Here is a 922,746-nt window from a genome sequence, read left to right as displayed (position 1 = left end):
AAAAGCATGGGCCAAGGAAGGATAGTTTTGCTGAAAGGTATCGATGATGAATTGAAAAGGCACATCGTCAAAATGTCCGTAGTCTTCGATGTATTCCATATACTTTTGCGCAGTTCTGTTAAATGGTTGAATCATGGCATCTTCAGTACCAATAAAGTGCAGCGGATCAACATTGTATATTTCGCAGAGCTCTTTATTGAAAGCGTTTGAAGCTTTAAACCACTTTCCGTCAACGTATACTTCAGCAATACCATGAGGTGCAATGTGTGGATTGCCTAATTTCTCAGTCAATCTTTCTGCGGCAATATGGTTCACAACTTTCGCCAAGCGCAGTCTAGCAGGAATCTTCAAGGCCCTTAGTGCAGCAATAAATAGAACAGACTTATCAATGCAATGCCCCTCTTTTCGGCCAACCACATCACTTGCTTTGTAGTGGTCTTTCTTGCCTGAAATGGTATAAGGGTTATATCGCCAGTTGTCTCTTATAGTAAGAAAAAGGCCTTCAATCTGTTGTTTAGTCGGTTGGTCAATAAATTCGGCCACCAAGGCTTGAATACCAGCAGTATTAAAATCGAAGAATTCAGTTTCTTGTATGTATTGTTGCATGGTTAATTCTGTGAGATTAAGTGTTGTAACTCTTCACTAGCAGAGCTAGTGAGCATACCAAAAAAGTTAGATTGAATGAGGTGCAAATGAGCATTTACTGCATTCTTTTTGTCAAGTGCACAATTCTCAATAAACAGCTTATTCAAAACCCTTTGAACCTTTACTGCAGAAGAAATATCTACCCAGTCATTGAGCAAGTTACTCCTCTTCAATTCCATATAAAGACCTTCAATAAATGTTTGATTACTATCAGCAGCAGTATTTATTTCTGTTTCAATAACTCTATAATACTTGGATACTTGAATGATAAATAGTGGATTGAAATTGAGAATTCTAGTTTTTACAAACTCATTATACTTAAAAATCTTAATAACAGCAGACTCTTTTCTTGCAGCTAGTTCTGCCTTGAAAGTATCCCATTCTGCTATTTCGTTCTTCACTATGGTGAGGAGAAGTGACTCTTTATTTTCGAAATGCTGATAGATAGTTTTCTTAGAAACAATACTCTCCTTGGCAATATCATCCATGCTTATGCTTCGCTCCCCGAAGCGCATGAATAGTGCTTTTGCTGATTCCAGAATTCTTTCTTTGCTCAATTACTTATTTTAAAAGTGCTCTAGGCTGTCGTTGATGATATTACAAGTTCTGCAGGTAACAAGATTAGCTCTTAACTCTGCATCGTTGTTAGGAGTATGAGCCAAACGTTCATCTTTTCGTTCCGGTTCCTTCAAGAAGAAACACCAAAATGAATATGCTTAAGCATAGGAGAATTACCTGATTAATTCATTTCATCAATCAATTCACTTACTGCAATCCTATAGGTTTGTTGAAGTTGCTCTTTACCCGGGTATGGCAACTGACCACCGTACACATAGAGGTAGCCATTTAAAATTGCGGCTCCACCATTTCTCACTCTCACATTAGATTGAAAAGTCTTGTACTCTTGCTTTTTGGCATCATAAACCAATATCTGATCACCACTAGAGTAATCACCCACCAGAATAAAATAGTGCTCATATTGAGCTAGGGCATAAGATGAAACGGGATCTTTAAAGCCTTTTAGTTCCTTCCAAACCTGGGTTTCAAAGTCGAATTGCCAAATTTCACTTAAATACCTATCATCAAAACCTCCAAACAAGTAAAGATTGCCGTCATAAATACCGCCTTGCGTAGACATGGCCATTGGTAAATTGGGTAACTCTTCTAGTACTCCACTCTTTAAGTTGAAGGAGTAAAAGTGGTTACTAAAGGTATAGGTTGGAGGTGAGAACCTACTTTTACTTAAATAGCCACCGAAGTAATAGATAAAGTCACCCTGTTTCGCCAGGCCCATTTTTTTCGCAGCATTCGGGAAATTCCCTAATGATTTTATTGTGAAATTTGACAAGTCAATTACTCTGGCTTCTTGCATAAGCGATTCGGCATCCCCCACCAATTGACTTCCACCGAGCATCAATAGGCCATCATACTCTTCTAAATAAAGTAAAGACGTAGTGGTAGTATAAGGTATGTCTTTAAGTTTTACAGTAATCCATTTTCCAGTTCTGCTGTCGTAGACTTGCATGCCCGAACCAAACTCCATCATGCCTTGCGTTCCACCCATGGCATACAAGTCTTGATTGGAGGCAGCGTAGCCAAAATTGTAAGATGGAGTCTTCATAGACTTCACCTTTTCGAATTTGAGCATTGTCTGAGCATGTATAAACGTAGAGAATACTACGCTGGCCAGAAGAGTAAGAATTAGTTTCATGGTTATTTTGCTATCTAAAAAAGAAAGAGGGCTATTTGCCCTCTCCCATTTCTTCTGCTTTAGTTCTTTTCTTATCTAATTGTTTGACGCCATTGGTCATCCAAACTGGAGCTTCGGCACCTTTTAAGTGATGGTCGAAATACTGTTTCATCCTAATTTGAAAATCCTTCTGATTTTCTTCTTTGCCAAGGTGGTGCGGTTCATCTGGGTAAGACAATAGAATTACCTCTTTGCCTAATCTGCGAGCTGTCTGATAATACTCCAAACCTTGATTCCAGTCTACAGCGCCATCGGCAGTACCATGTAATATTAAAAACGGTGTATTGATATTCTGTGCATGATGAATTGGAGACTGACTTCTGTATAGCTCCATATCATCCCATGGGCTTACTCCCATTCTACCTTGCGACCACTCAATAATTGGACCGTTAAGGTTGCCTGTTCGCTTATAAGCGACATTATACATTGAAATTAAATTAGTAAGTGGCGCGCCAGTGATTACACAAGCAAACATATCGGTTTGAGTTAGGATAAAGCTCGACTCATAGCCACCCCAGCTATGTCCTTGTAAACCAATTCTTTCTGGGTCGGCATAGCCAAGATCAATAACCTTTTGTGCAGCTGATGTCACATCGTCTAATGCGGAGCTTCCTGGTTTACCCATATCATAAATAATGTCTGGCATCAGCACCAAATAACCATTACTTGCATAGGCAGACATGTGTGGTCTGTCATCATAAGTTGGCATAGAATACTGATGATGTCTTTGCGACATTTTTTCGTAGAAATAAATCACCATTGGGTACTTCTTACCTTCCTGATAGTCGGCAGGTAAAGCTAATGTAGCCTGTAATTTATGGCCTCTTTTGTCTGTGTAGCCTACTAGCACTCTTCTGCCCCACTTATACTCTGCCTGCTGTGGGTTAGCATTTGTAATTTTTTGTTCGTTTTTGAAGTCAGTGCTGGCCACCCAAACATCTGGAAACTCCTCAAAAGTCTGTTGAGTGAACATCAATACGTCAGCATCTTTTGCCTTGGTAGGTCGGCCAATCATTTTATCTACAAACTTAAGTGCTTTCGGCTTCTTGCCCATTTTCACTTCATAGTAACCCGACTTCTTGGTCCACTCGCCATAAGCACTGAGCAATAAGGTATTAGATAAATCGTAGCTGTCAGCTTCAGGATCAAGCTGTGTCAATCTGAAACGGATTTCGTTGGCTCTCCCAACTCCATCTGTAAGGTTCTTCACCTCTTTTGATTTGAGTGAAAAGGCATAGATATCGTACTTATTGTTCATCAAAACCCAATCACCATCGGTTGACCAGCCAGCAATTCCATAAACCGGTCTTTCTACCGGGTAATCGAATTCGGTATTCTCAAAACTGATGTCAGTATTTGCGCTAATGTTGATGGTTTTACCTGTTTCGAACTGGTAAATCATTACCTGCGTATCTTTAGAGTAAGCCGCATATTGTCCATCGGCTGAAAGCCCCATGAAATGATAAACCTCATCAGCAATTCGCTTACTAGCTCCGGTTTCCGTATTGATGGCAGTTAAGTCGGCATAAGCCGATGGTCTGTCTCTTAGGCTACTGTATTTGCTATCGTTAAAGCCAACTGCCCATTTCGACTTGTCATTAGTTCTCACCGAAATATCTTCTGTCTGGAGCTGCACCAGTTTACCGGAGTTGACATTGTAAGCAGCAGTGTAGGTGGCTCGCTTATCTCTGTTAGCTCGCACAATTTGCGATGACTGCACTACATCATCTTTCCAGTGCCAAACATCTACATTGGCCTTCAATTCGTCTTCTTTCTTTAACTCATCTTCCTGCTCCTTAATACCAAGGAAAATCTGTGTGCCCGTTTCATTCCAGTTTAAACCACTGTATTCGCTGATCACGTAATTGTTCGGTGCTTGGCTAAACATGGTGAGCGAAGAAAGTTTTGACATACCTGCGCTAAGATTACTTGAAATAAGCAGTGTATTTTCTCGCTGAACCTTTCCTTCTGGTGTTTTACCATAAAGCACGGCCAATGCATTTCCGGCTTCGTTCCAAGACAGTTGACTGTAGGTATATTCTCCAGTATTGATAGACCAAGTTCTGCTATTGCTTAGGTCTAGTAAGTAAACACCATTTCCAGTATCGCCATCTGCATCTACCAAGTAAGAGAATAGTTTGCCAGTTTCATTAAAAGCATAGCTCGAAACATTACCAATATTCATTACCGTGCCGCCTTTGAGGCTCTTCAGAATCAGGTCGGTGCCGCTGTGTTCAGCGTCTTTATCGCTTTTTACTTTGCTTATGGCTATGTACTCAGAGTTTTCTGCAAAGCTGAATGATTGTACATCCTTAATTTCTTCTACCGAACGATTGCTGAGGTTATAAATATGCAAGTTTCGATTGACAGGTTTGCGCTGCTTCCTTAAAGCTTCGGCCTTCTCTTCTGCAGGAGAAACTAAAAATGCAACGTATTGATTATCGTTCGAAAAGCTCACCCTAGAGGCATTAATGGCACTATATACTGTATCGCCCTCAACCTGACGGATGTAGAACTTCGCATCGCCATCATTAGGACTATAAGCGTAAGTAATCCACTGCCCGTTGGGCGAAAGTGATGTATTGCTGATTCTGTTCCATTGCCCATAATCTTCTAATTGAAGGGCTTTCTTTTCTTGGGCTGAAATAGAGCTAAATGACAATAGGATAATTGTCAAACAGTAGAAAATTCTAAAGATAGGTTTAGACTGCATGGTGGAGTTATATTTATTTCTCAAACCCCAATATAGAATTAATGCCTTATCATGGTCTCATTATTTTATACAAGGCTACAATTCCCTGTCTATAAGGTTTCTTAAGGTGCTAGAGTTTTTCAAAATCATTTATAAAAATAGAGTATAGATTTATAATGAAACCCCATTCAATAATTGTTAAATACTGACCTTAAACAATTTTTAATATTAATATAATATAAAAATAACCTCTGTTCATATATAATGTATTTCAAAATATAATATTTAATTTATCATCTGATAAGGGTTTGTTAGGTTCTATTTGTGTTAATCATCGGTGATCAACTAATTTGTTAATTCAGTATTCTACACCTTTTATCAATATGAAACTCTTCCTATCATTCTTGTTCCTCTTTGCTCAGCAAACCACCATTAATGCTCAGGAAGCTGAACAAGAAAATGGCATTATCCACGAATTTAAATCATTTACAGATACTCATAAGAATGAAAAAGTATATCTACATACTGATAGAAGGTTCTATTCACCTGGTGACTTATTGTGGTATCAATCATACACCGTGAATGCAACCAACAACCAACCATCACAATTGAGCAAAGTAGTTTGGGTAGAGCTCTATTCTAAGACCAATAAGCTAATTAGCCGGCAAAAAACACTTTCGAATAACGGCTATGGGCATGGGCAATTAGAATTACCAAAATCTTTGGAACCAGGGAGTTACCTACTTAGAAGTTATACAGCGTTAATGCGCAACTACCCTGAAGAATTCATGTTTGAAAAAGAAATTGTGGTAGTAGATTCTACTATCAAACCCTTAGGCTCTTCAGGTAACGATTTAGGTTTGCAGTTTCTTCCAGAAGGCGGACATCTGGTGAATGGCATCAAAAGCAAGGTTGCCTTTAAAGCAGTTAATAGCGGAGGTTTAGGGGTTCATTTGAAAGGCGAAATTGTAGATCAATACGACAGTATTATTACAGAGTTTATTACAGAATACAACGGAATGGGTGTTTTTTCTATAACCCCTACAGAGGGCAAAAAATACAAGGCTAGAGTCAACAATTATCCTATTGAGCTTGACCTCCCTACCCCCAAAGAACTCGGCTATGTGTTAGAAGTAAACAATGCCAAAAAGAATACTTTCGATGTTTTTATACGATCAAACGTTCCTAATTCAAGTGATCGGCAGTCATTGGTTATTCATTCTAAAGGAAAAGTAATTTACACTTTCGAGCCAAGATTAAAGGTAGGCGAGAATAAGTTAACGATACCCAAGATTCACTTACCCGATGGTATTTCACATGTAACGCTATTTGATGAAAACAATAATATTATAGCCGATAGATTAATCCATGTAACAGGCCAAAAATCTCAAATTTCTATAGAATTGGAATCCAGTTCGTTTGATAAACGAAGTAAGGTAAGTGCGAAAATTGTCTCTCAAAATCAACAAAGTATTGACGGAGTGTTTTCTGTTAGTATTATTGATTTAGGCCAAACATTAGATTCAATTCCCGATCAAACAATTGTCTCTGAACTACTACTCTCTTCAGATTTAAAAGGGTATGTGGAAAAACCTGCATATTATTTTGATTCATCTAATCCATTGGCAAAAAGTCATTTAGACTTATTAATGCTGGTACAGGGTTGGACTAGGTTTTCTTGGAATAGCATAACTGCCCTGAAAACCAATGAAGAGAAATATTTAGCGGAGAAAGGCCTTGAAATTAATGGAAGAGTATTAAACGAAAGAGGAAATAAAGCTTTAGAAAATGGTACTGTTACTTTTTTAAATAAAAATGTTATTCCAACAGTCTTTAAACAGGCCTCTACAGATGCAAATGGACGCTTCACCATGAAGGATGTAAAATTCTATGAGGGAGATCAAGTTGTTTTTCAGGCAGTAAATAAAAGAGGAGCAACTAATGTTAGTTTACAACTCGATACTTTTAATACAGAGCACCCTCCCTTAGCTAATTCAAAAAGAGGCTCAATGCAATTCAATTTCTCTGATGGAGATTTTACGAATTTTAGTGATCACCATCAGAAGCGGGAGTATATAAAAGCCACCTATGAATTTGATTCAACTAAATTTCGAGATCTTGGAGAATATGTGATACAAGGCAAGAAGCTAATTCAAAGACATGGGAATAGAGGTAACGTATATGGACAGAGTGACTATACGGTGGACTTCAGAAAAATTGACACTTCACCCTATCACAACCCATTTCAAGCACTGCAAGGTAGAATCCCAGGTGTAAAAATTGAAATTGGTGGAACAGATGTTAAAATCAGTCTTAGAAACTCTGTCGGTTACGAAAACAACACTCCACTGTCTCAGTTAATGCCTTTAATCCTTTTAGACAACCATGCTATGAGGTATGAAGAACTGACAAGTATACCTCCATCTTCTATAGACAGAGTAGAGGTCTATAAAGGTAATTCTGCTTCAGCTTTTGGTTCTGAGGGGGCTGCAGGTGTAATAGCGTTTTACAGCAAAGTTGAGAAAGATATTCTCGATGAGGATGGCAAAGGAGCTATTTCGATGACTTTACCAGGAGGGTATAATAGACCCTTAGAATTCTATTCTCCCCAATACTATCCAGATAGTGAGAATAATACGATTCCAGACCAAAGGCTTTTGTTGCATTGGGAACCAATGCTCTTTTTCACTAATGAAAGCCAGAAAACCATAGAATTCTACAATACAGACAGGGAGACTAATGTACTCATTAATGTACAAGGTTTAAGTTCTGATGGTAGTGTATTTAATGCTTCTAAACTTTATAAAATAAGTAAGTAATGGCCATAATAAGATTGAGTATTTTACTCTTAATTTTTTCCTTCAATCTCTCTTTTTCTTTTCAATCTTATACTTTGAGTGGTGTAGTTATAGATAAATCTACAGGAGACCCAATTGAATTCTGTGCAATTGGCTTAGTTGGTTCTACAACAGGAACCATCACTGATACAGAAGGGAAATTCTCACTTTCAGGTCTACCAGACCACAAGTTCACCTTAGTATTTTCTCATATCGCATACGAAAATAAGGTGTTGAAGCTATCTCCAAAAAATACAGATCAAACACTAACAATTAGACTAAACCCTAAAGTGGTCGATTTAGATGAAGTTTCCATCAGTGCCAAAGGCAGAGGAAAGCTTGCGAGACAAAGAAGAAGAGAATTAGGGAATTTCATGAAAATGGTACTCGGAACAGAATACAATGAACGATTAATTCAGTTGGTCAATGAAGAAGTAATAGATATCCGAGACCTTACATCACAATCTTGGAAGTTTAGCAAAAACTATGATCTGGTATTTGTAAATGAATACTTAGGTTATGAAATAAAATACTACGACTTCTCATTTATAATGAATAAAACCACCAAAACTTTTATTGGATACCCCGTTTTTAAAGAGCTAACACCCAAAGAACCAGAAGACTTGGTGAAATGGAAGAAGAATAGAGAAGAAGCATTCAAAGGCTCCTTAAAGCACCTTCTATTTAGTTTGATTAATGACCGTTTAATCGAGGAAGGTTTTTTGGTGAATATTACAAACTTTGACCCCACATCGAATATTGATTCAAAAGACTATGAGAGAGTTAGTAATGCGCTAAGAACTGGCCCATCTGCTGTCAACCCTAATCTAAAATTAACTAAGGTTGAAAATGATAATTATGAAATGTGGGTTGATGGAACTATAGAGCTGTTTTTTACTAATCCGGTTGATGACACAACGGAGGTTAGTTACATTCTTCTAAAAAATGAGACTACCAAAGTCTCTCAAAACGGTAACTTACACAATCCACTCTCATTAATGGTTTATGGTCACCTAGCTAATTTAGGAGTTTATAAGATGCTTCCAGTCAACTATTTACCAGATTACCTCAAAAGTAATTAGTTAAAATCAAAGATTATATAGTAGTCAATTGAGTTATGGTTTTAAGAGACGTTATTAGTTGGGGGAGATTCAACCAGTCAGCTTCAAACTAAAGCTCACCTTCTATAGGCTTCAATCACGACCAACTCACTGTTCATTATTTAAATATTAGCCCTTTTGGCAATTTATTCCAGAAGGTTTTTAGTAGAAGGAGATTGCAGCAGTGATTTCATTTGCTGAATTGCCAAACCATTTAACTGCCTTAATCTTTCTGGTTGACTCATACCTTGTTGAATTAGCATAGCGTTAATACTTTCAAGGTTAGCCAAAACCACCAACTGTTCTATGGTTGAATGATCTCTGATATTGCCATTAGTATCAAGGTTTTGGTCACGCCATTCTTTGGCTGTTTGTCCAAATAAGGCAACGTTTAGCAAGTCAGCCTCTGAGGCATAAACCAATTGAATACGATCTTTGGGGAGCTTTTCTGGAATCAGTTTCTCCTTGATGGCATCGGTATGAATTCGGTAATTGACTTTAGCCAAGGTTCGGCTTACGTTCCATTCTAGTTGATGACGATTACTTTCTTCTTCTTTAAGCCGTTGAAACTCTTTGATGAGGTAAAGTTTGAATTCAGGGCTCAACCAACTTCCAAATTCAAAAGCTATATCTCTATGTGCGTATGTCCCTCCATATCTCCCTGATTAGGCAAATAATCCAATGGCATTGGTGTGTTCAATCCATTTTTTGACAGAAAGAGTAAAGCGATTTAGACCTGCTTCATTTTTAATTCCCTCGAATTCGGGGGAATTAAAATTCTCATTATTGATTTGTTCCCAGATACCGATGAATTCGATGGTGTTCTTGTTTCTGAGCCATTTTTCAATTAGAATTGACCCATCTTCAAAATGGCGTACCATATCGGTTAAAGAAATATAGTCGCGATTATTTCTGGATATGATTGTGATCTTGCTACCCATAACTTCAATTACTTTACTTTTCGCCATCATTGATATGTGTTTATACTATTTTTGGTTTAAGCTGGTCTAATTAATCCTCTGCAAGTGACGTGTTAAAAGCCATCACTTTTTCTATAGGCTTCAATCACAGCTAGTTCTCCTGCTTTGCCGCTTTGTGAGTTGCCATGTTCCATGCCTACAATGCCTCTAAAGCCTTTGTTGTGAATATGTTTGAATACATTGAGATAGTTGATTTCGCCAGTGGTGGGTTCTTTGCGGCCGGGGTTATCTCCTACTTGAAAATACCCGATCTCGTCCCAGGCAGCATCGATATTAGGGATCAGGTTACCTTCAGTGATCTGCTGATGGTAGACATCATAGAGTATTTTGCACGATGGGCTGTCTACTGCTTTACAGATTTCATAGGCCTGGGCAGTACCGCTTAAAAACTGACCTGGATGGTCTCTTTTATTGAGTGGTTCTAATACAATCACCAAACCATGCGGCTCAAGAATAGCACAGGCTTGCTTCAGACTCTCTACCAAATTGGCAGTTTGATAGCCCATATCTTTACGCATGTCTACAAAGCCAGGTACTACGGTCATCCATTTGGCATTTACTCTTTTGGCTACTTCAACAGACTCGCGGATCTCTTGCAAAAACTCATTTCGCTTGTCTTGGTCTCCACTCGTCAGGTTAGGTCTGAACCAATGAATAGTGTGCGCCACAAAAACTCCCATGCTCATACCATGTTTTTCCATTCGGCTGGCAATTTGCTTCTGCTCCTCTATGGGTCTGGCCTTCATTTCATTGTCTTCTAAGGCCTTAAAGCCTTGCTCGGCCATAAAGTCTAACTCATTGAGTATACTACCCGGTGCCGACTGGCTGAACATGCCAAAATGTGGCGCATAATTCAATTGAAAAGTGTTTTCTGAAGAGTTGTTGGCGCTGGCTGAAAAAGGAATTGCGGAGAGTGCTCCGGCAGCCAGGCTCTTGCCCATAAAGTTTCTACGGTTCATTTTTTGAAGATAGTATTTTTTGGGAATTGGGCGACTGAGGAACTAGGTAATTGGATGATTTGGTATCTAGTGTGTAGTTTTTGGTTTATGGTATTTGGTGTTTTTTGTGTGTGATGTGTTAGTCAATTATTTATGCTTGTAGACAGCCAGGCACTAATCACAAGCACCGAGCAGCATATACTAAATAACCCCTTCTAGGTTCCAAATGACGATGCCGTAAACCACAAAGCGCAGTATTCGAAATGAGGAGTAGATAAGATATTTACGGATTGGGTAATCCATTGAGCCAGTCACCAAGCTGATAAGTGAATATGGTAATGGTGTAAGTGCCGCCACTATGATAAAACCTGCTCCGTACTGATCGTATCGTTGCTGATACTTGGTAAGGCTTTTATTAAAGTATCGATGAAAAAAGGCCTTGGTACTAATTACTTTACCAATAGCAAAATTGATCCAGCCAGCACCGATAGATAGGAAAGCCATGACAATAACGATAATGGTATAGACATTTCCAGGATCGTCTATAGACCAGATCATAAATAACTCTGGGGGAAGAATACCTACCAGAACTTCTGAAATTAAGAAGATGACGAGCATCAACACATAATCATCAGACACCCAATGTTCAATGGTATCATACTGGGTTTTAAAATAGCTCTTGAAAAGAATAAGTAGGCCGACTAGAACAATAAGGTAAACGAACCCCTTAATGAGGTTTTGAGAAAAGTAGTTATAGAAATCCTTCTTGTTGCTTTCCATCTGCTTGCGCCAAAATAAGCTAAAACTTTGGTTAATTGTTTCACGAAGGTTCTAATTAGTTACTGCAACTTTATAGTTCTCAATTATCTCTTTGAAGAACATAGGGTTAGTGAATTTATCTATCACTTTCACTTCTCCATAGTCTTTAAAGTCTATTCTTAGCTCTTCTGTTAATTGGCCGCTATAAATGTAAATCCAAGCCTTATCTGCTCTTAGTTTATCAATCACCGAAGCTAAAAAATCAGAGCCTTTCATATCTGGCATCATCTGATCAGATATTACAATATCCATCTTATTATTCTCAACAAGATTTATGGCTTCCTTGCCATTCTTGGCCATGAAAATATTAAGGTCGTTGTAGAAAAACTCCAAAAAGTCTTTCAAGGTATCTCTCACAGAGAAATTATCATCAACTAACAGCAGGTTAATCATTTCGTTTTAATTCTATTCTAACTGAGGTTCCCACTCCAGGATTAGATTCAATATTAAGACTATGATCTAACTGGTTGGACAATTCTCTTGCAAGGTAAAACCCTACACCAGATATTTCAGACTTTTCGTCCAATTGAAGCTTTGTTTCGCCCAACTGCCTAATTTGTTCTTTGTCCATTCCTACTCCATAATCCTTAACTTCTATAATTAAGCAATCTTCTTGTTCGTAAAGACAGAGTTCTGGAGTCGGATCTGAAGCTGATGAATACTTCTCGGCATTATTGAGTAGAGTACTTAGAATATACTCAAGCGTGAGCAAATCGGTTTTATAACTTCCCTTTAAACCTGAAGCAACTTTAATACTAAGGTGGTTCATAGTGAACCTCGCGGTAAGTCTACTGGCAATTTCTTCAGCTGCTATTACACACACACCTGTATCGGCCCTACTCATAAAGTAGACAAAGTCATTGACCATTTGTTTTATATCTACAACGGCTTCTGAGCTCCCCCATACAATTTTTTCCATCATAGAATCAGGAATAGCCTTGCCACTTTCCAAACCTGCTTTGAGCATTTCAATGTTCATTCGAAGTGTAGAAACGGGTGTCTTAATTTCATGTGAAATAAGAGACAGCATGTTTTGTTTGGCCTTATTCAGGTTGAATTCGGCCTGCGCCTGATCTACCGACTGGATTTTCAACATGAATGTTCTAAAGAGCGCCAAGTTGCAGAATACAACTATCATGGACATGAGTGCTACGTTCAAGTAATATGGCACTTTGCCTAAACCTAAAAAGGTGATAATCTGAAAAGCAGTCCATAGAAGCACCACCACCATAGCAAAAACCAAGAAGCTAGAACTTACTTCTCTTTCAATTCTGGCCTTAGCTATTATGTAAATGAATACACCGACATAGACTATTACAAAAAACAGATAATACTTTAAAAGCCCTGTAAATACCACAGGTTCTAAAAACACAATGCACCCCATGCTAAAGAGCGTGCCTATCACAAAAATATACTTGAGATACTTGTTGGTCTGGTTTGGGTATAGATAGAACACAAATAATCCTCCAAACAAGGCGGCAGAATGTATGGTGAGGTATTCTAAGTGAATTGATATTCCGAATGGGTAACCAGTGAAAAGAGCATGCAAGGGATATGGGTCTGCTCCAAGCATTCTATACATTAGACTGATGGAGAACAGCGCATAGAAAGGAATCTGAAGCTCTAATTGCTTGTATGAGATAGCAAAAGCCAAAAGCACAAAGCCAGTAATAAATAACCCCCCCGCCAAAAAGAGATTGACATCTTGGCGAGCCATAAGCTCGTACCTTAAGTCTTCAAAATTCCCTAATTCTAGAGAATATAATAAACCAGAGTTCATATGATCGTAGTTGGCTACTTCAATGATGATCTCGTATTGAGTTTGGCCATATTTTGAAAGGTTGAATACTTTGGGTTCTCTGTTAGGCTGATATTCTTTCCTAGACTTACCTACTTCGCCAGATTTATAAACCAAGTCTCCATTAATAAGTAGCTTGTAGGATGAAAATATGTGAGGGATATACAGTCCTAAATCTTCAGGATTGCCCCCATCTACAACCACATTAGTTCTATATGTACCATACCCAGTTTTAGTAAACTGTTTATCAAACGGTTCTTGATACCAATCGCCAGGAACCTCCAGAAGCTCAAAGCTGCCTTGATTATTCTTTTCTGATATGAATTGCTGCCAATAGAATTCCCACTGACCATCAAGCTTGACAGGATCAGAAAACGACTGACCTCTTAGATCGAAGTATGACTCGGTCTGAGCAGATAAGCCTCCAATAGAGAGGAAAAAAAATGATATGTAAACTAAAAAATGCTTCAAGCCTTACTTTACTATGATAATCTCCTCTTGCCTCCCATCTATATAGCGTACGCCATCTTTATTGAAGAAAGCTTCTTCTTCTAACATTATTCTTACGTCTTTGCCCCATTCTTCAACAAAGGTAGATGCATTCAGCTCAATAGAATAGGCAGTATTTAAGTGTAGTGGGTAATCTCCGGTTACAGGTACGCCTCCTTGAGAATCCCACATACCCAGAGTGGTACCAGCTGCATGACCATGATAACCAATAGGGTGAGTATAAATTGATGGAGTAATTCCTTCGGCTATGGCCTGTTCCCTACTCATCTTCAGAACCTCATTACCAGTTCTACCTTCTTTAAAATTATTAGTGAAGATATCTTGTAGCCTATTACCATTTTTGAATGCCTTCTTTAGGTATTCAGGTACATCTGTTTCGCCTGATTTTAAAATGTAAGCATGCTGTTGCTGGTCAGTATTCAGTCTGAGATAAGTAATACCAAAATCACAATGAATAAGATCGCCAGGCATTATTACACCAGGTTCTGGGCGCTTACTAAAAGTTCTTAGGTGGTCGAACCTTTCTGGGTCGGCTCTCTGTATGTCTATTGTAGGGTGAAACCAAGCCTGGAGCTTTAACTCTCGTACTTTCTCTCGCATCCACCAAACCACATCTTCCGTTGTGGTAACCCCTGGTGTAATTACCTTAGAAGAAAAGGCTTCTTTAATGATCTCATGTCCAATTTTGACTATATGCGGATAAATGGCCATTTCTGCCGCAGTTCTTGTTTCTAACCAGCCAATTGCCACCTTTTCGGCCGATACAACTCTTTTGGAAAACTGAGCTCCTATGGCTTCTTTAAGTCCTTCATAGTCAGTAGCTACAATACCATCAGCTAAACCAAAGTATTCAGATTTATTTACACCTATTTTTTTAGGGTTTCTCTCACTTATAATCTCTGCCAAGCGTGCCCATTGATTAGGTTGCTCTTCCTTATTCCATGCACTTTTAAAAACTGAACCCACATCATATCTGGCAACAGCTAAAGTTTCTAACTCTTTACCATCTCCACGATCGTAAAAAACAAGTATGGTTCGTCTTCTTGCGGCAAGCCATTCTGCTGGTAGTAGGGTTTCTATTACTGGGTCTTCATTGTACTCTCTAGAAATAACCAGCCACATATCAATTCCCTCTCTTCTCATGATTTCAGGAAGGTAATTCTTCACTTTATCTTCTAGCAACCTGTTAATGGTAGTGGCTCTATCTTTCATAGATAAAATGTTTCCATATTCATGCTGAGCTACCATGCTCAATGAACAAATCATAAAGAATAAGAGAAGTAGTTTTTTCATATTGGTTGAATTGTGGATCTAAAATAAGGTCAAATTATGAATTCCTGACCAAGACTTCTTACAGATCAGCTAAGATGTCCAAATTATTAAGACTAATACTAATTTATTTATAGTATCATCAACTAAATGTTCAAGGTTTTTATTGGTAACAGTTTTTTGGATTTGAGCAGTTAATTCTCTTCAACCAATACTGGCTACAATTAATAAAATTTGAATGGCTTCTTGACCTTCATTTCATACTGTTTAAATTGTAAGTTTATCAGACATGAATAAACCATCACAACCATTTCTATTACGCCTCACTTCTTCTCAATTGCCAAATTGGTTGGTGGGTGTTCTTACCTGTGTGTTCTTTGTTCTGTTACAAGCCTTAGTATTTGAAATTGAAGGAATTAAACATAGTTACAGTCTTTATTCAACCACCTTCTTCTTTATTCTTACCACTGGTTATCTGGTTTTTATTTCCCGAATAATTAATAACAATCATGAAAAAGGCTTCTTTAAGTTGTTGAGCTACACCAAGCTCAATGAATCCGAAAAGCAAGATCATATTCAGGAATTTCATGATCAGAAACTTTCATGGAAAGAAATGCTCATTCCTATCTGTATTGGTTTGTTACACGGCTTCTTTGTCAATGGAGCCAGCTTTTCATTTAATGAAGTGCCCTATCCGTTTCTCAAGGTTTACTCTATTATTCAAATCTTGATCATATGGATTATGATTTGGCAATCTACTAGTACCTACCTGCGTAACATGACTAAGATGAATAGGCTTTCAAGAGCGATTGAGATAGATATTCTAAATACTGAGCAGTTAATGCCACTGACAAGTGCTGGCGTTATAAGTATTTTGGCTTTTGTAGGAGTCTATACTATTCTTTTCATTGAAAGTATAGATTCAATTGAGCTATACAATCCTGCCTTATTGCCTCTTATCCCCTCTATTGTATGGATGGTAGTTACTCCGCTCAGTGGAGTTCGGAAAAGGATAATTTCAGCCAAAGAATTAGAAATTGGATTAATAGAAAAAGGAATTGAGGGAGATAAAAAAGCCCTTGAAAAATCTCGAATAGGTAACAATTTGGAGAATATAAATGTGGTTGACTTAATGACTTACAAACGCTTAATAACAGCTACTCCAGAAATCCCTATTAATATCCCTACAGCTTCGAGATTTATCTTTTATTTGATTATCCCCTTCTTTACTTGGGTGGCTGCATCAATTGTAGACAAAGCCATAGATTACCTTATTGGCTGAATGCAAACGGTTGAATGAGACCATTTTTTCCTGTATCCCATTATTTCTGTAGTTTACCAAACACAATCAGCTCATCATGGGAAAACTTAAGCTTTTACTATTTCTATTCGCACTTTCTTTTGGAACAAACGGTTTAGCTCAGCAGAGCGATCTTAAGGTTGAACCGCCTTTCTGGTATGCAAAAATGCCTACCGAAAACCTGCAATTGATGATTTATGGTGAAAACATAGGGCAGTATAAAGCCAATGTTCAGCATAAAGGAATAACCATGGTTAAGCAGGTTTCTGGTGATTCTCCCAACTATAAATTTGTGTATTTGGAAATAAGCCCCGATGTGTTGGCAGGTACTTTCAGCCTCACCCTCACTAATGGAGCAGATACCAAAACCATTTCTTACGAACTAAAGCCTAGAGTTAAGGAGCTGAAGCGGAATCAAGGGTTTAGCAGTGAAGACGTGATTTACTTGCTAATGCCCGACCGATTTGCTAATGGCAATCCTAATAATGATACTGTTGAGGGCATGTTGGAGCCAGCCAGAAGAGACCACCCTAGTGGCAGGCATGGTGGTGACCTAAAGGGTGTTTTAGACCATTTAGACTACATAAAAAACCTAGGGATGACTGCCGTTTGGCTCACTCCTGTCTTTGAAAACGATCAAACACCTGAATATAAAGCTTATCACGGCTACGCAGCTACAGATATGTATAAGATTGACAGGCGCTTTGGTTCTAATGAAGAGTTTGTTGCCTTTGTAAAAGCTTGCCACGATAAAGGACTCAAAGTAATTATGGATATGATCCATAACCATATCGGGGATCAGCATTGGTGGATGAAGGATTTGCCGTTTAAAGATTGGGTTCACGATCATGAGGTTTACGGTAATACCAACTACAGAGGAACAATTGCTTCCGATCCTTATGCTTCAAAGTATGACAACAATAAGCTAGTTAAGGGTTGGTTTGTCACAGAAATGCCAGATTTAGATCAACGCAATCAGCAGTTAGCTGACTATCTGATTCAAAACACCCTTTGGTGGATAGAATACTCAGGCATTGACGGAATCAGAATGGATACCTACCTATATCCTTATCAAGACTACATGGCCAGATGGGCCAAAGAGGTGATTGCTGCATATCCTCATTTTAATATTGTAGGCGAATCTTGGGTGGAAACTGTAGCTCATGAGTCCTATTGGCAACAAGATAAGCTAGGAGAAAACGATGGCTATGAATCTTATCTTCCATCTGTAACCGATTTCCAGATTCATTTTGCCGTGAGAGATGCTTTTAATCAGGGCTTTGGCTGGGAAACTGGTCTGATGAAAATCTATTATGCACTCTCCCAAGACAGGCTCTATTCAGACCCAATGAAGAACGTTATCTTTCTAGATAATCACGATATCAGTAGAATCTATTCAACACTTGGAGAAAACCCGAAGCACTTAAAAATGGCTTATGCATTTCTATTGACCACTAGAGGAATACCACAGGTTTATTATGGTACTGAACTAGCTTTTAAGGCTGGCCCAAGTGATTGGGGAGATGGTGCAAAACGTGCCGAAATGCCCGGAGGTTGGGCAGGTGACAGTCGCTCTGTATTTACTAAAGAAGGTAGAACAGCCGAAGAAAACGATATGCATCAGTATGTTACAAAGCTCACAAATTGGAGAAAAACTAGTGATGCAGTAAAGCATGGTAAGCTCCTCCATTTTGTTCCTGAGAACAATGTTTATGTCTATTTCAGATACACCGGCCGAGAAAGGGTTATGGTAATTATGAACATGAATGATTCAGAAACCACAATTTCTCGAGAAAAGCACTTAGAAATGCTCAGAGGTTTTACCTTTGGTATGGATGTTATTTCTGGAAAGAACTTTGACTTAGCTAAAGACTTTAAAGTTGCTGGAAAAACCACCACTGTACTCACTCTCAAGTAATTAACCTTGGATATTAAGCAGGCTACTGATAGCTGCAATGAAAACATTTACAACTCACTCTTTCGGAGCATAGCACCTTTGCTTCGGAACTTTCTTTATGCCAAGTATCGTGACATAGACAAGTCTAACGACATGGTTCAAGAGGCATTTCTTATTCTATGGCAGAAGTGTGCGCAAGTGCTGCCTTCTATGGCAAAGGCTTTCGTCTTTAAGGTAGCTCAAAATCAAATGCTTAAAAGTCTGGAGAAAGAAAAGACTAAAGAAAAGCACATTCATTTTCTGTTTAAACCTAGCCACTCCGAAACGCCAGAGTTCGAAATGGAGTTTACTGAATTCGACCTAAAAGTGCAACAAGCAATCGAAGGTTTACCTGATGGTCAGCGTGAGGTTTTCTTAATGAACAGAATTGAAAAAATGACTTACAGCGAAATTGCAGAAGCATTGGATGTAAGTGTTAAAGCAGTAGAAAAACGCATGCATAAGGCCCTTTTAAAACTTAGAATGCAGATAAACGAAAAAATATAGAACAGGCAGGTAGGGTAATTTCTTATGAAGTGGATGTAAGCATAGAGAGAATAATATGAGTTCTAATTCTGAAAATAGTGAAGACTTCTTGGCCAAATGGTTGGCCAATGAACTCACCCCTGCTGAAAAGGAGAATTTTGAGACTTCTGAAGAAGGAAAGGACTTGCTGAAGATAATTTCCTCTACCGATAAAATGGCTTTTCCCGCTTACAATGTTGAATTGGAATTACAAAGGTTACAAGAAAGGAAGAAGACTGTTGCGCCTAAAACTAAGACCGTACACCCTATTTGGAAGTTAGCAGTGGCTGCTGTTCTCGTTGTGGGCATCTCTCTGGTTTATTTCTTAACTAAACCAAGTTATGAAGTTTACAAAACCCAATTTGGTGAAACCAAGGTTGTAACCTTACCAGATAACTCAACAGTAACTCTAAATGTCAATTCAGTTCTGAAGTTCGACCCTAAGACATTCTCAGAAAACAGAAAATTAACCCTTGAGGGCGAAGCATTCTTTGAAGTGACCAAAGGAGTCAACTTTGAGGTTAATACTAGCCAAGGTCAAGTTGTAGTTTTAGGAACTAGTTTCAATGTTAGTCAAAGGGCCGAATATCTAAATGTTCAGGTTCACTCTGGAGTAGTGAAGGTGCTTACCAAAGGTGCTAACGCTACTCTTCAGAAGGGAGATGGCCTTAGGGTTGAAGACGGACAACTGATCGATCAATGGCAAATTCAAGATCAGGAAAGGCCGCTTTGGTTGTCTCAAAATATTACTGAGCTGAGCAATGTGCCGTTTTCTGAAGCTCTAGATGCTTTGAGAAATTCATTTGGGATATCTATCTCATCCAACATATCATTAACTTCAGAACGTTTTACTGGGTCTTACCCGAATGATAATGTGGAAACCGCCATACAAATTGTTATGTCTACCAAAGGGCTTGAGTATAGCTACAATGCTAACAGCAAGGAACTCAACATTATCGGTATTGAGCAGAATTAGGCTTGTTCTCCCACTCTTTCTCATTTTTAGTCTAAACCTGATGGCTCAAAATGAGACCGCAGTTTCTTTAAAATCAGTGCTGAACAATCTAGAAAAGCAATTCAGTATCAGGTTCTCTTTCGACCCTAATGCACTTAAAGGCATTAAGCTCAATAGTATACCACAAACCAATGATTTAGACTTGGCGCTTCAAGCTGCATTGAGCAACACTGCACTCGAGTTCCAGAAAATCGATGATCAGTATTATGTCATAAAGAAAGCAGCCTCTAAATTCTTGACTATTGAGGTGCTTGATGCCGAAACTTACTTAGCCCTCCCCTTCGCCACCATTAAGCAAAATGCTAGCAAACTAGGCTTAGTGACTGATAAATTAGGGTTAGCAAGATTGGTAATACCTAACCACAAGGGAGTTGTATTGGAGGTGTTTTATCTTGGCTTTCAATCGTTCAGCATACACGTTGATAGTTTAAATTCTTATCAGGTGCATCAGGTACGCCTCCTACCAGAGCCATTAGATTTAAATGATTACGAACTGAAGGAGTACTTAAATGCTGGTATTGCTTCCGACCCAAAAGCCAATAGTTTTCGCATTCTTCCTCAAGAAATGGAGATACTCCCTGGTTTAGCAGAGCGAGATGTACTGCTTTCAGCTCAGATAATTTCAGGGGTCAACTCTAATGATGAATCTGCTTCCGGAATAAATGTAAGAGGAAGCTCTCGAGACAATACGCTGCTATACTGGAACAACGTGCCCATCTATCATTCTGCTCATTATTTCGGTAATATATCCAGCTTTATACCTTCTTCAATTGGCACTTTAGACGTCTATAAAAACTATGTGCCTGTTCAATATGGAGGGGCTTCGGCAGGTCTTATCTCATTAGCTTCAAGAAATGAAATTGACCAAACATTGAATGCTGAGCTCAGCCTTAATATGACGCATGGAGATGCTTTTATTAAAACTCCATTTTTAGGTAAAAAGGGATCTGTAATGTTTGCAGCTAGAAGGTCTTATAATGATGCCATCCCTACTTGGACCTATAATGCCTACGGAGAAAAGTTGTTTGGTAGAGAGATAAGAGACCCACAAGGCATTGTTTACGAAAGCGAATACAGCAATGACCTTAATTTTTCCGACCTCAATTTTCATTGGAATTACGAACCAACAGATAAGACATCTATTAAGCTAGGTTATATCAGAAACCGAAGTCAATTTAACCATAGGGAGAACGATTTGAGAGAACGGCAAAATATTGTACAATCGCACCAGATCAAAAGTTCTGGAGCAGATATTTCATGGATCCAAAGAGTGACGGATAAACAGTCTTTATCTGTAAGTGCTGCCTACTCAGATTATGGAATGGAATATGACTACACTAACCTTCGGAACCCCACCATAGACTCTGATGACGATAAGCAAGAAAGGAGTAATGATATTGAAAACTTGGAATTGCGACTTAGTCACACCTCCATCTACAAAGACCTGCATAAGCTGACCATTGGTTATCAATTCAATGAATTCAAAATCAAAAACCTTATTAATACTGAGAACTTTTTTGAGCAAGACCAAGCGGAGCAAATTAACTCTGAGGGAAACATACACGCAGTATTTTCCGACCTTAACCTCAAGCTTTCAGCTCCTCTAGAGTTGGTATTGAGCGGAAGACTAACAGCCATTGAATCCATAGACAGAAGTGTCTTTAGTCCGCAAATAAAGCTCAATTATAATCTCAATGAACAATTGCTCTTTAAGAGTACTTATGGCATATACCATCAGTATTTGAGCACAATCAAAGAGTCTCAATTCACCATTTCTAACGCTATAGAGCAGCATTGGTTACTGGCCGATGATGATGAGTTAGTTCCTATGCTCATCAATAAGCAGGTGAGTCTTGGCTTCATTAGAAACACGAAATCATGGCTTATAGATTTCGATTTTTACCAAAAGAACGTAGACGGACTATTGGCCAGAAATTTAGGTTTTGGCTTTACCAGAGAGGCAGGATTCAATCAGGGTACTGAAAGAATTGTTGGAGCAGACTTGACGCTCCGTAAACGCTGGAAATACATCAAAACTTGGTTTAGCTATAATTTTCAGGATTCGGAAGTAAGCTTTTCAGAACTATTTCCAACAACCTTCGCCTCTAACCTGAACATCAGGCATCAGTTTAGTTTTTCAAGCACGCTCTCACGTGGAAACTGGGAGTTTTCATTGGGTTATACTTTCAAAACAGGTGCTCCTTACACTGGTATCAATAATGTGCGGCTCAATCGCAAAAACAACAGTCCTAACCCACCGGGTCCAGGGGTAAATGAAAAGTACGAGTTGCGTTTTAGCAAACCTAATAGTCTAAGAGTAGCCAATTACCACCGTTTTGATGCCTCTGTATGGCATAGGTTCAAGGGAAAGACTTGGCGAGGAGAAGTTGGCTTTAGTCTTATGAATATATTTAATAGAAGGAATGTATATAATATAGGCTACCTCATAGACCTGAATCAGAACAACGAGGTAGTAATTGCGCAGAGAACTAAGTTTTTCTTGGAATTCACTCCCAACTTAAGTGTAAGGTTTAGCTTCTAGGCTTTAAGTGGAAACCACATTTTTTAACTCTTCTATTGTCTCAATTGGGTCTACTGACTTAAATACAAAACTACCAGCTACCAGAACGTCTGCACCTGCTTCCATTAGTGGCTTGGCATTTTGAGCATTTACTCCCCCATCAATTTCAATTAATGTATGAGCCTCGTTTTCGGCAATGATTTCCTTCAACTGCCTTACTTTCTTGTAGGTATTCTGAATGAATTTTTGTCCTCCAAACCCAGGGTTTACACTCATCATACACACTAAATCAATATCCTTAATGGTATCTTCGAGCAATTGCACATTAGTATGAGGGTTTACCGCAACACCTGCTTTGCAATCTAAAGACTTGATCTCTTCTAGCATTCTGTGTAAGTGATTACATGCTTCAAAGTGAACCGTAATATTAGCAGCGCCAGCATCTCTAAAAGCTTTTATGTACTTCTCGGGGTTCACAATCATAAGGTGAACGTCTAATGGCTTTTTAGCATACTTATTAATAGCTTCCAAAACAGGTAAACCGAAGGAAATATTAGGTACAAAAACACCATCCATTATATCGATATGAATCCAATCAGCCTGACTTTCATTCAGCATTTCGATATCGCGTTGAAGGTTGGCAAAATCTGCGGCCAACACCGAAGGGGCAACTATAGGTGAGTTCATGAACAAATATAAATTAATATTTAATGATCTTTCGAGTGGTAGATTCAGACTTACTCATAACACGAATAAAGTACAAACCACTCTCCGGTAAATCTATTTGCAAAGGGTTTCTGGCTTCAAAAGGTATATACAGAAACTCTTTCTTTAAGCTCCCATTTCCGCGAATCAACTGGATTGTTAGCTGTTGCCCAAAATATTCAGAACTAAAACTCATTTGAATATGGTCGAACGTTGGGTTGGGAAAAGCCGTGTAAATAGGCTCGTTGCTACTGTAAATACCCCTCTCGTTTTCAATAATTCTAGCAAAGCTTGGAATACCGTAACCATACAAATTATCTGGTGTGTTAGCCATGTTACCCGATAGCTTAATCATCTCTCGAAGTTCTTCCGCTGATTTACCTGGGTAAGCCTGCCACACCCCAGCTGCCAACCCGGCAATTAGAGGAGAAGAAAATGAAGTACCGTTTTGTGCTGCGTAATTACCAGTAGAAGTTATTAGAGAAGTCCCAACACCTTGGGCAACAACATCTGGCTTAAAGGCATCTACCGTATTAGCCCCTCTACTACTAAACCCAACCAAAACGCTATCTGCTGTAATTGCTCCTACTGCTAGCACATTTGGGCTATCAGCTGGTGCGCTGACTAAATCCCCATCATTTCCAGCACTGTTAACGAGTAAAATTCCTTTTGATGCTGCCACGTTAGCCGCTTGGGTAATCACCGCTGTTTTACCATCTAGCTCAATGTCAGCGTAGTTCATTGATGGGTCGCTGAAACCTGTTTTATAGCCTAACGATGTATTAATAATATCAACACCAGCAGAGTCTGCCTTTTCTGCTGCAAATAGCCAATTGTATTCCTCTATGCGGTATTCCAAAGGAGCTTCTGTAACACTTAGAATAAAACTAGCATGAGGTGATGCTCCGGTATAATTCGCTTCACTGGCACCAATGATGGACAAAACTCGTGTTCCATGATCTTCACTGTTTTCTACATTCACTCTATTGTTTACAAAATCGAAAGTGTACAATAGCCTATTATCAAGGAAAAGGTGATCAAAAGCATTTAATTGACTTAGGTTCTGAAAACCGTCATCGAATACAGCTATAAGCATTCCTCCTCCATAAAATCCGTAACTGTGCATTAAGTCAATAGCCAGCATGCTTTGCTGAAAAGAAGCCAGATTATTTGAGCCAGGAAGCGGATCTTCATTTTTCTCAGAAGCATAGCTTAGTGGCGCATTCGGTGCTACAAGTTCAACTTTAGTAACATAAGGCAAGCTTTGAACAGCCATTGCTTCATTCTCATCCATCTGAACTAAGCAGCCGTTCATCCATTTAGTAGAAAAATAAATCTCGGCACCAATGCTTTTTAGTCCCTGTCTGTAAACCGGACTAATAGGTAAGTCTTGTTCTGTAATTTCGATTTGTTGGTTTTCTCTTCGCTTCAGCGCTCGTTCGGAAAGGAAGTCTTCAGGAGATTGAACACTGTAAGGGCTACCGATCTTATCAGTAAAAAAGACCATGTACCTATCTTGTGCCCAGCTATTTAGGCCAATAAAAAAAAGGAAGACAGTGAGTAGCTTAATCCTCATCTAGAAAGCCATGAGCAATCAATTCTTCTCGGTAGTATCTACCAGATTGTACTATCTGAGAACCCAACTGACAATCGCGAGTACAGTATTTAACTGAATCGTACAGCTTATATATCATACCAATGCTATCGCGATAAACCTCTTTGCTGATGAACCGATCCACAATACCGTCATCAAAGTTGCTAAACTCCACCTCGGCTGTTTTAAGAAATGTATTTAGCCCTACTGTAAAATTGCTATTGAAATTGACAACACGGCTTACCACAGGCAACCTACTGTTGAGCAAATTACTATCCCATCTGTTGCCAGTATCTAAAGGGAAAGTCATTTTGACTATTGGAACATTGTTTTCAACCGAAATGCCTTTATTGCCCTCAATTCTGGCAGTCCAAACCGAGTCTAATTCCCATCTTTCTGTAGCGTCTTCCCTTCTAAATCTGTTCACCAAGTGAGAGGTCTCTCCACCGCTAGCAAAGCCTTCCCCTACTTCTACCCTGATCTGATATTCTGAAGTATCGCTAAAGCCAACTCCTGAATAGCGGATCTCATAGACGTTGTATTCTCTATATTTGCCAGGCTCTAAAAAGAAATAACTTTTACCCCGATTAGGGTCAATCGGTTGCTCTGGCTCTTCGTCATCGCCACCGCAGGCCACCACAAGAGCAATAAGTAAAGAAAGAAGAATCCAGCTTTTCAGCTTCATATTGCGAATTAATACCTTATTGAAACGTTTAGCAAGCATTGCTTAGTGTTTGATGGTAGCAAAGCTTGTTCACACCAATTAATACAGTCTAATATAATTTTACCCTAGTACTTAATAAGCATTTGTGTGTGGTATTTTGGGTTAGTTTTTCGGAATGAATTAGCTTTGCCCACGCTTTAAAAATCAGCGATATGGCCTTAAAAACCTTTGTGAAAATTAGTGGAGTAAATAACCTAAGTGATGCCCGATACTGTGCAGGTATGGGAGTAAATCAATTAGGATTTAATATTGAAGATAAGCACCCTAATTATACTGATCCACAATCGTTTAAAGAATTATCAGATTGGGTTTCTGGTGTTGATTTTGTTGGAGAGTTTGATTCTCTAAGTGCACAAGGCAAAGTGGCAGAAGTTATTTCGCAGTATAATTTATCGGCTATCCAAGTATCGGAAAGTAGTATGATCGATGAAGCATGTGAAACTGGTAAGGAGGTTATCTATTCTGCTTTATCATTAGCAGATGCTAGTAGCATAGCGAGTCAGTTTGGTGATAAAATAGCTTATATCTTATTAGAAGATGAAAAAGCGGAACCGTCTAGCCTAGAAGCACTAGCTAGTGAAACCGAACTAGTAATTGCTAGTGGATTTAGTACAGATAACCTTGAAGATGTTCTAGGCGCTATTCAACCTAAAGGAATTGCTCTTAAAGGTGGTGACGAGATTCGCCCTGGCTATAAGGACTTCGATCAAATGGCTGATATTCTTGAGGCACTCGATGCCGATGAGTGGGTCTAGCTTGCTAATTATAGTCAAAAATTCCTCAGAAAGAATTTCCTGTAAAGCACACGAGATATTTTCATAGATTAGAAGCTATGAAAAAAATCTTGGTTCTGTGTTTCCTATTGGGTTTGGCAATAAGTCAAGCTTTTGCTCAAAACGATTTAACCACTTTTATCTTGGTTCGCCATGCGGAGAAGTCTAATGACGACCCTCGAGACCCTTCTCTTTCCGCTGAGGGTGAAACAAGAGCCCAGAAATTGGCCGAAGTACTAGCAGAACAAGACTTAGCGGCCATTTACTCAACTCCTTTCAAAAGAACCAGAACTACAGCTGAGCCACTAGCTCAGGCAAAAGGACTCACTGTTAATGTTTATGATTTCAGAAGCCAGACCTATCTTCAAGATATGCTGAAAAAGCATAAAGGGAGCACCATTCTGATCTCTGGGCATTCCAATACCACGCCTATGGTTGCTAACATTTTACTTGGTTCAGAAAAATTCAAACAACTAGATGAAAAAGAGTACGGAATGATATTCATTGTTACTGTATCTGAAATTGGCAAAGGCACAGTAACTGTATTGAAATACTAGGTTATAATTTACAGTGCTCTGTAAGCGCTTCTTTGGCTTCTTCACTACCAAGCTCTTCAGCTTTTTTGAAGTCTTTGCAAGCATCAAACTTGTTGCTAATATTGATTTTAGCTAAACCTCTACGGAAGTATATATTAGGGTCTTGTTCTAGGTTTAAGGAAGTTGTAAAATCTTCTATTGCTCCTGTGTAATCACCAGCCTCTTCTTTCATATACGCTCGATAATCATAGTAAAGAGCATTCTGAGGGTTAAGTTCTATCGCTTTCTCAATGTCCCGCCTTGCAGCATTTGTCATGGCCAAGCTCCAATAAGCATCAGATCGAGCGTAATATACATTGTCAGAAGTAGAATCCCTTTTAACGAGTAAATCATAGATTTGAATACTAGACTGATAGTCTTCCATTCCTTCATAGCCTTGTGCGAGATTGTAAAAATATTGACTATTTGTACTGTCTCTATTTATTGCTGCCTTAAATGAATTAGCTGCCTTCTCGAACTCATTTAGATTGTAAAACGTAACTCCCTTATAGTTATAATATTCAGCTAAGTCTACACCAAGTTCTCCAGCTTTATTATAATCCTCAATAGCGCCTTCATATTCTTGCATCTGAGCCTTAGCTACTGCTCTGTAGTAGTAAGCATTGGCCAAGGTGGAATCGCTTTTTATAGAAATGGTGGTATAAGCTTCTGCAGATTCAAAGTCTTGTAACCTGATCATTAGAAGCCCCATATTCATATTATACATGCGATTAGTCGAATCAGCATCTAGTGCTTTTAGATAGTCGTTTTTTGCTCCTTCATTATCGCCTAAGTAATACTTTGCCAAACCTAGGTTATTGTAAACAGTAGGCAATAATGTAGAGTCAGCAAATTCCTTTGCTCTATCTAAGTCGGAAATGGCGCCATATAAATCGTTATTATACATTTTAGCAAGTCCTCTACGATTTAACACAGAACTTTCGTTAGGGTTAATCTTCAAGGCCTTAGAGTAACTCTCAACTGCGTTGGTAAAATCACCATTTTCAGCAAAGCTTATTCCTTCCTCGTAATATTTTTGTAGAGGAGACTTCTCCGATTTAGGTCTTATAGTTTCAATGTAGCCACTGTAAGCAGATTTAGCTTCTTCAGACATCTCAAATAATTCATCATCGACTGCTGGATTGATTTCATATTGATCGACTACCATAATAACATTACCATCCGCCTGACCAAAAGAAAAAAACCTTGTAGGAAGTAAGAATCCATCAACAACAGTGTAATTCAGGTAAAATTCACGTTCTCCGTGGTAATCAGAACCAACATTGTAAAAATTCTCTTTGTCAAAGTAGTATGTGATACTATCAACTTCATCTAACTCCTTAGTCATTAACAATGCGTACAAGTCAAGACTATCAATGCTCACCTCTGAAACCTGCTGCCCTACCCAGCCTTTATCTAGGCTAGAGTCAAAAGATCCAAAACTTATAAAACCTAAGTCCGCATCAGTAGTTGTATTACTCTCTTCCAACTTTTCAAATTCATACTGAGTTGAAAAAGGATCTCTAGACCAAGCTAAAGTGTCATTCGCAATTCTAAGGAATTTAGCTCCCATAAAGCTCATTTCCATTCTCATATATGGCTCTGACATCCAGATCGAAACAGGAATGTCCGTCATTTCTCCAAGTGACATGGTAGCGGAAATCTTAAGTTTTATTTCACTAAAATTCGTTTCCAGATTTTTATACCTCTCGGTGTTGCTTTCGTATTTGTTAATCAATCTCTTGACTGAGATTTGAGCCTTCGCTGGTAGATAAAAAACAAGGAATAAGATGATAAGGAGAAAGTGTGTAGTCTTCATATTTCAAAAATTATCCTAATCTAAATCTGATTACAACAATTGACTAATGAATTCTAACTTTTTGGCTTTTTAAGCTTCAAGAAGCTAATTCCACCTAAAGCGCTTAGCAAACTGATCAGGAAAAACAGGGTGGCTAAAGCCGTGGCATTGGTTTCATTAATCAAAAGATAGCTAGCTCCTTTTACCATTACTAACTCACGAATACCAATACCGCCAGGTAAAGAGGCAGGTAAAGATGCAGCTACAGAAGTGACCAAAAACAAAGTGAGATAGTCAATATATCCTGTTTCTACTCCTAGTGCTTGAAGAATGAAAAAGGCACTTAATACTTGTAGCCCCTGAACACCAAGGGCCTGAAGATTAGTAATATGATTAACTGATTTGAAGGTCTTAAAAAGCAGGTTTACCAAAAGGTAATAGCAAGGATAAGCAGCTATTAAGCCAAGCCAAAGCAAGAAAGAGTAGTCTCCTAAAGCTTCTGGAGCATAACCAAAAAGACCAAGACTAAAGGCCAAAAACCCCAAAGCCACTACCCCACTTACACGATCTAGTAAAGTGGCACTTACTAGCATTTTAATGGAGTTGCCGTACCACTTGTTCAACAGATATACTTTATAGCCATCCCCCCCAATTCCACCTGGAAGAAATTGGTTGTAAAGCATACCTAGGTAGTACAGCTTTAAATTGAAACGCTCCTTCAAATCTAGCCGTAAGGCACGAAAAAAGTAATTCAACCTGAAGGCACTAAGAATTTTAGAGGCATTAAATGCCAAGAAAGCTAAAAACAGCCAGCCTATATGAGCTGATAAAACTGTTGACTTGAGTTCTTCAAAATCAATATCTTGAAAAACGTAGTAGATGGCCAGAACAGCAATAACCAGCTGAGCAGCTACTTTCGCCCACCGCTTAAGCTTTTTGCTCGCCAATGAAAGTTTCTTTTAAGCGATAAACCTTCTTATTCTGAGACTCATAATAAGTTCTCATCATTAGTTCTGCGATTATACCGACCGTCACAAACTGAATACCCGCAAGAATAAGGATACTTCCTAAGAGTAAAAGTGGACGCCCCCAAATGTCTTCTCCTGTCCAAAACTTGTAAATAACTAAATACAAGTTAATGAGGAAGCCTACAATAAAAGTGATGATTCCCCACCCTCCAAAGAGGTGCATTGGCCTTCTGAAATACTTCTGAAAGAAGATCATCAGAATGAGGTCGGCCATTACCCTGAATGTTCTGTTGATGCCATATTTAGACTCTCCGTGCATTCTTGCGTGGTGTCTAACATCAACTTCGGTCATTTTAGCCCCTTGAAGTTTAGCTAAAACAGGAATGAATCGGTGAAGCTCACCATACAGACCAAGGTTTTTGGCTATATCTTTTTTGTAGATTCTAAGACTACAGCCATAGTCACTCAATCTAACATCAGTAGTATTTCGGATAATCCAGTTAGCAATTTTGCTCGGGAATTTTCTAAGCACAAAACCGTCTTGCCTGTTAGCTCTTACTCCAGCTACAACATCAAGTCCGCTTTCTTCTAATTTGGCCAACATAGTTGGAATATCTGCTGGGTCGTTCTGTAAATCACCATCCATGGTAACAATGTACTCACCCTCTGCTGCATCAATTCCAGCTTGCATAGCTGTACTTTGTCCATGGTTTTTGTTGAAGATTAAGAGCTTAGTGCGCTCATTAGCTACCTTCTTAACATTTTCAACCGTTTTATCAGAAGAACCATCATCTACTAGAATCAGCTCATAATCAATACCTTCCAGTGCTTCATACTCCTTTTCACAAAGGGGAATCACATTATCTTCTTCATTGTAGAGGGAAACAACTACCGATAGTTTCATCTTCAAATTCTATGTTTTGAGCAGGCCAAAATTTCGCTGTGCAAAGTAAACATGTTCTGCCCCAAATACCTAATCAATACAATTGAGGCTTGCTTTATCATTTTTCGATTAGTTTTGTGACCAAGTGAAACTGAGAATCATATTCGGGGCATTAGTTGCCCTATCGATAGCTGTAATGTTTGCCAATATTGGTGGACTAGATGTTTATGCCTTAGACGAAGCAAAAAATGCTGAGGCGGCTCGCTACATGTATGAAAGTGGCAATTACGTAGTGCCATTCTATAACGGAGATTTACGAACCGATAAACCTCCCCTACACTATTATTTTATGGCTGCAGGGTATTCATTATTTGGAGTGAATGCTTTTGGTGCAAGGTTCTTCTCATCGCTATTTGGCGTGCTAACCATTGTGCTCACCTTTCTTTTTGTGCTGAAGCATTTTAATACTCGTGCAGCCATTCTTTCTAGTTTGGTGCTCATTGCATCCCTGCATTTTAACTTGCAGTTTCACATGTCTGTACCAGACCCATACTTGATACTCTTTATCACTTGGGCATACTTCTCCTTCTACGATGCTTATAAAACTGGTAACAGATGGCAACTTTTCTCCTTTTACTTTGCCATTGGCTGTGGACTTTTAACCAAGGGCCCGATTGCTGTGGCACTACCAGGTCTTACTGCTGTTATATTTTTATTACTGAACAGAGATTTTAAATGGAAGACTATATGGCGCATGCAGCCCTTTGGTGGATTGTTACTATCACTGATGGTGGCTTTGCCTTGGTACTATGAGGTGCATAAGCAAACCAACGGTGCATGGACCGAAGACTTTTTCTTTAAGCACAACTTCTCCCGCTATTCAGAGGCTATGGAAGGTCACGAGGGTATATTCATTATCACCTTTGCCTTTGTATTTGTCTTAGGGATGCTCACCTTCTTACCATTTGTTTTTCAGAGCATTAAATATGCTATCCTCAATAGAAAGAACGAACCTCTTCTCTATTCATTAATAGCAGCCCTTGTAGTAGTCATTTTCTTCGCTTCTTCAAGTACTAAATTGCCTAATTATACGGTTCCTTCATACCCAGTATTAGCTGTTGTTCTCGGGTTTTATTTGTCTCAGATTGACACACAATGGTTCACTAATAAATGGAACAAATTAGGCTTAGGCCTTTATTCGGTACTTCTGGTGGGATTTCCTGCTGGAATCTATTTCGGCCTTAAAGGCGATCCATCATTAAGCCACCTCTCTTGGTTAGGTGTATATTTCATCATTCTTACAGGAGTAGGAATCTATAATTTCTACACAATGTTCAGGTCGAAAAATATAGCGGCATTGCTTAGGTGGAATGTAGCCGGATGGATGGCAACTATACTCTTGTTTTTCTATCTGATCTTTCCTCAAGTAGATGCTGAAAACCCAGTTAGAAAACTAGTCCCTCAGATGGAAACTAGTAAAGCAATGATTGCCTATGCACGCCTTAACCCTGCATTTGTTTTTGCACTAGAAAGAGAAATTCCTCGCTTTTCAACCTTACAGGAAATTGAAGAAGCCATGACACAGGCTCCTTCCGGTTATGTGATCTCTAGAACTGACTACCGTGAAGAGTTGGAGCAAATTGATGGCCTAGAATACCATTCCGAAGCCAAAGATTTATTTGAAAACCCAACCACGCTGGTTATGAAATGGGGAAAGCACTAGGTTACTTCCTTAATAATCCCTTTTGAAGTTTCGGATACTCACTCTTTGGTGCCATAATCATGTAGGCTAGAACCACTGAAAGAATTCCAAACAGACTACCAAAATATACGTCTCTAGCAAAGTGCTGAAGAATATACATTCGGCTTACACCTACCAAAACGGCACTAAAGAAGAATACAACTCTCCATGTGGTAGAACGAATTACAAGCATTAAGAAAAATGCCAAAGTAAACGCAGAGGCAGTGTGCCCTGAAGGAAAAGCATCGAAGCTTCTTACTGTAACTCCATCTACAAAGTTCAATGTATCTAATTGATCTTCGAAATAAAGCTTGGGCCTTGGCTCTCCAGCATACAACCATTGTTTGAAGATATGTACAAAGATGGTTTGAAAGACTATGGCAATTAGCAGTGTTAAAAACTTATGATAATTCAGGAATAAGTAGCCTAGTGCCACTATAGCCAGTACAAAACCATCACCTACATGCGTCCAATACTTGAAGAAAAAATCGCTAAATACTGAGTGGTTGTCATTTAACCATAACACTACGTCACCATGGGCAGTAAACACCATTAAAATGCCGCCTAGTACAAAGTAAATAGCCGTTAACCAATGTATTGTTGTTCCGAATAAGTCTGATTTCATTCCTTGAATTTGAATCTTAGGTACTTAATGTTTTCACCTTTGGCCACAAACTTTCTCTCAAAGTCTGTTTCAATACCGTGATGGAGCTTGTTTAAATCGGAATCATACAAATTGAAAGTATGGTCTAGCAACTCAATATCATCTCGTTCCTCAAACAGCTCTAGGGTGTATTGGAAAAGTTGGGTGTTATCCGTCTTAAAGTTGATCAGGCCATCTGGCTTTAATACACTTTTATAAAGCTCTAAAAATCTGGGAGAAGTAAGCCTCCGTTTAATATCCCTCTTTCTAGGTCTTGGGTCTGGAAAAGTTATCCATATTTCGGCCACCTCATTCGGGGCAAAAAACTGATCTAAATGCTCAATCTGCGCTCTGAGGAAAGCTGTGTTAGTTAGTTCCTTCTCAATAGATACAGTACTACCAACCCATAGTCTATCTCCTTTAACATCTATGCCTACAAAGTTTCTTTGAGCATAAACTGCTGCTAAGCCTGTAGTATAATGGGCTTTTCCGCATGCTAACTCAAGGGTTATTGGTTGGTCATTAGGGAAATACTCCTTGTTCCAATTCCCTTTCAAGTTTTTGTAAATGGGCATAGTGTCTTCGAAGACATTATGTCTTTCAGCAATTTCCCCATACTTCTTCAATTTAGTCCTAGACATTATAACCCTTCGATTTCAGCCACTACAAATGTACTCCCTCCAATGTAAATCATATCATCTGGCGATGCAGACTGTTGGGCAAAATTGATAGCCTCATTAACATCTTGAATATAGGTTTTGGGCTGCTTTAACTTGCTTGTCTTCGCTTTCAATTCGTCTATCAGTAGAGCTCTTGGTATTTGAGGCTCACAGAAAATCAGGTGTGCGTTTTCAGGAAGCATAGCTAGTATAGGATTCAAATCTTTTTCCTTAACAAAGCCCAGCACCATATATAACTGTGAGTAAAGCTGTCTAGATATTTGATCAACTATATATTGAAATGCTTCTTTATTATGACCTGTATCACAAATAGTTAAAGGATTAGAACCCAACTGTTGCCATCTGCCTTTAAGTCCAGTATTGGTTTGAACCTGAGACAGGCCTAACCTGATTTTATCTTCCGAGATTTCCCAACCTAGTTCTGTTAATACCCTCAGGCAAGTCAACACTCCTTTGACATTTTTAGCTTGATAAGTTCCTTGAAGATCGGATAAAGGTATTTCATCATAAACCTGGTCTTCAGCAAAAATGATGGGAGCATTTCTCTTTTTTGCTACTTCAACAAAAACTGGCTCAGTTTCTTTTTGCTTCTCAGTGACTATTACAGGAACCGATTCCTTAATTATACCAGCTTTTTCAAAGGCAATCTTTTCCAATGTGTCACCTAGCATATCCATATGATCCATACCGATATTGGTAATTACAGAAACTTCTGGCTCAATAATGTTTGTAGAGTCCAACCTGCCTCCTAGTCCAACTTCTATAACAGCAATATCGACCTTCTGCTGAGCAAAGTAATTGAAAGCAATAGCTACCGTCATTTCAAAGAATGAAGGTTTAATAGACTCAATACTGGGCATATTTTGCTCAATAAAATCTACTACAAAACCCTGGCTTACTTCTTCACCATTTATTCTGATCCGCTCGGTAAATGATTTTAAATGCGGGCTAGTATATAAACCCACCTTATATCCGCATGCTTGGAGCACCGAAGCCAGCATGTGCGATGTGCTGCCCTTACCGTTAGTGCCTGCTACATGGATACTCTTGAATTTCTTTTCTGGATGATTGAGCGCCTTACAAAGCTTAATTGTATTTGTAAGATCCTTTTTAAACGCGGCCTGTCCCACTCTTTGGTACATGGGTAAAGCCTTAAACATGAAATCAAGCGCCTCCTGATAGGTCATAGGGCGAAGATACTAGCTCCTATTGATCGGGTATCAGGATTTTTGAAAATATTTTGATTGATCATACGTGTGGTTCACTCTGAAAACGTCATATCGGCAAAAGTCAAAAACTCAGAATATGAACAAATCATTCAAATTAATCCTCAGCCTACTGGCCTTACTCACCTTTATTACTGCTTGCTCGGAAGATGGAATTAATGGCCGTGGGCCTATAGTTGAGCAAGAACGCTCAACGGATGAATTCACAGCTTTGCATCTTCAGATTCCTGCTAAGCTTTACGTTTATGAAGGAACGGCACCTAGTGTAAGAATTAGAACTAACGAAAACTTACATAAGTACATTGAAACCACTGTGGTAAATGGAGAATTAAGAATTGAAACTACACCCAATGTGTGGATTAGAAACGCCAACTCCATGAGCATTTATGTCACCTCTGACTTGGTGTCTCAGTTTACCATAAACGGTTCTGGTCTAATTGCTATTGAAGACTGTTTAGATGTGGCCTCTGCATCATTTCAGATCAATGGCTCTGGCGATATTTACGCATGTGGAGCAACAGATGTGCTCAAGGTTGTGGTTAATGGTTCAGGAAAATTCAAAGGACACGATCTTCAAGCAGAATCTGCTGAAGTGGAAATTCGTGGATCAGGAGATATTGAAACTCGAGTAAATCAGTCTTTAGAGGCAGATATCTCGGGCTCTGGTAAAGTAGAATACTACGGAAACCCTCAAATTTTTACACAAATTAGTGGTTCTGGTAAAGTGAAGAAGAAGTAATTAATTGGTTTTAATTACGAAGGTAACTTCGCCCTTAGATACTGCAGCAGGTGCTTTGGAGGCATCGGTTTGAATAAAGCGTAGCTCCAACACTTGCTTCTTATAAAAGTCTACAATAGTGTTGTCACTTATAGTTGTCCCAGGGACAACAGTTACTCTAAGTACCTTTCCTCTATCATCTACATCGATAGCAAATTTGATAACACCATCTACTTGAGAATCGTCTTTTTTAGAAGGAGGCGCTTGCCACTTCCAACCGTCTAAACTGTAACTAACACCTAAATCGGCACCTCCAGGGCTAGAGCCTTTGGTATTAGGGTTACCCTTAGGGTCACCTTCATTTCCCTTTTCTGAAGAGCTTCCCTGATTATTTGATGCAGCTTCTTTACTGTCAGTATTCGTTTTCTTTCCCCCCATTAAAGCTCTGTTATCAATAGTAGGTTTTGGCTTAGGTTTTTCAACTGGCTTTTCTTCTACTTTTTTTTCCTCAACAGGTTTCTCTTCTGTTTTCTTTTGTTCTGTCGGCTTAGTTTCTTCCTCTTTTTTTGTTTCAGTTACAGGAGGAGTCTTCTCTTCCACCTTCACTTCTGCTTTTTCAGGACTGGTTATAGTTTCTTTAACTGTTTGCTCTACTGGAGGAGTTTCTGTCTTGGTTTCTTCAACAGGTGGTGTAACAGGCTTAATCTCTTCTACTGTTTCTGGCTCGGTAACTTCTTCTTCCTGAACTTCTTCCACTTCCGTATTCTCAGAGTCAGACTCGGCATCAGGAGGCGTATCATTTTCAGTTTCTTCTGCCGGAGCATCAAAAGTCTTCTCAGTGTCGCCACTACCAACTTCTTGGAAACCAAGGTTTAGTTCAATGCCATATTCTGGAATTGGCGGATCTGGTTCTCTCCAAGCTACTAAAACAAGGAAAAGAGCGATAATCGAGCTATGTACAATAGCCGAAACCACAATACTAAATCGCTTATCTTTCTTTTCCTGTTCAGACATATTACTCAGGTCTTGTAACCAAGACTGTTTTTTGCTTCAATTTGGCGGCAATCCCAGCCACTTTAGCCGTATGACCGGTTGGTACGGATGCATCTATATTTAAGCTCAAAGTACCTTCTTGCCCACCCGTTAAACGTAATAATTCGTTTTCTAGTGTCTCAGGAGTCACCTCATTATCATTTAACACATAACGCAAATCTGCTGTAATCGTTAAGCTATTTTTCTGCAGTGAAATACTAGCCGATTGTGCCGTTGGTAAATTTACCGGTAGGCCCGATGGTGTGATGAAAGAGGCGGTAAGCATAAAGAAGATCAACAACAGGAATACAATATCTGTCATTGATGACATGCTAAATGATGACTCTACCTTATGTTTAGACTTAATATCCATCTTATTGCGGCTCTTGCAGTAAGTCTATAAAATCTATAGAAGTATATTCCATGTAGTGAATAGCCTTCTGCACTTTAGATACTAGGTAATTGTACCCCAAGTAGGCTATAATACCTACCACCAAACCAGCTGCGGTTGTAACCATAGCCTCATAAATACCTGTAGAAAGTAACTTAGGGCTTACAGACCCTTCTTCTTGCGCAATGGCAATAAAGGCCTGAATCATACCAGAAACGGTACCTAAGAAACCAATCATTGGTGCTGCACCAGAAATAGTAGCTAGCAAAGAGAGGTTCTTTTCTAACTTGTAAACTTCAATTTTACCTACATTTTCTATAGAAGCCTCAATAGTTTTGAGTGGAGAACCTATTCGGTGAATTCCCTTTTCAATCATTTTAGCAATTGGTGAATCAGTTTGAGAGCACAAAAGCTTAGCTCCATTTACATCTCCGTTAGCCACCAGGTTTTTAATTTTCTCCATAAACTCGAAAGGCGTTTTAGAAGCTCTATTAAGATTTCTTAGTCTTTCGAAGAATATATAGATAGCCATACCCCAAAGAATAACTAGTGGCACTAACCAGAATCCACCTTTTAAAAGGAGTTCAAAAAAGAACAGAACTCCTTCTCCATCACCTCCAACAGCGGTTGTGTCGGAAGTGGCTAATTGTTGCAATAATATCACCATTTTAATATTTCAGTACCCAGATATTTTCACCGTAAGTGCTAACCAAGTCAGCTCTCTTTTCTTCGGCTTCAGCCATACTGCCAGACAGTGCTATGCCCACTCTATGGAATTTGAAATCACCAGTAGGTTTCAACAAATAAGCACTCTCTCCTGCAGCTACAATTTCTTCGCCTTTATCTTCAGCAAGATCGGCATCATAGAAGCTTCCGATTACAACATACCAACGGCCTTCAGGTGCAGAAATTGTAAATAATTCTGCTGTCGGCTCTGGTTCTGGTTCAGGAATTGGTTCGGGCTCTGGCTCCGGTTCTGGCTTAGGCTGTGGTTGTTCAGTTTTAATAGGTTCAACCTCCTTATCTTTCTTGAAAACGAAGAAATAAAGTATTGCTGCTATTATCACAATCAGCAAGATAATAACCAAAGCTGTAATTCCTGAATTATTGGTTTTCTCCTCCTCTTCAGGCTTTTTGGCCACAGGTTGCACTGGTGCTTTTTTCTCTTCGTTTTTGGGATGCGCTTTCTCATCGCCAGTAGAAAACACGAAAGGCTCTGGCTCTTCCTTTTTTTCTTCTTTTACTGGAGGTATTGGCGTTACCTCTTTCTCTTCTACCTTTTCTTCTTTCGGAGCTTCTTCTGCTTCTTCGCTAGGGTTTGCAATAGGTTCTGGAGCAGGTGGCTCTTCTAAAGGAGTATCTGTAACTGGTTCTAGTTCAATATCATCTAAACCAAAGTCATCATCATTAGTCTCAGGTGCCTGAGGTTTTTCTTTCTTAGGTTTAGCTGGTGATTTTCTCGCACCGGTTCTTTTTGCTTTGTCGTTTTCTCCAGAAGAATTGCTTTTCTTTTTAGCCGCCATACTGAATAAGGTTGAATGATGTTTTTACAAATTAGTAAAATAAAAATACTATACTAAAATGGGTCTTTGCCAGACTAGAATGATACTGATAATCCACCTAAGAATTGAATACCACGAGATGGATAGTTAAGATACCTTTCGTACTCTTTGCCGAATAGGTTGTTTATCTGCAAAAATACACCAATTCTATCATTTACCTCATATCTACCACCCAAATTCAGATCTATGATATCATCTAGATCATACACCTGGGTTGTTTCTCCGTTAAGTGCCTTAAGCCCACCTAGGTAGTATAAATCAGTAGTGATGGCCAACTTTTCAATTGGGAAAATAGTAGAGTTAAAAGCCGCTTTAAAGTTTGGTCTATGCCATGCTTCTGTCAATGTGGCTAAAGAATAGTTATAGAAATCGAAACGTAAGGAGCTCCTCACCTTTCCTGCTTTTTCAAAGTTTACCGCTCCAAAAACATCTAACCTATCAGTTTTATCACCATCATAAAGTATTTCAAACCTAGTAGAGTCAGAGATAGAGTTGGTAATGAACTGCAAGTTGTTCAAGGTAGCATAGCTAACCCCAGAACTGAGTGTTAAACCATCGAATAACTGAAAATCTAAACCTGCAGTAATATCGCTTACCTTCTCAGTATTTCTCAAGTCAAAGTCAGCCTCTAAGAATGGATTTTCGCTAATAGAAGATTCTACAGAATTGAATTCAAGGTCTCCCTCATAGCCAGCATAAATTCTAAAGCCAGAGCTCAAGGCATAATCGGCCTTAATTACCGGATAAATACTTAAGCCTTTGTTAAAGCCATTGTCTCCTGCTAGGTTAAAACCTGCATTAAAGGTGAATCCATTGGTTCTGTAAATAGCCCTTGGCCTGAAGTTTAAATAACTACGGTTGTCCTCTTCAGTATCTTGACGTTTAGAGAGGGTAGCTAAAAGGTCTATGTTGAACCTTAGGTCTTCATTTACAATAAAGAACCCACCCACATCGAAGTTGAACTTGTTCTCTCTAGCCTCATAAGAATCTCTAAAGAAAATCCAGTCTGTTTTGAAATGGTAATCGAAGTTTTGCTCCTTATTGGCATTCTCAATCAACACATTAGTTGAGAATCTGGTGAATTTCCGCTCAATATCTCCAGGCTCTAAATCTAGCACAGGATCGTATCCGTAAAAATGAACCTTCTGACTTGAGTAATTCATTGAGCCAGAGACCTTATTCACATTACTGAAGTACTTAGCGCCAATGGCCGCTTCGGTTCTTCCTTCTCCAGAATTCTCATCGAAAACAGGTCCTTTTTTACTCGAAAGGTGTCTTACATATAGGTTAAACAAGTAAGACTCATGTCGTTTAGAGCCTAAATACCCTTCTAAATAAGGGGTTCCATAATTACCATAACCAAGCTTCAGGAAGTTTGAAGTCAAGTCGCTCAACCGTTGATTTCCTTGATAATTCACTGTTCGAAATGCTGGCACCAACGGACTCAAACTGTACTGAAAAGTTTTAAAAGAGTATTGCTGCTTGGTATCCGTTTCGCTTACGGGAAGCTGAGGTATTTTCTCAAAGTTTCTGGTAGCTGGCGGAAGCGTAATTCGCCTGTCTTTACGGATTACAATTTCAGCCTCTTCTAGCTGTCCTTGCCCTTGCTGCGCGAAAAGAGAACCAGTTCCTATGATAAAAAGTCCTACAATCGAAAGTCTTGTCAACTTATTCATTGTTGCCTCCTTTCTGAACTTGTGTTGAATCCATTTTTGTGCTATCCGATGCAATTTCTTGTTGTCTTAGCTCTTCCTCTTTTATCTCAATTTCGGTCAACTTAGCTCTTGCTTCCGTTAACACTTCATCTACCTGAGAATTCTCAATAATTGAATTAACCGTGGCTTTTGCCTGAAACAACTCGCCCAAGGCTATGTAGTTATCGGCAATTAGTAAGAAGGCTTTTCCTAACCATAAGTCATAGTCCGCGAATCGTTCATTGAATTCGAACAAGGTGGTGAGCGACTCTTGGTAGTTACCTTGTTGATAGAATATTTTTCCTAGCAAATACTGAGCTTCTGCTCCGTACCTGTTTTTAGAAGTATTTATCGTGCTCAAAAGGTCGTCAATTGCTGTATTGAAGTTGCCCTGATTATAAGCTGCTTTACCCAAATACAACTGCGCCTTGTTCACCTGATCTTGGCTGATATTCCCTTTGGTGATGATGTTATTGGCGTAGACCTTCATCTTATCATATTCGGCTAGTTTAAAGTAAGCTTCGAGCAAACCTGCCCATGCATCATTCTCCTGCCTTTTGGAGATTGCTATTTTCTCTAGCCTGCTGTAGTAGTTCGCAGCTTCTCCAAAGTCTCCAGCCTTGAGTTGCAGCTCACCTATTCTTTGGAAAACCACATCAATATCAGATACCTGCGCTTCTCTGTCTAGTTCATAATAGAGTTCTAGAGCTTTTACATTATTATTCAATCTGTAGTGAGATTCAGCCCTGTAGAACTTAGCCTGACTGCTCAACGGACTGCTAGTATAGTTTCGCTCATAATCTTCGAAGGCTCCAATAGCAGCAGAATATTCTTGACCGAAGTAAAGGTTTTTAGCGGACTCTAACTCTATGTTCTCGAGCGCCTGATTATCTGGGTTTGCATTCTTGTACTTTGCCAAATACTGATCGAACTCAAGCACTTTGTTATTGAGCTTCAGCGTATTTTGTAAACCTAGAAGTGCAGAATTGGCCACTCTACTGGTTACATAAGTATCTAGAATGATTTTATAATCTTCTTCTGCTTTATCTAACTCATTTAAGTTAAAGTAAGCCAGTGCTCTGCTTTCATAAGCATAAGGAATGAAAGGACTTTGCTCTTGGTTCTCAATTATTCTAGTAAAGCCTTGAATTGACTCTCTATAGTCTCTGTTTTCTAACTGAATCTGAGCCTTTTTGTAAATAGCATCATCGTAGTAGCGTGAATTGCTGAAGCGGTTAATTACTACGTCTAGAGACTGAATAGCCTCATCACTTTTGTCTTGAAAATCTCTAACTACACCCTTTTGAAAATAAGCATAATCAACATTTGGGTTATTCGTATCAATTGCTCTTTGGTAGTAAGAAATGGCTGTAGCATAGGCCTTATCTACATAGTAACAGTCTGCCAACCTCAAAATAGCATCATTGTAGTTGAGTTTATTGGGTCTTCCCTCCAACACATCTACATAGCGCTTAAAATAGATTCTGGCATTAGGGTAATCCCTAGTATTATAATAGGCATAGCCGATTCCATAATTCGCCTTTAAATAGTACTCAGAATCTGTGTTTCTAGTTCTAAATACCTGCTGGTATGCATCTATGGCATTGGTGTAATTTCTTGAAGTAGCCAAGGCCTCGGCTTTCCAAAAATGAGCTGCAGTTTCTAGGTCGTCATCAATTCTGTAAACCAATGACTTATCAAACATTTGAACAGCATTGGTATACTGAGCATTATTGAAGAACTCTGTTCCCTTGTAGAAGGTCACTTTCTGGTAAGCCGCCCTCACTCTTGGGCTCTTATCTTGAATTCTTTCAATGAATGTAATAGCCCGAGCAAAATCGTTGGTATTCAAAAATGCCTCAGAAAGTAGATTATTTGCCTCAGGAATATATTGAGAAGTTGGGTACTCTCTAATGAACCTGTCTAATGAAGTAATGGCTTGAGAATACTTCTTCGACTCAAAATTCACCTTAGCTAAATTGAAAGAGGCTTCTTCTTGAATGCTCTCGTTAAATGGAAGCTTACTTGCTTTATCAAATGCAGAAGTTGCAAACACATAATTGTCTTGCTCAACATACAGCTGTCCTAAATAATAAGATGCATACTGTGCCAAGGTATCTTCTTTTAAAGCTACACGCTTAAAATCTTCAATGGCTGGCTCCGAATTACCCATGGCAAAATTAGAATAAGCTATTCTATAAAGGGTCTGATTGTCTATACTTTGGGCTGCTAACTGTCTGTATAAAGCGTAGAACTCCAAGGCATTCTCATACCTGCTCTCGGCATAAGCAGACTCACCTGCTAACTGATAAATCTGATAGAGGTAGTCCATTCTAGTACGCTCTACATCAACATTCTTGAATTTATCCGCATAAGCTAGCACCTCGCCATAACGCTTCTGCTTAAAATATGAACTAGTGATCATAATAGGCACTCTGTACCTGTACTTTTCACTTTCTTCGGCCTTCCTTAAGTCTACAATAGCTTTATCAAAGCCATTATCTATGTAGGCCAAGTAACCTGAGTAGTAATTGGCATCGGCCTGATATTCTCCAGCTTCTCTCTTAGCCAAATCGAAGTATTTGATAGACTCTTCTTTTCTATTTAGACTAAAAGCGGAATAAGCAATTTTGAAGTAGGTTTCAGCTCTTTCTTCAGAGCTTAAAGCATTCAGATCTGCCAGTTTTAAATACTTGTTAGCTGTCTGAAAGTCATTCGATTTAAAGGCATTGATACCCAGGTTGTAATAAGCTTTAGAAGCTTTCGGGTGACTTGGCCTTTTCTTTACGAATTCTGAAATAAGTTGTGGCCCATCTGCATTGTTCAAGTTCAAAGCACATAAGGCAACATAATATTCGGCATCGGCCTTTTTTATTTCATCAGACCCTTCGAGAAGATACCTTTCAAACTGTTCTCGGGCCGCACTATACTTCTCTTTGTCTAGCAACTCCAAACCAAAACGATAGTATTTATTATCGCTGTTTTGGTGAAGCGTACTTTGAGCATTTAATGACCCGAGCGTTACAAGGCTGATGGTGACAATAGTTAATAGATTCCTCATCAAGTTGTATTTGCTCACTTTACTTCTAAACTCTTTTAACTTCTGAATATTGTTAGTCTCCATTGAAGTATTCAATGCATCAATTTGAAAACCAATTCTCTTAAAATTTCTTCTTCAGGCATAGATCCTGAATTCACTCCTTTAGATTTTAGGTCTGCTTCGCGAAGCAAAGAAATACATTGCATCACCTTATCGATAGGATATCTGGCCGCAGCAACCTTGTAATCTTTCACTACAAATGGAGGAAGCCCCATTGCTCTAGCCAAGCCACTATCTGACTTATCTTTTGCACTGTGTAAAAGGAGTAATTTACTATAATAACTAAAAAGTACAGCTATCATAGGGATGATGGAATTTGCCCTAATATTAGCCGCAAAATAATTGACAATACGATTGGCCTTTAACACATCTCCTTTAGAAATAGCATTCTGAAGTTCAAAGACATTGTAGTCTTTATTAATGCCAACATATTTCTGAATGTGCTCTGGAGTAATTTCTTCGCCTTCTTTCAGGTTGATAGAAATCTTGCTGATTTCATTGCTTAGTCGCTCTAAGTTGTTGCCCAAATACTCGGCAAGCATTTGCACCGACTGATAACCTATGTTGAAACCTTTGTCTTTAGCGTAACCTTCAATCCACTTAGGTACTTCATAATCGCGAAGTTTGGTGGTGGTTAACAGAATAGCCTTTTTACTAAGCGCCTTAGAGAGTGGTTTTCTGCCATCTACCTTTTTGTGCTTATGGGCGAAAACTAGCACTGTTGAAGGCACCGGATTATCAAGGTAGTTCATCAGGAGCTTCTGCCCTTCTTCCTTATTGATATCCTGTATTTCTTTAGCCTCTTTTACTATCACGACCTGACGTTCGGCCATCATTGGAAACCTGCGGGCTGCAGTTACAATCTGACTTGCAGAAACATCTTTACCGTACATTATGGTCTGGTTAAAACCCTTCTCGGTTTCGTTCAGACAATTGTCTTCAATGTAATCGGAAATCTGATCGATATAGTAGGGTTCTTCCCCCTGTAAAAAATAAACCGGTTCATATTTTCCGGCCTTCAACTGCTGTAAAATCTGCTCGGGAGTTACTGCCATGATCAGTTGTCAAATATACGATCTCGAATCTATTTTCAAGTAAATAGAACCAAGACTTTTATAAGGGGTTTATATTTGTAAAAAAGTGAAGAATGGTTGATTCGTTGGTGGAAAAAGGCATTGAAGCCTGTAAATCAGATAATTTCAAAAAAGGCGTAGAATTGTTCAATCAGGCGCTAGAAAAACAGCCCGAACATATTTCTGGCTTATACAACAGAGCACGAGCACTTTCTAAGATTCAGAGGCTAGAAGATGCACTTTTAGACTTTGAAAAGCTTGCCAAACTACAGCCCAACAATGCCACCTTTATTGGTGATTATGCTGTAGCGCTTCATTTAAATGGTGAAAATGATGAAGCTAATGTTCAGTTTGAAAAAGCACTTGAGCTTGAGCCTGAAAACCCATACAGATGGTCTTCTAGGGCATTTTTTAAAGATAGAATTGGTGAAGGTGAAGCAGCACTAGCCGACTATGAAAAAGCAGTTGAATTAGATCCTGATGACGCTATTGCACTAAACAACAAGGGTCTGATTGAAGAAAAGCTCGGCTATCAGGAACGCTCAAAGAAGAGTTTCAACCAATCGAATAAAATCATTGGTTACGAGCCAAAGGAAGGTGAAAAGCAAGAAGAAAAATCAGAACCCAAAACCTCTTCTGTGCCAAAGAAGGAGTCTCAAGAAATACTGACTAGGTGGAAAGTGATTAAGTCAATCTTCACCAAAGAAGGCTTCCAAGATTTCAGCCAATTCACCAAGAATAAAATACTTGGAAAGAAGGATTGATTCCTTCAATACATAGGATTAACCAGCTCTTTCTTACCTTGTGGAGCAAACAACTCTACTTATGAAAAAGCTTATAGTCATTTTATTATGTACCATTTCGCTCCAGTTTTCTTGTACTGGACAAAATAACATTGAAGAGCAAATCAAATCGGCCGTTCTAGCAGCTCCCGCTGCCGTTCGAGATGGAGCACATGTTTACGGTTTCAACGAAAAAGGCGAAATGATTACGCTCAGAGAAGGCACTAATAACTTTGTGGTAAGAGCCGATGATCCTACCAAAGAGGGTTTTGAGGTAGTTTCTTATCCAAAAGATGTTGAACCATTTATGGCTCGTGGTCGTGAGCTAAGAGCTGAAGGTAAAAACCGAGGCGAAGTGCTTCAGATGCGCGAAGAAGAAATGATGAATGGCTCTCTTCAAAAACCTAATTATGGTTCTACACTTGCCATTTATTATGGAGAAAACGCCAAATACAACCCTGAAACTAATGAATTAGAAGGCGGCCAGTTTAGGTACGTTATCTATACCCCACTGGCCACCGCAGAATCTACTGGTTTACCAATTAGCCCGAATGGCAAAGGACACCCTTGGGTAATGTTCCCTGGCCTTTACAGAGCTCACATAATGGTTACGCCTGCTGAAGGCAACTAAGCTATTCACTCCTCAAAGCCTTTACTGGGTTACTTGTAGCGGTTCTAATAGACTGATAACCAACAGTAAGCCAGGCTACTGCGGCAACCACTAGTATAGGCACAATCCATATCAGTGGGTTATTAAGGTTGATTTGGTAAGCGAATGATGCTAACCACTCTTTCATTAACCAATAACCTACTGGTATGGCAATTAAAGCACCTATAAGTACCAACAGGGTAAAGCTTTTAATTACCATAAAAGTTAAACTCTGAACAGAAGCGCCAAGCACTTTTCTTACGGCAATCTCCTTGTACCTCCTTTGTAAAGTGAATGCTGCTAGCGCGAATAACCCCAGACATGCAATAACGATTGCCAAACCAGAAGAAGCCGTGAACAATTGCCCAAACCTTTCTTCTTCGGCATAAAGGGAGTTGAAAGACTCATCTAAAAACACGTATTCAAAAGGTTCATCTGTAATGGTTTCAGCCCATGCTTGTCTTACTTGTTCAACCGTATTTTGATAGTCTCCAGTTACCTTAAGCGATAAATAGTTAGCGGCATACCAGTCTCCCTCAGTTTTGCCATCTTCTCCCATCAGCCTAAAAATGAATGGGTCGATGTCTCTTCTCAATGAAGCATGGTTGAAGTCTTTTACTACCCCAATGATAGTATAGTCCTCTCCATCGCCTCTTGAAAGCACCTTACCCAAAACATCTCCCCCTAGCCATTTTTTGGTCTTTTCATTAATGAGAATATTAGCAGTATCGGAAACTAGATCCTTATTGAAACCTCTACCCTCTATCAGTTCAATATCCATTGTCTTTAGAAAGTCTGCCGTAGCAAATAGGTTAATGAAGCTATTATTTCTAGGGTTATCCTCTACTGTTTGATAACCCCAATCCGACACACCTCCCGAGAGGTATTGGTTACTCAAAGCTCTAGATTCTACAGAAGGTATTCTATCAATCTTATTCAGAAAAGATGTGCCGTTCTCGGCCAATCGATTAATATTTTTGACGAGTAAAACTTGTTCTTGATTAAAGCCTAGGTCTTGATTTTTGATAAAATTAAGTTGAGTGTAAACCACTACTGTACTTACAATCAAAAGAATAGATATAGCGAATTGAAATGCTACTAACCCTTTTCTTAAAAAGCCACTACCTTTTCCTGTTGCCTGAGACTCTCCCTTTAAAGCCGTAATTGGTTTGAAAGCAGAAAGCACAAAAGCAGGATAACTTCCGGCCAAAAGACCAACAAGTAACATAATACCGAATAGCTTAAGCAATGTAGCCGTATTGAAAATATCCTCTACATTAAAGTTTCTATTAGCCAGTTGATTGAACCCTTCTAGAGCCAAAGAGGCTATGCCTAAAGCCAATATTGAAGAAAGAAAGCAAACAGTTATAGATTCAACTAGAAACTGCCCAACCAACTGTCCCTTTAATGATCCGAGTACTTTTCGCATACCTACTTCCTTAGACCTCATGGCCGAACGAGCGGTACTTAAATTCATAAAGTTGATGCAGGCAATGAGTAGAATAAAGAAGGCAACAGCCGAGAATATGTAAACATTATCTATACTTCCACTAGACCCTAAGGCCATATGAGAATAGTGTAAATGCAGTTTCTGCATAGGAATGAGTGAGAACGTTTTTTTACCTCCATCTGCTAGAAACGCATCGAAACTATCATGCCCCGAATATTTAATAATCATAGGTGCTAGATGTTCACGAATAAAGGCAGGCATCTTTTCATGGATTTGTTCTGGAGAAGCCCCCTTAGCCAATTTAGCATAAGTGAAAAAGCCATTCCCTGTCCAATTACCAATGGTTATCCATTCTTCATGTGGATACGAGTTGATGAAATTATACTGAAAATGAGTGTTTTTAGGTGGGTCAGCTACTACACCCGTTACCTGAATATTTTGGCCATCGGCCTTAATAATCTGACCAAGTGCATCTTGGTACCCGAACAGTTTATCTGCCAAAGACTGTGTTAGTACTACAGAATTAGGCCTATTTAAAGCAGTTTTGGGGTTACCAGCTATAAACTGAATATCGAATATCTGATTAATTGTGGAGTCTGCACTGAAGCCTCGAGCCTCTTTAAAAACCTGATCACCAATTTTGAAGGTTTGATCAAATGGCCCATTAAGCCGTGCTACAGCTTCAACCTCAGGGAAGTCAGTCTTCATTTGAGCACCAAGCCTGGCTGGAGTCCAAGCGCCTGCCTGACCATTGGCAACACGGTAAACTCTATCTACATCTTGGTGAAAATTATCATAGCTCAATTCATGACCTATGTACATAGTAATGAGCAAACAGGCCGCTAAACCAATGGCTAAACCTGAAATGTTAATAGCAGAATAGAATTTCTGCCTTAGGAGACTTCTAATGGATATTTTGAAATAGTTTTTGAGCATAGCAATGTTGTTTAATGAGTTTATATCTTCTAGACCTTTGATATATCTTAGGCGGAAAAACCTGAGAACATCCCAAGAGAACTTTCTTCTTGCAGGCTTGAGTCCTTCCGCTTCAATTCGTTTATAAAATAGCTCATAGGCATCTCCTTCAATGATTTCTAGTGCCCTGGGCTTGCAATAGAGTTTCAAGAATTTGATGGCCCACTGAGGTGGTTCGTGATCAAATGGAGACATACTTGAGTCCTAATGATGGAATTTGATCATGTAACTTATTGCGCTGTTCGCGAATAGCGTTCAGAGCCTCTTGACCAGCCACAGTGATTTTGAAGAATCGCTTTCTTCTTCCGCCTCTCTCGGCAGTAGCCCCTCCAACTTCAGACTTTAAAAAACTTTTGGTTTCCAACCTATCTAAGGCAGAATGGACTGCACTAATATTGATTTTCCTACCAGTCTGAGATTGAATTTCTTCCATCACACTAATGCCATAAGCGTTGTCATTCAGAATGGCCACAACCAAAAGCACCAATTCTTCAAACTCCCCTATTTGTACTCTTCCCATGGGTTTTAATTTGTTTCACAATAGTAAATGAAATACATATGTTTCACTATTGCAAATGAAATTAATTATGGTGTAATGAATTGTGCTTATGAAGTATTCAAACGGAAGTAAACTGAATTAATCAGACAACTTTAATTCCTAATTACTACTTTCAACCTTATAACCTGAAACATAATAACTCATGATTAAAAGACTCCTTTTTTTAGGCTTACTCTTCTGCACTTTTATGGCACAAGGTCAATCGGAAGATGTTCAGAAAGAATTACAGAATAGATATTTAGGGTATCTCATTAGAGAAGGATATGACCCCGAAATAGATGCTGATGGCGATGTGGAATTCACTTACAATGACAATAACTATTATCTAACTATTGACGCAAGTGAAAAAGAGTTTTTCAGAATTGCCAGAATTGCTAGACTAGAATTGACTGAAGAATCAGATATCAATCGTGCAAAGATAATCTGTCACGATATCACTAAAGAAAAAAAGGTAACCAAAGTCTATTGGTTCAATAATAATATTTGGGTATCCAGTGAGCTTCTTTTTTCAGATTCTGATGGCTTTGAAGGTATTTTTGAAAGAGCCATGGAACTTACAGAAAAGTCATTTGATGAGTTTGTTACTCAGTGGAAAGAAAATTAGTCTGCTGGCTTAATAACCGGCAGACCTATCTATATCATGCAATAGCTCTTCTCCTTTAATGAGTCGAGCTATATTTTTTTGAAGCAAGTTCAATGCTGATTCTGGAGAAGTGACACTGGCCACATGTGGAGTGATTTTAATTTTCGGATGTTTCCAAAAAGGATGTTCTGACGGAAGCGGCTCTTGCCTGAATACATCTAATAAGGCTCCAGAGAGCTTACCTGAATCTAAGGCCTCAATCAAGTCATCTTCTACCAAATGATTCCCTCTAGCTACATTTATTAAATATGTTCCATCAGAAAGCCGTTCAAAAAGGTTTTTATCCAGAATGCTTTCGGTCTGAGGTGTAACCGGCAACAGATTAATCAAAACGTCTATTGGCTTGAGAAATTCAGACATCTGATCTCCAGCATAACATTTTACACCTTCAATTTCCTTCGGAGTTCTGCTAAACCCACTAACCTCAAAGCCTAAAGTAGCCAAAGTAGAAGCACAATGACCTCCTAATTCACCCAAACCAAGTACACCAACTTTTAGGTTCGAATAAGGAAGCCTATCCCAAGTAGAAGTTTCTTGGTTCTCCTTATGCTTATCCATACTTCGTTGGTACATCATCACTCCCATCACGCAGTAATTGGTCATATCACGTGTCAGATGCGGGTCTACAATTCGGGTAATCGGAATATCGGAAGGAATCTGCTGATCATTGACCAGATGGTCAACACCAGCTCCTAGTGAACTTACCCACTTTAGATTTGGTAAGCTTTCAACCACACCTTCATCCATTGGCTTCCAAACAAACAAAGCCTGAACACTCGACAAGTCTTCTTCCGTAGGCCATACATGTACTTTATTTACATAAGGCGACTTTGAAAGGCCTTCAACCCAAGGTTCTGGTTGCCACACTTTGGCACAAAGTAGAATATCTATTTTCTGCTGATCCATTTATTGTCTTTTATATAAAAGCGCCACGGTTTAAGCGCATCTTCTTCCGCATAGTCTACACCTATTCTTTTTGATACTACAATTTCTGTATCATTTAAATTAGGAGCCTCTTCAATCCATATTTCATCTCCTAAAAGCCATTTACCATAATGGACTTTGGTAGTAATTCCTAAGGCCTGACTCAAAGTACCAGGTCCTGAACTCAAACCTTTTTCCAACTTCCCTTTCTTTCTTCGTTCAAGCATAATATCAATGCCCTCAATAGGTTCAACGGCCCTAATCAGTACAGCATCGGCCTTATCTGCAACATTTGTTACCACGTTAAATAAATGATGGATGCCGTAGCACAAATAAACATAAGCATGACCGCCTTCTGCGTACATTACCTCTGTTCTCTTAGTCCTTACTCCGTTATTAGCATGACAAGCCTTGTCATCTCTACCAGAATAAGCCTCTACTTCAGTAATCTTAGCTACGGTATAGACTCCATCAACTAAAGTATGTAGAGTCTTTCCCAAAAGCTCTTTGGCAATCTGGACTACATTTTCACGCTGATAAAATGATTTTTGAAGTTTCATCTGAAAATCATAGCAACTAATTCTCAAGAAATGAGTTTAACTTGTTGAATCAAAAAAACTGATCAAAAATGAGAAAAGGAATTATCTCTTTCGCAACACTACTTTTATTTTTTGTAGCTACCTCAGCTTTCGCTCAGAGAGGTCCTGCAGCAAGTCCTACAACTACAGTTTCACAAGCCATAGGAAACACTCAAATGACTTTGGTATACTCTAGACCTAGTTTAGATGGTCGTAAGCTGAATACCTTGGCGCCTAATGGAGAAGTTTGGAGAACTGGAGCTAACGCCAATACTAAAATTAGCTTTGACAAAGAGGTAATGATAGGTGGAAAAAAACTAGCCGCTGGTGAGTATTCTATGTACACTATCCCTGGCGCTGATGAGTGGACAATCATCATCAACAAAGCCAAGACTTGGGGTACTAATTATGACGAATCTCAAGACGTAATGCGTTTCAAAGCAAAAGCCACTAAAACGGATAAGCCTGTAGAAACTTTTTACATCATGATGCAAGACTTTGACAAGAACAGCAAAGACAAGGCTATGATTGAGTTAGCATGGGCCGATACTTCAGTGAAATTCCCAATTGCGGTTACTAACTAAGGTTATATAAAATCTAAACGAAGCTTCTATTCATTGAATGGAAGCTTTTTTTATAACTTCACAATACAAAAATTCAAACCGATGAAAAGAATTATACTTAGCTTATTAGCTGTTATGGTTACTACGGTAACCTATGCGCAAATACAAATGCCTCCGGCAAGTCCTACTTTCGAATTGAAAGGAACCGTAGGCTTAGCAGAGGTAAAAGTGGTTTATTCTAGACCAAGTGCCCGTGGCAGAAAAGTTGCCGGAGAGCTCATTCCTTACAATGAAGTTTGGAGAACTGGTGCCAATGCTTCTACAAAAATCTCATTTAGCGAAGATGTTCTAATTGAAGGCAAACCTCTACCTAAAGGTGATTACGCTCTTTACACTCAGTTTACTGAAGATGTAGCCACTATCATTTTTAGCAAAAACCTAGATTGGTGGGGTGCTATTGGCTATGAGTCAAAAGATGATCAACTTAGGGTTGAAGTACCAGTAAAGCATCCGAGCAGCCATTATGAGACTTTCACTATTAGCTTTTCAGACTTCACTACTAACTCTGCCAACTTGAACATGAAGTGGGAACACACTAAAGCAATGTTCAAAATAGAAACAAAAGTAGACGAGCGTGTGATGGCTCAAATTAAGGAGCAAGTGATTGATGGTACACCAGCCAATGCTGGCGTTTATTTTCAAGCTGCTGGTTACTATTACGACACCGAAAGAGACTCAAACTTAGCTCTTACATGGGTAAACAAAGCCATTGATGCTTCTCCACAAAAACAGTATTGGGTAATTCATTTAAAGGCAAAATTACTCGCCAGATTAGGCAAGAATGCAGAAGCTCAAGCAGCGGCTAAAGAATCTATGAAACTTGCCGAGGAAGGCGGAAACCCTGACTATGTGAGACTAAACGAGAAGTTGATAGACTCACTGAAATAATTGAGATTATCAGTAAACAGAAAGCCCTGACTTCACGAGAAGTCAGGGCTTTTTCATTTCTTAGCTACTTTTTCTTTAGTAGCTTTTTCTTTCTTAGGATGGCTTTTGGCTTTTACCTTGTAGGGTCTTGAAACACCAAAAGTACCCATGGCAATCTTGCCTTTCTTGGTTTTTCTATCTCCTTTTCCCATAGATCAAATTACATTTTCACTAGTGGAATTTACGCAAGACAAAAAAACTTGTCAATAGTAACTATCTTCTTCTACCAGACCTACCTTGAGTTCTACCCTGTCTGCGGCCGCCAGCTCTTTTGTTATCAGAACCAAAACTTCTGCCCCTGCCCTTTTTGGGGCCCGACTTTTTAGGTGGCCCATCATTGTCTTCATTCACCTTTACGGCACGACCAGAAACACTTATACCTCTAAATTTTCTCGAAACATCTTTGCTTTCAGCCTTATCCATGTAGAAGAAACTACAGTTTTTCTTCATTTCAATGTCTTGGAAAGCCTTAGGGTTCATATCCGTAACATCTGCCATAAAGTGAAGTAAATCGGCTTTAGTGGCACCATCAATTTCTCCTATGTTAATAAAGAAGCGCTGAAGGCCATCGGCTCGTACTCCACCTTCTGACTGCCTCTTACCACTACCCTGAGATTCATTCAAGTCTTCAGGTTCATCGAAGTTGGCATTACCATCTACCCTCATGTGGTCTAGTTGCACTGTCAGAAGTCTTTTAAGTAACTCCTCTTTAGACAAACCAACTAATTCAGGATCTATATGCTCAAGAATATCATCAATGCCCTTATCTACCTTGGTCTGAAGAATAAGTTTAACCCAGTGGTTAATTCTACTGTATTTCAGCTCAGCTCTATTAGGCACTTCTACAAGCTCAAAATTAACTTTGAGCCTCTTCTCTAGGTCTTTGATTTTCCTGCCTTCTCTCGGGTTAATTAGTACCAAAGAGATACCCTTTTTACCTGCTCTACCGGTTCTTCCACTTCTGTGGGTGTAACTCTCAAGCTGGTCGGGCAAAGTATGGTGGAATACGTGAGTAAGGTCGTTTACATCAATACCACGAGCTGCCACATCTGTAGCAATTAGTAATTGCATAGAACGCGCCTTAAAACGCTTCATAACGGCATCGCGTTGACCTTGAGATAAATCTCCATGTAATGCTTCTACACCATAGCCCATATTCGAAAACTCGTCTGCAAATTGCTGAGTTTCGCGTTTGGTTCGGCAGAACATTACACCTCTCATATCTGGTTGAACATCTAAAAACCTACGAATGGCAGCTACCTTATTCGCTGTTTTGGTTACCACGTACTGATGAGAAATATCTAGGTTACTTTTTTGCTCAGTATTAACAGCCACCTCAATAGGCTCGTGCATGTACTTATCTACAATCCTTCTGATTTCTGGAGGCATAGTGGCTGAAAACAACCAGACTGAACGCTCTTCAGAAGTGTAACCAATAATATCATCTATATCTTCTTTGAAGCCCATATTCAGCATTTCATCGGCTTCATCTAGCACAACGTACTGAACTGCATCTAAAGAAATGGCTCTTCTTTTAATAAGATCTAGCAAACGACCTGGGGTGGCAACTACAATTTGAGTAGGCTTTTTTAAAGCTCTAATTTGCCTGCTAATATCTACACCACCATAAACTACCTCTACATTAAGCTTTCTATTATTAGTTACAAAGCTTTGCAATTGAGTAGCTGTTTGCTGACCTAATTCTCTGGTTGGAGCCATAATAATGGCTTGCGTACTTTCATCTTCCAGATCAATCAAATCGATTAACGGCAAACCAAAAGCGGCAGTTTTTCCTGTTCCTGTTTGCGCTAAACCAATGAAGTCTGTGGGATTTTTCTTCAACAACTGCGGAATAGCCTGTTGTTGAATAGGTGTTGGAGTTTCAAAACCCAACTGATCTAGCACTTCACATAAGTTCTGCGAAAGTCCTAGTGATTTAAAATTTGACAAAACGTATTTTTATAATGAACTACAAAGGTAGAGGGAATAAATGGGAACTAATTGAAAGTCAATCAATTTATTTAGACTCTCCACCTTCTTATATATTGGCTAGGTATTGCAGAATTCTACAGAGTGTACCATTGGTAAGTTGTTACTCAATGTAGCCCAGCTTTCTCCATCATTTTCAGATAGATACAAATTACCTGTAGTTGTACCGAAAGCCAATGTAGAACCTGTTACATCGAGGGCGTGCCTATAGGTAATGTCAAAAACATTTTCTTGAGGCAGACCTTCTCTGAAGGCTTTCCAGGTTTTACCTCCATCATCGGTTCTACAAACACAAAGCGCTGAATCTACGGCAACACGCATCTGGTCACTATCTCCTGGTACTACCCAAGCCACATTAGTATCTGTTTCACTAGCGGCAATGGCAAAGCCGAAGTGGGCAGGACCGTTTTCCTCGCTGACTTTATCCCAAAATTCACCGCCATTTACAGATCTGTAAATACCACAATGATTCTGTTGCCACATCACTTTGGGGTTACCCGCGCACCAATCTACCAGATGAGGATCTTGGCCAATATCTGCCGTAGGGTCTGGCAAAAACTCTGCATATAAGCCCTTGTTGACCGATTTCCAGCTTTCGCCTCCATCTAAAGTTTCGAAGGTTCCTGCACAACTTACGGCAACATAAATGTGATTAGAATCCGCTGGGTCTACTAGAATGGAATGAATTCCGGCATTGTCTCTTCCCCCACCAAACCACTCAATTCTTGAAGGATGATCCCATAAGCCTCTCACCAGCTCGAAGGAGTCTCCATTATTGGTGCTCTTGAAAAGTCCTCCTGGCTCTGTTCCCACATAAATGGTTCCTGGCTGACCTTTTCCTCCAGTAGCAAATGCCCATAAGTATTTGGTTGCTGCAGGTGAACCATCTTTCAGTTCTTCGCCTTCAGGATATTTAGGGGCTTCAAGTTCCTCCCACTCCTTTCCATCTTTAGATCGATGAATTTTGCAACCCCAATGGCCATGATCTAACATTGCCCACCAATAACCAGTGTTTTCATCAATACAAGCGATAGTAACAGGGAAGCCAAGGAATTCAGTAGAGTCATGCCTCCATTTTCCAGAGACATTTTTCCTGTAAACAATAAGTCCTTTGCGAGAACCTACAAGGAGCGTATTCTTTTCTGACATGGCTAAAAGTTTATAATTGAGACTTGATTTTAAGGCTTTACCCTCCAGAAAGCGCCTGCATCACATAAACCTCATCACCATCCTTTAGCACATCTTGAAGTGACTTTCTATCTTTTATCAATTGATTGCCTACAAAAATATTTACATGCTTTCTGAGCGAGCCATTTTCGTCTACTATATAATCCTTCAACCCTGAATAGTTCTGCTCAATGAGATCAACCGCTTCTTTCACGGTTTTACAATCGGCATGAATTGGCGAAAGATTAGGGTAAAATCGCTTTAGGTTAGATGTGAACTTGATTGTAGGCATAAAATCTAAAATAAGCATTAAAACGGAAATTGTTGCCAAAATGATTTTAGGATGGCTTTCCAAAGGCCTTAAGAAACTCAGGTTTGTATTTCCTACCGATAGGCAGAATTTGCCCTCTCACTTTCACTTGGTTTCCAATTACCTGATCAACCGACCTGATATTCACAATATGGCTTTTATGAATTCTAACAAAGCTGGTCTTTGGTAATTCAATCTCCCACTTTCTCAATGCTCCTACCATTACATATTTCCTTTGAGTGGTGTGGAACTCAACATAATCTCTATCAGACGATAAGTAAAGCACATCATTAGGGCTAAGCTTGTGTAAGACCTTATCGATATTTAGAATGATTGAATATTCCTTCTCTTTTGCAGGTTTTGTGATCGTCTCTACTGTTTCATTCTGAAATTGTTTAAGAGCCTTATTTGTGGCTTTAAGAAACCTGGAAAAGGAAAACGGCTTAAGCAAATAATCCGTCACATCAAGGTTGAAGCCTTCGATAGCATATTCCGGATAGGCGGTAGTGATAATAACCTGTGGAGGATTTTTGATTGATTTCAACAGTTCAATCCCACTAATCAAAGGAAGGTTTATATCCAGAAAGAGTAAGTCGACCTTCCCTGAATTCAACATACTTTGTGCTTCCATGGCGTTCGCATAAACTCCTTTAAGCTCCAAGGCTGGACACTGCCCTATAAACTCCTTCAGTACCTCTTGAGCAGGCCTTTCATCTTCAATGATTATACACCTCATCGTTAGTAATTAAGAGTTTTACATTAAATGATTGATCACTTTTATGAATGTCGAGCTGATACCGTTCTCCATAAAAGGCATGCAATAATTGCTTGGCATTCTTCAAACCTAAGCCTCCTTGTTCATTTAGTAGGTTGGACTTGCCAGAGTCTTTGTTGAAACTATTTTCGCAGGAAAAGAAAATGGTCTTATTCTGAGCCACTAGGCTCAAATTGATTTCTGGTTGAAAAGGATCTATGTACTTGAAAGCATTCTCTACGAAGTTAATCAGAATCATTGGCGCAATGGAGTAATGCTCAATATCCCCAATAATCTCGAAATTCACCTTAAAACCATCTTTACGCATTTTCTGTAGGTCGATATAATCATTGAGGTATTCTATTTCCTTTTGCAATTCAACCTTGTGCTTATCTGCTTCATAGAGCATATACCGCAGCAAATCGGACAGCTTTAAAACCATTTCAGGCGTTTCTGAAGCCTTTTTCAAGGCATAGGAATAGATGCTATTTAAGCTATTGAACAACAAGTGTGGATTAACCTGAGCTTTTAGAAACTTAAGTTCCGCTTCTAAACGATCGGTTTCGGCTCTTTCTAAATCTTTAAGCTTGGCCGAATAGTTTAGAAGAACCGGAACAGCACTAAATAAGACTAGAAGGATACCCAAGTGTATGAAATTATAGAGCGCGTAAGTCGAATTCGGCCCTTCACACGAACATGTTTGAAGCAGTGTTTTATTGACATAAGCTTCGAAGAAAGCTACCGAAAGCATTATTGGTAAAAGAATCAGAAGGTACTTTCTCAGATTATGCTTTTTGAGGTATTGAGGAAGTAAAACAAGGTTATTGAGGTAAAGCACAAAGCCGTAAACGAGAAAATAAAAGCCAATTTCTTCATAGGTAATACTGTGTTCACCTGTGTACCTAAAGCGTAAAAAAGGATAGATAAAATAAAAAGCCCAAAACAGCAGGTTCAGGCCAATGCGCGTGTAAATACCAAAGTCCAACCTCATTTCAAGAGCAAAATACAACCAAAAGAATCAGTAGCAAGAATCCATCTATCAACAACTCACTCCTTTCTATCAACAGCATGAAAACTCATCAACGACCAGTGATCGGCTGTTTTTAAAGGTTCGCATGGTCTTTCTTGCTTGAAGCAGAAACTCTTTGTTGAGGTCCAAATTTAGGACGAGTATCAAATAAAAACATGAAACAGATACTCTTAGCCTTAATTCTTCTCTTTCCATTTTCAGAAGTACCGAATGAAGAAATCAATAAAGAAATTACAGTAAATGGAAGAACCATTCTCTATGGTCAAATTAATCGAGAAGGTCTTACTTCCAATTCTTATGCTGGCTGGTTCAACTTGGTTTATAACAGATATGAGCTGAATACTGAGATCGTATTACAAGTAAAACAGGCACAATTGAAAGGCCTGACAGTGAAGCTTTTTATGGGAACTTGGTGTGGTGATAGCCAAAGAAATGTGCCTGTATTTTACAAATTCATAGATCAACTCAAAATATCTGAAAATCAAATAGATGCATGGGCACTAGACCTTGGTAAAAAAGGGCCAAATGCCGAACAGGCCACCTATAATATCAGCAGAGTGCCTACAATTATCTTCTACCGAAATGGCAAAGAAATAGGCAGGTTCATTGAAAGACCTAAGCCTGGAGAAAAGTTAGAACAACTGTGGGTAGATATTATTAATGAAAACTAAATCCACTGCTGATTATTATGGGTTCTTTCGTGCTTAACATCCCCAGTATGTTGTGTATTAGCTGGTTCAAAGAGCATTACCCAAACTTCTTCATCGTTCTTGGTGTATGGGTTGTGCTCCACTCCTTTTGGCACAATAATAATTTCTCCCGTATTAATTACTTCTGTTCTATCCCTAAACTCCATATATAAAGTCCCTTGATGAACATAGAACAGTTCGTCTTCATTTTCATGGCTATGCCAAACAAATGAACCTTTGAGCTTGGCCAACTTAACTAGCTGACCATTAAGCTCTCCTATGATAGATGGTTTCCAAAATTCTTCAACTAAAGAAAATTTTTGCCCTACGTTTACTCCAATCATAATGCATTTTACAAATAATTTGAATCTATCAAGTCTTTTGAGCTTTGTTCCATCAAGATGATTTGAGCTTTTGAATTGTTGAAGATTTGGGCTTATACTTGCGGTTGTTCGATTTGGAACCCAACCATGGATAAGTTTATTGACGTTCGGAGAATGATGGCCGCTAGAAACCCAAAGCTACTCAAATGGCTTCCTGGGTTTGTTATAAACTATATAGAACGAATAATCCATCAAGAAGAAGTCAATGACTTTATGGCCCGTCATGAGTCGGCCAGCGCCTATGAATTCTGTAAGGAATTAATGGAGGAATGGAAGATTGACCTCAACCTTGTTGGGAAAGAAAACATTATTGAACCACCCGAAAGCTGTATTTTTGTTGGAAACCATCCGCTTGGCGGTTTCGATGCTGTAGCATTTGTATGGGCTGTAAACCATATAAGGCCAGACATTCGATTTGTAGTCAACGACTTCCTCCTTGGCATTAAAAACTTAAAAGAAAGGTTTATTGGAGTGAACAAGGTGGGCAAGAGTGCTCGCGAATCACTGATGGCCGTTGAAAAACAGTTTGCATCAGACACCGCAACCTTCATTTTTCCGGCAGGGTTGGTGAGTAGAAAAAAGAATGGCGTTGTCAGAGACTTAGAGTGGAATAAAACCTTCGTTTCAAAAGCTAAAAAATATAAAAAGCCCGTCATTCCAGTGTATATTGAAGGGAGATTGACGAACAAGTTTTACAGACTTGCCAACATCAGAAAAGCACTGGGAATTAAGGTGAATATTGAGATGTTTTTTCTGGTTGATGAGTTGTATAAGCAGAAAGGCAATAAAATGGATATCATTATTGGTAAACCCGTTTCTCCCGAAACATTCGACAAGAGCAAATCTGAAAAAGAATGGGCAGAATGGATGAAAGAGAAAGTTTACCAGTTAAAGCAGTCGTAACAGACCCGTATGAAGCAGAGTAAAGTAAAAAAAGAGATAATACCTCCTGTTGAAAGAGAACTCATTGAAGATGAGTTAACGCAAGAGCGTTTCATCCAACATACGCACAAGGGAAACAACGAAATTTACATAATCAACCACCACAACTCACCGCATACTATGCGCGAAGTGGGGCGTTTGAGGGAAATATCTTTTAGATCTGCTGGTGGCGGTACGGGACATGAGATTGACATGGACGAGTACGATACCAGCCCCAGATGTTACGAGCAATTAATTGTCTACAGTAGAGAAGACAAAGAAATTATAGGCGGTTACCGATTCATAACAGGGAATAGGGCTAGGAATCCTGAAACAGGCGAATTTGAGCTCTCTACTGCACATTACTTCGATTTTTCTGAACAAATGAAGAATGACTTTCTTCCTTGTGCAATAGAGCTGGGTCGTTCTTGGGTTCAGCCAGAATACCAACCTTCTGTAAACCCTCGAAAAGGGTTGTTCGCTTTAGCTAATATTTGGGACGGATTAGGTGCTCTAATCACAGGGTACCCGGAAATAAAGTACTTCTTCGGTAAAGTAACTACCTACAAGTCTTACAACCCTGAAGCAAGAGACATTCTATTCTCTTTTCTTGCACATTATTTCCCAGATAAAGACGAACTATGCAGGCCTAAACCTGAGCTTTTTGCAGATTTTGATAACGCCATTTTCAAAGAACATTTTAAGCACAATCCACCGTTCAACGAAGGCTTTAAAATCTTACATAAACTCCTGAAAGAGAGAGGAGAATGGATACCTCCTTTAATCAATATTTATATGAATCTGTCTTCTACTATGATGACCTTTGGTACAGCATACAACCCAGATTTTGGTGGCGTAGAAGAAACCGGACTCATTGTGACTATTGCAGATATTCATGAAGATGTGAAAGAGCGCCATATAACGGACTATAAGCGCCCTGAAACAATTGAATAGACCAGAATTACGATAGGCTTTTAATATATTCTGTCAGTAACCGAACTCCATAACCTGTAGCGCACTGCATCTTAGCATAAGAAGAACTGCCAAAAGCTACCCCCGCAATATCTAGATGCAACCAAGCTGGATGGTCTTCTGTGAATACTTCGAGGAATTTAGCTGCAGTTATAGCACCAGCTATAGGCTTACCGCTGTAGTTTCTTACATCTGCTACATCTGAATGAAGGTCTGATTTAAAATCATCAAAAAGCGGCAATTGCCAGACTCGCTCATGTGTTTCATAACCAATATCTAAAAGAGCATCAGTCATATCTTCATTGTTGCTGAACATGGCCGCAGCCGTATAACCTAGTGTACCGATTGCACTTCCTGTCAGAGTTGCCAAATCAATCACCTTATCGGGGTTAAACTCTTTAATGGCATAATTTATAGCGTCAGCTAGTACTAAACGTCCTTCGGCATCCGTATCTATCACCTCAATAGTTTTCCCTGAATATGAGTTGATTATATCTCCAGGCTTTAGGCTGTTGGCATCAACTGCATTTTCAGCACTCGCTACCACGCCTATCAAATGAATTGGTAATTTCAGTTTGGCTACTAGCTCCATAGTACCTAATACTGCTGCTGCACCTCCCATGTCTGACTTCATATGGTGCATATTGTCCGAAGGCTTAATGGATAAACCACCTGTATCGAAGGTTATCCCCTTTCCTACCAAGGCTAAGGTTGGGTAATCTCCATCAGTCTCGGGTTTGTATTCCATCTGAATAAGCCGTGGTTCGAACCTACTACCTTGCCCAACTGCCAATAGGGCCTGAAAGCCTCCTTGCTCCAGCATTTCCTTATCGAAAACTTTGGTGCTAAACCCAAATCGTTTGGCTGAATCGACAGCGCAGTTGGCCAAGTATTCTGGGGTTTTAATATTCGCGGGTGCGTCTACCAAAGCCTTGATGGCATTAACTGTTCTAGCTGCGGCTCTAGCTTCAAGCGCCAGCTCTTCGTTAAAATGCCTCGAATAAACAAAACACTCAACCTCAGCATTGAGAAAGGCATTTTTGGTTTTATCGTCTGTCTTATAGGCTCCTAGATCATACTTACTTAAAACCAAACCATAAATAGCAGCATATAAATCGTCTTCTTCCAGGTGTTCTAAATAAAGCGTTATATGGTCTTGCCAAGCCCTATTTCTTTTATGACTTATCCATCTGAAAGCTTCATGTCGTTCACTTAAATATTTACCTGTCCCCAGCCCAACTAAATAAAGCACCTTGGTTCCGTCTACAGATGGCAATGTATTGATCTGCTTAAACTTTCCTTGAAAATCTGGCTTGCCCTGTATGCCTGTAATCTGAGAGATAAGGTCAAAGTCTACGGTGTCTTGTGCAAATGGGAGTATAATGTGTTTTGCTGAATTTAGGTCTTCAACTGCTTTGATAACTTTCATGATGGAAAGATATAAATTCCGATTATTTGACGCATCAAAGGCTTAGTTTTATCCTATTCATAACTAAAACCTTCTATTCTCTCACGCTTCACTGGTAAGTTGACTATCAGTTATTTATATTCGCAGCCAATTAATCGAATGACATGCGACTCGGACAACTTTCCAGAAAACTTGAAGTAGATTCTTCTGCTATTGTTGAACTCCTGAAACAAAACTTCCGAGAGGTTAATAATCACCCGAATATTAAAATCTCTAAAGAAGAACTCGCATTTATTACGAATCATTTCGAGCCAACCCCGGAGCCAGAAAAAGAACCACAGCCTGTTACCGAAGAAATTATTACCGAGCCAACGGTAGACATTAAGGAAGAACCTCTAGAAGAAGAAAAAGAGACTGAAATTATTGAAACGCCTGCCTTTGTAGAATCGCTTCGACCAAAGGTAATTACCCTAGAAGAAGAGTTTAATGCAAAAAAGAAAGAACTAGAGACTTTTAAAGCAGAGAAGCCTGAGCTAGAAGGTTTGAGGGTAGTCGGTAAAATTGACCTTCCAGAACCTAAACCCAAAGCGGTTAAAGAAACAAAAGAAGTCAAAGAAGAAAAGAGTAAGCGTTCCACTCAAACTATTGACGAGCGTGGCGCCAGACAACGCCACAATAAAAGAAAGAGCTATAGAAGAAACTCCAATCGCAATCCGGTAGAATCGCAACGCAAAAGAGCCGAATTAGAGGCTAAAAAGAAGAAAGAACAAGAGCAACAGTGGCATAAAGAACAAAAGAAGAAGCATTACGAACAGAATGTAAAAGCCAAAATCGCTGACAAACCAAAAAAGAAGAAGAAAAAGAAGTTTGTTGAGCAACAAGCTATTCAAGCTCAGGTGCAGCAGACCCAGACACAATCTGCAAAACCAACCAATGTAATCAGCAGATTTTGGAGATGGCTAAATGGTGGTTACGATAAGTTCGATTGATACGGACAGGTCTGCTATTACAGCCTCTTTGCCTGAACTAGTTATGAGCTTTAAGTTCTACCACTCGAATTCAGTGCACTACATCATTCAAAAATATTTCCTTTCCAATCCATACAATTGCAACCTTAAATCTCGTTAGGCAGTATTGTAATTTGGTCAACACTCAAATGACTTTTTATGACGAGTAAAAAGCAGCTACTTGCTTTAATGGTGCTATTACTATGTACGTTGTTCTCCTGCAAAGAAGAAAGAGTTCCAGTAGTATTTCAGCCCAGAAACGATCATGAGGCTTATCAAAAAGCCTTACAAGATGCCAATCTATTAGAAACTGCTTTAGGTAAAGAGTGGCTCAATTCGGCTAGTAGCTCCTTACTAGAACCAGACCCAATCGACCTCCCTTATGAAGAGGCGTTTTTTGTAGATAATACTAGCGCCAAAGCCATTAGCTATTCGTTTAGTGCCAAAAAGGGCGAGAAAATTCAGATCTCTATAGCCGAAATTGCGGCAGATACCATGAAGAGGTTTGTGGACTTATTCAGAGTAGATAGCGAGGAATTCGTTCATATTGCCTCAGCAGACAGCACAGGACATCTTTTGAGCTTTGAACCAAGAAGAGATGCTAGTTATATTCTGCGTTTTCAATCGGAACTTTTAAGAGGTGGAACTTTCAAAATCACTTTTGAGAATGAACCCACCCTCGCCTTTCCTGTTGCAGGCAAAAACCATGGATCGATAATCAGCTATTGGGGTGACCCCAGAGACGGTGGAAACAGAAGTCATGATGGAATTGATATTTATGCTCCTTTAGGCACACCAGTTATTGCGCCAACAGATGGCACTGTAAAGTCTATAGATGATAAAGGGATTGGAGGTAAGGCTATTTGGCTAGAAGATGCCAAAAGACCGCATAATCTATACTTTGCTCATTTAGATAACTGGAGTGTGAAGAGAGGAGAAAAAGTAAAAACTGGAGATACAATAGGCTTTGTAGGCAATACTGGAAACGCTTTCTACTCGTCCCCACATTTACACTTTGGCATTTATACACGTAATTCTATGAAGGCCTTTAACCCACTAAAATCATTAGGCTTTGAACTGAAAACGGTTAATGACGATTTGGGCTGGCTTGGCTCTGAAATGAGACTCACCACAAACGCAGTTATTTATAAAGACAGCCGTACCCACGCTCAACTTAGCAAACTAGAGAGAAACCAAATAGCCAGAATTATTGCACTCAATGACAAAGCTTGTAAGGTTGAGCTTCCTGATGGCCAAGTAGGCTACATCAGCAAACGAGAACTAACCATCAATTTAAGACCAATCCAAAAGCTTGTAGCTACTACAGAAGTAGATCTGTACCAAAGGCCTGACCACAATGCAACAATAGGATCCATACCTCTTGCTGATGGCATTCAGGTTTTAGGAAAAAACGATGACTTCTTGAGAGTTAAAACTACCTCTGGCCAATCCGGATGGATCAAAAAAGGAAGCTAACCTTAACTAGGCATTCTTTGCTTTAATTAAAGCTCCCATAACGCTTATGGCTATTTCTTTAGGTGTTTGAGAGCCAATATCAATACCAATAGGCGCGTCTATTCTGGCGATCTCATCTTCAGAGAAGCCATAGGTTTTTAATCGCTCTACACGCTTAGCATGAGTTTTCTTGCTCCCCAACGCTCCAACGTATTTCATTTCTGAAGGCAGTATAATCTTTAAAGCCTCATCATCAATTTTAGGGTCATGAGAGAGAATTACAGCAAAAGTGTTCTGATCTAAATCCATCTCTCCCAGCACTTCTTGTGGCCATTTCACTATAAGTTGATTGGGCTCTTGCTGGCGCGAAGTTTTCTTAGCGAAGGTATCGCGCGGATCAATAACTATGGTTTCAAAATCGTGCATGCTCGCTAAAACCAAAAGCTCAGAGGTGATATGTGCCGAACCAATAAGAATCAACCGAGGCTTAGCCCTGAAAAAATGAGCAAAATACTCATCTCCGGCTCTTGACTCCACTATTGCACCTGTTAATCCAGATTCAAACGCATTGTTGATGTTATTCACCAGAACAGGATTGCCAGCCAATTCATCCTCCATCCTATCTAGGTAAATCGGATTAGAATGACTTGGGCCATTTAAGCGAGTGAGTATAAAAAACGGCTTATTCTTATCTAGAAACCTCAAGAACTTAACGTAAGCGTCATCTTCCATAAATGGAGTGATGAGCACCGATACGGAGCCACCGCAGCTCAAACCCACTTCCCACGCCTCTTCATCGGCCACACCAAAGTCCATCACCTTAGACTGCCCCGACATTATTACTTCGAGAGCCCCCTTTACAACGGCAGTTTCAATACATCCACCACTCACTGATCCATGCATTTCTCCATCATCAGTTATTAGCATGGCAGAACCCACGGGCCGAGGAGAGCTTCTCCAAGTTTTAATGACTCTGGCCAAGGCAAAAGGTTTTTCTTTGTCGAGTAATTGCTGTATTCTTGAAACTATGTCTACCATTTTTCTCGTTGTAGTTTGAACTTAACAATATAAGAAGCATTTGCTATTCGATAACCACGGCCGACAATTAAGATACCTGAGACTTGGAGTTACCGAAAGATGTAACCTCAGGTGTTTTTACTGTATGCCTGAAGAAGGCCTTCCATGGTCTAATAAAAAGCAGCTGCTAAGTTATGAGGAAATGCTCAGGCTTGTTGGAATTTTAGCCAAAATGGGCATCTCCAAAGTGCGAATCACTGGAGGTGAGCCTTTTGTACGCAAAGACCTGATGCCTTTCATGGCTGATTTAAGTCAGATTGAAGGTATCGAAAAACTAAGTATCACCACCAACGGAACAGCCCCAACTCGCCATATTGAAGCACTGAAAGCAATGGGCATTCATGCTGTCAATCTCAGTTTAGACACACTCAACAAAGAGCGATTCCATAAAATAACTAGAAGAGATGAGTTCGATCAAGTGATTAACTTCTACCAGTCTCTTATTGATGCAGGTATTCGAACGAAAATCAATACTGTGGTGATGGAAGAGCACAATTTAGAAGATATTCTACCCCTGGTTGAATTGACTCAAAAAGACCCAGTCAATGTTCGGTTTATAGAAGAAATGCCCTTCAATGGCGGTTCTAAAGGCTATCAAAAAATCGATTGGAACTATAAGAAGATACTGCAACTCATTGCTGAAAAACACCCAACTATTCAGAAGCTAGACGACCACGCCAGCTCTACTTCTTACAACTATCAGATTCCTGGTGCCAGAGGAAGTTTCGGGGTAATTCCTGCTTACTCTAGATCTATTTGTGGCACCTGCGACAGAATAAGACTAACTCCCAAAGGCGATTTAATGACTTGTTTATACCAAAATGAGGGCTTTAGCTTTAGAGACTTTATGCGTCAGGGTGCTTCAGATCAAGATATTCAGGAAAAGTTTATGCACTTTTTCAAACGAAGAGCTAAAAATGGCTTCGAAGCCGAAGAACAAAAGAGCCAACCCAATACCTTTGAATCTATGGCTACCATAGGCGGCTAACTTTATATGCTAGAATGATGAATGTGTGACAAGCTCTTCAGCATTCACAATTAAACATTCAATACTACAATGATCAGTTACCAAGAAGCGAAGCAAATCATTTCAAAACACCTCTATAAACCAAAAAGCATCTCTGTTTCAATTGAAGAAGCTAATGGGCGAATTTTGGCAGAAAACCTTATTGCAGATAGAGACTTCCCTCCTTTTGATAGAGTGACCATGGATGGCATTGCCATACGCCACGCTGACTTTGAAAGTGGACAAAGGGCCTTCCCTATTGCAGACACAATTGGTGCTGGAATGCCACAAAAAGACTTAAACATTTCTGGTAAGTGTGTTCAGATAATGACGGGAGCCATTATGCCTAAAGGGCTAGATACGGTAATCAGATATGAAGACCTGAGTATTAAAAACGATATCGCCACTATTGAGGTCAAAGAAGTTAAGCACCAGCAAAACATCCACTTTAAAGCACAAGATAGATTGAGTGGTGAAGTTGTGGTTAGTGCTGGCACAAAACTGAGCCCTGTAGAATTAATTGTTACAGCTTCAGTCGGTAAATCTACCGTAAAGGTGAAAGCCTTACCCAAAGCAGCAATTATTACTACCGGAGATGAACTGGTAGATATTGATGAATCTCCACTTGAACATCAGATTAGAAGGTCGAGCAATTATGGAGTTCTTGCTCTTTTAAAAGGTTGGAATATTGAAGCAACCCAATTCCATTTGAAAGACGATAAAGAGCTTATGCTCAATGAGCTGCGTTCTATTTTGTCTGACTATGAATTGATAGTTTTGACTGGAGGGGTCTCGCGAGGTAAGTTTGACTTCTTGCCTGAGGTTCTGGAAGAGCTTGGCGTGGAAAAACACTTCCATAAGGTAAAACAGCGCCCGGGAAAACCGTTTTGGTTTGGTACAAGAAGCAAGGAAAATGTAGTATTTGCTTTGCCAGGAAACCCAGTATCTTCATTCGCTTGTGCCAACATTTATATTAAAGAATGGCTAGAAGCAAGTCTAGATCAGCCGGTTGGAGAAGAGTATGCAGAGCTGGCTTCCGACTTGTCATTTCCACCTGAACTGACATGGTTTATTGAGTGCAAGCTAGAAAATACAGCTTCGGGCTTTGTAAAGGCCACCCCTTTTAGAGGCAATGGCTCTGGCGACTTTGCTAACCTCACCTTAGCAGATGGCTTTCTTATTCTCCCAGATAATAAATCAGAATTTAAGGCTGGTGAAGTTTATCGCTATATTCGATTTAGAAATTAACTATGAGCAGAGAATTCACCCATATTGACAAGGACAAACCAGCAATGGTAGATGTTGGCGATAAGTCAGAAACAAAAAGATCGGCCATAGCCGTAAGCCATGTGCAACTGCCTGATGATATGGCTAAATATGTTCATGATGGAGAAATAAAGACACTGAAAGGCCCTGTATTTCAAACTGCAATTATTGCCGGAATTCAGGCTGCAAAACGTACTTGGGAGTTGATCCCCATGTGTCACCAGCTGAATTTGAATAAGGTCTCTATTGATATAAAGCTAAAAGAGAACTTACTAGTAGAAATACAATGCGAAGCTAAATGCTCTGGTAAAACGGGGGTTGAAATGGAAGCTTTGACAGGTGCTTCAATAGCTGCATTAACTGTTTATGATATGTGCAAGGCCTTCTCTCAGAACATCTCAATTAAAGAAACTAAACTACTGAAGAAGACTGGAGGGAAATCTGATTATACAAACTCATAAACAGAACACCTTCCATATACCAGTGGATAAAAAACTCCTAAATCAGTAGAGGGAATGCTTTAGCCGCAGAATTTACGGAAGTGTCGAATAAAAACGAAAATGAAACTTATAGCCGGAACAGATAAAGGCCTTATTGTCTATCAGAAAGTATCCAATGAATGGAAGCTGAAAGATATTCACTTTATCGGTTTGCCAATTGGGGCTTTTCATAAGGAACAAAATGGTAATTGGTGGGTAGCCATCAACCACAAACATTGGGGAGCTAAAGTTTATGTTTCCTCAGATGAGGGCGAATCTTTTAAAGAAGTTAAAGCGCCACAGTTCGACCAAACTAGCCCCTACTCACTACGTTCAATCTGGTGTATAGAGTCATTTAACGAAAGGGTTTTTATAGGCACAGAACCCGCTGCCATTTTTGAATGGCAAGGAAACGGTTTCCAAGAACTCAAAGGACTTTCAGAACACCCAAGCCGAGCCGTTTGGCAAGGTGGCGGCAAAGGCAGTAAAAATCCTTTTCTTCATAGCATCGTCTTTAACCCTAAGAACGAAAAAGAGCTAATGGTCGGGATTAGTTGCGCGGGTATTATGCGTTCGTTCGATGGTGGTGTAAACTGGCAACCCTCTAATAAAGGACTCAAGGCCTTTTACTTGCCAGATAGCAACGCGGAAGTTGGTCATGATCCTCATTCAATTATCCGTCATTCTAAAAACCCCGAAATACTATGGCAACAGAACCACTGTGGGATTTTTAGATCTGTTAATGGTGGGGATACTTGGACTGACGTTTCTGACCAGACTGGAATAGCCGTATATGGCTTCGACTTAGTGGTGGATGAAAATGACGTTGATACAGCTTGGGTTATTCCCGCCCAGTCGGACGATTTGAGATACCCTCACCATACTAAATTGGAGGTGTATAAAACTACAGATGGCGGACAAAATTGGGTGAGCAAATCAAAGGGACTACCAAGTCATACGTCTTTCGATTTAGTACTTAGAGCCGCCTTCGATAAACACGGAAACACTATGGCTTTTGGCACTAATAATGGAAACTTATATGTGTCTGATGACAACTCTGAAAGCTGGGTGGCTATCAATCAGAATTTAAGTAGCGTAAGAACTATTAATCTTATTTAGAACTTTGGCGGCTTTCTCATAGCCTTCTTTTCTGCCAATTTCTTTTTCCCATCTAACCTTTTCTTAATTGCTGCCTTAGATGGCTTAGATTTTTTTCTAGGCTTAGGATCAGTAAAGGCTTTTTTAACCTCCTTGAGAAAGAGTGAAATAGCGTCTTCTTTGTTCTTTAATTGACTTCTATGTTTCTCTGAACTAATAAGAAAATCTCCTTCATTAGTGAGTTTATTGCTCCATTTAGAGACCAACCTCTCCTTCTCTTCTTCAGAGAGGACTTCAGAGTTAGAAGGATTAAAACGCAAGGTTACGCGAGTCTCCAACTTATTTACATTTTGACCACCAGGCCCAGAGCTTCTGGAAGTTTGAAAATGCAACTCAGTACTAAAATCTCTAGAAGCTATTTCTTCAGCATTGAACATTACTTCAAAGATTGAATAATCTATGTGTTCTACAATAGAATCACTATAAATCAGAATAAACTAGTCTGAAAGCCAGCTTTCAAATTCAGAGGTCTTCTATACCTTCCTCTGTCTTGAATACTGAGCCGACTAGCTTTAACAGGCTTGGCTATTTCTCGAGTGTTAGGTTGGTACCGCTTTACCAATTCGCTCTCTTCGTCAAGCAACCTAGCGAACTCAAAAATAGCTTCCGATTGTATAGGGAGCTTGGCAATCTTGACCCTTATTTGCTCTATCGCAGCTCTTATTTCAATTAGAGCACTCTCTGTTTCTCCTTCAGTAACTACTTTGGGTATGCCTAAGGCCATTAAGTTTACCTCGTGCAGTAATTGAGAAATCTCCATGTTATCACATTCTCGCTCAAGATCAGAAGCCTTTGAAGCTAACCTTAAGCTCTGTTCCAATACTTTAAAATTCACTTTGTTCTTCATACTCTAAGCTTTAATCAGTGTGTTTATTGACCATCCCTTGTTCAGATCAATTTTGAAAGCCGATGAAAGAACACCGTCTGTGCTCTAAAATATTCAACTAAACACCATCGACTCTCCAAAAACCTTTAATGCAAGCCCATTAGCTCGTTCTCCGCCCTGGCAAAAGGCACGGCTGCCAAACTCTCCCAAGTAGTGTAAGGTGCCTTACGCTTTAATACATGAAGGCGCGTAACTCTAAAATTATTAGTGTAAGCCCTGGTCTTATTATCAGCAATAGCATCTAGGAATTGTAGCGGACTAAGGTTTTGTCCAATCTTCATCATAGGAGTATAATTCTTATTTAAGAAAGCCAACGAAACCAAGTCTTTGAACAAACGAAGCCTAAGCTGATGATACAATCCTTCTAGCGATTGCTTGTTGAGAATATCTACATAAACGGAACGCTGATTTGAATCGAACTCGAAACCATTCAGGAAAACTTCAAATCCTTTCAGTTGACCTACAACCTCTTGCACACTTTGCATCAATTTCTCTTCACGATCAGCTGTCTGAAAAAATGACATTAACCCAATATGAGCACAAGAATTCTGGCCAGAATAGGGGCCGTATTTTTTAAAGAACTCCCTCTTAAAATTCTTTACCTCATTATTGATTTCTGCATAAGGCAAAACAATGATCATGTACTCATTTAGTTCATTGTTTCTAAATAACTGAGCTGGTCTATCCTTCATCATATTTCAAATATACTAACTATATTAGTTATACAATACTATATTTATTAGTATTTAACAATTCGATAAAAACCTACCCTAACTTGCTGTTACAAACGATTTTACTGACCTTCACTCTATAATATACATTGAATGGGACTAGATAAGACTGTAGATACTTACATAGAGAAACACGAAACTTGGCAATCTGAATTAACTCTTCTAAGAAAATTAGCAAAGTCGCATAATTTGGAAGAAACCATTAAATGGGGCGCACCAGTGTATGCTTTAGAAGGCAAGAATATTCTAGGGCTTGGTGCATTTAAGTCTTATGTTGGAATCTGGTTTTTCCAAGGTGGACTATTGAAAGACGAGGCCAATAAACTAATGAATGCTCAAGAAGGGAAAACTCAAGCCATGAGACAGTGGAGATTTGAAAGCACCGAGGAGATTCAGCAAGATTCCGAAACCATCAACTCATATATTCGCGAAGCTATTACCAACCAAAAGGCAGGAAAAAAGATAAAAGCCAAAGTAGGAAAACCGCTTGTTATTCCAACGGAGCTTCAATCCGCTTTAAATGAGAGCACCAAGCTAAAAGAAGCCTTTGAGGCGCTGAACCTCTCCAAGAAAAGAGAGTTTGCAGAATACATTCAACTCGCAAAAAGAGAAGAAACCAAGTCTAAGCGACTAGAAAAGATAACCCCAATGATTTTGGAAGGTATAGGATTGAACGACAAGTATAAATAAAAAGGTCAGAAGTCGGAAGTCGGAAGTCGGAAGTCGGAAGTCGGAAGTCGGAAGTCGGATAAGAGGAAACGAGGAAACGAGGAAACGAGGTTCAATGATTCAGGTTGTCTATACCGAGCTTAATTGAAATTGTAATTTCCAATCAAGTAATTCACCCTAAATCTCCTATCAGCGAGCCAATCCTCCTTTTCTAAAGGAGGTAGCCGTCCCGAGGCTTCGGGAGCCGGAGGATTTTCTACCCAACTATATTACTGATTTCTGCACCTCTCTAAACTGCTTTAATGCTGCGGCATAAGAGTCATTCCTCAGATTGATGGTATTCTGGATTTTAAAAAAGTACTTATAAGGCTGAAATAGCACTTTTTCGTCTAGCGAGTTTTGCAGACCCAATAAGCCCGATACTCTATCTCCCAATAAATAAGCAACCAATGTTTTGCTTCGCCCTTTTAAAGGCGTATCTAAAGTGGCAGTTTCAAAATACCTGAGCAACGATTTAGTAAGCCTTATACCAGATTCACTTTGCCTAAATTGGCCTTCTCGAATATTCCGCTCCAGAATATATGCCTCTCTATTACTTTTAGGAAGCAATGCTTGGTTCACCCCTAACAAATCACCAATCAGATTCCAATAATTGATGTAACCAAAAGCCTCTTCGACACTCACAGACTTACCCAATTTCTTTAGCCCTCTAATCACAATCAGCGAAAAGGAAAGGTTGGTTCCGGCCATATCTTCTTGATTAACTGGCTGCCCCAGCTCAGAGGCATTCCACTCTGTTGTATGCAGAGCATACCAGCGAGCTGCTGCATGCATTAATCGAACCTTAAGAATATCTGAAAGGGCTCTTCCCTTTGCACTAAAAGCATTTCTAGAACACACATTAAACACAAACTCTGCTGTTTCTAACAGTCGCTTCTCTGGATCTTCCAATATTCTTTTTGACCTTATTAACACCTCTGCTCCATTAGCGGCTGCATAACAATATGGCAAAGAAAGCATGCCTAATAAGAGCATAATGTCAGAAGCATGTTTATTGAAAAACTGTTGCCCCAATTTCAGATCACTCTCAGATAACTTATCTGATTTGCTCCAAATGTCTGTATAAAGCGCTACAAGAGTTGAATCAGCAGAATTAAGCAATTCACTTTCATTATTAACAATGAGTGCTAATTCTTGCTGCAAGCCTACTTTATTACTGGGAAAGTATTTAGAAATAACAGCATCGGCCAGTGAATCCGTTTGTTGCCTAAACTTCTTTAAGCCTCGTTTAGATATGTGCGTTAATGAGCTCACCCTTTGGAAACTACTACTTATGTTGAAAGTTTGAAAATCATCGAATTTCAATTGACTACATATTTCCCTATTTTCCGAATCTCATTCAAACCAACCATTATGAAAAAGCTCTTCTGTTTAAGCTTACTCCTACTATTAAGCACAGCCATTTTTGGTCAGTCGGCACCACCTAGTACTGACATTTATGTTTATTCTATGAAAGAAAAGAAAGGTAAAATCAGTCTTTCTAAAGAGAAAAATATTACGAAAAGAGATGGTTATGACAATCAACCTTCATTCTTTAACAACGAATATATTCTCTACACCTCTTCGCAACAAGATGGACAGACAGATATTATGATCTACGATTTGTATGAGGAAGAAGTAAAGAACTTAACTAATTCAAAAGACAGCGAATATTCCCCACTGCCCATCCCAGGCTTCAATTCATTTGCTGTAGTTAGAGTAGAAGCAGATAACAGCCAAAGGCTATGGATGTACCATATGGATGGAAAAAGTGAACCGCAGCTAATCTTTGACAAAATTCAGCCGGTGGGCTACTTTGCAATTAGCGAAAGAGATATTCTAATGTTTGTATTAGGACAACCAGTAACCATGGTAATGGCCAATATGGAAGAGGTAGATGATGACATTATTACGAGTAATATAGGTAGAACTATTCGGCTCATTCCGGGCACAAAAGACTTTACCTTCGAAAGAAGAGAAGAGAACGGCACAACCTTAATTTACCGATTGAATAAAAGCAGCAAGCAGTTCACTAAAGTAGTAGAAAAACCAAAAGGAGCATCTGATTGGACTATTACGGGAGAAGGCACTTACATAACAAGCGTTGGAGCTAAACTCTTGGCTTTCAACCCAGAGCATCACAATGAATGGGTAGAAATTATGGATTCTGGGCAAGTAGGTGCTAATGGCATTACTAGAATGGCTGTGAGTCAGGAAAATGATAAGCTTGCCATAGTTGTGAACAACTAGTATGAAATCGTTTTTTAGTATCAAAAGTATTTCACAAATTCAGGCTGATTTTTACTAATAGAACAAGTTTGAAAGGCGATTAAATTGTATTATTGCTTTTCGTTGAAAGACAACCTAACCACATCAATAAGTAGCTATGTTCAAAACTTACACTTTTCCCAGTGTTATAGAAGGAAACAACACAGATCTTAAAAACGTATCTCCCGACCTAATTAATGGCTTAAAAATATTTCACGATGGCGAAGGCTATGTGATCGGAAATCTAGCTTTAACTGAAGGTGTTTCTCCACACAGAAATATCAACAGTGCACCAGACGAGCTAGACTATAATTTGCTTTTAAAGTCGGGACTTTTGTTGGCCAATCAGAAATTGGGCAACCCTCTTACTATAACTACTGGTTTTCCATTCTCAACCTTTCAGTTGTATAAAGAACAGGCTGCAGGACAAATTAACGCCAACCATATTATAGATTATGATGCCGCCACTTTTGGTGGTGGTACCAGAAAAAATATTCAGGTCGAAATTGATGGTGTTCAGGTGATCCCAGAAGTTATTGGCTGTGCTATAGCCCTAAGAAAAGGAGCACAAAAGGTAGACGGCAATTTCTTTGTGATGTCGCTAGGTTATGGTACGCTAGAAGGACTCCTAAGTACAGAAGGTGGTATTGTTCAAAGAACCTCCCTTTCCACTTACGGCTTGAGATACGCAGTAAACTTGTTAGAGAAAGAACTAGCTAAAACTTATTATTTAGAGCTTAAAACCGAGCATCAGATAGATGTAGCCTTTCAAAAGGGTATAATTTTCTTGAACAGAAAGAGAATTGACATCAAGTCTATGAGAGACAAATGTATTCGTCAGTATTACGAAGATGTGGTTTCTCCTGCTATGAGAAAGGCCTTCAATGACAATGACTTTACCATGTCGCACAGAATGCTTCTTGCCGGAGGTGGCGCATTATACGGTCAGCTAGTAGAGTGCTTTAAAGAAGAGTTTCAAGATATTCTAGATTTAGAAGTAGCTCAAGAGCCACAATCGTTGGCCAGTAGAGGATATTGCATTAACTCGGCCCAATTAAATGGTGGCGTTAAAGGAAATGCAGTTGGTTTGGATATCGGAAACGCCACAACCATCGTTTCTATTTATGATGACAGTCAAACCACTGTGGAATCTTCTATCCCTGCTGAATATTAATGAGTAGAAAAAACGAAAACGTTCAAAACCCTTCAACCTACATTACTCAAATTAGGAATGGTTCTGTGATTTCCGGCAATATGAAGTCGGAACACAGCATTCGAGTAGACGGCCATGTAACGGGCGACTTAGTGTCACAAGAGAAAATCATTATTGGCTCACATGGAGAAATTGGAGGGAATTTAAGCGGAGCAGATATTACAATTGATGGATATGTAAATGGCGATGTACTTTCTAACGGACATTTGCACATCTCTCAAGCAGGCAAAATTTATGGGAAGATATTCGCAAAAGGTATCTCCGTAGAAAATGGTGCTGAACTAAATGGGAAAGTAACTGTAGGCAAAGAGGTAGAAATACCAGAATTAAATACAAGCTCTCCTTCTCGTTCTACTAGAGATATTAACCTGAATAAGAGATCAGCCTCTGGAGACCAGAAGGATAACTACGGTACCGTAGCTTGGTAAATATCAGTGTGCAGTAAACGGAAACCTGAAATCAGTGTGATTAACGAATAAATAAATGGCTCTTTTTGGAGCCATTTTTATTTGTCTTTAAAACTTAGGAGATAACTTACGGAAGGATTTAATCGAATGTCATTTCGACTGTAAGGAGAAATCTTATACACTTGAGCAAGAAAGGATATCTATATGGATGTATAAGTTTTCTCAGTCGTGCCTCCTTCGAAAGGACTTAGCGATTAAGTTGAATCAAAGCTTTCAACCTCACCCACCATCTTCTATATTTGCCCTCCGAAATTAAAAAACCATGAGCAACAGCCTAATTGAAGAGTTACAGTGGAGAGGCATGATCCATGACATGATGCCTGGAACAGATGAGCAACTGAATAAGGAAATGACCACCGGTTATGTGGGTTTCGACCCTACTGCCGATTCATTGCACATTGGTAACCTTGTACCTGTAATGCTTTTGGTGCATTTACAGAGAGCTGGCCATAAGCCAGTTGCTTTGGTTGGTGGTGCTACTGGCCTTGTGGGTGACCCTTCAGGGAAATCTGCTGAGCGTCCGTTGTTAGATATTGAAGCACTTAACCACAACCTTAATTCTCAAAAGAAACAGCTTCAGAAGTTCTTAAGGTTCGATGATAGCGAGAACTCTGCTCAGATTGTAAATAACTACGACTGGTTCAAAGACATTGGCTTCTTAGAATTCATCAGAGATACTGGTAAACACATCACCGTAAACTACATGATGTCTAAAGACTCTGTAAAGAACCGTTTGGAAGGTGGTATGTCATTTACTGAATTCACTTACCAATTGGTACAGGGCTACGATTTCTACCACTTATACCAAAACCTAGATTGCAAGTTGCAAATGGGTGGTTCCGACCAGTGGGGAAACATTGTTACTGGTACAGAGTTGATCAGAAGAAAAGCGCAAGGCGAAGCTTTTGCCATGACTGCTCCGCTTGTGAAGAAGGCTGACGGAACCAAATTCGGGAAGTCTGAAGGCGGAAACGTTTGGCTCGACCCTGAGAGAACTTCTCCATACAAGTTCTACCAATACTGGCTCAACACTTCTGACGAAGATGCTGCTAACTTCATCAAAGTCTTTACACTATTGCCTAAAGAAGAAATTGAGGCTTTGGAAAAAGAGCATGCTGAAGCACCTCATATGAGGATTTTACAGAAAGCCTTGGCCGAAGATGTTACTCGCAGAGTTCACTCTGAAGAAGACCTTCAAACAGCTATTAAAGCTTCTAATATTCTTTTCGGTAAGTCAACTACAGAAGACTTGGCTTCTTTGAATGAGAGCACTCTCCTATCTGTTTTTGAAGGTGTGCCTCAGGTAGAAGTAGCTAAAGCAGAGGTTGATGCAGCTGAAAACTACATTGACTTATTGAGTGAAGTAACTCAAGGAATCATTTTTAAGTCTAAAGGAGAAGCCCGTAGAATGCTGCAAGGCGGTGGTGTATCAATCAACAAAAACAAGATTGAAGACATGAACGCCAAACCAGAATTCAACTTACTTCAGAGCAAGTATTTCCTAGTTCAAAAAGGTAAGAAGAATTACTATTTGGTGGTTGTTCAATAAAATATAGACTGGCCAATATCTCAGTTGGCCAGTCCATTCATTTCCTAATTATCTTCCACCGTTATTTCCAGTGCATCTACAGCACTTACCTGAAAGTAGCCCATAGCTCCATTACTAAGGTTAGTTCTAGGGTTGGCAGGTGGCGGACTAAACATTCCACCATCGTTATTCAAGAGTGTAGAAAGGTCTGAGTAGAAAATAAAACCGTTGCGAGTAAGACTATACATTTCAACCTTGGCTTTGTCTCCTTCCTTAAAATACCCTGCAATTTCAACATCGTCTATTGTTTCTCCCAAGGCTTCATCATCGGCTATGTAAATATCTGTTGGCCAATCTAATAGCAACTCTCCATTCCTGTAGAATTTAAACAAATAATAGTCGGCTCTATCTTGCGGTTCTTTCGCAAAAAAGAACACTGCAAAATGTCTTCCTGGCTCTTCAGGATCATCAAATTCATCCTCATCAATCTTAGAAGTTAAAGAGTCTATGGTGGTTACCGGCTGCATTTCTTCTGCAGCAGTATAGGTCTTGCCTTCCACTTCAACATTTAGCGTATAGGTTGTACCTACTGTCCCTGCAAAGTTTGGGTTAGGAAAGTAATATCCGATACTATCTGTTCCTCCAGAAGGGTTGTGAATAAAGACAATTTGCTCTCCTGTAGAGGTATTTACCGTTACCTGTGCATCAGTTATTCTATCGGTCTGACCATTATCATAGAAGTTTCTACTCCTAGATAGCTTTACGTAACTGCCTGAAGCTACATTGGTAACCAAGCCTTCAATAACCACTCTACTATCGGTAGTAGATGTGTCTATGGTGATGGTTTCTTCGCAACTAAACACTAAAGCTGCGGCACAAACTGTAAGTATATATTTATAAAGCTGTTTCATGATTAGAATGAGATATTGTATGTAACTGAAGGAAGTATTGGGAATAGATAGATGAGACGAGCCTCTTTTTGTGTACCATCTCCAACAATATTGTCATCATCGTCCATCTGAACTCTTGTGTACACAGAGAAAGGATTTTTACGGCTGTAAGCATTATATAGAGAGAATGTCCAAGAAGTTTCGTACTTCTTACCAGCATTCTTTCTCGGTGTGAGCGTGGCACTGAAATCCATTCTATGGAAATCTCTCAGGCGGAAACCATTACGCTCAGTAATTATATCGGGCAAATAGCCATCACCATATTCGTAAGAACCAGCCGGTAAGGTAATGGGTCTACCCGTTCCATAAGTGAAGCTTCCTCCAAACGTCCACTTGTCGCTATATTCATAAGTAGCCACTACATTGAGGTTGTTTCTTCTGTCGTGGTTGGCATAAAACTCTCGATTCAGATTTACATCGGGTACAAGGCGCATTGCTTTAGACCACGTGTACGACACAAATCCTGTTAAAGCACCTTTCTTCTTCTGAAGCATAAACTCAGCACCATAAGCCTCAGATGTACCCTGTCTGTATTCCGTTATCAAATCTTGATTAAAAAATACACGTGCGTTATCTGCAAAGTCGGTTACATTCTGAATGTCCTTATAGTAGGCTTCAACAGAAAGTTCATAATTATTATTATCTAAGTTTTTGAAGTAGCCAATGGCAAACTGATCGGCCTTCTGTGGTTTTAGATACAAAGAGCTTGGCGCCCAAGTGTTAAAAGGCAAAGGAACGGTTCCACTACTCACCAAGTGTGTATTTTGCACCATTCGGTTATAGCTGGCTTTAAGACTTGTACTTTCGTTTAGAATGTATCTGGCAGCAAAACGAGGCTCCACGTTTACGTAAGTTTTGATGTTTTCAAAACTATCGTAGAAGGTAGAATCCGTTCTTTCAGGATTTCTATTATCACGAACATCGGCATAATCATAGACCATCTGCTCCCCAATGCTTTGGAATACGGAAAGCCTAGCTCCATACTGAAACGTAAGTCTGTCAGATACTTTATGCTCTAGCCCAGCATACAATGCATGATCTAAGGCATACTCTTTCTGCAGTTCTGTTTTCTTAAAGATAGAACCTTCTTCTGGCTCAATTATACCCGGGCTAAATTGCCTGTAAGTAAGGTGATAGCCAAAGTCTAAGCTTAAATTTGGATTAAAGAAGTAGCTCTGATCTTGCTTGAAAGTATACTCAGTGATGTTTGAATCCCATTGAAAACCATCGCTGTCGGTTGTAGAGCCTAAACCGTAATCGAACCTACTGGCAATAAGCGAGGTGTTAGAAAACAGCTTATCGTTAAATAGATGATTCCATCGGAAAGTGGCGGTTTTGTTTCCCCAATCGAAGCCGAAATCATCTCCAAACTTAAAGTTATCTCGCCCTGTATATACGGCTAAAAAGAAGCGGTTTTTGTTATTGGCTCTCCAATTGGCTTTCGCATTAATATCGTAGAAGTAAACAATGTTGTCTTGGTTAGCCGCTTTTAAAAACAAGTCTACATAAGACCTTCTAGCTGAAAAGATAAATGAACTTTCGTCTTTTTTAATTGGCCCTTCGAGCATTAAGCTACTGGCTAAAAGCCCTATTCCTGCTTCACCACCAAACTCTTTATTGTTACCGTCTTTAGTTCGAACCTCAAGAATGGATGAAAGTCTGCCACCAAACCTTGAGGGAATTCCTCCTTTATAGAGTTCTGAGTCTTTTATTACATCAGCATTAAATACTGAAAAGAGCCCAAACAAGTGAGACGGATCATACACTGGAGCTTCATCAATAAGTATCAGGTTCTGATCTGCACTTCCTCCTCTAACAAAGAAACTAGAAGTACCCTCTCCTGCCGAAATTACTCCCGGCATCATTTGTACGGTTTTAATGATATCTGGCTCGCCAAATAAAGCTGGAAGCTTTTTCACTTGAGCAATATCTATCTCGTTCTTGCTCATTTGAATGTTTACTACCTGTTCATCTTCGCGTTCGCCAGTTACCACTACTTCATTTAGATCCATGGCAATCTCCTTGAGTTCTATGTTCATAGAAACATCAGAGTTGAGATTAACCTCCTTTTCTAGTGGTTCCATACCTATAAAACTGAATTCTACGTGATACGTACCCTTTGGAAGAGTAAGCGAGTAAAAGCCATAAGGGTTTGTAATTACCCCGTTTTGCATTTCCTTAACGTAAACCGTTACACCAATGAGTTCTTCTCCATTAGATGCATCCCTTACGTAGCCGTTGAGTGTGAATTTTTCCTGGGCCTGTGCCATGCCGACCAAGCATAGCACCCAGGTCATAAGCATTAATTTGCGCATTGTTGTTGTTTGTTTGTCTCGATGCTAACCTTTAAGAAAGCCATCGAGTGAGTTTTTGTTTTTCCTTTCCATGGTAAGACGTGCAGTTTATAAAACACACGTACATTACTTATAGAATTTCTTAAGAAGTCGTTAAGAAAGGCACAAAGGTTTACCTAAAACGATAAAAAAATCATCAATTCGGGGTGAACGGAATGTTATGCAGACCAGTGTTTAAAAATATGGAGGGAGATTTCTCGGTAAACTGGGAATAAGAAACAGCTAGCGTCTAAGTCATTTCGAGTGAAGCGAATAAATAGCTATAACAATCGTACTTCTGTTGAGTTTCTATGATGACGCTGATTTTTTAACCTTAACCCGAACAAGAGTGAAACACTTTTCGCAATACAAAGATGCCGTGCTTTTTCTAGTTAAATACGGTAGTTCTGACATTATTAAGGAGTCTGGTTTAGCAAACGAAATGGCTATAACCGATGAACAACAATCAGAAACTAAAGATTTGGACAAAGAGGCTTTTGTCAAAGACTTGCAAGCACTAGGGCCTACCTATGTTAAGCTAGGTCAGCTATTGTCTACCCGCCCCGATCTGATTGCAGAACCATATATAAGTGCTCTTAGAGAGCTTCAAGATAACCTAGAGCCCTTTCCCTATGAACAAGTTGAAGGTATTGTTCAAGATGAATTAGGCGTAAGAATTTCTAAAGCATTCCAATCATTCGATAAAGAACCTATTGGATCCGCTTCCTTAGGCCAGGTTCACTTGGCAAAAATGAGACATGGTGAAACAGTGGTGGTTAAAGTTCAAAGGCCTGGTATTCGCCAACAAGTGATAGAGGAATTAGAAGCACTTGAGAAGCTTTCTTCCTTCCTTGAAAATAATAGTGCTCAAGGCAGAAAATACAGCCTACACAAAGTCTTTCTCCAGTTTAAATCTACCTTACTAAGGGAACTGAACTACCTGAAAGAGGCTCAGAACATGGATATACTCCATGAGAACCTGAAGGAGTTTAAGGACATTATAGTACCTACCTCCATTCCAGATTACAGTACGGACAAAGTGCTGACCATGGAGTTTATAAAGGGCAAAAACATTACAAAGATTTCTCCCCTCAGAAAGTTAGAATTAGATGGAGAGGCACTTTGTGAATCGCTCTTTAAAGCCTATTTACAGCAAATTGTTGTCGATGGATTTATGCATGCCGATCCGCACCCTGGCAATGTTCATCTAACAGACGACAATCGATTGGCCCTTCTTGATATGGGCATGGTAGCACATATATCGGAAGATTTAAGAAAGAATTACCTGAAGCTAATTCTGAACATCAGCAATAATAAAGTTTCTGAAGCATTAGATACTTTGATTGCCATGAGCACTGCAACGGACGAGGCAGATGAAGATCAGTTTAGGAGCAAAATTGCAGAACTCATTCAGGCAACACATCAGGCCTCTGTGAAAGAAATAGATACAGGTAAAATGATGTTCGGGCTTATTCATACGGCTGCCCAATGTGGATTTGAACTTCCGTTTGAGCTGAGCACAGTGGGCAAAGCCCTGATGAACATAGACCTTGTAGCACACACTTTGGCTCCTGAGTTTGAGCCTAACAAATCTATCAAGCGCAATGCTATGAGCTTGATGAACAAAATCATGCTCAAGGAACTAGCACCTCAAAACTTCTTCTCTACTATACTTGAGAGCAAAGAACTCATTGAAAAAATGCCGTACAGGCTCAACACAATTATGGGGAATCTGGCCAATAATGAGTTAGAAGTGAAACTCGATGCTATTGATGAAAAGAGCTTAATGCAAGGTTTTCAGAAAGTGGCGAATAGAATCACCATCGGCCTAATTGTGGCTGCTCTATTGGTCGGCTCAGCTTTGATGATGAGCGTACAAACCAAGTTCACCATTTTCGGTTATCCAGGCTTTGCTATGATTTCATTTATGCTAGCGATTGTTGGTGCCCTAACATTAGTTATTGGTATTTTCTTTAAGGATGAATCTTAAATGCTTCAGTTGAATTTACCTAACAGACACCTACCCTAGTTAAAGCGTCAACACCCTAGTTAAAGCATCCCGCTCCGACTTTTGCTAGCAATTGATTTACCGCCAGTTTTGGTGTCTTCACCAAAACTATTTAGCACACATTTATGAATGGAGTCAGTAGTCAGGCTGGGCAGATCCCTCGCTTCCTCGGGATGAGAAAGAGGCGATTAGAGGCTGACAGCACTATGTACATAGTTAAAGTGAGTAGCTAGCCTTCATCAAGAAGGGAACTTAGCTACCAATCCAATCTCGTGTAGCATTTCGCTCAGACTTCTCTTGACAGGAACTTTGTGCAACTTCTAAAACTCCTCCGAGTTCACCGTGTTAGAATCTGATGGAGATGGAACCACTGGTCTGACCACTTGGAGTGGTCTGACCAGTAATACGGAATCAAGATGAAGCGCCTCGCTTCGACTTTTACTAGCGACTGTTTTGCTGCCAGTTTTGTAGTTGTCCGCAAAACTATTCCACACCGATTTACCGCCAGTTTTGGTGTCTTCACCAGAACTATTTAGCACCCATTTACTAATGGAGTCAGTGGACAAGCTGGGCAGATCCCTCGGTTCCTCGGGATGAGAAAGAGGCGATTAGAGGCTGAGAGCACTATGTACATAGTTAAAGTGAGTAGCTAGCCTTCATCAAGAAGGGAACTTAGCTACCAATCCAATCTAGTGTAGCATTTCGCTCAGACTTCTCTTGACAGGAACTTTGTGCAACTTCTAAAATTCCTCCGAGTTCACCATGTTAGAATTTGATGGAGATGGAACCACTGGTCTGACCACTTGGAGTGGTCTGACCAGTCATACGAAATCTAGTTGAAGCGTCTCGCTTCGACTTTTACTAGCAATTGCTTTGCCGCTAGTGTTATAATATCACTAAAACTAGAAGCTTGGGCAGGACAAATGAGAGAATGCAGTGGTTTTTATGCCATCTAAGCTGTCTTTGGTTGGTTCAGCAACAATTCCAACTTCTTATTATCTGGCGTTTCTAGCATAGATTTAGTGTACTCATAACCAATTTCGAAAAGCTCTCTAGATTTCTTGAAGTCGAAAGTTCCGAACTTCCTTAGTTCTGCCGGCTTAATGTACAGATCGCAAAACTTGCTACTATACGAAACATTCGCGCTTAGGGCTAGAACAGAAACTCTTTCAATCATTCGCTTAGGGCCAGAAAGATTTGGCTCCTTAATGACTGGAGCCACATTAACCCCAATGATAAAGTCACATCCCTTTTCTTTAAGCACCTCCGTAGGAAGGTTGTTCAAGATTCCACCATCTACGTAGTAATCTGTTCCAATCTTTATAGGATCGAAAATAAACGGAATACAACAAGAAGCCATAATGGCTTGCCTTAGAGATCCAGAGCTGAACATTTCCGCTTTGCCTTCATTCAAATTAGTAGTCGAAATGTAAAGCGGTATTTTGGCATCTTCGAAGGTATCTTCCTCTAAAAAGTTTTTATAAACAGATTCCGTTTTCTGTATGCTTAACAAACCTGTAAAACTAAATGCTGGCCATACCAACTTGAGCAGGCTGGTACTTTCAAAAATCTTAAGAATCTCTTCTGGCTTATAGCCATATGAGTAAAAGGCGGCAGCCATGGAGCCAGCACTAGCTCCACTGAGCATATCTACCTTGATATTTGCTTCTTCTAATGCTTTTAAAACCCCAAGGTGAGCAAAACCTCTTGCTCCACCTCCCGACAATGCCAATCCTACTTTCATCTTAAAGAATCTCTTTTAGCGGGAAGGTTCTATCTAACCTTACTCCTTTTTCTGTATGCTTAACTGTGCAACACTCATTCACTGAGTCATGTTCTAAAAAGAGTACGTAATTGTGGTCTGCGGCCTCATTTAGAAACTCCTCCTTTTCCTTTAGCGTCAACAATGGTCTGGTATCATAACCCATTACATAAGGCAGCGGAATATGACCCACCGAAGGAAGTAAGTCTGCCATAAAAACAATGGTATGCTCTTTATACTTGATCTTCGGGAGCATTTGTTTATCAGTATGGCCATCGGCTGTTATCATATCAAATTGACTAAAGGGAGATTTACCGTTGTTCGGCACAAAATGCAAATGACCGCTTTCTTGCATTGGAAGTATATTCTCCTTCAGAAAAGAAGCTTTTTCTCGAGCATTAGGCTGTGTTGCCCACACCCAGTGTTCTTGATTAGACCAATATTTAGCGTTTGGAAAATGAAGTTCTAATTGTTCTTTATTTTCTCCAACATAGTCAACTCCACCACCACAATGGTCGAAATGAAGGTGTGTCAAAAACATGTCGGTAATGTCATTTCTATGGAAACCTGCCTTCTCTAAAGAACCATCTAAAGAGCCTTCGCCATGTAAATAATAATGACTGAAGAATTTGGCGTCTTGCTTATTTCCGATTCCATTATCAATTAGAATAAGCTGATCACCATCCTCAATCAATAAACAACGCATGGACCAAGTACATAGGTTATTCTCGTCTGCAGGGTTAGTTCTAGACCAAAGGCTTTTAGGTACTACACCAAACATGGCACCCCCATCTAGTTTAAATTTTCCAGTATCTATTATGTGTAATTTCATAAAGTATCTTCAATAATTTTCTTGACGCGTTTACAATCCTCAATCAACTCTCCGTATTCAATATTACGCGCTGACATTAGGTTATAAAAACTACCTAATAGATTAACGGCCTGATTTGTTTTTAGTGGTGAAGAATCTATAATTCTATCTTCTATAGGATGAAATGCGATTTCAGAAAGAATGTATGGGTAAACCTGAACAGTAACCAAGTCTTTTATAAACTCGTCTGCTCTACTGACCTCAGCATAATGCACGTTATAGAGCGTAACAAGTTCTTGCCTTAGTTCAAAGCTCGATAATACTTTTAGGTCTCCGGAGTTGATCAATGATTGATAAGTTCCATTGTTACTGTAAAAGTATGGTGTGGTATAGGTGCTTGTAACATGCGCTCTGGTATAGCGTTCAATAGGCGCGTCTGTATACATAAAGTTGAATAGCTCTCCCGTTAAGGCTATTACCTTTTTGGAAGACTCTCTGGCACTATCTAATGAGGCAATATCTTTCTCAAGGTCTGAAATTAGAGCCTCTTTATACAGCTTTTCTTCTCGGTCTAGTTTGCTATTGCTAGCGTAGTTATCTAAGGTAAAGGCTATGGTTATACCCAAAACCACCACCAAAAGTTCCATGAAATAGGCAGTGTAAGTCTTCCTTTTAGTTTTCATACAATTGATTGAGCATAAAAAAAGTCATTCGTTTAGGAATGACTTTAAGATACGTTCACCGTTCGATTTATTCAACAACTTCTCCCATATTGGAGAATTTGTCTATTCGTTGGTTAATCAGCTCTTCGGTACTCAACTTTTGAAGGCTGGCAATTTCTTTCAAGATTCTGTCTTTAACAGTATTGAACATCCAATCGGAATCTCTATGAGCACCCCCTAGTGGTTCTTCAATAATACCATCGATTAGACCAAAGCCTTGCATATCCGTAGCGGTAAGCTTTAACGCTTCAGCGGCCTGTTCTTTATAGTCCCAACTTCTCCAAAGAATTGAAGAACAAGACTCCGGAGAGATTACTGAATACCAAGAGTTTTCAAGCATCAGTACTTTATCTCCAATAGCTATACCAATGGCTCCTCCAGAAGCACCTTCACCTATAATAATACAGATAACTGGTACCTTTAGCATAAACATCTCTTTGATGTTACGAGCAATGGCTTCGCCCTGACCTCTTTCTTCCGCTTCAAAACCAGGGTATGCACCAGGAGTGTCTATAAGCGTTACAATAGGTTTGTTGAACTTTTCAGCCATTTTGAAAAGCCTCAAAGCCTTTCTGTATCCTTCTGGGTTGGCCATACCAAAGTTTCTCATTTGGCGCTGTTTGGTATTTCTACCTTTCTGTTGCCCTACCAACATTACCGTTTGTCCGTTGATGGTACCAAAACCACCAACCATTGCTTTGTCGTCTTTCACGGTTCTATCTCCATGAATTTCAACAAAGTCATCCGTAATGTTATATATATAATCTAGGGTATATGGTCTTTCAGGATGTCTGCTGAGCTGTACTCTCTGCCAGCGCGTAAGGTTCTTATAAGTCTCCTCCTTTAGCTTCTGAATCTTTTTTTCTAAAGATTTTACGTCTTCTGTTACATCTACTCTACTGCTCTCCGCAAGCTGCTTCATTTCTGCTAACTTTCCTTCGAGCTCTACTATCGGTTGTTCAAATTCCAAAAGCATCTCCGTTTGTGATCAAGTTACAAACTTAAATATTAATGTGTTTCCCAACTTATTTTTTTGGCATAAATGCTAGCCCATAGAATTTTACTTAATTTAAGAGTCGATCGAAAACTCACATTCTTTAATGAATAACACTTTTAATACGGACCTTCGTACCATTAGAAATACCATGCTGATTTTTGCAGCAATTCTAGGTATTATCATCATAAAGACCCTTTCTGGCCTACTTATCCCATTGGCCTTTGCCTTATTTATAGGTATTTTACTCTCGCCCATTATTAGTTATTTAGACCAAAAGAAATGGCCATATACGGTAAGTATTACGCTGATTACCATTCTTACATTGGGCTTTATTTTCTTAACCGGACTGATAGTTTATGATACTGGGCTTCAGATTGTGGGTCAAAAAGATAAGTTACTATCTCAAATTGATGTACGTTTTCAAGAAATACTTTCAGGGCTTTCTTTTATACCCGGAGTAAGCAGCTTGGAGACCGATGGTTTTATTGAAACACTCAACAATGTTATTTCTACGGAATTTCTGTTGAACACCTCTGGTGTGGTTGCTAGCTCTGTAGGTTCATTTACCTTTAATTTCATTCTGTGCGCCATCTATTTGGTGGCTGTTTTGGGTAGTATTGTTCGTTATGAAAAATACATTTCCTACTTAGAAGGTGATGATTCGGTGGGAAAAGAAAGGCTTATTAATTCATTTGTAGAGGTTAAAACTTCTATAGTAAGCTATATGAAAGTCAAGTTTTTTACCAGCTTCTGTACTGGCCTTTGTTTTGGAATAATATGCTTTGCCTTTGGTGTTGACTTTGCCCTTTTCTGGGGATTTTTGGCTTTCTTACTCAACTTCATCCCTACTGTAGGGTCAATTGCTGCTACAATTCCACCATTACTTCTAGGATTAATTCAAATAGATTCTGGAGGAAGTTTTACCTTCTTTATCATTCTATTGATAGCTACTCAGTTTATTTGGGGTAATGTAATAGAACCTTATGTAATGGGGTCTTCCGTAGCACTCAATACTGTAACTGTAATACTTGGGTTAGTAATTTGGGGGTACATTTGGGGCGTGGCTGGAATGCTTCTTTCTGTTCCACTAATTGTGATGGCTAGAGTTATTTTATCTCAAATACCAGATGCCGATTTATTGGTAAAACTGATGGGGAGAAGTCAACTAGGAAAAGATTAAACACACATATAAATGATGAAACTAATGGATTTATTAGCTATTGGAATGCCGGGAGGCGGAGAAATACTCGTTATTCTAATAATTACTTTCGGAATAATTCTGCCTATTGTAGCTATAATTGATATTGCAGGAGCTCAATTTGAAGAAGGGGTAACAAAAGTACTCTGGGTAGCCATTGTAATCTTTGCTCCAATAATAGGCTCGATTATTTACTTCTTAATCGGATATAAGCAGAAGCTGAATAAAAACAATTAGTCTTTATCCTCATTCAAATGAAGTTTATTATGCTATTTATGATAATCGTGTTCTACCTGATTCCTTTTCTAATAGTAATCAGTGCTTTGGTAGATATTCTCAGAAACGAGTTTAACCCACATCAGAATAAGGTGATTTGGGTTATAGTGGTAATCCTATTGCCCGTATTAGGGTCTATACTCTACTGGATAATTGGAAGAGGGCAGCGAGTTAATCGCTATTGAATCATACTTCCCAGTCTTTCTTATGCTTGCTTACTTTAGTATTTGGAGCAACAAAAGGTGCTGCAATAGCAGCTACAAATAGGGCGATGACAACGATAATGAACATATTCTCTGTTTTGCTGCGAAGATGCGAATTATATCAAAAGCTGTAAAGCAAAAAATGAGTTTTTCGTGTTGAACTGAACTTAACAACTACTCAAAAAGCACAGCCTTGCCTATTTTTTTCTAAAGCTACTCTGCTGCAACTTCACCCCAATCGGCAATTGCTTGAATTAGGGGAATAAGAGTTTTTCCGAATGCTGTGAGTGAGTATTCTACTTTTAATGGTGGCTTCTCATGGTATACTTCTCTAAGCACTAACCCATCATCTTCTAAGGCTTGGAGCTGTAAGCTTAATGTACGCTCGGTAACCGTAGGCATACATTTTCTGAGCGCGCTATAACGTAATTTTCCACCGATAAGATGGAATAGAATCACCGTCTTCCACTTACCTCCAATTATGCCCATGGTAAGGCTGGCACAACAAGGATATTCTCTCCCTTTAAACTTAAATGATTTTGCTTCAACTAACTCCATATCTCTATACTATCAATATTGACCGTTATTGCAAAGGTAATACACTATACATACTTTTGCTACTATAATAATTATAGTTATAGGGTTAGAATTCGCTATGGCCTGAATACCACCCTCACAGGAAGCTGTAAGCCACGCGATATACCTATAGTGAATAGATCATTTAAGTGACCACAAAATGAAAATACAATCACAAATTCTATTAGCAGCAGTAAGCTTAATAAGCTTTATTTCTTGTATTGAAAATAAATCTACAACAGAAGAAACCACTAGCACGACCATCGAAAACCCCACCAATGCGGTGGTACTTAGTTCGGAGGTAAACTGGGAAAAGCTAAATCCAGCTCGGGGCGATGCCAGCCCGCAGGCAGGTACTCTTTGGGGCGATAGAAATGCAGAAGTTCCTACAGGGTTTCTGGCCAAATTTGCAGATGGATTCTCATCTCCACCCCACATCCATAATATTACTTACCGAGCAGTAGTCATCAGCGGAAGCATCCACAACGATGATCCTTCAGCTGAAAAAATGTGGATGAAACCTGGAAGCTTCTGGACACAGCCCGTTGGCGAGGCACACATCACAGCCGCGCAAGGTGATGAAAACATTGCCTACGTAGAAATTGACCATGGTCCGTACTTGGTAAAGCCCACCGAAGAAGCTTTTGACAATGGTGAACGTCCTGTAAATATTGACGCATCAAACGTGGTATGGCTAGGTAGCGATAAATCAGAGTGGATTGCTCCGAACAGCGGTGCCGCTCTTAGCTTTTTGTGGAAAAATGACAACATAAAAGGGCTATTCATCAAGCTACCCAGAGGGTTTAAAGGCCACATCAACAGCGAAGGCGATATTTTTCATGCAGTAGTTATACAGGGAGATTTAGCCTATACCCTGCCCCAAAGCGGAGAAACCAAAACCCTGGATGCGGGCAGCTACTTTACATCATCGGCCAAAGCCAAACATGAAATCAGTACCAGCGAAGAAGTAGTAATTTATGTGCGGACAAATTGGGAGTTGGAAGTGATGTAGAATAGAGCAAAATTCAGCTTTTAAGCTTCAATTTTAACCCATGCGAGTGTCTTAAAGCACTGAAATTAACGCATAGAAAAAGGTGGAAAATAGGATAAAAATCATTCTATTTTCCACCATATCTTTTTCTAGATAGTCTACAATAGCTATTCCATCTCAATACTCACAGAGCCTTGGGCTGGTGCATTAATTGGCGTATCATACACATACAGACTTAAATCTTGCTCAGATTCGTTGGCGATGGTCACCTGCCCTCCTTTAGCACTAATAGACAGATTACGTTCTCTAAACTTAATTTTGAAAGAATACCCTTCCCAATGATCTGGTAGTGATGGACTAAAAAACAGTTCACCATGTCTCACTCTCATACCTGCAAAACCTTTGGCAAATGCCATCCAAGTTCCGGCCATTGAGGTGGTGTGGCAACCATCTTCCGTATCGTTATTGTAATCGTCCAAATCTAGTCGGGCGGTACGCAGATACATCTCATAGGCCTTCTCTTTTCTACCTAACTTAGAAGCCAAAATAGCGTGAACACATGGCGAAAGAGACGACTCATGTACTGTCATTGGCTCATAGAAATCGAAGTTCCGCTCAATCGTTTCTTCATCGAATTCATCTTCAAACAGGTAAATTCCCTGAAGTGTATCAGCCTGCTTAATAAAGCATGAACGCAGAATTCTATCCCATGACCAGTTCTGGTTGATTGGTCTTTGCCCTGATGGAATATCTCCAACTGGCATCAACTCCTTATCTAAAAAACCATCTTGCTGAAGGAAGACACCTCTTTCTTCATCGTATCCGAGGTACATGTTTTCAAGAATATCTTCCCACTTCTCGGTCTCCTCAGCTCCTTTAAAGTTCAACCTATCCAATAAGGCATTTAGCTTATCTGAACCTTCGTATTTAGCCAAACCCTCCAAGGTATATTCCAATGTCCATAAGGCCATTTTAGAGGTGTACCAGTTATTATTAACGTTGTTTTCGTACTCATTTGGCCCTGTTACACCGTGCATCACATACTGGCTCTTATTTTCCGACCAATGCACTCGTTGTGCCCAAAACCTTGAAATAGCAATAAGTACTTCCAAACCATAATCAATCAGGTAATCTTCATCGCCATGGTAATTGATGTAGTCGTAAATCGCGTAAGCAATGGCTCCATTTCTATGAATTTCTTCGAAGGTGATTTCCCACTCATTATGGCATTCTTCACCGTTCATCGTAACCATTGGGTAGAGTGCAGCGCCATCCGTAAAGCCCAATTTTTGTGCATTTTCAATGGCTTTTTGCAAATGCTTATATCGGTACAGCACTAGGTTTTTAGCTACTTCCTGATCGCTTGTAGCTAAGTAAAAAGCTAGACAGTAAGCCTCAGTGTCCCAATAGGTACTTCCTCCATATTTTTCGCCTGTAAATCCTTTAGGACCAATATTTAGCCTCTCGTCTTCACCAGTATAAGTTTGGTTGAGTTGGAAGATATTGAAACGAATACCTTGTTGAGCCGAAACGTCACCATCAATGACTATATCACTCTTTTCCCATTTCACCGCCCAAGCCTCTTTGTGTTCTTTCAATAGGGTTTCAAAACCTTCAGCTGCGGCTGCTTCAACTTCTTTTTTGCAGACTTCCACCAATTGATTTTTCTCAAAATACATGGAAGATATATTGGCAGCGTACTTCTCTATGGTAAAGGTTTCTCCTTCAGTTATATTACCCTCGGCAATTACCTCAACATACTTTTCTTTCTCATTGCCAGTATTCGATGAGCCATTCCACTTGCCTGCTATGTTGAACTTCATTCCTGTAGCAACCCAAAAATCAGTCTTTTTGGTGCTGGCCAATACATAGCTAAAACCTTCTGAGGCCGACTTTTCCTGCTCGTTCCAGAACTTCTCATCGTAGTTAGAATCGGCATTCATTACGTCAAAATCGACATAAGGGGTTACCTGAGCTGCACCAGAGAAGTTGAGCGGTGTTACAGCATAAGACAATGCGCCCACCTTGGTTCTGGCCATACTACAAATTCGGGTGGAGCTGACCTGTACTTGCTTACCAGAAGGTAAAGTGGCTTTGAAAGATCTCTTCAACCAACCTTCTTTCATATTCAGCTCTCTTCGGAAATCTTCTACCTTACAGTTGGCGAGATCCAAAGCTTCTCCATCGAACGAAATATTGATACCGATCCAATTGGCTGCATTCAATACTTTTGCGAAGTATTCTGGGTAACCATTTTTCCACCAACCTACACGTGTTTTATCAGGGTAATAAACCCCTGCCACATAATTACCCAAGAGAGTTTCTCCAGAGTATTGCTCTTCGAAGTTGGCGCGCTGGCCAAACATGCCATTACCAATACTGAAAATACTCTCTGAAATTTGATTGTATTTAGGTTCGAACCCTTCTTCAATAATCGACCAAGGATCGTGCTTAATGTAATTCTTCATGAGGTTGATTATAAATTATCAAAAATGGTTAGATCAATGTTTTTCATGTCCGGAATTACAACATCTGCTTCTGAAAGCACAGTTGAATCCCCTACTCCTACGCACTTAAAATTGCCTCTTTTAGCTGCTTGAACGCCTGAGATAGCGTCTTCAAAAACCACACATTCTGAAGGACTTAGCCCCAGACGGTCAGCCCCCAGTAAAAATACTTCTGGATGAGGCTTGGAGTGAGCAATCTGATTGCCATCTACTGATACTGGAAAACGATGAGCCAAACCTACTGCTTCTAAAATCACTGGAGCATTCTTACTTGAAGACCCCAAAGCAATGGCAATATTATTGTCATCTAGTAGATCTAAGAACTCTACCACACCTGGCAGAATATCATCAGGAGTCATTTTAGAGATGATTTCCACATAGATATGATTCTTTTTTGTGGTCATCTCCTCTATTTCTATGTTCGACTTGGTCATTCCGCCCATGGCTAGAATTCTCTTCATCGATTCTGTTCTACTTACTCCTTTCAGTTGCTCATTATCTACTTCAGTAAAAGGAATGTTTAGCTCATCGGCCATGGCTTTCCATGCCACAAAGTGAGCAGGGACGGTGTCTACAATAACACCATCTAAATCGAAAATACAGGCTTTCGGTAATGTCATTTAAAATCAGGGTAATTGGCTCTCATCATCTCCTCAGTCTCAGAGAGCGTCTTAAATACTTCAAAGGTAGTTCCTTGTGTGCGCTGAGCACCTAGTGCATTGGCATACATGGAAGCTCGAACAAAGTTGTCTTGGCCATCCATAAGTCCGTAGGCCAACCCTCCAGCAAAAGAGTCGCCACAGCCAGTGGTATCTATCACATGTTCCATGCGAATGCTATTGACGAATTGCTCTTTCAATTCGCCCTTTTCTTTTGTAAATACTTTGCAGCCAGTGGCATCAGTGGTAACCACAAGTGCTCTAGGGCCACGATCTAGCACATATTCTGCCAATGGCCTCAAATGTTCTTGCCCAATATCATCCAGTAAATCGGTGAGCTCATCTTCTCTATATTCATGCTTAAACCATGTACACCAAGACTCTTCCAGATTCATCTTCAACACATCTATATAAGGCAACCACTGATCTCTTTCCACCCAAAACTTCTTGTGCCTATCGCCACCTATGGTCATTGTATGCGTTGGGCCATGCGCATCGAATATGATGACTCCTTTGGCATGTTCTCTAAGGTATTTAACTGTATCTAGTGCAATTTCATGGTCGGTAATGGGTACAAACACAAAGGCATCACAATCTAAGAAAGGTGCTAAATCTGCCGGAACAATGGCATTCATAAATGCCGTTTGTTTCTCTACTCTAAAATTCTGATCGAGAAACTTAAGCTTAATTACATCTCCGCTATCGGCTTCATCAGAAACACCTTCCATATCTATGGCAGGGTATGGCGCAAAGATTTCTTTTACGGCCTCGGTATCTTGTTTTCGGATGTGTGAGATGGGATATACTGTGCCTTGGCCTTCTAACAATTGAGCCAATCCAATAGTAGGATGCGTTATACATCCGTATTTTTCAATGACTTCACCCCGATAGGTGGTGATATGGTCTCGCGGAATAGGACCGATTACGGCCACTTTATAGTGCTTGCTCATACAATCATACTAGCTTATCGATAGAATGCGGTGTCAATGCTTTCTTTATATCAATTTACCAATAATTGTAGAAGCTAAATAGCAACCAGTGCAATCGTTGGATCAACTATTGGTAGGCCCGAACATAATCAATTTCAAATCGGTTTGGAAAGACATCGTTTGCAATGCCTTCTAGGCCACCCCAATTGCCTCCAATGGCTAAATTTAGTATGAGGTAAAAAGGCTGATCGAAAGGCCAATCATCAGAACCCTTACCAGTATTTTCAAAGGTGTGGTATTTCTGATCGTCCAGATAAAAATCAATCTTATCTTCTGTCCACTCAATAGCGTACAAATGAAACTGATTAGATATGTCTACTATTTGCAGAGAGTCGCCTTTCTGAGTTCCCTTAATATGATTGAAAGATTCGGTATGGACGGTACCATGCATGTTTCCCTGATCAAATCCCACATGCTCCATAATATCTATTTCGCCACTTTCAGGCCATCCGCCATAACTATTTTCAGTGGGTAGCATCCATATGGCGGGCCAATTACCTCTACCAGCAGGAACTCTAGCCATCACCTCTACCCTGCCATATCTCCAGCCACCCTTGCCTTTGGTTACCAACTTAGCCGATGAGTATGGTCTTGTCTTAAAAGAATCGGCCAAGGCTGTAATAGTTAGAATGCCATGGGCGAGACTAATATTTTCTGGCCTATCAGTGTAATACTGCAACTCATTGTTTCCAAAGCCGCAAAGGTCTGGACAACCATCACCAACATAGGCTGTCCACTTTGTGGTGTCCAATTCTCTACCATCGAACTCGTCTTGCCAAACCAGCTTTCGTTCTTGCTTACAAGAAAGTATGAAGGCAAAAGGCAACACTAGGAATAAGCCGCACAAACGTTTCATCATCTCGAAGAATCTCTGATAACCACTCTAGAATCGAACTTCATATGTAGTTGATGCGGTGGAATATGTCTTTTCTGAATCACCTTAAAAAGTAGCTCAGCAGCTGCCTCACCCATTTCTATAGGCTCGTGCGTTACACTTGTAAGGTTTGGCTCTACAATTTCACAAAGGTTACTGTTTCCGAACCCTACCACTGAAACCTCTCGAGGGACAGTGAGCCCCATTTTCTTTAATTTCAAAATGGCTTCAACTGCTAGCTCATCACTAAAGGTGAATAGTGCATCAGGTCTGTTCTTAGGATTTTCGAACATCTTTTCGATGATCGCATCGTGCTTTTGGTCTGGGTCAGTAAATACTACAAAGTCTTCGTTGATTTCGTAATCATAGGTTCTTAATGCCTCTAAGTAACCTTCGTATCGGCTTTTGCTAATACCTAAAAGTCCTGGCCCTCCCAAATGAGCAATTTTCTTTCTACCTCTTTTAATTAGGTGCTCTACTGCCTGAAATCCGCCAGTAAAATCATTAGCCTCCACGGTAGGTGTATCGAAGCCCGGAGCGATTCTATCGAAAAGCACAAATGGCACATCGTAAGCCTGGAGCGTTTCTAAATGCTCGAAGTCTTTGGTATCGCTCGATATGGACAATATCACGCCTTCCACCTTACAAGAGAGCAGCGACTTTATCTGGTCAAGCTCATCGTGATAATTTTCATTAGACTGGCAAATGATGGTATAGTAACCATTGTCACTCACAATTTTCTGAATACCGTCTATGGCAGAGGCAAAGAAGTTACTGGTAATGTGGGGAACCAAAATACCTATTGAGTTAGATCTTTTTGTTCGAAGACCAGCAGCGATAAAGTTTGTCTGATACTTGAGTTCTTTGGCCTTAGCAGATACTAATTTCTTAGTGTCTTCACTAATATTCGGGTGATCATTTAATGCCCTAGAAACTGTTGAGGGCGAAATCTTTAATGCCGTAGCAATGTCTTTTATAGTTATAGCCATAGTCTAATTTTCTTTAGGTTGAGCGTGTGTTCCATCACAATACGGATAATTCCCGGACCTTTTACATCTACAAAACGAAACCGTTTCATTGAAAACAGTGGTTTTTGACCTGTCCGTTACGGTAGCACCTCCTTTAATAATTATAGGGCCACCAGGAATTAGCTTTACTTCCACCTCAGGGTTTTGCTTTTCTTTGAACTTTACCCCCTTAATGGAAAGCGCCTTGGAAGGACATTCCCTTACCAATTGCACTATATCTTCAGAAGAAGCTGCATTTATGTTCACCCATGGTCTTTGTTTCAGGTTGAACACTTTGGGCAATCCTTTAAGGCATATTCCTGAATGAATACAAAGATCTGGTTTCCATAAAACAGTGATCTCTCCATTTGAATATTCTTTCTCCACAGCTTTTGCCACTTCTTAATTTAGATTGAAAATAAATCAAATATGTATTAAAGCGAAAATGCTAGATGAAATTCATATACATGAAAACATGTTTGTATATAAATATATATGTATTTAAATTTATTTATAATAATCTTTGAGCCGCTCCAATTCTGAATAAACGCTCTCAAACCACACTTTTTGCTCGTCAAAATTGCGCCCATGACGAGTTTTACTATCATAATTATGAGAATACCTCTTGAAATCGCCCAAGAGCTGCTTTACGTATTTGTTATAAACTTTTAAGTCTCGCTCGCCATCCTTAAAAAGCTGATCTATTTGTTTACGGATTTTCCTAGCGTATAATTCTGCTATATCGAAATGCAGCTTTTCATGTGCCAATAGCGTAATACTGGTAGAGTCTGTGGTCCAAGAATCTTCCTTTACGAACAGCACTTTCACCTCAAATTTAGGTTGGCCTTTGATAATCCCTCCCCTAACCGAGTGCATTACCGATGTAAGAGCCATTCCCGAACCATCTTCTTTAGAATAATTCCTAAACCTATAGTCGGCCCAGTTCATATATAAATCTTCAGACCACTCAATAAAAGCGGTAGTATCTACTTCTAGGTATTGCGCTTTGGCTTCAGAAACCGTAAGGTTTAGGAATACTACAAAACAAACTACCCTTAAAACAGAAACAACCTGATGCATATCTGGGAAAACTAATATTATTGTTTGCTAACAACTATCTTTGTGCCACATGAAGTTCAGTGCATACCCCATCAACGACATCCTCAAAACTAACATTCAAGCGCTTGGTTTCAAAAAACCGACCGACATTCAGTTTAAGGCAATTCCGGCTATCCTAAAAGGAGAAGATGTATTGGCCATTGCGCAAACAGGAACGGGCAAAACCGCAGCTTTTGCCATTCCAACTCTTCAAAAGTTACTTCAGAAGAGTTCTAAAATTAGGCACAATGGTGTTCGCTGCTTGGTTATGGTACCTACTCATGAGCTAGCACAACAGGTAAAACAAAGCTTTCAGGAGATTGGCAGAGGTTCTGGATTGAACATTTTTGCCATTCATGGAGGCCTAGATCAGGTCCCGCAGATCGAAAAACTGAACTCAGGAATAGATGTACTTGTGGCCACTCCAGGTCGTATGTTCGACTTAGTGAGTCAGGGACATCTAAATCTTTCTTTGCTCGAAATATTGATTCTCGATGAAGCCGACCACATGCTCGGACTTGGCTTTATTAAAGATATAAAAGACTTGATGCGCCATATACCGAAGAAAAGACAAACCCTTTTCTTCTCTGCAACCATCAATGAGGAAATTAAAAAGCTGGCTTACTCACTAGTTAGCAATGCCATAAGAATACAGATTTCTCCCAAAAACCCTGTGGCTAAAAATATTGAGCATGCTGTAGCCCTGGTGGAAATGGATGATAAGCGCTTCTTCCTTGAGAACTTGATCAAAAACAATCCTGACCTTAAAATGCTGGTTTTTGTACGTACTAAAGTCCGCGCTGAAAGAGTAATGAAGGCCATGGAGCGAGTAGAAATTGAAACGGATACGCTCCATAGCGACAAAGAGCAAAATCAGCGCCAGCAGACGATGAAACGCTTCAGAAGTGGTAGTTTAAAAATTCTGATAGCCACAGATATTAGCGCAAGAGGAATCGACATTCCAAACGTTGATTATGTGGTGAATTATGACCTGCCAGACAGTTCTGAGCAATACGTTCACCGTGTTGGCCGAACAGGAAGAGGAACACAAAAGGGTCAGGCCGTTTCATTTTGCAGCAAAGAGGAACAGGAAATGCTGACGCTTATCGAAGAACACCTTACTGAGCCAATTGAGCGCATAGAAATAAGTAAAGGTGACTATCAATTGGTAAAAGACCTGACCGAAGACGACTCGAAAGATTGGCGTAAACTGATGAAAGACGCTGAAAACCCCACTTTTAAGAAGAGGAAGAAGAAAAGGTAGGAACCTTTATTCCTAGCCAGTCCCTCCTACACCCGGCAAGCGGGGATAATAAGTCTGCTAAAGCACCGGATTGCACGGATGTTCTCCTCTGGAGGCGATGTCCGCCCCGAAACTTCGGGGGACAGAGGAGGACGATACAATTCCGGCCCCCACACTCCCGTCTTCTGTAATCCGACTTCCAGCTTTTTATAAAAACTGCAATTACGAATAATATATTTCTCTATATTTACTGCAATTACGAATTTAATTATGAAGAAGACTAAGCTAGGTGAGTTTGAAGAGTTGGTTCTACTAACAGTTATTGTTTTGAAAGAAGATGCCTACGGGGTAGAAATCAAACGAGAGCTTGAAGAAAGGCTAAAAGAGACATTAAGTGTTGGTTCGATTCAATCTGCACTGAAGCGGATGGAAGAAAAGGGCTTTCTGAAGTCTGAGTTTGGAGAAGCTACTGCCGTAAGAGGCGGCAAACGCAAACGCATATACACCGCTACTCCCCTAGCCGTTCAAACATTGGAAGAAATTAAAGAGGTTCGCACCCAACTTTGGGCCTCCATTGCCTGATGAGCAAAAATAGCTCACATATCACCCCACCCAAATGGTCAACACGGCTATTGAGGCTCTTCCTACGTGGTCAATATTTGGAAGAGATTCAGGGCGATTTAGAGGAAGTCTATCATGATTTACTCGGCAAATATTCAAAGTCGAAAGCCAGAAGAATCTATCATTTAGAAGTGCTCAAACTTATAAGACCTTCCTTAATTAGAAAATTCTCTGGCAGTCAAAAACTCAACAACTTCGGTATGTTCAAACACATCTTGTTAATCTCAATTCGCAGTTTTCAGCGACATAAAACTACCTTTCTCATCAACCTTTTGGGGCTTTCTACGGGTCTGGCAGCTACCTTGCTAATCCTACTTTGGGTGCAAGACGAAAGGTCTGTTGACACTTTCCATGAGAAGAATGATCACCTGTATTGGGTGATGTCGAATTTCTCCATTAATAACGATGTAAATACTTGGAACTATACCTCTGGCAAATTGGCCGAAGCCCTGCTAAATAATTTCCCTGAAGTTAAAGATGCCGTACGAGTAGGTAACGACTTCTTCCGCCCTAGAGGCACTATTGCTTTTGATGAGAACTATTTTGAAGCAAATGGACTTTTTGCCAGTCCTAACTTTTTCGAGGTTATGACCTATGAAATGCTTATTGGCGATCCCGAAAAAGTAATTGCGGATAAGGGTTCGGTGACTATTTCCGATGAATATGCCCAAAGCATTTTCGGGAGTATCGAAAATGCGCTGGGAAAAACCATCTCATGGGACAACAGAATCTTCAGTAAAGAATTCATTGTTTCGGGAGTTTTCAAAGCACCTCCCAAAAATGCATCCATACGGTTCAACATAGTGCTCAATTACGAAAATTTGGTGGAAGCCGATGAATGGGCAGATCATTGGAATGGAGGCTATGCACAGACTTATTTGCTACTAAAACAAGATACGGATATAGACGCCTTCAATGCTAAAATTGCCGACTATTTAACCATCAACACAGACAGCGATAGATTCCAGTTGTTTGTTCAGCAATACTCTAAAAACTATCTCTACGGAAAGTATGAAAGCGGCATTCAAACTGGGGGAAGAATAGATAACGTTCGATTGTTTACCTATATCGCCATATTCATTTTGGCCATTGCCTGCATCAACTTCATGAATCTTTCCACCGCTCAAGCTTCCAAAAAACTCAAGGAAGTTGGGGTAAAAAAGGCCATTGGAGCCAATAGAACTGCTTTGATCTTTCAGTTTTTAAGTGAATCCATTCTCCTCTCTATCATTGCACTTGTTGTTGCCGTTGGATTGGTCATGCTGGTATTGCCTCAGTTCAATCATATATCTGGCAAAGAATTAACATTGATAAGCTGGAAAGAGTACATTTTGCCAGCCCTTTCACTTGTGTTGTTGACTGGTTTTGTAGCCGGAAGCTACCCAGCATTTTATTTATCCAGGTTTAAGCCCGTAACCGTACTCAAGGGCAAATTTTCAAACCTCAGAGGCGAAGAGTGGATTAGAAAAGGGTTGGTAATCGTTCAGTTCAGCCTTTCTGTGATCTTCATTATCGGTGTTATTGTCATCAATAAACAAATCGATTTCACCCAGAAAAAGTCATTAGGCTATGACAGGGAAGCCATCATTACTTTTAGAGAAGCCGGTTCAGACTACAGTAACCCACAACCCTTCTTCAATGAACTGATGAAAATCCCAGGCGTGCTCAGTACGGCCAACATGTCGGGCGATTTTTTAGCAGCCGATGACAACAATAGTGGCTTTTCATGGATTGAAGGCACAGAAGATGATGATAACCACCTCTTCGATTCACCCAAAGTAGGCTTCAACTTTATTGAAACATTGGGGCTCGAAATAGTTGAAGGAAGATCATTTTCCAGAGACTTCAACGATGGTGTAAGCAGCATCATTTTAAATGAGGCGGCAGTGGAATATATGGAGCTTGAAAACCCTATCGGAACTAAAATTGGTTGGGGCGATGATCGTGAAATGGAAGTAATTGGAGTGGTGAAAGACTTTCAGTATGGCTCATTACATAAAAAGATTGAGCCACTTATTATTCAGTTTAGAGAACGGGGAAAGCAATATTTTGTAAAGCTCAGACCAGGTTCAGAGCAAGAAACCATCGCTCAGGTTGAAAAGGTATTTCAAGATGTGTTTCCGGGTCAGATTTTCAGTCCTAGCCTATTGGCTGACGATTATAAGTCTCTGTATGATTCTGAGAACAAAGTGGCTGATCTTTCGAACTATATGGCCGCAATCGCCATTATTGTTTCCTGCTTGGGTCTCTTTGGATTAGCCGCCTTTACAGCAGAAAGAAAAACCAAGGAAATAGGAATCCGAAAAACATTAGGTGCTAGCCAACTTATTATTTTCCAATTACTAACCAATGTATTCACCAAAACGGTGGCCATCGCCATACTTATATCTGTACCGATTGGGTATTACATTGCCAACAGCTGGCTCCAGAATTTCGCTTACAGCATAGAGCTTAGCTGGTGGATATTCGCTATTGCAGCTATTTCTGCCATGCTTTTGGCTTGGTTTACTGTTGGTATACAGACCATAAAAGCAGCCAGACAAAACCCTGTGGATAGCCTTAGAGCGGAATAAAAGTGGTTTGGTGTTTGCTTAAAACAGTGAAATCTATATTCATGAAAAGAGCACAACACCTCCTACTCCTATTCTCACTGATTTTCATTCAAGGTTTATCCGCCCAAAGTATTGATGAACTCGTTCAAAAAACCAGTAAATCATTAATAAAAAACAAGGAATTCAGAGCTGTTTCTATTGGTATATATAAAGATGGAGAATCCTATATACACCACTTTGGCACACTACCCACGGGTCAATCTCCAAACAATGACACACGCTATGAACTTGGGTCTGTTACCAAAGTCTTTGCAGGCTACCTTGTAGCTCAGGCTGTGCTAGAAGGCAAAATTGAGCTAGATAAAGACATTCGAACCTATCTAACCGATGATTATCCCAACCTCTCCCTTGAAGGAACTCCCATTACTATCAAAGACTTAGTGACCCATACCGCAGGGCTTCCCCTTTTTATTAATTCGGAAGTGGCGAAGGCTTACCAAGGGCTTCAGCCTAATGTACCCGATGTAATCTTCGAATTTGAAAGGGAATACACAAAGGACAAATTTCTTGAGTCGCTTTACAATATTCAGTTGACAGAGAAGCCTGGAACAACCTACGCTTACTCCAATGCTGGTGCAGAGTTGATAGGAAACATCCTCAGCTCTGTTTACAACAAACCGCTAAATGAGCTTTATGACCAGTTTATATTGAATAAGGCTGAAATGAACCACACTTCCACCGAAATAGACAATGAACTAGCACAAGGCTATTGGATGAATAATACCGAAGCTTCCAAACTATCCGAGAACTTACTTTGGAACACTGGCACAGGCTTGAAGTCTTCCCTTCCGGATATGATGAAGTTTATCGCTTACAACCTAAGTGAAGATCCAATCATTAAAGAATCTCACCGTCTTCTCTATGAAAAGAAAACCCGATGGATGGGCTATTTCTGGAATATCTGGAAAGACAAGTACGGCACATCGTTCAATCATCACGGTGGCACAACTGGCACACAAAACTGGCTCTATATATTCCCGAAGTACGATTTAGGTATCTCAATTTTCGTGAACCACAGTGGCCCAAAAACTCCACAAAAACTGAATAAAGCGGCAAAGGCTATATTGAAGGAGTTGGCTTATTGAACGCCTATCATAAAACTATTTACATAGCTTGCATTAGCAGATCTGGACTAATTTGAGAAGACAATTTCACTGAATATTATGTTGATTTTTGATTAAATAGTTACATTCAATCTACTCAATGAACATCATTAGCAATGAACAGTAGAACGTGCCCTAACTGTAACCATAAATACCCTTTTAAAAAGTATTTAAAAGTTCTATTAAGACTTCAAGACACGCAGTTTGAATGTGAAAATTGCAAATCTACCTTAACGGTAAACCTTAGCAGGAGATTTGTACTAGCTCCGATAGCGTTCTTTCCAATATTGATTACTAGAACCTTTGTATCCTTCTTTAGCGAAACATTTCAAAGCCCTTCTTGGATCAGCTACTCCCTCTTTGGCGTTATTTTGCTTCTTTGGATATTCTCCGTTTACCAGTTTGACTCCTTTAAATTGACTGAAAAGCCTTCCTATTAAATAAGTCCTCACCCCCTTCTAAAACAGTTGATTTTGAATGTGTTAACCTCTGGTTGATTATATTCGCACATGGACGCTTTAGAAACTGCCAGAAGAGATCTCCACTCCTTTATTACTACTTTCAACATGTTAACTCCACAAGAGGTGGATACTATTGTTGATGGAACTAATATTCAGGCTTTTCCCAAAGGAACCATTCTTCTCAAAGAAGGGCAGATTTCAGATAAATGCTACTTCGTGCTGAAAGGTCTTATTCGCGAATATTACCTCAAGGATGGTGATGAAAAGACCACCGCCTTCTTTACAGAAAATGAGCCGGTCAACTCTTTTACCAGCAACAATAGCAAAAGTCCTTCAAGGTCTTATCTGGAGTGTATAGAAGACTGCATTCTCACAGTTGGCACCGATGATATTATTGAAGCCATGTGCAAAAAAGTGCCTCGGCTGGAAAATCTAATGCGAGTTGAGGTAGAGAAAAATGCAGGTAAGTTTCAAGATGAATACGCTGCCTTTATCATGTCATCTCCAGAAGAACGCTACGTTAGCCTGTTAGAAAAGAGACCCGGGCTTATGAACAGAGTGCCGCAACATCAGATTGCAAGCTTCCTTGGCGTAAAACCCGAGTCATTGAGCAGGATAAGAAAGAGATTACTCACTGCGAAGTGATTTTAACACTCGGCAACTCCCAACACTACATTTCCTCTCTTTCGCCCAGATTCCACATAAATATGTGCTTCACGAATCTGATCCATGCTATATCTTCTTTCTATCAGTATTTCCAGTTTGCCCAGCTGCTTCATCTTCACCAAACTTTTCAATAAGTCTTTGATGGTGTCTTTAGGAGCCATACCAGTAGCCGCAAATTTGGCTCTCTTTCTTCCTTCCCTATTGAACAGCGAAGCCCACAACAATGGCATAGAAAGTACCGGAGACATGTACAATCCTCCCTCTTTGAGCGCATTCTTACAGCTCTTGAAGGAATGTGCCCCAACAGTATCATAAATCACATCATAGGCAGACTCCAACTTCCTGAAATCCTTCTCCAGATAGTTGATTATATGGTCTGCACCCAGTGACTTCACATATTTCACATTCCTTCCGCTGCATACTCCTGTAGCTTCAGCACCCAAATTCTTCGCTATTTGAACAGCAGCAGATCCTAAGCTTCCTGAAGCCCCTACAATCAGCACTTTTTGGCCTGGCTTAACTTCTCCAATCAGTTTGAGAAAGTTAAGCGAAGTAACTGGGCCATCGCACATAGTACTGGCTTCTTCAAAGCTGATCTGCGCTGGCATCTGCATGATGATGTCATTTAAACCCACTGCTATGTACTCTGCATTGGTACTGAAGTTGGTGGTAGTTTCACCAAAGACACTATCTCCTACTTCAAAATCGGCTCTCTGGGCACCTACTTCCACCACTACACCGGCATAGCCTGTTCCGATAATTGGGTGCTTGCGTTTGAACAGTCCGAGTACCAAGCGCGCAAACCAGGGGTCACCTGCTCTCATTAGTGTGTCGGCATGTGTAATGCTGGCCACAGATGTCTTGACCAATACCTCTGTCGGTTTGATTTGTGGCTTAGGCACTTCCTTCACCTCCAAAATTTCCGGAGAGCCATAACCATTGGCTACTACCGCTTTCATTGTTGTTTTGAGCTTGTCCATTGGGCTTTTGTTGTTTTTGATACCCAAAAGTAGCGCAGCCCGAACGCCTGTGCATTGACTTAAGTTAAGAAGTGAAAATTCTAGAAGGAGTTGAAAGCATCACAGATCTAAACAGCTTATAAAAAAGCCCTGGAATAAGTTTATTCGACTCAGAAAACACTCACAGTCTAAATACAATCTTGAGTTTTCTGGAGAATGAGATAGTGCACTTTATACAGCACCAGTTGGTTGGCTATTGTGCACTTTTAGTAAATTATTGGAAATATATCGTGCACTGGAGTGCACGATACACAACGTTAGCAGCAACCTAAACACAGAAATCTCAAAGAAATATTTGAACTTATGAAACACCTTTCATATTTTTATTAAAGTACTTTCATAAATAATAAATATGTCAGATGTATTAAATGAATTGGGATATCTTGCCGGAGCTTCAAGATTTCGAAGAATAAGTGAAAAACTGCAACAAGATGGTGACAAGATTTATTCAGATGCCAACATACAATTTAAAGCAAGTTGGTTTTCTGTTTACTATGTCTTAGCTAAAACGAATTCACCACAAACTATCCTCGAAATTTCCAATCAAATCGACTTTTCTCACATTACGGTAAAAAATATTCTTCGAGAACTAAAAAAAGAAGAATTAGTCAATATTACGCCAAATCCGAATGATAAACGCTCAAAGTTGGTTGGACTAACAAAAAAGGGGAAAGAATTACAAATGGAACTTGAACCTTTATGGCTTTCATTTTCCAAAACGCTTAAAGAACTTTTCTCAATTGGACATCCAGATATGATTAATATTTTGGACAGATTGGATTGGGAAATCAATCACAAACCAATCAATGAACGCATACATCAACCCAAAGACGAATTTGTAAAAATCATTGACTATAAACCAAGTCTTAAAAAATATTTCTATGAATTGGCTGGACCTTGGCTGTTGAGTGTTTTGAATGGTGTATTAGAAGAAGATGATAAATTCACTTTGCATAATCCTGACAAGGCTTATTTAGAAAATGGCGGATTCCTCTTTTATGCCAAGTTTAAGGAAGAAATTGTTGGTTGTGTCGCCCTAAAACGATTGAATGAAGACACCTTTGAGTTTGCCAAACTATTCATCAATCCAAACTTTAGAAAACTTGGAATAGCAACAAAACTAATTGAACGCTGCATAAGTCGTTGTTTGGAAAATGACGCTACTGAATTATGGTTACAAACCACTATGAGTATGCCACAAGCACACAAATTATACTATAAACTTGGGTTTAATGACAGAAAAGCACCAACTCAAATGGATGTTTTAGAGAGAACTGAAAAAATTATGTGCTTGTCATTATGATACACATTATTGGTTATTCGGCTTTGGGAATTAATTTACTCTCAATGACAATGAAGAACATTCTAATGTTGAGAGTTCTATCATTGATTGCCAATATGATTTACATCGCTTATGGAATTTTATTAAATGCACCACCATTTATAATCGGTTGTGGAATAGCAGTTTTGATACACGGATTTCACATAATTAAAATTCAAAAATCAAAAAAGGCAGCTGCTAATAACGTGTATAAGCAATAGCGGTTTGAGTGCAAACTTGAACTGTTTTTAGTTTAAATAAAGTATATTGCTATCTGAAAAGTAGTTGGTTAAAATCCGCTTCAGCTCATATACAAGACCGTTACTCTAAACCTCCCCTAAATACTCATGCACAAACTTGATGGACATAGCGCCTTCTCCTACGGCTGAGGCTACTCTGTTCATGGCTCCTGCCCTAACATCTCCTGCGGCAAATATGCCTGGAGTGCTAGTTTCTAGTAAGAATGGCTCACGGGTTTTCTTCCAGATCTTCTTAAACTCATCGTCTTTCTGAACATCTCGTCCGGTAAGGATAAAACCTCTTTCGTTTTTGAAAATTTGATCGCCTGTCCAGCTAGTGTAAGGCCTTGCTCCTATGAAAATAAGTAGAGCACCTGCTGGTTTTTTCTCCACTTCATTGGTTTCTAGGTTCTTCAATGACACGCACTCAAGGTGAGTTTCGCCATGAGCCGCTTCTATCACCGAGCGAGGAACTAGGCTGATATTCTCCGTTCCCTTAATCTGGTCAATCAGGTAAGAGCTCATACTGCTAGTTAAGTCTGGCTTACGGATAACGATATAGACATTCTTGGCAAAGTTGCTCAAGTACATGGCCGCTTGGCCAGCTGAGTTACCACCTCCAACAATATATACATCCTTGTCTCTACAGGCGTGGGCTTCTGTAGTGGCAGCACCGTAGTAGATTCCTGCACCTGTGTAATTGTCAATTCCTGCGGCTTCCAGTTTTCTATACTGAACCCCAGTGGTAATAATCACCGATTTGGTGTGAATTTGCTCGCCATTTTCAAGAATTACCTTTTTATAATTGTCTTGAGTTTCTACCCCAACCACACTTTGTGGCGACAAAAACTCAATACCAAAGCGTTTGGCTTGGGTAATGGCCCTTTGCGTTAAATCAGCACCAGAAAGACCTTTCGGAAAGCCCAAGTAGTTTTCAATCCGTGAACTCGTTCCAGCCTGTCCACCAGGAGCATGTTTTTCAATCAAAAGCGTTTTCAACCCCTCTGAACCACCATAAACCGCTGCTGCCATTCCTGCAGGACCCGCTCCTATAATGGTGACATCGTACATTTTTTCAGCAGCCTTAGACCGAAGGCCAATCTTGGATCCTAACTCTACGGCAGAAGGGTTCTTCAGATGTGAACCATCTTCAAAGAACACTGCTGGCAAATGCTGATCGGTTACTTCGGCCAAGTCCATTAATTCTTTGGCTTCTGGCTCATTCATTACATCTAGCCATTGATAAGGAATGAGGTTTCCTGAAAGAAAGTCCTTCACCGCATGCGACTTTGGACTGTACTGGTAACCAACTACTCTAATACCTCTAAAAGCTGGAATATGATTGATTTGCCACTCATCTAGCAAATCGTTCAGGGTTGGGTAAAGTTTCTCTTCTGGTGGGTCCCAAGGCTTGTTCAAATAGTAATCTAATTGAACCTCGTTGATGGCCTTAATGGCAGCCTCAATATCTGAATAAGCAGTTAACAACACTCGCTTTGCGGCAGGATAAAGCTTTTTGGCTTGCTCTAAAAACTCCACTCCTGTCATTTCAGGCATTCGCTGATCAGACAAGAAAAGGGCAACATCTTCGCCTTTCTGCTTTAACTCTTTGAGTGCCTCTAGGCCCTCATTGGCAGAAGCCGTACTCATAATTCTATAGTCTGCTCTATACTGCTGTCTTAGATCTCTACGAATGGCTGCTAGTACCTGCTCGTCATCATCTACAGTAAAAATTATTGGTTGTTTGGCCATTTGAGTTTTTGGTGATTCTTAGTGCTTAAGTGGTAAGCAAATTTCAAAAGTTGTATTTCCGGGTTGCGACTGCAGCTTAATTGTGCCGTTATGGTTTTCGACAATCTGCTGCACGGTCTCTAGCCCTAGCCCTGTACCTTTTCCAATATCTTTAGTGGTAAAAAATGGTTCAAAAATTCTGTCTTGAATGTCTTTCGGAATTCCCTTACCCGTATCGCTAATATTAACCCTCACATTATCGCCAACCGTCTTAGTGGTTATGGTTAATGTACCACCCGCCTCTTCCATGGCATCGAGTGCGTTATCTATAATATTCGTCCAAACCTGATTGAGTTCACCTGGGCTAGCTGCCATTTTTGGCATATCTGTTTGCCAGTTTTCTTCAACCGTAACTTGGTTCTTTTTCACTTTATGATTTAAAATGGACAACGTTGTTCTCAAACCAATATGGATATCAGTAGGCTCATAATCGCCAGACCTGTCCATGTGAGAATACTCTTTCACGGAATTTACGAGTGTAGAGATTCGCTTTGAAGCATCTTTTATTTCCCCAACCATTTTTTCGGTGGTCAGCACATTGTCTACCCAAGTAAGCATAGATGGAAACTCCTTCTCGCCCATCTTTTCCTTAAGTCCATCTAAATCAGCAACATCAAATCGATAGTCTGCTAAAGTTTCAGCCAGCATATAGCAATCGCCATAACCATTATCTTCTAGCCAATCGGTGAGCTCGTCTTCACGGTCAGCTCTGGCAATCATAGATTCAGTTTTGTTGATTCCTTGCCTAAGCTTGCCAAACACCAGGTTATTCACAAAGTCTATCTGGTCATCTACAATTTCCATAGAGATCACCTTCTTCAATTTGTCGGGAACTGTGCCTAAGTGTTTTTCTAGAGACTCGGCACTTCTAACAATGGCAGCAGCTGGGTTATTGAGTTCGTGTGCTAAGCCTGCAGAAAGCTTGCCTAGCGCCATCAACTTCTCACTTTGGTGTTGAAAACGACTGAAATCTCTAACCCTATCGGTCATCAGGTGGACCAAGACAGCAGTTACCTCGTGGCACTCGCAAATGAGGTCGTAAAAATGATCTACCGAAAGGGTGAAGACCTTAGAATCGGTTACTGCAAAGGCGTGGCCCGTGGCCGATTGAGCTCTACTGTAAGGCAATGCACCAGAAACATCTCCGGTCTTAATTTGCGCCAACTCCTTAAACTGACCTGCCTGTTGAACTTTTAGTGAGAAGAGGCCATCGAGCATAATCAACAAACGATCAATAGAATCTCCCCTCTTAAAAATCTGTTCGCCAGCAGGTATTTCAACCAACTCTCCACGTTCTACAATCCATTCAATTTGTGAAATCGGCACTCCCTCAAGTACTGAAAATGAGGCAATTCTCTCAACTATCTCTTGGTGATTCATGATTGCAAAACCTGTTTTCATTTAATTTAGTTCTATGGTGCAGTTGTAAGGATATTTCTCTTGCCAATTGAAGGCTAAAACTTATTGGCTGAAGCTCTATTTCTTGCTTAACTCTTCAAACATCAATTCGGCAACTCTTTCAGAAGCTCCAGTGCCGCCAAGCTTCACCCGAAGGGCTTTATAATCTTCAAGAATCTGATCTCTTTTCGATCCGTTGAGAGTCAACATTAACTCTCTCACCAGCCTCTTTTCATTTAAATCTGACTCTATAAGTTCTTGCACTGCCATCTTATCCAAAATTATGTTGACCATGCAGATGTATTTTATACTCACTATCCTTTTCAAGATATGATAAGTGAAAAAGCCTGCCTTATAACAAACTACCTGTGGCACGTTGAAAAGAGCAGTCTCTAACGTGGCTGTTCCAGAAGTAACCAAAGCTGCTTTGGCGTTATTGAGAATATCATAAGTTGCCCCAAAGGCTACACGCACTCTACCCTTTGTAAACTGCTCATAGAGCTCTGAATCTATGGTCTCAGAACCAGCAATAATAAACTCATGATCAGGAAAATGAGGAATTACCTTAAGCATTCTAGAAAGGTTCCCGATTATCTCTTGCTTTCGGCTCCCAGGTAAAATGGCAATTAACGGTTTATCCGAAGCAAGCTCATACTTGCTATAAAACTCATCGCTTGGGAGTAAATCTTTTTGGCGAAGTTCAAGAGCATCTAGAATAGGGTGACCAACAAAATCTATATCATAGCCATAAGATTTGTAAAACGCAGGTTCAAAAGGTAGGATAGAAAAGATTCTATCTGTCCATTGGTGTATGGTATGAACTCGCTTTTTCTTCCAAGCCCAAGCTTGCGGAAGGATGTAATAGAATACCTTCGTTTTCAGGCCTTGTTGCTTTACATACTTAGCAATTCGGAGGTTGAAGCCAGAGTTATCGATGAGGATAAGAACATCGGGCTGAAACTCTTCAATGTCTTGCTCACAGAACCTGAAATTCTGCTTAATGGTCTTCAGGTTTTGAACTACCTGAAAAATACCCATAAATGAAGTCTCTTTAATGTGCTTAGCTAATTCTTGAGCTTCGACCTTCATTTTATCGCCTCCCCACACTCTGAAATAAGCATCTGAATCACGCTTTTTCAGTTCTTTCATCATGTTGGCCGCATGCATATCGCCAGAGGCCTCTCCTGCAATGATGTAGTATTTCATTTCCCGAATTCTGCTGCCAAGTTCATGGTTTGAGACAAATTATCAAATGGAAATCGAAACGTATATCATTTTGATACACACCTCCTATTATTCCACTTGCTAAATCTGCTTAAATTGGCTAATTAGGAAAGATATTCAAGTCATATACTAGACTGATCATAAGATTCATATTAATAGAAAATACTAACCCCTGCCCTAAAAGGTGATTAAATTCTAATCTCTCCCTTTAGGGAATAAAAGGGTAAAAATTCGAATCAAATCTTACGATCAATTCTAACTGTGGCAAATCACTATTCTTATGAAACATAAACTGACTTTCCTTTTCATTCTTACCATCATGGTTTCTTGCCAGCCTAAGCAAGAGGAAGAAACCAAAGCTGATTTTAATGTAGACTATGAAAAATTCGAACTAGACAACGGACTCGATGTAGTATTTCATGTTGACAGGTCCGATCCTGTGGTTGCAGTAGCCTTGACGGCTCATGTAGGCTCGGCTAGAGAAAAGGAAGGCAGAACAGGTTTTGCACACCTCTTTGAACACCTGCTCTTTTTAGAGTCAGAAAACCTAGGCAAAGGTGGTTTAGATAAGTTGAGCGCCAGAGTGGGTGGCTCAGGTGCTAATGGTTCAACTTCCAGAGATAGAACCAACTATTTTCAAACCGTTCCTAACGATGCCTTAGAAAAAATGCTCTGGGCTGAGGCCGATAAGCTTGGTTGGTTCATCAATACCGTAACGGATCCGGTTTTGGCCAAAGAAAAGCAAGTGGTGAAAAATGAAAAGCGTCAAAGTGTAGACAACCGCCCTTACGGCCATACTAGCTACGTTATTGACAAAAACCTCTACCCTGCCGATCACCCGTATAATTGGCAAGTAATTGGTTCTTTAGACGATTTGCAGGCAGCAACCCTTGCCGATGTTAAGGAATTCTTTAACCGTTGGTATGTACCCAATAATGTAACGCTAGTAGTTTCTGGAGATTTCGATGTAGAACAAGCCAAAGAATGGGTGCATAAGTATTTTGATGAAATTCCGAAGGGTGAAACAGTGGAAACCATGCAGCCAAGAGCTGGTGTAATTACAGAAAACATCAGGCTTTACCATGAAGATAATTTTGCCAGAGTACCAGAACTGACTTACACCTGGCCTACTGTTGAACAATATCATCCTGATAGCTATGCCCTAGATGTACTAGCGCAATACCTCTCAAGTGGCAAGAAAGCGCCATTTAGCCAAGTGCTTGTAGAAGACAAGAAATTAACCTCCAACGTAAGAATGTATAATAGAACCTCAGAGTTGGCCGGTCAATATCAGCTTTCTGTAAGGGCCTATTCAGATAAAGATTTAGACGAAGTAGCTAAAGCCATAGAAGAAGCTTTTGCCAAATTCGAGGCAGAAGGAATTTCGGAAAAAGACCTTAGCAGAATAAAAGCAGGGCAAGAAACAAGCTTTTATAATGGTCTTTCTAGTGTATTGGGCAAAGGATTTCAGTTAGCGCAGTACAATATTTTTGCTAACGATCCTGGCTTTATCAAGAAAGACATTGAGCGCATTTTAGCTGTAAGTACTGCCGATGTTAAAAGAGTGTATGAAAAGTACATCAAAGACAAAAACTTCATTGCTACCAGTTTTGTGCCTAGGGGCCAGAAAGACCTAGCTTTAGCTAACTCAGAGAAAGCTGAGGTGGTGGAAGAAGCTATTGTTCAAGGAGCAGAAGAAACATTCGATGCTTCAATTCAGGCAGAATATGAAAGAACGCCATCTTCTTTCGATAGGACTGTAGAGCCAGCTTATGGCAGTGCACCTGAAATTCAGATTCCTGAGGTATATGAGGCTACACTAAACAATGGCATTGAAATTTATGGTATTGAAAATGACGAAGTACCGTTGGTTCAAATCAATATGGTAATCGATGGCGGACAACTGATGGAAGATATGGATAAGCTTGGCGCAGCTAACCTTATGGCTTCTATCATGACTAAAGGAACGGCCAACAAAACACCAGAAGAATTAGAAGAAGCAATAGATCAGCTAGGTGCGAGAATTAGTGTTTTTGCCGGCAAGCAAAGCGTTAGAATTTCTGCCAATACCTTAGCCAGAAACTATGACGAAACACTTGCCCTTATGGAGGAAATTCTTCTACAACCGCGTTGGGATGAGAATGAATTTGAGCTTGCAAAGCAAAGCACTATCAGCCAGATTAGACAGCAAGAAGCTAACCCTAATGCCATTGCTAGCAACGCTTACGATATTCTAATTTATGGCAAAGATGACATTAGAGCGCAAAACACTTTAGGCACTATTGAGACTGTTTCCAACCTAACTATAGATGATCTAAAAGCTTATTACAATGCCAACATCTCTCCTTCAGTAACACGTTTACATGTTGTAGGCGATATATCTGAAAATGAATTAGTTAAATCTTTAAGTTCACTAGACAGTAAATGGGAAGCTAAGGAAGTTAAGCTACCAGAGTTAAGCCAACCGAAAGCGCCTACCGAATCGCAAGTATATTTCTATGATGTGCCAGGTGCAAAGCAGTCTGTATTGAATATAGGTTACCCAGCTATGCCTGCCACAGATGAAGACTACTACCCTGCTACGGTAATGAATTACATACTAGGCGGTGGAGGTTTTGCCTCTCAACTCACCCAAGAATTGCGAGAAGGAAAAGGGTATACTTATGGAGTTAGATCAGGTTTCTCTGGTAATGAATATGACGGTACTTTTACCATTAGCAGTGGAGTTAGAACCAACGTTACTTTAGAGTCTACTCAGTTGGTAAAAGAGATATTAGATAACCATGGCCCTGGATTTACAGAGAAAGATTTAGAAACCACTAAAGGCTTTTTAATTAAGAGTAATGCACGTGCTTTTGAAACAGCGGGTGCTAAACTCAATATGCTCGAAAACATTAGCCAATTTGAATTACCACATGACTATGTGAAAGACAGAGAAGCCATAGTGAGAGGCATGACGGTTGAAAAAATCAGACAATTATCTGAAAAATACCTCGATAAAAACAAGATGATTTGGTTAGTTGTGGGCGATGCAAAAACCCAACTAAATCGCATGAAACAACTTGGCTTTGGTGAGCCTACACTCATCAACGATATGACGGGACCGGAGAAATAGTTCTAGGTTGAAGGTTCAAAGTTTAAAGCTTCTACCATCTTTAAACTTTGAGCCTTTCAAATCAGAGCTTGGTTCTGAAGTTTTTATAATTCGTTAATGAACTAAGTCAAATTCATATGGCACTATAAAATAGCCACTGGAGTTGACACAGCCATTTTGAGGGATATTGTCTTCCGTACAGATGGCATAATAGCCTGACAAGGCTAGATACGTATTTCAAAAGATGGTCAGAGCACGACAGAACTTCTTTAGGGAGTGATTCAGCATAGCATAAACACACCATGAATTATGAAAGTTGAACTTTAAACTTCAAACTTTGAACCTGAAACTTATGGGTGTACCTTTGGCGTTTAGTTAAAAAAATCAGCTAATATGCTCAAAATTGGGGTTCTAGGGGCCGGTCATCTCGGCAAAATTCACATCAAATGCATCAAAGATATTTCAGAATATGAGCTTGTAGGTTTCTACGATGCCCTGCCTGAAAATGCCCATGCAGTAGCCGAAGAGTTTGGCATTCAATCTTTTGAAACCATCGAATCCTTAATTGAGGCAGTAGATGTTGTAGATATTGTAACACCTACCCTTTCGCACTTCCATTGTGCCGAAAAGGCACTCAAAGCAGGCAAGCACGTTTTCATTGAGAAACCCGTTACCAACACGCTGGAAGAAGCTGAAGAACTGATCAGGCTATCGAAAGAACATGGCCTGAAAATTCAAGTGGGTCATGTAGAAAGATTTAACCCAGCTTTTGTGGCTGCTCAAAGCCATCTAAAGCAACCTATGTTTATTGAGACGCACAGACTCGCGCAGTTCAACCCCAGAGGTTTAGACGTGCCTGTGGTTTTGGATTTAATGATTCATGATATAGACGTTATTCTAAAAGCAGTTGGCTCAAAGGTCGAAAAGGTTTCAGCTAGTGGAGTAAATGTGGTGGCAGATACTCCAGATATTGCCAATGCACGTTTGGAGTTTGCCAATGGCTGTGTAGCCAACCTGACCACCAGCCGAATAGCAGTGAAAAACATGCGTAAATCACGTTTCTTTCAAAGAGATGCTTACATAGCCGTAGACTTTTTAGAGAAGAAATCTGAAATAGTAAGAATGAAAGATGCTACAGGCGAAGAAGGCCCATTTTCTATGGTGTTAGACCTTGGTGAGGACAAAGGCAAAAAGGAAATCATCTTCGAAAATCCAAAGGTTAATCCAACCAATGCCATAAGAGAAGAGCTTTTTACTTTCCACGAAGCAATCATTAACGATCAACAACCTATTGTAACTATAGAAGATGGCTATGAAGCCTTAAAAGTGGCTCATCAAATTCTGGAAGAGATTCAGAAAAACCTTGAAAAGATAGGTTAGTTATTAAAACAGCCATCTCTTAATTAATCGAACTAAAACTCATCAATATGGATAACAGAAGATTATTACCCATTATCATCATATCAGTAATTGCTCTAATAGTGGTTATTGGACTTTCGTCTAGTATTTTCTATACCATTCAGGCCAATGAAAGAGCCGTACTCTTTAAGAAGTTCTCTGGCGGCCTAGATAAAGAAAATGTCATACAACCAGGTTTCCACATGAAGGCACCATGGAACGACCTCATCACTTTTGATGTAGCAGAAAGCAAGGCCGAAGAAACCATGGACGTGCTAGACAAAAACGGATTGAGTATTCAGGTTGATGTATCAGTAAGGTTCTACCCAAAATTCGATAGAATTGGTCACATCTATGAAAGGTTCAGACTTGGCTACATCAATACGCTTGTAGTACCAGAAGTAAGATCTACTGTGCGTCAGGTAATGGGTAGGTTTACTGCTGAAGAAATCTTCTCTACCAAAAGAGCTGAAGTTGAAACTGCAATAAGAACTGAAACTGCCAATGTGTTGGGTAATGAAACCAATAATGTTGAAATGACTGCCCTGCTTATTCGTTCCATCATTCTTCCAGAGAAAATTAAGCAGGCTATTGAGAACAAATTACAGCAAGAACAAGAGGCTTTGGCTTATCAATACAGATTAGATAAAGAAAAATCTGAAGCCGAGAGAAAGAAGATTGCAGCCGAGGGTGAAGCACAGGCCAACAGAATTGTCAATAGCAGTTTAACACCGAACTTATTGAAAATGAGAGGTATTGAAGCGACTCTAAAATTAGCTGAATCTCAGAATTCAAAAGTGGTGGTTATTGGACAAGGCGAAGGCGGTTTACCATTAATATTGGGCAATAATTAAAATATCTTCAGTCTGTAGAACAAGAATTTTTTTTCATTGTTAATTAGAGTAAATTCGCTCACTCATTCGAGCCGCAGAAAAAATAAGTTAACTCAAACCTAGAAATGTCTAATACAGCAGAAATTAAAGTTGACGGGAAGTCTTTCGAACTTCCAGTAGTAGAAGGAACAGAAAATGAAAAAGCGATTGATATCTCTTCTTTAAGAGGTTCTAGCGGAGTAATTACCATTGACCCAGGTTTCAAAAATACCGGTTCAACCACTAGTGCCATTACTTTCCTTGATGGAGAAAAAGGAATCTTAAGATACAGAGGTTATTCAATTGAAGATCTTGCAGAGAAGTCTACTTTCCTTGAAGTAGCCTACTTACTCATTTATGGCGAATTACCTGACACTGAAACTTACAACAAGTTTGTATCGGATATTACCAACCACACGTTGGTACATGAAGATGTAAAGAAGATCTTAGAAGGTTTCCCTTCTACAGCTCACCCTATGGGAGTTCTTTCTTCATTGGTTTGTGCACAAACGGCCTTCTACCCTGCTTCTCTAGATCCAAATAGAGCGGCTACTGAGGTAGACATGAGCATTATCCGTTTGATTGCTAAAATGCCAACTTTCGCAGCTTGGTCTTATAAAAATCAAATCGGACACCCAGTAAACTACCCGGATAACAAATTAGATTACTGTGGCAACTTCTTGAAAATGATGTTTGCTAACCCAGCAGAGGCTTACGAAGTAGACCCTGTGGTTGCAAATGCACTAGATAAATTATTGATTCTTCACGCAGATCACGAGCAAAACTGCTCTACTTCTACTGTAAGAATTGTGGGTTCATCTCACGCTAGCTTATACGCTTCTATCTCAGGTGGTATTAATGCCCTATGGGGACCATTGCATGGTGGTGCTAACCAAGCGGTTATTGAGATGTTGGAGAACATCAGAAAAGATGGTGGAGATACTAAGAAGTGGATGGCTAAAGCGAAAGACAAGAACGATCCGTTCCGTCTAATGGGCTTCGGACATAGAGTTTACAAAAACTTCGACCCAAGAGCTAAAATCATCAAAAAGGCAGCTGACGATGTGTTAGAGAAGCTTGGTGTTCAAGATCCCGTATTGGATATTGCTAAAGGCTTGGAAGAAGAGGCATTGAACGATCAGTACTTTGTAGATAGAAAGCTCTACCCTAACGTAGACTTCTACTCAGGCATTATTTACAGAGCATTAGGTATTCCTACCGACATGTTCACCGTAATGTTCGCTATGGGTCGTCTACCTGGCTGGATTGCTCAGTGGAAAGAAATGAGAGAGAACAAAGAGCCTATCGGAAGACCAAGACAGGTTTACACTGGTGCTAATTTGAGACCTTACGTTTCTTTAAGTGAGAGATAAGCTCTACTGAAACATGATATTTTTAAACCCGTCTTTTTTTGACGGGTTTTTTTGTACACCATTGTTTGTTAATTTATTGATTCTGCCAGCCGACCTTGGCCTATTATAGGTCGAACATTGTAAAGGATTTATTTAATATGGATAAGACATTTCAAAACATTGAGCTATCATTCCTTAAGATAGAAGACTATCAGGAATTGAAGGCTGCCATGATCAGTGCTTATTCTAGTATGCCAGATGCATATTGGAAAGAACATCATATTCAGTCTCTACTCAATAAATTTCCGGAAGGGCAAATTGTGGTGAAAGTAAATGGAGAGATTGCCGGGTGCGCGCTATCCATTATGGTAAAGTCTAAGAGCTTCAAAGAACAACACACTTTCAAGCAGGTTACAGGAAATTATACTTTCAGCACCCATAGCTCCAATGGAGACCTTCTATATGGTATTGAAGTATTCATTCTACCTAAGTTTAGAGGCATGCGCATTGGCCGTAGAATGTATGACTACCGTAAAGACCTTTGCGAGCGGTTGAACCTTAAAGGAATAGTGTTTGGTGGCAGAATTCCTAACTACCATAAGCATGTAGACGAATTAAGCCCTAAAGAATACATTGAAAGGGTTAGGTTGAAGGAGATTCACGATCCGGTATTGAATTTTCAACTTTCTAACGACTTCCACCCTGTTTCTATCTTGAAAGGTTATTTGGAAGGTGATGAAGCAAGTGGAGAATTTGCTGTATTGCTCAGATGGGACAATATCTACTATGAGCCACCATCAAAAAGTGCCAAGATCACTAAAACGGTTGTTCGTTTGGGTATAGTGCAATGGCAAATGCGTTCTTACTCAGGGCTTCAAGAGTTACTTCAGAGTGCGGAGTACTTTATAGATGCATTGAGCGGTTATAAAAGTGATTTTGCCCTGTTTCCTGAGTTTTTCAACGCTCCGTTAATGGCAGAGTTCAACCACTTGGGCGAAGCCGATGCCATCAGAAAGCTAGCAGAATTTACGCCTGATATTGTCGAGCAATTTTCTCATTTAGCAGTTTCATATAACATCAATATTATTGCTGGCAGTATGCCTGAAGTGGTAGATGACAAACTCTATAATGTTGGCTATCTCTGTAAACGTGACGGAAAAATTGATCGTTACGAAAAGCTGCATGCTACACCTGATGAGAAAAAGGTTTGGGCAATGAGCGGAGGTTCAAAAATACAGACATTTGATACTGACTGCGGAAAGATTGGGATTCTAATCTGCTACGATGTTGAGTTCCCTGAACTTTCTCGTTTGCTTGCTGATGATGGCATGGATATACTATTCGTTCCTTTCCTAACTGATACACAGAATGGATATTCTAGAGTGAGACATTGTGCTCAAGCTAGGGCCATAGAAAATGAGTGTTATGTTGCCATTGCTGGTAGTGTGGGCAACCTACCAAATGTTCATAATATGGATATTCAGTATGCACAATCTATGGTGTTTACTCCTTGCGACTTCCAGTTCCCTACAAATGGAATTAAAGCAGAAGCAACACCAAACACCGAAATGATTGTAATTGCCGATGTTGATGTTGATTTATTGACCGAACTGCACAATGTTGGCAGTGTTAAAAATCTAAAAGACAGAAGAACCGATATATTTAGTTTAACGAAGAAGTAGTCTGCTTTTAACGGTAAAATGAAGGCTACCTTGTAGGCCACAATAGCAATTCACCCAAAAGTATGAGTTCGATTATTCGCAATTTCTCCTTCTTCACAAGCTTAAAAAATTGAGACAATGAACTGGAAAAAAGGACGTGGCAAACTCGGAATTTTCGAACCACTTATGGGTGAATGGATTGCTGAGGAAAATAGTGACGACAGACCGAAGCTTAGCTGTAAAAGAAAATTTACCAAAACGCTTCAAGGTAAGTATGTAGAATTACGTGCTCATTGGAAGTCTGATAACCTTGATTATGAAGACCTTACCCTATTTGGAGTAAACAGAGATAAAGAGGTCAACTTCTGGTCTTTTCAATCGGATGGTAAGCAAGCCCTTGGGCATTTGGCCACTGCAGAAGACATTCACCCAGAAGCTTTATGTTTTGAAGCACAAATGCCAGGCGGATATGCACGACAAGTCTATTGGCCAGATGAACATGAAGGTTTTCATTGGGTAGTCGAGTCGAAGACTAAAAAAGGCTGGAATCGCTTCGTGCATCATCATTATTTACCTTTTTCGTAATACAGTCTTAACCTAAACTGTAAAGAATAGTACTCACTTTTTTAACTCAATCCTTACCTTTGCGAAAAGGCATAAAAATGATTGATAAGAATAATCCTTGGCACAAGGTTCCGGTTGGTGAAGATGCCCCAGATATTGTAAATGGCATTATAGAAATTCCTCAAAATACACGAGCAAAGTATGAGCTAGATAAGGAAACTGGCTTGCTCAAAATGGATAGAGTAATTTACTCTAGCATGTATTATCCACATAACTATGGTTTCATTCCTCAAACATACTGTGACGACAATGATCCCTTAGATATTTTGGTTTTATCGCAGATCTCTATTGTTCCAATGTGTTTGGTTGAAGCAAAAGTTATTGGTGTAATGCGCATGTTAGATGGTGGTGAAATGGACGATAAAATTATAGCTGTAGCTAACAATGACATGTCTGTTAAACACTTCAATGATATTTCGGAACTTCCTGCACACTATATTAAAGAGATGAGAAACTTCTTTGAAGACTATAAGAAGTTAGAGAACAAAACAGTAGCTGTAGAAGAATTCCAAGATGCTCAAACGGCTAAAGACATTATTAGAAAGAGTATCGCAGACTACAACAAGAAGTTTCAGTAACAAATAATTGATTCGATATAAGGCTGTTAGATATTCAGATCTAACAGTCTTTTTTATGCACTAAACCTTGATAATCAGGTGTTATTAGTGAACTGTAACACCTGGCTAACCAAAAAATATTTGTCCAAATTTTCAATTAAGACTATCTTCTTGCTCTAAAAACAGAGCTCATGGACAAGCGTACTTTTCTGAAAAACCTGATGGGTGCCTCTTTGGCAACTACTCCATTCTTTCGAGAAATACGGAAGCTCTCAGATCACTATGCTTGTCAAAGTGAGGCAGAATTTGCACAGAACGAAGATTTCTGGGCCAAGATTAGACAAGATTATCTGCTTAAACCCGAATATATTAATCTGGAAAACGGCTATTACTGCATGCTGCCACAGCCAACTTTGGAGCGGTATTTAGAAAGAATTCGAGAAGTAAACTACCATGCCTCCTATTATATGCGTACCGTGCAATGGGAAAACAAAGCCAAATCTGCTGAGGCATTGGCTAAGCTGGCGCATTGTAAGAGCGATGAACTGATCATTACCAGAAATACTACGGAGTCTTTAGACACAATCATCCAGGGCTTTCCTTGGAAGCGTGGTGATGAAGCAGTTATGGCCAATCAAGACTATGGTGCCATGCTGAACATGTTTAAGCAGGTACAATCTAGACAAGGCATTGTATTAAAGGCAATAGACATTCCGATGAACCCATCTAGAGATGAGGTGATTGTTGACGCATACAGAAAAGCCATTACACCAAAAACCAGACTATTAATGGTTTGCCATATGGTGAATATTACTGGTCATATTCTTCCTATCAGAAAAATTTGTGAGATGGCGCACAGCATGGGAGTTGAAGTAATGGTTGATGGAGCCCATGCCTTTGCACATCTAGACTTTAATATCAAGGAGCTAAACTGCGATTACTATGGTACGAGTTTGCACAAATGGCTGAGTGTTCCTCTTGGTGCTGGTTTTCTATATATCAAGAAAGAACATATTGATAAAACTTGGCCACTGATTGCTGAAGGCAAAACCCAGCCTGGTGAAATCAGAAAACTTAACCATACTGGTACTCACCCAGTAGCCACCGACCTAACTATTATGGACGCCATTGAATACCATAATATGATAGGCATCGAACGGAAAGAAGCCCGGTTGAGGTATCTTCAAAACTATTGGGTTGATAAAGTAAGAGGCATAGAAAACGTTGTGCTCAATACTCCTACTGATAAAAGTCGATCGTGCGCTATTGCTAATGTAGGAATCAAAGGGATGAAGCCTTCTGAAATGGCTCGATCGCTAATGAATGATCACAATATATGGACAGTAGCTATCGATGGTGTGGGTGTTCATGGCTGCAGAATAACCCCGAACTTATATACAACTACAGAGGAACTAGACAGATTTGTAGAAACCATTAAAGAGATGGTTTAGGTCTTAACGAACCAACTTAATAGTACCTTTCTTAGAGTAGAAAACCTGCTTATTGTCTATTAAACCTGAATAAACAATCTTATAAGGATATTGCCCAGAAGGCCATTCTCCGCTACTATTACTTCCATCCCACACCTCGTTAAAATCCTTAGTATAAAAGATTTGACCGCCCCATTTATCGAAGATGTATAACTCATAAGAATAAAGGCCTCTTGCCATTATTTCGAAAGTATCGTTTATACCGTCACCATTGGGAGAAAAAGCATTAGGAACACTTACTACAGGTTTACACTCGTTTAATACCTGAACAAATGCTCTATTAGTGCATTCGCCTTTTGACACTTCAACCCAATATTCCCCAACTTGATTGACATATATTTCTTTACTAGTTTCTCCAGTAGACCATGTAAAACTAGGACTCTGAGCGGTTGACTCAGGAATGAGTACTATAGTATCGAATCCATCGCAAAGGGTTCGTGTATCTACGAGTGATAGCTCGAACTGTGGGTCTACCTGCAAGTTTACGGTATCGGAAGTTTGACTTATACAACCATCTGACACAACGTTGAGCCAGTACTTTCCAGTTTTACTAACAGTGATTTCCCTATCTGTCATTCCATTAGACCAAAGATTACCTGTTGCCTGAGAGGAGCGCAAGACTATCTGTTCACCTTCGCATATTACAGTAGACCCGATAACCGAAACAACCGGCTTATCGGGAACAGGTTTAATCACTACCTCAACATCTTCAGACACAATACCTTCACCACATTCAGAAACCTGAACTACATTGTAAACACCTGCCTCCTCTACTACCAAGCTATCTCCTTGCTCTCCGTTAGACCATAACATGCCTCCCTTTAAAGAAGAATAGAGAGTTACAGATTCACCAAAACATAGCGTGGTAGATGCTGAACTAGTAATGATTGGTTGAACGGTTGGCTGAAAAACAATAACCCTGACGGTATCAGAATTTTCACTTTCACAGCCAGATGGAGAAACTTGTTTTACCCAATATTCACCTGGTTCTGTGACAATAATGCTTTTAGAGTTTTCACCGTTAGACCAAATATTATTAGAATCTATACTTGAAATAAGCTCTACAGAATCCCCTTCACAAATCTCAACTACCTCATCACTTACATTTAGTTTAGGTGTTTCTGGTGTGCTTCCTCGGCTTACGAAAATCTTTGCTTCACTAAAAAAACCACATAAATCAGTAACTCTGAGCGTAATATCGGTTTGCCAGTCTTGTGAACCTACATATTCTATTATGACTTTACCTATATCCTCATGTATACTTAACCGTACATTACTGCTTTTCAGAAATGTGTTATCACTGATATCAATATTATATTCAAGGGAGTTAACATCTTCATCAGAAACCCTAAAAGGTATTTCAATTCGCTCCTGATCACAGGAAATATGTTCTTCTTCATAATCGAATATTCTAGGTATTTCATTCTGATAATTAGCTACAAAATAATCTCCTGTTCCATCTGTATTTGTAAGCACGAGTTCATCGCTACCATCTTCACTATTTCCTAGATCTAATGTATTGAAGAACTGTCCATAAATAAAGTAAGAACCACAAATGGGAGAATTAACCACTCCCATATTCATTTCAACCCTGGTATTTCCTCTTCTCTTTACAATTCTTCTTTGACTGTAATCTCCGGTAACAAGGAATTCTAGAAACCCAAAGTATTGTTGATTTCTGTTGAACGTTTCCTCCTCATATATTTGATCACTACCACTATCGCTATAGGCCACATTAATTGGTCCATCGGAGCTAAAAATGAGAACAGGCATTGTTAAATTGCCCATGCCATTTAGGTCTAAATATTTGTCGAAATCCATCTGTCTTTCTACCAATACCCTGTCCATAGATGAAGCTCTTTCAACATCACCATCTTCATTGAAAATTATGAGATGGGTTAAATAACCCTCTAAGTCTGCACCTCTAGAGAATACATCTTCTGCTCCTATAATTTCAGGACTTTCTCCTTCAACATACTCATGAAAGCTAGTCTGGAAAGCTACTTTCCCATCTGGAAGGACCACAGGGTTGGATGTATCGGCTTGATAATAAGCCAAAGATCTAGACCAAACTAAATCCAAATTGGAATCTAACTTTACTAAAATTCCATTGGATCTGTTATTCTTAAAGTTCAAGTTGGTGCCTAGGCTTGTGGTTTCATTTAAGTTAGCGTAACCTGTTAAATAAATGTCGCCAGAGGGAGCCTGAGCCAAGCCATGCAATAAGAAGGATCGCACACCGAAATTAGCTCTATTCTGTGTATGAGCAGAAAATGACTTTTCCTTTACTTTCTGCCAGTTTGAATCAAAAAAGGCTAAATTTTCTCGTAAGTAAAGTTCATCTTCCAGATCGTCCACAACATTACCCTCCACCCCATACAGAAAGGCAAAACCGTTATCGTTGGTTAAGTGAAACTGGAAGAACCCCTCGTATACTTTACCTTCTGTTGAAAGCACAGTAGGTTCTAAAAAATTGCCTTGTGAATTGATTTTTAATATAAGAATGGCACCAGCACTTTCTGTTGTTCCACTAAAAACTTGCCCATCAATGCTTAAAAATGGATTTCCCTCCCCGGTAAAGACCAAGTAACCAGAACCTTCAGAATTAAACCTCATGGTTCTGTAAGTCATTCTAGTGGAGATAAGCTTTGAAAAAACTACTTCCCCCTTAGAGTTTATTTTAAGCAAATTCAACCCTTCACCTAATGAAACTGTCCCCTTAGAGTCGAAATAGGATCCGTCTTTATAATCTACTATTAAATAGAAATCTCCATTAATATCAGATTCCCCATCGATAAAATTAGATACCGTACCAAGGTTATCAGTTGGTGCTACATTATACCAATTTAATGACTGCCCTTTTGATGATTGATTCATCAAGATAAAAATGAACAGACACAATATGGTGGCTTTGGGTAGCAAAAGAGTTATTTAATTAACGCAAAATTGAGCATAAAGAACAATCTTATACAAAACCACCTGTAGCACAATTTGTTAACCATCCATATCTGAAGTGCTCACCCCATTACCTTTTTACAGGGAGCTACCCTAGCTATCTATTATTTTAGCTTAAGCGTGAATGACATTCTAACTCGTCTCAGTTAAAACAATGCCTCAGCAATTCTTCTTACTACTTGGCTCTTACTCATGGTGTAGTAATGAAGGACAGGAACTCCAGCTTCCATCAATTCTTTTGATTGTTGAATAGCCCACTCAATTCCTACTTCTCTAGCACCAGCATTGTCTTTACACTTGTCTAAAGCATCAACCAAATCATCGGGCAAGTCTACATGGAATATACTTGGCAAAATATTCATGTGCTTGAGTGTAGTAATAGGCTTTAAACCTGGAATGATAGGCACATCGATTCCATTCGACCTACACTTGTCGACAAAATCGAAGTACTTTTTATTGTCGAAGAACATTTGAGTAACAATATAGTCTGCCCCTTTCTCTACTTTCTGTTTCAGGTATTTCATATCAGACTTCAGGCTAGGAGCCTCAAAATGCTTTTCCGGGTACCCTGCCACTCCAATTGAAAAGTTAGTCGGGTTACGCGTGACTTCTTCATGCAGGTAAATCCCCTGATTCAGTTCATTCACCTGATCCATCAATTCTGTCGCATAAGAGTGCCCATCTGGATCTGGCTCAAACCGACCTTCTGACTTAATGGCATCTCCTCTCAGCACTAAGATATTCTCTACCCCCAAGAAGTCCAGGTCAATCAATGCGTTTTCAGTTTCCTCTTTATTGAAACCACCACAAATGATATGAGGTACAGGATCTATCCCATACTTATTGAGAATAGCGGCACAAATACCGACTGTTCCAGGTCTCTTTCTGGTTGTCACTTTCTCCAGAAGACCATTTTCACGCTTCTTATACATGTATTCCTCCCGATGATAGGTAACATCTATAAAAGGAGGTTTGAACTCCATTAGAGGGTCTATTGCATCAAATATGCTCTGTACACTCTCCCCTTTTACTGGAGGTAGAATCTCAAAGCTAAAGAGCGTTTTTCCTTCTGCGTTTTTAATATGTTCAGTGACTTTCATTTCTTGGTTAATTAGTGCTTAGTACTCAGTGCCTAGATTAAACATCGTAAGACAAGTTCGGAGCTAGCCATTTTTCGGCTTCTTCAATAGTCCAGCCCTTGCGTGTGGCATAGCTTTCAACTTGGTCTTTTTCTATTTTACCTAAACCGAAGTATTTGGCTTCTTCATGCATAAAATAGAAGCCAGAAACCGAGGCGGCAGGATACATTGCGTATGACTCCGTTAGGCTAATTCCAGTGTTCTTTTCTACTTCAAGTAAATCGAAAAGAATTCCTTTCTCTGTATGCTCAGGACAGGCTGGGTATCCTGGAGCAGGACGAATCCCTTGATAGTTCTCCTTAATCAGAGACTCATTATCGAAAGATTCACTCACGGCATAGGCCCAAAGCTCCTTCCTCACCTTTTCATGCATCAATTCAGCGAATGCCTCTGCCAAACGATCGGCAACAGCCTTAATCATGATGGAGTTATAATCATCATGGTCCTTCTCGTAAGCCTCTAGCAATGGCTCAATTCCTATTCCTGCGGTTACGGCAAAACCTCCAATGTAGTCTTGGCCTTGGCCCTTTGGAGCCACAAAATCTGCTAGAGATAAATTTGGGATACCATTGCCCTTCTTGCCTTGCTGGCGAAGCATATGGAAAGTTTTGAGCACCTCAGTTCGTGATTCATTGGTATAAACTTCAATGTCGTCTCCGATGGCGTTTGCTGGGTAAAGCCCAACGACTGCATTCGCAAACAGTAAGTTCTTCTCAATAACTAACTGAATCATTTTTTGTGCATCAGCATATAGCTTCTTCGCTTCTTCACCTATCACTTCATCTTCAAGGATTCTTGGGAACTTGCCCTTAAGCATCCATGTACTGAAGAATGGAGTCCAGTCAATGTATTGACTTATTTCTTCAATTGAGTAGTCATTAAATACCTGATTGCCTAAGACTTGTGGCTTCACAAACTCTTTAGTTGACCAATCGATCTTAACTCTGTTCTCTTGAGCTTCCTTCAGAGAGATATAGTTCTTGATTACCTTGCGGTTTGCGTGATCTTCTCGAAGCTGGGCGTATTCATCTTTCACTCTCGTGTAGATGTTGTTATAAGTTTCTTTACTAATCAACTCACCAGCTACGGGCACCGACTTTGAAGCATCTAGAACATGAACCACAGAACCAGAATAAACCGGGTCAATTTTTACAGCGGTGTGAATTCGGCTAGTAGTAGCACCACCAATTAGAAGTGGAACTTTCATGCTTCTACGTTCCATTTCCTTGGCAACGTGAACCATCTCATCAAGTGAAGGGGTAATCAGGCCACTTAGACCAATACAGTCTACCTTATGCTCTATGGCCGCATCGAGAATCTTATCTGCCGGGACCATTACACCCAGATCGACAATATCGAAGTTGTTGCAAGCCAACACCACTCCTACAATGTTCTTACCGATATCATGGACATCACCTTTTACTGTGGCAAGGAGAATCTTCGCAGAACCTTCTTGCCCCCTCTCGTTCTCCCCCAAGGTGGGAGATGCTTCTTCAACAATCTCCCAAAGTGTATTGGCAATGACTAACTTGGTTCGTTCTAATTGAGAAACTACTTCGCGGTTTGTGAAACGGATTACCTTAAACCCTTGAGATTCCAACCATTCTGTTCTGAACTGATCATTGTCTTTTACTTCAGGCAATTGATGAATAGAACCATCGATCTCAATCACCAATTTCAACTTAAGGCATACGAAATCAGCGATATAGTGACCGATTATATGTTGTCTTCTGAATTCAAAACCATCAATTTGACTATCTCTTAGGTTTGCCCAAAGTATCCTTTCCGCTTCAGTTTCATTCTTTCGTAACTCGCTTGCAAATTCCTTCAACTTGGTATAAGTATTAGGGTCAGCGGTTTGGAAAGAAGGCGAATCTCCTTCCCCAGTGGGGAAGGTCGGGATGGGGCTTTCACTCCTTGCAGCTCTCTTTTCAGCCTCCAAATATGGTAACAGATAGGCCACCGCTTTTTTCATTACTCGGGCGCTTTTAACTACCTGAGGCAGGAACATTTTCCCTGAACCGAATAAGTCGCCAACCACATTCATTCCGTCCATCAATGGCCCTTCAATTACATGCAGTGGCTTTGGGTATTTCTTTCTGGCCTCTTCCGTATCATCATCAATAAACTCTACTATTCCCTTTACTAGGGCATGCTCAAGCCGTTTTTCAACTGATTCTTTTCTCCAAGCATCATCTTTTACCAGAGTTTTCCCTACCCCTTTAACGGTTTCAGCAAACTCTAATAATCTTTCTGTGGCATCATCTCTTCTATTCAAGAGTACATCTTCCACCCTTTCCAATAATTCCTTCGGAATATCATCGTAAACTTCCAACATAGTTGGATTTACAATGCCAACATCCATTCCTTCTTTAATGGCATGATATAAAAAAGCCGAATGCATGGCTTCACGAACGGGGTTATTCCCTCTGAATGAGAAAGATACATTACTTACTCCTCCGCTCACATGAGCACCTGGAAGGTTCTCCCTGATCCATTTGGTTGCCCTAAAGAAGTCTACCGCGTTGTTATTATGCTCTTCTATTCCAGTAGCTACTGGGAATATATTCGGGTCGAAAATGATGTCTTCCTTCGGGAAGCCAACCTTATCAACTAGTACATCATAAGACCTTTTACAAATCTCTATTCTTCGCTCATAAGTGTCTGCCTGTCCTTTTTCATCGAAGGCCATAACCACAGTAGCAGCACCATATCGCTTAATTTTTTTCGCATGTTCAATAAAAGCTTCTTCACCCTCTTTCAAAGAAATGGAGTTTACCACCCCTTTGCCTTGAATGCATTTTAGACCAGCTTCAATGATTTCCCATTTGGAAGAATCTATCATGATTGGAATTCTGGCAATGTCTGGCTCAGCAGCAATGAGGTTGAGGAACTTCACCATGGCGGCCTTTCCATCGAGCATACCTTCATCCATGTTGACATCTAGAATTTGTGCTCCACCTTCAACCTGATCACGTGCAATTTCTAACGCTTCATCATACTTCTCTTCCTTAATGAGCCTTGCGAAACGCTTAGAACCCGTTACATTGGTTCGTTCCCCAACATTAACAAAGTTGCTTTCAGGAGTAACAATCAGTGGCTCTAGGCCGGATAATTTTAGGGTTACTTGGCTCATTAAATTGTAGCTAAATTTTTAATTGATCTTGGTGAATGCTTCGCAGCTTCTTGCGCAATGAGGCGAATGTGATCTGGTGTGGTTCCGCAACAGCCTCCAACTATATTTAAGAAACCAGACTTGAGAAAATCGCTGATTTGAGCCGCCATTTCTTCTGGTGTCTCATCATACTGGCCGAACTCATTAGGTAAGCCTGCATTCGGGTGCGCACTGGTATGAAATGGAGCTTTGTCTGAAAGCGTTTCCAAATAAGGTCTCAGCTGGGCAGCACCTAAGGCACAATTCAGCCCAATAGAAAGAATTGGTATATGAGAAACAGAAATTAGGAAAGCCTCGGTGGTTTGACCAGAAAGCGTTCTTCCGCTGGCATCGGTAATGGTTCCAGAAACCATAATAGGAAGCTTAAAGCCTTTTACTTCAAATACATTCTCTATGGCAAAGAGAGCAGCCTTAGCATTTAGAGTATCGAAAACGGTTTCTACCAAAAGCATATCTACACCACCTTCAATTAAGGCTATAACCTGTTGCTCATAAGCCTCAACTAATTCGTCAAAGGTTATGGCTCGAAAACCAGGGTCGTTTACATCTGGAGAAATAGACGCTGTGCGATTGGTTGGGCCAATTGAACCAGCAACAAATCGTGGTTTCTCAGGTTCACTAGCGGTTATTTGGTCTGCTACTTCCCTGGCAATCTTAGCCGATTGAAAGTTGATATCATAGACAGCATCTTCTAAGCTATAATCTGCTTGAGCAATTGTAGTACCGCTAAATGTATTGGTTTCAACAATATCTGCCCCAGACTCAAAATAAAGCCTGTGAATATCTTTGATAATATCTGGTCTAGTGATGGAAAGTAGATCGTTATTTCCCTTCAACGGATGCTGATGATCCTTGAACCTTTCTCCTCTAAAATCTTCTTCAGTAAGCGGATGCCGCTGAATCATAGTGCCCATAGCACCATCTAAAACCAAGATTCTTTGCTTAAGTATTTCTTCTATGTTGTAAGCCATGCTTCTGCGTTTTGACTTACCTAGAAATGCTGGAGGGGTTATTCTCATCTTTTCTCCGAAAGCTCGGAGCTAGGAATTAGCACCAGGTATTACCCAGGTTGCTAAGACATCTTCGGGCCTAGTCCCTCCGTCTTTCTTGATAAGTTCTGCAAAGTAAGCGATTCTTTAAATAATAAACAGTCGAATAATTAATAATTCGCTTATCGAAATATTCTGAATAGCACTTTAATATTTAAGTCGGCTGCGGGAATTACTGACTGGCCACCATCTTCTTCCAGATTGTAACCATACTGATGCTCATAGTCTTCAGGCTTACGGTCATCGGCAATAACCCGCCATTTCATAAGTCCTAGACCTACCGAACAATCTAAAAATACAGGGCCAGCCACGGGAGTTATAAATCCTAAATGAAGCCTACCTCCCCAACGATTTTGCGTTAATCCATAAACGGTTTCGCTGTAATATGAACAAGCAGCCCCACAAGATAATTTGTAGGTTCTTTCTCTATCATGATTTATCTGATTGTAGAAAAATTCAACCCCGAGGTAAGGCTGAAAAGTCTCATCACGGCCATCAGAATCAAAGATCGAAGCTACGGCTCCCTTCTTTAAGTCAGCTTTATTCATATATAATTTAAGCATCAATGACGACTTAAAACCCGATTTATTGAAGTAATAGGTTTGGTCATAATCATAGACATCTCTATCTATGAGTCTCCCATATCGGCCTTCCAGACTTAATGATTCATTCAGCATCAGTTCGGCACCAAAAAGATGTGATGGAAAATGGCCAACTAAGTGAGATGGAAAGTACTTTATAGAAAAACTGGGGAAGTTAGAGGAAGTTGAATCTGGCTGTTCTTGTACGTACTGTGCTCTTAGGTTCAAACTAAAAAGCAGGGAGAAATACAGGGAGAATAAATATTTCATCATTCCACTTTGGCCAAAACAGTAAGTACTCCAGAGGCAGTGTAGCTCATATTGTAAATATTCTTATCGGTTCTCACAATCAGATAACCTTGCGTATGGATAAGATCTAAAGGCGTTTCTCCTGTAAACTCTAAAAAACCTTTAGTCAATATGTTTTGAGGATCGCTGATGTCATGCATAGCCACCCCACCCCTTTCGCAAACAAAAAGATTTTGCTCATTTACTGTCAGTCCGTAAGGTGCTTCAGTCTGATAGCTTTTTATCAGTTGAGGGTTCTCGATATTCGATATATCTATTACATCTAACACCTCATCTGAATTAAACCGACAGCCAGTATTTCTGAGGGTAGAAAATGCGATTCCGTTAGCAGCCACAACTGGATCACATGCCGTAATATGCCTGTACGAGGAAAGTAGGTCTAGCTTGTTATCGCCATCAAAGCCAAGAAAGTAAACCTGATCATTACTACCTATAAATACCTTATCTCCATAAGGAAAAATTGTCTCTAAGTTGGAAGCAAAAAAAGGCAACTCCCTCACAAGTACTAAATCACCGTCAGCGCCAATAAAATATTGAATTACACTCCCCGATTGAAGTACCAAAAGATTATCTCCAACAATAGTAAATTTTGCCAAAGAACCACCAGTGCCCGTTCCACCTAAACTCGGATTAAAATCGTTGCTGTCAGATTCGCAAGCGAATACCAAAACAACCCAAACCAGGAACAAGATCCTTTTTATCTGTAGCATTTCGGACTGTTTATAGTGGTGAGCTGCCAGCCTATTACCTGGCCCCTACTAGGATCTACACACTCAAAATAATAACCGCTTACTGGAGGTACAGGCACCTCATATGAGTTACCATTGAGCACGTCTTCATGTTTGGCTATGATGTTGAAATTTTGAATATCATTCACATCAATCACCAGTAAAGAATTAAACTGATTTATATAGAGCACCCCATCTTTGAGTGCCATATTTTCAGAACCACGCACTTTTAAAAAACCTAGGTTTTGCGGAGAGCTGATATCAGAATTATCAATTATGTGCAACCCCTCACCTATTTCGTTAATCAATAAAAGCTCACCCTTCACATAAATTTGACCAGGGTTGTCTATGCTTCTAGCACCTTGAAGCTCAACCGTATTATTGGAGTCTGATGCATATATTGGTTTGTACCCTTCGATATCCGAATCGGGAAATTCTGGAGGCGGTTCAAAGCAGCCCAACAAGGCAAAGACAGTAAGAAGGAATAGAAAACACTTGGTGCGCATTATCAAATAAAATGAAACAGTAGTGCAAAAACAACAGCGTGTTGTTAAGTATTTATTACATGTATTTCTGTCACTCTATAAAAAGATCTAGGGAGTATCGGAATGCAGATATTTGCTATTAAATTCGAATAATGAAGCTTGCCGCTATCGACATAGGATCCAATGCCATTCGCTTTCAGGTCACACATGTGATGACTTATGAAGGCCAGCACTATTTTAAACGGTTAGAATATGTCCGTTTTCCACTGCGCCTCGGTCAAGACGTATTCAAGCTCAAGAAGATTGGTGAAAAGTCTGAAGATAAGTTTATCAGGCTTATGAATGCCTTTAAGCTATTAATAGACTTGTATGAGGTAGATCAGTACTATGCGTGTGCCACATCTGCCATGCGCGAAGCGGCCAATGGAAGAGAGATTACTAAAAAGGTGAAAGAGCTTTTAGGCTTAAAAATCAACATTATTAGTGGTGAAAGAGAGGCTGAGCTGATTAACCGAGTGGTAATGGAAAAACTAGGCAAAGGCACCTTTCTACATGTAGATGTTGGTGGTGGAAGTACAGAACTCAACCTAATTAAAGATGGTATAAAAATAGAGTCTGAATCTTTTAAAATTGGCTCGGTTAGAACCATTGAAAATGATTCTCCTAAAGGAGTATTAAAACGAATGAGTCAATGGATTGAAGCACAGGTTAAGGGTGCTAAAACAGCCATTACCGCCATCGGGACTGGTGGGAACATCAATAAAATCTATGAGCTTTCTGGTGCTAAAACAAAGACAAGGCTCATGAGAATTGAGTCGATATTGGAAGTGCAAGAGCATTTGGCAAGCCATACTTTAGACGAACGGATCTTCAAGTTACACCTGAATCCTGACAGGGCTGATGTGATCTTACCCGCCTCAGACATTTATTTGCACGCGATGAAGTCGGCCAATATTCAACGAATATTGGTACCAGATGTGGGTTTGAAAGATGGGATTATGCACATGCTTTTTGAGAAACACGTGAGGCAAAGTGTAATTCGGCTGAACGATTGATTGTTAGTCTAAAATCAGTATCCGCTACGTTTCGTAGGCGTTTCAGTATATGCCATCATTCACCCGTTCGATTTCATGTAAAGAGTTGAGCGGATTTCTTACTTGTCAAGGAAGCATTTTCAGCTTTGATTGAGGGTATCTAATTGGTTAAGTAACTCTTTCCAACTCAAGTCAGCGCAAGTTTTGCGCTCTGGAAATTCTCTCGCTGCCGCAAACGCCAAGAGGTTCTCATCATCAGTCAGTTCTTCCGGTTGTTTGTCAGAATCGGCATCTACTAATTCTAAGAACAACTCTACTTTTTGCCTTACTGTATCTAGCTCTACACCCTGTAAATGTTCGCACAACACAGCTGCTGAAGCCCTTGAAATAGAACAACCAGAACCACTGTATTTCAAGCATTTAAAACTGTTGTCCTCAATCAATATTTGCAAATCGAATTGATCGCCACACATTGGGTTGTATGCCCTAAATTCTAAACTGAAATCATTCAATTTCCCTACATATTTATCTTCTCTGGACTTCTGGAGAATAACCGTTTGATACAGAGATTTCAGTCTTTCGTTCATGAGAAAAATGCCTGAGTTTTTAAGAGAGCCATAACCAGTTTATCGATATCTGACTTGGTGTTATATATAGCAAAGGAAACCCGAACGCTTGCAGGAACCTCGAACCGCTGAAGCAAGGGCTGAGCGCAATGATGACCCGCTCTAACACATATGCCTTCTTCGTTTAAAAATGTACTGATATCATGGGGATGAATTCCATCAATTGTAAATGAAATAACCGGAGCTTTATCCTGTTCTCCACCCATGATTTTTAAGCCATTAATGGCCTTAAGAGAGCTTAATGCGTAGTTGGTCAACTCCTCTAAGTGGGTATCTGTCTCATTTTGGCTCAATTGCTTGATAAACTCTATTGCCGCCCCCAAACCCAAAACACCTGCAATATTAGGCGTACCTGCTTCATGCTTATGTGGAATATCCTGATAGTTAGAAGCTTCAAAAGTTACTTCCTTGACAATACCTCCCCCATAATTAAAAGGCTTCATTTCATTGAATAAGCTTTGCTTACCATAAACCACTCCCACACCTGTTGGGCCAAACATCTTATGAGCTGAAAATACCAAAAAGTCACAGTTCCATTCCTGAACGTCTACCCGATTGTGACTTAAAACTTGGGCTGCATCTACTAAAACCGGAGTTTGAGTGACTTCAGCCATTGTAGTAATTCGCTTGATATCGTTTTTAATACCCAGCACATTGGAACAAGCAGATAACGCTAACAGCTTGACTCGCTCTGACAGGTTCTGTTTAATCCACTCATAATCCAGATGACCAGACTCTAACACAGGAATAACCAAAAGCTCAGTTCCATAGGCTTTGCAAAGCTCTTGCCACGGAATAAGATTGGCATGGTGCTCGACTTGTGAGATCATTATCACATCACCTGACTTTAATTTGGGAGCCAGAAAACTACGAGCAATCTTATTGATGCCATCCGTTGCGCCAGCAGTGAATACAATTTCCTTCTCTGATTGTGCATTGAGGAAGTTCTTAACCTTTGACCTAACTTGATTGATTTTAACCGTATTCACATTGGCAGGCCAGTATGCTCCTCTACCTACGGTGCTATACTCTTTAGAATAGTAATTAGTGATGGCATCTATGACTGACTGTGGTTTCTGGCTGGTGGCAGCATTGTCTAGATAAATCAAATCTTTGCCGGTAGGGGTTTTCTGCCGAAAAATTGGAAACTGTGATTTGACTTGATCTATGTCCATGTTTTTATTCGTCTTTCAGAGGGGAACGCAATGAAGCGCAGAATCATGTTATCCATTTAGGAGACTCTTCGGTCGCTCACTCCCTCTGAGTGACGCTAACTTTGGAGTCTCTCCCGTGCACAACCCCTAAATCCCCTGAAGGGGACTTTTGGTTCATCGGTTCGAAAGCAATGACGGGTTTTCCTGCTCTCTGCTTCTTATCAATACATTAAACCTTAAACATTCATCATTCATCATTAAACATTATTACGGATGTGCTGACACCCATACCTCACCATCTTCAAAAACCTCTTTTTTCCAGATAGGTACTGTTTCTTTTAGCGTATCTATAGCAAACTCACAAGCGGCAAAAGATTCCTTTCTGTGTGGCGAAGAACAAGCGATAATCACTGCTTCTTCCCCTATTGGTACTTTCCCAACTCTATGGTGAATGACCATGTCGTGCAAATTCCATCGACTAACAGCTTCATCTGCAATCTTCTGCATTTCCTTCAAGGCCATTGGCTCGTATGACTCAAAGTCGAGGTACTGAACAGCTTTATCTTTGGTTTTGTTACGCACATTGCCAATGAATACTACCAGTCCACCGCTGCCATTGTCTGATACTAAATCGATGCAAGCCTGACTGCTAAGCCTATCTGATGTGATGTATATTTTCTCCATTAGCCTCCACTTACTGGCGGAATTAAAACCACCTCATCGTTTTCATTCAGTTGATAAGAATCGTCTACATAATTGGTGTTTACTGCAAATTTTAGTGAAGCCAGTTTCTCAAAGTCTGGAAACTGACTAATCAGATCTTTCCTCACCAATGACAGTTCCTGTCCATTCACCTCTAGCTCAAGGTGCTTTCCTCCCACAATGTCTTTGGCTATACCGAATGCCGTTATTTTTACTTTCATTTTTATTTCTACAATGAGGCGATAAAGAGATTCCTGATATTTTTCATCCTTGAAAAATTAGGAAGAAAAATTCTGGAATGACGGCTCAAACTTTATCAAACTCTAATTTAAAACGTCATTCAGAGCAAAGCGAAGAATCTCCCGAATTCAAACATGAGATTCTTCAGTCGTCCTGTCCCGTCTGACCTTCGGTACTGACGGGCTAGTAAGCCTTCATACTCGAGTCAATCTCTTGTTGCCATGCTGTAATGCCACCTTTTAAGTTGATCAGGTTTTCAAAACCTTCTTTCTGAAGTAATTCAATGGCCTTTTTACTTCTGCCTCCCATCTTACACATCATCACAACTTCTTTGTCTTTTGGAATCTCATTCGATCTGCTCAATACTTTATTCAGAGGGATCAACTTGCCTCCCAAATTAGCGATTTCGTATTCGTAATCTTCCCGAACGTCAATCAATTCCACAGCTCCTTTATCCAATCTTTCCTTCAACTCCTGAACGGAAATCTCTTTAATCGACTCCTGCTTCACTGCTCCCATACAGAAGGCCTCATAGTCTATCAATTCCTTAATCGTTGGATGCTGCCCACTAATCGGGTTGTCTGGGTTAGCCTCAATATTCAGCTTGAACGTAGAGAAATCGAGCGCATCAAAAACGAAGAGTTTCCCGCTAAGTAACTCACCCATTCCCACCAAAAGCTTTATTGCCTCATTGGCCATCATAGAACCGATAATTCCTGGTAGAACACCTAAAACTCCACCTTCACTACAGCTAGGCACCATTTCTGGCGGTGGTGGTGTGGGAAATAAGTCGCGATAATTAGGGCCTCTACTTCCATCAGTTTTCAAGGCATTAAAAACCGAAACCTGGCCTTCAAACCTAAATATGGCTCCATATACCAAAGGCTTTTGAAGCAGAAAACAAGCATCATTCACTAAGTAGCGAGTTGGTAAATTGTCTGAACCATCAACTACTAAATCATATGGCTCAATCAACTTCATTGCATTGAGCGAGTTGATCGGACTTTCATACACATCGAACTGAATTGACGGATTGAGCAGACTCAGTTTCTCACTTGCTGTTTTGGCTTTTGATTGACCGATCTCTTTGGTATTGAAAAGTACCTGACGCTGAAGGTTAGACAGACTGACCTCATCGAAATCTACTATACCGATTCGGCCGACCCCAGCAGCAGACAAATACTGCAAAATGGGTGCACCTAAACCTCCGGCTCCAATCACCAAAACCGATGAATCGATCAGTTTTTGCTGACCTGATTCTCCGAATTCAGGAATAATGATTTGGCGGTTGTAGCGAAGTAAATCGTCTTTATTCAAAAGCTTTTAGAATTTGTTGATAGTCTTCAGGCGTATCAATATCCTGAATAAAATGATCAGAAGAAACCTCAATTCGACAAACACTTTCCGAATTCCTCTGAACGACAGCAGAACAGCCATTCATCTCGGTATGGTTCAATATTTCCTGAAAATGCTTCTGAGCAAAAATCACAGGATTCCCCTTCTGACCTTTGAAAAAAGGTACCTGAATACTGTATTCATTTTGATTGGCAAATGAATGCATCAAAAAGCAATAATCTTCAGCCTTGAGCAATGGCATATCACCCAAACAAATCATCACTGCATCGGCATCGTCAATCGCCCTTAATCCTACCTGAATAGAAGTGGTTTGGCCCTTATGGTAATCTGGATTATGAATGATTTTTAATTTTTGTCCCAAGGCATCAGGATTGATTTCTGATTCGACTAAATCTCCATCTCTTCCAGTAACTACCACAATCTCATCTACCCCAGCAGCCAATAGCTGCTCTAAAGTCTTCTGAACAACCGTAGAATCTGGCAGCGGTAGCAGCATCTTATTCTCTCCCATTCTAGAGGAAAGTCCGGCAGTAAGAAGTATGGCGGAAATTCGCATGGCTAAAGATAGAGATAAGCGAGAAAAGTAAATAGGTAGTATTAGCCAACCCTATTGGCGGTATAATGATACATTTTCACTATCTATATAGAATGTAGTGATAGAAAACTGTGTCATTATTCAACGTTATCAGCAAATTGGATGAACCACGCGAAAAAACAAGAAATAGCTTCATCATTTCCTATAAGATACGAAACTGGAGATCTTAATGTGAATATTTCATTTAAAGAGTTTGAAGTATTTGACAGTGGCATTTTTTCATCGACTATGGATGAAAAATGGAACATATTCGTATTAAAGGACAAAATCCACTTCGCCCACAGCTGGACTGACGTATGTATTTTTCAATTACAGTTTTCTAAGAACGAAGATTCCGTTCAATTGACCAAGTTTCGAGTCAATCGTAATCAAAATAAGCACAAAAGTCACGACTTGAAACAAGATACCATACTGTTAAAGAAACTACTTCAATTGTATCTCAACAGAGAAGACATATACATAGACCCCAAGCTCAATCTCCCGCTCATAAAAAATACAATCCTCGAAATTGATCCAGAAAACTTATGTAAAAAATCAATTGGCTCGAATAACGTTGGACTTACTCGCAGTATTTATGAAGTACTAACTGATGATGAACAGAGAAAATACATACATGTAATTGGTTGGGAAGAATTGAAACAAATGATTTCAACGATGGATGAAAATGAACCTTTGATAAGTCTCTATATGGAAAATAAGAATCAAAATTGGGCGAAACTTACTACTTTGATAAAGAAGGTAATAGATTTTTAGGAAAAGTAAGAACCGAGGGTAGAATAAGGAGCAGCTAACATAAGTTATACGCAATGCGGCTGATGGTGGTACTGAAACTTTTGCGGTTTGTAAAATGAATAAAATTTAAACCACAGCTTTGGCTACCGAATGTGCTCGATTCAAAACTAGCGCTTTTGAATCACGCACTGCTCATAATCACCTTCCCATCTTCCTCTCATTCAACCATTTTCTTTAATACCCACTCTCTATCTCCACATGGCGAATACGCGCATTTTTAAAACCCCGTAATTATACGGTTGCCACAAGAATTGATATTCGGCAGCTTTCGACTTTAAAACCTCAATTAAATAAACTCAATCACAATGATGACTATCAACTTTCATAACAAAACAGGTAGCAAAGACCTGTATTTGTTTTTCGATTATGCCGATGCACTAACTTCTGGCGTTACCGGCTTTTCAAACATGAGCTACAAACAGCCATGGAAAGACGGCAAATTAGCATTAGATAAGCCATTCACTTGTAGTTTCGACTGGATCAACTCAGGTACTTTTTGGTTTTTAATGACCAATGAAACTGGCGCTAATACCATTACTAACCATCCGAATACCGCTATGGGCACTGCCGATCCGAACTGGGTTGGTGGCTTCTTTGAGCTCACCTCACTGGAGTCAGATAATATGGCCTATTTTGATGTAACCAATGTTGACCAGGTAGGCTTGGTTTGTGGTGCTAAGTTTAGCGATGGCACCCATTGCGGCTATGGCGAAACAGCTAATGAATTAATTTCAGGACTCATCAATGGCTGCGGACTTAGTGCCGACACATCTGCTGAAGTCTCAATTAAAGGAACCGATGGTACTACTTACAAGAAACTCTGGGGACCTACAGTTGCTCAGGTAAGCTCGCAATATAGTGGTGCTTATGATGCCTACATTAAGGCCATTAAAGACAATATAACTAAACTTACCTTCAATGCGGATAGCACTATTGGCTCTCCTCACTGCGGAACACAGTTGGGCTCATTCAAATTCACCGGCTACTTTGGAGCACCGAAAATGATGCCTGCAGGAAGTTCCATTACTGACATGAATGACATTGTAGCCTCCTTCGAAGCCATAGATTGTCCGAAAAAGGGAGACATCACTTACATCTACTTGACCAAAGAAGCACTTAATGGAGGAACTATTATGAGTGGTAGTAGCTCTGGTGGAATGTATGTTTATCCTGCTTTTGAATACGCCAACCCAACTACACCAAGTAAAATTGAAAAAGGTGGTTGGGCCAATGATGTGTCACTTAACTGGACGGCTACAGGAGCCAATGCCGTAAAAGACACTACTTGTTTTCAAGCTATGATATCTAGTGTTGGCCGTGACTTAGTCACCGCTATGAACCTCGGCTACATTGGGGTGACTCAAAAGCATAATGACTTCGTGTATCAAGATACATCTACTTACGCCAGTGCAGAAACACAGAAGAAATACATCAACGAATGGAATAAATACATCACAGAAAATTCTGACTCTTACGGAATGGCCTACTCTGACGGAACACATGCCAAAGTGCAGTTTCATCCGCCAGTAAATGGTACCATAGACTGTTTTGTACTTTCACAGGACGATCCGAGCACTGACACTTACTGGTCTAAGTATGTGGCTCCAAAAACAAAATCAGGCAAAGGAGGAGGAAATTAAATCACCTTACTTGTACTGATTAGAAATGGCAAGTACAGAAATGTGCTTGCCAAAACTAGCTTCACTTTCCAAGAAGCAAAGCTGGGTCTGGGCAATTCTCCAAAAACCTCTTCTTCTCGCTGGCTTTGCAGACTCCAGGGTAATCTCCTTTAAGGCCTTCCATATCGAGCATAACTTGAAAATGAAGGTGTGGTGGCCAATGAAAATTCTCATGGTAAGCACCCAAACTGGCAAACTGCTCTCCTTTCTTAATCAGCTTTCCTTCGTATAGACCATGCAGAGACATAGTGCTTAAATGGCCGTAAAGTGTATAGAAGATCTCATCATCAATTTCATGCTCAAGGATAATCACTGGCCCATAATCTCCATGCACTCTATGATTGGCATAAGAATGCACAGTTGCCTCTAAAGGTGAGTAAATCGGAGTCCCTGCTTTGGTCCAAATATCAATGCCCAAATGGATGGTTCTTGGTTCTTCATCAGAAAACAAGTCACTTCTAGAGTATAGACTTCTCTCCTCTCCATAACCACCAATTCCAGTAGTGCAGTCATTCTTATCCAACACCGCTTGAATATATTCTGTGAACTGCTGCTCATCGTTTAGATCTATTCTATCGAGCTCCTGATTATTCTTACTTAAATCGAAGTGATGTAGTTTTTCTTGATCGAATTTGATGACTCGTGCTGGTTCAATATGGTTTTTGGATAGCAGTTCTTGTAGCATGTGCGAATATATTCAAGACTGAAGAACTTGGTGCTAGACCCAGCTACAAAATCATCAATAGGCAATATTCATTGATGAGGAGGACATCAACAAAAAGTACTTATGATAAGGCTTCAAATGATTGAAGCTTTTAACACTTGCACATGTAAAACAAAGAAACCCCAAGCACTGCCGGGGTTTCAGACCTCAATAACCTTAAAAAGTTAGATAATGCTCTTTCGGATTCGTAAATGGTTATACGGATCTTCTACACAATCTTCTTTTATTCGAACTAATTCGTCATAATTCTGAGCAAAATAGGTTTTAGTAGGAATTGAGCTGTCCTTAAAACTGATAAAGGCGCCAGAAGTATTTGGAATATTATAATCTCGAGCTACCTCCATCCAATCGAGCGCTCGGTTAGTGCGGTTATACACATAATTATTCTGTTTTTCTTTGGCTTCAGATTCGTGTGTATTCCACCATGTCTGATATTGAATGGTATAGAGCTTGTCTTTAAATGGAAATGCGCTATTACCACCTTCAGGGTTTTCACGATAGTAGTCTCCCACAATAGCACCTAGGGTTACGTAGGTAAATAGGCCTAATTTCCGGTTACCTTCCAAAATAAGCTCGGAAGTTAAACTCTGCAAAAATGCTTTATACCCTTCATTTCCAAGCCCTTGTGAATCTACCAAACGAGAGGTAATTTTATGTGGAGCAGGATCGTCATAGTCTGGCGGCAGTGGTTTGCCTTCTAATAATAACTGGCGATGCTCTTCACTTTCAACCGTTACATTTTCACCATTGCGATAACGGGCTTCTAAAACCTTATGATAAGATACACGTGCCCAATCACTCATCAGTTGGTCACCATAAGCGCTGTTGGACTCTGTACCACCATGATTCGGGTTAATGTCAATATGATTAGGCTCTACACCCTTAAACCATTCCTCTATAAACGCATTAAGGCTATCTTCATCGCCTTCCCAATAGCCATACATTCGGCAATTATGGCAAACTGTCTCATAGTCGAAGGAGTCACCAGATGCTGGCTTTCCATTTACCTGTAGGTTTGTACCTATCAACCTGCTGGTCTGGTCAGATTCAATTACATTTTCCCATGCTTTGAGCACCTTTATTGTAGGATAACTACACGTTGGTTCATCACAAAATTCATCTGGATAAAGATTCCAATCTAAATTGAAGCGAATAAGTACTTTTGGCAACGGGAAAGTTTGAACTCTAAACTCAGTTACCAATCCGTAGCTCATTGGGCCGCCACCTCGTAAGGCCCAGAGGAGATCTGGCACATTGTCTCCATCAGCATTTATTATAGCTGAATGACCATTGCCTAACACTATGTCGACACCCATTAGTCTTTCGCAACACATACCGTACTTTCTAGTCCAGGGGCCCCAGCCCCCTCCCATAATAAAACCAGAAATACCTACGGTAGCACAAGTGCCATGAGGAATCATTACGTCTTCATCGGCAAGCTTTGTGGTTAAGTTTTTGAAGATATTTCCAGGACCTATAGTAGCTAACCCATTTTCATCAACATCAACAACGTCCATTCTTGAAACATCTATGAGTATGGCATTTGTGTCTATGCATTCCCCCTCATGATCGTGCCCTCCTGCACGTATCCTCACAGGTAGCTTAAGTGCTACAGCAAGCCGATAAGCAATTACAACATCGACCTTGTGTTTGCAATAGATTATGGCCCATGGTTTTTTCTGGAAGCGCTTATTAAATATTTGACAATGTTTGTTGTAAGCAATTTGGTGAGCCCAATCACCTGCTATAACCATAATCTCGGTTTCAGCTGTAACTTCCTCGTTTAATTGACCTAAATACTTGGAGAGGAGCTCATGATGAGAATCATGAGCAGATAACTCAATTTTCATAAGTGTGTGTGTTTTAAAGTTTAAAGAATCTCTTCTAAGTTCTATTTATTAAAATTTTGCCATTAATTCCATTTATGATTTCAAATCCTTTAATTTTTTCAATGAACGGGTATATGAAAGTACTATAACGCCTTGAGTCTTCGGTCTGTATTAATCTGATGAATAAACAATAGGCGTTGAATGACGTCAATCGTTCTAGCCTTATCTTGGAATAGATAATAGGGATATAGATTCCCAAACACAAACGAATATGACAACTTACTCTTAAAGAAGTACTTAGGAGAGTTTTTGGATTAGTCGTTGCATAAACTCCACTCCCATTTCCAGCTGTTCCTTATGAATGAATTCATCAGCTCGGTGGGCTTGAGCAATATCTCCAGGGCCACAAATCATCGCTTCAAACCCCGCTTCTTGAAATTGACCTGCTTCCGCAGCATAAGACACAGCATTGGTAGTATCATTATTGGCCAATTCTTTAACCAGTGCCACTATAGACTGGTTTTCCTTTGTATCAAGTCCCGGAACAGCCGGATGCTTGTAGGAGTTGGTAATCTTGAAGCCTGAGAATACTTTTCTTAGCTCCTCCTCTCTTTCGCGGCAATAAGCCTCAAACTCAGCTAAAATTTGCTCTGGAGTTTCAGACGGAATAGTTCTTACGTCCCAATTAAATACACATTCTTGTGCAATGATATTTGGTGCCAGTCCACCTTTGATGTTGCCAATATGAATAGAAGTGTGGTTCGGAGTAAACCTATCATCAGTTGAGCCCGCTTCAATCAAGCTATTCATTTTATTTTCCAGCCAAAGAATCAACCGCATTGATTCATGTATGGCGCTTACTTCCTGCTTGATTCTGCTACTGTGCCCTTCTGAACCAGTCACCTTGGTGTGATAAATACAAATCCCCTTCTGCCAGACAGTTGGCACCATCATGGTTGGTTCACCTATAATGGCAAACTGAGGTTTCTCATCATAGTAGTCGTTAATAGCCTGTGCTAACTCAGGAGCAGCTAAACAACCGATTTCTTCATCGTATGAAAAGGCAAAGTAGATCGGTGCTTTGAGTTCAGCTTTTACCATCTCTGGCAGAGCAGCCAGGCAGCAGGCCACAAAGCCTTTCATATCGCATGAACCACGTCCGTATAGTTTGCCGTCTCCTTTGTCTGTCAACACAAAAGGATTACTAGTCCAGTCTTGACCTTCTACTGGCACAACATCCGTATGGCCTGAGAGGATTACACCACCATCTACAGCAGGACCTATTCGGCAGTGCAATGAGGCCTTTGTTCCTTCTTCATTCGGCACCAAAACCGTTTTCACACCAAAACCTTCGATATATTCTTGAATCCAGTGAATGATAGATAAATTACTTTCTCCTCCCAGAACAGGGAATGAAACGAGCTTGGATAAAATACTTTCTACATGCATAGGTAATTGAGAAATTAGTGAATTAGTCGGAAGTCAGAAGACGGAAGTGATTAAACATTGAACATCAAACATTAAACCTTTAAACAGAACTACTGCCAATTGATAGCTACTACAATCATAAGTGTAATCCATGATATAGCCAGAACTATACCTACAATTGGTAAAATAAATTTCAACCATTTATCGAACGGAATTCGGCACATAGCTAGCATAGCAATTAGTCCGCCCAAAGTTGGATTGAAAAGGTTAGTTACTCCATCGCCAATCTGAAAAGCCAGAATCGTTGTCTGGCGTGTCAGTCCGAGTACATCGCCTAATGGAATCATAATGGGTAAAGTAGCTAAAGCCTGACCACTTCCCGATGGGATAAAGAAATTGATTAAGCATTGAGAGCCTGACATAGCAATAGCGGAACCATAAAGCGGTAAAGTCTTTAAGCCTTCGGCCAAATTAAATGCTATAGTGTCACTTATGTTCCCCATTTCCATAGCCACTTTTATGCTGGTGGCAAAACCAACCATAAAAGCCCCGGGAGCCACCACAGAGACAGATTTCAATGCCGTTTCACTTATAGTTCTACCACTTTGCCCTGAGACTATTCCTGCTGCAATTGAAATCATTAAGAATATGGCAGAGATCTCATTGATGTACCAACCCCAAGTGAACACTCCATATAACATAGTCACCATGCCACCGACAAATACTAGCATCACCAGCCAGTTGTTGATAGTCAGTCGATATTCAGCTAAAGGCTTTGAAAGCTTGAAACCGTCAGTATCTATTCCTAAGGAAAGAGACTTTTCTGGGTTTTTAATAATTCTTTTGAAGTATCGCACATTGAAATATGCGAGAAAGCTTAATGCTGTAAAGCATAGAATGGAACGTACCAGCCAACCTGAAAACATAGGTATTTCTGCCAAGGTATGTCCTGTTCCTACTGTATATGGATTAACTGGAGAAAGTCCGAAGCCTACTGTTACAGCTCCAACAGAAATACCAGCAGCTAGCATAAGATCACCGCCAAGAGCAAGAGAAGTTATGGCTGCTATTGGAATGAGTGCAATGTTGTTTTCGTAACCAATAAACACACCCAAACAACCAAAAAGGTAAGTCATTAAAATGACTACTAGAAACCTTCTTTCAACACCTAGTTTTTTTACGAACGTGCCCACCGCATTTTCTATCATTCCAGATTTCTCTAGAATGCCGAACATAATGCCAGAAGAAAGCACCACAAAAATGATGGAAATAGCTGAGGCAAAACCTCCGGGAATGGAAAGAAAAGTATCTAAAAAAGAAAGTGGTGATGGTTCTACTTGATGATAAGAATCAGGAATTACTCTGCTCCGACCATCTACCACTTCCCTTTCAAACATACCTGCCGGAATGATATGGCTAAGTATGGCCGTAAGAATGATAATGGCAAACAGCATCACTATTGGATGCGGAATTTGCCAATACCATTTCTTATTCAGCTTGTTCAAACTCTATTTCAAAGATTCGAACTCTTTCTTTATTTCTTCGAACTGTGCTTTCAGCTCTTCAAAACGTTCGTAAGCATCTTGACCTGGTCTTTGGTCTGCTCTACCAATCATGCTAGATAGGTAACCAGTTTGAGACGCAAGCATTGGCTGCATATAAGTACCTGGAGGAGTTACCAACTTGTAATAAATAGCATCTAGTGCTTCTTTCTTGCGCTGATCTCTTCTGCTTGCTTTTTCAGTGTCTAGGCTATTTTTCAATGCCTCTCTCTCCTCATCCATCGTAGCTATTAGCTTTGAAACTTTGTCACTGAAGTTCTGAATTTCAAGCGCTAGTCTCTCTTGCTCGGCTACGTCTGCATCGCTTACTAAAGTAACGCGTGGGTCTAACTTCACATTGAAGTCTTCTTCCATCACTTTATCGCCCACAGTAAGTTTAGCCCTAAATTTGCCCGTAGCAACCATTGGTCCGTTACCCATGTACGCTCTTCTTGGGTTATTGCTCCAACCACCTGCATGGCGCATGTTCCAGCTATAACGGTTCAATCCCTGATTATTAGGTAAACCACCAGCTGCAGGAGGATTAGAGAACTCAGTAGACATGTCTCTTTCAGTATTCACTGGAGGACTAGGTCTGCCATTCACAAAAGTTCTTACCACATTACCTTCATCGTCTAGAATATCTAACTGAACCTTCTGATCCTGATCTTTAATGTAATAGTCGATAGTAACTCCCATTCTGTTGTATTCTGGGCCATTGTAATCACTTCTTGCGTACATTCTATTACGAACACCATCTTGAATATCGAATAGGTGCGCCTGCTGATTTTTAACGCTTCCAATTTCTCTCAGACTTACAATGTTATCCATAATCCAGAAGCCTCTACCCATGGTAGAAAGCACTAAATCATTGTCCTTAATCTTAATGTCGGTAATTGGTGTAACTGGTAAGTTGTTGTTGAATGCCTGCCAGTTCTTACCATCATCGAAAGAGATGAACATTCCGAATTCTGTTCCAGCATAAAGAACTCCCTCTTTTTTAGGGTCTTCTCTAATTACTCTGGTAGGGAAGCCATCAGGTAAACCGTTAGTTCCAGGAGTTAATAACTCCCAAGTTTTACCGTAGTCTGTAGTTTTATAGATGTAAGGCTTGAAATCATTATCTAATTGATATCTCAACACAGACACATACGCTTTAGCTGGGTTGTGCGGAGAAGGCTCTACGGCATCTACTCTACCACCAGTTGGCATATTTGGTGTTACATTTTCCCAGTTTTTACCACCGTCCTTAGTTACGTGAACAGGTCCGTCATTAGCTCCTACCCAAATTAGACCTTCCTTCAGAGTAGACTCTCTGATAGCGTAAATAGTACTGTAATACTCTTCTCCCGTAACGTCTCTAGTAATTGGAGAGCCAGGAACAACTTGGAACTCAGGGTCGAAAGCTGTTAAGTCTGGAGAAATGATCTCCCAAGTTTTACCATCATCGGTTGTTTTGTGCACGTACTGAGACGTGTGGTATACCACATCAGGATTATGAGGAGACACATGAATTGGAGCCACTCTCTGGAATCTGAACTTCAAGTCTTTAGGGTTGTGTCCGTAAATGTTGGTTGCCCCAACATAGTACTGAAGCTCTTGACCTGTAGTCTTATCATATACCCCGAAACGTCCTTTACAGTTAGAGTACACAATATTTGGATTACCCGGCTTTGGCACTGCTGGCCCAGTTTCGCAACCGCCAGTATTGATAATGAAAGCATTGCTTCCCGCCTGAACACTCTGAACTGGCTCACTTGGCACTGCAATGGTGCTTGAGTTATCTTGCTGACCAGCGTATAGCCAGTAAGGATATTGGTCATCTACTTCAACTTGGTAAAGCTCGGCAGTTGGTTGGTTGAACTGAGTAGACCAAGTTCTGCCATTGTCTAAGGTTACATTAGCACCGCCATCGTTGGCTTGAATCCAAATAGAAGTATCGTTAGGGTTAATCCAGATGTCATGATTATCTCCATGAGGAGTAGAAATGCTTTTCCATGTTTTACCACCATCTTCAGACTTAATAAATCTCAAAGAGTTGTTATATACCACATCGGCATTCTTAGGGTTAGATTCAATGTTGGTATAGTAAAACGGTCTGTTTGTTAGGTTGCTATTGTCCGAAACAAATTCCCAAGTAGCACCTCTATCGTTAGAGCGATAAAGCCCTCCCATATCGTCAGATGCTTCAATATTCGCATATATTCTATTCGGATCGGCAGCCGAAACTGCTAAATCTACTTTTCCAATGAGTTTGTTCGGTAGGCCGTTGGCCAATTTCGTCCAAGTTTTACCAGCATCGGTAGACTTATAAACGCCACCTTCAGTAGAACCACTGATAATTGTCCAAGGCTTTCTCTCACCTCTCCATGCACCTGCATAAATAGTATTCGGATCGTCTGGGGCTAGCTCTAGATCAGAGAAACCTATGCTATCAGAATGGTAAAGCACTTTATCCCAAGTTTTACCACCATCGGTAGTCTTAAAAACACCTCTTTCCTCATTTCGGCCGAAGGCTTGACCAATTGCTGCTACATAAACAATGTTAGGATTGTCTGGGTGAATTTCTACTGCACCAATTTGCCCTGACTCCTTCAAACCAATGAAGTTCCAAGTTTTACCAGCGTCTGTACTTTTGTATACCCCTTTTCCTGCAATTACATTAGAACGAAGTCCATCAGAACCTGTTCCAACATAAACTATTTTCGGATCTTTTTGGTAAACGCTAATGGCACCAATAGAAGGCGTTGGAAAGTAACCATCGGATACGTTCTTCCACGACATTCCGTAGTTGTCGGTTTTCCAGACACCACCACCAGTGGCTCCCATGTAGAAAACGGACGGTTGACTGGCTACTCCGGCAACGGCAGTAACTCTACCGCCTCTTAAAGGGCCAACGTTTCGATATTCGTAATTCTTTAGTATTTCCTGAAGGTCTTGGGCGGAAAGACCGACACCGAGCAACATCAGGAAAGCGCTAAATAAAAGCGATTTTGTTCTCATAGAATTTTAAAGGTTTAGAACTGGGAAAATAATACAAAACCCTTAAAAACGGAGATAGGTATTTGACGAGTGGAACTAGGCAAGACAATGCTTGCCAGCAATATAGCCGGTAGTCCATGCAGCCTGAAAGTTGAAACCTCCGGTAACTCCATCTATATTAAGCACCTCTCCTGCAAAATAGAGGTTATTTACTACTCTGCTTTGCATGCTACTGAAGTCTACTTCTGCAAGGTCTATTCCTCCGGCAGTCACAAATTCTTCTTTAAAAGTGGTTTTGCCTGAAACGGGGTATTGGTCATTCACCAACACTTCTATCAATTTATTGATATGTTTTTTTGATACTTCTGCCCATGGCTTTTCTAAGTCAACCTCACATTTATTGAGTTGAAACTCCCAAAAGCGCTGAGGCAATTCAAAAGGACATAAGTTCTTCAGTAGTTTCTTTGGCGAATTTTGTCTAACCAAATCAATCTGCTCTTTAACCTCAAAATCTTTCGAGCTACCAAGCCAGTTTACATGCGCTACGAATTGATAGTTGAGCTCATTTAAAGTTCTGGCACCCCAAGCTGAAGTTTTAAGCACTGCTGGCCCACTCATTCCCCAGTGTGTAATTAGTAAAGGGCCTGATTGCTCTAGTTTAGTACCCTGAATTCGGACAGTGGCATTCGGTACCGAGAGCCCCATTAACTTGGTAATAGGGTTCTTTGGCATATTGAATGTAAAAAGTGATGGAACAGGCTCTATAATCTGATGTCCTAAGTCTTTCAACCACTGAAAGCCTTCCTTTTTTGGTTGTCCTCCAGTTGCTATAATTACTGATTGAAATATTTCTTTGGTACCATTAATCACCAACTCAATAGAATCTTCATGGCTAACAATCTCTTGTACTTGACTTGAAGTTCGAATTTGAACACCAAGCCTTTTGCATTCTTGCATGAGACAGTTGATGATGGTTTGCGACTGATCCGTTGTAGGAAACATTCGTCCATCAGGTTCTGTTTTTAAAGCCACGCCCCTATTCTCAAACCATTCAATGGTATCTTTAGAGTTGAATTGTCCGAAAGCTTTTTTTAACTGCTTCTCACCCCGTGGGTAATGTTTAGCGAAGCCAGATATGCCTTCAAAACCATTGGTAACATTGCATCTACCGCCTCCAGAAATCATTACTTTGGCCAGCAGCTTACTGGTTTTCTCAATGATAAACACTTGGGCTTCTGGATGATGTGTTTTACAGGAAATGGCGGCAAAGAACCCTGCAGCTCCGCCTCCAATAACAGCTACCTTCTTAGTTGTATTCAATGTTAGCTCTACTTTTTTCAAACATAATATTTAATTAAAGAACCTTTGACCTACTGCCCTTAACTTCGTCAACAATTAGACTTATGAAAAAGATCAACCTACTTCTGTTACTTGTATTTGTTTTCTTTGCATGCCAAAAACAAGAAAGCCACTCACCAGTAGCCGATCCGTTAAGCAATTACTATGAAGCTTCTCTAAAACCATTTTACCATGGCGTTGCGTCTGGCGACCCGCTTCAAAATGCAGTAATTATATGGACTAAAGTAACTCCAGAAGATAGCTTACCAGAACTAACTGTTCAATGGGAAATTTCAGAAAATGAAAACTTCAATGAGCCAACCCAAACTGGAGAAGTAATCACTAATCCTGATAAAGGATATACCGTAAAGGTTGATGTAAACGGTTTAGAACCAAACACTAAGTATTTCTACAGATTCAATTATGAAGGTGCAAATTCATTGATTGGCGAAACGCAAACAGCACCTTCCGAAAGTAATGAAGCCTTGAGATTGGCCATTGTAAGTTGTAGTAATTATGAGTTTGGCCCCTTCAATGGTTATGGTGCTTTGGCTGAAAGAAATGACATAGATGTTGTTTTACACCTTGGAGATTACATTTACGAATATGGCGAAAAGGGCTACGGAGATACTACAACGGGCAGGTTCCATATGCCTCCACATGAGATCATCACACTAGAAGATTATCGCACAAGGTATGCTCAGTATAGATTAGATAAAGACTTAAGAGAAGTCCATCAACGCATTCCTTTCATCACCATTTGGGACGATCACGAAATAGCGAATGACTCTTATGTGGATGGCGCTCAGAATCATCAAGAGAATGAAGGCGACTACAATGACCGCAAAGCAGCAGCTAGAAAGGCTTATTATGAGTGGCTACCGATAAGAGAGTCGAAAGAGCTATACAGAAGCTTTTCTTATGGCGACATGGCCGATTTAATTATGCTAGACGAACGATTGGCTGGCAGAGTAGCTCCCGTAAAAAGTGCTGATGACCCAAACATTGCAAGTGAAGAAAGACTGATGCTAGGAACTGAACAGCTTTCATGGTTCAAAAACGAATTATCTGAATCTGATGCTCAATGGAAAATAATTGGCAATCAAGTAATATTCAGCTACCTAAACTGGGGTTTCCCTACTTTCCAACTGAACCTAGATTCTTGGGATGGATACCCTTATGAAAGAACAGAGATCATTGACCATATTAGAAATGAACAAGTAGAAAATGTGGTTTTCGTAACTGGAGACACACACTCATCTTGGGCATTAGAAGTTACCGAAGATGCTTTTAGCGACTACAAAACCAATGGAGCTGTAGCGGTAGAATTCGGCACAACGAGTATTAACTCTGGAAACACCAACGATAGGGCTGGCACCACAGACGAGACCGTGATGGAGCACGAACAAAACATTACAGGTAGCCCTTTGAATCCGCAACTCAAATATGCCAACCTGAGAGACCATGGATATTTAGAGCTTATACTTTCTAATGATCAAGCTGAAGCGATTTGGCATTATACGCCAGACAAAAGAGTTGCTTCAAGAGAAATGGTAATTGGCAAAAAGTTGATTACTAAAAGTGGTTCGAACAAAATTGAAGAACAGCAATAAGAAATAGCTAAATGGCGAGCCAGAGAATTATATCTACTCGCCTATTTTTCCTTCTTCCTTCTCGGGTTGAATTGTCATAAATAGGATTGAATAGCCCGAAATCTCGTATTTCAATAGACTCTGGCTTCACTTTCTCATTTGAAATAAGTTTGTCTACCACAGATTGACCACGCATTTTACTCAGCCACTCATTGTACTCCTTTCCTCCCACATTATCGGTATGGCTATGCACAGTGATCAAGAAATTATGAAGATGAGGAATTGAGTCTAAAAAATGCTGTAGCTCTTTGTTCTGTTCTCGGTCTACGTAGAAGCTTCCACCTCCAAAATACACACTCTTAATAGCCGAAGGCTCACCAAAGCGTTGGGCAAAACCCAACGAGTTGATGCTTAACAGAATAGCAATGGATAGCAGAAGGGATTTCACGTGAATAATTTACAGTAAGAAACGATTTATGCCTAATTCTGTTTCTGAATTTAATGCCTTGCCTTACCTTGCAGACTTAGCAAACGCAAGAATTGAAGCAGATAATCCTCATCATGGGTATATGTGGTTGTGGAAAAACCACTGTCGGCAAAGAACTTTCTAAGTCTTTGGGAATACCATTCCTAGATGCAGATGACTTTCATCCTAGAGAAAATGTAATGAAGATGAGCCGAGGCCAGGCATTAACAGATGAAGATCGTTGGCCATGGCTCGCTGCAATTGTTGAGCATATTCAGCATAATCATAGAAACAGTTTTGTCTTGGGCTGCAGTGCGCTTAAAGAGTCTTATCGGGCATATTTAGGGCAAAGACTTCAAGTGCATCCTGTCCTACTAGAGCTATCATTCGAAGAGGCAAAAGCCAGAATGGATCAGCGTAAAGACCATTTTATGCCTAGCTCATTAATCCAATCTCAACTCGATACACTTGAAATTCCTAAAGATGGATTGAAGCTTTCGGCTACCACTCCTTTGAACGAATTGGTAGATAAACTCGATCAAAACTTCCGCAAGTTGCTGTAAATACCTAATTTCTGGGCTTTTAACGCGCTATGGAAAATCTTCAACTCTACTTAGCCATCCTTTCTGGAGTGGCTATCCTCCTATTTTTGATTATGAAATGGAAGCTAAATGCCTTCCTAAGTTTACTTTTTGCTAGTATTTGGGTTGGCCTAGTCGGAGGTCTATCGGGTGAAGAAATTATTGATTCCATTTCAAATGGAATGGGAAGCACACTGGCTTTTGTGGCTACTATTGTAGGGCTAGGCGCCATTTTCGGCTCACTTCTAGAACATTCAGGTGGCGCTCAAGCCTTAGCCAAATACCTCTTGAAGAAGGGCGGAGAATCAAGATCTAGACTAGCTCTATTAACTACTGGTTTTATAGTCTCAATACCTGTCTTTTTCGATGTAGGTATCATTATTCTTATGCCTATGGTGAAGGCTCTAGCCAAGAAAAGTAACCGTCATGTGCTTTATTATGGCTTGCCTTTACTCGTTGGCTTAGGTATAACTCATAGTTTTATCCCTCCCACTCCTGGTCCAGTTGCCGTAGCAGATATTCTCAATGTTGACCTTGGTTATGCCATTATAGTTGGGGCTTTGGTAGGTATTCCCATCGCTCTAATCTGTGGGCTTATTGTCAGTAAGTGCCTGGTTCCCAAAGACGAACCTATTGAAGTAGATGGTACATCTGAGGTTATGTCGTCCCAGATTGATACAAAGTTAGTTCACACCATTATGTGGATTCTAGGACTACCAATAGTCTTAATTCTAGTGGGCTCGCTTTTCGATACTCTAGCCAAAGAAGGAGTAATTGAACCCAATCAATTTATTGATGCTCTTGGTTTTGTAGGCCACCCATTTGTTTCCTTGCTAATAGGTACTCTATTAGCCCTATATTTTCTAGGGGTCAAAAAAGGAATTGGTAAGGAGGAGCTTTTTAAAGTAACCAATAACTCACTAGCACCAGCAGGGTCAATCATACTGATAACCGGTGCAGGTGGTGTATTAAAAACGGTGATGATTAATACTGGAATCGGTGATATTATTGCTCAAGGCATGATGAACACTAGCTTCTCAGTTTTGCTCCTTGCCTATTTGGTTACAGTGCTAGTGAGAATTATGCAAGGAAGTGCCACTGTAGCCATGCTTACTGGGGCAGGCATTGTAGCCGCGGTTCTCCCAGGTATGGACTTAAGTATGCTAGAAAAGACCTTTATTATGATGGCCATTGCCGCTGGTAGCATTGTACTTTCTCATGTGAATGACAGCGGTTTCTGGCTAGTAAATAGAATGCTGAACCAATCGGTTCAGCAAACTCTCAAATCTTGGACAATACTCTCTACGGTAATTTCTGTTACAAGCTTTGCTTTAATTTTTATAGCCTATCAGCTGGTTTAATCTTCCCACTCAGTGTGGAAGATTCCTGGCTTGTCTAACCTCTCGTAAGTATGACCACCGAAATAGTCACGCTGAGCTTGAATCAGGTTCAATGGTAGCTTCTCTGACCTGAAGGCATTGAAGTAGTTTAAACTTGCGCTCATTCCTGAAACAGCAATTCCTGCATTATGCGCAACAGAAATCACCCTATTAACAGAAGGAAGAAGTTCCTTGATTTCTGAAATGATATAAGCATCAAACAATAAGTGTTCTTTATTCGAAGAATCACTAAACGCTTCGCGAATGTGCTCTAACAATTCAGCTCTGATTATACAACCTCCTCTCCAAATTTTAGCAATTTCCGCTAAATCTAAACCATACTGATATTTAGACGAGGCCTCAAGCAACTGTCTCATACCTTGGGCAAAAGTCACTATGAAACTAAAATATAATGCCTTTTCAAGGTCAGTCTTGGTAAACCTACTCGGGTCACTTTGTGACTTGGGGTATACCAAAGCTGCTTTTTGCCTTTCTTCTTTAAATGATGAAAGTACTCTCATACTTACAGATGAATCAATTGCAGGAATAGGAATTCCAATGTCCATTGCGTTCTGTGAAATCCATTTTCCAGTACCTTTTTGTTTTGCCCTATCACTGATAACGTCAATCAGGTCTTTCGGTGATAAATCATCTTTCTTGGTAAATATGTCTGCAGTTATTTCAATTAGATAAGACTTTAGCTTGCCTTCATTGAACCCAGAAAATAACTCTGCTTGTTCTTTATTACTTAAGCCCAAACCAAACTTTGCGAGATCGTAAGTCTCTGCAATAAGTTGCATCAAACCATACTCAATACCATTGTGAACCATTTTAACGTAATGTCCGGCCGAGTTATCTCCAACTCTAGCGACACATGGTTCATCATTTACTTTGGCTGATACTGATTCTAGGATAGGAGAAATTAACTCATAAACATCATTGTCTCCTCCCGCCATCATACTCGGGCCCTTTCTTGCTCCTTTTGCACCACCAGAAATTCCTAGGCCTAGAAAATTAATCTCTGAATTCTTAAGTTTTGTAACCCGTCTCTCAGTATCCAAAAAGTAAGAATTCCCACCATCAATAAGTAAATCCCCTTTATCCAAAAAGGGCATTAAGTCATCTATTACACTATCAACTGGAGCCCCACTCGGCACTAAGAACATTACTTTTCTTGGAGTTTTTAATGAACGAATAAATTGCAATTTATCCGTAGTAGCACTTGCCATTCCATTCTGGCTTTCCCGCTTAAGAGCATCTACTTTCTCCTGATCTAAATCGTAACCAATGGCAGAAAAACCATTATCAGCTACATTCAGGATAAAGTTCTTTCCCATTACTCCAAGGCCAATGAGGCCAAAATCAAACTTTGCTTCAGACATATTTTTGCGTTTCTATAAGTAGGCTAAATGAATACGTTTTAGTTCCTCAAGTCTGCCACTAACCCATTATCTTTGAGCTCGGAACTTTCTGCGGTCAAACTGATTTAGTTCTTACAAAGAAACAAAGGCAATTCAAGGCAAAAAAGCTTAATGAAAAAAACTGACGATCAAGTCCTCGTAATATTTGGCGGCTCAGGCGACTTAACCAAAAGAAAACTCATTCCTGCTGTATTTAACCTGTTTAAAGGCGGCTTTCTGCCTAAATGTTATGCCGTTGTTGGTGTAGGCAGAACTGAATATTCTGATGAAGAATACCGTAAAAGTGTGGTATTTGAGAATGAGCACTTGAATGAAAAGGATAAAGTTTCTGAAAGCGACTTGAAGCGTTTTTCAGATCTAATTTATTATCAATCACTTGACACTAAAGACGTTGATTCTTATGCTAACCTAAAAGAAAAGCTTAATCAACTAGATCAGTCTAAAGCTACTTGCCACAATTACATATTTTACCTTTCAACCCCTCCTAGCCTTTATGAAGTAATTGCTGAAGGCTTAGCAGCTAACAACTTGAATAACCAAGAAGATGGCTGGACTAGGTTGATAGTGGAAAAACCATTCGGATATGACCTTGAATCGGCCAAGCATTTAAATGAGCACCTGCTCAAGTTCTTTGCTGAAGACCAGCTTTATAGAATAGACCATTACCTAGGCAAAGAGACTGTTCAGAACATGTTTGTGACTAGGTTTGCGAACAGCATTTTTGAGCCTCTTTGGAACCGTAATTATATTCACAGAGTAGAAATTACTGCGGCAGAAAGTGTTGGAGTAGAAAAGCGAGGCGGTTATTACGATTCATCTGGTGCTTTAAGAGACATGGTTCAAAACCATCTTTTTCAGCTAGTTGCATTAGTTGCTATGGAACCTCCTGTAAAAGCAGACGCTGAAAGCATTAGAAATGAAAAGCTCAAAGTTTTTCAAAGCCTCCGACCATATACAAAAGAAGATATCGCTAATCATGTAATTCGCGGTCAGTATATGTCTTCTACCATAAAAGGCGAAAAAGTACCCGGCTATCGCGAAGAAGAAGGCGTGGGCGAAGAGTCTAAAACCGAAACTTACGCGGCTCTTAAATTCTACATAGATAACTGGCGTTGGGCTGGTGTTCCTTTCTACATCAGAACAGGAAAAAGAATGCCAACCAGAGTAACTGAAGTAGTGATTCACTTTAAGCCAAATCACCATCATTTATTCTCTTCTAACTCTAACTTGGCCAACCCACAAAACACGCTTGTTCTAAGAATTCAGCCTAATGAAGGAATCTTACTGAAGTTTGCCATGAAAATACCTGGTGCTGGTTACAATACCGAGCAGGTTAATATGGACTTCCATTACGATGATTTGAGCAACGTATATGTACCTGATGCTTACGAGAGGTTGATTCTTGATTGTATGCAAGGAGATGCTACGCTTTATGCTCGTGGAGACAGTACCGAAGCAGCTTGGGAGTTCATTGATCCAATTCTCAGAGCTTGGGAAAATGAAGAGATTCCAGTTTATGGATATCCTGCAGGAACTTGGGGGCCAGAAAATGCAGATACTTTAATTGATGGTGAGCAAATGACTTGGCGCTACCCTTGTAGCAACCTTACTGACGATGGAAATTACTGTGAACTTTAAAGCCTAAACATGGAAGCTAAAATACTTCAAACACCTTTAGATACTGCCAAAGCCTTCGCGGACTTTATGTTAGAACAACATAGAGAAAATGGAATGCTTACCGTAGCCCTTTCTGGTGGCTCAACTCCAAAAATATTGTTCGATCTATTGGCTACGGATTACAAAGATAAGTTTAACTGGTCAGAGATTCATTTCTATTGGGGTGATGAGCGTTGCGTGCCTCCTACCGATAACGACAGTAACTTTAAAATGACTAAAGAGCACTTGTTGAACCTCATAAGAATGCCTGAGGCAAACATACACAGAGTGCTTGGCGAAAACGATCCGATAGAAGAAGCTGAAAGGTATGGTCAACTCATTGAATCAAACCTACCCAAACAAGAAGGCAACCCAGTTTTCGATATCATTATTCTAGGCATGGGCACAGATGGACATACGGCTTCTATCTTCCCTCATGAAATTGAGTTACTAGACAGCCCCAAAACCTGTGAAGTAGCTAACCACCCGGAGTCTGGCCAGAAAAGAGTAAGCTTAACTGGCCCTGTAATTAATGCTGCTAAAAATGTATGCTTTTTAGTTACTGGCGACAATAAAAAAGAGAAGATCAAGCAGATTTTCGAAGATCATGAAGTAGCCAAGTCTTATCCTGCTTATCACATAAACCCTACTCATGGAGAGTTAATCTGGTTTATTGATGAGGCAGCCGCTGCTCAGCTAGAAGACTAGAAACATTAAAAGGTCTAGGACTAATAATTGCCTCAGACCTTTTTTATAAAACACATTAATCGTAATATTGCAATGTAATTATAAAACGATAGAGTCTTCAATTGAAGATATCAAAATCAAGAATAAGGTCAGTCACAAAATATAACATTATGAAATTATCGGAAATAAAGAATCATCTTGAAAGTCTAACAGATGTGATTTTTAAGCTGCCAAATGGAGAGGTTGTGCCTTCACATTTTCACGTTTCGGAAGTGGGTTCCGTCAAAAAACACTTCATTGATTGTGGAGGAACAATACGCAATGAAGACGTAATCAACTTTCAGTTATGGACATCAGTTGACTATGATCACCGACTGGCTCCGCAAAAACTAAAGTCAATTATTGAGCTTTCTGAAAAGCACCTTGACTTATCAGATGGAGAAATTGAAGTAGAGTATCAAGGTGAAACGTCTATTCAAAAATACGGGCTAGAATTGATTGATGGTGAATTTCAGCTTACATCTAAATTTACAGCTTGCTTGGCAGAAGACAAGTGTGGCGTACCACAAGAAAAACCGAAAGTGAGACTAAGCGCTATTGGTCAAAACGGGGCTTGTTCACCAAACAGCGGGTGTTGTTAACATGAAAAAAGAACTTAAAAGCACTATAGAGAAAGCCTCTGCCCTTCCTATCGGAGAGCAGAGGTTGAGCGTTCTACAAACGCTGATCGACTACATACAAGCAAAACGAGATGCTAAGGAGTCAATTAACCTCAACTTTATTTGCACTCATAATTCTCGAAGAAGCCAGCTTTCTCAAATTTGGGCTAAAACAGCAGCTCATATTAACGGTATTGATGTCAACGTTTTTTCTGGAGGTGTTGAAGTAACTGCCTTTAATGAAAGAGCGGTAGCGTCATGTGAACGCTTGGGTTTTGATATCGAAAAGTTAAATAACTCGGAAAACCCCGAGTACATCGTACACATTGACCAAGACATTAATACCAAGTGTTTTTCTAAAGTGTATGACCATGCTGACAACCCTAAAAACGCATTTGCCGCAGTGATGACCTGCTCCGATGCTGATGAGAACTGTCCATTCATACCAGGTACGGAAAAGCGAATTCCTCTTACTTATGAAGACCCTAAAGCTTTCGATAACACAGACAAAGAGTCTGAAATGTATGATAAGCGAAGTCTACAGATTGCCTCAGAGCTACTATATGTATTCAAGCAGATTGATAAAAACTGATTCGTAAATGATAATTTTAGGCTATGGATAAAATTAAAACCATAGCCTTTGATGCGGATGACACTTTATGGGTGAATGAACCCATATTTACGGACACCAGACTGAAGTTTGAAGAGATTCTAGGTAAGTACATTTCCATTAACGAAAACCTTGAAATGGAGCTTTACAGCGTAGAATCTAGAAACCTCAAGCTATTTGGTTACGGTATAAAAGGTTTCACACTATCTATGGTTGAGTCTGCTCTAGAACTCACCAACTATGCCATAAAAGGTAAAGACATTGAAAGAATAATCTTCCTAGGCAAAGAAATGCTGGAACATCCTGTTCAAGTTTTGCCAGACATAGAAGAAGTTCTAGATATTCTGGAGAACCATTATCATTTAATGATTATCACCAAGGGCGACCTTTGGGATCAAGAGAATAAAATTGCTCGCTCAGGGTTAATGCGCTACTTCGATACCGTGGAAATCGTCAGTGAAAAGAACGTAGCAACTTATAGAGAGGTATTAAAGAGAAACTCCATAAATGCTACGGAATTCTTGATGATTGGCAACTCGCTCAAGTCAGATGTATTACCCGTAATTGAGATGGGAGCACAAGCCATTCATATTCCCTTTCATGATACCTGGACCCATGAAATGGTTGACAAATCTGAAGTAAACGAACTTACATACATAGAAATGTCTTCAGTTTCAAAACTCCCTGAATATCTGGGGGTTTAATAGATTAATGAAGCGCATTATTATAGTATTTGGGCTTGCTTCTTTGGCTTTAATTATTGGAGCTTGTGGCTATAATGTCTCAAACCCTGACGATATCCTTGTCGGAAAATATGAGGTAACATCTATTGAAATTTCAGGTTGCGACAACCCAAATGACAACTTCAGCTCTTCTTCCAAAGATTTTGGCTGTTCTATAGAAGGACACTACCAAACTTGTAATTCAATCACTTTGGAGTTGACCAATGACCGAGCCTATATACTTTCTAGAAATACGCGCACTATAGACAAGAGAATTGGCACCGTGTTAAACGAACGGCAACCTCTGGTTGGATACTACTCTTTTGATGGAGACCAGCTTAGAATCTGCTTTAATGGAAACTGTAATGGTGCTATATGGCAATTAGATGACAACTATCTCAACCTAAACATTCAACAGGCAAATGGTTGCACTGAAACCATTTTGGCCAATAAGCGCTAACCTAAAATGGATTTACTTGAGTTGAGCAGCTCAAGAACGGCATCTTTATAATTTCTTCCGATAGGTAATTCTACACCATTTACCTCTACTGCACTATTCGAAAATGCTTCTATTCTCTTTAGCGGTACTATAAAAGACCTGTGAATTCTTACAAAGCAGTCTTCTGGCAGCTTTTCTTCCAAAAAGCTTATTTTCTGTAAAGAGATTACCTCCTTACCCGGCAACTTAATTCGAACATAGTCTTTTAGACTTTCTATATACAGAATGTCTTTCAAGTACACCTTCACCATTTTCCTATCTGCTTTTAGGAAAATATGCGGATCATCAGATCTCAAGGCATCCTGCTGTTCAATTAACTCTGCAACCTCTACTTCGTGATTGTTTAAGACTTTATTTACTGCCTTCAGGAATCTCTGAAAAGAAATAGGCTTGAGTAAATAATCAGCTACATTCAATTCATAACTCTCTAAAGCATATTCTCTATAAGCAGTGGTAAAGATGATGCGGGCACTGGGATTCAACACTTTCAAAAACTCAATACCAGTGAGTTTGGGCATTTGAATATCCAGAAAAATTAGGTCTACAGCTTCTTTTTTTAGCAGCTCAAAAGCTTTTAAGGCATTATCGCACTCTGCCACCAACTCCAAGCCATCAATTTTACTGATGTGAGAAAGAATTACCTCCCTTGCTAAAGGCTCATCATCTACTACTAAGCATTTCAAGTTCATTGCTAAAAATTGAGTTTTAAGACCACTAAAAAGGAATCGGTAGATTCATGAATATTCAGTTCATGGGTTTCTGGATAAAGAATCTCTAGTCTGCGTTTAACATTTTTCAACCCAATTCCCTCTTTATATGCAAACTTGTCTTCAGCCTCTATATAACTGCTCTTACTGTTTTCAACTTTTAAAATCAGCCCCCTATGCTTTAAAGCAATATCTATAGATATCCATGAGCCCTCTAGTTCATCACTTGCTCCATGCTTAAACGCATTTTCAACAAAAGGCAAAATAAGCAATGGTGCTACACTTTCATCTCCATTTTCATTGGTTACATTGAGCGTAACATTAAGCCGATCGCCATACCTGATCTTCTCTAGCTCTATGTAATCTTTTACTAAACTGATTTCTCTAGAAAGAGGGACTCTATTCGCGTTACACTCATATAGCATATAGTCAAGTAATTCTGAAAGCTTCAAAACCACTTCTGGCGCTTCTTTACTTTGCTTAAGCGTTAACGCATATAAGTTATTTAAGGTGTTGAACAAAAAGTGAGGATGAATTTGAGACTTTAAGAATTTAAGTTCTGCCTCTAGCTTATCTTCAATCAATTGCTGGTTCTTTTTCTGTTCTTGGTACCAGTACTTAAACCACTTGCAAACCACGGCTACGGTCATAACCGGATATATATTATTGGTGTGCTTAAGAATTTTACCAACATTAATTAAAGGAGATTGGAAAGTATCACTCGGCCAGAAAAGAGGTTGCTGGATGAACAAATATTCAAACCAAGAAAGGGTGGAAAATACTATTACTACCCCTACAAAAGATAAAAAGAAAGCTGCAAACTTTTCTTTAAAGAGCAGCTTAGGCATCAAGATGTAGAGCGTTATATAAACTGCCGGAATCTGAACTAAGGCATGACTGGCCTGCACCGCAATTTGCTTGGCATACTCTTCTTCAAAACTTCCATACACTATTCCGAAAAACAGGATGTACACAGCCCAAAAAATGAGGTGCCAAATAACTCTTGGAGTTCTGAATAATATGTTTTCTAATCTGGGCTTAGCCATAGCAGTTGGTAAAGAAGACATCAAAACTAGCCTTTAAGTTTCTAATAATCATTGCAATAGACAAATTCAATTATAGCTCCCATCAACGTCTACTTAACATCGACCAAATGCAGAATCACTGCAAATACACCATTGGTCTTAAAAACAATTGAGTTGGTCTAAAAGGCATTTCTGCCTGAAACTCAAAGCTTAAAAGCTAGTAAAGGCACTAAAAGGTCAACAACTCAAATTATGAAAACTCACTTTACCATTGCCCTATTTTGGCTCGGTTTCTCCCTACTTTTTGCTCAGGAGCAAGACACGCGCAAAGCTTACAACTATTCAATTAGCCGTACAAATGAGCCCATTAATGTAGATGGCATCGCTGATGAAATAGCTTGGCAACATGCACCTAAAATAGACCATTTTATGAATCATTGGCCGGCCGATCAGGGTGAAGCCGAAGCACGCTCTGAAGTTTGGACGCTTTATGATGAGGAATACATTTACGTATTGGCTAAGCTCTATGATAATGGAGAAAGAATAGTTCAGACATTAAGAAGAGATAATGTAGACGGACATTGGAATAGCGACAATTTCACTGTGGTTTTAGATCCTTTTAACACCAAACAAAGTGGCTTTTTCTTTGGGGTGAATGCTGGTGGAGCTCAAGTAGAAGCCCTTCTGAACATTGAAAATGGAAATACTAATTTTGATGAAAACTGGGATAACAAGTGGTTTTCGGAAGTAAGAAGCTACGCTGACCATTGGATAGTAGAAATGGCTATTCCTTTTAAAACCCTTAGGTACAACAGCACCCAAACCGAATGGGGTGTAAACTTTATACGGGGCGACATGGAGCGGAATCACTACTCTACATGGACACAGTTTCCAGTTGCCTTTGGAGGTATAGACATTAATTTCATGGGAACGCTGCAATGGGATGCACCACCAAAGAAAGCTGAAGGCAAGGTGGTGCTCATCCCCTACTTGGCTGGCAGCACTCATCGTAACTATGAGGAAGAAACTGGCGAGAACGGTTATGAAAACAGTGCAGATATTGGCTTAGACGCCAAAGTAGCCGTAACCAGCTCGTTGAATTTAGACCTTACCGTTAACCCAGACTTTTCTAATGCAGATGTAGACCAGCAAGTAACCAACCTCAGCCGATTTAGCATATTCTTTCCAGAGCGAAGAAACTTCTTTTTAGAAAACGGAGACATATTCTCCAATTTTGGAGGCCGACAAATTCAGCCATTCTTTTCGAGAACAATTGGCCTAAATAAAGGGCAACAGGTACCTATTAAATACGGAGCACGACTTACCGGCAATCTAACGCCTAATATGCGCATTGGTGTCATGAATGTGCAGACAGGCGCTACCGATGAAGTTGAGCCAAACAATTATTCTGTTTTAGCAGCGCACCAGAGGGTTTTTAGTCGTTCTGTAGTAAAGGCAATTTTCATTAACCGTGCAGGCCAGAATGGAGACTATGCTAGAAATGGTGGTTTGGAATTCAATTATGTACATCCTTCCGGCTCTTGGAACAATACCATACGCTACCATTTGGCCACTAACGAAGAAAACCTAAGCAACAATCGCTATTACGGTATAGATGGAGGCTATAGAAATAGAAACATTATTCTGGGTTGGGCGATAGATGTTGTTGGAAAAAACTATGAAACCGAACTGGGATTCAACCCAAGGCTATATAATTACAATGCCGAAACTGAAGAAACTACTAAACAAGGTTACACTAAATTTAATCCGTGGTTTATGTATCGCTTTAGACCCAAATCGGAGTCTGCAGCCTTGAATATACACGGCCCAAGAACTTGGCATATTGGCTGGTTAAACACCGATGGTTCTCTCAATGAAAGGCGCCATGGCATTGGTTACGACTTCTTCTTTAAAAACACAATGGAACTCCGATTCAACCGTGTGTTTTTTGAAGCTAACCTTCCCGTTCCTACCAACTTAATTGGCAAAGATGCAGCCTTACCTGTAGGCAATTACCAATACACAGATAACTCCATATTCTTTATTAGCGACCGTAGAAAGGTAATAAACACCGAATTATCTCTAAGACACGGCACATTCTACAACGGTACCAAGAGTGGTTTTACCACAGCACTAAACTTTAGAACTCAACCGTGGGGTACTTTTGGGGTAAACTATGACTACAATAAAGTGAAGCTAGCAGAAGGATATGGCGAATCTGATCTTCACTTATTCAGGCTGAATGCAGAAATCAGCTTCTCAAATAAAATGTTCTGGACCACAGCTATTCAATACAATTCTCAAGCAGAGAATTACAATGTCTTTTCTCGTTTTCAATGGCGTTACAAGCCCATGTCTGACTTGTTTATAGTCTACACGGATAATTATGGTATAAATGGACTAAACATAAAAAATCGTCAATTGGTATTTAAAATAACTTATTGGTTGAATATGTAAACTGACTGAACAAAGCCTCTCATCAAGCTACACTTACAATTATAAGTATAAGTCTAATCTACCCCCTGATGACCATATGATTATTCTTTGCAACTAATTAATGGCATCTGTGTACTAGAAGTAATTATATTCAAAAGAACAGGGTGCGAACCAAGTACAAACGACCTTTATGAGCATATTAAATCAAGTCCATATTTTTGATTTATCAGTTAAGATGACAAATTTGTTTTCTGGGTTTAAACAAATGTCTAAATAAAATATCTTATGAATACACACAACTTAAAACTCGCTGTTCTCAGCTTATTAATCAGTCTTGTGAGTTTTTCATCAAATAGAAGAAGTGATGTAATGTTTCCCGATAAGGAAACAATTCTAATTGAAGATTATGCTAACTATGATAACTTTTTTCCAATTGCCACATTGGATTTCAGTAACAAAGGTATCAAAGACAAAATCCATATAGTTTACGTTAGTTTCGACCCAAGTATTGATCACTACAAACCCTTCTCTCCAAACGATAATATAGATGAATTCACCTTCAGTATTACCGATAATGGATTATACAAACCAACTTTTGAAAAATCTGCATTAGTAATTGGGAAAGACTTTGAAGAACACTTGAAAATTGCGCAAGAGACTTACACTGAAGCTAAATCTAAAGATTCGACCTCACCTAAAGTAAGAATAATGAAATATCTAAGCTGGTGGCAGGGAGATCAAACTCCAGTAAACTCATTAGGAAATAAAATGAAATTCATCTGCCAAATAGATATTTTGTCAATCGCTAATGATGATTGTAGGCTCTTTGTCTTTTATGATGAACATGATCAAGTGGTAAAGCACATTTATCAAAGAACCTAATCAATTATATAGCCCCCACTAGTCTGTATAAAGCAACTCTAGTTATTCTTGAAAGCTCTATGCACTGGCACTCTTAAAAGCTATCAAACAGCAGAAAGCGGAAATATTTGAATTACAACTTCAGGTTTTCAGTAATTGCTAATACCGCAAAAAAAAATGCAGCCAGAGGCTGCACCTTTATTAATTAACGATTAACTATTTCTTGAGTAATGAGTCCAGAATGTCTTCTGGCCTGTAGTACTGAAAAGTCTTATCATCAGACATGGCCACGAACAACCCTTTTCTAAAAGTGTCATTCAGTGGAATACTGGTAATTTCTGAGCCATCGCTCTCGTTGGTAGATACCTTTACTGCGCCTAGCTCATCATGCTGATGTGGGTTACCGTTTGTTCCTTCTCTAGGGAATATTCTGAACATATTGGCTTGCTGATCGGAAATAAGGATGAACCCAGTTCCGTTGCCTGTGTCATATATGGAGATGCCTTCATTATCGTCTCTGAAACCCTCGGTTCCGAATAAGGCTAATTCCTCATTTCCCTTCTCTGGGTCTGCATAGTACTTGCGAGTCCCTACATTTTCATCAGAGTAATAGATAAATCCCAACTCATGATCTACGGCAATAGACTCTATTTCCTTAGTGCCACTAAACTTACCGAACTTTCGCACCAATGTGGCTTGTAAGGCTCCTGTAGAGTCTGCTTCTAATAAATACTGCCACAAGTAACCTTCAGTCGGGCCATTCTTTCTGCCCATAATCACAAAAGTCTTATTATCAGATGGTCTCTGATAAAGTGAGATACCCATCAGGTCTCTGTGCTCAGGTGCTGTTTCACCTTCAAACATAGGGAAACCGCCATTGTCTATTGGCTTCATATTTGGAACAGAAAACACCCTAAGCATAGAGTTCAACCTCTCTCCTGTCACGGCAAAATCTACTGTATCATTGCCAACAGAAAGGTTATACCCTACGTCTACATTATTCGGGCGCTTAAGATCTCTCACTACTTTTTCAGGAAAAATCCTTCCTTCCAAGTCGTATACATACAAAGCACCATCAGCATCTTTATCTGTACCTATAACTAAGCTCTTGGACGGATCGGCTTTGTTAATCCAAATAGCAGGATCGTCAGAATCGTGCTTAACAGGCTCGGTTGTCAATACTGGTGCAATTGCGGGTACATTATTGCCACAGCTGGCAACAGCAATGGCTAGCACACCTATTATTAAATTGAACTTCTTCATATTGAATATTGATAAGGAAGCCTTAAAAGCTTTTCGTCATTCCCGACCCTGATCGGGAATCTCCTCAAAAGGTTCAATAGTCCCTAGGAGATCCCCAATCAAGTTGGGGATGACGGTTCTATTTTGCTTTTAAGGCAACCCTACTTTTTACTGATTATTAAACAAGTCGAACTTAAGACCTGCGTTGAACCTTACATTGTAGTATTCCATTTGCATGGTTCTGCTACTCTCGCCCTGATAGTATCTCAATGGCTGATTTGTAAGATTGTTCACCTCAAAGAAGAATCTCCACTGCGGAGTGAAAGCATAAGAACCATTCACATCTAGAAAAGTCTGCTTGTCGTAGAATCTATCTTCAAAAGCCTCTCCACCTAGTTCATCAATGTAATCGCTAGCATAGTTCAAAGAAGCTCTCAGTACAAGCTTATCAGTCTCATAAGAAAGTGAAGCATTGAACATGTTATTCGCTGTTCCTGGTAGCTCTAGGTCTTCGTTTTCTCTACCCTGAATACCCGTAGTGCTAGACTGAGTCAATGTATAGTTCAAATAAAGCCCTAGGCCTTTCCAAATTTGTCTTTGGAACGATACTTCTAAACCGTAAATCTCGGCTGTTCCACCATTCTCGAAAGTGGTAAACTCAAGGTCGTTTCCGAAAGAAGGATCAACGTATCCTTCAATCACTCTTTCATAGATGAATTTATCTATGTCTTTATAGAATACTCCACCAGAAACGATACCGATGTTCTCGAAGTAGTTTTCATACATCAAATCGAAGTTCATTGAAGTGGTTGGCTCCAAATCTGGGTTACCTCTTACCAACTCTTCATCGTCTGGGCTAAATTCAGCATAAGGCACCAAGTCGAAATAGTTAGGACGTGCGATAGTGTTGGTCCAAGCAAATCTTAAAATGGAGTTATCACTGAAATTGTAATTTAAGTGAACACCAGGCATAAAGTTGCCATAGTTTTGACTATCTGAAGCTTCAGAAATATCGTCATTATCTACATCTAAAATAAAGCCTGAATAATCAATGCTTGTGCCCTCGTATCTCAAACCTATTATACCAGAAAGGTTCTCATTCAACTGAACATCTGCCATAGCATAAGCGGCATAGATGTTTTCTGTAGCTGTATAGTTACCAGGCACATACTCTCCTAGCTCATCAGACTCATCGAACAAAGCACCATTCTTTAAATCTAGATTACCCAAGAAAGCTGGAGAACCAAAACGCCCCACTCTGTACTGACTTCCTGCTAAATAGTCTGGGTTACTGTAATCGTTGGTAGGAATATCTCCTAAAGTTGCACCAAAGGCATCTTCATCTAAAGGCTCATAAGAATAGAAAACATTGTCTCTAAGCTTGTTCTTGTTTCTAAGTCTTGCACCAAATTTGATCAAAGTGCTGTTCGAAACGGGCTTTTGGAAATCTATTCTAGCGTTGAAATCTTCATCTTCAGTATAATCATGATTTTCGCTAATCTCGTTTAAGCCAATGCCTAAATTATCAGCTGAATTACTCAAAATAGCCAATGGAAATTCTGGATCTGATAGATTCACATTTACCGACTGGTCTGACTCTCTGTAAGAAAGGTATCTCTCATTTGGTCTATCTTCTGAAGCTTTAGCATAGGTAGCAGACCAAGTCAATTTTAATGTATTGAAGAGGTGTTCACCTTTAAGGGAAATATTTCTATTTCTTTGATCCTCCAGTCTTCTCTTTTTTACCCTGTCGCTATCCAAACCTCCTTTAGTCTGAAATTCTACCCTCGCTCCTTGTGGAATGTTATATACTCCTGGAGATGTTTCAACGGCTATGCCGTCATCAAAAGCATCATCTAACTGAGAAACTCTCATTCTGAATCTGTTTTCCCAATCGTCTCTCCAATTGTAAACACCAGAAAGATATAGCTTATGATTCGGGTTAATTTCATAGTCTAAAGCTAGGTTGAAGCTTCTTCTTACCCTTTGAACCTGATACTCTCTAATATCGAACTCTTCGATAACAACTCTATCAAAATCATCTTTGTACCAAACAGCCTCAACATTGTCTGAACCGAAATCGTGATTGTTATAGCTAGCAGAGAAAACTGCGCCTAACTTATCATTAGCAAAACGGTTGGAAGCAATAACTGAACCCGTCCAAATTGGCTTTTCTGAAAGAAAGTTAAAGCCTGAAGCTAGAGTACCTGAAACCCTCTTGCCAGAAGGAGCAGAACGAGTAACAAGGTTTACCGAACCACCAATTGCATCAGCATCCATATCTGGCAATACTGCTTTATTTACCTGAATAGTTTGAATCAGATCGGAAGGAATAAGGTCCAATTGAATGTTTCTATTGTCTCCCTCTGCTGAAGGAATACGCTCGCCATTCAGAGTTACCGAGTTCAACTGAGGCGCAAGACCTCTTACAATGATATTTCTAGCCTCCCCTTGGTCATTCTGGATGGTGATACCAGGAATACGTTTCAAAGCATCTCCAATATTTGCATCAGGGAAACGGCCTATCTGGTCAGCAGCAACAACGTTGGTAATGTTTGCATTGGTTTTCTGCTGGTTCAAAGCTTTAGCCTGCCCTTTCAGACGATCTCCCATCACAATTACTTCTCCGCCTTCGGCATAACCTGCCTCCATCTTAAAATTAAGTTCGGTAGTAGCACCTGCATTAATTGTAACTGTTTGCTCAATCTTTTTATAACCTATAAACGTAACTGTAAGCGTATACTCGCCTGCCGGTATATCTATAATAGTATAGTATCCATTGGCATCTGTAGGAATACCTTTTTGCGCATTGGTTAGTACCACGCTAGCCCCTGGCATTGGTAGGCCAAGCTCATCGATCACACGCCCGGTTAAAGCTCCTCCTTGTGCATAAGCCAAGGCCGAAACCGAGAAGATCATTGTTAATGTGAGTAAGAGTTTTTTCATAGTTGTTTGTTGAATTTTTACTGGAGCAAAAATGAAAATGGCCTTAGAACAGGTGATGAAGAGACTATTAATTGTGTGATAAATTGAGGACAAAAAACGTTAACAAAACATAGACAGCCATTACTAACACATTGATATTAAGCACATTAACAAACACACCAATGTTAACAGCTAAATAGTGCTAGTAATTGATTAAAAACTCTTTAAGCTTGTTGGCGGCTTCTGTATTCAGCTTTTTCTTGAGACGATAACGAGACACTCTTAGGCTATCGGTGCTAATGCCCAAGATGGTGGCTATATCTTTTGAAGAGATTCCCATACGGATGAGCGCGCAGAGCCTGATTTCACTTTCGGTAAGGTCGGCAAACTCCTTTTTTATTCGGTGAGAAAAGTCGTCATGTACCTGATTGAAACTATCTTGAAAATGCTCCCACTCTCTATCGAACTGAAACCCCTTGTCTATGGAGTTGGAAAGCTTACTGACAACATCAGACTTCATTTTGTTCTCCTTATCCAGTACGCTGATCTGTTCACGCAAATCTTTTAGCAATCGGTTCTTTTGAATAATATGAAGTGTCTTGGTGGTCAGGTCTTGGCTTCTGGCTTCTAGCTCTAGGTAGAACTGTTCTTCTTTCAGTTTTTTATTTTCTAACTGCGTCTGAAGTGCCTTTTGCTCTAGCTCTATGTTCTCAATCTTTGCATCGCTCAAGGCCTTTTGGGCCTTAAATGCTTCTGTTGCATTAGTTCTTCTTTTCCGCTCCTGTATTGCTACTAGCGTAACGAAAAATATAAGGCCAAGAGACCCAACAATGACTGTATTTCTGGTTTGTCTACCAATGCGCTGTTCTGCCTCAAGCTGAACTATGGCCTGCTCCTTCTCTTGCGTTTCATAGAGTGTTTGAAAATTGGCAATCTGCCCTGCAATTTGAGAATTGAATAGGTTTTGACTGAATTCATAAGCACTATCATAATACATCAGAGCCAGCGATTCCTGACCATCGGCCCGATATACTTTGGCTAAATCATGATAGGCACTAAGTATTTCGTAATTCAGGTTTAAGCTATCGGCTAGTGCTAAAGCCTTATTGGTATACACAACCGACTCCTCTACAATTCCACGCTTTCTATACGTGTCACCAATATTATTGAGTGTATTCACCAATGCTGGTAAATTATTACACACAGAATCGTACTTAGCCGATTGCAAAAAGTAGTCGTAGGCCTGTTCAAACTGACCCAGGTCTTCATAGATACTACCAATATTATCATGAATGATGGCCAAGCCTCGGCTATCGTCTAACGCTTCGTAGAGCTCCAATGCTTTGTATTGATAAAAGAAAGCTGAGTCAGAATCGGCCGTTTTTTCATAGTAGTGCCCAATCACCCCATAGGTTTCTGCCAAGCCGCTTGAATCATTGAGCAACAAAAAGAGTTTTCTAGACCTATGATATTCATTTAAGGCTTTGTCCCATAAATCATGAAATTGATAGGCCGCCCCTAAAGCCAAAAGAGTTTGAGCCGTTTCATTGGTAGCGTTGAGCTCTTGAAAAACCTTGAGCGCATCGGTTAGGTAAGAAATGGCATTGTCATAGGCACCTTGTAGATAGAATATTTCACCCATGGTTCGCTTAGCTACCGCGTAGTTATGATCATCAGCCTGAGAAAGAGCTTCGTCCATAGCTAGCTTTGCGTAAAAAAATGCTGAGTCTGGATCGCTAGAAGCGTAAAAACTACCTAACTCATTAAGTGACCTCAACTGAACCGATAGTGTATTGGCCGAGTTGGAAGAGGTAGGAATAAGCACATTATTGCTTTTGATCTGCCCTAAAGCGGAAGCAGAACAAACTAGAAAGAGCAATAAAGTGAGCGTACTCCGAAACATCAGAGCAAGCTAACCTCACTATGTTAGCCCAAAGGTTAGTGAATTTGAAGTTTGTGTGAAGTTTTGGATTTTTAAGTACATAGATGATAGTACAGAGTATTGAGTAGATAGTATTGAGACATTCAATCATCGAAATCAGTTGTTCGTAATCCTGTGCGGACTGCTACTATTACTAAAACTCTATTAACCAAATCACATACTAAGAATGATAGGTACTCGCCAAAGGCAAAGTACCAGTTACATTAGCAGACAAATGAGTGCTAGGTGATTTAAAATCTTAAGCAGTTTTATAAAAGGTCTGAATTCATCATATTCATTCCTCAATACTTAAACACATGCTACTCCCTCTAAACTGCACAGTTAATTACATCGAAGATTTCCTAAGTCCAAAAGAGTCTCTCGCACTTTATACTCTGTTAATTAAACAGTATAAGTTAGATAAAGCCAGAACTAGAATAGAGGCTGGAGGTCGGATTATAGAAACTGATGGCTTCAAAATACTCTTTTCTATGCCCGATCTGATTGCCAGGAACACGCACCCTGAACATATTCATGGCAAATCATATCCATTTGAGGGCCTGATGCAAGACTTAAAAGACAAAGTGGAAAAGATCTCTAATCAAAGCTTCGACTTAGCCATGTGCCTATACTATCCTGATGGTTCCTTTTATGCTCCCTATCATTCGGATCAACAAACCTCAGGAGTAAAAACTATTCTGCCATCACTTAGCCTTGGAGAAGTAAGAGAATTCAGTTTTAGAGATAAGGAAACAGAATCTACCTTTTCCTTAGATCTTGCTAATGGAAGCCTCCTTATTATGGGTGAGAACTGCCAGAAAGATTATGAACACAGCTTGATCAAGAACGAAAAATATCAACGGCCTAGAATCAATATCACTTTCAGAGAGGCAGCATTCCAATAGAAGCCCCCATTAAAGAGATAATAGTACATAGTATCTAGACTTACTTGAAGTATGTACCTACGCCTTTGTTGGTCTTGTGACCAATAAATCTGATGAGTCATGCTTAGAGACTCGTTGGTGAAAACACCAACGAGGGCTTGGAGTACCTAGAATCTATAAAAATGACTAAGTCAAATTCCATGCTCAACGGCTGGTTTTAAATGATAGTACAGAGTTTTGAGTAGATAGTATTGAGACATTCAATCATCAAAATCAGTTGTTCGTAATCCTGTGCGGACTGCTACTATTACTAAAACTCTATCAACCACACCCATGCTAAGAATGATAGGTACTCGCCAAAGGCAAAGTACCAGTTACTTTAGCAGACAAGTGAGTGCTAGGTGATTTAAAATCTCAAGCAGTTTTATAAAAGGTCGGAATTCATCATATTCATTCCACAATACTTAAACACATGCTACTCCCTCTAAACTGCACAGTTGATTACATCGAAGGTTTCCTAAGTCCAAAAGAGTCTCTCGCACTTTATACTCTGTTAATTGAACAGTATAAGTTAGATAAAGCCAGAACTAGAATAGAGGCTGGAGGTCGAATTATAGAGACTGATGTCTTCAAAATACTCTTTTCTATGCCCGATCTGATTGCCAGAAACACGCATCCTGAACATATTCATGGCAAATCATATCCATTTGAGGGCCTGATGCAAGACTTAAAAGACAAAGTGGAAAAGATCTCAAATCAAAGCTTCGACTTAGCCATGTGCCTATACTATCCTGATGGTTCCTTTTATGCTCCCTATCATTCGGATCAACAAACCTCAGGAGTAAAAACTATTCTGCCATCACTTAGCCTCGGAGAAGTAAGAGAATTCAGCTTTAGAGATAAGGAAACAGAATCTACCTTTTCCTTAGATCTTGCCAATGGAAGCCTTCTTATTATGGGTGAAAACTGCCAGAAAAATTATGAACACAGCTTGATCAAGAACGAAAAATATCAACAGCCTAGAATCAATATTACTTTCAGAGAGGCTGCATTCCAATAGAAGACCCCATCAGAGAGATATAAGTACATGGTATCTAGACTTACTTGAAGTATGCACCTACGCCTTTGTTGGTCTTGTGACCAATAAATCTGATGAGTCATGTTTAGAATCTCGATGGTGATAACGGTAACTAGGTCACACAAATAAATTTCAGGGCTTGTTTTTAATAATTAACCTGCTAAATTCCTGTTTTTCAGAACTTTAAATGTAGAAGAAATGAATATTATAGAAAGAATACCGTTTAATAAACTATTTATTAGAAACAATCTTGGTTATAGTCCAGTAAGAAAAATTAGAAATGGTAGTATTACTTATTTACCTACTCAAGCTAAAAGTGAAGGACATTTTATAATGCTCTATAAAAATGGTCTTATTGAAGATTTTACAACTGCTGATTATCTAATAAGTAAGAATGATTTAGGAGAAGATACAATTATTGGTTTTGTTGAATCTACAATAACTAAGTCATTTAGAAGGCAATAAAAAAACTCCGTATAGGGCTTTATGCCTTTGTTAGCCTTGTGACCAACAAATCTGATGAATCATGCTTAGGGGCACGTTGGTGACAACACCAACGAGGGCTAGGAATCAATATTACTTTCAGAGAGGCTGCATTCCAGTAGAAGCCTCCACTAAAGAGATAATAGTACGTAGTATTTAGATTCACTTGAAGTACGCACCTACACCTTTGTTGGTCTTGACCAACAAATCTGATGAGTCATGCTTAGAGACTCGTTGGTGAAAACACCAACGAGGGCTTCGGCAAGCACCAGTCACTACGGCAGAAAGGTGAGATTTCTTATACCGGTCATCAAGGTTTAAACCTTGAGCTAAAGATCAATCTTCTTAACCTTTCGTTTGGCTTTCCAGTAGCCCCAAAGTAGCTTGGGGCTTATGGCTTTTTTCCTCTAGAAGCTTCTAGCATATCCCACATCTCTTGAGGAATCTTTTCTAGGTGACTGAACTCACCAGCACCCATTAGCCATTCGCCACCATCAATGGTCACTACTTCTCCATTTACATAGGCAGAATAATCTGACATTAGATAAGCCGCTAGGTTAGCTAGCTCTTGGTGCTCTCCTACTCTACCTACAGGCACTAGCTTTGCTGGGTCAAACTTCTTCACTAAGTCACCTGGCAACAGCCTACTCCAAGCGCCTTCTGTCGGGAATGGCCCAGGGGCAATAGCATTTAGCCTGATTTTATACTTAGCCCATTCAACGGCTAATGATCTCGTCATAGAAAGCACTCCGGCTTTAGCACAAGCAGATGGCACCACATAACCAGAGCCTGTCCAGGCATAAGTGGTTACAATATTGAGAACCGTACCAGCCTGTTTTTGCTCAATCCACTTCTTCCCTAAGGCAAGGGTAAAATTGGTTGTACCCTTTAGCACAATATCTATGATGGTATCGAAAGCTCTATTGGAAAGTCGTTCTGTTGGGCTTACAAAGTTACCGGCTGCATTATTCAAAAGACCATTAATTTGACCGAAACGCTCTTCAGTCACCTTCAGCACATTTTCTACCTGCTCGTAATCTCGCACATCGCATTGTACCGGTAACACGGTTCCTCCCGTCTCCTCTTCCAACTCTTTAGCCGACTTTTCAAGTACCTCAATCTTTCTACTTGTGATTACCAAATTGGCTCCAAGCTCCAAAAAATACTTGCCCATAGATCGGCCTAAACCTGTTCCACCACCTGTAACAATAATGGTTTGCCCTTTGAGCGCACCATCTTTTAACATTCCATCAGTTCTCATTTATCCGTTTTTCTAAAGTGAGTGAACCTTCAAGATATCAAAAATATTCTCTGCATGCATAACATTTTTTAGGGCTATCCTTTAAAAGTCAAAACAAGCCAAGGGCTCAATCAATTCTCAGATGAATTCAGCATATTTGCTTTATATAAGCAACAACATGAAACGTCTTAAAACTCAAATATTATTTGCCTTAGCCACATCTATTATGCTTAGCTCTTGTGTGGCCAAGAAAGAATTCGATGCTCTTTTTAATGAAAAAACCAACCTAGAGAACGAAAACGCTTCACTCAAAGAAAACCTGGAGATTGCTGAAGAGAAAATCAGCAGACTAGAGGTTCAGGTAGAAGAATACAAAGCCAAAAATGAAGCTACTCAAAACGATCTCGATGTATTGACTAAAGAGTATAATACTGTAAAAGGAAATTATGAGCGAGTAAAGCAGTTATACGACAATCTACTTTCTAACAGCAGCCAGTTGAACTCTGACTTGGCTCAACAGCAACAAAGGCTTTTGGCTATTCAAGACGATCTGGAAATTGAAAGGAAGAAGAATCAAGAACTGGCCGAAGATCTTTCTAAAAGAGAAGCCCGGGTAGCCGAATTAGAGAAATTGATTGCGGATAAAGATGCGGCTGTTCAACAATTGAAGAAAAGAGTAACCGATGCTTTACTCAACTTCAACGAGAATGAGCTCACAGTAGAAGTAAAGAATGGAAAAGTATATGTTTCATTGGCCGAAAAGCTCCTTTTTGGTTCTGGAAGCACAAAAGTTGATGCCCAAGGAGCAAACGCGCTAAAACAACTCGCTGCTGCACTTAAAGGAAATAGCGAAATAAATATTATGGTGGAAGGCCATACGGACAATGTGCCAATTTCTAGAGCTTCTCAATACATGAATGATAACTGGGATTTAAGTGTAATGAGAGCCACTTCTATTGTTAGAATTTTAGTAAGCAACGGTGTAAGCCCAGAGACTATTACCGCTTCGGGCAGAGGTGAGTTTTCTCCTGTTGCCGTAAACAACACCCCTGAAAACAAGGCTTTGAATAGAAGAACGGAAATCATCCTTACACCAAAACTCGATGAACTCTTCCAGATTCTTGAAACTTACTAAACATTTCGGCTGAAAAAGAGATTTTCAACTCATGAGTGATCAAAACGAATATTCAGAATTGAGCAATGACGAGCTCTCTCGTAAGTTGAACAAATTTAAGAAGCTACAACTAGGCATTTTTATTGCCGCGCTTGTAGCTTCTGTAGCCGTAGCAGTGGTGTCATTTTCCAAAAATGCCACACAAGGGTATCAGATTATACCTTTATTTCTTATTGTCGGAATTGCCTATCCGTTTATGGCTTTTGGAGGAATTAGAAAAAAGATTAAAACTGAATTAGACAGCCGCTCAAAACATTGAGGCTCTTTCCATCATCCAAGCGCATAAAAGTGCACCGTAAGTTCCTAAGGCATAACCTAGCACTGCCAATAACACACCAACAGGTGCTAAAGCAGGACTAAAAGCAGATGCTACTACTGGTGCTGAAGCTGCACCACCTACGTTGGCCTGACTTCCTACGGCTACAAAGAAGAATGGTGCTTTCACTAATTTAGCTACCACTATCATTATAATTACATGGAACAACATCCAGGTAATTCCAATCAGGAATAGCCCCATATTGTCGAATATCTCCTGAATATTCATCTTCATACCAATAGTGGCCACCAGAATAAAGATGAACACACTGCCTAATCTGGAAGCACCAGCACCTTCATACTTTCTAAACTTTGTGAATGAAAGCCCCACTCCTATAGTAGTTGCAATAACAACCAACCAGAAGAAGCCAGAAGCTAGTGACTCTAAAGAGTATTTCGCTAACCATTCTTTTCGCTCTTCAAGCATGGGTGAAATAACATCTGAACCCCAATGAGCTAAGGCAGTCCCTCCAAAAGCAAGGGCGAGAATAACATAGGTTTCTGGTAGAGTAGGAATTTTTGCAATACTAGCCTGATACTTTTCTACTCGGCTTTTTAAATCATCAATAGCAGAAGTATCTGATTTTAACCATGCATCAATTTTCTTGGTGATACTCGCACCGTAAAGCAAAAAGCCCGTCCAAATGTTGGCACAGATTACATCTACCACAATCATAGTAGCAAACAAGTCGTCACCTACTTCGAAAATTTCTTTCATAGAAGCTTGATTGGCCCCACCGCCAATCCAACTACCAGCCACAGTAGTAAGACCTCGCCACACCTCTTGACCATCACCAACATCTAGCACACTAGGCGCAATGGTAGAAATGAGTAGAATTGCCAATGGTCCGCCTAGCACAATGCCAAAGGTAGCAGCCAAAAACATAATGATTGCCTTGGGACCAAGGTTCAGAATTCCTTTTAGATCTATACTCAAACAAAGTAGAACTAGGGAAGCCGGCAATAAATACCTAGAGGCTACAAAGTAAAGATTTGACTCTTCGCCATCAATCAGTCCGAATGGCCAATTGAGCAGCGCAGGTAGAAAATAGCAAAGCAAAATGCTTGGTACAAAGGTGTAGAACTTCTTCCAAAATGGCTTTTGAGAGCTCGATGTGTAAAATACCCAGGCCACAACCATAATGAGAAGACCTAGTACAATAGCATCGTTGGTAAAGTAAGGCATTGATTCAGCTTTTGTTCGGTTTCAAGTATATACAATTTTGATCAACCTACATTCTATTTTAACTTCTATTGGTTCTGATAAGCTTTTTTAGATTTTTATATGGATGCCCATTATAACTGTGCAGAAACACATATATTCGGGTTTTAAAATTTTAATGAATGGCAACTAGAGGAGGATTTTCAAGCAGACTCGGTTTTATTGCTGCCGCAGCAGGTTCGGCAGTTGGTTTAGGTAACATTTGGGGTTTCCCATATGAAGTAGGACAAGGTGGTGGTGCCGCATTTGTGGTAATGTACCTGATTTTCTGTTTCATTTTGTGTTATCCGGTAATGATTACTGAAATAGCCATTGGTAGAAAAACTGAGAAAAACCCAGTTGGGGCATTTAACGCCTTAGGCTACAAAAAATGGAACTTCGTGGGTAAAATGGGAATCTTTAGTGGTTTCTTAATCCTCTCCTTTTATAATGTCATCGCTGGTTGGGCATTTGGTTACATCTTTGAAATGGCTTCTGGAAACTTCGGAATTGCAGATCAGTTCGGAGAATTTGTAAAAGACGTTTTCAAGGTTGGAGCCTACGGACTTCTCTTTATGGTTACCACAGCTTACGTGGTTTCGAAAGGGGTTTCTGGTGGTATCGAGAAGGCTGCAAAATTCTTAATGCCAACATTAATCATCATGATTTTAGCTTTAGTGGTTTACTCTCTTACTCTTCCAAATGCTATTGAGGGTTTGAAGTTCTATCTAATTCCAGATTTCTCTGAGATTAATGCCGAAGTAGTAACCAACGCACTTGGTCAGGCTTTCTTCTCTCTTTCATTAGGAATGGGTGCGCTAATCACCTACGGTTCTTACGTAAACAAAAAAGAAAATATAGTTTCTGCTGCAGCATTCATTACACTAGCCGATGTTGGTATTGCTGTTATAGCTGGTATGATGATCTTCCCACTCATCGGGTTTATGAGCGAAGGCTCAATGGATGGTGTAGGTAGTGGCCCTGCCCTCATCTTTGTAACGCTCCCTCAGATATTCGGTACCATTGGAGGTTCTTTAGGAGCAATTGCTGGTACAGTATTCTTTGTACTACTTTGTTTTGCCGCTCTAACTTCAACTGTTTCTCTGCTAGAGGTTCCTGTAGCCTACGTTGTAGATGAGAAGAAGTTAGCTAGAAAGAAAGCTGTTTGGATTGTTGCCGGACTTATCTACTTGATTGGAATTCCTTCATTGTTAGGAAATGGATACTCTGACTTCTTCAGCAACTTTATTACTTACCCAGGTGCTGAAAGTGCAACTGACTTCTTGAGCTTTATAGCCAATGTAGCGAATGATTCATTCCTTCCGCTAGGAGGTTGTTTAATTGTATTCTTCGCAGCACACGTATGGAAGAAGCACAATTTAGACGAAGAGTTAGCCAATGGCTCACCAAACTACAAAGGTTCATTTGTTCAGAAATACCTTCATTTTGCTATCAGCTATTTAGCACCAACTATTTTGGCTTTCATCTTTATAATTACAGTATTAAAAACATACTTTGGTATAAACCTTTTTTAAAGCTTAGACTATTTTAAGATATTGAATCCTCTCTTTAAACGGAGAGGATTTTTTATGCTTAAACTACAACTAACACTTCTTGCAGGGCTTCTCTTATGCCTTTCTGCCCATGCTCAATATCCTTTAATAGAAAGTAGAGCATACATCTGCAAACAGACCATTGGAGAACTTAAAATTGATGGATTGCCTAGCGAAGAGTCATGGCAATTAGCTCAGTGGACAGATGAGTTCGTAGATATTGAGGGCAACAAACGCCCCAAGCCTTACCATAAAACTAGAGTGAAAATGCTCTGGGATGAAGACTATCTTTACTTCTATGCTGAATTAGAGGAACCACATGTTTGGGCGAAGCTGAAAGAAAGAGATACGGTAATCTTCTACGATAATGACTTTGAAATATTTATTGACCCTGACGGAGATACGCATTCTTATTACGAATACGAAGTCAATGCATTTAACACGGTTTGGGATCTGATGTTAACAAGGCCATATAGAGATCAAGGCCAGGCCATAGACAATTGGAACATCAACGGACTTAAATCGGCAGTTCATATTGAAGGCACCCTGAATGACCCTTCAGATAAGGATAAATATTGGGCTATTGAAGTGGCCATGCCTTGGACTACTTTAGAAGAAGCGGCTGCAAGGGGCGGCCATCCGCAACCAGGAGATACTTGGAGATTAAACTTTTCTCGCGTTCAATGGGATACTGAAATTAAGAATGGCCAATATGTAAAAGTGGTGAATAAAGAAAGAGGGAAACCTGTTGAACACAATTGGGTTTGGTCGCCTCAGAGAGCCATTGCCATGCATGAGCCTGAGTTTTGGGGACAGTTATACTTCTCGGGTAAGAAAGTTGGAGAAACCGACCAGTTCGTTTCAGATTTCGGATCGGAAGAAGTGCGACAATTACTCAGTTTTATTCATCGAAAACAGAAAGACATTAAAAGAGAATCGGGAAGCTATAGCTCCAGTAAGACAGACCTGCTAGAAACAAAAACATTCAATGTAGGCAGGCCAATTGTTTGGGAGGTTGAAGGAAATGCCTACAGATACCATGCAATTATGCAACACCCCTTCAATGCAGCAATTCTGTGGCACATGGACGAGACAGGAAGGCTTTGGAAAGAATTTAAGTAGTTATCTCAATCGCACTCGTAATTTGATTTAACCTATCAATCCACTTTGGGTGAAACAGTATAAGTAAATGAACAAAAGAGAATTTATTAAAAATCTAGGCTTAGGATCGGCAGCAGTACTTGGCGCCCCTATCCTATTTCAATCATGCGAATCAGAAAACCCTGAAGATTTCAAACTCTGGATATGGACTGGCGGTGGCGAAAAATCTGAAGCTGATTGGGATAAAGAATTCGAGGGATTAAAGCAATTAGGCTTTTATGGAGTATTAGTTGGCGGAGGTAAACCTGTACTTGAAAAAGCCATTCCTGCAGCACAAAAGCATGACTTAGAAATTCACGCTTGGCAATGGACCATGAACAGACCCGGTGATAAAACTGCAAAAGAGCATCCAGAATGGTACGCAGTCAGTCGAGAAGGCAACTCTAGCTATGACGTTCGACCTTATGTAGATTACTATCAGTGGCTCTGCCCTACCAAGCCCGAAGTTCAAGAGTTTGTATACAACGGTATGATGGAAGTTGCCGAGCTGGAAGGCCTAAATGGTGTTCAGCTCGACTATGTTAGATATTGTGATGTAATTCTCCCTAAAGGCTTATGGTCTAAATATGATCTGGTTCAAGATCATGAAATGCCTGAATTCGATTTTTGTTATTGTGAAGACTGCCGAACAAAATTTAAGAGCGAACAAGGCTATGACCCGCTAGATCTTGAAGACCCAAGTAAAGATGAGAAATGGAGGCAATTTAGGCTCGACTCAATCACTAACCTAGTGAATAAAATTGCTGATGGTGTTCATCAGAAAGGTAAGAAGCTTTCTGCTTCAGTATTCGCAACGCCATCTTTAGCCAGAATGATGGTAAGACAAGACTGGGACAAATGGAACTTAGACTTTGTATTTCCAATGATCTATTACAAGTTCTATGATGAAGACATTGACTTTATGAAGCGGGCTACAGAAGAAGGTCTTAATGACTTAAATGGTAGTAAACCTTTATACACTGCTTTTTACCTAGCCGATAAAAACGAAGAAGAAGTATCGGAAGCCGTTAAACTAGTTAAAGATACCAAGGCAAACGGAATGGCCTTTTATGACTATGGGCTTCTTAACGAATCATTCCAGAAGACTATTACAGAAGCCTTAAAGGGATAAGTTCTTTCCAAAAAAAGAGGCTATCTCAACGCTAACCTTGTGAGTCATTTTCTACTTGTCTGAATAATCTATTCAACCTTTAACCAAATGAAGAATAGATACTCAAGACTGTAAAACCAAGGTACAACTTTTGAGATAGCCTTTTTATATGTCCTAAACTGCTACACGAAATGCAGCATTAGACTTTGCGTCTTTCAAAAGCTCATTAATTCTATCGGCCCACTTCTTGGCCATTAATGGCTCTCCATTAGGTAATGCGGTGGCATCTGAATCAAATATTATTATCTGTTCTTCTTTATTGCTAGAGATGAGGTAGAAGACAAGAGATATTCTATCTATGTAGTCTTCTTTTCCTACCCTTTTCTTTACCGTTGCCACTTCGCACTTACGTACGTTCATTAAGTCTATGGTCTTATTTGTAAAGCCAATTTTGTTGTCTTTGGTATAAAATATATACCTATTCACCTCATCGATACCCAATCCGAAATTGAGCCCAAGCTCATGGTCTTCAATAAGTGCGTTTTGCTCTGAAGCCAGCACCTGCAATTGGTTAATAAGTATCTTTTCTTTGTTCTTTCTGCTTTTGTTCAAAAGCACGAACACATATATGCAGAGGGCTGCAACAAGCAACCCAACTATTGTTGTTTGTAAATCCATTTTATAAGAATTAAGTGTAGAAAATAGTGTAGGTAGAAACTACCGGCATTTTAAGCCTCACTGCATGAGACTCACCTTAAAACCTAAAATGGCTTACCAAAAGTAATGATGAGGGTATAGTTTGTCTGCCTTCCGATATTCGATCAAACGGTTGACAGCATCAGCATCCTGCTGCCTAAACTCACTAATTATTAAATCATTAGTGGCTAGCAGAGTTGTGTGATTCAGTTTATCAATGCCGTCAGTTGCTTTGAACTGATTACCAAAATTGATGGATATCGAAGACTGGGATTGTCTGGCAGCAAAGAAATAGTCGGCACTTAAAACACTGTAGTTCTCACCTTCAACCGGAAAATCTGAAATAGGCCTATCAGTATTTGCAAAAACAACATTACTCCCTAGCAATACCCATCCGTAGGCTAGGAATAAAATGGCTGTAAAAACTGATTTTTTAAGACTTTTCAATGCTATGAAATCCAAATGCTAAACTAAGCTAATTCTTGATACTCAACCTGAATATTCTCCGAGTTGCTTGGCTAAAACGTAGCTAGACTTAGTTTTGTTCCACTTAGTTTCAAGATAGTTTATAGACAAATCCCGATAAAAACATCTAAGCATCAGCTAGTTTCAAAGCAGTATAAACCTCATCCAAATTTTGCTTCTTATCGGTGAGCACAATCAACTTATCGTTCGCTTCAATTAAAGTAGAACCGTTGGGAGTAATGTAATTTTCATTTCGCTCAATCATCGCAATTATTGCCGTTTTAGGAAAATTCAAGTCAACTATCTTCTGTCCGGCCGCAAAGCCACCTTCTTTAATAATGATTTCTTCCATAATCGTTTTGGGGTGCTCAGCCAGTAACTGATCAGTAGGCGACATCTGCTTATCTTCTTCAGGCAAACCTACATTGAGCCATTTCGCTACAACAGACAAAGAAGTTCCCTGAATAAGCACTGAAGTAACGGAAATGAAGAAAACAATATTGAAAATGACGTTTGCCTTTTCTATTCCAGCTAATAGTGGATAAGTAGCAAACACAATCGGTACCGCTCCTCGCAAGCCCACCCATGAGATGTAGAAGCGTCTTCTCATTCTCATTTTAAAAAACATGAGTGAAATAAACACACCAATGGGCCTAGCAACAAAAATAAGGAAGAGAGAAATTAACAACCCTATGCCCATATATGGCACTATCTGAGTTGGAAAAACCAATAGCCCCAAGGTTAAGAAGAGCACTATTTGCATGAGCCAAGCCAAGCCATCGAACATTCTCAGAATGGTTTTTTTATGGATGAGGTTGGAGTTTCCGAGGTAAACAGCACAGATATAAATGGCTAAAAATCCATTTCCGCCTAGGGCATCGGTGGTAGAAAATGTAATGAACATCAAAGCAATTACCAACACTGGGTATAGTCCTTCAAAGTCTAGTTTGATTTTGTTGATCACCAGCTTACTCAACTTTCCGAAAAGAAACCCTGCCACAGCACCTATGCTCATTTGCATAAGAAAGAATGGAATGATCGAGTAGATGCTCTTATCTTGGTTAACAACTAAGGATAGAAATGCCACGGTTAAAACATAAGCCATAGGGTCATTACTACCGCTTTCAAGCTCTAGCGTAGGCCTAAGGTTAGTTCTAAGCGCTAGTTTTTTACCACGCAGGATGGAGAAAACTGCTGCTGCATCTGTAGACGAGACAATAGACCCCAACAAAAGACTCTCATAAACAGTAAAGTCGGTCACTAGGTAAACGAACGTCCCAAGCCCCAAAGCTGTCAATAAAACCCCAACAGTTGAAAGAGCTAAGCCTTCTTTAAGTACAGGTTTAACCGAATCCCAACTGGTATCTAGTCCACCAGAAAACAAAATAAAGTTGAGCGAAACAACTCCAATAAACTGAGCAATCTGAGGACTATCGAAATAGATACCACCAATACCTTCAGACCCAGCCAGCATCCCTATAGAGAGGAACAACAACAAGGTAGGAATACCTAGCTTATAGCTTGTTTTACCAGCTATTATACTGATGAGCAGCAGTAATGAGCCAACTAAAATGATGTTTTCAATGGTAAGATTCATTCAAAAAGTGGTTGGTTTAACCAAGTACAATTGACTTGAGTATAGAACTTTTCAGATCCACCAACAAAGATTGCTAAAAGATAATTCTATTGAGAATTAAGGCGCGACAAGTTTTTAATACTAGCAAAAATCAACTTCTAGATAACAAGCTTAAAAAATGACTTACATTCTAACAGGAGAATCAATTGGAGACCATAAAAAAACCACGTCTTAGCGTGGTTCATATTTTAGTTTGTTTCAACAGGCACTGGTTTGGCCCATACTTTTGGCAAATCCTTGTTTTCTTTTTTATGCCACCATACGGCATAATCTACTCCAGACTTGCTGTAATATTTTTCTATGTAAACGTAGTATTGTTTAGAAGACTCATCATAATGCATACCAGCATCTTTGAATTTCTTCTTCATTTGGTCTAGTATCTTTTCGTTTTCAGCTTTATTAGTTGAATTAGCCACTACAACCAAATAATCTATTCTTTCAACATCATTGTCTGACTGTGCTTGAAGCGATGAACCCACACAACAAACGGCAGCCATTACAAACAGAGATAATACAAGCTTTTTCATTAGTCAGTTATTTAGTAAAAGTCATTTGAAAGTAAAATTTTCTGCTTACAAATAAAAGAAACAGTTCTACACCTCTTCAATTATGTTCTGTACAATAGATTCAGTTATACTGAAACGAATAAGGCTCCAATTACCTTGGAGCCTCATCTGCTGTAATAGTTTTAGCTATAATTAATCTTTAACATTCACAGTTATGGTCTTGCTCCACTCCTCACCATAAGATTGGTGAAGGCCATTAGCAAACTGTAAAGTCAATGTATGTTGTCCAGGGGTCAATTCAATAGTAGCTTCGGTTTGTCCTTTGCCATAATGAATATGGTTAGCATCTGCAGGAATAGTTTCTCCAGTGTTCATATAACCACCATCAATAATAATATGATGATGACCTTTACCCTTGTTCACTTCGCCAGCAGGCTCAATCTCCATTCCTTTAACACCCATCTCTACCAAAACAGTAGAAGAAACTTCTTGACCATCGGTTAGGTTTTCAAAATAGACTCCATCAGACGAGCCACAAGAAGCCATAAAAGTGATTAGAACAACGATTAGTGAATACTTTTTCAAAAATTTCATAGAGTTAATGGTTTTAGGTGGTGCCAATTTAGACACATATTCAACAAGCATAACAAGACTATTTGATGAAGGTTCATTTATTTATGTGACTTGTAGACTTCCTATATAGAACGTACTGACTTATTCTTCAATCCAATTCTTCTTTACACGGAATCACAAGGATCTGGCACATCTGAACCCTGTGTGATTGAAGCCAGAGTCTCTGCTGCTACTCATTCGCCTTGAGGTACGATAGCCGCTGCAATAGCTATCGTTACACAAAAAGGAACCACCTCGAATTACATGTTTCGGAGTATGAGGTTCACGCGGGTCATAATATTCTTCAGAACCTGAAGGATTCTCCAACAAGCCGCTATTGGCGTTGACCGTATAACTTCGAACATCATATTTATCGATACACCACTCCCATACGTTGCCAGCCATATCGTAAAGACCGTATCCATTTGGTGGAAATGATTTTACGGGAGCACTAGCATCAAAACCATCGAGCTTGTGATTCTGAAAAGGAAAAACACCCTGCCAAAAGTTGGCCTTTTCATAAGCAGACTCAACAGGTTCGTCACCCCAAGGGTACTTTGCATTTTCTAACCCTCCCATAGAAGCCCACTCCCACTCAGCTTCAGTAGGCAATCTTTTTCCTGCCCATTTAGCATAAGCATTGGCGTCTTCCCAAGAGACATGAACCACAGGGTGATTCATCTTCTGCTCTATATCACTGTGCGGTCCTTCTGGCTGACGCCAATTAGCTCCGATTGTCCAAACCCACCATTGGCTCACGTCATTAAGCTCAACAGGCTTATTCGTCTTTTCAAAAATGAGTGACCCACCAGCCAAAAGGGAGTCTGCTGGTTTTGGCGTTCCACTAGGAAGCTGTTTCTTCAGTTCTTCCCAATCTACAGCCCTTTCTGCAGTAGTTACATAACCAGTAGCCTCAACAAATGCTTTGAACTGAGCATTCGTCACCTCCGTTTCATCCATTAAAAAAGCGGAAACCTTCACCTGGTGCTGGGGAAATTCATCTGCATACGCTTGATCAGACCTGCCTCCCATAGTGAATGTTCCTGAAGGAATAAGTACCATCTCAGGAGGAATCTCAGTAATGTGCTTCTCTTGCTCTTTAGAGGAGCTACAAGACACAACGATTAGAAAAGTTGACAGCAAGACTAACAAATACCGCATGTTCAAAACTAAATTAAAATGGGCAGAATAAAGAAACGGAATTCAATCTGAAAGCATCTTTACCTGCCTTCAAAAGTCCATTTCAGCTTAGTACCAAGAATTATCCTCCCGATTTAAGAAGTATTACGATTCGATGCTTCAACTCAATCAATCACGTTATTGATGATAATATTTCTTTTTCAGCCAGAACGAAACTCTAACCAGAAGAATAAGTGCCGGAACTTCTACTAGCGGACCAATAACGCCAGCAAAAGCTTGGCCTGAATTCAAGCCAAAGACAGCAATAGCTACTGCAATAGCTAACTCAAAGTTGTTTCCTGCAGCTGTAAATGCGATAGAGGCATTTTTGTCATATTCAGCCCCCATTGCTTTACTAAAAAAGAACCCAATGAAGAACATTAAGCCAAAATATATCAGAAGTGGAATGGCAATTCTAACCACATCTAGTGGAATTTCAACAATGAGCTCTCCCTTTAGAGAGAACATCACTACAATAGTAAATAATAGCGCTATTAATGTAATGGGAGAAATGGTAGGGATAAACTTTTCTGTATACCATTTTTCTCCCTTCAACTTAACAAGAATAAGCCTACTGAGTAAACCCAACATAAAGGGCACACCTAAGTAAATAGCAACACTCTCGGCTATAGTAGCAATGGAAATATCGACAATAGCGCCCTCCATGCCGAACAACGGAGGCAACTTAGTAATGAATAGCCAAGCATAAAAACTATATCCAAACACTTGAAAAACGCTATTTAAGGCTACTAAACCAGCCCCATACTCGCTATTACCTTCAGCTAAATCGTTCCAAACGAGCACCATTGCAATGCATCTTGCCAGACCAATAAGAATAAGTCCTACCAAGTAATCCGGATGATCTTGCAGGAAAATCATGGCCAGAGCGAACATCAACATAGGACCGATTACCCAATTGAGAATCAGTGAAATCGATAGAATTTTCACATTTCTGAATACCTGAGGTAAAAGCTTATAATTCACTTTTGCTAATGGAGGGTACATCATCAAAATCAATCCAATGGCAATTGGCACATTGGTAGAGCCACTACTAAATGAATTAATGAAGTTGGAAGTGGAAGGCACAAAATAACCTAAGCCAACACCAATGGCCATGGCTAGAAAAATCCATAAGGTTAAGTACTGGTCTAGAAAACTTAATTTTTTATTACTCATTGAATTATCTCTTTGTAAGTGAATGGTCTTTATTTTTTAGGGGAAATAGACAGCAATCTCAATAAACTATTCATTGCAATATTACGATTAATAAAGTCAAATTTTTTTAACAACAATTCTTCTTATCCACAGTCTCTAACTGATCGAAAAGCTCATTAAACAAACGCTTAAACTCATTCCACTTTTCAGGAGCAATACAATAACTCATACTCACCCCCTCTATAGTGCCTTGAACGATTCCTATCTCCTTCAACTCTCTCAAGTGTTGGCTGATGGTAGCTTGTGCTAAACCCAATTCCTGAACCAAATCTCCGTTAATGCAGGCATTGGTCTTTATAAGGTGTTGAAGAATGGCTATGCGTGCAGGATGAGCCAAAACCTTAGCCATTTGTGCTAAGCCATTTTGTTCCTTCGTAAACAAGTCTGTTCTAGATACGCCCATTAATCAATCTTTCGTATCGCAATATTACGATATAGTCTTGAGACAACCTCAATACTATTTAGATTTTTCAATTTGGATTAGTGGTCAACCGAGAATAATCGCGCGACTATCTCTGATCTTAAAACCTTATTAAGGCATAATAGCCAATATTAGATCTGTAGGAATAAAATGCAAAGTTGATAAAAATAAAAAAGCCAGTCAGAAATGACCGGCTTTTGAGCCTCCTATCGGGATCGAACCAATGACCTACTGATTACAAGTCAGTTGCTCTACCATCTGAGCTAAGGAGGCATCGCTTTAATATTTTTTTTACCTTTTAAGGCTTCAAAGAGCCTCCTATCGGGATCGAACCAATGACCTACTGATTACAAGTCAGTTGCTCTACCATCTGAGCTAAGGAGGCTTTTGCTTAAAGCGAGTGCAAATATAAAAGTCGCATTTTAATATTCAAACCCCTCCAAAACTAAATTCAAAACTATTTCTGAAGAGGCAGAAAATCAAAGACTTCTCAAAATACGAAGTTGCTTTTTTAGCTCCTTCACTTCTTCAACGGCCTTATCGATCTTCTGATCGAACTCTCCTTTGAGCTTATCGGCTGTCTTACTATTGGCGAAGAATGTTAAATTATTTCTCCAAAGGGCTATGTTGTCTTCCAACTCGGAAATCTGTCTTCTTAGAGCTCCCTCCTTCTTATTAAGCCTTCTATTACCACCTGGCCCACTCTGTAAACCAGTCATTTCAGCTCTAATAACTAAAGACTCTGTTTCATTCTCCTCAAGGTTCAGCGAGCCAGCGTAAGCCTCTAGCGCCTCAGAAAATTGAGACTCTATAGTTTTAATTGCATTTCTAGGAACAAAACCGATGCTATTAAACTGCTCTACCAGTTCCATCAATTCTGCTTCGCTTCCACCAGCCTCTTTGGCTTTATCACTGATGGTATTGATAATGGCCTCTTTAGCCTTTTGGTTGTTTACATAACCAGCTTCAGCCTTGTTCTGGTGAGATCTTCGGTTATTAAAGAAGGCATCGCAAGCCGCTTTAAAACGCTCGTAAATCTCGTTTCGCTTCTTCTCTGGCACCGGACCTATTTCTTTCCACTGTCTTTGAAGCTTCTTTAATTGTTCGGAAGTTTTATCCCACTCTTCACTCTTAGAAAGCTCTTCAGCCTCCTCGGCCAATTTGACTTTCTTCTCTAAGTTTTCCTTTCGCTGACCTTCTAAAGTTTTGAAGAACTCATTTTTATGAGCAAAGAATTGCTTAAAACTACCCCAGAAACCTTTATTAATCTCTTTAGCCTTCTCTCTTGGCACACCACCTATAGCATCCCACTTTTTCTGGATAGCTAAAATCTCTTTCGTTTTAGCATTCCAGGCATTAATTCTATCCGATTTAAAGTCAGTAAAAGGCAGAAGCTCTTGAACCAAGGCCTCTTTTTTAACCAAGTTTTCCTTTAGTTCACCTTTCAGGTCTTCTAAATAGTCTTTTCTTTTTCTGTATATGTTGTCAGAGGCAGTTTTGAATCTCTGCCATAATTCTTCTTGAACCTCTTTTGGTACAGGACCAACGTGTTTATACTCTTCGTGAAGTTCGTTGAGCTGAATGACAGCATCTTTTATGTTATCTAGCTTATCTAGTGCTTCTGCTTTTTCGCAAAGCTCTTTTTTCGCCTCAAGGTTCTTCTTTCTATCTAACTCTTTTAGCTCAAATAGGATATGTCTATTATTGAAGAATCGGTCTAAAAGGGCATTATAGTTAGCCCAAAGCGTCTTGTTATGCTGTGGAGGAACAGGGCCAATTTGCTTCCAAGCTTCCTGAATGTCTTTGATAGGTTTGATGCTGGTTGTAGCCTCTTCGCCATCTACCAATTCTCTCAGCTGACTTAATAACTCTTCTTTCTTAGCTAAGTTTCTCGTCTTGGCCTCTTCCTTTTCCTTATAAAAACTGTGCTTCCTGTCTCTAATTAATCTATGACTAGCATCGAAGCGATTAAAAAGTTCGTCATGACGGAACTCGAAACTATCTTCTTCTCCACCATCGGCCGTGTACTTTTCTAGGGCTTCGGTGCGCATGCCTTGTTCCATTTCTTCGAAAAGCGGAACAATCTCTGCCAAAACCCTATCGGTTCGCTTGAAAGTCGTTTGCTGAGCGAGTTCTTCTATGGCTTCTACCAGTTGCTCTCTGCTATATTCAGAGTAATCTGGTAATTCCTCTTCATGATCTTCCTCGTCTTCGTCTTCATCTTCAGAATGGAGATCATCTTCGGTTTCCAATTTTTTCTCTTTAGGCTCATCACCTTCCTTATTTTCGGAAACTTCAGAAGTTACTTCTACCACCGGCTCAACTTCTTTTTCTTCCGTTACTTCAGCTTGGGGAGTAACCTCATCTTTACTTGGCGAGTCTTCACCTTTTTCAGAAACCTGTTCAGAAGAAGCTACTTCTTGCGCTTCATTAGTGGTTTCATTCTTTTCTTCAGCTAGATTCTTGTTTTCCTCCTGATCTCCTTGCTGCATATTTTTTTCTTCGCTCATATCTTTTGACCTATCGGCTTACACCGCACCGTTACAAAACCAAATTTAGTAAAAGTATTAATTCAATCGTGGGTCTACAGGGTAATTTGAAAACACCTTGTATTTACCGCCCATTTGCTTCAAAATAGATTTCCAAAGTATATCTGACTCCATGTCGAAAATTTCAGAAGCAGTTGCCTTTTTTCTTACAAACCAAGACTGATTATCTAGCTCTTCTCGCAACTGCCCCGCACCCCATCCAGAATACCCTAGAAAAAACTGTATATCATCTTCATTGATCATGCCTGAATTGAGCAAAAACTTGATACGCTCAAAATCTCCACTCCACTTAAGTTCATTATTCAACTCAATTGCACCAGGCACATCGTCTTTCAATCTATGTACAAAGTGTAAGGTATTTTGTTCTACTGGACCACCAACATTTAGATAACCATTAAAACTAATTTCCTCACTCATCACATCACTTAGGGTTAGATCACTAATTTTATTCAATACTAAACCGAAGGTTCCTTCGTCTGAATGCTCGCAAACCAGAATAACGGTGCGCTCAAAATTAGGATCGGTCAAGAATGGTTCTGAGATCAGGAAATCTCCTCTTTCAGGATCGGGAATGTCTTTGTCGTATTCAAACATAGATTGCATGGAGATGGAAATTATAAATGCATATTTACTTTGCCTAACGAAAACCGAAAAGTTTAACAGTTAATTTTGCCTATTATAACCTATATAAGCCATGGCCGACAATATTGCTGACTTAAGAAAAGAATACACCAACGCCTCATTAGATATAGAATCTGCAAATTCGAACCCTTTTATTCAGTTCGATAAGTGGTTTAAAGAAGCTCAACAAGCTGAGTTACCAGAACCAAACGCAATGGTTTTAAGTACTGTTGATACTCAAGGCCAGCCATTCCAAAGAACAGTACTAATGAAAGCCCTAGACCAACAAGGTGTGGTTTTCTATACCAATTACAAAAGCCGCAAAGCAGAACAAATAGCCGAGAACAATAGGGTGAACATTCTATTTCCTTGGTTTCCTATGGAAAGACAGGTTTCCATTCAGGGAAGAGCTGTAAAAGTATCTAATAAAGAATCTTTAAATTACTTTCTAAGCAGACCTCATGGAAGTCAGCTTGGGGCTTGGGTCTCTCAGCAGAGCTCTGTGATCAATTCTAGATCTATTCTTGAAATGAAACTAGCTGAGATTAAGCAGAAATTTAAAGAAGGAAAAGTACCTCTACCTGATTTTTGGGGTGGATATAGAGTTGAGCCTACTTCATTTGAGTTTTGGCAGGGCAGACAAAACAGACTGCACGACAGATTACTTTATGAAAAACAAGCCGATAATACTTGGAAGATCAGTCGACTTTCACCTTGATTAGCCTAAAACTTAAGTTCTATGTTCAAAGTCAACATAATACGTTGAACATAGAACCTGTCACTATATAAGATCGAAGATGGTACTAACTCCAGGAGTACGCTCAACTGTAAAGCCTTCTCCGTACTTCACTCCTATTTCATGACCATAATGAATGCCTCTAGACTCTATCATTTGCCAGAACTCTGGCGAAGAAATATAGGTTTGAGGCTCTTTTGATTCAGGGTCGAAAAATTGTGATTTAAACGCTTTTACTGCCTTTATTTTAGTATCCCAAGCGGAGGAAACATCTACAATCACATCTGGATTATGAGGAATACTTTGAATATAATGATAAACCGTCTTAGGTCTCCATGGCTTCTGCTCTTCTCCGTTCAGCTCGGTCTTAATCATTGCTAAACCCGACAGAAAACAGGCCTCTCTGGCTAATTCTGAAGCCCTTCCATGATCTGAATGCCTATCTTTGATAGCATTAGCCAATACTATTTCTGGCTGGTATTTCCTGATCATCTTAATGACTTCCAATTGGTGCCCTTCATCATTCTTGAAGAATCCATCTCGAAACCCTAAGTTCTCTCTAGCCGAAAGCCCCATTATTTCGCCTGCAGCTTGAGCTTCCGATAATCTTATTTGAGGAGTACCTCTTGTGCCCAGCTCACCCTGAGTAAAGTCAACTACTCCAGCCTTTTTGCCTGACTGGATAGCTTTTATCAATGTTCCTGCGCACGATAACTCTACATCGTCTGGATGAGCCGCTAGAGCTAGAATATCTAATTTCATAGTAGTGGAAATAATCAAAAAAAGGAGACTTAGGCCATCTCCTTTTGCGATTCTACTTCAAACTCTTTTTCTGCTAAGAATCTTTCTGCATCTAGTGCTCCCATACAACCTGTTCCGGCAGCTGTAACCGCCTGTCTGTAAATTCTATCGGCTGCGTCACCTGTTGCAAATACACCTTCAACGTTTGTCTTGGTAGACCCTGGTTGTACTTTCAAATAACCAGTCTCATCCATATCCAGATAGTCTTTAAAAATATCTGTATTCGGCTTGTGCCCAATCGCTACAAAGAATCCACTAATATCTAAGTCTTTCGTTTCTTTGGTTTGATTATTCACTACGCGAACACCAGTTACCCCAGTGTCATCTCCTAACACTTCTTCTGCTTCTGTATGCCACAGCACTTCAATATTTGGGGTATTTTTAACTCGCTCTTGCATTATGGTAGAAGCTCTCATCTCGTCTCTTCTTACCAATAAATAAACTTTAGGACATAGATTGGCCAAATAAGTAGCTTCTTCAGCAGCTGTATCACCACCGCCAACTACGGCTACATTCTTTCCTTTGTAGAAAAAGCCGTCACATACTGCACAAGCGGAAACTCCTTTGTTAGCAAAAGTTTTTTCAGACTCTAAGCCGAGGTATTTTGCACTAGCTCCTGTAGAAATGATAACCGATTCGGCAGTAACTTCCACCTTATCATCAACCCAAACTTTTAATGGGTATCCTGAAAAATCAACCTTAGTAATTAGACCATAACGAACCTGTGTACCAAAACGCTCAGCTTGTTTCTGCAGGTCTACCATCATCTGCGGACCATTGATACCTTCTGGGTAGCCAGGGAAATTCTCTACATCGTTAGTAGTTGTTAATTGCCCACCAGGCTCTCCACCTGTATAGAGTACGGGATTTAAGCCCGCTCTAGAAGCGTAAATTGCTGCAGTGTAACCAGCCGGGCCAGACCCGATAATCAAAACTTTTATATTTTCAGTTGCCATCTATATCTCAAATTTTATCAAAACTAAACCATTAACAGTTTTATGCCAAAGAATTGTTCCTTATGTATAGAAACAAAAAAAGGTGTCTTTTCAGACACCTTCCTAAATCTTATTTCCAATAAAGTTATCCAAGATACGGTTTCAAGGCTTTACTTCTCGATGTATGACGTAACCTCCTGATTGCCTTCTCTTTAATTTGTCTTACACGCTCTCTGGTTAGGTTGAATTTCTCTCCAATTTCTTCTAGAGTCATTGAATGTTCACCGTTCAAACCAAAGTAAAGTGTAATAACATCGGCCTCTCTTTGAGTTAAAGTAGAAAGCGCTCGCTGAACTTCTCTTCTCAAAGAGTCATTCATAAGACCAGTATCTGGTTTTTCTTCTGAGTCGTTTTCTAATACATCAAGTAAGCTATTCTCTTCACCCTGAACGAATGGCGCATCCATTGAAACGTGTCTACCTGAAATTTTCATGGTATCAACCACCTCGTTGGTAGTCACTTCCAATACTTCTGCTAATTCGTCTGGTGAAGGCTCACGCTCAAACTTCTGCTCAAGTTCAGAGAAGGTCTTTGAAATTTTATTCAATGAACCAACTCTGTTCAATGGCAAACGAACAATTCTAGATTGCTCAGCCAAAGCTTGAAGGATAGATTGTCTAATCCACCATACAGCATATGAGATGAATTTAAAACCACGAGTTTCATCGAAACGCTGAGCGGCTTTAATCAAACCAAGGTTTCCTTCGTTGATCAAATCACCCAGAGATAAACCCTGATTTTGATATTGTTTCGCTACCGACACAACGAATCTCAAGTTGGCCTTGGTTAACTTTTCCAATGCCAGCTGATCTCCTTCGCGAATCCTTTGAGCAAGTGTTACTTCCTCGTCTGGAGTCAGTAGGTCTACCTTACCGATTTCCTGTAAATATTTATCCAGAGATTGTGACTCTCTGTTAGTAATCTGCTTACTAATCTTAAGCTGTCTCATTCAAATAGATGATTTTCCCTCTTAAACACTTCCGAACAATTCATAAAATATGAAAAGTTCCATTTAAAACAACGCTGAGAATACTAATTCTGTTCCGTATTCTTCTCTGGCTTAGGTAAAAGAACCTTTCTAGATAGTCTGAATTTACCAGTCTTCTTATCTATTCCGATAAGCTTCACAGTAATTTCTTCTCCTACCTCAAGAACCCCTTCCATTTTCTCTAAGCGCTCCCACTTGATTTCAGAAATATGAAGCAAGCCGTCTTTACCAGGCATGAATTCAATGAATGCACCAAATGGCATAATAGATTTCACTTTACCTTCGTAAACCTCTCCAACTTCTGGAACAGCAACAATGTTTTTGATGCGTTTCACAGCAGCGTCCATTGCTGCCTTATCGATAGCAAATACGCTTACGATACCCTCATCATTAACTTCTTCAATGTTTACTGTAGCTCCAGTTTCTTTCTGAATCTCTTGGATTACTTTACCACCTGGACCAATTACGGCTCCAATTTGGTCTTTAGGAATACTGAATTTCTCACTTCTAGGTACATGAGGTTTGTAATCTTCTCTTGGCTGAGAAACCACTTCATTCATTACACCTAAAATATGCTCTCTACCTTGCTTAGCTTGGTTTAGGGCTTCTTCTAGAACTTGGTAAGAAAGGCCGTCTACTTTAATATCCATCTGACAAGCAGTGATACCCTTTGCAGTTCCAGTAACCTTAAAGTCCATATCACCTAAGTGATCTTCATCACCCAAAATATCAGAAAGAATAGCATACTTTCCAGTTTCTGCATCGGATATCATACCCATTGCAATACCAGAAACAGGTCCAGAAATATTAACACCTGTATCCATTAGAGCCAATGAACCTGCACAAACGGTAGCCATAGATGACGAACCATTAGATTCTAGAATGTCTGAAACCAAACGAATAGTATATGGATTCACTTCATCTGCTGGCAACACTTGCTTTAACGCTCTTAAAGCTAAGTTACCATGGCCAACTTCTCTTCTACCAGGACCTCTGTTTGGTCTAACCTCGCCAGTTGAGAAGCCAGGGAAATTATAGTGTAGTATAAACTTGTTATAACCTGATTCGGTAGCACCGTCAATCATTTGCTCATCTAGCTTAGTACCTAGAGTACAAGATGTAAGCGACTGAGTTTCACCTCTAGTAAATACTGCAGAACCATGAGCAGATGGTAAGTAATCTACCTCACAAGTTATAGGTCTAACCTCTGTGAAGTCACGACCATCCAATCTTTTTCTTTCATCCAACACAAAGTTTCTAGCCGCTTTTTTATGAAGCTTCTTGAAATATTGTGACAATAAGAAAGCATCGTATTCATGATCTTCTGGAAGAGACTCCATGAATTCATCTTTGATAGCTTTCACATCGCTGCTTCTCACAGATTTATCTGCAGTTTGCTTAGATACAGCAGCATAAAGCTTAGGGTAAAGCTCCGACTGCATTTTCTCTAACAATTCTGGATCAGACTTTTCATGAGAGTACTCTCTCTTTTCTGTTGAACCAACTTCTTCGGCTAATTCAATCTGAGCCTGACACTGAACTTTAATGGCTTCATGAGCAACTTTCATAGCTTCTAAAAGCTCTGCTTCAGAAACCTCTTTCATTTCGCCTTCAACCATCATAATGTTGTCCTTATCGGCAGCAACAATAATGTCTAGTTCAGACTCTTTTGTAGTTTCTTTATTTGGGTTAACAATGAACTCACCATTGTTTTTAACCACACGAACCTCAGAAATTGGTCCGTTGAAAGGAATGTCTGACACTGACAATGCCGCAGAAGCAGCTAAAGCAGCGAGTGAATCAGGCATTACATTATCATCGTGTGAGATCATTGAGATCATCACCTGAGTGTCAGCATGATAATCGTCTGGAAAAAGAGGTCTTAAAGCTCTATCTACCAATCGGCTAATCAACACTTCATGGTCTGACAGTTTTCCTTCTCTTTTAAGGAAGCCACCTGGTATTTTACCTGAGCTGGCGAATTTTTCTTGATAGTCTACAGAGAGTGGTAAGAAGTCTACATCTTCTTTGGCATCAGTAGCAGAGACTACAGTGGCGAGCAACATGGTATTGCCCATTCTAACGACTACTGATCCATCGGCTTGTTTCGCTAGTTTACCCGTTTCTATGGTTATTTCCGCGCCATCGGGCATTTTGATGGACTTTGTTACAATTTTCGACATATATAGTTTTTAAAATAAGAAAGCAGGAAGATACAACGTCCTGCAATGGTATATAAGGAAAAAAGGGAATTCAATAGAACTCCCTTCTCCCTAAAATTATTTTCTAAGTTTCAATTCTTTGATGATAGCTCTGTATCTCTCAATATCTCTATTGTAAAGATAATCTAGCAATCTTCTTCTTTTACCTACTAACTTAAGAAGACCTAGTCTTGAAGAGTGATCTTTCTTGTTTGTTTTAAGGTGTTCTGTTAAGTGATTGATACGGAAGGTAAAAAGTGCAATTTGTGACTCAGCAGAACCTGTATCACCCTTTGACTTTAACCGACCATGATTCTCAAACAACTCTTGTTTCTTCTCGCTTGATAAATACATGCTTAGCTAAAATTTAAAATAATTATTAATAAAACAGCCGCAAAGATATGGATATAAGTATCAATTAGCAAACTAAGCTTGCTCTAATTGAGTCTTGTTCTTCCGTTGAAATGACTTTTTTATCTTCTCCAAAAAACTCAAGTATATATCTGGTTCAAACAGCCTTGCATCATTTCTCGCTTGTCTTAAGAAGAAAAGCCCAACTGGAAACAAAAACAGGTTTGACATCCAAACTGCAAATACAGGGTCAACTACGTCTTCCTTACCCCACTTATCACCCGTTGTATTCAAGATATAATAAACAAGAAAGAAGATTACTGATACAATTACCGGAAGCCCCAACCCTCCCTTTTTTATAATTGCTCCAATAGGAGCCCCAATTAAAAACATTATAAGACAGGCAAGAGATCGCGCTGCTTGCTGATTCTTGGTAATAATGAACTTTCTCTGGTCGCGCTGAACATTCTTCAAGGTCACCATTCTGCTGTTCAAAATATTCCTTGTTGTTCTGGCATTATTTGCAGCACTAGAAATAGCAGATACTAAATTCAGGTTGTCTGGATTATTAACATCTGAGGTATAGTAATGCTCTTCCAACTTTTCAATCGCCCTTTCTAGTTGCTCTTCAGTATATTTCGGAGGAACACTATCCCTATATCTATTTCCGCGAGCCCTCTCTTTGTCCACAGTCTCCAATTCGTCTCTTTGAGCAATAAACCTTCTACTAGTTTTTACACTGACAGTATCTTCAACTCCAAGATCATTAGACTCACCGTCTTGAAGTAAGTTTTCCGGAGTTATTTCCTTAACACCATCACCCTCTACTTTAGCCGATTCCACCTCACTTTTCGTCAATAATTTCGATTCATCTTCTATACGTTTCAATGAATCATAATACTCCAAACCTTTTCTAACCTCCAGAGGAGCCTCAAGATCTTTTACCAGATGATACCTAAAGCCGTTAGAACCTATTTGCTTAAATATTTGCACTTCCTTAGAGTAAATATCTCTCTGCATAGAATCTATGCCCATATTAAGCTCCTTTCTGGTCTGCACTAGTCGGCTACGCTTAAACAGCTTCTCATCAGTATTCCCCATGTCAAAAGAAGATAAATCGAAGCGAATAACACTTTTAGAGAACTTATCTCGGATGAATCGACCACCAATCTCTTTTTCCTCTCTCAGGTCATTCATATCCTCTTCGTAGCGCGTGCCGTCATACAACTCTAAGGCCAAGTACCTCTGATTCATAAAAGAATACATTCTTCCAGAGTCAGCCAGAATCACTTTCTTATTCCCCTGAGCTCTATCTTTAGTATGGTCATAAATGATGATATCCTTCAACTGTTCATCACCAATTTTCTCATTAACCTTAATACTGTATCCGGGTATGCCCTCATAAAAAACACCTTCCTTGATATCAAGTGCAGGCTTTTTGGTTCTCATATCCCAAAGAAGGCTGTAGGTTTTAAGGTTGGTTTTAGGAACTAGTATGGTATTTGAATAATACGTTATGCCTGTTAGGATAAGCACAAACACGAAGATAGGACGCAATGCTCTGACCAAAGATATACCTGAACTCTTTACTGCAGTAAGCTCTGAATGCTCTCCTAAGTTACCGAAGGTCATTATCGAGCTCATGAGAACTGCCAACGGAAATGCGTCTGGCGAACTTGAAATTGAGAAATAGGTAATAAGTTCAGCGAAAAGCCCTACACTCAGGCCCTTCCCCATAATCTCATCGAAATACTTAAGAAGGGTAACCAGCAAGAGGATAAAATCAACAACTACAAGAGTAAGCAGAAAAGGACCAATGAACGACCCAAAAACCAACTTATCTATCTTCTTCATGTACTCAATTTTGCCCCTCTGAGGCCGCAAAGATCATGCCTTTGAACAGGAATTGCAAGGATTAAGACCGGCTAACCTCCAATGATTTCCTTCAGAGAGTAAACAAGGTTCTCCCAGAGGTCTTGCTGCTCTTCTGCATCGTCTAAATCGGAGTAGTCAGTAATTTGAATGAAGACTGTCTGAGTGAGATCATTTACATCCAACTTAAGTTCAATGTAGTTTGGATCGTCCTCATCTTCTTCAGACTCTGGAAGAAATTCGAACTTTACAGAGTGATTGGTTCTTTGCGAAACCTTTCTAGCCCTATGTTCTTCTCCATCCCAAAGAAAGATAAAGACTTTATCTTCATTAATATTCACATCGTCCGCAAACCACTGAGCTAAACCACTAGCTGTACTGAGGTAAGGAAAGAGCATTTTCTGAGATGCATTGATCTCAAACTCTGTAATAAATTTAAACTTTCCCATAGGCTAAAAAGTGATCGGAAGTAATATAGAACTAAAATACCACTTCGGCAAACAAAAAAAGTTCACCATAGGCTTGCGGAATTCAAAATTAGATAGCTACCTTTGCACCTCGATTTTGGGAAATGAAACAAAGTTCAACCCAAATAATCAGAATCTGGCGAGGTAGCTCAGTTGGTTAGAGCGCAGGATTCATAACCCTGAGGTCACGGGTTCAACTCCCGTCCTCGCTACAAAAGGCAAGTCTTCAACTTGCCTTTTTTTATTCCCTCAGACACAAACCTTCAATACTACACCTCTAGCCAAAGACTCTAGCAAAAAAAGGACAAAAGAAAACCCCGACCTTTTGGGACGGGGTTTGAATTATATTTAAAAGTGAATTACTTCACTTTATCGATAACTGCTTTAAACGCTTCTGGGTGGTTCATTGCTAGATCTGCCAACACTTTTCTGTTAAGCTCGATTCCTGACTGACCTACTTTACCCATAAACTGTGAATAAGACATGCCGTGCTCTCTAGCACCTGCGTTAATTCTCTGAATCCACAACTTTCTGAACTCTCTCTTCTTAGCTTTTCTATCTCTATAAGCATAAGTGAGACCCTTTTCAACTGCATTTTTGGATACAGTCCAAACGTTTTTTCTTCTTCCCCAGTAACCCTTGGCTAACTTGAGTACTCTTTTTCTTCTAGCCCTTGAGGCTACTGAATTTACTGATCTTGGCATTTTTTTGTTGTTTTTGATTTTTGGCGACTAAGCAAACACTTAGTACTTATTACCAAAACTCCGGTTAAACAAAACCTTCAAAGGTTTTCTTAAATGTTGAGCATGTGTTTAACGTTAGACTCATCTGACTTGTGTACTAAGCCAGTACCAGTCAAGTTACGTTTCTGCTTCGTCTCTTTTTTAGTCAGGATATGGCTTTTGAAAGCGTGCTTTCTTTTGATTTTGCCAGTTCCTGTCAATTTGAAACGCTTTTTCGCTCCAGATTTAGTTTTTACTTTAGGCATTTTATAAATATTAGTTTTACTAACTTTTCTTCCCTGCGTTTTTAGGTGCCAAAAAGAGGAACATTCTCTTCCCTTCTAACTTTGGCAACTGCTCTACCTTAGCATACTCTTCTAGTGCCTGTGCAAATTTCAGAAGTAGGATCTCACCTCTTTCTTTATACACAATTGTTCTTCCTTTAAAGTGAACGTAAGCCTTAACTTTTGCTCCCTCTTGTAAGAAGTTGATGGCATGCTTAAGCTTAAACTCAAAATCATGGTCGTCCGTATTTGGCCCGAACCTGATTTCTTTAATCACAGTTTTTGAAGCTTTGGCTTTAATTTCCTTTTGCTTCTTCTTCTGTTCGTATTTAAACTTAGAGTAATCAATTACTTTACAAACAGGCGGATCCGCTTTTGGAGAAATCTCTACAAGGTCCAAGCTTTGATCTTTGGCCATTTGTAGCGCCTGATTTGTAGGGAATACTCCTTGCTCTACATTCTCACCAACCACTCGCACCTGACGAGCTGTAATCTTCTCATTTACCTTGTATGGCTCCTCTACCCGACCTCTAGGTGGGTAGCGTCTTCTCATTTTAGCGATTGTTACCTCCTTGTTTTGTTAAAATGACTGCAAATATCGGCATAATTTTCTAATTATCAATAATTAAGAAATCACATATTTTAAAATCAATTGCCTAGTGAGGCAGACTTCTCTTTGTTAAAGTAAGCAATGAAATCGGTAATTGACATACTTCCCTGATCTCCTTGCCCATGCTTTCTCACAGAAACCTCTTTTTGATCGGCCTCTTTTTCGCCTACAATAAGCATTATTGGTATTTTCTTTACCTCCGCATCACGGATTTTTCTACCAATTTTTTCGTCTCTATGATCTACAAAGCCAGTAATATCTGCTTCTTCTAAAGCACTATATAATTCTTGAGCATAATCGGCATACTTCTCAGAAATAGGCAAAATAGCTACCTGATCTGGCGTTAACCATAGTGGAAACTCTCCTCCGCAGTGCTCAATTAATACTGCAACAAACCTTTCTAGAGAACCAAATGGTGCTCTATGTATCATTACAGGTCTATGCTTTTGGTTATCTGAACCTGTGTATTCTAGCTTAAACCTTTCTGGTAAGGTATAGTCTACCTGAATAGTTCCAAGTTGCCATTTTCTACCTAAGGCATCTTTAACCATAAAGTCTAACTTAGGACCATAGAATGCAGCTTCGCCCAATTCTGTTACAGTATTCAAGCCTTTTTCTTCGGCTGCTTCTTGAATGGCGCTCTCTGCTTCTACCCAAAGGGCATCGTCTCCGATATACTTTTCTTTATTCTCAGGGTCTCTTAAGCTGATTTGGGCTACATAATCCTGAAAGCCTAAAGATGTAAATACGTAGAGAACAAGGTCTATTACTTTCTTGAACTCTTCTTTTACCTGGTCTGGTCGACAGAAAATGTGAGCATCATCTTGAGTAAAACCTCTTACCCGAGTTAAGCCGTGTAACTCTCCACTCTGCTCATATCGGTACACAGTACCAAATTCTGCTAGCCTAAGTGGAAGATCTTTGTAAGACCTTGGCTTAGAGTTATAAATCTCACAGTGGTGAGGGCAATTCATTGGTTTCAACAAGAACTCCTCTCCTTCATTCGGTGTTTGAATAGGCTTGAATGAGTCTTCGCCATACTTTTCATAGTGGCCCGAAGTAACATAGAGGTTCTTATGACCTATGTGCGGAGTAACTACTGGCTCGTATCCGGCTTTTACCTGAGCACGTCTCATAAAAGACTCTAGCCTCTCCCTTAATCTTGTTCCTTTAGGCAACCATAACGGAAGCCCTAAGCCTACTTTTTCTGAGAACGTAAATAACTCGAGCTCCTTACCTAATTTTCTATGGTCTCTCTTCTTTGCCTCTTCTAGGTTATGTAAGAATTCCGTAAGCTCTTTTTGCTTAGGAAAGGTTATACCGTAAATACGAGTTAGCTGCTTTCTTTTCTCATCACCTCTCCAGTAAGCACCAGCTACGTTAAGAAGCTTAACTGCCTTTATAAAGCCTGTATGTGGAATATGAGGACCTCTACACAAGTCTGTAAAACCGCCTTGAGTATAGAATGTAATGGAGCCATCTTCTAAACCATCGATCAGCTCGAGCTTATACTCGTCTCCTTTTTCATTAAAGTAGCTTACAGCGTCTGCTTTAGAAACCTCTTTTCTATCGTAGGTATTTTTCTGCTTGGCAAGCTCGAGCATTTTCTTCTCGATCTTCTCTAAGTCAGCAGAATCAAATTCTTTATCGCCAAAGTCTACATCGTAATAATAGCCTTGATCTATTGATGGACCTATTCCAAACTTAGTTCCTGGGTAAAGCGATTCAAGTGCTTCTGCCATTAAGTGAGCGGAAGAGTGCCAAAAAGTGGCTTTTCCGTCATCATCGTTCCAGGTGAGTAGTTTTAAGGTTGAATCTTGGGTGATTTTTCGATCAGCATCCCATACTTCTCCATTTACTTCGGCAGAAAGTACGTTTCTGGCTAATCCTTCGCTAATACTAATTGCGACATCCATGGCAGACGATCCTTTCGGATATTCTCTAACGCTGCCATCAGGTAAGGTGATTTTTATGATTTCGTTACTCATTTTAATCTTTTTCCGATGCTACAAACCATCGGTTTGACTTAAAATTTCTTTAGGCTGCAAATATGCTAACATTAATCTGCTTGCCCCTATTTCAACTAAAATAAATTGATCAAAGACCTAACCTGAAGCTAAGTTTTATTGCAGAATTGTCTACTCCTGGTTTTTCTAAGTAGGTTAGTCTTCGGATGTAATCTACACGGAAGAATTTAAAGATGTTTTCCACACCTATTCCAACTTCAGCAAATGGTCGTCCGCTTTCAAGAACATCGAACTGAGGCAATGCATTACCACCTTCATCAGTTAGCGCTTGTACGGCTAGCGTACTTTGGCTAACTCCTCCAAATAACACATTACTGGTTCCTACCAATCTCCACTTTAACTTTCTAAGCAAGGGAATTCTGTTTAAAATAAAGCCTTCGAAATTATGCTCATAACGGAGAGAAGCATAACTCTGGCTCACAAACTCATAAAAGCTCATGGTATTGAATGCAATATTGGTATAAACGATTTGCTCATTACCAATATGAGCATTGAGCAAAGTATATGGCAAATCTTCGAAAGTGTGGCCCGCATTTAACTGATACGTTGTATTACCCCAGAAGCCTAATTTTAACTTTTGCGAAACGCCAAAGTTTACTCTAGTATAGTCAAAGTCCCCACCTGTCAATCCCTTGAACCCTCTGGTAAAAGAAGCTGAGAATATTGGCCATCTGGTAGTTCCTAAGCTAATTCTATTGTTATCGCTAATAATAAATGCCTCATCTCGGGCATATTTTAAGTTAAGCGTTACTTCTGACGTAGCATAATCTTGCGCTAATGGCGAGTCTGTTCTATTGAGGTCAGTTCTGTATCTGAACGCAAACTCAGGTTGAAACTCCTTGTGATTCAGTCTTAGGCTTGCAGAAAAAGCTCTCGAAAGCTGTCTAAAGGCACCAAATTGATAGCTTTCATATCTAAACGGCCTTACTAAGTCTCCCAATTGAGTTAGGGCCAAAAATGCTTGACCACTTTCTATATTCGTTAATGCATCAGGTTGAATACCATATTGATCAATGTCTTTTCTATATGAAACATCAAAAACCGTCCAGTCTTTTCTATCGGCAATCCATTTAGCTCCTAGTCCATACTTATACTGCTCATCATCGAAACCATAAGCCAAATAACCGTTGAACTGCCAATTAAGACTGAAATTCTCATTGGTTCTGCCGCCTACTCTAACCCTCCAACCTTCAACATCATTATTACCAATTAAGAAAGGCCAAGGCCCAAGATCTAACTGGTTTACCTCTACATACCCTCTCGCAAAAGTTTTGGCTATAGCTGTCCAAGTTTTGACTACTGGTATGTTTTTGAGGGTATCGATCATATTGATCACATTCATTTCTGTTGGAGTAAGCTTATCGTGCCTGTTAGCTTCCCAAAAAGCATCATTCTCCATTCTGGCATCTTCATCTATTTCAATTGCCCTTTCAAAGAAGCTGACATCTCTTGGCTCGGCAACTTTCAAATTCTGATTAGAGGTATAGAACTTGGCTAAAAAGCCTGCCGACTTATTGGTAATTTCTGCCACATCTACCAACACCCTTGTTTTTGTAGGAAGCCAGGCACCTCCTTCTAAGCGTTCTAATTCTTGCTGAAGCTTAATTTTTTCTATAAAGTTAAGATTGGCTGTTCTTTGAACTGTAGCATCTATTTGCTTTAAAGCGAAGCCATCTTTGGCGATCCACATTTTACCAATGAAAGCCAACTCCTGATCGTTCTTTGGCTTAAAATCGATTAGATAACAAAACTCTTCGCCAATGTATACCGAGTCGGTTAGTTCATAATCGTAGATTAATCTCCAACCATCAGAGATTGGAGAAGCAAACTCCCGTTCGACAATATTCATTCTGTTTTGATAGAAATTATATTGCTGAAATGTTGAACCAATGACTTGAGAAATAAGACTTCCATCTTCTATTCCAATTCCAGTAATTTTTGTTCGCTGAACATGTTCTTTTGAAAGCCTTGGATCAGATCTGTAATAGTATTTGGAAAGCGATTCTGATATAAAGAGTGGTAGAATTGGTTTACCATCTTCTCCGGCTATGGTCTCAATTGAATCTAATACAGCAGTAATTTTCTGCATTATCTTCCTCTTCCTTAATCTATCGGAGATATTGTCTAAATCGATTTCAATCTTGTTATAGCTGTCATATTCATAAGCAGCCAATCTTCGCTTATCGTTTTGAGGTTTATTGTCTACTACGCTTCTAATGATATCCCAAGCAGGGTTTTCTACCTTACCTGCAGTTACAACAAAGTCTCCTAGCGAGGTAGACTCTGGGGCAAGTTGATAGTTAATGGTTTGAGATATGCCCTTTTCATAAACCTTTTTCTTTGTTTCATAACCAATGTATGAGACTACTAAAGTGTCGGTTTCTGCATCTCCGATTATTTTATAGAATCCATCGAAGTCTGTAGCAACTCCTTTTGTAGTTCCTAAAAAGTATACACTTGCAAAAGGGATTGGGTCGCCAGAATCGGCATCCGTTACTTTTCCTTCAATTACAGTTTGTGCCAAACCACTGGCACAAAGCAAAAAGAAAAATAAAAAAATCAGGTTGGTGAAAAGTTTCAATTTCGAGTTTTTGGTTGTAGCGTTTATTAAACGACAAAGATGAATTAAATGTGCCTTTAGTTCATTCAATTTTGTGCAAACGTTTCTGCTAATGGGAATGTTCCGCTATGTAATTTTTTATATGAAGGTCTGATCGTTTTACTATATGCTGATACCATTCGAACTTTAAGTCTAGTTTTTCTTCTGCAGACAAGGCCCAGTCCACACTTTCTCTTTTAATTCTATCTACCAATTCATTCAAAATAAGTGCGGCACTGACCGACACGTTAAATGACTCGGTAAAGCCATACATGGGCACATGCACTAATTCATCTACGTGTTCTTTAGCGTAATTAGACATACCTTGCTTCTCAGTACCAAACACAAAAGCGATAGGTTGGTTTATATTTAACTCTTTTATAGATGCACTATCTCTGTCTGGGGTTGTACCAACTAGTCGGTAATTCTTCGATTTAAGCGAATTAAAACACTTCTCTGTGCTTTGTTCTTCTCTCTCAAACATATTTAACGAAAGCCATTTGGAAGCTCCTCTGACTACATTTGGATTCACATTATAATCATGTAATCTCTGCGTGATGTACACATCTTGAACTCCGAAGCAATCGCATGTTCTCATTACAGCACTGGCATTCTGAGAATGATAGAAATCTTCCATTACCACGGTGAGATAACGAGTTCTTTCTGCCAAAACTTTATCTATCAATTCAATCTTGTTTGGTGTAACATATTCCTCCAAGAGTTGAACCAAGCTATTCTTTAATTCTATTTCCATAAAAAAAGCTGTTGGAAGAGCATCCAACAGCTGAAGATGAACAAACAATAATATAACAACCTTAACCCTAAAGGTTTACATTCTTGTATGACTAAAACAATCAGACCGAGGGAGACCCTTACAATCCTTCCTAATGAGTATTATTTTTAGGAGGATTTAAATTTTCTGGCAACCTAGCTAATCATTTTAATATTCTGACTCTCTTTTACCTGTTTTGATTGATTACTCGAATGAGTTGACCATCTTCTTCATCGGTTAGCAAATACAATTTACCAGCTGGCGACAATGCAGCCTTTCTCAATCGTACTCTGTCATTCATAAATAACTCTTCAGAAGAAATTACCTGATCATTCTCAGTAGCGACTCTCCATAAACTCCCTTTACTTAATCCAGGCACTATGAAGCTATTTCTCCACTCTGGGAACTCTGTACCGCTATAAAAAACTAGACCTGTGGGAGCTACTGTGTTCTCCCAAAAATGAATAGGATCTTTATAAAGCGCTCCTTCAACTTCAGCTGGTTTATAGTTCTTAGTTCTATACCCTCCTGTGGTTCTATTAGGCCAGCCGTAGTTTGCACCTGCTTCTAGAATATTCAACTCATCTCCTTGAATGGTACCATGTTCGGAGAACCAAATCTTGCCTGTACGAGTATCGATGGTCATACCCTGAGCGGCTCGGATTCCCAAACTGTATAAGCCTGAAACGGCATCAGAACCAAAGTTGGGGTTATCATCTGGAATACTTCCATCAGGATTCAGTCGAAAAATCTTACCCCTTCTATCTGATACATCCTGAGCGAAAGGTAATTTCGGGTTCAAGTGCTCATAGAAATTCCTCTCTCCAGTGGCTATATACAACTTTCCATCATGGCCGAAGATCATCCCACCTCCATAATGAAACAATCCATGACTGTAAGGAGCCGCCTCAAAAAGGGTCTCTACTTTCGACAAAGCATTACCTCTAAGTACACCTCTAATTACTTTAGTGGCACTTTGCTTCTGCTTATTTTCTGCTGCATATGAAATGTAGATGTAATGATTATTCTCAAAATCAGGATCGAGCAAAACTTGAAACCATCCGGCATTGTAGCTTAAAGTCTTGCCGTGAGCAGCCGCAGGAAATACACCGTTCGTATGTTTGACGGTGTCAATCAACACAGCTCTCGCGACATCATCTGGCAATCCCTTAATTACCTCTCTCCTTTTGGTATGAAGATTAGTTTTTATTAGGTCTCCATCCTTTTCTGCTATAATCACTTCTTCTTCAGACAAAAAAGCAATACTCCAAGGCTTATTTAAGCCTGTCAGAACTACCTCTTTCTTTGGGACTGACGGCCTTGAAGGAATTGGACCAGCCGAGGTAGCTTTTGCCACAATCTTCCATTTGCCCTTAATCCTTTTCATCAGTAGCAGGTCGGTATATCGATTACCATAAGGAGGAATATCAACCTGAAGTTTGGCATAGGCAACATCTCTAACTAATTCTACATCCAGTATCTTTGAGATTCTGGAATTCTGAGTTCCGGGAGTTCTTCTTCCATAGCCCGAGGCATATTGTTCAGAACTCATGACAAAGGCTGTATCTGAGCCGTTATAGAGAAACATCCGGGTATCGGGATAAAAGGTTGAACTGACAGAATCAGGGTAGTTGTAGGTTGTACCATAGATGAATGTGTTCAACACTTTTTGAATCGCTTCAATATCTATTTGCCCAAATCCCGGCACACATATCAAGAAAAATAGAGCACTAATGATTGCAATTGGTCGCATAGTTTTTACTTCAACATTACGGACCAATGCACACTAAAACCGCCCTTAAACAGCATAAGAGGTACTAAATGATAATTCTGGACTACTACGGGACTACTTCTTGAAGTCGGCAGGTGTCTTACCAGTGATTTTTCTGAAGCTAGCGAAGAAAGATGATTTGGAATTGAATCCCGCTTCGTAGCCAATGCCTTCTAGCGATAGTTCAGGTCGTGATGCGATCAATTGTTTGGCTTCTTCTATTCTGTAAGAATTGACATAATGAGAAAAACCTTTTCCATATTCATCGTTGAGAAGTTTTGACAAAGTATTTCTGTTCATTCCTACAGCTGAAGCCAGGTCTTCCAGCTTCAGTTTACTGTTAACAAAGGGTTTCTCATTAAGCATATATTCATTCAACTTGCTCATAAGGTCTGTTTGTTCGGAAACAGGTAAATCTCGCCCAGCCATATTAAGAGACCTATTCATCATTGACTTTCCAATGAGCACGTACATGACTATGGTAAAAATCAAAGCGCCCCATAGATAAGTAAAGCTTCCATAAAGGGCCATTTGATAAGTAATATTGATAGCCAAAACCGTCAGTGCAATGGCCACAAAGTAAGATTGCGACTTATTAAACCGCTGCTTTCTTTTAAACACATCTCTTACCGAAACAAATGTATAATACACTCCTAGCAAGGTAAATAGAGACCATAAAACATAGATGCCGTGAATGATGTAAGAATTCCAGACCTCAGGAAAATTACGATAAGGGTAGAGAGTTCCGACAGTAACAACCAATACGAATACCACTGCCAGCAACATTAAGTCACTCTTGTGATAGCGTTTGGATTGCTTGACGACCGATTTGGCGTAAAGAAAAAAGAATGGTCCAATAAAAGCGCAGGCAGATAAACCTACCTGCAGAATAGCATAGTCTACATCTCTCTGAAAATAAAAGACAATGGACTTGGCTATTCTAATACTTAATGAAATAAGCAGACCTGAAAAGTAGACATTAGCAATTTTACTTGGCCCTTTAACCAAAAAGAAAAGGCCAAGTAAAAGTCCGTTTACAGCTCCGAGACTCGCTAAAAGAAATAAAACGGACATTTCAACTGTCTATTAAATGGCTCTAAAAAAGGTCTATGGTCTCTCCTACACCATAACCACCACCTTGCTTGTCGTTATTGTCCTTTTTAGGAGGAGTTGTTTTAGGTGCTTCTTTCTTTTCAGCAGGTTTAGCTTCAGGTTTACTCTGCTCTACTTTTGCCTGAGACTCTTGAGTTTTATCAGAACTCTCATTCTTGGTTTCACCAGAGTTATCATCTTTAGGCCTTGAGTCAGAACCAGGCTTTGGTTTATTGTCACCCAACAAAACCACCTTTTTCACATTGTGAGGAGACAGTTTATTACCGTTGGCCTTCCACCCTTTTACATCAATGAGCATATCTACATCATAAGTAGACACCTTCTTCTCTCGAGAACCTTTGACCGTATAATGCACTTCAATTTGAGCTGCTTCTTCAGTTGTGGCCAATAAAAGCTTAGCTCCTTTCTCTTCACTTATAAAGTGAAAAGCTTTATCCATTGTAGAAGTCTCAATCAAGAACCTCTTTATATAATGTGTTCCAGCTGCAGGATCGTAATGAACGGCAGCAATTGGTTTTTCCGGGTCAAACTTCTCAATAAGATGAATCTTAGCCGGCTCATACCTATTGGTTAAATCAAAACTGGTAAGTTCATACTCTCCAGAATTATAGATGACCAGCACTTTATCATCTGCCTGAAAATTGCCTAGCAATTCACCTCTTTCATCGCGATTGAGCCTTCCTACAGAATCATCGTACCAGATATCTAATCCTCCCAGAGTGGACTTACCTTCCATTTTAAGCTGAACTTTACGGACAGGATATTTGGTAACAATGTTACCTCCAGCAGCTCGACCTTTAATGTCTATATCGGCAAAGTTGAAGTCGAATACTTTCACCCTTGCTTTGGCTCCAGAGGTCAAGTAAATAGTAACTAGTTCGGCCTCGCCATTCGGGTTGGCTGTAAAGTAAAGCACCTTTGAACCTCTTTCACCTTTAGTAAGGTCATATTCCTTATCTCGAGTAATGGCCAGTACTTGGAATCGCTTCACCATAGTTCGGCCAGTTTTTCCATCTAAGTACATCATATTATAGACCATTCGTTCGTCATTCTTATTGAAGACCCCGGCCCATAAAATGTCTTTACCCACAAACACCTTATCTGAAATGCGAACTACCTGAAACTTACCGTCCCTTCTGAAAACGATGATGTCGTCAATATCTGAGCATTCGCAAATAAACTCGTCTTTCTTTAAGCCGTAACCCACAAAGCCTTCTTTGGCGTTCATGTAAAGCTTGGCATTATTGGCAGCCACAACCGTTGCTGCAATATTCTCAAAAGACTTAATCTCCGTTTTACGCTCTCTACCCTTACCATATTTCTCTAGTAAGTTCTGATAATAAGCAATGGCGAAATCGATCAAATTAGCCAAGTTATGCTCCACTTCAGCCAACTCTTCCTGAAGTTTGCGCATCAGCTCATCGGCCTTGAATGAATCGAACTTGGAAATTCGCTTAATCTTTATTTCAGTCAAGCGAATAATATCGTCTTTGGTAATTTCTCTGTAGAAATCTGGCTTAAATGGCTCAAGCCCCTTGTCTATGGTATCTAAAACAGCTTCCCAAGTCTCACACTCTTCAATGTCTCGGTAAATTCTGTTTTCGATAAATATTTTTTCGAGCGAAGAGAATAAAATTTTCTCTAGCAACTCTCCCTTTCTAATTTCTAACTCTTGGCGAAGTAACTCTACAGTTTGGTCGGTATTGATCTTTAAAATCTCACTTACTCCAATGAACTGCGGCTTTTCATCAATAATAACGCAAGCATTCGGAGAAATACTACTTTCACAATCGGTAAAGGCATAAAGCGCGTCTATAGTAATATTTGGTGACTGATTAGCTGCCAATTCAACGAGAATTTCAACGTGCTCAGCTGTGTTATCTACTACCTTTTTGATTTTGATTTTTCCCTTATCATTAGCTTTAATGATTGAGTCAATCAAACTGGTAGTTGTTGTACCGAATGGGATATCTTTAATAACAAGAGTCTTCTTATCGAGCTCTTCTATTTTGGCTCTGACCTTTACTTTTCCGCCTCGCAACCCATCATTATACTCAGAGAAATCGGCCATACCTCCTGTAGCAAAGTCAGGATATATTTTCGGCTTTTTGCCCTGAAGAATTTTGATAGATGCTTGAATAAGCTCAATGAAGTTATGAGGAAGAATTTTGGTTGAAAGGCCAACCGCAATACCCTCCACTCCTTGCGCTAATAACAGCGGAAATTTAACGGGAAGCGTTACTGGCTCTTTTTTACGACCATCATAAGACAGCTGCCATCGAGTAGTCTGTGGATTAAAGACCACCTCTAAGGCAAACTTAGAAAGCCTTGCCTCTATGTAACGTGGAGCAGCAGCACCATCACCAGTGCGTACATCTCCCCAGTTACCTTGGGTTTCAATAAGTAAATCTTTCTGACCAAGGTTCACTATAGCGTCACCAATAGAAGCATCTCCATGCGGGTGATACTGCATGGTTTGGCCAATGATGTTCGCTACTTTATTGAAACGGCCATCGTCCATCTCCTTCATAGAGTGGAGAATTCTGCGTTGAACCGGTTTAAAACCATCTTCAATCGCAGGAACTGCCCTTTCAAGAATTACATAGGATGCATAATCGAGAAACCAGTTTTCGTACATTCCCGAAACAGGAATTACGTCTTTCATTTCTCCGTCACCCTCTATGATATCTTTGTTTTCTTCACTCATTTGTCTGTATCAGAATTTACAGAATTAAAGAATTACTTAATTATTATACTTAGGATTAAACATCAGTTTATACTGCAAGCTTTTGCTTCCAAAATTGATCAATAGACCTTTTGGAAAGTCATAAGCCACTGTATAATTCTTGGCTTGTGCTAAATGCACATCTTCCAATTCTACCAGCGCCTTTAGTTCCAGAATCAATTTATCCTCGATTACAAAATCTGCTCTTCTCATTCCAACTTCAAGCCCATCGTAATATACCACCTGCTCCTTTTCTCTTTGGAATTCAATACCCACCTTAAGCATTTCAATGGCCATACATCTTTGATATATAACTTCTTGAAATCCAGGACCCATGATATTGTGAACGGTCATGGCGCATCCAATAACTGCATAAGTGAGTTTATCTTTTACCATATTCTGTTAATCTCAAAATCCTGTGAATCCTGATACAGACTATTGAACTGGTGCTTCCTCAGCTATATCTTTTTCTACTCTAAGGTTATCAATGATAAAGCCTTGTCTATCAGGGGTGTTTTTGCCCATGTAGAATTTAAGAATATCGCTGATACTGGTATCTTTTCGCAGAATAATTGGCTCCAGGCGCATATCTGCACCAATAAAGCCTTTGAATTCATCTGGCGAAATCTCACCAAGCCCTTTAAAGCGAGTTATTTCAGGCTTATTGCCTAGCTTTTCTATGGCCTTCTGCCTTTCTATATCGCTATAGCAATAGATAGTTTCTTTCTTATTTCTGACCCTAAAGAGAGGCGTTTCTAAAATGTATACATGCCCTCGCCTTACCAGATCTGGAAAGAATTGCAAAAAGTAAGTAAGTAGCAACAAACGGATGTGCATACCGTCAACATCTGCATCGGTTGCTATTACAATTTTGTCGTAGCGAAGTCCTTCCAAACCATCTTCAATATTTAAAGCATGTTGAAGCAGGTTAAACTCTTCGTTCTCGTATACTACTTTCTTGGTTTGTCCATAGCAGTTCAGCGGTTTTCCCCTTAAACTGAATACTGCCTGTGTTTGAACATTTCTAGATTTTGTGATAGACCCACTAGCCGAGTCTCCTTCTGTAATAAACAGCGTGGTGGCATTCTTAAGGTCATCATCTACCTTGTTGCCATCGTCTAAGTGGATTCTACAATCTCTAAGTTTTTTATTGTGCAGATTAGCCTTTCTAGCTCGTTCATTAGCTAGTTTTTTAATACCTGCAATTTCTTTTCGCTCTCGCTCCGACTGAAGAATTCTCTTCTGAAGTGCTTCTGCGGTTTTTGGATTTTTATGAAGAAAATCGTCAAGCGCTTTCTTTACGAAGTCGTTCACGAAGGTCCTCATGGTTGGTCCATCGGGAGCCACATTTTGCGAACCTAGTTTAGTCTTAGTCTGCGACTCAAAAACAGGCTCTTGTACTCTTACAGCAATTGCACCAACAATAGAAGCTCTCACATCGGTAGCATCGAAGTTCTTATTGTAGAACTCCCTTACTGTTTTTACCAAGGCTTCTCTTAACGCTGCTTGGTGAGTTCCACCTTGCGTGGTATACTGACCATTTACGAATGAATAATAGTCTTCTCCGTATTGGTTGGTGTGCGAAAGGGCAATTTCTATGTCTTCGCCCCTCAAATGAATAATAGGGTAGCGAAGGCTATCTACATCTGTTTTTCTGGAAAGTAAGTCGTAAAGCCCTTTTTCCGAGTGATATTTTACTCCGTTGAAATTAATGGTCAAGCCTGCATTTAGAAAGCAGTAGTTCCAAATAAGGTCGTCTAAATATTGAGGGATGAAATGGTAGTTCTTAAAAATGGTTTCATCTGGCTTAAAAACGATCAGGGTACCATTTCTTCCGCTGCTTGTTGTTTCATCCGCATCGTTCTTAACTTCTCCTCTCTCAAATTCGGCAACCTTTGTTTTACCATCTCTATACGACTGAACCTTAAAATACGTAGAAAGCGCATTCACCGCTTTGGTACCTACTCCATTCAATCCTACAGATTTTTGAAAGGCACCGCTATCGTACTTACCACCAGTGTTGATTTTCGACACACAGTCTACCACCTTACCCAGAGGTATTCCCCTACCGTAATCGCGGACTTCTACTTTTAGCTCAGAGACTTTCACATCGATGGTCTTACCAAAGCCCATCATATGTTCATCGATACTATTATCGATTACCTCTTTTACCAATACATAAATTCCGTCATCTTGGGCCGACCCGTCACCCAATTTTCCGATATACATACCGGGTCGAAGTCTGATGTGTTCTTTCCAATCGAGAGACCGAATACTATCTTCGGTATAATTCGCTACTTGATCTGCCATTCAGAATTTCAACAACTTTAGTTCGAAGTATTTCCAAGCGCACTTCTGCGCTCAGCAAAGTCGGAAGTTAGAATTAAAAAACTAAAAATGCACGTGCCATTTTGGGTCTCAAAAGAATTAAGACCAATGCACACTGAAAATGAGTTAGTTATTAATTACGTCTTTTGCCTAATAAATAAGCCAAGTAGCCAAACCAAGCCACTATAAGTGTTGGACCTAAATACACGTAGAATCCGAGTGTCATAGACTGTTCAGACTCGGCTAAGTTCATGAGTCCTAAAAAGAATAGCACCATCGCAAAAAACAAGTTCAACACTCCGGCAAAACCCTTAGCCCAAGTAACTAAATCTAACTTCAAAGATCTATTTCTAAGACCAACTCCATCTTCCGATGTTTTTATCTTTTTCAGTGTTTGAATAAACACCGAGCATACTGCATTAACAAAAATGAAGACACCAATAGAGCCAAAAAAGTACAGGTCTCTATCTATGTTGTATACAGGATTTCCATCGACATCGAACTTATAAGTAACCTGCCCTACCATGTAGGCATAAGACCAAAGCAATGCTGCTAAAAACAACAGGTAACTTACCGTTCTGAAAAACCCGATGAACTTATCCATATCTCCTCAATTTCAGCGCGAAGATAAGCAACAAAAGAAAACCTTTGAGCATTAGTGCTTTTGTTTTGCCTAAAATGAAGAATGGTCTTAATTTAAAAGGTCATTTGAACTAATTATGAGTCTCGATCCCACGGTAATTGCTATTCCTGTATACTTTCTCCTTATAGGTTTAGAGCTAATTGCTCATCGTTATCAGTCTATAAAGTCTTACCGGCTCAACGATGCTATAACCAACATTAACTGCGGAGTAACCTCACAGGTTACTGGAGCATTTCTGAAAGTGCTGTCCATTGGCGTATACACCTATATATTCGAACAGTTTAGGTTAGCCACAATTAGTAATAGTGCGCTCACATGGTTTATAGCTTTTATAGCGTATGACTTCTTTTATTACTGGGCTCACAGAATGAGCCACGAGGTAAACCTGTTCTGGGGTGGGCATAGCGTTCATCATCAGAGTGAAGAATATAACCTCTCTGTAGCTCTAAGACAAAGTTCAACCCAAACCATTTGGACCTTTATATTCTACTCTCCGATGGCCTTGGCTGGTTTCGACCCTCTGGTTCTTCTATCTGTTTCTGGCTTTAATTTGCTTTATCAATTTTGGATTCATACAGAATCGATCAATAGGCTTCCTAAGTGGTTCGAAGCTGTTTTCAATACCCCTTCTCATCATAGAGTGCATCATGCTCGCAACCCGAAGTACATCGATAAAAACCATGGAGGCACTTTCATTGTCTGGGATAGATTGTTTGGAACCTTTAAGCAGGAAGAAGAAAGACCAACCTACGGAATAACCAAAAACCTAAATAGCTGGAATCCTGTTTGGGCCAACGTGTCGCATTACTCCGATATGTGGAAGGAAATAAGAACTATTCCAAAGGCCTCAGATAAAGTACGCTACCTCTTCAACAAACCAGGCTGGTTGCCAGACTACATGGGAGGCTATAGAGCGCCTTATGATGTTGATTTAAAAACCTATAAAAAGTTTGACCTAAGCGGTGCTAAATCGGTGAATATATACGTCTTTGCCCAATACTTGGTGCTTTTAGCGGGTACAGCACTTTTTCTCTTTAACCTACAAGCTTTCGAAAACAATCTGGTGCAAAAAGCAGTCTTGGCTCTGATAATCATTGTTTCTACCGTAAGCTTTGGAGCCATGTTTGAAGGAAGAAAATGGGCTAGTGTTACAGAAGTTGCCAGGCTGATAGCCGTAGTTGCAAGTCTGATCTATTTCTTCCCAGCCATTGGAGAGGAAAATCTTGTGCTGATTGGAATTCTATCATACACAATGCTTTCAATTATTTGGGTAGCTTTGCTGCAAAAATCAATCGTTCACCCAGTGACTATTCAGGCTTGAGAAATATACTTATTCTAATAATTACCTTCCTTCTATTTAGTGGCTGTACAAAGAAAGTCGAACTAGGTAATTTTGACTCCGAAAAATGGAAATCTGACCCAAATGGTTGCCAAGGTATTCGTTCTGAGATGATTGACGATTTATTAGAAGTAAAGCCTAACCTCTTAGGCCTGTACCAAAAATCGATTATCAAAGCATTGGGTCAACCAGAGTCTGAAGAACTGTATGAAAGAAGTCAGACGTATTATTTCTATGCTATCGATCCTTCTGCCGACTGTGCAAACTCTAAAGATGACGACCCCAGAATACTGAGCATTCGCTTTACAGCGCTCGGAATAGCCAATGAAGTCGACATTAGATAGTTTTAACTAAAATTTTAGTAAAACACTCTTTTCTGATATAAAATTCCTCACTTTGTCTTTTTTTGAGAATATAATTTTTCTCATTCGAAATAATTCCTAACTTAAAGACAAGATTATCAGGCTAAATGATCTATTGACCATTGTGCAATCGTTAACACTGCCATGTCAGTATGGAAATTAGCTTAGGTTAGTTTTAGTTTTATAGGTAGTTTGGTGAAGGTTAACCCATCCTCAGGTTAACCTTCCGCCATTTTTAGGCGAACCTCATGGTCGAAGATCTCAATCTTTCCGGCTTTATATAACCCTCCTAAAACGCGCTTGAAGTTCTTCTTACTAATGCCGAAATGCTCCTGAATTTCTTCTGGAGTACTTTTGTCTCCAAGAGGAAGTGAACCACCATTACTTTCAATGGCCTGTAAAATGTCGTCTGAAGAATCAGTTACTGCTTCGTAACCTTGCTTTTGAAGGCTGGCATCAATTTTACCATCCTCGCGAATTCTTTTGATGTAGCCTCTTTTATTATCGCCAAGCTTTATCTTCTCGAAAATCTCATTGTTATAGATCAGACCAACAAATTGCCCATTAATTACCACCTTATAACCAAGGTCTGTTCTTTGCCAGATCACCATTTTAACCTGTTGACCTTCTTCTACCCCTTCAGCTTGGTCGCTTAAAAAACCAGCAATTTTGGTGGTACCAATCATTCTATTGGTCTTATAGTCAAGAAGTATCATTACAGCATACTTCCCTCCTTCTTTCATATCTGCCTGCTGTTCTTTGTTTGGTACCAAAAGGTCTTTTTCCAAACCATTATCTACAAAGGCACCAAATTCGGTTACTTGTTTTACTTCTAATCCAACAATATCTCCGACTTGACCCCGCGGCCAACGCGTAACCGCTACAGGACGAGACATATGATCTGTATAGACAAATACCTTGATTTTGTCACCAATCTCATACTCCTCTGGCAAATATTTAGCAGGAATAAGCACCTCCTCCTTTCCATCAGTAAGGTAGCAACCAAACTCAACCTCTCTCGCTATTTCTAGTTCTTGAATTTTCCCTATTTCCATATCAAATATCTACCGCAATTCGTATTTTCAAATCAATTGACAAAAGTACCAAAACAAGTTCATTAATCTGCTCGATTGAAAAATTCAAAATCAATATTCACACTTATCTTACTCGCCCTTTCACTCAACTCATTAGCTCAAGAGAAGGCATACTTGGCTTCTGAGGCCTTTGAGGGTAGCATTCGGGGCAATGAACGATTCAGGGTAGCCTTTTATAATGTTGAAAATCTTTTCGACTATATTGATGACAGCACCACATTGGATGATGATTTTACATATAGGGGCAACAATAGGTGGACGAAAGCGAGGTATCAAGAGAAGCAGCAAAGACTAGCTAAAACCATCGTAGCCATGGGTGGTTGGGAAGCTCCTGAACTAATCGGTTTTTGCGAGGTTGAAAATAGATACGTTCTAACCACACTGACTCAGTTTACACCACTAAAAGCTGTTGGTTATGAAATAATCCATCAAGACTCTAGAGACAGGCGAGGAATAGATGTTGCTGCCATTTACAGGCCTGATAAGTTTGAATTGCTCGATTATCATTACTACCAACTCAACTTTCCGTTCGATACAGCCAGCAGAACTAGAGATATTCTTCACGTTATTGGAAAGCTACCCAACCAAGACACGCTGCATTATTTTGTAAATCACTGGCCTTCTAAGTTTGGAGGAGAGTTTGAAACACAACCAAAACGAATGTTTGCTGCAGAATTTACTCGTCATAAGGTAGACTCAATAATGTTAGCTCAACCCAACACCAATATTATTATAACCGGAGATTTTAATGACGAACCAGAGGAAGAAAGCATGCTTTCTGGTCTGAAAGTGCAAACCGAGCTATCTGAAGTTAAACCTACCGACCTTTTCAATATGATGTACCCAATACGCTACGTTACTGGAACTCATAGCTTTCAGAATGAATGGGGAATATTAGATCAGTTTGTGGTTAACGGTAGGCTTCTGAACAGTAGAAATTCTACCTCTATTCGAAATAGAACTGCCCAAATCTTCGATATGGACTTTCTCATTACAGAAGGAGCCACTGGTGCAACTAGACCCTTTAGAACCTACCAAGGCCCTGCTTACATTGGTGGCTACAGCGACCACTTACCTATTATAATGGACCTGATATTAAATCCTCGGAAGTAATTATCTAAGGCCGGTAAGCATTTTTTCTATTTCCACTTTATCCGAATGTCTTGCTCCCTCTACGAGTGCCGCACTATGGTACTCTGTGGCTCCTAAATCCAATAGATAGCCAATATTCGAAGACCTCACACCACCACCAGGCATGATTATAATATCATCTTCTGCTTCCTCAATCAGCTCTCCTAATCTGCTGAAGCCAGCCATAGCTGTAGCTTCTCCACCAGAAGTTAGCACCCGCTGAATTCCAAGTTCCCTTAAGGTATCTAGTGCCTCAAACTGATTCACCACTTCATCAAAAGCTTTATGGAAGGTTACATCCATAAAACCAGCCTGTTGCATCAATTCATAAGTAATGCGTTCATTAATCTTTCTTTCAGGCGTTAATGCTCCAATTACCACCCCTTCGCAACCCAGTTCAGCACAGAGCGCTACATCTTCTTTCATTTGCTCCAGTTCTAACAAGGAGTAATTAAAATCTCCAGACCTTGGCTTAATCAACACATAAACAGGGATTTCTACCATCTCTTTTACAAGCTGAATCATTCCCTTACTTGGTGTAAGTCCGCCAACAGAGAGTTCGGCACATAATTCAATCCTATCGGCTTTGGCAGCATTGGCATTTAGGGCAGATTCTACACTACCAGCACAAACTTCTAACAATGGCATATTTACAATTCCTTTTTTTCAAAACAATAAAAGTAGATGATGCGATTATATTTGTGCAAACGTAAACAAACCTAAAAGTTAGAAAATGGAGAATATTTCAGTAATCGGCTCAGGCACAATGGGTAACGGTATAGCCCACGTTTTTGCTCAAAGTGGATTTAAGGTGAATTTGGTAGATATTTCTCAAGATGCTTTAGACAAAGCGCTTAAAACTATTGAGAAAAACCTAGATAGAATGTTGGCGAAAGAAAAAATAGATGAAGCCACAAAAAATGCTACTCTAGGCAACATCACTACCCATACCGATCTTAAAGCGGGCGTAGAAAATGCCGACTTGGTGGTAGAAGCAGCTACTGAAAACGTAGATATTAAACTGAACATTTTCAGAGACTTAGATAAGTTCACTAAGCCAGAATGTATTCTTTCATCTAACACCTCTTCTATTCCTATTACTAAAATTGGCTCGGTAACTAACCGCGCTGATAAGGTGATTGGAATGCACTTTATGAACCCAGTACCAGTAATGAAGTTGGTAGAAGTAATTAGAGGTTACGCCACTTCTGACGAGGTGACTAACACCATTATGGAAGCTTCTAAAAAGTTAGGCAAAGTACCTGTTGAGGTGAATGACTATCCTGGCTTTATCTCTAACAGAATCTTAATGCCAATGATCAACGAGGCGATTATCTCTTTGTTCGAGGGTGTTGCTGGTGTAGAAGAAATTGACACAGTAATGAAATTAGGTATGGCCCACCCAATGGGACCATTGCAATTGGCCGACTTTATTGGATTAGATGTCTGTCTTTCAATTATGAACGTGTTGCACGAAGGTTTCGGTAATCCTAAATACGCTCCATGCCCACTATTAGTGAACATGGTAACTGCGGGTTATCTAGGTGTAAAATCAGGAGAAGGTTTCTATAGCTGGAATCACGGCACAAAAGACTTAGTAGTTTCTAAGCAATTTGCTAAGAAGTAAGCCAAGCTCTTCTTAAAGAATCATTTAAGAGGTTGTTTCAATCGTATTTGGAACAACCTCTTTTACTTTAAGTACTAGATGAGTGTTATGTCTAAAATTGAAACTGATAGTTTTTCTTTACTTTACCTTTAGATTCAACCATCTCACTTAATCCACTTACAATAAGAGTCACACAGCCATGACAAAGAAAAAATCGAAGCGCATCTTTCAATTCATCTTAATTACAGCCTCAATTGGTTCTCTTTATTTTGTGCCATGGCTATTGGTTAAAGCTTGGATTCTACCCTTACCCGATACCGTGCAAGAGCAACTAGACCAAGCAATAGACCATGGTTTTGATGGAATGATTGTCTTTGTGGATCATGGAAAAAAGCCAGATGAATATTTTGCATCGGGCTGGCACAACCGAGATACTAAAACCCCTGCCAAGCCTCAGGCGCTCTTTAAAATCGCCAGTATCAGTAAACTCTACGATGCTGTGGCAGTGACTAAGTTAGTTGGAGAAGGGAGACTTTCACTAGATAAAACCCTCACAGACTATCTACCTAAATTAAATGGTAGAATTGAGCATGCCAACCAGATTACCTTACGCATGCTCATTCAGCATAGAAGTGGAATACCCAATTTCACAGATACTCCCGATTTTTGGGCTTCTCCCACCAAGTCTTATGAAGAAAGTTTAGCCTTAATCATAGATCAGCCGGCTAATTTTGAACCAGGCAGTGATTATGAGTATTGCAACACCAACTATCTCCTACTCAACAAGATTATGGATGATGAACTGGGCTACAGTAATTTTCAATTCATTCAAGAGGAAATCTTAAATCCACTGGGCTTAGAAAACACCTTCTCTTCACTTGCAGCAGTAGATATAGACGATGTAATGAGTGGCTATCATGAAGGTTATCCTCATGACTTAAAGGAAAACGATCATGGAATGCATGCCACAGCCGAGGATGTAGGCCTTTTTGTCCGAGCCTTAAATGATGGCTCTCTGTTCGCTCCAGGCGAGCAAGAAATCTACGAGTCGGTTTATGAATATAAACATGGAGGCTGGGTTCCCGGATACCAAAGCTTTGTAGAATACTATGAAGAAATAGATGCAGTTGTAGTGGCATTTTACAGCACAACCGACCCAAAACTTTACAATTGGAACCTATCCGAGATCATCAATAATCGAATAGTTAAAATTCTTAAAAGGCAGCAATAAAAGGGTGTTATTACCTGAGAGTTATTGAGCCGAGGATCTTATAGAGTCGGTTGCTTCGAAATCTTCTTATATGCACTAAAAGCATAAAAATGGTGCAGCAAAAACCAACTGAATAAACTAACTTTATCGCATCGTTAGGGGTGCCTAAAACGGCTGAGATTATACCCTATGAACCTGAATTGTTTAATTACAGCGGAGGGAAACGAGGATTGTCAATAATTTGATAGAACAGATTATACAAGCCACTTTCATAGCTGTGAAAGTGGCTTTTTTATTTAATATACTTAATGAGCTTAACTATGTCTGAGAACAACGCATTCAACAAAGTATTAGAACAAATACGCACACAATCGCCATTGGTGCATAATATCACCAACTATGTAGTAATGAATAATACAGCCAACGCTCTGTTGGCTATTGGTGCTTCGCCAGTAATGGCTCATGCAGTAGAAGAAGTAGAAGACATTGTCACCATTTCTTCCTCCTTGGTCATTAACATGGGTACTTTAAGCAAAAAATGGGTGGAAGCCATGATCTTGTCGGCAGCCAAAGCAAAAGAACTTAACAAACCATTTGTGTTCGACCCTGTAGGTGTTGGAGCATCAAAATACAGATCAGAAACTGCTCAAAAAATTATAGAAACAGCTACTCCATCAGTTATTCGAGGAAATGCCTCTGAGATAATGGCCTTGGCTCAAGTAACCAATAGCACCAAAGGTGTAGATAGTACCGTAGCTTCTGATGCCGCTGTGAGTGCTGCGCAAAGCTTATCTAAACAGCTTAATAATACGGTAGTAATCAGTGGAGCTACAGATTACATCATCACTAATGATACTATAAGCAAGATTACCGATAGTGATTCAATGATGTCGAAAATCACAGGAATGGGCTGTACTGCAACTGCCATGGTTGGTGCATGTATAGGAGTTGAAGCAGACATCCACTTAGCCTCTACAGTGGCTATGCAGATTATGGGTAAGGCAGGAAATATGGCGGCTGATCTTTCTGCAGGACCAGGAAGTTTCCAGATGAATTTTCTCGATAGCCTTTATAAGCTATGAACAATATAGATTACTCGTTGATGTATGTGACGGATGATAGAATCACAGACGATTCTATCTTCTTCAACATACTGGAAAATAGCCTTAAGGGTGGAGTAAGCATTGTTCAATTGAGAGAAAAGCAATTAGACACAAAACCATTTTATGCTCGCGCGAAAAGGGCAAAAAGCCTCTGTGAGCAGTATGGAATTCCTCTAATTATCAACGACCGAATAGACATTGCTTTGGCTATCAATGCCCATGGTGTCCATTTAGGCCAAAAGGATATGCCAGTTTCAGTAGCTCGAGAACTCATTGGTAAGGAGAAAATCATTGGACTTTCAGTGAGCAATAACCAACAGGTCATAGAGGCCAAAAGCCTTGAGATAGACTACATCGGTATCTCCCCTATTTTCAGCACTAACACCAAAACAAAAGACCTAGATAAGCCATTAGGCATTGAGGGCTTAAAAGAGATAAGAGAAATCTGGGCCAAACCGATTGTGTGCATTGGTGGAGTTAATAAAGAAAACACTGCTGAGATCATTGAAAATGGAGCCGATGGAATTGCTGTAATTTCAGCCATCTCCAAGGCAAAAGATCCCGAAAAAGAATCGAAAGCATTAAAATCAATAATATGTCAAGCTGGTACAAATCAATAAGCACACAGACGGATTACATTCTCGAAAAAATAAAAGGTCACCCTTTTATCGAAGAACTCATGGGAGGCACACTCTCTAATGATGTCTTCTTGTTCTATATAGGCCAAGATGCATTGTACTTAGCTACTTATAAAAGAGTGTTGGCCGAAGTGGGCATCAAATGCGTAGATGACGACTGCCAATTCTTCTTAGATGCGGCTACGGGCATCATCCATGTTGAAGACGCTTTGCATCAGATTTTCCTAAAAGATCATTCAACCTCCAACGAAGCCTCTCCTACTTGCGAACTGTATATCAGCTACTTATCCAGAATGGCGCATACTCATTCCACTGAAGAAGCTCTGGCTGCAGTTCTTCCTTGCTTTACCATTTACAAACAAGTAGGCGACTATATTTTAGCCAATCAAACCAATAAAGACAATAATCCATATCAAGATTGGATAAACACTTATGGTGGTGAAGAGTTCGCTAAATCGGTAGCAAAGGCCACCGAAATTACCAATAGGTATGCCGAATCTGCCTCTCCAGAGAAATTGGAGAAAATGAATCAAGCATTTGAGAAAGCCTCTAAACTTGAGTGGATGTTCTGGGATAGCGCATATAATCAAGAACAATGGAAAATCTAATGACACCATATAAAAGCGTATTGACCATTGCTGGAAGCGATTCTGGCGGTGGTGCTGGCATTCAGGCCGATATTAAGAGCATTTCTGCTTGTGGAGCTTTTGCAGCTAGTGTAATTACGGCCACTACTGCTCAAAATACACAAGGCGTTTTAGACATTCATGCCATTCCAATGGCGCACCTAGAACTTCAGCTAGAAGCTGTTTTAAGTGATATTGAGTTCGGGGCCATTAAAATTGGCATGTTGCACTCATGCGAAGTAATTGAAGTGGTGAAATCAAAACTGGAGGAATACGATGTAAAAAACATTGTGCTAGACCCTGTAATGGTGGCTACTTCTGGCAACAAACTCATTGCCGATGATGCCATTGACTGCCTGAAGGAATTCTTGCCGAAGGCAGACCTGATAACACCAAATATTCATGAAGCTGAGCTACTTATTGGCCACTCCATTGGCTTGCATAATTTTGAAACTTCGGCCATTGAAATTGGAAAGCGTTTTAATACGTCTGTACTTTTGAAAGGCGGTCACCTAGAAAGTTCATTTAGTGAGCTGACGGATATTCTATATGAGCATGGAAGCGGTGAAATTCATAAGATTTTCAACCCGAAAATAGACACAAAAAACACACACGGAACTGGCTGTAGCCTATCTTCTAGCATTGCTACCTTCTTATGCCTTGGGCATTCACTGGAAATGGCAGTCAGAAAAGGATGTGCTTATGTAAATGAGGCCATAGCCTTAGGGAAAAATAAAACGTTGGGTAAAGGAAACGCCCCAATCAATCACTTTGGGCTTTAATTAACCAAATTGGTTAAATCATATTTGGGTCTAGTAATCATTGAGAATATTAACTCCCAAACCTATGACCCACTGCCGTTGCTTTGGCACAAAGTCTCTACCCAAAATTTGGCTTAAACTCTCCCCTGTTTTGCTAAGTCCAAATTCATAATTGATATCTAAAACAAAGCGGTCGAAGTCACCACCAATACCGAAGTGCCACATCATGTTGCTACGATTGTAGTCGTCAGATACCTTTTCAACCTCATTGAGGAAGGAACGCTGTCCAGACATCAGAAAGCTAAACGAGGGTCCCATTTGCAATCTTAGATTTCCAATTCTGTACCCTATGTCTACAGGAAGTTCTAGGGTATTGAATTCAAAATCGGCTCGAGGATTAAAGCCTTGAACATCATTATAATTCTTAAAAATGAGATCGGTCTTAACTTTTGAAAGCAAAACGGACGATTGAACGAAAACGCCTTGCACATTGATTCTAAAGAACGCACCAAACTGATACCCAACTTCTGAACCTCCTTCAGACAGGTCTATCTCATCATTCTGAAGCTTCATTTTAGCTGTCACCAATTTTACTACAGGCCCCGCCTGATAAAATCGGTCGTAATGAGATTGAGCTAAAGCACTCAAGCTCAACAGGCAAAGCAGTAAGGCTATGGTTAGGGGCTTCATCATTTTCAGTAGGGTTTTTGAAAATGTTTTTTAGTTTCGCACAAGATAATTTTAAAAAATCAGATGAGCTTACAAGACACCTTCGAAAATGCTGTGAAGTCAGCACATTCCTTAAACGATAGACCTTCTAATGACAACCTATTGAAAATGTATGGTCTATATAAGCAAGCTACTGAAGGCGACAACAACGAAGAGCCTCCTGGCGGATTCGACTTTAAAGCTGCTGCAAAACACAATGCTTGGAAAAAACTTGAGGGCACTAGCAAAGAAGATGCTATGACTCAATATATAGACCTTATAGAGCAACTAAAGTCCGCTTAACATAGACTATATATCAGAAAGTGAATTGCAATCGTTAACCTATTTTTAGAAACAACAATTGCGATTTTCTTTGCATATTGCAAATTGATAAAACTCAAAAACAACAATAATGGGATTATTTAGCTTCGGTAAGAAGAAAAAGAAAAAACCTGCCAGATCTTGCGATTTAGAAGGGTCTCTTCTAGAATTTGGTGAAGGTTATTTACTTACCTCATCACAAATCATCAAGTCTAAGCGCTTTTGGGACAATAAAATGGTTGAGCCAGAAACCTTAGCTTATTCAAAAGCACATTTCGAAAGAAATGATGAGATGGGTACTAAAATGCGTACCATGATCTTCCAAAAATACAGTTCTCAGGAAAAGCCTTGGTTAGTGGGTGATGGTCAGGTCAACCAGTTTGAAGTAGATAAAAACCAAGCCAGAGAATTCGCTCAAAAATGGTGGGAGTCTGAATTCACCTTTACTCCTCCAGAAGCAGGTTCAGCAGACAAAGTGATGACTGATGCTGAGTATCAAGAATGGAAAGACTATGCCATTATGAAGGCTGGTGAAGCACAGCTGAAGAAAATAGGCTAATATCTATCTAGAAAAAACATAGAGAGGCTATCTCAAAAATAACTATTATCGTCATTCCAAGCTTGACTGGGAATCTCTAACAACTCTTAGCAGCACTTTGAGGAGATTTCCTCCCCACATGTGGGGAAGCAGTCGGAAATGATAGTTAGCTTTTGAAATAGCCTCTTTTTATTTCACCAACCTGAAGAGCTGAACTTCTCCTCTAGAAATAGGCTCCAATTTCAACCCTAAATCTTCAACTTGACTCTTAAACCTTTCGAGGTTTTCAACGTCATTATATCGGTCGTTAAAGTAAGCAGGGTTTAGCAAGAGATAATCTCCATTCTCTGGCTGCGAACCGTTCATTTCTGAGAACCAAACGAAGTTTAAGTTTACTGACTTCAGTTCATAAAAATAAGGATATCCGTATGAGATAAGACCGTCTGTGAAAACCGTAGCTCCTACACTTTCTGGAGTTAACACATCATTAAAAATCACTTCCACCCCTTTAAAGTTTCTGTCATCCGCTGTGGCAATCTTGTAAATCGGAATAACCAATAACACTGCTAGTAAATACTTTGCACTGGAATACCTGATTGCAGATAGTAGATGTGTTTTAGTCCAGTACATCCCCCCTGCTACCAACATTACAGGAATCAGCAAAGTGATATGCCGAGTATCTACCGGCATTGGGCTGTAATACTTCCAATTGGTGCTCATAAACCACCAAGTGCCCAGAATGAACACTGTTGCAACTGGCCAAAGCTTGTCAGGATCTTCAACTTTCCAGTCAGACTTCTTGAGTGTGATTAATGCGGGGAGGGCGAAAAGTAATGGAATGAAAAAGCCGCCACGCATAAAGCCAAGCAATGGCAAATAAGTCAAACGCTTGAGTATGGTGAGAGCACTCTTATCGAAAAAGGTTTTAGAAGTAGCCTCGTGGTTATCGGAAATGTTGCTAAAACGGTAAAAGAAATCACCGTAAACTTCTTGGTACCAAAAGCCATTAGCCAACACAAAAAAGAGTAGCAACACCACACTGATCATCCAAAAGCTTCTGTTGGTTCTCTTCAACCAATAGTCATTGACAAATAGATAGACAAAGAGTGGTCCGAGAACTATAACCGTCATCTTGGTAAGGATACCCAAGAAAATGGAGGTGCTCAAAACCAAGGCCCAAAGTCTATGATCTCCCTCCTTTCTATTCACCCGATCATAAGCTACTAAAGCAGCCAAAGTATATAAGGTCATTGGCATTTCGGGGAAAAGATGTGTCACAAAGGTGATTACATGATAATCGCAGACAAAAAAGGTAGCAGCAAAAACGCCCAACCAGTGATGGTATAAATTTCCGAGCCAAAGCAACACATTCAGAGTAATAAGGCCACAAATCAATGGAAATACCGTAATACTGAACTGGTTAATACCTAGTTGTTCAATAATCCAAGCAACGGGATAAAGCAAAGCTACCCTACTGGTGAAATGATTATTGGTAATGGTAAAACTCCCTTCATTGATAGTGTTTGCTAAATTCAGATAACTGAAGTCATCCCAAAAAGCCAGACCGTCATTGGCCAAGTACCATGTAACTAGCAATACTAAATTAGCTGCCAGTCCGAACCAACGGTATTTTGAATCACTGAAGAATTTCTGGTGGGGCATTGCAGCGAATATAGTTGATTAGCGAAATACTCTTTCTATTTTCGCAATAAGCTATGCAGCTCTTTTATCAGCCCGAACTTATAAATGGTATCAATACCCTCGACTCAGAAGAGTCTAGACATGCCATCAAAGTATTGAGAAGAAAGGAAGGCGATGCTATCGACTTGGTTGATGGGCATGGGAAGTTCTATACTGCTGAGATCCGAAAAGCAGACTTTCGTAAGTGTGAATTTGAGATAGTCTCCACCAAAGAAGAACCCAAAAGGAATGGTTTCAGACATTTAGCAATAGCTCCAACCAAGAACCTAGATAGAACGGAATGGTTGGTTGAAAAGGCCGTTGAAATGGGAGTCGATAGAATCTCTTTTGTGCTCTGCCAAAACTCAGAAAGAACAGTTTTAAAGACTGAACGCTTGGTAAAAAAAGCAGTTAGTGCCATGAAACAATCCCTGAAAGCCACACTCCCTCAAATAGATGAGATGATGAAGTTGAAGCAGTTCATTTCGAGTTGCGAAACGGCAGAGAAGTTCATTGCTTATGTAGATTTTGACAATCCTGTTCATTTAAAAGATTGTCTCAAAACAGAACAGCACTCCATTATCCTCATTGGCCCAGAAGGGGATTTCGACCCATCTGAGCTAGATTTCGCCTTAGAAAGTGGTTTTCAAAAAGTGAGTTTGGGAGAAAGCAGGTTACGAACTGAAACCGCTGGATTAGCTGCAGTACATCTTTTAAACTTATTTAGTTAAATCCCTTATGGCGCTTAATTATATCTGGATCGCTTTCTTTGTTATTGCCTTTATTGTGGCTTTAGTGAAGCTGATATTCTTTGGCGATGTTGAAGTTTTTCCTGCCATACTCCAAAGCACTTTTGATACTGCCAAGCTTGGCTTTGAGATTTCCATAGGATTGACAGGAGCCCTAACGCTTTGGATGGGTATTATGAAGATTGGTGAAAAAGGTGGCGTGGTAGCCATCATGTCAAAAGCTATCAGCCCGTTATTCACGCGCATATTTCCGGAAGTTCCTAAAAACCACCCAGTGTTTGGACCAATGCTGATGAACTTCTCCATGAACTTTCTCGGCTTGGATAATGCCGCTACTCCTATGGGACTTAAAACCATGGAGGGCCTTCAAGAACTGAACCCAGATAAGAAAACTGCCACAAATGCGCAGATTATGTTTCTGGTTCTGAATACTAGTGGATTAACATTGATTCCTGTTTCCATTATGGCTTATCGGGCTTCTAACGGAGCAGCAAACCCAGCCGATATTTTCATTCCTATCCTACTTTCGACCTATTTTTCAACCTTAGCAGGTTTGATCACTGTCTCTATCATTCAGAAAATCAACTTGTTGAATAAAGTGGTGTTAGCCTATTTGGGCACATTAACCATAATCATTGTAGCTGCTTTAGTCTATTTCAGCTCAATTCCTCAGGAGCAAGTTACCGTAATCTCTAATGTATTGGCCTCGATCATTCTGTTAGGCATAGTAATGCTTTTCATTCTTATGGGAGTGAAAAACAAAGTCAATGTTTATGAAGCCTTAATTGAAGGAGGAAAAGATGGTTTCAATGTTGCGATAAAGATTATCCCCTATCTGGTAGCTATTCTGGTGGCGATTGGAGTTTTCAGAACTTCTGGTGCACTGGACTATATTAATGATGGTTTCAGGTGGTTTTTTGAAGCCATTGGAATGAATACCGACTTTGTAGAAGCTCTACCTGTGGCATGGATGAAACCATTGAGTGGTTCTGGAGCTAGAGCGGCCATGTTAGATGTATACGCCAACCCAGCTTTAGGAGTAGATTCTTTTGCAGGAAAAGTAGCCTCAGTGCTTCAAGGCTCTACAGAGACAACCTTCTATGTTTTGGCAGTCTACTTTGGGGCAGTGAAAATAAAGAATTCAAGATATGCCGCTGGCGCTGGTCTTGCAGCCGACTTTGCGGGTGTGGTTGCAGCAATTATTATCTCCTACATCTTTTTCTATTGAGTAAATTCAAACCATAACAACTGACCCATAGTTAGTCAATCGTTCAAACATTAATAAAACCATGAAAAAACTAATCCTACTCATTTGCTTTTTTAGCGCTTTTGGTCTTAGCGCACAAGAATTTCCAGGCCTAGACGCTAGCCCTATGGATGCCTCTTATTTCCCTGATGGGCAGCCATTAGACGAAGTATTCCAAAGAGATGTAAGAGATCTAAAAATCAAAATCTACTACAGCAGACCTCAATTAAAAGGTAGAAAAATGCTCGGTGGTGAAGCTGCTCCTTTCGGAGAAGTTTGGAGACTAGGTGCTAATGAAGCTCCAGAGATTACTTTCTACGAAGATGTAACTTTCGGTGATCAAAAAGTATCGGCTGGTACTTATGCTATTTTTGCTATTCCTGGCGAAAAAGAGTGGGAATTCATCCTTAGCTCAAAACTTAACACTTGGGGAAATTACACAACCAAAGAAGATCAGTTTGTAGCACGTACAAAAACATCGGTTGTGAAAAGCTCAGAAGAGCCAATTGAAGTATTCTCAATTATGTTTAAAGAAGTATCTGGCGGAGCACACATGGTTGTAGGCTGGCAGAACACAATTGTAGAGCTTCCTATCAAGCTATAAAAAAGACTTAATCAATTGAAGCCCTTTGCACCGCGAAGGGCTTTTCTTTTTCAACTCATTATAAATCATCTACCACTCAAATGATATGCTGTTTTAATAAATCAATAAAGCCTATATTATTGAGTCCAAACTAAACAACTATGAGAAAATTCTACTTGTTGATTCTGCTTCTAGCGACTTGTTCTCTGGGTTTCTCTCAAGAGCACAAGGCCGACTTTAAAGCGGCAGAAAAATTCAAATCGAGTAACATCCGCAAGATGTTGAAAAGCACCAGAGTGAGCCCAAGGTGGTTCGAAGACAGCGATAAATTCTGGTATACCTACACCACTACCAGTGGTAAGAACTTTTACATTGTAGATCCGGCAAAAAAGACTAGGACTTTGATGTTCGACAATAAGGATTTTGCTGCCCAATTGAGTGAGCTAACGAGAAAGCCGTGGAACTTCAACGATCTAGACTTAAAAGCTCTAGAGCTTGAAGAAGATAACAGAACCTTGACTTTCATGGTAGATAGTATTGACTATCACTTCGACTTAAATTCAAAAGTGATTACCAAAGGAGATTCTACTGAAAAGGCCGAAAAACGTAATAATTGGGCTACTTATTCGCCAGATTCTACCTACATCTCATTCGCTAAGAACCATAACCTATATTTGATGAAGGCTGATGATCCTGATTCTACAGAAATTCAGTTGACTGAAGATGGCGAGAGATGGTTCAGCTATGCTTGGAATCAGGGTGACACTACTTCTGATGAGCGATCTAGAGCAAGAGCCAGATGGTTCGAAGACGAAAGCAAAATGTTCGTTAACCGTTCTGATTCGAGAAAAGTAGGAGAACTTTTCGTGATCGATGAGTTGGCCAACCCTAGACCTGAGATTGAAATTTACAAATATGCAATGCCAGGTGAGCAAGAGGTTCCACAAGAGCAATTAGAGCTTTTTGATGTGGAAAGCAGAGAGCGAACCATTCTAGATATTGCAAAATATAAAGACCAAACCATCAGCCCTTACCTAGCTGGCGACAGCTCTGATAAAATGTTCTTTACCAGAATGAACAGAACGTCAGACTCTCTTGATGTTTGTAGAGTAAATACAGCTACGGGAGAAGTTAAAACGCTATTTACCGATGTAAATCACCCTTACTTCAACTGGAGCTACCAACAATTAGCTATTCTAAATGAAGGCGAAGAGCTGATCTGGTGGTCTGAAAGAACTGGCTGGGGACAACTTTATCTATATGATGGTAATACTGGTGCCTTAAAGAACAAAATCACTAACGGAGGCCACTTTGTTACCGGTCAAATTCAGCAAATCGATACGGTTGGACGTAAAGTTTACTTCGAAGCAAGAGGCCGTGAGGACAATGTAGATCCTTACTACGCATTAATGTATAAGGCTAACTTCGATGGTTCTGGCTTCAAAGCTTTGAGTACCGAACCAGCAAATCATTTCATGAGCATGTCTGAGTCTGCTAAATACTATGTAGATAACTTCTCTGCCCCAGATGTAGTGCCTCAATCTTATCTGAAAGACAATGAAGGCAACGTGATTATGAAATTAGAAGAGGCTGATATGACTTTATTGAACCAAGCTGGTTTCCAAATGCCAGAGCGCTTTAAAGTAAAAGCCGATGACGGCATTACAGACCTTTATGGCGTAATGTATAAGCCATTCGATTTTGATTCAACAAGAAAATATCCTGTTATCTCTTATGTATACCCAGGTCCGCAGGTTGAGTCTTTCGGTAATGACTTCTCTATTACTGGTGGTTACAACGTGGCTATGGCTCAGTTAGGCTTTATAGTTGTTTCTATGGGTCACAGAGGTGGTAGCCCAATGAGAGACAAGTATTACCACACGTTCGGTTATGAGAACTTGAGAGACTATGCACTGGCTGATGATAAGCGTTCATTGGAGCAATTGGCTGAAAGACATGGCTGGATTGACCTTGATAACGTAGGTATTTTCGGTCACTCTGGTGGTGGCTTTATGTCTACTGCTGCCCTACTTACCTACCCTAACTTCTACACTGCAGCTGCATCTTCAGCTGGTAACCACGATAACAACATCTACAACAAATGGTGGAGTGAAACCCACAATGGTGTGAAAATGGTGGAGAAGAAGAAAAAGGATAAAGACGGAAATGAGACCGTTGAAACCACTTGGAATGCCAAGATCAAGACTAATCCTGATTTAGCTAAAAACTTGAAAGGTCATTTATTGCTAACTCACGGTACTCGTGACAATAATGTGCACCCAGGCAACTCAATCCGCGTTGCTAGCGAATTGATGAAGGCAGGTAAAAGATTCGACTACATGCCAATTCCTGGCTCAAGACACGGCTATGGCAGATTAAGAGATTACTATGAGCAAATGATGTGGTATTTCTTTGCAGAGCACCTGCTAGGAGACTACCGCAGCAACGTTGATATGGACGTGCCTGATGGTAATGAATAATCAGTTAAAACTCACAAAAAAGGCCTTGAGGAAATCCTCAAGGCCTTTTTTATATCTTCTACTTAGCTAAACTACTTACAATACTTAGCTAGTGCATCATTCGCCTCAGAAGCACCTAAGGCTTTAGCTCTATTAAAGTCATTACAAGCACCTCTAGTTTGGTTGAGTGCTATCTTAAGAGCACCTCTGTATAGAAATGCTTCTGGGTTTTTATTATCGAAGTTAATTGCTTGATCGTAGTTTTCCTTAGCCTTAGGAAACTCCCCTTGCTGATGAAGTGACCTCCCCTTTAGCAGGTAAGCCGTTGAAACCCTACCATCAACTTCCAACACCTTATCGAAATAATAAATAGCTTTGGTAAAATCCTTTTGGTTGTACCAGTACTTACCCATGCTTAAATTCGCATTCAGATTGTCGGCATCAAGCTTAAGAACACTTTCAAAGTCTTCTTTTGCCTGACTTAGGTTTCCAACTTCCTCATGAGCCCTACCTCTATTATATAGCGATTTCAAGTCTTTTGGCTTGGTAGTTAGGTACTCATCATAAGCGGCTATCGCTTCTTTGTATTTACCCTGCTTGTATAAAGCATCGGCTTCTCGGGTTACGCTTTTATTACATGCCGATAGCGCAACAACCGTTAAAATCATTAAAATTAGGCCTATTTTCTTCATCGTTTTTGTTCCTACGAAAAATGAGCTGCAAAGGTAGGCTTTTAACATTCTTTAAAAAAGAAAAAGGGGCACTAGGCCCCTTTCCTCAGGTAGGGTGAAAGATCTACCCCTAAACGGGATTTTGCCCCGTCACCCAATGTCAAAAACTCAAACAACTATCCTTATATACCCAAACCAAAGACCAAAAAAATAAGTCACTGTATAACAGTGACTTACCAATATCTAAGGATTTAAAAAGCTCCCAAAGTGGGAAATAGTCAGTCAATCTTAGACTGCTACATCATTTTCACGAAGTGCATCGTTCAATGATGTCTTCTTATCTGTGCTTTCTTTTCTTTTTCCAATAATCAGAGCCGTTGGTACCTGAAATTCACCAGCAGGGAATTTCTTAGTATAAGACCCTGGAATAACTACAGATCTTTCTGGCACATAACCTTTGTATTCAACTGGTTCAGAACCAGTTACATCAATTATTTTTGTACTACCTGTTAAAGTTACATTGGCGCCCAAAACAGCTTCTTTACCAATTCTCACGCCTTCAACCACAATACATCTAGAGCCGATAAAAGCATTGTCTTCTACAATCACCGGAGCTGCCTGTAGAGGTTCAAGTACTCCGCCTATGCCAACGCCACCACTTAGGTGTACGTTTTTCCCTATCTGGGCACAGCTACCAACAGTAGCCCAAGTGTCTACCATGGTTCCCTCGTCTACATAAGCGCCAATATTTACATAAGAAGGCATCATAATTACACCTTTGCTAACGTAAGAACCATACCTTGCTATAGCATGAGGAACAACTCTTACTCCCTTTTGGGCATAGCCGGTCTTAAGCTTCATTTTATCATGAAACTCAAATGGACCAACCTCAATAGTTTGCATTTTTTGAATTGGGAAATAAAGAATCACGGCCTTTTTAATCCATTCGTTCACCACCCAACCTTCTGGAGTAGGTGTAGCCACCCTTCTATCTCCATGGTCTAAGTCTTCAATTATGGTTTTAATCGCTAGCACTACTTCCTTATCATTCAGTAGAGAACGATCGTCCCATGCTCTTTCAATAATGTCCTTTAGTTCCATTTATAACGTAGAAAATTTTATCTTTAATTCTATTGATGAAAAAGACCAAAGTAGTCGTAGCCTCGCTGCTTAAGCCAATTGATGACACTCGGATGTTTGAGAAATTCGGCCTTTCGATGGCTGAAACAAATAAATATGATATTAATATCATAGGCTTTGATTCAAAAAATGTCAGATCGGCAAAAGGTATTACCTTTCACCCGTCCTTACCCTTTGAAAGAATGTCTTTCCAACGGTTGATTCAACCCTGGAGGACCTTCAGAAAACTAATTAAAGTAAAACCTGAAGTAACTATAGTCAATACACATGAATTACTGATAGTTACCTCTCTATACAAAATATTATTTGGTGGCAAATTCATCTATGATATTAGAGAAAACTACGTTAAGAACATACGTGAAACCAACGTTTTCCCATGGCCACTTAGACTACCATTATCTTTATGGGTTAGGTTTAAAGAATGGCTTTCGAAACCTTTTATAGACCATTATTTTTTAGCCGAAAGAGTCTACCAAAAGCAACTCCCCTTTCTTTCGAAGAAAAGTGTAGTGATTGAAAATAAGTATGCACCGCAAGCCGAAGAATCTACCGCATACAGAAGCCCCGACCCCTCTTATATCGACCTCTTATATACGGGAACCATCTCCGAGTCTAATGGTGTATTTGATGCTATAGATATCACTAAATCGCTTCACCTATGCAATTCGAAAATAAGGCTGAGGATTGTTGGATATTGCGCTCTTAAGCGAGACTTGATACGGTTGAAAAAAGAAATAGAGCCATACGATTTTATTGAATTGAATGGTGGAGATCACTTGGTTCCTCACTCTGAAATAGTAGAAGCCATACAAAAGGCAGACTTTGGCTTTGTTCTCAAGAAGCCTAACAATGGTATGAATGATGATAAAATTCTCACCAGACTGTTTGAGTATACTGCTAATCAGTTGCCAATACTCCTGTTGAACAATCCTACTTGGGTTGAATTTTGTGAGCAATTCAACGCAGCAATTGAGGTAAACCCTCAAGATTTTAATGCCCAAGAGCTATTAAATAAGATGAAGAACACCAGCTTTTACACACAAGGCGACACTTCAACTAGCCTCTGGAATAGTGAGAAAGAGAAACTACTAGCCGTTTTAGAAAGTATTTAAATAAACCACTATGGGCTCAAAGCACCATAGTTTTAGAAGCAACTGAAAGTCGCTTTGAAAGGCTGACTCAGAAAATGTACGTTCAGTTAGCTTTCGAGATTAGATTTACGTCAATCAAACCCCGAGCATTATCGGGGCATCGTAAATTTCAGGGTGATTTTTAGAATCTAAAGCGAAATGCACTAAAGTGCATAGTTTTAACTCCTATTGTGACCAATAAAAAAGGATAGCTAAGGGACTCTGTCATATGCTCAAATCGAGTAACGACATCTATCACCTCACTATCCCTTAAATACACCCTGACGGGTTTTATCTATACCTAGACTCTTACGTGACCTTGTCCGTAGACATAGTACTTATTCGTAACTAATTGTTCAAGCCCTAGAGGACCTCTATGGTGCAATTTGTCTGTACTAATTGCCAGCTCTGCACCTACTCCCATGGCTCCACCGTCAGTGAAGCGAGTTGATGCATTATGATACACCGCTCCGCTATCTACTTGCTCCATAAAGGTCTCTGCTTTGCTTAAATCAGTTGTCATAATGGCTGAAGAGTGACCACCAGAGTATTTGTTAATCTTCTCGATGGCCTCCACTTCGTCACCCACAAGCGCTACGCATGCTTTGAGTGCCAAAAACTCTTCATACCATGTATCTTCATTCTCAATCTCAGCCTCATCGCTGAGTATCTCCTTCACCTGCTTATCTACCAAAAGCTCAACCTCAAATTCATGTAAGGCTTTTTGTAGGTGAAGCAATTTCTTATCTAGATCTGGAAGTCTCTTATCTAGTAAAATCTTATCCAATGCATTACAGGCCGATATTTTATCGGTTTTAGCATTGAGTATTACCTTTATCGCCTGTTCCCAATTTGCAGAGTGGTCTACGTAAATAAAGTTATTTCCTCTACCCGAAACCAAGACTGGGCAAGACGCATTTTCCTTCACAAACTGGATTAGTCTTTCTCCACCTCTAGGCACTATTAAATCAATCTGTTCTGTCGGATTCTTTAGGAATTCTTGGGTTTCAGCTCTTTGAAGCTTCAGAAGCTTCACATAATCGGTAGTAATATCATTCTCTTTTAAAGCTTGATGCCAAACGTCTACCAATACCTTATTTGAGTTTATGGCTTCTTTTCCACCCTTAAGCAAGATTTTGTTATTGGCCTTAAACGCTAAGACAGCAGCTTCTACAGTTACATCTGGCCTAGACTCATAAATGATCATGATGGTACCAAAAGGAGCTGTTTTATTGACTATTTTCAACCCATCGTCTTTGTTGATTTCTGAAATCACCTTACCTACTGGATCATCTTGATTTCTGACCTCTCTTACAGCCTGAATCATGCCATCTACCTTTTTATCATTCACCACAAGGCGGTCATACATGGCTCTATCTTCCTTGTTAAAAGCATCGAGGTCTTTCTGGTTTGCCTCAATGATTTCCGATCTCCTAGCATCTAGGAGCTCTATTACTTTATCTAAAACTTTATTCTTTATATCTGTACTTAATAAATTCATTATTAATGTTTTATGATGTAAACTTGGTACCAACGGTTTTACCTTCAACTATGTCAAGGATCACTCTTTCGCGCTTTCCGTTGGCAATAAATGTGGTAATATCTTTTGCTGCAGTACCTTGGGCAATCCTCAACTTAGATCGCATTCCTCCGCGACCTTCTCCTTCTCCTTTGCCACTTTTTTGTATGTAATGATCTAGGTTATCTTCCACATCTACTTCTCTAATTATATGGGTATGATCATCATCTGGATGCCCATTATACACACCATCCGTATCGGTTAGCATAATGAGCATATCTGCATTAATTAGTTCGGCAATTAGACTAGCCAGCTCGTCATTATCGGTAAACATGGTATGCGAAACCGATGTGGCGTCATCTTCATTGGCGATTGGAATGACTCCTTCAGACAATAGACCTTCATAACAATTGATCATATTCTCTCTCCAAATCCCAGGGTTGAAGTCGCGCTTGGTAGCGAGTACCTGCGCACACTTCATCCCATAATCATGAAATAATTCGTAGTAAGTCCTCATCATTCGAGGCTGACCTACCGATGAGAAAACCTGTCTTCTGGTAGCCTTGTCTTCTATACTACAGCTACCAAGCACTTCTTTACCAGCTATTGCCGATCCTGAAGAAATAAGCACTGCCATAATATCTTGCTCATAGAGCTCGGCAATTTGCTTTACAATCTCATGGATGATAGGTCTAACAATTCTATTATCCTTATTGGTAAGCACATTAGTACCTACCTTAATTACGACTCTTTTCTTTTCTGTTCTTTCCAAAACTTATTTTTCAACTGCTTCTTGTTCTTCCACTTTACCTAGTTCTACTGCCCTATTAAAGGCTGCATAAGCTGCATCGTGAATCAAGTCTTTTACATTATTATCGTCTAAAGAATCTAGTGCTGCCTGAGTAGTTCCGCCTTTAGAGGCTACTCTCTTCATCCACCCATTAGGCGATAACTTATTTTTATTGAAGAGTTCAATGGCTCCTTCGAAAGTCGAACTAACCAATACCTTAGAGTCATTATCTGAAAAGCCCATACTTTTAGCGGCTTCCATCATAGACTCCATAAAATAAAATACGTAGGCAGGCCCACTGCCTGAAATACCCGTTGAGGCATCGATAAACATTTGAGAATCAACCCGTACCGATTTCCCTGTAGAATTCAATAAATCTTCTACCATCCATAACTCAATTCTAGAAATCTCTGGTGCGGCCAAGTAAGAAGTCATACCCTTACCCACCTGCGCAGGCAAATTAGGCATTGCCCTCACTACCTTCTTGATTCCTAGACCTTGCTGAATGGTTTCGATGGTAACACCCGCCATAATGGAGATCACTAATTTCTGATCATCCATCATTTCTATCATTTCTGACATTAAACCATCATTGTGATAAGGCTTAACTGCCAAGAAAATGATGTCTACAAATGGCAAAGATTCTTCTAAGGTGTCCGCCACTTCAAAGCCATCATCTGCTTTTTTCAGTGCATCTCTTAAGTCGGCAGACTTATCGTACACCAATAAGTCTTCTCTTTCTAAATAGCCCGACTTAGCTATTGATTTAGCATACGTGAGACCCATATTACCGGCCCCGATAACTAATACTTTCATGATTATTTATGATTAAAATGATTGGATTGCATGACAATAGTTTCCAACCCGAGATGTATATAAATCACGGGGAAGCGAAACTCATATCTAAAGCACCTTAGCTTTTAAAGGAACATTTGGCCAGAAACAGGCCCGTAGGATGAGACAAGATACTATCTTTTGGATGCGTATTCTTTTCTGCGAAGCTCATAACATTAATAAAACACTATGACGGCAGATAGGTTCATATTATTTTCAAAAATCCTGAAAACGATTGAAATTGAACCACTTACCCGTTGAAACTCATAATTTATAGCTCAGTACACCTAGAATTCACCTACAAATCAATGGCTTTACCTAATTCGCTGGCTTAACCTGTATTGATTTAAACTGAAATAGCGAACCTTTCTCAGTGATGTTCATACTTACAGCTTCATTCATTATCTTGGAGCAAAACCTATAACTATGAAATTGAAAGCATTTTATTTTTTATTGAGCGCGCTGGTATTGGTTAGTTGTGGTGGTGAAAAGAAAGATTCGGCCACCGAAACCACTGAAACTACAGAAGAATCATCTGAATGGGTAAGCTTATTCGATGGTGAAACTTTTAATGGCTGGAAAACCTATGGTCAAGACACCATGTCTGATTCTTGGTCAATTGTAGATGGAGCTATTGCTTGTAATGCCGGTATTGGCGAAGAGAATGTTGGCTTCGATATTGGCTCACTAGTTACCACTTCTACTTATGGTAATTTCGAATTTGAACTAGAGTACAAAATTGCCAAAGGTGGCAACAGTGGAATTTTCTACCATGTGGTAGAATCTGAAGAATATGGAACTGACTACACAACAGGTCCTGAATATCAGGTGTTAGATGATGAATTCTCTAGATCTGAAACGGAGCCATACAAGATGGTAGCCTCTAACTATGCTATGCATGCCCCATCTGAATCAAAAAAGCCAAATCCTCATATGGAATGGAATCAGGTGAAAATCATCTATAACAATGGCCATGTTGAGCACTGGTTAAATGGCGAAAAGGTGTTAGAGTTTGAAGAAGGTTCTGCGGATTGGTTAGCTAAGAAAGCAGCTGGAAAATGGGCCAATTCGGATACTTACGCAAAGTATAAAGAAGGAGCCTTTAGTCTTCAGAACCATGGAGATGAAGTTCATTTTAGAAATATTCGAGTTAAAGAGCTGAAATAATTGAAACGAGGCTGTTTCAAAAGCTAACTGTCATTCGCGACTTCGTTCCAATAAATAGGGAGGGAATCTTGCCATACTGGCTTTGTAGGCCAAATGAGATTCCTAGTGAAGCTGGGGAATGACGAAAGTAGTAGCATTTGAGACTGCCTCTTGTTTTTGCATCCATGAAGGCCAACTTTTACTATATAGTGCACATACAATACCTCGGCTATCGGTTTCATGGCTGGGCCAAGCAGCCTAACGTAAAAACCGTACATTATATGATAGACCGAACCCTCACTTTTGTGATGGGACAACAATGGTTCAAAACCTTAGGAGCAAGCAGAACCGATGCGATGGTTTCCGCTAACCATGCGGCCTTCGAGCTCTTTCTAAAAGAACCAATTGAAGACATATCTGAGTTTACAGCTTTATTCAACAAGAATCTCCCTCCTGATATTAAGGTTCTTAAAATAGAAGAGACAGATAGGCACTTTAATATTATAAACACCCCGAAACAGAAAGAATACATCTATCTATTTTCATTTGGGCAAAAAGCCCACCCATTCTCCTCTCCATTCATCAGCACTTTTTTAGATACGCTAGACTTAGAGCTTATGAAGCAAGGTGCAAAAGTTTTTGAGGGTAATCATGACTTTAGAGCTTACACTAAAAAACCAGCTCAAGAGAAAGTTACTACCAGATTGATTGAAAAGTCTGAGATTGTTCGGAATGAATATCATCAAGCGAGCTTCTTTCCTAGTCCATCTTATGCCTATGTGGTGCAGGGCAAAGGCTTTATGCGCAACCAAATCCGTATGATGATGGGACAACTAATCAGACTGGGAAGAAACGAAATCGATTTAGACTACTTAGAATCGAGCTTAAAAACTGGCTTTCCAGATCACCTAAGTTTAGTGGCTCCCGCCTCTGGTTTAGTTCTGAATGAAGTAAAATTCTATCATTAAAAGAGTCCAACCGCTTTAGTTGGGCTCATTTTTTTGTTCAAAACGGTTATTCCCCAAAAATGCTTTCTAGTTTCGCCTGAAGGGCTCTACCTCTTAGGTTCTTACCGATAACTCTTCCTTCTGGGTCTAATAAAAGCGCGAAAGGAATGGCATTGATTTTATAGGTGACTGCTGCCTCGGACTGAAAATATTTAAGGTCAGACACGTGGTAAGGCCACACCAAACCATCTTTCTCAATGGCATCTACCCATTGATTTCTAGTTCTATCAAGGCTCACACTAAATACCTCAAAACCATCGTCATTGTATTTGTTGTACATTCTTACCACATTCGGGTTTTCCATTCGGCAAGGTCTGCACCAGCCTGCCCAGAAATCTAGGAGCACATATTTACCTCTTAGAGACTCAAGGCTCATCATTTCACCCTCTGGGTTGGGCAACTCCAAATTAGGTGCAACATCGCCCATGGCTACGGCAGGTTTAAATACACCCACATTGCTAACGAAATAGTCTACATCTGAAGAATTAGGAATCTCCTTCTGAAGCTTAACAGATAAAGAATCTAAGAACTTATACTCGTCTGCTTTATTAGGAATATAATCGGTAATGAGTAAACTCACTAGGGAGCCTTCCAGGTCCATAGCCATATCTTTTAAGAACTTTACTTTACCTTCTTCCATAGCTAAACCTTGGGTGGTTAGCTCTTCAACAAGTTCAGTATTTCCTTCATTTCTGGCTTGAATATACTGTTGATTGAATTCTTGGACCTTGACTTGATAAGCATCCATATACTCATACAGCTTAGCCATATTTTCCATGTCTTTAGAACCAGTTACCTCAATATCATTCCCCTCTTCTCCACTGGCTTCAACTTTTAAGTTCTTATCTGCCAGAATAAGCGTTTCATATTGCTTGTTGTAAATATTTAGCCTGTAAAAGCCAGGGCCATCTACCGATACTTCAAGCTCAAAGTTTCCATTGTGATCCGAATAAACGGTCTCCACTGGCCTTACTTGTCCTCCTTGTCCTACCTCAAATCGCTCCAAAATCACCTCTCCTTGCGGAATGGCGTTCTCAATTTTACCAGTTATTTTAATTAGACCATCGTTGCTTCCGCCACAAGCCGAAAGCAAAACCACTAAAGTCAATGCTAAAAATTTCTTCATCATTTGCTTAACGCTTTATTCAATTCTTGCTGAACATCTTTTGGGGTAGCTTTACCTCGAGTTTTCTTCATTACCTCTCCCATAAAGAGTCCAATCAACTTCTTCTTACCTTTTTTATAAGCTTCAACCTCTTTTGGTAAAGATATCAATACCTCTTGAATTATAGACTGAAGCTCTCCTGAGTCTTTTTCTACCAGCAGATTCATCTGTTCTGCCAAGATAGTCGCAGATTTTTCTCCCTTAAGTAACTCAGGTAACAACTGCTGAACAGCAGTTTTATATACTACCTTGCCATTATCTACCAGATTAATTAGTTCGGATAGGCTTTCTGGTGTTAGCCCAATTTCAGATAACGATTGATTTCCCTCGTTCTGAAGTGCTCTAATTGGTCCATTTAACCAGTTAGCTGCAGACTTAGGCTCCTTTACCTGATGGCACAACGCATCGAAGTATACTGCGGTTTCCTTTTCTTCGGTTAGAATAGCAACATCATAGTCAGACAGCTGATATTCTTGCTGAAATCTTATTCTGAATGCTGATGGCTGAACTTCTGCCTTTGGCTTTAATGCAGCTATAAAAGAATCTTCTAATTGCAATGGTGGCAGATCTGGACAAGGAAAATAACGATAATCGTTCATAGTTTCCTTAAAACGCATACCGTAGGTTTTACCTTCATCGGGGTTGAAGGTTCTAGTTTCTACAGCAATCTCCTCACCTTTCAAAATTAGGTCTAGCTGTCTTTCTAATTCATAATAAGCGGCCTTACGAACATTATTGAAGGAGTTCATATTCTTAATCTCCACCTTCGCCCCGAGCTCACTATCTCCTTTCCTTTTGATTGAAATGTTGGTATCGCAACGCATTTCACCTTTCTCCATATTGGCATCACCAATACCTAAATAGCGCACCATTCTTCTTATCTCTTGAAGACATGCCGCGGCCTCTTCTGGGCCTTTAATGCTAGGGTTGGTCACCATTTCAATCAGCGGTGTGCCAGCTCGGTTCAGGTCGATCATCGTGCTAGAACCATCGTCATGAATAGACTTTCCTGCATCTTCTTCTAAATGGATATGATGAAGACTAACAGCCTCTTGAGCAAGCTCTTTCCCTATCAACTCAATCTTGCCTCCAACACAAATAGGAGTCTTATCCTGAGTGGTTTGATAACCTTTTGGTAAGTCTGGATAGAAGTAACTCTTTCTATCGAAATAGTTGTGTCTGGTAATATCACTACCACAGGCTAGGCCCATTAGCACAGCCTTTTCTACCGCAGCTTCATTAAGCACCGGCAAAGTACCAGGGTGGCCCAAGCTAATGGCCGAAACATACGTATTCGGCTCATCCGTTTCAGCATTAGAATCGGAAGAGAAAATCTTAGATTCTGTATTGAGCTGGACGTGTATTTCCAGCCCAATAGTGGCCTCATAGCCTGCTTCTTCTAATTTTTGGAGTATATTAGGCAAAACTGGCTGTTATTTCTTGGGCTTCTTCCACCACTTTGTCTAGACCTGAAATGTCCTTTCCTCCAGCCGTAGCAAAGAATGGCTGACCACCGCCACCTCCTTTGATGTTCTTAGCTAAATCTCTAACAATCTGACCGGCATTTAAGCCTTTATCTTTCACCAAAGCTTCATCTATAATCACCGAAATTTGAGGTTTACCATCTATATCGGCAGCTAAAATAGCGAACAGATTATTCACCTCATTTTTAAGCTCAAAAGACAGTTTCTTTAAAGCATCTCCCGAAGGAAGAACTACTTTTTGAATTAAGGTATTTACACCGCCAACCTCTGCAACTTCTTTCTTCAGATCATCTTTTACTTGGCCAGATTGCTTAGCATGAAGTCCTTCTATTTCTTTAGTAAGCTTCTTCTGCTCTTCCATCAAGGCCGTAATAGCTTTGGTCAAGTCTTTCGGGTTCTTTAGTAACTCTTTTACCGATTTCAACTCCTTCTCTTGCTCTTGTACATACTCAAAAGCTTTCGGGCCGGTGAATGCTTCAATCCTTCTTACACCTGCCGCAACAGCACTTTCAGAAACAATCTTGAACAAACCAATATTGCCTGTAGCACCCACATGCGTTCCACCACAAAGCTCTACTGAATATTTAGGGTTGAAAGTGATCACGCGAACAAAATCGCCATACTTTTCACCAAATAAAGCCATAGCTCCCAATGACTTAGCTTCATCTATCGGAACTGATCTCTTTTCATCTAATTGAATGTTCTCACGAATGCGAGCATTCACAATTTGCTCAATCTTCTCTATTTGCTCTGGCTCTACTTTTGAGAAGTGTGAAAAGTCAAACCTTAAAATAGAATCAGAAACCAATGAACCTTTTTGCTGAACATGGTTACCCAAAACCTCTCTTAAGGCAGCATGTAATAAGTGAGTTGCTGAGTGATTGAACTTGATTAATGATCTTCTATTCGAGTTAATTTCAGCCTTAAAAGTAGCCGAAGGATCGCTCGGCAGTTTGTCTGTGAAATGAACGATCAGATCATTTTCTTTCTGAGTATCCAAAACCTTTAGCGTCTCAGAGTCGCTTTTCAGTACACCGGTATCTCCTACCTGACCACCGCTTTCGCCATAGAAAGGAGTTTTGTCGAGTACAATCTGGTAGACTGTTCTTTTCGCTTCTTTGATCTCTCTGTACTTGATGATTCTAGACTCGGCAGTTTCTTGGTCGTAACCAACAAATTCTACTTTAGAGTCAGTCAATATTTCCGTCCAGTCTCCCTTCTCCGAAGCAGCATCAGCCTTCGATCTGTTCTTCTGTTCAGCCATGGCTGAGTTGAAACCAGCTTCGTCAATTGTCAGTCCATTTTCACGAGCTATAAGGGCTGTAAGGTCTACTGGAAAGCCATAAGTATCGTATAATTCGAAGACTTCTCTGCCTTCGATAATTGTTTCATTTTGAAACGCTAATTTATCTTTTATTTGCTCTAATCGCTTTAAACCGTTATCCAGAGTCCTTAAGAAGCCTGTTTCTTCTTCCTTAATCACTTTACTGATTAACTCTCTTTGGCTATCCAACTCATCGAAGAAGCCCTTGTATTGATCAGCGAGAACATCGACCAATTTGTAAAGGAATGGACTATCGAAATTGAGGAAAGTATAGCCGTATCTAACTGCTCTTCGCAAGATTCTTCGAATCACATAACCAGCCTTATTGTTCGATGGCAAGGTTCCATCTGCAATAGCAAAAGAGATCGCCCTGATGTGATCTACAATCACTCGAATAGCGATATCTGTTTCTTCCTTCTCGCCATACTTCACTCCTGCTTCACCAGCAATCTTATCGATCAATGGGGTGAATACATCAGTATCGTAATTCGACTTTTTACCCTGCAAAGCCATAGCCAAACGTTCGAAGCCCATTCCGGTGTCGATGTGTTGTGCAGGCAGGTTTTCCAATCTACCATCAGCCTTTCTATCGAACTGCATGAAAACTAGGTTCCAAATTTCCACCACTTGCGGATGATCATTATTGACCAAGTCTTTTCCTGGCACGCTGGCAATTTCTTCATCAGATCTTAAGTCTATATGAATCTCTGAACACGGACCACAAGGGCCAGTTTCGCCCATTTCCCAGAAGTTATCCTTCTTGTTTCCATTGAGGATTCTAGACTCATCTATAAATTCCTTCCAGAAGTCATAAGCCTCCTGATCGAACTTTAAACCTTCCGATTCATCTCCCTCAAATACAGTTACATATAGCTTGTCTTTTGGAAGACCATAAACCTCTGTCAGGAGTTGCCAAGCCCATTGAATAGCCTCTTTTTTGAAGTAATCTCCAAACGACCAGTTACCCAACATTTCGAACATAGTATGGTGGTAAGTATCTATACCTACCTCTTCCAAATCATTATGCTTACCAGATACTCTCAGACACTTTTGGCTATTGACAGCCCTAGTATAATCGGCTGTGGCATTACCCAGAAACAGATCTTTAAACTGGTTCATACCCGCATTGGTAAACATCAATGTTGGGTCGTTTTTAAGTACCATCGGAGCAGAAGGAACATACTTATGTCCTTTTTCTTCGAAGAATGAAATAAACTTTGATCTTATCTCTTTGGCTTGCATTGGAGAACTGTTCAAATGTGATTAGCGTTACAATAAATTTGTTACTTTTGCTGAAGCCTGAAAGCTGTGCAAAGGCACAAAATTAGGAGAATTTCAAAAAGGATTCTTAATGTCAAAAATAAAATATTACTACGATACTGAGACCTGCAAATATGAAAGAGTAAAGGTCAAAAAACGCGATGTAGTGATAAATGCGCTAGGATTTTTCTCACTATCCCTCATTCTGGCCATCGGCATCATTGTGGTGCTCTCCAACTATTTTGATTCCCCAAAAGAACTTGCATTAAAGAAAGAGAATGACGAGTTGAAACTGTATTATGACATAATGCAGAACCAGCTTACCAGCATGGACGATATGCTAAAGGTTCTTCAGGAAAAGGACGATCAGGTTTACAGAACAGTTTTTGAAGCTGAACCAATTCCTGAAACAGTACGTGAAGCTGGCTCTGGTGGTGTATTGAAATACAGAGACTTATTAGAAAGCGACCTATCTAATAAAGACCTGGTGGTGGGTACATTAGACAAACTCGATAGAGTGAAGAAGAAGATGTACATTCAGACCAAGTCTTATGACGAAATTATGCAATTGGCTCGCAATAAAGACGAGTATTATGCTGCAATGCCAGCTATTCAGCCTGTTTCTAACGAAGACTTAAGAAGGTTCTCTTCTGGTTTTGGCATGCGTACCGACCCAGTTCTGAAAGTAAAGAGAATGCACTACGGTGTAGACTTTTCGGCTGAACAGGGCACCCCTATCTACGCTACTGCCGATGGAAAAATCTCAGTTGCAAGAACTACTTACACCGGACTAGGCAAGCATGTTAAGATAGATCATGGCTTTGGATTCCAAACAGTTTATGGCCACATGAATAGATACATTGTTAAAGCTGGTCAAAATGTTAAGCGTGGTCAGATAATCGGATATGTAGGCAATACTGGAAAATCTACCGCCCCTCACGTACACTACGAAGTCCATATTAACAATAAAGCCGTTAACCCCGTTAACTACTTTTACATGGATTTGGATGCTGAACAATACGAAGAAATCTTAAGGCTTTCTACTATTGAAAACCAGTCGTTAGGTTCATATGCCAATCAATAATTTTTAGAGATTCCTAAGTGAATTATAACTTCAAGTAACTCTTTTAATTAACTTCGTAACTAGTTGATATGCCGTACAAAGAGAAGCCCATAATCAAGAAATATTTCACCATTGGTGAAGTTGCCAAAGAGCTTGGTGTGGCCACCTCTTTAATTCGTTTTTGGGAAACACAGTTCGATTTTATTCGTCCCAAAAAAAACGCCAAAGGAAACCGTAAATACACACAAGACGATCTCAAAAAACTCAAGCTAGTCCACCACTTGGTGAAGGAAAAAGGCTACACCTTACAAGGAGCCTATGACCATATCAAAGAGAGTAAAGACAGCATTGACGATACCGCTGAGATGGTTCAATCACTAAAACGTATTCGGGAGTTTTTAGTAGAGATGAAGAACAACCTTCCATGAGTGAAGACAAGCGCTATCAAGTCGCGCTTTCCTTAATACCTGGCATTGGCCCAGTCCTGGCCAAGCAGCTAATCAATCATTTCGAGACACCACAAAACATCTTTAAGGCTACCAAAGGGAAGCTCACCAAGGTGAATGGATTGGGGAAGAAACTGGCTGAATTAATCTCTGGCGAAGAACAGTTGCTCGCTAAGGCAGATAAGGTACTTGAGGCGTCTGAGAAGCTAGGCATCCAAACTCACTACTACAAAGAAGACTCCTACTCACAGCGCCTTAAATCCATTCTAGATGCACCAATTGTTCTCTACACCAAAGGCAATGTTGAACTCAATACAGAAAGAACCCTTGGCATTGTTGGCACCAGAAAAGCCACTAAATACGGACTTCATCAGACGGAAGACATAGTTTCAAGCAGCCAATCATCTAAGCCCATTATTATATCAGGCTTGGCATACGGTATCGATGTTAGAAGCCATGAAACAGCCGTGAAGCTGAACATTCCAACTTACGGTGTTCTGGCCTGTGGCTTAGACACTATTTACCCTTCGGCACACAGAAGCATTGCCCAAAAAATGTTAGATAATGGAGGCTTAATCAGCGAATACCCTGTAGGCACTAAAGCTGATGCACGACTATTTCCTGCGAGAAATAGAATTATCGCAGGTCTTTCAGATGCCTTAATTGTAGTTGAAGCGGCAGCCAAAGGCGGTGCACTGATCTCAGCTAATATTGCTCATAGTTACGACAAACCCGTTTTTGCAGTTCCTGGAGAAATTGGAAAAAGCTTCTCTGAAGGCTGCAACCTGCTTATCCGAAACTATAAAGCTTCAATCTACACTGGCTTTAGAGACATTGAAGAAGCTTTGAACTGGGACTTGAATCAATCTTCCAACAAAAAGGTCATTGAGAAAGATTACAACCATCTTTCGACAGAACAAAAGAAAGTAGTTGACATACTTCTCAAAAATGGCCAGCAAATGCAGATTGATGAACTCAGCTGGCAAAGTGAGACCCCACTGAATCAGCTGGCCTCTATCCTACTTCAGCTAGAGTTTGAAGGGTTGATCAAGCCTTTTCCTGGCAAGGAGTATAGATTGGTTTAGCGTAAATCTTAGATTCTAGACACTAGACTTGATCCTGATCTCTTTATTACTCCCAATGAGTACCAATGGTATAAGTACCACCCCCTATCCTCAATAATTCATAGACTAGGTTGTGAATATTCGGACGCACGTTCAAACTATAAATCTTGCTATTGTTTCTAGTTGGGTATACCCGATTAGAAAGGAAGATAAACAGTAAATCATTGGCTGGGTCGGCCCACACCAAAGTTCCAGTATAGCCCGTATGCCCGTAACTCTCTGGCGATGCATCTTTAGCCACGCTACTTACGCGCTCATTATACTCTAGCAAAGGTTTATCGAAACCGAGTCCTCGCCTATTATCATTTTCGGGAAACTGAACACTTGTAAACTCCTTTACTGTTTCAGCCTTCAAATACTGAGTTGTTCCATATTTACCTTCATTCAGCAGCATTTGATAGACTTTGGCTAAGTCCATAGAATTACTGAATAGACCTGCATTTCCAGATACTCCAAGCATCATAGCAGCACCTTCATCGTGTACCACGCCCTGCAACTGCGCCTGACGGAAGAATGTATCATTCTCTGTTGGCACTATTCTATTGAGCGAAAAACGATCTGTAGGATTAAAACTAAGCGTTTCAGCATATAATGGCTGATAGAAGTTATTATTCAGGTATTCTTCATACTCTACTCCAGACAACCGCTCTACTAGTTCAGGAATTAAATAAAAGAACAGACCAGAGTAGAGATACTTCTTGTCTTCGCTTACCTCCGACTTGCGGATCATTTTATAAATCTTCTTTTCTTTGAAGTCTTTATGGAGAAATAAACCAGTACCCTCTAGTCTAGTCGGAAATCGTCTGGATGAATCTGTTTTTACCGTATTCCACCTCCATTTGCCATTTTTCCGCTGCGATTCTGACCAGTAAGGAATCCAAGCCTTTAGACCTGCCTGGTGAGCCAAAATCTCCCGAATACGTAGTTCGGCTTTATCTCCCTTGGCTATTTTTGGAAAGTAGTAACCAAAAGTTTGATCTAAATCGAATAATCCCTCATCGTACAGCTTCATCAAAGCTAATGTAGCAGCAGTTACTTTGGTCACAGAAGCTAAGTCGTAAAGATCAGAGTCTTGCACCTTTCTTAGGCTGTCATAAGTATGAAAACCAAAAGAGCTTTTGTAAAAGACAATCCCTCCCTTGGCCAGTAGAACCTGCGCACCAGGAAAAGCCATTGAGTCGATTGCCTCAGTCATTATCTTGGAGATTTCTTGAGAAAGAATCTCTCCATCTACTCCAACTTCTTCAGGACTACCCAACACCAATTCACCTGCAGATCTATTGATTCTGTATTGCGCATTGATACTCGAAGCAGAGAGCAAAAAGAGCACAAATACAAAGCTTATGTACCTAAGAAGCTTGCTCATCCTGGAAACACATCTATGCTTTGAACCATAGCCTTTTCAAACTCGGCTTTACTGTACTCGGGGGCTTCACTATGCTCTTCTAAAATCTCTAATAATTTTTCAGTGGCTACATTTCCAGTCAGGTCATCTTTGGCCATAGGGCAACCACCAAAACCCTTAATTGCCGAGTCAAATCTTTTGCAGCCAGCTGCCAGCGCTGCCTCCACTTTTTCTCGTGTTCTTTGGGGAGTAGAATGGAAATGCGCCCCAAATTCTATAGTTGGATAGGCGGTTATACTGTTTTTGAAAATATCTTTAATTACCTTAGGTTCAGCAATTCCGATAGTATCGGATAAACTAATGATTGAAATTTTAAGATCACTCAACTTCTGAACAAATTCAGAAACGATCTCTTCATTAAAGGGCTCGTCATAAGGATTTCCGAAGCCCATTGAAATGTAAGTGACTAGAGTTTTATTATGTTTCAAACACAAGTTCTGAATCTCTGCTAGTTGATCTAGCGCCTCTCCCACACTCTTATTTGTGTTGCGTTGTTGAAAGGTTTCAGAGATAGAAAGAGGGAAGCCCAAATAACTTATTTCTTCAAAACTCACTGCTTGCTCTGCCCCTCTCAGATTGGCTATAATGGCCAACAATTTTGAGCTTGTTTGAGACAGGTCTAATTGTGAAAGTACTTCAGCTGTATCTCTCATTTGAGGGATGGCTTTAGGAGAAACAAAACTCCCAAAGTCTATAGTATCGAAACCAACTTTGAGCAACTGGTTTACATAAGCTGCTTTGGTTGTTGTGGGAATAAAATCATGTAGCCCTTGCATGGCATCTCTCGGACATTCAATCACCTTCATGTTTCAATGTTAAGCAATGGATAGTAAGCTTCAAAACTGAAATTATACCAAAAACAAAGGCCACCCAAATATTGAGTGACCTCTGAATCAACCATAACCAAAAACCTTATTTCATACTTGGTGGTAGAATCACTTTATCTATTACGTGTACCACACCATTGCTTGCTTTTACATCGGCCATAACCACTTTAGCACCGCTAATTTTAACGTTACCATAAGAGATATCTACCATTACGTTTTCGCCCTGCACTGTTTTTGCTTTTTGCCCATTAGAAAGGTCTGAAGACATTACCTTTCCAGCCACAACATGGTATGTAAGCACAGCTACCAGTTTATCTTTGTTTTCAGGCTTCAAGAGCATATCTAATGTACCAGCAGGAAGCGCAGCAAATGCTGCATCGGTTGGAGCAAATACAGTGAAAGGACCATCGCCTTTTAAAGTTTCTACTAATCCGCCAGCTTTAACAGCAGCTACAAGGGTAGATAGATTTTCATTTCCAACGGCTAAGTCAACAATATCTTTAGATTGAGCCTTTGACTGATTTAGCGTTAAGAACATTGTAAAAAGTACACCTAGTGCTACTTTTAGAATCTTGTGATTTTTCATAATTCAGATTAAAATTTAATTTCTAACTACCCGAGTTACGACCTCAACCGTACGACTAGATTTATACTGTTGAATATTTTTTGAAAAAAGTTAAACAGACCGGAAGTTTATAACGCAAAAAAGCCTTCCCACTATCTGGAAAGGCTTTTTCATAATTCTTTAAAATAGTTTATAAACCGATAAAGGTTAAGGTGAAGAACACTTAGATCAAATAAAACCCTTTACATAGGTCTTATCTACTGTGGCAATTGGGCTACCACCTTCTTTCTCTAGTGTAACCGCAAAGGCCCTCACATCACCCTTTATTACTTTGAGCTCTTGCACCAACTGATTATGGTCAAATATTCCTGCATCTATTGGCGCTTGACCGTCTTTAATGGCCCATAGCTGATATTGATGTCCATGAGGAGGCTCTGGTAGCTGATCTACACTAATGAATACTGCGTTCGATTTTTTATTCCAGAACACATTGGCAAAAGACTCTGGAGATATATCGAGTCCATCCATTCGCACATGAATGTTGTCTTCGCTCATAAAATGAGCTACACGTAATTCTGCATAAGCTAGCTCTTGTTCGGTATTAGAAGCCTTTTCGGCTAATACCGAATTGTTTTGCTCTAGCAGTGCAAGTCTTTCTTTTGTTTGCTTAAACTGAGAGTAAAAGATATAGTTAAACCCAAGGCTGATCACCAAGAGAATGGTGGCTGCAATAGACCAAACGGGTATAACATTTACTCTTTTGATTTTGACCTCATCATCTGACTCATTAAGAACAGCCATAAAACGCTCTTCTTCTCCCTTTTCTATACCAAGGAGTGATTTCTCCAAAATTTCATTCGATGGGGTTTTATCAGAGGCTTTTGCGTACACCCTCAATGCCTCTTGAAGTTCTTCAAGCTCTGCTTTTACTTCTGGATATTGCATGGCTACTCGTTCAACTTCGAGCATTTCTTGCTCAGAAAGTTCTCCGGCAACATACTTTTCCAGAATACCTGATTCTATGTATTCCTTCACGTTCATTATACAAATGACCTCAAATGCTTTAACGCGGTTCTTATTCTGGTTTTTACAGTGCCAATTGGCACTTCTAGTTTGTCGGCTATTTCTTGGTGCGAATAACCCTCAAAAAATGACATATCGATCAAAAGTCGGTATTTATTCGGTAACTGTTCTAAAAGTTGCTTTGCCATTAGTTTTTCAAGGCTATCATCAGCACTCGATTTGTTTTCCAAAGCTACGACCTCTACGGCCATTTTAGATGTTTGACTTTCTTTAAAGTCTCTAGTTTTTCTTTTATCAAGTGCTGCATTCCTGCTTATGGTAACAAGCCAAGAATACAATCCAGCTCTCTGCTGGTCGTAAGTGGCAGCATTGTTCCATACTTTTATGAGCACCTGCTGCAATACTTCTTCGGCCATTGGCCTGTCTACAATAATTCTACTGATCACATTCAACAAAGCAGCTCCATAATAATCGAAAATCAGTTTTATGGATTGTTTGTCTTGCTGGCAAAGCAAAGAAACAATTTGTGTTTCAATGGCTGTTTTGGTTGGAATTGACTGCGTAGCTGACGGCACGGTTGGGTTAATTTAGTGATAGAACCGCCCCGCTTTCAGATTGTTTAAAGTGATTTCTAGCTTTTGAACAACAAAACTGAAAAGTCACTAATGATTGCTCACCAATTTCTAAAAGCAAAGCCCTCGATCTCTAAAGACTGAATCCTTTCAATAATTTTCAAAAGTTTGAATATTTGAATCCTTCACCCTTTAGGGCAGGGATATAAATTTAATTGACTAATGACCATCCTACACATCACGCCCGAGCAAACCTATGAAATCCGCCATCGAGTCATGTGGCCCGATCAGCCTTTTGACTATGTAAAAATTGCCAATGACAATGAAGGCCTACACTTCGGCTATTTTGTGGATGGAAAGCTCATCTCTGTAATCTCTGGCTTCTTTAATGAGGAAACTAAGGAAGCTCAGTTCCGTAAGTTTGCTACTCTTCAGGAATTCCAAAGCAAAGGCTATGGCTCTCAGCTCCTCTCCCATTTAATTGAGGAATTCACTGCCCGTGGTGCCATCAGAATCTGGTGCAATGCTAGAGTTATTGCCACTGCTCTTTACGAACGCTTTGGCATGCACAAAACCAACCAAACCTTTACCAAACTAGGAATCGACTATGTGGTAATGGAGAAGGTGATTTGATGATAAATTGATTTGGTGATGGGATAATTTGGAAATGGTTTGATTTAATCACAAGACATATACCTATTCGAACCGTCATTCTGAGGAAGGTACGACCGAAGAACCTCCAACATAAGACACCCTATTTAACCTTTATGATATCAAGTCGTCAGACAAATACTCAGAAGATTTACCTGATACCATAGCTTTCAACACTGCTAGAGACAATTGGTCAGACGACTATGAAGTAAATAAACCTTCCACTATACGCACATATCAGCCGTTAATATGACTGATACATAACGTTGTACGCAAGCTGAAAATCACGCTCCAGTAAAATTATAAACACCTTTTCCTTTCGCCACCAATACATCCTCTTGAAATGCTTTCATTTCTGTCACCATTATTCGATCCCCGCATTCTGATCAATTTTATCAATCTTTCTTGTGTATTTATATCCATATGACAGATTTACAGCATTTCACCTCTTGCAGGATAACCTGACTGAACGATGTAATCTACCGCTTTTACAAAAGAAGGAAGGTATGGTCTTCCCCAGGGGTTACTGTTTATAGCCGAATAATAAACTTCATTTTTATTGTCAATCAAAAACAACCCTGGTTCACTAAACTCACTTGGCTCACCAGCTTTTACACCAGAGCTTAAATATAAAGCCCAATCTCTCGCTGATTTTTCAGTTAAACCATAGCCCAAAGTAAGATTAGACAATTCCCAATTTTGACGAGAAAGTCTTGCTCTCTTTTCTGTATCCATACTTACGACCACGATATCAACACCTCTCTGCTCGAATTCGGGTAGCAATTCCTGTAATTGTTGTAAGTATTTCTTGCACAATGGACAATGCAAGCCTCGGTAAAAAACAACCAAAGTAAAGTTATCTGGTTTTTGGTCTGCCAAATTCCATTGATTTCCATCTAATAATGGGAACTGTAAATCTGGCGCTGTATGTTTTGGTGTTGGTCTATTCATAACAAATACTTTAAAAGTTTGCTTTCAAGTGATTTTCAAAACGATTAAAATCATTCTCTACTTCTGGGTTTTTCATTACATCATATGCCATAAAAGTTGGTAATGGCTCAAAACCAAACCACTTAAAATTAAGATGCATCGGTTTTAAAAGGTCGTCTTCGCTTATTCCATTAAAAAACACTTCCTCTGGGTTATTGAAAGCTTCTTTTGGTGCATTAGCCGTTACTGACATCATATACTTTCCGTTTAGCTTTCCACCTAATCCGTAATTCTTCTTGGGCGCTTCTGGACTTCTGCCATCACCGTTTGACATTTCGCCCATCATACCCATAGAAAATACCTCATCGATGTATTTTTTAAAGGACCAACTTACACCCATCCAGTTCAATGGTGTTTGAAAAAAGACCACATCTGCCCATTTGAATTTTTCAATTTCTTCATTAACATCATAATTGTCTTCCATTGTGGTCTTCTTGACATTGTAACCATTGCTTTTAAAATAGTTCTCCGCTTTTTCAGTTAAAGCCGCGTTTAATTTTCCTTCAGAAAACGGGTATTTCTGATGACCATTGATGATAAAAATATTTTTCATTCTAAATTTTAACTACATTTGTTTCACAAAGAAACTAATGTCAGTTTATAAATGAAACCATTATGCTTTGATTCGAAAAAAATAGTGGTAACTAAAAAGTAACTAATGGCAAGAAAATATATAGACAACCCGAATACTTGTTCCCTTGTGCATACCATGAACATCATAGGCAATAAATGGAAACCGATTATTCTATACTTACTATCAAGTGGTTCTATGCGATTTGGAATGCTGAATACGCTAATACCTACAATCTCAAAAAAGGTGTTAACTAATCAGCTGAAAGAATTAGAAAACGATGGCTTACTCTTAAGACAATCTTTTGCTGAAATCCCACCAAGAGTTGAATATTCATTAACTAAAAAAGCAGTTGGCCTTTTGCCAGCTTTAAGAATGTTAAGTGATTGGGCCAATGAAGCTTATCCTGAAATGGAATTTGAAGAATGTAGAATTGTCGAAAAAGAAAAGCCAGCGTACAACAACATATATAGTAATTAGAGATTTAAGTACTTAACATGCCTTTGCCTGCAGGAAATCTCCAAAATCTGGTAACTGATTTAACCTTTAGATATCAAGTCAGACTAATACTTAGAAGCTTTATCTGATGCCAAAGCTTTCAACACTGTTGGAGACAATTGGTCAGACGACTAACATCAGGTTCCTTGGTGTTTGAGCATTCTAAAAGTTGGTACTAACCAAACCTTGTAAGTTACTCCTAAAATGTCTTTCTTCATTTTAGGAAAACACACAATTCCTTTCACTCTATATGCTTTTCTAGGAAATAAGAATATGACTATTTATCCCTAGATGTAGACGGCCATAAGTCATAAACCTTTCATTATATATTTGTATCAGTCATATTTATGACTGATATATAACGTTGGTGGTAATCCAAAAATGGATCAACAAGAGTTTAAAATATTCACACCCAAAAAGATTCAAAGGATCACTCCTAACAAGAGTGTTCTAGGTTTATTTATACCATCCTTATTTTTGCTCTTTTATACTGATAATCTCCAAAATTCTGATTTCCTACATGCGCTTGGCCAAATTCTAATGTTCTCAGCGATTAGCTCAGGCCTCTATTTCACTATAACGAAACATACCCGAATTATACCATTGAACGGGACCCTTGACAAGACTCTTAATTTTGGTTTGAAAAAAATTACTATTGGAGCAAATCAGTACGATTTAGACGATTTAAGGAAGATAGATTTCTTAATTCAAGACTACTTCGATAAATGGAATTATACTCGAGATTTTAACCCATGCAGATCGAACGGTGTAGGAAACAAACTGATTTTAACCCTTAAGAATGGGCAAATCATTGAATCTAATTTTCAATTGATGTATGAAGGCCAAATGAAAAAACTTGAAACAATTCTTATTCAATATCATGGAGCGGGAGTTCTTCATTTCCTCAAACTAATTGACCTTTTGGGTATTGATGATTATGATGAAATACAAGAATTTAAGAAAAGACTACCACCAACATAACCTATACACAATGCGGCTAATGGTGGTACCGAAGCTTCTATTCTTCTACCCCACCAAAGCTGCGCTTTGCATTTGAAAATGAATAAACTAAAAACAAAATAAACGATTTGGCTCGAAGCAATACGACAGTTTAGTGCTTTCTACTGCCCTACTTGCCATATACTAATCGTTATACGCAATGAGTGTAAACTAAATGAATACTGAATTTTCAAAATATCATTGTGAAGAGTTTTTTGACGAGCACTATGAAGATGGACTTTTTCATCCAACTGAACCTCAAGATTTATTAGCTCATAAGGAATTAAAAATTGATAATAAGAACCAATTCTTACAAATAGGTCAGATTTGGGATGACCATGATTTAGTTCTAGGCTATAGAAAAGGACTAAATGGTATCTATGGACGCTCAAACTATAACGGAGAATGTACTTTCTTCTCCAATTCTATAAAGGAATTTACAGAAGGCTGGTATCAAAAAGACTCTAATTATTGGGATAGTTTAACACAATACAAAATTTGGTCAGAAGTCGAACATTTCTACCAGAACAACCAAAAACGTTATAATTGGAAAGTAAAAGGACTATTGAACTTTATTCAAAGAGCACTACAAACCCAATTATCAAGTGAAGTATTTGTAAAAGGATATAAGAACCAATTAGGAATATCTCTAAAAAACGGTTTCATCAGACGTCCTTTTGAAAATATGGTTAATCTAGTTGTTGATGAAGGCACAGGGAATTATACTTCACATTTTCAGTCAAGCTTTTTTGATTGGCATAGTTCAGCAGAGTATGAAAGCGACAAATTAGATGAGCTCATTGAAGATATTAGAAAGTGGATTATGAAAAGCGTATAACACGGTATATAGCAAATAGGGCGTTCTTTGGTTCACGAAAGTTCAGCGCTATTTACCAATACCGCCAAATCAACGATTTGGCGCGGAGTATCTCGACAGTTTGGTGCTTTCTACTGCCCTTCGTACCATATACAAATCTTTGAGACCCATAATGACCTCTGGTTCCATAACATCAGATAAAACAATTGCTGTTCTTCCTTTTGCCAAAATGAATTGCTGCGGTGCTGACGGAAATCCTACTAACTCACCAATCAACTATTTAACCAATCACCCAGTCTCCTAAAAGAAAAAACCAGCAAGGTTACCCTTACCGGTTTTTGATTTCTAATTGTATGCTCCTCGTCCCCTTCCCGAGACATCGAGAGATGCCAGGCGAGATAATCTTAGCACCCCTTTAGGGGCTGGGGTAAAATCAGGAGATCCTTCGGTCGTACCTCCCTCTGGATGACGTTATTAAACATTACTTCCTCAAGCCCGGTAAACCCTCTGGCTTCGCCTGATGCCAGTAGAACTGCTCAGCTTTTTTCTTGCGAGGATATACTTCGTCTAAAGTGTTTGCATCGTAAAGCCTTCCGTTTTTCATGACTCTGAAAATATTATTCGTGTTTCTCAGGTTAGTCAACGGATTGTCATTGAGGATCACCAAATCGGCTAGTTTACCTGCTTCAATGGAACCTAAATCACCTTCTAAGCCAAGTGCCCCTGCTCCGTGAATTGTTGCAACTTTTAGAGCATCGTGCTCTTCCATTTCAGAACCTACCGCCCAAAGCTCCCAATGGTAGCCTAGCCCTTGCAACTGACCGTGACTACCGATTCCGGCCAAACCACCTTGTTGCACTACAGCATTTACGCCTTCGCTATGCTTACGGAACACATGTTCTTCGTCCATAAACCACCCTGGTCTTCTTCTAGACTTTGAGGCTAGTTCATCATAAGGCGTAAATCTTTGTAGCTTCTTATCGTGGTAAGGGTTCTCTCTACTGTAAAAGTAATTTTCGGCCCAAGGCCCACCATACGATACCAATAAGGTTGAAGTATAAGCCATTTTAGACTCAGCTACAGAATAAGTTACATCCTTATAAAGCGGAGCAATCGGGAAAGAGTGCTCATGCCCAGGGTAACCGTCAATTAGCTGAGTCATATTCAACTTGAAATCCAAACCACCTTCGGTAGTTGGCATTAGCTGTTGTTCCTTAGCTGCTTCAATTACCCATTGTCTTTGCTTCCTATTCCCCACCAAGTACATCTTGATGGTTTTGGTATTATAGTACTCGCTGTACTGCTTCAATACTCTCTTGGTGTGGTCTAGGTCTTTCAAATTATACATCCAGTAACCAACACCCGGGCCGGTTGAATATACTCTTGGGCCGTATAAATCACCCGTTTCTACCAAGTCAGAATAGGTTAGAACGTCTGTGGTAGCGGTTTGAGGATCGCGAGTAGCCGTTACTCCGTAAGCAAGATTAGCTGCATAAACCCACACCTGATTCTTATGTAAACCCCACGCTGGCCACATGTGAGCGTGAGTATCGATAAAGCCAGGTACAATGGTTTTTCCAGCCATATCAATCACCTCAGCTTTTCTAGGCACTTCGAGTGTACCACTGGCTCCAACAGCTTTGATTCGCGCATTTTCTATGAGAATATCACCGTTTTCAATAACCTCATTGCCATTCATAGTAATGATTCTGGCTCCCTTCAGTAAAGCTATACCTTCAGGTACATCCTTTTTGGCCATCACCTTCACACGGAATTCTGTTGGCTGGTAACCTTCATCCTTTTTCTCTTCCTTCTTATCTTCCTCAGTCTCTTCTTTGGCCTCTTCTACTTCCTCTTCCTTCTCTTCGTCTTTAGCAGCCTCCTTAGCCTCAGCTTCTGCTTTCTTGGCCATTTTTACACTATCGGCATAAGCTTCAGCTTCATCCAGATCATAGATAAAATGGGCATTTCCGATTGACCAATGGACCTTTTTAGCATCGGCCGACCATGCAGGGAACTGACCACCTATTTCTGTAAGCTTCATGGAAGGAAACTGAGAAGATGATGGGTTTGAAACGGAAATAGTTGACGTTTGACCTAATTTCGGCACAGTCACCACATAGATATCGTTGTTGATCAAAGCCATGGCTTTATCACCTTCAGGCGCCATATAAATGGCAGTTGCTCTTGAAGGAGGATTGTTTTCTCTCCAGCCTTCACCTTCGCCCAAAGAAGTTCCGCCTGCTCCATGTTTGTCTTCCGACCATGGGTCATAAATTTCATAAGGCGAATGGTCATGTCCTGCAATTGAGCCATAAGTAGAGATACCCGTGACTTTGACTATCTCCTTTTCATCAGTTCCATCCCAACGCACAGAGCTCAGTCCGTTAAATCCGCTCAGGTAAATTCTATCACTACCTTTCACAAAGTGAGGTCCGCTTTTACCTCTGGTCTTCATAATGAAATTGATTTCACCACCATCAGGTGAAATCCAGCAAAGGTCTTCATCGGCACGGGCAGCACCAGGGCCAGAAGCATCTTTTAGGTTTTGAGCACTACCCTTGGTGAACACAATTCGGTTGTTTGGTGCCCAAACCGGTGTCATATAAATAGCTGGCTCAGAGGTAATTTTAACAGGTCTAGGCCTTCCATCAACATTCACTTTGTAGATTGAACCTCCTTCGGTATCTGACCAAGTGGCAAAAGCCACAGTCTTACCGTCAGGCGACCATGTAGGCATGGCTTCCGTCATGTCGAAATCCGTTAAGCGTTTTGGCTCACCATCAGGAATAGTCATAACATAAAGCCTATTTAGTGCTGTAAAAGCCAATTTCGATCCATCAGGAGATGGAACACCATCGCGAATTTGAGTTACCACCATATCAGTTTCATCAGAAATTGGGTAATCAAACTTCAACCTTGGACCCATTTCTAGTTTCACGTCTACATCTAAGGGAATTTCAGTAGCCTTTCCTCCTTCGATAGCAACTTTGAAAAGCTTTCCATCCCAAGAAGTAATCACCTCTTTAGAGTCTGGAGTAAATGACATAGCTGGCAGTACGCCCAACGGAGCAATTGACTCTTGCTCATCGCGCTGAATCGGATAAGCTAACCATCGCTCGTCACCAGATTTTAAATCTCGAAGCACTAAGCCGGTCTGATCTTCATAGCGAGAGCCATAGACCATCCACTTACCGTCTGGTGATAAAGTAGGTGTAAAGGCCGAGCCATAGCGTGAAGTAACCGTTGAACGCTCACCGTTTTCTCTATCGTACACACCAATTTGATACTGAGGCAATTGTGCATTGTAATTCCATGCACCATTTCTTTGTGAGAAGTAGATGTATCGGCCATCAGGAGAGAAAGCAGGTTCAATAACTTTTAAAGAAGATGGGCTACTAATTAACTGGAAACCTCCGCCACCATCTTTGTGGTACATGAAGAGCTTTAAGTTTCTTCTGCCTTTGGTTACTACTACATAGTCTCCATCTGGTGACCATTCTGCGGATTGAACCCATTCATTATTTCCTTTCGTGATCTGTGAAAACTCTTCGGTTTCCAAGTCCATGATCCAAGCGTTGTCTGACCCCGATCTGTCTGAAGTAAACACAATGCTTTTACCATCGGGGCTATAGCGAGGATGCGTATCATAAGCCATACCATCAGTGATTCTCGTGGCTTTTCCGCCAGAGATAGGCATGGTGTATAGGTCACCCATCATATCAAAGGCAATAGTTTTTCCGTCAGGGGAAACATCTACAGAAACCCAAGTACCTTCTTTGGTATTGAATTCCAACAGCCTATCTGCCTTAAGCGGAAGATCTTTGTAGGTCTTTTGGTTGAACTTTGAGGTATCGGATTTTTCTTTTTGGAAGGCGTGGGCCTGGAGCCCCATAAACATTATGGAAGCTACCATAAGCAAACTTAGGAGCTTGCTTCGCCTCATTAGTGATTGGCCAAATTGGTTCATAGTTTTTGGATTGTTGTTAAGACATCCTTGAATTTAAGAAATATCATTTACGCTAGAAGCCGATTATTATTTAACATTGCGAAAAAACCAGCATGGCTCAGAAACGAAAAACTACTTCAAGGAAAACTAGCGCAAAAAAACGACCTTCAGGTCGAACTAACAGCGGTTCTAGCTTCGGCAGGTTTCTCCTTGGCATTATCATTTTAGCAGGATTGGCCTATGTTGGTTTGGCGCTAAAAGAAGGTCAATTAGTGCCAAGTGTTATTCAGGAGTTCAGTGTTGAGTCACTCTTACCAAGTAAATCTGATACAGAAAAGCCTGAGCCTACAACTGTTAAAAAAGAGCCAGCAGCACCAACTCCAAAAAAGGAAGAACCTAAAGCGGTTGAGCCTGAAAAGAGCCTTGATTACGATGCATTCGACCTATATTTCACTGCTGCATTCGATTTTGGTTGGCCAGCCTACAGCGCTACAGATGCTGTAATAGAAAGACCTTATTACACCATCAGTTATAGCGAAGAACACGAGCAAGCTATGTGGGTAGCCTATAAATTAGTGGCCGATTCCTTGGCCAAGCCTACATTCGAAAGAAAGGACAACTTCCGAGAAGACCCAAGGGTTCGTACCGAGTCGGCTTCACTAGCAGACTATAGAGGCTCTGGATATGATAGGGGTCATTTGGCACCAGCAGCAGATTTTTCTTACGATGAATTTGCCCTATCGCAAAGCTTTTACATGAGCAATATGAGCCCTCAAGACCCTAGCTTTAACAGAGGCATTTGGAAGAAACTGGAAGACCAAGTACGTAGCTGGGCCAAGGCAAATAATACCATTTATGTGGTCACTGGGCCAGTTTTAAATAAGAAATTCAAAACCATTGGCAGAAATGAAGTTTCAGTACCAGAATACTACTACAAGATAGTTCTCGATATTGAAAAGCCAGAAGTAAAAGCCATTGCCTTTCTGATGAAGAACGAGAAATCATCGGCTGACTTGAGCACTTTTGTAGTAAGCATCGATGAATTGGAAAGGTTAACCAAGCTAGACTTCTTCCCTTCTATGCCCGATGAACTTGAAGACGCTTTGGAGAGTGGCATAAGTATTAATAAATGGTTCTAGAGTATTAGATTAGAACCATGAAATACTACACACGCATTCTAGTTTATATTGTACTACTTTTCTTCGCTGTCGGTTTCTTGCAGATAGTTGGTGCTTTAATGGTAGGAGTCAGTTTCGATGAAATAACAGGGAGTGGAGATGAGCTTACCTTAATGGAGGACACTATAATCTCCTACTTCGGATTGGCAGGCACCATTGCTCTATTCTTTTTTGCATTTCAGAAAATAGAGGAAATCTCTATCCCAAAAAGTTTCTTTTCTACTCATCAACTTAAAAGAGATACTCTCTTGGCAGTGATTACAGTAGTTTCAATTATTGGGATTGGTACGGCAATTTTATTGCTTTCTAATCAAATATCTTTAACCCCACTCCCCTTTGATGGCGGAATTGTTTTAACAACTTTTCTGCTTTTTGTTAGCGTTTCAATTCAGGAGGAATTGTTTTGTAGAGGGCTAATCCAAAAGACCTTAATGAGGTCTATCCCACCATACACCGCCCTTATTGTAGCTTCATTCCTTTTTGCCTTACTGCATGCCTTCAACCCTAACTTTTCACTCCTCGGCTTTATCAACTTGACCTTGTCTGGAGTACTATTAGGCTTAGTATTTATGCATACTGAGAATCTTTGGTTTTGCTTTGTAGCCCACTTGATATGGAACTTTATACAAGCCCCGTTCTTAGGATTCAATGTAAGTGGGAATGAAATTCAATCAATAACACAGATCCAACTTTATGGCCCCACTTATCTAACAGGCGGTAAATTTGGTTATGAAGGATCAATTCTGTGCACAGCCCTTTCAGTAATTGCCATATTCATTCTAGACTTGTACTTCAGAAAAAGAAACAAAGAATCAGTAAGACTTTCTGACATTGTCTAAAAAGCTGTCTCACAAGCCATTAATCTCCTGATTATTAAACTAACTAGAAGTCTTTATCGAACCAGAAAACCTCCAATGAGGAGAGATTCTCTCTCATTTATTATGATGGAGAGAAATAAAGATTAGCTCTTGAGACAGCCACTTTTACACCTATTCTAGTTAGAATTCACTTATCCCTTTTTCCTTTCGGCTGTCATTTCCAGTGTACCATCAGGCGTGTAAACAGCGCCTTCGCAGTCATCACCATCGAACTTAAATTCGAACTCGATAGTTCCACCATCTATTTCGGCACTACCTTCTAGAATCATATCGTCAAATACAACATCCTCTAGCTCAATTGTACCATAGACATCGCTTTTAATAGACACCTCCAGAGTTCCATCTTCTGCACGAGAAATGATCATATCTCCTGTTAAGTCCCCTTCTGGCATAGATACTTCATACTCCCATGTTCCAGTTGGGTCGTATGCTTCTTGAGCCACCGATTGATTTACTGAGAACACGGTGAGCAAAAGCGCCAATGCGCTCAACATCATTGATTTCTTTAAAGTTTGCATTGTTTTCATCATGAGTTTTTGATTTGTGAATGATAGATGCTTCAAGTTACACAATGGTTGCTTGGGATTAAACTTTTAGTAGTCTGAAGATCAGCTAGCAAGAAAAACAGCAGTAGTGAACAGGTCTATAGTTTTCAAAATGGAATTCAGTGAATTAGGGCTAATTGAAATAGTCTAAAAGCCGGCTAGGAAGAAAAAATCGCTACTACCTTTCACTAGAGTAACCGGTTAAAGTCATTAAAATACAGGTTAATGCTGTTTAAAACATGTACTTTTAGAAGTCGACTTGCTCAACAAAGTAGCTTTTGTAAAGAAAGTTCATCAAATTATGGGTACATAAAATTGATTGACATCGCATGTAGCTAATCATCTGATGTCATAAAGGTGGGGAAAGCTAGTAAAACTATCCATTCAGGTTAGCGCGTCATCCTGAAATAACATATCAGAATTATAATGTATGAACAATACCATTAAGCCTACACGTGTTTTGATAGTTGAAGATAATGTAGGAGATATTTTCTTGGTTGAAAAGTTCCTAAAAAAGCGGTTCGACAACCTATCGATAGATATTGCAAATACATTTAAGAAAGCCAAGACTCAAATCTTAGCGTGTTCAGACTATGATGTGGTCTTATTAGATCTGAAGCTTCCTGATTTAAGCGGGCACAAACTTGTAGATGAGGTATTAGACATCTGTAATTGCTCCGTTATTATTCTTACAGGATACTCAGATTTAAAAGTTGCTAAGGAAGTTCTAGCCAAGGGGGTAGCAGATTTTTTAATCAAGGATGAAATAAGCCCTGAAGCACTTCATAAATCTGTTTTGTACGCCATAGAGCGCAAGCGTTTTATAGATGACCTCAGAGCTACTAAAGAAAATTATAGAAACCTATTTCATTTAAGCCCTCAACCTAAATGGATTTATGAGTTAAGTACATTTAAAATATTGGATGCCAATACCGCTGCACTAAAGCAATATGGCTACTCTTTTGAAGAGTTCATAGGCAAGCAAATCCATGAGCTCAGACCTCCTGAACATATTCCAACGCTACAAAAAGTGATAAAAAGGCCACTAAGCGAAAGACAGACACCATATAACGGAACTTTCGTGCATAGAAAAAAAGACGGTCAAATCATTACTGTAGATATTTATAGTAGAGATATCCTCTTCCAAAACATTCCCTCGAGAATGATTGTGGCCATTGACATATCGGAAAGAAAAAGGCTTCAGGAAGAATTACAACTCACTTCTTACAATGTAGAAAAAAGGGAACGTGAAAGAATGGCTACAAGCCTCCATAATGGCCTGCAGCAAATGCTTCTCGCATCATTTATGAGTATTGAAGCATTAGGTAAGGAGGTTGAAAAAAAGCTTGACTCGCGCAGTAAGTCCTCTTATGTAAAAGGACTATCATTGCTACAAGAAGCCATAGAAACCACTAGGAGGATTGCACATGAAATTACTCCATTTGAAATTGAAGAAAAAGGGCTAACTGCCGGTATAGAAACCATACTCGAGAGACACTTTCAATCTAACTTAACCTTCAACTTTATAAATGACCTGAAGTCTAATAGGCTTCCGACTAACCTGGAAATCATACTTTTCAGAACTACTCAAGAAATCATTAACAACATTGTTAAGCATGCAAAAGCTTCAACGGCTGATATAACTCTTACCGAAAAAGATAAAGAACTCATGCTAGACATTTCTGATAATGGAGTTGGGTTTGACCCTAGCTTGGTAGGTAAAAAGCACCTTGGGCTAAAAGCACTGAATTCATCTATAGATTCAGTGAATGGACATCTACATATAGATTCTCAACTTGGCAAAGGAACAAAAATAGAGGTCAGAATACCTGTGCCTTATTAGTATGATAATGCTAAAAGCCTCTTAGCGAATAATTACAAACTCTACCCTTCTGTTTATTTCTCGGCCTGATGCACTATCGTTATCGGTTAGTGGTTTTTCGCCTCCAAAACCTTCAAACTCTACTCTTTCGGCATCAACCCCCTTGCTTAACAGGTAATCCCTTACGGTTTTTACTCTTTCCACAGAAAGCTCTTTGAGCAATCTGGCATCACCTCGGTTATCGGTGTGCCCTTCTAGCCTAATGGCCATTCCTGGGTTAGACTCCATCATTTGTACAATTTCATCCAGTTGCCTTTTAGCTACTTCTGGGTTAGAGAAGTTCGCAGAAGCCCGATTGAACAATACATTTTCAATCTTTACTTTAGTCCCTACTTCTTCAGGAGTTAGATAGAAGGTCTCTACGGAAGACCCTCCAAATTCATCGCTCATACTCTGTACAGATGAACCCGCAGTAAAAGTTTCTTGATATTTTAAAAAGCCCTTGGCTGCAATACTCACTTCTACAGAAGCTCCCTCTTCTAATGACATAACAAAATGCTTGTTTTGAGAGTCAATGTCAGCGGTATTTATATCAATATCCTTACCATCGTAGCTCATTTTCACCGAGGCATCCACAGGTGTTTCAGTTCGTTTATCTAACACCTGAAAAGTCATTACCACAACTGAGGTTTTTTCATTTTCTATTGGCATTTCGGCCTCTTCTTCTTGAGCTAAGACTTCTTCAATAGACTCTTGTAATGCTTTTTCTGCATCGCTGAGGGCATAATTAAACAGATCTCCAAAGCCCTCACTATTTTGAGTTGTAGAAAAGAAAGCTACATCTCCTGAAGCTGGAATAAAGTAATCTCTCTCGGTACCTTTTGTATTAATTCCTTCTCCCAAGTTCACTGGGGTAGACCAATCTTGCCAAGAACCATTCAACCGTTTTGTAACGAAAATATCTCTGCCCCCGAGGCCATCATGAGCATTAGATGTAAAATAAAGCGTCTCATTATCTGCAGCTAAAAATGGAGACCATTCTTCGCCATAAGTATTTACCACATTGCCCAACGTTTGCGGCTGGCTCCAAGTATCATCACCTTGTTTAAAAGACACATATAAGTCTTCGTTACCTTCAGAAAGGTATGATCTCATGGCCAGGATCAGCGTATTTTCTTCTGCGTTAATAGTGGCACCTAAGTAAGGTGAGTTATTAGAAAAATACTGAATTTGAAGTCTTTCAGGCTTTTGCCATTCGCCATTTAGTTTAGTAGATACTGCAATTCCATTTCTCATACTTCCTCCACCTTGACCATCGGCATCAAAATAATTCAGTAAGTACATTCTATTACCATCGGCACTAAAACCAACTACTCCATTTAACCCTGGGTGATTAATAACATTGCCAGCATGTTGCGCTTTACTCCATCCGCTTTCCGTTTTGGTAGAGAACCAAATATCTCCCCTATCAATCACTCCTCCAACATTTGCGGCATGACCAGAGCGCGTAAAATAGAGTGTTTCACCGTCTGGACTCAATGCAGGACTGTGCTCATCGTAAGATGAATTAACACTATCTATTTTAAGATGGCTCTGCACTTGGGCTTTGACAGAAAATAAAAACAGAACTCCTATAAGGATGAAACTGCAACGATTGAGCATGGAATTTTTCTTAATAATTCGAATTACGCGTAAAGCGATGGTGAGTTCAAGACAGGCTGCTTTAAACTTTGTTAATGCAAATTAAATGAAATGAACTGAATTAACCATTTGAAAGTAACGCTGAATAGTCAGTGATTTCATCTGGTAAACGTAGATTCACAACGGTATATTTCAACCTAAAAATATATCTCTTGAGCCAAACGATAGGTATTGGCATGTGCCTCAACAATATGAGCTATGCGCTCCGAGTACCCACCACCCATACTGGCAACCACAGGAATGCCACAAGCCTTGCAGCGTTCTAGCACCATTCTGTCTCGCATCTTACAACCTTCTATACTCATTCCTAACCTACCTAATTTATCGGTAGCCAACACATCTACCCCAGATTGGAAAAAGACAAAGTCTGGCTGCACCTGATCTAACAACTCGTTTAGGTGCCTATCTAATAGCTTTAAGTAAGTAGGATCGTCTGTACCATCTTCTAATCCCACATCCAAATCGGACTGCTCCTTATGCATTGGGTAATTAGACGCTCCGTGCATGCTGAAAGTGAACACTTTTGGTTCGTTTTGGAATATTTGCGCGGTACCATTTCCCTGATGAACGTCTAAATCTACCACCAAAACTTGTTTAGCCAACCCTCTATCTAACAGGTGATTGGCTGCAATGGCAATATCATTGAGCAGACAAAAGCCTTCTCCTCTATCAGTAAAGGCATGGTGCGTTCCTCCAGCAATATTCATTGCTACTCCATAATCTAAGGCAAACAATGCCGCCTGAACTGTTCCATTCATTATGGTTATTTCCCTTTCCACTAGCTGCTCAGATAATGGAAAGCCAGTTTTTCTCTCCTCTTTGCGGGTTAAACTCTGACTCTTTAGCTTTTCCCAATAATGAGCATTATGGGTACGCAAAACTTCAGATTCTGATAGTGGGCTTGGCACAAAGAAGTTCGCATCTTTTACCGTACCCTCGTAGAGCAACTGCTCTGGGAGAAGGTTATACTTCTCCATCGGAAAGCGGTGATTCTTGGGTAGCGGATGTGCATAAATCTGAGTCCAAGCTATCTTGAGCATAATAGTTACACAAATGAGGTTTGAATAAAAACAGTGTAGTCCTTCTAAGCCAAAACTAAAGCCAGATGTTTATTTATGATAAATAAAATGTGATTTAGTGTCAGGTAAAGCCATACACACAGGACATAAAAAAACCAGAAAGAACTCTATTCCTATAGAATCTTTCTGGCTTAGCTAATTCTTAGCCAATTATATTTTAAGCGTCCTCATCGAACTGAAAAGAGTAATGAGTAGGGTCTAACTTTAGAGTATCTTCATTAAACTCCTTTATAAACTTCTCAATCACTTTTGGGTTAATTTGATCTACGTTTAAGCCTACATCTAGTCCAATTCCATAATCTATGTTAGGGTCTACATCTACATGTTCCTGAACTTTCACTGCTTCATCTTCTTCCAGTTCGTCCATTACCTCGGTCATGTAAAGACCAATTTCTTCTTCCTGGTCGTTTAGAGGTTCAATGTCTCCATTTTCATCTTCTTCATAAACTATACTCTTATAGTTTGGGTATTTTTTGGCTACTTGATGTTCGGCTAGCTCATATATTTCGCTGCTGTGTTGCAGTTTAAGCGTATAAATGGCAGCATCGTATATTACCTCTCTGCCTTCATAAACTCCAATAAAAAAGAAGTTCATAAAGTCTTCAGAATTGTCTTCAGAGTCTATGACCACATAAGACTGACCTTTTTCGGCCATTTCTTTCCTTAACTCTTCAATTTCCTGAGGGTCAAAGCCTTGATTTGATTGCATAAGTATCTAAGTATGGATTAGTAACGGTTCAATATTTAATATAAATCATTTTTTGTGGGTGTCAAAAATTTGTTTGCAGACTTGCCTTTACCTGCTTCACTCTTTCATCGAATTTATTGGGGTGATATTCAATTTCATCGAAAAGCATGGCTTTTAAATAGGCCTGTACATCAGCCGAATGAGTAGTGGTTCTACTGGTGTCCATAGCCACATATTTGAAGGTAGACCACATGAGCGTTTTCAGGTGACTTTTAGAGTCGTCCGTCATTAGGTATTCGATCACCGTGGTATTATCATCAAAGTGAATTAACCTAGTAAATATTCTAACCCATTCACCCAAATTAGCAGATCTCAGGTAGGCTATGTGATGGTTATAAACCACCCAAAAAGCTTTGTATTCCTGAATAATATCTTTCATTTCAACACCATAGAGTTTAGGCACTTGGTCTTCTCTGGCGTTGAAAAAGTAGTCGAAGTATTTAGCGTTATTGAGGTGTCTTAAAGGGTCACAGTCTTGAAAACGGATTATTACCCTAGACTCGGTCTGTTTTTGGTATTCTTTATTGGAATCTATTATCGACATTATAAATAGCGTTCTTTTAACACATCTGTATGGTGAGCACAGTGACCGTAGATCATTCCTGCCAAGGCCCTTACACTTACTGGGTGGTCAGAAGCCGTACCAACTTTAAGGCTATCAGATTCAGGCATATCATCAAACAAAAAAAGCGTTGACGTTCTTATGGCCACAAACTCTTCAATTAAGCTTGAAAAACTTCGAGTTGTAGTAGGACTAGCGGCTTGATACTCATCTTGATCCATCCCTGGCAATGCTTGCTTTTCTCCCCGTGCGATACACAATGCCCGGTAGGCGAATATCCGTTCGGTATCATTAATGTGATTCAAAACCTCTTTAATGCTCCATTTACCTGCTGCATAACGGTAATCAGACTTTTCTTCAGAAATATCTGACATAAAGCCTGAGAATGAGGTAAGCTGGGCTCTTAGTAACTTAATGAGATTATCTTCTTCTATTTTATTGATGTAGGTAGAGTAAAACTCATTGTACTCACCTGCTTTGGGTTTACGGATCATGATTTAATTTAGCTTTTTCTGGTTAGAGATTGAATCTAATCTTCGATCCAACTGGTGTACATTTTATAGTGCTCTGGTGTCTTTTCAATCACCGTTTTAAGCTTCTCGTCTATATCTTTCACTTTTCTAGCAGGAGTGCCTGCATACAAAGAGTTTTCTTCTACCACAGTATTGGCTAAGACTACAGCTCCTGCCGCTATCATAGATCCAGATTTAATAACCGCATTGTCCATAACAATAGCTCCCATACCTATCAACACATTATCTTCAATGATACAGCCATGAACAATGGCATTATGACCAATGGACACATTTTTACCTAACACTGTCTTAGATAAATTCAGTGTGCCGTGAATAACCGCCCCATCTTGAATGTTGCAATTTTCTCCCATTTCTATGGTACAAACGTCTCCCCTAACCACGGCATTGAACCAAACATTGCAATTTGCAGCCATTTTCACATCTCCTACAATGGTAGCATTGTCGGCTAACCAACACGAAGAATGAATTTCTGGTCTTTTACCTTTTACGCTTTTTATTAGAGCCATTTTTTAAAAATATATGTATATACACTGAACTTTTGCATTACTTCGCGAGTTAAACGATCAATTACGCAGAAGACCGCAACTTTTAAAGCGCACTGCAAGATTGAAAATTTAAAATTAATCTATAACTCAAGACAAAATGAAGTTTTTAAAATCAACATTAGCTCTATCGCTTTTAGCGGTATTTGCTGTTGCATGTGGCTCTAAGAGCAACACCGTTGAAACATCTGAAGCGAAGGAAGTAGCTTCTGCAGATGACGCAACAGCCATCACTGTAAATACTCAAAACAGTATGGTTACTTGGATTGGCAGCAAGCCAACTGGTAAGCATAATGGTAGCATCAGCATTGCTGACGGTGAAATTATGGTAAACAATTCAGAGATTGTTGGTGGAAACTTCACCATAGACATTACTTCTTTGAAAGCATTGGATATGGAAGAAGGTACTGACGGATACAACAACCTTGTTGGTCACTTAATGTCTCCTGACTTTTTTGACGCAGAGAACCACCCTACAGCAACATTTGAAGTAACTGAGGTTAAGCCTTTTAGTGCTGCAAATCTAAGCGCTGACAAAGACGAGTATGACTCTGAGAACAAGCCTGCTGCACTTAGCGAAGTAATGGTAGAAAACCCTACTCATTTTATTTCAGGTAACCTGACTATGAGAGGTACTACTAAAAACATTACTTTCCCTGCTCATGTAGAAATGAATAACGGTGTAATTAAAGCCAAAGCTAACTTCAATATTGACAGAACTGCTTGGGGCTTATCTTATAACACTGAAGCTAACTTTGTAGACCAAGCAAAAGACAAAATGATCTACGACACTGTAAACGTAGGTTTCGAACTTGAAGCTGGTAACACTTCTGCTTCAGAGTAAGACAACAAAATTTTATATAGAGAATCCCGGTCATTCAGATCGGGATTTTTTTATGCCCTCTCCTTTTTCCATTTTTGCCAAAATTTAGGATTGAATCAGTTTTACCCATATCAAGAACTTTCTAAAGAACAATTCTTACAACAGGCACTACATTGGGCCAGTACTCAATCTCATTTTTCGCTTCATCTGAATAACCAAATAAGCTATCCTCACAATGGTTTTGATGAGCTTTTAGCCATTGGAGCAAAGCAAGTAATGTGTGAAAATGCTGGTAGTGTTTTTCAGTCATTGAAGAACCTGCATCAGAATGAATGGCTGTTCGGGTATTTGGGCTACGATCTCAAAAATGAACTTGAAAAGCTCGAAAGCCGTAACGCAGATTATGTTGGTTTTCCAGATGCATCATTGTTTCAACCTGAACACATAATACACTTTGAAAAGAACGGTGTTACCGTTGAGTCTGACCAATCCGATCTTGTAGAGGAAATTCTTCAGCATAAACCAAAACCTGCCTCTTCGCAGTTTGGCCCATCTACTGCCTCTGTTTCGAAAGAGGAATATATCAGTCATGTTGAAGCACTAAGACAACACATTGAAGACGGTGATTGCTATGAGATAAACTTCTGCCAAGAGTTTCACGGGCAAGTAGAATCTTGGAATGCTGTAGAAAGTTTTTTGGAGCTAAATCATATTTCACCAAAGCCATTCGCTTGTTTTCAAAAACATAACCAATACTTCATTCTATCTGCTTCACCAGAGCGCTTTGTAAAGAAAGCTGGCAATCAAATTATTTCTCAACCCATAAAAGGCACACGTCCTAGAGGTAAGTCTCCATCAGAAGATGAAGCATTGAAAACGGAGCTTAGAAATAGTGAAAAAGAAATGGCTGAGAACATGATGATCGTTGATTTGGTAAGGAACGATCTTTCTCGAACAGCCAAAACTGGTTCTGTCAAGGTTGAAGAAATGTTTGGCATTTACTCCTTTCAGCAAGTGCATCAGATGATTTCTACTGTGGTGTCTGAACTAAAAAAAGACACCCATTTTATTGATGTAATAGAAAAAGCTTTTCCGATGGGTAGTATGACAGGCGCTCCAAAAGTAAAGGTAATGCAGCTCATAGAACATTATGAAAACACCAAGAGAGGCGCCTTTTCTGGTGCTGCTGGCTACATAAAACCATCTGGAGATTTTGATTTCAACGTGCTCATCAGAAGCCTTTTTGTTAATGATGCAACCAAGGCTTATTCATTTCAGGTAGGTAGTGCAATTACTTACGATGCTGTAGCCGAACAGGAATATGATGAGTGTTTAGTGAAAGCTAAAGCGCTTTTTCAGCTACTTAATTAAATAAGAAAAGCAGCCCACTTCTTGAGCTGCTTTCTCCTTTCAACCTAAACAATCAGTCTTAATAGCCTGTATTGCTAACTGATGCAAAGGTAAATACTCGATTCATATTGTCATGCATGAAAAACACGCAGTTTGATGCGTAAAAACACCTGATTTTAATCAGCAATTAGACATACCTCTACTTTGCATAGCACTCAGGCAAAAGCCCATACTTCGCTGCCAATCTGTCACATTTTCTCTGAAAAACACTTATATTTGCGGCTCAAATTTGAGCAGGGAAAGGCATGAGCAATATCATACAAGACATTGATATTATTGACAGAAACAGTCAGGAGGCTATGGAAACCGTAAAAACCTCTAAGGAGGAGAACACCGGGAAAACCAAAAAGCTTTACATAGAGAGCTACGGCTGTCAGATGAATTTTGCAGATAGTGAAATTGTAACCTCTATTATGAAGGAAAATGGTTATGATACTACCTCAGATTTTGAAAATGCCGATGTTGTTTTTCTTAACACTTGCTCTATCAGAGAAAAAGCGGAACAGACCGTTCGCAACAGACTGAATCATTTTAATTCGGTAAAAAAGACCAAGCCAGAAATGACCATTGGTGTCTTAGGCTGTATGGCCGAAAGACTTAAGGAAAAGCTTCTAGAAGAAGAGCGAATTGTTGATGTAGTGGTTGGGCCAGACGCCTACAGAGATCTTCCAAAACTAGTAGAGTCTGCAGAAGATGGCCTTAAAGCTGTCAACACTTTCCTTTCTAGAGAAGAAACTTATGCCGACATCTCCCCTGTTCGCCTAAATTCTAATGGTGTAACGGCTTTCATCTCCATTATGAGAGGTTGCGATAACATGTGCTCGTTTTGTGTAGTGCCATTCACCAGAGGTAGAGAAAGAAGTCGAGACCCATTCTCTATTGTCAAAGAAGCGCAGGACTTATTTAATAATGGCTACAAAGAAGTAACGCTACTCGGTCAAAATGTAGACAGCTACAAATGGTCGGCCGATGAGAATAATAAAGCTTGGTTGGAGAAAAAAGAAAAGAAGGGTGAAGAGGTTGAGGTTATCAACTTTGCTAACCTCTTAGAAATGGTAGCAAAGGTTTCTCCTGAGCTTCGCGTTAGGTTCTCTACTTCTCACCCAAAAGATATTACTGATGAAGTGCTTCATACCATGAGGAAGTACGAAAACATCTGCAAGTACATTCACCTTCCTGCCCAAAGTGGTAACAGCCGAGTGCTAGACCTGATGAACAGAACCTACACTCGCGAATGGTACATTAACCGTGTAGATGCCATCAGAGACATTCTAGGAGAAGAATGCGGCATTTCATCCGATATGATTGCTGGTTTCTGTACCGAAACAGAAGAAGAACACAAAGAAACCATCACCTTGATGGACTATGTGAAGTATGATTTCTCCTATATGTTCTTCTATTCAGAACGCCCTGGCACATTGGCCGCCAAGAAGTTTGAAGATGACATTCCACTAGAGGTTAAGAAAAGAAGACTTCAGGAAATCATTAATAAGCAACAAGAAATATCCTTAAAAAGAAATAAACTGGACGTTGGCAAAGTTCATAAGGTACTTATTGAAGGTACTTCTAAGCGTTCAGAAGAACAGCTTCAGGGTAGAAATACAGCCAACAAAGTAATTATATTCCCTAGAGGGAATCACCAGAAGGGTGAATACGTTAATGTATTGGTTAATGACTGTACTGCCGCCACTCTTTTTGGCGAGGTAGTCGAATAAAAAACTCACTCTTGAGCAGCAACGAATATTTAAGCATAAAACAACGGTTTGGGATTATTGGCAATAGCCCAAAACTTAATCACGCCATTCAGGTAGCTGCACAAGTAGCTCCCACCGACATGACAGTGCTCATAACCGGTGAAAGTGGAAGTGGTAAAGAATCCTTTTCAAAAATCATTCATCAACTTAGCTCTCGCAAGCACGGCAAATTCATTGCTATCAACTGTGGAGCTATACCTGAAGGCACCATTGACTCTGAGCTTTTCGGTCACGAAAAAGGCTCATTTACAGGGGCTTACGAAGCCAGAAAAGGATATTTTGAGGTAACCAATGGAGGTACCATTTTCTTAGATGAGATTGGTGAAATGCCTGTTCAAACCCAAGCAAGATTACTGAGGGTACTAGAAAATGGTGAGTTTATTAAAGTAGGTTCATCTAAGGTACAGAAAACAGATGTTCGGGTAGTTGCCGCAACCAATGTTAACCTGATAGATGCGGTTGAAAAAGGGAAGTTCAGAGAAGATCTCTACTACAGACTTAGTACTGTACCTATTTTTGTTCCTCCTTTAAGAGAAAGAGGAACCGATATTGATTTACTGTTCAGAAAGTTTGCATCAGATTTTTCAGAAAAGTACCGAGTAGAAAGCATCAAATTAACCGATGATGCTAAATCTATTTTATTAAGGTTCAGGTTTCCAGGCAATATCAGGCAGCTCAAAAATCTTGTAGAACAAATGTCTGCACTAGAAATGGACAGAACCATTTCAGCAGATACACTAATGAAGTATCTCCCTCAGCAGGGCTCTAGTTTACCAGCAATTTATAGAGGTGGCTCATCTGAGAATTCGGAGAACTTGAATGAACGAGACTTACTTTACAAAGTACTCTTCGACATGAAGAAAGACATGAACGACTTAAAGAAACTCGTTCATGATATGCTTGAGAATGGCAACGTAGATAGCAGTGTAATTGAGGACAATCCTAACTTGTTCCGAAACCTAGAAAATACACCTACCCTACCTCAAGAAGCCAGACCAAAAGACTTTAGTGAGCCTATTTACCTCGACTCAGACTCTTCTAATGATGAAGACTATGACTATGAGAATGTTCATGACATTACACATGAAGAAGATGAATCTCTGAGTATAGAAGAAAAAGAAAAGGAATTGATTATTAAAGCCTTGAGAAAAAATAACAACAAGCGTAAGTATGCGGCACAAGATTTGGGGATTTCTGAGCGTACCCTTTACCGTAAGATCAAGCAATATGAAATCGATTAAAGTAATTCTTGGGCTGGCCTTGCTGTTTGTAGTTAATGGATGTAGTAATGTCAGTTACTCTTTCTCTGGTACTACCATAGACTACAACACAACCAAAACCATTAGCATTGCCAATTTCATTAATGAAATAGGTAGCGGCCCTCCTAACATGGCGCAAACCTTTACCGAAGGCCTAAAAGACTATTTCCAAAGAAGAACCAAGTTGCAGGTGGTTCAGAACCAAGGAGACTTGCAGTTTGAAGGTGGAATTTCTAACTATAGAGTAGCTCCACAAGCCATTAGCTCTTCTGGTAGTTCTACGCGCGCAGATGGAACAGGCCTTATGCGTTTGACCATTACAGTTCAAGTTGTTTTCAATGATACTGTCAATGAAGAAGCCAGTTTTCAGAGACCTTTTGAATTTTATGCAGACTACGATCCGTCTACTACTACCCTAAATGCGGTAGAAGATGATTTAGTAGAAGAAATTTTTGAGGCACTTTACTTCGACATTTTCCAAGCGGCTGTTGCCCAATGGTGATTTTCGTTCTATTTTCGTCATTCAACTCTTAAAAAGTGGACAAAGAGCGCTTTAGTACTTTACTACAAGACCCATCGCTGGTTACTAATGCCGATATAAAAGCACTGAACGAGTACCGTAAAAAGTATCCGTATTTTCAGAGCTTGTATGTGGTGGTAGCCAAGGCTTTGAAAGATCGTGAGCACCCAAAAACTGAGGCTTTTATAAAGAAAGCCGCTATTTATTCTGCCAACCGATCTCACTTAAAGGAGATTATTGAAGGCGACTTTTCTTTTTCTAAACCCAAACAAGAAACTGAGCAAAAACCAGTTCTTAAGGTAGATCAGTCTACTAAAGCCAAGGATTCATTGCCACAAGCTAAGACTGAGAAGATTGAAGGTAAAGACGAAGCAAAAGAGAAGTTGGAAGAAAATACGGAGAAGGAGAAACCTGCAGAGCAAAGCTCGAAAGAGAAAGAAGGCTCTTCTGCTATGGCCGAAAAACCAAAGGACAAGCAACCAGCTGAGACTCCAAAAACAGCAGCAGACCAAGAAAAGATAGACAACGACTTAGCCGAAATTGAAGCGGCAAAGCGTAGAATTGAAGCCTTACTCTCAGGTCAGCTAGACGAAACACAGGAGAGAAAAAAAGAAAAGCCCCTTTCTGAAAAGAAGAAAAACCAAATTCAGATCATTGAAAAGTTCATTCAAAATGAACCACAATTAGATAGGGAGAGAATGGCGCAAGCCGAGGGAAACGTAGATATTGAAGACCTAGCAGATAAATCTATCTTAAAAGAAGAAGCTTTTGAAACTGAAACTTTGGCTGAATTAATGGCCAAACAAGGCAAGCTTAAAAAGGCCGAAAGCATTTATAAAAAACTCAGTTTGAAGTTTCCTGAAAAAAGCACTTACTTTGCCACCCAAATTGAAAAATTAAAGTCGTAATAGAATGTTTAAGTTATTCATCATATTGGCAATCATAGTAGCAATTTTGTTAATTCTGATCGTATTGATGCAGAATTCAAAAGGCGGAGGATTGTCAAGCCAGTTTGGTGGCGGAGGAGCTCAGCAAGTTATTGGTGTAAAGAAAACCACCGATATTTTAGAGAAAGCCACTTGGGTATTTATCATAGCGCTTATTGTGTTTAGTTTATCTTCTAGTTTAATGCTAGATAAAGGCACGGGCAATTTTGTAAACCCTAACGTAGATGCGGCTCAGCAAAGCCAGCCTAATGCATTACCTACTGTCCCTACAGATACTACATCAACAGGAATTGATTTGAGTACTCTACCAGAAGACACTACTGAGCAGCAGTAACTAGTCCAAACCACCATTAAATAAAAGAGCCTTGGTTTTTAAAATAAATCAAGGCTCTTTTTTTTTGTCAAACCTAAAATCAAACTATCAGTTTGATGATAATCATTTAGAACTTAATACCACTATGCATTTTCTTCTTTACTTTTTTATTTAAATTAATTTATATTTTTTTTGATTTTAAATAATTTTTCTCTTTTTTGATATCAATAATAATTATTTGCAAATAATAAACGCACTAGGCACACTCATTACAAGGTGTTTTACCTGTGATTTTTAGGCTCATATTTAGATGATAGAATCTTAAAAGTAAGAGATAGATAAATAGCAGTATGTGGAAATCATATTGTTAGAATCTTATATTCCCAACAGAGCCAAGAATCATTGATTCTAAATCGTATTAAACATAAATTTTAAAAAAATGATTAAAAAAATATTTACAATATCACTAGTTATAATCTTATTATGCCTTACCGGTTCTTATTCATCAATAGCATCGACATGTACTCAGCAAACAAGCCCCTTGACTGATGGTATCTGTGTTGCAGATGTTACTTATGATGAAGACAAAGAGGTATACATAATCGAAGGCTACCATTGTGAAGATTATATTCCAGAGCAAGGTTATCCTGATATTTCAAACTGTATAATAAGACCAAACCATTAAACTCAAAAATATGAAAAAATTAAGAATAATTTTAAGCTTAATCATTTTAACCTTTGTAAGTTCAGCCTCAGTTGTTAGTCAAACATCTTGTGAGCTATCTGTAAACCCTAAAAATAATGGAGCTTGTAACCCAAGTTATTTACTTGATGAAGAAAACTGGGAGTGGGTATTAGTTGGTACTTATTGCGAATTGTATAGAACTAACGCATACGGACTCCATGATTGTCATATACCAGAGACATTACCTCCAAACGCCTAATGTTTGGAATGTTAGGAGCTAATCAGAATGTTGATCAAGTATTATGCTTGATCAACATTTATAGTTCAATCAAAAAATTACGATACAACTAATTCTTATTTCATGTTCGATTTTATAAATATTCTAGATAAACGATTCTTATTGATTTTTATATTATTGTCCTTATATAACTGTCAACAAGAGAGTCTAGAACCGTTAAAAAAATTAGAAATTTCGGAGGCACAAGAAAAGTTTCTGGATCTCGATTCGGAAACATCAAATATCAACAACTTTTATCAGTACATTGAAACTGATTCTGCTGAGATTTTGGCTTTTTTTAATTCTTTGAATTATAAGCTCTATTTATACAATCTTGAGTCAAAGAAATTGATCTCGTCTATACCTTTTGAAAAGGATGGGCCTAATGCTTTAGGAAACAGAATTACTTACTTTCATTATGCGCATGATGATTCAATTGTTTTTCATAGCTATTACAAAGGAGAACTATTGGTTTTTAATCATAAAGGAAAAAACAAAGGACAGATCCCAGTAAAAGCAGAAAGTCTCGATTTCGAATTTCAACCAAAATCTGGAGCCGGCTTTCCTCCGGTAAGAATAAGTGATTTTGTTTATATAAATACCGGTGCTTCTTGCAATTTCGACAATTCGGGACAGAAACAAGCCATTTACAAAAGAAACCTAGTAGATGGTTCCAGTGAACTAAATTTGAAATTTCCAATAGAATACTCTAAAGAGAAGGATTCTTATTGGCCTCAGGAATTATGTAATCCCTATAATACATACAATGCTAATAACAATATAATGGTGGTTAGCTTTCCACTTAGCGATTCAGTACTAACAATTAACGAAAATGGTCAGAGAAGAGCCTTTAGTTTTTCTTCACCAGAGTTCCAGAAAAAAAATGCTCTTAGGAAAAACCAACTCACCGGCAATCCATTGGATGAGTTTAAGCACCTCTTATCATACCCTAGATATGGGGCGATATTTTATGATCCTGTTAGAAAAATCTACCTGAGGAAGTTCTATTTGGAAACATCCCGAGAGAACTTAGATAAAAATATTTTTAAAACACAGATGAAAATGTTAGTAGCCAATGAATCATTCGAAATCTTAGGTGAATTTGACTATCAGGGAGGGGATCACATTTTCTTTAATCAAAAAGGACTAAATGAAGTCGTTTTTAATTCAAAATTGCAAGACAGCTTAAAAATAAAAACTGTTAGCTATGCCTTTTAAACATAGTTTATGTATTCTAGTTCTATTAAGTAGCTTATCAAGTTGTATGAGTGAAAATGACAAGTATGCATCTTCATTCGAAGAAGCGGTTAATAAATCAAAGATTCCTACAAATAGCTTAAAAGCGGTTACTCTAATTCTACCTAAAAGCGGATGTACTGGCTGTATTAGTTCAGCTGAGCAATTTGTAAAAGATAATATATCTAGATACTCGGACTTTCTGACTGTAATACTTACAGATGCCGTCTCCATCAAAGTAGTCAAAGTCAAATTCACAGAAATAATTGACTTGCCCAATGTTATTATTGATGAGGAAAACCACTTCTACCAGGCTCCTTTATGGTCCCTCTATCCTACGGTAATATACTGGAATGACAACTCCAAGATAGAAAGTATAGAGTATGTTTCACCAAATACTCCTGATGCTATATTCAACCTAGAGCAAAAATTATTGGAATTATCTCAATTCAATAATTCGAATTAACATATAAACCGAATCTAATAAAGTATTAGCCATTGATAGCTAAGAAGGTTAACATCCATTCATGTTCTTCTACTATGCTATATTCTACTATTTGTTTCTAATTGATCACCCATGGTATTAAATTAATTAGACAGTTAGTCAAATATTCCCAGACACCTTAATTCTAAAGTTCATCCATCACAATGATCGATTTTATACCCATTTCTCCTAAAACTTTCTGTAAGGCGAATCTAAAAAGGCATTGGCTTCTTCCTCTTTAAATCTAGCATTCTCACTATCCCAATGAAGCTTCTTATTTGGGAACCTACCTGCAATTACTCCAAGTAAAATAGTCTCAGTTAATCTAGCGGCATAAGAGAACGGTGCAGTAACCTCTCCTTTACCGAGACAGGCATCTACAAACTGATGATAGTGCTTTTTACCTTCTTGCTCGTAATTTCGAACAGGCTCGCCTACGTACTTGAATTTCTCCAAATCTAGATCAACGTATTTGCCATCTACAATATGCCTTGGTAACTGCATAAAATGAGGCAAGAGCAGCCTACCCTTCTCACCAATAAACATAGCTCCCTGATCTGGCAAAGTATCTCCATTCGGAAGTTTCAAATCTCTATGGAGTTTGGGTGCTCCTTCTCCATCATACCAAACCCATTTAAACTTCTTAGTTGTGTATTGGGTGCCAGGGAATTCATAAGTAACCCTGTTACGCTCAGGAAAGCCAAATCCGTTTGGTTTACGACACTTTGTTTTAATAGTCTTCGGAATATCTAACGCTAGTGCATTATAAGGTGTGTCGAAAATATGAACTCCCATATCACCTAGCGTTCCACAGCCATAATCTACCAGCTTACGCCAGTTTCCTGGATGATAAACACCTTCCTTATATGATCTTTCTGCCGATGTTCCTAACCACAGATTCCAGTCCAAGGTAGATGGAACCGGATCGCTTCCTTCAGGCACAGCCCCATCATAACCCCAGTTCTTAGGCGACCATGCTCTGACAGTTTTTACTTTACCAATAATCCCAGACCTAATGAGCTCAGTGGCCAACTTATAATCGTAGAACGAATGCACCTGAATCCCCATCTGGGTGATCAAGCCTTTATCGGCAGCTAGCTGATTCATGGCTCTAGCCTCGGTCACGTGGTGAGTTAGTGGTTTTTGGCAGTAGACTGGCTTATCCATGTTCATAGCCATCATTGAAGCTGGAGCATGTGTGTGATCTGGTGTGGAAACTACAACGGCATCAATGCTGTTGGTCATCTCGTTCAGCATTATTCTATAATCACTATATGTTTTTGCCTGAGGGTGAAGTGCTTTAGCAGCGGCCAAAAAATTAGCATCTACATCGCAAAGGGCTACTACCTCAACAGATGAGTGTGATGCAATAGCCTTGAGGTCTTCCATTCCCATTCCTCCTACTCCAATGTGTGCAGTTCTTAGTTTGTCAGCTTTTCCCAAGGCCCAAACAGACGAAGGTAAAACTGAAGCAGTGGTGAGCAGAGCAGCACTTTTTAAAAAATCTCTTTTATTCATAATGTTCGGTTGAGTCTTATTGTACTTAAAACTTCTCATTCTGACCGTAGCCAATGAGTTTACCAGATAACCTGGCTGACCCTTCGATTCCTCAGGGTGAAAAATATCAATGCAATTACCTACAGTTTTCTAATCTTAATATTCTTAAACCAAAGCGGGCTGTCATGGTCTTGCAAACCGATATAGCCAGTCTTGAAAGAGCCATACTTTGGAAAATCTTTCCATTTACCCGCTGCCTTGCGCTCGTACCAATCTTCAGACCATGGGACAAACTCTACAATCTTTTTTCCATTGAGCCAATGCTCTACTTTTTCAGGAGTGAAGATGATTTTAGAGGTATTCCACTCACCAGCTGGCTTCACAATCTTTTGAGTTGTATCAGCAGGGTACATAGCATAGTCTGCTCCTGTCTTCTGCCATTCAGCTAACGTGGCATTGTTAATTTCTTCCCAACCTAGGTCATCTAAGAGCTGATATTCTGGAGCAATAGCTGGAGGACCTCCTGGCTCATTTTCTTTAAGGTGATAGAATATTCCGCTGTTCCCTCCTGCTGGCAGCTTCCACTCCATATACAGTTCAAAATTATCGAACTCCTCTGCCGCGTAGATAATGTCTTTGCCACCTTGCCAATCTTCCTCAAGTCGCTTTTCAGTATCGAAAGTCAGAGCTCCTTCTTCATCAATTGTCCATTGTGGCGGGAGTTCCTCACCGTTGTAAGCCCTCCAGCCCTCTATGCTGGTGCCATCAAAGAGATAAATCCAGCCCTCATCTTCAGCTTCTGCTCTTTGAGTATGCTCTGATTTAGTGCCTGATCCGCAGGAAAAGACTCCAACAGATAGTAAAGCAAGTAGATAGTTTCTTTTCATATTTGGGTTGATTCTTAGTTAGTCGTTAATAGTTGTTCGTTTTTGTTTTATGGCCAGATACCTCCGGTTGATTCTTGATATTTGGAATTTGTTACTTGATTTTTTTCAGCTTATACCCCAGCCCTAAAGGGTGTCAATTCAAAGTTCTCTTTACGTTTAGGGTCTATTCTTTGGAATTTGGTGGTTTCTATTTGAGTTTTTTCAACCGAATGTTCTTCCACCTCACTTTAATACCTCCACCATCGTGAATCTGTAGAGCTATAGAGCCTTTGCCTTTTCCTATCTTTTGGTCTTTCAGGTGTACCATTTCGGTTCCGTTGAGCCAAGAGGTAACTTCATCTCCCACTACTCTGATTTTCATCGTATTCCACTCACCCATTTTCAGGGTGCTGTCCTTCTCAGGTTCAGGTTGAATCAGCCAACCTCTACCATATGACTCATAGATTCCTCCGGTATTACTGCCTGGAGGGGCAACTTCTACCTGCCAACCACTTACTTTAGTGCCATCGACAGTTGATCTAATGAACACACCGCTATTTCCATTGGCTTCTTGTTTAAAGTCCAGCGTGAGTTCAAAGTCATCGTAATACTCGTTGGTGGTGAGATATCCATACTGTGCTTTTGGCCCACTTTCGCAGACGAGTTCACCGTTTTCTACATACCATAGCTCTTCGCCATTATTAGTCCAACCCTCTAGGTTTTCCCCGTTAAAGAGTTCAATGGTATCTGATGAATCACAGGATTGAAAAATGAACAGAATAAAAAATGTAAGCAGTGTACTTTGCTTAAAAATCGAAAAGTCCATAGATAAAGCTTAAGGTTGAAAAAATGCTTTCCTTAATCTATGAAAATAGCAGATATAAAGCGAGAAGTTTTGTTTGGTGGGTAATTGGCCAAAACGGTTTGAATGTTCTATTGATCACTTTATCAGATTAGTTAGGTTGGTTTTATACCTAAAGGCACAAACTATCGCCTGAGCTAACTGCTCTACCAATATGATGTCCCGCTGGCCCATTGTTGATGAAGGAATTCTTTGGGCTAATGGGCTAAGGAGAAACATGACCACCGCTGAGCAACCCTGTCCCGTAGGGACTGTACATAGTAAACTAAGGACGCCACCATTACCAATGTGCCTTTTGGTACATTACATGCTTCTAGCATCAATTATGTTTTGTACCTAAAGGCACAAATAAACCTAATACGCAAACTTGCCTACCGACATTCAGTCCTTACGGGACACCTATCTAAACTAAGGCTTCTATAATCAAAGCTGTTGAACCGTCTTCAATACTAGCTTTTTACTCATTGGTATTACCGTCTCTTCCATCGGCAATGGCAACTCTCCGTGAATTACAAAAGTAGCGGGGTTGGGCAATACCTTATAACTCTTGATTAACTGCAGTTTGATCTGCTCAAAAGTATCTCCTATTCCTCTAGAAACTCTATCTATCAATTTGAAATACACTCCTCTCATTTGTTCATTGAACATGATGAATTTCTTAATCTGGTACTGAAAAACATCCGTCAACTTAGAGTTCCCCAGCTCCAACATCACGTATCCTTCATCTTTATACATGGGAATTATGCCAATCGGGTCAATTTTCAACTCAGATTCCACCCACTCATGAATTTCCTTTCCTTTACCTAAGGTTCTTTGCATTGTTGGCAGAGCATAGTCAACTATTTCTTCAATGTCTTTTAAGAGTTCATCGCTTTCATTCAAATCTTTATATATAATTTCCAGCTTATTCAGGTCTAGACGAGAAATCTCTTTAGGCATCTCAGATTGAATAGATTGCTTTTTATCCTTCAGCACTTTAGCGTCCCTATAATGGTCTATCAACTCAGTCATAAATGGGAATAGTTTAGTCTGGTCAAAATTCTGTTCTACATGCTTTAGATATGCCAACAGCACATACTTCTTATACTCGAAATCAATGAGCCCATCTGTAATCCAGTCTTTTTTTAATTGTGTCATAGATGAAAAGAGTTTTATGTTCCTAAAAAGCTTAAACAACCTGACAGAGCAGATTATTTGACATAGAAGATACTCTGTTTCCACTAATATTTCAAGCCTGAAATGCTCAAGAGGATGAAAAACTGTCAGTTTTTCACTGACACTGGTGCAATAGCTTGGCTTCAAACCTGACACATGCGCAAGATTGAACTGTCAAATGTTCACGATAAAGGTTTGGCACATAAACTGTAATATGCCGCAATGTAATTTTGAATCAAACTCTTAAAACCAATAAGAAAAATGTCTAAAGTTAACATTACTCCATTAGCTGACAGAGTTCTGGTAGAACCTGCTGCTGCTGAAGAAAAAACTGCTTCAGGTATCATCATTCCTGACACTGCTAAAGAGAAGCCACAAAGAGGTATTATCGTTGCAGCTGGAAGCGGAAAAAAAGATGAGCCAATGACAGTGAAAACTGGCGATACTGTACTTTACGGTAAGTACTCTGGTACTGAACTCACTGTAGAAGGAAAAGACTACTTGATCATGAAAGAGTCTGACATTTTCGCAATCATCAATTCTTAATCTTAATCTGAAAACTTAAAAATCGAATAAGACATGGCAAAAGATCTATTCTTTCGTAATGATGCCAGAGACCAACTAAAAAAAGGTGTTGATACTTTGGCAGATGCTGTGAAAGTGACCCTTGGTCCTAAAGGTAGAAATGTAATTATCGACAAAAAATTTGGTGCACCAACTGTAACTAAAGATGGTGTTTCTGTAGCTAAAGAGATTGAGCTTTCTGAGCCAATCGAAAACATGGGCGCTCAGCTTGTGAAAGAAGTAGCTTCTAAAACTGCAGACAGCGCTGGTGACGGTACTACTACTGCAACTGTTTTAGCGCAAGCTATCTTCGGTGCAGGTATCAAAAACGTAGCCGCTGGTGCTAACCCAATGGACTTGAAAAGAGGTATTGACAAAGCTGTTGCTGCTGTTGTTGCCGACCTTCAAGCTCAATCTAAGCCTATCAAAGACTCTAACGAGATCAAGCAAGTAGGTACTATCTCTGCTAACAACGATGCTGAAATTGGTGAGATGATTGCCAATGCAATGGACAAAGTTGGTAAAGACGGTGTAATTACTGTTGAAGAAGCTAGAGGTACTGAAACTGAAGTGAAGACTGTAGAAGGTATGCAGTTCGACAGAGGTTACCTTTCTCCATACTTTGTGACTAACACAGAGAAAATGGAAGCTGAATTGGAGAACCCATACATCTTGATCTACGACAAGAAAATCTCTTCAATGAAAGAATTGCTTCCTGTACTTGAGCCTGTAGCTCAGTCTGGTAAGCCATTAGTAATTATCTCTGAAGATGTTGACGGTGAAGCTCTTGCTACTTTAGTAGTAAACAAAATCAGAGGTTCTCTGAAAATTGCTGCCGTTAAAGCTCCTGGTTTCGGTGATAGAAGAAAAGCTATGTTGGAAGACATCGCTGTTTTGACTGGTGGTACTGTAATTTCTGAAGAAAGAGGTTACAAACTAGAAAACGCTACTATCGAGTACCTTGGTACTGCTGAGAAAGTAAACATCGACAAAGACAATACTACTATTGTTAACGGTGCTGGTGAGGCTGCTCACATCGAAGCAAGAGTTAAGGAAATCCAAACTCAAATTGAAAACACTACTTCTGACTACGACAAAGAGAAGTTGCAAGAGAGACTTGCTAAGCTTTCTGGTGGTGTAGCTATCCTTTACATTGGTGCTGCTACTGAAGTAGAAATGAAAGAGAAGAAAGACAGAGTAGACGATGCATTGCACGCTACAAGAGCTGCTGTACAAGAAGGTGTAGTTGCTGGAGGTGGTGTTGCTTTAATCAGAGCGGCTGCTTCTTTAGATAAAGTATCTGTAGACAATGACGACCAAGCTACTGGTGTTAACATCATTAGAATGGCTGTTGAGGCTCCATTGAGAACTATTGTAGCCAATGCTGGTGGCGAAGGTTCTGTAGTGGTTAACGAAGTGAAAAACGGTAAGGCAGATTACGGTTACAACGCAAGAGAGAACAAGTATGAAAACTTGATCGCTGCTGGTGTAATTGACCCAACTAAAGTAACTCGTTTAGCACTTGAAAATGCTGCTTCTATCTCATCTCTACTACTTACTACTGAGTGTGTAGTAGCTGAGCAACCAGAAGAAGCTGGTGCTGCGGCTCCAATGCCTCCAATGGGTGGTGGCATGGGCGGAATGATGTAAGAATCGCTCCGCTTGTACATAGATTTTAGTACAACGTATATAGATAAAAGCCCTGACTCAATGAGTTGGGGCTTTTGGTTTTAATGGGATTTCAAACTTAGAGGGTATAAACAATTCTCAACCAATTAGTGAAACCCATCCGATCAGAGTAAATACTTCATACATAGAATACATATATTATAAAGTCATTTTTTTGTATTTAAACTGATTAGATAATGAGTTAATAAATTATTTAGCTTATTTTCAATACATGAACAATAAACCATCCCCTTTTAGGCCAATCAATCTGCTGAGCGACAACATCGATACAAATGACAATTCTGGAGTGGCTATAAATGAACTGAAATATCTATATAAATACATACCTGAAAAGGGCATCAAAATTTTAGAGAGAGTTTTTGAAAATGAATTAAAATCCAATGATTATATAGATGTACTTGGTGCCCAAACATTGATTAATGAGACCATCGGAATGGAAAAGAGGCTCAAAAAATTTGATCTAAACAAAGCCTTAAATGAGATTGAATGCTTAGAAATTGGAGGTCAAAACTCTCTCTTACTCAGGTTTAATAATCTCAAGAAAGAGAACCCCTCGTTCAATAAAGATTCAATTAAAGTCCAAACTCTTCATTCAGCTAAATCTGAATTTCTCGAAGAGAACTTTAGAATAAAGAAATTTTCAGACTTCTTGCATACCCATGGTTTGGCAGAGATAGCTCTGGAAAACATAAATAAGCTTAGACCCATCTTTGCGGAGAAGAAAGGTGGTAAAAAAAAGTATCGAATTTTTGAAACAAATGGGGACTTCTATTTGAGAGGAATAACTTCTGAAAATTATGAGGACTACAATATTCCATTTTCAGTTTGTCTTTGTCTACTTACAATTCACAGATCATACAAAAATAAAAGTAGAAATTTCAAAGTAAGATCAATCTACATTGATGATTCAAATATCGAAGCTCTTTTTGAAAGTGATCAGGTAACCCAACTAGCTGACATAGGATTTCTCAAACATAGCATATTGCTGTCCAACGATGAAATACGCAGAAAAGCAGTTGGAATACTTGGAGTCTCATCGATAGAATACTTAACAACCGAAGGTAAAAACCGACAGGTATTCTTTCAGCCTAAGAAAAGACTAGAATCGGCAATTTTCAAAATAGACCACAGGATCACTAAGGATGACAAAATTCGATCAAGTGTACAAAACTTTACAGACCTCGTGAGCAAAAGTGAAGAAAAATTCTTCAACGATTTCAAACATCTTGAAAAAGCTAATGACCCTAATTTACTTAAATTTAGAATTCAAGAAGCTATCAAAAATTCAAGAGAGGAAAGTATCAAGCCTTTCAAAGAGGAATTCAAAATAATGCTTGAAAGGGAGGTTAAAAATATGATAGCACTTTTGGAAATCATGAACAAACTGAGCTTAATTGCTCAAAAAGATTTGGAGGCAAAGCAGTATATCAGATACCTATATTATAAGGAGATTGTAAAAAAACCGACAAGGTAGTAACACAATAAATCTTACTAAGACTACTTCTATTTTAACCAGAACAAAACCTAAAGATCCTAAGCGTTAAAGTGCTGCTGCTCCAATGGGTGGAATGATGTAAGAATCGCTCCGCTTGTACATAGATTTTAGTACAACGTATATAGATAAAAGCCCTGACTCAATGAGTCGGGGCTTTTTGGTTATAGTGAGCTTTCAAACTTAGAGCCTGCAAAAAGTTCAGTTGCAACAAACTATTGGTTTAGCCTTTACATTTTCATTCTGAGCGTCCCGAGACTTCGGGACCGAAGAATCTGTAGAATCTAATCTGGTTGAAACTGAGTTATTGAAATTGGCCGATCACTCCCTCACTCAGGATAGAAAAAGAGACTAGATGCTCTCCTACTCTGATCTTAGCGAGCTCATTGACTAGAAATGGAGTATAATTCTATGTCTATGCTAAGGCGTTCTCATTCATACAAACACCTAAATGATATTGAAACTGTTACTTCAGCCAAGACAGCACTAGTTTCATTAGGTCGGCCATACTTATGTGGACATCTCCCATAATTAGCACAGATATCTGAATGGCTTACAAATCCTATTGGCAAAACTTGCTCTTTTATGAATTTTAAGCCGATTACAAGTGAAATCAAAAGCCAAACGGGGCATTCTCCGTAAGTTATATCAAAGATGAACTGGAGATACGAAGAGGTAAAGCCTGAGGTCAAACTAAGTGAAGTAATAGAGTGCTATTGGTGGGAAGATTACTGTCGGAAAAATCCTGACATGACACACCATATAGTGCCCGACAATTCAATAGAACTCATTTTTATTCGAACCCCATTCTACAGAGTATCACCGGAGTTCAATAGACAGTGGCTCGTACAAAGTCATCTTTGTGGGCTCAAGACCAGAAGTCAATTATGCCGCGTAAAAGATAGCCCCATTATTTCCGTCCGCTTTAAACCCAAGGGTCTCTATCTCTTTACCAAAACTTCTCCCATACTCACAGTCGATAATTGTCTTGAACTGAGCAATTGTTTTGGAACAAGTATTCTAAAACTTGAAGAACAGCTCTTTGAGACAGAAAATCAGGAAAGAAGAATTGAGCTTTTGAATGAGTTCTTTGAATCGCTTTACCTTCAAAATGAACATAAGCGCGATTTACTTTTCGAAGCCATTGCTGAGGAAATTGAATCTAAATTCGGTTCAGCAAGTATTGAAGAGCTAAGCGAAAAATTTGGTATTTCTACCAAAACCATCCAAAGGAGGTTTCTAGAGCACATGGGAATCACTCCTAAGAAATACAGCAGGTTGATCAGGGTTATTCATTGTTTAAGACAAAGCAAACGTAAGAAGCAACTAACTCAACTGGCTTACGAATCTGAATATTTCGACCAATCTCACTTTGTAAAAGACATTAAGTCAATCATACGTTGTACCCCTTCCCATTTTTCAAAATCAGATAAGGGCATACAAGCACCTACTTTTTAATTAGGTCGAGTCTGTTTTTTACAATTTTTTAATCCCAGCATCGCCATTCTTTGCATAAAGGTCAATATCAAAGCCACCAAAAATCTCAAATAACAAATCAGGTTCGGCAGTGGCCTAAAAGCGTCATTTTATCAAAGTAAAAACTCAAACTATTTAACAATGAAAAGAATAATTTTCGGAGCTATTCTAGCTCTCGCAGTTACCAGCGAAAGTATCGGACAATTCCACACCCTGAAGATTCCTAAGCCGAGTAATCATGTTCAAGAGACTCAAACGCTTGGTGTTACGGATATAACAATAGATTATCATAGCCCCGCAGTAAGGCAGCGCGATGTCTGGAACAATACCGACATTATCCCTCAAAATGCTGAACCTATTGCATGGCGAGCAGGCGCCAATATGGCCACAACCATCCAATTTTCTACAGATGTAACTATTGAAGGTCAACCTTTGGCTGCCGGTAAATATGGCTTCCACGTTATACCTAGAGACGAAAAGTATGAGCTATTATTTGCTCATACCCCAGAACAATGGGGAAGCTATTATCTGGATCTAGAAAAAGACGTAACTCTTACTGTTGAGGTTGAAGCCGAAAAAGCTCCCTTTTCAGAAAAACTCGACTATGAATTTCTCAATTGGACTCCCTCTGAAGTAACCGTTGCCCTAGAGTGGGCTGATAGGCGCATTCCTTTTAAAGTAGCCGTAGACCTTAACAGCACGGTAGTTGAGAGCTTCAGGTATGAGCTCAGAGGAATTAACACTTACCGCTGGCAAGCCTGGAATGATGCCGCTCAATGGTGTTTACAACATAACACCAACTTAGAAGAGGCTTTAGAATGGGCTAACCGATCGATTAATGGCGGTTATGGTGGTTTTGCCGCCAACAAAAATGCTGGGAACCTAAGAACCAAAGCTCAGCTTGAAAGAAGCTTGGGGAAAATGGCAGAGTTGGAAGCAACACTTACAGATGCGGTAGCCTATATTCAGAACCCTGATGATGTTAACTTCTTCAGTATCTATCTATTGGGGATCAAGAAAACAGAGATGGCGATGGACCTTCTCGAAAAATCCTTAAAGGCTAACCCAGACACTTGGTTTCTTATGCTCAATCAAGCGGTGGGATACTACCAACAAGGAAAAAGCAAAAAGGCCATCAACCAAATGACGACCGTTAAAGAGCTAGCTCCGGAAAGCTTCAATGAAACTTTGAATGGAATTGAGCTTAGGATGCAAGAGGGCACTTATTCCATTCCTGGATTCTAATCAATAATATCACCTTTATAGGCTTGGTTAAATATTTTCTTTGAGTTATAAGCTTGTTACCTAAATCCTTCAAGAACAAACTGAGGAGCAGCAAAAGCTCAAGAATTGAACCTAATGATCGCCCGATTCCTAGAGATAAAAAAGCGATTAACTAAGACTGTCAGCCCTTCATGTGTATCAAAAAGAAGGCTGACAGTCTTTAAAAGAATAAGTTCAAATTGCTAGCCTGAGCAGTCTTGGCTCAGAGCCAAGAGGCTGGCTCTCATTCATTTTTGCAATCTGGACATACATTTCGTCTTATTTTCCGAGCTAAAATAACCATCTAGATGAGTCTCTAGAATTGCAGAAACAGCTTTTAAATAATACTTATCAATGGTAGCGAAATCATTAGCTCTGTATTCAAGTAGAGGTAGACATCGAAATTGCGCTCATTTAACAAAAAACACTTTCGTTTCAATCGAGGAATAAAAAGACTTATTAAATTGATATCACGCGTTAAATAGCCTATCATGATCTATATAAAAACAAGAAATCTGCTCGTTGTGGTGCTTCTAATCGTCAGCACTAATATTATCGCCCAACAAAAGAAGTATGCTGTTTCATCGTATTTAACAGAAGGAGCAAAAGCACCTAACACACACTATATTGGTGAAGCTTGGCTGAACGGTCTACTGACAGCCGATGGAGACATTGATTATAATATTACGAAGGCAACCTTTAAGGCAAACTCTACGCTCGACTGGCATAAACACTCTTCTGCACAAGTTTTAATCTATGTTGCTGGAGAGGGGTATTACCAAGAAAGAAGAAAAGAACCTATTATTCTAAAAGTTGGAGATGTTATCAAATGTCAGAAAGATGTGGAACATTGGCACTCTTCTACTAAAGAAAGTGATGTTACTTATTTGGCTTTATATGGTGGCCAGACCCCTACAACATGGACTGAAGTTCTAACGCAAGAGTATTATGATGCCATAGCTAAAAAGCTCAAAAAATAGAGCTCGTTCAAAACAAGTTTACTTAGTAGAATTCAACTTCATAGGAGTAACTCTTTACCGTAGTCTATTTTTGGTAGTGTTACCCATATCCTTAAAACAATCTCCAGGTATTAAAACCTTTTAACCTAAACCAAATGGTACTGTTTGGCAGATCACTCTCATTTCCTCGGGATGGAATAGCGATTAACTAAGGCTGTGAGCACTTTATGTGTAGCAAAAAGAAGGCTGACTGTTTTAAAGAAACTAACTTTGAAACAACTGGTTAGACCACCTGAAGTGGTCTAACCAGTATTACAGCTTATATTCAGGACAATAACAATAAGGGAATAGCTGAAATGATTATTCAATGGATTGAAAAAACAGGTAAGTAAATAGTTCAAATACATGCCTTTTTTATCCAAGGCATGTATCTGCTTTAAAATTCAGTCTGTAAGGAAATCGAGTTCTCACTATACCCTATCCCATCCTCTTTCAATCTTTAATATTCAGAACAACAGGTATTAGATAAAAGATCAATGATAACGAGATGCCATAGAGTCACTCTCAAAACAAACTCGTTAACATGAGGCCAAATGAGTCGATTATTACTAAAAAAGGCCTTCACCAAATGGTGAAAGCCTTCCGTTACAACAGCTCTGTAACAATTATCTTCTAAAAAGCCTAGTCATTCCAGCGCCATAACCTTCCATGAAGTAACGACCTGATGAAGGAGTATTTCTCCATGTACTAAAGTTGCCTGGCGAGGCCATGCTTCCTCGATCTATTCCAGCATTTCTAATAGTTCTTGTTTCTACATCCACATAAGAACCTAATTCTTCAGATTTCTGAGAATTATTTTCGTTCTCTTTCCAAATATTGTCTAATCTCTGTTCTAAAGTATTTCTATCTATAGTTTCCATAATTATTCTTTGTTTACTTATAAAAGGCGCTGCAAGGGCCTATTGTTCGGAAAAGGCCCATCAAATCTGAATCTCTTACTTAACTGAAATTCAAACTAGCTTAACTGAAATTTACTAGCCTGTATAGGCTTTGAATATTGGTTTTGAATAACGAATCTGATGATGAGTAAGGGTTTCAGACGAACAAAACCATCTCGCTCCTGTTCTTTAAAGAAAAATTATGTCAAAAGATCATGGAAATAGCATCAAGAACGATGAGCAATATGAAGCCTTGAGGGACCAAGGAATGTCGAAAGAGAAGGCTGCCAGAATTGCAAATACAAAAGACAGTGGTGCAAAGGGAGGTAAAGCTTCTAAATATGAAGACCGAACCAAAGAAGAATTATACAAAAAAGCTCAAGAGGTAGGTATAGATGGAAGGTCTAAAATGAACAAAGAAGAATTAATTGAAGCACTAAGAAGCAACTGACATCTAAGTGACTGATTTTCAACAAAACCAAACTCCAAGGGCATACAAATTCATTTTTTATAATAAAAGTTATGCACCTGCTGACTATATTTAAAGAGAATTGATTTGAATTTGGCTGACCTAAAGAAAGAAGTATACTCTATAGTTCGGAGTAATGAAGCCCTCTTTGAGTTTACTCAAAATCATGCCTTAGAAGGCCTCCTGTGCTTCGACATAGAATCTGGTTCAACTTGGATAAACCCAAAGTTAGCTTCCCACTTTAGGTCTAGTGCTTACACAGAAAACATCAGTTCAATAGTTTGTGAAGAAGACCTTGAAAAACTGCTTAAAACCATTTCAAGTTCAAGCAATGCAGGAATTCAAGAAGAAGAAATTGTTCTCAAAATCAAATCAGAATCTGGCTTAAGCGTTCGCTGCAAGCTATTCTTATCTAAACCTGAAGAATCTGCCTTGGCCCTTGCTATAATCGGATGCAGTGAACTATATGAAGACACCCCCACTCCATCCATTAGGAAGGGGTTGAGAGAAATAGCCCAAATTGGTACTTGGGAATATGACATCAGCAATCATGTGATTAGGTTAGACGCCACATCTAGCAGTATACTTCAGGTCTCAGAAGGTTCAAACCTTTCTCTAAAAGATTTTTTATATCTATTGAATGCTGAAGGCTACGATGACGGCCACATTTCAGAGTTTCTAAACGGAAATGTAAATGAGCTAATCGATTTCGAGCATGAATACCAGATTAAAACTAAAGACGGAAAAGGTAAGTGGATAAAGCTCATTAGTTTACCATATACTGAAGACCAAAAGGTAAAAATTGTTCATGGCCTCATCCAAGATGTAGATGATAGAAACAAAGAACTATATGCACTTGCCTTAAAAGAAGAAGAATTCAGACAAACCTTTTATTTCGCGGCCAATGGAATGGCTCTAGTGGGCCTAGAAGGGCAATGGTTAGACGTTAATAAAAGCGTCTGCGACATGCTTGGATATACTAAGGAAGAGTTTTTAAAAATCACTTTCCAAGACATTACACACCCTGAAGATCTGGAAAAAGACTTAGAGCTTTTAACCGAATTGGTTAATGGAGAGCGACAAAGCTACCAAATGGAAAAACGCTATTTCCATAAAAATGGCAATATAGTATGGGGCTTACTCTCTGTTTCTATGGTCAAAAACGACAATGGAGAACCCATTCATTTCGTATCTCAAATTAATAATATCACTCAAAGAAAACATGCTCAAATAGAGTTAGAGCAAACCATTACCCGACTTCAGGCCATAAGAGACGCAACAACTCAAGTAAGCATTATAGAAACTGATACTAAGGGAATTATTCAAAGCTTTAACAAAGGCGCAGAAAACCTTCTAGGATATGAGTCTGCTGAGGTTGTTCAGAAATGTACTCTAGAAATCATACATGATGCTAATGAAGTAGAAAAAAGACAGATTGAGCTCAGCGAGGAATTAGGAGCATCACTTACCCCAATGGAAACTCTTATTGCTTATGCTAGAATGGGTAGGTTCGAAACCCGAGAGTGGACTTACATTCGTAAAAATGGCACCAGATTTCCTGTGCTTTTATCCGTAACTTCCATCAAAGACAAACAAGGAAATATTACAGGGTTCTTGGGAGTGGCGGTTGATATGACCAAGATAAAGGAGGTTGAGAACGAAATAAAATCAATTCTTAATATTACTCAAGAGCAAAATGAAAGGTTATTGAACTTTGCTCATATTGTTTCTCATAACCTCCGTTCGCATTCTAGTAACATATTTATGATTCTCCAGCTTATAACAATGGAGGTTCCGGAATCCACTGAAAATGAATTCTTCCCCTTTCTAGAATCAGCTGCTAAGAATTTGAATGAGACTATTGGTCATTTGACTGAGGTTGTCACCATGAACGAAACCACTCAAGAAAACCTCGTTCCACTCAGCCCAAAAGAATTTATAGACAAGGCCATTAACAACTCTAAAGGGCAAATTTTAGACACCCATGCCCAAGTGACCAATTTAGTTGGGGAAAAGCCAGAAATACAGGGGATTCCAGCATACTTAGATAGTATTTTCTTCAATTTTATCAATAACGCCATTAAGTATAGATCGCCAGATCGGACACCAGAAGTTAAAGTCTTATCTGAGGTTAAAAATGACTTCCTGTCTATTTTCATAAGCGATAATGGCTTGGGTATTAACCTAGCCAAGCATGGCGAGAAACTCTTTGGCATGTATAAGACTTTCCACGGAAACAAAGATGCCAGAGGAGTTGGCCTTTTTATTACTAAAAATCAAATAGAAGCAATGGGAGGTACAGTAGAAGTCTCTAGCGAGGTAAACCAAGGAACAACTTTCCACATCAGGTTTAGGTTAGCTTAAGCTTAACTATTGAATTCCTTTTTACTTTAACAATATTATAGAACCTAGTCGAAGCGTCTCGCTTCGACTTAATGCCCTAGAATGTTTTGGTGTTGTTACCAGAATCCAGCTTGTGGGAGACAATACTTCATGAGCAATAAGTAAAGCTTGGCCGATCCCTCGATTCCTCGGGATGTGAAAGAGCTTGAGCACCCGGATGGGGGTAGGAACTAACTTGCAGTGGTGCATTCACTCAACTTTTGTAATTTCAACTGGCTATGCAGGAAGTTTTGATCGACCATATGCGCCAATTGGTTTCCCTAAGCGATGAAGAGGCTGAAATAATCTCTTCTGCATTTAAGGAAAAGCAATTGAAGAAGAAGGAGTACCTCCTAAAAAAGGGCGATTCATCGCATTATATGCGCTTTATTTCGAGTGGTTGCTTAAAAGTATTCAGCTTAGATAATGACGGAAATGAAGGTATTCTTCAGTTTGGAGTCAATGGCTGGTGGGTCAACGATCTATATGGTTACCTCACGGGTCAGCCCTCTTCCTACTTTATTCAAGCCATTACCAATAGCACTGTTCTTCAGGTGCATAAAAACGTGCTAGACCAACTCTTCAATCAAATTCCTTCACTGGACCGGTTCTGGAGAATAAAAATACAGAATGCTTATATCGCTCTCCAAGAGCGTACCATGAACCTCATGAGAGAGTCGGCAGAAGAACGTTATGCCCGTTTTATTTCTCAATATAGAGATATGGAACAGAGCATTCCTCAATATATGATAGCCTCCTACCTTGGCGTAACACCCGAACACCTTAGTGCGATTCGAAAGAAAATTTCTAAAAGCAAGCTTTCTTAAGATACCTTAATTTTTGGGCTTTCAGATGTGCTGAAGTTTGTACCTATCAAACTTTAACACCAATGAAAAAGTACAAATCCATTTTACTGCTACTCCTTCTTTTTGCTAAGGTTGAAGCACAGGAAGTAGTAGGAATTAGCCCTTGGGGACCCAATGATGAGATTGGCACCCTCAATATGATGACCGAGGCTTCCAAACTTCAGATTCTATCTAGAATTGCCAGCGGCAAGTCTTATGATTTGAGCGTGGAGTATTTCGTAGGAATGCCCAGCTTTCACGCCCTTGGCGATCCGCCTTACCAATATTGGCTCACCCATACCCCCAACGGTACCATAGTTGACAACCCAAACGGAATGGGCGAGGCCATGAACCGAAAGGTTTCCTACACGGGTGATGCCATTTCTATGTACACCCACATGGGCACTCATATTGACGCTCTCAATCATTTCGGACTGAATGGTAAAATATGGAATGGATATAGCCCTGAGGAACACCTGGGTGACAAAGGATGGAAGAAAACCGGAGCGGAAACCATCCCCATTATTATTGCCAGAGGGGTGCTTATAGATATCAGAAGTGCTAAGGGTGAAAGGCTTTTACCCAACTATCGCATTACGGCAGAGGATATTAAAGAAGCCTTGAAAAAGCAGCACCTTGCGCTCCAGCCTGGTGATGTGGTACTTATCAGAACTGGCCAGGCACAATATTACCAACAGGCTTCCGAATATCTGGACAACTATCCGGGTATCAGTTTAGATGCGGTTAAGTGGCTGGTAGAAGATCAGCAAATAATGTTGCTCGGTGCCGATAACCTGAGCTTGGAAGCCTTTCCTCCTGAAAGAGCCGATAACTGGGTACCCGTACATACCTATCTGCTGGCAGAAAAAGGCATGATGTTCATTGAACAAATGAATCTGGAGCCACTGGCTGAAGATCGGGTATTCGAATTCGCCTTCATTGCCTCATCACTCAAACTGAGAGGTGCTAGTGGTGCGCCAATGCGACCTATTGCACTGCCTGTCAATAAATTAAAATAATATAAACAGTACTAAGCACAATCAAACCATTGCCTTATGAGTAATGCCAGTTTAGTATCACTTGCCCTTTTAGGAGGAATACTTTTAGCCATTCAAGGAGGCTTCAACTCCCAGCTGAGTACTCAGTTAAAAAGCCCCTTCTTAGCAGCACTGATCAGCTTTGTTATCAGCTCTATTTTGGCAGGCCTGGTCATCGCGCTGAGTCTGAAGAAACTACCAGATTGGCAGGAAGTTCAACTGATACCGCCCTACCTGTGGTTTGCCGGAGCCATATTCAGCTTTTTAGGTATATGCCTCTACTATTACACCATTCCCAAGTTGGGCATTAGTAGTATGATTTCATTGGGCCTAACTGGCCAAATGCTCATTTCGGTGATAGCAGGGCACTTCGGATGGTTTGGTCTTGAGGTCGAACCCATTTCGCTCAGGCGTTTGCTTGGCATAGCAGCCATGATAATCGGAATAATTCTTATCAACCATCACAAATAGTCAATGAATCTCATTCAAGAAAATATAGATAACCTGACCAGCCTCTGGCAATTGGCCGGAAACCGTTGTGGAGTTTTCGAACAGAACTCCGGCTACTCCTTTAGTTATATACCACAGTCAAGCTGGCCCAACAGGCTTTGGCTGACCGCTGATATTGACTCTACTACCTTCAAAGAGGCCATAACAAAAGCCAAGCAGCACGACTTAAGCATTTCACTTTGGGATGAACTCATGGAAATGAACCAACTGGAAGCCGAAGGTTACAAACTGAAATCGGAGCTTCAGGGCATGTCAATGACCCTGAGAAACTGGGAAAGACAAGGTCAGCCCATAGAGCTACTTACCGTTGGGGATGACCTAAGCGCAGCTATGTGGTCAGATCTTTTTCAACAGGCATTCGGCTATAGAATAGATAGTGCTACGGTGCTAAAAACAATGGATCGGGTGCAATATTTTATCGCCAGAGACCATGGACAGCCAGTGGGCACAGCGGTCTTATTCCATCATAAGCCAGAGATCGCAGGCATTCATTCTATGGGTATCATCCCAGACATGAGAAGACAAGGGTATGCCGAAAGGTTGCTGCACTCAGTACTCCGTCTTGGTAAAGCAAGCGGTGCTCAATGGGCCATACTACAAGCTTCCAGTATGGGAGAAGCACTCTATCTCAAAACTGGCTTTACTCAGCAATTCACACTCAAAACCTACAAGTATAACATTTAGAATAAGCATGAATTTAATCGATAACCTAAACTGGAGATACGCTACCAAGGCGTTCGACCCAGCAAAAAAAGTAAGCTCCGAAGAATTGGAGGTATTAAAAGAAGCAGTGAGGCTCTCTCCTTCTGCCTATGGTTTGCAACTGTACAAAGTACTGATAGTTGAGAACAAGGAAATCAGAATGGCCTTAAGGGAGGCGAGTTGGAATCAACCTCAAATCACAGATGCCTCTCACTTATTAGTCTTCTGCAATTTCACGCAAGATTTCAACGATCATGTGGATGATTACGTGCAGCTCATTGTGGAAGCTCAGGGTGTTGATAAGAAACAAATTAGCCCCTACGGTGAATTTATCAAGTCGCAATTGAACAACAACGGCACCAAACAAAACCAAGTTTGGGCTGAAAAGCAGACCTACTTAGCACTCAGTAATTTATTGGCAGCCTGTGCAGAACTTAAGATCGATGCCTGTCCCATGGAAGGCTTTCTTAACGATGCTTACAATAGAATTCTTGGCTTGAACAAGCAGGGGCTCAACGCTTCGCTGATTGCAACAGTCGGCTATCGGTCAGACAATGATGAGGCTCAATTCAGGAAAAAGGTCCGCAAGGATAAGGAGCAATTGTTTGAGCTCGTGTACTAGGTAGTGCAGGCTCTTTTTTAACTCCTTCCTGATTTTGAACCTAATAAGTCTAAGGCTGGCAGTCCTTTTTACATATTGAAGATAGGGCTGCCAGCCTTTATAAAAAGAGAGGCTTTTCTACACTCAGACATCTCCTGTAAGGGACTCTGATGGGGATGGGAATCAACTGGTCTGACCACGTGGAGTGGTCTGACCAGTGAAACTCGCCACAGTTGAACTTGTTAGCTTCAGCCCTAGTTGAAGCGTCTCGCTTCGATTTAATGCTCTAACTATTTGAGCGTTGTTACCAGAATCCAGCTTGCGAGTGACAACACTGCATAAGCAATAAATAAAGCTTGGACGATCCCTCGATTCCTCGGGATTAAAAAGGGCTTGAACAAAACTAGCAGCCTTACAATAGTGAAAGTAGGAAGCCAGCCTTCAGGTAGAGCCCCCTGCTACTACTCAAACCTCGTATAGCACCTCGATTAGATGTCTCCAGAAAGGGACTCCGAGCAGTTTCAAACACCATCAGAGTCTCACATAGTGGACTCTGATGGAGATGGAATCAACTGGTCTGACCACTTGGAGTGGTCTGACCAGTGAAACGCGCCTTAGTTGAACTTGCCCACCTCCGCCCTAGTTGAATCGTCTCGCTTCGACTTAGTATCTTAGCCGGTTTTGGTGTTGTCACCAAAACCCAGGTGACATCACTGCATAAGCAATAAGTAAAGCCTGGCAGCCTTACATAAATGTGAAAGTAAGAAACCAGTCTCTATATAGAGAGGCTTTATCGCACATAGCACCTCGCTCAGACGTCTCCTGAAAGGGACTCTGAGCACCATTAAGTATCATCAGAGTCCACCGCGCGAGACTCTGATGGGGATGCCCCTCTAATTCGTTCAGTCGATAATTCAACAAAATAGAATTCGTTTTTCCACCACACAAAAAGGAAGTTTCAAGGTTAGAACAACGCATTCAATTTGAGGAGACCATCACCTCCACTAAATTGAGATAATCAACCATTTAAAAAGCCTTAGGCTAATTTCCTGTTTGCTTAAAGTATTTTGGCTAGCTTAGTATAATTACATCAATCTATGATATACACACCAAAGAGATCCGTTCAGAATATCATCTTAAACTTCGGTTCAATCTTCACATTGATAGTGGCTGCAGTGGTGTTGATAGGCTGGATTTTGAGCTACGAGCCAGTGCTCAGCCTTATTCCAGACGCAGCAACCATGAAAGCAAATACTGCTTTAGGTTTCTTGATAGTCGGATCTATTGGTTTTCTATTCACCAAGAAAGGAGCATTTTTAAAAACTCTAGTAAAATCTTTGGCCGTGCTGCTATCGGTACTGGCTCTTCTGACTCTTTTAGAGTACATTTTCGATATCTCTTTGGGTATTGACAGCCTTTTAGTAGAAGATGCTTTTTCTTCGGTAGTAAGAAACCGGATGTCGCCAGCTACGGCCAGCTGCTTTTTACTTATTGGTGTAGGCGTATTGGTTTTTAACCGTAATAGAGTTAAAAGTCTTATGGCCTCACAATTCATTTGGCTTTTAGTAATTGTTACAGCCTTCATTTCTATAGTTACCTATATTCTAAATATACCTGCTGAGCAAAAGACGGAGCTTTTTAGCTCTATGGCTATTCATACCTCGGCACTTTTTGGTTTAATGGGTTTAGGGCTTTTCTTTCAGACTTCTGCCACTGGATTTGCTGCACTAATAACCGGCCCTTTGCCTGGAAGCCGAATTACTAGAAGGTTGCTGCCTTTTACTATTACCGTTCCTCTAGCTCTCAGCTATTTGTTCTTTTACCTATCGGTACAATCTACTGTAGACATTCCTAGTAGTCTTTGGGTTATTGTAAATACCATCTCACTCATCATTTTAAGCATTGTTTATATCTCCATTATGGCCATTGGCTTGAATAAATCGGCTAAAAAGGAAACATCGCTTCAGCAAAATCTTAAATCTTCTATCCATACCTTGGGTAGTTTTAAGAAAGCAATAGATAAAACATCTATTGTATCTGAGTTAGATAGCCAAGGAGCTATAACCGACATTAACGAAAACTTTGAACTACTCACTGGATATACAAAAGATGAAGTAGTGGGTAAGCCATACACCAGTCTTTTGGAGCTAAATGAAGAAATTACTGAAACCATTTTAAACAACTTAAGTGCCGATGGTTTATGGGTTGGTGAGGTAGAAAGAAAAGCCAAAAGCGGGAAGCTCTGGGTTCATAGCTCTGTGGTTGAAGATAAGCCTCCGGGAAGCCCAACCAAGTACTTTATGGTTGAGCAAGATATTTCTTTGCGTAAGCAAAATGAAATATTAAAAGACATACAGTTTATGCAGAAGCTCAGACAGAAAAATAAAGAGCTAGAGCAGTTCCTCTATATTGCCTCACATGATCTTCAAGAGCCTTTGAGATCGATAAGAAGTATGTTAGAGCTGCTTAAACTGGAGCTAAATGATAAGCTTGACGAACAAACTACAGTATTCATGGACCTAGTAGACTCATCTGCCAATCGTATGTCTGACTTGGTAAAAGGTTTAATGGACTACGCCAGATTGGGCAATCAGAAGGAGCTAGAGCATACAGACTTGAATAAGTTAGTTACAGATGTGCTATCTGACATTGGCCAGTCTATTAATGATCACGATGCTGATATAGAGAAATCTAAACTTCCTTCATTGGATATTTATCCAGTAGAAATCAGACTGCTTTTTCAGAACTTATTAAGCAATGCTATAAAGTTTCGTAAACCAGATACCCCTCCTCAAATTAGTATTAGTGCAGTGGAAAAAGGACTGTTTTGGCAATTTCAAATAAAGGATAATGGCATCGGTATAAAAGAAGAACATCAGCAGAAAATATTTCTTATTTTTCAGCGCCTAAATAAGAAAGAGGAGTTTGAAGGAACCGGAATTGGGCTAGCTCACTGCATGAAAATCATATCGCTGCACGGTGGCGAGTTGTGGGTAGAATCTAAACCCAATGAGGGCTCCAGTTTTTTCTTCACACTCCCGAAAAAACAATTTTAACAAAATGAAAGCGGATCTAAAGGTACTTTTGGTGGACGATGATAAAGCCACAAACCTTTACAACCAGTATAATCTCAAAAAACTGGGTTGTTGCAAAAGCATAGATGTGGCTCTGAACGGACAAGAGGCCATAGAGTTTTTAACCTCAAAAGACGAGGAGGGTAATCATCCCCAACCTCATCTTATATTTTTAGATATTAATATGCCATTGGTAGATGGATGGGAGTTTTTAGAATTATATGATCAACTAAGTGAGGAGCAAAAAGGCGATGTAATTGTAGTTATGCTTACCACCTCGGTAAATCAAGACGATTTTAAAAAGGCAGAAGCTAACCCCCACATAAAAGACTTCAAGTCTAAACCACTGACGATAGATAAAATGCAAGAGCTTATTGAAAGCTATTGGGAGTCTAAGTAAGACACAAAAAAAGAGGCTATCTCAAAAGTTAACTGTCATTCCCGACTCCGATCGGGAATCTCCTAGGCGGACTTCATTGGCCGGAAGAGATTCCCAGTCAAGCTGCGAATGACGAAAATAGTAGCTTTTGAGATAGCCTCTTTTATCTATTACTATTTCTCGTTCTAACCCAAGTTCAAAGACATCTCGTTACTTGCATACGGTTGATTATACAACCTTGTACCGGTTGCTTTGTAAAGCGCACTAGCCAATGCTCCAATAGCAGGTGGTAATCCAGGTTCTCCAAGCCCCGTTGGCGAAATGTCATTATCTACAAAGTGTACTTCAATTTCTCTTGGTGCCTGATTGTTCCGAATTAGTTTATAAGAATCGAAATTGCTTTGCATAGGTGAACCATTTTCAAAAGTGAGTTGGCTATACAATGCATGTCCTATGCCATCTACCACTCCGCCTTGAATTATGTTCTCTGCTCCTTCTTTGTTAATTAGAATACCGCAATCTACAGCACACCATACCTTTTTCACTTTCGGCTGGTTGTTTTCCATTACTACATCCATTACCTGAGCCACATAAGAGTTATGGCAGAAGTAAGCAGCAACACCTCTATAAACACCATCTTGTTCAGTGCCCCAGTTTGCTTTTTCCTTTACTAGTTTAAGCACGCCAGCGTAACGTTCGGCATCGTACTCGTATTTCTCTCCTACCGGGTTATTCATTGCCTTATCGAATAACTCCAACCTGAAATCAATTGGGTCTTTACCAGCTGCTTCTGCAACCTCATCTAAAAAGCTTTGCTCTGCCCCAGCAGTGAAGTGCGACCTTGGAGCTCGCCATGCTCCAGTAGAAATATTTGTGCTAGACATAACCGATTCTGCCGAATAGTTATCTACAGCTCCAGCAGGGAATCTATTAGGGAAAATAGGACCTTCTGGCAAGCCAACTCCTCTTGCTGAGAAAGCTATGAGGTTATTATCCTCATCCAAACCGGCTTTATAAACCGATCTATAAGTAGGTCGATATGTTCCTTGGGTCATATCGTCCTCACGTGTGTAAATAAGTTTGATTGGTGCGCCAGCTTGTTTTGAAATTGCTGCTGCTTCAATTCCCGTGTGGTTATAAAGTCTTCTACCGAAACCTCCACCCATACGAGTCATATCTACTGTTACATTTTCTGCAGGAATCCCTAATAACTGTACAACTGAATCTTTTAAGGCTTGAGGTGTCTGACTCGGGCCTACAAGCTCAGCCGATGTATCAGTTACATGAGCAAAAAAGTTCTGAGGCTCCAATGTGTTATGAGCCATAAATGGAGAAGTATATGTTCTCTCTATTACTTTAGCAGCCTTAGCAAAAGCAGCATTAAAATCACCGTCTTTTCGGCTTCCACCAACTCTACCCTTTTCTAGGTCAGCAATCAGTTTCTTCTCATGCATTTCAGAGTTCTCTGGTTCACTTACCTTCTCCCAATCTACCTTCAGTGCTTTCTTTGCCTGCATTAACTGCCAAGTTGAGTCTCCAACTATTGCTATCAATTTGTTGAAGGCATTTACATCTGACCATTGTGGTTTCTCCAAAGTAGTATCTACAATAAATGCATCAGACACACCTGGCATAGCCTTTATTTCATCTACATTGAAGTCTTTCGGTTGCATACCAAATGCTGGTGGGTGCTGGATCATAGCCAACTTCATTCCCTCGCGTTTGAAATCTAGTCCAAAAAGAGGCTTTCCTGTTACAATTTTAGGACCTTCTACATTCTTCTGAGCCGTACCAATAAGCTTGTAGTCTTTAGGGTCTTTTAGCTCTAGTTCTTCTGGAACTTCGATTCCAACAGCTTTGGAGGCTATTTCACCATACCCAATAGACCTGCTTCCGTCTTTCTCTGTGATTACTCCTTCGCTAGCAGTAAGTTCGTCAAGACCTACGCCCCATTCTTTTGCAGCTGCTTCCATGAGCATACGTTTACCCGCAGCACCAGCCATACGCAAGGCATTCCAAGCCATCATAATAGATAAGCTCCCCCCAGCAAACTGAGGATTTTTAAAAGCATCTGAATCTAAGGCACCTTGTTCAACCACTACGTTTTTCCAAGGAGCATCTAACTCTTCTGCCACAATCATTGGCATAGAAGTCATTACATTTTGGCCAATCTCTGGGTTTGGAGAGTAGATTGTGACCATTCCAGTATCTCCAATTTTGATGTAGCCGTTTATTTCGAACCACTCATTTGGATAAGCCACCGTTTCGGACTCTTTAGAAATGGCCGAGCAGCTTGTTAACCAATTGAACCCTATGAGCATTCCTCCTCCTGCGGCAGCAGAGGTTTTCAGAAAGGATCTTCTTCCTACTTTCGTTTTAATTATAGTCATGATTCAGTGGTTTAAAGTTGTGAAGCTGCTTTGATTGCCTTTCTAATTCGCACATAGGTACCGCAGCGGCAAATATTGCCGCTCATTGCTGCATCAATATCTTCATCAGTTGGGTTAGGGTTGCTGTTGAGCAAAGCCGCTGCGCTCATCATCTGGCCAGCCTGGCAATAACCACACTGAGGCACATCTATATCTAACCACGCCTTCTGAACTGGGTGATCTCCTTTTTCCGAAAGCCCTTCAATAGTGGTTATTTTTTGTGAAGTAACTGCAGAAACCGGAAGCGAACATGCACGAACTGCACTTCCATTTAAATGAACTGTACAGGCACCACATTGAGCAATACCACAGCCATATTTAGTTCCTACCATATCTAGGTGGTCTCTTAGCACCCACAAAAGTGGAGTACTCGGGTCGACATCCACCTGCTTGTCTTTCCCATTAATATTCAGTGTAAAACTTGCCATAGTGCTGATTTTATACGCTTACCGTTATCGGTATAAGTTAGTAATAAAATCAATCAACCTAATTTACTCTACATCAACCAGCACCTATTTTAGACGAATTTAGACTCAATTCAGATAAGTCCATGATTAATACAGCTAAAAGGAAGGTGAAGATCAGCATGCCTTTCGTCCACTCGCCATCCATTTTTCACCCATGCCTTCATTTCATTAGAATTGGAAGATAAAAAAGCATATTTTCAATCAACTAAATTTTTAATCCATGTCTAACCTTTCAGAGTGGTGGAACTCACTGGATACAATCCGCCAGATTTATTGGGGCATTGCCATCCCCTTTAGTTTGATTTTTTTAATTCAAATGGTACTTACTTTTATTGGAGGTGAAATGGAAATTGATGGAGATGCTGACTTTGATGTCGAAAGCGACTCCGGTGTAGGTTTTCAGTTCTTCACCCTAAAAAATTTCATAGGCTTTTTCACCATCTTCTCTTGGTCTGGCATAGCCGCTTTAGACTCTGATTACAGCACGGCTACCACACTAATTATATCTACAATTAGTGGGCTAATTATGATGACCTTAATGGCCAGTCTCTTCTATTTCTTCAGCAAACTGACCGATAGTGGCACCATGGATATTAACAATGCCAAGGGAGCTATTGCTGAGGTGTACATGAGAATTCACGGTAACAGATCTAACATTGGTAAGGTGCTAGTGAAGGTTCAGGGCTCTTTAAGAGAGCTAGAAGCCATAACCGATGACGAAGAAGATTTACCAACTGGTTCGGTGGTAAATGTGAAAGACGTGATCAACGACAACATACTTTTAGTTTCGAAAAATTAAACCAACACATATGAGTGAATCTTTTATTATAATTATTGCCGTTGCGGTAATCTTCGTCTTTGTGATGCTCATTGGCATCTTCAGGCGATACAAAAGGTGTCCATCCGATAGAATTTTGGTGGTTTACGGTAAAGTAGGCTCTCATACCGGAACCGATGTAGGCCGATCTGCCAAGTGTATTCACGGTGGGGCCGCTTTCATCTGGCCAATCATTCAGGACTATTCCTTTTTGGACCTTACCCCTATTTCTATCGAGGTGAACCTAACTAATGCGTTGAGCCGTCAGAACATTCGTGTAGATGTTCCTTCTCGATTTACCGTGGGTATCTCTACAGAAGAAGGAATTATGACTAACGCTGCTGAAAGGCTATTAGGCCTGTCTCAGCAGAACATCCATGACTTAGCGAAAGACATCATCTTCGGTCAGTTGCGTTTGGTAGTTGCCACTATGGACATTGAAGAGATCAACAATAACCGAGATAAGTTCTTGGCTAACGTAGCTTCTAATGTTGAGGCTGAATTGAAGAAGATCGGTCTGAAGTTGATCAACGTAAACGTGACTGATATAAAGGATGAGTCGGGCTACATTGAGGCGCTTGGTAAAGAAGCAGCTGCAAAGGCCATAAACGATGCTATCAAAAGCGTTGCTGAAAAAGACAGAGATGGTCAGATTGGTCAAGCGAATGCTTTGCAAGATCAGAGAACTCACGTGGCTGCGGCCAATGCAAAAGCTGTTGAAGGTGAGAACTTAGCGAAGGTAAAAGTAGCGCAGTCTGATGCTTCGAGGATTGAAAAAGAAGCTGAAGCAAAAAGATTATCAACTGCTGCAGAAAAGGTTCAGTCGGCAAAAGCTTTGGAAGAAGCATATGCCGCAGAGAAAGAAGCTGAAATAGCTCGTGCTCAAAGAGATAAGTCTAGCCAAACAGCAGATATTGTTGTTCCTGCAGAGATCGACAAGCAAAGAGTTGAAATTGCTGCTGAAGCTGAAGCTGAGATGATCAGGAGAAAAGCGAAAGGTGAAGCAGACGCGATTCTTTATATGAAACAAGCTGAAGCGAAGGGTATCTATGAGGTATTGACTAAGCAGGCTCAAGGTCTTGAGCAGATTGTGAAGGCTGCTGGCAACGACTCTAAAAATGCAGTACTCCTATTAGTAGCAGATAAATTACCTGAGCTAGTGAAACTACAGACAGAAGCGATCAAAAATATCAAAATCGATAAAGTTACGGTTTGGGATAATGGCGGAAATGGTCCTGAGGAAAAAACCTCTACTGCCAACTTCATTTCTGGGCTTTACAAATCGGTACCTCCTCTTCAGGAAATGTTCAACATGGCTGGTATGGAATTGCCTAGCTATTTAAAAGGAAAGTCTTCTGAAGAAATTCAGCAAATGGCTGAAGATGTAAAGGATGAAAATTCTGACACAGACAACAAATAAGTTCGAATCATAAACCAAAAGCCCGGCTAAGAAGTCGGGCTTTTTTTATGAACTTAATATTCATCAACTCACAACAATATATGAATGCTCATTATTAGAGTGTCAGATGGCCAAACAGATGCTAGAAGCAGAAGGTCTTAATTTGGTTTTGAAAGACTAAATCATAGGCGCACGTGCACATGCATGAGTTCCAGCTAGTACAGTGAAGGTTCAGTTAAACGTCAATGATATACAAGCAGCCAATGTCATCGTGATCGAGTTTAGGACTTCCAAAGACAATAACTCTTGAATCTGTGGACGTTCTTAAAACAGACTCTTCAAACCCAGACTTTATGGCATTAGTTGAATTACTAGATGCTGACTTAGCCCAACGAGTTGAAGCTGAAACAGAATACTATACACAGTTCAATAAGATTGACATGCTAAAAGACTATGAATTTGCTTATGAAAACGGAAGACCTTTCAGTTGCGATACTTTCAAACCTTTAAAAAGGATATCTCTGTTGAGGTTAAACGCATGTAAGTGTTGGAAACTGAAAGAGGTAAAGGTGTAGCTGGAGCGATACTATCAGAGTTGGAAAAATGGGCTGCGGAACTCGGCTATTCTAAATCGGTTCTGTAAACGGGAAAAAGACAACCGGAAGCCATTGCCTTATATACAAAAGAAGACTACCCGAATACTAAGAAATATGACCAATACATAGAAGTTGAAAATAGTGTTTATAGATATATAACGGAAGAAGAATGAATCACCTTTTCAAAAAAATGTGAGTATTAACTAGTTTAATCCTAATACCAATCTTTCCTAATTAAGATAATGCTCACTCCAAAATCCAAAAATTTCGCTTAACCTCTCCATTAACTTGAAGATATTAGAGTTCAAGATGAGTAGAAGGGAATTCATCACATCTTAAACAAAACAAGCCTGATCATTTATGTATGAAGATTTAAGATTAGTATTTGACCAGATTATTAAAGTACCCCAAAAGGAGTGGCAAATCTTTGAAGGTATTGTAACTAATATTGAAGTTGAGAAATCTGAGTTCCTGTTGAGAGAAGGACAATTCTGTAAAGGCATTTATTTCTTATCTCGAGGAGCACTAAGAACTTTCCACACTTTTGATAGCCGAGAGGTTAACACGTCCTTTCACTTTGAGAGAGAGTTCTTAAGAGAGATTGAAAGCTTAACTTTTGACACCCCATCAAAGAAAAATATTCAGGCCATTGAATCTAGTAGCGTCCTTCTAATTGAAAAACCAAAACTAACTAAGCTCTATAAAGAGTCCGAATATTTCCTGAGATTAGGTAATCTAATTTTAGAAAGACTAACAATAAATGAGCAAAAATATTCCTCACTGCTCGCCACATATTCCCCAAGAGAAAGGTATTCTCAACTCATTAATAATCAACCAGAAATATTACAGCGCGTTCCTTTACAACATATTGCTAGTTACCTCGGAATAAGTCGAGAATCGCTCAGTAGAATTCGAAAAAGGTTGAGTTCAAGCGCTTTTTGACTTTCGTCAAAGGAATATCTAATCTTTCCTCGCTGTTTTGTGCTGTATTTAACTAGAACAGCATGAGACAACTTTCTACAATTATTCTTTTAACAGTGATCAGCCAGATAAAAAGCTATTCACAATCACACAAACAAATGGAACAAGCGATTAGAGAAACCGTAATTAAAATTGAACAGGCAGCAGCGGAAAGAAATAACAATCTACTTAATAGTCTTCTACATGAAGATTATAGAGTGATTGCCAATCGATTTAAGGGATCCAATGAAGTAACAATCATTTCAAAAGGCAACTATTTAGTCATGATGAAAAACGGAAAAATTGGAGGAACTAAGTATAGCATTGAATTTAATCAAATTAATATCACTAGCCATACTGCCATTGTAGATCTAACTTACAAGTCCGAATCAGAACCTGACATGCATAAATATTTAGTACTTATTCAAAATGAAGAAAATTCCTGGGAAGTGATAAGCGATATACCGCTTGTTTTAGAATAATTTAGCTCAATAGAACAAGAAAAAACCTCAACGGCCAACTTCATTTCTGGGCTTTACAAATCGGTACCCCCTCTTCAGGAAATGTTCAACATGGCTGGTATGGAATTGCCTAGCTATTTAAAAGGAAAGTCTTCTGAAGAAATTCAGCGAATGGCTGAAAATGTAAAGGATGAAAACTCTGACACAGACAACAAATAAGTTCAAATCATAAATCAAAAGCCCGGCTGAGAAGTCGGGCTTTTTTGTATGCAGCTTTAAAAGTATATTCACCCTAAGTCAAAACAAATGAAATAGTTACAACAACATGAATATTACTCGAAACCCGCTTTTGCTCATATTTCTGGGAACTGCTTTTCTAATTCAATCTTGTGGTGATTCTAATAAAATCGAAGAATCTAAAGAAGTAGTATATACCTTGGTAAAACAGCCAAACAAGGAGTTTGAACTTGATTATGAAACAGCATTCGACCAGATAGATGGTAAATATGTTGAAATAGATGGTACGGCCTATTACACCTTCTTTAACCGCAAAAACAGTAGTATATATTTCTATGACTATGAAACTGGAGAGCTTTACCACCAAACGAAAATGGCTAAAGACGGACCAGATGCGGTAGAGTACCCGTACTATTTCTTCGATTACTATGTCCATGATTTTGATAATATTTTCATCAACACCATGGCCTTCTATTATCGCATCAACAAAGATGGGGAGGTGCTTAAACGAATTAAGCCAGACGATACCTCTGGCTTCTTCTCTAGGAAAAACATTGCCATAGATGGTGCAATGGAATATAGAGATGGAAAGCTCTATTGCGGAATCAGCCAATCAGTGCCTGCTGAAGGCGACACTAGCTGGCTAAGAACAGTGTATAACTTTGACAGTGAGACTTTCGAAAAGGAATATGTAGATGAACGATTTCTGGTGCCGAATTATGAAGAAAAGGCACGGAGGCTCAGAGAAATGGCGAAAACGGGAGGCATAAGTTCAGTATCAACATTTTTTGCAGGAAATGCTGAAGAAGTTTACGGTAGCTCAGCCATTAATGACAGCTTATATCACTTCGTTGGAAGCGAATTTCGTGGGGCTTACTACGCTGGCGACCCAGAGGTTGAGGTCACCAATCTGGAAGGCTACTTTAACAAAACCAAAATAGAGACCTTTGAAGGTGGTGGTATAAGTATTGGCCCTAAAGCTATTCAACCTGCTTTTTATACCGAAATGCTTTCAACCCCAGACAACAGGTACATTTACCGCATTTTGATTCATGGAACTAAGCCTAAGATAGAAGAAGGTTCTGATAAAGAACGACCTGAAGTTTTTGGTGCCACTCTGACCATTTTTGATACCGTCACCAAAACCTCTGGCAAAATCAGCCTACCTGTAGAAGAGCTTGGAATTGCCCATTACTCAACAGACGTCTTTGTTTCTAGAAACGGCATCCACTTTCCGAATAAAGACATTGAGTCTGAAAGTTTGAAGTCATACAAATTATATAGAATAAGTTCTTCTGAAACAGATTTAGGCCGAAGCGTTTTTTAAAGTTTAGAACGAATAAGCTAGTAGTTACAGAGCCATAGAATAGTAATATTAGATAGGTGAACATAGTTAGAACAGATTCTTCAAACCCTGATTTTATAGCATTAGTTGAATTACTAGATGCTGACTTAGCCCATCGTGATGGTGCAGATAATGCTTACTATGCCCAATTCAATAAAATTGACTCGCTCAAAAACTGCATTGTGGTTTATGAAGGTGATAAGCCTGTCGGCTGCGGTGCCTTCAAGGCTTTTGAAGAAGGTATTTCTGTAGAAATAAAACGCATGTACGTTCTAGAAACACAAAGAGGAAAAGGTATTGCCAGTAAACTATTGGCAGAACTTGAGCTATGGGCTGCAGAATTGGGCTACTCAAAATGTGTGTTGGAAACCGGCAAAAGACAACCAGAAGCCATTGCACTTTATACAAAGCATGGCTATCTGGTTACTAAAAACTATGGTCAATACATAGGCATTGAGAATAGTGTTTGTTTTGAGAAGAGCTTACGCTCTTAGCCTATCCAGACTTAAGTGCATTAACAGGGTTGCTCATGGCTGCTTTAGCACTTTGAAAGCTTACAGTGACAATGGAAATGCCAATGGCCAACAGGGCTGAAACCAAATAAATCCACCAAGGAATTGATACCCGATAAGAGAAATCGTTCAACCAAAGGTTCATGAAATATCCGGCCAAAGGGAGAGAAACGAGAATGGCTAAACCAACCAACTTTAAGAAATCTATGGTTAAAGAAGAAGTTAGGTGCAAAACACCAGCCCCCAGCACTTTTCTTATACCAATCTCCTTGGCTCTTTTTTCTGCGTTAAAGGCTGCCAAACCAAATAGTCCAAGACAGGCTACTATAACCGAAAGTATGGTAAACAGCATGAATATTCTACCCAGTTTGTTTTCAGCCTCATAGACTGAATTAAAGGCATCGTCCATAAAGTAATATTCAAAAGGCTGGCCTGGAGCAAGTTCATCCCAAAGCCTTTCTATTCTGGCAATACTCTCGTTGAAGTCAGAAGGTGCAAACTTAACCATCATCCTCTGGGCATCACTACCAAGCTTCAGGCTCATGGCATCTATACTGTTCCTCATCGACTCAAAATGAAAGTTTTTAATCACACCAATGACCGTGATCAATCGCATGTTCTCCTGATCAGGCCTTTTAAAATCGTCCGTAAGTTCCAAACCAATAGCTTGTTCGGGGGTAAGACCCAGTAATTTTACTGCCGATTCATTAAGAATAATTGCGCTGGAATCAGTAGCCAAACGCTTGTCGAAACTACGGCCTGCTAGTAATTCAAGGCCTAAGGTTTCTATATAGTCATGGTCTACACGCCAATTACCAATGATAATAGCACTCTCAGGACTCATGTCTTCTTTCTTAAAGAAGGTTGTACCGTTTCTATCTGAAGGTGTAGGCAAAAAACTACTCACAGAAACATTTTTAACTGCCGAAATCCTTAACACCTCTTCTTTCAGTGTTTTTGACTTCTCTTTTAGAGCATCTACATTATTCAACACAAGCACCTGCTCCTTTTCAAAGCCTAAATCCTTGTTCTGTATATACTTCAATTGTTCATAGACCACTAGAGTGCTCGCAATTAGAAATACACTAATTATGAATTGAAACACTACCAGAGAATTTCTGATTCGACCATTTTCTGCACTGCCTTCCGAAGCATTTCTAAGACTTTTCAAGGGTGAAAAACGAGAAAGCATCAATGCAGGGTAGCTACCAGCCACAATACCCAACACCAGTGTACAGACCATCATCAGCAGCCAAAAAGTCAGGCTTCCCCAAGGCATAAATATCTGTTTGCCAGAAAACTGATTGAAGTGAGGTAAAACCAAGCCCACCAGCATCAATGCCACCAGCATAGAAAGAAAAACCACTAATGAAGACTCGGTTAGAAACTGGGAAATAAGATTTCCTCTTTTGGAACCAAGTGTCTTGCGTATACCTACTTCTTTCGAGTGTTTTAGCGACTTGGCGGTAGCCAGATTCATAAAATTCACGCAAGCCAGCAACAGTAGAAATAAACCTATAAAGCTCAGTATATAAATATCCTTCAGATCGCCATTTAGGTTGAACTCCCCCTTCATATTGGGAGAATGCAAATGAATGTCGGTAAGAGCAATAGCATTGAAGCTAAGATAGTTTCCTGAAATCTCCTGTTGCTCTCGCCAGTTTTCTAATGTTAGACCTGGCACAAACTCCATGGCCCATGGCACTAGATAATTCTCAGTTACACCAGATAAAAATGATTGAAGGTCTGGTTCGCGATCTGATGAGCTGAGTTTCACAAAGGTGGGGAAGTTCCAATTATTCCATGCTGGGCTATCAGCCTCTTCTAAAGAACTCAGCGAAATAAAGGCAGAATGGTTCGCCAGAAATGAATTATTAGGCAGTTTCTCAATAACTCCAGTGACCAAATAGGTTTCATTATTATTTAGTACAAGTTCTTTACCCAAGGCCTCATTAGGAGCAAAGTGCTTTTGGGCAGCTTCTTCCGTTAATACAATGCTGTTCTTCTCCTTTAATGCAGTAGCTTCATTGCCAGATAGCAGCGGAATCCCAAACATTGCAAAAAAGGTTTCGTCTACCGCCACCATTTTCTCCTCCTTTACATTCTCATCGGCCTCAGCAGACTTGATAAGCATTCCGTCTATGTGTTGAAAGCGTGTAACCATTTCGGCATGAGGAAAATCTTCACGCAACACATTGGCCAGTGGCCCTGAAACCGATGCGTAAATACTTCTCTCACCGCTAGTACGGTTGTCTATGTTAGCCCTGTAAATGCGATCAGCATCGGCAAACATTTTATCGTAGCTAAGTTCATAGTTTATATACAGGCCTATGAGCAAGGCTCCTGCCATTCCAACTGAAAGCCCAAGCGTGTTGAGCATGGTAAAAAAGGGCTGACGTCTTAGGTTTCGCCAAGCGATTTTGTAATGAGTTTTGAACATGAAAAACGTGTTTGAGTTTTTGAAAATTTTAAATGACCGTATAAATGATGGGCGGAAACAACGTAAGACTCCCCAGAAAAACTTCAGTTTAGCTTTAGCTGGAGATCTTTCATATTGCTTCTCAAAGAGTTCAATTAAATCACCCTCGAATTCTTCTAGGTAATCTTCCCTGCAAAACCACCGCAGGAATTTTAGTGCTCTTTTTGGAGGTTGCGTACTCATTGACCAAATGAGAGATTAGGAATTTGTTTGTAAATGCTAGTTCGAACCTGGTATTGTTGATCTAGTACCTTCTTCCCTAAAGATGTAATACTGTAATACTTCTTGCGCCTCCCCCCTCTTTCATTAGTTATTCCACCGTAAGATGATTCTACAAACCCTTTTTTCTCCATGCGCTTAAGGGCTACATGTACCGCACTGATATTCAGTTTTCTCTCCAGTTTCTGTTCAAGCAGTTCAAGAATCATCACTCCGTATGCTTCCTGATTATGGGCAGCCACCAACAGCAACACTAGTTCTTCAAACTCACCCAATGAATGTTCATTCATGACCTACTCAATTTACTTAACAAAAGTAAAAGTAATTATTATTTTCATATTTGTTAAGTAAATGGGGAGACAATTTTATGTAAGCTCAAATGTTACTGAACAATTCTACTCTTGGTAATAGAAAAAACTGGCAAAACAATGGGCAGCACAAATAGATATTCTGCACTCTTAAAGCAATTAAAGCTGACCATTGCAACAGAGAATCGGTTGGCATATAAGTTTTACGCTAACTCTCTGGCACTTTGCAAAGATCAAAAGCATAGTTCTCTAAGCACAAGTTAGCTTACTCATGGGCTATCTATCGGTTTTATGAGTAAAGCAGCAATGGACAATGCACATTGTATTTTTAAGAAACCTGTTGCAACGCCTAAATTTAATCCATACATAATATCAAGTTTGCCTCCCTTTTCTATCTTGTGTGATTGTGGCATCAACACTCAAGGTATTAGGCGTACTTTTTATATGCATGAGTATAAGTTCATGTGCAACTTTACTTAATAAAAGACAGAGCGTTATCACCTTTCAGACGAGTGAAAATGTTGATTATGTATTCAAAGGCGATACTTTGGTTCATGAAAACACCAACAAGTTTGCCGGAGTATACAGAAATAAAAAACAGCCTATTACGCTTACTTTTATTAATAAAGACTACGAACGACAAATCAATATCAGGCCAAAAAAGGTGGGACTCTATTACTTGAATGTCTTCTCCCCCTATTGGTTGGGTTTTGGTGTTGATGAGTTAACCCGAAGAAAATGGACCTACCCTAAAAACGTTTTCGTGAATATGGAAAAAGGTTCGTACCTCCCCTATTTTCCAATGGATACCTCAATGGTTTTGAACAAGCCAAATCGGCTTTCATTAACACCTCTAGCACCGTTGGGTAATCAACATCCCGGTATAGAATTATCTTACCAAAGAGCATTAGGAATCAAGTATGCTGCGCAAATTGCTTACAAACAATTTATTCCTGCCCAATCAGATCTGGCAAAAAATGCCACTGGTTTTAGTCTAGGGTTAGAATTGAAACGCTACTATCGAAACACCACTAATTCACGTTTTTATCTTAGTGCGAATTTAGAGTACCTCCATAAAAACCATGAAGCTGTTCTTCGCTACTCTGAACCGCAAGATTTTATTCAACAAGAAGAGCCTGTGGCTATATGGAGCCTAATAGGCATAGAAAAACGCTTCATCTCCATGGTTCCTCGGTTTGGCATAGAATACTACTTAACCAAACGTTTGTTGGTAGACGGCTATTTTGGAGTGGGTTTGAGATACAGAAATGTTTCTCATAAAAACACTCCTCATGGTTTAGTGCTTAGTGCTACCTACTGGGAATGGTTTGACATTGAATACGACTCAAATAGACCTACTCAGTCTTTCAGTGCTAACCTAGACCTTAACTTCAAAATTGCTTATTCCTTCTAGAAAATAGGCCCGATTAAGGAAAAGAAAAAGCACCTCAAACCTTTGGAAGATCACTATTTTTCAGAATAGTCTATCTACTTTTATATCATGCAAAAGCAGGTGTAGAAACCGATAAGTGCTATACGAAAACAGATGATGAAACAGAAAACTAAACCTCAAATGAACTGGATACTGCTAATAATTGCCGGACTTTTTGAAGTAGCCTTTGCCGCCTGTTTAGGGAAAGCGAAAGAATCTACCGGAATGGAAGCCACATATTGGTATGGAGGTTTTTTAGCTTGTCTATCTGCAAGCATGCTCTTATTGGTTAAAGTTACTCAACAGCTACCAATTGGAATCGCTTACGCTGTATGGACTGGTATAGGTGCGGTTGGTACTGTGTTAATTGGAATTCTAGTATTCAAAGAGCCAGCAACTTTCTGGAGACTTTTCTTTATTACCACCCTAATAATTTCTATAGTAGGCTTAAAATTTGTCTCTAACTAACTGAGCATAAAACATTAACCTCTCTATTCAACTTGAGAACTATAATTTCTAAATCTATTAAATTAATTATTCAGACCTAAAATATTTTCCTCTTTCATTTGTCTACCAATACAAAGGCACGATTTAAAAATCTGACAATGAAAAAGGTTATACATAAATACAAGTACTTCTTTTACCCACTCTTTGGAGCAGCAGCACTCTTCTTATTTGGCTCGGTGATTATGCTACTCTGGAATTGGCTAATGCCTGAAATTTTCGGACTTACTACTATTGACTTTTGGCAGGCCCTTGGGCTATTTATTCTCTCCAGAATTCTCTTTTCTGGTATGGGAGGCAAACAAAAACACTCTCATAAACACAAGTGGGGTGGCCGAAAAGGGAAAGAAAAGTGGATGAGCATGAGCCCAGAAGAGCGCAAAGCTTGGTTTAAAAAGAAAAAAATTGCCGAGTGGATGGAACAACAAGGCAATTGCTTTTCAGAATCAGACACGAAAGAAAAAGCTGATTCAGATAGTGAGTAATAACGAACAAAGGGAAGAACTAGAAAGACAGATCAAGGAATATCAACCTAAAATCAGTTCTTTCATAAAAACTCGGGTGCCTTCGCATGAAGATGCAGAAGATATTGCCCAAGATGTGTTTTTCCAATTCGTAAAAACCGTTGAAACCACTCATAACCCCATAGAAAACTTATCTGGATGGCTCTTTCGGGTAGCAAAAAATCTCATCATCAATAAGAGTAAAAAGAAAAAAGAGAGCAGCCTCCCCTTGGAATCGGAGTATAATGAAGAGGAAGACATTCTTACTTCTCTATTCCCAAAAACAGATGAATCTGAAAGTCCAGTAAACCTATATATACGCTCTCTGATGTGGGAAGAACTTGAAGAAGCACTTACCGAATTACCTGTAGAACAGCGAAGCATTTTTGAGTTAACAGAACTAGATGGCTTACCAGTAAAAGAAATCGCTGAATCTTCGGGCCTATCGATAAACACCCTTCTCTCTAGAAAGCATTATGCAGTTAAATACCTGCGGAAAAGACTCAAGCAAACCTATGAAGAACTTATCAATCAATAGACAATTCAACCGCTCATGATACACGTTTTTAAAACTTCCGTAAAAAGCGAAAAGCAAGCCTCAATGGTGGGTGCATTCCTCAACATACTTCTACCCTATGACTCTTGGAACTTCGACCTAGAAGATAAAGACAGAATTTTAAGAGTAGAAACTATAGACCTACTGCCCGATACTGTGGTTACTATACTCAACAGCCAAGGGTTTGAGTGTGATGAGCTATAGTAGAAGCTGTATTAATCGTTTAATTCAATGCTAAGACAACGTAGGATTAACTGGTAGATTCGGTAAATTGAGATCTATTAAAAACTCAAACTTTTTATTATGACCACCATTAATATTTACCTCACTTTTAACGGCAACTGCAAAACTGCATTTGATTTTTATCGCTCAGTATTCGGAGGCGATTTTGCTTCGGAAAGCACTTTTGGGGAGATGCCTCCTCAAGAAGGTATGCCACCTGTTTCAGATGAAATGAAAAACCAAATAATGCATGTAAGTCTGCCTATTAGCAAAGAAACTGTGTTAATGGGAAGCGATACTGGTGGCGAATGGGCTGCAGATTATCAACAAGGCAATAACTTTTCTATTTCAATAACCACCGATAGCAAAGAAAAAGCAGACAACTTTTTCAATAAACTTCAAGAAGGTGGCGAGGCCAAGATGCCAATGGCACAGACTTTTTGGGGCGATTATTTCGGCATGTTAACCGATCAATTCGGCATTAACTGGATGATCAGTTTTAACGATCAGCAATAAGCCTACCTAGAAGCCAAAGGTATGGCTATAACTAAAATGCAGTCCGAAGTTTGAGCCTGACTCAAAATTGGACTGCTGATAGTTAGCTCTGAGCCCTAAGTTTGAATGCTTGTTAATACTGTACTGCAGGTTTAGATCAACTACCTTAACATACAAGCTAGTTTCCAAAGGCTTAAATACGGTTCCATTGTTCTTAAAGTTGGTATATTTTAAGGTATATGTTAGAGCGTTAAAGCTACCTCCAATACCAATATTGAATGCGTTAATCTTATTCTGAACATTATTTCTAGCGCTATTCTTTACATCGAATATCAAGAACATAGGAGATCCGATTATTCTATCTCCGTAAGTCCAGCCTGAACTATACACACTATTATTGAAAAAGTGATCTGGTTCTAAAAAGGGCACACCATCTTCACCAACCTTGTAAGCATCCTGATCATTGGTTCTTACTACTTCAATTACAAACCTGTCTACCCAGCCCGACTGGTGAAGTTTAAGACTTAGCCCCACCATACCATCGCGCCAGTTTAAAGGATTTAGTCCAGAACTATCCTCCCACAGAAACTCCCAATAATTTGTAAGAGTGACACCTTTAAACCTGTAGCTTCCTCCTAAATTGTATGTACCCAAATGATTACCAAGAGCATTTTTCTGATCGGTTTGTAAGGCATCTCCTCCTCCACTCATTCCTAAGAATATCCTCGCATAATTCTTAAAACCAGTAGGTTGAAAACTCTCTTGCGATAAGTTCTGACCTCCCCATTGCGCACTATGATTTAGTCCTGCCACAAGAGACAATCTACTATTAAACAATTGCATACGGCCATACAAATACTTTTGATGAAGAAAAGCCTTAGATTGAGTTCTATCCGAATCGAACCAGCCGTGAGCAAGGTAGGCTTTAAAAGAAAGTAGTTTAGAAAGTACAGGTGAAGCTATCCATCCATTGGTTTGAATGCGAAGCTTAGGAATTGGCCGTGCATTGTTACCATAAAAGAGATTGCCCACAGAAAGTGTAGAATCATTAAGACCAAAAAACTCTTCATCTATCCCTCCAGAGATAGTAACCAAAGGCAGTCCTACACTTACATTGGCCTGAATTATAGAGGCATAAGAACCATTATTGCCTGCAGAAACTAGCCCCTCAAACTCCCAGCTTGGCTTGAGCCACTTAGCCAGTTCACTATTGCCCGAATAATGCAATTGAGAATATAATGCACCAGCCTGAGCGTCTGTAAATCTACCACTATTGTTGTGCTTCATCCAGAAAGGTAAAGCCTTTGGACTGGTTGCTAATAAGCCAAAACCTACTTCAACCTGTTGAAATACTTTTACTGAATCTTCTTCTTGCGATAATGCCCAAATAGGTAGTAAGAGCATTAATGTTATTGTGATGTTTTTGACCATACTTTTTCGACACGGGCATTTTCAGATTGGTTGTAAGAAAATTCATCGACCATGAATATTTCTAAACCTGAATAGCCACAACGATACTGTCTTACAAAATTGACAATTGATTTTTAGAGTACTAAGACAAATTTTTATTAAACGAGAATCTGGATTTGATTGACAAGAATCGAACCATAATTCAGTATATTCCTAAGCCAAACTCGACTTATTATGGAAAAATTCTCTTCCGCCTTAGAGGCATTTAGCTATTGGGCAAAGAAAAACCCCAATCAGGTGTTCTTAAGACAACCTATCAATAGAAGCTTCATTGAGTACACTTATAAGGATGCGGATGTGGAGATCAGAAAAATGGTTTCCGGACTGAAGAACTTAGGTATTCAGCCAGGCGACCACATAGCTATTCTTTCTAAGAACTGTGCCCATTGGATGATGGCCGATTTGGCCATAATGGCTGCTGGATGTATTTCAATTCCTATTTACCCTACATTTGGAGCTGAAACCATCTTTGAAATTCTTGAGCATAGCGAGTCTAAAGCAATTATTGTAGGGAAATTAGATGACTATGCTTCTCAGCAGTCTGGCATTCCAGATATTATAAAAATTGGGGTAGAAATGTATGGCGTGGTGGAAGAGCAAACTTGGGAGAAAATTCTTGCTCAAAACGAGCCTAGCGAACAAATACATACTCCGCAGCCAGAAGATTTAATGACCATAATGTACACTTCTGGCACCACTGGTAACCCCAAAGGAGTAATGCACACCTATGCTGCCTTTGATCAATTGATCAACACTGCTATAGACCAAATTAAAATGCCCCCTAACCCAAGGTACTTCTCTTACCTGCCAATGACACATATTGCAGAGCGAGCTGGTATTGAAATGTCTTCCATATTTAGAGGTGGCACCGTTAGCTTTCCTGAGTCTTTAGAAACCTTTGCTGAAGACCTCAGCTCTGTTCAGCCACAAACCTTTTTTGGCGTACCAAGAATTTGGCAAAAATTTCAGGAGAAGATACTCGAAAAAATGCCTCAGAAAAAGCTCGACAAGCTGTTGGGTTTACCACTTATTGGCAGCTTAGTTAAAAAGAAAATTCAGAAAAAATTGGGGCTTTCAGCCTCAGTGGTAAACTTCTCAGGAGCGGCTCCAATTGCCATGAGCTTACAGCAATGGTACAGAAAGCTGGGCATAGAAATTAATCAGGCCTATGGAATGACAGAAGACTGTATACTATCTCATTTCAACCTACCAGGAAAAAATAAGTTCGGTACAGTTGGAAGGCCTCTCCCGGGGGTAACCTCTAAACTATCTGCCGATGGTGAAATACTCATAAAGAGTAACTGCATTATGAAGGGCTACTACAAAGAGCCTGAAAAAACAGCAGAAATGTTTACTGAAGATGGCTTTCTGCGCACAGGAGATATTGGAGAATTCGATCATGATGGTTATTTATCCATTACTGGCAGAGTTAAAGATCAGTTCAAAACTGACAAAGGCAAGTACATTTCTCCAGCACCAATTGAACTGGAAATTCTTAAAAACAATGATGTAGACCAAGTTTGCATTGTAGGTTCGGGCATACCACAGCCTATTGCACTGGTAGTTCCATCAGAGATGGGGAAAAAGAAGTCTAGAGAAGAATTCAATCAATCTATCTGGAAAACCATTACCGATATTAACCCCAGCCTAGAAGCTTATGAAAAGGTTGCCAAGGCAGTTGTAATGAAAGAGGTTTGGTCGGTAGAAAACGGCCTAATGACACCTTCTCTAAAGGTAAAACGCAATAGAGTAGAAGCTATTCACACTCCAATGTACCCTGAGTGGTTTAAGCAAGATGTTAATGTAGTCTATGAGAATTAATGGAGTCTTTTGACTTTAACTATCGCGCAACCAATAGTTACGATATGCTTTCCAACAACCTCCAAGTTGATTGAAAAGTAGGCACTTGCTCCTTGTGAAGCGATTCACAAAATAACTGTATTGACAAAAGCCCAATATTCGTATCATTGGCCTTTTAAAATTCACATGATGAATAGACTCATTCTTTGCCTAGGGCTTTTGCTTTCTTCCTTAGCTTCATTTAGCCAGAATAAGAGTTTTGACGAGATGATGGTAAAAAGAACCATCAACTGCTTTGATGTAGCCATCAATTCTACCGAACTCTTTGAATCTTACATGATCGTTAATGAACTAGATTCTGCCCAAATGTTACTGAATTATTGGGAGAAAACATGTGGCTTAGTAGAACCTGTTTTTAGAGCTAAAACCATTCTAAGCTTACACAGTAATACTTTTGAGGAGTCTGAATTGCCTTCTAACTTGATGGACTACCTTATGAGCTATCAGCATAAAATAATGTATGCTAGTGAAGGAATAGAGTTTAACAATTGGACCTCTAGCCTTTACGACTATGTTCACCCTAATAGCGACTTTAATGTGCTACTTTCCAGAATGGCCAAAGGTGCGATAAACGATTTTGAAGAATCTAGTACCGAGGCATTTTTAGCATCATTCTATGCCTCCCCGTCTCCTAATGTGCATAGCATGTTGAGTGAAGAAAGATACTCGAATACCAAAGTACGGTACCTATATGATTTTAAAGTGCAAAGCATTGAAAACACTACAAAGCTGCATTCTGGCCTTTTTGGTGGAACATGGAGCCCGACTGGCGAACTAAATGTTTTGGGCACACACCCAAACTTGGGCTTTTTCATTGGTGGCAAAAAGAAAAAACTGACTTACGACTTAACTCTAAGCTTTAAGTTCTTGAATGTGAAAGATGGCTATGAAGCTAGAAGGGATGGAGCTTCAAGTCCTTTAGAAAACACTAAGCATTTTTTTGGAGGTTATTTTGGTGTAGATATTGGCAGAGAGATAACCAGATGGGGTAATAATGAGCTTCAACTTTTGGCTGGTATTGGCTTAGATGGTTTTGATGCACTTAAAGAAGATGAAGATGCCGGAATTGATGGGGCAAGTGTCTTGACTTATAATTTCAACATCGGTATGGGCTATAAATACAACTTGAGCTATCGCGAATATTTGGGGCTTCAATTGAAATACAACGTTGCCGATTACTCTTTAAACTCAGTGGTTGACTACAGCGGAAACGCTGTTACATTTTCTCTAATTTGGGGCTTCTACACCAGTCCGTTGGCAGATTCATTCTACTACAAGCCTAAGGCCAAAAAGAAGAAAAAATAACTACTTAACAGCTTTAAAAGTCCAGTTATTCACAACTGCCAATATTCGAATGGTTATGGTTAAGCCTATGGTTATAATTACCCTCAACTCATCGTTAAGTGAAGTTTCTCCTAACAACCAATAGGTGGTACCACCCGCCACACAAACAGTAGCGTAAACCTCTCTCCTAAAAATCAGTGGAATTTCGTTTACTAGAGTATCTCTAAGTACACCTCCAAATACAGCACTAATGGTACCCATCATAATGGCAACTACTGGAGATAGACCTAATCCTAGGGTTTTCTGAACACCAAGAATAGTAAAAAGGCCTATTCCGATGGAGTCAAACAAAAACATGGTTCTACGAAGCTTCTCAAAAATCCTCTTAAAAAATACCGTAGCCAACATAGCCGAGGCAATAATGAGCAGATAGTTAATGTCTTGCATCCACCCAACAGGCGTACTTCCTATAAGTACATCTCTAAGTGTACCCCCTCCAACTGCGGTAATGAATGATATAACCGCGGCTCCAAAAAAGTCTAACTCTTTTTTGGAGGCCAAAAGCCAACCAGAAACGGCAAATACAAAGGTTCCGGCCAAATCCACAAAGTATATCAGCTCCGAGCTAGAGAACTTATCCATGGCTCAAAATTAGCTGATAAAACAGATTGTCAGAAACTAAAACCATTATGTTTCTCAAACAACTCAAAATCAAATCACTAACATAAGATTTCGACCTTTCTTTTACATCAAAGTCAACGTCTAGCTTTGGTCCTATACTTACTGGTTCAACTCAACCGCCACAATCCAAGCACAACCTCAATCAGTTGACTCGCTCAGCTAAGATTCATGTTTTTATATGGATGACGATTTCTCATTTACACTCCTATATTTTTACCTACATTTCAGCATGAAACCATCTATTTCTGTTCGGCTAGTTAAGGTTGATGATGCATTAGATATGCTGGCGATTTATGGGCCATTAGTACTAAATACAGCAACTTCATTTGAAACTGAAGTACCTACTTTATCGGCTTTTGAGGAAAGAATAAAGGCTTACAGTGAAAAGGCTCCATGGTTGGTTGCAGAGATACAAGGCAAGGTGGTTGGTTACGCTTATGCTACCGACCATAGAAGCAGACAGGCCTATCAATGGAACCAAGAAGTAACTGTGTATGTGCATCCGGAATATCGAAAGCTCGGTATTGCTAAGAAGCTCTATTTACTACTTCTAGACATGCTAAAAGCCATGAATTTCTGCAAAGCCATAGCCGTAATTACACTTCCAAACGATGCTAGTATAGGTTTTCATCTGGCTCTTGGGTTTAGGCATATTGGGGAAATGAAAAACATAGGCTACAAGAATGGTAAATGGTATAACACTAGCTGGTGGGATTTGGATTTAGACACGAACCAGAGTGCTCCTAAAGAAATTGTCCCAATAGAGTCGGTACTTTCTAAATATGGGTTGGTTAAAAGCTAACATCGTTTACTTGACAAGATGTAGTTGAATTAATTGTAATCTTTAACTATGGATGAATTACTAAACCAAATTGAGCAATGCACTATTTGCCAACAACATCTCCCTTTGGGGCCAAGGCCTGTAGTTCGTGCCCATGTCAAATCTAAGATTCTAATTATTGGACAAGCCCCGGGAACCAGAGTACATGAATCAGGAATTCCTTGGAATGACCCTTCGGGTAGAAACCTGAGAAAGTGGATGAATATTTCAGAAGAGGAATTCTATAATCCAGAGCTGTTCGCCATAGTGCCAATGGGCTTTTGCTATCCTGGAAGGGGAAAGTCTGGAGACTTACCTCCTCGCCCAGAATGTGCCCCAACATGGCATAATAAGCTCCTCAATAAAATGCCAAACATAGAACTTACGCTTCTTATCGGTCAGTATGCTCAGGGCTACTATTTAGAAGGCAGAAAGAAGACTTTAACCGAAACGGTAAGATCTTTTGAAGACTATTTACCAAACTACTTTCCGCTGGTTCATCCCTCCCCTAGAAATGGAATTTGGATGCGTAAAAATCCTTGGTTTGCAGATGAGGTTATACCTGAACTACAGCAGATAGTTCATGATGTTCTTAATCAATAAAAGGAGGCCATCCCTGAAGCTATTATATTCGTCATTCCCAGTCAAGCTGGGAATCTCCCGATATGTCGGGACGGAGTCGGGAATGACAATTAGCTTTTGAGACAGCCTCCTTTAGAAATTTACCGATTAGTCTCTTACTTATCTATTTTAAGAGACTCTTCATCTTTATTAATCACTACTGGTTTTCCTAATCCAGTATTATTCAATCTTTGCAGCTGAGTTTTTCCATCTCCAACCACAACGTATACCAAGTTATCAGGATTCATAAACTCGTCAATCACTCGCTTGATCTCCGCCTTATCCATAGCTTTTAGCTTGGTTTCATCCTTTTCTATATAATCTAATGGCAGCTCATAAGTAGAAATATTCTGAAGAATACCCAATAGACTACCGTATGTCTCGTAAGACTGCGTATTACTTCTCAAAATTGAATTCTTGGTTACCTCCAAATCCTCATCTGAGAAATCGGTACTATAGTTATCTAACAAGTCCTTAAATAGATCTACAGATTCTCTGGTTACATTACTCCTTACGCTTGAAGAAGCCTGAAAAACAGCACCATCCATAGTTCGGCTGTAGCCAGAGTAAGCGCCATAAGTATAGCCCTTCTCAAGTCTCAACTCCTTAAACAAGATTGAACCTGAACCTGAACCTAAACGGTAATTAGAAACCGAAGCTGCCGAATAATCATCGTTACCATCTTCCATGGCAATTCGTCCGATATTGATGACCGATTGTTTTGCATCTGGATAATCTACAAAGAAGATTCTGGACTCTTCAGTATTAGTTTTCACCTCATACTCCGGAAAGGTTACGTCTTTAGCAATCCATAACTCCAATGGCTCCAAAGAAGTCATTACCTCATCTTTAGAAATTGCACCTACAAAATGGAAGGAAGCCACAGATGGAGAAAAATTATCTCTATAATAGTCTTTTAAGTCTTCAAGTGTGATACTAGAAACTGACTCCATTGTGCCCGAAGTTGGCTTAGAGAAAATATGATCTTTACCATAAAGCACTTCATTGAAAACACGAGATGCTATTGCATTCGGGTTGGCATTAGACTGCTGTATGGAGTTGATAGCAGAACTTTTGATTCTTTCAAACTCCTTCTCATCCCAACGTGGTTCTAACAAAATTTCCTTTACTAAAGTCAATACCTCATCATAGTTTTTGGCCAAAGAGTTACCAGAAATGGTAATGTATTCTCTAGAAGATGAAACGTAAACACTAGCCCCTAACTGACCTAAGGCTTCTTCGAGCTCTTCTGGCGTTTTATTGGCTGTTCCTTCCATTAGCATATTATCTAGCAATGCGGCCACCCCAACCTTCTCTGGGTTGTCTAAAAACATTCCTCCTTTAAGTCTAATGCTGAACTGAGCCATAGGCAGCTCATCTTGGTAAATGTGGTATACCTTCATGCCATTAGAGAGTTCATCAGTTGTTATGCTTGGTGGAGCAAAGCTTAAATCACCGTCCAACGCTGGAATTGCAGCCCTGTCTATCTGAGATGCAGTTTTTTCAAATTCCACATTTCTCTCATATTGATCTAGATTTCCTTCTGCCCCTTGAACAATTGGCTCTTCCACAACTTCGGCCTGAACCGAGCCCTCTAGCACCAATTCTTTCTGCCCCACTGGCACAAAGCTAGTAGCCAAGTAATCCTGATTTTTGATGTACTTATTGTACACTCTCATAACATCTTCACGAGTTACATTGAGCGTTTTTTCCAGGTTTTTAGTTATGTAGCCAGGGTCTCCAGTAAAGGTATTGTAGCTGGCAAGCTGGTATGCTTTGTTAAATACACTTGATACTGAATTATAAACACCTGTCTCTGCACCTACTTTAATTCTTGCCAAATCTTCATCGGTAAAGCCTTCTTTTTCAAACTTTTCCATCCCATCAAAAATGGCATCTCTTAAATCATTGAGGTCTACTCCATCAAAAGCTCTAGCACCAATATTGAATGTTCCTGCTATTTCTCCAGAACTATTATATGCATATACATTTGGTGCTAGCTTCTTTTCTTCCACAACCACTTTGTAAAGAGGCGACTTCTTGCCATCAGTCAATAATTGACCGAGCATATTTAAGGCCCACATATCATTATTGTACTCCTCTACAGTTGGGTAAATCATCTCCAAATCTGGCAGATTGGCAAACTTGTCTTCATGATAGAAAAGTTTGGTTTCATCCAACACTGCAGGCATAGGGTTCATTGCCTCAACCACAGGACCAGAACCTATTTCTGAGAAATACTTATTTACCAGTTCTTTAGCTTTGGCAATATCTATATCGCCAGCGATAGCTAAAGTAGCATTACCAGCACCATAGAACTGGGAGTAGAATTCTTTTACATCGGCAATTGTAGCATTTTGCAAATCTTCTAAACTACCAATAACGTCCCAGCTATATGGATGGCCTTCTGGGTATAGGTTCTTGAGTTGAACGTAGCTCTTATGTCCGTAAGGTCTATTGTCTACACCTTGCCTTTTCTCATTCTTTACTACTTGCTTTTCATTCTCTAAGCCCCATTCTGAAACCGTATTGATAAAAAAGCCCATTCTGTCCGACTCCATCCAAAGCACTTTTTCCAGCGCATCGCTAGGTACGGTTTCAAAGTAAACGGTTTGGTCTGTTGAAGTTCCTCCATTGAAGGTTCCCCCTAACTCATTGATATACTTAATAAAATTTCCAGGACCTACATTCTCAGAGTTTTGAAAGAGCATATGCTCAAAAAAGTGTGCAAAACCAGTTCTTCCAGGCTTTTCTCTATTTGAACCTACATGGTATAGAATTGCCACAGCCACTTTAGGGTCTGAATTATCTTGATGCAAGACAACCTCTAAGCCGTTGTCTAATTCATATTTCTCATAGTCGAGTGAAAACTCGTCTGTAGGAGACTCTGTAGGGCTTTGGCATGCTGTAAAAGCAAGTATAACACTTGCTGAAGCCAGCCCAACCAGATGTTTGAGTGTTTTTTTCATCTTAATCTTTTGGTATATCTAAATCTAATGAAAAAGCCGCCCATATTGTTGAGGCGGCTTTGTAATTATATAAATGGATAGGTTGTTCTAATGTACGTTTTGCATCCAACGGTTAAGTATCGGAGAAAGAATAAAGACTATTATTCCAGCTCCTATTGCATATTGTGCAATTAGCTCAAAACCACCAATATACACATCTAAAGTTGCGAAGCCTCTTACTTCAGAACCAGTGCTTTCCACAGCCAATTTCTTGCCTATGAAGCCCACCACTTGGAAGGCATAGGCACTAGACAAGAACCAAATACCCATCATAAAAGCTACAATTCTTTTAGGAGAAAGGTCAGTAATTTTAGAAAGCCCTACTGGCGACATAAATAGCTCACCAACTGAAAGTAAGAAGTACATAATTAGCAAGTAACTGAAAGGTACCATACCGTTTTCATCGGCCGAACCGCCACTTAACGCCAATACATAGAAACTTATACCAGCCAATAACAGACCCATCCCGAATTTATAAGGTGTACGAGGGTTGTTCTTTTTTCTAGCTAGGTAAGTCCATAGTAATGAAATAGGAATAGAAAGAATAATGATGAACATGGAGTTCAGTGCATTAGTCTGAGCTGCATCTATAATGCTTAGGTTCACATTTCTATCGGCAAAAAGAGTAATTACACTTCCAGAAAGCTCATGAAAACCCCAGAACACGGTCATAAATAGAGTAATGAACAGTGCCACCGCTAGCTTCTTTCTTTCTTCTAAACTAGCCTGATACAAAATGTACCCCATGTAGAGTAATATGACAATACCAATACCTTTGAAGAGCACATTAACAATATTCTGATCTCCAAAGAATGATTCACCATTTAATAAAGGCTCATATGAAGCCAACATTAGAGCAATGATTGGAGCAGCAATACAAGCCAAAATTGGCACTAATACTTTCTGCTTAATACCTAGAACAGTTTTATTCAAAGCTTCTTCGCTTGGTGGCAAACCTTTGTCCATAAAGACACCAGCCTTAATACCTGACCAGAAGAAGATAAGTCCGGCTAACATACCGATACCAGCCAAGCCGAATCCGTAATGCCATCCATACTCTCTGCCTAACCAACCGCACAAAAGAGGGGCAGCAAAACCACCTATGTTAATACCCATGTAGAAGATGGTGAACCCTGAATCTTTTCTGGTGTCACCGTCTTTATACAAAGAACCAACAAAGGTTGAAATGTTCGGCTTAAAGAAACCATTACCAACTACTATAAGTGCAAGAGCCAAAAAGAAAGTCATATCGCTCTCAATAGCCAGCACAAAATGGCCTAGAGCCATCAGGATACCTCCTAAGAAAATAGACTTTCTAAAGCCTAAAATCTTGTCGGAGATTCTCCCTCCTACTACGGTAGAAGCATATACGAGTGATCCATAAGATGAATAAACGGCTGCTGCCGCAAAGTCTCTGGTTACTAGTGCTTCAAAAACCACGTTTACCATATATAAGGTAAGCAAGGCACGCATTCCATAGAAGCTGAACCTCTCCCATAGTTCTGCAAAGAACAGATAGAACAGACCTTTAGGATGACCAAGCATCTGAGGTCCTTCTATGTTTTTTATTTCTGACATAGTTGATATTTAGTTTTTAGCAAAGTTTCCAAATTAGTACTGTCTGAAAAATATTACAAGGCATTTCATTCAAAGCCATCGTAAATATGCCATTTAGAAAGGATTTCTACCCTAAATGACGGAAATCAGTAATTGTTAAAAATTCATGCCCTAAATTCGAACCTGATAATTACTTTTGCAAACGATTTCATAAACAAGGAAAGTACCTATAAAAATCATGTTAGAAACCGGAACGAAATCCAAAACAGGCCTGGAAGCTGCAGGCATTAAAAAAGTTAAAGAAGCACATTGGAACCTCAGCCCTACTGAGTTAACAGAAGAAGCCATTAAGAATGGCGAAGGCCACCTGACTGATACAGGTGCGTTAATGTGCGACACCGGTAAGTTCACCGGAAGATCTCCTAAAGACCGTTTCATTGTAAGAGATGAAATGACAGAAGATAAAGTATGGTGGGGAGATATTAACATTGGCATTTCTCCTGAGTCTTTCGACAAGATCTATAACAAGATGTTGACTTACTTGGAAGACAAGAAAGTATATGTTAGAGATGCGTATGCTGGAGCAGACAAAACGCACAGACTTAAGCTAAGAGTAATTAACACTTTTGCTTGGCACAACATGTTCTGCTACAACATGTTCATCAGACCAGAAGATTATAAACTTCCTGATTTCGAACCGAACTTTACTATTATTTCTTGCCCAGAATTTGAGGCAGACCCTGAAACTGACGGTACCAGACAAAGCAACTTTGCTATTGTAAACTTTACCAAGAGAATGATTCTTATTGGTGGTACACAGTACTCTGGTGAAATGAAGAAAGGTATCTTCTCTGTGTTGAACTTCTTGTTGCCGACTGAAGATGGCGTTTTACCTATGCACTGCTCTGCCAACATGGGAATTAAAGAAAGAGATACTGCTATTTTCTTTGGCCTTTCAGGAACAGGAAAAACTACTTTATCTGCCGACCCTAATAGATTGTTGATTGGTGACGATGAGCACGGTTGGACAGAGAAAAACGTATTCAACTTTGAGGGCGGCTGTTATGCAAAAGCCATTGACCTTACTGAAGAAAACGAGCCAGACATTTTCAGAGCTATCAAGTATGGTGCAATTGTAGAGAACACCAGATTTGTAGAAGGCACTAGAACCGTGAATTATGAAGATACTTCTGTGACTGAAAACACTAGAGTATCTTATCCAATTCACCACATCAACAACATTGCGGAACCATCTATTGGTGGTATTCCAAAGAACATCTTCTTCTTAACTTGCGATGCTTACGGTGTAATGCCTCCACTTTTGAAATTGAACAAAGGTCAGGCTATGTACCACTTCATTTCAGGATACACCTCTAAAGTAGCAGGTACTGAGGCCGGTGTTACTGAGCCTACTCCAGTATTCTCTGCTTGTTTTGGCGCTCCATTTATGCCATTGCACCCTACTGAATATGCAGAGATGCTAGGTAAGAAAATGGATGAGCACGGTGTAAATGTTTGGTTGGTTAACACTGGCTGGACTGGCGGACCTTACGGTGTTGGTTCAAGAATCAAGTTGAGATACACTAGAGCTATGATTTCTGCGGCACTTTCAGGTGTATTGGACAATGTAGGCTACAGAAAGCACTCAATTTTTGGTGCTGAAATACCTATGACTTGCCCAGAAGTACCAAGCGAATTGCTTAGTGCTAGAGAAACTTGGAAAGACGATAAAGGATTCTACGAAAAGGCTAACAAGCTGGCTAGAATGTTCCAGAAGAACTTTGAGAAGTTTGAGTCTTATGCCAACGATGAAATTATGGCAGGTGGCCCTAAGCCAAGAACAGATTACGAATAGAACTCACTTAATATCAACAAAAAACCCCGGCCGTCTGCTGGGGTTTTTTTATGGCCTCTCGACCAATCCGACACTACTAAGTATTTTTAAGCTAAAGCGCTAGAGCTGCTCTGAAGCTTGAATATTCTCTAATCTGTTTAAAGCCGTCTGTAGCTCTCTTTTGAGCTTTATTTGCTTTTCAGTGGCCTGAAAACGCTGGTTTCTATAGTCTTCTACAATTTTGGAGTAAGCTGCTTTAACTCGCTTAACCACGCCACAAACGTGCTTAATTCTGCCATACATTATGGCCAAACATAAAGTGAGTAAGGCCACCAAAGACCAAAGGAAGATTGAATAGGTAAGTTTCTTTACATCGAACCACAAAAAGCCTATCATCTCTGAATTGGCTTGACTGTCATTGAAGCTTTGCTGAACGGCCTGAAGCTCACTTCTCATTTCTGCCATGTCTGACTTCACTTCAGACAGCTCTCCTTGCAGGTTTTGAATAGTGCCTCGGTATAATTTTAGACTATCGAACATAGCACCTCTAAAGGCATTAAGCTTTGAGGTCTTTATCACCTTATATTCTTCATAAGACTCCGAACTATTGAGGATTTCAGAAAACGACTGATCGAGTGACTTTTCGGTCTGCCCGTGTACAGGAAGCGTACCGATGAGAGCCAAAAACATAGCTCCTACTGCGAGTAGTTTTATTCGATTCATTATACTGGCTTTAGGTGATTAACAGGAGCAAATTAAATAATGAAAACAAAACTGACTGCATTCTGTTGTACAAAGCATTTTTTACGAGTCAAGCTTCAAAAATCAATCTTAAAAGAGTGAACAAAAAGAGAGGAGGCTCTCAAAACATGCTTTTAAGCATTTTAAAAGCACATTTTAAACATTTTATGGAACTATAAGGCGGTAACGAATTCGATATTAAGATAGGGAATAAGCCTTATTGGAAACGGATTTTATCTCAATGAAACCTTAATAGTTGTATAAATGATATGTAAAATCAAGTTTCTGCAGTTGACATAACAAAATTAGAATAGTTCAATTTTCATCAAACACAACAAATAGACATTTCCATGCGGAAGAAGTCTCAGGCTAAACTTAAGAATCATTCAGAATTTCTAGAGAACTGAGACTATTAAAGTAGACTTTAGAGAAACTTGAATTAATCAGCTTTTGCTTCTTTCTTGAATTTAAGGAAGCCATAAACCGCTATAACACCCCAGAACAGATTGGCCATAGTGGCAGCGTAAGAGTAATCCCACAAAGTATTAGCAACCAAAAAGATACTACCCAAAATATTATAGACATGATATTTTGGGTCTTTCACTGTCCAAACTCCCCTATTCAACTGAATGTAGGCAATAATAAAGAGTATTGTCCCTAACCAACCAATACCTTGAACGGCTACTTCTTGCCACATAATTTTCCAGTTCAGTAATTCCTAGCTCCATAAAAACAGAAATTCAGAGCCCACGACAAAGCTCTGAATCTGTAAAAACATGAGGTAAACAACTGTATTATTATTCTTTTACCAATTGTAGGTTCTATACTCTACATCAAAACCTCCATCGTCATACAGGTCTATTAAAGCGAAGCCGGCATGAGTTTCATGGTACATTTCGTTCCCCCACCAATTTCCGCTTACGGCACCATTGCAGCAATAGGTTACTCCATTATACTGAACATGATCTACTAAGTGCATATGGCCACTAATACATAGTTTCACATTCGGATGCTTAAGAAAAAGCTTCTTAATACGGTTGAAATCTATGTGCATCCAGCTGCCTGGAACAACCCAATTACCTTCTTTTTCATTCCCTTCGTAAAAGCCAGTGGCTGTCAATATTGGTATATGAGACATTACCATGATTGGTCTATTTGAATCGGTATTTGCCAATTCGTTTTCGAACCAATCAAACTGCTCATCGTCTAATTTACCAGTGTACCAGCCTTCTCCTACAGGGTGAGTACTATCTAGAACAATGAACTTCCAGCCAGCTTTTTCCATGCTGTAGTAGGGCAAGCTTAGCCCCATCTTATCTACAGCATAAGCCTTTCCATAAAGAATATCGGACTTATCGCCAGCACCCCAAACATCATGATTACCAATGCAATGAACTATTGGCAGACTATTTTCTTCTTTGATAATACTATCCCAAAGTTTCCACTGTCTTTCTACACTACTTTTTTCAGCACCTAAAGCATCGAAAATGGTATCTCCACCATTAAAGATTATATCAGGTGCGTCTGAAATTGACTGAAGCGCATGAAGACACTTTTCAAATTTCTTCGGAGCATCCTCATAGTCGCGTAAATGCACATCTGTTAAGTGAGCAATTCTTATACTTCGTTTTCTGCTAGAAGTACTCAAGCCTTTGCCTCCAACTAAAGCGCCTGCACCAAGTAACCCAAGCGATGATATAACTTCTCTTCTATTCATTATTAGTTGTTTGTGGTTTGATCGTCAGTAATGGTTAGCCAAGTGTTAACCCAATTATTGTAGCCTTTCAAAAGGAACTTATAAGTGCCCGCCTTCAACTCTAGTGGAGTCTGAAACTCGTCTTCACCTACCGAAACTTTACCCAATGAAATGTATTCGTCTGTTCCACCCTTAGCAAACTCATTGGCATCGGTATAGAGTATCTCTACATTTCCGGAGCCAATGGATTTCCACGTAAGACTCAATACGCCCTGATTGTATCTGGCCTGTGGCGACTGAAGTGATATTTTTCCAATAAATGGCACACCATCTAACTCAGATTTTTGAGCCTCTGGCAATTCTACACCCATGAAATTTATAGCAGTTGGGTAAATATCTACAACAGCCAAACCGTCATTGAATCGCTCATTTAGATCCGAGAGGTTAGTAACCACCCACGTAAGCCTTTCTCTCACTGTTTGCCCTCCGTGACCTTTTCCGTTAAATGGGTGTCTACCATGGTCAGTAGTGACAGCGATCATCCATTCTTCATTAAAGTTGGCCTCGCGGTATTGAATAGCTTCCCATATTCTGCCAATCTGAGCATCGGCCAAGCCCACAGCCTCCACCATTTCTGGGCTATCGCCATAAGCATGACCAATGTCATCAGTATATTCTAAATAAACCCATGACAAATCGGGCGCTTCATCTTTGATATAAACCGCAGCCTCATCTGTTACATGCTCATCTATCTGCAGAATGAATAAACGACTATCGCCATGAGGAAAAGCAACGGTATCTAACTCAAAACCATCGAAGGCATAATCTAATTTTATAGAGCCCGCTTCTGGCTTAGACTCGCCTATCAGCTTAGTTCTATTATCTTCCCAAGTAGAGAAAATGGCAGTATTTAACTCTGGTTTAAGCTCTTCTGCTGCGCGAAAAATATTCCAATAGTTGTAGTTCGGATTCTTTACGGAATTTCCCCAAACATTGTGTTTGTTTCCCCATACGCCTGTAATCATATTCATATATCCAGGAGCAGAAATGGTTGGAGTTTGGCTGTAGCCATCCTTTTCTCCACCCTGATATGAGCGTGCATAACCACCCACTGCAGCTATAGAATCTATATGCGGTGTTTCATTTCTTTCTAAAACATCGGTTGGCACGCCATCGATGATTATAAGTACCACCTTTTTCTCTTTTTGCGCTGCACAATTACTGAGTAGTAGCACAAAAGCTAGTAGTCCAAAAAGTTGTTTCATAAAGGAAAGATCATCAGTAAAGTTGAAAATGAAGTAACGGTTGGAGCCTTTGCCCCAACCGTTTATTTACCCCAGTAAGGGAGAACCTAATCCCAACCGAAAATTTGAGTCAGGTTGGGGTTAAGCGTTACTTGAGCGGCCGGAACCGGTCTGTAATAATACTTAGGCTCTTGAAAAGTACCTCTTTCGTTCACGGTTATAATATGCCCACTATTACCATTAGAAAGGAAAACACCTACACTTTCACCAGGATTTCCCGCTTTATAGTAAACCAATGTAGTGCCAAGAGAATTTTGCTCCTTCGGATCTGGAATAGACTCAGACTCACTCAACAACACAATATCTTCAATTCCGTCACCTGTTAAATCATGCTTACCGAGGCCATCGAAGTAGATTCCCTTTGGCTCTTCTTCCAATAATTTACCAGCCTTCCATCTCATTAGGTCATCGTATCTATAGCCTTCCAAGGCCATCTCTACTCTTCTTTCTCTTCTAATCTCTAGTAATACAGCACTTACACCAGGGTACTTTGCCTGCTGAAAAGGATCTGTTGCTGTGGTCATGGTCATATTCGGCATACCTGCTCTATCTCTCAATAAGTTGATGGACATATCAAGGTCTGCCTGGGTTAACTCACCTAGCTCGGCTCTTGCTTCTGCATAGGTAAGGAGCATTTCTGCCAAACGGATTACAGGGAAATCTAAACTATTGATTACAGCTTGGTCAGTAACATTCACAAAACCTTTAATCTGATGATAACCAGAGAAGTTTTTAGCCAACTGCTGAACGTAAACACCACCACCTTGAGAGTAAGTACCAGTATTGATTAGAAAGAAACCTGGAAAGGCATAAGTCTGAGACAAACGAGGATCTCTATTCTCAAACTCATCTACAAAACTGAAAGTCTCATAACCAGCTTGTGAAGAATAGAAAGAACCATCGGCCATTAAATAAGACTGCAATAAGTCTTTGGTTGGGCTCACTTCGTAGTTTCCGAAAATGGTTTCGGACCAACCGCTATTTCTCACTTGGTCTTCGCTATAAACAGCAAAGATTACCTCTGGATTATCACCAAGGTCAGGATCAGTAAACAATGAGGCATAGTCAGAATTTACATTACCTGTATTGTGAATGCTAAACGGGCCATTATCCATTATATCTTTGGCCAAATCTCTAGCTTTAGACAGATAGACGTTAGCCGAGGCGGTTAAGCCTAATTCATCATGATACTTTCTAAAAGTACCCTCAAACAAGGCTGCTCTGGCCATAAACGCCTTAACTACCCATTGATTTACAGCACCAGAAGGCTGGTTCTCAAACACATTATCTGCAGCAAACTGATAGTCATCAAAAATCTTATCTACAACAACTGTTCTTGGGTCTCTTGGTCTGGTAAGCGCCTCAGTATCGTCAGTATCAATTACAAAGTCATAGTATGGTACGTCAGAATACCGCTTAACCATTTCCATGTAAAACTGTGCTCTGAAGAACCTTGCTAAACCTTCAAAGTGGTTTAATTTTTCAGGAGAAATATCTGCACGTTCAAAGTTTTCTAGAAAAAGGTTGATAGATCTGAGGGTTCCCCAATTCCATCCACCAGTAATTGAGGTAGAAGATGGCGTGCTCACCATCATGGTCTTCAACTCCGTGTTACCTGTGGTTGCCGCATTATCAGTGGCACGGTCGGCATTGTAATTTCCGGTACCCGGAAAGTTGTACAAGCTGTTGATGTAAATCTGCAAGTCTTCTTCGGTATTGAAGAAGTTTTCTTCTCCTATAGAAGTTTCTGGCACTACATCCAAGAATTCATCGTCACAGGCAAAAACACCAATGAGGGTGAATAAGAATATATATTTTAACTTTTTCATTGTTGTATCTTTTGTCAGTTGGGTTGAATTAGAAACCAATGTTTACACCTACTACATACCTTCTTTGGAATGGATAACTATAACCCTTACCTACTCCTCTAGACTGGCTAACAGCTGGGTTGTATTGAATGGCATCATTAACTGCTTCAGGATCGAAGTAATCTTTCAAGGCAGACCACTCCATCAGATTTTCTCCACTCACATAGATTCTAAGGTTACTAATTCCTATTCCACTTGTAAGTGCCTGTGGTAGTGTATAACCCACTGTTAAGTTTTTCAACCTTACGTATGCTGCACTCAGTAAATAATCTGTTTGAGGGATACCTAAACCTTGAGCCTGATCTATTCTCTCACCAAGGTTTCTATCTGCTAACCATGACTGTAAGTGAGGATATTTAGCATCTAAATTTTGATCAGCAAGGCCAGCATCTAGATATGACTGAGAGTGTCTATCTCTATCTGCACCAGTTTCTGATTCAGCTCTGTAGAAATCGAACAAGTGATAGTAACCTCCGGCATAAGGCTGCTGATAGAAGCCCCAATACAAGTAGTCTAATGGGTAGTAATCTCTTTTTCCAATTCCTTGAACTAGTCCGCTAATATCAAACCCATTCCAATCGGCTGCAAAGTTGAACCCGAAGCTGTAGCGTGGTGCCTGATTACCAATCACCGTTAAGTCTTTAGTATCATCAAGAGTCAAACCCTTTTCAATTACTCCATTACCATCTAAATCTTTGTACTTCATCCATCCTGGCACAATTGAAAGCGCTCCCCATGGAATAATTCCTGTTTGATCTAAAGCAGCAATTTCATCGGTACTCTCAAAGAAGCCATCGTTTACCAAGCCCCAAATCTGACCTAGCTCCATACCTTCATAATACTGAGTGATGCTACCTGTAGGGTTATCGAATCGAGTGATGTAAGACCTGCTATCGGAAAGAATACCCGTAAGATTAAAGCTCAATGGTTTACCAGCTAAACTAACCTCGCCTTGATAACCTAGTGACAATTCCCATCCGTTGGTCTTCAAGTCAGCGGCATTTTCTCTTGGTTCAGTTGCACCAAGTACGTTTGGCAACTCTTTACCCAAGGTGAGCATATCTTTTGTATCTCTTCTGTATATATCGAAAGAGGCCGTTAGGCGATTATCCATAAAAGCCATGTCTACACCAAAGTTGGTGGTTACTACCTTTTCCCAAGTGAAGTTGCCGGAAACCAAAGGAGGAGAAGAAATTTCTAGAGGAAGACTGCCATCAATTAAATAATTGCCTTGGTAAGCACTCATTGTGGCAATATAATCGTACGGACCAATGGCCTGATTACCCAAAGAACCAACAGAAGCTCTTAATTTCAGCTGACTGAATACATCAGAAAGCCCGTCCATGAAGTTCTCCTCATCTACTCTCCATGCCACAGAAGCCGAAGGGAAGAAACCCCATCTTTTGTCTGATGGAAATTTTGAAGAACCATCATATCTACCGTTGAATTCAACAATATACTTTTCATCAAATATGTAGTTCAATCTATAGAACAAGCCTCTCACAGCCCATTCAGAGATACTTTCATTTACAAATTGATCTCCAGTAGCCAAGGCAATAGTTGGTAATGAGGCAGAGATAACGTTATATCTTTCTGCACTGAAAGAGTTGTATCTGTAGTGCTCTTGGTTAAATCCGGCAGTAGCACTGAAGTCGTGTCTACTTCCTACCATCTGATTGAAATTTAAGTAAGAGTTGAACACATAGTAGTTATCAATAGCATTTGAGCGGTAAGCTCTGTTGTCTCCTTCTTCTCTTACATCGCCAGGGCCATAGCCAATCTGGTATTTAGTTCTGTACCAATTCCAATCTTGTCTTCCTCTTCTAAAGGTGAAGTCATTATTCCAACTCAGCTTATTTTTAATGAAATCGATTTTGGTAGTAAACTGAGACTGTAGACTGCTGTACTCTGTAATACTTTCACCACCATCGGTTAGCTGCGCACCAATTCGACCCGCGCCAGAATTAGCCCAAGTACCATCAGGGTTAATATTCCAAGAAGTAGGGAAAACGTCATAAATAGCACCCAAACTCAATTGAGAAGGCTCTTTTCTTTCGGTAGTTGTCAAGTAAGTATTGTTTCCTACAGTCAGCCAGTTGGTAGGCTTAAAATTGACCTTACTTCTTACTGTGTATCTATCGAAATAGTCTTCTGCAAGTCGTAACACACCATTTTGACGGCTATATGAGGCTGAAAGTAGGTAATTCACGTTTTCTTGCCCTCCGCTAACTGATATCTGATGGTTGTTAGAAACTGTATTGTCTTTTAAGAAATAGTTAGTCCAATCTCTATCTCCCATATATTCCCAAAGCGATTCATCAGAAGGGTTTATTCTTACACCCGGAACTGAAGGATCTTCAGATCTCTGCTTGGCGTAATCGTAGTACTGATCATTATAGTTCACATTATCCCATGGGGTATTATCTGTAGAGGTTTCAAGAAGCCTAGAGTAGATATAAGGGTCGGTAACTTTGTTTGGCGTAACGGTTGGTCTATTGAAGGATACATAACCAGTGTAGTTCACCTTTACTTTGCCCTCTCCATTTTTTGTGGTGATAAGCACCACACCAAAAGCAGCCCTTGCACCATAAATTGCAGCAGCAGATGCATCTTTAATAATGGAGATTGTTTCTACATCTTGTGGAGCAATTCTATTCAGTTCTGCAGTGCTAGAAGGGACACCATCAATCAGAATGAGCGGATCGCCACCGTTGATTGAAGTAATACCTCTAATGTTAATGTTAGAATTGGAACCAGGGGCACCAGAATTGTTCATAATGTTTAGGTTTGGTACAACCCCCTGAAGCCCCTCAGTAACATTACTGATAGGTCTTTTCTCAAGTTGCTCTGCATTCACCTGATCTACAGCGCCAGAAAGGTTTACTTTCTTTTCAGTGCCATAACCTACCACCACCACTTCTTCAAGCATGGTCATGTCTTCTTCAAGCATAATGTTGATGGTATTTCTATTGCCAACTGTTACTTCTTGGTTTACAAAACCTATTGAAGTAATGAGAAGCACAGATTCAGAACTGGCCACTGTAATAGTGTAAGAGCCATCTTCGGCAGAAATAGCTCCATTGTTGGTCGTTCCTTTTTCAAACACAGTTACTCCGAAGAGTGGAACGCCATTAGCGTCAGTAATCTGCCCCTGAACTCTTCTGGATTGCGCAAAGGCAGAAGAACTCAAAGTCAATAGCACAAGAAAGCAACCTAGGCCCGTCATGAAGGCTCGGCTGTTTCTTAATTCTTGGTAGAGTCGTTTCATAGAGTTTTTCGAATTAGGTTTTAATAACTCAAAGGTAGGTGGCCAGTATTAAGTGGGAGTTAACCGGGATTTAATTTTAATTGAACAGTCAGTCAATTTATTATACAGATATTCAACGCGAAAATCACTGACAACACATGGGAAGAAAAAGCATTAAAGACATCAGACAGCAAGAAATTGTGCGTGCCTTGTATAAAACAGCCAAAGCTGAAGGCCTACACAATGCGTCAATTAAGAAGGTAGCGGATGAAATGAATGTTAACCCAAGTTTAATTCTGCACTACTTTAAAACCAAAGAGGATTTGATCTTCGCTCTCATCGATTATATTCTCAACAGATACCTTAACATATATACAATAAAGAGTAATCGATCTGCCATAGATCAGCTAATGGAGGTATTGAATAATATCTTCTCCAGAAAATGGAACACCTTGGTCAGTGACGATGTGTACTACAACTGCTTTACACTAATTTTTAGAGATCCGTTAATCCAAAAGAAATACAGACAGCTACACGATTCACTGAGAGAATCACTTACTGAACATTTAGAAGCCTGTATTGACGAAGGTTCTCTTCAATTGGACGATCCTAAAATAACAGCCAACCTTATCTATACGATTCTTGAAGGGGCCTATTTTTACCTATGCATGGTACCCGATACCCAGACCAGAACTGAGGTGATGGACCAGCACAAGAAACACGCCTTTGCCATTTTAGGCATGGAGTATAAGGAGGCTTAGTCTTCTTGATTAGCCAAGATTGGTGTTAAAACCAATCTAATTTTCACATCTATTCTTCAGTAAACCACATAGTACGTTTCACACATCTGCAGATTTCTTAAATAGATGACACAGAGGAAGTTAACCTGGCCCACTAACTTTAACCTTATACGATTTCCGAAAAGAGACCATGCCATCAGTATTGAAACTAGCTTCGCTTCTTAGGCTTGAAAGCTACTAATTGCCTCCCACAGAGGTAAATAATAAACTCCTGCTGATGGCAGGCCTCTTGCTACTTTCACTAATCTTTTAGCCCCACTCTTAGCGCCCATTCTATACATAGTTCATTCATATAGAGAATATCTTTCTCAAATAGAAAGCAAAACCAATAAGCACAGCAAACACACAAACTTTTTATTAACTGATTTACAATAGGTTACAAAACACCTAGAGACTCGGCACTCTCTTTGGACTTCTATTGCCGAACCAAAAAATCAAAAATTATGAGTGCAACAACAGACAAGCTGAAAGGCAATTGGAATATTATCAAAGGAAAATTAAAACAGAACTATGCTGATCTTACTGATGATGACCTTACTTACACAGAAGGTCAAGAAGACGAGCTTTTGGGCCGTATTCAGAGAAAGACTGGAAAGACTAAGGACGAGATTAAGGACTTTATCGATTCCATCTAATATCTACCTCAGATAAGATTGATAGTTGATTATTAACCATAGCCCGTTTTCGGGCTATACAAACCCTATAGAACTTAAAATGGAAAACCTTACAAATAAGAAAGTTGCTATTTTGGCAACCAACGGATTTGAAGAATCTGAATTAACCTCACCTAAAGCTGCCTTAGAAAAAGCCGGGGCAACCACAGAAGTAATCTCTATGGAATCTGGCTCTATTAAAGGTTGGGATAATGGCAACTGGGGTAAAGAAGTAGATGTAGATAAGCTACTTTCTGAAGCAAATGTAAAAGATTACAATGCTTTAGTACTTCCTGGTGGAGTCATTAACCCAGACATCCTCAGAAGAGATGAAAATGCTGTCTCTTTTGTTCGAGACTTCTTTAAAGCACATAAGCCAGTTGCGGCCATTTGCCACGGACCTCAAATGTTAATTGAAGCGGATGTAGTAAACGATAGAAAAATCACTTCATTCCCTTCAATTAAAAAGGACCTAATGAATGCAGGTGCCAAATGGGTAGATGAAGAAGTAGTGGTAGACGAAGGTCTAGTTACTTCTAGAAGCCCTGAAGACTTAGAAGCCTTCAATGCCAAAGTAATCGAAGAAGTGGCCGAAGGTAAACATGAAGACCAAACTGTGTAATCTACAGTAGTTGCTTGATTAATGAGTGTCCCAACATTGTTTGGGACATTCCTTTTTATACTGAAAAAACTTAAATTACCTCTAAACCCCTCCTACCATGAAAAAGCCCGACTTCTCTCAATTGAAAGCCATCTACATTAATTGCACGCTTAAAAAGTCTCCTGAAAAGAGCCATACTGAAGGACTCATGAGTCGTTCGAAAGACATTATGCTCAAAGAAGGTGTAGCCGTAGATGAGCTTCGTTTTATCGATCATGATGTAGCTATTGGCATTTACCCAGATATGACAGAGCATGGTTGGGAGAAAGATGAATGGCCAGAACTCAAGGAGAGAATTTTGGCTGCTGATATACTAGTAATTGGCACACCTATTTGGTTGGGAGAAAAGTCTTCTGAAGCCCAAAAACTGATCGAAAGGCTATACAGCTTAAGCGGACAAACAAATGATAAGGGGCAATACCTATACTATGGAAAAGTAGGTGGCTGTGTAATTACAGGTAACGAAGATGGGGCCAAACATTGTTCAATGTCAATTCTGTATGCACTTCAGCACATTGGTTATTCTATTCCTCCACAGGCCGATTGCGGATGGTTGGGCGAGATAGGCCCTGGACCGAGCTATTTAGATGAAGAGTCTAATGCATCAGAAAACTCATTTACCAACCGTAATACTACCTTTATGACTTACAATATGCTTCATCTAGCCAAAATGCTGAAAGAAGCCAACGGTTACTCAGCCTACGGAAATTCTACAAAAGAGTGGAACAATGGAGAACGCTGGAATTTCGAGAATCCAGAATATAGATAAAACGCTATTTTCATTATCTTTTGATGATGAAAATAGACACCAGCAAATATAAAGTTTGGAATTGGAAGCATCCGTATATGCTTCATTGGATTATCAATCCTGGCTTAGCTTTCAATGAACTGGTTTTAGGCCAAAGAGTTGCTAAAACCCTTTTAGTAGAGAAAGACAAAAGTAAATCTTTAGCAGAAGCAAGCTTTGTTCCTTGCCCTCACTGTAATGCTTTACACGACTCCCGAACTTGGTCTACTCAAAATAATACTGCTTTCAAAAATTGGTTTGGTCTCTACTGTCCAAACTGTGGAGAAACAATCCCTTGCTTTCTCAACCTTACTTCAGCCATAATTTTGGTATTAACCTACCCCGTTTGGGGTTGGTTTAGAACTAGAATGAAGCAAAAATGGCTTATTAAACAGTCAGCAAGATTTTCTTCAATTGATATGGAGAGTATAACACCCGAATTTTCTAACAAGAACTGGATAAAAATGGGGCTTATTTGGGGACTACTTATGTTCGTTTTTATGACTCTAGTTTCTCCTTGGCTCAGTGGAGAATCGATAACACAAAAGTTTATATTGGGTTCCTTAGTGATTTGGACATTAGCAGGTTTAGCTTTCGGTTATACCATGCATAAATTGATGAAAAGAAAATTGCTAACTAAGGCATAACCATTAACTACTGGTTTTTCTACATTATGAACTCTCCTGCCAAATCCATCCGCCCATTTATTGGAGCCAAAGACTATGAAGCTTCAAGAGCCTTCTACCGAGACTTTGGTTTTCAGGAAATTGAGATCTCACAAGATATGTGCGTCTATAAACTGGACGGAAACATCGCATTCTACCTTCAGAAATACTTTGTAAAAGACTGGGTTGAAAACACCATGCTCTTCCTTGAGGTAGAAAACACAGAACATTTTCGCCAAGAGCTACTTCAAAAGAATCTGGCAGAAAAGCATCCAAGAGTAAGAATATCTGAAATCAGAGATGAACCCTGGGGGCGCGAGTTCTTTGTACACGACCCCTGCACCATACTTTGGCATATTGGAGAGTTTCACAAATAGATTTATTCTATAAATTCGCTTTATGACAACCACCCCAGAACATGATCAGCGCATAGCCCAAATGACCTTCTCTTCAGTGTATCCCCACTATGTAACCAAAGTGGAGAAAAAGGGACGGACTGTTGATGAGCTTCATGAGGTAATTGAATGGCTGACTGGCTTCGATGAACCTACGCTCGAAAAGCACATCAGTAGCAAAATCACCTTTCAAGATTTCTTCGCACAAGCTAAACTTCACCCTAACGCAGAATTGATCACAGGTACTATCTGCGGCTACAAAATTCAGGAAATTCAAACACCTCTTACCAAACAGGTTCGCTATTTAGATAAACTGGTAGATGAACTAGCAAAAGGCCGAAAAATGGAGAAAATATTAAGGCAGTCTTAAGGCTTTAAGACAAACAAAATAGAAGCTATCGGGTTTGTTTTTAGGTAGATGTTATTGTCTACCTTTTGATTTTTAAGCTTACATTTTTTCAACTCAATGAATGCGCTTCAAATCGTTCTGATAGTTCTTAGCTGGATATTTATTCTAGGTGCTATTCTTCCCTCCTTTCGAATCACGCATTGGTCTGTGCGCAACTTCGACTTCATTAGGGTTCAGCTTATCCCAATCAAGCTTTTGATCTTAATTGTAAGCTTATTTGTTCTAGACCAAGAATCCACCCTTGGCATGGTGACCATGGCCACACTGCTAATTGCGTTATTGTATCAAATAAAAATCATATTCCCTTATCTCTCTTTGTTCAATAAAAAGAAGTGGCCAAACGCAAAGTCGAATACCATTTCTATTATCAGTTCCAACGTATTACAGGAGAATGATAACTGCGACAAATTGATAGCATTGGTAAAAGAACATCAGCCAGATATTTTACTCACTTTAGAAAGTAATGCTAAATGGGAAAAAGCTTTGAAATCCATAGAAGAGTATTACCCTTCAACGAAAAAGATTGCCTTAGAAAATCGGTATGGAATGCACTTTTATACCAAGCTTAAAGTAAAACAGCTCACCGCACACTTTCTGATTTCTGAAGAATTCCCTTCAATAGAAGCTCATTTGGAGGATTCCGAAGGCAATGATTTCATTTTCTGGGGTGTGCACCCGCCTCCTCCAAGCCCTACGGAAGAAGAAACCTCTAAGAAGAAAGATGCCGAGCTAATGAAAGTAGCCAAGAGAGTAGCTAAATGCGAACTACCTACTTTAGTGATTGGCGACTTCAACAATGTAACCTGGTCTAGAAGTTCGAAGGCATTTGCCAAAGCCTCTAACCTAACCGACCCGAGAATTGGTTACGGCCTTTGTTCTACCTTTCCTGTTAACAATAAATTGATGAGGTTCCCTCTAGACCTGCTGTTCTATTCTGATGGAATTGAAATCAATAAGCTGCAAAGAATGAGCGACATCGGATCAGACCACTTCCCGTTACATTCACAGTTCACAATTATTTCAGAAGAATTGAAGAATTCGAAGTCCTTGTCTGAAGAAGAAAAAGAAGAAGCCGAAGAAACAATTAAGGATGGTGAAGAAGAAGCTCAAGAAGAAAAAGCTTCATAAACCTACCCTCTGTTGCTTCTAGGGTTAGAGCACGGTGTATTTATAATCGGTAAAAATCTCAAATACAACTGTAGAACAGCCCTTTAGATTAACATAATAAACGAACCACTAACTAAGAGCTTTCGATTTATAATTGAAAAGAATGCACTCACATTTCTACAAGGTGAACCTTTCACAAACTTGAATTAGCAACTATTGCTAAACACGCAAGTCAATGCATAAAGCGGGGCAAAAGTTTGTCAAAGGTCTTTTGTTATGCAGCAATTCACCAATCACCCAGTTTCCCTAATGATCCGTGACCAACTAACTAATCTTCGATTGTATCGAGGATTCAAGAACAGTCGATTTGTAATCTACAAATGACGCCAAAGCCTATAACCTTTAAAAAATTTGAGTTAACAACTATTGGTTAACACAAAAACTAGTGCATAAATTAGAGTAAAAGTTTGTCAAAGGCCTTTTGTTATCACCCAATTTCCCAGTTCTCTCGATTGCATAGAGGATTTAAGAACAATCGACTTGTAATCAACAAGAATACACTAAAAATGCTGCAAGGTTACCTTTGACAAACTTGAGTTAGCAACCATTACTTAACTCAAAAACTAGTGCATAAATCGAGGTAAAAGTTTGTCAAAGGTCTTTTGTTATGCACCAATTCACCAATCACCAAGTTCCCCTAATGACCAATGACCAACTAACTAATCCTCGATTGTATCGAGGATTCAAGAACAGTCGCTTTGTAATCGACAAATGACCCTAAAGCCTATAACCTTTGACAAACTTGAATTAGCAACTATTGATTAACACAAAAACTAGTGCATAAATCGGAGTAAAGGTTTGTCAAAGGTCAATTGCCACAACTAATTCACCAACTTCCCTAATGACGAATGACATTTGACTTATTCACCAATATCCAGAGTACCAAACACATACTATTTTCCTAGTGATAACAATCAAGTCATATTAAAAGCATACCTTTGCCGCTCGAATTGAAGAGCCCGTATGAAGAGCATCAGAAATATTGCCATTATTGCACACGTTGACCACGGTAAAACAACCTTGGTAGACAAAATTATTCACGCATCTAAATTATTTAGAGAGAATCAAGAATCAGGTGAGTTGATTCTGGATAACAATGACTTAGAGCGTGAAAGAGGAATTACCATTCTTTCAAAAAACGTTTCCGTTACATACCAAGATGTAAAAATCAACATCATTGACACTCCTGGTCACGCAGACTTTGGTGGTGAAGTAGAACGTGTATTGAAAATGGCTGACGGTGTTCTCCTTTTGGTAGATGCCTTCGAAGGTCCAATGCCTCAAACAAGATTCGTATTGAGCAAAGCCCTAGGTTTAGGCCTTACGCCAATTGTTGTGGTAAACAAGGTAGACAAAGAAAACTGTCGACCTGATGAGGTTCATGAGCAAGTGTTCGACCTGATGTTCAACCTAGACGCTACTGAAGAGCAGTTGGATTTCCAGACCATGTATGGTTCGTCTAAAAACGGTTGGATGAGCGATGACTGGAAAAACGAAACAGACAGCATCACTCCTCTTCTAGACAAAATATTAGAGACTATTCCTGAGGCACCAAGCCCTGAAGGAACTCCTCAATTCCAAGTAACTTCATTAGACTACTCTTCTTACGTTGGTAGAATTGCTATTGGCCGTGTTTACCAAGGTAAACTGGAGGAAGGAAAGTCAATGGGCTTAACTAAGGCTGACGGTTCTATTCAAAGAGTAAGAATCAAAGAACTTCAAGTGTTTGAAGGGCTAGGTAGAGTAAAAGTCTCTGAAGTAAAAGCTGGTGACCTTTGTGCCATTGTTGGACTTGAGGACTTCGAAATTGGTGATACTTTGACCGACTTCGAAAACCCAGCTCCACTCCCACGTATCGCTATCGATGAGCCTACAATGAACATGCTCTTCACCATCAACAACTCTCCTGGCTTTGGTTCAGACGGTAAGTTTGTTACCTCTCGCCACTTGAGAGACCGTTTGATGAAAGAAGTTGAGAAGAACCTTGCATTGAGAGTTCAATCGACTGATTCTGAAGATAAATTCTTGGTTTATGGCCGTGGTATTCTTCACTTGTCTGTTTTGATCGAAACAATGAGACGTGAAGGTTATGAGCTAATGGTAGGTCAGCCGCAGGTAATCTTCAAAGAAATTGACGGTAAGAAATGCGAGCCTATAGAAACACTTGTGGTAGATGTTCCAGAAGATGTTTCGGGTAAAGTAATTGAATTGGCTACCCAGAGAAAAGGTGAGCTAAAAATTATGGAGCCAAAAGGAGATCAGCAGCACCTTGAGTTTGAGATTCCTTCAAGAGGGTTGATCGGTTTAAGAAACAACGTACTTACTGCTACTGGTGGTGAGGCTGTTATGAACCACAGATTCCTAGATTACCAGCCTTTCAAAGGCGAAATCAAAGGTAGAATGAACGGCTCGTTGATTTCAATGGAAAATGGTCCTGGTACAGCTTATTCAATGGATAAACTTCAGGACAGAGGTTATTTCTTCGTGGCTCCGGGTGAAGACCTTTACACAGGTCAGGTAATTGGTGAGCACAACCGTGAGAATGACATTGTGGTGAACGTTCAGAAAGGTAAAAAGCTGACTAACATGCGTGCTGCCGGTTCTGATGACAACTCTAAAATTGCTCCTCCACGTAGATTCTCTTTGGAAGAAGCGATGGAATACATTCAGAAAGATGAATACTTGGAGATCACGCCAAAAGTAATCCGAATGAGAAAAATCTATTTAGATGAAAACACTCGTTTGAAGATGGCTAAGAGCCTTGGATAATTGAGATAACAACGTATAATATATAGTGGCCACATTGCAAAATGTGGCCATTTTTATTTGGCAAAGCTATATTAGCAAACTAGTTCACAAAGCAATGCTGACTAACCTCATTGGGCAGTTCAATTCACACAACAGGTGCTAAAAAGATAAGAAGTTACCGTAAGGTGAACGTTGGTTACCAAAGATGACAGGCTAATTAAGATAAGTATCAAATACCTCTCTGATTTCCGATGTTTTGGGGCCAAAAGCTCTATACTGAACCAACTCACCTTTTTTATTGAAAAGTAGGTATCGGGGAATCTCATTAATCTCTAGCTGAGCTAAAAAGCTATTATTAGCCGCCTCTTTATTTACCATGAAGGAGTTAGGGTAAGAAGAGATTTCCGCCTTATCCATTCCCCATAACCATCTTTCATACTCTGTATCAATTGAAATATAAATGAATGATATAGCCTGATCTTTATAAGTGGAGGCTAAGTCTTTAGAATAAGGCATGGCAGCATAACAAGGAACACAATGACTTGCCCAAAAATCAACATAAACCAAACGCCCTCTATGCTTTTCTAAGAGTTTATTAAAATCAAACTGTTCATTACTAGTATTGATGAGACTCAGCTGTAATAAAGAATCAGAAAGATTCGCAAATTCAAAATTTCGTCTACCCCACTCTTTAATTTCAGCGCTTAGTGCATAACGGTGTTTATTCAGTACATTTTGAACCAAGAGTGGATTACTTACATCTTCAGCAAACTTCTTTAAGTAAGTTTCGGAATCCTTCTGGGGAAAATGCTCGATAATAAGTTCAATGTTTTTGGTTAGCAGACGATCAATCTCACTTTTTGCTAAAAACTCATTCGTCTTTAAGGAGTCGTAAACCCTTCTATAATCAGGATACCGCCTATTGACTTCCTCTATCCAACCTACTCGACTATAATAGGTCTTGCGTTCTATGTAGTCGAGTATTGTATTATAGTAGCCAAATCTCGCTAAGTCTACTTCTGACGTACTCTGAATATCCCATTCGACCAAGGTATTTTCGGATCCACCAAAATTTTCTCTCAGATATTCATTATATCTATACTCGTTAAATTGATTTAAAACTGATGCCCTCTTGAGATATAAAGACTTTGCATCCTCCCCCATTAGTCCTTGGCTTACTAATGAGTCAAGCAGTAATATTTCTCTTTCCAGCTGACTCCTTCCTTCTTCTAATGCATCTTGATAAATTTTCGACCGAATATCTTTCTGCTTTAAAGGATCTCGAATGGTTATATACCCCTTAACTGAACTAACAGGACTTACATTAAACTTGCTATTACCATCAAGCGCTTTGAAATCATCTAGTAAATAGTTCGATCTAATAAAATCATAGTTGAGTTCTTCATAGCTGACCTCTCTATTGAGAATCTCCGCCTTCGGGAAATCCTGATCGTAGGTAAAAAGCACTGTATCGCCCTTTTGAACAATAAAACTCAGGTGTCTGTAAAACTTATAGATATGATCCAATTCCAAAAACTCCCCTTTGGTTTGAAAAACAACTGTATCTAAAGTTGGAATCTGCTTAGTCTTGTAGCTAAGCTTCCATAACTCACTATTTATGGCTGTAATTTCAAAATCATCGGCAGTAGAACTATAAACTCCAGTTTCTGGATTTTCGGTACTACTATAATTCGGGCATTTGTCAATTATTAGAACAACCTGATCTAGAGCAGTATTATTTCTATCATCAACCTGAGGCTTTTTACATGAACTGATGCAGAAGCAAACAAGGATTGTTAGGAGAGTTAGGCTTCGGAAATAGCTTGTAGAATTGACCATCTATGAATAGTGTGTATGTACTTAACGTAAGCTAACAAGGTTTAGCTTACGCAAAAAGGAAATAAGAGAAGCGATTCTTTTTCTGCATAAAAAAAGGCTATCAAATGACAGCCTTTTATATCTTTTCTTTTAAGTGCTTTAATCAGCTTTCCAAGCAACTTGCTTAGCAGACTCTCCTATGGTAACTATTAGTCTGGTTGGCCCAGGAACCAATACTAGCTTTACTTCCTGATCTCCGAACTGCTTAACAGTAACAGGTACTCCTTCACCATATTCAATATCATAACTATACCTACCCTTATGGTCTTTTTGATTTCTTATGTAGTTCTTAGCAAAATAAGCTATTGGCAGAAGTACATCATTGTCTGGACAGAACTTATCATGAACACCTTCAATGGCGTCTTCTAAGTATTCACCAAACTCCTCAATGAAGTCATCTTCCATATCATGCAACTCCTCTTCCAAATCGTCATAGCGCTCATCGCTATAATCTAGTTCATCCAGCTCATTAATCTTATCTGCAATCTTCGCGAAGTCTTCGTTCAGTTTATTGATGTCCATGAATTGTTGTTTTTTGCAAAGCTGTTGAGTTCAATTTCAAATTCCAAACTATCAAAACGTTAATCGTCATTTACCCATGAGAAACTATCAAACAACCACATAAAATCGGTTTTCCTTTCACCATATGGTTCGTACTTCTATTTTTGAAAAGCATTAATGGGGAAACGTTTACAGCACAGTTTTTTAAACGAATTCCAATTCATCTAAAATTTAGATGATATTCAACCGCAGAATTACCTACAGCTATGATAGACCAAGCAATTCAGGAAAAAGTAGACAAGTGGCTCAACTCAGCCATAGACGATGAAAGCAAAGCAGCCATCAGAAATATGAACGAAAATGAGTTGGCCGACTCATTTTATAAAGATTTAGAGTTTGGAACAGGTGGTTTGCGCGGTGTAATGGGAGCCGGTTCAAACAGAATGAACAAATATACCGTAGGTATGGCAACTCAGGGCTTGGCCAATTACTTAAAGAAGTCTTTTCCTGATGAAGAAATTAATGTAGCTATTGCTCACGATAGTAGAAACAACAGTAGGTTTTTCGCAGAAACAACCGCAGCAGTTTTCTCGGCAAACAATATTCATGTCTACCTATTTGAAGACCTTCGTCCCACGCCAGAATTGTCTTATGCTATCAGAAAGCTTGGTTGCAAAAGTGGTGTGGTGCTTACAGCTTCTCACAACCCGAAAGAATACAATGGCTACAAAGCTTATTGGGACGATGGCGCTCAGGTAATTGCTCCGCACGACAAAAATATCATTCAGGAAGTGCAGGCCATTTCTGGTGTAGAGCAAGTTAAGTTCGAAAAGAACGATGCCAAAATTGAAAGCATTGGCAGAGAAATAGATGAAGCCTATTTGCAAGAAATCCTGAACCTCACGCTTGCTCCTGAGGTAATTGAAAAGCAACATACCTTAAAAATTGTTTTCTCGCCCATTCATGGTACTGGAATAACACTTATTCCGGAGGTGTTGAAAAGAAAGGGTTTTGAAAGTGTTACTGTTGTTGAAGAACAGGCTATTCCTGATGGCAATTTTCCAACCGTAGTATACCCTAACCCAGAAGAAAAGGAAGCCATGAGTTTGGCTCTCAAAAAGGCAGATGAGATTCATGCAGACTTGGTGATGGCAACTGACCCAGATTCTGACCGAGTTGGGATAGCCGCAAGAAATAAACAGGGTGAATACGAAATATTGAACGGTAACCAGGCTGCCTCTATTCTTATTTACTATTTACTCACCAAATGGAAAGAGAATGGCAAGTTGAACGGAAAGCAAATGATCATTAAGACCATTGTTACTACCGACTTGTTAGATAAAATGGCTGCTAGCTTTGGAGTAGACTGTCCGAGTACCTTAACGGGCTTTAAGTTTATTGCTGCGCTAATTAAACAAGAAGAAGGCAAAAAGGAATTTATTGGCGGTGGCGAAGAAAGCTATGGCTACATGATAAGCGATTTTGTTCGCGACAAAGATGCTATTGCATCGTGTGCCATGTTGGCTGAGATGTGTGCTTGGGCTAAAGACCAAGGCATGACTGTCTTTGAGCTTTTAGCCAAGGTTTATGAGGAATTTGGCTTTTATCTAGAAGACTTGGTTTCCCTAACCAAAAAGGGCATGAAAGGTGCTGAAGAAATTCAGCAAATGATGACTGATTTTAGAACGAATACTCCTCAAACCTTGGCAGGATTGAAAGTGGTAGAACTGCTAGACTATCAATCTTCAAAATCTAAAAACCTAAATTCGGGAGAAGAATCAGATATAGACCTTCCAAAGTCTAATGTACTGCAATTCATTTTAGAAGATGGTTCAAAAATCTCTGCTAGACCATCGGGAACAGAGCCTAAAATTAAGTTCTACATCAGCGTAAATCAGTCTTTAGAATCTAAAGAGCAATACGATGAAGTTAAGAGCACACTTCAAAATAAGATTGGTCAAATTAAAAGTGAATTGGGCTTATGAGTAACATTTTAGAGTCACTATCAGCGCTTTATGAGCGAGATCTAGACCTTCTGCTAAATGAGCTAAAGGCGTATAAAAAAGAGGAAAACTTGTGGGTAGTAACCGGAGATATCTCTAACTGTGGTGGCAACCTTGTACTTCATCTTTGTGGTAACCTAAGGCACTTTATCGGTGCTATGCTGGGTGGCTCCAGTTACATACGACAGAGAGATGATGAGTTTTCACTTAAAGATGTAAAAAAGTCGGAACTGGTAAGCCAGATCAAAGAAACTAAGAAATCTGTTATTGAAACACTCCAAGAGCTTTCGGAAAACAAGCTAGATGAAGTTTACCCGATTAACGTCTTTGGAAAAGAAATGACAGTGCTATTCTTTTTGCAGCACCTCCATGCTCACTTAAACTACCACTTAGGCCAACTGAACTACCACCGCAGACTGCTCGACAAATAAATTCAATGTTTCAACAAAACATAGCGCTAAAGCCATTCAACACATTTGGAATTGAAGCAAGTGCCTCACAGTTTTTTGCCTTTCAAGATTTAGACAGTCTTCAACTGGCACTTAAGCATGCTGCTAAGGCTCCGCTCTTAGTTTTAGGTGGAGGAAGCAATATCTTACTCACCCAAGATTTCGATGGTCTAGTACTCAAAAATGAGTTAAAAGGGATTAAACTGTTGAACGAAACAAATGAGCACTTCTTTATTGAAGTTCAGGCAGGAGAAACTTGGCATGAATTCGTGCTTACTGCTATTGCTAACAATTGGGCTGGGGTTGAAAACCTCTCGCTTATTCCGGGCACAATGGGTGCAGCGCCAATGCAGAACATTGGTGCTTATGGAGTTGAGATAGAGCAAGTTTTTGACCACTTAAAGGCTGTGGAAATAGCAACAGGTGAGTTGCATGAATTCAAGCATTCTGATTGTCAATTTGGCTACAGAGAAAGTGTATTTAAGCGGGAGCTTAAAGCAAAATTCATTATTACTTCTGTTACGCTTAGACTCAATAAAACTCCTGATTTCAATACCTCATATGGGGCAATTCAAGAAACCCTTGATACAATGGAGGTTAATGACTTAAGCATTAAATCTATCTCTGATGCTGTCATTAATATCCGCCAGAGCAAGCTACCAGACCCTAAAGAAATAGGCAACGCAGGTAGCTTTTTCAAAAACCCCACCATAGACAAGCTAGACTATGAAGGTCTTAAGGCTGAATTCCCTTCTATACCTGGTTATCAATTACCAGATAATAAGGTCAAAGTTCCTGCTGCCTGGCTTATTGAACAAACTGGCTGGAAAGGCAAGACTTTCGATAATATTGGAGTGCATAAAAAACAACCTTTGGTACTAGTCAATTATGGAGGTGGCCAAGGTGCAAAAATTAGAGATTTAGCTTTCGAAATATTGGATTCAGTGAGTACCAAATTCGGTATTGAACTACATCCTGAGGTAAATATTATTTAAGGGTAAAACCTCTTTTTATACTTTTTTTGTTTCGGCTAGGCTTTTCAATTGAAAGCAGTAAATTCACGCCTGCTTTTTCAATCATGAGCAAAAGAACTCCCGCCCTCGGCTTTATATTCATAACTGTTCTGATAGACGTTATCGGTCTAGGATTAGTCATACCCATTTTTCCTGAGCTCTTAAGTCAGCTAGGAAATATGACTTATGGTGAAGCTTCATTAACAGGAACGCAGCTTGTAACGGCTTATGCTATAATGCAGTTCATTTGCGCTCCTATATTAGGTGGTTTAAGTGATAAATACGGAAGACGACTCGTGCTTCTTATTGCCTTACTAGGCTTGGCAATAGACTATCTGTTTCTAGCCCTTGCTCCTACAATTACTCTATTATTTGTAGGCAGAATCATTGCTGGAATCTGCGGAGCTAGTTTTACAACGGCCTCTGCTTACATAGCCGATGTAAGTCCTCCAGAAAAGCGTGCGAAGAACTTCGGAATGATTGGTGCTGCATTCGCACTCGGTTTTATCATAGGCCCAGCTTTAGGCGGTCTTTTAGGGTCTGTCAGTTTGAGGTTTCCATTCTTTATTTCCGCAGGTTTAACCATGCTCAATTTCATTTATGGGCTATTCTTTTTACCAGAATCGTTACCTAAAGAAAACAGAAGAGAGTTTAGCTGGAAGCGTGCAAATCCTGTAGGTTCGTTAAAACAGCTTCAAAAGAATCCTATTATTATTGGCTTAGCTGTTGCCTTGTTTTTCTTGTATTTAGCCAGTCACTCGGTGCAATCTCAATGGTCTTATTTTGGAGCAGAAATGTTTGGTTGGGCGTCCAAAGAAATTGGCATCTCTCTAACTGTAATTGGAATAATGGTGGCCATTGTTCAAGGTGGCCTTATCGGAGTTGTCAGTAAGAAACTTGGCAACAAAAAAACTATCTATTTAGGCCTTTTCTTTAACCTTGCCGGTCTTATTCTATTCTCTATAACCACCAGCGAAACCATGCTATACTCCTTTCTGGGAGTTTATGTTTTAGGAGGTTTAGCCGGGCCAACACTTCAGGCATTAATGTCATCTCAGGTGCCAAACAGTGAACAAGGAGAGCTTCAGGGCGGTCTCACCAGCTTAATGAGCTTATCTTCCATATTTGGCCCAATTATGATGGGCTTTACATTCAAAACATTTACAGTTGGTGACAACTATTTTCCTGGAGCTCCTTTTGCCTTAGGAGCATTCTTTTCATTGATATGCCTCGTTTTAAGCTACAGAACTTTGAGAAAGGTTAAGGAAACTAAAACGGAAGCAGAGTCCATTCCTGCTCAGGCCTAAACCATTCAGGTAGGCTGTAGTTAATTCTTTTGTACATTTGACCTTTTAAAAAGCACAAGAATTGAATTACCTACCATTAAATATCACCTCAGAAACTAATAAGCTAAAAACTGTTATTCTCGGAACTGGTACCGATCAGGGTAAACCTTACGAGATTAACCCAGTGGCTAAAATGCACAAACAGCAAGGCACCTACCCTACTCCTGAAGATATTCAGGAAGAAATTGCCGGTGCCAAGAAAACACTGGAGGCTTTAGGTGTTAAGGTAATTCAGCCCACAAATCTTAGTGCTAAAAAACAGATTTTCACCAGAGACATTGGCTTTGTAATTGACAATAAGTTTGTGATTGCCAATATGAAGGAACCTTTGAGACAAGGTGAGATTGAGGGAATTGCTTTTGTACTTGAACAGATGAACCCTGATGATGTCATTCGTATCCCTGAGGGTGCCACCATTGAAGGCGGAGATGTGCTAGTACATGGTGAACATGTCTTTGTAGGCATCAGCAAAAGAACCAACCAAAAAGGCTTCGATTACTTAAAAGCACAGTTTCCGAATAAGAAGTTTCATGCTTTAGAGCTTGTAGTAAGTGACGATCCTGCAGTAAACATTCTTCATTTAGACTGCGCCTTTCAACCTGTTGGAAGTGGCTTTGCCATATTTCATGAAGAAGGCTTTGTGAATAAACCTGAAATCATCTTTGAGGTATTTGGAGAAGAGAACCTTATACCGGTTAGTCAAGCTGAGAAAAATCAAATGTTTCCTAACATCTTCTCTGTAGGGCCAAATGATGTATTGATAGAACGCAACTTTTCCAGACTCATTCAAGAGTTAGAGAAAAGAGGCATCACTTGTCACCCCGTAAAGTATAGCGAAACCTCTAAACTTAGTGGCCTGCTCCGCTGCTCAACCTTACCATTGATCAGAGACTAAGTATGATATAATGTCTTAGCACTTTGTGATCTAACTTGCTTCGCTGAGTAAAGACTAGTAAACTATCTTAGATAGGGGAAAACCCACTCATTTCGAGATGCTGACTTTATGTATTTCTTGATGAGTCCTGCTACTGATTTTTTCTACCTGAGGCTGAACCTTTTTCTGAAGCTTTGCTGTTCGTCATTCGGCAGACACAATCCTGCAACTGTGTCAATTTGAAGCGCGTTTCTGCTTTAGATGTTAAAAAGCGTGCGAGAGTTGCTAATAAGGTCATCCAGAAAACCTGAATAAAAACCGCTCGTAAGAAAATGCAGAAAAAACAGGAATTATTGCTCTTTGAAATAGATTTTCGCGTCAATAAATGCGTTAGATAAAAAATAAATGAAATAACCAGAGTTTGTTTAGCGACCCTCGTTTTTAATTTAATAGTTGAATACAGGAATGACTCTGTAACAAAAAAGGGCTCTCTCGAGCCCTTTTTTAATTATCAACACCTTATCATCTAATAGTCTACCCTATTATTATTTTCATCAATAAAATAAAGCTCAACGCGTCTGTTGAATGCCCTACCCTGAACGGTTCTGTTGGTAGCAATAGGAATATCTTCACTAAACGTTTTGGTTGCTAGCTGGCTAGGATTCACCCCTTTATTCACCAAGTAATTATAAACCTCTGTATATCTTCTTTCTCCTAAGGCTACGTTGTACGGATTAGTACCGTAAGCATCTGTGTGGCCTGCTACCATCACTCTTAGGTCTCTTCTTCTCTTCAATAGCTCTGCTGCCTCGTCCAGCCTTTCAAAGAACTCTGACTTCACATTATGCTTATCGAAATCGAAGAATACATTTGGCAACTCTATGGTCTCAGGAGTAACTGCTGGCACTACTGCTGCTTTCTTCTCTTCTACCACAGGGACCTCTTCAACAGGACTCTCTTCTTCCACTTCAGGCCCTGGCTCTACTTCTGCCACAGCAACAATACCTTCGGTAGAAACCTCTTCTACTGGCACGTTGGTAGGGTCTAAGTCAAAACTGTTGATCATTTTAACGTAGATGTCCTTCTCCACCTTATCGCAACCAATGTAGAAATCTTGCTCTATATCGAACTCATCTCTAAATAACACTCTAATGGCATGAGTTTTCTCATAAACTACCTCATCGTCTTTAGAAACGGTAAGTGTGAAATCTCGCTCAATCGGCATGGTCATTTTATATACGCCAAACTCATTGGTAGTTGTCGTCAGTTCTTCTCCGTCTTCAGTAGTCACTTTCACCTCTGCAAAAGCCACTGGAGTTTCGTTATCACAGTCTAGCAACTTGCCCTGAAGCTGAGACTTGTTGAACATAATGATTCTGTAAATATCAACCTGTCCGTAACCATCAGGACGGCTAGAAGACAGATAGGCATTCTTTCCATAAAGCGTAAAGAATGTGTCATCGTTTGGCAGGTTAATAGGAGCTCCCATATTCTCAGGCTCAGAGAATTTACCTGTTGCACTATCTATACGAGTCATGAAAATATCATAACCTCCCATTGAATCGTGCCCTTGAGAAGAGAAATAAAGCGTGCCATCGCCTGCCACAAACGGAGCATCTTCTCTTTCTGGAGTATTCAATTCTTCAATAAAGTAAGGCTTGCTCCATTTACCTGTAGCGTCTTTATGGACAATGTATAGGTCGGAGTTCTCTTCATCGTTCCCAAAACTTGAGGCATAAATCATTGAGTTGCCATTGTTATAAAGGAAGGCGTGAGAGTCCCACTTATTGGTATTAATTGGCAAAGCTTCTCTTTTTCCCCACTTTCCGTTAGGGTCTCTATATGAGATGTACAGGTCTTCGTCATAAAAAGTTAGAAGAGTGCTATCTCCATTGGTCAACTGAACCGGAGCCTCATTGGCATCGGTTGCCGAAAAACCATCTAGTGGTCTGTCTTTCTTCCACTTGTCCAAATCATCCATCTCGGCAGTCATTACCATTTCGTAGTTTTCACCATCATCGGCAATTTTACCAAGTCCTTGTCTTCTGGCAGTAAAGTAAATACCCATTTGGTTATCCGTTACCACCTGAGAGTATTCGTTACCTTCCGTATTTACGTTTGGCCCAAGGTTTTTAATAATAATATCTTTCGGGTTAGACAGATACTTTCTGGCGTTCTGAATTTTATTGAAAAGTGTATACCAATCGGCCTGATCTTGCTCTTCTAAGCTGCTCGGATTCAATCTGCGCAGTGTTCTTTCAGCGTCATCAACGCGCTCTGCAACCAAGTATGCTTCAGCATAAGGAATCCAGTAATAAGGAAGCTCTTCAGCAAATGGTGCCGACTGTTGAAACAGCTCAAAGGCTTTATCCATTCTATAGCGTTTTGTGTGGCAGATAGCTGCCAACCACATAGCTTCATGATTTTTCTTCTTCTTTGATAGAATTGGTTCCAATTCTTCAAGCGCCACTTCCCAGTCTTCTTCGGCCATGGCACCATAAACTTTATTCAAGTTTTGGGCGAATGCCGTAGAGGCTACTAAACTGAGAATGAACAGAACGATTAGTGATCTCTTCATAGTTTGTCTGATTGATGATTCTAATAAAAGTTGACAGGCTAGTCGTCAGTATCGATGGTTGTTGAGGAGGGTGTTCCGCGAACACAGCTTAAAGATATCAAAAAACTAAGATTCTACACTTAGTCACCTCAAAAATGTAGTTGGCACCTACCTTTAAAACCAAGTACCATGTTACTATTCTCAGATAATTTTTCACTGCTGTAAAACACCACTAATTTGCGACCTGAGTATCTAGCACGATTGAGATAAACACCTCCCATAAAGGTGCTGCTGCTCACTGTTACCTCGAATTTATTTTCTTCTAATTGAGGGGTTAAATCTTCTGCCCGAATAAAGTGCTTTTGACCATCTAAGCTTATCTCGTTTACTCTTCCAAAAAATTGTGCAACCTCTAAAGTCTTCGGCTGCTTGTAGACTGTTTCGTTGTCTCCAATCTGAACAAGCCTACCCTCTTCAACATATGCTATGCGATCGGCTATGAGCAATGCATCTCTGGTATCATGACTAACCAGGATTAAAGACAAGCGCTCTTTCTTTACAATCTCGGTAAGCTCCAATAGCAAGTCCTCTTTAATAATAGGGTCTAAATTGCTAAAGGGCTCATCCATCAGTAATAACTTAGGATCATCGGCCAAAGCCCGGGCCAAAGAAAGCCTCTGCTGCTGACCACCAGAAAGCTCATGGGGCATTTTCTCTGCTAAAGTGCTCAACCCGCAAGTATCTAGGAGTTCTTCGCATCTTTCGGCCTGATATTCCTTATTGAAATGAAGTAGTTTATACTTTACATTTTCAGCAACTGTCATGTTTGGTTTTACCTGAAAGTCTTGAAAAACCATCTTTATCTTATCGTGACCCGCTATTAGCTGTTCCTCGGGATTCTTAAGCGGTTTTCCATCAAACTCTACCACCCCAGCATCTGGTTTCATCAATCCTGCTAGCATTCTCAGCAGAGTACTTTTACCAGAACCACTTTTACCAACTACAGCCAACACCTCGCACTCCTTTAAGGAGAATGAAATATCTACAACAGCACTTAAGCTTTCTCCTGAGTATTTTTTATGAAGGTTTTTGACTTTCAGCATAAACTGCAAAAATAAAAGGCTGCTTTCTTTTAATTGAAAACAGCCTTTTATAATCTTAAAGGATTACTTCTTGTATGTAATTCTATAGATACAATGGTTTACATCGTCTGACACTAAAATAGAACCATCAGGCATTTCCATAATATCTACTGGTTTGCCCCAGCCTTTATTATTTTCAGTGTCTAACCAACCATCTGCAAAAATTTCACTTTTCACTACTTTATCGTTTTCAATCTGCACAAAGCGAAGTTGATAGCCAATATGACCTGCATCAGGGGTTCTATCCCATGATCCATGCTGTGCAACAATTATATTATTCTTGTATTTAGCAGGAAACATATTGCCTTCGTAGAACCTCAATCCTAATGGAGCACTATGAGGCTCAAATTTGTAAGCTGGCTCAGTGAACTTATCTCGAGGATATTTCTTGCCAAATTCTTTGTCTGGAATATCTCCTTGATGCCAGTAAGGAAAGCCAAAGTGCATACCCGCCTTTGGAGCAAAGTTAAGTTCACAAGCCGGAATATCGTCACCCATAAGGTCTCTACCATTATCCGTAAACCACATATTATTGGTTTTTGGATTCCAAGTAAACCCAACTGAGTTTCTCACGCCCTTTGCGTAAATCTCCATATTAGAACCATCAGGATCCATTCGGGTGATTGTTGCGTAAACTGGGTTTTCCTCTTCCTTATCACATACGTTACATGGGGCACCAACTGGCACATAAAGCTTACCATCGGGCCCGAAAGCAATGAACTTCCATCCATGATGACCGTCAGTTGGATATTGGTCATAAATAACCTCTGACTTAGGATCACTTAGGTTCTCCATAATACTTGGGAAACGGTGAATTCTGTTGATTTCGGCTACATATAAATCGCCATTTCTGTAAGCAATTCCATTCGGTGAATTCCAACCAGTTAGAATTGTATCTACCTTATCTGCCACCATATCTCCATTAGTATCGGTAAGTGCATAGACATTCTTTCTACGTCTATTACTCACAAAAACAGTTTTTCCGTCTTCGGTTCTGGCCAATGATCTAGCGTCTATAACGTTGGTAGCGTAATAAGAAATTTCAAATCCTTCGGGAAGATTTATACGCTCCAAAAGGGCCTCATACTCATTATTCTGTTTGCTTTGGGCTTTGCTATCACAACTCCAAAAACTCACTAAACAAAGTATAAACAAGGAATAGAACAGTCTGATTAAGGTCGATCTTTTCATAATGTCAAATCTATCAAATGATATATCGTGTAATGATAACTATTTTATCAGAGGTGAATGTTTGTTTTCTTTTTAGTGAAGCTATTTTTGCGACATGATTGCCATCAACAACCTATCTTATTATATCGGTGACAGACCCTTATTCGACAGCGCCAACCTACATATAAAACCCAATGATAGAATTGGATTAATAGGCCTAAACGGAAGAGGTAAGTCTACCCTTTTAAGGTTGATCATTGGTGAATATCAGCCCACTTCTGGAGAAATCTCTAAGAGTAAAGAGTGCACCATTGGATTCTTAAATCAAGACTTACTCTCCTATCAATCAGACGATAGCATTCTTTCTATTGCTATGGAAGCTTTTGAAGAAGCCAACAAGCATCAACGTCAGATTGAAAAGATTCTTCATAAAATGGAAACAGACTATGATGATAGTTTGGTTGATAAACTCTCAAAAGCTCAAGAGCAGTTCGAAGCACTAGGCGGATACAGCATGCAGTCAGATGCCGAGGCCATATTAGAAGGTATCGGTTTTAGAACTGAAGACTTAAAAAGGCCTCTCAGAGAGTTTTCTGGAGGGTGGAGAATGAGGGTAATGCTGGCCAAACTTCTTTTACAGAAGCCTTCTCTTTTAATGCTCGATGAGCCAACCAACCACTTAGACCTTCCCTCTATTAAGTGGATTGAAAGCTACCTAAGAAGTTATGAGGGCGCCATTATAGTAGTTTCTCACGATAGGTACTTCTTAGACAACGTGGTAACTTCCATAGTAGAGGTTTCGGGCTTTAAACTCACTCAGTACAGCGGTAATTACTCGTTTTATCAGGAAGAAAAGGCCGAAAGAGAAGAAATTCAAAAGAACGCCTACGAAAACCAACAGGCTCAAATTCGCCAAACTGAGCGATTTATTGAACGATTCAGAGCTAAATCTACTAAGGCAAGACAGGTTCAGTCTAGGGTAAAGGCCCTTGAAAAAATGGACCTAATTGAAGACGTTGTTGATGAGAATATCACCATGAACTTTCAGTTCGGCTTCACTCAAAAGTCTGGTAGGTACATTGTAGAGCTAAACAACATCTCTAAGAGCTATGGAGATCTTCAAATCCTGAAGAATTCTTCTGCTCAAGTAGAACGCGGAGATAAGATTGCGCTAATCGGAGCCAACGGAAAAGGTAAATCTACCCTTTTAAGAATTATAGCTGGGTCAGAGAAAATTGAAGGAGATAGAAAAGAAGGTCATAACGTAAACACCGCATTTTATGCCCAGCACCAGCTTGAGGCATTAAATATTGAAAACGAAATACTTCAAGAATTACAGCAAGCTGGCTCAAGTAAGTCTGAAAGAGATTTGAGAGGTATTTTGGGTTGTTTCCTTTTTCAAAATGAAGAAGTTTTTAAGAAGATTAAGGTACTCTCTGGTGGCGAAAAATCTAGAGTGGCTCTAGCAAAAACGCTTCTTTCTGAGGCTAACTTCTTAATGATGGATGAACCGACAAACCACTTAGATTTTTTATCGGTAAACATCCTTATTCAGGCGCTTCAACAATACGAAGGCACCTTCGTAATTGTTTCTCACGACAGACATTTTGTTTCTCAAATAGCCAATAAAATCTGGTACATAGAAGATCAAGAAATCAAGGTTTATCCGGGAACTTACGATGAATACGAATATTGGCAAGCCAAAAGAGAAAAGCAATTAGCAGCACAGGCTCCACCAGAACCAGCTAAACCTAAAGCTAAAAGTGCAGGCAAAAAAGTTCGTAATAATCAGGAAGAGCAAGAGCTAAAGAAACTGAAACAGAGCTTAGCTGAAACAGAAAGTGCTATTGAGCAAATAGAAGGTGAAATTGCCAACATTGAAAAGGATATGGCTAAGCCAGAGGTGTTTGAAAACCCAGATACGCTGGCCGAAAAAACCGAAAAGCATACCCAGCTAAAGCAACAACTAGAAAGTAAGCAAGAAAACTGGGAAACCATTTATCTAGAAATAGAAGAGCTCGAGGCTAGCTAATTCTATTGAAGAAAATAGTTTACTCCTAGTCCAAAACCAACTACAGAAGATTGTCTTCTGTTGTCACCGCCACCAGTTGGAAGGAAGTATCGGTAATTTAAATCAGCAGCTAAACCAAACTGTTCATTGAGTCTATAATTTAGACCCAAGCCGGTAATTCCACTCACATTGAATTTTTTAATGAAATCAGAATCGTTCAGGTTGGCTTTTTTGACTGAAAGAAAGTTCAACTCGCCCTTAACCCGATAAGCGAAGAAATAGTCGAAACCTACACCACCCAAAACGGACACATCGAATTTACCGAACTGAGCCACTTTATAGCTCAACGTAGGCTGAACTGAAAGCCCTTGCAGTGTATTCACCAAATCATAAGTGCCAATGAAGTTTACATTGTCTGGATCGTAACCAAGCGGCAAGTATATTGGAAACGACTGACCCTTACTTACTGAGTAAGCATTAGAAGTGGTTTTAGTTCTGAGCTCACTATATCTAAGAGCGGTATTTAACGTCAACCTTTGACTTAATTCTAGCGAAAAACCAATTCCGGCACTCAATGAACCTAAAGTTTCTTCCTTTCGGTTTTCAATGCTAGACATAGCCTGAAAATTGGCATCCTCTGCCCTAGCTGCTAATGGAGAACCATTAGCGGGTTCGGAAATATTAAAGTTATTGTTCCCCAGCCTACCGTTAAGAGCATTTTCTCCCACAAACTCGGGTTGTTCTTCAGCAGTTTTAACCAAAGACGCCAGGGCAGATTCATCTACCCCCAACCTGTTCAGCCATTTGGCCTTGGTGGCAGCAAGACTAGCTCTGTAAGGCTTTGCCTCAAGTCTCTCCAAATCGATCAAAAGACCTTCTGAATCACTTTCACCTTCTGAACTCATTCCGACCGATTCATCAGTAGAGGAACCTTTCAAACTTATATTCTCAAGGGTTTCCTGAGCTTTTCCTTCACTAGATTTGGCAGCTAAAAGCGTTTTGATTTGATCACCAGGCTTCTCTCTTTTTAACTCTTCTTGCGTACCCTCTTTGGCTAAGAGTTTTTCATGAGCGCCATCTTCATTCTTAAGGGTATCTGTGGAGATTTGCTCTTCACTTTCAGTGAGTTGCTTAGTTCCCTCAAGAGCATCTGGTTGCTTCGTGAATAAGCCATTCTTATACAGCATACCTGCTGTAATGAACAAAATAAGTGCTGCAGCCACCCCATAAGTTTGCCACATAAAGAAGACCCCCTTCTTCTTTTTTTCCCCCAGGGCCTGCTCCACTCCTGCCCAAACTCTTTCCGATGGCTGAAACTCAACACCATCGAACATATCTTTCATTTCACTTTCAAAATTGTCCATCACATTGACGCATTTGATTTAACTACTGTACTGGCCTCTTCAATCATTGCTTTTAGCAGAGCTCGCGCTCTTGAATACTGCGACTTTGAGGTTCCTTCAGTGATTTCCATCATTTCGGCTATTTCTTTATGACCATAGCCTTCAATGGCAAAAAGGTTGAAAACTGTTCTACAACCCACCGGCAACTTCTGCATCATTGCCATAATTTCCGTAAAGTGTAAGTGCGATATCACCAGATCCTTTTCCACATAAAGAGGTGTTTTCTCAATATCTAGCATTGGCTGCTGATAAAGCTTTTTTCTGTTGTGGTTGATGGCGGTATTAACGACTATGCGCTTTAACCAAGTCAGAAACTGTGCTTCCTGACGAAATGACTCTAGACTATTGAATATTTTAATAAATGCATCTTGAAGAATATCCTCAGCATCGGCCTGAGACTTTGCGTAACGCATAGCCATAGGCATGAGCTTGGCAGCGTAGCGGTTGTAAAGTTCGCGCTGCGCCTTGCCATCTCCTTCAATGCATTTATGGATTAATTCTATATCTTGAATCATTGACCTTTAAGAAGATCCTGTCTTCTGGTTTTTTAGACACACTGGTATTATTATTGGTTGTAATGCCATAGAAATTTATCGAAAGTCTTTCCTACAAATGAATATAAAGCCTCTGTACTTAACTCTCATTCTTGCTTTGCTTACGCCATTTGCCACTTTGGCGCAAAAAGAATTAAAGTTTGATAACCGAGTTTACGAACCAACTATAAAAACTGTACAAATAAACAGTAATGGTAATTCAGTTGAAAGTGTAATAGCCCCTCCCGTTACTAGAGTTAACAGGCAACAACTCTGGCTTTCTTTTGACGACCTTAGAGAAAATGCAGACTACTATTATGTCTATTTCATTCACTGTAATGCCGACTGGACACCCTCTAGTATTAGGCCAAACGTATTCCTGAACACCTTTAATGAGTTTGAAATAACCGAATTCGAGTTCAGCTCAGAGGCCAAGCAAAAATATGTAAACTACCGCTTTGCCATTCCAGCCTTTAAGACTTCGGGCAATTATTTGGCGGTTGTGTACAGAGATAGAGATAAAGAAGACTTGATTCTATCTCAAAGGTTCTATGTTTTTGAAGATGCTGCAGCCGCTGGTGTTTCTATAAACCGGTCTGCCGATGCTGGTAAAAGGCTCAATAATCAGCGGGTGGAAGTAACGCTTAACTACGCCAACCTTAAAGCCATTGACCCTAAAACTCAGTTTAAGGTGGTGGTTAGGCAGAATCAGCGCGAAGATTTGACCACCTATAACCTACCTTCTACTTTCATTGATCAGAATAATAAAACTATTCGATACCAAAATCTGGGAGATGAAAATGAATTTCCGGGGACCAACGAATTTAGAAGCTTCGATTTGGGAACAGTAACCTTCACGGGGAGAAATGTGCAGTCTGTAAAGGTTGTTGAGAATAGGGTTTTCGCTGAACTCAGACCAGATATGCCACTTGGCGATGGATACCTTCAAGGATTAGATATTAATGGGCAATTTTACATTCGAGATTTAGAAGGACGATCAGGACAATCTACGGCAGAATATGTGAACACCAAACTGAGTTTAAAACTTCCTCAAAAACAGGATAATGTCTACGTTTTGGGTGCATTTAATAACTGGCAGAAGAATGAGACCTCGCTGATGCACTACAATAGCGAACTCGAACAATATGAATTGGAAGTTCTTTTAAAGCAAGGTTGGTATAATTATACCTATGTGACCGATGGACAAGACCCTTTCTCTATTGATGGTAGCTTCTTTGACACTGAGAATTTATACGAAGTATTTGTGTACTACAGACCCATGGGTGGCAGAGGAGATTTATTAGTGGCATATTCAGCCACAGCCTACAACTCTAGGCGGTAACAGACTCTCTCTGAAATTGGTACTTTTCAGTTCTATCTACTGGATTAGCATTGGCGATATCTAACATGCCGAAGCCCTTGTAAGTGTAATTGCCAAAGCCACAATGAAATAAAAACTCCTGAACCTCTTTATCAGCATACAACTTAAAAGGCAAAGTATAACCTCTTACTTCATACTTCACGTCATTATCGAAAAGCGAATAAATTCTGGCGAATTTCTTATCTCTCTCCTGCATACGCTTTAAGTATTCGGCATCTGGCACTACCTGAAACTTCTTAAACCGATCAAAATCTTCTGTGGTGTAATTACCCAATCTCTCAAGTCTTTGAATCGTAGATTCGTACAATAAATCGGAAAATTCATCAGATTCAGGAAGGATAAACCTTTTAGAAGACTCATCATTGAATTCAGCCTTAAAAGGCACTATCGGTGAAATACAGATGAATTTAGTTTCTTCCGTAAGGTCTATAGGTTTTTCGATTTCAGTGAAAGATGGACTCACTTTTAGGTTACCGAACTCAATAGTTTCGAACTCGAAAATTTGAGCAAGCAGATAATCTACAAAGTCTTTATCTGGTGATGATATAACCAGGGTAACCAAATTTGAATAATAATGGAGACCATTTCTGGAAATCTTGGTTTGTCCCTTCAGACCAGAAAAGTTAAAACATTCGAAATTGATGTATTTTTTCTCCGCACCCTTCACCAAAACACCTTTCAAAAATTGAGCTAGAATGTGTTGGTGATGAAATGGCAGGTAAGCCCCTCTATTATGCAGCTTAAAAATTACCCTGATTCTCACTATACTCTACTTTAATTTACAACCTCCAAGACTTGCCCACCATTGCGAGCAATATGAACCTAAACTCTGTGGTGAAAAAGATTGTTCAGCCTAATTGTAAAAAATAAAGATTTATAGCAAAATAGGAATTAAACATTGAAACGGAAGTGCATTATATCGCCATCCTTTACAATATAGTCCTTTCCTTCAACAGACATCTTACCAGCTTCCTTAATTGCAGCCTCAGTTTTATACTGTTGATAGTCGTCTAATTTGATTACTTCCGCACGAATAAAGCCCTTTTCAAAATCGGTATGAATAACTCCAGCGGCTTGAGGAGCTTTCCATCCTTTGGTAATAGTCCAAGCACGCACCTCTTTTTCACCTGCAGTGAAATAGGTAATTAGGTTAAGCAAAGAGTAAGAAGCTTTAATAAGCTTATTTAAACCCGACTCCTTTAGGCCATATTCATCTAAGAACATAGCTTTCTCGTCTGGGTCATCTAACTCCGCAATTTGAGACTCTATTGAAGCGGAAATAACAACAACTTCTGCTCCTTCATTGGCTACGGACTCTTTTAACGCATCAACATGCTCATTACCTGTGTGAATTGAAGACTCTTCTACATTGGCCACATAAATTACAGGCTTAATAGTAAGTAGAGATAAGTCTCTTACTGCCTCCAACTCATCTTCATTGGCTTCGATAGAACGAGCATTTTTGCCAGTTTCCATTTCGTTCTTGAATTTTTCTAAAGCGGCTAATTCTTTTTTGGCTTTGGCGTCTCCAGATTTAGCTATTTTCTGTAGCCTTAGAATCTTCTTCTCAATAGACTCAATATCCTTGAGCTGAAGCTCTGTATCAATTACATCTTTATCGAAAACAGGGTCTACATTACCTGCAACGTGCACTACATTATCGTCTTTAAAACAACGGATAACGTGAATAATGGCGTCTACCTCCCTAATGTTAGCCAAGAACTTGTTACCAAGTCCTTCTCCCTTGCTGGCACCTTTTACTAAACCAGCAATATCTACAAATTCAATTACTGTTGGTAACACCTTTTGCGGGTTTACCAATCCTTTTAAAATATCTAAACGCTCATCTGGAACGGTAACCACCCCAACATTGGGTTCAATGGTACAGAAAGGAAAGTTTGCTGCTTCGGCCTTAGCGCTAGAAAGTGCATTAAAGAGTGTTGATTTTCCCACATTTGGCAGACCAACAATACCACATTGTAAACCCATAATTGATAATTGAATTTGCTTTTATTAAAACAGGGCGCAAAGATAAAAATAATTGATTTTTGAGCTCACTCTTAGACAACAAAAAAGGGGCTAAGCCCCTTAATATCTTTATCTTTTTATCTCTTAATCCCAGCTAAGCTCGCTATCGTGATTGGAGTCATTATTAAGACTATACTCTTCTTCTTTTTCGAATTGTGTAAAGTCTACATCGGGTAGCAATTCGTCTTTTACGTGTCCTACTGCTTCATTGAGTGCGTCTACAAATTTGTGAAAATCTTCTTTGTAGAGAAATATCTTATGCTTTTCATAGCTAAAACCGTCATCCTTGAACTTTCTTTTGCTCTCTGTGATGGTCAAATAATAGTCGTTGGATCTGGTGGCCTTAATGTCAAAAAAATACGTCCTTTTTCCTGCCCTCACCCGCTTCGAAAAAATCTCATTCCTGTCCTTGTCTTCCACTACTCAAAGTATTTAATCTAATTAGTCTTAGTTGGTTTTCGTATAAAAAGCAGTCTAATATAAACCAATTAAAATTACTATTGCAAACACCGCAAAAATAAAAAACACAACCCATAAGTTTATTTTAAGTAGTTTGAAGGGTGATTTTGGGTCTAAGAAGTTGATAAGATACGTAAAGCAACAGTTATGCAGTTTACATTAGATGATATTAAAGGGCTGGGCAACATAGAGTTGCTGGCTAAACAAATGGTAGAAGGGTTTATTACTGGCTTGCATAAATCTCCATATCATGGTTTTTCAGTTGAGTTTGCCGAACACCGACTCTATAATAATGGAGAGAGCACCAGACATATAGATTGGAAACTTTATGCTAAAACCGATAGACTCTATACTAAACAATACGAGGAAGAAACCAACCTGCGTTGCCAGCTCATTATAGACCAGTCTTCTTCTATGTATTACCCAAAGGAGAACTTGGGCAAAATGAGATTTAGTGTAATGGCTGGCGCTGCCCTCACCTATCTTTTCCATAAACAAAGAGATGCTGTTGGCCTTCACACCTTTAGCGACAAGCTAGAAATTGAGACCCCCGTAAAATCTTCTGCGTCACATATTCACAAGCTTTTTCTTCAGTTCAATGAAATGCTGGAGAAACCAAAGACAGAAAAGCGAACTAATGTTGCATCCATTCTGAATCAACTTGCTCAGAAAATTCATAGAAGGTCTTTAGTAATCATTTTCTCCGATATGTTCGACAATGAAGCTAATGAAGAAGAGTTAATGTCTGCACTGCAGCACTTAAAGCACAAAAAACATGAAGTGCTACTATTTCATGTAACTGATCATCATACGGAGTTAGATTTTGACTTTGAAGATAGACCTCATGAATTTATTGATTCAGAAACTCAAGAGAGGGTTAGGTTGAACCCTGCCACTATAAAGAAAGCTTTTAGAGAGCAAATGGACTCATATTATAAAGACCTTTACCTAAAATGTGCCAAGCTAAAGATTGATTTGATAGAAGCCGATATCAACCAAGGTTTCGATCAAATTCTTAAAGCCTATTTGATAAAGAGACAAAAGATGACTTAATTTAAAAATATCAAAATCTAATCAATGAAAAACACAATACACATCATTTCCTTAGCCCTTCTTGTATTTCTATCTAGTTGCGACTTTGATTCTAAAAAATCTTATGATTCCAAAACACTAGAAGAAAAAAACAACGCCAAACTTGAGTTAGAAATCGAAAGGAAAGGTTACTTCAGCAATAATGTTTCTGGATCATCGGAGGGTGAGTTTATGTTTCAAAGAATGGGCAGCCTTCAAGAAGTGATTAAATCTTTCACACCAAATAACAGTTTATTGGTAAAGGGTGATTTTCAAGACTTCACCTATAACCTCAAAGTCACTGATTTTCCAGCAAAGGACATATCTCTTCTAAGAGATGAAATACTAAGCTTTATGGCTGAAGAAATTGGATTTGAATGGAAAGCAGAAGATGGCACAAGAGAATTCTACAGCGTAGAAATATCAAATAAAGAATTGCTTGCGCAGGCAAGAGACTATCAAGCGGGCATAAAACAACAATCTAAGATCACAAAAAATCAAATCAGCTTTGTTGGTACACTAACAGACCTAATCACATTATTAAATAAGGAGGTCGAGACTCCTATTGAAGGGCAATTACCTGAACTTGGATTTAACCTTAAAATTGAACTTAAGAGAGGCAGCACCGAAGAATTGTTTAAAGAATTAAGGAACTCTTATGGCATTATTTTCAATAAAGAATTTGAAAGTAGTGACCAGATTATTATCACAAAATTGTAGAATAAAAAAAAGGCCTCTCACGAGGCCTTTTTTTTATCAATATTATTGGTTCCAACGCTGTTAAACGTGAAGCCATTCTTTCTTCGCTTCTAATTCTTCTTCAGTTTCTCTGTAGTCAGGATCATCAACACAACAATCTACAGGGCAAACTGCCGCACACTGAGGCTCTTCATGGAAACCAGTACACTCCGTACATTTTCCTGAGACGATATAATAGAACTCATCAGAAACCGGTTCTTGAGGCTCATTGCCATCAATTACAGTTCCATCTTCCATTTCTACTTCTTTCAGATCAGTTCCACCTGCCCACGTCCATTCCATTCCACCTTCGTAAATAGCTGTATTCGGACATTCAGGTTCACATGCACCGCAATTAATGCATTCGTCTGTAATCATTATCGCCATAGCGCTTCTTGTTTTATTGGTGTTCTTAGTGCAACAATTTTCAGTCGCCTAAGTTTCAGAATTCTTCAGTATTTGGCGCAAAAGTAATGAGTTATTGTTCTTGCGCGCAATCTTAAAGTGTATTTTTGCCACAGAATTACAACAATGGAATTAGAAGCGAGACTAAAAGGAATAAGCCAACTGGGCTTTTGGTTTAATGAACAAAAGGGTGAATCGTTAGATGCCTTGTGCCAAATAGCAGCCAATCAGAACAACTGGTTTACCAAAGAAAGCATAGAAAAGTGTTTTAATGCTTGGGCAGAAGCCCTTCAAAAAGACAAACTGCAAGACTGGGTAAAACCTTACTCCTTTAAAGCTTCTGGCAAGATCATCGGACTTGTACTTGCTGGAAATATTCCATTGGTTGGTCTCCACGATGTATTGTCAGTAATTATAAGTGGAAATGTAGCCTGTGTAAAATACTCTTCGCAAGACTCTATTTTAATGAAAGCGGTTCTAAACGCGCTAATCAATATTGATGCAGGCTTTAAAGAGCTTATTCAAGAGGTTGAACGACTCAACGATGTAGATGCCGTTATTGCTACTGGTTCTGACAATTCCGCAAGATACTTCAAACATTACTTCGCAGGGAAACCACATATCATCAGACAAAACAGAGTTTCAGTGGGCATTGTTAATGGAGGCGAAAGCACCGAAGACTTTGAAGCACTAGGCGAAGATATATTTACTTATTTCGGTCTTGGTTGCAGAAACGTATCTAAAGTTTATGTGCCGAAGGATTTTGAACTACCAACACTCATAAGTGCAATGGACAAATTCTCTTCTGCACTCGATCATCACAAATACCGCAACAACTACGACTACAATAAATCAATCTACCTAGTCAACAAAGAACCACACCTAGACTCTGGCTTCTTTATGATGCGTGAGAGTAAAGACTTGGTCTCTCCTATTTCGGTGCTTTATTATGAAACCTACGAAAGTGAGGCTGAACTTTCATTGAAGCTATCCGCCCAACGGGACAAAATTCAATGTGTAGTTTCAAAAGACGGCTGGTACGAAGGCAGCCTACCGTTCGGAACCGCTCAATGCCCCGAGCTATGGGATTATGCAGATGGTGTGAATACGCTGGAGTTTTTGGCCTCCTTATAAATTCAAAAACCATTTCAATGATTTTATAAAAAGTAAAATAACAAACTAGCCCAAGGTTTAAACCGTGGGCTAGTTATTTGAATCCATAAGAATTCGCATCTTTAAGCATGACCAAAAGATTCAGGCAACTTTTCTACCACCTCTTCCCCTCTCCTTTTGCCATAGCCATTATAATTTCTGTGATGGTGTTTTTTCTGGCACTAATTTTCACTCAAAGGCCTGAAAACGCTGTTTCCGCTTATCCGATAAAAATTTTGGAGTATTGGCAAACTGGCTTTTGGGAGCTTTTAGCATTCACCATGCAAATGGCTCTTATTCTTATACTTGGCCATACCTTAGCGCTTACTCCAATATTCAATAAGCTCATTGGTCAGCTAACCAAGTTTTGTAACACAACTGCTCAGGCTGCATTGATTGTCAGCTTATTTACAATTCTACTCAGTTTCTTCAACTGGGGCCTGTGCCTAGTATTCGGAGCAATATTTGCCAGAAAAGTAGCCGAAAGATCACAACAACTAGGTAAACCACTGAACTACCCTCTGATAGGTGCGGCTGGTTATGCTGGCATGATGTGTTGGCATGGTGGTTTTTCGGCATCTGCGCCACTAACTGTTTCAGGTAAAGATCATTTTCTTATCAATCAAATTGGAAGAATAGGTATTGATGAAACAATACTCTCCAACATGAATCTTGTTACTTGGTTTTGTCTGGTTATTCTTATTCCACTGTCTTTATACTTGCTCGGCAAAATGGTTAAAGACAAACCTTTCAATCTAAAAGCAGATGATTCGGTGGTAGAATCCGACTCTGTAGTTGGTGCCGAGAAATTTGACCATTACAAACTACCCGCCATTGGTCTGGGAGTTATCATTTGTTTTATAGCTATTCGACAAGCCTTCAATACTCCAAGTGATGCTGGCCTAGGTTTCATTGATCTCAATTATGTAAACTTCTTACTCTTTGGTCTAGGACTTACTTTCCATGGAACATTCGCCAAATTTCTGAAAGCCGTTCAAACTGCTGTTGGCGGATCTACAGGCATAATCATTCAATTCCCACTGTATGCAGGAATAATGGGCATTATGAAATACTCTGGCTTAGGTGCCGAAATCTCCTATGCTTTTGTAGCTATTTCCAACCAAACTACTCTACCCATCTTCACTTTCTTGAGTGCTGGTTTGGTAAACATCTTTGTGCCGAGCGGTGGCGGTCAGTGGGTAGTTCAAGGACCTATTGTAACAGAAGCAGCACAAACACTTGGAGTCTCCATCCCAAAAACGGTAATGGCGCTTAGTTATGGAGACCAGCTCACTAACATGCTTCAGCCATTCTGGGCCCTCCCACTCTTAGGAATTACACAGCTTAAAGCCAAAGACATACTGCCTTATAGTGGTTTTATTTTGCTTATTGGCTCTGTTATCTTCATCACCAACTTGCTGATTTTTTAAAAATCAAAAGCTTCTGAATTGCTGATTATTACTACAAGAATTTAGAAAGGTTCTAGCCTCCAATTTTACCGATTTTTGATAAATTGCGCCCCCTTAAAAAGGAGACTTTGAGCACGTTAAAAGCACATTGAAGCTACTTTTTAAATAATGCTCTCTTTTAGCCTTATAGCTAAAAAAGAGAGATTGAGATAAGAAATCTAAATACAAGATTTAAACCATTGCCTAAATGACAACCTATCAGGATTACATCAAGGAGATTGAAGAAAGAAAACAAGCTGGGTTACACCCAAAACCTATTGATGAAAGTGAGTTATTGAGTGAAATCATCACCCAAATAAAAGATACAAATAACGAACATAGAGCAGATTCACTGCAGTTCTTCATATACAATACCCTACCAGGCACCACCCCTGCCGCTAAGGTAAAATCAGACTTCTTAAAGGAGATCATTTTAGGCGAATCGGAAGTTGCTGAAATTACACCAGATTTCGCTTTCGAATTGCTTTCTCATATGAAGGGTGGACCTTCGGTAAAAGTACTATTAGACTTAGCTTTAGGTAACGACCAAACCATTGCAGAAAAGGCTGCTAAAGTGCTTAAAACTCAGGTATTCCTTTACGAAGCCGATACCGAAAGACTAGAACAAGCCTATAAAAACGGTAATACTATTGCCAAAGGCATTCTTGAAAGCTACTCTCAGGCAGAGTTTTTCACTCAATTACCAGATGTTCCTGAAAAAATTGAGATCGTAACTTTCATTGCAGGAACTGGAGATATCTCTACCGACCTGCTTTCTCCTGGTGCCGATGCGCACTCTAGATCTGACAGAGAGCTACACGGTCAATGTATTTTCGAGCACAACAAAGAAATGCAAGAAGAGCTGAAAGCCCTTAAGGCTGAGCACCCTGATAAAAGAGTAATGTTAGTGGCCGAAAAAGGTACCATGGGTGTTGGTTCTTCTAGAATGTCAGGCGTAAACAACGTAGCCCTTTGGACTGGTATTCAGGCAAGCCCGTATGTACCATTCATTAACATCGCACCGATCATTGGTGGAACAAATGGCGTAGCTCCTATCTTCTTGACAACTGTTGGCGTAACAGGTGGAATTGGTATAGACCTTAAAAACTGGGTAAAGAAGAAAGATGCTGATGGCAATACGGTAGTAGACGCTGATGGCGAACCAGTGTTGGAACAGACTTATTCTGTAGAAACTGGTACGGTTCTGACCATCGACACAAAAACCAAGAAACTCTATAAGGGTGATGAAGAGCTAATGGATATCTCTTCTGCTCTAACTCCTCAAAAGATGGAGTTTATTAAAGCAGGCGGTTCTTATGCCGTTGTATTTGGTAAAAAACTCCAGTCTTTCGCTGCTAAGACTTTGAATGTTGAAGCACCTGTAGTTTACGCTCCATCAAAAGAAATTTCTCACGAAGGCCAAGGACTTACAGCCGTTGAAAAAATCTTCAACAAAAACGCTGTAGGCAACACGCCAGGTAAAGTACTTCATGCAGGTTCGAACACTAGAGTTGAAGTAAACATTGTAGGCTCTCAGGATACTACGGGGCTAATGACCTCTCAAGAGCTTGAATCTATGGCTGCCACTGTCATCTCTCCTATTGTAGATGGGGCTTATCAGTCGGGCTGTCATACTGCTTCAGTTTGGGACAAGAAGGCTCAAGCGAACATCCCTAAACTGATGAAGTTTATGAATGAGTTTGGCCTAATCACCGCACGTGACCCTAAAGGCAAGTACCATTCAATGACCGATGTAATTCACAAAGTACTGAATGACATCACTATAGATGATTGGGCAATTATTATTGGAGGTGACTCTCACACTAGAATGTCTAAAGGTGTGGCTTTCGGTGCCGACTCAGGTACTGTAGCCCTAGCTTTGGCAACTGGTGAAGCTTCTATGCCTATTCCTGAGTCTGTAAAAGTGACCTTCAAAGGGAGCATGAAAAGCTTCATGGACTTCCGTGATGTAGTACATGCTACGCAGCAACAAATGCTGAAGCAATTTGGCGGAGAAAACGTATTCCAAGGTAGAGTTATTGAGGTGCACATTGGTACGCTTACAGCAGACCAAGCCTTCACCTTCACCGACTGGACTGCAGAGATGAAGGCAAAAGCTTCTATCTGTATTTCAGAAGATGAAACCTTAATCGAATCGCTAGAGATTGCTAAATCCCGTATGGAAATCATGATCCAAAAGGGTATGGACAATGAGAAGCAAGTGCTTCAAGGCTTGATCGACAAAGCAAACAAGAGAATTGCAGAAATCAGATCGGGTGAAAAACCTGCTTTGAGGCCTGACAGCAATGCAAAATACTATGCTGAAGTAGTGGTTGATCTGGATGAGATTGGCGAGCCAATGATTGCCGACCCAGATGTAAACAATGACGATGTTTCTAAGCGCTATACGCACGACACCATCAGACCATTGTCTTACTACGGAGGTCAGAAGAAGATAGACCTTGGTTTTGTGGGTTCTTGTATGGTTCACAAGGGTGACATGAAAATTTTGGCTCAAATGCTTAAAAACATAGAAAGTCAAACAGGAAACGTAACCTTCCAAGCTCCTTTAGTAGTGGCCCCTCCTACTTACAACATTGTAGATGAGCTGAAAGCAGAAGGCGATTGGGAAGTGCTTCAAAAATACTCTGGTTTTGAGTTTGACGACAACAACCCTAAGGCTGCCGCTAGAACTAGCTATGAAAACATGCTTTATCTAGAGCGTCCTGGTTGTAACCTATGTATGGGTAACCAAGAAAAAGCAGCTCCTGGCGATACTGTTATGGCTACATCTACCAGACTATTCCAAGGTAGAGTGGTGAAAGATTCTGAAGAGAAGAAAGGTGAATCTTTATTATCTTCAACACCAGTTGTAGTGCTCTCTACTATTTTAGGTAGAACACCTACAATTGAAGAATATGAAAAAGCTGTTGAAGGAATTGAATTAACCAAATTCAAACCTTCATCTAAGCTTTTAACAGCTAGCTAATAGGTTCGAGCAAAGGCTATTATATTTAAAAAGCGTACGTTTCGAACACTTTTTAGTGCGAGTTTGTTAGTTGTCTGTATGGGCGATACATTTTTTTGCCCATGCAGACAAAAAAAGCTAATTTTTGAGTCGTTCGTTTTTTAAACCAAAAACCAAAAAAATAGTCCATGGCCTTTGACATTGATATGATTAAGGCTGTTTACGAGAAAATGCCTTCTCGAATTGAAGCAGCTAGAAATACTGTAAAAAAACCACTTACCCTTTCTGAAAAAATCCTGTACTCCCACCTTTGGGACGGAGATGCCACAACCTCTTACGAACGAGGTAAGTCGTATGTAGATTTCGCTCCAGATAGAGTAGCCATGCAGGATGCTACAGCGCAAATGGCACTTTTGCAGTTTATGCAAGCAGGAAAGCCAACCGCGGCTGTTCCTTCTACTGTACACTGTGATCACCTGATTTTAGCTAAGCAAGGTGCCGAACAAGACCTAAGACATTCATTAACTGCCTCTGGTGAAGTATTCAATTTTCTGGAGTCGGTTTCTAACAAATACGGAATCGGATTCTGGAAACCTGGGGCTGGTATTATTCACCAAGTAGTGCTCGAAAACTATGCATTCCCAGGTGGAATGATGATTGGTACCGATTCGCATACCGTAAATGCTGGTGGACTAGGAATGGTTGCCATTGGTGTTGGTGGTGCTGATGCGGTTGACGTAATGGCTGGAATGCCATGGGAGCTTAAATTCCCAAAACTCATTGGTGTAAAGTTGACCGGGAAAATGAACGGTTGGACTGCTCCGAAAGACGTTATTCTTAAAGTTGCCGGAATCCTAACTGTTAAAGGTGGAACTGGCTGTATTGTAGAATACTTTGGCGAAGGAGCCAAAAGCATGTCGGCTACAGGTAAAGGTACTATCTGTAACATGGGTGCCGAAATTGGTGCTACTACTTCAACTTTCGGTTATGACGATTCAATGGAGCGCTACCTTCGCGCTACAGACAGAGCTGATGTGGCCGATTTGGCGAACACTGTAAGAGAACACCTTACTGGTGATGATGAGGTTTATGCCAATCCTGAGGAATATTTCGATCAGGTTATTGAAATTGACCTCAGTACATTAGAACCTCATGTAAACGGCCCTTTCACCCCAGATAGAGCTACTCCTGTTTCTCAGATGAGAGAAGAAGCCGAGAAAAACGGCTGGCCTACTAAAGTTGAATGGGGGCTGATTGGTTCTTGTACCAACTCTTCTTATGAAGACTTGTCGAGAGCTTCTTCTATTGCCAAACAAGCGGTAGAAAAAGGATTAAAAACTAAAGCTGACTTTGGTATCAATCCAGGTTCTGAGCAAGTTAGATATACCGCAGAAAGAGACGGAATGCTTCAAATCTTTGAAGATTTGGATGCAACTATCTTCACCAATGCTTGCGGACCATGTATCGGCCAGTGGGAAAGAACAGGTGACAATAATAGAGTAAACACCATTGTACACTCTTTCAACAGAAACTTCTCTAAAAGAGCTGATGGTAACCCAAATACGCATGCATTTGTAACCTCTCCAGAAATGGTAGCAGCTATTGCCATATCTGGCGATTTGGGCTTCAACCCTATCACAGACACCCTAACCAACGAGAAAGGTGAGCAAGTGAAACTTGACCCACCAGTAGGTGATGAACTTCCTTCTAAAGGTTTTGCGGTTGAAGAAAACGGCTATCAAGCCCCTGCTTCTGATGGAAGTAATGTAGAAGTAATTGTAAAGCCAGACTCTAAGCGCTTACAATTATTGACTCCTTTCGAACCTTGGGATGGGAAGAATATCACTGGCGCCAAACTTTTGATCAAAGCTTTTGGAAAGTGTACAACTGACCACATTTCTATGGCAGGTCCATGGTTAAGATTCAGAGGTCACTTAGACAATATTTCGGACAACTGTTTGATCGGTGCAGTCAATGCATACAATCAGTCAACCAACAAGGTGAAAAACCAGTTGACAGGCGAATACGGTCCAGTACCTGCAACAGCCCGTCAATATAAAGCTGAAGGGATTCCTTCAATCGTTGTGGGAGACCATAACTATGGAGAAGGTTCTTCTAGAGAGCATGCTGCCATGGAGCCTAGACACTTAGGTGTTAAAGCAGTTTTAGTGAAGTCTTTCGCGAGAATTCACGAAACCAACTTGAAGAAGCAAGGTATGCTCGGCCTTACTTTTGCCGATGAAGCTGATTATGACAAAGTTCAGGAAGACGATACAATCAACTTCCTTGATTTAGATCAGTTTGCAGAAGATAAGCCTCTGACTTTGGAGTTTGTTCATGCCGATGGCTCTAAAGACATCATCAAAGCAAACCACACCTACAATGAAGCACAAATTGGTTGGTTCAGAGCTGGTTCTGCCTTGAACTTAATTAAGGAGCAGAATAAGTCATAGAGTAGATTTTAGACGTTGGATATTAGAAAGCCTGGTTCAATGAATCGGGCTTTTTTCATTAATATAGCTTTGACGAAAACAAAGCATATGCAAGACAACCACATTAATTACATAGAGCTAAAAGCCAAAGACCTTGAAGCTATTAAAAAATTCTATTCATCAACCTTTGGTTGGAAATTCACAGATTATGGACAGGACTATGTTGCATTCAATGAAAGTGGACTAGAGGGCGGTTTTGAAAAATCTGAAGAACCTATCGTAAACGGAGCTTTGGTGGTTTTATATCACAGCAACCTTGAATACGTACTAGAAACCGTAAAGGCTAATGGTGGCACTATTGTTAAAGATATCTTCTCCTTTCCCGGAGGCAGACGTTTTCATTTCACCGACCCAGCAAGTAATGAGTTGGCTATTTGGTCAGAAGACTAGGGACGATCAAATGTCTTTAAAGCCATTGAAAACAATCACTTCTTCCACTTCAAAAACCGTATGCTCTTTGGAGATGCGAAGGACTCATTGGAGAAGTTGATTAGTGAGGTGAAGAGCCTTTAGTCTTTTAATTGTTGAATTAAAAAGTGAGCGTTATACACCACATATTAGCTGGCTAACGCTCACTTTTTGTAATTTACTGGAAATATATCGCTCACTTTTATGAGCGTTAGCATACGTTGTAGCCAATTAGAGAATGATTCAGAGAATAGTGCCAATAATCACTTCAGTAGGAAAGATTTGGGGACGAGATGCAATCTATCTTGACAATGTAAATGTCGTAAACGAGTCCACTTTTGAACTAAGCGGTGAGTTTAACGGAACTCTTTGTAGCAACTTAGACAACAACACCAATAAAGGATACCGAATCACTTTCAATTCAGTCCATTTGTTTAAAATGATTGAACTCGACTATGATGAAATTGACTACGAATCCTCTTTTGACTTAATCGTAAATTCAGAGCAAGTTGCCAAGATGATTAAGGAAGACAAAGAAATGCATATTGGGAAAATTGACAACTCTTACAAACACTTTGTATTTCGTACGTATGATACGGTTTTCGAGGTTATTGGAAAGGACTATGAACTTGAACTAAAATAAATTACTGGCTACAACATGACCTATACTCAATGCTTCAATTGGCAGTAACTTAGAACACAGCACTTACCCAACGCCAAACTCACGTTTGCCGTTTTATTTGAATAAATTAAAAACACAAAAGGTGTTTGGCTCACCTCAGTGCTAAGTTTGAAGATTAGCTTCTCAATCCCACACTGCGTATAGCCAGACCGTTAACAAATGATCAACTACAACGACAAACGATTTAGAGCCATTGAGAACTCACCGAATGGAGAGGTTTCTGGAGATTTGGTCTTTCATTACAAACAGGAAGGGAATCAACTCGTTTGTCAGTACTTTGGTGGTAAAATTCTGGAAGGCTGGTTGGAAGGTACTGTTGATGAGAATGGTGTGATTGAGATGAACTACACTCAGGTGAACACCAAACTAGAGCAAAAGACAGGTAAGTGTACTTCCACTCCTGAAATTCTTCCTAACGGGAAGATCAGACTACATGAAAACTGGCAGTGGACATCGGGAGACCTGACGAAAGGCTCCTCAATTTTAGAAGAAATATAATGGACGGAACAAGAAGAGCAGATATCAAACCGGGTACAGAAGTAAACATTGTGCTCAAACAAGACCAGAGAACTGGTAAACTTACCCATGGCTTTGTAAAGGATTTACTTACGAAGTCTCCCTCCCATCCGCATGGCATCAAAGTACGGCTTGAAGACGGCCAGGTGGGGAGAGTCAAAGAAGTATTGAATGATGAATGATGAATGATGAATGTTTAGTTTTATTGAGTGCAAAGTTTGAATGTTAATTAACAGGTAGGTCTTAAGCCAAACTCAAAAGTCTCATTACGCATCACGCATTACTCAAGACACAATACTTTCTAAATGCTCGAAATCCTCTACCAAGACGCTGATCTCATCGCCATCAACAAACCCCACGGCCTGCTTGTACATCGCTCCCCTATTGCTACCAATACCGATACTTATGCTGTGCAAGAGCTGAGGAATCAGATAAACCAACACGTTTACCTGGTTCATAGATTAGACAGAAAAACTTCAGGTGTTTTGCTGTTTGCTTTAAATAAGGAAGTGATTACAAACCTTATGAAGCAATTCGAAGATCACACGGTGTCTAAAACCTACTGGTCGATTTTACGAGGGTACTCAGATGATGAAGACACAATAGACTATGCCCTAACTAACGATAAGGGGAAAACACAGGAGGCTATCACTCACTATAAAACCTTAGATAGAACTGAAATACCTGTGCCCTTCGGAAAGCATGCTACCTCTAGGTATTCGTTAGTGGAAGCCAAGCCAGAAACCGGCAGAATGCATCAGCTGAGAAAGCACTTCGCCCATATCCTTCATCCTATTATTGGTGACAGACCGCATGGCTGTAACAAGCAAAATAAGCTCTTTCTGGAAAAGTGGAATATGGGCACCATGCTATTGCATGCTCAGCAACTTGAATTCAATCATCCTATCAATAATGAAAGGATTAGTGTAAATGCTGAACCTAGCGATGAATTCAAACGGATGCTAGCAACACTTAAGCTTTCTCCTTATAAGGAATCCGCTTAAGAATATGCTTGATTACGGCTACCCTGGCCGTTGTCTTTCTATTCGCCCTAAGTATAATCCATGGATTCTTCTCTGTGTTAGTGTGGGCAAACATGCGCTCTTTGTACTCTGTATAAGTATCCCAAAGCTCTTGCGCCACCTCATCTACCGGAGACATTTTCCATCGCTTTAATGGATTAGAGGCAATATCTTCAAACCTAGCCGCCTGTTCCTTCTTAGTAATTGAGAAATAGAATTTCATTAGAATGACACCATCGTTGGTTATCATTTCTTCGAAGTGATTTACTTCGCTCATAAAACGCTCATACTCCTCTTGGCTACAGAAGCCATTTACAGGCTCTACAACGCCACGGTTATACCAGCTACGGTCGAATAACACAACCTCTCCAGGGTTAGGAAGCTTATTGATGTAGCGTTGAAAATACCATTGACCTCTTTCTTGCTCAGTAGGCTTAGGTAAAGCAACTACCCTATAATTTCTAGGATTTAAATGGTGAGTAACCCTACGAATAGCTCCACCCTTTCCTGCAGCATCGCGTCCTTCAAACAAGAGACAAACTCTTTTATTATTCTTGATAACCCACTGTTGCATTTTGATTAACTCAACCTGCAAATCTTCCAAAGTTTTCTCATATCGAACGTAACGCAGAACTTTCTCTGGATTGATATTGTCTTCTTGAGCCAACAATAACTTGATGGCCTTATTTGTATTCAAGAGCTTAAGCTCCTTATCTGAAAAGAAAAACTTCTTATCCATTATACCAAGTGATAGATTGAACGGTGAAACCTCATGACAACATTAGGGTCTGGCAAAACTGTGGTATTCGCATTTTCCTTACCGTCATATTCAAACTTGGATAATACGTGCCTAATACTTTCCAAACGAGCGATTTTCTTCTTATTGGTTTTAATAATTGTCCAAGGACTAAAAGTGGTATGCGTATGGGCGAACATTTGTTCTTTATAGTAGGTATACCTTTCCCACATTTCTTGCCCTTTCTCGTCTACCGGACTTAACTTCCACTGCTTTAGTGGGTTACTTCTTCTATCGTCAAACCTCCTGCTTTGCTCCTCTTTATTGATTGAGAACCAAAGCTTTATAACATGAACACCATCTTCAAAAAGCATGTGTTCAAACTCAGGCACTTGGCGCATAAACTGCTGATATTGCTCTTCACTACAGAAGCCCATCACTGGCTCAACTACGGCCCTATTGTACCAGCTTCTATCGAAGAAAACAATCTCACCAGCATTTGGCAGCTCCTTAATATAACGCCTGAAATACCACTGCTTTTTCTCTAAATCTGTAGGTTTGTTCAATGCCACTACGCGTAAAGAACGTGGATTCATGTGTTCGATAAACCGCTTAATAGAGCCCCCTTTTCCAGCTGCATCTCTGCCTTCAAATATTATAGCTACCCGTTGTTGCGTATCTGCAATCCAACGCTGCCATTTTACCAACTCAATCTGTAATTGTTCTAGCTGGCGTTCATATTCTATATTGAAAAGTGCTTTACTGTAGTCTCTCCCTCGCTCTTGAAAAACAGCCTCAAGATCTGCTCGGCTCTTAATCTTGCTAAAGTCTGCATTTGTAAGCCTCTTGTCTGAATCGAGGGTATTTTTTATGGAATCGTCTGTGATTAAAAACTCACTCATACTTGTCTGTTCAGGGGCAACTAAGATAGAAAATAATGATAAAGAAAAGCCCTATTCTAAGATTATAGAATGGTAATGGATTTTCATTTACTCATTGCTTATTTCACATGTGCCCTAAACGTAAGTACTAATGTAGGGTTGGCCGGATCATTACTAAAAATTGCCAGTGTTTTGCGTTCCAAACCAAGTCTATTATTTGCGTTAAAAGTAACAGTGAGCATGGTGTTGTTACCCGATGACAATACTTTTTCTTGCAGCTCATAGGTGAGACAATCGCAGTTAGATTCTAAGCGCTCAATCTGAAGCTCTCCTTTACCCAAATTGGCCAATACCACCTGAACAGATTCTACCTCTCCCACTTTCATCACCCTAAAATCATGATTAATAATACTAGTGGTAATAGTTGGACTCCCCGATACTACTTCACTCTGGTTAAGCTGTTTTGGTGGTAACAGAGTGAATTGAATAGGTAAGTGAGCGAACACTTTATCATCGTTTTTTAATCCAATACTCATCTTTTGAAAACCAGATGGTGCACTCTCAGATGGCAGCATTGAAATTGTCATTCGGCCAAATTGATTATGCTTAATGGTTTTGGGTTCAAATTTCACCCAAACGCTATCGCTAACCTTTACCTCAGACAGGTCTAAATCTGCACCGCCAAGATTGTAAACATCGAAGGTACTACTAAGCGTGTCTTGCTTATAGCCCGCCTTGAGGTTGAAAATTCTTTCTTTGGTTCGAAAAGGCCACTGAGTGTTTCGGTATGCTTTAAAAACATCTACTTCAGGAGCTAGTATTTGCAGTCCGAATTGAAAACCATACAACAATACATCTTCCCTTCCTACAAGTTGAAGCTCATATTCGAAATAGCCTGGTGATTGTGAAAGTTCTATGGAATAGCGGATTTTAGCTTTAGCACCAGCTTTAATAGTTATACTCTTCCTTTCGGTTTTCAGGGCGTCATTCTTACTGACCAGCTTAACCTGAACACTCCTATCAGACCTATTGAACCACTCTACTTCTTTGCTAATCTCCTTAAATTCACCTTCTGCAACTCCAAGATCTACAAACTCCAATTCTTGAGCATTCACTCCAAGAGCAAAAAGCAATGAAAACAATACAATACAGCTTCTAATCATCAATTCCCTTCTTTATTCCTCGTTTGGTCAAAATTAAACGAACTAAGTTTGATTTGAGCCTGTCAGTTTTATTTAATTTGCCCAAAATTTTATCAATGGCAAGAATTCTTACTGGTATACAAAGTTCTGGAAAACCGCATTTGGGAAACATTCTCGGTGCCATTAAACCAGCTGTAGAACTATCGAAAGACGATAAGAACGAGTCTTTCTTTTTCATCGCAGACCTGCATTCCTTAACCACCATCAAAGACCCACAAACAAGAATAGAAAACACCAATGCAGTAGCCGCTGCTTGGCTTGCCTTTGGTTTCGATACTCAGAAAAACACTTTCTACCGACAATCTCGTATTCCTCAGGTTTGTGAATTGGCTTGGTATCTGAACTGCTATACGCCTTTTCCCATGTTGGCCAATGCGCATAGCTTTAAAGACAAGTCCAATAGACTAGCCGATGTAAATGCAGGCTTGTTTACCTACCCTGTTTTAATGGCCTGCGACATTTTGCTTTATGACGCAAATGTGGTACCTGTTGGTAAAGACCAAAAACAGCACTTAGAAATGACGCGCGACATTGCCAACACCATCAACCACCAATATGGCGATGTGTTTGTAATGCCTGAGGCGAGAATCGATGAAAATGTAATGACCATTCCGGGCATAGATGGCCAAAAGATGAGTAAGTCTTACGGCAATACTATTGACATTTTTCAGGCAGACAAGCCTCTTAGAAAGAACATCATGAAGATTGTCAGTGACAGTACTCCGCTTGAAGAACCTAAAAACCCAGATACAGATAACACCTTCGCTTTATATTCTTTGCTTGCCTCTGAAGAGCAAACTGAAGAAATGCGCAAGAATTATTTGGGTGGAAACTATGGCTATGGTCATGCCAAGCAGGCACTTTATGAATTGATTGTAGAGAAATTCGCTAAAGAACGCGCGCTCTTCAACGATTATATGAACAACCTAGACGAGCTAGAAAAAGAACTATCTATTGGTGAAGAAAAAGCACGTGATGTTGCCAAAGATGTTTTAGAGCGAGTGAAAAAGGCGATAGGTTTTGCCTAATTTATGCACCATTTGCACGGTTTCTCCGTTATATTAGGGTTAAATGCCAAACCTATGAAGCAGCTATTCGCCCTTATCCTTTTATCGGCTTTTGTTTTCGCATGTAGCTCAGATGCTGAAGATGCAGAGTTTACTGGAAACGAAGTTGAAATGGAGATGATTCCCGGTGCCGTAAATGGTAATCAAACCAATGGAACACTCCTTATAAAAGAAAGAAAAGGTGGGGCAGCTCAAGTGGAAATAACATTAAACGGAGTGATTAACAATGCTAATCACCCCGTTCACTTACATTTCGGAAGTCTTGCTGATGATGGTAACATTGCCACTTTACTTAACCCGATAGAAGAAAGAGACGGTGTTGGCAAGAGCTCTACAATCTTGAATGAGCTAGAGAACGGATCTACCATAAGTTATTCAGATCTCCTTACTTTCGATGGAAGTATTAAAATTCACTTCGAAGCTTCAGGACCAATGAAAGATGAGATATTGGGTTCTACTAACATTGGTCTAAATGCCGACCAAAACTCGGCTTACCTTTCTGGCGAAAAATCTATAACAATCTGCAATTCAGATTATTAATTAACAACTAATCGTTGACTGTCTACTCGGCCGTCTGAGTAAACAACCCTTACCAAGTAAGCACCCAGAGATAATTTAGACGTATCGATAATATACTCCTTATCACTCCCCACTTGTTCAATCAGTTGTTCACCAGTTATACTTAGTAGTTGCCACTTTACGACCTCGCTATTGGTCTGAGTGCGTTCAAAACTTAGAGTTAGCTCTCCACCACTATTCACAGGATTAGGGAACAACCTAAAATTGTAATTTACTGCTCCATCATAAACTGCAGAAATGACCTCTGAATACTCAAAGGCGCCACTAAAATCTACCTGTTTCAACCTGTAATAAGCTCTTCCGGTGAGTGGAAATTCATCGATAAAAGAATAACTAATTAGCTCTGAACTATTGCCTTTACCTTCCAATTCACCGATAGACTGAAACGATATTCCATTTGCAGAGCGCTCTATGGTAAAATGACTATTATTTTCTTCCGAAGTGGTTTCCCAATTCAGAACAACCTCTTGAAGTCTGGTAATTGCCGTAAAGCTCAGGAGCTCTACTGGCAATCTTTCAAGGGTATTATCCATAGCATACAAAACTCCTAAAGCAGTAGAGCTTACATTAGAAACTGTCACCAAATTGGATGTTGCATTTACAGCCTCCTCTACTGACCAATCCAAAAAGCCCTCTCCTATTGGCGTTCTATACACGCTACCTACTAGCTCAGCTTCATTAGCAGTAGCCCCAGCTACATCAGCATCTACATAAGTATAAGATGCACTGAAGGTTACATCAGAAATATCGGTTGGTGTGAGTGTCCAAAATCTTGACAAAAACGAAGTAGCCGCAGTACCATCATCATCTCCACCAGCGCCAGTATTATCTACATCCCGGTTACTATTGGCCGCATCGGTAATGTCAAACTCTATACTTGGACTAGCTCCTAAAGTGGCGGAATGCAATGTGAGCGAATTTATAGGAGAAAAATCATCAACATCTCCAATAGGAAAAGACAGTGTAGCTCCTACAGCCGAATACTCTTGGTTTAGTAAACCCGCGCCATTCAACTTGATGTAACTGGTGCTATTTCCTCCAGATACTGTAGCTCCATCAGCTAAAGTCAAATCGAAGGCATTCAACTGAACATCTCCAGCCGTGAGGGTAAGCGTACCAGAAACAGTAATATTATCGTCCAATATTACATCGAATCCATCTGCCTTGTTGATGGTTACATTAACATATTCATTATTTGCGTCTGCGGTTGCTCTCAAGCTCTGATTGGCATCTGGTCGACTAAATATTACAGTATTACCAGCTGCCGAGGCGGTAAAATTGGTAACCGAAAAGTTCGCCAAAGTGCCTGAATAATCTAAAGTGGCATTTGCGCCATTGATAAAAGACCCTGCACCTGAAGTAGTTTGAATGCCTGTTCCTACCTGAATTCCACCTGCACTTGTGTTTTCGTTAGTGTAGCTAGCTCCATCATTCAGAAAAATGTTCGCCATATTACTAATGGTGCTTGAGCCACCTAGAGTACCAGATCCACTAGTAAGGGTATAGTCACAACCTGATGTATTGAGGCAAGCTGTGAAAGTTCCATTATTGGTGATGTTGCCAGTAATAGTTGGGTCATAAACCGATGTAGAGAGCCAAGATCCATTGGCTTCTACCAAAATATTATTGAAAGTTGGGGTGGCTGTACCGTCTGGATTTACACTTCCATTGGTAACAGTAATAGTACCCATACTTGTTAAATCTGCTACACCAGTAAAAACATCGGCTCCATTGGTGATGGTCATATTAGTAAACGTAATGGTGCCATTATTTAAGTCTACAGCGGTAGCATTGGTACTAGAAACATCAAAATCACCTGTGATACTAATTCCTTCCCCTACACTAGTAGTATTCATAAAGAAACTTCCATCACCCTCTATGCTCAAATTACCAAGTACAGTTAAGGTATTAGCTGAATTTATAATTCGAGCATCACCACTGGTTACTGTCAGATTGTTATTAATGGTTGAGCTTACACCATTGTTCAGATTGATAAGCGTTCCATCTTCTAAATTCACTTCTACATTGTAAAAAGTAGATGAAAACAACTGCTCTGTGGTACTTCCTTCATAAACGAGTGTATTACCTACAGCATCAAAATCTAATACCAAATCTGCTTCATCTATTGTACCGGAGGTATTAACAGTTAAGGTTCCTTCATTTACAAATGTGTTTACCCCAACTCCATTTCCGAGTAAATCAATGGTGGAGATCAACCCTTGATTAGTCAAGGTAGCACCGTTATAAACCAAAACTCTAGGCATATTCACTGTAGTTGTTCCATCCACCACAAAACTACCAGCAACATTGTAGGTGTAGTTGCATGAATCATCACCACAGCCGTTAAAAGTACCATTATTAGTAATGGTGCCTCTTATGATAATTTGTATCGCATCATTATTCTGGAATGTGCCATTACTATTTATGTCGATATCGGTAAACAAATGATTTGCCACTACTGTAGGCGCTGTGCTATCATCAATCAAAAAAGTAGCACCATCTGCAACAGTCAATTCACCATTATTGGTTAGTCTAGCACCATCTAAAGTGAAGGTTCCTCCATTAACACTGATGTTTCCCAACACTGTGGTGCCATTATTCACTATAACCAACCTATGATTTGTACTTGTGCCTGTAACTTCAGAGGCTCCACTAGACGATAATGTACCCCTTACATTAAGTTGTGCTGCTGCACCAGAAAACTCTACAATACCTGTGGCAAGTTCAAGAGTAGAAGTAGCCTCAGTACTGCTTACGGTAATTGCATGCCCGTTGATAATTACGTTATCATTACCGTCTGGGTAATTATTGCCATCACTATCTGTACCTACTAATGTCCAACTACCAGGGTCCGTCCAAGATCCGGAATTGGCACTAGTAAAAGTACCTTGAGCACAAACAAAATGACAAGTGAGTATAAAACAACCAACTAAAAGTATCCGCATTGACAATCTAACTTTGGGTAGATAGAACTAAGTCTTCTGAACTTTATAGCAGTCGTGTTGAGTGTTACAAATGTAGAATAATTTAATTCGAATGAAAAAAAACGTTATTCATATCCATATTAAGCAATTATAAAAAGAAGATTCACGGCCCAATACAAGACTTTAACCAACTGAATATGAGACAGATAAAACAATACCTTTGGCAAGAGATTGGGATTAAAGAATGTCAACCCTTCCCAGATTTGAGATACAACCTAGCGTTACCTTTGATAAACTGGTATGTGAAAAACTTAATTGATTAAAAGCTTTTTAGAAAGTCGCTCACCATTGAAAAGAGCATGAACCAAGTACAAACCGGGTTTGAAACTAGACAAATCGAGTTCTAAATCAGTGTTTGACTCTAGACTTCTATTTATAAGCTCTTCACCATTGAGGCTGAGGACTTTTAGTATAAATGGCTGACCTATTGCATCAGCATTTAAACCAATGCTTACTATTCGATTGGTATGAACAGGATTGGGGAATATTGATAAATGCAAAGCACTTTCAAGACCTTCAAAGGTTACGGATATAACTTCAGAGTACTCAAAAGTGCCATTAAAATCTACTTGCCTAAGTCTATAATATAACCTCCCACTTAAAGGGAATCGGTCGATAAATCTGTAGTTCTGAATACTAGAGCTATTACCAACGCCTGTCACCTCCCCTATCTTTTCAAAAGAAATACCATCTAAAGACCTCTCTACCTCAAAGTAATTATTGTTCTCTTCTGAGGCGGTAACCCAATTAAGTACCACAGATTTTTTGGAAGGTTTGCCAGCAAAACTGATGAGGTGAACAGGAAGCCTTTCTAAGGTATTATCCATAGCATAAAGGTCTCCGAAACCATCGCCACTATCCATACTCACTGTATTATTGGTAGCATTTACTGAGCCAACAGCCAACCAATCTAGGGTTCCTCCTACACTCCTATATAGAGCAGGTACTAAGTTGCTTTCGGTAGTTTGAGAGAAGTCAGAAGCATCATAAGTGTATTCTGCTGTAAATACGGGCGATGATATATCATTGCCTGCAACGGTCCAATATACATCCAGATAGTCGGTAGATACCGTTCCATCATCATCTCCAGCTGGTGAATCACCACGATTATCCCTATCTCGTTGAGGATGAGCTGAATCGGTTATTGAAAAATCAACTGACGGGCTAGCACCAAAAGTTGCTTCATTAAGTGTCAATGTAATTGGAGAGAAATTATTGCCCCCTATTGGAACATAGAGTGGAATACCAGTTGCTGAAACCTCACGCCTTACTACACCCGCTCCAGTATCTTGAATAAAGCTTGCTAAACTTGCATCAGTTGGCGAAGCTGCTTCTGTAAGTATCAAATTATGAGCCCCAAGAACCAAATTACCATGACTCAGTGTCAGGTTATTTGACACAGTTGTTTGCCCTCCTAGACTAACCTCATTGGCCGATTTATTGATGGTTAAATTCCTGTAAGTAGTAGCTATTGCCGTTACACTGCCTGCTTCGGTATAGGCTACAGTGTTCATAAATGTCGAAAAATCTGGTGTGGCAATGGTAAAAGGCCCATCACCGTTAAATTCTAATGTGCCGCTTATTGCTGCACTACCATTTCTAAGCGTACCAGTTCCCGATAACTGATTAGTTATTTCGAGTACAGCGGTGTTGCTAACTGTTCCATTAACAATGAGTATAGGAATGGATATCTCATTAGCTCCACTTATAATTCTAGTTCCGCTTATGGTATAGCTACAATCTGTAGTATTGCCACAGCCATTCCAAGTGCCATTATTAGTGATATTTCTCGTAGTAAAAGACTCAGTGCTTGTGTTATTCCATGTGCCTCCTGCATTAACAATCACGTTTCTAAACTCTTTGGTGCCTGTACTACTCGTAAAGGTGATTATTCCTGAAATTGAGGTATTTCCTGTAACATTTAGAGATGCAGCCCCTATGGTAAGACTGGCTGAGCCAAGCGAAATACCGGTAGAAGAAATGCTTCCTCCGTTAATTGAGACGGTACCTGAGGGTATGGAAAAATTGCCAAAAGAACTCAAGCTACCGGAACCAGATATAGAGCTAGTTCCTGACATTTCTAAATTAGAAACAATGAGTGTATTGTTTAATATAATGGATGCCGAGCCTTCAATTGATACTGCGCCTGCTTGGGCCAAGGCATTAATAGATATTACATGATTTGAGGTTATTGTTACTTCATCTCCAAAGGCAGGGTAGTCATCAGTAATTCCAGTGGTGCCCCAAGTATCGGTATCGTCCCAGTCACCAGTTTGGACGCTTGTAAAGGTTTGAGCAAAGACAGAAAACCCACTTGCAAGGACAAAAAAAATCATGCAAGTGCACCTATTAAAAGTAGTTGAGGACATGAGGTGAAAATGAATTTTCAACCAAAATAGGCCGAGTTCATTTACTTATGCAAGACATCATAAAACTAATTGAATAACAGATAGTTACAATCAAAAACACTTACATCAAATATGACGCTTTTTGCATGCAAAAACTGTCCGACTCAATACAGAAAATTGACAGAAAAAAAATTCAAGAAATTCGAAAAATCAGATCGCCAAGCCAGGGTCTATCTGACTATTAATTTTTGAGTAACACCAAAGCCTGAGTTACTTGTTGCTCTTACAATATAGATACCAGAAGTAAGGTTATTTACCTGCAATTCTTGCGACTCAGCAAATGAATGGCTACTCTGCCAAACTACTTCCCCGCCTCTACCTACAATCTGTATTGTGCAGTTGGCATCCTTAGGCATACCTTCTAATTTCAAGTTGACACTTTCACCAGAAAGAACAGGGTTAGGATATACACTAAAAGAAGGCTCGTTAAATGACTTATGAGAAATAGCCACCAATTGTGAATAGTCAAATTGTCCTCCGTAGTCTATTTGCTTCAATCTATAATAAGACCTTCCGTTAAGCGGGTTTAAATCTTCGAACAAATACGTCTGGAGGTTATTAGAATTACCAGCGCCCTTTACAGTTCCAATTTCAACAAAGTTGACACCATCTGAAGACCTTTCTACTGAAAAGTAGTTGTTGTTTTCCTCATTGGCCGTTGACCAATTAAGAATTACGGTAGAGGGCGAATCTTTTACTGTAAAGCTGATAAGGTCTACTGGCAATCGATCTAGCCTGTTATCCATGGCATATAAATCTCCCCAGTAGTTACCATTGGTTATAGTTGCTGTATTGTTTACTGCATTAACCGAACCTGCATCTTTCCAATCGAAAAAGGTTTCTCCTGGAGGCTGACCATAAAGTACGGCAATCATATTAGCCTCTGTACCTGTAATATCACCATCTATATACTGATAACTGACATTGAAAGATGGGTTGGTCATGTCATTGCCCGTGAGTGTCCAATACCTAGAGATATAGTCTGTTGCTGTTACTCCATCATCATTTCCTCCCGCACCAATATTGCCTGTACTCCTATTCGGGTGGTTAGCATCAGTAATATCTAACTCAACATATGGGTTGGCACCTAAAGTAGCCGAATTCACTGTAAACGATGTGATTGGGGAGTAATCGTTACTATCTCCAATAGGAAAGCTTAAAGTACTACCCACAGAAGAAAAGTACTGCCTTACTACACCGCTTCCATTAATTCTGATGTAGTTAGAATCGTCTCCACCAGTAATAGTTGCACCAGCGGCCATTTCTAAATCGAAAGAGCCCAATTGAACAAAACCCTCCACTATATTCAGAGTACCATTAACCCTAACATCGGCTGCCAAGTTTATACTCTGATAATCTCCGGTGTTAGTTTCAATGGTAACATTGTAATAATCATTATTGGCCGAACTAGTAGTTCTCCATTGCTGATTGTAAGTCAAAGCAGCATACACCACCGTATTACCCACAGCAGATGCATCAAAGTTTGAAACTGTAAAATTAGTACCGCTGCTGTTATTGCCAGAATACACAAAAGTTGCCCCTGCACCATTGGTAAATGTTCCTGAACCAGTAAAAGTATTTGCTACACTCAGCGTGGTTTCATTGGTATAACTCGCTGGACTATTGATTACTAAATCCCTAATGTTAAGATCACCGCTACCACTTAGGATACCGCTCGCACTGGTAAGTGTATAAACACTAGTACCATAGCCCGGGTCAGCCGTAAAAACTCCATTGTTAGTAATGTTTCCACTGATGGTCACGTTGTTTGGCTGGGTTACATTCCAGTTACCTGTGGCATTTACCAAAACACTACCTATTAGTTTAGAACCACCGGTATTATTGAAAGTCATTGTCCCGTCTAGCTCAACCTGACCAGAAGCGGTTAAATTAATTCCATTAATAAATATTTCATTACCGGAAGCAACATAGAGGTTATTCGTAATAAAGTCTCCTCCCTGCAGGTTTGGTGTTCCTCCATTGAAATTAAAATCGCCCGAAATATCTATGGTAGAACTTCCTCCACTGAAGAGAATATCGCCTCCAGTCATTTCTAAGTTTCCAGTTACGTTTACTGTTCCACTGTTATGATCGTACTCTCCGCCAGAGATATTGAGATTGCCTCCAATATTAGTTACACCTGAGGCATTGTCTGGAGTGAACTCACCATCTTCCAAATTAAGGTTATTGCCAATGTTTACGGTGACAGCACCTACCTGAAATATACCATCTTGAATGGTTAAATCATTTAGAATAGAGGGCGAACCACTAAAACCAAGAGTACCGCTAGACTTGTTTAAAACAAGGTTATAATATGAGCCAGTAAAGCCTGTAGGAGATCCATAACCAGTGTAGATAATAGTGTTTCCTGTAGCGGCAGCATTAAATGTAGAAACCGTAAATGGTCCTCCATTAGTCAGGGTAAGCTCTGCACCATTTCCATTAGTAAAAGAACCTGTACCAGACATATTATCTCTAATGGTAAGCACCGAATTGTTGGTATAATTGGCTGGAGAATTGAAATTAGCTTCAAAAATGTTTATCTCATTCGACCCAGAGATTACTCCAGAAGAGCTATTAAAGTTAAATATCTGGTTGTATGAATTAGCAGTGAACGTACCATCATTATTGAGGTCGCCATTAAAATTATAGGTGTTTCCTCCCGACAGACTTAAGACACCTGTTCCCGTAATATCTACATCACCAAAATTGAGTGTTCTTGAATTTCCACTTATAGAGAGCTGTCCCTCTAAGGTAGCACTTCCATTTACTGAAAAGGTAATTGATGGTATACTGAGTTGTGTACCACCGAGCACGGTTAAACCTCCTTGAACTGTAATTACCTGATTGGCACTGTAACCTGATATACTAGAGTTTGCATAAACATAGACATCATTAAGAATTGTCAACGTTCTAGTACCACCACTAAAGCTAAAACCACCACCATTGAAGATTACGTTACTAACAGAGTAGTTTGAGTTTATACTGATGGTATGACCAGATTGCAGTACTATGTTGTCATTAGAGTCGGGAATACCGTCAGCATCAGAGCCGCTTAATGGTGTCCATCGGGAAGATGAATTCCAGCTACCACCACTAGCCGATTGGAAGGTAGCCTGACCATAAACGTTAGAAAAAGTAACTGCAAGCAGTAAAAATCCTAAAAAATAGAATCTCATAGTCTAGGTGAACATTTGGTTGAGTAAGGCCTACATACGAACCGCACTATCCGCTCAGATCGAACTCAGGCCAAATTTTATTCTTTTTTTTAATTACAAAAAAATGTATCTGAATAACGGTATAATAGCTACGGAGATGGAACATTTAACCCTACCTTTTTCTTTAGATATTTATTATAAATTTGAATACTTAAGTCACTCTGAATAAGAGGATTACAAACTATTATTTGGCATAATCAATTATGAATACAAATCCATTACTTAATAGCAGCACCACACACAATAATCCACCTGCATTTAGCAAGATTACCAACGATCATTTTAAGCCAGCTTTTGAAAAACTGATTGAAGAGGCTAAAAAAGAAATAGATGAAATAGTTAACCAGGCCGACTCCCCTAGCTTTGACAATACCGTTGTTCAGCTAGAAGCTTCTGGAAAACAGCTCGACCGAGTTTCGGCTATTTTCTTCAATCTTAATAGCGCAGAAACCAATGATGAAATGCAGGCTATAGCACGCGAGGTTTCTCCCATGCTCACAGAATTTTCCAATGATATTCTCCTTAACCAAGAACTCTTTGCACGAGTAAAGCAGGTTTATGATACTGTTGATCAAGATTCACTTTCTGCAGAAGACCTTACCCTACTTGATAAGACATATAAGGGTTTTGTTCGAAACGGAGCATTGCTAGACGACTCTAAGAAAGAACAACTGAGAAAAATAGATGTAGAATTAGCTCAGCTATCTTTAGAGTTTGGGGAACACGTTTTGGCCGAAACCAACAAGTATGAACTAGTTTTGGAGTCTGAAGACGATTTAGAAGGGCTACCAGCTTACGCCAGAGAGCAAGCTGCAGACACTGCCCACAACAAAGGCTATAACGATGCTTGGGTAATTACACTAGACTACCCTAGCTATGTTCCCTTTATGACTTACTCTGCCAAAAGAGAGCTTCGCGAAAAACTCGCTAAAGCATTTGCATCTAAAGCATTTAAAGGTGACGAATTAGACAATAGAGAAATTGTCAAAAAAATTGTCTCTCTTAGAAATGAAAGAGCACAACTACTGGGCTATAAAACTCATGCTCACTTTATCTTGGAAGAAAGAATGGCCGAATCTCCTGAAAAAGTAATGGACTTTTTGGAGGAAATTGAAAAGTATGGTAAGCCAGGCGCCAAAAGAGATGTTGAAGAAGTAGCTGCTTTTGCTAAAAAAGTAGATGGTTTAGAGCAGTTCGAAAAATGGGATTTTGCTTACTACTCGGAAAAACTAAAGAAAGAGAAGTACAATGTAGACGATGAGCTGTTGAAGCCATATTTTCAGCTAGAGAAGGTAGTAGACGGTGTATTTCAGGCAGCAAACAAACTCTTTGGTATCAACTTTACTGAAAATAAAGAAATAGACAGATATCATAAAGATGTAACCGTATATGAGGTTAAAAATGAGGCTGGAGAAGATGTTGCTACTTTCTATGCCGATTTCTTTCCAAGAGCTGGAAAACGTGCTGGAGCTTGGATGACATCTTATGCCGGGCAGTTTAAAGATGCCGATAGCAACAATCATAGGCCACTGGTTTCAATTGTTTGCAACTTTACCAAGCCTGGTAAAACCACCCCTTCTCTCCTAACTTTTAATGAGGTAACAACACTCTTCCATGAGTTCGGTCACGCTTTGCATGGAATGCTGGCTAATGGAAAATATGAGAGCCTTTCCGGTACCAGCGTATATTGGGACTTTGTTGAGCTTCCTTCTCAGGTATTAGAGAATTGGTGTTATGAAAAAGAGTGTTTAGACCTATTTGCAAGACACTACGAAACAGGAGAAACCATTCCTGAAAACTACATAGAACGTATTAAAGAAAGCGCCAACTTTATGGAAGGCTACCAAACCATGAGACAACTGAGCTTTGGTATGCTAGATATGGCATGGCACGGAACAGAAAATCTGGCTGTAGAAGATGTAGCCCAGTTTGAACAAGATATAATGAGTAAGACAGATGTTTTAGCTCCAATTGAAGGCACTAACATGAGTTGTTCTTTCTCACATATTTTTCAAGGTGGTTACTCTGCTGGTTATTATAGCTACAAATGGGCAGAAGTGCTAGATGCCGATGCTTTTGAGTATTTTAAAGAGCACGGTATTTTTAATAGAGAGATAGCCGATAAGTTTAAGCAGCACGTACTTTCTGCCGGAGGTTCTGAACACCCAATGACTCTTTATAAGCGATTTAGAGGCCAAGAACCAGACGTTAAAGCATTATTGAGAAGAGCTGGTTTACTAGAGGAGTAATTGAATAAAATCCCAAAACATATTCTGCCAGTAATTGTGTTCGCGCAATTTGCTGGCACTTCGCTCTGGTTTGCTGGAAATGCCATTTTACCGCAAATTCAGCAGACTTGGGCATTACCCAAAGACAGCATTGCACAGGTAACCTCTAGCGTAATGTTAGGCTTTATTGGTGGTACGCTAATATTTGCACTTACCTCTTTAGCCGATAGGTTTAATGCATCGAAAGTCTTCTTTCTCTCTGCCGTTTTAGGAGCTTTATTCAACTCTGCCGTATTGTTTACTGGCGAATCATTCGGAGCACTTTTACTATTCCGTTTTCTCACTGGTATCTGCATTGCCGGAATATACCCAGTTGGTATGAAAATAGCCTCAGACTGGTTCGATGGTAGGCTTGGCAAAGCCTTGGGTTACTTAGTTGGTGCCTTGGTAATCGGTTCAGCCTTTCCCCACCTGCTCAATCATTTTGGCGCAGGCTATGATTGGCGCCCCGTGCTGGTTGGCACTTCAGTATTGGGTATTTCCGGTGGCTTACTCATGTATTTTTTAGTAGGTGAAGGCCCGGCAAGAGTAAAATCAACCTCCTTTTCTCCTAAGGAGGCTTTCAGAGTATTTCAGAAGAAAGAATTTCGCTGGGCAGCTTTTGGCTATTTCGGTCATATGTGGGAATTATACACCTTCTGGGCTTTCATTCCTTTAGTTCTAACCTACTACTCCGAAACACAATCCATTAATCTACCAATTAGCCTATGGACGTTCATTATTATGGCTTTAGGTATGATTGGCTGTGTTCTAGGGGGAATTGTTTCTATTAGAAAAGGCAGTACTAAGGTAGCTTTTGGCTTTTTATTGGCTTCTGGCATACTCTGCCTGCTCTCTCCAATGTTTTTTCAATTACCACCAAGTGTTTTTTTAGTACTTCTATGCTTTTGGGGGTTTGTTGTTATTGGAGATTCGGCTCAGTTTTCATCACTCAACGCACAAAAAGCACCAATTGAGTTAAAAGGAACTGCACTTACCATTGCAGTAAGTGTAGGTTTTTTCTTGACCATCCCAAGTATTCAGCTCCTTCAACTCCTAACCAATTACATTGGTGTAGAATGGTTGCTTTTCACTTTAGCAATTGGGCCTGCTCTAGGCCTGTTAGCTACAAAAAAGCTTATTGATAATCCCTAACAGACCTAGAAGCTGAATCTTCGTTTTCTACATTCCAGCCAATTTGCATTAGCTCATCAGCGGTCATTTCCACCACATTAACATCTAAGGGAATTGTTGTCAATGGAGCATTGAGGCTATCTTTTTCAACCTTTACTATCTCATCTATAATGTCCATTCCTTTGATCACGTGGCCATAAATCATATAGTCGTTATCTAAACGCTTGAGCCCTTTTTCGTTCTGAACAATGTAAAACTGACACGCTGCAGATAGCTTACCCGGGTTATTATCTCGGCCGGCACCAAAAGCTCCATAAACATGCTTATGCCCTGCCTCAAACTCAGGTTCCAACAAGTGAACTGAGTAAGCAAAGCCCTCTGGCGTGTCTGGGCAACCACCCTGAGCCACAAACCTATCTATAACACGGTTGAAAGAATAATCATCGTAATAACCCTCTTCTGCCAGATCAAGAAAAGCTTGCTTGTGCTTTGGAGTATCATTGTACAACCAGATAAGTATTTCTCCCTGAGGGATTCTTATTTGGCCTACTTTAAAAGTTTCTGGTGGGGTGCAACTTACCATTACGGTAACCAGCACAAGCATAAAAATTTTCTTCATAGAGAATTAGTTCAAAGGTCTGGCTTTGAATTTAAGGGTTTTAGCCAATTCAAATACCTTCTCTTTTTCCTTTTCTGTAACTAATAGTACAGAACTCCCTTTTTCACCTGCTCGGCCCGTTCTACCACTTCGGTGAGTATAGTATTCTATTTGTTGTGGCAATTGATAATGAACCACAAAATTGAGATGCTTCACGTCAATCCCTCTAGCTGCAATATCGGTGGCTACTAGCAAATCTATTTTACCACTTTTAAACATGCGCATAACCTTATCTCTATCGCGTTGCCCCATATCTCCCTCAATAACATCTACAGATAGATTCTTTGCTTTAAGCTTTTTGGTAAGCACCTGAGCTGCTTTTTTAGTCTGGCAGAAAATCATGCCACGCTGGTCTTGGTGGTAAGCTAAGAAGTGCAACAACTCGTGGGTCTTATCGCTAGACTTGCAGATGAGGTACTCGTGGGTAATGTTCTCGTTTACACCAGCACTTCTACTAACCTGAACTCTGAGCGCTTCTGGCTTCAAAAACTTCTTTATAATTTGATGGATACCATCGGGCATAGTGGCCGAAAAGAGCCAAATATTTCTGCTCTCGCCAATTTCATCCAAAATTCTGAACATATCGTCTTTGAACCCCATACTCAGCATTTCATCTGCTTCATCGAGGGCAACAAAACGAACATGAGCTAGAGAAATCACCTTTTTGTTCAGCAAATCTATCAACCTACCCGGAGTAGCTACAATAATTTGAGTAGGGCGTTCCAGCCTTTTCATCTGGTCTCCGATTGGGGCACCACCATAAACCGACTCTACAAAAACCTTATCACTATACTTGGTAAACTTAAATAGTTGCTTGGCTATTTGTTGACAAAGCTCGCGTGTAGGGGCTAAAATTAAGCCTTGTACTTTGTCTGAATTGGAATTAACCAACTGAAGCATTGGCAAGCCAAAGGCCGCAGTTTTACCAGTTCCGGTTTGTGCCTGACCTACAAAGTCATTATCGAGCTTAAGAAGCTCAGGAATAGCCCTTTCTTGAATTTCAGTTGGTTCAAAAATTCCGAGCTCACTTAGCCCTTTAATTAGGCCGTTGTTTATACCTAGTGTTGAGAATGTACTCACAGTAATTATTTAAGCGTCAAAGTTATAGCTAATTGTATTGAAAAAGAAGGCAATACTTCTTTGAGAATGTCGGTAGCAATAAGCTTAATTTTTAACTTTGAATATGAATTTGGATGGAATAGCTCCCGTTAAAATCGGCATTATCACAGTATCAGACAGAGCCAGCGAAGGAAAATATGAAGATATTTCTGGCCCTGCCATTATAGAAACCCTAAACGACTATCTCTCCACAAAGTGGGAACCAGTTCACCAAATTATTCCCGATGAGCAGTATTTGATTGAAAGTACACTCAAGCAAATGGCAGATAAAGAAAAGTGTTGCCTTATTGTAACTACAGGAGGAACAGGGCCAGCTCCACGAGACGTAACTCCAGAAGCAACAGAAGCGGTTTGTGATAAAATGATGCCTGGTTTTGGAGAGCTTATGCGTCAGGTGAGCCTACAATATGTACCAACCGCCATACTCTCAAGGCAAACTGCGGGCATTAGAGGCAATAGCCTAATCATCAATTTACCAGGTAAACCTAAGTCTATCAGAGAATGTCTGGACGCTGTTTTCCCGGCTGTACCATACTGCATAGATCTTATCAACGGCCCATTTCTAGAAACCAAAAAAGAGGTAATGAAGGTCTTTAGACCAAAAGCTTAGTAGAAAAGTCAGACATTAGGATTTAAAAGGTCCATCTGCAATATCGCCTACCTATTACCGAATTGGAACCCAGGTAGGTTCCCCATGATAGAAGTCGCCAGAGGTTATTTTGGTGAACTTACCATCTGCTATATCTAAGGTATAAATCTGGTCACCGTCATTCTCGGTAGTACCATGAAACGCAATCTTTTCACCTGAAAGTGACCAGGCAATTTCCTGTTCCGAATAAGGGGTATTTGTAAACCTTTCTAAGCCTTGAGTTGACAAATCATATAGCCAAATATCCCATTTAGGGTCATCAGAAGCCTCGGCTAAACAAACGGCCAGCCGTTTACTGTCAGGAGACCACGTAGAATACTTTGCTATCAAAGGAAAAAAACTAACCTGTTCAACTTCTCCATTTCCTAGATTCATCACGAATAACTGATTAGAACCTGTCCGATCAGAAACAAAAGCCATTTTTTGACCATGTGGAGAAAGACTAAATCTTCCATTATAGCCATTGGTATTGGTCAACTGGTAACGATTATTTCCGCCTAAATCACACCTCCAAATATTCTTACTATCACCATCGGAAGTCGTGTAATAAATGTACTCAGCATTGGGTGAAAGTCGATAGTCTGCCAAATGAGCTAAAGGCAAGGCGTCTGTTTTTTTTGACCGAATATCCATTGCCAAAACAGTGAAGTTTTCAGTACTATCGTTAGAATAGTAAACGAGCTTCTGCAGACCTTCATTCCAATGAGGTTGCCAATCATAGCCAACATTTTGTGTTAGCCTTTCCTCCCATTGGCCTAAAACATCTGATTGATATAAATCGAAATTTCCATTAGCTTTTTTTAAATAAACAATCTCTTCTTTGATCTGCTCATTAGGGCTGCATGCAAGAACTGATAGAAGCAACAACACTAAAAATCTTCCCTTCATATTAATCAGGCTCATCTGGTTCGATTGAAGTATAAATTATGGAAATTGACTTCTGTAAAGCTAGAGAAAACTTTTCTCTCATTTTACATGTTGCAACATACAAAGAAAGAATCATGAGCAATTCAATCATCCGAATAGAGCGGTTACAATTCCCCTGGCAAACCCAAGATCCTTTTCTATTTTGCGCATTTCATAACGACAAGTACCCTAAAGGAAATGGCCAATTAGGTCCAGTTACAGGCACCTCAGGTAGAACAATTGGTTCGGACTTTAGTGGAAAAGATGGTTGGAGTATGTATCATGGTGATACAGTGCCAGGCTTTCCTGCCCACCCTCATGTTGGCTTCGAAACCATTACAATTGCCGAAAGAGGATTGGTAGACCACTCAGATTCGTTGGGGGCTGCCGGAAGGTTTGGCAATGGAGATGTACAATGGATGACTGCCGGAAAGGGTGTTCAGCATTGCGAAATGTTTCCCCTTTTAAAAGATGATGAAGAAAACCCGCTATTACTCTTTCAGATTTGGCTCAACCTGCCGAAAGCCAGTAAAAAAGTAGATCCCTATTTTGGAATGCTCTGGCATGAAGATATCCCAATGTATCAACACGCTGACCATGCTGGACGAAAAACATCCGTAAAAGTAGTAGCCGGAGAATTAGGCGACATCAAGCGATACGCACCTGCCCCAGATTCATTTGCCGCCAAAGCTGAAAACCAAGTAGCCGTCTGGATGATAGAAATGGAACCAGAAGCTGAGTGGACAATACCAGCAGCCAACGCTGAAGCTAACAGAAGCCTATATTTATGGAGTGGAAATTCCGTAGAAATTGAAGGGGCCGAAGTACCCAACATGCATGTTGTAAAACTGAAAGCTAGCGAAGAAACCACTATTAATAATGGTGGGCAACCCGCCCAATTTTTAATGCTTCAAGGTAAATCCATCGGAGAACCAGTGGCCACCTATGGCCCATTTGTAATGAACTCCAATCAAGAGATTCAGGAAGTAATGATGGAGTATCAAAGAACAGAATTTGGTGGCTGGCCTTGGCCTTCGCATGCTAACACGCACGATCCTTCAAAAGGGAGGTTTGCCAAACATGCAGATGGCAGAGTTGAAGAAAAGGGTTGATTGGTAATTTGTTGATCAGATGATTTGGTAATTGTTGACTGTACTGTCTTGGCGAGACATATATTGAAAAAACTGAAATTAATCTGCCCTTTTGGTAGAGTGATTCAAAGAACAAAAGAGGCTGTCTCAAAAGCTAACTGTCATTACCGATTCCGCTCCTATAAATCGGGATAGAATCACTCTAAACTGGCTCTGTAGGCCGAAAGAGGTTCCAGTCAAGCTGGGAATGACGTAAATAGCAGCTTTTGAGACTGCCTCTTTTGACACTTAAAATTCCTTGTTTATAACTCTACAACTAAGCGATATAGGCCACCACCTTCTACACCAATATATAGATAACCATCGTTGCCCATCTCTACATTACGAACTCGCCCAATGCCTTCAGCAAACTTTTCTTCCTTCACTACTTTATTATCTTCAATAACCAGGCGAACTAAGTAGCTAAACTTCAATGAGCCTACTATTAAGTCACCATCCCAACCCGCGTACTGAGAGTTTTGAACAAAGGCCATTCCGCAAGGTGCAATAGAGGGCACCCAGTAAGTCACTGGCTGCTCCATGCCTGGTCTTGAGGTTGCATCGGTAATTGGTTTTCCACCATAGTTAACACCGTAAGTCACCACAGGCCAACCATAGTTAGCACCAGCCTTAATTAAATTTACTTCATCTCCTCCTTGCGGCCCATGCTCATGCTCCCAAATATCTCCAGTGTTAGGGTTAGTCGCTAAACCTTGTGGGTTTCTATGACCATATGAATAAACAGCCTCTTTGGCACCATCTTGTCCCACAAAGGGGTTATCTGCTGGTATTCTACCATCATCGTGAAGCCTGTAAATCTTTCCACCATCTCTGGTAATATCTTGCGGATTTTCATCTCTATTCCCTCTATCACCGATTGAAAAATAAACGTGGTTTTCTGAGTCAAAAGCAATTCGGCTTCCAAAGTGAGGAGAAGCAGTTGTATTAGGAGAACCTTTGTAAAGCACCTCGTGATTCTCGAAAGCTGTACCATTCCACTGGGCTCTACTGAGCGCAGTCATGGCTCCGTTGCCCTCTCCTTCGCCACTGGCATAGGTAAAATAAATCCAGCGGTTGGACTTGAAATTGGGATGAAGCTCAATATCTAACAAACCACCTTGGCCTTGCACCTTGCTTTCAGGTCCTCCGGCTACATCATTGTTAAGGATAGTACCGTTGTCTAGCAAAACAATCCTACCCTCTTTCTCAGTAACCAACATTTTGCCATCAGGTAAGAAAACCATTCCCCATGGGTTCTTCAATTCTCCATTGACCAGTTTAACTGTCATCTGACTGGCCAATACTGGCTCTGTAGGGTCGTTCGACTTATTGGCTGGTTCTGCAGCACATGAAAAAGCCAGAGTAATTAGCAGTAGAGTAAGAATATTTTTAATCATCATGATTGCAATTTTTAGTTTTGAACGAGAATGTCAACCTGTTTGGTTCTAAAAATTAGCAGAAACCCAAAAGCTGGTAGAGGGCTGCGGGTAGGTAAGCTGGCCTTTAGGCTGGGGGATTCGCCAGGTCGACAATTCCGCAAAATAAGCCCCACCCTTTATCCCTCTCCTCCCGAAGCCTCGGGAGAGAGGGACGGTACTGAAGTGCCAGCTTCGCCTGATGCCGTTTAGTCTTGCAGTGAGTAACATCTTCCCACTTGGGGGAAGACAGGAGATGGGGGCTCATGCACTAGACGTTGGAGATACCCGCCTACGCGGGAATGACGTCCAATTGGAACACCTTCTCAACAGCCTGAGCAGCTCTTCTTCCCTCTGCAATGGCCCAAACCACTAAGTTTTGGTGGAAATGGCCTCACCCTCTTATCCCGAAGCCTCGGGAGAGAGGGATTGCACTGACGTGCTAGCTTCGCCTAATGCTATTCAGTCTTGCAGTGAGTAACATCTTCCCACTTGGGGGAAGACAGGAGATGGGGGCTCATGCGCTAGACGTTGGAGATTCCCGCCTACGCGGGAATGACATCCATTTGAAACACCTTCTCCACCGCCTTAGCTGCTCTTCTTCCCTCTGCAATGGCCCAAACCACTAGGCTCTGGCCTCTGCGGCAGTCGCCTGCGGCAAAGATCATCGATTCACTGATCTGACCATTAAGTTTTGAAGTTTTGAAGTTCGAGGTTTTGAAGTTGCCACGAGGATCAAGCTCCAAACCAAACTGATTAGCCAAGCTATGTTCTGGGTTAGAGAATCCAATCGCCAAAAAGGCCATATCGCAGTCAATTACTTGTTCTGAGCCAGGGATTTCCTCGTATTGGAATTTGGCTTTATCTGTCCACTGAATTCTGACTGTCTCCACTCCTTTCAGCTGACCAGCCTCACCGATAAATCGTTTGGTGAGGATTGACCAGTCGCGGGCCACTCCTTCCTCATGTGAAGTAGAAGTGTTCAAAGTCATGGGCCATTCCGGCCATGGATTGGTTTCTGTTCTTGCAGAAGGTGGTTTGTCCATCAGCTCGATCTGGGTCACTTTGGTTGCTCCCTGACGATTACTGGTGCCTACACAGTCAGCTCCGGTATCTCCTCCACCAATGACGAGTATCTTCTTGCCTTTGGCATTCAGTTCGGGAGATAATTCATTGATTTTACCAGAAATCAGTCGGTTCTGATGCGTCAGGAACTTCATAGCAAAGTGTACACCGTTCAGTTCTCTTCCTTCAATCGGTAGATCGCGAGGCACGGTTGAGCCTACACAAAGCACTACAGCATCGTACTGTGCTTCCAGCTCCTGAGCCGTAATATCTTTACCTATCTCTACTCCACATTCAAAGTTGATTCCGGCTTGTTCCATCAGACTTACTCTTCTGGCAACCACCTCCTTGTTCAACTTAAAGTCAGGAATTCCAAGCCTTAAAAGTCCGCCTGGTGCTTCATCACGCTCAAAAACGGTGACCGCATGCCCTTGCTTTCTTAGCTCTTCCGCAGCAGCCAATCCTGCAGGTCCAGAACCTACTACAGCCACCGATTTTCCGCTTTCGAAATTCGGGGCTATTGGTTCTTCCCAACCTTCTATAAAGGCTCTTTCTGAGATTTCCTTCTCAATATGCTCGATGTTAACAGCCGCATTATTGATGCCCAAAACGCAACTAGCTTCGCACGGGGCAGGACAAATTCTTCCTGTAAACTCAGGGAAATTATTGGTACTTTTCAGCACTTCCCAGGCCTCCTTCCACTCACCGCGGTAAACGGCATCGTTGAAATCTGGAATCTTATTGCCTAGTGGGCATCCGTTGTGGCAGAATGGAATTCCGCAGTCCATACAGCGGGCTGCCTGCTCAGTATACTGAGTCTCAGCCCAAGATTCAACAAACTCTTCAAAGTGATGAACGCGCTCCTGCGGAGCCTGCATGCTCTTCTTATCCCTATCGTATTTCAAAAATCCTTGTACGTCTCCCATTATGCCATCACATTTTTAAAGTCTCTCTTTTTAGCCATCACACGCTTGTATTCAATCGGAATTACCTTCACGAAGCTCGTTTTGGCAATACCCCACTGGCTGAGCAACTCAATGGCTTTCACACTATTCGTATATCTGTGATGCTTCTCCATCATCATATGCAGGAAGTTGAAATCGTCCTCTTCAGGAAATTCCAGTTCCACTAAATCCATATTACATCTCGACTCAAAGTCGAAGTCAGCGGCATAGACATAGGCAATACCTCCCGACATTCCGGCTGCGAAGTTTTTGCCGGTTTCTCCCAGCACCACTACGCGGCCACCGGTCATGTACTCACAACCGTGATCTCCAACACCCTCCACAACGGCCTTGGCTCCCGAATTTCTCACGGCAAAGCGTTCTCCAGCCTGACCGTTGACGTAAAGTCTGCCTCGCGTTGCTCCATAGAGCGCCACGTTACCGATCAGCACGTTGTCTGCCGCCTTGCACTCACTTTCCGGATTCGGATAGATGACCAGTTTCCCGCCTGAAAGTCCCTTTCCAACATAGTCGTTTGCCTCTCCTTCCAGGTTGAAGGTGATTCCATGCGAAAGGAAGGCTCCGAAGCTTTGTCCCGCTGCACCCTGGAAATCCACAGTGATGGTTCCATCGGCCAATCCTTCCGGACCAAACTGCTCGGTGAATTTTCCGGCCAGCATAGCACCTGTAGTTCTATTTTCGTTATGAATAGCCTGCTCGAACCTTACCCTTTCCTGATGTTTGAAAGTCGGCTGAGCCAGCTTGATCAACTGATGATCCAGCACCTCTTTGGTTCTGGAAGGCTGTAGCTGCGTTTTCTGCTGTGACATGCCCTTTTCAGCAAATGGATTGTCCAGGATTCTGGTCAGATCTATTTCTCCGGCCTTTTCAGTGGCTTTTTCCTTGTTGAAGCTGAGTAAATCGGTTCTTCCAACCAACTCGTCTACCGTACTGATACCCAGTTCAGCCATAATGACTCTGAGTTCTTCGGCCAGCATGGTGAAGAAATTCACGATATGCTGAACCTCTCCGGTAAATAGCCTTCTCAACTCAGGTCTCTGCGTGGCTACACCCACAGGGCAGGTATTCAGGTGACACTTGCGCATCATAATACAACCTTCAACCACCAACACTGCGGTGGCAACACCCCATTCTTCTGCTCCTAGCATGGTAGCAATGGCAATGTCACGTGCTGTTTTAATCTGACCGTCAGTTTGTAGTTTTACACGATTTCTCAGACCATTTCTGAGCAGGGTCTGATGTGCTTCTGCTAGGCCAATTTCCCAAGGAATACCTGCATGTTGAATGGAGCTGATCGGTGATGCACCTGTTCCTCCATCGTGACCTGAAATCAGAATGTTGTCTGCATTGGCTTTCGCCACACCGGCAGCGATTGTGCCTACACCAGCTTCAGCCACCAGCTTTACATTGATTTCGGCCTTGGTATTTACATTCTTTAAGTCGAAGATCAGCTGAGCTAAATCTTCAATAGAATAGATATCGTGATGCGGTGGCGGTGAAATCAAGGTTACTCCCGGTGTGGAGTGCCTAATCCTGGCTATATTTTCATCCACCTTGAGTCCAGGCAATTGGCCTCCCTCTCCCGGTTTCGCACCTTGCGCCACTTTAATCTGGATTTCATCGGCATTGATCAAATAGTGAGTGGTTACACCAAAGCGTCCGCTCGCCACCTGTTTTATGGCTGAACGGGCTAGCAATCCATCGCTTCCCGGGGTAAATCTTACCGAATCTTCACCTCCTTCACCGCTGTTAGATTTTCCACCGATGAGGTTCATGGCCTTGGCGATAGTGGTGTGCGCTTCTTCGGAAATGGATCCGAATGACATGGCCCCAGTAGCAAAGCGCTTCATTATATTCGAAGCGGGTTCAACCTGATCCAATGGAATAGATTTGCCCTTCTTAAAGTCGAATAGGCTTCGGAGCGTAACATTTTCCTTTTCCTGATTATCAATCTCATTAGAATACTCTCTGAATAGATTCAGATCATTCAAACGGGTAGATTTCTGTAAGAGGTGAATGGTTTTTGGGTTGAAAAGGTGCTTCTCTCCTTCCGCTCTCCACTGATAGATTCCACCATCGGCCAGTCTCTTGGAAATAGTCCTCTCGTCATAAGCGAACTGATAATTCGATTTGATTTCCTTTTCAAGCCCATCGAAACTCTTGCCTGAAATACGGTTTGGTGTGCCTTTGAAGCAGAGTTTTACAATCTCATCGTTCAAACCAAGTATCTCGAAAATCTGCGCACTTTCATAAGATTGAAGTGTAGAGATCCCCATTTTGGAAAGGATCTTTCTCAAGCCATAGCCAATCGCCTTGATGTATTGATCGACAGCTTCTTCAGTCTGACCTTCTTCTGATAATGAATTAATGGTCTCAAAAGCCAAATATGGACAAATGGCTGATGCACCATAACCGATCAACGTAGCAAAATGATGAGTTTCCACCACATCTCCACCTTCAACGACCAAGCTCACTCTCGAGCGAATTCCCTGATCGATGAGGTAATGGTGAACCGCCCCCGTGATTAGCAAAGAAGGTATTGACAATTCACCTTTTTGAAGTCTATTGTTCAATACAAGAATGTTTACTCCACCTCTAACCAAATCTGCGGCCTTCTTAGAAAGGTCTTTAATGGCTTCTTTTAGATTGGTTTGGTTCGGATAATAGCTGGCCAAAAGCTCGGCAGTTCTGTAGTGCTCGTCTTTTAAGCCCTTCAAAGCCTGCAAAAGAGCAGGTTTCACAACAGGCTGATCGAGCAAAATCTTTCTTGAAGTTGGGTCATTATCTTCCAACAAGTTGTTCGACTGGCCAAGATAAACCGCTAGCGACATCACCGCCTTCTCGCGAATGGGATCTATGGCCGGATTACTTACCTGGGCAAAAAGCTGTCGGAAGTAATTTGAGATGTGCGCATTTCGTTTAGAAAACACTGCTAAAGCCGAATCATTGCCCATAGAACCGATCGGTTCTGAGCCCGTTTGGGTCATTGGCTTCAGGATATACTTGAGATCTTCCTTCGAATAACCGAAGGTCAATTGCTCCTTTAAAAGTTCGTCTGTTTTAAGTTCAAAGTTTAATGTCTTGTCTCTTGTAAGTTCAGACTCATGGGTGATGAGTTCATTGTTCCACCTCTGATAATCGTATTCCCGGCTCAGTCTCGACTTGATGGATTCGTCTTCTTCGAAGGTGTTTTCAACCAAATCTACCAGAATCATTTGTCCAGGTTTCAGTTTACCTCTTTTCAGCACTTGTGAAGGTTCAATCTCTACAATCCCGGTTTCTGAAGCGAATACAATTCTATCATCCTTAGTGATGGAATACCTTGTTGGGCGAAGGCCATTTCTGTCGATACAGGCTCCTACTTTGTTACCGTCAGTGAAACAAACTGCTGCTGGGCCATCCCATGGCTCAAGGAAGGTGGCGTGATAATCGTAAAAGGCTCTGAGTTCCTTGCTCAGGGTCATATTCTCCCTCCAGGCCGGAGGAATTAGCATGGCCATCACACGCTCAATTTCCCTTCCACCCATAATGAGCAGTTCTACGGCCATATCGAGGTTGGCAGAGTCAGAGAATTCAGCATTACAAATTGGCAGCAGCTGGTTGATTTCTTCTTTGGTAAAGTGAGTCGAAGAGAATAGCGCCTCCCTAGACCTCATTTTGTTGATGTTCCCCTTAATGGTGTTGATCTCTCCATTGTGGGCAATGTATCTGAAAGGTTGAGCCAGTCTCCACTCCGGAAGCGTATTGGTAGAGAACCTTGAGTGAATAATAGCGAAGGAAGATACCAGTCGCTCATCTTTCAGATCAGGGTAATATTCATCCAGTTGCCAGGTTCTTAATTCTCCTTTGTATATAATGGAGTGAATGGAGCATGAAGGCATGTAGAATTCCTTGGCAGAATCGAGCCCTTTGGCCTTGTACTCAGTGATTTTTCTAAAGAGATAAAGCTTTCTTTGAAGCTCTCGTCCGGTTGCTCCATAAGTAGATTTGATGAAATATTGTCTTACATAAGGCTCATTGCTCTTGGCGAACTCACCGATCTGCTCGCCTCTGGTTGGCACCCAGCGGGTCCAGAATGCTTCCAAATCAATCTGGCGCAAAACCGCTTTCAATATGCTTTCGAAAAGCGGAATATTTTGTTTTGGCAGAAAAACCATGGCCACGCCATAATCGCCTCTATCAGGCAATTCGATCTTTTTCTTTTGGGCAAGCTCTTTAAAATATGAGTGGGGAATCTGAATATGGATACCAGCGCCATCGCCTGTCTGGTCATCGGCAGCTACTCCTCCCCTGTGCTCCATGCGGTGAAGCATCTTCAGGGCATCGGCCACAATCTGATGAGAAGGCTGGTTTTTAATATTAGCGATGAAGCCAATTCCGCAAGCGTCTTTCTCGAATTCCTTATTATATAATCCTCTTGTCATTCTTATAATTAGTGTAGTGCGAGTTGGCAAACGTTTACATCGATTCTATACCCTATTGTAAAGTCAACCATTCTGAATTTATCTATTTTGGTTGGATCGAAAGAATGGAATTTTGAAAGAGATATGAATTTCAGCTTTGCATTTTAACGAATTAACTAACTGACAAACAACTACTTAAATTCAACAATTATCACATGTCCAAAACACCAAACGAGCAGCTACTTTTTGAGCTAATTCAGTCTATGACTAAGTCGGAAAAGAGAAGCTTTAAGCTTTATGCAAAGCGATCTGGAGGTAGTACTGAAACCAAATACATTAAGCTCTTTGATGTAATGGAAAGAATGGAGCTTTATAATGAAGAACTCATTTTAAAGAAATTACCAGACACCAGTAAAACACAGTTTGCCAACCTCAAATCTCACCTTTACTCTCAAATATTAGGAAGTTTGAGACTCTCTAACCTTAAGGATGATATTGATATTGAGTTGCGAGAACAGCTTGACTTTATTCGGGTACTTTATAAAAAGGGACTATACCAGCAAAGTTTACGACTGCTCAATCGCGCCAAAAATATTACAGGAGACTATAGAAAAGACCTTTTTCATCTTGCCTTATTAGATTATGAAAAACAAATACGATCACAACAAGTCTTCGACCTAGAAGAAGAGCAAGCCTATGATATAGATGTGCAAACTGATAAAGCCATGAAGCGCTTTATGAATGTACAGAAGTTCTTCACTTTAGCCACACGTTTAAAGGCTAGGTTTGTTCAACATGGAATGGTTAAATCTGAAAGGGAAATGAATAACCTAAAGGCCCTGTTTTATACTAATCTTCCCGATTTTAAGGAAGAAGAGCTGGCCTTCAATGAGAAATTCTATCTCTACAGAGCATATTATTGGTTTTCTTATTTGACATACGATTTTGATGATTGTGTGCACTACGCAGAAAAATGGGTAAACATTTTTCATGAAACAGGTCTGGATAAAAAGAGAAGAGCTGCCTATTTAAAAGGGTTAAACAGACTTTTACAATCGGCCTTTAGAGTAAATAACCTCACCAAATATGATGAATACTATCAAGCGCTTTCAAATTTTGAAGAAAAAGAAGGTGCAACACTAGCCAGCAATACGCAGGTTCTATTGGTCAAATATAAGGCCATTCAAACCTTCAACCATGTGTTCATGACTACCCAGTTTACCGAGAACCTAGAAAAGGTTCAGGAGGTAATGAAAAAGGTAGAAGCCAATAAAAAGTTCATAGACAAGCATAATTTGGTAGTCATCTATTACAAAGCATCTGTTTTCTACTTTGCTTCAGAAAGGCATAATGATGCTCGTTTCTACCTAAATAAACTACTTAATGACAGCGATAGACTCCGCAGCGACCTTAAAGGTTATGCTCGAATTCTCAGTATTCTTATAGATTACGACACTGGCGAAGAGCAGTATTTCGAGCAAAAACTGAAGGCCGCCTATGACTTTATAGTTTATGAAGAAAACCTAGGTAGAGTGCAGCAAGTATTTTTAGATTTTCTTGGCAAAATTGGGTCTATCTATCCTCAAGACCTCAAAAAGGGATTTATGAGCCTAAAAGCTGAAATAGAAAAAGTAAATGACGGTGATTTCTCCAGAAAGACCCTCCTCTACTTCGACTTAATGAGCTGGATAGATTCTAAAATTGAAGGAAGAAGTTTTGCAGAAATGGTTCGCGAAAAAGCTAGAGTACAGATGAGGTAAGGCTGTAACCTTTTTACGACTTTTGGAGTTCGATGAAGGGGCTCAGCAAAATTGGCTGAGTCCTCAGAACTCTTATATTTACTTTATGTCTGACGAACGAAAGGTTGTTCTTGTACTGCTCAGTATTGCTCTTTTCATTCTTATTCTTCACAGGCCTAAGCCAATCGAGGAGATTAATAAAGCCACTCAATTAGTTCTCAAGACTGAAAAAATCTATGTGGAGAACGTAGATGATATTTTGCATATAGACAGTGTTTTGGTAAAACCTGTATTGTATGACCATGTCTATTTTCTAGATGCCCTCCCCTATAAACAGGCCAAAGAAGAGTTTATCAACGTTATGCTCCCGGCCATTCTTATAGTAAAATGGCAATTGAATCAGGACCTGAAGAGACTTGAAGAAATTATGAAGGAAGGCATTCAAGATCAGGGAGATAGTATGCTCGTAGCCAACTGGGCCGAAGAATTCAAAACCGATGATTTAGCCACCCTCAAGCGTAGGCTTCTTACTCACCCAAATAGTATAGTTTTGGCACAAGCCGCTGTAGAGTCTGGCTGGGGTAAGTCTCGCTTTTTTATGGAAGCTAATAATGTTTTCGGGGTTTGGAGTTTCGATTCAGATGAACCTCGAATACCAGCCAGTATCAGCAGAGAAGAGTATCAGGTATATTTGAGAAAATACGACAACATAGCGGAGTCTGTTATGGATTACTTCAAAACCATAGCCAGAGTTCCTGCCTACACAAACTTCAGAAGAAAAAGAGCAGAAACTCAAAATATTCGGGAGCTTCTTCCTTATCTTGACAGATACTCAGAGCGTGGCGATGAATACGTAGCCCAGCTTTTGGGTATGATTAGATACAATAACTTTCAGCAGTACGACAAATATCAGATCGACCCTGCCTATGTGGTTAAAAAATAAGTTTCTCTTTCTAGCACTTACGCTTTTATTAGCTCCCAGCCTTTTAGCTCAAACCAGTTCTATTGCAACGTTTGTATATCACCGTTTTGGTGACGACCGTTTCCCTAGCACTAATATTAAGTTGGCGCAGTTTGAGGCACACCTCAAATACCTAAAGGATAACGATTATCAGGTAATTACTCTTTCTGAGGCTATTGAAAGAGTAAAAAAACGCAACCGCTTTCCAAAAACAGCTGTACTTACCGTAGATGATGGGTACAAGACATTCTATAAAAACGCCATTCCTTTGCTGAAAAAGTACGGATTTACTGCTACGCTTTTTGTAAATACAGAGACCGTTGGTGGAAGCGATTATATGGATTGGAATCAGATCAAAGAAGTTGAGCAAGCAGGTATTGAAATTGGCAATCACTCTCACAGCCATGCATACTTTCTGAACGGAAATCACAATCAATTTTTAGAAGACCTTAAAACCAGTGAAGCTCAGTTTGAGACCAACCTAGGTGAAAAACCAATTCTCTTTGCCTACCCTTATGGTGAGTGGAATATTGAGATGGCCGAACACTTAAAAAACGAAGGCTATCTAGGCGCTGCCGCTCAAAATTCGGGACTTCTCTATAAAGAAATTCCAGTATTCAATTTACCTAGATTTCCTATGTCTGAAGCTTATGCCAAGCTAGAAGACTTTGTGGGCAAATTAAAAGCCCTGCCTATTGAGGTTACCAAATATGAACCCATCAGTAGTGGTTATATGGGAAGCGAAAGTCTGCCGAGATTAAATATGGAGTTTCAAGAATCTAACCTCAGGCTAGATCAGATGCAGTGTTTTATACAAGGAGCTGAATGCAAAAAGTCAATGCAAGTGGTTAAAGATGGTGTAGTAAAACTAAATGTAAGGCCAGACCGCGACCTTAAAAGGCGCAGAACCCTCTTTACCATTACTGCACCTGATAACGAAGGCAAGTGGCACTGGTTCAGCTACTTGTGGGTTATCCCGTCTATTAAGGAATAATAAAAAGTGCTAAATTGAGTAAAACATTGCACGTGAAAAGGACACTACTCTCAACCGTATTTCTAACTATTATCTTCATAGTTTCTATTAGTTCTTCACTAAAACCGTCCTTTCAGACCATAAATGATGTAGAATGGCTTATTGGCAAGTGGGAACGTACCAATGTCAAAGTGGGCACAAAAGCTTTTGAATATTGGGAAAAAGAATCTGAAAGCTCATTAAGGGGAATTGGATTCAGCATGAGAGGCGCAGACACTACTTTTGTTGAAAAGCTAAGAATTGAACAAAGGGAAGGCACCTTGTACTATGTGGCCGATGTTCGGGAAAACACTGAGCCCATCTACTTTAAATTTACTAAACTTTCAGAGTACGGATTTATCAGCGAAAACCCTGAGCATGACTTCCCTAAAATGATTAGCTATGAATTGAGAGATGGCCAAATGACTGCCACAATCTCTGATGGTGGAGTTAAAAAAGCGAGCTTCATTTTTAAGAAAATGGACTAGTAGTGTCACATTGCAAGCCTACCCTGGTTAAAGCATCTCGCTTCGACCTTTGTTAGCGACTACTTTGCCGTCAGTTTTGGTGTCTTCACCAGAACTATTCACCACTCATTTACGAATGGAGTCAGTGGTCAGGCTGGGCAGATCCCTCGCTTCCTCGGGATGAGAAAAAGATGGCTGATGCCGGAACGCTCTATCATAGACGTCAAATCAATTTGTGTAGAGGAAGTCAGCGGGAATTAGTAAACTTGGGAATTGGTAAACTCACTATTCGTCTTTTTCCAATCCTGAACGAAGTTGAAGGATCAGCCCGAAGAACTAGCTTTGTATATCTCTCCCTAGTTGAAGCGTCTCGCTTCGACAGTTGCTAGCAACCGATTTACCGCCAGTTTCAGAATTGTCCGCAAAACTATTCACCACTCATTTACAAATGAAGTCAGTGGTCAGGCTGGGCAGATCATTCGCTTCCTCGGGATGAGAAAAAAGTCTTTTGAAAGCTGCGATATGCCTTTACAGGGTACTGCTCGGTCTCCTAGACATCAAACTAAAAAGCACCTTCTGAACATCTATCGGTCTTGATTTTGAACAAAGAGCTCGAACTTAAAAGCTAGGCTACCGATCTTCAAGAAAAAATTTGAGCTAATTTTGAGTCAATGGAGTCGATTATTACAATAGTAGGTTTTCTAGGAGCAGGAAAGACCACCTTATTAAAGCACTTGGTAACCAAATCTATTGAGCAAGGATGGAATCCATTTGTTATTCTGAATGACTATGAAAATGCTAATCTAGATGTTCAGCAATTTTTAGAGCAATTAGACGCAAATTCGCTCCGAGCACTTAGCGGAAGCTGTATTTGTTGTAGTGGAATTGGAGAACTTAGAAATTTTGTAAACGACATTCCCGAAAGAGAAAATGGCATCACATTTATTGAGGCTAATGGCACTTCTGACGCATGTTCTTTGATGGGATTTCTTGGTGTGGGACTAAATGATCGATATGAACCACCCATTCAGATATCTGTAGTAGATGCGAAGAACTGGCAAAATCGTGGTGAATTCAATGAGCTCGAATTAAACCAAATACAGGTCTCTTCACTAGTAATTCTAACCCATTTAGAGGGTATTTCTGAAGAACGAAAATCGTTTGTAATAAGAGATATCAAACGGGTTAACTCTTCTGCTGAAGTTACAAGCATGGAAGCATTTAACCTGACAATTCTTCCTAAACTGACACCTTCTACCAACAAGCCTCAACAGTTAGATCATCTAAAAGCACATTGGTCATCTTGCTCAGTAGATTTACCATATTTGCCGAATAGCTCCTGCATAAATGAGCTCTGCAAAAGACTGCCCGATAACATTCTACGTGTTAAAGGCTGTACCAAAGTTGGTGATGATGATAGCTACACATATTTCCAGCGTACACCAAGTGGAGAGGTTACAATGAAAGCCTTTTATGGAGAACCAACCACTGGCCCAAAACTTCTATGTGTTGGTCCTGGTAGTGATCCAAGTGTATTAGAGCAAGCTATAACGGAAAGCATTAACATAGCCAACGCCAAAACTGTATAAATCCTTACTCTTTAGGTCTTAATTGCTTTCGCACTCTGCACGCCTACGAACTTTTATAGAAGTAGTGGAAATAGCATGATTGGTCATTGGTAAATTAGGTATTTGTCATTAATGAAAACTGGTAAGCTTGTTATGAATTATTAGACAATGGCCGTAATTTGATCACTCTTCTTTGCCCCGAAGCGTCAGGACAGAGAGCTCTGCCAAATATATTTACTTCCCCTTCTTATGGCTTACAAAGGTGTCAAGTCTAACAAAATGAATCATAAAAAAAGACCACTCCGATCGTCTATCGAAATGGTCTAGGTCAATGAATCTATGTATAGGACTTACTTGAAAAGTAAATCTCGTTGATGTCTAATTTTATTTTTCAATCACCCCGCATCCAATTCTTGGGCCTGCGGCTCCCGAAGGCTGAGAAGTGAAATCATCTGGTCCAGCATGAACAATTACTGCTTTGTTCAGAATATTAGTAGTAGAATCGCCTCCTATAGACCAACCTTCTACCTGCATATTAAAAGTTCCTGTGCTGTCTTCGCCAATTGTAATGTTGCCAATATCTCCTTTGTGAAATTCCTCATCTTCTAATCGATGTCCATGCTCTACACCTAGAGGATTCCAATGTCCTCCTGCAGACTTACCATCAGGGGCAGAACAATCTCCTGTTTCATGCAGGTGAACAGCATGCTCTCCAGGGGCAATTCCTCTTAAAGCCACTGTCACATCTAGCGAACCATCGGCCACCTCTTTAAACGTCACCATGCCAGCCAAATCGCTTCCACTTTTACTCATTATCTGAGTGGTTATGGTTTTGTCTTCCATATTAGCTTTTGGTTGCGTTTGCTCCATTTCTAACTGGTCGACTTCTTCTGTTTTATCCTTTGTTTCAGAACAAGCGAAGATGGCCATCCCTATTCCTAGTGCAAGTGTTAAGTTTTTGGTTAATATTTTCATGGCGATCAATTCAAATTTGGTTGCCAACCATATTGAAAAACCTATGCCAAGAAATGAAAGACAGCTTTTAAAGCCGAAAAACGAAGATTGGACAATTCAAAACTTTGTCATTTTGAAAATAGGCTTGTCAAAATTGTAGAGCATAGTCGAGCATTACTTCAGAAACTAGCGTTGAATGGTCAAAAACAATAATGGTCAAAACGCGCTTGATATTTGTGAGTATAAAGGCACACTATAGCACCCGAACGCCATGAAACACATTATATATGCTTGGAAGGTACTGAAGACTGCTGTTCCGTCATTTTTAGCCGACCACTGCTTTAGATTCAGCGCAGCGCTTTCTTTTTATACCTTGTTCTCTATTGCTCCTCTCATTCTACTAGCCATTTACATAGCAGGAATATTTGCCGATGATGCCGTAGTGAGAGACCAGGTAACCACACAGTTTGAAAACTTAATAGGAACGCAAGGTGCGAGTGGGGTAAGAACTTTAATGGACACGTTGCATCGAGAAGATCAGAATACCTTTTCTCTAATAGCTGGTGCTGGAATTTTACTCTATTCTGCTACCAATATTTTTATTCAGGTGCAAACGTCTTTCAATGAGATATTTAAGGTAAAAGCTATAGAAGGTAAAAGTTTTAAGAAGTTAGTAATCGATAGGCTTATTTCATTAGGCATGGTACTGAGTCTCGGGTTCATTATGATCATCTCGTTGATCGTAGACTCAATAGTGGTCACCTTTGTAGACTTTCTGAGCAATACTTTCGATGAACTGTCTGTAGCTATGGCCATGGTTGCACAATATGGACTTATTCTATTGCTTATTTATGGGGTTATTTACTCACTCATCAGGTTTTTACCTGATGTAGTCATTCCTAAGAGATTCATTTTTAAAGGAAGCCTCATTACTGCTCTGTTACTACTTGTAGGTAAATTCGGTATTGGCTGGTATATAGGAAACAGTAATTTTAGCAAACTTGGTGGTGCCTCTTCTGGAGTAATCATACTGATGCTCTGGGTGTATTACTCCTCAGTAATTTTATTCTTTGGGGGTGAACTGATTAAGGCAATGGCGAAGGTGAGTGATGTTTATATCCGCTCGACTCGTTATGCCAAGCGGATTAAATATGTTGAGCTAAAGGATGAGTAGTGAGCTTATCTCGGAAACTTATCTGAATTACTTCAAATCCAGATAAACTCATCAGCCTGTAATAACCAATCTTCGATTTTAGATTTACGATATTCATTAAAAACGCATCCAACATCGTAAATCTAAAATTGGATATATCAATCCTCCCCTTCTTCAGGCAAACCGGCATCTAGCTCCAAAGCCTTGACACTCTGCACAGCATTACCCGCAATTCCTTTGATAGATCCATACATATCTATGGTATTGGTAACCACCTTGTCGATTTGCTTCTCGCGCTGTTTCCAAATACGCTGCATAGAGTTCTTCTCTCGCTCTAAGTCAGACTTCATCTGTGAGAATCCTTCCACAATGGCTTCTACCTGCATGCGGAAAGTGTTACTTGTCAGGAAGTCGTACAACATGTGCATTTTGTCGCCTTTACCTTCCTGAGAAATGGCCACTTTACTGAGTTGAATTACCGATTCTCTCAACACCGCACACAAGCCTTTGAACTCGCCAAAAGAGCAAACCCAGACTCCATCTCTCAAGCCCATACGGTCCATATCGGATGGCATGGCTTCGGTAACAAGCACCCCGACATCCGCCTCCTTATCGCGCATATCTGCTTTGAACTTCTCTATCCATCCAGGTTGAAAGTCTTTAGTCCGCTTACTCTCATAATAGATTTTTCCGCAGTTCTGGACCGTTCTGGTATTCACCACCTGAATACAGTCGGCACCACGAACGCCCTTTTTGATTTCCTCTATAGTATCTAAAGGGAACTGGGTTGAAAGCCACTCTTCAATGGCCAACTCTTGTACCTCTCCTTGCAATTGCATAGAGCCCTGAGCCTGCTTTCGCTGCATTTCTTCCGTGAGCTTCTTCTGGTCTTCTAGCTTTTTTTCTAGCTCCTTCATTCGAAGCTCGTTCTTTTCGGCCTCAGATTTACTGATCTTCTCACGCTCCTGAATAAGCATTTCATTCAGTAGCTTTTGAGCCTTCAATTCAGCCTGTTCAGAAGCCTCTTCTTTTTCGCGCTTAAGCCTTTCAATCTCAACCTTAGATCTGTTGAGTTCTTTAACCTGCTCAGACTTTTCGTTCAACTCCTTCTGCAATGCCTCAAATTGTTCGGCTTGCTCTGTGGCCAATTTAGACTTTAGCTTATCTTCTAAAAGCTTTTTCTCTTGAGCCATTTGCTTTTCCAACCTATCTTGAAAAAGCTCGTTTTCACGCTTCTTCTTTTCTTCAAAGTCGGCTTGGGCTTTGGCTAACATTTCCTGTTCGGCCTTAAATTTCTGCTGAGCCGTGTTTAATTCAGCCTGATATTTCTGCTTAATCTCCTCCTCTAGCTGATGCGAGAGGATATCCTGTACATCTATTGCGGTGCCACAATTCGGGCAATTGATTTGATTGTTGTTTGACATGCTGAACAAATTTATTCAATGGCGAAGAAAAATCCTCTCTACGACACATTTCCTTATCACTTCCTAGAATAATATCCTCAGTGGACTCCAAACCTAGGAAAGCATCTATTCAAGCCCACCTAAGCTTATAAGGTAGTGTCCGGTCTCTAGAATAATAAACCACAAAAACATATATATTCATCCTTGAAAACTCAATAACATGACTTTCCAGAAAATCACTATCGAAGCAACTATTAGCTCAGACCTTCAAACTGCATGGGATAGCTACACTCGGCCGAAACACATCACACAATGGAACTTTGCAGATGACAGTTGGCATTGCCCATCTGCTGAAAATGACCTTCAAACAGGTGGTAAATTAAAGTCTAGAATGGAAGCCAAAGACGGTAGTTTTGGATTCGACTTTGAGGGTATTTATGATGTAGTTGAAGAAAAGAGAAGATTGGTTTACCATTTGGAAGACGGCCGAACTGTAGAAACTATTTTTAAAGAAGAAGGAAATTTCATTTTAGTGACTACCACCTTTGATGCCGAAACAGAAAACCCAATTGAAATGCAAAAAGGCGGCTGGCAAGCCATACTAAACAACTACAAAAAGCACACAGAAAGCATAAAACCTTGATAGAGTAAAAAGAAAAGCCACACCTAAAAGTGCATGGCCTTTTCTATCTAGTTTTTAAGCTTTTCAATTAGACGTTGATTGAGTCTGACAAAGTCTTGATTTCCTGCCTCGTCAGATAACTTCATCGACCTTTGGGCTGCAACAATGGCTTCCTCTGCTTTTCCTAAATCGGATAAAATTAAAGCCTCTCTATGTACTTGAAAGAAAAGCGCATCCTTATTGTTTGTGACCTTCTGAATATACTCTAGTGCCTTTTTTAGGTCTATTCCTCTTTCATGCATAAAAAGCGCAGCCTGAAAATAATCGTTGTTACTAGGCCCTTTCATTACACGCTCAATCTGGCTCATCACACGAGTATCTATCTCCACTTCCATTGGTAGAGTAGCTTGTAAATTGCCCCAATGCAAAACTAGATTTGCAGTATTAAGCATCACATTCTCCAAGGAAATACTGAAGGTTTCTTTGAAGCCCGCAGTCTCATTTACATCGGCTAGCACTGTTAAAACTGGAGATTTAGGCCCATAACTCAACCAGTTTTGACTGTCATAAGGATAGAATTGCAGCTCACATCGGTCCGATAATGGAATTGCTAAAAGGGCATATTCTCCCTTAGCCAAAACCTCGTTCCTAACATTGAAATCATCTGATAAAATGATTTTTGTGGCAGAGTTGGCACCTGCTCTCCAAGCTTCACCAAAAGGTACAATACCACCTTCACCAAATACCTTTCTACCTCTGGCACTGGGCCTAAAATAATTTATCTCAATGGTACTCATACCGATAGACTGTTTTACAGCAGCATAAGGACTAACGTTTGGTACCCTGAGTTGAGCCATAGAGGTTCCGCAAAGTGCCGCCAAGAATGGTAGCACCATCAATAATTTTCTAAACATAATTGTGTTAATTAAGAAGTTTGATTTTTGAAGTATTCTGAGGGAGATTTCCCCATAAGACTTTTAAAAGACTTATTGAATGTGGTTTTTGAGTTGAATCCTGCTTCTTGAGCTAAACCAAACATTGTCAGGTTTTTATACTTCTCTGATTTAGCTAATTCTACAAATTCTTTCACTCTATAGTAGTTCACATATTCGAAAAAATTCATCCCGATACGCTCGTTGAGTAACCTAGCTACCTCAGGGCTACTGACCTCCAACATTTCGGCTAATTCAGCTTTAAGTAGCTTTGCATTGAGGTAAGGCTTCTTTTCTACCATTAGCTCCTTCAACCTTAGCTCTAGCTGTTCTAAATCGGAATGCGAAAGTCTAGAATTCGAGTATTTTTTGACCTTGCTTAACTCTGCTATTTTGAACAATTCGGGCGATCTCAACACGTAGAAGGCTATAAACAAAATGATCAGTGCTAGGCTCATCCAAACCGTTTGCCAGGCCAATTTATTGAGCAACTGTATGCCCGCTAGGCTTAGCAAATACATGGTAAACCAACAAAGTAGACAACCACCAACAGCTATTAAAAAGTTATTAAAAAAGCGCGATTGCACTACATAGCTAATCTCAGACTCAAGCTTTGTTTTAAACTTTCGAAAAAGCCGTACCGACCGATACCAGTAGGTAACATTGTAGACTAAACCCACTCCCACAAAAAGCATCACATTCCTTAATTGCTCACCAGAGTCTGTTCTTGCTTGCAGCTCATCGTCAGATGGCCAAATGAAAAACATCACTACGAAGGCATTGTACACTACCGCAGGTAAGTAATGATATAGGTACTGAACTTTAAATCGCTCTCCATACAGTGAAGACTTAGTAAAAAGATAGACCGTTGGGCCGAACATTAGCGTAGCAAACTCAGAGAAAACCACCCATCTATAATTGTTTTCCACAATACCAGAGAGATAAGCTACCCTACTGCTTAAACCTACGGTGAGAATGATTATGAAAAAGACGATGTATCCGTTTACATTTTCTCTGTTTTTCGGAGAAACTAAGTAAACAAACAACAGAAATAGACTCTGAAGAAAGCCGAAATAAACAAGTTGGTTGAGGAATACCTGCATGGTTTATTAGTTGATAGCCATCTGATTGACGTGCTTCACTCCTTCATGATTCATTTTTAAGTTGAGGCGGTGAAAGCGTTCAAATGATTCTTGGCTGTCCCATTCTGTAATTATAAATAGATCGGGCTGATAAAAATAACCCAACGGAGATATTCCTTCCTCCATTAATAAACTCACTGTTCCACCAGAACTTTCTGCTTGTTGCAACCACTGTTCTTTGAACTGTTTAAAAGGCTTGGCTTTTTCAGACCAATAAGCAGTAAGCACCTTGAATTTTTCTTTGTGCACAACGAAGTTGACATCGGCTGACATTTCGTAGTAAGTGAGCCCAAAAGACGACCAAATGTTGCGTCTTCTCTGATGAAAGTCTGCCACCTCTCCTTCAATATCGTTCAAGAAAGCCTCTCTTTTATCGATGTCGTCCCATTTAGCTAGAATTAAGAGTTCTGGCTGATAATTTCCTTGTAAGTTTTCATTTACTCTAAACGAAGCAACTGGCTTATAACTTAAGGCTTCTCCTACAGGAACAGCCGTTTTCATATAGTCATTAAATAGCTCTTTTGTCCCAGGCTTTTGTGTGAGGAAAAGAAGATCAAGAACTTCTCCTTCCTTAAACCTATAAACTACTGAATCTGACTGAGCCATTGTTAAGCTACTTTGCAAACACAGAGTGAATAGCCAACTTAAAAGGCATACTATTCTGATTGCCCTGTTTTTCTTTAAATTTTTCATGCTGCCAATTTATTTGTCACTCCCATTCGGCAGAAGCAAAAAGGGCCTAGAGAGGTACGCATTCCGTATCGGTACCAAAAACGGACTGAAATTGTGGGTAAGTTTTTGAAAGATAGAGCTTCCCTCTGGTCTTAGCGTCTCGCTGAGACCCACGCCCAACCTATAAGTCTTAGCGAGACACTAAGACTAGGATTAAAGCCCTATCCTTATATCCCTCCCTCCCGATGCCTCGGAAGAGAAGGAATCTCTGTAGGCAAGAATTAAAAAACTTCCAAATTCAAGTACTCTTTAGCCACATTCATAAATTCCATACCCATAGAAAATTCACTATCTTTCATCTCAATAAATTATCCACTTTAAAACACACACATAATGGACTTAAACAAAGTCAAAAGCGTGGCTATATATCCTAGTATTGGTATAGCGCGTGTAGGCAACAGCCCGAACGAATACTTCATTGGCCCTACAATTCCTGGGGTAACAGCTCAAGACTCTGACGATTTCCGAGATGCTCAAGGCCGAATTAAAAGGCAGGCCGCACAGTTCCGCGTTTTCGGTCTAGATGACAAAGGAAATGTTCTAGGCGAACTCAACGAGAGTCATGGCGTAGCAATTGACTGGAAGGTTGATGTGGCCAATAAAAAAGCGGCTTGGTATCAGTTCGATATTGCATTGGATATTCCTGCTGCGGAAGGCTACTATGACGTTAACGGAAATGCTCAAAACCCAAGAGGGTTACCCACCCTTTGTCAGAAACGAAACCTTTACTATGATGGCTCAAGAAAAGAGCTAATGATTGAGGCTACTGCCAGAAGAATCAGCGGAAAAAACACTAATCAGAAAGGCACGGGAAAAGGATATATTTTCGAGGGACAAATCGGTAAGAAACAGACAGATGTTTACCTTGGCGAGGTAAGAACCGATGAAGAAGGTAGACTTCTTTTTCTAGGTGGAAGAGGCCATTCTGCAAGCTTTGAAGATAAACCCTTAACTACATTCGCCAATAATGAAGGCTGGCACGATGATACTTCTGACGGACCAGTAGATGCGTCTGTAAGCTGGGGCGAAGGAAAAAATAAGGTAACAATGGAGGCCGCTGGAGCTTGGGTGGTTGTAGCTCCACCTAACTACGCTGTAGGCGTTCAAGCGTTTACCACGGGCTACGAGCTATTGCAAGATGTTCAGTACAGAAATGGAACACACAAACCGAACAAAACAAGCTTCTATAAAAACGTTTACCCTACCCTTCAACACCTCACCCAAAATCAATGGGTAAATGCTGGAGTAAGCAGAGAGTTTGGCTGGGGAAGTGCCTACGAGTTCGACAATGAGGCATTACTCGAAAAACTGAATGACAAAAGCGAGAAAAACCGACCATTCCGCCAAACTATTTTGGAGTGTTTCAGAGACCCAACTTACACCGAAATGCAAGCTGAAGCATGGCCTCCACTGTATGGCGATGCCGTTACTTTCAACATGAACTCTACCGACCCAAGAAACTGGTATGCGGTTACTGAACTTCAGTACTTACACCTGAAAAATTGGGCTTTGGGAGACTTCGATGAAGACCAACCAATTCAGCCTAAAAAATGGGACGATATGTCGCCCGTAGAACAAGCGAACGGACTAACAGAAGCTGCTTTAGAAGAAACCCTAGGTGGACCTTTTCACCCGGGTTGCGAGTTCACTTGGCCAATGCGTAATGCTATAATATTCGATGACAAAGACCCTTGGCGAATCAAAAGGAGAAAGAACGTAAAAGATGATTTTGGTGTAGCACTTGACTCTTCAATTGCTTTGGGAGAAGGTGGCCCACTAGATGGAAGTTCTCCTGGAGACATCACCCGATGGATGGCCGTACCGTGGCAATCGGATACTTCTAGCTGTCTTTCTGCCTACAGGGCGTATGCTGGTGAATACCTGCCTACGTTTTGGCCAGCAAGAGTTCCGAACGATGTGCTCACCGAAAAGGATTATGAAACCATTCAGAATCCGAAAACTCCAAAAGAGAAGAAGATCAAGGCTTTCAGCCCTTCGAGCAGACGCAAGTGGTTGCGTGGTTATATCTTCACAGAAGACGGTCAGTTTATTGGTGGAAACTCCATTAGCGAACGCATGAAAGGAGTAACTAAATTCACCGAAGAATGGTACAAAATCGGAATCATTCTGAAGAAGCCATTGAAGAGCGACACTGATTTATTCCCAAAAGAAGTGTGGGTAGAAAGTGGTAGAAGCATTGATGAAGACCAGAAAAGAGGACTTCTGAAATCTTCTCAAGTGGAGTCTACCAAACGCCCTGATTGGGTCGATGTTAACCCTCGTAAACTGAGATAAACCTCTATGAACCAGAAAATTCTGGTATTAGGTGCTGGTACTGCTGGTTGTGCAGCGTCCATTTTTCTACGACAGTTGGGTTTTGAAGTAACCTTGGTAGAAAGACAGTCGCAAGCTAGCAGTACTGGCACTTTTAAAATTGGCGAGAGCCTCTCTCCCGATGCCTCTAAGTTACTTCAACAACTCAATGTTTGGGAAAGCTTCTGCCAAGCTTCTCATCTCAAATGCTATGGAAATGTAAGCTACTGGCATAGTAAAACGCCAACGCATCACGATTTCCTCCAGCACCCACTAGGGCATGGTTGGCATTTGGACCGTTTGGCCTTCGACCAAATGCTACTCAACAAAGCAACCGATCTGGGTGCACAGTTGCTTACCGAAACACGCATAACATCTATACGCTTTGAAAATGAGCAATGGAAGGTTGAATTGAACAATCCGCAAGGTAGCCATAGCACTAAGGCCGATTTTATGATAGATGCTACTGGCAGAAATAGCTGGCTAGCTAGACAAATGGGTATTGACCGACTATATGAGGCTGAACAGCTTGCCCTAGTGGCTTTTCTCAACATAGCAGAAGATTTTGAAGACAGCAGAACCCTAGTGGAAACCGAAGGCGCTGGCTGGTGGTACGCGGCTCCTATACCTGGCAACAGAATGGTGACGACATATTTTTATCCACCCGAGCGCATAAAGCTCCCCGCTCAGCCTACGGCAAAGGAATGGCAAAAACTCCTAGAACAGAGCCCACAAACCACCAAAAGAATTGCCCAAGCTCAAGGCGAATTAATAGCCGACTGTCATACTGTAGCGGCTCACAGTAGTATTTTGGAAGCACTATATGGTCCTGGCTGGATAGCCATTGGCGATGCCGCTCTCACCTACGATCCCATTTCAGCCCACGGTATAACCATGGCTATGGCCACTGCTAGAGATGCTGCCAACGCTATACTTTCCCACTTCAAAGGAAGTACCGAAGCACTGAATGCTTACGAATCCGTACTATGGGCGGCTTTTCAGCGATATGCTGAGGATAGACAGGGTTTTGTAGTTAAAGATTAAAGCTGATGATCCGGACTCTAGTACTAATCTTGACTTATAACCTTCAAAGAACAATCCCTCTACCCCAACATAAAGCCATTGACTAGTCCTTATTCACTCAAGGAGGACGGAGATCCAATCCCGACAACCTTCGGGACGTGACCATCGACTGATAAAGCACTTAAAAGTAAACACAGCAACCTCGATGGTTTTGATGTTGGTCGCGTTTCCTTTTGTTACTTTTCTTTTGGAGGATCAAAAGAAAAGTAAGTCATCAAGTTGCATCAGATAAAACTTGATTCCCCACCACGATTAATTCAAGACGCTGACCCAACAGTATAGGGGATCAATCGATGAAGACACCGATTGTGGCTAGGAAGACTGCAACTATAACACGTCATTTCCTCGTCCCGAACCATCGGGAGCGGGAATCCCCAAGGTCTGGTACCACAATTTGAAGAATTCAGCACCCCGCCAGTCATTGTGTCCTCACTTTGACGAATTCAAGCCGCTAAACCCACAACATGAATGATCAATCGATGTGGACACCGATTGTGGCGGCATGCCCTTTACCCTTTAGTGTGTTAGTCACTTGGTTCAATAAAACATTTGTGTGTAGATTGAACTTGGTCAAAGAAAATCAGATAACATGCACATTAACTTTAACCTCAAGGACTGTCTAATTCCAATCATTGCTTTAATCATTTTTGGTTGCAGTAATAAAAACGGCTCTTCTGATGATGATATCCTAGCCTTTGAACCTGTAGATAGTTTAGAAATAGAACTACCAGAGGAATTTTTACAGTTTACGTCTTGGAGCACTTACAATCGTGAAGATCAACAGATTCTCGTAGAGTATGGCTTAGGCAGTAATAACAGCCTGGTTATTCATCAGGTTGATTTTCTTTCAGGCAAGTATTTAGAACCAATAGTAATTCCTCAGCAAGGTCCGGGCGGATATAATTCATCTGACGCTTCCGTTTATTTCAAAAATCCTGATTCTCTTTTCGTATTCCCTGCCACAGCTCCACATTTCTACTTGTATAATAGCTCAGGTGAGCTGCTACAAAAAGTCAATTATAACGCGCCCGATAATTCAAAGCATAATGTAAGTGGCTATTATTCTAGCGCAGTTTTCTTGAATAAGAGAATATTCTTACCAACTGCACAATTTATTAGGTTTGACGACCCTCAAATCTTTACGAAATCAACTCCTATAAGATCTTTTGACTTTAGCAGTAATCAATTCATTGACTCTATTCCTTATCCTAGTTACACAAAAAATAAATCCATTACAGTAGATCGTCTGTCTCCAATAATAGCGGCAATCAATCAAGAATCATTAGTTATTAATTATCGATTTTCAGACTCTGTTTACTTCTGGAATCCAGCAACTAGCACAACGTCTAGCTTGTATCTAAGCTCAGACAAATTTGGTAAGGCCAAATTGTTCGATCGTTATCCAGATCGCGCGGAGAGCCTAGAATTCAAGGTTAAAGAAACTGATTTCGAAACAGTTATTTACCACGGAAAACGTCTCTACAGGATTATTAGTCATATTGATGAAGATGACAAGTCTCTTGAAGCTTATGAGCTTCTGCAAAACAATAAGCGAAAAATGACCCTACTCGAATATGACCTTGAAACTAAGACAAAGAGGCTATACAAGCTTCCGACCGCTAAGTATTTCACCTTTATTAATGATTACTTATATGTCGGAGGTATTTCTTTGCGAGAGGATGGTGATAAAACACTAAGGACCTTCTACAAATACAAGCTTGAATAAAGCCTAATTTAATTCAAAGTAGAGTTCATCTCATATCGCCAGTCGTTGCGTCCTCACCATGACGGATTCCAGATGCTAAACCGGAAGCATGAGCGATCAATCTGTGACACACCGGATTGTGGCGGCTGAGCAGCTTTCCCCTATTGGTCTGACCACTTCGAGTGGTCTGACCAATGAGCCTATCCCTTTCAATATTCACCCCCATTTTTATGTGAATGACATACAGAAATAATTATTCTAATGCTTTTATGGATTTTATTATCTTAGGTTTGAAAACACACACGGAATAGATAATTCCCCGTGATTTTCTAGAAACTAAAAAGGTGCGTATGGCATGCCATATTGGTTAGCTATCTTGCCAAACATTTATCTATTGAAATATATCGTGAATAAAAGCGCTCGTTACAAAACCTAATCAATGAAACAAGTAGTAGCATTTGCAGATGAATTTGGAAATAATTCGTTCGACTTTAATGGACAAGGAAGCCATTTCATAATTGCCAGTGTTATAATTAATAAAGACGAACTTGAAACTGTTAATAAGCAATTAGAAAATATTAGGAGATTTTTTTTTCAAACTGGTGAGATAAAATCTAGCAAGGTTAAACACAATCACAAAAGAAGAATCCTAATTCTAAATGAATTAACTAAAATCAAATTTTCTGTTTATGCGGTAGTTGTTGACAAAAGAAAGTTGTTCGGAGAAGGTTTTCAATACAAAAAGTCATTTTACAAGTATTTAAATGGAATACTTTACAAAGAGTTATATCGAACCTTTCCACAGTTAGAACTAAAGGTTGATGAACATGGTGGAAATGACTTCATGAGAAGCTTTAAAAAGTATGTAGAAAAGAATCACATCCGTTCTTTATTCTCAGGCTCGGAATTTTATGTCCAAAAAAGTCATAATGAATTAGGTGTTCAACTAGCAGACTTTATTGCTGGTACATTGGGATACATCTTTGATGAATTAAAAAAGTCTGACAAATCAGAGAAGTTTAGTGAGCTCTTAGAGCCAAAACTTATTAGTCTCAATCAGTTTCCAAAACAATTTGATCCTAAAGAACTGAATGAAAATGACCTTTTCACAGGATATGATGAAACCATATCGACATTAAGCATAAATAGAGTAAATGATTTTATTGATAAAACAACTGGCAATAATCAAGATGATAGAGATAGATTAAATTTCTTGAAGCTTCTTCTTTTATTTCATCAATCTAATCATCACAAGAAATATACTACCGCTCATGAATTCATGAATCATTTAAATGTTAATAGAGACAAAAGCCTGACCAAGGAGCAATTTGGAAGTAAGGTCGTTGGGCCATTGCGAGATAAAGGAATACTTATTGCAAGTAGTCGAGATGGATACAAAATACCAACAACGGCAATGGATATGAAAAAATTTATCAATCATGGTAAAAGCATAATCCTGCCAATGCTTCGCAGAATTGAGGAATGTCGAAATGCAATTTTATTAGCAACCACAAATGAGTATGATATTCTGGATGAAAACGAGTTTAAGAAATTAAAAAATATAATAGAATACGTGCGCTAACAAGATGTATTGCCAACCGAGCAAAAGTGAGAAATAGAATGTTCTGTTCATTGAGCAGGCAACGCCCCCACTGGTCTTAGCGTCTCGCTGAGACCTCACACCAAACAAAAACGTCTTAGCGAAACGCTAAGACTAGGTTTTGAGCCCCACCCCTGCCTGCGGCAGGCAAGCTTTTGACTCGTCCTGAATTCTCGGGAGAGAGGGACAGCACATTCTGCTAATATTAAACGATAGTGCTGCTGGCTGCACTCGGTACCGTCTTCCTCCTACGGGGGAAGATAAGAGATGGGGGCTTCTGTGCCAGAGTAAAGAGATTCCCGCCTACGCGGGAATGACGTGTTATGGTGAGGTTTGTGCTAGTTCTACCTACTCCTGCTCCTTCTTCTTAATCATGGTCAAAATCGTAGCAATGGCTACAGTTTCTCCGGTTTCATCGTACACATCTACCAAGAATTTCACGATGCCTTTGGCGATATCGTCTTTCTCCCCCTGGTCCCAAACTCCCAACAAAAAAGAGGCCGTCTCAGAAGTAACTGAGTCGGTCTTTTTTATTTTTAGTGGATTGTGGGTTTAGATTGACGGTTTTTATGATTGCCTGTCTTAAGAGATGGGTCTTTTAGGTTAAGCGGCTCTGAGGTTGCCCATTTTGGAGATGTTGTGGGCGATTGATATGAGGAGTGTCTCTATTTCCACTTTTTCCAGTCCCCTTAACATAAAGCGTTTGAAGCCCTTGTTGTGCTTGATTATGCCGAAGGTTGCTTCTACGTCTGCCGGCCTGTTGGCCCTGTGCCTCAGCCCCTCATCGCTGTGCAGGTTTCTGCGCACCTTTTCCTTCAGTTTTCTCAAGCCGTGGTTAAGCTGTACTGTGCGGTTTCCTTCGGCCTTGTGGCACTGGGGCCTCAAAGGGCAACCATTGCAGTTTTTGGCCTTGTATAGGCTAAGGTGCTGTTGGTAACCTGTCTTGGTAAGCCTGGTCTGTTCTCCTGTCTTTTCCATGGGTTGCCCCATGGGGCAATAAAGCTTGTCGGACTGTTCATCGTAATGCAGGTTGTTTACCTTGAATGGGTCTTGCTGCCACTTTTTGGTCTGTTCCTTATGGAAGTAGTTGTACTTCACGTAAGGCTCGACCTGTTCTTCTTGTAGGTAACTGTAGTTTTCTTCGCTGCCGTAACCAGCATCTGCACAGAGGGACTTTGGTGTTGTATTATAAAGCTGCTTGAACTGCTCTAGGTGAGGCTTCAGGGTCTGGGTGTCTGTGGTGGTCTGGTGGAGGGTGGTGTTGACGATGAACTGAGAGGAGGTGCTGATCTGCCAGTTGTAGGCCGGTTTTAGCTGGCCGTTGAGCATGTGGTCGTCCTTCATCCTCATGAAGGTGGCCTCATGGTCGGTCTTTGAGTAACTGTTCCTGTTTTGGAGTATGGCCTGCTTCTGCTCATACTCCCGGAGCTTTCCCGGCCAGTTCTTTTTGGCGTAGTTGAGCTTCTGCTTTACCTTTTTGCTTACCCGTTTGCCAGAAAGTGCCCTGTCTATCTTGGCCACCGTCTGTTCTACCTTGTTGGCGTCTATGGCCTTAAAGTCAATCTCTGGGGTGGTCGAAAGCTCTTCTTCTGCCAGTCTTTGGGTGTATTCCCACAGTTCTTCCAGTTGTCTGCCAATGCGCTCTTTGCTGGTGTTTATGGCCTTGCCCCATACAAAACTGTAGCGGTTGGCATTGGCCTCTATCTTAGTGCCATCGGTGTAGAGTTCCTTGATGCCCACCATGCCCTCTTCCACCAGCAACTGCACTACTTGGGCGAAAATCACCTTCAGGTCGTCCTTCAACCGATCGCTACGGAACCGGGCAAGGGTGTTGTGGTCTGGCTTGCTCATGCCGCTGATCCACATGAAGTGGATGTTCTCCGCCAAAGAGGCCTCCAGCTTGCGGGATGAGTAAACATTGCTCAAATAGCCATACACCAGTACTTTCAAAAGCATCTTGGGATGGTAGGAAGAACTCCCGCCACCTTTGTACTTCCGCTCCAGCACCTCTGTGTTCACCCTATCGATCACAGAGTTTACCAACCGTACAGGGTGGTGGGGGCTGATCAGTTCCTCAAGACTGGGGGGCAAAAGCATCAACTGATCTTGGTGGTAATCCTTGAAGACTTTCCGCTTGTTTGTCATACCTTAAAATAACACTCAAAGGCCTTATCCTAAAGAATTCAAGCAACTAATATCAAGACCATGAAAAAAGGGTGCCCTTTTGAGACACCCTCTAGGTTTTCCTTTTCATTCGGGAGATCCTGAAACACATTCAGGGTGATAAAACCCCTCTGTTCATTTTTAAGTAAGGCGCTAGAGTAAACGGATTCCCGATCAAGTCGGGAATGACGTGTTATAGTGAGATTCGCTCTTTCCCTACCCCTGATCCTTCTTCTTAATCATCGTCAGAATAGTGGCAATGGCTACGGTTTCGCCTGTTTCGTCATATACATCCACTAAGAACTTCACTATACCTTTGGCGATATCGTCTTTCTTTTCTTGCTCTACCTTTTCCTTCACCGTTAAGCGAACACCTATAGTTGCTCCGGGATAAACCGGCTTGGTAAAGCGACATGTTTCCAGTCCGTAGTTCAATAAAACCGGTCCCTTCTTCGCCTGAACGAACAAACCAGCAGCTGCAGAAAGCACAAAATAACCGTGTGCAACGCGACCTTCGAAGGTTGTTCCTTCCAATGAAGTCTCGTCTGTATGTGCATAGAAATGATCCCAGCTTACGTTAGCGAAGTTCACAATATCGGTTTCGGTTACCGTTCTTTTCGCAGTGATTACTGTCTCCCCTACTTCAATGTCTTCGAAGTATTTAGAGAACAAATGCTGCCCCGGATCTTTGTATTCACCACCGTATTGGTACTGCTTCGTGATCTCTGTCAAAGTAGTTGGCGAACCCTGGATAGCGGTACGCTGCATGTAGTGCATTACGCCACGCTTTCCACCCATTTCCTCGCCTCCACCGGCACGACCTGGACCACCGTGTGTCAACATTGGCATTGGTGAACCGTGACCTGTACTTTCCTTCGCACAAGCCTCGTTCAGTACCAAAATTCTTCCGTGATGACTAGCTGTTCCAATCGTATACTCGGTAGCAATTTTATCATCGGCCGTAGTGATTGAAGACACTAATGAGCCTTTTCCCTTCTTAGAAATGGCAATGGCTTCATCGATAGTTTTGTAAGGCAAAATGGTACTTACTGGGCCGAAAGCCTCCACATTGTGCGGCTCATCCACACCCAGCGGATTCTGATTTAAGAAAAGGATAGGTGAAATAAATGCACCTTTATCCCAATCGGCTCCCATCAGTTCCACTTTGTCGAGTGTACCGTAAACCATTTCGGAAGTTTTGGCTAGCTCAGCCACCTTTTTGGTTACCTCTGCCAACTGCTCTTTTCCGGCCAAAGCTCCCATTCTTACACCTTCCACAGAAGGGTCACCAATAGTGGTTTTAGCCAAGGCTTTGCCCAAAGCAATTTGAACATCCTCAACCAGCTTTTCTGGCACTATAATTCTTCGTACTGCAGTACACTTCTGCCCTGCTTTTACCGTAATTTCTTTTCGAACTTCCTTAATAAATAAGTCGAATTCTGCTGTTCCTGGTACTGCATCTTCACCCAATACCGCACAGTTCAGTGAATCGGCCTCTAAGTTAAATGGTACCGAGTTCTCAATGATTTGAGGAAGCGTTTTTAGCTTCTTACCTGTTTCGAAAGAGCCAGTAAAAGTCACGACATCTTGCGAATCGACATAATCTAAAAGTCCATTTCCATAACCAGAAACCAACTGCAAAGCACCATCAGGTAACAATCCTGAGTCGATAATTTCTTTCACCACGGCCTGCGTTAAGTAACAGGTTTGCTCAGCTGGCTTGATGATACACGGCATTCCGGCCAACCAGTTGACAGCAGCCTTTTCCAACATTCCCCAAACCGGGAAGTTGAAAGCGTTGATATGAACCGCCACACCTTCTTTCGGTACCATAATGTGGTGCCCAACGAATGATCCGCCTTTAGAAAGGCCAACCATATCGCCATCTACATGGTAAGAAGTGTTCGGGAATTGACGTCTTAAACTGGCATTTGAAAATACGTTTCCGATACCACCCTCAATGTCAATCCAGCTATCGATGCGAGTAGCACCAGTGGCTTTACTCACTTCGTAGAACTGTTCTTTCTTTTCCATGAGGTGGAAAGCCAAAGCTTTGAGCATGAGTCCACGCTCTTGGAAAGTCATTTTGCGCAAGGCTGGATTTCCTACTTTTCGAGCATAGTCATATGCTGCGCTGAAGTCTAAACCCTTAATGGTATGCGTTCCTACGACTTCGCCTGTAATGGCATGGTGCAAAACCTCGCCATCGCCATCGCCATGAATCCATTCGCCCGCAATAAAGTGTGGTATCTTATCTATCATTTCTTTTTCGTTTCGTTCCAGGTTTTATAATCTGCCGAAGCAATCGGTCGGTTAGGTTCAATTTCCCTAAGTGGTTCACATTCTTTTAGTGAAGCATAACAGTCGGCCGGAAGCTGCTGATACAACTTTGTTCCTTCTGTTTTCCAGCCAATCATATCATCGCTTACTTCTTTAATGCGCTTGGCTGGGTTACCCACAATAAGGCTTCTTTTTTCAAAAATAGAATTGGCTTTCACAAAGCTGAGTGCCCCAACAATAGACTCATCCCCTATTTCGGACTGATCCATAATTACGGCATTCATGCCTACCAATACGTTTTTACCAATTTGTGCTCCGTGAATAATGGCGCCATGGCCAATGTGTGCGCTTTCTTGTAAAGTGATGGTGATGCCGGGAAACATATGCACGGTACAATTTTCCTGCACATTGCAACCATCTTCAATCACAATTCTCCCCCAATCGCCACGAATGGCTGCTCCCGGACCGATGTAAACTTTCTTTCCAATGATTACATCGCCCGTAACGGCTGCCAAAGGATGGACAAATGCCGTTTCGTGAACAACAGGTTTGATATTGTTGAATTCGTAAATCATTAACCCACGTTTTCTAGGATTATGGCATAACCCTGTCCCACACCCACACACATAGTGGCGAGCGCATAACGCTTTCCGGTTTTTTGCAATTCTAAAGCTGCTGAATAAGTAATTCTAGCGCCTGTCATTCCCAGTGGGTGACCGATAGCAATAGCACCTCCATTCGGGTTGATGCGCTCATCGTCATCGGCAAGGCCTAAAGCTCTTGTGCACGAAAGTGACTGCGCTGCAAAAGCCTCATTAATCTCAATCACATCCATTTGATCGAGCGTTAAGCCAGCTTTCTTCAATGCTTTTTGGGTAGCCTCAACAGGACCGATGCCCATAATTCTCGGCTCTACACCTACCACACCTGAAGCGACAATACGTGCTTTCGGTGTTAATCCGTTGGCTTTAACTACCTCTTCTGAAGCTACTAAAACCGCTGCAGCACCATCGTTTAGTCCAGAAGCATTGCCAGCGGTTACGCTGCCATCATTTTTGAAGGCAGGTCTTAAGCCAGCAAGAATTTCTTGAGTTGTATTGGCTTTGATAAACTCGTCTTGGTTGAAGACGACTGGGTCTTTCTTGCGCTGTGGAATTTCAACCGCTACAATTTCCTCTGCTAATCTGCCACTTGCTTGTGCTCTAGCGGCTTTCATTTGAGAATTATAAGCGAAAGCATCTTGGTCTTCACGACTGATCTTGTGGATTTCTACTAAGTTTTCAGCTGTCATTCCCATAGAGTCAGTTCCGTAAACCTTTTCCATTTGTGGGTTGATGAATCTCCAGCCGAAGCTTGAGTCGTACATTTTGGCATCGGTACCGAAAGGTCTGGCCGATTTAGAAATCACCCAAGGCCCACGAGTCATATTCTCTACACCACCTGCAATGAACATGTCTCCATCGCCAGTTTTGATGGCACGGTTAGCCTGCACTATGGCCGACATGCCCGAAGCGCATAAACGGTTCACAGTTTCGCCTGGCACTGAGTACGGAAGTCCAGCCAAAAGCGAAGCCATTCTGGCCACATTTCGATTGTCTTCACCCGCTTGGTTAGCACAACCTAATATTACATCTTCGATTAAAGCTGGGTCAATTTGGCTATTACGGCTCATCAATTCTTTAATGACAATTGCGGCCAAATCATCTGCGCGAACAGCGCCTAAAGTGCCTCCGAATTTGCCAATCGGAGTTCTAATTCCATCTATTATAAAAGTATCTTTCATCGATTCTATTGGTAGTTCATGTCAATTAATGACATTTGAAATAGTCGAAGGGTTCCAGACAGTCATTGCATTTAAAAAGTGACTTGCAAGCTGTAGAACCAAATTGACTTAGCAATTTTGTATTGCGAGAGCCACAGTTGGGGCACTCTATATCTTCTTCGTTAGTAGGGTTTGGTGGAGCAATGCCATATTCCTTTAGACGTGCTTTACCCTCTTCGGTCATTAAGTCGGTGCTCCATGCCGGAGAAAGGACAGTGGTAATCTTGAAATCATTGATTCCCTCCTTTTTCAGCGCGTTGTTGATATCGCGTTCAATCTCCATCATGGCAGGACAGCCAGTGTAAGTGGGCGTAATTACCACCTCAATAAAGCCATCATCGCTCACTTTCACATCTCTGAGGATTCCTAAATCGGCAATTGAAATGACCGGAATTTCCGGATCTTTCACCTCATCTAGAATTTCTTCAATCTGCGACTTTGAGATTACCATTCGTTACCAGGATATGCTCTCTGTAAAAACTGTAGATCGGCTAAAATAAAGCCTAAATGCTCGCTATGTGTCCCTTCTTTTCCTCCTTTGTGCGCATAGTCACCTTCAGGAGTTGTAAGAGTAGCTTCTTCTAGAAGAGCTTTAATTTTTTCGTTTCTCTTTTCTTTAATTAACTCAAGAGAAACACCATAACCAGCCTTTTCAGCATCTTGGTCTACTGCATTCACAGAAACGATTTCGTCCTTGTATGACCAAAGTTCATTGACTGATTGCTGAATTCTGTTGTGGCTTTCTTCTGTACCATCGCCCAAACGGATTACCCAATCACCACTCCATTTCATGTGATATAGGGTTTCTTTGTGCGATTTTGCAGCAATAGAAGCCAATCTTTCATCAGAAGACTTCATTAGCTCTTCGTAGAAATAGCAACTGAACGTGTCGTACAGAAATTGTCGGAAAATAGTTTTTCCGAAATCGCCATTAGGCTGTTCTACCAACAACACATTTTTAAAGTCCCAAGCATCGCGTAAGTAAGCCAAATCATCTTCAGTCTTTCCTTCTTCTTGAAGCTCAGCAGCATACTGATAGAACAGTCTCGCCTGACCGATAAGATCTAGAGAGATGTTTGTAGTGGCAATGTCTTGCTCCAACACAGGACCATGACCACAAAGCTCTGCCAATCGCTGACCTAAAATCAGGCAATTATCTGCTTGCTGTATGATGTAGTTGAATTTATTCTGATCCTGCATTTTACATGTGCTTTAATTCGTCAGGCAAATTGTAGAAAGTTGGATGTCTGTACACCTTATCTTTTGCTGGTTCATACATCTGGTCTGAGTCTGCCGGGTCTGAAGCCGCAATATTTGTAGACTCTACCACCCAAATGCTAACGCCTTCATTTCTGCGGGTATATACATCACGGGCATTCTGAATAGCCATGTCTGCATCGGCTGCATGCAAGCTTCCTACATGCTTGTGATTCAATCCGGCTTTACTTCTTATAAATACTTCCCAAAGGGGCCAATTCTTGTTCATCCTTTTGATTTTTGATTTTAGATGTTCGCCCCGATGCCTCGGGGTACGAGTTATCTACTTTGTTTTTTCTACTTTACCCTTAATCCCTAAAGGGAGCGATCATACTGCATTAACTCACCTTTCAGGTCGCGGGGTCGCATTTCTGTTCCAACCCGACAAAGTAGACATTATGCTGCCTTCCTTTTGGCTTTCTTCTCGGCATGAGCATTGGCGGCTTCTCTTACCCAAGCGCCATTGTCCCAAGCAGATTTACGAGCCTCTATCCTTTGCTTATTGCAAGGACCATTACCGCTAATTACGTTGAAGAATTCTTTCCAATCAATTTCACCGAAATCATAATGTCCTCGTTCTTCATTCCATTTCAAATCTTTGTCTGGAACAGTTAGACCTAGCAATTCAGCTTGAGGAACAGTTACATCTACAAACTTCTGACGCAACTCGTCATTGGTGAATCTTTTGATTCTCCAGCGCATAGATTGCTCAGTATGCTTAGAATCTTTATCGGTTGGGCCAAACATCATTAATGAAGGCCACCACCAACGGTTCAATGCATCTTGCGCCATTTTCTTTTGCTCGTCAGAACCATTGCAAAGCGTAAGCATAATCTCATACCCTTGTCTTTGATGGAAAGATTCTTCCTTACACACTCTTACCATGGCTCTAGCATAAGGTCCATAAGAAGCACGGCAAAGCGGCACTTGGTTCATGATTGCAGCACCATCAACCAACCAACCAATGGCACCCATATCGGCCCAAGTGAGTGTTGGGTAATTGAAAATACTTGAATACTTGGCTTTACCAGAGTGTAGATCTGCGAATAAGTCGTCTCTATCTACACCTAATGTTTCACAAGCCGAGTAAAGATATAATCCGTGACCAGCCTCATCTTGAACTTTGGCAAGCGCAGCAGCCTTTCTTCTAAGTGAAGGAGCTCTTGTAATCCAGTTCGCTTCTGGCAGCATACCAACAATTTCTGAATGGGCATGCTGAGAAATCTGTCTGATCAACGTTTTACGGTAATGATCTGGCATCCAGTCTTTCGGTTCAATCCGAATATCTTGGTCGATCTTCTCGTTGAAATGCTGTTCTAATAATGCTGTATCCATAATTCTTGAGTTCTGGTTAAACGTCAAAATTCAATTTTACTGTTTCTGTTTTCGGGTAGCTCTGGCAGCTGAGTACCATGCCATTGGCCAATTCGTCTGGCTCTAAGGCATAATTTACTTCCATATCTACCGAGCCTTCTTCTACCTTACATATACAGGTGCTACAAACGCCACCTTTACAGGCGTAAGGTAAATCTAGACCATTGAGGATGGCTACATCCAAAATAGATTCACGTGAGTCGTAAGGGAAAGTGTAATTATTTCCATCTAACACCACGGTAACCTCACTTTTGGCCTGCTCATGCGTTTGCTCTTTCTTCTTACCTCCTCCTAATTTACCTAAAGGAGAAGTAAAAAGCTCCATGTGAATCTTCTTTGTTGGAACTTCCAACTCTAATAATGAGTCTCTGATGGACAGCATCATTGGTTCTGGGCCACAAGTGAAGAATTCATCTACTGAGTCTACATTGAAGAAGACTTGTGCAAATCGCTTCACCTTCTCTTGATCAATATAGCCTTGGTACATATCCATTTCTACCACCTCATCGCTTAAGACGTGGTGTAGAACAAACCTGTTCATGTATTTATTTTTAAGCGCTTCTAGTCTTTCCTGAAAGATGATAGAAGCAGATTTTCTATTGGCATAGAATAAGGTGAAATGGCTATTTGGTTCTGTTCTTAAGGTAGTCTCTATGATGGAAATGATTGGTGTGATACCACTACCTCCGGCAAAAGCCACATAGGTTTTCTCGTTTTCAGGATTCAACTCTGAGTAAAAACGTCCGTTTGGAGGCATTACCTCCACCATATCACCCACTTTGAGCTGGTCATTAGCAAAATTAGAAAACAAGCCACCCTCTACCCTTTTAATGGCTACCGTCAATTCATTGTCTAAAGGACATGAGCAGATAGAATATGAACGCCTCACCTCGTCACCATTTATAGTCTCTCTTAGGGTAAGATATTGCCCTTGCTTATACTGAAAATCGTCCTTTAGATTCTCAGGAATATCGAAAGATACCGCTGCTGAATCTTCAGTAGGATGATATAAGTCTTTGACTTTTAATGGATAGAATGCCATAACACTAATTTACTCTAGTTAAAAACTAACCAATATTAGTTAATGTTCGAAAAAAAATTAAGCCTTTTTCAAAATTCCTTTAAGAATGCCCTGCTTCAAATAGGCCTCCATTTCTAAACGATTATAATTCTTATATCGTGCGCACCAAGCATAAAGCGACCTGAGCGTAGAGAGAATCATAAACAGCATGAAGTTAACATCCATTTGAACTACATCGCCTTCAAACATGGCTTGCTCCAAAATTTCTTTGAACTGGTTTTCGTAGCTATCGCGAAGCTTTACATATTCCAATCTCTCATCAGCCTCAAGGTGTGTCCACTCACTGAGCATCAACGACATAGCATCTGGATTGACCACCGTAAGTTCGATATGGAGAGAAATGACCCGATCTATTTTATCTAATGAACTTAAAGAAGACGCATGAATTTCGTTGATTCTATGGTTGAACTCCCTGGCATTATTCATCACCAAAATAGATAAGAGCTCATGCTTCGATTTGATATGGTTATAAAGGCTAGGCCCTTCCATTCCCACCTTTTCGGCAATTTGTCTTAGCGAAGCCCCTTTAAAGCCTCTGGTTCTGAACAATTTAGCCGCCTGTTCTAAAATCTGCTGCTTACGCGAAGTGAGGCCATCCGTTGGTTTCATGGGCGAAAAATAGTGAATAATATTTTGGTGCAATCATTTATCACGCTCATCCAACTCTGAATGGGCTCATAGCACTCACTTTAAATTAACTAGTTGTTTACCACCAATTTGGATTTTGGTCTGTCATCCTTCAGCAAATATCTCGAGATTAGAGTAAAATACAACGCAATGAAAAATCTATTCAACACCCTCTTAATCAGCGCACTAATCCTATCTTCAAGCTTAGTAAATGGTCAGCAAGCAAGATTTAAAGACCATCTCCGAATTGATGTTCAGAGTCCTAACCTTCCTATTTACTATAAGTACTCAGAAAACGATTCTACCACTGTCACCATTGAATTGAGTTATGACAACTTCTACACTAAGAGTTTTCTTAAGAACGAAGAAATGGCATTATCCTTTTCAGATTCTGACCGAACCACAGTCTCACAAGGCAACGGAGGGGTTTATCGAAAAGCTAACTACAAATGGAAAGGCGATACCTTGTTTCTAGATTTCTATCCTTACTGGAATAAAAATGAATCTACAGGCCTAAAATCACCTATAGGTGTCACTGATATTGAAAGGCAACACCCTAAAGGCGGTACCTACTTTATAAAAATACCGAACAGGACCTCTTTGAAAGTGAGCACCAGAGCTGTAGCGGTTGGGGCTTTAACTGTTCCATTCAGATTACACTTTAATGGTAGAAACAGCGACAGTGACTACTTATTTACAAAAGATTTAAACGTAGGATTCTATGTGGGACTTGAAAGAGGATACAAATCATTCTACAACAGCAAGTATACCGATAAGGAATCGAGCACTACCCTAGTTTTTAGCTTTTTTAGCTTGTTGAGTGGACAAAGCCTAAAGCTAGGTAATACTTCTGACAGATACCCTGAAGGCAAAGAAACGTTTGAGGCATTCTACTCTCCGGGACTCATGACAACTCTAGCTTTTGGAGACATTCAATTAATAGCCGCCTTTGGAGTAGACCTCCCCCTATCTAATAACGCGAGTCAGTGGGATTTCTCAAGACGACCATGGGTAGGATTTGGTGCTGGCTACTCTATTTTCAAGCGATAGGGATACGATCTATCAACTTATGGCTCGTAGAAAATAAGTATTTCCTTGTTTTTCAGCATGATCTGAAGGCGTCAGACCTTTGTTGTCCTTTATGGTTGAATCGGCTTTGGCGGCTATGAGCATATCAATGATCTCTGGCTTGCCATAGCCTGCAGCGTAAGTCATTACATTAGCTCCGTTGATGTTCTTAGCTTGAGTAGATGCTCCTTTATCGAGCAAGTAACGGACAATTTCCGGATAGCCTTTAAAGACAGCCCCCATCAAAGCTGTATTGCCTGCTCCATCTACATCATTGATTCTGGCACCTTTTTCCAAAAGCGACTTGAGTATTTCAAGCTGATCGAAGTATGCAGCCATAATTAGAGGAGTAAATCCTCTTTCATCTGGTTCGTTTACTAAATCAGGGTTTTCATTGATCAGGTTAATAACGGTTTCCCTAGAACCCGTACGAATTGCTTGCTGTAATTCTGCTACTAACTCTTTCATACTTAGCCTATTTTTGACCTGAAATTCACACTGTTCTACACTTAAAACAAATTGATTATTTAGAGACAGTATTGATGAAAACAATAAAACAATTTAAGCTTCACTCTTAAAATCATTTACCCTTGCATAAGGATATGTATCTATTTTATTGAGTCTGTAGTAAGTATTTAAGCCAGAAATTCCGGCAAGATTGAGTTTATCAAGTTCTAGATATCCTTCTGAAGTTATGGCATCTTCTTCAACAATCAGGTGTTGGATTTCGCCCACCAATAGGATGGTCCCGTTTTGACGAATAGGATATTGATCTACCAGTTTAAGCCCCATTTTAAGCTTGCTCTGTTGAACAAATGGTGCGTCAAAACCATCTACATACTCAGGTATGAAACCACAGGTTTCGAATTCGGATTCCTCCTCTTCAAATTTGGCAGAGGTGTAGTGTGCCTCTTTGGTCATTTCGGCACCTACTGCATTGATGGTATAAACACCACTTTCTTCAATATTGGAAAAGGTATGTCTTGGCACTTCATCGGTTGGCCTGGTAACCATTCCGATCAGTGGCGGATTGCTCCCCAAGTGTACCACAGAAGAAAAAATAGCCAAGTTTTCAACACCTTGACTATTTTTTGTGCCTATCAAATTGGCGGGTTTAATGCCAGTAACTGAATTAATCAGGTTCAGTCGGTAAATTTTATCTAGCGATTTTATTTCGTTTCCGTTTAGCTGCATCATTGATATTTTAGAACCAACTCGAGCAGAAAGAAACTGTTCAAGCTCCAGCTAAATATCATTCAGCCATTACCCTCATTTGCGCCAATTTTATTACGAAGATCTCTTAGTTCCTCTTCCAAAGACTCTATGTAATCCGTTTGATTTTGGAGAACTTCCTGAATTTGCTCTTCTGTATACCGTGGTGTAATGTGCTGAGGACAATTCCAATCGAAGGCCTCAATGTGGTAGAGAATAATACGCTCGGGTTTTGCTTTATAGCCATCAGTTAATAAAGACGACTCTAATTCGGGTCTCTCTCCGAGTTCTACTACTTCAGCTTTGGCATAAACCTTTAACCTAGCTCGGTTTGGGTAGTCCATTAAAAATAAGGCTACCTTATTACTATGATGAAGATTGCCTAAAGAGATGTATTGACGGTTACCGGAAAAATCTAGGAAGCCCAGAGTTCTGTCATCAAGCACTTTTAAAAAGCCTTTAGGCCCTCCTCTGTGTTGAATATATGGAAAGCCATTTTCTCCAATACTCGCTGCGTAAAAACTATCTCGCTCATTTACAAAGCGAGCTTCGTTTTCGGTTAAACCACTGTAAGAGCTAAATCTCTCAACTCTTTCGTAGTTTCTGCGGCTGCCATACTTCTCTTGAAGAGATCTAATTGCATCTGAAAATGCCAATTTTGCATAGTTCATATCACTAAGTTTATAGCTTCCTTTCAGACTCTAGAATTGGCAGGTCGTTAATGCTTGCATAGCGCTTCTGCATTAATCCGTTTTCATTGAACTCCCAGTTTTCATTACCATAGGCTCTGAACCAATCGCCTGCTTCATTTTGGTACTCGTATTCAAAACGAACAGCAATTCGGTTATCGGTATGCGACCAATATTCCTTCTTGAGCTTATAGTTTTTCTCTTTCTTCCATTTCTCTGAAAGAAAAGAACGAATCTCTTCGCGCCCGTTGACAAACTGTGAACGATTTCTCCATTCACTGTCTATTGTATACGCCATAGACACTTTCTGAGGATCTTGGCTATTCCAAGCATCTTCTGCCATCTGAATCTTTTGCTTGGCAGTTTCTTCGCTAAATGGTGGTAGCGGGTATTTCCTTTCCATTGTAATTACTTTAAAAGAACTTGGGACAAGCACTGCCTGTCCCAAGAGAATTAACCTACACTCACTTGTTTTGACTTCTTCGATTTTATCAAAGCATAGTCGATAATTAACGTTAATGGAATGGCATAAGCCCAGTGTCTCACCATGGTAATTACAGGAATCATAGGACTAAGTTTGAGCCCTGCCACTCCTGCCCCTAAAAGTGGGAACATAAAGAACCAAACTAATGCTACGGTTTCTGCCGAAGCAAAAATGGCTGCTTTTGCCCACTTAGGCCCCCAAAGTGAAGGCGCAATACCTGCATATAGAATGGAAAGTAAAACTCCGTTTCCGTAGTGACCTGCTACTCCGTATGCTAAGCCCAAGCCAGTCTTCTCACCTATCAGGGCAGGAATATCCCACCATTGACCAGTAAACATTAGACCTACAATATCGAATGCTAGCGTACCTAGTACACCCGCAATAATGGCGTTTTGCCAGTTGATTTTATTTTGCATGACCTGTGGTTAAAATCCATTCGGAAGCGTTAGACCTCCGAATGAACTGGTATGAATTAAGCTTCTACTGTATCTAGTTCTTGAGCTATAGGAAAGTCTACTGGAACTTGAGTGAGGTTGTGCAGGTAGTTCATCACCACTTTATCTGCAATGGCTACCACCACATCTACTAAAGTTCCTTTGCTGTAGCCAGCATTAAAGAAGTTTTCTAAGGTAGACTCACTTACCTGACCTCTGTTCAGATTAATCTCTGAAGCCAACTTTACCAGAGCATCAAACTTCTCATTGAAAGAAGCTTTACCACTTCTAAGCTCAAGAATCTGGTCATCTGTAAAACCATTCATTTTACTGATAGCTGTATGCGCACTTTGGCAATACGTACAGTTGTTGCCTTGGCTAACCACTAGGTTTACCACTTCTTTTTCTTTGTTAGAAAGGGATGTTTTAGACTGCTGCAATTGTAGGTAATTTCCTAGAGCAGTGTCTGAGTAAGCCATGGTGGCATAAAGGTTTGGAACAAAACCCAATTGGCTTTTCAAATTGTCGAAGATTTGCTGATTACTTTCTCCTACTTCTTCTCTTGTTGGTACGTTAAAGGTTTTCATAATTTTTTGTTTTTGTTGTTTCAATTTTTGCCTGACTTCAGGCGATATGAAAAACAAACAGACAAGTCTGTTCTTTTAGTTCAAAAAATTTTAACCTTTTTCGATAATTTCTTCAGACATGGCTCTAGCAGTCTCTATTGGCCATTTCTCATTAAAAACTCTTGCCTCCATTAGTGCCGCCTCGTACATCATATATAGACGATTCGCCATATCGCTTGGGTCTTTAGCAGTAACATATTCTTCAACCAACCTTAGAAACCAGGCCTTCATGGCTTTCTTCTGCCGAATTATTTCTTCCATCATCAGCTTATCGTCTTTAGAGATTTCGGCAATGGTGTTCAAGCTCCAACACCCCCTAAAAGAGCCTGACTCAAAGAAGTCAGCGACATGGTCTATTATTGCTAGCAGTTTTGCCTTGCCTTTTGGCTGAGCATCTATTCGAGCCGAAAGCTTTTTATTCGCCTCAATCTCCATATGAATGAGATACTCCACCCCTATTTCTTCCTTAGATCTGAAGTGCTGATACATACTTGCTTTGGCCACACCAGACTTTTCTAGTATTTCATTAATACCGGTTCTGTTGTAGCCATTTTTGTAGAAGAGCTCAGAAGCAGTCTCCACAATTCTTTCCTTCACTGGTCTCTTTTTCATATCACAAATTTATTAATAAACAGACAAGTATGTATACATGTTCAATTTCCTAAGAAATCAGCTTCTGCCCGACTCATTATTTGACCGCAAACCTTACAGCCGTTTTGTACTCCAACGGATCTGTAGAAGACGGGTCATTAAGGTACTCCTCGAACGGGTGAATGCCTTTTTTAGCCTTAAATGCTTTACTTCTTTGCAGATTCATCATCATAGACCAAGCATTGCCTAAATGCTCATAAGGCCCTGTGTGTATTACGCTATAAGTCTCAATTGCCGGAATTTCGCCCTTTGTGAAATCTCCAGGAAGGTTTGACGGAATAGAACTAACAGGCACCCCAACTGAGTATTGGCAAGTACCTTTCCCAAACTTCCATTTATGATAAATTGATACTGGATTGCCAGCAATTATATCCTTTTTATCATCCATGAATGCCCATAACTTTTCAAAGTCTTTTGTCATAGAATCAGACATATCTGCAATCTTGCATTCTGTCTTCAAGCCTATGTATTGACACCCGCTGTACGTTCCAGATTTTTCTATTTCTAGCTTAGAATGCACTTCACCATCCTCTACATAATCTCTCAATAGCTTTAGGCCTCTTTCATAATCCATACCTATAAAAGCTTCCATCATGTTCTTCATGAAAAACATAAAGAAGGGCATTGAGCTGTCCATTGTCCAAGTAACCTTAGTTTTATCTCCTACAGGCTTGAGGCTGAAGCCCACTTTTGCTTTAGACTTCCATGGCTTTAGAAACACCAAGTCTATTGCCAAGCTCTCATTTTCCTTTTCTGAAGTAATGGCCATATTTCCTGAACCAGTTCGCTCCCCCTCCCATTCATAATACTTGGCGTCATCTCGCACAATAACTTTTGTCTCTGGCTCCAGAATTAGCCATGGTGACCATGTTTTCCAATGGTTCAGATCATTCAATTTTGGAAACACCTGACCTACAGGAGCGTTGATCTCGATAGATCGGGAAATATTCATTTTAGGCATAGCTGATGAGTTTTAGGAGGAATGAAGATATGATTTTTGTTCAACAGTTGTTTATAGCAAAGGCAAGTATTGCCAAACCTTTTCATTTTAAAAAAATGCTTCCCAAATCGGAAAAGCGAACACCGACAAACACTACATTTGGGGCATAATAGGCCATTTTTAGCCTTGGCACTTCAATTGAACAACAACAGACAAAAATTCAAAAAACCATGAAAAACAAACTGAAACTATTTGCAATCACCCTTTTATCTGCCGTCATGCTTTACGGATGTAATGCTAGTAACTCACTTAAAGGTGCTGGTATTGGTGGAGCTGCTGGTGGTGTACTTGGAGGCGTAATTGCAGGAAAAGATAATACAGCAACTGGAGTAATTATAGGATCTGCCATAGGCGGTACAGCGGGTGCCCTAATTGGTAAGAGAATGGACAAACAAGCCGAAGAGCTAAGAGCTGACTTAGAGGGCGCTGATGTAGAAAGAATTGGAGAAGGTATTAAAATCACTTTCGATTCTGGGATTATGTTCGCTACTAACCAGTCTTCTTTAAATGTTGATACTAAAACCAATCTTCAAGATTTAGCAACAGTGTTGAAAAAATATGAAGACACGAATGTGCTTATTGAAGGTCATACCGATAGCACTGGTGATGCAGCTTACAATCAAACCTTATCAGAAAAAAGAGCTTCATCAGTTCAAGATTACCTAATTAGTTTAGGTATTGACTACAGCAGATTGAGCATGGCTGGTTATGGCGAATCTCAACCAGTAGCAGACAATGGAACCAACGCTGGTAGACAAGCCAATAGAAGAGTTGAAGTAGCTATTTATGCTAACGATAAAATGAAAAGAATGGCAAAAAGAGGTGAGCTTGGTCAAGACTAATCACTCTCCATTCTAAATGAAGAACTTAGAGGATGTCTCAAAAGCTACTATTTTCGTCATTCCCAGCTTGACTGGGAATCTCTATCGGCCTTTGGAGCCATTTTGGGAAGATTCCCGATCGGAGTCGGGAATGACGGTTGGCTTTTGAGACGCCCTCTTTTTTTGTATTCGAGAGCCATCAATTCCTCACAAAAAGGAATAATTGCTCTTTATTAATAGACTACCTTCGCGAGAACTTAATACCTCAAGAAATGGAAAATAGACCGAATGGAGAGATATTGGTGAGCCTTGTAAAAGACTCAATGCCCTTTGGAAAGTATAAGGGAACCAAAATCTGCGATCTACCCATTTTCTACCTTGAGTGGTTTGCAAGAGAAGGCTTTCCCAAAGGCAAACTAGGCATGCAATTACAAACGGTTTATGAGATTAAGCTCAATGGTCTAGAAGATATTCTAAGGCAATTGAAGCGAACTATTTAGTAGCAGCCAACACCTTTTGCATCATCTCCCCTATTTTGCTAGGCTCTAACCAACGAGTAACCACCACCATATTGTTAGTTTTATCTACCACAATAAAGTTACCTCCAAAACCCGCAGCATAGTAGATAGACTCATCCTCTACACCTTTCCATTTTCTCGGTCCTCTATTCAGCCACCACATATATCCGTAGCTTTCCATAGCCTCAGATGGTTGTTGAACAGCATTGACCCAATTCTCAGAGATCAACTGGCGACCATTCCATTTACCATTATTGAGGAAAAGCAGACCAAATCTGGCATGATCTAGCGTATTAATGAAAACACCTCCACCTGAGTGACCTCCGCCAGTAACCGACTGCATTTTTATACCATCTATGTTTACCCAAGCTTTATCGCCTCCATACCATCTCCATGTGGTAGAGGCACCAATCGGGTCCATAATTCTTTCTTTAAGCACCTGAGGAAGTGGTTTTCTCCAAACGTTTAGAAGCGAATAAGCCAAAACATTTACTCTTACATCATTGTATTCCATAACCGTTCCTACTTCCACTGGCTTGGCTGTTCTCCAATCATCAATCCCACCTCTTCTTGGAGGTCTATCGGCCCAGTCGTACAAACCAAAAAGCTGTCCACTCCATGCAGATGATTGATTTAGCAAATGATGCCATTTGATGGTAGAGTTATGAGCCCCATTAAAAGTACCATCCCAAACATAATCACCCACCAAGTCTTCTGTGCTTCTAATCAATCCATCGTCTATGGCCAAACCAGCCATGGTAGAAAGGTAGCTCTTGGTCACACTGAAGGTCATATCTACGCGATCTACATCGCCCCATTGAGCCACAATGTATCCATCTTTAATAATTACTCCCGCTGGTCCACCTCTCTTTTTGGTGGGGCCTAATATCTCATGGAAAGGCTCAGTTCTAAAGCCTTCTAGAATAGCTATTCTCAAATCTTTGGAACCAGAGTATTCATTTGCCTCGGCAAATTTTACTGCTTCAGAAAGTAAGTCTTGATTCAACCCTAGGCTTGAAGCTTCCTTGACTTGCCAGGTACCTCGAGCTGGAAAGTAACCTTGAGCCTGAATGGATACAGAAGTGACTAATAGAAGAGATAGGATAAGTGATTTCATGAGGACTAATTTAATCCGAATCAACCGACAATCAAGGATCAAATCAACAAGCCTTATATAAGTGGAAAAAGAAAGGAGGCCATGACACCTCCTTCCACCTAATCGAAAACATGAACAACTCTGTTATTCACGCTTATTCTGGTGCAAAACTAACAACGTATTGTTAATTGTAAAGTATTGTTAACATATAAAATGAGCTTAATCAGTAAAAAAGAAGCACTTAGCGCATTTCATAACTCAATTCTGTCTAAAAAATTAGGGCAGCCTGCAGAAGCAGACTACCCAGACTCAACCAACTAATCAGACACTGGCCGCTTGCCGTTACCCAAACGACCTGTGAAAACTCTTTATCAACTATGTGATGTATATACGAAGCTGAGCAGGCACTTAGATTTAATGGTCTTGAATTATTTTCTTCCCCACAAGTTCCCAAAGAAAACTGACCGACAACCCTACTCCTCAAAAGAATAAACCGAACTCAACGGAAAAAACACTCATTTATTCTTAGTAAACACATAAAAACCGCCTATTATTTCAACTATAACTAATACCACCATTTTATATTTTGAATTCCAGGTATTTATCCGTAATTTCTAAGTCTAGATTAACTGAAGTAGAACTTTTAAAGACGAGCGATATGAATTTCACAGGAGCAAAAGCACCAGAGCCAGCCAAGAATATTAAAGACTACAGGCCAGTTACCGACTACATGACAAAAGAGGTAATTACGTTTCATCCACTTCAGAGCATTGCCGATGCCATGGATGTATTCCTTGAAAAAAGAATATCTGGCGCTCCGGTAATGGACGATGATGGTAAAATTATTGGAATACTATCGGAGATAGACTGCTTAAAGATTATGGTAGATGAGGCATACCACAACCTCCCTCATGGTAAAATTACTGTATTGCAATACATGAGTAACAACGTGGCAACAGTATCTGTAACTGCCGATGTGTTGGATGTAGCCTCCAAATTTCTACACACCCATTATAGAAGGTTCCCGGTAATTGATCACTCGGGTAAACTCGTAGGGCAAATTAGTAGAAGAGACATCCTTCAGGCCACTAGAGACTTAAAAACGTCTACCTGGTAATCTTACCAAACATCTTTCCATTGAGGATGCTTCAGCAATGTTGACTTCACAAAAGGGCAAAGCGGAAGCATCTTGATATTTTTAGACCTTACATAATCCACAGCAAACTCCACTAGCTTTAATCCTACACCTTTTCCTCTCAAGCCGTCACTAATTTCTGTATGATCTATGATTATACGCTGATCTCCCGCCTTGGAAAAAGTCATTTCCGCAACTATTTCTTCATTCTCTTCTATATAAAAACTTCCTTTGTTTTCGTGTTCTTTCACTTGTATCTTCCAATCCATACGCTCCCAACTTTTGTATGAAGTCTAAAGTTTATTTTTTCCGAATCTTAGTTATAGGCTTTTTCGTTCAGCTCATTTCATTCAATTATGCTGAAGGACAACGCTTAACCTACGAAGGCTTTTTGAAAGGTGAAAAAGTAGGAGAACTAGTTGCTGAGCGCGAAGTGAATGATGAAAATGTGAAAATCATTATTCAAACTAAATTAGATGCTCAGCTAATAGTCAAAATAAAGCTGGAATTATATTCTGAGTCTACCTATATAAATCAAAGTCTATTTCAGGCCTCATCTACTGCCAAAGTAAATGGGCAGCTAAAGTCTGATGTGCAAACAGTAAAATATGGCAACGAATATCAGGTTGAAGTTGATGGCAAGAAAAGAACGCTGGCGCATTCAGAGCTTCTGGGTGCCGACCTATTTTACTTTGAAGAACCCAAGGGCATAAAACATGCTTATGCTCTTTCTTCAGGAGAAATGATTGAAATTACTGAAACTGCTAACCAGACTTATTATTTCAAACGAAATGGTAAAAAAGAGTTCCATAAATACTCAGAGGGTGTTTTAGATGAATTAGAGATAAACCACAAGCTCTTCACCATTACCTTTAAACTGAAAAAGGAACTCTAAAAGATTCTTTTAAGAGAAGAAACTCTTCATAGGGAACACTAAAGTAAGTGAAGAGCAATCTGATAATAGATAACCATTGAAAAGCTTCATCATAGAAGACAGGCATATCAACTCTTCATTTAATTCAGACATATTTCCCATACCGGTTAGTCTCAATACTCCTTTACTAGCAAAAGTCGAAAAAGTGAAATCTACTTTTTCTGGCTCATCGGTTAACCCAATAAAGTTAGTCATGGTATCAATAAACAGTCTTTTATCTAGAATGATAAGACACAAACTGCTCATCTTCTTTAAGGTAAGCTGAACATCAAGGCTTTGACCCAGCTCCTGAACAAGTGCTGCAGGATCTTCCGGAACTAAACCGCTATTCTTGTTTGAATTTGAATTAGAACGATGGTTGTCCATCGATTGAGAAAGTAGTGCAAGGTGGCTCATGGTTTTGTTGTTTATGATTCAAACTTCACCATAAACAGCCCGTAAATTGATCGCAAAAGACCTAAGCTCAAAGTTTAGGTAAATCACCTAACCCCTCACCTACAACAACTTAAGCTCTTTAAACCACATAAAACCGACTTTAAAAGCTCTTCATAAAGAATTTGAAAACCACTGTCCATTTATAATTAGTAATTCAATAGACAGCATGAGGTCCTTTTGCCTGCCTGAAAAAAAATTCATTTTTAACTATCTGGTCTACAGGCAGAAATAAAAAAGTGTAAATATTTTCACTGGAGGAGTTTGCAAATCAAAATGAAGCCACTACTTTTGCATCACCTTAAACGAAAGGGACAAACAAAAAACATTTTGGAGCGGTAGTTCAGCTGGTTAGAATGCCTGCCTGTCACGCAGGAGGTCGCGGGTTCGAGTCCCGTCCGTTCCGCATAAAAGCTCAGTCATAGACTGGGCTTTTTTTATGCCCAAAAATCCTAAAGGCGGTAAGAACGCCTGTCCCGAGTTGCTCGGGAAGGTTGTAGGGTTCGAGCCCCTCCTATATCGCTAAAAGCCTCATGGCAATCTAAGTTTATTGTTTCTAGCTACTCTTTCTTCATTACACACTCAAAGCAAACTCTCTTAAGAATATATTATCTTAACACGAACGCCACGGACACACATGCACTATACTTATATTCTTCAAAGCAAAAAGGATTGCTCTTTCTACGTAGGATACTCTGAGTCTTAACCTAAAAAACGATTACCGCAGAGACTGGGTATGATTCCAAAAACCACCTCTAAAAGAATTCTAGCTCTCAACCCTAGTAAAAGCAAACCAAGCACCTCCAATAGCTATAGATAACACATCGTACCAATCGGGAGTAAACGCTGCTGACAGCAGCGGAAAAAGCACCTCAGAAATAAAGGAGAGCATAAAAACCCAAGCTACTATTTCAAGCATTTGAATTCTCTCCCCTTCCACCCACCAACTACGTTGCCATTGGTAAATCACCAAGAATATAGCAGAGAAACAAAACGGGTCCAGGTAATTATCGAGAAAATGGATCTTTAGCTGAAATAGGTGTTGGAGAGCTTGATGCAATCCGAACAGAATTGCTGGAACAAGAAAACTATAGTGCAGAAAATACCTGATCAAAGTGCAATAGCTAGGGCAAGAATAAAAAGCAGCAGAATAACCGGACTAGCCACAATAATAAAAACAACGCCTCCAACTGCTTTCAACAATTTCAAGAGAATTGTTCCAAAGCCATCACCTTTCCTAATAGTTATGGCACTTACCCACGACTTAAATAGGCCTTTTCCTTTATTGGTAATTGCTTTTTGTTGGTCTTTAACTGATGACATATTGAATTTAAAGCGGCAAGTTTAGAGAAGCACTACCCAAAAGACAAACAGAAAACCAAATGGTTCCTAAAAAGTCAAAGTTTATCACTCTAGTGTAGTTCTATAATTTACCTATTAACCCCTGTGAGCACATTCACATTAGGATTCATAGGGTTTCCAGCCATTCGTCTTAAAAGCACTATTTGACCTGTATGATAAACAGCATCTGCTATAGGGCCGTTGATCATATACCAGAGAGGCATCCCCCTAAAACTCAAGGTCTCCATATCCTTATCTGACAATTCGCGAAGCTTTAAGGAGGTAGCATAGAGAACTTTTAGCGTTTCGGCTCGCAACTCCTCAAAATCTTCTCCTGGTTCCTCAACTTCAGCCCCTTTATCTACACTTTGAAGCACTAACAGACACAGGTCATAGATATGCTTTGTGGTTTGCTGAATATCCCGACCTTCACCTTCCGGACCAAAACTTAAATCTTCGGCCTTAAGCCCCTCTGAAGCCCAGTAGAACCTATAACCTAGCCCATCTACCATTCTGGCTATAACATTAGCTGCAGAATAATTCTCAGGCGCTTTTAAAAGCGACTTATATGGAAGTTCTTGGGCATGCAAACCACCAAAAGTGAGCATAAGAATCAATAGCAAAACAGTCCTTTTCATATCGTTTTTTGTGATTGATTTAAAGGTAGGATTTTAATAGAAAACCTACTCCTTTACATAGAAAAAGCCCTTCTGATGACTCAGAAAGGCTCTTTGCAGATTGAACATAAGTATTATAAATCTCTTTTTTCTACCAGCTTTATTGTACCCCAATAGATCAGTAGCATAAAGCCTATAACAGCGCCCAATTCGGGTAAGCTAACGTAGTCTTGCACCTCTTGAAACAAATATTTAGGGAAAGGAATATGTATAAGCTGATTTACTGCTTTAACAGGCAACAGGTAACCAATCCAGTCATAACCCAGATAAGTCATTCTTCCCCATATCACATTTTCCACCACAAGCGTCCAAAAAATGAGTACTCCCATGGCAATGATAGACTTCTTGATCAATGCCCCAACAAAGAGAGTGAAAATCAGGAATGTAAATAACTGCAGAGCAAAAGCTAGTATAAAGTAAGCATCTTCAAATACTAGACTGAAAGTGATCTCAGAACTGTAAATGAAGCCCGTTATTAACCCTAAAACGAACAGAAAAGCAGCTGAAACTAAACTTAAAAAGCCAGCCATCACGATTTTACTCATAATGAATTCGCGCTTACTTAAGCCGTCAATAACATTTTGTCTGATGGTTCTGTAAGAAAATTCATTCGTAACAGAGAATATCAAGCTGAAACCTAGTAATAGCTTAAAGAATATGGCAACGCTGGTGATATTCTGCCAGATGTCTGGAAATTCATAGAATGGAATAATTGTAGGGTCTACACCATCCAAATCGAAGTCTTCAAACTTACTTTTCAGGTATTGAAAAAACGGCATCACTCCTACACAGATAATAGCTAAAGCAATTAGGTACATACTAGCTAAAATCTTGAAAGACTTACTAGGCCTCACTTTTCTAAGCTCTATTCTTAATAATCGCATCATGATTGACCTCCTTCCTGACCTTTAAGTATTTCAAGGAATTGCTTCTCTAAGGTTTTGGTTTTCACTACCAAGTGCTTAGCGGTAATTCCATTATCGAATAAATATTTATTGACATCTGCTGCTCCGTAATTGTCTTCCATGGTGAGAATGTATTTGTCTAATTCTCGTTTAAGCTGCTTATGCATTTGAGCAGACTCTAGAACTTGTTCTAAATTCTCAGCATCTGCTTTTACCTCTACACTCAGGCTGCCTTTACCAACATCTTCTACCAAGCCATTATGGATTAGCCTTCCTCTCTGTAGAACACAGAAGTGCGTACAAACCTTTTGCACTTCATCTAGTAGGTGACTCGCAATAATGATGGTTTTACCACTATTCGCAATTTCAATGATCAACTCTCTGATTTCGGCAATTCCTTGCGGATCTAAACCGTTTGTAGGCTCATCGAGAATCATCACTTCCGGGTCGCAAAGTAAGGCTGACGCAATGGAAAGCCTCTGTTTCATTCCTAATGAATAGGTCTTGAATTTAGAGTCTTTACGTTCTCCAAGACTTACCTGCTCAAGCACTTCATCAACTCTTGAGTATGGAACACCTTTTATATCACAGACAATCATGAGGTTTTCCACACCAGTAAGGTATGGGTAAAATATTGGGTGCTCTAGAATGGCACCAATTCGCTTTCTTGTGGCCGAACTACTCTTTTGACCAAACCACTCAAATAAACCCGAGGTAGGGTTAATTACGTCTAGAACCATTCCCAAAGTAGTGGTTTTTCCACTCCCATTAGGCCCTAAAATGCCAAACACGCTTCCTCGTTTAATATCGAGGCTAAGCCCATCTAGCGCTTTAATCTTTCCATAGTGTTTGGAAAGATTTTTAATTGATAATACTGTATCCAAACCGTGTTGTTTTAAGTTGACCTTATCTAAATGTTTCTACCAGACTCATTCCACCCGCACTACCTACAAACTGAGATAACTCAAGAATTTTGTTGACATCTGGATACCCTTCAATATCCAAAATGCTATAACCTGTACTACTCTGTATGAAAACAACAAACCCTTCAGGTTTATCGCCTTTCTCTTTCATCATCACAGTCATATTATTGCCTTCCATACGAGCCGTAATTAAGTCTTCATAGCCTTCTGCATGAATATCTTCTGAGAGTTGGGTAAAGAGTTGTGATTCTGGTATTTCGGAGCCCTCGTAATTGAAAAACTTGATCTTCTCAATACCATTTATCATTTCCGAAATCTGAGGCATTTCATCTAAGTCCGATGAAAATTCTTGCTGCAAACCCATCTGAAGGCGTGCATACATTTTGAGGGTACTTTTGTAAAAGAACATCTTAAGACTGGGCTGATGTTCTTTGCGGAAGCGTTCTACACTCCGACTTTGACCATTAACTGAGTATGCTAGCGAACAAAAGATCACTAGTACTAAAAGCTTCTTCATACATCCAAATTTTGAGCTTTTGACTAATTATGTAAAAAAGTAAACTGAGGCCATCGTTTACCTCAGTTCACTTTAAATTAAGCAATTCTTAATTGCCTCCTTGCTGATCGAGGAACTCTAGTTCCTCAAAGCCTTGCATCCCTATTTTCTTAGAAAGCTTGTAGAGAGCATTTAAATCAATTCCGTCACCAACAATGCTGAGTAGACCAAACTCGCTATCTCCTCCCATTACCATGAAGAGTTCGTTGATTTTATTGTTTTTCTCTTTAATCAGGAACCTAATGTCTTTATCGTCATCTCTTACAGACATTAATTCTTCAAAGCCTTTACCTTCTACCAACTTGATGGCCTCTGTATACATTTTTCTTCCATCTGCACCTTTCTCTTTTCCTAGCACCTGTACACGCTTAATTTTACCTAAAGACTCTTCAATCATCTTTTGCTCATCAGCATCCCCGTACTCGATTTTACTTATCATCTGGAACATCTTTCCACTAAAGTTGATGTGAGTAAAAGATTCGTCTGAGGCGTACTTACTGAAGTACTTAGATATTGCATCATCCTGAGCATTTGCACCTAAGGCAAACACCGCCATCACCATTGTTAATACTAACTTTTTCATATTCGATTTTTGACTAATTATTTTCAACATTCATTTCACTAAGCATATTCAACCCCTCTGAAGCCTCTCCTAACTTGGCAAAGTCTTGAAGTTCATCGGTTCCTTTGCTTAAATTGGTTAACTCGTTCAGGGTGTTCTGCCCTTTATTCATATACCTGGAAACCATGAGTAACTGCTTTTTCAATTCGGCATACGCCAACTCAGGGTCTTCAAATGTATCTTCTACTTGGTATTGCTGTTGTTGCTGGAAGTAGATAGCTCCACTTATGAACAACACCACTACCGCGGCTGCAATACTTGCATACTGTCTGAAATAGTCTTTCAGACTAATCACTTTGGCTCCTTTTTGCTCTTCTAGCTGATCTATCTGAGCGAATAATTCTGCATCGAAAGATTCGTCTAGTTCAGCATTTTTCTTTTCATCAAAGTGTGCGAAAAGAGTCTTCTCCTCTTCTAGCTGAGCATCTTCTGAAGAAGCCAAAAGCTGTTTCAACTCTTGTTCTTCTTGCAGGCTGGTTTCAGTCTCCCAGTACTTCTTTAATAATTCTGATGTCTTAGAGTCCATAAGCATCTACTTTCATTAAGCTCTCTTTCAGTTTTCTTCTTGCTCTGAATAGATTAGTCTTCACCAGATTAATATCTATTCCGAGCATATCTGCAATCTCTTTGTAGGCGTAGCCCTCAATATCTCTAAGGTGCATTACCTCCCTTTGCCTATCTGGCAAGTCTTCTATGAGATCCATTATTCTTTTCATTAAATCACCTCGTTCGGTGACTACAAACGGAGTATCCCGTTCCTTTCTCGTATCCAACTCCACTTCAAACAAGTCTGTCTTCTTTACGTGCTTGCTCCTTAATTTATCGAGCGACTTGTTTCTGGTTACTTGCATGCACCAAGCTTCAAGGTTCTGAATTTGATTAAGCTCATCTCTTTTCTCCCAAACCTTTATCAGGCTTTCCTGAACAACATCTTTAGCCAATTCTTCATCCTTCACAATGTGAAGCGAGAAGCGGAAAAGCTTGTTCTTCAGGGGTAGAACCTCTTCTTTGAAGCGCGATACATCCATAATCAAAAAGTAGACGGCAACGTGTTAAACTAAGTTAACAGGAAGGACAAAATATTTGCAGAAATTCAGTTTACACCCCTGAAAATCAAAGAATAAAAAATAAAAAAAAAAAAAAAAATAAAACAAACCACTATAGGCTCAAAGCACCATATTTTTAGAAGCAACTGAAAGTCGCTTTGAATAGCCAACTTTGAAAATGTACGTCACGAAAGTTTCGGGATTAGATTTACGATTGACGTCAATCAAAATTTGCACATCGTAAATTCCAAGATGCTTTTTAGAATCTAAAGCGAGGAAGGTGTCTTAAAAGCGAACCGTCATTCCCGACTCCGATCGGGAATCTTCCCAAAATGGCTCCAAAGACCTATAGAGATTCCCAGTCAAGCTGGGAATGACGAAAACAGTAGCTTTTAAGACACCCTCAGTTTTAACTCCTTTTGTGACCAATAAACTTTATTGACAGTCTATAGACTTCAAAGAAGCGACTGCACTTAAATCTTCTGGAGAATTAGAAACAACATCACAGGCCTCGCTCTTCATTCCTAACGCTTGGAGAGATAGCGCCCAATAAGCATACATGCGAGGAACATTGGCATCAATATCTGCGGCAAGTTCAAAATTGCGGATAGCAGCTTCATAGTCTTCTTTAAAATAAAAAAGCATACCTCGGTTTCTATAAGCCCAGGCATTATCTGAGGCTCCTATAATTGAAATTCTAATGTCTTTTTCGGCTTCCTCTAGCCTTGATTGATTCAGATAAATAAAGGCTCTATTACTAAGAAAGTACGGATTGTTGTAGTCTAACTTCAACGCTTGATTAACCAAATCTAAAGCCAAATCGAAGTCAGGCTCAGGCCTATATGACTCAATTAGCGCTAAAGTATTGTAGATATTAGGCTCATCTGCATTGATTTCTTTTGCTTCGTTCAATCGGTTGATTGCAGTTTCAAAATCACCCATCATGAACATGCTATTGGCAATATTGATGTAAACCTCCGTGCTATCACTTCCCTTTTCTAAGGCCTGATTGAAAGAGGCAATAGACTGAGTATGGTCTTTCATTTCATGATAAGCCAAGCCCTTGGTAAAGTAAACGTATGCGGAGTCCGGTAGCTTATACTCTAACTTGGCAAGGTCACCCAAAGCCTTTTCGTATTGACCATCGGCCAAATACGCATTAGCCCTATTTCTTAGAGCATCGGCATAACCAGTGTCTACCTGAACTAGGATATTTGAATAGTCAATGATAGCCTCTGTATATCTTCCATCTTGATAGAGGGCCACTCCTCTATTGTTCAATGCCTCTTTGTAATCGGGTTTTATAGCTAATGCCTCAGAGTAAAACCGAACTGCCTGTTCTAACTGACTATTATTTAAGGCTTCATTGCCTTTAATGAAAAATCGGCCTGCCTTATCCTCATCAGAATCACAGGCAAACACTAAAAGAGTAGTCAGGAGAAGGAAGTATTTTTTCATATCGATATCGCTGCGCAAAGTAAGGCATCAGTAAGAGTATTAGCAACTTAAGTTGTTCTTATTACGAAGCATTATGGCTTCATTCTTGCTTATTAATCGCTTAAATTCAACATTATGAAAAAGATAATCACGCTTGTACTTACCATTTGCAGTCTTCAAGTTTACAGCCAAGAAGCTGGTATCCGCATTACAAATCAATCGGACAACTTAGAATCTAAAAACCCGCTATATACCATCAATCTAGATGGCAAGACCATCTCCTTAGGAAAGTTTGGAACCCTAGAAAATATTGACCCTAATTGGATTTCAGCGATTAACGTATTAAAGGGACAATCGGCTTATTCGCTATATGGCAATAAAGGTAAAGACGGAGTAGTGATTATCGATCTAAAGTCTTCCGATGAAAGTAGAGCGTACTTTGAAGAAGAACTGAAAAGGTATAAACATCTGACCGAGGTCAATGAGCTTCAGGATGCATCTCACACAGAAACACAGGAGAATACTATTACTCCACGCAGCACATCAGTAACCGTAAAAGGACAATTCAATTATTTAGAGAATCCTCCATTAGTTGTAGTTGAGTTAGGTGATGAGCGCCTTGAGATGCAAACCATCGGCAAGCTTAATATCATTAATACAGAGTTGATTGATGAAATAAACGTTTTAAAAGATAAAGCTTCATTAGCCCTTTATAAAGCAGAAGATAAGCCAGGTGTAGTATTGATAAAGTTGAAAGACAACAAAAAATCTGCAAAGGAATTCAAGAAAATAAAGAAGGCCATTAAAAAGAAGAAGTAAGCCCTAGCCTAAGTTTTACTATTTTAGTCATCTGAACTAATTCCTATGGCTAAGAACGAAAACAAGACTACAGAGAACGAGGCTAGTGTTGAAGACTTTCTGAATACTGTTAAGGACGAGAGTAAAAGAGCCGACAGCTTCGAAGTGAAGCAAATGATGGAAAGAATAACTGGTCACCCAGCAAAAATGTGGGGTTCTTCTATTGTTGGCTTCGATGTTTACCATTATAAATATAACAGTGGCCGTGAGGGAGATATGCTAAAAGTTGGTTTTTCTCCCAGGTCTACGGCCCTAACTCTTTACATAATGCCTGGCTTCGATAGGTACGAAGAGCTAATGAGCAAGCTAGGGAAGTACAAAACAGGAAAGTCTTGCCTCTATATTAAAAAGCTGGAAAATGTGGATAAGGCTGTACTGGAGGAGTTAATAACCGAGTCTTATAATTATATGACTGAAAAGTACGGTTAACCCTTCCTACCTAATTACCGCTAGGTGAAATACCTATTTTAATCCAAAATCATATCTGTTGGTAGGGTAGTTTTTACCCATCTGGTAATACTCTCGTCTATGAAAAGATATTTCACCTACCTTCTGGCCATTTTACTTTTTGCAGCGTGCATTTTCAATGAAGACATAGTACCTAGTAACCTGTCCGATAAGTTTTTAGGAGCTGTAAAGAGAAATATCAAAAAAGACCGTCAAGAGCTGCTAGAGGACATGAAAGAGATAACCAAACAAGGCCTAATTGAGTTTGAAGTCTATGACGAGGCTGGCAAATTAATCACCATCCTTAAGAACCCAGAAGATTTTGATCAAGCCGTTATTCAATCAATAGACTATAAGAATTTCTCTATCAAATCTGTTTCAAACGTAGCAGTATTAGGAAACATTCAACTGAGTAACTCACTCAATTAAGCCACTACCCTTTCCGCCCATTCTGGCTTAGTGGTTCTTACAACCGCCTTTAATTCATTCAAAATATTATAAAGACCGAAATAAGTACGGTTGATGTAAAGACCATCGCGGGCACCTCTAGCTTTTTCAGAAGACCTGAACTTCTTCGACTCAGAAATCACTTCTCCCATTTCAAAGATCTGTCTGAAATAACCATCGTCACCAAAATCGAAGACATCTTGATGGAATGGCCTACCCAAAAGCCCCATCAATTCTCGAACCACACCAGAGAAGTAAATTTTATCTTCTTCGGTATCATCATCATAGATAAAACTCAGCTCTTTAAAACGCTGCTCTAGCTCATCGTCTGCAGATAGCATGTCTTTTCTGATCAAACTAAAATATGGTTCATAAAACTGATCTGGAATCACCTTTACACAACCAAAGTCTATCACCCCTAGGTTTCCATCATTGTCAATAATGAAATTACCCGGATGCGGGTCGGCATGTACCTGTTTCAAATTATGAATCTGAAAATCGTAGAAATCCCACATGGCTTGGCCAACCTTATTTCTAGTCTCCTGATCTGGATTCGACTTAATAAACTCTTTGAGCACCTTACCATCCATCCAATCCATGGTGATTACTCTATCTGAAGAGTATTGAGGATAATACTTCGGAAATTTAAGGTTTTCAATATGTGCACAAGCTTCAGATATTTCCATCGATCTCTCAACTTCTAACTGATAATCAGTCTCTTCCAATAGCTTAGTCTCTACCTCTTCCATATAATGATCGAGGTCTCGCTCATTAAGATTCATTAACCTTACTGCAAAAGGGCGCACAAGCTTTAAATCAGACTTTACAGAATTGGCCACTCCCGGATACTGAATCTTCACAGCATACGTTTTACCGTCTTTCTTGGCTTGGTGCACCTGACCGATAGATGCTGCATTTACAGCCGACTTGGTGAAACTGTCGAATATCTCGGTTGGGCTTTCTTTAAAATATTGCTGAAAAGTTTTAACCACCAACGGATAAGACAAAGGCGGAGCAGAATACTGCGCCATCGAAAATTTATCTTGATAAGCTGCAGGCAAAAGGTTTTTATCCATGCTCATCATCTGAGCTACCTTTAGCGCACTACCTTTTAATTCGCTCAAAGAATTATAAATATCGCGGGCGTTATCGGCATGAAGCTCATCTTTGCTCAAAGAAGGATTTACAGCCTTTTTTGCATAGTGCTTCACATAATTACCTCCTACTTTCGCTCCCGTCTTCACAAATTTGGCCGCACGTTGCACCTTTGAAGTAGGTATTTTCGATTGCTCCTTCATCTAAGCTTATTATCGGTTTTGAAATAGAAATTTGCCAAAGTCAACAATGGCATCTAGTGGGCCTCTACCCATTAAATCGAAAGCCAAATTCACTGACTTTTCAATTGCTGCATCGGTCTTCTCGAAGCCTCTGCTCTCATCTTTTATCCAGAAACCAATAACAAATAAGAACTGAAGCCAAAGCGCCTCATCATACTTTTTGCTTATCACTGGTCGCTTTTCAATCTCCTCCGTTTCTTCACCTTCAAGCAAAAGCTCATTTACCCAATCTTTAAAGGCTTTTCTCACTTCAATGAGATAATATGGAGTGAGTTCAGGTCTGATTTTCTTCGGAACAGTCTGCAGAATATAGCTTCGGTGTCCCTTCAGTTTTTCTATGAAAGAATAGAAGAAGGCCAGCATTTTTTCACGCACAGAATACTCGTCATAAACAGAATCATTTTTCACCATTTCTAGCGTGTCGTTAAAAATGGAGAGCCATATCTGCTTCTCAATATTTTCAAAAGAATTGAAGCTCTCATAGAAGTCTTCTTCCTTGATTTTCAAATCTTTTATAAACTTAAATATGGACTCTGGCTTCTTGCCATGCTCCAACACATAAGAGATATAACCTTCTCTGATTTTCTCCTCTGGCGACTTTCTAACAGCCTTTTTTGCAGCTTTCTTTTCTTCCATGCCAGCATAACATCTGTTTATAGAAAAAGGTTGGCTCAAGCTTAAGTTTGATTAGATTTTTTCACTGTCTGTTACCCAAAAGCTCAATGGACTCGTCAACAGTGTGAATCAACACGCTATGAAACCTTTCATTATTCAAACGCATAACCTCAATTTTTACTTTAAAGACTTTAAAGCTTTAAGTGAGGTAAATCTTCAAGTACCGCAGGGCAGCATTTTTGGCTTCCTTGGGCCTAATGGAGCTGGGAAAACTACCACAATTAGAATTCTGCTCGACCTGTTTCATGCTAAACCAGGAGAAATAGAGCTTTTTGGTACAAACTACAACCAAAGCAGAAATGAAATTTTACAGAGGGTTGGAGCACTTATTGAAAATCCTTCCATCTACAAGCACCTTTCTGGAAGACAAAACCTAGAAATAATTAGGCGTATGGTAAGCGCCCCAAAATCTAGAATTGATGAAGTGCTTGAGATAGTTCGCTTAAGAGATAATGCTGACAAAAAGGCTAAAAACTATTCTTTAGGTATGTGTCAAAGACTTGGCCTTGCAGCTGCTCTACTCACCGATCCAGATTTACTTATTCTAGATGAGCCAACCAACGGACTAGACCCCAGTGGAATTATTGAAATGAGAGAACTGATCATCAGATTGAATAAAGAGCACGGAAAAACCATCTTTCTTTCTAGCCATATTCTTTCAGAGATTGAAAAGCTAGCTACCGATGTAGCCATAATTGATGGAGGAAGAATTCTTTATCAGGGGAAACTAGATGGTCTGCATGGAGATGCTCAGTCTATGGAATTGAAGATAGAGCTAGATAGCACAGAAGATGCAGCCAATATTATAAGAAGCCTCAACTATACCATTTCAGAAGTAAATGGCAGATCAATTAACCTACCAATTGAACGTAAGTCTGACATAGCAAAAATAAACAAGGCACTAGTTGAAGCTGGCGTAGAAGTTTACGGACTGCAAAGTTCTGCTGAAACGCTTGAATCAATATTCCTGAACATCACAAAAAAACTCAACTAATGAACTCAGCTTTAGCACTCAAAAAAGGCATTTCTGCCGAACTATTTAAGTTTCGATCTACCTTCGTTTTTTGGCTGGTCATATTGGCTCCTGCCTTTATTCCAACCATTAACCTGATTGTGTTTTTGCAAAGGGGTGATGAAATACTGGCTAGAGGCGGGACTGCCTGGGGAAATTTGATGCAGTTTAGTACCGGACCTTCTGGTTTCCTTTTTCCATTCTTTGTGTTCATTGTAGCGCTTTTTGTTAATAATATTGAATGGAGTTCTAACACTTGGAAACTCATCTATACCCAACCTCTAAGCAGACTAAACATCTACTTCTCTAAGCTTATAGTTTTTGTTCTGATGCTTTTCCTTAGCCTAATTTTGTATGGCTCTTTACTCGTTTTAGTCGGAAAAATTGTACACTCAACTAACCCAGATTTGGGTTTTGGAAACCCACTGAACCTAACCATTCACTTTGGCAACATAGTAAGGACATTCTTGGCTACTCTGGGCTTTGCAAGCATTCACTTTTACATTAGTCAGAAAACGAAGAACCTCATTCTACCCTTAGGCATTGGCATTGGTGGACTTATTTCATTTATGATTTTGGTACGGGGGTGGGAATACGCAGCATACCATCCTTATGGCTTCCATATCTTAGCCAATGGCTCCAATAATGGAGACACCTCTACATTGTTAGACAACTTGAGACCTATTACATTAAGTCTTGGCCTTTTTGTTATAATGACAACTATTGGCGCCATAGATGCCCTAAAAAAACGAATTGTCTAATGAAGAAGCATCATCATAAAGTCATTGTCCTAATTAGAATTTTTCTAGGCCTGATCTTCTTTGGTGCGGGCATGTCAAAACTCTATTTTGAACATAACTTCCCTGGCGTCATTGGTCCAGTATGGTTAGAAGAAAGATTGGCTGAGCATGGACTGGGTTTTTACGCCCGCTTTATAGCCGGAAGCCAGGTTGTAGCAGGCCTAATGCTCCTCACGCAAAGATTTGCTACACTTGGCGCAATACTCACCTTCCCTATTCTATTGAATATCTTCATGGTAACTGTGTCGCTTCAATGGCAAGGCACTCCTTATATAAATGCCTTCTTACTGATGTTGAACACATGGCTCCTTTTGTATGACTACCATAAGTTGAAGTTTATTCTAACAGATAAACCAGCCGAGCTTAAATCTATCTCACTGAAGCGGATAAGCCTAAGCGCAGATTTCATTTGGCTTGTTGCCGTAATAGGAATTCTCGGTAGCATTCCTCTTTCTTTCGTAAATCTAATTATGGCCTGGGGCCTCTGCGGACTTATGGTTTTGCTGATTGTTTGGAATCAGTTGAGAAGAAAGGAAGAAAATTATCGAGGCGAAAGAAACATTCACTGATTTTCAATCGTCATTACAATATCCCGCATGTCGGGATTTAATACATCCAAATCGTGCCCTGGCTAAAAGTAGTCGGGGTTTTTTTATGCAAATTGGTAAAGTGGATTCCTGTTTAACTTCAAACGTATCTATCCATTTACCTTCAACAACTCAACCATCTTCTGTTTATACCCCATCGGTAACATTCCATCTCAAACAATTCCCCTACCTTTGCTGCATGCCAATTGAGTATACTAGAAACGAAAACTTAGGAAGTCAGCCCAATAACCCTCTTCACGGAGTTAAGCTGGCAGATATACTCAATCATTTGGTGACAGAATTAGGGTGGAAGCAAATGGCCAATGAGGTCAATATCAACTGTTTTAAGAGTAACCCTACCATTAATTCTAGCCTTAAATTTCTAAGAAAAACTCCATGGGCTAGAGAAAAAGTGGAAAGGCTTTATCTACAAATAATTGAAGAATAGCATGAGTGAGCAGCAGCAAGACAAAGGGAAAGGTGCGTTCAGAAAAGCTTGGGACGCACAAAAGAAACAGGCAAAAAAGCACAACACTAAGCCATCTTCAAAAACGAAACTTCACCCAAGAAACCCTCATAACGGGCCTTATAATTTAGATGAACTCGTAAAGAGTGTTCCTGAGCTAGAGGAGTATATAACCCTGAATGTAAAAGGGGAAAAAACGGTAAAATTTGCCGAACCTCAGGCAGTATTGCTGCTTAACAAAGCCTTGCTCCTCACCTACTACGACCTAGAATTTTGGGAAATTCCTGAAGGTTTTCTTTGTCCACCAGTGCCTGGCCGAGCAGATTACATTCACTATATGTCCGATTTATTGGCTGGAAGCAACTTTGGCAGAATGCCGAAAGGCGATAAAGTCACCTGTTTAGATATTGGTGTAGGCGGCAACTGCATTTACCCGATTATTGGCTCGCATGCTTATGGCTGGAATTTCATTGGGAGCGACACAGATACAAGGGCTAAGAAGTCGGCTACGGACATTGTAGCGAATAACAAAAGGTTGAAAGGCAAAGTAGAAATCAAGCTTCAACCCAATATGAAGGACATACTCTACGGCATCATTGACCATAGCACCAAGGTAGATATGACTTTCTGCAACCCTCCTTTCCATGCTTCTAGAGCCGAGGCCAGAGAAAGCTCACTCAGAAAGCAGAGCAACTTGCAGAAGAAAGGCGTAACTGAATCTGTGCTTAATTTCGGAGGGAAAGGTGGCGAACTTTGGTGCGAAGGTGGCGAAAGGCGCTTTGTGAGCAACCTGATCAAAGAAAGTAAGAAGTTCGAAAAGAATTGCTTCTGGTTCTCTACACTGGTTTCTAAGCAATCTAACCTTAAAGCTTTCCAAGATTCACTAGACTATAATAAGGCCACCGATGTTCGGGTAATTTCCATGACTCAGGGTAATAAATCTAGCCGCATTTTGGCATGGACATACCTAGACAACGAAGAAAGAAAAGCATGGAGAGCTGAACGGTGGGGCTAAACCAAGTTGACTTTATGCTTAGCTAGTTCTATTTTAGAACAACATATGAGCACAATATCACAGCCTACCTTTATAGAATTAGAAAACCTCCCGAACCCAAGCCTTAAGCAAAAACTTATTACTTCCGTGGTATATGGCGTTATATTCGCCATTCTCCAAGTAGCCCTGTCCTTAGCAAGTAAGACTGTTGAATACTACCTGCTTTCAGGTCTATTCTTCGGGATTTTCATGGGGTTTGCCAATCCTTACTTAAGTCGATTATTTCGATCAAAAAAGAGCAATGGAGATGAGAGAGCAGAAGGCATCTCTTTCAATGAAACTGAAAAAATCTTGGTTAAAGGAGCTGTCAACCTTTTCAAAAACAACTTGGGCGCTGGTGGAGAAATGTACCTAACCACAGAAAGGTTAATTTTTACTTCACCTAAATTGAGGTTCAATAACGATGTGCTTGAACTTCCATTATCATCAATTGAAAACGTAGAGTCTAAAAAAAGCAGTTGGTTAGTGAATGAAGTCTTTACCGTTCGTATTCCAAACAAGGAGTATCAATTTGTCTCATTCAACAAAGACGTATGGATTAGTCAAATTCGGAAACAACTTGGAAATTGATAAAGCGAAACTCTTACAAAGCAACTTCTAAATACCTCTGAACCTCTTAAGAATAGAACTCTTTCTGCCATGTCGAAAGACCAATTCATCATTTAGCCTTTAACATTCACAATTCTAGAAAAGTCAACCCAAAGACATCTACACATTAACTCATATAAACATCAATGCTTCCAAAGCTCCCAAGCTCGAAACATTTAATTAAATTCGAGACATGGAAATAAAGGAAATTAACGGCTTCGAACACATCCCCTATTCTCATGTGCATTACAAGCCAGAAGAAATGGTTGAAAGAAGCCAAAAGTTCTACGATTGGATGGAAACCCGCAGGTCGGTTCGTGACTTTTCTGACAAACCTGTTCCAAAGGAAGTTATCGAAAACATCCTTAAATCTGCCTCCACGGCACCATCAGGAGCACACAAACAACCATGGACTTTCTGTGTGGTAAGCAACCCAGAAATCAAAAAACAGATTCGAGAAGCTGCAGAAAAAGAAGAATACGAAAGCTATACAAAACGAATGAGCGAAGAATGGCTAGACGATCTTAAGCCTATGGCAACAGATTGGCATAAGCCTTTTTTAGAAACGGCTCCATACCTTATCATTGTAATGAAAAGGCCTTTTGAATACGATTCTGAGGGCAAAAAACACCAGAACTACTACGTGAATGAGTCGGTAGGATTAGCAGCTGGAATGCTTATTACAGCTATTCACGATGCTGGTTTGGTTACACTTACACATACACCAAGCCCAATGAATTTCTTGCAGAAAATTCTTGAAAGACCAGACAACGAGAGACCTTTCCTTTTACTTCCTGTGGGTTATGAAGCTGACGAAGTATTTGTACCAAACAACCGCAGAAAAAGCCTCGATGAAATGGCTGTTTTCTATGAGTAAGCTACTCTGGCTTTTATTGATTTTCGTATTTAGCTTTCAAAGTCTTCAGGCCCAACGGTACTCTAAACGGCAGATTAGAAAGGATCTAGAAGAGTTACCGGGCTTTGAAAATGCCTTTATTGGCTTTTTACTAGCAGACCCAAGTAAAAGGAAGCCCATTTTTGAGCAGTATGCAGATAAGCATATGACTCCGGGTTCAACCACCAAGCTCTTCACTATTTATGGAGCAATGAACCATCTGCCAGAGGTGCTTCCTGCATTGGAATATACTATCAAAGGTGACTCACTTATCTTTTGGAGTACAGGCTATCCCCTCACTTTACATCCAGACCACACGGATTCTACAGTGATGAACTTCCTGAAAGAAACGGGCAAAAACCTCTATTACTGGCCCCGACCTACAGAAGACTCTCGTTTTGGCCCCGGCTGGGGTTGGGATGATTACCCCTACTACTTCGGAGCAGAGAAATCCGTTTTCCCTATCCATGGCAATAGCGTAAAGTTCATTTTGGATAATAAGAACAAAACCTACACCATGTCGCCTGAATACAGAGGGTTTCGCGTTTCTGTAGATTCACTTTATGCAGAAAGGTCTAGCGTTACTCGCGATGAATTTTGGAATGAGTTCAAGATTCAGTTCGCCACTAATTACGATGTAGACACTATCACTAGAGCCTTTCATACTTCCGATGCTCTGTTCACTGAATTGCTAAGCAATGCAATTCAAAAGCCTGTTCATACTTTAGAAATGGAGGCTAGACCAGAGAATCATGAAACCCTCAACGGAGTGGTAGCCGACAGCCTTTATAAATGGACACTCCAAGATTCTGACAACCTCTTCGCTGAACAGATTATGCTAATGATCAGCGGGCAACAGAGTGATACTTTGGGTACGGAAAAATCAATAGCTTTCTTAAAAACAGAAGATCCCTTATTGCAAATATTCCAATATTCTTCTCCTCTCATTTGGAGAGATGGCTCTGGTCTTTCTAGGTATAACATGTTTACTCCAAGTACGTTTGGAGCAATGCTTTATAACTGGACATATCCATACCCAGGAAAACGACTAGCAGAATCGCCTTCTACGGATTTCCTAAACTTCTTTCCTCAAGGAGGAACCTCAGGCACCCTTAAAGACTGGTACGGCCCCTATGTTTATGCTAAAACTGGAACCTTGAGTAACAATCATGCTTTGGTTGGATATATCCTGACGGATGAAGGCAAAACACTTCAATTTGTGCTGATAGCCAATCACTATACAGTACCAACCAGCACCATCCGCAAATCTATGGGCGTGATTCTGGAAAAAATTAAGAAGGGTTACTAGGTGTCCGGGAAAATTATAGGCTCTAAGAGTGCCGTCCTTGCGAGTCACAAAAAGAACGAAGCGAAATTTTGTGATGCGGCAAACTGATCCCGAGAATTCAAGAGAAACCATCTGCTACAGCCACTCCAGTCGTCAGACCAATGACTGGTAAGATCAGCTGAGGCCGAAACGCAGGAATGCTTGAGAAACAATTGGTCAGACGACTAACTGCTACCTCTCAGCCTTGCACCTGAGTAAGCCATTGGGAAACTGGGTAATTGGTGCTCGGGAAATAGTGGGTTAGGTAATCGGACTCCGAAGTCTCGGGGCGGAAAACAGTTTAAGAGCCTTAGTCACCCACCTTTTCACCTCGACCGTAGCGGAGAGGCCTAAGTGGGAAATTGGTTGATTAGGAAATTAGTAATTGGCGCTTGGTGTTCGGATCCTCAGCAAAATTCACTTTATACGTCATTGCGAGGAACAAAATGAACACGGTGAATTTTGTAACGCGGCAATCTTTTTGTTCTGGGCAGCAGACCACCTAACAGACAGATTGCTTCGTCATAAAATCTTATTAACACAGGTTTTATTTCTCGCAATTACAGACCCGATACTGATTTCCGATTAACTGATAACTGATCGTTGCCCCATCTATCCTAAGACCTCCTTTTCAACAAAAGGAAAATACTCGACTGCTAATAAAGGTGTGTGCAAACATTCAACATTCCACATCAAACACTCAACATTCAAATCACTTCGCCTTATCCCAAAGCTTTTTAGGCGGGACCACCACAAGCGAGAATTTCAAATAGCCAGCATCTTTCAACTTGTATTCCTGAATAGGGTTATTCAATCTTTCGCCAGGAAGAGAAATGATGTAAGCCACATTATTCACATAAGAAGCTTCAGCAGTAGCCCAAAGCCAATCATGAATTTCTCTTTCAAATGCCAAACTCATAATGAAATCTGCTCGCTGTAATGTAAGCTGATTCTGTTCTTGAGAAAGCGCATTAGTCACATTAAATCTCCAATTATCGAACTGCGCCTTCAAAATAAGGTAAGCTTTTTCTGAAGGATGGTAGCGCAAACTAGCATAAGATGGCAGAAATGATTCAATCATCATTTTCGAACTCAAGGCTCTATTATAGGCCAATGTAGGGTAAACATTAAGCACCCCAAGTGCATAGTTCACAATGAGTCCGTAGCCTAACTCTAACTTCTCAGATTTTCGAACATTATAAGCTGCTGAAAGAAGGTACCTGGCAGAATAACGATCTACACTGCTGGTATCGCTAGCTAATTCGGTCACTCCCATAAAGGTGAGCTTGCGTTGATCATCTAGCTTGCGCTGAAACAAGAAGTTTACCCCCGTGTTGACTAACTTCTTTTCATTCAGATATCGGTAAATATTGTCGTTGTCTTGAGGAATGAAAATGGTGTTATACTGCTGCCTGAGGTACTTCAGTTGAAGTCCGAAAAGCGTTTTTTCCTTCAGAACCAAAGGAACACCTAAACGAACAGTAAAAAGCTGATCGCTCACAAACTTATTTTCTGGTTGCCCATCACTGTAGAGCGTCTGGTAATCGGTAAAACCACGATACCCGACCTCAATAACCTTGGGTCTAAACTCCAAAAGTTTTTGGGCATGCGCGGTAGAAGCAATAAGCAAAAGAAGTGTTAGCAGTTTCAGTACTCTCATAAGTCTAACAGCGAAATCTCAACAGCTCAAAATTTCGGCATGCAAATAAACAAATTTATTAATAGGAACTACGCTGTAACCCCAGCTCCTTTAAAAGTCTATTTACATTCTATAAATACTGATAATCAGTCAATTGTTTAAAGTAACGCATTCTATTTTAGGCTACTTTCAATGAGTATATAAGGTAGTTGGAAGCAGCTAACTAGTCTCCATTAAGGCTAATTGACTTGCCAGAATAGAATGACGACCATTCTTAAAAAAACCTTCATTGGAGGCTGCTATTATTTTTATCTTAAGGGCTTATTCAACTCAAATACTAATGAAAAAGACTCTTTTATTATTTAGTCTAATCTTAACCACTGCCGCCTTTGGGCAAACTGAAATTACTTCAGAAAAGCTCTCGGGGTTACGGCTAAGAAATATTGGCCCTGCTGCCATGAGTGGCCGAGTGGTAGATTTGGCTGTCAACGAAAACGATCCTTTCACTTATTACATAGCCACGGCCACTGGTGGAGTATGGAAAACCACCAACAATGGTGTTACTTCAGAACCAGTGTTTGAAAACGAAAACACTCATTCTGTTGGGGCTATTGCATTGCATCAAAAACACACCAATATTCTTTGGGTAGGAACTGGAGAGCGTGCCAATAGACAAAGTTCTTCTTGGGGAGATGGTATTTACAAGTCTCACGATGAAGGTAAAACTTGGCAACATATGGGCCTTAAAGATTCTCACCATATTGGCAGAATTGCCCTTCACCCTACCGACACCAACACGGTTTACGTTGCGGCAATGGGTCACCTTTGGGGACCAAACAATGAAAGAGGTCTTTACAAAACCACTGATGGTGGTGAGACTTGGGAAAGAATCATTTATGTAAATGATGATACTGGGGTTGTTGATGTAGCGCTAGATCCGCAGAACCCAAATATCGTTTACGCAGCTACCTACCAGAGAAGAAGAACACCATTCGGTTTCGATGGTGGCGGACCTGGCTCTGGCTTGCACAAGTCTACAGATGGTGGAAAAACCTGGAAAGAATTAAGAACTGGCCTTCCTGAAGGCAATTACGGTAGAATAGGTATTTCAATCTTCAGAGCAGATCCGAACATCGTTTACGCATCTGTTGAGCAAGGTTTTCAATACAATGCTTCTACGGCATACAACGAAAGAAGAGCTGGGCTATACCGCTCAAAGGATAAAGGTGAAACTTGGGAGTTCATGAGCGACTGGAATCCTCGTCCTATGTACGCCAGTCAGCCTTTAGTAGACCCAAGCGATGCTTCTAGAATCTACATGATGAACCAGTACAGCTATTCGTCTGATTCTGGTAGAACTTTCCGTCCGGCAAGACAATCACTACATGGTGATGATAGAATTTTCTGGGTAAACCCTAAAAACTCTCGCCATGTAATGAAAGGCGATGATGGTGGCTTGGGAATCTCTTATGACAGAGGCGTTACCTGGCTTTACATCACTAACCTACCTGTTTCTCAATACTATAGAGTTGCTGTAGACATGGCTAAGCCGTACAACGTTTATGGTGGTTTGCAAGATAACGGTAGCTGGGTTGGCCCAAGTGAAACCTACAGAACCAATGGAATTCTTAACGAGGATTGGAAAAAACTAGGTGGTGGAGATGGTTTCTTGAACCTACCACATATGACTGACGAAGACATAGTATATACTGAGTCTCAATACTTAGGCCTAACTAAGTTGAATATGAAAAACGGGCAAAGTCAGTCGATCAGACCAGGAGATCCTACTGGACATATTGGTGCTAGAAGAAATTGGGATGCTTGGGGGCCTGGAACACCAGAGCCAGAGTTAGGTAACGCTATGGAACCTGCTAACTGGGATGGTCCATTCTTTTTGAGCTATCACGATCCAAACACTATTTACTCAGGTACAGAGCAACTTTGGAAAAGTACCGATGGTGGTGCTACTTGGAAAAGCTTAGGCAACCTCACTACTCGCGTTAACAGAAGAGACTTAACTATTATGGGTCAAAAGGCGGATACTTCAACTGCTTCTTTAGATGATGGTATTCCTTACTGGCCAACACTTACTGCAGTAGCAGAAGATAGATTCATACAAGGCCACTTATACGTGGGTACAGACGATGGGCTTGTTCAGGTTTCTGAAGATGATGGTAAAACGTGGACAAACGTAACTAGCAAATTGCCAGGCCTTCCTGCAGATTCATGGGTGAACACTTTCGAGGTTTCTTCTCATACTGCCGGAACTGCCTATGTAGCCATAAACAACTACAGAAATAACGATTTCAACAATTACGTTTACCGAACAACCAATGGAGGTAAAACTTGGGAGTCTGTTGCTGGAGATTTACCTGCCGACAGAGTAGCAAGAACACTTAGAGAAGACCCTAAGAACCCTAACGTACTTTATTTAGGTACCGAACTTGGCTTATTTGTGAGTTTCAACAAAGGAAAAAACTGGGTTGAACTGAAGAACAATATGCCTACCCTACCATTCAATGACTTGGTTATTCACCCGCGAGATAATGATTTAGTATTGGCTACACATGGTAGAGGTGTTTGGATTCTAGACAATATCAGTGCACTTCAAGAAATCGGAGATCAATACCACCAGAGGTTCGCTCTATTTAGTATTGCAGATGCCGAAATGATAGACAGAAACATTAGCGGAGCGCATACTGGAGATATGTACTACAGAGGTGAAAACCCAGCTGTTGGTGCTATGATCGACTATTATGTACGTGAAGATGTAGATGCTGATAAGTTAAAACTTACCATCCATGATACAGACGGTAATGAGCTAGCAACATTAAGAACAGATGCCAAAGCTGGTATTCACAGAACCTATTGGAACTTCCGTGGCCCAGATTTTAAACCAATGAATCAGAACCCAGACAACAACAGAAGAGGTGGTTTCAGAGGTTTTGGCCTAGGAGGAACTCCTATCCTTCCTGGCGTATACGTTGCTCGTTTGACATATGAAGACAAAGTAATTGAGCAAACCTTTAAGGTGAAAAACGACCCTCGCTTAGAAGTAAATATAGACGCTCAAAGAGCCTGGAAAGAGTCTTTGATGGGTGTTGGAGAAGTTTACGAAATGGTAGTAGACGAAATGCTGCCTGCGCAAAAAATGGGATGGCACCTAGATAAGCTGAACAAGGAAAAAGTAGAGTATAACGAGGAAGCCGCAGAAGCTATTGAAGACCTTAACAGCAAATACAGCGAGCTAATGAGCCGTGTAAGATCTGTTTACTTTGAGGCCAGTGGCTGGATAGGCCCTCTTTCAGGCGACCAAAAGGCACAGTTGGACTTCTTTAAAACTATGTTACCTAAGCTAAGACAAGAAACCAATCAGGTAATGAAAACAGCGATACCAAAACTTAACAGAGGTTTGAGTAGAGCAAATAGATATACCGCTAACTAATTGATGACAAATGAAGAACACTAAACTATGGACAACAGCAGTATTATTACTGCTTAGCGTTTTTGCTTTTGCACAAAGTGAACGGAGTAGACAAATACCAGTAGAGTCTGCGGTGGTTACTCAACATGAAGTAACCATAAAAGGGAAGAAAGTGCCCTACAAAGCTACTGCTGGCACTCAACCCGTTTGGGATAATTCTGGTAAGCCAGTGGCTACGCTTTTCTATACTTTCTATGAAAGATCTGACGTAAACAACAGAGATAAGCGACCGTTGGTCATTAGCTTTAATGGTGGCCCTGGTTCTGCCTCTGTTTGGATGCACATTGCTTATACAGGACCAAAAATCCTCAAGATTGATGATGAAGGCTACCCAGTTATGCCTTACGGCATCAAAGACAACCCACATTCAATTTTAGATGTGGCCGATATTGTTTTTGTAAATCCAGTGAATACGGGTTATTCAAGAATTGTTGATCCTGAAGCTGACAGACGTCAGTTTTTTGGAGTGAACCAAGACATTCGCTACTTAGCTGAGTGGATTAACACTTTCGTTTCTAGAAACAACCGATGGAATTCTCCGAAGTACTTGATTGGCGAAAGTTATGGTACTACCAGAGTTTCTGGCCTTTCATTAGAGCTTCAGAATAGCCAGTGGATGTTCTTGAATGGAGTAATTTTAGTCTCTCCTACTGAATTGGGAATTGAAAGAGGCGGACCTGTTGAAATGGCTAACCGATTGCCATATTTCACAGCAGCCGCTTGGTATCACAAACAGTTACCAGCCGACTTACAGAGCAAAGACCTCTTAGATGTACTTGAAGAGTCAGAAGCTTATACACAAAATGAGCTTTTGCCAATGCTGGCCAAAGGTTGGTTGGCCACCGATGCTGAAAAGAATGAGGCCATCCGTATGTTTGCCAGATACTCAGGTTTAGACGAAGAAGTAATCCGTCAGCATAACCTAGATGTACCTGAGAATTTCTTCTGGAAAGATCTTTTGAGACATGAAGGATATACAGTAGGCAGATTGGACTCGAGATACAAAGGAATTGATAGAATGGAAGCTGGAATGAGCCCTGACTATAATTCTGAGCTAGACTCTTGGTTGCACTCCTTCACCCCTGCTATTAACTATTACTTCCCGAATGTTCTCAATTACAAGACCGATGTGAAGTACAATATGTTCGGTCCTGTAAACCCTTGGGATAGAAGTGGCGACAGAACTGGTGAAAACTTACGCCAAGCTATGGCCATGAACCCATATTTGCATGTTATGACCCAATCTGGATATTACGATGGTGCTACCACTTACTACAATGCTAAGTACAATATGTGGCACATGGATCCAAGTGGTAGGCTAAAAGACAGAATGAGCTTTAAAGGCTACAGAAGTGGCCACATGATGTATCTAAGAGCTGAAGATTTGGCAAACGCCAATGACGATATCCGTGAGTTTATATTAAATAGCCTTCCGGCTGAAGGAACTCCGGCTAAGTATTAGTTGATCGGTTAATCGGTTAAATGGAATTCAGGAAAGGAGCTTCGGCTCCTTTTTTTATTCATCACCTTTTTAAAAGCCATTTAAACCATAGGCTGAACTCAGAAACCGATTAAGCTCAATTTTCAACTCTTACTTCTCTAAACCCTTAAATTTCAAATCAAAAAGCAACAAAACTCGAACCTCAATAACCATTGATCAAAGCACTCACTAGCTCCCTACAACAGAATAAAGAGGAAAAAGAAAAGTACCGTTGGGCAACTGCGGCTACACTTATAGTACTGTTCATCATCGGTTCAGTAATGAATGTTCCCTTTAGCCGTGAAGTAACCAGACTCAACATTGAAGCAGGTAAAGCTGACTCCACTATGAGTCTAGACCTTCTTTCACACCTTACTCAAGTAGGCATAAGCAGTCTGATATTGGGAGCTATTCTGGTTTTCATAGGCATTTCAATTTCGTCAAATACTAATCTAGGTGCACCAGTCTTAGCAAGGCTTTTCTCCGGAAAACCGATGAGTGAACTCGTTAAGGTTAAAGATGTGCTCTCAAGTATAGCTTTAGCTTCTCTGGTTTCAGTGATTCTATTAGGGCTTTTCGAGCTACAAAAGAGCTTCTACCCAGTAGACCACCTGATGGATAGACCTGACAAACCATTTTATGTACTAGTCTCATTTTCTGCTGGCATCACGGAAGAGATTATGTTCAGACTAGGGTTGATGTCGCTGTTGGTTGCTGTTTTTCAGTTCTTCAAAAAAAACACCTCCCCTTCCCCCAAAAGCATCTGGATAGCCATCATAATTTCTTCTATCTTCTTTGGGCTAATCCATCTTCCATTGTCTAAAAACTTTGTAGAACTAAAAGCCTTTAGCATAGCTGTTACAATGATTGGTAACCTGATAACCGGCATCACCTTTGGCTATATTTTCTGGCGAAAGGGACTACTTATTGCTATTCTTTCGCACATAGTTTTCGATTTGATTTTCCACGTTGTAGGCTCTCCTTACGCATAGTATCCGAGAGAATCACCCAGCACAACCAGCATAACATTACACTCCTTGTATTTGCAACGATTTAGATTTTAAAGCATTCAAAGAACAACAGCATGGCACTCTAATAACTTACTCAGAAGGGTTAGAAAAGCTGAAGAAAGTACTCAAATTCTTATAGAAAGAAAGAACAGCCAGAGGTTACTCGAAAGATGTCTAGGGCTGGTAGTTTGGGAGGCCTCGAAGTAACTAAAATCATTAACTAGAAACCTATCTGGCAATAAAAACAACCAGCCCTTTTAAGCAAGGAGAAAGTCATTTATACAAAAGGTCCAGTGATAATTACTTCTCTTAAATTTAGAACAAGGGAAAAGCTTCTTTAAACTTGATTTATCTTTCTTAAACAGATAAAAGAATGTGTATATTTTGATCAGACACTAATATCGTATAGACTGGAAATTATCTACTTTATTAGTATTACTAAAAAAACTGCCTCTTACTAATTAAAGCACACACTTTGCCATGAAATTTACTTTGACCCTCACATTATTTTTTTTAATAGTAACAAGCGTAAATGGTCAAGAGTCTAAAAAGTACATGAAGCTGAAAAGAAAGCTCCAATACCAAGAAGGGTATATTGTCTCAAAAGATTCGATAAAGGTTGAAGGTCTTATCAAAGACCAAATCATGAATGAAAATAAGAAGTTTTCTAAAGTAACATTCGTGCAGAAAGATGGTACAAAGGCAAGCTACTTTCCTAACGAGGTAAGAGGTTTTGGGTATTCCATGTATAGATATGTTTCTGACAGCTCATCCTTTTATGAAATATTAAGCAAAACAAAAAAGATTGGTATTTATAGAAAGTTAACGAGCACTTTTTGGACGACTCCTTCTCCTTTCGGTACGCCTGACGCCATTCACACATCCACCCTAGAAAATCTGTATGTAAAGAGAGATAGTGAATCAACTTTTAAACTCGTTAGGAGGAGAAACTTCATAGAGGACTTCTCGGAATACTTCAAGGACTGTCCTGAAATAGTAGAAAAGATTACCACAAAAGAATATACGCACAAGGACATTAAAAAAATAGTTAGTCTTTATAATAGGTGTAAATAGAGCTAATAGTGAACTCCCTAATCTGTGAAGTTTTAAACAAAGAATATCTAATAATCATGTTGTAATTTTTAATGTAATGAGTAACACCAAGCCTAGATTCAGGAATATTTTTCTAGCCATATTTAGTGCCATAGCGCTAGTACTCATCTTGGATTTTGCCTTGTCAGGCAAGGTGATAAACGCTCAGGTAGCAGGAGTTCAGAGTGAATATCAGCAGTATTACAATGCCGCTCAGAATTATCACTACTCCTATATGGTATTTACTGAAGAACATGCCTTCCCCGTTTCGGAAAGCTTTGCCGAAACAGTCGAAAAAGGAGATTCTGTAGAGTTTTCGGTCTCCATTCTGTTCAATCAAGTAAACTGGTATCGTATGAGTGGTGATAACAATCGATCGGTCTACTCCCTCAGGTTGATGGCTGGATTGGTAGCTCCATTGCTAGCTTTAATAGTCTTCTTTATAGCCTATCGCTTCAAGCGAAATCTGAGCACATTAATATTTGTACTACAGGCCATACTACTAGCAGATTTGATTTTGACTATAATTTATTAAGCCATTACTTTTGAATTGGTCTGTGAACAACATTTTGCTTATCAGGTATTAATTGCTCACTTACCTCATTCAAAAAAGCTGTAGCCAAGTATTACTTTCCTTACTATGAAAAGTATACCTGACACTTCAATAGTTTTCACATCAATCACTATTCTTTTTTGTAGAAAATTCAGATTTTGATAACTGAATCAGAAGTTTTATTCCACCTTCATTTAGACTAAAAAGATGCTTAAAAAGCCTTTTCTATTTATTTTCGCGCTTACGCTCTTAACCCTTAGTTCTTGTCATTTCGGAAGAATGATTCGCTATGGAACTGAAGATATAACCGACCACAAGATCTTTCCTAAAACGGAGATTCAGTCACCTCCAGAAAAGCATCCGTACAAAATTAAAGACGAAAAAGCCCTTTTCGATGATTATACAGTTCCTCAAACGGATCAAACATTGGAAGATTTTCTATTGGAAACCAAGACTACGGCCTTCCTAATAATAAGAAACGACTCGATTCTATATGAACAATATTTTAGAGACTACGAACCTAGTGACGTTTCTAACATATTCTCTGTAAGCAAGTCTGTTACTTCACTACTCATAGGTATTGCAATAGATCAGGGCTACATAAATAGTGTAAACGATAAAGTAACCAAATACCTGCCGGAACTAGCCGAAAAGAATTCTGATTTCAACCAATTAACCATACTCGATTTATTAAACATGAGGTCTGGCTTAGATTTTAGTGAATCTTACAAAAGCCCATTTTCAGAGGTAGCTAGACTGTATTACGGTAAAAACCAATTAAAGCAAATTCAAAAGCTTGAGTTTTCTAGCTCTCCAGGAGAAGTTCATGAATACCAGAGTGTTTCTACTTCCATTTTAGGTATGGTGATTGAAAAGGCTACAGGAAAGGCTTTGGGTAAATATCTCGAAACAACAGTTTGGCAACCTATGGGTATGGAATTCGATGCCAGTTGGAGTGTTGACGATAAAAAAAACCAAAGTACTAAAGCCTTTTGCTGTTTGAATACAACCGCTCGTGACTTAGCAAAAATAGGCAGTCTGTACCTTAAGCACGGAAATTGGAACGGAAAACAGATTGTCTCTGAAAAGTGGGTATCTAGCACAGTTACACCTAATCTAGACAACGATTGTTACCAATATCAATGGTATAATACCGAACGAAAAGGCTACAAATATCAAGGAGAGTACTTGAAAGACTCTTTGGCCGTAGTAGCCTTAGCGGAAAATTTGGGCCTTAAAACATACGAACCAGTTTATGAGTATGTTCCTTCAGAAGAAAAAGACCTCTGGGGCTTGCACTATTGTTCTAACTATTATTACGGTTTGGGTGTTAATGGGCAGTACCTATTAGTAGATCCAAGCAAAGATTTGGTGTTTGTTAGGTTGGGTGAAAAGTTTGACGCCAACTATCTCATGCTTATCAATAGTCTGAGAAGTTATTTATAAGAAAAGAGATCTCCCCAAAGGTAAAATTCAAGCAAGAAATCGAGTAATAGGCAAACCTTAGTCTCTATCTTGTCATTGTTTAGACTAAAAAAGGCTGTCATTTCTGACAGCCTCAATTCATTACTCAGCCAACCACTTCAAAGCCGTTTCATCGTCTATAAACAGGCGTATTTCTCTATAACCTGCGTTCAGACAATAATTCTCCCACTGCTTGTATCCGTTTACATCATCTCTCACTATCAACGCACGTTTGTAAACAGAAGACAATCCAAGCTGAGTTAGCTCTTGAGAAAGGTTACTCATATCTCGTTCATCGGCCTTTAGGTATGCTCCACGCAAGTCAGTTAACACTCTCTTCAACCCATGCTGACTTGCCTTCTTCCCTACTTCCTCAAAATACCTTTGGGCGATTTCTTTAGTAAGATCTCCTTCAATTCTTCCAGAAATCATATTTAGTTCCTCAACCACTTCAACCTCAAACATCCAGCCCCTCCTTTCAAAAGCGGATGCAAAGGTAATGACTAAACTTATAGAAACAAATCTTACCTACAGAATACCAGATAGTTACACTTAATTCTGCACGCAGCGTTTGCATAAAAAATTAAACAGAACTAAGTATAACTGATATAAGTAGAATAAACCGCTATTCTACCCATCTATAAAATAAATCCAAAGTTCATGATACGCGACACATCATGCAACGCACACTACCCCCTCCAAATTTCTCGATGGTAGGGATTGAGACCGTTTGAATTTTTGAATGAGCAGAGATGGTATTTAACTGATTTTCAGTGAGACTATCATAAGCCGCTTGCGACATTACTATTACTGATTCACCCTGGTGGTTAAACACTTCTAGCATATTTCCTGCAAAAGAATACATTTGATCCATGGTGATTTCTACCACTTCATGACCTGTTTCTTCCAAGGTTCTGATTACATCAAACCGTTGATCGGCCTGAATAGATTCAGTACAAATAACAGCATATTTACTCGCGATACACATAACCACATTGGTGTGATATACTGCTACGCCTTCCTTATTGAACGACTCAAACAACACTGGTTCGTAGCCATTTATTTCGCAGAGCTTATTGAGCACATCTCTATCGGTACGAGAAGACAAGCAGGCATAAGCCAAGTCATGCTCATAATCTATCACCACACTTCCGGTACTTTCCAAAAACATATTGTTTTCTTCGTACTTCGAAATGTCAATGATTTCATCAACAGCTACTCCTTCATCTACCAACTGATCTAGTAAATCCAGCCTTCTCTCCCACCTTCGGTTTTCGGCCAACATAGGATACAGGATAACTCTGCCATCGTGAAAGGAAACCCAGTTATTAGGGAACACCGCATTTGGCTTTTTAGGCTCATCAGTATCGTCAATTACAACTACATCAACGCCACTAGCTCTCAATGTATCTACTGCTCCATTGAATTCCTCTATGGCCTTGTGCTGAATGTCCAGAATCTGATCTGAACCCTCAGTATCTTGAAAAGAATTAGTTTTTGCTGTCGATGGGTCGTAACCAAAATGTGCAGGTCGCACCATCATAATTTTTGCGGCAGCTTGCCTCATATATTTCTATTTTAAAAACCGTTTACTCAAACCAAAGCCGAAGAGAAGATCGGCAGCATTGCTAGAAAAACCAGTACCTCCGTAAATATCTAATTGCAGACTCGAATTTACCAAGTAAGTAAAACCTGCATCCATTGAGTGACTGCTATCTCCGATTTCAGGAAAAGCGCCATAAACTTCTAGAAACACCCCCAGTTTACTAGTGGCGCTGTAACCAAAGTTGAGTGTGTAAAGGCCTGTACTAGTTTTCAGGTCTTGAGATAAACCCAAGCCCAAGTTAGATGAAATTGAAAATTGATCCGAAATAGACTTATCGAAAGCCAATCTCACATCGGCTACTGTACCATTAAAAGTTTCTTCAAAAACATCTCCACCAATACTTGCTACTAAACTGATATCTGGCAACTGGCTTTGACCTCTTAAAAGATTAAATTTTGCACCAAAGAGGGTTGGTACAAAGGCAACCTCTTCAGACTGAAACTGATTACCTGGCCTTATCCTCATTTTTGAAACTTCTTGCGAAAGCCTTAATTCAATTCTATCTGTGAGTCCATATCTCAATAATGTATTGTTAATTGAGATGTACTGAAAGTTGGTGTTTACAATACCTCCTGAGCCATTTGGTATAAACATTTTTTCTTCCACAAGAAAAAAACCTGTTTCAATTTGAAACGCACCAACTGGTACAATCGCTGCAGCAGAAGTTTGTGTAGGCCTATCTGTGTATATGTTTTGGGCATTTACTGATAGAGCAGAGAATAGCAGCCCAGCTACCATTACGCATAAAACTCTAAGTTGCTTCATAATGCCAAATGTAATTAATAGTGCTTACTTAGAAATGCCTTGATATCTTTTCTGGAAAGATATTTCTGTACGAATACCTGCAGATTAAAATGCTTATTGAAAATGGCAAAAGTAGGTGTAATTGGCTCCTCATTTTGCTGAGTAAAGAGATAGGCCAATTGATGGTATTTTAGTTCTGAAGTATTGCTATAAAGCTTGCCGTTGAATTGGTACGACTGTGGATCTTCAATATCTAATAATACAGGCCAAAAGCGTGCTGCAATTTCTTCCTGAATATCTGCCTTACTAAAAGCTTCTCGCTTCATCTTCTTGCAGTAGACACACCATTCTGCTTCAAGAAAAACCAACACAGGCCTTTCTTCGACCTTTCTTAGACTATCGAGTTCCCCAAAATTGAACCACCTGCCTTGCGCCTGAGTATTCAGACACAAGAGCAGGAGCCCAAACATCAGAGAAGTCTTAATCATTATTGCTAATCTTTATGCTGAAGAAGTAAGTTCTAGGCCTACCCGGTCCGTATATGTAATCGGAGTCTCGCGTTGGCCCTCTTTGAAAGTCGTCTTGATAGCTATTGAGAAAGTTCTGAATGCCAGCACTCGCTTCTATATGCAAATATCGACCTATATGAAAATGATGAGATGCTTTAATTGTGGCATCCCAAAACACATCAGAATTCCGTAGAACCAAATTTCCACTTTCTTGTAAAATCTCGGGAACAATCATGCCACCAGTAACTACATTAGAAAGGCTGAATTGCCAGCTATCAGAGTATTCGTAGGTTAAGTTTCCAAAACCATAAGCATTTGGCATGCGCATAAATCTTTGACTACTCACCAACTGCCCTTCTCCGCCATTTTCTGGCTCAAACAACACCTGTTCTTCATCAAATCTGGTACTTTGAAAAGTAGCACCAGTTTGAACTACCCATTGGGTTCCTAGCGCATAGTTGATTTCGGTATTCACTCCTGCCACCACTGCACCTTTGCCATTCCTCACTTCTTCAATGATGGAACCGTTAGGTAACTGACTTCCAGTATTCACTAAAACAAACGGATTATTCAGCTCAGTGTAGAAACCTTGAACATTCACCTCTAGCTGCTGCTTACCTACAACTTTGGTGTAGGTCCAAGAAGCAGTGAGCGCATCGGAGGTCTCCTTCTCCAAATTTTCAGAAAGCAACACAAATACAGGCTCTCCTCCTGCGGAAGCTATATGCAAATCTTCATTAAAGGCTTGTGGAGCCCTGAATCCTCTGGCGTACCCTCCTCTAAATTGGAGATTACTGTTGATATCATACAAGAAAGTGAACCTCGGACTGAATACACCGAAATCATTATCAATAGACCGCTGAAAACTCCCTACACGATACTGGCCCTCTACCATAGACCTATCATAACGAGCTCCTGTGAGGAATTTAATTCGGTCAGAAGCCGTCCATTCCCACTGAGCATAATAACCAACCGACTTCACTGACTGATCTACCAATCGCGAATAACCCGGTATTCGATCGTCTGTCTCGTTCGCCTGATACTCTACTCCTGCAGTCCATGAGTGAGGTGTATTAGACGATCGCACCCATTGCAAGCCAGTCACTAAAGACTGATCGTCAGTTATACCATAGGCATTTGCAGCCAATAGACTATCTTCTGCAGTGTAAGAACCACCCAAACCACCATAGTAACTATCTCTGTCAGTATTCTGCCATGAGATGTAGGCAGATAGCTTATTGTTGTCACCAACAAACTGCTCAAGCTCTGCAGAAGTCATTAGAATCTCGTGCTCCAACTGTTCTGTAATGTCGGTAAACTCAGGTCGAAGACTCAACTTATTTCCACCTCTTCTAAACTCATCGATATAATTGAGTCCAACATTTAGCTTTGTGTTTTTACTGAATTTATAAAAACTCTTTAGACCGATGGTCGAAGCATCCAACTCAACCAATTCAGTAAAACCATCATCATTAGCATCATAAGCATCGCGATTTCTTTGGGTTGCAAAAGCTGAAATTCCGAAGTCCAAATCATTAGAAACATAGGCACCATTTACCGAGTGATTCCAGTCTAATGCTTCGCCTCCTATGACCGAAAAATTACTCCTTGCCTCCCATGTATTGAGCACTGGTTCTTTGGTTATAATGTTGATAGTTCCGGCAATTGCATTGGATCCATATAGAGCTGAACCACCACTCTTAACCACCTCGACTCGATCGATCATATAAGACGGAATCATCTCCAATCCATACACTCCAATGAGCGAACTAAACACTGGTCTGCTGTTCACTAAAATCTGCGTATAAGGACCTTCTAATCCATTCAAGCGAACTTGGGTAAATCCACAATTCTGACAGTTGGTTTCCACCCTTACACCAGACTGAAAATTCAACCCTTCGGCCAGTGATTGAGACTGTGTTCTGTTAAAGGTTTTTGAACCAATTACATTTACTACTACAGGTGATTCTTTCTTGTCAGTTTCATAGCGATTAGCACTCACAACCACCTCATCTAAACCAAGTACATCAGGTTCTAAAACAATGTTGAATTCAAGGCTATTTTCTCCTCCAAAGCTCAAAGATTTCACCACCTTTTTATAGCCAACCAAACGTATTTCTAGAGCGAGATTTTCAGCAGCTTTTACCTCCAAAAAGAAGGTACCACTTCTATCTGTTACGCTGGCAATATTTGTTCCTTGTATAAAAACAATGGCGCCTTCAAGGGCGCCATCAGCATCGTTAACCGTACCAGTAATTTTCACCTGTGCCTGAACAGACAATGAGAGAAATGTAAAAAGAGCAAGTAATACTGACCTCATAACCTTTAAATCTTTCGTCAAATTTAAAGATTCTCACCTACTCACAGAAATATTAATTTCTGTTTTTCTCATTTTATTTTTAGACAAGACTAAATTTAATCTTTTATCTTATTTTAAATCAATACATTACATACCTTTTATTTATGTCTTTCTTTCAATACTGAAATCACATCATTTAAGGTAAAACCCTTAGCCTCCAAGAGCATCATATAGTGAAAAAGCAGATCGGCAGATTCGTTTAGAAAGAGGTTATCATCACTATCTTTCGCTTCTATCACCACTTCTACAGCTTCCTCACCTACCTTCTGAGCAACCTTATTAATACCTTTAGAAAACAGTCTTGCAACGTAAGATTCTTCTGGAGACTTCTGTCTTCTCTCCTTAATTACTTCTGTTAGATGACCTAAAAACTGAAGGTTATTTTCATTGCTTTCTTCCCAACAAGTATCGTCTCCAAGGTGGCAAGTTGGGCCTTCCGGATTAACCTTTACTAGCAATGCATCTTGATCACAATCGGGCGAAATAGACACAAGGTTTAAGAAGTTTTCTGAGGTCTCTCCTTTGGTCCAAAGTCGCTGTTTTGATCTACTGAAAAAAGTAACTTTTCCAGTGTCTAAAGTTTGCTCTAAAGCAGCTTCATTCATGTAGCCCAACATTAACACTTTTCCCGTATTATTGTCTTGAATTATGGCTGGCACAAGACCATCTTCTTTGCTAAAATCTATTGCTTTGATATCTTGGATTTGTCTCATTTTTCTACCCTCACCGGGATGTTATTTTCTTTTAAAAAACTCTTTAAATCTGGTACTGAAATTTCCTTAAAATGGAAGATGCTTGCAGCCAAAGCAGCGTCTGCATTTCCATCAGTAAAGGTGTCTACAAAGTGATTCATTTGCCCCGCCCCACCCGATGCTATTACCGGTATAGATAAGGCTTTCGAAATCTCTGAAGTGAGCTCATTTGCGAAGCCCGCTTTGGTTCCATCATGGTCCATTGAGGTGAGCAAAATCTCTCCTGCCCCACGCTGCTCAACCTCTTTAGCCCATGGTATAGTTCTAAGCTCAGTAGGAGTTCTTCCGCCTCTCACATGGACAATATGTTCTCCCTCTACAAAGCGTGTATCGATAGCCACTACCACACACTGACTCCCAAACTCCAAGGCCAGCTCATTAATTAAATCTGGTCGCTTTACAGCTGATGAATTGATGGAAATTTTATCGGCTCCAGCATTCAATAAAGCCGACACATCTTCTATGGAGCTTATACCTCCACCCACTGTAAAAGGAATATTGATTTCTGCGGCTACTCTCCTTACTAGCTCCACTAGTGTTTTTCTCTTTTCAACTGTGGCTGTAATATCAAGAAACACCAACTCATCTGCCCCTTCAGCGGCATAAGTAGCTGCCAACTCCACCGGGTCACCAGCATCGCGCAAGCCCACAAAGTTGACTCCCTTCACTGTTCTGCCATCTTTAATATCTAGGCAGGGAATAATTCTTTTAGTTAACATTTGATTCAATTAAGAATTAAGAATATTCAGTTTTAAGCATTGAATTCAGCAAGTTGCTCTAGAGAAATTCGGCCTTCGTAATATGCCTTTCCGACAATAGTAGCATAAACCCCTAAGTCCTCTAACTCATGTAAGTCACTTAATTGAGCAACTCCACCACTTGCTATAAGCTTAAGACTTGGAAACTCCTTCAAAATCTTCTGATATAAATCTACTGAAGGCCCTTGTAGCATGCCGTCTTTGCTAACATCGGTGCAAATGCAATAAGTTACTCCTTGGGCCATATAGCGCTCCAGAAAAGGAAATAAATCTAACCCAGAATCTTCTTGCCAGCCACTTATGGCAATCTTCTCGTTGATTACATCGGCTCCAAGAATCACTTTTTCTGCACCGAACTCCTTCAGCCATGAGTAGACCAGCTCAGGATTTTTAGCCGCTATGCTACCAGCCGTAATTTGCTGAGCACCAGCATTAAGCACTGCCTTAAGCGACTCGTTTGACTTTACTCCTCCACCAAAATCTACTTTCAGATTGGTATTAGAGGTGATAGATTGTAAAACGTCTAAATTTTGTGGTTTTTGAGCCTTAGCTCCATCTAGGTCTACTAGGTGTAAATTGGTAATACCTGCCTCTTCAAAGGTCTTAGCCACTTCAACTGGGCTATCAGAATATTCTTTTTTCTGATTGTAATCTCCTTTAGTCAGACGAACTGCCTTTCCGGAAATCAGGTCTATTGCTGGAATTATCTTCATTTTATCGTGTTTCGTCATTGCGAGGGAGTCCCGAATCATCGGGACAACCGCGGCAATCTCCTTATCGAGGAGATGGGACTGCTTCGTTCCTCGCAGTGACGTTCTATTTACAGTTTCAAAAAATTCGAAAGAATCTGCTCCCCTACTTTTCCACTCTTTTCAGGATGTGCCTGTAAAGCGTAAAAATTATCTTTCTGTAAAGCGGCAGAAAATCGGTTGACATACTCGGTTTCGGCTACTGTGTATTCGCTCAATTCAGCGTAATAACTATGCACATAATACACATAAGGCTCTTCTGGCAAGTCAGCGAACAAAGAAGAATTCATATTCTCTAAGTTGTTCCAGCCCATTTGAGGAACTTTCAACTTAGGTTCGAATTTTCTTACCTGAACATCGAATATACCAAGGCAGTCGGCATCATTCTCTTCAGAATGCTTACACATTAACTGAAGACCAAGGCAAACACCGAAAACAGGCTGTTTTAGCGATTTTATTACCTGATCTAAACCTTGTCTTCGCAAGAAATTCATTGCCGTACTGGCTTCCCCAACTCCAGGGAAAATTACTTTATCTGCCGATCTAATAATATCAGGATCGGCAGATAGTATTGGCTCTACTCCAAGTCTTTGCAAGGCATAGGTTACCGACTGAACATTGCCGGCATTATAGTTTACAATAACTACACTCATATTTTGACGAACTCGGTTCTAATTAAACAGTTGTGCCAAAGATGCCTTTTCTTTTAACCTCTTTTCAATCTTCTCTTTAATTTCAGGAATAGACTCGTAAAGCTGCTCGTAAGAGTCGATGATGAAGTAGTTCTCTTGCATTTTATCCTTTCTGTAAGGTGTATCTAAAATGTGGTCTACATCGTACTCGAAATGATTCGGCTCATTTGAAAGCGAGAATTTGGTTTCTCCTGAAGAAGACAGAATACCTGCACCATAAATTCTGAGTCCCGACTCTTCCCTTATTAGGCCGAACTCAATGGTGTACCAGTAAATTCTTGAAAGCAAGTGAATAGCCCATTCATCTTCGATCCACTCATGGCCAAATTGGCTTATAGCCTGAAGAAAATCGACAAATGCCTGATTGGTTAACAATGGAATGTGTGCAAACACATCATGGAACATATCTGGTTCTTCTAGGTAGTCCAGTTGACTCATTTTACGAACCCAAGTAGTTGCTGGAAACTTCTTATTGGCCATTAGCTCGAAGAATAATCCATCTTCAACAATTCCAGGCACAGCGTAAATTTCCCAGCCGGTAAGCTTCTTCAAAATCTTGTTAGTGTCTTCAAAATTAGGAATAGCCTCACCAGTGAAGTTAATCTTCTCTAAACCAGTTAAGAACTCTTTTGTGGCCGCTTGTGGCAGTTGAGGAAATTGCCTGTCGAAAAGGATTTTCCAAACCTGCTGATCCTCTGCTGTGTAATTCTCGTAAATCTGTTTCATATCGGTTTTTTTTAGTTTTTGGCAATAAAAAAACCCGGCTCTTGCGGAACCGGGTTTGTATATCTTCAATTAGTTAAATCAATTAAAACATATGCCTACCGTTCCGCACTTGCGTAGCATGGTAATAGTGGTAGTAATATGCGTTGTTCATCAACATGGCTACAAAGGTAAGACCTCTATTTTCAGGCGCAAGTAAAAAATGTTTTTTTGCTCACCGATAGCCTTGAACCTGACCAAGCCCTCAAAAAGACTGACTTTCAAACATTTATTCGTTATTTGCAGTAATCTCCGACTCAACCATGAAAAGACTATCTGCCGTTTTCGCAGTGATATTATTCGTAGGCTGCAACCAAACCATAGATATTGATCCTGACACTGGATTCGAAATTTTCACCATCAGCCAAGGAAATCATAGCTCCATTCTTCGGAACGAACCATTTACAGGCACTGGAATTAGAGTAACTGCTATTTTCGATGAAAGTGCTGAGTACACATTAGACGTAGCGTCAGATCAGGCAGACATCAACAAGCTTGTAGGCTTCTCTGATTGCCATCAAGACCACCAAAGTGAGAGTGCCAGAATCGGGTGGCGCTGGTATCAGGACCAACTGCAGCTTTTGGCTTACACTTATCGCGAAGGACAACTTAGTTTTGAACTCATGGGCACGGTTGACTTCAATAAAGAAATAGACCTTGAAATATTGATTGATGGCGACACTTACCAATATTCTGGCACTGGATTGAGCTCAGTTACCATGCAGAGAACTCAGAATTGTGAAACAGGTGACAATTACTGGCTATGGCCATACTTTGGTGGCGACCAGCCTGCCCCTCATGAAGTAACTATTAAGTTGAAGAGAGAAGTGATTGAGTAAATACCAACCGTCATCCCCGAGTAGGCGGGGATCTCCAAAATGATTGGGAGATTCCCGTGAAAACGGGAATAACGACCAGAGATTTTACTCCTCCGTTTTCTTCATCAACTCAGCCATTTCCATCAGTTTGATCATTTCGGCACGGTAGCCATTCACGTCAGATCCTTTACTGTTTCTTGCTAAAGCTAGCGCCTTTCCATAACTGAAATCATTGCGATAACCTGAATCTCTGAGCAGCATACCGAATGAAGCTACCGCAGCAGACCAATGGAAGTCATTGCTTAATTTTTGTGTCAATTGATTTTTGATCACCGTATCTAGATAAATCGACTTGTCTTCATCAGGCTTCTTATAACGCAGCTTCACAGTTACTAAGTCGCTTGAATTGATGACCTCTTGCGGCTTCTGATTTGCCTGATACTTTAAATCATCAACTGGCTTAAAGCTGCTATTCACTCCTACTGGAATCACTTCGTATAGTGCAGTCACAGTATGGCCAGCACCTAATTCGCCTGCATCCTTTTTATCGTTATTGAAGTCTTCATCGGCCAAAAGTCTGTTTTCATAGCCAATTAGTCGATAGGCCTGCACAGTTCCAGGATTGAATTCAACCTGTAGTTTCACATCCTTAGCAATGGTGAACAATGTTCCACCAAACTCATTGACCAATACCCTCTTGGCTTCCAGAATATTATCGATGTAGGCATGGTTACCATTCCCTTTATCAGCCAAAATCTCCATTTTAGAATCCTGATAATTACCCATTCCAAAACCTAGAACAGTAAGAAATACACCACTCTTTCTCTTCTCTTCGATTAGGTCTTCCATGGCTTTATCGCTTGAAGCCCCGACATTAAAATCTCCATCTGTAGCTAAAACAATTCTATTATTCCCCCCTTCAATGAAATTCTCTTGTGCAATTTTATAGGCCAGTTTAATCCCAGCTCCTCCTGCAGTTGAACCTCCAGCCTGTAGATTTTCCAGTGCCTTTAGAATCTCTCGTTTTTTGTCTCCAGAAGTGGAAGGCAATACCTCTCCTGCTGCACCAGCATATACAACAATAGAAACACGATCTTCAGATCTCAACTCATTCACCAACAGCTTTAATGACTTCTGAAGTAAAGGCAGCTTATTTGGCGCACCCATTGAACCCGATACGTCAAGCAAAAACACAATATTCGAGGCAGGAAGCTTATCCATTTCAATCTTTTCACCCTGAATACCGATATGCATTAAGTAATGATCTTCATTCCATGGTGCGCGCCCTACCTCATGCTGAACATTGAAAGGGTGCTTCCCTTTTGGCCCTTCATAATCATAATCGAAGTAATTGATCATCTCTTCTACCTTGACCGCATCTTTTGGCGGCAGCTGACCATTGTTAATGAAACGTCTGATGTTACTGTATGAAGCAGCATCTACATCGATAGAGAACGTACTGAAAGGATTTTTGAAAGGTGAGTTAAATCCGTTTTCTTCTATTTCAGCATAGGACTCAGTATTTGGTTTGTAATTCGGCATATATATAGACTGAATATGATCTTGTTCAAGCACCTTCAGCTCTAAGTCATCTTCAATCATATCATACTGAGCATTAATTGGAGATGCTAAAGCTCTTTTAGACTGACCAGCATACCCCATTACCACAACCTCTCCAAGTGCCATCATATCTGGCTGAAGATTCACATTTACAACATCAGATTTCTTCAATTTTACTTCCTTGGTCACATAACCTAAGTATCTAAAAACAAGTATACTTCCGTTATTTACCTGAATAGAAAATCGGCCATCTTTGTCTGTAGCCACCCCATTACTTGTACCCTTTTCTATTACAGAAACTGCTGGCAACGGCAGCCCATCATCAGCGCCTCGTACCTGACCAGTGATGGTTCTTGAAAATTTTTCCTCTACTGGTTTATGGAATCCGACCAATAAAGTCATCATGATTATTAAGACCTGTTTCATGGTATATCGATTTTAGTTTTACAATCTTTAAAGACAGGATGCTAGAACTCGATCGATTCCATAAACAGACCTAAAAAAACTTTTACAACGCTTGATTCGAGGGAATTCAAATACAGAACAACTAACTGACATTCAATTGATTGAATCTTATCAATCGACTGGAGAAAAATCTGTATTAGGAATTCTATTCAAGCGTTACATGCCATTGGTTTATGGTACCTGCATGAAATATTTGAAGGATAGAGAGGCCGCTAAAGACATGGCCATGCAAGTTTTTGAAAAGCTAATGAAGGAGCTAAAGGAAAAGGAGGTTCAGAATTTTAAGAGCTGGCTTTACGTCCTTACACGCAATGAGTGTCTGATGCTTCTAAGAAAAAAGAGTCCCGAAATAAATGGAGTCGAGCTTATGGAATATCAGCTTCCTGTGCATCATACTGATGAAACTGAGCTAGAAGAAGATTTAGGCAAAATGGAAACCTGTATTGAAGGACTGAATGAGGAACAAAATGTCTGCATCAGGCTTTTCTACCTAAAGAAGAAAACCTATCAGGAAGTCTGTGAAGCCACAGGTTTTGAGTTGAAGAAAGTTAAAAGCTATCTTCAGAATGGAAGAAGGAATTTGAAAATATGTATAGAAAAACTGCGTGAGCAAGAAGAACAGACATATTGAACATTTGACACCTGAGCTTATCAAAGCTTACAGAAATAGTGAACTCACTCGTGAAGAACAACATGAGGTGGAACGTCTTATGCTCGAAAACCCACTTTATGATGAGGCACTCGATGGGCTAGATGAATTCACCGATGAAATGCTAGATGCCGATCTCAATGAACTGGATAATAAACTGGATGAACTCTTAGCCGAAGAAGATCATCCGACCAGCTTCTGGACCATCTGGAGAGGTATTGCAGCGGCAGCGCTAATCATAATCACCGTAGGTTCATTGCTAATTCTTAAGCAAGACAAACCGCTTCCAAGCAAGCTTCTAACAGAGAACAACGAACCTGTACAAACCGATTCTATCACTAAAAGCAAGAGCAAAAACACCTTTGCCGACACTACCCAAGAAACAAAGTCTACAAGTTCTGGTGATAAACTTACTGCTAAACCAGAGTCTGCTAAAAGTCAGTATGATGACTTGGAAGAGACACTCGTTGCTGAAAATGAAATAGAGATCGATTTAAACCTTGAGAAAATTGAACCAGACCTTATTGAGCTCATAAAAGCCGAAAGTTTAATTCAGCACCGATCGGATTCGGTGAGTCTGACAATCCCTATGAATAAGATGGATGCAAGGTTGGAGCAATCTCTCGCCAGAAAGGATGTTGCCGAATTATTGCAGGCCAAAATAGCTGCTTCATCCATCGAATCACAGCTTGCCTCTAGCGCAGCTATGACAGACCCCACCCCAAAAGCCGATATAGCCAAGGCTTCTGTAACAGGAGTAGTGAAAGGCGCAGACGATGGGCTTCCACTCCCTCAGGTGAGTATTCTTAAAAAAGGAACGGTAGAAGGAACAAATACCGATATCAATGGAAGGTTTGAATTGAAGAATATACCAACAAACTCAACGCTTTCTTTCCGCTATCTTGGCTACGTTACACAAGAGGTTTTAGTAGACAGCTCCAAAACTTTGGAAATCAATCTCGAACCTGACTATACCGCTTTGGGTGAAGTGGTGGTCTCTGGCTATAGCGAAACCTCTAAGAAAGACCTAACAACCTCTTATACTGCCGCCAAACCAATTGACGGTTACCCTAACTTTAATCGATACTTAAAGGATAATCTTCAGTACCCGGAAGAAGCCAGGGCTGAAAACATCAAAGGAAGAGTAACTGTAGAATTTACTGTTGAAGCTGATGGATCACTGACCAACTTTGAGATTATTAAAGGCCTCGGCTTTGGCTGCGATGAAGAAGCCATCCGACTTATCAAAGAGGGACCGCAATGGCAAGCTAGAACACAGGGAGCAAATCAAACACCAGTAAGTTCTCAGGTTAAGGTGAGAATTAGGTTTAGGCCTTAGACTGGATTTTTTATGTCCCAACAATTTCCTTCTAGCGTTCTGAAGGGTACGGATCTTACTTCTGTGACTATCAGGACTTGACCATCAACTGACCATGCAACTATTCCTGATTCATTTACTTCTCTGGCTTTGATGTTGGTCGCTTTTTCATCAGGAGTATTAAAAGAAAAGTAAGGCTCATAGCTCTCTTGATCGCTTCTGACTTAACTTTGCCAAAAACACTTTCTATTGAAAATCAATAAAGTTCATCATATAGCCATTATTTGTAATGACTATTCTAGGTCGAAACAATTCTACACTGAAATACTTGGATTGGAGATTATAAGAGAAGTCTACCGAGAAGAAAGACAATCTTACAAACTAGATCTGGCACTGAATGGAGAATACATCATTGAACTGTTTTCCTTTCCTAATCCACCAGAAAGACCATCTAGACCCGAAGCCCAAGGACTTAGACACCTAGCTTTTGAAGTTGAGGATATTGAAGAAGCTGTTGATAGCTTAAATTCGAGAGGAGTAATCACCGAGCCAATCCGTGTAGATGAATACACAGGCAAAAGGTTCACGTTCTTCAGTGACCCTGACAACTTACCTCTAGAACTTTATGAGGTATAGACCTCAATCCTAGCAGCTCCAAGGAGAGTAATCCTTCAGTTAAGAGACCGACATTGCGAGGAGAAAGTTTGACCTCCGTCAAACTTGTGACGTGGCAATCTCCCCAATTAAAAAGCTAGCGCTCCGAATTGACAGATTGCCGCGTTGCAAAATTACACTGCGTTCATTTTGCGCCTCGCAATGACGGTTCAAACTGGTTATATTTGACTTTCAAACTTTGATCAAATCCATGTCATTCAAATCCATCTCAGACTCGCAAATCACACTTACTCAGCTTATGCTTCCATCCCACTCCAACTTTAGTGGCAAAATTCACGGAGGCTATATTCTCAATCTAATGGACCAGGTAGCATTTGCTTGCGCATCCAAGCACTCTGGAGAGTATTGTGTAACAGCTTCAGTTAATCGTGTGGACTTCCTGAACCCCATAGAAGTTGGTGAATTGGTTACGCTAAAGGCATCTATCAATTACACAGGACGCACATCTATGGTGGTTGGTGTTAGGGTTGAATCGGAGAATATTCAAACTGGAGTGCGAAAACACTGCAACTCTTCTTACTTCACCATGGTAGCCAAGGGTGATGACGGAAAGAAAGTTGAAGTTCCAGGGCTAATTCTTAACGACCTTGACGGCATCAGGCGGTTTGCCCGAAGCATCACCCGACAGGAGCAATCTAAGAAAAGAGTGAAAAGCTTTACCCCTGAAGAGTTCATAGCCGAAGAATATTTAGAGTTGATTAAGGAGCAGAATGCGCAGGTAAATCTTTGACAAACTTGCACTTTGAAGGTAGTCAGGAGTCGAGGACGCTCAAATGTCACCAACAGAAGTTTGTCAAAGATGATGTATTGTAAAAATTGAGCATCCTAGATTGACTCAAGGTATAATGGTTGAGCAATAGACCTTAGAAATTCCCGCCCCCAAGGTCTCGAGGCGCGGGAGTGACTTTACTTTTTGAGTCTCAATACGCTCTACTCAATACCCAAAACTACCTCTAAAAACTCTCCCTTAACTCAAAAGTCTTCTTCATTCTGTCAATCAGCTTGGCTGACTCAGGGAAATTCAAAGTCTGCTGACCGTCTGAATAAGCCTCTTCTGGTTTTTCATGGGTTTCGTAGATAACACCATCTGCTCCGGCCATAATACTGGCTAAAGCAATTGGCTCCACAAAGTCGCGAAGACCTATACCGTGAGATGGATCGGCAATAACTGGCAGATGCGTTTTTTCCTTGAGTACAGCAATAGCATTCAAATCCATAGTGTTACGCGTTGCCTTTTCATAGGTTCTGATACCTCTTTCGCAAAGCAAAAGACGTTCGTTACCAGCTGAAAACACATATTCAGCAGAATACAACAACTCATCGATAGTTCCTGAAATACCGCGCTTAATCATTACTGGCTTATCAGTGTTTTTGCCGAGCTCATCTAGTAGGTTGAAGTTCTGGGTATTCCTCGCTCCCACCTGATAGATATCGACATACGGGTCCATTTCTTCAATTTGGGAAACCTGCATCACCTCTGTGACAATTTTGATTCCGGCTTCTTTCGCTAGTTGATACCAAAGCTCCAGTCCCTCGATTCCCATTCCACGGAAGGCATAAGGAGAACTTCTCGGCTTGAACACCCCTCCACGCATTATGGATACACCATTTTCCTTCAAGTGAGCAATAGTTTTCCTAATCTGGTCTTCGCCTTCAATAGAACAAGGTCCAGCCATGATTTGGAAACCGCCATCTTCAATGACTATACCGTCACCAAGATCGATTGTGGTAGCATTTACCTTCCACTTTTTCGAAACGAGTTTGTAGTCATCAGAAACAATGTGGATGTCTTTTATTCCGTCCATAGAACCAATGGAACGGATATCGAAGTTCTTTTTACCTATACCAATTAGGTACTCTCCCATCTGGGTTTTCACTTCGGCTGGTTTGTATTTGAGGCCTTTGATTCGATTAATAATCGCTTCTTTTTGGCTCTCTTTTATGTCTTGTTCGAATTGTATAATCATGATATTAGTCAATGGTCAATGGTCAATAGTCCATGGCAGCTATCGACCATGGACTGTAGACTATCGACTAGTTTATTACTTGGTCTATAAATGTCTTAATGTTGGATTCCATATCCCCTTCCTGCCCCAGTACCTTAATAAAAGCACTACCGATAATTGCTCCATTGGCATTTTCACAGGCTTTGTCGAAGGTTTCTTTATTGGAAATGCCGAAGCCAATTAAACGTGGATTTTTCAATCCCATTTCATTTACTCTTTTGAAGTACGCTTCCTGAGCTTCTGAAATCCCGGTTTTGGCACCAGTGGTACTGGCAGATGAAACCATATAGATGAATCCACTAGTATTATTATCTATCTCTCTAATTCGAGCTTCTGAAGTTTGAGGCGTAATAAGGAAAGTATTTAGCAGGCCATTCTTTTCGAAGACCGGCTTGTACACTTCCAGATACTCATGCATTGGTAAATCGGGTAAAATTAGACCGTCTACTCCACACTCAGCACAGTCAGCACAAAACCGCTCTATTCCATACTGCACAATTGGGTTGATGTAACCCATCAATACAATCGGTACACTCACTTCTTGGCGAACGTCTTTCAATTGCTCCATTAGGAGTTTTAGGGTCATCCCATTGCTCAGCGCTACGTCATTACTAGCCTGAATGGTTGGCCCATCGGCTACAGGATCAGAAAACGGAATACCGATTTCTATTAGGTCTGCACCAGATGTCTCCAAAGCCTTGAGTATGCTCACCGTATCATCTAGCTTAGGATACCCAGCCGTAAAATATACGTTCAGTACTCGGCTAGACTTGGTCTGAAAAAGTTTTTCTATTCTGTTCATTTCTACTTTGCTCACTATCTCTCTTCGATTCGTCATGCTGAACTTGTTTCAGCATCTTCGAATTAGCAGACCCTGAAACAAGTTCAGGGTGACGTTCTATAATTAGTATATTCTAACTCTGTTCATTCATTTGTTTTGTGAATATTTTTCATCTGGCCTCATCCCCCGCCTTCTCCAAAAAGAGAAGGAGCCAATGGCGTTCACAAAACCAAATAAATTCACTCGGCTGTCTCAATACTTTGTACTCAATACTCAGTACTCGTTCAATACTTCCCCCATTTAATATATGTTTCCAAGTCTTTATCGCCCCTTCCAGATAGATTGATGACTACAATGTCGTCTGATTTTAGGTTCATCTGTTTTAGCGCTGCAAAGGCATGAGAGGTCTCAATGGCTGGAATAATTCCTTCCAGTCGGCTGAGTTGAATACCTGCTTTCATGGCTTCTTCATCGGTCACACTGTAGAATGTTCCTCTACCTGTTTCGAAAAGATGCGCATGCACAGGACCAATTCCAGGATAATCCAGACCGGCAGAAATTGAATAAGGTTCAACTACCTGACCATCTTCTGTCTGCATTAGAAGCGTTTTACTTCCGTGTAAAATGCCCGGTTTACCAAGCGTGGTTGTAGCAGCACTTTTACCAGTGGTATTACCCAAACCAGCTGCTTCAACGGCTACTAAGGCTACCGCTTCATCGTCATAATAGTTGTAGAAAGCGCCTGCAGCATTGCTACCACCGCCTACACAAGCGACTACATAATTCGGTAGTTCTGTGCCTTCTTTTTCCTTCAACTGGGTTCTGATTTCTGCACTGATTACTGACTGAAATCTGGCAACCATTTCAGGATATGGGTGCGGTCCAACCACAGAACCGATGATGTAGTGTGTGTCGGTTGGGTTGTTGATCCAATGACGCATGGCTTCATTGGTGGCATCTTTGAGTGTTTTGCTTCCACTGCTTGCAGGACGAACCTCCGCTCCCAGAATACGCATGCGCTCAACATTTGGCTTTTGACGCGCCATATCTACTTCACCCATATATACGATGCACTCAACACCCATCAGCGCACAAACCGTTGTCGTAGCAACACCATGTTGACCAGCTCCTGTTTCGGCAATGATCTTCTTCTTGCCCAATCGTTGAGCGAGTAGAATTTGCCCGATGGTATTATTCACTTTATGAGCACCTGTGTGGCAAAGATCTTCTCGTTTGAGGTAGATTTTCGCGCCATAATGCTCAGAAAGCCTTTCCGCCAGATAGAGTGGTGTTGGCCTGCCTACATAGTCTTTCAATAACTGATCGAACTGCTTCTTGAAGTCCGGATCTGAAGTTATGGCTTCGTAGTTATCTCTTAACTCTTCCACATTCGGGTATAGCATTTCAGGGATGTATGCCCCTCCGAAATTACCGTAATACCCTCGTTCGTCTACTTTTATTTTCATAATCTATTTCCTTTCGTCATTGCGAGGGAGTCCCGATGATTCGGGACGACCGTGGCAATCTCCTTATCCATTTGAGGAGACTGCTTCGTGCCTCGCAGTGACGTTCTATTTTAAAATCTCCTTGAGCATTTTCACTTGCTCTATATCCTTCAAGCCTGGTTCCAACTCAAACTTAGAGTTCACATCTATCGCATAAGGTTGAACTTTCAAGCCGGCTATATCTTTCGCATTTTCCAGATCGATTCCTCCACTTAAGAAGTATGGCACGTCATAGGGATAGTCATTTAAAACCTCCCAATTGAATACCACACCATTACCTCCTCTTTCCTTCCCTTTTGTATCGAAAAGGAAGAAGTCTACCAGTCCCTTATATGGTTTCAGTTGGTCGAAATCAAACTCCTCACCCACTGAAAGCACCTTGATTACCTTGATGCCAATGGCGAAAAGCTCTCCCACATACTCAACCGACTCGTCACCATGCAACTGAACATAATCGAGTTTGTACTGCCTAACTTTTTCCTTTACCTGTTGAATTGGTGCATTGACGAAAACACCCACTTTTTTTGTGGTTTCAGGAAACCCTAGCAACAGTTCTTTATCCAGATCAGGTGCAAATCGCTTAGAACGCTCGAAGAAAATAAAACCCATGAAATCAGGCTCCAACTCCAACAGTTGTTGGATGTTTTCGCTTTGCCTCATTCCACATACTTTCAGTTTCATTTTGGTCATTCGTTAAACGTTTGATCGTTATTGGTTAATCGTTACTAGTTAAATGGTTAATCGGTTAATCGGAAAACAGGGGACCTTGTTGATAGATTTCTATTTACCTAGTTTCTCGATAAATTCCGCTGCAGCTCTTTCCGGCCTACCTGTTTTCATAAATGTTTCGCCAATCAAAAAGCCTTGGAATCCATGCGTTCTAAGATCAGTGATAGTAGCAGGATCACTAATACCACTTTCTGAGATTTTCACGAAATCATTCGGGATCATTGGAGCCAATTGCTTGCTTATATCAATGGATACTTCGAAGGTTTTCAGGTTCCTGTTATTCACTCCCACTACATCCAGATGTTCATTCAGGTTGTTTTCCAACTCCTCCTGGTTGTGAACCTCCATTAACACTTCTAGACCAAAGCTCTTAGCAAAAGCAGCCAACTCCTTCAATCTCTTAGGCTCTAGTGCCGCTGCAATGAGCAAAATGGCATCGGCACCGATAGATTTCGCTTCAACAATCTGATACTCATCGATGATAAAATCTTTTCTAAGTACTGGACAAAAGTTGAATTTTCTGGCGGTGCTCAAGTCTTCGCTGCTTCCTCCAAAGAATTCAGAGTCTGTTAGAACCGATAAGGCCGAAGCACCAGCCTGCATATATCCAATAGTGGTTCTTTCTACAGGAGCATGAGCATTAATTACGCCTTTAGAGGGCGATTGACGCTTGAACTCAGCAATAATGCCCGACTTATCTTCTCTCAGTAAGTACTTTTTCAGAGAAATCGGTTGACCATCAAAGTAGATACTTTTCTCCAACAGCTTTTCAGTGTAAAGCGATCTTCTTTCCTCTACTTCCTTGTGCTTATGCGCGATGATTTTTTCTAGTATATCCATATTTCCATTTCGTCATTGCGGGAAGCAAACTTTGCCTGAGCAAAAGTTTGGGACGAAGCAATCTCCTTGAATCGAGAGACTGCTTCGCCCCGATGCTTCGGGACTCGCAGTGACGTTCGATTTATAATTCTAAAATTTTTCTGAATGTTTTCAATGCTTTTCCGCTTTCGAGCGATTCTCGAGCCATGCCTAGTGCATCATCACTAGAAACTCCTTTTCCACACTGAATAGCCATAGCGGCATTGGCAATAACCACTTCATTTTGAGGCTTGGTGCCCTCCCCTTTTAATATTCTTTCAAATATTTTGGCAGACTCTTCTACCGTGTCCCCACCAAAAATAGCTTCAGGCTGTATAGTTTGAAGCCCAATTTCCTCTGGACTTACAATTTCTTCTTTGTCGTTGGTGATCTTTTTGAATGCTCCGGTCAGTGATATTTCATCATAACCATCCAAGGCATGTAAAATGACAAAGTGTTTGTCAGTTTTCTGATATAAGTAACCATAAAGCCTAGCCAACTCTAAATTGAAAACGCCAACCAACTGCTTTTTCGGAAAAGAGGGGTTCACCATAGGCCCCAACATATTGAAGAAGGTTTTCACCCCTAAATCTCTCCGAATTGGTGCCACATTCTTCATGGCTGGGTGAAACAATGGCGCGTGTAAGAAACACAATCCGCATTCATCCAAACTCTTTCTCAGCTTGCCAATGTCGTTTGTGAACTCATAGCCAAAGTGCGCCATGAGATTCGAAGAACCCGAAACCGATGAGACTCCATTATTACCATGCTTGGCTACATTCTGCCCGGCCCCAGCCACAATAAATGACGACAAGGTGGAAATATTGAAAGTGTTCTTTCCATCTCCACCTGTTCCACAAAGGTCAATGGCATCGTATTCTATGATTTCAACAGGAACGCACAAATCGAGCATAGCATCGCGGAAACCCTCAAGTTCCTCTACAGTAATGCTTCGCATCAGGTAAACAGTTAGAAATGCCGCCACCTGACTTTGGTTGTATTTACCCTGTGCCAGATTGATGAGTATCTCCTTTGCCGTCTGCTTATCTAGCGACTTGTATTCTATGAGTTGATTTAGTATTTCTTTCATTTTAATTCGGTTAATCGGAAAACAGAAATCAGTTGCTTTGCTTAGAGTTGGTCAGGAACCTGATATAACCATTAAGCATTCTGATGCATTCTTCAATTTTGTTATCGAATTCATTCTCTACTTCTGCACTGATGTATTCTTCGTCCAGAGCCACCGTTAGGTGATCCTGAAGTTCCGTCAAGGAACCTCTCGAATGCCGGCAAAACTGAATATTCTCTTGATAATGATATCTACCGTATCCTTCAGCAATATTTGCAGTAACAGACCTTGAAGCTCGTATCATTTGATCTACCAGTTTGTATTTCTCTTCTGATGGAAAGGTTTTAGTCAGTTTTGAAATTTCATTCCTCAACAATCTTCCCCTTTTCCATATTTCTAAATCCTTAAAATTCTTGCTCATGTGTTTACCGTTTAACTGTTTTCTGATTTCCGTTTTCTTCTAACTATTTACCCAATTCTCTAATAATTTATGTCCGTATTCAGTCATAATAGACTCCGGATGAAACTGTACGCCTTTCACATCATATTCCTTATGACTGATGGCCATGATTTCTCCGAATTCATCTTCGGCAGTCACCTTAATCTCTTCGCCCAAATTGGCTTTATCTACATTCCAACTGTGATAATGACAGATGGTATAGTTTTCGGGAATATCCTTAAAGAGTCTATCACCTTTTTCCATTATCTGCACCTGGCTCGATACCCCATGTAATACCTGCGGCATATTGTAAAGCTTAGCACCATAAGACTCAGCAATGGCTTGGTGTCCCAAGCAAACGCCCAGTATGCTTTTCTTACTACCGTATTGTTTGATCAATGGCAGAAGAATGCCTGCTTCCTCTGGTATTCCCGGACCAGGAGATAGTAGTACTTTATCGTACTGATCAACAGCCTCTAGGGCAATCTGATCATTGCGAAAAACATCCATCTCCGCTCCATACCCAAGCTCCCTCAGGTAATGCACCAGGTTATAGGTGAATGAATCGTAGTTATCTAGTATGAGTATTTTCATTATTTGTCTGCTTCAGTGATCAGAAATCCGAAATTGGAAATCAGTAAATAATAGACCGTTTTCTGTTTTCTGTTCAACCGTTTTCTATCTTATCTCCCTAGCCAGCTCAATGGCCTTTCTCAAGGCCGCAAGCTTATTGTTTACTTCTTGTAGTTCTGATTCTCTGTTTGACTTAGCAACTACCCCAGCTCCTGCCTGATAGAACAAAGTATTATCCTTGGTAAGGAATGAACGGATCATAATGGCATGGTTGAAATCTCCATTGAAGCCCATAAAACCGATGGCTCCACCATAGTAACCACGTCTGGTTTTTTCATTCGCACTAATCAATTGCATGGCTCTAACTTTTGGCGCTCCGCTCAATGTACCTGCAGGGAAAGTGCTAGCTACCATTTGTGTCGACTCCATGTCATCAGAAAGGGTTCCTGTTACTTTAGATACCAAATGGATTACATGTGAGTAGTATTGAATCTCCTTGTAGGTCTCAACTTCAACATTTGATCCTGCTCTGCTAAGATCATTTCTGGCTAAATCAACAAGCATAACGTGCTCCGAATTTTCTTTAGGGTCGGCATGTAGCTTTTTAGCTAATTCAGCATCTGCCTCATCGTTTCCTGTTCGCTTAAAAGTCCCTGCAATTGGGTGGATCGTTGCCTTTCGATCTTTAATCACTAACTGAGCTTCGGGCGATGAACCAAAGATTTTAAAGCTTCCAAAGTCGAAATAGAATAAGTATGGTGAAGGATTCACAGATCTCAACGCACGGTAAACGTTGAATTCATCCCCTTTAAACCTGCTTTGAAACCTTCTAGAAAGTACAATTTGAAACACATCGCCACGGAAACAATGCTTCATGCCTTCGTCAAGAATCGATAGGAATTCATCATCAGTATAATTAGAAACCTCTTCAGACTGAGGGGCAAACTCATAAGACGGATAGTTCTTGTTATTCACCAAAGTCTCGATAGACTGAATACCTTTTGGTTCGGTACCTTCTGGTGAATGTTCGAACAGATATAACTCATTTTTAAAATGGTCGATAGCGATAACATATCGATAGACATGATAGAGCAAATCTGGAATTTGGTATTCATCCTCCTTACCCTCTGTCACCGGAATTTGCTCAAAATACTGAACCGCATCGAACCCGATGTAACCAAACAATCCGTTGTTAATGAACTTAAACTCACTTGAATCAGACTCGAAAGAAGCAGCAAACTCAGACAGCTTTGCCGCAACTTGTTCCCCTTCTACTTTACCTTCTTCAGCATAGCCCGGCAAGTTCATTTCGAACTTAGAGTCCTTCACCATTAATTTGGCAATTGGCTCGCAGCAGATGTATGAAAAGCTATTGTCATCTCCGTGATAATCAGAGCTTTCTAGCAAAATAGCATTCTGATATTTATCGCGAAGTTTCAGATAAATACTCACTGGCGTTACCGTATCGGCCAGCAGCTTTTTGTAGGTAGTATTGAGTTTAATCTTGTTCATTCTCTTCAACTTTTCAAGTTTTTAGATTCTTCAGTCGTCCTATCGTCCTCCTCGAGAGACTCTGATGGGATTTTCTGTCCCTCCCTCAGAGTCCCTTGAAGGAGACTCTGAGGTGTATAAACAAAAAAAGCCCGCATGAACTGCGAGCTTCTTATATATTTTTAGAAATAGCACTAGTCCACGTTACCGAGATTCAGTTACGTGCCACCACCATGCGTTATTTCTTTTTGTGCTTAACATTATGGTGCCAAAGCTAGAAAAGGATTTTTTTAATACAAATAGAATTTTGAGCATTTTTAAAAAAATGCTCAAAATTTCTTTCCAATCATTCAGAGAATTATAATACCTTTGAAATTGATGAGAAAAAAGAAAATCATTGGAGCTATACTATTGAGCCTTTTTGGGCTTTTTACCACTCTCAATGCTCTTCCCCACACTCATCATGAAAGTCTGAATGATCATGAAGTATCTATAGAAAAGACTTTCCCAACTCAATTGAATGTTCTTCAGCACAGTCATCAAACTGACCATTGGCTTCATATTTTAAACCACCTTGTTGAACAACATTCTCATTCTACCCATCAACATGAAATATCTAAACTAGAACGTCAATCAAAGAGTAAATCCAATAAACTCCCTCTTTTCCTAAACATAAGGAACACAGTCTCTCAAACAATTGATCATACTTTAACTGTTCCTTGTGGTCAATCTGCTGTTTTAAAGGCTAGACCACCGTACACTTCAAGTACAGCACTACGAGGTCCCCCAGTACGCTTACTCTCTTAAAGCTATTCAATTTCGACTTATTGGTGTTGTCTTTTGCAATTGAGCCTTAAAATAGGCTGCGACTTGTTGCGGAAGATGATGGTTGTTTGGGTACATACGTGCCTAAATTTTAGTCAAGAAAGAATAGCTGATCTGTGTTTTCAATTCTCTGAAAACAAAGTTTTTAGGTGTTTCATGTAAACAACAATCATGTTAGATAAAATTATAAAGTATTCGATTAAGAATAAACTTATTATCGGATTACTTACGCTAGCGTTGATCGGTTGGGGAAGCTATTCATTGACGAAATTGCCAATAGATGCTGTTCCTGATATTACCGACAATCAAGTTATGGTAATCACGGTATCGCCTACTTTGGCCGCACAAGAAGTAGAGCGTTTAGTTACTTTTCCGGTAGAACAGACCATGGTTTCGATTCCGGAGATTAAAGAAATGCGGTCGTTTTCTCGTTTCGGACTTTCTATTGTTACCATCGTTTTTAAAGAAAGTACCGATTTGTATTGGGCTCGCCAACAGGTGCAAGAACGTTTGAGCCTGGCAGGAAATGAAATTCCAGATGGAGTTGGACAACCTGAAATGGCACCAGTAACTACTGGTCTAGGTGAGATTTACCAATATGTGGTAAAAGCCAAGCCGGGTTACGAAGATCAATACGATGCAACAGAATTGCGTACTATTCAAGACTGGCTGATTAAAAGGCAGTTGCTGGGTACAGAAGGCGTTGCTGAAGTAAGTGGTTTTGGCGGTTATGTAAAGCAGTACGAAATCGCTATAGACCCCGATAAAATCAGAAGTTTCAATATCAGTATCAACGAGGTTTTCGATGCCTTAAAGGCCAATAATCAAAATACAGGTGGTGCTTACATTGATAAAAATCCCAATGCCTACTTTATTCGCAGTGAAGGGTTAATCAAGAGCATTGAGGAGATTGAGAAAATCGTAATCCGTTCCAATATTAATGGCAATCCATTATTAGTGAGGGATGTTGCCACCGTTCAATTTGGCCATGGGGTACGTTATGGTGCCGCCACACAAAACGCACAAGGGGAAACAGTTACAGGTATTGTGATGATGCTAAAAGGGGCCAATTCTTCTGCGGTAATCAATAACGTAAAAGAGAAGATCGAGCAAATTAAAACCAACTTGCCAGAAGGTGTTACCATTGAGCCTTTTTTAGATCGTAAAAGTTTGGTAGATAGGGCGATTGGTACGGTTACCACCAACCTAGTAGAAGGAGCTTTAATCGTCATCTTTATTCTCATACTTTTCTTAGGGAATTTGCGAGGGGGCCTTATCGTAGCATCGGTAATTCCCTTAGCTATGCTTTTTGCTATTGGTATGATGCGCCTATTTGGTGTGTCTGGCAATTTGATGAGTCTAGGAGCTATTGATTTTGGTTTAATTGTAGATGGAGCCGTAATTATTGTAGAAGCCGTATTGCACGGAATCCATGTGGCCAAAAAGAAATATGCAGGGGTTAAGCGGCTTACTGCTGCTCAAATGGACCATGAAGTATTTGAATCTGCCAGTAAAATTAGAACCTCTGCCGCTTTTGGGGAAATCATTATCCTAATTGTTTATCTACCACTTTGGGCGTTGGTTGGCGTAGAAGGGAAAATGTTCACGCCAATGGCCCAAACGGTATCCTTCGCTATTCTGGGCGCTTTCTTGCTTTCGTTGACTTACGTTCCTATGTTATCGGCTTTGGCACTGAGCAAAAAGACCACCCACAAGCGAAACTTCTCAGATAAAATGATGGATGGGATTCAGAAAGCTTATCGCCCTATCATCAAGGCTGCTATTAGAATGAAAAGCGCAGTGGCTCTATCTGCTGTAGCACTTTTTGTTATTGCCTTATTCGTTTTTAATGGTCTAGGCGGAGAATTTATACCACAACTCGATGAAGGTGATTTTGCCGTAGAAACGAGAGTACCAGTGGGAAGCTCCTTGCAACAGTCGATCGAGGTGTCTCAAAAAGCACAAGAAATCATTTTGCGCGAATTCCCAGAGGTGAAACAAGTGGTCAATAAAATCGGGTCTGGCGAAATCCCTACCGATCCTATGCCCATAGAAGCTGGGGATATGATGATCATCTTGAAACCCAAAAACGAGTGGGTAAGTGCCAGCACAAGAGAAGAGTTGGTTAGTAAAATGGAAGAAGCATTAGCGGTTATTCCTAATGCCACTTTTGGTTTTCAGCAACCTATTCAAATGCGATTTAACGAGTTGCTTACCGGTGCCAAACAAGATGTGGTACTTAAAATCTATGGCGAAGACCTTAACACCTTGGCAAGTTTGGCCAAAGAGGTGGGCAGTTTAATCCAATCGGTACCTGGAGCAGAAGATCTGTACATCGAAGAGATTACGGGTTTACCACAAATCCAGATTGAATTGAACAGAGATAAAATAGCGATGTATGGCATGAATGTGCAAGACATCAATCAAGCTATTGCCATTGCCTTTGCAGGCCAATCTAGTGGATTGGTTTACGAAGGAGAGAAGCGATTCGATATGGTGGTTCGGTTAGATAAAACCTACCGAACCGATATTTCAGATGTGCAAAACTTGTTTGTAGAGAATCCTAATGGGGCGCCCATTCCCTTGCACGAAGTGGCTTCGGTTACGTATGCGCCAGGCCCCGTGCAAATACAACGAGATAATGCCAAACGAAGGGTAACTATTGGTTTTAATGTTCGAACACGTGATGTTAAAAGTGTAGTTGCTGATATACAGCAAATTGTAAAAACAAAAATGGACATGCCCGCAGGATATTATGTAACCTATGGCGGCCAGTTCGAGAATTTACAACGTGCAACGCAACGTTTGGCCATTGTGGTGCCATTGGCTTTGCTGCTGATTTTTGTTTTGTTGTATTTCACTTTTGGCTCTATCAAACAAGGCCTTCTCATTTTTACAGCAATTCCCTTATCGGCAATTGGGGGTGTCTTTGCATTATTGTTGCGCGACATGCCTTTTAGTATATCGGCTGGTGTGGGTTTCATTGCTCTTTTTGGTGTGGCAGTATTAAACGGAATTGTACTCATTGCCGAATTTAACCGATTGGAAAAAGAAGGCGTGACCGACATCTACCAGCGGGTATTGAAGGGAACCAAACTACGGTTACGTCCGGTGTTGATGACCGCAGCAGTGGCTTCGTTGGGATTTTTGCCCATGGCAATTTCGACAACCGCAGGTGCGGAAGTACAACGCCCCTTAGCTACCGTGGTAATTGGAGGTTTGTTAACAGCTACTTTGCTCACCTTAGTGGTTTTGCCAGTACTCTACATTTTGCTGAACGAGAATAAACCATGGAGTTTCAAAAAGGTAAAAACTCTACCGATGGTGATTCTTTTAGTAGTATTCTGCTCAGGCTTAAATTCTCAAGCACAATCTCAGGGCCCTAAACGCCTAAGTTTACAAGAAGCCATCGATTATGCGAAGCAGCGAAACGAGCAAATGCGGCTAGCTAAGTTAGTTGTAGAAGATGCAATAGCTAAGAAAAATGGAGTCTGGGCAATTCCAAGGTTAGAAGTCAACTACATGCAAGGTGTAGTGAGTAATCCTACCATAGAAGACAACATGGTGAATGTTATTCAACGGATAGAATTCCCAACGGTTTATGTGCAAAAGGTGCGGGTTGCAAAAGCTCAGGTAGTGGAGAGCGAACAAGCAAGTAAACGAGTAGAACAAAACCTAGTTCAACAGGTGAAAATGGCCTATTTGCGATACGTGTTTGTTCTTGAGCAAATTAATTTGTTGAAACAACAAGATAGTTTGTATTCTAGTTTGAGCAGCTTCAGTAAACAACGTTTTGAAACAGGAGAATCAGCACGGTTAGAAATGGTTGCTGCAAAAACGCAAGCTATGCAAGCCAAAAATAAATTGATGCAGATGCAAGCAGAGTTAAGAATTGCACAAACCGAATTGCAAGTATTATTGCAAACCGAAGAGGCTGTGGTTCCTACAGAAAAGCAGTTGAAAAAGTTGCTTTTGCCTGCAAACATGTTCGACACGCTAGGCTTACAAAACAATCCAGAGTTAGCCTACCTGCAGCAAGCTATAGCAGTGAGCGAGCAAAAGGTGAAGTTAGCGAAACACCAATGGTTTCCTGATTTAATGCTGGGTTATAACAGCCAAACGTACAATGGCCAACAAACTATAGACGGGCAAGATTACAATTTTACAAAGAGCGATCGGTTTAGCTTTTTTCAGGTGGGATTGGCAATTCCGTTATTACCAAGCGGACAAGCATCTAAGGTGAAGTCGGCAAATATTAAGGTTCAAATCGCTAAGTCGAATATGCAACTCGTTAAAAATCAGTTGAATGGTGAGTTTTTGTCATTGCAAGAACAGTACAGACGATTACAGCAAACGCTTGCTTATTACGAGAGTGAAGCGAATCCGCAAGCCGATTTAATTATTGCGAACTCAGAAGCAAGTTTTAAAAATGGTGAAACTTCTTATAGTCAGCACTTTATCAATTTAAATCTAGCGCTTTCAATACGTCAAGAATATGTGCAAAGCACTTGGGAGTATAACCAAGTAGTGATAGCCATAGAACGCCTTTTGGGCAATTTCTAATTCCAAAAACATAGAATGAATGAAATTTAATCAAAATCATTGGTTGGTAATAGTGGTCTTAACTCTGTTATTATCAGCCTGTAGTAATACATCAGAAACAAATGAGCCCGTTTCTACTGAATCAGCTCCTGTAAATAAGAACCAACTCATTTTTACAGAAGCGCAGTATCAGTTGGCTGAAATCGGAACGGGGCAATTACAACTGAAGAGTGTAAGCGAAGTAATTCGCGTAAATGGTACAGTAGAACCAGAACCTACAGGAACCGCCACTTTATCAGCACCGCTGGGTGGATATTTACTCACGCCAGCTTTATTGCCTGGGCAAAAAGTTAAAAAAGGCGAGGTTTTGGCAGAATTGCAAAACCCTGAATTTATACAGATACAGCGAGATTATTTAGAAAGTAAAGCTCGCTTAACCTATTTAGAATCAGAATATAAACGCCAGCAAGCATTACGAAGTAACGAAGTGAATGCAGTTAAAACCTTTGAACAGGTTAGTGCTGATTACCAAGCAAAAAAGGCAAAAGTAGAAGGGCTAAGAGCGAGTTTAAACTTGGTAGGAATTAGCGTTGAATCGGTAGATAAAGGAGACATAAGTAGCAAAGCGGTGCTGAGGTCTCCTATTAACGGTCACATCAAAACGAGTAATTTCAATTTAGGAAACTATGTAAATCCGAAAGATGTAGTGTTCGAAATTGTGAATAGAGAAGCATTGCATCTGGTGCTCGATGTTTATGAAAAAGAGATTGCTCGAGTGAAAGAAGGGCAAGCCATTCATTTTGGTGCTAATAGCGAACTAAGATTAAACCGAAAAGCAAGTGTTTTTCTGGTAGGAACCGCAAGTGAAAAAGATAGAGTGGTTCCGGTGCATAGCCATATTGCTAAAAACAACGCAGAAGGATTGTTGCCTGGAATGTATGTGAAAGCCAGGATAGAAACAGATAGCACTCTTGCTTTAACAGCGCCAGAAGAGGCAATTGTTATGTATCAAGGTAATCCCTTTTTGATTTTACAAGAAATCAGCAACAATCAATATGTATTTGAATTAGTGCCAGTTGTGTTGGGTAGTCAGCACGATGGAGAAGTAGCGGTTGGTTTTCCTGGGTTTTCTCATCCAGAAGAAAAGAAATGGGTGTTTAAAAATGCCTATGCCGTGTTATCAGCAAAAATAAATTCAGAAGAAAATTAACTTATCTATAAAAATTATGAAAAAAATAATAATTATAACAATAATCAGTATTTCAGCTTTAAGTGCATGTAACAATAAATCTGCAAAAGAAAACAATCCTTCAAAAGAAATAACACCAATTGAAGATAGTAGCAATATGGGAAGTGAAAGAAAAACAGATAGCCTCAGACAGATTAAAGAACACGGTCATGCACATTAATTCACTTAAAAATCAGACGTTGATTAAAGCTGTTCTTCTTAACAAAAAAACTACCTTATTGGTACTATTAGCATTGCTTTCATTTATTACAAGCAATGCATATGCTCATGGGGTTGATGAAAACACACAGAACTTTCTAACAGGAAATAGCGGAGTAGCATTCATTCCGTTTTTATACATCGGTGCTAAGCACATGGTTACTGGCTATGATCATTTACTTTTTTTAGTAGGTGTAATTTTCTTTTTATATCGGACTAAAGAGATTTTACTCTATGTCAGTATGTTCACAATTGGCCACAGCATCACTCTTTTGGTAGGAGTGATGACCAATATGGCCATAAACGCCTACTTAATAGACGCTATAATTGCTATATCCATTATTTACAAAGGTTTTGATAATCTAGGAGGTTTTCAACGGTTTTTTAGCAAACAGCCTAACACTAAAGCCGCAGTGCTAATTTTTGGTTTGTTTCATGGCTTAGGTCTTGCAAGTAAATTGCAGGAATTTCAATTTGACCGTACAGGTCTGTTAACAAATTTAATCGGCTTCAATATTGGTGTAGAGATTGGTCAGTTTCTGGCTCTTGCTTTGGTATTAATCCTAGTGAGCATATGGAGAAAACAAAACAGCTTTATGCGTTTTGCTACCCTTACTAACACTATTTTAATGTCCGCTGGCTTTCTACTTCTAGGTTTTCAATTAACTGGCTTTTTCATCTCTTAATCTTTAAAAAAATGCAACAACAAATTTTAAATAAAAAACAATTAATTCGTGCAATTATATTATCAGCAGCAATCGGAGCACTAGTTCTAATTGTTGCTGTTATGCCAGCTGAATATGGTTTAGACCCTACAGGCGCTGGTAAACTCATAGGATTTGATAAACTATATGTATCTGACAAGAATAGTGAAGACATCGTTTTTTCTACTAATAGGGAAACTTTGCCCGTGGTCAAGTTAGAAAAAGTCGGTTCCGGTAAGAACATACCCATTCCAGAGGAAGTAAATCTTCCAGCCCCAGCCGAAAAGCTACCTTTCCGAAAAGATGAAATAACTATTTCTATCCCACCGAAAAAAGGTATTGAATACAAATTTGACATGGTAAAACATGGCAAAATAAAGTATGAATGGTTGACAAATGATGGTTTAGTCTATATTGACTTTCATGGAGAGGTTAAACAGCAAGTTAAGCCTCAACAAACATATTATGAAAGCTATACCTTGGGCTATTCGAACAATATGGCAGGTAGCCTCTTAGCACCTTTTGAGGGGCCGCATGGATGGTATTTCAGAAATGATACTGACAAAAATGTTGAGGTAACTATACGTTTGGAGGGAGAATATTCTCTTAAATAAACTATATAGTTGGTAAAAAGTCCCGAGGTAGGAAGCTGCATTATGTAAAAAACAGTATTTTTTTCTACCCGGGCACAACTAGTAATATCTATTATAATCTCGACTACCTAAAAAAATGGCTTCTGCACAATCCCCTCCTATCAAACCCCAAGGTTAAATTCATTATTTTTTCTAATCTTCTAGTTGGAAGAAATTCCTGTCAAAAATGATTGTATTTTAGAAAAATAATGAAACCAATCTTAACCTTTAGCCTTCTAGTTTTAACCATATCCTTTAGCTATACTCAAACAAATAACCGTTCAGCTCAACAAAAGGAAATTATATCAAAACTATCCGGACACAGCCCAATAACTAAAAACACACTTTTAAAGGATAGACACTCTAATAGAGCAAGGAAAGTTAGTGCTGAATACCTCAAATATAAAATATCATTTTTCTGTGATAAATCCGAGATAATAAATTATAAAAAAAGGGCTCGTAACGTTACGGGTTCAATAATGGCTACTTCCAAAACAAATCAGTGGATAATAATCGGGGCTCATTTCGACTCTGTAAAAAATAGCCCGGGAGCCAATGACAATGCTACTGGAGTAGCTTTAGTCTATGCTGTAGCAGAATATATTTCTACTTTAGAAGTTAGGAAATACAATCTACAGATTGTATTCTTTGATCAAGAAGAAAGAAGATTTAAAGGCAGCAAGGCCTATGCAAAACAGCTTCTAGAAAATAAGGTGAATGTAGTTTCTGTTCACACCATCGACCAATTAGGTTGGGATGAAGATGGCGACAGAGGTATAGAATTAGAAGTTCCGACAGACCAAATAAGAGACCAATATTCAAAAGTGGCTGGTGAATACAATTATACCTTCCCCATCCAGATTTCGGATGTAACCTCCACCGATCATAGGTCATTCAGACAATTAGGATTTGCGGCAACAGGTATTACCGAAGAGTATAAAAATGGTGACACCACTCCGCACTATCATCGTTCTACCGACACTTATGAAACCGTAAATTTTGCCTATCTCACCACCATTACTGAATATGTTCAGAAGGTTTTTGAAGATATGATGAAGTAAAGAAGCATTAGCTAACTGCCTTTCTCGCAATCGTTCGAATGGCACTAAACAAAACTAGCTCATAGTTTAAACCATGGGCTAGTTTCAATATCGCTTATTATCGAACCGTTTAAACGGTTTGCAATTAGTTAGTAGACAATTTCAACAATACAGGTCTATGATCTGAAACCGCATCTGCATAGTTGGTTAAACACTCTTCAAGCTTTAACACTTGGGTTGAAACGTTGTTATCGAACAACTCATTCGAGATCACAATTTGATCGATCATACTCGGCCAAGAAGGGAAAGACCAACCTGAAGATGGGCCTTCAGCAATCTCCATGGTAGTAAATAAGAAGTTGTCAGAATCGTCAATGAAGTTTTTAAACACATTATCACTTCCTCTATCCGTAATTTCATCATTGAAATCGCCTAGGAAAATCACATTGCTTGTAGCAAGGTTCTGATCTATATATTCTTTAACCAGCTCAGAAGCTCTTTCTCTTCTATCTTCCGAACCACTACAGCACTTCATATGGACGTTAATTAAATCTACCACCATGCCACTGCTGTGTTGAATTTGCATATACAAAGGTCTTCTCACAGAAGTAAAGGCAGTGTTGTAGTCAGAATTGTTAAGGTCGCCATATAGGTTAGTAGGTTGCTGGGTAACAGTAATTTCACTGTCCTTATATAGATAAGCTAATCTCTGCGAGCTTCCACTAATATGCTCTACATGACCAGACCATCCATCTAAGGCATCTACTAACACATCAAAATCATCCAATGACTTAATTTCCTGAAGAGCGATAACATCTGCATCAAAGTCTTCAATAATCTCTTCCACTTTTTCTGCAGTACCAGATAAGACAGGGAAGTTCTCAATATTCCAAGTAACTACTTCCAGTGTCTCGTTCGAAACATTAACCAAGCAGTTTTCATAGGTGCTAGGTTCTGGAGTATCATCATCGTCATCAGGGGTTGGTGTTGTATCTCCATCCCCACCACAGGCCATTACTGCCCACAACATCAATCCAAATAGCCAATATCTTTTTTGCATGCTGCAAAGTTAAAACCGACAAGCCTGTATGACCAGCGTTTTATTTGATTTTAACATGAACTAAATGTTAACTCTTCTTTCCTTTTGAATTTGAAAAACGGTGAAAGTAACAACAGCTATTGAAAGGGTTACGATGATCCACTGGTTGACACCTGTAAAGCTAAAGTCAATTCCGACAATGGCATGAAACGCCTTTGAAACATTAATAAGCCCTAAAATTGAGGTTGCAAATAGGGTAACCATCATGGCTAAATTTAACCACATTCCATTCTTATGAGATAAAAGTAGTTTGCTGTTGCAAAGAATACAAAGCGCAAAAGTAAGTACTGGTAGAATAAGGCCGTTAGCGGCCTGAGCTGCAATAATTACAGGAATTGGCTTAATCCCCGAAACTCCAAAGCCAAAACCTATGAGGATAATAGCCATCCAAAACCTTCTAAATTTAAGCGACTGATCTGACCATGAATTACCTTTTGGGTGAACACTTCGAATAGTTAAAGCTCCAGCCAAAGCAGCAGTTATGGTAGATGTAAAACCTGCCCCAAAAAGACCAAAAGCAAAAGCATAACCCATTACTTTACCATGGTCGGATATGAGTTGATTGAAGAGGTTTTCAAATGAAAACTGACCATTTACACTTGTTCCTACAACCACAACAGCCATTGAGATAAATCCACCAAGAAGAATGGAAAAAATCAATCCAGACCTTACAGACTTGAGTTCTTTTCCTTCGGCCAGACCTGAACCTAAGAAGATATTGTAAGGTACGATTGTAGTTCCTATTAATCCTAAAACTATTAAGGTTGAACCTTCTGGTAATTGCGGTACAAACAGGCCTGTTAGCAATTCGTTCCACTTAACATCTACATTGAATGCAGCATAGAACAACCCGAGCCCCATTATGGCTACCAACGCACCTAGAATTTGAGGGACTGATTTAGTCTTTTCAAAATATAGAAGTAGAAATGAGACACCCGCGATTATGGCTGTAAAAACCCATTGAGGAATCCCAAAGTTGAGCAATGCTAGCCCCGATATTGCTCCTAGAATATTCCCAGCTTCGTAAGCAAGGCAACCGAGAAAAATGGAAATACCTATGAACCAAACAAAGGAAGAATTAGAAAACCTATCCTTAATAGCTTGTCCTAAGCTTTTTCCTGAAACAATAGTGATTCTGGCAGAAGCTTCTTGCACTACAATGCAGGCCAAGGTCGAAAATAAAAGCGCCCAAAGAAGCTGAAGCTGATAGTTAGCTCCGGCAGAAGCAGCTGTGGTCACCGTTCCTGGACCAATAAAAGCCGCAGCGATGACCAGCCAAAAAATGTAATTCCAGAATTTCGACTTCATCGTGGAAGATAGTAATTCTGAATAAAAACAGACAGCCGGAATCGGTGTCCTAACCGATTCATATGGTTAATCCTGGTGAGGACACCATGATTGGCTCTAAACCAAAACTGTTGATGCATAGAAAGACTGACAGCTTTAATGAACACTAGATCCTTCGCTGTACTTAGGATGAAAAAATAGGTAAATACCAACCGCTGGTCATTGGAAAGACCTTTGACAAACTTAAGCCTGAGACATCTCAGGAGCATTGACCTATGAATAAGCACGAAAAGAAGTTTGTCAAAGGTAGTTGGTGATAAAACGCGGCTTGTAAATTAGCCTAACAAAAACCCGAGTTCTGCAGGTTTTTTCAGCAACCAGCCGGTTAAGCTATACCTCCCTACATTGGTTTTTAGCACTTCGTGTGGAAGCACATCGCTTTTAAAGAGCACAATACGCTTAGCAATCGGCTCAACCAACCTCTCTTCATCGTCTAAATAAAGCTTCAGTTCTCCTCCATCACCTTTTTTCCAGCCTTCATTCAGGTAAATGATCATAGAAATAAGGCGGTTACTCCGATCCTTAAACTGATCTACATGTTTCTCATAGAAAGTACCCACAGGGTAATAAGCCAAGTGCGACTCAAAATCGGCAATACCTAAGTAGCAATAGCGGTTGAGCTTGGCTATTAAATCTCTGATGATTTCGAAAACGGGCGATAAATGAGTGTCCACATTAGAATCCAACCAGTAAACATGATCTCCCCTTCTACTCTTATCTAAATGATGGTCAGACAAAGCCCCGATTCCTGCCGGATCGAACTCATCATGCCCCAATTTGCTAAGGAAAAAGCGCCTTAAATCGGCATAAATCTCATCATTGAGAAAATTATCAATGACTAGGTAGTCATCTTTGGCAAGTGCATCAACCCAGTCAATCCACTGCTCTTCGGCAATACATTCCAACAGTTCTACAACCGCATATAAAGTGCTGCAAAAGTGGTAAGAAGTTTTGAGATATTGTTCTATCAAAATGTGAAATTTCAACGTTCTTAGTTTACTTGAATTTCAATTCTTCAATAGGCTTAAAGCAGTAATAACATCGATTTAAAAGTTGATCCTGAGAATTTTCCAGTATCGACCCCTGCCCTAAAGGGTGAAAAATTTCAGGGTATACCCTCTAGGAAATAAGAGGGTTTCCTAAAGACTTTTTAAACCATTGCTTCAGTTTTTGTAATTGAGATTCTAGAATCACTTATTATTGAGTTTTATTTTAATTACATGTCGAAACTGAACCTCGCCATCATTTTTGGCGGCAAATCTACAGAGCACGAAATCTCTATACTTTCAGCGAAAAGTATTCTTAAACACTTAGATAGAAGTGCCTTCAACCTAAGCGTCATTAAAATCGATACTGCCGGCCATTGGTGGTTAATAGATGAAAGTAATCTTGATGAAGATGCTGCTGGTGAACCTGTCACTTTAGTTCCTGGCAGCCCGAAAGCTCAGCTCATTTCTCTTAAAAATGGTTCAGTCGTTGAGACGTTAGATGTGGCCTTCCCTGTGCTTCATGGTGTTTTTGGTGAGGATGGAACTATTCAAGGCTACTTTAAAATGGTAGACCTGGCCTTTGTGGGTTGTGATGTATTGGCTGCTTCTAGTTGTATGGATAAAGATGTGACCAAACGACTGTTGAGAGATGCGGGTATCAACATAGCTCCTTATCTTATGGCTACAGACAATCGCATTCCTTCTTTCGAACAAGTAGAAAGTGAACTCTCAATACCAGTTTTCATAAAGCCAGCTAATTTAGGCTCTTCTGTGGGTGTCTATAAGGTAAAGACCAAAGCAGAGTATGATGAGAAAATAAAAATGGCGCTCACCTATGATCACAAAGTTCTAATAGAACAATTAATCGTAGGCAAAGAAGTTGAATGCTCTGTACTGGGAAATGAAGAACCGAAAGCCTCTCTTCCAGGTGAAATTGTAACCAACACCGACTTTTATGATTTCGAGTCTAAGTATGTTGATTCTAATGCTTCAAAAACCCAAATACCTGCTTCTATTACCGAAGAGCAAATCAGCGAGGTAAGGTCTGTTGCTGTAAAAGCTTACCAAACCATGGGCTGTCAAGGCCTAGCCAGAGTTGACTTTTTTGTAACTGTAGATGGAGAAATTCTGATCAACGAAATCAATACACTTCCTGGTTTCACAAACATCAGTATGTATCCGAAAATGTGGGAAGCCACTGGTATAGGATACTCAGAACTCTTGAGTTTACTCATTGAATTGGCTATTAACAAGCATAAGAGCGATGCCTCTTTAAACGTGAAAGCAAGAGAAGTAAAATGAATTATGCCGTAGTTTCCATACCTGTTAATTTAGTAGAAACAAGTGCCATAGAAGAGGTCAATGTACTGACTGACCTTACTTGGCCCGATACAAAACCAAAGGGATTTACCAAGGCTAGTAGAATTGAGGATTTCATTAAGAGAAACCCCAACAAAACTTGTCATTTCATATATGAAGCAGAAAGCTTAATTGGCTATGCAGAATCCTTTCCAAGGGAAATAAAGGTAGACAACCAGAGGATAACTGTAATGGGTCTTGGAGCTGTTTGTGTTCACCCCCAAAGAAAAGGACAGGGTTTAGGAGCCTTGCTAGTTCAAGCTGCTTTTAAAAGAATAGATAGTGGCGAGTTCGCTGTTGGCCTATTTCAAACTGGAGTTCCTGGTTTCTATGAGAAGCTAAACTGTCGTTCCATAGAGAACAAAATCATCAATTCGCTCAGCGACACTCCAAATGCCAATCCTTTTTGGGATCCTTATGTTATGATTTACCCGAGGCAATTCATTGGTTTTCAGTCAGAAATAGATCTTTTAGGGGCTGGTTATTAAAAATTTAAACAGAATTTATTTCCGACTAGTTGATTTTTTCAGAAGAAGATTGAAATTGCCTTCAAAATCTAACTGCTATGAGTCAAACAAGTCAGTCAAAACCCAGAGTAATTAAAGACTTTGAAAAACTAGATCAAGGAATTCAAGAGCAAATAAAGCTCGAGTACCCTGAAGGTTTTGAAGACAATCTAATCCACTTTACCAATAAGGAAGGTAAACGCGTTTCAGCTCTTCCTTTTGAAACTGAAGAAAAGTATTATTTGGTAAGAATGACCATTGAGGAAGCCCAACAAATCATTGAAGATGACGATGATTACGATGAGGATGGCAACCTTAAGGACGACATCAAAATCGAGTATGCTGAAAAGCATAATGACGATGATATGGATGATGAGGACGACTCAGATCCGTATGGCGACTCTGAAGATGATGAGGACGATGAAGACTAATTGAACCAAAGCCTCCCCGGCTTGTTGAACAATTAGTTAAATCAACATTAATGAAGATAGGAATCATAGGCGGAACAGGCATGTTGGGTCACCACATGGCCATAGAAGCACAGATAAGACAATACGAAATCGTTCTTATACACCGACAAAACGCAGATTTAGACAAGGTCATAGATTTGCGTTATGAATCGAGAGTCGCTGATTTGAACGATAGAGGAAGTTTAGTAAAAGCATTTGAAGGGTTAGATGCTGTGGCTAATTGTGCCGCCTACTACCCTACTATTCCTAGGCCGCTTTCAGAAGAAATGAAAACGGCCAGACTTCAGATGAACTATTTTTTCGATGCCCTAGAAAAAGCTAAAATCGAAAAGGCACTCTATGTTGGTGGTGCGGTGGCACTTCCTAAAACATTAGAAGGGTTAGCAAATGAAGAGGCATCATTTACCAAGGCACCAGATAACACCGCTCCTTACGTTCAAGTAAAATGGCTCATGGACGACATGGCCAGATCTGCAGCTAAAGATGGTCTGCCTTTGGTAATCGGAATTCCTTCCATGACCTTTGGCGAGTACGATTTCGCCCCAACTACAGGAAGGCTAATTGTAGACATTGCCAATCAGAATTTGAAGGCATATCTCAAAGGCGAACGCAATGTAGTTTCAGCCAGAGATGCTGGCAGAGGACTCTTGTATGCCTTAGAAAAAGGCCAAGCTGGCGAGCGCTACCTCATTACAGGAGAGAATGTAAATATGGATACCCTTGTGGCTACTATCTGTGAACGTGCGGGTGTTCCTCAGCTTACAAAAACGGTTCCTCTTAACATGGCGAAATTTGTTAACAAATTAGAAGAAACACGCTATGCTTTATTTAAAGGAAACCCACCAAAACTAAGCTCTACTGCCATTGCTGTGTTAGCCGGAGGCCAACACCTAGATGGAACAAAAGCTAAAGTAGAATTAGATTATACTCCAGAATTAACCATGCGAGATGCTATAGACCGAGCCTATATTTGGTTCGAAAAACATGGTTATATAAAAAGCTAATTCCAACCTATGGCGTTTCACTGTTGTCTACTTTTTTGAACGATAGACTAAATGAAACGCTACATTCTTTTCTTACTGACATTATTGGCATTCAGCTCTTGTGGTGAAGACGAAATAAGTATGCTCTCTGCACCGTGCAATCAAGATTTGGTTTGTACGGAAGAACTCCGCTACCTCAGCTATAAAGCCATGTTAGATGGAAAACCAGTGGTCTTGGACAACTACTATGTCAAAAATCTTGACAACGGAAACCTTTACCAAGAAAGTTCTTTAAATGATCATTTGGATGAAGGGCAGTATGTAGTGGTTTCAGATGTTAGGCTTTCAGAAATCAAGAAAACTGGCACCATTCTCAGATTCTTCGGTATTAAGAATAATGAGATAGTACTTCAACAAGACTTTACGGTTGGTCATGACTGCTGCCATATAATCCCGCTATCAGGCCCATTTGTTGAGCAATAATTATCTCTTTCTTATTAGCTCACCTCCTTCTTTCTAAGAACACTATTTAACAAATAATATAAATGATAAGAACACTTCTTAGCACATGCATTTTGTGTGCAATCATCAGTTGTAAACAAACGGAAATCCCTAATTACAACGGTGAATACGACCTAAGCCTAATGTCGTTTAATCTGCGTTATGACGAAGAAGCCGATGGAGAAAACAAATGGAGTAATCGTCAATGGGCGTGCATTGATATGCTCAAAGAGTTTGAACCTAGCCTTTTAGGAATTCAGGAAGGACAAGAGCACCAGGTGAACTTTCTGGCTGAAAACTTAGATGATTATGCTCATGTTGGTGAAAAAAACGAGAGTAGTTACTACGGTGAGTACAAAAGCATATTCTATAAAAAGGCACAATTCGATTTACTACAATCTGAAACTTTTTGGCTTAGTGAAACACCAGAAGTCCAATCACTGGGTTGGGATTCTAACAATATTAGAATAGTAACTTGGGCAAAGCTCTATGATAAATACACAGGTAAAATCTTATATGTGTTTAACACTCACTTTGACCACATAGGGAAAGTAGCACAGCAAAAATCGAGTGAACTTCTCGTTAAAAAAGTTTCAGAAATTGTAGAAGCTGGTGCACCCGTATTCATTACCGGAGACTTCAACATGCTAATTGGCAACAAACGACTTGCCCCTATCACCAATGAATTCCTAAGTGCTCAGCGCTTTGCTGAAAAAAGTGACGACAATCAGTCATTCAATGCATTTGGAAGGTGGTACATGAATAGAAATATAGATTTCATCTTCTTTAAAAATGCCAACGCACTCTCTTATAAAACGGTAGTAAAGGACTACGGTGTGCCTTATATATCCGACCATTACCCCATTATTTCTCACATGAATTATTAATAAATGAGAATCACATTCATAAGTATAATCACACTCTTAACTGTAACCAACATTCAGGCGCAGTCGCAAAAAGATTGGTTTCATTTTCCAGGATTCGATCCTGCTCTACCGACTACACTTACAGACAAAGAAACTCTAGTCGGGGTTTTAGGCTTGGCTGCTATATCATATTCTCTCGAGGAGTTTTTGTTCAAGAAGCATAACAATGTCAATTACTATTCCTTTAGGGCAGGAATGAATAAAGAGTATGCTTGGGGTCTAAAAAATGTTTGGCATCAAAATGCAGGTATTGAGCATCAACCAGCACCATGGTTTGCTGTATCTGCCTCATTTAACTTACAGCAGTGGAGTGATAACTCTCCACACATAGGAACAGATGATCGATTTGGATTAGGGTTAGGGCTAATGACCTATTACAGGTGGTACCTTTTCGGGAAAAAGAGATTCAAACCATATATAGAATATGGAATTGGCTTATTTCAAGGTTTTAAAGAGTTCCCATATAACGGAAGTAAATTCTCTTTCAATCATTCTTCACAATTAGGTTTCGAATACGTCACGAGAAATAAAAACAAGGTTCGCTTGGGCTATGGAAACTTTCATCAAACAAACTATAATATGCTAGACTCCAACCCTTCATACACAGGTTATGGGTTCAGTCTAAGCTATAGTTATCAAATTCAGTAGTCCAGGGTAGTCATACAACCCTATTAATCAATTATTTAAATCATAAGTAGTAGAGATTAAACACCTCGTTTTTCTGACTAACAGAATCTACAAAATACAACTAATTGCAATTGAGCCCTTCTCGTTTTCGGGAATGGCTCTTTTCATTTATGGTTAAGGACAAAGTTAGCTTCAGTTCGCTGGGCTAACTTTTCTTTTCTTAACTTAACCCAATGAGTTTTGTGGATATCAATTGCGATATGGGCGAAAGCTATGGCAACTTCATTGTCGGAAATGACGAAGCTATATTCCCACATATCACCTCTTGTAACATTGCCTGTGGAATGCATGCAGGAGATCCCTATCACATTGAACGTACCATAGACTTGGCTATTCAACATAAGGTGCAAATTGGTGCTCACCCTGGCTACCCAGACTTACAAGGTTTTGGTCGAAGAGTGATCCCCATGACCTCGAACGAACTCTCCTCATCTATAAAGTATCAAGTTGCTGCGCTGAAAGGTTTAGTGGAAAGCAAAGGGCTTAACTTGGCTTATGTAAAACCTCATGGTGCCTTATATAATGAAATGGCTCAAAACGAAATGGTGGCTCAAACAGTTGTTAGTGCTATAAAACAAATTGATGTTAATTTAAAAGTGATGGGGCTAGCAGGAAGCTTGGTTAAACAAGTGGCAGAATATGAAAACATGAAGTTTGTGGCCGAGGCTTTTGCTGATAGACAGTATGAGGCAAATGGAAAATTAAGGGCTAGAAATCTAGAAGGTGCTGTTCATAACAATGCCGAAATAGCAGCAGATCAGGTTGTTTCTATTGCCCAGAACCAGAAAGCATTGAGTGCCGAGGGGAAAGAAATAACCATTGAAGCCCAGAGCTTTTGCATTCACGGGGACAACCCTTCGGCAATAGCTATACTAGAGAAAATAACAGAAAAACTAAGCGTAGCAGGCATCAGTAAAAGACACTTTTAATGCACATTCAACCTTTTGGAGATAAAGCCTTACTCGTTTCATTTGAGAAAAAGATTGACCCTGAAATCAATCAGCAAGTGATTAACCTTTACCATACTTTAAAGGCTAGTGCTAAGTTTACCTTCCTCACTCCTGCCTACTGCAGCTTAACAGTAGGTATAGACCGAAGTCGATTCACTATAAACGAAGCCACTGAATTAATTAAAGAATTGGCTTCACAGCCCCCTACCAATCAATCGGTTTATGTTAGAGAATTTACAATTCCTGTTTGCTATGAAGGTGATTTTGCACCAGACATGCATGAGGTTTCTGAAATCACAGGGCTCGACCCGAAAGAAATCATAGCTCTTCATAAGGCCCAAGAGTTTAGGGTTTATATGCTTGGCTTTGTTGCCGGATTCGCATATTTGGGCACCCTACCCGATCAACTAGCCTGTCCACGTAAGAAAACGCCAAGAAAATCTGTTCCGCAAGGTTCTGTTGGTTTAGCAGGGCATCAAACCGGAATATACCCGGTAAATGCCCCTGGTGGTTGGCAAATAATTGGGCAAACCCCAGTGCAAATGTTCGATACAACAAGAGAAGAGCCTAATCTCCTCTTTGCAGGAGACAAGGTGAAATTCAGAGCAATTTCAGAAGATGAGTTTAAACTGATTCTATTAAAAGAAGAAACTGGTATATACCATACCGAGGCAAAACATGGATAACCTATTCAAAATAAAAATATTGAAACCTGGTTTATTCAGTTCTCTTCAAGACCTAGGCAGAGTTGGCCACCAAGATGCTGGCATTCCATTTAGCGGTGCCATGGACAAAGAAGCACATAAAATAGCTAATGAATTGCTAGATAATCCGCATGCTACACCCACCATAGAAATGACCCTTTGTGGTGCAGAACTGGAATTTGAGGGTGTTGGGCAAATTGCTATAACAGGAGCTGACATGAATGCTAAACTCAATGACAAGCCCATGCCAATGTATCAGACCATTGATATCAAGTCAAGAGACAGGCTGAGTTTTCATAGAGTGGAATCGGGATGCAGAACATACCTAGCAGCTCGGGGCGAATGGAGCGGAACAGAGTGGCTCAGTAGCTTTAGTACCATATCTAATCTTTTAAAAGTAGACGGAATACCAGAACAGCTTCAATCAAATCAGTCTATTGAGATACGTACCTCTAATTTTATAGAACAGAGAACTTACCCTAAAACGGCTAGACCCATATATACCTCCAGCTATATTTTAAGAGTGGTTACTGGGCCAGAGTTTGAACAGTTCAGCATAGATCAGATTCAATCTTTCTTTGATAAAGTATTTGAGGTAAGTGCCGATTCCAACCGAATGGGATACAGACTAAAAGGAGCGATAAAGGATTATAAACCTTTAAGAGAAGAAATTTCGTCTGGAATAGTGGAAGGTACAGTTCAAGTAACTAGCGCTGGCGAACCTATTATTTTAGCCGCAGATGCACAAACTACAGGAGGTTATCCCAGAATTGCCAATGTAGTGACCGAAGACCTTTCTATTGTGGCTCAAATGAAGGCTGGAGATGAAGTAAGGTTTATGCTTGTTGGCTTGGCAGACCTATAAAACAGACAAGGCGATCTCCGTATGAAATCGCCTTAATCAACCTTAAACTAAAACTACTAATTAATTATTTATCTGATAGTAAGCAGTGCCATTCAGTTCTGACAGCAAGTCTGCTTGTCTCAAAAGTCTTAATTGATCTTCTCCAAGACTGCTCTTCTCTCCTTCTACTAGTAACTCTTGGTTACTATCATAAACTTTAACGAAGTCTACTTCTTGGAATTGCACTATGTTTTCCGCCAGATATTGCTCCACATAAGCATCAATTTCTTCCAGATAAGCCTCATCATAAACCAACGCTTCTTCTACTTTCTTATCGTTGGCTTTTTCGTTTACAGGATTGTTAGGAATTGGAGTGCTTGCAGAGGCAAGAATGGTTCCGGCAAGCATAAGTGCCATTACGGCTGAGATTCTATTTTTTAACTTTTTCATGTTGTTTGATATTTTGAGCTCCGCCCGAAAGCGGAAAAATTTGACCTATTGTTTTGACCTTGTTTTTGACCTGCCAACAATTATCCAATCCGTATGCCAAAATTTATTATCAACTGAAAGTCAATGAATTACAATCATACAGGATTATTAAGCTGTTCATTTGTGTACGTTTTCGGTCAACAGTGTGCGCAAAAGTGTCCAATCCAAGGATTTTAAGGCTTTTTAAAGGTTACATAAGGCGCATTAATTTTTGATAAATTAACTTGCGCCCAAATATGGCTATCCCTCCTGCTCCAGATTTAAAGGCGATAAACTATTCGCTACCTGATGAAAAAATCGCGAAGTATCCATTGGCTCAAAGAGATCAATCGAAGCTCTTAACTTACAGTGGTGGCAATATCTCTGATACAGAATTCAAAAACCTGCCCGAAATCTTAGATGCCAACACCTCTCTCTTTTTCAACAACACCAAGGTTATTCCTGCCAGACTCTTCTTCCAGAAAGAAACTGGAGCCCAAATAGAAATTTTCTTACTTAACCCAGTAAGCCCTACGCACATCATTAGTTTGATGATGGAAGAAACAGGTGCTGTGGTTTGGGAGTGTATGGTAGGTAACTTCAAGAAATGGAAAGACGATACTATACTCGCTCGAAAGTTTGAAAACAATGGTTCCAGCGTTGAAATACGCGCAAAAATCGTTGACCGAGAGCAAAAACAAATAGAGTTCAGCTGGTCAGATAAATCTCTTTCCTTTGCCGAAATAGTAGAATTAAGTGGTAAAGTACCGCTACCGCCCTACCTGAATAGAACAGATGAGCCCGAAGATAAGGAACGTTACCAGACAGTATATTCTAAGCAAGAAGGAGCTGTAGCGGCTCCAACAGCAGGGCTTCATTTCACCGATCAAGTTTTGTCTGATCTCGAGCAAAAAGGAGTAAACCTTAACTACCTTACGTTACATGTTAGTGCGGGCACCTTCCAGCCAATAAAGGCCAGTGATGCCAGAGAGCACAATATGCATTCAGAGCAGGTAGAGGTAAATAGAAGTACTGTAGAGCTCCTCTCCAAAACCGAGCGTGTAGTGGCAGTTGGTACTACATCTATGCGTACTCTAGAAAGTTTGTACTGGTTTGGCGTAAGACTAATGAATGGAAACGAAGATTTTTCTATTCAGAAATTAGAGCCGTATGAAACAGAGGAAAACCTTCCTTCAAGAAAAGAAGTCTTTGCATTCATGTTAAACTGGATGGATGAGAACAATACTTCCATTTTAACAGGTAAAACTGAAATATTCATTATGCCTGGCTATCAGTTCAGAGTTTGCAACGGCCTGATCACCAACTTTCACCAGCCTGGCAGCACTCTTATGCTTTTGGTTTGGGCCTTCATAGGAGAAAACTGGAAAAAGGTGTATAAACATGCACTTTCAAATGACTATCGCTTTTTAAGCTATGGCGACTCTTCAATTTTACTGCCGTGAAAATTTAAAAGTGTTTATATTAAAGCATGATTCAAGATACTTCAGCTGATCCTCCAATAGCTGTATTGGAGAAGCTGATCAACTACATCAACGAGAACGTACCTGTACTCAGCGACAAGTTTTCTCTCTTAGGAGAAGAAATCACTGCAACGCACATTATTGTACCTATTGTCTACCTTATTCTCTTGAATTTGCTAGGCAACCTATGCCGTTCTGTTCTTATTAATAGAATACTTACTCACAGAGTAGAAGATAGAAAAACCATTCTCTCAATTGGTAATACCACTAAGTATACCATTCTTATTATTGGAGTTGCCATACTATTGGCAAGTATTGGTGTAGACAGTAACTCTAACTGGAACAAAACCATTTTCGGAAAAGATGAAAACCAAGTAAAGCTCTTCGATCTTATTCGTTTTGCCTTCTTGTTCACCTTACTTGTATATTTTACCAGCAAACTGAAGAGCATATTTGTAAAACAGGTACTCTCTAAGTACTCTACAGATATTGGGGTAAGCCAGTCAATTGGTACAATTATTCAATATGTGGTCATCATTATAGGTGCCTTTATTATTATCCAAAATGTGGGTATAAATCTAGGTTCGCTCAATGTGTTAGCAGGGGCACTAGGTGTAGGTATTGGTTTTGGTTTGCAGAATATTGCAAACAATTTCATTTCGGGATTAATTATACTCTTTGAAAGACCCATAAAAGTGGGCGATAGAATTGAAGTTGGTAGTGTGCAGGGAGACGTTATTAAAGTTTCGGCCAGAGCTACAACGGTAAACACTAATGACAATATTTCAATTATTGTTCCTAATTCTGAGTTTATCAATCAAAGGGTAATTAATTGGAGCCATAATGATAGAAGCATTCGTTTTCATGTTCCTGTAGGCGTTAGCTACAATGAAGACCCAGCAAAAATCAAAAAGATATTATTGAGCGTAGCAGAAAAAAATTCAGATGTACTTAAGAGGCCTGCTCCAGATGTTCTTTTTGTAGAATATGCCGATAGCTCTCTCAACTTCGACCTAATGATTTGGACGAGTACCTACATTAACAAGCCAACTGTTTTGAAAAGCCAGCTGTATTATGAGATTTTCGAGAGATTTAAAGAACACGGAGTTGAAATTCCTTTCCCTCAACGAGATTTGCACCTACGTTCAGGGTGGCCTGCCGAAAGTAGAGCGAAGTAATCGTTTTCTGTGCAAACAACGTATTGGTGTATCGCTCATTCATGAATTTGTTTAAATTGGCGGCCTCCAAAGAGTGAAAAGATGAGAGTAATCATTGCGGGTGTTGGAAATGTGGGGTTTCATTTGGCGAAATTGTTGTGCCAAGAAGGTCAAGATATTGTATTAATTGACCAGGCGGCAGACAAGCTAAAAATGGCTGCAAATCAGGTAGATGCAGCCACAATTAAAGGTACAGCAACCTCCTATACCGTGCTAGAGGAAGCGGGTGTGAGCGAAGCAGACCTATTAATTGCCGTTACCTCTTCTGAGGAAGTGAACATTACCACGGCTATAATTGCCAAACACTTAGGTGCAAAACGTACCATAGCCAGAATTTCCAATACAGAGTTCTTATACAAAAAAGATAAGCTGAACCTCAAGCATTTGGGTATTGATGATATCATCTCTCCTGAATCTTTAGCAGCAAGAGAAATTAAAAGGTTACTGAAAGAGGTAGCCATTACCGATAGCTTCGACTTTGAGAAAGGACTACTCCAACTGATTGGAGTGAATATCGAAGCAAAAAGCCCTCTGATTGGTAAATCCATGATTGAGGTGGCCAAAATTAATCCCGATCAGTCCTTTATGACTGTGGCCATTCTTCGCGAAGATGAAACCATTATTCCTTATGGAGATACTACTTTTCAAGAAGGAGACCATGTTTACTTTGTTGCTCAACCAGAGAGTGTAGAAAAACTCCTCTTTCTGTCTGGCAAAAAGAAAGAAGGTGTTAAAAGCCTAATGATTTTAGGTGGTTCTAGGGTTGGTTTCCACGCTGCCAAAATCCTGAGTAATAAATACAATGTAAAGCTCATTGAGAAGGACTCTCAAAAGTGTTTTGAGTTGGCCGATGAACTACCAGATGCCATGGTAATTAATGGCGATGGAAGAAACGTGGAGTTATTGGAAGAGGAAAGCATCAATGAAATGGATGCTTTTATTGCCGTTACTGGTGACTCTGAAACCAATATTATCTCATGCTTGGTTGCCAAAAAGCTTGGAGTAAAGAAAACCATCGCAATGGTAGAAAACATGGACTACATTCACCTTTCGCAAAGTATTGGTGTAGATACCATGATTAATAAGAAACTCATTGCGGCAAACTTTATATTCCGCCATGTTAGACAGGGAGAAATTGTCTCCATAACGAGTATTCACGGTGTAAACGCAGAAATACTTGAATTTGAAGTACAAGAAAACTCAAAAATTACTCAGCATCAGTTGCGCAACCTTCAATTCCCTAAATCGGCTATTATTGGTGGGGTAATTAGAGATGGCAAAGGGCTCACAACTCCGGGCAACTTCAGGTTTCAGGCAAAAGATAGAGTGGTAGTTTTGTCTAAACCAGAATGTATTAAAAAGGTAGAATCTTACTTTACCTAGTAACTTGCAGCCTGAATGTTTAACTACAAGGTAATCGGTAACATACTCGGCATTCTACTTCTGATCAACGGAGGTTTTATGCTACTCTGCCTACCTGTTTCTCTGTACTTCTGGGAAACCGAGTGGCTCTCTATTGCTATTTCTAGTGGAATAACGGTATCTGTTGGCTTTCTGCTCAGATTCCTCACCAGAAACAACAAGAACAAAGACCTAAAAAAGAAAGACGGTTACCTGATTGTTACCGCTGGCTGGATCTTCATGTCATTCTTTGGAGCACTCCCCTATCTTATTAGCGGAGCCATTCCATCTTTTACTAATGCCTTTTTCGAAACTGTATCGGGTTATACCACTACAGGTGCCTCTATATTAACAGATATAGAAGCCGTTTCTAAAGGCATACTCTTTTGGCGCAGCCTTACCCAATGGATTGGAGGAATGGGTATCATAGTGCTTGCTCTGGCTATTCTACCATTCTTAGGAATTGGTGGCATGCAGTTATTTGTGGCAGAAGCACCAGGAATTACTCCTGATAAGCTGCAGCCTAGAATCCAAGAAACAGCCAAAAGACTCTGGTTCATCTACTTTGGCCTTACGGTTACGGAAGCCATACTGCTCTATTTTGCTGGAATGACGCCTTACGATGCCATGAACCATAGTTTAACTACTATGGCTACTGGTGGGTTCTCAACCATGAACGCCAGCTTAGCAGGTCAATCACCTGCTATTCAATACATTGTAATTGTCTTTATGTTCCTTGCCGGAACTAGCTTTACCCTAACCTATTTCGCCCTAAAGAGGAATTTTACCAAGGTAATTCGAAACGAAGAATTCGTGGTATACACACTTTTCACTCTAGTAATTACCCTCATTGTTACTATTACACTATTGGTGGTAACGGAGAGTAGTTTTGAGGCTTCGTTCAGAGATGCGTTGTTCCAAGTAGTCTCCATAATCACCACAACCGGATTTGTTTCAGCTGACTATACCAGCTGGGCTCCATTCCTTTCTGTACTCTTCTTTATTCTGTTATTTGTTGGAGGCTCTGCCGGGTCTACCGCAGGAGGTGTAAAGGTTATTCGCCATGTGGTATTATTCAAAAACTCTTTCTTAGAACTTAAAAGGCAGCTACATCCGTCTGCGGTAATTCCGGTAAGAATCAGCGGAAAGGCCATGGAGCAAAACATCGTATACAATGTTCTCGCCTTTATTATGATCTATATCTTGGTATTTCTTGTAGGTGTTACCCTGCTCTCATCAATGAATGTTGACTTCGATACCGCTTTTGGTGCTGTAGCTACTTCATTAGGAAATGTTGGACCAGGTATTGGCGATGTTGGGCCAGTAGATAACTTCTCAGCAATGCCTATGGGCGGCAAGTGGTTATTGGGCTTCTTAATGCTTTTAGGCCGACTGGAACTCTTTACGGTTCTGATGTTACTCTCCCCTTATTTCTGGAAGAAAAGGTAAATCCGTCTACCTTAAATGGTAGATGGTTAAAAACCAAATAGGCTCTTCTTCTCTTTAATTTCGAATCCGGCTTCCTTCACAAGGCTAATAACTTCAGATTTGTCAAGATTTTCGCCAGCAACAGTGAGTTTCTTTTCTTTCGAATCAGTATCAACTTCCCAGTTTTTTACTGTATTTGCCTTTTCTAAAAAGGGTGTTACCGTAGCTACGCAGCCCCCACAATTAATATTGGTTTTAAAAACAGCCTTTTTCATTTTTGTATTCTTATATTGATTAGCTATTAGAGCTTCGTATATTTCGCTTAACAATAAGCTATACAAGACTTTCACGAATATAGTTCACAGCTTTGACCTTTTCAGAACTTCAATTACATCCTGATGTTTTAGCCGGCCTAGAGGCCATCGGTTTCGAAAACCCAACTCCAATTCAGGAGCAAGCAATTCCTTCAATTATTGAAGGAAAAGACATTATAGGCTGCGCCCAAACAGGGACAGGAAAAACAGCAGCGTTTCTACTTCCGCTAATGCATAAAATATGTGCAGAAGGTGTGGAAGACGATCATGTTAATTCAATCATCATCTGCCCTACGCGAGAACTGGCTATTCAGATAGACCAGCAACTTCAAGGCTTGAGCTACTTTACAGGTGTAAGTTCAATAGCCATATATGGTGGAGGAAGCGGTGATACATTCACCCAAGAAAAGAAAGCACTTTCTGAAGGAGCACATATTATTGTGGGAACTCCAGGTAAGCTTATCTCTCACCTCAACCTGGGCTATGTAAATGTAAAAAGCTTAAAGAATCTAGTTTTAGATGAAGCCGATAGAATGTTGGACATGGGCTTTATGGACGACATTAAGAAGATCATTTCTTTCCTCCCCAAGGAAAGGCAGAATTTACTCTTCTCAGCAACAATGCCACCTAAGATCAGAAATCTGGCCAAGGAGATTCTTAAAGATCCGATTGAAGTAAACATCTCAATTTCTAAGCCTGCGGAGCGAGTTACTCAAGTAGCTGTCTTAGCGCATGACCATCAGAAAATTGAGACTATCAAACACCTTCTTCGATATAATGATGTTCCAAGCCTCATCATTTTTGCTTCTAGAAAAATCAAAGTACGTGAAATAGCTAAGGCTCTTCAGAGAGAAGGAATGAACGCCAAAGATATTTCCAGTGACCTTGAGCAAAACACTAGGGAAGAAATTCTAAGAGAGTTTAAGAACAAGAAGCTGCCAATACTAGTGGCAACCGATGTAATCTCTAGAGGTATTGATGTAGACAATATTGACATGGTGATCAACTATGATGCACCAAACGACCCTGAAGATTATATCCACAGAATTGGTAGAACTGCCAGAGCAGCCACTGAAGGAGAAGCTGTTACCTTCATTAATGAAGAAGACATGTATAAGTTCTCCCGCATTGAGCAGATGATGGAACAAGAAGTGCGTAAAATTCAACCTCCGGCAGATCTAGGCCCAGGGCCAGAGTATAATCCCAAGTCGCGGGGCAGCAATCCAAGAGGTGGCAGAAAACCGTTCAGAAAAGGTAAGAGGAAGTAGAAAATTCATCAAAACTTGGGTTTATTTATAAGCCTAATAAGGAATCATTGAGACATTTCTGTTATGCTTATTGCATCGTCACTATGTATAGAAATGCTGAGTTTAAGTAACAATTGATCCGTTGTAGAATCAATGATATAGACCTGACTGTCTCCCTTTTTATAAACCCACTTTGCTTCTCTCATAAAATGGGCGTCTGCAGGGTGTAAGACTAAATAATTGACAGTGCCATCTGACCGAAAGTCATAAACCTGCCTGAAATGGCCGGGCGCAAAAGCTTGCATGTTACATGGCTTATACACGTCTTGACCTTCCTCATAAACATTGGTCCAGCAGCCAATAATCTCTGGCCTCTGTTCTTCGCAAGAGAACACTAGAACACCAATTGAAAAGAGTATAATCAGTATTCTCCCTATAGCTATTTTCAATTCCATTCCCATACCACATTAGACACCACTGACAATTAACAAGTTGTGAGAGCTATGAAAGAATAAAGGAGTGATTATAGTACGTGGATGGCCTATCATAAAGATATTCTACAAGTCGCTTACTGGAAAACCACACTTACAACAAAGGCCCTCTAGCTTGTGGCTCCATCATTTTGATTTTACGAAACAAACTAATACATTAGTTTTAAAATTAAACCAATAGTTAAATCAACCCTTATGAAAAAACTACCTTTACTCTTATTGCTTTGCATAGCCCTATATGCGTGCGATAAGTCAGAATTATTCATTGAGCCAAACCAAGAGATATCTGAAGCAATTGTAGAAGTCTCTGAAGTTAGCTCCTTAGATGAGGTTTTTATCCGTGTGGAAGAGCAACCTACCTATCCAGGCGGAATGACAGAGTGGTATAAACATCTGAGCAAAACCTTAAAGTACCCAGAAAAAGCGAAAGCTGAAGGAGTTGAGGGAGCAGTCTTCCTTTCCTTTGTAGTAGACAAAACTGGTGAACTACGCGATATGCAAGTAGTGAGAGGAATTGGCCATGGGTGCGATGAAGAAGCATTGAGAGTACTTTTAGAGTCTGATAAATGGAACCCAGGTAAGCAAAGAGGACGAGCTGTAAATTCTAGAATGCAACTACGCATTGTATTTAAACTACCTGAAGGAAGCTCAGGCCCGGCAACTTTAAGCCATGAAACAACGGAAGTTATTATAGAAACCTTGGACAATCAGTCGAACTAAAAAAATCAAGATTTCACGTTGAGCCTCTTAGGTCAAAAAACATTCAAGGTTAAAGCAAGTCTGATTTTCGGGCTTGCTTTTGTTTTTACAGTGAGTTGTAGAAATACGGTATCCACTTGGCACAAACCTTACAAATTGGTTAGCTACGACCAATCTGAAAAGAAACTCTATGAACCTGAAGATTTAGACTTGGTTTATAATGCCTCTCCTAGCTACCCGGGTGGAGCAACACGCTGGAATCAACATCTTAAAAACAACTTAAAATATCCACACGAGGCATACAGCGAAGGAATTCAAGGATCCGTTTTCCTTTCATTCAATGTTAAACACACTGGAGAAATTAAAAATGTGAGAGTCATAAGAGGACTCGGATATGGTTGCGATGAGGAAGCTGTTAGAGTACTACTTAATTCGGGTAAATGGAACCCAGGAACCCGAAACGGAGAAGATGTAAATTCTTCAAGCAACATCCGTATTGTATTCACACTAAAAGGTAAAGCCTAGAATTAATTCTTGCCATTAGACTCTATTAGTTGTTCTATGTTCAAATCCATTAATTAGCTTTAAGAATTAGGAACCTAGCCACCTATTTTTTAAACAAGCTGAAATGAACCACCAGACCTATGATCCTCACCCCGATTTAGAATCCATAGTAAAATGTTACTGGACACTAGAGGTTCCTGATGGATCACAAGCTCCAAAACAGCGCATTCTTCCCGATGGCTGTATTGAAATGTGTTTTATTCTAGGAGACGACATCAAGCGATTTACTTCAGAAACAGAGTTTACCCTTCAACCAAAAGCCTTTATTATTGGGCAAATAACAGCGCCATACTTTGTTCAGCCTACGGGCTATGTCAATTCATTTGCAGTCCGGTTTTACCCCTATGGCTTTGCTAACTTCATTCAAACTCCCATTAAAGATTTAGCGGATAAAGACACCCCTCTTTCTCAAATATTTCAGTCCGATGTGGTGTCAATACTTATAAAAGAAGTTGAAAATGCTTCATCTATCCAAGAAAGAATAGCGGCTGTGGAGAAGTTTCTATTAGACTTGCTGGCCTCTTCAAGTATTCAGGATGAAATTCTCAAATCTACCACAGACGCCCTTTATAATACTCAGGGAAAAGCATCTATTCACTCCATTTTGAAGGAAGAGCTCAGCAAAAGAAGAAAGCTAGAACGAAGCTTCTCTAAATCTGTCGGAATTAGTCCAAAGCAATTGGGAAGGGTTATACGCCTGCAAGCAGCACTCAAATTAATGCTAAACCCGAAAGGCCAAACACTTACCCAAATAGCTTATGAAAGTGAGTATTACGATCAGGCACACTTTATTAAAGACTTTAAAGATTTCACTGGCGTAAACCCCAAAGAGTATCTTTCTGATGATCAAATGATGCTTTCCTCAGTATTGTACTCAAAAGACTGAGTCTGTCGCATTTTTACAATTGCGGATATTCTATTCAGTGTAACTATGCCTCATATTTACATCGATAAAGCTATGAAAAACCTTTGGAGAGAATCTATCCTCTTAGTAACCATTAGCAGCCTTTTCTGCTTGATCAATAGTACCACTATCTCTAATCCGAAAACCGCAAATTCAGAAACAATGAACAATCTAGTCTCAATTGTAGAAATACCTGTAACTAATAATAACCGAGCAGTAAAGTTCTACGAATCCATTTTAGATATTGAAATCCAATCCATAGATATGCAGGGAACGGAAATGGGAATCTTCCCAAGTGATGGCCAATCAGCATCGGTAGTATTAACGAAAGGCGAAGGCTACGAACCAGCTTCCAGTGGAGTTCTAGTTCACCTCAATGGAGGTGAAGACCTAGAGCCAATATTGAAAAAAGTGGAACAATTCGGGGGCGAAATCTTGCTATCAAAAACCCTAATTGATGAAGAGAACGGATACTTCGCTCTATTTCTAGATTCCGAGGGCAACCGAATGGGACTTCATTCTATTAAGTAAGATTCATTGGGCAACCTGATCACTCCCCTCCTTTTTACGGAGGGGTTGAACTGTGATCAATTAGCTTTAGCTTCTTCTCTTTCTCTCAGTGCCCTTCTGATAATTTTACCAACATTAGACTTCGGTAATTCATCAACGAATTCGTAGTGCTTTGGTCTCTTATAACCTGTCAATTCTTCATGGCAGAATCCATCAATCTCTTCTTCTGTTAAGCTCTTATCTTTCTTTACGATAAAGGCTTTAACACATTCGGTTGAACGAGGGTCAGGAATACCAATAACGGCAACCTCTAGCACTTTTGGGTGCTCAACAATCACATTTTCAACCTCGTTTGGATAAACATTGAAGCCAGATACGTTGATCATATCTTTCTTACGATCAACAATTTTAAAGAAGCCTTCTTCATCCATCAAGCCAATATCACCAGTTCGGAACCAGTCTCCATCAAAGAAAACACCTTCGTTAGATTGATTCCAATAGCCACTCATTACCTGAGGACCCTTCACACAAATTTCTCCGACTTCACCTTGAGTTAACTTATTGCCCGACTCATCGAAAATAGCCAATTCGGTAGATGGTACCGGCAAACCTATTGTACCGATTTTATGTGTTCCATCAAGCGGATTACAGCTAACTACAGGCGATGTTTCACTCAGACCATAGCCCTCCACTAAAGGAGATTGAGTTACTTCCTTCCATTTCTTAGCTACAAAATCTTGAACTGCCATTCCGCCACCAATAGCTCCTTTTAGATGACTCCAGTCTACCTCATTGATATTCGGTTGATTGAGCAAGCCATTGAAAAGCGTATTAACCCCTGTAAAAAGAGTAAAAGGATGTTTTTTGAGCTCCTTAATAAAGCCCGGCATATCTCGTGGATTGGTAATAAGCACATTTTTTGCACCTGTGTGCATCATGAGCGTGCCATTCACATTAAGGGCAAATATGTGGTATAGTGGAATCGCAGTAATCATGATATCGCCTTCTTTTGGGTTCATAAAAGGCTTAAACCATTCTTTAGTGATAAAAGTGTGAGCCACTACATTATTGTGAGATAAAATAGCTCCTTTAGACACCCCAGTAGTTCCACCAGTATACTGTAAAAATGCAGTGTCTTCACCAGAAATATCCACCTTAGTGTACTTCATTCTGGCTCCTTCTTTCAATACCGTTTTAAATTTAATGGCTTGAGGAATATTGAAAGATGGTACCATCTTTTTTACATACTTCACCACAAAGTTGACCAAAGTACCCTTGAGACCTCCAAGCATATCTCCTAGTTCGGTCACAATTACATGCTCTACCTTAACCTTTTTTAAGGCCTCTTCTAAACTATGAGCAAAGTTAGCCACTATCACTACAGCCTTTACTTCAGCATCATGGTATTGATGCTCCATTTCTCGGTGAGTATATAATGGATTTGTATTTACTACTATACAGCCAGCTTTGAGCGCTCCTATCAATACAATCGGATATTGTAAACAGTTGGGCATTTGAATAGCGATTCTATCGCCCTTCTTCATACCTAGCTTATTTTGCAAGTAAGCAGCAAAAAAGTCGGACATCTGATCTAGTTCATGGTAAGTAATGGACTTACCCATATTTTCAAATGCCTCTTTACTGCCGAAACTCTTAAAGGATTCTTGGTAAAGTTTAACCAGGTTTTCAGGTCTTTCCGAAGACATCTCCGCAGGTATACCTTCCGGATATCTTTTCACCCAAACGCGTTCACTCATCTTATTCTAAAATTGGCTAAAGCCAAATATAAAAGAATTGCAATGGCAAACGATTCCTAAGCAGGTAATTACTCGGAAATTTCAAGGTATTGATCTATTATTTTTCGTGTCTCTGGGTCTGAAGGAACAGTAGCAAAAACAGTTACAATATTAAAGTCTTTGTCTAGCAACAAATAACGAGGAATGGTAATTACCTTATAATCAGACAAGTCCAATCTGTTGATTAAATATTCTTTGTCTTTCGGTAAATCGTGCTTCTCCAAATACTTTTGCCATGCCTCCAAATCAGTATCTATAGATACAGGAACAAAGTGCACAGGCTTGTCTTTATAATCTTCTTTTAACTGCTCAAATGCTGGAAGTTCTGCAATGCACGGTCCGCACCAAGTAGCCCAAAGGTCTACATAAGTGAGCTGACCTTTAAAGTCGGAAAGTGGCTTTTCTTCACCCAAAGCATTTTTGAATAATACATCGAAAGCTGGCTCACCAGTTTTTAAAGCGGCATACTCTTTAAGTTTAGCATTGACCATTTCCTTATACTCAAGAGCGTGATCAGCCGCAAGAAACTCTTTGGCCTGAACCTGCATTTCATTCGTCAGGCCATTTAACTCCAATTGAGTCACAAAAGCTCCCATCTCGTCATACTCCGCCATAAAGGGTGTAAACTCTAAATGGGTGAAAACTCCGACTTCCTTTAAGTTGGCAGCAACCAATTCATGAAGCATGTCTCTGAAGTTTGGGTGCTTCATGTACTCATTTTTCATAAGACCTTGGCTCATCTCATTCAAATCATCTTTTATTTGAGCTAAGATCTCGGCTTTCTTCACTTCAGAGTACTCCCAATAGTCTTTAAACGAACCGTAAACTGGCATTGAAAGCAAAGTATTAAGATAGTCGAGCTTCAATCGCATTTCTTCAAGTACCTTAAATTCACTTGATGTCTCTAATGCTCGGAGTTGTTCTTTTCTTTCCTCTGTTTTGGATTGGGCAAGAGCTACAGTCTCTGCCACATCTGCACTCTTAAGATTTCTCCCTCCTTCTAAATAAGAGCCACTTTTAGGGAATGCCACACCTGCCAAATAAACCTGCCAAGCAGCATTGGTTCCATTAAATACTGCTGCTTCTGGATCTTTATAATCTACCTCCAGTTGAAGCTCATCTCCAGGACTGAGGTAAAGTTTATTCCTACCTAAAGAGTAATAAGTAGGCTCATTCAATTCGAACCTTATGTCAAACTCATTATCCTGATTGGTTTTTATGATGATATCCTTTCCTAAACCAAAGTCAGCCTCAAGATTCTGCGCACTAAGCACCTTGGAGGCATTTCCCCAGTTAACCAGTTTACCTTTTAACCAAACTTCATTGCTTACTGAATTTTCAGTTTTACACGAAACGAAACAAAGGCTTATCAACAAGTAGAACAATAGATTGGACTTCTTCATGAGGCAAAAAAATTGATGGAATAAAGAAAGACACAAAGGACTAGAAAACAAATGACCGACTCTTAAAAGTCAATTTAGGTATCAACATACTATGCTCACTCTTTTTCTACCCACTAGTCCTCACTTTCTGCCGAAGTAAGGGTACTTGCCTGTGGTGAGTATCTATTTTCCAAGGTACATGTTGTGCTAAATATTTCAATATTAAGATCAGGCCGCCATACAAGAGTGAACCATTGGAAGCTCTAAGAGGACAAAATTCAGAAACGATGATCATAAAAAAAGGACTCCATTTCTGGAATCCTTTAAATGCTGTAGGAGAAGGATTCGAACCTCCACGGAGTGATTAGGCCGATTGGCTTTGTTTCAGAATCTCCACCCTCGAGAAAGGAGGGCACTCCCGATTGCTATCGGGAGCCTGTTTCGTCACCCTACAGTGTAAAGATGCTCGTCTGCTACCTGCAGAAATTCTAGACTTAAGGTCTTTAATCGAGCATCTTATAATCTTCAACCCTAAACTCTATTAACCGAATTCTCATATCAAGAACCTAAAGCTGTAGGAGAAGGATTCGAACCTCCACGGAGTGATTAGGCCGATTAGCTTTATTTCAGAATCTCCACCCTCGAGAAAGGAGGGCACGGCTGCCTGTTTCGTCACCCTACAGTGTATAAGCTTTTCCAGCTCTCAATTATTCCGTTTGAATATGTTACAAATGTAAAGCGTTTTTCATTATCATTGAAATATCATTAATCATTAGACTCATTATTTACATAATAATTAATAAATACAACTTATATTTGTTAATTCAATAATTAAGACAACTTCAAATGGCTGATAATTACGAAATCGATAACGTAGACCTCAAAATTCTGTCTCTACTTCAGCACAATGCTAAAAAACCGTACACAGAAATAGCCAAACAAGCATTTGTTTCGAGCGGAACGGTTCATGTAAGAATGAATAAGCTTGAAAAAATGGGCATTGTCAAAGGAGCCTCTTTAGATTTAAACCTGACTAAACTCGGATATACGGTGAGCAGCTTCTTGGGTGTCTTTCTTTCTAAAAGCTCGCTATACGACAAGGTGGCCAATCAGCTTAAGAAAATTAATGAGATTACCTCAATCCACTATACTACTGGAAACTACAGTATGTTTATTCGTATTTATGCTAAAAGTACAGACCACCTTAAGGACATTCTGCACGACAAAATCCAAAAGGTTGATGGTATTGAACGCACAGAGACTTTTGTAATACTAGAAGAAACTTTAAGCAGGAGTATTCACTTAAATAATGAGTAAAGGCACGCTATAGAGTTCATCAATAAAGTATTGCCAAATTTCTATCAGTTGAAACCATTACTTCTATCAATAGGTTGTACCTTTGCAGTTAAAACCAGTCTAAACAAGATTGTATGAGTGACGATAATCAAATCCTTGAAGAGTTTACCTCCAAAGAATATGAGTTCGGGTGGACTGTAGATTTAGAGGCCGATGAAGCTCCGAAAGGATTAAATGAAGATATTATTCACTTTATTTCCGCCAAGAAAGAGGAGCCACAATGGCTTCTTGAATGGAGGCTAAAGGCCTTCAGAATGTGGCAGAAAATGGAAGAGCCCGAGTGGGCCAATGTGAATTACCCTAAGGTAGACTACCAAGACCTTATATATTATTCTGCCCCAAAGCAGAAAAAGAAACCTAAATCTCTTGATGAGGTAGACCCAGAATTACTGGCTACATTCGAAAGGCTAGGAATTTCTTTAACAGAGCAAAAAAGACTCACTGGAGTTGCTGTTGATGCTGTTATAGATTCTGTATCGGTTGCTACTACCTTTAAAGAAACCCTTTCAGAGCTAGGCATTATATTCTGTTCGTTCTCAGAGGCAGTTCAAGAGCACCCAGAGTTGATTAAAAAGCATTTAGGAACTGTGGTTCCTCAAAGTGACAATTACTTTGCTGCGCTGAACTCTGCGGTATTCTCAGATGGATCTTTCTGCTACATTCCTAAAGGAGTTAGATGCCCGATGGAACTATCTACATACTTTAGAATTAATGCCGCCAACACAGGCCAGTTCGAAAGAACTTTGATAGTTGCGGAAGAAGGCTCATATGTAAGTTATCTTGAAGGGTGTACAGCACCTCAAAGAGATGAGAATCAGCTTCACGCTGCCGTAGTTGAAATTAAGGCCGCCAAAGACGCGGAAGTAAAATATTCTACCGTTCAAAACTGGTACCCTGGTGATAAGAATGGCAAAGGCGGAATCTACAACTTCGTAACCAAAAGAGGTATTTGCGAAGGCGATAACTCCAAAATTTCATGGACTCAGGTTGAAACCGGTTCTGCAGTTACCTGGAAGTATCCTTCATGTATCCTTAAAGGAGATAACTCACAAGGAGAATTCTACTCTGTGGCGGTAACTAACAATTATCAGCAAGCAGATACAGGAACCAAAATGATTCATATTGGTAAAAACACCAAGTCTAGAATCGTTTCTAAAGGAATCTCAGCAGGTTACTCGCAAAACAGTTACCGTGGACAGGTTCAAGTGATGAAGCGTGCAACTAACGCTAGAAACTTCTCACAGTGCGACTCATTATTAATGGGTGATAAGTGTGGAGCTCATACCTTCCCTTATATAGACATTGAGAATAGTTCAGCACAAGTTGAACATGAGGCCACCACCTCCAAAATTGGAGAAGATCAAATCTTCTATTGCCAACAAAGAGGAATAGATGAAGAATCTGCTGTAGCGTTAATCGTAAATGGATACGCTAAAGAAGTATTGAATAAGCTACCTATGGAGTTTGCCGTAGAAGCCCAAAAGCTTCTTGCCCTGACCCTTGAAGGTTCAGTTGGATAATTAGAAACAACTTGTTCAAAGTTCAATGTTTAAAGTTTAATGTTGAGAATGGCAAAAGTTGAAAGGTTTGAAGATTTAAATGTTTGGCAGGAAGCAAGAATGCTGGCCAATGATGTTTACAAATCAATTCTTTCAAACGACTCCATTCGAGACTATCCTTTAAAAGATCAATTGAACAGATCATCGGGCTCAGTAATGGACAATATTGCTGAAGGTTTTGATAGAAAAGGGAATAAAGAGTTCAGACAGTTTTTAACTGTGGCGCATGGCTCAAATGGAGAAACAAAGTCGCAGTTATACAGATCTTTCGATCGTAACTATATAACTAAAAACCAACTTGATCAATTTTTGAAAAGGGTTGAAAACATTTCAAAAATGATTAATGGGTTAATTAAATATTTGAATAAAACAGAGTTAACAGGAGCTAAGTATAAAGTAGAAGAAGAAGCCGAATTTTACGGACTAGAAAACTTTGAACTTTGAACCTTAAACGTAGAACTGATATATGTTATCAATAAAAAACCTACAAGCTAGAATTGAGGAGAAGGAAATCCTTAGAGGTATCAACCTTGAAGTAAAACCAGGTGAAGTACACGCCATTATGGGGCCAAACGGCTCTGGTAAAAGTACATTAGCTTCAGTTTTAGCAGGAAGAGAAGACTACGAAGTAACTGGAGGAGAAGTGAACTTCGATGGTAAAGATCTTTTAGACATGGATGCAGACGAAAGAGCAAGAGAAGGTGTTTTCTTGGCTTTTCAGTACCCTGTTGAAATACCAGGAGTAAGCACTACCAATTTCATGAAAACGGCTATCAATCAGGTAAGAGAGCACAAAGGCGAAAAAGCCCTTGATGCAGTTTCTTTCTTAAAGCTGATGAAGGAGAAAATGAAGCTGGTAGAAATTGATCAATCTCTTCTAAGCAGATCTCTTAATGAAGGCTTCTCTGGTGGTGAGAAGAAAAGAAATGAGATCTTCCAAATGGCAATGTTGGAACCAAAGTTGGCTATTCTAGATGAGACCGACTCAGGGCTAGATATTGACGCTTTAAGAATTGTTTCTAACGGTGTAAATGCATTGAAATCTAAAGACAATGCCACCATTGTAGTAACTCATTACCAAAGACTGCTAGACTACATTGTTCCAGATTATGTACATGTTCTTTATAAAGGAAGAATTGTAAAGTCTGGCGGCAAAGAGTTGGCACTAGAGCTAGAAGAAAAAGGTTACGACTGGATTAAAGAAGAAGCTGAAGCGGCAGTTTAAGATGAAGAAATTCGCAGGACAATCAATCATAGACAAACTCTCTGAGCGATTTGAGGCCTCTAAGCAAGAACTAACCAGCAATTCTACTATTGCAGATGTTCGTCAGAAGGCACTGAATCACTTGGTAGAAAACGGACTACCTCATGCAAAAGCAGAGGAGTACAAATTCACCAACCTTACAAAAGCCTTAGAGAAAAACATAAGCTTCGAAATGAACACTGAGCGTGTTTCAGTTTCGAAAGAAGATGTTGAGAAATTAAGAATTGAAGGATTAGACGCTTACTACCTGACTTTCATTAACGGAGAGTTCAACTCAGAATTTTCTGACGAAGTAACAGAAAGCGGAATTAGCTTCTCCCCTCTTTCTGCAGCTATTCAAGAAAACAATCAGCTTGCTGGCAAGCTTTTCGATAAGCTTTCAAAGAGTACAGAAGATGCCTTCGTAGCTATGAATAGCCTTTTAGCTAATGAAGGAACTGTTTTAGAGATTTCCGCAAATAGTGAAGTTTCAAAGCCTGTTTTCGTTCAATACATCAATACAAAATCTTCAGACATTCATGCCAAAAACCTCATTGAGGTTGGGGCGAATGCCAAGGTTACGGTAATTGAAAAAGTTGACACTTTAGGTGCCGAACCAGGCTTTAGCAATATTGTAAATGAGATCAGCGTAGCTACTGGTGCAAATGCCAAATTCTACAAGATTGAAAACGATACGGATACATCTTATCACATTTCCAATATTCACGTTTCTCAAGACAAAGACAGTACATTCACTTCTAACACTGTGGCCCTAAACGGTGCAATGGTTAGAAATAATCTGGATATAAAACTTGAGGCTGAGGGCTGTGAGGCCTATATGAATGGACTTTACCTTCTTAACGGTAAAACTCATGTAGACAACCACACTATTGTAGACCACATGATGCCAAATGCTTATTCAAATGAGCTTTACAAAGGCATTATGGACGATAAGTCTAGAGGAGTATTTAACGGAAAGATTTTCGTTCGTAAAGACGCCCAGAAAACAAATGCTTTCCAGTCGAACAAAAACATTCTTTTAACAGATGATGCAACGGTAAACACCAAACCTCAGCTAGAAATTTGGGCTGATGATGTGAAGTGTTCACACGGATGTACCACAGGCCAATTAGATAAAGATGCACTCTTCTACCTAATGGCCAGAGGTATTAAAAAAGACAGAGCTATGGCAATGTTGCTTCATGCTTTTGCCAGCGATGTTATCGAAAACCTCGAGTTAGAGCCTATTCAAGCCTATGTCGAGGCGATTATTACTAGCAGATTAGAGAAATAATATGTCCGATACTTCAGTAGTATCAAACACACTAGATATAGAAGCCATAAGAAGCCAATTCCCTATCCTTCACCAAAAGGTGAATGGTAAGCAATTGGTTTATTTGGATAATGCCGCAACCAATCAGAAGCCGCAAAGTGTAATTAACGCTTTGGAGCATCACTATGCTGCAGATAATGCTAATATACACCGAGGCATCCATACTTTGGCAGAAAGGTCTACTACCGCTTTTGAGGATACTCGGAAAGCAGTACAGGCTTTCATCAATTCCAACGAGGTTGAAGAGATTATCTTCACTAAAGGAACTACGGAGTCTATAAATCTGGTAGCCTCTTCTTGGGGAAGAAAATATCTAAATGAAGGCGATGAAATCATCGTTTCTGGGTTAGAGCATCATTCTAACATTGTTCCTTGGCAGTTAATTGCTGAAGAAAAAGGGGCAAGAGTTAGAGCTATCCCAGTGTTAGATAATGGAGACCTAGATATTGCAGAGTTCAGTAATATGCTCTCCAATAAAACCAAACTGGTAGCTGTAAACCATGCTTCTAATTCTCTAGGTACAATCAACCCTGTCCATGAAATTATAAAGATGTCTCATGAAGCAGGTGCGAAAGTATTGATAGATGGGGCACAAGCCTCATCACATCTTACAATAGATGTTCAGGCTTTAGATGCAGACTTCTATGCACTATCGGCTCATAAAATGTACGGCCCAACAGGAGTTGGTATTCTTTACGGTAAGCGTTCACTGCTAGAAAAGATGCCTCCATACCAAGGTGGTGGAGAAATGATCAAAGATGTTTCTTTTGATAAGACCACCTTCAATGACATCCCTTATAAGTTTGAAGCTGGAACCCCCAACATAGCCGATGTTGTGGCTTTTAAAGCAGCTATTGACTTCATAAATGACCTAGGAAAAGAGAACATTGCAGCCTATGAGGAAGAGCTTCTCTCCTATGCTACTGCTCAATTGAATGAAATTGAGGGAGTAAGAATTATAGGTCAAGCGCAAAATAAGGTAAGTGTAATCTCCTTTGTGGTAGACGGCATTCATCATTTCGATTTAGGGATGTGGATGGATGCTAAAGGAGTTGCCGTAAGAACAGGACACCACTGCACACAACCTCTAATGGATAGATTCAGCATTGAAGGAACTACTAGGGCCTCTTTTTCTGTTTATAACACCATAGCGGAGATAGACATTTTCGTTGAGGCATTAAAAGACATCATCAAGAAACTGAAACCATGAGTCAAAGTATTCAAGAAGTTCAGAATGAAATAATTGAAGAGTTTTCCATGCTCGATGGAGACATGGAAATGACTATTGGTTATGTGATGGAACTAGGAGAAACCCTAGAGCCTCTAGAAGAAGAGCAAAAAACAGACGATAATATAGTTAAAGGCTGTCAGTCTAAAGTTTGGCTAGACGCCAAACCCAATGGAGATAAAATCCATTTTAAGGCAGACAGCAATACAGCCATCACAAAGGGCTTAGTAAGTATATTGGTTAGAATTCTTTCTGACCGTACCCCTCAGGAAATTGTTGATGCAGACCTATTCTTTATCGATAAAGTAGGTTTGAATAGGTTTATTGGTACTCAGCGTTCAAATGGTCTTGGAGCTATGATTAAACAGATGAAGATTTACGGCTTAGCTTACACTGCAAAAGCAAACTAAGCAAGGCCCACATAATCTTTCATCTATTCCTAGAACCATAAAAAATAGAACATGAAAGTATTAGTAATAGGTGCATCAGGAAGAGTTGGACAAAAATTAACTTCAAAATTACTCGAGGCTGATCACCAAGTAGTTGGTACCACTAGAAAAGACGAGAAACTCTTTGAGGCCAACAACTACTCTCAGATAGCATTAGATCTTGAAAAAAGTGCTGAAGATTTATCTAATGAAATACCATCGGATGTAGAAGCGGTTTATTTCGTATCTGGATCTAGAGGAAAAGATCTTCTGAATGTAGACTTGCACGGAGCCATTAAATCTATGCAAGCGGCAGAAATGGCTGGAATTAAGAGATATGTGATGTTAAGTACAATTTATTCTCTTCAGCCAACTGCCTGGGATACTTCGGCAGACTTATATGATTATATGATAGCCAAGCATTATGCTGACCAATGGCTGATTAAGAATACGGACTTAGACTATACCATTCTTCAACCGGGTTCGCTCACTGAAAATGCGGGTACTGGAGAAGTAGAATTAAAAGTCCAAGAGCATGGGGAGAATCCTATAGAAGACGTTGCCGAGGTTCTGTTCGGTCTTTTAGACCTAAAGTCTTCTTTCAAAGAAGTAATTCCTATGAGAAGCGGAGATACTCCAATAAAAAATGCTCTCGCTAATTTGTAATTTCAGCGGCTGGAGTTTCAATTTGTAACTTGAATGAATAGAAAATGGAAAACGGTGTAAAAGAAGGACTTAGAGAAGAGGTTGTAGCAGCAATTAAGACTGTTTATGACCCTGAAATTCCTGTAGACGTATATGAGCTTGGATTGATTTATGAAATCAATGTATACCCAGTAAATAATGTTTACATTCTAATGACCCTCACCTCTCCTTCTTGCCCAGCAGCAGAAGTACTTCCAGATGAAGTGAAGGAAAAAGTAAAGGCAATTGATGGAGTAAATGAAGTAGAGTTAGAACTTACCTTCGACCCACCGTTTACTATGGACATGATGTCTGAAGAGGCTAAACTAGAGCTTGGCTTCATGTAGATTAGTTTAAGGTTCAACGTTTTATGTTCAGCAATCATGAGAACTTAAAGCGCAGAACCAAGACTTTAGAACTTAAAACATAAAACTTATAAAATATGTATCCAGAGCATTTACTAGTTCCATTTAGACAGGAACTAACTGAAGCGGGTTTTAGCGAGTTAAAAACAGCTGACGCAGTAGACCAACATTTTAAAGACCATAAAGGCACAACCCTTATTGTGATCAATTCAGTATGCGGCTGTGCAGCAGGAACTGCAAGACCAGGTGTTAAAATGGGCTTAAAACTAGCCGATAAAAAACCTGATAACTTAATGACTGTTTTCGCTGGTGGAGATGTAGAGGCCACTGCAAAAGTGAGAGAGTATCATTTGCCTTACCCTCCTTCTTCTCCTTCTGTTGTTCTTTTCAAGGATGGTGAATTAGTTCACATGGTAGAGAGACATCATATTGAAGGCAGAACTGCTGAAGTAATAGGTAATCACTTAGCAGATGTGTTCGAAGAGCACTGCTAAAAAATATTATCTTTTTATACATACAGAAAATAGTTATTCAAATACACTTTAAAGATTACCATCTCTTAAATGAGAATAATTGCTACAAGACCTCTAATTAGGGTATTGTTATGTTCCACAAAGTTGTTTATCATTGAATAACCTAAACATCTGAAGTACTTAAAAGCACTCAGAGCTAAAGCGAATTCCTTTTTTGGAATTCGCTTTTTTTATTCCTTCTCGGTACGCTCATATAGAAGAAATAAAAAGGGCTACCTTTCAGCAGCCCTAAGATTTCCATTTCTAACCTTTACTTTAAATATCTAATCGATAGTATTTAGAATTTCCATATGCAGTAAGAAAATCACTTGCATTTAGTAATCTTCGTAGATGTTTGTTTTTATACTGACGAAGTTTTGTAATTGGAGCCTCTAATAATAGCTCATCATTAGCATCGTAAATTTTAATGATTGAAAGCGTTGAAACCTCTTCGAGCAAACCATCTTCATCTAAAAGGAAGGACTTAGTACCTTCTTTTACATCTAGCTCTTCCTTAACTAAATCTATCAGCTGACGAGCCTCTTCTTTTGTCAATTTTGCGCCATCAATTTCATGGGCAAAAGCCGTTGCACCTATAGCTACCAAAACACCAATCGTTAATATGACTTTTGTCCTGATGCTGTTCCATTTGTTTAATACTATTGAGTTCATGACCTTGTTGTTTAAATTTCGAGTTTTGTATTAACCGGTGACCAAACCGATTGTGCCATTTAATAGCCAATCAGCATGCCGAAATTAATAAAACACTCATTACCAAAAACTTAACTAATTCGTTAACACTCGTTAACTTCTCAATTTGTACAAATCCGAACACAACTGTCACATAATCAATACAATGAAACATTTTGATTGAACAATCGTCACTCAAAAAAAATAAACCCCGATTCTTTTCAGAACCGGGGCCATTCCTCCAATTAAGTAAGATTGCACTTTTACTCAATTATGATTGTATGAAAAAAGCTCCTGCCGTCTGCAGTAAACTGAATCTCATATTTGCCTTTCGATAACTTGGAAACATCGTATCGTTGCAGTCCCCTATTAGACTTATCAATACTTTGTCTGTACACCGACTTACCAAACTGATCTTTCATATTCATTTTATAACCGCTGTGATCATCTCGTAAGAAAATTTTCATCATATTTTCAGAAACCCTCACAACGGGCTTTGCATAGACCTTTTCGCTAGATGAAATAAACTCTGCGCTGCCTTCTGAAACATTAATAGAGCGAACCTCTAAAGTCTCAGAGTTATCTACTTCTAGCACTAGCTCTCCTTTTTCAAGCAGGTCTAGATTGAAAATTTTAGAGTAGGTATCATTATCTACCTGATCCTTAAAAAGCAGCTTTCCACTTTGGTTCCATAATGTGACTTCCGTCCCAATTTTTACATTGTTCATTTGAAGTACTACAGACTTAGACTTAGCAGTCTTTAGTGTAATTTCTCTTTCCTTTTCATTTGCAGTAGCTAAGAATCCGCTAGCCAATAGTATTAGGCCAACAAGTACTTTTGTAATTTGATTTTTCATGTTTGTTGTTTTATTCCGATTCTCATCGGATTGAGTTTTGATCTATTTTCAAATTCACTGGTTTTGACCTTTCAGCGAATTCTTACTCAAATGAACGTGGAATTAGATGTGTGTTTGTCATGGTGCAGTAAACGAATGTCACAAGATGTCATAACTCATAGAGGAGTTGTCAGAAAACCAAAACAGAGCCAGCTATTGCTTCTAAAAACAGCAATCAAATACTTTTCAGATGGCAGAAGTAGCTTCAAGGCTCATTAAACCTAAACCTAATGGTTTTCCCTCCTTTTAATCTAGATTTGAACAATAAGTGGAGCCGATTTGAGAGAGAAGGAAAGAGCAGCAGTTCATAAAGTAGAGTGTAATGAAACCAAAACCTTAGATTAAGGTAATGCTGGATCAATATCTACAGCCATAAAAAAAGGTGTCACAAAATGACACCCTCTTCACTATTACAATATTTTAACTAATCTTAATAGAATAGCTTTAAGGTTCCGTTTGCTACTTCTGCTAAAGGTAGAGTCTCGTCTGCTGTGTTTTTCGCACTAAACTCAAATGTAGCTTCTATGTACTTGTCTGTTTTATTGTGCACAACAATATTTAAATCTCCTTCAGCTTCTAACGGAACATACGTATTCTGTCCTAAGCTTGAATTGTTTACATCTAAAAAAGCATCCCAAGTTGTACCATCATATCTGTAAACATTTGGTGTTACATCTTCTGGTATCTTCAGTTCAAACTCAATATTACTTTGAACCGAATTCATAACTCCTAAGATTGTTATAAATCCCCCTGAAACAGAAGTCGTTATAGAGTTTGGAGCAAAAGATTCTCCATTTATATCTGCTATAAATATGCGATCTATACTATTTCCTCCTCCGGGAGGATTAACCCCATTATCACTACTACATGAGAATATAGTAATACAGATCAAAGCCAAAAAAATACGAGTTACTTGAACCTTCATAGGATATGCGCTTAAACTCTTAAAAGTTACTTTATTTCCAAACATCGTTAAATATACTAGACATACTACAATTCGTAAAGATTTTTTACCTAAGGTTACTCTCCCAATCCAACATCATCTTCTCAACGGCAATAATTCCTGACAGCGTTACCCCCGGAATTCCTTGACCAGGGTAAACGGTATCTCCTACTTGGTAAGCCTTATGACCATCTAATCGAGCATCTAGCATTTGCCACGGCTTAATTTTAAGATACTGTGGATACCCACCAACAAATCCCCATTTTCTGCCTGTCCATTTTACCCAAGACTTTGGACTTGAAGAATGCATAAAGCGAATATTCTCCTCTAAAAGAAAGTCGTTTTTAACCAGTTCCTTAATTATTGCCTCTTCTACTTTTTGGTTATCAATAATGTGATTTTCAGGGTCTGGTGAATGAGTACTTATTGACATAACCATATGGCCTGGCTCGTCCGCTCTCGAATTATCTTCTGCATGGCTTAGACTTATAAAAAAAGATGCTGACCCCGTTTCTGGAAGTAAATCAGGCAAATGAATTTGATGATGTAGACAGTCGAAGTTTTTATGTGGAACGAACCCTATCCCCATCTGAAATGCACTATTCAACTCCTTAGATTGCATTAATTTAGATGACAACTTTATGACCTTTTCATCTTCAAAAAGGTCTATTGTATTATTAATAGGAATTCCAGAAATTAAATATTCGGATTCATATTCCTCTTTAGAAGTGCTTATCAAGTATTTATTATTAGACTTTCGAATGCTTGTAACGGCTTGCCGATAAACTACCTCCCCTTCCTTGCTCTCCAAATATTCTACAAGTGGAGTAACTAGATTTAGTAGTCCTCCATCGATATAATAATTAGGATAGCAGGTATAGCATAATGCAGTGGCACCAAAAAGAGCATTCACCTCCTCCATATGATTTTGTGCTGTAATTAAAAGCTGCTCGTTCACAAACTGAACAAAAGATTCATTCTTGTGAAGATTGTACTTCCTTAGTAAGGCTTCGACAGAAATAAAGGAATACTTCAAGTTTGCTACTTGACTCCATGAAACTGACTTGATAGCCTGAATTAAATCTTTTGGCTTAGAGGGCGGAAATGCCAATTGAGCTAAAGAATTCTTCCAAACAAAATCACTTATGGCAAAACACTCATTCCAAAACTGCCGCTGCCCTTTATAACCAAAAACTCGCTCGGCCTCATCTACCCAACGATTTAAATCTTCATACCTGTTTACTGCTTCTCCCGACTTTAAGTGGACCTGCATGGGTAACTCTAGCTTCCTAGCCGGAATATTTAGGCCTATCGTATCTAGTACATATTGTAGGGGCATGCCCTCTCCTAACCCTACTAAAGTGGTTGCTCCAGCCTCAAAAACATAGCCTTTTCGCCAATATGAAGTGGTACAACCACCTGGTTGCCAATTTTGCTCGATAATCCGAACTTTTAATCCTTTATTTGCAAGTAATACGGCTGAGGTTAAAGCCCCCATGCCAGTACCGATAATTAGGACATCTGATTTTTTCAATGGCCTCTTCGTTTGAAGTTTTGTTTAATTTATTTTTCAGAAAGTTGAACAAAATTAAATAACTGAATGTTCGGTACACGATAAAGAAAAGTAGTAAGCAAACTTCTTACTCAAGTATAAAAAGACTTCAATGAAGGTAGCGGTTTTTAGAAAGGAGCATTTCAATGCTGCTCATCGATTACACAACCCTAAATGGTCCAAAGAGAAAAACGAGTCCATTTTTGGTAAGTGCAACAATGAATATTATCACGGTCACAATTATGAGCTAATCATAAAGGTTTCGGGAGAACCAGACCCTGACACTGGCTATGTTTATGACATGAAGGTGCTTAGTGATATGATCAAGGACAATGTGACCGACAAATTCGACCACAGAAATTTGAATTTGGATGTTGAGGAATTTAAAGACTTGAACCCTACGGCTGAAAATATTGCTGTAGTGATCTATAATATATTGAGAGACAAGATTGAACCTAGGTTCGATCTAAAAGTAACTTTATATGAAACAGAAAGAAACTTTGTTGAGTACCCAGCTTAATGGATTGACCGTGGAAGAGATTGGTGACGAACACGTGGGTACCTCTTATGATACTCCTATGAAGGCCGATGCCTTTGATATGGACGATGAGCTTAAAATGAACCTTATTGAGGATAAGTTTAGAGACATTATGGAAATAATGGGGCTTGATTTAACTGATGACAGCTTATCGGGGACGCCAAAACGAGTAGCCAAAATGTATATCAAGGAGATCTTTAGTGGCTTAAATCCTGCTAATAAACCTAAGGTAGCACTCTTTGAAAACAAGTATAAGTACAACGAAATGTTGGTGGAGAAAGACATCACTTTCTACTCTAACTGCGAGCATCACTTTGTTCCTATTATTGGCAAAGCACATGTTGCATATATTTCTACAGGCAATGTAATTGGCTTAAGCAAGATTAATAGAATTGTAGAGTACTATGCCAAAAGGCCTCAGGTTCAGGAAAGACTTACGGTCCAAATTGCCAATGAATTAAAAGAGGTAATGGGCACTGAAGACGTAGCTGTGGTAATTGATGCAGAACACCTATGCGTTTCTTCAAGAGGTGTTAAAGATGTTAACAGCAGTACAGTCACTGCCCAATTCCATGGTAAGTTTAAAGAAGAGGCTACACGTAGAGAATTCTTAGGATACATTAATACTAAAAAGTAATGAAAGACAAGACCATTTTAGTTTTTGGGGCAAGTTCTGGCATTGGTAAGGCTACTGCCCAAGCGTTGATAGACCAAGGTGCTAATGTAATTTCCGCATCCAGAAGCAATCCTGAAATTTCTGGTCTTGAACATCATTCATTTGATGCTACTGATAAAAATGCTGAACTGGACTTTATTCCTGAACAACTCGATGGCTTAGTGTATTGCCCTGGCACCATCAATCTGAAGCCTTTTAATCGAAGCAGTATTGAAGACTTTCAGTCAGATTTAGACATCAACCTATTAGGAGCAATAAGAGTTCTTCAGGCTTCATTCAAGAGCCTTAAAAAATCTGACTCAGCCTCTGTGGTACTCTTCAGTACTGTGGCCGCCAAATTAGGGATGAACTTTCATTCTAGCATAGCCACTGCCAAGGCAGCAGTAGAAGGGCTGGGAAAGTCACTAGCGGCAGAATGGAGCATGCATGGAATACGTGTAAATATGGTAGCTCCTTCTCTTACCGATACTCCATTAGCCGAGAAGCTGCTATCTACCGATGACAGGAAGGAATCATCCAATAAAAGACATCCAATAGGCAGGTATGGAGAGGCCAAAGACCTTTCTGAAATGGTGGTATTTCTACTAAGTGAAAAGGCTTCTTGGGTAACGGGGCAAACCATTGGTATAGATGGCGGAGTGGGCTCCCTGAAGCCATAAACTCAGGATTTAAGGCTCAATTAATCGGTTCAAATATTTAATTTTCAAATAGTTAAACTACTGCTACAGCCCTCCTGCCAATAAGGTTCTTTTTTCTTCCATTTCTGAGGTCGTCTGTTATCTTTGTGCGACTTAAAAAAACTAAGAACCTAATTATGTCTTATCTTATTTATGCAGTTCCTGTCCTAGGACTGATCGGATTATTGGTGATGATCATCAAAGCCAAGTGGGTAAACAAGCAAGATGCAGGTGACCAAAAAATGCAAGACCTTGCCAAGCACATTAGAGAGGGAGCACTTGCCTTCTTGAGTGCTGAATACAGAGTACTCGCTATTTTTGTGGTTATAGCTGCCGTGTTACTCGGAATCATCTCTCAAGTAGTAGACACTACTCACTGGTTAATTGTTGTTGCTTTCGTAATTGGAGCATTTTTCTCTGGCTGGGCCGGAAACATCGGTATGCGTATAGCCACTGCTGCTAACGTAAGAACCACTCAAGCTGCTAGAACAAGCTTGGCAAAAGCATTAAAAGTATCATTCACAGGAGGTACCGTAATGGGCCTTGGTGTTGCAGGTTTGGCCGTTTTTGGGCTCAGCCTTTTGTTTATTCTTCTGTTCCAATTTTTTATGGGTGGAGAATGGACTACTACCGAAGACATGACCATTGTGCTTGAAGCCCTTGCTGGTTTCTCACTAGGTGCTGAGTCAATTGCTCTTTTTGCACGTGTAGGCGGAGGTATTTACACTAAAGCAGCCGATGTGGGAGCTGACCTTGTAGGTAAAGTTGAAGCCGGAATTCCGGAAGACGACCCTAGAAACCCAGCCACTATTGCCGACAACGTAGGTGATAATGTGGGTGATGTAGCTGGTATGGGTGCTGACTTATTCGGTTCTTATGTTGCTACTGTTCTAGCATCTATGGTTCTTGGTAACTATGTAATCAGAGACATGGGCGGATCAATTACTGATGATTTTGGTGGAATTGGCCCAATTCTTCTGCCGCTAGTTATTGCTGGTGCAGGTATCATCTTCTCAATCCTAGGAACTTTAGTGATCAAGATTTCGGATGAGAATGCCAAAGAAGCACAAGTTCAGGCTGCATTGAACAAAGGAAACTGGGGATCAATAATCCTTACTGCGATTGCCTGCTGGTTCTTAATTGATATGTTACTACCTGCAACCATGCAAATGTCGCTCTTTGGAGAAGGAATAGTTGAAATCACTTCTGTTAGAGTATTTGGTGCTGTTGTAGTCGGTTTAGTTGTTGGTGGACTAATTTCTTATATGACTGAATTCTATACTGGTTTAGGTAAAAAGCCAGTTATGTCTATCATTCAAAACTCTTCTACTGGTGCAGCAACTAACATCATTGCTGGCTTAGCTACAGGCATGAAGTCTACATTCGGACCAGTTATTCTATTTGCTGGAGCTATATGGGGTGCTTATGAATTAGCTGGTTTTTATGGAGTAGGTATTGCTGCATCGGCTATGATGGCCACCACTGCAATGCAATTAGCTATCGATGCTTTCGGTCCAATTGCTGATAACGCAGGTGGTATTGCCGAAATGAGTGAGTTACCTGAAGAAGTTAGGACTAAAACTGATATTCTTGATTCAGTAGGTAACACTACAGCTGCAATCGGAAAAGGTTTTGCTATTGCGTCTGCGGCTTTAACCGCCCTTGCCCTTTTTGCTGCTTACGTTACATTCACTGGTATTGATGGCATCAACATTTTCAAGGCCGATGTACTTGCGGCTCTATTTATAGGTGGAATGGTTCCTGTAATTTTCTCTGCATTAGCTATGCAATCTGTAGGTAAAGCAGCAATGGAAATGGTTAAAGAAGTAAGACGTCAATTCAAGGAAATCCCTGGAATACTTGAAGGAACTGGCAAACCAGAATACGACAAGTGTGTGGAAATCTCTACTAAAGCATCAATTAAAGAAATGATGCTCCCTGGAGCAATCACAATCGTATTCCCTATCATCATCGGATTCGCTATGGGACCTGAAGCGTTAGGTTCGTATATGGCAGGTGTAGCCGTTTCTGGTGTACTTTGGGCTATTTTCCAAAACAATGCCGGTGGTGCATGGGATAATGCTAAGAAATCTTTTGAAGCGGGTGTTGAGATTGATGGAGAAATGACTTACAAAGGATCAGATGCTCACAAAGCAGCCGTAACTGGTGATACAGTGGGTGATCCATTCAAAGACACTTCCGGTCCTTCAATGAATATCTTGATCAAACTTACTTGTTTAGTAGGTTTAGTAATTGCTCCAATCTTGGGTGAAATGTACGGTACTGGTGGACATGGTGACGATAGACACGTTGAAACTACTCCAGCTACAGAAATTCAAGTTGAAGCTACTGAAGACTTGATTACAGACGCTGAGTAGTTCGACTAAAAAAATATAACAGTAAAAGGCCAGATTCTTACGATTCTGGCCTTTTTGTTTATACTAATTCAACTTACCAATATCTAATCTCTATACTCAATTACTCATATCTTAAACAAGTAATAGGGTCTTGTTCAGCGGCTCTTTTAGCTGGTGTTATACCAAATATAATCCCAACCGTAACTGCCACACCAAAAGATAGGGCAATAGAAGAGAAATGGACTAAAGTTGGAATATCGGCCAAACTACTTATACCTACTGCTATAGACAAGCCAAGGATAATGCCAATCATTCCTCCGCTAAAGCTTATCATTACAGACTCCAACAGAAATTGATAGATTATATCTGCCTTGGTGGCTCCTATAGCGAGTCTTAAACCTATTTCCTTTATTCGTTCTAAAACTGAGGCCAGCATAATGTTCATAATCCCTATTCCTCCCACCAAAAGAGAGATTCCTGCAATACCACCTAGTACATAATTAAAAATATTTTTTGTGCGCTGCTGTTGCTTCAATAACAACTCGGGTATGGTTATTTCATAGTCTACCACCTGACTGTGCTTTCGCTTTAATAACTTAGAGATTACCTCAGCTATAGAACTCATCTTTTCAGAATCTGAGACCTTAATCACTAACCTATCTAGCTGATGGTAATTCTGAACTTTGCCCTCGGCACCATTCCCCATACTATTTCTCATGGCCTCTTGAATAGCGGCATTAGACACCATAGCTCTATTTTCATATCTCAACAATGCGGTACTTAATGGTGTGTAAACATCCATATTGTAGTCTCGTATTCCCAGATTAGAAATACTCTTTTCCGATATAAGCCTTTCTTCTAACACACCTATCACTTGGAGCCAATGCTTTCCAACCTTCAGGTACTTTCCAATAGGTTCTTCACCATTAAAAAACTTTGCCGCTATTGATTTGCCGATAATACATACTGGCTTACCTAAATTGAAATGCTCTTTATTAAAGAACTTTCCATTAGCCAACTGAAATGCTGCAATATCAAAGTAGGCATTTTCTACCCCCACCAACTTAGAGCTTCTATGAAAAGCCTTTCTTGAAATTGAAGTTTCAATGATTACCTCCGGGCTCACTTCTTCTATTCCAGGTACAATACGCTTAATACTTTCAACATCTTGAAAATTTAGTCCTATGGATAGGTTTTTCTCTTCTTGGGCTTGCCCACCACCATCAGCAGAAGTTAATTCACCTTCAGACTGTTCTATGATTGGTGTAACCACTATGTTATTAACACCAACCAGCTTGATCTGATCCAGTATTTCCTGTTGCGCTCCAGCACCTATAGCCAGCATGGCTATTACTGCTGCAACTCCGAAAATAATGCCCAAAGCAGTTAACAACGAACGTACTCTGTTGGCAAATACTGCTTCCGTAGCAATTGCCATATTTGATAATAGCTGCTTTAACATCATTATCTGTTTTGAGCTATAGACTGTTGTTTCGATATCCTGCTAAGGACTTTATCTTCAGCCCCAGAAGGATCTGATAAGTACACGTTTTGACCTTCCGAAAGCCCTGACTTTATAATCACTTGATCGGAATTGGAAATCCCTAATTCAACCTCTTGCTTAATTATACCTAAACCATCTTTTACAAGTACGTATGTTATTGAATCTCCTTGGCTATGAACCGCCTCTACAGGGATAAACATGGCTTCTTCAACAACTTGAGCCACAATTTTATTGCTGGTAGACATACCTGGCCTCAATGTGGTATCCGACTCATTAATTTCAACCACTACTTCAAAAACCTTAGAGTCCGAATTAGGCCTCTGCTGCCCCATATTTGCTACGCTCGTAACTTTCCCAGTAAGTCTTTTATCTGGAAAGGCGTCCAAGCCAATCTCCACCAATTGCCCAGAACTCACTGTATTGATATCTACCTCATTAATGTAGGTTTTAGAAATCATGTTTGTAAGGTCAGGTAAGGTTGCTACAATAGGATCAAAAGAAGCTACCCTTCCTCCTTGAGCAATCTTTGTACCCCTCCAATCCCTTCTATATATCAGCATTCCAGCCTCTGGAGCCGTTATTACAAATTGATTGGAAATTTCTTGAAGGAACTCTACCCTTCTTCGGTCTTCCAACATCTCAGCTTCGGAAGCTTCAACAGAAGCCTTTGCCTTTTCAAGTTGAAGCTTATAGTTTTCTTGCGCTTGATTATACCTTTTTTGTGCCCTATCCAACTCCATTTTCTTCTCTTGAATAGTGGCCGGAGGCTCATATTGAGAGTTGTCTAGAACCAGTTTTTGTTTGTCAATCTCGAAGAGCATGTTCTCCATTTCATCCCTAGCCTTCCTTAGAGTCATTGCGGTATCTAACTTAGATTCTTTAAGCTTAGATGAACTAATAGTATAATCACTATTAGCTTGCTGAATGCGCTGGCCTAGCTCAGATTGATCCAGTCGTGCTACATAATCACCTTTGGCAACTACGGTTCCTTCGTCTATAATATGACTAATTGTAGTCTCCCAAATATTCGCTTGCCGCATGCCATCCGGGCCTAAAATGTTTACACTGTTTTTAGCATAGAGCTCACCACTTGCTGTAACCTCAGACCGAAATAGACCAACTTTAACGGCAGTAAGCACTTCGGTTTCAGCAGCGGAACTTTTATTAACTTTAGTAATGAAGAATATGACCAGGGCAATAAATACCCCTGCAATAATAGTGATTGTGCGTTTTTTCATGAGTGGTTGACATTTTGAGTTAACTATAATAATAGTTTGTATAATGGTTAAATCAAATTTATTCAAATGATTTTAACATTATTTACAGCCTATTATTATATGGTTGGTAGATTACTTCTAATGATGAACTCAGCTGGAAAATAGTTTAGACTACATTCAGGATTCTTCCTAAAAGCCATTAGTTAAGATAAAAGGCTTCAGCCACTTCCATAATCTCATACATCGGTTGTAGCTTTGCCCTTAATGAATTATCTATCAGTTGAGAACCTATCTAAGACTTTCGGAGATAGAACAATATTAAACCAAGTTACTTTTGGCGTAGCTCAAGGCGAAAAAGTGGCCCTAGTTGGTGTAAACGGATCTGGAAAATCTACCCTACTCAAAATTCTTACAGGAATTGAAACACCAGATTCTGGTCAAGTAGTTTTCAAAAACGGCATAACGGTTAAGCACTTATTACAAAATCCAGAGTTTTCGAAAGGACAGTCTGTTTTAGATGCCGTATTTGATGATAATAATCCCGACCATGCTATTCTAAAACAGTATGAAAAAGCCATGCTCAGATCCTTAACGGGGCAGGAAAATCACGATGAGATTCAGCAATTAATTGAGCAAATAGACTCCAAGAACCTATGGGACTTGGAGAGCCAAGCCAAGCAAATTCTAGGTAAGCTGGGCATACACGATCTTCAACAAAAGGTACAATTACTCTCTGGTGGCCAACAGAAAAGAATTTCACTAGCCTCTGTTCTCATTCAAAAACCAGACTTACTTATTCTAGATGAACCAACTAACCACTTAGACATAGATACCATTGAGTGGCTAGAAAAGTATTTGAGTGTGGCCAATATGGCTCTAATTCTGGTTACTCACGATAGGTACTTCCTAGAACAAGTCACTAATAACATTCTTGAGCTGGAGCTTGGTAAAGCTTATTCTTACCAAGGCAACTATGCTTACTTTTTAGAGAAGAAAGCCGAGCGAGAAATCAATGAAGCGGCATCTATTGATAAAGCTAAGAACATTTATCGTAAAGAATTAGATTGGATTCGTAGACAACCGAAAGCCAGAGGAACCAAGGCTAAGTACAGAGTAGATGCATTTCAAGAAACGAAAGACAAAGCCTTCAGTGCTCAAAAAACCAATGAGCTAGAGCTAAATGCTCAAGCCTCAAGACAGGGGAAAAAAGTACTAGAAATAGCTCATCTAAGTCATGGTTTTGGCGAAAAAAGCCTGATCAAAGACTTCAGTTACACTTTTCAGAGAAAAGATAGAATCGGAATTGTAGGGCCAAATGGAAGTGGAAAAACCACCTTTATCAGGCTTTTGATGGGCGAAATCACGCCTAATGCTGGAGAAATTGAACAAGGCCAAACTACTAAATTCGGTTATTACAGGCAGGTAGAAGAAAGCTTCAACCCTGAACAAACTATTATAGACTTTGCCAAATCTATTGCCGAGGTGGTGGAAGTAGGCAAAGGCCGAACCATTCCGGTTTCTCAGTTCCTTACCAGATTTCTTTTTGCCCCAGATGTTCAATACAAACCCATTGGTAAACTAAGTGGTGGTGAGAAAAGAAGGCTTCAATTACTAGAAATCCTTATTCAGAGTCCGAACTTTCTGGTATTAGACGAACCTACCAACGACCTAGACCTGATCACTTTAGGCACACTTGAAAACTATCTCGAAGGTTTCGATGGAAGCTTAATCATTGTATCGCACGACAGATACTTCATGGATAAGCTGGTAGATCACCTTTTCGTTTTCGATGGCTCCGAAAATATTAAAGACTTCCCTGGCAATTATACTGACTTCAGAAATAGTATTCAGGATACCCCTGCTCCTAGCCCTAAGGCTTCAGAGTCAAAAAAAGACAAACAAAAGGAACCAAAAGAACGCAAAAAGCTTTCATTCAAAGAACAACGAGAGTTTGAGCAATTAGAGGCCGAAATACCAAAACTGGAAGTGGAGAAAGCCAAACTAATTGAGCAGATGAATACTGAGACCGACCATGAAAAGCTAATGGATATCTCAGGTAAGGTCGAAGCCATTACCGAGCAGTTAGATGAAAAAGAACTGAGGTGGTTAGTGCTCTCTGAAATTTCTTAACGCATGGCTGTTATAGAACTCATTAACGACCAGGTGAGCCTGGTTGCTGAGACAGACAAAACGGTTTTAGAAAACACACTGGCTGCGGGTGTTCCACACACACATGCATGCGGTGGCGTAGCTCGCTGTTCAACCTGTAGAATCTATATTGAAGAAGGGATGCAGAATGTCTGTGAAAGAAATGAGAAAGAGTCTGTTTTAGCCAAACAGCTAGGTCTATTAAAGCAAGTAAGACTCGCTTGTCAAACTAAAATAAAGGGAGATGTAAAAGTTAGGCGCTTGGTTTTAGATCAAATAGATGAGGAAATAATTCTTAAGCAAGACGTAGACCACGCTGCCAGAAGTCTGGGTGTAGAAAAGGAAGCCTCAATTCTCTTCGTAGACATTGCCGACTACACAGCATTTACCGAAAAAACACCTCCATATGATGTAGTACACATTCTGAATAAGTACTTCTACATTGCTGGCAACATTATTAAGAAATACGGTGGTAGAATAGTTGACTATTATGGCGATGGTTTTCTGGCCATCTTTGGAATAGACGACAACCCGAACCATGCCCAAAATCTGATGAATGCGGGCTTCGAGCTATGCGAAGCTATTGATAAATTCGATGTTGCCGTCCACGACATAATAGATAGTGATTTTAAAATCAGACTTGGCGCCCACACAGGTAAAGTCATTTGGGGAACCATAGGCATTGAAGGCATGCAGAAAGAAGCCGCTATTGGAGACACCGTAAACATGGCTAGCCGAATAGAACAAGCCAACAAAACTCTTAATACCAGCTTTCTAATCTCTTCAGATCTGTTTGAGAAACTCGAAGGTCAATGCCGTTGTCAAGAAAGCTTTGAAATTGAAGCCAAAGGCAAAAGCAAAAAAATCAGAGTCCACGCTGTTAACCGACACCTTGTTAGGTGAATTAGGGAACTGGTCAATTGGTTTGTACCCCAGCCCTAAAGGGTGAGTGGATATAGTTTTGTCACAAGAACTGAATCTATGGGCATCCCTTTAGGGAATGAGGGTAGTTTGTAAATTGGTCATTAGTGAATTAGTTATTAGTGCACAGTGCTCAGTGTTTCGTACTTGGTACGTTTTAAACCCTTACAACCAAAGCCATATTAGCACGCCATTGCGAGGAGCAAAATGAACAGAGTGAAGTTTTGAGACGTGGCAATCTCCCTCTTACCTGAAATTACTATCAAACAGTAATCCTTAGAAAGTATAGATACCTAAAGGGGAATTGGTGAATTAGTCATTCGCATTAGTGAATTAGTTTTTGGTGCTCGGTGCTCTGTACGCTAATCATCCTCAGAGTCTCCTGAAAGGGACTCTGAGGAGGGTCAAGATCATTCATCAAAGTCCTCTGTGAGAGACTCTGATGGTGGTACTATGTCCGTAATCATTCAGTCTCTCTTTTTACCTCGACCACAGCGGAGAGGCCTGTCAGGTAGATATGGAAACTGGTTTTTGGTGCTCGGTGCTCAGTGTTTGGCAATTGGTAGGTTTTAAGTCCTTACAACCAAAACCATCTTAGCACGCCATTGCGAGGAGCAAAATGAACAGAGTGAAGTTTTGAGACGCGGCAATCTGTTTGTTCCCTTAAGCCACTATCAGACCGTAATTCCGAGAAAATATATGAGCCTAAAGGGGAATTAGTCATTGATCATTAGTGAATTAGGAATTAGTGCTTGGTGCTTAGTGATTTAGTTTTTGGTGCTCGGTGATCAGTACGCTAATCACCCTCAGAGTCTCCTGAAAGGGACTCTGAGGAAGGTCAAGATCATTTATCAAAGTCCTCTGTGAGAGACTCTGGTAGTGATAGTGGTCTGACCACTGCCCATAACTCCGCACAACTTAACACCAACACTTCCCAAAATCTAAAAACCTTCTATTACACTACTCTTGCAATTAAGCCTGTAAATATCTTTCTTGATAATAGAAAAACACACGTCCTGACAATACTCATGTGCTTTTCTGGAAGACAAAAATTCCCAATAGCCATAGAATAACAATGATCATCGGGAATGATTAATAAATTATATGATTTATATCGGCCATAAAGGTGGCAGATAGCCAACCTTAGTCACCATACCTGCACTATATGGAAGAACCTACTCAAAATATTGTTGAGGGAATTATCAAAATTGCTAAAGCAATTGACCATGGGAAACTCAAGCGTTTGCTTGAAAGGTTAACCGAATACAAAAAATCAACTGAACTTAATAATACGGACAGATTTGACGAACTCATTTTAGAAATTAGTAAACACCTCCCTGACGACTATGCTCGCAAGCTGAAGTCTATTGAATTCTATAGTGAAACCGAAGATTTTTCGAATGACGATCTACCATTTTAACTTTTGAAGATGAGTATTCAAATGATAGAAGGATCAATTGATCGAGCGGTGGCCATAGTCCAAGATCACATGTTTAAACAGGAAATGGATCAGTCGAACCCAGATGATCTTAAACTGTTAAAACTGTTACAATGCCGTGAAAACAATCCTGATTTCGAAATTGAACTTGCTCAGATGATTTGCGGTGAGGATGATAACTCATTCCCATATCGCAGCTCCTACTATCTAACAGCGTTTTTTGAACGGTTAAATTTATCATTTCAACATGATGGAACCACTCGAAGATATTGGGTTGAGGGTGTTCTCAAACAACTCGATATAAGGCAAATATCTCATGTAATTAGTAAAGGATTGTTCTATAAAAAAGACTTTAAAAAGCTTCCCAAGAAACATAATGCCTCAGTTGAAGAAACATATGCAAAGGCGATTGAAGAATTCCAACAATTTATTTCTGAATCTATAAAAGCAAATGAAGAATTGGATTTGGCTCACCTTCTGAACATGAACGTGAACACAGATCTTCTTTTCAACCAAGAAACTAACACAAAAGATACAGAGTTGAATGACCTCATTAATGAAGCAAAAAGACGCTTCCTTCATCCTGATGATAAGCAAATAGCTCTTGAAAAAATTTGGGACGCATTTGAACGTATCAAAACTTATTACGGAACGGACAAAAAGGAATCATCAACTCAGCTAATATCTGCAATTGCTACAAACCTCAAAAAGGAAGAATTCGAGACAGAATTTCTAACCTTAACTAAGATTGGGAACAGCTACAGAATTAGACACCATGAAACAGACAAGAAGGAATTAACTGACTTACATCAAATTGACTATTTATTTTTTAGAGCATTAACACTTATCGACCTTTGCCTTTCTAAAATCAAGCAAAACGGTGACTAACAAGGACTAGCACGAATTCGCTAACTGCCACTTTACTAGCTTCACCATGAATCAGCCGCTGGAAATGGTTTGCGCTTTCTATTAACTTCAGCTCGGAGTTTTTTTCATCTTTTTGAACGCAGTGCCATTATGATACTTTGGAAGCACTGGCAGATTCACTAGTTTTATCTGAACTTGCCAAGCTCGGGGCGTACTCCTATTAGCTTTACATTGGTTATTTATCCGCATCTTCCAAACCTTCTCCCCTCAATTCCTTTTAATTATATATGACCACTAAAACATTGATTATTCTGTTCTCCTTAGTGCTGCTGACCTACACGGTCAGTTTTATTAAGTACATAAAATACCGAAGCGACAGAAAGAACAATCAAAGCAGAATGCTACAGCTTCCACTGTTCCATGCTTTTCTTATTGGTCCATTGTTGTTCTTTATGATCAATCAAAACGAGCGAAGAGAGAAACGCAGGTTCTTAGGCGGAAATAAAAGACGGTTTTCATAGCCATTTCACAACTCCCTTCATTCAAATCCGTCTAGTTCAAAGTCATTTGAACTCTTTTGCATTTTAATCCATTGGCCAATTATGAATCAAGAATTCATCAACAAACTATACATCAGGCAACAAGCCTGCCCCACCTGTCCATCACCTGAAGTAGTGGCAGAATGGTTTAACGAACTCTTGAGCACGCTCTTTCCAGATTTCTCTAAACAGCAATTCAACTCACAGAAAGAATTTGAGCTTCATTTTGAAAAGCTCAAGCTTCAATTAGATCAGATTCTTTCTCGAAATCCTATCAAGGCTGAGGATGATATTGAAGAAGTAGCCGATAAATTCTTTGAGCTACTACCTGCCATTCACCAACAAATGGAGCAAGATGTTACCGCCATGTTAGAGGGCGATCCAGCAGCAAAAAGCAGAACAGAAGTAGTTAGGACCTACCCTGGCTTCTTTGCTATTTCGGCACATCGCATTGCCCATGCTTTGCATCGTTTTGGCGTTCAACTAATTCCACGGATCATCTCTGAATATGCCCATAGTAAAACGGGAATTGACATTCACCCAGGCGCCAGCATTGGCAACTTCTTCTGCATCGACCATGGAACTGGTATTGTAATTGGAGAAACCGCCATTATTGGCGACCATGTGAAAGTTTATCAGGGCGTTACACTAGGTGGACTAAGTGTAGACAAGAAAGATGCAAAGGTGAAGCGCCACCCAACTATTGAAGACAATGTAGTACTCTATGCTGGAGCTACTATTTTAGGTGGAAAAACAACTATTGGTCACGATAGCATTATAGGTGGTAATGTATGGCTTACTCATAGCGTACCGCCATTTAGTAAGGTGTACTACCAGGCCCAGATGAACAATAGCGAGGGCGAAACCGATATCATTATTTTTAAAGGACATACCGCATGAACATAGAGCAGTTAATTGGCAATACGCCTTTGGTTGAATATAGGCATCTGAACACAAATCCGAAAGTTAAAGTCTACGGAAAGCTTGAAGGCAACAATCCTGGTGGAAGCGTGAAAGACCGTGCGGCTTATGGCATGATTAAAGGCGCATTAGACCGTGGAGACATCAAAAAAGGTGACAAACTTGTTGAAGCTACTAGCGGTAACACGGGCATTGCCCTAGCCATGATTGCCAGTATTATGGGGGTTGAAATGACTCTCATTATGCCTGACAACTCTACCCGGGAACGTGTATTGAGCATGGAAGCATACGGGGCGAAAGTGATCCTTACCCCTGCCAAACAAACCATAGAATACAGTCGCACATTGGCAGAAAAAATGGCCACAGAAGAAGGCTACTTTATGCTGAATCAGTTTGCGAATGAAGACAACTATGGCCAACACTATAAAACTACCGGACCCGAAATTTGGAAGGCAACTGAAGGCAAGGTGACGCACTTTGTTTCAGCCATGGGCACTACAGGTACTATTATGGGTGTTTCTCGCTACTTAAAAGAGCAAAATCCTGAAGTGCAGATTGTGGGCACCCAGCCTACTGATGGTTCTAGCATTCCCGGCATCAGACGTTGGTCACCAGAGTTCCTACCCAAAATATTCGAACCACACAGAGTTGACCGAGTAATAGACGTAAGCCAAGAAGAAGCCACCATAATGACACGAAGAATGGCCAAAGAAGAAGGTATTTTGGCTGGCATGAGCTCTGGTGGAGCCTTGCATGCCGCACTTAAGCTTGCCCAAGAAATTGAAGAAGGAGTTATCGTTCACATTGTCTGCGACCGTGGTGATAGATATTTAAGCAGTGACTTGTTTAGGTAAAGGATACTAGATATCGAACTCATCCTCGATTGCATCGAGGATGCTTTAGTAGTCGGTTTATAACCGACATATTTTCAGCATCATAGATACCTTTCGCATCAGTCCTCGTTCTAAACGATGACTAGTAAAACTATAGATTTCAGACTTCAGACTCTTGAGTTTAGACTCATCCTCGATTGCATTGAGGGTGCTTTAGCAGTCGATTTGTAACCGACATATTTTCAGCATCATAGATACCTTTCTCGCCAGTCCTCGTTATAAACGATGACTAGTAAAACTATAGATTTCAGACGTCTGACTCTAGATTTTAGTCTCATCCTCGATTGCATCGAGGGTGTAAGAACGGTCGGTTTATAACCGACCGACTTCTAACTCAACGTTCAAGAAGGTCGCAACATCTGTAGCCACTAATTCTCAGCCTTATCCAACAATGCCTTTAGGTACTGCACATTATACTGTACTGTCAATATAAAGCTGTGTAACCCTTTGCTAGGTCCCCTTTCGGTTCCAATAGTTTTTAAGCTAACATTAAAAGCATACTAATCATGGAAGCTGGTTATATTAGTATAGTCTTATATTAACGAGGCCACAACTACAAAATGAAGAATAGACTCCTCTCTTTTATATTTCTTTGCTTAACTCTATTTTCTTGCAACCAAGCAAATACAGAAAGCCAAACTGTTCAGAAAAAAACTCAACCGCTACAGGGAGAATCTGTTGTTTATAAGAGCGAAACACTTTCAGTAGTGAAGTTATCAGACCATACTTACCTACACATTTCTTACTTGGATACAGAGGCTTTTGGTAAAGTACCCTGTAATGGCATGTTCATCATATATGAAGGTGAAAGTGTAGTTTTCGATACTCCAACTAACTCAGAAAATTCTAGAGAACTTATCAGGTTTATAAGTTCGGAATTAAAAAGTAAAATAGTAGCTCTTATTCCTACACACTTCCATGAAGACTGTATAGGAGGCATTGATGAATTTGATGCTCACGGCATCACTACATATGCTAGCAAAAGAACTATAACATTATTAAATGACAATAAGTATCAGTTTAACGTGCCTATAAATGCTTTCAGAGATAGTCTAGAATTGAAGTTAAGTAGCGAGACGGTAGTGACACATTTTTTAGGTGAAGGCCACACTGAAGACAACGTAGTCGGGTATTTTTCAAAGGATAAAGTTTTGTTTGGAGGCTGCTTGGTTAAATCGGTTGGTGCTAGCCAAGGAAACTTGGATGACGCAAATGTTGAGCAATGGTCAACAACCGTTGCCAATGTGAAAGCCAAATTCCCCGAGGCAAGTATAGTTATTCCAGGGCATGGAAAAACTGGCAACACGGCTCTTTTAGACTATACCATTAAACTATTCAATGATAAATAAAATTGATTTGCCTTGCTTCCATCCTGTTGAGGATGTCCGAATGATTACTCCGCAACCTTCAGGTACCAAGTACAAGTACCGTTATCCATTTTTCACTTCTAACACAAGGTCCCAGAGGGACGTTACATCAGTAGCTACGAATCTCCAGACATACCCAACAGTGCCTTTAGATACTGCAGGTAATGTTATGTACCTATAGGCACGTCAATATAGACCGTAAAATCTTTAACCTACCGATATGTAGTTCCTAGCGGGACAAGAGTTTCGATTTATTCAGGGCTCTAATTGATATATATGTCTATCCACAAAATACTCATCCTCGATTGTATCCAAGATTTAAAAACATCTGGCTTACAACCAGCATACGTAGCTCCGTGCCCCTTGTTGGTGTTATCACCAACAAGTCTAACAAAGGCTTTTGAAATGTTAAATTACCACAAAACTTATTGTGTAGACTGGCAACAATTTGCTTGTACTCTCCCAAAGCTGTTTCTTCATAATAAAACCACACCGATGAGGACCATATTTTCTATTCTTATCCTGAACCTAGTAGTAATCCATTTACAGGCCCAGAATTACCAGAAAATAACTTTCGATTCAAGTACAGCCGATGGCTACTACCTAGCCGTTGAGCCAGAATCGGACGATATACTGGGTGTTTTGGTGCTACTTCCCGGTTTTGGCCAAACAGCCGAAAGCATCTTCCCTGAGAGCAAAATTCAAAATGTAGCGTACGCGAATGGCATTTTAACCATTGCGATAGCTGGAGGACAAAAGCTATATGCAGATGAGACAGTACTTAAAAAGCTCGACTCAGCATTTGAGCACGTTAAATCGAAATACAAAGTAGACAAAAACCAATTCGTAATGGGAGGTTTCTCTGCTGGTGGCACCATTAGTTTACGGTATACCGAGCTTTGTGCAGAGCTTGGTCAAAAGGCGGTTATTCAACCACAAGGGGTTTTTAGTGTCGATTCGCCAGTTGATTTATTTCACATTTGGGACTACTTTCAAAGGGAGCTAAAAAAAGACTACTCTGCAGCCGGAACAGGAGAGGCCAATTTCGTTTCTAATATTATGCTTAGTGAAATCGGAGACCCAATCAGCTCGCCAGAGAACTACAACAAACTGACACCATTCAATGCTAATCTTGACCAACCCGGCAATGAACGGTTCTTACAAAATACAGCGGTAAGAGTTTACCATGATGTTGATATTGTTTGGCAGCTTAAAAATAGAAGAAGGAGCCTTTTCGATTCGAATGCGCTACCATCTTCCGAAATGATCAACAGGTTATTATTAATGGGAAATGAAAATGCGGAGTTTGTACCTGCCAATCAACCAGGCTATCGAAGCTCCGGATTAAGGCATCCGCATTCATGGTCAATCGTAAATGAGGTTGAGCTTATTCAATGGGTACAGCAGCTTTTGAAAAACTAACTCCTTTTTCTCGCTCACTACTGACATAAGGCTGTCACTTACCCTTACTAACATTGCCACAAAGTGAGCCATGACTGAGAAATCCCAAGCAACTTTTCACCCAAAAAACAAAGCCGAATGGAGAGCATGGCTGAGCGAAAACCATCAGTCAGAACAGTCTATTTGGCTAGTTTACTATAAGTCTTCAAGCAATAAACCTTCACTTAGCTGGAGTGACGCAGTTGACGAAGCACTTTGCTTTGGGTGGATAGACAGCACCAAGAAAACCATCGATAAAGAAAGCTACATGCAGTATTTCAGCAAACGAAAACCAAATAGCATGTGGTCTAAAATCAACAAAAAGAAAGTGACCCAACTCATTGAGGAAAATCTAATGACAGATGCCGGTTTTCAAAGCATAGTCGTTGCAAAAGAAAATGGTTCATGGAATGCATTGGACGATGTTGAGGCACTGATAGTCCCGAAAGACCTAAAAGAAGCTTTAGCCAGCAACCTAGAGGCTATGGTATTTTTTAATGGACTTAGTAATTCAGCCAAAAAGCTGTTGCTGCATTGGGTAACCTTCGCCAAACGGCCTGAAACGAGAAAAAAACGGATTGTAGAATTAGTCGAAAGCGCTAGTCAAGGCCTTAAACCCAAACAGTTTAGGTAAGAAGTTTAATAAACTAAGTTCAACTGTACTTCATATTTCAAAATGGATGCTTATTAAATGATTACTAGCTCTCAAGGTGGAACTAAGTACCCTCCACAACACGTTAATCGCACCTATTGATTTGAAAAAAAGTAGATATGAATAAAAGTTATCCGAGGTCATTTTCGCATATAGGCATTACCGTGCCCGACCTTAAAAAAGCAGTTGAGTTTTATGAAGAAGTAATGGGCTGGTACCTGATTATGGCTCCTTCAAAGATTCAAAAAGAAAGAGATACAGCCATTGGCCAGATGTGTATTGATGTTTTTGGCGAAGACTGGGAAGAGTTCGAGATCGCACATATGTCCACTTCTGACGGAGTAGGTATTGAGCTATTCTCCTTTCCTAATATGTCTGAAGAAAAACCAGAGTTTAACCCATTCAACACAGGTCTATTCCACTTCTGCGTACAGGACCCAGACATTGAAGGTTTAACAGAAAAAATCGTTGCCAAAGGTGGTAAACAGAGAATGCCAATTCGTGAGTATTACCCAGATGAAAAACCGTATAAAATGGTTTATGTAGAAGATCCATTTGGTGTAGTATTCGAGATTTATTCTCACAGTTATGAGCTCACTTACTCTTCGGGAGCATACCAAGATTAATCGAATTTTAAGGCTTCACTAAAAGTGAGGCCTTAATTTTTTTGAGCTCTATTAGTCATCGTTTTAAACATTGACCAGTAAAACTATAGAGTTCAGAATTCGGACATCAAACTCATTCTTGATTGTATCGAGGGTGCTTGAGTAGTCGGTTTATAACCGACAAAAGACACTTCTCAATCTTGTTCTAAGCCGCTTCTTTAGTTGCTGAATCAAAGATGCCTTTCTCGTCAGTCCTCGTTATAAACGATGACTAGTAAAAATTTAGATTTCAAACGTCAGACTCTAGATTTTAGTCTCATCCTTGATTGCATCGAGGATGACAGAACTGTCGGTTTGTAACGGACAAAAACTAACACAAAGTCCCAGAGGGACGTTACATCGGTAGCCCCAAATCTACAGCCTTACCCAACAGTGCCTTTAGGTACAGCATGCTATGTACCTAAAGGCACATTCAAATATTATCACCACTCAATAGCTACCTATTTTAAGTCCCTAAAGGGACATAAAACTTATCCTCGATTGTATCGAGGGTGCTTTGACAGTAGGTTGGCAACCCACTGCATGATGTTTAGACAGTATAGAGACCGGAAATTGTGTTAGTCCTTCCCTACTATGTGTTAACCATTAGGAAATTAGCTAGTTACCTTTGAGTAAACAAAAAGGAAAATGAAAGTAGCAATTATTACAGGGGCTAGCTCAGGCATGGGCAAGTCTACCGCACATATACTTCACAAAAAAGGATACACGGTTTATGGCGCAGCACGCAGGGTAGACCAAATGAAAGATCTAGAGGAAAAGGGGATGAAAACAATAGCCCTAGACCTTACCAAAGATGATTCAATTGTAAATGCCGTTAACCATATTCTTGAAAAAGAAGGCAGAATTGATGTTCTCATCAACAATGCTGGTTATGGTTCTTACGGCTCGGTAGAAGATGTTTCTATAGAAGAAGCCAAGCGTCAGTTTGAAGTGAATATGTTCGGATTGGCTCGCATTACTCAGCTTGTTCTCCCAGTTATGCGCAAGCAAAAAAGCGGGCGCATAGTGAATATTACATCTGTAGGTGGAAAAATCTATACACCTTTTGGCGCCTGGTATCATGCCACCAAGCATGCTGTTGAAGGCTGGAGCGATTGCCTGAGGTTGGAGGTAAAAGAGCATGGAATAGATGTAGTGGTTGTAGAACCAGGGGGAATAAAAACCGACTGGGGAACCATAGCCGCTGAAAATCTTCAAAAGACTTCAGGAAATGGAGCTTACGCAAACTTTGCCAATAAGGTAGCCAAAGGCATGAAGCAAATGTACACTGGAAATCAGCTAACCGATGCCGATGTTCTAGGAGAGGTAATGGCAAAAGCAGCAACTGAATCGAACCCAAAAAAGAGGTACGTAAAAGGCTACATGGCCAAACCTGCTATATTTATTAGAAAATGGTTTGGCGACAGCATTTTCGATAAAATGATTATGAGCCAATTCAAATAACTAATAATGCCAAAGCCGAACATGCTCCACATTTCATCCATCAGCCGATTGCATGAATTGGCTGGATTCGACAAACCCTCACATCCGCTAATAAGCATTATTAATGTGGCAGATTGGGAGATTACGGAAGAAATGTTGGAGCTAAAAATGACTAGCGATTTGTACAGCATAGGCCTCAAAGATAAAAGCTGTGGCCTGCAGTACGGTAGAAATCACTATGACTTTGATGAAGGGGTTATGTTCTTCACTTCACCCAATCAGGTGCAGTCTGTGGAACAAACACAAAAACGAAATGAAGTTCAAGGTTGGATGCTTTTCTTTCATCCAGATCTGATTAGAAACACAGATCTAGGCCGGAATATCGATAACTATAGATTCTTCGATTATGAAGTACATGAGGCACTCCATCTCTCAGAAGCCGAGCAGGCAACTATCACCAATTGCGTAAAACTGATAGAGCAAGAAGTTGGCGAACGAATTGACAACCATAGCCAAACTGTCATAGCCTCTTCCCTCACCTTGCTTCTGGATCTTTCTCAGCGGTATTATGCTAGACAGTTTAATACGCGTTCGGCACAAAACAACGATTTACTCAGTCAGTTTCAACAGCTTTTAAATCAATACTATCAGCAAGGTTTATTAAGCGAAAGTGGTGTTCCTAGCATTGACTATTTTGCCGAACGCATTAATCTTTCGGCTAACTATTTAAGCGATGTTCTAAAGAAAGAAACGGGGCAACATGCAAAAGATCATATCAATAACTTCATTATAGATAAAGCGAAAATCCTCTTGTTGAGCGAACAACATTCTATCAGCGAAATAGCCTATTCCCTCGGCTTTAATTACCCGCACTACTTCAGCCGACTATTCAAAAGCAAAACCGGAATGACGCCTCAAGCTTATAGGCAGGTGGATTAATTCAACACCAAACCCCTTGGTTTTGCACCATTTCTCTTACACTATTGTTACCCTTGCAAACCAAGCAGATAGGTGAATCACAATAATCAGATTTTTGAGTTCTTCAACAGCAAATTCCCATTCAATCAGGAAGGGCTGACTGAGTTTTCTAAGGCTTTCAAAACCAAAACCTACAAAAAGGGTAGTTTGATTGTAGGCAAAGATGAAACGGAAAATCATCTGAGGTTCGTCAGTCAAGGCATTGTTCGCGAATATTTTGCCCATGAAGAGCGAGAAATGAACACTCAGTTTTATCTGGAAGGAGAATTTACTACAGACTTTCATTTACTGCTTAACCAAGGTAAAAGGCGTAAGTATCAGGAAAGCCTTACCGATACAACAATTAAGCAAATGGATAGCGCAACCTTCTACGAGTTTATGGTGCGCTATAAATGTGGGAAAGAGTTTGTAGACGAGATATTCAGCCAAAATATAATGCTAAGAGAACAAGAAGAGTTCAAGCATTTCAGCCTCACTCCAGATGAACTTTATCTCGATTTGTTAAACACCAAGCCCGAATGGCTACAGCAAATACCGCTTTACCATATTGCTACTTATTTAAGAATGACACCCGAAACATTGAGTCGTATTCGCAAAAGAAATTGATTTGAATCAAGGCATTTGGCAAGCCTCGCTTTGAACTTTGCACAAAAAAAGAAATGAAAGTTCATCATCTCAGAAATGCAACCTTAGCCATAGAAACTCAGCGTCAGGTAATTTTGGTAGACCCTATGCTGAGTAAAAAGGGAACGAGTGCGCCATTTACACTTTTTAGGTTCAAGCCAAGAAAAAACCCTCTGGTAGACCTACCTGCAAACGCTTTTGATATACTGGAGAAGGTTACGCACTGCCTCATCACCCACCTTCACCCTGACCATATTGACGATGAAGGCGTGGCCTTTTTAAAAGAAAGAAATATTCCTGTGGTGTGCAGCGCTTTAGATGTAGCCAAACTGAAGAAAAAGGGCCTTAACGTTACAGAAACCCTAGAATATGGAGAAACAAAGCACTATTTGGGTGGAAGCATCTCTGGAGTGAAGGCTGTACATGGCTACGGCTTTGTAAAGCACATTGCGGGCAATGTTATGGGCTACCATTTGGCTCTTCCTGATGAAAAATCAATTTACATTAGTTCTGATACCGTTTACACCGAACATGTAGATAAGGCATTAAAACAGTACAAACCAGATATTACTGTTTTGGCTGCAGGTATGGCTCAGCTAGATTTTGGGAAGCGCTTACTTATGAATAGCGATGACATAGTGATGTTTGTTCAAAACTCTCCCAAGCATGTTTTTGCTAATCATATGGAATCACTCAATCATTGTCCGAATACAAGAGCAGACCTCAAAAAACTCTTAGAGAAGCATGGGCTTCTGGAAAAAGTAGACATTCCGAACGATGGTGATTTTGTGAGTTATTGAGTGAGTAAATCACTTAGGTGTTTTCAATAAGAAGAAGCCGTCTCAAAAATAAGTCGTCATTCGAGGCTCTATCCAGATACCATAGAAGGAAATATCTAAAAGTCGATAGAGCTTCGCGCTCAAGGTGGGAATGACGAAAACAATAGCTTTTGAGACAGCTTCTTTCAGATTATGTTTATGAGAAATGAGCCTATTTTAATGACTCAAGGTGCTGGTTAATACTAGCCATGTCAGCATCGGAGATTGATAAATTCATAGCTGCAGCATTAGAAGCTACTTGCTTTTCATTTCTGGCTCCGGCCAAAGTAACTGTAATTCCTGGCTGGTTCATTGTCCAATTAAGTACTAACTGAGCAAGAGAAGCATTATAGCTATCGGCAATAACCAACAGTTCATTTAGCACTTTCTCAATTCGCTCTAAATCGAACTGCTTAAAATACCCGTTTCTGTGATCAGCCTCTTCTAGCTTTCCATCTTTGAAATACTTACCTGTCAATAGGCCTCTTTCCATTGGGCTGTAAGCAATTAAGCTCATGTCATTAGTCTGAGCAAATGGGACTAAATCAGCTTCAATACCACGTTGCAACATGCTGTAAGAAACTTGGTTAGAACTCAGTTTAAGAGTTCGTTCCGCTTCCTTCAACTGATCTACACTGTAATTACAAACTCCTGCTGCTCTAATTTTGCCTTGCTCATGTAGGCGTTCCATGGCCTCCATAGTTTCACTAATAGGCGTGGTAGAATCTGGCCAATGCAATTGCAACAAGTCAATATAGTCCGTGCCTAGTCGCTTCAAACTCTCCTCTACTTCCTTCACTACATTTTCTTTTGAGGCAAACTTAAAATGGAATAGTTCTTCCCGTTATCCTCAGTATCAAAGAAGTAATCACCCTTTCCGTTATTACTTCCATCCCAGACAAGTCCGAACTTGTTCAAGATCTGAATGTCTTCTCTACGCTTATCCGCAATGGCCTTCCCTATCAACTCTTCACTTCTACCCAAGCCATAAAATGGTGCGGTATCTAAGGTAGAGATACCATTGTCTATGGCTGCGTGAATTGCGTTAATCGAGTCCTTTTCTTCGTTCCCTGCCCACATGGTTCCTCCAATAGCAAAGGCACCAAAAGCAATAGGCGAAACTTCTATATCTGTATTTCCTAACTTTCTTAAGTTCATATTCTAATTGTTTAAGCTGGCAGGCAGTCTGCCATTTGATTTTTAAAATGCGGGAGCACGTGTTCTCCCAACTGTTCCATTGCCTCTTCAATTGGCAATTCTGATTTCCGTAAGTGAATGGCCATGTGCGAGACCCCAGCTTTCTGATAATCCATCATCAGATCAGCTACTCGATTAATCCCAATCAATCCGCCAAAACGCGCAGGACTAAAAGCCTGGTCTTTGTCTTTGGTTAAGTTCAGATGAATGGCTGTGATGTATGGCTTTTCTGGCTGGTCGTTATCATAAAGTGCATCTCGCCAGTTGAGCACCACTTCCTTCGCCTGTTCAACAGGCCTTGGATAGCTAAACCAAGCGTCCATGTTTTGAGCAATCCAATCCATAGACTGCCTAGCTCTACCGGCTAAAACCCACGGCACTTTATGCTTTGGCTTAGGATAAACTTGATAGTTGGCGTTCAGCGTTTCATAATAAGCCTGAAGGTTATGATCCTCCTTCCAAGCCTCTTTTACGATTTCATAATTTCTTCTGAAGCGTTCATCCCTATCGTCAAAACTATGACCAAGCACAGGAAACTCCACTGGCCTATCGCCTAAACCAACTCCCATTAAAAACCTACTATCAGATAAGTTTTCAATGGTGGCAGCAGCTTTTGCCAACTGTAACGGATTATGGAGCGGCATTACAATAGCCGCAGTTCCTAAAAGAATGTTGTCAGTTACCCCAGCCAGATAGCCGAGGTAACTTAATGTATCGAAAAGCTGGGCTGCATCACCAAAAGTGGGATCGTACAAAGGTACTTCCCGTACCCAAAGTGTATTGAACCCCAGCTGATCGGCCAGTTTTGCTCGAACAAATTGCCGGCTCATATCTGGCACACCAAAGGGTCTTCCCTCCTCTTTGCGCTTTCTATCCCCGGCCAAAGACCAATCATTATCTAGGGGCATTTCAAGCCCAATGGTCATTCTTCCTGGATGATGGAGCTTACAAATAGTATCCATATCAGCGCTCCCTTCTATGGCTTACCAGAGTAAGCAAAAACCCGATGAAAACGAGAATAGAGCCTATCCATGGTGTTGCGCCAACTCCTAGAGATGATTCAACAATCTTTCCACCTAAAGCTGCACCAATAGCAATACCCACATTAAAGGCGGCTATGTTAAGTGCTGAAGCCACATCTTCTGTTCCTGGGGCATATTTCTCTGCCATTTGCACTATGTACAACTGCAAAGCTGGCACATTTGAGAAGGCCAGAATACCCATAAAAAACAGTGTTACTACAGCAGCTACTTGGAATGGAGCGGTAAAGTAAAGTACCAACAAGACAATGGCTTGCAGAATAAACATCACCATTAAAGCCTTGCTTGGCTTTTTATTGGAGACTTTTCCACCAACTATATTTCCAATGGCTATAGCAATACCATATACCAAGAGCAACAAGCTGGTCATACTGGCTGAAAAACCAGTCACTTCTTCCAATAGCGGGGCTAAGTAAGTAAAGGTTACGAAAGTACCACCGTAGCCCAAAGCTGTAATGGCCAGAACTAATAGTACCGAAGGGCTTTTGATCACCTTCAGTTGATCTACTATTCGCAAGGCTTTCCCTCCCTGAATTGATGCAGGCACCAAAACGGCACTAGACAAAGCACCTATTATACCTAAAATAGACACACCAATAAAAGTGGCTCTCCACCCAAAATTCTGACCGATGAAAGTCCCTAAAGGCACACCAGTAACAATGGCTATGGTTAAACCTGCGAACATAATGGCTATGGCAGAAGCACGTTTATTAGCTGGTACTAAACTAGCCGCAATGGTAGCACCTATTGAAAAGTAAACACCATGTGCAAAACCAGTCAGTATCCTGGCCATCACTAACAAGCCGAAGGTTGGAGCAATTGCCGCTAATCCGTTACCCAATATGAAAAGTAGCATTACCCCTAAAAGCAGCTTTTTCGTGGAATCTTGCTGGTTAACGCTGTAAGAATTGGTGCTCCAACAGCTACGCCAACCGCGTATAAACTCACTAAAAGACCCGCTGATGATATCGAAATGGCTAAGTCTTGAGCAACTGTGGGCAGTAAGCCCACAATCACAAACTCCGTAGTTCCTATACCGAAAGCACTGATGGTTAATGCCCAAAGTGCTGCCGGCATACTTTTTCTTTTGGCCGTATTGGCCGTCATTGTTGCAGAAGAATCCATGCTTATTTAGCGTTGATCAATGCAACAATTTCAGTGGCTACTTTATGCGCTGAAGCAGGGTTTTGACCAGTCACTAATCTACTGTCAACACTTACTTTTTTAGCCCAATCTGCTCCCTTCACAATGGTAGCGCCTCTTTCTAAAAGTATGTTTTCTAAGGAGAAAGGCACTACATCTTCTAACTCAACGGCAATCTCTTCTTGGTTGGTGAAAGCGCTCACTTGCTTACCTTCTACCAAATATTGACCATTGGAAAGTTTGATATTTACCAAACCTGATGGGCCGTGACAAACAGCACCAATAATTCCATTTAACTCGTAAATTTCAGCCGCTTTTTTAGCTAAGGCTTCATTGTTCGGGAAGTCCCACATGGTACCATGCCCTCCCGCATAATAAATGACATCGTACTTTTTAGACGCTATCTCAGCTGGCGTTTTGGTATTATTAATAGATCTTTGGAAGGTTTTATCTTCCCAGTACTTTTTATTCACTTCGTCTTCTAGGTCGAATCCATCTACTGGAGCTTTACCACCTTCAGGACTCACAAAGTCAATTTTGTAGCCCGCCTTTTCGAACACTTCATAAGCATGAGTGGCTTCACTTAAATAGAAACCTGTGGTTTTGCCAGTGTTGCCAAGTGCTTCATGACTAGAAAGCACCATCAGTACGTTCACATCTTTTCCTTTTTGAGCCATCATAATGGTAGATGTAAAAAGGAGTGCAATAAGTAATTTTAATTTATTCATGGTTTTTCGTTTTTGTTTCTGATACAAAAGTCCATGAATTATGAGCCCTGTGCGAGGAGCTAAATCACAAGAATGAGGTGTGACAAATCACTAGCAAAAAGTGATATACATCACATCAAAAAAGGAACTAAAGTCGACTGAGTGTTTCTCTGCTTACGCCCAAAAAAGAAGCCAACAAACGTTTAGGAACCCGCTGAATTAAATGAGGCATTTTCTGTAGAATCTCTTCATACCGCTCTTCAGCAGTCTGAGTCAATAGCGACATAATACGCTGCTGCAGGTTGATATATCCAAGGTTCGATTTGGTTCGAAAAAAGTTGGCCATGGCTGGCACTTGATGGCAAATGGTTTCTCTGTCGTTAAAAGAAAGCGAAAAGAAAACAGAGTCTTCAAGGCAGTCTACATTCATGGTGGCTTCTCGCTTAAACTGAAAAGCAGGATAGTCGCTTACCCAGTAGTTTTCCATACCAAATTGCATAATATGTTCCTTGCCTTTGGCGTCTATGGCGTAAGACTTCACCAAGCCTTTTACTATCCAAAACTCATGGTCTACCTTTTGGCCTTCCTGAACCAAGAAATGATGTTTTTTTAACCTTCTAAGATGAAAATGAGATGCTATAAACTCCCATTCCTCTTCGGTTAGTTTAGAGATTTCTTCAATGTGTCTTCTTAGTTGTAAATGCTCCTGCTCCACTTTTTAAGGGTTTGAAAAGGGTCAACAACAAGATAAATCTAAAAATTCAGCTTTGAGAAAATTTTATAACTAACTCTACCTAGGCGCAGATTACAATACATTCTCCTCAAAAAGCTTTTCAAGCGTTTTGGCCAAGTCTGAGCTGAAACCAGTGTGCGGCCTGCTGGTCTGAATAATAGAGCTTCGCACAGCGGTAAGCCAACGGAAGCGTGAAGCCAAATCCATATCGGCAATCTGACCTCCTTGAGCTTTTCCCGAACAAATCTTCTCAAAAGACTGTAAGTTCAGCCTGATCATTTCTACATCAGCTTCAGGGTCTAATGCCAAAAGCTTCTGCTCATTAAGCTGAATTTTGGCACCAATAAAACCACTCTTGGCATCACAGAGAATGACCCCTGCATTGATAAACTCTTCTCGCTCCACCCGAGGCACCACCCGGATGATGGCATACTCATATAAGTGCTGTCCTGGCATCTTGGGCTTCTTTAGTGAATTGATCTGAATGTGATAGTCTTAATTTGAGGAAGTTGGCATAAACTGCCCTTGCGTCAGAAGCACGCTCCTCATCGCAAGCAGCAAGCAGCCACTCATCGGGAATAAGCGCTACCAATGCATCTATCTGCTCTGGTTTAAGCAGTGCCTTTAGCTGCTCGTTTGCTTCGGAAAGTTGAGACGCCTGCTTAAGCAAAACATGGTTGGCTATGATGGGGAATTTGCCTGTGGCGTTCTTCTCCCAATTAGTCCACGAATGATGAAAAAGGAATGCCGCCCCATGATCGATCAGCCAAAGTTCCCTATTCCACATCAGCATATTGGTATTTCGAAATGTGCGGTCTACATTGGTAATCAGCATATCTAGCCAGACTATTTTGGAAGCCAACAAAGTGTCTACTTCCATAGCCAATGCATCGTAATTAATGGAGCCAGAAAGAAAATGGAGTGCCAAATTCAAACCTTGGCTTCCTTTAAGCAAATCTTGAATTTCTTCATCGCCTTCCGATCTACCAAAAGCCGGATCTAACTCAGCGAAAACCAATTCCGGAACCTTCAAGCCAAGTATTCGGGCAATCTCCCCACCCAAAAGCTCGGAGATCAAAGCCTTTTCTCGCTGGCCTGCACCTCTAAACTTGAGCACGTATTTAAAGCCATCGTCAGCATCGGCTAGGGCTGGCAATGAACCACCTTCGCGAAGCGGAAGAATGTATCTGGTAACATTTACCTGACGCAATTGAAGCGTATTTTCCATCGGTTAAACTTTGGGTTGAACTGAAAAATTCAACACCACAAATGATTTAATTATTCAAAGATTCAACAAAAGATTCGTTTTGCAAATCAGTCAATAAAACTATGGTTTTAGTTTCTAGCAAGATTAACACACCATCCCTACCGAATTATCTATTTGCTTTGCCAACCTTTATCAGATGCACTGCATCTTTATTTTGTCAAAACTCAAAACAACGTTCAAAACATGAAATTACCATTTTTCTCAAAGCACTCGATACTAGCTATTTGTGCCATTACACTAACCTTCGGCTGTAAAAACAATGATGACAGCACACCCGAAACAGTCAACATTCCTGACGCAAAATTCGAACGAAAACTTATTGACCTTGGAATAGATAGTGACCAAACCATAAATCAGCAGTTGAGCATTTCGGATGCGCTGTCTGTTACATCGTTGAACTTAACTAATTACAACGAGGGTACTGCCATAACGGACCTTACAGGAATAGAGGCTTTTACCAATCTCACTTCATTGGTAGTAACAAACAATATGCTTACCACAATAGACGTGTCTAAAAACACCAACTTGGTAAACCTCAACTTGTTATTCAATGACCTAACTTCTGTTGAAGGCCTCAATGCTGCCACACAACTGAGAATCCTTAACCTCTCTTGGAACTTCTTAAGCACCTTGTCTTTAGATCTTCCTTCATTGGAAGTGCTTAATATTAGTGAAAACGAATTGCAGCAAGTTGATGTATCTAAGTGCCTGAACCTGACTTCAGTGCTAGCTAAAACCAACCAACTTCAAACTGTAGACTTTTCTCAAAACAGTAAGCTCAGCACTCTAGTGCTTAGCGATAATCAATTGGAGCAAATTGATTTAAGCAATAACTCGGAATTGGAGTTTTTATGGATTTCGGCCAACAAACTAGAGCAGCTAGACATTAGTAAACTGCCTAAACTACACAACCTTAGCACAATCAATAATCCAAATTTGGGTTGCATAGCTATTGCTCAAGATCAGTCTGTGGCTACCTTAAATAAAACGGAGAATCAGCAACTAATGGTTGGTGGATGTTAAGAGAGAAGGCCTAGGTAGCAAGCCTTAACTTTTAGTTAATGGCACTACCACTTCTAAAAGTGACTAATAGTTTAAATTCGAGCTGTTTAAACTTAGTTCATGAAAAAACTATTACTGTCGCTCGCATTCTGTCTTTTGGCTCAAGTGTCTAATGGTCAAACTAAAATAATTGCTCATAGAGGCTCTTCAGGCATAGCCCCGGAAAACACCTTAGCTGCTTTTCAAAAAGCCATTGATCAAGGAATTGAATTCTTTGAGCTGGATGTACACATTACCAAAGACGATTCTGTGATGGTTATTCATGATAGTTCAGTAGACCGTACCTCTTCCAATGGAAAAACCGGCAAAGTAAAAGACATGACCTATGCCGAATTAAGGAAAGTAAAGTAAAGGTTGGTTATTCTGAAAAGTTTGGGACTGAATTTAAGAAAGAACCTATTCCAACATTAAGGGAGGCGTTAGCTCTGGCCAAAGATAAAATCAAGGTTTGTGTGGAAATAAAAGCATACGGTGCCGAAGAAGAGGTTATACGAGCTATTAGAGAACTAGGAATGAACGATCAGGTGATTGTTTTTTCCTTTTATTACCCAGTTTTAGCTAAAATCAGAAAGTTTGACAAAGACATTCCTATCTCTACTTGAAAGGCACTGCAGATGAGTTTACCTTAGATTATGCCAAGGTGTTAAATGCAAAGTACATTGGTGTAGGTGGTGGCACTAAGCTCACAAGAGATTTCATAGACCAAGCTCATTCCGAAGGAATAAGAGTTTGGCGCTATACAGTAGATGATGAGGCTACAATGAAAGAGCTACTAGCAGTTGGCATAGATGGTATAATCTCCAACTACCCTGACCGGGTAATGAATGTAATAAAGCCATAGGATTGAAAAACCTTATTAAACTAGAGGAGCTTGCCATGCTTGGGCTCTCCATTTTCTTATTTAGCGAGACAGATTTTGCCTGGTGGTGGTATCTGGCCCTTATTCTTACACCAGATATAGGCATGTTAGGCTATGCCCTGAACACTAAAATTGGACCCGCTACCTACAACTTCTTTCATCATAAGGCAGTAGCCATTTCAGTATTGTGCTTAGGGTGGTTCTTTTCTCAAGAATGGCTAGAGTTAGCGGGGATTATCCTATTTGGTCACTCTAGTTTGGATAGATTATTCGGTTACGGACTAAAATTTTCAGACCATTTCAAACATACGCACCTTGGGTGGATACAAGAATCAATCACTTCTAAATAGCCTATACTTTTGTAAAAGATTTGAGAGAAAGTGTTGAATTCATATATTCATAGTAAAAACTACACACTATGAAAAGCGCACTCTACACCCTCTACTTTTCACTACTGGCACTAGTTTTTTTTAGTAAAATAGCCAATTGGTTTCTGAACTTTAGCCAAGCCACTAACGACCTTATCAGCACAGCCATGTTTTGCTTAATTGGAGTTGGCTATATATTCTTAAATCACCATTCGTTCAATAAAGTATGGCTGAGAGTCTTTACTACAATTTGTGGTGTTTATTTGATTATAATGAACTTTATACCCAAAGACACGCTGCTTTACATCTTATCAATAGCAAGCGTTGTGTGTCCACTTATATTGGCTAAAATCTTCAAATCGAAAGGTCAAAAAAATACAGAAATGGCTGATTCAATCAGCAGATAATGGCAAGCCATTCATTTAAGTTTGAAGAAATGAAAAGTTAAGCTAGGCAGCTGAAACACTCACTAGCTTTTTGCGCTTATAAAGATGTCGATCATTTTTTCGTTATCCACTTATGGCGCTTTCACCTAAAAGCAATTCAAAGATCTGGCTTACTTTCATCATTATACTAATTGTGGTGGGTGCAGCTATTTTCTGGAGTTTTCAGAGCTATAAGAAGCTCAATAACTCTATCGACAGCCTTACAGAGCCTGATCATAAATCTGCACTCATTCAAAATACCATTCAGGGCATTACAAAAGCCGAAAAGCACATTCAATCGTACATACTTACTAACGACCCAAATATCTATCAGAACTATAGAGATGAGATAAATAATGTGCTAAGTAACATTGACAACCTAGAGCAAGAAATGTCTGAAGATAGCCTTCAGGTTCAGCGGGTTAAGTCACTAGAGCGTCTTTTCCTTCAAAAACTCTCCTATTTAGATGACTTCCTGAAAGAGAAAAGAGCTGCTCAATATCGGGTATTCAGCTCTCAGGCTTTAGAAAAGATTGAAGAAACCACCGCAGATTCTGCTCTTACCGAATCTCAGGTTTTAACGAAGCTTAAAACCACCGAAAAAACTAAGCCCGTTCTAAAACAAGATGTGGTTGAAACCGAATATAAAGCCCCTGGGCTCTGGGAAGGAGTAAAACGCCTATTCGGAGCAAAAAACATTAGAGTAGACACCATCACCAGAATCTCTAACGATACCGTGACTACCACAGAAATTGTAATTGACACCCTACAGGTGGTTGACTACAACCCTGACACCATGCTTTTGAAGGTGAAAAAAGTTTTGCAAGAGGTGGCCAATCAAGAATACAATAAGCGAAGGCTTCTTTCTAGTAAAGAGCTAAACCTTCTTCAGCAAGATTTAAAACTGAGTGAGGAAATTGACCGAATTATTAGCCAGCTGCAAGTGCACGAGCGAAAAAATGGAGCCAGAAGAAGGGCAGAAAGTTATGATGTTACAAGAAGCTCTACTCAAATAGTATTAGCCTTTGGCCTAATTGGTATTTGTGTTGGAGGCTTTTTCCTGTTCGCCATCGGGAGAGATCTGACCCGATCTAGGTACTTAAGTAAGCGCTTAGAAGAAGAAAAGAACAAAGCCAACCAGCTTGCTAAAATGAAGGAAGAATTCTTGGCCAACATGAGCCATGAAATTAGAACTCCATTGAACAGTATTTTGGGCTTTTCTAATCTGATAAAGCAAACTTCTCTGAATAATCAGCAAAAGGAATATTCCGTTGCCTTAGACGAGAACACACGCTATTTAACTGGTTTAATCAATGATATTCTAGATTTCTCAAAGCTAGAATCGAGCAATATTGAGCTTCACCCCACGCCCTTCTATGTACCCGATTTGGTAGAAAACCTTCAGTCGCTTTTTGCTCTTCAATGTGCCGAAAAAGGACTAGAATTAAAGCTTGAGCTTGATAATAAACTGCAAGAAGTTGACCTAATCGGTGATGAATTCAGGCTAAAACAAGTCCTCACCAACTTATTGAGCAATGCGGTTAAATTCACCAAGGATGGAGGAATTCACCTTACCATAGACACTAAAGAAAGAGCAGGACAACATCAGCTAACCATTAAAGTAAGAGATACTGGCAAGGGTATAGACCCTTCGAAATTCAAGCACATTTTCAATGCTTTTGAGCAAGAAGACTCTTCCGTAACCAGAGAATTTGGAGGTACTGGTTTAGGCTTAGCTATTGTTAAAAAGTTGACGGATGCTATGGGAGGTAAAATTACTGTAGACAGCAAAGTTGGAGAGTTCACAGAGTTCAAACTTAGACTAAACTTGGATTATCAAAACCATATGGCAAGTGCTAAAAACACTGAAAAACAGGCAGCAAACAACTCCTTCCAAGGCCATGTGGTAGTAGTAGAAGATGATTACTGGAATAAAACACTTCTTCAGACCGTCATTTCTCCGCAAGTAGAGAAAGTAAGCCTCTTTGAAAGTGCGTCAGATGCTTTAGATTTCATCTTAAAAAATCGGACCAGTATAGACTTAGTTTTAACTGACATTAGCATGCCTGAATTTAGTGGTGTAGACCTGCTGAATCGCTTACAAGTTGCTCAGGTTTCTACACCAGTGGTGGCCATAACTGCTCACGCTATGCCAGAAAAGCTCAAGCAATTCAATGAACTCGGCTTTAAGGCTATTATTACCAAACCATTCAATGAGGGCGGCATACGAGCCGTTTTACAAGATTTTCTAACAGAAAAGGAACAAGATCAAATGTCTAATAACCAAGAACCCTACGTCTTTAATTTTGAAAGAATAAAGCAGTTTGCTGGTGAAGACAAAAGCCTTTTAGATGACTTGGTGAGGAGCCTGATTGACAATAATTCCCAGAACCTGAACCTATTTGAGGAGCATTTAGAAGAAAAAAACAGAACGCTTTTATCTGATATGGCTCACAAGATGATACAGACTTACGACAGCCTACAGCTTAATCAGGTTGTTGAGCGTTTAAAAAGCATAGAAGTCTATCATGAGCTTGGTAAGCCAGAACGCATGTTAGAAGAGGCCAACAGCCTTCTTCCAGAATTAAAATCTATTCACCTACAGCTATTGAGTATTAGGCCTTAATCTGGTACTTGGAAATTTTATTATACAAAGTAGATCGGTCTATATTGAGCAATTCGGCTGCTTTTGACTTGTTGTAACGAACTTCTTCTAAAACCCGCTGAATAGTCTCCTTTTCTTGATGTTCCTGGATATTCTTTAGGTCATAGCCTGGAGTGTTCTGTTCAGCATTGGGCTGCTGCGCTCTAGATTCAGTTATTAAAGTTTCTGGAATATGCCCTAAGCCAATCTGCCCCCTTTGGCAAAGCAGAGTTGCTCTCCTTACTACATTGCGCAATTCGCGTAAGTTGCCTGGCCAATGGTAAGCCTTAAAAACCGACACTACCTCTTCGGCAAAGCCTGTCACTTCTAAATCTAGTTCATTATTAGAGCTGTGGAGGAAAAAATCTAGGTATTCATCTAAGTCTTCCATCCTGTTCCTCAACGGTTCAAGATGCAGTTCAAACTCATTCAATCGGTGGTATAAGTCTAAGCGAAAGTGCTGTGAATCAATGGCACCGGCCATCTTTTCATTGGTAGCTGCAATTACTCTAACATCTACTTTAATCTCCTTTTCGCTCCCCACCTTTCGAACACTCCTCTCTTCCAATGCACGCAGCAATTGCACCTGAACATCGTAAGGAAGATTGCCTACTTCGTCTAGAAAGAGAGTGCCTCCATTAGCAATTTCAAACTGTCCTTTTTTGTCACTAAGGGCGCCCGTAAATGCTCCTTTTACATGACCAAACAGCTCGCTGGCCGCCAGTTCCTTAGAGAGCGAACCACAGTCGATGGTCGCGAATACTTCATTGGCACGCTTACTCTTCTCGTGGATCATTCGCGCAGCATATTCTTTACCCGTTCCGCTTTCGCCTAAAATCAATACACTCATTTTGGTAGGCGCTACCAGTTGAATGTGCTCCCATGTTTGCAGAGACTTCTCCCCTTTGCCAACAATATGTTTTCTCTCCGACTGCTTAGGTTTCGATTCTCTTTGCTTTGACTCAGCTTCAGAACTTACTCCTTGCTTATGTTTCAAAGCAGCTTTTACAGTTAGCAAAAGTTCATCTGGATTGACAGGTTTAGTCACAAACTCAAAAGCTCCCAGTTGAATTGATTTTACTGCTGTTCTAATATCTTGATAGTTAGTCATGAGAATCATGGCCGACTTTGGTGAAACCTCCTTCACCTTTTCCATTAACTCAAGCCCATTTAAGTCGGGCAGCTTAAAGTCTGTAAGTACCAAATCTGGAGTTTCTTGCGAAAGGCTCTCGAGAGCTGAGGCAGAACTGAATACTGAGTTCACCTTAAAATCATTTCTGATAAGAAATGACGAGAGCATTTTATTGAATGAGGGGTCATCATCTACCACAAGAATGGTGTGCTGCATGGGTAATTCTATTTAGGCTAAGTTTAAGGGTTAACGAGCAGAAGCCCTATTTGTGTTCAAAAGTAATTAGCAAAAGCCTAAAATGAGTAAGGCCGCCCTTGGAAGGCGACCTTATACTACTCACATCTGGGTCACACGCGATGCTCTAAACAACCAAATAGCATCACCTATTTCTGAGCATCAATCTTCTTCTCTCTCAAGAACTTACCGGTCATATCGAAATGAACAGCGTACTTATCTGAATCTCTCATTACAATGAACTCGATGAATTCGTTAGTCTGAGACTCTACTTTGAAAACTTTCTCCACATTTTCGTCTTTGTAGGTGCTCTTTTCCCAACCTGCTTTAACTGCATCTGGCAATTGCTCCAACTTAATTTCTGTTTTCTTTTCTTGTTGTTGCTCCTGAACTACTGGATTCTGTGCGTTTTGAGCAAGTGCTACAGTTGAGAATCCGAACATGGCTATCATTAGGGTGCTTAAAATTGTCTTTTTCATGATTTTGATTTTTAAGTGATTAATCTATTTGCCAAGTATTAATGAAAACCTTGTGCCAGAACCAATAAAAATCATAAACCATTGAATAACAGCTAGTTAAAAATAATAACTGAAATTACCATGTGTAGAACCAAACCACAGAGTGTGGAATAATTCTACACTTTGTTGAATTGACCTGAAGTTACAGAGTGGCTACAGCAGGCCTTTCTTTTCCAGATCTGCTCTAAGTGCGTTATGGTTAGCCCAGAATTTGTCCTTGATTATTTTCCAGAGCTTTTGAGCTTCGGGGGTGCGGTCTAAAGCATCTGTTTGCGGATCTTCATCGAATAGAATGAGCCAAAATTGATAATTTTCTTTTTGAGAGAAGCGCCTTAAGTATTCCAAAGCTTTTTCGGTTTCACCACGGTAGGCATAATAAGCGTAGTAGTTCAGGTCTTGGTAAATAGTCTGATCTGTTTTGATGAACTCAAAATAGTCTTGATAGAACTCATCTGCCTGTTCTTTCATCCCTAGTTTATCGAATACAGCTCCAATTTTGCCATGTTCATGCCGGTAAATGTCTAGGTTATTCTCCTCCCTTATATCGAGGAATATTTTGTAATAGTAATAGGCAGAATCGAACTCCCCCATGAAAAAACTCACTTTGCCAATTTCCTGCAGAATGTCTAATCTGGAAGAATCCTTCTTCCACTCTACCACAAGCCTCTTTCTTAGTGAAGCCTCGTTTTTATCTTGTCCATACTGAACAAAAGCCTTTACGTAATTAGAAAAACCGTTATTCTGGCTGTAATCTAATGACCTGTTCACATAATAAAGCGCCTCATCTACAAAACCGGTCTGAATTAATGCATTACTTAGGTGCAGGTACAAATAGCTTGTAGTCAAGGAGTCGTACCCTTCATTATTTAACTGAATACCTCTTAATGCATACTCCAAATACTTATTGGTGTCAGGCATGTAGTTGGCATATAAATCGGAAAGCATGTTGATGATTTCAACGTTATTAGGAGATAGCTCTAATGCTCTCTCTAAGTATTTTACCTGTTCTGGATAATCACCAATGTATTGATAGTAAAGTGCGATAGCCATTAAACTTTCCGGAGAATTAGCATCTAATTCCATGGCTTTATCTGCATTGTCTTTGATGTTTTGTTCATGCACTTTCTGTGACTGAAAAAGGTCTAGGTAGAAGTAACAAATAGTTAAGGCTGCATAAGCCTTAGAGAAGTTTTCGTCTAACTCTATCGCCTTTTCAAAGTAAGGTTTAGCCAAATTCAATTTCTCCAAATCTCCCATTACTAAAAGGTTTTTACCTTTTAGGTAATTATCATAGGCCACTAGGTTAGAGGTTGGAATTTTGGTGATTTGCCTGCGCTCTTCTGGAGTAATAATAGCCCTTATCTCACTAGCAATGTTACTAGCAATTTCTTGCTGAATCTTGAAAATATCTTTAGAGTCTCGTTCATATTGAGCTGCCCATAAGTGTTTATCCGTAGTCGCTTCAATTAGCTGAATATTGAGCAAAATTCTATCCCCAACTTTCTGGCCACTACCTTCAACAAAATAGCTCACACCAAGCTCTCCAGCTATTTCTGGTCCAGATTTGGCTGAGTTTCGATACTTCTCGGCAGAAGTACGGCTTATCACTCTCAAATCGCCAATTTTCTGAAGATTGTTAAGAGTTGATTCCATCAGTCCATTTACCAAATACACATTAGAAGAATCCGCACTGTCGTTCTTAAAAGGCAAAACAGCAATGGACTTCTCCAAAACAATATCGTTGCCATCAGCCCTTGTATTAAACAAGACTACTGCTAATAATAGCACAACGAATATCCCTCCTACTATTAGCAAAGGAGTTTTAATTGTCGATTTTGATTGAGAAGGAATTGATTCTTCAGTTGAAACTTCCACCTTTTCGGGCGTTTGTACCTCTTCTTGAACGTGCAATCTTTTCCCTACTTCTCCTGGAGGATACCCATATTGTTCTCGGAAACATTTAACGAAATAAGAAGTACTGCTAAAACCAACTTGATCGGAAACTTCAGTTACATTAAGAGAACCTTCTTGCAATAAACGCATGGCCTCTTGTAACCTCACTTCTCTGATGTATTGACTGACCGACAGCCCTGTTAGCTTCTTCAACTTGCGCAATAAGTTGGAACGGCTCATACCAGCCTCTGTTGCCAACTCAGAAACACCGAAAGTCTCATTAGACATATGCTGCTCAACCAATGCTCTGAGCTTGTCTAAAAAAATCTGATCATGAGGAGAATGAGTTGGCATTGTTTCGCGCTAAAGCTGATACAAAAAAGTAAAATTTAAGCCGAACTAACAACATGTTCCAAACAGCCTCAATTGGCTATATAATCAACTTTTGCATCATAATTTATACTGATGCACCATAATTCTCAGGGTTGATTTAAACTTTATATAATCCGCATCAGGGTCGATAACGCTGCCTTTCCATTTCTCAGGACCTTTGAGCTACCGAAACAAACAGAAAAACTCAAAACGATAAAATCATGAAAATTGAATCACTCAAAACCTTGAAAGCGGTATCTATTGTATTTCTACTAAGCCTCTTTCTAAATGCCTGTTCGCAAACTCAGAACAATAATGAGTCAGAAGCTGAAGGAGTTACTGCAACAACGGTAAAAGCTCCGAAAACTCCGATACACGATGCCGTTATAATAGGTGACTTGGCTGCTGTAAAACAACATATTGCCGCCAATACAGACTTAAACAAAAAGGAGTCTATAGGAGGTGCTACTCCATTAATCTTAGCTACTGTTTTCGGTAGAGATGAAATTGCTAAGGAACTGATAGAAAATAATGCAAAACTCAATATTCAAAACAACGATGGTTCTACCGCTGTTCACACTGCCGCCTTCTTCTGTAGAACAGAAATTCTAGAAATGCTTTTAGAAGCTGGAGCAGATAAGTCGGTAAAAAACAACTTTGGCGCCACAGCACTAGAATCTACTCAAGCACCTTTTAAGGCAGTAGAAGGCATTTACAACATGATGGCACAGCAGCTTAAGGGAATGGGCTTACAACTAGACATGGAGCGCATAGAAAAAACCCGACCTCAGGTGGTAGATATGCTTAAGTAATCAAGGTCAGAAACTCAAAATATCAACATTATGCTAGTTACAGAAAGAAGATACGATATAGACTGGATGCGCGTAATTGCTATCGGCCTATTACTAATCTATCACATTGCAATTGCCTTTCAGCCATGGGGTTTGCTGGTCGGCTTTATTCAAAGTGATGAACCAATGCCCTCACTCTGGATCCCTATGACAATGCTTAATGTTTGGCGTATACCACTGCTCTTTTTCGTATCAGGCATGGGAGTCTTTTTCGCTATGAGAAAAAGAAACATACTGGGGCTTTTAAAGGAAAGAACGGTTCGCATACTTATTCCATTCATCTTCGGTTTTTTAGCCATTTCACCATTGCATGTGGTATTAATAATGGACTATTATGGACAAGCTCCACAGTATATGCCATCTGCTGGTCACCTTTGGTTTCTAGGAAATATCTTCACCTATGTACTCATCCTTTCTCCTCTTTTTTACCACCTAAAGAAGAACGATCAGGGCAAGTTGGCAGTGGGCATCAAAAAGCTCTTTTCTAACCCGCTAGGTTTGGCTGTTGCTATAATTATTATGGTAGCTGAAGCTGTACTAGTAAACCCTAATCCCTTTGAGCTTTATGCCGAAACTTGGCATGGCTTCTTTATTGGTCTGTTAGCTTTTCTATTAGGCTTTCTATTTGTTTTTAGTGGAAAAGGCTTCTGGTCAATGCTTTTAAAATGGAAATGGGTGTTTGTTATACTAGCCTCTGCCATCTACATTTTTAGATTGATTGAATTCGACTTGGTTGCACCTAGCTATTTAATGTCGATTGAGTCTTGCCTATGGATTTTTAGTGCATTCGCTTTTGCCCTAAAGTACCTGAACAAACCAAGTAAGACCCTAACCTATTTGAGTCAGGCCGCCTACCCGATATACATCATACACATGTTTATGTTATATGGTGCTTGTTGGTTGATTTTTCCTCTTGAAATGCCCGTTGAGCTTCAATTTATGTTGGTAGTATTATTCACGTTTATTGGCTGCTTTGCGCTTTATGAATTGGTCATTCGTAGAGTTAGCTTGTTGCGCCCTTTATTTGGTCTAAAACTCGAAAAGAAGAAGGTTGAGCAGGTCAACTTAGAGGTGAAGGAAGTTTAACCTTCACCTCTTCTTTGCCAAAATTGATTAGTTTTAACCATTCAATTTTTGGCTTATGAGACTTTTATCTGGCTTTCTATTTTTCCTACTCTTAGTTGGATGTTCTAATCAAAACCATGTAGAAAAACTCAATGGAACTTGGGAATTGGTTGCACAAGAGATTGGAGGAATGAAACTTCCTGTAACCGCCTCGCTCAATCAAACTCTCGTGATTAATGGTGAAGAATATTCAATGACAGCCGAGAGTGTAGACAAAGGCACCATAACTGCCAATGAAACGCAATTGGACATTTTTGGCACTGATGGCCCCAACGCTGGCAAAACATTTAAGGCTATATACAAGCTTGAAAATGACAAATTAACTATATGCTACAACCTAAGTGGCGATAGCTATCCAGAAGAATTCTCAACAGACGGTAAGGCAATGTTTTTCATGGCTACTTTTGAAAAAGCCAATTGAAGCTTAAATTGGAGAAGAATTTAATGAGATGAACAACACAATAAGCACAGCAGACAGAATACAACTTCCTTTTCAGTTCGATGTAGAAAAGATGTTGGCCGAGGTGAGACAAATGAACCTCAATAATTTCATTTACTATAATGTAATTCCGCTGAGATCACCCGCCCACATGGTAGACCCAAGTTTGCCAGTTCCACCTCCTACGGAAGACTTTGCAGATGGTTCTTGGACAGAGTGGATGGATACGGCAGACCTTAAATTATCTCCCTACCTGAAGGAAGTGGTAAACACGTTTAAGGAACACACCACCGTTACGCTAGTCAGAATATTAAGGCTGGCAGCTGGCAATGTAGTAAAAGAACATTGCGACCCTACTTTAGGTGTGGAGATTCCAAAATCTGTGATTAGACTCACTGTGCCCATTTTAAACGAAAGCGGTGTTGAATTCTACCTCAACGGAGAACCTGTTCCTATGAAACCTGGAGAGTGTTGGTATATGCGACTTACCGACCCGCACAGTGTAATAAACAACAGCAGTGAAGACAGAATTAACCTCACCATAGATATGATTCCAAACGATTGGGTAAAGTCTCGTCTACTGAAGGAGAGTTAAGCTCCTTTTTCTCGAAACAATTAATAGCGCTTCCGTGTATATCTTCATGCACGGATTTTTTTATTTAAGATGCAGCGAATTTCAACACCTAAAATAGGCTCCGCTATATGCATTGCGGTCTTACTTTTACTTTCTTCAAGTGCTTTCGGTCAAAAGGTAGAAAGAGAGTCTAGAATTAAAAGCCCTGAAGTACCCGAAAAGGCACTAGAATACATTGAACAAACCTCTTTAGACAAAGTGAAATGGTACAGAGAAACTGGCCTAGAGTCAATTTCATTTGAAGCCAAATTCAAACATGAAAGAAGATGGTATAGTGTAGAATTCTCAGAAGAAGGTGTTTTAGAAGATATCGAAATAGAAATAGACTTACATCAGGTGCCAGAACCTACCAGAGAATCGATCGATAAGTATCTTGAGGCTGAATTTAAAAGGCACAGAATAAAGAAGGTTCAGATTCAGTATAAACAGACTTCTTTACAAGCTTTGATAAAGGAAGAAGTATCCAAAACCGATTCTCCTCATGCTTTTGAGTTGGTAGTAAAAGGCAAGAAATCTAGGCTTATGAAGCTCTGGGAAGTTGCTTTTAGTTCTACAGGTAAGTATATATCAATAGATCAAATTCTCAACAGAAACAGCACCCACCTTGAATACTAGACTTAGCACATTGGTATTACTGGGACTGCTCTGTTTCAGTGGGTTGAGAGCACAAAACACTTTTCAGACCGGAGCTCTTCCTGGTATAAACTTCAATAAAGATCTTGGTGAAATCTATTCACTCAATTTTAAAATTGAGAGTCGTGAGCAGTTTTGGGGAGGCGAAGTAGGAAGTGATGCACCATTCAACCATCAGCATTTACTCACTGACTTTACGCTAATTGGCTCTAGGCAAGTGGGGCTATCCGAAAAGGTGAACTTTGGTTACATGTTTCGCTTGGAAGAAGGAGAAACCATACACAGAACCATACAACAGTTTTCCTTTATCAGCAGACTGAGAACATTCAGCCTAGGGCACCGATTAGTAACTGATCAAACCTTTGAACCTGAAGAAAGCACTGCCTTTAGGTTACGATATCGTGTTAGTGCAGAACTGCCATTGGATGGAGATAAGGCAGATCCTGGGGAATTCTACGTAAAACTGAATAATGAATTATTACAGGGTTGGCAAGATGGTAGCAAGCCATTATTAGAGTACAGATTTGGACCGTTCTTAGGCTACTCATTAGATCAAACACATAAGCTAGAAGTAGGCCTAGACTACCGCAACAGATCCATTTTAACTGACCCCACTCGCCACAGTTACTGGCTGAGTATCAATTGGTTTTTCAAATTGTAAAGCATTTCCAAATCCAAAAGCACCTTTCTCTAAATAAGTCCAAAACTATTCCTCGCTTCCTTTTTCAAGGCATATAAAACTCTTACCTTTGCGGCCTGAAATACAAGCCCTATGATTGCAGCACAGAACGTATCCCTTGCATTTGGTAAAAGAGTACTGTTTGACGAAGTAAATATTAAGTTTCAAGGCAATAACTGCTATGGCGTTATTGGTGCCAACGGAGCTGGAAAATCTACTTTCCTGAAAATCCTTTCTGGTGAAATAGACCCTAACTCAGGTTCTGTAACCATGGAGCCAGGCAAACGAATGGCAGTACTTAAGCAGAACCACTTTGAGTTCGATGAAGTATCTGTGCTTGACACTGTAATGATGGGCCATACCGTGCTTTGGGGCATTATGAAAGAGAAAGATGCTATTTACATGAAGCCAGACTTCTCTGAAGAGGATGGTATCAAGGCATCTGAGCTTGAGGCACAGTTCGCTGAAATGGATGGCTGGAATGCAGAGTCTGATGCTGCTGCCCTTCTTAGCGGATTGGGTATTTCTGAAGACCTCCACTACAGCTTAATGAAAGACCTGAATGGTAGCCAGAAAGTGAGAGTTCTCTTAGCTCAGGCATTATTCGGTAATCCTGACCTACTCATTCTCGATGAGCCTACCAACGACCTTGACCTGAATACCATCAGCTGGTTAGAAGACTTCCTTCTTGAATTCAAAAACACTGTGATTGTTGTATCTCACGACCGTCACTTCTTAGATACCATTTGTACTAACATTGTCGATATCGACTTTAGCCAAGTGAAGCTTTACACTGGTAACTATAGCTTCTGGTATCAGTCGAGCCAATTGGCGCTTTCTCAGCGTTCTGCAGCCAACAAAAAGGCTGAAGAGAAGAAGAAAGAACTTCAAGAATTCATTGCTAGATTCTCGGCTAACGCTTCAAAATCTAAGCAGGCAACCAGTAGAAGAAAGCTATTGGATAAGATTAACGTAGATGATATTCAGCCTTCAACCAGAAGGTATCCGGCTATTATCTTCCAGCAAACCAGACAAGCAGGAGATCAGATTTTAGAGATCAAAAACCTATCGAAGTCGAACGATGAGAAGAAGCTTTTCGGTGGTCTTGACCTGTTCGTGAATCGAGGTGACAAAATTGCTGTATTGAGCAAAGACAGTGTGGCTACTACAGCCTTCTTTAAAATATTAATGGGTGAAGAAAAAGCTGATACTGGAGAGTTCAAATTCGGTCAGACTATCACCACGGCTTATTTACCAAACGACAACTCTAAGTACTTCGATACAGACGAAAATCTAATCGATTGGCTTCGACAGTTCTCTGAAGGCGAAAAAGACGAGGTATTCATTAGAGGCTTCCTTGGTAAAATGCTTTTCTCTGGTGAGGAAGTATTCAAAAAGGCAAACGTGCTTTCTGGAGGTGAAAAAGTACGTTGTATGATTTCACGTATGATGCTTGCACAAGGCAACGTGCTCATCATTGACGAACCAACTAATCACTTAGACCTTGAATCTATTCAGGCCTTCAACAACGCCTTGAAAGATTTCCCAGGAACAGTTCTATTCACTTCTCATGACCACGAGTTCACTCATACGGTTGCTAACAGAATCTTGGAGATTGGACCGAAAGGCTACCTAGACAAGCTCAGCACTTACGATGATTACATCGCGAATGAGGAGTGGATGGCTCAGAGAGAGAAGATTTACTAGGAAGCTTATATAAAGCTCAACCCTATAGTTTTATGAACTGGGCAGCTCAAACGGTGCTACCTCCCTTATAGCCTCTAGTGTGCAAACGTTGGCATTCCTGAATAGCTAGCAAACGAGTATATTACCTTTTCAATAATGTACTCGCTTCATGCTCAACTTTCAGAAGAACCTAACCAAGCCCTTCTTTATGGTGCTTAGCCTTCCGGCTACAGCCATGGGATTCGCGCTTTCCGTTCAAATTGCAGCCCTTAGCTGGATTCTCAACACCAAATTCGGCTTCAACCTTGAAGAGATAGGCTACGTATGGCTCGCTGGCCCAGCAGCTGGAATTCTCGGTCAAGTAATTATAGGCTTGGTCAGTGACAATGTCTGGTTCTGGGGCGGAAGAAGAAGGCCATTCATCCTAATTGGTGGAATTATTGCCTCCATAATGCTACTAGCGCTTCCAAATATTGGAGTAATCAGTGAGGCTTTAGGTTTGGAAGAAGTGATTGGTGTTGCCATAGCGGTAGCCTTGTCTTTAGATCTAGCCATAAACATTAGCTTCAACCCTACCCGATCAGTCATTGCGGATGTAACTCCCAAAGGTGCTGTTAGAACCAAAGGCTACACATGGATGCAAACCATCTCCGGTTTCTTCGGGGTAGTAGCCTACCTGATTGGAGCGTTCATCAGTAATTACACTTTGATCTATCTCGGAGCGATATTGGTTTTTCTTTTCTCCGTGATTCCTACCCTCTTCATAACAGAGCCCAAAAACCTTACGCCTGAAGATGAAATCATCGATACAGATCAGTCTAAACAGAAAACCAACCTACCAGAGTTTTTGAAAGTTTGTGTAGCGCATGCCTTTACATGGATTGGTGTTCAAACCATGTTCATTTACACCTTCTCCTTTATTAAAGAGAACATTATGGGCTTTGGAACTACGGAACAGCTTACAGAAGCTCAAAACGATGAGGTTGGATTTATAACAGGTGTTTCATTTGCCATTCTGAACACGGTTGGTTTCTTACTCCCTGCATTGGTTCTAGAACCTATTACCAAAAAAATTGGGAGAGTAAAAACACATATGTTGTGTATAGCAACTATGGCCATTGGCTATCTCCTCATCATTCTATTCGGAAACTCCTCCGCAACCCTTTTCATACTGATGGCAGTTGTTGGTATCGGCTGGGCTGCTGTGGTGAGTTTACCTTTTGCTATAATGTCAGAAACTGTTGATCAAAGCCGAATGGGCTGGTATATGGGTTTGTTCAATTTGTCTGTGGTGTTACCACAATTAGTGGCATCAGGGCTTGGTGGTTTTATAGATACTGCCGAAGACAAATCCATGATATTCATTATCAGCGCCATTTCTTTAGGTATTTCGGCCGTGCTTTGGCTTCTGGTCAAGGAGAACAAAAACAATATTCAGCACAGCTAAACTTCATAGTATGAACTCAAAATCAATGAAAAATACGCTATCAATTCTCATCTGTTTTATCATCATTATGACTTCCTGTGAGAGCCAACCCACCTACGAGACTTTAACTGATTACCCTGTTTATAAGGGTGCAGACCTAGGCTTTACTTACACTCCTAAAGAGACAGCCTTTAGGCTTTGGTCGCCCGCTGCTCAAGAAGTAAAACTCAATATTTACTCTGCAGGAAACGGTGACAACTTGGAAAGCACCTACAAAATGAAAAGGGACGATGCCGGAACCTGGACGTTCAAAGCTTCTGGCGACCTTCAAGATAAGTACTATACTTATCAGGTAATGCAAAATGGAGAGTGGCTTCAAGAAAAGCCCGATCTCTATGCCGTTGCTGTTGGCGTAAATGGGCAAAGAAGCATGATTGTAGATTTGGACAAAACCGACCCTGAAGGTTGGGCAAATGCCCAAAGACCAGCCCTTGAAAACTATACCGACATCATTATTTATGAACTGCACATCCGTGACATGACAATCCACCCATCTTCGGGTTCATCGCAGCCTGGAAAATACAAGGGCTTAGTAGAAGAAGGCACAAGAAGTCCGAAAGGATTAACCACCGGAATAGACCACATCAAAGAGTTGGGAATAACACATGTTCATCTATTACCTACTTTCGACCACAGATCGATTGATGAAACTAGATTGGACGAACCTCAATACAATTGGGGCTATGACCCACTAAACTACAATGTGCCTGAGGGTAGTTTTTCGAGCAATCCATACGATGGCAGAGTTCGAATTAAGGAATTCAAGGAGATGGTGCAGCAGTTCCACAAAAATGGAATCAGAGTAATTCTTGATGTGGTGTACAACCATACTGGCCAAACGGAAGACTCTAACTTCAACCAGCTTGTACCAAGATATTATTACCGCCAGAATGAAGAAGGCGGATTCTCAGATGCATCAGCCTGCGGCAACGAAACCGCGTCAGAAAGAGAAATGATGCGCAAATACATTGTGGAGTCTGTTCAATATTGGGTGAATGAGTATCACTTGGATGGTTTCCGTTTCGACCTGATGGGAATACACGATATGCAAACCATGAATGAGGTAAGTGCGGCAGTTAGAGCCATTGACCCGAGCATTTTTGTTTATGGTGAAGGCTGGACAGCTGGCTCTTCTCCCCTTCCTTCGGAACAACAAGCCCTTAAAGCCAACACCTACAAAATGCAGAATGTAGCGGCCTTCAGCGATGATCTTAGAGATGGCTTAAAAGGAAGCGTTTTTGAACATGAAGAAGGTGGTTTTGCCAGCAACCGACAAGGTCTAAAGGAAAGTATCAAATTCGGAGTAGTAGCTTCTACTCAACATCCACAAGTGAACTACGACTCCGTGAATTACTCAAATGCGCCTTGGGCTGCAGAACCAAGCCAAACCATAAGCTATGTGTCTTGCCACGACAACCATACTTTATTCGATAAACTGACCATTTCGAACCCGGAGGCAAGTGAAGCTGAACTTATCAAAATGCATAAGCTAGCTGAAACCATTGTGCTTACTTCTCAAGGAGTATCGTTCGTACATGCCGGCATGGAAATGCTTAGAACCAAAGATGGAGTAGAAAACTCCTATAACTCACCAGACTCCATCAATCAAATTGATTGGACAAGAAAGGAAAAGTATGAAGACGTTTTCAACTACTATAAAGGTTTGATCGCACTCAGAAAGAACCATCCCGCCTTTAGAATGACAAGTACCGAACAAATTCAAGAACACCTAGAATTCTTAGACTATGAAGGTGAAAATTTCTTGGGCTATCAGATCAAAGAAAACGCTAACGGAGACTCTTGGAGTGATATTTTGGTTCTCCTAAATGGAGGCAACCTGAATAAGACCATCAGCTTACCAGAAGGCTCATGGACGGTAGTGCTCGATGGAAAAAATGTCAATGAATTTGGCATTAGAAAAGCCGGAAGAAGCATTACTATTCCAGCTTTTACACCATTCGTTCTAAAGAGAAATTAGAGATTAATCTCCGTTTCAAAAACCTTAACCGCATGCCCTTTAATGAGTGTGCGGTTTTCTTTTACCGTTACAAAGAGTTCTCCTCCCCTTGCCGAGGCTTGGTAGCATCTAAACTCAGTTTGATTTTTCTTACCCGACCAATATGGTGAAAGAATAGTATGAATGAATCCAGTCACTGGGTCTTCCTTAATACCGAGATTCGGAGCAAAATATCGCGAAACGAAATTATACTCTCCTGAATCATCCCAACCAGACACCATTACGCCATTGACAGCAAGTTCTGCAATGATGTCAGAAGATGGGTTTGCCTTTCTCACTGACTCAGACGAATCTAAAATGACAATTAGCTCATTTGGCACTTCTAACACTTCAACAACGGAAGCTCCGAACAACTCCTTAGCTTTAGTTAGGCTTGAACCTTTATAAGGAGAAGGGTCCGTTCTCGGAAAATCCATCAGAAGAGTACCATCATGCTGCTTTCTTACAATTAAATCACCACTTAAGGTTTCGAAAGTTATTGGCTGGTCAGCATCATGAATTCCTTCTTCAAAAAGCACAAAAGCTGAGGCCAAAGTAGCATGGCCGCACAATGGGACTTCCCTAGCCGGGGTAAACCATCTTAAGCCATATTTATCTCCTTTTTTCTCTATGAAAGCTGTCTCGGCCAAGTTCATCTCCGTTGCCAAAGCTTGCATGGTGTCTTCGCTCAATGCTTCTTCTACCAAACAAACACCTGCCGGGTTGCCTTTGAAAATCTCTTGAGTAAACGAATCAATTTGAAACAGTCTCATTGGTCTTTTTATTTTTAAATATCACATTTAGCACTACTCCCGTCATAACAGCAGCCATTCCAAGGTAGGTTAACACATTAAAAGTCTCATCGAAAAGGAAGAAACCGAACCCTAAAGCATAAAGAATACCTATGAAGTTGATATTAGAAACTTTAGAAAGTTCTTCCGACTGATAGGCAATAGTCATGAAATACTGGGCAATTTGAGTAAGTACCCCAACTCCTATTAAAATAAGCCATTCAATACCTTCTGGCTGAACCCAATTTAATGCGGAGTAAACTCCCACAATGGGTAAGGTCACTAAAGGGAAATAGAAAATAATTACCAACGGGTGCTCAGAGGTTTTTAGTTTTCGAATCATGTTATAGGCAACCCCAGAGAAAAATGCAGCACCCACACCAAGCAATGCCATAAAAGGCGAAATCCTTGGGTCGAACCCTTTAATCATCACAATACCAATAAATGACATGGCGAAGAATAACCACTGAATAGGTCGAACCTTCTCCCCTACAATCCAAATACCGATAAGGGTGGTGAAAATCGGGCCTAAGAACATTAGCGTCACCGCACTGGCTAAAGGAATCTCTTGAAGTGTTGTAAAAAACATCATGAGTGCCAATGCTCCAGCAAGGCCACGAATAAGCAATATCTTTTTATTCTTCCCTAAGAGCGGAATTCCTTTCATCTTTAATGTGACACCCGACATAAAAAATGAAACAATAGACCTGAAAAGAATGATTTCTATAGCAGGTATATTTGGTAAGAATTTTACCAGCACATTCATTACAGCAAAAATGAACGTAGCAAGCATCATATAAAGCACTCCTTTGGAAAGCATGCGCAAAGATGCACTTATTCATAAAATGAAGCTCAGCAAATGGCATTAAAAGTAGGACAAAAAGCACCCCTTTTCGAATTAAAAAATTCGGAAGGAAAATCAGTAAAACTAGAAGAAAACCTCCCTTGTATCGTTTACTTCTACCCTAAAGATTTCACTCCAGGTTGCACGGCAGAAGCTTGCAGTTTTAGAGACAACCATCAGGTTTTTAAAGATTTCGACATCACAGTTTTTGGAATAAGTAGAGACTCTGTAGCCTCTCACAAGAAATTCAAGGAAGAACATCAGTTAAGTTTCGACTTGCTTTCCGATACCTCTGGGAAAGTTTGCAAGCAGTACGATGCGCTAATGCCAATTGTTAAAGTTCCCAAGAGGATCACCTATCTTATTGATGCCGAACAAAGAGTTAGGGCAGTATATTCGGACATGTTTGGAGCAACCAAACACATTAAATCAATGATAAATCAATTAAAAACTGAATAAAAGTCGTTTTTCTACGTTCGAATGATAAATTTGTGAGCTAACCTCTATAAGGATTTAGATGAGAATTATCCTTTCCCTCTGCTTAATAGTTTGCACAACCATTCAGGTAAGTGCACAGCAATATGTAACTACAGGAGATTTCGACAGGATTTCGAAAGCATCTTTTGGTATAGGCTTAAACACCTACTTTGGTGAATTAAGGAGAGCAACAGACCCCAAATTACAAACTGGGTTAAGTGCTACAATTGGCTATGAGCACCTTTTTACCGATCAGATTGCCATTAGAACAGGTTTATCTATTTATAAAATCCAAGCAGACGATTCTCTTTCACCCTTACCAGATAATAAAGTTAGGAACCTAAACTTCAAGGCCACCAACTTTGAGTTGGTAGTTCAGGCTATGTATTACGCTTTCAGACACCCTGCTTCGGGCTACAAAGACAGGGCTTTTGCTAATCCTTACATACACCTAGGTATTGGAGTAACAAGTAACAACCCTAAGGCTGAACTTGCTGGCACTACTTACGATTTGCGACCTCTGTCACTAGAGGGTGTTCAATACGGTGGTTTAGCCCTAGCCATTCCGATGGGTTTTGGATTCAATTTTTACCTTTCTAGAAATTTTGACCTCCAAATGGAGGTGCAATACACCATGGCAATGACAGGTTATTTGGACGATGTAAACTCGGTTTACAGAGATCCTGCCTCTTTTTCTGAAACCGATGGTGTAGATGCTACTACCTTAGGTTTATTATCCGACCCAAGAGCAGCGCTCTCTCCACCCGTTGAACCTGTTCCTGCAGGCACTATTCGCGGTGATGGTACTAACGATTCTTATCTTCGTTTTGGGTTTAGGCTTGCGTACTATTTGCCAAAATCACTTTACGGTAAGTCTTCAATCCGCTGCAAAGTGGTTAAGCGTACAAGATAGAGCCATCTTTAATTTCCACTTTCCTATCTGAGAGTTCAGCGAGCTCCTCATTATGGGTTACAATAACAAATGTTTTTTTAAACTGATCTCTTAAATCGAAGAAGAGCTTATGCAGTTGCTCCGCGTTTTTTGAATCTAGGTTTCCACTAGGCTCATCTGCAAAGACAATGTTAGGGTCATTAATCAAAGCTCGAGCTACAGCTACTCGTTGTTGCTCTCCACCAGATAATTCTGATGGCCTATGATTAGCTCGGGCACCAATACCAAGAATTTCCAGAAGTTCCTTGCCCCTACTTTTTACTTCAGCATCTGGTTTACCAGAAATAAAACCAGGCAAACACACATTTTCTATAGCACTGAATTCTGGTAACAGGTTATGAAATTGAAAGACAAAGCCCAATTGACTATTTCTGAATTTTGCTAGCTTATTGGCAGATAGAGCTACTACATCATAGCCGTTGATAGTAAGACTGCCAGCATCTGGTTTGTCTAAAGTCCCTAAAATATGAAGCAAGGTACTCTTTCCTGCTCCCGAAGCCCCCACAATAGAAACAACCTCATTATTCATCAAATCTAGTTCTACATTCTTCAGCACCTGCAAGTCATTATATGACTTGGATATATTGTTCGCCTTTAGGATAATTTCAGACATATTTTCAAACATAACGAATAGCAATGAAAGCAGTATATGGATGATCTCTAATAAACTGAATTCACTTGTTATTATAACCCCAAAGATTTAGCTTCGCACCAAATTAAAAGCGTCATGAATATTCACGAATACCAAGCAAAAGAATTACTAAAAGGATACGGTGTAAAAATTCAAGAAGGCCTAGTTGCTGAAACCCCTGAAGAAGCGACTGAAGCTGCTAAAAAGCTAAATGCAGAAACCGGAACTAGCTGGTACGTAGTTAAAGCCCAAATTCATGCCGGAGGTAGAGGTAAAGGTAAAGTTCAAGAAACTGACTCTAATGGTGTAGTTCTTGCCAAAAGCCTAGAAGAGGTTGCTCCTAAAGCAGAAGCTATTTTGGGAGGAACTCTTGTTACTCACCAAACCGGAGCAGAGGGCAAAAAAGTAAACAAAGTATTAATCGCTCAAGATGTTTACTACCCAGGCGATTCTGAGCCTAAAGAATACTACCTATCAATTCTTTTAGACAGAGCTAAAGGTTGCAATGTAATTATGGCTTCTACCGAAGGTGGTATGGACATTGAAACTGTTGCCGAAGAGACTCCTGAAAAAATTATTAAAGAGTGGATTGACCCTAAGGTTGGCCTCCAAGGATTCCAAGCAAGAAAAGTAGCGTTTAAGCTAGGTTTGGAAGGTCAGGCTTTCAAAGAAATGGTTAAGTTCATCTACTCTCTTTACAAAGCATACGAAAATTCTGACGCTTCTCAATTCGAGATTAACCCTGTATTAAAGACTTCAGACAATCAGATTTTGGCAGTTGATGCTAAAGTAAATCTAGACGATAATGGTCTTTTCAGACATAAAGATTTAGCTGAGTTAAGAGATATTACTGAAGAAGCTCCTGAAGAAGTAGAAGCTGGAAAATTCGGCCTGAGCTACGTGAAGTTAGATGGCAACGTAGGTTGTATGGTTAATGGTGCTGGTTTAGCTATGGCTACTATGGACATCATTAAACTTTCTGGTGGTGAGCCTGCAAACTTCCTAGATGTTGGGGGAACAGCAAATGCTGAAACCGTTGAAGCTGGTTTCAGAATTATTATGCAAGACCCTAATGTAAAGGCCATTTTGATTAACATCTTCGGTGGTATTGTAAGATGTGATAGAGTAGCCAATGGTGTTGTAGAGGCTTACAAGAAAATCGGAAATATCAACATTCCAATTATTGTAAGGCTACAAGGAACCAATGCTGAAGAAGCTGCTAAAATCATCAATGAGAGTGGTTTGGCTGTTGAGTCTGCAATTGTATTAAAAGATGCTGCTGCAAAAGTTCAGGAAGCACTAGCTTAATAGAAATTTTAGAATTCAGCACCCATAGCTCAACTGGATAGAGCGCTGGATTTCGGCTCCAGAGGTTGAGGGTTCGACTCCTTCTGGGTGTACAAAAATCTCTAACCAATAGGTTGGAGATTTTTTGTTTAGATTAATAAATCGTAAATTTGTAATTCCTCAGCTAAGATAGTTTGTAACCGAAACAGAAGTTAATTAGCTTTATAGCAAGCATCAGCATGAAAAAGGTCACTTTCATCTTACTTCTTATCTTAGCGTTCTCAGAAATTGCTGACGCACAATCCTTCTATTCTCGCAGAAGAGATAGAACTTGGATGCTCTCTTACGGAGTCGGTTTTTCAACTTATCATGGCGATTTGCACGATGTATTTTACGATGGTATGCAAAGTGCCTTAGGTCCAAGCTTAGGCGTAGGTTTAAGAAAGAAGTTCGGTTCGCAACTATCTTTAAGAGTAGATCTCAATTGGTACCAGATTGGAGGAAGCGATGCGGAAAACAAACAAGGGTTCATCTCTGGCAGGTTGAGCAATAGAGATGACACTGGTGACGAAGATGATAGATATATTCGTAATCTTAATTTCCGTTCTCGAAACCTTGAGTTATCAGCCTTAGCCATCTTTAATTTAATTCCGGTAGACGGCAGCTATACAAGAAGACCGGTGGTAAATCCTTACATAATGCTAGGGATTGGAAGAAGTACAAACAGACCCAAGACTTACCTACCTGGAGAAGAAGGTAACTACACAGTTAATCTATGGGAATATCAAACGGAAGAAGGAGCTCCTGTAGGGTCTTATCCAAAATCTATTACTGTTATACCTTTCGGTATAGGTATTAGGCTAAAGGCCAATCAATACATTGACATTCTCCTCGAAGGAGGAAGACGTTTCACTTTCACTGATTACTTGGATGATGTAGCTACTTATTACCCATCTAAAGATGAAATTATAGAGTGGAATGGTGGCGTTGGCTCCCCTTCTGCGGATGTTGCCGTTCAGATTTATGACAGATCTGTTGAAGGTGGATATACAGCTCGACAAAAAGGAGCCATTAGAGGCAGAGAAAACAACGATGCCTATTACATTTTCTCTATTAAACTGGAGATGTACCTTCCTGATAACTTCCTAGGCGAACTATTCTCCCCTTCAAGGAGAAAGCCTAAATTCAGATAAGCCCAAGAAGCCAGACCTGATTTTATCAGTTTATACCGTATTCATATCATGGGAATTTCTGTGGTGAGACTCTCCAATGATTTATCGGTATATTGTCATGAACGACAGCCAGCTTTTGTGAGACTGGCTTTCGTGATTTCGATTGTAAGTCAAACGGCCGCTTGAAACACTTTAGGAAGCTACTTTACTCGCTCTTTGGAATAAAGGAAAGAACATATTTATGACTGGATTTTAGCTTCAAGGTACTACAAGGACAAGGACAGCAAAGGGATAGATCGATAGCGCACTAGTCTAAAGCTTCAAACTTAGAAGCTTTGCTTTTATATTCTAGAAGCATGCTCTTGAGAATTTTGACTATCTCTATATCCTTATCTATCATTTCACCTGAGCGAACAGCCGATTCCATTTGGTCTACGCTTTCCTTCACCTCAGTAAAATCAATTTTTCTAGTTTGAGCAATCATGATTTTAGGATGGTGAGTAGCCATATTACTTTCCTCGTTATCTAAAAGCTCTTCATATAACTTCTCCCCTGGCCGCAAACCAGTAAAAACAATATCTATATCCTTTCCTTCAACAAGACCAGAAAGCTGGATCATTCTCTTCGCTAGGTCCACAATCTTAACTGATTTCCCCATGTCGAAGACAAAAATTTCGCCACCATCTCCCATGGTACCTGCTTCTAAAACTAGACCGCATGCTTCAGGTATGGTCATAAAGTATCTGGTGATTTCCGGATGCGTTACAGTAATTGGCCCACCTGCTTGAATCTGTTTCTTGAAGATTGGAATTACTGAACCGTTAGAACCTAATACATTACCAAATCTGGTAGTGATGAATTTTGTCGATTCTGAGTCAATACTTACCAGAAAATCATTCAAAGACTGTACATATACCTCTGCGGCTCTCTTTGTTGCTCCCATCACACTGGTTGGATTAACCGCCTTATCGGTAGAGATCATTACAAACTTCTCTACTTCAAACTCAACAGAGAGGTCTGCCACATTTCTAGTCCCTAAAATATTGCAGGCAATTGCTTCAGGAACATTAGTTTCCATCATAGGAACATGCTTGTAGGCCGCAGCATGGAAGATCAGATTAGGTCTATAGGTTGAAAAGCACTCCTTCAATCTACCTCTATTGGTAACATCACAGACAAAAGGGACTAGCTCATCTCCCATTTTCTTAATTGACCGAATTTCGTTCTCTATTTCAAAAAGACCTGTTTCAGACTGATCTAGCAGAACAATTTTTGAAGGTGAATAACGTACAACTTGTCTGACAATTTCACTCCCTATGGACCCAGCAGCACCTGTGATTAAGATGCATTTATCATTTAGCTCTTTGCTAATGAACTTGTTCTTGAGAATAATGGTGTTTCTGCCTAACAGATCCTCAATTTTGACCTCTTTAATCTGGTTGATGTCAAACTCCCCTCCTATCCATTGATCTGCAGAGGGAACACTAGTAACTTTTATACCAAATTCTAAGCACTTATCTACAAGTTCATTCTTCTTCTCGAGAGATAGCTTGGTAGCAGCAAGTATAAGCTCCGTTGGACTATGTTTGAGAACCACCTTTTCAAATTCATCTTTTGCAGAATAAATACGGACACCGCTAATTACATTACCTATTTTTCTAGGATTATCTTCTAGAAAGCCTACGACCTTCACATTGGACTTGGTATCATTATCGATCATCTGTTTGGTGATCATACCTGATCTACCTGCTCCCATGATTAGCACCTTCCTTTGACTTTTAGGCACGGTTCGATAAAAAGCGAAAAGCTCCTTCACTAAAAGTCTATAACTAATTGAGAATACTAACGATACCAAAAAAGCAATTAGAGCAACCGAGTACGGCAAAGAGTTTTCTGACAAAGAATTAATAGCAAATACAATGGCTAGGGTGATGAGATTAGCGTACAGAACCCTTAGAGTATCTTGAATACCTGTGTACCGAATAATTCCTGCAAAACTTCTGGTAAGTAAAGAGGAGATTAAACCAGCTATGGTGTAAATGGCTATCCCTCTCAAAAAATCGAACTCATATAGCTCGTCTATCTGAAAATTAAGCCTGAGCATATACCCCACTAACGCAGCTAAAGAGAAGATTGTCAGATCAATCAGAACGATAATCCACCTAGGAAGTACATTAAGGGTTTTAAATCTATTGAGCATTCCTCAACACTTTACTAACTACATCTGCTATTCTATCCCGGTCAGAGTCTGTTAGATTAGAACCTGAAGGTAAACATAATCCACGTTCAAATAAATCTTCAGACACTTGTCCGCCATACATTTTCGATTCACTATAAAGAGGCTGTAAATGCATAGGCTTCCACAGAGGTCTCGATTCAATATTTTCTTCGAGTAAAGCGTCCATTAATATCTCTTTGTTCAATAAAACACTATCCGCTGGAAATAAGATAGCAGTTAACCAATGATTAGAGAAGAAGTCAGCACTACTCTCTTGATGTACAGTAATACCTGAGCCTTTAAAGAGGTCTGAGTAGAACTGATTATTGCTGCGCCTCAGAGACACGAACTCATCTAATATCTCCATTTGTCCAACACCAATTCCAGCCAGAACATTTGATAGGCGATAGTTATACCCTAGTTCACTATGTTGATAATGGATTGCCTTATCTCGTGCCTGTGTTGACAGAAAACGAGCTTTCGCAACCCATTCTTCGTTTGATGAAAGTAAAGCGCCTCCTCCAGAGGTGGTGATTATCTTGTTTCCATTGAACGAAAGAATTCCAAAATCACCAAAGCTACCTAACTGCTGTCCCTTAAAGGTAGAGCCTAATGCCTCGGCAGCATCTTCTATGACAGGAATTTCATACTCGGCACAAACTTGCATGATTTCGTCAATTCTAGCAGGCATGCCGTATAGATGTACAGGAATAACTGCTTTTGGCTTCCTTCCTGTCGCCATAATTCTATCTTCAATGGCTTCTCTAAGTAGATTCGGATCCATATTCCAAGTCACCGGATCACTATCCACCAAGATTGGGGTGGCCTTTTGATACAAAACAGGATTAATTGATCCGCAGAAAGTGAAAGATTGAACAATCACCTCATCATTTATACCCACACCCAGAATCTCCAATGCTAAATGAATGGCTGCCGTGCCACTACTCAAAGCTGCGCAATGTCCTGCTCCGGTATAGTCTGCTAATACCGACTCGAACTTATCTACTAAAGGACCTAAAGGGGCTATCCAGTTAGTTTCAAAAGCCGAAGCCACATACTTTTGCTCATTCCCAGCCATGTGGGGTGAAGACAGCCAAATCTTACTCTTCTCCATTTCCAATTTTTATTATTCGACCAGGGTTACCAACCACAACTGCATAATCAGGAACATCTTTTATAACCACAGCTCCTGCTCCAATTGTAGCCCATTTTCCTATTTTTAGATTCGGTATTATTGTGGCACCTGCTCCAATATGAGTTCCCTCCCCCACTTCGATAGTGCCACATAAAGTAGCGTTCGGACTAATATGAACGTAATCTGCAATCTCACAATCATGATCTATAGAAGCAGAAGTATTAATAATACAATGATTGCCAACTTGGGTTGAAGGGTTGATTATTGCCCCTGCCATTACAACTGTACCTTGACCAATTGAGACATCATCTCCTAAAATAGAATCAGGGTGAATCGCCCAACCAAACTTCACTTTTCGTTGCTCTGAAACTCTTTTTCTAATCAAATTAGAGCCTATAGAAACAATGTACTCTTGATCGATATCATCTATATGGTTTTTGTCTTCGATTACATTATATCCCGCCAATTCCTTGATATTCGGATTAGCATCCAACAAATAATCAACGGTAAATTCGTTCTTCTCAAGAATATCCAAAATCACTTTTGCATGTCCTGAGGCTCCAATTAGTATCATTATAGGTTACCTTTAAATTTCTCCATAGTGGCTGAATTATCAGCACTAATACCTTCACGAACGAAGACTTTCTTCACCGTCAAAAATAAGATTTTTATATCGAGCCAAAAGCTTAAATGCTCTACGTAATGTACATCCAACTCAAACTTAGTTGGCCAGTCAATGGCGTTTCTACCATTCACTTGTGCCCAACCAGTAATCCCAGGTCTAACATCGTGTCGCCTTGCCTGTCGCTCACTATATAGTGGAAGATATTCTACTAGCAAAGGCCTCGGCCCTACCAACGACATATCGCCTTTAATTACATTCAATAGCTGGGGGATTTCATCTAGTGACAATTTTCTCACTAACAGTCCAATGGAGGTAAGTCTCTCAGCGTCAGGCAAGAGATTTCCATTAGCATCTTTTCTATCGTTCATGGTTTTGAATTTGAAGATCTTAAAAACCTTCCCATGCTTACCTGGTCTTGACTGGAAGAAAAATGGTTTTCCCGAGTTGGCTACTATGAGCCATATTGTGGTGATTAAGAAGATAGGGCTTAACAATAAAAAAGCTGCCAACGCAGCTATGAAGTCGAACAGTCGTTTGAAAAGAAATCTATACATCGCTCAGTTGCATAAATTTAAGTAATCGTTCATTAATCTTATTCACATCGAACTTTTCTTTTGCCATTTCATGACTCTGCTGGCCCATTATTAAAACTTGCTCAGGCTCTTTTATAAATCGCTCCATAGCATCAGCCAATGATTGAGCATCTCGGGTTGGTATAAGGAAACCGTTTCTTCCTTCTTCTACCGTTTCTCTACAGCCGGGATGGTCTGTAGTGATAATAGGCTTTTTCATGGCCATGGCTTCTTGTATAGTTCTTGGCAACCCTTCATTGTAGTAGGTAGGTAAAACAAACACATCCGCAGCCTCAATATACGGACGAACATCATCGGTTGTACCGAGGTAATTAACTAATCCAGAGCTATGAAGTTCATCTACTTCTTCTTGAGAAATGCCTCCCGGATTAGGATCTACCCAACCCAACAGTTGAACTTCAAAATCACAACCTTTTTTCTTAAGTAGTTTAGCGGCTTCTACCAATTCAGGAATCCCTTTTTCCTTGATGAGTCTAGCGATAAATAAGAACTTCACTTTCTCAGAAAATGTGGGCTCATTTTTCAAACGATAATGAACCATATCGACCCCAGTACCTTCAATAACTCCTCTTTGTACAGTGTTAGTGAGTAAGCCATTTTGTTCGAAAAACGCTTGATCATCGGCATTCTGGAAAATTACTCCATCTACAGACTTCAAGGTATCACGATAAAGCCCCTTTACTACTTTTGCAATCGCCTTCGACTTTAGGTTTGTTTCATCAAAACCAGAGCCTTTCCCTGTAATCAGGGCATATCGTTTAACGCCTTTGAACTTAGCGGCTTTCAAACCAAAAACTACTGGTTTAATGGTATAAGCCAGCACATAATCTGGAGCTATTTCCTTAATCTGTTTTCTAAACTTAAGGAGTGCTTTTAAATCTTTGGCTGGGTTAAGGCCAGTGCGTTCAAACGCTGTAGAAATACAATTTGCACCAATTGCCTCCACCTTTTCTCTAATATCATCATCAATGTAGGGAGCTGCAGCAAAGACCTCAAAGTCTTGCACAAGCCTTTTCAGTAAAGGCCCTCTAAAATTAATTAAAGAAGAGGCAAAGCCTCCAATCAATAAGAACTTAGGTTTTCTGGAGTTCTGCAATTTCTTGATATCGTTTTTCTTGTGCTTGCTGTCTCTTTTTTCTTAAGAAAGCGACACGTTTATCTGAATAGGCATAAATAATCATAAACATAAACGGATAGAGGATTATCCGCTGTCTGGCGATTAAACCAAGGTTTACTAGAGCCAAGCCTGCACCTACAGCAAAAAGACCAATAAAAATAAAACAGAAGGCAATAAGCCTGTCTTTTCGAATCATTTTAAATGAACGCTTAACCGAACTCCAATTCCTAAAAGCTAAAAACCAGATAAAATAAATATCCACAAAACTGATGATTTGAAGGAAACCTCCAACTTCCCATGGGAAAGGTCTTAGCAAAATATTAACAGGCGCCTGGATAAACTTTAAGGGACCCTGAGATAAAGATATTTCACTCCCTCCGTATGAAGACTTCCTTTGTGTCTCCTCAGCAAAGGTTGTTACTTCGGTTACATCCTCTACCCCTACTACAGATAAGAAGTATAAAGCCCCTGCTACCGCCACTATCATAATAAACACATTCTGAAAGGTAAGCTTCTTAAGTGTACTCAAAAAGTAAGCTCCTGCCAAAGCAAAAGCAATCATGGCCGCCATTTGTGGTCTCACTAAATAACACCATAGCAAGCCAAACCCCATTGCATATATACTCTGTTTTCGCTGTTTACTGACCATCCCTGTTAGAAATATGGCTACGCCAAAAAACATCCAAGTATCCTTACTCACATTTGCTGTCCAGAACCATAGTGACGGATATAGTAGAAGTATATATAGATAGCTCTTATACTCAATACCTCCGTAAGCACGGTAAAAAACTTTCGCAAAAAAGAATAGCCCGAAGAGGCAAAGTGAAGAATACAATAACCAGGTACCACGAAAACTCTCTCCCACAAAAAGAATCATGATGGCTGCCGGATAACCAACAAAATTAGTCCCTGTAAAAGCAGGGCCTCGCCATAAGTCACGGTCATAGAAAGGGGATAAATCAAATTGCTTGAAATACTCCACAAAGCGTTGCCCCCACCGAAAGTAAACAACTGGGTCTGCTCCCCCACCATATATGGCAAATGACACGAAAGCATAGGCCAGCACCGCAACAATTCTTATTATAATTGAATTAGTCACCATGCTTTGAAATTGAGCAGGTATCTGCCTTTGACCAACAAAATAGACGATTATCGAAAAAAGGATAATCGAGATAATTAAGCCTGGTATTTCAAAGGGAGCCAAAGGGGATTTTGATTTTAGATGTACGATTTGCGATCTAAATAATCTTTTCAAAAGACCTTCAATCGTTTCATTATTCGACTTTAATCAGGTACTTCAAAACATAAAGAGACCAAACTATCTATTGATCATTACCCTAATGCCTCTTGATAAAAAGTGATGGTCTGGTCTACCATTCTATTAAGGTTGAAATATGATTTAAGTTCGGCATAAGCCGCTTCTACTATTTCTTCTTGTTCTTCGGGTGAATCTAATACTTCAATTAATTGATCTGCTAATTGATCTGTATTGTATGGTTCTACTAAGTAACCAGTTTTACCGTGATTCATGAGTTCATTTCCGGAAGGCACATCCCAAGCCACTACTGGAGTTTTAGCGGAAAATGCCTCTAAGAACACCACACCAAAACCTTCAGAGATTGAGGGCACTACCACTACATCGGAATTAGCCATAAAACTACCTACCTCTTTACTATAGCCTAAGAACTCAATGGTTTCAGATAAGCCTAATTCCTCCACCTGAGAGCTTAAAGTACCTTCCAAATCTCCCGTTCCTGCAATCAATAACTTTACATCGGAACCGTAGGCCTTCTGTACCTTACTCATGGCCTCAATAAGGAACTTGTGTCCTTTAAACCCTATGAGTCTACCCGCAATCATGAGTTGCTTGGGCGCTTTTCTAAACCCTTCTTTTCCTTTGCTTAAGTAGTTCTCTGGCATATCAAAACCATAGTGAATAAGCTTCATCTTATCGGGTTTTGTTAAGCCTGTTTCAATAAAGAAATTTCGTAGCCCATGAGATATGGTAAAAGACGCCTTCATCCGTCTTTCAGCCCATTTGCTCAAAAGGAAATATGGCGTATTGGTTTGCTTGGAGGCATCAAAACCAAACTTAGAAGTAAAAGCATTATCATAGCCATGCTTACTAGACACCAATACTGGCTTAAGAGACATAAAAGTCTTGATCAGCGCCAAATGAAAATCGGCATGAATCAGGTGCGTATGTACCAAGTCAAACTGACCTCCATTGGCAATTTGCTTGATTTGATTTAGCACCTTCGGAGTTGGGTACTTTCCAATGTTGACCTCGTAAGTCTTTATCCCGAGTTGATTAAGGCGATCAATAAACTCTCCTCCTTTACCACCCTGATAGTCAGTGTAAAGCCTTAGGAATTCAACCTCAATGCCTTTTGCTAACAAGCCAGGAATCACCTTTAGCTGATAGTTCTCAGCACCAAAAATGCCTCCTTCTTTTTGAACGAATAGGATTTTCATAGAATAGATCGAGTAGCTTTTTTGCCAAGCCTAACAAATTTCTTTTCAAAGTAATGATAAACAAAAAGCGAGGCACAAAAAGATAGGAGAACGCAGAATAATAACCTTAAAAAGATCAGATCCTTAAGCCATTCAACATTAAAATAACTGATTAAATAACCAACAACACCCCAAATAATAGGATGAAGCAGATATAAGGAATAGCTTGTATCACCGAGAGTTTTACTGACCATATGAATCCACTTGTTTTTATAACCCGTTAGATTTACACTCGCTAAAACTAAAAGAACCACCAAGGAAGAGTATACAATCCTATATCCACTTTGAACAGTCTCCTCCCTATGATTAAAGGGAATAAAAACAAAGAACAATGTAGATATGAAAATTATCATTCTAGCCCATTTTGTACCCAACCTAATTCTACTTTGGAAAAGCAGAATACCTGCATAGAACATCAAAAGGTGTCCTAGAGGATTAATAAAACTCTTCCAATTGAACTGAATATGACTTTCAAAAATCCCACCAGTAAATGCGAATAAAAGAAAAGGAATACTTATTAGTGAGGTAACCAAAACCTTTGTCCATTTACTTTTTATTAGAACCAAGAATGGAAAACATAAATAAAAGAAGAGTTCATTACCAATAGACCAAGCTCCAGTAGCTATATAATCTGTTATTCGATATATACTGAACAGACCTGATAAGTTGACTATAAGGGTATTCAGGTCTGGAGTTTGTTTTTTTAAGATAATAGTTAAAAAAGTAACTAGCCACAACAAAGGAAAAATTCTAAATACCCTCTTAAAATAAAAATTCAGCAACTCACTTTTCGACCTTAAGCCTAGTTTTGAGTAGACAAAAGCCAATGTGAATCCGGAAAGGACATAAAACAACTCTACTCCATAATATCCTGCTTTGCCAAAAAAATAATTTAGAAACTCATGGTAGTCAGACCAACTCAAATAGTGATATAACATTATTGTTAAGGCGGCATAACCTCTTAAATAGTCTAAAGACTCTAGCCTCTTCATTAATTCCTTAACATCGATTTACAAAAATTTACAACTATTTCAATTAAATATTAAGAAGCTCTGAATAATGATTCATATAACATCCGAGAAGAATTATTATTTCTCGAATTCATTTCTGCTAATGCTCTAGACTTAGAGCACAAATCTAAACGCAATTCATTATCAGCCATAACTTTATCAATTGAGCCCTTTATATTATCTACAGTATTATTAAAAAGAATTCCTGTTTCATTGCTCAAAATATTATTGACCCCCTTTACATTAGAAGCCAAAATAGGTAAGCCACAAGCCTGAGCTTCCATTATACAATAACAAATAGTTTCTCCATCAGTGGCATGAATATAAGCATCTAAACTCTGATAAAAAGCCAACAATCCCTCTTGGGTCAACCTTCCAGTAAACTCAACATTGGATTCCAACGCCAGCATTGCAACTTCTCGCTCCAATTCAAGTTTTAAAGGCCCATCTCCAGCAATTTTTAACTTAACACTCATATTCTGTTTCACTAAAGATGACATTGCTTCAATTAACAGATCATGTCTTTTACCTTCAATTATTCTAGCTGTTATACCTAAAGTAAAAGATTCCCTCAACTGTTCAGATCTTTCGGCTGGATGGAAACTATGGATATCAACTGACTTTGGAATAATCGTACATTTCTTGCGACTGACTGCCAAAGGAAAGTATGACTTCATCTCTTCAAAATGACCACGATAAAAATAAACCGTCTTGAAAGAAAGCAAATGATTTAAAACCGTATAAACCTTCTCAATCGATTTTTTAACTCGAGTGGGTGTATGGTCAACAGCAATCACCTTAAAACTTAGAGGTGCCACAAGATGAATAAGACTAAGGCTAAAAGTATGTAAAAACAGATACCTAACCCTGTTTTGTGTACCAAACTTCTTCAGTTGCATTAATGCTTTAAAATCAACTTTACCTGATCGCTTAACATAAGCATATGGAATACCATTTAGCTCACAAAACGACCTGTATTCATCTAGCAAAGGCTCTATTCCATAAAAAAAAGCAAAATGCTCAAACCTATCTTCCTTGTCAGAGTTAACAAAATTCATGAAATAAGTACCCAGACCTCCTTGGCCTGAGTATAAAACATGAAGGAGCTTTTTACTTTCTTGCACCCAACAAAACCTTTGATAACCTAACGCTTTCCTCTGGTTTAATAAAGTACTCCCCAATTAAAGTTCCGTCCAGCGGCACAAACAATATATCATCATGCTTAAAGCTCCAAAAATCTATTGTGCTACATTCTGTCAAATCGCAAATAGCCTCTTGTAATCCAGAATACTGAATTTTAAAAAGAACAGTGGGTTTCCAATATACCGCTGGAATGATCATAGTGGAATAAAAGCCGAAGCAGCCTTGGGCACTTTGAATAACTAGATTGAAGTTCTTTACCTGTTTGAGGTAAATGATATTTTCGTGCTTTGGAAGCCAATCAGAATTATAAGACTCAGGGTGTAGTTTTATGTAGAACTTCGAGCCTTTGCTAAGACAGAATTGATTCAGTTTCAGATAGAAGTCGATCATCTTCTCTTTTGATACGGTTTCTTCTCCAAAAGAATTTTCCGCTAACGCTTGATCTATATGCAGATAGAAGTCTTCTTCGATCAGGTCATGCTCTACCTGTAAATACGGTATCAATTCTGGACTACCGATATACTTTAAGCGTTCTTCACCTATTCTATCTGTTTCTTTGTGAATAGTGGCGTTGTAAGGGCTAAAACACAAATACCAATTGGCTCTTTTCAACTTTAAAGGCAGATGCTTAGCTGTCCAATATGGTCCTTTCTTCTGCTGCAACTTGGTGTAAATTGCGATCCATAGCAACTTAAACTGACCTAGTCCATTTAGTGAACTTCGTATAAACGTAAATGTGCTAAATGATTTTTCCGACTGTTCTTGCTTAACGGATTGCGCAACTTCCTTCTTTCTCCAGAGTTTTTCTCTAGTTCTGTAATCGCGATAATTAGTGAAAATGCCGTGTTGAAGAATGAAGGTATTTATGCCTTTTCGCTGTGCCACTATATTGAGTACCATGCTTAGCCCCGATTCAATGGACATGAAAATGATTCCGTCAGGTTTCAATTCCTGCAATATGTCTTGTGCTGAGTTGAATTCTGACCAATAGCGACAAGCAAATTCATTGGCGTAATTTAAATCCTTAGGAAAAGTAGACGGAAGGAAAGTGAATTCAAAATCATCTTTTAGATCATCGAACACTTTAATCCAATCCTTTCGAATTGTGGGCCAGACTAAGAGGTAGTGTTTTTTCTTTTTCATTCAACTTTTCAGAACGTCATGCTGAGGCCTTGTGCCGTGAGCATCCCCTTATTGCTTTAACTAATTTGTATAAAGAAGTATCGTTTAACAATTATGAGACCTTCGCGACTTATTCCTTTCAGTCATAAGTCTCAAGGTGACGTAAAGCGATTAAAGCAAGTCTTCAATTTGTTGGTCATTAGATTCAATCACCCACTCTACAAACTCGCGAAAAGCACCTTCTCCGCCTGCTTTTTTTGTAACATGATTGACGTATTTCTGAATATAGCTTGGAGCATTTGAGGGTGCAGCTGAAATACCGCTGGCCTTCAATAATTCCAAGTCTCCAATATCATCTCCAATGTAAGCGACTTCGGAAAGGGCTATACCCAAGTCTTTACAAATAGCTTGCGCTATGGGCAATTTGTTACCAATACCTTGATGTAGAATATCAATTTTTAATTTCTCTGCTCTGCGTTTTACAATGGCAGTATCTTCTCCTGTGATGATACCGACAGGTATATTCAATTTTCTGGCGAAAAGTACTCCTGCACTATCAGAGGTATTGAATTTCTTCCATTCATTGCCTGTCTGATCGTAGAACATACCTCCGTCAGTCCAGACGCCATCGATATCGGTTAGTATTAGTTTAGGGAGCATAAGTTGTGTAGTTAATTTTTTCACGCAAAGGGCGCTAAGGCTTTTACACTAAGCTCGCAAAGAATTCCTTGCGTTTTTAAGTACCTACTCTTTGCGTTCTCTGCGATCATTCTTCTTTGGAATCTTTGTGTGAAGTTACCCCTGTGGTCTCTAAGTGAAAACCTTATAGATTATTTACTACTCGTTTTTTTCAAGCTGAGAGCGCAAAGTTAGTCGCAAAGCTCGCAAACGGTTTTCTTTATTTCAATGTTGCCTACTCTTTGCGTTCTTACCGTTAATTCTTCTCTGTGGTCTCTGAGAGAATCATTTATAAATTATTCACCACTCGGTGAATATCGTTTTTTAGGATCTTTGAGTTGAAATTGATTAGTAGCCCAAGTTTCTTATTCGATAGTTTTAAATAAGTCAATAGCTGAGCATAGTGTACAGGTGCTAATGTTTCAACTGATTTAACTTCAACGATTACCTTATTTTCAACAAGAAGGTCAACCCGATAGCCTACTTCCATCTTTACCTCTTTATACAAAAATGGCAACGGAAGCTGTTGTTGAACATTTAAGCCTGATTGACGAAGGTCATAAGCCAACGCAGTTTCATAAGCAGATTCTAGTAATCCAGGGCCTACATTTCGGTGAAGTTCTATGGCAATACCAATGATTTTATATGAAATTTCGTTCTCGGTCATTTGCTTATTTCACTCAAAGGACGCGAAGGGTGCTACGGATTCTTTGTGTACTATCTATCCGTACTCCCTCTCTGCGATCTCTGCGTTCATTTCCCTTTGCGGTCTCTGCGTGAACCCTCTTTGCGAACTCCGCGTGAACATTTTAAGAAATCATTTCTTTATATATCACCTCATCGGCAGATACATTCTGATTAAGTTTCTTGCCTATCAACTGATCTTTTTGTGCCCACTGAAAGCCATCTCCTGGACTGAGCAGATGCACATCGGCTTCAGAGATTACCTCTCCTTTTTTCATATCTCTTTTGGTAGCAATACTACGTTCTAACTTCACCTTAGCCGCAGAAACTGCTTCACTACGCTCTTTCTTCATCTCACCAAAAGCCATTTCAAGATTACGAATATCCCTAACCATTCTGCGCATTCCATCAGGAGCTAAAGAGCCAGCTTGATCGGTTCCTTTCATGGTTCTATCGAGCGTAATATGTTTTTCGATTGTCGTTGCCCCCATGGCCACAGCAGCCAAAGGAATAGATATACCAATACTATGGTCAGAATAGCCTACTTCAAAATCACTGTACTTTTGTTTTAAATAGTGAATACTATTCAGGTTAATATTCTTGTACTCACTCGGATACTGAGAAAGGCAGTGTAAGATGGACACTGAATTATGATGCTTCGTGATCACCTCTAAAGCATCATCTATTTCTTGTTCTCCTCCCATTCCAGTAGAAATCACCATAGGTATCTTTGTTTCAGCCATAGCATTCAACAGCGGTAAATTGGTGAGGTCTCTACTGGCTACTTTGAGTCTATCAGGCGTAAATAGTTTGAGCATACTTAAGCAGCCAATGGCGCAAAGTGTCTCAACAAAGTCTAATCCCTTCTCCTTGGCATATTGATACAATTCAAAGTGCTGCTCATCATCCAGTTCTAATTTGGCTCTGTGCTCACCGTAAGTTTTACCGAAACTATGCGGACTATCGTATGGCTTGTTCATAGCTGAAGCCGAAAGCTCTTCTGCTAAATCACGCTTGGTAAGCTTTACAGCATCCCATGGTTTTAGCTCCAAGCCAAAGAGCTCATCCTTTACAGGTTGTGCGGCTTTGTCAATTAGTAGTTTAGCTAAATCTACTGAGCCGTTATGGTTTTGGCCTATTTCGCCAATTAAGTAGGTATGTGGCATCTTTAAGAATGTTGAATTTTTAATGTCGAATTTTTAATGAGCACGATAAAGTATAACACTCATTTATTAAACTGATCAATTCCTTCACGCATGACCATTTTAATACTAGGATTAGCGTCAACTAATTGAATTAGTTGTTCAAGCCTAGCGTTGGAATTAGCTAGTTGGAGCAAGCTATGCATATTTTCGAAATCGGCTGGTGTGTCTATTGTAAAGCGAAGATCATTTCTGTGCAAAATCGCTGAAGGTGCCTCTTCCAATACTACATTAAACTCATTTGGATTACCATAAATAAAGTTGGTTACGTGCTCTGAGTAAAAGTCTTTTTGTGCGTGGTTTACCAATAAATCTGAGGCTCGTTTTAATGCCGAAAGGCTCACTCCCTCTACAAACAGACCCCAGTGAGTTCTGATGGCAGGGGTTCCATCAGCGTTGCAAAAACTAATGTAGTCTGCACCGTTGCTCAGTTCATTGATATAGTGTGAAACTTGCCCAAACTGCAGAAAAGGATTATCAGAGCAAACTCTAATAAGTTGCTTTGCACTATAGTGCTCTGCACAATCTATAAATCGTTGCAGCACATTATACTCCTCTCCCCTAAAACACTCTACTTGATTTTTCTGAGCCCAAGCTTCAAGTAAATCATCCGCTTGGTTACTGCTAGTCGCTAAAACAAAGGGTATATCAAGCTTTTTTAAAGCTTCTATCTGAAGGTCTAGCAAGCACTTTTCTTCGATTAGTGGTTTCAATACCTTGCCCGGTAAACGAGTAGAAGAAAGCCTGGCTTGAATGATGATGAGGTTACGAGGCATAGAGGTCTTCAATGACTTTTTCGTAAAGGCTAACAACCTTCTTCACACCATACTGTTCGGACAACTCAATCGCTCCTTTTGAGCATTGAGACATCAAGCCAGGAGTTTCGATCAACTTCTTAATGGCCTGCTCCATGTCTTCAAGTGTTTCACATACTACTCCATTTTCCCAGTTCTGAATCCATTCTTCAGCTCCATAGTCATTGAAAACAAGAGAAGGTATACCTGCAGCTGCACACTCAATAATTCCTTTAGGAAAACCCTCGGACTTAGAGGTCAAAATATGTAGATCACACTCTTTTAACTTTTCTAGTAATATAGAATGAGTCAACATCCCCAAATAAGTAAGGTTATTGTATGAGCCCGAACTTAGAATGTTTTCTAGGTAACCTCTATCCTTTCCAATTATTAGGAATTTTATTGAAGGATAGAGTTTAGAGAGATGAACAAAATCATTAACCCTTTTCCTTTTCATATCATTTCCTAAAAATACGATACGGTTAATACTTTTTCTTACAAAGCCGATTTCATTAAATAAAGCAGTATCTATAACTGGAGGTAGAATAAGATCTTCAGAAATAATCCCATGTCGCTCGCGGTTATACCTCCTCATAAAAGAAGTGATTGAAAATGTTTTAGTTGTGAAACTATAATTCTCTCTTGCTCTTTGAACAGTGCCTAAAACAGATAAAGCTGTTTTTAAGGATTCTGCATCAATTACATTTTCTACTGTCTTAAAAGATTTTCTTTTATAGATCTTAACAAGTAAACGTTGAAGTTTAAAATTATTACCCCTGGGTAAATAAGCAACATCTGACTTATGTATTCCCCAGAAAAAACCCAACCATTGAGTGAGCTTAACTGGATATATACAATTGAAGGTATTAACTCCATCAATAGAAAGCCTGCCTAGGTTACCATGGTTGATCTCTAAGGCATATATTTCGAATTTCGATTTATCTAAATATTTAGCCAAGCTCAAACAGTTCAAGTTTTGAGCATTTGTTTGGTTTAAATATGCACCTAAGAAAACCTTAATTCTATTCGGCATTGATCATTTCTTTAAGGAAATCTTTCTCCGGCTGTTCTGGAAATTTAGCCTTCGCCTGTTCAAAAGCTATTTGTCCCATGCCCTCCAGTCTACCTTTATTTTTCCACATTTTATTTAAAGCGGACCTTATTGAGTTTACAGAAGTACTTTCAGCCAAAAACCCAGAAACACCATCCTTATAGTAAGATCTCATATCTCCGACATCTGTAGTCAAAACAGGACGTCCACATAGCATTGCTTCTTGAACAGTCAATGGCGCTGCTTCAATACGCGATGGCATCAATAATATATGTGCACCTAGAAAGATCCTTTCTATATTCCTATCAAGTCCCCTCAAGCGAATCTTATTCTCCAAACTGTACGTTTTAATCGTATTTTTAATCAGCTCTTCGTCCTCACCATTTCCATATATATCCAGCTGCCAATTGTCACTTTTCCAAAATACAGAGTTCAGAGCATCCAACAGCAAATCATGCCCTTTCCAACGTATAGTTAAATTACCTATCATGACCATTTTTAAGCATTCGCTTTTTAGGAATGGAAGACATTTAAAGCTATTGATATTCAATGGATTAAAAACTAACTTAGAATTATCTAGCTTAATATTGAGTTGCTGTTCAATAGCCTCTAATTGCTTTTCTGCTACATAAAAAACAGTCTTTGCCTTTGTAAGGATTTTTTGAGACCTCAACTTCCTTTCTTGTCTCAGAATTATATTACTCTGATAGGAGTGCATCAATATATAGTAGTCTCGATCATACTTTTCGAATAAATACTCATAGTCTCTATGATAAGCATGGTCATAAGATGAGCCCTGACTTAAACATATCAAGTCTGGCTTCAACTTTAAAAGCTTTCTAAATTCATGATGAGGACCGATTAACTTGGATCTTGTGATGTCTCGAAATTTAAGAAAAGCCCTCTTCAACACACCTTGATCAACACTTCTTCTTGGCCTATATAAAATTTTAGCTCCTTTCGACTTGAGCTCTTCGTGTAAATAATGTTTCGTCTCCCAATTATAAACACTGCAAATTACCTCATGCCTTTGATTAAGAGCATAAATTGCAGCTTTAGCCCACAACTCTTCACTACCTCCGTTAGCACTCGATCTATTCGAAGCAATAAAAGCAATCCTCATATAGGTTTGCTATATACTGTTTGTCCCCACGTCATTGAATGATAATCTAGATGTATTATTAAGTTCCATAGCTTCTCAAAGCCTCGCACCCTATTAAACCCTTTTGCAGAAAGTGATACATATAACCTTAACTTAACAAAGTCGATCTTCGCTACAAGACCATTTTGAAATAAAAGCCTACTCAAGTTGGAAGGAACATCATAAACACCGTTTCGAGTATACATCCTCAATGTTCGAAATAAAAATGGCCTTATGTTTCTGATTGCCTCTTCATCATCCTTCAAGAAATCAGAATAATCCAGAGCAAGTTTTGTAAATAATTTATTAATTCCCTTTAATACCCTTAATGGGTCTGAAGGCTTGTAAATTTTTTCACTATTGTGCTTTCTATAAAAAGTATCGGGCTTTTCATCCAAAAACTTTCTATATGCTAAACCCTCAATAATAGCACGCAAATGCAAATCGTGATCCTGACAGTTCGGAAATTCCTCATCAAATCCGCCTAGTTTTACTAATGAAGCTTTACTCCATATTGGTTGTGCTGTTTGCCACACAATATCCGAACGTAAAAATCTATACAAATCTCCCTCATCTGAATTAATATTTGTAAGCCTACGGGTATCATACACAGTTTTTTCAAAAATCATCATGGGAAATACCCAAAAGTCGTTTTCGGGAAAGTCAGACACCTTTTTCAATCTTTGAGTTAAACAATAAGGTGCCATCAAGTCATCTGAGTCTAGAAAGATGACATACTTCCCTATTGCCCTATCCAAACCAATATTCCTGCAAGTAGGCGCTCCTTTAGGGGCTCTATCTCGTTGAATACTCTTTATCCTAGCATCTTTATTGGAAAACTCCTGAGCTATTTGAATCGAGCGATCAGTGGAACCATCATCTACCAACAGCAACTCCCAATGAGTATAGGTTTGTTGAACAATTGAATTAACTGTTTCAATTAGAAACTCTTCTCTGTTGAAGACGGGGATAACTATAGAAACCAAAGCATTAATAGGCATTGAGAAAAAAATCTTGATTCTTTTGAATTTTCGAAATTGGCCAGTCCCACCACTTCATCTCTAGAAGCTCATTGATTTTCTTTTCAGAAAAGCGATAGCCCACAACTCTGGCAGGTGAACCAACTGCAATTGCATAGGGTGGAATTTCTCCATTGACCACCGTGTTAGCACCAATAATTGCTCCATGCCCAATGTGCGCACCACTCAATATAAGGCTATGCATACCTATCCAAACATCGTTACCAATTGTTATTCCACCTTTTGAATCAGTATCCAATTTTCTATCTAACCCAAAAACATTCTGAGCCATAAAATAGGTAGAAGGCCTTTCTATTCTATGGTTAAACTCCTGAAAAGAAACGCTTCTGGCAATTGAACAAAATGAGCCAATTTCTATCGAGTTATGTAGTGCCTGTAAATCTGTATTAGGCCCGTTTAAAGAAGTATATCTCCCCAATACGATATTCCCTTGGATCGAAATGTCACCCAAGAACTTACACCCCTCTTTACAAGAAAACTCACCACTAATAAACAGCCGACCGGTTATTTTAATATCCTTTGATAACCCATACCTCTCACGCAGCTTCTCTATTCTACGTTTCTCTACAATCCTAGCAGGTAATAGATTTTTTAAAACCCGTTTAAATAACTTCAAAATCTTATCGCTTAAAAAGATCTTTATATTGCTTTTCAACCGCTTCTCTTCCAAAAAAATCAGCCAATATCAAACGGTTTTTTTCCTTTCTATCAGCAAACGTTTTATCTTTTTTCTCTAAATCATCCATAGAACTTATTTCCTCGCTTGAGACCACACTTAAGCCTGCCTTTTGGTAAAACTGGAAAAGTGTACTCTCGCTTCTCATTATAATAATTTTCCCCATCCATAAAGCTGAAAGGCTATTATTAGCAGACTGCTGTCTTATATGAAAAAACAGAATGTAATCACATGAATTTATTATATCCAGATATTCCTGCAAGGGAATAAAGCTCTCCAAGTAATAGTATTTAAAAGGAGTCTGATTGGCATAGTCTTTAATACCATCTAAATACGTTTTACTCCCAGAGTATGAAACTGGAAGAACAAGCTCTGTATCATGAGGAAAAATATCTTGAATAAAATCAATGGCATCAAGATGATTATTCGTTGCATTTAAAGAATTGCCAACTAATAACTTTAACGATCCAGTACTCTCTCTATAAATTGTAGAATTACCTGCTAAATCAGCTAGACTTAGATATGAGAAAAATTGAAACTTCATTTTCACATACCCCAAGGATTTGATCAGCTGATAATCCCCTTCAACCCAAGTGCAGCAATAATCTACGTAAGAGAGTGCTCTTTTTAATTTTCTCTGCCTAACAGCACTTTTAACCCTTGCAGCAACTAATCCTTTAAAATTGAGATTTTGTTTTGGAATAATGGATTTAGTCCTTTCTAAAATCAAATTTCCATTAAGCTCATTAAGGGCATATCCGTCCGCACCCCAAAAAAACCAGTAATAGGAAAAACTCTTCTTATTATCTAAAACAAAATCTATCGCCATGGCGGATAAGAAATGTAGGTAAACACTGTGAATCTTCGAAAAATCTAGTTTCGTTTCCCTCTTAAAATCTCTGTAAGACCTAAAAACAAATACCTTAGAATTTTCTACATATTTCAGGGCTCTTTTGGTAAAGACAACATAAGCGTGATTAGTACCGTAATCTTCACACTTTTCAATTACGCGGTCTACAAAGGGGCTATCTACAAATAAATGTAAGTTCATTTTCACAGTTTAATACAAGCCACCAAGGCTACCCTCTTTTTCTAAGAACATAAATTAAATCGTCAAGTGCCGTCAGTTTAAAAATTTTTGCGAAGAATAAATACACTCCCCCCATTACTAAAGCTGACAATATCAGGTCAACTAATAAACTAAACTTAAAATCAATTAGAAGGAGAGATAAAACTGATAACATAGCAATTAGGAGATAAGGAAGAAAGTTCTTAAGTATCTGCCACAGCCTGAGATTAATAAGCTTACCCATGAAATATAACTCCGGCAAAAAGGCAATAAAAGCAGTAATGCTATAACCATAAACCATTCCCATTAAGCCCCCTTGCCAAAGCCCAATAACAATTCCCATAATCATTAAAGCTCTAGAGAAAATACCGACCTTAAACATCAACAATGTTCTTCCCTGAGACAAGTAAATATTGCCGCTTAGCGTGCCTATAGCCTGAAACATTCCAAGAATACTCAATACTCTAAAAATGGGAATTACTCTTTCCCACTGATCCCCGTATACGATTAATATGAAAGTATCGGCTTTAAAGGCCAACAACAACATAACAGGAAAAGCGGCAAATGCTATTACTCTCGAAATCTTCAAATACACCCTTCCTATTCTATCAGGGTCATCTTGAATCAAGGAAAATGACGGGAATAACACCTTAGTAATAGTGCCTGAAAGTTGCCTAACCGGCAACAACATGAGTGAGTAGGCCTTTGAATAGAACGCCAACTCAGATTTGCCCAAGAATTTACCGACTAATAGATTATCTACATTTCTCATCCAATAATTCACTGACTTATCTGCGAACAGTGGTAAACTGAACTTCAGAACATCTGACAAGAAGGCCTTTTTGAAAACAAACTCAGGAAGCCACCTCACTCTTAAATAATTAAAAATCAAATTAGATACCAGTCTTACATAAACTTGAACAGCAAGTGCCCAGTAACCATGACCTTTTAACGCCAGTGCGATCGCCACTGTACTTGAAAGTAATGTCGCTAAAAAATTCCGGTAAAATATCTGTTTAAAATCGAGGTTCTTTAGTAGTATATTGGACCAAACAATACCAAAAGAGTTAAGAAAAAAAGACAATGAAATAAACTCCATTAGTCCCTTTAAGCGTACATCTTCAAAAAATATTGCTATTGGTAGTGCCAATAAATAAACAAGAACACAAAGTAGCCCACCTATGGCTAGGTTCAACCAAAACACGGTACTATACTCTTCGTTATCCACTTCTTTCTTTTGAACCAAAGAAGCACCAATTCCAAAGTCTTTAATTACATTAATAAATCCAGTTGCTATAGCTAGCATAGCCATTAAACCAAAATCCTCAGGAACTAAAAGCCTAGCTAAAACTGCTGTTGTAGCTAATTGTAATAGCTGAACACCTACTTGGTTTACAAACGACCAGAAAACCCCTTTAAAGACGAGTGCTCTAAGTTTAACCATAAACTAACTAATGGCCTCAACCACTTGTGAGAGCGTTTGGTCATCCAATTCATAAAACAAAGGAAGCCTAAACAGACAATCTGTATAGTGGTCAGAGTTATCTAAAATTCTGCCATCATGCTTGGTATTATAAAATGGGCTTTTATGTAAAGAAAGGTAATGAAACACTGGATACACCTCTCTTTCTCTCATTCTAGAAAGAAGGCTCTCTCTTATAGTTATATTATTTGCTACCAAATAAAACATGTGTGCATTGTTAGAAGCAAATTCTGGTATTGCCGGAAGCTGTACTTCCAATTTTTCCACCACATTAATTAATCTATTAAAGTAATAGTCCCAAATATATTTTCGCTTTCGTTGTATATCGTCCAACTGCTCGAGTTGGGCATACAAAAATGCAGCTATTACTTCCGAAGGCAGAAACGATGAGCCGATATCAACCCAACCATATTTATCTACCTCCCCCCTAAAAAAAGCACTTCTATTCGTCCCTTTTTCCCAAATCACTTCAGCCCGATCAACAAAACGTTCGTCATTGATTACCAACATCCCACCCTCTCCAGCAATTATATTTTTAGTCTCATGGAAGGAGAAGGCCGAAAGGTGTCCAATACCTCCGAGCGGCTTGCCTTTGTAATAACTATCAATGGCCTGCGCTGCATCTTCAACTACAAACAAGTTATGCCTACTTGCAATCCCCATTATTACATCCATATCACAGGCCACTCCTGCATAATGCACCACAACAATTGCTTTTGTATTAGTTGTAACCAGTGCCTCTATACTAGCCTCATTTATCCCAGGGTGGTCTTCCCTAGAGTCTGCAAAGACTAACTTTGCTCCCCGCAAGACAAAAGCATTGGCCGTTGAAACAAAGGTATAAGAAGGTAAAATCACCTCATCACCTGGAGCTATATCCAGTAATATAGCGGCCATTTCCAAAGCATCCGTACAAGAGGTAGTAAGTAAACACTTTTTAAAAGCGTACTTTTTCTCAAAAAAAGCCTGACACTTTTTAGTAAACCCGCCATTACCAGAGATTTTTCCTGAGCGTACGGCCTCTTCTATATACTTGGTTTCCTTACCAGATAAGTAAGGCTTATTGAATGGAATCATCCGAGAAAACTATTAATTAATTAGTTTAGCAGGCACACCTAAGTAGAGTCCCGAAGACTCTATGTTCTTTGTAACAACAGCGCCACCACCCGTTCGAGTGTTTGCACAGATATCGATATTATCTATGACGGTAGTATTTATTCCTAAATTCACTTTGGATCCAACATTTATGAACCCCGCCAGTGCTACCCGGGGAGATAAAAAAGAATGCGCACCAATGGTAGTATCATGGGCGATTGTACAACCCAAGTTTAAAATGCAATTTACCCCGACTTTTACTCTTTGATCAATAATACAACCTGGGTATAAAATTACACCATCAGCAATAGAAGCAGAACTATCTATAAAAGAAGTTGAATGGATAAAAGTAGCAAACGGAATATCAGTCGACAACTCTTCGTACAGCTGCTCCCTTAACACCATATGGTTATAGCCAATACCTAACAATACGCTATCAAAAGTCCCTTTTGTAAAATGCTCTTTCAAACTGGCTATATTACCCATGACCTGAAAGCCATACTTTTTTGTACCAACCTTTTCAAAATCATCATAAAAACCTATAAAATCAAATCGGTCATCTTCCATCAACATTCTGGAAATTTGAAAACCCAAATCACCAGAACCAATTACCGCTACTCTTTCCATTAGTTTTTTAGGAACATCCTTGCCTGATCCCCCTCATTAAATAAAAGGTCTAATATTGTTACGGCATGATCAAAAGGAGGAAATAACTGATTGTATTCTATATAACCATTATAGTCCATCCATTCCACATTGATCTTACGTTCTGCGAACCGAGCTGGGTCAAGATAGTTTTTTGCGCTGGCACCGCTCAGATAAGTATCAGCACCTAACTTTGTACAAGCATCTATCAATTTTTCTACCCTGTCACCCCTCAATGATAATTCTCTCGAATCAATAATCTTTGTATCAATGTCCAAAAGCTTGCAAATAGCCTCTATAAAAGTCAAATTAATAGATGATAAAGATTTAGATTCTAATTTGTCATAGATAGCAAATACATAATCTCTCATTTCTTTGAAGCATTTAGCCTTAGCATAGTTAGCCTGAATTGAAGACTTGTGCTTTTTAACCCAAAGATCATGTGCCGTTTCTACTTCATAAATTTTACTCTCAAGACCAAGTTTAGAAATAGGTATTGTTAGCCATGTTTTACCACTTTGACTCTTAATTTGATTTCTATTTCGCCAATCATTCTTAGTGTATTGAACCTCATCGTAAATAACAAACACATCAGACTTGGCAATTATATCAAAGTAGCCTTTCCATGGAATATAATTTGACTGAAGAATTGATACTATCATTGAATGTAATTTAAAGAAAAGTCATTCTGTTCCCATATGCCAATAGCGACATGTTTCCAGGGTTTTTCTTTTTGCTTTTTTAGAAAGTCATACTCCCATTTATTTGGAACCTCAATGTTCTTTAAATAAATATTCAACTTTAACCCTTCAAGAGGAACATCATTCTTGGCAGCCCAGAACAAAGAGAAGTCCTTTATTCCTTTTTCAAGGTTTCTCTGATTCAGTTTAGGTCCATTAACTCAAAAAGTCCATTTTACCCAGTTAAAGGAATATGCATATTTATCGACATGACCTTCTTTGTCAATAATAGGTAACCACAATCTATCACCATTATGTAATTCAGCCTCTACACCATAGATATGATCATAGCCATCCATGTGTGCGTCCATAAAAACTGGGTGATTTGTTATACCAAAAAATACCTTACTAAAGTATTTTACTCTCAAAGACACACTATTCACAACCCGACCTATAGTTGTCTCATCAACTCCAGAAACCTCTCTAAGTTCTTTAACCAACAGTGAGTGATACGTAACATTAACTTGCAGTAGACTAACTATAAGTAAAAAACATGTAACAACCACTACCTTTAAACTCAATACTCTTCTTTTCCAATCATTGCCCCCCTTTATAGGCCTAACCAATTTAAAATCACCATCATACAGCGCCTTTAGAAATACTTCCTTGGCTCCAATCAAGTTAAGAAACCTTAGAAAAACGAAAGTAAACAGGTTACAATTAAGGACCTTTTCCAAAGCTTCTTGGCCAACGAATTTTTTCCCTTTGTTATCCAAGGCAAAACAACCGTAGTCCTTTTCGCCATCAGTAATTAATTCTACTCTAACTTTACCAAAACTTGAAATTTGCGATGCAATACTCTCATAATAATTACTTCGCTCGATTGAGTGATTACAATAGAATGTTAATTTAGGCGCCTTTAATCGAATTTTTCGTGATATATATTGCCACCATGAGAATGGCACCATAAGCATGTATATGCTCATCACTCCCAAGCCAAACCAAGGAATCGGGAACTCTAAAAATATTCCAAAATGTAGGCCTACTCCAATAAGAAATAATGATCCTCTCCACTTTTTTCTAAAAAACGTAAAAATAAAGACAGTTTCAAAAATTAACGTGAGGTAGCCCAACCCCATAACTAACCACCTAGTATTGAGTAATAGAGAACCATCAATATGAGTGAAGTGCGGTAGCGAAGCTGGTCTCCACATACCTAAACCTCCCATCCATGTTGGGGACATTGTTTTATAAAAAACAGAATCAAAATACACAAAAGCGATAGCCAAAAGAATAAAAACATGGTAGTTTAAAATACTCACCTGCCTACCATCTCTATTTACACCACTAATAAGCTTAATCAGGTTATCTATAGACAAGGCATTAGAAATACTAGTAAAAATCAACAAGAAATTCACCCCCATATACACATAGAACATATGGTATTCATAGGTCTTAATAGTAGCGATAAAAACAACCGAAAATGCATAATTCAAGATGGTTGCTATTCGTGTATAAAAGCCAAAAATGATCATTACAATCACCAGCATCCATATGATGAGCGCAAACCTTAAATCAATATCTGCCGATTCAATGAAAGGGATTTTATCAAAGATTAGCTCTTTAAAAAAGAACATTTGTCCTACCTCACAAAGTAATACTGTGGCATATAGGATACGGAACACTCCTAAACCTGTAGGGTCTACTTTCTTCTCAAGGAGAGCACCAATAAATTTCTGTAAACGAGACAACATCTTTTTAGAGAATATTAACTCTTAAAACGATTAACAATGGATTTAGAGCTTCGTATTTTATCTTCGTCCTCATAATAACCTCCACCGTAGTTACCATAGCCATAACCATAGCCATAACCATAGCCATAACCATAGCCATAGCCATAGCCATAACCATAACCATAACCATAGCCTTTGTTTACTTTAAAGTCATTGAGTAATAGTGTAGAGTTTTTGACTAGACCCTTCTTGGTGATGTCATTCAAAAATGGAAAGACTTGTTTTACTGTATAATTCTGGCGAACAACAAAAATATTTAGATCGGCCAGAGGAGTTAAATTGAAGGTATCTGCCACAATACCAATTGGTGGAGTATCTATGATTACATGTTGGTAATTTTCTTTAAGACTGTTGATCAAATCCTTTAATCCTTGAGAAATCAACAACTCAGCTGGATTAGGTGGCACAGGCCCCGCGGCAATCAGATCTAAATTTTCATATGGTGTTTTCTGGATAATCTTGTCTCTCTCCACAAAACCTGCTAGGTAATTAGAAACACCAAAATCATTTGTTAGGCCAAAGTCATTATACAGTTTGGGTTTTCGCAGGTCTAGGCCTACCAAAACCGTTTTTTTTCCTGAAACCGCCAGCATAGAGGCTAAGTTAAGGGAACAGAATGACTTGCCCTCTCCACTAGCATTAGAAGTAAGTAACACCGTCTGAATTTCCCTCTCTCTTCCGAAAAAAGCCAAATTGGAGCGTATGGCTCTAAAAGATTCTGACATGATAGACTTCGGATGCTCAAGTACAGCCAAGTTCCCATCGTACTTATTGTGCCCAATCATACCGATAATTGGAATCTGAGTTAGCTTTTCTATTTGCTTCCTAAATTCAATCTTATCATTTAAGAATTCCTTTAAGGCGAAGAACAAAAGTGGAATGGCAAAGCCAACACCCGCAGCTGCCGCGTAGTTGAAAGGCTTATTAGGAAAAACAGCCTTCACGTTAGGAGTAGCCTCATCTACAATTCTTGAATTAGCTTCATTAGACGCTTTTAAGATCCCGGCTTCAGCACGTTTCTGCCTAAAATAGAGGAACATATTGTAATACATGTCATAGATTCTCTCTGTATCGCTATAATCTCTTTTAGCCGAAGGAAACCTATCGAATTGCCTATTCAATTGAACTAACTGGGCATCAGTACTCTTAATTTCATTTTTTAATTCATTAATCTTTAGACTTATGGTTCCACTCAAAAACTTAAGCAATCCGTCTATTTCATTGTCAAGACTGATCATAGTCGGAGTTCTATCCGATAAGATTTCTGCTTTCTCCTTTCTTGTGGCATACTTTTCTTGAAGTTGCGATACATAACGTTCTAGCTCAACTTGTAAGGATGGAGAAACAGAGAATGATACTTGATCTATACTATCTCGCTGATTTAACAACCTTAAATTATCTTGGAGATTCCTAACAGTCAGTTCGTTTATTCTTTTTTGAGCTTCCAACTTTGAGATTTCACCTATAATATTGGAACCCACGTTATCAATAGAACTTACTTTATTCTCAATTTTTACATCGTCCAATTGCGAGGCATAAATGCTCAATGTGTCCTGCAGTGCAGCCATTTGAGTATTTACATAATTAATAGTCTTCTGAGCTGCCTGATTCTTTCTGTCTAGCTCTTGAGACATATAGGCATACATAAGTGCATTGAGAAAATCTGCCCCCTTTCGAGGATTTGTATAATTCAAACTAAGGGCTGCAATGGAGGTAAACTCACCTTGATAAGTAACCCTAAGCCTACTAGACCATTCGTCAATCAGTTTGTCTCTGGAGCGTAAGGTGAAATTGTAAACCTTTCCACTTAAGTCTCTAGATGAAGTAAACTCTAACCTAACTGCCAAATTATCGGTTACCACATCTTGATAAGGCTGAAAGAGTTCTTGAGACGGGTTATCAGAATTGGTCTTATAAATTTTGAAATTATTACCTTCCACAAACTCTACAGTAAAAGGCACTTCGTAGGTTTGATTTTTCCCTGCCAACGGAACTACTTCAAACGGCAGTGAATTGTATTCTTCAATGGTCTTAATTCTCCCTACAGAATAATATTGAACATCGAAGTCGAGCGTATCTAATGCCAAACCTGTCATTTTCTCACTTTTCAATATTTCTAGTTCATTTAAAAACTGAGAAGTATTGCTGGAAGTGAAGAATTGCATAATGCTCGGATCGATATTCGGATTTGTATCCGGAATAAGCAAGGTGGAGCTAAGCTTAAAACGTTCGTTGGTATATCTATGATAAATGAAAGCCACCAACAAACCTAGAAAGACCGAAACCACGAAGATCGGCCAGTTCCTAATCACCTTGATTAGGATTAACCTAGGGTCTATGGTGCTTTGATTGCCAGAGTTGGCACTGCTTTCGTTATCAAAAAAATCGAATTCGCTAGCCAATTAATTATTACTTAAAACACTGATAACTAACACTGTACCTGAAATTACCGAGACAATGGTGGCAAAAGTCTGCAAAGCGGTTTCACCAGTTCCTAACTCACGAATCTTTAATGGGGCAACATAGATTAGATCATCTGGCTGAATAAAAAACAGCTCAGACTCAATAAATTTACGACCAGTAACGTCCACTTCATGGATTTTAACACCATCAGGGTATTGGCGCATAATGAGTACATGGTTTCTATTGGCGTTAATAGTCAAATCACCAGCTCTGGCGATTGCTTCTAGCAAGTTCAAATCGTACTGTCTAACCAACTGTGGGCCGGGGTTATTCACCTCTCCATATATTGTGAATGGAATACCGCTTAATTTTACGCTTACCCCAATATCCGAAATATCGGGTCTAATCAGATCTTCAATTTGCTTTTTAAGCTCAGTAGTGGTGAGACCAGCGGCATTTACTTTTCCCAAACTGTTAATTTCAATCTTTCCGTCTCTATCCACGTTATAACCAGTCATGTAGGGATCATTATTATTGTTCCCATTACCATTATTTCCACCTCCGTTTTGGTTACCCATTCTCAAGAGGTTGTCAGGGCGAGCAAAAATTGGATAGTACTTCTCTACTTCACCTAGTTCTCTACTGTAGAAATTAATTAAGAGAATATCATTAGGTTGAAGTTTGTAATCTACTCTTGAAAGTGCAATCAGTTTGTCATTGGATAAAGCCTCTTCATCCTCCTTATTCTGCATATAAACGATCTTCTCGTTTGGAATACAGCTACTAGCTAAAAGGATTACAAAAAGAAAGCCCATTAACTTAATAGCTAGAGGGCTTCTGTTTTCTTTATTTTTCATTCGATATCGTTGCTTGCACGCTGACCTAGCTCAAAAGCTTCTTTACACATGGTCAGGAAATCATTCATTTTATGAAGAGGCACCATATTTGGTCCATCGCTTAAAGCTTCTTCAGGTTTAGGGTGTGTTTCAATAAAGAATCCATCTACCCCAACTGCTCCAGCTGCTCTAGCTAAGAATGGAGCAAATTGCTTCTGTCCTCCAGAGCTTCCTCCCATGCCTCCAGGTTGTTGCACTGAGTGGGTAACGTCAAAAATTACCGGAGCGTACTGGCGCATTACTGGAAGTGAACGCATGTCTACTACCAGGTTATGATAGCCAAACGAAACTCCCCTTTCGGTAAGGATTACTTTCTGGTTTCCTGTAGATTTCACTTTGTTGACTGCGTACTCCATATCTTCGGGAGCCATGAACTGTCCCCTCTTGATTTTCACCGTTTTACCTGTTTCTCCAGCGGCTAAAAGAAGGTCTGTTTGACGACATAAATAAGCGGGAATTTGCAATGCTTGCGCCACGTCACTCACAGGTTTAGCCTGGTAAGACTCATGAATATCAGTGACTATTGGCAACTCGAAATCTCGCTTGATTTGGTCTAATACGCTTAAACCATCGTCTAACCCTACTCCTCTGAAAGATTTTGCCGAAGTACGGTTTGCTTTGTCAAACGATGCCTTAAAGATATACTGAATATCAAGCTTCAAGCAAATTTCCTTGAGTGTTTCTGCCACCCTCGCACATACGTCATAAGACTCCACAGCGCATGGACCAGAGAATAAAACCATCTTTCCATTTCCAACTTCAATAGAATCAGAGAGTTGAAAACTCTTCTCAAATTTCTTCATATCAATTCCTTAATAATATCTTCATATCGGTTTTGAGCCTCCAAGACCAAATCGGCCAATTCGCGAAGCACCCCTTCTCCACCTTTGGATTTCAAAACTAAATCAACGTGTTCCTTTACTTTGTAGTGCCCATCGCTTGGTGTACAAGACAAACCACAACGAACCAACACAGGCAAATCATTGATATCATCGCCAACATAAGCAATTTGCTCATCGGTAAGCTGCCACTTCTCCTTTAGCTTTTGGTAGGTATCGAGCTTGTTTTTTATACCGTGGTAATGCTTGTCTATCTTTAGCTCTTCACATCGGTTTCTTACAACTAAAGAATCTCTACCGGTAATTACAGCTGTATAAATCTCAGCTCGTTTTAGGTATTTGATTATTTGTCCGTCCTTTACATTGAAGCGCTTAAATTCCATTCCGGCATTGTCATAAACAATACCTCCATCGGTCAACACACCATCAACATCGAATACGATAGCCTTAATTTTTTTGGCTTGCTCTATAGTTTTTTCTGAATAGCTCATTGGATTATAATGCGGCAAAGGTAGAACGAATACAACTTACAAAACAACTTGAGGCCCTGCCAAACTAAATCTCCTTTAAGATTCTATATATTAAGAGGAAATTTCAGCATCTATGAAGATTTTCAAGTTCGTCCTGTCACTGATTTTAGCGATAGGAATTTTCTATGCATTGAACACCAAATTTGGCCAAATCCCTCCGCTTGGCAAGTTTCTAAGTCCTAACCAAGGAGTATGGCAAAACGAAATTACTGAAGGAGAAGAGAAGGCATATGAGATTAATGGTCTTTCAGCACCAGTTCAAATTCACTACGATGACCACTTAATTCCACACATTTTTGCTCAAAACAATACTGATTTATATAGAGCCCAAGGATATGTAACCGCTCAAAATAGACTTTGGCAACTAGAATTCCAGACACATGCATCGGCCGGAAGGCTTTCAGAAATTGTGGGGAATGCTGCCTTGGAGTATGATAGAGGGCAACGAAGAAAAGGAATGGTTTACGGAGCTGAAAGGGCCTTGGAAAACATGAAAAAGGATAGCGAGATGCTCAGGTATTTAGAAGCTTACCGCGATGGAATCAATAGCTATATTGAATCACTATCTCCTGCCGATTATCCTGTAGAATATAAGCTCCTCGATTACAAACCCGAACCATGGACCATGAAAAAAACAGCTCTATTGTTGATGTACATGACGGACATGTTGGCTGGAAGAGAATCTGACTTAGAGTTCACCAACTTTGTGAACAAATATGGAAAAGAACGTTTCGACTTCCTTTTTCCAGATTTCTTCGATGTAAACGATCCAATTATTCCAGCCGAAAGAGACTGGAGCAGCTGGGAAGTTTCGGTACCAGAAGTGCCAGCAAGTGAATACATGCTTGACTCCATACAGAATGTTATGGAGAAGCCGCACCCAGACAACGGAAGTAACAACTGGGCTGTTGGGCCTGAGAAATCTTACTCGGGAAATCCAATCCTAGCCAACGACCCCCACCTTCAACTTAACTTACCTTCTATTTGGTATGTGATGCAATTGGCCACCCCAGAGAAAAACACTTTTGGTGCTACACTTCCAGGTGCGTTAGGCATTGTCATCGGCTTTAATAATCACATTTCATGGGGAGTTACCAATGCCACCCGCGATGTTAAGGACTGGTATAAGGTAAAGTTCAAAGACGAAAGCAAGGACGAATATTGGCACGATGACCAGTGGAAGTCAACGACTAAAAGAGTTGAAGAAATTGGAATTCGAGGAGAAGCCACCTACTACGACACCGTTGTCTATACGCATCATGGGCCTGTCAGCTACGATGACACCTTTAAAGGCAATGAAGAAAAAATGGGCTATGCCATGCAGTGGACAGGCCATTTAGGTGGCAATAATCAGAGAACTTTGATTGAACTGAACGCAGCCAAAAATTACGATGAATACAAAGACGCCCTAGTTCACTTTTTGGCCCCTGCACAAAACTTTATCTTCTCTTCTCGCGAGGGAGACATAGCACTCTGGATTCAGGGAAGGTTTCCAAATAAGTGGGAAGGACAAGGCAAATTTCTCTTAGATGGATCAAACCCGGAACATGACTGGCAAGGTTGGATTCCTCAAGAGCACAATGCACATGTGAAAAATCCAGAAAGAGGTTTTGTAAGCTCAGCCAACCAACACCCTGTCGATGAGAGCTATCCATACTACGTATTCAATGATGGATATGAAATGTACCGAAACAGAGTGATCAACGACTTTTTTAGATCGAAAAACAAGTTCACTATTCAAGACTTCAAAGACCTTCATAGCAACAATTACAATCTAAAGGCAGCAGAATTACTTCCTCATATGCTAGAGGTAATGCCTAAAGAAGAGTTAAGCAAAGAAGAATTAGCCTATTTGGAAGAAGCCGGAAAGTGGAATTTCTACAACGAGATTGACTCCAAGGGAGCTAGTATTTGGGAAGCTTGGTGGACTAGATTGAATAGAATGGTATGGGACGAAGTGAGAGATAGCCAAGAGGCTATAGATGCTCCTTTTGTGTATCAGACAATATACCTTCTGAAGAATTACCCAGACGATCCTTTTATGGACATAGCTTCTACCCCAGAAGTCGAAACTGCCAATGACCTATTTTTGGCCTCGTTCAAAGAAGCTGTCAAAGACTTAAACTCCTGGAAGTCAGAACTTGGTGATTACCAGTGGGGCGATGTAAAAGCTACTTATGCTGGCCATTTGCTTCAAGCACTACCTGCATTTTCAAGGTTCAACATACCAATTGGAGGTAATAGTGGAATTGTAAACGCAACGTCCAAAAACCATGGAGCCTCTTGGCGCATGATAGTAGAAATGTCTGACCCACCAAAAGCATTTGGTGTTTATCCAGGTGGACAATCAGGAAACCCAGGTAGTAAATTCTATGATGATTTGGTAGATATCTGGGCCGCAGGCGAATATTTAGAACTCAACTTTATGCAGTCAGCAGATGATCAAACTGGCGTGTCATTCACCCAAACACTAAACCCTAAACAATGAAAAAGCTTAGCAATTTTATACTTACCATCATTTTAGGCGTCATTCTATCTCTTTTCCTTCCATGGTGGGCAGTTATGCTAGCTGCCTTCTTGAGTGGTGCAATCGTTCGCCTACGAAATGTAGCAGCCTTCTTTGTTCCGTTCGGGGCAATCGCATTACTTTGGATAGTAAATGCTTGGATGCTGTCTAATGCCAATGACTATACTTTAGCGAGCAAAATAGCCGTATTACTACCTCTTGAAGGAAACGTAGTTCTACTGATTTTGGTAACAGGGGTTATTGGCGGATTAGCAGCAGGAGTTGCCGGACTTTTCGGTAATCAGTGCCGAGCTATTATGGCCAAGGAAGATTAATGACTGAAATAAAAACTAAGCCGCATTTTGTAATCGATTTTGATAGCACTTTCACCCAAGTGGAGGCACTAGACATTTTGGGGGAAATCTCCTTAGAAAATCACCCAGAAAAGGAGCTTCGCCTTCAACAGATTAAAGATGTAACTGACCTTGGTATGGCTGGTGAACTGTCTCTTCGTGAATCTCTAGATGCCAGAATAAAAATCTTAGATGCCAAGCAATCTCACCTAGCAGAATTAGTTAAGAGATTGAAAAAATTGATTTCGAAGTCGATCAACAGGAATAAGGCTTTCTTTCAAGAGAATGCGGAGAATACCTTCATTGTTTCTAATGGCTTTAAAGATTTTATAGTACCCGTTGTTACTGAATTAGGAATTAAAGCAGAGCATGTTTTTGCTAATGACTTTGTTTTTGATGAAGCTGGTAATATTGTAGACTTCAACAGAGATAATGTTCTTTCTTCCAATGGAGGAAAAGTAACGCAAATTGAACAACTTAGACTTCAAGGAGAAATCCACATGATTGGTGATGGTTATACCGATTATGAAGTAAAAAAGGCCGGAGTTGCTAAGAAATTCTGGGCCTTCACTGAGAATATTGAACGCGATAGCGTGAAAGCCAATGCTGACCACATTGCACCGAGTTTTGACGAAATACTTTTTGAAAATAATATGAGCGGAGCCCTTTCCTACCCTAAGAACAGAATTAAAATGCTCCTTTTGGAGAACGTTCACGCCAATGCTTTAGCCAAGTTAAAAGCAGATGGGTTCTCAGTAGAAAGCTACCCTGCTGGCTTGGATGAAGATGAACTCTCTGAGAAAATCAAGGGCATACACGTACTTGGCATTCGTTCTAAAACTCAGGTTACTGCTAAAGTTCTGCAACATGCAGATAAGCTAATGGCCATTGGCGCTTTTTGCATTGGCACCAATCAAATTGACTTAGAAGCAGCCTTGGCAAAAGGTATCGCGGTGTTCAACGCTCCTTTTAGCAACACTCGTTCTGTGGTAGAGTTGGCCATTGCTGAACTCATTATGCTTATGCGTGGCATTCAAGATAAGTCGAATGACATGCATCAAGGAAGGTGGTCTAAAACTGCTTCAAATAGTAATGAAATTCGTGGCAAAAAACTCGGTATTATAGGCTACGGAAACATTGGTTCGCAGCTTTCGGTATTGGCCGAAAATATGGGGATGCAAGTGTACTACTACGATATTGAAGAGAGACTTGCTTTAGGAAATGCAACTAAATGTGACTCATTGGAAGAGCTTTTAGGATTGGCAGATATGGTAACACTACACATTGATGGCAGACCAGAAAACAATGGCTTTTTTACCGAAGAGCACTTCAATTTGATGAAAGATGGAGTGATATTTCTAAACCTTGCAAGAGGGCCTGTGGTAGATGTACCTGCGTTAAAAGCCGCCATCGATTCTGGAAAAATTAGGGGCGCTGGTGTAGATGTTTTCCCTGAAGAGCCTAAGAGCAACTACGACCCATTCGAATCCGAATTAATTGGTTTACCGAACACCATCTTGACTCCACATATTGGCGGAAGCACGCTGGAAGCTCAGGAAAACATAGCTGATTTTGTACCGAACAAAATCATGGATTACATTAACACCGGGAATACAGCCTTGAGTGTGAACTTTCCAAATATCACTCTCCCTTCTTTACAGAATGCGCATCGATTAATTCACATCCATGCTAACAAGCCGGGGGTACTAGCAAAGATTAACAAAGTACTAGCAGAACATGATGCCAATATTGACGGTCAATACTTAAAAACAAATGAAACCGTTGGTTATGTGATCACGGACATTAACAAAGCTTACGACAAAGACTTGATCACAGCCCTCAAAAAGATTGAGCATACTATTAAGTTCAGGGTGTTATATTAACGGATTAATCAAAACAAGAGGTCTTTCCGTTGCTTTTAGCATTCAGAAAGACCTCTTACCTTTTTCAACTACTTATTACTGTCATTGGCTATTGTAATCACAGGCATCATCATTCCCCTATCTTCATGTCTTAAAATATGGCAATGGTAAACCCAGATTCCCGTTTTATTGAAGTTATCGGCAACAACAGATGAAGCACCTTCTCCGGTTTGATTAGGCACATTAAACCAATAACGTACTTTCACATAACCATGGGCTGGTATGGTAATAGTATCCCACCAGTTGCCAACTATGGCGTCAACACCAATTTCCCCTTGATATATTGTACCAGGAACAGCACCTTTAGCTGGCATGGCCTGTCTTTGGTCTATATCTGAATCTGAAGCGGTTACAGCTCGCATAAACCAATCTTGTTGGGTATTACCATCTGCATCCACATATTTCTGATAGGCCAATTGACCAACCTCCACTACAAAGAATGGATTAATGTGAATATGAAAAGGATGGCTCACATCAGAATTGTTAATGAGAATCCATTCTTCGGCAGTTTGTGCAAGAGGTAGGCTATCTACTAGAGTCTTATTCTTATCATAAAACGTACTGTTTACATTAACTATAGAAGGTCTAGATTTTGTAACCGTTTTCGTACCAATAGTCAAAGTTGTATCCGCAATACCTGTGAGAGCGGACCATGAGGGCTTTCCTATTCCGCTGTAGGCAAAAGCATTACCCTTCTTTGTTATTGATTGATAGTAACCAGGGTTTGTGAAATAATAATTGTCATCAACTTTATTCGTATAGTTCTTTGCAAAGAAGTCTTCGAAACTAAGGTCATGGCTAATACTCTTATTTTTTTGATCAGTTGGTGACTCAAGTTCAGATGGGTCGGTGAATGGTGCTCCTATAATTGAATCTGCTTTAGGATTACCAATCATATCATTAAGTTCAAAAAACCTACCATTCAAAGTGAATTGGTTTACTCCGCCATTAAACCCATTGGCAGAAGATACATTCACTTTAATCCCAGACACATCGAACATTACAGGCCTAGATTGAAGAATATCCGAGTCCTTAATTTTAGACACGTATGATGGCGCATTTCCTGAAGTGGTTGGCGCGATACTTTTCAAGTAAGTGTTACTTGGGAATTTTGGAGTCGAATTAGCCGCAACCGGTGCGCCAGACACCTTAACACTGAATAAATCTGCGTCAGTAATACTGCCATTAAAATTATAAGGCTGCCATTTCCCTACCTCACCTTGTTTAAACTCGCTCTTGGTTGCAAAATCTACATCAAGAAAGTTACCGTCTTTAATGATCTTAGTTTTAATGAGTGGAATCAGTGATGTACTCTTGTTTCCATTCCAGTTCTGAAGAAACTCACCATAATTCTGACCTGATGAATCTACCTTAGCGAACAAATAAGGGTTAGATTTAGTGGGTGCAGCTTCTGGCCAAAAAGAAGAAGTATTGGTTACTGAATTGTAAAGGATCTTATGGCCATTTGTCTGACGGACCGCAATGAAGGTGCTATCCCCTGAATCACTTACAATCACCGACTTATAATCTTTAAATAAAGTATAAGTTCCTGCTCCTAACTGCACCAAAAAGTCTGACCTGTTTCCAGGGGCAAGCAATGCCGGGTTCTCGGCAGTAACTGTATCCAATTTAGAGAGGGTTATACCGTCAACTGCAGCCAAGAAAACTGGTATGGATTTATAAATCTTAACATTCTTCTGAACATTCTTTTTATTGGCAATAGTGGTATCCTTTTCATACATACCTAACCAAATCTGGCTAAAAGCCCTGTGATTAGTACCTGCATTGACCATCCTCCACCTTTCTAGCTGGTTTGGACGAATGTTTAAAGTATCCATTAGTTTACCGTTTACAGTAACCTGAATATCAGGATTGCCGGTATCAGGAACAGCTATACTATCTATCTTATGTCCTTTGCTATTACCCTTGCCATATTGAGCCCCAAAATTTGTTAGCTCTTGAACTGCCAAAACTCTATCGTGATAGGTTTGCCACTCCGTGAGGTCATATGGCGTTTGATTTCCCCCTCCAACAACTGATGAGGGCTGACTTGGGAAGGGAACTATGGCGTTAGATTCACTTTCCTGAATTACTATAGTACCAGCAAGTCCATTCTCTACTTGAGCAGATGTAGAACCATGCTTATGCGGATGGTACCAGTGAGTTCCTGGTAAATGTGTCGTTGGAATTTTGTATTGATAATCCCAAGAACCGGGCTTTACACTTTGATCTGATACCGAAAATGGATTCAGCTTTCCTAAATCTGAAACCGGTGCATGCGCATGATGAGGAGCATCATAACCGGCCGTATCAATTCCCTCAGGTACAATAACTATAGTAACATCATCCTTGGAAGGGTCAACATGAAGACCATGAACGTGAAGGTTGGTATTATTTAAGTTGTGAGGTATATTTATTTCACCACGAATACTATCACCAATCAACACCTCATCTGGGTTAAATTTCTTACCCATCAACTCTTCATACTTTTGCATAACATCACTTTCGGCTGGGTTGAGCCTGTTTGCAATATTCACATTCAAAAGGTCACCAGGTTTAAAGTAAAAGGTTGGCCCCGGAAGCATTTCTATGGTTTCATCTAAGCCGTATGCTCTAGTCCATATTTTCCCCCCAGCTACTCCTGGTATCCCATTAATAGAAGTCTCACCAAACTGAGTGTATAAAGTTGTACTTAAAACCCCATCAATCGACTCTATTTTTTGAGGCAAGAACTTGACATTTTTAACGAATAGCTGCGTGGAAGCCTCCTGTGTCAGGTAAAGAGTTACCTTATTTGAACCTTGCACCAAAGCCGACTCTGGGATTTCAAAAACATCGACATGGAAGTTGGGAATAGTATCTGAAATTGGCTTTTTAGTTACAATTTGAGACCCATTACTGTTTTCAACTTTGATGTAAATTGGATCGTGCGGCACCCCGTTAACCAAAGCTGCAGCCACTTCCATGGCCATTTGTACTCGACCAGGTTTATTGAGATTCAAGTCAAAAGTAAGACCGGCTCCATTTGTGTTAGAAAGTGACCATGTATTATATTCTTGTCTAAAAATGGCTCCAGACTTAGAGAACAAACTGACAGAATTAATTGTGGAGGAACCAGTTGGTTGAGTTGCTGTTGGTGTACTTGTAGACAAATCTACCATAGCATAAGAAACAGGATCTGCAACATCGACCATATGGTCCGAATGTTTTTGCCCATCCTGAAGAGGCATGGCCTTGCCTGAACAACTCTGGTTGATCAGAAAAAAGCACAAAATAAATACGTAGAGAAAATTAGTTGAAGGTCTCATAATTATTGTGTTGTGTTAATTGAAAATTCACCACTAATATAAAATTTTCAACCCAAACTTTATCATCCTCAGAAATCATTCTCCATTTGTAGCCATTATAAAAACAGGTATATTGTGACCGGAATTCAAACTAACACACACATGAAAACTAAAGAGATTATTGCAGCACTACTATTGCTATTGGCTATTGCAGCATGTTCTGAAGACGAACCTTCACCAAGCTTTTCAACGGCTACTTATCAAGGAGAAATAAGCATTAACCCTAACAACTTTCCATCTGGCGCTGGGCTTAACCTCACCCTAGGAGATACAGGAAAAGTAGTCCAGTTAGACGATGAAGCGGCTTTTGAGTGGGATATTAAAATAATGACCATAAGAACAGGACAAGGTGGTCGCCCTGGTATTTTCTTATTTGGCGACACACAATCTAATGTGAACACTCAGGCAGTAAACGTTTCTGAAAATTTCAATATCGGTTTAGGTCTTAGCGGTTTCAATGCCTTCAGTGAAGTGTCTACGGCTATGCAAAACCAACTTTCGGCCGATGGTACTTTTAACTTCGACCCTAAAACTGACACAGACGGTTCTGGGAAACCAGATGCAGACAAACTTGCTACCGCTTATCAAAGCCTAGTTATAGGAGATAGAGTAGTAAACCTTCAGGAAGAGAGCCAACCCGTATTCCTTGTCAAAGGTAGATCTGGAGCTATTTTCAAATTCCAAATGGTAAACAGAGAAAATGGAGGTAAAGCCACTTTAAGGTGGAGCAGATTTGCACTAGATGTAATAGAATAACTCATGCGAAGCTGTATTCAAATTGGCTTCCTTCTTTACATACTGAGCACACAGGTCTTTGCACAAAACCTTCCCGAGAACATAAGAAAAGACAGCTTGTTTCAAGACTTAGATTCCGTAATTGTCTTTGGTCAGAGACACTCTTCTACACAAAACACTATCTATGGAGAATTACTAAGCGGAACAGAGGCACAACCTATTTCTATTTTAGATAAGTTGCCAGGAATCACCAAAATCCATGAAAATGGGTACCCTCTGGTTTTCAGAGGCATGTTTGGCAATAGGTTGCGGATAGAAAAAAATGGAGTATTAAAAACTGGCTTTGTTGAACATGGGTACCTCTTAGACGATATCAATCCTGAAAATATTGAGTCGGTAAAACTTATTCATGGGGCTGAAAGAATACTCTATGGCAGTGGGACTTTAGGAGGAATGATTCAAATTAATGAACACGATGCTTCCAAAGACATCAGAAACACTCTCTATTCAAGGTATTCTACCAATAATAACGGACTGAGTATTGGAGGAGTATTAGGCAAGAGGTTCAACAATTTGGGTGTGCGATTCTCTGGCCGAAGAACAACTGCCAATAACTTTAAATATCCTTCGGGTGAAAATGCCAACAACTCTGCTTACTGGCAGAACAATTTTAGACTCTCTACTTTCCTTCAAAACCCAAGAAAGAATTTAAAACTATCGTGGAATAATGAGTTCAATAGCGGTTTGCAAGAAAGACCACAAGGCTTTCAGAATAACCCTTACGAGCTAAGAGATTACAAGAACAACTTTACTTATCAATCAGATTTGCACCTCGATTGGGCTGTTGACCCAACTGTTCGTCTTAAGCAACAATTGTGGGGACTATTTTTCGATACAGATCAGAACCGTAAAAACTTCAATGGAGATTTTACTATTATAAACTCCGAGGAATTGAGAAACTATGAGAAAAGCTCATTTGGCTATAAGGCAACACTCCTACTCAAAGAGTACAGCCGAACAAACTATTTATTCGGTCTTGATTTCATCAACTCAAGGTTAACGGAGAATACTTTCTTCTCCGATAATGTTAATCCAGCATTTTCCAACCAATCAACCCTTGAAAGAAACGAAGTAATGTACGGCTTCTACTCCATGGCTAACCTGTTGTTGAAGAAAGTCGGATTGAAATTTTCCGCCAGAGCTGATGCAGCAAGAATAGAAAATGAAGACAACCATTTAAATTTCACAGCACTCACTGGTGGTATTGAGCTAGACTGGCAAATGAGAAACGCATATAATAGCGTTAGTCTTACCCGAAGTTTCAGATACCCTTCTCAGCTAGAGTCACTTGGAGTCTTAATAGGCGGAAGAGGTGTCTTTTATGGAAACCCTAGTGTTCTGCCTGAATATGCTCACCAGCTAGAATGGAGTTTTAACAGAGACAAAGACAGTTTTAGCTATGGTTTAAACGCGTGGCTAGCACTATTCAACGATAGGATTAGCGAGGTATACCTTGGGGATAACGATTTTACGTATGAGAACTCCGAAAGAGCCAGAACTTATGGCCTAGAAGGCTATTTAGCAAAGAGCTGGAAACCATTAGTAAGTAATGATGAGCTTGCATTTACACTTAATTCTGAATACACAAGAGGCGACAACTTGGAAACCACAAGTTGGCTGGGGCAAGGCGAACCACTTATAGGCATCCCTCCTTTTCAATCTTCAGTAGAACTTAAGTACTCTAAGCAATTCAGTAAAACCATTTCAGGAGGTATTCAGGCTGACTCACAACGATTTGCAGCACTAACACGCCTACCGGAAGGGCCAATAAGACAGATTTGGGCTGCTCAAGAAACAGCCTCTTACTGGCTAATTAATTTTTCACTAGAATCTAATTTCACCCTTCGTAGAAATAAGTTGAGTGCCAGACTTTCTATTTCTAACCTAACCAATGAAACATATTTTCCTTTTGGAGCCAGAATTATGGGAATGGGCAGAAATTTCTCATTTCAAACAAGGTTTATCTTTTAAAGATACAAGCCCAACTAAACTCCTTACATTAAAGCAATTGCACCTAACCCAATAATGTGCTAGCTTTTGGTTCAAATTAAACTATAACTATGCTGGAAATTAAGAACTCACTTAAAGGCCTATTGGCAGGGCTGATTCTTTTACTAAGTGCCTGTTCATCGGGCGAAAAAGCCGACTCAATCTTCTACAACGGCTCTATTTATACCGTAGATGACTCCAACCCACAGGCAGAAGCCGTTGCCGTAAAAGACGGAATGATTATGGCCGTTGGTTCTTCTTCTGATATTATGAAATATCAAGGAGACGAAACTGAAATGGTAGACCTCAATGGTCAAACTATGACACCTGGATTCATTGAATCACACGCTCACATGATGGGTGTTGGCTATAACAAATTAGAACTAGACCTCATGTATGTAAAAACCTATGATGAACTAGTTGCAAAAGTTGCTGAAGCAGTAGAAAAGGCGCAACCAGGAGATTGGATTACAGGTAGAGGTTGGCATCAGGATAAATGGATTGAAAAACCAGACAATATGGTAAAGGGCTTTCAAACTCATGATAAAATGAGTGCTGTAAGCCCAGACAACCCGGTTTGGTTGAGACATGCCAGTGGCCACGCTGCTTTTGGAAATGCCAAAGCCATGGAATTAGCTGGGGTAAACAACCTTAGCATTGAAAGCCTTCAAGGAGAAGTAGAAGGGGGAGAAATTATTAAGGATGAATTAGGCAATCCAACTGGGGTTTTCACCGAAAGAGCCGCCAGCATTATTGGCAAGCTAGTACCAGCAGAAACCGAAGAGAGAGCTGAACAAGCCTTGCAAATGGCTATAGATGAATGCCTTAGACTAGGCATAACTAGCTTTCATGATGCCGGCTCAGGACAAGACTTTATTGATAGACTTCAAAAGTTCAAAGACCAAGGTAAACTAAAGGTAAGAATGTACACCATGCTTACTGGTCGCCAGCCTTCTCTCTTAGAGGAGTGGTATGAAAAAGGCCCAATGATTGACCCTGACCACCTCCACACTGTACGTTCGATTAAACTAAACTGCGATGGAGCACTTGGGCCTAGAGGAGCTTGGTTATTAGAAGAGTACACTGATAGACCTGGACATTATGGACACGAAACATTACCAATGGAAACAGTAACCACTGTTTCTGAAAAGGCACTAGCGTCTGGTTTTCAAGTTTGTTCTCACGCTATAGGCGATAGAGCCAATAGAGAAATTCTAGACAGATACGAAGCCGCCTTTGATAAATACCCAGATGTCGATAGAAAAGCTGAAAGATTCAGAATTGAACATGCCCAACACTTAAGCGAAGAAGACATTGCTCGTTTTGGCGAGATGAATATTGTAGCTGCTATGCAAGCCATTCACATGAGTTCTGACAGACCTTGGGCTATTGATAGATTGGGTGAAGAGCGTATTGTAGAGGGTGCTTACGTGTGGCAAAAATTGATGGATGCTGGCGCTGTGGTTTGTAATGGAACCGATGCACCAGTTGAACCTCTAGATCCACTACCATCTTTCTACGCTTCTATTTCTCGTAAAACCTTGGATGGTTTCCCTGAAGGTGGCTTTGAGGCAGATCAAGCTATGACTAGAGCACAGGCGCTAAAGTCTTATACTCTAGACGGAGCTTACGCTGAATTTGAAGAAGACTTCAAAGGATCTATTGAAGTAGGTAAAGCAGCCGACTTCACTATTTTCGACAAGAATATTATGACTGTTCCTGAGCAAGAAATACTAAAAGCAAAAGCCACTATGACTGTAGTTGGCGGTGAAATAGTTTTCAGAGGAGAGTAAATCTTCTTTTTAATTACCAAAAATAAAGGGTCGTTTAATGAACGACCCTTTTTATATTAAACCCATAAGAACCCAGAGGTCTTTTCGAACCTCTATTAAAGACAAGATTTGGGCTATCCTTTAAACTCGCAACAGTCCACTGTTATCCTGCACTAAGTACGAGGCCCCGAAAATTCGGGGTGAGGCCTTGTTTTGAGAGGGATTCACCCGGTATTTGAGTTAAAATTGTAAAGTTCGAAAACTGGTCTAAGCTCAAATGGGTATTTCCTTATCTCATTTGTAATACAAACATAGAAAGGCTTTGGTTTCAACAAAAAGGAAAAAATGCATATTTCCTATCCAAGCACATTCATATAAATCTTCTACGGCATTACAGATGCTTTTTCTTAGCTTGCAGGTTTACCGAATACTGCAGTATTGACGACTCCAACTGACACTATCTTTACCAAGAACTTTATACTTCATGGTACAGCCTATTTCTTAATGGCTGCTGCCTTTTATTTCCTACTCCCTACCCTGCCAGTATATGCCGTAAACGCATTAGATGCAAACAACAATCAAGTAGGTTATATTATAGGTGTTTATTCTCTATCTGCATTACTTATTAGACCTATCGCAGGCTATATGTTAGATGCCTACGGCCGAAGAATGGTCTATATAGTAGCGTTAGTGTTTTTCACCATTCTTTGTGCTAGCTATCATTTCTCCTATACCTTCTTTCTCCTATTGCTTATTAGAGTTTTTCATGGCTTTTCATGGGGAATAATTACTACAGGAGGCAGCACAATTGCTACCGACTTAGTGCCTGAATCTAAAAGAGGTGAAGGCATTGGCTACTTCGGAATGGCCATGACTTTTGCGGTTGCACTTGCTCCTTACATTGGAGATCAGATTATGGGGCAAAACAACTTCTCTAACCTATTTACAATCTCAACAATTGTAGCTATTGCATCATTGGTGCTGACGCTATTTGTAAAAATGCCGAAGGTAAGTACTGGCGAAACAAAAGTGCAGCTGTCTAAGATGTTCGATAAGAGGGTAAATAGAATTGCATTGGTAATGTTTACCGGAGCATTTCCTTTTGCAGCCATCATATCTTTCATCAGAATTTATAGCGATGAACAAGGCATAAAACAAGGTGCTTTGTTCTTTATTTTTCTAGCCCTGGGTGTAGTTATAGTAAGGCTTTTTGTAGGTAAAGTAATGGATAAGCACGGACCATCTACTCTGGTAGCCATTGGGCTAACACTTACTGTATTAGGCTTAGTTTGGCTTCGATATATAGATAGTTTTTGGCCTTTAATGATGTCTGGGATGGTGCTTGGCTTTGGCAATGGCATTATTATGCCTACCGTACAGACCATGGCCATGAACATGGTACCTATTGAAAGGCGTGGAGCTGCTAACGCCACTTTCTTTTCATCAGTAGACTTAGGAATTGGCGCGGGTTCAATAGCCCTTGGCTACGTTGCCGAATATTATGGAATCAGCATGATGTTTTTCATCTGCGGTATTATAATTTTGTTCCCTCTCATGTTTTATTTCCTCTTTGTGAGGAATCATTACCACAAACATGTGGAGCTACTGAAAGCGGAAGAAAATAATGCCTAAAAAGATATTCTTTACCCCCGGTCCATCTGCAATATATTTCACGGTTGAGGAGCACCTTAGAACTGCACTAAAAGACCAAGTGATGGAAGTAAACCATCGCAGCACTCAAGCCGAAGGCTACTATAAAACAGCGGTAGAAAACCTTAAGTCTTTGATGGATATTCCCGAAGACTACCAGATATTCTTTTTAAGCTCTGCTACTGAAATTTGGGAACGGCAATTACAAAATTTGGTAATAGAGAATTCTTTTCACTACTGCTACGGTGCCTTTTCAAATCGATTTTATGATTTCGCTGCCGACTGGCATTTGAAGCCACAAAAAGCTACTGCTGAATTTGGCAGCTTCCCCAATACAGACCCAAGCCTTATTCCGGCCGATACCGAGCTTATAAGCATGGCTCTAAATGAAACCTCAACGGGAGTTTCTTTTCCTACGGAAGATATTTATGCTATTCGAAAAGCTCACCCTGATGCTCTGATAGCTGTGGACGGGGTTTCGGCATTTCCTGTAGTTGATCTAGATTTTTCTCAAGTAGATAGCGCCTATTTTTCTGTTCAAAAATGCTTTGGCTTGCCAGCTGGTTTAGGTGTTTGGATTGTTAGCCCAAGAGCCATTGAAAAATCAGAGCAAAAAAGAGCAAGAGGCCATTCAATTGGCTCGTATCAGGCCTTACCTAACTTACTGAAGAACGGCACAAAGTACCAGACTACTTTTACCGCCAATGTTTTAGATATTTTCCTACTCAGTAAAGTAACTGGCGATATGCTAGAAAAAGGCTTAGATGTTATCAGAAGAGAGGCAAAATATAAGTCTGCATTGCTTTATCATACCATAGAACAACACCCAAAACTTTCAGCATTTGTTCCAGATAAAAAACTCCGATCTGAAACTGTAGCAGTGGCCAATACAGAGGGCGATTCTGCAGCTATTATAAATGCGCTAAAAGACAAAGGCTTTGTAATAGGAAACGGCTACGGAGCTTACAAAGGAAAGCAAATTAGAATAGCTTCTTTCCCAACCCATTCTAAGGAATTAATTGAGCTCTTGGCAGATACTCTAATGACTCTTTAAGTCTTTAAAGTCCTTCCATTTATTTGTATATCTTTATTGGCGTAGGAAAAAGCGGAATATTACTTTTGCACAGAATATTAGCCACATGCCAGTAAGAGACAAGATTTTGGTACTAATGGATACTTCAGATGCCGACAAGACACTTCTGAAGTTTCTAGAAATTATTGCAACATCTAGCGAGACTAAAGAAATACACTTTTTCAACAGCATCAGTGAGATGAAAATCCCTGAAGGTGTTCTCAAAGATTTCCCAGAAATCAAAGAGAAGTCTATCGAAGACAGAAAGAGTAAGATTCAAACTTTAGTGAAAAACTCACTATCTCAAAAACTGATAGACATCTCTCAGTATCACGTAAGAGAAGGTGCTCCCTCAAAGTCTATTCTGAAGTTCGTTGAAAAGAACGACATAGACCTTATTATGATGGGTAGACATAAGAGTTTTGTTGGAGGAGGAATTCTGTCTAATCGCTTAGCCAGAAGAGCTGCTTGTAGCCTTTTCATTATACCAGAACAAGCCAAGCCTAATGTAAACTTCTTACACGTTCCTTGCGACTTTTCTAAACACTCTAAAATTGCCATGGAAGAGGCGATTAGAGTAGCTAGGAAATACAAAGATGTACGCATTGTTTGCCAAAACGTATTTACTGTCCCAGGAGGCTACCATTACTCTGGTAAAACCTATGAAGAATTTGCCGAGGTGATGAGGGCAAATGCCGAAAGAGATTATAAAAAGTTTATGTCTGAGATAGACCACGAAGGGGTCAATCTAGAAGTTGTTTATTCTCTCGATACTAATGACAACCCTGTAACAGACATTATAGACTTTGCACATGAGCATAATCCTGGAACCATTTTTATTGGAGTAAAAGGAAGAAGCTCTACAACAGCCCTCTTTATTGGTAGCAGGGCGGAACAACTAATTCAGTACAATAGCGATATACCAATGATGGTAGTTCGTCCTAAAGGACAGAACTCAGGAATTCTAGATCTGATTAAGGAAATTTAGAGTTTAACCCCATAAAATAAGAGCCTGTTTCTAATAGAAACAGGCCCTTATTCTTTTGTAGAAGAATGATACTGGGTTACTTTCCCTTCAAGCGTTTTTCTTCTTTTTCTAACCAAGCCATAAAGGCTTTATTTTCTTCATCTGTTAATTTCATTTTCGGGTTTCTCTCCACCATTCTTGCCGGTGGCATATCGCCATCCTCAATTACCTCAAACATTTCAGCAATAAAATCTTCTTGCTGTTCTTTATTCATTTCAGGCACCTTTACCCACTGCAGTTTTTCTCTGGCCTTCTCATTACGTGCATCAGGCTTATGACAATTCATACACTTTACCTCTACTATCTCTTTTATATTATCTGGCAATTCAATTTTAGAGTCCTGATGTAATTGTACGGCATTACTTTCTATTGGCTTGGGATTGAAAGCCGAGCTAATAATTACTGTACCCATTAGAGCAAAAAATAGTGTAAATCGTTTCATGGTTAGTTTTATGGAATGTTAAAAGTTTCAACTAGTTAGATAAAAATTTTATGCGAAGGTTTAAGCTTGTTGAACAGCTCCTGCCTTGTCGGTAAGTCGCTTCAAAACGAAAATGACAATCAACAAAAGCACCATAGGCACCAATGTATAAGAGAAGGCTTGGTCTGCTCCTAGCTCTCTAAACAGGTAGCCTATAATTCTAGAGCCTAACGTACCTCCTAGGGCAGAAAAAATAATGATTAATCCAGACATTGGGCTATGAAGTTTCTTTGGCAATGCACTTAACACCACTGAGTTTAAAAGAGGGTAAATAGGTGCTATAAACAGACCAACAAGAGGGAAAGCGTAACCAATTGCAGGAACATCGGCCAATGTTTCAACTGCTTCAATATTAGCATTTACAGCTTTTGGTAAAATGAATAAAACAATAGCCATGGCAGCTAATATACAAACAGTTAATACGCTCACCCATGAGAAGCGTTTTGTAAGCTGCCCTGCAGCAAGCCGTCCAATACCTAGTGAAATCATCAATACACTAGACATCATAATGGCTACATTCTCTGGCAGATTCATCACCTTCTGATTAAAGGTTGGCAGCCAGGTCATTATTCCCTGCTCCATCATCACAAAAAGAAAAGCCGAAAGCACAAAAACAATTACCAAAAGTCTCGCTATTAGCTTAACCATTTCAAGAAAGTCTTCTTTTAAACCAGCACCAGGAGCATCATAACTTTGATCGAACTTAGCCCGTGTAAGTAAGAAAAAGGCCGCTAAGGTCAACCCAGCCAATAGCCAATAAACATTTAACCAAGCGTTAGGGTCAGCCTCAGAATTAAATGCAGGGAAAAGAAAATAAGCCAGGGCTATACCAAACATAAACACACCCTCAATACTACTCATTAGACTATTGTGCTCACGCTCGTTTTCTGTTACCAATCCTATAGCAGAGTACACAGACACTTTCACTACTCCAAAGCCTATACCCACCAACATAAATAGCAGTTTCGCACTCCAAAATGAATTACCAAAATACATAAGAATACACCCCAGTGTAACCAATAACAAAGCACCCAACATTCCCTTTTTATAACCAATTCTAGGGAGAAAAGAGGCTATCAGAAAAGAGGTAAACATGATGGAAAAGTCCTTAAAAGCTTCCAAAGAGCTAGCATCAACCTCATCTACACCGTAAACGTTTTGCGACTTGAGAATAACAATGCCAACAGAATTAAGAAGAATGGCAAAAACGAAATAATTAATGTAAAGTGAGAGCTTTACGGCCTTGTTGTTCATAGCTACTAGTCTGGTCAAATCGGAAGATAAGAATTTGACAGCAAATAGCTTACAACAAACACCATCCTATTTTTCTATATATTCATCTCATGAAAGTACTTCTCTCCTTTATTCTACTATTCTTTTCCACCGCTTCTTTTGCCCAAAAAGCAAGAGATTATGGTGTGGAAATAGGTGTTATGAAAACAGGAAAACTAAACTCCATAACAGATGTAGATGGTGTAAAAGTTGGACACACAACACGAGTTGAAGGAACAACAATAAGAACGGGAGTAACAGCAATTCTCCCCCACTCAGGAAATATCTTTCAACAAAAAGTACCAGCAGCCATCTATATAGGGAACGGTTTTGGAAAGTTGGCAGGCATAAGTCAAGTACAAGAACTTGGGAATCTAGAAACTCCAATCATTCTTACAAATACGTTGAGTGTACCCATGGGCATCCAAGGCACTGTCAAGTACACGCTAGGGTTAGAAGGCAACGAAAATGTGCGCTCCGTTAACGCTGTTGTTGGAGAAACAAACGATGGTGGTTTAAATGACATAAGAGGTATGCACATTTCCGAATCTGATGTTATAAAAGCCATAGAATCAGCAACAGCTGGCCAGACACCAGAAGGCAATGTTGGTGCAGGAACTGGTACTGTAGCTTTCGGTTATAAAGGAGGAATTGGCACATCTTCTCGCTTAGTGCCTGAATCATTAGGCGGTTATACTGTCGGAGTTTTGGTACAAACCAATTTTGGTGGGGTTCTAACTATTGCGGGTGTTCCGGTTGGAAAAGAGCTTAATAAATACCCGTTCAAAAATGCCATTGAAAAAAGTGATGGCTCTTGCATGATGGTTGTACTTACCGATGCTCCCTTAGATGCAAGACAATTAGAGCGAATAGCCAAGCGTGCCATGATGGGCTTAGCAAAAACAGGTGGTATAGCATCAAATGGAAGCGGTGATTATGTAATAGCTGCTTCTACCGCAGAAAGCATGCGCATTCCTTATCAAACCAGAAATACAACAGACAATGGTGGAGTGCTAAGAAACGATGAGATGTCTGCGCTATTTATGGCCACAATTGAGGCAACCGAAGAAGCAATAATTAACTCTCTATTTACAGCACAAACTATGACTGGCAATGGCAGAACCGTTGAATCTATTCCATTAAACAGGGTAATCTCTATTCTGAAGTCGTACGGAGTTATACGTTAACCTGACGAAAAGCATCTAACGTGTCACTCGCTTTTTCTACCAAGTCTTGATTAATTGAATCAAAATTATGTAACCAACCGGTCATCTCTTGGTCTACATTATCCAGAATGCCCAAGCCTTTCTCCGTAATCACAACATCTTTGGCTCTTCTATCCGACTTGCAGACTGTTCTGGCTACCAACTCTTTAGATTCAAGCCTATCTACAATTCTAGACGCGTTAGACATTCTATCCAGCATTCTTTCAATGATGGTGTTTACAGTACACGGTTCAGGGTACTGGCCTCTTAGTATTCTTAATACATTGTATTGAGGCGTGGTTATTCCATGACTTTTAAAAAGTTTATTCTGTTGATCGTGTAGCCAACTATTGGTATAAATGATGTTTACCATCAACTTCTCATAAGGACTTTTAAATTCCTTTTTCTGCTTTATATCATCAAGAATGCCCATCGTCTAAATATTAACAATAACTAAATTAACACTTTACCTTAACTCTTCAAGGCTAGATAAAATTCCATTCATCAATAATGTTACTATATTAAGAGAACAGGTTAAACCTTAAGCAACCAAGGTGGTCTAACCTCTGATTTGGAAGTCTTGGAACAAAAAGGATTACTAAGAGAATTTAAGTCGGCCTCTACAAAAGAGAGGGCGTTTCGAGAGCTAGTAACAGCTTATCAGGAACGTATTTATTGGCATGTGAGAAAAATTGTAATCACACATGACGATGCCGATGACGTAACCCAAGAGGTATTTATTAAAGTATATAAAAGCCTCGAAAATTTTCGAGAAGACTCTCAACTCTTCACCTGGATATATAGAATAGCAACAAACGAAGCCCTTAATCATCTAAAAAAGATGAAGCGCAGAACTTCTCTTTCAATAGATGATGTTCACGGAGAGCTACAAAACCATCTAACCCACGGTGGTCTAATTTCAGGAGACGAAATTCAAATGAAACTTCAAAAGGCACTCTTAAAGCTTCCTGAAAAACAAAGACTAGTGTTTAACATGAAGTATTTTGACGACCTGAAATACGATGAGATTGCTGAAATAACAGGCACGAGTGTAGGCGCTTTAAAAGCCAGCTTTCACTTAGCAGTGAAAAAAATAGAAGAAGATTTAAACCAAGATTAAACCTTCTAACCATTTGATAATCAAATAAAAAATGAGCAACAAAGACAAACATATTAAATTGGATAACAACCCTGAGTTGGCCAAAAATGTCTTCGAAGTTCCCGATGGCTACTTCGATAATTTGCACAGTAAGCTCATTGAAAATTCTGAAGGCATTTTAAATCAATCAGATAAACTTAAAGAGTTGCCTTTTGAGGTACCTGCTAATTATTTTGAAGAGCTAACGGATAGTATTCTGGAAAAAACTATTGGCAATGAAACCAAGGTGATTCCTTTAACTCAGCAACTTTGGTTTAAGGTAACTGCTGTGGCGGCATCCCTTGCGCTAATAGCAAGCTTTTACTTCTTAATGCCAGAACAAAGCATTGTTGAACCATCTCTTTCAGACATATCTAATGAGACCATCATTGAGTACTTACACGCTCAACAATCATCTCAAGAAGATTTATTTGAAGGCCTAGATTCTCTAGATATTCTACTAGATGATATGATTGCGGAAGAACTTAACATCTTTGCAGATGTTCTTTCTACCAACACAGAATTGAATTATGACTTTGAATACTTCGATTATTAAAAATATGAAACTCATATATACAGGCTTAATACTTCTTGCTTGCACGCTTTCTTTTGCTCAACAAGGTGATGAAAGAGGAAAAAACAGACAAGAAGAGCTAGAAAGACTAAAAGCAGCAAGAGTAGCTTTTTTGTCTAACAGACTGCAACTCGATGTAAATACAGCCCAGAAATTCTGGCCAATTTTCAATGAATATGAAACTAAAAAAGAAGCCCTAGGCAAGAAATACAATGAGCAAAAAAAGGTTTTGGTAAGCGAATCTGGCTGGAGAAATATGTCTGACACCAATGCCGACAAAATGCTAGATATTTATCTTGATCAGAAGCAGGCTGAGTTAGATCTAGAAAAGGAATACTTGACCAGGTTTAATAAAGTTTTAGACAAAGGTCAGATTTGGATGGTCATTAGAATTGACTCAGATTTTAGGCGCTCACTCATGAAGAGAATTAGCGACAGAGATGCACCACCGCATAACGATTCTAAAGGTGGTGGAAGACACGAAGAGCCACAGCAAAAAAACTAAGAATTAAATCCTGCCGAGTGCAGGATTTTTTTGTTTACCCAATTTGTAGCGAAATAGCTTTGGCGTAATTTGCGACATGGCTCACATGTCGCTGTACGAACTCAACAGTCTCATTAAATCTGAACTGCAAAACTCAATGGCTCCCTCTTATTGGGTAATTGCAGAAATAAGCGAACTAAGAGAGAATGTAAAAGGCCATTGTTACATGGAGCTGGTCGAAAAAGAACCCAACTTCATTCAGGCTAAAATACGAGCTAATATTTGGGCCTACACGTATAGAACTATTAAACAGCAGTTCAATCAGGCCACTGGTTCACCATTAAAAGCAGGCATAAAAGTACTTTTCAATGTGAGCATAAACTTTCATGAAGTTTACGGCATGAGCCTAACAGTAAATAACATCGACCCAAACTTTACTATAGGCGAAAAAACCAAACAGCGGGAAGAAACAATTAAAAAGCTCCGAGAAGAAGGATACCTTGAACTAAACAAAGCCCTCCCTCTCCCCTTAGTTCCTCAACGCTTGGCCATTATTAGCTCTTCTACAGCCGCAGGCTATGGCGATTTTATGGATCAGCTTTCAAATAACGCCCAGCAGTACGATTTTAAAACGGAGACTTTCAATGCCGTAATGCAGGGCAATGAAACAGAAGAATCAATTGGTAAAGCCTTGGCCAATATCAAAGAGCGATCTTCAGAGTTCGACCTTATTGTTATAATTCGTGGTGGTGGTGCACAAACAGACCTAGATAGTTTCGATGCCTATGGTTTGGCTAAACTTATTGCTGCGGCTCCCCTACCTGTATTGACTGGCATTGGCCATGAAAGAGACGAAACCATTGCCGATTTAGTGGCCAACACCTCTCTGAAAACCCCTACAGCCGTAGCCGAATTCATCATCAATGGAGTGGATAGTTTCTACAATTCTATCTATGAACTCAACATTCGGCTAGAAAGAGGCATTAGAGACAAATTCTCTCGCGCAAAAGACCAACTTTCACATCAGGGACACAGATTAGAAAGAGCAGGATCAACTTATCTTAAACAGGCCGATAATCTACTTAGAGACAAGGTTCACATGCTAAAATTTGCTAGCAAGGCGAAGGTTGAAAAACAAAGAAATTCTTTAGACAACCTTCAAAACAAAATTAAACTTATAGACCCTGAAAATGTCTTCAAGAGAGGCTATTCCATTACCTTAAAGAATGGCAGATCTATTAACAATCAAGAAGTAATGGTTGGCGATAATCTGGTGACAAAAAACCATCAAAACACCATTAAGAGTAAAGTTACAGATATAGAAAATGAGTGAGCAATTGAGTTATAAAGACGCCCTTAAAAGGATTAATGATATAGTGGAGAGAATTGAAAACGAAGATCCTGATATTGACCAACTTTCCTCTCTGGTTAAAGAAGCCACAGGGCTAATTGCGCAATGCAAAGGCAAGCTAGAAAGTGCTGAAGCCGAAATTCAACTCTCACTAGAAAAACTAAACTGATAATGACCGAACAGCAAGCTTTGGCTCAAATTCAAGAGCTTTCCGAAAAGATCAACTACCACAACGATCTGTATTATCAGAAAGATAAAAGCGAGATAACCGACTATGAGTTCGACCAACTCTTGGAAAAACTGATTGCGCTAGAAAATCAATTTCCACAGTACAAATTTGAAGACTCTCCTAGTCAAAGAGTTGGTGGCACCATCACAAAGAATTTCGAGACAGTTGTCCACAAATACCCTATGCTTTCATTGGGCAACACTTACTCTAAAGAAGACCTTATAGATTGGGATGGTCGTGTAAAACGAGGCCTCGGTACAGATGATTACGCCTATTTTTGCGAGCTGAAATTTGATGGTACAGCGCTTAGTCTCACTTATGAAAATGGCCAACTTAAAAGGGCCGTTACCCGAGGAGATGGCACCCAAGGTGATGATATAACCACTAACGCCAAAACTATTAGAAGCATCCCACTAAAAGTAAAGCACCAGGTTCCAGAAAGTTTTGAAGTTCGAGGAGAAGTTTACTTTCCAAAAAAGGAATTTGAAAGAGTAAATGCCGAACGCATTGAAAATGGTGAAGAACCTTTAGCTAACCCGAGAAATGCTGGCTCTGGCACATTGAAAATGCAAGACTCTTCAATTGTAGCCTCCAGAAAATTAGACTGTTACCTCTATTATTTACTTGGCGATTCTTTGGACTTCAATACCCATTCTGAATCTATGGCCCAATTAGAGCAATGGGGGTTTAATGTATCACCTACTTACAAAAGATGTAACACTATAGAAGAAGTACTAGAGTACATCGCAGAGTGGGAAACCAAAAGACATGATTTGCCTTCCGAAACGGATGGTGTGGTGATTAAGGTAGACAGCCTAGACCAACAAAATGAGTTAGGTTTTACCGCTAAAAGTCCTCGTTGGGCTATTGCCTATAAATACAAGGCGGAAAGTGCTTCAACCGTATTAGAGAGTATCTCTTATCAAGTAGGAAGAACCGGGTCCGTCACTCCTGTAGCCAACTTAAAACCAGTTCTACTTGCCGGCACAACAGTAAAGCGAGCCTCACTTCATAACGCTAATGAAATTGCCCGCTTAGGACTTCATTTGGGGGACACCGTATTTGTTGAAAAAGGCGGAGAAATAATTCCAAAAATCACTGGCATTGATGAATTGCAAAGACCTACCGATAGTACGCCAGTAGAATACATCACTCACTGCCCAGAGTGTAGTACGGAATTAGTGAGAAAGGAAGGGGAAGCAAATCACTACTGCCCTAATTCAGAAGGCTGCCCTCCTCAAATCCTAGGAAGAATTGAGCATTTCGTTAGCAAAAGAGCTATGGACATAGACTCACTTGGAAGTCAGCGATTAGATGCTCTAATTAAGTCTAAAATAATCCATGACATTTCAGATCTATATAGACTCCCACAAATTGAGAAAAAATTGATCGGTTTTGAACTGGAATCAGACCAATACTCTAAGAATGAAGAAGGAGAACTATGTATTAGCAACCGAAAAATATTTTACGCCTTACTTGAAAAACCAACTCTCAAACAAATTGATAACCTTCTTTTGAATTCTGAACAAATTAATCCTGAAACCTTTTTCAGTAGTGTTGAGGGAAGATTACAGGAGAAGGGCATTAATTATCAACAAGATGGCCTGACTTTCATAGAAGCTTGCTTTACTAGTGAAGATTCAATGAGCACCTCATTAGAGGTACATAAAGTTCTGATTCCGCTTTTACAAAAAAACCATACTATTGACGATTACTCACTAAAGAGATTAGCTAAAACCGAACGAAATATCCATGATATAATTACTAATCTCTTTATTGAGCTCCAACCAAAGGAGAAAGAAATCATATCGAAATTAAAGTCAACATCGCTTCAGAAAAAAGCGGTAGAAGGAATTATCGCTGGCATCAACGAAAGCAAAGACAAGCCTTTTGAAAAGGTGTTATTTGCTCTAGGAATACGACACATTGGAGAGACTTCTGCAAAATTATTAGCCAAAAAATTTAAGTCCATTGATAATTTAATTAGTACCAGTGAAAGTCACGTTCTTGAAATAGATGGCATTGGTCATAAGCTAGCAGAAAGCCTTCTACAATACTTTAAAGACAACAGAAATATTAGACGAATAGAAGAATTAAAGACTTTTGGATTAAACTTTGAAACTATCTCCATTATTGAATCTGATAGTAATCATCAACCTTTGGTAGGTTTAAGAATAATTGCTTCCGGTAAACTTAAAAACTATTCTAGAGATTCAATTGTCGAAAAAATAGAAAGTCTAGGTGGTACCTATGTAAAAGCCATAAGTTCAAACATTGACTTTGTAATTGAGGGAGAAAAAATGGGGCCAGCAAAAAAAGATAAGGCAATAAAACTCGGGCTTAAGATTATCACTGAAGAAGAATTTGACAAACTAATAGATACACAAACATGAATTTTATTGCAATTGACTTCGAAACTGCAAACTCAAAACGATCAAGCGCCTGTTCAATTGGAGTAGCTATTGTAAAAGACGGAGAAGTAGTTGATACTCATTATGAGCTTATTAAACCTGACCCATTCTACTTCGATCCATTCAACACCTCAATCCATGGTATTTCTGAAGAACATGTAATTGATAAACCATCATTTCATGATATCTACAATAGTGGGTTGAATGAAATAATAAGAAACAACATCATCGTCTGTCACAATGCAGCTTTTGACATGTCGGTTCTACGACATGCCTTAGGTAGTTCATTAGACACTTTAGATCATGAAATCAGCTATATTTGCTCGCTAGTAATTGGAAAGATGTTAGTTGAAAGCGCACCCAATTATAAGCTCCCCACACTGTGTAGGCATTTTGGGATTGAATTAGAAAACCATCATAATGCTCTCGATGACGCAATAGCTTGTGCGAAGCTTACAACTAAGTTAGCTGAATCCTTAAATGCCAACTCAATTGAATCATTCTTGGAGCACTTAGAGTGCCAAATTGGAGCTATAACTTATGATGGCTATCAACCCTTTAGTAACAGCTATAGTAGGTTTCGGTCTGCGAACACAGTGGCAAACAAACCCCATTCTGCAATTTCTCTGGGCGTTGGACTAGATCTCGATGATTTCATGTCAATTGGTTCAGAGCTTTTCGAAGATCGAACAGTTGTATACTCAGGAATCTTTTTACTTTTTGAAAGATCAGACCTTAAAGCATTTCTGGAAGAATGTGGAGCAAAGGTTACTTCGTCAATCAGTTCTAAAACTGACTATCTCATTGCCGGTGATAATATGGGGCCGGCCAAGCTAGAAAAAGCCACCAAACTAGGTATCAATATTATTTCAGAAGAAGAATTTATTAAAATGATTAACGGCTAATGTCTCTACTGGGAAAGAAATTACTTAAGATGCTCCACAAGCCCGAAAAACGGGCAAAAAACCAAGAAATACCATCGTTTGAAAGTGCCAAAAACATAGGGATTATCTACACTTACGGAGAGAAGAAGTCAGAATCTGCAGACTCTATTGTCGAGCTTATTGAAGCTGATAGCAAACAGGTTGACGTACTGTGCTTTATAGATAAGAAAGATATTACCGAGAGCAAACATCCATTCTTCAAAATAGATCAGTTAAGTAGTTGGGGAAAAATCAACTCACCTGAGGTAGAAAGTTTCCTAGCTACATCGTTCGACTTTCTCATTCATTTAGATTTCGAGCTAAACGAAATCATGAGAACCATGTTGATCAATACAAAAGCAAAGTGCAGAGTTGGCTTTCATTCTCAACAGGCTGCTGACTATTACGAATTGATGATTGGTATGAATAAAAGTGCCGGTACTTCTAACTTTGCAGAACAAACAGTAAAATATATTAAGGCAATCAGATAATGGAGAAATTATATGGAACAGGCGTGGCATTAGTCACTCCTTTTACTAATGAAGGTTTAGTAGACTATGATGGCCTAAAAAGGGTGCTAGACTTCACTGCTTTAGGTGTAGATTATTTTGTGGTAATGGGTACTACAGGTGAAGTAGCCACGGTGACCAGATCAGAAAAGAAGGCCGTTTTAGCTTTTGCCAGAGCCAATAACCCAAAGAACTTACCAATAGTCTACGGAATAGGCGGTAATAACACAGCTGCTGTAATTGAAGAAATAAAAGACACTGATCTAAAAGGTGTTGACGCAATACTATCTGTAAGTCCTTATTACAACAAGCCAAGCCAGCGCGGTATCGTTGCTCATTTCAAAGCCATAGCAGACGCCTCTCCAGTACCTGTAATATTGTACAATGTACCGGGCAGAACGATGTCTAACATGACCGCGGAAACCACTCTGGAACTAGCCAAGCACCCTAATATAATCGGAATGAAGGAAGCTTCCGGAAACTTAGAACAGTGCAAAGCAATAGCTGATGGCAAGCCAGAAGACTTCTTGCTGCTTTCTGGAGAAGACTTACTGACAGATGAAATCATTAAACTAGGAGGCAAAGGAGTAATCTCCGTATTAGCCAATGGTTTTCCTGAAGAGTTCAGCAGCATATCTAAACTTGCGCTAAATGGTGACTTTGAAGGAGCTAAAAAGATAACTGAATCGTTCAAAGAAATAAACCCATTGATGTATGCTGAAAGCAATCCTGTGGGAGTAAAAGAGGTATTACGGCTTAAAGAAATCTGTGGAAATCAGGTAAGACTACCATTGGTTTCGGCATCAGATGAGCTTAAAAAGCAGATAGCCGACTTAGTTTAAGAAGAGACAAATAATAGGCACAAAAAAAGCCAATCATTGCTGATTGGCTTTTTTTATATAAATACGATTCAGAATTATTGGTTGTTCTTCTTTTCTTGAACATCGATTCTGATTTCTTGAGCTAAGTTCTTAAGCTCTTGCATTCCTTTTCTTACTCTGGTACCAGCAGCTTGGTTACCTTTGTCGTAGAACTTTGCGAAATCGTCTTCTAGTGAATCTACTAATTCTTTTACCTTGCTAAATTGACTCATATTTATCGTGTTTTAAGGTTGTTGATAATATTGTTTAATTCAGAGCAATATAAATCAAAAAACTCTACCCACAACAACTGAGGGCACTTTTTTTGACTTTTACTCCCCAAATGAAAGGGCTAACTCCTCTTTTTTGTATTCACCCGACTTGAGCTTTCCTTTAATTGCTTCGAAAGCTGCAATAGTCTCAGACACATCTTCTAAGGTATGAGATGCCGTTGGAATCAACCTTAGAATGATCATACCCTTAGGTACAACTGGGTAAATAACCACCGAACAGAAGATGTTAAAGTTCTCTCTTAAGTCTTTGCTCAGGGCAGCAGCTTCACCTACAGTACCATTAAGCACCACTGGTGTTACACAAGATTCTGTAGTACCAATGCTAAAGCCTTTCTCTTTTAAACCACTCTGTAAAGCATTTACAATAGTCCAAAGTCTTTCTTTATGAGAAGGATCGTCTCTTAACATTGAAAGTCTCTTTAGAGCACCAATTACCAATGGCATTGGCAAAGACTTAGCAAAGATCTGAGATCTCATATTATACTTTAAGAACTTGATAATCTCTTTATCTCCTGCTACAAACGCACCAATAGCCGCCATAGACTTAGCAAATGTAGAGAAGTAAAGATCTATCTGATCTTGGCATTCTAGCTCTTCTCCAGAACCAGCACCAGTTTTACCCATAGTACCGAAACCATGAGCATCGTCTACAAAAAGTCTAAAGTTGAACTTCTTCTTCAACTCAGCTATTTCTCTGATTTTACCTAGGTTTCCGGTCATTCCGAAAACACCTTCAGTAATTACCAAAATACCACCACCGGTTTCATTGGCAATTCTTGTAGCTCTTTCGAGCTGCTTTTCTAGGTTCTGAATGTCGTTATGAGGAAAAACGAATCGCTTACCCATATGCAATCTCACACCATCGATAATACATGCGTGCGACTCTGCATCGTAAACAATTACATCTTTTCTATCTACAAGTGCATCTATTATAGAAAGTACACCTTGATAACCAAAGTTGAGTAAATAAGCAGACTCCTTCATCACAAAGTCAGCAAGCTCTTGCTCCAACTGCTCATGATAGCTAGTGTTACCAGACATCATTCTAGCACCCATTGGGTATGCTAAACCCCAATCTGCCGCAGCCTGTGCATCTGCCTCTCTTACTTCTGGGTGGTTACCTAAACCTAAATAGTTATTTAAACTCCATGTTAGAACCTCTTTTCCCATAAACGTCATTCGAGGAGCAATCTCTCCTTCTAGTTTAGGGAACATAAAATAACCTTCGGAAACGTCTGAATGCTTACCTAGAGGGCCTTGATTAGACAATAATTTTTCAAATAAATCCAACGCCTTTGTGATTTTAATTACCTTTTCTCGCTTATTCAAAGAAGACGCAAATGTAATATTATAATAACCATTTATCAAAAATAGAGTCATATATAAACCAACTCTGAGTTCTCTTTTCCGATATAATTATTTAGCATTGTAAGCGAGAAATTTAGCCTATGTCAGAAAGAAAAATCAAAAAGATTTTAGTCGCCAACAGAGGCGAAATCGCCATCCGTGTAATGCGAACTGCCCGCGAAATGGGCATTCAAACTGTAGCTATTTTTAGTGATGCAGATGCCAGTTCGCCACACGTAAAGTATGCCGATGAAGCTGTAAATGTTGGCCCTGCACCTTCTAACAAGTCTTATCTTAATATGGATAAGATCATTGATGTTTGCCTTGAATTGAATGTGGACGCTATTCATCCAGGATATGGATTCCTTTCTGAAAACGCCACTTTTGCTAAAAAGGTAGCCGAAAAAGGCATCATCTTCATTGGCCCTTCTCCTGAAGCAATAGAGGTTATGGGCGACAAATTAGCAGCAAAAAATGCAGTTGCTGAATATGATGTACCAATGGTACCTGGTGTTAACCATGCGGTTGCCGATTTAAAAGAAGCCAAAGAAATAGCCGAAGAAATTGGTTTCCCTGTCCTTATAAAAGCTAGTGCCGGTGGTGGTGGTAAAGGAATGAGGGTAGTGGAAAATCCTGAAGAAATTGAGGAGCAGATGCAACGTACCATGAGTGAGGCAGAATCTGCTTTCGGAGATAAATCAGTATTTATAGAGAAATTTATCACCTCTCCTCGCCACATCGAAATCCAAATTTTGGGCGACATGCATGGCAACTTGGTTTACCTTTTTGAAAGAGAATGCTCTATTCAAAGAAGGCACCAGAAAGTAATTGAAGAAGCTCCTTCTGCAATTCTTACCCCAGAAAAGCGTAAAGCCATGGGAGAAGCAGCACTAGGCGTAGCCAAGTCTTGTGGATACTATGGTGCTGGTACAGTAGAGTTCATTGTAGATGAAAATCTAGATTTCTTCTTCCTAGAAATGAACACTAGACTTCAGGTAGAACACCCAGTAACTGAAGAAATAACAGGAAAAGACCTAGTAAAAGAACAAATCTACATTGCGGAAGGAAAGGCATTAAGCTTTAAGCAAGAAGACTTAAAAATTATTGGCCACTCTATGGAAGTTAGAGTGTATGCCGAAAACCCAAAAGAAAACTTCTTACCAGAAACTGGCAGGCTAGTAACCTATAAAGTTCCTCAAGGACCTGGAGTTCGAGTTGACGATGGTTTTGAAGAAGGCATGGATATTCCAATTTACTATGACCCGATGATCTCCAAGCTCATTACCTTCGGAGCCAATCGTGAACAGGCAAGAATGAGAATGCTCAGAGCCATAGAGGAGTACGACATTACAGGCTTAAGCACAACACTAGATTTCTGTGCTTTTGCGCTTAAGCACGATGCTTTTATCTCTGGTAAATTCGACACCAGATTTGTTCAGACTCACTTTAAGCCAGAAATGCTAGACACTCATAATGAAGAAGAGGAGCAAATAGCAATAGCCTTGGCTGCTTACCTGTTGGAAGAGAAAAAGAAAACCAGCAATGCGGTAGGTAAAGACGGGCAAATGAGTAAGTGGAAATTGAGGGTTAACCAATAATATGGCTAAAATATTACCCTTTAAGGCATGGAGGTACAACGACAGACTTTCTAAGTCTATAGATCAGTTGACCTCCCCTCTTTTTGATGTTATTTCTCAAAAGCAACGTGATGCACTTTATGAAATAGAACATAACAGCATTCACTTGAGTGTGCCGCTTCATTCGGAAACTCCCGGACAGGCACAAAGAACCATTGCAAAGTGGAAAGCTGAAGGGGTAATTGAGCAAGATCCTATCCCAGGGATTTACGTTTATTACCAACATTTTTCGTTACCAGGAAGCAGTAAAAGCTACATCCGAAAAGGGTTTATTAGCTTCATAGAAGCTACCGACTGGGGTAAGCCAGACTCTGTCATTTTAAGGCATGAGAATACCATCCCTCACTCTGTTTCCGACAGAGTAGATGTTTTAAGGGCAACCGAACTGAACGTGAGCCCTACTCATGGCTTATACTTCGACCCCTCTTTTGAGCTAGAGAAATACATGGATGAGAGCCAACTCAACCCTATATACGAGACGGAGGACTATCAGGGAGTAAAAGATGTATTGTCAGTAATTCACGACAGGGCTGTTATTCAAAAGTTCATTGATAAGCTAGGGCCTGAAAAAATCATTTTGGCCGATGGTCACCATAGGTTAGAAAGCTCCATACAGTATCGTCAAGAAATGATGCAACAGAATGGGCACACTGGTGAAGAAGGGTATAACTATCACCTAATGTATCTTACCAATGGAGAGGCAGATGATTTAAGGATTCTCCCTACTCATAGGCTAATTAGTGGTATAGAGAACTTTAGCAGGGAAGAGTTTTTAAAGAAACTTGAGCCTTACTTCTTCTTTAAACCCATTGAAAACCCTTATGATATTGAAGAGATTATTCTTGGCAAACAATGGGCTTTTGGATTACTCTTCGATGATGAGACCATAAAAGTGAGACTCAAGCCAGAGGCTATATCGCTAATGGAATGGAAATTTCCGGAGGTTGTAAAAACTTTGGACCTCACGGTAATGCATTACTTCATTATTGAAAAGGCATTAGGTATACCGGGCAAAGAGCAGCGTGGGTCCAGGAACATCACCTTTGAAAGAAATTTTGCTACCTGCTTAACCAAGACCATTAAGAAGGAAGCTCAGTTTGCTATAATCACAAAGGAGATTAATATGGAAACCGTAAAGCAGGTTTGCACTTCTGGGTATACTTTACCTCAGAAATCAACTTACTTCTACCCTAAAGTGATTTGTGGCTATTTGTTCGGATCTATCAAAGAAGATGAATTTAAAATACCGTTTAATCCTTGGCAGTAAGTCTCCACGCAGGCAAGAGTTACTAGGCAGCCTTGACTTTCCTTTTAGGGTTGAAGTCAGATCAGTAGATGAGACCTTCCCTCATAACTTACCTGTTGAAGAACTAGCAGAATTTATAGCCGAAAAGAAAGCGGAAGCCTTCACAGATCTTAAGAGAGATGAGTTAGTAATAACCTCAGACACGGTGGTAGTTTGTAATGGCATAGCTCTTGCCAAACCTGCTAATGCTGAAGAAGCTAAGGGAATGCTCAGAATGCTTTCAGGAAAGACTCACCAAGTGATTACTGGTGTTTGTTTGAAGACTCCAGAAGATCAAAGATCATTCTCGGAAACTACTCATGTTCAGTTTGATGAGCTTTCTGAAGAAGAAATCGACTACTATATTGAAAAATACCGCCCCTTTGACAAAGCAGGTAGCTATGGTATACAAGAGTGGATTGGCATGATTGGCATCAAAGGCATTGAGGGAGATTATTATAACGTAATGGGTCTACCTCTTAACAGACTTTACCGAGAGTTAAAACAGTCTTTCTAAACTGGCAGAACACCATATAATTCGCCACTCTTTAAATACCCAAATACCTTGAAATAAAAAAAGCACCCCGAAAATCAGGATGCTTTTTGCATGTATTTATGAGTCAATATTAATTCGATGCTGTTGCAGGAGTACTAGGTCCAGACTTAGACATTTTCTCCACTAAGTCGCCATTCTTTAGTCGCTTACTCACTACAAAGAACGGACCTGAGATTACTTCCTGACCTTCTTCTAGACCTGATATAATCTCAATGTTATCAAAGTCACTAATCCCTGTTTTTACTTCAACCATCTTAGCAGTTCCGTTATCATTTACAAAAACCACTTCTTTTAGGTTATCATCATTAGCTATTGAAGTGCTAGCTGCTGTAGCTGCACCATCACCAGCAGGTGCTCCGCCTACTCTACCATCCATTTTAGGGTTTCTGGTAGTAACAGATGCTAAAGGCACTGACAAAATATTGGCCTTAGTAGTTGTGATAATCTCAACACTTGCAGTCATACCCGGACGGAATGGTGAAGGTCCGCTAATTTCAGAAAGTAAGTCATTGAAGCTTTCGTTCAAGATTCTAATCTCAACCTTAAATTCCGTTACCGCATCAGCAGAAGTCTTTGTATTGGCCGTATTAGCAATCTGAGTTACAATACCTTTAAACTTCTTCTCTTGCTGAGAGTAAGAGTCTACATCAATAATTGCGGTGTCTCCCTGATTTACACGGATAATGTCATTTTCATTCACATCTACCTCAACTTGCATTTGGTTAAGGTCTGCAATACGCATCATTTCAGTACCAGCCATTTGTTGAGTTCCTACAACACGCTCACCTTTCTCTACATTTAAAAGAGAGATAGTACCACTTGCAGGGGCACGGATAATGGTAAACCTTACATTCTCTTCAGCTTCATCCACAGTAGCTTGGCTTGATTTGATGATGTATTCTGCAGCCTTCACACTTTCCTCAGCAGCTTCCAAGTTATACTTAGCTGTTAAGTAATTAGAACGAGCAGTTTCATAATCAGCATCCGAGATTACATTTTCCTTCTTTAGCTCTTCTGCCCTCTTAAAGGCTAAATCGGCTTGAGTTAATTGAGCCTCACTTCTTGCCTTGCTTGCTTTAGAAGATGCTAAATTGGCCATTTGCTGATTTAGGTTTGCCTTAGCTCTATCTAATGCAGAAATCAGGTTATCAGGTCTAATTTTAACCAAAATCATTCCTTCTGTTACCGGATCTCCTTCTTCTACATTTAACTCTATAATTTCACCCGCTACATCTGGGCTAATAATAATTTCAGTAACTGGTTGAACTACTCCCGAAGCGGTAACCTTTTCTACAATGGTCTTCTTGCTCACTTCAGCCATTTCTACCTGGAGAGTTGTTGGGCCACCTATAAAGCCAGCCTGCTTACCTACTACTGCAAATACTAGAATTGCGGCAATTACTATCAGTAATATCCAGATAATCTTGTTTGATCCTTTTTTCTTCTTAGCCATGTTGTTTGTTAATCTAAAGTGATAGGGTTACCTAAATAAAAATCTAAAATTGTTGCACGGAAAATGTACTCGTATTTAGCGCGAACCAAATCAGTTCTTGCCGCAAATAAGTTATTGTTTGCCACTTGGTAATCTACAAAGTTTGCATCACCTACGTTGTATCTGCTTTCAATAGCTCTAAATGACTCCTCTAAAGCAGCCACTCTTTTCTCTGATGCTTCGAAAGACTTAAGGGCTGCAATAGCACTATTGTAAGCCGTTTCGATATTTTGTCTTAGGGTATTCTTAACCGTTTGTGCTTGAATTTCAGCTCTCTGCTTGTTGATCTCAGCTCTTTGTAAATTGGCCGAGTTGCTATATCTGCTGAATATTGGAACGTTTAGGTTCATTCTAACTGACTGCCCTAGGTTATCGTTAAACTGATCGAAAGTCTTGTAATCATCTGAGAACACAGACACAGTTCTAGTCGAAGGGTTAGAAAACACAGGATTATTAGAGCCTTGCACAAAACCTATCTCTTGAGATGGAACATTAACTGGCTCGGTTCTCAAAAACTCCCTTGCTTGGTCTGAATAGTTGGTTGAAATACTTGCGCTTAATGATAAAGTTGGAAGAAAAGCACCTTTAGAAATCTTTACTCCAACATCACCACTTTCGATACCCAGCTCTGCGCTTTTAACCTCTGGTTGATTTGATAATGCTATTTCATAAATCTTTGAAGGATCTTCCATAGCCAATTGAATGTCGTCTACCTCAATTTCTGGTGCTGCAACATTTAACTGTTGGTCTGCCGACATTTGCATTGCTTGCTTCAAATTAAGAATGGCAAGGTTCAGGGCATTTTCAGCATTAACAACTTGTACTTCATTAGAGGCGAATTGCGACTCTAAGTCCAACTGATTGGTTAAAGGGAGAGCCCCGGCCTGAACCTGTTTCTTTGTTCTTTCTAACTGAGCAGAAGTAATCTCTTTTTGATACTTCGCGTTTTCAAGTTGCTCTTTATTCAAAAGAACATTCAAAAAATTGGTAGCTACCTGAAGTCCAATATCGTTTTTGGCCTTTTCTAGATCAAAGGCACTTGCCTCTAGATTCAACTCGTTCTGCTTAATGGTATTTCTAAGAGTTCCTCCTCCAAAAAGGGTTACTGAAGAATTAGCAGAAAAACCACCTGTAGTAAAGTCTTGACTTACGAAAGAGTTAGACACCGGGTCAATACTTCTACCAAAAGACTTACCTACACTTCCTCCAGCACTTAAACTTGGCAATAAGGCCATTTTAGACTGCTTAAGAGCAATTTCATTGCTTACTTGGTTTAGCTGGTTATTTCTAACGTTTAGGTTATTCTCCCAGGCATAGGCAATACATTCTTCTAGCGTGAATGTTGTTTGACTTTCTTGACCTCGCGCCAGGTTGACACTGAAGAGCAATCCTAGCCCCAAAATAATTGTGTTCTTGAACTTCATTTTACTTGTTTAAAAATCTATGTCCGGAATAAATATGACCTCATTTATCCAGGGTAAATGCTTTAAATAATCTACAGTTATTTGTGGTGGCTTTGAGTCCATTTCAATTACATGGCAAGCCTGATCGTTTTTACCTTTTCTGTTAACCGACATTGAAGCAATGTTGCACTCATCGTTTGCTAGAATGGTTGCAATAAAAGCAATGGCTCCTTTTTTATCGTTTGCTAGAAGAATCATAGTAGTAATATTGGCGTTGAACCCAACTCCAAATCCATTTACTCCTACTATCTTAATTACACCACCTCCTCGGCTCTCACCAATCACCTCAATTTTTCTATCGCCCACAGAGGCAACCACTTTAACCGTGTTCGGATGCATGGTATTGGCATTACCTACCGACCTAAACTTGAACTCAAAACCAGCTGTCTCTGCATGATCGAATGCATTTCTGATTCGCTCATCGTCAGTTTTAAAATCTAATAAGCCTGCAATAATTGCCCTATCACTACCGTGACCTTCATAGGTGCGGGCAAATGAATTATAAAAAGTGATTTCTGCTGCTTCGGGGTTCTTGCCTAGAATTTTTCGCGCTACACGTCCAATTCTTACAACTCCTGCAGTATGAGAACTAGAAGGCCCTATCATTACAGGTCCTATCATATCAAACACACTACTTTGCTCTGCCATTTTGCGCTAACTTATACTTTCAATATTAGAGAAATATGCCCTACTTGATTTTCGATTCTGTTTAAAAGGTGAATACCTTCCATGAAAGCAATATTTAACTCCCGAATAATTGACACCTCCAAACCGCTGTTTTCTTCAAGCAATCGCGCATTTTGTTATGGAGACGGCCTATTCGAGACGATTGTTACAGCCGATAGTAGAATTGATTTAATCGGTGCTCATTTAGGACGACTGAAACGTGGCTGTGATGTGTTGGGAGTCAATTTCCCTAAAGAGTTGACTGAAGAATTTATTAGAGAAAGTATCCTTTCACTAAAACAAGAGAACAATCTGCAGGGCAACACCCGAACTAAAATACAGATTTGGCGAGAAGAGGGCGGCTTGTATTCACCTGAAAGTAATTCGGTGAATTACCTTATTGAATGTAAGCAGAGCTTGAAGCCTTTTTACAGGTCTATAAACAACGCGGGCATCTCCGAACATTATAAAACCCATCACTCCCCTATTTCATTTGCAAAAACCATGAATGCTTTAAATTACGTTTTGGCTGGTAAGGAAATGAAGGATAAGGGTTTTGACGAAATTATTTTAACCGATGGTCAGAACAATCTATCCGAAACTCATATTGCCAACCTCTTCTGGGCTAAAGGCAATAAGCTCTTCACTCCTCATTTAAGCACTGGTTGCATAGAAGGCGTAATGAGAAATGCGGTTATTAAAGCATCGCAATCTATTGGAATTGAGGTTGAAGAAACCCAAAAACCTGCCTCTACTTTAATGAAAGCAGACTCGGCTTTTGCCACCAATGCTTCAGGTATTACTTGGTTTAAGCATGTAAATGGAAAACAGTTTTCCAACCCTGAGGAATTGATTCAACCAATTCTTAAACTGCTACTTCAGCCTTAATGTGCGGATGTGGATCGTAATTCTGCAATTCGAAGTCTTCAAACTTAAAGTCGAACAGATCCTTCACATCAGGATTCAGTTTCATAGTTGGTAAAGGTCTGAAGTCTCGAGTAAGTTGAAGTTTAGCTTGATCCAGATGATTCGAATAAAGATGCACATCGCCAAAAGTATGCACAAACTCGCCAGGTTCTAAATCACAAACCTGAGCAATCATTAACACCAATAATGAATAAGACGCTATGTTGAAAGGCACACCTAAAAACACGTCTGCAGACCTTTGATACAACTGACAGCTCAGTTTCCCTTCAGCCACATAAAACTGGAACATGGTATGACAAGGAGGTAAGGCCATATTATCTACATCGGCCACATTCCATGCACTTACAATATGTCTTCTAGAGTTAGGATTCTTTTTGATCCCCTCTACTAATTTCTTAATCTGATCTATTGTACCACCATTTCCATCAGGCCAATTTCTCCACTGATAGCCATATACAGGACCTAAGTCTCCATTCTCATCAGCCCATTCATCCCAAATTCTCACACCATGATCTTTGAGGTACTTAATATTCGTATCTCCTTGAAGAAACCATAAAAGCTCGTGAATAATAGAGCGCAAATGAAGCTTCTTGGTGGTGACTACCGGAAAACCTTCTGAGAGATCGAAACGCATTTGGTAACCGAAAACACTTACCGTACCCGTGCCAGTACGATCGCCCTTTTGAACACCATTTTCCAAAATATATCTCATCAAGTCGTGGTATTGCCTCATTTTCTGCTGGGTATTTTTAGATTTGAACTAGTGAACAAATTAAAGCAAAATGTGGGTAAAGAGAAGCAAGATGTTCAGGAAAAAGGACTTCAGGTGAGTCTTCGGAATAAGCTCTACCCTAACCGAATAAAATCCATAACAGCACTTACCATAGTGCTCGCCCTTACTGTTTTCTTCGGTAGCAGATTAAGTGACCTCAGGTTTAACTATAGCTTCAACAGCTTTTTTCCGAAAGGCGATGATGACCTTGAATACTATGAGCAGTTTATTCAAGAATTTGGTCAGCACAATGATTTCCTATTTGTAGTTCTGAAAACCGAATACCCCATTCAGCCTTCGTTCATAGAAAAGGTAAATCAACTAAAGAATGTGCTCGAATCTATACCAGAAACGCAAAAGGTCACCAGCCCATTCGATTTAAAGGGTGTGCAAATAAACCCTTTAGGGGTAAATACATTCAACCTTATTAGCAGAAGCCAACCAACCGACCAAAGTAAACTGGAGGATTTAAAACTGCTTGGCCAACTCTTTGGAAGAGAAGATGAATCAGCCATGCTGATTTTGAGGCATCAAGAATTCTTAGACAAGAAACTAGCCGATTCTTATTACCTAGCCATTCTGCAGAGCATAAAAGACAGTGGTTTTAAAGATGCTATAGCTTCTGGAAAAATACAGATGCAGTATGATTTTACTCAGAAACTGGAAACAGAACTGGGTACCTTACTTATAGCTAGTCTAATTGTAGTCCTAGTGGTTTTACTGGCTTTATTTAGAAGCTTTAAAGGACTCATTTTACCCATTACAACTCTAGTACTGACTATTATCTGGACCATGGGTTTTATGGCTTGGACAGGCAAGCCCATAGACGTGATGGTAATAATGATTCCGGCCATTCTACTCATTATTGCGCTTTCCGATGTTATCCATTTCGTTCACAAGTATGACGAACTCAGAAACAAAGGCTTAGAATACACAGAGGCCATTCACAAAACTATTTTAACTATTGGAAAGGCTACTTTTCTAACCTCTGTTACCACAGCTATTGGGTTCATCAGTTTAGTTTTCATCCCTATAGGGCCAATAAGAGAGTTTGGTCTAATAACAGCCGCGGGAGTAATAATGGCTTTTCTAATTACTTTTCTAGTGCTACCTGCTTTACTCTATTTCTTTCCTTCAACAGTGGAAAGAAGGCTAAAAAGCAGATTTAATTGGGAACATATTCTAGGTACTGTACATGACAGAATTATCAAGAAAAAATCGCTATTAATAATCTGTGTATCTCTAGTTTCTATCGTTTTAATTGCGGGGATACCCAAACTCCACCTTTCAACAAGCCTAATTGTTGGCCTTCAAAAAAACGAGCCAGAACTTCAGAAAGTAGCCTACTTTGACAAAAATTTTGATGGATACAAACCCTTTGAGTTAGGGATTGAGCTGAACGCTGATGTCAACCTTCTTTCTCCGGAAGTCATAGCCAAAATGGCCAAACTAGAAAACTACCTCATAGAAGATTATGGAGTAGCGCATTTGCAGTCTCCACTGAACATCATCAGAGAAATTAACGCTGGTATAAACGGTGGTTCTAGAAAATACATTGAGCTCCCGAAAGCCGGTGATTTGAGGGGAGTAGCGAGATATTATAATTCGCCACGTTTGGAAGATCAGCGCCAGCAAATTCAGGCAAATGACGGAAAATTGATTCGAATGATAGGTAGAAACAAAGACGTAGGCAGCGCACACTACCTTAACCTTAACACCAAACTTGAGCAATTCCTTACTTCAGAAATTAATGGCGATGGCTTTGAAGCGAGAATTACTGGGGCCTCCTATCTTATCGACAAAACTGATGAATATGTAGTTTCTGCGCTTTTGAAAGGCATTGGCTTCGCGCTTCTATCGGTTTCTGTCTTTATCCTAATCTTCTTTAAGAGTTTGCGTTTGGCCATATATACACTTGTACCCAACTTAATACCTATCGCAATTTTATTTGGACTTATGGGGTGGTTTGGAGTACACTTGAATATTTCTACGGCAATCATTTTTACTGTAGCCTTAGGCATAGCTATAGATGATAGTATTCACTTTATAGCACGGTATAAATTAGAAAGAGACACCCACACCAATAAGGAGGCCATAAAAAATGCTTTTACCGGAACTGGCAAAAGCATTCTTGTAACTTCTATTGTAATAGTTTTAGGCTTCTCTGTATTCCTGAGTTCAGGTTTTTCGGCCTCTTATTATCTTGGCTTCTTTATTGTCTTGGCTGCTATAATTGCATTGTTGCTAGACCTTATCATTCTGCCAATAATACTTTCTAAAAGAAAAGGCTAAAGTTCATCTAGGTCTACCACATCGGGCTTTTTAAACCACTTCTTGTAACCAAACATTAGATTTAACCCAAACCTGAAGTCGGCTTTAGAATACTGTTCTGGTTTATTGGTAACCAAAACATTATCCATAGCAAGGTAGAGCTGAACTGGGCCAATATTGGTTCCTAAATTGGCGCCAAAGTTAAAGTCATTTTCTCCTCTCATGCTACCTAAAACACCCACCACAAATTTATCGAACTTGTGATTATAAGCTAAGGCGTAATTAGCCTTCATGTGACTTAAGGCATCTCGCTTAAAATAAAGGAGCGAGAATCTATCGTTCGGAGTTAGGTACACCGAAGTGGAAAGATACATCCTCCTAGCCATTGTAGTTGAAAACTCATTTTGAGTTTCGTTAGATGTAAACTTATTGGTAAGGCTGTCTTGAATGGCATCTGCTGTTTCATCTTGATTTCGAAGATCTATTCCCGTAAAAGTGAAGTCAGTGTCTTCCGTATTATAGTTTCTAACCTCATCTGTCCAGTTAATCTTTCCTATATCATTCACAGCAGCCTCAACCTCTAACCAGTGAAGTGGTTTGTACTTAGCGCCAATATCGAAAGCCACGGTACGGTTGCCATTAGATACCATGTATGACGACATGTCTGAACCTTCATCATCAGAATCTCCTCCAAAGAAGCCAAATCCAGCAGTATTTACGGTTCCATTTTGTACCTGAACTTGCCAGCTGTAGTCATTGGCATCGGTAGTTAGTCTTAAGCCTGCGTCTTCTTCAATTGAAGCATGATACATACCGGTTACTAACTTGATTCTACCTCCTACTACAAGTTTTTCATTCAAAAACTTTCGGGCATACCCAAAGCCTACTTCATGAAAGGCGTCTATCCGAACAGTACTGCCTGTAAAATCTAAAGTAGCGCCTATACTGTTTGAATTTCCATTGGCCAAGAATTCAATCAGATCTTTATTATAAACAAAGTCTACATTGGCTCTAACATTGGAAAAAATATGGAATCCTCCTTTTTTGGTTTTAAACCCTAGGTGAAGTGCATTTAGGTCTACCTGAACATTAATATTATTTCGCTCTAGTGCTACACCGTTCAACACATCAAAATTAATGCTCAGGTCATTTTGCCCAGGAGCTTTGTATAACAGTTCTTCCAATTTTACATCTCCCTGCACCGTTACTCCAACATTGGTAGGAAGGCCTAACGTAAAGCTATTATTAGGGATAAATGCAGGTTGAAAATTAGCAGTCTGCGGTACTATATCTCTTAACTGATAAAATGATAGAAACCCTTGTGCCGATGCACTGAAGGAAACTACTATGGCGAGTATTAAAAGTATATGCTTTCTCATCTTAGTTTCCATTAGCGTTTACAACTATATCTAATTGACCCGAGACTTTAAACTTCAGTTCGTAATCATCGAACAGTTTAACATTGGCTCCTTGGTCTGCATCGGTAGTGGTAAGAGTAACCAGCAACAAAATGGTCTCTGCATCCTTAATTGACTGAATATCGTCTTCTTCCAACACAAAGTCGGCAGTAGCTCGTGCAGGTTCATTGGTTCTTCCCTTAGTACCTACCTCAGCTCCTTCAAACACAGCTTGCTCATCTACAGAATGTAAGAGGTTATTATTGGCTCCAAGAAACTGTATTTCTACTTTACCTCCCATTGGAATGTAATTTTCAGAAGCCAAGCGAATCATCAGTCTCTTTGCCTGATCAATATCTTCTGGTGGAGAAAAAGGCATGCTCTCTTCGGCCTGCAAGCCATCGAGCGTCATGTCAAAAGGAATTTCAATGTCAACTCCAACATCTAGTATACTCTGATCATTGATGAAGTTATATTGAAATGGGACACCATTTGGATTAGATGTAGCCTTAACATCTACTACTATTCTTTCTGGTTGTAAGCTGAGTAAGTCAACCAAGTTCGAGTTGCTGTTATTTACTTCAATTTCCGTAGTTCTTGTTTGGCCTTCATTTACCAACCGAGGACCAGCCACTGCGTTTAACTGATTTATAATATCACCCTCCAGCGATAAACTTTGACCATCGGAGTTAGTTGCCGTTATATTTTGAAAATCTACCCCTAAAGGAAACCCGAAACTGTTATTGAACACAAAGTTCACCTTTGGATCTGCAAAGGTAATTCCGCCAGTATCGAACTGCTTAAAGAAGTCGAAATTCACTATTTCAAAACTCACCTCTAACTCTTGAGAATCTACAAAGCCATAAATAGCATCGAACTTAGTGTTGGTCATAGCTAAGTTGAATGACACTCTATCTGTATCTGATATTGAACTAGAAGGTGTAACTTCAACATCGTAGGTAATCTCTACCAAAAACTTATTAGAAGCGGGGTTTCCATCACTATCTAAGTGAAAATACCCTACATAACCATCTAGAGGTTCTGTTTCACTGAAACTATTATTTGAAGAGCTTAGCGAACCAGACATTACTAAGGGAGCATCGGACGTCTCTAATGAAGTAAAGGTGGCTACAAAGTCAATATTAGCATTGAAATCTGACTCTACCGAAAATTCAAAAGAACCTGATTGAAAAAATATGCTATCATACTCTTCAGCTCCTCGTTGGGTCAAATCAAATTCATAAGACTCTGAAACAGTAACCACTGTAGTTGTTGGCGGATTACTGATATTAACTCCGCTAGGTAGAGAAGAACCAAAACTCTGATCTGGTACTTGCAAAAACTCTTGAGCACCTTGAGATTGTAGCTGTTCTGAGTAAACAATGGTTACAACTCCTTCATTATTAGAAGTTACTCCAGCATTTGCATCGTTCAACTGTTCGAACAACTCGTCTACTGTGTAATTGAGTTCTCCAAACGCTACGGCAATAGATGGATCAAAAATTATGTTGTCATCGAATTCGGCATTTTCAAAATACTGTACATTGCATGCCACCAGAACTGCGCTCAGTCCCAATGTACAGAGTGTTATTAGCTTTTTCATGTTGAGGTTGTGCTATTTCTCTGGCATGACAGCCCATAGAATTAAGTACACAATGATTCCTGGAAAAGCAGCACTAAAGAAGGAAACTAAAACATAAAGCACTCTTACTTGGGTTGCATCCCAGCCTAGCCATTCAGCCAAACCTGCACATACACCTGCTACTACCTTATTTTCACGCGAACGAAATAACTTGTTGTTGCCAGCCATAAAAATTGATTAGCTCACAATTTAAGGAGTTATCTCATATTTTCCGATTAACGGAAAATGATCGGAATAATAAATATCATTTATTGTGTTCAATGAACGAGCGGTTAATCCTTTGGAATAGAATTGATTATCTATTCTTAGAAATGGAATTTTTCCGTTATAGGTTATCCCAAAACCACTTCCTACCTCTTCAAAGGCATTTTTGAAGCGCTTTTTGAATTGGAAGTAATTGTAGCTAAAAGGCACATCATTAAAGTCTCCCGCAATTATGACAGGATACTTAGTTTTCTCTACATGGTCAAAGAGCGTATTGATTTGTCTGGTTCTGTAAGAAGATGCATTAACGAAGCGCCTACTTACATCTTCATATTCGGCTTTGAGCCCCTCAGTATCTTGAATTTTATCTGGGTTAATCCCCATCGACTCTAGGTGAATGCTATACACGCGAATGGTATCATTTTTCACCTTGAGGTCGGCAAAACGAATATTATTGAGCTCTTCTTCAGAAAGAATCAAACCATCGTTCACTATTGGAAACTTGGAGAAAATGGCGACATGGAAATTATTCTTACTCATGGATAAGTTATAGCCGCCCATTTCAGCAATTCGAGAAGCAATATTCTTAGAAGGATAAAACTCTTGAAAACAGAGAATGTCTGCATCTGTTTCAGCAATCCAATCCAACACCTCAGAATAGTTATCCTTTTTGGCGTCCGTAAACCATTTCACATTGTAGTTGAGCAAACTTACTGTTTCTCCCACAGGCTCTACTGGACCTGAAAAAGAAAGCCCTACTCGCATAAAAGGAAATGCTATAACCAAAAGTAATAGAGCCATAAAGCCCGACTTCCACTTAAAAACGAGGGCTAGGAGAAGATATATCAGGTTGAAAAGAATAAGAATAGGTACCCCAAAAGAAACCAGACCTGAGTACTTAAAGAACAAAGGAGAAACTAAGACACTCGAATAAATTAGCAGGGTTCCGAAAAACCAAATAATAAGAGGTAACCTAAGAATCGCCTTCATCTAGAGTTTTCAATCACTATTCTAACAAGTTTAGAGTGATTTTCTTGTAACTCAAAGCGCAAAAATAATAAAGAGCCAAGGCAGTTGGCTAAGCCGTTGACTACCTTGACCCTACAATCTTAAAATCTATTCGCTTCTTAACGCTTTAACCGGGTTTCCCATGGCTGCTTTAAGCGATTGATAACTCATGGTAAGCAAGGCTATGAACAAAGCTCCTACAGCTGTAACCGCAAAAACATACCAACCAATAACCGTTCTATATTCGAAACCAGACAACCAAGAATTCATAAAATACCAAGCTAAAGGGGCTCCAATTACGAATGCAATTAAAACCAACTTACCCATGTCTTTCGAAAGCAAGAAAACCAATTGACCAACATTTGCCCCGAGCACTTTTCTTATTCCCACCTCTTTAATTCTGTTTTCTGCAGTGTATGAAGCCAGACCAAATAAGCCCAAACAAGCTATTAGAATAGCTAGACCGGCAAACACTCCAAATATTCGTCCTAAACGTTGTTCGGTATCATAAATTCGGTTGAATCTATCGTCTAGAAAAGATGTCTCAAATGGTTGATTTGGAGCCAAGCGAGTCCACGAATCTTCAACTTTGGCTATCAAACCAGAGTAATCATTGGTGTTCACTTTAATACTCATTAAACCTGCATTATCTCCAAGCATCATGCACATAGGGGCAATTCTATCTTTAAGGGTTCTGTAATGAAAGTCTTTCACTACTCCCACCACTTTAAGTCCTTGTATGGTTCCTTGCATGTCTACAAAGTTGCCAATGGCTTGGCCTATCGGATCTTCGAACCCAAACTCTTTCACAGCGGCTTCATTAATTATAATACCAAGCGAATCGGTGGCAAAATCTTTGGAAAAGCTTCTCCCAGCCACCATTTCCATTCCCATAGTCTCTATATAATCATGGTCTACATACCAATTACTCATGAGCACCTGATTATCTTGCGAAGCCACTAACCCTTTTATAAACACATTCATGTTGTTATTTGAAGGTGTGGGCAAATAGCCAGAAACTGAAACCGATTTTACTTCTGGAAAGGTCTGTATTTCGGTTTTTAAAGCCTGTACGTTAGACCTAGCTAGGTAAGCGTCATTGATAATTAAAACCTGGTCTCTATCGAAGCCCAAACTCTTATTCTGAATAAAGTTTAGTTGGTTAAGAATTACCAAAGTACCAATTACCAAAAAGATGGAAGTACAGAATTGAACTACTACCAATACATTCCTTAATGCACCACTTTTCATTCCTCCACTAAGACTTCCTTTTAGCACTTTTACAGGTTGAAAAGCCGAAAGGAAAAACGCTGGGTAACTACCGGCTAACAAACCAACCATTAGCACGCCTAAAAAGACGCTTCCTAGAAAAACGGGATTGGCAAAAGGAATACTTAACTCCTTGTTAGATAAATCATTGAAGAAAGGAAGAGCCACATACGCAAGGCCAATAGCTAAGAGAAATGATAGAAAGCTAATCAACAATGATTCTGCCAAAAACTGATTTACAAGTTGCAGTTTCAATGAACCTAAAACCTTTCTCACTCCTACTTCTTTAGCTCTATGTGCCGATCTGGCCGTGGCCAAATTCATGAAATTAATGCACGCAATGAGTAGAATAAATAAAGCAATGGCAGAAAAGATGTACACGTATTTTATGTCACCATTTGCAGCAAGTTCCCCTTGAAGATCTGAATGCAAATGAATATCAGTAAGTGGCTGCATATCAAAAGCCATATCTGATCCGGCATCACCCATTTCATCCCAATCCATGTTCATGAACTGCTTCAACTCCGGGCCTACGTATCTCTTCAACATTTCTGGAAAACGTGCCTGCATAGAAGCTATATCAGCATCTTCAGTAAGCACCACATAAGTCTGAAAATTCATACTTAACCACATAGGTCGTTTCGCTTCATCTAAGGTCTCCATAGACCCTAGCACATCGAATTCGAAGTGAGAGTTTTTAGGAACATCTTTAAAAACTCCTGTAACGCTATAGTCTTTATTAGAACCAAACTCAATGGTTTTACCAATTGGGTCTTCGCTACCAAAATACTTCTTGGCAGCAGTTTCGCTCATTACAAGAGACTTCGGATTGACCAAAGCAGTCTCGGGGTCACCCAAGACCAAGTCCATATCGAAAATGCTAAGAATGGAATGATCTGCCCAAACGAAATTTTCTTCCTTAAATACATTTTCACCATAACGAATAAAAGGAGAACCATTTCCTCTGAACCTACCATATTCTACAACTTCAGGGTAGTCGTCTAACATGGCTTTTCCAACAGAAGGCCCCACTACAGCCAAGTCGAAAGAAGAGCCATTCAGTGCTCCTGACATGGTAAGCCTATGAATTCTATCGGCCTTTTCGAAGTGCTTATCATAGCTGAGCTCATCGGTAACAAAAAGCATTATGAGAATGCAGCAAGCAATGCCAATGGCCAGACCAGAAATGTTGAGTAATGAATAGAACTTATTTCTTAATAAGCTCCTGAACGCGACCTTCAGATAATTACGATACATGTTTGTGTTGTTTGAGTTTTGACGATATAAAGGAAGAGTAAAAGACAAAAAGTCTATAGTGCCATTCGGTAAACCAACGCTACGCATCGGTAAGAAGAAAAAATGGCTGTCTCAACAGCTGACTTACACATCCAGTTCCCTCCCGATTCATCGGGAAGGAACCTGTCAAAAGCATCTTCAAAAACCCTTAGTTATTGACAGTAAAGCTGTTAATGAACAAAACTAGTAGCCACTGAGACAGCCGCCAGTTTTATTCATTTCTCAAGGCTTTAACCGGGTTACCTGTAGCCACTTTTATTGATTGATAGCTCATAGTTATAAGGGCCACTAGCAACGCGCTTACTCCTGCCAATATAAAGGCGGTCACACTAATAGGCGGCCTATAAGCAAATGATTGAAGCCAGAGGTCTACACCATACCAGCCTACGGCCGAAGCAATTATGAATGAGATAATTATAAGTATTGACACTTCTTTACTCATTAGGTAGATGAGCTGGCCCAGTGAAGCACCAAGAACTTTTCTTATGCCAACTTCTTTGGTTTTCTGCTGAGCTGTGAAGGCTGCCAAACCAAACAAACCTAAGCAGGCAATAATAATGGCTAGAGTGGCGAAAATGGAGAATATTTCACCCAACTGACTTTCGGCTTCATACATATTTCCGAACCTATCGTCTAAAAAGCTATACTCAAATGGTTGATCTGCAGCCATTTCATCCCAAGCGGCCTTAGCATCATCTATCACCTGTTGATAGTTAGCAGAATTGAGGCGCATGGCCATATATCCTCGCTGAGAGCCTAACCGCATAATTAAGGGACCAATTTCTGCCTTTAATGACTCAAAGTGAAAGTCTTCAATAATGCCTATGACCTTATATCTGTCTAAACTAGACCCATCATTATTGAAATCTCCGATTACAGCATTTTCAAGATCATCGATACCATAAACCTGTGCAGCCTTTTCGTTAATAACCATAGTCATGGAATCAGTAGGAATGTCTTTATCAAAAAATCTTCCAGCCTTTAGCGTTAAACCAAAAACCTCAGCATAAGTATCTTCTACATACCAGTTTTGCGAAACTTGTCCCCTATCTTGATCTACAATGGCATCTGGAAAAAACACCGTAGATGACCTACTACTATATGTAGGTAAATACCATGTGGCACTTACACTTTCTACATTAGCATTACTCAGCGTTCTGTTTTTGTAAGGCTCAAAATTTTCGCCCAACAGATAGGTATTATGTACTAGTAGAACTTGGTCTTTCTCAAAACCTAGTTTCTTATTTTGAATATAGTTCAGTTGATTGAGGATACTGAACGTACCGATGATTAAGAGAATAGAAATAAAGAACTGAAAGGTGACCAGTGTTTTTCGTAAACCGCCACTTTTCATACCCATGCTCACATTCCCCTTAAGCACCTTTACAGGCGTGAACGCAGATAGGAAAAATGCAGGATAGATTCCGGCCAAGAAACCTACTATTAATGAACCTAATACCACAAAAGGAAGGCTCTCTAAAAAGCTCAAGCTCATTTGTCGCTCAGCAAAATCATTGAAGAATGGTAATACAACAATGGCAATGGCCAGACCTATTAGGCCACTCAAGAAAGTAATAAGAACAGATTCTGAAATGAATTGGAAAATCAACTGCTCTCTTAGAGAGCCCATCACCTTTCTTACCCCTACTTCTTTAGCTCTATTAGCGCTTCTGGCAGTAGAGAGGTTCATAAAGTTGATACAAGCTATTATGAGAATGAAAGCGGCTATTGCAGAAAAAATGTAGACATAAGTAATATCGGCCTCAGGTTCAAAACCACCATAACCGTCCGACTTTAAATGCACATCGGCCAAAGGTTGCAGAAAGTAGTTAAAGCTATTACCAGCCTGCAAAAACTGATCATAAGTCATGTCTAGATACTGTTTGAATTCAACGCCCATCTTTTCAATGGCAATCTCATTCATTTGAGCCTGTACACCCTCTACACTGGCATTTTCATTCAATACCAGATAGGTATCGTAATTCTGATTCAACCATTCCTGACCATTGTATTCATCTTCTCGCGTAATAAATGAGAGAATCATATTGAACCGAAAATGACTATTTGCAGGAATGTCTTCATAAACTCCTGCAACTGTCCAATCGCTGTCATTATCTAAACGTACCACCTTACCCACAGGATCTTGAGTACCGAAGTACTTTGTAGCTAAAGTTTGGCTCAATACCAGATGATTTTTTCTACTTAGCACTTCTTCAGGGTTGCCCTGAATGAGCTTTACTTTAAAAACATCGAAGAAAGTTTCGTCAGAGAAAACCACCCTCTCTTCATTAAAAACCTTCTCTTCATATTTAACAATCCAGCTACCTGTGCTACGCATGCGTAAACGCTGCTCAACACCCGGAATCTGATCTCTATAAGTGGTTCCTGCAGGAGCAGGACATTCGGCTCCGGTGAAATCTCTACCATTAAAACTGCCGTCTATTATTATTCGGTAAATATTCTCGTGTCCTTGAAAGTGCTTGTCATAACTCAGTTCGTAGCGAACATAAGTGACGATCAATAAACAACAAGCTATCCCAATAGCCAGACCTGAAATGTTGAGGAAGGAGAAGAACTTGTCTTTCCAAATGCTTCTTAAAGCAATTTTGAAGTAATTTTTTAACATGGTTGTTGATTTGAGTTTTGACCTTGGCTTGCACCTTTGGACGCAAGACGTTGGTAAACTCAACCAAGTTGCATGAGACTAAGAATTTTCTAAATGCTCATAAACCTTCCCATCTAGGGTTAAGTAAGACTTTAACAGATTGGCTGTTAGACAAGAGTGTATGGGTAGAAAACCCAAAACATCACCAATTTGGATAGTATTGAACGTTTCTTGGTTAACTGTAAGCACACCGTGCTCTTGAGAAAGGGAGGTGAGTTTAGCCTCTGAAATTATCTGTGACCAACCATCTTCCGCAAGAATAACCAATTCGCCAAAGAACTTTCGCTCCTGATCATCGAACAAATGGTCTTTAGAAAAGTGAACCGCACCACCATGTACAACTATCTGATTTCTCTCCTCATATTTGGCCACAACAGGACAAGCAACGGCTACTGCAATGTCCGATTCATCACAAACATTGAGGTAATTCATTACTAAATCGTAGAAGATGAAATTACCAGGCCCAATTTCGTCTACTCCGTCCATATCTTCAACAACTGTACAGCCAGGAGTATCTCCCATTCTCACCTTTAAGTCTGGAGCCAAGGGCAAAATAGCATTCTTTAGCCCATTTACTTTTTTAATAGCTGCAGCCCAAATCTGTCTAATCTCTTCAATATTGTCTGTTTGGTAAGTATTACCTGGGTGGCAATACAAACCATAGAAGTCCATATAAGCGTCTTCTTTCAGCTCGGTCAAAAGACTCTTAATCAAATCTGTTTCAGCAGAATCTATTCCAGATCTATTATAACCTGCATCAACCTCTACCAACACGTTGACCTTGCCTGAGAACCTACCTGCCAATATGGAAACCACAGCCGGGTCTGAAACCAATATAGTGAGTGCTCCCCCCTGTTCAATAAGCTGGTTAGCAACATCTATTTCTAAAGGGTTGAATGGAAATGCCACGGTTATGTCGTTCCAGCCGTTTTGGGCAAAGTATTCAGCCATCTTCATAGATGAAACGGTGATCTTCTTTACTCCCTTCTCTTTAATCAGTTGACCTATTTCTTTAGACTGATGAGTCTTGAAATGTGGTATTAGCTCAGTTCCTGTTCTTTCAGCCTTTTCAAGCATTCGCTGAAGGTTAGCTAACATTTTATTTTCATCGAGTAAAAGGGTCGGTCTAGTGATTTTCAGTTCCATACTTGAATTACGCTGTTTGTCTAGTCTTGAAAAAATTTTTCGGCCAAAAGCCAACCTTTTTCAAAATCACTCCGTAAATTCAACAACAATTTGATATCATTTTAATATCACTTTAAATTCAACACCATGAAAAACGAAACACCTTATAAGCCTAGCTCTGGTTTTGGAATGCTAGCCATAGCCTTCCTCATTTTTGCTGCCGGAGTAGCTGGTTTAGCCATCACTAGAAATCCATACTTTGGCATTCTATTCATTCTATTTCTGTTTATGCTTCCCGGATTTTTTGTGGTTCAACCCAATCAATCGAGGGTATTAATCTTCTTTGGCGACTACCGAGGCACTGCTAAAGAAAATGGCTTCTTCTGGGTTAATCCTTTCTTTACCAAAAAGAAAATATCGCTTAGAGCACATAATTTCGATAGCGAAAGGGTAAAGGTGAATGACAAACTCGGGAACCCCATTCTCATTTCTGTGATTTTGGTTTGGCAGGTAGAAGAAACTTATAAAGCAGCTTTCGAGGTAAATGATTATACCCACTTCGTGCGTGTTCAGACGGATGCAGCGGTGAGAAAACTGGCCAATACTTACGCCTATGACAACTTTGAAGATGACAGTGAAATCACGCTTCGATCTGGAATGGAAGAAGTAAATCATGACCTTGAAGGCGAGTTGTCTGAAAGGTTGGCTATAGCGGGCATTAAGGTAATTGAGGCAAGAATTGGTTACTTGGCCTATGCCGAAGAAATTGCGAGTGCCATGCTTCAAAGACAGCAGGCCACCGCCATTGTTGCCGCTAGGTATAAGATTGTAGAAGGTGCTGTGGGCATGGTTGAATCTGCTCTTGAAGAGTTGAACAAGAAGCAGATTGTAGACCTAGATGAGGAAAAGAAGGCAGCCATGGTAAGCAACCTTATGGTGGTGCTTTGCTCGGACAAATCGGCCTCTCCGGTTGTTAATGCAGGAACACTAAATCATTAAGCCATGCAGTATAAAATCATTCAAAAAGGTCCGTTTGAAAAAGTGGAAAAGTTCGAAAAGCGATTGAATGAAATGGCTATGTCGGGCTGGAGAATTGTGACATCGCTGGGAGACTTTTATTTAGTGCTCGGCAAAGAGAAATATTGATTATGCCAAAAAAGAAGCCTTTTGTATTGAGGTTAGATCCTGAAGTTCTTGCGGCTGTCGAAAAATGGGCAGCCGATGAGTTTCGTAGTACCAATGGCCAAATGGAATGGATTGTAAATAAAGCGCTTAAAGAAGCCAATAGACTCCCCAAAAAGAAAGATTAATGGAACACAGAAACTGGAAATGCCCAAAGTGTGAAAACCGAAGTTTTGAAACCGATTCAATTGCTACTACGGGCAGTGGCCTTAGTAAATTCTTCGACCTCCAAAACCGAAAATTTGCCACAATTAGCTGCACTCGATGCGGATACACAGAGATGTACAAAATGGGCAGATCTGGTACAATTTCGAATATTCTTGATTTTATTAGTACCTAATGGAAAAGTCAGAGTTTATTTTGGTTCACATGATTATGGCCTCATCGACCATACTTCCAGCCTTTTTAATGCACTTTATAGATATTGACGAACCCAACAAACTGGTGGGCTACAGAACGAAATGGTCTATGAAAAGCGAAGAAACCTGGAAGTTTGCCCAAAAATACAGCTCCAAACTCATGTGGTGGGCAGCAGCCATTAGTATAACCGTTCAGGTTTTCTCAGTATTCATTTTTGAGAGAGAAACCAGCATTATTGTAGCAGTAGCGGTTTTCACAGTTGCCATGATGGCTGCCATTGTAATAACCGAAAGGCAATTAAGGCTTAGGTTTAACAAAGATGGCACGCCAAAAAGCACTGAACACGAAGACCTAATCTAGCTCAAGCTCATATTTCTTAGAGTTAATTGGCGGCTCTATTCCTTCTACCTGAATGGAAAAACGAAGGTGATACACGCCCTCCTCTTCCAGCTGAGGCTGGTTGATAGATACTTCCAACTCTAACTCCTCTTCAGAGGCCATCCTTTGGTTTAGCACCTTAAGTTGCTGCAAACCAACTGGCCTCAACCCTTTAAGAAAATGTGCATTGAGCACAACCTTTCTATCACCTAGAGACGCAAAGTCTACAGTTCTATCGTACTTATTGGTGAGTTTCAACTTTAATGTGGCCGAACCTGCTTCCAACAACTCTACTCGTTCTTCATCAACAACTTCTACCTGCACCTTTCTAAAGCTTCTGAAATCTTCAATAACCCTGTAGTGGATGCCCTTGCCAATGCTGGTCTCAAAGTCTGCATAGCGAGTGGTATCTCTTTTCCGGTTGATTTGGAACACTCTTTTCCCTTGTAAATTTTCTTCCAAATCCATCAGGTCATGCTGCGTTTCTCTATAGTCGAAAGTATTGTAGCAGTGTACAATATCGCCTGTGAGCCAAGCGTATCTAGAGGCTCTTTCATAATGATTGTTGAACATAATTGGCAAGCCTCCACTCAGTTCTTGAACCTCATCGGCCCATGAGTCCCAACCATGGAGCACATCCCAGCCTTCAGTCCACTTTTCTGGCAGAAAATCATGAGCTAAATACACTCTGGCTGGAATAATCAGAATTACTGAAATGATCATCAACTTCTTGGTAATTCTCCTCCACTTCTGATGCTCAGCAATATATTCATGCCCCAAAATGAGCAAAGGTACGAGCATTATGCTCGTCCAATGTTTATGAAATTCAACTTTAAAGGTTGAAATAAGAAAGAATACAAACACCCCAACCAGACAAAACCTCAAAGCTCTTCTGAAGTCTGAAGTGTGCTTGTTAAGAATTGAACCTCCAATGAGCATAACACCAACTAATGGCCCAAAAACTATAGGCTGAATGCCGATATAGTAGGCTATAGTTTCCCAGCTAAAGCCCATATCTATTCTGTTATAGAGATGGAATTTTATGGTCGCAAACTCATTCTGATATTGCCAGATGGTGTGCGGTATCATCAAAACGGTGGTAAATAAAACCACTAGCCAGAAAGACTTCTTCAGGAACATTTTAGGGTTCGAAGCAACCGTGAAAATGACCATCAAAAAGCCGTGGTGCTTACTCAACATTATTCCTGCAATAGAAATAGCCAAAAAGAATATCGTTTTAAGATTATCGTCATTCAAATACTTCTTGTAGAAGTAAAAGAACATGGCTACAAATAATAAAAGCGGAACATCTGTTTTCACATGATAAGCCCCTACGTGAATCATTATAGAAGCAATGGCTAGCCAGATAAACAGGTTGTCATCCTTTTTTAGCAGAGTTTTGCGCACCACAATGAGCGTTAGAATATTGCCAACTAACATCCCCAACCTCAGGCCAAAAGGGTTGCTGAACATCCAGTAAAAAGGAGCTGTAAAGAATCCTACCATTGGAGGGTGGTCTAGATAACCCCAAGCAGGATACTGAGAAAAAAGCCAATAATATGCCTCTTCACCATTTACCTCAATTAGGGCATTGAAAACGCCACAGAAGACAAACCAAAGTAGAAGAAACAGTGGAAACGGATTCTTCTTGTAGTTGAAATATTCTTTGATCATCGAAGAAATTTAAGATGGCAAAACTAAGGTTTTTTAAGAACATCAAATCTTCTGCATATTTGTAGCTGTGCTAATTCACTTTTATCTAAATGACTGAAGTCTTTTTCAAGTTTATCCGATTCTGTGTTGTAGGCTTCTCGGGTCTTTTAATAGACTATTCCCTTACCTACGTGGGCAAGGAGAAAATGAAAATGAATAAATATGTGGCCAACGGAATTGGCTTTCTATGTGCAGCAACTACTAACTTCTTACTGAACCAGTATTGGACTTTTGAAGACAAAAATCCCGATGACTTCATTCAGTTTTCCCAATACCTTTCTATTGCCTTAATAGGTCTAGGCATTAACACCTTGGTTATTTACCTTTTAGTGAATAAGAAAGACATGAATTTCTATCTCGCTAAACTCATTGCCATTGGTGTAGCTATAATCTGGAATTTCACGGCCAACTATAACTTCACTTTCGCCTAGATTTTAGGCTGAAATTAACATCCTATAATTTCTATAGAGTTTTTGAACTTTGTGTCTCTGCTTACGTTTGAGCTAGCAGTTATTCAATCTAAAAAACACAATTATGGCAATCAGATTAGGAGACATAGCTCCAGATTTTACAGCAGAGACAACAGAAGGAACCATCAACTTTCACGAGTGGCTGGGCGATGGCTGGGGACTTTTATTTTCTCATCCGGCAGACTACACACCCGTATGTACTACCGAGCTGGGCAGAACTGCGCAACTAAAAAGTGAATTCGAGAAGCGAGGTGTAAAAGCCATTGCTGTTTCAGTAGATGGTCTAGAATCTCATAAAGGGTGGATCAACGACATCAACGAAACCCAGAACACTTCGGTAAACTTTCCAATTATTGCCGATGAAGATAGAAATGTGGCAACACTTTACGACATGATTCACCCCAATGCGAATGATACGCTTACGGTGCGTTCGGTATTTGTAATTGGGCCAGACAAGAAAGTGAAGTTAACGCTTACCTACCCTGCATCAACAGGAAGAAACTTCTTGGAGATTCTAAGAGTAATAGACTCCCTTCAGCTTACGGCTAATCATAGCGTAGCCACACCGGCAGATTGGAAAAATGGTGAAGATGTAGTGGTTTCTCCGGCCATTAAAACAGAAGACATCCCAGCCAAATTCCCTAAAGGGCATAAGGTCATCAAACCTTATTTGAGAACTACACCTCAGCCGAATAAATAGTTAGGAAATAATATTGCAGATTTAAAGGAGGCTGTCTCAAAAGCTAATTGTCATTCCCGACTTCGTCCTGACATATCGGGAGGGAATCTCCCTAGACTGGCTTTACAGGCCGAAAGAGGTTCTCAGTCAAACTAAGAATGACGAAAATAGTAGCTTTTGAGACAGCCTTCTTATTCCTAGCTTTTTCTTACCTAGATCTTTTGTATATATTTAGCCAAGACAATAAACACAAAACATGGATCCTTTCAGTCAAATCTTCCCTAACCCAACAAATAATTACCCTAACCTATTTATTCAATTAGTCATCTCCCTTTTAATACTTTACCTGGGTATTTCTGTTGTTAACTATTTGACAAAAAAGAGAACTGATGAATCAGTATCTTTTGGATTAGACATGAAGAATTTACTTGGCCTATTCTTTAAAATCTTTATTTGGAGCGGCTTTGGTTTCGTCTTATCGAACATCATCTATCTTGCTCTTCTAGGTTCAATGCAACAAAAACAAAGCGACCCAGACTGGACAAACCTAAGCTTTGGTATCATCCTAATATTCATCGGTCTAGGAATGAAATCAGCAAAAAAGAGACTTATTTAAACACCTTCTTCAACAACTCAGTGGTTCTTGCTGCTGGGTTTTGACGTATGTTTAACTCCTCGTTGGCAATCATTACAAATAATCCATCAATGGCCTTTTGGGTAACATAAGCCGTTAAATCAGTTTCAACTTTCTTTACAAAAGGGATTTTGTTGTAAGTACCCATTACATCTCCCCAATATTTAGTGGCATTTACTTTTTGCAAACTACTATTGATTATTGGACTAAACTTAGCTGTCAACTCAGCCGTGGTGGTCCTTTCCAAAAACCTAGTGGCTGCATCTTGTTCTCCCTTCACTATGTTAATGGCATCCTGAATAGTCAAAGCTTTAATAGCGGTAATGAAAATATCCTTGGCTTCTGAGGCCGCATCTTCTGCAGCTCTGTTCAAGGACTCCACCGCTTCATCTACCTGATTACCCAGCCCAATGGCTCTCAGTTTTTGCTCCACATTTTCAGCTTCTGGTGGAAAAGGGATTTTTATTTCTGGATTCTTCAGATAACCATCTACCTGCGAAACAACACTCACTCCCTTTACCGTTCCCTGTTCTAGGGCCTGTTTCAAAGCATTGGCAGCTTCCTCTTTAGTAAATGCGGCATCTCCTCCCAACAGTCCTTTAGCTTTTTGAAGAATCTGCGCCTGCGAAGAACAACTCATTACCAACAGACTCATTAGAACAAAGTATAAATTTCTCATAGATATGCAGTTTTATGTATAGGTAACGAATAGGAAGTGAAAAGTTGGAAGTGAAAAATGAAATTTATGTTAAACAGTTTTCTACTCGTTCTGCAAACCAAGTAATTCTACGCTTACCCATCAGACCAAACTGCCTTAAAATTGTATACTAATTCAACACACACCATACCGTTACCCAGAGGTAGACTACTACCTGAAAAGCGACTCCTAACTGGAGTCGCTTTTGAATTTCTCACACCTCGTTTCTTACAAGAATGCTGCTCTTGCTCCTTCTTTGCGCCCATCCTAGCTTTTCGAATCAATTGATCTATGGTTAGTTACAACCAAATTAAAAGCTTTAGTGTCAAAACAGTAAAGACAGACATTAAGCATGAGATACGTTATTTTTACCCTCCTTCTACTAGCTTCTCTTGAAGCTTTCTCTCAAGACAAGAATATTCGATTAGGTTTTCAGTTTTCTGGTGAAAATATATCTGGAGATGGTTTTCTGGCCACAAGAGAAAGCGCCTTGAACACCAATATTGCAAGAGATGAATTTAACTTCTCTACCGGCCTAACGGCCAATTTTCTTACCAACTCTAGCTTCAGTTTTCAAACTGGGCTGCTCTATTCAAAAAAGGATATTACAACCTATGAGTACTGTGTATCGTGTTTTGCTTACTACGGACAGGTAAATCAGAGGGCACTATTTCTATCTTATGTACCTATTCCTAAAGAAATAAACCAACGATTTCTATCCATTCCATTCTTAGTTCGTTTTGAAGACAGAGGAGCTAAACTTGCTCCCATTTTTGAAGCAGGCATCTACAATAACTTTCTCCTATCTGACAATGACTTTGAGGAAACAAAAAGTGCCTTTATGGAAGCTGCTGCAGGACTAGGATTAAGCTATAGGCTGAACAAGCAAATGAGAGTAGAATTTAAATACAGTTACAGACAGTCCATTACAAGTATATTTGAAAGCCCCGTACAGTCTTGGAGTAACGATGACTCTGACCCTAATAAGCTAAAAACTCAAAGCTTTCAACTTGGATTAAACTACCTATTGAAATAAGGTAAATTCGTTTAGCCGAGAGATGACAACCTCCTTACTCAGCTCCATCGCTAGAACCCAATAAGAGCACCTTCTGATTTTCTGTAATGGCATCAACCATTTTGGTGTAACTGATGCGCTGTCCTGAACTCTTAGAAACATAGAAGTACTCCAAACCTTCTAATTCCACCACGCATTCGCCCAATTCATAGCGAAGCGATTTCACCACAGACCCTTCTACAATAGGGTTATTGTTGAGGTCTAAAAGTTTGGGAGGAGTTGGCTCCTTGGGTTTCTTTTTGAACAGTCCGAACATAGCTTGTATTTAAACTCTAAATATAGAAGGTGTTTTGGAATTCTACCACGTCATTCTGCAGTTGAAAGCCATCAAAAAGGCCTCACCCCAACCCCTCTCCTTGGAGAGGGGCTTTAGCCACTGCTAGTTCAAACTAAACAGTCCAAACTAGCAGGCTGCTAAGCCTTCCCCCTTGGGGGAAGGTTTGGATGGGGGCTCTTTCCCATCATCCCCACGAAAGCGAAGTTCTGCATTGGTTGACATTTTTTTCTGAGAGCTTCCTGCCTTCGCAGGAATGACAGCCTTATTAGTTGACTAATATTCCCAAAAACCATTTTCTAAGCATTGAAAAACACTAATTTTGCAGGCTTTACTAAGAACAATCGGTTAAACGGCAATGGCTGACTATAATCATAAACAAATTGAGCCTAAATGGCAGCAGTACTGGAAGTCAAACGAAACTTTCAAAGCAACGGTAGACAAGAGTAAACCTAAGTTTTACTCACTCGACATGTTCCCTTACCCATCTGGTGCGGGGCTTCACGTGGGGCACCCATTGGGCTACATTGCTTCGGATATTGTTTCGCGACACAAGCGCAACAAAGGCTTTAATGTCTTACACCCAATGGGCTTCGATGCATTTGGTTTGCCAGCAGAACAGTACGCTATTCAGACAGGTCAGCACCCTGCCATAACTACCAAAGAAAATATTGAGCGCTACAAAGAGCAGCTTGAAAACATCGGCTTCGCTTTCGATTGGGACAAAGAAGTACAAACCTGCGATCCTAAATACTACAAGTGGACGCAGTGGATCTTCATGCAAATCTTTAATAGCTGGTACGATTACGATGCTGCCAAAGCCAGAAAAATCGATGAGCTAACTGCTATCTTCAGCGAGTCGGGTAATGCTAGCGTAAACGCTGCTTGCGATGAAGACGTGCCGAGCTTTTCTGCAGAGGAGTGGAACGCCATGAGCGAAGAAGATCAGCAAAGCATGTTGCTGAAATATCGCTTAACCTACCTTTCTGAAACCGCTGTAAACTGGTGTCCTGAATTAGGAACAGTACTTTCTAACGATGAAGTAAAAGACGGTTTCTCTGAAAGAGGTGGCTTCCCTGTAATTCGTAAAAACATGAAGCAGTGGAGCATGCGAATCACCGCTTATGCCGAGCGTTTGTTGGAAGGCTTAGATACCATAGATTGGCCAGAACCGCTGAAGGAAATGCAGCGCAATTGGATTGGAAAATCTAAAGGTGCCGAAGTACGTTTTCAGGTAGAAAACTCTGATCTGGAGATTGAAGTATTCACCACTAGAATTGATACCATCTTTGGCGTGACATTCTTGTCATTGGCTCCTGAAAGTGATTTGACCGCCCTGTTGACAACACCAGAGCAGAAAGAAGCGGTTGAAGCCTATGTGGCGCAAGCTGCTACGCGTTCAGAGCGCGATAGAATGGCCGATGTAAAAACCATATCTGGTGTATTTACTGGAAGCTATGCTATCAATCCGTACAATGGTGAGAAAGTACCAGTTTGGGTGGCCGATTACGTATTGGCAGGTTACGGTACAGGTGCAGTAATGGCTGTACCTTGTGGCGACCAAAGAGATTACGACTTCGCGAAGCATTTCGATTTACCGATTGTTCCGGTAATCAAAGATGCTGACATCAGTGAGCAAGCCGACCCAACCAAGGAAGGCACAATGATCAATTCTGGTTTCTTAGACGGCTTGACTTGCTTAGAAGCCATTGACAAGGCCATTGCTTTTGCCGAAGAAAAAGGCGTAGGAAAAGGTAAGATCAACTATCGAATTCGTGATGCCATTTTCGCTCGACAGCGTTATTGGGGTGAGCCAGTGCCAGTGTACTTCAAAAACGACACGCCTTACTTGGTAGCTGAGAAGGATTTACCAATCATTCTACCAGAAGTAGACAAATACTTGCCTACGGAAGATGGCGATCCGCCATTGGGTAGAGCCGAAAACTTTACCTACACCCCTGAAGGTGAAAACGAAGCTTATCCGCTTGAAATGAGTACTATGCCGGGTTGGGCAGGATCTAGCTGGTATTGGTATCGCTATATGGATGCGCACAACGAAAACGCATTTATCGATAAAGATGTGCAAGAATACTGGGAGAATGTAGACTTGTATATTGGTGGTTCTGAGCATGCTACAGGTCACCTGCTCTACTCTCGTTTTTGGAATAAGATTTTATTCGACCTCGGCCATGTAAACCAAGAAGAGCCTTTCAAAAAACTGATCAACCAAGGAATGATTCAGGGTAGGTCGAACTTTGTTTATCGTCTAAACATTCAAAGTAATACGATATTTGCTGAGGCTGAATTACCACCCATTTTTGTATCCAAACATTACTTTGAACAAAGAAAGTCTCCTGAAATTCAAAATGAAATAATTCAAAGGCTCTCTAAGTTATTCTTAGACAAACATGGTTATACTGTTCACTTCAATAATATAGAATGGGAAAAGACTTCAGTCATCCATGTGGATGTCAACATCGTTCACAATGACGAGCTAAGTCTCGAAGCATTCAAAAACTGGCGACCAGATTTAGCTGATGCTGAATTCATCCTAGAAGATGGTAAATACATCTGTGGCTGGGAGGTTGAGAAAATGTCCAAGTCGAAGTACAATGTGGTAAACCCGGATGATATCATTGAAAGATACGGTGCGGACACGCTTCGTTTGTACGAGATGTTCCTTGGGCCTTTGGAACAATTCAAGCCATGGAATACCAATGGTATTGATGGTGTGCGCAAGTTCTTAGGCAAGCTTTGGAGATTGTTCCACAACGGCCAAGGCGAGTTTGAAGTATCAGATGCTGCACCAAGCAAAGACGAGCTAAAGTCGCTACACAAAACCATTAAGAAGGCAGAAGAAGATATTGAGCGTTACTCGTTCAATACATCGGTTTCTACTTTTATGATCTGTGTAAATGAGCTTTCAGCATTGAAGTGTAACAACCGAGCAGTTTTGGAAGACCTATTGGTAGTCATTTCTCCTTATGCACCTCATATCACGGAAGAGCTATGGTCGCTACTCGGTCACGAAACCAGTATTGTAGATGCGCCTTATCCTCAATTCAATGAAGAGTATCTGAAAGAAAGCGACATCGAATACCCAGTAATGATCAATGGTAAAATGCGAACTAAGCTTCAGCTCTCTGCAGATATGAGCAAAGCCGAAATTGAAGCCACAGCATTAGCCGATGAAACCGTTCAAAAATGGTTGGAAGGCAAGCCACCTAAAAAGGTGATTGTGGTACCGAAGAAGATTGTGAATCTTGTTGTTTAATGGTTCAAGGTTTAAAGTTCAAAGTCTAGGAACTGCAGATGCCTGTTTTATGGTGTCATTCAGAGGAAGAACATTTCCATGATAATGAGAAATGTGCGACTGAAGAATCTCCCAGACCCTTGAACTGAATCAGTTAATAGGAAAGACGAGAACCCCAAGTTGAAGTACAGCTTGGGGTTTTCTTTTTATTATTGCCACAGAAAAACGATAATCAAATGAAATACACACTCACATTACTCTCCTTGTTGATCGGCACATGGGCGATGGCTCAATCGGGCAATCCAACTTTTCACAAACTGATAATGCTAAATGAAAAAGGTGAGGTACTACTAGTTGAATTCGATGGTGAATGGGAAATACCTGGTGGCCGATACAAAGCAGATAAAACCCAAAAATCCTTTCTCAATGGCCTAGCCGAGCTACATGGGCAAAAGCCAACTCAACTCAAACTGAATGGAGTAATCACCTTTCACCACGATAACAGGGAGCGACCAACCACTATGATGTACTATTCTGCAGTAGTCAAAGCAGATGGTAAGTCTCAGCGAAACATTAGGTGGATGCCTATTAATGAAGCCCTCGTAATCATTCCTTATCAAGAAATGGTGGAAATAGTAAAACATGTTTCAGACCATCCGAATGAGACGTTCGGAGGTGCCATGAGAATAATCTATAATCAGAACCAAAGGACAGGTGAATTCAAGTGGATTGAACCGTTCTACTCTTTAAATAAATAAAACCTTCTAGAAACTTTTTCACCAGAGCAGTGAACTATTTCTAATTAAGTTGTGTACAATATAATAGTACACAATAAACAAACTAGAGTATTAGGACTATGTCAGAAAATCTAAAACTATCGAACCAAGTTTGCTTCCCAATCTACTCATTGGCTAAGGAGGTTGTAGGACTTTACAGGCCTATTCTTCAGCAGTTAGATTTGACATACCCTCAGTATTTAGTCATGCTGATACTCTGGGAAGAAGGCACACAAAATGTTTCTGAGATAGGAACTAAACTCCACTTAGATAGTGGCACACTTACACCATTACTAAAGCGATTGGAGCAGAAGAAATTGATTGAGCGAAATAGAAGTGCTCAAGATGAACGCATTGTTCAGATTGAACTTACAGCTGACGGGCAAAAGATGAAAACAGCCGCCACGAAAGTTCCTGAGCAGATTTTAAACTCGTTGAATGTTTCTGTAGAACAGCTAGAAGCACTTAAGACGGGTATTGACAACATATTAAAAGAAATCAGAAAATAGATATGAAAACAATGTATACCATTGGCGCAACAGCCACAGGAGGAAGAAACGGTCATGTTAAAAGTGAAAACGGCATTCTAGACCTAGAAGTAAGGCACCCAAAAGCCCTAGGTGGAGCAAATGACGACTATGCTAACCCAGAAATGCTCTTTGCAGCAGGTTATTCAGCTTGTTTTGACAGCGCTTTGAACTTGGTCATCCAGAAGTCTAATGCAAAAACTGGAACTACCTCTGTTAAGGCAAATGTGAGCATCGGCCAGACTGACAATGGAGGTTTTGGTTTAGCAGTAACACTAGACATCAACATTCCTGAGGTAGACATGGAGGAGGCAAAATCATTAGCAGAAAAGGCACATCAAGTATGCCCTTATTCTAATGCTACAAGAGGAAATATTGAAGTAGAATTGAACGTAACTAACGATTAAATACATAGTATTTTGGCACTAATTGAAGATTTAAACTGGAGATACGCTGTCAAAGCGTTCAACCCAGAAAAGAAAGTAAGCGAGGAAAATGTGGAGAAGATTATCGAGGCGGCAAGGCTTGCTCCAACTTCTTCTGGACTACAGCAATTCAGAGTTTTAAAGGTTTCTAACCAAGAAATTAAGGAAAAGCTAGTACAAGGCGCACTAAACCCGGAAAGCATGAAAGATTGTTCTCACGTTCTAGTTTTTGCAGCCTGGGACAGATACACTGCTGAGGGCATAGATAAAGTATTTGACTATACCACCGAAGAAAGAGGCTTGCCTAAAGGTAGATTCAGCAGCTATACAGATCAGTTGAAGGCTATTTACCTAAAACAACCTGCTGAAGAAAACTTCGCTCATACTTCTCGTCAAAGCTATATCGCTTTAGGCTTGGCTATGGCGCAGGCTGCAGAGCTTAAGGTAGACACCTGCCCTGCCGAAGGATTTAGCACCAAAGTGGTTGATGAAGTACTCGAGTTAGAAAAACACGGGCTCAAGAGCGTATCATTGCTTTACATTGGCTATTCAGATGAAGAAAGAGACTGGATGAAACCAATAAAGAAGGTGAGAATACCTCGCGATGAATTTGTTATCGATGTAGTATAATCATTATATCTACTGAAGTCTTTGACTTCAATAAATAAGGCTGTTTCGGAAGTACCGTCAATGCATTTTGCTTGCATCAGTAACTTCTGAAACAGCCTCTTTTTTTCTTTTTTATGAGGGTCTTCTACCTCTTTAATGCTACCAATCGGTTGGCTATTTTCAGTAAATCTGGCTCATTTATCTCTGGTAAGGGAGCTAATGGATACAACTGTTGACCTGGTCTTGCAATAAAAGCACCTCTCCAATTGGCCCAAAGTGCACCGGCAATATCCCAACCATGGGCAGCTATCATCATACATTCCTCTGGCTTCACTCCTACTTTTCTGGCTGCCCAGTCATACACATCGGTATGTGGTTTAAACTTGCCAATGTCTTCTACGCTTAATCGTTCGTCAAAAAATTCGGTTAACCCAGCATTTTCAAACTGAGCTGCAACTCCAGCATTTGAGGAATTAGTCAGAGAGATCATTCTATAACCTGCCTTTTTGATAAGAGCAAGAGCTTCTTTGACTTCACTGTGAGCAGGCAAAGACTTAATTGGGCTAACTGCAGCTTTGGCATCATCGTCAGATAATTCAATACCGTTATTTGCAGCTACCATTTTCAAAGTAGCCATGCCTATAGCACCAAAGTCGGCATACTGCCTTGCTGTGGTAGAGACTAGTGAATACTGCAGCATGGTGGTGAACCAAAGAGGTACCAAATCTTCTCTGCCATTCAAAGACTTGCCAATGCTACTTTTTATAGCTGCCAAGTCTAAAAGCGACTCGTTCACATCGAAAAACAGGACTTTAGGTGCTTTTTCATTTCTCATAATACTAGTTGGTTGAGTTGAATCTTCATTGGCCGATAGCACACCAGGAACCAGCGCTCCTGCACTTCCTGCCAGACTCATGCGTTTAATAAAAGTTCTTCTAGACTTCATACATTAAAAAAACAAAGTCCCGTCTGAGTCATCAAACGGGACAATTTCACTTATGCTTCAACTGATTCTTTCTTTTCCCAAGCAAACTTTTGAAATGGTTTGTCAATAGGCGTTTCAACCAAATGATTCGTGTAATTACTAATCACCTTCTGTGAAAGCCCCAGAATAATTTCTAGTACGTGTCGCTGACTGTAACCAGCATCGAAAAATTCCTGTAGTTGGTCTTGAGAAACATTCCCTCTATTCTCGGTAATTGCCAAAGTCATTTTGTGTAGTGCTTGAAGTTTGGCTGTTGGCATTTCTGTACCATTTCGCAACGCCTCTGTAATGGCCGAATCTACGTTCATGCTGTGTGCAATAGCGGTATGGGCTGGCACGCAATAATGACATTCGTGGTAAACATTAATAGTTTGCCACACCACGGTTAGCTCGTCATTATCAAAAGACGATTCAGTGAAAAGTGCGTGAATCTTTTGATATGCATCTAATAACTGAGGCGCCTCTGCGAGTGCTCCGTGCAAGTTTGGAATGTATCCGTAAGCTTTTTGAGAGCCTTCTAAAAGTTGTTTACTCTCTTCTGGTGCGGTTTCTAAATCGTGAATTTTAAAGTTACTCATATCTATTTTTATCTAATTTAAATTTCTAAGCATTTGCTTAGTTATTGTTCAAAAAAACTAAAGGCTTGAAAAGGTCATTTCAACAAAGTTTTCGATCTCTGAATTGGCCATCACCTTAGAAGCTACCACCATACCTTGAATAGCCACCAACAAAAAGCTAGCTTGTTTGGCTAAATAACCATCGGAAGAGGTGGCATCATCATCGCGCAATTTCTTTTGGAAAACCGCCTTGAGCTCGTTTACGAAAGCCATCATTTCAGTCATTACCTCCTCAGGTGCATTAGTACCCAATTCACTGAAAGTATTGTTGATCAGGCAGCCCCCTTGGCCGATGTTCTTTTTTGCGAAATTGTTGAAGGCATAGAAATAAGCCTTAATGGCTGCCTTTCCATGGCTGGCCTCCATATCATTAACCAACTCTTTCAGCTTACCTTTGTAGCATTTAATGCTCTCTTTAAAAACACCCTGTTTGCTACCAAAACTGGCATAAATAGAAAACTGGTTAATACCCATTTCATTTTCCAGCATACGAACAGAAGTAGACTCATAGCCATTTCTCCAAAAAAGGTTCATTGCCTTTTCTATCACCTGCTCCTCTATATATGCTTTCTTTCTCGCCATTTTAACTAAGCGTCTGCTTTGAAATGAATTTAACCCTTAGATAGTTCCGAAGTACTGAGAATATTTAGATAATTAAAAAATTGAGTATTCAGTTTTGGTAGTGAAAAGCTCTAAAAACTCCATACCTAAATACGAGTTCCCCTTTTCATTGAGCCCTGGGCTCCAGACAGCAATAGCATAATGGTCTGGGAGTACCGCTACAATTCCGCCACCGACACCACTCTTTCCTGGTAAACCAATTTTCACGGAAAATTCACCAGCCTGATCATAGAAACCGCAGAGCTGCATTAATGCATTCAAACGCTTAGAGCGGCTCACACTAATTATCTGCCTCTTACTCTTTTTATCATAACCATCAGTTGCCAAAAATTGGAAACTATGGGCCAAATCTGCGCAAGTCATGTCTATGGAACAGGTGTAAGCGTAAAGATCTAGCACATCATCTACCTTATTCTTCAGGTTACCGAACGACTTAATCAGGTTGGCTGCAGCGGCATTTCTAAAGCTGGTGGCTTTCTCCGACTCAGCTACTGCTTGGTTATACTCGAGCGAATCATTGCCAGCTAACTCACGCACAAAATCTAAGAACTCTTCTTTAGGACTGGAACAAGTATCGAGCAGAATATCGCAGATCACCAAAGCCCCTGCATTGATCAGCGGATTTCGAGGAATACCATTCTCATGCTCTAGTAAAACCAATGAATTGAAAGGTGTTCCGGGAGGTTCAACCCCTACTCGCTTCCATAGCTTTTCTCCTTCAGATTTATATGCCAAAACCAGGGTGAGCACCTTAGAAATACTTTGAATGGAGAACTTTTCTTCCCAATCGCCATAGGCAGAATGCTCACCATTAATCATAGACATGTATACTCCAAACTTATCTTTATCTACCTTTTTAAGCTCTGGAATATAGGAGGCCACCACACCTTTGTCTTCCTTTTGGTGTATCTCTGAACAGATCTCGGCAAATATTTTATGGTAATTCATTAGGGATTTTATTCTTTAAAAACTGCTTATAGATAAGCTTTAAAAGTAGTCTTTGTTTGTAGAAAAGAAGAAAATCTACCTCAATGAATAAGTCCTTCATTAGGAAAAACATCAGTGCACGTAGGAAGAATGAATGATAAACTAATTTGCTACTTTTAAAGGAAAACCTGAAAGAATGAACCCAGCTGTAGATGAATACCTAGCCATAGGCTGTGGCAGGTGTTCGCTTGTAAACACCCCTGAATGTAAGGTGCATTTTTGGACCGAACCGTTAAAACTGCTCCGAGATATTGCGGCAAACTCTGAGTTAAAAGAAGAACGTAAATGGGGAGTACCTTGCTACACTTACAATGGGAAAAATGTATTGATTATCAGTGCGTTTAAAGAATACTGCTCCATGAGTTTCTTTAAAGGTTCTCTTTTGAAAGACACCTTCAAAATTCTAGAAAAACCTGGCCCAAACTCTCAAGCCTCTCGACTTATTAGGTTCACAGACACTCAAGGTGTCATTAAACTTGAGCAAGAAATCAAAACCTACATCAATGAAGCCATTGCTATTGAGAAGTCAGGGAAAAGTGTGGATTTCAAGGCAAAAGACGAACTAGAGTATCCTGAAGAATTGGTAGCTAAATTCACAGAACAACCTGATCTGAAAACTGCTTTTGAAAATCTCACCCTAGGCCGAAAAAGAGGTTATGTCCTACATTTCACTCAACCCAAACAATCCAAAACTAGAGTAGCCAGAATTGAGAAGCTCATTCCGAAAATTATGGAAGGCAAAGATTTCTTTGATAGATAAACTTTTACTCAGTTATTCTTCAAGAATATTAATGAAACGGGAAACCTAGACTTAAGACCAAGAAAAAGGTAAGAGTCGATCTCTACATTTATAAAGAATCCCAAAACTGGCTTAATGCATCCTATCCCCTCTTACTTCTAAGCTCTCAATGATTTTGGCTTCTTCAATAAGAAACTCCTTCCAGCGCTTAGAAACGTATTCATCTCCCATGTAAGACTTGGCAAGACTTAGAAAGTTCTTATAGTGGCTGGCTTCTGAGATCATCAGCTCATAATAGAACTTCTGCAACTCTTCATCTTCAATATTTTGATGAAGCATTTTAAAACGCTCACAACTTCTGGCCTCAATTAGAGCGTTCATTAGAAGTTTTTCAACTAACTGAGCTTCTCTTCCCCCGCCCTTTTTCAGAATACTTTGAAGCTTAATGACATACTCATCTTTTCGCTGTTTGCCCAGCTTCATTCCCCGCTTATTTAGCTGCTCTATCACACGCTCAAAATGACTCCACTCTTCTGCGACAACAGGAGTCATCATGTCTACCAAATCCTTTTTATCAGGGTACTGAACAATTAATGAAATACAAGAAGAAGCTGCTTTTTGCTCGCAATAAGCATGATCTACTAAAATATCTTCAATGTTCATTTGAGCAATATCTACCCACCTTGGGTCGGTTGGCAATTGCAGTCCCAAGACGTGATTAGTGTATTCGTCAGCCATGTGGCAAAAGTAAGGTCATCGTGTCAGATTGAAAAGTGATGCATCCAAATTGAGCCATATTTCAATTCTAACTTGGTTTCTTTCTACGATTGCAACATTTTTGCAGCTAATAAACTGATCTAAAGAATGAAAAAACTTTTACTAAGCTTATCCTTCATTTGCCTAACTGGCCTTACTGCTATGGCGCAGAGCGACTCTGTAGTAGTAAAAAAGTCGGGCTCTTGGGGAGTGAATTTTGCTAACGTAGGGCTCTCTAACTGGGCCGCAGGGGGTGAAAACTCTATTGCATTAGGAACGGTCTTCAATACAAAAATTGAAAGAATTAAAGGCGAAGATAAATGGGTAAACCAAATTGATTTTGCTCTTGGTGGCGCCAAAGTTGGCGATAAAGACTTCCGTAAAACGGATGATAATATTATTCTGCTTTCTAAATACTCTCACGCTATAGATGAAGATTGGTCTTACGCCATTTCTGGTATTTTCAGAACTCAGTTACTAGAAGGTTTGAAGTATAGCCCTAACCCAAATGTGCCTGGTGAAGAAGTTTCTGAGCGAATTTCAAACTTTATGGCTCCGGGTTACCTTACCATCAACCTTGGTATTGAGTATGATCCGAGTGAAGTCTTCACCCTATCTATGTCTCCTGCAGCTGGTAAATTTACTTTTGTACAAGACGATGTGCTTTCTGCAGCTGGTGCTTACGGAGTAGACCCTGGCAAGAAGTCTAGAGCTGAGTTTGGTAGTAACCTACTGGCTGTATTAGACCTGCCTATTATGGAGAATATTAAGTTCAAAAGTACCTTGAACTTCTTTACCGCTTATGACTCATTTGGTAATGTAGATACTAACTGGGAAACTTTGTTGGTGATGAAGGTAAACAAGTGGTTCAATGCAACCTTTGGTACCCAACTAATTTATGATGACGATATCTTAATTGATACAGGTGATGGCGGTGCTCCTAAAAGAGCAATTCAGTTTAAGCATGTATTGAATTTTGGAGTAAACTTCTCGCTATTTAGCACTGAAGATTAATCAAAAAACAGCCAGCGCACTCCTAAATCTAGGGTGCGTCTGGCTCCAGTATAATTAGGGCTTATAAAGTAGCCATTCGTACCTAGCTGATTCACGTGTCCCATCTTCGCTAGAATCATAAAATTACCCACCTTGAAGTTCACAAAGAGGTCTATCTTGGCAAAGTCGTCAGATACAAAAGAGTCTTGAAGGTAAAACTGCTGAATAATAGGATCATAAGCCAAAGGCTCATATTCCGTCTGATAGAAGACATCTATCCCTGTGTGAACAATCATTTTTCCATCGAAAATCACATTCTTAAAAGCTAGCTGACTTAAAGCCATAAATTGTGGAAGCTTATAGTTGCTAGCCGAACCACCAGAAATAGAATTGTATCTTACCGAATTACTCCATTTTAGCTTAGGGGTGATAGAGTAATCGAAGTGGAGTCCGGGAGTTAAAAGAATTATATCGCTGTTGGCCTGTTCAGCCACTCTATCCTGATTAAAAAAGATATAGTTTGAAATTCGATTGAACCTAAGAAAAGGTCTAAAGGAACCCCTACTCGAACTTATCTTTATGGTCCCTTCTAAATTATCTGAGGTTTCATTTTCAAAGCCGCTGATCCAATTCCTTCCATCTTGAAAATAAAAGTCGGCTAAGAATGATGGCTGACTCACCACTCTTGAGTACTTGGCATCGAACCAATCGCTACTAAAATCTCCTTCAATCAGGTAATTACCATCGAACATGAACTCCCCGGTAGCTTTCAAGAATACCTTAGGCGTAATTTGCTGACGGAGGGTTCCTCCAACATAGTGTTCTACCTCGTTGGCCTCCATTGCAGAACTATATGCCTCACTGCTAGAGCGAAGGCTTTCGTTCTTCAATATTCTGTTTCTGTAATAAGCAGTGTAAGAGAACTTCTTGGTTCTTCCTTTAAGACCAAACTCATTGCTGAAGTCACTAAAGAAGTTTCTATCATTGATGGTGCGAGTACTATCATCAGTATTCACTACCTCATCATAGATATACCTATCATACCCCCTCAAATCATAATCATCATTATATCTCGCAATTTGCTGAACATAATCTAGCGTGTGATATACCTGAAAGATGGAGTCTAAATCGTATTGCTGATAAAGGTGTAAACCTCCGCGCTTGTCATAACTTTCAGCCCCATCTAAGTAAACATTAGCATCTTCATAATCGAAGAAGCTGAGTGCATCACCATTTGATGGTGCTGGTTGTAAAGAGGGATCAATTATCCCACCTTGCTCCTGCACTGTATGCTTAAATTGAGTAGTATTAAACAGCAGCAAGTACTTCTTCAGTTTCTGAGGTCGATAAAACCCAAAGATATTCCAATCGTTACTTGTCACTTGCCTATCACCACGAGTAAGATAGGCCAATTGTTTTTCTGCCCTTAAAGCCTTAAAACTCCCCCCAATATTAAATTGTGTACTATCATTTAGCGTGAAGGTAATATCCGTAATAGCTCTACCTCCTCCAGCAAAATAGGCTTTTATATCGGTATACGGAGAGCGTGTATCGTAATACCGAATCTGATCTGGAGTGGTGTAAAACGGATTGTAGGCATTATAACCTGAGGTCCTGCCAATTACTTTAGGCACCTCATAGAAAAGAGACCGCTGAGCAGTTCCTATATTCCCTAAATTTTGAATTAGATAATTATTGCTCTCATAATAACTAACCCTATGCATGTTATCGGGAATAGTGTCTGGGTTTTGAAAAACAATATTGTTGTATTTAAAATTTCGCTCATAAGTAAAGCGAGTGCTCTTGGCACTATAGTTTTCCTTATTACGCAAAGCCTCAGCATCTCGGGCATTCATTCGAGCCTGCAACAGTGAATCGGCACCATTACTAAAAGAGTTGAGATCATTTTGAGCAGAAACGCTCAATCCAATACAGCAAAAACAAATAAACAGGAAGACTTTTCTAAGCACGGCCAAAATTACAAATTCAGTTCACGTTTCCTCTTTTCAACAGCTTGGATTAACAATTTTTCAAAGCCGAGTTCATTTTCAATCTCAACCTCTATTGGCTGATAGAATAGATTGAATTGCTTCATTAAAAGATGGTCTGCAAAAGGCAAAAGCCGTACCATGTCCTTTTCAGTGGTTACTAGCGACACATCTTTTCCGTTAAGCTTTCTTAATATTCTATCTAAATCTGTCTTTTTGAAATTGTAGTGATCTACGTATTCAAACTTATCTACTACGCTAAAGCGCTCTTCTAAGTATCTATAAAAAGGTTTTGGTTTCGCAATGGCGGAAATAACCACTACATCCGTTTTTATGGTTCCTTCTTTAAACGCTGGCTTAAGCTCTCCATACTTTATTGTTGAAAAGAAGACAGGAGCATGACTATTGTAGGCCGAAATCTTTTGGGTAATCTCGGCCTGTTGCGCAGCAGAAAGATCGGCAGGGCACTTAGAGACCACAATAACATCAGCTCTTTTTGCTTGGGCTCTGCTTTCTCGAAGGTTTCCCGCAGGTAATACTAGATCATTATAAAAGGGAGCAGAGTAATCGCTCAGCATAATATTTAAGTCTCTAGCTACTTTTCTATGTTGAAAAGCATCGTCTAGTAGGATTATTTCTGTCTCCGGAAAATCCATTAGCAAATGAGGGATGGCCAAAACGCGCTCTTCGCCCACCACTACTTTTACTTTTTCTCCAAATTTTCGGTAGAATTGGAATGACTCATCCCCTAGAGTTCTAGCCGTATCTTCTTCTGAAGCAATTCGTTCCCCGCGGGTTTTTCTTCCGTAACCCCTACTTACTGTGGCCACCTGGTAGTTCTGAACCAACTTTCTGATCAGAAATTCTATCATTGGCGATTTGCCTGTCCCCCCAGTAGAAAGATTCCCTACTGAAATAACCACCTTCTCAAAGGCACTAACAGGCCTGGTCCCATTATCATACTGCCTATTGCGCAGTTGCATAACTCCTGCATAAAGAACAGAAAATGGAAACAGTAAATACCTCATGAATTTCATAGCAAGCTGACTATCTTAGCCCCTAAAAGGCAGCAAATATGGCAAAAATAAAGGATATCACTGACTTACTAGAGAGCATTGCACCAAGAGCTTATCAAGAAGATTATGACAATGCTGGTCTAATTACGGGCGATGTCAATCAAGAGGTAAGTGGTATTCTGTGCGCCTTAGACTGTGTAGAGTCTATTGTGGAAGAAGCAATAGCCAAAAACTGTAACCTCATTGTAGCTCATCACCCAATTGTTTTTAGAGGAATTAAGAAGCTTAATGGCAAAAACTACGTTGAGCGAACCATTATTAAGGCGATAAAAAACGACATTGCCATTTATGCTATACACACTAACCTAGACAACGTTCAAACCGGTGTAAACAAAAAGATAGCAGATAAAATTGGCCTTAAGAACACTCAAATTCTACTGCCCAAAGCAGCTACCCTTAGTAAGCTAGAGGTGTTCATTCCTGTAGTCAATACCGACCATGTTTTGGAAGCAATGCACAAAGCGGGTGCAGGCAATATTGGCAACTATAGCAATTGTAGTTTTAGGGTGCTAGGAACCGGCACCTTTAAGCCTAACGATATGGCTAACCCAACTATTGGTTCGAGTAACCAGCAGGAGTCTGTAGAAGAAAATAAGGTAGAGGTAATATTCCCTAGCCATTTAGAGGGTAAAATAGTTTCAGCAATGAAAAATGCCCACCCTTATGAAGAGGTTGCCTTTTACTTGCAGTCATTGAAAAATACTAATCAGGAAGTAGGCTCAGGCATGATTGGAGAGCTAGAAACTGCTATGAATGAGCAAGATTTCCTTTCTCATCTCAAGCACTCTATGAATTTGAACACTATAAAGTACACTCCTGTAAATGGTAAATCGATCAAAAAAGTAGCTGTATGTGGTGGTGCTGGCAGCTTTTTACTGCCAATAGCTAAAGGTGCTGGAGCAGACGCCTTTGTTACCTCAGATTTTAAGTATCACGAATTCTTTGATGCTGAAGGAAAACTTATGATCGCAGACATAGGACACTACGAGAGTGAAGTCTATACAAAAGAGCTACTCAGTGCGTTTATCAGCGAAAAATTTGCTAATATTGCAACCTATTTGTCAGAGGTGGATACGAATCCCGTAAAATACTTCTAAAAACACGGTTAATGGAAAAAACAGTTGCACAGAAATTAGAGGCGTTAAAGAAGCTCCAATCAATTGATTCTGAGTTAGATGAAATCAAAAAAGTTAGAGGAGCCCTTCCTGATGAGGTAGCCGATCTTGAAGATGAGATAGCCGGATACGAAACTCGAATTGAGAAATTCAACAACGAACTCAGCGAGCTAGAAGCTAATATTTCTGACCATAAAACTCAGATAAAGAACTCTGAAGCACTCATTAAGAAGTATGAGGAGCAACAGATGAATGTTAGAAACAATCGCGAGTACGATGCCATCACCAAAGAAATTGAACTTCAGAACCTAGAAATTCAAATTTCTGAGAAGAGAATTAAAGAGGCATACGTAAAAATAGATGCCAAGAAAGAGGAGATTTCTAGAACTCAAGGTGAACTTGACGAAAGAAAAAAAGACCTTGATACTAAGAAAAATGAGCTTGAAGTACTGACTCAAGAAAGCGAAGCCGATGAGCAAAAGCTTTTGAAAGACAGAGAGAAAGCAACTAAGAATATTGAAGACAGATTATTAAACTCTTACAATAAGCTTAGAAACAATGCACGTAACGGTTTAGCTGTTGTACCAGTAAGCAGAGGCGCTTGTGGTGGTTGCTTTAACGTTGTACCTCCTCAAAGACAGGCAGACATCAGAGACAACAAAAAACTTATCGTTTGTGAGCACTGCGGTAGAATTTTAGCTGAAGTAACTGATGAGATTGTAAACGAAGAGAAGAAGAAAACCAGAAGAACAAGAAAAACAGCTTAAGGTTGTTTTGAGATCTTTTATAAAACATAAAGAATGGGTAGGCTTATTGGTCTATCCATTTTTTTTATGCCTTTGCGTGTCGGCTTACGGACAAAAGCAAACTCCTCAAACCCTTCTAGACCTACAGTTAAAACCAGGTCAACGACCCTCTCCCCCCAAGTCGGAAGAAGCACTAAAAGACATCTACTTTGAAAACCTACACGATGTTTTCTACTTAATCTTCCACGAAAGTGACTCCGCCTTTGAAGCCCTCAAAGAAATGGAAGGACAAAGGCTAGATGCTATCGAAAACTTCCAACTGCCCAGCCCATGGAAGGGTTTTCTACAAGCTGAGATAAAGCTCCAATGGGCCTTCTTAAAACTTAAGTATGGCGAAGAATGGAATGCCTTTTGGAGCCTAAAAAGCGCCAACAAATCCATTGAAGAAAACCTTGAAGCCTACCCAAGCTTTAAACTCAACAACAGAACCAGAGGACTACTCAATATTTTGTTTGGAGTGACTCCGGATAATTATCAATGGGTTTTTAAACTCTTTGGCATGAAGGGCACAGTAAGAGATGGCATAAAGCAGTTGACGGAAACCAGAGACACCAACTCAGTTTTTGGGTTGGAAAGTAATGTCATTCTAGGCATGATCTACTCTCATTTGTTGGAGGAGACAGAGAAGGCTCCTGAATTCATAACTCAGCATCAGCTTTCTAACTCTTCTTTAGCGCAGTATTTTCAAGGCATTATTCTTCAAAAATCTCATCAAGCGGAAAAGGCCAGAAAACTATGGCTATCATCTGTTAACAACGTTCCCTTTAGCACATACCTCATTGGGGAAAGCTATTTTCAAGAAGGAAACTACAATGAATCCTTAAACTACTTTCAGCAATTTTTAAGTGAATTCGATGGCCTAACTTACCAGAAAGACGCCTTGCTCAAAATTGCCTTGGCTTATAAATTTCTTGGAAACTCCAGCGCATTCGAAAACAAGCTTGAAGAAGCTGGAGATAGTAAAGCCAACACATCAGAAATTGACAAAAATGCTCAGAAGACGATAGACAAACTAGAAAACATCAACTTTGAGATGCTTAAACTCAGGTATGCTATTGACGGTGGCTTCTTTAAAAATGCGGTCACTTTATTGTCTGACTTGGAACAAACCACACTCAACAAACTACAACTTGTAGAACTGACTTACAGGAAAGCCAGAATGGCTCACATTCAAAACCAACCTAGAGCAGTAGAACTTTACAAAAAAGTTATTGCAGAAGCAGATATGATCGAAGAAAGCTACTTTGCACCAAATGCATTTCTGCAATTAGGTTATTTGCAGCGTGAAAAAGGAAATCTCGACATGGCTAAAATGTACTTTGAACGCGTACTAACCTTCAAGAAACATCCTTATAAAGCTAGCTTAGACAGTAAAGCCAACGTAGCGCTTAGCCTTTTAGATCTTGGAGGTGACTAGTATCGTTGTACTTCTCTAACTGAAACGAACTTCCCGTATAGGCTAACTGGTATAGGCAAAGATTTGAATGCTCAAAGCTATCCATACTCTTGAGAGGATAATTGAGCATAACACTGAGCATCATTCGCATTGCTCGGCCATGCATGCAAATTAGTACCTGACTCTCATTCTTTTGAGCTAAAATATACTCTAAAGCTCTTTGCATGCGTGCCGCTACCTCATTTGGACTCTCCCCTCCTTCTATGGCTATATCGGTTTCACCCAATTGCCAACGCTTAATCATGTCTGCATAATATGCCGCTCCTTCTTGATCTACAGGAACACCCTCATGCTTTCCCCAGCTAATCTCATTCAAATCAGGTAAGGCCTCATACGGCAACTTATCATTAATAAAACCCTCCATCGACTGAAAAGTACGCTTCAGGCCAGACACATATAGCTTATCGAACGGATGATCTTTGTATGCTTGATAAAACGCATTGGCTTGAGCTCTACCAGTCGCATTTAAATCTGCATCTATTCCACTCCCTTGCACTACTCCTTTGAGATTATAATCTGTTTGTCCGTGTCTGGTAAGGTATATTTTTTTGATCATCGATTTGTTCTATTTTTGCGACAGCCAGCCGCAAAGCTAAAAAGTTAATCCAGAAAGGCATGTTCAATCCTCAAGCTACCTTAGATATTATCAACCAAATGGGCCGAAACACTTTAGTTGAACATTTGGGTATAGAAATGATTGAACTAGGTAAAGATTACCTAGTAGCTAAAATGCCGGTAGATCATAGAACTCATCAGCCTTTGGGAATGTTACATGGTGGTGCTTCGGTGGTACTTGCAGAAACACTAGGGAGTGTAGCTGCAACTTTAACCGTAGACCCTCAAAAGCAGTATTGTGTAGGTTTAGACATCAATGCCAACCACATTAAATCTGCCAGAGAAGGTTATGTATTCGGCAAAACCATCCCAATTCATGTGGGAAAGAAAACACAGGTTTGGGAAATTAAAATCACCAATGATGAAGATCAGCTAATCTGCATAAGCAGAATTACTATGGCAGTGCTGGACAGAAAGTAAGAATGGAGAAGAAGAATTGGAGCGTATTGGAACCCGACTTGAAGTTGTTTTCTAAAGAACAAATTCTTGGTTCGGCATTGGCTTTAGCTCAAGAAGAACAACTACCAGTAGCTGTTTGGAGAAAGCCGAACAAAACTGAAATCAACGTGCTGATTTCCTTTTCAGAAGCCTTGCAAGTAGATCGATACGAACTGCAAGAGCTTAAAAACGGCTTTGCTTTCGCTCCCTTCAATTTCTATCAAGAAAAAGGCTTCTTCATCAACGGAGATGTATTGTTGTCTTTCGACTTTGACGAGGTAGTCATTAAGCCTGTAAATGAGGCTTCCACTAACACTCTGCAAGTAGATAGTTTCAAGAAAAAGCTAATAGATCGAATCGAAAATGACGAAGACTCACCACTTTTCAATCAGTCAAAAAACTTAGCCAAACCAAAAAGCTCCGACTACGAGACCTTAGTTGAAAAGTGTGTTGAAGCAATTAGAGATGGTTTTTTCGAAAAGGTAGTTCCGGCCAGGTCAACAGACATTGACTTACCTACTGGCTTCGATCTTATCAAACTATACAGCAACCTCTGTGCTGCTTATCCAAATGCCTTTATCTCTTTTGTTTCCATTCCTGAATTAGGCTCATGGCTGGGCGCCACTCCAGAAATACTAATCGAGAAAGAGTTCAACACCTTTAGAACTCATGCTCTGGCTGCCACTCAACGGTTCAACCCAGAAAATGATTTGAGTGAAACGGCATGGACACAAAAAGAAATTGAAGAACAGGCCATGGTGAGCCGGTACATAATCAACTGTTTTAAGAAAATTAGACTTCGAGAATACGTTGAAAAAGGCCCAGAAACCATAAAGGCTGGCAACCTACTTCATCTTAAGACTTCTTTTGAAGTAGATGTTGTAGCTACTAACTTCCCTGAACTCCCCACCGTAATGCTAGAACTGCTTCACCCTACTTCGGCAGTGGCAGGCATGCCTAAAGAGCAAGCACTTTCATTTTTAAAGCTCGAAGAACAACTAGATCGATCTTTCTACGCAGGTTTTTTAGGACCTGTAAACATAGAAGAGCAGACTAGCTTATATGTAAACCTTAGGTGCATGGAATTGGCGAAAGATAAAGCTCGCCTGTTTGCTGGCGCAGGAGTTACTGCTCACTCTAATCCTAAAAAAGAGTTTGCTGAAACCGAAATGAAATTCAATACCTTGCTCAATATTTTGAATCAAGCCCATTGATACTACCACACATCAACGAAATTGCTAGCCTGTGCGCAGCTCACGGAATCACTCAGGCGATTGTCTCTCCTGGGTCTAGATCTGCCTCCATTTCATTAGCCTTTGAGAACCACCCAGAAATAGATGTTAACGTGATTGCCGATGAAAGATCTGCGGCTTTTATTGGCATGGGGATAGCTCAGCAATTGAGAAGACCAGTAGCACTAATTTGCACCTCTGGCTCGGCAGTTTACAATTATGCACCAGCCGTTGCCGAAGCATATTATCAAGAAGTTCCGTTACTCGTTATTACTGCAGACAGACCACCTGAATGGATAGACCAGTATGACGGTCAGACCATTCAGCAAGAAGGTATTTTCGGGAATCACATTAAAGCCAGTTTGAGCTTACCTGTAGACCTTTCTCATTCAGACGCAAAATGGCATTCTAATAGGTTAGTAAACCAAGCAATACTTGTCTCTGAAGAATATCCAAAAGGTCCAGTCCACCTGAATGTACCCATTCGCGAGCCTTTTTACCCGAGTAAAGGAGACAAATACGAGTACCCAGAAACGAGACGGATTACAGCTAACAAAACCGAAAGAACACTTTCAGAAGATAGCTGGAAGGAATTACTCAATGAATGGCAAAAGGCGCAAAGCAGATTACTGATTGTTGGTCAACTAGAGCCTGATTCTGATTTAACAGAATCTCTTACTCTGCTTCAAAGTAAAACCAACCTGACCATTATCAATGAGGTTACGGGAAATCAACAAGACATAGAGAAGGCAATCGGTAAGCAAGACTTGTTTCTACAAGGACAACTAAAAATACAAACCCCAGACCTACTCATCACCTTTGGAAAATCACTGATCTCCAAGAACTTAAAAATATTCCTAAGGAAAAATCCATCAAAACATCATTGGCATATTAAAGAAGGGAACCGTTTGAATGATGGTCTTCAACACCTTAGCAATAACTTAGACCTATCACCAACCTATTTTGCTTCGGAGCTTACCAAAAGAGTTTCTGCAGAAAACCACTCTGACCTGAATCTTGACTGGTTTAAAATGGAACAAGAAGCTTCGCGCAAAAGCGAGGAATTTATTAAACAGTCCGATTTTGGTGAACTTAAAGCTGTTTACAGTGTACTCCAACAAATCCCTGCAAACTCCCAATTACACCTAGCAAACAGCATGGCTGTGCGCTACGCTAACTTTGTAGGGATTCGGGCCAAAGGGGTTGAGGTATTTTGCAACAGAGGTACCAGTGGTATTGATGGTAGCAACAGCACTGCTGTTGGTGCAGCACTAGCTTCTGGCAAACTAACCACTCTACTTACCGGAGATATGGCGTTTCTTTACGATAGAAATGCCTTTTGGCATGGGTACGACCTGAGCAACCTCAGAATAATAGTATTGAACAATGCAGGAGGTGGAATTTTCGGAATGATTAAGGGGCCAAAATCTCAAAGTAGCTACCAAAAGCTTTTTCAAACAGAACAGCCTTTAACTGCAAAACTGACAGCAAAAGAGTTTGGGTTCGAGTACGCAAAAGTAAAAAACGAAGACCGATTGAATGATGAATTGAAGGAGTTCTTCAATTCATCAGCTTCACCAAAAATCATAGAAGTCTTCTCCGACCCTAGAAAAAACGAAGAGATCTTCACTGCATATAAATCCTACTGCTTAGGCTTGTAGTTTATAGGAACCATGTCAGCAACTTTTTCGAAACCCCAATACCCTGAGGAGTAAAAGCTCAGCGGATCATAAACATACCCTGTTCGCTCAAACTCAATGGCTTCTTTGCCTTCGGCTAAAGAAATCCAAGAGATCTGCTCACCTAACCTCGATGCCGAAACAGAGTTAAGCTTGCCGCCAGGTTTGGCTTTTTGCACATACTCTGGTGTTTCTCTTTCTTTGGTATAGGTTACGTACAGAAAGTTATCGAAAGGAAGCTGGCGAGAGAGGTCGGATTGTCCTTGATCTAACCACTCGCGAAGATTCACATTTGTAGGATCTAACACTCTACCAAAATTGGTTACGTCTTTAGCCACCTGTACTATATAACCCTCCTCCTCTAACTTGCCTTCAAAAACAGAGGAGAAGAAATGCTGCAGAGAACCCTCATATGCCTTCCTTCTATTTTCTTCCCAAACTCTAGCCCTTCGCTTGGTTTTGGCTTCCATTTCAGTGAATACCGTATAGCCAAAATAGGTATTCAATCGCTTTGAATAATCTACCTTAAATTCTTCTAAGTAGTAATCTATTAAATAGCCTAAAGCTTTATTCTCCACCTTTATTGGAACTTTAGAATAAGCATAAAGAGCATTCTCTTTTCTATCGTAATAGAAATCTAAATCATCTTCATTGAGAATCTTGCATTGTGATGCATTTTTAGAGAAGCCCAAAAAGGTGTCTTTAAATATTTGCAAATAGCGTTTCCAGTTTTCATCCTTCTCAGCGGTTACAGTTACACTACCCAAATTCACTTCTTCGGGTGTCAAAGCGACATCAAAATACAAGCTTCTTTCGTCTTCCAAGCGAATATTTAACCCGTATGTCTTATAGCCCACAAAGCGAATAATAAGATCATAAGTACCAGGTTCCGATACTTTTATCTCAAACCTACCATCGGCATCAGTATTTACTCCATAAGTGGTTTCGGCAAAAAATACATTCGCAAAAGGAAGAGTCTCTCCTGTTTCTGCATCGCTAACGGTTCCTGAAATGGTAAAACCATTCTGCGCTTTTAGTCCTACAGAAAGAAAAAGTAAAAGAGTAATTAGGCTGAGTTGCTGTCTCATTTTATTTGGTTAAACTTGGCTGTGGAAGGCACAATTATCATCAATACAGAGTCTTATACCTTTAGTGAATTTACCACAATAACTTTGCCTAAAGGTCTAGATTGGGCTTCAAATACTCAAGCTTTTATTAAAGATTGGTTGAAGGACAAGTCATCATTCACTTTACAAACCTCTGGTTCCACAGGTAAACCCAAAAACATAGATATTCTCAGAGCTCAAATGATAGCAAGTGCCGAGGCTACCATTCAACACCTTAACATTCCTACTGGTGCTAGCGCCTTATTGTGCATGAATCCCGATATGGTTGGGGGCAGAATGATGCTGGTTAGAGCCCTAATAGGCAATTGGCAGTTGCATATTCTTCCTGCTTCTTCTAGCCCTATTATTCCGAACGCGCTAGATTTCACTGCAATGGTTCCCCTTCAGGTGCTCGAACTAATGAAGTCGGCTGAGGGAGTATCTTTCCTAAATCGTATAGATCAACTGATTATTGGAGGTGCAAAAGTAGATGAAGACTTATTAGATAAACTTCAATTACTGAAAACCAAAGTTTACCAAACTTTTGGGATGACAGAGACTGTTTCTCACATTGCACTGAAGCCAATAAATGGAGACAATAGAGTAAATTCCTATCAACTAATCGGAGACAATCAGATAAAAGTTGATGAACATGGCCGACTAAAGGTAAAAGGCACGGTCACCAAAAATCAATGGATCGAAACCAATGACCTCGTAGAACCTACAGAAAATGGGTTTCATTGGCTAGGCCGTTTAGACTTGGTGGTTAATAGCGGTGGAGTAAAAATATCAGTGGAACCACTGGAGAAAGAACTATCGAAGTACTTTAATACTTCCGTTTGGGTATGGAAAGTACCCAATGAAAAATTGGGAGAACAAATGGTTGGCCTTACAGAAAGTCAGGAGTTAATAGACAAAGTGAACAATTCCTACCATACTTTTAAAGATGAGTTCAAAAAGTATAATCTGCCAAAACGTTGGGTTTTAGTGAGAAAATGGTGTTTTACTGCTTCTGGAAAACCAAATAGACAAGAAACTTTATTGGCTAATAGCTAATTGCGCTATTCATTATTCGCTGCAATTAGGTAAATCTCCTATTGATTCTTTTGCGCATCGGCCTACCTTTAAATCATAATAAAACAAAAGCCATGTCACAAAAAGCCGCCCACCACCACAACCCAATTAAAGAACTTGTTCTTGCAGATATTTTAACTGCTGGCCGCTTCATCCTCAACCTAGTATTCTTTGTAGTTTTTATAGTATTGGTATTAGAGATGAAATCATTGTTGCACATTGACATCTTCCCTAATTATAACTTCCCAATAGATGAAATGGTGAAAGACTTCTTTTAGCCTTTCATTTTAATTACCTCTTGCTGCAATTCAAGCACAATATTCTTTAACTGTTCAAAACTCATATCATCATCTGCATACTCAGGAATCTCCATGCTTAAATAAGCTTTAGCTTCCCAAATCTCTATTACATCTGAAGTATCTACCTTATACGGTGAATAGGCTTTATTATCAGAAACTAGAAACAGTTGTCCATGCTCATGTGTATAATCGAACACACGCTTATACACAACTCCCTCTTCTTTAGATAAAATAATGTAACATCTGCCATCCTTAATATCGGCAATGGCATCTAAATACTGGCCAATTACTATTGTCCCGGGCTTAATGGGTAACATGGAATCACCAGTAATTTCGAAAGCTCTATAGGTACCAGACTTAGGTAGACTTGGTATTTGAAACTTGGGCAACTCTTCTAAATATTGAGGGTCTGCATAACCATTCAGATAGCCCGCAGATGCCTTTTGAGGTATTAAATCAATAAACTCATTATCCTCCTGATCTACCGTAATAGATAGCACCTTCATACCAACCGTATTCTTCTGGGTTGAACGAATTTGCTCGAGTGTTTTGGCCGTAAGGTCTCTAGAAATCATTGAGTCTACCGAAACTCCAAATACTTTAGACATATTTTGGAGGTTGTTAAGCCTAGGATCTGCCCTTCCTTCTTCGTAAGCACCCACCAAAGAACGCTTTATACTAATCTTATCCGCAAACTCTCCTTGGGTCCACCCATGGAGTTTTCTCAAGTGTTTAATATTTTCGGCAACCTGACTCATAATGAATATTTGGAAGCAAATTAGCTAATTATTTTAGCTTAATGTCAAAATATTTAGTGTTAATTTGGCACGTTATTGGTTTGGTAAAGAGCGTCAATCAACTCAAATTTCAAATGAAAGCCTTTTTCTCAATCCTCATTGCATTATTCTGTTTAGGTAATTTATCAGCTCAAAACACAATGAGCTTCAACGTTCAAACGGTACTTCCAACAGGAGAGCTTAAAAATGATTCTCCCGATTTATGGGGTGGCGGTTTTGCCGTTACTGGCGCCTTCAATCTAAAAGACTCTCCAATATTCTTAGGAGGAACATTGGACTTCACTCGCTACGGTAGTCAATTAAGAAATGGCTGGCATGGTTCGGTAATGGGCGATTACAGACATAGAAGACAATTTGAAATGTCTCGCCTCTTAGGTTTCATAAGAATTTCGCCAGATTGTGATGCTGGGTTTTACCCTTATGTAGATTTTAATGCAGGGGTCAATTTTGTGTTCACTCGCTCTATTTTACGAGATTCGGCTTTGGAAGACCCTTTTGATAGATACCTAGACTGGCACGACTTTTCTTTCACATATGGCATAGGTGCTGGTGTAGAAATCCCGGTAAACCCAGACATTTTAATAGATATCAATTTTAAAACGCTCAAAACCGGAAAAACGGAATACCTCACTCCTAACTCTGTTTCGTTCGATACGGAACAAGAGATTTATCTTCTCGATGTGCAACGGTCTAGGTTCGACACATTTACCTTTAGTATAGGTATTAAAGCCTATATCGATTAACACCAACTTTACTTTGCCACTTATAACGGTTTTTACTCGTTCCTAAGATTTAAATTTTAGACACCAGATTCTTGGTCTATTTTGAATTTTATTCAACAAAAAAGAATCTGATGACGACTAGAAAAATCGGAGATTCACTAACCAAACGAATCTATCTGTTAGCGTTCACGCTGCTATTCACAGTCTCTACAGGCTGGGCACAGAAAGTAGACATGGACATTTTTAAAGACATGAAAGCCAGGAGTATTGGCCCGGCTGCCATGAGTGGTAGAATTACCGCAATTGATGTTGTTCAAAGCAACCCAGACATTATTTATGCTGGTGCTGCATCTGGTGGAGTATGGAAAACTACTGGAGGAGGACTCAACTGGGAGCCAATTTTTGACGATGAGGCTGTTCAAGGAATTGGTGCCATTGCCATTAACCAGAAGAACCCAGATGTTGTATGGGTAGGTACTGGCGAAGGTAACCCAAGAAACTCAGTAAGCTCAGGCTACGGAGTTTACAAAACCATTGACGGTGGTAAAACCTGGGAGTTGATGGGTCTTGAACTAACAAGAAACATTCACAGAATTTACATTCACCCAGAAAACCCTAATGTTGTTTATGTAGGTGCTATTGGTTCTCCTTGGGGAGAGCATGAAGAAAGAGGTGTTTACAGAACGCAAGATGGTGGTAAAACTTGGGAGAAAATTCTTTACACCAACAACCTTTCTGGTGTGGCCGATATGGTGGCCGATCCAAGCAACCCTGATAAAATCTTTGTGGCCATGTGGGAGCACAAAAGATGGCCATGGACATTCAAGTCTGGTGGAGAAGGCTCAGGTCTTTACGTTACTTTAGACGGTGGAGATACTTGGAAGAACCTTACTGGTGAAGGTGGCTTACCAAAAGGACCTTACGGTAGAATTGGTTTAACCATTGTTCATAACAAACCAAACTTCATGTACGCCATGATTGAGTCTAAAGAAAATGCTCTTTATCGCTCAGAAGATGGTGGTATGACTTGGAAACAAACAACTACTGCTGCCAAAGAAGGCAATATGGGTAACAGACCTTTCTATTACTCTTCAATTTATGCTGATCCTGATAACGAAAACAGACTATACAGTTTATACTCTATGGTTTCTCGTTCAGAAGATGGTGGAAAGTCTTTTGAGGTAATTATCCCTTATTCTGGTGTTCACCCAGATCACCATGCTTGGTGGATTCACCCAGAAGATCCTGAATTTATGGTAGACGGAAATGATGGTGGTTTAAACATTACCAGAGACATGGGTAAGTCTTGGAGATTCACTGAGAAAATACCTGTAGGTCAGTTCTACCACGTAAATGTAGATAACGAATTCCCTTACAACCTTTATGGTGGTATGCAAGACAACGGTTCTTGGGTAGGGCCTTCTTACGTATTTAACTACGCTGGTGTTAGAAATAGCGATTGGCAAGAATTAAGCTTTGGCGATGGTTTTGATGTTGCTCCTATTCCGGGCGACTCTAGATATGGCTATACCATGTCTCAGCAGGGTAATGTAACTCGTTACGACAGAGTTTCTGGCTACACTAAAACTGTAAAGCCAACATCGCAAGATACTGCAGTTGAACTTAGATTTAACTGGAATGCTCCAGTAGCTATCGATCCACACAATCCTAATGGTGTGTATTATGCTTCTCAATTTGTTCACTATAGCTCAAACAGAGGAGATGACTGGACCAGAATTTCTCCAGACTTGACTACTAATGACCCTGAGAAACAAAAGCAAAATGAAAGTGGCGGATTGACAATTGATGCCACAGGTGCTGAAAACCACACTACTATTATTGCATTAGCTCCAAGCCCTGTAGAAAGAGACGTTATTTGGGCAGGTACTGACGATGGTAACCTTCAAATTACTAGAGACAACGGTGAAACTTGGACTAACGTTGGAGCTAAGCTTCCTGGGCTACCAGCAGGTAGCTGGATTCCTCAAATCCGTGCTTCTACTTACAACGCTGGCGAAGCTTGGGTTGTAGCCAACAACTATAGAAGAAACGACTGGTCTGCTTATGCTTACCATACTTCTGACTATGGTCAAACCTGGACAAGAATTGCTGATAATAACAAGGTATTCGGTTACACTTTAACTATTCTCCAAGATCCTATTGAGCCAAATTTGGTATTCTTAGGAACTGAAAATGGCTTATACGTAAGCTTCGATAAAGCTCAGAACTGGAATAAGTGGAACCACGGTTACCCTAATGTATCTACTTACGACTTGGCTTACCAAGAAAGAGAGCATGACTTAGCTATTGGTACTTTTGGTAGAGCATTCTATGTATTGGATGATATTCGTCCATTAAGAGAATTTGCTGCTAGAGGCGCTAACAGTGCTAAAAACGAAGACTTAATTGTATTCGATATTGCAGATGCTTATCAGATGACCTACCGTCAGCCTGCTGGTATGAGATTCCCTGCCGATGGAGGTTCTTACGAAGGACAAAACAAATACTTTGGTAGAGCTGCTGTGAAATTCTACGTGAAAGATGATGAAGCGAAGGAAGAAACGCCAGAGCCAGAAAACAATAGAAGACGCAAGAAGAAGAATCAGGAGGAAGAAGCTAAGCCAGAGGCAAAAAAGCTTCCTAGTCGTATCAAAATGACTGTTCTAGATAATAGTGGCGACACTATAAGAACTTCAGAAAGCACTTACAAAAAGGGTCAGGTTAACACTATTAGCTGGGACTTAAATAGAAGAAACCCTTACCCTGTTGAAATAACAGGCGGTGGCGGTGGCCGTTTCGGTGGTTTTGGCGGAGGCCGTAACCGTGAGCAAACTGCTGGCGAAGTTCTACCTGGTGACTACACTGTAGTTCTTGAGTTAGGTGATAACAAAGTTGAAAAGACTGTAACTGTTCATACCGACCCTAGAATTGAGGTGAACTTGAATGACCTTAGAGCTAAGCAGAACTTCCAAGACGAAATTCTTAAAATGTCTCAGACTTGGGCTAAACTTACCAACAGAGTAAGAGAAGCTGACGAGATTATTAGCAAGGTAGAAGCTCAGATCAAGGAAGAAGACGACAAGGAGAAAACTAAAGCGCTTAGCGAGGCTTTGAAAACAGTAAAAGCCGAGTTTGAAGAAGTGCAAAAGTTGACCACCGGAATCCGTCAGGAAAGAGGTCAAGCTGTTGCTCCAGTTCGTTATACTACTGCTGGCAACTGGATTGGTCAAGCTCGTAGATATGCAAGCTCTAGACTTACTGCTCCAGGTCCGAACGAAAGAGACCTGAAAGAAAATGCAGAGAAAATGATGAACGAGGCAGTGCAAGAGGTTAATGACTTCTTCAGCAATGATTGGCCAGCATTCCAGCGAGCCTATCAGCAAGTAAGCTTCAACTTCTTCAAAGACTTCTCTAGCCCAATTAGAAACTAGTTTATTTCAAATAACCAATTGAAAAGGGCTACCCGGTGGGTGGCCCTTTTTGCTTTTATTCATTGCTACTAAACCCTTTCCAAGCTGGCGTGCTCTTGCAGTACGAAGCTATTTAAAGTCAACAATTTAAGTATAAACTCATTACAAGTGAGCGCTATTCAAGATTCCGCTTTAAGCTAGTTTAAAGATCAAACCTATGTTTTCCCTAATTCCATCTTGCTACTTCTGCCCTATCGCTTATTTTCGCAAACAAATTAATTCACTATGAGCAAAGTAAACTGGACCACCGTAAAAGAGTACACAGATATTACCTATAAAAAGTCGGGAGATGGCGTTGCACGCATTGCCTTCAACAGACCTGAGGTAAGAAACGCCTTCAGACCCAAAACTGTGGGTGAACTCTTCGAAGCTTTGCTCGATGCGCGTGAAGACACTTCAATCGGGGTGGTTTTACTTTCAGGAGAAGGTCCATCGCCAAAAGACGGTGGTTGGGCATTCTGCTCGGGTGGCGACCAAAACGCGCGTGGTCACCAAGGCTATGTAGATGATGATGGCATGCCGAGGTTGAACATTCTTGAAGTTCAGCGGTTAATTCGCTTTATGCCTAAAGTAGTGATCTGTGTTTGTCCTGGTTGGGCTGTTGGTGGAGGCCATAGTTTACACACTGTTTGTGACCTTACTTTAGCCAGTAAAGAACACGCCATATTCAAACAAACCGATGCAGATGTAACCAGCTTTGATGGTGGTTACGGTTCGGCATACCTTGCCAAGATGGTTGGCCAGAAAAGAGCCAGAGAAATCTTCTTTCTTGGTAGAAACTACTCTGCACAAGAAGCTTTCGAAATGGGAATGGTAAATGCCGTTATTCCTCACGAAGAATTAGAAGATACAGCCTACGATTGGGCTCAAGAGATTCTCCAGAAGTCACCAACTTCAATCAAAATGCTCAAGTTTGCCTTTAACGCAACTGATGATGGCATGGTAGGCCAGCAAGTATTTGCCGGAGAAGCCACACGTTTGGCTTACATGACAGATGAGGCTAAAGAAGGCCGAAATGCCTTCCTAGAAAAAAGAAAGCCAAACTTCAAAGACGTTAAGTGGATTCCTTAAGTACTGAATAGTCTATGATTGGTTAACTGACAATATCAACTCCCTTTCTATTCAGGAGGGGCAGGGTTGGTCAATTAAAGACAGAATATTTAAGAATAAACCCATTTCAACAGTTTTATGAGTGGATTTCCAAACCAAGCACTTATCTTGATTTATGCTTGAGCTCTGGCAAACCATTTCGCCCTTTGTACTGCCTCTCTACTATGTGGCTATCTTCTTTGTGGTGATCGGTATTTTGCTAGAAAACAGAAATCCACTCAAAACACATTCTTATCTTTTACTACTTCTGCTTTTACCGATTCTAGGTATAATAATCTATCTATTCTTCGGTCAAAATATCCGTAAGCGAAAAATCTTCGCTAAAAAACTACTCATTAATCAGGCTTTTGGTGAACAGTACTTTCAAGACAGGGTAAATGAGGTGGAGATCAATGAGGTGCTTCCTCCTAGCTTAAACCAATACGAAAGGGTTGTTAGGTTTCTACGGAAAGACCTGTCTCCGCTCACAAAAAATAACGAGGTAACCATTCTCAAAAACGGGGAAGAAAAGTTTCCGGAAGTATTCAAAGCAATAGAGCAAGCGCGCCATCATATTCACCTTGAATACTACATTTATGAGGAAGATGACATAGGGCATCAAATGGCAGACCTGCTCATAAAGAAAGCCAAACAAGGCGTAAGCGTTAGGCTAATTGTAGATGGAGTTGGTTCACTTTCTTTATCTAAGTCTTTTTTCAATAAGTTGAAAAGTGGAGGGGTTCAACTTGTTGAATTTATGCCTGTGCTTTTCCCTTCTTTCACCAGTAAAATTAACTACAGAAATCACCGAAAAATCATTGTAGTAGATGGAATGATTGGCTTTACTGGAGGAATAAACATTAGCGACAGATACATCAATAATGGGAAGCACTCCACCTTTTGGAGAGATACTCATGTAAAGATTGAAGGTGAAGCCGTAAAAACCCTTCAGTTTTTGTTCATCCTCAACTGGCAATTTGTTACGCAAGAAGAGATTTTACCTGAAAGTAACTTCTTCCCAGAATTTACACCTAAAGGTTCTCACTGGGTTCAGATTAATGCTAGTGGCCCTCATTGGGAGTTAGCGAGTATCATGGACTCCTTCTTTCTGGCTATAAACTCTGCAAACCAAAACGTAAGGATTGCAACCCCCTATTTTATACCCACAGAAAGTATCTTAGACGCTATTACAACAGCGGCACAGAGCGATATAAAAGTGGAGTTGATCGTTCCAAAAGACTCTGACTCATGGATAGTGAAGTCGGCATCTAGGTCGTATGTGAGGCAATTGCTCGATGCTGGAGTGAATGTGTATTTCTATGATAAAGGCTTTATGCACGCCAAAGTGATCATCATAGACGATAACTTTGCCTCCGTGGGTAGTGCCAATATGGACTATCGGAGCTTCGACCTAAACCATGAAGTAAATGCCTACTTCTATGACAAAGCTATAGTAGCCGAGTTAATACAGGAGTTCGAAATAGATAAAACCGACAGCGATTTAGTTGAACTTGAAAGGTGGCAAGGGCGCAAATTATGGCCAAAACTCAAAGAGTCGGTATGTAGGTTGTTAGCACCTTTGTTGTAGACTCATTTTTCTTGTATTATCAAAACACGAACCTTCTCATCCCCTCTTAAGGCCGAGCTACCTCATAGCACAGCTTCTAACATGGTAATTACTTCTCGCTCTTTTTTCCAGCGGACTTTATTCTGCCTTTGATAGTCTTTAAATCGCTTTTGTTGCTCTTTATTCAGTATAGTCTTTAACCAGCTTTTGGTGAAATTCACCTCTTCATACTGTTCTTCATTTTCACCTCTCCAGAAATATCGTTCTTCAGGAATATAGAAATCCAAATAGGCCACTCTATTCACTTCCGGTAAGGTTATGTCCTCCGATTTCTCAAATTTCTTATCGTAGTACTTAACTAATTCAAAGCCAGGCTTATCAACTAAAACCTGACAAATTCTAGGGTTTTTGGGGTAAACCTTAAATTCATGCCAAGGAATTCTACGAAAAAGATTCTCGTCTCCTTCATCACTAGATATCAATAGAGACGCGATGTTAGACTCATCAGTCTCAAAAACATCTTTTGTAGCCCTATCCATAAAAAACACGCCATCACCTTGAGTGTGATAGTTTATAAGATAATAGCCAGAGGTATCTCTATTTATACTTACGGCTCTTCCTTTGAGCCAAGCCTTAAAGCCTAAAGGAGAGCCCTTCACAGACTCTGGCTCGAGTATATTACTAATATCCATAGGGTTGTCTTTGTCTGTAGACTCTAGTTTGGTAAACTCAATTTGGGCACTTGCACTTATCGATAACCCCCACAACAATACTGTAAATAGTTTTTCCATAGCGAATACAGATTTAGTTTTAACAACCATAATAACTAAAAGCAGTAACAGCTTTGTTTCATAAAGTTCAAACTGCCAAGAGTTTATATTAAGTTTGTACGCTAATGAGTGCAGTAAAGTCGAAAAACCTACGAAATATCTGGTATGTAGCCTGTCATGGAAGTGTCCTGAAAAAAGGAGAAACCATGGAAAAGGAAATCGATGGTGAGAAAATTTGCTTAGGAAGAGATGAAAACGGAAAGCCGTTTGCCTTGCGCAATCAGTGCCCTCATAGAGGCATCCCACTTACCTATGGCAACTTTGATGGTTGTGAAATTGAGTGCTGTTACCATGGCTGGAGATTCAGACCTGATGGTGTGTGTTCTAAAATTCCAGCTCTACCTCCACAGTCTAAATTAGACGTTTCAAAAATCAGAGCACCGTATTACCCAGTTCGTGAACTGCATGGCATTGTATTTATTTATATGCCACGCGACATGCGGAAGCCTGAAGATATTGACGAAAGCCTTTTCCCATATTTTCCGCTGAGTGAGAATCAATCTTTCGATTTAGTCACTGCCAAAAAAATGGATTGCGGTCTCGACCATTCGGTGATCGGTTTGATTGACCCAGCTCATGTTCCATTCGTGCATCAGTCTTGGTTCTTCAGAAAGAAAAGCAACCTTAAGTTGAAGGAAAAGAAATTCGCTCCTTCCCACCTTGGATTCACAATGGTGAGACATGCGCCTTCTAAAAATTCTGCTGCGTATAAAATCTTGAAGAAGGAACAGACTACAGAAATCAGTTTCCAAATACCGGGAATCAGAACTGAGCACCTAAAGGTGGGTGAAAACGACATAGTCATAATGACCACCCTCACTCCTGTCAATGATCAGGAGACTGAGCTAACTCAGTTTGTTTACACAGATATCAGTTGGTTCAAACCACTGAAACCAATCTTTTACAGGTTCGCAAATACCTTCATTCAGCAAGATGTAGACGTGTTCAAAAAGCTGAAAGAAGGCCTCAATAATAATCCTCCACTAATGCTTATGGGCGACCCCGATATGCAAGCCAAATGGTACAATGCCATTCGTTCTAGGTATGAAAAATGCCAAGAGGAGAAAATTCCATTCGAGAATCCGATTAAAGAGCAGACACTTTATTGGCAAACGTAGCTAGTTCAAGGTTCTATGTTGAAAGTTTAATGTAGGTTTTGCTCTCCTTTATGGTGTGGGCGTATTTCTGATTCCTCGATATATTGTTCAACTGATTACTGATCCCCTGATATACTATCCAACTCAACCCTGACTTTCTTTGGCAAACTGGCTACTACCAGCTCATAAGAATGGTCTGTAAGTTCCAAGATCATTTTGTCAGGAACAGATCCATTGGTGAATACAGAGTTCCAGTGCTGTTTATTCATATGCCAACCAGGCTTAATACCAGCCCATTGTTCTCGTAACTCTACAGCTCTTTCAGGATCACACTTGAGGTTGACGTATTCGAATTCGTCTATACCTGTAACCGCAAACATTTTGTTCATAACCTTAAACACCAAGGTATCTGGTCCAAATGGTGTACTTTCAGTTACACCAGGTTTACTAAGGCAGTACTCACGAAATTCGTCTAGATAAATCACATCCGAGAAATGAAACGAACGATCATTACGGTAAGCGCAATTAGAAACATAATGATGGAAATCTTATTGATTCCATGCATCACCTTTAGGTTGAAGTTTGACGGATGACTTGGATCTTTTTTCCTAAAGAAATAGCCAAGCACAGGGCCGAAATCAAAAGCCTCTTTTGCTGACAGCTTAACTCTCTCCCCTTTCTGTTCCGTTCTTTTTTCTTCTGACATATCTTTTCAATTTATGCTTCAACAGCTTTGGGCTCCATCCACTTGCCATCAGCTCTGATAATCTCAATCAATTCGTCTACCGCTTGCTCTGAAGGCACTCCGCGCTTCATTACGTCTTGCCCCTTATAAAGAGTAATTTTCCCTTTTCCAGAACCAACATAACCATAGTCTGCATCGGCCATTTCTCCGGGGCCATTTACTATACATCCCATGATTCCGATTTTCACCCCTTTCAGGTGATCTGTTCTCTTGCGAATCATCGCAGTGGTTTCTTGTAAATCGAATAAGGTTCTGCCGCAGCTAGGACAAGAGATATACTCGGTTTTGGTCATTCTAGTTCTAGCCGCCTGAAGTATCCCAAACGCTGTCGAATTCTTCAACTTAATGTCTGCCAGTAAGGTTTCGCTATCTGTAGATAGACTAGAGCTAAGCATAACACCATCTCCAAAACCATCTACTAACAACCCTCCAATATCGGTTGAAGCGTGAATCAAAAACTCCTCTTCATCTTTTACCTCAAAATTTCTGATGACGATGACTGGGACTGAAAGCTTTCGCTTTACCAACTCAAAGAAGAACCTCCTCAAAGCCGGCATTGCGTGTTCATTGTTAGTTTCTAGAAGCACTACTAGATTGTCGGCTTCTAAAATCATCATAGTTTCTTCATCGATTTGCGAAGCATCTAGCCTAATGAAGTTCAACACATCATCACAGTCTTCTGCTTCAGCCAATTCCTCAAGTGAATAAACTGGGTATCTATTTTTTCGATCAGCAAGGGTTTTCCAAGCAGGATAATCAACCAATTCCATTAAGCCATTCGGCAGCATAAACGGAATTGACTTACTACCAGAATAAACAAAATCTGCTCCCTGATCATTCATTGTCCATTTATCTGGCTCTGGCAAATAGAAATGACCAACGGGCTTTAAATCCTTAATTCCGATTTCTTCTAAGCCACTGAGGTCGGCAATTACTCTAGGTACATTTACATCTCCAATATTGAGCACCTCTCTCGACTGTCTCTTATGATATAGAAACGGGTCGATCGGGTTTTCTTCTATGGCTGGAATGACCTCATGACCAGAACGAGTTTTATATCTATCGACTAACTTCTGGGCAACTGGTGCTTCAAATTCTGGCTCTTCTGTAAGCGAAACTCTTACCGTATCGCCTAAGCCATCTTCTAGCAGCGTACCGATTCCAACAGCCGATTTAATTCTTCCATCTTCAGCCTCTCCTGCCTCAGTAACACCCAAGTGCAGTGGGTACGGCTTCAAACCTTCTTCATCGAGCTTTTGAGCCAACAAGCGATACGCTTCAACCATTACCTGCGCGTTGCTCGACTTCATTGAAAGGACGATTTGGTCGTAATCTAAGTCTTCGCAAATTCTTAAGAACTCTAAAGCAGATTCTACCATTCCTAATGCTGTATCGCCATAGCGACTCATTATCCTGTCGGAAAGAGACCCATGGTTTGTGCCTATTCGCATGGCAGTTCCATGCTTCTTACACAGCTCAACTAGTGGAGTAAATCGTTCTCTTATGCGCTGAAGTTCCTCTGCATAGGTCTCGTCAGTATATTCAATATTCTGGAACTTCTTTTTGTCAGCATAATTCCCAGGATTAATTCGAACCTTCTCAACAATCTGAGCTGCTAGCTCAGCCGCATTAGGTGTGAAGTGAATATCTGCCACCAATGGAACATTACATCCGCGCTTACGAAGCTCTTCCTTTATGTTTCTGAGGTTCTCGGCCTCTTTAAGGCTTGGCGCTGTAATTCGAACCAATTCGCAACCGGCCTCAACCATTCTAAGGGTTTGCTCAACCGATCCCATGGTATCCATAGTATCTATGGTGGTCATAGACTGGATTACTATGGGGTTATCACCTCCAATAATCACATCTCCAACCTTTACCGGAATGGTTTTTCTACGATTGTATTCGACTAAACTGTTACAGTATTTTTTCGCTTGCGAAATGGTAGCTTCCATGAATATTATGCTTGCTGCAAAGTTAACTTCTCTACGTTTAAAATGTTGTTAGAACTTGTTTAATCTGAGCTATATAGTGGATTCAAATTTGACATAAATAGCAATAAGATTTATATTCATTATCATGTACACACACAAAACAAAAGGATACTCAGTAGTGATGACCCTAATCGCTATGTTATCAGTCCTTTCTCTTCAGCTTAAGTCTCAAGAAAGATTAAACGTTTATGCCCGAGTTGGCGCAAATCAGTTATATGCAGACTCACATGTGAATATTAACAATCATGAAGCATATATCACTGCTAACGAGGTGGATTTAGATAACCCAATATTCTACGGAATAGAAGTATCATACAACGTAGCTCCAAATTGGAGGATAAATGGTAGGGTTGATGTAAGTACAGAGTATAGTTTGACATTCTTCAACATCACAAACAAGTATGTGTTAAGTCACAATAAAAATATTGAAGAGCTCATAAAGTATAAATTTGCACCTGTCTTCTTTGACTTTAATCTAGGACATAGATTCTCGCTTTTTAAGGAGTTGGAAGTTCTACCGAATGTTGGTTTTGGAATGCGAATGATTAACAAAAAGGGGTATGAAGTTATTTACTCTAACAGCACACCAGATCTCAATCAATTAGAGCTGGCCAATATAGCTTACAATTCTAGCTTTGACCAATATGATCCTTTTTGGCAGATAGGATTATCCTTAACCTATTCTAGGTTCTACATGAATGCATCTCTAAAATTTTCATTGAAAGGCACTACTGCGGATGACTTTGAGTTTGAAGGAGCGCTTCAGCCAAATCGAATGACTCAGAATTTTGCAGGTTTCAGTTTAGGCTATAAAATCTGGACTCAATATTAAATATCCCCCAACTGCGGTCTTAATACGATCTCCTCGACTACCGTCTGTTTAGAGAGCGAATGCGCTGAATAGATAGCTTCAGCAATATCTTCGGGCTTCATAAAACGATCTTGTGGCAACTCTACTCCTTCCCAACTAGCGGTTAAAGTAGCTCCAGGCAGCACTGAGGTAACTCTAATACCAAAGTCTTTCAACTCTTGTCTTAGGCATTTGGTGAAACCGAGTAAGGCAAATTTGGAAATGGCGTAGCTACCTCCATTGGCATAAGCGGTAAAACCAGCAATGGAACCTGTTGTAAAGATGTGCCCTTCTTTTCTGGCTTTCATATCTTCTACCAAAGCCCTACTCAAGTGATAAGCACTGTAAAGATTGGTTTCAATCATTTTCTCAAGGTTACCTTCTTCCTCTTCATGAATAGAGCCAGGAATAAATACACCTGTGTTATTAAGAAGCACATCAACGGGTCTGCCAAGGCTTTTTACATATTCCGCGAAAGCCGTCACTTCAGACCTCACAGACATATCGGTTGGGCGAACATACACCTCTCCTTCACCAGTTGAACATAGAGATTCTTTCAATTTGAGTAAGTCTTCTGCATTTCTTGCACAGGTTACAATATCGAAACCTTCACTAAAAAACTTCTCAACTGTAGCTCTGCCGATCCCCTTTGTTCCGCCAGTGATTACCGCTAATTTCCTCATGGCCTAAAGGTAGTTTTGAATTGATTGATGTCAAAGGAAATTGGTTTTTGGATCGTCATTCCCGTAGAAACGGGAATCTCAAATGGCTTTTGAGAGTTTTTGGAGATTCCAACTCCCGATGGTTCAGGACGCGGGAATGACAACACACTGATTACCTCAAATAAAACAAATCCTCCTCATTCACCTCCTGTGGGATAATGAGTTCACCAAGGTTGAGGAAACGTTGCATTCCGAGCATCACTTCAAAATTTGGTTGATGCAAATGCTTTGGGATTTTATAAATCTTCGGGTCTTTTTTATCGAAAGGAGGCTCAACCTTCGCCCCAAACAAATGAGGAAACAGAATCTTTGAACAGCTAAAGGTTATTCGGTCGAAATCATGCTCTTGAAAATGTCTTTGGAGTCTTTCATTCACATTATCGAACATCTCGGCTCCACTGGCAAGCCTAATTCTAGAACCAGCTCTCGATTTCCCTTTGGTCTTTAAGTGCTTAATTTGGCTCTTCCCTTGCTTCTTACGCACCATATACGAGCTAAACACTTTATGAGAAAGGCACTTTTCATGCTGAAAAACCCCTACCGAAGCACTTCCACTCTGAACCAAAAGCATGAGATAAGTAACCTCTCTATCCAGTTCTACCACACCTTCTTCGTTAGAGAAAATGGTAATTGGCAACCTGAAGGAGAACTCCATGCCTTGCTCTTCCCAAGAGTATTTATGCTTTTCAAAATCATAACTCAATTGCATTTCTGCCTCTCGCAGATTTGTTACCACTTTAGTCACTTCTGGCCGTTTGAGAAAAATTGATTTCGGTTCCATGTAACTGCCAAATTACTAGCTCGTATGTAGAGTGGGAAACTATTCCACTATTTTTGCAAGAAATATTCGGCAGTCACGTTTTTCACCTAAGTCCATGTCAGCCAGAAAAAAGAAAACTAATAAAAAGCGTTGGATCAAATGGATAGCCCTTACCGGCTTAGCGGGTATTCTATTCATATTCGGCTTTTATCTAAGTGTACTATTTGAAGTTTGGGAACCTCTGCCCAGCAAAGATCAACTCGCAGACATTAAGCAAAGTGAAGCTTCTGAAGTTTACGCTCAAGGTGGAGAACTCATTGGTAAATACTTTATTTTCGACAGGCAACCAGTTACCTATGAAGAACTTCCTCAGCACTTTATTGATGCCCTAATTGCTACGGAAGACGCTCGTTTTTATGAGCACAATGGTGTTGACCAAAGAAGCTTGCTCAGGGTGGTTTTCAAGTCTATTCTTATGCGAGACGAGTCGGCTGGAGGAGGAAGTACGCTCTCTCAACAACTCATCAAAAACCTTTATCCGAGAAAAGATCATGGCATATTTTCCATGCCAGTAAGCAAAGTAAAAGAGGCAATTTGCGCTATACGCTTAGAGAAAATCTACAGCAAAGAAGAAATAATAACACTCTATTTAAATACTGTGCCATTTGGAGACAACACATTCGGAGTGGAGAGTGCGGCAGAGAAATTCTTCGGCAAAAAAACATCTGAATTAACACTTCCTGAAAGTGCTGTAATTGTGGGTATGCTCAAGGCATCTCACAGCTATAATCCTAGGCTTTTCCCTGAACGTTCCCTTGCTAGAAGAAATACTGTGCTAGCCCAAATGGAGCGCTATGGTTACCTAATGAATGAAGAAAGAAGAATAGCGGTTCAAAAACCTTTAAAGCTAGACTATTACTCTTTCAACCACGACAAAGGTCTTGCCCCATATTTTAGAGCTAATCTTCAGAAGAAAGTGGAGCAATGGTTGAAGGATTACAATAAAGAAAACGGAACTGACTTCAACCTACATACCAGCGGTTTAAAGATTTACACCACACTGAACTACGACTTACAGCAGATTGCTGAAGAAGCATTCACAGAACACCTCAAAGCACTTCAGAAAGACTTTGAGGAAAGTTATGGAAGTAGAGCACCATGGTTAACAGATAAAAGAGTGATTAATAATGCGCTGCAAAAGTCTCCTTATTTCCAGAAATTAAAGTCTCAAAAGCTTACGGAAAAGCAAATTCAAGACTCGCTTAATTTCAAACACAAAATTGAATTGTGGGATTGGGACGGGACTAAGATTGTTGAGGCTTCTCACATGGATAGCGTAAAACACTACCTCAAATTTTTACAGGCCGGAGTACTTTCAGTTGACCCATACTCTGGTGCGGTCAGAACGTGGGTTGGTGGCTCTAACTTTGAGCATTTTCAGTATGACCACGTTGCCATGGCTAAGCGTCAGGTAGGCTCCACCTTTAAACCTATAGTATATACAGCCGCTCTTGAAGCTGGGAAGCAGCCTTGCGATTATTATTCTGGTCAACAGGTAACCTATGCTAATTATGATGACTGGACGGCCACCAACTCTGGAGGGGAATCATATGAATTAGATTACGCCATGAAGACCGCACTGGCCAAGTCTATCAATACTGTAGCGGTAAAGGTAATGGAAGATGCAGGCATTTCTAATATTGTAGACCTAGCTCACAATATGGGTATTGAATCTGACATCCCGTACGTTCCCTCTATTGCGCTTGGTACTGCACAAATGAGTATGATGGAGTTAGCCAAGGCATACACTTCTTTCCTTAATAATGGCAAACCAGCTTCTCCCTATTTCATTACTAAAATAGAAGACAGTGATGGCAACACATTGCACAGCTTTTTGCCAGATGTAGCCGAATCGCCAGTGTTTAGCGAACAGACACGCCAGATTATGCTAGAAATGATGAAAGGCACAGTAAATGAAGGCACTGCTCAGAGACTTCGCTGGAAATACGGACTCACCAATGATATTGCTGGCAAAACGGGCACCACCCAAGACAATAAAGACGGTTGGTTTGTAGCCTTAACCCCAAGGTTGCTAACAGTCACATGGGTAGGCTCAGATGATCATCGCATTGGTTTCAGAAGTACCGCTATGGGGCAAGGAGCTAATTCTGCCTTGCCTATCTACGCCCTATTTCAGCAAAAGATGAACAGCTCTGATGAATTAAGGAGTATTGCCAGTGCTAGATTCTCACCACCTTCTACCAGAATTATCAATATGATGGGCTGTACTCCTGAGAAGGAAGCAGGTTTTATCAAGCGCCTTTTCACTAATACTGACAAACCAAAAACCACGCGCCTTCAGGTAGATACACTTGCGAGTGAACCTGAAAAAAAGGAAGGTCTCTTCAAGAAAATTGGAAACATATTCAAGCGGAAAAAGAAGAACAACAACGAGTAAAATAGTCCGCTAAATCACTCAAAAGCGCCATTCAAATAAGCTGAGTTGAGCCAAGCTTCTTATTCTACTTTTGATTATGATATTCTACTTTTGAAAATTACTCAAAAGTAAAATACGGCTCTAAACGCATATTTAGGCCATGGCATACAATATGTCATATGGTGGGTACCGAATAAATTAAACAACCAGACTCACCATGTACATACAGTATTTAAAACGTGCCTCAGCATATATCAAAGCCATATGGAATACCTCTTTCTACATATTCCTTGTCATGGCTTTCACTTCTCTTTCTTCATTTGTTTTCTTTCTATCTGTGCTTGTTGGCGGATGGGGAGAGCTCCCTTCTACTGAAGAGTTGACAGAAATTCAGCACGATGAAGCCAGTGTAGTATATGCGGCAGATCATGAGATTCTTGGCCAGTATCACTTTCAAAATCGAAGAGAGGTCAATTTTAGAAAACTCCCTCCTCACCTTATTGATGCTCTGGTTGCTACTGAAGATGTGAGGTTTTATGACCATGAAGGAGTAGATGTTTTTAGCTTGAGCAGGGTATTCTTCAAAAGCATACTTCTGGGAGACAAGTCTGCAGGAGGCGGTAGTACAATCAGTCAACAATTGGTTAAAAATCTCTACCCAAGAGAAAACCACGGGCCTTTCACCATGGCAGTGAATAAAACCAAAGAGATGATATTGGCTATGCGAATGGAAGACATCTACTCGAAAAAAGAAATTCTAACACTATACCTTAACACGGTTCCATTTGGCGACAATACTTATGGCATTGAAAGTGCCAGCCAGCGATTCTTCAGCAAATCGGTAGAAGATATAACTCTTGAGGAGTCGGCCACTCTGGTAGGAATGCTCAAAGCTACACACTATTACAACCCTAGAGTTAATCCTGAAAATGCTATTAGCAGAAGAAATACGGTGTTCTACCAAATGATGAAGTATGGCTTTATTGGTAGGGAGTGGTACGATTCACTAAGCCAGAGCCCTATTGAACTCAACCTAAGTTCATTTGACACCAATGCTGGAATTGCCACCTATTTTAGAGCAGAGGTAAAAAAACAGGTAAAAGAATGGCTAGAGGCTTACAACTACGCAAATGGCACTAACTACAATATCTACACCAGTGGACTAAAAATTCATACTACACTAGATTACAACATGCAATTGATGGCAGAAAACGCCATAGCCGAGCATATGACCGAACTTCAAGAAACCTATGATAAGTATTTTGATAACCGCCTACTCTCTCTGAAAAACAAACACTTCAAGCAACTAGTAAAGAATTCGAAGGAATTTAGAACCTTAAAGGAAGAAGGATTAAGCGATAAAGAAGTATTTGCCGAACTAGCTAAGACACAGCCTTTAGAGCTATGGGACTGGCAAGGAAGTAAAGAAATTGAGGCATCGCTAATAGATAAAATAGCACACTACCAAAGACTTTTGAATACGGGCATGATTTCCATTGACCCAAAAAATGGAGCTGTAAAAGCTTGGGTAGGTGGCATAAACTACGCCCACTACAAATTTGACCATGTATCTCAAAGCAAACGCCAAGTAGGTTCTACCTTTAAGCCTTTTGTATATGCATCGGCTTTAGAGCAAGGCGCCTCTGCATGTAATTACTATAACCCGCAAAGCGTAAAATATGCCTCTTATGAAAATTGGGCAGCACTAAACTCAGACGAAGAGCAAAACAGGTTCTACACCATGAAGGGTGCTTTGGCCAATTCTGTGAATACCGTTGCCGTGAAAGTAATGCAAGAAGCCGGCATTAATAACGTAGTGAATTTAGCTAACCAAGCCGGATTAGAAAATGTACCAAGAGTACCTTCAATTGCCCTAGGTACTGCCGAAATTAACATGTTAAGCTTAGCCCAAGCCTATACCATTTTCTTAAACGATGGTAAAGCAGCCCACCCTACACTTATTCAAAGAATTGAAGACAAAGAGGGAAATGTTTTGGTAGAGTTTAGCCCGAAGGTGAGTAACAAGCCTGTAATTTCTAAAACTACTCAAGAGACCATGATTGAAATGATGAAGGGTGTGGTTAATGAAGGAACTGGATCTCGTATTAGATGGAAATATAACCTTACAAATGACATTGCTGGTAAAACAGGAACCACCCAGAACAATAAAGACGGATGGTTTGTAGGCCTCACTCCTAACCTAGTAACCATTACTTGGGTTGGTCCAGACAACTACCGCTTAGGATTTAAGTCTACCAGACTTGGGCAAGGAGCTAATACTGCACTACCAATTTTCGCATTGTTCCAGAAAAAGATGAATAGCGACTCGCAGTTCAACTATTACACAAAAGCAAAGTTCTCTACACCTTCTCCATTTACCTTAGAAGAACTTGGTTGCCCTGCAGAGTCTAGTTGGAAGTACCTAGAACCTGCTGAACCTAAAAAGACAGAGCCATTCAAGCAAACCTTGCGCATGAGCCTTAACAATCCTGGTTCTCAGATTTCAATTGAAAAGCCGAGAATGATTCAGGTAAATGTTAAGTCTTCTGCTGGGCAACCAAGTAACAAGTAAGATTTTAATCCTCAAGCACCACTTCTTCTTCAATGAACTGGAAGCCTAACTGGTCTAGCTCTTCTAAAATAGGCTTGTAGAATTCTGGTGTAATCGGCACATGAACACCTCTGGCTTCTATCTTTCCCTCAGAGAATAATCTAATGGCAATACCCAGCGGCAAACCCACCGTTTTAGACATAGCCGTTTCTTTAGCATTTTCGCCAGTAGCCACCATAGCCGACCTAATTCTTTTGGTTACGCCATCTTCCACATAATCGAAGAGGTGCCACATCACTATCTGATCTTTCTTTTCAGGGCTAATAGTCCATTTTTTCTTTAGAATATGCTCTAGTACCTGCGCTGGTGTACCCTTCATTAAGCCCACTGGTTCGTCATCAAACAAGCCTAACCATTGCAACTTGTGCATTTCCGGGCCTTCTAATTCAAGTCCCAAATAATGAGCAAGTTTTAGCTCAACGGAGTCTTTTGGGTTATATGAGAGGAAGGAATTAATAAACTCTCTATGAGTCATTCCCTCAACACTTTCCATCTGGTAAGTATCATCTGTAGCGCCCAACTGAACAAAAATATCCCATGCCTTGCTGTAGCCTGGCCTTCTCAGTGTGCCTCTGTAGAGCGTTTTAATTCCGCGTAGGTTGTAAACATCTAAGTACATTAGCGAATCGCGGTTGGCATAGCCTTCAAAATAACCGTGACCTGGAATATGGATCATTTCCGTTCTTTTGAAAAGCTTATGATAAGGTATGTATTTGTACTTCCCCTCTTGAATAAACTTCACAGTACCTTGACCGGCCAACACCACATTTCTCGGGTTCCATGTAAAGCCATATTGCCAAGGATTATCATCATCAGGATCAGGTGCTAACAAACCGCCTGTAAATGATTCAAAAGCACGAATTTCAAGTCCTTTATCTTCACGGATATGATCGATCACCTTCATGGCAGACATGTGATCGATTCCCGGATCAAGCCCACACTCATTTAAGAAAAGAAGCCTTTTTTCCTTAGCCCTATCGTTCAGAGCCTTCATATCTGGCGATACATAAGAAGCTGTGAAAAGGTGCTTTTCTAACTTTAGACAATCTGCTGCCACAATTGGGTGAAATTTGGCAGGGAGCATAGATACTATAATCTGATGCTCGCTGATTAACTGTTGTCTTTCCTGATCGTTGGTGATATCAATGGCTACAGCCTGCCCACGTTTAGCATCCTTTACAATTTGCTCCGCATATTGCAAGGCATAATCGGCAACGGTGATTTGCCAATCTCTTTCCTCTGCGTGATCAAACAAGTAATTAATTAGTGAATTGGAGGAGCGGCCTGCTCCCAATATTAATATTTTCTCCATAGGTAGTAAACTCATATTAGGTGTTGAACGAATTAGGCGAAAATGCCCACTAAGATCAAGTTTTCTCCATTAAATCGGAGCTATTGAAATTTCAGCCTCTAATGCTACTAAGGCTACATTCGGTTATAAAAAGCTCATTCCGAAGACATAACGATTCGTGCTCAATCAATCGGAGCGCTCGAAAAAACCATTACTAAAAAAGATTCGTATATTCATCGCCCTCTCAAAAACTATGTATGCCTAAAAGAGAGATTACAAAAAACTCAAAAATAACCGTCTATTCAGTAGACTCTGTAGAACCAGAAGTTGCAGAACTCATTGAACAAGCCAAGCTAGCGGCCAGTCAAGCTTATGCGCCTTACTCTAATTTTCAGGTGGGTGCAGCAGTTAAGTTGAAAAGTGGTAAAATTATACTGGGTAACAACCAAGAAAATGCTGCCTACCCATCTGGCTTGTGCGCAGAAAGAGTGGCCTGTTTTTCTGCCAAAGCACAATTTCCTGAAGAATCTTTAGACATGATTGCCATAGTTGCCAAACAGGCTTCAGCCGAAGGCTACACTTTAGCCACTCCTTGTGGAAGCTGCCGACAAAGCATGAGTGAGTATGAAAACATACAAGAGCAACCCATTAAACTTTATTTGCTCAATGCCGAGGGTGAAGTTTACGAGTCTGATTCAATCGACAACTTGTTACCATTCAAATTCTCTGAAAAGAACCTTAAGAGTGAGTGAGCTCCAAGACATTAAAAAAACCATTAATTGTCATCCCAGAATTTTTCTTCCTTCATTATCAAAAGGAAGAAAAATATCAGGAATCTCATTGGATGAAAGTCTTGAGATATCGGACTAAAATAATTCGGATTAAATTCTATGAATTATTTTTCCGATATGACGTTTTAGAGGCTGAAGAGTGAATGATTGCATTATCCTGTCCCGAGAACACGGGATTAGGGTCTACTAGCCAAAGATTCTGAAACAAACTCAGCATGAAGAAATTAAAGAGCTCTCTAGTCTAAAAACCCAACCCTTTAGAAGAACAATGGAAAAACGAATATCATTTGAATTTAACGCTCGATACGAAATTTTAGGAACTCCATCTGAAGATGTAGAAGAGCTGTGGTTTGTATGCCATGGGCATGGGCAATTGGCCAAGTACTTCATTAGAAAATTTGATACCATTGCTAGCCCTAAACGGCTAATTGTAGCACCTGAAGGGCTTTTTAGGTATTATCTTCAAGGCTTTGCCGGAAGAGTTGGTGCTACCTGGATGACCAAGGAAGACCGGGTAAGCGACATTGGCAATTACATTACCTACCTTTCGGCAGTTTATAATGAGGTGACTTCTCAGCTAAAAAAAGATCTTAAAATCACGTTCTTTGGTTTTTCCCAAGGCGCAGCAACCATTTCCAGACTAGCCACAATGTCTGATCTAAGTTTTGATCGACTTGTTCTTTGGGCTGGCATTTTTCCACCAGACTTACCTCCTCTGCAAAGTACAGATAGACTTAAAGACAAGCAGTGTTTCTTGGTGTATGGCTTACAAGATGAGTTTCTAACTGAAGCAAGAATAAAGGAACAAGAGAGCATAGCTGAGCAGATACAAATTACCCCCGAGAGTATCACCTTCGAGGGTAAACATGAGCTATCTAGTGAAGTGCTGGAGAGCTTGGCAGAAATACCTTATCGCCACCAATTAGACTTTCGAGCGTAGCGTGTGGCTTCAGAAGTAGGCATAATTACAACTGGACCTTCATAAATTCCGCCATTATCTCCTATGTCTTCTACCCTCACGGCAATCACATTTTTGCCAGGCTTAAGTAGGCCATTAGGAATATTATACACTCTTAACTCAGAAAAACTTCTGGAAGACCCCAACCATTTGCCATCGTTGGTTTCTCCAATTTTGACTCCGTTGATATAAATTTCATCGAAGTCATCAATTTTACCGCCTATAAGTGTCATGTCAGTAGTCGAGGTTCCTGACTGTAATGTGAAAGTCTTTCTATACCATGCGAAATCATTCAGGTCGAAAATGCCGATCGTTTTCCAGTTAGAGGGCACCATAACGTTTTCCCAATTGCTATCGTCATAGGCTACTTTAGCAAAATCTGGGTCGTCATCTATCTTAATTTTCCAAACGCCTTGCAAAAACACCTGCTCTTTGGCTGAATAATCATCTAAATATAGAATACCTACTGAGCCACTGTAAATTCCTCCTTCTCCCCCTTGATCATAAACGCGGACTGCTATTTGGTTATCACCATTGTAATTCAGTACCTCTGGTGGAATCATGTAAACTCTTTCAGCATTCCACGCAGTGTAATAAAACGGCTCAAAACCACCAGAAAAGCCAATTTTTACACCATTGATAAAGACTTCATCAACATCGTCTATATAACCCAAAGAAATCAGGTGATATCTATCTTTGTTGAGCCCCTTACCACTGAACTTAGTTCTGTACCAAGCAAAACCATCGTAACCATTAAAGCCTTCACGCTCCCAGCGTTCTGGTACGTATATTTCTTCCCAGTCTGAATCGTCATAATTAGTTTTTGACCACTCAGGTCTATCTCCGATAGAGAATTTCCAGTGTCCTCTCAGGTTCATTAACCTTCTGGTGTCCTGACCAAGGACGGCAGCCTGAATGGCTAAGAGTATAATGGCTATTAAATATTTTTTCATTGTCGCGTTTCTAGTAACACCGACTGCCTTAATGGCAGCCGGAGTATTGTAGTTTTAGTTTTAGTAACGTTTGAGCTATTTGACCTTTGAGCTTATGTTACAATTTTACGGCCTATTTCAAGGCGCGGTGTCATTGCTGCGTAAACGAATGTCATAACTTGTCACAGGTCAGATTCTAGGTGCTAGACGCTAGATATCAAACGTCAGATTTCAGAATTTTCTTCGGTCTTCCTACCCTTGATCCCTAAAGGGACAGCACTTCTCCAGTTCATTAGCTGAGTATGAATGGTGGTTTTAAGCTACAAATCACACCTCGGTCTTCCGACTTCTGACTTCCGTCTTCCTACCCTTAACCCTTAAAAGGTTAGTACTTTTTCAGTCCCTATACCAACTATCTTCATAGCTTTTCTCAATCATTCAGTCCTAATTTTTTCACTTCCGTCTTCGGTCTTCCGACTTCAAGCTTTTTACCCTTGATCCCTAAAGGGACAGTACTTCTCCAGTTCATTAGCTAGGTCATATTGAACATTACTTTCAGCTTCCAGCTCCCGGCTACTAGCTTCAAACCTTAAGCAACTTATAGCCCACTCCGTGCACTGTCAATATATGCCTCGGCTCATTGGGATTTTCCTCAATTCTTTGCCTCAATCTGAGTATAAAATTATCTACCGTTCGGGTTGTAGGCTGACTTTCATACCCCCAAACCTTGTTCAGTAAGTCATAACGACTCACCACCTCATTGGTATGCTCTGCGAGATAGTGCAGAATCTCATATTCTTTATGTGACATACGTACCTCACCTTCAGCTGTTCTTGCTGTAAACTGGCTAAAATCTACCGTAAGTCCACCAATGGTTACTTCACCTTTTAAACCAGTATCGGCATCAGTTTGCGTTCTTCGTAGAATTGCTTTTACCCTGGCAATTAGTTCTCTCAAGCTGAAAGGCTTAGTGAGGTAATCATCGGCACCAAGTTCCAAGCCTAACACTTTATCTATTTCTTCACTCTTTGCAGTAAGGAAAATAATTGGCGTGGTAATGCCAGCCTTACGCATAGCCTTGCAAACATCGAACCCTGACATTTTGGGCATCATAACATCTAGAATAATTAGGTCGAAGGTTGAAGCCGTAGCTTTCTTTAAACCTTCGGCTCCATCAATCGCCAACTCAACCTGATAAGATTCAAACTCTAGGTTATCCTTGAGTCCGAGCCTCATGGAGGGTTCATCTTCAACAATTAAAATTTTTGCCATAGGTTATATTAATGTTCACTGTTCAATTAGGAATTCTTTTCTAGCCCAAATCTTTCACTCTTTAAAGGAATAAGCACTTTGAACTCACTACCTTCCCCTGGTTTACTATTTATTGTGACCTTTCCATCATGAGCATCTACAATATGCTTTACAATAGAAAGTCCTAAGCCTGAACCTTTAGTGTCGTGAACATCGCCAGTAGGTACCCGGTAGAATTTCTCAAAGAGCTTGTCCAGTTGGTTCTTGGCTATTCCCATTCCATGATCTTTGATTGAAACGAAAGCAAATCCACCATCTTTCCCCGTTTTTACTTCCAATTGCTTCTCTTCTAAGCTATACTTCATCCCATTATCTATTAGGTTGACTAGGACTTCAATCAAGGCTTCCTTGTCAGCTTTTATTGGAAGGCTACTTTCGCTCAATTGAACTGAATGTTCAAAACCATTACTTTCTAGATGGTATGAGTAAGTATTCATCACATCTTTGACCACTTCAGATAAATCTAGCGCTGACCTGCTATATTCTCGCTTGTTTGCCTCAATTTTAGAAAAGCTAAGAATACGATTGAGCATATTAGAAAGGCGATTCACCTCTTTAGTAATGATCTCATAGTATTCCATTTTTTTACTTTCATTCTTCACCCTTCCCAACAAAAGAGTCTCAGCAAACATATTAATGAGGGCCAATGGCGTTCTGATCTCGTGTGAAACGTTCGAGACAAAATCCGCTTTCTTCTGGGCTAGCTCCATTTCGCGCTGAACATTCCTGAAGACCAACCCAACTCCTATAATCATGATTAGCATGAGTAAGCCAAGAGCAATGAGATTATTAGTTTTTCTACGGTTTACAGCCTGTTCTACGGTTCCACCTTCGCGAGCAATTCCTACTTCAAACCTTGGAATTAAGTCGAGAGGCTCACTTTCAATTTGTCCTACCAATTCTCCAGAGGTAGAATAAATCTGAAAGCCATCTTCAATTCTAGAGCAGGTAATGATAAAATCTCCCTGAGCCATTTCTTGAAACTTGGGTACTAGGGCCTGCTCCACAAACTTTTGCGCATTAAAGAAATAGATGTTCAAAAAGAGTCTGTCTCCCACCTTAGAAACAAAGAACTGGTAGTCCATATACAGGCCATCATATTCGATCCAATCATCAAACGACTGTATTTTCTGAAAGTCACCCTCCTCCATGTAGCGAATCAGCCTGTTGACTATTGAGGTGTTTGCTTCGGCCAAATTGTTGGCCACTCCAAGAAAATCCTCGTTCAAAAGCTTTGCATTTTGAGAAAGCACGGTCTCGTCCCATCCGTTGATCTCCTTACTGTAAAGCGCCTGAAAAAAAGTGTAGGAGTTAAGTCTTTCTAACATTCTATCAGAATCGGCTCCCCAATTTTCTTCCTCAATAATTTTAAATACCTCAGCACTCTTCTCTTGAGCCACTTGGTTAACCGAAAAGAGCACAGACTCTAACTGTCTGCGATAAATAGTGGTAAGTTCTCTCTCGTCTACTGTAAGTGAATTCAGCTGAAATACGCCATAAGTCACTACTGGCACAACCAATATAAGTAGAACTAAAAGGACTGATTTTTTACCTGATTTTGTCAATACTGAGGCATTTTAACTGCATGAAAATAAGCAATAGAGAATGGCCTTATTAATTTTGTGACATTCTTTTACAAAGGGTGGATTTTTAAACAGAAACACCTACCTTTGCAGCCCAAAATAAATTTATTCAAATGTTAAAGAATTACGAGACAGTATTCATTTTAAATCCCGTTTTGTCTGAAGACCAGATGAAGGATGCTGTCGGCCAGTACGAACAACTCCTCAAAAATGGTGGAGCTGAGATTATTAACACAGAGATGTGGGGACTTAAGAAATTGGCGTACCCAATTCAGCACAAGTCTACCGGTTTCTATAATCTTGTAGAGTTCAAAGCCGACCCAAGTTTAATCGCCTCTCTAGAAATCGAATTTAAAAGAGATGAGAGAGTAATGAGATTCTTAACTGTTGCACTAGACAAACACGCAGTAGAGTACAACGACAAGAGAAGATCAGGTGCATTTAAGAAGAAATCTAAGAAAGAGGAGGCAGCAGCATGACATTAGTTAACGAACCAGTAAACAGAGAGCAGCAGAAGAAGAAATACTGCCGCTTCAAGAAAAACGGTATCAAATACGTAGACTACAAGAACCCAGATTTCTTGTTGAGCTTCGTAAACGAGCAAGGTAAAATTCTTCCAAGAAGAATTACCGGTACTAGCTTAAAATACCAGAAGAAAGTTACTCAGGCGGTAAAGAGAGCAAGACACCTTGCCCTTCTACCTTACGTAGCTGATGGATTGAAGTAATAACCTAAACTGTAGAGAAGTCATGGAAGTAATATTGAAAACAGATATTAAAGGTTTAGGCTATAAGAACGACACAGTAAGTGTAAAGCCTGGTTACGGTAGAAACTACCTTATTCCTCAAGGTTTTGCTATCATTGCTAACGAGTCTAACCGCAAAATGATCGAAGAGAACATTAAGCAAGCGGCTCACAAAGCAGAGAAAATCAAAACTGATGCAGAAGCTATTGCAAATGCAATTGGTGACTCTGTATTAGAGATCAAAGCTAAAGTTGGTGATAGCGGTAAAATCTTTGGTGCAGTTACTACACTTCAAATTTCTGATGCATTGAAAGCTAAAGGCATCGATGTTGATAGAAAGAAAATCTCTTTCAAGAGCGAAGTGAAAATGGTAGGTGACTACGAAGTAGAAATCGATCTTCACAAAGAAGTTAAGAAAGATGTAAAATTCAGCGTTGTAGCTGAGTAAGCAATCTTAAAACATAAAAGGAAAGCCCGAGCAGCAATGCTCGGGCTTTTTTGTTGGGCTTAGGCTCAACTCCCCCACCCACGAGCGAATGAAATTGAGAGCTTATCAACTACTTGAGTTCTTATGAAAAATCAATCACTCTAGGTTACAACCTCTTTGAACATAAAACATTGAACTAGAACTACTACTCTTTGGCAAGCGTTTGCATTAGAATTCGACCAACCTAGCTTGATAAGGCGTTAGATTTTTCTTTAATTTCATTAGAGCAATTTGCATTGCCTTGACTGACACTAAGAAAACACTCCTTCAAATCACTCTAAATCAACCTTATCATGAAATCTGGTCAAAGACGCGTTGTCATTGAAAACGTTTCTCCTGAAATCAATTGTGGACAGCATGCTGCTAAGCGGGTTGTAGGCCAAATACTTGAAGTATCTGCAGACTTATTGGCCGATGGGCACGATGTACTCAATGCGCACGTCAAGTATAAGCACCAAAGCGCTAAGGCGTGGAAGTACGCTCCCATGGAATTGCATGAAAACGATCGATGGGCTGGCTCTTTTAAGGTCGAAAAACAAGGATTGTACGAGTATACTGTTGAAGCCTGGATAGACTACCCACTTACTTGGCAGCACAATATAGAGCGCAAAATTGAAGACGGACAACAAGTAAATGTAGAACTAGAAGATGGTATTCAATACCTCCAGGCTGCCAAGAAAAAAAGTAAGGCGGATAAGGAGTATTTAGAGCAACTCATTGCTGCTTTCAAGAATACTGACGACTATAACTTTGCTATAGAAGAAGCTCAATCAGAAAAACTACATCAGGTCTTTTTAACAAATCCAGTTAAGCAATTTGCTACAACCTACGATAAACTCTTACCTCTATATGTAGACCGAAAGAAGGCTTTGTTTAGTTCTTGGTATGAATTCTTTCCTAGATCTACCGCCAAAGAGCCTAACCAACACGGAACCTTTAAAGATGTATTGGAAATTATTCCATTAGTAGCAGAACAAGGCTTCGATGTTATTTACTTCCCTCCTGTTCACCCTATAGGAACTGCGCATAGAAAAGGCAAGAACAATACCACTACCGCTTTGCCGGACGATGTTGGTGTGCCTTGGGCTATTGGCAACAAAGAAGGTGGTCATAAAGACATTTTGCCTGAACTAGGTTCTTTAGAAGACTTTCAGGAAGTAATAAAAGTAGCAGCGGAGCATGGCATTGAAATCGCTATGGATTTTGCACTTCAGTGCTCTCCCGATCACCCTTATGTTAAGGAACATCCAAGCTGGTTCAAATGGCGACCGGATGGAACGGTTCAGTATGCCGAGAATCCACCAAAGAAGTATCAGGATATATACCCTATCTACTTCGAGTCGGAAGACTGGGAGAATATGTGGGACGAATTCATCAGCATAGTGCTGTATTGGAACAAACTTGGTATTAAAATCTTTAGGGTAGACAACCCCCACACCAAACCATTCGGTTTCTGGGAATACCTGATTGCAGAAGTGAAGAAAGTAGATCAGGACGTTCTATTTCTTTCCGAAGCTTTTACTAAGCCCAAAACCATGCAGCGCTTAGCTAAAATTGGCTTTACCCAAGGCTATACTTACTATACTTGGAGAACCAGTAAGAGCGAACTCATTGAGTACATGAACGAGTTGACCAAAAGCCCAATGAAGGACTATTTCCGTCCTAACTTTTGGCCTAACACACCAGATATTAACCCTTGGATGCTGCAAGGAGGTAACGAAAATCTATACATTACCAGACACATGATGGCCGCAACATTGAGTTCTAACTTTGGAATGTACGGCCCTGTTTATGAGCAAATTGAAAACGCTGCGGTAATTGGTAAGGAAGAATATCTCAACTCAGAAAAGTATGAAGTAAGGCATTGGGATTGGAAAAAAGTGACTAAAGTGGGGCAGCTTGTAGGGAAAATCAATAAGATTAGAAAAGAGCACAAAGCCCTCCAGGAAACCAACAACATTGATTTCTGCCAAATAGAAAACGATCGAATTCTGGCTTATTTCAAGCAAAGCCAAGATAAAACGGACAACATGCTGTTTGCCGTAAACCTAGACCCTTACAATAAACAAGGCGGCTGGGTACAAGTACCTAAACATAAATTAGGCTTAGATAATAATCACCCAATCAGAGTTACTGACCTCATTACTGGTAACAGCTATATCTGGAACCAAGAGTGGAACTTTGTTGAGCTAGATCCATATCAGATACCTTATCATATTTTTTCAATACATTATTAGAATGAATTATGGCTAAAGCAACCAACAATAGGGACATTGAATGGATAGCAAAGTTTGAAGACGAAGACTTCAGACATCAGCTCAGCAATAGTATACTGCCCAAGTATATGATGAGTACCCGTTGGTATGCAGCCAAAACCCAAAAGGCAAAAACATGTAGAATAGAAATGAAAATGCCGTTTCAGATCAATGATCAAGAAACGGCATTTTTTATTACCATAGAAGTAAACTTCGAAGCCGGTTTTACTGAGTACTACTTCATCACCTTAGCATTGGTCAATTCTTCAGATCGAATAGATGATGCCAAGGGCGAAATAACTCCTCTCGAACTGAATGAAGAACAGGGACTGTTAATAGATGCCCTTTACTATGAACCGTTCAGAAAAGCCCTCTACAAACAAATATTATCTCAGAAAACTGTAACAGACGGAAATACGAAAATCCTCTTTGAAAAAGGCAAGGTCCTTAGGTCTAGCCAGACTTATGAGTCATCTAGAGTATTAGGTTTCGATCAGAGTAACACGTCTATTGAATTCAACGGAAAATACTTCTTCAAAGCGTATAGAAGGCTATTCCAAGACGCTAACCCAGACTTGGAACTCACCAAGTTTCTTTCAGATGAAAGTGACTTTAATAACTGCCCAAAATATGCTGGTAGCGTAAGCTGGATTAAGAATGAATACGCCACCATCTCCATTGGTATAATGCAAGAGCGCATTGATAATATTGGAGAAGCCTGGAATCATACTTTAGAAATGATGAAGGGGTACTTTGAAAGAATTCAGGCGACAGATATGGCACCTGAAGACATTCAATACATCAACAAATTCGACTTCAACTCTCCCGATGATATCAGATCTGATTTTAGGCTGCTCATCGGAGATGATGTTTTGGAAAAGGTAGAGAAGATGGCACTAAGGGTAGCAGAAATGCATATTGCTCTTTTCAAAAATAAGATTGACGCCAAGTTCTTCCCCATACCATTTAATGGAGACTATACGGTATGGCTTAAAAACCGGATCATCTACCAGTTAAATGCCCGTTTTATTTTGGTGGAAGAAAACCTGAATAAACTGGATGGCCTGGCCAAAGAATACGCTGAAATGTTTGTTTCTGCTAGGGAAGAAATCACTACTCGATTCTTGGCTTTTGAAGAGTCACAGCTTAACTCTAGCCGAATCAGAATTCATGGCGACTTGCACTTAGGCCAAATTCTAATGAATGAGGAAGATGATTTTTACATCATCGATTACGAAGGCGAACCAGAAAGTACTATTCGTGACCGCAAGGTAAAGCAAACTCCATTGAAAGATGTAGCCGGAATGCTTCGCTCTTTTCACTATGGCGTATATGCCGTAATCTTTGACGACAAACTCAACCACAAACTGTCTAGGGAAGAGCTGTTTGAAGCGGGCGAAAAATACTATAGAGCCATAGCTTCAGTTTTCTTAAACAAGTATGTAACCACGGCCATGAACAAAGGCCTAAATATAGGCTACGAGTCAGAAATAAGATACCTGCTCAAATATCACCTACTCGAAAAAGCAGTGTATGAAATAGGCTATGAACTCAAAGCCAGACCCGACTGGGTGATAATTCCACTCACCGGCATCAAACAAATATTAGAAGATTAACCATGAAGGAACATAAGCACGTTAGCTCCAACTCTCTTTTTACTGAATTCGATAGTAGCCTGTTCAAGTCGGGAAAACACTTTAAGCTTTACGAAAAGCTAGGCTCCCATATCATAGAGGTTGAAGGCACAAAAGGCACCCATTTTGCCGTTTGGGCACCCAATGCCAGTAAGGTTCAACTTATTGGTGATTTCAACTCATGGAATGGAGATGGATATGAGCTTTACCCTCGCTGGGATGGTTCTGGTGTGTGGGAAGGTTTTGTAGCAGAACTAGGCCAAGGAACGGTTTACAAGTACAAAATCCATTCTAACAATTACGGGCAAGTGTTAGAAAAAGGAGATCCGTTTGCTATGCACTGGGAAGTTCCACCTAAAACAGCATCTGTAGTGTGGCAAAACAACTACCAGTGGAAAGATGCTCAGTGGATGCAAGAAAGAAAAGAAAAGAATGCCTTAGACCAACCCTTCTCTGTTTATGAAGTGCATTTAGGCTCTTGGAAGCGCAAAGAGAATGGCGAGTCTTTAAGCTATCAAGAACTAGCTGTAGACTTAGTGAATTACGTCAAAGACATGGGCTATACGCATGTGGAGTTTCTACCTGTAATGGAACACCCATTCTTTGGTTCATGGGGTTACCAAGGCACAGGTTACTTTGCCCCAACCTCTCGTTACGGAACTCCAGATGACTTCTTTGCGATGATGGATGCTTTCCATGAAGCTGAAATAGGCGTAATCATGGACTGGGTTCCTTCCCACTTCCCTAACGATGACCACGGAATCTATAACTTCGATGGCACTCACCTCTTCGAGCATGCAGATCCTCGCCAAGGCTATCACCCTGACTGGAGCTCCTACATCTTCAATTATGGTAGAAATGAAGTACGATCATTCTTGATCAGTAGCGCAGGATTTTGGTTAGATGTTGGGCATGCCGATGGACTCAGGGTAGATGCAGTAGCCTCTATGCTCTACTTAGATTACTCAAGAAAAGAAGGCGAATGGATACCTAACCAATATGGTGGAAGAGAGAACTTAGAGGCCATTTCCCTTTTAAAAGAACTAAATGAATACGTTTACAGCGAATTTGAAGGCATTCAGACTATTGCCGAAGAATCTACGGCATGGCCAGCAGTTTCAAGACCTACTTATGTAGGCGGCTTAGGCTTCGGAATGAAGTGGATGATGGGCTGGATGCACGATACGCTAGAGTATTTCAAGAAAGATCCGTTTCACCGCCAGTACCACCAAAACAACATTACCTTCAGCTTAAACTACGCTTTCACTGAGAATTTTATGCTGCCACTCTCACACGATGAGGTGGTACATGGCAAAGGTCCTCTGATTGACAGAATGCCAGGCGATGAATGGCAACGATTTGCCAATTTGCGCTTGCTTTATGGCTATATGTACACTCACCCTGGCACTAAGCTGGTATTTATGGGGGGAGAAATTGGGCAGACTTCTGAATGGAAACATGATTATTCTTTAGACTGGCATTTGCTAAAGCATGCACCCCACCAAGGTGTTCAGCAACTTACTAAGGCCCTGAACAAACTCTACCAGTCAGAGCCAGGCTTATACCAAAATGGATTCACCGCAGAAGGTTTTGAATGGATTGAACTAAACGATTATCAGAATTCGGTGCTGAGCTTTATTAGAAAAGGCGAGAATGAAGCAGATAACCTGACAGTAATCTGTAATTTTACGCCTGTTGTTCGCGAGCATTACAGAATCGGAATCAACGGTGGCACTTGGCAAGAAATCTTTAACTCAGATGCTAAAGAATTCTGGGGAAGCGGAGTAGCCAACGAAGGTAAGATTCAGTCGCAAGCACAACCTCACCATGGAAGACCGAACTCATTGGAGCTGACACTACCTCCTTTGTCGGTAATTATTTTCAAACAAGTGCCAGAAGCGAAAACTGCGAAGAAAAGCGCAGCTAAACCAAAGGCTAAGAAGTAGGAAAATTCCTCATGGAAAGATATTTATGTATTCACGGGCACTTCTATCAGCCCCCAAGAGAAAACGCATGGTTAGAAAAAATCGAAATTCAACCTAGTGCTTTCCCCTATCACGATTGGAACGAGCGCATCACCAAAGAATGCTACTATCCTAATGCATTCTCCAGAGTGCTCAATGACGATCAGAAGATCATAGACATTGTCAACAATTACTCTAAGATCAGCTTCAACTTTGGCCCTACTCTACTCTCATGGATGGAACAACATGCACCTGAAACTTATCAGGCCATTCTAGATTCAGACAGAGAAAGTCAGCAGAACTTTGGTGGGCACGGTTCGGCCATGGCTCAGGTTTATAATCATATGATTATGCCTTTGGCCAACAGAAGAGACAAGGAAACGCAGATTATCTGGGGAATTGAAGACTTCAGAAAGCGTTTCGGCCGTCAGCCAGAAGGCATGTGGCTTGGCGAAGCTGCAGTAGATTCAGAATCGCTTGAGTTAATGGCTAAGCATGGCATAAAGTTCAGCCTATTGGCTCCTAGACAAGCTGCAAGGTTTAGAAAAATTGGTGAGCAAAACTGGACTGAAGGAATAGACCCCAACAAACATTACAAATACACGCTGCCCAACGGAGAAAGCATTACGCTCTATTTTTATGATGGCGAACGCTCTCAAAATGTAGCATTTAAAGGTGTATTGCAGAATGGTAAGGCCTTTGCCCACGACCTGATGGAAGGCTACCGCGGAAATGTAGAAAATGAGTTCGTTCACATTGCTACCGATGGTGAAAGCTATGGCCATCACCACAAGAATGGCGATATGGCCCTGGCCTATTGCCTAAGATACATCGAAGAGAATAACTTCACTAAGCTGACCAACTATGGTCAGTATTTATCGCTTTTCGAACCAGCATACGAAGTGCAAATTCATGAAAATAGCTCATGGAGCTGTGTTCACGGAGTAGAAAGATGGAGATCTAACTGCGGTTGCCATACAGGTGGAGAAGGTCATTGGAACCAGAAATGGAGAGAGCCGCTCAGAACTGCTCTAGACAATGCGCGAGATACCATGATAGACATTTACGAAAAGGGAATGGCTAGCTTTGTTGATGACCCTTGGGCCATGCGCGATGAATACATTGAAGTGATCTTAGACAGAAGCAAACCTAACCTGAGGAGCTTTCTGAAAAAGCACATCAATAAAAAGCTAACAAATGACGAGCGCACTCACGTAATGCGCATGCTCGAAATGCAGCGCAATGCCATGCTCATGTACACCAGCTGTGGTTGGTTCTTCAACGATATTTCTGGTATTGAAACACTTCAAATTCTACAGTATGCTTGCCGAGCCATTCAACTAGGAGAAAGTGAATCTGAGTATAGGTTCGAAGACAAATTTCTAGAAGACCTAAGCCGAGGCCACAGTAATAGAACAGCAGAAGGCAGCGGTAAAGACATTTACCTCAAACACATTAAGCCCTACATGTTATCGCTCACACAAGTGGGCATGCACTACGCTGTGGCTTCTCTTTTTGCCGATAATCCTCAAAGTTTAACGGTCTTAAATTACGATTGTAATAGTATCTTTTTCGATAGACGGAGCGCAGGTATTCAGAAGCTGGCCTATGGTACAACTAGGGTGAAATCTAAAGTAACCACATCAGAAAAAGAATTCAGCTTTGTGGTGATTTACCTTGGACAGCATCACCTTATTGGAGGAACTTCGAGAAGATTATCTACCGAAGAATTTGAACCAATTTCTAGTGCACTTTGCAAGGCCTTCGATCAAAGTAATATTTCTCAGGTGGTAGACATCATCAAAGAAGGATTTAAAGCGCACACTTTCTCCTTCTTCGGAATGTTTAAAGATGAGCAAATGAAGCTCGTCAATCAATACCTCGCAGAAAGTGAGGAATTGGCTTATGACTCTTACCGAAAGATTTACGACCGTAATTACAACATCATGAATGTAATGCGGGTAGAAAATCTTCAAATTCCGCCTACGCTAAAGCAGAACATTGAAGATGTTATCAATATTGAGTTTAAGGACCTGCTTGTAAACGGCCATTTCAGTATTCAAAAGATGGACGAACTTTGTGATGAAGTTATTAAGTGGGGTATTCAGTTGAATGAAGACCTGCTCAATGCCAAACTCAACGACAAGTTAGACGCTATGTTCCGTGAGTTCCTTCTTGACCATTCAAACCTCAAGGTGTTAGATGATATCTTGGCCACTATAAAGCTCTTTAAAAAGGTTAGTTTGAACCCCATATTGGTAAACTTGCAAAATGGCGTTTTTGAACTAAGCAAAACCATGTATTCAAAGGGTTCGGCAGCTACCGAAGATGACAATACATTGATAGAAACCTTAGAAGAAATAGCTCGAGAAATCAATATTGACCTGACCTATGTAAAACAACAAGTGGCTTGGTAGATCCAAACCCTAGATGATACACAACCTATACAGGCCGTCAAACCTGAGGTGTTTCCACAGACCATTCCCCCTTTTTGAAAAAGGGCTAGGGGGATTCGATGTTTCAGGAAAGTCCATCAACTGAAGAACCCAATAAACCTTGGAAGAGATGGGCTCTCTTGCTTTTTTTCCAGAAAAATGCTCCTGAACCAAGGGAAATACAGCTTTGCGAATAGAAGGCTACTTTTTGAAAACTATAGCCACTTATAGGCGTACCTTAAGAAGTAATTCAAGAGCTAAGCTAAATATGATCGCGATTACGTTAGCCCGTGGCCAATGCTAGCAGTATTAAAACAGGATAAACCTTGAGAAGTACAGTAATTAAATTCTTCATACTATCATTAGTAATTTTACTAAGTGCCTGCACAGATAAGCAACCGAACTCCAAAACTGAAAATTCACTCCCGGAAGAGAGCAGTTACCTTGGTCAAAAACCACCCGGCAAAACTCCAGAAGCATTCGCCCCTAAGCTTGTAACCACTACAAATTGGGAATACAGTGGCGTCTTCAATCCAGACATGACAGAATTTTACTTCCTAAGACAGGTTGAAGGGTCTGAAGAGAGGGAATTCGTGGTTTACGAAAAGAGAAACAATCAATGGAATGAGGTTGTCATCTCCCCTCGCCAAGGTCAACCATTCGTTTCACCCGAAGGCAAAACCATGCATTTGGGCCGTAGATATATGGAACGAATGGACTCCAATAGGTGGTCGGGTATAAAAGAACTTGATGCTCCATTCAATGAGTTGCCAATTATGCGACTAACTGCCTCTTCTCAGGGCACTTATTTCTTTGACGAGTTTAAACAAGACTTAACAGGCGACATCCGATACTCTCGACTAAAAGACGGTATTTATGAAGAACCGAAATTGCTCGATGAAAAAATCAATAACGGTAGAAGTTTCCACCCCTTTATTGCCCCAGATGAATCGTACCTCATATTCGATAGCTACAGAGAAGAGGGATATGGAAATTCCGACCTATATATTAGTTACCGTCAACAGGACGGATCATGGGGAACTCCTATTAATTTAGGCCCCGAAATAAACACAAAAGCATGGGAGGCATCTGCCAGCGTTACTCCAGACAGCAAATACCTTTTCTTCAATAGAAAAGTAGGGCCAGACGAAGGTAGAAATGTAGACATTTTTTGGGTCGATTTTCAGGTAGTGAAAGACCTTAAGCCACCGTTAAAACGCTGATGTTTCAGGGGCATCTAGTCCCTTTTGCATATCTCCTCCCGATTAGCTTTCTTGAACTAAGAAAACACACAAAATCTCTTTTAGAATCTCTGTGCTTTTCTGGAAATAAAAGGTGCATATAGCACACTATTTTAGTGTGCTATAAAGAAGTTTTACAGACTGGTGAATATAACTGCCACAGTGGTGTGTAGCTAATGTTGGCAACAAGCTGAAAAAGCCACCGCACTAATAGGCACATTTGGTTTTTGCCAACCCCAAAGCCAAACGCAAAACCAAAAGAGCTTAACCAGCTCACCTCTCTAAAAAGTTATGATTTTGACTTTCTTCTTGTTGGATACATGACTTGTTTCTCCTTGAATTAACCATTCTCGTCCCTAAGCGTCTTATTAATACTTTGGATCAGGGCATTTTGAACTCTCAGTAAATAGTGCATTGCATTTAGATTATCTAATTGTTTGTATACAGTTTGCTCTAAACCGGATTTGGTGTATCTCGTACTCATAAAAAGTCAATTTCAAATTTTGATTCTTAATATGATTCATCAGAACTGAAATAAACAACTACTGAATCGTTTAACGAAACAAATATATTGTAAAAGGAACACGTTTAAAAATTATTAATGAACTAAGTTTGTTTTAATTGCTATTTATGCAACGTAATACGATTCAAATGACATCTAAAAAGCAAATCAACAGAATTAGGGTAGTACTTGCTGAACAAGACAGAACAAACAAATGGCTATCAGAAAAAGTAGACAAAAATAGAACAACTGTTTCAAGATGGTGCACAAACGACATGCAGCCTTCACTTGAAACGTTAGTGGAGATTGCTGAAGCCCTAGATGTTGATATAAGAGAATTGCTAAACCGAACAAAAGATGAAAGGTAAAACTTATATCGACCTATTCGCAGGAGCTGGTGGACTTTCGGAAGGTTTTGCTAGGAATGGTTTTGAGCCAATTGCTCATGTTGAAACAGATACTGCAGCTTGTTTTACATTAAAGACCCGAGCTGCATACCATTACCTTAAATCGATAGACCACTATGATACTTACATCAAATATTTAAAAGGAGAAATAACGAGAACTGAATTGTATTCTTTTGTTCCTGAGAAGATTATGGAATCCGTAATTAACCTTTCGATTTCAGAAGAAAATAATTATGTGATCCATGATAAAATTCAAAAGAACTTAAAAAACAAAACTGTTGACTTAATTATTGGTGGACCACCTTGCCAAGCATATTCTCTCGTTGGGCGTGCAAGGTCAAAAAATGGGATGTCTGGTGACCCGAGAAACTTCCTTTATGTTCAATATGCTGGTTATCTCGAAAAGTACAATCCAAAGCTATTTGTTTTCGAAAATGTGATTGGACTTAAGTCTGCCAAGGACGGACTCTACCTGAACAACATGAAAAAACTTTTTGACAAAAAAGGTTATAACATGAAACTCTTTACGGTAGAAGCTAACAAATTTGGGGTACTACAGAACAGAAGAAGAATTATCATCATAGGATGGAATAAGAAATATGATTTTGAAATTCCTGATTTAGAAGCGATAAATCTTTCATCAACAAAATATTCTGTACAGGATTTACTTTCCGATTTACCTAAACTCCAAGCTGGAGAAGGACAAGATAAATTTGTAAAATATGAAACTTTAACGAATGAATACTTAAACAACAGTTTCATAAGAAATGGTATTGATATTTTAACACAACATAAAGCCAGACCGCACTCGGAACAGGATAAAGAAATCTATAGGATAGCTGTTAAAAAGTGGAACGATAAGAAAGAGAGGTTACACTATAATGATCTCCCAGAAAAATTAAAAACTCATAAGAACAGGTCTTCATTCTTCGACAGGTTTAAGGTAGTTGCAGCTAATGAGCCCCACTCACAAACAGTGGTTGCACATATTGCAAAAGACGGCCACTATTATATTCATCCTGATTTAAGTCAAAATCGTTCACTAACAATCCGTGAAGCTGCAAGACTTCAATCATTTCCAGACGACTATTATTTTGAAGGAGTTCGTGAAGGAGTCAATAGAACTCCTGCATTTAAACAAATTGGAAATGCTGTACCACCACTTATGGCTTATGAAATCTCAAAAATTATATTAAAAATATTATGTCAGGCAAAGAAGAGTTAATAGATGGATATTATCAGATTAGACCTGCTGCTCGTTTAATCCATACCATTGGGAGCGATCTGATAGGTGACTCCTATGCAGCTCTTGTCGAGCTGGTTAAAAACTCTTATGACGCTGATGCTACTAAGGTTGATATTATTTTTAAGTACACAGAAATTGGCAATGAAAATGCCTTGGTTATTTCAATTAAAGATGATGGTCATGGTATGGATTTCAATACAGTCATAAATAAATGGTTGGTTCCTGCTACTGACGATAAGTTAAAAAGAAAACTAAGTAAAAATAAAACAAGAACCTTACAAGGAAGAAAAGGTATTGGTCGATTCGCAGCTTCAATTCTTGGTCAAGAAATGACTATGTCTACTATAGACGAAAATGGAGAAAAATCAGAAGCGGTTATAGATTGGAGAATTTTTAAAACTGATGAGTTTTTAGAAAACATTGACCTTCTCGTAGAGAAGAAAAAAACCAATGAAGTTTCTGGGACAGAAATACTCATCATTGCCAAGGATGAAAAATATACCGAAATCGTAATTGATGAAAATGGAGATGAAGAAACAATTGAAAAGATCGATACAAAACTCTCTTATTGGAACAAAGACACACTGATTCAATTAGTCAATGAATTGCGCAAACTTATTTCGCCCTTTGACGAATCAATTGATGATGAGTTCAAAATCAATTTATCTTTTGAAAATTCACCGTTTCCAGAAATTGACGAGAATATTAAAATTGATACATATCCAATAATAAAATTCTATGATTATCGAATTTCAGGTACTATTTCCAAAGAGGGAAATGCTAAACTTTTATTTGAAAACAACATAAATCCAAATGCAATTCAAAAAGAAGAAATTAATGTAACATTTGATTTAGATAACAAGACTGAGAGTTATTGTGGATTAATACGCATTGACTTTAGAGTTTTTGATAGAGAACCAGAAGCAATCGACAACCTTATTAACAAAGGCTTAATTAACCCTGTATCAAAACAGTATATGGGTAAAAATGATGCAAGAAGGTTGTTAAATGAAGTGTTTGGCGTAAATGTTTATAAAAATAGTTTCAGAATCAGGCCTTATGGAAATAGCGGTGTTGATTGGCTAAAATTAGACCATAGACGTATACAAAATCCAACAATGAGAATTAGTAATAATCAAATTGTTGGTTTTGTAACTATTCAGTCAGAAGAAGAATCTGGTCTAATTGAAAAGAGTGCTAGAGACGGTTTGAAGGAAAATGAAAGTTATTTTGGATTAATTGCATTAGCTAGTAGAGCTATATCAGAATTAGAAATCAGACGTCTTGCTTTTAGGATTAAGAGTGAAAAAAGTAGAGGGAAGCAAACAAAAGTACAAGATACAATAAACTCATTATTCAGTCTTGCAGAAGTTAAAACCACAATTGGGAAGAAGCTATCGGAATTCAAAATAGACAAAAAAGCTATTGATGAGATCGATACAATCTTAACGAAGGAAGAAGAGAAAAAAGCAGAATTGAAAGAGGAAATTGAAAAAACAATTGCTATTTATCAAGGTCATGCAACTTTAGGCAAAATTGTCAATTTTATTCTTCACGAAGGTCGAAAACCATTACAGTTTTTCAATTCTGAAGCTAGAGTAATGGAACGCTATTTGAAATTTTACAAAGCCACTAAGGATGAAGAAAACCTTGAAGAACTAACAAATAGTATAAACGGATTCAAAGTAAACAGCAAGTTTATCTCAAACTTATTCAAAAGGATTTCTCCACTAGCCAAACAAAAAAGAGATAAAAAAACTGACTTTGCTGTCGTAAATGTTATTCGAGAAAGTATGGATGTTTTCAAATCTCAACTTGAGGATGAAAATATTACAATTACCATTTCAGGAGATGAAAAAATCGAAACATTCGGTTGGTCTGAAGATCTATATATAGCACTAACCAATTTAATTGAAAATAGCATTTATTGGCTTAAAATTTCAAAATCTAAAACCAAAGAAATATTCATTTCCGTTCATGAGAATCACAACGCTGTAATTATTGACATCAAAGACTCTGGCCCTGGATTAACAGATTTAGAAATTGAATCAGGAGCTATTTTTGAACCAGGGTATTCTAAAAAACTTAATGGAACCGGATTAGGTCTGGCAATTGCCGGTGAAGCAATCGACAGATTAAACGGAGAACTTTCTGCTCGTAGCTATAATCAAGGAGCTTATTTTCAGATAGAAATCAACAAGTAATATGAAAGAATTAAAATTACTAATCGTAGAGGACGATTCAAATGTTATCGCTACATACACGAGGGATATTGATTCATACAATAAAACAAATGGGAATTTAATAATTAGAGAAACTATTCTTTCTGAAAAGGATCAAGCTCTAGACATACTAAGGAATTCAGATAATATTTTTGACGGAGCAGTCATTGATTTGGATTTAAAGCAATCAGGTGGTAGTGATAGTTCTGGCAACGAAATAATTAAAGAAGTTAAAGAAAATCTAAGATTTCCTGTTTTTGTTATTTCTGGTACATCTCATAATCTTCACTCGTCATTAAGTGAGGAAACTTCTTTTTTTAAAGTTCGGGACAGGGATGCTGACTTTGATTTCATAGAAGAAATTGTTGCCATATACAATACTGGAATTACTGAGATTTTGAACAGAAAAGGAACCGTAGAGAGGTACATTAATGACATTTTCTGGAATCATTTATCCAACTCTTTAGACCTTTGGACAAACGATAACGAAAGGAGTCCAGAAGAAAAGCAAAAATCTCTTTTAAGATATACTCTTTTACATATTCAAGAGTATTTAGAAATTACTGAAGAATCAGGTTTTGAAAACTACCACCCTTCTGAAATCTATATCACCCCATGTATTAAGCCTAGTATTTTTACTGGGGATTTGGTCGAAGAGAAGGATACTTCAACGAATTATATTGTGTTAACCCCATCTTGTGATTTAGCGCAGGGTAAAGCAAAAGACATTTTAGTTGTACAAATAGATTCACCGAATGAAGGTATTCTTAAAGAAAAAGTTGGTCTTATCATTAAGGGTAAAGCTGATCAAGAAGTCTTAGAAAGTGCTGAAGATACCCTTAAAAGAATTATACATAATAGCTATTCCAATAAGTATCATTTTCTGCCACAATACAAAGACATTGAAGGAGGTCTCATAAATTTTCAGAAAATGAAATCTGTTAGAGTAAAAGAATTTAGTGAGAAGTTTGTTCGTAAGGCTTCAGTCAACAGCACCTTCACAAAGGACATTGTAGCTAGATTCTCATATTATTATTCGAGACAAGGTTCACCAGATTTTGATACAGATGAATTATATAAAGGATTGTTTTAAGCTCACTGCAACCACACACATTGTCAAGCCGCTCAAGCCAAACGCACCAGTCAAAGCTTGTCAATAAGTGTCTGAGCCAACGCACGGACGAACAGACAAAGTAAAAACGAAAAAGACGGCCGTGAGCCATAAGCCCACGGTGCGCCTCCCGATGCCTCGGGACCATATACGTAGCACAGTAGGTTACGTAGCCACTCATCCAGCTTCTTGAGTTTGGTGTATGCAGTCCCCAATCGGAAGTTATTTATCCAACTCCTAGCTACTTCTTTGAGCCGCTCTGTACGTTCTGCAAAACTGTATGGCAGCGTTTTCTTGGTGATTCGCTTGAGCTTGCGTTTTAGATTATCCCAACTGCTTTTACTCACTACCGCTTGGTATCATCCCCAACAAGCCATCATCACCGCCAAAAAACTAGAGCATAAAAAAAGGCGGTATTGTTTCCAATAACCGCCCGTCTCAAACGAGAACTCACCTATGGAAAGTCCTAAATATCTTTCTATAACTCTACTACCGAGTTATCTTCAAAGGTCAATTGATTAGGAACATACTTGTCTGCATCCCAATCATTCTCCCACTTCTGACCATCGATCAAATACCTAAACTGATATTCTTTGCCAGTAGCAAGTTTAACGGTAGCCTTAAAGTCACCGCTTTTTAATTTCTTCATTTCTGTTGCAGTAGTATCCCAGTCGTTGAATTCACCAACCACTGTCACTTTCTCTGCTCCTTCTGCCGCCTCTGCAGGTAACTGAAAAGTTACATTCGCTTGCGGCTTAGTTTTCAGGATTTGCTTTTTAATGCTCATTTCCTTGCGTTTACTAATACAAATCTTCGCACAAATACAGCACGCAACAAGCACCAAGGCAAAAAAAGTAGTGAAACGTTTGCATACTTCCCACCATAGTAAGTCACTCTTTTTCAATCAGTTTCAAATATCAAACGTTTGTTTTTAGCTGAATCGAAGGTTTAGTAATCTGAACCTTATTTCCTTGCATTGCTTTTAGAAGGGAAGGCCACTTTTAAACTTTATCTTTGCGCATGTTCAGAACCGAAATTGAACCACAAGACAGTTCTATTAAAATTGATTATCAGTCGAAGATCTTGACCTTAGGCTCATGCTTTTCAGACAGCATTGGCCAAAGACTTACGGAAGCCAAATTTCAATCGGAGGTCAATCCCTACGGCACTATTTTTAATCCATTATCAATTCTTGAGCTAATGGAGCTTTCCTTAGAGCGTTCAGAAATATTAGACGCGGCCGTTCTAAAGCGCGATGGATACTACTTCAATTATAAATTCCATTCTTCCTTTAGAGCAAAAACTAAAGACACCCTCCACAAGCGAATGGAAGAAGCGCTCACCAAAGTGGCTCAGCAGCTAAAAGAAGCCAACTTCATTTTCATTACACTGGGCACGGCTTGGGTTTATGAGCAAAACAAAACACATATGCTAGTGGCCAACTGCCACAAAACACCACAGAAAGAATTTACCAGAAGGCTACTTTCGGTTGAAGAGATTGTCCCAGCCTTTTTTGCACTCAAAGAAGTCATCAATCAATTCAATCCAGAAGTACAGTTTATCTTTACCGTGAGCCCTGTAAGACATACGCGTGATACCTTAAAGCTGAATTCAGTGAGCAAATCAGTTTTAAGGTCAGCGGCTTATTACATGGATGACATGGCGCCAGATGTTCATTATTTTCCCGCCTATGAGATAATGATGGACGACCTCAGAGATTACCGATTCTATGAGAAGGACCTCATTCATCCCAACGAGCAAGCCATAGACTACATCTGGGAGCAATTCGTTCAAACCTATTTAGCCAAAAAAGATCAGGCAACTTTAGAAAAATGGAATAAGCTGCGGATGGCGCTTAACCATAAGCCATTCAACCCAAAATCTGGCGGACACCAAAAATTCTTAAGCAAAACACTCGATCAACTGAAACAGCTGGGTAAAGAGCTACCTCTAGACAAAGAAATTGAAAACCTTAACAAGCAATTGAAGTAAATGGCCAACCAGAAACACTCCAACCGACTTACCGAAGCCTCCTCACCTTACCTGCTTCAGCATGCGCACAACCCTGTAGATTGGTTTCCTTGGGGCGAAGAAGCACTAGCAAAAGCGAAGCAGGAAAACAAGCCAATCATTGTCAGTATTGGCTATTCGGCTTGCCATTGGTGCCATGTGATGGAGCGTGAGAGTTTCGAAAACGAAGACATTGCCGCCATTATGAACGAGCATTTTGTCTGCATTAAGGTGGATAGAGAAGAGCGCCCCGATGTAGATCAGGTTTATATGGATGCAGTGCATGCCATGGGTTTGCAGGGCGGTTGGCCGCTGAATGTTTTTCTACTCCCCGATCAGCGACCTTTTTACGGAGGAACTTACTTTCCACCGAAAGGCTGGGCGCAGCTTTGTATGCAAGTGAACAGAGCATTCAACGAGCAGCATGACGAACTGGAAAAATCGGCAGAAGGCTTTATGAATACCCTAGGCAGAAGTGAAGTTGAGAAATACGGACTTATTGGCCAAGGCAACGACTTTAAGAAAACCGCGGTGCATGAAATGTATTTGAAGTTTGCTGAAAACTTCGACTTACAACAAGGCGGAAACAACCGAGCGCCCAAATTTCCCATGCCTGTTATTTATGAGTTTCTGCTGAAGGAGTATCACATCAATGAGAATAATGAAGCTTTGGCTCATGTAGAACGAACTTTAGACCACATGGCATTGGGCGGCATTTACGATCAGGTGGGTGGCGGCTTCACCCGCTATTCTACCGATATGGATTGGTTTGTTCCACACTTCGAGAAAATGCTCTATGATAATGGTCAGCTGGTGAGCCTTTATGCCCACGCTTATCAAGCCACTAAAAAGGCGCTTTACAAGGAAACCGTTTACCAGACCATCGACTGGCTGGAAAGAGAAATGACTTCCGAAGAAGGTGGTTTCTACTCCGCGCTAGATGCCGATAGTGAAGGCGAAGAAGGTAAGTTCTACCTCTGGACCGTTCAAGAATTCTACGACCTTTTAGGGCCAGATGCTGAAATGATGCTAGACTTCTATAACATCACCGCAGGCAACTTGGAACCTGGAAAGAATATTCCTTTCCGTTCTGGATCAGATGAGGCGTTTGCCGAAGCCAATGATTTGGAAGTAGACGAGCTAAAAGACATTGTCAGGATTTGCAACATGAAGCTGCTCAATGCCAGAAGTAGCAGAATCAGACCAGGACTTGATGATAAAATCCTCAGTGGTTGGAACGGGCTTATGCTTTCTGGCTTGTGTGATGCTTATGCTACTTTTGGAGAAGAAAAATTTCTGAGTCTAGCACTAGCCAATGCCGAATTCATCAAAAACCATATGATGAAAGACCATCACCTGTACAGGAATTTCAAGGGCGGAAAGCCTAGCATTGATGGTTATTTGGAAGACTACGCTGCCGTAATAGAAGGCTACCTTAAGCTTTATCAAATTACGTTTGATGAGAACTGGCTTTTCCTCGCCAATGAACTGATGAAGGTAACTCTACAAGAGTTTTACGATGAGCAAGAAGGACTATTCTTCTTCACTTCAAATCAGTCAGAAGCCCTGATAGCTCGAAAAAAAGAGCTGTTCGACAACGTGATTCCTTCTTCCAATTCTATGATGGCCAGTAACCTCAAAACTTTAGGGCTGTTGTTGAGTCATGACGAATACGTTGAGGCCTCGAAAGACATGGTGGACAAAGTGAACAGAATGCTAATGCTTGCTCCGCAAGACTTAGCCAACTGGGCTTCGTTATATGCCTTAAACACCTACCCGACTGCGGAAGTCGTGGCCATTGACAACAACACCAAAGCAAGTCAATTGCTGAGCGAAGCCTATTTCCCTAACAAGGTTATCGCTGGAAAAGTGAGCAGCCAGTCTTCAGAGCTAGAACTTCTCCAGGGACGAGAAATGATCAATAATCAACCGACCTATTTCGTTTGCTACAACAAGGCCTGTCAATTACCTGTGCATAGTTCAAAAGAGGTTTTTGAGCAAATGGAGTTTTCAATGGGTTCACCCCAATAGCACTTGAGAAGCAGGGAAAGTAGGTGCTGTATCTCCCACGAACTCATGGAGAACAGTTTCGAGATAAAATCGAAAACAATGCAAATTCTACCCCAGCCCTTCCCGAGAATTCGGGAAGGTGAGCGATAAAGCTTGTCAAAATGATGAAGTAAAAAGCCATACAGGGGATTTAGGAGTAAACTCTTAAATTCAATCCTCGAACACATACATTCAATGACGGAACGAAAAATGTTTTATGGTGCTTCACCAACTCTCTTTGAGCAAGCAAAGCGGCTAAGAGAAAACATGACTCATCATGAAAAGCTCCTATGGGAAAAGATTAAATCAAACCAAATTTATGGTCTTCGTTTTAAGGCTCAACATCCCATTGCCATTTACATTGTAGATTTCTATTGTCATAAATTAAAACTGGTAATTGAGGTCGATGGAAAAAATCATATGGAAAAAGATCAAGCAGAATATGACGCTGGTAGATCTCATGAATTACATGATTTTGGAATTTCGGTGATAAGGTTTTCGAATCAAGAAGTAGAACAGAATATTGAGAAGGTAATAACTGAAATTAGCAACCTATGTTTAAATCTATTATGGCACATTTCATCAGAATAAGTTTTTACCCCGACCCTAAAGGGTGAGCGATGAAGCTTGTCAAAATGATGAAGCAAAGTCCCCTTTAGAGGATTTAGGGGTCGCCAAAACATTCTCCACTTCTTCTATCACTAGAAAGCCTTTAATTAATAACTTCAAACTTTCATAGAAAGCAGTCGTTTGTCATCACTCCAATTCAATATTGACGCTCCAGAAGAAGCAGCCACTTACTTTGCTAATGTAGCTCTGCCACTACCCATTCCGCAGTTTTTCACTTACAGAATCCCCACTGAATTTCTGGAGTTAGTAAAGCCAGGCATCAGAGTAATCGTCTCGTTTGGTAGACAGAAAGTGGTAACTGGGCTTGTTGATTCGATCCACCAAGAAGCGCCTAAAGTCTACACAGCTAAACCTATCTTAGATGTGCTGGATGCGGAACCGGTTGTTACTCCTCAGCAGGTAAACATGATGAAGTGGATGAGCAACTACTACCTCTGTACTTATGGCGAAGTGGTAAATGCAGCCTTTCCTTCAGGACTTAAGTTGAGTAGCGAATCAAAAATTCAGCTTCATCCGCATTACGACTGGAATGATACAGACCTTACGTTAGATGATAAGGAAGTAATTCTTCTTTCAACATTAGAGAAAAAAGACTCATTAAGCTACAGAGACGCAGCCGACATCTTAGAACTCAAAAGTGCTTACCGCTATATCAAATCACTGGTTCAGAAAGAATTGGTGATCATTTATGAAGAAGTAAAAGAGCGTTACAAGCCGAAGAAAGTAAAGAAAATACGGCTTCATGGTGATTACTTAGCAGATGAAGGTTTGTTAGATGAGCTCTTTCAAGAGTTGGAGAAAAAGCCAAAGCAGTCGGACATACTGTTGCTTTACTTGAGAGAAGTCCCTGTGTTTCAAAACCCGGAATTGAACTCATCAGGTATTCCTAAATCGGCATTTACTGAAGCTGGTCTTTCAGCTTCATCCATCAAAACGATGGTAAAGAATGAAATCCTTATTGAGTTTGAAGAGATTGTTTCTCGCTTTGGAGATGAAGGCCCGGCAGAAACTACTGAAATAGAGCTTAGCGATATTCAGCAAAATGCTCAGCAAGAAATCTTCGATTACTTTACCAATAAGTCTACCGTTTTACTCCATGGCATTACAGGTAGTGGTAAAACCGAAATTTATATCAGTCTAATTCAGCAGGCATTAGAAAGCGGTCAGCAAGTGCTCTATCTTCTGCCTGAAATTGCCCTTACTGCTCAGATAGTCAACAGGCTCAGAAAAGTTTTTGGCGACAGAATGGGTGTTTACCATTCTAAATTCTCAGACAACGAAAGGGTTGAAGTTTGGTACGGACTAATGGAAGGTCGATTCGACTTTATTGTGGGGGTTCGAAGCAGCATTTTCCTTCCCTTTGGTAGCCTAGGGCTAGTAATAGTAGACGAGGAGCACGAAACCAGCTATAAACAGTATGATCCGGCACCGAGATACCATGCGAGAGATGTTGCACTCTATTTGGCACATTTGCATGGTGCAAAAACAGTTTTAGGCTCTGCTACGCCATCGTTGGAATCTTACACTAACGCCAAGCAAGAAAAGTACGGTTTAGTTGAGCTATTTCAGCGATACAACGATGCTAGTTTACCAGTTATTAATCTGGCCAACCTAACGGAGGAAAAGAAGCGAAAAACCAGCGTTGGCGAGTTCACTTCTGTGCTTATTGAAGCCATCGGACAGATTCTAGAGAAAAAAGAGCAAGCCATCATTTTCCAAAACCGAAGAGGTTTTTCTAACTATCTCACATGCGAAGATTGTGGTCATATTCCTGAGTGCCCTCGCTGCTCGGTTAGCCTCACCTACCATCAATATAAAAACCAGCTCAACTGCCATTACTGTGGCCATAAAGATGCTGTTCCGTTGGTCTGCCCCGCTTGTGGCAGCACAAAGGTGCATACCGTTGGTATTGGTACAGAACGCATTGAAGAAGATATTAAGCTGCTCTTTCCGAAGGCACGGGTGCAAAGAATGGACTTAGAAACCACCCGAGCCAAATACGCCTATCAGAACATAATACACGATTTTGAGAAAGGTGAAATTGATATTCTAGTAGGAACTCAAATGGTTTCTAAGGGACTAGACTTCGACAAGGTAAGTTTGGTAGGTGTGTTCGACATTGACAGAATGCTTTACTTCCCTGATTTTAGAGCTTATGAAAGAGCCTTTCAAATGGTTACCCAAGTAAGTGGTAGAGCTGGAAGAAGAGATACTGAAGGCAGGGTAATTATTCAAAGTAGGAACCCTGAGCAGGGCATTATCGAACTCATCAGAACTGGTGATTACCATACTTTTTATCAACGAGAAATGATGGAAAGGAAAAAGTATCACTACCCTCCTTTCACTAGAATGATTCATTTGACGCTTCGAAGCAAAGACAAAAAACTCACCAATGAAGCAGCTCAAAGATTGGCCAACATTCTCAAAGAAGACATGGGAGCCAGCAGAGTGCTAGGCCCTCAAGAGCCGCTAATCAACAAAATCAGAGATAAATTCTTGATGGACATCTTCTTAAAGATTGAAAAGAAATATAAGATGGAAGCCGTAAAAGACCTGATTCGAAATGCTCAGCTGGAGTTACTCAAAGTAAAAGAACTCAAATCCGTTGAAGTGGTTGTAGATGTTGACCCTCATTAGACAATCTCTCTCGGCCCGTCATTACGAGGAGAAAAGCCATTATGTAGTCTTACAATAATCGGTATATTGAAAGTTCGCATGAATTGAAAAGCCTAGAACAAATCGAATGATCATCTGCCCCGTCATTACGAGGAAGAATTAATGCGAGGCAATTAATTGTGACGAAGTAATCTACCTGTTTGGAAGTACGCTAATCAGACCTTCGGCACAGACTTTCACTCCCGCCCCGAAGTATCGGGGCCTCGGGAGGCGAAGTTTGTTTCTCGCAATGAAGAACCAGAACAAACTACTCTTTATCCTTCTCTTCTTTAGACTCAGAATCCTCTTCAGCATTTTCCTTCTCAATCTCCTCTACCGCCTCTTCTACTTGTTCTGCCAGCACCACATCTTTAGTGCCAGAGGTATTACTGCTCATACGCTGCAAAAAGTAAGACAGTCCAGTATCTTCTAATGGAGCTGGGGCACCTTCTTCTAAGCCTTCTTTTCCGAACTTGATCAGTCCCCAAGTCATTACCAAACTGGTGACAATAATGGTTATCAAAATAATGTCGGAATTGAAAGTAAGCGAAGTCAGTTCTTCAGGAATTGAGAAGAATAAGAGTACAGTAATCAATCCTCTTGGTGTAATAAAAAACTCAGGAAATATAGATTTCTTAAGGAAAAACAGCTTTAAGAAAACAAACCTTACGATAAAGAAGAACACCACTATCCCTAAGCCTACAGCAAATATTTCAAGGTCGAGCAAAGCCCTTAAGTCGATTGTAGTACCAAAAACCACAAAGAAAAAAGTTCGCACAACAAATGCAGACTCCCGTGTAACTAGGTGCAAATCTTTAAGTATTGAGTTGATGGTTTTTTCGTTTATAAACTCCTTCAATTTGCCAATAAAGAAGAGGTTATTATTATTCAACAGCAAACCAAAAACGAGAATGATTACCAAAGAAGACAAGTGCAATTGCTTACCAATAGCATAGAGCAAAATCAGTACTGCAATCAGCATAAACAGTTTTACATCTCCTTCCAATCTTTGGAAAAGCAAAACCAAGGCATAGCTAACCACAACCGAGATTACGATGGTAATAATGATATTACCCACTACACTGTAAATGACCTGATTAGCACTTTCAACACCTACATTTTCTACCAAGAAATAGAAGAACATAATGCCTAGAATATCTGAGAACGTACTCTCGTAGATCATAAATTCCTTCTTATCCTTTGCCAACCGACTTACAGAAGGGATTACAATGGCACTACTCATTATAGAAAGTGGAACCGCATAAACCAGAGAAATGATGGGATCTTCTTTAAATACCTGATTGATAATCAACGAAATACCAAAGGCACAGACAATCAAAGAAATCAGCGCAACCGTAAACGACTTCCAAATAATTGGCCACTTCTCTCTACTCAGCTTTAGATCTATGGCTGCCTCTAAAACAATCATAATCAACCCTACAATCCCTAGTACCTCCAAGGTCCCAAAAATGAGTCCGTCTTGGTTAAAGTTGTAGTAGTCCATTGCGTACTTACCACCAATACCCAGCAGAATCAAAAGAATAACACTCGGAATGTTAGTTCTCTTAGATATATAATTAAAAATGTGCGATGCGATAATGACGCAAGCGAGTACAATGATAAGATTATACGCGTTCATTCAGGTCGGTTAATGGTTAAAAAAAGAGGTATTATTGATTCAATTCGCAGGCCTCTTCGGCCAATAGCTTATCCAAATATAGCCAGCTAAGCTTCTTTACCTCATAATAATTCAAAAGTTCATCTAAACGGTAATGATTCATAAAATGATCGAGACCACGTTTAAAAACGGAGTAATCTTCTAAAGATTCTTCGCTCCCCAATAAAGCATAATGGCTCATATATTGTTTCATAAGGCCCAAATGTTTTACATCGTAAATTGGAAAAACACTGGGTTTATGCGAGTTACAATATGCTGAAGCAAAGGCTAATAAATGATACTCATTCCCCTTAAACTGAAATTTTGCCAATTTAGTCACAGCCGTTAAAGCATTACCATCTAAATCTTCGTCTATATTCTGTGTAATAATGTGGTTCGTCATTTCTTGCTGACAAGCCAAATCATTTATTTGCTTATGGTTGAGCACACTCAGCTTTAGCTTAACCGCCTCAACCTCTTGATTCCTAGGGTTATTGGCAAAACATGCTAGTCGCTTAACATCACTTAGGAAGAAGCCTCTCCTCTCCTTTAGCCTGTAAGCATAAGCCAGCAACCTTTCACCAAACAATCCCATCTTTCTAAAATACAGATTAGCACAAAAAAATTACCGAAAGGCTTCCTAAAATCGAATCATTTTCATTCAACTAGAGTTATCATTATCTGATTTTAATTGCATAGGAATTAATCGTACTTTTGCCCAACTTTTTACGCCCCTGAGGCATGAAAGGTTCGGCATTCAAAAATTGAGTAATGGAAGATAAGTCAACAAAAGTTTCTGACGAATTATTGAAAGAGGTAGATGAGATTGGTGATAACCATATCATGACTTCTATAGCCACTCCGATGAGAGAAGATGCATTTGAGCTAAGTGACGAGGAGAAGATCGAGAAAATTCAGGGTTACTTCGAAAAGATAATGCATACCCTTGGCCTAGACTTAACAGACGACAGTCTAAAAGGTACACCAAAAAGGGTAGCCAAACTCTACATCAAAGACTTATTCAAAGGGTTAGATCCGGCCAATAAGCCATCTATGTCTACCTTCGAAAACAAGTACAACTACAACCAAATGTTGGTAGAAAAGAACATCACAGTTTACTCTAACTGCGAGCATCACTTTTTACCAATTGTTGGAAGAGCGCACGTTGCCTACATACCAAACGGTAATGTAATTGGCCTTTCTAAAATCAATAGAATTGTAGACTACTATGCGCGTAGGCCACAAGTTCAAGAGAGACTTGCACTACAAGTGTTGAACGAACTGAAAGAAGCGCTTAATACGGAAGATGTGGCTGTTTATGTAGATGCCGAACATATGTGTATTAGCTCAAGAGGTGTATCCGATCAGCATTCTTCTACCGTTACTGTTGAATACAGCGGCAAATTCCAAGAAGAAGCTACCAAAAAAGAATTTTTGACCTACATCAACGACAAGTTGAAATGAGCCTATACGAACAGTATCCGATAAGCATTTACAATTCATTAGAGAAAGAAAAGCAAGTATTCAAACCAATACACGAAGGCCGCGTGGGCATGTACGTCTGTGGCCCAACTGTTTATAGCGATGTGCACTTAGGCAATGTGCGCACCTTCGTTTCTTTCGATATCATTTTTAGATACTTAAAATTTCTCGGGTACAAGGTTCGATATGTAAGAAACATCACTGACGTTGGCCATTTAGTGGGCGATGCGGATGAAGGGGAAGATAAAATAGCCAAGAAGGCACGTTTGGAAGAACTTGAACCAATGGAAGTGGTTCAAAAATACACCAATGGCTTTCACGATGTTATGCAACTCTTCAACAACATCCCTCCTTCTATTGAGCCAACCGCTACAGGTCATATAGTTGAGCAAATTGAGTTTGTTCAGAAGATTATAGATAACGGCTATGCCTACGAAAAAGACGGAAACGTTTATTTCGATGTAAGGAGGTTTGGCCAAGACCATGAATACGGAGAGTTGAGTGGAAGAAATATTGATGAAATGCTTTCCAACACTCGAGCACTTTCTGGTCAAGATCAGAAAAACGATCCTTTAGATTTTGCTCTTTGGAAGAAGGCAGAGGGCGGCCACCTTATGCGTTGGCCATCTCCGTGGGGAGAAGGCTTTCCGGGATGGCATTTGGAATGCTCTGTAATGAGCACCAAATACCTAGGTGAAACCTTCGACATTCACGGTGGAGGAATGGACTTGAAGTTCCCACATCACGAAGCTGAAATTGCTCAAAACAAAGGCTGCTGCCATAAAGGTGGAGCCAACTACTGGATTCACGGAAACATGCTTACAGTAAATGGCCGAAAAATGGCCAAGTCTGAGGGTAATGGCTTTACTCCAGAGCAATTACTAACAGGTGACCATAAGCTTTTGGAAAGAGGATACTCAGCAATGACGGTGCGTTTCTTTATGCTTATGTCTCATTATGCCAGCACTTTGGACTTCTCGAATGAAGCGCTACAAGCTGCCGAAAAAGGTTACAAGCGACTAATGGCGAGTGTCAACCTTTTGGAGAAACTAGCTAAGCCAGGTACAGCAAGTATTGATAAAGCCAAAACCCAAGAGCTGGGCGATATTGTAGATAAGGCCATGAAAGACTTAAGCGATGACTTCAATACAGCAAAAGCCATTGCTAATTTATTTGAACTGAGTACCAAAATAAATACCTACTACCAGCAACCTTCAGAGTTAGCAGTAATTGACCCTGAAGTTTTCGAACAGGTAATAGAGCGATTTAAAGGAATCATCTTTGACGTGTTAGGCCTTAGAAATGAGGCAGAAGCAGCTCAGGATGGTAAAACTTTAGATAGCGTAATGCAGGTGTTGATCGAGCTAAGAAAGCAGGCAAAATTCAGTAAAAACTATGCTCTATCTGATAAAATCAGAGACGATTTGAAGGCAGCCGGCATACAGTTAAAGGACGAAAAAGGGGGCGAAATGTCCTACACAATAAATTAAGGTTAGAGCGATCTCAAATCTTTAACCAAGCTAAGAATAGGACGTTATTCCGGAATTTTTCTTCCAAAACCACACAAAGCTTTGAAAGAAAAACATCCGGAGCCTCATTGAATAGATTGTTAATGCAAAAATCAAAAGCCATTCGTCATTCCCGACTCCGATTGGGAATCTCATAGAGCTTAGAGCATGTTTGAGGAGATTCCCACCTTCGCGGGAATGACCTTACTAATTGGCTTTTGATTTTGAAATGGCATGACGGTAAAAAGAAATTGAATAAGACTTATGATTCTTTCAGGAAGAGAAATTAAGCGAGAAATAGGTAAAGGCATTAACATTGAGCCTTACAATGAGTCGCAATTAAACCCGAACAGCTACAACCTTAAGCTTCACAATGAGCTGATGGTGTACACCAATCCGGTATTGGATATGAAAACTCCAAACCCGGTAGAAAAGCTGATCATTCCTGAAGAAGGTCTTTTACTAGAAACAGGCAAGCTGTACTTGGGTAGAACCATTGAGAAAACGGAAACATCAAAGTTTGTACCTATGCTGGAAGGCCGTAGCTCAATTGGGCGCTTGGGTCTTTTTATTCACGTAACCGCAGGTTTTGGAGATGTTGGTTTTAACGGTTTCTGGACACTGGAGATTTTTTGCGTTCAACCTATACGCATTTATGCCGGAGTAGACATTTGCCAGATTTTCTACCATACCATTGAAGGCGATTACGACACCTATAAAAGCGGCAAATACCAGAACAATACGGGCATTCAGGCCAGTATGTTATATAAAGATTTCGAGAAATAGTTACTTCCTAATACTCTCTAGTACTATTAATATTTTTAGATAAAATTAAGGGTTTTACCTAGAGCCTCATTAAATACATCTTGTATATTGTGTCAAAGTTGATTTAACTCATTTGGTGGTTATCAATGCTTATGGCTGGGTATTGGTTGCTTATATGAAAAAATTGGATTTTCATTTACCTGTGAGGAAATTATCTTGACTTGAGCCTCAACGTACCTACTTTCAGATTCTGTCTAGAATCTGACACTATTCACCTCCGAGACTGAACTAAGGCGTATGGATTTCTCCATGCGGTGACTTTGTTTATTTAACCATCTAACTGTGGTTATCTGTGTTTAGTCATGGGTGACCCTGCTTTACTTTTTGAGACAATAGTGCGTAGCGTGAACACAATAGATAGACATCAATTTGACGGAGTACTCCATCACTTACCCAACAACCTGCTCATCATAGATGATTCAGGAGTAATCATTTATGCAAACAATCAGCTTGAAAAAACCTTCGGATATACCAAAGAAGAAGTACTGGGTCAAAAAGCCCAAATACTCATCCCAGACTATCAGAGGAAATTAAACGCTAAAAAAAGATCAGAATTTTATACTAGACCACATGCACTTCCTATTGGAAGTGGCGTTGAAGTTACAGGAGTTAAAAAGAATGGGGAAGAATTCCCTATGGAAATAGGCTTAACTCCATTCAATAGAAATGGCGCTAATTTGTTAGCAGTGACCATTATTGACAATACTAAGCGAAAGAAGGTAGAGGAAGATCTGATCAAAAAAAACGAATTACTTAATCTAGGAGAGCAAATCAACCAAATAGGTCATTGGCAATGGAACGTTATTGACGATAAAATTACTTGGTCTGATAACCTCTACGCAATGTTTCAACGCGAAAAAGGCGGGGAACTCTGTTATGAAACCTACTTCAGCTATGTGTATGAAGAAGATAGCCAATTTGTATTAGGTAGAACTCAAAAAATACTTGAAGACAAACAGTTCTACGATTTCTTTCACAGAATAAAAACTGGAACAGGACAAATTAAAACCGTTCATCTTATGGGAAAGGTATTCTTAAATGAGCGAGGAGAAGTAGCCGAAATGGTTGGTACCTGCCAAGATGTAACCAAACAAAAAGCAGATGAAAAAAGGGTTGAACTTTTCACCCAGCAGTTACAAGCAAAAAATAAGGAGCTTGAAATGTTTGCCTATGTTGCCGGCCACGACCTTAAGGAACCTGTAAGAACAATTGGTGCCATGACCCAGCTTTTTATGCAAAGCAATGGTGCATCGCTGAATGAAGAAGGGCGAGAGCTAATGGAGATCATCTCCAATGCAGCAGGCAGAATGAAACAACTCATCAACGACCTGTCTGATTACAGCAAACTCGGAACTGATAGAACTCAATCTACTCATAACTGTACGGTAATAATGGAAGAGGTTTGCAAAGACCTTGCAGTGGCAATAGATGAGGCTAACGCAGAAATAGTTTTTAACAAACTGCCAGTGGTTCAATGCTATAGAACAGAGCTAAGGCTACTTTTTCAAAACCTTATCTCAAACGCCATTAAGTTCAGAAAACCCAATGAAAAACCTGTAATACACGTTTCGGCAGAACTTAATGAAGATTGCTGGACCTTTACAGTAAAAGACAATGGCATTGGTATGGCCAAAGACTGCCTACCAGATATCTTCCAGATTTTTAGAAGATTACACAGCAGAGAGGAATACCCGGGCACAGGAATTGGGCTTGCACATTGTAAGAAAATAGTGGAACTCCATGAGGGCGAAATATGGGTAGAATCCGAGCAAGGTAAAGGCAGTACGTTCTATTTTACCATTCCGCTTTCTTAGTCCATTTGACTGATTAACTCATACTGGAATAAGGTTTATATACTACAATCTGTAATCTACCGGCATAAGCTTTTGCCTACTGACCAGAGAGAGCTTATCTTCCCGAGTGAAAAGAGCACTGATACTCATATTTACCTTTCCAATAAAGGTTTACCAGTATGGTATTTCGCCATTATTGGGAGCCAATTGCCGCTTCTCTCCTACTTGTTCTAGCTACACAGTTCAGGCTATTAAAGAGTGGGGACCAATTCGCGGAACTTGGTTAGGTATCAGGCGTTTTAGTCGCTGTCACCCTTGGGGTGGCCATGGTTATGATCCGGTTCCGAAGAGAGATGGTCAGAAGTGGTTTTAGAATAGACAGAAATACTCTATTCAATGTAATTCCTTAGTTTGAATTTATACATGTCATGAAAATCGTATCATGGAATTGCAATGGAGCTTTAAGAAACAAATTCCACCTGCTAACATATCTAAACGCAGACATCTTCATTATTCAAGAATGTGAAAATCCAACTCTTAGCAAACACAAAGAGTATCAAGAGTGGAGCCATAATCATCTTTGGATAGGAGATTCCAAAAACAAGGGTCTAGGTGTTTTTGCCAAACCGTCCATTCAAATCGACAAGCTAGACTGGTCATGTCAATATAAAGACCACTCCGTTAAATACTTTTTACCCTGTACCATAAATAAAAGCTTTCAGCTATTGGCAGTTTGGACTCATAGAAACAAGTCTCCAAATTTTGGCTATATAGGACAGTTTTGGAAATACTTACATACCAATTTGGTGCACTTTGACGAAATCATAATTGCAGGAGACTTAAATAGTAATGCCATCTGGGATCAATGGGATAGGTGGTGGAATCACACAGATGTGATAAATATGCTAAAAGAGAAACGCATTGAAAGTGTTTATCATTCCTCGAGCGGAGAGCAACAAGGCTTTGAAACAACACCTACTTTCTTTCTACAGAAGAATGAGAACAAGCCATATCATATAGACTATTTCCTCGTAAGTCCACAGTTTCAGAATTTTAAAGATTTCAAAATTGGAAAACGAGATGAATGGATAAAGATAAGTGATCATGTGCCTTTAATATTCAGCTTTTAAAAACACTGTTCTCTTCTACAGCCACCATCTCTAAACTTAACCTTATTTCGCATTTGACTCTGTTGGAGCCTACTAGCCTAGGGTAAAAACATGAAATAGACATCTACTTCACTTTGGTTTTCTTTAGAGCCATATAACAATAGATCCATAAAAGAAAAGCAATTACTAAAAGAGGCTATAATTGCTTTTCCAACATTTTACAGCAAGCTTTAGTCTATGAAAAAGCTACTGCTCTCTACCTGCTTGCTTCCTTTATTTTTAGGAAGTTGCCAACCCAAACTCAAAGAAGTAGATAGAACGGTTTTAGCAGAAGAGTACATTCAGGCATTAAATGAATTCGATTACCCGAGCATAATCTCCTTATTTTATGACAGTGTGCGAATGAAGGAAATAGTTTATGAAACTACTTTCTCTAAGGCAGATTACTATAACCTATTTCAGTGGGACTCCATTTTTCAACCAGAATACAAGGTTCTACAAATACAGGAATTACCTGGCGAAAAGATTGAACTCCAAATTTCAAAGCTAGGCCCAAGAATTAACTTCCTGATGGACAACCCCATTATTACCAAAGAAGTATTGAGTTTTGAAAAAGATAAGATTTATGAGGTTGAAATAATTGAATACCTATACTTTGATGATGAAACTTGGGTAGCACGCAGACAAGCGCTTATAGAATGGGTTGCGGCCAACCACCCCGAACTCGATGGATTCATTTACGATCAAACTAAAGCAGGAGCTCTTAATTATCTCAAAGCTATAGAGCTCTATAAAGCCGCTAACAACCAATAAGAAGCAATAGAATAATTTTGGCAAGCTTTTCTTGTCTTATTTCTCTAACTTCTGCTCCAATATAAGTCAGAGAGAGAAATAGAGCTTGCAGAGCACTGCCAAAAAGTAAGCCTGCCACTCTACTAGCTAAGATATTTTTAGAAAAGCTGTATTGCTTAGATTTTTTCAATGAATAAGACCTCAGAGCGTTATTCATTCGGTATACTTAAAGAAAGAAGTTATGAAATGGACCTATGGAATTAAACAAAAAGCTACTGCTGCAGGCATACTAGCAGCCATTATGGGCTTAATTGTCATCAACAATATTTCCGAAAGAAAGAGGTTCAGACAGCTTGAAGAGTCCATCTCTTCTATTTATCAAGATAGGTTATTGGTAGAAAGCTATATTTTTAAACTCTACGATAACCTGCAAAAACAAAACGATTGTCTTCTCGCAGAACAACCACAGCTTTCGGAAGAACTTACAGAGTTAAAGCAAGAAAGAGAGCAACTTATGCTGCTTTATGCACAAACTTATCTGACAGAAGAAGAAGAATTGCATTTCAATGCTCTCAAAGAAACCCTAAACGATTTTGACCAAGGCACTGCTTTTGAGAATAAAACTGCTACCAATATGGAAGCCATTGAGCACCTGAATGCGCTCTCAAATATTCAAACCGATGAAGGAGCTTCTTTATGGGATAAGTCAGAACGAATTATTTCTGGAAGTCAGATTTCCTCTCAATTTGAAATGGCTATAGTAATTTGCTTGGCGGTAATTATTCAAGCTCTAATTCTATCTTCAAAATCGCTAAAGCCTAAAACACAAATCCAGAAACATAACCTGAACTAGTAAAGTGTTTAACATCTGCCCTCAGAAAGAGCAGTAGTTCATCAGTGCTTTTGCAGTTGGGCTGTTTCTAGCTCACTCCACCCCTAACCCCTGAAGGGCCAGTAGATCAACGGTTCAGTCGCAGCAACTGGCTTTCTGGCTTCCTGTTCTAGTTCCCGAGCTTCCGACTTCTGGCTCAATAGGCCGAAAGCTTGGCAGATCCTTCAGCTACGCTCAGGATGAAAAAGATGACCGCATCAGGTAAATGCTTACTTCTTGGAAGAGGTGCAATCCATCAGTATCCTCGGTAAGTTCCTACTTATGGCTTCTCGCTCCAAGTATCTAGCTCACTCCACCCCTAACCCCTGAAGGGGCGGTAGATCAACGGTTCAGTCGCAACAACAGGCTTTCTGGCTTCCTGTTCTAGCTTCCGACTTCTGGCTTCTGGCTCAATAGACCGAAAGCTTGGCAGATCCTTCGGCCACGCTCAGGATAAAAAAGATTACTGCATAAGGTAAATACTCAGTTTAAGCTTACCTCTTGGAAGAGGTGCAATCCATCAGTATCCTCGGTAAGTCTCCTTTTATGGCTTCTAGCTCCAAGCATCTAGCTTCCCGCTTCCGACTCCGAGCTTCCAGCTCACTCCACCCCTAACCCCTGAAGGGGCAATAGATCAACGGTTCAGTCGCAGCAACTGGCTTTCTGGCTTCCCGCTTCCGACTTCCAGCTCAACATTAGCCCTAAATCTCCCAATCGTCATTAATTTGGGCCATGGTATGATATGCTGTCATATCGTACTGACAAGGCACTACGGCCACATAATTATGGTCTACAGCCCACACATCGGTATCTTCACCTTTGTCATTGTTAACAAAATTGCCAGCTAACCAAAAGTATGGTCTACCATAAGGGTCTTTCCTATGGTCGAATTCCTCCTCCCAATGTGCCTTTGCCTGTCTACAAATCTTAATACCCTTTATCTTTTCATTTTGCTTAGGAGGAAAATTGACATTCAGTGCAACGCCTTTGGTAAGGCCTTTAGCTAGCACTTCTTCTGCAATTTGCTTCACGTAATCTCTGGTGTGGGAAAAGTCTGCATCGTGAGAAAAATCTGCCAGTGAATAACCTATAGAGGGATAGCCTTCAATGGCTCCTTCAATAGCTGCAGACATAGTACCAGAATACAAAACGCTTACCGCTAAGTTGCTACCATGATTAATTCCACTTACCACAAGGTCTGGGCTCTTATCTTTAAATACATGATGCTTAGCCAACTTCACACAATCGGCAGGTGTTCCAGAGCACTTATAACTCTTTATGTTAAGGTCATCAAAAAGATCTTCTGGAATTAAACGTAGCGGTTCACCAATAGTAATGGCATGCCCCATTCCAGACTGTGGACTATCGGGAGCAACTACGATTACCTCTCCTATTTCGGACATTACCTCCGCTAAAACGCGAATGCCGTTAGAAACTATACCGTCATCGTTAGTAACAAGAATAAGTGGCTTTGACATGCTTCAAAGATATTGTTTTATGCTGGAAGGGACAGAGTTTGTCTAAAGGGAATTGTCTGAAATTATAAGTTTTTCAACTCATTGTAATGCGCGACCACTTTGGTGAGATCAACCAACTTATCTACCCTCAGTCTTTCTCTTTTTATGAATTTCCGTAACTCCGAATGCTGATCAGGAAATGCTCTAATCACATCATTTTTAGTATTCCCTACTTCGGTGAGGTTGGCATTTTCATCTATCAGCCACAATTCATAAGCTAAATAGCGAAAGGTTACAATTTGATTACCCGGGCCATAAAATGGATCGTACATGCTTCTTCTAAAAGAACTTCGGTTAGAGGATGACCTGGAACGAGTGGCAATGTATTCTCTGGCTATAAGTGACACTCCACCTTGATGAATTAACTCGAAGATTTTCGGCCTACGGTATCCTGTCTGATTAACTACTGGTACGGCATAAAAAAACCTCATGGCCTTTCCTTTACCACCATCAATTGAAAAGTACTGAAACTGATTAGCGCTTAAGGTAGTGACATTGCTTTTACCAGTTTCTATGACCAGAATTACGTCTGCTGTTAAGTCATACTTAATTCTACCCTTGAGTTCGGTTCCGTCATTAAGCGTTACTGAACCCGTGTGAAACTTCTCACTAGGAAACTGCTGCCCTACGGCTGTAAGACCTCCACAAACCAACAAAGCAAAAAAGAAGAACGCTCTCATTACTATTATAAACTACGGTTTACCCTTAGAATGTTTCGTTTGTAGAGCGAACAGAAGCGAAAAATTATAGCTTCTTCATCTCCACATATTCTAAAATCTCTAAGCCATACCCTATTAAACCTACTCTTTTTTGAGGATTATTAGAAATGAGCTTGATTTTAGATATACCCAAATCTCTAAGAATTTGAGCACCTACTCCATAATCTTTGGTGTCCATCTTTAGACCGAATTTACGGCTCAAAGGTTGTTCTGTTACTCCATCTTTTTGCAACATTTTCATTTCATGAATAAGTCGCTGCCCTCTAGCACTCTGATTCATATAGAGTACCACACCTTTACCCTCAGATTCAATCATTCTAAGAGCATGTTTAATAGGGTTACCAGAGTCGAACTTAAAACCAAATATATCACCAAGGGTACTAGATGAGTGAACTCTTACGAGTACAGGCTCGTCAGGCTCCCACTCTCCTTTTATAACTGCCAGGTGCATTTCATTAGTATTGATCTGCTTATAGGCTTGTAAGTGGAAATCTCCGTATTCGGTAGGCAAGTCAATGCCCATTTCCCTTTCGATCAGACTCTCATTTTCTAATCGATATGAGATTAAGTCTTCTATAGAAACCAGCTTCAGGTTAAAGCGCTTTGCTACATGAACCAAGTCCGGTAAACGGGCCATGGTACCATCTTCGTTCATGATTTCTACTAGAACACCAGCCGGATTCAAACCTGCCAATCGGGCTAAATCCATAGCTGCCTCAGTATGGCCTGTTCTTCTTAACACCCCTCCTCGTTTAGCTCTCAAGGGAAAAATATGGCCTGGCTTACCCAATTCTTCAGGTCGAATGTTCGGGTCTACCAAAGCTTTTACCGTTTTGGCGCGGTCTGAGGCAGAAATACCCGTGGTACAACCGTGGCCAATAAGATCTACCGAAACGGTGAATGGAGTTTCATAAGCTGCCGAGTTATTGTCAACCATTAGGTTGAGTCCTAATTCATCGCACCTATCTTCGACAACAGCAGCACAAATAAGGCCTCGGCCATGAGTAGCCATAAAATTGATGATCTCTGGAGTTACTTTGTCTGCTGCACAGATAAAGTCTCCTTCATTTTCACGGTTTTCATCATCTACTACAATAATTACTTCTCCGTTCTTAATAGCCTCAATGGCCTCCTCAATGGTATTAAGCTTAATTTCTTCAGACATATCTCTAGTAAAAGCCCTGCAAAGGTATAAAGTTCAGCGGGGTGAAAAAATGATCATGAAATGACGGTACCCAGTTCATCATTGATCTCTTTGAGCATAATTTTCAAATGCTGATGCATTCTCATTAACTCATCTTGTTCATCTTGGTTTTTAGACTTTTTAAGGGTCTCTTCATTCTGATGAATGAGTGACTCCAATTTCTTTCTTTTCAACCTTAAAATGGCCGAATAAGCAGCATTCGGTAAATCTTCTGACTCATGCATTGTGCTGATTCGGTGCCTTTCTTCCCAACCCTCACTTACAAAGTATTTCATTTCTAGCATATCTATGACCAACTGACTCATAGACGGATTATTAGGCCCAATAAACTGATCGGCATCTAATTTCTTTCCTTCATCTAAAAGTTGAGTAGCCCAATTGAGTGTTTCCTCGATCAATTTATTTTCAAAATTGATAGATTCGGTTTCGCCCAAAACAAACTCGGCAATACTCATTTCTTCATCGAAAGGTTCATGACCATAATTGATTACGAGACGAAGGCATTCTCTTTCTACCGGAAAGGCAAGCGAACCAATATCTGGTTTCTTCTGCTGAGGTTCTGCCACAGGTGGTGGCAATTCTTCTTGATAAGCCTCCGGCTTTTTGTCTTTCCTTTGTTTCTGAATAATGAGTTTATTCAGCTCACTTAGCAATACCTGCTCCTCAACATCGAGCAAATTGGCACTGGCAGAAACATAGACAGACCTTTTAATTCCGTCAGGAATAAGCGATATACTCTCAATAATATCTCTTATTACCTGCACCTTTTTAGTAGGATCGGTTTGCTTACCACCATCGGTAAGAATGTCTGTCTTAAAGGTGATGAAATCTCGAGCGTTGCTTTTCAGATATTCCTGAAAAGCATCGGAAGTCATGGTTCGGGAGAAACTATCTGGGTCTTGCCCGTCAGGGAAAACCACCGCTCTTACATCCAGATCATTCTCGAGAATCATATCGATTCCACGGAAAGAGGCCTTAATTCCAGCACTATCTCCATCGTATAGAACAGTAATGTTCTTGGTGTAGCGACTGATTAGCTGAATTTGCTCCTTTGTTAAGCTTGTTCCGCTAGATGCCACCACATTATGAACACCAGCCTGGTGCATGGATATAACATCAGTATAACCTTCTACCAAGTAACACAGGTCTTCGTTCCGAATGGCCTGCCTTGCCTGATGGATTCCATAGAGGATATTACTCTTGTGGTATACATCTGTTTCAGGAGAATTAATGTACTTAGGCTGCTTCTTGTCCGACCTGAGTGTTCTAGCTCCAAACGCAATTACCTTACCAGCAACGTTTTGGATGGGAAACATTACCCTACCTCTAAAACGATCGTACTTCTTATTTTCCTGCCTGAGTATAAGACCGGCTTTTTCAAGAATATCTTCAGAATACCCTTTACTCTTGGCCTCTTTTAATAGACCGTCCCACTGATCTAAAGAATAACCAAGCTCAAAGGTCTTAATGGTTTGCTCATTAAAACCTCTCTCTTTAAAGTAGCTTAAACCAATAGACTTACCTTCTTCTGACTGAAACAGCTGCTTTTTGAAAAATTCACTAGCAAAGTTCAGTATAATGAAAAGACTGTCTCTTTCATTCTGAGCTTGAATTTGCTCATCGGTTTGTTCTTCTTCCTGAACCTCAATTCCGTATTTACCAGCCAGATACTTGAGGGCCTCAATGTAACTGATTCCCTCAACTTCCATCACAAACGAAATGGCGTCTCCACCCTTTCCTGAGCTGAAGCACTTGAAAATCTCTTTACTTGGCGAAACATAGAAAGAAGGAGTCTTTTCATTGGTGAAAGGACTTAAGCCTCTGTAGTTGCTACCTACCTTTTTTAGACTGACAAAATCGCTGATAACTTCGACTATATCGATACGATTTTTTATCTCCTGAATTGTTGAATCGCTTATGGCCATAAAGGGTTTCAAATATAGTTGATTGTGTTACGCGAAACATGAACTATTCCTATGTACCGATGTTTTTATTAAATGTCGGGCGAAAGCCTTTTATTTGCACCCAAATTTGAGAAGATGGCATTGAGTAAAGAAGCGGTTTTAGCGGCCTTAAGAAACGTTCAAGATCCAGATATTAAGAAAGACTTGGTAACTCTTAATATGATTCAGGACATTGAGATTGACGGAAACAAGCTAGGGTTTACCGTAATGCTCACTACTCCTGCGTGTCCGCTAAAGGAGCTAATTAGAAAAGATTGTGAAGAGGCAATTGCCAAGTACATTGGAGAAGATATTGAGGTAACAGTTACCATGAGTTCTCATGTAACTTCTACTAGAGATAATGCACCGCTTCTACCGGATGTTAAAAATATTATCGCTGTAGCTTCTGGTAAAGGTGGTGTTGGAAAATCTACTGTAACGGCTAATCTGGCTGTGGCATTAGCCAAACAAGGGGCTAAAGTTGGAGTTATTGATGCCGATATTTTTGGCCCTTCTATGCCTACCATGTTCAACTGCGAGCATGAACAACCAGGTATAAAGAAAGAAGGAGACAAAAACCTGATTATTCCTGTGCAACAATACGGTGTAAAGCTTATTTCTATTGGGCTATTAACCCCTGCAGAAAATGCCGTGGTTTGGCGTGGGCCTATGGCCAGCAGTGCACTTAAGCAATTTATTGCAGATACCGAATGGGGCGAGTTAGACTATTTATTTATAGACCTCCCTCCTGGCACCAGTGATATTCATCTTACACTAGTTCAAACTGTACCTGTAACTGGTGCTGTTTTGGTAACAACTCCACAGAAAGTAGCTATTGCCGATGCGCAAAAAGGGTTGAACATGTTTCAGCAAGCCCAAATCAATGTTCCGGTTCTTGGAGTGATTGAAAATATGGCTTACTTTACACCCGAGGAATTACCAGAAAACAAATACTATATTTTTGGTAAAGGAGGCGGAAGAAAACTTGCCGAGAAACATAACGTTCCATTCATAGGCGAAATACCTCTGGTACAAGGAATTAGAGAAGGTGGAGATGTGGGATACCCGGCCATTATGAATAGCGATATTACAGGAGAAGCTTTTAAAAATGTGGCAGAAGTTGTGGCTCAGAAAATAGCCATAAGAAACGCAGAAAAGGCTGAAACGAAGAAAGTAGAAATTAACGTTTAAAATATGCTTGAGAGAATTGAAACAGCACTTGAGAAAATCAGACCTTTTCTGATTGCAGACGGAGGAAATGTTCGTGTGCTGGAAGTAACTGAAGACATGGTGGTGAAGCTCGAGTTAGAAGGAGCGTGCGAATCGTGCCCAATGTCTCACATGACCATGAAAGCCGGAATTGAAGAGGCTATTAAGCGAGATATTCCTGAAGTGAAGGAAGTAGTAGCAGTAAATGTAGCCGAAGCTTAATAAAGAATTACAATTCTTTAAGAGGCGCTTTTTTTGAAGCGCCTTTTTTGTTGGTGGTCATTGAATTATCAGCTTAAATTTGACACGTTGAACTAATAGTTATCTTTGTTGGCGATTAGCCCTCAACGGATAAAATGATTTTCATTTTTGGCCGTTCTAAACTTTGGAAATGAGCAAAAAGCCCTTCAATATTTTAAGCTTTCTTAAGAACATCGGAATTATGGTAGGCATCGGATTAGTTGCCCTACTTTTCTTTTTTTATGTATACCTACCGTCTACTACCAACCACAACGAGACCATTACGGTACCCGATCTGGTAGGTAAGTCTTTCGATGATATAGATGAATTCTTAACCAATAGAAATCTTCAGTACGTAGTTACCGAAGACTCAGGTTTTTCTGAAGACTACGACCCTGAATTTATTCTTAGCCAAAATCCAAAGGGCGGTGCCAAGGTAAAGGAAGACAGGAAAATCTACCTTACACTTAACGCCAATGTTCCACCGCAAGTGCGCATGCCTAACCTGATCAACACTGACTTACCGAACGCAGCAGATATACTAAACAGCCACGGCCTTAAACTTGGAGAAATCTCTTATGTGCCAGACAGAAGAGTAAACGCGGTAATTTCTCAGAAATTAAACGATGAAGATATTACCACTGGAACCATGATTTACAAAGGTTCTACAATAGACTTAGTGATAGGTAATGGCGAGGGTATCAAAAGCTTTCCTACTCCAGATTTCCTTGGCAAGTCTGCCGATGAGGTTAAGTTTCAAATTCAAGCTTCAGGCTTAAAACTTGACGAGATTAACTACATACTCAACGACACCGTTCCTCCTAACAGAGTGTACAAACAACTACCTCCGGTAGGTGCTATGGTAAGAACTGGAGACTTAATTGAGGTGTGGATTAATAAGGAAAAAGAAGAAGAGGAAGAAGAGCCACAGCAGTGAGGAAATCAGTTTGGATCATAGGGCTTTTACTTCTCTGTACGATTGTGAAAGGGCAAATCGTTGAGCGCCCTCTTCCAAATACAATGTGGAGCCTTAACTCCGTTCCATATTCTGCGCAACAGTCTCAAGCTACTCTTAGCCTCCCCTTCTGGGACGATTTTAGTACCGCTTCCATTGTTCCTTCATCCAACCTATGGCTTAGTGGCAATCAGGTTAGAATAAGCAATGGCACAGGGGTAAATGCTCCTACTATAAACGTGGCTATCTTTGATGGTGTAGATGCTAATGGGGCACCTTATAATGCATCGAGCCTAATTAATGGAAAGACAGATAGCCTTGTTTCTCATCCTATTAACCTAGCTACTTTAGAAGCAAGCCAAGCCGACTCGGTTTACTTAAGCTTTTTCTGGCAAGTAACGGGCAATGGAGAATTACCCGATGAAGAAGACAGTTTAAGCCTTGAGTTTAAAACACCTGATGGTACATGGCGGTCTGTTTGGTCTACTACCGGTGGTATAAATTTAGAAACTGGAGAGTTTTTCCAAGAAAACATTAAAGTAAACTCTGAATACTTCTCAGACACCTTTCAGTTCAAATTTCAATCTTATTCAAGACTTTCAGGAGCTTTCGATACTTGGCTTCTAGACTACGTTTATTTGAACGATTCTCGCTACGAAGCAGACACAGCTTACCTAGACAGAGCCCTTACCCGAAAGCCTTCGTTCTTGACCGCGCCATACTCGGCAATGCCCACAGAGCAATTCTTTGCTAACCCATCGCGCTACTTACAAGAAACCAATGTTGGCTTCTACAACTTAAATTCATCTTTTCAACCCATTCAGTTTACCACAACCGTTAGAGAGTTAATTGCCAATGAACAAATAGAAGTACTGAATGACGATAGAGTGGCTAACCCCTTGCCCGGAGCTTTTGAAAGAAGAACCTTTACCTCTCCTGCGCTTTCTGCCAATTTAAATGCCTTGGCCGACTCTCTGTGGCTAGAAACCTCTTACGTAATCAGGTCTGGCGACAACTATTTTATTGAGCGTATTAACCCAGGTGTAGACACCACCTTTAACACCAACATTGACTACAGACTGAATGACACCGTAAAAGTAATTACTGTAATAGATGACTATCTGGCTTACGATGACGGTGAACCAGACTTTGCTGCTGGTATCAATCAAAGAGGTGGCAAATTAGCTTATGCATATTATGTAGAAGGAAGAGCACTGCTGACTCACATAGACATTAACTTCCCATTTGTTCAACAAGCTGGAGAACCAATTGAACTTTATGTTTGGAACAACCTGAATAATGACCCAGAATCGATCTTGTACCAAAACTCATATAGTGTCTTAAGGCCTTCTAGCATTGGCGAATTGAGAGCGTATGCACTAGAAACCCCAATTTTTGTTCAAGACACTATTTACATTGGTTTTGAACAAGGTACTAACGAGTTTCTAGCAGTAGGTCTTGATAAGAACATAGACTCTGGTGACAAGATGTACTATAACGTAAGCGGACAATGGCAAGAAAACGAGTTTGTGACAGGTAGCTTTCTCATGCGCCCTAGGTTCGATAAAGAAACCGCAGCCAACTTTGAAGAGGCAGATTCAGGCGAAGCCAGAGACATTAAACTTTACCCTAACCCTACTGAGGGTATACTTTTCTTTGAAGGTGAACTGGAGAACCTTTCGGTTTTTGACAATTGGGGCAAAGTGGCAAATTATGAGCTTAGCAAAGTGGCAAACGGATATACAATAGACCTAAGCTTCAACAAAAAAGGAATATATTTGCTGCGCCTTAGCCAAGGCGGAAATGTAAGCTTTAAAAGAATAATACTAAAGGAATAAAAATGGAGAACATCACCGTTCAAGAGGTAAAAGACAGATTAGATAACGGAGAAGATTTTTGTTTTATAGATGTGCGCGAAGTTTGGGAGTATGAAGAAGACAATATTGGCGCACAGAATATTCCATTAGCTGAAATACCCCATAAAATTTCTGATTTAGCTGAATTAAAGGAAGCTGAGATAGTTATTCATTGCAAGTCCGGTAAAAGAGCTTCTCAAGCCCAAATGTACCTAAGACAGCAAGGCTTCGGCAAAGTAATTAACATGACAGGCGGTATTGACGCCTATAGAGCTGCAGGGTTTTAGTCCCCACTCCCCATTAAAGAGACGCTTGATTCGCTAAACTTCTTGTGTTAGGATTGAATGAACCTCTAAAAGAGTTTCATCCAATCATTTACGTTTTGGTTATGGTAAACTTGTAGACCTAGTTTAGCAGCGGCTTCTATATTCATTTTATTGTCATCGATAAACAACCCTTCTGAAGCATTCAGTTGATGATCATTTAAGATTACCTGCCAAGCCTGAGGCTCAGGTTTTCTTGCTCCCACTTCTTGAGAGAAGTAGACCTGCTTAAAATAGTCATGAAAATCTTTTTGAGGAGAAGTATACTTGGCAATATTAAGAAACCTTCTTACATGGATTTCATTCGTATTGCTCATCACATATAGGTCATACTGCTCTGCCAACTTTTCTAGTAACTCAAATCGCTCCTTAGTAATAGGTCCAAGCATCGCATTCCATGCTTCGTCTAACAAGCCCTCTTCACCAGTAAACTCAAGCTCTTCTCTTAAGTGAGCGCGGAACGTAGGGTCATCGATCTCTCCTCTCTCATAAGTTTTGAAAAAATCAGCTTCGGCAGCTAAACTTTGAACCATTGGCAAAGGCTTACCAGAAACCTCAGCAAATGCTCTATAAGTAGCTTCGGTGTCCAAATCGATAATAACACCGCCAAGGTCGAAAATTATGTACGAGATATTTGATATTTCTATAGCCATGAACTTTGTTTAATTAAGGTCAAATATGTAACATTGCACTCCAATTTTCAACGGCTTTCTTAAGCAATTGAAAAGGGCCTATAACTCAGTTGGTTAGAGTATCTGACTCATAATCAGAAAGTCCCTGGTTCGAGCCCAGGTGGGCCCACAAATAGCACAATCGAAAGGTTGTGCTATTTTTGTTTATGGACGCACACATTTACATCCTTTGCAGCAAGTCACTAAATAAGTTTTATACAGGAAGCACTGAACTAGAACCCACAAAAAGACTTGAACTTCATCTTAATAAGGTATATGGCAATGAAAAGTTCACAAGCATTGCCAATGACTGGGAGTTATATTATCAGCATTTATGCTCAAATATTAGGCAAGCCAAGCTAATCGAAAACCACATCAAGAAGATGAAGAGCAGAGTATATATTCAGAATCTCAAGAAATACCCTGAAATCATGACAAAGTTATTATTGAGATACCCTGGTTCGTCCCGATAGCTATCGGGACAGGTGGGCCCACAAATAGCACAATCGAAAGGTTGTGCTATTTTTGTTTATGGACGCACATATTTACATCCTCTTTAGCAATTCAATTGATATCTTGTCTTGAAGTTGGTTTACACAAATAAGTGTAAAATAAACAAAAGCTATAAGACAAGTTTTCGGCATACGATATAACGAGAGTATCAAAAGGAGGTATTTTCAAACCCAACTTTAAAAGATACTTTGAAAACAGTTATAGAAGTACTTCAGAGCAATACTCTTCCCCTATCGAATCTGGCCTATGAATTAACTCGCTAAAAGCTTATTCTGTTGCTTTATTTTATTGAATAGATTAGAACGGCTGTTACTAATTGCCTCTGCCTGCTCAGAAATACCAAATCCTCCATGGTGATGTTCTCTAAGAAGATGGACTCCGCCTTACAACAAAATTCTCTGTACTAAAGAAAGAGCCTGACCTTTCATTTGGTATTTTAAAGCTTGTGATACATACAACAAATCAAGATTGACAATTTTCCCCCTTTGAGGGTGGCTTACAGCATGTTTTGCTTCATAATTTATATCGCTGCTCCATAATTTTTAAACTATCCTTAAACTTTATGAATTAGACAGCATAGTTCATATCCCTCACTTTGAGTTCTTCCTGACCTTTGTAAGAAGCAATTTATTTCAAACAACATTAAAAATTTAAGGTCATGAAAAATCTACTATTCATTCTTTTATTCTTTAGCACATTAGCCGCCAAAGCACAAGAAACAAGCGTTGAAAAATCAACCTTCGGAGTACAAACTGGAGTTTTAGGAATCTGGGCATACAATGAAGCAAAACTATCAAACGCCATAGCACTAAGAACAGAGCTTGGCTTTGATTTTGGTATTTGGGAAACTACTTATTACGATGATTATGATTCTCCGTTCATTCTCACACCTGTTATAGTGGTTGAGCCAAGATTCTATTACAACCTCAAAAGACGTTCAGAAAATTCTCAACGAACTGATGGAAACAGCGGCAATTTCATTGCTATAAAAACTAGTTACCATCCAGAATTGGCTCTTTTCAATACTGACGAGGCTCCAGTGGTAAGTGATTTCGCCATTATACCTACATGGGGAATTAGAAGAAATCTAGGAGACCATTTTAATTATGAAGCAGGAATTGGTGTAGGGTACAGCTACACCTTTGCAGAACGTGCTGGTTATTCTAAGGACAAAAGTGAAATAGAATTGAATATGCACTTGCGAATAGGATATAGATTCTAGCATAAACAGAGCAATTTTCTATACATCCAAAGATTCATTGCCGGGATTAGATTTTGGCAATGCTCCTAAAACATTTAATCACTTTAATTATCAAAAAAATGAAAAACATATTAATTATCATATTCACATTTTGCGCGCTACTCTCCTATGGTCAAAATGACACCAAGCCAATTGACAGAAACGGATTTGTTATTGGTTTTGGAATTGGCGGGGGTGTCATCAGTATATCCGACAGCGATCAAGCAGTACCTTTCGATGATGCTCAAGCCGGTGGCAGTTTTCCAAACTTGAAAGTAGGTTGGATGGTCAATGATCGTCTAGCCATTCTAGCAACCTACGCAGGAATGGGTTACGAACTCGAAGACAAAGACCGAAGTTTTGATGCATTGATGCCTTCTGTACAATATTGGGTAAAGGACCGATGGTGGATAAATGCCGGTGCAGGTTTGGCTATGGATTTTCCAGCATTCTATGAAGATAGTATTGAAGAAGAAGATTGGAATTTTGGTGGAGCAGTAGCCTTTAGTACAGGCTATGAATTAGTACAAAAGAAAAGCTTTGTATTAGACCTTCAAACACAATTGCAGATGGGATGGGCAAGATTAGACAATGATATAGATCGAGAGGTTGTAGTGCTCTCTTTTGAAGTTGGTTTTAATTGGTTTTAAAGCAGACACCATCTGAGAAGATCACCAATCATGGATAACAGCCTTCTAACGGTCGATTAATATAGAAAGCCTGATTGAATCGGGCTTTCCAATTACCTCACTATAATAGAATAGTTCTTTTTTAATTACATTTATATAATAATTACACCTTATATTTATTACATAAAGGTAATCTAATGAACCACTGGGACAAGTTATTAGTACGTGAACAGCTTGATAAAAAGCTTGTTAAATTTAGGTCTACACCTCCTTTACCGTCAAACGGATGGATAAAAACAATTCGGGAAGCCTTAGGGATGACAACTGCTCAATTGGCAAAAAGAGTTGGTGTTAATCAACCTCGCATAACTCATATGGAGCAAGCTGAACCCGAAGAAAACCTCAAGCTATCAACTATGAATAAGGTAGCTGAAGGGTTAGGGATGAAGTTTGTATATGGCTTTGTTCCTAAAGAAAGCCTTGAAAATACTGTTAGATCACAGGCTAGAAAACTTGCTTTAAGTCGCATGGAACGACTTGATCACACCATGCGCTTAGAGCTTCAAAACTTAAGTGAGCCTGAAAAGGAAAAGGCCATAAGTGATATGGTTGATCGTATCCTGATAGAGGGTGATAAAGAGTTATGGGAGATCAAATGATATTTGAAGAACCAGATGGCGCAACACCTCTCGATCCCGATGAAGCAGTTGGCTTAAAACTCTCTCATATATCTACCCGTGAAGAACTCAACCGTTGGGAACAGGAAAATATCAATCAAGCCTATTCTTGGTGTGAGAGAAGGCGAAATAAAAAGAATGTGGTTTCCGAAGAGTTCTTGACCACCCTTCACAAACAAATGTTTGGGAAGGTTTGGCAATGGGCTGGTGACTTCAGACGATCTGAAAAGAGTATCGGAATTGATTGGGTTCAAGTACCAATTGAGCTTCGCCAACTAATTAATGACATGAATTATTGGATAGAGCATGAAACATTTCCATCGGATGAAATTGCTGTAAGGTTTCATCATAGATTGGTGTGGATACATTTATTTCCGAATGGTAATGGTAGACACGCTCGACTAGCGACTGACCGACTGCTTATGGATGTTTTTGGCTTAGAGCCATTTACTTGGGGAAGTACCAACATTGACAACCAAGGGAATGTGAGGTCACAATATATTCAAGCATTAAGGCAAGCCGACAATCATGATTATTCTGGGTTAGTGGAGTTTGTGAGAACTTAAGCCCCAACAACAAGACCCCTCAAAATGATCCTAAGACTCCTATGCTTGTCGCAACTGATAACGGGTTTCAACAAATAGAATAACAAAAAAAGCCAACTATAAATCTATTTTAAGAGAGATCAACTCAATAGGCAACCACTGTCACCCCCTCCTCCTTCGCTTGGAGTTAAACCTCTTACTTCTGTATGGCTTCTCTGAAGTTGAATTAGACTTTGGTTTGTTTGACTTTGGCTGACCTGATTTCTTCCTTGGTTGGGTAGTCTGAGTTGACTTTGGCTTACTTGCAGCTGACAAATCTCCAGTAGGCTCAAAGCCCTTGATTACTTCAATATTTAGTCGGTGTTCGAGTAGTTTTTCTATTCCCTTAACCAACGGAAATTCTTCTGCATCTAGCAAGGAAATTGCCTCTCCATTTGCCCCAGCTCGCCCTGTTCTTCCTATTCTATGCACATAGTCTTCAGCTGCCTTTGGCAGTTCAAAATTGACAACATAAGGAAGCAAAGGAATATCTAAACCACGGGCTGCAATATCTGTTGCCACCAACACGCGTACAGTCCCTTTCTTAAATCCCGCCAAGGCTTTGGTTCTAGCGCCTTGGCTTTTCTCTCCGTGAATAGCAGCAGCTGTTATTCCGTTTTTGTTTAGCTTAACACTTAGCCGATTGCATGCGTGCTTGGTTCTCATAAAGATAAGAACCTGCTGCCAGTCGCCTTCTTTAATCATTTTCAAGACTACTTCAGACTTCTGCTTTCTATCTACATGATAGAGAAATTGTTGAACTTGTTCCGAAGCAGAGTTTTCCGGATTCACTTCTACTAAAACAGGATCTTGCAAAAACGAGCCAGCCAGTTCTTTTATTTCCTTCGAAAAAGTAGCCGAAAACAAAAGGTTCTGTCTTTTTGAAGGAAGAAGAGGAAGTATCTTTTTAATATCTCTATGAAAGCCCATATCCAACATTCTATCTGCTTCGTCTAGCACTAGAATTTCTACATGAGCAAGAGAAATATGGCCCTGACCAACCAAATCCAACAGACGCCCAGGTGTGGCAATTAGAACATCCACACCATTTCTTAAAGCTCGAATCTGAGGGTTTTGGTTAACCCCTCCGAAAATAACGGCAGACTCCACATGAAGAAACTCGCTATAGGTTTTTACATTTTCATGTACTTGGGCCGCAAGTTCTCTAGTAGGCGTAAGTACTAAAGCCCGAATTGGCCTTCGTCTTGGCTGATGGCCTTCGGAAAGGATTTGCAGAAGAGGCAGGGTAAAACCTGCGGTTTTGCCAGTTCCCGTTTGGGCGGAAGCCATTACATCACTTCCTTTTAAAATGTGAGGAATTGCTTTTTCTTGAATTGGCGAGGGAGTGGTATATCCTTTTTTGTTAATAGCGTGTAACAAAGACTTGGACAAACCAAGGGTAGCGAATGACATATATAAAATTAGAGTACTGCCCTATTGCATTATTGAGCCATGCAAAGTTACAGCTAATTCTAGCCATAGCCTATTCCTACCTTACTCATGAATTTAATCCTTGCTTTTACTCATTAAGAAAAATGGATACTTAAGGTTTTCCACTCTTATATATAAAAGAAGTAAACAAACTGCACTATCTAAGGAAGGCCAAATGGTTAAGCATCTTATGTTATCTTCCTGAAAAAATAAGCCATGAAACTCAACCTACTCTCAATCCTCCTAATCCTTTTAATAGTCAGTTGCCAACCTTCAAAAGAAAGTTCAGAGGAAAACTGGCTTTCTTATGCTTCTCCTAGCGAGCAAGGCTTCAGCTCTACATTCGAAACAGAGTTAGATAACTATATACAAACAGCAATAAACGACACCATAATACCAGGAGGCACGTTTCTAATTGCTAGGAATGGCCGAATAGTTTACCACAAAAGCTATGGAGAGATAACTGGAAATAGTATAAAAAATGAAGGGATTTACCGGATAGCATCTATGACAAAGGCTATTACTTCAGTTTCCATTATGCAACTGGTAGAACAAGGCAAAATTAACTTAGACGACCCGGTATATGAGTACATACCGGCATTTAAAAACCAAGTGGTCTTAGACCAATTCAACCCTAGTGACTCCACTTACACTACCTTACCTGTAAACAAACCTATAACCATCAGAAACCTAATGACCCACACCTCAGGTATAGTATATGGATCATTCAACCCAGGCAAAATTATGGCTGTATATGATCAATTCGATATGAACGTTGGGTTTACTCACCCCACATGGTCTACGGAAGAGTGGATTAACAGACTTGCAGAAGTACCACTAGCCCATCAACCGGGAGCACGTTTTTCTTATGGGCTCAACATGGATGTGATGGGAAGAATTATAGAAGTAGTCTCTGGCCAGAAACTAAATACCTACTTTAAGGAGCACATATTTGATGTTGTTGGAATGGAAGACACCTACTTTTATTTACCTGAATCTAAGCACGATAGACTAGTACCTTTAGCTCAGAAAATAAACGGCACTTTTATGTCTACCGATCAACTAGGCATGAGTGCTCTTATCGACTACCCAAAGCAAGGACCTAGGGATTTCTTTGCTGGAGGTGCGGGGTTAAGTTCTACAGCATTAGATTATGCACGTTTCATACAAACGCTGGTTGAAGGAGGTGGAGAACTACTTGGATCAGAAGCCATGGCTGAAATGACCAAAGACCAACTTCCTTTAGTGATAAATGACTATGAAAACTATCCTAAAGGCCCCGATGGCAGTTTTGCATTAGGCTTTCAGCTCTATCAAGACAAACCCACCAAGAAGAGTCCGAAATCTCCAGGCACTTATGAATGGAGCGGATACTTCAATACCAAGTTCTTTATAGCCCCTCAGCAAAACATGATTTTCGTTGGAATGACACAAGTGAATGCTTTTCAGGGAGGTGGTTTTTGGGATGGAATGTATAAACTTATTTACCAATCAATAAACTAAATTCGTATAAACGCTTACTAGGGTTTTACAAGAATTTCAAATTTTATTGAAAAAATTTTACTGACACAAAAACCTGACTATCAAATACTTAGCATTTATATATAAAGAGCAAAAAGTTAACCACTGAAAATCAGTCACTTGCAAATTCAAAATCCTTTTCAGTACATTTGCAGCCATAACAACGAAATGAAAAATTTCAACTCACATAGCGAAGCATTACAGCCAATAGGTAAATCAGCCTATGATCTATGTGATGAAAGCCGTTCGGGAAAGTAGAATTTTCGATATAAGATTTTTACAACCCGGGCTTTCAGTTCGGGTTTTTTGTTTCAAAAAAATTAAGAAATGCAGAAGATGACAATTCGCTTAGAAAACGTAGGACTAGCGCCTTTGGATTATCAAGATCACAGTGATTTTGAAGTTGGTAAAATATGTCTTTTGCAAATAAGATCGGGAAGAATATGACTTGACAATACCGTACATAAGCGCGGCATTGAAAAGCCCGGTCTGCATAAGGCCGGGCTTTTTTTGTGCCCAAACAAAATGAAACTAAAAAACCACCTCGCCCTTCGGGCACTCCTCCTAAAAGGAGGAGAGTTTAATTCCTCCCCTATCAAGGGGAAATGTCCGCAGGACAAAGGGGTAAAGAAGCTAAGGGAGAGGCAGAACAAGTGTCTCCTCAATCCCGAAACATCGGGAGGAGAGAGCCTGCCTGCCGCAGGCAGGGTTAAAGCCCTCAAGCAGTCTTTCTCCCGATAGCTATCGGGACGGACTGTGATGTTTGAAAAAGCTCCAATGTAAATAGCGGGGCATTGCATCCAACAATTGGTTGATCGCCAGCTGAAAGGAACAATGGCCTCAATGGAAATGCGATAACGAGGGAGAGTTATACTGGTCTGTAAAACCAGTGCCTCAGGCTGAGTAGGTTCGAATCCTACCATTTCCACGGAATATAATCGTCAGGTATAAGGCCTGATGAGGGTTTCAGTATAGCCCCATAGTGCCCAACTAGTAAGTCTCGGTATGCTACTTAGCTTGGTGACATATTCCCCCCATGCTTGTCGGAGGTTCGAATCCTCCCTACCCCACAATTGAATGAGAAATGGGGTAGTAGCTCAGTTGGTAGACCACCATGCTTTTAACATGGTAAATGGATTAGGTTTCCATTTTCAGAAGTTCATCGGGTCTTCTTTAAAAACCGATGCCAATACTGAAAGGAAGATTCAGTTTGCCCCTTATCTACTTCGGTAGATGAGGAAAGTTTTGAAAAAGCCAAGGTGGTTTAGGATATCGCCCAATGCAAGATTTGACTTCTGCTGTCACAGGAAGACGTTGCGAACTTCAGTTCCAAGCAAATTCCCCTGACTCTAGAACTCACTTCTGAATTCAGACTCAATAAACACCTCGCTTTGGATAGATGGCAAACTGTTCAACCTTTCATAAAACGAAACTATTTGGCCAATAGCGATAAATAAATGTTTAACCGAGGGAAACCTCACAACCATTGTAAAAATGAAAAGAATACGAATCAACGATGGAAAAGTCGGTTTGGTTTTCAGAAATGGAGATTACCGCAAAGTGATCACTGCAGGTACTACTTGGTTATCGCTAGCGGACACTGTAATGGTTTACAACCTTACCGATCAGTTCTACTCTTCTAAAAACTTAAACATCCTTTTGCGGGATGAAGAATTGGCCGCAATGCTTGAAGTAGTAGATGTGAAAGACAATGAGTTTGTCATTCAATATGCTGACGGCAAGTTCAAACAAGTTTTGAGTGTAGGAAAGTATGCTTTCTGGAAAGGTTTGGTGGAATACACTTTCACCCGAGTAGACTTAAGCGATTTCAACATCACTCAAGACATTAGCCAAGCTGTACTTACAAGCACCGATTTGCTAAGATACATCAGAGTTTACGTAGTTGAATCTTACGAAAAAGGACTCTTAATGATAGATGGAAAGTTGAAAAAAGCGCTTGATAAAGGCACTTACTACTTCTGGAAAAACACCACAGCCATCAATATTTTGAAGGCTGATATGAGGAAGCTTCAAATGGAAGTTTCTGGTCAGGAAATCTTGACCAAAGACAAAGCCGGTTTGAGAATCAACTTCTACTGCCAATACAAAGTGGTTGATATTGAGAAATTTCTTATCGACAACAAGGATGCTGAAAAACAGCTCTATGTATTGATGCAGTTAGCTTTGAGGGAATACATTGGCAACTACACGCTTGACGAACTGCTAGAGCAAAAATCTGCGATTGCAGAATATGTACTGGAAGTTCTGAAGAGCAAAGCCGAAACTCTGGGAATTGAAATCAGGGATAGTGGTGTCAAGGACATCATACTTTCCGGTGAATTGAGAAACATCATGAACCAAGTTTTGGTGGCGCAAAAGCAAGCACAAGCCAACGTGATTACTAGACGTGAAGAAACAGCTTCTACCAGGAGCTTGTTGAACACCGCCAAATTGATGGAAGACAACGACATGTTGTTCAAATTGAAGGAGATGGAATACGTTGAACGAATCGCTGATAAGATCAACAACATCTCACTTTCTGGTGGTAATCAGGTGGTAGATCAATTGAAGGAGATTTTCTCTAGGTAGTTGGTCTACCTGCTGCCACTTTAATGGTATGTCATCCCCGCGTAGGCGTGGATCTCCAAATGATAGGTGAGATTCCCGTTTTCACGGGAATGACGTCCAAAGAGAGGATAAAAAGAACATGAAACAATTACATAAAAACTGAGGGAATACCTCCCAATGCTGCGGATTCTGTGCTCCACTTTAGGGGAGCTGTCCGAAGGACTGAGGGGTATTTACCCTTTCAAACGAAAATGGACATTTACGAAGAATACATAGAAAGTATTATTCAGATGGCAGATCAAGCTATAGATAATGGCCAAGATGATGAGGCCAAAAGATGGTTTGAGAGAGGATTGTGTGAAGAGCCTGGTAGTGCCAAACTTCATTTTAGAATGGCTTGCCTACTTCTATACGGACTTGATGATAAAGCGGGAGCTGAACAGCATTATTTACTGGCAATAAAATTTAAGCCAGATTACCGAAGTGCTTATGTTAATCTCGCTCAACTCTATCTGGATAATGAGAAATACCTTGGTCTGGAAAACCTTATGCATAAAGCCATGAAGGTTGAAGGCTTCAACAAAACCTTTGTCTATGAAAACCTAGGCAAAGTGGCCGAAACTCAAGGTCAATTTAGCAAGGCGATTGCTTGGTACCGAAAAGGTATGATGCAAGCCCTTGACAACTATGATGTGGACGATTTGAAAGACCACATCAAGCGAAATAAGTACAAACGACTAAAGAAACGTTGGAAATTATGGCAACGAGAAAATTAACTGGAAAAGACCTGAGAAAGCTCGGATTCCCTGAAGGCAGAGCCATTGGCGAAGCCATCAAGGCTATGGAAGAGCATTTCAAAGGCAAATCCATATTGCATAAAAAAGCCATGTTGAAAAAGGTGGTCGGAAACCCTGGTCTTTACCTAAAACATGAGGCCTGGGGCCCTGTAGCGATGGCATTGATCATCAAAAAAGACCACAATGAAACACTGGCTTTGAGGGAAAAACGCATACCATATAATATATATGGAGCGGAAGGCATTGAGCAAGGGGCTATCAACCAAATGGAGATAGCCATGAAATTGCCGGTGACTAAATACGGAGCACTAATGCCCGATGCACACCATGGCTACGGACTGCCAATTGGTGGCGTGCTGGCGACTGAAAATGCGGTGATCCCTTATGGGGTTGGAGTAGACATTGGCTGCAGAATGTGCATGACAATGTATGACATCCCTCCTGCTTTTGTGCATCAGAACACTGATGAGCTAAAAGACATGCTGATGGAGAACACCAAATTCGGTCAAGCGGTATTTAAAAGGCCAAAGAACCATGAGGTGTTAGACAGAGACCTTTTCAATGAAATCAATGTATTGAAATCATTGAAAGACAAAGCATGGCAGCAAATAGGTTCTTCTGGAGGCGGAAACCACTTTGTGGAATTCGGCATTACCGAAGTCCATTCGGAGATCAATGAATTCAACCTGCCTGTTGGCAAGTATCTGTCGGTACTCTCTCACTCGGGATCGAGGGGGCTTGGTGCAAATATCGCGAGACACTACACCAAGCTGGCCATGGATATGACCAAATTACCGGGAGAAGCTAAGCATCTGGCTTGGTTGGATTTAGATACCGAAGCGGGTCAGGAATATTGGCAAGCCATGAATCTAGCAGGTGATTATGCTTCGGCATGCCACCACCAAATTCACGATAGGCTGGCTGCTGCCTTGGGTGAGCAACCACTGGCACTGATCGAAAACCACCACAACTTTGCCTGGAAAGAGCAAGATGCGGATGGAAAGGAGATCATTGTGCATAGAAAAGGTGCAACCCCAGCGGGCGAAGGTGTTTTGGGAATTATCCCAGGCTCAATGACTTCACCGGGATTTATTGTGAAAGGTAAAGGGAATGTGGAATCCATCAATTCAGCTTCACATGGAGCAGGAAGGGTACTTTCCAGAACCAGAGCCAAGCAGACGCTTTCTAAAAAGGAAGTAAAGAAGCACATCAAAAAAGCTGGAGTCACATTGATCGGTTCTGGTTTAGACGAGGCGCCTCAGGTGTACAAAAACATCCATGAGGTAATGGCTCAACAAACTGATCTGGTGGATGTAATAGGTACTTTTGAGCCAAAAATTGTCCGTATGTGTGGCGATGAAAGGTTTGGAGAGGTGGATTAGAACAGCCTAGAATCAATAAAGAGCCTTGTTAAAGCGCAAGGCTCTTTTACCTTTTACTAATCTTGTTTCTGGTAATATCACGCTGCTGATTACTTCTGAACTTTTTGGATGACTGAAGTGCTGAATGCTTGGTTTTCCTTCCTTGAACTCTGGCTCTCCACATTTCGAAGGAACTTGGTTTCATCTCTTTTCTCATCAACTTGATAACCTCTTTCTCAGGTAGACCAAACTGTTGTTCAATAGCATCGAAAGGGGTCCTATCTTCCCACGCCATTTCAATAACTCTATCTATATCTTCAAAAGACAAACCATGTTTCTCAATCATACTCAATAAATATACTTTTAGACCTAAATGTTTGAAATTCAAACAAAAAAGAACCCCTACACGTATTGCAGGGGTTTCCAACCATCAACTTAACCAGAATCACTATAGCATAGTGATTTGCTCTTGAAACTCTGTCATTGGCAGAGCAGTCTCTTTGAGCGCTTTAAAGCCTCCTTTTATGTTTACAGCATTGTAATAACCTGACGATAAAAGAATAGATGTGGCTATCATAGATCTGTAACCACCCGCGCAGTGTATATACCATTTACTCTGACTGTCTAGATTATTAAGGTTAGTGTTTATAAAATCTAGTGGAAAATTGGTTGCTCCCTTAATGTGCTGCGATTCGAATTCGCTCTCTTTCCTCACATCTAATAAGTTCGCCCCATTCTCAAAGATAGATACAAACTCTTCTGCTGAAACTTGCTCAACCCTCTGAACCTCTTCACCTGCATTGCGCCATGCTTTAATGCCACCTTTCAGAAAGCCTAAGGCATTATCGTAGCCTACTCTAGACAGGCGAACAACTACTTCTTCTTCCTTTCCCTCTTCGGCTAAGAAGACAATTGGGGTATTTAAATCGGTAATCAAAGCACCTACCCATGGCGCGAACGTATCGTCAATTCCAATAAATATTGAATTTGGAATAAAGCCTTCAGCAAACTGCTCCTTAGGTCGCGTATCCAAAATAAGCGCCTTATTCTTTCGTACTACTTGCTTAAATTCTTTTACATCTAGACCAATGACACCTTGCTCCAGTATTTGATCGATACTCTCATAACCCATTTTGTTCATTACTGCATTTTTCGGGAAGTATTGAGGCGGTGCAACAAGGTCTGACGTAACTTCTTGTACAAACTCCTCCTTAGTCATATCTGCTCTCAGTGCATAGTTGAATTTCTTTTGATTTCCGAGGGTATCAACAGTATCCGAACTCATATTCTTTCCGCATGCAGAACCTTGCCCATGACCAGGATAAACAATAACATCATCTGCTAAGGGCATAATTTTATTTCTAAGTGAATCGAACAAATGAGCTGCTAAATCTTCTCTAGACAAATCTGTTTTCACCGCCAGATCTGGTCGGCCAACATCGCCCAAAAACAAGGTATCACCTGTAAAAATTGAATGTTCTTTCCCCGCTTCATCAATTAAGAGAAAGGTTGAAGACTCCATGGTGTGACCTGGCGTGTGTAGTACCTTGATCTTTACATTTCCCAGTTGAAACACCTCACCATCTGTTGCTACATGAGCTTTAAAGTTTGGCTGGGCAGTAGGGCCGTAAACAATTGTTGCTCCAGTTTTCTTAGCTAAATCCAAATGACCAGAGACAAAATCTGCATGAAAGTGAGTCTCCAGGACATACTTAATGGTTGCTCCATTTTGCTTAGCCATTTCAATATATGGCTCAACTTCTCTCAAAGGGTCTACAATGGCCGCTTCACCGTTCGACTCGATGTAGTAAGCTGCCTCGGCAAGACATTGGGTGTAAATCTGTTCTATTTTCATATCTGAGTACTTTTTCCGATCAATGACTCAAAGTTGGAAAAAGCCTCATTTGCCTTGCGTAACCTATGTTACCTCATAAACTGATATATATCAGGATTCTATAGCACTTCAACCAGTATCAATTTTTGAATACATTTTTTTGCTGTTAACAACTATTGGAATATTTTCGTGGGAGCTCAAGAAATTGTGCCAACCAAACTAAGATTATGACTAACATCTTGCTCGTGGAGGATCGCGAGATTCTTAGGACATTGTTTTCGGATTTAATCGAAAACTATTGGCCTGATGAAAAACCTCTTTCAATAAACACATGCGGCTTTGAGTCTGCCGAAAAGCTGATCTCTGAGAAGGAGTATCAGATTTACGTTTTCAATATATCTACCAATAGTGCTTCTAACTTTAGCTTAGTCAAGCAGCTAGTGCAAAAAGGCCATTGCAATAAGTCTAAGATAATTATCACTTCTGTAGATAAGCCTCCAACCATAACTACAGACCAAGAAGTAGAAATTCACTATTGTAATGAAGACAACTTTACTGCAGAGTGCCTACCACTTATGGTTCAGTAAGCGACTACTTTTTCTTTTCTATTCCGAAAGTTAATTTGTAGTATTCCATGATAGGCTGAAAAGGGCCATACTTATGTTGCTCAGCAGAAAAATTATCTCGCCAAGGCCCGTAGGGTGTAGAAACAGGCTTTAGCTCCTTCTTTGGAAAATCGGCTTCAGGGTTTGCCTTCTGAGGTCTATCAAAACTGTTAATGTAAGCTGCCACATGGTAGGCCTCTTCATCGGTTAACACTGGCTTATCGTAAGTAGCTTGTTGAAATGGCATATTGGATTTAATGAACTCTGCAGCGGTGATTACTCGGTGCATTCCCGCTCCATGATTGTAAGAATCATTGCCCCATAATGGTGGAAACTCATAGAGCGCACCTTCATTTGGTCTCACCCCTTGTCCATCTGCTCCATGGCAAACAATACAATACTTCTGAAAAATCGTTTCCCCTTTAGAAAGATCTGCCTTTACTTCAGGTAGGTCAATAGCCACATACCCCTTATACTCAGCGAGTTTCTCTTCAGGCACATCTTCACTTAGCCACTTCATATAGGCTATCATGCCTTTCATTTCTAGTGTATTATGAGGCAGTTTTTGCCCATTCATACTGCGCTCCATACAGCCATCAATTCTTTCCTCCAAGGTGCCCATTTTGTCTTCGCGCCCTCGGTATTGAGGAAATCGGTTATAGACGCCCACGAAGCTTCCAGACCCTGGCTTAGTTCCGGCTTCTAAATGACAGCTCTGACAGGTAAGGTTATTCCCAGCAAATTGCATTTCCTCTTTTTCTGCCAAAGGACCAATAAGCTCAGGAGTTCTAGTAATTACATCATATCCTAACTTGATCAATGAAGCTTTTTCTTCGCCCTCCAAATCGGTAGTTATAGATTTAGGCTTCCAAACGAGGTTATTTGGTTTATGCTGAATGAGACCTATATGCAGTGCCACAAGGCCAAATAATGCAGAGAAAACAAGCAATACTATTGTACTGAGTAATAACCGAATTCTAAAAAGCAATTTGTCCATTTTTCCCATCTCCTTAGAAAAAGTTCAAGTAACCATTCTCTCTAAAGTGGATATACACCAAAATACTCAGTTTTTGATTCCGAACATATCAAAAGCTATATACTAGGCTTAAATCTGTATGAAAAAAGTCTGCATTATTAATTATCACTGATGAGTCGGAGATAGAGTTGTCCGACAGAAACCTATAAGCTACTAATGTTTCCAAGCTTAAACTACTTAGATTTTTTATGGGCTTAACTTTTAAAACAGCATCCCAATGAATGTGAGAAGGCAACTTGTATTTATTGCTTTCAACATCACTCGGTTTTGGCAAACGGTTGTAGGCGATTGAGCTGGTAAATTGATAGCTCATTTGCTCATCAGACCAAGCTTTTTGCCACTTAAACATAAGAGATATTGCATCCCTGACGCCTTCAATTCGTGTTCTTCTTTGAAAAGTATAGAAAGGCTCGTAACCCCACTCTCTTGGCATTAAAAACCTTCCGGCATCACTGATTCTAGAAACATTCAGTTGCATTGAATTATCCTTCCATTGCTTCTCAAGTCTCAAACCAAAATACAAAACCGATTGATCTACCTTATAAGTCCTGCTTTGATCGGAATTACCACCACTGCCTAAGCGTTCTTGATACATAACCTTTGCAGCAATACTCAAGCGGCTTTCAGAAAGTTGTAACCTCGGTTCAACTAGGAAGGTGTTCATCACCCCCTCAACCAAATAATTCCAAATATCTAAAGAGAGCCCTCCACTAAAAAGCTTATTATAATTGGCTACCAGCAAAAAATCAGATGCTATATTATTGCGGTAACCACTCGGAGATCCATCTTTATTAAAACCAACTCCTGCAACACCTAATGAACGCCCTATCTTTTCAAAATCTCCAGAAAATCTTGGCATAGACTTATGTATAATGGCCAATTGCCACGAGGCATTCTCAGCTTTATAATTCTCATACCAAATACCTTCTAAAGCATTAGGAAAAGGCCATTGCTCAGCTTTTAAAGCTTGAGCATTCTTAACAAACCTACCGACAGTTAGTATTTGTCCGTTGTGATTGAACTCAGCGTTAAGAACGGGAAGTGCAAACTCAGAATGAGCACTCATAGTTCTTAAGTTGAAAAGGTTAGCCTCATAAATTGGCCCTCTTCCCGTTATAGCATCTCGTTTCTCCAAGTTTTCTGTGCTTGGCAGGAAAACTCCATTAACCTGACCGGAAAAACTCAGCCAAGATTTAAGCCCATAACTTACCTTATAAGAACCATAGCCCACAAAAGCATTAAAATCAGTCAGTTCACCCTTGTTATTGGTAGACATATAGCGCATTGCCACAGCACCTTTTGTCTGAAATGGCTTTTCGTCTTGAGCCAGTAAAACTGTTACTGAAAAAGTAAGAACCGTGAAAACTATAAAAACCTTCTTCAACCCTAATGAGGCAGTTTATGCTTTATTCTTCCGTAAACGTAAGTTCCCAAAATTCCTGAAGCAATAGCCACAATAATTACGAAAACTCCATTTCCTAATAGAATAAACATTGGTCCCGGGCAAGCGCCAGTCATTGCCCAACCCAGTCCGAAAATGGTTCCACCAATAAGGTAACGTGGTATAGAAAACTGCTTAGGCGGAATAACAATTGGGTCGCCCGAGATGGCCTTCATTTTAGTACGCTTGATAATCTGAGTAATAATGATTCCCAAGACCACTGCAGTACCAATAACACCATACATGTGGAAAGACTGAAATTTGAACATTTCGTAAATCCTGAACCAAGAAACCACCTCTGCTTTGGTGAGGGTAATACCGAATAGAATACCCAGAAAGATATATTTTATGAATTTCATAAGTCTAGATTTAAAGGGAAAGAAGATGAGGCAATAGCAAGTGCGTCATAACCAGACCACCAATGAAGAAACCTATCACAGCTACCAAAGAGGCTGGCTGAAGATCGCTCAAGCCACTAATGGCGTGCCCACTGGTACAACCACCTGCATAGCGTGTTCCGAAGCCAACCAAAAAGCCTCCTACCACAAACATAATGAGGCCTTTTAGGCTGAATAGTGACTCAAAACTGAAGAGATCTTGAGGTACAATGCCCTCTCCAGGGTTGGCAATTCCCAGCTCTCGCAAATCTGCCACAGTAGCTTCTGATATGGCAATAGTGGCATCTGGCATTAGGTATTGATGAGCAATGAAGCCTCCAATTACTGTTCCTGCCAAGAACAAAAGGTTCCAAGTTTGCTTTCTCCAATCAAAGTCGAAGAAGTCACAAGACCTGCCCCCGCCTAACATGGAGCACATATTTCTGAAGTTTGCAGAAAGGCCAAAACTGTTGCCAAAATAGAGCAATGCGAACATTACAATGGCAATAATGGACCCGGCAACATACCACGGCCATGGCTGTTGAATGAATTCAATAAGATTGTTCATTTGATTTTTTATATGACCCCGAGCCTGAAGTGGCTCAGGGCAATTATTAGTTTAGAGTGCTTGGACAAACATAATCCGTTACTGGAATACCTACCTCCTGAATGGCTTTAAAGCCACCAGCTACATCGATAATTTTATCGTATCCTCTTGATTTTAAGATGGAAGAGAAGATCATAGATCGGTAACCACCGGCACAGTGAATGTAGTACTCAGTGTTTTTATCAATTCTTGCCATTTCATCGTTGATGAAATCTAGTGGCGTGTTTTTCGCTTTTTCAATGTGTTCTGCCAAGTATTCTCCAGGCTTTCTCACATCTAAGACATTGGCAGTTCCTTCTTCGAGTTTTTCCTTCAATACATCAGCTCCAACGGAAGTTACTGAATCAATCTCTTTTCCGGCTGCTCTCCAGGCTTCCATTCCATCTTTCAAATAGCCAAGCGTATTGTCATACCCTACTCTAGAAAGTCGGGTCACCACTTCTTCTTCTCTACCTTCATCGGCTAAGAAAATAATAGGTTGCTGAAGATCAGGAATCAAAGCTCCTACCCAAGGGGCAAAGCTCCCATCGATACCAATGAAGATTGAGTTAGGAATAAAACCCTTGGCAAACTCCTGAGGCTTTCTGGTATCTAACACCAAAGCGCCTTCGTGATTGGCCATAGCTTCGAAAGTCTCTACACTCAAAGCTACCTTTCCAGTTTCGAGTATCTTATCGATGCCATCCGTATTGGCAGATTTGTTCATGGCCACATTTTGAGCAAAATATTGAGGAGGTGGAAGCAAACCATCGGTCACTTCTTTGATGAACTCCTCTTTGGTCATATCAGCCCTCAAAGCATAGTTTACTTTCTTCTGATTGCCCAAACTGTCTGTGGTTTCCTTGCTCATGTTTTTTCCACAAGCCGAACCAGCACCATGAGCAGGATAAACAATTACATCGTCTGGCAAGGTCATGATTTTCTCTCTCAGGCTATCGAATAACATTCCCGCCAAATCTTCTTGCGTAATGTCGCCCTTTTGAGCCAAATCAGGTCTACCTACATCTCCGATAAATAGCGTATCTCCACTGAAGATTGCATGCTCTTTTCCTTCTTCATCAATAAGTAAGTAGGTAGAGCTTTCCAGCGTATGACCTGGAGTGTGCAATACTTTAATTTTCACATCGCCCAGCTCAAAGATTTCTCCGTCAGTTGCCTTATGGCTATCGAACTCAGTTTTTGCGCCTGGTCCATAAACTATGGTTGCGCCTGTTTTCTTGGCTAAGTCCACATGACCAGAAACAAAGTCTGCATGGAAATGTGTCTCGAAAATGTATTTGATAGTGGCCTTATTTTTTTCGGCCATAGAAAGGTATGGATGTACCTCTCTGAGCGGATCGATGATAGCTACCTCGCCCTTACTTTCAATGTAGTAAGCTCCTTGCGCTAAACAACCCGTGTAAATTTGATCTATTTTCATTTTGCTTTTCTTTTCTCGTTAAGTCGATATAAAGACAAGGTCAGTGTAAATTACGTTCCAACTTCTGAAAGCTGAAGTAACTTAAGTTACATTAGGCATTGGTTTGACTAACCAAGTGCGCTCTTCCATCTTCAAACTTACCTGATAGACAGTAATTTACTGCATCGTTGGTAGTTAAAAAGAAGGCATGTTTCTCACCTTTCTTAATCAATTCGTTTTTATAAAATGCATCTCTTACCGGGCCAATTACCTCGGCAAAAAGCATGGTAATGTTCTTCTCTTCTAAACTTTCAATAAGCTCGCGAAGTCCAATGACTCCGGTAGCATCTATGTAGGCTACCGAAGCGGCATCTAAAACCACATACTTTAGCTCACCATTTCTCTTTTGCACCTCATTCATCACCTTGTCTTTAATGGTTTGAATGTTGACAAAAGCAAAAGGAGCGTCCACCCTCAACACCAACAGTTCTGGCCAGGTTTCCAACTCATTAAAACGTTTTACATTTCTATATTCTTCAATACCTTTTACCCTTCCTAGCACAGCCATATGTGGGTTTGCCGCTTTGAAAAGAAGAATTAAGATGGATAGAATAATACCAGTAACTATACCCGGCACCATACTGAACTGCAGCGTCACAATAAAAGTAGCTAACAGCAGACCGAACTCCACTTTGTTGGTTTTCCATAGGATTCTTACATAGCCTATATCTATAAGGCCAGAAACGGCTACCATTATAATTGAAGCTAAAATAGCATGTGGCAAATTGTAGAACAGCGGAGTGAGGAACAGCAACGTCAATGCTACCAAAACAGCCGAAATAATAGAGGCTAAAGGCGTATTGGCACCTGCCTGATGGTTTACTGCTGAGCGTGAAAAGCCACCTGTAACTGGGTAACTTTGAAATAGTGAGCCGACAATATTTGATGCGCCCAAGGCTATCAATTCTTGGTTTGGAATCACCTTATAATCTCTTCTTTTGGCTTCAATGGCTTTAGCTACAGAGAAAGCCTCCATAAATGCTACTACGGCAATGGTTAGTGAAAGTGGAAGCAGCTTTTGAATAGTCTCGATTGAGAAATCTGGAATGATGAGTGACGGCAATCCACTTGGTACTTCTTTCACTATACTTACGCCTTTAGCCTCTAGCCCAAATACCGCCACAACCAGAATACCTATAACAACCGCCACCAAAGCGCCTGGAATCTTTTTGTTGATCTTTTTCGCTCCTTTGATGAGAATAATTCCAGCAATACCTAGAAGCAAAGTGAGCAGATGTGTTTCATCGATTTGACTGATAGCACTACCAATAATTCGATGTACTTGATTACTTTTTTCTAGCTCAACCCCGAGGAAATACTTCAGCTGATTCAATCCAATAATCAATGCGGCCGCTGAAGTGAATCCACTGATAACAGGCTTGGCTAACAGATTGGTGATAAAACCCATTCTAATTACGCCTAGCAGAAATTGAGCAGTTCCCATAAAGAAGGCCAACATAATAGCGTAAGTGATGTATGCTTCGCTCCCTTCCATGGCCATCACTGATACCCCAGTTGCTACCAAGAGGGAATCCATTGCTACTGGAGCTACTGAAAGTTGACGAGAAGTACCGAAGATAGCATATATAATCTGAGGTACTACTGAAGCATAAAGACCATAAACTGGTGGTAAGCCCGCGATAAGCGCATACGCCATTCCTTGAGGAATTAGCATTACCCCTACCGTTAAGCCGGCAAATAAATCACCGCTTAGGTCTGACTTTTTGTAGTTCGGTAACCAAGAGAGTATGGGTAAAAACTGCTTCACTTTATTCTGATTTAGCTGACACAAAAGTAGGCCAGCTCAGAAGCTGTAAAAGTAACTAAAGTTACGAAAGCTGATAAATGATCATCAGTTGGTTATTTGGCATTTGTCTCGAATCTTCTCAATTTCAAGCATTGGGCGCATCTAAAATCAAAAAACTTCTAACTCTAATTACTCTGATGATTGTTGGGGAAGCTATTTTCTTCCTTCCCTTTGTAATTACTAGAGTGTTCAGACCCACCTTTCTAACTGTTTTTGAGCTAGACAACCTTGAACTGGGAACAGCCTTTTCTGTATACGGAATTGTAGCTATGGCTTCTTACTTTTTTGGTGGGCCTATTGCCGATAGGTATTCACCAAAAAAGTTATTAATCTTTTCTCTAATTGCCACCGCTTTAGCTGGGCTAATAATGGCCGGAATCCCTTCATTAACTACTTTGACCATACTTTACGGTTTTTGGGGCTTGAGCACTATTCTGTTTTTCTGGGCCGCATTCATTAAAGGCATTAGACAGTTTGGTGGCGAAGAATCTCAAGGAAAATCTCAAGGCTTAGTTGATGGTGGTAGAGGATTTGTAGCTGCTTTAATAGCCTCCTCCTCTGTTTTTTTATTGGATGCACTACTTCCTGTTTCGGCCGATCAAGCAACCAAGAATCAACTAGAAAATGGATTAAGCCTCATTATTATATTCTTTTCAATTTTAGTTCTGCTCACAGCAGTGCTCGTATGGAAAGCGCTGCCCAGTGCAACTTTAAAGACGACTGAGAAAGTTGAAAAAATGAGCCTAAGCGGTGTAAAAAAGGCTATCTCTCACCGGTCAGTTTGGCTCCAGGCCATCATTCTACTTTGTGCATACGTGGGCTATAAATGTACAGACGATTTTGGCCTTTATGCGCAAGATGCCTTTGGCTATGATGATGTTGAATCGGCACACATTGCGACCATCTCCTTCTGGATGCGACCTATTGCTGCCGCTTTGGCTGGTTTTTTAGGTGATAAACTGGTTCATTCCAAAATAACCAAGGCATGCTTTGTTATTCTCATATTAGGTTCAATAATAATCAGTTCTGGTGTTCTTGGCGGAGATATTTTTCTTCTCATAGCCCTAACACTTGCCAGCACAAGCCTAGGAATTTATGGACTCAGAGGCCTCTACTATGCCCTTTTTCAAGAGTCGAAAATACCACTATCCTATGCAGGAGCTGCCATTGGCTTTATTTCTGTCATTGGCTATACTCCAGATGTTTTTATGGGTCCACTGATGGGCGTTTTATTAGATAATAATCCTGGTGAACTTGGACATCAATACTTATTTGGTGTTCTGGCTGTTTTTGGAGTTATAGGCTTGATGGCTTCAGTTTTATTTGGAAAGGATAGCTCTGTAACTGGCGAAGAAAGCCAGAGTATTTAACCTCGCTATAAGTACACTTTCTCAAAGCCTATAATTTGGCTATTTTACAAATGTCAATTCAACCTTATGCAAAACATTAAACTCACTTTAGCCATTTTGGTCATGGCCATTTTTGGCTGTCAATCCAATAACAGTCAACCAACCGAAACTAAAACCAAAGCATCTTATCAAGACCTTGTTCAGCTTTTCAAAGATTGGCGGGCATTTGAAAATCCTCCTATACTCAACGGTACACCTGACTATACAAAAGTAACTTTTGAAATACGTTGGCCCGAGTTTAAAACACTACAAACGCAGCTACATTCGATGGACACTACTGGCTGGTCAATCCCTGAGCAAGTAGACTATCATATTGTTTGGGCTGAAATGAATGGTTATGATTTTAATCATCGTGTACTAAAACCATGGCAAAGAGACCCAGCATTTTACAAAGTAATTTGGATGCACAGAAGCGATGTACCAGCCCATGAAGGCCCAACCAATCACGGAACCGTTGAGGTATGGACGTATAACTTTCCTCTTATCGCTGATAAAAAGGACGAGTTTCTTCAAGGTATTAAGACAATTCCCACATTTAATGAGCAAGCCAAAGAAAACTTAACCGGCAATGCCAGAGACCTTTGGATAGCCGGAATTAGAGACATCAAAACGCAATCTCAAGACTTGGAGTCCTTGAAATCATTGGCTGGAGTTGCTGAAGATAACTCTTTGATGGACGCCATTGACCAAGCCATTTCATCGACAAATGAATTAGCAGAATGGCTAGAAAATGAGTCTACATCTAAAACCGGTCCTTCAGGCATAGGCAAAGAAAACTACTCTTGGTACTTGCAAAATGTGCATTTAGTGCCGCTCACCTGGGAAGATGAGGTAATGATACTCAAAAGGGAGTTGGCCAGGGCCTGGTCTGCCTTAAAGCTAGAAGAACATCGCAACCGCAAATTGCCTGAGCTTACTGCGGCTGGCTCGCCAGAAGAATATGATGCCATGGCCGATAGATCTGCCAAGAGCTTGCTGAAGTTTCTAGACGAAGAGGAAATAGTTACTGTAAAAGACTATTTCGAACCAGCCTTGAGAGCACATTTAGGAGAGTTTATACCTAAAGAAAAGCGAAACTTCTTTACCATTGGCGAGCACTTTGATGCCCGCCCCTTATACTCTCATTTTTACCACTGGTTTGAACTGGCCAGAATGGACAATGAACCTCACCCCAGCGAAATTAGAAGAGAGCCTTTACTCTACAATATCTTCGATTCGAGAAATGAAGGTACTGCCACCGCTGTAGAAGAGATGTTTATGGATGCCGGGCTATATGAGGATGATCCGAGAGTAAGGGAAATTGTGCTCATCATGATTGCGCAAAGAGCAGCTCGTGGATTAGGCTCCCTATACGCTCACGCCAATGAAATGACCATGGAAGAGGCAGGTGGTATTCATTCAGAATTCACTCCTAGAGGCTGGATGAAAACCGAAAAGGAACTGCTTATTTTTGAACAACATTTGTACCTCAGACAACCAGGCTACGGCACCAGCTACATTACTGGAAAGTATCTTTTAGAAGCTGCTATGGCTGATTATGCTAGACTGAATGAAGATGACTTCAAGCTAAAAGACTTCTTCGACCAACTGAACTCAATTGGCTCAATACCTATTGCGCTTGGTCATTGGCAAATGACAGGAGTTAATGATCAGGTATTAAGCATTACCACAAAAGAAGACTGATTGATTTCATTGATTAAACACAAACTATAAACCTCTATCAAACACTGAATAAGGCATACACAGTCTTATCATTTAAGATTACATCAATTATCACCTGAAAAAAAATAGAATGCATCATACTGAATATCAACCAATTGAAAATTGATGTAAAATATTTTTAACATAGAGTACAACTTTTTTTACCTTTAGTACGTCATTTTTTACATAAGGTCAAATTTATCATACTAAGCAATAAGTCATGGATTATCGTGAAAACAAGAATTGGGTCAACATGCTGGCAGCTATTATAGTACCAGCAGTCTATTTCTTCTTTATTTTTCAAGACTCGCCACAAGAAGGATTAAACACAGATGAACTGCTCAAATTTTGGGGCAAGCAAATGATGGTGTATATACTAGTGGCCATTGGAGTTAGAATAGGAATTGAAATATTATACGCCATAATCTATTCAGCCATAACAAAAGAGGCTGTTCCCAAGACAGACGAAAGAGACAGGCTCATAGAGCTTAAATCCAAGAACATCAGCCAAATCATTTTCATCTTCGGGATTATTGCCGGAATGGGTGCTCTGGCTATGGAAAAGTCTGTCAACAGTTTCTTTTTAGCATTTTTAATTGGAGGCGTTATTTCAGAGCTAGTTGAAAACACCATCCAACTGGTTTACTATAAAAGAGGATTTTAATGGCGAAGTATAAGATTGAAAATAAGATAAGAACGCTTCGCTTTATGAACGATGAGATGACACAGCAACAGTTAGCAGATAAGGTAGATGTATCTCGTCAAACAATTGTGGCCATAGAAAAGGGAAAATACTCTCCTACACTTGAGTTGGCCTTTAAAATAGCACAGGTCTTTCAGGTTCCTTTGCATGAAGTTTTTTCCTACGAGCCCGAGGTAAAGTAAATCAAGACACATGAAAGCGTATATCAGGAAAAAATACGGTGGACCAAACAAGCTACAATTGCTTGACTTTCAAAAGCCCAGCCCGAAAGAAGATGAGTTACTAGTTAAGGTGGTTGCAACATCTGTTAATCCAGCAGATTGGCGTGTAATGCGTGGCACGCCATACATGATTCGCCTGATGATGGGAGTATTTAAACCTAAAAACCCCTTCATTGGAGCAGATGTTTCTGGCATAGTAGAAAAGGCTGGCAGCAAGGTAACTCAGTTTAAACCAGGAGATGAAGTTTTTACTGATGTAATGGGTACTGGAGCAGGTGCTTTTGCCGAATATGTTTGTGTAAAAGCATCGCACTGGGTTAGCAAACCTCAAGAAGTAAGTCATAAAGAAGCCGCTGCAACTCCCATAGCAGGAATTACAGCATGGCAAGGCCTCAATGATATTGGCAAACTTCAAAATGGTCAACAGGTCTTGATTAATGGTGCTTCTGGCGGAGTAGGAACATTTGCGGTTCAGATAGCTAAGCATATTGGGGCTCATATTACAGCCGTTTGTAGCACTTCTAAAGTGGAAATGGTAAGGTCATTAGGTGCTGATGTTGTTATTGATTATAAGAAAAATGATTACCGAAAGTTAAATCAACAATTCGATCTGATTTTTGATGCAGTAGGCAATGTTAGCCCATCTCTAGCCAAGCGTTTACTTAAGCCAAGTGGCATTTGTGTAATGGTTGGCTGGGGTGGTTTTGGTCGCTTCATTGGCTTTAGTCTAGGAAAGCTCTGGCTCTCTAAGGCTTCTGATAAAAAATTAGAATCGTTCACAGCAAAAATGAAAACTGAAGACCTTTCGTTATTAGCAGAACTAATAGCTACTAATAGGTTAACACCCATGATATCAGATCATTCTAATTTCAAGGAATTACCAGCAGCTATTGCTTTTCAAGAAAAAGGTCATGCAGCAGGAAAAGTAATAGTAACGGTCTCGGAGTAGCACAGCTCAACCGAGGAATTAGTGACTTCAGCCAAGAAAATATCCGCTTCGGTAAGTCATTTATGGAACTAAAAAGAAAAGAATAGAGATTACATTAAAATATCAACTCAACAACACCGATGAAACTCTTAATATTCAAAACTAATATTGCCAACGAGAGCAGAATCAAGAAGGTCAACGCACTGCTCGCTTATAACCCAGGTTTAATGGATTGGTCTATCGACATGGAAGACCGAGATAAGGTGCTTCGCATAGAGGCTGAAGACCAAGTAGATGAATCTGACGTAATGGAAATTGTCAACTCTTGGGGCGTAGAATGCTATAGTATGGAGGATTGAGCTTGTAATGCATTAATGCCATGATTGTTCTAAATTGAATGGTTACTAGAACACATCATGGCTAATACATACACTCAAGTACATATTCAGGTGGTTTTTGCAGTTAAAAATCGAAGTAGTTTGATTCATGCCACTTGGGAAGATGCTCTTTTTCGTTACATCACTGGTATCATTCAAAATCATGGTCATCGAGTATTGCAGGTTAATGGAATGCCAGATCATGTTCATATTTTATTCGGAATGAAGCCAGATCAGGCCTTGTCTGACTTGATAAAGCAGGTCAAACAAGATTCTTCTAAGTGGATCAATCAACAAGGATATGTTCAAGGCAAGTTTTCATGGCAGGCAGGCTATGGCGCATTCTCATATAGCAAATCGCAGATTCCTAGGGTGGTTAGGTATATCCAAAATCAGAAAGAGCACCACAAAAAGAAAACGTTCCGAGAGGAGTATCTGGAATTCCTTAAAACCTTTGAAATAGATTTTAACGAGGGCTATATTTTTAAAGAGGTGTAATGTGATGTACCTAAAGGCACATTAAAAACAACTTTTGCATCTAATGATTCTACCGAGATGTAGTCCCTAGCGGGACATAAGGAATACCACAGGCTGACTCGGCAGTTGGCTTTATAATATATTTACCGACAGACTGTAATTTCTCTGGAATAAATGAAGTCAAGAGAGTAATATCCGATGCCAGTCTAAGCCGAATTCAACCCAACAAACTCTGCAAGCTTACCCCCTTTAGAGGTTAAACATTGGTGAAATTCGGATTATACGATACCCGATTTATTCCTATAGTTACAAAACAAATGTCATGTACCTAAAGGCACATGCTGGTCGAAAAACAATTATAGCTACCGACATGTGGTCCCTAAAGGGACATAATTGCATCCTATTATCTTTTTCTCAAAATACCCACGATTGTTAATAGAATCAGTGCATGCTCATTAAAACTAAATACGCTTAAGAGAACAAGACAACCTTACCCCTTTAGGGGTTAAACATCCGTAGACCTGAAGATTGCAGGATATACCATTTATGCCTTTAGGTACAAAACCCAAACTTGCATTATTTCATGTACCTAAAGGCACATTAACAAATTTCTCCGTTACCAAAGAGCTACCGATGTGTAGTCCCTAGTGGGACATAAGGAATAACACAGGCTAACTCGGCAGTTGGCTTTATAATATATTTACCGACAGACTGTAATTTCTCTAAAGTAGCCGAAATCAGGAGAAAGTAGTATCTAGCGCCAGTCTAAGCGGAATTCAACCCAACAAACTCTTCAAACCTTACTCCTTTAGGGGTTCAATATTGGTGAAAATGAGATTATACGATACACGATTTGTGCCTTTAGGTACAAAACACAATGATTATCACAACACCTCTATCCTATTTCTGTGCAGCTCAATTTTATCTTCTCGTTCCAATTTTTTTAGGAGGCGAGATACCACTACCCTAGAAGTGTTCAATTCTTGAGCAATTTGTTCATGGGTTTTGTTGATGACGAATGAACCTGTGCTCTGCTTTTTGTCAAGCAGATACTTCATTAGCCTCTGATCCATATTCATAAAGGCTATGCCATCAACTGTGTTCAGCATTTCATCGAACCGATCGTGATAGGAATCGAAAATGAACTTTCGAAACGATCGGTACTTCACCATCCAAGTATCAATGTAGTGCATAGAAACCATCCAAAGTGTGGCGTCTTCTTCCGCCACTACTTTGAATTCTGAAATTTGTGTACCTAAACAGCACGAGATAGACATGGCACAGGCATCGCCTCCTTCAAGGTAATAAAGGAAAATTTCTCTCCCCTCTTTGTCTTCACGCATTACCCGAAGAGTTCCATTAATTACCAAAGGCATTTCTTTAGCCTCCATGCCTGGCTCAATTAAAGGTTGCCCTTCACGGACTTTTAAAAAACGACCAGTGTTAACGATCTCTTCGATCAATTGACCTTCAAGACCTACCTGTTCAAGTGCATCAGTTACTATTTTCATTGGCCTCCATTGGGAACCTCTTTTCTAAGGTTCAATATTTCTTTATCTATTGTCCAAAGTCCCATACCATCTTCACCAATGATATCGAACAATTCTACAGCCCTTCTGGCTAAGGTTTCTTCTTCTCTTTGTTCTTCAACATACCAATTCAAGAAACTCATGGTAGTGTAATCCTTAATCTTATAACAATGATCTACAATGTTATTGATGGAAACAGTTACCTCAATTTCGTGATTCAGAATCTCTTCGAACACCTCTTTTAACGAACTAAAATGATGTTTAAGCTCTGTGATATCTGGCTGAATAGCATGCCCTCCAGCATCGTTGATATAATGAAAAAGCTTTAACATGTGCTGTCTCTCTTCTTCAGAGTGCATGTAGAGAAATTTGGCAGAGTTTTCATAGCCTGTCATTTCACACCATGAAGCCATAGAAAGATAGGCTGCCGAAGAAAGCGCCTCCATTCTAATCTGATCGTTCAACAACTTCTCTGTATCTTCTGTAAGCGATCTTTTCGCTGTTACTTTCTGTCTTTCCATAATTATAGATTTGGTTCATTAATGTAGTTCACAGCAAGCTAAATACTGTACTCTAACGACAATTTTTAATTAAAAAGAGTGCCGTCTTCACTCCAATTTAAATCTAAACCAAATCAAGACTAAATGCTTTGCACTGCGACTGGGTTAAACAGGCATACCTTTCATCATTTTATTCCAATACAGATAAGGCAGCATGTATTTTTTAAGCATCCATAACCTCCAATGCTCTTTAGAAGAGTCGAATACAAGCATCTTCCTTAGCTGCGGATCTGGCAAGAAATTATTCTTATAGTCAAACTCGGCCAATACCATTTTACCATAACCAGTAACTAATGGACATGAGGAGTAACCATTGTATTTCATATCTGTGATACTCTTAGCCTCCATAAGCTTTAGAATGTTGGCTACCACTATTGGAGCTTGTTTTCTAATGGCTGCTCCAGTCTTGGCAGTAGGAAGACCTGCAGCATCTCCCAGACCAAAGATGTTCTGATAATTTACATGTTGGAGGGTTTCAATATTCACATCCAACCAACCAGCCTCATTCGCTAGAGAAGAGCTTTTCACAAAGTCTGGAGCGGTTTGAGGTGGAGCCAAGTGCAGCATATCATAAGGCATTACTGTTGAGTATGTGCCTTCTGTTCGCTCTTGCAAAACATTGCCTTCGTTTACAATACAGTTATTCTCTTCGGGGTTAACACTTTTGAAGGTAACCTCCCTATTACTAGCATCGATTTTAACAGGTGCATAGAACGGTTTAAAGTGAATCCCATATCTATGAATAACCTTCATTAAAGTTTTAGCAATAGCAGGAACACCAAAGATGACGGTGCCTGGAGTAGCAAAGACTACATTTGTGTTATCTAGAATCCCTTCTTTTCTGAAATGATCTGCCGCTAAGTAGCAAATTTTCTGAGGAGCACCTCCACATTTAATAGGAGTTGTTGGTTGGGTAAAAATGGCGTTACCACCCTTAAAGTTCTTCAAAACTGTCCAAGTATGCAGCGGATCAGTGTAATTACTGCATACGACATCTCGGTCTAAAGCCTCGGTTAGGCCATCAATCAAGCTAGTATCAATTTTAATTCCTGGTGCCACTACCAAAAAGTCGTAGGTTATGGAATTTCCCTCAGCAGTAACTACAATGTTTTCTTCGGGTTTGAACTCGCTAGCAGACTCTTTTATCCAGTGGACTCCTGGCGGAATCAGCCCCTTCATTGGTCTGGCGGTTTTTTGGTAGTCGTAGGCATTTGCCCCGACCAAGGTCCATGCAGGTTGATAGTAGTGGGTGTCTGCAGGTTCGATAATTGCCACATCTAAATCTCTTTTCGCCCGTTTGAGCTGAGCAGAGACCATGATTCCGGCAGTACCTCCTCCAATGACCAATACTTGATGATGAGAACTCATTTGTTTTAGGTTTAATAGTGGACAAATAGGGTTCTAAAAAGAACACAGTAAGTTTAGCTATTCCCTAAAAACTCGAGTGTTACTTTAGTTACACTGGCAGGTGACTTTCGTCAGACTGCATCTGGCCTCTAATTCTGGTTGGCAGGTGTGTAATTAAAATCTAGATAAGGCTTTCCTGCAGCCCAAAGCAATTCAAGTTTAGCTTTTTCAATAGACACCTGTTGCTTGATTAGCTTAATTCTGGCCTCTAGGAGCTTATCTTGCTGGAAGTTGATTTTAAATAAATCACTCTCTCCTAAAGTAAGATTCAATAGTTCGGCCTCTAGTAAACGTTGATAATTACTTACGGAAGTTTCTAAAAAACTGAGCATCTGCTGGCCATTCACCATTTCAAAATAAGCACCCTCAATTTCATTCACTATCTCTTGTTGAACGAACCTACTCTCTAAACCCGTTTGATCTATTTTTATTCGGGTCTGCTTTAGCTTGGCTCTTTCTTTCCTTAAGAAAAGTGGAAATTCAACCTCTAAACCGAACTTGTAATTGTTACCTAAGTCTATATCTGAAAACTCTCCATTATAATTAATGGGCGAGTTAATGAGGTTGTAATTTAAGTCTACCCTCGGCTTCAGGTTTTCCTTTGCTAACCTTTCATCTACTCCCAGTTGCTCTAGTTTTAAACTATACTTTTGCAACTCAGGATGGTTTTCTACAGCAAACAACATTAGGCTATCTAACTGCTCGGCTGGCCGTTGAAAAGCCACACCCCAGATTGGTGCCACGTTATCCTGAATTTCCAGAGGCTCTTCATTTTCGCCCCATAAATAATTAGAGAGTACTAAGCCAGCACGTTTAAAGCCAATCAAAGCAGCCTGCCTATCGGCACTTCTATTTTGGAAGGTAATAGCAGCCTGAACAGTATCTACAGCCGCAACTTCACCAAACTCAAAATCTAGCTTTACACGCCTATAAATCTCCTCAGATATGGTTAAACTCTGGTCTACAAACCTAAACTCGAAATAATTGTAGTACCAATCCCAATAAGCTTTTACCGCAGATAACAGCACCTTGTTGATCATTTTAATGCGCTCGGCTTCTGTAATTTGAGCGAACAATTCGGCTTGTTGAACTGCGGCCCGCCTCTGGTCAATGAACAAACCTCTACCCACTGGCAAACTTACCCCTGCTGTTACCTGCCTGAAATCTTCATCCTCAGAAATGTTTCTTTCCGGGTTAAGATAGTATCCTCTATTTCTGTCTACACTAATTTTAGGGTCTATGGGAAACCAAAGAGGCACTTTCAATGTGGTATTGAATATGTCGTAGTACTCGGTATCCTTATAGTTTTTCACATCCCAATTACTAGTCAGTTTTGGGTCGAAAGCACCCTTAGCTAAGCGAATCTCTTGTCTAGCATTCTCTGGCATTAAGTCTGCCTGTTTTACCACTGGGTGATTGGCCAGAATAATCTTCACATAGTCTTCTAAAGCAAAGATCTGTACAGAGTCTGCTGGCTCAACAATCTCATCGATGCTAGTCACACTAATCTGCTCTTGCCCATGGACCAAGTTTATACTCAGGCCAAGGCATAAAAGAACGAGGTATTTTAAGTTGTTCAGCATACTACTTTTTGCCTTCTTCTTTTTTAAGAACTGATTCTTCTGGTGCAGAATACAAACTAGGAGGGAATCCATTTAACTGTCGCCAGATTTCGTACCATACTGGCACGTTGTCTAGCATTACCCAACCCTTAGTTCCCGAACCAATGCGCAACTGTTCTGGCCATGGCTCCTCTTCCGGGTCTGGTGTAACCAGAATCCTGAACTCCCCATTCACCGAGTTTACTCTATCTATTACCTGCACTACTCCGCCAAAAGTACCGACAGAAACGCTTGGCCAACCTGAAAACTGCAAGGCAGGCCATCCATCGAATTCAATTCTGGCCTTTCTACCCTTTTGAATCAGCGGCACATCCATTGCCCTCACGTACATTTCTACAGCCAGTTGAGGGTTTTCTGGCATTACCTGAGCTACAGACTCTCCCTCTTTGATAGTTTCTCCAACACCTGCCTTCATGGCTTTTACCACATAACCACTTTGCGGAGCAATTAACTGGTAATTACTGGTTCTGATTTCATAATTGGAATATTGATTCTCTAGCTTAGCCAAAGCCGCTTCTGCTTCAAAAACCTCTGCAGTGGTATTATTAAGGTCAGATCTGGCCTTACTGATTTTGTCTTGATACTCTGCCTGAACGCCTGAAATATTCACCTGCGCATTAATTACCTCGGTCTTAGACTCCAGAAACTTGTTCTCGGAACTTACCAGCTTCATTTTGGACTCCTGAAACTTAGACTCCAGTTCCTGAAACTTTGTCAAAGCAATGTTTCCTGCATCAAACCTCTTCTTATTTCGTTCAAAAATATTCTCTTGGTTAGCAAACCTCACCTTCTCCGCTTCAAAGTCTACACTATCGCTTGTGAGCTTAAACCTAGCTTGTTGCAGCTTGTTTTTTGCCTGCTCGAATTTGGCCACTTGTAGTTTTTCAAGCGCTTCAATTTGTTGCTCTAAGGCTTCTACTTTGTCTTTCTTAGCCTCAATCCCCTGCTTCTTAGCCTCAATTTGCTGAGCAGTTCTGTTGAGTAATTGAGGATCGAAGTAATCGTCTTTTACTTCAGAAAGTGAGAGAATGGTATCACCTTTCTCTACAAACTGGCCTTCGGTAATATGCCAAGCTTCTATTCTACCTGCTATTGCAGACTGAATAGACTGTGGCCTTTCACCAGGTGAAAAAGCAGTAATTTTACCCGTAGCTCTAATGTTTTGTTGCCATGGAAAAAACAATAGAATGAAGAACAGCAACGACACTCCAACTAGTACTTTTGCTACCACCTTACCCGCTCCTGGGGTTTTTAGCGTTTTGAACAAAATACTCTTTTGCTCAATCATTTCGTTGTCCTTATTGTCAGATATATTCAACATTAGACTAATCGTTAACTAGTTCACTCAAATACCCTGCAGCTAGTAATTCTTTATAATTGCTGTCTGCTTTAATTCTTCCATCATCCATAATAACCACCCTGTCGCAAGCTGAAAGAACTGCCGGATCGTTTGAGACTATTACCACTGTGCACACACTCATTTCCATTACCAGATTAATAAGCCGCTCTTTCTCCGTACGCTGAAAACCATTGAAGTAATCATTCAGAATCATCAGCTTTGGCTTTTTAACTAAGCAACGGGCTAGAATCAGTTTATTGACAAAGGAGGTGGAAAAGCCTTTTCCGCCACTAAGCATATGCGTATTCATTCCGTTTGGTAGCATATTAACCTTGTCTTGCAAACCTACTTGCTGAATGGCTTCTACGGCATCACTGACCGAAACCTGAGGTTTACCAACTGTGACATTATCCAAAATGCTTCCCTCGAAAATATCCTCTTGAGAAACATTCTTGGCTATTTTGTCTCGCAGGTTAGTATAGTCTAAGTCTCTCAAACTATAGCCATTAATGGTTACCAATCCTTTATAATTATGGTTAAGACCAGAAAGTGTATTGGTAAGGGTTGTTTTGCCAGAATCGTTAGGGCCAGCAATACACAACTTCGTTCCACAAGAAATGGAAAGGTTAATATCTTTAAGTGCTAAGCCATCTGAATTCGGATATGAGTAATTGAGCTGTTTAACATCTATTGTAAAACCTCTATCAACATCTTCTTTTCTAAGGTCTATTCCCCCTACTTTCTCAAGTGGCAAGTCTGTAACTTGACTAATTTTATCTACCGCAGTGAGCATATCGTAAACCACATCCATGTAGGTAATGATTTTCTCTACGGAATTAAGAATTAGGATAATAATAACCTCTGAAGCTACAAACTGACCTAGCGTTATCTCCCTGCTAATAACCAATGACGTACCAATAATGAGCAAACCGCCCGTAATTGCTGCCTTAAAAAGCACTATGTACCCATATTGCGTAAGCAGCACTCGGAAGTGCGTTCTTCTATTCAGTAAGTAGCTATTTACGTTGAACTCTGTTTTCTTGATTGGTAAGTTAGTATTACCTGAAATTTTGAAAGAGTTGAGCACTCTAGCAATCTCTTCGAGCCAATAAACCACTTTGTACTTATACTTAGACTCTTGAATGGAAGAGTGCAAACCTTTGGGACCGGTTAATCGGAAGATTAAGACCAAAATAAGAATGAGTACCATTCCGAAGAACACAAAGAATGGGTGATAGAACGAAAGCAGCAGCAAGCCAAAAACAATCTGAATAGTACCAGACATTAAATCGCCCAACAACTTAGGCAACCCTTTCTGAATGGTCAAAACATCGAAAAAGCGGTTAACCAACTCAGGTGTATGTAAGTTACTCAGCGACTCTACCTTCATTCTCGGAATTCGGAAGGTAAACTCAAGTGCTGCTTTGGTAAATATTCTTCGCTGGATATACTCCAGAATGGTCATCTGCATTATTTGCAAACCACCTGCTGCCAGAATACCCAAAAGTACCAAGCCAATAAGTAAGTAAATGGAGCTAAACACCACTCCACCCGATACTAACTCTACTGTGGCTTGAATACCCAATGGTAGCGTAAGTGATACAATACCCACAAATGCGGCATAAATAAACACATAGAGAATATCTTTTTTCTCTTCACCTAAAAGCCTCAGCAGTCTTTTTACTGGAGAAAGGTCTTTTGGTTTTTCGTCTTCATCGTGTTCTGAAACCAAGCTTTTGTAGCTAAAAGCCCCCATCATTACCAGTTCGCCTTTTTCATTTTTGATCAGGCTATCCTTTACATCTTCCAGTGCCACTTCCTCAGTATCGCTCTCATGCACTAGGTACACGCAAGTTTTACCCTTCTTCCCTTTAGAGATAATAACTGGCAAAAAACCATCTGCAGATGTTGTAAGCGCTATAATTGGAATATTTACATCGGCTATGAATGCCTCAAACTCCTGATCTTCCAATACCTGATCGAGCAAAACCACCCTCACCTTATTGGCCGATTCTAGTAAATCTCTTTTGAATTCGTAAGACTCATCTATGGAGTAGATTCTGGTACCCACTTGAAGGTCTTGATAAAGCGCATCTTCTATGCTCTCGCCTAAAAGCAGCTTTACCTCTTTAATTGTATTAGCAATATGCTGATTTGTCATTTTACTTCTGAATGGCTTTTAAGACTAAACTGTGGATGAACTCGAAATTGCGTGAATACACTTCTTCTTGAGCATCTTTATGGTCTGTTAATGAAGGAAGGTGTTCGGCAAAAAACACTTGCTGATGAGCCGCCTGCAAGCAAGTGCTAATCAGTGAATGTGAAAATGGGTACTTTGGATTAATTTCAGACACAATATCCGCTATACGTCCGCATAAAGACTTATAACCTTTAAAGAGCCCAAATTTGTTATCATGATCTACCTGTTTAGTAAGATAAGTCTTCTCCGACTCATTTATTACAATGCGCTGAAGTGCGGTTTCATCTACATCTGGAAAGGAGTTATCGTAGCATTTTTTCTCTGTAATGAGCTTCATTGCTTTTTCCAGACGTTCATAAGGATCTTTGATATTGTTAGTGGCAAAATCGATTTTATATTCCATCCACGTCCAGTACCAAGTGATGAGGTAAACTAGCAGCTTGTGCTTGTTCTCGAAGTATCTATAGATAGAAGCCTCTGTAGACTCAATTGCTACCGAGAGTTTTTTGAAAGTAAATCCTTCCAAACCCAATTCATCGATCAGCTGGATTGAATGACGAACGATCTTCTGACCCAGTTCGGTATCTTGAGGGTCTTTCAGATACAGATTATCGTTCATCTGTAACTTAAGCAGGGTGGTCATAGATTCAGTTTGTTAATCTAACTTTACTAAACAATAGTAATACTATCAGCAAAGATAGGTACACAACGGAACCACTTGACAAAATGTTCAGTTAATGGCGATTTTTTTTCTAGAATGAAGCAAAAAAAATGAGACACTCCCCAGTGTCTCATCTCCGTATTTTTACAAATACCCCCAAATAACAAAAGCGGGGGACGATTGCTCGCCCCCACTCACCCTGTCTCAAGTTGACTTGGGACAGCGTGCCAAGATACTGTTCAGAGCCAGATTCAATGGTTACCCAAATCATCTATCTCCTTTCAGCTTCGCCTATATTACCAGTACATCGTACTCGTAAAAGGTGAATTTTGCAGCTCTTTTGCGCTTAGCGCTGAATCATCTCTTACTCAGAGAAACTCCTTTCGGAGCATCATCCTTCCATTGAAGGCTGAAAAACCGTTTCCAGTTTGACTCATCCCACACCTGAAGGTGCAGTAGCCATGGCTTTCACCATAACTTGTTTCAATTCTTTGGCCTGCCTTAATCACTTTCAGCAGAAAGATTTTTTAAAACGTCTTTGATTACTCCCTTTCAAGTAGTGATCATGCCTATAGAGTACGTCCCTGAAAAGCCACCCTCTATATTTTACAATGCTGAAAAATCAGTTTTGAAACTTTAGCTGTTTCAGATTTACCTAAGTAAACCCTTTCATTACACTTTTTCAGGCTTCCCCTGAAGAGAGATTGAAGCATTGCTTCAGCTCTTTATCCCTCACTTGGTATTTCTAAAGTAGAGTTAATAATTTTACGTCCCAAGTTCGTAACACCTTAGTTTTCAACAAGTTTCCCACTCTCTAATTCACATCATTATCCACAGGGTTTTCCACAGAGTTATACACACTGCTTTAGTATTCAACAACTTAGGTTACTATCTACTATAAGCCAATTCTCTCAAGTCTTTCATTAAGAAGATGGAAGCAGATAATGCCATTTGAGTCATTTTCGCTAAAATTGCAGCCTAATTGAAATGGTTATGAGCGAAAACGAAAAAAGGGAATCTTTGAACTTTATTGAACAAATGATTGAGGACGATTTGGCCTCTGGAAAAAACTCATTTGTCCAGACCCGTTTTCCTCCTGAGCCAAACGGTTACCTACACATTGGCCACGCCAAATCTATTGTTTTGAACTTCGGCCTAGCCGAAAAGTACAATGGCAAATGCAACCTTAGGTTTGACGACACCAACCCTGAAAAGGAAAGCACTGAGTACGTTAATGCCATTATTGAAGACATTAAATGGCTGGGTTACGACTATGGCGAAAAAGCTTTGTTTACCTCTGACTATTTTGATACGCTGTACGAATACGCTATCAAACTGATCAAAAAAGGCAAAGCCTATGTAGACCATCAGTCGGCTGAAGAAATTAGCGCAGGCAAAACCAACCCTACTATTCCGGGGATTGAAAGCCCTTACAGAAACACTTCTGTAGAGCAAAACCTGGAGGAGTTTGAGAAAATGCGTGCTGGTGAATATACCGAAGGAAGCTGCGTACTACGCGCTAAAATCGATATGACCTCGCCAAACATGCACATGCGCGACCCGATCATCTACAGAATTAAAAAGGTAGCGCATCACCGCACTGGCGACAAATGGTGTATCTACCCGAACTACGATTTTGCGCACGGTCAGTCAGACTCTATTGAGAACGTGACTTATAGCTTGTGTACGCTAGAGTTTCGTGACCACAAACCTCTTTACGATTGGTTGATTGATGAATTGGAGATTTTCCCATCGAAACAAACTGAGTTTGCACGATTAAACCTCAGCTATACCATTGTGAGTAAGCGTAAGCTACTACAACTGGTAAACGATGGCCATGTAGCCGGCTGGGACGATCCGCGCATGCCAACTATTTCGGCTTTGAGAAGAAGAGGTTTTACGCCAGACTCTTTAAAGAAATTTGCACACAAAGTGGGTGTTGCCCGTAGAGATGGCATTACCGATGTTGCCCTTCTAGAACACAGTGTGCGCGAAGACCTGAACAAAAAAGCCAACCGTGTTTTCGGAATTCAGAATCCACTGAAAGTGGTTATTACCAATTGGCCAGAAGACAAGGAAGAGATAATGCAGGCCGTGAACAATCCGGAAGATGAAACTGCCGGAACTCGCGACATGCCATTTACACGCGAACTTTACATAGAGCAAGACGACTTCTTGGAGACCCCACCTTCGCCACGTAAGTGGTTCCGTTTGGGACCAGACCGTGAGGTGCGCTTAAAGTACGGTTACATTGTAAAATGTACGGGCTTTAAAAAGGCTGATGATGGAAGCATAGAAGAGATTTACTGCGAGTACGACCCAGAAACCAAAAGTGGACAAGACACTAGCGGTAAGAAAGTAAAAGGTACGCTCGGTTGGGTCTCTGCCAAGCATGCGGTAGAAGCTGAAATCCGATTGTACGACAGGCTTTTCAAAACCGAAAACCTAAATACCATTGATGATGATTTCATCAACCACTTAAACCCTGACTCGCTCACCATTGTGCCAAATGCCTTGGTAGAACCATCGTTGAAGGATGCGAAAGCTGGTGATCAATTCCAGTTTGAACGCCAAGGCTACTTTATTGTAGACAAAGAATCAACAGACGATAAATTGGTGTTTAACCGCACCGTAACCCTCCGAGATAATTGGAGCAAGAAATAAATTAGAAAAGGAGCTTCGGCTCCTTTTTTATTGCCTAACATTCTATTCCTATATTGGCCGAAACAAGCAACCATGGGAATAGCCAGAACTTCAATCAGCCACCTTTCAAAAGACCAAATCGCACTTATTGGAATTCCGTTCGATGCGCACGCTTCTTTTTTGCAAGGGCCAGCCAAGGCACCTGAACTGATTATTGAGGCTATTGAGTCTGACTCGGCTAATTACTTTACCGAATCACTAAATGATCTGAATGAGCACCCAAGAATTGCTTGGTGCGGCAATGCTGAATTGGAAGATTACTTCTCAATTAGCCAACGGATTGAGGCAATTCTGAAAAAAGGAGCGATTCCGTTTTCTCTAGGTGGCGACCACTCCATCACCTACCCGATTCTCAAAGCCATCCACAAACATCATGGCAAAGTGAACATCCTTCATTTTGATGCGCACACCGACCTATATGATGAATTAGATGACAACAAGTATTCTCACGCTTGTCCGTTTGCCAGAATTATGGAAGGAGGGCTGGCTGAAAGCCTCACGCAAGTTGGTATTCGCACACTTACACAGCACACCAAAGAGCAAGCTGAACGATTTGGCGTCAACATCATTCAAATGAAAGACTGGACACCTGAAACCAGGTTTGAAATTGAAGGACCTGTTTATTTATCCTTCGATGTTGATGTGCTTGACCCTGCTTTTGCCCCTGGCATTTCTCACCATGAACCAGGTGGTTTTTCCACCAGAGAAATACTTGGCATCATCCAACAGCTCGACCTTGACATTGTAGGACTGGATGTGGTGGAATACAACCCCGATAGAGACATTAATGGTGTAACTGCAATGGTCGCAGCGAAAATCGTCAAGGAGTTGATCGATAGATTGCTTTAAATTAATCCTATCACTTGAAAGACTCGTTGTACAATTTTGTCGTGCTGATCCCTCGGCTACGGTCGGGATGGAGAATGCGATGATCAGTTGGTGACAACACCAACCGAGGGCTATAGAATAATCAAAAGTAGTCAGTTGGTGACAACACCAACTGAGGACCGAGCTAGGTATTACCCATTGGTCTGACCACTTGGAGTGGTCTGACCAATAGTGAGGCTTTAGGTGTACATTACGGATTGAATCTGGCTACTTTGAACCAGTGCTCCACAAATAGAATTCTTCTAGTTTATCGGTATTGATAAAGTCTACACCGAGTTTTTCCATTTGCTCCCAGCTATTCTGATTATCAGGGATTGCCCAAAAGCGGAGCTTCTTGCCTTCAGCATGCGTTTGTTTAACCAATTCCTTGATTTTCTTTCGGTCTTCTTTTGGGAGTTTACCCTCACCATTCCATATAGAATAAGCCCTAAAACTTACACTAATTACTGGCATAACATGCGTACGATTGCCCTTTCCTAAATCATTCGGCCTACCATCTAATGCAGCTAATTCTGGATTATTATTTACTAATCGGATGGGTCTTTGGCCTGATATAAACAATGTTACTGCTCCATCCTTATCCACCTCAGTTTTACCCAATTTGGTAAATAGGTGCGTATATTTCTTCTGTAGTTTTGCCAAAGCTATGTAAGAAGCATCAGCATCATTTTTAAAATCTACCATCAGGTAAAATGGTAATTTACTTCCTTCATAAACCCTTCCAGCATTGGTTTTAACAATGCTATCTAGTGGTTGAAAATAAAGCGCCTCTAAAGTGCGCTCTTCTGAAATATCTTCAAAATCATGTGCCACAAACAGCTCTCCGTTCACCTCAAAAACATCAGCTTCTATGGAGGTAAAGCCAAATGAGTGAGCATCTAAGAGCGGTCTCTCATGGTCGTAATCGTTATGCGCATGCGACTTTGGCAAAGGCGTTTGTGCGAATACAAAACAGGAGAATGTGAGTAAGCAGCAAAAAATGGAGATACGTTGAAGGTTAATCATGGGTCAAAAAAAAGTTATCGATAATATTATTGTCTAGATCTATAGCTTTAAAATTAAGCGTATCGTTGGTGACTTTGATTAAGCCAAAATGATGAATACTTAATACTTTATCCATTTTAGGATGAGAAGCATTTTCTTTCGGCTCCAAACCTCCACCTGCTCCACCAACTATTACAAATGCTGTTTTCTGTTTTCCGTAGGTTTTTATTTTCCTCTCATAATCGTGCGTATGACCAGCTATTACCATATCTATTTTCGCCTTCTCATAAAGAGGAAGAAGTAGGTTACGTAGAGAAATCTCTCCATGATACCCGGGCCAACCTTGAGAGTAAGGCGGATGATGACTCACCAAAAACCGCCATTTGGCAGAAGTCCAAGCTTCGCTTTGAATCTGTTCCATAAACCAGCGATACTGCTCAGAGCTGTTCGGCAGACCCACCGGGAAAGTTTCATTCAGGTCGAGGGCTATAAATGCTAAATCACCCTCCTTCCAAGCGTAATAGTTTGATTGATTGGGTAACCCTAAATACTTACTGAAATTATTCGGCTTCAATTCTTCATAATAGCCATCGTAATCGTGGTTACCCGGAACAGGATAATGCGCGTAACCACCGAGATGCATTGAACGCAACAACCTCAAATACTCCTGCTCATTATCTCCTTGCCCCACCAAGTCGCCAGCTCCCACCGAAAAATGTGGCAAATACTGATTCGACATGCGCATGATTCTATCAAAAACTTTCCAGCCACTTTGACTATCGGCCCAAACCATAAATTCTTGGCTATTCGTATTCTTCTTCTCTGGAAAAATATAGACTGGAGAAATCAAGCCATCTTGAATAACTCTGTAATACTTAAGCGAATCTGAAATAGCTACTAGAAACACCCCTTCTTCCCCTTCAACCTCCATTTGATTAGACAGCGCATCTGGCTGCTTTCCGTAAATAAGTTTGGCTTTTGAGTTACTACTACTCACCCATCTAGCATATAATTGACCTGTACTACCCTTTTGAAAAATAGGCTCAGCCAATAGAACTGGTTTTCTCTTCAGCTTCTGAATGGTAGACTCCAATTCGGCTAATGTCAGCCGCTCCTTTGCCTTCATTATCTGCCTCGTTTCAGACTCGGACAGATTGGTTAGCAAAGCTTCTTTGGTAAGAACTTCGCGAAGAAGTGTTCTTCGCTGCATTAGCAGTTTATGCGACTCCCATTTATCTTGATCAATAAATTCAACAGACCGCAATCCACCTGCCATAGCATTGTTTAGAACTCGTATGGTAAGTGTATAATTACCAGCCTTAGCTACTGGGTAGTAAGCTGCCCGTTCGGGAGCAACTCTTTCTCCATTTAACCAAAGCTGAGCACCATCATCGGCATTTATTCGAAGCACTCCTCTACCCAATTGAACCTCGGTTTGATACCAAATGGAATGGTCTGGCAATAGAATTCGATGGGGGATCCGTATAGTCTTTTCCTCCGTAAATTCTGGAATGGATACATTCGTCCCTCCTCGAAAATCGGCCAAGTTTAACCGCCAAAGGGAATCGATTGAGACACCCAAACCATCATCAAAAGGAATTAGTCGATCTAACGCACCAGATATTTTTTCGTCTAACTGAAGTGTAAAAGGCCTGATCCTAGCTTTTTGCTCCTCTTTCAAATTGCAACTAGCTAGAAACGCTACCAAAAAGCTTATGAGTAATAGGCTATATCTTCTGCAGCCCATCTTCTAAGGTGTTTAGTACCTCATCAATCTCAGGCTGGGTAATAACCAAAGCTGGCTTGAGGTTGAGAATGTTTTGCTGAATCAGCTTAAATGACACACCACGCTCGAAACAAAAAGCCATCAATTGATGTGCTTCTTCAACTGCTCGTTCTTTAGTGGTTCTGTTCTTCACCAAGTCCAAACCCAGATTCAAACCTAAGCCGGTAACATTTCCTATAATTTCATAACGTTCTTTGAGTGTCTCAAGGCCATTTTTGAAGTAATCGCCCAAGGTTGCCGCTCGTTCAACCAAGTTATCCTCTTCCAACACCTCAATTACCGTTTTAGCAGCGGCTGCGCAGAAAGGACTCTTTTCATGGGTGTAATGTCCAATGGATTTATGCTGAAGTGTATTGAGTTTTTCCTTACCAATAATACCAGCATAAGGCACTATCCCTCCTCCAAAACCCTTGCCGATTACCAGTATATCTGGAGTTACAAAGTGTTCCGAAGCAAACATTTTCCCCGTTCGACCAAAAGCAGTATAGATCTCATCGAAAATGAGCAGAATACCTAGTTCATTGCAAAGCTTTCTAACCTGTTCCCAATAGTACTTTGTGGGTACTGTGCTGTTGTAGAATATTGGCTCTGTGACTAATGCAGCAATCTCCTGCTCTTTAGCAACCATTTTATCCAATTGCTTGAGATACATCTCATCGATGAACATTTGATCATCGCTATTCCATGGGTTTCTGTAATAATCTGGCAATGGAAGATGCAAGGCTCCAGGCATCATCGGGCCGAGCCCTTCTTTAAAATGTGGGTCGGCACCAATTGAAACTGCTTGAAAGCCAGCTCCATGAAAAGTCCCTTCGAATGACAGCGTCTTATACCTGCCAGTATGGTGTTTGGCCAACATTACGGCCATTTCAATGGCTTCTGAGCCGCCTGGGCAAAACAGTACGCGAGACAGATCGTCTGGAGCGAGTTCGGTTAACTTTTCTGCCAAAGCTACAGTTGGCTCGTTAGTGAACCTTCTTGGTGCGAACGAAAGCCCAATATCCATCTGGTGCTTTAGCGCCTCCACTACTTTCGGATGATTATATCCGATGGTGTGCACACCATTGCCGTGCAAATCGAGGTATTTCTTTCCGCTACCATCAAAGATATAAGCGCCTTCTGCCTTGCAAATGGTATTAAAAACTGGTGTTGAAAGTGTCTGATGGAAGAACACCCCTGCATCGCGTTGAAGCAGCTCATCATCTACTCCTTCTCTTTCAGTCATTTGCTTTAAAGCACCTATTTGTTCTCCTTGATTTACTGCCATCTTACTGGTGAATTGGGTGATTGGTAATTGGGGCATTTAGTTCTGCCCTAAAGAGTGAGTGACAACGCCTTCGTTTAGTCATCCCTTTAGGGATTGAGGGTGTTTTTAGGTCATTGGTCATTGGTCATTGGACATTAGTCATTGGCATTAGCTATTGACTAACATACAACACACTTGCTGGTATGAGTTGCTTTCTGATTTCGGGACCTTCATAATAAGCACCCAGCCATTTGCCTCCGCCACCATTAAACCATTCAATTCTGATCTGATGCTTACCAGGCTGCAAATTCACTGTACCAAATTTCTCAATCACCCCGTGGTCACCATCATTATCCGCAACTAACTGATTATTGATAAAAAGTCTACTGCCATCATCGCTTGCTACGGTGAAGGTGTAATCTCCAGCTTTCTCAATGGCGATAAAGCCTTGATAAACAACCGCTACATGCTCTTCTCGCGTCAGTTCTGTTCTACTCAAACTAGGCTCTAGCGCTACGCCCTCCGCCACTGGCTTATGAGCGTTGAAGTTTGGTAGCTTTACCATTTCATCTACCTCGTAGACTTGGTATTTCATTCCATGATTCACTTCTGCATCGATAAACCTAAAAAAGCCTCTTTCTACTTCGCTTTTCCTAGTTCCTTCTGCAAACACGGCAGAGCTCACCACGGTATTTTCTTTCAACATAAAAGGCACTCCGAATATTTGAGATTGGGCCGTTGGCGTAGATCCATCGGTGGTATATCTTACCTCGCCTTTGGCATTTGGGTTGGCGATTTTCACCTTAGCAGGCTCCCCTACATACAAGCCTCCGGCCGGTGACCAAGCATCGGCTTTTGGACTGATTTCTGGCTTTCGCATAGATGTAGGAGCCGTATACTCTGGCTCAATTTCTTCACCCTGAAAAATCTCTAATACTGGTCGGCCAATCCAAGCCTGAGGCCTCTTTAGCCCGAAAAGTTCGGCAACGGTTGCTGGTGTATCGAAGGTGTTAATTGTACCCTTTATCTGATAATTCTCTTTGACACCTTTTCCATAGGCAATCCAAGGAATTTGAATTTCTTCTAACGACTCACCTCCATGACCAAAACCTTTACCTCCATGATCTGAGGTTATAATAATCACTGTTTCATCCTTTACAGGAGACATTTCAACGGCCTCTCTTATAAGACCTATAAGAGAGTCTGCTTTTTCTACCGACTGATAATAAGCAGGAGAACCATGCCCTTTTCCGTGCCCTGCTCCATCTACATGATCTAAATGCACGAACATGAAGTTAGGCTGATCGTTTTTCCAATATTCCACAGCGTGTTGGGCTGTAGCCACTTCGCCCTCTACATGCTTCTGATAAGTTGGATCGGCATGATCGAACAGGTTACCAAAACCTCCCCAGTCGTAAATAATTGAAGTTTTAAGTTCTGGTTTCTGCTCTTTCGCTATTCTGAAAATTGTTGGAAAGAAAGCACCTGTAGAATTCACCTGTGTTGGTAAAATATGCTGGTCTGCTCGCCAGGCATTGGAAGTAATTCCATGCTGGGCTGGGCTCGCCCCCATAATCATAGATGCCCAATTTGGGCTACTGCTTGTTGGCAATACCCCTCTGGCTATCATAGAAGAAGCGCCATTTGCCATCATTTCATCCATATTTGGTGTACTTGCTTTTTGGACTCCATCAGGACTCATACCATCTACACCAATAACAATTACGTGCTTTGCACTATGCTTTTGGCTTTCTTGCCCGCAACTAAAAAGCAAGGCGCTGCCGAGCACAGCCCATATACAGGCTGTGAAATTTCTTCTGAAAGTATGTTTCATGCTATGAAAGTTTATCCCAAGGGCCAGTAATAGCCAGGGTATCTCCATTTTCTTGAATATTTACAAAAAGTGTTTTTCCCGAAGGTGAGAACGTAACACCAGCAAACTCCGACTTTGAGCTTCTGTTACAAGCAATGTCGTACAGCTCGCCTTTTTGATTGATTCCACGAACGTGGTTGAGCTCTCCGTTGTCTTCTGTTAGCACCACATCTCCCCATGGCGCAATACACAGGTTGTCACACATGTGGAGCACAGTTTTGTCTTCCGACTCAGCAAAAAGCTCTAGTGTATTTTCTTCGGGAGAGTACTTAAATACTTGCCCAAACCTTTTTGGACCACCATTGGTACAAGCAAAATAGACTTCGTTATTGCCATACCACATGCCTTCTCCTCTGGCAAAACGAGCGGCTCCTTGGTCAAAGCCTCTAAACCTTAGGTCATCTTCTTCCGGATCTACATTCTCAAGGTCGATCCACTCTACATCGAATTTTTCGTTCGCCTTAATGGTTACTCCTTCCCAGTTTCTTGTATCGAAGCTCGGTTGACCTTTAATGGTTAAAGCCTGAAGTTTTCCTCCAGCATGTAAATCATTCTTGTCACTTGGAATGAAGCGATAAATTAAGCCATCATGAGTATCTTCGGTTTGATACACGTAATGCGTTTCTGGATCTACAGCTACAGCTTCATGATTAAAACGCCCCATAGCTTTAATTGGCTTAGGTTCGGCAACTGCAATATTTTCTAAAGCAGGCACCTCGAAAACATAACCGTGGTATTGCTCTACTGGCCCTTCGGGCTTGGTTACATCTTCTTCGCAAGTTAACCAGCTACCCCAAGGCGTTATACCTCCAGCACAGTTTCGGTAAGTTCCGGCCAAGCTTAAGTATTGCTTTTCTACCTCACCAGTTTCTTCATTGTAAACCAAAGTGGTTGTTCCTCCTAAACCTGGAAATTCATTATTACCAGCATCGAATAGGTTTTCGGTACCAAAGGCTTCTAGGTTTTCATTTTCATCACCAAAGGCTCCCTCCTCCTTTCTTCCAGGGCTGTTTTCATGATTCCTAACTATTAACACTTTACCATTGGCCGCCTCAAAGGTTCCCATACCGTCAGGTCTGGCAGGCACTTTTAAACCATCGTCCATCTTTTCGCCCCACTTAGAAATTACTTTGTAAGAGAAGCCTTCTGGTAGATCGAGATAGCCTTTAGGATCGGTGATGAGTTTAACTTTAATATCTTCGGTTACCGCCTTGGTTGCGCATCGGGAAAGAGCTACAAAGCCCATACTTACAATTGCCGATTGCTTGATGAATTTTCTTCTGCTGGTTGTGGTCATAGTAGTAGTTTTGAAAAGTGTGAACCACCCCTAAACCTGAAGTGGAACACCCGTCCTATATTGAAAAACCTAATCTAATTCAATTGAATGCCTTTTTGAGGTTCAGGAAATGAACACTCTGTTAAGTTTACTTAATGAAGGTTTCTACAGCTTTTCCGCCACCTTCTATCTTATATTCTAGCCCTAATAATTTTGCTGCGGTGGCTGCTAACTGGTTTTGATAATACTGGCCTTTCTCCACCACTCCCAAAGCAGGAGTGTCTGGCCCTATAGCGGCCATCCAAATTTCACCAGCCCCAGTAATATCGGTTCCGTGACTTCTCCAAGTATCTAATGGCTCAGTTCCTCTACCATGGTCTGTAGTGATGAGCAAAGTAGTTTTATCCTTGTACTGAGGAGTAGACTGAATGTACTCCCAAATTTCTTTGATGAACTGATCGGTTTGCTTGGCCGACTTTAGGTAATGATCGTATTCGCCATCGTGGGCAAAATCGTCAGTTTCTCCGTAGGCAATGTAAACTAGCTTAGGTGAGTGCTTTTTGACGTATTCCATAGCGAAATGATGGGTAAAAGCATCTAATCTCACTCCTCCCCATGGGCTTGGAATTTCATCTTGTAGCTTATTCAGAAATTGCTCTCTTTCGGAAAGTGGCTCATCGGCAGATTTCTCAAAGCCTGCATTCACGGGCACTCCACTTCTTTCTTCATTGATGATATAAGGAAAAACATCCCACGAACCGAAAGCAGCTACTTTACCTTTAAGACCCTCTTGCTTATTCGCAAACTCTAAAATAGTCTCGTTTGGGTTTTGGATTTTAGCATTAGAATTTATTCTGGCATCGTCTGCTTTACCAGTTAGAATTTCATTGTAACCAGGATAAGAAAACCACATGTTATTGGTGCAGTTAACTAGGCTTCCTAACTCTCTATTTCCTAGAAGTTGCCCCTCTTTAGCTAGAGTATTCCAAAAAAATGGCATTAGCACCTCTCTTCTCTCAGTAGGCGTTTCCCTCCAAAAAAGCGTTGAAAGCTCTTTAGTGTTGTCTACATAGTTTTTGTTTTCAATGAGCTGAGCATCGGCACCAGTGTAAAGCTCTTGCCACCTTAAACCGTCTAAAGAGATAATAAATACGTTTTCAGTTTTGTGTTGAGCACATGCATTTAGGCTCACAACGCCTAAAAGTAGAATCAGTAATCTGGTTTTCATGATTGAGTTTTTAAAACGGTCGTGACATTGCATCACGACCGTTCTCTTTATGAATTAATTAACAACTATGTTCTTATTGAACATCCCACCACACCTTAGTGACATTATTATCTGGGCCTTGTCTCTGGATTACAGCGTTGTAATTATCCTTGTTCAAAGCCTGAACGCTAGATGGGTAAATAAATCTCACAGGTACTGTTGGTTGAACAGCTCCAGGGCCAGGGTTAATCTCTGGCATTCCGGTTCTTCTCCAGTCGAACCAACCTTCCAAACCATTGAAGAAGTTGGCAATCCACTTTTGAGTGGCAATTTTCTCTAGCTTTTCTGCACTAGTTCCTGTATAAGCAACCTCTGGTTGAGCAAAGTAAGCCGCATCTGCATTTACTGCATCTTTAATGGCTGTGTAACCTGCCACATCAAGTCTCTCATCATAATAATCATAAGAAGCCTGAATACCATTGTTGTAGTAAGTGGCAGCATCTCCAGTAGAAATAAATCCACGTTCTCTGGCTTCAGCCAAAATGAACTGAAGCTCTGAGTAAGTCATAATTAGGCCTTGTCTGGCAATTGGCGAAGCCAAAGGGTTACAAGCAGAACAAGAGAACATTAAACCTAATCTAGAGATGAAGTTTGAACCACCCTTAGCAGGGTCTCCACTAGGAGAATATTGAAGCGCCTCTTCATCGGCCAAACCGTTAGGCACTCCTTCATAATCGTCCCAATCTCCTACTAAACCAGCACCTGAATCGGTAGTTGGCTGAGCGTATACAAACAACCTTGTATCGTTAAGAGACTTCAGTGTGTTTTCCATTTTCTCGCTCAATCTATACTCATCGAATGAACCAGATCTGGTAGTATAAAGTGGCTGCTGGTTTGGCAAATCGGCCAAGTATTGCAATGCCACGTTATCATCATTGCTCTCAAGAATTGGGAAGGTAGTTGGGTTAGAAACAATAGCCTGCATTGCAGTGCTAGGATCTATTCTATCTGACAAACGCAAATGCGTTCTCAACAGTAATGAGTTGGCAAACTTCTTCCAACGAAGAATATCACCAGAGAAAAGAATATCACCTTCAATTCCTTGACCATTTACATCTAATAGATTGTTGGCTTCAGAAAGGTTAGCAATAATACTCTGATAGATGCTCTCTTGAGAATCGAATGTAGGCAGGTTAGTACCTTCTTTGGCCATAGTGGCTTCGCTGAAAGGTACATCACCATAGCTATCTGTTAAGATTGAGTACAACCAAGACTGATAAACCATGGCAACTCCTCTGTAATTATTGTTACCAGACTCAGTAGCAATGCGCTTAATGTTCTCCAAATCGCGCATAATGTTGTAGTAAGAGTTGTAAGGGTTAGACTCTGGCCCCCAGTTATACCTATCTTCATTGGTAAACTGAATTTTAGCAGAGTACTGCATTACCACGTTTCCTGTTCCCCAAGCCTTACCAGCATTTTCGTTGATTCCGTTTCTCAATACTGTTGGTAGCAATAGAGAAGCCGGCACTTGCTCTGGGCTATTAGGATTCATGTTCAATTCTTCGAATCCGTCTTCACAAGCAGACACACCTATTACTAAAGCTAGTGCGGCTGCTGTTCTTTTTATATTGAATAATTTCATTTTCGTTGAATTAAAGGAGATTAAAATTTAACGTTCAGGTTGAAGCCAATGCTTCTGGCAGATGGGTAAGCCATGTTTTCGATACCTGGCTGAAGTGTTCCTCCGCTCATTGCCATCACATCTGGATCGAAGTGTGGATTCTCTGTCCAAAGGGCTAAGTTTCTACCAACCACAGACACTTTAATTGACTGCACAAAAGAGTTAGCGAACCAGCTAGAAGGCATGGTGTAACCAATTCTCACTTCTCTCAACTTTACATAAGAAGCATCGTACTTAGCCGCCTCTACGTTGTTACGCTCATAATATCTGTTGTGCCAGTTTCTAGAGCTCACCTTTGTGGTATTTGGTGAATAAGAACCATCAGGATTTTCAACTACACCTGGAGAAACAATTCCGTTCTCTTCTTGCGTTAGGTCATATCCGTTTTCACGTCCGTAAAGAGTTTCTTTTAACTGACCTGAGGTACTACCAATGGTTTTGGTTCTAGAAACTACAATACCGCCATGTCTGATATCGAATAAGAAACCGAAAGAGAAGTTTTTGTAAGACAGTGTATTCTGGATACCCATCATCCAATCTGGATTGTAGTTACCTTGCTTCTTCAATTCAGGGTCTCTTAAAGGAGTACCTTCCGCAGAGTGAATTATCTGTCCAAAGTATTCGCTGTTCGGATCTTCTACTCTAGCAAAGCCTACACCGTAGATATCGCCCATTCTTTCACCTTCTCTGGCTTGTACAAAGGCACCGTTTCTTTCGGTCAACGTATAAGCATCAACATTTTCGTCTAGCTCAATTACTTTAGATCTGTTTCTAGTAAAGTTTACTGACGCATCCCAAGTAATACCATTGGCCTTCTGCACAGGAGTACCATAAGCCATTAGCTCAATACCATTGTTCTGAATTTCACCGGCATTGATAATTCTGCTAGCATAACCTGTAGCAATATCTAAAGTGATCGGAATAATCTGATCTCTCGTTCTATTGTCGTAGTAAGTGAAATCTACTCCGAAACGGCCACCAAACATTCTAAGGTCTGCTCCAATTTCATAAGAGCTTGTTCTTTCTGGCTTAAGCTCGGCATTGGCCAAGGTAGAAGATTCAGTTTTAGCTTGAACACCACCCCAAGCTGTACTTGAATTGTACACATTAGTAAGGCTGTAAGGGTTTGTATCATTACCCACTTCAGCATAAGCGGCTCTCACCTTTGCAAATGAAATAACAGAAGGTAAAATGAACATATCGCTCAATACAGCACTCGCAGTGATAGACGGATAGAAGTAACTATTGTTTTCTACAGGAAGCGTAGAAGACCAGTCGTTTCTACCAGTAATATCTAAGAACAACATGTTCTTATAAGCGAATTGTCCGTAACCGTAGATCGAGTTAATCTTCTTTTCTTGGTCGTACTGATTTACCTGGAGATTTACAGCAGAGTTTGAGAAATTATAGATACCAGGAATCAATAACTGAGGAGCCACCGTTTGGTTGTAGTTGTTTGTTTGGCTCATTCTGTTTCCACCTACTGATACTGTAAAAGAGAAGTCTTCATTCACCTCCTTGTTGTAGGTTAGAAGTACATCTGAGTTTTGTTCGTAGAAGAATAGCTTGTCTTCTCTATACATTCCCAATGGGAAACGCTGTGTACTGAATGCTCTTTTTCTATCGCGAAGCTCGTTGTAAAAATCAATACCTGTTCTCACCATTAGGCTCAACTCATCAGTAAACTGATAGCTAGCTGAAACAGTACCGAATATTCTATTCTTATTCTGTCCGTTTGTGTTTTCGTAAGTAGTGAAATACGGGTTATCGTGATAATTGTAGTTGTAGTTAAACTGCTGTACACCTTCCAAGCCTGGCATCCAATAGTTTCTCAGGTTGTTGGTATTGATTTGTCTACCATACCAAATCCACAGATACATCAAACTTTCAGTACCGTAGCTAATTGCTGGTCTGTTATCACTTTGTGTGTTCACGTAGTTAGCTGATGCGCTTACCTTCAGCTTATCTGTAAGGTTCATATCGGTTTTAAGTGAAACTGTATTTCTCTTAAGGTCGGTATTTGGCACCATACCTTTTTGATCTAGATTGGTATAAGAGAAACGTACGTTTCCGAAGTCATTATTAGCACTTACACTGATGTTGTTGGTAAGCGTAACACCTGTTTCGAAAAAGTCATTGATGTTATCAGGATTTGCTACCCAAGGAGTTGGAGTAATAGTGCTACCTGCAGGTGCGTTTAAATCTCCTCCTCTAAAGCCTTCAGCATCTCTAGGAGAGTCGAACTGAGGAATTAACTGACCATCCATTCTAGGGCCCCAGCTTTCGTCAACACCATCGGCAATACCTGAACCTGAACCGTCTACGAATGCAAACTGACCGTTGTTTCCTTGGCCATAAACATCTTGCCACTCAGGTAATCTCAAAGGATTTTCAAAGCTAACATTTGAGTTGAAGGTGATACCCAAACCTCTTTTCCCTTTACCAGATTTAGTGGTAATTAAGATGGCTCCATTGGCAGCTCTTGAACCATAAAGTGCTGCAGCTGCAGGGCCTTTAAGTACAGAAACCGAAGCAATGTCATCAGGATTGATTTCACCAGCAGCGTTACCGTAATCTACTTCTAAGTTTCCGCTTCCCGATGAACCATTTACATTGTTACTGATAGGAATTCCGTCTACCACAAACAGCGGTTGGTTAGCATTTACGTTTAGAGAAGATTCACCACGAATGATTACTCTGGATGATCCTCCAACGCCAGAACCAGAACCAGTGATTTGAACACCAGCAATTTTACCACTCAATGCATCTACCACATTGGTTTCTCTTGCTTCGGTCAATTCTTCGCCCTGAACTTCTTGAACAGAGTAACCCAAAGCCTTAGACTCTCTTTCTACACCCAGTGCAGTTACCACCACTTCTTGAAGAGAAGTAACGTTTTCAGAAAGGCTTACATTAATTACAGAACGGTTTCCTATGGTCTCTTCTAGGGTTACATAACCCACAAATGAGAAAACTAATACATCGGAATTGTCTGGAATACTTAAGTTGAAACGGCCATCGGCATCTGTAACCATACCTAAGGTTGTTCCTTTTACTTTAACCGTTACAAAAGGTAAAGGCTCGTTGGTAGCTGCATCTACAACAGTACCCGTAATTGTCTTATCTAAAGACTCGGTGAGTGCACCGGCCTTTGCCTCTGGATGCATAAAAACACCCATTATTATTGCTAGAGCTGTAAGCCAAACCGACATGCGAGAAGGCTTGTTCGCACAATTTTTCATAGATTAGATTGTTTATTAAAGTTGTCTTAAAAGGTTGCTTTAGTAAATTTTAGTTTGATCCTGTCTGAAGCTTCCGCCAAGATGATTCAGACAGTAAGAGCGAATTTTGGAGTGCCTACAGGCACTTCTTTTTTGAGTATCGATCCTTATTACATAGGCCTTCTTTTTTTGAGTTGAGTCTTTGTTTACAATTCATTGAGGATTTCCTCAGCCAAGCCAAATGACATGGTCATTCCTGCCCCACCGAGACCGTTAACTATCATTACTCCCTCTTGAGGTTGAAGCACCAATTCAGTGGCTCCATTCATCATTTTAGGGTATATTCCGTGCCATCTAGAAGAGATTGACCAATCCTTGAAATCAGCAAAAGTGGCCAAGTAATCCAGAATCATTTGGTCTATAAACTCTTGATTGAAAGGACTCAAGTCCTTACCATACTCATGTGAATCTCCAATGGTTAGCTCCCCACTTCCATTCTGCGAAACCATTACATTTAGTCCCCATTTGAGGTATTCAGGGTGATTTTCTTCATAATATGCCTTTAGCGCTCCATGCGAAGGTGTTTGCTTAAAGGCTTCATAGTGAACCAGAGTTAAGCCTCCACATAAGGCAGGACCTATTTTCCATTCGTTGGGTTGACTAATCAAACGCATCATTTGCAGCTTGCATTTGTTGATGTCTTGCTGCCCGAAAAGCTCGGGGTACAGCGTTTCAAAGTCCGCACCACTACATACCAAAATCAAATCGGCCTGAAGTAATTGGTCTTTCGATGTTTTAACTGATGGATGATTCACCTCTACCGCGGTGGTATTCCAGTGAAACTGAACACCCAATTGCTCTTGCAGGTATGCTGGAATTTTAGCGATGGCTTCTCTCGGATCAACAATCAGTTCTTCATTACTCCATAGTGCTGCTTTTAGGCCTTTCTGTACCACAGCTTCTGAAGTTATTTGAGAAGGCTTAAGTACACTATATTGACTTTTCTCAGAAGCAAACTCTTCTATTACTGCCAACTCTTCTGGCAAATACGCCATGTGCAGACTACCAACTTCGCCATGCCAGATATTGGCCTTTTCGGCAACTTCTTTCCAAATAGCTCTTGAGTTGATCGCTCTTTGATATTTCTCCCCTTTTGGTTGACCTACAGGCCAAACCATTCCGAAATTTCTAACTGATGCGCCCTGAGCTTTTTCGCTTCGCTCTATCACTTCTATACTATAGCCTTGCAAGGCTAATTTTCTAGCGCAAGCCAGACCTACAATTCCGGCACCTACAACAATTGCTTTCTTACTCATAGTATTCAGTTCAAAACCAATTGACCTGCTACAGTCGATTGGCGTTGATATTTTCTTTTAAAATAAATGGCCGAACCCGCAGTGATAATCACTCCAAACACAGAAACCACCAGTAATGAATTTTGAAAAAACTGAGTCCAAGACATTTCTCCGAAGCCTGCTAGCTCTTTGTAAAAGAGAAAGCCCATGCTGCCCAAATAGCCAAAGCTATCGGCCAGGTACATCAGATAACCTGCATTGCCCTTGCTCTTAAAAACTGCCATAAATCGATCGAAAATGACGCAGTTGAATGGCACGTAAGCTAAGTACAAACCGAAGCCCACCAAGACCATCCAAGGCAGGGCTCCGATCTGTGACATTGAGAAAATATATGAACTAGTAAAAATGATTATGAACCCTAGACCAATCAGCAAGTGATTGATCATGAATGCTTTAAGATTATCCTTTATAAGTACTAGCAGACAAATAATTACCAATACCGCTAGTGAAATCGGCACCTCTGTTTGAGTGAAAATTCCTGGCTGCTCACCATACCCTTGCTCTACCCAAATATTGGCTACGAAGTTGTCTCGAACATCTCGTAGAAGGGTCAGAAAAACATAGGCAATAACCAGTAGCAAAATGCCACTGGCGTATTGCTTAAAAAAGCCTGATCGCTCTGCCTTAGACATAGTGTCTCGCTTATTCTTTCTAGCTATATCCTTGGTACACGGAGCAGGTATTTGATCCAGTATCCAGACGAACAAAAGCAATGGCAGCACAAAGACTAAACCTGTTAGAAAGGGCATCCACCAAGCCGAAACACCAAAGTCTACCATAAGACCAGCTCCAACAGTTTTCACTAAGCCAGAAGAAAAAATGAAGCTAACTCCTAAAAAAGCGCCCATAAACTCCGTGGCTCTTCTACCTTCTAGATAACTGAATACAAGCCCCCAAACCATACCTAGTGGGAAGCCATTGATAAGAAGCATAAGAATATTGGCGGGCTTTGGCACCAACGGAAAAAACAGCAAAGCCAACCAGCTTATAGCAATTAGAACTAAAGTAGCTTTAGCTCTACCCTTTTGTCCTCGCTCGGCAATGAACTTAATTCCGTAGAATTTAGATAAGGTATATCCTATGGTTTGGGCAAAAATGAGCCAGATTTTATAATCGATTCCGAGCCATTCCATTTCACCGAAAGTGGCCGCTGTAAATGGTTTTCTAAAAGCATACATGCAGGAGTAAGTACCAAATGCGGCAAGCGCCCCAACAATGGCTACTACTTTATGATCTGCCCTCTGTAAGTATGCCTTCGGACTCATATCACTCAGTTTCAAAAATTTCTTTCAGCTCCTTAAGTGAATCTACCGCATGAGAAGCGCCCATATCTATCAGGTCAGCTTTGCTATACATGTCTGAGCTTACCCCAACAATCACCAAGCATCCGGCATTCTTTCCTTCAGCTATATCAGAAGCAGTGTCGCCTACTTTCGCCACCTGAGAAGACTCTGCTATTTGAAAGTGAGCTTTAGCCTTTTCAATCATAAAGGGTGCTGGTCTTCCAGACTCCACCTCGTCTGAGGTTACAGAAAAGTCTATGAGTTGGTTTTTCGCCCACCCCATCTTATCGATGAGTATATCTGCCGTAGTTCTGAAATAGCCAGTATCCAAAACCACCTTGATGTTATTGGCCTTTAAGAACTCAAAAAACTCTGTGGTACCTTCTATTTCTGTTAAGTCGTCAGCGGCCTTATAAGCATCTTCAACATTTCCGATAAAGGAGTTAAAAACAACTTCAATGGCTTCATCTGTGATATTTTCATCTTCAGATTTCATGAGCAGGGCAATTCCCTCCTTCTTATTCATGCCTCCAATTCGAGACATTACATCTTCCAGAGTAAACTCAAACCCATATTCGGACAAGGCGTCCCTTACGCATTTATAAACAGTTTTTCCTTCATCTATCGTAGTGCCTGCCATATCGAACACCACCATCTTCACAGTATCTTTAATCATTCTTTACACTGATAATCGGCATGTAATCCATGCCTTTGCTTACATTTAAAAAATCCAACCTGAGCGTTACATGAAATCTGACATCCTGAGTGCCATTGGCAAAAAGCTTCGAAACGTGCGTAAAGAGAAAGGGCTAAGCCTTGCTGATGTAGCCCAGAAAAGCGGCATAACGCCAGGGCTACTTTCGAAAATCGAAAACTTCCGTACCATGCCTTCTTTGCCTGTTCTTTACAAAATTTCAGAGGCGCTAGAAGAGCCTTTGTCTGAAATTGTAAAACCGGTGGATGAAGAGCCTGAAGCATCATTTACTCTGATTCGAAAAGGTGAAGGTGAAAGAGAATCTAGATACGACTCTAAAGGTCTCATTTACGAAAACCTGATGTCTCAAATTATTCACAGCCAACCTGTTAAGGTGGTTACTGTAACAGTATTGCCAGGTATTTTCAGAAAGCCATTGGCTAATGACTCGTACGAATTGGTGTATTTGCTCGAAGGAGAAATTATCTATGGTCTTCTCGATGAAAAAGTTCATCTGAAGAAGGGAGATACACTTTATTTTAATGGTCAAATTCCTCATTCTCTTAAAAACCCCGGTACTACACCAGCCAAGCTGTTTAAGGCTTACTTTATGAACTCAAGTATTTAGAAAGGCCTTCTCTCTAAATGTTCATATATGTAAAATTAGGAAGAGATTTTTTTGAGAAAATCGACTTAAGATTCTTTAATAAAACAGTAACTCCTTTCACACAGAGTTAATATTCAATTAATTGATTACTAGTGATTTAAAATAAATTGAAAAGCAGATTTTACATTTCAATTGATGAGCATGATTAATTTTTCATAACCTATTGACTTGAATATTTGTCACTTTTAAAAGTTGACAAATATGAAAACTAAGAATCAACTTCCTAACTCTTCAATGGCTTTAAGGAATAGAGATACTTCCTCCTCAGTATTATAATAATGTACGCAGGCGCGGACTATTTCTTTCAGACCTTTGGCAGTCATATCCAAGTAAGTGTTTGGCACTCCATTCCAACTAAGGTTAATACCTCTATCTAACAACCAAAACATTACGTCAGGTGCTGCCATGCCATCTACGGTGAAAGAGATAATACCACCAAGTTCTATACCCTGATCTTGAAGATGAATATGTTCCATTTTACGAAGCCCATCTCTCAATTGAGTGGCCAATACCTGAACTCGCTGCCAGATATTCTCCAGACCTGCCTCATAGGCATAATCCGCTGCGACTTTCAACCCTAATTGATTAGCTCTATTGCCCTCCCAGTTTTCGAACTTGCGTGCATCTTCTCTTATTTCATAAGTCTGTTCACCTGTCCAAGTGGCTGAATGTAAATCGACAGTGTAAGGAGTAAGTTTCGGCAAAACCGACTCACGAACATATAAGAACCCTGTCCCCCTAGGCGCACGAAGGTATTTACGGCCCGTTGCAGAAAGCATATCGCATTGAATCTTCTCTACATCAATTGGATATTGCCCTACAGTTTGACAGGCATCTAGCAGATAGAGCACTCCTTTCGACTTACAGATTTCACCAATCTGCTCTGCTGGAGCTAAATGGCCAGAGTTGGTAGGCATATGAGTGATGGAAACCAACTTTGTTTTAGCAGAAAAGAGCTTTTCAAAAGCCTCCAAATCTTCATCTCCATTCTCATTATTAGGAATCACCTTAATGATTGGTTTCTTAGGATGATGTAAGTAAGCCAAGTAATTACTAGCGTAATCGGGTCTATTGCAGATAATTTCATCGCCTTCTTGCCAATCGATGGCCTGAAAAGCGGCATTCCATGCAGCTGTAGCATTTTCGACAATGGCTATTTCCTTACTTTGAGCATTAATCAACCTAGCTACAGAATCATAGGTAGAATCTAGTTCATCAGCCCGCTTCATTTGAATCTCATATCCACCAATTGTAGCCTCTTCTTTCAGAAAATCGATGACTGTATCTCTCACAATATTGGAAGGCAATGAAGCCCCAGCATTATTGAAGTGAATGACTTTCTGAACTCCATCGGTTTCTGCTCTAAATCTGGCAATATCTTTGTCTGAAAACATATTGAAAGTTAAGGAACCTAAAGAGAATGTCACCATTTAAGAAACATGTATTTCGGGCATTCGTTGGCTTCACTATATTTCGAACAAATTCTCTAAGCATGAAAAAACTACTCGCTCTCCTACTATTTATTGGCAGTCTCAATCTACAAGCACAGGTAAACCAATCTGAGGTTAATGACTTCATTTCTGATTATGCCAAAAAGAACAACATAAGTGAGAGTGAAGTAAAAGACATCTTAGATGCTGCTGAATTTCAGCAAGACATCATTGATAAAATTAGCAAGCCTGCGGAAGGCACAATGACCTGGGAGCGTTACCGCAAAATATTTATAACCGAAGAGAGAGCTCAGGCCGGGGTTGAGTTTTGGAAGGAACACAAGGAAACAGTAGCTAAGGTTGCACAAGAAACTGGTGTGAATGAAGAAATCATTATGGGCATTATTGGGGTTGAGACTTACTTTGGACGAATTAAGGGAAACTACAAAGTACTGGATGCACTTTATACGCTTGGGTTTGGCTATCCTAAAAGAGGTAAATTCTTCCGGTCAGAACTCGCGAAATACCTAGAACTCACTTCTAAGGAAAAACTAGACCCAAAAGAGATCAAAGGTTCTTATGCTGGAGCCATGGGTTACTCTCAGTTTATGCCGAGCAGCTACTTAGCCTACGCCAAAAGCTTCGATGAAGGCGGAACTGCAGACCTCATCAATGACCCTACTGATGCTATTGCAAGTGTTGCCAATTACTTAAAAGTTCACCGTTGGAAGAAAGGCGAACCCGTTGCAGCCACAGCAACCTTCAGCAGAAAAGTAACCAACTTGAATAAGCAATCTCTGAAGCCTAAAAACAAGCTTTCTGATTATACAGCACTGGGTATTCAACCCGGCATTGAGGCATCTGGCAACACTCCTGCAACCCTGGTAATCCTGGATATGGAAGAAGGAAAAGAACACTGGTACGGTTTCGATAATTTTTATGTCATCACACGCTATAATCATAGCCCAATGTATGCCATGGCTGTTTTTCAGCTAGCTGAAAAAATGAAGGAGATGATGAACTGATAAGCTTTTTGATTAAATTAAGATTATGTCAACAGACGAAAGAAAATTGGAGATAATCAGAAAAGTAAGCTCTGATATAGACGAGCCTACACTTGATGCAATCGAATATTTATTATCAACCCCTTCCGATATCCCAGAACCTATACTGAGAATTATAGAACAAGCTATGGCAGAAGAACCTTTAGAAGAGTACACATCCGCTAAAAGTGTTATTAAGTAGAGAGAAACGCAATGAAAGTCAAATGGACATACACTGCGAAAAAATCTCTCAACCAAGTTTATGAATTTTTAATTGACGTTTGGGGAAACCATGTAGCCGACCATTTTTTACAGCTGGTAGATGCAAGAATCAGTTCTCTGGCCAAAAGGCCTGAGATTGGGAAAAAACACCTTAATCGTGACTTTAGATCTATATTAATCCACAAGCATATTCGGCTCTTTTACCATATTGGAAATTCAGAAATAGTTCTTCTTACCTTTTGGGACAATCGACAGGATCCTGTCAGATTTTCAGAAGCCCTTATAAAAAAGAAGCCCTAATTGACTTAGGGCTTCCGGATAGAAAACACTTTTATGCTAAATTTATCTCAAACCAAAAACTAATCAGGCATTTGTAAGTGTTTTGTCTTTTGTATCAAGTGATGAACTTGTTCTTCTGTAACGATCTGTTTTCCAACTTCATTTAATTCCTCTAATAATAATTCAGCCAATCGCTCTTCGCACCAAGCATCCTTTTGTTTTTGTTGGAATGATTTGAGGTAATCATTTAACATACTTCGGCAGGTGTCTTCCACATGAAAAACCACACCGCTAATGGTGACTTTGTCTTGGCTGCTCATCGCTTCGGGATAATATATTGGTTGGAAAAACATTCTAACTACACTTTATTCTTTAGACTCAACTTGCTCAGAATGGTTACTGACTTACAGTTGTTTAATATATAGATGATGCCTAAGGCCGAAATGTTGCATTGCCTAGCAACTTTAGCACTGGTTAAACTTGCTTAACACTTCTTCACCTAGTTCTTCTTAAAATAAATATCTGAAGTTACTGTCTCTAGCGACACATACTTCCCACCCTTGCCTAAGTTGCCTTTTACTTCATGTGAGCTGATTAAAGGCAAGCCTCTATCTTCCTTCATCTGAAAGTTGTGATTAGTATAAATACCGCCATTTACGGTTTTTATTTCCACCTCTGCACCCTGACTCTCGGGCCATTCTAGCTCTATATCACCAGTGACAGTTTTGGCATATAGCTCTTTGTAAGTGCCTGCAATGAATAAATCACCAATTACAGATTCTACATCTAATTCAGCATCGGCAGGAAGCTTCACTTCCACTACAACATCCAAGCAAATTCTATTTTGCTTCCCATTTCTGCCCCAACTCATGGCTTTTTCATCATCGCAACTGTAGTAACCACCGTCTTCTAACTTTTTGTCGTCCAACTCTACTTTTAGACGAATGCGATTTGAACCCTCATCGAGAGAGACTTGCAGCAGATCATTCAAATCACCATCGTTGATGGAGTATTTTACCACTACCCCCACTTGCTTTTCAGCCCAATTACTGATGGTAATCTTATCTACCAATTCAGCATCAATATCTACACGCTGATTGTTAAAGCTCACTTTCTTCTCAAATAACTCGCTTTGAGCCTGCACAAAAGAACAAGCCATCACGAATAACGCAGTTAGAATAGTCTTCATATCAGTTCTTTCTAAGGAAAACATTACCATATTCCGACTGCACCTTTACTGAGTTCACCCCACTGCCATTATCTATTTCAGCTACCAAGCTTTTACCCAGCATATCATCTCCAGCTACAGACACCTTAGAAGAAAGGTTGGAGAATATCTGACCCCAACTGGTTGAAGCATACAAATTCTTCAATGCCGATTCTTTAATCATGATATCAGCTCCGCCATATTTTGCATAAACATTCAGTTGCTTGGGAGCAGACAACACCTCTACCATTCCGTATTTAGCATCAATTTCTACGAGGGCATTTTCAGGAAGAAACACCTCTAATAAAACCTCAATCTCAGTTCCATTGTAATAGGTTTTAGAACCCTTTCCTATCTTATAGGTAGATCCATCCCTGCTAACTATAATCGACTCATTTTCATCAGAATCACTTTGAACTGAAACATAGTTTTGTTTATAGCTATCAAGATTTTTCAGTTCTGATGAAATTGTCAGCTGACCTGAATTCCTTGTAGGAGACAGCACAAAATCTTCTGACCCATCTTGCCCATTGATTAACACTTTGGCTACTATTTGCACTTCTTGCTTATCCCAAGTACTCACCTTTACCAATTCAGGATATTCGAATTTTAGCGAGAGCTTTTCCGTATTGGCTAATGGATAATTCTTTTCGACTTGCTGTGCTAAAGAAAGGCTAGCGCACAGAAAAAGAAGTAAAAGTGTGGTGATGTTTTTCATGATATTTGAGTTAAGATGAAAAATCCCCAGCGCTGACCTAACACTGGGGATTCTAGATTTATTTCTTTCTGAGATAGACGTTGTCGTAAGAGGCTTTAATCTCTAAATCAACACCGCCCCCATTGAGAGTTCCTTGAATAGTAGAGCTAATCTTCTTCATATCTCCATTTTTGGAGAACTCTATATCCATATCCGAATAGGCCTCACCGTAAGGGGTTTTTACCACAATGTTAGCCTTTGTATTAGCCGGTAGGGTTACATCCACATCGTCATAAACCGAAACGAGTGAAGTTGGACCAACTTGGCTGAGAGAAGAAAATTTAGCCACAATGGTACCATAAACCGTATTAACCAATGCAGGGCCAGTTACCTCTTCCATGTATACATCGTTATATCTACCTGAAATCTCTAGCTCAGATGAAACACCGTATACCTCAATCTTTTCGCCTTCATATTGCCCTGTATGCTCAATCTGTACCTTCATTCCCTTAGGCACTTTAATTTTGAACATACCATCTTCTCTGCGAGCTGCCTGAAATATGGTCACACTACTACCTTCAGAAGTTACATTCAAACCAATACCTGTATTATCTTCTCCTCGAGCACTTAGAGGCTTTAGGCCCTCAGCTCTTTCTGGTCGCCCACCTTTGTTACTAGTTTCTATCTGAATCTCGTTACCATCGTAAGCCTCTACCCTTACATTATTGACCTCTTTTACATGGAGTGTCTTACCCGATGGGTTTGAAACCGCCAACTTATAATCTTGAGCTTGAGCGCTCATTAAACTGATGGCTACTAAAGTCATTACCATCATTACTTTGTTCAATCTATTCATTTTCATTGTTTTACTTTTTTGCCCCGAGTTTCGGGATGAGTTTTAAACTTTTGGACCGTCCTTATTTTTTAATTATTAATTACATTTCTTTTAGTTTGAAGATGCCTAGATAGGCTTCATCCTTAACTTCTTTGAGCACACCCTCCTCTTCAGTTAGTTTTTCTAGCGATTGAATAGCCGAGCTTTCGTCCAACCCAATCAGCGCATCGATGATTGCTATTTGAACTGCTGGTTCAGATTCCTCAAGCAAGGCTCCACTGAGCAGCTCAAGTACTTCTTGTTTACTACCCGTCTTAACCAGTGCCTCTACCGCTTTGGTACGCACATGCATGTTCGGATCGTTTTTCATTACAGCTTCCAGTGTCAGAATCATTTCTTTATTAGACTTCTTTACTCCAGAAACATTACTCACAGCTTGCAGCCTTCCACTAGCAGAACTACTCTGCAACTGACTTTTTAGTGTTGCCAACTCCTGCTGCATTAGCTTAACTTCTTCATTGGTAGAAAACCGACCTCCTACCCAAAACCCCACCATTATTAATGCTACGGCAGCCGCTACACGGTATGTCCAAGTGAGTACAGTAGAACGCTTAGGCTCCATCACTACCACCCTAGATTGTTCTTCTCGAGCATCAAGCTTTGCAAAGAGGTCGTCATCAGAAAAGTTATTAGAACTAACTTTCTTCAGCGTTTCACTCATAAGAAACTGATCTTGATAAGACTTCAATTCAGCGGGAATATCTTCTCCTTGAAAGAAAACTTGGAGTTGCTTTTCCTCTTCCAGAGAAGTCTCCCCGTTGAAATACTTTTCGATCAGAATTTCTATGTCTTTATTGCTGTTCATAATCTGCTACTTTTAAATAGGCCTCTCTAGCTGCTTTTCTTGCCCTAGAAAGCCCAACTCTAATATTATTGACCTGAAGGCCGGTCTGCTCTGCTATTTCCTCGTAACTATAGCCTTCTAAATCTCTCAGTGTAATTAGCAGTCTTTGCTGTTCAGGCAATTCCTGAAAAGACCTAATCATCACCTGCATACTCTCACTCAGCTCAAGTCTCTTGTATGGACTTTCAAAACCCGAATCGACTTCAAGCTCTTGTACATCGAGATGATATTTGTGCTTTTTACTTTTGAGTTTATCGAAACACCTGTTCTTGGTGACTGTCACCGCAAAAGCTTCTACACTTCTGTATTCTTTAAGCTGCCCTCGTTTATCCCAGAGCCTTACCATTACATCTTGAAGCGCATCTTCAGCTTCTTCGGCAGACTTTAGCAAATGCACTGCTATTCTGAAAAGTCTATCCTTTAGTGGTAAAACCTTAGTTTTAAATTCTTGCAACTCCATTCAGTTCTATAGACGAGATGATACAACAGTCATTACAGGCGATGAAAAATTATTTCGAAAACACATCGCAACACAAACACATCTACCTGATTATCAAAAGATAAGGTTTATAAAATATTTGAGATTATTTTCGCTTTAGGAATAGCTATGTTTTTCATCCTCTCTAAAATACTCGCTTTTTTCGTTCGACCTTTAACTTGGATTATTGGTCTATTTCTGGTCTCTGTTCTATGGAAGAATAAGAAATGGAGGAAGCGTTGCTTTTGGCTAGCCCTCGGCCTTCTCACACTTTTTTCTAATCAATACATTGCGAATAGGGTAATGCTTTGGTGGGAATATGAGCCAGTCCCGTTCTCGGAAATCGGAAATTACGATGTTGCGATTGTTTTTTCTGGAGTAACTAAAGGCAGTAAAACCCCAAGAGATAGGGTGTATTTTAATAATGGAGCCGATAGAATTACCCACACACTCCAGCTCTACAAAGAAGGAAAAGTAAAACACATTTTAGTAAGTGGTGGACTGGGTTTTGAACAAGTAGAAAACAGCAGAGCAGCAGACAGACTGAAGTCGTTCTTAATGCTGGCAGGAGTTCCAGACACAGTAATAACAGTAGAGCCAGATGCAGTCAACACTCATGAAAATGCAGTAAAGACAGCAGAGATATTAAGGAGAGACTTTGCAGGTCAGAAATATCTACTAGTTACTTCAGCCTTCCACATGAAGCGATCTAGGTTATGCCTTGAGAAAGAAGGCATAACCTTTGACACTTTTCCTGCTGGCTATTTGACAGATAGACCAACTCTCAATTTTGATGATGTAATAATACCAAGAGCCAACGCCATAGATAAATGGGAAATACTTTTTAAAGAATGGGTTGGCTTGGCTACGTATAAACTTATGGGCTACATTTAGTCAATTACGATCGTCTTTTTATTGACAAATTCTCGAATTCCTAAATGTGACAACTCTCTGCCGTAGCCAGATTTTTTAATACCACCGAAAGGTAATCTCGGGTCAGACGCCACCATTGAGTTGATAAACATAGCGCCTGTTTCTACTTTTCTAGCGACCTCTAATGCTTGGTCCTTATCTTCAGACCAAACCGAACCTCCGAGACCAAAGCGAGAATCGTTCGCGACCTTAATAGCCTCTTCCATATCCTTAACTTTGATAACAGAAGCTACAGGACCAAACATCTCTTCTTCATAAGCAGGCTGACCTGGCTGAACATTGGCTAAAATAGTCGGCTGAAAGAATGCTCCTTCACCCTCTACCCTTTGACCACCCAATACAACTTCAGCTCCATTTTCTACAGATTCTTCTACTTGCTTCAGCAAATCATCGGCAAACTTTTTAGAAGCCATAGGACCGCAATTGGTAGTTTTTAGGCTTGGATCTGCTGGTTGATAGGTTTTCATATACGCCACAAATTTGGCCAAGAATTCTTCATAAATTCTTTCAACCACAATAAAGCGCTTTGCGGCTATACAGCTCTGACCACAATTAATCATTCGTGCTTTTGCAGCCGTGCGAGCCGTCTTTTCTAAGTCCGCCTCTGACAACACAATGAATGGATCGCTCCCACCTAATTCTAATACTGAGATTTTGATATTGCGGCCAGCAGATTCGGCAACTTTTGAACCAGCGATTTCACTCCCTGTGAGGGTTATCGCCTTAATTCTATCATCATCTATTAGTGCTTCTACCTTATCAGAGCCTATCAATAAACTTTGAAAGACCCCTACAGGAAAACCAGATTCGATAAACGCCTTTTCAATAGCTTGTGAGCATTGAGGTACATTAGATGCATGCTTCAAAACACCTGTATTTCCAGCCATTAGAGTAGGTGCTGCAAATCTAAAAACTTGCCATAGAGGAAAATTCCAAGGCATAACAGCCAGAATACATCCTAACGGTTCATAGCTAATAAAAGCCTTACTAGCATCGCTTTCCAAAAGTTCGTCCTTTAGAAATTTTTCAGCATTATCTGCATAATACTCGCATACCCATTCACACTTTTCTACTTCAGAAACTCCCTCTGAGGCTATCTTCCCCATTTCCAAAGTCATAAGACTTGCTAGGTGTTCTTTATTGTCTTTAAGGTATTTAGCTAATGATTTAAAAAGCTTAGACCGATAGGAAAATGACTCTTTAGACCATGTATGAAAAGCGCCATCAGCTCTTTCTACTGCCGATTGCACATAGTTTTCGGAATGTTCATCGAATTCTGCTTCGACTTTATTATTAAACGGATTAGTTGATTTAAATGCCATAACTATAAAAGTACCGAGCGGACTTATTTGTTACGACTAAGAAGAGAAATTTAAAACACTATTACATCTACGCCTTCTAGAACCTTCACTAGATCTACCACCTCTTTCATTCTTAGGAAATAGAAAATATTCTTCCCCTCTCTCTTACTACCGAGGATGCCTTTCATTTTCATATTGGCCAAGTGGTGGGAAGTTAAGGACTGCTCCAAGCCTAAATAGGCCGTAATGTCATTTACAGACATTTTCTCATGCTCGTTCAGCAAATCTATAATGCCGACACGCATGGGATGAGCAATTGTTTTTAAAACAAAAGCAATTTTCTCAACTCTATCATGATCAAGTTGCTCTTCCATTAGGATAGGTTTGTTTATCAAATATATGAACATACGTTCATATTAAAAAACACTAGCCAGATTATTTAGCACACTCTTTCAAACCTAGCTACAACGTAAAACGAAAAGAGGCCAGCAAAAATCTTTGCCAGCCCCTATTATTTTAAACCAGACTATTCTTATCTGAAGATTATTTCAATCTCAACTCTTCTATTGGCAGCTCTCCCCTCTCTTGTGCTGTTATCAGCAACTGGATTAGCAATTCCATATCCGTCCGAAGATATTCTAGAAGCATCAATTCCTTGATCTACAATATACTTCTTCACTGAATTGGCTCTTCTCTTAGAAAGCTCCAAGTTGGAAGCCGCATTACCAGTATTATCTGTGTAACCACTCAATTTAATATTGAAGTTATTCTCTTTCATTAATTGAACTACCTGATTCAATGACTCAAAAGAGCTAGGCCTCAATACATCACTACCAGAGTTGAACTGGATATTCTTAACCGCCAGATCCAAAACCTGCTGAACCTCTTCTTGCACTTCTGGGCAACCACCATTGGATGCCAAACCATACGTTTCAGGACACTGGTCTTCGCTGTCTTTAACACCGTCTTTGTCTTTATCTGGACAACCATTAAGGGTTCCAGCAACTGAAGGACACTCATCTTCACTATCTTTTACACCATCGCCATCTCTGTCTGGACAACCATTCAAAGTACCTGCAACTGTAGGACACTCATCTTCTGAATCTTGAATACCGTCACCGTCAGTATCAGGACAACCATTAAATTTGGCTATACCAGCCACACTAGGACAAGCATCTTCGCTATCTTTAATTCCATCACCATCGGCATCAGGACATCCATTTAAGGTTCCTGCTTCGGTAGGACATTGATCGTCTTTATCTAAAACACCATCACCATCAGTATCTGGCCACGGACAACCCTTATTTTCAACTGGGCCCGCAACGTTAGGACAAGCATCTTCTTTATTTAAAACACCATCTCCATCAGAATCTCTTTTACCTCCAAGAGAGAAAGAAACACCTACAGTATACTGCATGTAATTAGGCGCTTGCTCAATGCTCTTTTTGTAAGATGCCATAGCTTCAATACTAGCACCTTCGGTTACTTTGAATTCTAGACCAGCACCAAGTGGCATATGACTTCTTAATCCATCCTCAAACTGAGTGTAGAATCCGCGAATATTGCTGAATGAAGTAACGCCATAGCCAGCAAACACAAAAGGAGCAACCTTAGATTCTTCCTTCAGCAAATACCCATTGGCCAATTTGTAGACCAACCTTAAGTCTACATCGAAAACGTTAGCTTCAAAAATATCTTCATGGCTCAACTTGCCATAGGAAGTTCCAAACTCCACATCCAAACTGCTATTAAGGTATCTATCTACACCTACTCTAAAACCAGAGTTATCTAAATCTCCGAAGTCGAATAAACTCTCGTAGTAACGGTAGCTGAACTTATTGTTAGAGTAGTTAATATCGATCCACCACGGATCGTCTGAGGTTTGTGCATTCATTGATGAAGCGACCACAACCATCGCAAAAAGTAGTACTAGTTTTTTCATGTCTTGTTGTTGATTAATGTGTGCGAAATAGTCAAATAATTGGCCAAGCTTTCCCTTAACCACTTAAAAGCAATATAATTAAATAAAATCTAAGTTTTACAATATAAAATTTAAGAAACGATGAAAATTTAAATAGGAATAAGTCTTGAGAACGGAAAAGATTCCCAATCTTGGACACATGAAGATTGGATTGATTTCCGACACCCACGGCAACCTCGATGAAAGAGTTTTCCACCACTTTAAAAACTGTGATGAAATATGGCATGCGGGAGACATTGGCGAAAATGACGTACTCAAAAGACTTCAGTCTTTTAAACCCACCCAAGCTGTATTCGGCAACATCGATAGCCATCAAATGCAAAAAGAGTTACCAGAATTTCTGGTAATGGAAAATGAATCTGTAAAAACCCTAATGATTCATATTGGTGGCAAACCCAAAAAGTATGCAAAAGGAGTTAAGGACCTGATTAAAAAACACCAACCCAAACTATTCATTTGCGGCCACAGCCACATATTAAAAGTTATGATGGATCAAGAACTAGGCACCCTATACATGAATCCTGGCGCAGCAGGAAAACATGGCTTTCACCAAATGAGAACACTCCTTCGTTTCGACTTAGAAGCAGGTTCTATAAAAAATCTAGAGGTAATTGAACTTGGCAAAAGAGCTCAAGCATAAAAAAAGTCCTGATGTAAATCAGGACTCTCTATCAATATCTTAGACTGATTACTCAGCAGAATCTTCTTTTTTCTCCTCTTTCTTAGCAGCAGCTTTCTTTTCAGCTTTTGGCTCTTCTGCTTTCTCAGCTTTTGGAGCAGCCTTTTTAGCCTCAGCCTTAGGAGCTTCCTCTTTCTTTGCTTTAGCAGCTCTTTTAGGCTCCTCAGTTTTGAAAGAAGCTTTTAACTCTTCTTTATCTACGTTTTTCAAAACTGGCTTAGCCGTCAATTGCTTAATTGAATTTTGTCTTTCAGCAGCTCTCTGCTTATTTCTTCTGCCTTTTCTCTTTAATCTTGTAACTCCCATGATTAAGACCTTATTTCTGAATGAGGGCACAAAGATACTGGTTTAATATTGATTTGCGAATATTTCTACAAATAAAACTTTCGAATTTTCCTTTTTGAAGCACAAATTCTTTCGAATGAAAGGATTGGTTTTACTAGTTTTGGCAAAAATTGAGAGATATGGCTCAAAAACCTTCATTACCAAAAGGCACTAGAGACTTCGGTCCAGAACAGATGTTCAAGCGCAATTACATTATTGATACTATCAAGGATGTATTTAGAAAGTATGGCTTTATGCCTCTTGAAACGCCAGCTATGGAAAACCTTTCTGTACTGACAGGCAAGTATGGCGATGAAGGAGATCAGTTATTGTTTAGAGTATTGAACTCAGGAGATTTCTTGAGCAAAGTAAATGATGACGATTATGCCGAAGGATATAAATCGCTAAGTCCTAAAATCACGGAAAAAGGTCTTAAATACGATTTAACCGTTCCGTTTGCTCGATACGTAGTAATGAATCAAACGGAAGTAACTTTTCCATTTAAACGATACCAGATTCAACCAGTATGGAGGGCCGATCGTCCTCAGAAAGGAAGGTATAGAGAGTTTTACCAATGCGATGCAGACATAGTAGGCACTAATTCACTGGTATGTGAAGCAGAACTATTAGCGATGGTTCAAGAGGTGTATAAAAAACTCACATTCGATGCTTACCAAATTGCCATTAGCAACAGAAAAGTGCTCGAGGGTATTGCTGAAGTTTGCGGTGCAAAAGAGGAATTCAGCCGTTTCTGTGTGATACTAGACAAGCTGGATAAGATCGGAAAAGAAAAGGTCTTTTCAGAACTAGAAAGCATTGGAGTTAATGAAGCTGGCCTAAAAACGCTAGACTCTATATTATCTTTAACTGGTCATAACATAAGCAAATTAGATGTGCTTGCAGAGATATTCGGCACATCAGAAATTGGTCAGAATGGTATTTCTGAGGTTAAAGAGACACTTGACAACCTTAGCCTTCTGGGCTTTTTAACAGACAAAGTATCGGTAGACTTTACATTAGCAAGAGGTCTCTCCTATTACACCGGAATGATCTATGAAGTAAAGCCAACTACGGTAAAAATGGGCACTATAACTGCCGGAGGGCGCTACGACAACCTTACTGGAGTATTTGGACTGCAGGGTATTTCTGGAGTTGGCGTTTCTTTCGGAATTGATCGTATTTACGACACTCTAGAAGAGCTGAACCTCTTCCCTATTTCCGAAGCCAAATACTCCAAAGTATTGCTTGTTCCATTCGATGAAGAAGCTCAAAGACACTCCCTTCAGTTACTTTGTCAGCTCAGAAATGCGGGCATTGCCTCTGAAGTATATCCAGAACCTGCTAAAATGAAAAAACAGTTAGGCTATGCAGATAAAAAAGGCATACCATTCGTTTTATTAATAGGCTCTGAAGAAATAAAACAACAACGTTATACCTTGAAGTATATGGAAACTGGTAATCAAGATATGTTCACAATAGAAGATGTTATTACCAACTTGCAAGAAGAACTATAGGCTTTGGTTAATATATAACTTTCAGACTAGCCTAGCGTTTATCGAGTATTGCTATGCCCAAAAAACAACTCATTTCTAGGTTAACAAGCATCCTAATCGCAACTTTTTTTTTGACGCTTTGCCATCATAATCTAAAGTCTCAGAATAGAAGTACGGATGGCGATTTTGAAACAGATTTTATCATTGGGTGCGGTCCATTTCCCATTAGCATTCAAAACAAGTTTAGTGGAACAATTGGTTCTGCGCAGTATATTTTTGATAACACCATTGATCCCAGCACATGCCCTAACTACAAAACAGACCCGAGCTGCTTCAATGGCACCCTTACAGCTAATAACAGTTTTACCTATAACACCCCTGGTACATACTACGCCATACAGATTTTAGGAACAGCAACGGTACCTAGAGTAGATTATATTAGAATAGATGTCTTGGACTATTCTAACCCACCTGCCGTAACAGTCAATAATTGCCAAGGCAATAGCTTTGAGTTGATCTTTGATAAAAACAGTGACCCATACGATTTTTACAGCATCAATTTTCAGGATGGCCCAGGAAACACCATTGACATCCAAAACTGGAATGGAGACACTCCTTACTCCTACACTTTCTCAAACCCTGGGAGCTACAATCTTAGCATTAGAGGACATTTTAATAACGGCACTTCCTCTAGCTGCGTATCACCTCCTTACGTTGTTTCAGCATTTCAGACTCTTCCTACTCCAGAAATCACCTCACTGGAAGTTCTAGATGGCTCAAAAATCAACCTCACCTACAATCGATTAGCCAAAGGATTAAAATACGAACTACTAGCCAACGATGGAACTGGGCTAAGGTCAGTCGCTCAGATTAATCCTAATACTTACAATGAGGAATTCACCTTCGAAGATCCTGGCTTCAATTTTTCTCAATCTCCTTACGCTTTTCAACTCTTAGTCACCGATGACTGTGGATCATCAAACCAAACCTCTAAAACAGCCTATTCCATTGCCTCTCGATTAACGAATGAAAACATCTCAGATCAATTTACATATGATATTCAATGGTCTACCTTCCAAGAAAACTTCACCGAAATCAACCTAATTTCAGGTACTTCATTATTAAACTCGTACAATACTCATCAAAGTAGTACTACCATTAGTTTAGACAACTGCAACTCAATAGTTGAAGTAAAATTCCAAAGAACTGATGACGGGATTGTCTCAACAGGCATCTTAATGAAGCCATTTGAGTCGACCTCAATACTCCTTCCCTCCCCTCCTCCCAATGTAGCATCTATTAGAGGTTCCCTCGTAGAACTAACTCTCCCACCCACCCACTTCCCCTTAGGAGAGTATATTGTTTATAGGAAAGATACTGGCCCAGATTTTCAAGAAGTATTTAGAACCGCATCTGCGAATTACACAGACACCACCATCCCTAGCGGAACAAGTGAAGTTTGCTACAGAATAGCTTATATGGACGAATGTGGGAATCAATCTGAGGTTTCTACAGAAAGTTGCTTAGTACTGTCTACCTCTTTGGGAGTGCCGAACGCCTTTAGCCCAAATGGAGATCAGATTAACGATGAATTCAAGATAAGCGAAGGTATTTATGCAAACTTTAAAATGGCAATCTTCAACAGGTGGGGAACCCTGATTTACTACAGCACCGATCCTGCCAAAGGATGGAATGGAGACTATGAGGGCCAACCCGCAAGAAGTGGAACTTATCTTTATCAGATTTCATTTCAGAATGCAGACAATCTGCTGATTACAAAATCGGGTAGTTTTGTTTTAATTCGATAGTTTTGGAGAAAATTGAGCAGCTATGTTTGATATGATGAAAATGATGGGCAAGGTGAAGGAGATGCAAGCCAAGATGAAGGAAGCCCAAGAGAAGCTAGAGTTTATAGAAGAAACTGGTGAAGCCGGAGCTGGTATGGTGAAAGCTGTAGTTAATGGGAAGAAAAGCGTTATCTCAATTGATATCGATGAAAGCCTTCTGAGCAAAGACGATAAAGAGATGCTACAAGACCTGACCGTTGCCGCCATCAACAATGCTATGGAAAAGGCAGACGCTCGCGCAAAAGAAGAAATAAAGAAAAGCACCGATGGGCTTATGCCCAATATCCCTGGCATGGACTTGGGCAACTTATTTTAATGGAGAAACTATCCATTGTTCTCCTCAACTTTAATGGGAGAAATCACCTAGAAACTTTTTTACCTTCTGTGGTTGAATATAGTCAACCTCACAGCATCTATGTGGTTGACAATGGCTCTTCAGATAATTCTGTACAGTTTGTTAAGGAGCACTTCCCAACAGTAAAACTCATCTGTTTTGATCAGAATTATGGGTTTTGTGAAGGTTACAATAAGGCCCTCCCTTTAATTGAATCAGAATACACCGTTTTATTAAATACGGATGTAGAAGTTAGCTCTAACTGGACAGCCCCTCTATTAAAACTAGCTGAAACTGACAAAGAAATTAAAGCCATTCAGCCAAAAATTCTAGACTACAAAAACAAAACACGTTTTGAATATGCAGGAGCCGCAGGCGGCTTCTTAGACCTAATGGGGTACCCCTTTTGCCGGGGCAGAATATTCGAAACCCTAGAAGAAGACCAGAACCAATATCCAGATTCTAGAAGTATTTTCTGGGCTTCTGGCAGCTGTTTATTTATCCATAGAAACACCTATCTAGAACTAGGGGGTCTTGATTCAGACTTTTTCGCCCACATGGAAGAAATAGACCTTTGTTGGCGAATTTGGAACTCAGGAGGCAGAGTAGTTTACTGTCCAGACAGCACTATTTTCCACCTAGGCGGTGGTACACTTAACAAGTCGAAGCCGAAAAAAACTTACCTTAATTTCAGAAACGGATTAAGCTTGATAATAAAGAACGAAAGTGCTTTAGCCCTGCTTTGGAAGTTGCCATTAAGAATACTTCTAGATTGGTCTGCATTACTCAAATTTTCCTTGCAAAGTGGTCCTCAACATGGAATAGCCATTCTTCATGCACATTTAAGCACGCTAGTGAATTTACCGAAGACTTGGAAAAAAAGAATAAAAGCCCCTTCACCCGGAAAAAACATTCCGTATTACAAAGGGTTCATAGCTTGGCAGTACTTTGTAAAAGGTAAGAAAACCTTTGATCAACTCTAATCAGATCAATTATACCAAACCGGGTTCTGTCTCCTTCTTAGGTGTTTGCGAATATTAATTACATAAGCTAGACCTAAATAAACAATTAGAGGCGAACCGAAGGTTAAAAACGAGGCGTAAATGAAGAAAAGTCTGATGCTAGAAGTTGAAAGATTTAGCTTCTCACCAAGTTTAGTGCAAACGCCAAAGGCTTGATTCTCAAAAAACTGCTGAATTCTTTCCATTTCGCTAAAAGATGTCCGAATTTAGAAACAATTTCTCATAGGTGAAATCGGAAAGTACTAAAAAATTATTAAACTTGCAGCCTGCTAAATCAGGCTTAAACAGACGAAAACAATCAAAATTCTTATGAAAACCCAAACTGCTAAAAAGTTTTTTCTATTTGCTCTAGTGGCCGTTTTTACCCTTTCGGGTTGTGCCTTGAGCAAGATGAAGAAAATGGCTAAAGACCAACAGTTGACAGTTACTCCAAGTCCTCTTGAAGTACACGCAGATACTGTAAAATTTGAGATGTCTGCCAAACTTCCGGTGAAAATGCTCAAGCCGAAAAAAGTATATCAAATCAACACTTTCTATACTTACGGAACGCAAGAGCGTCAGTTAAAAACTGTTCAATTCAGAGAAGTAGACTACCCTAATTCTGCTACTGAGCAACCATCTATCACTGAAACTTACATGTTCCCTTATGTTGATGGAATGAACAGAGGTAGCCTTCAAGTTCAAGGTAAAGCTTTGAACCCAAAGAATGGCAACTTCCTAGAAACTGAAAGATTAGGCATTGCCGATGGAGTAATTACTACTTCTAAACTTGTACAGCCTTCTTACTATGCTTCTTACGCTCCTCACGGTTACAACGACCAAGAAGAATTGATCCCAACTAATGTTGAGTTCTTCTTCGACCAAGGAAGATCTGTTTTCAAAACTTCTGAGAAAAACAGTGATAGAGGTGAAAAATTCGCTGCATTCATTGCAGAGAAAAATGTTACAAGAACTGTTACTATCACAGGTACTCACTCTCCAGAAGGTAAAGAAACATTCAACTCTGAGCTTTCAAGAGAAAGAGCTGCTGCTATTGAAGCATGGTACAGAGAAAAGATGGATCAGTATGACTACCAAAACATGGCTAGCCAAATCAGATTCATCCAGAAGCCTATCGTTCAGGATTGGACTGGCCTAAAAAACATGCTTGCTAGCTATAATGGTATCACTTCTGCTCAAAAGTCTGAGTGGACTAACATCATCAACGGTACAGGTTCTTTCGAGCAGAAAGAAAAACAACTTCAGACGCTTAGCACTTACAACAAAGTTTTCACTGACATCTACCCTCAGTTGAGAACAGCTAAAACAGAAGTATTAACAGTTAAGCCTAAGAAAGCTAGAACTGAAATTGCTACTCTTGCTACTCAAATTGCTAACGGTTCTGCATCTGCTGATGCGCTTTCTTTAGAAGAAATGCTTTATGCCGCTGCTAACAACCCTTCATTGACTGAGAAGCAGAAGATTTACGAAGCTGCCGCTAAGAAAAACGATACTTACGTTGTACATAACAACTTAGGTGCTGTTCACTTGCAAATGGCTATGCAAACTTCAGGTAGAGAAATGACTAACCACGTTAAAACTGCGTTGAACCATTTCAATATCTCAAACCAGAAACAAGCCAATGTTTATGCTCAAGCTAACATGGGTATGGCTCTGGCAATGCAAGAAAACCTTTGGGGTGCACACGATGCTTTAACTAAAGCTGTTGCAATGAACCCAGGTAACGAAGTAAGCCAAGGCGTTAATGGTGCTAAAGGATATGTAGAAACTAGAGTTGGCCGTTACGATTTAGCTATTGCTTCTTTGAACAGAGCTACCAACAGATCTGTAGATCAATTCAACAAAGGTTTAGTTCAGTTACTAAGAAAAGACTTCAGAAATGCTCAGTCTACTCTAGAAAGCGTAATTAGTAGCGATAGAGGTTACGTTATGGCACACTATGCTGCTGCTGTAGCTGCTGCTCGTCAAGACAATGAAAACAAGGTAATTGAGCACCTAAGAAATGCTATCAATGCCGATTCTTCATTAAAGTCTAAAGCTGCAACCGATCTAGAATTCAGACAATACACTGGTTCTCAAGCCTTCATGGACTTGATTAACTAAGAAAACCATATTTTAATAGTGAAGCCTCTGGTACAAACCGGAGGCTTTTTTTATGCCAATTCAAAACAGAATCTATGTTGGGATTTGAACCCTGATTGATTATTTTTACGGCCGTTTAAAAAGAGTTCGATGAGAGAAATACAATTCAGAGAAGCCCTAAGAGAAGCCATGTCGGAAGAAATGAGAAGAGATGAGAAAATCTTCCTCATGGGTGAAGAAGTTGCAGAGTATAATGGTGCATATAAAGTGAGCCAGGGCATGCTCGATGAGTTCGGAGCTGAAAGAGTGATAGACACTCCTATTGCCGAATTAGGTTTTGCAGGAATTGGTGTTGGCGCAGCAATGAACGGCCTTCGTCCTATTATCGAATTCATGACGTTCAACTTCTCATTAGTAGCTATTGATCAGGTGATCAACTCAGCTGCTAAAATGATGTCGATGTCTGGAGGTCAGTTTCCAATGCCAATGGTATTTAGAGGCCCAACTGGTAACGCTGGAATGTTGAGCTCTCAGCACTCGCAAAACTTCGAGAACTGGTATGCTAATACTCCAGGTTTGAAAGTGGTTGTTCCATCAAATCCCTATGACGCAAAAGGACTTCTAAAGTCTTCCATTAGAGATAATGACCCTGTAATCTTCATGGAGTCTGAATTAATGTATGGAGATAAAGGCGAAGTTCCTGAAGGAGAATATTTACTACCAATTGGTCAGGCTCACATTGTAAAAGAAGGCTCTGACGTTACTCTAGTTTCTTTCGGTAAAATGATGAAAGTAGTTAATGAAGCTGCTGAAGAACTTTCCAAAAATGGTGTAAATGCTGAGGTTATTGACCTTAGATCAGTAAGACCACTAGACTACAAAACAATTGTAGAATCGGTGAAGAAAACCAATAGACTTGTTGTTGTTGAAGAAGCTTGGCCACTAGCTTCCATTTCAGCTGACATTGCCTTCAACATTCAGAAAGATGCATTCGACTACCTAGATGCTCCTGTGAAAAGAGTGAACAGCATGGACCTTCCTTTGCCTTACGCTCCTACCCTGATTGACGCCATTCTTCCTAATGTGAAGAGAACCCTTGAGGCCGTTGATTCAGTAATGTACAAGTAGTTTTATAAAGCATTAAATTGAAGCCTTGATGGAAACGTCAGGGCTTTTTTATTATGAGTCAATTAGTTCTTATTGCTGGAGTAAGCAGGTCAGGGAAATCATCTCTAGCTAAAAGATTGTGCGCTCAACTCAAGAATGCCAAGCATCTGGATCAGGATGAGTTTGTAAAACCAGAGTCAGAAATACCAACCATCAAAGATAGAGTTGACTGGGAAACTCCAGAATCTATAGACTGGACGGAGTGGAAAGAAGCAATAGGCCAGGCTAAGGAGAAGCACGAATACGTTATTGCCGAAGGGATATTCGCTTTGAGTGATGAGAGCCTAGTTAGAGAGGCCGACCTAACCATTTTACTTTCTATCGGTAAAGAAGAGTTTGTAAAGCGTAGAAAGGAAGAGACACGCTGGGGATATGAACCAGTATGGTTTATAGAACACGTTTGGCATTCACATCTTAAGAACCATAATCCGCACAGCATTAATGTAGATTTTGAACTTACTGAAATAAATAGTCCATTAACTACAATTTTAGGGAGACTCGGTAGAAATTAAATCTCATCGCTTGCAAATCCGAGACATAAGCTCTTTCTTTAACGAAAGACTTAGTTTTGAAAAAAGCACTTTCCGCCCTCACTCTGTTATTCTTACTCGTCATTTCATGCTCTGCACCTCAAAAGGAACCTGAGCAACTAGAAACAATTCCGGAAGTTGTTCAAGAGGTTGATCAGCCGAGAACTAGAGTGTATGCCGATATGCCCAACTATCAGTTCCAGTTTGGTTCGTTACAGCTTAATCAGCATATGAAAGATATAGACCTACGAGTCTTTAAGCACTATGGTGAATTCTACACAGATGACTTTACCATCTACAGACTCAACCGGATCGATTATTTAGCTGAATCTTACTTCATCGATGACATTAACCTTTACTTTATAGATAGCCTTTTGGTGAAAATTCAGGCCTATTTGAGAGAAGATAAATCGCATGAATTCCTAAACAAATACGGAGCAGCTAAAATCTACATTAACGACTACCACAACAAGAAGCTATTAGAAACTGAAAAGGTGTTAATAAAGGATGATGGCAAATACCGCATCAATGAAAACTTAGACTACTACACCCTTCGTTGGAAAAGAGGCGAAACCGACATTGAATATATAGTGAATAAAAAAGCAGATAGCACTAAGACCATTGCAGCCGATGACATCCGGTACTTCGATGATAAAAGGCACCGCTTCAAACTCACCTTTCAAAGCTATGACTATGACAATCAGTTAGCTTGGGTGAAGTGGGAATCTTACAAAGAAGCCAGAGGGTTAGTGGCTAAACCAGCTGAGGAGCAATAGGTGTCTTAAAGTATTCATTGATACTCACGTTTGTTAATATCAAAAGAAATTTATCTTGGAAGAGTATTTTGGATCAGTTTTACTTGAATACTTGGGTGCCTCGGTCAAATGGGTGTTATTTAGGTTTTTCCATTTGTTTAAAAAAAGTCCTCCTCCTTCATTCAAGGACATCTTAGATCGGAAATCCAGTGGTACTCCTGAGGGCTTTTTGATCGGACTTTCCAATATTCTCATTGGAGCAATAATGATCGTTTTGCTAACTTACACTATCATTCTCCTCGCATAGCAGCTCAGAACATCCATTCTTATCCTAATCGATATTTATAAGGCTTGAAATAAAAAAGTCCTCGTTGCGAACGAGGACTAGCTATTTCTTTAGGAGCTGTAAAATTATTAGAGGATTAGTTGGCCACTTTGGGTACCCTCACCCAAAGCAAGAACACGTTGGTGAAGATACTAACTTTAGCTTTCAGACTATCTTCTTCCCCCCATCTGAGCAAGGCTCTGCATGGCTCGTTTACCACCAACCTTGTTCATCATCTTCATCATTTTACGCATATCGCCAAACTGCTTCATAAGGTTGTTTACTTCTTGAATAGAAGTTCCAGAACCATCAGCAATACGCTTTCTACGGCTACCATTCATTAATTCAGGGTTCGCTCTCTCCTCTTTGGTCATAGAGCGGATAATAGCTTCGATTGGCTTAAATGAATCATCATCTATGTCCAAACCTTTCAAGGCTTTGCCCATACCAGGAATCATACCCATCAAGTCTTTCAGGTTACCCATTTTCTTGATCTGATCTAGCTGAGAAAGGAAATCGTCAAAGTCGAACTTATTCTGGCGAATCTTCTTATTCAGCTTCTTAGCTTCCTCTTCATCAAAGTTCTGCTGAGCCTTTTCAACCAATGACACAACATCACCCATTCCTAGGATTCTGTTGGCCATACGATCTGGGTGGAAGACATCGATAGCTTCCATTTTCTCGCCAGTCGAAATAAACTTGATTGGCTTATCTACAACGGTTCTGATAGAAAGAGCTGCACCACCTCGGGTATCACCATCGAGTTTAGTTAGCACCACTCCATCGAAATCGAGTCTTTCGTTGAAGGTCTTAGCAGTGTTCACTGCATCCTGACCAGTCATTGAGTCAACCACAAACAACGTCTCAGAAGGATTAAGGGCTTTCTTCAAACCTTCAATCTCTTGCATCATTTGCTCGTCTACCGCTAAACGACCAGCAGTATCGACAATTACAATTTTCTTACCAGTAGCCTTTGCATGTTTGATGGCGTTATTGGCAATTTCTTCTGCGTTCTTGTTTTCAGGTTCAGCATAAACCTCCACACCAATTTGCTCACCGAGCACTTTCAATTGGTCAATCGCAGCTGGGCGGTAAATATCACAGGCAGTCAGTAATACCTGACGGCCCTGAGACTTGAGCATTCTGGCTAACTTTCCAGAGAAAGTAGTTTTACCAGAACCTTGCAAACCAGAGATAAGCACAACGGCAGGGTCTCCCTGAAGGGTCATATCTACCTTTTGCCCACCCATCATCTGGGTAAGCTCTTCGTTTACAATCTTGATCAACAACTGACCAGGGCTAACTGAAATCAATACATCGCGACCAAGGGCCTCTTCTTTGATTTTATCGGTCACATCTTTGGCAACCTTATAGTTAACATCCGCATCGATTAAGGCTCTTCTGATTTCCTTAACTGTTGTTGCTACGTTGATTTCGGTGATTGACCCTTGTCCTTTAAGAGTCTTAAAAGCTCTATCTAACTTCCCGCTTAAATTTTCAAACATGCTTTTAACTTTTGGCTTGCAAAAATAGCCATTTTTCCCTGCATAAAAAGCCGTTGAAAAGACTTAGCTCCATAAATCGAATCATATACTTTTGTATTAGTGTCCTTAATGAGGATATTGTGCCCCAAACTGAACTAACCGAATGAAGAAGATCAACTTTTCTCAGGATGTTTTACCGCACCTGATTGCCGTTATTATTTTCCTGATTATTACCGTTTCATTTTTTAACCCGGTCTTTTTCGATGATCAGAGTTTAGCCCAAAGCGATATAGTTCAGTGGGAAGCTAGTGCTCATGAATTGATGGAGTACAGAGCAGAAACAGGCGAAGAAGGCCTTTGGACTAATTCAATTTTCGGAGGAATGCCAGCCTATCTGATTAGCGTAAAATGGGGGAATCAGTTGATTAAGCACACTCATGCACTTTTTTCATTAGGCCTTCCCCACCCAGTGAGAATCATTTTCGTTAGCATGCTGTCCTTCTACATTATGCTTCTTTGTTTTAGGGTAAATCCGTATTTAGCGCTTATCGGTTCTGTAGCTTTCGGTTTATCTTCATACAATATTATTGGCCTTACCGCTGGGCATAACGCCAGAATTTCAGCTGTCTCCTTTATGCCTTTGGTAATGGGTGGAATTCACCTTTGCTTCACAAGAAATAAATATTTAGGCGCGAGTTTAACCGCTCTAGCACTTGCCATGCAATTGAGGGTAAATCACCTTCAGATCACTTATTACCTAGCTTTCATCATAGGCATCTACGGACTTCTTCAACTTATTTATGCTTACAAAGGCGGTACAATCAAAGACTTTTCTCAGCGTCTTGGCTTGTTAGTAATAGCGGCAGTAATGGCCATAGGGACCTTCTTTGGAGAGTTTTATGCTACTTATGAATACGGAAAGTATTCCAACAGAGGAGCTTCCGAGCTGAGTCAACAAGTAGATGATGAAATGAATGCCGATGGACTTTCATCTTCTTACGCCTTTCAATACTCAAATGGTATTTGGGATCCTTTCACTTTATTCATCCCTAATGCTTTGGGAGGAAATGGCACCTACCCAAGTGACTCAGAAACTGTTCAGTTTTTAAGAAACAATGGAGTAAACAACCAACAGCTAAATCAACTATTAAGTCGAGACCCAAGGTTTAGACCATATTGGGGGCAAGAAACTCCAACAACATATTATGCAGGTGCTATTATGGTATTCCTGTTTGTTTTAGGCTGCATACTGGTAGAAAGAAAATATGTAATCTGGCTAGTTGCCGTGGCGGTTCTGGGTATCATCCTAAGCTATGGTAGAAATATGGCATGGTTCAACGACATCATGTTCCATTACTTCCCAGGCTACAATAAGTTCAGGTCGGTGACCTTCACCATGGTTATGCCAATTTCCTCCATTTCACTCTTAGGAATGATGGGCTTACAAAAGCTATTTGAACTGAAGTGGGACAAAGACACCAAAAAGAAATTCTTAATCGCTTTGGGTTCAACAGCAGGACTTGCTTTGTTACTATCAATATTTGCAGGCACTTTCAGCTTTAGAGGCCCTTACGACAGCCAGTCTCAACTACCACCAGAATTACTAAGAGCATTTAAAGCCGACCGTAAATCTCTATTCTCCGCAGATGCTTTAAGGGCATTCGGGTTCATAGCCATTTTTGCCTTGACCATTTACCTCAATAGAATTGGTTCGGTTAAGAAAACCGTGCTTTATCTTTCTCTCATTGCTATTGGTATAGCTGAAATAGTCATTGTCAGCAATAGATTCATTTCTGATTCCAACTATAGCAAAACCTATAAATCGAACGCTTTTGCATTTACTCAAGCCGACAGATTTATCACACAAAACAAGGCGCTTGGTGATAGAGTGATCGACATGAATGGCTCATTCTATAATGCCACTTCATCTTATCATCACCATCTAGTAAATGGATATCATGGAGCCAGAATTAGAAGATATCAGGAGCTTATTGACAATGCTATTTTACCTGAATTCAGCGCTGTTGCTCAGGATATGGGCAAAGGCTCAATACCAGATTTTTCTAGTACTCCAATGCTCAACATGCTGAATACGAAGTATGTGATTGAGCCTGGTGCACAAGATGCAATGATCAACCCTAGAGCACTTGGTTCTGCATGGTTTGTAGGAAATATTAACTACGTTAACGATGCCGATGGTGAGTTCAATGAAACTAAAACGCTTAGAACCCCTGCCACAACTGCTATCGTTAATCAAAGAGAAGTTCCTCAAGGCATTGGCACCTCAACCGATGGAACGATTGAGCTTACGGAATATCATCCTGGATACTGGAAATACGAGTCGTCCAATACTGGAGATGGCTTTGCTGTGTTCTCGGAGGTGCACTACCCTAAAGGTTTTAAAGTAACAATAGATGGAGAAGAAGTAGATATGCTTAGAGCAAACTATATTCTGAGAGCACTTGCAATCCCTGCCGGTAACCACACCATTGAATTTAGCTTTGAACCGAAGATTTACAAAGTGGGAAGTGGTATAATGACCGTTTTCTCAATACTTGTAATTCTGTGCTTTTTAGGTGCTGTATACCTATCTGTTAGAAAGGAATCCGCACTCTAAGACAGGAGCTCTACTAGTTTACTGACAATTCTATTAGATGCTTTACCATCCCAAAAAGTAGGAATTGAACCTTTTTTCCATTCTCCTATTGATATCTTCTCAATAGAAGAGGTCAACAGGTTCAGGTTCTCACCAATGAGTTCATTAGTGCCTATGTGTATAGTCTCTGGGCGTTCTGTGTTTTCTCGAAGTGTAACACATGGAATCTTTAAGAATGTAGTTTCCTCCTGAATTCCTCCAGAATCTGTGACTACACCAACAGATTTTTTCATCATGTCTAGAAACTCCAGATACGGCAGTGGTGGTATAAATAAAATATTCTGGTAGTCTCCTTTATCAGTTATCTTAGATTCTGTTCTTGGGTGAACAGGAAACACAACTTTAGCCTCACCAGCTGCTTTATCTATAGTTTTTAGAAAAGTATTAAGCTTAACAGCATCATCTACGTTGGAAGGTCTGTGCAACGTTAACAAGAAATAATTCTCCAAATCTTCACCCTTCAACACATTCGGAAACCTTGTCTTTTCTAGTGATTTGACTAGGCTGTCTATCATAACGTTTCCAACAAGAAAAATTCGTTCTTTCTCAATCCCTTCCTTCAGAAGGTTTTCATCTGCCTCTTGGGTAGTAGTGAAAAAATAGTCAGTAACTGAGTCGGTAAGAAGTCTATTAATTTCTTCCGGCATTGATCTATCTAATGACCTTAGTCCCCCTTCAACGTGAACTAATTTTAGGTTAAGCTTCTTTGTTACCACAGCACAAGCCATGGTAGAGTTAACATCTCCTACTACTAAAACACAGTCAGTCCTATTTTCGAGCAAATGTTTCTCGAAAGCCACCATAATTCTAGCTGTTTGTTCAGAATGTGAACACGAACCAACACTGAGATTGACATCTGGCTGAGGAATATTCAGATCGGTAAAAAAGCTACCGCTCATTTTATCGTCATAATGCTGACCTGTATGCACTAAAGTGTATTCTAAACCAACCTGATGTTTCTTTTCATAATCTTTAATAGCGTGAATGATTGGAGAAACTTTAACGAAGTTAGGCCTGGTTCCGGCAACGATAGTTATATGCATACAGCAAGTTTTGTGTAAAAAAAGAGCTCTCTTTCCAATAATAAAAGTTGCTCCTTATAAATTTGAAACAATGAACATGAAGATATGTATGCTCCTGCATGAATTCTACCCTAATGATATTAGGGTAAGCAAGGAGTCTTCAGCATTAATTGATGCCGGTTTTGAAGTTCACCTGATCTGTTTACAGCGTAAAGGAGAAGCTCAAGAGGAAGTTATAAATGGAATAAAAGTGAGTAGAGTCCCTATGGCTCAATCTTTCTTTTGGAGAGGTATTTGGGATATTACCCTCGTAATCTTAGGTTTTCATCAGCCTCTATTTTACAAAAGGCTAAAGCAAAAAATGAGAACCGAGAATTTCTCAGCCATTCATGTTCATGACTTGCCTTTGGCAAAAACTGCGCTGAATCTTAAGAGGCTTTTTCACTCTACAAAAGTAGTGTTGGACTTTCATGAGAATTATCCTGAGGCTCTGAAAGTCTGGTTTCAATGGAAATCAAATCCTGTTATCAGGCTGAAGAACAAGATCTTCTTTGGCTTTGACAAATGGCTGAAGTTTGAAAAGGTAGCAGCAGAGAAAGCTGATCATTTAATTGTGGTTGTTGAAGAGATGAAAGCTCGAATTCAACAAATCCATAATATTGATTCAAATAAGGTATCGGTTGTAACTAATAGCGAAAGTGTTGAATTCTTAAATCAAAAGGTATTTCATGATGTTTACAAAAAAGAGCCTGATGATTTTATTCTTGCCTATACTGGCAATGTGGGGCCTCACCGAGGCGTAGACACAATCATTAAAGCCCTTGCTCACCTAAAGCAATACCCACAGATAAAGCTCGAAATTACCGGCAAACTATCTATTGACACTGAAAAGTGGTTACTAAATCTAGCTCAAAACTGTGGTGTAGAACATATGGTAAAGCTGAACGGGTATCAGCCTTTCGAAAAATTCTATTCCTATATGGCTTTAGCCGATGTAAACCTTATTCCGCACAATAGAAATGGTCATACAGATAACACCATTCCACATAAGCTTTATCAGGGAATGTTGGTTGGCAAGCCAGTATTGGTTAGTGATGCTCCTCCGCTAAAGAGAGTCGTAGATGAATTGCAAAGCGGTTTAGTCTTTGAAGCAGAGAATGAAAGAGATTGCGCTAACAAGATTGAAAGCATGTTTTTGAATCCAACTTTAACAGCCAAACTAGGTAATAATGGCTTCTTAAGCACCACAAAAAAAATGCATAATTGGGAGGCTGAAGGAAAGAAGCTGGCTTCTTTTTATCATGAACTTATAGATAGCAAATAATGGATAAGAATAAAGAAAAGACCAAGAGAGATCGGTTTGTCAAAACACTACACTTTTTGGAGCCTACTCTTCCTAAGGGAAGTAGAATACTAGACTTAGGCACTCCTAACGACATGTCGGCCTACCTTCAAGCCAATGGCTATGAAGTTGACAATGCTTATGGTGAAGACTTCGACCTTAATCCAGAGATCATTGCAAAAGAGGGCTATGATGCCGTGACTATCTTTGAGGTGCTCGAGCACCTAATTAACCCTATGGGAATTCTTCAGCAGATTAAAGCTCCTAAACTCTATGCTTCAGTCCCTCTAAGCCTTTGGTTTGCCAAAGCCTACCGAAACAAAAATGACGAATGGGATCAACACTTTCATGAATTTGAAGACTGGCAATTCGATTGGTTATTGAAAAAGGCGGGATGGAATATTGAAAGAAATGAAAAGTGGACTAGTCCAGTGAAAAAAATCGGTTTCAGACCATTATTAAGAAAAGTGACTCCTAGATATTATATAGTAGAAGCATCGAGAGCCTAGTTTGGTTCTCTGGGTAAAGCTGACCTTCTTCATTTTTTTGTAATTAAGGGCAATACCTGTAGGGCATAGCTGAAAAAAGCCATCTAGCATAATTGGTAAGTTAATGTCTGTCTCTCAACCACTATCTTTCCGCTCAAAATATTACCTTTCAAACTTATAAGCACCAGTTTTGGGTATTGTAATTAAACAAAGCATCCGCTCATCAATCATCTCCTATATAGGCGTGGTTATTGGCTATGTAAATGTGCTTTGGCTTTACACTTATTTTCTAAGTACTGAACAGGTTGGTTTATTCAGGCTTATTCAGAGTGCCTCTTACCTCCTAGCAACTTTTGGGCAAATAGGTCTGGCACAAAGCTTCATTAAATTCTTTCCCGAGTTTAAAAATGAAAAGGGCTTTCTGCCAGCTACACTCTTAGGTGGAACATTAGGATTTTTTGTGCTATGCGGAGCCGCCTTGGTTTTTAAAGACGCCATAGTGGGATATTTCTCTCAAGAATCTCCACTATTTATAGAGTACTTTCAGCTTACTCTACTACTGACTTTTTTGGTTATACAGTTTCAGCTTTTGGAGGCTTACTCTAGAAGCTTATTGAAAATTACAGCTCCAACTTTTTTTAGAGACATTGGCCTGAGAGTGACCACAGGCATCTTTTTAGTGCTTTATGGCTTTAGCTTTATCAACTTCAATCAACTTGTTTATTCCTTATTGATTGTTCATGGAATTGCTGTAATAGGCCTGATTATTAACTTTCTTAAGAACAAAGAACTTCAAGTATCATTAGACTTTAGCTTCCTGAGAAATGGGCAGTTAAAGAGAATCATGAACTATGGTTTTTATTCGCTAATTGGTGCTGGAGGAACACAGATTATACTGCTAATAGATAATATAATGATTAGCGGATATGAAGGTTTAGGTAATAATGGAATCTATACGATTGCCTTCTTTATTGGAGTAGTTATAGAAATGCCCAAGCGAGCCATCACCCAAATTAGTTCGGCATTGTTATCACAATCTTTCAATAAAAACGATATGGCTGCCGTAAACAAGCTTTATAAGCAGACAGCCATTAATCAATTGCTCATTGGTTCACTTCTTCTAATTGGTATTTGGGCCAACCTTACCAATATCTATTCTTTTATTCCCAATAGCGAAGACTATATAGCTGGTTTTAATGTGGTGCTTTTTATAGGCTTAGGTAAACTTTCTGATATGGCCTTTGGCACCAATGGGGAAATAATAGTAATGTCTAAATACTATAGATTCAATGTAATTACGGTAGCCATATTGGCTCTGTTAGCGGTAGTTTTAAACACTTTCCTTATACCTATTTACGGTATAGAAGGTGCAGCTATTGCTTCTTTCTTGGCCATGCTGGTCTTTAACCTTACCAAGTATGTATTTGTATGGATGAAATTTGGCATTCAACCTTTCAGCATTGCTACACTAAAAATGGTTGGAATTTCGGGTACAGTACTTCTTCTCAATTCCTTACTCCCAAGCCTAGACTCATCTATTTTGGATATCGCAGTGAGATCTGCCGCCATAAGCCTAGTGTTCTTAGGGTTAACTTATGGCCTTAAAGTTTCTGAAGAATTCAATGGGGTAATCAACCAAGTCTTTACCAAGCTAAAACTCCAATAACCAACTAGAAAGCGCTTCGGTAAGGGCTTTGCGATTATATTTTTCGATATGCTGAAACTCGAATTGCAATTCACCTGAAAAGAAGGTCTTTAAGAAGGCCAACACACCCAACTTGTCATCATAAGCATAGCAGGCACCGGCATCTGTTTCCGCAAGAATTTGAGCCAAGTCGCTTTCAGTGTCGCCAATACAGAGAATTGGCTTTTTAGCCTGAAGGTACTCAAAGAGTTTGCCTGGCAGTTGGGTTTGAAGCCTATCAGTCTTGGTCTGAATTAGGAGTAACAAGTCAGATCCTGCATAATGCTCAGAAAGTTCTGCATGAGGAATTGAGTCTTGAACAGTAATCATGTCTTTTAAAGCTTCAAACGCCTGAATATCGTTTAAAACCTCAGAGCTGATAATACCCGTGAGCTTCAGTTGAAACCTCTCTGTTGAACCTAATTCCGACAGACTTTCCCAAAGCACTTGAGGGTTCCGCTGATTGCTCAGCATACCAATATGACTTATCACTTTCACCTCTCTGGCACTGGTAGTTACTTCTTCAAAATCATCGGAGTCGAATCCATTAGTAATCACTTTCACTCTTCTGGCTCCTAGCTCTTTAAATTCTTTTGCTGCACTATGACTCGTAACTAAAAGTGAATTGGCCACCTTAAAGACCTGTTGCTCCAATTTTTTATGACGCTTCCAAACGGGCTTAGAAATCTTCATTTCATGAAGTATTTCCCATTGTGTCCAAGGGTCTCGAAAGTCGGCCACCCAAGTGAGAGAAGGAACCTTCATTTTCAATTTAGCACCAATTAAATGCATGCTATGTGGTGGCCCTGTTGTGATAATATGCTTGATTCCGTTGGTTTCAAGAACTCCCTGTAGATAGTTCACCGAAGGTTTTACCCAGAAAACCCTTGGGTCTGGCACAAACAGGTTCCCCCTAATCCAAATAGCAAGACTCTTTAAGGAACTTCTTTTAGACGATTCTAAAATCTGCCCCTGCTTTATTTCTTTTTGACCTGTGAGCTTCTTAAAAATCCTATAAGGCTCCCATATAGGAAACTTAAGCACTTCTACTTCGGGGTTTATGTCTTTTAAAAGTGATTCATCTTTAAGATCAAAGTCTGGGTTTTCTGGAGTAAATATGATTGGCCTCCAACCAAACTCAGGTAAGAACTTACTGAATTTTAGCCAGCGCTGAACACCTGCCCCACCACTTGGTGGCCAATAATAAGTTACTATGAGAATAGGTTTTAGCTGATTATCCAAACTGCTCGAAAATTGCGCTTTTAAAGCCTATGCTTCGGTTTGCTTGCAATTAAGAATAAAAAAATATTATTTCAGCCATCAAATCAGGTCAAACTCAACAAATCAAACATGGGCTTTCTTCCAATCTTTGTCGCTCTTTTAGGACTTATTCTTCTTTACACCATATATACCTACAATCAGATTAAACCACGAAAGGCTAATCTAACCAGTGTAATTGACCATATGGCGGCCAACAGCAGAGAAAGAAAACAGCTTGTATTAACCTATGACGCCCAACAACCAAACTCAGAACTTAGTGATTTGGCCGAAAAGTTTAAAAGAACTTCTACAGATAGGTTTCAGAGTTATAAAAAAGAAGAAGAGTTTATTGAGGAAGTAGATAGTGCAGCACAAAAAACAACGGATTCAGAACTTGCTGAAAAACTAAGACTCTACAATAGCAAACAAAAAGACTTAATGAGCAGCCTAAAGAGTAAAGCAAATGAATATAATCGGTTTATATCAAAAGCTCCTGCCAAAACCGTTGCCGCTATCTTCGGTTTTAAGCCTTTCTAATCTTCTGATCAATATATCCCAAAATCTGTTCTGTATTAGATGGCTCAAACCACTCTACAGATTCGTCTTTCCGAAACCAAGTTAGCTGTCGCTTCGCATATCTTCTAGAGTTTCGTTTTAGCAACCTTACCGCTTCTGCATAGTCATAATCTCCTTCCAGATAAGGAAATATCTCTTGGTAGCCGACAGTTTGTAATGCATTAAGGCTTTTATAAGGAATGAATTGCTTGGCTTCTTCAAACAAGCCTTGCTCAATCATAATATCCATTCGCCTATCTATTCTACCATAAAGTTGTTCTCTCTCCATGGTAAGTCCAATCTTTATAACCTCGAAAGGACGCTCCTTCTTAGATCGTTTACGGAAGTCTGAAAACTTCTTGCCTGTAGAACGGATCACCTCTAATGCTCTAATTATTCGCTGAGGGTTCTTACGATCTACTATACTCCAATATTCTGGGTCTTTGCCCTCGAGTTCATCAACTAGCCGCTGTAACCCATTTTGCTTAAACTCATCATTTAAGGTATCTCTTAAGCCATCTTCTATTTCAGGGAATTCATCGAGTCCATTACAAACAGCATCAATGAAAAGACCAGAACCTCCAACCATTACAACTGAATTATTTCTCTCATGAACTTGATTAATAATGGCTAGAGCATCCCCTTCAAACTGCCCTACATCGTATTCATCATGAATAGAAAGTGAGTTTACTAAATGGTGCTTGGCTTCTGAAAGCTCCAAAGCATCTGGTTTAGCGGTTCCAATTTCCAACTCTTTGTAGAACTGTCGAGAGTCGGCAGAAATTATTTCAGTATTTAAAAATTGGGCAACTTTTATAGCTGTTGACGTTTTACCTACAGCAGTTGGCCCTACAATACAGGTTAAATACTTTTTAAGTGTTTCCATTTAGTAATCTAAGGGACAAATATATTATAATTGGAATTTCAAAATGAACAAAACACCTGGCACAATACTAGTAATTGACGATAATGAGGTTAATAGGAAGTACTTAAAAACTGTACTTTCACATAACGGGTTTGAGCCGCTCATTACGTCTAGTGGGTTTGAAGCGCTTGAAGAGTTAAAGGTAAAAGAGGTTGACCTCATTTTGATAGACATTCAAATGCCTGAAATGGACGGTTTTGAGTGTTTCAGGCAAATCAAAGCACTTTTCAACCTAGATTGTCCTATTTTGGCTATTACAGCTTTTTCAGATTTAACGGATAAAAAGCAAATCATTGCTTTTGGCTTTAATGATTACATTGCCAAGCCTGTTAAGCCCAATGTTCTGATCGATACCTTGAGTTATTGGATCAATAATCACTCAGAAATTGTAACGGAGGGAAACCATGTAATGATGGAACATGTTGACAAGGGTATTCTTAAAGACCTATTGCGGTTTACAGATGAAGAATCTCTTTTGAGTTTGATTGATGAATTTATTGAGGAAACCAAAGCCAGTCTTCAATCTATCGCATTTTTAAGGAGTGCTAATAAGCATGCTGAAATTTTAAGTATCTTGCACAATATAAAAGGAAATTCCGGCTCATTCGGCTTTAACTTGCTTTCATCTAAAGCTGCAAAAATTGAAGCTCACATTAAAGAAAAAAGGTTTGAAATGGCTGAATCAGACCTTGATGATTTTTTTGAATACACCGACTTCCTTTTACGAGACTACCAGAGACTGTTAAATATTGACTAAATTATGACTTTAGAATTTAAAAAAGTTCTAGTAGCAGAGGATAGCTCTGTGATTCAGAACTTACTTAAGAAAATTCTCTTGTTTGAGAACTGTAAAATCACCTCTGCCAAAGACGGGCAAAGTGTTCTAGATAAATTCGAAGCCGAAGACTTCGACTTGGTAATTATGGACATTAACCTTCCTAAACTTAGTGGATTAGAGGCTACCAAGAGAATTAGAGCAGGAAAAACCAAGAAGGCTCAGATTCCTATTATAGGAATTTCAGGCAATGCTAAAAACCTACCTGTTTCCGAATTTTATGAGGCAGGAATGAACGAATACATTCAAAAACCACTTGATTATGATAAGTTAATTGAGCTGGTTAAGAAATACACTCAAAACAATTAATGTCGGTAAAGTATACAAAGCATTTCTTAAGTAAACTAGAAGATATATTCGCAGAATCAGACTACGTTTTGCGCTACGAAAAGGGCAACTTTAAGTCTGGTTATTGTGTTCTTAAAGACACCAGAATTGCTATTGTAAACAAATACTATACTACAGAAGGCAAAGTAAATTGCCTCATTGACATTTTAAAATCTATTGACATTGACCATAAGCACCTTAGCGAGAAAAACGCTAAGCTGTTTATGGAACTCTCCCAAACCACTTTAGAACTGTGATTGTAACCGTACTAGGATCCGGAACTTCACAAGGCGTACCAGTTATAGGCTGCGATTGCCCAGTTTGCACCTCTTTAGATTATAGGGATAAGCGACTGCGCTCTTCCATTCATATTGAAACCAGTGGCAAGAGTATTGTAATAGATTCTGGGCCAGATTTTCGTCAGCAGGTCTTAAGGGAGCGAGTGAAGTCGTTAGACGCACTTATTTTTACCCACGAGCACAAAGATCATACTGCAGGAATGGATGACATTAGATCATTCAACTTCCTTCAAAAAAAGGATATGCCAATTTATGGTGACCCTAGGGTGCTCAATCAATTAAAACAGGAGTTCTCTTATGTTTTTGCAGAGAAGAAATATCCTGGTGTACCTCAGGTTGAAATGAAAGCACTAGATGGCTCTCCGTTCTTAATAGATAATGTTGAGATAACGCCTATTGAAGTCATGCATTATAGGCTGCCTGTCTATGGCTATCGCATTAAAGACTTCACATATATTACAGATGCCAAAACCATATCGGAAGAATCTATAGAAAAAATTAGAGGCAGTAAAGTGGTTATTTTAAATGCGCTCCAAAAGACAGACCATTTAAGTCATTTAACACTAGATGAAGCCTTAGAAATGGCAGAAAAAATTGGAGCAGAAAAAACCTACCTAACTCACCTTAGCCATAAGATGGGAAAACATCAGGAAGTTGACTCACAACTCCCTGATCATGTTTCTATAGCTTATGATGGACTAAAAATAGAGCTTTAAGCCCATTTAGTCTACCACATTAATTTTCAAGGTGTTTGTTCTACCTAAATCGTGGATTGGCATACTTGCCGTGGTAATGAACACATCTCCAGTAGAAAGACAACCTGCTGCTTTAAGTATATCTTCCTGATCTTTAAAAGTCTGATCTGTGGACTGTTTACTATCATAAAAGAAGGCTTCAACACCCCAAACCAAACCAAGCTTAGTCAACAACTTCTTATTTGCTGTGAAGATAAAAATCTTAGCGTGCGGCCTGTGCGATGATAATTTAAAAGCAGTATACCCTGAAACCGTATTACCTGTTATACCTTTTGCCTCAACTTGCTCGCTCAACTTAGTAGCTGCCAACATTACGTTGTCATTCATGAAAGTATCGCTGTTAGGGTTAGGGTCTTGGAATTTATCGTAGATTTTGGCCGAAGACTCTACTGAAGAGATAGTTCTAGCCATATAATTTACAGTTTCTACAGGATACTTACCCGCTGCAGTTTCTGCTGAAAGCATTACGGCATCGGCTCCATCCAAAATTCCATTAGCAACATCATTAGTTTCAGCTCTAGTTGGTCTAGGATTACTAATCATGCTCTCCATCATCTGAGTGGCAATAATAACGGGCTTGGCAGCTCTGTTACATTTTTCAACCATCATCTTCTGAGCCATTGGAACTTCTTCCATCACAATCTCAACCCCTAGGTCACCTCTAGCGACCATAAGTGCATCAGAAGCTGCAATAATCTCATCGATATTCTTGAGTGCTTCAGGCTTCTCAATCTTAGCCACAACCCTAATATCTTTTCCGGCTTTCTTAATACGTTCTTTTAGATCTAAAATATCAGCAGCCGTTCTTACAAACGATAGAGCAATCCAGTCTACCTCCTGCGCAATACCAAACTCCAAATCCTTCTTATCTTTCTCGGTAAGTGCTGGTGCAGAAACTTCTGTAAAAGGAAGGTTAATTCCTTTTCTAGACTTCAAAGAGCCACCATACTTTACTTCGCAAGTAACCTCATTGCCATTTATGCTCTTTACGAACAATTCTAGGTTTCCATCATCAATAAGTACAACATCTCCAACCTTTACATCTTTCGGCAAGTCTTGGTAAGAAGTACTTACTTTCTTAGATGTTCCTAGAAGGCTTTCTGTAGTTATTATAAGGTCTTCACCCGGCTCAATAAACACCTCACCATCTTCAACCTTTTCAACTCTGATTTTCGGTCCTTGCAAATCTTGTAGAATAGAAACGTGCGTTCCTAACTCTTCATTTACCTCTCGAATTCTTTGAACTACACCTGCATGAGTTTCATGTTCTCCATGCGAGAAATTTAACCGGAAAACGTTTACACCGGCTAATACAAGTTCTTTTAAAACATCTTTTGATTGACTGGCTGGACCAACTGTAGCAACAATTTTGGCCCTCTTAGAATGTATAGCTTGCCCCATTTTTAGAAGATAAGGTTATCCTTAGACTTTAATGATTGAGTATTAATTTTTGATACAAATTGCACGAAAGGTATTTGTTTGATTTCGCTTATGAAAACATTCTCATTGAAAGTAATGCTTTCGTTTTCCAAAAGAATCAAATAGTCAAAGTTTTTAAGCTCTGGCAATAAAAAACCACTGAAGCTTCCATTCACATCTTCAGCCTTATTCCTAATGAGCCGAACTGTTTGGAAATCAGTGATATTTGCAAAATTCTGAATAGACAGACTCTTAGTTTGAGTAAAGCCTATTTCTATATTCTCAGATTTCATCAGGTTCAGGCCTAACTCCTTATTTAAAGACCATGCGAGTTTATACGGCTTCACACTTGCGTTGACAGCCAATAAAAGAAAGTCGAAATCGTAAGTAACTTGTAGCTTATTTTTAGCCATATAGGGCAAAATTAGGGCTTTTAGCCGCCTAGGACAAGATTAAAAATTTTGTTTGACATGTGGGCAGAATTGCATTTCTTTGCATCGAGTTTTAACTAAATATTAACCAAAATGTCAGAAATCGCATCAAAAGTTAAGGGTATTATTATTGATAAATTAGGTGTTGAAGATTCTGAAGTTACTCCTGAGGCTAGCTTCACTAACGATCTTGGCGCTGATTCCCTTGACACTGTGGAATTGATTATGGAGTTCGAGAAAGAGTTTAATATTTCAATTCCAGACGATCAAGCTGAGAACATCGCAACGGTAGGCGATGCAATATCCTATTTGGAAGCAAACGTTCAGCAATAACATTTTACATACGACTCCTCTATGCAATTAAAAAGAGTTGTAGTAACAGGTTTAGGTGCACTTACACCGCTAGGCAATAATCTCAATACTTATTGGGATAATTTGATTAAGGGTGTGAGTGGTGCCGGACCAATCACCAAATTCGATCCTGAATTATTCAAGACCAAGTTTGCCTGTGAGGTAAAGGGTTACGATCCTAACGATTTCTTTGACAGAAAAGAGGCTCGTAAAATGGATCTCTTTACGCAGTACGCAATGATTACTGCCGATGAGGCCATTGTAGACTCAGGTTTAGACTTAGATTCCATCAATAAATTGAAAGCTGGAGTTATCTGGGGTTCAGGAATTGGTGGTTTAAGAACTTTTCAGGAAGAAGTTGCTTCATTTGCACAGGGTGATGGAACTCCTAGATTCAATCCTTTCTTCATTCCGAAAATGATCGCAGATATTTCTGCAGGAATGATTTCTATCAAATACGGTTTTCACGGACCAAACTTTGTAACAGTATCGGCTTGTGCTTCTGCTACCAATGCCATGATAGACGCCATGACCTACATTAAACTAGGTAAAGCGAATGTTATGATTACCGGTGGTTCTGAAGCTTCTGTAACTGAAGCAGGAATGGGAGGTTTTAACGCGATGAAAGCCCTTTCTGAGAGAAATGATTCTCCTGAAACTGCATCGCGACCTTTTGATAAAGATAGAGATGGATTTGTTCTTGGAGAAGGTGCTGGAGCACTGATCTTAGAAGAATATGAGCACGCAAAGGCAAGAGGAGCCAAAATCTACGCTGAATTAGTAGGTGGTGGCATGTCGGCCGATGCTTATCATATAACAGCCCCACACCCAGAAGGATTGGGAGCTGAGAATGTAATGATCAACGCTCTGGAAGATGCTTATATGAAGCCAGAAGAAATTGATTACATCAATGTTCATGGTACGTCTACCCCACTTGGTGACGTTTCTGAAGCCGTGGCCATTGAAAAGGTGTTTGGAGAGCATGCTTATAAACTAAACATAAGCTCTACCAAGTCTATGACAGGACACCTTTTGGGAGCTGCTGGAGCTATCGAGGCTATTGCAAGTGTAATGGCAATCAAAGATCAGATTGTACCACCAACTATCAATCATTTTACTGATGATGACAGGTTCGACCCTAAGCTGAACTTTACGTTCAACAAAGCTCAGAAAAGAACTGTTAACGCAGCAGTAAGTAATACATTTGGTTTCGGTGGTCACAATACATCGGTAGTTTTCCGTAAAATCGACTAAAAGTGCGGTTGTTTGTAAACCGTATCAAGTCCGTATTTATTTCCTATAGTAAAGAAGACAAAGCGCTTATTGCCTCTATCAAAATGATAGCAGGCAGTAAGCCTTATAATTTAAAACCCTACAAGATTGCCACACAACACACTTCTGTGGCAAAATCTGTTAAAAGAGGTTTTAAAGAATCTAACGAGAGGCTAGAATACTTGGGAGATGCCGTACTCAGTGTAGTAGTTGCTGAGTATCTATTCAAAAGATATCCTTTCAAAGATGAAGGGTTTCTTACTGAAATTCGATCTAGAATTGTAAGCCGAGACAGCCTCAACAACGTAGCCAGAACCATAGGTGTTCCTCAGATTGTGCGCTACGACAAAAAGCGCAAGACCCCTAATTCGCATAAATCATTATTCGGCAACACCCTAGAAGCACTTATAGGAGCCATATATTTAGATAAAGGGTTTAAGCACAGCCGTAGTTTTATTCTAAATAAACTCCTAAAGCCTCATTTCGACATTGAAGAGCTTATTAACACCACCAAAAACTACAAAAGCAAGTTAATTGAGTGGACCCAAAAGCAGTCTAAATCTCCATCATTTCAGCATTTAGAAACCATAGACAAGGGCCATTATAAAGAATTTATAATGGAGGTAAGAATTGATGACGAACCAATAGCCAAAGGTCATGGTTTAAGCAAGAAAAAGGCTGAGCAAGACGCTGCTAGAGAAGCCTGTCTGAAATTAGAGCTTGAGGAGCAATGAGAAAATACAGAATTGGAGGAGCCACAGTTAACCAAACTCCACTAGATTGGAAAGGCAATATACAGAGGCTAAAAAAAGTACTTCAAGAAGCTAGACAGCATAAAGTGGAGATACTTTGTTTGCCTGAACTCTCTATAACTAGTTATGGCTGTGAAGATTTATTCCTAAGCGATTGGCTCCCTAAGAAAGCACTCACTTTTATTCCTGAATTAATAGCTGAAACAGAAGGGCTTCTTACCACCTTCAACCTACCTATAAGACATAATGGCACGCTTTATAACTGTTCTCTACTTGTACAAAACAAGGAGATAATGGGCATCTACGCCAAGCAATACATGGCGCTAGACGGGGTTCATTATGAACCTCGCTGGTTCAACCCTTGGCCAATTGGTTTAGTAGAAGAGTTTGAGATTGAGGGTAGAAACTATCCAATAGGCGACATTACATTCGACTTTGAAGATTGGAAAATTGGCTTAGAAATTTGCGAAGATGCCTGGCGGGGCGATGTTAGACCAGCTTGCAGATTAGTAGAGAAAGGCGTAAACCTGATTCTAAACCCAAGCGCTAGCCATTTTGCTATGAAAAAGACCTTGGAAAGAATCGCTTTGGTCGAAAAATCTTCTAGCGAATTCAACTGCACTTATGTTTATGCCAACCTCTTAGGCAATGAGGCTGGTAGAATGATTTACGATGGCGAAATTCTTATTTCACAACGAGGCGATATACTTTTAAGGAACGAACTCTTAAGCTTTAAATCGCATCAATTAGTTTATGGAGACTTCTATCCTGACCAATCTACTGAGAAAGACGAAACATTAATTGCACCTGTTGAGCCTAAAGAGATTGAGTTCCCAAAAGCTTCTGCCCTTGCCTTGTATGATTATATGAGGAAAAGTAGAACTAAAGGTTACACGTTATCTCTTAGTGGTGGTGCAGACTCAGCTACTTGTGCAATCATGGTTGCAGAAATGGTGAAACGAGGAGTTGCTGCCCTCGGAGCAGATGAGTTTTGCAAATCCATTGGCTTTGCCACTCTTAACGAGAAAAGCGAAAAAGGAATTGTTAAAGCTATATTCAATACGGCTTATCAAGGTACGGTTAATTCTTCTGACACCACCTTAAATGCTGCCAAATACTTGGCCGACTCCATTGGTGCTAAATTCTATAGCTGGAATATTGACAGCACGGTGAATGCCAATACAGATATTATTGAAAATGCGCTGGGCAGAGAGCTCACTTGGGAGCAAGACGACCTGGCCTTACAAAATATTCAAGCAAGATCTAGAAGCCCCATCATCTGGATGCTCACTAATATCACAAACACCCTCCTACTCACTACATCAAACAGAAGCGAGGGAGATGTTGGCTACGCAACCATGGATGGAGACACCAGCGGAAGCCTTGCCCCTATCTCTTCAGTAGATAAGCACTTTATTCGCCAATGGCTCGTTTATGCAGAAAACGAATTGGGTTATGATGGTTTGAAATACATCAATAAGCTTCCTCCTACAGCCGAATTAAGACCTCAAGACCAAAAGCAAACCGATGAGGACGATTTAATGCCTTATCATATTATGGTTGAAATCGAAAAACTCGCAATAAGAGACCACAAGTCTCCACTTGAAGTTTTCAATGCATTGAAAGATGCCAACCTAGAAGCTGAAGACTTACTCAAACAGCACATCAAAAAATTCTATCAGCTTTGGAGCCGCAACCAATGGAAGAGAGAACGCTTGGCTCCTGCTTTTCATTTAGACGAGTTTAATGTAGACCCTAGAACTTGGTGTAGATTCCCTATTTTATCTGCTGGCTTTGTAGAAGAGTTGCAAGAGCTGTAAATCTATTGTTAAACTTTAGGCTTTATAAGCTAGTAATCTAAGAGCTTCGAGCATTTCGTATATATTTGCTCCATGCTCAATCTATCTATACTATCGTACATCGTGTGGGACCCCATGCGAGAGATCATAAAAGGAATTCAACCACCGGTTTGGTATAGCGTATTATTTGCAGCCGGATTTATTTTTGGTTACCAAATAATGGTTTACATCTTCAAAAAGGAAGGTAAAAACCCATTGAATGTAGACACCCTTTCGGTGCATATGATTTTGGCTACCATTATTGGAGCTAGATTGGGCCATTTAATTTTTTATGAGCCAGAGCGCTTCTTGGCCGACCCATTAATGTTCTTTAGAACTTGGGAAGGTGGTTTGGCTAGCCACGGAGCAGCCATCTGTATTCCTATCGCTCTTTACCTCTACAGCAACTATGTGGTTTCAACCAGAAAATCCATATTCCCGCTGAAATTCACTAAAAAACGAAGACAAGGGCAAAGCTATCTTTGGATTGTCGATAGAATTGTGATTACGGTAGCTCTTGCTGGTGCTTTCATTCGCTTTGGAAACTTTGTGAACTCTGAAATTATTGGTAAGCCTACTGGTTCAGATTATGGTGTTGTTTTTGGTCGGGTGGCCGAAGAAAGACTAGAAAAAGCTGAACTAGGGTTTGAATCTGTAGAAGCTTCAAAGGGAGAATCTAGAGAAAACCTAGAGGCAGGTATTGTACCTGTAGACCTGACTATAGTATTCGAAAACAGACAGATTAGCGAAGAGCAAGCAAGTAATATTATCAATACAGGCGTACGCAGAATGCTCATGTCTGACCCAGCCATAACCGAGCACTATTCTCAACCGAGTGGGCCATTAGATTTTGAGCTTTCTTTAGTAGATAGAAAAATGCAAGCTGTTGTGCATACCTGGGGAATAAGCAGATACCCTGCACAGCTTTATGAATCGGCTACATGCGTAATTCTATTCTTAATTTTACTTGGGCTTTGGTTTAAATGGAAAGAAAAGACACCAGAAGGACTCTTTTTTGGTATATTCCTAATCTGGATTTTCGGATTGCGTTGGTTCCATGAAACTTTCAAAGAGAATCAGGTAGCTTTCGAGGATTCTATGACCTTCAATATGGGTCAACTCTTGAGTATTCCTCTAGTATTGATAGGGGTATTCTTGGTAATAAGAGTCATTATACTATCTAAGAAAGCTAAAGATTAGCGTGCTGAATACATTGTCAAGATTGTTTTTGTTGGTACTGTGTTGTTTGTGTTTCAACCTTGACTGCCTTTCTCAAAATACTATGCCGGATATAGACCCGGAAACTGACGTCACTATTGGGAAAATCTATATTATAGGCAACAAAAAAACTCGCAACTCTATCATTTTAAGGGAATTGAACTTTGAAGAAGGCCAAACCCTAAAGATGAAAGACTTTGCCGAGTCAGTTGAACTAGACAAACAAAAGCTTATCAACACCCGACTTTTTCAAACTGTTGAACTAGTACCATTATTCTTATCTCCTAATAATGTAGAGGTACTAGTAAGGGTTCAAGAAAGATGGTATGTTTTCCCAGCCCCCATCTTCAAACTGTCAGATAGAAATTTCACTGAGTGGTGGGTAAATCAAAACAGAGACTTCTCAAGGGTAAATTATGGAGCTCAGCTTTATCACCTCAATTTTTCTGGCAGAAATGATAGACTTGTTCTGAAAGCACAATTCGGGTTTACCAAGCAATATGCCTTTCAATACTCTATACCATACATCAATAAAGCTCAAACCACTGGCCTAAATATTTCAACCTCCTTTGCCACAAACAAAGCCGTGAGTTACGCTTCTGATGGTCATAGGTTACAGTTTGTGGAGAGCGAAAACACTATAAGGCGTTTATTTTCTACCAGTGGAACACTCACCTTTAGACCTTCCTTCTACAATAGGCATTCGTTCTCTTTGGGTTATAGTAGAACTTCTATTGCTGATACAGTTTACCAGCTCAACAACGATTATTTTCAGGTAGACGCTAACTTGCAAGAGTATTTTGTCTTCTCTTATACTTACAACCATGACAACCGAGATTATGTAGCCTACCCACTCAAAGGAAATAGGTTTACAGGTAGTGTTAATCAACTAGGGCTAGGCATTTTTGACGACATCAACATGCTCACTACAAGGGTGGAGTTTTCTACCTATACTCCTATAGGCCAGAAGCTCTCATGGGCTAATTCAATAGATGTCTACAAAACTTTTACAGACGAGATTCCTTATTTAGTACGTGCAGGTTTTGGCTACAGCCCGAACTTTATCCGTGGCTATGAACGCTATGTGGTAGAGAGCGACTTTCTTACCTCCTACCGCACCTCTATGCGATTTCAAATTTTGAAAGGAATGAAACAGCTCAACCGAAGAAGCATGATAGAACAGTTTAGGGCGCTCCCCTATGCTTTTTACCTAAAGGTATTTATGGATACTGGTTATGCTGGTGACCCTCTAGAGTCTAACTCTAACAATTTCTACAATAACAAGTGGATTGGAAGTGTAGGTGTAGGTGTAGACTTGGTTACTCTATATGATTTTGTAGTACGTTTCGAGTACAGTATGAATAGAGAGGGAGATACAGGCTTCTTCGTGAATTTTAGGTCGGCTCTTTAAGACAACCCTCCTTTTCTTTGGCAGATTGTTTATATTCGAATGTGCGCATACTAACACTCACAGCTCTTCTTTTTTGCGGAATTTGGACTCAGACTTTTAGCCAAATTTCTGGTGTCCCTCCGAAGGGTCCAATCTCTATAGGAATGGGTGGTGTTTCTTCTGCTACAGCCAATGAATGGTCTATATTCAATAATCCAGCAGGACTCACTGCAAACAATGGAATAAGCGGAGTAATATCTTATCAGACCATTTTCAACTTTGCACCCTTTAATACCGTAGTTACTGGTGTCAATGCTGAAACTCCATGGGGAAATGCTGCTTTTGGTGTTTATCGCTTTGGCGATGAAATTTTCAGTAATCAAATGGCCAGCCTGGGCTTTGCTAAACAAATAGGAATTATGGCTTTAGGTGCTAAAGCCAATGTTCTTCAATACAATATAGACGGCTTCGGAAAGAGATCGATATTTGTAGCCGAAATGGGCGCACTAGCAGAGTTTACTCCTGAGCTAAACTTTGGAGTCCATGTATACAATTTCACTCAATCGGTTATTGCTCCTGAAAGTCAGGAAAGAGTTCCTACCATAATTCGCTTGGCTCTCAATTATCATCCTGATGAAAACCTTAACTTGTTTCTAGAAGGAGAGAAAGATGTAGAAGATGACCCTGATTTGAGACTAGGTATTGCCTATAGCTTAATCGAAAACCTCTGGCTAAGAACAGGCTTCTCTACCCTCACCAACCGACATTCTTTCGGAGCCGGATTTACGTTTAGAAAGTTCACCATAGACTACGCTGTCAGGTCGAACAGAAGTACTGGTGCTACACACAATTTTGGTCTGACCTACCAGATTAAGGACTAATGAAACGTACTTTCATAGCGCTGCTTACCATTGGTTGTATTTCATTTACAAACCAAGTTCAAGCTCAGCAAAATGAAAACTTCGACCTTCAAAGTTTTATAGAAAACCTCTTCAACCTACAGGATGAATCGCTCAACTATGAAGACTTATACGAGCGTTTACTACTGCTATATGAAAACCCGGTAAACCTAAATTCAGCTTCTGTAGATCAGTTGAAAGGCCTTTACATTCTTTCTGACCCACAGATAGATTCCTTAAAGAATTACATTACTGAGAACGGGAAGCTACTCACAGTCTATGAGCTTCAGTTGGTTCCTGGTTTCGACTACAACACAATAGAAAAATTAGCCCCTTTTGTTTCGGTAGACTCTAAAGAGTTTATCCAAGACGACAGGCCACTTTTACAGCGAATTCTTACAGAAAGAAATAACTACTTCATTTATCGCTTTGAGCAAACTCTAGAAGAGAAAGAAGGTTATACTGAACCAGAATCGCCTGACGACACCCGCTATGCTGGAGGCCCAGCCAAGCACTACCTTAGGTACAGAGTTGCTAAAAGTGGAGACTTTAGTTTTGGATTCACAACCGAGCTAGATGCTGGAGAAAAATTCACTTGGGATCCGGCTACTAAAAGATTTGGAATGGACTTTTGGTCTATTCACGGTATGGTTGAAAACTATAAAGGCTTCAGGAAAATTATCTTAGGCGACTATCAACTTCAGTTTGGACAAGGTTTAATTTTTGGAGCTGGGTTTGGAGTTGGAAAAGGATCGGAAACTATTAATGCCTTGGAAAGGGTAAACACTGGAGCCAAGCCCTATACTTCAGTTATTGAAGGAGGCTTTTTAAGGGGAACTGCCGTTACCTATGATGTTTCTGAGAAAATGGAAGTCACAGCCTTTGCTTCTCACTTAAAACAAGATGCTTCTATAAGGCAAGACGAGGAGTCTTTCGAAGATTATTTTTCTTCTATACAAACCACCGGTTTCCATAGAACGCCCACAGAAATAGCCAACAAAAGGCAGATTGCTGAAACTGTGCTTGGCGCCAACCTTCATTTTAAGATGAGCGAAATAGCCCAATTCGGCATGGTGTTGAATTCCAATAGTTATAGTTTACCTATCCAACGAAGCAATCAAGCCTATAATCAGTTTGAGTTCTCAGGAAAATCTAATCACAACGCAAGCATTTATACCAGCTTTAGTCTTAGACAGTTCCGTTTTTTTGGAGAAGGTGGTATTTCTAAAAGTGGCGGTACTGGTGGTGTTTTCGGCTTCACCTCAACCTTATCTCCAAGGGTAGATTTCGCAATGATGTTCCGAAGTTATGCTCGAGATTTTCATGCTCTGAGAGGCGCTTCATTTGCAGAAGGTAGCCGAAACATTAATGAAAGCGGTATTTACTGGGGCTTCAAATACACCTTAAATAGTAAATTCTTTTTAACAGCCTATTACGATACCTTCCAATTTCCTTGGCTCAGATTTAGGGTAAATACACCTTCTGAGGGCAACGACTATTTATTGCGTTTAAACTATTTTCCGCAGAGGTCGGTAAAGATTTATATTCAATACAGAAACAAATCTCGAGAAGAAAACACAGAAGATCCAGAAGACGGTTCTACCGTTGTTCGAGCTGGAACAAAGCAGCAAGTGTTAGCCAATCTCGAATACAGAATTACGCCTCAACTCAACTTAAAGTCTCGTGTTCAATTCAGTGATTTCAGAATTACAGATGAATTCAATGATGGCTACGCTTTTATTCAAGATGCTGTCTACTCTACGGGAAAATTTGTTTTCAGTGGCCGCATTGCCATATTCGATACTGAAGGAGCCAACAACAGACAATATGCATATGAGCGAGATGTACTTTACGCCTTTTCAATTCCCGCTTACAGCGGAGAAGGTATTAGAAATTACTTATTGATTCAGTATAAACTAAACCGACAAATAGACATTTGGGCTAGAGTGGCCAGAACTTCATTTTACGACCGAGATGAAGTTGGCACAGGTCTTGAAACCATTGATGGAGACAAAAGGACTGATGTTAAATTTCAGATTAGATATAAAATCAGATAATCTAGCCTTTTAAACCATTTGATTTGTCGCAGTAGACAAACTTTGATAATTTCCGAACTATTAAAAATTTAAGAAATGAGGACAAGACTTTTATCATTCGTTGTGCTCTTTTCTTTGAGTACTTCTCTGGTTTTTGCTCAGGGAAAAGCTACAAGAAAAGACAGTGAACGATGGCAGCAACATGCCAACTACTTCATGGAAATTGACATGGATGTGAATACTAATCGCTTCCAAGGAACCCAGAAGATCAAGTATACTAACAACTCTCCAGATGTTTTAGATCAGGTGTTTTACCATCTTTACTTTAATGCTTTCCAGCCAGGAAGCATGATGGATGTTCGTTCTAGAACCATAGAAGACCCAGACAGAAGGGTAAGAGATAGAATTTCCAAGCTTTCTGAAGACGAGATTGGCTACCAGAAGATATTCTCTCTCAAGCAAGATGGAAAAGATGTAAAGTATGAAGTAGAGGGTACAGTTTTAGAGGTTGAGTTAGCCAAGCCTATCCAACCAGGTCAAACCGTTACTTTCGACATGACTTTTGAGGGACAAGTCCCTGTTCAGATCAGAAGATCTGGTAGAGACAACGCTGAGGGTGTTCGCTACACCATGACCCAGTGGTTCCCTAAATTGGCTGAGTATGATTACCAAGGATGGCATGCCGATGAATACATTGGCCGAGAATTCTATGGGATTTGGGGAGATTACGATGTTAAAATCTCAATAGACAAAGATTATGTAATTGGTGGAACTGGCTACTTGCAAAATCCACTAGAAATTGGCCACGGTTATGAAGATGCTGGTCAAACCGTGAAGAAAAAAGTTAAAGACGGTAAACTAACTTGGCACTTTAAAGCACCTAATGTTCACGACTTTGCTTGGGCGGCAGATCCAGATTATGTTCATGATAAACTAACCATGGATAATGGAATGGTGTTACACTTCTTCCACCAAAAAGGCCAGAACGAGAAAAACTGGAAAGAGCTAATGCCTTTGGCAGAACAAGCGTTTGAGTATGCTAATGAGCATTTTGGCCAATATCCTTACAAGCAGTTCTCCGTAATTCAAGGTGGTGACGGTGGTATGGAATACCCAATGTCTACTATGATTACCGGAATGAGAGGAAGCTTGCTAGGTGTAACCATTCACGAAGCTATGCACGATTGGTACCATGGTGTTTTAGGTAATAATGAAGCGCTTACTCCTTGGATGGACGAAGGCTTTACTTCTTACGCTTCTGCCAGAATTTCACGACACATAAGAGCTAACGGAAAAGAAGAAGAACCTACTATCGAAAACCTAGGCATGGCTGCTAACGGTGGTTATTTGAGAATTGCTATGAGTGGTGTAGAAGAGCCACTAAGCACACACGGAGACCACTACAACCTAAACGGAGCCTACAGTGCCGCTTCTTACAGCAAAGGTTCTGTATGGATGAGCCAATTGGGCTATGTAATTGGAGAAGAAGCTCTAGACAAAGGTCTTTTAGAGTACTTTGATACTTGGAAGTTTAAGCACCCTAACCCAAATGATGTACTTAGAGTTTTTGAAAGAGTTTCTGGCTTAGAGCTAGACTGGTACAACGAGTACTTTGTTTACACTACCAAGAAAATCGATTATGGTATTCAGAACGTTGTTGGAGAGGGTAACTCAACTAAAGTTACCTTAGAAAAAGTAGGCCTAATGCCTATGCCAACGGACGTTGTTGTTACCTATAAAGATGGTACTAAAGAAGTGCACTACATGGCGCTAAGAATGATGCGTGGTGAAAAACCTGCTGAAACTAACGATCCGAGAGTAGTTCACCCTGATTGGCCTTGGACTCACCCTACGTATGAGTTTAGCATCAACAAACCTGTTTCTGAAATAGCATCAATAGAAATTGATCCTTCAAAGAGAATGGCAGATGTTAACAGAGAAAATAATGCATGGACAGCCGAAGCATTAGACAATAAAAAGTAAGCGAACATCGAGTTCAAAAACATAAATAGTCCGACTTGTGCAAACAGGTCGGACTATTGTTTTTAAAGCATTCTCGTAATTCTTAAATTATACCAAACCACGCAATTATGGCTAAACCCGTATTAATCCTTCTCGCCTCCCTACTTATTTACTCCTGTACATCTAAACCAGAATTCAAAATAAAAGGCTCCATAGAGAATTACGAAGGCTATGTATTTCTTCGCTATGGAAACATCTCAGATAGCACATTAATTGAAAATGGTGAATTCGAATTTACAGGCTCGGTTGATCAAGTAAGACGAGCAACCATAACAAACAAAGCAGACGGAATCTATTCGGCTTCATTTTTTCTAGACAATGAAGATATAACCCTCAAAACAGCATACAAAGAGCCTTTTATAAGGTTACTAGAGGTAAACAGCGAAGCAAACAGGTTAATGGAATAAATCTTGGGCGATTTGGAAGTAGTGATGGAAGATGAAGAGAAGTTGAGGAGCAACGAGCTCTTCTTATACATGGACTCAATTACTCACCTCTATCCAAACAATCAATTCATAGTAGAGCTAACATCAGAAGTAGTTACCAGCGATTTTGTGACCATCGACCAATCTCGGCAGTTGCTATCTCAAATAGATACTGCTTTACTAGACCCATTAGAACTAAAGTCTATTATAGTCTCATTAGATAGACAAGAAAGAATTAACTCTGGAGACCAATTCCCCAATTTCACTTTTGAAAGCTTTGAAGGTGAAACGTACTCACAAAACAGTTTTTCAGATCAATACATTCTAATTGATTTTTGGGCTACTTGGTGTGGTCCATGCACCAAAGGGTTCGGAGAATTACAGCCTCTATATGAGGAACTAGATGGAAAGCTGGAAGTCATAGCAGTATCCATAGATCCGAACAAAGAACTTCCAATGAAGCACCTCAGTCAAAAGAACTACCCGTGGAAACAAGCTTACGCTAAAGGGCAGTTTGAAAACCCATTTTTAGAGCAACTTGGGGTGGTATTTCTTCCATTCTATTATTTAATCAGCCCCGATGGTGAAATCTTAGCAATTAATCCTGATATAGCAGAAATTCCGGAGTTAGTTAAAAAGCGATCGAGCCTCAAAGAAGTTCTTAAGTAATGGATATTAGTAAAATCTTAATGGGAGCCATCTACATTTTGGCTGGTATAATGCACTTCATTAAACCTAAGGTGTATATGAAAATTATGCCGCCCTATCTCCCCTATCATAAGTTTTTGGTTTACCTCAGTGGCTTATTCGAAGCTCTTTTCGGTGCTTTAGTTCTATTCCCTTCAACACAAAGTATTGGCGCTTGGGGTATAATTGCTACTCTAATTGGAGTGTTCCCTGCAAACATTTATATGCTTACTTCTTATAGAGGCAAAAAGACCTGGTATAGAGTAGCACTGTGGATTCGTCTACCTCTTCAACTTTTGCTCATATACTGGGCGTGGCTCTATACCTAAGAACTAAAAGAACCTTCGGTTGAACCAAAACCGAAACTTTAGGTGTTGTTGCTGCTTAATGCCTAGCAATTTGAACAAGCCCCTAGTTAAGGTTACGATATTATTCTGCAGTATGATGACAGTAATGGCAGGAGCCACTATTGCTCCTTCATTACCAGAGATGACTAAAGCCTTCCCTGACAACCCTTCTGCAGAAACTTTAGTGAAACTCGTGCTCACCATTCCGGGCTTGGCTATAGCCTTAACATCGCCATTTTCGGGTTGGTTTATTGATAGATTTGGAAGAATTAAGCTTCTCGCTTCTATGCTAGGGCTATATGCCTTAGCAGGCAGTTCGGGTTTATACTTGAATACCCTTGGAGAGATTATAGTTGGTAGAATTTTCTTGGGCATTGCCGTTGGTGGCATTATGACAACTGCCATTGCTCTAATTGGTGATTACTTTGATGGTGAAGAAAGAAAGTCTTTTCTTGGAACACAGGCAGGAATAATGGCTTTATCAGGGACTGTATTTATAAGCTTTGGTGGATACTTAGCTGACCTTGGATGGCGATATCCGTTTGCTATTTACTTATTGGCTGCCTTGGCTATCCCTATGGTTTTACTGTTCTTAAATGAGCCTGAGCTAGATATTAGTAACGATGAAAATCGATCAAACACTGACCTAAAAATTCCTAAAACCGCTTGGACTATTTATGTAATCTCCTTCTTTGGAATGGTCGTTTTTTACCTAATGCCTGTTCAAGTCCCTTTCTTAATGAAAGAAATTTCTGATGTTGGCAATACTGCTACTGGGCTAGCCATTTCCGTAGTAATGTTAGTTGGCGGTTTAATGTCTTTTTTATTCCCTAGAATTAAATCTCGACTTACGCATTACCAGATTTATGGCATTACATTTTTATTGATGGGTATTGGATATTTAATGATTTCCAATGCAAGCAGCTATGCCATGACCATTCCAGGCCTCTTTGTATCTGGGTTGGGCGCTGGCCTTCTAATGCCTAACTCAAACTTATGTTTGGTCACCTTGGCTAACTCAAAGAACAGGGGAAAGATTTTGGGCTTTCTTACTACTTTTTTATTCATGGGGCAATTTGCATCTCCATTGCTTTTTCAGCCAGTAATCAATGCTACTTCAATCTCAGGAGGCTTTCTCTACCTTTCCATAGCCTTGATTATTATTTCAATTATTGTACTGTTTAGAAATAAGCGATTTGTTCCGAAGAGTCAGAATGAACCTGTAATAGTACAGGAAAGAAGTTCTACAAATGAAGCCGAGATTGATTAAAATAAGAAAGGCTCCCAAAAGGAGCCTTTACTTCACAATCTAATTATCGGTCTACTTCTCTACCGTTATCACATAGTTACCGGCCAAGCCAGCTCTTACTGGCCCATCGGACTTAGTAAAGCTGAACACAAACTTGGAGGTAGTCAGTGAATTAATATTTACCACTTTGCCATCGTCTAGGTTAACCACTTCGGCAGACTCACCAGCCCACTCCCAAGTACCACTGGCTTTAAACAAGTCGCCAGCGTTGGTTGTGGTATAAGTACCATTAGCAAAAGACAGGGCAAAGCCCGGATAGTTCGCACTTACGTTAGAACCATCTACTTTAATGCTTCCGAATTGACCCAGTGTCCATTGGCCAGATAATTTCTCAAAAGCGAGTTCTTGTAAACTCGGCTCCATAGGATCATCAGGATCGCAAGAAAGACTGAACAGGGCTAGCGCAGCTATCAGTACAAAAGTGTATATTTTTCTATTGTTCATCTTGGTTGTATGTTTTGACCTCTCCCAGCCCTCCCAAAGGTTGGGAGGACGTAGGTTAGGCATATTTTATTACTTCAATTACTATTTTCTAATGAGTACTTTCTTTCTCACAAGAGATCTCTCATTGCTGAACTGGATGATGTACAGACCACTTTCAAAGTTGGTTACATCGATAGTCAACTCTGGCTTGTCATAGCCTTCTTTCTCCAGCTTACTCACACCAGTTGGATTAATCATCTGGATGTTCAACGGCATGCCGTTGAGCTCGCTCAAGTCTATAGTTACATAGTTGCTCGCAGGGTTCGGGAACACATTGATCTGCTCTTCGCTAATCTGTCCGTTATCCACACCCGTGACTATCACACCTTCTCCACTCAATCCAATTTCCAATACATTGTCTTGAATGTTGTCTGTGATATCATAATTGAACACTACAACTCCATTATACACTTTTGCTTCTGTTGGCCTGAACACCGCGGTAATATTCTTTGTATCACCAGGGTTAAGCTGAACAGATCCAGGGTTAATACTGAAACCTTGAGTAGAGTTAATTACTCTTACCTCAGTTGCAGCGTCTCCTCTATTCTCGATGGTCCAAGACTTAGTAGTCGATAATCCTAGAACCGTTGGATCAAATACACCATCGCCAGTTACAACGATAATGGCTTCTCCCTCATTGGTAATAGCAATGGTCAATGCCTTCTCATAAGTACCGCCAAACTCATCGGCTGTTCTTACTCTGATACTATAGCTATCCTTAGTTTCAAAGTCGAAGACTTCTGCAGCTAGCAACTTATTACCAGTTATGGTAAAGCTTGCATTGTCAGCATCTCCTGTTCCTGATACTAAGGTGTAAGTATGGCTATCGCCAGCATCGGCATCTGTTGTGCTCAATACTCCAATCTCTGCTCCTACTGCATTGTTTTCTTGAATGCTTGCTGTAGAAAGTGAAATGTCAGTAGCTACAAAGTTGGTAGTGTAAACCTCTCCTGTAAAGCCTGCTGCCAGAGTATTGGTAGCCGCATCCGTGATATTAGTTCCTGCTTTGGCATTCAATCCAATAGTACCTTCTCCTGAGATACTTCCCACAGTAACTGTATATGTTTTAGCATCTACTACAGTAACTGTACTGACAGTGGCAGTGGCGGTTCCTGTAACCACCGTTTCAAAGTCTGACACATCTACTCCTGTTACATCTTCACTAAAGACCACAGTGTAATCTCTGCTTGTTGTACCAGTAGGTATCTGGTCAGCCTCTGCTCTTGTAATACTGGTGACAGTAGGTGCTGTTCCATCAAAAGTAGTACTAACTGTATTGCCAGACTTACTGCTGTTGCCTGCCACGTCTTCTGCAATGTTGGCTCCAAGAGTAACAGTAGTGGCCCCATCGGCTGTAGGTGTAATTGTAGCACTCCAAACTGTACCTACTGTTACATTAGTAAAGTTACTTGCTGTACCATTGGTTACAGTGATATCTCCCAATTCAAATCCAGTTACCGCCTCATCGTAAGTGAAAGTTGCGGTAAAGGCTGCATTGGTCAATGTACCTGCTGAAGATGTAATGGTTGGTGTTGGTTTAACACCATCTACAATCACTCCTGCTGAGCTTGGCACATTATTGAGTGTTGGAACTGCATTCACATTGAATGCATCTACAATGATGGCTCCATTTAAGGTTAAGCTATTAGACAGTGTAATACCGTCTGAATCTAGATCACCTTCTTGTATAGTATATACAAAGGTTGCTGATGTTCCAGCGCTAACTGGCGCTTGTAAAGTTGCAGCAACCGTTTCTGTACCAATAGTAATATCCAGAGTTGGTGCTCCTGTAATTGTCACTGGCAGGCTGAAGGTCAACTCTACTTCTAGCTCATCACCGATTCCATAGATGCCATCGTTAGATAATCCTACAGCGGTAATCACCGAGGCATTAATGGTTGTGAAGGTCCAACTTGTATTGTTAGAAATACCCGCGTAGCTATTTCCAGCATCATCAGTAAATGCACCCGCATCAACCATCACATAGAATTCTGTACTTGGTGGTAATAGTGCATTATCTGGATTAATGGTAACAACATTATCTACGATACTCACTTTGTCACTAGCTACATCAATAGTTTCTAGTACAGTGTTATCACTAGTCTGCGCTATAGTAATATCTCCAGAGCCTACGTAAACATCTTCATTGAAGTCCATTAAAAGGTTGGCATTCGGTAGAATATCAATAGCATTGTCAGCTGGCGATAAGGTTGCCTTCATCTGCTGATCTAGCACAATCGTCAACTCTCCTGCTGTACCTACATTACCTGCTACATCGGTTGCTATAGCACGAAGTGTCAGGTCATTCACTGTTCCATCTACAAGTACTCCTCCTACTGTTGAACCCACATCAATTGACCAGTTACCTGCGCCATCTGTTGTGGCTGGCAAACCAGTGAAGGTAGTTCCGTTGTAGGTCAACTCTACTTCTACTGAAGCGCTAGCCTCTGCAGTTCCTGAGAAGGTCATTGCATCTCCAGTAGTGAAGTTGGTCAGATCATCGCTATCGCTAACCCCATGGTCTGAACCTGCATCAAGGTCTACTGTTGGAGCATCTGGGCCTGTGGTATCCAGTGTGATATCATAAGTAGCCGCTGTACCGGTGTTACCTGCTGCATCCGTCACAGTAACAGTCACGGTTTCGGTTGCATCTTCGGTTAGTGCATTTGAAATATCCAAAGACCAGTTGCCGCTACCATCTACCGAAAGGCCAGAATAAGTAACACCATTAAATGTTAGGTCGAATGTAGCATTCGCTTCTGCCATACCACTGATGGTTACGCTGCTCATGTCATTGATAATAGCATCTGAACTGCTTGCCCCTGTATCGTTGGTAATACCTGAGAAGGTTGCTGCAGCAGGTGCTGTAGTATCAATGGTGACATTTACAGCAGTGCTAGTAACACCAGTATTGCCAGCGGCATCTGTTGCATTAGCCGTCACTGCAATGGTTCCATCCGTTAGTGGGTTAGCACCTGTATAATCAAGTGTCCAGTTTCCTGAACCATCTGCGGTGGTTGTTCCTACACTAGTTCCTCCTACAAACACTTCTACAGTGGAGTTTGCTTCTGCTGTTCCGTTTACAGATGGTGTATTGTCACTTGTTATTCCATCACTGGCACTTGAACCTGTATCGTCACTTACTGAAGTAACAATTGGCGCAACTGGTGCAGTAGTATCTAGTACCGTATCGTCTGTTGCTGCCGTACCTGTATTAGTCGAGGCATCGGTCAATGTTACTGATAAGGTCAATGTTCCATCATTCAAGCCTGAAAGGTCTGCTAACGTGACTTGATCTGTTGCCGTAACAATAGTTCCTGATCCTGTAACATTGGTTCCGCCATTATCTGAGCTCACTGTATAGTTGTATGTAGTACCGATCTCTGCTCCTGCAAAGGTGAAAGTTGTTGTAGTCACTTCTGCATCTCCAACCAAGGCATCTCCTAAGGTTACCGAATAACCTGATGGAGCGGTTAAGTCATCATCGTCATTGGTCGTAACCGTTACTGTTTGATCTGCAAGGCCACCAAAGTCGCTATCACTGGCCGCTACATCTATAGATAGAGTAATGGTAGACATTACATGTCCATCTTCTATGGCATCATCAGTTCCTGTAATCACTACAGTCTGAGGCGTATCCCAGTTAATTGAAGTGAATGTCAAGGCAGAACTCCCGACTGTGGCTTCACCTGTATCGTTGCTAGATACATTGATCACTACATCACTAGCAGGTTCTGCATCTAGCACTACAGTAAACTGATCGGTGGTTCCTGTCTCTGAAACTGTTGCGGTGATTTTCGAAATGGTAAAGCCTGCAACGTCATCATCTGAATTATCTACATTCACTATTTGATCCGCCACAGCATCATATACATCATCACTTGAAGCATCTTCTACGGCCAAGGTAATATTGAAGCTCTGTGTACCATCGATAATATCGTCATCTACTCCAGTTACCGTTACTGTCTGTGCGGTATTCCAGTTAGCTGTTGTAAAGGTTAATGTAGAAGCACTCACTGTTCCTTCTCCTGTATCTCCACTAGTAATCGAAATCACTACATCGCTCAAAGGTTCAGCATCGAGTACTACGTCAAAGCTATCAGTTCCACCTGCTTCAGTAATTTCGGTGGAGCCAGCGGTTTCTGTAATTGTGAAGCCAGCGGCATCATCGTTTTCAATTGTTCCGAGTCCTACGTTATCGGAAATAGCAACATTTCTACCGCTTGCTTGAAGGCTAGAAAGAGTTATTCCAAATTCCTCATCAAATTCGGCTAGACCATCGTTGGCCACTGTTACAGTGATTTCTTCTATCTCACCTGCTGTTCCAGCAAAGTTCAACTGGCCTGAAGCACTCGTATAATCACCATCTGCTGTAGTAGCTGTAGCATCATTCGTGGCATAGCTTAAGCTAACACCTGTATCTACCGCCTTATTCAAGGTAACTGTAAATACAAAGTCTGTTGTCGCTCCGCCATCGGCATTTTCTGCTTTAGACACATCATCTATTGATATGCTTGCTGCATCGTCATTCGTGATAGTACCCAAGCCAGTGGCATCCGAAATGGTCACGTTCTTTCCTCCTGCTTGAACATTGCTAAGGGTTACTGTGAACGTCTCGTCTAGTTCCACTATATCATCGTTCGCTACGGTTACATTAAAGGTTTGCGTTTCACCGTCTGTTCCTGTAAAGTTCAATGTTCCATTTGCTGCGGTGTAATCGCTTGCACTTGCTGTTCCATCGCTTGTCGCATAGTCCACTGAAATAGCTTGATCTATGCTGCCAGTAAGCGTAGCTGTAAATGTATAAGTAGTTGTAGCACCACCGTCTGCATTTTCGTTTTTGGTCACATCATCTATGGCAAAAGTTGAAGCATCGTCATTTGTGATTGTTACTGTTGCCTCATCACTTACCCCTACAGCCAAAGTTGTAGCACTTAAGTTGGTCATAGAAACCTTAAATGTTTCATTGGCCTCTACTATGGCGTCTAGACTAGGTGTAACTGTGAAAGTTTCAGTCTCCCCTGCTGTTCCTGCAAAAGTTAGCGACTGCCCTACTAAGGCGGTGTAATCACTATTTGCGACAGTTGCTGTACCATCTACCGTTATCACCTCTACGGTAAACCCTCCTTGCACAGGGTTATCCAACGTAGCTGTTAATGTTATTGCGCCATCATCTTCATTACCACTTTCATCTGCGATGGTCACTGTGGCTGTATCATCATTATTAATGGTTACGGTTGCGCCATCAGTAACATCGATATCTCCAGAAGCCACCGTTGCAGGAGTAAGGTTACTCATGGCAACTGTGAAGGTTTCGTTTGCTTCAAGTTTAGAGTCTGAGCCAATGGTAATGTTTACATTCTTTGACTCACCAACTGTACCAGTGAAAGTTACTGGACTAGAAACCAAGGCAGTGTAATCGCTATCTGCAGTAGTGGCTGTTCCATCGGCAGTACTTAAGTCTACAGTAAGGCCTCCATCTACCGCTTTATCTAGTACTAAGCTTACAGTAGCCGTTCCATCTTCTTCGTCAACAGTAACGTCTGCAATAGTTACAGTTGCTTGGTCATCATTGGTGATAGTTCCTGTACCTGTACCGTCACCAATCACCATATTGGTACCAGTAGGACTAGTTAGCGTTACGGTTATTGTTTCATCATCTTCAACAATAGCATCTCCAGCTACACTAACGGTAATTGTCTTGCTAGACTCTCCCACTGCAAAGCTTACTGTTCCTGAAGCAGCTGTATAGTCTGAAGCTGAGCTAGCTGTACCATCAGAGGTAGCATAAGCTACAGTTGCTCCTCCCGCTGGTGCTGGTTGAGATAAAGAAACCGTAAAAGTAAGGCTTGTGCTACCAGACTCTCCTTCTGCAACAGAAGGATCATTAATTGATATTTCTGTTTGATCCGTGGTAGTAAAGCTCCATGCTGAGGTGCTCATTATTCCCCCAAAGGCATTACCGGCAACATCCTCAAAGGCTCCATTATCAACCAAAATATAATGCTCTGTTATAAGTGCAAGGTCTGAAGTGTTATCAAATGTAACTACGTTACCAGAAATGGATACAACAGTATTATTGGTCACATCAAAGGTTCTTACTACACCATCATCACTCACTCTATGTACAGTAACATTACCTGTATTGGCTACTACAGCCTCATTAAATGTAAGGGTAAAGTCTCCATTCAAACTCACACCTGTGGCATTGTCTGCTGGACTTAATGTGCTGATTGTTGGGGCTGCATTGTCTACTAGAATAGCTGATGTATTTGGTAGCGTTGGTAAAGTAGTGTTCAAAGCATTGCCTGCTTCATCTTCAACACCTACGTCTCCTACATCGAAAGAGCTAATTACAATACCATCGCTATCGCTGTCAGTAACTCCTACAGAATAGGTAAACGTCCATGTATTGGTGCCATTTCCTGATGCATAGGTAGCTGCTTTGGTTGTCCCTCCAACATCGATCACCAAATAGGGAGGTTCGCATGAGCTTCCATCGTCATAATTCACTGCATCACTAAAGGCAACAGTAAACGTTAGGTTTTTTCCTGAGTTGTAAGAGCCATCGGAAGGTGCTGTAATTGATGTAATTGTTGCTGCTGTATTGTCTACCACAAAGGAATTATTATTGGTTCCTGTTGGGATAACGTTGATTAACGAATTTCCCGCAACATCTGTGATATCTTGACTACCAGAAAAGCTTAAGGTCACAGTTCCATTAAGTGATGCCAAGTCTCCTCCAGACACAGTCACTCTATAAATATTACCACTTGGATTGATAACCGAAGTTGGCGTTCCTGTTGTGCCAGTAACCGCAAAGTCTGCAGTACCAACACCACTTACTGCTTCAGAGAAGGTAACATCCCAAATTAGCGCATCATTATTTGTTGGACTTGTGGTTGGGCCAAACCTGGCAATTGATGTAATCGTAGGTGCATTTCCATCAATTACTAATGCCTTGTTGCTGCCTAAAGAATTCGCTGCCCCAGGTGTTGGTAGTGTAAGCACTGCATCGTTTCCAGCTGCGTCCTTAATAGTCCCACCGTTCAACCCTAGCGCATTGGTTGCAACATAGTCTAAGTCTGAATTAGTATCTCCTGATTGAATTGTATAATTAAAAGTCAAAGTAGTTGATCCCGACCCAGTAGTGTAGTCAACCACTCTATCTGTATCTCCAGTTTCTAGGGTAAGCTGAGGAACTCCTGAAACGGTAACAGACTCACTAAACGTGACGGTTACTGGAATTTCATCACCTACTTTATATGACCCATTAGTCTTAGTACTCGACACACTACTTACAGTAGCTGCAATGCCGTCAATAACGATATCCTTATTCTGACTAAGCGAGCCACCAGTCCCTCCCTGTTGAACGGTAAGGCTAGCATTATTACCTGCATTGTCCTTAATAGTCCCTCCGTTTAATGATAGCGCTGTAGAACTAGTAACATCAAGGTCGGCACTTTCATCACCAGCCTGAACAGTATACACAAAACGCAAGGTCGATACGCTTCTATCAACATAATCGATGGTTCTGTCTGTAGTTCCTGTCTCCATAGTTAACTGCGGAGTTCCTGTTACCAATACCTCTTCAGAATATTGAACATAGACGTTTATTTCATCGCCTATTTTGTAAGTACCATTATCTGCATTACTAGTTACCTCAAGAACTGTAGGAGCGACACCATCAATTTCTAAGGCTTTATTGTCTGATAATGAGCTCCCTCCCCCAATAGTTGGTAGTGTTAGAGAAGCATTATTCTGAGCACCATCGATGACCGTAGCACCGTTTAAACTCAGTGCGTTAATACTGGTGTACTCTAGATCGTTATTCTCATCACCGGCTTGTACGGTGTAATTAAATGTCAGCGTGTTTGAGTTACTTCCACTTGTATAATCAACCGTTCTGTCTGTCGAACCCGTTTCTAGTTCTAGTTGAGGATTGGCTACAAAAACAAAAACTTTTTCACTGAAAGTCACTGTGATTGCGATAACGTCTCCTTGCTTGTATGTACCATCTGCAGTACTTGAGCTTACACTGGTAACGGTTGGAACCACCCCATCAACTACGAGAGCAGCATTGCCCGACAAGGAATTCCCCCCTCCAATGGTTGGTAAAGTTAGAACAGCATTATTTCCTGCTGCATCTTGAATGCTTGTACCGGCAGTTAACGAACTGGTACCTACATATTCCAATGCAGAAGATTCATCGCCCGACTGAACCGTGTAATTGAAGGTAAGTGTAGTTCCTGGTGACCCAGAGGTATAGTTTATAGTTTGATCCGTATCGCCTGTCTCCAAAGTGAGCTGTGGTGTACCGGTTACCGTAACGGCTTCATCGAAAGTAACCGTTATAGCGATGACATCACCCAATTTGTAGGTTCCATCAGAATTTGTTGAACTCACACTTGTAACTGTTGGCAATTCAGTGTCTACTACCAAGGCTTTATTCGCTCCTAAAGAGTTGGCTGCGCCCGGTGTGGCCAGTGTTAACGTGGCATCATTGTTTGCCCCATCTTTAATAGTACCTCCATTCAAACTCAAGGCTGTAGTACCTGTATAGTCTAAGTCAGCACTTACATCGCCTGACTGAACTGTGTAATTGAAGGTCAATGTAGAAGTCCCGCTTCCTGATGTATAGTTGATTGTTCTATCTGTGGTACCGGTCTCCAGTTCCAACTGAGGAGTACCCGTTACTGTAACGTTTTCACTGAAGGTTACCGTTACTTCAATTACATCGCTTGCCTTATAGCTACCATTGGCTGTTGTTGAACTCACACTTGTAACTGTTGGTGCAGTCTCATCATTCAGAGTAGCTGTATTGTTGGTAGTTTGATCCGCTACCGCGGTACGTTCATTAATATCAAAAACCTCACTTGCTTGAATATCTACCTCAATGGTTTCTCCTCCATCAGGTGTGCCCGTTAAAGAGAAGAAGATTCTGATTGTTGTTTCACCACCTGATAATGCAGTAGCAGAAGCCTCTACAGTATTGTCGTTCTGTTTAACACTAGAGATGGCATTCAAGGTGGCTGTACCTCCTGTGATTTTCAGGTCAAAATCGGCCGGTGTTAGACCACCGCCTCCGCAGTTGTCTTCATAAACTCCTTCATTGAAGGTTACATCTATGTACGAATTGTCAGAGGCTAAGCTTACACCAGTTATGTATGGGTCCACCAAATCATTCAGTATTCTTGTATTATTGCTTTGTGTTGCTGCTGCGGCATTTCCTGCTGCATCAAATACTGAACTTCCATCAGCAAAGTTGATAGTTATCGTTTCTCCTCCGTCAGCTACCCCAGTAGTCGTGAAATTCACTCTAATCATGCTCTCTCCACCTACTAGGTCAGAAGTTCCATTCAATTGTTTTAGACTCGTAACAACAGGCGTATGAGCAGTTCCACCAGAAATGGATATATCTATATCTGAAACCTCCAGTGCTCCACTGCCTCCATTCGTGCTGTAAAGCCCTTCACTGGCGAAAATCTCTACAAAGGCATTGCTATTGTTTAAGCCTAAGCTTGTTATTTGAGGCCCGGACGCATCATTGACTGCCCCAATACTTGCGGCTGCTCGTACAAAGTCTGCATCGTCAGCATCAGTATCTGTACCGTTAGGAATTCTTTGAACAGATTCATCAGAAACACTGGAAGCGTTACCAGTAGGTGCCTCACCAGCTCCCGCGCCTAACTTTACTTGATCTACAACAGCCCCCCCTGGATCTTTGAGAACTATTTGAACATCGTTATTAAGTAGTCCAGAACCATCTGGATTTCCTAGCACTAAATAATCACCAACCTCAGAACTATTAAATGTTCCAGCTCCTGATGAGATATAGTTGGAAACATCAAAAGCTCCATTATCAGTCAAATCCCCTATGACATCGGAACCATCGATAAGTTCAATTGTCCAGCCAGTAAAATCAATAGCCGCAGTTTTTATGTAAAGCTCTACCCACTCATCGTCTGAACCAGGAGCACCGCCTGGAGCCGAAGCGAAAACTGAAGTACTCCAATCTTGCTGAGGATCAGTAACTATTTCATTGATTACTACATCTACAGTACTAAAATTAAGTGTAGTAGTATTAGAAATACCTGCAAAATCGTTTCCAGCATCATCATCCAGAGCAGCGGCATCAATTTCTATGTGATAGTTTGTTCCTTTTTTTAGAGTACCTGCAGGGTTTAACGTAACCGTGGCGCCAGACACACTAACCAATGTACCATTGGTAACATCCAACTGCTCAAAATTACCTACACCAGTTTCAACTATTGTAATGTTACCAGTGCCTACAGCCATATTATCGTCAAATGTAATGGTGAGATTCTGGCTGAGTGTAACGTTGCTAGCTCCATCTGCAGGACTACTGCTTTGTATCGTTGGAGCGGTAACATCAGCTACGCTAAAATTGTAATCAGTATCATTTGTAATCCCAACAAAACTATTTCCGCTAGCGTCATCTATAGCGCTGGCATCTATTCTAACAGAATAAGCATTTGTTTCAGTAAAACTATTCGTTGGATTGATGTATAATTTGTCATTTGAAATACCAAGAGCACCATTGGCTGGGTTACTTGTAGCTGTTGCTGTTGCAATATCAAAGACTTCAAAGTTAGTCGAACCAGTAACATCTCGAATAGTAATATTACCAGTACCCGCTGCGATATTTTCACTAAAGTCGAGTACCAGATTATCGGCAGCCCCTACGTCTGTCGCACCGTCTGCAGGATTGCTTGAAACCAAGGTTGGAGCCGTGGTATCGAAAGTGACATTGGTAACATCCACAGTCGTTGCTGAATTCCCAGCAGCATCTTGTCCATTGAAACTGATTGTGTAAATCGTTCCAGAGACCAAAGATGGCGCATTGGTCAAAGCTGCCGAAGCCCTTACTCCTGCATTCAACTCACTACCCGTAAGGTTTACCACATGTGGAGAACTGCCATCGGCTGAACCTCCAGTTCTGGTAAAGGTAACTGTACCTGAAGCAATAGCTTCAGATAAGGTGTAACCAACATTCGCATTACTCACTGAACTACTTGAGCTTGGACTTACCGAACTGAACGCTGGAGCAGTTCCATCATAAGTTACGCTTAATGTATTCGAAACAGTATTGGCATTCCCTGCTCGATCAAAAGCCGTGCCTGCACCAAGGGATACTTGTACGGCTCCATTACCCGAAGGCGTAACATCCACGTAAAAACTAGTACTGTCCGGAGAAACAAAATTACTAGTTGTGCCATTCACCACGGTAATGTCGTTCTCCGTCATATTATCCGCCTCAGAATTGAAGGTGATAGTTACGGGAATGGGATTATCATTGGTTGGATTACTGGAAGTGGTAGAAATACTCACTGTAGGTGAAGTAGTATCGATAGTAATACTTAAGGCAGAGCTAGCAGAACTGGTGTTTGCGGATCCATCTGTTGCAGTTGCCGTAATGGTATGAGCACCAGCAGTCAAAGCGCTCGTAGTTATTGAATAACTTCCACCCGTAGCAATACCGCTACCTACTTCTCCATCGACATTCGATATTATTTTTACAGTAGAGCCGGCTTCCGCTGTACCTTCAAAGGTTGGTGTGGTATCCTTGGTCAGGTTATCTGAAGTAGACCCTGCGGTATGCTCTTCGTTACCCGAATCTGTGGCAGTAGTCATATCTGGAGTACTTGGAGGGTCTGGTGCCACATTATCTACCACGGTAATGGTAAATTCCTCTGCATAATCATCAGTACCATCGTTCGTATTTATTCTTATATCGTATGTGCCTGCGGCTAGGGCACTGCCTGTTCTTAAAGTAGTACCACTTATATTGAAACTCGCATTATCAGTACTTCCTGAACCAGAAACCAAAGAATAGGTATGGGTATCACCACCATCTGCGTCAGTAGTAGAGAGCGTGCCTACTGTTACATTTACGCCAGTTGCACTTTGGTTGATAGAGGTTGAAGTCAGCGCTATGTCTGTTGGGGCATTGTTGGAGGCTACAGCTGCAGCAAGCAAAACATCATCTATTGCAAAATTTGCAGGTGCAGGTGTGTTCATCGTCATTCTAATCTCATCAATATTACCCCACCCTGATGAAGCCGAAATATCCCCTGAAGTAACCGTAAAGTTGGTAGTTCCCGCAGAAGATATGGTCTTAGTAATTGCACCTGAAACGGCACTACCATTATCATACCCTTGAACGGTTATATTCTGGGTTGTTCCTGTAGCCACTGCAAAAGCAAAGCTTGTAAGAGAAAAATTATTCGCAGCGTTATCCGACTTATATGAAAAGGAAGTAACGTTAGTTCCAGTGGCTGTCATAATTACTGCAAGGTCAGAACCACCTGAAATGCCTGAGACCGTATTATTCACCGTTATATTGACAATATTACCTGATGTTACAGCAGAAACCCCTAGACTATGACCATCAATGTTTGTTGCACTAGGATTTGTGGAAGCCCCAGTAAGTAACCGAGCAGAGCCTGCCTCAAAGGTGATAGTCGAGCCTATGGTCTGAGCATTAACTTGCAAAAATGGCAACGTTTGAACAACCAAGACAAAAGTAAGCAAACCAATAAGCCTAGCGGCACTTCTATGCCCTGTAAAGAGTATCTTTAAATAGCTATCCACAAAACCAATAGCGCCAATGCTAAGGTTGCTCAATTTGGACAAACAACGGCCTGAGCCATTTACCGCTAAAGAAAATGATTTTGCCATCATGACCTTTGGAATCAAGGCTGACCCAATGGTTTTCATGAAGCTCTTGTTGAGTCTATTAAAATCAATCATATGTTTTGGTGGTGAATGAGCATTATTTTTACAAACTAAAACCTGTAATTCATAAGAACAGGCAGCGCAACGATACGCTTAGTTTTATATTTCAATTAGCAATAAATATATAGTAGTTTTTTTGTTCGAGAAAATAGCACCCTCTAAAACAAGTATTTATACCTGCTTAGTTTAAGTAAAAAAACCATGACATTAGTGTGATTTATAAAAAGCTCAGGACTCTCGGATAGCACAAGAAAAACTTTTAAATAATCTCAATTATCAACCTAGTTTAAGAGGCTATTCAGAATATATTTCTTTTGGCAATTTCAGTACCCGTGATGTAAAACGCAGGTTCTCTACTGAACTTTCATTTCTTTCTACCATAGACATATTTTATAAAAAGGCCATCAGTAAAAGATGGCCTTTTCTTGTTCTATGTCAAGCTAGATCAGATCAATTCCTCGAAGGGTAGATTCCAAACATACAAATTACCCAATGAATCGTAAGATAAGGTTGCATATTGTTATGAGCCTGACTACCTCCTGTATTACCAACTGTTACACCCTGACCAGCAGGAATCGTAGCAACACCTGTACTTAAGGTCACATCGTTTCCTGCACTTCCATACATATTAGAAGGGGTGGCAGCAAAATTCACTTCTGTATTTCCCTTTGCAAGAAATAGTCCATCATCAGGAGTGTCTTCAGTTGCTTCTCCATCCTTTGCAGTTAAAGAAACAGACACCGGCATTTCATGAGTTGTAGTCGCTAAATGAAAATGATTCGGCAAATTCAAGATATTCAAAGTCACATCCTCAATACCACTTCTTGATCCCAGTTTGTGTGTACTTAACCCTGGTCCGGTACCGGCACTTATGGGTATTCTACCCCTTAAATCGGGTAACCCAAAAGTTGTCCTACCATCTCCGCCATAGGTTGTTCCCAAAATTGAAAACAGGGCTGTATTCTGAGCAATAGCGATTAATTGACCCTCACAAAAAGCCCAAGCTCTCGGAGCAAAATTACCAGCAAACCCTCTTATTTCTCCAATAGTTCCTTCCATAATATTTAAAGTTATATTGAGAAATCAATTTCTAGATGGGAATAATCCGGCCATACAGATAATCCAATATATTGTCAGGTAAGGCTGCATGTTTGTATGAGACTGACTACCTCCTGTATTTCCAACAGTTACACCCTGACCAGCAGGAATTTGACTGATTCCAGAACCTAGAACTACATTATTACCTACATCTCCATACATTTTAGTAGGAGTAGGAGCAAAGTTAACTTCTGTATTTCCCTTAGCAAGAGACAAACCTGCTGCTGGGGTCTCAGAAGTTGCATCTCCATCTTTAGCCATAACAGTTACTTGTGCTGTTATGGCCTGCGTTTGAGCCACATGATTGTGAGAAGGTATCTGAGTCTGCGTCAAAACCACGTACTCCTGACCAGACCTTTGCCCAAGCGGTCTAGGTGATAGTCCTGGCCCAGTGCCAGCACTAATTGGGGCACGCCCTCTTAAATCGGGTAAGGCAAAGGTGGTACGCCCATCTCCGCCATAAGTCGTTCCCAATAGTGAAAATAACGCTTGATTTTGAGCAATAGAGAGCAATTGCCCATTGCAAAATGCCCAGTTTCTAGGCGCAAAGTTTCCTCCGAAACCTCTTATTTCGGCTAAATATCCTTCCATGATGTTGTGAATGATTTGTTGTGTAAAATTAGATTTGTGTGTTTCATTTTATTGTGTGTGAGTAGTGTGATTTATCGAAATCGTTTTAAGTTAAGAAAAATATCCAAACGATTTCAACTTCCGTAAATTTATGTATTCATTTAAGAAGTAAACCGCTGCCCAGGCAAAAAGCCAAGGTTAAACAACTTGACACCAGACATATACCCCTCTGCAGTGTTAACCACCGTAATTCTTAAGTACTCATTATTTATGCAAGCCACGACCACACCATAAACTACATCTGCATGTACTATCTGTCCTGGTTCAGCTTGGGCTGCTTGTTCTAGACTAACCGGAGTAACTTCTAGAATTCGCATTTCTACTCCTGCTACAACTGTAAACGCACCACCATATTTCGGATTAGTAGCATTTATAAGATATTCTATTTCAGTTGCAGATTGTTCCCCCCATTTAATGGTCAAATCATCTTCAGTTGGCTTTTGATCAAAAGCTTTGTCTACACTTTTTAAAGTCAGAAACTCATTAGGTTGGCTTTTTAGCAAGTCCAAAACCTTTTCAACCAAAGAAGGAACTATCTCCCCCAAGCGTCTGCTATGCAAGCCGTAGTTTTCCCCAGGGATTACTCGGAGTTCTTCCTTCAACAGCACCGGCCCTTCATCTACCTGATCATTCACTAAGTGTATGGTTACTCCACCAATTTCTTCACTATTCTTAAGCTGCCAAAAAATAGGGTCCGCTCCTTTATACTTAGGCAAAAGCCCGAAATGGAAATTGACAAACTTATTTGGTAGTACACTAAGAAGAGATTCCGGTATTATCCATGGAAATGTAAGTACCCAAACAGTTTCAACATGATGCTCCTTTATAAACAAGGATAGTTCTTCAACCCAACTATTTCTTTCCAGTTGTAATATTTCCGCATGGGTTACACCCGCAGCATGTATTGAAGAAGCTAAAAGGTTTACGTGCTTTTTTAGCACTCCTACCCCAACCAAAAGGTCGTCATCCTTTAACTTTTTCATGGCTGGAATTGAAAGTGTATTTGAATTAGTAAGTAATAGTACCTTCATTCTTAAACGGCCAAATAAGAGTTCATCCATACACTAGCTAGTGCATCTCTAGACTGTACAATATGTTCATTTTCGCTGATTGGCCCATCTACCTGCGCCAACTCCTTTGTCTCAACATTGTTTCCACTCACAACTTTATGACTAAGAATTGTAATTGCACTATTCAATTTAGGGACCTGAGTTGAATCATAACTTACAGAAGAATCTAGCGATTCAAGGTTCTTCTTTAACTCCTCAACGTTTAGTTTACCATTATTTTCTACTAAAACTCTCCCAATTGCTTTGCCGCACTTATCCCCCATTGAGACAAACGTATTCTTCCATAATGCATCGTTACTTAGTGCATTTTGAGTTGAAATCATTTCAAGCCCTGCCAAGTCATACTTTTCTGGTGCAAACAAAAATGGAAGTGCTACAATTTTAGTTTTACTGTTTAATCCTCTGGCATGAAACTCTTCAATAAAAAGAGTAGCTTCTTCTCCACAAAACAGCGGAAACACAAAATCATAAGCTTCTATATCTATACTATCGAAAGCTTCTTTTACTTCAGACAACTTACCTGGCTGCGGTAACTGCAAGAGCTTAAGGTCGTGATCAAAATCTTGATCGACCGACATTAAACCTAGTTGAAAGCAGTTTAAAAAAGCATATCCTGAGTCGAACATGGCCCCTAAAATAAGCCCTTTCTTACCCAAGTTTTGAGCTGCATATTGCCCCATAGCAAAGCAGTGCTGCCATAGGTGGGTTGAGTTAACCAATACGTTATCGCCATAACCTTTGGTAGGTATTAAGTGCTCTCCAAGGTTATTCATAATGAAAGGGATATTTCGCTTTTCGAACCGATCTACCAAGCCTTCAATGGCTTTTGGAGTTACTAATCCAGCAACAAGGTCAACATCGTGGTACCCAAAAAAATCATCCAGAGCTTTTTCAATCAACACTGGGCTTCCTTGTCCAACTGTTTCGGTTAATATTTCAGGTTCAAATTCAGTTTCGGCCAGTTCTGCTTTAAGTGCTTTTTTAAGCGCTCTATCAAACTGTTTGCCCATTGGCATAATACCAGAGTTAGGGATCAGTATCCCAATTGTAATTTCTTCCATAATCATTTTAGGTGTGATTTGCTGGTTTTACTACAGCTCGGCCCACATACGAATTAAGTTGCTGTAAACCTGCTGAAGCACAAGCCTGCTTTCTTTATGTTCAGTTTGGTTCATTTGATCAAGTACTTGATTAATTTGATCGATGATTTCACGCTGACCCGAATCGCGAATAGCACACTGCATCCAAGTAACAACGGCCATCCTTTTACCATTGGTAACCGGCAATACCTGATGCAGCCTAGTTGTTGGATAGATAACAGCCGAGCCAGCAGCAGGCTTAAATAGCTTTATACCCGCCTCTGTAATCACTTCCAATTCGCCTCCTTCATAACTCTCTGGAGGCGAAAGAAAAAGCGTCATCCCCACATCCGTTCTAATCGTAAACTGTGTGCCCATCAATGGACTATCCACATGAGTTCCGTAGTGCATTCCTGGTTCATAAAGACTCACCAAGGGTGGCAGTATTACTTTAGGAAATATGGCCGATTGAATTCTTCTATTACGCGAAATGGCCTGAGATACAATTTGCCCAATTTGCTGTGCCTGAAAATTGTTTTCTGCACTTATCTGCTTGTTTTGTTTAACACCAGCGGCAGCATCTGAAGCCGTTGACTTACCATCTGAAAAACCAGCTTGATTAATGAGATTTAATATGGCAGACAATTCTTGAGCATTTAATAGCTCATCTATCTGCAGATAGTTTCCAGAATTTAATTGCATTGTATGTGTGCGTTGAGATTTCTGTTGTGAGTTTAAGCATTGTTAATCGATTTGAAAAACTTAGCACCAATAATTGCTTAAGAATTATAAATATTGATTATGCTATAATTAAGGCTTGCTGCTTAAAGCTAAAATAAATAATTTGCCACAAGACTGTTAAAAAAAATGGACACTACACACAAAGAATCTCTTGTTGAGAAAGCTAAAGCTTATCAACAAAAAGGCGACCTTGCCAATGCAGAAATATTTTTTAGCGAAGCATTAAGTAATGACCCAAATTCGGTAGAAACCCTTTCTAACCTTGGCATGCTTTACCTAATGAAGGGCAATGCCCAACAAGCAATAGATAGTTGGCAAAAAGCACTTAGCTTAGATCCTGAAAACCTTGAAAGCTTAAGTAATCTTGGCTTTATATGCACACAAATTCAAGACTTCCAAAATGCCCTTATCTATTTAGAAAAAGCAAGTAAAGTAGCTCCTGAAAGAGACGACATAGGTCTTCAAATTGCGCAGATCAAAACACATTTTGGTCAATATGATGAGGCTAAAGGTATATTAAAGCCCTTTTTAGATAGTGAACCTCTGAGTCAGAACAGCTACCTTATGATGGCACAGTTAGAGCTTTTGACGAACAATTCAGCCGGGGCCAAATCAAATTTAGAGCAACTCTTAAAAAAAGACCCCAATCTGGTAGAAGCAATGATCAACCTAGCTTCAATTCTAGAAACAGAAGGCAAAGCAGAAGACGCTCATAACTACTTAACACAAGCAGCCCAAAAAGCCCCTTTTCATTTTCAAGCCAACCTAGAATTAGGACGTTTTTTGGGTCAAAATGGACAAGCAGAGGAAGGCTTGACTTATTTAAAAAAGGCCGTTCAAATAGAACCAGGCGACTGGGGAATTCATGTTCACCTTGGAAACACGTATCAAGAAATTGGTGATTTCGACAACACAATTAAGTCATATAAAAAAGCACTAAGCATAAACCCTAATGATTTAGGCACTAGGCAAAACCTTAGCCGCGTTATGTCTCGTTTTGTACCACCGTGGCATTTAAGAATGTTGGCTGATCACGAAAGAAATGATGCGTTTGAGCAAGCCATTAAAAAAGCTATTAAAGCAGAATCAATAGCATTAGACATTGGAACAGGTTCTGGATTATTGGCCATGATGGCTGCTAAGCATGGAGCGCAAAAAGTGTATGCCTGCGAACAATCCATGTATATTGCCGAGGCTGCAAAGGAAAATATTGGTAAAAATGGGCTCGCTGAAAAAGTTCAACTATTCCAAGCCAAGTCCACGCAGCTTACCGCTGAAGACCTTAACCCAAAACCAAATGTTATTGTAGCTGAAATATTTGACTCAGGCCTACTGGGCGAACATGCCGTTCCATCATTCCGCCATGCATTGGAAAGCCTATGTGAGGAAGGAACAAAGATAATACCTAAGGCTGCTGAAGTAAAAGGTAAACTTTTACATGCCCCAAAGTCAAGCTCAGTAAATCCTATCACTAAAATCTCAGGGTTCGATCTTTCAGGTTTCGATCAGTTTAGGGTTCCAGAAGAATATATCACTCAAAACCTTTCGGAAGTAACCCATGAATTCTGTTCAGATGAATTTAAAATTCTTGATGTAGACTTCGAAAATCTTTGGCCTGCCATGGCACCTAACCAATGCCGTAGACTGGATATTTCAGTTGAAATAAACTCTTCAGACCCAATTCATGGTATCGCATTTTGGTTTACGCTTTTTATGGATGATAGCATTACGCTAAGCAGTGCCCCTGGGCGAAAAGACAACCATTGGGGGCAAGCAGTATCCTTCTTTAATCAGCCTATAATTGGAAGTTCGGGCCAAAAACTGAAAGTAACAGTAAATTACACTGATACAAAAATTTGGTTTGAAGACCCACAACTCGTTTAGTCATGAGTGGTAAACTACCTTTTAATCCACCGCAGCTAAGTCAGTTCATGGACGCTTGTTGGGTAGAAAGCTACTTCACGAAAGATGAAGTAGAACTAATACTTAAGGCCTATGAGAGTAAAGTAAAGTCCGCTGCTCAAGTGGCCGATGAGGGATTAGACATGCCTGATTTAAGGAAATCCACTGTGGCCTTTTTAGAACCCGATGACGCTGAACATGCTCCTATTATTCATAAGCTTGCTCAGTTAGCCATTCAGGTGAATCAGCAACGATATGCCTTTGATTTATCAGGCATATATGAGCCACTGCAAATAGCCCAATACGATTCGGATGACTTCTTTGATTGGCACACAGACTTCAGTAATGGCCAAGCTTCTACACGAAAGCTTAGTTTGAGTGTTCAATTGTCTGAACCTTCATCATATGAGGGCGGAGATTTGCAGTTCAAAATAAATACCAATGAAATAAACGCTCCAAAGAGTGTGGGTACAGTGGTTATTTTCCCTTCATTCGTTCAACATAGGGTAACTCCAATAATTTCTGGGGTTAGGAAGTCGCTTGTAGCTTGGATAACAGGCCCACACTTTAAGTAACTTCCAATGAAAACCAGTCATAAGTTTTCTTTTACGTTCGATAGCCGACCTCTATTAACAGAATACGCATCTGCTAAAGTAGGTTACGAAAAACACTTTAACACCAGTTTCTACAAAGGTGAATGGAGTGGTTTTGCTCTGAAAAAGCCAGAGACTGCGCTTCACAACCTTTTTGCAGGCAATAACCAAAGCGATAAATACTTAGATACTGAACTAGCTAAAAAGCTACCTGAAACACAGAAGGTAATCGATTTTTTTAAGTGTGAAAAAACATCTGTGAGAGTTTTAAAACTAACAGCTGGTTCTGGAATAAAACCACACTCAGATGAAGGACTTAACTTCTTTGACGGTTTTGTTAGACTTCACATTCCGATTCAGACCAATCCTGATATTGAATTTATAGTGGCAGGAGAAAAGCTAGAAATGAAAGAAGGTGAATGTTGGTTTGCTGACTTCAATCAGATTCATAGCGTGTATAACCATGGTGATATTGACAGACTACATTTGGTTATTGACATGAAGGTGAACGAGTGGCTAAAGGAATTATTCCTAAAAGAGCGAATCATTGAGCGAGGAGAACAAGCACCCGACCCAATGGACTCCTATCCTACCGAGGTAAAAAAGGAAATAGTTCAACACTTGATGCAACAAGGAACTGAAACGTCAATCAAAACAGCTCAGCAGATTATGAAGAAATACTCGCTTATTATCTAATGAAAAACGAGGTAACCGTACTCGGAAACCTCGTTCAAATATTTAATTCAGTAGGTCTAACTAGTTGCCCACCTCATTCATCAACGCTTCAATGGCCTTCTCTAACTGCTCATCTCTACCGTTGTTAATTAGGCCTGGCATATTTTTGATTTGAATATCTGGCTTGGTTTCTAGGTTTTCCATCCAGCGACCAGCTTTGTCTTTAGCGCTTACAGGAACAACCCCCCAAGAACCACCGCCTTGCAGACCTTCCCAGCCGGCAAAAGAACAAGTACCTGGGGTTGGCATACCCACTGTAGTACCAATTTCTAAGTCGGTATAGCCTTGTGCAAAACAATGACCATCACTGTAGTTAGACTCATTAAACATGGCCAATGTAGGTTTGGTCCAGCGCGAAGTTGGCTCCCCTCCTACTACTTTGGCTGCTGTAGCGTATGTAAGGAATGGCTCGCCAGTAAAGAACATAGCTAAATCTGCTACTAAATCTCCACCACCATTAAAACGGGTATCTACAATCACTCCTTTAGCTTCGTAATACTTACCCATCATATCTTCAAAGATATCGCGGTAAGGGCCATCACTCATTCCAGGAATATGAACATAACCCAAAGTTCCATTAGACTTTTCTTTTACCTCTGCCTCATTAATTCTAACAAACCTATCATAAAGTAGGCCTC

840 protein-coding genes, 7 tRNA genes, 3 pseudogenes and 2 riboswitches (2 of these 852 only partly in view) are annotated in these 922,746 nt (G+C 40.0%); of the genes and pseudogenes, 442 read left to right on the top strand and 408 right to left on the bottom strand.

The genetic code is table 11. The features are described 5' to 3' along the window. From T7867_RS15895 to T7867_RS15880, 4 genes are all read right to left on the bottom strand, one after another. On the bottom strand, nucleotides 1–606 hold the 5' portion of the coding sequence (locus T7867_RS15895) for a transglutaminase-like domain-containing protein (RefSeq protein WP_322299541.1). The gene continues 24 nt to the left of window position 1, outside the view; only the first 606 of its 630 coding nucleotides appear in the window; the start codon lies at nucleotides 604–606; its stop codon lies beyond the left edge, outside the window. A gap of 2 nt (nucleotides 607–608) precedes the next feature. After that, entirely contained in the window at nucleotides 609–1,202 is a 594-nt protein-coding gene (locus T7867_RS15890; protein WP_322299540.1) for a TetR/AcrR family transcriptional regulator, read from the bottom strand. Nucleotides 1,203–1,384: 182 nt separating this feature from the next. Further along, complete coding sequence (locus T7867_RS15885; RefSeq protein ID WP_322299539.1) at nucleotides 1,385–2,356, bottom strand: Kelch repeat-containing protein; 972 nt, start codon at nucleotides 2,354–2,356, stop codon at nucleotides 1,385–1,387. 31 nt (nucleotides 2,357–2,387) lie between these two features. Continuing rightward, complete coding sequence (locus tag T7867_RS15880; RefSeq protein WP_322299538.1) at nucleotides 2,388–5,108, bottom strand: S9 family peptidase; 2,721 nt, start codon at nucleotides 5,106–5,108, stop codon at nucleotides 2,388–2,390. Between the two features lie 362 nt (nucleotides 5,109–5,470). On the opposite strand from T7867_RS15880, the gene T7867_RS15875 reads away from it, so the two are divergent. Together T7867_RS15875 and T7867_RS15870 are read left to right on the top strand one after the other, a co-directional pair. Further along, nucleotides 5,471–7,906 carry a TonB-dependent receptor gene (locus T7867_RS15875; protein ID WP_322299537.1) on the top strand — a complete coding sequence of 812 codons (2,436 nt, stop codon included), beginning with the start codon at nucleotides 5,471–5,473 and terminating at the stop codon, nucleotides 7,904–7,906. Beyond that, nucleotides 7,906–9,006: a carboxypeptidase-like regulatory domain-containing protein gene (locus tag T7867_RS15870; protein ID WP_322299536.1), complete on the top strand. Its 1,101-nt coding sequence runs from the start codon at nucleotides 7,906–7,908 to the stop codon at nucleotides 9,004–9,006. Before T7867_RS15875 ends, T7867_RS15870 begins: the two co-directional genes overlap by 1 nt. A gap of 164 nt (nucleotides 9,007–9,170) precedes the next feature. Here T7867_RS15870 and T7867_RS15865 read toward each other — a convergent pair. The 6 genes and pseudogenes from T7867_RS15865 to T7867_RS15840 all read right to left on the bottom strand — a co-directional run bounded on the left by T7867_RS15865 (nucleotide 9,171) and on the right by T7867_RS15840 (nucleotide 15,362). Then, a pseudogene (locus T7867_RS15865) lies at nucleotides 9,171–9,965 on the bottom strand (KilA-N domain-containing protein). 92 nt (nucleotides 9,966–10,057) lie between these two features. Beyond that, nucleotides 10,058–10,963: a hydroxypyruvate isomerase family protein gene (locus T7867_RS15860; protein WP_068222178.1), complete on the bottom strand. Its 906-nt coding sequence runs from the start codon at nucleotides 10,961–10,963 to the stop codon at nucleotides 10,058–10,060. Nucleotides 10,964–11,143: 180 nt separating this feature from the next. Beyond that, entirely contained in the window at nucleotides 11,144–11,722 is a 579-nt protein-coding gene (locus tag T7867_RS15855; RefSeq protein ID WP_068222181.1) for a YqaA family protein, read from the bottom strand. 51 nt (nucleotides 11,723–11,773) lie between these two features. Further along, nucleotides 11,774–12,154, bottom strand: a complete 381-nt coding sequence (locus tag T7867_RS15850) for a response regulator (protein ID WP_068222184.1) — start codon at nucleotides 12,152–12,154, stop codon at nucleotides 11,774–11,776. Beyond that, complete coding sequence (locus tag T7867_RS15845; protein WP_068222187.1) at nucleotides 12,147–14,030, bottom strand: sensor histidine kinase; 1,884 nt, start codon at nucleotides 14,028–14,030, stop codon at nucleotides 12,147–12,149. Before T7867_RS15845 ends, T7867_RS15850 begins: the two co-directional genes overlap by 8 nt. Nucleotides 14,031–14,033: 3 nt before the next feature. Continuing rightward, a complete protein-coding gene (locus tag T7867_RS15840) occupies nucleotides 14,034–15,362 on the bottom strand; it encodes a M24 family metallopeptidase (RefSeq protein WP_068222190.1) in 1,329 nt (442 codons plus the stop codon). A 265-nt stretch (nucleotides 15,363–15,627) separates the two neighbouring features. Here T7867_RS15840 and T7867_RS15835 point away from each other — a divergent pair, with 265 nt between their 5' ends. The 5 genes from T7867_RS15835 (at nucleotide 15,628) to T7867_RS15815 (ending at nucleotide 22,656) form a co-directional block, all read left to right on the top strand. Next, nucleotides 15,628–16,620 carry a hypothetical protein gene (locus T7867_RS15835; RefSeq protein ID WP_068222193.1) on the top strand — a complete coding sequence of 331 codons (993 nt, stop codon included), beginning with the start codon at nucleotides 15,628–15,630 and terminating at the stop codon, nucleotides 16,618–16,620. 76 nt (nucleotides 16,621–16,696) lie between these two features. Continuing rightward, the gene (locus tag T7867_RS15830) at nucleotides 16,697–18,556 is read left to right on the top strand and encodes a glycoside hydrolase family 13 protein (protein ID WP_322299535.1); all 1,860 of its coding nucleotides are present in this window, start codon (nucleotides 16,697–16,699) and stop codon (nucleotides 18,554–18,556) included. 6 nt (nucleotides 18,557–18,562) lie between these two features. Continuing rightward, on the top strand, nucleotides 18,563–19,081 hold the full coding sequence (locus T7867_RS15825) for an RNA polymerase sigma factor (RefSeq protein ID WP_322299534.1): 519 nt from the start codon (nucleotides 18,563–18,565) through the stop codon (nucleotides 19,079–19,081). A 55-nt stretch (nucleotides 19,082–19,136) separates the two neighbouring features. Then, nucleotides 19,137–20,075 (top strand): FecR family protein, encoded by a 939-nt coding sequence (locus T7867_RS15820; protein ID WP_322299533.1) that lies wholly within the window; start codon nucleotides 19,137–19,139, stop codon nucleotides 20,073–20,075. Next, entirely contained in the window at nucleotides 20,029–22,656 is a 2,628-nt protein-coding gene (locus tag T7867_RS15815; RefSeq protein WP_322299532.1) for a TonB-dependent receptor plug domain-containing protein, read from the top strand. Before T7867_RS15820 ends, T7867_RS15815 begins: the two co-directional genes overlap by 47 nt. A gap of 3 nt (nucleotides 22,657–22,659) precedes the next feature. On the opposite strand, the gene rpe is transcribed toward T7867_RS15815, so the two are convergent. The 3 genes from rpe to T7867_RS15800 are packed head-to-tail and all read right to left on the bottom strand — an operon-like array spanning nucleotide 22,660 to nucleotide 25,658. Next, nucleotides 22,660–23,322, bottom strand: coding sequence for a ribulose-phosphate 3-epimerase (gene rpe / locus T7867_RS15810; protein ID WP_322299531.1), 663 nt, complete (start codon nucleotides 23,320–23,322; stop codon nucleotides 22,660–22,662). 13 nt (nucleotides 23,323–23,335) lie between these two features. After that, on the bottom strand, nucleotides 23,336–24,916 hold the full coding sequence (locus T7867_RS15805) for a S8 family peptidase (RefSeq protein WP_322299530.1): 1,581 nt from the start codon (nucleotides 24,914–24,916) through the stop codon (nucleotides 23,336–23,338). Next, entirely contained in the window at nucleotides 24,906–25,658 is a 753-nt protein-coding gene (locus T7867_RS15800; RefSeq protein ID WP_322299529.1) for a hypothetical protein, read from the bottom strand. The genes T7867_RS15805 and T7867_RS15800 overlap by 11 nt, the downstream gene beginning before the upstream one ends. A gap of 152 nt (nucleotides 25,659–25,810) precedes the next feature. On the opposite strand from T7867_RS15800, the gene trpF reads away from it, so the two are divergent. Further along, the gene (trpF, locus tag T7867_RS15795; RefSeq protein WP_322299528.1) at nucleotides 25,811–26,413 is read left to right on the top strand and encodes a phosphoribosylanthranilate isomerase; all 603 of its coding nucleotides are present in this window, start codon (nucleotides 25,811–25,813) and stop codon (nucleotides 26,411–26,413) included. 77 nt (nucleotides 26,414–26,490) lie between these two features. Beyond that, nucleotides 26,491–26,988, top strand: a complete 498-nt coding sequence (locus T7867_RS15790) for a SixA phosphatase family protein (protein WP_322299527.1) — start codon at nucleotides 26,491–26,493, stop codon at nucleotides 26,986–26,988. Between the two features lies 1 nt (nucleotide 26,989). Here T7867_RS15790 and T7867_RS15785 read toward each other — a convergent pair whose 3' ends face one another. The 3 genes from T7867_RS15785 to T7867_RS15775 are packed head-to-tail and all read right to left on the bottom strand — an operon-like array spanning nucleotide 26,990 to nucleotide 30,676. Further along, nucleotides 26,990–28,825 carry a tetratricopeptide repeat protein gene (locus tag T7867_RS15785; RefSeq protein ID WP_068222222.1) on the bottom strand — a complete coding sequence of 612 codons (1,836 nt, stop codon included), beginning with the start codon at nucleotides 28,823–28,825 and terminating at the stop codon, nucleotides 26,990–26,992. Nucleotides 28,826–28,878: 53 nt separating this feature from the next. Beyond that, the gene (locus tag T7867_RS15780) at nucleotides 28,879–29,751 is read right to left on the bottom strand and encodes a lysylphosphatidylglycerol synthase transmembrane domain-containing protein (protein ID WP_068222225.1); all 873 of its coding nucleotides are present in this window, start codon (nucleotides 29,749–29,751) and stop codon (nucleotides 28,879–28,881) included. Continuing rightward, nucleotides 29,732–30,676, bottom strand: a complete 945-nt coding sequence (locus tag T7867_RS15775; RefSeq protein ID WP_068222228.1) for a glycosyltransferase family 2 protein — start codon at nucleotides 30,674–30,676, stop codon at nucleotides 29,732–29,734. Before T7867_RS15775 ends, T7867_RS15780 begins: the two co-directional genes overlap by 20 nt. Before the next feature lie 124 nt (nucleotides 30,677–30,800). Between T7867_RS15775 and T7867_RS15770 the strand changes: the two genes are divergently transcribed. Further along, entirely contained in the window at nucleotides 30,801–32,378 is a 1,578-nt protein-coding gene (locus T7867_RS15770; protein WP_157717663.1) for an ArnT family glycosyltransferase, read from the top strand. Between the two features lies 1 nt (nucleotide 32,379). Here T7867_RS15770 and T7867_RS15765 read toward each other — a convergent pair whose 3' ends face one another. The 3 genes from T7867_RS15765 to T7867_RS15755 are packed head-to-tail and all read right to left on the bottom strand — an operon-like array spanning nucleotide 32,380 to nucleotide 34,861. After that, the gene (locus T7867_RS15765; RefSeq protein ID WP_068222235.1) at nucleotides 32,380–33,021 is read right to left on the bottom strand and encodes a phosphatase PAP2 family protein; all 642 of its coding nucleotides are present in this window, start codon (nucleotides 33,019–33,021) and stop codon (nucleotides 32,380–32,382) included. Then, on the bottom strand, nucleotides 33,018–33,680 hold the full coding sequence (gene trmB / locus T7867_RS15760; RefSeq protein WP_068222239.1) for a tRNA (guanosine(46)-N7)-methyltransferase TrmB: 663 nt from the start codon (nucleotides 33,678–33,680) through the stop codon (nucleotides 33,018–33,020). The genes T7867_RS15765 and trmB overlap by 4 nt, the downstream gene beginning before the upstream one ends. Then, complete coding sequence (locus tag T7867_RS15755) at nucleotides 33,680–34,861, bottom strand: bifunctional folylpolyglutamate synthase/dihydrofolate synthase (RefSeq protein ID WP_317038759.1); 1,182 nt, start codon at nucleotides 34,859–34,861, stop codon at nucleotides 33,680–33,682. Before T7867_RS15755 ends, trmB begins: the two co-directional genes overlap by 1 nt. A 163-nt stretch (nucleotides 34,862–35,024) precedes the next feature. Between T7867_RS15755 and T7867_RS15750 the strand changes: the two genes are divergently transcribed. Then, nucleotides 35,025–35,684, top strand: a complete 660-nt coding sequence (locus tag T7867_RS15750; protein ID WP_068222246.1) for a head GIN domain-containing protein — start codon at nucleotides 35,025–35,027, stop codon at nucleotides 35,682–35,684. Here the strand turns inward: T7867_RS15750 and T7867_RS15745 are convergent, their stop codons facing one another. From T7867_RS15745 to holA, 7 genes are all read right to left on the bottom strand, one after another. Beyond that, entirely contained in the window at nucleotides 35,685–36,677 is a 993-nt protein-coding gene (locus T7867_RS15745) for a hypothetical protein (protein ID WP_068222249.1), read from the bottom strand. A 1-nt stretch (nucleotide 36,678) separates the two neighbouring features. Continuing rightward, nucleotides 36,679–37,017 (bottom strand): ExbD/TolR family protein, encoded by a 339-nt coding sequence (locus T7867_RS15740; protein WP_317038760.1) that lies wholly within the window; start codon nucleotides 37,015–37,017, stop codon nucleotides 36,679–36,681. Between the two features lie 52 nt (nucleotides 37,018–37,069). Continuing rightward, nucleotides 37,070–37,750 (bottom strand): MotA/TolQ/ExbB proton channel family protein, encoded by a 681-nt coding sequence (locus tag T7867_RS15735; RefSeq protein ID WP_068224155.1) that lies wholly within the window; start codon nucleotides 37,748–37,750, stop codon nucleotides 37,070–37,072. 4 nt (nucleotides 37,751–37,754) lie between these two features. After that, complete coding sequence (locus T7867_RS15730) at nucleotides 37,755–38,609, bottom strand: hypothetical protein (protein ID WP_068222252.1); 855 nt, start codon at nucleotides 38,607–38,609, stop codon at nucleotides 37,755–37,757. 74 nt (nucleotides 38,610–38,683) lie between these two features. Then, nucleotides 38,684–40,324 carry a porin family protein gene (locus T7867_RS15725; RefSeq protein ID WP_068222254.1) on the bottom strand — a complete coding sequence of 547 codons (1,641 nt, stop codon included), beginning with the start codon at nucleotides 40,322–40,324 and terminating at the stop codon, nucleotides 38,684–38,686. Then, nucleotides 40,317–43,403 carry a tetratricopeptide repeat protein gene (locus T7867_RS15720; protein WP_221406002.1) on the bottom strand — a complete coding sequence of 1,029 codons (3,087 nt, stop codon included), beginning with the start codon at nucleotides 43,401–43,403 and terminating at the stop codon, nucleotides 40,317–40,319. Before T7867_RS15720 ends, T7867_RS15725 begins: the two co-directional genes overlap by 8 nt. A gap of 71 nt (nucleotides 43,404–43,474) precedes the next feature. Continuing rightward, nucleotides 43,475–44,497: a DNA polymerase III subunit delta gene (holA, locus tag T7867_RS15715; RefSeq protein ID WP_068222257.1), complete on the bottom strand. Its 1,023-nt coding sequence runs from the start codon at nucleotides 44,495–44,497 to the stop codon at nucleotides 43,475–43,477. A gap of 92 nt (nucleotides 44,498–44,589) precedes the next feature. On the opposite strand from holA, the gene T7867_RS15710 reads away from it, so the two are divergent. Both T7867_RS15710 and T7867_RS15705 read left to right on the top strand, forming a co-directional pair. Continuing rightward, nucleotides 44,590–45,279, top strand: a complete 690-nt coding sequence (locus T7867_RS15710) for a tetratricopeptide repeat protein (protein ID WP_068222259.1) — start codon at nucleotides 44,590–44,592, stop codon at nucleotides 45,277–45,279. Between the two features lie 61 nt (nucleotides 45,280–45,340). After that, the gene (locus T7867_RS15705; protein ID WP_068222261.1) at nucleotides 45,341–45,928 is read left to right on the top strand and encodes a hypothetical protein; all 588 of its coding nucleotides are present in this window, start codon (nucleotides 45,341–45,343) and stop codon (nucleotides 45,926–45,928) included. Between the two features lies 1 nt (nucleotide 45,929). Here T7867_RS15705 and T7867_RS15700 read toward each other — a convergent pair whose 3' ends face one another. Continuing rightward, nucleotides 45,930–48,566 (bottom strand): ABC transporter permease, encoded by a 2,637-nt coding sequence (locus T7867_RS15700; RefSeq protein ID WP_068222262.1) that lies wholly within the window; start codon nucleotides 48,564–48,566, stop codon nucleotides 45,930–45,932. Continuing rightward, nucleotides 48,553–48,891 carry a PadR family transcriptional regulator gene (locus T7867_RS15695; RefSeq protein ID WP_068222264.1) on the bottom strand — a complete coding sequence of 113 codons (339 nt, stop codon included), beginning with the start codon at nucleotides 48,889–48,891 and terminating at the stop codon, nucleotides 48,553–48,555. The genes T7867_RS15700 and T7867_RS15695 overlap by 14 nt, the downstream gene beginning before the upstream one ends. Before the next feature lie 181 nt (nucleotides 48,892–49,072). Between T7867_RS15695 and T7867_RS15690 the strand changes: the two genes are divergently transcribed. Continuing rightward, a complete protein-coding gene (locus tag T7867_RS15690; RefSeq protein ID WP_157717664.1) occupies nucleotides 49,073–49,534 on the top strand; it encodes a hypothetical protein in 462 nt (153 codons plus the stop codon). Between the two features lie 9 nt (nucleotides 49,535–49,543). Here T7867_RS15690 and T7867_RS15685 read toward each other — a convergent pair whose 3' ends face one another. Continuing rightward, the gene (locus tag T7867_RS15685) at nucleotides 49,544–50,479 is read right to left on the bottom strand and encodes a 2-hydroxyacid dehydrogenase (RefSeq protein ID WP_068222269.1); all 936 of its coding nucleotides are present in this window, start codon (nucleotides 50,477–50,479) and stop codon (nucleotides 49,544–49,546) included. Continuing rightward, nucleotides 50,461–51,057 carry a DNA-3-methyladenine glycosylase gene (locus T7867_RS15680; RefSeq protein ID WP_068222272.1) on the bottom strand — a complete coding sequence of 199 codons (597 nt, stop codon included), beginning with the start codon at nucleotides 51,055–51,057 and terminating at the stop codon, nucleotides 50,461–50,463. The genes T7867_RS15685 and T7867_RS15680 overlap by 19 nt, the downstream gene beginning before the upstream one ends. A gap of 68 nt (nucleotides 51,058–51,125) precedes the next feature. On the opposite strand from T7867_RS15680, the gene T7867_RS15675 reads away from it, so the two are divergent. Together T7867_RS15675 and T7867_RS15670 are read left to right on the top strand one after the other, a co-directional pair. After that, nucleotides 51,126–51,659 (top strand): DUF2911 domain-containing protein, encoded by a 534-nt coding sequence (locus T7867_RS15675; protein WP_068222275.1) that lies wholly within the window; start codon nucleotides 51,126–51,128, stop codon nucleotides 51,657–51,659. An 81-nt stretch (nucleotides 51,660–51,740) separates the two neighbouring features. Beyond that, nucleotides 51,741–52,586, top strand: coding sequence for a DUF2911 domain-containing protein (locus T7867_RS15670; protein ID WP_068222278.1), 846 nt, complete (start codon nucleotides 51,741–51,743; stop codon nucleotides 52,584–52,586). A gap of 53 nt (nucleotides 52,587–52,639) precedes the next feature. Here the strand turns inward: T7867_RS15670 and T7867_RS15665 are convergent, their stop codons facing one another. The 6 genes from T7867_RS15665 to T7867_RS15640 form a co-directional block, all read right to left on the bottom strand. Further along, nucleotides 52,640–52,777 carry a 30S ribosomal protein THX gene (locus T7867_RS15665; protein WP_084375702.1) on the bottom strand — a complete coding sequence of 46 codons (138 nt, stop codon included), beginning with the start codon at nucleotides 52,775–52,777 and terminating at the stop codon, nucleotides 52,640–52,642. A gap of 61 nt (nucleotides 52,778–52,838) precedes the next feature. Beyond that, the gene (locus T7867_RS15660; protein WP_068222281.1) at nucleotides 52,839–54,575 is read right to left on the bottom strand and encodes a DEAD/DEAH box helicase; all 1,737 of its coding nucleotides are present in this window, start codon (nucleotides 54,573–54,575) and stop codon (nucleotides 52,839–52,841) included. A gap of 99 nt (nucleotides 54,576–54,674) precedes the next feature. After that, nucleotides 54,675–55,763: a WD40/YVTN/BNR-like repeat-containing protein gene (locus T7867_RS15655; protein WP_068222283.1), complete on the bottom strand. Its 1,089-nt coding sequence runs from the start codon at nucleotides 55,761–55,763 to the stop codon at nucleotides 54,675–54,677. A gap of 37 nt (nucleotides 55,764–55,800) precedes the next feature. Continuing rightward, complete coding sequence (locus tag T7867_RS15650; protein WP_245660242.1) at nucleotides 55,801–56,091, bottom strand: MoaD/ThiS family protein; 291 nt, start codon at nucleotides 56,089–56,091, stop codon at nucleotides 55,801–55,803. Nucleotides 56,092–56,119: 28 nt separating this feature from the next. Beyond that, the gene (locus T7867_RS15645) at nucleotides 56,120–56,827 is read right to left on the bottom strand and encodes a LytR/AlgR family response regulator transcription factor (RefSeq protein ID WP_068222286.1); all 708 of its coding nucleotides are present in this window, start codon (nucleotides 56,825–56,827) and stop codon (nucleotides 56,120–56,122) included. After that, entirely contained in the window at nucleotides 56,808–57,836 is a 1,029-nt protein-coding gene (locus tag T7867_RS15640) for a sensor histidine kinase (RefSeq protein ID WP_068222290.1), read from the bottom strand. The genes T7867_RS15645 and T7867_RS15640 overlap by 20 nt, the downstream gene beginning before the upstream one ends. A gap of 194 nt (nucleotides 57,837–58,030) precedes the next feature. Between T7867_RS15640 and T7867_RS15635 the strand changes: the two genes are divergently transcribed. Beyond that, nucleotides 58,031–58,546 (top strand): thioredoxin family protein, encoded by a 516-nt coding sequence (locus tag T7867_RS15635; RefSeq protein WP_068222293.1) that lies wholly within the window; start codon nucleotides 58,031–58,033, stop codon nucleotides 58,544–58,546. Here T7867_RS15635 and T7867_RS15630 read toward each other — a convergent pair. Beyond that, on the bottom strand, nucleotides 58,543–58,908 hold the full coding sequence (locus T7867_RS15630; protein ID WP_068222295.1) for a cupin domain-containing protein: 366 nt from the start codon (nucleotides 58,906–58,908) through the stop codon (nucleotides 58,543–58,545). The two genes, T7867_RS15635 and T7867_RS15630, sit on opposite strands and share 4 nt — an antisense overlap. A 126-nt stretch (nucleotides 58,909–59,034) precedes the next feature. Between T7867_RS15630 and T7867_RS15625 the strand changes: the two genes are divergently transcribed. After that, complete coding sequence (locus tag T7867_RS15625) at nucleotides 59,035–59,850, top strand: glycerol acyltransferase (RefSeq protein ID WP_068222298.1); 816 nt, start codon at nucleotides 59,035–59,037, stop codon at nucleotides 59,848–59,850. Between the two features lie 9 nt (nucleotides 59,851–59,859). Further along, nucleotides 59,860–60,822 (top strand): GNAT family N-acetyltransferase, encoded by a 963-nt coding sequence (locus T7867_RS15620; protein ID WP_068222301.1) that lies wholly within the window; start codon nucleotides 59,860–59,862, stop codon nucleotides 60,820–60,822. A 7-nt stretch (nucleotides 60,823–60,829) separates the two neighbouring features. Here the strand turns inward: T7867_RS15620 and T7867_RS15615 are convergent, their stop codons facing one another. After that, nucleotides 60,830–62,269 (bottom strand): leucyl aminopeptidase family protein, encoded by a 1,440-nt coding sequence (locus T7867_RS15615; RefSeq protein WP_068222303.1) that lies wholly within the window; start codon nucleotides 62,267–62,269, stop codon nucleotides 60,830–60,832. A 143-nt stretch (nucleotides 62,270–62,412) separates the two neighbouring features. On the opposite strand from T7867_RS15615, the gene T7867_RS15610 reads away from it, so the two are divergent. Beyond that, on the top strand, nucleotides 62,413–63,237 hold the full coding sequence (locus T7867_RS15610; protein ID WP_068222306.1) for a hypothetical protein: 825 nt from the start codon (nucleotides 62,413–62,415) through the stop codon (nucleotides 63,235–63,237). Nucleotides 63,238–63,414: 177 nt separating this feature from the next. After that, nucleotides 63,415–64,731, top strand: a complete 1,317-nt coding sequence (locus T7867_RS15605; RefSeq protein WP_068222309.1) for a peptidoglycan DD-metalloendopeptidase family protein — start codon at nucleotides 63,415–63,417, stop codon at nucleotides 64,729–64,731. A gap of 6 nt (nucleotides 64,732–64,737) precedes the next feature. Here the strand turns inward: T7867_RS15605 and T7867_RS15600 are convergent, their stop codons facing one another. Beyond that, nucleotides 64,738–65,748 (bottom strand): XdhC family protein, encoded by a 1,011-nt coding sequence (locus tag T7867_RS15600; RefSeq protein WP_068222312.1) that lies wholly within the window; start codon nucleotides 65,746–65,748, stop codon nucleotides 64,738–64,740. A gap of 40 nt (nucleotides 65,749–65,788) precedes the next feature. Between T7867_RS15600 and moaA the strand changes: the two genes are divergently transcribed. The 4 genes from moaA (at nucleotide 65,789) to T7867_RS15580 (ending at nucleotide 69,657) form a co-directional block, all read left to right on the top strand. Then, on the top strand, nucleotides 65,789–66,775 hold the full coding sequence (moaA, locus tag T7867_RS15595) for a GTP 3',8-cyclase MoaA (protein WP_322299526.1): 987 nt from the start codon (nucleotides 65,789–65,791) through the stop codon (nucleotides 66,773–66,775). A 69-nt stretch (nucleotides 66,776–66,844) separates the two neighbouring features. Further along, entirely contained in the window at nucleotides 66,845–68,041 is a 1,197-nt protein-coding gene (locus T7867_RS15590; RefSeq protein ID WP_322299525.1) for a molybdopterin molybdotransferase MoeA, read from the top strand. A gap of 2 nt (nucleotides 68,042–68,043) precedes the next feature. Then, on the top strand, nucleotides 68,044–68,520 hold the full coding sequence (gene moaC, locus T7867_RS15585) for a cyclic pyranopterin monophosphate synthase MoaC (protein ID WP_322299524.1): 477 nt from the start codon (nucleotides 68,044–68,046) through the stop codon (nucleotides 68,518–68,520). A 99-nt stretch (nucleotides 68,521–68,619) separates the two neighbouring features. Then, on the top strand, nucleotides 68,620–69,657 hold the full coding sequence (locus T7867_RS15580; RefSeq protein ID WP_322299523.1) for a WD40/YVTN/BNR-like repeat-containing protein: 1,038 nt from the start codon (nucleotides 68,620–68,622) through the stop codon (nucleotides 69,655–69,657). On the opposite strand, the gene arfB is transcribed toward T7867_RS15580, so the two are convergent. The 3 genes from arfB to T7867_RS15565 all read right to left on the bottom strand — a co-directional run bounded on the left by arfB (nucleotide 69,654) and on the right by T7867_RS15565 (nucleotide 71,277). Next, nucleotides 69,654–70,073 carry an alternative ribosome rescue aminoacyl-tRNA hydrolase ArfB gene (gene arfB, locus T7867_RS15575; protein ID WP_068222328.1) on the bottom strand — a complete coding sequence of 140 codons (420 nt, stop codon included), beginning with the start codon at nucleotides 70,071–70,073 and terminating at the stop codon, nucleotides 69,654–69,656. The genes T7867_RS15580 and arfB overlap by 4 nt on opposite strands. Nucleotides 70,074–70,123: 50 nt before the next feature. Further along, a complete protein-coding gene (locus tag T7867_RS15570) occupies nucleotides 70,124–70,543 on the bottom strand; it encodes a hypothetical protein (protein WP_068222331.1) in 420 nt (139 codons plus the stop codon). A 125-nt stretch (nucleotides 70,544–70,668) separates the two neighbouring features. After that, nucleotides 70,669–71,277 carry a 2'-5' RNA ligase family protein gene (locus T7867_RS15565; protein ID WP_068222334.1) on the bottom strand — a complete coding sequence of 203 codons (609 nt, stop codon included), beginning with the start codon at nucleotides 71,275–71,277 and terminating at the stop codon, nucleotides 70,669–70,671. 129 nt (nucleotides 71,278–71,406) lie between these two features. Here T7867_RS15565 and T7867_RS15560 point away from each other — a divergent pair, with 129 nt between their 5' ends. Then, nucleotides 71,407–72,003, top strand: coding sequence for a YdeI/OmpD-associated family protein (locus T7867_RS15560; RefSeq protein ID WP_068222339.1), 597 nt, complete (start codon nucleotides 71,407–71,409; stop codon nucleotides 72,001–72,003). A 243-nt stretch (nucleotides 72,004–72,246) separates the two neighbouring features. Here the strand turns inward: T7867_RS15560 and T7867_RS15555 are convergent, their stop codons facing one another. Then, complete coding sequence (locus T7867_RS15555) at nucleotides 72,247–73,296, bottom strand: oxygenase MpaB family protein (RefSeq protein ID WP_157717665.1); 1,050 nt, start codon at nucleotides 73,294–73,296, stop codon at nucleotides 72,247–72,249. Between the two features lie 99 nt (nucleotides 73,297–73,395). On the opposite strand from T7867_RS15555, the gene T7867_RS15550 reads away from it, so the two are divergent. From T7867_RS15550 to tyrS, 4 genes are all read left to right on the top strand, one after another. Beyond that, the gene (locus tag T7867_RS15550) at nucleotides 73,396–74,271 is read left to right on the top strand and encodes a TolB family protein (protein ID WP_322299522.1); all 876 of its coding nucleotides are present in this window, start codon (nucleotides 73,396–73,398) and stop codon (nucleotides 74,269–74,271) included. 136 nt (nucleotides 74,272–74,407) lie between these two features. Further along, nucleotides 74,408–75,463: a ParM/StbA family protein gene (locus T7867_RS15545; RefSeq protein WP_068222346.1), complete on the top strand. Its 1,056-nt coding sequence runs from the start codon at nucleotides 74,408–74,410 to the stop codon at nucleotides 75,461–75,463. Beyond that, nucleotides 75,463–75,930 (top strand): bactofilin family protein, encoded by a 468-nt coding sequence (locus T7867_RS15540; RefSeq protein WP_068222349.1) that lies wholly within the window; start codon nucleotides 75,463–75,465, stop codon nucleotides 75,928–75,930. Before T7867_RS15545 ends, T7867_RS15540 begins: the two co-directional genes overlap by 1 nt. A 301-nt stretch (nucleotides 75,931–76,231) precedes the next feature. Then, entirely contained in the window at nucleotides 76,232–77,518 is a 1,287-nt protein-coding gene (gene tyrS / locus T7867_RS15535) for a tyrosine--tRNA ligase (protein ID WP_273513398.1), read from the top strand. A 44-nt stretch (nucleotides 77,519–77,562) separates the two neighbouring features. Here the strand turns inward: tyrS and T7867_RS15530 are convergent, their stop codons facing one another. Next, nucleotides 77,563–78,408 (bottom strand): DUF4249 domain-containing protein, encoded by an 846-nt coding sequence (locus tag T7867_RS15530; protein ID WP_273513400.1) that lies wholly within the window; start codon nucleotides 78,406–78,408, stop codon nucleotides 77,563–77,565. Between the two features lie 2 nt (nucleotides 78,409–78,410). Further along, on the bottom strand, nucleotides 78,411–80,717 hold the full coding sequence (locus T7867_RS15525) for a TonB-dependent receptor (RefSeq protein WP_322299521.1): 2,307 nt from the start codon (nucleotides 80,715–80,717) through the stop codon (nucleotides 78,411–78,413). A 412-nt stretch (nucleotides 80,718–81,129) separates the two neighbouring features. Between T7867_RS15525 and T7867_RS15520 the strand changes: the two genes are divergently transcribed. Then, nucleotides 81,130–82,770: an ABC1 kinase family protein gene (locus T7867_RS15520; protein ID WP_322299520.1), complete on the top strand. Its 1,641-nt coding sequence runs from the start codon at nucleotides 81,130–81,132 to the stop codon at nucleotides 82,768–82,770. 970 nt (nucleotides 82,771–83,740) lie between these two features. Here T7867_RS15520 and T7867_RS15515 read toward each other — a convergent pair. The 4 genes from T7867_RS15515 to T7867_RS15500 form a co-directional block, all read right to left on the bottom strand. Next, nucleotides 83,741–84,532 (bottom strand): patatin-like phospholipase family protein, encoded by a 792-nt coding sequence (locus tag T7867_RS15515; RefSeq protein ID WP_273276042.1) that lies wholly within the window; start codon nucleotides 84,530–84,532, stop codon nucleotides 83,741–83,743. Nucleotide 84,533: 1 nt separating this feature from the next. Next, nucleotides 84,534–85,382 (bottom strand): MBL fold metallo-hydrolase, encoded by an 849-nt coding sequence (locus tag T7867_RS15510; RefSeq protein ID WP_273276040.1) that lies wholly within the window; start codon nucleotides 85,380–85,382, stop codon nucleotides 84,534–84,536. Continuing rightward, entirely contained in the window at nucleotides 85,379–86,044 is a 666-nt protein-coding gene (locus tag T7867_RS15505) for a DUF6090 family protein (protein WP_068222379.1), read from the bottom strand. The genes T7867_RS15510 and T7867_RS15505 overlap by 4 nt, the downstream gene beginning before the upstream one ends. 67 nt (nucleotides 86,045–86,111) lie before the next feature. Further along, complete coding sequence (locus tag T7867_RS15500; protein ID WP_068222382.1) at nucleotides 86,112–87,059, bottom strand: acetyl-CoA carboxylase carboxyltransferase subunit alpha; 948 nt, start codon at nucleotides 87,057–87,059, stop codon at nucleotides 86,112–86,114. 124 nt (nucleotides 87,060–87,183) lie between these two features. On the opposite strand from T7867_RS15500, the gene T7867_RS15495 reads away from it, so the two are divergent. From T7867_RS15495 to T7867_RS15485, 3 genes are read left to right on the top strand one after another with little or no spacing between them, the layout of a single operon-like run. Next, a complete protein-coding gene (locus T7867_RS15495) occupies nucleotides 87,184–88,260 on the top strand; it encodes an AI-2E family transporter (RefSeq protein ID WP_068222385.1) in 1,077 nt (358 codons plus the stop codon). Between the two features lie 12 nt (nucleotides 88,261–88,272). Continuing rightward, entirely contained in the window at nucleotides 88,273–88,515 is a 243-nt protein-coding gene (locus tag T7867_RS15490; protein ID WP_322299519.1) for a PLDc N-terminal domain-containing protein, read from the top strand. Nucleotides 88,516–88,544: 29 nt separating this feature from the next. Continuing rightward, nucleotides 88,545–88,739 carry a PLDc N-terminal domain-containing protein gene (locus T7867_RS15485; RefSeq protein WP_245660244.1) on the top strand — a complete coding sequence of 65 codons (195 nt, stop codon included), beginning with the start codon at nucleotides 88,545–88,547 and terminating at the stop codon, nucleotides 88,737–88,739. A 231-nt stretch (nucleotides 88,740–88,970) separates the two neighbouring features. Here the strand turns inward: T7867_RS15485 and T7867_RS15480 are convergent, their stop codons facing one another. Further along, nucleotides 88,971–89,315 (bottom strand): winged helix-turn-helix transcriptional regulator, encoded by a 345-nt coding sequence (locus T7867_RS15480; protein ID WP_322299518.1) that lies wholly within the window; start codon nucleotides 89,313–89,315, stop codon nucleotides 88,971–88,973. A gap of 178 nt (nucleotides 89,316–89,493) precedes the next feature. Between T7867_RS15480 and T7867_RS15475 the strand changes: the two genes are divergently transcribed. Further along, nucleotides 89,494–90,345: a DUF4437 domain-containing protein gene (locus T7867_RS15475; protein WP_322299517.1), complete on the top strand. Its 852-nt coding sequence runs from the start codon at nucleotides 89,494–89,496 to the stop codon at nucleotides 90,343–90,345. Nucleotides 90,346–90,491: 146 nt separating this feature from the next. Here T7867_RS15475 and T7867_RS15470 read toward each other — a convergent pair whose 3' ends face one another. The 7 genes from T7867_RS15470 to T7867_RS15440 all read right to left on the bottom strand — a co-directional run bounded on the left by T7867_RS15470 (nucleotide 90,492) and on the right by T7867_RS15440 (nucleotide 97,440). Beyond that, complete coding sequence (locus tag T7867_RS15470) at nucleotides 90,492–92,792, bottom strand: glycoside hydrolase family 65 protein (RefSeq protein WP_068222407.1); 2,301 nt, start codon at nucleotides 92,790–92,792, stop codon at nucleotides 90,492–90,494. A gap of 8 nt (nucleotides 92,793–92,800) precedes the next feature. Beyond that, on the bottom strand, nucleotides 92,801–93,451 hold the full coding sequence (pgmB, locus tag T7867_RS15465) for a beta-phosphoglucomutase (RefSeq protein WP_068222410.1): 651 nt from the start codon (nucleotides 93,449–93,451) through the stop codon (nucleotides 92,801–92,803). Continuing rightward, nucleotides 93,448–94,440 (bottom strand): carbohydrate kinase family protein, encoded by a 993-nt coding sequence (locus tag T7867_RS15460; protein ID WP_068222413.1) that lies wholly within the window; start codon nucleotides 94,438–94,440, stop codon nucleotides 93,448–93,450. The genes pgmB and T7867_RS15460 overlap by 4 nt, the downstream gene beginning before the upstream one ends. A 106-nt stretch (nucleotides 94,441–94,546) precedes the next feature. Further along, nucleotides 94,547–95,338, bottom strand: coding sequence for a glycoside hydrolase family 16 protein (locus T7867_RS15455; RefSeq protein WP_322299516.1), 792 nt, complete (start codon nucleotides 95,336–95,338; stop codon nucleotides 94,547–94,549). Continuing rightward, nucleotides 95,335–96,342: a LacI family DNA-binding transcriptional regulator gene (locus T7867_RS15450; RefSeq protein ID WP_068222420.1), complete on the bottom strand. Its 1,008-nt coding sequence runs from the start codon at nucleotides 96,340–96,342 to the stop codon at nucleotides 95,335–95,337. Before T7867_RS15450 ends, T7867_RS15455 begins: the two co-directional genes overlap by 4 nt. A 3-nt stretch (nucleotides 96,343–96,345) precedes the next feature. Then, on the bottom strand, nucleotides 96,346–96,759 hold the full coding sequence (locus T7867_RS15445; RefSeq protein WP_084375705.1) for a (4Fe-4S)-binding protein: 414 nt from the start codon (nucleotides 96,757–96,759) through the stop codon (nucleotides 96,346–96,348). 108 nt (nucleotides 96,760–96,867) lie between these two features. Then, nucleotides 96,868–97,440: a DUF922 domain-containing protein gene (locus T7867_RS15440; protein WP_068222423.1), complete on the bottom strand. Its 573-nt coding sequence runs from the start codon at nucleotides 97,438–97,440 to the stop codon at nucleotides 96,868–96,870. Between the two features lie 49 nt (nucleotides 97,441–97,489). Between T7867_RS15440 and T7867_RS15435 the strand changes: the two genes are divergently transcribed. The 6 genes from T7867_RS15435 (at nucleotide 97,490) to T7867_RS15415 (ending at nucleotide 104,143) form a co-directional block, all read left to right on the top strand. Next, nucleotides 97,490–98,722 carry a DEAD/DEAH box helicase gene (locus tag T7867_RS15435; protein ID WP_068222425.1) on the top strand — a complete coding sequence of 411 codons (1,233 nt, stop codon included), beginning with the start codon at nucleotides 97,490–97,492 and terminating at the stop codon, nucleotides 98,720–98,722. Nucleotides 98,723–98,971: 249 nt separating this feature from the next. Continuing rightward, nucleotides 98,972–99,283 carry a PadR family transcriptional regulator gene (locus T7867_RS15430; protein ID WP_068222428.1) on the top strand — a complete coding sequence of 104 codons (312 nt, stop codon included), beginning with the start codon at nucleotides 98,972–98,974 and terminating at the stop codon, nucleotides 99,281–99,283. Then, nucleotides 99,283–101,895 carry an ABC transporter permease gene (locus T7867_RS15425; RefSeq protein WP_068222431.1) on the top strand — a complete coding sequence of 871 codons (2,613 nt, stop codon included), beginning with the start codon at nucleotides 99,283–99,285 and terminating at the stop codon, nucleotides 101,893–101,895. Before T7867_RS15430 ends, T7867_RS15425 begins: the two co-directional genes overlap by 1 nt. Before the next feature lie 41 nt (nucleotides 101,896–101,936). Beyond that, nucleotides 101,937–103,019 (top strand): serine hydrolase domain-containing protein, encoded by a 1,083-nt coding sequence (locus tag T7867_RS15420; protein ID WP_068222433.1) that lies wholly within the window; start codon nucleotides 101,937–101,939, stop codon nucleotides 103,017–103,019. Nucleotides 103,020–103,153: 134 nt separating this feature from the next. Continuing rightward, nucleotides 103,154–103,477, top strand: coding sequence for a TIGR04104 family putative zinc finger protein (locus T7867_RS19700; protein WP_157717667.1), 324 nt, complete (start codon nucleotides 103,154–103,156; stop codon nucleotides 103,475–103,477). A 69-nt stretch (nucleotides 103,478–103,546) separates the two neighbouring features. After that, nucleotides 103,547–104,143, top strand: coding sequence for a Crp/Fnr family transcriptional regulator (locus tag T7867_RS15415; protein WP_084375706.1), 597 nt, complete (start codon nucleotides 103,547–103,549; stop codon nucleotides 104,141–104,143). A gap of 2 nt (nucleotides 104,144–104,145) precedes the next feature. Here T7867_RS15415 and T7867_RS15410 read toward each other — a convergent pair whose 3' ends face one another. After that, nucleotides 104,146–105,144 (bottom strand): NAD(P)-dependent alcohol dehydrogenase, encoded by a 999-nt coding sequence (locus tag T7867_RS15410; protein WP_245660248.1) that lies wholly within the window; start codon nucleotides 105,142–105,144, stop codon nucleotides 104,146–104,148. A 391-nt stretch (nucleotides 105,145–105,535) separates the two neighbouring features. On the opposite strand from T7867_RS15410, the gene T7867_RS15405 reads away from it, so the two are divergent. Next, nucleotides 105,536–106,486, top strand: coding sequence for a bifunctional helix-turn-helix transcriptional regulator/GNAT family N-acetyltransferase (locus tag T7867_RS15405; RefSeq protein ID WP_068222436.1), 951 nt, complete (start codon nucleotides 105,536–105,538; stop codon nucleotides 106,484–106,486). A 344-nt stretch (nucleotides 106,487–106,830) separates the two neighbouring features. On the opposite strand, the gene T7867_RS15400 is transcribed toward T7867_RS15405, so the two are convergent. The 3 genes from T7867_RS15400 to lpxB form a co-directional block, all read right to left on the bottom strand. Further along, nucleotides 106,831–108,495 (bottom strand): response regulator, encoded by a 1,665-nt coding sequence (locus T7867_RS15400; protein ID WP_068222441.1) that lies wholly within the window; start codon nucleotides 108,493–108,495, stop codon nucleotides 106,831–106,833. An 18-nt stretch (nucleotides 108,496–108,513) separates the two neighbouring features. Beyond that, nucleotides 108,514–109,935 carry an ATP-binding protein gene (locus T7867_RS15395; RefSeq protein ID WP_068222444.1) on the bottom strand — a complete coding sequence of 474 codons (1,422 nt, stop codon included), beginning with the start codon at nucleotides 109,933–109,935 and terminating at the stop codon, nucleotides 108,514–108,516. 75 nt (nucleotides 109,936–110,010) lie between these two features. Further along, the gene (lpxB, locus tag T7867_RS15390) at nucleotides 110,011–111,138 is read right to left on the bottom strand and encodes a lipid-A-disaccharide synthase (RefSeq protein ID WP_068222447.1); all 1,128 of its coding nucleotides are present in this window, start codon (nucleotides 111,136–111,138) and stop codon (nucleotides 110,011–110,013) included. 298 nt (nucleotides 111,139–111,436) lie between these two features. Here lpxB and T7867_RS15385 point away from each other — a divergent pair, with 298 nt between their 5' ends. From T7867_RS15385 to T7867_RS15350, 8 genes are all read left to right on the top strand, one after another. Next, nucleotides 111,437–114,271: a M16 family metallopeptidase gene (locus T7867_RS15385; RefSeq protein WP_068222450.1), complete on the top strand. Its 2,835-nt coding sequence runs from the start codon at nucleotides 111,437–111,439 to the stop codon at nucleotides 114,269–114,271. A 372-nt stretch (nucleotides 114,272–114,643) separates the two neighbouring features. Continuing rightward, a complete protein-coding gene (locus T7867_RS15380) occupies nucleotides 114,644–115,630 on the top strand; it encodes a Gfo/Idh/MocA family protein (RefSeq protein ID WP_068222453.1) in 987 nt (328 codons plus the stop codon). A 47-nt stretch (nucleotides 115,631–115,677) separates the two neighbouring features. Continuing rightward, nucleotides 115,678–116,502, top strand: a complete 825-nt coding sequence (locus tag T7867_RS15375) for a prohibitin family protein (RefSeq protein WP_068222458.1) — start codon at nucleotides 115,678–115,680, stop codon at nucleotides 116,500–116,502. A 104-nt stretch (nucleotides 116,503–116,606) separates the two neighbouring features. After that, nucleotides 116,607–117,893: a citrate synthase gene (locus T7867_RS15370; protein WP_068222461.1), complete on the top strand. Its 1,287-nt coding sequence runs from the start codon at nucleotides 116,607–116,609 to the stop codon at nucleotides 117,891–117,893. 137 nt (nucleotides 117,894–118,030) lie between these two features. Beyond that, on the top strand, nucleotides 118,031–119,554 hold the full coding sequence (locus T7867_RS15365) for a carbon-nitrogen hydrolase family protein (protein ID WP_068222463.1): 1,524 nt from the start codon (nucleotides 118,031–118,033) through the stop codon (nucleotides 119,552–119,554). Between the two features lie 117 nt (nucleotides 119,555–119,671). Further along, nucleotides 119,672–120,118: a hypothetical protein gene (locus tag T7867_RS15360; protein ID WP_068222468.1), complete on the top strand. Its 447-nt coding sequence runs from the start codon at nucleotides 119,672–119,674 to the stop codon at nucleotides 120,116–120,118. Nucleotides 120,119–120,195: 77 nt separating this feature from the next. Continuing rightward, entirely contained in the window at nucleotides 120,196–120,735 is a 540-nt protein-coding gene (locus T7867_RS15355) for an inorganic diphosphatase (protein WP_068222472.1), read from the top strand. Between the two features lie 170 nt (nucleotides 120,736–120,905). Further along, nucleotides 120,906–122,165 carry an aminotransferase class V-fold PLP-dependent enzyme gene (locus T7867_RS15350; RefSeq protein WP_068222476.1) on the top strand — a complete coding sequence of 420 codons (1,260 nt, stop codon included), beginning with the start codon at nucleotides 120,906–120,908 and terminating at the stop codon, nucleotides 122,163–122,165. Nucleotides 122,166–122,168: 3 nt separating this feature from the next. Here T7867_RS15350 and T7867_RS15345 read toward each other — a convergent pair whose 3' ends face one another. The 7 genes from T7867_RS15345 to T7867_RS15315 all read right to left on the bottom strand — a co-directional run bounded on the left by T7867_RS15345 (nucleotide 122,169) and on the right by T7867_RS15315 (nucleotide 132,646). Next, the gene (locus T7867_RS15345) at nucleotides 122,169–125,081 is read right to left on the bottom strand and encodes a T9SS type B sorting domain-containing protein (protein WP_068222478.1); all 2,913 of its coding nucleotides are present in this window, start codon (nucleotides 125,079–125,081) and stop codon (nucleotides 122,169–122,171) included. Nucleotides 125,082–125,305: 224 nt separating this feature from the next. Continuing rightward, entirely contained in the window at nucleotides 125,306–126,259 is a 954-nt protein-coding gene (gene metF / locus T7867_RS15340) for a methylenetetrahydrofolate reductase [NAD(P)H] (protein WP_068222481.1), read from the bottom strand. A 37-nt stretch (nucleotides 126,260–126,296) separates the two neighbouring features. Then, nucleotides 126,297–129,434, bottom strand: a complete 3,138-nt coding sequence (locus tag T7867_RS15335; RefSeq protein WP_068222484.1) for a vitamin B12 dependent-methionine synthase activation domain-containing protein — start codon at nucleotides 129,432–129,434, stop codon at nucleotides 126,297–126,299. Beyond that, nucleotides 129,434–130,444 (bottom strand): homocysteine S-methyltransferase family protein, encoded by a 1,011-nt coding sequence (locus T7867_RS15330; protein ID WP_068224177.1) that lies wholly within the window; start codon nucleotides 130,442–130,444, stop codon nucleotides 129,434–129,436. The genes T7867_RS15335 and T7867_RS15330 overlap by 1 nt, the downstream gene beginning before the upstream one ends. Before the next feature lie 41 nt (nucleotides 130,445–130,485). Beyond that, nucleotides 130,486–130,590, bottom strand: a riboswitch (SAM riboswitch). 54 nt (nucleotides 130,591–130,644) lie between these two features. Continuing rightward, entirely contained in the window at nucleotides 130,645–131,376 is a 732-nt protein-coding gene (locus T7867_RS15325; protein ID WP_068222486.1) for a hypothetical protein, read from the bottom strand. Next, the gene (locus T7867_RS15320; RefSeq protein ID WP_068222491.1) at nucleotides 131,373–132,122 is read right to left on the bottom strand and encodes an LVIVD repeat-containing protein; all 750 of its coding nucleotides are present in this window, start codon (nucleotides 132,120–132,122) and stop codon (nucleotides 131,373–131,375) included. Before T7867_RS15320 ends, T7867_RS15325 begins: the two co-directional genes overlap by 4 nt. After that, the gene (locus T7867_RS15315; protein WP_068222495.1) at nucleotides 132,110–132,646 is read right to left on the bottom strand and encodes an LVIVD repeat-containing protein; all 537 of its coding nucleotides are present in this window, start codon (nucleotides 132,644–132,646) and stop codon (nucleotides 132,110–132,112) included. Before T7867_RS15315 ends, T7867_RS15320 begins: the two co-directional genes overlap by 13 nt. Before the next feature lie 131 nt (nucleotides 132,647–132,777). On the opposite strand from T7867_RS15315, the gene T7867_RS15310 reads away from it, so the two are divergent. Next, nucleotides 132,778–133,680, top strand: a complete 903-nt coding sequence (locus T7867_RS15310; protein ID WP_068222498.1) for a Ppx/GppA phosphatase family protein — start codon at nucleotides 132,778–132,780, stop codon at nucleotides 133,678–133,680. Nucleotides 133,681–133,799: 119 nt separating this feature from the next. Here T7867_RS15310 and sufU read toward each other — a convergent pair whose 3' ends face one another. From sufU to T7867_RS15280, 6 genes are all read right to left on the bottom strand, one after another. Then, on the bottom strand, nucleotides 133,800–134,246 hold the full coding sequence (gene sufU, locus T7867_RS15305) for a Fe-S cluster assembly sulfur transfer protein SufU (RefSeq protein ID WP_068222501.1): 447 nt from the start codon (nucleotides 134,244–134,246) through the stop codon (nucleotides 133,800–133,802). Next, entirely contained in the window at nucleotides 134,243–135,460 is a 1,218-nt protein-coding gene (locus tag T7867_RS15300) for an aminotransferase class V-fold PLP-dependent enzyme (RefSeq protein ID WP_068222505.1), read from the bottom strand. Before T7867_RS15300 ends, sufU begins: the two co-directional genes overlap by 4 nt. A 246-nt stretch (nucleotides 135,461–135,706) precedes the next feature. After that, nucleotides 135,707–136,123, bottom strand: coding sequence for a molybdenum cofactor biosynthesis protein MoaE (locus T7867_RS15295; protein WP_068222508.1), 417 nt, complete (start codon nucleotides 136,121–136,123; stop codon nucleotides 135,707–135,709). Then, entirely contained in the window at nucleotides 136,123–136,362 is a 240-nt protein-coding gene (locus tag T7867_RS15290; RefSeq protein WP_068222510.1) for a MoaD/ThiS family protein, read from the bottom strand. The genes T7867_RS15295 and T7867_RS15290 overlap by 1 nt, the downstream gene beginning before the upstream one ends. A 202-nt stretch (nucleotides 136,363–136,564) precedes the next feature. Continuing rightward, complete coding sequence (gene moeB / locus T7867_RS15285) at nucleotides 136,565–137,698, bottom strand: molybdopterin-synthase adenylyltransferase MoeB (protein WP_068222513.1); 1,134 nt, start codon at nucleotides 137,696–137,698, stop codon at nucleotides 136,565–136,567. Next, nucleotides 137,691–138,293, bottom strand: coding sequence for a nucleotidyltransferase family protein (locus T7867_RS15280; protein ID WP_068222516.1), 603 nt, complete (start codon nucleotides 138,291–138,293; stop codon nucleotides 137,691–137,693). Before T7867_RS15280 ends, moeB begins: the two co-directional genes overlap by 8 nt. 141 nt (nucleotides 138,294–138,434) lie before the next feature. Between T7867_RS15280 and T7867_RS15275 the strand changes: the two genes are divergently transcribed. Together T7867_RS15275 and T7867_RS15270 are read left to right on the top strand one after the other, a co-directional pair. Next, nucleotides 138,435–139,085: a hypothetical protein gene (locus tag T7867_RS15275; protein WP_068222519.1), complete on the top strand. Its 651-nt coding sequence runs from the start codon at nucleotides 138,435–138,437 to the stop codon at nucleotides 139,083–139,085. A gap of 344 nt (nucleotides 139,086–139,429) precedes the next feature. Beyond that, nucleotides 139,430–140,764 (top strand): hypothetical protein, encoded by a 1,335-nt coding sequence (locus tag T7867_RS15270; RefSeq protein WP_157717668.1) that lies wholly within the window; start codon nucleotides 139,430–139,432, stop codon nucleotides 140,762–140,764. Between the two features lie 61 nt (nucleotides 140,765–140,825). Here the strand turns inward: T7867_RS15270 and T7867_RS15265 are convergent, their stop codons facing one another. The 6 genes from T7867_RS15265 to T7867_RS15240 all read right to left on the bottom strand — a co-directional run bounded on the left by T7867_RS15265 (nucleotide 140,826) and on the right by T7867_RS15240 (nucleotide 150,648). Then, nucleotides 140,826–141,488 (bottom strand): peptidoglycan DD-metalloendopeptidase family protein, encoded by a 663-nt coding sequence (locus T7867_RS15265; RefSeq protein ID WP_068222525.1) that lies wholly within the window; start codon nucleotides 141,486–141,488, stop codon nucleotides 140,826–140,828. A gap of 203 nt (nucleotides 141,489–141,691) precedes the next feature. After that, nucleotides 141,692–143,377, bottom strand: coding sequence for an FAD-binding oxidoreductase (locus T7867_RS15260; RefSeq protein ID WP_068222527.1), 1,686 nt, complete (start codon nucleotides 143,375–143,377; stop codon nucleotides 141,692–141,694). Nucleotides 143,378–143,653: 276 nt separating this feature from the next. Next, on the bottom strand, nucleotides 143,654–144,805 hold the full coding sequence (gene argE, locus T7867_RS15255) for an acetylornithine deacetylase (RefSeq protein WP_068222530.1): 1,152 nt from the start codon (nucleotides 144,803–144,805) through the stop codon (nucleotides 143,654–143,656). 89 nt (nucleotides 144,806–144,894) lie between these two features. Then, on the bottom strand, nucleotides 144,895–146,289 hold the full coding sequence (locus tag T7867_RS15250; protein WP_221406003.1) for a YfcC family protein: 1,395 nt from the start codon (nucleotides 146,287–146,289) through the stop codon (nucleotides 144,895–144,897). 3 nt (nucleotides 146,290–146,292) lie between these two features. Continuing rightward, nucleotides 146,293–149,328: a WD40/YVTN/BNR-like repeat-containing protein gene (locus tag T7867_RS15245; protein ID WP_068222533.1), complete on the bottom strand. Its 3,036-nt coding sequence runs from the start codon at nucleotides 149,326–149,328 to the stop codon at nucleotides 146,293–146,295. Nucleotides 149,329–149,403: 75 nt separating this feature from the next. Continuing rightward, on the bottom strand, nucleotides 149,404–150,648 hold the full coding sequence (locus tag T7867_RS15240; protein ID WP_245660249.1) for a BaiN/RdsA family NAD(P)/FAD-dependent oxidoreductase: 1,245 nt from the start codon (nucleotides 150,646–150,648) through the stop codon (nucleotides 149,404–149,406). A gap of 62 nt (nucleotides 150,649–150,710) precedes the next feature. On the opposite strand from T7867_RS15240, the gene T7867_RS15235 reads away from it, so the two are divergent. Beyond that, on the top strand, nucleotides 150,711–152,258 hold the full coding sequence (locus T7867_RS15235) for an alkaline phosphatase D family protein (protein WP_068222536.1): 1,548 nt from the start codon (nucleotides 150,711–150,713) through the stop codon (nucleotides 152,256–152,258). Between the two features lie 7 nt (nucleotides 152,259–152,265). Here T7867_RS15235 and T7867_RS15230 read toward each other — a convergent pair whose 3' ends face one another. Beyond that, nucleotides 152,266–152,685 (bottom strand): OmpA family protein, encoded by a 420-nt coding sequence (locus T7867_RS15230; protein WP_157717669.1) that lies wholly within the window; start codon nucleotides 152,683–152,685, stop codon nucleotides 152,266–152,268. A gap of 92 nt (nucleotides 152,686–152,777) precedes the next feature. Here T7867_RS15230 and T7867_RS15225 point away from each other — a divergent pair, with 92 nt between their 5' ends. Both T7867_RS15225 and T7867_RS15220 read left to right on the top strand, forming a co-directional pair. After that, complete coding sequence (locus T7867_RS15225) at nucleotides 152,778–153,266, top strand: gluconokinase (RefSeq protein ID WP_221406004.1); 489 nt, start codon at nucleotides 152,778–152,780, stop codon at nucleotides 153,264–153,266. Between the two features lie 29 nt (nucleotides 153,267–153,295). Next, nucleotides 153,296–154,645 carry a GntP family permease gene (locus T7867_RS15220; RefSeq protein WP_068222545.1) on the top strand — a complete coding sequence of 450 codons (1,350 nt, stop codon included), beginning with the start codon at nucleotides 153,296–153,298 and terminating at the stop codon, nucleotides 154,643–154,645. Here T7867_RS15220 and gndA read toward each other — a convergent pair. Beyond that, nucleotides 154,642–156,045 carry an NADP-dependent phosphogluconate dehydrogenase gene (gndA, locus tag T7867_RS15215; protein WP_068222548.1) on the bottom strand — a complete coding sequence of 468 codons (1,404 nt, stop codon included), beginning with the start codon at nucleotides 156,043–156,045 and terminating at the stop codon, nucleotides 154,642–154,644. The genes T7867_RS15220 and gndA overlap by 4 nt on opposite strands. A gap of 150 nt (nucleotides 156,046–156,195) precedes the next feature. Here gndA and zwf point away from each other — a divergent pair, with 150 nt between their 5' ends. The 6 genes from zwf (at nucleotide 156,196) to T7867_RS15185 (ending at nucleotide 160,878) form a co-directional block, all read left to right on the top strand. After that, entirely contained in the window at nucleotides 156,196–157,722 is a 1,527-nt protein-coding gene (zwf, locus tag T7867_RS15210) for a glucose-6-phosphate dehydrogenase (RefSeq protein WP_322299515.1), read from the top strand. A 9-nt stretch (nucleotides 157,723–157,731) separates the two neighbouring features. After that, nucleotides 157,732–158,448 (top strand): 6-phosphogluconolactonase, encoded by a 717-nt coding sequence (gene pgl / locus T7867_RS15205; RefSeq protein WP_322299514.1) that lies wholly within the window; start codon nucleotides 157,732–157,734, stop codon nucleotides 158,446–158,448. Between the two features lie 149 nt (nucleotides 158,449–158,597). After that, entirely contained in the window at nucleotides 158,598–159,068 is a 471-nt protein-coding gene (locus T7867_RS15200) for a DUF6428 family protein (RefSeq protein WP_322299513.1), read from the top strand. 1 nt (nucleotide 159,069) lies between these two features. Beyond that, nucleotides 159,070–159,678 carry a low molecular weight phosphatase family protein gene (locus tag T7867_RS15195; protein ID WP_322299512.1) on the top strand — a complete coding sequence of 203 codons (609 nt, stop codon included), beginning with the start codon at nucleotides 159,070–159,072 and terminating at the stop codon, nucleotides 159,676–159,678. Between the two features lie 23 nt (nucleotides 159,679–159,701). Beyond that, nucleotides 159,702–160,400, top strand: coding sequence for an HAD family hydrolase (locus T7867_RS15190; RefSeq protein WP_322299511.1), 699 nt, complete (start codon nucleotides 159,702–159,704; stop codon nucleotides 160,398–160,400). A gap of 7 nt (nucleotides 160,401–160,407) precedes the next feature. Beyond that, nucleotides 160,408–160,878 (top strand): hypothetical protein, encoded by a 471-nt coding sequence (locus T7867_RS15185; protein ID WP_322299510.1) that lies wholly within the window; start codon nucleotides 160,408–160,410, stop codon nucleotides 160,876–160,878. Here the strand turns inward: T7867_RS15185 and T7867_RS15180 are convergent. After that, a complete protein-coding gene (locus T7867_RS15180) occupies nucleotides 160,875–161,606 on the bottom strand; it encodes a LytR/AlgR family response regulator transcription factor (protein ID WP_068222571.1) in 732 nt (243 codons plus the stop codon). The genes T7867_RS15185 and T7867_RS15180 overlap by 4 nt on opposite strands. 2 nt (nucleotides 161,607–161,608) lie before the next feature. After that, on the bottom strand, nucleotides 161,609–162,670 hold the full coding sequence (locus T7867_RS15175; RefSeq protein ID WP_068224183.1) for a sensor histidine kinase: 1,062 nt from the start codon (nucleotides 162,668–162,670) through the stop codon (nucleotides 161,609–161,611). 231 nt (nucleotides 162,671–162,901) lie between these two features. On the opposite strand from T7867_RS15175, the gene T7867_RS15170 reads away from it, so the two are divergent. Next, nucleotides 162,902–165,106 (top strand): carbohydrate binding family 9 domain-containing protein, encoded by a 2,205-nt coding sequence (locus tag T7867_RS15170; RefSeq protein ID WP_068222574.1) that lies wholly within the window; start codon nucleotides 162,902–162,904, stop codon nucleotides 165,104–165,106. Between the two features lie 264 nt (nucleotides 165,107–165,370). Beyond that, on the top strand, nucleotides 165,371–165,967 hold the full coding sequence (locus tag T7867_RS15165; RefSeq protein WP_157717670.1) for a hypothetical protein: 597 nt from the start codon (nucleotides 165,371–165,373) through the stop codon (nucleotides 165,965–165,967). Between the two features lie 195 nt (nucleotides 165,968–166,162). On the opposite strand, the gene T7867_RS15160 is transcribed toward T7867_RS15165, so the two are convergent. The 3 genes from T7867_RS15160 to T7867_RS15150 form a co-directional block, all read right to left on the bottom strand. Next, on the bottom strand, nucleotides 166,163–167,209 hold the full coding sequence (locus T7867_RS15160) for a phytase (RefSeq protein ID WP_068222580.1): 1,047 nt from the start codon (nucleotides 167,207–167,209) through the stop codon (nucleotides 166,163–166,165). A gap of 147 nt (nucleotides 167,210–167,356) precedes the next feature. Beyond that, a complete protein-coding gene (locus tag T7867_RS15155; protein WP_068222584.1) occupies nucleotides 167,357–170,134 on the bottom strand; it encodes a TonB-dependent receptor in 2,778 nt (925 codons plus the stop codon). Nucleotides 170,135–170,315: 181 nt separating this feature from the next. After that, nucleotides 170,316–172,016, bottom strand: a complete 1,701-nt coding sequence (locus T7867_RS15150) for a tetratricopeptide repeat protein (RefSeq protein WP_068222587.1) — start codon at nucleotides 172,014–172,016, stop codon at nucleotides 170,316–170,318. 335 nt (nucleotides 172,017–172,351) lie between these two features. Here T7867_RS15150 and T7867_RS15145 point away from each other — a divergent pair, with 335 nt between their 5' ends. The 3 genes from T7867_RS15145 to T7867_RS15135 all read left to right on the top strand — a co-directional run bounded on the left by T7867_RS15145 (nucleotide 172,352) and on the right by T7867_RS15135 (nucleotide 174,461). Further along, nucleotides 172,352–172,939 carry an alpha-ketoglutarate-dependent dioxygenase AlkB gene (locus T7867_RS15145; protein ID WP_068222590.1) on the top strand — a complete coding sequence of 196 codons (588 nt, stop codon included), beginning with the start codon at nucleotides 172,352–172,354 and terminating at the stop codon, nucleotides 172,937–172,939. 451 nt (nucleotides 172,940–173,390) lie between these two features. Further along, nucleotides 173,391–173,978 (top strand): alpha-ketoglutarate-dependent dioxygenase AlkB, encoded by a 588-nt coding sequence (locus T7867_RS15140; RefSeq protein ID WP_068222593.1) that lies wholly within the window; start codon nucleotides 173,391–173,393, stop codon nucleotides 173,976–173,978. A gap of 216 nt (nucleotides 173,979–174,194) precedes the next feature. Next, nucleotides 174,195–174,461: a hypothetical protein gene (locus T7867_RS15135; protein ID WP_068222596.1), complete on the top strand. Its 267-nt coding sequence runs from the start codon at nucleotides 174,195–174,197 to the stop codon at nucleotides 174,459–174,461. A 409-nt stretch (nucleotides 174,462–174,870) separates the two neighbouring features. On the opposite strand, the gene T7867_RS15130 is transcribed toward T7867_RS15135, so the two are convergent. Next, a complete protein-coding gene (locus T7867_RS15130; protein WP_068222599.1) occupies nucleotides 174,871–175,740 on the bottom strand; it encodes an SDR family oxidoreductase in 870 nt (289 codons plus the stop codon). A 157-nt stretch (nucleotides 175,741–175,897) separates the two neighbouring features. Between T7867_RS15130 and T7867_RS15125 the strand changes: the two genes are divergently transcribed. Both T7867_RS15125 and T7867_RS15120 read left to right on the top strand, forming a co-directional pair. After that, on the top strand, nucleotides 175,898–176,854 hold the full coding sequence (locus T7867_RS15125) for an OmpA family protein (protein ID WP_068222602.1): 957 nt from the start codon (nucleotides 175,898–175,900) through the stop codon (nucleotides 176,852–176,854). A 31-nt stretch (nucleotides 176,855–176,885) separates the two neighbouring features. Beyond that, nucleotides 176,886–177,152 (top strand): hypothetical protein, encoded by a 267-nt coding sequence (locus tag T7867_RS15120; protein WP_068222605.1) that lies wholly within the window; start codon nucleotides 176,886–176,888, stop codon nucleotides 177,150–177,152. Here T7867_RS15120 and T7867_RS15115 read toward each other — a convergent pair. After that, complete coding sequence (locus tag T7867_RS15115) at nucleotides 177,141–178,394, bottom strand: DUF819 family protein (protein ID WP_068222608.1); 1,254 nt, start codon at nucleotides 178,392–178,394, stop codon at nucleotides 177,141–177,143. The genes T7867_RS15120 and T7867_RS15115 overlap by 12 nt on opposite strands. A 158-nt stretch (nucleotides 178,395–178,552) precedes the next feature. Between T7867_RS15115 and T7867_RS15110 the strand changes: the two genes are divergently transcribed. From T7867_RS15110 to T7867_RS15100, 3 genes are all read left to right on the top strand, one after another. Next, entirely contained in the window at nucleotides 178,553–179,944 is a 1,392-nt protein-coding gene (locus T7867_RS15110; RefSeq protein ID WP_068222611.1) for a sodium-dependent transporter, read from the top strand. Nucleotides 179,945–179,998: 54 nt separating this feature from the next. Beyond that, a complete protein-coding gene (locus T7867_RS15105) occupies nucleotides 179,999–181,084 on the top strand; it encodes a carbohydrate-binding family 9-like protein (RefSeq protein WP_068222614.1) in 1,086 nt (361 codons plus the stop codon). Between the two features lie 67 nt (nucleotides 181,085–181,151). Continuing rightward, complete coding sequence (locus tag T7867_RS15100) at nucleotides 181,152–182,234, top strand: family 10 glycosylhydrolase (RefSeq protein WP_273513505.1); 1,083 nt, start codon at nucleotides 181,152–181,154, stop codon at nucleotides 182,232–182,234. Between the two features lie 153 nt (nucleotides 182,235–182,387). Here the strand turns inward: T7867_RS15100 and T7867_RS15095 are convergent, their stop codons facing one another. From T7867_RS15095 to T7867_RS15040, 12 genes are all read right to left on the bottom strand, one after another. After that, on the bottom strand, nucleotides 182,388–182,891 hold the full coding sequence (locus T7867_RS15095) for a hypothetical protein (protein ID WP_273513507.1): 504 nt from the start codon (nucleotides 182,889–182,891) through the stop codon (nucleotides 182,388–182,390). A 93-nt stretch (nucleotides 182,892–182,984) separates the two neighbouring features. Then, nucleotides 182,985–183,356 (bottom strand): hypothetical protein, encoded by a 372-nt coding sequence (locus T7867_RS15090; protein WP_273513509.1) that lies wholly within the window; start codon nucleotides 183,354–183,356, stop codon nucleotides 182,985–182,987. A 145-nt stretch (nucleotides 183,357–183,501) separates the two neighbouring features. Further along, nucleotides 183,502–184,971, bottom strand: a complete 1,470-nt coding sequence (locus tag T7867_RS15085; protein WP_273513511.1) for a potassium/proton antiporter — start codon at nucleotides 184,969–184,971, stop codon at nucleotides 183,502–183,504. A gap of 227 nt (nucleotides 184,972–185,198) precedes the next feature. Next, nucleotides 185,199–185,537, bottom strand: coding sequence for a hypothetical protein (locus T7867_RS15080; RefSeq protein WP_322299509.1), 339 nt, complete (start codon nucleotides 185,535–185,537; stop codon nucleotides 185,199–185,201). A gap of 171 nt (nucleotides 185,538–185,708) precedes the next feature. Beyond that, complete coding sequence (locus T7867_RS15075) at nucleotides 185,709–186,110, bottom strand: DUF4399 domain-containing protein (RefSeq protein WP_068224185.1); 402 nt, start codon at nucleotides 186,108–186,110, stop codon at nucleotides 185,709–185,711. A gap of 153 nt (nucleotides 186,111–186,263) precedes the next feature. After that, entirely contained in the window at nucleotides 186,264–187,289 is a 1,026-nt protein-coding gene (locus T7867_RS15070) for a formylglycine-generating enzyme family protein (RefSeq protein WP_068222630.1), read from the bottom strand. Between the two features lie 156 nt (nucleotides 187,290–187,445). Next, the gene (gene arsB, locus T7867_RS15065; RefSeq protein ID WP_068222632.1) at nucleotides 187,446–188,483 is read right to left on the bottom strand and encodes an ACR3 family arsenite efflux transporter; all 1,038 of its coding nucleotides are present in this window, start codon (nucleotides 188,481–188,483) and stop codon (nucleotides 187,446–187,448) included. A gap of 106 nt (nucleotides 188,484–188,589) precedes the next feature. Next, a complete protein-coding gene (locus tag T7867_RS15060; RefSeq protein ID WP_068222635.1) occupies nucleotides 188,590–188,925 on the bottom strand; it encodes an ArsR/SmtB family transcription factor in 336 nt (111 codons plus the stop codon). 218 nt (nucleotides 188,926–189,143) lie between these two features. After that, nucleotides 189,144–189,216, bottom strand: a tRNA-Thr gene (locus T7867_RS15055). 39 nt (nucleotides 189,217–189,255) lie between these two features. After that, a tRNA-Thr gene (locus tag T7867_RS15050) sits at nucleotides 189,256–189,328 on the bottom strand. Nucleotides 189,329–189,422: 94 nt separating this feature from the next. Then, the gene (locus tag T7867_RS15045) at nucleotides 189,423–191,453 is read right to left on the bottom strand and encodes a DUF349 domain-containing protein (protein ID WP_322299508.1); all 2,031 of its coding nucleotides are present in this window, start codon (nucleotides 191,451–191,453) and stop codon (nucleotides 189,423–189,425) included. Nucleotides 191,454–191,510: 57 nt separating this feature from the next. Further along, a complete protein-coding gene (locus T7867_RS15040) occupies nucleotides 191,511–192,095 on the bottom strand; it encodes a YqgE/AlgH family protein (protein WP_322299507.1) in 585 nt (194 codons plus the stop codon). Between the two features lie 91 nt (nucleotides 192,096–192,186). On the opposite strand from T7867_RS15040, the gene pdxH reads away from it, so the two are divergent. Then, the gene (pdxH, locus tag T7867_RS15035) at nucleotides 192,187–192,831 is read left to right on the top strand and encodes a pyridoxamine 5'-phosphate oxidase (protein ID WP_273274620.1); all 645 of its coding nucleotides are present in this window, start codon (nucleotides 192,187–192,189) and stop codon (nucleotides 192,829–192,831) included. A 63-nt stretch (nucleotides 192,832–192,894) separates the two neighbouring features. Here pdxH and bshB1 read toward each other — a convergent pair whose 3' ends face one another. The 7 genes from bshB1 to T7867_RS15000 all read right to left on the bottom strand — a co-directional run bounded on the left by bshB1 (nucleotide 192,895) and on the right by T7867_RS15000 (nucleotide 200,506). Further along, nucleotides 192,895–193,611, bottom strand: coding sequence for a bacillithiol biosynthesis deacetylase BshB1 (gene bshB1, locus T7867_RS15030; RefSeq protein WP_322299506.1), 717 nt, complete (start codon nucleotides 193,609–193,611; stop codon nucleotides 192,895–192,897). A 29-nt stretch (nucleotides 193,612–193,640) separates the two neighbouring features. Then, nucleotides 193,641–194,606, bottom strand: a complete 966-nt coding sequence (gene trxB, locus T7867_RS15025) for a thioredoxin-disulfide reductase (RefSeq protein WP_322299505.1) — start codon at nucleotides 194,604–194,606, stop codon at nucleotides 193,641–193,643. 124 nt (nucleotides 194,607–194,730) lie between these two features. Beyond that, entirely contained in the window at nucleotides 194,731–195,594 is an 864-nt protein-coding gene (locus T7867_RS15020) for a sigma-70 family RNA polymerase sigma factor (RefSeq protein WP_068222648.1), read from the bottom strand. 83 nt (nucleotides 195,595–195,677) lie between these two features. Continuing rightward, complete coding sequence (locus T7867_RS15015) at nucleotides 195,678–197,816, bottom strand: polyribonucleotide nucleotidyltransferase (RefSeq protein ID WP_068222651.1); 2,139 nt, start codon at nucleotides 197,814–197,816, stop codon at nucleotides 195,678–195,680. Between the two features lie 96 nt (nucleotides 197,817–197,912). Continuing rightward, on the bottom strand, nucleotides 197,913–198,188 hold the full coding sequence (rpsO, locus tag T7867_RS15010) for a 30S ribosomal protein S15 (RefSeq protein ID WP_068222654.1): 276 nt from the start codon (nucleotides 198,186–198,188) through the stop codon (nucleotides 197,913–197,915). Nucleotides 198,189–198,260: 72 nt separating this feature from the next. Then, nucleotides 198,261–200,039: an LptF/LptG family permease gene (locus tag T7867_RS15005; protein WP_322299504.1), complete on the bottom strand. Its 1,779-nt coding sequence runs from the start codon at nucleotides 200,037–200,039 to the stop codon at nucleotides 198,261–198,263. Between the two features lie 71 nt (nucleotides 200,040–200,110). Beyond that, on the bottom strand, nucleotides 200,111–200,506 hold the full coding sequence (locus T7867_RS15000; RefSeq protein ID WP_273274611.1) for an START-like domain-containing protein: 396 nt from the start codon (nucleotides 200,504–200,506) through the stop codon (nucleotides 200,111–200,113). Nucleotides 200,507–200,662: 156 nt separating this feature from the next. Between T7867_RS15000 and T7867_RS14995 the strand changes: the two genes are divergently transcribed. Then, a tRNA-Met gene (locus tag T7867_RS14995) sits at nucleotides 200,663–200,736 on the top strand. A 147-nt stretch (nucleotides 200,737–200,883) separates the two neighbouring features. Here the strand turns inward: T7867_RS14995 and rplT are convergent. From rplT to T7867_RS14935, 12 genes are all read right to left on the bottom strand, one after another. Further along, nucleotides 200,884–201,228 carry a 50S ribosomal protein L20 gene (gene rplT, locus T7867_RS14990; RefSeq protein ID WP_068222663.1) on the bottom strand — a complete coding sequence of 115 codons (345 nt, stop codon included), beginning with the start codon at nucleotides 201,226–201,228 and terminating at the stop codon, nucleotides 200,884–200,886. Between the two features lie 89 nt (nucleotides 201,229–201,317). Continuing rightward, nucleotides 201,318–201,512: a 50S ribosomal protein L35 gene (gene rpmI, locus T7867_RS14985; protein WP_068222665.1), complete on the bottom strand. Its 195-nt coding sequence runs from the start codon at nucleotides 201,510–201,512 to the stop codon at nucleotides 201,318–201,320. Between the two features lie 19 nt (nucleotides 201,513–201,531). Beyond that, nucleotides 201,532–202,083: a translation initiation factor IF-3 gene (infC, locus tag T7867_RS14980; RefSeq protein WP_068222668.1), complete on the bottom strand. Its 552-nt coding sequence runs from the start codon at nucleotides 202,081–202,083 to the stop codon at nucleotides 201,532–201,534. 95 nt (nucleotides 202,084–202,178) lie between these two features. Further along, complete coding sequence (gene thrS, locus T7867_RS14975; protein WP_322299503.1) at nucleotides 202,179–204,128, bottom strand: threonine--tRNA ligase; 1,950 nt, start codon at nucleotides 204,126–204,128, stop codon at nucleotides 202,179–202,181. Nucleotides 204,129–204,237: 109 nt separating this feature from the next. Beyond that, nucleotides 204,238–206,748, bottom strand: coding sequence for a DUF5686 and carboxypeptidase-like regulatory domain-containing protein (locus T7867_RS14970; RefSeq protein ID WP_157717671.1), 2,511 nt, complete (start codon nucleotides 206,746–206,748; stop codon nucleotides 204,238–204,240). An 88-nt stretch (nucleotides 206,749–206,836) separates the two neighbouring features. Continuing rightward, complete coding sequence (locus tag T7867_RS14965) at nucleotides 206,837–207,520, bottom strand: TrmH family RNA methyltransferase (RefSeq protein WP_089082309.1); 684 nt, start codon at nucleotides 207,518–207,520, stop codon at nucleotides 206,837–206,839. Nucleotides 207,521–207,725: 205 nt separating this feature from the next. Next, nucleotides 207,726–209,291, bottom strand: a complete 1,566-nt coding sequence (locus T7867_RS14960; RefSeq protein ID WP_068222671.1) for a PQQ-dependent sugar dehydrogenase — start codon at nucleotides 209,289–209,291, stop codon at nucleotides 207,726–207,728. A 93-nt stretch (nucleotides 209,292–209,384) separates the two neighbouring features. Continuing rightward, nucleotides 209,385–210,383: a helix-turn-helix domain-containing protein gene (locus tag T7867_RS14955; protein WP_068222673.1), complete on the bottom strand. Its 999-nt coding sequence runs from the start codon at nucleotides 210,381–210,383 to the stop codon at nucleotides 209,385–209,387. Nucleotides 210,384–210,405: 22 nt separating this feature from the next. After that, a complete protein-coding gene (locus T7867_RS14950; protein WP_322299502.1) occupies nucleotides 210,406–213,129 on the bottom strand; it encodes a DNA gyrase/topoisomerase IV subunit A in 2,724 nt (907 codons plus the stop codon). A 36-nt stretch (nucleotides 213,130–213,165) separates the two neighbouring features. Further along, nucleotides 213,166–213,543 carry a GxxExxY protein gene (locus T7867_RS14945; protein ID WP_322299501.1) on the bottom strand — a complete coding sequence of 126 codons (378 nt, stop codon included), beginning with the start codon at nucleotides 213,541–213,543 and terminating at the stop codon, nucleotides 213,166–213,168. 39 nt (nucleotides 213,544–213,582) lie between these two features. Further along, on the bottom strand, nucleotides 213,583–215,457 hold the full coding sequence (locus T7867_RS14940; RefSeq protein ID WP_273274594.1) for a DNA topoisomerase IV subunit B: 1,875 nt from the start codon (nucleotides 215,455–215,457) through the stop codon (nucleotides 213,583–213,585). Nucleotides 215,458–215,608: 151 nt separating this feature from the next. Beyond that, the gene (locus tag T7867_RS14935) at nucleotides 215,609–216,079 is read right to left on the bottom strand and encodes a hypothetical protein (RefSeq protein WP_068222683.1); all 471 of its coding nucleotides are present in this window, start codon (nucleotides 216,077–216,079) and stop codon (nucleotides 215,609–215,611) included. A gap of 115 nt (nucleotides 216,080–216,194) precedes the next feature. Here T7867_RS14935 and T7867_RS14930 point away from each other — a divergent pair, with 115 nt between their 5' ends. Next, a complete protein-coding gene (locus tag T7867_RS14930) occupies nucleotides 216,195–217,439 on the top strand; it encodes a sterol desaturase family protein (RefSeq protein WP_322299500.1) in 1,245 nt (414 codons plus the stop codon). Next, nucleotides 217,436–217,801: a hypothetical protein gene (locus T7867_RS14925; protein WP_068222687.1), complete on the top strand. Its 366-nt coding sequence runs from the start codon at nucleotides 217,436–217,438 to the stop codon at nucleotides 217,799–217,801. The genes T7867_RS14930 and T7867_RS14925 overlap by 4 nt, the downstream gene beginning before the upstream one ends. 236 nt (nucleotides 217,802–218,037) lie before the next feature. Here the strand turns inward: T7867_RS14925 and T7867_RS14920 are convergent, their stop codons facing one another. Next, the gene (locus tag T7867_RS14920) at nucleotides 218,038–218,874 is read right to left on the bottom strand and encodes a CvfB family protein (protein WP_068222689.1); all 837 of its coding nucleotides are present in this window, start codon (nucleotides 218,872–218,874) and stop codon (nucleotides 218,038–218,040) included. A 75-nt stretch (nucleotides 218,875–218,949) separates the two neighbouring features. On the opposite strand from T7867_RS14920, the gene T7867_RS14915 reads away from it, so the two are divergent. Next, on the top strand, nucleotides 218,950–220,026 hold the full coding sequence (locus T7867_RS14915; protein WP_068222692.1) for an endonuclease/exonuclease/phosphatase family protein: 1,077 nt from the start codon (nucleotides 218,950–218,952) through the stop codon (nucleotides 220,024–220,026). Here T7867_RS14915 and T7867_RS14910 read toward each other — a convergent pair whose 3' ends face one another. After that, nucleotides 220,027–220,692, bottom strand: a complete 666-nt coding sequence (locus T7867_RS14910; RefSeq protein WP_068222694.1) for a copper homeostasis protein CutC — start codon at nucleotides 220,690–220,692, stop codon at nucleotides 220,027–220,029. It lies immediately after the preceding gene. Between the two features lie 85 nt (nucleotides 220,693–220,777). Here T7867_RS14910 and T7867_RS14905 point away from each other — a divergent pair, with 85 nt between their 5' ends. The 6 genes from T7867_RS14905 (at nucleotide 220,778) to thiD (ending at nucleotide 226,009) form a co-directional block, all read left to right on the top strand. Further along, nucleotides 220,778–221,671 (top strand): 3-hydroxybutyryl-CoA dehydrogenase, encoded by an 894-nt coding sequence (locus T7867_RS14905; RefSeq protein ID WP_068222697.1) that lies wholly within the window; start codon nucleotides 220,778–220,780, stop codon nucleotides 221,669–221,671. Nucleotides 221,672–221,849: 178 nt separating this feature from the next. Beyond that, the gene (locus T7867_RS14900) at nucleotides 221,850–222,881 is read left to right on the top strand and encodes a serine hydrolase domain-containing protein (RefSeq protein WP_068222700.1); all 1,032 of its coding nucleotides are present in this window, start codon (nucleotides 221,850–221,852) and stop codon (nucleotides 222,879–222,881) included. A 126-nt stretch (nucleotides 222,882–223,007) separates the two neighbouring features. Next, nucleotides 223,008–223,099: riboswitch (TPP riboswitch) on the top strand. 81 nt (nucleotides 223,100–223,180) lie between these two features. Then, nucleotides 223,181–223,942, top strand: coding sequence for a hydroxyethylthiazole kinase (thiM, locus tag T7867_RS14895; protein ID WP_068222703.1), 762 nt, complete (start codon nucleotides 223,181–223,183; stop codon nucleotides 223,940–223,942). Beyond that, on the top strand, nucleotides 223,939–224,583 hold the full coding sequence (thiE, locus tag T7867_RS14890) for a thiamine phosphate synthase (protein ID WP_068222706.1): 645 nt from the start codon (nucleotides 223,939–223,941) through the stop codon (nucleotides 224,581–224,583). Before thiM ends, thiE begins: the two co-directional genes overlap by 4 nt. Beyond that, on the top strand, nucleotides 224,559–225,209 hold the full coding sequence (locus T7867_RS14885) for a TenA family protein (protein ID WP_068222709.1): 651 nt from the start codon (nucleotides 224,559–224,561) through the stop codon (nucleotides 225,207–225,209). The genes thiE and T7867_RS14885 overlap by 25 nt, the downstream gene beginning before the upstream one ends. Continuing rightward, nucleotides 225,197–226,009: a bifunctional hydroxymethylpyrimidine kinase/phosphomethylpyrimidine kinase gene (thiD, locus tag T7867_RS14880; protein ID WP_068222711.1), complete on the top strand. Its 813-nt coding sequence runs from the start codon at nucleotides 225,197–225,199 to the stop codon at nucleotides 226,007–226,009. The genes T7867_RS14885 and thiD overlap by 13 nt, the downstream gene beginning before the upstream one ends. Before the next feature lie 30 nt (nucleotides 226,010–226,039). Here the strand turns inward: thiD and T7867_RS14875 are convergent, their stop codons facing one another. After that, nucleotides 226,040–226,681, bottom strand: coding sequence for a porin family protein (locus T7867_RS14875; RefSeq protein WP_068222714.1), 642 nt, complete (start codon nucleotides 226,679–226,681; stop codon nucleotides 226,040–226,042). A gap of 60 nt (nucleotides 226,682–226,741) precedes the next feature. Between T7867_RS14875 and T7867_RS14870 the strand changes: the two genes are divergently transcribed. Beyond that, nucleotides 226,742–226,999, top strand: coding sequence for an acyl-CoA-binding protein (locus T7867_RS14870; RefSeq protein WP_068222717.1), 258 nt, complete (start codon nucleotides 226,742–226,744; stop codon nucleotides 226,997–226,999). Nucleotides 227,000–227,108: 109 nt separating this feature from the next. Then, a complete protein-coding gene (locus T7867_RS14865; RefSeq protein ID WP_068222719.1) occupies nucleotides 227,109–227,576 on the top strand; it encodes a hypothetical protein in 468 nt (155 codons plus the stop codon). A gap of 168 nt (nucleotides 227,577–227,744) precedes the next feature. On the opposite strand, the gene T7867_RS14860 is transcribed toward T7867_RS14865, so the two are convergent. Then, entirely contained in the window at nucleotides 227,745–229,217 is a 1,473-nt protein-coding gene (locus T7867_RS14860; RefSeq protein ID WP_068222722.1) for an ArnT family glycosyltransferase, read from the bottom strand. Nucleotides 229,218–229,270: 53 nt separating this feature from the next. Here T7867_RS14860 and T7867_RS14855 point away from each other — a divergent pair, with 53 nt between their 5' ends. The 4 genes from T7867_RS14855 (at nucleotide 229,271) to T7867_RS14840 (ending at nucleotide 234,293) form a co-directional block, all read left to right on the top strand. Then, the gene (locus T7867_RS14855; RefSeq protein WP_068222725.1) at nucleotides 229,271–229,966 is read left to right on the top strand and encodes a 16S rRNA (uracil(1498)-N(3))-methyltransferase; all 696 of its coding nucleotides are present in this window, start codon (nucleotides 229,271–229,273) and stop codon (nucleotides 229,964–229,966) included. Between the two features lie 7 nt (nucleotides 229,967–229,973). Further along, nucleotides 229,974–231,212: a nucleoside recognition domain-containing protein gene (locus tag T7867_RS14850; RefSeq protein WP_068222728.1), complete on the top strand. Its 1,239-nt coding sequence runs from the start codon at nucleotides 229,974–229,976 to the stop codon at nucleotides 231,210–231,212. Between the two features lie 61 nt (nucleotides 231,213–231,273). Continuing rightward, nucleotides 231,274–231,834 carry a DUF2911 domain-containing protein gene (locus T7867_RS14845; protein WP_068222732.1) on the top strand — a complete coding sequence of 187 codons (561 nt, stop codon included), beginning with the start codon at nucleotides 231,274–231,276 and terminating at the stop codon, nucleotides 231,832–231,834. Nucleotides 231,835–231,974: 140 nt separating this feature from the next. Next, nucleotides 231,975–234,293, top strand: coding sequence for a S9 family peptidase (locus T7867_RS14840; protein ID WP_068222734.1), 2,319 nt, complete (start codon nucleotides 231,975–231,977; stop codon nucleotides 234,291–234,293). 71 nt (nucleotides 234,294–234,364) lie between these two features. Here the strand turns inward: T7867_RS14840 and T7867_RS14835 are convergent, their stop codons facing one another. Continuing rightward, nucleotides 234,365–234,964: a tetratricopeptide repeat protein gene (locus T7867_RS14835; RefSeq protein WP_068222736.1), complete on the bottom strand. Its 600-nt coding sequence runs from the start codon at nucleotides 234,962–234,964 to the stop codon at nucleotides 234,365–234,367. A 267-nt stretch (nucleotides 234,965–235,231) separates the two neighbouring features. After that, nucleotides 235,232–236,044, bottom strand: a complete 813-nt coding sequence (locus tag T7867_RS14830) for a 2,3,4,5-tetrahydropyridine-2,6-dicarboxylate N-succinyltransferase (RefSeq protein WP_068222739.1) — start codon at nucleotides 236,042–236,044, stop codon at nucleotides 235,232–235,234. 35 nt (nucleotides 236,045–236,079) lie between these two features. On the opposite strand from T7867_RS14830, the gene T7867_RS14825 reads away from it, so the two are divergent. Next, nucleotides 236,080–237,195, top strand: coding sequence for a glycosyltransferase family protein (locus tag T7867_RS14825; protein ID WP_068222742.1), 1,116 nt, complete (start codon nucleotides 236,080–236,082; stop codon nucleotides 237,193–237,195). A gap of 319 nt (nucleotides 237,196–237,514) precedes the next feature. Here the strand turns inward: T7867_RS14825 and T7867_RS14820 are convergent, their stop codons facing one another. The 3 genes from T7867_RS14820 to proC are packed head-to-tail and all read right to left on the bottom strand — an operon-like array spanning nucleotide 237,515 to nucleotide 240,338. Beyond that, the gene (locus T7867_RS14820; protein ID WP_322299499.1) at nucleotides 237,515–238,714 is read right to left on the bottom strand and encodes a glutamate-5-semialdehyde dehydrogenase; all 1,200 of its coding nucleotides are present in this window, start codon (nucleotides 238,712–238,714) and stop codon (nucleotides 237,515–237,517) included. A gap of 10 nt (nucleotides 238,715–238,724) precedes the next feature. After that, a complete protein-coding gene (gene proB, locus T7867_RS14815) occupies nucleotides 238,725–239,504 on the bottom strand; it encodes a glutamate 5-kinase (protein ID WP_068222745.1) in 780 nt (259 codons plus the stop codon). A 3-nt stretch (nucleotides 239,505–239,507) separates the two neighbouring features. Then, nucleotides 239,508–240,338, bottom strand: coding sequence for a pyrroline-5-carboxylate reductase (proC, locus tag T7867_RS14810; RefSeq protein WP_068222746.1), 831 nt, complete (start codon nucleotides 240,336–240,338; stop codon nucleotides 239,508–239,510). 444 nt (nucleotides 240,339–240,782) lie between these two features. On the opposite strand from proC, the gene T7867_RS14805 reads away from it, so the two are divergent. After that, nucleotides 240,783–241,523 (top strand): 3-keto-disaccharide hydrolase, encoded by a 741-nt coding sequence (locus T7867_RS14805; protein WP_322299498.1) that lies wholly within the window; start codon nucleotides 240,783–240,785, stop codon nucleotides 241,521–241,523. Nucleotides 241,524–241,687: 164 nt separating this feature from the next. After that, nucleotides 241,688–242,470, top strand: a complete 783-nt coding sequence (locus T7867_RS14800; RefSeq protein WP_322299497.1) for a tRNA pseudouridine synthase A — start codon at nucleotides 241,688–241,690, stop codon at nucleotides 242,468–242,470. A gap of 46 nt (nucleotides 242,471–242,516) precedes the next feature. Here T7867_RS14800 and T7867_RS14795 read toward each other — a convergent pair whose 3' ends face one another. Genes T7867_RS14795 through alaS form a run of 3 tightly spaced genes read right to left on the bottom strand, consistent with a single transcriptional unit; the run spans nucleotide 242,517 to nucleotide 247,724 of the window. Beyond that, nucleotides 242,517–243,638, bottom strand: a complete 1,122-nt coding sequence (locus T7867_RS14795; protein ID WP_322299496.1) for a TlpA disulfide reductase family protein — start codon at nucleotides 243,636–243,638, stop codon at nucleotides 242,517–242,519. Next, nucleotides 243,635–245,098 carry an Asp-tRNA(Asn)/Glu-tRNA(Gln) amidotransferase subunit GatB gene (gene gatB / locus T7867_RS14790; RefSeq protein WP_322299495.1) on the bottom strand — a complete coding sequence of 488 codons (1,464 nt, stop codon included), beginning with the start codon at nucleotides 245,096–245,098 and terminating at the stop codon, nucleotides 243,635–243,637. The genes T7867_RS14795 and gatB overlap by 4 nt, the downstream gene beginning before the upstream one ends. Then, entirely contained in the window at nucleotides 245,091–247,724 is a 2,634-nt protein-coding gene (alaS, locus tag T7867_RS14785; protein WP_322299494.1) for an alanine--tRNA ligase, read from the bottom strand. The genes gatB and alaS overlap by 8 nt, the downstream gene beginning before the upstream one ends. Nucleotides 247,725–247,833: 109 nt before the next feature. On the opposite strand from alaS, the gene T7867_RS14780 reads away from it, so the two are divergent. The 3 genes from T7867_RS14780 (at nucleotide 247,834) to dprA (ending at nucleotide 250,336) form a co-directional block, all read left to right on the top strand. Continuing rightward, nucleotides 247,834–248,826 (top strand): M23 family metallopeptidase, encoded by a 993-nt coding sequence (locus tag T7867_RS14780; RefSeq protein WP_322299493.1) that lies wholly within the window; start codon nucleotides 247,834–247,836, stop codon nucleotides 248,824–248,826. Nucleotides 248,827–248,894: 68 nt separating this feature from the next. Further along, on the top strand, nucleotides 248,895–249,233 hold the full coding sequence (locus tag T7867_RS14775; RefSeq protein ID WP_068222790.1) for a MerR family transcriptional regulator: 339 nt from the start codon (nucleotides 248,895–248,897) through the stop codon (nucleotides 249,231–249,233). Further along, nucleotides 249,230–250,336: a DNA-processing protein DprA gene (dprA, locus tag T7867_RS14770; RefSeq protein ID WP_322299492.1), complete on the top strand. Its 1,107-nt coding sequence runs from the start codon at nucleotides 249,230–249,232 to the stop codon at nucleotides 250,334–250,336. The genes T7867_RS14775 and dprA overlap by 4 nt, the downstream gene beginning before the upstream one ends. Nucleotides 250,337–250,382: 46 nt before the next feature. Here dprA and T7867_RS14765 read toward each other — a convergent pair whose 3' ends face one another. The 5 genes from T7867_RS14765 to T7867_RS14745 all read right to left on the bottom strand — a co-directional run bounded on the left by T7867_RS14765 (nucleotide 250,383) and on the right by T7867_RS14745 (nucleotide 254,770). After that, entirely contained in the window at nucleotides 250,383–251,741 is a 1,359-nt protein-coding gene (locus T7867_RS14765) for a serine hydrolase domain-containing protein (protein WP_273513592.1), read from the bottom strand. Further along, nucleotides 251,738–252,586 (bottom strand): hydroxymethylglutaryl-CoA lyase, encoded by an 849-nt coding sequence (locus tag T7867_RS14760; RefSeq protein WP_273513594.1) that lies wholly within the window; start codon nucleotides 252,584–252,586, stop codon nucleotides 251,738–251,740. Before T7867_RS14760 ends, T7867_RS14765 begins: the two co-directional genes overlap by 4 nt. A 106-nt stretch (nucleotides 252,587–252,692) precedes the next feature. Next, complete coding sequence (locus T7867_RS14755) at nucleotides 252,693–253,193, bottom strand: fasciclin domain-containing protein (protein ID WP_068222798.1); 501 nt, start codon at nucleotides 253,191–253,193, stop codon at nucleotides 252,693–252,695. A gap of 207 nt (nucleotides 253,194–253,400) precedes the next feature. Further along, a complete protein-coding gene (locus T7867_RS14750) occupies nucleotides 253,401–254,213 on the bottom strand; it encodes an anti-sigma factor (protein ID WP_273513597.1) in 813 nt (270 codons plus the stop codon). Then, nucleotides 254,213–254,770, bottom strand: a complete 558-nt coding sequence (locus T7867_RS14745; RefSeq protein WP_273513599.1) for an RNA polymerase sigma factor — start codon at nucleotides 254,768–254,770, stop codon at nucleotides 254,213–254,215. Before T7867_RS14745 ends, T7867_RS14750 begins: the two co-directional genes overlap by 1 nt. Nucleotides 254,771–254,989: 219 nt before the next feature. Here T7867_RS14745 and T7867_RS14740 point away from each other — a divergent pair, with 219 nt between their 5' ends. Continuing rightward, the gene (locus T7867_RS14740) at nucleotides 254,990–255,400 is read left to right on the top strand and encodes a GNAT family N-acetyltransferase (protein WP_273513601.1); all 411 of its coding nucleotides are present in this window, start codon (nucleotides 254,990–254,992) and stop codon (nucleotides 255,398–255,400) included. 450 nt (nucleotides 255,401–255,850) lie between these two features. Here the strand turns inward: T7867_RS14740 and T7867_RS14735 are convergent, their stop codons facing one another. Both T7867_RS14735 and T7867_RS14730 read right to left on the bottom strand, forming a co-directional pair. Continuing rightward, the gene (locus T7867_RS14735; protein ID WP_273513603.1) at nucleotides 255,851–256,369 is read right to left on the bottom strand and encodes a peroxiredoxin-like family protein; all 519 of its coding nucleotides are present in this window, start codon (nucleotides 256,367–256,369) and stop codon (nucleotides 255,851–255,853) included. A 10-nt stretch (nucleotides 256,370–256,379) separates the two neighbouring features. Next, nucleotides 256,380–256,961: an NAD(P)H-dependent oxidoreductase gene (locus T7867_RS14730; protein ID WP_273513605.1), complete on the bottom strand. Its 582-nt coding sequence runs from the start codon at nucleotides 256,959–256,961 to the stop codon at nucleotides 256,380–256,382. A 105-nt stretch (nucleotides 256,962–257,066) separates the two neighbouring features. On the opposite strand from T7867_RS14730, the gene T7867_RS14725 reads away from it, so the two are divergent. From T7867_RS14725 to T7867_RS14715, 3 genes are all read left to right on the top strand, one after another. Then, nucleotides 257,067–257,459: a winged helix-turn-helix transcriptional regulator gene (locus tag T7867_RS14725; RefSeq protein WP_273513608.1), complete on the top strand. Its 393-nt coding sequence runs from the start codon at nucleotides 257,067–257,069 to the stop codon at nucleotides 257,457–257,459. Between the two features lie 657 nt (nucleotides 257,460–258,116). Next, nucleotides 258,117–258,458 carry a hypothetical protein gene (locus T7867_RS14720; RefSeq protein WP_273513610.1) on the top strand — a complete coding sequence of 114 codons (342 nt, stop codon included), beginning with the start codon at nucleotides 258,117–258,119 and terminating at the stop codon, nucleotides 258,456–258,458. Between the two features lie 193 nt (nucleotides 258,459–258,651). After that, the gene (locus tag T7867_RS14715) at nucleotides 258,652–259,314 is read left to right on the top strand and encodes a hypothetical protein (protein ID WP_273513611.1); all 663 of its coding nucleotides are present in this window, start codon (nucleotides 258,652–258,654) and stop codon (nucleotides 259,312–259,314) included. A gap of 460 nt (nucleotides 259,315–259,774) precedes the next feature. Here T7867_RS14715 and T7867_RS14710 read toward each other — a convergent pair whose 3' ends face one another. Then, complete coding sequence (locus tag T7867_RS14710; protein ID WP_322299491.1) at nucleotides 259,775–263,209, bottom strand: amidohydrolase family protein; 3,435 nt, start codon at nucleotides 263,207–263,209, stop codon at nucleotides 259,775–259,777. Between the two features lie 146 nt (nucleotides 263,210–263,355). Here T7867_RS14710 and T7867_RS14705 point away from each other — a divergent pair, with 146 nt between their 5' ends. Further along, nucleotides 263,356–264,381 carry a DNA/RNA non-specific endonuclease gene (locus tag T7867_RS14705; RefSeq protein WP_322299490.1) on the top strand — a complete coding sequence of 342 codons (1,026 nt, stop codon included), beginning with the start codon at nucleotides 263,356–263,358 and terminating at the stop codon, nucleotides 264,379–264,381. 17 nt (nucleotides 264,382–264,398) lie between these two features. After that, complete coding sequence (locus T7867_RS14700) at nucleotides 264,399–265,259, top strand: CPBP family intramembrane glutamic endopeptidase (RefSeq protein ID WP_322299489.1); 861 nt, start codon at nucleotides 264,399–264,401, stop codon at nucleotides 265,257–265,259. A gap of 170 nt (nucleotides 265,260–265,429) precedes the next feature. On the opposite strand, the gene T7867_RS14695 is transcribed toward T7867_RS14700, so the two are convergent. After that, complete coding sequence (locus T7867_RS14695) at nucleotides 265,430–265,816, bottom strand: hypothetical protein (RefSeq protein WP_322299488.1); 387 nt, start codon at nucleotides 265,814–265,816, stop codon at nucleotides 265,430–265,432. A 457-nt stretch (nucleotides 265,817–266,273) separates the two neighbouring features. On the opposite strand from T7867_RS14695, the gene T7867_RS14690 reads away from it, so the two are divergent. Next, entirely contained in the window at nucleotides 266,274–267,686 is a 1,413-nt protein-coding gene (locus tag T7867_RS14690) for a PAS domain S-box protein (protein ID WP_068222833.1), read from the top strand. A 21-nt stretch (nucleotides 267,687–267,707) separates the two neighbouring features. On the opposite strand, the gene T7867_RS14685 is transcribed toward T7867_RS14690, so the two are convergent. From T7867_RS14685 to T7867_RS14660, 6 genes are all read right to left on the bottom strand, one after another. Then, complete coding sequence (locus T7867_RS14685) at nucleotides 267,708–269,264, bottom strand: OmpA family protein (protein WP_185101281.1); 1,557 nt, start codon at nucleotides 269,262–269,264, stop codon at nucleotides 267,708–267,710. Between the two features lie 239 nt (nucleotides 269,265–269,503). Beyond that, the gene (locus tag T7867_RS14680; protein ID WP_068222835.1) at nucleotides 269,504–270,406 is read right to left on the bottom strand and encodes a histone deacetylase family protein; all 903 of its coding nucleotides are present in this window, start codon (nucleotides 270,404–270,406) and stop codon (nucleotides 269,504–269,506) included. Between the two features lie 196 nt (nucleotides 270,407–270,602). Next, on the bottom strand, nucleotides 270,603–271,154 hold the full coding sequence (locus T7867_RS14675) for a hypothetical protein (protein WP_068222838.1): 552 nt from the start codon (nucleotides 271,152–271,154) through the stop codon (nucleotides 270,603–270,605). Nucleotides 271,155–271,215: 61 nt separating this feature from the next. Continuing rightward, complete coding sequence (locus T7867_RS14670) at nucleotides 271,216–271,737, bottom strand: acyl-CoA thioesterase (RefSeq protein ID WP_068222841.1); 522 nt, start codon at nucleotides 271,735–271,737, stop codon at nucleotides 271,216–271,218. After that, nucleotides 271,737–272,249, bottom strand: coding sequence for a DinB family protein (locus T7867_RS14665; protein ID WP_068222843.1), 513 nt, complete (start codon nucleotides 272,247–272,249; stop codon nucleotides 271,737–271,739). Before T7867_RS14665 ends, T7867_RS14670 begins: the two co-directional genes overlap by 1 nt. A gap of 35 nt (nucleotides 272,250–272,284) precedes the next feature. Then, nucleotides 272,285–272,797: a gamma carbonic anhydrase family protein gene (locus tag T7867_RS14660; RefSeq protein ID WP_068222846.1), complete on the bottom strand. Its 513-nt coding sequence runs from the start codon at nucleotides 272,795–272,797 to the stop codon at nucleotides 272,285–272,287. Nucleotides 272,798–272,933: 136 nt separating this feature from the next. Between T7867_RS14660 and T7867_RS14655 the strand changes: the two genes are divergently transcribed. The 11 genes from T7867_RS14655 (at nucleotide 272,934) to T7867_RS14605 (ending at nucleotide 282,523) form a co-directional block, all read left to right on the top strand. Continuing rightward, nucleotides 272,934–273,677 (top strand): YceI family protein, encoded by a 744-nt coding sequence (locus T7867_RS14655; RefSeq protein ID WP_068222848.1) that lies wholly within the window; start codon nucleotides 272,934–272,936, stop codon nucleotides 273,675–273,677. A 90-nt stretch (nucleotides 273,678–273,767) separates the two neighbouring features. Continuing rightward, the gene (locus T7867_RS14650) at nucleotides 273,768–275,027 is read left to right on the top strand and encodes an anthranilate synthase component I family protein (RefSeq protein WP_322299487.1); all 1,260 of its coding nucleotides are present in this window, start codon (nucleotides 273,768–273,770) and stop codon (nucleotides 275,025–275,027) included. A 284-nt stretch (nucleotides 275,028–275,311) separates the two neighbouring features. Continuing rightward, the gene (gene miaB, locus T7867_RS14645) at nucleotides 275,312–276,781 is read left to right on the top strand and encodes a tRNA (N6-isopentenyl adenosine(37)-C2)-methylthiotransferase MiaB (protein WP_322299486.1); all 1,470 of its coding nucleotides are present in this window, start codon (nucleotides 275,312–275,314) and stop codon (nucleotides 276,779–276,781) included. A gap of 11 nt (nucleotides 276,782–276,792) precedes the next feature. Continuing rightward, nucleotides 276,793–278,061 (top strand): sigma-54 interaction domain-containing protein, encoded by a 1,269-nt coding sequence (locus T7867_RS14640; protein ID WP_273274484.1) that lies wholly within the window; start codon nucleotides 276,793–276,795, stop codon nucleotides 278,059–278,061. Next, entirely contained in the window at nucleotides 278,048–278,581 is a 534-nt protein-coding gene (lptE, locus tag T7867_RS14635; protein ID WP_273274483.1) for an LptE family protein, read from the top strand. The genes T7867_RS14640 and lptE overlap by 14 nt, the downstream gene beginning before the upstream one ends. 35 nt (nucleotides 278,582–278,616) lie before the next feature. Next, nucleotides 278,617–279,507, top strand: coding sequence for a hypothetical protein (locus T7867_RS14630; protein WP_322299485.1), 891 nt, complete (start codon nucleotides 278,617–278,619; stop codon nucleotides 279,505–279,507). A 4-nt stretch (nucleotides 279,508–279,511) separates the two neighbouring features. Continuing rightward, nucleotides 279,512–279,880 (top strand): preprotein translocase subunit SecG, encoded by a 369-nt coding sequence (gene secG, locus T7867_RS14625; RefSeq protein ID WP_068222866.1) that lies wholly within the window; start codon nucleotides 279,512–279,514, stop codon nucleotides 279,878–279,880. A gap of 418 nt (nucleotides 279,881–280,298) precedes the next feature. Then, nucleotides 280,299–280,544, top strand: coding sequence for a hypothetical protein (locus T7867_RS14620; RefSeq protein ID WP_157717674.1), 246 nt, complete (start codon nucleotides 280,299–280,301; stop codon nucleotides 280,542–280,544). Nucleotides 280,545–280,554: 10 nt separating this feature from the next. Beyond that, nucleotides 280,555–280,803 (top strand): hypothetical protein, encoded by a 249-nt coding sequence (locus T7867_RS14615; protein WP_157717675.1) that lies wholly within the window; start codon nucleotides 280,555–280,557, stop codon nucleotides 280,801–280,803. Nucleotides 280,804–280,944: 141 nt separating this feature from the next. Then, the gene (locus T7867_RS14610) at nucleotides 280,945–282,039 is read left to right on the top strand and encodes a DUF4221 family protein (RefSeq protein WP_157717676.1); all 1,095 of its coding nucleotides are present in this window, start codon (nucleotides 280,945–280,947) and stop codon (nucleotides 282,037–282,039) included. A gap of 46 nt (nucleotides 282,040–282,085) precedes the next feature. Beyond that, the gene (locus tag T7867_RS14605) at nucleotides 282,086–282,523 is read left to right on the top strand and encodes a hypothetical protein (protein WP_068222872.1); all 438 of its coding nucleotides are present in this window, start codon (nucleotides 282,086–282,088) and stop codon (nucleotides 282,521–282,523) included. Between the two features lie 207 nt (nucleotides 282,524–282,730). Here the strand turns inward: T7867_RS14605 and T7867_RS14600 are convergent, their stop codons facing one another. From T7867_RS14600 to T7867_RS14585, 4 genes are all read right to left on the bottom strand, one after another. Then, nucleotides 282,731–284,059: a Gfo/Idh/MocA family protein gene (locus tag T7867_RS14600; RefSeq protein ID WP_322299484.1), complete on the bottom strand. Its 1,329-nt coding sequence runs from the start codon at nucleotides 284,057–284,059 to the stop codon at nucleotides 282,731–282,733. Nucleotides 284,060–284,178: 119 nt separating this feature from the next. After that, complete coding sequence (locus tag T7867_RS14595) at nucleotides 284,179–284,925, bottom strand: 3-keto-disaccharide hydrolase (protein WP_273513635.1); 747 nt, start codon at nucleotides 284,923–284,925, stop codon at nucleotides 284,179–284,181. Nucleotides 284,926–285,112: 187 nt separating this feature from the next. Then, on the bottom strand, nucleotides 285,113–285,730 hold the full coding sequence (locus T7867_RS14590; RefSeq protein ID WP_273513637.1) for a 3-keto-disaccharide hydrolase: 618 nt from the start codon (nucleotides 285,728–285,730) through the stop codon (nucleotides 285,113–285,115). Nucleotides 285,731–286,189: 459 nt separating this feature from the next. Continuing rightward, complete coding sequence (locus T7867_RS14585; RefSeq protein WP_068222879.1) at nucleotides 286,190–286,903, bottom strand: hypothetical protein; 714 nt, start codon at nucleotides 286,901–286,903, stop codon at nucleotides 286,190–286,192. A gap of 279 nt (nucleotides 286,904–287,182) precedes the next feature. Between T7867_RS14585 and T7867_RS14580 the strand changes: the two genes are divergently transcribed. The 6 genes from T7867_RS14580 (at nucleotide 287,183) to T7867_RS14555 (ending at nucleotide 294,385) form a co-directional block, all read left to right on the top strand. Continuing rightward, entirely contained in the window at nucleotides 287,183–287,467 is a 285-nt protein-coding gene (locus T7867_RS14580; protein ID WP_068222880.1) for a co-chaperone GroES, read from the top strand. 33 nt (nucleotides 287,468–287,500) lie between these two features. Continuing rightward, on the top strand, nucleotides 287,501–289,135 hold the full coding sequence (groL, locus tag T7867_RS14575; RefSeq protein WP_068222881.1) for a chaperonin GroEL: 1,635 nt from the start codon (nucleotides 287,501–287,503) through the stop codon (nucleotides 289,133–289,135). A 250-nt stretch (nucleotides 289,136–289,385) separates the two neighbouring features. Next, nucleotides 289,386–290,648, top strand: a complete 1,263-nt coding sequence (locus T7867_RS14570) for a hypothetical protein (protein ID WP_322299483.1) — start codon at nucleotides 289,386–289,388, stop codon at nucleotides 290,646–290,648. Between the two features lie 672 nt (nucleotides 290,649–291,320). Further along, nucleotides 291,321–292,124 (top strand): helix-turn-helix transcriptional regulator, encoded by an 804-nt coding sequence (locus tag T7867_RS14565; RefSeq protein ID WP_322299482.1) that lies wholly within the window; start codon nucleotides 291,321–291,323, stop codon nucleotides 292,122–292,124. 159 nt (nucleotides 292,125–292,283) lie between these two features. Continuing rightward, a complete protein-coding gene (locus T7867_RS14560; protein ID WP_068222883.1) occupies nucleotides 292,284–293,387 on the top strand; it encodes a DUF2911 domain-containing protein in 1,104 nt (367 codons plus the stop codon). Between the two features lie 509 nt (nucleotides 293,388–293,896). Beyond that, nucleotides 293,897–294,385, top strand: coding sequence for a cupin domain-containing protein (locus T7867_RS14555; protein ID WP_068222884.1), 489 nt, complete (start codon nucleotides 293,897–293,899; stop codon nucleotides 294,383–294,385). Nucleotides 294,386–295,029: 644 nt separating this feature from the next. Here the strand turns inward: T7867_RS14555 and T7867_RS14550 are convergent. Further along, a complete protein-coding gene (locus T7867_RS14550) occupies nucleotides 295,030–295,284 on the bottom strand; it encodes a hypothetical protein (protein ID WP_068222886.1) in 255 nt (84 codons plus the stop codon). Between the two features lie 220 nt (nucleotides 295,285–295,504). On the opposite strand from T7867_RS14550, the gene T7867_RS14545 reads away from it, so the two are divergent. The 9 genes from T7867_RS14545 (at nucleotide 295,505) to T7867_RS14505 (ending at nucleotide 305,322) form a co-directional block, all read left to right on the top strand. Then, on the top strand, nucleotides 295,505–295,753 hold the full coding sequence (locus tag T7867_RS14545; RefSeq protein ID WP_068222889.1) for a DUF7218 family protein: 249 nt from the start codon (nucleotides 295,505–295,507) through the stop codon (nucleotides 295,751–295,753). Between the two features lie 105 nt (nucleotides 295,754–295,858). Then, a complete protein-coding gene (locus T7867_RS14540; protein ID WP_157717677.1) occupies nucleotides 295,859–298,135 on the top strand; it encodes a sensor histidine kinase in 2,277 nt (758 codons plus the stop codon). Nucleotides 298,136–298,392: 257 nt separating this feature from the next. Next, nucleotides 298,393–298,980: a Crp/Fnr family transcriptional regulator gene (locus T7867_RS14535; RefSeq protein WP_068222893.1), complete on the top strand. Its 588-nt coding sequence runs from the start codon at nucleotides 298,393–298,395 to the stop codon at nucleotides 298,978–298,980. A gap of 62 nt (nucleotides 298,981–299,042) precedes the next feature. Beyond that, entirely contained in the window at nucleotides 299,043–300,017 is a 975-nt protein-coding gene (locus T7867_RS14530) for a cyclase family protein (RefSeq protein WP_068222896.1), read from the top strand. A 36-nt stretch (nucleotides 300,018–300,053) separates the two neighbouring features. Beyond that, a complete protein-coding gene (locus tag T7867_RS14525; RefSeq protein WP_068222904.1) occupies nucleotides 300,054–300,506 on the top strand; it encodes a DMT family transporter in 453 nt (150 codons plus the stop codon). Between the two features lie 3 nt (nucleotides 300,507–300,509). Continuing rightward, complete coding sequence (locus T7867_RS14520) at nucleotides 300,510–301,229, top strand: GNAT family N-acetyltransferase (RefSeq protein ID WP_068222906.1); 720 nt, start codon at nucleotides 300,510–300,512, stop codon at nucleotides 301,227–301,229. 7 nt (nucleotides 301,230–301,236) lie between these two features. Continuing rightward, a complete protein-coding gene (locus T7867_RS14515) occupies nucleotides 301,237–301,869 on the top strand; it encodes an NAD(P)H-dependent oxidoreductase (RefSeq protein WP_068222911.1) in 633 nt (210 codons plus the stop codon). A gap of 1,076 nt (nucleotides 301,870–302,945) precedes the next feature. Next, on the top strand, nucleotides 302,946–304,904 hold the full coding sequence (locus T7867_RS14510; protein WP_068222920.1) for a PAS domain-containing sensor histidine kinase: 1,959 nt from the start codon (nucleotides 302,946–302,948) through the stop codon (nucleotides 304,902–304,904). 4 nt (nucleotides 304,905–304,908) lie between these two features. Further along, nucleotides 304,909–305,322: a response regulator gene (locus tag T7867_RS14505; protein WP_068222922.1), complete on the top strand. Its 414-nt coding sequence runs from the start codon at nucleotides 304,909–304,911 to the stop codon at nucleotides 305,320–305,322. A gap of 164 nt (nucleotides 305,323–305,486) precedes the next feature. Here the strand turns inward: T7867_RS14505 and T7867_RS14500 are convergent, their stop codons facing one another. Beyond that, nucleotides 305,487–307,691, bottom strand: a complete 2,205-nt coding sequence (locus T7867_RS14500; protein WP_068222926.1) for a xanthine dehydrogenase family protein molybdopterin-binding subunit — start codon at nucleotides 307,689–307,691, stop codon at nucleotides 305,487–305,489. An 11-nt stretch (nucleotides 307,692–307,702) separates the two neighbouring features. Then, nucleotides 307,703–308,158 (bottom strand): (2Fe-2S)-binding protein, encoded by a 456-nt coding sequence (locus T7867_RS14495; protein WP_068222927.1) that lies wholly within the window; start codon nucleotides 308,156–308,158, stop codon nucleotides 307,703–307,705. Between the two features lie 259 nt (nucleotides 308,159–308,417). Between T7867_RS14495 and T7867_RS14490 the strand changes: the two genes are divergently transcribed. The 7 genes from T7867_RS14490 to T7867_RS14460 all read left to right on the top strand — a co-directional run bounded on the left by T7867_RS14490 (nucleotide 308,418) and on the right by T7867_RS14460 (nucleotide 314,506). Continuing rightward, nucleotides 308,418–308,996 (top strand): hypothetical protein, encoded by a 579-nt coding sequence (locus tag T7867_RS14490; RefSeq protein ID WP_068222930.1) that lies wholly within the window; start codon nucleotides 308,418–308,420, stop codon nucleotides 308,994–308,996. A 10-nt stretch (nucleotides 308,997–309,006) separates the two neighbouring features. After that, nucleotides 309,007–310,434, top strand: a complete 1,428-nt coding sequence (locus T7867_RS14485; RefSeq protein ID WP_068222933.1) for a flotillin family protein — start codon at nucleotides 309,007–309,009, stop codon at nucleotides 310,432–310,434. Nucleotides 310,435–310,766: 332 nt separating this feature from the next. Further along, on the top strand, nucleotides 310,767–310,988 hold the full coding sequence (locus T7867_RS14480; RefSeq protein WP_245660253.1) for a hypothetical protein: 222 nt from the start codon (nucleotides 310,767–310,769) through the stop codon (nucleotides 310,986–310,988). Between the two features lie 381 nt (nucleotides 310,989–311,369). Continuing rightward, complete coding sequence (locus tag T7867_RS14475) at nucleotides 311,370–311,951, top strand: Crp/Fnr family transcriptional regulator (RefSeq protein ID WP_068222935.1); 582 nt, start codon at nucleotides 311,370–311,372, stop codon at nucleotides 311,949–311,951. 62 nt (nucleotides 311,952–312,013) lie between these two features. Next, nucleotides 312,014–312,451, top strand: a complete 438-nt coding sequence (locus T7867_RS14470; RefSeq protein WP_068222936.1) for a hypothetical protein — start codon at nucleotides 312,014–312,016, stop codon at nucleotides 312,449–312,451. Between the two features lie 304 nt (nucleotides 312,452–312,755). Then, complete coding sequence (locus tag T7867_RS14465) at nucleotides 312,756–313,994, top strand: DUF4221 family protein (protein WP_322299481.1); 1,239 nt, start codon at nucleotides 312,756–312,758, stop codon at nucleotides 313,992–313,994. A 56-nt stretch (nucleotides 313,995–314,050) separates the two neighbouring features. Then, nucleotides 314,051–314,506, top strand: a complete 456-nt coding sequence (locus tag T7867_RS14460; protein ID WP_322299480.1) for a GNAT family N-acetyltransferase — start codon at nucleotides 314,051–314,053, stop codon at nucleotides 314,504–314,506. Nucleotide 314,507: 1 nt separating this feature from the next. Here T7867_RS14460 and T7867_RS14455 read toward each other — a convergent pair whose 3' ends face one another. The 3 genes and pseudogenes from T7867_RS14455 to T7867_RS14450 form a co-directional block, all read right to left on the bottom strand. Further along, nucleotides 314,508–316,964 carry an ABC transporter permease gene (locus T7867_RS14455; RefSeq protein WP_322299479.1) on the bottom strand — a complete coding sequence of 819 codons (2,457 nt, stop codon included), beginning with the start codon at nucleotides 316,962–316,964 and terminating at the stop codon, nucleotides 314,508–314,510. Between the two features lie 48 nt (nucleotides 316,965–317,012). Further along, nucleotides 317,013–317,186, bottom strand: a pseudogene (locus T7867_RS19695) (permease prefix domain 2-containing transporter); the annotation flags it as partial. After that, complete coding sequence (locus tag T7867_RS14450; protein WP_068222943.1) at nucleotides 317,183–317,512, bottom strand: PadR family transcriptional regulator; 330 nt, start codon at nucleotides 317,510–317,512, stop codon at nucleotides 317,183–317,185. The pseudogene T7867_RS19695 and the gene T7867_RS14450, both read right to left, overlap by 4 nt. Nucleotides 317,513–317,936: 424 nt before the next feature. Here T7867_RS14450 and T7867_RS14445 point away from each other — a divergent pair, with 424 nt between their 5' ends. The 6 genes from T7867_RS14445 (at nucleotide 317,937) to T7867_RS14420 (ending at nucleotide 321,263) form a co-directional block, all read left to right on the top strand. Beyond that, nucleotides 317,937–318,944 (top strand): hypothetical protein, encoded by a 1,008-nt coding sequence (locus tag T7867_RS14445; RefSeq protein WP_322299478.1) that lies wholly within the window; start codon nucleotides 317,937–317,939, stop codon nucleotides 318,942–318,944. Between the two features lie 159 nt (nucleotides 318,945–319,103). After that, complete coding sequence (locus T7867_RS14440) at nucleotides 319,104–319,430, top strand: DMT family transporter (protein ID WP_322299477.1); 327 nt, start codon at nucleotides 319,104–319,106, stop codon at nucleotides 319,428–319,430. Between the two features lie 137 nt (nucleotides 319,431–319,567). Next, complete coding sequence (locus T7867_RS14435) at nucleotides 319,568–319,951, top strand: hypothetical protein (RefSeq protein ID WP_068222951.1); 384 nt, start codon at nucleotides 319,568–319,570, stop codon at nucleotides 319,949–319,951. Then, the gene (locus T7867_RS14430) at nucleotides 319,944–320,507 is read left to right on the top strand and encodes an RNA polymerase sigma factor (protein WP_322299476.1); all 564 of its coding nucleotides are present in this window, start codon (nucleotides 319,944–319,946) and stop codon (nucleotides 320,505–320,507) included. Before T7867_RS14435 ends, T7867_RS14430 begins: the two co-directional genes overlap by 8 nt. A gap of 15 nt (nucleotides 320,508–320,522) precedes the next feature. Then, nucleotides 320,523–320,729 (top strand): hypothetical protein, encoded by a 207-nt coding sequence (locus T7867_RS14425; RefSeq protein ID WP_273274429.1) that lies wholly within the window; start codon nucleotides 320,523–320,525, stop codon nucleotides 320,727–320,729. A gap of 99 nt (nucleotides 320,730–320,828) precedes the next feature. Continuing rightward, on the top strand, nucleotides 320,829–321,263 hold the full coding sequence (locus tag T7867_RS14420; protein ID WP_273274427.1) for a VOC family protein: 435 nt from the start codon (nucleotides 320,829–320,831) through the stop codon (nucleotides 321,261–321,263). A 6-nt stretch (nucleotides 321,264–321,269) separates the two neighbouring features. Here the strand turns inward: T7867_RS14420 and T7867_RS14415 are convergent, their stop codons facing one another. After that, a complete protein-coding gene (locus tag T7867_RS14415) occupies nucleotides 321,270–322,646 on the bottom strand; it encodes a capsule assembly Wzi family protein (protein ID WP_322299475.1) in 1,377 nt (458 codons plus the stop codon). Nucleotides 322,647–322,886: 240 nt separating this feature from the next. Here T7867_RS14415 and T7867_RS14410 point away from each other — a divergent pair, with 240 nt between their 5' ends. After that, a complete protein-coding gene (locus tag T7867_RS14410) occupies nucleotides 322,887–324,533 on the top strand; it encodes an AMP-binding protein (RefSeq protein ID WP_322299474.1) in 1,647 nt (548 codons plus the stop codon). A gap of 165 nt (nucleotides 324,534–324,698) precedes the next feature. Then, nucleotides 324,699–325,877, top strand: coding sequence for a hypothetical protein (locus T7867_RS14405; RefSeq protein WP_322299473.1), 1,179 nt, complete (start codon nucleotides 324,699–324,701; stop codon nucleotides 325,875–325,877). Here T7867_RS14405 and T7867_RS14400 read toward each other — a convergent pair whose 3' ends face one another. Continuing rightward, nucleotides 325,878–326,498 (bottom strand): trimeric intracellular cation channel family protein, encoded by a 621-nt coding sequence (locus T7867_RS14400; protein ID WP_068222968.1) that lies wholly within the window; start codon nucleotides 326,496–326,498, stop codon nucleotides 325,878–325,880. Nucleotides 326,499–326,766: 268 nt separating this feature from the next. Between T7867_RS14400 and T7867_RS14395 the strand changes: the two genes are divergently transcribed. Both T7867_RS14395 and T7867_RS14390 read left to right on the top strand, forming a co-directional pair. Then, nucleotides 326,767–327,339 (top strand): GNAT family N-acetyltransferase, encoded by a 573-nt coding sequence (locus tag T7867_RS14395; RefSeq protein WP_322299472.1) that lies wholly within the window; start codon nucleotides 326,767–326,769, stop codon nucleotides 327,337–327,339. A gap of 48 nt (nucleotides 327,340–327,387) precedes the next feature. Then, a complete protein-coding gene (locus tag T7867_RS14390; RefSeq protein WP_322299471.1) occupies nucleotides 327,388–327,960 on the top strand; it encodes a uracil-DNA glycosylase family protein in 573 nt (190 codons plus the stop codon). 134 nt (nucleotides 327,961–328,094) lie between these two features. On the opposite strand, the gene T7867_RS14385 is transcribed toward T7867_RS14390, so the two are convergent. Both T7867_RS14385 and T7867_RS14380 read right to left on the bottom strand, forming a co-directional pair. Next, complete coding sequence (locus tag T7867_RS14385) at nucleotides 328,095–330,947, bottom strand: M16 family metallopeptidase (RefSeq protein ID WP_322299470.1); 2,853 nt, start codon at nucleotides 330,945–330,947, stop codon at nucleotides 328,095–328,097. 87 nt (nucleotides 330,948–331,034) lie between these two features. Next, the gene (locus tag T7867_RS14380) at nucleotides 331,035–332,564 is read right to left on the bottom strand and encodes a peptide MFS transporter (RefSeq protein WP_068222974.1); all 1,530 of its coding nucleotides are present in this window, start codon (nucleotides 332,562–332,564) and stop codon (nucleotides 331,035–331,037) included. Nucleotides 332,565–332,781: 217 nt separating this feature from the next. On the opposite strand from T7867_RS14380, the gene pckA reads away from it, so the two are divergent. Beyond that, nucleotides 332,782–334,398, top strand: a complete 1,617-nt coding sequence (gene pckA, locus T7867_RS14375; RefSeq protein ID WP_068222978.1) for a phosphoenolpyruvate carboxykinase (ATP) — start codon at nucleotides 332,782–332,784, stop codon at nucleotides 334,396–334,398. Nucleotides 334,399–334,497: 99 nt separating this feature from the next. Here pckA and T7867_RS14370 read toward each other — a convergent pair whose 3' ends face one another. From T7867_RS14370 to T7867_RS14345, 6 genes are all read right to left on the bottom strand, one after another. Next, a complete protein-coding gene (locus T7867_RS14370; protein ID WP_068222980.1) occupies nucleotides 334,498–335,100 on the bottom strand; it encodes a hypothetical protein in 603 nt (200 codons plus the stop codon). A 457-nt stretch (nucleotides 335,101–335,557) separates the two neighbouring features. Then, nucleotides 335,558–335,815, bottom strand: coding sequence for a CBU_0592 family membrane protein (locus tag T7867_RS14365; RefSeq protein WP_068222983.1), 258 nt, complete (start codon nucleotides 335,813–335,815; stop codon nucleotides 335,558–335,560). Nucleotides 335,816–335,923: 108 nt separating this feature from the next. After that, complete coding sequence (locus T7867_RS14360) at nucleotides 335,924–336,835, bottom strand: metallophosphoesterase family protein (RefSeq protein WP_068222986.1); 912 nt, start codon at nucleotides 336,833–336,835, stop codon at nucleotides 335,924–335,926. 2 nt (nucleotides 336,836–336,837) lie between these two features. Then, nucleotides 336,838–338,079, bottom strand: coding sequence for an alkaline phosphatase family protein (locus T7867_RS14355; RefSeq protein ID WP_068222989.1), 1,242 nt, complete (start codon nucleotides 338,077–338,079; stop codon nucleotides 336,838–336,840). Nucleotides 338,080–338,165: 86 nt separating this feature from the next. Continuing rightward, nucleotides 338,166–339,947: a RagB/SusD family nutrient uptake outer membrane protein gene (locus tag T7867_RS14350; RefSeq protein ID WP_068222992.1), complete on the bottom strand. Its 1,782-nt coding sequence runs from the start codon at nucleotides 339,945–339,947 to the stop codon at nucleotides 338,166–338,168. Nucleotides 339,948–339,975: 28 nt separating this feature from the next. Then, on the bottom strand, nucleotides 339,976–343,254 hold the full coding sequence (locus T7867_RS14345) for a SusC/RagA family TonB-linked outer membrane protein (protein WP_245660254.1): 3,279 nt from the start codon (nucleotides 343,252–343,254) through the stop codon (nucleotides 339,976–339,978). Between the two features lie 137 nt (nucleotides 343,255–343,391). Between T7867_RS14345 and T7867_RS14340 the strand changes: the two genes are divergently transcribed. From T7867_RS14340 to typA, 9 genes are all read left to right on the top strand, one after another. Further along, the gene (locus T7867_RS14340) at nucleotides 343,392–343,994 is read left to right on the top strand and encodes a TetR family transcriptional regulator (protein ID WP_068222995.1); all 603 of its coding nucleotides are present in this window, start codon (nucleotides 343,392–343,394) and stop codon (nucleotides 343,992–343,994) included. 482 nt (nucleotides 343,995–344,476) lie between these two features. Beyond that, a complete protein-coding gene (locus T7867_RS14335) occupies nucleotides 344,477–344,668 on the top strand; it encodes a CsbD family protein (RefSeq protein ID WP_068222998.1) in 192 nt (63 codons plus the stop codon). A gap of 79 nt (nucleotides 344,669–344,747) precedes the next feature. Next, the gene (locus tag T7867_RS14330) at nucleotides 344,748–345,308 is read left to right on the top strand and encodes a type 1 glutamine amidotransferase domain-containing protein (RefSeq protein WP_068223001.1); all 561 of its coding nucleotides are present in this window, start codon (nucleotides 344,748–344,750) and stop codon (nucleotides 345,306–345,308) included. Nucleotides 345,309–345,405: 97 nt separating this feature from the next. Beyond that, nucleotides 345,406–346,116, top strand: coding sequence for a flavodoxin family protein (locus T7867_RS14325; RefSeq protein WP_068223004.1), 711 nt, complete (start codon nucleotides 345,406–345,408; stop codon nucleotides 346,114–346,116). Nucleotides 346,117–346,139: 23 nt separating this feature from the next. Further along, entirely contained in the window at nucleotides 346,140–346,781 is a 642-nt protein-coding gene (locus tag T7867_RS14320; RefSeq protein ID WP_245660255.1) for a hypothetical protein, read from the top strand. Nucleotides 346,782–346,807: 26 nt separating this feature from the next. Next, entirely contained in the window at nucleotides 346,808–347,176 is a 369-nt protein-coding gene (locus T7867_RS14315; RefSeq protein ID WP_068223007.1) for a VOC family protein, read from the top strand. A gap of 22 nt (nucleotides 347,177–347,198) precedes the next feature. After that, nucleotides 347,199–347,564 carry a DUF2200 domain-containing protein gene (locus tag T7867_RS14310; protein ID WP_068223009.1) on the top strand — a complete coding sequence of 122 codons (366 nt, stop codon included), beginning with the start codon at nucleotides 347,199–347,201 and terminating at the stop codon, nucleotides 347,562–347,564. A 96-nt stretch (nucleotides 347,565–347,660) separates the two neighbouring features. After that, on the top strand, nucleotides 347,661–348,731 hold the full coding sequence (locus T7867_RS14305; protein WP_068223012.1) for an endonuclease/exonuclease/phosphatase family protein: 1,071 nt from the start codon (nucleotides 347,661–347,663) through the stop codon (nucleotides 348,729–348,731). A 1,002-nt stretch (nucleotides 348,732–349,733) separates the two neighbouring features. Next, the gene (gene typA, locus T7867_RS14300; protein WP_068223015.1) at nucleotides 349,734–351,539 is read left to right on the top strand and encodes a translational GTPase TypA; all 1,806 of its coding nucleotides are present in this window, start codon (nucleotides 349,734–349,736) and stop codon (nucleotides 351,537–351,539) included. Nucleotides 351,540–351,731: 192 nt separating this feature from the next. Here typA and T7867_RS14295 read toward each other — a convergent pair whose 3' ends face one another. After that, nucleotides 351,732–353,357 carry a TlpA family protein disulfide reductase gene (locus T7867_RS14295; protein WP_068223018.1) on the bottom strand — a complete coding sequence of 542 codons (1,626 nt, stop codon included), beginning with the start codon at nucleotides 353,355–353,357 and terminating at the stop codon, nucleotides 351,732–351,734. A gap of 138 nt (nucleotides 353,358–353,495) precedes the next feature. Next, complete coding sequence (locus T7867_RS14290) at nucleotides 353,496–353,918, bottom strand: hypothetical protein (protein ID WP_068223021.1); 423 nt, start codon at nucleotides 353,916–353,918, stop codon at nucleotides 353,496–353,498. A 245-nt stretch (nucleotides 353,919–354,163) separates the two neighbouring features. Between T7867_RS14290 and T7867_RS14285 the strand changes: the two genes are divergently transcribed. The 5 genes from T7867_RS14285 to T7867_RS14265 all read left to right on the top strand — a co-directional run bounded on the left by T7867_RS14285 (nucleotide 354,164) and on the right by T7867_RS14265 (nucleotide 359,603). Continuing rightward, nucleotides 354,164–355,882, top strand: coding sequence for a phospho-sugar mutase (locus T7867_RS14285; RefSeq protein ID WP_068223024.1), 1,719 nt, complete (start codon nucleotides 354,164–354,166; stop codon nucleotides 355,880–355,882). Next, nucleotides 355,879–356,331 carry a DinB family protein gene (locus T7867_RS14280; protein ID WP_068223027.1) on the top strand — a complete coding sequence of 151 codons (453 nt, stop codon included), beginning with the start codon at nucleotides 355,879–355,881 and terminating at the stop codon, nucleotides 356,329–356,331. The genes T7867_RS14285 and T7867_RS14280 overlap by 4 nt, the downstream gene beginning before the upstream one ends. Before the next feature lie 5 nt (nucleotides 356,332–356,336). After that, the gene (gene murB / locus T7867_RS14275) at nucleotides 356,337–357,344 is read left to right on the top strand and encodes a UDP-N-acetylmuramate dehydrogenase (RefSeq protein WP_068223031.1); all 1,008 of its coding nucleotides are present in this window, start codon (nucleotides 356,337–356,339) and stop codon (nucleotides 357,342–357,344) included. An 83-nt stretch (nucleotides 357,345–357,427) separates the two neighbouring features. Then, nucleotides 357,428–358,669, top strand: coding sequence for a TCR/Tet family MFS transporter (locus T7867_RS14270; protein WP_068223033.1), 1,242 nt, complete (start codon nucleotides 357,428–357,430; stop codon nucleotides 358,667–358,669). 61 nt (nucleotides 358,670–358,730) lie between these two features. Continuing rightward, entirely contained in the window at nucleotides 358,731–359,603 is an 873-nt protein-coding gene (locus tag T7867_RS14265; protein WP_068223035.1) for a dimethylarginine dimethylaminohydrolase family protein, read from the top strand. 505 nt (nucleotides 359,604–360,108) lie between these two features. Here T7867_RS14265 and T7867_RS14260 read toward each other — a convergent pair. The 3 genes from T7867_RS14260 to T7867_RS14250 form a co-directional block, all read right to left on the bottom strand. Then, a complete protein-coding gene (locus T7867_RS14260) occupies nucleotides 360,109–362,160 on the bottom strand; it encodes an OmpA family protein (RefSeq protein ID WP_068223039.1) in 2,052 nt (683 codons plus the stop codon). A gap of 128 nt (nucleotides 362,161–362,288) precedes the next feature. Next, complete coding sequence (locus tag T7867_RS14255) at nucleotides 362,289–363,242, bottom strand: ABC transporter ATP-binding protein (protein ID WP_068223041.1); 954 nt, start codon at nucleotides 363,240–363,242, stop codon at nucleotides 362,289–362,291. A 63-nt stretch (nucleotides 363,243–363,305) separates the two neighbouring features. After that, nucleotides 363,306–364,472: a PQQ-dependent sugar dehydrogenase gene (locus tag T7867_RS14250; RefSeq protein ID WP_084375717.1), complete on the bottom strand. Its 1,167-nt coding sequence runs from the start codon at nucleotides 364,470–364,472 to the stop codon at nucleotides 363,306–363,308. Nucleotides 364,473–364,566: 94 nt separating this feature from the next. Between T7867_RS14250 and T7867_RS14245 the strand changes: the two genes are divergently transcribed. Further along, on the top strand, nucleotides 364,567–366,483 hold the full coding sequence (locus T7867_RS14245) for an ABC-F family ATP-binding cassette domain-containing protein (RefSeq protein ID WP_068223047.1): 1,917 nt from the start codon (nucleotides 364,567–364,569) through the stop codon (nucleotides 366,481–366,483). A gap of 2 nt (nucleotides 366,484–366,485) precedes the next feature. Here the strand turns inward: T7867_RS14245 and T7867_RS14240 are convergent, their stop codons facing one another. Together T7867_RS14240 and T7867_RS14235 are read right to left on the bottom strand one after the other, a co-directional pair. Further along, nucleotides 366,486–367,826: a hypothetical protein gene (locus T7867_RS14240; RefSeq protein ID WP_068223050.1), complete on the bottom strand. Its 1,341-nt coding sequence runs from the start codon at nucleotides 367,824–367,826 to the stop codon at nucleotides 366,486–366,488. Continuing rightward, the gene (locus T7867_RS14235; RefSeq protein WP_068223051.1) at nucleotides 367,826–368,380 is read right to left on the bottom strand and encodes an RNA polymerase sigma factor; all 555 of its coding nucleotides are present in this window, start codon (nucleotides 368,378–368,380) and stop codon (nucleotides 367,826–367,828) included. Before T7867_RS14235 ends, T7867_RS14240 begins: the two co-directional genes overlap by 1 nt. Before the next feature lie 97 nt (nucleotides 368,381–368,477). On the opposite strand from T7867_RS14235, the gene T7867_RS14230 reads away from it, so the two are divergent. Then, nucleotides 368,478–369,740, top strand: a complete 1,263-nt coding sequence (locus T7867_RS14230; RefSeq protein ID WP_068223053.1) for a type IX secretion system plug protein — start codon at nucleotides 368,478–368,480, stop codon at nucleotides 369,738–369,740. Here the strand turns inward: T7867_RS14230 and cas6 are convergent. From cas6 to T7867_RS14215, 3 genes are all read right to left on the bottom strand, one after another. After that, nucleotides 369,730–370,542, bottom strand: coding sequence for a CRISPR-associated endoribonuclease Cas6 (gene cas6 / locus T7867_RS14225; protein ID WP_068223056.1), 813 nt, complete (start codon nucleotides 370,540–370,542; stop codon nucleotides 369,730–369,732). The genes T7867_RS14230 and cas6 overlap by 11 nt on opposite strands. Before the next feature lie 128 nt (nucleotides 370,543–370,670). Next, the gene (ychF, locus tag T7867_RS14220; RefSeq protein WP_068223059.1) at nucleotides 370,671–371,768 is read right to left on the bottom strand and encodes a redox-regulated ATPase YchF; all 1,098 of its coding nucleotides are present in this window, start codon (nucleotides 371,766–371,768) and stop codon (nucleotides 370,671–370,673) included. Nucleotides 371,769–371,891: 123 nt separating this feature from the next. Then, complete coding sequence (locus T7867_RS14215; protein WP_068223062.1) at nucleotides 371,892–372,227, bottom strand: DUF3276 family protein; 336 nt, start codon at nucleotides 372,225–372,227, stop codon at nucleotides 371,892–371,894. A 186-nt stretch (nucleotides 372,228–372,413) separates the two neighbouring features. Between T7867_RS14215 and T7867_RS14210 the strand changes: the two genes are divergently transcribed. After that, a complete protein-coding gene (locus tag T7867_RS14210) occupies nucleotides 372,414–373,319 on the top strand; it encodes a DUF58 domain-containing protein (protein ID WP_322299469.1) in 906 nt (301 codons plus the stop codon). A gap of 24 nt (nucleotides 373,320–373,343) precedes the next feature. Then, nucleotides 373,344–374,057, top strand: coding sequence for a hypothetical protein (locus T7867_RS14205; protein ID WP_322299468.1), 714 nt, complete (start codon nucleotides 373,344–373,346; stop codon nucleotides 374,055–374,057). 60 nt (nucleotides 374,058–374,117) lie between these two features. Here the strand turns inward: T7867_RS14205 and T7867_RS14200 are convergent, their stop codons facing one another. Continuing rightward, complete coding sequence (locus tag T7867_RS14200; RefSeq protein ID WP_068223068.1) at nucleotides 374,118–374,462, bottom strand: 4Fe-4S dicluster domain-containing protein; 345 nt, start codon at nucleotides 374,460–374,462, stop codon at nucleotides 374,118–374,120. A gap of 144 nt (nucleotides 374,463–374,606) precedes the next feature. Here T7867_RS14200 and T7867_RS14195 point away from each other — a divergent pair, with 144 nt between their 5' ends. The 9 genes from T7867_RS14195 to T7867_RS14155 all read left to right on the top strand — a co-directional run bounded on the left by T7867_RS14195 (nucleotide 374,607) and on the right by T7867_RS14155 (nucleotide 385,150). Next, entirely contained in the window at nucleotides 374,607–375,614 is a 1,008-nt protein-coding gene (locus T7867_RS14195; RefSeq protein ID WP_322299467.1) for an acyl-CoA reductase, read from the top strand. 107 nt (nucleotides 375,615–375,721) lie between these two features. Further along, nucleotides 375,722–377,062 carry a short-chain fatty acid transporter gene (locus tag T7867_RS14190; protein WP_068223073.1) on the top strand — a complete coding sequence of 447 codons (1,341 nt, stop codon included), beginning with the start codon at nucleotides 375,722–375,724 and terminating at the stop codon, nucleotides 377,060–377,062. Nucleotides 377,063–377,288: 226 nt separating this feature from the next. Beyond that, nucleotides 377,289–380,069: a bifunctional aconitate hydratase 2/2-methylisocitrate dehydratase gene (locus T7867_RS14185; protein ID WP_068223075.1), complete on the top strand. Its 2,781-nt coding sequence runs from the start codon at nucleotides 377,289–377,291 to the stop codon at nucleotides 380,067–380,069. A gap of 167 nt (nucleotides 380,070–380,236) precedes the next feature. Then, on the top strand, nucleotides 380,237–382,501 hold the full coding sequence (locus tag T7867_RS14180; RefSeq protein WP_068223085.1) for an aconitate hydratase: 2,265 nt from the start codon (nucleotides 380,237–380,239) through the stop codon (nucleotides 382,499–382,501). Nucleotides 382,502–382,588: 87 nt separating this feature from the next. Then, a complete protein-coding gene (locus tag T7867_RS14175) occupies nucleotides 382,589–382,930 on the top strand; it encodes a VOC family protein (protein WP_273272855.1) in 342 nt (113 codons plus the stop codon). 256 nt (nucleotides 382,931–383,186) lie between these two features. Beyond that, nucleotides 383,187–383,591, top strand: a complete 405-nt coding sequence (locus T7867_RS14170; protein ID WP_068223088.1) for a hypothetical protein — start codon at nucleotides 383,187–383,189, stop codon at nucleotides 383,589–383,591. A 198-nt stretch (nucleotides 383,592–383,789) separates the two neighbouring features. Further along, on the top strand, nucleotides 383,790–384,128 hold the full coding sequence (locus T7867_RS14165; protein ID WP_068223091.1) for a n-acetylglutamate synthase: 339 nt from the start codon (nucleotides 383,790–383,792) through the stop codon (nucleotides 384,126–384,128). Then, a complete protein-coding gene (locus tag T7867_RS14160) occupies nucleotides 384,128–384,328 on the top strand; it encodes a YwbE family protein (protein ID WP_068223096.1) in 201 nt (66 codons plus the stop codon). Before T7867_RS14165 ends, T7867_RS14160 begins: the two co-directional genes overlap by 1 nt. A gap of 123 nt (nucleotides 384,329–384,451) precedes the next feature. Beyond that, nucleotides 384,452–385,150, top strand: coding sequence for a pseudouridine synthase (locus T7867_RS14155; protein WP_068223107.1), 699 nt, complete (start codon nucleotides 384,452–384,454; stop codon nucleotides 385,148–385,150). Here the strand turns inward: T7867_RS14155 and ppk2 (T7867_RS14150) are convergent. The 3 genes from ppk2 (T7867_RS14150) to T7867_RS14140 all read right to left on the bottom strand — a co-directional run bounded on the left by ppk2 (T7867_RS14150) (nucleotide 385,119) and on the right by T7867_RS14140 (nucleotide 387,948). Beyond that, nucleotides 385,119–385,907 (bottom strand): polyphosphate kinase 2, encoded by a 789-nt coding sequence (ppk2, locus tag T7867_RS14150; protein WP_068223109.1) that lies wholly within the window; start codon nucleotides 385,905–385,907, stop codon nucleotides 385,119–385,121. The genes T7867_RS14155 and ppk2 (T7867_RS14150) overlap by 32 nt on opposite strands. Beyond that, on the bottom strand, nucleotides 385,907–386,806 hold the full coding sequence (ppk2, locus tag T7867_RS14145; RefSeq protein ID WP_068223111.1) for a polyphosphate kinase 2: 900 nt from the start codon (nucleotides 386,804–386,806) through the stop codon (nucleotides 385,907–385,909). The genes ppk2 (T7867_RS14150) and ppk2 (T7867_RS14145) overlap by 1 nt, the downstream gene beginning before the upstream one ends. Before the next feature lie 98 nt (nucleotides 386,807–386,904). Beyond that, nucleotides 386,905–387,948, bottom strand: a complete 1,044-nt coding sequence (locus T7867_RS14140) for a DUF1573 domain-containing protein (protein WP_068223114.1) — start codon at nucleotides 387,946–387,948, stop codon at nucleotides 386,905–386,907. Between the two features lie 95 nt (nucleotides 387,949–388,043). Between T7867_RS14140 and trpS the strand changes: the two genes are divergently transcribed. Both trpS and T7867_RS14130 read left to right on the top strand, forming a co-directional pair. Then, a complete protein-coding gene (gene trpS, locus T7867_RS14135; RefSeq protein ID WP_068223119.1) occupies nucleotides 388,044–389,015 on the top strand; it encodes a tryptophan--tRNA ligase in 972 nt (323 codons plus the stop codon). A gap of 54 nt (nucleotides 389,016–389,069) precedes the next feature. Beyond that, nucleotides 389,070–389,594, top strand: coding sequence for a hypothetical protein (locus tag T7867_RS14130; protein ID WP_157717679.1), 525 nt, complete (start codon nucleotides 389,070–389,072; stop codon nucleotides 389,592–389,594). On the opposite strand, the gene T7867_RS14125 is transcribed toward T7867_RS14130, so the two are convergent. From T7867_RS14125 to T7867_RS14115, 3 genes are all read right to left on the bottom strand, one after another. Beyond that, entirely contained in the window at nucleotides 389,591–392,578 is a 2,988-nt protein-coding gene (locus T7867_RS14125) for a T9SS type A sorting domain-containing protein (protein WP_068223125.1), read from the bottom strand. The genes T7867_RS14130 and T7867_RS14125 overlap by 4 nt on opposite strands. A gap of 290 nt (nucleotides 392,579–392,868) precedes the next feature. Beyond that, nucleotides 392,869–394,953: a T9SS type A sorting domain-containing protein gene (locus T7867_RS14120; RefSeq protein WP_068223128.1), complete on the bottom strand. Its 2,085-nt coding sequence runs from the start codon at nucleotides 394,951–394,953 to the stop codon at nucleotides 392,869–392,871. Between the two features lie 242 nt (nucleotides 394,954–395,195). Beyond that, nucleotides 395,196–398,204: a T9SS type A sorting domain-containing protein gene (locus T7867_RS14115; protein ID WP_068223135.1), complete on the bottom strand. Its 3,009-nt coding sequence runs from the start codon at nucleotides 398,202–398,204 to the stop codon at nucleotides 395,196–395,198. A 242-nt stretch (nucleotides 398,205–398,446) separates the two neighbouring features. Here T7867_RS14115 and T7867_RS14110 point away from each other — a divergent pair, with 242 nt between their 5' ends. Next, entirely contained in the window at nucleotides 398,447–400,492 is a 2,046-nt protein-coding gene (locus T7867_RS14110; RefSeq protein WP_068223138.1) for a M3 family metallopeptidase, read from the top strand. After that, entirely contained in the window at nucleotides 400,493–401,665 is a 1,173-nt protein-coding gene (locus T7867_RS14105) for an MFS transporter (RefSeq protein ID WP_068223140.1), read from the top strand. Here T7867_RS14105 and T7867_RS14100 read toward each other — a convergent pair. Both T7867_RS14100 and T7867_RS14095 read right to left on the bottom strand, forming a co-directional pair. After that, nucleotides 401,649–402,263: a peptidylprolyl isomerase gene (locus tag T7867_RS14100; protein WP_068223146.1), complete on the bottom strand. Its 615-nt coding sequence runs from the start codon at nucleotides 402,261–402,263 to the stop codon at nucleotides 401,649–401,651. The two genes, T7867_RS14105 and T7867_RS14100, sit on opposite strands and share 17 nt — an antisense overlap. Nucleotides 402,264–402,269: 6 nt before the next feature. Continuing rightward, a complete protein-coding gene (locus T7867_RS14095; RefSeq protein WP_068223148.1) occupies nucleotides 402,270–403,382 on the bottom strand; it encodes a DEAD/DEAH box helicase in 1,113 nt (370 codons plus the stop codon). 103 nt (nucleotides 403,383–403,485) lie between these two features. On the opposite strand from T7867_RS14095, the gene mog reads away from it, so the two are divergent. Continuing rightward, the gene (gene mog, locus T7867_RS14090; protein ID WP_221406006.1) at nucleotides 403,486–404,031 is read left to right on the top strand and encodes a molybdopterin adenylyltransferase; all 546 of its coding nucleotides are present in this window, start codon (nucleotides 403,486–403,488) and stop codon (nucleotides 404,029–404,031) included. Between the two features lie 54 nt (nucleotides 404,032–404,085). Here mog and T7867_RS14085 read toward each other — a convergent pair whose 3' ends face one another. Next, nucleotides 404,086–404,973 carry a TolB family protein gene (locus T7867_RS14085; protein WP_068223155.1) on the bottom strand — a complete coding sequence of 296 codons (888 nt, stop codon included), beginning with the start codon at nucleotides 404,971–404,973 and terminating at the stop codon, nucleotides 404,086–404,088. A gap of 98 nt (nucleotides 404,974–405,071) precedes the next feature. Here T7867_RS14085 and T7867_RS14080 point away from each other — a divergent pair, with 98 nt between their 5' ends. Continuing rightward, nucleotides 405,072–406,088, top strand: a complete 1,017-nt coding sequence (locus T7867_RS14080; protein ID WP_068224218.1) for a pirin family protein — start codon at nucleotides 405,072–405,074, stop codon at nucleotides 406,086–406,088. A 281-nt stretch (nucleotides 406,089–406,369) separates the two neighbouring features. On the opposite strand, the gene T7867_RS14075 is transcribed toward T7867_RS14080, so the two are convergent. From T7867_RS14075 to gltB, 3 genes are all read right to left on the bottom strand, one after another. Further along, nucleotides 406,370–407,506, bottom strand: coding sequence for a PQQ-dependent sugar dehydrogenase (locus T7867_RS14075; protein ID WP_245660257.1), 1,137 nt, complete (start codon nucleotides 407,504–407,506; stop codon nucleotides 406,370–406,372). A gap of 560 nt (nucleotides 407,507–408,066) precedes the next feature. Beyond that, nucleotides 408,067–409,512, bottom strand: a complete 1,446-nt coding sequence (locus T7867_RS14070) for a glutamate synthase subunit beta (RefSeq protein WP_068223161.1) — start codon at nucleotides 409,510–409,512, stop codon at nucleotides 408,067–408,069. Then, a complete protein-coding gene (gene gltB, locus T7867_RS14065; RefSeq protein ID WP_068223165.1) occupies nucleotides 409,512–413,975 on the bottom strand; it encodes a glutamate synthase large subunit in 4,464 nt (1,487 codons plus the stop codon). The genes T7867_RS14070 and gltB overlap by 1 nt, the downstream gene beginning before the upstream one ends. A 194-nt stretch (nucleotides 413,976–414,169) precedes the next feature. Here gltB and T7867_RS14060 point away from each other — a divergent pair, with 194 nt between their 5' ends. From T7867_RS14060 to T7867_RS14040, 5 genes are all read left to right on the top strand, one after another. Next, nucleotides 414,170–415,714 (top strand): hypothetical protein, encoded by a 1,545-nt coding sequence (locus T7867_RS14060; protein WP_068223168.1) that lies wholly within the window; start codon nucleotides 414,170–414,172, stop codon nucleotides 415,712–415,714. An 85-nt stretch (nucleotides 415,715–415,799) separates the two neighbouring features. Next, nucleotides 415,800–416,636 carry a glucosaminidase domain-containing protein gene (locus tag T7867_RS14055; protein WP_157717680.1) on the top strand — a complete coding sequence of 279 codons (837 nt, stop codon included), beginning with the start codon at nucleotides 415,800–415,802 and terminating at the stop codon, nucleotides 416,634–416,636. Beyond that, on the top strand, nucleotides 416,620–417,648 hold the full coding sequence (locus tag T7867_RS14050) for a polysaccharide deacetylase family protein (RefSeq protein ID WP_322299466.1): 1,029 nt from the start codon (nucleotides 416,620–416,622) through the stop codon (nucleotides 417,646–417,648). The genes T7867_RS14055 and T7867_RS14050 overlap by 17 nt, the downstream gene beginning before the upstream one ends. Before the next feature lie 32 nt (nucleotides 417,649–417,680). After that, nucleotides 417,681–418,154 (top strand): DUF6265 family protein, encoded by a 474-nt coding sequence (locus tag T7867_RS14045; protein WP_322299465.1) that lies wholly within the window; start codon nucleotides 417,681–417,683, stop codon nucleotides 418,152–418,154. 650 nt (nucleotides 418,155–418,804) lie between these two features. Next, complete coding sequence (locus T7867_RS14040; protein WP_322299464.1) at nucleotides 418,805–419,722, top strand: GTP-binding protein; 918 nt, start codon at nucleotides 418,805–418,807, stop codon at nucleotides 419,720–419,722. 363 nt (nucleotides 419,723–420,085) lie between these two features. Here the strand turns inward: T7867_RS14040 and T7867_RS14035 are convergent, their stop codons facing one another. Beyond that, entirely contained in the window at nucleotides 420,086–420,676 is a 591-nt protein-coding gene (locus T7867_RS14035; RefSeq protein ID WP_322299463.1) for a superoxide dismutase family protein, read from the bottom strand. Nucleotides 420,677–420,926: 250 nt separating this feature from the next. Between T7867_RS14035 and T7867_RS14030 the strand changes: the two genes are divergently transcribed. Then, complete coding sequence (locus T7867_RS14030) at nucleotides 420,927–421,829, top strand: YihY/virulence factor BrkB family protein (RefSeq protein WP_068223180.1); 903 nt, start codon at nucleotides 420,927–420,929, stop codon at nucleotides 421,827–421,829. A 137-nt stretch (nucleotides 421,830–421,966) separates the two neighbouring features. Here T7867_RS14030 and T7867_RS14025 read toward each other — a convergent pair whose 3' ends face one another. Beyond that, the gene (locus tag T7867_RS14025) at nucleotides 421,967–423,232 is read right to left on the bottom strand and encodes a DUF2130 domain-containing protein (protein ID WP_322299462.1); all 1,266 of its coding nucleotides are present in this window, start codon (nucleotides 423,230–423,232) and stop codon (nucleotides 421,967–421,969) included. A gap of 199 nt (nucleotides 423,233–423,431) precedes the next feature. Between T7867_RS14025 and T7867_RS14020 the strand changes: the two genes are divergently transcribed. Further along, complete coding sequence (locus T7867_RS14020) at nucleotides 423,432–423,854, top strand: SRPBCC family protein (RefSeq protein ID WP_322299461.1); 423 nt, start codon at nucleotides 423,432–423,434, stop codon at nucleotides 423,852–423,854. Between the two features lie 47 nt (nucleotides 423,855–423,901). Here the strand turns inward: T7867_RS14020 and T7867_RS14015 are convergent, their stop codons facing one another. The 3 genes from T7867_RS14015 to T7867_RS14005 are packed head-to-tail and all read right to left on the bottom strand — an operon-like array spanning nucleotide 423,902 to nucleotide 426,513. Further along, nucleotides 423,902–424,747 (bottom strand): DUF2911 domain-containing protein, encoded by an 846-nt coding sequence (locus T7867_RS14015; protein WP_322299460.1) that lies wholly within the window; start codon nucleotides 424,745–424,747, stop codon nucleotides 423,902–423,904. An 11-nt stretch (nucleotides 424,748–424,758) separates the two neighbouring features. After that, a complete protein-coding gene (locus tag T7867_RS14010) occupies nucleotides 424,759–425,868 on the bottom strand; it encodes a helix-turn-helix domain-containing protein (RefSeq protein WP_322299459.1) in 1,110 nt (369 codons plus the stop codon). Between the two features lie 6 nt (nucleotides 425,869–425,874). After that, nucleotides 425,875–426,513 carry a hypothetical protein gene (locus T7867_RS14005; protein ID WP_322299458.1) on the bottom strand — a complete coding sequence of 213 codons (639 nt, stop codon included), beginning with the start codon at nucleotides 426,511–426,513 and terminating at the stop codon, nucleotides 425,875–425,877. A gap of 459 nt (nucleotides 426,514–426,972) precedes the next feature. Between T7867_RS14005 and T7867_RS14000 the strand changes: the two genes are divergently transcribed. From T7867_RS14000 to T7867_RS13985, 4 genes are all read left to right on the top strand, one after another. After that, on the top strand, nucleotides 426,973–428,934 hold the full coding sequence (locus tag T7867_RS14000; protein WP_322299457.1) for a LodA/GoxA family CTQ-dependent oxidase: 1,962 nt from the start codon (nucleotides 426,973–426,975) through the stop codon (nucleotides 428,932–428,934). A 6-nt stretch (nucleotides 428,935–428,940) separates the two neighbouring features. Continuing rightward, nucleotides 428,941–429,996, top strand: coding sequence for an NAD(P)/FAD-dependent oxidoreductase (locus tag T7867_RS13995; RefSeq protein WP_322299456.1), 1,056 nt, complete (start codon nucleotides 428,941–428,943; stop codon nucleotides 429,994–429,996). Nucleotides 429,997–430,624: 628 nt separating this feature from the next. Further along, the gene (locus tag T7867_RS13990; protein ID WP_322299455.1) at nucleotides 430,625–431,761 is read left to right on the top strand and encodes a hypothetical protein; all 1,137 of its coding nucleotides are present in this window, start codon (nucleotides 430,625–430,627) and stop codon (nucleotides 431,759–431,761) included. Nucleotides 431,762–432,179: 418 nt separating this feature from the next. Then, entirely contained in the window at nucleotides 432,180–433,322 is a 1,143-nt protein-coding gene (locus T7867_RS13985) for a DUF3800 domain-containing protein (RefSeq protein ID WP_322299454.1), read from the top strand. Nucleotides 433,323–433,688: 366 nt separating this feature from the next. On the opposite strand, the gene T7867_RS13980 is transcribed toward T7867_RS13985, so the two are convergent. The 11 genes from T7867_RS13980 to T7867_RS13930 form a co-directional block, all read right to left on the bottom strand. Continuing rightward, nucleotides 433,689–433,829: a hotdog family protein gene (locus tag T7867_RS13980; protein ID WP_322299453.1), complete on the bottom strand. Its 141-nt coding sequence runs from the start codon at nucleotides 433,827–433,829 to the stop codon at nucleotides 433,689–433,691. Between the two features lie 114 nt (nucleotides 433,830–433,943). Beyond that, complete coding sequence (locus T7867_RS13975; protein ID WP_322299452.1) at nucleotides 433,944–435,485, bottom strand: IS1182 family transposase; 1,542 nt, start codon at nucleotides 435,483–435,485, stop codon at nucleotides 433,944–433,946. A gap of 234 nt (nucleotides 435,486–435,719) precedes the next feature. Further along, on the bottom strand, nucleotides 435,720–437,765 hold the full coding sequence (gene paaZ / locus T7867_RS13970) for a phenylacetic acid degradation bifunctional protein PaaZ (protein WP_322299451.1): 2,046 nt from the start codon (nucleotides 437,763–437,765) through the stop codon (nucleotides 435,720–435,722). Continuing rightward, nucleotides 437,762–438,358 (bottom strand): acyltransferase, encoded by a 597-nt coding sequence (locus T7867_RS13965; protein ID WP_322299450.1) that lies wholly within the window; start codon nucleotides 438,356–438,358, stop codon nucleotides 437,762–437,764. Before T7867_RS13965 ends, paaZ begins: the two co-directional genes overlap by 4 nt. Further along, on the bottom strand, nucleotides 438,358–439,566 hold the full coding sequence (gene pcaF / locus T7867_RS13960) for a 3-oxoadipyl-CoA thiolase (RefSeq protein WP_322299449.1): 1,209 nt from the start codon (nucleotides 439,564–439,566) through the stop codon (nucleotides 438,358–438,360). Before pcaF ends, T7867_RS13965 begins: the two co-directional genes overlap by 1 nt. Before the next feature lie 25 nt (nucleotides 439,567–439,591). Beyond that, nucleotides 439,592–440,056, bottom strand: coding sequence for a 1,2-phenylacetyl-CoA epoxidase subunit PaaD (gene paaD, locus T7867_RS13955; RefSeq protein WP_068223221.1), 465 nt, complete (start codon nucleotides 440,054–440,056; stop codon nucleotides 439,592–439,594). Next, nucleotides 440,050–440,805: a 1,2-phenylacetyl-CoA epoxidase subunit PaaC gene (gene paaC, locus T7867_RS13950; protein WP_322299448.1), complete on the bottom strand. Its 756-nt coding sequence runs from the start codon at nucleotides 440,803–440,805 to the stop codon at nucleotides 440,050–440,052. The genes paaD and paaC overlap by 7 nt, the downstream gene beginning before the upstream one ends. A 1-nt stretch (nucleotide 440,806) precedes the next feature. After that, nucleotides 440,807–441,091, bottom strand: a complete 285-nt coding sequence (gene paaB / locus T7867_RS13945; RefSeq protein WP_068223227.1) for a 1,2-phenylacetyl-CoA epoxidase subunit PaaB — start codon at nucleotides 441,089–441,091, stop codon at nucleotides 440,807–440,809. A 167-nt stretch (nucleotides 441,092–441,258) separates the two neighbouring features. Next, nucleotides 441,259–442,197: a 1,2-phenylacetyl-CoA epoxidase subunit PaaA gene (gene paaA, locus T7867_RS13940; protein WP_068223230.1), complete on the bottom strand. Its 939-nt coding sequence runs from the start codon at nucleotides 442,195–442,197 to the stop codon at nucleotides 441,259–441,261. Between the two features lie 16 nt (nucleotides 442,198–442,213). Further along, entirely contained in the window at nucleotides 442,214–443,278 is a 1,065-nt protein-coding gene (gene paaE / locus T7867_RS13935; RefSeq protein ID WP_068223232.1) for a 1,2-phenylacetyl-CoA epoxidase subunit PaaE, read from the bottom strand. A gap of 57 nt (nucleotides 443,279–443,335) precedes the next feature. After that, a complete protein-coding gene (locus tag T7867_RS13930) occupies nucleotides 443,336–443,926 on the bottom strand; it encodes a TetR/AcrR family transcriptional regulator (protein ID WP_068223235.1) in 591 nt (196 codons plus the stop codon). A 168-nt stretch (nucleotides 443,927–444,094) separates the two neighbouring features. Here T7867_RS13930 and T7867_RS13925 point away from each other — a divergent pair, with 168 nt between their 5' ends. After that, nucleotides 444,095–444,994 carry a hypothetical protein gene (locus T7867_RS13925; RefSeq protein WP_322299447.1) on the top strand — a complete coding sequence of 300 codons (900 nt, stop codon included), beginning with the start codon at nucleotides 444,095–444,097 and terminating at the stop codon, nucleotides 444,992–444,994. Nucleotides 444,995–445,006: 12 nt separating this feature from the next. Here the strand turns inward: T7867_RS13925 and T7867_RS13920 are convergent, their stop codons facing one another. The 8 genes from T7867_RS13920 to T7867_RS13885 all read right to left on the bottom strand — a co-directional run bounded on the left by T7867_RS13920 (nucleotide 445,007) and on the right by T7867_RS13885 (nucleotide 450,069). Next, the gene (locus T7867_RS13920; RefSeq protein ID WP_068223240.1) at nucleotides 445,007–445,480 is read right to left on the bottom strand and encodes an ankyrin repeat domain-containing protein; all 474 of its coding nucleotides are present in this window, start codon (nucleotides 445,478–445,480) and stop codon (nucleotides 445,007–445,009) included. A 93-nt stretch (nucleotides 445,481–445,573) separates the two neighbouring features. Next, on the bottom strand, nucleotides 445,574–446,209 hold the full coding sequence (locus tag T7867_RS13915; RefSeq protein WP_245660258.1) for a flavin reductase family protein: 636 nt from the start codon (nucleotides 446,207–446,209) through the stop codon (nucleotides 445,574–445,576). Nucleotides 446,210–446,268: 59 nt separating this feature from the next. Next, nucleotides 446,269–446,895 carry a pyridoxamine 5'-phosphate oxidase family protein gene (locus T7867_RS13910; RefSeq protein WP_322299446.1) on the bottom strand — a complete coding sequence of 209 codons (627 nt, stop codon included), beginning with the start codon at nucleotides 446,893–446,895 and terminating at the stop codon, nucleotides 446,269–446,271. A 10-nt stretch (nucleotides 446,896–446,905) separates the two neighbouring features. Continuing rightward, a complete protein-coding gene (locus tag T7867_RS13905) occupies nucleotides 446,906–447,316 on the bottom strand; it encodes a nuclear transport factor 2 family protein (protein WP_322299445.1) in 411 nt (136 codons plus the stop codon). A gap of 50 nt (nucleotides 447,317–447,366) precedes the next feature. Further along, nucleotides 447,367–447,813, bottom strand: coding sequence for a hypothetical protein (locus tag T7867_RS13900; protein WP_068223247.1), 447 nt, complete (start codon nucleotides 447,811–447,813; stop codon nucleotides 447,367–447,369). A 56-nt stretch (nucleotides 447,814–447,869) separates the two neighbouring features. After that, nucleotides 447,870–448,418, bottom strand: a complete 549-nt coding sequence (locus tag T7867_RS13895) for a carboxymuconolactone decarboxylase family protein (protein ID WP_273272792.1) — start codon at nucleotides 448,416–448,418, stop codon at nucleotides 447,870–447,872. Nucleotides 448,419–448,508: 90 nt separating this feature from the next. Further along, nucleotides 448,509–449,069, bottom strand: a complete 561-nt coding sequence (locus T7867_RS13890; protein WP_322299444.1) for a TetR/AcrR family transcriptional regulator — start codon at nucleotides 449,067–449,069, stop codon at nucleotides 448,509–448,511. A 76-nt stretch (nucleotides 449,070–449,145) separates the two neighbouring features. Next, nucleotides 449,146–450,069: an SRPBCC family protein gene (locus tag T7867_RS13885; protein WP_322299443.1), complete on the bottom strand. Its 924-nt coding sequence runs from the start codon at nucleotides 450,067–450,069 to the stop codon at nucleotides 449,146–449,148. Nucleotides 450,070–450,278: 209 nt separating this feature from the next. Here T7867_RS13885 and T7867_RS13880 point away from each other — a divergent pair, with 209 nt between their 5' ends. Then, nucleotides 450,279–450,950: an OmpA family protein gene (locus T7867_RS13880; protein WP_068223258.1), complete on the top strand. Its 672-nt coding sequence runs from the start codon at nucleotides 450,279–450,281 to the stop codon at nucleotides 450,948–450,950. A 251-nt stretch (nucleotides 450,951–451,201) separates the two neighbouring features. Beyond that, nucleotides 451,202–451,429, top strand: coding sequence for a DUF3820 family protein (locus tag T7867_RS13875; protein ID WP_068223260.1), 228 nt, complete (start codon nucleotides 451,202–451,204; stop codon nucleotides 451,427–451,429). On the opposite strand, the gene T7867_RS13870 is transcribed toward T7867_RS13875, so the two are convergent. Continuing rightward, a complete protein-coding gene (locus tag T7867_RS13870) occupies nucleotides 451,422–452,564 on the bottom strand; it encodes a serine hydrolase domain-containing protein (RefSeq protein WP_322299442.1) in 1,143 nt (380 codons plus the stop codon). The genes T7867_RS13875 and T7867_RS13870 overlap by 8 nt on opposite strands. A gap of 637 nt (nucleotides 452,565–453,201) precedes the next feature. On the opposite strand from T7867_RS13870, the gene T7867_RS13865 reads away from it, so the two are divergent. Beyond that, complete coding sequence (locus T7867_RS13865; protein ID WP_068223265.1) at nucleotides 453,202–453,660, top strand: CBS domain-containing protein; 459 nt, start codon at nucleotides 453,202–453,204, stop codon at nucleotides 453,658–453,660. 2 nt (nucleotides 453,661–453,662) lie between these two features. Here the strand turns inward: T7867_RS13865 and T7867_RS13860 are convergent, their stop codons facing one another. Continuing rightward, nucleotides 453,663–453,947 (bottom strand): GNAT family N-acetyltransferase, encoded by a 285-nt coding sequence (locus T7867_RS13860; RefSeq protein ID WP_068223269.1) that lies wholly within the window; start codon nucleotides 453,945–453,947, stop codon nucleotides 453,663–453,665. A gap of 17 nt (nucleotides 453,948–453,964) precedes the next feature. Here T7867_RS13860 and T7867_RS13855 point away from each other — a divergent pair, with 17 nt between their 5' ends. Further along, nucleotides 453,965–454,573: a DUF6134 family protein gene (locus T7867_RS13855; RefSeq protein WP_068223272.1), complete on the top strand. Its 609-nt coding sequence runs from the start codon at nucleotides 453,965–453,967 to the stop codon at nucleotides 454,571–454,573. Between the two features lie 9 nt (nucleotides 454,574–454,582). Here T7867_RS13855 and T7867_RS13850 read toward each other — a convergent pair whose 3' ends face one another. Then, complete coding sequence (locus tag T7867_RS13850; RefSeq protein ID WP_157717683.1) at nucleotides 454,583–455,008, bottom strand: hypothetical protein; 426 nt, start codon at nucleotides 455,006–455,008, stop codon at nucleotides 454,583–454,585. Nucleotides 455,009–455,376: 368 nt separating this feature from the next. On the opposite strand from T7867_RS13850, the gene T7867_RS13845 reads away from it, so the two are divergent. Continuing rightward, nucleotides 455,377–455,450 (top strand) — tRNA-Asp (locus tag T7867_RS13845). 360 nt (nucleotides 455,451–455,810) lie between these two features. Here T7867_RS13845 and T7867_RS13840 read toward each other — a convergent pair. The 10 genes from T7867_RS13840 to T7867_RS13795 all read right to left on the bottom strand — a co-directional run bounded on the left by T7867_RS13840 (nucleotide 455,811) and on the right by T7867_RS13795 (nucleotide 462,572). After that, nucleotides 455,811–455,963 (bottom strand): hypothetical protein, encoded by a 153-nt coding sequence (locus tag T7867_RS13840; RefSeq protein ID WP_157717684.1) that lies wholly within the window; start codon nucleotides 455,961–455,963, stop codon nucleotides 455,811–455,813. 191 nt (nucleotides 455,964–456,154) lie between these two features. Then, the gene (locus T7867_RS13835) at nucleotides 456,155–456,367 is read right to left on the bottom strand and encodes a hypothetical protein (protein ID WP_068223281.1); all 213 of its coding nucleotides are present in this window, start codon (nucleotides 456,365–456,367) and stop codon (nucleotides 456,155–456,157) included. A gap of 107 nt (nucleotides 456,368–456,474) precedes the next feature. After that, nucleotides 456,475–457,023 (bottom strand): DinB family protein, encoded by a 549-nt coding sequence (locus T7867_RS13830; RefSeq protein ID WP_068223286.1) that lies wholly within the window; start codon nucleotides 457,021–457,023, stop codon nucleotides 456,475–456,477. A gap of 113 nt (nucleotides 457,024–457,136) precedes the next feature. Continuing rightward, nucleotides 457,137–457,949, bottom strand: a complete 813-nt coding sequence (locus T7867_RS13825) for an ABC transporter permease (protein ID WP_068223288.1) — start codon at nucleotides 457,947–457,949, stop codon at nucleotides 457,137–457,139. Next, complete coding sequence (locus T7867_RS13820; protein WP_068223291.1) at nucleotides 457,946–458,851, bottom strand: ABC transporter ATP-binding protein; 906 nt, start codon at nucleotides 458,849–458,851, stop codon at nucleotides 457,946–457,948. The genes T7867_RS13825 and T7867_RS13820 overlap by 4 nt, the downstream gene beginning before the upstream one ends. Before the next feature lie 22 nt (nucleotides 458,852–458,873). Further along, nucleotides 458,874–459,407, bottom strand: a complete 534-nt coding sequence (locus tag T7867_RS13815) for a DUF4252 domain-containing protein (protein WP_068223294.1) — start codon at nucleotides 459,405–459,407, stop codon at nucleotides 458,874–458,876. Between the two features lie 88 nt (nucleotides 459,408–459,495). Beyond that, on the bottom strand, nucleotides 459,496–460,029 hold the full coding sequence (locus T7867_RS13810; RefSeq protein ID WP_157717685.1) for a DUF4252 domain-containing protein: 534 nt from the start codon (nucleotides 460,027–460,029) through the stop codon (nucleotides 459,496–459,498). 13 nt (nucleotides 460,030–460,042) lie between these two features. Further along, nucleotides 460,043–460,594 carry a hypothetical protein gene (locus tag T7867_RS13805; RefSeq protein ID WP_068223301.1) on the bottom strand — a complete coding sequence of 184 codons (552 nt, stop codon included), beginning with the start codon at nucleotides 460,592–460,594 and terminating at the stop codon, nucleotides 460,043–460,045. Continuing rightward, nucleotides 460,584–461,096 (bottom strand): RNA polymerase sigma factor, encoded by a 513-nt coding sequence (locus tag T7867_RS13800; RefSeq protein ID WP_068223304.1) that lies wholly within the window; start codon nucleotides 461,094–461,096, stop codon nucleotides 460,584–460,586. The genes T7867_RS13805 and T7867_RS13800 overlap by 11 nt, the downstream gene beginning before the upstream one ends. Before the next feature lie 453 nt (nucleotides 461,097–461,549). Further along, a complete protein-coding gene (locus T7867_RS13795) occupies nucleotides 461,550–462,572 on the bottom strand; it encodes a tetratricopeptide repeat protein (RefSeq protein ID WP_322299441.1) in 1,023 nt (340 codons plus the stop codon). Between the two features lie 114 nt (nucleotides 462,573–462,686). Here T7867_RS13795 and T7867_RS13790 point away from each other — a divergent pair, with 114 nt between their 5' ends. The 3 genes from T7867_RS13790 (at nucleotide 462,687) to T7867_RS13780 (ending at nucleotide 464,285) form a co-directional block, all read left to right on the top strand. Next, nucleotides 462,687–463,370 (top strand): hypothetical protein, encoded by a 684-nt coding sequence (locus T7867_RS13790; RefSeq protein ID WP_068223310.1) that lies wholly within the window; start codon nucleotides 462,687–462,689, stop codon nucleotides 463,368–463,370. Between the two features lie 45 nt (nucleotides 463,371–463,415). Beyond that, nucleotides 463,416–463,838, top strand: a complete 423-nt coding sequence (locus T7867_RS13785) for a DUF1801 domain-containing protein (protein WP_068223313.1) — start codon at nucleotides 463,416–463,418, stop codon at nucleotides 463,836–463,838. Nucleotides 463,839–463,937: 99 nt separating this feature from the next. Beyond that, complete coding sequence (locus T7867_RS13780; RefSeq protein ID WP_068223315.1) at nucleotides 463,938–464,285, top strand: hypothetical protein; 348 nt, start codon at nucleotides 463,938–463,940, stop codon at nucleotides 464,283–464,285. Here T7867_RS13780 and T7867_RS13775 read toward each other — a convergent pair. Both T7867_RS13775 and T7867_RS13770 read right to left on the bottom strand, forming a co-directional pair. After that, nucleotides 464,282–465,601, bottom strand: a complete 1,320-nt coding sequence (locus T7867_RS13775; protein WP_068223318.1) for an ABC1 kinase family protein — start codon at nucleotides 465,599–465,601, stop codon at nucleotides 464,282–464,284. The genes T7867_RS13780 and T7867_RS13775 overlap by 4 nt on opposite strands. Nucleotides 465,602–465,610: 9 nt before the next feature. Beyond that, nucleotides 465,611–466,276 carry a TetR family transcriptional regulator C-terminal domain-containing protein gene (locus T7867_RS13770; RefSeq protein ID WP_068223322.1) on the bottom strand — a complete coding sequence of 222 codons (666 nt, stop codon included), beginning with the start codon at nucleotides 466,274–466,276 and terminating at the stop codon, nucleotides 465,611–465,613. 118 nt (nucleotides 466,277–466,394) lie between these two features. On the opposite strand from T7867_RS13770, the gene T7867_RS13765 reads away from it, so the two are divergent. The 8 genes from T7867_RS13765 to T7867_RS13730 all read left to right on the top strand — a co-directional run bounded on the left by T7867_RS13765 (nucleotide 466,395) and on the right by T7867_RS13730 (nucleotide 473,026). After that, nucleotides 466,395–467,309, top strand: a complete 915-nt coding sequence (locus T7867_RS13765; protein ID WP_068223328.1) for an ABC transporter ATP-binding protein — start codon at nucleotides 466,395–466,397, stop codon at nucleotides 467,307–467,309. Next, nucleotides 467,309–468,088: an ABC transporter permease gene (locus T7867_RS13760; RefSeq protein ID WP_068223331.1), complete on the top strand. Its 780-nt coding sequence runs from the start codon at nucleotides 467,309–467,311 to the stop codon at nucleotides 468,086–468,088. Before T7867_RS13765 ends, T7867_RS13760 begins: the two co-directional genes overlap by 1 nt. Beyond that, nucleotides 468,088–468,696: a DoxX family membrane protein gene (locus T7867_RS13755; protein ID WP_322299440.1), complete on the top strand. Its 609-nt coding sequence runs from the start codon at nucleotides 468,088–468,090 to the stop codon at nucleotides 468,694–468,696. Before T7867_RS13760 ends, T7867_RS13755 begins: the two co-directional genes overlap by 1 nt. Before the next feature lie 217 nt (nucleotides 468,697–468,913). After that, nucleotides 468,914–469,162 carry a VF530 family protein gene (locus tag T7867_RS13750; protein WP_068223336.1) on the top strand — a complete coding sequence of 83 codons (249 nt, stop codon included), beginning with the start codon at nucleotides 468,914–468,916 and terminating at the stop codon, nucleotides 469,160–469,162. A 1-nt stretch (nucleotide 469,163) separates the two neighbouring features. Then, nucleotides 469,164–470,195 (top strand): 23S rRNA (adenine(1618)-N(6))-methyltransferase RlmF, encoded by a 1,032-nt coding sequence (rlmF, locus tag T7867_RS13745; RefSeq protein ID WP_322299439.1) that lies wholly within the window; start codon nucleotides 469,164–469,166, stop codon nucleotides 470,193–470,195. Between the two features lie 45 nt (nucleotides 470,196–470,240). Further along, the gene (locus tag T7867_RS13740; protein WP_322299438.1) at nucleotides 470,241–470,804 is read left to right on the top strand and encodes a GRAM domain-containing protein; all 564 of its coding nucleotides are present in this window, start codon (nucleotides 470,241–470,243) and stop codon (nucleotides 470,802–470,804) included. 211 nt (nucleotides 470,805–471,015) lie between these two features. Beyond that, nucleotides 471,016–471,699, top strand: coding sequence for a nitroreductase family protein (locus T7867_RS13735; protein ID WP_322299437.1), 684 nt, complete (start codon nucleotides 471,016–471,018; stop codon nucleotides 471,697–471,699). Beyond that, nucleotides 471,692–473,026, top strand: a complete 1,335-nt coding sequence (locus T7867_RS13730; RefSeq protein ID WP_157717686.1) for a D-alanyl-D-alanine carboxypeptidase — start codon at nucleotides 471,692–471,694, stop codon at nucleotides 473,024–473,026. Before T7867_RS13735 ends, T7867_RS13730 begins: the two co-directional genes overlap by 8 nt. Before the next feature lie 730 nt (nucleotides 473,027–473,756). On the opposite strand, the gene T7867_RS13725 is transcribed toward T7867_RS13730, so the two are convergent. Then, nucleotides 473,757–474,704: a DUF6268 family outer membrane beta-barrel protein gene (locus T7867_RS13725; protein WP_068223351.1), complete on the bottom strand. Its 948-nt coding sequence runs from the start codon at nucleotides 474,702–474,704 to the stop codon at nucleotides 473,757–473,759. Between the two features lie 319 nt (nucleotides 474,705–475,023). Between T7867_RS13725 and T7867_RS13720 the strand changes: the two genes are divergently transcribed. The 6 genes from T7867_RS13720 (at nucleotide 475,024) to T7867_RS13695 (ending at nucleotide 483,748) form a co-directional block, all read left to right on the top strand. After that, nucleotides 475,024–478,128, top strand: coding sequence for a WD40/YVTN/BNR-like repeat-containing protein (locus tag T7867_RS13720; RefSeq protein WP_068223354.1), 3,105 nt, complete (start codon nucleotides 475,024–475,026; stop codon nucleotides 478,126–478,128). A 10-nt stretch (nucleotides 478,129–478,138) separates the two neighbouring features. Then, nucleotides 478,139–479,629 (top strand): S10 family peptidase, encoded by a 1,491-nt coding sequence (locus T7867_RS13715; protein ID WP_068223357.1) that lies wholly within the window; start codon nucleotides 478,139–478,141, stop codon nucleotides 479,627–479,629. A gap of 191 nt (nucleotides 479,630–479,820) precedes the next feature. After that, nucleotides 479,821–480,639: a CPBP family intramembrane glutamic endopeptidase gene (locus T7867_RS13710; protein ID WP_068223360.1), complete on the top strand. Its 819-nt coding sequence runs from the start codon at nucleotides 479,821–479,823 to the stop codon at nucleotides 480,637–480,639. Nucleotides 480,640–481,212: 573 nt separating this feature from the next. Then, nucleotides 481,213–481,731, top strand: a complete 519-nt coding sequence (locus T7867_RS13705; protein ID WP_157717687.1) for a hypothetical protein — start codon at nucleotides 481,213–481,215, stop codon at nucleotides 481,729–481,731. 76 nt (nucleotides 481,732–481,807) lie between these two features. Then, nucleotides 481,808–482,284 carry a hypothetical protein gene (locus T7867_RS13700; protein WP_068223366.1) on the top strand — a complete coding sequence of 159 codons (477 nt, stop codon included), beginning with the start codon at nucleotides 481,808–481,810 and terminating at the stop codon, nucleotides 482,282–482,284. 225 nt (nucleotides 482,285–482,509) lie between these two features. After that, complete coding sequence (locus T7867_RS13695) at nucleotides 482,510–483,748, top strand: serine hydrolase domain-containing protein (protein ID WP_068223369.1); 1,239 nt, start codon at nucleotides 482,510–482,512, stop codon at nucleotides 483,746–483,748. Nucleotides 483,749–483,868: 120 nt separating this feature from the next. Here T7867_RS13695 and T7867_RS13690 read toward each other — a convergent pair whose 3' ends face one another. The 10 genes from T7867_RS13690 to T7867_RS13645 all read right to left on the bottom strand — a co-directional run bounded on the left by T7867_RS13690 (nucleotide 483,869) and on the right by T7867_RS13645 (nucleotide 492,661). Next, nucleotides 483,869–484,231: a hypothetical protein gene (locus T7867_RS13690; RefSeq protein WP_068223373.1), complete on the bottom strand. Its 363-nt coding sequence runs from the start codon at nucleotides 484,229–484,231 to the stop codon at nucleotides 483,869–483,871. A 193-nt stretch (nucleotides 484,232–484,424) separates the two neighbouring features. Continuing rightward, nucleotides 484,425–485,333 (bottom strand): citrulline utilization hydrolase CtlX, encoded by a 909-nt coding sequence (gene ctlX / locus T7867_RS13685; RefSeq protein ID WP_221406008.1) that lies wholly within the window; start codon nucleotides 485,331–485,333, stop codon nucleotides 484,425–484,427. A 6-nt stretch (nucleotides 485,334–485,339) separates the two neighbouring features. Then, nucleotides 485,340–486,137: a transporter gene (locus T7867_RS13680; RefSeq protein ID WP_084375721.1), complete on the bottom strand. Its 798-nt coding sequence runs from the start codon at nucleotides 486,135–486,137 to the stop codon at nucleotides 485,340–485,342. A 14-nt stretch (nucleotides 486,138–486,151) separates the two neighbouring features. Then, nucleotides 486,152–486,604, bottom strand: coding sequence for a thioredoxin family protein (locus tag T7867_RS13675; protein ID WP_322299436.1), 453 nt, complete (start codon nucleotides 486,602–486,604; stop codon nucleotides 486,152–486,154). Next, nucleotides 486,597–488,945, bottom strand: a complete 2,349-nt coding sequence (locus T7867_RS13670; RefSeq protein ID WP_322299435.1) for a TonB-dependent receptor — start codon at nucleotides 488,943–488,945, stop codon at nucleotides 486,597–486,599. The genes T7867_RS13675 and T7867_RS13670 overlap by 8 nt, the downstream gene beginning before the upstream one ends. 137 nt (nucleotides 488,946–489,082) lie before the next feature. Further along, nucleotides 489,083–489,697, bottom strand: coding sequence for a bifunctional phosphoribosyl-AMP cyclohydrolase/phosphoribosyl-ATP diphosphatase HisIE (hisIE, locus tag T7867_RS13665; protein ID WP_322299434.1), 615 nt, complete (start codon nucleotides 489,695–489,697; stop codon nucleotides 489,083–489,085). Continuing rightward, on the bottom strand, nucleotides 489,694–490,455 hold the full coding sequence (gene hisF / locus T7867_RS13660; RefSeq protein WP_273272749.1) for an imidazole glycerol phosphate synthase subunit HisF: 762 nt from the start codon (nucleotides 490,453–490,455) through the stop codon (nucleotides 489,694–489,696). The genes hisIE and hisF overlap by 4 nt, the downstream gene beginning before the upstream one ends. Nucleotides 490,456–490,487: 32 nt before the next feature. Next, nucleotides 490,488–491,207 (bottom strand): 1-(5-phosphoribosyl)-5-[(5-phosphoribosylamino)methylideneamino]imidazole-4-carboxamide isomerase, encoded by a 720-nt coding sequence (gene hisA, locus T7867_RS13655; protein WP_322299433.1) that lies wholly within the window; start codon nucleotides 491,205–491,207, stop codon nucleotides 490,488–490,490. A gap of 107 nt (nucleotides 491,208–491,314) precedes the next feature. Continuing rightward, entirely contained in the window at nucleotides 491,315–491,896 is a 582-nt protein-coding gene (hisH, locus tag T7867_RS13650) for an imidazole glycerol phosphate synthase subunit HisH (RefSeq protein WP_322299432.1), read from the bottom strand. Between the two features lie 18 nt (nucleotides 491,897–491,914). After that, nucleotides 491,915–492,661, bottom strand: a complete 747-nt coding sequence (locus T7867_RS13645) for a phenylalanine 4-monooxygenase (RefSeq protein WP_322299431.1) — start codon at nucleotides 492,659–492,661, stop codon at nucleotides 491,915–491,917. A gap of 299 nt (nucleotides 492,662–492,960) precedes the next feature. Here T7867_RS13645 and T7867_RS13640 point away from each other — a divergent pair, with 299 nt between their 5' ends. Then, nucleotides 492,961–493,536 carry a hypothetical protein gene (locus T7867_RS13640; protein ID WP_322299430.1) on the top strand — a complete coding sequence of 192 codons (576 nt, stop codon included), beginning with the start codon at nucleotides 492,961–492,963 and terminating at the stop codon, nucleotides 493,534–493,536. Nucleotides 493,537–493,620: 84 nt separating this feature from the next. On the opposite strand, the gene T7867_RS13635 is transcribed toward T7867_RS13640, so the two are convergent. Next, complete coding sequence (locus T7867_RS13635; RefSeq protein WP_322299429.1) at nucleotides 493,621–495,501, bottom strand: YfbK domain-containing protein; 1,881 nt, start codon at nucleotides 495,499–495,501, stop codon at nucleotides 493,621–493,623. A 136-nt stretch (nucleotides 495,502–495,637) separates the two neighbouring features. Here T7867_RS13635 and T7867_RS13630 point away from each other — a divergent pair, with 136 nt between their 5' ends. The 4 genes from T7867_RS13630 to T7867_RS13615 all read left to right on the top strand — a co-directional run bounded on the left by T7867_RS13630 (nucleotide 495,638) and on the right by T7867_RS13615 (nucleotide 498,912). Further along, a complete protein-coding gene (locus T7867_RS13630; protein WP_322299428.1) occupies nucleotides 495,638–496,171 on the top strand; it encodes an RNA polymerase sigma factor in 534 nt (177 codons plus the stop codon). Then, entirely contained in the window at nucleotides 496,146–497,528 is a 1,383-nt protein-coding gene (locus T7867_RS13625) for an energy transducer TonB (protein ID WP_322299427.1), read from the top strand. The genes T7867_RS13630 and T7867_RS13625 overlap by 26 nt, the downstream gene beginning before the upstream one ends. 228 nt (nucleotides 497,529–497,756) lie before the next feature. Further along, nucleotides 497,757–498,143, top strand: a complete 387-nt coding sequence (gloA2, locus tag T7867_RS13620) for an SMU1112c/YaeR family gloxylase I-like metalloprotein (protein WP_322299426.1) — start codon at nucleotides 497,757–497,759, stop codon at nucleotides 498,141–498,143. 229 nt (nucleotides 498,144–498,372) lie between these two features. Beyond that, nucleotides 498,373–498,912 (top strand): acyl-CoA thioesterase, encoded by a 540-nt coding sequence (locus T7867_RS13615; RefSeq protein WP_068223412.1) that lies wholly within the window; start codon nucleotides 498,373–498,375, stop codon nucleotides 498,910–498,912. Between the two features lie 223 nt (nucleotides 498,913–499,135). Here T7867_RS13615 and aroF read toward each other — a convergent pair whose 3' ends face one another. The 9 genes from aroF to T7867_RS13570 form a co-directional block, all read right to left on the bottom strand. Further along, entirely contained in the window at nucleotides 499,136–500,149 is a 1,014-nt protein-coding gene (gene aroF / locus T7867_RS13610) for a 3-deoxy-7-phosphoheptulonate synthase (protein ID WP_068223415.1), read from the bottom strand. 67 nt (nucleotides 500,150–500,216) lie between these two features. Then, nucleotides 500,217–500,990: a tryptophan synthase subunit alpha gene (gene trpA, locus T7867_RS13605; RefSeq protein WP_068224230.1), complete on the bottom strand. Its 774-nt coding sequence runs from the start codon at nucleotides 500,988–500,990 to the stop codon at nucleotides 500,217–500,219. Nucleotides 500,991–501,253: 263 nt separating this feature from the next. Next, on the bottom strand, nucleotides 501,254–502,435 hold the full coding sequence (gene trpB, locus T7867_RS13600) for a tryptophan synthase subunit beta (protein ID WP_068223418.1): 1,182 nt from the start codon (nucleotides 502,433–502,435) through the stop codon (nucleotides 501,254–501,256). 105 nt (nucleotides 502,436–502,540) lie between these two features. After that, nucleotides 502,541–503,155: a phosphoribosylanthranilate isomerase gene (locus T7867_RS13595; RefSeq protein ID WP_084375749.1), complete on the bottom strand. Its 615-nt coding sequence runs from the start codon at nucleotides 503,153–503,155 to the stop codon at nucleotides 502,541–502,543. 99 nt (nucleotides 503,156–503,254) lie between these two features. After that, nucleotides 503,255–504,043, bottom strand: coding sequence for an indole-3-glycerol phosphate synthase TrpC (gene trpC / locus T7867_RS13590; RefSeq protein ID WP_068223423.1), 789 nt, complete (start codon nucleotides 504,041–504,043; stop codon nucleotides 503,255–503,257). A gap of 121 nt (nucleotides 504,044–504,164) precedes the next feature. After that, nucleotides 504,165–505,151, bottom strand: coding sequence for an anthranilate phosphoribosyltransferase (trpD, locus tag T7867_RS13585; RefSeq protein WP_068223426.1), 987 nt, complete (start codon nucleotides 505,149–505,151; stop codon nucleotides 504,165–504,167). Nucleotides 505,152–505,179: 28 nt separating this feature from the next. Beyond that, complete coding sequence (locus tag T7867_RS13580) at nucleotides 505,180–505,551, bottom strand: four helix bundle protein (protein ID WP_068223428.1); 372 nt, start codon at nucleotides 505,549–505,551, stop codon at nucleotides 505,180–505,182. Nucleotides 505,552–505,590: 39 nt separating this feature from the next. Beyond that, nucleotides 505,591–506,163, bottom strand: coding sequence for an anthranilate synthase component II (locus T7867_RS13575; protein ID WP_068223430.1), 573 nt, complete (start codon nucleotides 506,161–506,163; stop codon nucleotides 505,591–505,593). Between the two features lie 84 nt (nucleotides 506,164–506,247). After that, entirely contained in the window at nucleotides 506,248–507,654 is a 1,407-nt protein-coding gene (locus T7867_RS13570) for an anthranilate synthase component I family protein (RefSeq protein WP_068223434.1), read from the bottom strand. Nucleotides 507,655–508,629: 975 nt separating this feature from the next. Between T7867_RS13570 and T7867_RS13565 the strand changes: the two genes are divergently transcribed. The 6 genes from T7867_RS13565 (at nucleotide 508,630) to T7867_RS13540 (ending at nucleotide 516,844) form a co-directional block, all read left to right on the top strand. Then, entirely contained in the window at nucleotides 508,630–513,021 is a 4,392-nt protein-coding gene (locus T7867_RS13565; RefSeq protein ID WP_068223439.1) for a CusA/CzcA family heavy metal efflux RND transporter, read from the top strand. 19 nt (nucleotides 513,022–513,040) lie between these two features. After that, nucleotides 513,041–514,210 (top strand): efflux RND transporter periplasmic adaptor subunit, encoded by a 1,170-nt coding sequence (locus T7867_RS13560; protein ID WP_068223445.1) that lies wholly within the window; start codon nucleotides 513,041–513,043, stop codon nucleotides 514,208–514,210. 16 nt (nucleotides 514,211–514,226) lie between these two features. After that, nucleotides 514,227–514,409, top strand: coding sequence for a hypothetical protein (locus tag T7867_RS13555; RefSeq protein ID WP_157717688.1), 183 nt, complete (start codon nucleotides 514,227–514,229; stop codon nucleotides 514,407–514,409). Beyond that, on the top strand, nucleotides 514,399–515,133 hold the full coding sequence (locus T7867_RS13550) for a HupE/UreJ family protein (protein ID WP_084375750.1): 735 nt from the start codon (nucleotides 514,399–514,401) through the stop codon (nucleotides 515,131–515,133). The genes T7867_RS13555 and T7867_RS13550 overlap by 11 nt, the downstream gene beginning before the upstream one ends. An 11-nt stretch (nucleotides 515,134–515,144) precedes the next feature. Next, nucleotides 515,145–515,765, top strand: coding sequence for a hypothetical protein (locus T7867_RS13545; RefSeq protein WP_068223448.1), 621 nt, complete (start codon nucleotides 515,145–515,147; stop codon nucleotides 515,763–515,765). Nucleotides 515,766–515,992: 227 nt separating this feature from the next. Further along, a complete protein-coding gene (locus T7867_RS13540) occupies nucleotides 515,993–516,844 on the top strand; it encodes a M28 family metallopeptidase (RefSeq protein ID WP_084375722.1) in 852 nt (283 codons plus the stop codon). 124 nt (nucleotides 516,845–516,968) lie between these two features. Here T7867_RS13540 and T7867_RS13535 read toward each other — a convergent pair whose 3' ends face one another. The 3 genes from T7867_RS13535 to T7867_RS13525 form a co-directional block, all read right to left on the bottom strand. Beyond that, complete coding sequence (locus T7867_RS13535; protein ID WP_068223453.1) at nucleotides 516,969–517,883, bottom strand: endonuclease/exonuclease/phosphatase family protein; 915 nt, start codon at nucleotides 517,881–517,883, stop codon at nucleotides 516,969–516,971. A 60-nt stretch (nucleotides 517,884–517,943) separates the two neighbouring features. Further along, complete coding sequence (locus T7867_RS13530; protein WP_068223456.1) at nucleotides 517,944–519,230, bottom strand: Nramp family divalent metal transporter; 1,287 nt, start codon at nucleotides 519,228–519,230, stop codon at nucleotides 517,944–517,946. A gap of 314 nt (nucleotides 519,231–519,544) precedes the next feature. After that, nucleotides 519,545–520,255, bottom strand: a complete 711-nt coding sequence (locus T7867_RS13525) for a 2OG-Fe(II) oxygenase (RefSeq protein WP_221406009.1) — start codon at nucleotides 520,253–520,255, stop codon at nucleotides 519,545–519,547. Between the two features lie 234 nt (nucleotides 520,256–520,489). Between T7867_RS13525 and ddlA the strand changes: the two genes are divergently transcribed. From ddlA to T7867_RS13475, 10 genes are all read left to right on the top strand, one after another. After that, complete coding sequence (gene ddlA / locus T7867_RS13520; protein WP_068223465.1) at nucleotides 520,490–521,560, top strand: D-alanine--D-alanine ligase; 1,071 nt, start codon at nucleotides 520,490–520,492, stop codon at nucleotides 521,558–521,560. Beyond that, a complete protein-coding gene (locus tag T7867_RS13515; RefSeq protein WP_068223467.1) occupies nucleotides 521,557–522,105 on the top strand; it encodes a GNAT family N-acetyltransferase in 549 nt (182 codons plus the stop codon). Before ddlA ends, T7867_RS13515 begins: the two co-directional genes overlap by 4 nt. A gap of 77 nt (nucleotides 522,106–522,182) precedes the next feature. After that, nucleotides 522,183–522,554: a hypothetical protein gene (locus T7867_RS13510; protein WP_068223471.1), complete on the top strand. Its 372-nt coding sequence runs from the start codon at nucleotides 522,183–522,185 to the stop codon at nucleotides 522,552–522,554. A 50-nt stretch (nucleotides 522,555–522,604) separates the two neighbouring features. Continuing rightward, nucleotides 522,605–523,597: an NAD-dependent epimerase/dehydratase family protein gene (locus T7867_RS13505; RefSeq protein WP_068223473.1), complete on the top strand. Its 993-nt coding sequence runs from the start codon at nucleotides 522,605–522,607 to the stop codon at nucleotides 523,595–523,597. Between the two features lie 51 nt (nucleotides 523,598–523,648). Then, entirely contained in the window at nucleotides 523,649–524,059 is a 411-nt protein-coding gene (locus tag T7867_RS13500; protein WP_068223478.1) for a hypothetical protein, read from the top strand. A gap of 62 nt (nucleotides 524,060–524,121) precedes the next feature. Beyond that, a complete protein-coding gene (locus T7867_RS13495) occupies nucleotides 524,122–524,964 on the top strand; it encodes an endonuclease/exonuclease/phosphatase family protein (RefSeq protein ID WP_084375723.1) in 843 nt (280 codons plus the stop codon). 3 nt (nucleotides 524,965–524,967) lie between these two features. Beyond that, nucleotides 524,968–525,651, top strand: a complete 684-nt coding sequence (locus T7867_RS13490; protein WP_068223485.1) for a hypothetical protein — start codon at nucleotides 524,968–524,970, stop codon at nucleotides 525,649–525,651. Between the two features lie 212 nt (nucleotides 525,652–525,863). Next, complete coding sequence (locus T7867_RS13485) at nucleotides 525,864–526,619, top strand: 5-oxoprolinase subunit PxpA (protein ID WP_068223488.1); 756 nt, start codon at nucleotides 525,864–525,866, stop codon at nucleotides 526,617–526,619. Next, entirely contained in the window at nucleotides 526,619–527,326 is a 708-nt protein-coding gene (gene pxpB / locus T7867_RS13480) for a 5-oxoprolinase subunit PxpB (protein WP_068223491.1), read from the top strand. Before T7867_RS13485 ends, pxpB begins: the two co-directional genes overlap by 1 nt. Continuing rightward, complete coding sequence (locus T7867_RS13475; RefSeq protein WP_068223494.1) at nucleotides 527,319–528,209, top strand: 5-oxoprolinase subunit C family protein; 891 nt, start codon at nucleotides 527,319–527,321, stop codon at nucleotides 528,207–528,209. Before pxpB ends, T7867_RS13475 begins: the two co-directional genes overlap by 8 nt. A gap of 60 nt (nucleotides 528,210–528,269) precedes the next feature. Here T7867_RS13475 and T7867_RS13470 read toward each other — a convergent pair whose 3' ends face one another. Next, on the bottom strand, nucleotides 528,270–528,638 hold the full coding sequence (locus T7867_RS13470) for a hypothetical protein (protein WP_068223496.1): 369 nt from the start codon (nucleotides 528,636–528,638) through the stop codon (nucleotides 528,270–528,272). Between the two features lie 275 nt (nucleotides 528,639–528,913). On the opposite strand from T7867_RS13470, the gene T7867_RS13465 reads away from it, so the two are divergent. The 4 genes from T7867_RS13465 (at nucleotide 528,914) to T7867_RS13450 (ending at nucleotide 534,204) form a co-directional block, all read left to right on the top strand. Then, nucleotides 528,914–530,119, top strand: coding sequence for an S-adenosylmethionine:tRNA ribosyltransferase-isomerase (locus T7867_RS13465; RefSeq protein WP_068223500.1), 1,206 nt, complete (start codon nucleotides 528,914–528,916; stop codon nucleotides 530,117–530,119). A gap of 368 nt (nucleotides 530,120–530,487) precedes the next feature. Then, nucleotides 530,488–531,315 (top strand): mechanosensitive ion channel family protein, encoded by an 828-nt coding sequence (locus tag T7867_RS13460; RefSeq protein WP_394364989.1) that lies wholly within the window; start codon nucleotides 530,488–530,490, stop codon nucleotides 531,313–531,315. Between the two features lie 81 nt (nucleotides 531,316–531,396). After that, the gene (gene trkA, locus T7867_RS13455; protein ID WP_068223509.1) at nucleotides 531,397–532,737 is read left to right on the top strand and encodes a Trk system potassium transporter TrkA; all 1,341 of its coding nucleotides are present in this window, start codon (nucleotides 531,397–531,399) and stop codon (nucleotides 532,735–532,737) included. A gap of 15 nt (nucleotides 532,738–532,752) precedes the next feature. Further along, nucleotides 532,753–534,204: a TrkH family potassium uptake protein gene (locus tag T7867_RS13450; protein ID WP_068223513.1), complete on the top strand. Its 1,452-nt coding sequence runs from the start codon at nucleotides 532,753–532,755 to the stop codon at nucleotides 534,202–534,204. Nucleotides 534,205–534,230: 26 nt separating this feature from the next. Here the strand turns inward: T7867_RS13450 and T7867_RS13445 are convergent, their stop codons facing one another. Then, complete coding sequence (locus T7867_RS13445; protein WP_068224233.1) at nucleotides 534,231–534,458, bottom strand: heavy-metal-associated domain-containing protein; 228 nt, start codon at nucleotides 534,456–534,458, stop codon at nucleotides 534,231–534,233. Between the two features lie 92 nt (nucleotides 534,459–534,550). Between T7867_RS13445 and T7867_RS13440 the strand changes: the two genes are divergently transcribed. Next, nucleotides 534,551–535,765, top strand: coding sequence for a DEAD/DEAH box helicase (locus T7867_RS13440; RefSeq protein WP_068223516.1), 1,215 nt, complete (start codon nucleotides 534,551–534,553; stop codon nucleotides 535,763–535,765). Between the two features lie 44 nt (nucleotides 535,766–535,809). Here T7867_RS13440 and T7867_RS13435 read toward each other — a convergent pair whose 3' ends face one another. Further along, a complete protein-coding gene (locus T7867_RS13435; RefSeq protein WP_157717689.1) occupies nucleotides 535,810–536,199 on the bottom strand; it encodes a hypothetical protein in 390 nt (129 codons plus the stop codon). 231 nt (nucleotides 536,200–536,430) lie between these two features. On the opposite strand from T7867_RS13435, the gene T7867_RS13430 reads away from it, so the two are divergent. The 4 genes from T7867_RS13430 (at nucleotide 536,431) to T7867_RS13415 (ending at nucleotide 538,933) form a co-directional block, all read left to right on the top strand. Then, on the top strand, nucleotides 536,431–536,955 hold the full coding sequence (locus T7867_RS13430) for an energy transducer TonB (protein ID WP_068223522.1): 525 nt from the start codon (nucleotides 536,431–536,433) through the stop codon (nucleotides 536,953–536,955). An 18-nt stretch (nucleotides 536,956–536,973) separates the two neighbouring features. Further along, entirely contained in the window at nucleotides 536,974–537,459 is a 486-nt protein-coding gene (locus tag T7867_RS13425) for an energy transducer TonB (protein WP_068223525.1), read from the top strand. Nucleotides 537,460–537,562: 103 nt separating this feature from the next. After that, the gene (locus tag T7867_RS13420) at nucleotides 537,563–538,384 is read left to right on the top strand and encodes an AraC family transcriptional regulator (protein ID WP_068223526.1); all 822 of its coding nucleotides are present in this window, start codon (nucleotides 537,563–537,565) and stop codon (nucleotides 538,382–538,384) included. Between the two features lie 72 nt (nucleotides 538,385–538,456). Next, nucleotides 538,457–538,933 carry a VOC family protein gene (locus tag T7867_RS13415; RefSeq protein WP_273513879.1) on the top strand — a complete coding sequence of 159 codons (477 nt, stop codon included), beginning with the start codon at nucleotides 538,457–538,459 and terminating at the stop codon, nucleotides 538,931–538,933. A 56-nt stretch (nucleotides 538,934–538,989) separates the two neighbouring features. On the opposite strand, the gene T7867_RS13410 is transcribed toward T7867_RS13415, so the two are convergent. After that, nucleotides 538,990–540,669 (bottom strand): AMP-binding protein, encoded by a 1,680-nt coding sequence (locus T7867_RS13410; RefSeq protein ID WP_273513881.1) that lies wholly within the window; start codon nucleotides 540,667–540,669, stop codon nucleotides 538,990–538,992. 68 nt (nucleotides 540,670–540,737) lie between these two features. Then, nucleotides 540,738–542,111 (bottom strand): TlpA family protein disulfide reductase, encoded by a 1,374-nt coding sequence (locus tag T7867_RS13405; protein WP_273513882.1) that lies wholly within the window; start codon nucleotides 542,109–542,111, stop codon nucleotides 540,738–540,740. Nucleotides 542,112–542,936: 825 nt separating this feature from the next. Here T7867_RS13405 and T7867_RS13400 point away from each other — a divergent pair. From T7867_RS13400 to T7867_RS13355, 10 genes are all read left to right on the top strand, one after another. Further along, on the top strand, nucleotides 542,937–543,407 hold the full coding sequence (locus T7867_RS13400) for an Lrp/AsnC ligand binding domain-containing protein (protein ID WP_273273736.1): 471 nt from the start codon (nucleotides 542,937–542,939) through the stop codon (nucleotides 543,405–543,407). Nucleotides 543,408–543,520: 113 nt separating this feature from the next. Further along, nucleotides 543,521–544,966, top strand: coding sequence for a Fe-S cluster assembly protein SufB (gene sufB, locus T7867_RS13395; RefSeq protein WP_068223538.1), 1,446 nt, complete (start codon nucleotides 543,521–543,523; stop codon nucleotides 544,964–544,966). 48 nt (nucleotides 544,967–545,014) lie between these two features. Then, on the top strand, nucleotides 545,015–545,449 hold the full coding sequence (locus T7867_RS13390) for a four helix bundle protein (protein WP_068224238.1): 435 nt from the start codon (nucleotides 545,015–545,017) through the stop codon (nucleotides 545,447–545,449). Nucleotides 545,450–545,471: 22 nt separating this feature from the next. After that, the gene (gene sufC / locus T7867_RS13385; protein WP_068223541.1) at nucleotides 545,472–546,230 is read left to right on the top strand and encodes a Fe-S cluster assembly ATPase SufC; all 759 of its coding nucleotides are present in this window, start codon (nucleotides 545,472–545,474) and stop codon (nucleotides 546,228–546,230) included. A gap of 1 nt (nucleotide 546,231) precedes the next feature. Next, nucleotides 546,232–547,542 carry a Fe-S cluster assembly protein SufD gene (gene sufD / locus T7867_RS13380; protein WP_068223544.1) on the top strand — a complete coding sequence of 437 codons (1,311 nt, stop codon included), beginning with the start codon at nucleotides 546,232–546,234 and terminating at the stop codon, nucleotides 547,540–547,542. Between the two features lies 1 nt (nucleotide 547,543). Then, nucleotides 547,544–548,791: a cysteine desulfurase gene (locus tag T7867_RS13375; protein WP_068223547.1), complete on the top strand. Its 1,248-nt coding sequence runs from the start codon at nucleotides 547,544–547,546 to the stop codon at nucleotides 548,789–548,791. Beyond that, on the top strand, nucleotides 548,788–549,219 hold the full coding sequence (locus tag T7867_RS13370; protein ID WP_068223550.1) for a SufE family protein: 432 nt from the start codon (nucleotides 548,788–548,790) through the stop codon (nucleotides 549,217–549,219). The genes T7867_RS13375 and T7867_RS13370 overlap by 4 nt, the downstream gene beginning before the upstream one ends. A 51-nt stretch (nucleotides 549,220–549,270) precedes the next feature. Beyond that, on the top strand, nucleotides 549,271–549,903 hold the full coding sequence (locus T7867_RS13365) for an NAD(P)H-binding protein (protein WP_068223553.1): 633 nt from the start codon (nucleotides 549,271–549,273) through the stop codon (nucleotides 549,901–549,903). Between the two features lie 44 nt (nucleotides 549,904–549,947). Continuing rightward, nucleotides 549,948–550,268, top strand: a complete 321-nt coding sequence (locus T7867_RS13360) for an SUF system Fe-S cluster assembly protein (protein ID WP_068223556.1) — start codon at nucleotides 549,948–549,950, stop codon at nucleotides 550,266–550,268. 95 nt (nucleotides 550,269–550,363) lie between these two features. Further along, the gene (locus tag T7867_RS13355; RefSeq protein WP_068223559.1) at nucleotides 550,364–550,780 is read left to right on the top strand and encodes a BrxA/BrxB family bacilliredoxin; all 417 of its coding nucleotides are present in this window, start codon (nucleotides 550,364–550,366) and stop codon (nucleotides 550,778–550,780) included. Nucleotides 550,781–551,074: 294 nt separating this feature from the next. On the opposite strand, the gene T7867_RS13350 is transcribed toward T7867_RS13355, so the two are convergent. From T7867_RS13350 to T7867_RS13335, 4 genes are all read right to left on the bottom strand, one after another. Next, the gene (locus T7867_RS13350; protein WP_068223561.1) at nucleotides 551,075–551,470 is read right to left on the bottom strand and encodes a hypothetical protein; all 396 of its coding nucleotides are present in this window, start codon (nucleotides 551,468–551,470) and stop codon (nucleotides 551,075–551,077) included. Between the two features lie 281 nt (nucleotides 551,471–551,751). Then, a complete protein-coding gene (locus tag T7867_RS13345) occupies nucleotides 551,752–552,345 on the bottom strand; it encodes a hypothetical protein (RefSeq protein WP_068223564.1) in 594 nt (197 codons plus the stop codon). A 469-nt stretch (nucleotides 552,346–552,814) separates the two neighbouring features. Continuing rightward, the gene (locus T7867_RS13340; protein WP_157717690.1) at nucleotides 552,815–553,309 is read right to left on the bottom strand and encodes a hypothetical protein; all 495 of its coding nucleotides are present in this window, start codon (nucleotides 553,307–553,309) and stop codon (nucleotides 552,815–552,817) included. An 85-nt stretch (nucleotides 553,310–553,394) separates the two neighbouring features. Beyond that, nucleotides 553,395–554,861, bottom strand: a complete 1,467-nt coding sequence (locus T7867_RS13335) for a phytoene desaturase family protein (protein ID WP_157717691.1) — start codon at nucleotides 554,859–554,861, stop codon at nucleotides 553,395–553,397. Nucleotides 554,862–554,991: 130 nt separating this feature from the next. Here T7867_RS13335 and T7867_RS13330 point away from each other — a divergent pair, with 130 nt between their 5' ends. From T7867_RS13330 to T7867_RS13315, 4 genes are all read left to right on the top strand, one after another. Then, entirely contained in the window at nucleotides 554,992–555,399 is a 408-nt protein-coding gene (locus T7867_RS13330; protein WP_068223573.1) for a 6-pyruvoyl trahydropterin synthase family protein, read from the top strand. Then, nucleotides 555,362–556,054: a GTP cyclohydrolase I FolE gene (gene folE, locus T7867_RS13325; protein WP_068223576.1), complete on the top strand. Its 693-nt coding sequence runs from the start codon at nucleotides 555,362–555,364 to the stop codon at nucleotides 556,052–556,054. The genes T7867_RS13330 and folE (T7867_RS13325) overlap by 38 nt, the downstream gene beginning before the upstream one ends. Next, nucleotides 556,054–556,752 (top strand): SDR family NAD(P)-dependent oxidoreductase, encoded by a 699-nt coding sequence (locus T7867_RS13320; protein ID WP_068223579.1) that lies wholly within the window; start codon nucleotides 556,054–556,056, stop codon nucleotides 556,750–556,752. Before folE (T7867_RS13325) ends, T7867_RS13320 begins: the two co-directional genes overlap by 1 nt. Before the next feature lie 155 nt (nucleotides 556,753–556,907). Then, nucleotides 556,908–559,148 (top strand): sodium-translocating pyrophosphatase, encoded by a 2,241-nt coding sequence (locus tag T7867_RS13315; RefSeq protein ID WP_084375724.1) that lies wholly within the window; start codon nucleotides 556,908–556,910, stop codon nucleotides 559,146–559,148. Nucleotides 559,149–559,248: 100 nt separating this feature from the next. Here T7867_RS13315 and T7867_RS13310 read toward each other — a convergent pair whose 3' ends face one another. Then, nucleotides 559,249–560,565: an ABC transporter permease gene (locus T7867_RS13310; protein ID WP_245660260.1), complete on the bottom strand. Its 1,317-nt coding sequence runs from the start codon at nucleotides 560,563–560,565 to the stop codon at nucleotides 559,249–559,251. A gap of 26 nt (nucleotides 560,566–560,591) precedes the next feature. Further along, nucleotides 560,592–561,869: an efflux RND transporter periplasmic adaptor subunit gene (locus tag T7867_RS13305; protein WP_068223582.1), complete on the bottom strand. Its 1,278-nt coding sequence runs from the start codon at nucleotides 561,867–561,869 to the stop codon at nucleotides 560,592–560,594. Nucleotides 561,870–562,112: 243 nt separating this feature from the next. Here T7867_RS13305 and T7867_RS13300 point away from each other — a divergent pair, with 243 nt between their 5' ends. The 15 genes from T7867_RS13300 (at nucleotide 562,113) to T7867_RS13230 (ending at nucleotide 577,523) form a co-directional block, all read left to right on the top strand. Continuing rightward, nucleotides 562,113–563,978 carry an ABC-F family ATP-binding cassette domain-containing protein gene (locus T7867_RS13300; RefSeq protein WP_068223584.1) on the top strand — a complete coding sequence of 622 codons (1,866 nt, stop codon included), beginning with the start codon at nucleotides 562,113–562,115 and terminating at the stop codon, nucleotides 563,976–563,978. 3 nt (nucleotides 563,979–563,981) lie between these two features. Next, a complete protein-coding gene (locus tag T7867_RS13295) occupies nucleotides 563,982–564,899 on the top strand; it encodes an adenylate/guanylate cyclase domain-containing protein (protein ID WP_068223587.1) in 918 nt (305 codons plus the stop codon). A gap of 1,183 nt (nucleotides 564,900–566,082) precedes the next feature. Continuing rightward, nucleotides 566,083–566,337: a hypothetical protein gene (locus T7867_RS13290; RefSeq protein WP_068223589.1), complete on the top strand. Its 255-nt coding sequence runs from the start codon at nucleotides 566,083–566,085 to the stop codon at nucleotides 566,335–566,337. 9 nt (nucleotides 566,338–566,346) lie between these two features. After that, complete coding sequence (locus T7867_RS13285) at nucleotides 566,347–567,243, top strand: hypothetical protein (RefSeq protein WP_068223593.1); 897 nt, start codon at nucleotides 566,347–566,349, stop codon at nucleotides 567,241–567,243. Between the two features lie 266 nt (nucleotides 567,244–567,509). Then, nucleotides 567,510–567,743, top strand: a complete 234-nt coding sequence (locus tag T7867_RS13280; protein WP_157717692.1) for a hypothetical protein — start codon at nucleotides 567,510–567,512, stop codon at nucleotides 567,741–567,743. 81 nt (nucleotides 567,744–567,824) lie between these two features. Beyond that, a complete protein-coding gene (gene epsC, locus T7867_RS13275) occupies nucleotides 567,825–568,661 on the top strand; it encodes a serine O-acetyltransferase EpsC (RefSeq protein WP_068223596.1) in 837 nt (278 codons plus the stop codon). Beyond that, nucleotides 568,658–569,536 (top strand): cysteine synthase CysM, encoded by an 879-nt coding sequence (gene cysM / locus T7867_RS13270; RefSeq protein WP_322299425.1) that lies wholly within the window; start codon nucleotides 568,658–568,660, stop codon nucleotides 569,534–569,536. Before epsC ends, cysM begins: the two co-directional genes overlap by 4 nt. A 599-nt stretch (nucleotides 569,537–570,135) precedes the next feature. Further along, on the top strand, nucleotides 570,136–570,924 hold the full coding sequence (gene bla, locus T7867_RS13265) for a subclass B1 metallo-beta-lactamase (RefSeq protein ID WP_322299424.1): 789 nt from the start codon (nucleotides 570,136–570,138) through the stop codon (nucleotides 570,922–570,924). A gap of 513 nt (nucleotides 570,925–571,437) precedes the next feature. After that, entirely contained in the window at nucleotides 571,438–572,364 is a 927-nt protein-coding gene (locus tag T7867_RS13260; RefSeq protein ID WP_322299423.1) for a hypothetical protein, read from the top strand. Nucleotides 572,365–572,434: 70 nt separating this feature from the next. Further along, nucleotides 572,435–573,016 (top strand): YdeI/OmpD-associated family protein, encoded by a 582-nt coding sequence (locus T7867_RS13255; protein WP_068223604.1) that lies wholly within the window; start codon nucleotides 572,435–572,437, stop codon nucleotides 573,014–573,016. A gap of 137 nt (nucleotides 573,017–573,153) precedes the next feature. Then, nucleotides 573,154–573,660: a lactoylglutathione lyase family protein gene (locus T7867_RS13250; protein WP_068223607.1), complete on the top strand. Its 507-nt coding sequence runs from the start codon at nucleotides 573,154–573,156 to the stop codon at nucleotides 573,658–573,660. A gap of 666 nt (nucleotides 573,661–574,326) precedes the next feature. Then, entirely contained in the window at nucleotides 574,327–575,142 is an 816-nt protein-coding gene (locus T7867_RS13245; RefSeq protein WP_068223610.1) for an oxidoreductase, read from the top strand. Between the two features lie 6 nt (nucleotides 575,143–575,148). Beyond that, the gene (locus T7867_RS13240; protein WP_068223613.1) at nucleotides 575,149–576,060 is read left to right on the top strand and encodes a helix-turn-helix domain-containing protein; all 912 of its coding nucleotides are present in this window, start codon (nucleotides 575,149–575,151) and stop codon (nucleotides 576,058–576,060) included. Between the two features lie 72 nt (nucleotides 576,061–576,132). After that, complete coding sequence (locus T7867_RS13235; protein WP_068223615.1) at nucleotides 576,133–576,705, top strand: Crp/Fnr family transcriptional regulator; 573 nt, start codon at nucleotides 576,133–576,135, stop codon at nucleotides 576,703–576,705. Between the two features lie 53 nt (nucleotides 576,706–576,758). Then, nucleotides 576,759–577,523, top strand: a complete 765-nt coding sequence (locus T7867_RS13230) for an MBL fold metallo-hydrolase (RefSeq protein WP_068223618.1) — start codon at nucleotides 576,759–576,761, stop codon at nucleotides 577,521–577,523. Nucleotides 577,524–577,713: 190 nt separating this feature from the next. Here T7867_RS13230 and T7867_RS13225 read toward each other — a convergent pair whose 3' ends face one another. The 8 genes and pseudogenes from T7867_RS13225 to T7867_RS13190 form a co-directional block, all read right to left on the bottom strand. Next, the gene (locus T7867_RS13225; protein WP_317038761.1) at nucleotides 577,714–578,340 is read right to left on the bottom strand and encodes an aldo/keto reductase; all 627 of its coding nucleotides are present in this window, start codon (nucleotides 578,338–578,340) and stop codon (nucleotides 577,714–577,716) included. Next, nucleotides 578,340–578,699, bottom strand: coding sequence for an aldo/keto reductase (locus T7867_RS13220; protein WP_317038762.1), 360 nt, complete (start codon nucleotides 578,697–578,699; stop codon nucleotides 578,340–578,342). Before T7867_RS13220 ends, T7867_RS13225 begins: the two co-directional genes overlap by 1 nt. 11 nt (nucleotides 578,700–578,710) lie before the next feature. Continuing rightward, a complete protein-coding gene (locus T7867_RS13215) occupies nucleotides 578,711–579,700 on the bottom strand; it encodes a TIGR03571 family LLM class oxidoreductase (protein WP_068223621.1) in 990 nt (329 codons plus the stop codon). Between the two features lies 1 nt (nucleotide 579,701). Beyond that, nucleotides 579,702–580,855: pseudogene (locus T7867_RS13210) on the bottom strand (MFS transporter). A gap of 50 nt (nucleotides 580,856–580,905) precedes the next feature. After that, nucleotides 580,906–581,649, bottom strand: a complete 744-nt coding sequence (locus T7867_RS13205; RefSeq protein ID WP_084375726.1) for a type 1 glutamine amidotransferase domain-containing protein — start codon at nucleotides 581,647–581,649, stop codon at nucleotides 580,906–580,908. A gap of 127 nt (nucleotides 581,650–581,776) precedes the next feature. Continuing rightward, nucleotides 581,777–582,343 (bottom strand): Crp/Fnr family transcriptional regulator, encoded by a 567-nt coding sequence (locus tag T7867_RS13200; RefSeq protein ID WP_068223624.1) that lies wholly within the window; start codon nucleotides 582,341–582,343, stop codon nucleotides 581,777–581,779. Between the two features lie 90 nt (nucleotides 582,344–582,433). Further along, a complete protein-coding gene (locus T7867_RS13195; RefSeq protein ID WP_068223629.1) occupies nucleotides 582,434–582,817 on the bottom strand; it encodes a DUF3037 domain-containing protein in 384 nt (127 codons plus the stop codon). After that, on the bottom strand, nucleotides 582,795–583,589 hold the full coding sequence (locus tag T7867_RS13190; protein WP_068223632.1) for a HipA family kinase: 795 nt from the start codon (nucleotides 583,587–583,589) through the stop codon (nucleotides 582,795–582,797). Before T7867_RS13190 ends, T7867_RS13195 begins: the two co-directional genes overlap by 23 nt. Nucleotides 583,590–583,811: 222 nt before the next feature. Here T7867_RS13190 and T7867_RS13185 point away from each other — a divergent pair, with 222 nt between their 5' ends. The 7 genes from T7867_RS13185 to T7867_RS13155 all read left to right on the top strand — a co-directional run bounded on the left by T7867_RS13185 (nucleotide 583,812) and on the right by T7867_RS13155 (nucleotide 588,968). Next, complete coding sequence (locus T7867_RS13185; protein WP_068223635.1) at nucleotides 583,812–584,651, top strand: leucine-rich repeat domain-containing protein; 840 nt, start codon at nucleotides 583,812–583,814, stop codon at nucleotides 584,649–584,651. A gap of 99 nt (nucleotides 584,652–584,750) precedes the next feature. Then, nucleotides 584,751–585,041 carry a glycerophosphodiester phosphodiesterase gene (locus T7867_RS13180; RefSeq protein ID WP_068223638.1) on the top strand — a complete coding sequence of 97 codons (291 nt, stop codon included), beginning with the start codon at nucleotides 584,751–584,753 and terminating at the stop codon, nucleotides 585,039–585,041. A gap of 101 nt (nucleotides 585,042–585,142) precedes the next feature. Beyond that, nucleotides 585,143–585,292, top strand: a complete 150-nt coding sequence (locus tag T7867_RS13175; protein WP_157717693.1) for a PI-PLC domain-containing protein — start codon at nucleotides 585,143–585,145, stop codon at nucleotides 585,290–585,292. Then, the gene (locus T7867_RS13170; protein WP_068223641.1) at nucleotides 585,289–585,531 is read left to right on the top strand and encodes a glycerophosphodiester phosphodiesterase; all 243 of its coding nucleotides are present in this window, start codon (nucleotides 585,289–585,291) and stop codon (nucleotides 585,529–585,531) included. The genes T7867_RS13175 and T7867_RS13170 overlap by 4 nt, the downstream gene beginning before the upstream one ends. A 2-nt stretch (nucleotides 585,532–585,533) precedes the next feature. Then, nucleotides 585,534–585,899: a DUF4260 domain-containing protein gene (locus T7867_RS13165; RefSeq protein WP_068223644.1), complete on the top strand. Its 366-nt coding sequence runs from the start codon at nucleotides 585,534–585,536 to the stop codon at nucleotides 585,897–585,899. A gap of 68 nt (nucleotides 585,900–585,967) precedes the next feature. Continuing rightward, nucleotides 585,968–586,324: a hypothetical protein gene (locus T7867_RS13160; RefSeq protein WP_068223647.1), complete on the top strand. Its 357-nt coding sequence runs from the start codon at nucleotides 585,968–585,970 to the stop codon at nucleotides 586,322–586,324. Between the two features lie 112 nt (nucleotides 586,325–586,436). Further along, nucleotides 586,437–588,968, top strand: a complete 2,532-nt coding sequence (locus T7867_RS13155; RefSeq protein WP_068223650.1) for an ATP-binding protein — start codon at nucleotides 586,437–586,439, stop codon at nucleotides 588,966–588,968. Here T7867_RS13155 and T7867_RS13150 read toward each other — a convergent pair. The 3 genes from T7867_RS13150 to T7867_RS13140 form a co-directional block, all read right to left on the bottom strand. After that, a complete protein-coding gene (locus T7867_RS13150) occupies nucleotides 588,958–590,334 on the bottom strand; it encodes a sigma-54-dependent transcriptional regulator (protein ID WP_068223653.1) in 1,377 nt (458 codons plus the stop codon). The genes T7867_RS13155 and T7867_RS13150 overlap by 11 nt on opposite strands. A 167-nt stretch (nucleotides 590,335–590,501) precedes the next feature. Then, nucleotides 590,502–590,831: a hypothetical protein gene (locus T7867_RS13145; protein WP_068223662.1), complete on the bottom strand. Its 330-nt coding sequence runs from the start codon at nucleotides 590,829–590,831 to the stop codon at nucleotides 590,502–590,504. Nucleotides 590,832–591,023: 192 nt separating this feature from the next. Continuing rightward, nucleotides 591,024–593,117: a helix-turn-helix domain-containing protein gene (locus T7867_RS13140; protein ID WP_322299422.1), complete on the bottom strand. Its 2,094-nt coding sequence runs from the start codon at nucleotides 593,115–593,117 to the stop codon at nucleotides 591,024–591,026. Between the two features lie 239 nt (nucleotides 593,118–593,356). On the opposite strand from T7867_RS13140, the gene T7867_RS13135 reads away from it, so the two are divergent. The 9 genes from T7867_RS13135 to pulA all read left to right on the top strand — a co-directional run bounded on the left by T7867_RS13135 (nucleotide 593,357) and on the right by pulA (nucleotide 602,646). Next, the gene (locus T7867_RS13135) at nucleotides 593,357–593,947 is read left to right on the top strand and encodes an ankyrin repeat domain-containing protein (RefSeq protein WP_322299421.1); all 591 of its coding nucleotides are present in this window, start codon (nucleotides 593,357–593,359) and stop codon (nucleotides 593,945–593,947) included. Nucleotides 593,948–593,977: 30 nt separating this feature from the next. Further along, nucleotides 593,978–595,072 carry an acyltransferase family protein gene (locus T7867_RS13130; protein ID WP_322299420.1) on the top strand — a complete coding sequence of 365 codons (1,095 nt, stop codon included), beginning with the start codon at nucleotides 593,978–593,980 and terminating at the stop codon, nucleotides 595,070–595,072. 55 nt (nucleotides 595,073–595,127) lie between these two features. Further along, nucleotides 595,128–595,532, top strand: a complete 405-nt coding sequence (locus tag T7867_RS13125) for a TIGR03067 domain-containing protein (protein WP_322299419.1) — start codon at nucleotides 595,128–595,130, stop codon at nucleotides 595,530–595,532. A 28-nt stretch (nucleotides 595,533–595,560) separates the two neighbouring features. Then, the gene (locus tag T7867_RS13120) at nucleotides 595,561–596,145 is read left to right on the top strand and encodes an aspartyl/asparaginyl beta-hydroxylase domain-containing protein (RefSeq protein WP_322299418.1); all 585 of its coding nucleotides are present in this window, start codon (nucleotides 595,561–595,563) and stop codon (nucleotides 596,143–596,145) included. A 69-nt stretch (nucleotides 596,146–596,214) separates the two neighbouring features. After that, entirely contained in the window at nucleotides 596,215–596,799 is a 585-nt protein-coding gene (locus T7867_RS13115; RefSeq protein ID WP_068223676.1) for a hypothetical protein, read from the top strand. Continuing rightward, nucleotides 596,789–597,478 carry a DUF2490 domain-containing protein gene (locus T7867_RS13110; protein WP_068223679.1) on the top strand — a complete coding sequence of 230 codons (690 nt, stop codon included), beginning with the start codon at nucleotides 596,789–596,791 and terminating at the stop codon, nucleotides 597,476–597,478. Before T7867_RS13115 ends, T7867_RS13110 begins: the two co-directional genes overlap by 11 nt. Nucleotides 597,479–597,589: 111 nt before the next feature. Next, nucleotides 597,590–599,203, top strand: a complete 1,614-nt coding sequence (locus T7867_RS13105; RefSeq protein WP_068223682.1) for an ABC-F family ATP-binding cassette domain-containing protein — start codon at nucleotides 597,590–597,592, stop codon at nucleotides 599,201–599,203. 148 nt (nucleotides 599,204–599,351) lie between these two features. After that, complete coding sequence (locus T7867_RS13100) at nucleotides 599,352–600,629, top strand: MFS transporter (RefSeq protein WP_068223685.1); 1,278 nt, start codon at nucleotides 599,352–599,354, stop codon at nucleotides 600,627–600,629. A 25-nt stretch (nucleotides 600,630–600,654) separates the two neighbouring features. Beyond that, nucleotides 600,655–602,646 carry a type I pullulanase gene (gene pulA, locus T7867_RS13095; protein ID WP_068224258.1) on the top strand — a complete coding sequence of 664 codons (1,992 nt, stop codon included), beginning with the start codon at nucleotides 600,655–600,657 and terminating at the stop codon, nucleotides 602,644–602,646. On the opposite strand, the gene T7867_RS13090 is transcribed toward pulA, so the two are convergent. Continuing rightward, entirely contained in the window at nucleotides 602,643–603,437 is a 795-nt protein-coding gene (locus T7867_RS13090; protein WP_322299417.1) for a PhzF family phenazine biosynthesis protein, read from the bottom strand. The two genes, pulA and T7867_RS13090, sit on opposite strands and share 4 nt — an antisense overlap. Beyond that, nucleotides 603,418–604,275 (bottom strand): DMT family transporter, encoded by an 858-nt coding sequence (locus tag T7867_RS13085; protein WP_322299416.1) that lies wholly within the window; start codon nucleotides 604,273–604,275, stop codon nucleotides 603,418–603,420. Before T7867_RS13085 ends, T7867_RS13090 begins: the two co-directional genes overlap by 20 nt. Nucleotides 604,276–604,314: 39 nt before the next feature. On the opposite strand from T7867_RS13085, the gene T7867_RS13080 reads away from it, so the two are divergent. After that, nucleotides 604,315–604,758 carry a peroxiredoxin gene (locus T7867_RS13080; RefSeq protein ID WP_068223694.1) on the top strand — a complete coding sequence of 148 codons (444 nt, stop codon included), beginning with the start codon at nucleotides 604,315–604,317 and terminating at the stop codon, nucleotides 604,756–604,758. Nucleotides 604,759–604,816: 58 nt separating this feature from the next. Then, nucleotides 604,817–605,689 carry a hypothetical protein gene (locus T7867_RS13075; protein WP_273273835.1) on the top strand — a complete coding sequence of 291 codons (873 nt, stop codon included), beginning with the start codon at nucleotides 604,817–604,819 and terminating at the stop codon, nucleotides 605,687–605,689. Here T7867_RS13075 and T7867_RS13070 read toward each other — a convergent pair. Then, nucleotides 605,673–606,341 carry an ABC transporter ATP-binding protein gene (locus T7867_RS13070; protein ID WP_245660261.1) on the bottom strand — a complete coding sequence of 223 codons (669 nt, stop codon included), beginning with the start codon at nucleotides 606,339–606,341 and terminating at the stop codon, nucleotides 605,673–605,675. The two genes, T7867_RS13075 and T7867_RS13070, sit on opposite strands and share 17 nt — an antisense overlap. Before the next feature lie 114 nt (nucleotides 606,342–606,455). Between T7867_RS13070 and sucC the strand changes: the two genes are divergently transcribed. The 3 genes from sucC (at nucleotide 606,456) to T7867_RS13055 (ending at nucleotide 608,839) form a co-directional block, all read left to right on the top strand. Further along, nucleotides 606,456–607,667, top strand: a complete 1,212-nt coding sequence (sucC, locus tag T7867_RS13065; RefSeq protein ID WP_288341601.1) for an ADP-forming succinate--CoA ligase subunit beta — start codon at nucleotides 606,456–606,458, stop codon at nucleotides 607,665–607,667. An 18-nt stretch (nucleotides 607,668–607,685) separates the two neighbouring features. Next, nucleotides 607,686–607,759: transfer RNA gene (locus T7867_RS13060), tRNA-Arg, on the top strand. 126 nt (nucleotides 607,760–607,885) lie between these two features. Beyond that, nucleotides 607,886–608,839 (top strand): DUF6089 family protein, encoded by a 954-nt coding sequence (locus T7867_RS13055; protein WP_273273839.1) that lies wholly within the window; start codon nucleotides 607,886–607,888, stop codon nucleotides 608,837–608,839. A 286-nt stretch (nucleotides 608,840–609,125) separates the two neighbouring features. On the opposite strand, the gene T7867_RS13050 is transcribed toward T7867_RS13055, so the two are convergent. The 28 genes from T7867_RS13050 to T7867_RS12920 all read right to left on the bottom strand — a co-directional run bounded on the left by T7867_RS13050 (nucleotide 609,126) and on the right by T7867_RS12920 (nucleotide 638,955). Further along, the gene (locus T7867_RS13050; RefSeq protein ID WP_068223706.1) at nucleotides 609,126–611,018 is read right to left on the bottom strand and encodes a polysaccharide biosynthesis protein; all 1,893 of its coding nucleotides are present in this window, start codon (nucleotides 611,016–611,018) and stop codon (nucleotides 609,126–609,128) included. Then, on the bottom strand, nucleotides 611,008–612,150 hold the full coding sequence (locus tag T7867_RS13045; protein ID WP_273513946.1) for a DegT/DnrJ/EryC1/StrS family aminotransferase: 1,143 nt from the start codon (nucleotides 612,148–612,150) through the stop codon (nucleotides 611,008–611,010). The genes T7867_RS13050 and T7867_RS13045 overlap by 11 nt, the downstream gene beginning before the upstream one ends. Continuing rightward, nucleotides 612,137–612,745, bottom strand: coding sequence for an acetyltransferase (locus T7867_RS13040; protein WP_322299415.1), 609 nt, complete (start codon nucleotides 612,743–612,745; stop codon nucleotides 612,137–612,139). The genes T7867_RS13045 and T7867_RS13040 overlap by 14 nt, the downstream gene beginning before the upstream one ends. Next, a complete protein-coding gene (locus T7867_RS13035) occupies nucleotides 612,745–613,350 on the bottom strand; it encodes a sugar transferase (RefSeq protein WP_322299414.1) in 606 nt (201 codons plus the stop codon). Before T7867_RS13035 ends, T7867_RS13040 begins: the two co-directional genes overlap by 1 nt. Continuing rightward, nucleotides 613,343–614,485: a glycosyltransferase family 4 protein gene (locus T7867_RS13030; RefSeq protein WP_322299413.1), complete on the bottom strand. Its 1,143-nt coding sequence runs from the start codon at nucleotides 614,483–614,485 to the stop codon at nucleotides 613,343–613,345. The genes T7867_RS13035 and T7867_RS13030 overlap by 8 nt, the downstream gene beginning before the upstream one ends. Further along, a complete protein-coding gene (locus tag T7867_RS13025) occupies nucleotides 614,463–615,608 on the bottom strand; it encodes a hypothetical protein (protein WP_322299412.1) in 1,146 nt (381 codons plus the stop codon). Before T7867_RS13025 ends, T7867_RS13030 begins: the two co-directional genes overlap by 23 nt. Before the next feature lie 230 nt (nucleotides 615,609–615,838). Beyond that, nucleotides 615,839–616,981 carry a glycosyltransferase family 4 protein gene (locus T7867_RS13020; protein ID WP_322299411.1) on the bottom strand — a complete coding sequence of 381 codons (1,143 nt, stop codon included), beginning with the start codon at nucleotides 616,979–616,981 and terminating at the stop codon, nucleotides 615,839–615,841. Continuing rightward, nucleotides 616,978–618,012: an acyltransferase family protein gene (locus T7867_RS19690; RefSeq protein WP_407691164.1), complete on the bottom strand. Its 1,035-nt coding sequence runs from the start codon at nucleotides 618,010–618,012 to the stop codon at nucleotides 616,978–616,980. Before T7867_RS19690 ends, T7867_RS13020 begins: the two co-directional genes overlap by 4 nt. A gap of 50 nt (nucleotides 618,013–618,062) precedes the next feature. Next, nucleotides 618,063–619,154, bottom strand: a complete 1,092-nt coding sequence (locus T7867_RS13015) for a glycosyltransferase family 4 protein (RefSeq protein WP_273273849.1) — start codon at nucleotides 619,152–619,154, stop codon at nucleotides 618,063–618,065. Beyond that, nucleotides 619,141–620,316, bottom strand: a complete 1,176-nt coding sequence (locus T7867_RS13010; protein WP_322299410.1) for a polysialyltransferase family glycosyltransferase — start codon at nucleotides 620,314–620,316, stop codon at nucleotides 619,141–619,143. The genes T7867_RS13015 and T7867_RS13010 overlap by 14 nt, the downstream gene beginning before the upstream one ends. A 150-nt stretch (nucleotides 620,317–620,466) precedes the next feature. Beyond that, nucleotides 620,467–620,955, bottom strand: a complete 489-nt coding sequence (locus tag T7867_RS13005; protein ID WP_322299409.1) for a KdsC family phosphatase — start codon at nucleotides 620,953–620,955, stop codon at nucleotides 620,467–620,469. Between the two features lie 307 nt (nucleotides 620,956–621,262). Continuing rightward, nucleotides 621,263–621,640, bottom strand: coding sequence for a GxxExxY protein (locus T7867_RS13000; protein ID WP_273273854.1), 378 nt, complete (start codon nucleotides 621,638–621,640; stop codon nucleotides 621,263–621,265). A 142-nt stretch (nucleotides 621,641–621,782) separates the two neighbouring features. After that, nucleotides 621,783–622,823, bottom strand: a complete 1,041-nt coding sequence (locus T7867_RS12995) for an N-acetylneuraminate synthase family protein (protein ID WP_322299408.1) — start codon at nucleotides 622,821–622,823, stop codon at nucleotides 621,783–621,785. Between the two features lie 59 nt (nucleotides 622,824–622,882). Continuing rightward, nucleotides 622,883–623,635 (bottom strand): cytidylyltransferase domain-containing protein, encoded by a 753-nt coding sequence (locus T7867_RS12990; RefSeq protein ID WP_322299407.1) that lies wholly within the window; start codon nucleotides 623,633–623,635, stop codon nucleotides 622,883–622,885. Beyond that, the gene (locus T7867_RS12985; protein ID WP_322299406.1) at nucleotides 623,625–624,686 is read right to left on the bottom strand and encodes a glycosyltransferase family 4 protein; all 1,062 of its coding nucleotides are present in this window, start codon (nucleotides 624,684–624,686) and stop codon (nucleotides 623,625–623,627) included. Before T7867_RS12985 ends, T7867_RS12990 begins: the two co-directional genes overlap by 11 nt. Next, entirely contained in the window at nucleotides 624,676–625,827 is a 1,152-nt protein-coding gene (locus T7867_RS12980) for a glycosyltransferase family 4 protein (protein ID WP_322299405.1), read from the bottom strand. Before T7867_RS12980 ends, T7867_RS12985 begins: the two co-directional genes overlap by 11 nt. Then, on the bottom strand, nucleotides 625,824–626,846 hold the full coding sequence (locus tag T7867_RS12975) for a glycosyltransferase family 2 protein (protein WP_322299404.1): 1,023 nt from the start codon (nucleotides 626,844–626,846) through the stop codon (nucleotides 625,824–625,826). Before T7867_RS12975 ends, T7867_RS12980 begins: the two co-directional genes overlap by 4 nt. After that, on the bottom strand, nucleotides 626,836–627,501 hold the full coding sequence (locus T7867_RS12970; protein WP_322299403.1) for a CatB-related O-acetyltransferase: 666 nt from the start codon (nucleotides 627,499–627,501) through the stop codon (nucleotides 626,836–626,838). The genes T7867_RS12975 and T7867_RS12970 overlap by 11 nt, the downstream gene beginning before the upstream one ends. Before the next feature lie 4 nt (nucleotides 627,502–627,505). Beyond that, a complete protein-coding gene (locus tag T7867_RS12965; RefSeq protein WP_322299402.1) occupies nucleotides 627,506–628,612 on the bottom strand; it encodes a TDP-N-acetylfucosamine:lipid II N-acetylfucosaminyltransferase in 1,107 nt (368 codons plus the stop codon). Nucleotides 628,613–628,640: 28 nt separating this feature from the next. Then, a complete protein-coding gene (locus T7867_RS12960) occupies nucleotides 628,641–630,074 on the bottom strand; it encodes an MOP flippase family protein (RefSeq protein WP_322299401.1) in 1,434 nt (477 codons plus the stop codon). Between the two features lie 3 nt (nucleotides 630,075–630,077). Further along, nucleotides 630,078–631,190: a dTDP-4-amino-4,6-dideoxygalactose transaminase gene (gene rffA / locus T7867_RS12955; protein ID WP_322299400.1), complete on the bottom strand. Its 1,113-nt coding sequence runs from the start codon at nucleotides 631,188–631,190 to the stop codon at nucleotides 630,078–630,080. 12 nt (nucleotides 631,191–631,202) lie between these two features. Further along, nucleotides 631,203–631,835 carry a NeuD/PglB/VioB family sugar acetyltransferase gene (locus T7867_RS12950; protein ID WP_322299399.1) on the bottom strand — a complete coding sequence of 211 codons (633 nt, stop codon included), beginning with the start codon at nucleotides 631,833–631,835 and terminating at the stop codon, nucleotides 631,203–631,205. Beyond that, nucleotides 631,835–632,515: a WbqC family protein gene (locus T7867_RS12945; protein ID WP_322299398.1), complete on the bottom strand. Its 681-nt coding sequence runs from the start codon at nucleotides 632,513–632,515 to the stop codon at nucleotides 631,835–631,837. The genes T7867_RS12950 and T7867_RS12945 overlap by 1 nt, the downstream gene beginning before the upstream one ends. A gap of 239 nt (nucleotides 632,516–632,754) precedes the next feature. Continuing rightward, nucleotides 632,755–634,287: an HTTM domain-containing protein gene (locus tag T7867_RS12940; protein WP_322299397.1), complete on the bottom strand. Its 1,533-nt coding sequence runs from the start codon at nucleotides 634,285–634,287 to the stop codon at nucleotides 632,755–632,757. Nucleotides 634,288–634,301: 14 nt separating this feature from the next. Next, on the bottom strand, nucleotides 634,302–636,728 hold the full coding sequence (locus T7867_RS12935; RefSeq protein ID WP_322299396.1) for a GumC family protein: 2,427 nt from the start codon (nucleotides 636,726–636,728) through the stop codon (nucleotides 634,302–634,304). Next, the gene (locus T7867_RS12930) at nucleotides 636,729–637,586 is read right to left on the bottom strand and encodes a polysaccharide biosynthesis/export family protein (protein ID WP_322299395.1); all 858 of its coding nucleotides are present in this window, start codon (nucleotides 637,584–637,586) and stop codon (nucleotides 636,729–636,731) included. Then, a complete protein-coding gene (gene kdsA, locus T7867_RS12925) occupies nucleotides 637,583–638,428 on the bottom strand; it encodes a 3-deoxy-8-phosphooctulonate synthase (RefSeq protein WP_322299394.1) in 846 nt (281 codons plus the stop codon). The genes T7867_RS12930 and kdsA overlap by 4 nt, the downstream gene beginning before the upstream one ends. Then, nucleotides 638,425–638,955 (bottom strand): KdsC family phosphatase, encoded by a 531-nt coding sequence (locus T7867_RS12920; protein ID WP_322299393.1) that lies wholly within the window; start codon nucleotides 638,953–638,955, stop codon nucleotides 638,425–638,427. The genes kdsA and T7867_RS12920 overlap by 4 nt, the downstream gene beginning before the upstream one ends. 112 nt (nucleotides 638,956–639,067) lie before the next feature. Between T7867_RS12920 and T7867_RS12915 the strand changes: the two genes are divergently transcribed. Genes T7867_RS12915 through serA form a run of 3 tightly spaced genes read left to right on the top strand, consistent with a single transcriptional unit; the run spans nucleotide 639,068 to nucleotide 643,736 of the window. After that, nucleotides 639,068–641,482 carry a penicillin acylase family protein gene (locus T7867_RS12915; RefSeq protein ID WP_322299392.1) on the top strand — a complete coding sequence of 805 codons (2,415 nt, stop codon included), beginning with the start codon at nucleotides 639,068–639,070 and terminating at the stop codon, nucleotides 641,480–641,482. Then, nucleotides 641,479–641,835, top strand: coding sequence for a hypothetical protein (locus T7867_RS12910; RefSeq protein WP_273514024.1), 357 nt, complete (start codon nucleotides 641,479–641,481; stop codon nucleotides 641,833–641,835). Before T7867_RS12915 ends, T7867_RS12910 begins: the two co-directional genes overlap by 4 nt. Before the next feature lie 8 nt (nucleotides 641,836–641,843). Further along, nucleotides 641,844–643,736 carry a phosphoglycerate dehydrogenase gene (gene serA, locus T7867_RS12905; RefSeq protein WP_394364990.1) on the top strand — a complete coding sequence of 631 codons (1,893 nt, stop codon included), beginning with the start codon at nucleotides 641,844–641,846 and terminating at the stop codon, nucleotides 643,734–643,736. Between the two features lie 68 nt (nucleotides 643,737–643,804). Here the strand turns inward: serA and T7867_RS12900 are convergent, their stop codons facing one another. After that, nucleotides 643,805–647,083 carry a multicopper oxidase domain-containing protein gene (locus T7867_RS12900; RefSeq protein ID WP_322299391.1) on the bottom strand — a complete coding sequence of 1,093 codons (3,279 nt, stop codon included), beginning with the start codon at nucleotides 647,081–647,083 and terminating at the stop codon, nucleotides 643,805–643,807. A 141-nt stretch (nucleotides 647,084–647,224) separates the two neighbouring features. On the opposite strand from T7867_RS12900, the gene T7867_RS12895 reads away from it, so the two are divergent. The 6 genes from T7867_RS12895 (at nucleotide 647,225) to T7867_RS12870 (ending at nucleotide 655,388) form a co-directional block, all read left to right on the top strand. Continuing rightward, on the top strand, nucleotides 647,225–647,878 hold the full coding sequence (locus T7867_RS12895; RefSeq protein WP_322299390.1) for a hypothetical protein: 654 nt from the start codon (nucleotides 647,225–647,227) through the stop codon (nucleotides 647,876–647,878). A gap of 3 nt (nucleotides 647,879–647,881) precedes the next feature. Then, nucleotides 647,882–649,888, top strand: a complete 2,007-nt coding sequence (locus tag T7867_RS12890; RefSeq protein ID WP_322299389.1) for a TonB-dependent receptor — start codon at nucleotides 647,882–647,884, stop codon at nucleotides 649,886–649,888. A gap of 89 nt (nucleotides 649,889–649,977) precedes the next feature. After that, complete coding sequence (locus T7867_RS12885) at nucleotides 649,978–651,699, top strand: amidohydrolase (RefSeq protein ID WP_185101287.1); 1,722 nt, start codon at nucleotides 649,978–649,980, stop codon at nucleotides 651,697–651,699. Nucleotides 651,700–652,116: 417 nt separating this feature from the next. After that, nucleotides 652,117–653,310 carry an MFS transporter gene (locus T7867_RS12880; RefSeq protein WP_068223802.1) on the top strand — a complete coding sequence of 398 codons (1,194 nt, stop codon included), beginning with the start codon at nucleotides 652,117–652,119 and terminating at the stop codon, nucleotides 653,308–653,310. Further along, on the top strand, nucleotides 653,303–654,382 hold the full coding sequence (locus tag T7867_RS12875) for an aminotransferase class V-fold PLP-dependent enzyme (RefSeq protein ID WP_068223805.1): 1,080 nt from the start codon (nucleotides 653,303–653,305) through the stop codon (nucleotides 654,380–654,382). The genes T7867_RS12880 and T7867_RS12875 overlap by 8 nt, the downstream gene beginning before the upstream one ends. A gap of 85 nt (nucleotides 654,383–654,467) precedes the next feature. After that, nucleotides 654,468–655,388 carry a universal stress protein gene (locus T7867_RS12870; protein WP_068223808.1) on the top strand — a complete coding sequence of 307 codons (921 nt, stop codon included), beginning with the start codon at nucleotides 654,468–654,470 and terminating at the stop codon, nucleotides 655,386–655,388. A 76-nt stretch (nucleotides 655,389–655,464) separates the two neighbouring features. Here the strand turns inward: T7867_RS12870 and T7867_RS12865 are convergent, their stop codons facing one another. Beyond that, a complete protein-coding gene (locus T7867_RS12865; protein ID WP_157717698.1) occupies nucleotides 655,465–655,869 on the bottom strand; it encodes a heme-binding domain-containing protein in 405 nt (134 codons plus the stop codon). Nucleotides 655,870–655,929: 60 nt separating this feature from the next. Then, a complete protein-coding gene (locus T7867_RS12860) occupies nucleotides 655,930–657,162 on the bottom strand; it encodes an MFS transporter (RefSeq protein WP_068223814.1) in 1,233 nt (410 codons plus the stop codon). A gap of 89 nt (nucleotides 657,163–657,251) precedes the next feature. On the opposite strand from T7867_RS12860, the gene T7867_RS12855 reads away from it, so the two are divergent. Beyond that, complete coding sequence (locus T7867_RS12855) at nucleotides 657,252–658,367, top strand: DmpA family aminopeptidase (protein WP_322299388.1); 1,116 nt, start codon at nucleotides 657,252–657,254, stop codon at nucleotides 658,365–658,367. Here the strand turns inward: T7867_RS12855 and T7867_RS12850 are convergent. Continuing rightward, a complete protein-coding gene (locus T7867_RS12850; protein WP_068223818.1) occupies nucleotides 658,357–658,818 on the bottom strand; it encodes a MarR family winged helix-turn-helix transcriptional regulator in 462 nt (153 codons plus the stop codon). The genes T7867_RS12855 and T7867_RS12850 overlap by 11 nt on opposite strands. A gap of 147 nt (nucleotides 658,819–658,965) precedes the next feature. On the opposite strand from T7867_RS12850, the gene T7867_RS12845 reads away from it, so the two are divergent. From T7867_RS12845 to dapA, 9 genes are all read left to right on the top strand, one after another. Next, entirely contained in the window at nucleotides 658,966–659,505 is a 540-nt protein-coding gene (locus tag T7867_RS12845) for an RNA polymerase sigma factor (RefSeq protein WP_089082301.1), read from the top strand. Between the two features lie 31 nt (nucleotides 659,506–659,536). Continuing rightward, nucleotides 659,537–660,079: a hypothetical protein gene (locus tag T7867_RS12840; protein WP_068223824.1), complete on the top strand. Its 543-nt coding sequence runs from the start codon at nucleotides 659,537–659,539 to the stop codon at nucleotides 660,077–660,079. Nucleotides 660,080–660,083: 4 nt separating this feature from the next. Then, entirely contained in the window at nucleotides 660,084–660,602 is a 519-nt protein-coding gene (locus tag T7867_RS12835) for a hypothetical protein (protein WP_157717699.1), read from the top strand. Nucleotides 660,603–660,687: 85 nt separating this feature from the next. Continuing rightward, on the top strand, nucleotides 660,688–661,914 hold the full coding sequence (gene xseA, locus T7867_RS12830; RefSeq protein ID WP_157717700.1) for an exodeoxyribonuclease VII large subunit: 1,227 nt from the start codon (nucleotides 660,688–660,690) through the stop codon (nucleotides 661,912–661,914). After that, complete coding sequence (gene xseB / locus T7867_RS12825; protein WP_068223833.1) at nucleotides 661,907–662,101, top strand: exodeoxyribonuclease VII small subunit; 195 nt, start codon at nucleotides 661,907–661,909, stop codon at nucleotides 662,099–662,101. Before xseA ends, xseB begins: the two co-directional genes overlap by 8 nt. Before the next feature lie 2 nt (nucleotides 662,102–662,103). Further along, nucleotides 662,104–664,554 carry an NAD-dependent DNA ligase LigA gene (gene ligA, locus T7867_RS12820; RefSeq protein ID WP_068223836.1) on the top strand — a complete coding sequence of 817 codons (2,451 nt, stop codon included), beginning with the start codon at nucleotides 662,104–662,106 and terminating at the stop codon, nucleotides 664,552–664,554. Then, nucleotides 664,551–665,477 (top strand): exonuclease domain-containing protein, encoded by a 927-nt coding sequence (locus T7867_RS12815; RefSeq protein ID WP_068223839.1) that lies wholly within the window; start codon nucleotides 664,551–664,553, stop codon nucleotides 665,475–665,477. The genes ligA and T7867_RS12815 overlap by 4 nt, the downstream gene beginning before the upstream one ends. Then, nucleotides 665,477–665,986, top strand: a complete 510-nt coding sequence (locus tag T7867_RS12810) for a DUF6913 domain-containing protein (protein WP_068223841.1) — start codon at nucleotides 665,477–665,479, stop codon at nucleotides 665,984–665,986. Before T7867_RS12815 ends, T7867_RS12810 begins: the two co-directional genes overlap by 1 nt. Beyond that, nucleotides 665,986–666,846, top strand: a complete 861-nt coding sequence (gene dapA / locus T7867_RS12805) for a 4-hydroxy-tetrahydrodipicolinate synthase (protein WP_068223845.1) — start codon at nucleotides 665,986–665,988, stop codon at nucleotides 666,844–666,846. The genes T7867_RS12810 and dapA overlap by 1 nt, the downstream gene beginning before the upstream one ends. Before the next feature lie 74 nt (nucleotides 666,847–666,920). On the opposite strand, the gene T7867_RS12800 is transcribed toward dapA, so the two are convergent. Together T7867_RS12800 and T7867_RS12795 are read right to left on the bottom strand one after the other, a co-directional pair. Then, nucleotides 666,921–667,097, bottom strand: coding sequence for a histone H1 (locus T7867_RS12800; RefSeq protein WP_068223858.1), 177 nt, complete (start codon nucleotides 667,095–667,097; stop codon nucleotides 666,921–666,923). Nucleotides 667,098–667,196: 99 nt separating this feature from the next. Then, a complete protein-coding gene (locus T7867_RS12795; protein WP_068224265.1) occupies nucleotides 667,197–668,447 on the bottom strand; it encodes an aminotransferase class I/II-fold pyridoxal phosphate-dependent enzyme in 1,251 nt (416 codons plus the stop codon). A gap of 158 nt (nucleotides 668,448–668,605) precedes the next feature. Between T7867_RS12795 and T7867_RS12790 the strand changes: the two genes are divergently transcribed. The 3 genes from T7867_RS12790 to T7867_RS12780 are packed head-to-tail and all read left to right on the top strand — an operon-like array spanning nucleotide 668,606 to nucleotide 671,943. Further along, a complete protein-coding gene (locus T7867_RS12790) occupies nucleotides 668,606–670,102 on the top strand; it encodes an acetyl-CoA carboxylase biotin carboxylase subunit (RefSeq protein WP_068223861.1) in 1,497 nt (498 codons plus the stop codon). Between the two features lies 1 nt (nucleotide 670,103). After that, nucleotides 670,104–671,408, top strand: coding sequence for a DUF1015 domain-containing protein (locus T7867_RS12785; RefSeq protein WP_068223863.1), 1,305 nt, complete (start codon nucleotides 670,104–670,106; stop codon nucleotides 671,406–671,408). After that, entirely contained in the window at nucleotides 671,374–671,943 is a 570-nt protein-coding gene (locus tag T7867_RS12780) for a Maf family nucleotide pyrophosphatase (protein WP_068223866.1), read from the top strand. Before T7867_RS12785 ends, T7867_RS12780 begins: the two co-directional genes overlap by 35 nt. A 109-nt stretch (nucleotides 671,944–672,052) precedes the next feature. Here T7867_RS12780 and T7867_RS12775 read toward each other — a convergent pair whose 3' ends face one another. The 3 genes from T7867_RS12775 to sdaAB are packed head-to-tail and all read right to left on the bottom strand — an operon-like array spanning nucleotide 672,053 to nucleotide 675,585. Next, nucleotides 672,053–673,435, bottom strand: coding sequence for an efflux RND transporter periplasmic adaptor subunit (locus tag T7867_RS12775; protein ID WP_068223869.1), 1,383 nt, complete (start codon nucleotides 673,433–673,435; stop codon nucleotides 672,053–672,055). Nucleotides 673,436–673,443: 8 nt separating this feature from the next. Beyond that, nucleotides 673,444–674,898, bottom strand: a complete 1,455-nt coding sequence (locus tag T7867_RS12770) for a TolC family protein (RefSeq protein WP_273514065.1) — start codon at nucleotides 674,896–674,898, stop codon at nucleotides 673,444–673,446. A 9-nt stretch (nucleotides 674,899–674,907) separates the two neighbouring features. Next, nucleotides 674,908–675,585 (bottom strand): L-serine ammonia-lyase, iron-sulfur-dependent subunit beta, encoded by a 678-nt coding sequence (gene sdaAB, locus T7867_RS12765; RefSeq protein ID WP_273273619.1) that lies wholly within the window; start codon nucleotides 675,583–675,585, stop codon nucleotides 674,908–674,910. A gap of 81 nt (nucleotides 675,586–675,666) precedes the next feature. Between sdaAB and T7867_RS12760 the strand changes: the two genes are divergently transcribed. Next, nucleotides 675,667–676,491, top strand: a complete 825-nt coding sequence (locus T7867_RS12760) for an aminotransferase class IV (RefSeq protein WP_273514067.1) — start codon at nucleotides 675,667–675,669, stop codon at nucleotides 676,489–676,491. On the opposite strand, the gene T7867_RS12755 is transcribed toward T7867_RS12760, so the two are convergent. Continuing rightward, the gene (locus T7867_RS12755) at nucleotides 676,469–677,263 is read right to left on the bottom strand and encodes a thymidylate synthase (protein WP_273514069.1); all 795 of its coding nucleotides are present in this window, start codon (nucleotides 677,261–677,263) and stop codon (nucleotides 676,469–676,471) included. The two genes, T7867_RS12760 and T7867_RS12755, sit on opposite strands and share 23 nt — an antisense overlap. Nucleotides 677,264–677,293: 30 nt before the next feature. Here T7867_RS12755 and T7867_RS12750 point away from each other — a divergent pair, with 30 nt between their 5' ends. Then, nucleotides 677,294–679,594, top strand: coding sequence for an efflux RND transporter permease subunit (locus tag T7867_RS12750; protein WP_273514071.1), 2,301 nt, complete (start codon nucleotides 677,294–677,296; stop codon nucleotides 679,592–679,594). Here the strand turns inward: T7867_RS12750 and T7867_RS12745 are convergent. The 7 genes from T7867_RS12745 to T7867_RS12715 form a co-directional block, all read right to left on the bottom strand. Continuing rightward, nucleotides 679,591–680,952: a DUF5723 family protein gene (locus T7867_RS12745; RefSeq protein ID WP_273273625.1), complete on the bottom strand. Its 1,362-nt coding sequence runs from the start codon at nucleotides 680,950–680,952 to the stop codon at nucleotides 679,591–679,593. The genes T7867_RS12750 and T7867_RS12745 overlap by 4 nt on opposite strands. A gap of 1 nt (nucleotide 680,953) precedes the next feature. Then, on the bottom strand, nucleotides 680,954–682,573 hold the full coding sequence (locus T7867_RS12740) for a hypothetical protein (protein WP_322299387.1): 1,620 nt from the start codon (nucleotides 682,571–682,573) through the stop codon (nucleotides 680,954–680,956). 12 nt (nucleotides 682,574–682,585) lie between these two features. Beyond that, nucleotides 682,586–682,780 (bottom strand): PspC domain-containing protein, encoded by a 195-nt coding sequence (locus T7867_RS12735; protein ID WP_068223895.1) that lies wholly within the window; start codon nucleotides 682,778–682,780, stop codon nucleotides 682,586–682,588. A 21-nt stretch (nucleotides 682,781–682,801) separates the two neighbouring features. Then, nucleotides 682,802–683,806 carry an endonuclease/exonuclease/phosphatase family protein gene (locus T7867_RS12730; protein ID WP_273514077.1) on the bottom strand — a complete coding sequence of 335 codons (1,005 nt, stop codon included), beginning with the start codon at nucleotides 683,804–683,806 and terminating at the stop codon, nucleotides 682,802–682,804. 126 nt (nucleotides 683,807–683,932) lie between these two features. Then, nucleotides 683,933–686,350, bottom strand: a complete 2,418-nt coding sequence (locus T7867_RS12725; RefSeq protein ID WP_185101291.1) for an ABC transporter permease — start codon at nucleotides 686,348–686,350, stop codon at nucleotides 683,933–683,935. A 250-nt stretch (nucleotides 686,351–686,600) separates the two neighbouring features. After that, nucleotides 686,601–689,015 carry an ABC transporter permease gene (locus T7867_RS12720; RefSeq protein ID WP_068223904.1) on the bottom strand — a complete coding sequence of 805 codons (2,415 nt, stop codon included), beginning with the start codon at nucleotides 689,013–689,015 and terminating at the stop codon, nucleotides 686,601–686,603. A 78-nt stretch (nucleotides 689,016–689,093) separates the two neighbouring features. Further along, entirely contained in the window at nucleotides 689,094–690,200 is a 1,107-nt protein-coding gene (locus tag T7867_RS12715) for an alanine racemase (RefSeq protein ID WP_068223907.1), read from the bottom strand. Nucleotides 690,201–690,326: 126 nt separating this feature from the next. Between T7867_RS12715 and T7867_RS12710 the strand changes: the two genes are divergently transcribed. The 5 genes from T7867_RS12710 to T7867_RS12695 are packed head-to-tail and all read left to right on the top strand — an operon-like array spanning nucleotide 690,327 to nucleotide 692,081. Further along, a complete protein-coding gene (locus T7867_RS12710; RefSeq protein WP_068223910.1) occupies nucleotides 690,327–691,178 on the top strand; it encodes an SPFH domain-containing protein in 852 nt (283 codons plus the stop codon). A gap of 3 nt (nucleotides 691,179–691,181) precedes the next feature. Further along, entirely contained in the window at nucleotides 691,182–691,325 is a 144-nt protein-coding gene (locus T7867_RS12705) for a hypothetical protein (protein WP_157717702.1), read from the top strand. A gap of 2 nt (nucleotides 691,326–691,327) precedes the next feature. Next, the gene (locus T7867_RS12700) at nucleotides 691,328–691,489 is read left to right on the top strand and encodes an Arc family DNA binding domain-containing protein (protein ID WP_084375733.1); all 162 of its coding nucleotides are present in this window, start codon (nucleotides 691,328–691,330) and stop codon (nucleotides 691,487–691,489) included. Continuing rightward, nucleotides 691,489–691,701, top strand: coding sequence for a zinc ribbon domain-containing protein (locus tag T7867_RS19685; RefSeq protein WP_084375734.1), 213 nt, complete (start codon nucleotides 691,489–691,491; stop codon nucleotides 691,699–691,701). Before T7867_RS12700 ends, T7867_RS19685 begins: the two co-directional genes overlap by 1 nt. Then, the gene (locus tag T7867_RS12695; RefSeq protein WP_068223912.1) at nucleotides 691,701–692,081 is read left to right on the top strand and encodes an SdpI family protein; all 381 of its coding nucleotides are present in this window, start codon (nucleotides 691,701–691,703) and stop codon (nucleotides 692,079–692,081) included. Before T7867_RS19685 ends, T7867_RS12695 begins: the two co-directional genes overlap by 1 nt. On the opposite strand, the gene T7867_RS12690 is transcribed toward T7867_RS12695, so the two are convergent. Beyond that, entirely contained in the window at nucleotides 692,073–693,773 is a 1,701-nt protein-coding gene (locus T7867_RS12690; protein ID WP_068223915.1) for an ArnT family glycosyltransferase, read from the bottom strand. The genes T7867_RS12695 and T7867_RS12690 overlap by 9 nt on opposite strands. Nucleotides 693,774–693,862: 89 nt before the next feature. Here T7867_RS12690 and T7867_RS12685 point away from each other — a divergent pair, with 89 nt between their 5' ends. The 3 genes from T7867_RS12685 (at nucleotide 693,863) to T7867_RS12675 (ending at nucleotide 695,577) form a co-directional block, all read left to right on the top strand. Continuing rightward, nucleotides 693,863–694,243 (top strand): GtrA family protein, encoded by a 381-nt coding sequence (locus tag T7867_RS12685; RefSeq protein ID WP_068223919.1) that lies wholly within the window; start codon nucleotides 693,863–693,865, stop codon nucleotides 694,241–694,243. A 103-nt stretch (nucleotides 694,244–694,346) separates the two neighbouring features. Next, nucleotides 694,347–694,982 carry a peroxiredoxin gene (locus tag T7867_RS12680; protein ID WP_068223923.1) on the top strand — a complete coding sequence of 212 codons (636 nt, stop codon included), beginning with the start codon at nucleotides 694,347–694,349 and terminating at the stop codon, nucleotides 694,980–694,982. A gap of 235 nt (nucleotides 694,983–695,217) precedes the next feature. Next, the gene (locus tag T7867_RS12675) at nucleotides 695,218–695,577 is read left to right on the top strand and encodes a hypothetical protein (protein WP_068223925.1); all 360 of its coding nucleotides are present in this window, start codon (nucleotides 695,218–695,220) and stop codon (nucleotides 695,575–695,577) included. Here the strand turns inward: T7867_RS12675 and T7867_RS12670 are convergent. Next, a complete protein-coding gene (locus T7867_RS12670; protein WP_068223928.1) occupies nucleotides 695,570–696,274 on the bottom strand; it encodes a DUF4197 domain-containing protein in 705 nt (234 codons plus the stop codon). The genes T7867_RS12675 and T7867_RS12670 overlap by 8 nt on opposite strands. A gap of 370 nt (nucleotides 696,275–696,644) precedes the next feature. Between T7867_RS12670 and T7867_RS12665 the strand changes: the two genes are divergently transcribed. Then, nucleotides 696,645–697,328 (top strand): outer membrane beta-barrel protein, encoded by a 684-nt coding sequence (locus T7867_RS12665; RefSeq protein ID WP_068223932.1) that lies wholly within the window; start codon nucleotides 696,645–696,647, stop codon nucleotides 697,326–697,328. A 34-nt stretch (nucleotides 697,329–697,362) separates the two neighbouring features. Here T7867_RS12665 and T7867_RS12660 read toward each other — a convergent pair whose 3' ends face one another. Further along, complete coding sequence (locus T7867_RS12660; RefSeq protein WP_068223935.1) at nucleotides 697,363–697,623, bottom strand: hypothetical protein; 261 nt, start codon at nucleotides 697,621–697,623, stop codon at nucleotides 697,363–697,365. A gap of 376 nt (nucleotides 697,624–697,999) precedes the next feature. Here T7867_RS12660 and T7867_RS12655 point away from each other — a divergent pair, with 376 nt between their 5' ends. The 5 genes from T7867_RS12655 (at nucleotide 698,000) to T7867_RS12635 (ending at nucleotide 703,252) form a co-directional block, all read left to right on the top strand. Beyond that, nucleotides 698,000–700,915: a leucine--tRNA ligase gene (locus T7867_RS12655; RefSeq protein ID WP_322299386.1), complete on the top strand. Its 2,916-nt coding sequence runs from the start codon at nucleotides 698,000–698,002 to the stop codon at nucleotides 700,913–700,915. A gap of 215 nt (nucleotides 700,916–701,130) precedes the next feature. After that, the gene (locus T7867_RS12650; RefSeq protein WP_322299385.1) at nucleotides 701,131–701,652 is read left to right on the top strand and encodes an NUDIX hydrolase; all 522 of its coding nucleotides are present in this window, start codon (nucleotides 701,131–701,133) and stop codon (nucleotides 701,650–701,652) included. Between the two features lie 98 nt (nucleotides 701,653–701,750). Further along, entirely contained in the window at nucleotides 701,751–702,179 is a 429-nt protein-coding gene (locus tag T7867_RS12645; protein WP_322299384.1) for a MarR family winged helix-turn-helix transcriptional regulator, read from the top strand. Between the two features lie 2 nt (nucleotides 702,180–702,181). Continuing rightward, a complete protein-coding gene (locus T7867_RS12640) occupies nucleotides 702,182–702,604 on the top strand; it encodes an organic hydroperoxide resistance protein (protein ID WP_322299383.1) in 423 nt (140 codons plus the stop codon). A 12-nt stretch (nucleotides 702,605–702,616) separates the two neighbouring features. Then, nucleotides 702,617–703,252 (top strand): nitroreductase family protein, encoded by a 636-nt coding sequence (locus T7867_RS12635; RefSeq protein ID WP_322299382.1) that lies wholly within the window; start codon nucleotides 702,617–702,619, stop codon nucleotides 703,250–703,252. A gap of 124 nt (nucleotides 703,253–703,376) precedes the next feature. Here the strand turns inward: T7867_RS12635 and T7867_RS12630 are convergent, their stop codons facing one another. The 4 genes from T7867_RS12630 to T7867_RS12615 form a co-directional block, all read right to left on the bottom strand. Further along, nucleotides 703,377–704,177, bottom strand: a complete 801-nt coding sequence (locus T7867_RS12630; RefSeq protein ID WP_322299381.1) for a haloacid dehalogenase type II — start codon at nucleotides 704,175–704,177, stop codon at nucleotides 703,377–703,379. Between the two features lie 50 nt (nucleotides 704,178–704,227). Next, nucleotides 704,228–704,794, bottom strand: coding sequence for a carboxymuconolactone decarboxylase family protein (locus T7867_RS12625; protein WP_322299380.1), 567 nt, complete (start codon nucleotides 704,792–704,794; stop codon nucleotides 704,228–704,230). Between the two features lie 57 nt (nucleotides 704,795–704,851). Beyond that, the gene (locus tag T7867_RS12620) at nucleotides 704,852–705,415 is read right to left on the bottom strand and encodes a TetR/AcrR family transcriptional regulator (RefSeq protein WP_322299379.1); all 564 of its coding nucleotides are present in this window, start codon (nucleotides 705,413–705,415) and stop codon (nucleotides 704,852–704,854) included. A 72-nt stretch (nucleotides 705,416–705,487) separates the two neighbouring features. Next, the gene (locus T7867_RS12615) at nucleotides 705,488–706,402 is read right to left on the bottom strand and encodes a glutaminase (protein WP_322299378.1); all 915 of its coding nucleotides are present in this window, start codon (nucleotides 706,400–706,402) and stop codon (nucleotides 705,488–705,490) included. 175 nt (nucleotides 706,403–706,577) lie between these two features. Here T7867_RS12615 and T7867_RS12610 point away from each other — a divergent pair, with 175 nt between their 5' ends. Then, the gene (locus tag T7867_RS12610) at nucleotides 706,578–707,201 is read left to right on the top strand and encodes a YdeI/OmpD-associated family protein (RefSeq protein ID WP_322299377.1); all 624 of its coding nucleotides are present in this window, start codon (nucleotides 706,578–706,580) and stop codon (nucleotides 707,199–707,201) included. A gap of 111 nt (nucleotides 707,202–707,312) precedes the next feature. Here T7867_RS12610 and miaE read toward each other — a convergent pair whose 3' ends face one another. Continuing rightward, nucleotides 707,313–707,918, bottom strand: coding sequence for a tRNA-(ms[2]io[6]A)-hydroxylase (gene miaE / locus T7867_RS12605; RefSeq protein WP_273514108.1), 606 nt, complete (start codon nucleotides 707,916–707,918; stop codon nucleotides 707,313–707,315). A 126-nt stretch (nucleotides 707,919–708,044) separates the two neighbouring features. On the opposite strand from miaE, the gene T7867_RS12600 reads away from it, so the two are divergent. Beyond that, on the top strand, nucleotides 708,045–708,950 hold the full coding sequence (locus T7867_RS12600) for a DUF3078 domain-containing protein (RefSeq protein WP_273514111.1): 906 nt from the start codon (nucleotides 708,045–708,047) through the stop codon (nucleotides 708,948–708,950). Here T7867_RS12600 and T7867_RS12595 read toward each other — a convergent pair. Together T7867_RS12595 and lpxK are read right to left on the bottom strand one after the other, a co-directional pair. Then, nucleotides 708,947–710,854, bottom strand: a complete 1,908-nt coding sequence (locus tag T7867_RS12595; RefSeq protein ID WP_322299376.1) for a putative porin — start codon at nucleotides 710,852–710,854, stop codon at nucleotides 708,947–708,949. The two genes, T7867_RS12600 and T7867_RS12595, sit on opposite strands and share 4 nt — an antisense overlap. A gap of 53 nt (nucleotides 710,855–710,907) precedes the next feature. Further along, nucleotides 710,908–711,945: a tetraacyldisaccharide 4'-kinase gene (gene lpxK, locus T7867_RS12590; protein ID WP_322299375.1), complete on the bottom strand. Its 1,038-nt coding sequence runs from the start codon at nucleotides 711,943–711,945 to the stop codon at nucleotides 710,908–710,910. A 47-nt stretch (nucleotides 711,946–711,992) separates the two neighbouring features. Between lpxK and T7867_RS12585 the strand changes: the two genes are divergently transcribed. Genes T7867_RS12585 through T7867_RS12575 form a run of 3 tightly spaced genes read left to right on the top strand, consistent with a single transcriptional unit; the run spans nucleotide 711,993 to nucleotide 715,331 of the window. Further along, entirely contained in the window at nucleotides 711,993–713,090 is a 1,098-nt protein-coding gene (locus T7867_RS12585; protein ID WP_322299374.1) for a Nif3-like dinuclear metal center hexameric protein, read from the top strand. Between the two features lie 11 nt (nucleotides 713,091–713,101). Next, nucleotides 713,102–713,875 (top strand): zinc ribbon domain-containing protein, encoded by a 774-nt coding sequence (locus T7867_RS12580; RefSeq protein WP_068223984.1) that lies wholly within the window; start codon nucleotides 713,102–713,104, stop codon nucleotides 713,873–713,875. A 7-nt stretch (nucleotides 713,876–713,882) separates the two neighbouring features. Then, complete coding sequence (locus T7867_RS12575; RefSeq protein ID WP_322299373.1) at nucleotides 713,883–715,331, top strand: tetratricopeptide repeat protein; 1,449 nt, start codon at nucleotides 713,883–713,885, stop codon at nucleotides 715,329–715,331. Here T7867_RS12575 and T7867_RS12570 read toward each other — a convergent pair. Next, a complete protein-coding gene (locus T7867_RS12570) occupies nucleotides 715,303–715,926 on the bottom strand; it encodes a histidine phosphatase family protein (protein WP_322299372.1) in 624 nt (207 codons plus the stop codon). The two genes, T7867_RS12575 and T7867_RS12570, sit on opposite strands and share 29 nt — an antisense overlap. Before the next feature lie 59 nt (nucleotides 715,927–715,985). Here T7867_RS12570 and T7867_RS12565 point away from each other — a divergent pair, with 59 nt between their 5' ends. The 3 genes from T7867_RS12565 to menD are packed head-to-tail and all read left to right on the top strand — an operon-like array spanning nucleotide 715,986 to nucleotide 719,316. Next, nucleotides 715,986–716,405 carry a hotdog fold thioesterase gene (locus tag T7867_RS12565; RefSeq protein WP_322299371.1) on the top strand — a complete coding sequence of 140 codons (420 nt, stop codon included), beginning with the start codon at nucleotides 715,986–715,988 and terminating at the stop codon, nucleotides 716,403–716,405. Nucleotides 716,406–716,407: 2 nt separating this feature from the next. Then, nucleotides 716,408–717,637 (top strand): chorismate-binding protein, encoded by a 1,230-nt coding sequence (locus T7867_RS12560; protein ID WP_322299370.1) that lies wholly within the window; start codon nucleotides 716,408–716,410, stop codon nucleotides 717,635–717,637. Then, nucleotides 717,634–719,316 carry a 2-succinyl-5-enolpyruvyl-6-hydroxy-3-cyclohexene-1-carboxylic-acid synthase gene (menD, locus tag T7867_RS12555; RefSeq protein ID WP_322299369.1) on the top strand — a complete coding sequence of 561 codons (1,683 nt, stop codon included), beginning with the start codon at nucleotides 717,634–717,636 and terminating at the stop codon, nucleotides 719,314–719,316. The genes T7867_RS12560 and menD overlap by 4 nt, the downstream gene beginning before the upstream one ends. Here menD and T7867_RS12550 read toward each other — a convergent pair. Then, nucleotides 719,298–720,422, bottom strand: a complete 1,125-nt coding sequence (locus T7867_RS12550; protein ID WP_288342355.1) for a carboxypeptidase-like regulatory domain-containing protein — start codon at nucleotides 720,420–720,422, stop codon at nucleotides 719,298–719,300. The two genes, menD and T7867_RS12550, sit on opposite strands and share 19 nt — an antisense overlap. A 21-nt stretch (nucleotides 720,423–720,443) precedes the next feature. On the opposite strand from T7867_RS12550, the gene T7867_RS12545 reads away from it, so the two are divergent. Then, complete coding sequence (locus T7867_RS12545) at nucleotides 720,444–721,496, top strand: AMP-binding protein (protein WP_322299368.1); 1,053 nt, start codon at nucleotides 720,444–720,446, stop codon at nucleotides 721,494–721,496. A gap of 92 nt (nucleotides 721,497–721,588) precedes the next feature. After that, nucleotides 721,589–721,792: a hypothetical protein gene (locus T7867_RS12540; protein ID WP_068224009.1), complete on the top strand. Its 204-nt coding sequence runs from the start codon at nucleotides 721,589–721,591 to the stop codon at nucleotides 721,790–721,792. Here the strand turns inward: T7867_RS12540 and T7867_RS12535 are convergent. Continuing rightward, nucleotides 721,789–722,571: an XRE family transcriptional regulator gene (locus T7867_RS12535; protein ID WP_273514136.1), complete on the bottom strand. Its 783-nt coding sequence runs from the start codon at nucleotides 722,569–722,571 to the stop codon at nucleotides 721,789–721,791. The two genes, T7867_RS12540 and T7867_RS12535, sit on opposite strands and share 4 nt — an antisense overlap. Nucleotides 722,572–722,684: 113 nt before the next feature. Between T7867_RS12535 and T7867_RS12530 the strand changes: the two genes are divergently transcribed. The 4 genes from T7867_RS12530 (at nucleotide 722,685) to cls (ending at nucleotide 729,479) form a co-directional block, all read left to right on the top strand. After that, a complete protein-coding gene (locus tag T7867_RS12530) occupies nucleotides 722,685–723,353 on the top strand; it encodes an outer membrane beta-barrel protein (RefSeq protein ID WP_157717706.1) in 669 nt (222 codons plus the stop codon). 110 nt (nucleotides 723,354–723,463) lie between these two features. Continuing rightward, nucleotides 723,464–726,763: a VPS10 domain-containing protein gene (locus T7867_RS12525; protein WP_273514139.1), complete on the top strand. Its 3,300-nt coding sequence runs from the start codon at nucleotides 723,464–723,466 to the stop codon at nucleotides 726,761–726,763. Between the two features lie 264 nt (nucleotides 726,764–727,027). Further along, entirely contained in the window at nucleotides 727,028–727,873 is an 846-nt protein-coding gene (locus tag T7867_RS12520) for a 1,4-dihydroxy-2-naphthoyl-CoA synthase (RefSeq protein ID WP_068224018.1), read from the top strand. A 154-nt stretch (nucleotides 727,874–728,027) separates the two neighbouring features. After that, on the top strand, nucleotides 728,028–729,479 hold the full coding sequence (gene cls / locus T7867_RS12515; protein WP_273514141.1) for a cardiolipin synthase: 1,452 nt from the start codon (nucleotides 728,028–728,030) through the stop codon (nucleotides 729,477–729,479). A gap of 62 nt (nucleotides 729,480–729,541) precedes the next feature. Here the strand turns inward: cls and T7867_RS12510 are convergent, their stop codons facing one another. Beyond that, nucleotides 729,542–730,249, bottom strand: a complete 708-nt coding sequence (locus T7867_RS12510) for a hypothetical protein (RefSeq protein WP_322299367.1) — start codon at nucleotides 730,247–730,249, stop codon at nucleotides 729,542–729,544. Nucleotides 730,250–730,353: 104 nt separating this feature from the next. Here T7867_RS12510 and T7867_RS12505 point away from each other — a divergent pair, with 104 nt between their 5' ends. Beyond that, the gene (locus T7867_RS12505) at nucleotides 730,354–731,406 is read left to right on the top strand and encodes an aromatic ring-hydroxylating oxygenase subunit alpha (protein ID WP_273514147.1); all 1,053 of its coding nucleotides are present in this window, start codon (nucleotides 730,354–730,356) and stop codon (nucleotides 731,404–731,406) included. A gap of 95 nt (nucleotides 731,407–731,501) precedes the next feature. On the opposite strand, the gene T7867_RS12500 is transcribed toward T7867_RS12505, so the two are convergent. The 3 genes from T7867_RS12500 to ispG are packed head-to-tail and all read right to left on the bottom strand — an operon-like array spanning nucleotide 731,502 to nucleotide 734,082. Then, nucleotides 731,502–731,867, bottom strand: coding sequence for an MmcQ/YjbR family DNA-binding protein (locus tag T7867_RS12500; protein ID WP_273514219.1), 366 nt, complete (start codon nucleotides 731,865–731,867; stop codon nucleotides 731,502–731,504). After that, nucleotides 731,867–732,091: a DUF6728 family protein gene (locus tag T7867_RS12495; RefSeq protein WP_273514149.1), complete on the bottom strand. Its 225-nt coding sequence runs from the start codon at nucleotides 732,089–732,091 to the stop codon at nucleotides 731,867–731,869. The genes T7867_RS12500 and T7867_RS12495 overlap by 1 nt, the downstream gene beginning before the upstream one ends. A gap of 11 nt (nucleotides 732,092–732,102) precedes the next feature. Beyond that, entirely contained in the window at nucleotides 732,103–734,082 is a 1,980-nt protein-coding gene (gene ispG, locus T7867_RS12490) for a (E)-4-hydroxy-3-methylbut-2-enyl-diphosphate synthase (RefSeq protein WP_322299366.1), read from the bottom strand. Between the two features lie 124 nt (nucleotides 734,083–734,206). Between ispG and T7867_RS12485 the strand changes: the two genes are divergently transcribed. Continuing rightward, on the top strand, nucleotides 734,207–734,953 hold the full coding sequence (locus tag T7867_RS12485; protein ID WP_273514154.1) for an outer membrane beta-barrel protein: 747 nt from the start codon (nucleotides 734,207–734,209) through the stop codon (nucleotides 734,951–734,953). On the opposite strand, the gene T7867_RS12480 is transcribed toward T7867_RS12485, so the two are convergent. Next, nucleotides 734,950–735,654: an SDR family oxidoreductase gene (locus tag T7867_RS12480; RefSeq protein ID WP_273514156.1), complete on the bottom strand. Its 705-nt coding sequence runs from the start codon at nucleotides 735,652–735,654 to the stop codon at nucleotides 734,950–734,952. The genes T7867_RS12485 and T7867_RS12480 overlap by 4 nt on opposite strands. 151 nt (nucleotides 735,655–735,805) lie before the next feature. Next, nucleotides 735,806–736,474 (bottom strand): hypothetical protein, encoded by a 669-nt coding sequence (locus T7867_RS12475; protein WP_322299365.1) that lies wholly within the window; start codon nucleotides 736,472–736,474, stop codon nucleotides 735,806–735,808. 94 nt (nucleotides 736,475–736,568) lie between these two features. Here T7867_RS12475 and T7867_RS12470 point away from each other — a divergent pair, with 94 nt between their 5' ends. Both T7867_RS12470 and T7867_RS12465 read left to right on the top strand, forming a co-directional pair. Next, on the top strand, nucleotides 736,569–738,911 hold the full coding sequence (locus tag T7867_RS12470; protein WP_273514160.1) for a penicillin-binding protein 1A: 2,343 nt from the start codon (nucleotides 736,569–736,571) through the stop codon (nucleotides 738,909–738,911). A gap of 196 nt (nucleotides 738,912–739,107) precedes the next feature. Further along, nucleotides 739,108–741,462 carry a PBP1A family penicillin-binding protein gene (locus T7867_RS12465; RefSeq protein ID WP_273514162.1) on the top strand — a complete coding sequence of 785 codons (2,355 nt, stop codon included), beginning with the start codon at nucleotides 739,108–739,110 and terminating at the stop codon, nucleotides 741,460–741,462. Between the two features lie 4 nt (nucleotides 741,463–741,466). Here T7867_RS12465 and T7867_RS12460 read toward each other — a convergent pair whose 3' ends face one another. Further along, nucleotides 741,467–742,828 carry a saccharopine dehydrogenase family protein gene (locus T7867_RS12460; protein ID WP_273514165.1) on the bottom strand — a complete coding sequence of 454 codons (1,362 nt, stop codon included), beginning with the start codon at nucleotides 742,826–742,828 and terminating at the stop codon, nucleotides 741,467–741,469. Nucleotides 742,829–743,049: 221 nt separating this feature from the next. Between T7867_RS12460 and cdd the strand changes: the two genes are divergently transcribed. Next, nucleotides 743,050–743,544 carry a cytidine deaminase gene (gene cdd, locus T7867_RS12455; protein ID WP_273514167.1) on the top strand — a complete coding sequence of 165 codons (495 nt, stop codon included), beginning with the start codon at nucleotides 743,050–743,052 and terminating at the stop codon, nucleotides 743,542–743,544. A gap of 307 nt (nucleotides 743,545–743,851) precedes the next feature. Further along, complete coding sequence (locus T7867_RS12450; RefSeq protein ID WP_273514170.1) at nucleotides 743,852–744,523, top strand: alpha/beta hydrolase; 672 nt, start codon at nucleotides 743,852–743,854, stop codon at nucleotides 744,521–744,523. Here the strand turns inward: T7867_RS12450 and T7867_RS12445 are convergent. The 3 genes from T7867_RS12445 to T7867_RS12435 form a co-directional block, all read right to left on the bottom strand. Continuing rightward, a complete protein-coding gene (locus T7867_RS12445; protein ID WP_273514172.1) occupies nucleotides 744,493–745,494 on the bottom strand; it encodes a beta galactosidase jelly roll domain-containing protein in 1,002 nt (333 codons plus the stop codon). The two genes, T7867_RS12450 and T7867_RS12445, sit on opposite strands and share 31 nt — an antisense overlap. A 561-nt stretch (nucleotides 745,495–746,055) precedes the next feature. Then, nucleotides 746,056–746,745, bottom strand: coding sequence for a response regulator transcription factor (locus tag T7867_RS12440; RefSeq protein WP_322299364.1), 690 nt, complete (start codon nucleotides 746,743–746,745; stop codon nucleotides 746,056–746,058). Nucleotides 746,746–746,771: 26 nt separating this feature from the next. After that, complete coding sequence (locus T7867_RS12435; protein ID WP_322299363.1) at nucleotides 746,772–748,349, bottom strand: sensor histidine kinase; 1,578 nt, start codon at nucleotides 748,347–748,349, stop codon at nucleotides 746,772–746,774. Nucleotides 748,350–748,480: 131 nt separating this feature from the next. On the opposite strand from T7867_RS12435, the gene rpsF reads away from it, so the two are divergent. The 12 genes from rpsF to T7867_RS12375 all read left to right on the top strand — a co-directional run bounded on the left by rpsF (nucleotide 748,481) and on the right by T7867_RS12375 (nucleotide 764,598). After that, nucleotides 748,481–748,846, top strand: coding sequence for a 30S ribosomal protein S6 (gene rpsF, locus T7867_RS12430; RefSeq protein WP_068225047.1), 366 nt, complete (start codon nucleotides 748,481–748,483; stop codon nucleotides 748,844–748,846). Continuing rightward, nucleotides 748,843–749,094: a 30S ribosomal protein S18 gene (gene rpsR, locus T7867_RS12425; RefSeq protein WP_068225045.1), complete on the top strand. Its 252-nt coding sequence runs from the start codon at nucleotides 748,843–748,845 to the stop codon at nucleotides 749,092–749,094. The genes rpsF and rpsR overlap by 4 nt, the downstream gene beginning before the upstream one ends. A 22-nt stretch (nucleotides 749,095–749,116) precedes the next feature. Further along, nucleotides 749,117–749,560, top strand: coding sequence for a 50S ribosomal protein L9 (rplI, locus tag T7867_RS12420; protein ID WP_068225043.1), 444 nt, complete (start codon nucleotides 749,117–749,119; stop codon nucleotides 749,558–749,560). Between the two features lie 332 nt (nucleotides 749,561–749,892). Continuing rightward, a complete protein-coding gene (locus T7867_RS12415) occupies nucleotides 749,893–751,836 on the top strand; it encodes an alpha-1,4-glucan--maltose-1-phosphate maltosyltransferase (protein WP_068225042.1) in 1,944 nt (647 codons plus the stop codon). 8 nt (nucleotides 751,837–751,844) lie between these two features. Continuing rightward, the gene (locus tag T7867_RS12410) at nucleotides 751,845–753,470 is read left to right on the top strand and encodes a hypothetical protein (RefSeq protein WP_322299362.1); all 1,626 of its coding nucleotides are present in this window, start codon (nucleotides 751,845–751,847) and stop codon (nucleotides 753,468–753,470) included. Nucleotides 753,471–753,472: 2 nt separating this feature from the next. Next, nucleotides 753,473–755,434 (top strand): 1,4-alpha-glucan branching protein GlgB, encoded by a 1,962-nt coding sequence (glgB, locus tag T7867_RS12405; RefSeq protein WP_322299361.1) that lies wholly within the window; start codon nucleotides 753,473–753,475, stop codon nucleotides 755,432–755,434. 11 nt (nucleotides 755,435–755,445) lie between these two features. After that, nucleotides 755,446–757,869, top strand: a complete 2,424-nt coding sequence (locus tag T7867_RS12400) for a DUF3536 domain-containing protein (protein WP_068225035.1) — start codon at nucleotides 755,446–755,448, stop codon at nucleotides 757,867–757,869. Nucleotides 757,870–758,213: 344 nt separating this feature from the next. Continuing rightward, the gene (locus tag T7867_RS12395) at nucleotides 758,214–759,110 is read left to right on the top strand and encodes a TolB-like translocation protein (protein WP_322299360.1); all 897 of its coding nucleotides are present in this window, start codon (nucleotides 758,214–758,216) and stop codon (nucleotides 759,108–759,110) included. Nucleotides 759,111–759,758: 648 nt separating this feature from the next. Beyond that, the gene (locus tag T7867_RS12390; protein ID WP_245660275.1) at nucleotides 759,759–759,998 is read left to right on the top strand and encodes a helix-turn-helix domain-containing protein; all 240 of its coding nucleotides are present in this window, start codon (nucleotides 759,759–759,761) and stop codon (nucleotides 759,996–759,998) included. Next, complete coding sequence (locus tag T7867_RS12385; protein WP_068225029.1) at nucleotides 759,988–761,262, top strand: DNA cytosine methyltransferase; 1,275 nt, start codon at nucleotides 759,988–759,990, stop codon at nucleotides 761,260–761,262. Before T7867_RS12390 ends, T7867_RS12385 begins: the two co-directional genes overlap by 11 nt. Further along, nucleotides 761,241–763,487 carry a sensor histidine kinase gene (locus tag T7867_RS12380; RefSeq protein ID WP_068225027.1) on the top strand — a complete coding sequence of 749 codons (2,247 nt, stop codon included), beginning with the start codon at nucleotides 761,241–761,243 and terminating at the stop codon, nucleotides 763,485–763,487. Before T7867_RS12385 ends, T7867_RS12380 begins: the two co-directional genes overlap by 22 nt. 1 nt (nucleotide 763,488) lies before the next feature. Continuing rightward, nucleotides 763,489–764,598, top strand: coding sequence for a response regulator (locus tag T7867_RS12375; protein ID WP_068225025.1), 1,110 nt, complete (start codon nucleotides 763,489–763,491; stop codon nucleotides 764,596–764,598). A 50-nt stretch (nucleotides 764,599–764,648) separates the two neighbouring features. Here T7867_RS12375 and T7867_RS12370 read toward each other — a convergent pair whose 3' ends face one another. Next, entirely contained in the window at nucleotides 764,649–764,963 is a 315-nt protein-coding gene (locus tag T7867_RS12370) for a group II intron maturase-specific domain-containing protein (RefSeq protein ID WP_245660274.1), read from the bottom strand. Nucleotides 764,964–765,094: 131 nt separating this feature from the next. Continuing rightward, nucleotides 765,095–765,403, bottom strand: coding sequence for an isoamylase early set domain-containing protein (locus T7867_RS12365; protein WP_068225023.1), 309 nt, complete (start codon nucleotides 765,401–765,403; stop codon nucleotides 765,095–765,097). A 233-nt stretch (nucleotides 765,404–765,636) separates the two neighbouring features. On the opposite strand from T7867_RS12365, the gene T7867_RS12360 reads away from it, so the two are divergent. From T7867_RS12360 to priA, 4 genes are all read left to right on the top strand, one after another. Further along, nucleotides 765,637–766,608, top strand: a complete 972-nt coding sequence (locus T7867_RS12360; RefSeq protein ID WP_068225021.1) for a GSCFA domain-containing protein — start codon at nucleotides 765,637–765,639, stop codon at nucleotides 766,606–766,608. Further along, nucleotides 766,609–768,657, top strand: a complete 2,049-nt coding sequence (locus tag T7867_RS12355; RefSeq protein ID WP_322299359.1) for a thioredoxin domain-containing protein — start codon at nucleotides 766,609–766,611, stop codon at nucleotides 768,655–768,657. It begins immediately after the preceding gene. Between the two features lie 213 nt (nucleotides 768,658–768,870). Next, a complete protein-coding gene (locus T7867_RS12350; protein WP_322299358.1) occupies nucleotides 768,871–769,266 on the top strand; it encodes an endonuclease domain-containing protein in 396 nt (131 codons plus the stop codon). A 159-nt stretch (nucleotides 769,267–769,425) separates the two neighbouring features. Then, nucleotides 769,426–771,942, top strand: coding sequence for a replication restart helicase PriA (gene priA / locus T7867_RS12345; RefSeq protein WP_322299357.1), 2,517 nt, complete (start codon nucleotides 769,426–769,428; stop codon nucleotides 771,940–771,942). A gap of 286 nt (nucleotides 771,943–772,228) precedes the next feature. Here the strand turns inward: priA and T7867_RS12340 are convergent, their stop codons facing one another. Together T7867_RS12340 and T7867_RS12335 are read right to left on the bottom strand one after the other, a co-directional pair. After that, nucleotides 772,229–773,599, bottom strand: a complete 1,371-nt coding sequence (locus T7867_RS12340) for a cation:proton antiporter domain-containing protein (protein WP_084375772.1) — start codon at nucleotides 773,597–773,599, stop codon at nucleotides 772,229–772,231. Nucleotides 773,600–773,630: 31 nt separating this feature from the next. Next, on the bottom strand, nucleotides 773,631–774,212 hold the full coding sequence (locus T7867_RS12335) for a hypothetical protein (RefSeq protein WP_068225014.1): 582 nt from the start codon (nucleotides 774,210–774,212) through the stop codon (nucleotides 773,631–773,633). Between the two features lie 176 nt (nucleotides 774,213–774,388). Here T7867_RS12335 and folE (T7867_RS12330) point away from each other — a divergent pair, with 176 nt between their 5' ends. The 7 genes from folE (T7867_RS12330) (at nucleotide 774,389) to T7867_RS12300 (ending at nucleotide 781,147) form a co-directional block, all read left to right on the top strand. Then, nucleotides 774,389–775,081, top strand: a complete 693-nt coding sequence (gene folE, locus T7867_RS12330) for a GTP cyclohydrolase I FolE (RefSeq protein WP_068225012.1) — start codon at nucleotides 774,389–774,391, stop codon at nucleotides 775,079–775,081. Further along, on the top strand, nucleotides 775,078–776,589 hold the full coding sequence (gene cysS, locus T7867_RS12325; protein ID WP_068225010.1) for a cysteine--tRNA ligase: 1,512 nt from the start codon (nucleotides 775,078–775,080) through the stop codon (nucleotides 776,587–776,589). Before folE (T7867_RS12330) ends, cysS begins: the two co-directional genes overlap by 4 nt. 282 nt (nucleotides 776,590–776,871) lie before the next feature. Beyond that, nucleotides 776,872–777,393 (top strand): dCTP deaminase, encoded by a 522-nt coding sequence (dcd, locus tag T7867_RS12320; protein WP_068225008.1) that lies wholly within the window; start codon nucleotides 776,872–776,874, stop codon nucleotides 777,391–777,393. A 383-nt stretch (nucleotides 777,394–777,776) separates the two neighbouring features. Beyond that, a complete protein-coding gene (locus T7867_RS12315) occupies nucleotides 777,777–779,246 on the top strand; it encodes a PAS domain-containing sensor histidine kinase (protein ID WP_185101310.1) in 1,470 nt (489 codons plus the stop codon). A 106-nt stretch (nucleotides 779,247–779,352) separates the two neighbouring features. Next, the gene (yidD, locus tag T7867_RS12310) at nucleotides 779,353–779,598 is read left to right on the top strand and encodes a membrane protein insertion efficiency factor YidD (RefSeq protein ID WP_068225004.1); all 246 of its coding nucleotides are present in this window, start codon (nucleotides 779,353–779,355) and stop codon (nucleotides 779,596–779,598) included. 55 nt (nucleotides 779,599–779,653) lie between these two features. After that, nucleotides 779,654–780,355: an endonuclease/exonuclease/phosphatase family protein gene (locus tag T7867_RS12305; RefSeq protein ID WP_068225002.1), complete on the top strand. Its 702-nt coding sequence runs from the start codon at nucleotides 779,654–779,656 to the stop codon at nucleotides 780,353–780,355. A gap of 216 nt (nucleotides 780,356–780,571) precedes the next feature. After that, complete coding sequence (locus T7867_RS12300; RefSeq protein ID WP_068225000.1) at nucleotides 780,572–781,147, top strand: hypothetical protein; 576 nt, start codon at nucleotides 780,572–780,574, stop codon at nucleotides 781,145–781,147. Here the strand turns inward: T7867_RS12300 and T7867_RS12295 are convergent. Continuing rightward, a complete protein-coding gene (locus tag T7867_RS12295; RefSeq protein WP_221406022.1) occupies nucleotides 781,134–781,316 on the bottom strand; it encodes a hypothetical protein in 183 nt (60 codons plus the stop codon). The two genes, T7867_RS12300 and T7867_RS12295, sit on opposite strands and share 14 nt — an antisense overlap. 51 nt (nucleotides 781,317–781,367) lie before the next feature. Between T7867_RS12295 and T7867_RS12290 the strand changes: the two genes are divergently transcribed. After that, the gene (locus T7867_RS12290; protein WP_068224995.1) at nucleotides 781,368–781,979 is read left to right on the top strand and encodes an MCP four helix bundle domain-containing protein; all 612 of its coding nucleotides are present in this window, start codon (nucleotides 781,368–781,370) and stop codon (nucleotides 781,977–781,979) included. Between the two features lie 719 nt (nucleotides 781,980–782,698). On the opposite strand, the gene surE is transcribed toward T7867_RS12290, so the two are convergent. The 4 genes from surE to dnaG form a co-directional block, all read right to left on the bottom strand. Beyond that, nucleotides 782,699–783,475, bottom strand: coding sequence for a 5'/3'-nucleotidase SurE (gene surE, locus T7867_RS12285; RefSeq protein WP_068224993.1), 777 nt, complete (start codon nucleotides 783,473–783,475; stop codon nucleotides 782,699–782,701). 62 nt (nucleotides 783,476–783,537) lie between these two features. Beyond that, the gene (locus T7867_RS12280) at nucleotides 783,538–784,194 is read right to left on the bottom strand and encodes a hypothetical protein (RefSeq protein WP_068224991.1); all 657 of its coding nucleotides are present in this window, start codon (nucleotides 784,192–784,194) and stop codon (nucleotides 783,538–783,540) included. 64 nt (nucleotides 784,195–784,258) lie between these two features. Further along, a complete protein-coding gene (ribB, locus tag T7867_RS12275; protein WP_084375770.1) occupies nucleotides 784,259–785,398 on the bottom strand; it encodes a 3,4-dihydroxy-2-butanone-4-phosphate synthase in 1,140 nt (379 codons plus the stop codon). 53 nt (nucleotides 785,399–785,451) lie between these two features. Further along, nucleotides 785,452–787,362, bottom strand: coding sequence for a DNA primase (gene dnaG, locus T7867_RS12270; protein ID WP_068224989.1), 1,911 nt, complete (start codon nucleotides 787,360–787,362; stop codon nucleotides 785,452–785,454). 114 nt (nucleotides 787,363–787,476) lie between these two features. Here dnaG and T7867_RS12265 point away from each other — a divergent pair, with 114 nt between their 5' ends. The 5 genes from T7867_RS12265 (at nucleotide 787,477) to T7867_RS12245 (ending at nucleotide 791,927) form a co-directional block, all read left to right on the top strand. Further along, the gene (locus T7867_RS12265; RefSeq protein WP_068225059.1) at nucleotides 787,477–788,571 is read left to right on the top strand and encodes an Mrp/NBP35 family ATP-binding protein; all 1,095 of its coding nucleotides are present in this window, start codon (nucleotides 787,477–787,479) and stop codon (nucleotides 788,569–788,571) included. A 3-nt stretch (nucleotides 788,572–788,574) separates the two neighbouring features. After that, nucleotides 788,575–788,811, top strand: coding sequence for a NifU family protein (locus tag T7867_RS12260; RefSeq protein ID WP_273275333.1), 237 nt, complete (start codon nucleotides 788,575–788,577; stop codon nucleotides 788,809–788,811). Between the two features lie 169 nt (nucleotides 788,812–788,980). Next, nucleotides 788,981–789,766 (top strand): PASTA domain-containing protein, encoded by a 786-nt coding sequence (locus tag T7867_RS12255; protein ID WP_273275335.1) that lies wholly within the window; start codon nucleotides 788,981–788,983, stop codon nucleotides 789,764–789,766. 83 nt (nucleotides 789,767–789,849) lie between these two features. Next, complete coding sequence (locus T7867_RS12250) at nucleotides 789,850–791,622, top strand: T9SS type A sorting domain-containing protein (RefSeq protein ID WP_157717728.1); 1,773 nt, start codon at nucleotides 789,850–789,852, stop codon at nucleotides 791,620–791,622. Between the two features lie 2 nt (nucleotides 791,623–791,624). After that, nucleotides 791,625–791,927, top strand: coding sequence for a rhodanese-like domain-containing protein (locus tag T7867_RS12245; RefSeq protein ID WP_068224982.1), 303 nt, complete (start codon nucleotides 791,625–791,627; stop codon nucleotides 791,925–791,927). 65 nt (nucleotides 791,928–791,992) lie between these two features. On the opposite strand, the gene T7867_RS12240 is transcribed toward T7867_RS12245, so the two are convergent. After that, nucleotides 791,993–792,616 (bottom strand): HAD family hydrolase, encoded by a 624-nt coding sequence (locus T7867_RS12240; protein ID WP_068224981.1) that lies wholly within the window; start codon nucleotides 792,614–792,616, stop codon nucleotides 791,993–791,995. Between the two features lie 74 nt (nucleotides 792,617–792,690). Between T7867_RS12240 and T7867_RS12235 the strand changes: the two genes are divergently transcribed. The 6 genes from T7867_RS12235 to T7867_RS12215 all read left to right on the top strand — a co-directional run bounded on the left by T7867_RS12235 (nucleotide 792,691) and on the right by T7867_RS12215 (nucleotide 796,259). Beyond that, nucleotides 792,691–792,764, top strand: a tRNA-Ile gene (locus T7867_RS12235). Between the two features lie 37 nt (nucleotides 792,765–792,801). Beyond that, nucleotides 792,802–793,107, top strand: coding sequence for a GIY-YIG nuclease family protein (locus T7867_RS19680; RefSeq protein ID WP_068224979.1), 306 nt, complete (start codon nucleotides 792,802–792,804; stop codon nucleotides 793,105–793,107). Between the two features lie 698 nt (nucleotides 793,108–793,805). Continuing rightward, entirely contained in the window at nucleotides 793,806–794,369 is a 564-nt protein-coding gene (locus T7867_RS12230) for a hypothetical protein (RefSeq protein ID WP_068224978.1), read from the top strand. Nucleotides 794,370–794,467: 98 nt separating this feature from the next. Further along, entirely contained in the window at nucleotides 794,468–795,037 is a 570-nt protein-coding gene (locus tag T7867_RS12225) for a hypothetical protein (protein WP_068225057.1), read from the top strand. 176 nt (nucleotides 795,038–795,213) lie between these two features. After that, nucleotides 795,214–795,675, top strand: a complete 462-nt coding sequence (locus tag T7867_RS12220) for a mobile mystery protein A (RefSeq protein ID WP_068224976.1) — start codon at nucleotides 795,214–795,216, stop codon at nucleotides 795,673–795,675. Beyond that, nucleotides 795,660–796,259 carry a mobile mystery protein B gene (locus tag T7867_RS12215; protein WP_185101308.1) on the top strand — a complete coding sequence of 200 codons (600 nt, stop codon included), beginning with the start codon at nucleotides 795,660–795,662 and terminating at the stop codon, nucleotides 796,257–796,259. The genes T7867_RS12220 and T7867_RS12215 overlap by 16 nt, the downstream gene beginning before the upstream one ends. Before the next feature lie 141 nt (nucleotides 796,260–796,400). Here T7867_RS12215 and T7867_RS12210 read toward each other — a convergent pair whose 3' ends face one another. Further along, complete coding sequence (locus T7867_RS12210) at nucleotides 796,401–797,690, bottom strand: DEAD/DEAH box helicase (RefSeq protein WP_322299356.1); 1,290 nt, start codon at nucleotides 797,688–797,690, stop codon at nucleotides 796,401–796,403. Nucleotides 797,691–797,924: 234 nt separating this feature from the next. Between T7867_RS12210 and T7867_RS12205 the strand changes: the two genes are divergently transcribed. The 7 genes from T7867_RS12205 to T7867_RS12175 all read left to right on the top strand — a co-directional run bounded on the left by T7867_RS12205 (nucleotide 797,925) and on the right by T7867_RS12175 (nucleotide 803,976). Then, the gene (locus T7867_RS12205) at nucleotides 797,925–799,211 is read left to right on the top strand and encodes a serine hydrolase domain-containing protein (RefSeq protein ID WP_322299355.1); all 1,287 of its coding nucleotides are present in this window, start codon (nucleotides 797,925–797,927) and stop codon (nucleotides 799,209–799,211) included. Between the two features lie 543 nt (nucleotides 799,212–799,754). After that, nucleotides 799,755–799,970 (top strand): hypothetical protein, encoded by a 216-nt coding sequence (locus tag T7867_RS12200; protein ID WP_322299354.1) that lies wholly within the window; start codon nucleotides 799,755–799,757, stop codon nucleotides 799,968–799,970. Between the two features lie 104 nt (nucleotides 799,971–800,074). Next, a tRNA-Tyr gene (locus tag T7867_RS12195) sits at nucleotides 800,075–800,157 on the top strand. Between the two features lie 149 nt (nucleotides 800,158–800,306). Next, nucleotides 800,307–800,462 carry a hypothetical protein gene (locus tag T7867_RS12190; protein WP_322299353.1) on the top strand — a complete coding sequence of 52 codons (156 nt, stop codon included), beginning with the start codon at nucleotides 800,307–800,309 and terminating at the stop codon, nucleotides 800,460–800,462. Between the two features lie 261 nt (nucleotides 800,463–800,723). Further along, nucleotides 800,724–801,818, top strand: a complete 1,095-nt coding sequence (locus T7867_RS12185; protein ID WP_322299352.1) for a slipin family protein — start codon at nucleotides 800,724–800,726, stop codon at nucleotides 801,816–801,818. A 230-nt stretch (nucleotides 801,819–802,048) separates the two neighbouring features. Then, nucleotides 802,049–802,573, top strand: a complete 525-nt coding sequence (locus T7867_RS12180; RefSeq protein WP_322299351.1) for a tetratricopeptide repeat protein — start codon at nucleotides 802,049–802,051, stop codon at nucleotides 802,571–802,573. Beyond that, nucleotides 802,555–803,976, top strand: coding sequence for an RtcB family protein (locus T7867_RS12175; RefSeq protein ID WP_322299350.1), 1,422 nt, complete (start codon nucleotides 802,555–802,557; stop codon nucleotides 803,974–803,976). The genes T7867_RS12180 and T7867_RS12175 overlap by 19 nt, the downstream gene beginning before the upstream one ends. A 46-nt stretch (nucleotides 803,977–804,022) precedes the next feature. Here T7867_RS12175 and T7867_RS12170 read toward each other — a convergent pair whose 3' ends face one another. Continuing rightward, on the bottom strand, nucleotides 804,023–804,301 hold the full coding sequence (locus tag T7867_RS12170; RefSeq protein ID WP_322299349.1) for a TIGR03643 family protein: 279 nt from the start codon (nucleotides 804,299–804,301) through the stop codon (nucleotides 804,023–804,025). 102 nt (nucleotides 804,302–804,403) lie between these two features. Further along, nucleotides 804,404–805,810 (bottom strand): MBL fold metallo-hydrolase, encoded by a 1,407-nt coding sequence (locus T7867_RS12165; protein WP_322299348.1) that lies wholly within the window; start codon nucleotides 805,808–805,810, stop codon nucleotides 804,404–804,406. Nucleotides 805,811–806,016: 206 nt separating this feature from the next. Between T7867_RS12165 and T7867_RS12160 the strand changes: the two genes are divergently transcribed. After that, entirely contained in the window at nucleotides 806,017–806,376 is a 360-nt protein-coding gene (locus T7867_RS12160; RefSeq protein ID WP_322299347.1) for a hypothetical protein, read from the top strand. A 4-nt stretch (nucleotides 806,377–806,380) separates the two neighbouring features. On the opposite strand, the gene T7867_RS12155 is transcribed toward T7867_RS12160, so the two are convergent. The 6 genes from T7867_RS12155 to T7867_RS12130 all read right to left on the bottom strand — a co-directional run bounded on the left by T7867_RS12155 (nucleotide 806,381) and on the right by T7867_RS12130 (nucleotide 813,082). Further along, a complete protein-coding gene (locus T7867_RS12155; RefSeq protein ID WP_084375775.1) occupies nucleotides 806,381–807,391 on the bottom strand; it encodes a c-type cytochrome in 1,011 nt (336 codons plus the stop codon). Nucleotides 807,392–807,479: 88 nt separating this feature from the next. Continuing rightward, entirely contained in the window at nucleotides 807,480–808,814 is a 1,335-nt protein-coding gene (locus tag T7867_RS12150; protein ID WP_322299346.1) for a hypothetical protein, read from the bottom strand. Between the two features lie 2 nt (nucleotides 808,815–808,816). After that, nucleotides 808,817–809,230, bottom strand: a complete 414-nt coding sequence (locus tag T7867_RS12145) for a YeeE/YedE family protein (RefSeq protein ID WP_273275365.1) — start codon at nucleotides 809,228–809,230, stop codon at nucleotides 808,817–808,819. Nucleotides 809,231–809,240: 10 nt separating this feature from the next. Beyond that, the gene (locus tag T7867_RS12140) at nucleotides 809,241–809,816 is read right to left on the bottom strand and encodes a YeeE/YedE family protein (protein ID WP_322299345.1); all 576 of its coding nucleotides are present in this window, start codon (nucleotides 809,814–809,816) and stop codon (nucleotides 809,241–809,243) included. A gap of 46 nt (nucleotides 809,817–809,862) precedes the next feature. Next, on the bottom strand, nucleotides 809,863–811,275 hold the full coding sequence (locus T7867_RS12135) for an MBL fold metallo-hydrolase (RefSeq protein WP_322299344.1): 1,413 nt from the start codon (nucleotides 811,273–811,275) through the stop codon (nucleotides 809,863–809,865). A gap of 91 nt (nucleotides 811,276–811,366) precedes the next feature. Further along, a complete protein-coding gene (locus T7867_RS12130) occupies nucleotides 811,367–813,082 on the bottom strand; it encodes a SulP family inorganic anion transporter (protein WP_322299343.1) in 1,716 nt (571 codons plus the stop codon). Between the two features lie 176 nt (nucleotides 813,083–813,258). Here T7867_RS12130 and T7867_RS12125 point away from each other — a divergent pair, with 176 nt between their 5' ends. From T7867_RS12125 to tnpA, 7 genes are all read left to right on the top strand, one after another. Then, nucleotides 813,259–814,491 (top strand): MFS transporter, encoded by a 1,233-nt coding sequence (locus T7867_RS12125; protein WP_322299342.1) that lies wholly within the window; start codon nucleotides 813,259–813,261, stop codon nucleotides 814,489–814,491. 66 nt (nucleotides 814,492–814,557) lie between these two features. After that, the gene (locus T7867_RS12120; RefSeq protein WP_322299341.1) at nucleotides 814,558–816,213 is read left to right on the top strand and encodes a DUF885 family protein; all 1,656 of its coding nucleotides are present in this window, start codon (nucleotides 814,558–814,560) and stop codon (nucleotides 816,211–816,213) included. A gap of 238 nt (nucleotides 816,214–816,451) precedes the next feature. Then, nucleotides 816,452–816,895, top strand: a complete 444-nt coding sequence (locus tag T7867_RS12115) for a hypothetical protein (protein WP_068224949.1) — start codon at nucleotides 816,452–816,454, stop codon at nucleotides 816,893–816,895. Next, the gene (locus T7867_RS12110; RefSeq protein ID WP_068224947.1) at nucleotides 816,895–817,116 is read left to right on the top strand and encodes a helix-turn-helix transcriptional regulator; all 222 of its coding nucleotides are present in this window, start codon (nucleotides 816,895–816,897) and stop codon (nucleotides 817,114–817,116) included. The genes T7867_RS12115 and T7867_RS12110 overlap by 1 nt, the downstream gene beginning before the upstream one ends. A 10-nt stretch (nucleotides 817,117–817,126) precedes the next feature. Continuing rightward, nucleotides 817,127–818,104, top strand: coding sequence for an NAD(P)-dependent alcohol dehydrogenase (locus T7867_RS12105; RefSeq protein WP_322299340.1), 978 nt, complete (start codon nucleotides 817,127–817,129; stop codon nucleotides 818,102–818,104). A 119-nt stretch (nucleotides 818,105–818,223) separates the two neighbouring features. Beyond that, nucleotides 818,224–818,442 carry a hypothetical protein gene (locus tag T7867_RS12100; protein ID WP_068224944.1) on the top strand — a complete coding sequence of 73 codons (219 nt, stop codon included), beginning with the start codon at nucleotides 818,224–818,226 and terminating at the stop codon, nucleotides 818,440–818,442. 57 nt (nucleotides 818,443–818,499) lie between these two features. Continuing rightward, nucleotides 818,500–818,958: an IS200/IS605 family transposase gene (gene tnpA, locus T7867_RS12095; RefSeq protein ID WP_273515327.1), complete on the top strand. Its 459-nt coding sequence runs from the start codon at nucleotides 818,500–818,502 to the stop codon at nucleotides 818,956–818,958. Between the two features lie 863 nt (nucleotides 818,959–819,821). Here the strand turns inward: tnpA and T7867_RS12090 are convergent. The 7 genes from T7867_RS12090 to T7867_RS12060 all read right to left on the bottom strand — a co-directional run bounded on the left by T7867_RS12090 (nucleotide 819,822) and on the right by T7867_RS12060 (nucleotide 828,213). After that, nucleotides 819,822–820,448, bottom strand: coding sequence for a Crp/Fnr family transcriptional regulator (locus T7867_RS12090; RefSeq protein WP_068224941.1), 627 nt, complete (start codon nucleotides 820,446–820,448; stop codon nucleotides 819,822–819,824). Further along, complete coding sequence (locus tag T7867_RS12085) at nucleotides 820,445–820,987, bottom strand: ferritin (RefSeq protein WP_068224939.1); 543 nt, start codon at nucleotides 820,985–820,987, stop codon at nucleotides 820,445–820,447. Before T7867_RS12085 ends, T7867_RS12090 begins: the two co-directional genes overlap by 4 nt. Before the next feature lie 144 nt (nucleotides 820,988–821,131). Next, nucleotides 821,132–822,394: an NAD(P)/FAD-dependent oxidoreductase gene (locus T7867_RS12080; protein WP_273515329.1), complete on the bottom strand. Its 1,263-nt coding sequence runs from the start codon at nucleotides 822,392–822,394 to the stop codon at nucleotides 821,132–821,134. Between the two features lie 128 nt (nucleotides 822,395–822,522). Next, on the bottom strand, nucleotides 822,523–824,016 hold the full coding sequence (locus T7867_RS12075) for a TolC family protein (protein ID WP_322299339.1): 1,494 nt from the start codon (nucleotides 824,014–824,016) through the stop codon (nucleotides 822,523–822,525). A gap of 1 nt (nucleotide 824,017) precedes the next feature. Continuing rightward, nucleotides 824,018–825,376 (bottom strand): HlyD family secretion protein, encoded by a 1,359-nt coding sequence (locus tag T7867_RS12070; RefSeq protein ID WP_068224934.1) that lies wholly within the window; start codon nucleotides 825,374–825,376, stop codon nucleotides 824,018–824,020. A 4-nt stretch (nucleotides 825,377–825,380) separates the two neighbouring features. Continuing rightward, entirely contained in the window at nucleotides 825,381–827,555 is a 2,175-nt protein-coding gene (locus T7867_RS12065; protein WP_322299338.1) for a peptidase domain-containing ABC transporter, read from the bottom strand. Between the two features lies 1 nt (nucleotide 827,556). Further along, a complete protein-coding gene (locus T7867_RS12060) occupies nucleotides 827,557–828,213 on the bottom strand; it encodes a TetR/AcrR family transcriptional regulator (protein WP_322299337.1) in 657 nt (218 codons plus the stop codon). 1,035 nt (nucleotides 828,214–829,248) lie between these two features. On the opposite strand from T7867_RS12060, the gene T7867_RS12055 reads away from it, so the two are divergent. Continuing rightward, entirely contained in the window at nucleotides 829,249–830,919 is a 1,671-nt protein-coding gene (locus T7867_RS12055) for a glutamine--tRNA ligase/YqeY domain fusion protein (RefSeq protein WP_322299336.1), read from the top strand. Nucleotides 830,920–830,991: 72 nt separating this feature from the next. After that, nucleotides 830,992–831,807, top strand: a complete 816-nt coding sequence (gene speB / locus T7867_RS12050; protein WP_322299335.1) for an agmatinase — start codon at nucleotides 830,992–830,994, stop codon at nucleotides 831,805–831,807. Nucleotides 831,808–832,053: 246 nt separating this feature from the next. Here speB and T7867_RS12045 read toward each other — a convergent pair whose 3' ends face one another. The 11 genes from T7867_RS12045 to T7867_RS11995 all read right to left on the bottom strand — a co-directional run bounded on the left by T7867_RS12045 (nucleotide 832,054) and on the right by T7867_RS11995 (nucleotide 848,437). After that, entirely contained in the window at nucleotides 832,054–832,851 is a 798-nt protein-coding gene (locus T7867_RS12045) for a phosphatidylinositol-specific phospholipase C/glycerophosphodiester phosphodiesterase family protein (RefSeq protein WP_322299334.1), read from the bottom strand. Beyond that, nucleotides 832,844–834,511 (bottom strand): metallophosphoesterase family protein, encoded by a 1,668-nt coding sequence (locus T7867_RS12040; RefSeq protein ID WP_322299333.1) that lies wholly within the window; start codon nucleotides 834,509–834,511, stop codon nucleotides 832,844–832,846. Before T7867_RS12040 ends, T7867_RS12045 begins: the two co-directional genes overlap by 8 nt. Nucleotides 834,512–834,557: 46 nt before the next feature. Beyond that, the gene (gene pbfA / locus T7867_RS12035) at nucleotides 834,558–835,883 is read right to left on the bottom strand and encodes a (R)-1-hydroxy-2-aminoethylphosphonate ammonia-lyase (protein ID WP_322299332.1); all 1,326 of its coding nucleotides are present in this window, start codon (nucleotides 835,881–835,883) and stop codon (nucleotides 834,558–834,560) included. Between the two features lie 151 nt (nucleotides 835,884–836,034). Continuing rightward, nucleotides 836,035–837,696: an alkaline phosphatase family protein gene (locus T7867_RS12030; RefSeq protein WP_322299331.1), complete on the bottom strand. Its 1,662-nt coding sequence runs from the start codon at nucleotides 837,694–837,696 to the stop codon at nucleotides 836,035–836,037. A 1-nt stretch (nucleotide 837,697) separates the two neighbouring features. Further along, complete coding sequence (locus T7867_RS12025; protein ID WP_322299330.1) at nucleotides 837,698–839,032, bottom strand: alkaline phosphatase PhoX; 1,335 nt, start codon at nucleotides 839,030–839,032, stop codon at nucleotides 837,698–837,700. Between the two features lie 127 nt (nucleotides 839,033–839,159). Beyond that, the gene (locus T7867_RS12020; RefSeq protein ID WP_322299329.1) at nucleotides 839,160–840,239 is read right to left on the bottom strand and encodes an alkaline phosphatase family protein; all 1,080 of its coding nucleotides are present in this window, start codon (nucleotides 840,237–840,239) and stop codon (nucleotides 839,160–839,162) included. 73 nt (nucleotides 840,240–840,312) lie between these two features. After that, the gene (locus T7867_RS12015; RefSeq protein ID WP_288342472.1) at nucleotides 840,313–841,863 is read right to left on the bottom strand and encodes a SusD/RagB family nutrient-binding outer membrane lipoprotein; all 1,551 of its coding nucleotides are present in this window, start codon (nucleotides 841,861–841,863) and stop codon (nucleotides 840,313–840,315) included. Between the two features lie 20 nt (nucleotides 841,864–841,883). Beyond that, nucleotides 841,884–845,144 carry a SusC/RagA family TonB-linked outer membrane protein gene (locus T7867_RS12010; protein WP_322299328.1) on the bottom strand — a complete coding sequence of 1,087 codons (3,261 nt, stop codon included), beginning with the start codon at nucleotides 845,142–845,144 and terminating at the stop codon, nucleotides 841,884–841,886. Between the two features lie 185 nt (nucleotides 845,145–845,329). Next, the gene (locus T7867_RS12005; RefSeq protein WP_068224903.1) at nucleotides 845,330–846,439 is read right to left on the bottom strand and encodes a TIGR03364 family FAD-dependent oxidoreductase; all 1,110 of its coding nucleotides are present in this window, start codon (nucleotides 846,437–846,439) and stop codon (nucleotides 845,330–845,332) included. A 5-nt stretch (nucleotides 846,440–846,444) separates the two neighbouring features. After that, nucleotides 846,445–847,743, bottom strand: a complete 1,299-nt coding sequence (locus T7867_RS12000) for a DUF5690 family protein (RefSeq protein WP_068224902.1) — start codon at nucleotides 847,741–847,743, stop codon at nucleotides 846,445–846,447. 1 nt (nucleotide 847,744) lies between these two features. Continuing rightward, nucleotides 847,745–848,437, bottom strand: coding sequence for an HAD-IA family hydrolase (locus tag T7867_RS11995; protein ID WP_068224900.1), 693 nt, complete (start codon nucleotides 848,435–848,437; stop codon nucleotides 847,745–847,747). Nucleotides 848,438–848,507: 70 nt separating this feature from the next. On the opposite strand from T7867_RS11995, the gene T7867_RS11990 reads away from it, so the two are divergent. Continuing rightward, complete coding sequence (locus T7867_RS11990; protein WP_068224898.1) at nucleotides 848,508–849,083, top strand: helix-turn-helix domain-containing protein; 576 nt, start codon at nucleotides 848,508–848,510, stop codon at nucleotides 849,081–849,083. 254 nt (nucleotides 849,084–849,337) lie between these two features. On the opposite strand, the gene T7867_RS11985 is transcribed toward T7867_RS11990, so the two are convergent. Continuing rightward, the gene (locus T7867_RS11985; protein WP_068224896.1) at nucleotides 849,338–850,516 is read right to left on the bottom strand and encodes an aminotransferase class V-fold PLP-dependent enzyme; all 1,179 of its coding nucleotides are present in this window, start codon (nucleotides 850,514–850,516) and stop codon (nucleotides 849,338–849,340) included. Nucleotides 850,517–850,614: 98 nt separating this feature from the next. Here T7867_RS11985 and mltB point away from each other — a divergent pair, with 98 nt between their 5' ends. Genes mltB through T7867_RS19675 form a run of 3 tightly spaced genes read left to right on the top strand, consistent with a single transcriptional unit; the run spans nucleotide 850,615 to nucleotide 852,117 of the window. Continuing rightward, on the top strand, nucleotides 850,615–851,577 hold the full coding sequence (gene mltB, locus T7867_RS11980; protein ID WP_068224894.1) for a lytic murein transglycosylase B: 963 nt from the start codon (nucleotides 850,615–850,617) through the stop codon (nucleotides 851,575–851,577). Nucleotides 851,578–851,602: 25 nt separating this feature from the next. Further along, the gene (locus T7867_RS11975) at nucleotides 851,603–851,797 is read left to right on the top strand and encodes a hypothetical protein (RefSeq protein ID WP_068224892.1); all 195 of its coding nucleotides are present in this window, start codon (nucleotides 851,603–851,605) and stop codon (nucleotides 851,795–851,797) included. Nucleotides 851,798–851,808: 11 nt separating this feature from the next. Beyond that, nucleotides 851,809–852,117, top strand: coding sequence for a type II toxin-antitoxin system RelE/ParE family toxin (locus T7867_RS19675; protein WP_068224890.1), 309 nt, complete (start codon nucleotides 851,809–851,811; stop codon nucleotides 852,115–852,117). Nucleotides 852,118–852,176: 59 nt separating this feature from the next. Here the strand turns inward: T7867_RS19675 and T7867_RS11970 are convergent, their stop codons facing one another. The 6 genes from T7867_RS11970 to T7867_RS11945 form a co-directional block, all read right to left on the bottom strand. Further along, nucleotides 852,177–852,449, bottom strand: coding sequence for a hypothetical protein (locus T7867_RS11970; protein WP_157717727.1), 273 nt, complete (start codon nucleotides 852,447–852,449; stop codon nucleotides 852,177–852,179). Nucleotides 852,450–852,595: 146 nt separating this feature from the next. Next, nucleotides 852,596–853,285, bottom strand: a complete 690-nt coding sequence (locus tag T7867_RS11965; protein WP_068224887.1) for a DUF4097 family beta strand repeat-containing protein — start codon at nucleotides 853,283–853,285, stop codon at nucleotides 852,596–852,598. Nucleotide 853,286: 1 nt separating this feature from the next. Further along, entirely contained in the window at nucleotides 853,287–854,021 is a 735-nt protein-coding gene (locus tag T7867_RS11960; RefSeq protein ID WP_068224885.1) for a hypothetical protein, read from the bottom strand. Nucleotides 854,022–854,079: 58 nt separating this feature from the next. Further along, complete coding sequence (locus T7867_RS11955; protein WP_157717726.1) at nucleotides 854,080–854,856, bottom strand: DUF4097 family beta strand repeat-containing protein; 777 nt, start codon at nucleotides 854,854–854,856, stop codon at nucleotides 854,080–854,082. Between the two features lie 79 nt (nucleotides 854,857–854,935). Then, nucleotides 854,936–855,700 (bottom strand): HEAT repeat domain-containing protein, encoded by a 765-nt coding sequence (locus T7867_RS11950; protein WP_068224879.1) that lies wholly within the window; start codon nucleotides 855,698–855,700, stop codon nucleotides 854,936–854,938. Then, the gene (locus T7867_RS11945) at nucleotides 855,687–856,199 is read right to left on the bottom strand and encodes an RNA polymerase sigma factor (RefSeq protein ID WP_068224877.1); all 513 of its coding nucleotides are present in this window, start codon (nucleotides 856,197–856,199) and stop codon (nucleotides 855,687–855,689) included. Before T7867_RS11945 ends, T7867_RS11950 begins: the two co-directional genes overlap by 14 nt. A 147-nt stretch (nucleotides 856,200–856,346) precedes the next feature. Between T7867_RS11945 and T7867_RS11940 the strand changes: the two genes are divergently transcribed. Further along, nucleotides 856,347–857,111, top strand: coding sequence for a YdcF family protein (locus T7867_RS11940; RefSeq protein WP_068224875.1), 765 nt, complete (start codon nucleotides 856,347–856,349; stop codon nucleotides 857,109–857,111). Here the strand turns inward: T7867_RS11940 and T7867_RS11935 are convergent. From T7867_RS11935 to T7867_RS11925, 3 genes are all read right to left on the bottom strand, one after another. After that, nucleotides 857,108–858,472 carry an NAD-dependent succinate-semialdehyde dehydrogenase gene (locus tag T7867_RS11935; RefSeq protein ID WP_068224873.1) on the bottom strand — a complete coding sequence of 455 codons (1,365 nt, stop codon included), beginning with the start codon at nucleotides 858,470–858,472 and terminating at the stop codon, nucleotides 857,108–857,110. The two genes, T7867_RS11940 and T7867_RS11935, sit on opposite strands and share 4 nt — an antisense overlap. 50 nt (nucleotides 858,473–858,522) lie before the next feature. Further along, entirely contained in the window at nucleotides 858,523–858,825 is a 303-nt protein-coding gene (locus T7867_RS11930) for an ArsR/SmtB family transcription factor (protein WP_068224871.1), read from the bottom strand. A 158-nt stretch (nucleotides 858,826–858,983) separates the two neighbouring features. Beyond that, a complete protein-coding gene (locus T7867_RS11925; RefSeq protein ID WP_157717725.1) occupies nucleotides 858,984–860,393 on the bottom strand; it encodes an OmpA family protein in 1,410 nt (469 codons plus the stop codon). Nucleotides 860,394–860,571: 178 nt separating this feature from the next. On the opposite strand from T7867_RS11925, the gene T7867_RS11920 reads away from it, so the two are divergent. Continuing rightward, nucleotides 860,572–861,072: a metallophosphoesterase family protein gene (locus T7867_RS11920; RefSeq protein WP_068224867.1), complete on the top strand. Its 501-nt coding sequence runs from the start codon at nucleotides 860,572–860,574 to the stop codon at nucleotides 861,070–861,072. A gap of 48 nt (nucleotides 861,073–861,120) precedes the next feature. Here the strand turns inward: T7867_RS11920 and T7867_RS11915 are convergent, their stop codons facing one another. Continuing rightward, nucleotides 861,121–861,417 carry a hypothetical protein gene (locus T7867_RS11915; RefSeq protein WP_068224865.1) on the bottom strand — a complete coding sequence of 99 codons (297 nt, stop codon included), beginning with the start codon at nucleotides 861,415–861,417 and terminating at the stop codon, nucleotides 861,121–861,123. Nucleotides 861,418–861,575: 158 nt separating this feature from the next. Here T7867_RS11915 and hisS point away from each other — a divergent pair, with 158 nt between their 5' ends. From hisS to T7867_RS11875, 8 genes are all read left to right on the top strand, one after another. Next, nucleotides 861,576–862,949 (top strand): histidine--tRNA ligase, encoded by a 1,374-nt coding sequence (gene hisS / locus T7867_RS11910; protein ID WP_068224863.1) that lies wholly within the window; start codon nucleotides 861,576–861,578, stop codon nucleotides 862,947–862,949. Nucleotides 862,950–863,002: 53 nt separating this feature from the next. Continuing rightward, nucleotides 863,003–864,736 (top strand): gliding motility-associated C-terminal domain-containing protein, encoded by a 1,734-nt coding sequence (locus T7867_RS11905; RefSeq protein ID WP_068224861.1) that lies wholly within the window; start codon nucleotides 863,003–863,005, stop codon nucleotides 864,734–864,736. 22 nt (nucleotides 864,737–864,758) lie between these two features. Then, the gene (locus tag T7867_RS11900; protein WP_068224859.1) at nucleotides 864,759–865,091 is read left to right on the top strand and encodes a YbaB/EbfC family nucleoid-associated protein; all 333 of its coding nucleotides are present in this window, start codon (nucleotides 864,759–864,761) and stop codon (nucleotides 865,089–865,091) included. Next, nucleotides 865,091–866,092, top strand: a complete 1,002-nt coding sequence (locus T7867_RS11895) for a glycosyltransferase family 2 protein (protein ID WP_068224857.1) — start codon at nucleotides 865,091–865,093, stop codon at nucleotides 866,090–866,092. Before T7867_RS11900 ends, T7867_RS11895 begins: the two co-directional genes overlap by 1 nt. 348 nt (nucleotides 866,093–866,440) lie before the next feature. Next, nucleotides 866,441–868,234 carry a tetratricopeptide repeat protein gene (locus T7867_RS11890; protein ID WP_068224854.1) on the top strand — a complete coding sequence of 598 codons (1,794 nt, stop codon included), beginning with the start codon at nucleotides 866,441–866,443 and terminating at the stop codon, nucleotides 868,232–868,234. 129 nt (nucleotides 868,235–868,363) lie between these two features. After that, nucleotides 868,364–869,341, top strand: a complete 978-nt coding sequence (locus T7867_RS11885) for a pyruvate dehydrogenase complex E1 component subunit beta (RefSeq protein ID WP_068224852.1) — start codon at nucleotides 868,364–868,366, stop codon at nucleotides 869,339–869,341. A 53-nt stretch (nucleotides 869,342–869,394) separates the two neighbouring features. Then, nucleotides 869,395–869,892, top strand: coding sequence for a nucleoside/nucleotide kinase family protein (locus T7867_RS11880; protein WP_068224850.1), 498 nt, complete (start codon nucleotides 869,395–869,397; stop codon nucleotides 869,890–869,892). 56 nt (nucleotides 869,893–869,948) lie between these two features. Then, entirely contained in the window at nucleotides 869,949–870,686 is a 738-nt protein-coding gene (locus T7867_RS11875; protein WP_068224848.1) for a hypothetical protein, read from the top strand. 474 nt (nucleotides 870,687–871,160) lie between these two features. Here T7867_RS11875 and ffh read toward each other — a convergent pair whose 3' ends face one another. Beyond that, complete coding sequence (ffh, locus tag T7867_RS11870; RefSeq protein WP_068224846.1) at nucleotides 871,161–872,495, bottom strand: signal recognition particle protein; 1,335 nt, start codon at nucleotides 872,493–872,495, stop codon at nucleotides 871,161–871,163. Nucleotides 872,496–872,637: 142 nt separating this feature from the next. On the opposite strand from ffh, the gene T7867_RS11865 reads away from it, so the two are divergent. Next, a complete protein-coding gene (locus T7867_RS11865; protein WP_068224844.1) occupies nucleotides 872,638–875,091 on the top strand; it encodes a YfhO family protein in 2,454 nt (817 codons plus the stop codon). Here the strand turns inward: T7867_RS11865 and wecB are convergent. Next, complete coding sequence (gene wecB / locus T7867_RS11860) at nucleotides 875,088–876,173, bottom strand: non-hydrolyzing UDP-N-acetylglucosamine 2-epimerase (protein WP_068224842.1); 1,086 nt, start codon at nucleotides 876,171–876,173, stop codon at nucleotides 875,088–875,090. The two genes, T7867_RS11865 and wecB, sit on opposite strands and share 4 nt — an antisense overlap. 70 nt (nucleotides 876,174–876,243) lie before the next feature. Between wecB and T7867_RS11855 the strand changes: the two genes are divergently transcribed. The 3 genes from T7867_RS11855 (at nucleotide 876,244) to T7867_RS11845 (ending at nucleotide 879,648) form a co-directional block, all read left to right on the top strand. After that, nucleotides 876,244–877,476, top strand: a complete 1,233-nt coding sequence (locus T7867_RS11855; RefSeq protein ID WP_185101302.1) for a glycosyltransferase family 4 protein — start codon at nucleotides 876,244–876,246, stop codon at nucleotides 877,474–877,476. Continuing rightward, nucleotides 877,476–878,003 carry a methyltransferase domain-containing protein gene (locus T7867_RS11850; RefSeq protein ID WP_068224838.1) on the top strand — a complete coding sequence of 176 codons (528 nt, stop codon included), beginning with the start codon at nucleotides 877,476–877,478 and terminating at the stop codon, nucleotides 878,001–878,003. Before T7867_RS11855 ends, T7867_RS11850 begins: the two co-directional genes overlap by 1 nt. Nucleotides 878,004–878,172: 169 nt before the next feature. Continuing rightward, nucleotides 878,173–879,648: an oligosaccharide flippase family protein gene (locus tag T7867_RS11845; RefSeq protein ID WP_322299327.1), complete on the top strand. Its 1,476-nt coding sequence runs from the start codon at nucleotides 878,173–878,175 to the stop codon at nucleotides 879,646–879,648. On the opposite strand, the gene T7867_RS11840 is transcribed toward T7867_RS11845, so the two are convergent. After that, nucleotides 879,634–880,908 (bottom strand): glycosyltransferase family protein, encoded by a 1,275-nt coding sequence (locus T7867_RS11840; RefSeq protein ID WP_322299326.1) that lies wholly within the window; start codon nucleotides 880,906–880,908, stop codon nucleotides 879,634–879,636. The two genes, T7867_RS11845 and T7867_RS11840, sit on opposite strands and share 15 nt — an antisense overlap. A 108-nt stretch (nucleotides 880,909–881,016) precedes the next feature. Here T7867_RS11840 and T7867_RS11835 point away from each other — a divergent pair, with 108 nt between their 5' ends. Next, a complete protein-coding gene (locus T7867_RS11835) occupies nucleotides 881,017–881,463 on the top strand; it encodes a hypothetical protein (RefSeq protein ID WP_322299325.1) in 447 nt (148 codons plus the stop codon). On the opposite strand, the gene miaA is transcribed toward T7867_RS11835, so the two are convergent. Then, complete coding sequence (gene miaA, locus T7867_RS11830; RefSeq protein ID WP_322299324.1) at nucleotides 881,450–882,367, bottom strand: tRNA (adenosine(37)-N6)-dimethylallyltransferase MiaA; 918 nt, start codon at nucleotides 882,365–882,367, stop codon at nucleotides 881,450–881,452. The two genes, T7867_RS11835 and miaA, sit on opposite strands and share 14 nt — an antisense overlap. Nucleotides 882,368–882,410: 43 nt before the next feature. Between miaA and T7867_RS11825 the strand changes: the two genes are divergently transcribed. Genes T7867_RS11825 through T7867_RS11810 form a run of 4 tightly spaced genes read left to right on the top strand, consistent with a single transcriptional unit; the run spans nucleotide 882,411 to nucleotide 884,583 of the window. Then, complete coding sequence (locus T7867_RS11825) at nucleotides 882,411–883,163, top strand: response regulator (RefSeq protein ID WP_068224828.1); 753 nt, start codon at nucleotides 882,411–882,413, stop codon at nucleotides 883,161–883,163. 3 nt (nucleotides 883,164–883,166) lie between these two features. Then, nucleotides 883,167–883,550, top strand: a complete 384-nt coding sequence (locus T7867_RS11820) for a response regulator (RefSeq protein WP_068224827.1) — start codon at nucleotides 883,167–883,169, stop codon at nucleotides 883,548–883,550. Further along, entirely contained in the window at nucleotides 883,550–883,825 is a 276-nt protein-coding gene (locus tag T7867_RS11815) for a hypothetical protein (RefSeq protein ID WP_068224826.1), read from the top strand. Before T7867_RS11820 ends, T7867_RS11815 begins: the two co-directional genes overlap by 1 nt. Beyond that, nucleotides 883,822–884,583, top strand: a complete 762-nt coding sequence (locus T7867_RS11810) for an MBL fold metallo-hydrolase (RefSeq protein ID WP_068224824.1) — start codon at nucleotides 883,822–883,824, stop codon at nucleotides 884,581–884,583. The genes T7867_RS11815 and T7867_RS11810 overlap by 4 nt, the downstream gene beginning before the upstream one ends. A 6-nt stretch (nucleotides 884,584–884,589) precedes the next feature. Here the strand turns inward: T7867_RS11810 and pyk are convergent, their stop codons facing one another. Beyond that, nucleotides 884,590–886,023, bottom strand: a complete 1,434-nt coding sequence (pyk, locus tag T7867_RS11805; protein WP_068224822.1) for a pyruvate kinase — start codon at nucleotides 886,021–886,023, stop codon at nucleotides 884,590–884,592. A 2-nt stretch (nucleotides 886,024–886,025) separates the two neighbouring features. Continuing rightward, nucleotides 886,026–886,454 (bottom strand): IPExxxVDY family protein, encoded by a 429-nt coding sequence (locus T7867_RS11800; RefSeq protein ID WP_068224821.1) that lies wholly within the window; start codon nucleotides 886,452–886,454, stop codon nucleotides 886,026–886,028. A gap of 111 nt (nucleotides 886,455–886,565) precedes the next feature. Here T7867_RS11800 and T7867_RS11795 point away from each other — a divergent pair, with 111 nt between their 5' ends. From T7867_RS11795 to T7867_RS11735, 13 genes are all read left to right on the top strand, one after another. Beyond that, nucleotides 886,566–886,805 (top strand): acyl carrier protein, encoded by a 240-nt coding sequence (locus tag T7867_RS11795; RefSeq protein WP_068224820.1) that lies wholly within the window; start codon nucleotides 886,566–886,568, stop codon nucleotides 886,803–886,805. A gap of 21 nt (nucleotides 886,806–886,826) precedes the next feature. Then, nucleotides 886,827–888,077 (top strand): beta-ketoacyl-ACP synthase II, encoded by a 1,251-nt coding sequence (gene fabF / locus T7867_RS11790; RefSeq protein WP_068224817.1) that lies wholly within the window; start codon nucleotides 886,827–886,829, stop codon nucleotides 888,075–888,077. A gap of 2 nt (nucleotides 888,078–888,079) precedes the next feature. Beyond that, complete coding sequence (gene rnc / locus T7867_RS11785) at nucleotides 888,080–888,829, top strand: ribonuclease III (protein WP_068224815.1); 750 nt, start codon at nucleotides 888,080–888,082, stop codon at nucleotides 888,827–888,829. Next, nucleotides 888,826–890,667, top strand: coding sequence for an NAD(+) synthase (gene nadE / locus T7867_RS11780; RefSeq protein WP_068224814.1), 1,842 nt, complete (start codon nucleotides 888,826–888,828; stop codon nucleotides 890,665–890,667). Before rnc ends, nadE begins: the two co-directional genes overlap by 4 nt. Before the next feature lie 114 nt (nucleotides 890,668–890,781). Next, entirely contained in the window at nucleotides 890,782–891,885 is a 1,104-nt protein-coding gene (locus tag T7867_RS11775) for a prolipoprotein diacylglyceryl transferase (RefSeq protein ID WP_245660272.1), read from the top strand. Nucleotides 891,886–891,967: 82 nt separating this feature from the next. Beyond that, nucleotides 891,968–893,314, top strand: coding sequence for a BamA/TamA family outer membrane protein (locus tag T7867_RS11770; protein ID WP_068224810.1), 1,347 nt, complete (start codon nucleotides 891,968–891,970; stop codon nucleotides 893,312–893,314). Between the two features lie 41 nt (nucleotides 893,315–893,355). After that, nucleotides 893,356–894,174 (top strand): PorV/PorQ family protein, encoded by an 819-nt coding sequence (locus T7867_RS11765; RefSeq protein ID WP_157717723.1) that lies wholly within the window; start codon nucleotides 893,356–893,358, stop codon nucleotides 894,172–894,174. Next, nucleotides 894,174–896,249 (top strand): helix-hairpin-helix domain-containing protein, encoded by a 2,076-nt coding sequence (locus tag T7867_RS11760; protein WP_068224804.1) that lies wholly within the window; start codon nucleotides 894,174–894,176, stop codon nucleotides 896,247–896,249. The genes T7867_RS11765 and T7867_RS11760 overlap by 1 nt, the downstream gene beginning before the upstream one ends. A 75-nt stretch (nucleotides 896,250–896,324) precedes the next feature. Next, on the top strand, nucleotides 896,325–898,211 hold the full coding sequence (locus T7867_RS11755; protein WP_068224801.1) for a M1 family metallopeptidase: 1,887 nt from the start codon (nucleotides 896,325–896,327) through the stop codon (nucleotides 898,209–898,211). Nucleotides 898,212–898,318: 107 nt separating this feature from the next. After that, a complete protein-coding gene (locus T7867_RS11750) occupies nucleotides 898,319–898,657 on the top strand; it encodes a DUF4369 domain-containing protein (RefSeq protein WP_068224798.1) in 339 nt (112 codons plus the stop codon). A gap of 3 nt (nucleotides 898,658–898,660) precedes the next feature. Next, nucleotides 898,661–899,344 (top strand): TlpA family protein disulfide reductase, encoded by a 684-nt coding sequence (locus T7867_RS11745; RefSeq protein WP_157717722.1) that lies wholly within the window; start codon nucleotides 898,661–898,663, stop codon nucleotides 899,342–899,344. Then, nucleotides 899,344–899,691 carry a DoxX family protein gene (locus T7867_RS11740; protein ID WP_068224792.1) on the top strand — a complete coding sequence of 116 codons (348 nt, stop codon included), beginning with the start codon at nucleotides 899,344–899,346 and terminating at the stop codon, nucleotides 899,689–899,691. Before T7867_RS11745 ends, T7867_RS11740 begins: the two co-directional genes overlap by 1 nt. 58 nt (nucleotides 899,692–899,749) lie before the next feature. Further along, complete coding sequence (locus T7867_RS11735; RefSeq protein ID WP_084375759.1) at nucleotides 899,750–900,979, top strand: MFS transporter; 1,230 nt, start codon at nucleotides 899,750–899,752, stop codon at nucleotides 900,977–900,979. Nucleotides 900,980–901,030: 51 nt separating this feature from the next. On the opposite strand, the gene T7867_RS11730 is transcribed toward T7867_RS11735, so the two are convergent. From T7867_RS11730 to T7867_RS11700, 7 genes are all read right to left on the bottom strand, one after another. Next, nucleotides 901,031–901,462, bottom strand: coding sequence for a hypothetical protein (locus tag T7867_RS11730; RefSeq protein ID WP_068224785.1), 432 nt, complete (start codon nucleotides 901,460–901,462; stop codon nucleotides 901,031–901,033). Nucleotides 901,463–901,543: 81 nt separating this feature from the next. Continuing rightward, complete coding sequence (locus T7867_RS11725; RefSeq protein ID WP_322299323.1) at nucleotides 901,544–914,242, bottom strand: Calx-beta domain-containing protein; 12,699 nt, start codon at nucleotides 914,240–914,242, stop codon at nucleotides 901,544–901,546. Nucleotides 914,243–914,710: 468 nt separating this feature from the next. Further along, nucleotides 914,711–915,319: a phage tail protein gene (locus T7867_RS11720; protein ID WP_068225169.1), complete on the bottom strand. Its 609-nt coding sequence runs from the start codon at nucleotides 915,317–915,319 to the stop codon at nucleotides 914,711–914,713. Between the two features lie 24 nt (nucleotides 915,320–915,343). Continuing rightward, the gene (locus T7867_RS11715; protein WP_068225167.1) at nucleotides 915,344–915,949 is read right to left on the bottom strand and encodes a phage tail protein; all 606 of its coding nucleotides are present in this window, start codon (nucleotides 915,947–915,949) and stop codon (nucleotides 915,344–915,346) included. 140 nt (nucleotides 915,950–916,089) lie between these two features. Further along, nucleotides 916,090–916,971 carry a methionyl-tRNA formyltransferase gene (locus tag T7867_RS11710; protein ID WP_185101315.1) on the bottom strand — a complete coding sequence of 294 codons (882 nt, stop codon included), beginning with the start codon at nucleotides 916,969–916,971 and terminating at the stop codon, nucleotides 916,090–916,092. Between the two features lie 50 nt (nucleotides 916,972–917,021). Then, entirely contained in the window at nucleotides 917,022–918,119 is a 1,098-nt protein-coding gene (locus T7867_RS11705) for a type 1 periplasmic-binding domain-containing protein (RefSeq protein ID WP_068225163.1), read from the bottom strand. A 30-nt stretch (nucleotides 918,120–918,149) separates the two neighbouring features. Beyond that, nucleotides 918,150–918,839: a Fe2+-dependent dioxygenase gene (locus T7867_RS11700; RefSeq protein ID WP_288342547.1), complete on the bottom strand. Its 690-nt coding sequence runs from the start codon at nucleotides 918,837–918,839 to the stop codon at nucleotides 918,150–918,152. 165 nt (nucleotides 918,840–919,004) lie between these two features. On the opposite strand from T7867_RS11700, the gene T7867_RS11695 reads away from it, so the two are divergent. The 3 genes from T7867_RS11695 to T7867_RS11685 are packed head-to-tail and all read left to right on the top strand — an operon-like array spanning nucleotide 919,005 to nucleotide 922,069. Further along, nucleotides 919,005–920,762 carry a tetratricopeptide repeat protein gene (locus T7867_RS11695; RefSeq protein ID WP_322299322.1) on the top strand — a complete coding sequence of 586 codons (1,758 nt, stop codon included), beginning with the start codon at nucleotides 919,005–919,007 and terminating at the stop codon, nucleotides 920,760–920,762. Nucleotides 920,763–920,764: 2 nt separating this feature from the next. Continuing rightward, on the top strand, nucleotides 920,765–921,355 hold the full coding sequence (locus T7867_RS11690; RefSeq protein WP_322299321.1) for a 2OG-Fe(II) oxygenase: 591 nt from the start codon (nucleotides 920,765–920,767) through the stop codon (nucleotides 921,353–921,355). 6 nt (nucleotides 921,356–921,361) lie between these two features. Further along, nucleotides 921,362–922,069 carry an aspartyl/asparaginyl beta-hydroxylase domain-containing protein gene (locus T7867_RS11685; RefSeq protein WP_322299320.1) on the top strand — a complete coding sequence of 236 codons (708 nt, stop codon included), beginning with the start codon at nucleotides 921,362–921,364 and terminating at the stop codon, nucleotides 922,067–922,069. A gap of 60 nt (nucleotides 922,070–922,129) precedes the next feature. On the opposite strand, the gene T7867_RS11680 is transcribed toward T7867_RS11685, so the two are convergent. Further along, nucleotides 922,130–922,746 carry the 3' portion of a S41 family peptidase gene (locus T7867_RS11680; RefSeq protein ID WP_288342554.1) on the bottom strand. 2,620 nt of this gene lie beyond the right edge of the window, so the window shows 617 of its 3,237 coding nt (coding positions 2,621–3,237); the start codon falls outside the window, past its right edge; the stop codon is at nucleotides 922,130–922,132.

Source organism: Roseivirga spongicola, from assembly GCF_034376045.1.
Classification (GTDB): Bacteria; Bacteroidota; Bacteroidia; order Cytophagales; family Cyclobacteriaceae; genus Roseivirga; species Roseivirga spongicola.
This window is presented reverse-complemented; position numbering and strand designations above follow the sequence as displayed.

Excerpts from the sequence above, each read along its gene's own strand:
- T7867_RS14455 (WP_322299479.1), bottom strand. The coding sequence starts at position 316,964 with ATGTTCAAAACTCATTACAAAATCGCTTGGCGAAACCTAAGACGTCAG.
- T7867_RS15165 (WP_157717670.1), top strand. The coding sequence starts at position 165,371 with ATGAATACACACAACTTAAAACTCGCTGTTCTCAGCTTATTAATCAGT.
- T7867_RS13420 (WP_068223526.1), top strand. The coding sequence starts at position 537,563 with ATGAACCACCAGACCTATGATCCTCACCCCGATTTAGAATCCATAGTA.
- T7867_RS13190 (WP_068223632.1), bottom strand. The coding sequence starts at position 583,589 with ATGGAAAATACGCTTCAATTGCGTCAGGTAAATGTTACCAGATACATT.
- T7867_RS14030 (WP_068223180.1), top strand. The coding sequence starts at position 420,927 with ATGAAACACATTATATATGCTTGGAAGGTACTGAAGACTGCTGTTCCG.
- T7867_RS14410 (WP_322299474.1), top strand. The coding sequence starts at position 322,887 with ATGGAAAAATTCTCTTCCGCCTTAGAGGCATTTAGCTATTGGGCAAAG.
- T7867_RS13675 (WP_322299436.1), bottom strand. The coding sequence starts at position 486,604 with ATGATTAAGACTTCTCTGATGTTTGGGCTCCTGCTCTTGTGTCTGAAT.
- T7867_RS13300 (WP_068223584.1), top strand. The coding sequence starts at position 562,113 with ATGAATTATCTATCAGTTGAGAACCTATCTAAGACTTTCGGAGATAGA.
- T7867_RS11915 (WP_068224865.1), bottom strand. The coding sequence starts at position 861,417 with ATGGGAGTTACAAGATTAAAGAGAAAAGGCAGAAGAAATAAGCAGAGA.
- T7867_RS11700 (WP_288342547.1), bottom strand. The coding sequence starts at position 918,839 with ATGCAATTAAATTCTGGAAACTATCTGCAGATAGATGAGCTATTAAAT.
- T7867_RS15605 (WP_068222309.1), top strand. The coding sequence starts at position 63,415 with ATGACGAGTAAAAAGCAGCTACTTGCTTTAATGGTGCTATTACTATGT.
- T7867_RS13895 (WP_273272792.1), bottom strand. The coding sequence starts at position 448,418 with ATGAAAACCTTTAACGTACCAACAAGAGAAGAAGTAGGAGAAAGTAAT.
- T7867_RS11690 (WP_322299321.1), top strand. The coding sequence starts at position 920,765 with ATGAGTGGTAAACTACCTTTTAATCCACCGCAGCTAAGTCAGTTCATG.
- T7867_RS12960 (WP_322299401.1), bottom strand. The coding sequence starts at position 630,074 with ATGGTTAAACTTAGAGCACTCGTCTTTAAAGGGGTTTTCTGGTCGTTT.
- T7867_RS14325 (WP_068223004.1), top strand. The coding sequence starts at position 345,406 with ATGAAAAAGCCCGACTTCTCTCAATTGAAAGCCATCTACATTAATTGC.
- T7867_RS13090 (WP_322299417.1), bottom strand. The coding sequence starts at position 603,437 with ATGAGACTGTTTCAAATTGATTCGTTTACTCAAGAGATTTTCAAAGGC.
- T7867_RS12600 (WP_273514111.1), top strand. The coding sequence starts at position 708,045 with ATGAAAAAACTTTTACTAAGCTTATCCTTCATTTGCCTAACTGGCCTT.
- T7867_RS14240 (WP_068223050.1), bottom strand. The coding sequence starts at position 367,826 with ATGGACAATTTTGAAAGTGAAATGAAAGATATGTTCGATGGTGTTGAG.
- T7867_RS15125 (WP_068222602.1), top strand. The coding sequence starts at position 175,898 with ATGAAACGTCTTAAAACTCAAATATTATTTGCCTTAGCCACATCTATT.
- T7867_RS12705 (WP_157717702.1), top strand. The coding sequence starts at position 691,182 with ATGCAGTATAAAATCATTCAAAAAGGTCCGTTTGAAAAAGTGGAAAAG.
- T7867_RS12870 (WP_068223808.1), top strand. The coding sequence starts at position 654,468 with ATGCCAGTAAGAGACAAGATTTTGGTACTAATGGATACTTCAGATGCC.
- mltB (WP_068224894.1), top strand. The coding sequence starts at position 850,615 with ATGAAAAAACTACTCGCTCTCCTACTATTTATTGGCAGTCTCAATCTA.
- T7867_RS12100 (WP_068224944.1), top strand. The coding sequence starts at position 818,224 with ATGAAACTCTTAATATTCAAAACTAATATTGCCAACGAGAGCAGAATC.
- T7867_RS14205 (WP_322299468.1), top strand. The coding sequence starts at position 373,344 with ATGAAAAACACAATACACATCATTTCCTTAGCCCTTCTTGTATTTCTA.
- T7867_RS12565 (WP_322299371.1), top strand. The coding sequence starts at position 715,986 with ATGTTCAATCCTCAAGCTACCTTAGATATTATCAACCAAATGGGCCGA.
- T7867_RS14775 (WP_068222790.1), top strand. The coding sequence starts at position 248,895 with ATGCCGTACAAAGAGAAGCCCATAATCAAGAAATATTTCACCATTGGT.
- T7867_RS15405 (WP_068222436.1), top strand. The coding sequence starts at position 105,536 with ATGTCAGATGTATTAAATGAATTGGGATATCTTGCCGGAGCTTCAAGA.
- T7867_RS15115 (WP_068222608.1), bottom strand. The coding sequence starts at position 178,394 with ATGCCTTACTTTACCAACGATGCTATTGTACTAGGTCTTCTCATTATG.
- T7867_RS13145 (WP_068223662.1), bottom strand. The coding sequence starts at position 590,831 with ATGAAAAAGACAATTTTAAGCACCCTAATGATAGCCATGTTCGGATTC.
- T7867_RS15490 (WP_322299519.1), top strand. The coding sequence starts at position 88,273 with ATGATGAAACTAATGGATTTATTAGCTATTGGAATGCCGGGAGGCGGA.
- cls (WP_273514141.1), top strand. The coding sequence starts at position 728,028 with ATGCTTGAGCTCTGGCAAACCATTTCGCCCTTTGTACTGCCTCTCTAC.
- cdd (WP_273514167.1), top strand. The coding sequence starts at position 743,050 with ATGCCTAAAAGAGAGATTACAAAAAACTCAAAAATAACCGTCTATTCA.
- trpB (WP_068223418.1), bottom strand. The coding sequence starts at position 502,435 with ATGAAAATAAAAGTAGACGAACGAGGGTATTACGGTAATTTCGGAGGG.
- T7867_RS13755 (WP_322299440.1), top strand. The coding sequence starts at position 468,088 with ATGAAGAAGCATCATCATAAAGTCATTGTCCTAATTAGAATTTTTCTA.
- T7867_RS15695 (WP_068222264.1), bottom strand. The coding sequence starts at position 48,891 with ATGGGAAGAGTACAAATAGGGGAGTTTGAAGAATTGGTGCTTTTGGTT.
- T7867_RS13850 (WP_157717683.1), bottom strand. The coding sequence starts at position 455,008 with ATGAGCCACCTTGCACTACTTTCTCAATCGATGGACAACCATCGTTCT.
- T7867_RS12815 (WP_068223839.1), top strand. The coding sequence starts at position 664,551 with ATGAATTTTATTGCAATTGACTTCGAAACTGCAAACTCAAAACGATCA.
- T7867_RS13075 (WP_273273835.1), top strand. The coding sequence starts at position 604,817 with ATGAGAATTATCCTTTCCCTCTGCTTAATAGTTTGCACAACCATTCAG.
- T7867_RS12300 (WP_068225000.1), top strand. The coding sequence starts at position 780,572 with ATGAAAAAGCTACTGCTCTCTACCTGCTTGCTTCCTTTATTTTTAGGA.
- T7867_RS14035 (WP_322299463.1), bottom strand. The coding sequence starts at position 420,676 with ATGAAAATATTAACCAAAAACTTAACACTTGCACTAGGAATAGGGATG.
- hisS (WP_068224863.1), top strand. The coding sequence starts at position 861,576 with ATGGCTCAAAAACCTTCATTACCAAAAGGCACTAGAGACTTCGGTCCA.
- T7867_RS15075 (WP_068224185.1), bottom strand. The coding sequence starts at position 186,110 with ATGAAATTTTTGAAAAAGTATTCACTAATCGTTGTTCTAATCACTTTT.
- murB (WP_068223031.1), top strand. The coding sequence starts at position 356,337 with ATGTTTCAACAAAACATAGCGCTAAAGCCATTCAACACATTTGGAATT.
- T7867_RS13295 (WP_068223587.1), top strand. The coding sequence starts at position 563,982 with ATGGCTGTTATAGAACTCATTAACGACCAGGTGAGCCTGGTTGCTGAG.
- T7867_RS14120 (WP_068223128.1), bottom strand. The coding sequence starts at position 394,953 with ATGATTTTTTTTGTCCTTGCAAGTGGGTTTTCTGTCTTTGCTCAAACC.
- T7867_RS11770 (WP_068224810.1), top strand. The coding sequence starts at position 891,968 with ATGCCGGATATAGACCCGGAAACTGACGTCACTATTGGGAAAATCTAT.
- T7867_RS14545 (WP_068222889.1), top strand. The coding sequence starts at position 295,505 with ATGTCAAAAGATCATGGAAATAGCATCAAGAACGATGAGCAATATGAA.
- ribB (WP_084375770.1), bottom strand. The coding sequence starts at position 785,398 with ATGTCTGAAGAAATTAAGCTTAATACCATTGAGGAGGCCATTGAGGCT.
- lpxB (WP_068222447.1), bottom strand. The coding sequence starts at position 111,138 with ATGAAATACTACATCATTGCAGGAGAGGCCTCTGGCGATATGCATGCG.
- pcaF (WP_322299449.1), bottom strand. The coding sequence starts at position 439,566 with ATGAAAGATACTTTTATAATAGATGGAATTAGAACTCCGATTGGCAAA.
- T7867_RS14530 (WP_068222896.1), top strand. The coding sequence starts at position 299,043 with ATGAAAAAGTACAAATCCATTTTACTGCTACTCCTTCTTTTTGCTAAG.
- T7867_RS13005 (WP_322299409.1), bottom strand. The coding sequence starts at position 620,955 with ATGCTCCCTAAACTAATACTAACCGATATCGATGGCGTCTGGACTGAC.
- T7867_RS13130 (WP_322299420.1), top strand. The coding sequence starts at position 593,978 with ATGCTAGTTACAGAAAGAAGATACGATATAGACTGGATGCGCGTAATT.
- T7867_RS14550 (WP_068222886.1), bottom strand. The coding sequence starts at position 295,284 with ATGGAAACTATAGATAGAAATACTTTAGAACAGAGATTAGACAATATT.
- T7867_RS14905 (WP_068222697.1), top strand. The coding sequence starts at position 220,778 with ATGGAGAATATTTCAGTAATCGGCTCAGGCACAATGGGTAACGGTATA.
- miaA (WP_322299324.1), bottom strand. The coding sequence starts at position 882,367 with ATGGAAACACTTAAAAAGTATTTAACCTGTATTGTAGGGCCAACTGCT.
- T7867_RS12175 (WP_322299350.1), top strand. The coding sequence starts at position 802,555 with ATGGCAACGAGAAAATTAACTGGAAAAGACCTGAGAAAGCTCGGATTC.
- tnpA (WP_273515327.1), top strand. The coding sequence starts at position 818,500 with ATGGCTAATACATACACTCAAGTACATATTCAGGTGGTTTTTGCAGTT.
- T7867_RS12210 (WP_322299356.1), bottom strand. The coding sequence starts at position 797,690 with ATGTCATTCGCTACCCTTGGTTTGTCCAAGTCTTTGTTACACGCTATT.
- T7867_RS14245 (WP_068223047.1), top strand. The coding sequence starts at position 364,567 with ATGATTGCCATCAACAACCTATCTTATTATATCGGTGACAGACCCTTA.
- T7867_RS12620 (WP_322299379.1), bottom strand. The coding sequence starts at position 705,415 with ATGGCGAGAAAGAAAGCATATATAGAGGAGCAGGTGATAGAAAAGGCA.
- T7867_RS12010 (WP_322299328.1), bottom strand. The coding sequence starts at position 845,144 with ATGAAAAATTGTGCGAACAAGCCTTCTCGCATGTCGGTTTGGCTTACA.
- T7867_RS15515 (WP_273276042.1), bottom strand. The coding sequence starts at position 84,532 with ATGAAAGTAGGATTGGCATTGTCGGGAGGTGGAGCAAGAGGTTTTGCT.
- T7867_RS12350 (WP_322299358.1), top strand. The coding sequence starts at position 768,871 with ATGACGGAACGAAAAATGTTTTATGGTGCTTCACCAACTCTCTTTGAG.
- T7867_RS15300 (WP_068222505.1), bottom strand. The coding sequence starts at position 135,460 with ATGGACATAGATCAAGTCAAATCACAGTTTCCAATTTTTCGGCAGAAA.
- paaD (WP_068223221.1), bottom strand. The coding sequence starts at position 440,056 with ATGGTAATCTCAAAGTCGCAGATTGAAGAAATTCTAGATGAGGTGAAA.
- T7867_RS15245 (WP_068222533.1), bottom strand. The coding sequence starts at position 149,328 with ATGAGAACAAAATCGCTTTTATTTAGCGCTTTCCTGATGTTGCTCGGT.
- thiE (WP_068222706.1), top strand. The coding sequence starts at position 223,939 with ATGAACAATATAGATTACTCGTTGATGTATGTGACGGATGATAGAATC.
- T7867_RS12240 (WP_068224981.1), bottom strand. The coding sequence starts at position 792,616 with ATGGCTATAGAAATATCAAATATCTCGTACATAATTTTCGACCTTGGC.
- T7867_RS12745 (WP_273273625.1), bottom strand. The coding sequence starts at position 680,952 with ATGAGAAAGCATATACTTTTAATACTCGCCATAGTAGTTTCCTTCAGT.
- T7867_RS13975 (WP_322299452.1), bottom strand. The coding sequence starts at position 435,485 with ATGACAAACAAGCGGAAAGTCTTCAAGGATTACCACCAAGATCAGTTG.
- T7867_RS15705 (WP_068222261.1), top strand. The coding sequence starts at position 45,341 with ATGAAAAAGCTTATAGTCATTTTATTATGTACCATTTCGCTCCAGTTT.
- ppk2 (WP_068223111.1), bottom strand. The coding sequence starts at position 386,806 with ATGAGTGAGTTTTTAATCACAGACGATTCCATAAAAAATACCCTCGAT.
- T7867_RS15440 (WP_068222423.1), bottom strand. The coding sequence starts at position 97,440 with ATGCATCAGGTTGTTTCTGTTTTAAGGGTAGTTTGTTTTGTAGTATTC.
- ffh (WP_068224846.1), bottom strand. The coding sequence starts at position 872,495 with ATGTTTGAAAATTTAAGCGGGAAGTTAGATAGAGCTTTTAAGACTCTT.
- T7867_RS13150 (WP_068223653.1), bottom strand. The coding sequence starts at position 590,334 with ATGCAGCACACCATTCTTGTGGTAGATGATGACCCCTCATTCAATAAA.
- T7867_RS15330 (WP_068224177.1), bottom strand. The coding sequence starts at position 130,444 with ATGGCTTACAACATAGAAGAAATACTTAAGCAAAGAATCTTGGTTTTA.
- T7867_RS15375 (WP_068222458.1), top strand. The coding sequence starts at position 115,678 with ATGGATAACAGAAGATTATTACCCATTATCATCATATCAGTAATTGCT.
- T7867_RS15570 (WP_068222331.1), bottom strand. The coding sequence starts at position 70,543 with ATGAAGAACAAAGTGAATTTTAAAGTATTGGAACAGAGCTTAAGGTTA.
- T7867_RS13905 (WP_322299445.1), bottom strand. The coding sequence starts at position 447,316 with ATGGAAAGGAAATACCCGCTACCACCATTTAGCGAAGAAACTGCCAAG.
- T7867_RS13000 (WP_273273854.1), bottom strand. The coding sequence starts at position 621,640 with ATGACCGAGAACGAAATTTCATATAAAATCATTGGTATTGCCATAGAA.
- secG (WP_068222866.1), top strand. The coding sequence starts at position 279,512 with ATGTTTAAGTTATTCATCATATTGGCAATCATAGTAGCAATTTTGTTA.
- T7867_RS15855 (WP_068222181.1), bottom strand. The coding sequence starts at position 11,722 with ATGGAAAGCAACAAGAAGGATTTCTATAACTACTTTTCTCAAAACCTC.
- T7867_RS12700 (WP_084375733.1), top strand. The coding sequence starts at position 691,328 with ATGCCAAAAAAGAAGCCTTTTGTATTGAGGTTAGATCCTGAAGTTCTT.
- T7867_RS14805 (WP_322299498.1), top strand. The coding sequence starts at position 240,783 with ATGAAATTGAAAGCATTTTATTTTTTATTGAGCGCGCTGGTATTGGTT.
- T7867_RS14710 (WP_322299491.1), bottom strand. The coding sequence starts at position 263,209 with ATGGTAGCTTCCATAATGTTTATGGGGCTCCAGGCCCACGCCTTCCAA.
- T7867_RS12625 (WP_322299380.1), bottom strand. The coding sequence starts at position 704,794 with ATGAGTAACTTTAAAATTCACGATTTAGAAACCGCACCAGAAGAGAGT.
- T7867_RS13085 (WP_322299416.1), bottom strand. The coding sequence starts at position 604,275 with ATGCTTTCCAAAGGAGTGCTTTATATGATGCTTGCTACGTTCATTTTT.
- T7867_RS12415 (WP_068225042.1), top strand. The coding sequence starts at position 749,893 with ATGAAATCTGGTCAAAGACGCGTTGTCATTGAAAACGTTTCTCCTGAA.
- T7867_RS14195 (WP_322299467.1), top strand. The coding sequence starts at position 374,607 with ATGGAATTAGAAGCGAGACTAAAAGGAATAAGCCAACTGGGCTTTTGG.
- T7867_RS15625 (WP_068222298.1), top strand. The coding sequence starts at position 59,035 with ATGGATAAGTTTATTGACGTTCGGAGAATGATGGCCGCTAGAAACCCA.
- T7867_RS13350 (WP_068223561.1), bottom strand. The coding sequence starts at position 551,470 with ATGAACTCAATAGTATTAAACAAATGGAACAGCATCAGGACAAAAGTC.
- T7867_RS12015 (WP_288342472.1), bottom strand. The coding sequence starts at position 841,863 with ATGAAATTATTCAATATAAAAAGAACAGCAGCCGCACTAGCTTTAGTA.
- T7867_RS12090 (WP_068224941.1), bottom strand. The coding sequence starts at position 820,448 with ATGAAAATAGTAACTGATGCACTTGAACAGGTAGGTCTTGAAGGTCAA.
- T7867_RS15765 (WP_068222235.1), bottom strand. The coding sequence starts at position 33,021 with ATGAAATCAGACTTATTCGGAACAACAATACATTGGTTAACGGCTATT.
- T7867_RS13840 (WP_157717684.1), bottom strand. The coding sequence starts at position 455,963 with ATGCTTGAAATAGTAGCTTGGGTTTTTATGCTCTCCTTTATTTCTGAG.
- T7867_RS12000 (WP_068224902.1), bottom strand. The coding sequence starts at position 847,743 with ATGAGTCCGAAGGCATACTTACAGAGGGCAGATCATAAAGTAGTAGCC.
- T7867_RS12720 (WP_068223904.1), bottom strand. The coding sequence starts at position 689,015 with ATGTTAAAAAATTACTTCAAAATTGCTTTAAGAAGCATTTGGAAAGAC.
- T7867_RS12780 (WP_068223866.1), top strand. The coding sequence starts at position 671,374 with ATGAATTTAAAATACCGTTTAATCCTTGGCAGTAAGTCTCCACGCAGG.
- dnaG (WP_068224989.1), bottom strand. The coding sequence starts at position 787,362 with ATGGCCATAAGCGATTCAACAATTCAGGAGATAAAAAATCGTATCGAT.
- T7867_RS12110 (WP_068224947.1), top strand. The coding sequence starts at position 816,895 with ATGGCGAAGTATAAGATTGAAAATAAGATAAGAACGCTTCGCTTTATG.
- T7867_RS14670 (WP_068222841.1), bottom strand. The coding sequence starts at position 271,737 with ATGTCGATAATAGATTCCAATAAAGAATACCAAAAACAGACCGAGTCT.
- T7867_RS15525 (WP_322299521.1), bottom strand. The coding sequence starts at position 80,717 with ATGGCACAGGCCCAGGAAAAATTCACACTCAACGGCTACGTAAGGGAT.
- T7867_RS15385 (WP_068222450.1), top strand. The coding sequence starts at position 111,437 with ATGAAACATAAACTGACTTTCCTTTTCATTCTTACCATCATGGTTTCT.
- T7867_RS11740 (WP_068224792.1), top strand. The coding sequence starts at position 899,344 with ATGGATATTAGTAAAATCTTAATGGGAGCCATCTACATTTTGGCTGGT.
- T7867_RS13035 (WP_322299414.1), bottom strand. The coding sequence starts at position 613,350 with ATGTATAGATTTCTTTTCAAACGACTGTTCGACTTCATAGCTGCGTTG.
- T7867_RS13570 (WP_068223434.1), bottom strand. The coding sequence starts at position 507,654 with ATGAACAAGATTAAACTCAATACTACCTACAAAAAGCTGCTGGCCGAT.
- T7867_RS13705 (WP_157717687.1), top strand. The coding sequence starts at position 481,213 with ATGAAGCTGAAAAGAAAGCTCCAATACCAAGAAGGGTATATTGTCTCA.
- T7867_RS14070 (WP_068223161.1), bottom strand. The coding sequence starts at position 409,512 with ATGGGAGACGTACAAGGATTTTTGAAATACGATAGGGATAAGAAGAGC.
- T7867_RS14340 (WP_068222995.1), top strand. The coding sequence starts at position 343,392 with ATGGGAAGAAAAAGCATTAAAGACATCAGACAGCAAGAAATTGTGCGT.
- dprA (WP_322299492.1), top strand. The coding sequence starts at position 249,230 with ATGAGTGAAGACAAGCGCTATCAAGTCGCGCTTTCCTTAATACCTGGC.
- T7867_RS11775 (WP_245660272.1), top strand. The coding sequence starts at position 890,782 with ATGCGAGAGATCATAAAAGGAATTCAACCACCGGTTTGGTATAGCGTA.
- T7867_RS14050 (WP_322299466.1), top strand. The coding sequence starts at position 416,620 with ATGTGGTTAAAAAATAAGTTTCTCTTTCTAGCACTTACGCTTTTATTA.
- T7867_RS14825 (WP_068222742.1), top strand. The coding sequence starts at position 236,080 with ATGAAAAAGACCAAAGTAGTCGTAGCCTCGCTGCTTAAGCCAATTGAT.
- T7867_RS13400 (WP_273273736.1), top strand. The coding sequence starts at position 542,937 with ATGGCTGATAATTACGAAATCGATAACGTAGACCTCAAAATTCTGTCT.
- T7867_RS14820 (WP_322299499.1), bottom strand. The coding sequence starts at position 238,714 with ATGAATTTATTAAGTACAGATATAAAGAATAAAGTTTTAGATAAAGTA.
- T7867_RS12610 (WP_322299377.1), top strand. The coding sequence starts at position 706,578 with ATGAACCCAGCTGTAGATGAATACCTAGCCATAGGCTGTGGCAGGTGT.
- T7867_RS14270 (WP_068223033.1), top strand. The coding sequence starts at position 357,428 with ATGAGCAAAAGAACTCCCGCCCTCGGCTTTATATTCATAACTGTTCTG.
- T7867_RS12125 (WP_322299342.1), top strand. The coding sequence starts at position 813,259 with ATGATTGTTGGGGAAGCTATTTTCTTCCTTCCCTTTGTAATTACTAGA.
- T7867_RS19680 (WP_068224979.1), top strand. The coding sequence starts at position 792,802 with ATGGACGCACACATTTACATCCTTTGCAGCAAGTCACTAAATAAGTTT.
- T7867_RS14255 (WP_068223041.1), bottom strand. The coding sequence starts at position 363,242 with ATGCTGAAAGTCAAAAACCTTCATAAAAAATACTCAGGAGAAAGCTTA.
- paaA (WP_068223230.1), bottom strand. The coding sequence starts at position 442,197 with ATGGATACAGCATTATTAGAACAGCATTTCAACGAGAAGATCGACCAA.
- T7867_RS11935 (WP_068224873.1), bottom strand. The coding sequence starts at position 858,472 with ATGGCATTTAAATCAACTAATCCGTTTAATAATAAAGTCGAAGCAGAA.
- T7867_RS14000 (WP_322299457.1), top strand. The coding sequence starts at position 426,973 with ATGGACTTAAACAAAGTCAAAAGCGTGGCTATATATCCTAGTATTGGT.
- T7867_RS12670 (WP_068223928.1), bottom strand. The coding sequence starts at position 696,274 with ATGAGAAATTTATACTTTGTTCTAATGAGTCTGTTGGTAATGAGTTGT.
- T7867_RS15410 (WP_245660248.1), bottom strand. The coding sequence starts at position 105,144 with ATGGACAAGCTCAAAACAACAATGAAAGCGGTAGTAGCCAATGGTTAT.
- T7867_RS11725 (WP_322299323.1), bottom strand. The coding sequence starts at position 914,242 with ATGAAAACCATTGGGTCAGCCTTGATTCCAAAGGTCATGATGGCAAAA.
- T7867_RS12105 (WP_322299340.1), top strand. The coding sequence starts at position 817,127 with ATGAAAGCGTATATCAGGAAAAAATACGGTGGACCAAACAAGCTACAA.
- T7867_RS13345 (WP_068223564.1), bottom strand. The coding sequence starts at position 552,345 with ATGAAAAATCAAATTACAAAAGTACTTGTTGGCCTAATACTATTGGCT.
- T7867_RS12570 (WP_322299372.1), bottom strand. The coding sequence starts at position 715,926 with ATGATCAAAAAAATATACCTTACCAGACACGGACAAACAGATTATAAT.
- rffA (WP_322299400.1), bottom strand. The coding sequence starts at position 631,190 with ATGATTCCATTCAATAAGCCTTACTTATCTGGTAAGGAAACCAAGTAT.
- hisA (WP_322299433.1), bottom strand. The coding sequence starts at position 491,207 with ATGAAGATAATTCCAGCAATAGACCTGATTTCCGGAAAGGCAGTTCGT.
- T7867_RS12990 (WP_322299407.1), bottom strand. The coding sequence starts at position 623,635 with ATGCCTCGTAACCTCATCATCATTCAAGCCAGGCTTTCTTCTACTCGT.
- T7867_RS12885 (WP_185101287.1), top strand. The coding sequence starts at position 649,978 with ATGCTGGAAATTAAGAACTCACTTAAAGGCCTATTGGCAGGGCTGATT.
- T7867_RS14760 (WP_273513594.1), bottom strand. The coding sequence starts at position 252,586 with ATGAAGGTGATTGAATGTCCGAGAGATGCCATGCAAGGGCTACATGAT.
- T7867_RS11705 (WP_068225163.1), bottom strand. The coding sequence starts at position 918,119 with ATGGAAGAAATTACAATTGGGATACTGATCCCTAACTCTGGTATTATG.
- T7867_RS14320 (WP_245660255.1), top strand. The coding sequence starts at position 346,140 with ATGATGAAAATAGACACCAGCAAATATAAAGTTTGGAATTGGAAGCAT.
- T7867_RS13870 (WP_322299442.1), bottom strand. The coding sequence starts at position 452,564 with ATGAAATCACTTATCCTATCTCTTCTATTAGTCACTTCTGTATCCATT.
- T7867_RS12585 (WP_322299374.1), top strand. The coding sequence starts at position 711,993 with ATGGCAAAAATAAAGGATATCACTGACTTACTAGAGAGCATTGCACCA.
- T7867_RS14855 (WP_068222725.1), top strand. The coding sequence starts at position 229,271 with ATGCAGCTCTTTTATCAGCCCGAACTTATAAATGGTATCAATACCCTC.
- T7867_RS14210 (WP_322299469.1), top strand. The coding sequence starts at position 372,414 with ATGCAGTTTACATTAGATGATATTAAAGGGCTGGGCAACATAGAGTTG.
- T7867_RS14400 (WP_068222968.1), bottom strand. The coding sequence starts at position 326,498 with ATGGATAAGTTCTCTAGCTCGGAGCTGATATACTTTGTGGATTTGGCC.
- T7867_RS13765 (WP_068223328.1), top strand. The coding sequence starts at position 466,395 with ATGAAACCTTTCATTATTCAAACGCATAACCTCAATTTTTACTTTAAA.
- T7867_RS13070 (WP_245660261.1), bottom strand. The coding sequence starts at position 606,341 with ATGTCTGAAATTATCCTAAAGGCGAACAATATATCCAAGTCATATAAT.
- trmB (WP_068222239.1), bottom strand. The coding sequence starts at position 33,680 with ATGTCTAGGACTAAATTGAAGAAGTATGGGGAAATTGCTGAAAGACAT.
- T7867_RS15545 (WP_068222346.1), top strand. The coding sequence starts at position 74,408 with ATGTTCAAAACTTACACTTTTCCCAGTGTTATAGAAGGAAACAACACA.
- T7867_RS13215 (WP_068223621.1), bottom strand. The coding sequence starts at position 579,700 with ATGGATACTATTTGTAAGCTCCATCATCCAGGAAGAATGACCATTGGG.
- T7867_RS14115 (WP_068223135.1), bottom strand. The coding sequence starts at position 398,204 with ATGAGATTCTATTTTTTAGGATTTTTACTGCTTGCAGTTACTTTTTCT.
- T7867_RS15880 (WP_322299538.1), bottom strand. The coding sequence starts at position 5,108 with ATGCAGTCTAAACCTATCTTTAGAATTTTCTACTGTTTGACAATTATC.
- T7867_RS12005 (WP_068224903.1), bottom strand. The coding sequence starts at position 846,439 with ATGAGTAAGAAAGCAATTGTTGTAGGTGCCGGAATTGTAGGTCTGGCT.
- T7867_RS12660 (WP_068223935.1), bottom strand. The coding sequence starts at position 697,623 with ATGTTCGGACTGTTCAAAAAGAAACCCAAGGAGCCAACTCCTCCCAAA.
- T7867_RS15580 (WP_322299523.1), top strand. The coding sequence starts at position 68,620 with ATGAAACTTATAGCCGGAACAGATAAAGGCCTTATTGTCTATCAGAAA.
- T7867_RS15450 (WP_068222420.1), bottom strand. The coding sequence starts at position 96,342 with ATGGCTATAACTATAAAAGACATTGCTACGGCATTAAAGATTTCGCCC.
- T7867_RS15645 (WP_068222286.1), bottom strand. The coding sequence starts at position 56,827 with ATGAGGTGTATAATCATTGAAGATGAAAGGCCTGCTCAAGAGGTACTG.
- T7867_RS12900 (WP_322299391.1), bottom strand. The coding sequence starts at position 647,083 with ATGAGACCTTCAACTAATTTTCTCTACGTATTTATTTTGTGCTTTTTT.
- pdxH (WP_273274620.1), top strand. The coding sequence starts at position 192,187 with ATGGCCGACAATATTGCTGACTTAAGAAAAGAATACACCAACGCCTCA.
- T7867_RS12390 (WP_245660275.1), top strand. The coding sequence starts at position 759,759 with ATGCAACGTAATACGATTCAAATGACATCTAAAAAGCAAATCAACAGA.
- T7867_RS14285 (WP_068223024.1), top strand. The coding sequence starts at position 354,164 with ATGATAGACCAAGCAATTCAGGAAAAAGTAGACAAGTGGCTCAACTCA.
- T7867_RS12800 (WP_068223858.1), bottom strand. The coding sequence starts at position 667,097 with ATGAGTCAATTTAGCAAGGTAAAAGAATTAGTAGATTCACTAGAAGAC.
- T7867_RS15310 (WP_068222498.1), top strand. The coding sequence starts at position 132,778 with ATGAAGCTTGCCGCTATCGACATAGGATCCAATGCCATTCGCTTTCAG.
- zwf (WP_322299515.1), top strand. The coding sequence starts at position 156,196 with ATGAAAAAAACTGACGATCAAGTCCTCGTAATATTTGGCGGCTCAGGC.
- ddlA (WP_068223465.1), top strand. The coding sequence starts at position 520,490 with ATGTCGAAACTGAACCTCGCCATCATTTTTGGCGGCAAATCTACAGAG.
- T7867_RS15110 (WP_068222611.1), top strand. The coding sequence starts at position 178,553 with ATGGCAACTAGAGGAGGATTTTCAAGCAGACTCGGTTTTATTGCTGCC.
- pgl (WP_322299514.1), top strand. The coding sequence starts at position 157,732 with ATGGAAGCTAAAATACTTCAAACACCTTTAGATACTGCCAAAGCCTTC.
- T7867_RS14295 (WP_068223018.1), bottom strand. The coding sequence starts at position 353,357 with ATGGTCAATTCTACAAGCTATTTCCGAAGCCTAACTCTCCTAACAATC.
- T7867_RS13735 (WP_322299437.1), top strand. The coding sequence starts at position 471,016 with ATGGAAATAAAGGAAATTAACGGCTTCGAACACATCCCCTATTCTCAT.
- T7867_RS13770 (WP_068223322.1), bottom strand. The coding sequence starts at position 466,276 with ATGGAAGAAAAGAAAGCTGCAAAAAAGGCTGTTAGAAAGTCGCCAGAG.
- T7867_RS13305 (WP_068223582.1), bottom strand. The coding sequence starts at position 561,869 with ATGAAAAAACGCACAATCACTATTATTGCAGGGGTATTTATTGCCCTG.
- infC (WP_068222668.1), bottom strand. The coding sequence starts at position 202,083 with ATGAGAAGACGCTACCCACCTAGAGGTCGGGTAGAGGAGCCATACAAG.
- T7867_RS14875 (WP_068222714.1), bottom strand. The coding sequence starts at position 226,681 with ATGATGAAGCCCCTAACCATAGCCTTACTGCTTTGCCTGTTGAGCTTG.
- T7867_RS15170 (WP_068222574.1), top strand. The coding sequence starts at position 162,902 with ATGAAAACTCACTTTACCATTGCCCTATTTTGGCTCGGTTTCTCCCTA.
- T7867_RS13965 (WP_322299450.1), bottom strand. The coding sequence starts at position 438,358 with ATGATTTACGAATTCAACAATATCAAACCTGTTGTTCACGAAACGGCA.
- T7867_RS14415 (WP_322299475.1), bottom strand. The coding sequence starts at position 322,646 with ATGCTCTTACTACCTATTTGGGCATTATCGCAAGAAGAAGATTCAGTA.
- T7867_RS13640 (WP_322299430.1), top strand. The coding sequence starts at position 492,961 with ATGAAAAGACTATCTGCCGTTTTCGCAGTGATATTATTCGTAGGCTGC.
- T7867_RS13025 (WP_322299412.1), bottom strand. The coding sequence starts at position 615,608 with ATGGTGACTAATTCAATTATAATAAGAATTGTTGCGGTGCTGGCCTAT.
- T7867_RS12685 (WP_068223919.1), top strand. The coding sequence starts at position 693,863 with ATGACTGAAGTCTTTTTCAAGTTTATCCGATTCTGTGTTGTAGGCTTC.
- T7867_RS12375 (WP_068225025.1), top strand. The coding sequence starts at position 763,489 with ATGAAAGAATTAAAATTACTAATCGTAGAGGACGATTCAAATGTTATC.
- T7867_RS13635 (WP_322299429.1), bottom strand. The coding sequence starts at position 495,501 with ATGAAACAGGTCTTAATAATCATGATGACTTTATTGGTCGGATTCCAT.
- T7867_RS14795 (WP_322299496.1), bottom strand. The coding sequence starts at position 243,638 with ATGATGAAGAAATTTTTAGCATTGACTTTAGTGGTTTTGCTTTCGGCT.
- T7867_RS12770 (WP_273514065.1), bottom strand. The coding sequence starts at position 674,898 with ATGAAGTTCAAGAACACAATTATTTTGGGGCTAGGATTGCTCTTCAGT.
- T7867_RS13985 (WP_322299454.1), top strand. The coding sequence starts at position 432,180 with ATGAAACAAGTAGTAGCATTTGCAGATGAATTTGGAAATAATTCGTTC.
- trpC (WP_068223423.1), bottom strand. The coding sequence starts at position 504,043 with ATGGATATACTAGAAAAAATCATCGCGCATAAGCACAAGGAAGTAGAG.
- T7867_RS14010 (WP_322299459.1), bottom strand. The coding sequence starts at position 425,868 with ATGCAGGTATTCCTCAACCAACTTGTTTATTTCGGCTTTCTTCAGAGT.
- T7867_RS14830 (WP_068222739.1), bottom strand. The coding sequence starts at position 236,044 with ATGGAACTAAAGGACATTATTGAAAGAGCATGGGACGATCGTTCTCTA.
- T7867_RS11960 (WP_068224885.1), bottom strand. The coding sequence starts at position 854,021 with ATGAAAAACATCACCACACTTTTACTTCTTTTTCTGTGCGCTAGCCTT.
- T7867_RS15220 (WP_068222545.1), top strand. The coding sequence starts at position 153,296 with ATGGAAAATCTTCAACTCTACTTAGCCATCCTTTCTGGAGTGGCTATC.
- T7867_RS13890 (WP_322299444.1), bottom strand. The coding sequence starts at position 449,069 with ATGAAAAAGAGACCAGTGAAGGAAAGAATTGTGGAGACTGCTTCTGAG.
- T7867_RS15365 (WP_068222463.1), top strand. The coding sequence starts at position 118,031 with ATGGATAAGACATTTCAAAACATTGAGCTATCATTCCTTAAGATAGAA.
- T7867_RS15710 (WP_068222259.1), top strand. The coding sequence starts at position 44,590 with ATGGTTGATTCGTTGGTGGAAAAAGGCATTGAAGCCTGTAAATCAGAT.
- T7867_RS14570 (WP_322299483.1), top strand. The coding sequence starts at position 289,386 with ATGAACAATAAACCATCCCCTTTTAGGCCAATCAATCTGCTGAGCGAC.
- T7867_RS13080 (WP_068223694.1), top strand. The coding sequence starts at position 604,315 with ATGGCATTAAAAGTAGGACAAAAAGCACCCCTTTTCGAATTAAAAAAT.
- T7867_RS13775 (WP_068223318.1), bottom strand. The coding sequence starts at position 465,601 with ATGAAGGAGCAATCGAAAATACCTACTTCAAAGGTGCAACGTGCGGCC.
- T7867_RS15600 (WP_068222312.1), bottom strand. The coding sequence starts at position 65,748 with ATGGTAGACATAGTTTCAAGAATACAGCAATTACTCGACAAAGAAAAA.
- T7867_RS14310 (WP_068223009.1), top strand. The coding sequence starts at position 347,199 with ATGACAACCACCCCAGAACATGATCAGCGCATAGCCCAAATGACCTTC.
- T7867_RS13450 (WP_068223513.1), top strand. The coding sequence starts at position 532,753 with ATGTTTAACTACAAGGTAATCGGTAACATACTCGGCATTCTACTTCTG.
- T7867_RS12465 (WP_273514162.1), top strand. The coding sequence starts at position 739,108 with ATGTACATACAGTATTTAAAACGTGCCTCAGCATATATCAAAGCCATA.
- T7867_RS13500 (WP_068223478.1), top strand. The coding sequence starts at position 523,649 with ATGAAACGCTACATTCTTTTCTTACTGACATTATTGGCATTCAGCTCT.
- T7867_RS13390 (WP_068224238.1), top strand. The coding sequence starts at position 545,015 with ATGGCAAAAGTTGAAAGGTTTGAAGATTTAAATGTTTGGCAGGAAGCA.
- T7867_RS12205 (WP_322299355.1), top strand. The coding sequence starts at position 797,925 with ATGAAACTCAACCTACTCTCAATCCTCCTAATCCTTTTAATAGTCAGT.
- T7867_RS13540 (WP_084375722.1), top strand. The coding sequence starts at position 515,993 with ATGAAACCAATCTTAACCTTTAGCCTTCTAGTTTTAACCATATCCTTT.
- T7867_RS13515 (WP_068223467.1), top strand. The coding sequence starts at position 521,557 with ATGAATTATGCCGTAGTTTCCATACCTGTTAATTTAGTAGAAACAAGT.
- T7867_RS12485 (WP_273514154.1), top strand. The coding sequence starts at position 734,207 with ATGTACACACACAAAACAAAAGGATACTCAGTAGTGATGACCCTAATC.
- T7867_RS11695 (WP_322299322.1), top strand. The coding sequence starts at position 919,005 with ATGGACACTACACACAAAGAATCTCTTGTTGAGAAAGCTAAAGCTTAT.
- T7867_RS14425 (WP_273274429.1), top strand. The coding sequence starts at position 320,523 with ATGATACACGTTTTTAAAACTTCCGTAAAAAGCGAAAAGCAAGCCTCA.
- T7867_RS15105 (WP_068222614.1), top strand. The coding sequence starts at position 179,999 with ATGCTTAAACTACAACTAACACTTCTTGCAGGGCTTCTCTTATGCCTT.
- T7867_RS11975 (WP_068224892.1), top strand. The coding sequence starts at position 851,603 with ATGTCAACAGACGAAAGAAAATTGGAGATAATCAGAAAAGTAAGCTCT.
- T7867_RS13555 (WP_157717688.1), top strand. The coding sequence starts at position 514,227 with ATGAAAAAAATAATAATTATAACAATAATCAGTATTTCAGCTTTAAGT.
- T7867_RS12385 (WP_068225029.1), top strand. The coding sequence starts at position 759,988 with ATGAAAGGTAAAACTTATATCGACCTATTCGCAGGAGCTGGTGGACTT.
- T7867_RS13750 (WP_068223336.1), top strand. The coding sequence starts at position 468,914 with ATGCCAATTGAGTATACTAGAAACGAAAACTTAGGAAGTCAGCCCAAT.
- T7867_RS13670 (WP_322299435.1), bottom strand. The coding sequence starts at position 488,945 with ATGAGGTCAGTATTACTTGCTCTTTTTACATTTCTCTCATTGTCTGTT.
- T7867_RS13285 (WP_068223593.1), top strand. The coding sequence starts at position 566,347 with ATGAGTATTCAAATGATAGAAGGATCAATTGATCGAGCGGTGGCCATA.
- T7867_RS15425 (WP_068222431.1), top strand. The coding sequence starts at position 99,283 with ATGAGCAAAAATAGCTCACATATCACCCCACCCAAATGGTCAACACGG.
- T7867_RS14660 (WP_068222846.1), bottom strand. The coding sequence starts at position 272,797 with ATGGCTCTAATAAAAAGCGTAAAAGGTAAAAGACCAGAAATTCATTCT.
- T7867_RS13340 (WP_157717690.1), bottom strand. The coding sequence starts at position 553,309 with ATGAAGGTTCAAGTAACTCGTATTTTTTTGGCTTTGATCTGTATTACT.
- T7867_RS14845 (WP_068222732.1), top strand. The coding sequence starts at position 231,274 with ATGAAAAAACTAATCCTACTCATTTGCTTTTTTAGCGCTTTTGGTCTT.
- T7867_RS12650 (WP_322299385.1), top strand. The coding sequence starts at position 701,131 with ATGAAATACACACTCACATTACTCTCCTTGTTGATCGGCACATGGGCG.
- xseB (WP_068223833.1), top strand. The coding sequence starts at position 661,907 with ATGAGTGAGCAATTGAGTTATAAAGACGCCCTTAAAAGGATTAATGAT.
- T7867_RS15260 (WP_068222527.1), bottom strand. The coding sequence starts at position 143,377 with ATGAAAATTGAGTTATCTGCTCATGATTCTCATCATGAGCTCCTCTCC.
- T7867_RS13435 (WP_157717689.1), bottom strand. The coding sequence starts at position 536,199 with ATGGAATTGAAAATAGCTATAGGGAGAATACTGATTATACTCTTTTCA.
- T7867_RS14175 (WP_273272855.1), top strand. The coding sequence starts at position 382,589 with ATGCAAGACAACCACATTAATTACATAGAGCTAAAAGCCAAAGACCTT.
- T7867_RS15345 (WP_068222478.1), bottom strand. The coding sequence starts at position 125,081 with ATGAATCAATCATCAAAAGGGCAGTCATTAAATTGGTATAATGTAGCA.
- T7867_RS15415 (WP_084375706.1), top strand. The coding sequence starts at position 103,547 with ATGGACGCTTTAGAAACTGCCAGAAGAGATCTCCACTCCTTTATTACT.
- T7867_RS15615 (WP_068222303.1), bottom strand. The coding sequence starts at position 62,269 with ATGAAAGTTATCAAAGCAGTTGAAGACCTAAATTCAGCAAAACACATT.
- T7867_RS12755 (WP_273514069.1), bottom strand. The coding sequence starts at position 677,263 with ATGAGGCAATACCACGACTTGATGAGATATATTTTGGAAAATGGTGTT.
- T7867_RS15085 (WP_273513511.1), bottom strand. The coding sequence starts at position 184,971 with ATGAATCTTACCATTGAAAACATCATTTTAGTTGGCTCATTACTGCTG.
- folE (WP_068223576.1), top strand. The coding sequence starts at position 555,362 with ATGAAACAGAAAGAAACTTTGTTGAGTACCCAGCTTAATGGATTGACC.
- T7867_RS14800 (WP_322299497.1), top strand. The coding sequence starts at position 241,688 with ATGAAGGCCAACTTTTACTATATAGTGCACATACAATACCTCGGCTAT.
- T7867_RS14740 (WP_273513601.1), top strand. The coding sequence starts at position 254,990 with ATGACCATCCTACACATCACGCCCGAGCAAACCTATGAAATCCGCCAT.
- T7867_RS13535 (WP_068223453.1), bottom strand. The coding sequence starts at position 517,883 with ATGCAAAAAAGATATTGGCTATTTGGATTGATGTTGTGGGCAGTAATG.
- T7867_RS15805 (WP_322299530.1), bottom strand. The coding sequence starts at position 24,916 with ATGAGGATTAAGCTACTCACTGTCTTCCTTTTTTTTATTGGCCTAAAT.
- T7867_RS12220 (WP_068224976.1), top strand. The coding sequence starts at position 795,214 with ATGAACCACTGGGACAAGTTATTAGTACGTGAACAGCTTGATAAAAAG.
- T7867_RS15190 (WP_322299511.1), top strand. The coding sequence starts at position 159,702 with ATGGATAAAATTAAAACCATAGCCTTTGATGCGGATGACACTTTATGG.
- paaZ (WP_322299451.1), bottom strand. The coding sequence starts at position 437,765 with ATGATAGATAAGATACCACACTTTATTGCGGGCGAATGGATTCATGGC.
- T7867_RS15750 (WP_068222246.1), top strand. The coding sequence starts at position 35,025 with ATGAACAAATCATTCAAATTAATCCTCAGCCTACTGGCCTTACTCACC.
- T7867_RS14725 (WP_273513608.1), top strand. The coding sequence starts at position 257,067 with ATGGCAAGAAAATATATAGACAACCCGAATACTTGTTCCCTTGTGCAT.
- T7867_RS11940 (WP_068224875.1), top strand. The coding sequence starts at position 856,347 with ATGTTTTTCATCCTCTCTAAAATACTCGCTTTTTTCGTTCGACCTTTA.
- rpmI (WP_068222665.1), bottom strand. The coding sequence starts at position 201,512 with ATGCCTAAAGTAAAAACTAAATCTGGAGCGAAAAAGCGTTTCAAATTG.
- T7867_RS15200 (WP_322299513.1), top strand. The coding sequence starts at position 158,598 with ATGAAATTATCGGAAATAAAGAATCATCTTGAAAGTCTAACAGATGTG.
- T7867_RS15140 (WP_068222593.1), top strand. The coding sequence starts at position 173,391 with ATGCTACTCCCTCTAAACTGCACAGTTGATTACATCGAAGGTTTCCTA.
- T7867_RS14385 (WP_322299470.1), bottom strand. The coding sequence starts at position 330,947 with ATGAAAAAAACACTCAAACATCTGGTTGGGCTGGCTTCAGCAAGTGTT.
- T7867_RS11985 (WP_068224896.1), bottom strand. The coding sequence starts at position 850,516 with ATGTTTTCAGACAAAGATATTGCCAGATTTAGAGCAGAAACCGATGGA.
- T7867_RS12865 (WP_157717698.1), bottom strand. The coding sequence starts at position 655,869 with ATGAAACGATTTACACTATTTTTTGCTCTAATGGGTACAGTAATTATT.
- pgmB (WP_068222410.1), bottom strand. The coding sequence starts at position 93,451 with ATGACATTACCGAAAGCCTGTATTTTCGATTTAGATGGTGTTATTGTA.
- T7867_RS15690 (WP_157717664.1), top strand. The coding sequence starts at position 49,073 with ATGATTAAAAGACTCCTTTTTTTAGGCTTACTCTTCTGCACTTTTATG.
- T7867_RS12535 (WP_273514136.1), bottom strand. The coding sequence starts at position 722,571 with ATGAGTCAGGTTGCCGAAAATATTAAACACTTGAGAAAACTCCATGGG.
- T7867_RS14020 (WP_322299461.1), top strand. The coding sequence starts at position 423,432 with ATGACTTTCCAGAAAATCACTATCGAAGCAACTATTAGCTCAGACCTT.
- T7867_RS13260 (WP_322299423.1), top strand. The coding sequence starts at position 571,438 with ATGAGGACCATATTTTCTATTCTTATCCTGAACCTAGTAGTAATCCAT.
- T7867_RS13415 (WP_273513879.1), top strand. The coding sequence starts at position 538,457 with ATGAAAAACCTTTGGAGAGAATCTATCCTCTTAGTAACCATTAGCAGC.
- T7867_RS14390 (WP_322299471.1), top strand. The coding sequence starts at position 327,388 with ATGGATGAATTACTAAACCAAATTGAGCAATGCACTATTTGCCAACAA.
- T7867_RS13545 (WP_068223448.1), top strand. The coding sequence starts at position 515,145 with ATGCAACAACAAATTTTAAATAAAAAACAATTAATTCGTGCAATTATA.
- T7867_RS12520 (WP_068224018.1), top strand. The coding sequence starts at position 727,028 with ATGAGCAAAGTAAACTGGACCACCGTAAAAGAGTACACAGATATTACC.
- T7867_RS12135 (WP_322299344.1), bottom strand. The coding sequence starts at position 811,275 with ATGAAAATAGATCAAATTTACACGGGTTGTTTAGCGCAAGGAGCTTAC.
- T7867_RS15195 (WP_322299512.1), top strand. The coding sequence starts at position 159,070 with ATGAAAAAAGAACTTAAAAGCACTATAGAGAAAGCCTCTGCCCTTCCT.
- T7867_RS12450 (WP_273514170.1), top strand. The coding sequence starts at position 743,852 with ATGGAAAAACGAATATCATTTGAATTTAACGCTCGATACGAAATTTTA.
- T7867_RS15800 (WP_322299529.1), bottom strand. The coding sequence starts at position 25,658 with ATGCTTGCTAAACGTTTCAATAAGGTATTAATTCGCAATATGAAGCTG.
- arfB (WP_068222328.1), bottom strand. The coding sequence starts at position 70,073 with ATGTTCAATGCTGAAGAAATAGCTTCTAGAGATTTTAGTACTGAGTTG.
- hisIE (WP_322299434.1), bottom strand. The coding sequence starts at position 489,697 with ATGAGACAAATCCAAGATATCAAAGCAATAGATTTTAGCAAAGAAGAT.
- T7867_RS13140 (WP_322299422.1), bottom strand. The coding sequence starts at position 593,117 with ATGCCAACTCATTCTCCTCATGATCAGATTTTTTTAGACAAGCTCAGA.
- T7867_RS14940 (WP_273274594.1), bottom strand. The coding sequence starts at position 215,457 with ATGGCAGATCAAGTAGCGAATTATACCGAAGATAGTATTCGGTCTCTC.
- T7867_RS15550 (WP_322299522.1), top strand. The coding sequence starts at position 73,396 with ATGAAAAAGCTCTTCTGTTTAAGCTTACTCCTACTATTAAGCACAGCC.
- trxB (WP_322299505.1), bottom strand. The coding sequence starts at position 194,606 with ATGGCAACTGAAAATATAAAAGTTTTGATTATCGGGTCTGGCCCGGCT.
- T7867_RS13115 (WP_068223676.1), top strand. The coding sequence starts at position 596,215 with ATGCAGCGAATTTCAACACCTAAAATAGGCTCCGCTATATGCATTGCG.
- T7867_RS12875 (WP_068223805.1), top strand. The coding sequence starts at position 653,303 with ATGCCTAAAAAGATATTCTTTACCCCCGGTCCATCTGCAATATATTTC.
- T7867_RS12715 (WP_068223907.1), bottom strand. The coding sequence starts at position 690,200 with ATGGAACTGAAAATCACTAGACCGACCCTTTTACTCGATGAAAATAAA.
- T7867_RS13560 (WP_068223445.1), top strand. The coding sequence starts at position 513,041 with ATGAAATTTAATCAAAATCATTGGTTGGTAATAGTGGTCTTAACTCTG.
- T7867_RS14100 (WP_068223146.1), bottom strand. The coding sequence starts at position 402,263 with ATGAAGAAAATTTTTATGCTTGTGCTGGTTACCGTAATGGTAAGTTGC.
- T7867_RS12785 (WP_068223863.1), top strand. The coding sequence starts at position 670,104 with ATGGCTAAAATATTACCCTTTAAGGCATGGAGGTACAACGACAGACTT.
- rplT (WP_068222663.1), bottom strand. The coding sequence starts at position 201,228 with ATGCCAAGATCAGTAAATTCAGTAGCCTCAAGGGCTAGAAGAAAAAGA.
- T7867_RS12160 (WP_322299347.1), top strand. The coding sequence starts at position 806,017 with ATGACTAACATCTTGCTCGTGGAGGATCGCGAGATTCTTAGGACATTG.
- aroF (WP_068223415.1), bottom strand. The coding sequence starts at position 500,149 with ATGATTATACAATTCGAACAAGACATAAAAGAGAGCCAAAAAGAAGCG.
- T7867_RS11755 (WP_068224801.1), top strand. The coding sequence starts at position 896,325 with ATGAGGACAAGACTTTTATCATTCGTTGTGCTCTTTTCTTTGAGTACT.
- T7867_RS11750 (WP_068224798.1), top strand. The coding sequence starts at position 898,319 with ATGGCTAAACCCGTATTAATCCTTCTCGCCTCCCTACTTATTTACTCC.
- T7867_RS12185 (WP_322299352.1), top strand. The coding sequence starts at position 800,724 with ATGAAAAGAATACGAATCAACGATGGAAAAGTCGGTTTGGTTTTCAGA.
- T7867_RS13695 (WP_068223369.1), top strand. The coding sequence starts at position 482,510 with ATGCTTAAAAAGCCTTTTCTATTTATTTTCGCGCTTACGCTCTTAACC.
- T7867_RS15485 (WP_245660244.1), top strand. The coding sequence starts at position 88,545 with ATGCTATTTATGATAATCGTGTTCTACCTGATTCCTTTTCTAATAGTA.
- T7867_RS11800 (WP_068224821.1), bottom strand. The coding sequence starts at position 886,454 with ATGGCTAAAAATAAGCTACAAGTTACTTACGATTTCGACTTTCTTTTA.
- T7867_RS12065 (WP_322299338.1), bottom strand. The coding sequence starts at position 827,555 with ATGACAAATCAGCATATTGCTAATACAATTAAAGAGGTAAAGCTGCTT.
- sdaAB (WP_273273619.1), bottom strand. The coding sequence starts at position 675,585 with ATGGCAGAGCAAAGTAGTGTGTTTGATATGATAGGACCTGTAATGATA.
- T7867_RS13740 (WP_322299438.1), top strand. The coding sequence starts at position 470,241 with ATGAGCACAATATCACAGCCTACCTTTATAGAATTAGAAAACCTCCCG.
- T7867_RS13835 (WP_068223281.1), bottom strand. The coding sequence starts at position 456,367 with ATGTCATCAGTTAAAGACCAACAAAAAGCAATTACCAATAAAGGAAAA.
- T7867_RS11905 (WP_068224861.1), top strand. The coding sequence starts at position 863,003 with ATGCCCAAAAAACAACTCATTTCTAGGTTAACAAGCATCCTAATCGCA.
- T7867_RS14840 (WP_068222734.1), top strand. The coding sequence starts at position 231,975 with ATGAGAAAATTCTACTTGTTGATTCTGCTTCTAGCGACTTGTTCTCTG.
- proC (WP_068222746.1), bottom strand. The coding sequence starts at position 240,338 with ATGAAAGTATTAGTTATCGGGGCCGGTAATATGGGTCTCACGTATGCT.
- T7867_RS14860 (WP_068222722.1), bottom strand. The coding sequence starts at position 229,217 with ATGCCCCACCAGAAATTCTTCAGTGATTCAAAATACCGTTGGTTCGGA.
- T7867_RS11825 (WP_068224828.1), top strand. The coding sequence starts at position 882,411 with ATGAACAAAACACCTGGCACAATACTAGTAATTGACGATAATGAGGTT.
- T7867_RS12965 (WP_322299402.1), bottom strand. The coding sequence starts at position 628,612 with ATGAACTTACATTTATTTGTAGATAGCCCCTTTGTAGACCGCGTAATT.
- T7867_RS13240 (WP_068223613.1), top strand. The coding sequence starts at position 575,149 with ATGCCAAAGCCGAACATGCTCCACATTTCATCCATCAGCCGATTGCAT.
- T7867_RS13595 (WP_084375749.1), bottom strand. The coding sequence starts at position 503,155 with ATGAAACTGAAAGTATGTGGAATGAGGCAAAGCGAAAACATCCAACAA.
- T7867_RS12475 (WP_322299365.1), bottom strand. The coding sequence starts at position 736,474 with ATGGAACCGAAATCAATTTTTCTCAAACGGCCAGAAGTGACTAAAGTG.
- T7867_RS19685 (WP_084375734.1), top strand. The coding sequence starts at position 691,489 with ATGGAACACAGAAACTGGAAATGCCCAAAGTGTGAAAACCGAAGTTTT.
- T7867_RS13105 (WP_068223682.1), top strand. The coding sequence starts at position 597,590 with ATGATTGCAGCACAGAACGTATCCCTTGCATTTGGTAAAAGAGTACTG.
- T7867_RS12080 (WP_273515329.1), bottom strand. The coding sequence starts at position 822,394 with ATGAGTTCTCATCATCAAGTATTGGTCATTGGAGGAGGTACTGCCGGA.
- T7867_RS12255 (WP_273275335.1), top strand. The coding sequence starts at position 788,981 with ATGAGCAAAAAGCCCTTCAATATTTTAAGCTTTCTTAAGAACATCGGA.
- T7867_RS14490 (WP_068222930.1), top strand. The coding sequence starts at position 308,418 with ATGTCTAACCTTTCAGAGTGGTGGAACTCACTGGATACAATCCGCCAG.
- T7867_RS14680 (WP_068222835.1), bottom strand. The coding sequence starts at position 270,406 with ATGCTCAAGATAGCTTGGACTCAGATTTATGCACATCCGCTACCCAAG.
- T7867_RS12740 (WP_322299387.1), bottom strand. The coding sequence starts at position 682,573 with ATGAAAAAGCTAATAACACTCTGTACATTGGGACTGAGCGCAGTTCTG.
- T7867_RS12995 (WP_322299408.1), bottom strand. The coding sequence starts at position 622,823 with ATGCCACATACCTACTTAATTGGCGAAATAGGCCAAAACCATAACGGC.
- T7867_RS11930 (WP_068224871.1), bottom strand. The coding sequence starts at position 858,825 with ATGGAAGAGCAACTTGATCATGATAGAGTTGAGAAAATTGCTTTTGTT.
- T7867_RS15700 (WP_068222262.1), bottom strand. The coding sequence starts at position 48,566 with ATGTCTCCATTTGATCACGAACCACCTCAGTGGGCCATCAAATTCTTG.
- T7867_RS12615 (WP_322299378.1), bottom strand. The coding sequence starts at position 706,402 with ATGAATTACCATAAAATATTTGCCGAGATCTGTTCAGAGATACACCAA.
- T7867_RS13250 (WP_068223607.1), top strand. The coding sequence starts at position 573,154 with ATGAATAAAAGTTATCCGAGGTCATTTTCGCATATAGGCATTACCGTG.
- T7867_RS13810 (WP_157717685.1), bottom strand. The coding sequence starts at position 460,029 with ATGAAAAAGTTAGTATTAACAATGGTGATGGCGGTGTTTGCCTTAGGT.
- T7867_RS15820 (WP_322299533.1), top strand. The coding sequence starts at position 19,137 with ATGAGTTCTAATTCTGAAAATAGTGAAGACTTCTTGGCCAAATGGTTG.
- T7867_RS15755 (WP_317038759.1), bottom strand. The coding sequence starts at position 34,861 with ATGTACCAAAGAGTGGGACAGGCCGCGTTTAAAAAGGATCTTACAAAT.
- T7867_RS15420 (WP_068222433.1), top strand. The coding sequence starts at position 101,937 with ATGAAAAGAGCACAACACCTCCTACTCCTATTCTCACTGATTTTCATT.
- T7867_RS15155 (WP_068222584.1), bottom strand. The coding sequence starts at position 170,134 with ATGAAAAAACTCTTACTCACATTAACAATGATCTTCTCGGTTTCGGCC.
- T7867_RS14920 (WP_068222689.1), bottom strand. The coding sequence starts at position 218,874 with ATGGAAATAGGGAAAATTCAAGAACTAGAAATAGCGAGAGAGGTTGAG.
- sucC (WP_288341601.1), top strand. The coding sequence starts at position 606,456 with ATGAATATTCACGAATACCAAGCAAAAGAATTACTAAAAGGATACGGT.
- T7867_RS13430 (WP_068223522.1), top strand. The coding sequence starts at position 536,431 with ATGAAAAAACTACCTTTACTCTTATTGCTTTGCATAGCCCTATATGCG.
- T7867_RS14900 (WP_068222700.1), top strand. The coding sequence starts at position 221,850 with ATGACAAAGAAAAAATCGAAGCGCATCTTTCAATTCATCTTAATTACA.
- T7867_RS14565 (WP_322299482.1), top strand. The coding sequence starts at position 291,321 with ATGAACTGGAGATACGAAGAGGTAAAGCCTGAGGTCAAACTAAGTGAA.
- T7867_RS12355 (WP_322299359.1), top strand. The coding sequence starts at position 766,609 with ATGGCCAACCAGAAACACTCCAACCGACTTACCGAAGCCTCCTCACCT.
- T7867_RS12290 (WP_068224995.1), top strand. The coding sequence starts at position 781,368 with ATGAAATGGACCTATGGAATTAAACAAAAAGCTACTGCTGCAGGCATA.
- epsC (WP_068223596.1), top strand. The coding sequence starts at position 567,825 with ATGAATCAAGAATTCATCAACAAACTATACATCAGGCAACAAGCCTGC.
- T7867_RS12480 (WP_273514156.1), bottom strand. The coding sequence starts at position 735,654 with ATGAGGAAATTAGCGGTAATCACTGGCGGAACAAAGGGGATCGGCAGA.
- T7867_RS13805 (WP_068223301.1), bottom strand. The coding sequence starts at position 460,594 with ATGGACTCTAAGACATCAGAATTATTAAAGAAGTACTGGGAGACTGAA.
- paaC (WP_322299448.1), bottom strand. The coding sequence starts at position 440,805 with ATGCAGGATCAGAATAAATTCAACTACATCATACAGCAAGCAGATAAT.
- T7867_RS12505 (WP_273514147.1), top strand. The coding sequence starts at position 730,354 with ATGAGTGCAGTAAAGTCGAAAAACCTACGAAATATCTGGTATGTAGCC.
- tyrS (WP_273513398.1), top strand. The coding sequence starts at position 76,232 with ATGAGCAACAGCCTAATTGAAGAGTTACAGTGGAGAGGCATGATCCAT.
- T7867_RS11900 (WP_068224859.1), top strand. The coding sequence starts at position 864,759 with ATGTTTGATATGATGAAAATGATGGGCAAGGTGAAGGAGATGCAAGCC.
- T7867_RS14655 (WP_068222848.1), top strand. The coding sequence starts at position 272,934 with ATGAAGTTTTTAAAATCAACATTAGCTCTATCGCTTTTAGCGGTATTT.
- T7867_RS12155 (WP_084375775.1), bottom strand. The coding sequence starts at position 807,391 with ATGGACAAATTGCTTTTTAGAATTCGGTTATTACTCAGTACAATAGTA.
- T7867_RS14505 (WP_068222922.1), top strand. The coding sequence starts at position 304,909 with ATGAAAGCGGATCTAAAGGTACTTTTGGTGGACGATGATAAAGCCACA.
- T7867_RS13495 (WP_084375723.1), top strand. The coding sequence starts at position 524,122 with ATGATAAGAACACTTCTTAGCACATGCATTTTGTGTGCAATCATCAGT.
- T7867_RS11995 (WP_068224900.1), bottom strand. The coding sequence starts at position 848,437 with ATGATTAAAGATACTGTGAAGATGGTGGTGTTCGATATGGCAGGCACT.
- T7867_RS11950 (WP_068224879.1), bottom strand. The coding sequence starts at position 855,700 with ATGAACAGCAATAAAGACATAGAAATTCTGATCGAAAAGTATTTCAAC.
- T7867_RS13320 (WP_068223579.1), top strand. The coding sequence starts at position 556,054 with ATGAAAGACAAGACCATTTTAGTTTTTGGGGCAAGTTCTGGCATTGGT.
- T7867_RS11925 (WP_157717725.1), bottom strand. The coding sequence starts at position 860,393 with ATGAAAAAACTAGTACTACTTTTTGCGATGGTTGTGGTCGCTTCATCA.
- T7867_RS15650 (WP_245660242.1), bottom strand. The coding sequence starts at position 56,091 with ATGCTTATTTTAGATTTTATGCCTACAATCAAGTTCACATCTAACCTA.
- T7867_RS15070 (WP_068222630.1), bottom strand. The coding sequence starts at position 187,289 with ATGCGGTATTTGTTAGTCTTGCTGTCAACTTTTCTAATCGTTGTGTCT.
- T7867_RS15235 (WP_068222536.1), top strand. The coding sequence starts at position 150,711 with ATGAAAAAGATCAACCTACTTCTGTTACTTGTATTTGTTTTCTTTGCA.
- T7867_RS14165 (WP_068223091.1), top strand. The coding sequence starts at position 383,790 with ATGATCAACTACAACGACAAACGATTTAGAGCCATTGAGAACTCACCG.
- T7867_RS15720 (WP_221406002.1), bottom strand. The coding sequence starts at position 43,403 with ATGAGGAATCTATTAACTATTGTCACCATCAGCCTTGTAACGCTCGGG.
- T7867_RS12810 (WP_068223841.1), top strand. The coding sequence starts at position 665,477 with ATGTCTCTACTGGGAAAGAAATTACTTAAGATGCTCCACAAGCCCGAA.
- T7867_RS13795 (WP_322299441.1), bottom strand. The coding sequence starts at position 462,572 with ATGAAAAAATACTTCCTTCTCCTGACTACTCTTTTAGTGTTTGCCTGT.
- T7867_RS13020 (WP_322299411.1), bottom strand. The coding sequence starts at position 616,981 with ATGAAAATCCTATTCGTTCAAAAAGAAGGAGGCATTTTTGGTGCTGAG.
- T7867_RS12895 (WP_322299390.1), top strand. The coding sequence starts at position 647,225 with ATGAAAACTAAAGAGATTATTGCAGCACTACTATTGCTATTGGCTATT.
- T7867_RS14040 (WP_322299464.1), top strand. The coding sequence starts at position 418,805 with ATGGAGTCGATTATTACAATAGTAGGTTTTCTAGGAGCAGGAAAGACC.
- bla (WP_322299424.1), top strand. The coding sequence starts at position 570,136 with ATGAAGAATAGACTCCTCTCTTTTATATTTCTTTGCTTAACTCTATTT.
- T7867_RS14705 (WP_322299490.1), top strand. The coding sequence starts at position 263,356 with ATGGCTCAGAAACGAAAAACTACTTCAAGGAAAACTAGCGCAAAAAAA.
- T7867_RS15510 (WP_273276040.1), bottom strand. The coding sequence starts at position 85,382 with ATGAAATTACACATAATAGATACTGGAAAATTTAAACTAGATGGGGGT.
- T7867_RS11885 (WP_068224852.1), top strand. The coding sequence starts at position 868,364 with ATGAGAGAAATACAATTCAGAGAAGCCCTAAGAGAAGCCATGTCGGAA.
- T7867_RS14280 (WP_068223027.1), top strand. The coding sequence starts at position 355,879 with ATGAGTAACATTTTAGAGTCACTATCAGCGCTTTATGAGCGAGATCTA.
- T7867_RS14405 (WP_322299473.1), top strand. The coding sequence starts at position 324,699 with ATGATGAATAGACTCATTCTTTGCCTAGGGCTTTTGCTTTCTTCCTTA.
- T7867_RS12495 (WP_273514149.1), bottom strand. The coding sequence starts at position 732,091 with ATGTCAGAAGAAAAAAGAACGGAACAGAAAGGGGAGAGAGTTAAGCTG.
- T7867_RS13995 (WP_322299456.1), top strand. The coding sequence starts at position 428,941 with ATGAACCAGAAAATTCTGGTATTAGGTGCTGGTACTGCTGGTTGTGCA.
- ychF (WP_068223059.1), bottom strand. The coding sequence starts at position 371,768 with ATGGGTTTACAATGTGGTATTGTTGGTCTGCCAAATGTGGGAAAATCA.
- T7867_RS13470 (WP_068223496.1), bottom strand. The coding sequence starts at position 528,638 with ATGAAAAAGTTAAAAAATAGAATCTCAGCCGTAATGGCACTTATGCTT.
- pckA (WP_068222978.1), top strand. The coding sequence starts at position 332,782 with ATGTTAGAAACCGGAACGAAATCCAAAACAGGCCTGGAAGCTGCAGGC.
- T7867_RS15610 (WP_068222306.1), top strand. The coding sequence starts at position 62,413 with ATGCGACTCGGACAACTTTCCAGAAAACTTGAAGTAGATTCTTCTGCT.
- T7867_RS13875 (WP_068223260.1), top strand. The coding sequence starts at position 451,202 with ATGGAAAATAGACCGAATGGAGAGATATTGGTGAGCCTTGTAAAAGAC.
- T7867_RS12730 (WP_273514077.1), bottom strand. The coding sequence starts at position 683,806 with ATGAAGGCGATTCTTAGGTTACCTCTTATTATTTGGTTTTTCGGAACC.
- thiD (WP_068222711.1), top strand. The coding sequence starts at position 225,197 with ATGGAAAATCTAATGACACCATATAAAAGCGTATTGACCATTGCTGGA.
- T7867_RS11890 (WP_068224854.1), top strand. The coding sequence starts at position 866,441 with ATGAAAACCCAAACTGCTAAAAAGTTTTTTCTATTTGCTCTAGTGGCC.
- T7867_RS12265 (WP_068225059.1), top strand. The coding sequence starts at position 787,477 with ATGGCATTGAGTAAAGAAGCGGTTTTAGCGGCCTTAAGAAACGTTCAA.
- T7867_RS14335 (WP_068222998.1), top strand. The coding sequence starts at position 344,477 with ATGAGTGCAACAACAGACAAGCTGAAAGGCAATTGGAATATTATCAAA.
- pulA (WP_068224258.1), top strand. The coding sequence starts at position 600,655 with ATGAAAAATACGCTATCAATTCTCATCTGTTTTATCATCATTATGACT.
- T7867_RS12230 (WP_068224978.1), top strand. The coding sequence starts at position 793,806 with ATGAAAAATCTACTATTCATTCTTTTATTCTTTAGCACATTAGCCGCC.
- T7867_RS15850 (WP_068222184.1), bottom strand. The coding sequence starts at position 12,154 with ATGATTAACCTGCTGTTAGTTGATGATAATTTCTCTGTGAGAGATACC.
- T7867_RS12400 (WP_068225035.1), top strand. The coding sequence starts at position 755,446 with ATGGAAAGATATTTATGTATTCACGGGCACTTCTATCAGCCCCCAAGA.
- T7867_RS12200 (WP_322299354.1), top strand. The coding sequence starts at position 799,755 with ATGAAACTAAAAAACCACCTCGCCCTTCGGGCACTCCTCCTAAAAGGA.
- rpe (WP_322299531.1), bottom strand. The coding sequence starts at position 23,322 with ATGAACTCACCTATAGTTGCCCCTTCGGTGTTGGCCGCAGATTTTGCC.
- T7867_RS12910 (WP_273514024.1), top strand. The coding sequence starts at position 641,479 with ATGAAAAAGCTTAGCAATTTTATACTTACCATCATTTTAGGCGTCATT.
- T7867_RS15635 (WP_068222293.1), top strand. The coding sequence starts at position 58,031 with ATGAAACAGATACTCTTAGCCTTAATTCTTCTCTTTCCATTTTCAGAA.
- moaC (WP_322299524.1), top strand. The coding sequence starts at position 68,044 with ATGAGCAGAGAATTCACCCATATTGACAAGGACAAACCAGCAATGGTA.
- T7867_RS15470 (WP_068222407.1), bottom strand. The coding sequence starts at position 92,792 with ATGAAGAATTACATTAAGCACGATCCTTGGTCGATTATTGAAGAAGGG.
- T7867_RS12640 (WP_322299383.1), top strand. The coding sequence starts at position 702,182 with ATGAAAACAATGTATACCATTGGCGCAACAGCCACAGGAGGAAGAAAC.
- T7867_RS14935 (WP_068222683.1), bottom strand. The coding sequence starts at position 216,079 with ATGGATAAGTTCATCGGGTTTTTCAGAACGGTAAGTTACCTGTTGTTT.
- T7867_RS12280 (WP_068224991.1), bottom strand. The coding sequence starts at position 784,194 with ATGAGAGCGTTCTTCTTTTTTGCTTTGTTGGTTTGTGGAGGTCTTACA.
- T7867_RS12225 (WP_068225057.1), top strand. The coding sequence starts at position 794,468 with ATGAAAAACATATTAATTATCATATTCACATTTTGCGCGCTACTCTCC.
- rlmF (WP_322299439.1), top strand. The coding sequence starts at position 469,164 with ATGAGTGAGCAGCAGCAAGACAAAGGGAAAGGTGCGTTCAGAAAAGCT.
- T7867_RS14365 (WP_068222983.1), bottom strand. The coding sequence starts at position 335,815 with ATGTGGCAAGAAGTAGCCGTTCAAGGTATTGGTTGGTTAGGGACAATA.
- trpD (WP_068223426.1), bottom strand. The coding sequence starts at position 505,151 with ATGAAAGAAATACTAAATCAACTCATAGAATACAAGTCGCTAGATAAG.
- T7867_RS15860 (WP_068222178.1), bottom strand. The coding sequence starts at position 10,963 with ATGAACCGTAGAAACTTTATGGGCAAGAGCCTGGCTGCCGGAGCACTC.
- T7867_RS12695 (WP_068223912.1), top strand. The coding sequence starts at position 691,701 with ATGGAAAAGTCAGAGTTTATTTTGGTTCACATGATTATGGCCTCATCG.
- T7867_RS15060 (WP_068222635.1), bottom strand. The coding sequence starts at position 188,925 with ATGGGCGTATCTAGAACAGACTTGTTTACGAAGGAACAAAATGGCTTA.
- T7867_RS13785 (WP_068223313.1), top strand. The coding sequence starts at position 463,416 with ATGGCTAAGAACGAAAACAAGACTACAGAGAACGAGGCTAGTGTTGAA.
- T7867_RS13565 (WP_068223439.1), top strand. The coding sequence starts at position 508,630 with ATGTTAGATAAAATTATAAAGTATTCGATTAAGAATAAACTTATTATC.
- metF (WP_068222481.1), bottom strand. The coding sequence starts at position 126,259 with ATGAAAGTCACTGAACATATTAAAAACGCAGAAGGAAAAACGCTCTTT.
- T7867_RS14865 (WP_068222719.1), top strand. The coding sequence starts at position 227,109 with ATGGGATTATTTAGCTTCGGTAAGAAGAAAAAGAAAAAACCTGCCAGA.
- T7867_RS13485 (WP_068223488.1), top strand. The coding sequence starts at position 525,864 with ATGAGTTTTGTGGATATCAATTGCGATATGGGCGAAAGCTATGGCAAC.
- T7867_RS14330 (WP_068223001.1), top strand. The coding sequence starts at position 344,748 with ATGGAAAACCTTACAAATAAGAAAGTTGCTATTTTGGCAACCAACGGA.
- T7867_RS11970 (WP_157717727.1), bottom strand. The coding sequence starts at position 852,449 with ATGTTTTTCCAACCAATATATTATCCCGAAGCGATGAGCAGCCAAGAC.
- T7867_RS14600 (WP_322299484.1), bottom strand. The coding sequence starts at position 284,059 with ATGAATAAAAGAGATTTTTTAAAAAGTGCTGCTCTGCTCACCACTGCT.
- T7867_RS13930 (WP_068223235.1), bottom strand. The coding sequence starts at position 443,926 with ATGAAACCAACGGATGGCCTCACTTCGCGTAAGCAGCAGATTTTAGAA.
- T7867_RS14690 (WP_068222833.1), top strand. The coding sequence starts at position 266,274 with ATGAACAATACCATTAAGCCTACACGTGTTTTGATAGTTGAAGATAAT.
- T7867_RS15500 (WP_068222382.1), bottom strand. The coding sequence starts at position 87,059 with ATGCTTTTGGAATTTGAACAACCGATAGTAGAGCTCGAAGGAAAGTTA.
- T7867_RS15725 (WP_068222254.1), bottom strand. The coding sequence starts at position 40,324 with ATGAATAAGTTGACAAGACTTTCGATTGTAGGACTTTTTATCATAGGA.
- T7867_RS14965 (WP_089082309.1), bottom strand. The coding sequence starts at position 207,520 with ATGGAAATAGAATTAAAGAATAGCTTGGTTCAACTCTTGGAGGAATAT.
- T7867_RS19690 (WP_407691164.1), bottom strand. The coding sequence starts at position 618,012 with ATGAAGAGGCTAGAGTCTTTAGACTATTTAAGAGGTTATGCCGCCTTA.
- T7867_RS14350 (WP_068222992.1), bottom strand. The coding sequence starts at position 339,947 with ATGAAAAAGTTAAAATATATATTCTTATTCACCCTCATTGGTGTTTTT.
- T7867_RS15000 (WP_273274611.1), bottom strand. The coding sequence starts at position 200,506 with ATGGGAAAGTTTAAATTTATTACAGAGTTTGAGATCAATGCATCTCAG.
- T7867_RS12680 (WP_068223923.1), top strand. The coding sequence starts at position 694,347 with ATGGCAATCAGATTAGGAGACATAGCTCCAGATTTTACAGCAGAGACA.
- T7867_RS15295 (WP_068222508.1), bottom strand. The coding sequence starts at position 136,123 with ATGGAGAAAATATACATCACATCAGATAGGCTTAGCAGTCAGGCTTGC.
- T7867_RS14535 (WP_068222893.1), top strand. The coding sequence starts at position 298,393 with ATGCAGGAAGTTTTGATCGACCATATGCGCCAATTGGTTTCCCTAAGC.
- T7867_RS12890 (WP_322299389.1), top strand. The coding sequence starts at position 647,882 with ATGCGAAGCTGTATTCAAATTGGCTTCCTTCTTTACATACTGAGCACA.
- T7867_RS14395 (WP_322299472.1), top strand. The coding sequence starts at position 326,767 with ATGAAACCATCTATTTCTGTTCGGCTAGTTAAGGTTGATGATGCATTA.
- T7867_RS14140 (WP_068223114.1), bottom strand. The coding sequence starts at position 387,948 with ATGATTAGAAGCTGTATTGTATTGTTTTCATTGCTTTTTGCTCTTGGA.
- T7867_RS15480 (WP_322299518.1), bottom strand. The coding sequence starts at position 89,315 with ATGGAGTTAGTTGAAGCAAAATCATTTAAGTTTAAAGGGAGAGAATAT.
- T7867_RS14260 (WP_068223039.1), bottom strand. The coding sequence starts at position 362,160 with ATGAAGAGATCACTAATCGTTCTGTTCATTCTCAGTTTAGTAGCCTCT.
- T7867_RS14590 (WP_273513637.1), bottom strand. The coding sequence starts at position 285,730 with ATGGACTTTTCGATTTTTAAGCAAAGTACACTGCTTACATTTTTTATT.
- T7867_RS14080 (WP_068224218.1), top strand. The coding sequence starts at position 405,072 with ATGAGCAATTCAATCATCCGAATAGAGCGGTTACAATTCCCCTGGCAA.
- T7867_RS14185 (WP_068223075.1), top strand. The coding sequence starts at position 377,289 with ATGACAACCTATCAGGATTACATCAAGGAGATTGAAGAAAGAAAACAA.
- T7867_RS13700 (WP_068223366.1), top strand. The coding sequence starts at position 481,808 with ATGAGTAACACCAAGCCTAGATTCAGGAATATTTTTCTAGCCATATTT.
- T7867_RS15175 (WP_068224183.1), bottom strand. The coding sequence starts at position 162,670 with ATGGCTAAGCCCAGATTAGAAAACATATTATTCAGAACTCCAAGAGTT.
- cysM (WP_322299425.1), top strand. The coding sequence starts at position 568,658 with ATGAACATAGAGCAGTTAATTGGCAATACGCCTTTGGTTGAATATAGG.
- T7867_RS11835 (WP_322299325.1), top strand. The coding sequence starts at position 881,017 with ATGGGCTTTCTTCCAATCTTTGTCGCTCTTTTAGGACTTATTCTTCTT.
- T7867_RS12510 (WP_322299367.1), bottom strand. The coding sequence starts at position 730,249 with ATGGAAAAACTATTTACAGTATTGTTGTGGGGGTTATCGATAAGTGCA.
- T7867_RS11895 (WP_068224857.1), top strand. The coding sequence starts at position 865,091 with ATGGAGAAACTATCCATTGTTCTCCTCAACTTTAATGGGAGAAATCAC.
- T7867_RS11795 (WP_068224820.1), top strand. The coding sequence starts at position 886,566 with ATGTCAGAAATCGCATCAAAAGTTAAGGGTATTATTATTGATAAATTA.
- T7867_RS14695 (WP_322299488.1), bottom strand. The coding sequence starts at position 265,816 with ATGCAAACTTTAAAGAAATCAATGATGTTGAGCGCATTGGCGCTTTTG.
- T7867_RS13825 (WP_068223288.1), bottom strand. The coding sequence starts at position 457,949 with ATGATGCGATTATTAAGAATAGAGCTTAGAAAAGTGAGGCCTAGTAAG.
- T7867_RS11720 (WP_068225169.1), bottom strand. The coding sequence starts at position 915,319 with ATGGAAGGAACTATTGGAGAAATAAGAGGGTTTGCTGGTAATTTTGCT.
- T7867_RS15540 (WP_068222349.1), top strand. The coding sequence starts at position 75,463 with ATGAGTAGAAAAAACGAAAACGTTCAAAACCCTTCAACCTACATTACT.
- T7867_RS13010 (WP_322299410.1), bottom strand. The coding sequence starts at position 620,316 with ATGAAAAAGAAAAAACACTACCTCTTAGTCTGGCCCACAATTCGAAAG.
- T7867_RS13365 (WP_068223553.1), top strand. The coding sequence starts at position 549,271 with ATGAAAGTATTAGTAATAGGTGCATCAGGAAGAGTTGGACAAAAATTA.
- T7867_RS15655 (WP_068222283.1), bottom strand. The coding sequence starts at position 55,763 with ATGTCAGAAAAGAATACGCTCCTTGTAGGTTCTCGCAAAGGACTTATT.
- T7867_RS14735 (WP_273513603.1), bottom strand. The coding sequence starts at position 256,369 with ATGAATAGACCAACACCAAAACATACAGCGCCAGATTTACAGTTCCCA.
- T7867_RS15835 (WP_068222193.1), top strand. The coding sequence starts at position 15,628 with ATGAATAAACCATCACAACCATTTCTATTACGCCTCACTTCTTCTCAA.
- T7867_RS15355 (WP_068222472.1), top strand. The coding sequence starts at position 120,196 with ATGATTGATAAGAATAATCCTTGGCACAAGGTTCCGGTTGGTGAAGAT.
- T7867_RS14380 (WP_068222974.1), bottom strand. The coding sequence starts at position 332,564 with ATGTCAGAAATAAAAAACATAGAAGGACCTCAGATGCTTGGTCATCCT.
- T7867_RS12690 (WP_068223915.1), bottom strand. The coding sequence starts at position 693,773 with ATGATCAAAGAATATTTCAACTACAAGAAGAATCCGTTTCCACTGTTT.
- T7867_RS13865 (WP_068223265.1), top strand. The coding sequence starts at position 453,202 with ATGAATTTCACAGGAGCAAAAGCACCAGAGCCAGCCAAGAATATTAAA.
- T7867_RS14315 (WP_068223007.1), top strand. The coding sequence starts at position 346,808 with ATGAACTCTCCTGCCAAATCCATCCGCCCATTTATTGGAGCCAAAGAC.
- pyk (WP_068224822.1), bottom strand. The coding sequence starts at position 886,023 with ATGGGGCAAGCTATACATTCTAAGAGGGCCAAAATTGTTGCTACAGTT.
- T7867_RS14750 (WP_273513597.1), bottom strand. The coding sequence starts at position 254,213 with ATGAACGTGAAGGAATACATAGAATCAGGTATTCTGGAAAAGTATGTT.
- T7867_RS12920 (WP_322299393.1), bottom strand. The coding sequence starts at position 638,955 with ATGAGCTATTCAGAAAAAACTATAGAGCAAGCCAAAAAAATTAAGGCT.
- T7867_RS12260 (WP_273275333.1), top strand. The coding sequence starts at position 788,575 with ATGCTTGAGAGAATTGAAACAGCACTTGAGAAAATCAGACCTTTTCTG.
- T7867_RS14730 (WP_273513605.1), bottom strand. The coding sequence starts at position 256,961 with ATGAAAAATATTTTTATCATCAATGGTCATCAGAAATACCCGTTTTCT.
- gndA (WP_068222548.1), bottom strand. The coding sequence starts at position 156,045 with ATGTCTGAAGCAAAGTTTGATTTTGGCCTCATTGGCCTTGGAGTAATG.
- T7867_RS13715 (WP_068223357.1), top strand. The coding sequence starts at position 478,139 with ATGAAGAACACTAAACTATGGACAACAGCAGTATTATTACTGCTTAGC.
- T7867_RS14290 (WP_068223021.1), bottom strand. The coding sequence starts at position 353,918 with ATGGACATCAATAAACTGAACGAAGACTTCGCGAAGATTGCAGATAAG.
- folE (WP_068225012.1), top strand. The coding sequence starts at position 774,389 with ATGGAAGATAAGTCAACAAAAGTTTCTGACGAATTATTGAAAGAGGTA.
- T7867_RS14620 (WP_157717674.1), top strand. The coding sequence starts at position 280,299 with ATGATTAAAAAAATATTTACAATATCACTAGTTATAATCTTATTATGC.
- T7867_RS13220 (WP_317038762.1), bottom strand. The coding sequence starts at position 578,699 with ATGAACTTAAGAAAGTTAGGAAATACAGATATAGAAGTTTCGCCTATT.
- T7867_RS11685 (WP_322299320.1), top strand. The coding sequence starts at position 921,362 with ATGAAAACCAGTCATAAGTTTTCTTTTACGTTCGATAGCCGACCTCTA.
- T7867_RS12675 (WP_068223925.1), top strand. The coding sequence starts at position 695,218 with ATGGATCCTTTCAGTCAAATCTTCCCTAACCCAACAAATAATTACCCT.
- ligA (WP_068223836.1), top strand. The coding sequence starts at position 662,104 with ATGACCGAACAGCAAGCTTTGGCTCAAATTCAAGAGCTTTCCGAAAAG.
- T7867_RS13125 (WP_322299419.1), top strand. The coding sequence starts at position 595,128 with ATGAGACTTTTATCTGGCTTTCTATTTTTCCTACTCTTAGTTGGATGT.
- T7867_RS12025 (WP_322299330.1), bottom strand. The coding sequence starts at position 839,032 with ATGACCACAACCAGCAGAAGAAAATTCATCAAGCAATCGGCAATTGTA.
- T7867_RS14595 (WP_273513635.1), bottom strand. The coding sequence starts at position 284,925 with ATGAAAAGAAACTATCTACTTGCTTTACTATCTGTTGGAGTCTTTTCC.
- T7867_RS12085 (WP_068224939.1), bottom strand. The coding sequence starts at position 820,987 with ATGGAAAGACAGAAAGTAACAGCGAAAAGATCGCTTACAGAAGATACA.
- T7867_RS15670 (WP_068222278.1), top strand. The coding sequence starts at position 51,741 with ATGAAAAGAATTATACTTAGCTTATTAGCTGTTATGGTTACTACGGTA.
- T7867_RS15290 (WP_068222510.1), bottom strand. The coding sequence starts at position 136,362 with ATGAAAGTAAAAATAACGGCATTCGGTATAGCCAAAGACATTGTGGGA.
- T7867_RS12855 (WP_322299388.1), top strand. The coding sequence starts at position 657,252 with ATGAAAGTACTTCTCTCCTTTATTCTACTATTCTTTTCCACCGCTTCT.
- T7867_RS14615 (WP_157717675.1), top strand. The coding sequence starts at position 280,555 with ATGAAAAAATTAAGAATAATTTTAAGCTTAATCATTTTAACCTTTGTA.
- T7867_RS14420 (WP_273274427.1), top strand. The coding sequence starts at position 320,829 with ATGACCACCATTAATATTTACCTCACTTTTAACGGCAACTGCAAAACT.
- T7867_RS14200 (WP_068223068.1), bottom strand. The coding sequence starts at position 374,462 with ATGGCGATAATGATTACAGACGAATGCATTAATTGCGGTGCATGTGAA.
- paaE (WP_068223232.1), bottom strand. The coding sequence starts at position 443,278 with ATGGCATTCTATCCATTAAAAGTCAAAGACTTATATCATCCTACTGAA.
- mog (WP_221406006.1), top strand. The coding sequence starts at position 403,486 with ATGAATTTGGATGGAATAGCTCCCGTTAAAATCGGCATTATCACAGTA.
- T7867_RS13445 (WP_068224233.1), bottom strand. The coding sequence starts at position 534,458 with ATGAAAAAGGCTGTTTTTAAAACCAATATTAATTGTGGGGGCTGCGTA.
- T7867_RS14230 (WP_068223053.1), top strand. The coding sequence starts at position 368,478 with ATGAATATAAAGCCTCTGTACTTAACTCTCATTCTTGCTTTGCTTACG.
- T7867_RS14480 (WP_245660253.1), top strand. The coding sequence starts at position 310,767 with ATGGCATTAGTTGAATTACTAGATGCTGACTTAGCCCAACGAGTTGAA.
- nadE (WP_068224814.1), top strand. The coding sequence starts at position 888,826 with ATGAGAAAATACAGAATTGGAGGAGCCACAGTTAACCAAACTCCACTA.
- T7867_RS13990 (WP_322299455.1), top strand. The coding sequence starts at position 430,625 with ATGCACATTAACTTTAACCTCAAGGACTGTCTAATTCCAATCATTGCT.
- T7867_RS14170 (WP_068223088.1), top strand. The coding sequence starts at position 383,187 with ATGATTCAGAGAATAGTGCCAATAATCACTTCAGTAGGAAAGATTTGG.
- T7867_RS13100 (WP_068223685.1), top strand. The coding sequence starts at position 599,352 with ATGCTCAACTTTCAGAAGAACCTAACCAAGCCCTTCTTTATGGTGCTT.
- T7867_RS14110 (WP_068223138.1), top strand. The coding sequence starts at position 398,447 with ATGAATACAAATCCATTACTTAATAGCAGCACCACACACAATAATCCA.
- T7867_RS12045 (WP_322299334.1), bottom strand. The coding sequence starts at position 832,851 with ATGATTAACCTTCAACGTATCTCCATTTTTTGCTGCTTACTCACATTC.
- T7867_RS13410 (WP_273513881.1), bottom strand. The coding sequence starts at position 540,669 with ATGAGTGAACGCGTTTGGGTGAAAAGATATCCGGAAGGTATACCTGCG.
- T7867_RS15435 (WP_068222425.1), top strand. The coding sequence starts at position 97,490 with ATGAAGTTCAGTGCATACCCCATCAACGACATCCTCAAAACTAACATT.
- T7867_RS15640 (WP_068222290.1), bottom strand. The coding sequence starts at position 57,836 with ATGAGGTTGGACTTTGGTATTTACACGCGCATTGGCCTGAACCTGCTG.
- T7867_RS15840 (WP_068222190.1), bottom strand. The coding sequence starts at position 15,362 with ATGAAAAAACTACTTCTCTTATTCTTTATGATTTGTTCATTGAGCATG.
- T7867_RS12550 (WP_288342355.1), bottom strand. The coding sequence starts at position 720,422 with ATGAGACAGCAACTCAGCCTAATTACTCTTTTACTTTTTCTTTCTGTA.
- T7867_RS13040 (WP_322299415.1), bottom strand. The coding sequence starts at position 612,745 with ATGATACTAATTGGAGCCTCAGGACATGCAAAAGTGATTTTGGATATT.
- dapA (WP_068223845.1), top strand. The coding sequence starts at position 665,986 with ATGGAGAAATTATATGGAACAGGCGTGGCATTAGTCACTCCTTTTACT.
- T7867_RS12525 (WP_273514139.1), top strand. The coding sequence starts at position 723,464 with ATGACGACTAGAAAAATCGGAGATTCACTAACCAAACGAATCTATCTG.
- T7867_RS12645 (WP_322299384.1), top strand. The coding sequence starts at position 701,751 with ATGTCAGAAAATCTAAAACTATCGAACCAAGTTTGCTTCCCAATCTAC.
- T7867_RS12115 (WP_068224949.1), top strand. The coding sequence starts at position 816,452 with ATGGATTATCGTGAAAACAAGAATTGGGTCAACATGCTGGCAGCTATT.
- T7867_RS14495 (WP_068222927.1), bottom strand. The coding sequence starts at position 308,158 with ATGGCAAGTTTTACACTGAATATTAATGGGAAAGACAAGCAGGTGGAT.
- arsB (WP_068222632.1), bottom strand. The coding sequence starts at position 188,483 with ATGAGTAATAAAAAATTAAGTTTTCTAGACCAGTACTTAACCTTATGG.
- T7867_RS14235 (WP_068223051.1), bottom strand. The coding sequence starts at position 368,380 with ATGATTCAAGATATAGAATTAATCCATAAATGCATTGAAGGAGATGGC.
- T7867_RS13370 (WP_068223550.1), top strand. The coding sequence starts at position 548,788 with ATGAGTCAAAGTATTCAAGAAGTTCAGAATGAAATAATTGAAGAGTTT.
- T7867_RS13405 (WP_273513882.1), bottom strand. The coding sequence starts at position 542,111 with ATGAAGAAGTCCAATCTATTGTTCTACTTGTTGATAAGCCTTTGTTTC.
- T7867_RS15505 (WP_068222379.1), bottom strand. The coding sequence starts at position 86,044 with ATGAAAACTAAAAGGAAGACTTACACTGCCTATTTCATGGAACTTTTG.
- T7867_RS13375 (WP_068223547.1), top strand. The coding sequence starts at position 547,544 with ATGTCCGATACTTCAGTAGTATCAAACACACTAGATATAGAAGCCATA.
- rpsO (WP_068222654.1), bottom strand. The coding sequence starts at position 198,188 with ATGTATTTATCAAGCGAGAAGAAACAAGAGTTGTTTGAGAATCATGGT.
- T7867_RS15135 (WP_068222596.1), top strand. The coding sequence starts at position 174,195 with ATGAATATTATAGAAAGAATACCGTTTAATAAACTATTTATTAGAAAC.
- miaE (WP_273514108.1), bottom strand. The coding sequence starts at position 707,918 with ATGGCTGACGAATACACTAATCACGTCTTGGGACTGCAATTGCCAACC.
- T7867_RS15560 (WP_068222339.1), top strand. The coding sequence starts at position 71,407 with ATGGGACTAGATAAGACTGTAGATACTTACATAGAGAAACACGAAACT.
- T7867_RS12835 (WP_157717699.1), top strand. The coding sequence starts at position 660,084 with ATGAAACTCATATATACAGGCTTAATACTTCTTGCTTGCACGCTTTCT.
- T7867_RS14440 (WP_322299477.1), top strand. The coding sequence starts at position 319,104 with ATGAACTGGATACTGCTAATAATTGCCGGACTTTTTGAAGTAGCCTTT.
- T7867_RS11715 (WP_068225167.1), bottom strand. The coding sequence starts at position 915,949 with ATGGAAGGATATTTAGCCGAAATAAGAGGTTTCGGAGGAAACTTTGCG.
- T7867_RS12445 (WP_273514172.1), bottom strand. The coding sequence starts at position 745,494 with ATGAAAAAATATTTAATAGCCATTATACTCTTAGCCATTCAGGCTGCC.
- T7867_RS14580 (WP_068222880.1), top strand. The coding sequence starts at position 287,183 with ATGTCTAAAGTTAACATTACTCCATTAGCTGACAGAGTTCTGGTAGAA.
- T7867_RS13725 (WP_068223351.1), bottom strand. The coding sequence starts at position 474,704 with ATGAGAGTACTGAAACTGCTAACACTTCTTTTGCTTATTGCTTCTACC.
- T7867_RS14780 (WP_322299493.1), top strand. The coding sequence starts at position 247,834 with ATGTCAAAAATAAAATATTACTACGATACTGAGACCTGCAAATATGAA.
- T7867_RS14345 (WP_245660254.1), bottom strand. The coding sequence starts at position 343,254 with ATGAAACGACTCTACCAAGAATTAAGAAACAGCCGAGCCTTCATGACG.
- T7867_RS15460 (WP_068222413.1), bottom strand. The coding sequence starts at position 94,440 with ATGAGCAAGCACTATAAAGTGGCCGTAATCGGTCCTATTCCGCGAGAC.
- T7867_RS12665 (WP_068223932.1), top strand. The coding sequence starts at position 696,645 with ATGAGATACGTTATTTTTACCCTCCTTCTACTAGCTTCTCTTGAAGCT.
- T7867_RS12985 (WP_322299406.1), bottom strand. The coding sequence starts at position 624,686 with ATGCCGAATAGAATTAAGGTTTTCTTAGGTGCATATTTAAACCAAACA.
- T7867_RS13475 (WP_068223494.1), top strand. The coding sequence starts at position 527,319 with ATGGATAACCTATTCAAAATAAAAATATTGAAACCTGGTTTATTCAGT.
- T7867_RS15275 (WP_068222519.1), top strand. The coding sequence starts at position 138,435 with ATGAACCACGCGAAAAAACAAGAAATAGCTTCATCATTTCCTATAAGA.
- T7867_RS11815 (WP_068224826.1), top strand. The coding sequence starts at position 883,550 with ATGTCGGTAAAGTATACAAAGCATTTCTTAAGTAAACTAGAAGATATA.
- T7867_RS12250 (WP_157717728.1), top strand. The coding sequence starts at position 789,850 with ATGTGGAGCCTTAACTCCGTTCCATATTCTGCGCAACAGTCTCAAGCT.
- T7867_RS14510 (WP_068222920.1), top strand. The coding sequence starts at position 302,946 with ATGATATACACACCAAAGAGATCCGTTCAGAATATCATCTTAAACTTC.
- T7867_RS12470 (WP_273514160.1), top strand. The coding sequence starts at position 736,569 with ATGTCAGCCAGAAAAAAGAAAACTAATAAAAAGCGTTGGATCAAATGG.
- T7867_RS15080 (WP_322299509.1), bottom strand. The coding sequence starts at position 185,537 with ATGAAAAAGCTTGTATTATCTCTGTTTGTAATGGCTGCCGTTTGTTGT.
- T7867_RS15320 (WP_068222491.1), bottom strand. The coding sequence starts at position 132,122 with ATGCTACAGATAAAAAGGATCTTGTTCCTGGTTTGGGTTGTTTTGGTA.
- T7867_RS15745 (WP_068222249.1), bottom strand. The coding sequence starts at position 36,677 with ATGTCTGAACAGGAAAAGAAAGATAAGCGATTTAGTATTGTGGTTTCG.
- T7867_RS12070 (WP_068224934.1), bottom strand. The coding sequence starts at position 825,376 with ATGTTGAATATATCTGACAATAAGGACAACGAAATGATTGAGCAAAAG.
- glgB (WP_322299361.1), top strand. The coding sequence starts at position 753,473 with ATGAAGGAACATAAGCACGTTAGCTCCAACTCTCTTTTTACTGAATTC.
- T7867_RS12440 (WP_322299364.1), bottom strand. The coding sequence starts at position 746,745 with ATGGCAAAAATTTTAATTGTTGAAGATGAACCCTCCATGAGGCTCGGA.
- thiM (WP_068222703.1), top strand. The coding sequence starts at position 223,181 with ATGTCTGAGAACAACGCATTCAACAAAGTATTAGAACAAATACGCACA.
- T7867_RS14370 (WP_068222980.1), bottom strand. The coding sequence starts at position 335,100 with ATGAATCGAATAAAACTACTCGCAGTAGGAGCTATGTTTTTGGCTCTC.
- dcd (WP_068225008.1), top strand. The coding sequence starts at position 776,872 with ATGATTCTTTCAGGAAGAGAAATTAAGCGAGAAATAGGTAAAGGCATT.
- T7867_RS12735 (WP_068223895.1), bottom strand. The coding sequence starts at position 682,780 with ATGGCTGGCAACAACAAGTTATTTCGTTCGCGTGAAAATAAGGTAGTA.
- T7867_RS13255 (WP_068223604.1), top strand. The coding sequence starts at position 572,435 with ATGACTGAGAAATCCCAAGCAACTTTTCACCCAAAAAACAAAGCCGAA.
- T7867_RS12980 (WP_322299405.1), bottom strand. The coding sequence starts at position 625,827 with ATGAGGATTGCTTTTATTGCTTCGAATAGATCGAGTGCTAACGGAGGT.
- T7867_RS11855 (WP_185101302.1), top strand. The coding sequence starts at position 876,244 with ATGAACATGAAGATATGTATGCTCCTGCATGAATTCTACCCTAATGAT.
- T7867_RS13510 (WP_068223471.1), top strand. The coding sequence starts at position 522,183 with ATGAGTCAAACAAGTCAGTCAAAACCCAGAGTAATTAAAGACTTTGAA.
- T7867_RS15675 (WP_068222275.1), top strand. The coding sequence starts at position 51,126 with ATGAGAAAAGGAATTATCTCTTTCGCAACACTACTTTTATTTTTTGTA.
- T7867_RS14715 (WP_273513611.1), top strand. The coding sequence starts at position 258,652 with ATGAATACTGAATTTTCAAAATATCATTGTGAAGAGTTTTTTGACGAG.
- T7867_RS13505 (WP_068223473.1), top strand. The coding sequence starts at position 522,605 with ATGAAGATAGGAATCATAGGCGGAACAGGCATGTTGGGTCACCACATG.
- T7867_RS13280 (WP_157717692.1), top strand. The coding sequence starts at position 567,510 with ATGACCACTAAAACATTGATTATTCTGTTCTCCTTAGTGCTGCTGACC.
- ctlX (WP_221406008.1), bottom strand. The coding sequence starts at position 485,333 with ATGAGGCAAGCTGCCGCAAAAATTATGATGGTGCGACCTGCACATTTT.
- T7867_RS12710 (WP_068223910.1), top strand. The coding sequence starts at position 690,327 with ATGAAAAACGAAACACCTTATAAGCCTAGCTCTGGTTTTGGAATGCTA.
- T7867_RS13690 (WP_068223373.1), bottom strand. The coding sequence starts at position 484,231 with ATGTTTGAGGTTGAAGTGGTTGAGGAACTAAATATGATTTCTGGAAGA.
- T7867_RS12145 (WP_273275365.1), bottom strand. The coding sequence starts at position 809,230 with ATGAAATTCATAAAATATATCTTTCTGGGTATTCTATTCGGTATTACC.
- T7867_RS15335 (WP_068222484.1), bottom strand. The coding sequence starts at position 129,434 with ATGAGCCAAGTAACCCTAAAATTATCCGGCCTAGAGCCACTGATTGTT.
- T7867_RS13490 (WP_068223485.1), top strand. The coding sequence starts at position 524,968 with ATGAGAATCACATTCATAAGTATAATCACACTCTTAACTGTAACCAAC.
- ppk2 (WP_068223109.1), bottom strand. The coding sequence starts at position 385,907 with ATGGATAAGAAGTTTTTCTTTTCAGATAAGGAGCTTAAGCTCTTGAAT.
- lptE (WP_273274483.1), top strand. The coding sequence starts at position 278,048 with ATGAAATCGATTAAAGTAATTCTTGGGCTGGCCTTGCTGTTTGTAGTT.
- T7867_RS14850 (WP_068222728.1), top strand. The coding sequence starts at position 229,974 with ATGGCGCTTAATTATATCTGGATCGCTTTCTTTGTTATTGCCTTTATT.
- T7867_RS13900 (WP_068223247.1), bottom strand. The coding sequence starts at position 447,813 with ATGCAAAATAAAATCAACTGGCAAAACGCCATTATTGCGGGTGTACTA.
- T7867_RS14500 (WP_068222926.1), bottom strand. The coding sequence starts at position 307,691 with ATGACTATAATTAAAACGAAAGTAGGAAGAAGATCCTTTCTGAAAACC.
- T7867_RS15280 (WP_068222516.1), bottom strand. The coding sequence starts at position 138,293 with ATGCGAATTTCCGCCATACTTCTTACTGCCGGACTTTCCTCTAGAATG.
- T7867_RS14515 (WP_068222911.1), top strand. The coding sequence starts at position 301,237 with ATGAATTTAATCGATAACCTAAACTGGAGATACGCTACCAAGGCGTTC.
- T7867_RS15130 (WP_068222599.1), bottom strand. The coding sequence starts at position 175,740 with ATGAGAACTGATGGAATGTTAAAAGATGGTGCGCTCAAAGGGCAAACC.
- T7867_RS14910 (WP_068222694.1), bottom strand. The coding sequence starts at position 220,692 with ATGCCATTGTTAGAAGTTTGTGCTGGTAGTGTAGAATCTGCCCTAAAT.
- T7867_RS12020 (WP_322299329.1), bottom strand. The coding sequence starts at position 840,239 with ATGAAAACCAGATTACTGATTCTACTTTTAGGCGTTGTGAGCCTAAAT.
- T7867_RS15775 (WP_068222228.1), bottom strand. The coding sequence starts at position 30,676 with ATGAAACTATCGGTAGTTGTTTCCCTCTACAATGAAGAAGATAATGTG.
- T7867_RS14060 (WP_068223168.1), top strand. The coding sequence starts at position 414,170 with ATGTCCAAAACACCAAACGAGCAGCTACTTTTTGAGCTAATTCAGTCT.
- T7867_RS12170 (WP_322299349.1), bottom strand. The coding sequence starts at position 804,301 with ATGATTGAGAAACATGGTTTGTCTTTTGAAGATATAGATAGAGTTATT.
- T7867_RS15665 (WP_084375702.1), bottom strand. The coding sequence starts at position 52,777 with ATGGGAAAAGGAGATAGAAAAACCAAGAAAGGCAAGATTGCCATGGGT.
- T7867_RS15565 (WP_068222334.1), bottom strand. The coding sequence starts at position 71,277 with ATGATGAAGGATAGACCAGCTCAGTTATTTAGAAACAATGAACTAAAT.
- T7867_RS13195 (WP_068223629.1), bottom strand. The coding sequence starts at position 582,817 with ATGCCAGGACAGCACTTATATGAGTATGCCATCATCCGGGTGGTGCCT.
- groL (WP_068222881.1), top strand. The coding sequence starts at position 287,501 with ATGGCAAAAGATCTATTCTTTCGTAATGATGCCAGAGACCAACTAAAA.
- T7867_RS15380 (WP_068222453.1), top strand. The coding sequence starts at position 114,644 with ATGCTCAAAATTGGGGTTCTAGGGGCCGGTCATCTCGGCAAAATTCAC.
- T7867_RS14675 (WP_068222838.1), bottom strand. The coding sequence starts at position 271,154 with ATGCAATCAAATCAAGGCTTTGACCCTCAGGAAATTGAAGAGTTAAGG.
- T7867_RS15790 (WP_322299527.1), top strand. The coding sequence starts at position 26,491 with ATGAAAAAAATCTTGGTTCTGTGTTTCCTATTGGGTTTGGCAATAAGT.
- T7867_RS13185 (WP_068223635.1), top strand. The coding sequence starts at position 583,812 with ATGAAATTACCATTTTTCTCAAAGCACTCGATACTAGCTATTTGTGCC.
- sufB (WP_068223538.1), top strand. The coding sequence starts at position 543,521 with ATGAGTGACGATAATCAAATCCTTGAAGAGTTTACCTCCAAAGAATAT.
- T7867_RS13550 (WP_084375750.1), top strand. The coding sequence starts at position 514,399 with ATGCACATTAATTCACTTAAAAATCAGACGTTGATTAAAGCTGTTCTT.
- alaS (WP_322299494.1), bottom strand. The coding sequence starts at position 247,724 with ATGCAAGCCAAAGAGATAAGATCAAAGTTTATTTCATTCTTCGAAGAA.
- T7867_RS12380 (WP_068225027.1), top strand. The coding sequence starts at position 761,241 with ATGTCAGGCAAAGAAGAGTTAATAGATGGATATTATCAGATTAGACCT.
- T7867_RS13290 (WP_068223589.1), top strand. The coding sequence starts at position 566,083 with ATGGAAGAACCTACTCAAAATATTGTTGAGGGAATTATCAAAATTGCT.
- T7867_RS12560 (WP_322299370.1), top strand. The coding sequence starts at position 716,408 with ATGGAGAAGAAGAATTGGAGCGTATTGGAACCCGACTTGAAGTTGTTT.
- thrS (WP_322299503.1), bottom strand. The coding sequence starts at position 204,128 with ATGAGTAACGAAATCATAAAAATCACCTTACCTGATGGCAGCGTTAGA.
- T7867_RS13680 (WP_084375721.1), bottom strand. The coding sequence starts at position 486,137 with ATGAAGCAACTTAGAGTTTTATGCGTAATGGTAGCTGGGCTGCTATTC.
- T7867_RS11730 (WP_068224785.1), bottom strand. The coding sequence starts at position 901,462 with ATGAACAATAGAAAAATATACACTTTTGTACTGATAGCTGCGCTAGCC.
- T7867_RS15815 (WP_322299532.1), top strand. The coding sequence starts at position 20,029 with ATGCTAACAGCAAGGAACTCAACATTATCGGTATTGAGCAGAATTAGG.
- T7867_RS15875 (WP_322299537.1), top strand. The coding sequence starts at position 5,471 with ATGAAACTCTTCCTATCATTCTTGTTCCTCTTTGCTCAGCAAACCACC.
- T7867_RS15315 (WP_068222495.1), bottom strand. The coding sequence starts at position 132,646 with ATGCGCACCAAGTGTTTTCTATTCCTTCTTACTGTCTTTGCCTTGTTG.
- T7867_RS13245 (WP_068223610.1), top strand. The coding sequence starts at position 574,327 with ATGAAAGTAGCAATTATTACAGGGGCTAGCTCAGGCATGGGCAAGTCT.
- T7867_RS14555 (WP_068222884.1), top strand. The coding sequence starts at position 293,897 with ATGATCTATATAAAAACAAGAAATCTGCTCGTTGTGGTGCTTCTAATC.
- T7867_RS12360 (WP_068225021.1), top strand. The coding sequence starts at position 765,637 with ATGTTCAGAACCGAAATTGAACCACAAGACAGTTCTATTAAAATTGAT.
- ispG (WP_322299366.1), bottom strand. The coding sequence starts at position 734,082 with ATGGAAGCTACCATTTCGCAAGCGAAAAAATACTGTAACAGTTTAGTC.
- T7867_RS12245 (WP_068224982.1), top strand. The coding sequence starts at position 791,625 with ATGGAGAACATCACCGTTCAAGAGGTAAAAGACAGATTAGATAACGGA.
- T7867_RS12530 (WP_157717706.1), top strand. The coding sequence starts at position 722,685 with ATGAAAGCCTTTTTCTCAATCCTCATTGCATTATTCTGTTTAGGTAAT.
- T7867_RS15100 (WP_273513505.1), top strand. The coding sequence starts at position 181,152 with ATGAACAAAAGAGAATTTATTAAAAATCTAGGCTTAGGATCGGCAGCA.
- T7867_RS13720 (WP_068223354.1), top strand. The coding sequence starts at position 475,024 with ATGAAAAAGACTCTTTTATTATTTAGTCTAATCTTAACCACTGCCGCC.
- T7867_RS13920 (WP_068223240.1), bottom strand. The coding sequence starts at position 445,480 with ATGAAAGAGTTAGTAGCAGAATTACAGCAAGCAATTCGTACGGGTTCT.
- T7867_RS15265 (WP_068222525.1), bottom strand. The coding sequence starts at position 141,488 with ATGCTACAAGAACTGCTATCCAAAAACCATATTGAACCAGCACGAGTC.
- T7867_RS13860 (WP_068223269.1), bottom strand. The coding sequence starts at position 453,947 with ATGGATTGGAAGATACAAGTGAAAGAACACGAAAACAAAGGAAGTTTT.
- T7867_RS14475 (WP_068222935.1), top strand. The coding sequence starts at position 311,370 with ATGTATGAAGATTTAAGATTAGTATTTGACCAGATTATTAAAGTACCC.
- T7867_RS14960 (WP_068222671.1), bottom strand. The coding sequence starts at position 209,291 with ATGCGACCAATTGCAATCATTAGTGCTCTATTTTTCTTGATATGTGTG.
- T7867_RS15145 (WP_068222590.1), top strand. The coding sequence starts at position 172,352 with ATGCTACTCCCTCTAAACTGCACAGTTAATTACATCGAAGATTTCCTA.
- T7867_RS12180 (WP_322299351.1), top strand. The coding sequence starts at position 802,049 with ATGGACATTTACGAAGAATACATAGAAAGTATTATTCAGATGGCAGAT.
- T7867_RS13815 (WP_068223294.1), bottom strand. The coding sequence starts at position 459,407 with ATGAAGAAGCTTTTAGTACTAGTGATCTTTTGTTCGCTAGCATACTCA.
- T7867_RS14700 (WP_322299489.1), top strand. The coding sequence starts at position 264,399 with ATGAAATACTACACACGCATTCTAGTTTATATTGTACTACTTTTCTTC.
- T7867_RS14305 (WP_068223012.1), top strand. The coding sequence starts at position 347,661 with ATGAATGCGCTTCAAATCGTTCTGATAGTTCTTAGCTGGATATTTATT.
- sufU (WP_068222501.1), bottom strand. The coding sequence starts at position 134,246 with ATGAACGAAAGACTGAAATCTCTGTATCAAACGGTTATTCTCCAGAAG.
- T7867_RS13355 (WP_068223559.1), top strand. The coding sequence starts at position 550,364 with ATGTATCCAGAGCATTTACTAGTTCCATTTAGACAGGAACTAACTGAA.
- T7867_RS13830 (WP_068223286.1), bottom strand. The coding sequence starts at position 457,023 with ATGAAAAGGACTGTTTTGCTATTGATTCTTATGCTCACTTTTGGTGGT.
- T7867_RS14950 (WP_322299502.1), bottom strand. The coding sequence starts at position 213,129 with ATGAGTGAAGAAAACAAAGATATCATAGAGGGTGACGGAGAAATGAAA.
- T7867_RS12850 (WP_068223818.1), bottom strand. The coding sequence starts at position 658,818 with ATGGGCATTCTTGATGATATAAAGCAGAAAAAGGAATTTAAAAGTCCT.
- T7867_RS11820 (WP_068224827.1), top strand. The coding sequence starts at position 883,167 with ATGACTTTAGAATTTAAAAAAGTTCTAGTAGCAGAGGATAGCTCTGTG.
- T7867_RS12340 (WP_084375772.1), bottom strand. The coding sequence starts at position 773,599 with ATGAACGCGTATAATCTTATCATTGTACTCGCTTGCGTCATTATCGCA.
- T7867_RS15095 (WP_273513507.1), bottom strand. The coding sequence starts at position 182,891 with ATGGATTTACAAACAACAATAGTTGGGTTGCTTGTTGCAGCCCTCTGC.
- T7867_RS12120 (WP_322299341.1), top strand. The coding sequence starts at position 814,558 with ATGCAAAACATTAAACTCACTTTAGCCATTTTGGTCATGGCCATTTTT.
- T7867_RS15730 (WP_068222252.1), bottom strand. The coding sequence starts at position 38,609 with ATGGCGGCTAAAAAGAAAAGCAATTCTTCTGGAGAAAACGACAAAGCA.
- T7867_RS13155 (WP_068223650.1), top strand. The coding sequence starts at position 586,437 with ATGGCGCTTTCACCTAAAAGCAATTCAAAGATCTGGCTTACTTTCATC.
- T7867_RS15005 (WP_322299504.1), bottom strand. The coding sequence starts at position 200,039 with ATGAAGAAGATAGATAAGTTGGTTTTTGGGTCGTTCATTGGTCCTTTT.
- T7867_RS15325 (WP_068222486.1), bottom strand. The coding sequence starts at position 131,376 with ATGATGAAATATTTATTCTCCCTGTATTTCTCCCTGCTTTTTAGTTTG.
- T7867_RS15370 (WP_068222461.1), top strand. The coding sequence starts at position 116,607 with ATGTCTAATACAGCAGAAATTAAAGTTGACGGGAAGTCTTTCGAACTT.
- T7867_RS14585 (WP_068222879.1), bottom strand. The coding sequence starts at position 286,903 with ATGACACAATTAAAAAAAGACTGGATTACAGATGGGCTCATTGATTTC.
- holA (WP_068222257.1), bottom strand. The coding sequence starts at position 44,497 with ATGGCAGTAACTCCCGAGCAGATTTTACAGCAGTTGAAGGCCGGAAAA.
- T7867_RS14435 (WP_068222951.1), top strand. The coding sequence starts at position 319,568 with ATGAAAAAGGTTATACATAAATACAAGTACTTCTTTTACCCACTCTTT.
- T7867_RS14360 (WP_068222986.1), bottom strand. The coding sequence starts at position 336,835 with ATGAATAGAAGAGAAGTTATATCATCGCTTGGGTTACTTGGTGCAGGC.
- T7867_RS12075 (WP_322299339.1), bottom strand. The coding sequence starts at position 824,016 with ATGCTGAACAACTTAAAATACCTCGTTCTTTTATGCCTTGGCCTGAGT.
- T7867_RS15160 (WP_068222580.1), bottom strand. The coding sequence starts at position 167,209 with ATGAAGAAGTTCAATTTAATAATAGGTGTGCTAGCCATTGCTGTTGCC.
- T7867_RS13315 (WP_084375724.1), top strand. The coding sequence starts at position 556,908 with ATGTCTTATCTTATTTATGCAGTTCCTGTCCTAGGACTGATCGGATTA.
- T7867_RS12940 (WP_322299397.1), bottom strand. The coding sequence starts at position 634,287 with ATGTTGTCTCGTTTACAGAAATTTATTGGTGCTCTCCTTGAGAAGAAA.
- T7867_RS14835 (WP_068222736.1), bottom strand. The coding sequence starts at position 234,964 with ATGAAGAAAATAGGCCTAATTTTAATGATTTTAACGGTTGTTGCGCTA.
- T7867_RS12540 (WP_068224009.1), top strand. The coding sequence starts at position 721,589 with ATGTCACAAAAAGCCGCCCACCACCACAACCCAATTAAAGAACTTGTT.
- T7867_RS14015 (WP_322299460.1), bottom strand. The coding sequence starts at position 424,747 with ATGTTTAGAAAATTATTGATGGTGCTACCATTCTTGGCGGCACTTTGC.
- T7867_RS14755 (WP_068222798.1), bottom strand. The coding sequence starts at position 253,193 with ATGAAAAATCACAAGATTCTAAAAGTAGCACTAGGTGTACTTTTTACA.
- T7867_RS15685 (WP_068222269.1), bottom strand. The coding sequence starts at position 50,479 with ATGGATCAGCAGAAAATAGATATTCTACTTTGTGCCAAAGTGTGGCAA.
- T7867_RS15040 (WP_322299507.1), bottom strand. The coding sequence starts at position 192,095 with ATGCAATCTATGTTTGAATACGACAAAGACATTCCCGATCCTGAAAGA.
- T7867_RS15430 (WP_068222428.1), top strand. The coding sequence starts at position 98,972 with ATGAAGAAGACTAAGCTAGGTGAGTTTGAAGAGTTGGTTCTACTAACA.
- T7867_RS14945 (WP_322299501.1), bottom strand. The coding sequence starts at position 213,543 with ATGGTAAAAGATAAACTCACTTATGCAGTTATTGGATGCGCCATGACC.
- T7867_RS12410 (WP_322299362.1), top strand. The coding sequence starts at position 751,845 with ATGGCTAAAGCAACCAACAATAGGGACATTGAATGGATAGCAAAGTTT.
- T7867_RS12950 (WP_322299399.1), bottom strand. The coding sequence starts at position 631,835 with ATGGAAAGAGTAGCGGTAATTGGTTCTGGTGATTTGGGTTTTCAAATT.
- T7867_RS15150 (WP_068222587.1), bottom strand. The coding sequence starts at position 172,016 with ATGTTTCGGAGTACGCTCACTTTATTGCTCTTTCTAGTTTGTTCTGCT.
- T7867_RS11865 (WP_068224844.1), top strand. The coding sequence starts at position 872,638 with ATGAAGAAGATCAACTTTTCTCAGGATGTTTTACCGCACCTGATTGCC.
- T7867_RS15475 (WP_322299517.1), top strand. The coding sequence starts at position 89,494 with ATGAAAATACAATCACAAATTCTATTAGCAGCAGTAAGCTTAATAAGC.
- miaB (WP_322299486.1), top strand. The coding sequence starts at position 275,312 with ATGAGCAATATCATACAAGACATTGATATTATTGACAGAAACAGTCAG.
- T7867_RS13790 (WP_068223310.1), top strand. The coding sequence starts at position 462,687 with ATGAAAAAGATAATCACGCTTGTACTTACCATTTGCAGTCTTCAAGTT.
- T7867_RS13180 (WP_068223638.1), top strand. The coding sequence starts at position 584,751 with ATGAAAAAACTATTACTGTCGCTCGCATTCTGTCTTTTGGCTCAAGTG.
- paaB (WP_068223227.1), bottom strand. The coding sequence starts at position 441,091 with ATGAACAAGAATTGGCCCCTTTGGGAAGTATTTATAAGAAGTAAAGCC.
- T7867_RS14025 (WP_322299462.1), bottom strand. The coding sequence starts at position 423,232 with ATGTCAAACAACAATCAAATCAATTGCCCGAATTGTGGCACCGCAATA.
- T7867_RS13310 (WP_245660260.1), bottom strand. The coding sequence starts at position 560,565 with ATGGCAATTGCTACGGAAGCAGTATTTGCCAACAGAGTACGTTCGTTG.
- T7867_RS13615 (WP_068223412.1), top strand. The coding sequence starts at position 498,373 with ATGTCATTCAAATCCATCTCAGACTCGCAAATCACACTTACTCAGCTT.
- T7867_RS14885 (WP_068222709.1), top strand. The coding sequence starts at position 224,559 with ATGTCAAGCTGGTACAAATCAATAAGCACACAGACGGATTACATTCTC.
- T7867_RS12580 (WP_068223984.1), top strand. The coding sequence starts at position 713,102 with ATGGAAAAAACAGTTGCACAGAAATTAGAGGCGTTAAAGAAGCTCCAA.
- kdsA (WP_322299394.1), bottom strand. The coding sequence starts at position 638,428 with ATGAAGAAATTTGAGAAGAGTTTTCAACTCTCTGATTCTATTGAAGTT.
- T7867_RS12630 (WP_322299381.1), bottom strand. The coding sequence starts at position 704,177 with ATGAAGTCTAGAAGAACTTTTATTAAACGCATGAGTCTGGCAGGAAGT.
- T7867_RS14085 (WP_068223155.1), bottom strand. The coding sequence starts at position 404,973 with ATGAGCCTGATTAATATGAAGGGAAGATTTTTAGTGTTGTTGCTTCTA.
- T7867_RS14155 (WP_068223107.1), top strand. The coding sequence starts at position 384,452 with ATGCTCGAAATCCTCTACCAAGACGCTGATCTCATCGCCATCAACAAA.
- T7867_RS13855 (WP_068223272.1), top strand. The coding sequence starts at position 453,965 with ATGAAGTCTAAAGTTTATTTTTTCCGAATCTTAGTTATAGGCTTTTTC.
- T7867_RS14465 (WP_322299481.1), top strand. The coding sequence starts at position 312,756 with ATGAATATTACTCGAAACCCGCTTTTGCTCATATTTCTGGGAACTGCT.
- wecB (WP_068224842.1), bottom strand. The coding sequence starts at position 876,173 with ATGCATATAACTATCGTTGCCGGAACCAGGCCTAACTTCGTTAAAGTT.
- T7867_RS13800 (WP_068223304.1), bottom strand. The coding sequence starts at position 461,096 with ATGGATGTATCGCGCTTCAAAGAAGAGGTTCTACCCCTGAAGAACAAG.
- T7867_RS15590 (WP_322299525.1), top strand. The coding sequence starts at position 66,845 with ATGATCAGTTACCAAGAAGCGAAGCAAATCATTTCAAAACACCTCTAT.
- T7867_RS14125 (WP_068223125.1), bottom strand. The coding sequence starts at position 392,578 with ATGCGGATACTTTTAGTTGGTTGTTTTATACTCACTTGTCATTTTGTT.
- trpS (WP_068223119.1), top strand. The coding sequence starts at position 388,044 with ATGGCAAGAATTCTTACTGGTATACAAAGTTCTGGAAAACCGCATTTG.
- T7867_RS15015 (WP_068222651.1), bottom strand. The coding sequence starts at position 197,816 with ATGTCGAAAATTGTAACAAAGTCCATCAAAATGCCCGATGGCGCGGAA.
- T7867_RS13885 (WP_322299443.1), bottom strand. The coding sequence starts at position 450,069 with ATGCCTAAAATGAATATTTCCCGATCTATCGAGATCAACGCTCCTGTA.
- T7867_RS13050 (WP_068223706.1), bottom strand. The coding sequence starts at position 611,018 with ATGCTCAATAGATTTAAAACCCTTAATGTACTTCCTAGGTGGATTATC.
- T7867_RS11880 (WP_068224850.1), top strand. The coding sequence starts at position 869,395 with ATGAGTCAATTAGTTCTTATTGCTGGAGTAAGCAGGTCAGGGAAATCA.
- T7867_RS14180 (WP_068223085.1), top strand. The coding sequence starts at position 380,237 with ATGGCCTTTGACATTGATATGATTAAGGCTGTTTACGAGAAAATGCCT.
- T7867_RS11990 (WP_068224898.1), top strand. The coding sequence starts at position 848,508 with ATGAAATCTGACATCCTGAGTGCCATTGGCAAAAAGCTTCGAAACGTG.
- T7867_RS11710 (WP_185101315.1), bottom strand. The coding sequence starts at position 916,971 with ATGAAAAAGTTAAAGGATGACGACCTTTTGGTTGGGGTAGGAGTGCTA.
- T7867_RS12365 (WP_068225023.1), bottom strand. The coding sequence starts at position 765,403 with ATGAGCATTAAAAAGCAAATCCTGAAAACTAAGCCGCAAGCGAATGTA.
- T7867_RS15630 (WP_068222295.1), bottom strand. The coding sequence starts at position 58,908 with ATGATTGGAGTAAACGTAGGGCAAAAATTTTCTTTAGTTGAAGAATTT.
- T7867_RS14485 (WP_068222933.1), top strand. The coding sequence starts at position 309,007 with ATGAGTGAATCTTTTATTATAATTATTGCCGTTGCGGTAATCTTCGTC.
- T7867_RS14160 (WP_068223096.1), top strand. The coding sequence starts at position 384,128 with ATGGACGGAACAAGAAGAGCAGATATCAAACCGGGTACAGAAGTAAAC.
- T7867_RS13915 (WP_245660258.1), bottom strand. The coding sequence starts at position 446,209 with ATGATGCAGCTAAACGGAAACGAAATAAAATCGCTAGATAAAATTTAC.
- T7867_RS12655 (WP_322299386.1), top strand. The coding sequence starts at position 698,000 with ATGGCTGACTATAATCATAAACAAATTGAGCCTAAATGGCAGCAGTAC.
- T7867_RS13580 (WP_068223428.1), bottom strand. The coding sequence starts at position 505,551 with ATGAGCAAGAATTTTAAGGATTTAGAAATATGGAAAAGGGGAAGATTG.
- typA (WP_068223015.1), top strand. The coding sequence starts at position 349,734 with ATGAAGAGCATCAGAAATATTGCCATTATTGCACACGTTGACCACGGT.
- T7867_RS13160 (WP_068223647.1), top strand. The coding sequence starts at position 585,968 with ATGAAAAGCGCACTCTACACCCTCTACTTTTCACTACTGGCACTAGTT.
- T7867_RS14075 (WP_245660257.1), bottom strand. The coding sequence starts at position 407,506 with ATGATGATTAAAAATATTCTTACTCTACTGCTAATTACTCTGGCTTTT.
- sufD (WP_068223544.1), top strand. The coding sequence starts at position 546,232 with ATGAAGAAATTCGCAGGACAATCAATCATAGACAAACTCTCTGAGCGA.
- T7867_RS12930 (WP_322299395.1), bottom strand. The coding sequence starts at position 637,586 with ATGAAAAATAAAGAAAACAGAAGCCCTCTAGCTATTAAGTTAATGGGC.
- trpF (WP_322299528.1), top strand. The coding sequence starts at position 25,811 with ATGGCCTTAAAAACCTTTGTGAAAATTAGTGGAGTAAATAACCTAAGT.
- T7867_RS13230 (WP_068223618.1), top strand. The coding sequence starts at position 576,759 with ATGAAAGTTCATCATCTCAGAAATGCAACCTTAGCCATAGAAACTCAG.
- trkA (WP_068223509.1), top strand. The coding sequence starts at position 531,397 with ATGAGAGTAATCATTGCGGGTGTTGGAAATGTGGGGTTTCATTTGGCG.
- fabF (WP_068224817.1), top strand. The coding sequence starts at position 886,827 with ATGCAATTAAAAAGAGTTGTAGTAACAGGTTTAGGTGCACTTACACCG.
- T7867_RS19700 (WP_157717667.1), top strand. The coding sequence starts at position 103,154 with ATGAACAGTAGAACGTGCCCTAACTGTAACCATAAATACCCTTTTAAA.
- T7867_RS14005 (WP_322299458.1), bottom strand. The coding sequence starts at position 426,513 with ATGGCTCAGTCAGATTCAGTAGTTTATAGGTTTAAGGAAGGAGAAGTT.
- T7867_RS13730 (WP_157717686.1), top strand. The coding sequence starts at position 471,692 with ATGAGTAAGCTACTCTGGCTTTTATTGATTTTCGTATTTAGCTTTCAA.
- T7867_RS14665 (WP_068222843.1), bottom strand. The coding sequence starts at position 272,249 with ATGATCCGTAAACCCAAAGCAGGTGAGTACAATGAGTTTTACTCTACC.
- xseA (WP_157717700.1), top strand. The coding sequence starts at position 660,688 with ATGTCGCTGTACGAACTCAACAGTCTCATTAAATCTGAACTGCAAAAC.
- pxpB (WP_068223491.1), top strand. The coding sequence starts at position 526,619 with ATGCACATTCAACCTTTTGGAGATAAAGCCTTACTCGTTTCATTTGAG.
- T7867_RS14520 (WP_068222906.1), top strand. The coding sequence starts at position 300,510 with ATGAATCTCATTCAAGAAAATATAGATAACCTGACCAGCCTCTGGCAA.
- T7867_RS12060 (WP_322299337.1), bottom strand. The coding sequence starts at position 828,213 with ATGAACGATAATCTGTATCTGAAAGACCCTCAAGATACCGAACTGGGT.
- speB (WP_322299335.1), top strand. The coding sequence starts at position 830,992 with ATGGGAATAGCCAGAACTTCAATCAGCCACCTTTCAAAAGACCAAATC.
- surE (WP_068224993.1), bottom strand. The coding sequence starts at position 783,475 with ATGTCAAAGCCACTTATTCTTGTTACTAACGATGACGGTATAGTTTCT.
- T7867_RS12725 (WP_185101291.1), bottom strand. The coding sequence starts at position 686,350 with ATGTATCGTAATTATCTGAAGGTCGCGTTCAGGAGCTTATTAAGAAAT.
- T7867_RS13360 (WP_068223556.1), top strand. The coding sequence starts at position 549,948 with ATGGAAAACGGTGTAAAAGAAGGACTTAGAGAAGAGGTTGTAGCAGCA.
- T7867_RS14250 (WP_084375717.1), bottom strand. The coding sequence starts at position 364,472 with ATGAAAAGATCGACCTTAATCAGACTGTTCTATTCCTTGTTTATACTT.
- T7867_RS11955 (WP_157717726.1), bottom strand. The coding sequence starts at position 854,856 with ATGAATAGATTGAACAAAGTAATGATGGTAATGACTTTAGTAGCCATC.
- T7867_RS11760 (WP_068224804.1), top strand. The coding sequence starts at position 894,174 with ATGAAACGTACTTTCATAGCGCTGCTTACCATTGGTTGTATTTCATTT.
- T7867_RS15395 (WP_068222444.1), bottom strand. The coding sequence starts at position 109,935 with ATGAAAACAGGTTTTGCAATCATGAATCACCAAGAGATAGTTGAGAGA.
- T7867_RS13530 (WP_068223456.1), bottom strand. The coding sequence starts at position 519,230 with ATGAAGTCGAAATTCTGGAATTACATTTTTTGGCTGGTCATCGCTGCG.
- T7867_RS14355 (WP_068222989.1), bottom strand. The coding sequence starts at position 338,079 with ATGAAACAACTTTTTGGACTACTAGCTTTTGTGCTACTACTCAGTAAT.
- T7867_RS15530 (WP_273513400.1), bottom strand. The coding sequence starts at position 78,408 with ATGAAACAGCTTTATAAATATATACTTACAGTTTGTGCCGCAGCTTTA.
- T7867_RS13205 (WP_084375726.1), bottom strand. The coding sequence starts at position 581,649 with ATGAATAAATTAAAATTACTTATTGCACTCCTTTTTACATCTACCATT.
- T7867_RS12030 (WP_322299331.1), bottom strand. The coding sequence starts at position 837,696 with ATGAAACATACTTTCAGAAGAAATTTCACAGCCTGTATATGGGCTGTG.
- T7867_RS15455 (WP_322299516.1), bottom strand. The coding sequence starts at position 95,338 with ATGATGAAACGTTTGTGCGGCTTATTCCTAGTGTTGCCTTTTGCCTTC.
- T7867_RS14870 (WP_068222717.1), top strand. The coding sequence starts at position 226,742 with ATGAGCTTACAAGACACCTTCGAAAATGCTGTGAAGTCAGCACATTCC.
- T7867_RS13880 (WP_068223258.1), top strand. The coding sequence starts at position 450,279 with ATGAAAAACAAACTGAAACTATTTGCAATCACCCTTTTATCTGCCGTC.
- T7867_RS12860 (WP_068223814.1), bottom strand. The coding sequence starts at position 657,162 with ATGAACAACAAGGCCGTAAAGCTCTCACTTTACATTAATTATTTCGTT.
- T7867_RS13120 (WP_322299418.1), top strand. The coding sequence starts at position 595,561 with ATGAACAACACAATAAGCACAGCAGACAGAATACAACTTCCTTTTCAG.
- T7867_RS14560 (WP_068222883.1), top strand. The coding sequence starts at position 292,284 with ATGAAAAGAATAATTTTCGGAGCTATTCTAGCTCTCGCAGTTACCAGC.
- T7867_RS12140 (WP_322299345.1), bottom strand. The coding sequence starts at position 809,816 with ATGAACAATCTTATTGAATTCATTCAACAGCCATGGCCGTGGTATGTT.
- T7867_RS11850 (WP_068224838.1), top strand. The coding sequence starts at position 877,476 with ATGGATAAGAATAAAGAAAAGACCAAGAGAGATCGGTTTGTCAAAACA.
- T7867_RS14190 (WP_068223073.1), top strand. The coding sequence starts at position 375,722 with ATGACCAAAAGATTCAGGCAACTTTTCTACCACCTCTTCCCCTCTCCT.
- hisH (WP_322299432.1), bottom strand. The coding sequence starts at position 491,896 with ATGAGTGTAGTTATTGTAAACTATAATGCCGGCAATGTTCAGTCGGTA.
- T7867_RS19675 (WP_068224890.1), top strand. The coding sequence starts at position 851,809 with ATGAAAGTCAAATGGACATACACTGCGAAAAAATCTCTCAACCAAGTT.
- T7867_RS14955 (WP_068222673.1), bottom strand. The coding sequence starts at position 210,383 with ATGTCCGTTTTATTTCTTTTAGCGAGTCTCGGAGCTGTAAACGGACTT.
- T7867_RS12305 (WP_068225002.1), top strand. The coding sequence starts at position 779,654 with ATGAAAATCGTATCATGGAATTGCAATGGAGCTTTAAGAAACAAATTC.
- T7867_RS14605 (WP_068222872.1), top strand. The coding sequence starts at position 282,086 with ATGAGTGAAAATGACAAGTATGCATCTTCATTCGAAGAAGCGGTTAAT.
- T7867_RS14765 (WP_273513592.1), bottom strand. The coding sequence starts at position 251,741 with ATGAGCAAGCTTCTTAGGTACATAAGCTTTGTATTTGTGCTCTTTTTG.
- T7867_RS15785 (WP_068222222.1), bottom strand. The coding sequence starts at position 28,825 with ATGAAGACTACACACTTTCTCCTTATCATCTTATTCCTTGTTTTTTAT.
- T7867_RS15830 (WP_322299535.1), top strand. The coding sequence starts at position 16,697 with ATGGGAAAACTTAAGCTTTTACTATTTCTATTCGCACTTTCTTTTGGA.
- T7867_RS12760 (WP_273514067.1), top strand. The coding sequence starts at position 675,667 with ATGAAAGCAATATTTAACTCCCGAATAATTGACACCTCCAAACCGCTG.
- T7867_RS14055 (WP_157717680.1), top strand. The coding sequence starts at position 415,800 with ATGTCTGACGAACGAAAGGTTGTTCTTGTACTGCTCAGTATTGCTCTT.
- T7867_RS15020 (WP_068222648.1), bottom strand. The coding sequence starts at position 195,594 with ATGAGACAGCTTAAGATTAGTAAGCAGATTACTAACAGAGAGTCACAA.
- T7867_RS11920 (WP_068224867.1), top strand. The coding sequence starts at position 860,572 with ATGAAGATTGGATTGATTTCCGACACCCACGGCAACCTCGATGAAAGA.
- T7867_RS12840 (WP_068223824.1), top strand. The coding sequence starts at position 659,537 with ATGAGCAACAAAGACAAACATATTAAATTGGATAACAACCCTGAGTTG.
- trpA (WP_068224230.1), bottom strand. The coding sequence starts at position 500,990 with ATGAACAGAATAGAAAAACTTTTTCAGACCAAGTCTAGCCGAGTACTG.
- T7867_RS13910 (WP_322299446.1), bottom strand. The coding sequence starts at position 446,895 with ATGAACTATGCAAAATTGGCATTTTCAGATGCAATTAGATCTCTTCAA.
- T7867_RS12790 (WP_068223861.1), top strand. The coding sequence starts at position 668,606 with ATGTCAGAAAGAAAAATCAAAAAGATTTTAGTCGCCAACAGAGGCGAA.
- T7867_RS15680 (WP_068222272.1), bottom strand. The coding sequence starts at position 51,057 with ATGAAACTTCAAAAATCATTTTATCAGCGTGAAAATGTAGTCCAGATT.
- T7867_RS13645 (WP_322299431.1), bottom strand. The coding sequence starts at position 492,661 with ATGAAACAGATTTACGAGAATTACACAGCAGAGGATCAGCAGGTTTGG.
- T7867_RS15180 (WP_068222571.1), bottom strand. The coding sequence starts at position 161,606 with ATGAACTTGAAATGCTTAGTAGTAGATGATGAGCCTTTAGCAAGGGAG.
- T7867_RS15270 (WP_157717668.1), top strand. The coding sequence starts at position 139,430 with ATGATGACTATCAACTTTCATAACAAAACAGGTAGCAAAGACCTGTAT.
- T7867_RS12945 (WP_322299398.1), bottom strand. The coding sequence starts at position 632,515 with ATGATAGTATCAATTCTTCAGTCAAATTATATTCCATGGAAAGGCTAC.
- T7867_RS15185 (WP_322299510.1), top strand. The coding sequence starts at position 160,408 with ATGAAGCGCATTATTATAGTATTTGGGCTTGCTTCTTTGGCTTTAATT.
- T7867_RS15045 (WP_322299508.1), bottom strand. The coding sequence starts at position 191,453 with ATGAGCGAAGAAAAAAATATGCAGCAAGGAGATCAGGAGGAAAACAAG.
- T7867_RS13465 (WP_068223500.1), top strand. The coding sequence starts at position 528,914 with ATGGCTATCCCTCCTGCTCCAGATTTAAAGGCGATAAACTATTCGCTA.
- T7867_RS14130 (WP_157717679.1), top strand. The coding sequence starts at position 389,070 with ATGAAGCAGCTATTCGCCCTTATCCTTTTATCGGCTTTTGTTTTCGCA.
- T7867_RS15360 (WP_068222468.1), top strand. The coding sequence starts at position 119,672 with ATGAACTGGAAAAAAGGACGTGGCAAACTCGGAATTTTCGAACCACTT.
- sufC (WP_068223541.1), top strand. The coding sequence starts at position 545,472 with ATGTTATCAATAAAAAACCTACAAGCTAGAATTGAGGAGAAGGAAATC.
- argE (WP_068222530.1), bottom strand. The coding sequence starts at position 144,805 with ATGCATGTAGAAAGTATTTTATCCAAGCTCGTTTCATTCCCTGTTCTG.
- hisF (WP_273272749.1), bottom strand. The coding sequence starts at position 490,455 with ATGTTAACTAAAAGAATTATTCCCTGCCTAGATATTAAAGATGGCAGA.
- T7867_RS13055 (WP_273273839.1), top strand. The coding sequence starts at position 607,886 with ATGAAAAAGGTCACTTTCATCTTACTTCTTATCTTAGCGTTCTCAGAA.
- T7867_RS15870 (WP_322299536.1), top strand. The coding sequence starts at position 7,906 with ATGGCCATAATAAGATTGAGTATTTTACTCTTAATTTTTTCCTTCAAT.
- T7867_RS15620 (WP_068222301.1), top strand. The coding sequence starts at position 59,860 with ATGAAGCAGAGTAAAGTAAAAAAAGAGATAATACCTCCTGTTGAAAGA.
- rplI (WP_068225043.1), top strand. The coding sequence starts at position 749,117 with ATGGAAGTAATATTGAAAACAGATATTAAAGGTTTAGGCTATAAGAAC.
- T7867_RS12915 (WP_322299392.1), top strand. The coding sequence starts at position 639,068 with ATGAAGATTTTCAAGTTCGTCCTGTCACTGATTTTAGCGATAGGAATT.
- T7867_RS11965 (WP_068224887.1), bottom strand. The coding sequence starts at position 853,285 with ATGAAGACTATTCTAACTGCGTTATTCGTGATGGCTTGTTCTTTTGTG.
- T7867_RS12055 (WP_322299336.1), top strand. The coding sequence starts at position 829,249 with ATGAGCGAAAACGAAAAAAGGGAATCTTTGAACTTTATTGAACAAATG.
- T7867_RS13135 (WP_322299421.1), top strand. The coding sequence starts at position 593,357 with ATGAAAATTGAATCACTCAAAACCTTGAAAGCGGTATCTATTGTATTT.
- cysS (WP_068225010.1), top strand. The coding sequence starts at position 775,078 with ATGAGCCTATACGAACAGTATCCGATAAGCATTTACAATTCATTAGAG.
- T7867_RS13780 (WP_068223315.1), top strand. The coding sequence starts at position 463,938 with ATGAAAAGATATTTCACCTACCTTCTGGCCATTTTACTTTTTGCAGCG.
- rpsR (WP_068225045.1), top strand. The coding sequence starts at position 748,843 with ATGACATTAGTTAACGAACCAGTAAACAGAGAGCAGCAGAAGAAGAAA.
- T7867_RS15885 (WP_322299539.1), bottom strand. The coding sequence starts at position 2,356 with ATGAAACTAATTCTTACTCTTCTGGCCAGCGTAGTATTCTCTACGTTT.
- T7867_RS14450 (WP_068222943.1), bottom strand. The coding sequence starts at position 317,512 with ATGAATGAACATTCATTGGGTGAGTTTGAAGAACTAGTGTTGCTGTTG.
- T7867_RS15740 (WP_317038760.1), bottom strand. The coding sequence starts at position 37,017 with ATGACAGATATTGTATTCCTGTTGTTGATCTTCTTTATGCTTACCGCC.
- T7867_RS15400 (WP_068222441.1), bottom strand. The coding sequence starts at position 108,495 with ATGGCCAAACAACCAATAATTTTTACTGTAGATGATGACGAGCAGGTA.
- gltB (WP_068223165.1), bottom strand. The coding sequence starts at position 413,975 with ATGACAAGAGGATTATATAATAAGGAATTCGAGAAAGACGCTTGCGGA.
- T7867_RS14930 (WP_322299500.1), top strand. The coding sequence starts at position 216,195 with ATGAGTCTCGATCCCACGGTAATTGCTATTCCTGTATACTTTCTCCTT.
- T7867_RS12215 (WP_185101308.1), top strand. The coding sequence starts at position 795,660 with ATGGGAGATCAAATGATATTTGAAGAACCAGATGGCGCAACACCTCTC.
- T7867_RS12165 (WP_322299348.1), bottom strand. The coding sequence starts at position 805,810 with ATGAAAATAGAACAGATTTACACCCAATGTCTTGCCGAGGCAGCTTAC.
- pbfA (WP_322299332.1), bottom strand. The coding sequence starts at position 835,883 with ATGGCAGTAAATCAAGGAGAACAAATAGGTGCTTTAAAGCAAATGACT.
- T7867_RS12460 (WP_273514165.1), bottom strand. The coding sequence starts at position 742,828 with ATGAGTTTACTACCTATGGAGAAAATATTAATATTGGGAGCAGGCCGC.
- T7867_RS15350 (WP_068222476.1), top strand. The coding sequence starts at position 120,906 with ATGGACAAGCGTACTTTTCTGAAAAACCTGATGGGTGCCTCTTTGGCA.
- T7867_RS13925 (WP_322299447.1), top strand. The coding sequence starts at position 444,095 with ATGAAAAATCTATTCAACACCCTCTTAATCAGCGCACTAATCCTATCT.
- T7867_RS13045 (WP_273513946.1), bottom strand. The coding sequence starts at position 612,150 with ATGGAGAAGAGTAAGATTTGGCTGTCTTCACCCCACATGGCTGGGAAT.
- T7867_RS15120 (WP_068222605.1), top strand. The coding sequence starts at position 176,886 with ATGAGTGATCAAAACGAATATTCAGAATTGAGCAATGACGAGCTCTCT.
- T7867_RS14470 (WP_068222936.1), top strand. The coding sequence starts at position 312,014 with ATGAGACAACTTTCTACAATTATTCTTTTAACAGTGATCAGCCAGATA.
- T7867_RS11735 (WP_084375759.1), top strand. The coding sequence starts at position 899,750 with ATGCCTAGCAATTTGAACAAGCCCCTAGTTAAGGTTACGATATTATTC.
- T7867_RS12975 (WP_322299404.1), bottom strand. The coding sequence starts at position 626,846 with ATGCCTATTAATGCTTTGGTTTCTATAGTTATCCCCGTCTTCAACAGA.
- T7867_RS14525 (WP_068222904.1), top strand. The coding sequence starts at position 300,054 with ATGAGTAATGCCAGTTTAGTATCACTTGCCCTTTTAGGAGGAATACTT.
- T7867_RS15495 (WP_068222385.1), top strand. The coding sequence starts at position 87,184 with ATGAATAACACTTTTAATACGGACCTTCGTACCATTAGAAATACCATG.
- T7867_RS13760 (WP_068223331.1), top strand. The coding sequence starts at position 467,309 with ATGAACTCAGCTTTAGCACTCAAAAAAGGCATTTCTGCCGAACTATTT.
- T7867_RS13575 (WP_068223430.1), bottom strand. The coding sequence starts at position 506,163 with ATGAAAATACTCATACTAGATAACTACGATTCATTCACCTATAACCTG.
- T7867_RS11945 (WP_068224877.1), bottom strand. The coding sequence starts at position 856,199 with ATGGAGTTGCAAGAATTTAAAACTAAGGTTTTACCACTAAAGGATAGA.
- rpsF (WP_068225047.1), top strand. The coding sequence starts at position 748,481 with ATGTTAAAGAATTACGAGACAGTATTCATTTTAAATCCCGTTTTGTCT.
- bshB1 (WP_322299506.1), bottom strand. The coding sequence starts at position 193,611 with ATGAAATTAGATATTCTAGCTCTAGCGGCTCATCCAGACGATGTAGAG.
- T7867_RS12775 (WP_068223869.1), bottom strand. The coding sequence starts at position 673,435 with ATGGCTAAGAAGAAAAAAGGATCAAACAAGATTATCTGGATATTACTG.
- T7867_RS13330 (WP_068223573.1), top strand. The coding sequence starts at position 554,992 with ATGAAGGTAGCGGTTTTTAGAAAGGAGCATTTCAATGCTGCTCATCGA.
- T7867_RS12335 (WP_068225014.1), bottom strand. The coding sequence starts at position 774,212 with ATGGGATTGTTTGGTGAAAGGTTGCTGGCTTATGCTTACAGGCTAAAG.
- T7867_RS12190 (WP_322299353.1), top strand. The coding sequence starts at position 800,307 with ATGAGAAATGGGGTAGTAGCTCAGTTGGTAGACCACCATGCTTTTAAC.
- lpxK (WP_322299375.1), bottom strand. The coding sequence starts at position 711,945 with ATGAGGTATTTACTGTTTCCATTTTCTGTTCTTTATGCAGGAGTTATG.